Here is a 922,746-nt window from a genome sequence, read left to right as displayed (position 1 = left end):
CCCTGAGTTGCTGGTGTTTTGGAGTGCTGGTTCCGTCAGTCAGGGTCCTGGCGGGCAACTCCAGGAGAGTGTCGACCATAGGTATGAGCATACTGTGAGTGGTCATAACCAGCGAGGGTTTCTGGTGTGATCTTTGAACCATTGCGGGGTCTGGGGCGGTCCGAACCACCCTCTTAACTCAGGAACGCGGTAGTGTAAGTTTTGTGATTGATCTAAAGTTCCTCCGCGAAAACCCTGATGTCGTCCGCGAGTCCCAGCGCATTCGTGGCGAAGACCCAGCTCTGGTGGATCAGCTCCTCGAGGCTGACGAGAAGCGCCGCGAGGCCATTAAGTCTGCCGACGACCTGCGCGCCGAGCACAAGGCCTTTGGCAAGAAGATTAGCCAGGCCTCCCCAGAAGAGCGTCCCGCTTTGCTGGAGGGCTCTAACGAGCTGAAGTCCCGCGTGAAGGCGGCGGAGGAGGCCGAGGCTGAAGCGTTGGCCAAGGTCAACGAGATCCAAATGCTGTTCGGCAACGTTGTTACCGATGCCCCAGCTGGTGGCGAGGATGACTACATCGTTTTGGAGCACGTAGGCACTCCACGTACCTTTGATTTCGAGCCAAAGGATCACCTCGATCTTGGTGAGTCGCTTGGGCTTATCGACGTCAAACGCGGCACCAAGGTTGGTGGTGCACGCTTCTACTACCTCACCGGCGATGGCGCATTCCTACAGCTGGGCATGCTGAATCTTGCGGCGCAAAAGGCCCGCGAGAATGGCTTCCAGCTGATGATCCCACCTGTGCTTGTCCGCCCAGAGGTCATGTCCGGTACCGGTTTCTTGGGTGCTCACTCGGATGAGATCTACTACCTTGAGCGTGATGACCTTTACCTCGTGGGTACCTCCGAGGTGGCGTTGGCTGGTTACCACCAGGATGAGATCATCGATTTGTCTGATGGTCCTATTAAGTACGCGGGCTGGTCGAGCTGCTTCCGTCGTGAAGCGGGCTCCTACGGCAAGGACACCCGCGGTATTTTGCGCGTGCACCAGTTCGACAAGCTGGAGATGTTTGTTTACTGCAAGCCAGAAGAAGCTGTTGCGCAGCACCAAGCTCTGTTGAACATGGAGCGCGGGATGTTGGCTGCTGTTGAGGTGCCTTACCGCATTATCGACGTCGCCGGCGGCGACCTTGGTTCCTCTGCTGCCCGCAAGTTTGACACCGAGGCATGGGTTCCAACCCAGAACACCTACCGTGAACTGACCTCGACCTCGAACTGCACCACCTTCCAGGCACGTCGTCTGCGCACCCGCTACCGTGACGAGTCTGGCAAGGCACACACTGCAGCAACCCTGAACGGTACCTTGGCTACCACGCGTTGGCTGGTCGCTATCCTTGAGAACAACCAGCAGGCTGATGGCTCCGTGATCGTTCCTGAGGCACTGCGTCCATTCGTGGGCAAGGAAGTGCTCGAGCCAAAGAAGTAATTTCCCAACGAAAAGATACAAGGAGAGCGATGAGCGCACTTATTGTCAGTGATATCGACGGAACGCTCATCGACTCTCGGGAACGAATCCCCAGTGCGGTGAAAGAGTCGCTTGCGGCTGCCCAGCGTGCTGGGGTGTCGTTCGTTGTGGCCACGGGGCGGCCCGCACGCTGGATCCACCCGATCATCGATCAGCTTTATATTCCGCCTACGCTGTGTGTTTGTGCTAATGGTGCGGTGATTTATGATCCCGCCCGCGATCGCATTACGTATCGTCGTGAGCTTGCCTCCGACACCATGCGCACGGTGGTGCGCGTTGCCCGTGAGGCGCTGAGCGATCTCGGCGGTTGCGGTGTGGGAGTAGAACGCGCAGGGGTTTCTGCGCATGACATGCCCAGTGAACTTTTTATGGTGACCCCAGATTTTGTGCATTCGTGGGAGTCTATTGAGCACTCCACGGTGGAACTCGATCGGGTGTTAGCGCGTTCTGCGGTGAAGCTGTTGCTGCGCAATGATGCGCTGACATCGGAGCAGATGCATCGCTTGGTTGCCCCCGTAGTACCCGCAGATGTGGCCCATGTGACCTATTCCATGCCGGACGGTTTGTTGGAGGTTATGCAGCCTGGGGTGAATAAGTCTTCGGCGTTGGACGTGGTGGCGCAAGACCTTGGTGTGGATCCTGCGGATGCGATTGCGTTTGGTGATATGCTCAATGACCTTGAGATGATTCGTTGGGCGGGCACTGGCGTTGCGATGGGTAATGCGTGCGATCAGTTGCAGCGTGCCGCTGATGTGGTGGCTCCGACGAACGATGAGGCAGGCATTGCGGTGGTATTGCGGGAGTGGCTGCAGGGGTAGCAACCCCGTAACATGGCAGGCATGTTCCAAGATCTTTTGTACCTCAACCTAATTGGTGCTGTGCGCGCGATCACGGCTGCCCAGGGCATCAAGATCCGTATTTCGGGCGAGGAGAATGTTCCAGAGTCTGGCGGCGCTGTTGTGGTGGTTAACCACACGGGGTACTTGGACTTTATTTATGCGGGATATCCGTTTAGGAAGTTCCGTAGGTATGTCCGCTACATGGCTAAAGGGGATGTGTTTAAGCATCCGGTTGCTGGTCCGCTGTTGCGGGAGATGCGTCATATTCCTGTGGATCGCATCGACGGCACCGCGGCTTTTGACCAGGCGGTGGACATGCTCAAAAAGGGGGAATTGGTGGGCATTTTCCCCGAGGCGACGATTTCGCGCAGCTTTGAGATTAAGACGTTGCGCCCAGGGGCAGTGCGTATGGCGCAGGCGGCAGGGGTTCCGATCATCATGGTGATGGTGGTGGGGTCGCAGCGGGTGTGGACGAAGGGGCAAAAGAAGAACCTGATTCATCCTGGTTCGCCGATCCATATGAAGGTGTTCCCAGCGTGGTACCCCGAGGGTGATGTGAATGAGGCGACGCAGGAGTTGCGTCGTCGGATGATCACGGGACTTGAGGAGGTGTGGTCTGATTATCAGGCGGAGGAGCCGATTACTCCTGGTGCGTTGTGGGCGCCGGCGCGGTTGGGCGGCGGTGCGCCGACTTTCGACGAAGCCCAGGCGGAAGACGATAAGGTGGAGCAGGAGCGTCGCCGTGTGCGCGTGCTCACGGAGGAGATCGCGCAGCTGACGGAGCGGATTAAGCAGGCCACGAAGGCGGGCGCGAGTGCTGTCGACGCTGCTCGACACCGTGTGGAAGACGTGTTGCATGGGGAGGTGCCCGCGAAGGCGGATGCGGGTAAGGCGTTGTCGGTGTTGAAGGACACTGTCGACGAGTTCGTTGAGGAGGTTGTCTCTAGCGCGAAGGAAGGTAAAGACCGTGTGATGGATGCCGGTGAGCAGCTGCGTCGTAGTGTTGCTGATCTGTATGGGCAGGCGGTGACTGCTAGTCAGGTTAATCCTGTGGTGGTGCAGGCGACGGCCCAGGTCAGCATGTTGTTGGATCGGTTGCCGCAGCGTAAGGACGCACCAAAGACTGAGTTGCCACGCGTGTTGGTGCTCAGCGTCGATGGTGCGGTGGCTGCGTATCCTGAGGTCACGCTGTCGCCGTCGGTGTTGTCTCAGGTGACGGCGTTATCTCAGCAGAACACGGTGGTGCTGACCACGATCAGTGGCATGGATCGGGTGGTGGCGCTTGCCCGTCAGGTGGCACAGGAGTCGGGTGCGGATGTCTGTGTCAGTGCTAGCGCTGGTGCGGTGGCCGCCACGGTGAGTGATACGGATGTCTCTGTGTTGCATGAGTGTGTGGTTTCCGATGAGCTTCGCGCTGCCGTGCAAGAGTGTGTGGATAGCTTGGGCCTTGGTGTGGAATGGAAAGGCGCTTACCATGGTGTTGTTTCTGGATTGGGGGCTGATCCAGGCCTGTGGCAGGAATTATCGCAGGTAGTGCGGGTTGTTCCGTTGCCTGGGGAGCCGGATCGTTGTGTGATTGTTTCGCCTGAGGCTTCTGTTGAGGCGGCTGTGCAGGCGTGTGTGGGGGATGTCTGGGATGAGGTGCTGGTGTGTGCTGCTGATGCGTCGGAGGCAGGCGCGTTGGCGCGTGCGGGGCATCGTGTTGCGGTGGTCTCGGCGCCGGTGGTGGTGTTGCGGGAGGCTGCGCAGTGGTGCGATCGTCCGGACAAAGACGGGATAATTAATTTCTTAGACAAGCACTTTATTACCCCTGAAAGTGTGTAAATCGCGGGGGTTAGCGGGCTGTGTGGCGTATGTCGCGCAGCCCGTTTTTGCCGCCACCACCACTGGTTATATCACCTGCTACCAGTTGTTATTATCTCCGAAACTAAAAAACTTGCTCTAGGGGTCTAGTCTGCCTAACTTACGGTTCAGTAGGGTTGGGGCAAACCTCGGACGCAAAGAAGGAGTGTGGCAACTATGACCACGAAATCCCATTGCACATTCAACCCCGACTACTACCAGGACGTCTGGCAGCGCTTCGGTGAAGAAGAATACGACGTTGTCGTCATCGGTGGCGGCTCCGTCGGCGCAGGCGCAGGCCTCGACGCAGCAATCCGCGGCCTCAAAGTGGCCGTCGTAGAGTCCCGAGACTTCGCAGCCGGCACCTCCTCACGATCATCAAAAATGTTCCACGGTGGCCTGCGATATCTCGCCATGCTGGACTTCAAGCTGGTGGCCGAATCCCTCCACGAACGCGAACTCAACATGTCGACGCTCGCACCGCACCTGGTCAAGCCGCTGAAATTCCTCTTCCCCCTCACACACCACGTGTGGGAACGGGTGATGATGTTCGGCGGCTTTACTCTTTACGACCTCATGGGCGGCGCAAAATCAGTCCCCATGCAAAAGCACTACTCCCGCAAGGGAACACTCGCCATGGCCCCAGGACTAAAAGACGACGCTGTGGTCGGATCCGTCCGCTACTTTGACACGCTTGTCGACGACGCCCGCCACACCATGACAGTCCTACGCACCGCCGGCGAACTCGGCGCAGATGTTCGCCCCTCCACCCAAGTAGTCGGCTTTGAAAAAGACGGCCAACGCGTGGTCGGCGCCATCCTCCAAGACACCGACACCGGCGAACAAACCACCATCCGCGGCAAGGTATTCATCAACGCCACCGGCGTATGGAACGACCACATTGAAAAGCTCGCCGGCGGCAACGGCCCCTTCTCGGTCCACGCCTCCAAGGGTGTACACATCGTGGTACCAAAGAACGTCTTTGATGCCGACGCAGCCATGTGCTTTGTCACCGAAAAGTCCGTGCTCTTCGTGATCCCATGGGGTGAATACTGGATCATCGGCACCACCGACACCGACTGGGACCTCAACCGCGCAGACCCCGCACCAACTGCCGCCGACATCAACTACATCCTCGACGAGGTCAACCAGCGAGTCCGCCGGCCCATCCAACACTCCGACATCGTCGGCGTCTACTCCGGACTCCGCCCACTGCTCTCCGGCAAATCCGACACCACCACCAAGCTGTCGCGCAACCACGCCGTAGCAAAGGTCATGCCTGGACTCGTCTCCGTCGCCGGTGGTAAGTACACCACCTACCGCGTGATCGGCAAGGACGCAGTCGACCTCGCCGCCGAAGACTTGGACTTCCGCGTACCAGCTTCCGAATCGGAACGCACCCCGATCCTCGGTGCCGACGGCTACCACGCCCTACAAAACCAAGCACCACGCATCGCCCGCACCTTCGGCACCACAGAGGACGTCGTCGAGCACCTGCTCGGCCGCTACGGCTCCCTCGTCCATGAGGTCCTAGAACCGAGCGTCGATAAGCCTGAGCTGCTCGAACCCATCCCAGGCGCGCCGGGCTACATCAAAGCAGAGGCCGTCTACGCCGTCACCCACGAGGGTGCCCTGCACGTCGAGGACATCGTGGAACGTCGCCTACGTGCCGGCATCGAATACGCCGACCGTGGCGTTGCCGCAGCTCCCGCCATCGCCGAGCTCGTTGCCGACTACCTTGGCTGGGACGCTGAGCGCACCGCCGCCGAGGTCACCGCGTTCACCGACCGCGTGTCCGCTGAAATCGCCGCCGAGAAGGAACTCACCGATAAGGCCGCCAACGAGCACATCGTGGCAGGCTCCGCGGTGCGCAGCTATGTGGATGTGTCAGGTGATAACTGATGACCGCCCTACAAGCATTCGGCTGGGAGTTTTTGGGCACAGCCCTCCTGCTGCTCCTCGGTAACGGCGTTTGCGCCGTCAACAGCCTGCGCACCTCCACAGGCAAAGGAACTGGCTGGGTGCTTATCGCTTTCGGCTGGGGCATGGCGGTATTCGTCGGTGCCTCAGTGGCAAGCCCCAGCGGCGGCCACCTCAACCCAGCGGTCACCATCGCGCTGGCGATCAAAGGCAGCACACCATGGAACCTGGTAGGCGGCTATGTTCTCGGGCAGTTCCTCGGAGCCATGTTTGGTGCGATCCTGTGCTGGCTGACATTCAAGCAGCTTTTCGACGCCAACAACACCGACGAAAATGGAAACGTCACGGGAGCTAACCGCACCACCGGCGGTATCTTCTTCACCGGCCCCGCCCACAATCAGAACGGGTGGAACATGGTCACCGAGTTCATCGGCACCTGTGTACTGCTGCTGTTCATCTTCTTCGGCCCCACCGGCGGCGACCTAGGCCCCATGACCTATTTCGCAGTCGCCTTTGTGATCGTTGCCATAGGCTTGTCACTAGGCACACCGACCGGCTACGCCATCAACCCTGTGCGTGACCTCGGCCCCCGCCTGATGTACGCCTTCGTGCTGCCCATTAAAGACAAAGGATCCGCGAACTGGGGCTATGCCTGGGTTCCGATCGTCGGCCCCATGATCGCCGCAGTCTTCTGCGGAGTGCTGGCCACTGTAGTGCTGTAGTGAAAGGGAACCACACCAATGAATCAACCACAGTATGTTGCTGCGATTGACCAAGGAACGACGTCGACACGCTGCATCATTTTCGACCACAACGGCCAACAAGTAGGCGTTGGCCAGTACGAACACGAACAAATCTTCCCCCAAAAAGGCTGGGTAGAGCACAACCCAATGGAAATCTGGGCCAACACGCGCCAAGCCGTTGGGACAGCACTCGCCGAAAGCGACGTCTCCCGTGAAGACATCGTGGCCGTAGGCATAACCAACCAGCGTGAAACCACGGTGGTCTGGAACAAAACTACTGGTGAGCCCATATATAACGCCATTGTGTGGCAGGACACCCGCACTAACTCCATCTGCTCGGAGTTAGCCCAAGGCGACCCTGCCCGATGGCAGAAACGTACCGGTTTGCTCATCAACTCATACCCCGCGGGTCCCCGACTCAAGTGGATATTGGACAACGTCGAGGGTGCTCGCGAACTAGCAGAAAACGGCGATTTGCTCTTCGGAACCATTGACACGTGGTTGCTGTGGAACCTGACCGGCGGTGCCGAGGGCGACAACGGCCAGCCCGCCGTTCACGCCACCGACGTAACCAACGCCTCCCGCACCCTGCTCATGGACCTCGAATCCCTGCAATGGGATGAGGAACTATGTGCCGCGTTGGATATCCCAATGCAAGTGTTGCCAGAGATTCGTCCTTCAGTTGGTAACTTCGGCCAAGTACGTGCTCGTGGATCACTAGCTGGTGTTCCGATCCGCGCGATCCTCGGTGACCAGCAAGCCGCAATGTTCGGGCAGGCATGCTTCCGGCCAGGTGATGCCAAATGTACATACGGCACGGGGTTGTTCCTTCTGGAGAACACAGGCAAAACCCCGAAGCATTCCGAAAACGGTTTGCTCACCACCGTGTGTTTCCAGCTCGAAGGCGAAAAACCGGTCTATGCCCTCGAAGGATCCGTTGCCATGGGGGGCTCGCTCGTCCAATGGCTACGCGACAACCTTCAAATCATCCCGAACTCGCCCGCCATCGAAAACCTCGCACGCGAAGTACCCGACAACGGTGGCGTGTACATCGTCCCCGCATTCTCCGGACTATTCGCACCACGCTGGCGCCCCGACGCCCGCGGGGTCATCGTGGGCCTGACCCGCTTTGCCAACCGCAAGCACCTCGCCCGCGCAGTACTCGAGGCCACCGCCTACCAAGTGCGCGAAGTGATCGATGCCATGGTCGCGGATTCCGGAGTAGAACTCACCGAAATGCGTGTCGACGGCGGCATGGTCATGAACGAACTGCTCATGCAATTCCAAGCCGACGTCCTACGATCCGACGTCACGCGCCCCAAGAACATCGAAACCACAGCTACCGGCGTAGCCTACGCAGCCGGGCTCGGCGTGGGCTACTGGGACAGTCTCGACGTACTCCGCAACATGAACGAAGTGGACAAAACCTGGCACGCCAAGATGGACGCCGACAAGATCGACGAGCTCCTTGCCGAATGGAACAAAGCAGTCGAACGCACCTATAACTGGGAAAACTAACTGCCTCCACCTGAAATAACAGCAAACCCGACGAACTATCCAGCTCGTCGGGTTTGTTTTGTGGGTTGGGATTTTGAAGGTGTATTGACATATCCGATTAGTTCGTTGATAAGCGGAGCAATTCATTGAGACGTCTAGTCGAGGTGCTAAATCTGAGCGTTGTGTCGATTGCGAAATTTGATTGCTATGATTTCTAGATCGTTTGCTGTGTGTAGCACTAAAGCCTGTAATTTTGGGAGCAAAATTATAGTCGGTCGTTTCCTTCCATTGCAATAGACCCACAATCCTTTTTCAAATGCTGTGATGACAGCTTGGTAGCTTTGCTTTTTGGAATGCTGAAGTGCGAACGGTATTCGTTACTCGCAGAGAGCTGATATGTTCTTTTATATCTGCATGAATGTGTATTTACAGGGGACAGGCAAATCTTGCTTGAAGATAATTAATATGTCTGAGACTTGTCTATACCGAGTCGTTTCACGGTGATGTGCATCGAATTGCAAGTAAATGTCAATACGAATAGTGACTGATGTTTTCTTATCCGCACTCTTAGCATGAGACAACATAGTCAGAGGTGGTAAGCACCCGTGATCAATAAAAATCGAGTTATTTCTGTTCTCTAGCTTAGAGAACATATCGGTAAACAAAACAAAACCGCAAGATCTACTCCTAAAATGATAATTAGGTAGATAATAAAACGAAGTAGCCGCGACAGAGCAACAAGAAGAGACAGCATGGCCGACAATTTTTCATTTCTGGAACTACCGTTTCCTTCCCTAGCAAACCTTGGGCAGCTAGCTGAAAAGTATCGGGAATCTGATCCAAATTCTTCGATCATGAAGATGGGCATGCTGGGCGAGAACATCGTCTCGATGATGATGAAATTCGATCATGTCCAAGAGCCTTATGAAAACACGGCTGTAAAGAGAATCGATGCATTGAGCCGCGAGGGACTCCTGCCCAAAGATGTTCAGGATATTCTTCATCTTGTCCGTCAAGCTCGAAACAAGGCAGCTCACCAAGGCTGGGGAGATGCGGAAACCGCAACCCAATTTCTCCCTGTAGTTCACTCGCTTGCCGGGTGGTTTGCTCAAACGTATGGCCCGCTTGATTTAGAAATTCCGACTTACTCGACCAAGCAACAACTGTCTGAATCAGCGCCGATCTCTGAAGACAAGACCGCGGAGCTTAAGGAAGCGGATGAAGTAAAGGCTGAACTTGCCGAGCCTATCTCCAAGGATCAGCGCACGAAACGTGCCGTTCAAGCGGCAAATCAACGCCCGAAAACAGAGGCCGAGACTCGTTTGCTGATTGACGAGCAGTTGCGACTCGTCGGGTGGGACGCAGACACAGCCAAGGTCCGTTTTTCAGAGGGGACTCGTCCTGAAAAAGGTAAGAATCTTGCTATCGCCGAATGGCCCACCGATTCATCCGTAGGACGTAATGGCCGCGCTGATTATGCCTTGTTCATCGGCGAAACCCTAGTCGGAATCATTGAGGCGAAGGCCGAGCACTCTGACATACCTTCTGTCCTTGACTACCAGGCTAAGGAATATGCTCGGTGTATTAAGCCCGAACATCTTGAGCTCACTTTTGGCCGGTGGGGTGACTTCAAAGTTCCTTTCCTTTTTGCGACAAACGGCAGGCCATATTTGGCGCAACTGGAAACAAAGTCAGGCGTATGGTTCCAGGATGTACGAGAAAGCCTGAACACTCCGCGGGCTTTGAAAGGTTGGCCAAGTCCCGAAGGCTTGCAAGCACTAGTCGATGAACAGCCCCAGGAAGCTGCAGCAGTACTTTCTGGGTTCAGCGATGAGCTCTTGACTGACCCTCTCGGCCTAAACCTGCGTGAATATCAGGTTTCGGCAATCCATGCAGTGGAAGATGCAATTGCGCTGGGTAAATCAAGTGCTCTGCTGGCAATGGCTACCGGTACTGGTAAGACTCGCACGGTCATTGGCATGATCTATCGATTCCTTAAATCGAAGCGGTTCCGCCGTATCTTATTCCTTGTTGACCGCACTTCCCTTGGCGAGCAAGCTGTGGATTCATTCAAGGATGTGAAGCTCGAAGAATTGATGACCTTGGATGAGCTCTACGACATCAAGGGACTAGAAGACATCAAGCTTGAACCATCCACCAAGGTGCATGTGTCCACGGTTCAAAGCATGGTGAAACGGGTCTTTTATCCTGGCGATGATTTCAAGCCGTCGGTTACTGACTATGACTTGATCATCGTGGATGAGGCCCACCGCGGCTATTTGCTAGACAAGGAAATGTCTGAGGACGAGCTGCTGTACCGGAATCAGTTTGATTATCAGTCTGCCTATCGCAGTCTGATTGACTATTTCGATGCCGCCAAGATCGCACTTACGGCAACCCCAGCGCTGCATACAACAGAAATTTTCGGCCCACCTGTTTTCACTTACACCTACCGCGAGGCCGTAACGGATGGCTGGTTGATCGACCACGATGCACCACACCGCCTCTCCACCAAACTCTCTACTGAAGGCATCACCTTTGGTAAGGGTGAGACACTGCCGCTTTACGACGCCGAAACCGAAGAAATCATTAATAGTGCCGAACTTGCCGATGAGGTCACATTTGACGTTGAGCAGTTCAATCGAAAGGTCGTGACTAGGCCATTCAATGAAGCTGTGCTGGAAGAGATCGCTAAAGATCTCGATCCGAGTCTGCCAGAGGTTTTCGGCAAGACCCTTATCTACGCAGTGGACGATGCCCATGCAGATTTGGTCGTAGACATCCTGAAGAACATCTTTGCCAAGCACGGAGTTGATCCTTCGGCAATTATGAAGATCACCGGCAGTGTTGCTGGTGGGAACAAGAAGAAGATCCTGCACGCGATCAAGCAGTTTAAGAATGAAAGCTTTCCATCACTCGTTGTCACGGTCGATCTGCTGACTACGGGCATTGACGTACCGGCAATCACCACATTGGTGTTCTTGCGACGCGTGAAGTCGCGCATCCTGTTTGAGCAGATGCTGGGCCGAGCTACTCGCCTGTGCCCTGAAATCAAGAAAGACAAGTTCAGCGTTTACGATCCTGTAGGTGTCTACGAGGCGCTCGAGCAGGTCAGTACCATGAAACCTGTATCCGTTAGTCCGACATCTACATTCGGTGATCTGATGGAAGGTTTGGACATTGCCTCTGATGGGGATGGGCTGAAGGCAATTGTGGAACAGGTCGTCGCAAAGCTGCAGCGCCGAAAGCAACGCCTTCGCGATAGCGCAGTGGAGCACATATCCGACCTGACAGGCGGATTGTCATTGGGTGATGTCGCTAAAACGCTGAAGAATTTGGCACCAGATGATGCCAGGGAGTGGATGAAGGACAATGTTGTGTTGTTCGAATTGCTGGACAACATGCCCACTGGGGAGCCTCGTAGGCAAGTTATTTCAGATAAAGAAGACGAGCTGATTTCGCATACTCGCGACTATGGTCTGGCGGAGTCCCCGAGCGACTATTTGGCGGAGTTCACCCAGTTTGTGAAAGAAAACGCGGATGAAATTGCGGCGCTGAAAGTCATCTGCACGAGCCCTTCGGACTTGACCCGAGATCAGTTGAAGTCACTGAAACTCACCTTGGATCGTAAGGGATTCACCGAGCAGAAGCTGTCAAGTGCGTTGTCGCAAACCTCAAATCAGGAAATTGTTGCGGACATCATTACGCTTGTTCGTCGGTTTGCCATTGGTTCACCGCTGATCAGCCATAAAGAGCGTGTGCAACGAGCTGTAAACAGGCTGAAGAAACAGCACTCTTTCTCACGGGTGGAGTTGGGATGGCTGTCCCGTATCGAACAATACCTAGAGAATGAACTGTTATTGACGCGAGAAACTTTCGATGCTGATCCACGTTTCCGCCAAAGTGGTGGCTTCAAGAAGATCGATTTAGCCTTCGGTGGAAACCTCGGTATCGTCATCGAGGAATTCAATCAACACATGTATGAAGATCAAGAAGGCATTGCGTGAAAACTCAAGAGATCGTTGCCAAGCTGTGGAACCTCTGCAACGTATTGCGAGATGACGGAATCACGTACCACCAGTACGTCACGGAGCTCACTTACTTGCTGTTTCTTAAGATGGCAAAGGAAACAGACACGGAAAAGTATCTTCCAGAAGGTTTCCGTTGGGATGACCTGCGCGTCCTCGAGGGGATTGAACTGAAGAAGTTCTACCAGGACATGCTCCGAGAACTTGGTGAGGGGTCCACCTCGCGAGTTCGTGAAATCTACACCGGCGCCCAGACTAACATCGATGAGCCCAAGAATTTGAAGAAGATCATCGACGCAATCAATGATCTCGACTGGTACTCCGCCCGTGAAGAAGGCCTCGGCAATTTATACGAGGGGCTCCTAGAAAAGAACGCAAATGAGAAGAAATCTGGAGCCGGCCAGTACTTCACCCCTCGCGTGCTTATCGACGTCATGGTTCGTCTCATCGATCCTCAACCGGGAGAACGCTGCAACGACCCTGCATGTGGCACGTTTGGCTTCATGATCGCAGCGAGCGAATACGTGCGCCGAAATACTGACAATCACTATTCTCTGGACGGCGATCGAGCCGAATTTCAGGTCAAGGAAGCCTTCACAGGTGTTGAGTTGGTTCATGACACACACCGTCTGGCTCTGATGAATGCGATGCTGCACAATATCGAGGCTCCTATCTACTTGGGCGATACCCTTTCACCACTTGGAAAGGACCTCAATGGCTATGACGTGGTACTCACTAACCCGCCTTTTGGCACCAAGCGCGGCGGCGAGCGTGCTACCCGCGATGACCTCACTTTCCCGACGTCGAACAAGCAGCTGAACTTCCTGCAGCACATTTACCGCAGCCTCAAACGCGGCGGTCGTGCAGCGGTTGTTTTGCCCGATAACGTGCTGTTCTCAGACGGCGATGGGCGCCGGATCCGTGAGGATTTGATGAACAAGTGCAACATGCACACCATCTTGCGCTTGCCCACCGGCATCTTCTACGCCAACGGTGTGAAAACAAATGTATTGTTCTTCGAGCGTGGCATCACCGACAAGGACAACACCAAAGAGGTCTGGTTCTACGATCTACGCACCAACATGCCGTCCTTCGGCAAGCGCACCCCACTTACAAAGGAGCATTTTGCGGGGTTCGCGGCTGCCTACGCCAGCACGGACCGCACAACGCTTGTCGACGACCGTCTCTCCCACTTCACCCGTGCGGAAATCGCAGCCAAGGACGACAGTCTTGACCTTGGCCTGATCAGGGAAGAATCGGTCAGCATCGATTGGGATACCTACGATCCCGCCGAGCAAGCGACACAAGCAGCTGACTTGCTTGAAGCAGCCGTGAACATCCTACGTTCCCTTGCGGACGAGTTGAAGACCAGCGAGGGAAAATAGATGGCACGTAAAGGCACATCGCCCCTCATCACTGACTTTGACAATATCCCTGATGAGGCCCTAGTACCAGTTGAGGAACAGCCGTACCCTATTCCAGAGCATTGGAAGTGGGTGCGGTTGGGAGCTATTTGTGAACTTAATCCCCCCAAACCCACATTTAACCTGCCAAACGAAGCCCCAGTCGCATTCGTTCCAATGGCGGCAGTATCGGACATTTCAGGTTCGATCACCAAAGTACAGAGAAGAAACTACTCGAGTGTTTCCAAAGGATATACTTGCTTTGCCCAGGGTGATGTTTTATTCGCCAAGATCACTCCATGCATGGAAAACGGCAAGTCGGCTATTGTTCCTAATCTAGAATCTGAAGCTGGTTTTGGATCAACTGAGTTTTTTGTACTCAGACCATCGAATCTCCTCAACCCTAAGCTCCTTCATCAATTGTTGCGTCAGGCCAGTTTTCGCCTGGTTGCTAAGCAAGCTATGACTGGCGCAGTCGGCCAACAACGCGTCCCTAAGGCTTTTCTTACTGCCTTGCCAATCCCCCTCCCACCAAAGGATGAGCAACTGCGGATCGTCGAGAAGCTTGATGCACATTTGGCACAAACAAATTCCGCCATTGCTGAAGCTGAGCGATTCTTGGCAGGATTTGAAAGCTACCGAAACAGCCTCATTCAGGCCGGTGTTTCGGGACAGCTGACCGCGCAGTGGCGAGCTCAGAATGGGATTAAGCGGGAGGACTGGGTAACCCATAATCTGCGCGAATTGGGAAAATGGGGTGGCGGCGGAACGCCGCGAAAATCAAATTCAGACTTCTGGGAAAATGGCACAATCCCGTGGGTGACCCCGAAAGATGTAAAGAGTTGGATCCTAAGCGACACTCAAGACCATGTCACCGAAGAGGGCATTAGCGGATCGACTGCAAATCTGTACATTGGACCTGCAATTGCTTTAGTAGTTCGGTCCGGGATTTTGCGAAGGACCCTCCCGACAACCATCGTCGATGGTAGCTTTACTGCCAATCAAGATATGAAAATACTTCACAACATATCTGAAGACTTTGATGTCCGATTCATCCATCATCTGGTTCGATCAGAAGAAGCCAGAATTCGGTCAACGTGTGCGAAATCCGGTACGACTGTTGAGAGTATTGATTTTCAGAAGCTGCTCGAGTTCAAATTGAGGTTTCCTCTAATTACCGAACAAAAGGAAATAGTCCGACTCGTAGATTCTAAGCTCGAGAGCTTGAACCAAGCCGAAACACTTGTCCAGAAGTCGTTGACAACGCTCAATGCTCTCCGGGATTCTTTGGTTTCCGCTGCTCTTTCCGGTCGGCTTACTTAGTGGCGAATTCTGCAGAGAGCCAGATGCCCCTTTTTAAAACTCTCTTGGGGAAAACTTTTCCTCAGGGGTGCTTTTTAATGTATGATCATGGCTCATGAAACTCATCAGCTTTGAAGTTTCCAACCATCGCAGTTTCCGTGATGATGTCTACTTCGATTTTTCGCGGCCGATTCTCACTACGAATCTTCCCCCCAAGGGAAAGACGTGGTCAGACTGCCTTTTCCCTGTAGCTGTCGTGGTAGGAGCCAATGCTTCCGGCAAAACGAACCTGTTGCGAGCTTTGGATTTTGTGTCCGAAGCAGTACGACGATCATCAACAAGTTGGCTCGAAGAAGATCAAATGACTCGCGACCCATTCCAACTCTCTCCAGAAACACGGAGCGGATTGAGCAGGTACACAATTGACTTTGTCACAGACGTTGCCAGCAAAGGTGCCGAACTACGTTATCGCTATGAATTTGAAATCGGACCTAATGGAGTCGAGATGGAGGAACTCAAGCAATACAAGAGTGCACGCCCGACGATGTTACTCGGCCGCCATCGCGTCGGAGGCAAGCTCAAACTTCGCTATGGGGCCCAAATGGGCAGTGCCCCTCAGTTATCCGATCGCGAATTAGCTCTATCGCGAGCTCGCCAAGTCGGTCACGAAATCTTAGGTCCTTTGGCTGGTGAATTAGCAGACCTGCGCACCTACAACGTGGGCGATCAAGAGCGCCAACGACGCATCCAATGGATGACCAGAGATTTGGCGGAAGGCAAGCTTAGCGTTGAACGGTTACAGCAACTAGCTCAGGCTGCTGACATTGGAATTGTCCGCATTGAGCTCGATGAACAAGATCTTCCTGCCGAGGCCTCGAGGTTCCTCGAGGCCATAGAAAAGCACTTTTCTGAATCCGAAGCTGTTAACGGTGACTCGAATGAACCCAAGATATCTGAAGAGAATCGGATCAGGATTGCTCGCAGCCTACGCTTTGTCCACAATCAGTCACAGGGGGAGCAGGTCTCGTTCGGTATTAAAGACGAGTCTGCTGGAACAATCGCATGGCTAGCCCTCGCTTTTGCGGTTCTCGATGTGCTTCGCAATGGCGGGCTTTTGCTCGTCGATGAGTTAGACACTAGCTTGCACCCCCACCTTGCCGCAGAAATCGTGCGTCTTTTCCAAGACCCCGACACTAATCGCAATGGAGGTCAAATCTTATTAACAACCCACGATGTAACTCTTCTGGAAAACGATACCGACCTTCAGCTTGATTACCGGCAGGTGTGGTTCACCCAGAAAGACTTGGATGGATCCAGTGAACTGTTTTCCGCAGCTGACTTCGGGTTGAAACCCAAATCTAACCTAGCAAAACAATACCGAGAAGGTAGGCTCGGTGGCGTGCCATTGTTGGCAACGTCCCTAATTAGGGACATGATTTTGAGTTAGCTTTTTCGGGGGAACAGGGGTGGCAAGGTGAGTAAGTCGGCCAAGGGCAAGCGGAAGCAACGCCCACCAAGAAAACTACTTTCTAGGTGGGTAATTGTCGTTGAGGGGTCCAAGGATAAGTCAGAATGCTCTTACTTCGACAGAATCAAGCAAATTGTTGGTCGCAATACCAGCTCGCTAAGCGTCAAAGTTGTGCCAGGTGACGGAGAGCCAACAAAGGTGTTCGAAAAAGCCCAATCGCTCCGAGACAATTACGACCGCATCATTCTTGTAATGGACACCGACTCCCACGCTCACTTGTCTTCTGTTCTCCAAAGCTGCGCAGAAGATAGTAAGATCGATGCAGTCGTCACTAGCCCAATGTTTGAGCTTTGGTTACTTTGGCATGTCGAGGATTGCGCAAGACAACTAGATAAGACCGCTCTGGAAAAATTGCTCAAGGGCAAGAAAATTGTGGATGGAAAACGGGGAAAGAGCCTGCACCCCGCTTTCCCTCTGGATAATTACCGTGATGCAATTATAAGAGCTAAACGTTCTTGGCCAAATCTTACCTGCAATAAACCAGCTCCAAACCCTGGGTCGTCGGTGCCTTGGGTACTGGAACAACTGGATGCCACGCAGGAATGAAAAGTTATGCAGTGGTTCTTGTTGAGAATTTCATCTCAGCAAGAACCCTGTAATGGTCTACAGAAGAGTTTTACAATCCTCGCAGTGTTCTGCGTCGTAGACTAGGGTCGCCAAGAAACTCCACATCGCACTTTTTGAAGCTCGCGCTACTAGAGAATGCTGTGGGTTGTTTTTCTGCGCAGCATAGGCAGCAGTAGCCGTTGTTAATGCCGCACCAGCAAACAAGACAATCCCAAACCAAACACTTCCCAAAGTTTTCCCTTTCGCCGCCAGTGCATATAAAACTCTGATTTACTGCGTATTGATAATGCCATTTTTGCGGTGGCGCTACCGGATCCCGACGAAGGCAGAGCGTGGCCGTTACGATGTCTCGCAAACATAAAAAGGTAAGTAACCCATCAAATACGGCACAAGGGGCGAAATATACGGTGCGGAGAGCTAGAGACAATCAGCTTGGGCGATTGAGTTTTCTCCGCGTGCTGCTAAAGAACTCCGAAAGCTTGACCGGCCAGTTCAAAAGCGCATTGTTGCGTATCTTCGAGAAATCTCTGCGCCACTACGTCGCGTAGTTTGTTTTCCAGATTTTTAGGATTCGAGATCATTCCGAGTCATCTATAGCGTCTAAACCTAAATCCTACAACCACATTGCTGGCAGATTATGGGTAAACAAAAAGCTCGCCCCGGCTGGGGCGAGCTTGTGCTTGTTACTGCACCTGGATGTCGATGGCGCTTGTTGCTGGGTTGAAGGTGATGTAGCCGTGTTGGAAGTTCACGCGCTGGAGGCCGTCAACTTCAAAGACGGAGCTGGTGGGTAGTCCTAGGGGGCCGGCTTCGAAGCCTTGTTGTGCCCATAGGTCGCCGATGGTTCCCCAGAGGGCGTTGGTGCCGGTTTCTGGGTTGCTGATCACGATGCCGTTGTCAAAGAGGGCGTAGTCGATGGGGGTGCCGGTGGCAGAGGCGTAGTGGGCGATGGGGGAGCGGGCGTTGCCGAGGGCTGCGCTGGCGAAGGAGTTTACGTCGCGCCATACACGGGAGATGTCGTTGTTGCCAAGGAGTTCAACGATTTTGCCGATGATGGGCTGGAGCTGGGAGAGTTTCAGCCCGCCGATGACGGGGATGTCGCCAATGTTGTTAAGGTTGCCGATCAGACCGAGTGTGGTGGCTGCTGCGACGGCAAGTCCGACCAAGGAGCCTGTGTTTGCAGGGGTGGAGCCTTGGCTGAGTCGCGCGATGGGATTAGTGTCAGCGGTTGCGGCTGGCGCAGAAGGTGCTGCGGGAGCGGCTGGTGCAGGCGCTGGTTTTGCTGGCGTAGACGGTGCAGCGGGTGCTGTCGCGCCGGAGCCGGAGCGGATCGAGTCGTATTTCTGCTTGGCGATGTTGCGGATGTTGTCCATTTGGGCGTATCCGTATTGGCCTGGGCAGGAGGTGTTTCCTACGTCGCGGTGGGCGAAGATGTTGGGCAGGCGTACTGCTTGGCCGTAGGGGTAGAAGGTGTAGCTGGAGCCTTCGGAGTAGTGGGTGTCGTAGCCCTTGGGGTCGATACCTGCGACTTTGGCGCGCCAGCCGGCGAGTTCGCCGACGGATTTGATCATGACTTGTGGGGGCTGGACTACGTCGTAGTTGCCCATCATGGAGATAGCCCAGGTGTTGGAGTTGAAGCCACCTGCGTGTGCGCCGACGATGCTCTTGTTTAGTCCGCCGTAGCGGCCTTCGAAGAGGTTGCCGTATTTGTCGGCGAGGGCGTGGTATCCGATGTCGCACCAGCCGAGGGTTTGTGCGTGGTATTTGTAGATGCCGCGCATGATGCCGGGGGATTCTTTTTGGCTGTAGTTGTTGGAGCCGGCGGTGTGGTGGATGACGATGGCTGCGGTGGAGTCTTCGTATTCTGGTCCGGAGCAGCGGAGGGATTCGTCGGCACCCCAGCCTGCGCGGGAGATGACGCGGGGCATGCCGTCGGAGTCGGCGGTGAGGTTGATGCCGTTTTCGGGGAGATCGGAGGTTCCTCCGTCGATAAAGACTGCGTCCAAGTTGGCTGCGTCGGGGCCAAGGACGTCAACGCCGCTGATGGATACCTGCACTGTGGTGGTGGGTTCGATGTAGATCAGGTCGGTGCCCTTTTTGTGGTTGGGGTTGTCTGATCCGTAGTCGAGAGGTTCGGTGTCGAACCATTCGGTCCAAGTGCCGTCGGGGCGTTGGCCACGGACGAAGGCTGCGATGTCGCGTTCGCCGTTCCAAGTGAGCGCGAACTGTGAGAAGGGTTGTTCGCGGTGGAATTCTTTGACGGTTTTGGGGCCTTCGCCTTCGCCTTGGGTGGCGATTGCTGGGTCGGTGACCAGCACGTTGTTGCCGTCGGCAAGGCTGGATGTGGTCAGCTCTGGGTTGATGGGGGCGATGGCGTCGCCTTGGGTAAATAGCACGGTGTGGGTGCTTACGCCTACGGCTGCTGCGCCGACCAAGGTGATGGCCATGATGGCTGCTGTGACTGGTTTCGGCGTGCGGCTTATCAGCCTTCGTCGTTGCTGCACTGTGTTCTCCCTCGATGTGATGTGCGCGTGTGTCTTCTGAGGAGAAAGACAATCCTTGTTAACTCTAGTGCACCTAGTGGCAAGAAGAAACCCCTGAGACGTGTGTGAACTGCTTCGCGACGAGCCAGCGCGCCGCGGCGAGGCTTGGCACCAGATGCGCCTTAGCTTCTAGTAATCGCCGCGTAGAGCTCGCGCGCGGACGCCGAGGCGTGGGGGCCGGGGGCAAGGAAGAAGGTGGCGTGCGCGGAGGCGTCGGCAAGCGGGATGGACGTGCGGCCGGGGCGGGGCTGGGAGACCTGGGTGCTAAACGCCAGCAGGGGCGAGTGCGCGAGGAGCTGCTCGAAGACGGTCGCGTCGCGCTGGACGAGCAGCTCGCTGTCCGGCAGGTGCGAGCGCACGACGTCCATCCAAAAACCGATGTCCGCGAGCACGAGGAAGGGCTCGCCGTTGAGGTCCGCGAACCGCACGTGGCGCCGGCCCGCCAGCCGATGCTCCGCGGGCACGTTGGCGTAGAGGTCCTCCGTCATGAGCTGGTGGCCGGGTGGGCGCAGCGTGATGCGCAGGTCCGCGTCGGCGCGCTCCGGATTCGCCGCGAGCTCCGGGTCGAGGATGAGCCCCGGCATGAACTGCGTCGCGAGCTTCGCAAGCCGCCAGCTCGGCGCCGGTGCTGCCGATGCCACCGTCACCGTCCGCTGCTTCCTACTCAGCGCCGCCAGGTCTCGGCGCAGCGTCTCCGCGCGCGCAGTGAGGTCCGCGGCTGCGGCCAGCGCGAGCTCGCCAGCCTCGTTGAATTCGACGTGGTTCTTCGTCCGGCGGAACAGCTCGGTTCCGAGTTCACGTTCCAGCCGTTGGATGGACCGGGAGAGGGCGGGCTGGGTGAGGTGGAGGGCATCGGCAGCCGCGGAAATCGTGCCTTCTTCCGCGACGGCCTGAAGTTGGCGCAGCTGTTCAAGCTCCATGTATGTCTCCAGTGCATAGTGGTCTGTTGAAAAAGCATTGTACGCATGCACAGCAGGCATGTCATAGTGGGTTCATGGAATTTACAACACTTGCAAACGGACTGCAGATGCCGAAGCTGGGCTACGGCGTCTTCCAGATTGACGACGACACCACCGAGCGCACCGTGGCCCAGGCGCTCGACGCGGGCTATCGGCTCATTGACACGGCGCAGGCGTATTTCAACGAGCGCGGCGTCGGTGCGGGCATCAAGGACTCCGGCGTGGCGCGCGACGATATCTTCCTCGTGACGAAGGTGTGGGTCACCAACTACGGTCGCGCCTACGATTCACTGCAGGAATCGCTCGAACGCCTAGGTACCGACCATGTGGACCTCGTGCTGCTGCACCAGGCCTACAACGACTACTACGGTGCGTGGCGCGACCTCGAACGCGCGTACTCCGACGGCCTCGCCTCCGCCATCGGCGTGTCCAACTTCAACCCCAACCGCATGCTCGATATCGCGGCGTTCTCTGATGTCACGCCGATGGTCAACCAGATTGAGACCCATGTCTTCCGCCCCGCGCGTGAGGACCACACCGTGATGGACGACCTCGGCGTGGCGCACATGTCCTGGGGCCCGTTCGCCGAGGGCATGAACAACATCTTTGCCAACCCCGTCCTGAACGAAATCGCCTCCGCTCACGGCAAGACTGCCGGCCAGGTCGCGCTGCGTTACCTGCTCGACCTCGACGTCATCGCGATCCCGAAGACCGTGCGTCCGGAGCGCATGGCGGAGAACCTCGACGTCTTCGACTTCTCGCTTACCGAGTCCGACCATGCGGCGCTCGCTTCACTCGAGGAGCCTGGCTTTAGCTGCTTCGATCACACCAACGTGGAAACGGTCCGCGGGCTGTTGGGTTACATCAAGGAGAATAATCATGTGGGATAAAAACATTCTTGCTGCTATTGATGCGGCGGACGATTTGCACATTGCGCCTCTGCATCCGGATGGTGCGACGCACGGAACGCCGACGTGGATTTGGTCCGTTGTCGTCGACGACCGCCTCTACGTGCGTGCATGGAACGGTCCGCGCGGCAAGTGGTACCGCGCGGCGATCGCCCAGAAGGCGGGTATGATCCGTGCCGCAGGCTCCGACTTCAACGTGCGTTTCGAGCCTGCCGATGCGGCCCTTACCCCAGCCATCTCCGCCGCGTACGAGTCCAAGTATGCGGGCAGCTCGTACCTGCCGCCCATGATGGCCGAAGGGCCCGCGAGCGCCTGCGTGGAAATCCTTCCCGCCTAAATCTGTTGTGGTGGGGCCTGGTGAGACCGTAGGTCGTGGTGTCATCATTGTAGTATGTCGCTGCATACACGGGGGTTGGCCCCCGAATTCGCTGAGCTCTTCGCCCGTTTCGCGGACCGCGAGGTCCTAGAGCGCGCGCAGCTCGATAAGGAAACTACTGACATCGTCACGCTCGCCAGCCTGCTGGGCTGCGGCGGCATCGACGAGTTCCGCCTGCGGCTGCCGGACGTCGACCCGACGCTCGCGCGGGAGGTGACCTACCAGGCCACGGCCTATCTGGGCATCGGTCGCACGCGTGCCTTCCATCAGGCCCTCGTCGACGCGTACGGCGCAGACGAGGAAGAGCGCGGCACTGTGACGCCCGAGACCCGCCGCGCGGCTGGCACCGCCAAACAAGTCGCCTACTTTGGCGAACAGATGGCGGACTTCTGGCAGGCGAGCGACATCAACTACCTGCTTGCTGCCAATTGCTTTGGCGATTACTACACGCGCGCTGGGCTTTCCGATGCCGCCCGCGAGCTCGCCACCTTCTTCTACCTCGTCGCCCAAGGCGGGGTCGATGGACCCGCTATCGCGCACGCTGGTGCGAACATGAACCTGGGGGCCACGCGCGAGTACCTCGAGCGTTGCGTGCTCGTCATGGTGCCGCTCGTGGGCTATCCGCGTTCGCTGGCCGCGCTGGCCGCCATTAAGAACGCGGCCGAGTCGCGGAATTCTTAAATCCGCACCCTTATATACGTCAACGCTGCATGAAAGAGATTTGATATGAAATACGCATCCCGTACCGAATTTGAAACTGCTGACCGCTTCGGTATCGGAGCTCCCAACGACGCTTACGCCCAGTACTTCGTGGGGCAGTCCTACTTAAAGCCGCTCGAGTCCGGCGAGGCCGTGGGACTGGCCAACGTGACGTTCGAGCCGGGCTGTCGCAACAACTGGCATATCCATCACAAGGCGGGCCAGACGATTATCTGCACGGCCGGCGAGGGCTGGGCACAGATCGAGGGCGAGGAACCCGTGCGTCTCACGGCTGGCACGACCATGTATTTCTCGCCGGAGGTCAAGCACTGGCACGGCGCTGCGAAGGACTCGTGGTTCAGCCATATTGCGTTTTCCGATCCGGTCGAGGGCGCGACCAACGAATGGCTCGAGCCGGTCACGGATGCGGAGTACGACGCGCTCTAAAACCGCATGCGAAAGGCGCGCTTCCCGCAATGGGAAGCGCGCCTTTGAGCGTGTGGACTAGGCCTCGCGGTTGGCGGCTTGGATTCTAGTCGTTGCAACAACGACTAGAATCCAAGCTGACCAAGGCAAAAGGAAAAGCACCCCACGGGGTGCTTGGTGGTGTTAGCCGAGTTCCTTTTTCGGTTTGATGGTGATGGAAGGTTGGCCGCGTTGGATTGTGACGCCTTTGAGGGTCTGCGGTGATGCCTGCGTCCGGCCAGAACTTCGTGACGGTCGTAATGGCCTTCTTGATCTCGGTGCGGAAGTTGACTCGATCTTGGTGGACTGGTGTTGCTAGCAGGAACAAGCTGACACGGACCAACCTTGTTTAGACAGAACATGTGAAACATATGTCCAAAATGAAAAGCAATCCTATTAGGCAACAATTTTATAACGCTGCCCTATTTTTGGGGTGGTCCGGTTGTGTGAAAGCTTCCAACTACCTAGGGTTGCACATCGGCTGTGCGTCGTGTATGAAGTCCATCTGGCCACTGCTTTTGTTTAACTAAGCAACAGGCAAGATCCTGTTGCTTAGTTAAGCAATCCTTAAGTACATCTTTTAAATAAGGAGAGAGATACATGCCAATCGCCGCAGCGTTATCCGCTTCAGTGGGGCTGATTCTATTAAGCGTATTGTGTCTGACGCTTCCTAAAGTGGCAATGTCAGGAAATATTCAGCGGAACTCTGCCATTGGTATTCGTACTAAAGAGACGAAGAAATCGGACAGTGCTTGGTTAGAAGGACATCGCAAGGCAACCCCTATTCTGCAAGCTACGGGAATTATCACCCTTGGGATTACGGCAATTCTACTTGTGTCCTCTTTCTTTCAAGCTTTTCCCCCTGTTCTGCCTGTAGTTTCTGGAATTCTAGCTTATGGTGTTCTCTTCGCTGGATTTATTGCGGGGGCAGTCGTTGCAAATAAAGCAGCAAAAAATGTAAACATCCAAAAAGGAATATAATGAGAACACTTTCTAAAGGGTACTGTTGCAAAGTGGAGCGGGCGGTGCCCAGACGCTGATCGAGAAGGCGGTCCACAACCCTGTAGCCCTGATCTCTCAGGCGCCTGTGAAAGCCTTGGCGACGATCACCGCATCCGGGTTCGGACACCCGAAGGCGAACACACCCTGCCCTGGCCTTTGCGCAGCGCGTGCATCGCCTCCATACCCTGCAGTGTCCTGTACGCTGACACCGGATTCTTGAACCCGCCACCTTTGGAACCCAGGACCCGTTTGAGCCGGCTGTGATCTCCCTCGATCACATTGTTGAGGTGTTTCACCTGCCGGTGAACTACTGTCCTCGACAGCTTATGCTCGTCGATCAGTTCCTTGATCGCTGCAGCGTAGGTGGGTGCTTTGTCGGTACAGATGATCCGAGGACCACTGGGTTCCTCACCGTTGCGGACACGGTGACCAGTGCTACGCAGCGCTTTTCCCAAAAATCGCGTTGCTGCTGTCGTGTTGCGTCGGGTGGACATGTAATAGTCCAGAGTCCGGCCGTCCTTGGTGACGGCCCAGTAGAGGTAGCACCACCTTCCACCTACCCGGATGTAGGTTTCATCCACTCGCCAGGAGTCGGCGAAGGCTACAGATCCTTTGCGGTACCAGCGGGTCCGTTTATCCAGTTTGGGACCGTAGTTCTGCACCCACCGGTAGATGGTGGTGTAATCCACTGGTGCACCACGTTCAGTGAGCATCTCTTCCAGGTCGCGGTAGGACACCCCGTAGCGGCAATACCAGCGCACTGCCCACAGAATGACGTCTTGAGGGTAGTGCCGACCAGAGAAAATGCCCATGACCGCTGATCCTGCCGACGGCAACCCAACTTTGCGACAGCACCTGCAAAAGTCCTCAACGAGGAACAAGTAGTGCAGGCGCGCGAGTGGGTGAAAGAGGGGATTTCGAAAGCAGAGGTTGCTCGCCGTCTCGGTATTGGGCGCACCACACTGTATAAGTACCTCAACCAATAAGGCCTGACGCACCCTGCTATGCCTATTGCTATAGGTATTGCTATACCGGTTGCTATTTGCATTGCTACTGTTTTATTTGCCACCGGCAGTAACCGAAGTGGTCAGCCTAATCGGAATTAAGTATATCGGACTATACTTGAAAGTGTTTAATTTGCTATACTATCGTTGTGACGAAGCGGAAAGACATTCTTAAAAATATCGCCGACTTTGCAAAAAGAACAGGTCAAAAGCTCACGATTATAGAGGGCGGTAACCATACTCGAATCTGGGTTGGCGAGAAGTACACCACCGTGGGGCGCCACAAGGAGATTGACAATCTCATGGCTCGTAAAATCTACAAGCAAATCGGAATGGAACAGTAGGACATGAATACGTTTACTGCCTGTGTTGAGCGCGGCGAGAACTGGTGGGTTGCCCAGCTTGTCGAAGACCCTGGCGTTATCGTTCAGGCGCGTCGTCTTGACCAGATTCAAGAAGAAATCCGTGACGCTCTCGCCCTTTTCCCGGAGCTTACCGATTCGCCCGAAACAGCTAGTGTTCATCTTGACCTTGTTGGTGAGATGGAACAGAAAGCTCAAGCTACCCGCGACCAGCTTGCCGCCATCCGCGAGCGTGAAGCTCACGAGCTTGCCAATATGTCGCAGCATGCGCGGCGGCTAGCGGATAGTGGGTACAACTACCGCGATATTGCCTACCTTCTTGGCATCACCTACGGCAGGGTGGGGCAAATACTCAAAGCGGAAACCAGCACTGCCTAAGTATGCGCGGCAGCTGCAAGTAGCAGGAGTACTCCGTGACGCTATACAAATAGCTAGCGGAAGCCAAGCGGCGCGGTCTTGAATTTGAGGAAATCGCCTATCGCGCCATGACGCTTATCGGGTAGGCAGCACAACCCGAACCTTAGGTGGACTGCTCCCCAGAAGTTGGACTGTGAAAGCACGATCCTCATGTCGAAAAAGGGTGACACGCTCAGTTCCTTAAGTGACTAGTGCTATCTCTCTAGTTGATTCAGGAAAAATAGGGCACGTCCGCGTAGGTGGTGTATGAGTTCTTTCGAATCGTCGGTGATTTGTTGGCAGGGATCGGGTGGTCTCCTTGTTATGCACCGGCACAAGGCTTACCGCGGGTCACAGATACACCACGCTAACGGATGCAATCTCTGGCAGATGAACTCGATGCAGATACGATTCCAATACTCATCGATGAATCGGAATCGTTTCTTAACGTTGTGGGTCTGGTTCGGATGTGAAAAAGCTGAGGCGGCTTTCAACAACTCGTTGGTGTCCCGCAGCTTTTGATTTTCTCGACGCAACCGTGCGTTTTCAGCAGCAAGGTCCTCGGGCATTGATTCCACAACACGTCCTTCGCGACGAGCGGGCTTGCGTTCATTGCCTCGCTGTGTGCCACGAAACGCCCAGCTTTGGTGCCACGATCTTGCAGGCTGCCTGCATGGACATGTTCTCCGCCAGGATGCGATCTTCCACAAGGCGGACCACGCGATCCTTCGCTTCCTGGTCAAATTTTCTTAGGCATGTTCGAGGATTTTCCCATCTACTCAAACGGAACAAAACCTAGGGCACTTCAGTTTTCATGCAATCTGTCTTACACTATCGGCATAAGACGGGTTAAAATCCGTAATAATTGCGAAACCCCGCCGGACATTGTTCGGCGGGCAGGCACAACGCGTGGTCCTCGCTCGAGCCTTCGTGCAACAACCCGACGTTTTGCTTCTCGACGAACCCACCTCGGTGCTCGACATCGGACACGCCCAAGACGTGCTCGAACTTATCGACGCCATGCGCACCACTCGAAACCTCACCGTTGAACGAGTAGAAAAAATCTACAACGCGAAGGTCAAAACATGAGGGCACATCATCGTACCGCGGCGATGAAAAGCACTGTTCAGGAATAATGAACGTTCACTATTCCTGAACAGTGCTGTAGGGTTGCTTTATGACCACTATGCGAACTGGCTCGCAAATATTCATGCGCTCGGGGCAATGGAACGAGTTATGGAAAGAAAAAAATGTTCCACTGCGATTTACCAACCCCAACATCAGTTTTGATGGATCGGAGCGGACAAAAGCTGAAATTGAAGTAGTCGATTCACAAGAGAAAAGCCTTGTTACACGGAATATGCAGATCATTCCGTGGCAGCATGACATAGCGAATCTTCACCTGCCAGAAAGAGATTCGCTCATACTAATACCATGCGCCACTAGAACAGTAGGACGGCGGCTTGCGGCAAGAAATATCGGATTAGCTGACACACGTGGCAATTGCGATATTTCATGGCCAGGCGTGATGATTAAAATCTATGGTCAGCAAGCTGTTACTAGTGCGCGATCCCACCAAAAAACCGCAGTGATTTTTAGCGTGCGACGTGCCCAAGTCGCCGCGATGATATTGACGTATCCATGGCTACTGTCGGAGCCAGTTCGAGTGATAGCCCGATACTCGGGAGTCTCCGTAGGCACCGTAAGCAACGCCCTCAAGATTTTCCAAAAAGCAGGTTATCTTGCCGAAACCATGGACGGGCACCGACTAGTCAACGCGGAATTATTTCTTAGCGCTTGGGCCCGTGCGTATCCCACAGGGCTGGGAGCAGATCTAGAGTTGCTGCGCGGAAAAGCACAACAACTGCCTCCATATAACCTTGAACATTTGGGTGTTAAGGCAAGCGAAAACGCAGTATCAGACCACATTTCTGATGGACAATCTGCTTCGCTATACCTAGGAGAAGAAACCTTTTCACCCAAAGTGATCAAGGAACTTAGACTGGTAAAAAACCCAGCTGGAACAATAACTTTGCGACGAGCTTTTTGGAATACGATAGATGTCAAAGAGATTCCAGAGGCGATTGTGTACGCCGATCTTCTTAATTCTGACGATGCCCGCCTTTGGGATGTTGCTCAAGTAATAAAAGCCATTATCCTTAAACGCGCAAGGGGAGACTGGTTAGGGGACCAAGATGGATGATATTAAACGAGTTGTAACGGCACTCAGCAGTGTGGTTTCAACTGAGAAAATAATGCTCGTAGGAGCTCGATGTCGAGATATACATCAGAAGAACATTGTCGGTGGGGAAGCGTCACGTGCCACAAAAGATATAGATTTTGCATTAGCATTGGAAAACTGGGAACTTTCAGAGCGCTAAAACAACGATTTCCCTCTACAACCAATGCTTGGCAGTCCGTCTTAGTTGAGGGGATCACACTAGACATCATTCCTTTCGGAGAGCTCGAAGAGCCTCTCGGAGAAGTGTCTAGTGGGTACACGCATAAGCTCAATGTACGAGGAATGCAAGAAGTGTTTGAACATGCGCAATTCCTTCAACTGGGTGATGGCTTAACTATACGGATGCCAACAGTGTCGGGTTTAGCAGCATTAAAAATGTTTGCATGGCTGGATCGTGGTCGGGAAACCTATAAAGACGCTCAAGATCTAGCATTGATTTTGGAGTGGGTAGCAAAGGATGACAACGCTTTGTGGGAGCGTGTTGATGAGATCCCTGAAAAATATTGGGGCGAACTCCGTAATATGGCTGGTTTTCTCTTGGGAAGCGATATTAATAAGATTCTTAGCGTGCAATCGCGTGATGCTTTGTTGGCTGGGTGGAAAAATGTGGACGATCAAGCGGTTGAGAGATGCGTGTGGCGTTTAGAAATTCCTAGCAAGAATGCTCCTCAGATTGAGGTGCGCTATGCGCAGATTATGGCAGTGCTTGAGGGGATTTGTGGTGCCTGACCCCCATAAGGTTGAGCTTTCCGGCTACACTCATACCCATGTCTGACTTTGATCTGATCGTGGTAGGTTCTGGCCTGTTTGGCCTGACGGTTGCTGAGCGTGCTGCTAGCCAGCTGGGCAAGAAGGTGCTCATTGTGGAGAAGCGTTCTCACTTGGGTGGCAATGCTTATTCGGAGGCGGAGCCAGAGACGGGTATTGAGATCCATAAGTATGGTGCGCATTTGTTCCACACTTCTAATAAGCGGGTGTGGGATTACGTGAATCAGTTCACCGCTTTCACCGGTTACCAGCACCGTGTGTTTGCTATGCACAATGGCACTGCTTACCAGTTCCCTATGGGTTTGGGTCTGATTAACCAGTTCTTTGGCCGTTACTATACTCCTGATGAGGCTCGCGAGTTGATCAAGGAGCAGTCTGCGGAGATTGATTCCAAGGATGCAACCAACTTGGAGGAAAAGGCGATCTCGCTGATTGGTCGTCCGTTGTATGAGGCGTTTATTCGCGATTACACGGCGAAGCAGTGGCAGACGGATCCGAAGGAGCTGCCGGCGGGTAACATCACGCGGTTGCCTGTGCGCTACAACTTTGATAACCGTTACTTTAATGACACTTATGAGGGTCTGCCTGTCGACGGCTACGCGCAGTGGTTGAGCAACATGGCTGATCACGAGAACATTGAGGTGCGGTTGGACACTGATTGGTTCGAGGTACGTGAGGATCTCCGCGCACAGAACCCTGAGGCTCCTGTGGTCTACACCGGCCCACTGGATCGCTACTTTGACTACTCTGAGGGTCACCTTGGTTGGCGTACCTTGGACTTTGAAACTGAGGTGCTGAACACGGGTGATTTCCAGGGAACCCCTGTGATGAACTACAACGATGCGGAGTTCCCGTACACGCGTATTCACGAGTTCCGTCACTTCCACCCGGAGCGTGAGGATCGCCACCCGAAGGACAAGACGGTGATTATGAAGGAATACTCGCGCTTCGCGGAAGAGGGCGATGAGCCGTACTACCCAATTAACACCCCAAGTGACCGCGAGATGTTGTTCAAGTACCGCGAGCTTGCCGACGCCGAGACGGAGTCCAGCAAGGTGTACTTCGGCGGGCGCTTGGGCACGTACCAGTACCTAGACATGCACATGGCTATTGCCTCGGCATTGTCGATGTTTGATAACAAGCTTGTCGACGCCCTGAAATAACAGCTAAACCGGAAGAGCCCCTAAACGGGGGTATTTCGAAGGATTTTTCTCGGAACTTCACACCGAATCGCTTCCAAACCGGCCGTTTGACTGGATTTGGTGTGAAGTGCCGTCTTTTTCGGGGGTGAGCGGGGGTGGCGCGCCCACCAACGCCCACCAGCGCCACTGAGTTCCATGTCAGAAGGCTAGTGGTCAGCGCCAGGAATAGCCTTCGTGTGATCGCGAACCTTCTCGCCCTCGGCATAGAGCGGCATGCCCTGCTTAGCCTTGTAGAACGGAACGTCGATAGGTGCCAGCGGCTTCATGCCCTTAATCAGATCGGCAGCCTTTTCCGCCATCATGATCACAGGTGCGTAGATGTTGCCGTTAGTAATAATCGGCATTGCGGAAGCATCGCACACATACAAGCCATCAATACCGTGAACCTGCATGTTCTCCGGATCGACCACCGCCATGGCGTCGTCAGCCGAGCCCATCTTCGCAGTACACGATGGGTGCAGGGCAGTTTCGGCGTCGTTACGCACCCACTCCAAGATCTCCTCATCGGTCTGTACGTCCGCGCCGGGTGAAATCTCGCCGTCGGTGTATTCCTTCATCGCATCTGTATCTAGGAGGCGACGTGAAACGCGCACGGCCTCTACCCACTCGCGACGATCCTGTTCAGTGGCCAAGTAATTAAAGATGATCTCTGGTTTGGCCTTAGGATCCGGCGAGGTAATGTGCACATGGCCCAAGGTATCGGAGTACATAGGGCCTACGTGGAACTGGAAACCGTGGTCGCCTTCCGGCTGGGTGCCGTCGTAACGAATCGCCATCGGCAGGAAGTGGAACATTAAGTTCGGGTATGCTTCGTCATCATTCGAACGGGCGAAGCCGCCGGCCTCAAAGTGGGAAGAAGCCACAGGGCCCTTCTTGGTCAGCAACCACTGCAAACCGATAAACGGACGACGCGTCATCTTGTAGTTCGGCTGCACCGACACCGGCTTGGTCACGTTGTACTGGACGTACACCTCCAAGTGGTCCTGCAAGTTAGCGCCCACACCTGGCAGATGCTTGACCACGTCAACGCCGGCCTTTTCCAGCACTTCACGGTCGCCCACGCCGCTGACCTGCAACAACTGTGGGGTGTTGAAGGCGCCACCGCACAAAATGACCTTCTTGGCCATCACACGACGCTTCTTGCCTTTCCACTCATACTCAACACCGGTGGCCTGCGTGCCAGCCTCGTTGAACAAAATCCGAGTGGTCAGCGCACGAGTGCGCACCTCAAGGTTGGTGCGATCCATAACTGGGTGCAAATAAGCACGAGCAGCAGAAAGGCGCTTGCCCTTCAAGATGTTGCGGTCAAAGGGGGCGAATCCCTCTTGGCGGTAACCGTTGACGTCGTTAGTCAGGTTGTAACCGGCCTCTTGAACGGAACGGAAAAATGCCTGGAACAGCGGGGTGGTAGCTGGACCGCGGGTGAGCTTCAGTGGGCCGGTGTGGCCGCGACGGGGATCGTTAGCATCGGCACCCAGTGCGGTTTCCATCTTATTGAAGTACGGCAGCACGTGCTTGAAGTCCCAGTTCTGCATGCCTGGCAACGCGCCCCACTTCTCGTAATCCATAGGGTTACCGCGCTGGAAGATCATGCCGTTGATGGAGCTAGAACCACCGAGAACCTTGCCGCGGGCGTGGTAGATGCGGCGACCGTTCATGTGTGGTTCCGGCTCGGACTCATAAGCCCAGTCGTAGTACTTGTTGCCGATGGGGAAGGAGAATGCTGCGGGCATGTGGATGAATAGGTCCCACAGGGAGTCGGAGCGACCGGCTTCCAGCACCATCACGCTTGTGTCGGGGTCTTCGGAGAGGCGATTGGCGAGCACGGAGCCGGCGGAACCGCCACCCACGATAACCACATCGCGTGTCCGATCTTGAATAAATTCGCCGTCTGTGTCGTGCTTAGAAATTGAGGTGCGGAGTCGGTTTCGTAGACTCATATATCTCCTTTTCCTTTCAGATTTATCAGCTTCTTCTTTTATCCAGTGTGCCAGCGAGTTGAGATTGCTGCCACACAAAAAGTCCTGCGCTGTGTAGTGTCGACAGTGATGTGATGGAGAATGAACACGGTGCAAACAGGCAAAAATGCGACTTAGAAACCGTAATTTTGTCTAAAAAACCAGTGAGTCAAAACTGCTGTCTCACATGGCGAAACACTGACTCCGGCAACAGCAATGATGATGAGTAGACGATAAGAAGAGGTGACATGGCGTGAAAGAAGATGCTCACACAGATGGTGACGCGTCCTCGGTGGACGCATCAACCTCACATGGGGGTAACAAGCAGGGGGTAAAGGAAGCCGCGCCAAAAGTTTTGGTCGGTTCATATAAAGCCGGTGCGGGGGGAGTTGTCGGTGAGAGTTCCGCAGGCGGAAATGACATCCCCGAACCCACCACCAACTGGCCCGTATTCGGCGCATCCGCAGTGGGCATTATTGCGCTGACCCTCTGGGCATTCTTCGCCCGTGAAAAAGCAGCCACGGCACTCGGTGCTGTCACCGAGTGGATCTCTACCAACCTAGGTTGGTTCTATATCCTCACCGCCACCGTGGTGATCGTCTTTGTTATCGGTGTTGCCGTCACCAGAACTGGCAGCATCCGCCTAGGTCCCGATCACTCCCGCCCACAGTTCAAACTCTTCTCGTGGTCGGCCATGCTGTTTGCCGCCGGCATCGGCGTGGATCTTATGTTCTTCTCCGTCGCAGAACCAGTGGCCCAGTACTATGGTCCGCCTGTTGGCCAGGGTGAAACGCGTGAGGCTGCGGAACAAGCCGTGGTGTGGGCACTGTTCCACTACGGCATGACCGGCTGGGCGCTGTACTGCCTCATGGGCATGGCCTTCGGCTACTACGCCTACCGCTTGAACATGCCACTGGCGATCCGCTCGGCACTATATCCGTTGATCGGCAAGCGCATTCACGGTGCGGTGGGTAACTGCGTAGACATTGCTGCCATGCTGGGTACCATCTTCGGTATCGCTGCCTCGCTGGGTATCGGCGTGGTGCAGTTGAATTACGGTATGAAAGTACTCTTCGGGGTAGAAGAAGGCCCTACTTGGCAGATCATCCTTGTGGTGGTATCGGTGGCCGTCGCAACGCTTTCTGCGGTATCCGGCGTGGATAAGGGCATCAAAGTGCTCAGCGAAATCAACGTGCTGCTCGCCATCGCCCTCATGATCTACGTGGTCATCGCAGGTAAAACCGCCTTCTTGCTCGACGGTCTTGTGATGAACATCGGCGACTACGTGTCCTCCCTACCGGGGATGACCATGGACACCTACGCGTTTTCCGACGACCCGGAGCATACCAAGGCATGGTTGGGCGCATGGACCCTATTCTTCTGGGCATGGTGGGTGGCTTGGGCGCCATTCGTGGGCCTGTTCCTCGCCCGTATTTCCCGCGGTCGCACCCTGCGCCAATTCGTGTTCGGCACCTTGAGCATCCCCTTCCTGTTCATTGTGTTGTGGATGAGTTTCTTTGGTAACTCCGCACTCGCCATCGTGCGCGGCGGCGACGATGCTTTTGGCCACGAGGCTGCCGCTAACCCCCAGCGTGGCTTCTACGATCTGCTGGCCACCTACCCAGGTGCGATCTTCCTCGTGGGACTGGCCACCATGATCGGTCTGCTGCTGTACATTACCTCTGCTGACTCCGGTGCGTTGGTGATGAGTAACTTCACCTCCACCACTCACCACAGCAGTCAAGACGGCCCAGTATGGTCCCGAATTTTCTGGGCTGTGGTTGTCGGTGCGCTCACTATTGTGATGCTGCAGCTCGACGGTATTGCCACCGTCCAGTCGGCTACCGTGGTGATGGGACTGCCGTTTACCATCGTGATCTACTTGGTCATGGCCGGTTTGGTGCGCTGTTTCCGATTGGAGCAAACCCAAAAGGACGCTCGCGTGGTGTCGGTCCATGCTGCCATGTCGGGGCGTAGTACCATCGGTGAGCAGCAGGGACACTCTATTTCGTGGCGTCGTCGTCTTAGCCGTGCCAACACTTGGCCGAGCGCTGCTAAGGCGCAGGCGTACATCACCAATGTGGCAACGCCGGCGCTCACGCAGGTGGCTGAAGAGCTGTGCCGCAAGGGAATCAACGCGCGGTTGGTTACTACAAAGACGCAGGCGGTTGAGGGCTTGGACCTGATCGTGGAGATGGGTTCCGAACAAAACTTCCGCTACCAGCTTTTCCCTGTGTGTAACCCCGTGCCGCAGTTCACCCGTAAGGCCAATGCCTCGGAGAAGGAAACCTACTACCGCCTTGAGGTGTGTGACCTGACCGGTTCTTTGGGGTACGACATCTACGGCTATACCCAGGAACAGCTCATCGACAACGTGCTGGATTTGTACGAGCGTCACCTCGAATTCCTGCACATGCATAGTGATCTGCCGGGGTCTTCGGATCTGAGCGATGGTGCAACTCCACCGTTGTTCTCCTAAGATCGGGGGCCCGCTAGGGCACTTTTTAGGTAAACAATCAACACAGTATTAAAGGAGAAAATATATATGACCACATCGAACGCAGTATTTGATCCCCAGAAGTCCGAGCTTCTTGCCGGCTGCTTTAGCGATTCCAACAAGCCTGCCACCTTATATATCAATGGAACGTGGCAGCCTGCCGATAGTGGCGAGGTGCGCACGATTACCAATCCTGCTGACGGCAGCGTGGTGGGTGTTGTGTCGGAAGCGGGGGAGCGCGATACTGAGCGTGCGATTGCGGTAGCGCGTGAGACGTTTGATCGCGGTGAGTGGTTGGCGGTGCCTGCGGTTGAGCGTGGCAAGATTTTGCTCAAGGTTGGTGCGCTGCTGCGTGAGCATAAGGATGAGTTTGCGCGCGCGGAGTCCGCTGATACCGGTAAGCGCTTGGCGGAGTCTGAGCTGGATATGGATGACATTGCCAATGCTTTTGATTACTTTGGCACCCTCGCCCAGCACGAGGCGGGTCGCGTGGTTGATCCGGGCGATCCGAATGTTCGCTCGCGTATCGACGTCGAACCGGTTGGTGTGTGCGGTTTGATTACGCCATGGAATTACCCGTTGCTGCAGGTTTCGTGGAAGGTGGCTCCGGCGCTGGCTGCTGGTAATACGTTTGTGTTGAAGCAGGCGGAGCTTACGCCGCATACGGCCATGATGTTGATGACTCTCTTTGAGCGTGCGGGTGTTCCAGCTGGTGTGGCTAACTTGATTACCGGTGCTGGTGCTCACTGTGGCAATCCGTTGTCTACCAGCCCGTTGGTGGACATGGTGTCCTTTACCGGTGGTCTGGTCACCGGTCGTTTGATTGCGCGCAATGCAGCTGAAACGGTGAAGCGAGTAGCTCTTGAGCTAGGCGGTAAGAACCCGAACGTGATCTTCGCGGACGCCGACTTTAATGCTGCTGTGGATAACGCTCTCAACGGTGCGTTTGTGCACTCCGGCCAGGTTTGTTCGGCAGGTTCGCGCATTGTGGTGGAAGAGTCCATCCATGATCGCTTTGTGGAGGAACTTACTCGCCGCGCTGCCCAGATTAAGCTCGGCGGTCCTCTCGACACCGCTGCGGAGACTGGACCATTGATCTCCCTTGAGCACCGCGACAAGGTGGATGCGTATGTGGTTGCCGCCAAGGAGCAAGGGGCTACGATCACCACCGGTGGTCGTGTTGCCGATGCCAGCGACAATGAGGGATCGCACGCTACCGGAAACACCGATCTGGCGGCCGGCGCTTTCTACTTGCCGACGATCATCGACAACTGCACCCGCGACATGGACTGTGTGCACGATGAAGCATTCGGTCCAACCGTGACTGTAGAAACCTTCCGTACCGAGGAAGAAGCCATTGCCATTGCCAATGACACCGAATACGGTTTGGCTGGTGCCGTGTGGACCCAGGATGCCGGAAAGGCTGAGCGTGTTGCCCGCAAGCTGCGCCACGGCACTATCTGGATCAACGACTTCCACCCTTATCTGCCACAGGCCGAGTGGGGTGGCATGAAGCAGTCCGGTAACGGTCGCGAGCTAGGCCCTACCGGTTTGGCGGAGTACCAAGAGCACAAGCACGTCTACCAGAACATCGCTCCTGCTGTGACTGGGTGGTTCGCCGGCTAAACTGGCTTCTTGTATTAAATAAGGAGCAAGGGAGTTTTCGTTGGGTATCGACCATGCCGTGTGGAGCTACATGATCTCGCTACGTTCGGAGTGGTTGACCGCCCTCGTCGTGCCCTTCACTTTGGCATTCGCGCCACGCTACGTCCTGTTATATTCCGCACTGTGGTCTGCGTGGCGTGCCCGCCGTACCCCACCGCTACAAGCAGTATTTCCACTGCTAGCGGTGGGTTTTGCTGTATCACTTAGTCCGGTACTTAAAGCACTTATTGGTCGCGAACGCCCACCGATCGCCGAGCAGCTGCTGTACCATTTCAACCCATCAATGCCCTCTGGTCATGCGGTGGCAGCCTTTGCTCTTGCCACGGTTATTTCTTATCTCTCAACGCGCGCTTGGGTGCAGCAATTGGCGTGGTGTGTGGCGGTGCTGGTGGCGCTTAGCAGGCTTTATGTGGGGGTGCATTGGCTTAGCGACGTCCTCGTGGGTGGCGCGATTGGGGTTATTGCGGTGTGGTTAATTTGGTCTGCTTGCCGCTTCAATCAGCCGAATTCGGAATAAAACAACTACGCTGTTATGTGAAGAGTGCCCACTTTCCCTGTTTTGTGGTTGGTGAGGCACGACCGCACTTATTAGAAAGGCCCCATGCTTACCATGAGTAAAGCAGTCGAATCACTGCAGCGCTTCCTGATGCCTAAAGCAGGAGAGCCGCACGACGTCCGCATGCTCTACCTGATTGAGTCTGAGCACAACAATGGCCGCGCCATGTGGAACGACCGCCACTCTGTTGCTATCTCTGCTGGCGACGAAGTGAGCTTTCAGACATACTTCAATGCGTTCCCTGCCAGCTACTGGCGTCGTTGGACGCAGCTGGACAACGTAATCCTGCGCGTAGAGGTCACGGGTACTGCCCGTGTGGATGTGTTCCGCACCAAGATCGACGGGGCGTCGTACGCCGAGCAAGGCCAAGTGGTCAGCGATGGCGTTGTGGAATTCGACCTGAGCTTGGCTCCTTTCGAGGACGGCGGCTGGCTGTGGTTCTACGTCACCGCAGAAACCGACGTCACCTTCAAAGCCGGTTGGTACGCTCCGCAGGCACCGCAGCCACAGGTGATGCCAGATGGCAGCCAAGTGGGACCTTTTGATAAGCGCGTGACGGTGGGTATCCCTACCTTTAACCGCCCAACTGACGCTGTCGCTGCACTGACCGCGCTGTCGGAAGACCCAGAAGTTGATGCGGTCATCGACGCTGTGATCATGCCCGACCAAGGCAACAAGCACCCAGCAGATGAGCCAGGATATAAGGAAGCAACCGAGCACTTCGGTGATCGTTTCTTCGAGTTCCGCCAAGGCAACCTCGGTGGTTCCGGCGGTTACTCCCGCATTATGTACGAGGCACTCGGTGGCGTAGATGGCACCAAACCAGCCGGTGCCGCACAGTCGCCTTACATCCTGTACATGGATGACGACATCGCCATCGAGCCGGACTCCGTCCTGCGTGCACTTCAGGTAGCTCGTTACGCCAAGAGCCCTATCTTGGTTGGCGGCCAAATGCTTAGCCTGCAAGAACGCAGCCACCTGCACTCCATGGGTGAGGTTGTGGACCGCAACATCTTCATGTGGACCTCCGCACCATTCGTGCACTACGACCACGACTTTGCAAGGTACCCCTTGAGCGATCGCCCAAGCCCCGACGCCCCAAGCGATCGTCCTAAGACTGAAGACTTGCACCGCCGTATCGACGTCGACTACAACGGCTGGTGGATGTGCATGATCCCACGCGTGGTTGCGGAGCAGATCGGCCAGCCACTGCCACTGTTTATCAAGTGGGACGATGCCGAATACGGCCTGCGCGCCGGCAACGCCGGATTCGCCACCGCCACCTGGCCTGGTGTAGCCATCTGGCACCTCGCATGGTCGGATAAAGACGACGCCATCGACTGGCAAGCCTACTTCCACCTACGCAACCGCTTGATCGTCGGCGCTATCGAAAACGGCAACCCAGCAGGCATGGTGCGATCCATGCAAAAGGCCACCCTCAAGCACCTCCTGTGTTTGGAGTACTCCACGGTTGCTGTTCAAAACGAGGCAATGAAAGACTTCCTCGCAGGACCATCGCACCTCTTCGACATCCTTGAAACCTCTCTGCCACGCATTAATGCGCTGCGCAAGAACTACTCGGATGCCGTCGTATTGCCAAGTGCCGCTGATCTGCCACGGCCTTCCGGCGCGCCGGGTGTGCCAACGGTGTACAACCTGAGTGGTCCGCTGGCTCCTGTGAAGAAGGTCGGCTGGTTGCTCAAGGGCATTAAGCACACCTTGTCTAAGGAGAATCCGCAGCACCACGATGTGCCGCAGGCTAACTTGGCTCCGATTAACGCTCGTTGGTTTAGCTTGTCGCGTCTCGACGGCGTCACGGTGTCGACCGCCGATGGTCGCGGTGTTGTCTACCGCAAACGCGACCGTACTCAGGCCAAGGAACTTTTGCAGGAGTCGTACCGCCTGCAAAAAGAGGTTGCTGCGAACTTCGATCGCCTGCGTGAGGAGTACCGTGCGGCTCACAAGGAGCTGACCAGCCGTGAGGCGTGGGCGAAGATTTTCGAGGAACCACAAGGGGCTGAGGAGTCCTAGTGAAAGAAGCAGACATACTTGTAGAGGTGCAAAAACACCTTGCTACTCCGGGCGTGTTGGCCACGGCTCGCGGTTTGAGTCATTTTGGTGAGCATGCCTTGGGGTGGATGGGCATGGGTGCGCTGGGCGCGCTTATCGACGCTCCCCGTCGTGGGCAGTGGGTTCGTCTCGTTATAGCTGCCTTTGTGAGCCATGCCATAAGTGTGGTGGTAAAGCGAATCGTGAGACGTAAACGCCCTCATGATCCACGCATCAAAATCGGTGTCGGAACCCCATCCAAGCTGAGTTTTCCCAGCTCACATGCGACGTCGACAAGCGCTGCGCTGGTGAGCCTCGCACGGATCACCCGCAACCCGCTGCCGCTGCTGGGTATCCCTGTGATGATGGTGTCGCGTATGGTTCTCGGAGTACATTATCCGACCGACGTGGCCACCGGCGCTCTCGTAGGTGCGGTCACTGCAGAAGCAATTGCACGAACTGGGAAGGTGAAATGAGCAAGAACCAAGGCTTTATCGAGCCGGAGCCACACACCCGCGGCGTTGAGCTAGACAAGAAACGGCAACCGCCTAAAAACCTTGTCGACGGCATGATCAAAGCGCTGCGCCCGAAGCAATGGGTGAAAAACGTTCTGGTTCTTGCTGCCCCAGCGGCCGCCGGTGCCGACGCCCTGCTGAGCACCCGCACCCTGTTCGACATCCTCATCGCCTTCGTAGCGTTTTGTATGTCTGCCTCCGCGATCTACCTGATCAACGATGCCCGCGACGTAGAAGCTGACCGCGCACACCCCACCAAGCGTTTCCGCCCGATCGCGGCCGGCGTGCTTCCCGTGGGCTTGGCCTACATCATGGCCGTGGTCCTTATCATCGCCGCGGTTGCGATCAGCTACACCGCATCGTCTGGCCACGGCTTGGCTATCGTGGTTGCTGTTTACATTGCACTGCAGCTGGGCTACTGCTTCGGCTGGAAGCACCAACCAGTGATCGACATCGCTCTGGTGTCCTCTGGATTCATGCTGCGTGCGATGGCCGGCGGTGTTGCTGCCGGAATCGACCTATCGCAGTGGTTCCTGCTGGTCGCAGCATTCGGTTCGCTGTTTATGGCCTCGGGTAAACGCTACGCAGAGATTTTGCTCACGCAAAAATCAGGTGCGAAGATCCGCAAGTCCCTTGAGGGCTATACCCCTACCTACCTGCGCTTTGTGTGGACACTTTCTGCGACTGCCGTGGTCATGGCTTATTCCCTGTGGGGCTTTGAGATGGCCAAGGCTGCAAGCGGTACTGCCTCCGTGTGGTACCAGGTTTCTATGGTTCCTTTCACCGTGGCAATTTTGCGTTATGCGGCAGACGTCGACCGTGGTGAAGGCGGTGCGCCTGATGAGATCGCATTGTCGGACCGTCCGCTGCAGTTCTTGGCCTTGGGCTGGGTTATTTGTATCGGTATCGCTGTCTACCTAGTACCGGCTCTATAAAAAGGACGCCTCGGAATTAGAAGAAGCATGCGTATGAGTCGAATCCGGAACTGGAGTACACCTCAGTTATCCACCCTGATCAGCGTGGTTGTTGTGGGTGTGCTCATGTTCTGGGGAGGTTGGGCGCGTCGCTGGATGAGCGACGACGGCCTCATCGTGTTGCGGACCGTGCGGAACTTACTCGCCGGCAACGGTCCAGTGTTTAACGTCGGGGAACGTGTTGAGGCCAGTACCTCAACACTGTGGCAATACATTATTTATCTCTGTGCCCTTATCAGTGGCGCTGATATTCACCTCATTGCGCTCGGGGCCTCTTTAATCTTGAGCGTGCTAGCACTCATGGTGGGCGCCTATGCCACAGCAGTGCGTTACCGTGACAGTGCCCACCTGTTGGTGCCTTTTGGTGCACTCATTTATATAGCGCTTCCTCCCGCGCGGGATTTTGCCACCTCCGGTTTGGAGTGGGGCCTGTCCATTTTCTACTTAGCGGTGATGTGGTGGTTGAGCGGTACCAAGCGCACCTACCTCTTTGCTTTTTGGCTAGGGATCGGTTGGCTAATCCGCCCCGAAATGCTGCTATATAGCGCCATTTTTGGGCTGTGGCTGTTATATAAGGCCACGGATTGGTCGCAACGTTGGAAGATCATCGCAGTGGCGGTCCCCGTTCCGCTGGGGTATGAGGTCTTCCGGATGGGGTACTACGGGTTGCTGGTGCCACATACGGCCGTCGCAAAGTCGGCGAGCTCTAGCGACTGGGCTGGTGGGCTGAGCTACCTGTGGGATTTGGTCAGCAGTTATGGCATGTACCTTCTTCTACCTGTGGTTGCGGTACTGGTCGTGGGACTGGAACGTCGTGGGGCGCTGATGATTGCCTGCGGCCTGCTTCATGCTGTGTATGTGATTAAGGTCGGCGGCGATTTCATGCATGGTCGCATGCTGCTCCTACCGCTGTTCGCACTGCTGCTACCTATTATGGTGGTTCCGGTGACAAAGAAAAATGGCTGGGCTGCGGCTGCAGTGGCGGTCTGGGCGCTGGGAGTTACCCTGCACGGGCACACGTATGAGCGTCCCACTGGTACCCAGGCGCAGACGGAGCTAGGCATTGTCGACGAGCGGGAGTACTGGACGCAGACCCTGCACCGCGATACCCCACCGCGGCATGCGAGCCACTTCCTTAGCGCACCTGCGCTGCGCAACTTTGATTCCGCCCTTGACAAAGGCCATGCCACTAACGGTGCCTACTTGGTTAATTATGTGGTGGATAAGAAGCGGGATCTTCTTTCTTGGGCCGTGGTGCCTCGGGATGGCGAGCAGCCGTTGGCGCTGATGCACCTCAACCTCGGCATGACGAGTATGAATGCTGGTCTTGATGTGCGTGTGCACGACACTGTCGGTTTGAGTACTCCTTTGGCTGCGCGTCAACCAAAGATCGACGGTGGGCGTATCGGGCATAACAAGCAGCTGCCATTGGAGTGGGATCTGGCGGATTCCAGTGCGGATCTCAACATCTTGCCTAAGTGGGTGGATAAAGAGGAAACCCGTCAGGTGCGAGAGATGTTGCAGTCAGGTGACGCTGCAGAACTCATGGCTTCTTATAAGGAACCGATGAGTGTCAAGCGCTTTGTTAAGAACATGAAGTTTGCGGTGACAACGGGTCTTACTTTGCAGTTTGATGGTGCGTCCAGCGGCGATGTTGATCACAAATAGAACCTGAATTACCCCTGAGATTATGTCAAAGGTGCCGGAGCTGCTGCAGGTGTGTTATTTTAATCAAGATTTTGTCTCAAATCCGTAACATAAGCCGTAACATAAGCCTGTTAATGGCGATATAACGTGAAGAGACACCTGGTTGAAGTCGAGGAGATTTATGACAATCGCATCACGGTTGAAGAAGGTCAGCAGGAAAGCTGCCGCCACTGTCGCAGCTGTCGCCGCAGCCGCATCCATGGTTGTCGCAGGTACGGGCGTCGCAACGGCAGGAAACCGTGACTTCCTGCGAGCTGATGCTACTGGTACTTGTGACTGGGACGGCGTTGGCTTTTGGGTTCAGCGCTGTGACGTTTTCTCCCCAGCAATGGGCCGTAACATCACCGTTCAGATTCAGCCAGCTCAGCGTGGTGGCAACGCCGGCCTGTACCTTCTCGACGGTGCTCGTGCCACCGACATTGCTAACGCATGGACGGTAGACGCTCACGCACAGGATCTCTTCGTTGACCACAACATCACCTTGGTTATGCCAGTTGGTGGCGCTGGTTCCTTCTACACCGACTGGGTTGGTCCTGCGGGCCCTCAGAAAGCTGTGTACAAGTGGGAGACCTTCTTGACCTCCGAGCTGCCAAGCTACTTGGCTGCTAACTTCGGTGTTTCCCCAACCAACAACTCCATCGCTGGCCTGTCCATGGGTGCTACCGCAGCAATGAACTTGGCTGCTCTGCACCCAGATCAGTTCCGTCAGGTGCTCAGCTTCTCCGGTTACCTTTCTATGTCGGTTCCTGGCACCTACTTGATGATGGGCTTGGCATTGCAGGAAATCGGTGGCTTTAACATCAACAACATGTACGGTTCCTTCTTCGGTCTGCGTCGCTTCCAGCTCGATCCACTGATCAACGCTGGTGGCCTTGCCGGCAAGGATGTGTACGTTTCTGCGGCTAGCGGTATCTGGGGTGCTCCAGACTCCAACTACCCAGTGGGCGACCGTATCAACGGCAGCGTTCTAGAGATTGCATCTCGCGTATCTACTCGTATCTGGGAAGCACAGGCTCGTTCGATGGGCTTGAACGTCACCACGAATTACCCATCCACGGGTATTCACAACTGGCCACAGTGGCGCTACCAGATTGAGACAACCAAGGGTCGTATCCTTGACGTGATGAACGCCTGGTAATGAGTTTTCTACCCCCGCCTTTGGCGGGGGGTTATTCTTATTTCTATGCGTTTTACGTGGTTGTGGGCCCTCGTGGTGGGTATCGCCAGCGCCGTGCGAGTTCATTTCTCGGCGCAGCCGGACGATTGGGCTAGTTTATGGATTGCAGCCAGGATGGTTGCGGATGGGAAAACGGAGTATCTGTATGCTCTGGATCCTAATGATTTTGCGTCCTTTTCTGGAGACGTGTGGCCGGCCTATGCGGCTGAGATTTCCGAGCTAGCACCCTATGCGCACCCATTTGTTCACAACCCGTTGGTGGCATATTTGCTCACGCCTTTAACGTGGTTGAGCTTTGAGCAGAGTGTGCTGTTGTTGGCTGCGTGCAATGGTGTTGCAGTGGTGGCATTTGCGGCTGCGTGTTTGAAGCTGTGGGGTAGTTTTGATGCGACGAAGCTGGTGGCGGCGTCGCTAGTTATTTGGTTATCGTTGCCAGTTCAGTTGAGCCTGTGGATCGGCCAGACTACCCCCATTATCATCGCCTTGACGGTTGTGGGCTTGGCTTTACGACGCCCTTGGCTTGCCGGCTTCCTGTTGTCGTGCGCGGTGCTGGTGAAATTGACTCCGGTGATTTTGATTCCGGTGATGTTGTTGTGGCGGAGGCGTGCTGCGTTGTGGGCCGCTGGTTGGACTGCGGCGTGGGCTATTGCCAGTGTGGTTCTGGTTCCATGGGCAACATTGCGTGATTGGTTTACAACGTTGCGGTGGTTGGGGTCGAAGACCTTGGTGGCACCGGTGAACCAGTCGGTGGATTCTGTCGTGGCGCAGTGGAGTGAGCCTGGGAAAGCGGAGATGCTGGTCGAGGTGCGTGATGCGGGGGAGGCAGTGGTGTGGAAGCTGCTGATTTGTGCTGTTATTGCTGTGGTGTTTGCGTGGGCGATGTGGTCTTCACGGCAGTGGCGTTATCACCTGGCGGTGACCGTGGTGGCGTGCACGGTGACGGCGATGGCGTCGATTGTGTGGTCGCATTACACGATGTTGGCGTTTTTGCCCTTGATTGGTGCTGGGGTGGTGACGCGCTATCAGTGGGTGCGTATTGCCGCGATGTTGCCGGTGGTGTTGTTGCTGCCACCTTTGGGCGAGGTGTTTGATCCGGAGTCGACTCCGTTGGCGTTTGTGGGTAATGGTTTGGGGGCCATGCTGGCGGGTGTGGTGATCGTGGTGGTTGCGGTGGGGTTGCAAAAAGATTTGAAACCAGATGTGGGGGTTTACGGAGTGTCACTGGATAAAGTCTCAAGTTCAACTTAAAGTTACTTCTAGACTCATGTTTCACGATTGTCACAATGGTCCCACATGCTGTTGTGACGTGGATCGAGTAGACGTTGAACGACGGACGAATACCCGATGGGACTTGGGAGCGTTTCACAGGAGGGGAACCTGTGAAGCCTCGTGGGTTTTGTTGGCGTCCCCTGCACTCAGGAGAATTTTTTATGCGCGACACCGCATTCCGCAAGCGTGGTTCCCTCTGGATTGCCACCGCCGCCGTGCCCGTTGCTTTGGCAATGGGTGCCTCGGTTATGGTTCCAGCCAACGCTCAAAGCTCAGGCAGCTCAGGGCTGCTGGGTGGTCAAACCGATTACCTTAACCAGCAAGGCGTGAAGCGCACCCCAGTGCGCACTGATCACCCTAAGATTGATGGCCTGCCAGCTGGTGTATCCGTCGATCGTGTGGAGTGGCTCGGTGGCCGTCGTGTTGCCGTCTACGTGAACACTCCTTCTATGGGCCAGGTGCAGGTTCAAATACTCTTGGCTCGCGACTGGTTCCAGGATCCTAACCGCAGCTTCCCATCTGTGTGGACCCTTGATGGTCTGCGCGCTACCGATGTGGAAAATGGCTGGACCATTGGTACCAACATCGAGCAGTTCTACTCTGATAAGAACGTGAACGTGATCTTGCCGGTTGGCGGCCAGTCTTCTTTCTATTCTGACTGGCAGCAGCCAAACAATGGCAAGCACTACAAGTGGGAAACATTCCTGACTAATGAGCTCGTCCCTGTGCTCAAGAATGGTTTCCGCACTAACGACGACCGCGCTGTCGTCGGCCTGTCCATGGGTGGTACGGCTGCCATCAACTTGGCTGAGCGTCGCCCTGACCTGTTTAAGTTCGTTGGCTCCTTCTCTGGATACTTGGATACCACCTCGATTGGTATGCCAGCTGCTATCCGCGCTGCGCAAAAGGACGCCGGTGGTTACGACAGCACCGCTATGTGGGGACCTGACGGTAGCCAAGATTGGATCGACCACGATCCTAAGCTCGGTGTTGAGGCACTTCGTGGCATCACTACCTATGTGTCTGCAGGTTCCGGACGCGATGACTTCGGTGAACCGGGTTCGGTTGCTAACAAGAAGGGTAGCTACGCGGGTATCGGCCTTGAGGTGATCTCTCGTATGACCACCGAGACCTTCGTTGCTCATGCCCGTCGCGCAGGTGTTGAGGTTCAGGCATTCTTCCGTCCATCGGGCGTGCATGACTGGCCTTACTGGCAGTTTGAGATGACTCAGGCATGGCCATACATGGCTAATGCGCTGGGCTTGTCGGAATCTGATCGCGGCGCATCTTGTGCTCCAATCGGTGCGATTGCTGAGGCCGTGAAATCCGGAAAGGTGGGCTCCTGTGTGAACAACGAGTACGACGTCCCAGGTGGTAAGGTTGAGGACTTTGTCAGCGGTCGCGCTTACTGGTCACCATCGACTGGTGCACATGCCCTCTACGGTCGTATCAACGCCCGCTACAGCGAAATGGGCGGTCCGCAGTCGTGGCTGGGATTCCCCATCAGCAGCGAGTTCGCCATCAAGGACAACGCTCGCGTGGTGCAGTTCCAAAATGGCAACATCTATTGGTCCCCTGAGCGTGGCGCTATTGCCGTGCCAAAGGACATCGTGGATAAGTGGGGCGAGCAGCAGTGGGAGAATGGCTTCTTGGGCTTCCCTGTTGCTGAAGCTAAGGAAGTAGCTGGCGGCTTTATCCAAGAGTTCGAGGGCGGCCTTGTGGTGCGCACTAAGGACAACAAGAACCAGTGGCTGCGCGGCGAGATCGCTAAGAAGTACCGTGAGATGAAGACCGCTGAGTCTGAGCTGGGCTTCCCAGTTTCTGATGAGATTAAGATCAACGGCGGTGCTTTCCAGCAGTTCGAGCACGGCAACATCTACTGGTCTGCTGCTACCGGAGCACACTTCATCCGCAAGGGCGACATCTTCAACACGTGGGGTGTGAAGAAGTGGGAGCAGGGTGAGTTGGGCTTCCCTGTGACCGACCACACTCAGATCCCTGCTGGTGGCGAGGAAATAACCTTCCAGCACGGTAAGATTTCGCAGGTCAATGGCGTTATCCGTGAGGAGCGTCGCTAATGCGTAGGGCCGTGGGTCTTGCGGCTGTCGCATGTCTTGCGCTGGCTGGTTGCGGTGAAGCAACAGTGACGGACGAGGAGCAGAGCTCCTCGGTGGCGCCGTTGACCAAGCCGTCGAAAGCTGCGGCGAAGAGCTCGGAGTCGAATTCCGCTAAGGCGTCGACGTCTGCGAGCCGCAGTGCCGAGCCTACCGCTGTGATGGGCGGTCCGGCGGGCGAACCGCAGGAAAACGACGTGCCTGGTAAGCAGGTCAGTGAAGTGCCGCAGCAAAGCTTTGAGCCCACCAAACAGGACAAGGGTTACCTCGAGTCCTTGGAAAAGGGTGGCGTAAAGGTTGAGGGTGTAGAAAGCCAGATGGTTGGCTTGGGTAACCTCGTGTGCGGCAAGGCTGATGGCGTGAATCCGGCGACGGTTCAGGCGGTTGCTGGCCAGCTGATTGAGCAGAAACGAACCACCAAGAACTTTGATGAGCTGGTCAAGCTCATTGAAAGTTCTGCGAAATCCGCGTACTGCTAGTAGTTATGAAAAAACTTCTGACGGTCGTAGCCACCGTGGTTGTGCTGGTGATTATTCTCGCCGGTGTGGTCCGCTGGATGAACACGAGTTCTGATGAGCAGCCTGGCTCGCCGGCGGCTCCTTCGAGCAGTGAGCAGCCATCCCAGCCTGATTCTTGCCCTGCTGTTGAGGTTATCTCGGCGCCGGGTACGTGGGAGTCGGCGCGTGACGACGACCCCCTGAATCCGATGGCGAATCCGGCGTCGTTCATGCTGAGCATTTCTCGTCCGCTGCAGGAGCAGTACGCGGGGGATGTGTTGGTGTGGACGTTGCCGTACACCGCGCAGTTCCGCAACATCAATTCCCAAGAAGAGATGTCTTATGACGAGTCGCGTCAGGAAGGCACTTCGACTTTGGAGGGCGAGTTGGTGCGGATGCATAAGGAGTGCCCGCAGACTGACTTTGTGATGGCGGGCTTTTCGCAGGGTGCTGTGATTGTTGGCGATATTGCTAACCGTATTGGTACCGGTGCTGGGGTTATCCCAGCGGAGCGTGTCAGGGGTGTCGCCCTGATTGCTGATGGTCGCCGCGAGCCTGGTGTGGGCCAGGCCGTGGGCAATCCGGTTGCCGGTGTGGGAGCAGAGATTGCTTTGCAGCCGCTGAATCTGCTGGTCCAGCCGATTGTTCCTGGTGCTACGATGCGCGGTCCGCGCGTGGGTGGTTTCGGTGAGTTGGATGCCAAGACGGTGGAGATTTGTGCACCGGATGACACGATTTGCGACGCCCCTCGGGATGTGGGCAATGCGCTCGCACGGGCGCAGGCGCTGGTGGAAGCCAATGGTGTGCACGCCTTGTATGCCACCAACCCGAATGTGTTCCCAGGGACGACAACAAACCAGTGGGTTGTTGATTGGGTCCGAGGGCTTATCGACGGATAATCCAACGCCCGTGTAACATTTTTGTCATCAAAAACAATATGTTGCATGGACGTTATTTACTTTGAAGGAGACGTATGGATCTGCATAAAGCCATGGGCCAGTTCTTTGACGCCAAGGGTAATATTGCGCTACCGCCACAAATTACGCTCGCAGGTCTGAGCGAATTGTTCTACCAGTCGGATGTTGATGGCGGCGATCGTCATTGCATGCGCTACTGGGATTACAGTACTGAAGGTGGCGTGGCTCGTGACTACAACCGCCGCGAGATCAACACTCGCATTAAGTCGGTGGCAGCACGCCTCCAGCAGGTGGCACAGCCTGGGGACCGTGTAGCTATTTTGGCTAACAACAGCCCTGAGTACCTCTTTGGCTTTATCGGCGCTTTGTATGCGGGTCTGGTGCCTGTTCCGCTGTATGATCCTTCGGAGCCAGGGCATGCCGATCACCTCACCGCTGTGATGGCTGACGCGCAGCCAGCTATCGTGCTGACGAACAATGCGTCGGCTGCGGCGGTTCGTCGTTTCTTCTCTGCGCTGCCAGGTGCACAGCGCCCTCGTATTATCTCCATTGATTCGCTGCCGGATACGCTTGCGCAAAGCTATCAGATCCCTACGCCGTCGATGGCTGCTGCTGCGATCAACCCTGTTGATCTGCCAGCATTCTTGCAGTACACCTCAGGTTCTACCCGCACCCCTGCCGGTGTGGTACTGACCAACCGTTCGATCGTGACCAACGTGCTGCAGATTTTCGCCGCGGCTCAGTTGAAGACTCCGCTGCGTTTGGTGTCGTGGCTGCCGCTGCACCATGACATGGGCATCATCTTGGCCGTGTTTGTTACGTTGTTGGGCTTGGAGTTCGAGATGATGTCGCCACGCGACTTCATTCAGCAGCCAAAGCGTTGGATTGACCAGCTTGATCGTCGTGAGGGCGATAACGCGGTCTACGCTGTGGTTCCGAACTTCGCACTCGAGCTTGCTGCACGTTATGCAACGCCTTCTGAGGGCTTGGATCTTTCTGCTGTTGAGGGCCTGATTATTGGTTCGGAGCCAGTAACCGAAAAGGCTGTGGAGGCATTCGCTGAGACGTTCGGGCCTTATGGTTTGAATAGGCAGAACATGCGCCCGTCGTATGGCCTTGCTGAGGCATCACTGCTGGTAACTACCCCGCAGACCCCGCAGCGCCCTGTGATTTCTTACTTTGATCGTGAGCAGTTGGCTGCAAACCGTGCGGTGATCGTCGACAAGGGCGATAACGCAGTGGCGTTGACCGGTGTGGGGCAGGTTGTGCGCCCACAGAACTTGGTCATCGTGGATCCTGAGACGCGCACCGAGGTTGCAGATGGCACTATTGGTGAGCTGTGGGCGCATGGTGAGAACATGGCTGCTGGCTACTTGGATCGTCCAGAAGATACCGCAGAGACGTTCCACAACACCTTGGCTGGTCGTTTGGAGAACTCCCGTGCGGCAGGTGTGCCGGAGGAGTCCACGAAGTGGATGGCGACCGGTGACCTTGGTGTGATTGTGGACGGTGAACTCTACATCACGGGTCGTTTGAAGGATCTTGTGATTATTGCGGGTCGTAACCACTATCCGCAGGATATTGAGTACACGGTGGATCATGCTTCTGAGCACATCCGCCCTGCTGCAGTGGCTGCCTTTGCTATTGAGGGCGACGCCGTGGAGCAGCTGATCATCTTGGCGGAGCGCGATCTGGATCGTGATCCATCTGGTGATGCGGAGGCTATCGACGCTATCCGTGCTGCCGTCACGGAGGCTCATGGTGTGGTTCCTGCGGATATCCGTATCGTGGCCCCAGATGAGATCTTGCGTTCTTCCTCCGGCAAGATTGCTCGCCGCGTGAATAAGAAGGCGTATCAAGAATCCCACTAGATTTTTTGGGATATTGCCCCGCGCGTGAAACATTTGTGACGCGTGAGACGATATAGAATAGAACGACTGTCTCGTCTGCAATATTCTGAGGTTAAAGTATGGATTCTCGCGTCACGGCTATGACCACTTCGCAGCTACGCACATGGCTGCGAGATTGGGTCCTAGCCACTACAGGTTTGCCCGCGGAAGAAATCACCGATGATAAACCGATGCAATCTTTTGGGCTTTCCTCCCGTGACGTGGTGCTACTTTCCGGGGAATTAGAAAACCTCTTGGGCGTCAAACTCGACGCGACCATCGCTTATGAGTACCCGACGATCGCGGCGCTGAGCCAGCGTCTGATCGAGGGTGCTCCTGAGGCGGCCACCCCTGTCTTTACACAGCGGGAAACTCAGCGCACCGCGTCCCATGACATCGCTATCGTGGGTATGGCTGCCCGTTACCCTGGCGCACATGACATCGATCAAATGTGGTCGATGCTCATTGAGGGCCGCGACGGTATCACCGACCTGCCGGAGGGCCGTTGGTCGGAATATGCTGCTGACGAGGTCACCAGCGAAAACATAGCTAATACCGATTTACGGGGCGGCTACTTAGACGACATTGCTTTCTTTGATGCAGAGTTCTTTGGACTATCTCCGCTGGAAGCAGTCAATATCGATCCGCAGCAGCGCATCATGTTGGAGCTGACATGGGAGGCTCTTGAGCACGCGCACATTCCGGCATCCTCGCTTAAGGGCAAGCCGGTGGGTGTGTTCTTCGGTTCTTCCAATAATGACTACGGTATGTTGATCGGTGCTGATCCAGCCGAGTCGCACCCCTATGCGATGACGGGTAATGCCAGCTCGATTGTGGCTAACCGTGTGTCCTATGCCTTCGACTTCCGTGGCCCGTCGGTAAGCGTGGATACGGCGTGCTCCTCGTCGCTGGTATCGGTCCACCAAGCGGTGCGTGCACTGCGTGAGGGCGACGCTGATGTTGCTGTCTCCGGTGGCGTGAACATCATGGCGGCACCATTCGTGTCTACCAGCTTTGGCGAACTTGGCGTGTTTAGCCCAACGGGCAAGATCCACGCGTTTTCCGACGACGCCGATGGCTTCGTGCGTTCCGACGGCGCCGGCGTGCTCGTGCTCAAGCGCGTTGAGGACGCGGTCGCCGATGGCGATACCATCCTTGCTGTGATTAAGGGCTCCGCGGTGAACTCCGACGGACACTCCAACGGTCTGACCGCCCCTAATCCAGACGCACAGGTCGATGTGCTGCAACGCGCTTACGCCGACGCTGGTATTGACCCACGCTACGTGGACTACGTGGAAGCACATGGAACCGGCACCATCTTGGGTGACCCGATCGAAGCAACCGCACTCGGTAAGGTCCTAGGCCCTGGCCGTGACGCAGCAACCCCTACTTTGCTGGGTTCTGCTAAGACCAACTTTGGTCACTCCGAATCGGCTGCTGGCGCTGCGGGCCTGATCAAGGTCGTGTTGTCGATGATGAACAACACGCTGCCAGCGTCCCTGAATTTCGCTGGTCCGAACCGCTACGTCGATTTTGATGCCGAGCACCTCGAGGTCGTGGAAGATCCACGCGAATGGCCTGAGTATTCCGGCAAGAAGATCGCCGGTGTGTCCGGATTCGGTTTTGGCGGCACCAATGCGCACGTTGTGCTGAGCTCGTATGAGCCGGCGGCTGATGCGGAGCGTCGTCACGCTCCGAGCCTGATCGACCCAGACAACCCGAATGCTGTCACCCTTGAGGTGTCGGGATTGCTGCCGTCGCGACGTCGTGAAGCAGCCGCCGCGCTGGCCGACTTCCTCGAGGGTCGCCCCGACAGCGACCTGCCCAAAGTGGCGCGCTCGACCGCAAAGCGCAACCATGGCCGCTCCCGCGCTGTGGTCACAGCAGAAACCACCGAAGAGGCCGTCAAACGCCTGCGTACCGTCGCTGAGGGCAAGACCGCTATGGGTATCGCAGTGGCCGACGCCCCCAGCAACGCACCCGTGTTTGTTTACTCCGGTTTCGGCTCCCAGCACCGCTTGATGGCCAAGAAGCTGCTGGGCGTTTCCGAGGAGTTCGCGCAGCGTATCGCGGAGCTCGACGAGCTGGTGGTTTTTGAGGCCGGCTGGTCCATGCTGGACATCATCACCAACGATGAGGAAACCTACACCACCGAAACCGCGCAGGTCACCATCACTGCCATCCAGATTGCACTGACAGATCTGCTGGCTTCCTTTGGTGCCACCCCAGCGGGTGTTGTGGGCATGTCGATGGGTGAGATCGCTGCGGCCTACGCCGCCGGCGGCTTGTCTGATCACGATGCGATGACCATTGCTATCCACCGTGCTCGTTTGATGGGCGAGGGCGAAAAGTCACTACCTGAGGACCAGCTCGGCGCTATGGCCGTGGTGGAATTCTCCGTGGAGGCGCTGGAGGAGTTCCGTCAACAAAACCCAGAGTTCAGCGGTGTGGAGCCAGCCGTGTATGCAGCCCCTGGCATGACCACTGTGGGTGGCCCACGTGAGGCCGTGATCAAGTTGGTGGAAAAACTTGAGTCAGAGGGCAAGTTTGCGCGTTTGCTCAATGTGAAGGGCGCAGGCCACACAAGTGCTTTGGATCCGCTGTTGGGTGAGCTCGCAGCTGAAACTTCGATGATTGAGCCGAAACCACTGCGCATTCCGCTGTATAGCTCGGTGGATCGTGCGACTGTATATCCTGTCGGTTCGGTGGTGCACACCACCGATTACTGGTTGCGTTGTACGCGTCAGTCGGTGTGGTTCCAAGACGCAACAGAGCAGGCGTTTGCGCATGGAGCCATGATGCTGGTGGAGATTTCTCCGAATCCTGTTGCGCTGATGCCGATGATGAACACCGCCTTTAGTGTTGGTAAGTCGGATGCGCAGTTGTTGTTTGCGTTGAAGCGCAAGGTGGACGAGGTGGCGTCGATACGCGACCTGTTGGCCAAGATTTATGTTACGGGCGCGCCGATTTCCTTCGAGTATGGCGATGGGGAGATTATTCCTGCGCCGCATATTCCATGGAAGCGCCAGCATTATTGGACGTCCGCGCGGCCGTCGTCAAGCAATCGTGTTGCGATGCCGGGCACGAAGGTTACGCTGCCAGGTGGCGCGCAGGCGTTTACGATGGTCGCCGATCAGGTGCCGTCCACCGCAGCGCTTATCGACGCTACCGTCACCTCCGTACAACCAGGCGCGCAGGTGCTCGCGATTTCTGAAACCGCAACGCTGCCCGCAACCGGTGAGCTGACCACTGTTGCTACCCCGAATGTTGGCGGTGTGGCAGTGGTGGTTTACCGCGTGATTGACGGCCAAACCCAGCAGATCGCCGAGGCATTTGCCACCACGCTTAGTGCCCCGCATCCCCCAGCCGCTGAGGTTGCTCCTGATTCGGTGGTAGGCACAGTAGTTGAGGTAGAAGCCCCGGAGGTGCCCGATAACCTGTTGTGGGATCCCGCCACGGAGACTGTGGAGGAGCGCCTGCGCGCTATCGTTTCTGAGGCCATGGGCTATGACGTTGCGGATCTTCCCCGCGAGCTGCCACTGATCGATCTGGGCTTGGACTCCCTGATGGGCATGCGCATTAAGAACCGTGTGGAGCATGACTTCCAGATTCCGCCGCTGCAGGTACAAACCCTGCGCGATGCTTCTGTTGCAGACGTGGTTGCTCTTCTGGAGGAACTCGTTGCCGACCGTGGCGCAGCCCAGCCCATCGAAACTGAAATCGCTATCGAGCACACTGCTACCGCCGCGGAATCCCATGAGGTGGGCGTGGCGCCACGTGATGCTTCCGAACGTTTGGTCTTTGCTACATGGGCCGGTATTACAGGGGCTGCGGCAGCCGGGGTGACCAGCACTTTGCCGGAGATCACTGAGGAGCAGGCTCGAGAAATCGCAGAGCGCCTCACAGAGCGTGCCGGTGTTGCGATGTCTGCGGAGCAGGTGCAGCAGGCGGAAACGCTTGAACCTTTGGCCAACATTGTGCGCGAGGGATTAGAAACCGATGTGGAGGGCAACATCCGTGTGCTGCGTGCCCGCCCTGAGGGCTCCACGCAACCAGCTGTGTTCATGTTCCACCCAGCCGGCGGTAGTTCTGTGGTGTACCAGCCGCTGATGCGTCGGTTGCCTGCGGACGTTCCTGTCTACGGTGTGGAGCGTCGTGAAGGCTCGTTAGAGGAACGCGCCGCAGCTTACCTTGATGAGATCAAGCAGTACTCCGATGGCCTGCCCATCATTTTGGGCGGTTGGAGCTTCGGTGGCGCGTTGGCTTATGAGGTGGCTTACCAGCTGCAGGATTCCGACGTGGAGATCGCAACGATTGCTTTGCTGGACACCGTGCAGCCTGCGCATTTGGCGCCGGATACTAAGAAAGAAACGGTTAAGCGTTGGGAGCGCTACTCGGCGTTTGCTAAGAAGACCTATGGTCTTGATTTCCCAGTGCCCTATGAGCTGCTGGAAACCGCTGGTGAAGATGCGCTATTGGCGATGATGGCGGAGTTCTTGTCCACCACTGATGCTACAGAGCACGGTTTGTCGGCGGGTGTGCTGGAGCACCAGCGTGCTTCCTTTGTAGACAACCGCATTTTGGATCGTATGGACATGCAGCGCTGGGCAAATGTGAAGATTCCGGTGATGTTGTTCCGTGCTGAGCGTATGCATGATGGGGCTATTGAGCTGGAACCCGCGTACGCTGAGATTGAGCCTGATGGCGGATGGTCGGCTATCGTTGAAGATTTGGTGATCATCCAACTATCTGGCGACCACCTAGCAGTGGTGGATGAGCCGGAGATCGGTAAGGTTGGTGTGGCGCTCACCAACAGGATTGAACAGCTACAGGGTAAGTAGGAGATTGGACTGTGAGTACGACTGCGGAAAAGCTCGCTGACCTTCGGGCGCGCCTAGAAAAGGCGCAGGATCCAGGTAGTGAGCGGGCGCGGGCTAAGCGCGACGAGGCTGGTTTTACAACCCCCCGCCAGCGTATTAACCGTCTTCTAGATGCTGGCTCTTTCGTAGAAATCGGTGCTTTAGGTCGTACTCCAGGTGAGCCCGACGCCCCTTACGGTGACGGTGTTGTTACTGGCTATGGTCGTATCGACGGCCGTCCCGTGGCCATCTATGCCCATGACAAGACCGTCTACGGTGGTTCGGTGGGCGAGACGTTTGGCCGCAAGGTATGTGAGGTCATGGATATGGCCATCAAGATTGGATGCCCTGTGATTGGTATCCAGGATTCTGGTGGTGCTCGTATCCAGGACGCTGTTACTTCGCTGGCTATGTACTCTGAGATTTCGCGTCGTCAGTTGCCATTGAGTGGCCGTAGCCCGCAGATTTCCATCATGATGGGTAAGTCTGCCGGCGGTGCTGTATATGCTCCTGTGACCACTGATTTTGTGGTGGCTGTGGATGGTCGCGCGGAAATGTATGTCACTGGCCCTGCTGTGATTAAGGAAGTCACGGGTGAAGACATCACTTCTCATGATCTGGGTTCTGCGCGTCAGCAGGAACTCAACGGCAACGTGTCGTATGTGGCTGCCGATGAGGATGATGCCTTTAACTATGTGCATGATTTGCTGCAGCATTTGCCGCTTACCTGCAATGATCCTAACCCTGAGTATTGGGCGCCCTCGGATGAGGACATCATGGCGGCGGATCACAGCTTGGATACTTTCATGCCGGATGACACCAATGCTGGCTATGATATGCATTCGCTGCTCAAGTTGATCTTCGACGAGGATGATTTCCTTGAGATTCAGCCGAACTTTGCCCCCAACATCATTGTGGGCTTCTCGCGTATCGACGGCCGCAGCGTGGGTGTGGTTGCTAACCAACCGCTGGAATACGCAGGGTGTATCGACGCCGATGCGGCCGATAAGGCGGCTCGCTTTATCCGCATTTGCGACGCTTACAACATCCCAATCCTCTTCGTTGTGGACACCCCTGGTTATCTTCCTGGTGTGGAACAAGAAAAGGTTGGTTTGATTCACCGTGGCGCAAAGCTGGCCTTCGCGCTGGTAGAGGCCACTGTGCCGAAAATTTCTCTTATCGTGCGTAAGGCTTATGGCGGAGCTTATGCGGTGATGGGGTCTAAGAACCTTTCCGGTGATATCAACTTGGCGTGGCCTACTGCCCAGATCGCAGTAATGGGTGCTGCTGCCGCTTCGGTGATGATTCAGGGTAAGCAGTTGGCTGCTGTGGAAGATCCTGCGCAGCGCGCCATGATGAAGAAGCTGTTCATGGACTTCTATGACGAAAATATGACGTCGCCTTATGTTGCGGCAGAGCGCGGCTACATTGACGCCATGATTCAGCCGCACGAGACGCGCATTGCGTTGCGACGTGCCCTGCGTCAGCTGGAGACTAAGGACGTTCACGATCTGCCTAAGAAGCACACCATCGCACCGATGTAGGCGAATTTATTATTATTTTCACTGATTTTAAGGAGAACTAGTGAAAATTTGCCGTTATGCTGCGTCCTTGGCTGTGGCAACCTCGATGGTTATAGGCGGATAAACCAAATAGAGCAAATAAAATTGCGTTGACTGATATCCCTAAACATGTCAACATGGTTTCTCTTTTTCATGCCGGTAATGACCATTATCAAAGTGACGCCGAATTTTGGAAAACCTTTGATGAGGTATATCACCCTGAGTTGCAACGACGTGGTACACGAGTTGTCCGTACTATTTCTGCTACGGAGCTCTTAAAAGAAACTGCCTCTTTGCGGGCGGTAGGGGCGAAAGCTGACGCTAAAGGTTATCGGCAGGTTGCAGAAAAAATCAAGAAGGAATATGTGGATGCGCATAACCTTGATGGCTTAGATGTGGTCATGGAGGTTTTACGCCTAGAACGTAACTGGCATTCGCGCCGAGAAGATGTATGGCGTATCCGGAAAATCATGGCGGCACTGTCGGAACTTCTTGGCCCTAAAGCGGATGTTAACCAAGGGAAAAAGAAGGATGATTCCGGCTATAAATTCCTAATTTACGATACTTTTGATGACGTTGAACGTTCTCAAATTCGTGTGGTCGCCGAGCTTGTTGACTATGTATTTCCTCAAACATATAAGAGCGGTGGGGCAGAAATTGATCAATTGTGGAATGCCTCTAGAAATACCTTAAGCTCTTGTCAATTTGTGCCAGGGTACGCGCATCCTGAAGAAGATGATACGGTTAATCGTTTTGAAACCGCCATTGGTGATGTCGATTCATCTAAAGCAATGGAGGTGGCAGCTTGGTAGCCAGCAGGCGGAGAAAAAGGCGGCGCGTTTGTCTACGCTATTGATCGCGATGGACGCACCTATGGAGAAGATGACCTTAACAATGTCAAAGAAACTGATTTTTCGTTTACTAAGCGCGGTGTAGCGCTGGCTCAACCAGCAGCTTTTAGCAAGGCACAAGATGAAGCAAAGCGTGTAATAAGCAGCAAGTATCCATCAGTCTCGACTACTTTTACTGCGCAAGTAGATAAGGCGCGTACCTTCGAGGAAATAGAAGAACTATTGGATAAGGCGCGACAAGACTTGGTAAAGCTGGAGCAGAAATCCGCTCCTCATGCCAATGATGGGGAACCTAATGAAAAAGGCTCCGGTAGCGATGAAGAACAGAAGCGGCCATCGGGTAACCGCAGCGTTTTTGCTATCGTGATGTCCGTTATCGCAGCAGGGGCAGTTGCTTTCTTCGGATGGCGTAGTAGCTTTATGTGCTAAATACTACACATCTTACGGGGCTTAGATATATGGGATGTAATGGCAACCGCGCCGGCTCCATTAGATTCTCGTGTCTATCCCTATAATTCTTGCTGTTGTTTTTTGACTTTACTAAGTGCGAAGAGTGCAATTAACACTGACTCTTAATGTAGGGCTAATTTTTATTTTCATCCGGATACATTAGCACGAAAAGGGGTAGTTTTACTTAGAGATTTTCATTTCTCCTAATTATATGTAGATAGCCTGTTAAGATTAGACAGTTGATCTACAAATGGAAAGAGAGAAAATGAAGATTCATTTGCCGCTTGACCTTAGATTAAGCTCAGGGGACATCTTCCGAAGCTCGATCATTTTTGTCGTGATTATCGCGTCGTTGGTGTTTGCTTCCGTGAGAGCTGTCGCTGTTGATAACGAGGGGGGGGCTTTCTGAAAAGAAAATCAGGATCAGTAAGTTTACTGAAGAGAACAACGGTAAAGAACTCCCAGGTGCTGAACTTGCTGTATATAACGGAGACTACGCTGAGGAAGAAGTACCTGATTCCACGAAAGCAATAGCTACGTGGACGACTGGTCCAGCTAAAGATCTCTCTTTGGGCGAAGGCACTTATACCCTAGTTGAGAAAAAGCTCCAGAGGGTTACGGAAAAGCTTCGAATATAGTATTCAAAGTCAAAAACGATAAAGTACTTCTCAAAAATGGTGAGAATTGGAGTGAAGTCAAGAAGTTTGTTTCAGAAGATTCAAAGCCATTAAAAGCTTATAATGATTTTGAACATTATGATTATTCTTGGGGTACAACGTCTTTCGGGAAGTTCTATTATATCGATCGTGATCATGAAAATAAATCGGCAAACGCTGATGAGATTATTTATTGCTTTAACCTTGGCCGAAAACAACCGTTAGATTCTTCTGATTACGGTGCATCCTATAATTCGTGGGAAACTGTTCCGACTTTCAAAGCTCAGTATGGCGCGGAGACTTTGATTAAGCACGCAACGAAGCCAAGGATCAAAGACCCCCAAAAATTCGGTGATGCCATCCAACGTGTAATTTACGCTGGACATCCAAAAGATTCCAAAAAATTCAAGGGTGACTTGACTCCTACCGCTTTCCGTACAATTACTCAAATGGCTATTTATTACTTTACTGATTCTTTTGGTCTTGAGGAATTAGAGGAAGTAGTAGCTAAAGAAGGACGTAATTCGGAGAATACGCATGGTTTTGCGGGAATTTTGGACCCTGAAAATGCAAAAATAAAGGAAGCCTACGAAGCCTTAATTGCCTATGCTGAAGGAGACGAGAAAGTCCCCGATGATATGAGGACTCCTCTGTATGTAACGAGCGATAATAAATTCCAAAATTTTGTAGGTACACGGACTAATCCTAAGTCGGTACTTCCCGTTATTGAGATGATTGACCGGAAAGCCCCGTTGATGCCTAAGGAGCATGAGGTTCTCATTTCGAAAGTGGACTTGGGCGGTACGGGTGTTGTTGGTGCGAAGCTTCGTATTTTGAAGGGTGATGCAGAGTCTTCAAAGAAGCCTGAGGTTGCTATGGATTTGCAGGATAACACTCCTGCTGAGTGGGTGACGGAGGCGGATGATGCTCATACGGTGAAGCTTGCGGCTGGTAAGTACAAGTTGGAAGAAACTTTTGCTCCTGCTCCGTTGAAGGTCATCACTACGTTTGAGTTTGAGGTTGATTATCGTGGTGTTGTTACGTTGGGTGAGGTTAAGACTGCTGGTGAGCGTGATGGGGAAGCTGTTTTAGAAGCTCGGGTCCAAGGTGATGACAACAATGTGATTACTGTTGTCGATGGTCAAGTTACTTTGAATACAAACGCTTATGATGCGGATGCTCCTCGTTGGGACAACACGTTGGAAACAACTGGCGGAACTATTGCAGATGCGATCCGCTATGAAGGCTTGGTACCAGGTAAGCAGTACCGTGTTAAAGGCGAGTTGATGGATAAGACCACTAAGGAATCTCTTGATGTAGTAAAGATCGACACCTTCACGCCTGAAGCTGCCAACGGCGAACATATTATGAAGTTCGACGTAGATACATCCTTAGCAGGAAAGTCTATCGTTGTTTTCGAAACTATTTATGAGGTTAACGGTAAAGAGATCAAAGAAGACACACCTTATGTAGTGCGCCATGCAGATATTGATTCTGCCTCACAAACGATCGTTGTTGATAGTGCCTATACACCAAAGAATATCTCCACACAGGCTTACAATAAAGACGACGTCAATAAAGGAAAGATTATACCTGCTGATGGTGGCACAGTTGTTGACGTTGTAACTTATAAAGGCCTAAAGACTGGAAATACCTATACTATTTCTGGCGAACTGATGGATAAAGAAACCCAGAAAGGCACAGGTATTACCTCACAAAAGACATTCACCGCAGAGGGTACTGATGGTGAGGTAGAGCTTGAATTTATCCTGGGTCCAGGATTCGCTGGAAAAGATCTAGTCGTATTCGAAACTCTCAGGGACGATGGCGGTTTTGAGGTTGCTACGCATACGGATATCAAGTCAGCTTCCCAAACTGTTTCTGTGGCTTCTCTGAAAGAAAGCTCTGGATGGGAAATATGGGCCGCGGGAGCCGTTATCGGAGCAGGCATTATCGGTTTAATTTCCGGTAATGGTAGTTCAGCACCTGGCACTGGTTCATCAAATGTTCACCCGAGCCCAAAACCAAGTACACAACCAAGTGTTGCACCGACTTCAGTACCTTCAAATGCTGATAAGTCGCAAGAAAAGACAGGCAAGGGTTCGAATATGCTAGCTAAAACTGGTGCAAGCATTCTAGGACTTCTGATTGCTGCAATCCTGTTTACTCTAGCTGGATTCGGGTTGGTCAGCTGGCGTCGTAAAAACTAGTATCGACTAACCTATATGTAAGGTGGGTGTGGGCATACACTTCAGATGTATGCCCACACCCACCTTACATATAGAACTTAAACCTTATTACGCTCTGATTCGTACCCTTCCACATTCTTCTTTTCCAAAAGTTGGTCTACATAATCCCAAATTGGTGAAAGCGAGTTATTCGGGCTTTTTCGGTTTTAGAGTGCATTGATTAGTTCGCCGGGGTTCCGGCGTGGCTCTGTGAGGAGTGGGACGTTTTCACAACCATGGTTTGGCTGGCGTTGGTGGGTGTGCCACCCCCGCTCACCCCCGAAAAAGACGGCACTTCACACCAAATCTGCCCAAACGGCCGGTTTTCTTGCGATTTGGTGTGAAGTTCGGAGAAAAATCCTTCGAAATACCCCCGTTTAGTGGCTCTTCCGGTTTTAGAGTGCATTGATTTTGTGTCGGATGTAGGCGAGGATGTCCTTGCAGCGCTTGTTTATGCTCCTTCCTAGCTGCTTGCTTGTTGGTAGTAGTTCCAGGTCTGTTGTAGCAGCGCGTAGTCATCGTCGAAGTCAAACAGTTTTTCAAGCCGCCCACGGGGCTTGTCACCGGCTAGGCGTACAACGTGGAACGGGGTCTATGACTTGGGGTGGTGTTGAAAATGACTTCGCCGGCGGCGGTGGCATAGCCTTGGAGACCGTCCATGCTGATGATTTAGACCTGATCACGAAACTTCGCTGTGATTATTCCGCCATGTTCGCAAAACGCGTCAGTGTTTCTTTCTGGGACAACGTCAAGAAGCTAGGCTGCGGATGACGTGGTCGCGCAATACTCCAGACTGCCCGCACGTGGGGCATTCATTGATGGACTCGATGGGCTCGGCTTCGATGACGGTAACTACCGCCATGTTCTGTGGCCTTGGTGATAGTTTCTCCTAGTTCTGCGGTGCGGCAGATGGTATCGACGATGACATTTCCGTTAGGTTGCACGGTAGGTCCTTGGTTTTGGATGGATTAGACACCCTTATTTCTACAAAGCCAAGGACCCTAATATCTTGTGCCATGCCCGAACTCTCGGCGAACTAATCAGTGCATTCTAAAACCGGAAGAGTCATTTTTATATGAAAAACTAAGACTTTTTGGGTTTATTTCTATAGTGGAAAAATAGGGCAACAAGGCCGCGCCAACCAAGGAGAAGAATGCCGGACATTACTGTTGCGACGATAACGAAAGACCAGTGAGGAATGGCGCCATGCCGTAAGCCCCAGAAAATGAGACCAGTTGCGGCAGTACTGACCCATATGACAGCGCCATGAGTAAAAGTAAGTGGCTGTTTTCCTCTTTGGATTATCCAGCCGAGGATGGTGCCGATGGTAAAAGGCCACCATGTGTCTAGGATGTGGGCGATTTCGAGGCCACCGTGCGCGGCGCGGGCGAGGATGGCGAAGATGAGGGCGGCGAGGACGTCATTAGCTAAGTATTTCATGGGGTGCTCCTTTGATATGCCCGCAAACCACCGCGGGCGATGGAGATGAAGTAGATGACCCAGCCTGCGATGGTGATCAGCGCAAATGCAATAATTCGGAAAACGAAGACGGAGGCGAAGGCGCTGGCGGCGGGCATGCCGACGGCCACGAGGCTGGCGGTCATGGCGGCCTCAACGGGGCCTAGGCCGGCGGGGGTGATTTGGGCAGTACCGACGATCTTGGCGGTGACGAATGCGAGCACCACGCCGAGGATTGAGGGGATTTCGCCGACGCGTTCGAGTCCTGGCAGGGTGTCGGTGACTGCCCAGATACACAGCCACAGTGCGAGGATCTCAAAAAGCCAGTTGCAGAGGGAAAACAGGGAGGCAACGGCGAATCGCCCTGGGGTGAGCGTCACGGCGTGCAGTTGACCAACTTGGGCTTTGACTGTGGGGATCCATCGCTCGTGGTCGGCGCGGGTAAGGCGGTTAAAGGCTCGAACGATACTGCAGGAAACCGCTGAGGCATGCCGAGGATTGTTGGTGGCTGCGAACAGCAGGATCGACAGCCCAATCATGAGTGCTGCGGTGCTAATAAGCGGTATCACGCTGAAGTGCGCGCCGAGGAAAAGTACGGCGACAAGACCTAGGGCGACGAGCCATAGGGTGGATAGCGCACCGGAAACAACGATGAACCATGAGCTGACTACTACGCTCACATCCCAGGCCCGCATGGTGCGGAATTGGTACACGGTAGAGATCGCAGCGCCGCCAGGGAAGGTGCCGGACCATGAGTTGGCAATGAAAGTCAGCTCTGTGGTCCGTAGCAGGCTCACGTGGCTGCCGCCGGCCCCTAAGAGTTGCCGCATGACTCCTGCCATCGAGACGATGGAGATCACCACGGCGACGATGGCGAGGAAGAGGCCAGTGTTGTTGGCGGCTAGGACCTGGGTGTAGCCCTCTGCAAGGAAGGGCATTTTGTTTCGAAGAAGAAACGCTGCGATCACCAGAACAACAAGGGGGAACAGAAATCGCACCCACTTGTTGTTCAGGATCTGCATCTTAGGATTCTTCACTCAGTCGTTTCATCAGTTCGGAAAATGGGACTAGCTCGGCATCGTCTTTAACGGTGCGTCCGGATCGTCCAGCTGTATCCAAGTCTACGGTGAGATGGTGAAGCGGGTCGTGTTCAGTGGAACCACCCTCGGAGACTTGCATCTTTTTCAGCCAAGCGGGGCCCCACCAGTTGTCTTCGCGCAGGAGATGCATAACGGCTGGGACGAGCATCATGCGGATGATGGTGGCGTCGAAAAGCAATGCTACGACCATGCCAAAGGCGATGTACTTCATCATCACGATCTCAGAGAACCCGAAGGCGCCGCAGACCACGATCATGATTAAAGCTGCCGCGGTGATGATGCCACCGGTGTGTGCGGTGCCGTACTTGATGGCCTCGTCGGTGGATTCGCCTTTGGCGCGGGCTTCCACCATGCGAGAGACTAGGAAGACCTCGTAGTCGGTGGATAGTCCGTAGACGATGGCCATGATGAGCACGAGAACGGGGCTCATCAGTGGGCCGGCGGAGAAGTTGAACAGCGAGGAGCCAACACCGTCAACGAACATGGCGGTCAGGATTCCCAAGGTGGAGCCCAAACCTAGGATGGTCATGATGATGGCCTTGGCTGGCAAGATCATGGAGCCGAATACGAGCGACATCAGCAAGAATGTGGCAGTGACGATGTAGATCGCCATCCATGGCAGCTTGTCAAAGAGCGCCTCGATGGATTCGACTTCCATTGCTGGGGTGCCGCCGATGTAGACGGATACGCCCTCGGGAGCGTCGATAGCCCGTAGTTGCTCTACGACCTTGGCGTTGTCCTCGCGGTTTTCAATGCCGGCGGATAGGACCGTGGTGCCGTCCTTGGTGGCCGAGCTGGGCTTGAAACGATCGGTGAGGCCTTCGACCTTGTTGGCCTGCTGATACACGTCGACGAGCTGTTGGTTGGTTGCACCGGTGATCACGAGTTTGATGGGTTCGGTGCGGAAGTGCGGGAAGTTCTCGTCAAAGGAGGCTTGTGCTGTGCGCACCGTGTTGTTCGGTGGCAGGTAGGTTTCGTTGATACCGCCAAATTTCACGCCGGCAAGCGGCAAAGTAAGTCCCAGTAGTACTGCAACAATTCCGACGGTGACCAGCGTGGAGTGCTTCATGGCCCATGCGGGAATGCGGTACCACGCGGTGGAGCGTAACGACGTAGCCTTGCGGGAGGTGCGGCGCAGCGTCCACTTGTCGATGTTTTTGCCCAGCATGCCAAAAAGCGCTGGCAGGACGGTGATGGACAACAGTGCTGCTAGACCCACGGCGCTGATCGCACCGTAGGCGACGGATTTGAGGAAGGCCTGTGGGAACACCAAAAGTCCAGACAGTGCCACTGCGACCATAGCCGCGGAGAACGTTACCGTTTTGCCGGCGGTGGCGGTGGTGATGCGTACCGCATCGGGGATGGGTCTGCCGGCGTCGAGCTCCTCACGGAAGCGGGACACCATGAACAGGCCGTAGTCGATAGCAAGGCCAAGTCCTAGGAGGGTGACCACGCTCTGTGCGAACACGTTGACCTGCACAAAGCCTGCCAAGATGGACAGCACGCCCAAGGATCCCAAGATGGACAAAATGCCCACGATCAGTGGCATGCCTGCGGCTACTACCGAGCCGAAAACGATGAGCAGGAGCACGGCGACGACGGGCAGGGCTACTACTTCTGCGCGTTTGATGTCGCCGGACATGCCTTTGTCGAGGGCGTCGGCCACGGCGGTGGATCCGGCTACCTGGACGGTGACCTCTGGGAACTGGGGGTGCAGATCGGATTCGATGGCACGGAAGTCCTTGAGGGTTTGTTCGCCGTCGCCACGCAGCGAGACAGCCGCGAAGGCGGTGGTGCCGTCCTTAGAGATGAGTTGCGCGTTGCGCTTGTCAAAGTAGGAGGTGACGGCATCGACGTGGTCGCTGTGATCGGTTTTCAAGGAGTCGAGATACTTCTTGATCTTGTCAAAGCTTGGGCTGTGCGCGATGCCGTCTTTCGCTGTGAAGAGCAAAATCACATCGCCATTGTTGTCGCGGCCGAAGGTATCGCGCTCAATAGCGGCGGCTTGTGCGGACGAAGAACCAGGGTCTTCCCAGCCTTCTTGGCTCATTCGATCCGCCAAGCGTGCGCCGAAGAGCGTGTACACGGCGAGGATCAGCGCCACAATGACGATAGGTACGACCTTGCGGTGGCGGTATGAAAAGTCTCCCCAGCGAGAGAACATACGGGTTTCCTCTCTTATTTGCTCTTGGAAAGCAGAGCGCTGAGCGGTCGGATGGGCTTGAGCCAGGCTCCCTCTTCGGGGAGGTTGTCGAGGCTAACACGTGGTAGTGGCTCGCGGAAGACGCCGGGGATTTCCTCCAGGTCGACGAAGGTGATGCGGTCGTCGGCAAGTGCCCACGTGGCGTGCTCGTGGAAGCCGATCACCGTGATGGCAACGCCTGCCGACGCCAGCTCGTCCAACGTCTCTTGGAAGTTGCGGCCATCAGCACTTGCGACGATCACCCCTGCCAGATCGCTTTCCTCAAAACGCTTGCGGATGTGGGCAAGCATGTCGGGGTCCACATCCGTGTCATCCCGCAGCTTCGGCTTGGCAAACACTGCGAAACCGACATTGCGTAGGGCCTCGACCCACGAACGAATGCTATCGGCAGAGCCTGGTACCACGTTGGCAAACACCGTGGCTTCTGATTCCACCTTGGAGCCCGTGGTATGTGCGAGTTCGCCTGCCTTGGCCAGCAACCAGCGACCGATGGCGTCGAAACGCGGACGATGAGCAGTGGTGGGGCGACCGCCGAGCAGCGCTCCTAGACCCATATCAAGGTTGGGGGCATCCCATACGAGTAGCAGCCGGCTCACTTGCGCCTCCACAGGAACTCTGTGATGGTGTGGTCCTTATCCAAGCCCTTGCCTTCGAACTTGGTGATCACCTGTCGATTGGTTAGCTGTGGGCACTCATCCCATGGCCAACCCATGAACTCCAACTGTGGCTCTACGTTGACGAGCTCGGTAATCCACTCGGCGTAGTCGGCATGGTCGGTTGCCACGTGCAGAACGCCGCCTGGCTTGAGGCGTGACGCGATCAGGTTGAGCACGCCGGACTGAATGATGCGGCGCTTGTGGTGGCGGGCTTTAGGCCAAGGGTCTGGGAAGTAGATACGCACACCGTCGAGGCTTTCCTCGGGGAACATACGGGTGAGTACTTCAACGCCGTCGCCGCGGATCATGCGCACGTTGGAGATGTCGCCGCGCACGACTGCACCGAGCAGCTTGGCAAGACCTGGCTTGTACAGTTCGACGGCGATGATGTTGGTGTCGGCTTCTAGTGGTGCCATGGCCGCCGTGGAGGTGCCGGTGCCGGAACCGATCTCGAGGATGGTCTTGTGTCCGCTGCGACCGAACCACTCGGCGACGTCGATACGCTGGTCCTCGGCGTCGGTGAGGTCCTTGCCTAGGATGGGCCAGTTGGCGTCCCAGAGGGATTCTTGGTTGTCGGTGAGAGTGCCGCGGCGGAAGCTGACAGAGCCAAGGCGTGGGTAATCGAGGTTGTTGCCGAACTCGGTGTTGAAGTCCGTTTGTGGCGGACGATAGCCGGTGGGCTTGGTGTTCTTATCAGAATTATCAGTATTAGACATCCCGACTATTGTGCCCCTCGGTTGTGATTAGTTCAATATCAGACAGGTGATAAATATGTGACGGGTGTGAAAATAGTGACATGGGAGGGGGTAGGGTATTCGCAGATTTACTGCACTGAATGTGGATATGTCCAGTTGTTCGGAAAGCTGAACATAGGGCAACCTAATATGCGTGCGATGCGCGATAATCAGTGTGGTAGCGCGTACAAATCGTGGAGGTCTGATGGGTTGCGTGTTGATCTTCTGTAACGTGTTACCCCCTGAAGGGGGCAAATTGTTTCAATACGAAGACATCAGACGTGATCGTTTACCTGTGGTTTCTGGGGGTGTGCTCCGCGGATAGACTATTTTGTGACGTGTATCTCTCACTGCATTGTCATTTGCTGTTCATCTTCTGGCTACTGTGTGGGGTGGAAGAACTGTCAATTGACACGCGAAACTATGTCAGGAGAAGCGATGTCCACCGTGTCCATTAAGGGCCTTGAGGGTGAAGCACCCACCAAAAATGAAGTACTGCTGAATTGGATTGCGGAAAACGTCGAGCTTTTCCAGCCGGACCGAGTTGTTTTTGCTGACGGATCCCAAGAGGAATGGGACCGCCTGACAACTCAATTGGTAGAGTCCGGTACTCTCATCCGTCTCAACGAAGAGAAGCGCCCCAATAGCTTCTTGGCTCGTTCCAACCCAGCCGACGTTGCCCGAGTAGAGTCCCGCACCTTCATCTGCACCCCAACCCCAGAAGGTGCAGGTCCTACCAACCACTGGGCAGACCCAGCGGAAATGAAAGCCGAGCTCACCGAGCGTTTCCGTGGCTCCATGAAGGGCCGCACCATGTACGTCGTGCCTTTCTGCATGGGTCCTATCAACGACCCAGCCCCCAAGCTAGGCGTACAGCTCACCGACTCTGAGTACGTTGTGCTCTCCATGCGCATCATGACCCGCATGGGCGCAGAAGCACTGGCCAAGATCGGCGACACCGGCTCCTTCGTTCCATGCCTGCACTCCGTGGGCGCACCTCTGGAGCCGGGCCAAGAAGATGTGGCATGGCCATGCAACGAGGAAAAGTACATCACTCACTTCCCAGAGACCAAGGAAATCTGGTCCTACGGTTCCGGCTACGGCGGAAACGCCATCTTGGCTAAGAAGTGCTACGCCCTACGTATCGCTTCCGTCATGGCTAAGGAAGAAGGCTGGATGGCTGAGCACATGCTCATTCTGAAGCTCACCTCCCCAGAAAAGAAAGTCTACTACATCGCTGCTGCCTTCCCATCAGCATGTGGCAAGACCAACCTCGCAATGCTTCAGCCCACTATCGACGGCTGGTCCGCCGAGGTCGTTGGCGATGACATCGCATGGCTGCGCTTCGGCGAAGACGGCCGCCTCTACGCCATCAACCCAGAAAACGGCTTCTTCGGTGTTGCTCCTGGCACCAACTACTCCTCCAACCCCAACGCTATGCGCACCATGGAACCAGGCAACACCTTGTTCACCAACGTTGCGCTTACCGACGACGGCGACATCTGGTGGGAAGACTTGGAGAACATGCCAGAGCACCTCACTGACTGGTTGGGCAACGACTGGACCCCAGAAAGCAGCCAGCCATCCAGCCACCCGAACTCCCGCTATTGCGTCCCGCTGGAACAGTGCCCAGTCGCCGCAGAAGAGTACAACGACCCACAGGGTGTGCCGATCTCTGCAATCTTGTTCGGTGGCCGCCGCCCAGACACCGTCCCGCTGGTATCCCAGGCGCACAACTGGGATCATGCCACCATGATCGGTGCCCTGCTGTCCTCCGGTCAGACCGCCGCCGCAGAAGGCACCGTCGGCGCACTGCGCCACGATCCTATGGCCATGCTGCCATTCATTGGCTACAACGCAGCGGATTACCTGCAGCATTGGATTGACATGGGCAAGAAGGGCGGCGACAAGATGCCTGAGGTCTTCTTGGTCAACTGGTTCCGCCGTGGCGACGACGGACGCTTCCTGTGGCCAGGCTTCGGCGACAACAGCCGCGTTCTCAAGTGGATCGTTGACCGCATTGAAGGCCGCGTCGAAGCAGACGAAACCATCGCCGGCTACACCGCCCGCGTGGAAGACTTGGACCTCACCGGCCTAGACACCCCAATCGAGGACATCCGCGAGGCACTGTCCGCTCCAGCCGCACAATGGAAGGGCGACCTTGCCGACAACGAAGAATACCTCGCGTTCCTAGGCTCTAAGGGCTCCGCGGTTCCGGCTGAGGTCCTCGAACAATTCGAGGCACTCAAAGCTCGCGTAGCAGCAGCTGAATCCTAAAGCATTACTCCCTAGGTGGCTTCCTTATGTAAGGGAGCCACCTTTTTGTATCACCAGCACTAGGTTGCTCACCAAAAACTCCCGCAGCACCGGCACCCGAACCAGCCACCACGCCCAGCGCGGATGATAACGCGGAAACGCCAACGCCAACTGGCCAGTGCTCACACCCCAGCGCAGCCCCTCGGCGCAACTAACTGCAAACAACGAAGAACCGAATACGTTTTTAGGAAGATGCCCATGTTTGCGGGCATACCGATCTCTGGCAAAGGCACCACCAACATAGTGCTGCCATAAGCCCGTCTCATGCCCGCCGAACGGTCCCAACCAGACGGTATAGCTTAGAATCACCACACCACCAGGGCGTACAACGCGGAGCATTTCTTCACCCATCGTCCACGGGTCTGGAACATGCTCCGCCACATTGGAGGACAACACCACATCAAAAGTTGAGTCCGGAAACGGCAGCGCTGACCCCGACGCACGAACCGCCTGCGCCACCGTGATCCCCGCCGCAGCCATCTCGCCTGCCGAGGGCTCCACGCTCACATACCGCTTCGGGCTAAAGGCATCGGCAAAATATCCTGGACCACCCCCGACATCGAGAACCGACTGATACTGAATCCCCACCTTGTTGCACACATGATCCACGAGGTCCCGAGTGTCTTGCGCCAACAACGAATAGAAACGGTCGGGATCCGTCTGCTCGTACGTGAAGCTGCGCAGTAGGCGGAGGGAGCGTCGCAAAGTGGCGAAATGCATGCCCTTTATCTTGGCACAATCCCTACAAAAACGGGCTGGTTGTGGGGCGAGCGCCTACGATGGAGGCTGATATGAGGATTTTGTTACTCTGCTGGCGCGACACCACCCACCCCCAAGGCGGTGGCAGTGAGCGCTACTTGGAGCACATTGCAAAGTATTTGGTGGCGGCTGGGCATGAGGTGATTTTTCGGACGGCGCGCCATACGGATGCGTCGCGACGCGCCGTGCGTGACGGGGTGGAGTACCAGTACGCGGGCGGCAAGTATTCGGTCTATGTTCTGGCTGCGGTGGCGCAGCTTATGGGGCGGCTGGGGATTGGTCGGCTGCGTGGGGTGGATGTGGTGGTGGATACCCAGAATGGGATTCCGTTTTTTGCTCGGGTGTTTTCGGGCGTGCCGACGATCCTGCTTACCCACCATTGTCATCGCCGGCAGTGGGATGTGGCTGGTCCGCTTGTTGCGCGCCTGGGCTGGTTTATTGAATCGAAGGTGTCCCCGTGGGTACATCGGGGTGTGCGGTATGTGACGGTGTCGGAGCCGAGTCGCGACGAGTTAGTGGAACTTGGTGTCCCCGCAGGCAACATTACTATTGTGCGCAATGGAATAGATGATCCTCCGGCTCCAATGAATCTGCCGCCGGTAGCAGGCCCCCACCTTGTCACCTTGTCGCGGTTGGTGCCGCATAAGCAGATCGAGCATGCCATCGATGTAGTGCGCGAACTCGATGGGGTGGTGCTCGACATTATTGGTTCAGGTTGGTGGGAGCCGCAACTACGAGAATATGCACGTGACGTGGCCGATCGAGTGATCTTCCATGGTCAGGTGGCAGAAGATCACAAGCATGCGTTGTTGGCGCAGGCTGCCGTACATGTGATGCCCTCGCGGAAAGAGGGGTGGGGGCTCGCCGTAATTGAGGCTGGTCAGCACGGGGTGCCTACTGTTGGCTATTCCCATTCTGGTGGCCTTAGGGATTCGGTGCGTGGCGGTGGGGTGTTGGTGGAAACTCCCGCTCAGCTTACGTGCGCTATCCGCCAGTTGCTCTCAGACCAACGCTATCGCGATGAGTTGGGGCGACGTGCTTATGATTTCGCTTCAACGTTTTCGTGGGAAGATACTGGTCGCGAGTTTCTGCGCGTGATTGCGCAGCCGCAGATTCCAGCCGCAGCCCACAGTACTAAGCAGCCCAATCCGAGATAAAAACCAGCGGTTCGCTGGGGCGTGGAATCGGCGATGGGGGTGAACTTGTCGTGGTCGATCACAGCTGTGATTCCTTGTTCCCGCAGGTAGTTAATATCGCCGCGGTGCCAGGCGGCGGTTGCTTGGGAGTAGGCGGGGGAGGGGGCGTCGATAAGCTGGCCATCGACTCTGAGCGCACCGGATTCCACCGTGGCATTGGCCTTGATGCGGGGATCGACGATCGTGCGGCCCTGATAGCTGACAAGCCCGTGGGAATCGACGATCAGTAGCTTTCCCGTGGTTCGCGGGAGTTCAGGCTGCGCCACGGGGGCAAGCGGGCGGACCGCAAGGGGTGCGTCGGGAACTTGAAGAAGTGCCGCAAGGATCGCCGCGGCAATCAGTGGGCGGGGGCGGATACGTGCAGCACCATAGATCATCGCTGGTAGCAACAACATGCTGAGCTTGGCGGAATCGCGAAACAGCAAAACACCTGGGATGTGCGTCAACGTCCAGGGTGTAACCGCATACATGGCCACCACCCCTACAAGGGCTAGGAGCTGATAACGGCGGGGAGCGTACCACACCGTGATTGCGCACAATATAATTCCCGCGATGGCAAAGCCGGACTCCCGCGAAGGCGGTATCACCTCCGCATTCCATATGCCACCAAGTCCCACAAACGCACCCAACCGGCCCACATAGCCCTCCGCACGGGGAAAGAATACATCCGTCACACCCGCAGGAGGCGCGATCATACTGGGCAACAACCACGGCAGAAACAACACCGCGCTGATCGCCATAACCACCAAGCGCAGCCTTCGAGTGGGAGCAGACACCGCCGCAATCACCGCGCCCAGAACAGCACCCGTGGGCGTTATCGACGCCACCCACAACGCCACCAAACGCCCCTGACCAAGCAACAGAGGAACCAGCCACGCGGCGATCACCAACGACCAGTGGCCCTGTAAAAGGCGCTCCACCACAAAGGGATTCCATAAGGTCACGGTTATCGCAGCGATACGCTGCCACTGCGATTGACCCAAGCGTGCAGCGCCCACCGCACCGCCAATAGCAGCGGCAAGCAGCGCCACGCGCACAGTCCATGGTGCTGGAATGATCTGGCCGATAATCGCCAGCAGCCCATCTTGAGGAGCATTACGGGCGGGCAGATTTCCCCAGCCCAAGGCGTTTTCGCTCAGCGCTGGGCGGTCGATAACCACCATGTCCCGCAACGCCAGCATGCCGTCGTGGGGCATCAGAAACGGCCACAAAAGTGCCGTGATAAGAGCTGCTGCCCAGCCTACGACTAGCGGCATTGGGGTTCGCTGCGGCGTCGAGAAGCCAAAAGCACACCGATGATCAGCGCTGCCACACCAGCCATCTTGACCAAGAAGCCACCCACGCGGGCAGCCTTTAACGCCACTACCGTCGGGCGGGCCTCCGCGCGAGCATTCGCCTGGGTATCCGCATCCCAGTTCAAAGAGGTGCGCAAAATCGTGCGTTCCTTGGCCAGCTCATCGTCATGGCCGGAAGCTGCAATGCGATCCGCCTCGCGCTGCGAACCCGCGTAGAACATAAAAACATCTTCTTCTTGGTTGACCACCACACCACTTTTTGGCTCCACCCACAGCGTGCGCGTCGTCGCATAGTACGGTGTGAGCAGCGCCGAGCCTTGAGGATCCGTCACCTGCATTGCGGCCAACTGCTTTTGCTGCTCAGGGCTAAGATCCGAGGCCTGTGCCTGCGTGGAATGCTCATCGGAGATGTCATCCGGCTGCGTATAAGAACGCGTGGCGGCCTTGACCAAGTTGGTCGCAGGAACAGTCTGAGTGAACACATACTCGCCATTATCTTGCTGCACATAGTCCAACGGCCAGGTCTTTTGTGCGATCGGGTCAAAGAACTGATACGAACGCCGCTCCGTGTGGAAGGGGAAGAAGTATTGCAAACCATCGCGGGCGAAATCGCCGGTATCAAAGTTGAGGTTTAACGCCTGAGACTTCACCTTCATGTGGCTTGTGGAGTCGATAACAGGATAGGTGGAGTGTCTGATCAGGCGGAGGGAATCGTCGATAGTAATGATGTCCTCGTTGGTGTCTGTGCGCCGCAAGGATTCGTCGACACGCAAATCCACCTCATCGCGCACCTCCGTCTTGTTCGTTGTTACCTCACGACGCAGCTGGGTGGTCGTTTCCACATGCGGGCACGACAGTGGCGACGCCCCCGCACACGCAGGATCTACCATCACCGTCGCCGCCGGCTGGGTAGTAATAGAACGCGCAATACCCACAGGGATCGGCTTGAGCAGCGCCGTCACCAACGCCGGAACGACGGCCGCCATAATAAACAACACGGCAGCAGTAACAAACGCAATGCCAGAGGGGCTGAGGCGAGGTTTCATCTTCACCCTTGTGTGCTCAACTTTCGACTAGGATCCGTGGGAGTGTCTCAATCGTACCTAACCTCGCAACCACCACGGTTCTTGCCCCAGCTAGAGGGTCTACGCGCCGTGGCGGCACTCGGCGTGTTAGCTACCCACGCGGCATTCCAATCAGGTATCGACCAACGCACACCAGCTGGCGCAATACTGGCCCGATTCGATTTCTTTGTCGCGGTTTTCTTCGCCCTATCCGCATTCCTCCTCGCCCGCGGCAACCACAAGCACTACTATCGACGCCGCGCCCAACGCATCCTGCCCGCCTACTGGGCATGCTGCGCCATCGTCTTTGCCCTGCTCCCCAACGCATTCGGTACCCCTTGGTACACCATCCTAGCCACCTTTACTCTTACCCAGATCTACCTGCCCCACGCCCTTGTCGGTGGGCTAACCCACCTATGGTCGCTCAGCGTCGAAGTAGCCTTCTACCTGCTCTTACCCCTGCTTATTCGCATACCACAACGCTATAAAATCCCCAGCTACCTTGGTCTTGCGCTAGCAGGTTTTGGGTGGGCTGCCATCCCCTGGCCCACCGATGTGTGGGGAGGGGTCAACTTCCAACTCTGGCCCATGTCCTACCTGCCGTGGTTTGTTGTGGGCCTGTGCGCTGCGGAGCTGGAACAACACAGATGGATCATTCGCCACGGCTGGCTCTGGTGGCTTGCTGGACTAGCAGTAGCGTGGCTAGCAGGGCAACAATGGTACGGCCCCCTCGGGTTGATTCACCCCACGCCGGCGGAATTTATCAGAAAGATCGCAGCCGGCACTGTGTTCGCAGCGCTGATTATCGCTCCCTGTATCTGGGGCGCGCCCCGATCGTTGCCTAATCGCATACTCACCACTCGCCCCATGCTGAGCGTGGGGCGCTGGAGCTATTCCCTGTTTCTCTGGCACTTGCCAGTGCTGACCGTGCTTTTCGAGGTCACCACATTGCAGGTGTTTTCCAGCAACACCGGCCTCGTTTTCCTCCTGTGTGCCGCAATCAGCGTTGTGGTGGCATGGATTAGCTACGAGCTCGTGGAATCAGTGGGGCGTTTTTCGCTTCGCCACCGAGGCAACAACGCACCCATCCCCAACGCAAACACAAGCGAAGCCCAGGTACTCACATCAAAGTAATGGGAATCAGGCCACGGGGCTCTTGCCATCCACATGGCAGCAACAACACAGCATGCTGCGATAACAAAGGAGCGTCGAACAAAACGAGTGGCGGAGATGCCAGCAGCTATTCCTGCGGCTAGCAGCCCTAGCCAACCGCTTGCGGCTGTTACTGCTCCTAATCCGATTGTCACTACGATCCATGTTGGTACCTCAGGGGTGAAAGCCTCAGCAGCATGAGTATCACTCGATGCATGTTTACGGGATCGCCAGATGGATACCGCGCAGGCACCCAGTACCACTATCCCGAGGAGAAGCCCGCCGGCAAGGCCGCGACGGTAGGTGTGTTCACCGGCGAACTCGAAGCGAATCACATCAAGCACATCGTCGGTGGCTAATGCCTTAGGAACGATAAACCCTTGGCCACCTGCGTTGACGGTGATGGGGGTGAGCTCATGATCACCGATGAATGCACGCATGCCACGATTGGCAGCTTGGGTGGTCACAAAAACAGAGTCACCGTTGAGATCAACAAAACCAGCCTTACCGTCCCCAGAAAGGCGCACCCAATCTGATCTGGTAGATAGCTCGTGGTAGCCGGCGGGCAGGAGGAAGCGCTCACCGCAAGCGTAGGTGACTTGGTCGATAGTGATTGTGCGCTCGCAGTGCGAGGCAGATAGGGTGACTTCGATAGGGCGTGCGGTTTCAAAGCCGCGGTTGAGCAGGCCGGTATCTACCATCACTTTTTGGAATAAGAAGGTGTGCGCACTGGGTCCTGCCGGCGGCAGGGTGGGGGTTCGCGTGATGGGGGAGTGGATAAGCTGCGCTGAGGCAATGCCCATGCCTGGGGCGACTTCGATGCGCACGCGGTTAGTGGCTCCGCCTGGTATACGGATGGTGGTGGGAACACCTGGGCGCATATCGGCGGCGACATGAGCATTGTTGCTGCGTATGATTACTTTTCCGGCCTTGCCGGTAATGCGCAGTTCAAGATGAGGGTCGGGGCTCTCGGCCTGTAGTTCGAGCCACGGATGACGATCTCCTGGGGCTGCAAACCATGCGGTATCGGGGTCGTTGTCAACAGCTGCGGTGATAGATCTCGTGGGGTCTGCGCCACCAAAAGCAGTAGCGTCGGCGGCCGATGACGATGCCACCACATGCCCACCGCGTTCCACCACGCGTGTGGCGCGAGCAGCCGAAGGGTAGTCGCGCACGGGGTTGCCTACGTCCTTACCTTCGGCTTCGGTAGCAAGCGGCGCGGAGATCGCACGACGGGCTGCACCATAATTGCGAGCAGCCAACATCGGGGTATCGGTGACGATCTCTGCGTCGGAGTCGCTCAAGATAAAATCACCAGGGCCGAGCAGGCTTAATGCCTCACCACCGCCGGCAACACGGGTGAGTTTGTCGGTGAGATACCCATGGGCCTGGCGGTCAAGGATGGCTACGTCGACACGCTCTTTCCCCGAACCAAACGTGTGGACTTCAATATCCGGAAACTGCGAGCGCATCATGGTTAAGGTCGCGTCCCCACTATGTGGTGCCACGAGATCGTGACGGATAACCACAATGCCTACGCCGATTCTTCGTAACTGATCGCCCAGATGATCCACGGCGCCTTTATCAACAGCACTCAACACACCATCAAGCCCACGGATGGTCTCCGGTGGCACCAGCGGCACCGCGTCGCGCACCACCCACGGGACCTGCAACAACGGCTGCAGTGGCTCGTCACGCGTCCATCCCCACGTCTGGCGTGCAAAGCTCGCCGCAGGCAGCACCAGCGTGCGGGTATGAGCACCCTCGCGATTAATTAGCTCAGCTGCTTGCTTCCAATACTGTGGCACCTCACGGTAAGCACCCTGGGGCAGTAGCTGCCCAGACCATGCAGGAGCCATCGAACCAAGTACCACCAATCCAGCAAGAACCGCAGCCGGAAGACGTTTGAGCTGTAGGGAATGAAGCGCGTAGGCCAAGCCAATAACCAGCGGTAGGCGCACGAGGGGGTCGAACTTGTGGATGTTGCGCAGGGCCGCGCCGGGGCCGTCGAGAAGCCCTGTGCAAAGGTGAGCGCCGCCCATGATGAGTAAGCCGGTGAAAAGCAGGAGCGTCCACCATCGTGGCGCGCGTAGTAGCCCGATCATGCCGAGGCCGGCGACCGCCAGCGTGCACACGATAAGTAGCGGATTGGTCACGAGCTCGTGCCCAGCGACGCGTTCTATGTCGACGAAGGGAGTCCAGCTGGTTGTGCCACGTAGGACTTCAGGCAGGCTGAGCCAGTGAGTGGTGACCGCCGCGCTTTCGATGTAGTCGGTAAACAGTGGCGCATAGCGGCCCAACACCAGCAGCGGGACGATCCACCACAGGCTTACTGCTATCGCCCCACCAAGCCATAGCAGCAGGCGCCGCCAGCGTCGGTAGCAAAGAAGGTAGAGGCCGGCAGGAACACTGGCGGCTAGGGTGGCGGTGGCATTTACGGCTCCTAACAACGCTACGGCGCTTATCGACGCCGCCACGTGGCAGCGCTTCAAGTCCTGCCGCATAAGCGGCCAGAGGATCCACGGGGCGAGTGCTACCACCCAGGCTTCCGAGGAGATCGCCGTAAGCGTGGTGAGAATCCGAGGCGATAACGCATAAGCGCCGGCGGCAAGCATTATTACTGTGGCGGGGGCCTGGGGGAGGAGACGGCGCAACAGTATTAGGGTGCCGGAATATCCCACCCCAAGCACAATGGTCCACCATAGGCGCTGCGCTACCCAGTCGGGTAGTGGATCTGTGATGAGGAAGAAAAGTCCGTGGGGAAATAAATACCCATAGGCTTGGTTTTGTACTTGGCCTAGGGGGAACGTGTCGCTCCAAGCGTGGAGTGCACCGCCGAGAAACTGGCGGGGGTTAGCCACGAGGTCGTGTTTGGTGTCGGCTGCGATAAGTCCCCACGGTTGTAGGAAGCTGAAGAGGGCGGCCAGTATCCAGCCCACGAGGTGTGGCATTTAGTTGCGGGATCCGTACTCTGGGTCGCCTAAAAGAGCATCGTTAGAGCTTATGTGTGTTCCTTGTGGTGAGGAGTCCACCATGGACGCTCCGATTACGGCAACAACTCCGAGCGCGATCCCTAAAACTGCGCTGGCAATTGCCGGTCCAAGGGTGCGTCGGTTTAATGAATCGGAATCAAAGGCCATGCGCACTACTCTAGCGTGGTTTACTAGATAGGTAATGGATAACCTACGCCGCGTTTTCACACCCGCCTCGCTGATTCTTGGCACTGTTGTTGCCGCTAGCATGCTGAGCTCCTGCTCGCAGGACTCCTCCCAACAGGCTGCGCCAAGCACTCCTTCATCAACTCCTACTGCGTCGCAGTCTGAACAGCTCTCGTCGGCGTCGTCAACGCCGCAGGCTGTTGCTTTAGACCCAGTGCAGCTGCGCAAAGATGCTGCCAGCTTGATGATGGTGGGCGTGGGTAATTTCGACGATGCTCTCTTTGCCATCCAGCAAGGTGCCGGCGGAATTTTTATCGGCTCGGGTACAGATCCCCAGATCTTGACCACCCCAGGCCGCGACATTGCGGAGCTGCGTCGAATAGCGGGGCGCCCGCTGTCTGTAGCCATCGACTTTGAGGGTGGTCGCGTGTTGCGTCACCGCGGGATCCTTGGCGATTTCCCATCCCCGCAGGTGATGGCGCAAACCATGACCCCAGAGCAGGTGCGCGGAATGGCTTATGACATGGGTCGTTCCTTGTTCGCACATGGCATTAATGTGAACTTTGCGCCGGTAGTCGATATTGAAGCCGGCCTTGAAGTAGTAGGCGATCGCGCGTTTAGCCCAGATCCGCTTATCGACGCCACCTACGCCACCGCATTCGCCCAAGGAATGTCTGATGCTGGGGTGCGTCCCGTACTCAAGCACTTCCCAGGGCATGGCCGCGCCAGCGGCGACTCGCACACCGCACAAGTACACACCCCACCATTGGCTGAGCTAGAAAAGCTCGATCTGATCCCTTATGGCCGAGTGCCGGTTGCTGGTGCGGGCGTGATGGTAGGACACATGATCGTGCCGGGGCTGGGTGCTCCAGAAACTCCGTCGACGATCAATCCAGCTGCGTACCAGTTGCTTCGTTCCGGTTCATATCCCGGTGGTCAACCTTTTAGTGGCGTGATTTACACCGATGATTTGACTATGGGTGCGGTTACATCATTAATGCCCACCGTGCAGGCGGTACCAGCAGCTCTAGCAGCGGGTGCTGATCAGGCACTGTGGGTAAGTACGGCCGGTCTTGTGGAGGCTATTGATGCCACTGTGGCTGCAGTCTTGGAGGGGCGTTACCCCGTCGAACAGTTCCAGGCTTCAGTTGCGCGAGTCGCAGGCTAAGGCGTGTGTGCACTAAATTGGGTCAGGTGAGTTCTAAGAAAGTAGCCAAGTTTAGTGCGGGTGTGATCCTGGGGCTGGGAGTCCTCGGCGGTATCGCATACGGTGCTGACTACGTGACGTCGCAAGGCGAAGTGCCTCGTGGCGCAACTGTGGGTGGCATCGCAATCGGTGGAATGGCTAAAGAAGACGCCATTTCCACCCTGCAGAAGCAACTGAAATTGACCGACCAGGTCACCGTCACCGCTGGCGAGCGCACAGCTACTTTCTCCCCAGAGGTTGCAGGGCTGAGCGTGGATTGGAACGAAACAATCCGTGCCGCCGGTAAGCAATCCGCCAACCCCATTACTCGTCTGAGCAGTTTTTTTACCACCCACGAGGTAGAGATTGTCTCCGAGCGCGATGATTCTAAACTCATCCCTGAGCTAGAGCGCGTACAAAAAGAGCTCAGCCCAGCGCCCGCCGATGCCGCTATTCGTCTTACCGACGGAAAAGTGGAAGTCATCCCAGCTGTTAACGGCCAAGAGCTGGATAAAAAAGAACTAGATAAGGCTGTTGTTTCCTCGTGGCTACACCCTGAGGGAGTAAGCGTTGACCCGAAGGTGACTAAGCCGCGCATCGGTGAATCCGCTGTGGAAGAGGCACGCCCTGCTGCCGAAGCCGCCGTCAGCAGCCCCATCGTGGCACACGGCCGCGACAAAATCGACGGTGTCATTGAACCAACCCGCATGGGCGAGGTAGTGACCTTCGAACCTGATGGCAAGAAGTTCCGCGTTGCCGTGAACACCGATGCTGCGCGCGCAATTTTGAACGAGACACTCAACGTGACCGAGGTGCAGCGGAGAAACGCTGACATTCAATTCTCTGGTTCAGCAAAGACCGTGATCCCGCACATGGATGGCGTGCGAATCGAATGGGACAAGACGCTGGAGCACTTTGATAAGCGTGTGACCGGCAAGGACAGCCGCACCTTCGACGTCGCCTACACCGATGAGCCAGCCACCTTCACCACCGAGCAAGCAGAGGCTGCAACCTTCGATCAAGTTGTCGGTGAATTTACTACCGGTGGCTACTCACAAGCATCGGGTATCAATATTGCACGCGTTGCTCAGATGGTCAACGGTGCTATTGTAGCCCCTGGAGATACTTTCTCACTCAATGGGTACACTGGCCCGCGTGGTATTGCCCAAGGATTTGTGGAATCCGGCATTATCCTCAATGGTCACGCTGATAAAGCCGTTGGCGGTGGCATTAGCCAGTTCGCTACTACTTTGTATAACGCTGCGTACTTCGCGGGCATGGAAGACGTAGCCCATACTCCACATAGCTATTACATCTCTCGTTATCCTGCTGGACGCGAAGCTACCGTATTTGAAGGTGCTATCGACTTGCAGTTTAAAAACACCTCACCATACCCCGTTCGCATTGTCACCTCCGCCGGCGGCGGTTCGGTAACAGTACAGCTCACTGGTGTGAAAACGGTGAATGTGGAATCGATTAATGGTGGTCGCTGGAACTACACACCACCGCGTCCGATCACACTTTCTGGCCCAGATTGTGCCGCTTCTTCCGGTGCACAGGGCTTTACCACCAGCGATACTCGTATTATCCGTTCGCTTTCTGGCTCCGAGATCTCTCGTGAGACAAAAACCACGGTGTATGATCCTTCGCCTATCGTGACCTGTTCCTAATGCGGGCGTAGAGTTAGGGTTCATGCCACATTCGACGTCGACACGCTTGGTCATCCCTAACCAACATGGCGCTTGGGCCATGCTTATTACTCCAGCAGTTCTTGGTTGCATTAAGGCATGGGGGCATACACCGGCTGCTGTGTTGGCATCGGTGGCGGTTGCGTGGTTGAGCGGTTACTGCGCGTTCTTTGCGTTCGGCATGTGGGTGAAGGCGCGTCGAAACGCACGTCGACGCGCCTATTACACCCGTTCCTTACTGGTCTACGGCGGGATTTCTGTAGCCATGTGCACGGTAGCCTTAAGTGTCGACCCGTCGCTGATCCGGTGGGCGTTCTACTTCGCACCCTTGGTCGGTGTTGCTGTGTACGAGACGTATAACAAGCGCCCGCGTTCGGTGCTATCAGGGGCGGCCACCACGGTGGCGTCGGCACTGCTCTATGCGGTGCTGACCGGTGGGGTCAACATCGCCACCGTGTTTTTGGTGCTGTACTTCACCGGCACCATCATGGTGGTTAAATCATTGATTCGGGAACGTTCCAACACAAAGTTTTGGTATGCCTCCTTGGCCTACCATGTTCTCGCTATCGCGGTCATGGCTGCAGTGATCTATGCCCATGAGGCAGGGCACCTAGGCAGTGAGACTCTTGGCAGCGGTTTTATCTGGCTATCGCTTCTGACTTTGCTGGTTGCGCTAGTGCGCGCGTGGGCGTTGCCCTTTGTGCAGCGTCGTGGGCTGCGAGTGTGGAAGGCAAAAGATATTGGTGTGCTGGAAATGATGGTGCTTGTGCTCGCCTGCGCAGCTATCCTTGTCTAGCATGACCGATCAATCCGCGATTAAGCCGAGTGTTGGCACCATAGTGACCTCTACTGCGCTAGCGACGTTGCTCGCTGGCGGTGCGGCGGCAGGTGCTGTGGCTATGACGATTCCTAGCCCACAGCGTGAGAATTATGTTGTGAGCAATCAAGAGCAGTATCGCCCCTCGCACAGTGTTGCTGTGGAGATCCATGATCGCGATGGTGTGCTCAACGCCGAGGACCAGCGGCGGCTGCTGAACAATACCGACAACATTGAGGTTGCTCAGGTAGTCAAGCAGGTGCACTACATTGTGTTTCGCACCAATGATGAGAACGTGAACGACACGGTGGAAAATTACCTGCGCGATCAGCGTCCGGATTTGATCGGCAAGGAGTACTTTACTGACGGGGTGCTCATTATTGGCGTGGGGCTTGATCCACGTCAGGCGTTTATTTTTGCTGGTAATGATGTTGCGGACGCTTTTGATCTGCGTAAAAGCGCTCATCTTGAGCAGTCTTTGGATGCGATCAAACCGGGTGTAAAAGACGGCAACATTCCTGCGGGCTTGAGCAATGGTCTGCGCACTGCGGTTGATGTTCGTGCGATCGAAGAGCAGCAGTACAATTCTGCCGTCGATGCGCGGATGGCGGCGCTGGTAGGCGGTGGTCTTGGGGCTGCCAGCGGCGGATTTGGTATCGCGGGCATTGTGGGTATTACGCGCCGGCGAAAGTCGCGGATTGTGGTGCAGGCTCGTGACAACATGGAGGTGGTGTCGCGGGAGTACGGCGAGTTGGCGCAGCGTCTCGACGCCATCGACACCCGTGCACATTCGCTGAGCTCCCCGCTTGTCGACGCTACCCTGCGCAACCAGTGGGCTGATGTGCGTGATCGTTTCCTGCGTATTCACGACAGCATGGATACCTTGGGTAACTTGGCGACCGATTCGGACTATTACTCTAAGTCGCATGAGATCTCGACGGCACGGGAAACCGCCGAGCAGATCAGCTATGCCGAGAGCAACATCGATACCCTTTTCCGCCTAGAAAACGGGGATGCGGTGATTCGAGTCCGCGAAGCCGATGCGCTATATAAGGACATGCTGGAAGCCCTTGGGGAGATTAAGATCTCGGCGTTAAGCCGCGAGGTAGAACGCCTGAAAGACGAACTGCTTGCGTTGAAAGCAACACCGGAGTCCCCGCAGTTCCTTGACCGCTACGCTACAATCCTGACTTCCTACCAGACGGTATTGGAGCAGGTGCGCAAGCAGCAGTTCTCCGATGTGAAGGAGTCCACGGCTACCACGCTGGCGGCACCGGCTATCTACGAGTCCGGCTACCGCCCAGGCTATGGTATGAACAACTTCGTACCATTTTGGATCATGTCTTCCTGGCACACCGACAACATTGCAGCCCAAGAGGCTGCCAGTGCGAACTCCTCGCGTACTAACACCTCGTTTAGCTCTGGGTTTAGCGGCGCTGGTGGTTCGTCGAGCTTCTAGGAAGAGCGCAGAGCTTGTGCTAAGCCCACGACGGTGATCACCGCGGTAACCGACATCATGGTGGCAGCTGCGAGCGGGGGTGCGATTCCCCATGATTGGACCACGCCGAACATGGGGGCGTACAGCCCTGCGATGAAGAACTGGCCGGATCCCAAGAATGCGGAGGCAGCACCACCCACGGGGCCGGCGTGGGACATGGCCAGCGCTGAGGTGTTGGCAAAGATCATGCCCATGGAAGCAGTCATGGTGAAAATTCCAGCCAAGAATGCCACGGTGCCGAGGCTAAATGTTGCGGCGATCGCCAGCCAAGCAACTGCCAAAGCCATGATGGTCACTCCTGTTGCTGCAAGGCGAGGTGCCCCAAAGCGATGAACTACTCGGGCGTTGATGATTGCCATGGTGGCTAGACCCGAGGTGTTCATGGCAAAGATGAGTGCGTAGTGCAGCGGCGAGAATCCGAAGTGTTCCTGCAGGATAAAGGGTGAAGCAGACACGAAGGTGAACATGGTGGCAAAGGCAAAAACGAATGCCACTGTGGAGCCTACGTAGACGCGATTGCTTAACAAGGTGCGGATCGCGGCAAGCATGGCGCGGATACCACCGTGGGTGCGACGTTCCACAGGCAGAGTTTCTGGGATAGTGCGTGCTGCAATAACAGCTGTAAACGCATAGACCACGGTGAGGAACCAGAAAACAGCACGCCAACCGGCGGAGTGGACGATCAGACCGCCGAGGATGGGGCCAACCACGGGAGCGATGCTGCCTAGGACCATGAGGATGGAGAACACCTTGGCTAGTTCTGGGCCAGAAACCTTATCGGCGGCAATCGCGCGTGCAGAAACAACTGCGGTGCCGGCTGCCCAGCCCATGGCTGCGCGGGAGAGGTAGAGCACCCATGCGTGGGGTGCGAGGGCGCTTAACAGGGTTGCTATCGTAAGCACGATCGTGCCGATGAAAAATAGCCCGCGCCGGCCGCGGGCGTCGGTAATCGGCCCACTGAACAGCTGGCCCACGGTCATTCCGATAAGGAAGAACGTGATGGTCAACTGTGCGTCGAATTGGCTGATACCAAACTCGTGACGCAACACGGGCAACCCCGATAGGTACATGTTGATGCTGAGCGGTTCAGTGGCGTTAACAAGCGCCAAGGTGCCCAGCAATGCTGGTGGTATGAGCTGACGTGTCGGGGAAGCAGGACTTGGGGACATGTCAGTGAACGTACCCAACTATTATCAACTAGACCAGCTGGGCGAGCACACGCGGGGAGTGAATGTCCCACACACCAGGGCCGACACCCAACTCGTAGCCTTCTTCTTTCAGCGCTGCGAGCTGTTCGGAGAAGTACTGGACCATGTTGTTACGCTCTGGTTCACCGTGGACGAGGACGTCGAGGCCCAGCTTTTCTTGCTGGGAGATCACCAGCTTGACCTCATCGACCATGAGCAAGGTAGGCCAGCAAACACACACCGATCGCACCCACAATCGCACACCAGTTTCAATTCCACTGGGTACAAGCTGTGGAATCGCTGTAAGAATTTAGCGGCGCATGGCCACCATGATCGAAACGAAAGACACCAGCAGGGATGCCGACACCACAGCACCGGCAGCAAGTACATTCCCGCCAGAGGCATGCAGGATCCACGTCAACACCAGCGGGGTGAACCCAGCGATAAGAGCACCGTTGGTTTCCCGAGCCAGCGCAATGCCACTAAAACGCGCGCGTGCTTGGAACAGCCCAGCAAGGAATGCGCCTTGGCTGCCCGAGGTCAACGAAATCACCGCACCATAGCCAAAAGCGACCGTTAGTGCGGCGATCACCGCATTGCCTGTGTGCAAACCCAAAAGGAAGGGCACTGCATAAAATGCGCCAATTAATGAGCCGGTAGCCAATACACGATCAGCACCGAAACGGTCAGCAGCCAGCCCGCCCAGCGGGGTAGCAACCACACCGACCAAGGTTCCGGCAGAAACCGCCAGCAAAGCATCAAACTTGGCCATGCCCACAGCATCGGAGGTCATAAAGGAGATGGCAAAAACAGCCATGGCGTAGTTCAGTGCGTTGTGGCCGGTGATGGACAAAAATCCCAAAGCCACCTGACGCTTATGCGACTTGAGCAGCTCCACAACCGGCAAAGACTGGTGTTTTGCCTGTTCAGAGCGCTCCTCCATGGCCGCTACATACTCGGGGGTTTCCTCCAAACGCTTGCGCATGAACAACGCAATGAAGAACAACAGCGCAGAAATAAGGAACGGGATACGCCACACGCCACCCAACAATGCCTCATCGCCTACTGACGACGCCCCCATGAACGCCGCAGTCGCCAACACAATGCCCGCAGGTGGCATCGCCAAAACCAAGGAGGTGAAAAGTCCACGCTTAGCCGCAGGGGCAAATTCGGCCACCACAGTCATCGCACCAGCAAGTTCAGCACCGGCACCCAAACCTTGAATCAGACGGAAGAACACCAAGAGCATAGGAGCCAGCACACCAATAGCGGCCTCCGTGGGGAGCAAACCAATGCCGACCGTGGCAATGCCCATCATCAAAACACTCAAGATCATCGCAGGTCGACGGCCAAAACGATCACCAATGTGGCCGATGGCCACACCGCCTAGCGGGCGGGCAACAAAACCAACTGCAAACGTGGCAAAAGCGGCAAGCTGTCCACCGGCTGCGGATGACTCGAAAAAGAGCGGGGCAATCACGACGGCAGCGGCGGCACCATAGAGAGCGTAGTCGTACCACTCAATGATGGTTCCCAACAAGGCCGCCAACAGCGCACGACGGCCCTGCGGGGTCAAAGAATCGTTGCAGTTTTTCATACTTATATTTATGAACATATGCAGAAGGCGTTACATAAAATGTCATTATGCTTACTCGGGAACTACAACATCTGGTCAAACAGGCCATCACACACCCGCCCCGCTGACCCCATCAGCGCCACCGGCTTAATCCCACGAAGCGCCGCCGAACTGTTCCCCTTCCCCTGGAACCCCGCTACCTAGAGCAACCACGCGGTCAGCGATCTCAAGAACCGCAGGATCGTGGCTCGCAATCAGCACAGCCGCATGGGGTGCTCGATGCGCACGAATCGCAGCGAGCACCAAACGCGCACTGTGCGAATCGAGCGCGGAGGTAGGTTCGTCAGCAAGCAAAAGATCCGGACCACCCAACAACGACAAAGCCACGCTGACACGTTGCCGCTGCCCACCGCTGAGATCGTCGGCACGCAACCGACGATGCTCACGACACAAAAAGTTCGGCAACTCCAGCTCATCAAGCAACGCCGTGATCTGCTCTTGCGATGCTCCAGTACGAACCAACAACGAACGAATCTCGACATGCGGATTAAGCGCCAACTCCGATTCCTGCGGAATCCACCCAAAACGACGACGCAGCTCAAGCGGACGCTCACCAAGCCTCGATGCCACAGGCATACCATCGAAAACAATGCTGCCGTCACTATACGGAAGCAACCCCAACACACACCGAATCACCGACGTTTTGCCAGCACCCGAAGGAGCTGTCAACGCCACGATCTCACCAGCACCAACGCTCAAAGAAACCGGAGCACACGACACATGAGCACCATGAGCTACCCGAACATCAGTAACCGAAAGCCGCGCCGCTACCGGATCAGCACTGCTAGCAACAGCGGCACAAGGGCACGCAGCTGCCGGCTGAGGTGACACCGAGTGAATCCTCCTAGAATCCACGGTGAGGATCCGATCAGCAAGAGCACATGCCACATCCATACTGTGAGTAATCACAAGAGTGGTGGCCTGAGAACGCCTACGCGCAATACGCAGTGTGTCCACCATCAGCTCCACTGTGGGGGCATCAACACCCGCAGTGGGTTCGTCGATAATCAGCAACTCAGGATCAGTCGCGACCGCCGCCGCCACGCTAACCCGACGCCGCTGGCCACCAGACAATTCCTGCGGGGTGCGATCCAAAATCCTGTCGATATCTCCTAGCCCAAAATCTCCAAGAAGACTCAGCATCTGCGCATCCGACAAGGAAGCACGAGAACGCACAATAGATCGCACAGAATGCCCAGGCGGTAAGGCCGCGCCGGGGTCTTGATCCACGTAAGCACAACGTTTGCGCAGCTCACGCAGGCTGCGTGGCGCTAACTGCAGCGGGTTGAGCCCGTCTACATCAATGCTGCCGGAACACCACCTACAACCAGGGGCGAGATACCCAAGGATCGCCTGGGCGAGTGTGGTCTTTCCGCTGCCGGATTCTCCCATGAGGGCAACGCATTCCCCAGAACCAACGTGCAGGGACGCATTGGTCAACAGCGGGGTGTCACCTGCGGTAATGGTGGCATTCGTTATGGTCAGTTCGATCATCGACGGCCTCCGGTGTGCTGTTCGAGCAGCAGCGCTGGGCAGGCTGTCAATGCAATGATAGCGACTACGGGGGCGATAACCGCCCACGGGTTGAGGTCCACACCGTTAAGTCCGCTGCTTACCATGGCCGCCCACGAATTCTCCTGTGCACCAGAGGTTCCGGCGAGAAAAGCTGCGGTAGCGGTTAAGAATACGACCGTGACAAAGCGAATACCGATGTCTGCGATGATGGGGCGACGCAGAGCGGGAAGAATGTGTTGCCCTATGATCTGTGGCCATGTGCTGCCGGTGGCGCGTGCACGGATTACGTAGTCGGCGGCGAAGATGGGGCGGGCTGCGGCGATGAAGTAGCGGGTTGATAGCGGTACGGATAATGCGACGGTGGCGGTGGCTACGGCAAGAAAGCTGCCTTCGGCGGCGGTAATGACGGCGAGCAGAATAATCATTGCGGGGATGACCAGCACAATATCGCCGAAAAACCGGATGATGGCGCGCAGTAGCGGGCTTATCGACGCCACCAACGCCAGCAATAAACCGATAGCAGTGGCGATCACCGCGGCGATGGCTGGGGGAATAACGAGCCCAATGTTGCCGCTGAGCATACGTGCCAGAAGATCTCTGCCAAGGCGGTCGGTTCCAAGGGGGTGCAGCGTGGATGGGGGATCGAAGGAGCGCGTCATTGTCTGGCTAGGGTCAGGTGTGCCTAGCAGGGTAGCCACGGTGGGGCCGGCGATGGCTGCGATAAGTGTAAGAATCCACAGCAGCCATAACGCAGAGGTGGTGACGGTGTGCAGGGATGGGCGGCGAAGGTGAATCATGCGCGGCGTCCTTGGATGTCGTGGTGGAGATCAGCCAAGGTGAATGCTGCGATGGTAATTGCAGCAAACACTGCGGTGAGTGTTGCCACGGCGATGGTTTCACGTGCTGCGATGAATGTGGCGATGAGCGTGCCGATTCCTGGGAATCCCACCACGTTTTCTATAACAACGGTACCGGTGACAGCGTAGGGGATGGTGGCGGCACATGCTTGGACAATGGGGCCTGCTGCGGCAGGAAGTGTGAGACGCCAGGCCACTGTTACAGGATGGTGACCGGCGAGGTGTGCGGCGCGAATGTGGGGGAGCGCGGCGGCGTCGACAATCGCTGCGCGCACGAGACGTTGCAGCCATGCGCCACCGACAAGCGCGATGGCGAGCGCTGGAACAATCAGAGAATCGGGGCGGTCTAGTGGTGTTCCACCTGGGGGAACCAGAGAGACTGCCGGCGCCAGATGCAGCACTCCCGCACAGAGGACCAACAACACGGTGGTGACAGCGAAATCAGGAGTAGCCAGTGTGATTTGTGCACCGGTAGAAAGTACGTGATCACGCAATGCCGTAGGGCGTAGACCTGCGAAAACACCGCTCAGAATTCCGATAAGGAGTAGCAGTGGGAGTGCGCAGGCAACAAGGTACGTGGAATTTCGTGCCGAGCTCGCCGCAGCCTCCCACACGGGTATTCCCGAGGCGTAGAGGTGGCCGCCGTCGCCGTGAAGAAATAGCGCAGTGGCCCACTCGCCCAACCGCACTAAGAGGGGATCGTCGAGTCCAAGGCGACTACGGACCGCGTCGACAGTGGCGGGGTCCGTAGTGCGCGCAATGGTGCTGGCGGCATCACCTGGAAGGACATCCATGATGACAAAACTCGTCATCGCTGCGGCGACCAGCAAGACCGGTGCGCGCAGCACGAGGCGAATGATGGACGAAGCGCGCTGGGACAGATGTGGCACGATACCGTGGGATTACTTGGTGGTAGGAACAGGGACGCTTTGAGAAACCGGCACGTCAGGGATGCCGTCGGCACGCCCGTGGACCTCATTTGCGTAGCCCCACAACACATCGCCACCATCGCGCTGCATCTCAACAGCAAGCTTTTTGAGCAATGCTGCGCGCTGGGACTCGTTGGTTTCTGCCTGTGCTGCAGCCAAGCGTTTATCCCAATCGCCGGAGGTGCCAAAACCAGACAAGTTGAACATGGCGTGGGAACCAGTCATAAACGGCAATGCCGACTGCAAGGAGCGGTTCACAATGTAGGAAGCGAAAAATGGCAACGCGCGCAGCGCAGCCATATCGGCAAAGTAGGTGGTGGGGTCGCGCTTTTCCACAGTCACCTTGACTCCTGCATCCGCGAGCTGCTTGGCGGCGATGTCGGCACCGTCGTTCATGCCAGGGGTGAAATCGGCGGTGACCAAGGTGAGCTCTTTAATGCCCTTATCCTTGAAGATCTGTCGCGCCGCGTCGAGGTCACGGCGCACCTCGGAGATCCCTTCGGGGTAGTCCTTGAATCCAAAACCTGGAATATCTGCGCCGACGGTGCCGGCACCATCCAAGGCGACGTCGACCATGGCCTTACGGTCGAGGGAGATCTTGACAGCGCGGCGCACCTCGGCGTCGTTAAACGGTGCTACTGCGGTGTTGAGCACGAACAACAAGGCTTTGGAATCGGCGGGGCCTGGGATCCACGCTTGTGCGTTTTTCAGGCTGCGGGCTGCTGTTGCGGGAAGATCCATGGCCAGATCCACGGCACCGCTATCCACGGCGCGCAGGCGTGCGTCGGCATCGGCAATAACTTGAATCTCTAGGGATTGAGAGATCCGACGATCCGTGGGGAAATGCTCATTAGCTGCCAGTTTCCATCCCTGGCCGGAGTCGCCGGATTCTACTACATAGGGGCCGGAGCCGATGGTGGTGCCGGGATCGCCGTTTTTGTACACCAGTGAGTTCACGCCGAGCACGGCATCAACAAAGTCGGCGCGGGGGCGGGTGAGGTGGATTTCTACGGTGGAGTCGTCGATAGCCTTGAGCTTGTCCACGTCGACATCGGCATAGGTCATGCCGCGCATGGGGTTTTTGGCCACCACTTTCAAAGAGGCGACAACATCGGCTGCGGTGACGGGGGAGCCGTCGGAAAATAGTGGTGCGTCGCGGAGAGTGACCGTCCACATGGTGGCATCTTTGTTGGGCTCGACGCTCTTGGCTAACTGGAAGGCGGGTGCGCTATCGCCTGCGATCACAAGGGATTCATAGACGGCGTACATGGCAGCCCACGTGGCGGTGGACATGGCTTCGTTGATGTTGAGGCCTTCGCCTGGTCCGCCGATTGCGGCAATGCGAATGGTGTCGGTTGCTGCTTTTCCACTGGTTGCGGAGTTGTCGTCGCGGGAGCACGCGGCCATGACGGGGCCGGTGGCGGCGATGGTGGTCGCTGCGGCGAGGAGTTTGAGGAAATCCCTGCGGAGCATGTGTGGTTCGGTGTCCTTTCGTGGTGGGAATGAGTGGTGGGGTGGCTAGGGCAACCCGAAGTGCTCTCGGGGGCGGTGATGTGACGCAGTAAATGTCATGATTTTGGTCATTTCGGTCGTTCGGGCGAGAGGTAGGTCACGCAAGCTATTAGGGTAGGCTAAGCCAAGCTCAGCACTAGTATTTATACCCTAATTGCAGACTTTTTCATTAACTAGTTACCCGATCATAGGGAAATATTGTGCCGGTAGCCACATCGAGGGGTGGCATTGTGGGCCGCCTCGGTTTATCCTCTGGAAAATATGCCCATTGTTGAAAATAATTACCACTTGCAGCGTGGGGTATATAAAAAGTGCTACATGGTAGCTGGTTGTGGGAGGAAACATTAGATGAACTCCACCACCACAACCGACACCATTATCGAAATTCTCACCGCCATATACGGCCCCATCGACCCCCAGCAATCCCTCTCGCACCTCGGCATCGACTCCATGACCGCGGTACGCCTCCAAAGAGAAATCCACCACGCCACCGGCATATACCTCCCACTTATCACCTTTATCGGTGATGCCACCGTGGCCACACTCGCCCGCGCAGTCGACAACGCCGAACCAGCCCCGCTGGCCTTGTCGCCACGGGCAAACACGGCGTGCACGAAACCACCGCCGGCTACCTCATCGGCGGCTGGTCCATGGGCGGCACAGTGGCACAACGAGTAGCGGTGCAGTGGCGCGACCAAGGAATCGCCGTGGGAGCCCTCGTGCTGATCGACTCTAATTCTCCCGACCGGATTCGGGCGTTGACTGGCATGAACGACCGTGAGGTAGACGCGGAGTTCGCGCGTCGATACCTGCGCTCCTTGCAGGCCTTCGGGGCAAAGGCCGTAGACGCCTCGGCGGTCACCGAATCCGACCCAGCATCAGGGGTCGCCCGCGCACTCGCCGGCCAAGGCCTAGCGCTAAAAGACGTAGAACGCCGAATCTCCGTGTTCACACGCCACCTCGCCGGTCTAGCGCAGCTGCGCGCCCGCCCGCTTATCGACGTCCCCACGCTGCTCGTCATCGCCGAATACCAAAGCCCCGCCAACTCTGGGGTCGGCATGGGTGTCGACGACGCCCGCGACACCGAACACTTGGGCTGGGGCGACAACCTGCCCACGTCCACCACAGAAATCATGGTGCCAGGACATCATTACTCCGTGCTGTCCGCGCCGGGTCTTGAGATTATTTCTGAGCAGATTCGGGAGCTTTTGGCATGACATCTTCTAGTCTTAATGGGAACCTATTTCACCTACAAGGATCAGTGCACTGATGGAATCACACACAACTGAGGCTGCTCCCACTGCACCCAGCCGACCCGATTACTGCTCAGCACCCCGCCTGCTATCCCGCTACATCCACGGACGCTGGCCGCACATGGCGTTGGCTATCACCTGTGGCATTGTGTCCGGTATCTGCGAGGTATTACCCGCTTGGGCGATCTGGCGGCTGGTAGTCGCACTCGCACAACACGAGGCCACCATGACCTCCTTTGTCACTGCTGCACTGATTGCTGGTGCAGCAGTGATCGGAAAGGCCGTGTTCTTCGGTTCTTCTACTGCGATCGCGCACCTGATTGCCTTTGGCGTGATCGCAGATATCCGCCATGCACTGGGAAAAACATGGAATTCGCTGCCGGTAGGGGCAGTAGCGTCGGTGCATTCCTCACGGGCAAAAACCGTAGCGCTTGATCACTGCGAAAAACTGGAGTTGTTTATCGCCCATGCGTTGCCGGAAGCAGCCGCCGCATTGACCGTGTGGCTATCGATCACAGCGTGGCTGTTTCTTGTTGATTGGCGGCTAGCGCTGGCCACAATTGCACTCGTACCGGTGGCTTTTCTCACCATGATCCATGCCATGCGCTCCAACGGGCACCGCATGGGTGACTGGGTGCAGGCCAATGGTCGGATGGGCGCTGCCATTGTGGACTTCATTACCGCCATGCCCGTCATTCGCGTGTTCAACCGCGTGGGTGAGGACCACAAACGTACCAGTGACGCAGTGCGCACCAACGCCGCCTTGCAGTCCGACTGGGGTAAGGGGTTCGTCCGGTGGGGCGCGCCCTTTTCTACGCTGGTGGCTTCTGCAATTGCGGTGATCGCACCGGTGGGCGCCTGGCTGTATAGTACCGGCAGCGTAGCCCCAGCGACCTTGTTGCTCTTTCTCATTGTGGGGCCTACCTACCCAGTTCCACTGGTCACCATGTTTTATCGCTTGGTGGCATTGCCCCTGCTATCTAATGGTGCTGTAGAAATCGAGCAGCAGCTTGCGCGCTCGCCGCGTCCGCAGCTTGTTGAACTTGGCGCTGAGGTTGGTGAGCTAGCACCGAGTGTACGGTTTGATCGGGTGTCTTTCGCCTACGAGCCAGGCAACGACGTGCTGCATTCCATCAGTTTTGAGGCCAAGCCTGGCACCATCACTGCGTTGGTGGGGGTGAGTGGTTCTGGCAAGTCCACCATCGGTGAGCTGATTTTGGGCTTTTATCAGGCGCACAGCGGAACGGTCACGATTGGTGGGCGTGATATTCGCACGCTTAACGACGCCACCCTCTACCGCCACGTCAGCGCAGTGTTCCAGCGCCCGCATCTTCTTGCCGGCACCATCCGAGAAAATCTCACCTTGGGAAATCCGGATGTCAGCGAACAGCAGCTGCGTAGCGCCATGCGCGCTGCCGCCGTGGATGTGTTTGTGGATCAGCTTCCACAGGGGCTGGGTACCGTGTTGGGTGAAAGTGGTTCGGGGCTTTCCGGTGGTGAGCGTCAGCGTATTTCCATTGCGCGGGCACTTATTGCCGATCGCCCCATTCTCATCTTGGATGAGGCCACCGCGGCTACCGACCCCGACAATGAGGCACTGATCCAGCAAGGCCTTGCTGCTCTTACCCACGGCCGTACCGTTATCGTGATCGCTCACCGGCTGGGGACGATCACCCACGCCGACTGCATTCACGTGCTCGACAATGGCCGCATTGTGGAGTCGGGTACTCATGAACAACTCCTAGCGGCACATGGCGACTACGCCCGTTTGTGGTCGTGCCAAGGGGAAGGGAAGTAACAATGAACCAACTGGCAACAATGTGGAAACTTGCTGGTCCTGCACGTATCCCGGTCGTGTTTGGTGCTGTGCTGCGGCTTGCACAGTCGCTGTGTCTTGGCGTGGCTTTTGGTGCCGCCATGAGCGTGGTTATTCATATTGTGCATGACACAACACCGAGCCCGCGCGAGGTGGTCTGGATTGCTGCACTGTGTGTGGGATCTTTGATGGCGCAGCTGTGCTGTGGGTGGGCGGCTGCTCGGCTGTCGTGGCTGGCGGCGTATCAAGCAGTGGCGCATATGCGTTTACAACTCTTGGCACATTTGCGAGAAATCCCCGTCAATTCCTTGGGTAAACGCTCGCGTGGCGACATCGCCGCATTGCTCAGCACCGACACCCAGCTCATTGAAGACTTCCTCTCCGAAGGCCTACCTCGACTAGGCCAAGCCCTAGGTATCCCCACCATCGTGCTGGTAGCGGTGGGCATGCATAACCCACTGCTCGCCCTTGCCATCGCACTACCCATCGTGGTGGTCATCCCCGTGATGTCCTGGTCTAGTGCGCGGCTAGCCCAGCTGGGTGATCGTCGTGGCGCAACCCAAGCAGGGGCAGCAGCCCGCATGATCGACCTCGTAGCAGCCATGCCAGCGCTTCGCGTGTATTCCACATCAGCGCGCACCCAAGCATGGTACGGGGCCGCAGTAGAAGAATTTCGCGCACTATCAGTCGAGATGGTCCACCGCCTCATCGTGCCATCGACAGCTGCGGGACTCGTACTCATGCTCGGGATCCCCGTGGTGATCCTCACCGGCGGATACAGCCTCGACACACTGGGTGCCGACGCCACCTTGGTGGCAGTAGTACTCGTGGTGGTACTCAACGTGTACCAGCCAGTGCAGGGGCTATTGTCTACGAACGAGTCATGGCAGATGGCGCAGGCGTCGTTACGCCGTATGCTCGCCGTGCTCACCATCGAGCCGCTCCCGACCGTCGCACAACCCAACGAGCTGGGCAAACACCCCCACGGTGCCGCCGTCGAGCTGGAACATGTCTCCTACACCTACCCCGACGGCAGCCTCGGCGTGCGTGACGTTACGCTAAGCGCAGCTGCCGGCGAAACCACCGCCATTGTCGGTGCCAGCGGCTCCGGCAAATCCACCGTGCTCAACCTCATCTCGCGTTTCGACGACCCCAGCAGCGGCCGAGTGCTCATCGACGGAATCGACCTACGCACCATCGACCCAGCTCAGCGCAGCGATCTTGTCACCGTGGTCTTCCAAGACGTGCACCTCTTCCCCGGCACCATCGCCGACAACATCGCCGTCGGTCGCCCCGATGCCACCCGCGACGACATCATCGCCGCAGCCACCCTCGCCTGCGCAGACGACTTCATCCAAGCGCTCCCTAATGGCTACGACACCATCCTCGGCGAAGACGGCTCCGGCCTTTCCGGCGGGCAACGCCAACGACTCTCCATCGCTCGCGCCGCCCTCAAAGACGCCCCCGTCGTGCTTCTCGACGAAGCCACCTCCGCCCTAGACCCCGTCAACGAAGCAGCCGTACAACGTGGCCTCGCAGCTCTCCAACGCGGGCGCACCACCATCGTGGTAGCTCACAAACTAGCCACCATCGCCGCAGCTCACCGTATTATCGTCCTTGATTCCGGCCGCGTCGCCGAATCCGGAACCCACGACGAACTTATTGCGCACAATGGAATTTACGCCTCCCTGTGGAACACACTCGAACGCTCCTCACAATGGCGTATCGGCGAAGAATAAAGCTCCGTAGCGTTACCAGATAAAATGCGCTGACGATCCGACTCACTCAATGTGCTGGAGTGAATGTAATCAAACGCCGCACATATTTTTCCTCCTGGAAATATGGGTGATCGGATCCAGCCAACGCCTAGGTGGCCCCGTAATATTCCGCAGTGTCTGTGCAGGGGAGTGCGGGGAATGCACCCCAATCCTCAATGTGCTGGGCTAGGAACGGTATATCCTCTTTCGGGAGCTGCAACACCGCAGTTGCATCCTCCACCGGGGCGCCATTTACCCACTCCAAGCCAGCACCCTGAATCATCGTGGAATGCGCACCCGACCCAGTCGGATGAATATTGACCCCATGCCCTTGGCATCCAAAGCCTGCCACACCGGCTCCAAGCTGGGGTCAGTTCAAAGCTGCGAAGGTAAAGACCTCTACTGCGAAACCGCCTCCCGCATGTTCGGCGTCCCAGTCAAAAAACACGGCATCAACGGCGAGCTACGCCAGAAAGGGAAAATTGCGACCCTCAGCTGTGGCTATCAAGGCCATGGGAGCACTCACCATGGGCTTAGCCGAACACGAATTGAAACCGATCGTGGACACCTAGCGGGCCGCCAACCCACACATCGTCGGGCTCTGGGCCGACGTCGAAGAAGCAGCTATTGCCGCGATCACGTCTCGTCAGCCGATCCGCTTGTGTAGCCTGCGATTTACCGTCAAGTCCGGGATCTTGTTCATCGAGCTACCTTCGGGAAGGCGCTTGGCGTATGCGCAGCCGTGTCTAGGCGAGAATCGTTGGGGCGGCACCTCCATCACCTACACCGGCATCACCACGGCACGCCGTTGGGGACAGTTAGAAACCTACGGCGGGAAACTCGTCGAGAATATCGTGCAGGCGATCGCTCGTGATCTACTCGTCACTAGCATGCACGCAGTAGCGCAGGCTAGGCACAAGATTGTGATGCATGTTCACGATGAGATCGTTATCGACGAACCTCTAGATTCGGGCTTCACCGCCACCGATGCTTGCGAGCTCATGTCCACGCTCCCAGCATGGGCCGAAGGTTCGCCGTTGGATGCTGACGGGTATGAGTGCGACTATTACCGCAAGGACTAGGGAACCCAGAGCGCTAGTTCTTGCCAGTTCTCGGGAGCTCCAGTGCGAGAGAGTGGAACAATGGGATTGTGTGGATAGGTGTTGAACAACCGTGTTAATCGGTCAGCTTGGGACAAGCCCAGTTGATGATGTAAATACTGGATCATCGAGAGTTGACCGAATACGCGGTTCATTCTGTTAGCCACCGGAGTCAGCTTTGGATCGTTGTTCAGTTTGGGCTTGATGTCGTAGACGCGGTTGAACATTCTCGCGTGGTGAGCCGCGTAGTTACGCAGGATATTTAAGGATTTCAACCATGACTCTAGCTGGGGCCCAGTGAGCCCACACGGCTCGGCAATCCGTTTACGCACAATATTGGGAGACATGCCATACAGGTAGGACAACATTCCCCAATCCATGACTTCAACGGCTGCCCAGATCGGCAAAGTCCCTCCATATTTGGAATTATGATGGGCGACGAAATCCTCCTTCGACGCTTTCAGCGCCGATTGATACTTTCCTATCCACACCTCGTGCACAGTGCGCTCACCCTTGCCTCGCTGACTTGCGCGAGCTCCTAAACGCTGCGGATCCAAATAGATCAGCGGATCAAGGCGACCTAGTTCGTGACCAAGCCTAGTCTGAATTGCCAATTCCACACGGTCGAGCTCAATGAATACGCTGTGGCGCAATCGTTCGTCGAACTCGTACAGCGCCACCACCAAATCGAATGACGCTCCGTCAACAAATTCATCTTGGGCGATACCATTTTGCGGGGAAAACCGGCGCATCGGATACCAATATCCGGATAAACGGTAGTAATTTAGCTGCGCTAACAACTTCTCGGCGCGCTCTGAGTTATCAATTTGCATCCCACGCTGGCCAAGCAATTCGACCTGCTCCTTGTAGGTCTTGAACAGTTTCATCTGTTCCACGCGCTCACCTTTTTCTAAAGCGAAGACCGGCCCTGGACTCCCACCGAAGCGGGTAGCGGAACCGGTCATGTTGTCTATAAGGTTACCGTGTCGGCATCGCTGTAGCAAGAGAATGATGGTTCTTCCGCACAGAGCACCCGACAAGCTCTTCTATGACCCGTCCGGATTAGGTGGTGCCTGGGGGCGTATGTGTGAGAGCCCCAAAGCTCAGTGACCACAAACTCGCCTAGGGGTTAACTCCTTGGGAGGTTTGTGGTCTTCTACTGAGAGCTTCTCGCACCAAACGGTGCATATTCGTCTATTTGGCTCTCAGAATAGGAGCCTTGTTATGGGCAACATCATTCAAACATTTACCAACGACGTGTTCGGCACCATCCGCACCATCACTACTGATGGCCAGATGCTGTTTTGTGGGAAGGACGTCGCCACTGCGCTCGGCTACGTTAACGCCAGCAAGGCGGTCCAAGATCATTACAAGAGGGTTCTATTTCGTTACCCCCTTGAGACCGCTGGCGGAATCCAGCAGGTCCGCTTCATTACCGAGGGCAACCTCTACCGGCTCATTATTTCTTCAAAGCTCCCAGCAGCGCAGAAGTTCGAAGCTTGGGTGTTCGCTACGGCGATACCGACCAAGCACGAGACCTCTTCGACCGCAAAGCCAACCTCCGCGAACTCGAGTTCAAGACTGCGAAAACCCAAGGACAGCACTCGCACGGCATAACAGCCTTCCTGCGGTTTTCGTAGTCTCGAGTTCGAGGAGGGCTTAAGCATCAATCAACGCAGGCGTGAACTGTTACTTTGAATATTCCTAAAAAATGTCCGCATCCCCAACATGGGCGTTAAGCTCTCGAATTAGAACTGTCGCCGCTGCCTTGAGGCCTATCCCGAACTAGGACCGCATATGGCGACACTAACCTTGCTCGAACCCAGATCGGCTCAAAATCGGGTTCTACATCCCCGCCTACAAATTCGAGCCGTAATTGATCAGCTTGGCCACGAGTTCTGAAGACGGAGCCTACTTTTCCATTACTTACTCCACCGACCACTCGAAACTCATTGGGATTAAACGCTTCATCTACAACCTGTAACCGATCCAAGCAAAGCGCCCACTTAGATCCTCGACAATTGATGGAGTCGGGAATAGTATCCCAATTTATGCCATCAACCGAGAACTCATCTGCACGATTGGCATCACCGTTGTGAGAAGAATTTGTCGGACGCATCAATACTTCAATAGTGTCGGTGGCCCCGTTAAGAAAATCTTGCAGTAGCTTCCCCGTCGGTTTACCTAGACTCCCGCCGTACCCCCAAAGAGCGTACCCCGCTTCTTTTATCTCGCGTTGTTTACGCTTAATGATCTCGACGAACTCTTCAGAAGCATGAGTACCAACGGACATTAGGAGAACTCTTTCTCCCTCGCGAAACCTAATCATCTGGAACCTCCGTAGTCTGCACGAAAACTTTATCAATCTGGAGAAAAATTATGGCAAAAGATGGCACTAACCGAGGCGGACGCCGCGTACGCGCAGGCGCGAAGCCTGACCCGCTGAACGAGAAGCTTGCTGCTGGAAGGCCAACGCGGACGGAAGGGAAACGAGCGACGTCCTCATCTGCCGCATGGTTGGTTGGATTCGCAGGTTATTAAAGACCCCGAGCGGGCCCAGGTTTAGCTAATGAATCGGTTGCAGATGGGGGCTGAAATGTCGCAGATGAAGGTGCATGCCGGAAGCATTGAACTGAAGTGCCCTGGGTTTTGTTCCGTTTGCGTAGGCGGGAAACTCTTCGAACATGCCAAGAAAATTTGACCAGGAAGCGAAGGATCGCGTGGTCCGCCTTGTGGCACACAGCGAGGCAATGGACGCAAGCCCGCTCGACGTGAGGGACGCGTCACTGAGCGGTTGCCTGAGGACCTTGTGGCAGAAAACGCACGGTTGCGTCGAGAAAATCACCAGCTGCGCGACACCAATGAGCAGTTGTCATGTCACCGTGAGCAATTTTTGTGCAATAACTTTTGCATGTGTCGCGTTTTCGCAGTTCGGAGATATAAGAAACGGCCTACGTGTACAAAAATTGCTCATGTAGCGCCCTAGGAACGCAAAAACCGGTGCTCTCCGCGAGGAACACCGGTTGAAAATGAGCCGATGACGGGAATCGAACCCGCGTATTCAGCTTGGGAAGCTGATGTTCTACCATTGAACTACATCGGCAGCGCTATTTTTCAGTAGCGTCATTATGATAGCACTTCCCATCGCGTACACTAAACGGCGTGTTGTATTCCGACAAAGACATTCGTGCCGCTATTGATACTGGCGAGTTGGGCATTGAGCCTTTCGACGCCGACCTGATTCAGCCGTCGTCGATTGACGTTCGTATGGATCGACTCTTCCGTGTATTTAATAACTCTAAATACACGCATATCGATCCGAAGCAGCAGCAGGATGAGCTAACGAGCTTGGTTGAGGTTCCAGAAGGGGAGCCGTTTGTTCTTCACCCAGGTGAGTTTGTGCTGGGCTCTACGTTGGAGAAGTTCACTCTACCTGCGCATATTGCTGGTCGTTTGGAGGGTAAGTCATCGTTGGGTCGGTTGGGTTTGCTCACGCACTCCACTGCGGGCTTTATTGATCCAGGTTTTTCCGGCTACATCACGTTGGAGCTTTCTAACGTTGCTAATCTGCCGATTACGCTGTGGCCAGGGATGAAGGTGGGCCAGTTGGCGTTGTTTAAGATGACGTCGCCGGCGCAGGCTCCTTATGGTTCAAATGTGCTGGGCTCGAAGTATCAGGGTCAGCGCGGACCTACTCCGTCGAAGGCGTATCTCAACTTCCGGTAGTCCTCATGCGGATTGCGGTTTTCGGTGCGGGTTACCTAGGTATTACGCATGCTGCGTGTATGTCGCACCTTGGCCACGAGGTGGTGGCTGTTGATACTGACGCTGCGCGGGTGGCGGAGTTGTCGGCAGGCCGGTTGCCTATTTCTGAGCCTGGTCTGGCGGATCTTCTAGCGGCGAATTCGGTTGAGTGGACGGATGATCCGCAGCGTGCGCGCGATTGCGACCTCTATTTTGTGTGCGTGGGAACACCGAGCACCGATGGTCCCTCTGCCCAAGCACGACTGGATGTGAGTGCTGTGGTTGCGGCGGTGGGGACTATTGCTACGCTTGCGCCCCACCCAGTGGTGGTGGGCAAGTCGACGGTGCCGGTGGGGACGTCGATACGCTTGTTGCAGCAGTTTCCGCAGATCCGCTTGCTGTGGAATCCTGAGTTTTTGCGCGAAGGCCATGCGGTGGCGGATACGCTGCACCCTGATCGCATTGTGATCGGTGGCACGGATCCACAGCCGCTTTTGCGTGTTTATGAGGGGATTAACGCTCCCGTGATCACCACTGATCTGGCCACGGCGGAGTTGACAAAGTCGGCGGCCAATGCGTTTTTGGCTACCAAGCTCAGTTTTATTAATGGACTGTCGGAACTGGCTAGTGCCACCGGTGCGGATATTGGCACCATTACTCGGGCCATGGGCCTTGATCCCCGTATCGGCTCCCAGTATTTGTCCGCAGGCTTGGGCTACGGTGGTGGCTGTTTGCCTAAGGACGTCCGTGGGCTTGCGGCCAGCGCTCGCGATTATCAGGCATCGCATTTTGCTGAGCTGTTGAGCATTATCGACGCCACCAATCTGCGGCAGCGCGAGCGCACCTGTGAACTCGTGGCCAACCTGTGCACCCTAGGCGCTCGGATCGATGTATGGGGTGCCACGTTTAAGGAAGGTTCCGATGATGTGCGCGACTCCCCAGGGTTAGCTGTGGCCCATGCGTTGAAAGCTGCGGGTTTTCGTGTGCGCGTGGTGGATCCCCTCGTGGGGCATTGGCCGCCTGAACTGCAAGAACCTGAGGTAATTGTGGTGGCAACGGCGTGGTCGGAGTTTAGTCGCGTTGTCCCTGAACCCCGTCTTGCGCATGGATGTGGCGGTGTGGTGGTAGACGCGCGAGGTGTGCTGGAGCGCTCGGCGTGGGTGGCCGCGGGGTGGACGTACAGGAATCTTTAACGTGGGCGGTTTAAGGTAGCACCCATGATGGTGAAGTTTGGACAATTCCTGCTGGTGGTTGCGTCGCTAACGTATGCGTCGTTTGTGTGGGAGATCGCGTTGGGGTTCCCCTTGGACCCGCACCGGGCTTATTTGTCCGAATATGCTGCCGCGGATAGTCCACATCGGACACTGTTTGCGGCAACGGACCTGATCACGGCTGTGTTGGTGCTGGTGGCGTTGCTGTGCCTGTGGCGCTTGTGGCCGCGGTGGGAGGCGTCGTCACGCATTATTGCGGTTGCGTTGGCGGTGATGGGGGCTGCCACAATTGGCGACGTTTTCTTCCCCATGCCCTGCGCCGAATCGCTGCCCACCTGCCCAGTTGACCACTTTGGGTCCTTCCATATCGTGACATCCACTGTTGTCGTCACCGCCCAAGTACTACTCGCCGCGGTCATGCTGCGCAGCCGGTCGAGGCTTGCCAAAGCTGGCGGCGCAGGGTTTTTGCTGTCTACCGTGATGCTGCTGGTGTGCACCGCTGTGCATATTCCCGCAGGGTTTATACAGCGCGCCCAGGTGCTGTTCGCGTGCGTTGTAATTTTTGCTGCGTCGACTATTCTGCCCAAGTATGTGGATCATTCTGCCCGGCTGGGCATGCCCGCCTAGCGACTATGCGCGCATCGCCACCCCCGCCGACCGCATCGTCGATGCCTGGGACTGCCCACTAAGCAGTGGCGTGGACCAACTCCGCGAATACCTCGGCGTTGCCGACGGCACCAGCGTTAACCTCTTCGGGCACTCCTACGGTGGGCTCCTTGCCATCGAATGGGCGGCGCGCTACCCCGAACAAGTAGATTCCATGGTGCTAGCTGACCCCTCCGAACCACACGAGATCTCATCATTTCCGCTTCCCAACGCCCTTGCCCATGCGGCCAGCTACCCAGTGGGCGCAGTCGCTCCGTGGATACAGTGGGCACAGCGTGCGGTGCGTAATGTTCCGCAGCCGGATCATCTGCGGCGTCGTTTTGGAGGTGCGCGCACCATCCGCTTTCTTGCCGACGAATTCTTCGCGGTCGAACAGCACCAACGCGATGTGGCACGGTATTTGGCAGAACGTGGTCCGATCGCTTTCCCGCCGACGATTCACCTTGTGGGGGCGGGAAAGGGATTGAACCGCACCTTTTTGCGCCGTCAGCGCCAGCTCGGCCAGCGACTGGGTGCTACCACCTACTACTTGTGGAATGAGGGGCACATGTTTCCGCAGCAGTCGCCTGAGCTGGTGCGGCCGTTTCTCGTCAAAAAGTGAGCAATTTTTGTACACTTAGGCAATTTCTTATATCTCCGACCTGCGGAAATGCGACATATGCGAAAGTTATTGAACAAAAATTGCTCACCGAACTGCACCGCACTGATTAGTTAGTGCTGTCTGGTTTAACAAAGGGGAAAGCCAGCACCTCGCGGATGTTTTGGCCGGTGAGGAACATGACGAGGCGGTCGATACCAATTCCGAGTCCACCGGTTGGCGGCATGCCAAATTCCAGTGCCTGCAGGAAGTTCTCGTCGAGTTCCATGGCTTCGGCGTCACCGCCAGCGGCACGAAGTGACTGGTCGGTGAGGCGCGCGCGTTGTTCGATGGGGTCGGCAAGCTCGGTGTAGGCGGTTCCGAGCTCCATGCCACAGGCCACCAGGTCCCAGCGTTGCGCAATGCGTGGTTCGTCGGGGTCGGCCATGGTCAATGGGGATGTTTCTACGGGGAAACCAGCGTAGAAAGTGGGGAATACTGTGGTGGGTTCGACCAGTTCGTCGTAAAGTTCGTTGACGAGGTCGCCAACGGTGGCCGCTTCGATCTCGTAACGCTGAGCGATGTGCGCGTAGTCTGCGAGGGATCCGGAAGGTGAAATTGTTTCACCCACCGCACGCGATACCGCCTCATACACAGGAACCACTGGCCACGAACCTGAAAGGTCAAGAACCTCGCCAGAAGCAGTGGTTACCTGTGGGGAACCGTGGACTGCAATCGCTGCCGAACGGATAATGTTCTCCGTCAGCTCCCGCATGGTGTCCCAGTTGCCGTACGCTTGGTAGGCCTCCAAGGAGGTGAACTCTGGGTTGTGGGTAGCATCCACGCCCTCGTTGCGGAAGTTTCGGCCCATCTCAAAAACTCGTTCAAACCCGCCCACGACCAAACGCTTGAGATACAGTTCCGGGGCGATACGCAAGGTCAGGGGCTGATCATAAGCACGGATGTGAGTCCTAAAGGGGCGGGCATTGGCTCCACCGTGGATCGTCTGCAAAATAGGGGTTTCTGCCTCAAGGTAGCCTTGCGACACCAGCACCGAGCGCACCGCGGTGATGGCACGAGAACGCGCTGAGAAAATCGAGCGTGCCTGCGAATTCATAGTGAAATCAATGTGGCGGAACTTCGCGCGGGTATGCGGGTTACGCGATGCCTGGCGAGGCATCGGAACCAGAGACTTTGCCGCCATCGTCCACGACTGCACGATCAGCGACGGTGTGCCATTGCGCGACTGCCCCATCACACCGGTGGCAGAAATAATATCGCCACGGCTCACTAGGCGCTTAAAGGAGGCTAGTGCGTCGGGGGCGGTGGCGTCGATAAGCAACTGGGTACGACGTTCCCCCTCTACCACATCGGCGAACAACACCTTGCCGTGGTCGCGAATGAACCAAATACGGCCCGTCAAAGAATCCTCGCCGCGCGGAACAGCCGGCGGATACGCGCGCATACCACTGTGCTCCAACGCATCGAGCTTGCACAACCGCGCTTTTTGCTGCGCCGAACGATGCGGCGGCATCACCTTTGGCATCAGCGCTTCGGCCTCTACTGCAGCAATAGCCTCAGGGTCACCCAGCGGCTCCAACGATGGATTGAAACCAGGCAAGAAGCCCTCACCCGAAGCGAACGCAATCAGCACGCGTGGGGTGTGGAAGCCATGCTCAATGCACAGATAACGCGCCTGCCACGAGGGCTCATACTTCACATTCGACTGGTACAACGACTGGATCTGCCACCACCGTGAGGAGGTGACCAACAGCTTAAATAGCAGCCGCTCCCATGGGGACGCACCGACCGCCATGCCGCGGTCGAGGGACTCGCGGAAGGTTACAAAGTTCAAGGAGAAACGACTAACACCAAGGTTGGGGGCCTCGGCGGCCAGGGCAGCCACCATCAGCTCAGTCACACCACCGAGCGCCTTCGGATTACGACGCATCACATCCAAGGAGAGCCCATTACGGCCCCACGGCACCAACGTGAGCACGCCCATCGGCTCGCCGGTGGAATCATGGGCTGCAACCAGCACCGTGCGACGATCACGAGGATCACCCACGCGGCCCGACGCCATGGTAAAACCACGCTCGTCGCCACGCCGCCACTGCTGCGCTACCTCCGCATAATGGGCGGCTTCCTCGGCGGTGAGCTGCTCCTGGCGCACCACCTTGACGGTATAGCCAGCCTTGCGTGGACCAGCGAGTTCTTTACGAACCGCTGGAAGATCCTTCAACCGGAAATGCTCGGTGTCAATGATCGCCTCATCGCCTAGGGGAATAACTCGCAGACCCATCTCAGCGTAGGCACGCGCACCCTTCTCCGAGGCCGAAGCAACACCGAGAATCCAGCCATTCTTCCTTGCCTCGGTACGCCATGCGGACATCGCAGCAGGCCAGCAAGCTGGATCGCCAATCGGATCGCCTGCAGCCAAACACACCCCATCAATCACACGATAAGAAATCGCAGCAGCACCATTAGGCGACACCACAAGATTGCGATCATCACGCGTGGCAAAATACGCCAACGAATCCGAGGACGGCGGTGACAACAACAACTTACGCAACAACAGGTGATCCTCGGAGCTGGCGCGATAGAACTTACGCGAACGCATCATCACAGCCAACGCAAGAAAAATAGCAGCCGAGGACAACACAGAACCCAGCACCTTGAGATAGTGCGGGGCATGAATACCCGCAGCAAACGGCGGTTGGTTCGGGCTCACACCAAGAGCGGTATACATTGCCCACACTGCCGACAAATCAATCGGCTTGTGATAGTAGACCACCAAAAGCGACAAGACGATGCTAAACGACACCGCAATGCCGCCCCCCAACACCACCAGTGCCTTTACCCACGAACCCTCGACACGGGCGGGGAACTCGTCGCGGGCACGCCAACCTGCCACCAAGAACAGCACCGAAGCTGCAGTGGAGATAAGCACCAGAAGCGAAAAGACATCCAGTGTTTCTTCGGGATCAAAAACAACGATGAGCAGGTACGCAATGCCAATCAGTAGCGAAGGAACCTGGAAACCAAGGAGATAAAACACCAGCGCGCCACGGTTACCACGCAATAAGCCGGAGGTCAGCAGCACCATCAAGATGGCAATGAACAACGAGGGATAACTCGGCAGGTTAAATACCGAGAACGCCGTCGCGATCGACTCGGTGAGATCCCAATTGATGTACTTGAGCACAAGCCCTACCACCATCCAGATGGTGGATACCTGTGCCGTCCATAATAAGAGGCGAGATTCCCAACGTTTATGCATGGCAACGATGTTATAAGCTCACCCGTTATTTTGGCGAGGTGCGCACCGTCCACGCAGCCACAATTGTGGTCAGCGGCACTGCAAGAGTAAGCGCCATCGCGCCCAAACCAGAGCGCAACAGTTCAGTGGCCATCACATCGCTAGTGAGCGTTTGCGCCAGCGGACGATGCGCCACCGACAGCAGCAACAACAGCGGCAGCGTGGCACCGGTGTAGGACAACACCAGCGTGTACACCATCGACGCAATATGGTCACGGCCCACCTTCATTGCCGAGGTAAACCACTGCCAACGTGTTGCCGTCGGGTTTTGCTCCGCTAGCTCATTGACTGTCGACGCCTGCGCAATCGTCACATCGTTGAGCACACCTAGTGCGCCGATAATGAACCCACACAGCATGAGGCCAGTTACCGACACCCCAGGCAGATACAAAATAATCTGCAGGTTGTCCTCATTGCCCAAGCCACGCAGCTGATTATGCTCAATCGCCCAATAAGATAAGCCCGCAGCAATCAGCAACGCCAGCAACGTTCCGCCCAGCGCCGCGGCAGACTTCCAATTCAGGCCATGGACCACAAATAACACGGGGATCAGAATCAGTGCGCCGCTGACAATCGCCACCCCTGTCGGAGACGCCCCCACCAACAACGCCGGCAGCGTAAACATCGCAACAACCGCCATGGTAAACGCCAAGCCCACCAACGAACGCAAACCACGCGTCGCCGCCAATGCAACTATCGACGCCGCAATCAGCGCACCCCAGATCAGTAACGACGACGTGCGGTGATAATCACCAAAAGAATAATGCACAGCCCCATCAGCGGTAGGAGCCTGCAACAACCGAATCCGCTGATCCTTTTCCAATACTGGCTCACCAGGCTGACCCGAATTCACAATCAACGTGCGCTTACCAGCATCGTCGCCCTCATCGATTCGAACGATGAACCAATCGCACTGCTGATCCGCACCAGGGGCTACCCGAGGAGAAGTATCAAATACCGTGCCGGACTCCATTGCGGAGCAGCTGCCTTTTGATTGCGCCACAATCTGGCCTTCCACCTGAGTTTGCCCCAAGCTAAAAGTCTGATAAAACTCGGGGCTGATCTGCGGTTCTTTATCACCCGGCCAGAGCCTGACAAGACCCATGAGGGTAGCCACAATCCACACACCGATGAAAACGGTCAACGCCCACCGCCACGGACCTAGCGCCGGAATGTCCCTGCTTGTAGAACCCGAGGGGCGAGGAGGCGTCGATACGCGCGGTGCACGTGGCAGACGCTGCGACCGGGACTGCGGAGCTGAACTATGGCGACCCACGTAGAAAACCCTTTCCCTGTAATTACTGCTTGTAGCTGGCTAGGAAGTTACCCAACCGGTCCATGGCCTCCGACAACTGTGAAGCCCACGGCAACGTAACCACACGGAAATGATCCGGCTTATCCCAGTTAAAGCCCGTACCCTGTACCATCAAGATTTTTTCCTGGCGCAGCAAATCAAGCATCAGCTGGGCATCATCCTTGATGTCGTAGTACTCCAAGTCGAGCTTCGGGAAGGCATACAACGCACCCATGGGCTTCACGCAGCTCACGCCAGGAATAGCGTTGAGCTTCTCCCACGTCACATTGCGCTGCTCCAGTAAACGGCCACCTTGACCTGTGAGATCGTAAATCGACTGACGGCCACCCAACGCCACCTGGATTGCGTGCTGGCCTGGCACATTAGCGCAGAGACGGGTGCCCGACAGCAAATCGAGGCCCTCGATAAAACCGCGGGCATTATTCTTTGGGCCGGTGACGATCATCCAGCCGGCACGATAACCCGCCACACGATAAGCCTTAGACAAACCATTGAAAGTGATGCACAAAAGATCAGGTGCAAGAGCTGCGATGTTGGTGTGCACGGCGCCATCGTAAAGAATGCGATCGTAGATCTCATCGGCCAAAATCAGCAGATCATGCTCACGGGCAACATCAACGATCTTTTGCAAGACTTCCTTGGAATACACCGCACCGGTGGGGTTATTAGGGTTAATCACCACAATGGCTTTGGTGCGTTCGGTGATCTTGGACTTGATGTCTTCGATCGACGGGTTCCAATCGTCTTCCTCATCGCACAGATAGTGCACCGGTTTGCCGCCCGCAAGAGACGTCGCCGCAGTCCACAGCGGATAATCCGGCATCGGAATGAGCACTTCGTCGCCGTTGTTCAGCAACGCTTGGGTGGTCATGGTAATCAGCTCGGATACACCATTGCCGATGTAAACATCATCTACGTCAAAAGCAGGAAAACCTGGAATGACCTCGTAGCGTGTTACGATCGCACGACGTGCCGGAATGATGCCTTTCGACGTGGAATAGCCTTGCGACGTAGACAAGGACGCAATCATGTCACGCATGATCACATCAGGGGCCTCGAACCCAAAGATCGCAGGGTTGCCCGTGTTGAGCTTGAGAATCCGGTGCCCGTCGAGCTCCATGGCCTCTGCTTCAGCCGTCACCGGCCCACGGATTTCATACAGCACATTTTTCAACTTGTCCGACTGATCAAATATCCGCCGTGTGCGCTTGCGTTGGGCAGGGGCTGCTTGTGGAGTCTCTTTTTTGTTATTCATCGCCCCAATGTTGCCACTTTTTTAACCCACCGGCATTAATTACCCCACTATCAGCCACGACTAATTTTGAGTATCTAGCACTGAACGCTGTTTCCCGCAGCCGCCGCACACCCCTGTAGGGGTGAAAATTCGCGTGGGAAATGACACTATCTCAGGGACAAAAATCCCAATTTCTGGTGGTAATTTCGTGTTTAATCACGCATGCAATAGTATGCAACAGTCCGATTGAAGGAGAACTGCTATGAAAGCAGCACGGTACTACGACCAAAAAGACATCCGAATTGAAGAAATCTCCGAGCAGCCACTGCTGCCAGGCACTGCCCGCATCAAAGTAGCGTGGTGTGGCATTTGTGGCACCGACTTACACGAGTTCCTCGAAGGTCCACTGTTCGTCCCAGAACACCACCACCCGCACCCAGTTTCCGGCGAGGACTCCCCAGTGACCTTGGGGCATGAGATGTCCGGCGTGATCACAGAAGTCGCCGAGGACGTGACCGATCTAGCCGTTGGCGACCACGTAGTAGTAGAACCCTACTTGATTCACGATGATGTAGACACCTCTGAAGCCAACCCCTTCTACCATCTTTCCCGCGACATGAACTTCATTGGTCTTGCCGGTGGCGGCGGTGGCTTGAGTGAAAACATTGTGGTCAAGCGGCGCTGGATCCACAAAATCTCCCCAGACCTGCCTCTCGACGAAGCAGCCCTCATCGAACCACTGTCTGTGGGCTATCACGCAGTGGAACGTGCTGGGTTCGCCTCCGAAGAAGCAGCCAAGGGCAAGGTTGCACTCGTCGGCGGTGCTGGACCTATCGGCTTGCTCACCGCCTCAGTACTCAAGGCTTTCGGCGCCACGGTGGTGATATCGGAACTATCCCCGCTGCGTAGGAAGAAGGCACTCGATTCCGGTGCTGCCGACTACGCTCTCAACCCAGCAGAAGTGGATGTGGTTGAAGAAATTGCCAAGCTTACCGACGGCAAAGGTGCCGACGTCGCCTTCGAATGCACCTCCGTCCAAGTAGTGCTGGACACCCTCATGGATGCTGTTCGCCCAGGGGCTGTGATCGTTGTGGTGTCTATCTGGTCTAAGCGCTCCAACTTTGACATCCATAAGTTGGTGATGAAGGAGATCGACTTACGCGGCACGATTGCCTACTCCCATGCCCACCCGAACACCATCAAGCTGGTGGAATCCGGAAAGATTAACCTCAAACCGTTTATCACCGGCAAGATTGCGCTTCAAGACATCGTGGATAAAGGTTTTGACACCCTCATTAACCACAATGAAACCGCAGTCAAGATCTTGGTATCCCCATCGGGCGCAGGCCTCTAGCTGCTACGACAATGGCACAGTCCCCCCTAGGACGTTGATCCCAATCCGTCATATCAGGGGAGGCTGTGCCTTTTATATTGTTTGTTGAGCGCTTAGCGGCTCTTATCGCGGAAACGCTTGAGTGTGTCCGTTGCTAGATCCATGGCAATAGAGTTCAGTTCTGCCTGCTTGCGCTTGCGCTCCGCCTTAGCGATCGCACGTTGCTGATTCTGCGAAGCCTGCAACGCGAGGAGCTGATTTTGGTGAGCTGCAGATATCTGGCGCATGCGTTGTTTCTCCAGCTGGCGGGTACTAGGTGCATACCACTGCTTGGGGCCTACCTTTAATACGTAGAGCAAGATTGCGACGATAGGGATGAGGAACATACAAAGGCCTTCATCGGTGGCTGCAGTCGCCATGACACAAAGAATCGAGGTCAACCCCATGATCCCCGATCGAATGTTGCGGCCGCTGCGGTGTGCCTCGGACACTTCTGCTGCGGAATAGACAGCCATCGTGCCGGTTGTCGACGGCGCCTGCGCGCTGTTGGCGGGGAGGTCGTCGAAAAGCTCGGATAGCTCCGACATCATGGTGGCATTAGTGACTACGTCGAGTCGCTGCTCGTAGGTGGCTAGGTCGAGGCGGCCGGCGGCGAAGTGCTCGCCGAGGTCGTCCATTGCTTGTCGACGCTCCGCGTCACCGATGCGATAGTCAGGCTGGTAGGGATCAAACATGCACTCCAAAATACCAGCCCGCGCCCCCATGTAGTATCAGGGAACACCCTGAAATAGTGGGGGGCTAGACCTTTGCTACTGCTGTGGCGGTTGCGCTTGTGGTGGCTGCGCCATTGGGGGTTGTGGTGCCGGTGGAATTGCCGCAGGCGGCACAGCTACAGGTGGGGCCGCAGCTGGCGGAACCGCAGCTGGTGGCACTGGTGTCGGTGGAACTGGGGTGGGTGGCGCGGCAACCGGGGGAGTTGCCACTGGTGGAACCGCTACCGGAGGTACTGCCGCAGGAGGTATTGCTGCTGGTGGAACCGCTACCGGAGGTACTGCCGCAGGAGGTATTGCTGCTGGTGGTACTGCTGCGCCCGGAGCTGGAGTGCTAGGTGGCACCGGTGTTGCTGGGGCAGCAGGGACCGCAGGCATGGCCGGGACCGCTGGCGCTGCAGGTGCCACTGGTTTGGGCGCAGCTTGCTGAGTCTCAGGAGTTGTTGCACGTGCAGATCGGATGGGGAGATCCAGGAAGGCGCGTTCGCGAGGGGCGGGCAAGGTGCCGTCGGTGCTGATGGCGTCGCGAAGCATGGTGGCCACATCGCGGACGATGGGCGTATTTTCGGTAACGGCTTTGACACCGTTGGTCATCATGGTGTTGCAGAAGGGGCAGCCCACGGCGATTTCGGTTGCGCCGGTGGCTACTGCTTCTGCAGCTCGGTTTTCGTTAATACGGGTGCCGAGTTTTTCTTCCATGAACATGCGGGCACCGCCAGCGCCACAGCAGAAGCCTTCGTTGCGGTTACGGTCCATTTCCACGAGTTCCATTCCGGTAACACCCAGAAGTTCGCGTGGTGGGTCGAAGATTTTGTTGTGTCGGCCGAGGAAGCACGGATCGTGGTAGGTGATCGGTGCGCGGTCTTCTGGTCGGCGCGGGACGGGGGTAAGCAGGCCTTCGCGGACCAGACGGTTCAGTAGCTGGGTGTGGTGGAAGACGTCGTAGTGTCCGTCGAAGTCGGGGTATTCGTTGCGTAGGGTGTTAAAGCAGTGCGGGCAGGTGGTGATGATTTTGCGCTGACCTTGGGGGACACCGTCAAAAACATCATCCAGGGTGGAGATATTTTCTGTGGCCAGCATTTGGAAGAGGAACTCGTTACCCGCGCGGCGAGCTGGGTCGCCGGTGCAGGTTTCACCTTTGGAAAGCACTGCGAATTTCACTCCGGCGGTGTGCAGCAGCTCGACGACGGCACGTGTGGTGCGGCGGCCGTCGTCATCAAAAGCGCCAGCACAACCAACCCAGAACAGGTATTCCGTGTCCTCAAAGTCCGTGATGTCTTCGCCAAAGACCGGTACTTCGATTCCGTCGCGACGCGCCTCGTCGATCCACGTGGCGCGCTCTTGGGAGTTGCGCCCCCACGGATTGCCCTTGACCTCCAAGTTTTTAAACATTCCGCCTAGCTCAGAGGGGAAGTTCGACTCGGCGAGCACTTGGAAACGACGCATGTTCGACACATGATCGATGTGTTCGATGTCGACGGGGCACTGTTCAACGCAGGCACCACAGTTGGTGCACGACCACAACACATCATCGCTGATCACACCGCTATTTCCTGCTAATGCGAGCACATCAACGGAGTCATGGGAGGAATCAAAATACTCAATGGCTGCATCGCGAAGATCCGTGACCAGCATTTTGGGGCTCAGAGGCTTTTCAGTGTTCCATGCTGGGCACTGTTCTTGGCAGCGACCACATTCGGTACAGGTGGAAACGTCGAGAAGCATTTTCCAAGGAGCGTCTTCGATAGTGCCTACGCCAAGCATGGAATCGTCGTCAGCCGTGTCCAACGTGAGCACCTCGCCGTCGGAATACAACGGCTGTAACTTGCCCAACGCCTGCGAACCATCAGGATTGCGGCGGAAGAAAATATTGAAAAACGCCAAAAAGCGGTGCCATGCCACACCCCACGACAAATTATGGGCCACAACCACCAGCCAGATCATGCCGCTGAGCAGCTTCACCAGCGCAAACATGCTCACCAGTGTGGGGCTTGCCGGAAGCGCCAACGCAATAAAACGGGTCACACAATCAGCCCACGCCGACGCATGCCCATAAGTTGCGATCTTGCCCGCCTTGACCAAGAGCATTCCCAAGCCCTCGACAAACACCACTGCCTCGACGAAATAAGCTGCCGTGGCGTTGGAACCATAGAACCGCGCAAGGCGATCGCGCATGCCCGTATTCAGGCGAACCGCGAACAAAAACAGCACGCCGAGGACCGTGCCGAGCGCCAAAATCTCCTCGACAAAGTGATACACCGACCAATGTGAGAGCAGCGGCCACCCAGAATCGGGGCGGAAGGTTTGGATGTAAGCCTCAAACCAGACGATAGAGCCGAAGAGGAAACCGAGCATGACAAACCAGTGCGCAACCGCAATAGCGGGTTTGCGTCGGAGCTCGGTATGGAAAAATACCTCGACGAACGTTTGCCATGCGCGCCTGCCAAGTTGCTGCGTGCGGCCGGGGGAGGGCTGTCCCTGGGCTACGAACTTATACAGGTGCGCCGCCGCGCGGATGAAGTAGAACCACGCGGGCGCGGACAAGACGATCCCAAGGAAACCCAGCACTGTGGTGATGGTCAGTGGCATAGCGAGTGATCACGGTCCTTTGAGGAAGTCAGTACAACTGTCGTTTCTAACCTTAAAGGGTGGCCATGACATTTCAGAAGCACACGGGTGCGCCGTGGGCAGTTGCTAGGGCTTGTTGCCAGTCGGCGAGGCTGCGACCTGTGGGAAGGTGCAGGCTGTGGCGCCATTCAGTGTGGACGATGGATCGCTTCCGCAGGATGCCAGGCAGATCGACGGCGGGTTGCGGCAAGGCGGTGAGCGCGGCGGCTACTTGTGCTTGGATTGCCAGATCGGTCGTGGCAGGGGTGATCACAGCTGCGTAGCGGGAGCTGAGTTCAGTGGCGCTGATGTCGGCGTCAACTGTGACACCACCGATGACTTTGGTGGTTGATCCTGTAATTGATTGCAGGGGGTGCGCGATTGTTGTTTGGGCGTAGGGGCTGATTCCTATTGGTGCCGGGGCGGGGTCGATGATGTCGACGTGGATGTTGCGGTGGTTGTTGTGGCAGCGCATGAGCAGATCAGCGGTGTATAGTCCGGCGGCGTTTGCGCCGATGACAGCGATGTGGAGTGGTGTAGCCATCGAGGTACCCTTTCTGCTCATATTTCGTTTATAGACTGAACTGTCTACCAAATCTATACCTATAGGTACCGATCTGTCTAGTGATTTATTCGCACCTCATCCACCAAGGGGCGCCACAACAAGAAGAATGGATATACGCAACGGCCACCCCCTCATCGTGATCGCCGCCCCCGAAAAAGCAGGCGGCATGACCGCCAGCATTCCCACCTTGATCACCGGCATTGGAACGCTCAACGCCGCCATCACCCTGAGCAGGGCGCTTGCCGACGCCCACTCCCGTGGCCACCGCCCCACCCGCATTATCAATGCCGGTACCGCCGGTAGCCTGATTCCCAGCTGCTCCGGAATCTTCGAGATCGACCACGTGATCAAACACGACTTTGATCATGAAACGCTCACCGCGATTACCGGTCGCCCTTTTGCTAACCGCATTGACCTCTTTGCCCACAGCGGGGCTTGCTGCTGGTGATACCTTTATTTCTGACACCGCCACCCGCGATCGCCTAGCCCAGCAGGCCCAACTATGCGATATGGAAGGGTATGCCGTTGTAAAAGTGGCGCGGGAATTCGGGATCCCCGTCACCTTAAACCTGACTTTCACAACCATGACTTGGCTGGGATTGGCTGGTGTTGGTGGGTGTGCCACCCCCGCTCACCCCCGAAAAGACGGCACTTCACACCAAATCTGCCCAAACGGCCGGTTTGGAAACGATTTGGTGTGAAGTTCGGAGAAAAATTCTTCGAAATGCCCCCGTTTGGTGGCTCTTCCGGTTTTAGAGTGCATTGATTTTGTGTCGGATGTTGGCGGCGTGGATCAGGCACCGCAAGATGTAGTGGTCAAGGTTGTGGAAGCCTAGGGCGATGCCACGCCCGAACCCCAGCGAGCTAATCAGTGCATTCTAAAACCGGAAGAGCCGGTTAACTGGGGCATTCGCGGGCAAAACGGTGCAGACCTGGGACTGAGCTACAAGGTGGATGTGTAGAACTCCCCAGCAACGCATCAAAGTTACTTTCCCCCAAAGACATTTTTAGGTTAGCCAAACCTTTGTTGGTGTATATTTAGTTTTTCTTAGTATGGACTGACACTACAAAGGGACCTAAATGAACAAAACCTTCAAGACGCTGACACTCGCACTCGCCACCGGGTCCATCGCGCTCACTCTGGCAGCCTGCGGAAACACTGACTCTGCTACCGAAAAGAACGCAAACAGCGTCAGCGCCTCGGACTCTAACGCGCAGTTCCCCATCACTATCAAGCACGCTTTCGGAGAAACCACGATTAAGGACGCCCCTCAGCGCATCGCTTCCGTCGGCTGGGCGAACCACGAAGTCCCACTTGCACTGGGGCAAGTGCCCGTCGGCATGAGCAAAGCCACCTTTGGCGATGACAACGACAACGGTATCCTCCCGTGGGTCGAAGACAAGCTGAAGGAGCTTGGCGCAGACTCCGGCGATAAGAAGCCAGTGCTCTTCGACGAAACCGACGGCATCCCATTCGAGCAGGTCGCGGACACAAAACCGGACATTATTCTGGCTACTTACTCCGGCATCTCGCAGGAGGACTACGACACGCTTTCCAAGATCGCGCCAGTCATTGCCTACCCGGACATGGCGTGGGGTACATCGTTGGAAGACATGATCACGATTAGCGCCAAAGCCCTCGGCAAGGCCGAAGAAGGCAAGAAGCTAACAGAGGATCTTGACACCAAGATTGCCGATAACCTCGATAAATACCCGAACCTCAAGGGTAAGAAAGCGCTCTTTACCTCCTTCGGCGGCAGCTCCGACCCATCCAAGATTGGCTTCTATTCCGTCAAGGATCCGCGCATGGGATTCCTCGTGAGCCACGGTCTGACCGCGCCGAAGATCGTCGAGGAACAGTCCAAGACTGCCGAGAAGTTCTGGGTTGAAGTCTCCACCGAGAAGCCAGAAGAGTTCGACGATGTCGATGTCATCATCTCCTACTCCTCCGGCAACAAAGCCGAGGATGAGAAGAAGGTCAAGGACATGCAGGCAGACCCGCTTTTGTCCAAGATCCCGGCCGTGAAAAACGGCAACATTGCCTTCCTGGAAAATGGTCCGCTGGGAGCTGCCGCGAACCCCTCACCGCTGTCCATTCCGTGGGCAATCGACCGTTACTTCGCGACGCTTAACGACGGACTGAAGTAGCAGTGACAACCAGAGTCCATACAACGCCGAACAAGCCGAAGCCCAACAGCGCCAAGTCAACTGTATTTGTTGTACTTTTGGCACTTGTGCTGGTGGCAGTGGTGTTGTCGGTCATGTTCGGCGTTCGCAGCATTACACCGGCCGAAGCTCTATCGGCGCTCGGTGGTGCTACCGACACCGCCGGTGAAGCTGCAGCGTGGACTCGTATTCCACGCACGCTACTGGCGCTCTGCGCGGGTGCGGCACTCGCTACCTCAGGCACCGCTTTCCAGGCTGTGACACGAAATCCACTGGCAGACCCTGGAATCTTCGGTGTTCTTGCGGGCGCGTCTCTTGCAGTGGTCATCAGCCTTACGTTCTTTAACGTCAGTCGCACGCTTCCGATCATGCTTATTGCGTCGGCGGGCGCTTTCGCTGCTGCGGTGTTTGTCTACAGCGTTGGCTCGATTGGTCGCGGCGGCGCCACACCGCTCAAGCTCGCGCTTTCCGGTGCTGCCACGGCTGCCGCTTTGTCCAGCTTGACCAGCGCCATCCTGTTGCCCCGAGCCAATGTCATGGACGAGTTCCGCAATTGGCAGATTGGTTCCGTTAGCGGTGCGCAGTGGGAATCGCTCGCGGTGGCGCTGCCGCTGCTTGGGCTCGGCTTCGCCATAGTGTTTCTCACCAGCAGTGGCCTTAACGCCCTGTCCCTCGGCGATGATGTCGCCACCAGCTTGGGCATTAACCTCACTCGCACGCGGATCTTGGTCACGTTCGGCGCAGTCTTGCTTTGCGGAACCGCCACGGCCGTCACCGGCCCGATTGCCTTCGTCGGGCTAATCGTCCCGCACGTCCTGCGCCTACTGCTCGGCACGGACCACCGCATCCTAATCCCAGCAAGTGCGCTGGCAGGCGCCGTATTGCTGACACTCGCAGACACCGCAGGACGCCTCCTTGAAGGCTCCTCCGAGATCGCCGTCGGCATTATCATGCCGTTCCTCGGCGCGCCACTGTTCATCTGGATTGTGCGACAGACAAGGATGCGCGAACTATGACACACCTCGCCACAGAAACCGACTCGCGAAGCCGAGTAACCAAGCTCGCAGCCATCATCAAGAAGCAGCGGGGCCGCGCCAGGGTTCGCTTTGCGCTCACGTTAGCTGTGCTGACCATCAGTACGATCGTATTGTGGCTTGCCAGCCTCATGTTCGGGGACTCGTTCTATTCGCTTGCCGACGTCACCAGCGTCATCCTCGGCGATACCGTCCCCGGCGCATCTTTCACGGTGGGTGAATTGCGCCTGCCACGCGCGACGATTGCTATCGTGGCTGGATTCGCATTTGGTGTCTCGGGAATCATCTTCCAAACGATGCTGCGAAACCAGCTGGCCTCACCGGACATTATTGGCATTTCTGCTGGTGCCGCCGCTGCAGGTGCCACCATGATTGTGATATTTCACGCGTCGCAGGCGATCGTGTCGACGGTGGCGCTGGTGGCGTCGTTAAGCGTGGCGGGCCTGACCTACATGCTGGCGCTGAAGTCTGGATTCACGGGCACGCGCCTGATTCTGACAGGCATCGGCATTGCAGCGATGCTGCAGGCATGGACTACATACGTATTATCTAAGGCTTCCGCGTGGGATCTACCGACGGCTACGCGCTGGCTGACCGGATCGCTAAACAATATGTCGTGGGAACGCGGGTTTCCACTGGTCATTACTGTTTTGGTAGTGGTGGCGCTGCTGCTGGTTGGCGCGCATAGGCTGTCGATTCTAGAGCTTGGCGACGACATCGCGACCTCACTCGGTCTCCGGGTAAACCTGCTGCGCGGAGCTCTGATTGTCGGTGCGGTCATGCTCATCGCCGTTGCGACAGCCGCGACCGGTCCAATCTCGTTTGTCGCATTCATGGCGGGGCCGATCGCGATGCGAGTGTTCTCCCCCGGCGCGAATCTTATTGTGCCCTCGGGACTGATCGGCGCGTTCTTGGTGCTTGCTGCAGATTTAGCTGGACAGTATCTCGTCGGCACGCGATATCCGGTGGGCGTTATTACTGGCGCGCTCGGTGCGCCGTTTCTGGTCTATCTGCTCATTAAAACCTCGCGCTAGCTGTGCAATGTGTTGCTGTCACTACTACCTCGAACCAAGGAGTTACTCACTTTGTCCGCTCAACTCACTTCCCGTTCTCTTTCTTCTGGGTATGGGGTAGATCCCATTGTGAAAGATGTAACCCTATCGTTTGAGTCCGGCAAGATTACGTCGATTGTCGGGCCGAATGGTTGCGGCAAGTCTACGTTTCTGCGGACCCTGGCGAGGTTGATTCGGCCTACAGCCGGTTCCGTTGAGCTGAATGGCAAGCCGCTGGGAGCCTATTCTTCGCGCGAGTTGGCAAAGCGGCTCGGGCTACTTCCGCAGACACCGGTTGAGCCCGATGGAATCACCGTCGCTGACCTGGTAGGGCGAGGCCGCACGCCTTACCAGGGAATTTTGGGTAGGTGGACTGCGTCCGACTACGACATCGTCGCCGAAGCGATGGCGTCCACCCAGGTGGCGGAATTGGCAGATCGGAGCATCGAAGAGCTTTCCGGCGGCCAGCGGCAGCGCGTATGGATTGCGATGGCGCTCGCGCAGCAGACCGACGTATTGCTCCTCGACGAACCGACCACCTACCTCGACTTGAAACACCAGTTAGAAGTCCTGGATTTACTGACCGACCTCAATCAACGTCGTGGCACCACCATCATCATGGTGCTGCACGACCTGAATTTGGCCGCCCGCTACTCCGACAACCTCGTAGCTATGCGCGATGGTCGCTTGCATTCGGTGGGCAGGCCCGTCGACGTGCTCACGCAAGACCTCACCCGCGAGGCGTTTGACCTCGAATCGCTCGTTATTACCGATCCTGTGTCAGGGCTGCCGACGGTGACTCCCATCGGCCGTCATCACACGCAACTAGTCCATGAGATTTAAGCAGCTCAACAGACGTAAGTAACTCACTAGATTAAGGAACTTCTATGGCACATCGTCCGCATCGCGTTCGCGTCGCTCGTGCGCAGCAGATTTCCCCGCATTTCCAGCGAGTCACGCTTCACGGCGTCGAGAATGTCGGCCCAAAGGACATCATTCGTGATGTCCGTATCAAGGTCATCATCCCGACTAGTGGACAGCTGCCTGACTTGCCCGAAGAGAATTGGTTCACTACCTGGAAGGACCTCGATCCGGAGACGCGTGGGCACGCCCGCACCTATTCAATCCGCGCTTTCCGACGCAACCTGCCCAACAACGCGCCCGATGAACTCGACATTGACTTTGTCCTACACCCTGATGCCGCTGGGCCAGCGTCGACATGGGCCACGAATGCCGAGGTCGGTGATGAACTACTTATCATCGCGCCACCGCGCGACGACGATTCTGGCGGTGGCATCGAGTTCGTGCCTGATGCTAGCAGTCGTGTCGTGATGCTCGGCGATGAGACTGCCCTTCCTGCGATTGCGAAGACGTTGGAGGAATGGCCGGAGGACGTGCGCGGGGATGTGTTTATTGAGATTCCGTGCTTGGACGACGCACAAGAATTGGAAGTGCCACCTGGGGTTACAGTGCAGTGGCTAGCGAGAGAGGTCGACGAGGCCGATAGACAGCTGTCCGAGAGTTTGCGACGTAAAGCGGCCGCCAATGGCGACGGCGACGGACGCGGAGCTTCGGGAGAACTGTTGTACACCAGTCTGGAGAAATTTGTCCGTAATGAGTTGCAGGTAGATTCACAAGAGCCGCTGTCAGATGTTGGGGCGGAGCAGATGGCCGAGGATGCTGCGTCGGCAAGCGAATACGATCCGAGCCTTATGGTGTGGGAGACGCCGAGCTTCTCACGGGCGGGTGAGGCGCTGGACACAAGCCACAGCGAGAGTCCCTTTAAGGGCACCTACTTTTGGATTGCGGGTGAGTCGTCGGCAGTGATTCGGATGCGGCGATTGCTGGTGAAGGAACACCAGGTTCCGAGGAAGCAGGTGTCCTTCATGGGATATTGGAAGCGGGGCCAAGCGGCGAAGGGGTAGCAAACCTTCGGGTGGGAACTAGATATCACCAGCCAGCAGACTAATCACCGTGTGAAAGCTCTGCAGGAAGACAGCCTTATCGGATTGAACGCAGAAATGTTTTGGAGGTGGCTAATGTATAGAGCAATGCCTGAATCGTGGATTATGACCTGACAGACATCAATCTTGAAGGAAGCGTGTGCCGAGGATGTTCGTTTCGGGGTTCCATGCTGGCCTAGGCCAACCTAAAGTCGGCAGATTTTACCGGCGCAGATTTTACACACGCGATTCTCAGCGAGTCCGATTTTCGTGGAGCGTTGTTAATGCACGCTGACTTAACAGGCGCAGTTCTTGATCCCGATGCGTCTTCAGGCGTAAGTAGCACCACCGTTAGTCAATACTTCTTGGCGAAAGGTGAAGGGAGTCGGCCAACCTCAATGCTGGTACCACGAGTCGAATCGCGTGCCGAATGGCTGCACAGTGTGGACCAACTAGGGCTGAAAAGGCGAGCAACGTTGCACAAGGGTTAGAAATACGCATCCCCACGCCCGCCCCAAGCAAGCACACCGCATCCCAAATACTTATGTAATTACCCTCGGTTTCCTGCGTTCCCGCAGTTCAAAGACGCCCTAAAAGTCATTTTCGCCCCATTACCCTATAAATCAACCCCGCCAATTCGCCGCTCGTTATAGAGTGACACACAACGTATCAAGAGTGATATGCAACACTCTCCGTTGAATTTGTGAGGTAAGAACACACATGACCTCCGTCACCATCCAGCTAGGCGGCGAAGCCTTCATTTACGAGGCAATTCGTACCCCGCGCGGCAAGGGCAAGAAAGACGGCTCTCTCCATGAGGTCCGTCCGGTTTCACTGCTCGTCGGGCTTATCGACGAAATCCGTAACCGTTTTCCCGGTCTAGACGAGGAGCGCATTAGCGGCCTCATCGTTGTGTCTCCCCAGTTGGCGACCAGGGCGCAGACATCGTGTGAACCGCAGCTTTGACCGCTCGCCGCCTTACCACACCGGCGGCGTGCAGATTAACCGTTTCTGCGCCGCCGGCCTATCCGCCATCAACCTAGCAGATCAAAAGGTCCGCTCTGGCATGGACGAACTTGTTCTCGCCGGCGGCGTGGAGTCCATGTCCCGCGTACCAATGATGTCCGATGGCGGTGCTCTCCCATGCTCGCGCAGCTAAGGCTTGGTCGGAGGGCAGCTTCGACCGCTCCGTCGTTCCAGTTAAGGACGCCAACGGCCTGACCATCCTCGACCGCGATGAAACCTCCGCGAAGGTGTCTCCGCCGAGTCGCTGGCCGGCCTGCGCGCTGTCTTCACCATGATGGGTGAGCAGGGCAGCTTCGACGCTGTTGCACTGAAGAAATACCCACAGCTTGAGACCATCAACCACGTCCACCACGCCGGTAATTCTTCCGGCATTGTCGACGGCGCTGCCCTGACTCTCATCGGTTCCGAGAAGGCAGGCGCGGATATGGGACTGATCCCACGCGCACGCATCGTCGTCACCGCCGTCAACGGTGTCGAGCCAGCTGTTCGCGAAGCACTCGCGAAAGCAAACCTGACTGTCGATGACATTGATGTCTGGGAGATTAACGAGGCTTTCGCAGCCGTCGTGAAGCATGCACAGCAGAACCTGGGCATTGACTACGAAAAGCTCAACATCAAAGGTGGCGCTATGGCAATGGGCCACCCACTGGGTGCGACCGGCGCGATGATCACCGGCGCTGCTATCGACGAACTGCACCGCATCAGCGGACGCTACGGCCTTATCTCGCTGTGCGTCGCTGGCGGGGAATCCGGTATCACGGGCATTATCATCACCCCCGCGAAAAAGACCTTCTTCGCAGGTGGCGACATCAAGCAGATGTCCAAGGCCACCGAGGCCGACGCGGAAGCCATGTTCACCATGGTTGAGCACATGAAGGAGTCCCTCCGCTTGGAGAAACTACCGGTTCCAATCGTGGCAGTCATCAACGGTGCAGCTCTCGGCGGCGGTCTCGAGGTCGCTCTCGCAGCTAACCACCGCATTGCCGCCGATGCCCGCGGCTCCAAGATCGGCCTGCCAGAGGTCACCCTCGCCCTTTTGCCAGGCGGCGGCGGTGTCTCCCGCGTCGTTCGCATGATTGGTATTCAGAATGCACTGATGCAGGTCATCCTCACCGGCGCACAGATGAATCCGCAGCCGCCAAGTGGCACGACGCCGCACGTGGCCGGGCCGCCGCACTAGGGGAATGCGTAGCCCAGATTGTGGGCCTGAGCTAGTAAAATCGGTCCGGCGAGTTGGGTAGCACCACCACAATGGTGCCAAACTCGCCGGACCGATGAATATCGACGGCGCTAGCGTTGACTCTTACGGCAGTAGTTCACCGCGTTAGCGAAGATGTCTTGGACCTCCATACCAGGAATGTTGCGCATGAGGCCGTCGCGGAAGCGCTCGGGGTGACCCATCTTGCCAAGGATGCGACCATCTGGGGAGATGATGCCCTCGATGGCGTAGTTGGATCCGTTGGGGTTCGCAGGTGCTTCCATGGTGGGGGTGCCGTCGGCATCCACATACTGGAATGCTACCTGACCTGCGCTAAACAGTGCTTGGGCTTCCGTTTCGGATACCACGAAGCGGCCTTCGCCGTGAGAAACCGGCATGAGGTGCTGCTGGCCTGGGGTGAAGGTGCTCAGCCATGGGGAGGCTACGGAGCTGACGCGAGTGGTGGCGATGCGTGAGACGTGTCGCAGTTGGCGGTTGTGTGCCAAGGTTGGGGATTCTGCGGTCATCTTGGCAGGGTCGCCGTATGGGAGGAATCCGCTCTTGACCAGTGCTTGGAAGCCGTTGCAGATTCCGAGGACGAGGCCGTCGCGAGCCACGAAGTCCTTGACCGCTGCGGCTACGGCGTCGGAGCGTAGGAAGGCTGCCATGAATTTCGCGGAGCCGTCTGGTTCGTCGCCGAGGGAGAATCCGCCGGAGAATGCCAGGATGTTGGCGGATTGCAGCTTGGTGATGAATGCTTCTGTGTCAGCAGCCAGCATCTCCGAGTTGAGGTTTCGGATGATGTGGAATTCGGTGGTGGCACCTGCTGCTTCGAAGGCCTCTGCCATGTCGTATTCGGAGTTAGTACCTGGGAATACTGGCAGCAACACGTGTACGGCTTTGTCACCGGCGGAGGCGTTGGCTTCTTCAGAATCCGAGTCTGCCGTGGGTAGGGCGGTTGCAAAATCTGGGAGGGCCTCTACGTCTGCGGTGGTTACGTTGAGGGGGTAGACCTCGCGGTAGTCGCGCTCTAGGGTGTCGAGTGCTTGGGCGATGGTGAAGGTTTCTTCGCCGAAGGCGATCTCGCCGGATGGGTTGGTGTGACCGATGAGTTGGGCGTCGGCAAGCTCGACTGCGGTGCCGGCTGGGACCGCGAATACGAGGCCGCCGAGGGCTGCGTTGGTGGTGGCGCTACCTTGGAATCCGAGTTCGTTGCCGAGCAGCATGTTCACGATGGTGGCGCCGAGCCCACTTGGGATGATGGGGGAGGCTGCCGAGAGGGTGCCGGTGGCGGCGAGCTCATGGAAGGCGTCGAAGTTGGCGCGGAGTTGCTCGTAGTTGGCTTCGCCGGTTTCCAGCGGGGTGTGGGCGAGGTGGTAGACGTCGAATTCGCCGCTTGGGATGGCGGCGCTGAGGGTGCGTCGTGCGTCCATGGTGGCGACTGCGAAGGTGACCAGCGTTGCGGGAACGTGCAGGTCATCGCCGTAGGTGCCGCTCATGGAGTCCTTGCCGCCGATGGCAGCTACTTCGAAGGCGTCTTGTGCTTCAAGAAGGCCCAGGAGTGCCTGGGTTACTTCGCCCCAGAGTTCGGGTTTTTGGTCGAGGCGCTGGAAGTATTCTTGGACGGACAGCCATGCGCCGCGTGCGTTGGCACCGGTGGCGACGAGTCGGCTGAGTGCTTCGACGACGGAGTAGGAGCCCATGAGGTAGGGGGAGACGTCGGCGAGCTCTGGGCTGAATCCGTAGGTCATGACCGATGCGGTGTGGGATCCGCCTGGTACTGGGAAGGTTTGTACGGATGCGAGTTCGTCGGTTTTTTGGGTGCGGCCGCCGTATGGCATGAGTACGGTGGAGCGTCCGACGGTGGCGTCGAATTGTTCGACCATGCCTTCTTGGGAGCCGTGGCGGGTCAAGGATTCGAGGATGGTTGCTGGCTGAGCAGGCTTTTCGACGTCTCCTGCATCGCGCATTTCTACGCTCTGGGAGCGTGCTGCGCCGTTGGTTTCGAGGAATTCGCGGGAGAGGTCGAGGACTAGGTCCTTGCCGAGGAACATGCGTAGGCGTCCGCTGTCGGTGACGGTGGCGAGCTCTACTGCCTCGATGTTTTCGGTTGCGGCTGCTTCAATGAAGGCGGCTACGTCTTCTGGGCGCACGACGACTGCCATGCGTTCCTGGGACTCGGAGATGGCGATTTCGCGGGCGTTGAGGCCGGCGTATTTCAGTGGTACGCGATCGAGGTGGATGTCGATGCTGTCGGTGAGTTCGCCGACTGCGACGGACACGCCACCTGCGCCGAAGTCATTGCAGCGCACGATCATTTGGGCGATTTCTGGTCGGCGGAACAGGCGTTGGATCTTGCGTTCGTTGACGGGGTTGCCCTTTTGGACTTCTGCACCCGAGCGTGCCAAGGATTCTTCGTCGTGTGCTTTGGAGGAGCCGGTGGCTCCGCCCACGCCGTCGCGTCCGGTGCGGCCACCGAGGATGATCACTACGTCGCCTGGTTGAGGCTCTAGGCGCTTGACGTTTTCTTGTGGTGCGGCTGCCACAACGGCGCCGAGTTCCATGTGCTTGGCGACGTAACCTGGGTGAATCAGTTCGCGGACGCTGGTGGTTGCCAGACCGATCTGGTTGCCGTAGCTGGAGTAGCCGTGGGTTGCGCGGGCACTGATGTCTGCCTGCGGGAGTTTGCCGTCGATCGTTTCGGTGCGTGGGGTGTTGATGTCACCGGCGCCGGAGATGCGCATTGCTTGGTAAACCCAGGAGCGACCGGATAGTGGGTCGCGGATTGCGCCACCGAGGCAGGTGGATGCGCCACCGAATGGTTCGATTTCGGTGGGGTGGTTGTGGGTTTCGTTTTTGAACATCAGCAGCCAAGGCTTGTCACCTTCTGGGGTGTCCACGTCAACGTATACGGAGCAGGCGTTGATTTCTTCGCTGACTTCTTGATCGGTCATGGTTCCGTTGCGACGCAGCTCACGGCCCATGATGGTGCCCAAGTCCATGAGGGTGCGTGGCTTATGGGCGCGACCGTTGGCTTCGCGGAGTTCGTCGTAACGCTTCAGTGCGCGGTCGAGCTGTGCACCGTAACGACTGCTGGAGTTGGTGATCTCCCTCAGCTCGGTGTTAAAGGTGGTGTGGCGGCAGTGATCGGACCAGTAGGTGTCCAGTGCTGCCAGTTCCACCTCGGTGGGGGTGCGGCCTTCGGTGCGGAAGTATTCTTGAATAAGCTTCAGGTCCGCCAAGCTCATGGCCATGCCTTCGCTGGCCAGCAATGCGCTCAAGCCAGCGTCGTCGAGCTCAAGGAAATCTGGGTATTGCTTGAGTGGGGCGATGTTACCCATGGATGGTGCGCGCAGTACATCGAGGTTTTTCTCGCCTGCTTCGACGGGGTTGATCAGGTAGTCGCGGATGTTGGCGAATGCCTCTTCGGTTAGGTCGCTGAAGATATAAAGCTCGCCGGAGGTTACACGTGCGTTGGTGTGGGGGTTGAGCAGTCGTAGTGCTTGTTCGGCTGCGTCGGCGCGCTGGTCGTATTGGCCAGGTAGTGGTTCGACCGCGAGATGAGCTGGTGCTTGTTCGACGATGGTGTCGAGCTCAGCTGTAGTAAGTACGGTGTCCACCTTGGGGTCGCTGACTACGGAGTTTGTTAGGGCGGTGATGTCTGCTTCGGTGGCGTCGAAGACGTCGTAGACATTGATGATCTGGACGTCGGTGAGGGGGGCGCCTTCTAAGTTGTTGAGGGAACGCAGTAGCGCGCGCTCCTCGTCGCGGAAGTTGGGTGAGCGGCGAATGGCAAGACGCGCGTCCATAACGATGGTGCACCTTTCAGTAGGGGTTCCTCGAATGCCTTTATAGAACTACGCAAAAGTCTAAGTTACGGCCGCAATAAACCCAGCGCCTGTTATAACCAGTACAGTTTTCGCGGGATTGCCCGCTTATCGACGTATCCCGCAGGGTGTTTTCCTTTCTTCAATGTTAAAAACCTGTTGTGACCTGTGGGTTTGTGTCAACAGGTCGTGGTGTGTACATTTAATCAAGTCGCCGCGACCGACACCGCCCCTCACATAAGTGAGAGCAGGTAGTGGGAAAACACGCTGGTCGACAAAAATACACGTAATTCTTCACCGAGCATCATTGTTTCATGGTGGTGTGTGGTGGTGTGATTGTGTTGTTTGAGAACTCAATAGTGTGCCAATGTACTTGTGGTTCCCATCCTTATTGTGGGTGGGGATCGGTATAGGAATAAAGATACATGCAATGATGATGAACGTGATGTTGTCATACGGCCGGCAAGTGTGCCATGGCTTGTAAATAACATGATGGTTGTTGTGAATTGTTGTGTTGGTGGTCATTGTTATTTTTCCCCGTCAAGGGATGATGGCCACGTTTTTGATAGAGCAAATCATTAATTTTTTATTTTGCCAGTTGCAAACAATTGTGTGTTGTTTGTGGTGGTTTTTAGCCAGTTGGTTGGACTCGTTCCAGCTTGAAGGGTTGGTCTTTTGACTGATTTTTTATGGAGAGTTTGATCCTGGCTCAGGACGAACGCTGGCGGCGTGCTTAACACATGCAAGTCGAACGGAAAGGCCTAGCTTGCTAGGTACTCGAGTGGCGAACGGGTGAGTAACACGTGGGTGATCTGCCTCGTACTTCGGGATAAGCCTGGGAAACTGGGTCTAATACTGGATAGGACCATGCTTTAGTGTGTGTGGTGGAAAGTTTTTCGGTACGAGATGAGCCCGCGGCCTATCAGCTTGTTGGTGGGGTAATGGCCTACCAAGGCGTCGACGGGTAGCCGGCCTGAGAGGGTGGACGGCCACATTGGGACTGAGATACGGCCCAGACTCCTACGGGAGGCAGCAGTGGGGAATATTGCACAATGGGCGCAAGCCTGATGCAGCGACGCCGCGTGGGGGATGACGGCCTTCGGGTTGTAAACCTCTTTCGCTAGGGACGAAGCTTTTGTGACGGTACCTAGATAAGAAGCACCGGCTAACTACGTGCCAGCAGCCGCGGTAATACGTAGGGTGCGAGCGTTGTCCGGAATTACTGGGCGTAAAGAGCTCGTAGGTGGTTTGTCGCGTCGTCTGTGAAATTCCGGGGCTTAACTTCGGGCGTGCAGGCGATACGGGCATAACTTGAGTGCTGTAGGGGAGACTGGAATTCCTGGTGTAGCGGTGGAATGCGCAGATATCAGGAGGAACACCGATGGCGAAGGCAGGTCTCTGGGCAGTAACTGACGCTGAGGAGCGAAAGCATGGGGAGCGAACAGGATTAGATACCCTGGTAGTCCATGCCGTAAACGGTGGGCGCTAGGTGTGAGGGTCTTCCACGACTTTCGTGCCGTAGCTAACGCATTAAGCGCCCCGCCTGGGGAGTACGGCCGCAAGGCTAAAACTCAAAGGAATTGACGGGGGCCCGCACAAGCGGCGGAGCATGTGGATTAATTCGATGCAACGCGAAGAACCTTACCTGGGCTTGACATATGCAGGATCGGCGTAGTGATACGTTTTCCCTTGTGGTCTGTATACAGGTGGTGCATGGTTGTCGTCAGCTCGTGTCGTGAGATGTTGGGTTAAGTCCCGCAACGAGCGCAACCCTTGTCTTATGTTGCCAGCACGTGATGGTGGGGACTCATGAGAGACTGCCGGGGTTAACTCGGAGGAAGGTGGGGATGACGTCAAATCATCATGCCCCTTATGTCCAGGGCTTCACACATGCTACAATGGTCGGTACAACGCGCTGCGAGCCTGTGAGGGTGAGCGAATCGCTGAAAGCCGGCCTCAGTTCGGATTGGGGTCTGCAACTCGACCCCATGAAGTCGGAGTCGCTAGTAATCGCAGATCAGCAACGCTGCGGTGAATACGTTCCCGGGCCTTGTACACACCGCCCGTCACGTCATGAAAGTTGGTAACACCCGAAGCCAGTGGCCTAACCCTTGTGGGGGGGAGCTGTCGAAGGTGGGATCGGCGATTGGGACGAAGTCGTAACAAGGTAGCCGTACCGGAAGGTGCGGCTGGATCACCTCCTTTCTAAGGAGTTTTTATTGTTGGGTGACAGTTGTTGCCTGTTTTGTTTTTTGTATCCGGGTGGATGCGTGTGACCCATGATGGTTTTTTCTCACGCTGTGTGGTGTGGGGCTGTTGTGGTTGTTGTGTTTGTTGTTGTTGCGTGTGTTTGTTCTTATTTTTTTTGTGTGTTGGTGCGCTGTTGGGTGTCTGGGACAACATGGTTGTTCTGGTTGATCACTCATGTGGTTTTTGTGTTGGTGTGGCTGGTTGTGTGCTGGTTGTGCTTCATGGGATCTTCGTGGTTGGTGTGTTGTGTGAGAACTGTATAGTGGACGCGAGTAATCTTTATTCTTTAATTGTTCTTGGTGTTTTGTTTGTTACATGTGTGTTGTTTGTTAAGGGCACACGGTGGATGCCTTGGCATTATGAGCCGATGAAGGACGTGTAAGGCCGCGATAGGCCTCGGGGAGTTGCCAATAGAGCGTTGATCCGAGGGTGTCCGAATGGGGAAACCTGGCCATGGTTATGTGTGGTTACCCATCAGTGAATTCATAGCTGGTGTGGGGGTGACGCGGGGAAGTGAAACATCTCAGTACCCGTAGGAGAAGAAAATAATTAATGATTCTGCTAGTAGTGGCGAACGAACGTGGATGAGGCTAAACCGTATGCGTGTGATACCTGGCAGGGGTTGCGTGTGTGGTGTTGTGGGGCGTTGTTGGAGGAGGCTGCCGGCTCCTCGCTTGTGATGTGTGTGTTAGCGGAAGTGGTTTGGAATGGCCTGCCGTAGTGGGTGAGAGTCCCGTACGTGAAAACATGTGCATGCGAGTGGATGATGTTCCCGAGTAGCAGCGGGCTCGTGGAATCTGCTGTGAATCTGCCGGGACCACCCGGTAAGCCTAAATACTTATGATGACCGATAGCGGATAGTACCGTGAGGGAATGGTGAAAAGTACCCCGGGAGGGGAGTGAAATAGTACCTGAAACCGTGTGCTTACAATCCGTCAGAGCCTCTTTTTGTTAGGTGATGGCGTGCCTTTTGAAGAATGAGCCTGCGAGTCAGCGGCATGTCGCGAGGTTAACCCGTGTGGGGTAGTCGTAGCGAAAGCGAATCCTAATGAGGGTGTTGTTAGTGGCATGTCCTGGACCCGAAGCGGGGTGATCTACCCATGGCCAGTGTGAAGCAGCTGTAAGAGGTTGTGGAGGCGCGAACCCACTTAGGTTGAAAACTGAGGGGATGAGCTGTGGGTAGGGGTGAAAGGCCAATCAAACTCCGTGATAGCTGGTTCTCCCCGAAATGCATTTAGGTGCAGCGTTGTGTGTTTCTTGCTGGAGGTAGAGCTACTGGTTGGTTGAGCGGGACTACAATCTTAGCAATGTCAGCCAAACTCCGAATGCCGGTAATGTTAAGCATGGCAGTGAGACTGCGGGGGATAAGCTCCGTTGGTCGAGAGGGAAACAGCCCAGATCGCCGGTTAAGGCCCCTAAGGGTGTACTAAGTGGAAAAGGATGTGGGATCGCGAAGACAGCCAGGAGGTTGGCTTAGAAGCAGCCATCCTTGAAAGAGTGCGTAATAGCTCACTGGTCGAGTGGTTCTGCGCCGACAATGTAGTGGGGCTCAAGTACACCGCCGAAGCCGCGGCAGTCAACAATTTTTTTGTTGGTTGGGTAGGGGAGCGTCGTGCACTGCTGTGAAGCACCTGGGTGACTTGATGGTGTGGAGTGTGTGCGAGTGAGAATGCAGGCATGAGTAACGAATGAAAAGTGGAAAACTTTTCCGCCGGATGACTAAGGGTTCCTGGGTTAAGCTAATCTTCCCAGGGTGAGTCGGGACCTAAGGCGAGGCCGACAGGCGTAGTCGATGGATAACCAGTTGATATTCTGGTACCCGTGTATGTGCGCCCAGTGGTGAATCAGTGGTACTAACCATCCATGGATCTGCTGGTCATGCTTTGTGTGTGGTTGGTGGTGATGTGCGTGGGATCTTCGTTGGTAGTAGCCAAGTGATGGGGTGACGCAGTGAGGTAGCTGAGCCATGTAGTGGATTGTGGTGTAAGCGTGTGGCCCGTGGCATAGGTAAATCCGTGTCGCATATTTGGGTGAGGCGTGATGCGTAGACCTTTGTGGTTGATGTTGGTGATCCTGTACTGTCGAGAAAAGCCTCTAGCGAGTGCATATATGGCCCGTACCCATAACCGACACAGGTGGTCAGGTAGAGAATACTAAGGCGATCGGGTGAACTGTGGTTAAGGAACTCGGCAAATTGCCCCCGTAACTTCGGGAGAAGGGGGACCATTGCTGGTGACCGACGTGGTTGAGCTGGTGGTGGTCGCAGAGAATAGAGGGAAGCGACTGTTTATTAAAAACACAGGTCCGTGCGAAAACGTGGAAGTTGATGTATACGGACTGACGCCTGCCCGGTGCTGGAAGGTTAAGAGGACCTGTTAGGGCATTGTTGTCCGAAGCGGAGAATTTAAGCCCCAGTAAACGGCGGTGGTAACTATAACCATCCTAAGGTAGCGAAATTCCTTGTCGGGTAAGTTCCGACCTGCACGAATGGCGTAACGACTTCCCTGCTGTCTCAACCACAGGCCCGGTGAAATTGCAGTACGAGTAAAGATGCTCGTTACGCGCGGCAGGACGAAAAGACCCCGGGACCTTCACTATAGCTTGGTATTGGTGTTTGGTTCGGTTTGTGTAGGATAGGTGGGAGACTGTGAAGTGGTCACGCTAGTGGTTGTGGAGTCGAAAGTTGAAATACCACTCTGATCGGATTGAGCACCTTAACCTTGGCCCATGATCTGGGTTGGGGACAGTGCCTGGTGGGTAGTTTAACTGGGGCGGTTGCCTCCTAAAGTGTAACGGAGGCGCCCAAAGGTTCCCTCAGCCTGGTTGGCAATCAGGTGGTGAGTGTAAGTGCACAAGGGAGCTTGACTGTGAGACTGACAGGTCGAGCAGGGACGAAAGTCGGGACTAGTGATCCGGCACCTACTTGTGGAAGTGGTGTCGCTCAACGGATAAAAGGTACCCCGGGGATAACAGGCTGATCTTCCCCAAGAGTCCATATCGACGGGATGGTTTGGCACCTCGATGTCGGCTCGTCGCATCCTGGGGCTGGAGTAGGTCCCAAGGGTTGGGCTGTTCGCCCATTAAAGCGGCACGCGAGCTGGGTTTAGAACGTCGTGAGACAGTTCGGTCTCTATCCGCCGCGCGCGTTGAAACTTGAAGAAGGCTGTCCCTAGTACGAGAGGACCGGGACGGACGTACCTCTAGTGTGCCAGTTGTCACGCCAGTGGCAGGGCTGGTTGGCTACGTACGGGAGGGATAACCGCTGAAAGCATCTAAGCGGGAAGCCTGTTTTGAGATGAGGTTTCTTTTGAGGTTCCCTCTAGACTAGGGGGTTGATAGGCCAGATCTGGAAGCGTAGTAATGCGTTAAGGTGACTGGTACTAATTTTACCGAGTAATAACAGTGTGTAACGAGCAAAAAATAAACATCTATGAACATCTCACCGCTTTTTGTTGTGGGTGATGGTTTAAATGGATAATGAGTGTTGCTTGCGTCTGCTGTGCAGTGTCTGGCATGGCACGCCTGTCACCGTGGGTGGTTGGTTGTGTGTGTTGGTGGTTATTGTGTCGGGGGTACGCCCGGTCCCTTTCCGAACCCGGAAGCTAAGCCCGATTGCGCTGATGGTACTGCACCTGGGAGGGTGTGGGAGAGTAGGTCGCTGCCAACCTAAAACTTAAATAATGATATGGGGTTGTGGTTAGTTGAAACAACGTGTTTCAACCGACCACAACCCCACTTTTTTTATATGCGCATGTGTGTGTTTGTGTGGGGTGTTCCTGGTGGGGTGCGCCCCTCTTTTTTTGCCTAGGGTTGGGGCTTAGGGGCTGGTGATCCTAGGGCCAGGGGTGCAGTTGATCTTCAGGGGTGCGCGATGCACGTGGTACAGGGCGGGGTGTGGGTGGTGTTCTCGAGTTCGTGACTACGTAGACCCATGGTGGGGTGCCTGGGTGTGGGCCTTGTGGTGTAGGGGTTTTCGTCATCATGATTTCGTGCTGAAGGATTCCACACACGAGAACACATCAACAACCCACCCCTGCTACCGGATCACTGCACCGGTGAACAAGCGGGGCCGGCCGGTGAGAGGATCAATAAACTCCAACTCAGTACTGGTCAGGTGCATGGGTCGAAAATAGTCTTCTGCGTCTTCGGCAAGTATTGTGGGGTAGATGGTGTCGCCAAGGATAGGGGCTGGGGGCTGTTGATCCTCAGGGGTGGTGGAGTGCATGTGCCTAGGGGTGGGGTTGGTTTTCGTGTTTTCGTATTCGTGACTACGTAAACCCATGGTCGGTGCCTAGGTGTGGGCATGGTGATGCTGGGGTTTTCGTGATCACGGATTCGTGATCATGGTTTCGTACTGGAGGAAACGAGAACACACCAACAACCACACCCTGCTACCGAATCACTGCACCGAGTGCATAAGACGCACAAATACAGCCAGCCTTCCCGACTTCATAGATACGTAATATCCGACATCCACAGCATGTTACGAACACCGGTATCAAATAACCATTTCACACGGTCAGAGATATTAAGAGTCGATGCCCTCGGGGTGGTAGAGCCCACCTCCATGACCATGGCGAAATAGGTTCAATATCTCAGTAACGCAAAACCTTAATCATCCTTGGAGACTTATCCGTCTGTCTGGTATCTCTCAAGATGTGAACATCCGTCGGCGCAGCTGCATCTGGTATTCGACCTTCTCGTCAGCTCCTTCAGCCTTGTCAAAATATTCCTTTATCCAAGCGTAGCCGTATCCAAAAAAACTGCACCAGCACGACCATGCGCTCTAGAGGGATGTTTTGGTCGTTGTCCCAGCTGTGTGGCTTCTTCGCTGCCATACATATGGATGTATTCGAAGCGTTTTACCTTCGATGCGAAGAAGGCTGTTTCTTTTCACATGAACTCATTGGCAATTTTCAGCCCAGTAAACTTTTTTGAAGCCGCTCCAACTTGCCATATTAGTTCATGACCCAGTTCTTCGTTTCCGATTCGGTGCGTTCTTATTTGGCTTAGACCCACTTTGCCTAATAGTTCGGCACGGAAACCGAGCTCGCGGGCAACGTCAGTAATTGGATTGTCGGTGTCGATAACCAACTAGGTGGCCTGATGCCGGTACTCTGCGATGTACCCCTTCCTCGTCATGATGATGATCATCCTTTCTTATCGAGTGTCCATTATTCGAGTGTAACTACACCCCTAAGGGGTATGTGTTGTTGTTTCTCGTGTTCGTGGGTTCGAAATCCCGTGATGGAGGTTTTCGCGGTAGTGGTTTCGTGCTCTTGTTTTGTGCATACAACGACCCACTTCCCGCCCAGCCCAACACCGGAAACTCCAGAACATAGGACATTTTAGCGTTGTCTAGCCCCGAATATGGTTAATTTTCTAACAAATAAGTAAAAAAGGATGTAAACCTAGTACTTTATAAAATGATGCACGTCGCGTCCATCGTTTTTGTGCGCGATGTGGTTTTCCCCTCATGAGAGATGCACACATGCCGAAATTTAAACTTGTATTCGTGTCCACAGCAACGGCGTTAGCTGTCGGTTTTTCCGGTACCGCCGTGGTGACAGCTGCCCCAACGCAGAACACAGACGTCTGCACCAATTCTCCCGAGTCTTTGAAAGCGATGCAGCGTTGGTCCGCAGCTACCAAGGCAGTTAAGCGTGCTGAAGGTGACAAGGTTGTGGCAGCTACTTATGCAGAAATGCTGGCAGAGGCACAGCAGGATCTTCAAGTTAAAACCGCTGAGGCTGCAGAAAAAAAGTCTGAGCTTGATCGTGTACAAGGTGCTGTCGACGTTCGTCGAACTGATAAGGAAATCCGCGATGCTTTCCAAGAGCTGTTAGAACTTGCGGAAGCGGATCTTGCCTCGGCAGATAAGGCTTTAGCAACCGCGATGGAAACCCAGCGTCTGGCGCAGGAAAAGTTGGCTCAGCGTCAGTCTCAGCAGAAACTGTTTGAAGTTGATGCTCAGATTGCAGAGCATTATGAACAGAAACTGAAGGAGCTGCAAGCTACCAAAGATGATGTTTGGAACGACTACGAGCGCCAGGAAAAGCACAAGCAAATTGCGCACGCGGAAAGTTCATTGGCACAGTATGAACACGACAAAGTTGTCTACGATGCTATGAAAGAGATCATCGCGGAGGCAGAGGCTAACGTCAAGGCTGCCGATGAGGCGGTCCTAGCAGCTCAGAAGGTTCGTGATGAGGCAGCTCAGAAGGTGGAGCTCCGGAAGAAACAAAAAGAGCCATATGAGGTAGACGTTATGGTTCAGGAGGAGTTTGCCAAAAAGGTTGTCTCGGCAAAGAAAGATTATGACGCGGCTGTGGTAGCGAAGAGCGAGGCTGAGAAGCAGGTCGCACTTCGTGAGCAGCAGCTTAAGAATTACGTCAACGTTGATGCAGAGCTTGAGCAGGCTCAAGAGGCGCTTCGCGACGCAGAATCTGGCAAGGTCTATGCATCTTTGAAGGAAGCCGACTGCTTCACTGCCAAGACATCGGAGAAGTTAACCCCAGCAGCCGAATCAGATTCACCGCAGAGGTCGAACATCTTTCTGGCGATCATCGCAGGACTGGGCTTGGCCGGACTGTTGGCATTTTTCATGCCTGTTATTGCGAAGTTTTTGGGTCGTTAATTAGTTAGAAGCTAACGGGCGCGAGCACGGCGTGGTGGAGCATGTCGTTCCATTCGACGATTTTTTTGCGTTCGCGTCCTTCGGCCTGCCCGAGTTCGCGTTCTGCGGCATCGAGTGCGTGCCATCCGTCCCAAGTGGTCACGGGGATGCCGCGTTGTTTTAGCACGTCGAAGATGGCATTTGGGTCGCGGTTGTCGGCTGGGGTGAGTTGTCCGGTTTCCCAGTCGTTGATGAGCATTTCGGTGGTTTCTTTAGCGTCGGATTTGGTGTTGCCGATAAGGCCTACGGGTCCGCGTTTGATCCATCCGGTGGTGTAGAGCCCTGGGATGATGGTGCCATCTTGTGTGGTGACGTGTCCGTTAGTGCCTAGGATTTCTACGGGGGATTCGAACAGGTGGATGTGGAGTTTGTGGGGTGCTCCTTTCGGTTCGCGCATGGCTTCGTAGGTAACAATGGGACGGTGCGTGGTGATATCGCTTACCACGATGTGGACTCGTGGACACCGCCATCGTGGCCGGTGTGGGATTAACTCTTCGGGGTTGACAGCGAGCACGAGTAGTACAACAGAATGTGTCTGTAGTCACAAAACGAGTGCAGGCGATCTCCGTGTAACTTTCTGTTCACCTTGATGAGGGAATATGAGCAACAGGTTTTTGCTTGAATCAACAGAAAGTTGAGCACTATGACGGACAGCGCGATGCTCAGTGGCGCTCCCTTCGATCAGCGCTCCGACAAATGGTGGCACCTCACCTTTGGCGGAATGCTCGCAGTGGCGCTGATCTTCTTCATCACATGGTCCATGGGATACGTTGGCCCCGAAGCCAACAAAGCCATGCTGATCACCACGATCGCCTTCGGCGTATTCATGGCCTTCAACATCGGCGGCAACGATGTGGCCAACTCCTTTGGCACCTCGGTGGGTGCGGGAACACTCAGCATGAAACAAGCGCTGGTGATCGCCGCAATCTTCGAAGTATCCGGCGCTGTCCTCGCAGGCGGCGAGGTCACCGACACAGTTAAATCCGGCATCGTTGACCTCGGTGCCATCGACCTCGACCCCCAACACTTCGCCTTCATCATGATGGCCTCGCTCCTCGGAGCCGCAGTATGGCTCCTCGTGGCCACCAAGATGGGCTGGCCAGTGTCCACCACGCACTCCATCGTCGGCGGTATCGTCGGTGCCTCGCTGCTCTTGGGCTTTACCCAAGGAATCGGCGGCTGGGAGATGGTGCAATGGGCAGAAATCGGCCGCATCGCGATGTCCTGGGTGCTTTCGCCACTACTTGGTGGCCTCTGTGCGTGGTTGCTCTTCGGCTTTATTAAAAAGCACATTTTGGTCTACAACGAAGAAGCCGACGAGGCGCTTCGCCAGATCAAAGCAGACCGCATTGAGCTGCACCAATCCTTCAAAGCCTCCTTCGAGCGCCTCAACGAGATCCAGCAGTTGGCCTACACCAACGCCATGACTCGCGACGCCGCCTTGATCCAAGAACCAGACTTCGACCCAGAACAACTGGAGTCTGACTACTACCGCAACCTGTACCGCATCAATACCCGACGCGACAACCTAAACACCCACCGTGCGTTGGAAAACTGGGTGCCGCTGCTGGCTGCTGCAGGCGCCGCCCTTATCGGTGCCATGATGCTGTTCAAAGGGCTTAAGAACCTCAACTTGCATATCAGCAACTTGGGCAACGTGGTTATCCTCGTGATGCTCTCCGCAGTAGTCTGGATGGCCATTTCGATCTTCTCCCGACTGCTGCGCCAGCAAGAACTCACACGGGCAACCTTTGTGCTGTTCTCTTGGATGCAGGTATTTACCGCCTCTGCCTTCGCGTTTTCCCACGGTTCGAACGATATCGCCAACGCAATCGGACCATTTTCCGCAGTGCTTGACGTCCTCCGCACCGACTCCATCAACGGCAAAGCCGCAGTGCCAACCGCACTGATGGTCACCTGCGGTATCTCACTGATCGCCGGCTTGTGGTTCATCGGCCGCTACGTGATCCACACCGTGGGCACCGGATTAACCAAGATGCACCCTGCCTCCGGCTTCGCAGCTGAACTTTCCGCCGCAGCGGTAGTCATGGGCGCATCCGTCATCGGCTTGCCGGTGTCTTCCACTCACATCTTGATCGGCGCGATCCTCGGTATCGGCGTGGTCAACAAATCCGCCAACTGGCGGCTCATGAAGCCCATCGGCATGGCATGGATTATCACCCTGCCGGCTGCAGCCGCAGTATCCGGCGCAGCAGTGCTCGTGCTCAACGCCGTGTGGGGGTAATACCTGCGTGTACGGCGAAAAATCCACACCGCATTCTCGAAAACTCGCGGTTTCTCGAGAATGCGGTGTGGATTTTGCTATCCGCGCGGGGACGCGGATGTGTGAGGATTGCCTTAATTGTGAAAACGTTATTGAAAATGTTGTGCAGTGGTGTTAGGTTCGGTTCAATAAGGTTCCTCATACTCATTGATCGGACAATAGATGCGAAAACTGATATCTCTCACGCTTGCGTGCCTCGTCACCGGTTCCGTCGTTACTGCTTGCGGTGATCCAGGGCAATCCGAAGCTTCCGGAGATCCCGGACATCCCACGCGACTCGTTCTAGCAGATCGAAAAGCTGGTGATGGATTCCACCCAGCTACCGGCTATGGACAAACTGGTGTGAGCCCCGTTTATGACGGCCTATTGCGTCCAGTATCAAACGGCCCAGAAAAAGTGCCCAACTTTGTTCCTGCATTGGCTGCCGAAATGCCAACCTCGAACGCTGATGCCACAGAGTGGACCGTTAAGCTGCGCGAAGGTGTGAAATTCACCGATGGTTCTGATTTCGATGCCGAGGATGTTAAAGCGTCCTATGCAATAGCTCGGGATTTGGAATCGGGCTCAGAAGTAGTTGGTCGCTACGACGTGATCAAAGACGTGGAAATAAAAGATCCACACACTGTGGTCTTCAAAATGACCGTGCCGCTGGCCGAGATTCTATCCCGTATGACCTATGCGATCGCACCCTCAGAACTTTTAACAAAAGGGTCGATTACAGAGTCGAAACTGAATACGCATCCTGTAGGAACGGGCGCTTACGAGCTAGTAGAAAACCGTGGCGACGAAGTGGTCTTCAAAGCCAACGAGAACTACTTCGAAGGTGCCCCAGAGGTCAAAGAGCTCGTTATCACGACCGCTGCAGACGACACCGCTCGCGCCCAGCGCGTTGCCGCAGGTGAAATAGACGGTGCTGCGATCCCACCTAGCCAGCTCAAAACCGTGGAAGGCAAGAAGGACCTAGAAATTAATACCACGCATACTGCTGACTGGCGTGGCATCTCCTTTCCTAAGATTCCAGAAATCGCCGATCCTCGAGTCCGCAAAGCACTGAACCTCGCTGTGGATCGCCAAGCGTTTGTCGACGGACCTCTCGGCGGACATGGAACAACCGTGTCAACGCTGATTTCATCAATCTATGGTGATGCACATGATCCATCACTGGATTACAAGCAGGACATCGCTGCAGCGGAGAAGCTTCTCGACGAAGCCGGCTGGGTGAAAAATTCCAACGGTGTGCGTGAGAAAGACGGAAAACCATTCCGTGTCGAGCTCTACTACGCCGGAAGCGACACCGTGCGACGCGACATCGCCATCGAGTTTTCTTCTCAGATGAAAAAGCTGGGACTCGATTTCCCCACCACTGCAAGCACTTGGGATGAAATCGCAACCAAACTTGGTGATGTTTCCGTTGTCACAGGTGGAGGATCAGCACCTTACGACCTGACCATTATGGCCTATGAATATCTGCATACTCGTACACCCTCCACTGGAAAGTGGGCGAACCCTGGTGACTACGGATCCGAAAAGCTAAATGCATTGCTCGATCAAGCACGCAGCGAAGTAGACGTGGAAAAGCGCAACAACCTGTGGCGCAAGATTCAGGCAGAATATGTGAACAACCCTTCAGCACTGAATCTCGTCAACGTCGATCACGTGTACGTGGGCAAGAAGAACGAGTGGAAGAAACCAGAACTTCTTCTTGAGCCTCACATCCACGGTGTGACCTGGGGTCCATGGTGGCGGATCTCGGAGTGGACAAAGTAAGTGGCTGCGTTATTGCACCGCAGGGATAATCTCCACGGAGTCACCGCGATGGTGGGCTGGCGAATGTTCACCATCGCGGTGACCACCGTGGTGGTTACGTTTATCATGTTCGGCCTGGCGGCACTGTCGCCGTTTGACCCCCTAGCGCACTATCTCGGTTCGAGCTATGGCGACTACACCGAGGCGGAACGAGAAAAAATTGCGGCAGCCCTCGGAGTGGATGTTCCGTGGTACCACCAGTGGTTGCGCTGGTGGACAGACGTGTTGACCGGTGATCTTGGCTGGTCGCGAGTGTACAACAAACCAGTTTCTGCTGTGATCGTCGAACGACTCCCATGGACGATCCTGCTATCAGCTACTGGGTTGCTCCTCATGCTAGTGATTGCGACGATCCTCGGAGTATGGTCGGCTCGCCGACCTGGGGGTGTCGTCGACAAGGCGGTGAATGCCCTAGGCGTGTTCATCGCGGCAACCCCCTCCTACGTGTACGCACTCGGTACAGTCTTGCTGTTTGCGATTTTTCTCCACGCCATCCCGGTCGGTGGTGCAAGCCCCGTCGGATACGCACCTCGGCTGGGAACCGTCGGCCCCTACCTCATAGCGCCTGCCATCGTGCTAGCCATATCGCAGCTATCGTGGCCGCTGCTCACAATGCAACAAGCCACCGTAGAAGCCACCCGTTCACCAGCTGTAGCAAATGCGCGTCTGCGCGGCATTAAAGAAAGAACTGTGCTGATAAAGCACGTTCTTCCCATGTCTATGATGCCGTTGGTAACACTATTGGGTGCCCGCCTAGGCGAACTCGTGGTCGGTGCGGTGATCGTCGAAACGGTCTTTTCGTGGCCAGGGCTTGCTCAAGCAACCGTGGAATCCGCTATCGCAGTAGATTTTCCCCTCTTAGCTTTTATCACCGTTGCCACCACAGTTGTTGTCATGCTGGGATCTCTTGCAAGCGACCTGTCCTATATGTTGATCGATCCGAGGGTAAGCGATGTCTAACGCTCAGTACATGTCGTGGGCCAAACAACACACAGTAAGCTTGGCAGTCTTCTTGCTCGTGCTGCTGTATGCACTGATTGTGCCCCTAGTAATGGATGCCGGCACCCCTAGCTTTAGCAATGCATTACAACCACCAAGTGCCAAGCATATTTTTGGCACCGACCACTTCGGATTCGACCTGTTCGTACGCAGCGCTGAAAGCTTAAGAGTTTCTCTCATGGTGGGCGCGTTCTCAGCCCTATTCGCCACCGCACTAGGAGTTATGGTCGGCTTGATAGCAGCCACCACAGGAGGGCGCATTGACCGCATCATCATGCGTATCAACGATGCGGTGAACTCCATCCCACACCTCATCTTGTCCGTAGTCATCGTTGCACTGTTTCGAGGCTCGCTACTGGCCATTGTCATATCCATCGCGTTGACGCACTGGTCGCCCGTTGCTCGTATCGTGCGCTCATCAGTACTGGCCGTGCGCACATCCGGCTACGTAGAAGCCTCCTACGCTGCCGGAGCAACCTCTGGATGGGTGTTGCGTAAACACCTTGCACCTGCGGCTTTGGGTCAAGCAGTGGTTGCCATGGTGATGCTCATGCCGCACGCGGTATGGCATGAATCCGCGTTGTCGTTTTTAGGGCTGGGCATCCAAGCCGATGAACCATCACTCGGCACACTGATGGATCTCGCCCGCGAAGACATCATTCGTGGAGCATGGTGGGCGCTCCTCTTTCCTGCCACAGTGCTACTCGCCACCACTTTGTCAGGGGTATCCCTTGCCCGAAAACGCCTCGCGCGCGCCACAACCGTACCGGAGCCCGCCCGAGTCGCACCCACGGTCAGCGACACAATTGCGCTCACTGGGATGAACATCTCCGTCGACTCCGCACACCTAGTGCAGGAAGCATCGCTCACCTTAGTGCAAGGGCAAGTAACCGGACTCATCGGTGCTTCCGGATCAGGCAAAACCACCCTAGGGCGATCCATTGTCGGAATCGCACCGGAAGGGGCGTCGATAAGCGGACATGTTGAGCTCAACGGGCAGCGCCACGACTGGGATGCGGCCACGCTCGGGGCGCTACGCGGAAACGTCGTAGGATTCGTGCCGCAATCAGCCGCCCAATCCTTCACCCCCGTGCGACGTATCGGCGCGCAGATTCAAGAAGTCATCGACCAACACCACAGCCCCGCCACCGTAGCCGACCTGCTCAGACGCGTACACCTCAACGCCGACGTCGCGGACATGTTCCCGCACCAACTCTCCGGCGGCATGGCACAACGCGCAGCGATCGCAGCGGCTCTCGCCGGCAACCCCCGCTTTATCATCGCCGACGAACCCACCAGCGCACTTGACCCCGAACTCACCCGCGACATCCTCACGCTGCTGCGCTCGCTTGCCGACGAGCTCGGCGTGGGCGTTCTGATTATCAGCCACGACATCGAAGACCTCCGCGAACTACGCCTATGCGACAGCATCGCAGTCATGAACGACGGCGAAATCGTCGCCACCGGCAACCACGACGATGTCCTCATCCACCCACAGCACCCCTTCTGCATCGCACTACTCGCAGCCCTACCCAGCGGCGGACTGCACCTAGAAAAGGAGGCAGAAAATGCTACGCGCTGACAACGTGACCATGCGATTTGGCACCACCACAGTGCTCGACAACATCACGCTAGAACTACCGCGACGCCACCTCCTCGGGCTCATCGGACCCTCGGGATCCGGAAAAACCACCCTCGCAGGGCTTCTCAGCGGACGACTCGCACCCACATCAGGCACCGTGACTATTGATAATGAGCCAGTCCCACACAACCGCACACACCGACGCACCGATATTGTTAGTATCAGCCAACAACCACGCGATGCCTGCAATCCCAACTGGACGCTACGCACCATCATCGGTGAACCCCTCGCCATCGCCGGCGAACTTTCAACAGAACAGATCGCGCGCCGGGTAGAAGAGTGCGCCGCACGCGCCCTGTTAAGCCCCAGCCTGTTGGATCGCTTGCCTAATAATGTCAGTGATGGCCAGCTGCAGCGCGCCTGCATTGCACGCGCACTCGTTATCGACCCAGCATTTCTCATTTGCGACGAGCCCACATCAATGCTGGATCCGCTAGCTACCGCGGCTGTTGTGGATTTGTTGCGCAGAATTGCCCACGAAGGTGCCGGAGTACTGTTTATTTCCCACGACCACCGATTGCTACGGGCGTGCACTGATGAAGTGGTGCAAATAGGGGGAGAAAAATAAAAATCCACACCAACCCCCTCGAAAACTTGCGGTTTCTCGAGAGGTGTGGTGTGGATTTTTTGTTGGTGGGGGACTAAGCGTCCGTTGGATCCTCCTGCTTGCGCACAATCACGTTGGGTTTGCGCAGACTCAACTTACTGAGTTGCTCCTTTACCGAACCCCACGGTTGGTCGGAGCTGGAGTCCTCGCCGGTAGCCAAGACCATGTCATCGATGGTGATTTCACCAGCCCGAAGCGCCACCAACTCGGAGTGGTAGCGCACGAGAACAGCCAACGTAGCAGCGACTGGCACTGCCAAGAAAGCGCCGATCACACCGAAGAGGGTAGAGCCCACCGTGACCGACAACAGCACCACAGCTGCGTGCAAGTTCATGGCCTTGGACTGCAAGACTGGTTGCAGGATGTGGCCTTCGATTTGCTGGACTGCGATGATGAGGACCAGCACCATGAGTGCATTGGACATGCCGTTGCTGACCAAAGCGATGACCACGGCGAGAGCACCAGCGGTGAAAGCACCGACGATCGGGATGAAGCCACCGAAGAAAGTAAGTACTGCTAGGACGAGTGCCAGCGGTACCTTGAGGATGAGCAGGCCTACGCCGATCAGGACTGCGTCGACAAGCGAAACGATCGCCTGGGTGCGGATGAATCCAGCCAACGTGTTCCAAATGCGAGTAAGAACCTCAGTGAGGTGCCAGCCTACGTTCGGGCCGGTGAGGCGGCGCACCATGGGGAGGAAGCGGGTGCCGTCTTTAAGGAAGAAGAAGGACAGAATCAGCATCAGGATCATGGTGACCAAGATGGTGGAGGCCGTAGAAAGACCAGTGAACACACCGTTGGCGATGTTGCTGGACTGTTCCTTGAGGGTGTTCGTAATGTTGCTCAAGTAGCCGTCGATCTGCGAGGTATCAATATCGAAGGGGCTGTTTTCCGCCCAGTCGAGTAGCCGGCTAATGCCATCAGATGCGCGGTCGACAAGGTCTTTGGACTGCGCCCCCACGCTCGGGGCCATGGCGGCGAAAATGCCTCCGATGATGCCGAAGAAGCCCAAAATAACGATTACTACGGCAAGAGCTGGCGGCACCTTTTTGGAGCGCAGCCAGCGCACTGGCGGCCACAGCACGGTGGAGAGCAAAATTGCCAAAATAACTGGTAGGACACCGTGCCAAACGGTGCCGAGACCGCGCCACGCCATGATGCTGGCGATGGCAACGATAATAAAACGAAGCGCCCAGCCAGCTGCCCAACGCGCATCCATGCCAATAATGACGGCGCGGTCGCGGTGGCCGTATGCCGTAGCCTCTGTTACATGCGCCGAGGGGGTCTCGTCGGCGCTCTCTACCGCTTCAGTCAACGCTGAGGGGAGATCTTTCTTATTACTGTCGCGGGATGTCATAGCTACCTATAGTGCCACAGCTCAGCACAGAGTAAGGTACTGAAGCGTTTTAGAGTTCTGCGAGCATAGCGGCAATATCGGGGGTTGTGGCGGTGCTCTCGAGGGTGGCAACAAGCTGGTGCATGTTGTTGGCGGCACGCTCAGAGCGTTCGAGTTCGGCTGCAATCGCGGCGCTGAGCTCGTCGTTGTTGAGGCTTTGGGCCTCGCGGATCGCCTCGGTGAGCAGGCCGCGGGGGCTTTCCATGAGCGATGTGACGGTGCGTATGCAGCTTATGGTGCTTCGAACAAGTTGGGCGCGGTGGAAGGACCCACGGTCGATGGCCTCCAAGGAATCGCGCATGGTGGCTTTGAGCAGGGCCACTTTGTGTTCGGTGTTCGCGGTGGCGGAGGTGCCGTCGATAAGCTCGGCGAGGAAGGTGGCCAGCATGGCGGTGTGCAGGCGCGAGACGGAGATCTGGAAGCGTTCGCGCAGGGTGTCGTTCGCGAGGGTGGTGATGAGTTCGGCGAGTTCGACGACATAACTATCGACGATCTTTTGCATGCCCTTCCATACGTTGAGCTGGAACTGGACTACCTGCAATGTTTCGCTAGCGCCGCGGGCATCGACGGTATCGCCTAACGATGAGGTTTGGCCAAGCGAATCCACGAGCTCTTCGCGGGCCTCACCAAGCTGCTGAGCTGTGGTGAGCAACTCGTCGAGTCGCAACATCCAGTCGTCGAGATGGTCGTGAACATCGTGTGCCTGGGCCAGCTCCGCGCCTAACTCGCCAGCGACCTCGCGCTGGGGGAGGCCCGTGCTCATGTTTTCGCGGCAGAAAACCTCCCACGGCAACATTGCGTGCGCATAAGCGTCGAAATTGTCAAAGCCAGATTCTCGCAGCTTATCGCTAATCAAGCGTGCTCCAGCTTCGGCTGCTTCGCGGGCTGACATGCCATCTTTGCGCAGCTGGGCCTCGTAGTCGCCGACCTCTGCGTAAATGGTCATAGCAAGTGCGCGGTGGTCGTCATGGCAGGGGCGCTGGCGAACCGAAAGGTAATCGTGAGTGCCAGGGATGGGTGTGACGGTGGCAAACACATCGTAGGTTTCTCCGCTGTGGGCAAGGTTGCGCACATAGCCGGCAAAGGTTTCGCCTCGCTGGAGCTTGTCCCACATGATCTTAAAAACACCACCGGGCATAAAGGGGTGGCGAATAATATTGTGTGCTGCGTTGCGGAGCTCTTCTTCGGTGTAGCGGGAAAGCTCAACGAACGTGTTGTTCGTTTCTTGGATGCGCCCTTGGGCATCAGTGGTGGAGAAGAATAATTGGTCCACTCCTACATCTTTAAACTGGCCGTTTGGCGCTACGCGTTCCATGCTCCCGCTTTCATGATCGATCCTGTGGGGGTGATCCCCGTATGTATCACGATGTCAAGTGAATACAATAGTTGTTCTCACAGCATTCTCAGCTCTGTGGGGTAGCTGAGCGGGGGAGGTGGTTGCGGGGTGAGTTGCGGAAGTGAAGCGGCGATGGCTAGATCTTTGCCTGTTTGTGTCCAAGCAATGCTGTGCTGGCCGCGCTCTGGCCTGCGGTTTTAAAAAATTTTGAAAAAAGTTGAGTCTGGTGGGAACAACTTTGGGGGTCTGTGAGTTACTACTAGTGTCAGGTTGAGTGACACCGGCTCAAGGTTTCTGGTAGCCTTCAATGCAGAAGCTTCAGAAGTTGAGTGCAGGGCAGTCAACTTTGAACTTTTCGCTTTACTAATAAACAACAAATCAGGAGGAAATGACATGGGACGCGCAGTAGGAATCGACCTCGGTACCACTAACTCGGTGGTTTCCGTCCTCGAAGGTGGAGAGCCACAGGTTATCGCTAACTCTGAGGGTTCCCGCACCACCCCATCGGTTGTTGCTTTCGCTAAGAACGGCGAAGTTCTCGTCGGACAGTCTGCTAAGAACCAAGCTGTTACCAACGTTGATCGCACCATTCGCTCCGTCAAGCGCCACGTAGGTACTGACTGGACCATTGCTATCGACGACAAGAAGTACACCCCTCAGGAGATTTCCGCTCGTACTTTGATGAAGCTCAAGCGCGACGCTGAGGCTTACCTAGGCGAGGACGTTACCGACGCAGTGATTACTGTTCCTGCTTACTTCTCTGACGCACAGCGCCAGGCCACCAAGGAAGCTGGCCAGATTGCTGGTTTGAATGTTCTGCGTATTGTGAACGAGCCAACCGCAGCTGCTTTGGCTTATGGCCTTGAAAAAGGCGAGAAAGAGCAGACCATCTTGGTCTTCGACTTGGGTGGCGGTACTTTCGACGTCTCCTTGCTGGAGATCGGCGATGGCGTTGTTGAGGTTCGTGCAACCGCTGGCGATAACGAGCTCGGTGGCGACGACTGGGACCAGCGCATCGTTGATTGGCTGGTTGAGAAGTTCAAGACCGCTCAGGGTGTTGACCTCTCCAAGGACAAGATGGCTATGCAGCGTCTGCGCGAGGCTGCTGAGAAGGCAAAGATTGAGCTTTCTTCCTCCCAGTCTGCAAACGTCAACCTGCCATACATCACCGTTGATGCTGATAAGAACCCACTGTTCTTGGATGAGACGCTTTCTCGCACCGAGTTCCAGCGCATTACCCAGGATCTGCTCGACCGCACCAAGACCCCATTCAACCAGGTGATCAAGGACGCCGGTGTGACCGTCTCCGAGATTGACCACGTGGTTCTCGTTGGTGGCTCGACCCGTATGCCTGCTGTTTCTGAGCTGGTCAAGGAGCTGACCGGTGGCCGCGAGCCTAACAAGGGAGTTAACCCTGATGAGGTTGTTGCTGTCGGTGCTGCTTTGCAGGCTGGCGTGCTGCGCGGCGAGGTCAAGGACGTTTTGCTTCTCGACGTCACCCCGTTGTCTCTTGGTATCGAAACCAAGGGCGGCGTGATGACCAAGCTCATCGAGCGCAACACCACGATTCCAACCAAGCGTTCCGAGACGTTCACCACTGCGGACGACAACCAGCCTTCCGTTCAGATCCAGGTCTTCCAAGGCGAGCGCGAGATCGCTGCACACAACAAGCTGCTCGGTTCCTTCGAGTTGGGTGGTATTGCTCCAGCACCTCGTGGCGTTCCTCAGATTGAGGTCACCTTCGACATCGACGCAAACGGCATTGTGCACGTGACCGCGAAGGACAAGGGCACCGGCAAGGAAAACACCATCAAGATTCAGGATGGTTCCGGTTTGTCTCAGGAAGAGATCGATCGCATGGTCAAGGATGCTGAAGCTCACGCTGAGGAAGACAAGAAGCGTCGTGAGGAGCAGGAGACCCGTAACTCCGCTGAGTCCATGGCATACCAGACTCGTAAGTTCCTAGACGAGAACGGCGAGAAGGTTTCCGAGGAGATCAAGACCAAGGTTACCGAGGCTGCCGACGCTGTTGACGAGGCTCTTAAGGGCGAGGACATCGAGGCTATTAAGACGGCCGTCGAGAAGCTTTCTACCGAGTCTCAGGAGATGGGCAAGGCTATCTACGAGGCTGAGGCCGCTAACGCTGGCGCTGCTGATGCCACCAACGTTGATCCTAACGTCGTCGACGCTGAGGTCGTTGAGGACGATGACAAGGACGGAAACAAGTAATGAGCACTACCGACAACACTAACGGCGACGACCGCCGCCCAGGCCAACCGGAATGGGATGACGAGGAGAACAACTTCGAGCATCTTGATGCCACCGAAGTCCCCGCCGAGGAGGAAGCCTTGGTGGAGTCGGCTGGTCTTGATGCTGATACCCTCGCGGATCTCGAAGACGCCTTCGACGGTGTCGACGCCTCCACCGAGGATCCAGGTGCTACCGTCGGCGAGACCTCGACTCTTGAGTCAGAGCTCGCCGAGCGTACCGAGGATCTGCAGCGCCTTAGCGCCGAATACGCTAACTATCGACGCCGCACCGACCGCGAACGCAAGGTCGGCGTCGAGGCCGCGAAGGCCAAGGTTCTCGGCGAGTTGCTTCCCATCTTGGATGATCTGGAGCTTGCTCAAAAACACGGTGACCTCGACGAAGGACCTCTCAAAGCATTCCGCGACAAGTTAGTGAGCGTTGTTGAAGGCTTGGGCGTATCCGCATTCGGCGCCGAGGGCGACGTGTTTGATGCCGAGCGCCATGAGGCAGTTCAGGATCTCTCTTCGGGAGATGACAAGGTGCTGGGAACTGTCCTGCGCCGTGGCTATCAGATGAACGATCGTTTGCTGCGAACCGCAATGGTGATCATTGCCGATCCAGCAGAAGATGCTCAATAGTCACTGAGTTTCACTGAGATGAATGCGGGATCCAGCAGCCCACGGTGGTGGGGAGCTGGGTTCCGCATTTTCAACTAAATACGGAAAACAAGAAAGGAGGAGAAGACCTATGGCAGCGAAAAACGAGTGGGCTGAGAAAGACTACTATGCCGACCTAGGAGTCTCCTCGTCCGCAACTGAAGCGGAAATTAAAAAGGCGTATCGCAAGCTGGCGCGAGAAAACCACCCCGATTCTCACCCAGGGGATGCCGCAGCCGAAGAGCGTTTTAAAAAGGTCGCTGAGGCCTATGACGTCGTGGGCGATGAGACGAAGCGGAAAGAGTATGACGAATTCCGCTCTATGATCGCTTCTGGCGGGTTCGGAGGCGCCGGATTCCCCGGCGGGTTTCGGACGCAAGAAGGCTTCGACTTCGACCTCGGAGACATCTTTGGATCTGGAGCGGGTCGAGGCCACGCTCCGCAAGGTGGTTTTGGGGATATCTTCGGTGGCATTTTCAACCGCGGCGGTGGTGCTCGCAACGCAGCTCGGCCGACGCGGGGGTCCGACGTCGAAACGGAAATAACCCTCGAATTCCGTGAGGCGGCCAAGGGCACCACGATCCCCTTACAGCTTACTGGCGACGCCCCCTGCCACACCTGCCACGGATCCGGCTCGCGCTCCGGTGCGCCCACCACGTGTACCAAGTGCAATGGAACTGGGTTTACCTCGGAAAACAAGGGTGCCTTTGGGTTCTCTGCACCGTGTACGCAGTGCGGTGGTACTGGAAAGATGATCTCTGATCCGTGCCCTGATTGCTCAGGTACTGGAACGCAGCGTCGTACTCGCTCGATCACTGTGCGCATTCCAGCGGGCGTGGTCGATGGCCAAAAGGTGCGCCTCGCTGGCCAAGGTGAGGCCGGTCCTAACGGGCTACCGGCCGGTGATTTGTATGTCACTGTGCATGTGAAAAACGACCGAGTGTTTACCCGTTCGGGCGATGACCTCGAGGTGACGGTGCCGGTGTCCTACGCGGAGTTGGCGTTGGGCGATACCATTTCGGTGCCTACGCTCGATCTTCCGGTTCGGGTTCGTATTCCTTCCGGTACGCCTAATGGTCGTGTGCTGAGGGTGCGCGGTAAGGGCGTGCCTAAGCGTGGCGGTTCTGCGGGAGATCTGCTGGTCAAGGTAGAAGTGACGGTGCCGTCGAGTTTGGATGCGGCGTCGGCAAGCGCGCTGCGCGCCTATGTTCAAGCCGAGCGGGACGCGGGTTTTGATCCGCGTGCTGGCTGGGCAGGAAAATAACGCGAGAAAGAGGTGAGCTTTATGGCCCAAGAGTTTTCTGGCGACGTTTTTGTTATCTCCGTTGCTGCGGAGCTTGCGGGAATGCACGCTCAAACCTTGCGCACCTATGATCGGCTCGGCCTTGTCACACCGCAGCGTACTCGCGGTGGTGGCCGCAGGTACTCGCGTGACGACGTTGAACTCCTGCGCACTGTTCAACACCTAAGCCAAGTGGAAGGTGTGAACTTGGCGGGTATCAAGTCGATCATCGAGCTGAAAAAGGAAAATGCGCAGCTGCGCAAGGAACTTGCGGCGGCACGGGCTGAGGCTGATGAACTTAAAAACCGTGGGGCACGCCCCCGCGGCGAGATCGTTCACGTGCCTCGTTCGACCGCGGTTGTGATGTGGGAACCGCGTCGCGGTTCGCGGCACCACAGCTAGCATGATGTCTATTTACGTGCTGGTTAGCGGGGCTCTTCCGGTTTTAGAGTGCATTGATTAGTTCGCCGGGGGGGGGTCGGGCGTGGCACAAGATATTGGGGTCCTTGGCTTTGTCCGTACAAAACCAAGGACCTACTGTGCAGCCTAACGGAAATGCCATCATCAAAGCCGAGCCCATCGAGCCCATCAATGAATACCCCACGTGCGGGCAGCCAAGAAAACCATGAACAAGCACCGCAAAGACACCCCTCGCCTACATCCGACACACAATCAATTCACTCTACAACCGGAAGAGCCACCATTCGGGGGTATTTCGAAGGATTTTTCTCGACACTTCACACCAAATCGCAAGAAAACCGGCCGTTTGAGCAGATTTGGTGTGAAGTGCCGTCTTTTCGGGGGTGAGCGGGGGTGGCGCGCCCACCAACGCCCACCAGCGCCACGCCGCCAACATCCGACACAGAATCAATGCACTCTAAAACCGGAAGAGCCGTTAGCGGCGTGCGAGGAAATTCAATAAGAGTGTGACAATGCCTGCAGCAACGTCCAAGATGGTTGACCAAAATGATGGGGAACGCAGGAGGGAACCGAACGAGGAACCGCTGTTAGCTGGGGTATCTTCTGGTTCGGTGGTCTGTTCCTCGTTTTGTGGGGCCGGTTTGATCTTGCGGTTGGGGAGTTTAGGTAGGTCGGCAGCAATCTCGAAGGAGGTTTCTGGAATGCTGACTAAGTCTTTGAACTCAGTGGAGTACTTGTACACGCCCATTTGGAACATGTAGCGGCCAGGTGCTAGGTCCTTGGGGATCTGGTACTTGGCGGTCACGGTCTGGGGGACATAGCTCAAAACTGTGTAGGTGGATGTGGTGTGGAAGCCGCGGTATTGGTCGTTTGGCTTGGTGGCTTCCTTCTCCCAGTGCGGATTGTGGTACGTGGAGTTTGGTGGGGTGAAGCCGGTTCCGGTGGTGGTCAGCACGGACTTGAAGTTGCGGGAGCCGCTGTCCTCCACATAGGTCACGCCTGATGGTGGGTTAATGCCTAGCTCGTACACCTGGACGGAGGCACTGCTTGGCGTCATGGTGGTGGTGACGGTGACGGTTTCACCTGGGGTGACCTTCAGTGGTTCGTCGATAGAGGTAGCTTGGCCGTTAATGGTGCCGGTGTAGGTATCCTCGTCGCCTTCTTTGAGTGTGGGGGCTAGCATGCCGACAGCTACCGTTACCGTCCCATCGGGGAGTGGGTTGTAGCCCTCAGCGTCGACGTAGCGTGCGGTAATAGTCGCGGAGCCGGCTGCGCCCAGCCTGATCTTGGTGGCTGCGGTGCCTTTAGCGGTGACGGCAACCGGATGGCCCACAGGTGCGTTATTGAGGTAAAACTGCACGTTTCCTGTGGTGGTGTTGGGTGCGGTGGCGGTGACGTCGATAATGCTCTGTGGTGTTGTCTCGGTGGGGGCGGTTACCTTGAGGCCTTCTTGTGGGGTGGCCTTGATGGTTGCGTATGGCTTCGCGTTGGTGGTTGCACAGGAGGCTTTTGCCGTGACTGGAATGATTCCAGTCTGGACGTCGATGTCTGTTACAAGCACTGTGCTGTCAGGTGTGAAGGTGATATCGCCCTCAGTGGTTGCTTTGAGGCGAACCGTGATCGGCTCGGCGGTGATGTCGAGCGAAGTGCCGTTGAGCTTGGCTTTAAGCTTGTTTTTTATGCTGAGTACGCCGTTGGACAGGTTCACGCCGGGCTGGGAGCCGTCGAGTTGAACGTTGTTGCCCACTTTGATGCGAATCGTGCTGGTCTTCAGGGACGCGCCGGAAATCTTAGACAACTGTTCACTTTGCACCGAGATGTTGTTTAGGTGCACGCTGGCCTCGAATCCGACTCCAGCTTGGACGGTCTCGGGGACGTCGATATGCGCGTCAAAGGTGGAACTGCGGGTGGTTGTTCCAACAAACGGTGCGGTAATCGAGCAGTCCACACCGGTGGAAATGGTGGCGGCGGCATGGGCGTGCGGGATGGCACTAGTGGATAGGGCGACGGCGGTGGCGGTTGCCCCGGCGATGAAACGACGATTGAGGGATTTCACGATGACTTTGTGTTCCTGATAGCTGGAGATGGAATTAGTAGTATATAACGCTCTAAGCGTAAATTAGGTTTAATAACAAAAGTAAGAATAGGGGGTGATCGTGGGGGAGGGGGTGAAAAGCGCAAAAAATTAACAAAATTTACAGTTCTTGGCTTTTGGGTGCACCTATAGGTGTGCAAGCTGTATTGCATGGTTGGCAGCGTGATTTTTCCTGCAGACGAGAAACGCGGAGCTCTGTACAATGGTGTCTTAATATGTTGCACATCACATGAACCTCTAAGGGGTGGCCCACATGACTATTTATGCATATCCAGGAACGCCAGGTGCCGTAGCCAACTACAAGAAGCGCTATGACAACTACATCGGCGGCCAATGGGTTCCGCCGGTAGGTGGCGAGTATCTCGACAACATCACCCCAGTCACCGGTGAAGTGTTCTGTCAAGTGGCACGAGGAACCGCTGCCGACGTGGAAAAGGCCTTGGATGCAGCGCATGATGCAGCAAAAACATGGGGTCATAGCTCGCCGGCCGAGCGCGCACTCATCCTGCACCGCATTGCCGATCGCATGGAAGAGCATCTCGAAGAAATCGCTGTCGCTGAAACATGGGACAACGGCAAGGCTGTGCGTGAGACGCTCGCCGCCGACATTCCACTGGCCATTGACCACTTCCGCTACTTTGCCGGCGCAATCCGTGCCCAAGAATCACGAACCTCTCAAATCGACCACAACACGGTGGCCTACCACTTCCATGAGCCCATCGGCGTAGTCGGTCAGATCATTCCGTGGAACTTTCCACTGCTCATGGCCGCATGGAAGATCGCCCCAGCTCTTGCTGCGGGTAACACGATTGTGCTGAAGCCTGCGGAGCAAACTCCTGCGTCCATCCTGTTCTGGATCGACATTGTGGGTGACTTGCTCCCTGATGGTGTGCTCAACATCGTCAACGGCCTCGGCGAGGAGGCTGGCGTGGCGCTATCCTCTTCCAACCGCATTGGCAAGATTGCCTTTACTGGTTCCACGCAGGTGGGCAAGATTATCAACCGTGCTGCCGCTGACAAGATCATCCCCGTCACCTTGGAGCTAGGCGGTAAGTCGCCGTCGATCTTCTTCGCGGACATCATGGATTACGACGACCCCTTCCGTGAGAAGTGCATTGAGGGCCTTGCCATGTTCGCACTCAATCAGGGTGAGGTATGTACCTGCCCGTCGCGTGCGTTGGTGCATGAGTCCATCGCGGACGAGTTCCTTGAGCTGGGTGTCCAACGTGTGAAGAACATCAAGCTCGGTAACCCGCTGGACACGGAAACCATGATGGGCGCCCAGGCTTCCATGGAACAAATGGATAAGATCAGCGGCTACCTCGATATTGGCCCGAAGGAGGGCGCTGAGGTGCTCACCGGTGGCCACGTGAACAAGATTGACGGTTTGGAAAATGGCTACTATATCGAGCCCACGGTGTTTAAGGGCACGAATGACATGACCATTTTCCGTGAGGAAATCTTCGGCCCAGTGCTTTCGGTTGCTACCTTCAAGGATTTTGATGAGGCAATCCGCATTGCTAATGACACGAACTACGGCCTCGGCGCTGGTGTGTGGACTCGCCATCAGAACACTGCGTATCGTGCCGGACGCGCCATCCAGGCTGGTCGCGTGTGGGTGAATCAATACCACAATTACCCAGCACACGCAGCATTCGGAGGCTATAAAGAGTCCGGAATTGGGCGTGAGAATCACCTCATGATGTTGGATCACTACCAGCAGACAAAGAACCTTCTTGTCTCGTATGATGAGAATCCAACAGGCCTATTTTAAAGGTAAGCCATAGCTAAGTAGAGCCCGTTATTGGGTGGGCTCTACAGCCTGCACAAACTTATAACTTCATACGGTTCAACCCCCCGCATTTCGCGGGGTTTTGTCATTTCTGCCACCTATTGAAAATAGGTACCACTAGAAAGGATTGCGACCGATGTCTGCTACTGAATTCCCCTCTGCCTTCACCGCCGCTGTTGTGGACAAGTTTGGCTCCGAGCTCAACATTCACGACGTTGACCTCCCAGAGCCAGGCCAACACCAAGCACTGGTCAAGGTGCTCACCTCCGGTATCTGCCACACTGACCTCCACGCCGCCGAAGGCGACTGGCCAGTTAAGCCAAAGCCACCATTCGTCCCAGGCCATGAGGGCGTAGGCGAAGTGGTCAAACTTGGCCCAGGTGAGCACAGTGTTGCGCTGGGTGACATGGTCGGTAACGTCTGGCTCTGGTCAGCCTGTGGCGAGTGCGAGTACTGTCGCACCGGCTGGGAGACTATGTGCGAGAAAGCCGAGTACGGTGGATACACCGTCGATGGTTCCTTCGGTCAGTACATGCTGGTAGACACCCGTTACTGTGCCCGAATCCCAGACGGCTGTGACTTGCTGGAAGTCGCCCCAATTCTGTGCGCTGGCGTGACCGTGTACAAAGGCCTCAAGGTTACCGAAACCCGCCCAGGCCAGTTCGTGGTCATCTCTGGCGTGGGTGGTCTGGGCCATATCGCCGTCCAGTACGCCGTGGCTATGGGCATGCGCGTTATCGCCGTGGATATTGCGGACGACAAGCTCGAACTGGCTAAGAAGCATGGCGCTGAGTTTGTGGTCAATGCCCGCGAAGAAGACCCAGCTGAGGCAATTGTGAAGTACACCAAGGGTGGCGCACATGGCGTGCTGGTCACCGCGGTGCACCCTCAGGCCTTCGGTCAGGCAATTGGCATGGCTCGTAAGAACGGAACCATTGTGTTCAATGGTCTTCCTCCAGGAGAGTTCCCAGCACCGATCTTCGACATCGTTTTCAAGGGCCTGACCATCCGCGGCTCCCTCGTAGGTACGCGCCAAGACCTTGAAGAGGCTTTGGACTTCTACGCTCGCGGCATGATCAAGCCAACGGTTACTGAATGCAAGCTTGACGACGTCAACTCGGTCTTTGCTGATATGAAGCAAGGCAAGATCGACGGCCGCATGGCTATCCGCTACTAGTTTCACTGGGACCTCGATGAGCTTCCTGTGCTAGCCGCTCCAGGAGACGCTTATCGGTGAAGTACGACTCGTGGCCGCCCGCGACACCCCAGCGCTCAAATCCGGCGTCTTGTGCACTGAGCGCACTGGGGTCGATACCGTGGGCGGCCACGGTGTTTGTTCCGGTCAGACCGATAATGTCGTGGCTGCCTAACACAGAAATAAGGCGGGGGTTGGGACTGTGTAACTGGGGGTTGGGTGGGACCCCTGGGCTTCCGGCCACTATGAATGTATCGGCACCGAGGCCGTGCGCTGCGGCATGGCCTGCGACGACGGAACCATAGCTGTGCCCGAAGACCATGAGTCGTGCTTTCGGGTTAAGTGCGCGCAATTCTTTTTGAAATTTCTGTAGCTGTGATGCGCCTTGTTGGGCAGGTGTTTGCGCTGCGGCTGCCGCGACATTGGCGGGGGCGTTGTAACCTAACCAGGCCACGGCAGCACCACCGGTGGCGTGGCGTATGTGTTGAGCGCGTTCGACGTAGTTCAGCCATTGTGTTGGGTTGGCGGAGCCTACTCCTGCGACCACGGTGGTGATGGAGTCGGCCGTGCGGATATCACCGAGGGCAACAACAACCCCATGCTCGTGGGCGGAAAGAATCTGTGCGTCGGGGAAGTCTTGGGCGAGGTGTTGTTCAAAATCTTCTGCGAGTTGCTGGTGCTGCGGATAGTCAGGTTTGCATAGCGCCGCAATGGAATCGATTGCCTGGGCGCAGTGCTGGTCAAGTTGGTTTCCCATGGCTCGAATGGCGGCAATCATTGTAGAGATCACGGCGGAGTTATCTATGCTGCGTTGAGAAAGTAACAGCAGATAATCGTAGGCGGCCTCGAGGTCTTTTTGGGGGCCGTAGGTGAGTTCAAGTATGCGGGAGACATCCTCAATGGCTTGGAAAAGTTGGGACCACGAGTGCCCTTGGGCAGAAAGCAGCTGGTGGGAGGCGTCGAAAGCCTGTCCTTTGAGTTCTTCAAAGCTGCGGTTCCATAGGTAGCGGGCGGCGTCGTAAGCCGTGTGCCCTTCGGCGGCGTTGTGGGCTAACGCTGTTCGCGCTAGTGCGAGGCTGCGAGAATCTAATGCGAGCATGACAACCCCAAGGCGGTGGTGGCGTCGATGTCGGCGCAGGTGTGCACAAGCTGTGTGGTTTGCGCGATGAGCTCTGCAATATCGGCGGTATTGCGGGCGTGATGCGTGGTCAGACTATGAAGGAATCGCTCTAGGGCGGCCCCGCTGGCATTGGCACCTATGCTCGTGTGGGTGATTGCGGTACTGGGTGTGTGCAGGTGGGAAAGCGCAGAAAAACTAATGTCCATGCGCCTGATGATGTGGTGGGACGAGTGCTATTCGCAAGGCTATGGGTAGGTGCGCGTGCGAAATCCCAGCAAGGCTGTGGATAACTGTGCGCTTAGCGCATAGTCTGGGGTGGCATGTGGATAGCTCTCGCCCAGATTTCTAGTAGTGCCGATACAATGGCTAATTTGGCTACGGTAGAACACCATGCCAGTGTGGCGGCCCAGCGTGGCGCGGACATGGTGGTGTTTCCAGAGGCCACCATGCAAGGGTTCGGTACTGGGCGCCTTGATCGCGTAGCCGAGCGTATCGACGGCCCCTTTGCTACCCGAATATGCCAGCTGGCTCGCGAACTCAACATCGTGATCGTAGTTGGTATGTTTAGCCCCGCAGACACACATGATGGCAAGCAGCGCATTAATAACGTGGCTTTAATTGCCCACCCCGATTCTGTGCGGGAATACCGCAAGATTCATACCTACGATGCCTTTGGTTTCAAAGAATCTGACACGGTTCGCCCAGGAAACCAACTGGTTACTTTCCCTGTAGGTGATGTGACCTGCGGAATTGCCGTGTGTTATGACGTGCGTTTCCCTCAGCAGTTTATTGACCTTGCCCGCCTCGGCGCTGAGGTGATCGTGCTTCCAGCGTCGTGGGCTGATGGCGAGGGCAAGCTGGAGCAGTGGCGTACGCTTACCGCGGCGCGTGCATTGGACTCCACCAGCTATATCGTCGCCTGCGACCAAGCGGTGGCAGAGGATGAGCGCGCGCCGGGTGCGCCCACCGGTGTGGGGCATTCCGCGGTGGTAACCCCTGATGGTCGCCGTATTGCCGAGGCCGGTACAGGGGAGGAGTTGTTCATGGTGAACGTCAACCGTGACCCCGTTAGGCGTACCCGCGAGGCTATCCCTGTGTTAGCGGATGCGGATTATAACCAAAACGGTGAGTAATCGAAAGTTTGCGTGTGGATGATGGTGGGTGGCGTTCCGCAGCGAATAAGTGCCTTGCGGGAGGCTGCCACGTCGTGGGAGGGACCAGCGATCAAGATACGACGATCTTCCCACGTGCCATAACCTGCGACTATTTCTCCGGCTTGTCCGACTTGGGTGATGTGTAGCCCGCGCGGTGGGTGAGAATGCTGGGTGGGGGCTACCCACCAGGCGTCTTCTTCATGGGTAACAACAGGGGTGACGGACAGCCAAGGTGCGGTCGACGCTAGGCTCCATAGGCCAGCGAGCTCGTAGAGTTCGCCTGGGTAGTCGGCTGCGAGGAAGAGGTGGACTCGAGGGGGTTCGGCTAGGCGGAGGAAATCGACGATGATGGGACGTAGTGCTGCGAGTCCTACCCCGTGGGCGATAAACACCATGTCTTGGTTTTCTACGTAATCAAAACCGCCTTGGCCTGTGCTGATCCACCACGTGTCGCCTACATGTGCGCCGGCGAGCAATGTAGAGATCATGCCTTCGTGGCGGATATGGAATTCGATTTGGCCGTACTCGTTGGGTGGGATGGTAGGAAAGAGCTCACGACGTGCTCCGCGCAGGTAATCGGCGGTGACGGTGACGTACTGGGTGGCGGTGTAGTTGATAGCTGTTTCTGCTTGCAGTCGTACCACGGAGATAGCGCTGCTGCGCTTTTCTACTTGCACGACTTGTGCGGGTACTGCTGCGTTGGGCAGGGGCGCGCTGGTCAGTGTGTTGGCTATCGACGTGATAGCGCGTTCGGCACCGAGAACCTCGGCGAAGGGGAGGTCTGCGCAAATGTGGCGCAGGGCGCTGCGGGAGGCGTCGGCAAGCGTGAGGTAGTAGTCACGTGATACCCCGAGGCTTTCGGCGGCGGCTGCGTGCTGTAGCCATGAGGTAGCGATCGATTCCGGAACGTGTCCGTCTAGATCGGTATGGTCGACGAGCTGCACGATGGCGTCCGCGAGAGGGGAGTCCGGCTTCTGATTGGCTGCCTGAGTGAACTCCGCGCGGTGTGCGCGAAGTTCGTCGGCAACGGCCTGGATTGATTGAGCGGTCACGGTTACCAATCGTAGTGTATTTTCGCATTATGAAAACTCAAGCGAGCCTGCTGGCTATCCTCGCCGCGGCGTTGTACGCCCTCAACGTTCCCGTAGCCAAAATGCTGCTAGATCACACCACAGCAACGATGCTTGCCGCCTTCTTATATCTTGGCGCGGGTATCGGCATGATCGCCTTTGCGCGCCCCACGCCTGACGACGCCCCCATCACCGCCCAGGACACCAAATACGTAGTAGCCATGGTCGTCCTCGACATCGCGGCCCCGATATTGCTCATGCTCGGAATCGCACGGACGACGTCGTCAAGCGTGTCGTTGCTTGGCAACTTCGAAATCGTTGCAACCTCGCTGATCGCCCTTATCCTTTTCCGCGAAGTGATCTCCAAACATCTTTGGCTTGCCATCGGGCTCGTCACCCTCGCCAGCCTGATTCTGAGTTTCGAACCAGGCACCATCCAGTTCAACCTCGGATCACTCCTCGTACTCGCCGCGTGTGCCTGCTGGGGACTCGAAAACAACTGCACACGCGCGCTCTCCAACAAAAACCCCGCCCAGATTGTGGTCATCAAAGGCATATTCTCTGGGCTTGGAGCCCTCACCGTTGCCCTCCTACTGGCTAACTCCCTTCCCAGCTGGCAGATCATCGCACTCACCATGGTTTTGGGATTCGTCTCCTACGGGCTGAGCATTACTTTTTACATCTTGGCTCAACGCCACCTAGGAGCCGCAAAAACCAGCACCTACTACGCCATCGCGCCATTCCTCGGCGTGGCCTTCAGCATGATATTGCTTGGCGAACGCCCCGATATCCAATTCTGGTTAGCACTGCTCATCATGGTCGCCGCCACCGTCGTAATCGTCCGCGACTCCATCGGATTACAACACGACCACATGCACACCCACGTGCACACACACCAACATTCCCACGGCGATCTCGTGCACACCCATGCCCATACTCACACCCATTCCCATTTGCATGCACACGAGGGCGATAGCGAAGAACCAGGTCATAGCGTGGACCATCATGCTGACTTTGATGGTCACGAACACGACTAAAAGGGGTGATCAGGCCCCACTTATGCGGAATTGCGGGCTCGTGCTTTAGTCTAAAGATGTAAAAATGTGCCCTACAAAACGGGGACACACGCAATGTGACACTAGATATAGAGAAAGAAGGACGGCATGAACGCATACACGCCTTTTGACGCGGTGATGGACATAGGATTTATCTCCGCTCTCATGATCGTCGGCGTGGTGCTTCGTCGATTCGTCCCGTGGTTTCGATCCCTCCTCATCCCAGCCCCCATCACCGCAGGTCTGCTCGGCCTAGCCCTAGGCCCAGAAGTACTCGGCTGGCTACCCTTCTCCGACAAACTGGGAACCTACTCCACCATCCTCATCGCCATCGTCTTCGCATCGATGCCGTTTTCTATGACCTTTAGCGCCCAAAACATCAAAGGCGCCCGCACCATGTGGGCATTTTCCACGTCCATGTTCATGGGACAATGGGGCATATTTATCCTGCTCGGCCTCTTCCTCTTCACACCAGTGTGGGGAACCGAAGAATGGTTCGGCATGATGCTGCCAGTAGGCTTCGTCGGCGGCTTTGGTACCGCCGCCGCAGTCGGTGGTGCACTCGATACCGTAGGAGCATCCGCAGCAGCATCCCTTGGCTTTACCTCCGCAACAGTGGGCACCCTGGCGGCTATCGTCGGCGGAATCCTGTTTGCCAACTGGGGTATCCGCAACAAAAAGACCGCATCCCTGCCGGACAAGCTCCCATGGGAACTGCTTGCTGGCTACATTGAAGAACACCGTCGCCCATCCATCGGTAAAGCAACCACCAACCCCTCAGCTATCGAACCACTAGCATTGCACTTCGGCGCGATCATCGTCACCGTCATGCTCGCCTACCTTGGCCAACAGCAGATCACCTCGATGTTCCCCAACGTATCGATCCCGCTATTTGCGCTGTCCTTCGTTGTCGGTATCTTCATGGTTCTAGGCCTCAAGCTCATCGGCAAGCCTAACTACCTCGACAAAGACACCATGAGCACCATCTCCGGTGGCTCCACCGACTTCCTCATCGCCTTCGGTATCGCCTCCATCGTTCCTGCCGCCGTGGCCAGCTACTGGGTTCCACTGCTGGTCATGTTCGTCCTCGGTATCATCTACTGCTTCGGCTTCTTCTGCCTCGCCTCCAAGTTCTTCGAGGAAGGCTGGCTGGAACGTGGCATCTTCGGCTGGGGCTGGGCAACTGCCGCCGTGGCAACCGGTATCGCCCTGCTCAAGATCGTTGACCCCAAACTCAAGTCCGGCACCCTGAATGAATACGGTGTAGCTTACGTGGGCTTCGCACCCTTTGAAATCGGCATGACCATCCTTGCTCCTATCGCCGTAGTATCCGGGTTCACCTTGGGACTGGGCGTGGCGGCGACAGCAATCTTCGCCGTGATTCTGGTCGTTGCTACCGTGCACGGTATGCGCGCGAACTCCGCGATCAAGCACCAAATGGAGTAGCAGGGACGGCATTAATCGGCATTACTCGGCTTTACTGGCTCTTCCGGTTTTAGAGTGCATTGATTAGTTCGCCGGGGGTTCGGGCGTGGCACAAGATATTAGGTGTCCTTGGCTTTGTCCGTACAAAACCAAGGACCTACCGTGCAGCCTAACGGAAATGTCATCGTCGATACCATCTGCCGCACCGCAGAGCACGGTGATAGTTACCGTTATTGAAGCCGAGTCCGTCGAGCCTATCGAGCCCCACATGCGGGCAGCCAAGAAAACCATGAGCAAGCGCCGCAAAGGCATCCTCGCCTACATCCGACACACAAACAATGCACCCTAAAACCGGAAGAGCCACCAAACGGGGGTATTTCGAAGGATTTTTCTCGGCACTTCACACCAAATCGCTTCCAAACCGGCTGTTTGAGCAGATTTGGTGTGAAGTGCCGTCTTTTCGGGGGGGGGCGGGGGTGGCGTATACGGCAATGCGACCGGCGGCCGACGCGGTGGCGTACTAGGCGGCCTCACCAACGGTTTAGTCATCACATTCCTGCCAGCATTTTCGGATGGTTCGGCATGCTCGTCGGCGGCGGCTCTGCTACAGCGGGTGCTGCTGCGGGCGCTCCGGTTCCACCGAGCCACCATTCGGGGGTAGTTCGAAGGATTTTTCTCCGAACTTCACACCAAATCGCTTCCAAACCGGCCGTTTGAGCAGATTTGGTGTGAAGTGCCGTCTTTTCGGGGGTGAGCGGGGGTGGCGCGCTCACCAACGCCCACCAGTGCCCACCAATGCCAGCCAATCCCAGCCAGGCCATGGTTATGGAAAACGTCCTACTCCGCGTAGTGCCCAGCCCACCGGACCGATTTTTGTATCTCGCAAGGGTGCGGAGTCACAAGCTGCGGGAGCTGCGGACACTGCGGAGTCACAACCTGCGGGAAACTTAGCCCACGAACTTATTCACCTTGTTAAAGATCTCTGGCGTAGCACGCTCGACCCGCGCCACCGCCTTGCGAATCACGAGGTAGTAGATCGCGCCGGGTATAAGAATGCACAGTGCGCAGCCGGCCACGATCGGTAGCGCGGCACTGCTGCTGAACCCATAGATGAGCAGTGCAGCACCTGGCAGGATAGGGATCCACACAAGCAGCATGGAACCGAATCCGGTGAGGAAAGCGGCGGCGCTGTATCCGGAACGGTCAGCGAAGGCATTAACACCTGGTGCGGCGGTGGGGAAGGGGTTGAATACGGTAAAGGCTAATCCGATGGCGGCGGATCCCATGAGTGCGCCTAGGGAGCTCACACAGACGGCCACGGCAATGCCTTTGTCAGGGAAGAGTACAAGCAGGAGGATCCAAGAGATGAGAACCGTGCTGCTTTGGATTGTCAGCGAGGCTGCGTGACGGGCTAGTACCCAGTTTTTAGCGGGAACGCCTGCGACGATGATGCTCCAGTTGTTGGGGCCATCGTAGCCGAAGTCGTTGGAGGCGGCCATACCAGCTAGGAGTGCTGCCATCGCGACGAGAAAGACCAAGGCCCAGGGGGAATCCACGATCGCCTTGTAGGTGAGAAAGACCATCAAGATGGGGGTCATAATCAGTTGGCTGATCATGCGGCTATCGCGGCGGATGTAGCGCAGTGCTCGGGAGTAAATGTATCCGGTCGGGGTGGCTGGTGCCCACGGGACGAGCACGCGTGATGAGCGGGTGCGGGTGGTGGTGGAGCCTTTTTCGATAGGTTCGTTGAGGATAGTGGTGATGTTGCGGTGCCATAGCCATACTGCGCCTGCGAGGTAGATGAGGGTCAGTGCGGCGGTGGCGAGTGCGGTGGTGAGTGATCCTTCGAGGATTCCGATGACGATGCCCGCGGGTGCTGCTAGCGGGGTCCACATCAGTATGTGTCCGGCTTGGTTGATTTGTTCGCTTTGGAGGTCGAGGCCTTGGAAGGCGTTGAAGGCGATGATGATTATGAAGATCACCAATCCGCTGATGATGTTGATGCGTTCTTTCTTTGTGCGTCCAGAGGTGCCGAGTGCGGAGCGGATTATTTCGCCGATGATGATGGTCAGCGCGGTGTTGATCACTACGGCGAGAGCCCATGCGATTGCAGCGCCGGTGGGGAGGATCCATGCGCCGAGGGCTGCGGTGGTCAGGGCGAAGAAGATGGTGAGCATGCCTATCGACGTCAACAACGGGGCAAGGAGCAGGGCAGGCAGGATGTTGCGGGCTGTTAGGGGGAAGAAGGCCAGCTCGCGGGGGTTGACGTGGTTTTCGCCAGTGGGAAGCACTGATACCGAGATGATGTAGCCCAGTGCTCCGACGGCAAGGATGATCGCTGCGACGGCGAAGTATTGTTTGCGGTAGCCGTCGTAGCCGCTAAAGAGCATGCTGGCAAGGCCGATGAATCCGTAGAGGCAGATGAAGATGATCATCATGATCGAGGCGGGATTCGAGGAGATCATTCGGTTGCGTTGCCGAAATTGGAACCTCAGGATGGTTTTTGTGGGGCTCATGTTATTTGCCGCCTAACCAGCCGAAGCTGTCGTCGTCAAGCTGGGTGCTGCCGACGAGTTCTACGAATTTGTCTACCAAGGTGCCCGTGCCGCGAACCTCATCGACGGTGCCGGAGGCGATCACGGTGCCTTGGTTGATGATCGCCACGTGGTCGCATAAGCCCTCGACGAGTTCCATCACATGGGAGGACAACAATACGGTGCCTCCAGAGTGGGCATAGTTGCGTAAAATCTTTTGGATCAGTTGCCCGGAGGCTGGATCGACTGCCTCGAGGGGCTCGTCCAAGATCAAGACGCGTGGCGCGTGCAAGAGGGCTCCCGCCAGCAAGATCTTCTTGGTCATGCCGGCGGAAAAGTCCACAATCTGCTTGTCTTTAGCCTCAGCTAACCCGAGGGTTCTCAGTAGTTCCTCGCTGCGCTGCGCAACCACATCGGGGGACATGGAACGCAAGCCACCAAGGAACTCGAGATACTCCGTGGCGGTGAGACGGTCGAAGACGGGCATGCCGTCGATAAGCAACCCAAAATGCGCCTTCGCTGCAACCGGTTCCTCCCAGACATTGACCCCGTTGATCCACGCTGAACCACTCTGTGGTCGTAGCAGTCCCGTGGCTGCCGAAATCATGGTGGTTTTTCCGGCGCCGTTGGGGCCTACGAGGCCGAAAATGCTGCCGTGTGGCACATCCAAATTGAGATGATCGACGGCTGCTTTGGGGCCGAACAAAACGGAAAGATCGCGCACCGCAAAGGCCTGATCTGTGGGATCTGACTGGAAGGAAGAAGGCATCATGATAACCAGATAATCAAAGTGGTGATGACTTGTCGAGGATAATTCCTAATTTGACAGCCCTGGGGGTTGGTCGCGTAGGTTGGGCAACCCAACTGGAGAAGAAACGAGCAAAGGAGCATTTTTCCCGTTATGCGTTTTTCCGCAAAGAAGACAGCACTGATCGTCGCCGCTACTGGCGGACTCGCCGCAGCCATTGCGCCGGCGGCTGGAGCAGCCAGCGTGAGCCAGTGGGATCAGGTTGCCGCCTGCGAATCCGGTGGCAACTGGCAGATCAACACTGGTAATGGCTATTACGGTGGCTTGCAGTTTAGCGCCGAGACATGGGCGGGGGCTGGTGGAACCGCCTATGCGCCAACGGCGGATCAGGCCACAAAGGAGCAGCAGATCGAGATTGCCGAGAATGTGTTGGCAATGCAGGGGTCGGGTGCGTGGCCTAACTGTGGCGGACCGCTTGGTTAGAGGTTTGAGCGGCCACCCCGTTTAAGGGCGTTTCGACGAAAAATCCACACCGCATGAGGCTAAAAGAGCAGCTTTCGGCCACTGCGGTGTGGATTTTTTGGTGTGTGGAAACTTTTTTGAAGTTGAGTGGAACAAACTCAACTTTGTGTTCGTTGTGCCTAGTGACTGATAAAAGTCCACGGAAGGAAATGATGAACGATGGCTGGTTTTAACCCCACAACGAAAACTCAAGAGGCATTGCAAGAGGCGCTGCAGAAGGCGTCGGCCGCAGGTAATCCGGATATCCGTCCGGAGCACCTCCTTGCTGCGATTTTAGGTCAAGAAGATGGCATTGCTATTCCGGTATTGCGCGCTACGGGCGTGGACCCCGATGTGGTTCGTCGTGAAGCAGAAGCATTGGTGGCCAAGCTGCCGAAGGCTGAAGGTACCAACTTGGCAAACCCGAACTTTAACCGTGATGCGTTAAGCGTTTTAAACAATGCTCAGGAGTTGGCGGGTGAGTTAGGCGACGAGTACGTTTCTACCGAGGTGCTGCTGGCTGCGGTGGCTCGCGGGACTAACGATGCTGCCGAGTTGCTGACCAAGCGCGGTGCTACTTACGACGTCATCAAGGGTGTTTTCCCTTCGGTGCGCGGTAATAAGAAGGTGACTACGGAGTCTCCAGAAGATCAGTTCCAAGCATTAGAGAAGTACTCCACTGACCTGACTGCGCGGGCGCGGGAAGGCAAAATTGATCCGGTTATTGGCCGTGATCAGGAGATTAGGCGTGTGGTTCAGGTGCTTTCTCGCCGCACTAAGAACAATCCTGTTCTTATTGGTGAGCCTGGTGTGGGCAAGACGGCCATCGTCGAAGGTCTTGCGCGCCGCATTGTGGCAGGGGATGTGCCGGAGTCGCTGAAGGGCAAAACTCTGATTAGTTTGGATCTTGGTTCCATGGTGGCTGGTGCTAAGTACCGTGGTGAGTTTGAGGAGCGTTTGAAGGCGGTTCTCGACGAGATCAAGTCTGCTGAGGGTGAGATCATCACCTTTATCGACGAGCTGCACACCATTGTGGGCGCTGGTGCTACCGGCGATTCCGCTATGGATGCAGGCAATATGATTAAGCCGCTGTTGGCTCGTGGCGAGCTGCGTTTGGTGGGTGCTACCACCTTGGATGAGTACCGCAAATACATTGAGAAGGATGCTGCGCTGGAGCGTCGTTTTCAGCAGGTCTTTGTCGGTGAGCCTTCGGTAGAGGATGCCGTGGGTATTTTGCGTGGCTTGAAGGAGCGCTACGAGGTGCACCATGGTGTGCGGATCCAGGATTCGGCGTTGGTGGCGGCTGCTACGCTGTCGGATCGCTATATCACCAGCAGGTTCTTGCCGGATAAGGCTATTGACTTGGTGGATGAGGCTGCATCGCGGTTACGCATGGAGATCGATTCTTCGCCGCAGGAGATCGATGAGCTGGAACGTATTGTGCGTCGCCTTGAGATCGAGGAGGTAGCGCTGTCGAAGGAAACGGACGCTGCGTCGAAGGATCGCTTGGTCAAGTTGCGTCAGGAGCTTGCCGACGAGCGCGAGAAGCTCGGTGAGCTTGTGGCACGGTGGAACAACGAGAAGGGCGCGATTAATAAGGTTCGCGAGGCCAAGGAAGAGCTGGAGCGGCTGCGCTCGGAGTCGGAAATCGCGGAACGCGACGGCGACTACGGCAAGGTAGCTGAGCTGCGCTATGGCCGTATCCCTGAACTGGAAAAGCAGGTCGCTGAGGCCGAGGAACACACCGTGGAAACCACCATGCTGAGCGAGGAGGTTACTCCAGACACCATTGCTGAGGTGGTGTCGGCGTGGACTGGTATTCCTGCCGGCAAGATGTTGCAGGGTGAGACGGAGAAGCTGCTCAACATGGAGGCTGAGCTAGGCAAACGTGTGGTTGGCCAGTCGGAGGCTGTGGTTGCGGTGTCTGATGCGGTGCGTCGTGCCCGTGCCGGCGTGGCGGATCCGAACCGTCCGACAGGTTCCTTCCTCTTCCTAGGCCCTACGGGCGTGGGTAAGACGGAGCTAGCCAAGGCTCTTGCGGAGTTCATGTTTGACGATGATCGTGCGATGGTTCGCATTGATATGTCGGAGTACGGCGAGAAGCATGCGGTCGCTCGTTTGGTCGGTGCCCCTCCAGGATATGTGGGTTACGATCAAGGCGGTCAGCTCACAGAGGCTGTTCGACGTCGCCCATACACCGTCGTTCTTTTCGACGAGGTGGAAAAGGCACACCCAGATGTGTTTGACATCCTGCTGCAGGTCCTCGACGAGGGCCGGTTGACGGATGGCCAAGGTCGCACGGTGGACTTCCGTAATACAGTACTGATCCTGACGTCTAACTTAGGTGCCGGTGGCACAAAGGACGAGATGATGGATGCTGTAAAGCGGGCGTTTAAGCCAGAGTTTGTGAATCGCCTTGATGATGTGGTGATTTTTGATACGCTGAGCCAAGAGCAGCTCACACACATTGTGGAGATTCAGATTGCGCAGCTGGCACAGCGTCTTGCTGCTCGTCGTTTGACGTTGGCAGTGTCGGATTCTGCGAAGTTGTGGCTTGCGGAGCGCGGTTATGAGCCGGCTTATGGTGCTCGTCCGTTGCGTCGTTTGATCCAGCAGGCTATTGGCGATCAGTTGGCTAAGAAGCTGTTGTCTGGTGAGGTTCGCGATGGTAGCGAGGTTCATGTGGATGCGGATTTGGACAATGATGGGTTGGTTATTAGCGCCTCGTAGTAACTGACGTTTGTAGCGATACATGCTGTAAGTACATGGTGACTGGTCGGCTGGAGGAACAACCTCCAGCCGACCTATGTTTTTCTGAGGCACTTTAGTTACGTTGCGAGGAATCCTTGATGAAGGCCACTATCGTGCGTTGTTGTGCGCACCATTGGTGCTATTTTTTGTGAGATTTTTATTTCTTTTGCGATTTTTGGTTCGGATAATGTGAAAATAATAGCTATTGCTTTTTGCTATGTATTCTACATACATCGATTGCGTTTTTCTGGGTATCACATCTTTCTCAATTATTATGATTGGAGGTGCCATCTATTTTTTACTGCCCGATAGATTTGCCTATGAAAGAGGTGTGTTTCCCGATGGTGAAAAATTGGATTCTTAGCATTATTTTGAACTTGCTTTTTTGGCTCCTAGCATTGATGCTGATCACCGTATATGACGACTATCTTACGGAGCTTGTTCCCGTGCACTTCGGTAGAGGTGGTCGGCCGGATGCTTGGGAAGTCCGCACATCACTTAATGTTTATCGTTGGGCGATATTATCTATTTTTTCTATTTTCTTAGGTATTTTTTCGGTACTACTGCTACCTGCGTGGGCGCGAACGAGAAAGCCTAAATTAAAATTTGTGGAATTTTTGGGTTTCGCAGTTTTCAGAGTTTCTTTAATTTATTCTTATTTGTTCTGTTTGATGTTTATTTCCGTTAGTTTTGAAAATTTATTTTTTATGATTCCTCTTTTAGTTATAATGATTGCTTTTGTGTCCATATTTTCAATTCCGACAGTGTTATCTATTGCTTTAATTATGAGCGATCGGAAATAAAATTTGTGCTAATACCAACTTTTGGTATATGTAGCTATATTGCAAATTTTTCGTTTCTTAAAGTTGTAAGTTTGCTTGGTTATTTGTCATTATTTGGTGAACTGTATTGAGGTTTTTAGTTAAACGTTATTTATGATGTGGTGATCTTTGATCCGCTGAGTCAAGAGCTGCTCGCACACATTGTGGAGATTCAGATTGCGCAGCTGGCACAGCGTCTTGCCGCTCGTCGTTTGATCCAGCAGGCTATTGGCGATCAGTTGGCTAAGAAGCTGTTGTCTGGTGAGGTTCGCGATGGCAGCGAGGTTCATGTGGATGTTATCTATGCTCAGGGCCTGTTGTTATGTGGGGGCGGAGGTGGGCTCTCTTGTATTGGGTACCATCTTGACCGCGATGTGAGTATCGCCCGTAGGTGTGCTGCGTTCGATTTCAACTGGATACATCAATATTGTGCGCAATACTCCTCTGACTCTTGTGGTGCTGTTTTGCTCGTTCGGTTTGTACCAAACGTTGGGGCTTCAGTTGGTAAGTAGGGAGCCAGAAACCTTCCTTGCCACCAATAACTTCCGGTTGGCGGTGCTGGGGTTGTCGTTTACGCAGACATTTCGCTTTTTGTCTTTCCGCAGGCACTACGTGCAGCGATTGTGCCGTTGGGAAATACTTTGATCGCGTTGATCAACTGACGCCCTTGGTCCAGCAGCGTTGCGACCCAACCGTGTGTACTCGGCCATCACCATCGGCGTTGGAATCCGCGGCGGCGTCGATAGTCTTGGCTTTTCTTATCGGCTATATCGAAGTGGTGCGTTAACTGCGCGCCGGGCGTGCTTGCAAGAACATTGTGGCTAAGGTTCCGGAGCAGCCCCCATCAAGGTTTGGACACGAAAGATAATGTGGTGGTGGATTGGCATGATCCGGCACACGTGGAAATTAAAAATCCGGCGCAATGATAAAAAACACACTTTGGTAGCAGGTTTGAATAAAAGGGTGTGTGCTGGTGGTTTGTAATGCACTGTGTGGAAAAACATGCGATCACGATGTGTGGAACAGACTGATTCGGACATAAGCGGGCGAAAGTGGATAGACTTTGGGAATATGAGTATCACGATCAGCATTGACGAGCTGGCCCAGCGTATTAATAAGGGCAGCAACAATATCATCCTTGCAAGCCTGTGGTCTGCTCATGAGGGCGGCGGCTATGCGCAGTTTAACTCGGAGCACATCAGTACGGCGCGTTTTTGTGATACCGCGGCGGCGTTGGCGTCGGCACCTAGTTCTGTGGAGGGTCGTAATCCGCTGCCTACGCAGGATGTGCTTGCTCGTTGGTTTGTGCAGTGGGGGTTCACTGAGGATCGCCAGGTGGTGGTCTATGACAATCAGCGTGGGTTGTATGCTGCTCGTGCGTGGTGGGTTCTTAAGTGGGCCGGTGTGCAGGATGTTGTGATTTTGGATGGTGGCCAGCAGGCGTGGGAGGCTGCCGGCCATGAGACGCTCGGTGGCCCTGGTAACCCACATGGTTACTCCACAATTAAGCCAGATTTGGGCCATATGCCTACCGCAACCATTGAGGATGTGCGTGCTCACAAGGGCATTTTGATTGATGCTCGTGAGTCGAGCCGTTTCGGTGGCCGTAAGGAGCGCTTGGATCTTAAGGCTGGCCATATCCCTGGTGCTGAGAATGTTCCTTCACGTGATTTGCTTACTGAGGAGGGCTTGTTTAAGTCGCCGGAGGAGATCCGTGAGGTCTTCGCAGGGGTAGGCGTTCATTCGGCTGACGACGTTATCATCTACTCTGGTTCGGGTAACCACTCAGCTCAGGCCATCATTGCGATGAACATTGCTGGTCTGGGCACGCCTCGTCACTACATTGGTGGCTGGTCGCAGTGGGCTGCTAACCCGAAGAACCCTGTGGAACGTTAATGACTTTTATCTTTGCTGCTGCCGTACTCCTTGTTATTGGTGTTGTGCTCCTTGTACTGCCACCGAAGCAATCTGCAAAGCAACAGTGGGCTGCTCAAAAGGGCTTTGATTACACTAAGTCCGACGCGTTTTTGACGGATGAGTGGACTCGTGGTGCCGCCGCTGGCGGGGTGGCAGCAAAGAACGTGGTCAGTGGTATTGCTGCTGGCTATGAGGTGCATCTGGTGGAGCTGGCGGGGGTCACTGTGATGGCCATGCGCCGCCCTGTTGCCTCTGATGTGGTTGTTGATGCGCGTCGTAACGCGACGGAGTCGGATGCTGAGGACTTGATGCCGGTGACCACGGTGGGGGAGTTTCGGGTGTTTAGCACGGACGCGCCCGCAGCGGAACGCTTGATCGAAGAGCGTGTGAACAGCGCGTTTTCAGCATTGCCCGCTACCGTGGGGGCGTTGTGGATCGAGTCGGATTGGGTGTTGGCGCAGTTTGCTGCCACCGCTACCGGCGATGATTGGGACGCGACCATCCCCGTGTTGGCCACGCTTTCCGACGCCGCCCGCGTGCTGCCCCCGCGCGCTGGTGCTGTGCAACCGATCGATCTAAGCGACTGCGATCCCTCGCGTTCGTTGCCTACGGCCCCCGAAAAAGAGGAAGAGGACCTGGACGATCCGGAGCCTACGTTGCCGGTGGTGGAGCGTAAGGAAAAACCGGTGGAGTTGCCTACCCGTGCGGCGGCGAAGAGCTTGGGGGTAGTTGCTGATCGTGAGATCGGTGATGACGATGTGGACGCGATTGCTGATGGCGCTATGCCCAAGGCAAGCGATTTTCAGGGCACACGGGTGATCCGTGATTTGAGTAAGGGGTCGAGCATATTTGACGACCTTTCAGCGGAGCTGGGGCGTAACCCTTTAGAATGAGAGACTGCACATAAGTGCTGGGATATTTCATTGGAATCTTAAGGAGCCTCCGCGCATGTCCAAAAAGGCCGAACTTGCAGAGCTGGTCAAGGAACTCGCCGTTGTTCACGGCAAGGTTACGTTGTCGTCTGGAAAAGATGCGGATTACTACGTTGATCTGCGTCGTGCTACCTTGCACTCCCGCGCTTCTCGCCTGATTGGTGAGCTGCTGCGTGAGCTGACTGCCGACTGGGACTATGTGGCTGTGGGCGGTTTGACCTTGGGTGCCGACCCGGTGGCTACCTCCGTTATGCATGCTGATGGCCGCGAAATCCATGCGTTTGTGGTTCGTAAAGAGGCTAAGAAGCACGGCATGCAGCGTCGTATCGAGGGCCCTGATGTAGTGGGTAAGAAGGTGTTAGTGGTGGAAGACACCACCACGACTGGCAACTCTCCGCTGACTGCTGTCAAGGCGCTGCGTGAGGCGGGCGCTGAGGTTGTGGGCGTAGCAACCGTTGTGGATCGTGCTACTGGCGCTGCCGATGTGATCGCTGCGGAGGGCTTGGAGTACCGCTACATTTTGGGCTTGGAGGACTTGGGTCTTGCTTAACCCTGAGCAGGTTGCTGGCCCTACGGAGTGGGGCGAAGGTCGCCACGGGGTAGGGCCGTGGGCTGAGGAGCACCCCCATGAGGAGGCAATTGATCCTCGGTTTGATCCGGAGCTGCTGGAAAACGGTGATCGTCGCAACGTCGTGGACGCTTACCGTTATTGGTCGCGTGAGGCGATCCGTGCGGACATCGATACGCGTCGTCACTGCTTGCATATTGCGATTGAGAACTTCGAAAACGACGCCAACATTGGCACCGTGGTGCGTACCGCTAATGCGTTTGCGGTAGATACCGTGCACATTGTGGGGCGCAAGCGCTGGAATCGTCGTGGGGCGATGGTCACCGACCGCTACCAGCACCTTATGCACCATCCCACGACTGCCGACGTGGTGGCGTGGGCTAAGCAGCAAGGCCTTGCCATCGTTGCGATCGATAACACCCCAGGGTGTGTGTCCTTGGAGACTGCCGAGTTGCCTGAGCGTTGCTTGTTGCTGTTTGGCCAAGAAGGCCCTGGAGTGACGCAGGAGGCGCAGGATAATGCGCGGATGACATGCTCGATTGCCCAGTTTGGTTCGACGCGGTCGATCAATGCGGGTGTAGCCGCAGGTATTGCGATGCATGCGTGGATCAGACAGCACGCCGATCTTGACAATGCATGGTAGATTTCACACTCGTGAACGAGATGTGGCTACACCGTGCTGACCTTGCAGAATCTGCAATCAATGAGCGCCATGCGTCGCGGCTGTGGATGCTACCGCGAACTAATCTCGCGGTAGTGGCGTGGCCGCCCACGGCGAAGGAGCGCCTGTTCTACCGCTGGCATTACTGGTGGCAGGCGCACTACTTGGATTGCCTTATCGACGCCGCCTCACGACGCGCCACCAAGGCCCGTAAGCAGCGCATTCGCGACACCATCGTGGGCATTCGCCTGCGTAATCTGGGCCGGTTGACTAAGAACAATTATTACGACGATAAGTCGTGGCTGGCGTTGGCTCTTGATCGCGAGCGCCGCTTGAATAAGCGTGCCAAGCGTGAGTACTTGCGTGTGCTGGAAAGCAACATTGCTGCAGGCCAAGACGATATTCAAGGCGTGTTGCCGTGGCGTGTCGGCGAGCATTTTTTCAACGTGCCCACCAACGGTCCAGCGGCGATCATGCTGGCTCGTAATGGGGAAGTAGAGCAGGCTCGCGAACTTGTGGACTGGATCTTTGACAACCTGATCAACGACAAAGGCTTGGTCATGGATGGTTTGCGCATGAGTATGCGTGGCCCAGAGATCGTGGATCCCGTGTACCCCTACTGCCAAGGCGTGGTGATCGGTGCCTGCATAGAGATCGCGGAGGCCTTGCCGTTTGAGGAGTCTGTTCAGTATCTGGCGCATGCCCGTGCGGTGATCCATGCGGTGGCTAAGGAGATGGCGACCCCTGAGGGAGTGATCAACGTGGCTACCGGCGACGGCGATGGTGGCCTGTTCAAGGGTATTTTGATGCGTTATCTTGCCGACGCTGCCGTGCGGTTGCCAGAAGACAGCCCAGCGAACATTGCGACGAAGAAGATCGCTAAACGCTTGGTGATGGCCTCTGCGGAAAGCGTGTGGGAGCACCGCCTTGAGGTAGACGGCCTGCCGGTTTTTGCTACCGACTGGTGTGATGATGCACGTTTGCCACACAACTACGGTGTGGGTGGAAGCGCTCTAAGTGACATCGTGCGGGTTGTGCGTATCGACGAGCGTGATTTGTCGGTGCAGCTTTCCGGTTGGATGCTGCTGGAAGCGGCCGCTCGTGTCTCATTAGTTGACTAAATGCCCGATTGTGTGGGATTTGTCTCCGAAAAAATTTGGGATATGGGAAGCATTCTCGTGCTAACGCTGGCATACTTGAGGTGGAGCAAATAAATACAACCCACTGGAGGATTACTTCATGCCTATCGCAACACCAGAGGTCTACAACGAGATGCTTGACCGCGCTAAGGCAGGCGGATTCGCCTACCCAGCCATCAACTGCACCTCCTCTGAAACCATCAACGCAGCATTGCGTGGATTTGCTGAGGCGGAGTCCGACGGCATCATCCAGTTCTCTACAGGTGGCGCAGAATTTGGCTCCGGTCTATCCGTTAAGAACAAGGTTGCAGGCGCTTGCGCACTGGCAGCCTTCGCTCATGAGGCAGCAAAGCACTACGGCATCAACGTCGCATTGCACACCGACCACTGCCAGAAGGAAGTTCTTGACGAGTACGTTCGCCCACTCATCGCCATCTCCCAAGAGCGCGTAGACCGCGGCGAGCAGCCACTATTCCAGTCCCACATGTGGGATGGTTCCGCAATTCCAATCGACGAGAACCTCACCATTGCGCAGGAGCTGCTGGAGAAGGCACGCAAGGCTCACATCGTTCTTGAAGCTGAGATCGGTGTTGTTGGCGGCGAAGAAGACGGTGTTGAAGCCAAGGCTGGCGCTAACCTCTACACCTCTCCAGAGGACTTTGAAAAGACCATCGACGCTCTCGGCACCGGTGAAAAAGGCCGCTACCTGCTCGCCGCTACCTTCGGCAACGTCCACGGTGTGTACAAGCCAGGTAACGTCAAGCTGCGCCCAGAGGTCCTCCTTGAGGGCCAGAAGGTTGCTCGCAAGAAGCTGGGTCTGGATGACTCCGCACTCCCATTCGACTTCGTCTTCCACGGTGGCTCCGGCTCCGAGAAGGAAAAGATCGAAGAGGCACTCGGCTACGGCGTTATCAAGATGAACGTTGACACCGACACCCAGTACGCATTCACCCGCCCAATCGTCACCCACATGTTCACCAACTACGACGGTGTACTCAAGATCGACGGCGAAGTAGGAAACAAGAAGGTCTACGACCCACGCTCCTACATGAAGAAGGCTGAGCAGGCTATGGCTGACCGCATCATCGAGGCTTGCCAAGATCTGCACTCTGTTGGAACCACTTTGAGCAAGTAATTCCAGCTAATAAAGGATAAGGGCCCTGCGGGGTCCTTATTTTTATGTGTTATCTCAAATTGTTTGTGGGTTAAGTAAAGAAAAGTGTGTCCCGATCCCATGATCACCGCAGGACAACCCCACTAAATACCAAGTTTCATGCCACCACTGTGCCATACATCCGTGGTGGTGTTTTCGGTGAAGCCACAACTAAAGGAACCACCAGGTAGCGCTGCACAAACCCTACCTGCGGCGCGTCCACCACCGACTGCACAAAGCGGCTGGCCACCACCAAAGACGATGCGGCACAATGGGCGGTTCACCTACATGAGACAGAGAACCTCTTCAACGGCTTCCTAAATGAGAAAACCATCTACAACCAGGGACAACCCCAAGGCAAAAAACTGAACTGCTCCCCATTAGTTGGACTGAGAAATCAGTTACCTACTAGCGGGGAGCAGTTGTATGCGTGCACGTAGTTCGTTGTCGGCGGGACAGCGGGAAGAATTAGTGGCTCTTTTCGAGCAGGGTTATAGTTATTAGGCTGCAGCTCATCATGTTGGTGTTGGTGTTTACCCAGTCCGTGCTTTGTTTCGTCGGTTCTTGCTCCATGGCAAGCTATGTCTTGTGGAAAAGCCTTCAAAGCAGCAGTACTCTTTCGAAATCAAAAAGGAAGTTGTCCAACGCCATCTAGCTGGCGAGTCGAAGATGGATCTGGCCCGTGAGTTTGGTCTGTCATCGGATCAAGTGGTCGGATATTGGTCGCGAAAATGGCGCAAAGGCGGTGATGACGCGTTAAAGCTGACACCGAAGGGCAGGCCTAAAGGTTCAGCTAAGCCGAAAGTGCTTACTGAAGAAGATAAGCTGCGTCGCGAAAACGAACGGTTGCGGGCTGAAAATGCTTATTTAAAAAAATGCGGGACTTGAGGAACCAGGGACACGCCTGAAAGCCCAGGCAATCGTCATCCTCAAGTCACAACACCGCTTGGCAGATCTCCTCGCGGCGGCAGATACGCCGCGGGCGACATTCTTCTACCATCAAACCCGACTCGATAAGCCGGATAAACATGCTGCGGTAAAGCACGCAATCCTAGAAAGTTTCGAAGCCAACAAGCATCGCTACGGCTACCGGCGAGTGTTGCTGGACTTGCGCAACAAGGGCTGGGTGGTCAACCACAAACTCGTCTACACGCTTATGCACCAGATGGGTCTTCGGCCAAAATCCGTCAGCGCAGGCCCTATAATTCCTCCACAGGAACTATCAGTCGTATTGCTGACAATAAGCTTGCCCGTAAATTCACTCCAGACAAGCCCAATACCGTCTTTGTCAGCGACGTTACCGAATTGAGGGTTGCAGGCTGCAAAGTGTATTTATCACCGGTAATGGATCTCTTCGACCGCTGTATTGTCGCTCACACCGTGGCTACATCACCGTCGATAGCATTTACCGCCGATTCCCTAACAAAGGCGATTGCAGCCTGTGCGCCGAAGTCTGGATGGATGATGCACACCGATCAAGGCTTCCAGTACCAGCATTCAACTTGGCGTAATCTAATCCACGACAACGGCGGTGTTCAGTCAATGTCGCGTAAAGCTAATTGTTACGACAACGCAGTAATGGAGAACTTCTTCGGACACTTAAAAACCGAGATGTACCACGGAGAAGTTTTTAAAACCGTCGAGGAATTCACCCAAGCTGTCGAAGACTACATCCAGTGGTATAACACCGAACGCATCCAACAACGACTCAAGGGCCTGACCCCGATGCACTATCGGAATCAGGCCCTTGAACCCCTAACCACCTAGAATTAAACCAGTCCAACTTTTGGGGGCTAGTTCAAAACTGTGGGGATGGACGCACCTGCGCACGGCCATTGATTGGTGGCTGCTGTCAAAAACGTAATTTCCCGGCGATCCGATAGACATCGCCAAGCAACAACGTTGGGGGTAGGGGCGCACTCGCCAAAGTCACAGCCCTGACCCAACCAGACGAAAACAAAGCAGACCAGGAAACAGGCCGACCAGCTTTCTATGACAACGCTATCTCAACCGAGTACAGCCACAGCGTTGGGATCAAAAAGGTGCCGTCGGCTAGCCTCCTACCTCGTTATTCCCGTCACGCCGAGCAGACACACTTTTCTTTACTTAACCCTCTCTTTTTAACATAAAGTAAACCGGACATCTCATAAATATCATGAGATGTCCGGAGGTCTGTGCGGCTATCGGGGTGTTATGGTCGACGGCGAACCAACAGGAGTCCAGCGACTACCAAGGCGAGTGCTATTGCCATAACCATGAGAACACTAGCTCCGGTTTTAGCAAGCTGTCGCTTTGCTTGTGGTGCATGCTGAGTTGGGGGTACCTCAGTGGTTTTTGCTGGGGTCGCGGCTGCAGCAGCGTAACCGACTGGCGGGTTTGTATGTTGTGGGGACGAAGAAGGCGTTGCAGTAAAAGCCTTAATCAGTGCGATCGTACCGATAGCGATAGGCAGACCAATGATTGCGTACTTTCCCACAGAGCTTCCTAGCTCTGGTGACTGAGGAGTATATGGCTCAGCGGGTGTGCTGGTTGTTGTTGATTCCGTTGTGGTCGACTCCGTGCTCGTTGCCTTCGTAGACGTAGCTTCTGTAGAAGTTGTCTCTGAAGGTACCGCCCTAGGTTCAGGGGTAGCTGTAGAAGACGGCGCTGGAACCACTGATGAGGTCGTGGTGGATGAAGAGTTGCCGCTCTCCGGCTCGATGAGTGGTTTCTCCTCATTCTTGTCGATCGGGAGAGCGCCCAAGACGTTTTGATTTTGGTCTGGATTGCTGGTCAGATAAAGATTCAAAGTCATGTCTGCTGGTGGTTCTTGGAGAGTGACCAAGCTATTTGTTTCTTTACCAAGCAGAGCAAGAAGAGCTTCTTGAACTTTTTCTGGAGATTTTTTTAGGTATGTAGGCTCAATATTATCCGTGTAGTACCAGATTGCATGCTGGGTAATATCGTGGAATTGGTCAGAGTTAAGCCCGTATGCGCTCGCAATTCCGGTACGGTCAATCATGGCACCTGACGGGGTTTCTCCGTATCCGTTCCAGATAATTTTAAGGATAGCCTCGTTAAGTTCCGAACCTTGAAGGCGAGGTGTGCGTCCATTGATCTTTTCGCTAAAAAGATTCTCAGTGGCAACCGTTTTTGAAAACTTGTCGAGTTGTGGCCTTCAGGGGCTGGGAAATGTTTGCCGAGGTCAAAGCAGTAACCAACGAACTTCCCAGTAGCTACAGAATCTTCAACATAGATTTTTTTAATGGACTCGCCTTGTTTCTCATAGGCTTCTTTTTGCTCATAGTAATCTTTGTTACGAAAGCTGATGCGTTCTTTAAGCCAGATATTTACTGTGTCAGCGTTAGTGCTGTGATCTCCGTCAGCGGCGTAAGAATGGGGTACAACAAAAGTAACGCTGAGCAGTAGTGATGCAAGCAGTATGCAGATTAGTCGCACACTTTTAACCATAATGTATTCCTTGATTTCTTTAAGGCCGGCACAAACGAAAGTAAGCAAGAAGGGCAGTATAGATTAAATACTTCTCATTGACAATCGGGCTAAAGTTACATATTTACTTATGTAAAATTCATAATAGTGTTGTCTAATTTTTCAAAAAACGGGTTGTGGTCTAGATCTGCATGTCAGTTTGTGTGAAATGGCAAACATGATCGCATAGTTAAGAGGTCGTCTTGGCGCTATTTGTCTAGTTTTGGAAAGAACACGAATCGTAGGATTGCCCAAAGTAGACTGATAATTCCGCTAGCTGAGCTCATACTTGCCAATATTTGGGATAAGTTGAGGCGTGAATCAGCGTCTTTGGAAGGAGAGGGCTCTTTGGCGGAATCCTCGGTGGATGCCTGCCAGTGTGTATGAGGCTGTTTGCGCTCAATTTGTGGCGCGTCACAGGTATTGTTTCCTTGCGCAATGCTGATAGAAAGGCATTGATATTGAGAGGTATAGGTGCAGTTAGGTCTTTAGGGGTGTGAATTTTTTGTAGCCCAGCTGCGCGTACAACGGACATGAAGAATTTTCTCCAGCGAGATTGCCTCCGGAGTATGTGCTGAAATTGTTTTGTCCAATAATTTGGCCGACGTATCCTATACCTTTAATCTAGGCTGATCCGCCAGAATCGCCGTGGTCTGTTCCCATGTGTTCGGTATAGATCAGTGCATCTTGTTGGTAGAAGATAGGTGCACAATGGATGGTTTTGGTGCGCCTGCCGTAGGTGCAAAGCTCGTCGCCAAGTTGGGGCGTGGTGATGGCATCACTGGAATAGATGTTTCTGCCGAGTATCTTAGGATCGGGTTACTTCAATATATGTAAGATCGGCAAGAGTTTCGTTGATGCTGCCTTTATATGTGTTCTGATTACGCATGTTGGCTTGCGGGGAGACCTGCTTCCACTCGGGTGGGTACACATGTGAAAGAGTGCCGATTAATCTGCCGTATTCATAACCACGTAGTGGCATGGTGAAGTGCCCTAGGTCTTGTTCCGTTTGAGTAGATGGGAAAATCTTCGAACATGCCAAGGAAAATTTGACCAGGATGCCAAAGACCGAGTGGTCCACCTCGTGGAAGATCGTATCCTGGCGGATTACGTTTCCATGCAGTTAGCCTGCAAGATCGTGGCACCAAAGCTGGGTGTTTCGTGGCACACGGCGAAGGCAATAAACGCAAGCCCGCTCGACGTGAGGGACGCGTTACTGAACGGTTGCCTGAGGACCTTGTGGCAGAAAACGCACGGTTGCGTCGAGAAAACCATCAGCTTCGCGACACCAACGAGTTGTTGAAAGCCGCCTCAGCTTTTTTCGCCTCACGACCAGGCCCAAAACGTTAAGAAATGATTCCGATTCATCGATGAGCATCGGGATCGTTTCTCTGCCTTGCTCATCTGCCAGACGTTAAACACGCATCGCGAAGGCGGTTTTCTTAGCTTGCGTGGGTACCGCCAATCCAAAGCCCGTGGCTTAAGTGCCCGTAGTCTTCGCGACGCCGCCCTTGTAGGGCATATTCGTGATGTGCATTTCCGAAAATTACGGTGTGTACGGCATCCGCAAGATGTGGCACGCCCTTCGCCGCGAGGGAATCGACATTGGACGTGAGCACACAGCCCGCCTCATGCGCCTTGCAGGAGTTACTGGCAAAGGCAAAGGCGGAGCGCCAATCACAACGCGCAAACCCAAGGACCCAGATCTTCGCCCTGACTTGGTCAATCGTGAGTTTAAGGCCCTGGCCCCCAATCGGTTGTGGGTGGCCGACATTACTTATGTGCGCACCAAGACAAGGGTTCGTGTACACCGCGTTCGTAACCGATGTGTACTCTTGGAGGATCATCGGGTGGGTGCTGTCTGATTCGATGCGCACTTCAAGCCTTGCTACTGCAAGCACTAAACCAGGCCATTGTGTGCGCCAAGGAAACAACGGGCTTGATTCACCACTCAGACCACGGCTGACAGGGTGGATTCAATTGGTTGTCGCAACACCCTGAGCATGGAGGTGTGAGAAGGTGGCTACCAAGGACTGGAGTAAGAAGACCAGTGATATGCCGGTGGGGGTGCGGCGTCAGTGGCGTGCGGATCGGGCGTTGCGGCCTGCGATGCGTTCCCCGGGTAGGCCGGTTCCGTCACGGGCGGTGCAACGCCAGTTCTGGGGTCTGATCGCGACGGGAATCACCACTGCGCAGGCCGCCCTTCAGGTGGGGGTGTCCGTACCGGTGGGAACGAGGTGGTTCCGTCATGCTGGTGGAATGAGACCGTTAGCTTTGGACGAGCCCTCGGGGCGGTATCTATCGTTTGCTGAACGAGAGGAAATCGCGATCCTGTGGGAGAAACAGACGGGTGTGCGTGAGATCGCTCGACGGATTGGCCGCAATCCGGCGACGATTTCTCGTGAGCTACGGCGTAATGCTGCCACCCGTGGTGGCAAGCAGATTTATCGGGTAGGGGTGGCCCAGTGGAAAGCTCAGGAAGCCGCTAAGCGTCCCAAACAAGCAAAACTCGTGGATAATCCGCGCCTGCAAGACTATGTTCAGGAGCGTCTTGCTGGGACGGTCCGAGATGAAAACGGGGTCGTCATGGCGGGGCCTGATACGCCTGCGTGGAAGGGCCGGAGCAAACCTCACAGGGCAGACCGACGGTGGTTGACCGCGTGGAGCCCGGAGCAGATATCGCAGCGGTTAAGGATCGACTTCCCTGATGATGAGAGTATGAGAATCTCCCATGAAGCGATCTACCAGGCGCTCTATATTGAGGGGCGCGGGGCGCTGAAGCGTGAACTCGTGGCCGCACTGCGGACTGGGCGGGCCCTGCGTAAACCCCGCGCCCGGTCCAAGAGCAAGCCTAAAGGTCATGTCACCGCCGATGTTGTCATCTCTAACCGGCCCCCGGAAGCCTCGGATCGGGCGGTGCCCGGGCATTGGGAAGGAGACTTGATCATCGGTACCGGCAGGTCAGCGATCGGGACCGTGGTCGAACGCTACAGCCGGTCGATCCTGCTGGTGCACCTGCCCCGGTTGGACGGCTGGGGTGAACAACCAAGGACGAAGAACGGACCTGCCTTGGGTGGGTACGGTGCTGAAGCGATGAACACCGCCCTACAAACCGTGATGAAAGATCTACCGTTACAACTGCGTCAAACGTTGACCTGGGACCGCGGAACCGAGCTCGCTGACCATGCCGCTTTCACTCTAGCCACGGGCACGAAAGTGTTCTTCGCGGACCCACACTCGCCATGGCAACGTCCCACGAATGAGAACAGCAACGGACTCCTACGCCAGTACTTTCCCAAGGGTACCGACCTGTCTCGATGGACAGCCCAAGACCTCGCCGCCATCGCCTACACGCTCAACAACAGACCAAGAAAAGTCCTTGGATTTCGAACCCCAGCCGAAGTCTTCAATGAACAACTACAATCAATTCAAAACAACAGTGTTGCAACCACCGATTGAATCCAAGCAGTATGTGAGCATTGTCTACAACGAGCGCCTGGAGCAGGAGGGGATCGACTTGTCGGTGGGCACGGTCGGTGACTCGTATGACAATGCCCTGGCGGAGACGGTCAACGGACTATACAAGACCGAGTTGATCTATCAGCGCAGGTCATGGGACTCGTTGGCGGATGTGGAGCTGGCGACGATGCACTGGGTGTATTGGTGGAATAACAAGCGGTACCACGATGCGTTGGGGCTGAAGACCCCAGCGCAGGTGGAGGCTGCGTATTATGCAAATCGGCCTGAGCTAGTTCAGGTCTAATGCCCGGAACAAAACCCAGGGTGCTTCAGTACGTTGACGTCCCCGAGCTGGTCAAGGTGCTCAAATTCGACGCCCTCGCCGAACCCCGCGTCGCCGCCATTACCACCCCTCCCTGGGCGATGGTGCAGGCGCGGAGAGCGCCGCTGTTGCCGATGCCGCGCCCAACACCGCGACGGTAGTAGAGTACCCGCTGCCGGTGCAGGAGTTTGCGGTGACCCGCTACGATTTGCCCGCCGGCACCACGGTTTCCACGCAGCTTCCCGGACCGGCCATCGCCCTGGCTACTTCTGGTGTGGTCACGGTAAACGACCTGGAGCTAGCCCCGGGCGAGGCCGCCTGGTTGCCGGTAACCGGCGGCGACACTACCCGCCTTAGCGCGGCCGCGGGTAAAGATTCGCAGCTCTTTATCGCGGCGGCGCGCCCTGCGCGGCAAGTAGCGCTACCGCGCCGCTGGGGACGCCGCCGCGCGACAAGTAGCACTGTCGCGCTAACCGGCGCTATTTACGACATGGTGGGGCGGCGGAACGCAGCTGCGGCGGCTAGCAGCACTACGGTGAGTGCTACCATCCAGGCCACGAAAGCCCAGACTGCGGTGCCGGGCTGGCCGGTGGCAAGGATTTCGGCGCTTGGCGTGCCGTCGATGGCGGCGCCGGCGCGGGCGGCGAAGGTAAGCGGATTCCACCGGGCGATGGGTTGAACCACACCAGCGAATTGCTCCACGGGCACGAGGCCGCCGTTAAGTGCCATGGCCGCCATGATGATGGGGGCCGGGCCAATGGCGGCCTCCGGGGTGGCGCACATCGCGCCCACCATGGCCGATAGCGAGGCGGCCACCACCGCGCCGAAGATGATGACTAACAGCACCCAGCCAAACCCGGCCAGCGTGTGAATACGCAGGCCAGAAGCCACGGAAGCCAGCAGCACCGCGCAGCCGGAGATAAGGCTGCGTAAGGAATCGAAACACCAGCGGCCGAAGATCTCCGGGCTGGTGCCGTAGCGCGTGGTCGCGATGCGGGTGGTGATACCGCGTTGGCGTTCCTTAATTATCTGCGCGGCGGCGGAGGTGCCATTCATCAGTTCGCTGGAAAGGATGAGCGCGATGGTAAGCGGTAACGCGTCGAGCGTGGCAGAGCCTTGCGAGGCCGCCATGAGGTCGCCAAACAGCCACCGCATGACCAGGAACATCAAAACGGGACCAGCCACGGTATTGGTAATTACCGCGCTATCGCGGCGGGCGGCGCGCAGGTGCCTTCCAAAATGCGTGGCGACAGTGGACAGCCAGGTGGTGTCGTGCGACACGGTGGCGGTGGTGTGGTTAGTCATGTTTCCTCCCCTGGAAAGCGGTGATAAAGCCCCATACGCCAACGACGGTCATGGCGATGAGCCAGCACAGTGCTTCGACTCCGCGCGCCCCCAGGGCAGCGCCACCTAGTAGGTTGCGGGCGGTGTCCAAGATGGGAGATAGCGGTACGTGCCGGATGATGGGGCCAATGCCGCCGGGCAGCGCATCCGCAGGCACGAATGCGGTGGAGAACATCACCATGACCAGCACGAGGTTTTGGAAGAGCAAGGACGCCGAGGTGGGCTTGGGGGCCAACAGGCAGGAGCCATCGATAAACGCGGAGAGGATGATGGTGAGGGCGGCGAAAAGGGCGATGGTAAGGATAATACGACCCGGTCCGGCAGCGTAGCGGGCACCGAGCAGGATCGTGGTGAGGACGACGATGCTGCACGACCACGCGGCGCGGGTGAGATCTGCCAGCAGCCGGCCGACGACCGTGGCCCAGGCGGGCGTCCCGGTGGCGCGGATGCGGTCGTGGATGCCGTTTTCGGCGTCACGCGTAATCGCCAAGGAGGAGCCCCCGGCGGCGAACACAATCGCCTGAATAACGCCGGCGGGCAGGAGGAAGGCGGCGTAATCGATGCCGAGTTCCGTCGAAGCCTTGGCGAAGGTGGCGTAAAAGATGACCATGAACAGGCTGGGTATTGCCACGGCGGAAACCATTACGGCCTTGTTGCGGACGGTGCGCAGGACATTGCGGTGCCACGAGGCAGCGACTGCTCCGAGCGCGTTCACTGGGAGCCTCCACCGGTGTGGGGAGCCTGCTGCGCGATGTCGCCGGACCCGGCGATAGCGAAGTAGACATCGTCCAAGGAGGGCGGAACCAAGGAGACGTCCGCGACCGAGGTGTCGTCGCCATCCCACAAGGCCAGCGCCCGGACTAGGGTGCGGTGGCCATCGGGGGCATCGACGCGCAATACGGTGTCCTCTTGGCGGCAGTCGATGCGGTGTTCTTGCAAGGTGTGGGTGAGGCGTGCGGCATCGTCCGGGCTAGACATCGTGATGAGGCACACCGTGGTGCCATAGCGGTCCTTGAGCTCGGCGGGGGTGCCTTCGTCGAGCACCTTGCCTCCGGCGAGCACGGCGACGCGGTCTGCGAGCTGGTCAGCTTCTTCCAGGTATTGGGTAGTAAGCAGGATCGAGGTGCCGTCGGCCGCCAGCCCGCGGACGGTATCCCACACGGAGCTGCGCGCGGCGGGGTCGAGGCCCGTGGTCGGCTCGTCGAGGAACAGCAGCGCGGGCGGGACAGTGAGGGAGGCGGCGATATCTAACCGCCGGCGCATGCCGCCCGAGTATGCCGAAACCAGGCGGTCGGCGGCGCCAACCAGATCGAAGCGCTCAAGAAGTTCCGCGGCGCGGGCCTTCGCATCGCTAGCTTTAAGCCCTGCCAGGCGGCCAAAGAAGATGAGGTTTTCCTTGCCGGTAAGCTCCTCATCCACTGCGGCGTATTGCCCGGTCAGCGCGATGGAAGCGCGCACCTTGGAAGGATCCGTGGCTAAGTTGTGGCCATCGATGATGGCGGTTCCGCCCGTGGCGGGCAGCAGCGTGGAAAGGACATTGACCAAGGTTGTCTTGCCGGCACCATTGGCGCCTAGGACGGCGAGGATGCCCCCGCGCGGAATGGCGAGGGTCACACCGCGCAGGATTTCCGTTCGCTTCTTGACTTTTCCCAGGCTACATCGCAGATCTTGGACATCAAGCACCAGGTCGCGGCCTTTTGCGTGGGCGCTGGTTGAGGGGACTGCGGTGGCGCTGGGGTCACCGCTAGCGGTTGCCGTGGTGGGGTTTTCTTTCATGATTCATCCCTGGATATACGTCAACGGTCTATTAGACGGCGCACCGATTCTCCTACCGCAGAAGGAAAACCGATTATTGCCCGCGAACGATGGATTGTGGTCCACGGAGCAAGCGCCTGGGGTAGTGCCAACTAATCCTTAGAAAATGATGTATGTCTAGCGGCACCGGGTCGTGCACAGCGCCCCGCAGGAGAGGGCTGCACAGGTCGGCTGATCGGCGGCGACGCTGCAGGTTGCTGCAAAGTTGAGCATACCATAATTAGGCATGGCATGCTTGACAATTAAGTCGAAGGCCTGTAAGCTACCAAGTGTGAGCTAAGAATCTGGGTATTCCGAGGTATTCCGACTAGTCAGGGTCAAACCGCGTGGCTGACCGTAATTCGTATTGCGGCTCGCGCCTCTCAAGCACAAAGGAGTATCCATGGATTCTCGAGAGCAAATCGAAGATAAGATTCTCTGCGGTCAGCCCTTCCGCCCTATTGAGGACCCGGATCTCTATTACGAGATGATGGAGGCGGCGGAGAAGTGTCACGATCTCAACCAGCTTCGTCCACTTCAAACAGCGGAGAAGCAGGCAGTGATGGCAGACCTGCTTGGTGAACTGGGGGAGCGCTTAATGGTTTTCCTGCCATTTCATGTCCAATATGGCTCGAAAATCAAGGTCGGAGATGGCGTGACCTTCAATCGAGGAACGACGGTACTTGATATGGCCCCGGTGACATTTGGCAATGAGGTCATGGTTGGTCCATGGTGTTCCTTCTTTGCTGGCAATCACGCCTTAGACCCCGTAGAGCGGCAATACATGGTGTGTACCGGGGGTGCGATCACCATACAAGACCATGTGTGGCTTGGTGGCAATTGCACGGTAACTGCGGGTGTCACGATTGGGCATGGTGCAGTAATTGGTGCTGGCAGTGTTGTGACAAGAGATATTCCGCCCATGGTACTCGCAGCCGGTAATCCGTGCCGAGTCATTCGTGATATTGGCCCGGAAGATAAGCTCATGGGGGAGTCTTGGGTTCCTGAGTGGCCTAGTTGGATTACGGATTGAGACGGCTGTGAAAGTTCTCGCGGTCGTCCTGGGTTCTGAGGGTGATATGCTGCCATTTGCGCACCTTGGTGTCGCACTTCGAGATCGTGGCCACCAGTTTGTTTTGGCTGGGTTTAGCGAATTCGGCGGGAGTTTTCGTGCAAACGGGGTGGACTACATCGAGTTACCCGGTGATTACCGGGCGTTAATGAAGCGCCTTTTGGGCGATAGTAAAGGCATGATGGACACTGTCTTAGGTATCCGTGAGATGATATCTGACGCCCACGTTTTCGATGTGTTAGAGCATGCCATGGATGGCGTTGACGTGGTCATGTACACCCAATTCAGTGAAGTTGCTCGGTTGTTAGGGGCTGCACGCGGAGTCCCCAGCGTTCGGGTGCAGGTTTTCCCTACCGAACCCTGCCTCCGTTACAGCCTCGTGGATCCGCGAAAACTGGACGGCTCTGTCGGAGCTCTGGTCACCCACTGGATGTCCAATACTCTGATGGCTTGGGCGATGCGCCCAGTGATAGCGGCATGGCGCCGTAGGTTGGGGCTGCGTCAGCGAGCGCTCTCCTCTCCACCAACCACGATCTACCAATTCAGTCCCGCGTTGAGTCCGCCGGCGTCGGAATGGAAAAACCACATTCACGTCACTGGCGAGTGGCTTGACCCGCACCACAGTGAACTCGCCCTAGACCCAGCAGTCGAGGAGTTTGTGGCTGCCGGCTCGGCCCCGGTTCTGGCAAGCTTTGGGAGTATGGTCTCAGATCGCGTTTATGACCTTCAACGATGGACTCGAGACGCGTGCATCGAGCATGGTCTGCGGGCGATAATCGTCGATCCCGATCATGAGCCTGGTGTGAGAGAAGGAATCCTCACCGTCGCCCGGGTCCCGTTCGCGACTGTGCTTCCGTGGTGCCGTGCAGGCATCTGCCACGGCTCACTGGGCACCACCGGGGCGATCCTGCGCGCCGGCAAGCCGTGCCTTGCGGTTGCATTCGGTGGTGACCAACACTTCCATGCCAACGCAGTTTGTCGAAACGGTGCCGGGCCGAACTATATTGACGCCCAGCGAGGCGAACTGAGTGCCCAGTCCCTGGCCGCCGGAATTGCCGATTTGGTAAGTGGAGCATACGACTCCGCAGCCCGCAGGATGCCCGAGTTGCTTGCCACAGACCCGGGTACCGTCGCAGCAGTAGAAATCGTGCTTAATCAGTCCGACCTAGCGAAAGGCGAAAAATGACAGAAATCAGCTGCGAGGGAGTCTTTCCGTTTGTGGCCGGACATCGCACTGGAACCCTCTTGTTTTGCTTCCATCACGCAGGAGGCAGCGCTTCCGTCTATCGTGGATGGGTGGGGGTCAACCCAAGCATTGACGTGGTGCCGGTGGAGCTTCCCGGAAAGGCAACCCGTCGCCGAGAGAAATGGGTAAGCGACTTTGACAAGCTCGCCGATATGTGCGCAACCGAGATAGTAGATCTGGCGGCGGGCGCGCCGATTGCGTTGTACGGCCACTCCATGGGGGCAGCGCTGGCCTACCAGGTTGCTGCCTGCCTGCAGCAGATGCATCGGCCCACTATACCGGAAGCCGTGGTGGTGGCCGCACGGCAGGCGCCCGGAGAAACCGTGCCTGGGGAATACCACTCGTCAATGGGGTTCGGTGCGCTGCGCAGGGAGTTTGAGAAGGTAGGTGGCACACCACCTGAGATCCTTGCCAATGATGATGTGATGAAGCTGCTGCTCGCTGACATTCGTCGCGATTATGTGTTACACGAGGGCTTTCACCATGCAACCACGGTGCTTCGCTCTCCTGTGCTGGCATTGGCGGGGGATAGCGACCCAGCTGTCAGCCCAGAGATGCTTTCCCGGTGGGAAAATTTTACCAGCGGTAGTTTTGAACTGAAGGTCCTGCCGGGTGGGCATTTCTTCCCGCTCGATACTGGAACCGAGTTCCTCGACCTGCTTGCCGGTTTTCTAGCGGGAATTACTGGGAACACTGCCTGGTTAGCGCGGAACAATGCGTGATTGTGACTGTTAAGTAAAGAGGCCCCGATGACCGAACAAAAACCACCCATTACATTTAGGCAAATATCTCAACCTGCCCACCGGCAGATCACGGTGTCGCTGCTATTGGCGGTGCTGGCGGCGTTTTTGTCGCTGGTGCCGGTAATCGTGCTGGTTGAGCTGGTGCGCACCGTAATGCTGTCCTTCCAGGGAGAGCCGATAGATGCGTCAAAGCTGTGGCTGCTAGTCGCGGCGCTCATGGTGGCCACCGTCCTACATGGACAGGCAACCGTGAAGAGCCTCCAGGTAAGCCACCAGGCCGACGGCCTTTTGGGCGAGCACTTACGCCAGCAGCAGATTACCAAGCTGGGTAGGCTCCCGCTGTCTTGGTTTACGCGGACACCTTCGGGGACTGTGAAAACCTACATCGAAGACGACGTCACCAAGATCCACCAGCTCATCGCCCACGCGCCGCACGATTATTCGGCCGGTGTACTCGTACCGCTATTGAGCCTGGGATACATGTTCGTGGTGGACTGGCGGATAGGCCTGCTGGGCCTGGTACCACTGCTGTTGGCAGTGGCCACCATGCCGTTTATGATGCGCGAGTTTCAAGAAAAGGCGGAGAAATTTAAGTCCAGCCAGAAGCAGCTAGACGCCGCCGTCGTAGAGTTGGTGCGCGGCATCCCGGTTATCAAGGTGTTTGTTCCGGAAGGCTACGACGAGAGCATTTTCCTTAGTCGTTCCCGGAGTTTTGGTGGGTTCTATCGCGAGTGGTTGCACGCCACCGTACACCCCACCGCTTTGATGAAGATCTTCACCTCCACCGGGTTTGGCCTGCTGGTGGTAGCCGCGGCCAGCCCGTGGCTCATCACGTCTGCGGGCGTACCAGTGGCCGATGTGCTGGCAGCGTTTTTGCTCATCAACAACATCGCCGCGCCTCTGCTTATGCTTTCGCGCACTAACATCATGTTTTCGGAGGCGAAGGCTGCCGCGGCGGATCTCACCGAGTTCTTCAACATCCCGGTATTGCCGCCCGCTGCTGGCGGCAGGGAGCCTGCAAACGCCGGAATTGAGTTGAAAGATTTAAGCTTCTCCTACGTGCCGGACACCCCGGTGCTTTCCGGCATTAACCAAAAACTTACCGCCGGCAGCATCACTGCGGTGGTGGGACCTTCCGGCTCGGGGAAGTCCACGTTAGCCGCGCTCATCCCCCGGCTATTAGACCCCACGGAGGGGTCGGTGCGCATTGGTGGCGTCCCTAGTACTGATCTCCGATCTGACCAGCTCTACCGCAGGGTAGGGTTCGTCTTCCAGGACCCTTACCTTATGCGGATGAGCGTGCGGGATAACATTCGCCTCGCTCACCCGGAGGCCACCGACGCAGACGTGGTTCGCGCCGCCCGCGCCGCCCAGATTCATGAGCGCATTACCCATCTGCCGCGCGGCTACGACTCGGTGGTGGGAGAGGACGCGCAGCTTTCCGGTGGCGAGCAGCAGCGGCTGGCTATTGCCCGATCCATCTTGCTCGACGCGCCGATCCTCGTGTTGGATGAGGCCACCGCTTTTGCGGATCCGGACTCCGAGGCCGCGATCCAGCGGGCCATTACCGAGCTGGTGGCCGGGCGCACGCTAGTAGTTATCGCACACCGGCTCCACACGATCACCGGCGCTGACCGGATCCTCATGCTGGAAAACGGTGAGGTCACCGAAGCAGGCACTCACGAAGAGTTAGTGGCGGCAGGCAAGGGCTACACCACGATGTGGGCACGCTACCAAACCGCGCAGGCGGGCATCCAAGGGGAGGAAAAATAATGATCCGCACGCTCTATTCACTGGGCAGTCCGGCTGATCGTCGCCGTCTGGTGCTGGTCCTTACGCTAATTGGGATTTCCGCGGTGGCGTTGGCCATTGGCCTTATCCTCATTGCACTGTTTTTGGACACGCTGTTTAGCGAAGATCCCGCGCAGGCCGCAGCATGGTTGCCCTGGATCATTATCTCCGTCCTCGTCTACGCCGCCGCAGACTGGCCCACTGAGGTTATTGCCCAGGACCTGGGGCATGATTACGTGCTGCGCATCCACCGGCTTATCGCCGACCGCACGGCACAGCTACCCCTGGGCTATTTTGAAGAAGATCGCGCCGGCCAGATCGGTGTTGTAGCCACCAGCGGTGCGCTGTTTGCCGCTAACGCGCCGGCAATGATGCTGCGGCCCATGCTGCACGGTGCTGCCTCGGCCGGTTTGGCTTGCGTGTTTCTCATCGCCGTGGACTGGCGGCTGGGGCTGGTTACCGTTGCAGTGGCTGCCGTGGTGTGGTTCGCCTATAACCGCCTAATGCGGCAGTACCGCGTGGCAGAGCGCCAGAAGGGCGAGCGCAACGAGCACGGCGCCGCGGAGGTGCTGGAGTTCGCCCAGGTGCAGCCGGTGCTGCGCATGGCTGGGCCGGATTCGCTGGGGGAGCGCGCCGTGCGCGCCTCGATTCGAGAGCAGCTTAGCGCCCAGCAGCACACCCAGAAGACAGGTGAGATGATCATGGGTCGTCTGGCTTTAATCATCATGGTCGGTACCGTGGTCATTGATGCCCTGGCCACCGTGCTACTTCTCAACCACTGGCTAGAAGCAGGCACCTACATTGGCGTCATTGTGTTGGTGTTCATCCTGGCTCGCGTTGCTATGTCGGGCATACCCTACGGCGAGGGCTTGGAATCCGCGCGCAATACCTTAGATGAGATCCAAAAGATCCTCGATGCGCGGGTGTTGCCGGAGCCTGCGGTTCCGGCGGCGCCACGCGACTATGGCATCGAGTTCGATGGGGTGGGCTTTGGCTACGAACCCAACACCCCAGTGGTCCGCGACGTGAGTTTCCGCGTGGCGCCCGGAACTACTACTGCGTTGGTGGGTCCCAGCGGCTGCGGCAAGAGCACCTTGCTAAAACTTGCGGCACGCTTCTATGACGTTGACCAGGGGACCATCCGTATCGGTGGTGTGGATATTCGCGATCTTGGCTCCCGGGCGGTGTTGGATTCGCTGGCTATGGTGTTCCAATACGTGTACCTCTTCGAGGACACACTGTATGAAAACATCCGCCTGGGCTGCCACAATGCAACGCGGGAGGAGGTGCTCCGCGCAGCGGAGTTGGCCGGTGTCACCGAGATTGCCCGGCAGCTGCCGCAGGGGTTTGACACCCTGATTAGCGAGGGCGGGCAGAATCTCTCCGGTGGTGAGCGTCAGCGTGTCTCCATCGCTCGTGCGCTACTGAAGGACGCGCGGATCGTGCTGCTTGATGAGGCGACTAGCTCTCTAGACGTGCAGAATGAGCACCTTGTGATGCGCGGTATGAAAACGCTTTCTGCCGAGCGCACCATCGTCGTCATTGCGCACCGGCTGCACACCATCCGCGACGCGGACCAGATTGTGATGATGAGTCCCTCCGGCACCGTGGAGTCTATCGGCAACCACGAGGAACTCATGGAGAGTTCCCCACGCTACCGCAGCTTCTGGGGTGAAAAGAGCGACGCCACCAGCTGGAAGCTGTAGGGACTAGCTGTCGCGGCCGCGTAGATACCGCACCGTGCGCGCCAGTGCGAGATCATCGCACGGTTCGCAGGCGGTAAGGCGGCCTTTTTCCACGCGCAGGAGAAGATCGCAGCACCGCGCCACCAGCTCCATGTCATGGGTTACTACCAAAACGGTCTTGCCCTGCCGGGCTAGGGCGTCTAGCAGGTGGGCCACCCGGTGCATGCGGCACAGGTCCAGCCCGCTGGTGGGTTCATCGAAGACGATTACCTCGCGCTCACTTAGGACTGCTGAGGCGATGGCCACGCGCTGGCGTTCGCCGCCTGAAAGCGACATCGGGTGCCGGGCCCGCTTGTCCGCGAGATCAAGTGCACCAAGCACCTCGGTAAGGCGCGCTTCGTTTTTCCCATCCGGTCCACTGGTGCCGATGATTACGTCGGACTCCACGCTCTCCCCGAAAAGCTGGTGGTTTACGTCCTGCATTACTAAATAGGACTGGCGCAGGCGCTGCCGGGGACCCGAGAGCGAGCGGTTATTGATGTCCACCACGCCGGTGGCCTTAGATTCCAGGCCAGTCAGAACGCGCACAAAGGTAGATTTTCCGGCCCCGTTGCGTCCTACCACGCCGATGACTTGTCCTTGCGGCAACTCCGTGTGGCTGATGCTCAGGGATGGCTCTGTAGCCTTGGGGTAGGTGAACTGTAGCTTTTTGAGCACCATCGTGCCACTTGAAGGGCGTGGCTCGCGGGTCACCTCGGGGACCTGCTGCGCTGAGCGCAAGCCCATGCGGTACAGTTCGGCCTTGTCTAGGGTGCGAAACTCCGAGCCGCTGAGATCATGAGCGATCTGCCCGTCCTGCATAACCAGCACTCGGTCCACGATGTCAACTAGGTAGGAAAGCCGATGCTCAGCGATCAGGACGGTGCGGCCCTGTGTCTTCCACTGCGCGACGATGCGGCGCAGCTCATCGACGGCGGCGAGGTCGAGATTTGATGATGGTTCGTCTAGTAGTAGTACCTGTGGGTGCATCGCGGCCACTGAAGCGCATGCTATTTTTTGTTTCTGGCCGCCGGAAAGTGTGAACAGGTGCCGGTCGAGGAGATGAACCATGCCGAAATCTGCGGAAAGTTCCCCAATACGCTGTCGAATCTCGTTGGGCGCCACGCCGAGGTTTTCGCAGCCAAAGGCGAGTTCGCTGGCTACTTCCAGCGTGAAAAATTGCGACTTGGGGTTTTGGAACACTGAGCCTACGCGTTCGGCGATGTCGTGTGGGTGGGCATGAGTGATGTCTTCGTCGTCCAGCAGCACCTCCCCCGAAATCTGGGCGTCGCAGAACGTGTGCGCCACGCCGTTTATCAGGCGTAGCAGGCTGGACTTACCGCAGCCTGATTCGCCACACACTAGAACTAGTTCGCCCTTCGCCACGGTGAGATTTACGTGGTGCAGCACCGGCTCCGCTGTGTTTTGACCATAGGATAGTGACACATCGTGCAGCTTTATCACGGCAGCATCACTATATTTACCAGTAGTAGGATCAGGGACACGACGAGCACGCTTATGACTATTGCGTCGCCTACGCGGAAGCCTATCTCGCACAGCGTGGTTCGTCGGCGAGGCGAGCCCAATCCGCGGGTCACTGCAGACATAGCCAGCTCGTTGCCGATGCTCACAACGGACGCCAACAGTGGCACAAAGCGGTATTCGAGCATAGCGATCGGGTTGCGCAGGCCCGAGATGCCACGCATCTGCATGGCGGTGCGGATATCGCGGTATTCCTCGAGAATCGTCGGGAAGAACCGGAACATGATGGACGTGGGGATGGTCAGGGCGTCGGGGCTCCGCATGCGCTGCATCGCGGCCATGAATTCGCTGGCCGAGACGGTGCGTAGTAGGTACCAGCAGCACGTGATGCCAGGGAGGATGAGCGAAAGCCCTGCGAACCACGTAGCGCACACGTCCACGATGATGTGGCGCTCGGGCAGGGCCTGTACCACCACCGCAGGAAAGCCGGCGAGCACCGCGAAGGTGAGTGCGTATCGCAGTGCAGCGGCCACCATGCCGGAGGCGAGGAAAAGTGCCCCGGGAACGGCAATGAGCATCCACCGGGCGGTGCTGCCCAGCGCCCCACTGGACCCGGCCGGTGAGATGAGCACCGAGGACACCACGAGGATGACCAGCACCGTGGTGCGTGGGTCCAGATGGAGTCCCGCTGTGTGCGTGCCTGATCCGGGCAAAGTGGGCGACATCAGGCGATTCCTGCTCGCTGGAAGTGCTTGGTGAAGATGCGCCGGCCGAGGATCCCGCCGAGGATCCCGCAGACGAAGGTTATTATCACAATGATGAGGAATAGCCAAGTCATCTGGCCAATAGAGGTGAGGCCATCCGCGAAACTAGCACCATATTTGGTCTGCATGCCGCTGCTCTCTATGTAGCGCCGAGTGGTGAAGAAAAGCGGAATATATGATGCGGTGGGTGACACTGCTATAAAGGCATAGGCGATCACACTGTGTATTGCGCTCGTATACTTGCCGGCGCGCAAAATTAACTCGGCAAACACGGCCATGACCAAGCTGAGCAGCAGTGGCCATATGCCTAAACCAAGCAGCAGGCTGGCGAGGCCGCTGAGAAGAAGGAATATGAAGACCATGCCGGGCTTGTGCACCTTGGCCAAGAACAGCATCATCGGGATGCCCAGGATGAGGGCCTGAACGCTGGTGATCATCACGTAGGTGATGGGGGTGATGCCGATGAAGGCGATGACCACGCCGGCTACCAAGTTGATGACGAAGAAGATGCCGATGTTCATCAGGTCGGTGATGTTCAGCCGTCCTGCTTTTGCATCTTTCGGGGTGGTGTGGGGAGTACTGGGCATGATGTTTCCTTTCAGATTAGGCTGCTTGTGCGTAGCACTGGGTTGGGGGCAAGTGGCTTGTCAGGTGAGTGAAACAGGTGTGGCATGAACTCTAAATTTCGCCTTCTTCTACGTCGCTGCCGACGATGTCGGCGATCAGGTCGGACAATTCTCGGACCGTTGGATGGTTGAATACGTCACGTATGGAGATCTCTACTGACATTTCTCGACGAATCGAGTTAGTAAGCCGCACGGCCGTGAGCGAGTCGGCACCGATGGTGAAGAAGTCATCGTCGATGCTGATCTCCTTGGGCCCGAGGAGTTCTTGCAAGATGGTAATGATACCCGAATCTCGGTGATTACGAGAGCGTTCCCTTGTTTGTGGTTGTTCAAAGGTTTTTCCTTCTAAACTCTTGCGATCAATCTTGCCGTTCCAAGACCGTGGTAGCCCATCAATGCGTGATATCACGCGTGGACGCATATAGGCAGGGAGAGACTCGGCGAGGTGGTTATTGAGTGCTGCCATGTTAAAGCCCTCATGCGTAACAACGTAGAGAACAATGCCATGGTCGTTGACAGCGACGCAATCGCGGAGTTCGTTGAATTTTCGTGCTGTTGACTCGATCTCACCGAGTTCGATGCGGTAGCCGTTGACCTTAACCTGACCGTCCTCGCGCCCCAGGAAGATGATGTGACCAAGGTGATTGTAGAGGGCCTTGTCGCCCGTGCGGTACATTCGTTCGCCGGTGCGGGGGTGGGTGATGAATGATGCTGCGGTCTTCTCTGGGTCCTTCCAGTACCCCATGGCCAGGCCACGTCCGGCAATGTAAAGGTCTCCCGGCACATGCGTGGGTCGGGGGTTCAGGGCCTCATCGAGGATGTACATTCGCTGATTTGCCAGCGGCGTTCCATAGGGAATGCTGGTACGCGAGGCATCATCGACGCCTACCTCGTACCAGTTTGACCATATCGATGCCTCGGTAGCACCCCCAGCAGCGAAAACTGTGCAGTCCCGGAAGAGGGTGCTGACCTGGTAAGCGATATTTACAGGTATCCAATCTCCGCTGAGTAGTGCCGACCGTACGGAGGAACCAATGAGGCTCCGTTCGCGGAGGTGTTCCACGTACATCGAAAAAAGTGCTGGCACAGAGTTCCACAGCGTCACCGAGTGCGTAGTTACGGCATCTGCCCAGCACTGCGGATCACGTTTGTCTGCTGGAGATGGCAACACCAAGGTAGCACCCCGCGCGAACATCCCGAAGATGTCGTATACCGATAGATCGAAGTTTAGCTCTGAAATCCCCAATATCCGGTCGGTCGGAGTCACCCCGAGGCGTTCGTTGACATCGACAATCGTATTGACCGCCGACTCGTGGGTGATGGCTACTCCTTTGGGAGTGCCCGTCGTACCAGACGTGTAGATGACGTACGCAAGCGAGCTGGGTGTCGGACTCGATTCGCTTAAGGCCTGGTCACCAGGCCGATGCCGGGCGACATCGGCCAGAGTGATGACTGTGCAGTGCTCGGCTAACGCAGCGAAATCATCGTCCGGATGGTCCATCGCAACAATGGATGCACCCGCATCGTTGATGATGGAAGTGTTACGCCCCACCGGTTGGTCCACGCTCAGCGGCAAGTAGGCGCATCCGGCCTTCATTGCGCCTAGTACCGCTGCGATCTGTTGTGCGGACTTTTCCATCATGATGCCAACGAGATCACCAGGCGCCGGGTCAGTTGCAGCAATAAGCTGGGCCCACTTATCCGACTGCTCATTGAGTTGCTCGTATGTCCATTGCGTGGTGGCGTCTATCACCGCGAGGTTGTCACCATGCTCGGCAAGTCCCTTCTGATACAGCCCCAGTAGGCTCTTATCCGCTCCGGGGAGTTCCCGGTCTGTGTCGTTGATTCGATCTGCGGTGGGCGCGTTGGTCGTCGGAGCTATGGTACTGGTGGGCGCGTTCCAGAGTTCAGGGGACTCTGCGAGGTGCGAGAGAGTGGCTGTAAGGCTGGTGAAAAGCTCCGCCACCATGTCGTCGGGGAAGATCGCCTCGACCGCGTCCATATTCAGCATCAGGCCACCATCGTGTTCATAGACCTGGAGGTCCATCCATACCTGTGGCGTCTGCGATAGGCCATGATCGATTACGCCCAGGTAAGGACTCTGATCTGACTCGGGGTGCTCCACGACGCCCAGGCCACACGTGAAGACCACCGGCATGGTTACCCGAGCACCGCGTTGCTTAGTAAGCATTCGCTGCACCGACACGCCGGAGACACTGCCGTGATCGAGATTGCTGAACATGCGCCTGTGTAGCGCTGCAGCGCGGTCCCGGAACGATGGTGCACACTGGGTATCCACGCTGAGAATAGATAGGCTGGTGAAGTCGCCAACTATGTGGTCAACCTCGGGGGCGAACCGAGTGCGGTCGAACCGGGTCAGGTTGATGCTAAGTCGCGGCTCATCGCTGTACCTCGCTAGGACTTCGGCGTATACCTCGGCTAGGAATACGGCTTCGGTCATCCCCTCCTCACGTACCCGTTGCTTAATCCGGCGCCACTTCGCAGCGTCCACCAGGGCGTGGTGGCGGCAAAACTGCGAGGTATTAGCGCCGTTTGTGTCGGTCACCGGCAACTGCGGTGCAGGATAAATAGTATCCACTGCCGATTCCCAATAGGCTTGGTCACGCTTATGGATGTCGCTGTGTGACAGTTCAATCGTGGCTTCGACATAGTCTTTAAATGAATAGGGGATTGCCGGATCGAGACTGTCTACGCCGTGGTCGTAGGCCTGCTTCCACTCACGGAAAATGTGGAACATGCTCCAGCCGTCGATAAACAAGTTATCGAAACTTAAAAGCAGTCGACCCGCGTCGGGCTCGGCTACGTAGCGCACGTCAAAGCATGGCCACTGAGTGGGATCAAACTTCTGGCGGGACATTTCCTCTCGGATTTCATCGAGAGTATCCTCATTGTCGGCGTTGCCGGAGCGAATGAGGGCAATGCGGTAGCGTGGTACTTCGGGCAACACACGCTGACTCAATCCGTCCTCACACACGACGGTGCGCAGCATGGGATGGCGTTTAATCAGGGCATTGAACGCGTCTTCCACTCGCTCCGGGGCTAGGCAAGCAGTGGACATTTCAAAGTAACAGTGGCTGGAAACGTCGCCGAGTTCGATGGCTCCAGAGCTGCCGATGAGATAGGACTGCTGCACCTCAGTCAGCGGGAACGGAGCGTACTGTTCAGACCCGTGAACAATCTTGGGAAGATCCGATTGCTGGTGGGGGACTTCGGCTATCTGGTCAATTCGGGCGGCCATGTCGCGCAGCAACGGAACGTCAAAGATATTCTCTAACGGAAATTCCACGCCAAAACACTGTTCGATGGTACGGCGCAGGCGTGTTGCTGTGAGAGAATCACCACCCAAGCGAAAGTAGTCTGAGTTCACGTTGGAGCTGGTGTGCAGCAGCTCATCCCAGATATCGATGAGCCGTTTCTCGGTGGCGGTGTGCGGAAGTTCGGTGACAGCGGGCTCGTTGTCGAAGTATTCCGGCACTAATGCTGTGAGCGCTTTGCGGTCAATCTTGCCGTTGCTGGTGAGTGGAAACTTCGCTAGCTCCAGGATGCGTTTCGGTAGCATGTACTCCGGAAGGCGGGTGGCCAGTAGGTTTGTAGCCTTGGCATAGTCAGAATCGCATAGTGTGACCGATTCGTTGGAACTAGCGCGTTCGGCGATGATAAGCGCCGTCGTTTTAGTGATCTCTACATGCTCTACAGGTTTCCACCCAGTGCGCTGCAGGATTTCTTTCCAGCTGCGGGCGCTGAGTAGTACTGTACCGGTTTCGGCCCGAGCGTCCGTGGTATTGTTGGCAATAAATGCGGCGGTGATATCGGACATCGGGGAGGGGGCAGTGGGCTCTACCACCACCATCGTTGCTCCAGGGGCGCTGAGGCCCCAGGCCTCACAGAGCGTTTTCTCGATGTCCTCGCTCTGGTGCAGCGTCTGGTTGCACAGCACCAAGTCCGCCTTCGTCACTGCCTCCCCAGGAGTCGGTTGGGGCGTGCTAGTGACTCCGAGCTGGCGGTACGTGAAGGTGTTACCAACACGTTGTCCGGCATGTTCGAGGTGATGACGATAGGGATCAGCGAGCACGTATGCGCTCGTCCCCGCGATAGCCGCGTAGTCCGCAGAGGCCTCGGGCCGGCGTGACCCGATCTCAAGAATCTTGAGCTCGCTGGTTGAGTGGGTACTGCATTCACGCACAACCGCGCCGAGGACCCGGTGAACCAACCGACCCAACGGACGGGTTGCGAGGAATTGCTCCACCGACATCGAATCTGGGCTTTGGATGAACTCAGCGATACTGCGCTGCTTCTCCGCCATTACGAAGGCTTGCTCGAAGGGGGTGACAAAACGCTCTAACGCGCCGAACGACTCGTCGTCTAGAAGCAAGTCTGCGGTAGCCGGGTGTTCATCTGCTTTGCCTAGCCATGTCTGCCAGCGATTACGGTGTTCGCGGAGGTGGTTTGGGGTCCCCACGCCGGTGAGTTGCTCCTCCCAGCGTCGCATCACTGAGAAGGCATATGCGGTCTGTAAATGCTCATCGTGCTCGACGGACGTGCGGATGTCGCCCTCGGTCAGCACGTCGTTGACTTTGGCGCGCAATGACGTCGCAAACTGCTCCGGAGTAGTTCGGGCAACATGTGACGGTGTGAACTGAGCAAACGTAACCAAAGATGGTGACGATGATGCACCTTGGTGCGTGATACACACGGCACGCTCTATTGGCAGCAACGCTTCACACGCGGACTCGATCTCGCCGAGTTCGATGCGGTGGCCACGAACTTTGACTTGGTTATCCGAGCGGCCTAAAAACTCGATCGTCCCATCGGCCCAGAACCGGCCCATATCGCCTGTGCGGTACCAACGTGAGTCCTCCGAGATTACGAACTTAGTTTCGGTGAGTCCGGGGTCGCCGACATATTGTGTAGCTACGCCCAGGCCGCCAATCCACAGCTCCCCCACAGAATAATCGGGACAGTCCTGGCCATTGCTGGACACCACCCGGTACATCTGTTTGGCAAGCGGCCGACCATAGGGAATTGAGGTCCACTCGGGTGACACTACATCGAGGTCGAGACCATTGGACCAGATAGATGCCTCCGTCGCACCGCCCATAGCTAATAGGTGTGCCTGCGGGGTAACCGTGCGCATGCGCTCAGGCAGGCTGGTATCAATCCAGTCGCCAGATAGCAGAACATGGCGTATGCTGCTGAGCTTGCCCGGTGTCCGATCAGCCGCAGATAAAAGCATCTCAAACAAAGTAGGCACCGAATTCCAGATAGTTATGCCTAAACTATCCACCAGCGATACCCACTTCTTGGCGTCGCGGCGCGCATCATCTGGGATGGTTACCAGTTCGCCGCCAGCAGAAAGGAGCCCGAAGGCGTCGTACACCGAGAGATCGAAATCAAAGGAAGATACGCTTAGTAGGCGGTCTGTCGGACCAACGCCCAGGCGACGGTTGATCTCGCTAATGGTGTTCCATGCAGCACCGTGGCAAATCTCGACTCCTTTTGGTGTTCCAGTGGTCCCAGAGGTGTAGATTACATAGGCCGGGTCTTGTGGATGCAGCTGCGGAAGATTGGCTGTGCCGGTAGCGCTCGTGAAATCTACTACCTGAACTGCAGTTTCGCTCAGAACCTTATCGGGTCGGTCAGTAATCAGATGCGTTACTTGGCTTGCCCCCAAGAGAGCGGCAATACGAGATTCCGGTTGCTGTAGACTCACCGGTACATATGCTCCGCCCGCCATCATCGCGGCTAGCGCACCAATAATCTGGCGAGGACCACGCTCCACCATCACTGCAATCAAAGCGCCTCGCCCAACCCCGGAATTCACCAAAGCAGAGGCGATGGTGGTGGCTTGCTCTTCCAAATCTTGGTAGGTAATAACGTCGCCGCTTGCACTGCGAATGGCCGTGGCCTGGGGGTGGCACCGTGCAGCGGCAATCACCTCATCGACAAGGGTGGTGTCAGGCAGCCGCCAAGAGGCAACTTCGGCACGTGACGCTCGACGGGCCTGCGCTCCTGGGCTCTCTACCGGGTCTGAATGCGAGAGATCGTCGGTGATTGCCTTGTCAATCTCCATCACTAGGGTGGCGAAGAGATCGTCCAGCATCTTCTCGGGGAACAACTGTTCAACTGCGTCGCAGACGATTAGGAAGCCGTTGACGGTGGTGAAGACTTGGAGGTCAATCCACACCTGGGGGGTCTGGGAGATCATGTAGCTAATCTCTCCGAAGGTATCTATAAACTCTTGGCCAACCAGTGGGTCTCCCAGGTTGCAGGAGAACACCACGGGAGCCAAAACTTGCTCACCTCTGGAAGCACGTAGGTCTCGCAGCACCCGCACCGCCGAATACTGTGAATGTGACGAATCCTCATAGAAAGAGGCCTGTATATCCTTGAGGTCCTCGCTGAAAGTGCGGCGTGTGGACTGATCGATACTGGTGAGTGTCAGGGCGGTAAAGTCTGCGACGACATTCTTTATCGCTGTGTCTGAACCGCGGTTGAACAGAGGTACGGCCATGAGGAATTTTTTATTCTCGCTCCATTGGCCGATGGTGCGGGCGTAGGCGGTCAGCAACACCATTGCTGGGGTAGTAGCGTGGTGTTCACACACCTCACGCAAGCGCGACCAAGTTGCCGAATCGAATGATCGACTGCGGCGTACAAACCGGTGTGCTTGTTCCTCGTTGGTGCCGTGGCTCATCGGCAAGGTTGGGGCACCCGGCAACTCGGAGAGGCGATTGCGCCAGTATGCCTGGTCACGGTCGATATCGGCGACGCCTTCGCGAGCGTGTCCAGCGAGGTAGCGAGCGAAACTCCACGACGGGTCGGCGTCGGGGGCTTCACCGGTGGCGTAATGGTGGGCGAGGTCGTGCAAGATAATTTGGAAACTCTGCACATCGCACACAAGCAGGTCGATATCGAAGTGAATAACTGCTACATCCTGAGGGAGGAGGCTGACTTCTAAAGATACCACATGGCCGGTAGCTATGTCCAACAGTCGGTGCGAAAGGCGTTCGCGCGTGGATAGCAGAGCTTCTTCGCGCGTGGACTCGTCCATCTTGGTGAGGTCATGAACGAGGATGGTGGGGTGGGGCGGCTCTGGCAGCACATATTGCTTGCCATCTTCGGTGTAGCAGGCGCGCAACATCGGGTGGGAACGTAGCAGCGTCAGCCAGCTTTGTTGCAATCGGTCGATATTGATACTGCGGGATTCGACCTCTACGTAGCCGTGGGTGCCCACCCCGCCCAGTTGCTGCGAGGAATTGCGGCCAATCCAATAGGCGTATTGGACATCTGTGAGGTCAAAGGGTACGGAATCGTCGATGGGAGCGGCAAACCCATCTTTGGGGGACTCAATGGCGTCAGTGCTGTGGTTTGGTGTGGATTCTACAAGCATCTTCGCCCACTGCCTTACCGTTGGGGCGCGCATGAAATCTCCAAAGGAGACGCGGTGTCCCTGTTTCATCCAATCAGCGAGCAGACGGACTGTTGGAAGTGACTCCAGGCCGTGGGAGAGCAGGTTGTCGTCGATGCCGATTTCGGCATCTTCGCCGAGGATCTGGTGGAGCGAGGCGAGGAGTTCTTCGCGAATTTGTTCCTCTTTGATCATGGTCTTGTCCTCTCAGCTTTGTTCGGATTCACGGTCAGTAAATTGCGCTGCCGCGAGAGCACGCAGCTTTTTCTTGTCGACCTTGCCGATGTTGATCAGTGGAATTTCGTCGACAGTGATCACCTGGTCCGGCACCTTGTATCGGGCTACGCCTCGGGTGAGGAAATCATCCAGAATGGCGGAGCGGTTAACGCCTGGTTGGGCGACGATGGCTGCAACGGTGCGCTCTCCCAGTGCTCTATCTGGCATTGGGAAGACGGCTGCAGCACTAATGCCTGGAGTTCCAGACAGGAGTGTCTCGACCTCAGAAGGGGAGACGTTTTCGCCCAGGCGATTGATCTGTTCAACCACGCGCCCGCACAGCACCAGGTTGCCGTCCTCGGTAAGGTAGCCACGGTCACCGGTGCGGAAGAAACCATCCTCGGTGAAACAGTCCGGGGTATCGCGGTTTCCTTCGTAGCCGAAGAAAGTATAAGGGCCCTTTTCTAGTATCTCTCCCGGCTCGCCTCCCGGGCCATCGATTACCAACTCGTCAGCATCGGAGATGGGACGACCTTGCGTGCCAAGAATCACCGCTGGAGGGTCATCAATACGCGTGAACGTAGTGATGCCTTCACCCATGCCATAACCCTGGTGGATACGCACACCGAAACGATCCTGTATTGCCTCACCTAAGCCGTCGTTAAGCGCCGCTGCGCCAATGATAATTCGCTCCAAGGAAGAGAAATCTGCGGGAAACCACTCTGCGGCCTCCACCCACACCTGGGCTACCGCAGGAACTAGTGCAGTCAGCGTGACCCCGTGGGTCGCAATGGCCGGAAACGCCTCATCGAAGGCTGCGCTGGTGCACAGAACCACAGTGCCGCCCGAAAGCAAGGTGCCCAGAATCCCGGGCTGAGCTAAGGCGAAATCATGAGAGGTAGATAGAACCGCCAAGTATACCGTATCTGGCCCGACGCCGCAGCACTGTGCCGCCGCACGGGTGTTATATGCATACGCCTCATGTACCCGGGGAATTATTTTTGGCATGTTCGTGGTTCCGCCAGACAAAAGATTCAGCGCAACGCTGCGTGGATCCGGCCACTTAGTAGGCGGAGAACATTTGGTAGAAATCGGGGCAGTGAAGAGACCTGGCAGAACTCGGTACGAGGACTCCTTGTCGTGCGTGGGTCCGTTATCGGCCCACAGTTCTTTGAGTCCGAGCTCGCCGGGTCCCATAGCCTCTACCATGGCTACGGTGTCAAAACCGAGATGGTCGCGGCCACCGATATAAGCAACTGGGTGTAAAGACTCACACAACGCTGCAACTTCGGCCTCTCTATGCGCGGGAAGCAACAGGGTTGGGATAGCACCCACGCGCATCAGCGCAAGCAGAGTCACCACATACGCTGCGGTGTTTGGCAGTTGCAGTAGCACGTGGTCTCCTGGCGAGAGGCCGCTTTCTCGTAGCTCCTCGGTGAACACACAAAGTGATTGCTCGAGTTGTGCGTAGGTCAGGTGTGCGTCGTCAGCGATGACAGCTACATGGTCCGAATAAATCTCGGATGATTCGAACAGTTCCTGGCACAGGCTTTTTCGGGCCAGGTGGCCGGTGCCTTCGTAATGCTTCAACACACTGTTGCGGTCGATATCGCGCCCTCTCATGCAAACTCCAAATCAATCGTGCCTGTGCCGGAACGGCAGGTGAGGCCGCCGTCGACACCAACGTGCTTACAAATGCTTAATGTCTTCTCACTGGCCGCAAAATCGATGTCGGTTATGTGGGTAATCCCGTTAGGATGCGGGGTGTTGCGATGGGTATCAATGGCAAAGGGGGTCACGAAAAGCGGGATCGCCCAGTCGTCGGGTGACAGACACCAGCAGGCGAGCCGTCTGCCAGCGGGATCCTTGCGGGAGAACGGGATTGTCAGGCTCTTGGTTTGATGAGAATCAAAAATCTCCTTTATGTGGTCAAATTCCTTGCGCTGCGCATCCAGTACCACCCGTGAGTACCCCTGTGACATGGTGGCGAATCTGTCATAGGAGTCGACGAATTTTCCATTGCCAGTAAGGTGTAAAAGTTGGCGGAAAAACGGTGGTACGTCGGCTCGCTCTCGTATCTCCAGGTAGGGACCCTCGCAGAAATAAATAAGCGCGCTTGCAGCGTTTTTCTGTTGTCCTGGTTCAACGTCAAAGCCGCGCGAACGGAAGTAATTAATTGAGTTCTCTAGGTCGTCTGCTTTATAGATAATGTGTCCCACATTAGCCATTTCGTTGTTCCCTCTCCGTGAAGAACGGAAGTAGTGAGGGTACGTTCTCCTGTAGCAGGCAGGTGGCATGAGAACCGGCCACGGCATGTATCTGCAGGTTGCCGAGCACGGTCGCTGGCCAATCGATGTCTCCGCCTAGGCTCGGGTAAAAACCAGTTACACCTTCGGTAGGCTGCAGTACGACTACATCACCGAAATAGACATCGGGGACGTAGTCGATGGTTCCGAGTAACGAATGCCGGAAGACATCGTATAGGATGTCCAGCATCCCGCGAGTGGACTCGGAGTCTGTGTCGAATTCACGGATGCTTCGGTAGATGAGTTTGCGGCGCGCCCTGGGACTCAACACCGCCATCTTTTGGAAGAACTCCCCGATATCTGCGTATGGGCCTTCAAGGGTACACAGTTCTTCGTCACTGATATTGCGGTTGATGCCATCAAGGGTGTGCTCCAGGGCTGCTGCGAGGGTTTTGAGGTCGAAGTTCGCCCCCATTGCACTTAGGTCAGCGTTGAAAATGCACCCATAGGCGAGCTCACACAGCAGTTCATTAGTGACCCGGTGCGGGCACTGGTGGGTGCTGATGCAAGTTACCTGGCGCACGTCGCGGCCGAGTTCGGTGAGCGCCTTCGCGGTCTCCAGCGCTAACATACCGCCAATGCAGTAGCCGACCAACTGATAAGATTCCATATCCAACTCATCAAGTTCCTGGGCGTAGCTCTGGGCCAGATCCCTGATCAGCGTACGGGTTGTGTAGTCCAGGAATCGATCTGCGTCACCAGCGGTAAAACCAACGTGGGCAATCTCTGGCTGGCGTTGAAGCAGTTCGGGCATCAAGAACTCGTAGTCCTTCAGGCGGCCAGTGCCAGCGTGGATCATCACGCGGCAGAACGTTGCGTCCTTCGGCAATCGGTATACATGCAGATTTGAAGACCCAGTTGGAGAGCCACTGGCTACAGTAGACAGAGCAGTCAGTTCAGGGGAGGTATGATTAGCAGAATTAACGGCTTTTAATGCTTCGGGTTGACAGCTACTTCCTGCAGCCTGTGCTAGCGCGGAAATGCCTGCGATGGTTGGCACCTTGAGTACGCCACGCATAAGGGCGTCCCACGTGTGCTGCTGTAGGCCAGGTATTTCTTGGCGGAGCCGGGTTACCGTTTCGGCCATGAGCAGTGAGTCACCCCCAAGCGCATAGAAGTCATCATTGCGCCCAACCTCCGTGGTGTCGAGGACATCGCGCCAGATAGTCGCTATCTGCTCTTCCGTTTCGTTGCGTGGAGGATCGATCCGGTTGTTGGGGCTTCCCACCGGTTCTAAGCAGAGTTGCGCTAGGGCCTTGCGGTCTACCTTGCCATTTGAGGTTAACGGCAATTCCGGTAGTACATTGACGGAAGCCGGAACCATGTAACCCGGTAGGTGAGTACGCAGGTAGCCCAGAATGTCTTCACTGTTGAGCGTGGGGACATCGTCGTCATCGGCACCAACGATGATGAGTCGTTGCCCGCATTCGCGCAACGGGTCACTAGTGTTTGGATACTCCGCGATGCGGTGCATCTGGGTATCCCTGAAGACCTGATCCCACTGCGCGTCCTCGATGAACACCTTGTGTGATTCCGCACGGTGGTCCGTGAAATCAACCAGATTCATCTTGATGGACACCGAGATAAGGGCTGCGTAAAGTTCAGTGATCGGCTCTACTATGACGATCACGCCCCCGGGGCGGCGCAGCTGCTTTAAGCGGGTGAATGACTCCTCGATATTTACTGAATTATGCAGTACGTTGGCGCACAAAATGATGTCGTAACCGCCGAACTCTACATCTTGCGATGTGCAGTCTGAGTTCATATCAAACAGGCCATAGGTCATGGCACCACAATGCGCGAACATTTTTTGGGCTTTATGTAGGAAGAATGTCGAAATATCGGTGAAGCGGTATTCGATTACGTTCTCGGGGAGTCGGCTAACAATTTTTTCCGTCGTAGCACCTATGCCAGCGCCGACCTCGAGGATCCTTACCGGATGATCAGCGTGGTGCTCGGCAATGCCGATCACTGCCTCTGCGGCCGCAGCATTCATCGCCTTGCTAATGCGGTTTTCGCCGTAAATGGTGCGGGCGTTATGGGTATCTCCCTCCGGGAAGAACACCTCGGTGGGACTGATCTCTCCGCGCAACTGGGAAAGAAGCGCCTCAGCTGCGTGCCGTTGGTAATTGAATAATTCCTTACTGTTATTGATTTCCGCTTCCATGTTGCCGAACTGATCCCAGGCCTCTCCGAACACGAAGAAGTCCAGGGTCTGTTGGCTGACAGTCCAACCCTCATCATCCTTAGTGGCTAAGCCTTCTCCAGTCAGAATATTGAGCCAACGGGTTATGAGTTCGCGATACTCTTCGGAGGGATGGATCGCCGCGGTGATTTCCGTAAGAGTGTGGTATTTTCCTGCAACGAGGAAAACACCGGCTTGTTGGAAAGCCGCGAGCAAAGCAGCCATCGCGGCTTCGTTTCCCAGCCGCATCCATGTGGCAAATATTCCCGTGTCAAGGCTCGTATCTGCAGGTGTCCAGCGCTGCTCAAGCATTGTACGGAGCTCCGAGTTTCTGATTTGCCCAGCATCCTTGAGCTCATCTTTGTCGCTCTGTGCATCAGTGACGAAAGCATGTAGTTTAATTGGGTCACTGGTTTCCTGGGCGAGTACTATAGCGCGTTCGACGAAGTCGTTGGATTCGAGGACTCCTTCTATCTCGCCGGTTTCCACTCGATAGCCGTTGATTTTTAGTTGATTGTCCCGACGGCCGTGAAACTCGATTACGCCGTCTGGGCGGTAGTTTCCTATATCCCCGGTAGCGTACATACGTGTGCCATGCTTTTCGGAAAAGAAAAATTTCTCTGCTGTGGAGGTTGGATCGTTGAGGTAACCGGTGGCTAGGCTTTCCCCGGAAATATGGATTTGCCCTCGCACCCAGTCCGGACACTCATTGCAGGCCTCGTCGAGCACCCACATTCCTTGGTTGGGTAACGCGGTACCATATGGTATGCTAGTTTCATTTGTGTGACAGGTCATCGGGTGGAAAATCGACCATATTCCGCCCTCCGTGGCGCCGCCGAGGCTGATGAGTTCAGCATTAGGGAAGTGGGGTGCAGCATGCGCTGGGAGAGTGCCCGGGATCCTGTCTCCGGACAGCATAACCAGGTCTAGGCTGAGGATGTTCGGGTGACGGGTCACCTCTACCTCTCGCACAAGCATTTGGAACAGTGCAGGAACAGAGTTCCAGGTATCGACGTTGTTATCAACAAGGAAATCGATCCATTTGCTGGGGTTTCGCGATTCCTCGTCTAACGGCAGGACCAAAGTGCCACCGCTTGCGAAGGTACCGAAGATGTCATACACGGATAAGTCAAAGGATAACTTCGATACCCCCAATACCGTGCGTCTTTTATTTCGGCCGAGGAGATTGTTCACGCTATCTATGGTGTTCATTGCAGCCGAGTGCGTAACGACAACACCTTTTGGAATTCCGGTGCTGCCTGAGGTGAAGATGATGTAGGCGGTTTCGGTGGGGGAAACCGGTGAGGCTATGGTGCCACTGTACTGTATCGGGCTGAGAGTATCGACGTTGATGTTGGAGATATCGGTATTTTCTTCGGAGAAATGAGAATTAGTGATGACGTTGGCAGGACGACACGCTTCTATCATTGAACGTTGGCGGATTGCGGGTTGCTCGTGATCGATCGGCACGTAGGCTGCACCAGTTGATACCACGGCAACAGCGGCAGCTATTTGCCATACTCCGTTACCTAGGACGATGGCAATGTAATCTCCGGGACCGACATCAGAGAGCTCATGCTGTAATGCCCCGACGTAGCCAGCCAGATGTTGGTAGCTGTAGGTTTTTCCGCCACACACCAGCGCTGGCTGGTGTGGGTGCTGCTGGACGTTATCCCAAAACCCGTCGTGGAGGCATCGGGTGGTCTGCTGTACGTGGGTTTTGTGAATGCGGTTACGGATGGCGATCGTCTTATCGGGCAAGTGGACTGAATCAGTTTCCTGCCACGCCGAACCGTCGTCGACCAGGCGATCGAGTAGGTCGGTAAATGACTCCCACATGTCGTCGATCAACGCCGGTTCAAAGACGTCCTCTCGCACGTCCCAGTTGACGTTGCAAGAGCCTCCGTCCTGGAATGCCTGACAGTCAATCCATACCTGCGGCGTTCGGCTTACGCCGGAGACAAGGTTGTAGGCCGGACCATTGTTGTGCGGTGTGTCTGCACCCAACGCGCTGGTGAATACTACCGGGATTACCGCGGGCTGCCCGGTAGTGCGGGCTATATCGCGCAACACGTCAACCCCGGAATACGCAGCGTGTGATAGCTCTTCGGATAGCTGCTCCTGGGTTGCGTGCACGCGCTCACTAAAGGTTCCAGTGTGCGGATGACAAGCATGTAGGGTCATCTCGGTAAAGTCTCCGATAATACGGTTGATTCCGGCAATGGCAGAATCTCGGTTCATCGAAGTGACATTGACGCAAAAGTCACTTGTGGAGGACCAACGGCGCAGTACATCGGCGTAGGCGGTAAGTAGCGTCGCCGAAGGAGTGACGCCGTGAGTGCTTGCTGCGTCGGTGAGCTTTGACCATGCTGCTGGCGAGCATCGCCAGGTACGCCGGGTGAAACGCACCGGCATTTCGGATGTGCGATCGGCTGAGGTCAGCGTCGGCAGTAAGGGTTTGCCGGACAACGAGGGGATGATCTCGGACCAGTACTTTTTTGCATTGGTGCGTGCAGCGAAGCCAGCGGCACTCTGGCTGTGGTGGTTACGGGAGGTGATTATATCCCGAAACGTGGTGTCCTCTAGTTCCGGTAGAACGTTACCTGCGTAGAGAGTTAGAAGTTCCTCGACCATCACCCTCACGCTTACAAAGTCGGCGATGATCATGTCCACCGAAAACTGTAGGATGCTGCATTCGTCAAATTGCAAAAGCTGGAATTCGTGCAGTGGCCAGGTGCCCAACGGGTAGCTACGGTTTTCCAATTTTGCGCGGTGACGAAGATACTCGGCGTCCGGGACATCTGGGTTGTGGCCCGCGAGGTCTACAGCTTGTAGCACCGGCAAACTGCGAGATTTAACCACCTGCAGCGAATCCGGTGGAACGACCACTGCAGAGAGCATGTCATGGCGCTGGATGAGTTCGTGCCAAGCCTGTTCAAGGCGGCTGCGATCAAGGCGTTCCGTTCGTATTTCGGCGTAGCTGTGGCACCCGGTGCCACCCAGATCATAGCCTTCGTTCTGACCGGTTGCGTATGCGCGCTGAATATCGGTCATGGGGAAGGGGGCGAACCGTGCTTGCTCATCATGCGGAACGGCCTCCCGCTCACGCAACCATGCCAAAACCTTTTCCTTATTTGACCTTAAGGCCGCGAGGTCTTCCTCGCGCAAGGAACCCTTGGGTGAACGGTAGTTGAGTCGATCGCCGTTCACCCATAGCGCTATACCGCGGGATTCAAGGTCGTTAATCAGCGCTGTGACATCCATGTTATCTCTCCTGTGTTCCGGTGGTTGGGGTTGTTTCGCTCAATGGGGGAGGTATGAGACTCCCCCAGCGGCCACATCAGACTCTCGAGACTGAGTGGTTCGGCATGCATAGCTGCTTGGACGGTACATGTGGGACCCAGTAATTGTCCGGTGCGCGCCCAGACTGCGCACAATGCCAGGAGGTATTCGGCTTCTTGCGCTTCGTTCTTGGAGCACGCCAACTTGTCATATACTTCGTTCAGAAACTCCGCAATGCCTGCAGGCCAGGTATGGTCGTAGAGGGCGACACGGGTAACGCACGGCTCGATAAGGAGATTCTCATGCAACTGTAGAGTGCTCAAACGATCATCGGCAGCAGTGCTTAGCAAGCCAGCTTGATCTCGTGGGATTGGGGTGTTTGGGTGCCAGATGATGGTTCCGTCAGTCTCGGTGAGCACCAGATTTCCGGCGTGCGTGAAAACAGTTATTCGATGCCCCACGTGAGCGAAATCGTCTGGCTTTTCTGGGTCGTTGTGATTAACCACGCGCAAGCAGAGCGGGGTTTTGCGTATCGAACCGGTGAGCGTAGTGAATATTCCGGTAACTTGGGTGTCGTCATCAAAGCTCCATGGGGTAAAACCGCCGGTAATCCTTCCGATGATATCGAGCGTTGAGAATAGAAAGTGAATGCTACATTCGGCGTCTATGTGGATGATTTTGAACTGCCTGGTTAGTGTTGTTGCGATTTCCAAGTACCGGGATATGGTTGGATTCCAGCGGTAGAAGGTGTTGAGCTTGAACTGCACGTTATTTTTCGCTGCCATCCGGTAGCAATCTACAGAGTCTTTCTTGTGGATCGGGTGCTCCATCACTACATGCTTGCCACGGCTTAAAAACTCTAGGGCGAGCTGCGTGCCGGAACCGCCAACGACGCTAGATCTGACCACCACACAGGCAAGATCAAAAGCGGGGAGATCTTCGATCTTGGTACACAGAGGTACGCCTAGCTGCTCTGCCAGCCGGCGCGACTGTTCGCTGCCCTGAGATAGGATTGCTACCAGCGAAAATTTATCCGCAAGCTTTTTTATCCCGTTGATGTATATACGGCCAAATGTTGTGCCGCATACGACGACGCGTACAGTGTTCATGCGACGGGCCTTTCTAGGTTCTGAGCCGAAATACCGGGGTTTTTAAATGAAGCCTGCATCGTCGTCATCACTCCATTGAGGTGCGTCGGTAGTTGCTGTAGGGCCGACGATTTTAATGTCGACGTTGTAAGAGGCCAGTGACGAGAGGACAGTTTGAGGGGCCGGCAGCTCATAGCCCCATTTCGGCCCGGTTAGTAGTTCGTCGCGGATAACGCTTTTTGTCGCTTCCGCAACAAAAAGAGCGGTGATGAAGGTGGAGTCCGGTGCGTGGACACTGCCTGAGACGCGAACAGGGCGGCCCCGTAGGGTGCCGTGGACAGTGGCTTGGATGGCAAACCAGTGGTTCTTTCCGGCATCGAGTTTGGTCTTCGCTGCAGCTATGTCTGCGCACAAATTCATGAGCGTGGTTGGGTCTGATATGTCGGTTTGTGAGAGCGCACGTAAAAGTAACTGCTGGGTGTCCCGGTCCGGTATGGCCGTGACCCCTATGAGGCGCGGAATAGAGAAATCTTGGGCCACCTTGCGTAGCTCGTTGGTGACGAACGGGCTTGCTATGAGTCCGTCATCGCTTGGGAAAGGTTCCAGATCTTCAGCGTGGATGCTCCCAGGTTGGTAAGCCACGAGGTCGCCGTCGACAATCATCTTCCCGGGATGTCCGTAGGAGTTGTGGGTACTTAGCACCACATCGACCAGACCCGACAGCCCGCCCCGGTCGCGTCCACCAGTGCAGAGAGTTACCGATTGACAGTCGTCGATTAGGCCCGCCAGGTGGCGTAGTAATAGACCGCTGAGACCGGGGGTAGCGCCGGCGTTGACCACGCACGGACGGTTGGTGGGATAGTTGTCGAATGAGTTGGCTCCGAACGGGTCTATATAGCCCACTGAGTCTGGTAGTGCCGACGCTACTGAGGTCTTGAGAAGACATGACGGTCCGGCGCAGTTGACGACGACATCAAGGTCACGGGAAAATTTGTTGACAGATTCCTCGTCGTGAGCGTCAACGATAGCGGTGCGCTCATCTGATGTGTGGTGAGACCGATTCCCGCAGTTCACCACATGTCCGCTAGCGCGCAACAGTGCGGCTACTTGGCGGCCTACTTCGCCATGCGAACCGAGAACCCCCACTCTTGCCGTCTCTCCTGTGCGAACCACTCAATGTCCTTTTCTTAGCGAGCACATAACGCCAGATAGCGCCGGTTTAGGTTAGGCTACCCTGCGCGGCAATGAGTTGCAATAGATAGAGGGTAAAACGGCTCTTCCCGATCTAGAGTGCGTAGCAACATAGCTACCTGGCTGGGGGTAGGGGTCGTTGGGCCGGGTCAAAAGGATAGGCAGGGGGTGTTTTGGTGGTGTCGTGGCATAGCAAGAGGCCCTAGACGGTGCAAGATGGTCGTTATCACACAGTCCATCCAGCCACCTAGGGCCCTGACCATGAACTTGTGCAGGTATCAAGCTCCGGGTTTCGTAGAGGCTGTTTTTCTTGGTTTTCTACGCCACAGAGGATGCGACAGCGGTGGTGGTGGCCCATTCGGTGTGGACCTGGTTCGGTGGGCGGTAGCCCACCGATGAGGGCAACCGGGTCTGGTTGTACCACCCGACTGGGGTTGCCCGCAAATTGTTGACAGTTGAGTTAGGTGTCTAGGCCGCCTGGGCGGTGTGCTGTTGGAGGGCAAGCTCGTACTCGATAGGGCTTTGCATCCCGATGGATGAGTGGATTCTTTTGTGGTTATAAAACCCCTCGATCCAGGCGGAGATATCGCTGTAAACTTGTCGCCTAGTGGCGTAAGCACGGCGGTAGAACTTCTCGATCTTCAAACTCGCCCAGAACGACTCCGCCATTGCATTATCCCAGCACACCCCGGTCCGACCCATCGACAACGTCGCGCCAATGTTCGTTGCAAATCGCGACAGCTGTGTAGAGGTGAACTGACATCCACGATCCGCGTGCAGTACCACCGCCTCTGGCCTGGCGTTGCCACGGTTGTCCATCGCCATGGCCAGGGCCTGTGTAACCAAGTCAGTATTCTGCTCATCTCCCATGGCGTAACCCAGCACCCGCTTGGAATGCGCATCTCGAATAGCGATGAGATACCCCCAGCCCTCACCAGACCTTAAATACGTAAAATCCGTGATCCACACCTTGTCGATCGCACCCCGGTCCCACACGCGTTCGCAATGATCAAGGTGGGCCATCGCCACCGTGCCGAACCCGTGGTGGCAGGCGAAACTGTCTAGTGGATATAGCCTCTAGACCTTGGCGTTTTAGGCTGGCAGCGACGCGCTTTTTATCCACCTGGATGCCGTAGTCACGCTGTAAGGCCGCGGCCAGGCGTGGGGATCCGTGGGTTTGTGCATAGTCGAAAAATAGTTGCCGAACCATCCGGTCAAACCGTACTCGGGCAGTTTGTTTGTCCGATGCTGCCAGCCGCCGTGCGAACCACTGATAGAACCCAGCCCGGCTGACCTCGAGCAGGCGCGCCATCAGCGCGATGGGAAACTGTGCCTTCTGCGCTGCCATTAGCTCAAACAGTTCTTGTTTTGTTGCTTGGCTGCGAAGAAGGCGCTTGCTTTTCCCAGGAACTCGTTTTCCATCTTCAACGTGGCGATATCCCGACGCAGCTTGCGGATCTCGGCTTTGAGTTCGTCTGGTGTGGCCTCGCTCTGCTGCACTGCATCTAGTTCTACGCGGCGAGCTTTTAACCACCATCCGAGCACCTGAACCGTCCTGGGTTTTGTTCCGACCTAGTTTGAGGAAGGATCATCATCCATGGGTAGGAAGTTCCCACAAGATTTCAAGGAGCGCGCCGTCCGCCTAACCGACGAGCACCGCAAGGCCCACGATTGCTCCGCATGGCAGGCCGCCACGGTAGTCGGCGAACGCCTCGGAGTTAGCCTCCACACCATCCGCGGGTGGATGCAAAAGAGCTTGGAAAAGACCCCACCAGGTGACGATTTGCCATTTGAAGTACGCGAAGAAATGCAGCAGCTACGCAGCGAAAACCTCGAGTTACGCAGGGCAAACGAGATCCTCAAGGCCGCATCGGCTTTTTTCGCACGGGAACTCGACCATCCCGGACGCTAATGATCCGCTTCATCGACGAGCACAAGGATCATTACGGGGTCGAGGCCATCTGCCGGGTGCTCCGCGAGGACTTCTGCGAAGATTTCTACACCTCACGCGGCTACCGGGCGTTTAAGTCCCGCCCACCATCGGCCAGGGCGCTTCGCGACGAGGAACTCATTGAAGAGCTCAAGCGCCTACACGCCGACAATTTCGGGGTCTACGGCATCCGTAAGCTGCACCAGGCCATGGTTGACGAAGGTCACGACATCGGCTGCGACCAGGTCGGCAGGCTGATGAAAATCGCAGGCCTCAAGGGTGTGCGTCGTGGCCGCAACCCCGTGACCACCAAGCCTGCCAAGCAGCCCGATTCGCGCCCTGACCTGGTCAAGCGCAACTTCACTGCTGATGCGCCGAGCCGCTTGTGGGTCGCTGATATTACCTACGTCCGTACCCGTAGTGGGTTCGTGTACACGGCATTTGTCACCGATGCGTTTAGTCGCAAGATCGTCGGGTGGTCGACGAAGTCTTCGCTGTCAGCCGTGGCGCTGCCGATGGAAGCGTTGTCGCAGGCCATTCATTCAGCGAAAGGCCAGTTAGATGGGCCTTTGGTGCATCACAGTGACCGTGGGTCGCAGGGTGGATTCAATTGGTTGTCGCAACACCCTGAGCATGGAGGTGTGAGAAGGTGGCTACCAAGGACTGGAGTAAGAAGACCAGTGATATGCCGGTGGGGGTGCGGCGTCAGTGGCGTGCGGATCGGGCGTTGCGGCCTGCGATGCGTTCCCCGGGTAGGCCGGTTCCGTCACGGGCGGTGCAACGCCAGTTCTGGGGTCTGATCGCGACGGGAATCACCACTGCGCAGGCCGCCCTTCAGGTGGGGGTGTCCGTACCGGTGGGAACGAGGTGGTTCCGTCATGCTGGTGGAATGAGACCGTTAGCTTTGGACGAGCCCTCGGGGCGGTATCTATCGTTTGCTGAACGAGAGGAAATCGCGATCCTGTGGGAGAAACAGACGGGTGTGCGTGAGATCGCTCGACGGATTGGCCGCAATCCGGCGACGATTTCTCGTGAGCTACGGCGTAATGCTGCCACCCGTGGTGGCAAGCAGATTTATCGGGTAGGGGTGGCCCAGTGGAAAGCTCAGGAAGCCGCTAAGCGTCCCAAACAAGCAAAACTCGTGGATAATCCGCGCCTGCAAGACTATGTTCAGGAGCGTCTTGCTGGGACGGTCCGAGATGAAAACGGGGTCGTCATGGCGGGGCCTGATACGCCTGCGTGGAAGGGCCGGAGCAAACCTCACAGGGCAGACCGACGGTGGTTGACCGCGTGGAGCCCGGAGCAGATATCGCAGCGGTTAAGGATCGACTTCCCTGATGATGAGAGTATGAGAATCTCCCATGAAGCGATCTACCAGGCGCTCTATATTGAGGGGCGCGGGGCGCTGAAGCGTGAACTCGTGGCCGCACTGCGGACTGGGCGGGCCCTGCGTAAACCCCGCGCCCGGTCCAAGAGCAAGCCTAAAGGTCATGTCACCGCCGATGTTGTCATCTCTAACCGGCCCCCGGAAGCCTCGGATCGGGCGGTGCCCGGGCATTGGGAAGGAGACTTGATCATCGGTACCGGCAGGTCAGCGATCGGGACCGTGGTCGAACGCTACAGCCGGTCGATCCTGCTGGTGCACCTGCCCCGGTTGGACGGCTGGGGTGAACAACCAAGGACGAAGAACGGACCTGCCTTGGGTGGGTACGGTGCTGAAGCGATGAACACCGCCCTACAAACCGTGATGAAAGATCTACCGTTACAACTGCGTCAAACGTTGACCTGGGACCGCGGAACCGAGCTCGCTGACCATGCCGCTTTCACTCTAGCCACGGGCACGAAAGTGTTCTTCGCGGACCCACACTCGCCATGGCAACGTCCCACGAATGAGAACAGCAACGGACTCCTACGCCAGTACTTTCCCAAGGGTACCGACCTGTCTCGATGGACAGCCCAAGACCTCGCCGCCATCGCCTACACGCTCAACAACAGACCAAGAAAAGTCCTTGGATTTCGAACCCCAGCCGAAGTCTTCAATGAACAACTACAATCAATTCAAAACAACAGTGTTGCAACCACCGATTGAATCCAAGCAGTATGTGAGCATTGTCTACAACGAGCGCCTGGAAGAACACGGAATTAGTGCGTTTACCGACACTGTTGGTGATTCCTATGACAATACTATGGCTGAGAACGTCAATGGCCTCTCACAAGAACGAACTGATCCATAGGCGCTCGTGGGCCGATGTCGTCGACGTGGAAATCGCGACGCTCGAGTGGATGTCATGGTGGAACGAGTCACGGCTCCACCAGAGTCTGGGCTACCGTACGCCGGCTGACGTCGAAGCCTAGTTTTGGGAACACCACCCCAGTCAAGGAATAATGGAAATCAAGGCATAAGCCTAGGAACAAAACCCAGGGCACTTCAATTCGAAAGAACTCATACACCACTTCACCGGACTTGACCTACTTCGCCAGTGTTGATGAGTTTTACCGGGCCGTAGATGATTACATCTTCTGGTACAACAACGCCCGGCTTCAACAACGGTTCAAGGGTCTGACTCCGATGCAGTATCGGAATCAGACCCTTGAAGGCCTTAACCACCTAGAATTAAACCAGTCCAACTTTCGGGGGCTAGTTCAAACCGGAAGAGCCCCTTAAACTTGTACTCGGAAGTGCAGCCCAATCGAGGAGAATCTATGCAAGAAACGTTTATCAAAATTGGTGCCTGGACACTGCAAAAGGTCGCAGAAACAGTCATGAATAAAGCAGCCGAACGTAGCCAATCAGATCCGCCCGTAGCGCTCATCTGCGAGCTGCGAACTGATGGTGAAAATAAAGCTCACGTGGACGTGAAGATTTGGAACAAATCAAACTTCGAGATCAACATGTCACCGGTGAAGTTTGATCTTGAGAAACGACACAATGGTCGCGTAAACAAGATCAACGTGGACTTCTCCACGCAGGCAGAAGACATGACTAATAGAGAGAAGATCACGATTCCTGCTAACGACTTCCAAGTTTTCTCCTTTTCTCCGGGTGCACTTTGTGCTTGCTTAGAAGACATAGACGAGGTGAACAACGGCGACTACATACTCCGTCCTTTCGTTGTGGTCGGCGGAAATGAAATCCATAGCAGTAGCACCGTATCCGCAAACAAAAACGTCTAGAACACTAGCAGCCCGCGCTCTTCATAAACACTGCCGCTCACGTGCCCGGTTCCGTTTCGGATGGCACGGTCGAGCGCCATGATCGTGGCGACCACGCCATCGATCTTCTCGGTGCTCTTTTATTTTGTCGGGTTTGATGTTTCCTGCCGGGGCGGTGCGCACGTGAATGTTGTCAACCATCCACAACAGGATCCGGTGCCCACCATGAGCAAGGCGTCCTTCAAGCGCCAACTTCATCAGCTCCTTCGACGGCGGGCTCATATCCTTGAAACCCTGTCCGAACGGGATCACGGTAAAACCTAAACCTTCGAGGTTTTGGCTCATTTGGACAGCGCCCCACCGATCGAACACAATCTCAGGGATATCGAAGCGTTCACCAAGAGTTTCGATGCAGGCTTTGATCACTCCGTAGTGGACGACGTTACCCTCCGTGGCCTGCAGAAACCCTTGCTGTTCTCACAGTTCGTAGGTCACGTGGTCACGAGCCACACGGAGTTTGAGGTTGTCCTCGGGGACCCAGAACCACGGCGCAATCACATAGGTCTCATCACCTTTCCTGGCGGAAAGACGAGCACGAACGCGGTGATATCCGTCGTCGACGCAAGATCGAGCCCGCCGTAACACACACGCTCCTCCAGATCAAACAGATCGACGGGTGCGTTGTTAGCGTCCAGATGTGCATGGGCATCCACCGCACCGACTGATTCACCCACTGGTTCAAGCGCAACTGCCTGAACGCGTTTTCTTCGGCAGGGTTTTGCTTCGCGCTCGCGAAGGCTTGGTGGACTTTCTTGATCGGGACGGTAATCCCTAAGCTCGGATTAGCCTTATGCCAAACTGCTTCGTCGGTCCAGTCATCTTCACGGCCAGCACCGTAAATCACCGAGTAGAACGTGGGATCATGCTTTTTGCCTGCGAGGATGTCTTCGGCTTTCTCATGCTGCTCATAACAAATACTGTGCGTGACAGTGCCAGCGGTGATGATGAGGAAGTACAACGGCTGCGTGCGAGCATCACCCGAACCCTTGGTCATGACGTCGAAGAGCGCCCGGTTGGGTGTGGAGTTCGTCGAAGACGACGCCAGAGATGTTGAACCCGTGCTTGGAATACGCCTCAGCACTCAACACTTGATAGAAGCTGTTGGTGGGTTTGTAAATAATCCGCTTCTGCCTGCTCAGGATCTTCACACGCTTCGATAACGCCGGGCTCATGCGGATCATGTCAGCCGCCACTCCAAACACAATCGAGGCCTGCTGGCGGTCTTCCGCACAGCCATAAACCTCAGCACGTTCCTCACCATCACCGCACGTCAGCAACAGCGCCACTGCGGCGGCGAGTTCCGACTTTCCTATCTTCTTGGGAATCTCGACATAGGCGGTAGTGAATTGGCGGTAACCGTCGGCCTTGACGGTGCCAAACAAGTCACGGATGATCCGCACTTGCCAATCGATCAGTTTGAATGCCTTACCCGACCAGTGGCCCTTCGTATGCTTCAATGCTTGGATGAAAGCAACCGCGTAGTCAGGCTTGCGCTTGTCGTAGCGTGAGCCGTCGGCCATGAACCGGGTTGGCGTATAGGTTTGTAGTTGGCGCATCGTGTCCCACCTCCTCTCCAGCGGCGGGTTAAGTAGCAAAAAGGATGCGGACGAAATCTTGGAGGATTTCCCGTATGACTAATGTGCGATACACGGATGCCCAGCGGCTTAAGGCATGAGAGGTATTCGATAGAACACAATCTGCTACCAAGACCGTTCGTGAGTTGGGCTACCCAGGCCGTTGGACACTTCATCGATGGATCAGACAGCGTGATCAACCCCCAGCTGCCCCCATTCGACGTACGACCTTAAAGCGCTACCCACTTGGCGTAAAGCTTAAAAGCCGTTGAGCTTTTCACCGCCGGTATGTCTCCTAACACCATCGCATCTGAGCTTTCGCTGAACTCGAAAATGAGCATCTCATGCTTGGGCCCAACGATTCCGCGAAGAAGGAAAGTGGGCTTGATGAGCACAACTTGACGCAAACAGTCTGTAGGCATTGTTACTCGTAAAGCTTTTGAGAAATCGCTTCCAGATGATGAGGCTGAACTCAAGAAGCTGGCAGCACGCCTATCAGCGAAAAAAGGCCGTGTGAGAAAAAGAACGAGAAGAATTAAAAAAGACGATCCCCATCGACCCAGCCAACCTGAGTAACAAGTTTAAAACCATTGTGGTCGATGCGTTACGGTCTTGTTTTCCAACTTCGTTGTTGCTCGACATTGTTGGTCTTTCTTCATCCAGCTTCTATTACCAGCTCAAAGCCCTCAATAGCCTGTCAAAATATGCAGAACTGACCAAGGTGGTAACCGAAATCGTCGAGCATTCTGGATTCAGCTGTGGATATCGTCGCGTATGGATCCAGCTGAAGAAACTGGGTATCAAGGTCAGTGAGAAAGTCGTGTGTTGAATCATCTCTGCCGAAGGACTTACGGTGCGCTACGTGAAGAAAAGGTGTTGCTATTCGTCCTATCGTGGTGAGATTTCGGATGCCCCACCGAATCTGGTGAAACGAAATTTTTTATGCCGACCCGCCGGGTTTACTGTGGTTGACGGATATTTCCTGGTTTCCTGCTGATGGGCGGGAAAATATACTTCTCGGCGTTAGTGGACTGTTTCGATGGAAAGATTGTCGGGGCAACAACGAGCCGACACCCTCATCAGCAGCTTGCCGATGATTGTTTGAAGCAGGCGTTTGACAATAATGCACCGCCTGAACCGCACAATGAGTAATTCATTCCGATTGTGGTTGCCATTATCGGGGCAACAGTTGGGTTCAAGTCTTATAGGACATCGGTTTTACGCGTTCGATGTCGAAGAAGGGATGTTCGCCCGACAATTCAGCGTGCGAGGGATTGTTCGGCAGAATGAAAAATGAGATGTTCTATGGGCGTAGGTGGCCCTATTGTGATGAATGAGAGCGAGCACTTCATGAATATGTTGGCTTCTATAACGAGCATAGAATCAAGCTTGAGTTCGATGGGTTAAGCATCAATCAACGCAGGCGTGAACTGTTACTTTGAACATTCCTAAAAAATGTCCGCATCCCCTATAGGACGATACTTTTCATGCACTGAAGGATTTATCAAGGAGGCAAAATGAAGAACACTCTTACCGCCCAAAACCTTAGAATAGTCCGTGGCAGCTCTACCATCGTTAGTGACTTCTCGGCCGAACTGCGCTCAGGAGAGATCGTAGCAATGGTAGGTAGAAACGGAGCCGGAAAATCAACTATCATGTCTGCCTTGACAGGGCATCTGAAGCCCGTCGGAGGAGAAATCAAGACCTATACTCAAGATAGTATTGGAAGCTCCGGATTATCTTCGGAAGTTGCCTTTGTTTCGCAGGGTAGACCGCTCTATTCAAGCATCACCGTTGAACAACATCTTCGCTTAGCGCGAGACATGAATGAACGTTTCGATTACCAATGGGCAAGAGAAAGACTCCAATCACTCAACATACCTTTGAGCTCCAAGATTTCTCAGCTCTCGGGAGGTCAGCACACCCAAGTCGCGTTAATCTTGTCCCTCGCTCGGAAAAAGAAGTTTATGATACTTGATGAGCCAATGGCTGACCTAGACCCAGTAGTAAAGATTTGGGTTCGCGAGCTATTAGACTACGCTGCCAATAAACAAGGGGTCGGAATTATAGTTTCTTCGCATACCGTCTCCGATCTATCTTCGATATTGACTCATCTCTGGGTGATAGAGAACGGGAACCTCATCGTAACTGTGTCACGGGAACAAATTGAAACACAGGCAAACGGTAACTTTGAAGAATTCGTACTTAGTCACCTAAAAAGAGAAGAGTTCTAGTGTTCAAGGTCGCGTTACATTACTTCAGAATTGACCGAGCTGCGTGGGCTTCCTGTGCAGGCATCCTTTTACTATTGACGCTACTTTCAATATATGAATTGAAGTTTAAGCCATACCTTGGAATGACCGAGATGCTAGCAGGCATCGTCCCCATGTTTGTAGGAATCGTCTGGGCAGTGGCGCTTTTCTCTCGTGAATTTGAAACTAAGTCGAGTGTATGGGCGCTAAGCCAAGATCTCTCCCCCAGTAAGTGGTTCGTTTGTCGAATGGTAAGCCCCTTAACTTCAGCGCTAGTTTTTGGAATTTGCGTTTGGGGAATCGTCGAACTAAGCCAAATTAATTCCAGTTCATTAGGCAGCGCCAAGAACATGATGTCCTATTCATATATAGCAGGACATGCCTTTTATCCAGCACTTGTAACAATCCTGATGGTATCAATTGCTGCTTTGGTTGGAGTCCTACTAAAGAAAGCTATTCCTTCCATAGCCATAACTTTTGCTCTAGGGCTAGTGCTATGCACCACTGGAGCTTCTTGGCTAAATCCACTATTGCCTATCGCGCAAGGCGAATTCAAAGGCGGTGGTCCAGATGACTCTGTTCTTCCCGTTCCAGGTGAAATGATATCGTCAAAGTCGATCGACAATGGAAACCATCTAGTGGAGTTCTACCCCAACACCGCTTTTTGGGATGCCCAAATTCTTTATGCATCAATGTGGGCGTTCCTCTCAATCCTCTTAATAGGATTTGCTTTCTTTCTTTTCAAACAAACGTCAAGACGTACACCCTAGGGAAATTTGCCGGCGTTTGCTTCTCTTGAATTCCTTGTTGAGAGGATGAAGCTGCGTGAATGCCTCTATCTACTTAGGGCAGAACAAGGCCTAGAGTGTTTCAAAAAGCAGCCAGCACCTGAAAGGCGCTGGCTGCTTTTTGCTTAACCGTGAGAACTAAACACGTTGGCGAATAGTGCCATCAGGATTCTGATCGCCCCATCGACTCGTGACAAACCGACCGGTCGTTGCTGACCGAGTAACGCTTCGTCGGTTACTGGTTCCTACCCCTACGCGCTCGGTGATTGTTTTAGTTGGCCACCGAGCCGCCGAAGCCTTTGATACAAACCGACCAGTACTAGCGGACCTGTTTACAGAACGACGAGCCATAGCCCGTACCTCATTTCTTAAAGAGACGAGAGTGAGCGCGTTGCTTCTTGAAACGCTGAAAACTCCGTTAGACTCTAAACATCGCTGCTAGTGATGTAGAGGTCTAACCTCTCGTAGTGCTGAGGATAAGTTGCCCCTTAACCTCGGCACTTAACTTATATGCGGTTAGAGTTTATTTTGTTCCTTTTTACTGATGCGGGCTCTTTTCTCCCGCATCTTTCTTGAGAGAATTTCCCGTTCGTTACGGGTAACTTCTGCGCGTGCCCGCTTCGCGTGAGAAGCTCCAAATGAAGAATTTTCCATCGCCCTTCTGTAGCTATTGCTCACGCAAACCCTCTCTTTTCCTGATCAGTCTTGATTTTTTGTCTCACCCTGTGAACAACCTTGCGTGCGGCGCCTGGGGTAGTGCCTAGCGTTTGAGCAATCTCCTTATGTGATAGCCCCGTAGGTGCATAGCGAGAGTAGCCTCTTCTTGTTCATTGAGGACACCGGCGATCGCTCGAAGCTCCTCATCACTCTCTAAAAGTTGTTCGGGCGTCATGTCGCGTGAGGGGATTTCTAACAACTGCTCGTCGCCGCGATGATCGAAGATTTCTTCGTCTTGTCGTCGTTTTGCTAGCCTCTTTAATTCGTTGATTGCAGATAGCTTGCAACGACCTACGAGATAGGTGCGGAGACTTGCTCTCTTGTTGGGATCCCAACCCCGTCTATAAGAGCTTTTGCTTGAACTTCATAGTGGCATCAACAACAATATCGGCAGCGAGCTCACTGATTTCCTCTTGTGTAAGCAAGTCAAGGCGAGTTTGGCTATGGTTTGGAACCGGCTAGGAGCTTGCCTTCCTGCGCTCGGCAATCAAGTCTGCCTCTCTGATCCACTTACGGATGGTCGCAAACCCATAGTCCATGATCTCTACTTCGAAATCGTCGTAGTCCCTGCCTGAAAAATTCTGAGACTTGAGCAGCTCAAAGAGTATCCGGTCTCCTGCATGCCGGTGATCTGTTTGTGTGTTTTCAGCTGCGTTAGACCACGCTTGTGTTGAGTTTCTCTTGAGCCTACTGCTGCCCCGAAACCAGTCTTCGCTGATGGTAACCCCCTAGAATCTTCCTTTCTCTTTATCCTATTGGATATGAGGGGTAGTCGTTTGCTACTTAAACGTGCTATCCTAGCTTCATCATGATCAGCCCGCTCGCCGCTTTTGCGGCTCGGGCTGATTTTCATTCTGGGGAGAATAGTGATGACGCGTTATTGCAAACCTTGGCTCAGTATTGAAGACCAGGTTCAGAAATTAGCTGACCGAGGCCTCGTTATAAGTAACGTCTCCCAAGCCTGGGGTTGCCCGCAAATCGTGGACACGTAGTGGAGCTACCTGCAGGTTAGGCAGCGGTTGATTTTTGGTTGTGGTGGTTAATCTGGTTTTCGAAGGCGACAGGGCTTTGCATACCGAGTGCTGAGTGCCGACGTTTCCGGTTGTAGATCACTTCGATCCACCAGGCCACGGCCTTTTTGCCTCATCGCGGGTGGCGAAGCGTCGACGGTTGTAAAACTCGGTTTTCAGCGTCGACCAAAACGACTCGGCCATCGCATTGTCGAAGCACACCTCGGTGCGGCCGACTCGTAAACTGCGCGCCGCGGTCAGCGTGGAAGACCACACGTCAGCACCGCCGCTGCGCAGCGTGTACGCCATCCGCAACGCACGCTCCACGAGAACAGTGTTGTGGACGCTGTCCATGGCCCAACCTAGCACGCGGCGTGAATGACCGTCTCGTACGACGCACAGATACAACCAGCCTTCACCGGGGCGAACATTCGCGGCGAGATCCCCTCCAACCCCATCAAACGCATTCTTTTGGCCACGGTCTTGCGGTTTAAAGTGATCCGGTAGCGGCAAGCAAGCTCCGCAGTAATCCGTGGGGAGCTGTAGACGCACTCGGAATCGTTGAAGATCTGCCTGATCTTGTGGTCAACCTCTGCCATGTAGGCCTCACGCTCGTCGTTGCCGGCTGCTTGTTGGTCCTGGGTATGGGGCCACTTGTAGTAGCCGGACCGGGAGATTTTTAACAGGCGTGCCATGCGTTTGATGTTGTAGTTCGTTTTTTCCTGCCGTATCAGCTCGAACTTTTCCGTTTGTGTTGCTTCGCAGCGAAGAAAGCAGCAGCTTTTGACAAAACTCGTTGTCGATCTTGGCTTCAGCCAGTTTGCGGCGCAGGCGAAGAATTTCTGCGCGAAGATCAGCCTCGCTCATCCTGTCGGATGACCCTCGGCGTTGCCGCTCGTTTTTCACCCACTTGCCTAGCAAGCCCGCGGAAACACCGATTTCCTTGGCCACATACGCGATAGGGCGATCCGATTCGATCACCAAATTCGCCGCTTCACGCCGATACTCCGGCGTGAACTTCTTACGCGGTTGATTCACAATGAACATCCTCTCCTACGGACACACGATCCGTACAAACAAGGTGTCCACTACACGAGGGTAACCTCACAAGAGCACAAAAGGAAGGGGGAGTGTTGTGGATCGTAGTATTCCACCGTAGAGTGCTACTATTCCGCAGACGATTCCCATCACGGTTTCTAGCAATGGAAGTTGTCTTTCATGTCAGGCCTACTTCAGTATTTTTAACTCTCCCTTGTTTGCTTTGTCATGTAGTCAGCTTTAGTGGGGTTTAGTTTTGTAGCACTATTCCCACAGTAGTGCTGTGCAATTCCATGCTCGGTCAGATTCTTTAAATTCTCTGTTCAGGATAGGGTTAATGAGTAATCCAGCTACTCTTAGTGCTTCGTCTAGTTCCGTTAGTCCCCACTGTTCATCTCCAAAATTCCTCGCTTTGATGGGGTATTGGTCTTTCCAGCTTTCATCCGGAATAGTGAGATGGTTTGGCAGAGACATATTGCGCACTCGGCATTGCGTATCTAGCGCAGAACGAAGGTCAAAGGCGCTCACGGTTAACTCCCTAGCCATCAGTGCTACATCGTAGAGGTCGTGGTAACGAGTAGATGCTCTACCAGGTGGAGTATTTCCGTGACGCTCATACATGGCGCAGATTTTGTCTGCAATCTGGCTAGCCACAGGATACGAATACACTTTGAACCTTTGCGGTAGAAATTCCGTATGCACCTTATAGCTTGTTGCTACAGTCACAGGTTCTACAGTGCCAGTTACTTCAAGGTCACCGCTTACGTCTACCCCGAAGGAGACAAGTCGATTGTTTATGCCATGGATAACTGTTACGTCGATGCGTTCACTATCTACCGTGCCTACACCTCCAGATTGTCGAGGGTGTATGACGTGAAAAATATAGGGGCCTATTTTGTAACCGTTCATTGCTGACACGAGAGATTCGGCAGCTCCTGTTGATGAGGTGGGGTCATCTCGTCGGTAGAGGTCCAGATCTTTAGTCTGTCTAGCCCCAGGGATGCGGCAGTAGATATTGGTTCCCCCTTTGAGTACCCATCCGTTCTGCTGTCTCATTAGCTCATGTAGAAAGACTTCTCGGAAGAATTGGTTGTACACGTCATTGGGGTTCTTGTTGAGTGTTTTCGCTTCCTTCTTCAAAGCGTTGGCGATTTGGCCGTGCGTCTTTTTTAGCTTCGGAATTTGATTCATTAGTCTCGGTACTTTCTCGTTGTTTTTCAGGAGGTGACACTTGCGTACGCGGAAGGCTTGTCGAAAGAACGGACGAGAGTGTTTCGGGGGGATAGATTTCAGACCACATATTTTTTGAAATGTTTGGAAGACTGGCTGTTTTCTTCATCGTCTCTGCCAGCTCAGAAAACACAGTCATTTCTGGTACCTGCATAGCTGATGGTATCGGTGAGATTAATTGCGCCAAGTGTTGCTGAAGTGGAGCCTGCATGGCATTTTTCCAGGAAAGACTTTGCGTGAGTGGTTTTATTATCGCTTCTAGTTGCTCTTGGAGCGGGCGCATTGCTTCTTCTACCAATAGGCGAGTTTGCTGGGCAGTCTTCGTGTCAATGAAGCATTCGTCAACTAGTTCTTTAAGCCCGGATCTGTCTCCTTGGTCGAGCCCGAAAGAATCTTCATGGCCAGAAAAAGAGTCGAGCAATTCCTGCTCGGTCAGTAAGTATTTCCTTCCTGCATCGGCGACCAAATGGAGCAAGTGGTCTGGCTCATGTCCAGATTGTGCTAGATCCAAGATGGTACGGGGCACAGTGGTTATAGGAAGGCCCGATGCAGGGTGAACAACCCAGTCTGAATCGGCGAGATCGGCGCGGTGAAACTGAACGTCTGTCTGCCTGCTTCGTCTACGGCGATTGACCGTAAAGTGGATACCGTCGGGCCAGAGATCCCCTATCTCCCATACTTCAGCGGCCGTAGTGTGAGAAACTACAGCGTCAGCAACTAATGAAGGATCGCTAATGCGCTCAGCTGCCATGAGATTCGGCTGTAGGGAAAGCCACTGGGCTTTGAGCTCTAATTCAGTCGACAATACAGTCGTCGTACTCGCATAGACCCCGTGTCGAACGCGGGTAAAAACGCCGCGTTTTTCCAATCGGCGTAGAGACGGAAGATCGACACCACTATCTTTTGCCTGCGCCGAGGTAAACAGTCCCCACTGCTGGGATGCGAGATCGCTGAGCATCTCTGTCGCCTCGTAACTCTTCATGACTCAAAAAATACTACAGGAATACTTTTTGCGCCATGAATCATATTTTTAATGGATCAAAAAATACTTCCTGGAGAAACGGTACCCGCAAAAGCTGATTATCATTTCCATGAATCTACAGCAGCGCTCACGCAGACAAGCGGCTTTAACACTTGAACTTCAACGGTTCCCTGGGGATGAGGGGGGCTTCCGTTTTAGGGCTAAAACTAACCCGTTCATCTTATACGTCATTTCGCATGCGTTACGACGTTCCCAGCTCGTGTCACACATAAGGCTTCTGTGAAGCTATTAATTATTTGCTTCTTTAATTGTCGCAGCTCGGACTTTTTCGAGTTTTCTCCTATTTTCTTCGTCGAGTGTCTGATTAATTTTTGAATTAAAAAGCGGTCTGGTAGGTCTGAGAATACTTGAATGATTTAAATCGTCGATAGCACGGTGATAAAGCCTTAGTTTTGACTCATATGTAAAAGATCCTCTTGTTGGGGTTAGCGCTTCCGCTGTTGGAACCCAGCTATAACGCGAGTCTTCTACTAATTGATATTCGATTGCCCGCTTAGCAAGGGAACATATCCAGTCGGCAAACTGAATATTTGTGGATAGCTGGCTATCGATGTGCATTGGAGGTTCGACGATACGACGCATTTCTTGATGCTCCGAGGCTCGTCCTAGAATGTGTGCGTACATAGCTGTTTCCTCGCGATCCCTAAACTCAGTAGCGCCGCAGTTTGTTGCTTTCGGAGTGCCAATGGGTTTTTCTTCTGCGTAATAGAAGAGGTGGCCATCAAGTTTTCTGAGTTTCGAAATCAAAGAGCCGAGTAGTCGAAGGTTTTGTGGTCTTTCATTGATGGCTAAAGCAAATAGTAGATCTGATCCTTTCTTTTCCCAACGACCAGGATCTATGTTGTTGGGGATTTCATTGCGGAAAAAGATCTTTTTACGTTCTGCAAAATAAGAGCCGAACTCTCGTGCGGATTCCTCTGGAATTATAAACCCGCCATAGCCGAATGCTGGACTATCACTGAAACGATTGTGATTTGGATGTATGAATGCGCCAGTACTGCCAATTTCATCAATATATGCAAGTAGCATGATCCCCCCGTATTTTTAAAAGCGCAAGGACCCTCATGCGAAGCATTGGGGTCCTTGGAGTTGCTGCCCGGGGCTTTCTTGCTTGCGCTCAACCCTGGCTCACATAGGCGATAGTACAACTTCACGAACATGTGCGCAATAGTTCATGAAGATTAGGGGTTTCAACTACCCTCTACAAAGATTGTTTAAGCTCGAATTGATAGTTTTTGCAGAGTTAAACCTAGAATTTGAAAGGCAGAACGCCGGAGATCTACGACCATGCGAGGCTAAAGAAACCTGTGATGAGCGCAAGGAATGTAGCCGATGATCCCTTGACGGTCTTGGTTGCTGATTCCTCCGAGCCCTTGCTCTGAGGCTTAGGAGCTGCTTTTTGAGCTTTTTTCTTTTAGCGGTGGGGAAAGGGCTTGGCTGTTGGGGGTGGGGTCTAAAATCACTGCCATGGCTTTGACATGGAAACAGGTAGCGACGATGAATCGCTTTAAGCAGGGTGTTGTGCGCCTGCGTGCTAATTGGGTGTATGTGATTCAGGCTGGTTTGGCGGCGGGTCTGTCGTATTATGTGGCGTTGCATCTGTTCCATCACGCGGAGCCGTTCTTTGCGCCGATGGCTACGGTGATTGTGCTGAGTACCACGGGCGGTGAGCGTTTCCGTCGTGCGTTTGAGCTGGTGTTGGGTGTGAGCATCGGCGTTGGGCTTGGCGACGTCCTCATCGCTTTTGTTGGTTCTGGTGTTTGGCAGATCGCTGTGGCGGTGTCGTTATCGATTATGTTGGGCACGATCGCGGATAAGGGTGTGTTGGTTGCTAATCAGGCGTCGTTTGCGGCGGTGTTGATTGCGACTATTTTGCCGCCTGGTACTTCGGGTGGTGCGGACCGCATGATTGACGCCTTGGTGGGTGGTCTTGTTGGTATTGCTGTGATTGCGTTGTTGCCGGAGTCGCCGTTGCGTTCGGGGCGCCGTGAGATCGCCAATATTTTGGGTGTGGCCGCCCAGGTGCAGCGTCAGGTCGCTGAGGCGCTTCGTAATAACAACACTGATGGGATTGTGGATGCGCTGGTGCGCGCTCGTGGTACTCAAGGCCAAATTAACCAGATGATTGCTGCGGCAAACATGGGTAAGGAGACGATTCAGGCGTCGCCACTGTTGTGGGCGCAGCGTCAGCGGATCCGTTCGATGATGCGAATCCTGAACCCTGTGGACAACGCGATGCGTAATACTCGTGTGTTGGCGCGTCGTGCGTTGGTGTTGTGCGAGGATAATGACGAGGTGTCGGGTCGCCAGATTCAGATTATCGAGCAGCTTGCTGAAGTCTCTGAGGACCTGAGCAACCTTTACTATGGTAACTCTGAACTGTCGGAAAATGCTGAGATCCCACGGTTGGTCAACAACTTGAAGATGATCGGTTCGCGCACTGGCCTTGAGGTCAGTGAGGGCAAGGTGCTTTCCGCGCAGGTGGTGCTGGCGCAGTCGCGTTCGCTGGTGGTGGATCTGTTGCAGATCTGTGGTCAGTCGCGTCGGTCCGCTGTGGAGATCTTGTCGCCCACGTCTATGCATCCTGCTTCTGTCAAAGAGATCTGGAATGACGACGTGTAAAGCCTGTTGTGCACAATAGGTGCACATAATAAAACGCATCGCGTGTGGGAGAAGAAAACCCCACGTGATGCGTTTTTCTTATTGCATTAGATTAGCGGCGGAATGCTTCCATAAATTCCTGCAGCCAACTTGATGGCAAGCCACGGAAGAACTCACGGAAGGCGTTTTCCTCTTCTTTGGTCATACCTTCGGCACCGTCGATAACTGTCTCGTACTCCTCAACAACTTCCTTGGTTGCGCGGGTGTTTTCGAGGTCGCGCTCCAGCTCTTGCTTCTTTTGTGGATCAGCTTCGCGGGAAACCTGGCCTTCGAGCTCTGCTTCGCGGGCATCGAGGTTAGCGCGGTCTTCGTGGGCCTGCTCACGCTTCGGGGTGAGCTCTTCGCCGGACCAGTAGCGCTGCATGGTTTCGCGCTCTTCGCGGTCGCGAACGGCCTTGGCACGCATGATGTCGGCGGCGGAAGCTGGGGTGGTTACTGGCGAGTTGCGTAGCTTCTGCACATCAAAGTCGTAGAACGGCAGGGCGCGGGACAGGTCGATGGGGGAGTGGATCTCCTGGTCGGCGATCTTGCGGAACACGGTGGTGGTGAAGTCGCCGACGTCGGAACGCCAGATCACGTCAGAGCCGAGCAGCTGGCCGACGTAGCCCTTACCCTCGATCCATGCTGGTCCGCCGGAATCGCCGTGGTCGGAGCCGTTGTTTGCGGTGATAACGACTGGACCGTTGATGTTGGTGATAGGGGTGCAGACGACACTGTCGGTGCGGCCACCGTAGTTGCACAGGTTGTCGCCGACGGCTGGGTCGCGGGCGATGGTGTTTTGTGAGAAGTAGTTTTGGCCCAAGACGGCTGGGTCGTCGATCTCAACGTATGCGACGTCGGAAGCACGGCTGTTAACCGACCACTCGGTGCCCTGGATGTTTTGCAACCGCTCCCACTCGGAGGGGTAGACGTGGTGGAGGGTGCCAATGGGGTTTTGGAAGTTATCCATAACCGCTGCGCCGTTCTCACCGCAGTGAGCGTCGGTCCATACGCGGTTGTTTTCGGTGTCAACGAATCCTACGGTGCACACGCCGAGCATGTTGCCGTCGGCACGCACGAGCAGGGAGTCGCCTTGGTCAACGGCAACGCCAGGGATGTGGGTAGGCTCTGGTGCACGCTGGGCGTGAGCAGGCAGAGCGAATGCCACGGAGCTAGCAGCAACAATGGCAATGAGGGATCTTCTCATGTTAGGTTCCTAACCTCGATTGATGGTCCAACAAGCACTAAGGTAAGTGGCTTACACGGGTAGATGTTCTTTTTCCCTCAATGGGCGCTAGTGAGTTTTTTAGGAATTGCTGATGTTATGGATGCGTAAAGGCTATCAACGGGTGCAGCACGGCTTGTTGCCCATCGTGCAGATGTCGGTGGCCGCGGGACTGGCATACTTCGTCGCACTTGATTTTCTACACCATACAAAACCATTTTTCGCACCCATGGCTGCAATCATCATGCTGGGCCTGAACTCGGGAAACAGGCTCAAAAAGGCCGTGGAACTGTCTATTGGGTGCTCGCTGGGCGTGGGCTTGGGCGACTTCCTGATTTACGGCATTGGCTCCGGCTACTGGCAATTGGCATTAGCGGTGTTTATTTCGCTGTTCCTTGCCACTTTTCTATCTTCTAGCCAGCTTCTTATTAATCAAGTCGCAATTGGTTCGATACTTATTTCTACTATCATGCCGCCAGGCTCTGCGGCGGCCACTGACCGCATGATCGACGCCTTCATCGGATGTGGTTTTGGCATCCTCACTATGGCATTGCTGCCACACTCCCCACTAGCAGAAGGCCGCCGTGAAGTGGCAAAAGTCTTAACCATGGCAAGCGAGGCGCTCACGCAGGTCAGCACCGCCATGCGCACCGGCGACGTGGACGGAATCCGCGAGGCTTTACGTCAAGCACGAGGCTCCCAAGCAGCGATCAACGCGATGATCGCCGCAGCAAAATCCGGCCAAGAAGAGGTCGCTGTCTCGCCGTTCCTGTGGAGTTCCAAAGCTCGAGTTAGGTCTTTTGTGAGGATCTTGCACCCCGTTGACAACGCAATGCGCAACACGAGGGTGCTCGCGCGCCGGGCACAGGTCCTTATCGAGGACGGTGATGAAGTATCTGAGGCACAAATTCAGCTTATCGACGACCTCGTCTCCGTCACTTCGGCCGTCGCCGCCATCTATGATCGCCGCGGTGCTGCCTCCGAAGCTGCGGAAATCCCAGAACTAGTGCGCACTCTCCAAACCATGGCGGCGCGCGCAGGCCTAAGCGTTGCCGAAGGTAAAGTGCTTTCCGCGCAGGTGGTGCTGGCACAATCCCGCTCGATCATCGTGGATCTGTTGCAGGTGTGTGGCATGTCGCGTGCCTCCGCGGTGGCAAGCCTAGCGCTGACCTCGGAATCGCCGGCTTATCCTTCCGAAATCCGTGACGATCCCAATCACTAAGGTCGCACGCACTGCAGATCCCGTAGGTGGCGATACACCGTCACACGATCCACGGGGCGTTTTCTAGACACGCCATCAATGCTTATGCGGAAATCAATGCCGCCGCCTTGCAGTGCACGACCGTGGAGCTCACGATCGCCGAGCTGGCCGCGTGGTGTGGGACGTAACTTGTGCAAGACACTCGGGCTTTCTGGCGTATCAATAGCCGTGGTGAGTACGCGGGCACTAACACCCGGGGCATTCACACCAGATTCTAGCTGGGCGCCAAAAACGCCATAACGTGGGGCTTTCTTCTTACCCTCGTGGAAAATGAGGCGGGTATCGTCCACGATCACTTCGCCGGTGAGTTCCCCGCCGTGCCACGCAGTCACCGTGGCAATACCTGCGATCGCAACCCCGGCGTCGTCACGCAAGAGAGGCTTGGGGCGCACCTGGCCTTCCACCGCAAACTGCGCAGCGTTATCCGGCAACCCCCACAGCCGTGTCACTTGGGAGTCGCCAGTAGGAACGTAGGCGACCTCCACCCACATCGTGTCCGCCCGCATTAACCGCGTGACCACCGCCGATAGTGCCGCGTCGCTACCGACGACCACCACGCGCAACGCCTCCGGCACGGGCTGCGGCGCGAACTGCGGCTCGCCCAAATGCGGCACATCCGGCATCGCCGCAATCTCATCCAACGATGGCGTGGGATCCTCCGGCAAAATAGCAGCAGCGGCAGCATCCACCGCCTTGAGCTCCTTGCGAGTAGGGATCTCAGACATATCAAGGCGGGTAGCACCAGGAATGACCACGTCTGCGGTGGGTCCACAATGTAAGGCAAGCAACTGCATGAGGATAAAACTACACGCTAGGAGGCTAGGCGTCCTTCTTGGGGCGCGGAGGCGGGAACTTTTCCACGGTTTACATAAGGGGTTGGCTAATCGGTGAACTAGATTATCTCTGTATTTCCCCTGCCTATATATAAGGAGTAACTCCATATGTCTCTCAACGCGCCCCGATATTGCCGTCCCGATTACGCTTAAGGTTTCCAAGGCTCACGTGGCAGGAAATGACGCAGCTTTGCCACTAAGTGAAGTCAATGACATTCAGGTGATTACCGTCAGCGGCGGCAGCGGAGGTCACCGTTAAGGGAAGCGTCGCTAAGCGAAGCGTCGTAAAGAGTGAGGTAAAAGACGCAGAGTCCGCGCCGGAGAAAACCAAAAATGAATCCTTCTTTGGCATGATCTGGCGACTGACTCGTCAGCTGTTCTCCTTCCTTTTCGGCCTCTAAAACGCGCAGCGCGCTGAGGTGTTGGCCATGTAATGGCATGGCGGCGGGGAAGTGAAGTAGACTTAGGCAACGTCAATGAGCCGTCCGTGCGATTCGGACGGTGTCGAACAATTCGGAAGTGACGTAAAAGAAGATGGCGGCAATCGTTATTGTTGGAGCCCAGTGGGGCGACGAAGGTAAAGGCAAGGCAACCGACATCCTCGGTGGCCAGGTCGATTACGTGGTAAAGCCTAACGGTGGCAATAACGCGGGACATACCGTGGTTGTTGGCGGCGAGAAGTACGAACTCAAACTTCTGCCAGCCGGTGTGCTTTCAGAAAATGCAACCCCAATCCTCGGCAACGGCGTTGTGATCAACCTCGAGGCCCTCTTTGAAGAAATGGACGGCCTGATTGCCCGCGGTTGCGACGCATCCCGCCTGCGCATTTCCGCAAACGCCCACCTCGTGGCCCCATACCACCAGATCCTCGACCGCGTTCAGGAACGCTTCCTAGGCAAGCGCGCCATCGGCACCACCGGACGCGGTATCGGCCCAACCTACGCTGACAAAGTCTCCCGCGTAGGTATCCGCGTACAAGACGTTTTCGACGAATCCATCCTGCGCCAAAAGATCGAGTCTGCACTCAACGTGAAGAACCAGACCTTGGTCAAGATGTACAACCGCAACGCCATCGTTGCTGAGGAAATGGTGCAGTACTTCCTCGGCTACGTCGAGCGCCTGCGCCCCATGGTCATCGAGGCCGAGCTGGAGCTCAACCGTGGTCTTGACGAGGGCAAGCACGTGCTCATGGAAGGCGGCCAGGCAACCATGCTGGACGTTGACCACGGCACCTACCCATTCGTCACCTCCTCCAACCCAACCGCAGGCGGCGCGTGCGTGGGTTCCGGTATCGGCCCAACCCGTATCACCTCCTCACTGGGCATCATTAAGGCCTACACCACCCGTGTTGGCGCTGGCCCATTCCCAACAGAGCTGTTTGATAAGTGGGGCGAGTTCCTGCAGACCACCGGCGGCGAGGTCGGCGTGAACACCGGCCGTAAGCGTCGTTGTGGCTGGTACGATTCCGTGGTGGCTCGTTACGCTTCCCGCGTTAACGGCTTCACCGACTTGTTCTTGACCAAGCTCGACGTGCTCACCGGCATCGGCGAGATCCCGATCTGCGTTGCTTATGACGTCGACGGCGTGCGTCACGACGAAATGCCGATGACGCAGTCCGACTTCCACCACGCCACCCCAATCTACGAAACCATGCCAGCATGGGATGAGGACATCACTGGCTGCAAGACTTTCGACGATCTGCCAGAAAAGGCACAGGCTTATGTTCGTCGCCTAGAAGAGCTTTCCGGTTGCCGTATCTCTTACATTGGTGTTGGCCCAGGCCGCGACCAGACCATCGTGTGCCACGATGTAATGGAGGCTTAAAGCCCTAAAACGGTTGTTTGTTTTACCCGCTGGTTTTCCAGCGGGTTTTTCATTTTTGGGGAGAAAGAATTTGTTGTTTGTGGGGAAATTGGTCGATAGACAGTTGATTTATCACGTTTGATAAAATGTTATTTATTTAACAAAACTTAGTATTTTGTGACACAAGAATTATGCTTGAAATGTCCCTAATTCCCCTCTAGGAAAGGTTTCCTCGTGGAGTTTGTTTTCTACAGCTTGTGTGCAGCGAGTCTGTTTTTGGTGCTACTCAAGCCTCATAAAGAAAAGTTGGCATTTGGCCTGCTCGTAGCGTCTTTTGCCATGTCTGTATTGATGTTCTTTATGGGTTCTGCAACGTCGATTGTTCCGGCGGTGAATCTCTAAATGTTTAATGCCAAAGTTTTCCGTTTTATTCTTGCCGCTGCGGTATTCGTCATCATGGCGTTCCCTGTCGGCGTGGCCAACATTTACCTCGGATTCTTCCACGGTGAAGCCCCATGTATTTTGTGCGGTAATGAGCGCTTCGGCATGGTTTTGATTGGCGCTTTGGGTGTCTTTATCCTGCGTTATGGCGCACGTATGCGTTACATTGTCACTTTGCTTTTAGTGGCTTTCTACTATCTTTACACCACGGTTCGCCACTGGGGCGGCCGCGCCAGCGCTGATTTGGGTCAGGGCTTCGGTGACGCTGTGCTCGGTGTACACACCTACACATGGGGCATTCTGGTCTACTGGGTTGTTATCGGCGTTCTTGCCATTGGCTTGATCTTCATCGGTAAGGATAAGGCACTCCAACAGGAGTTCATTTCCTCTGAGGCTGTGGTTAAGGATTTCGGTCCTGCTACTCGTTTTGTTGCCATCGTTGCGATTGTGATTACGTGCTCTAACTGTGTGCAGTTCCTCTTCGGTAACGGTATTCCACCTTATGCCGGTGCTGGCGACCCTGCTCGTTTCACCTTTAACATTGCGCAGAATGCTAAGTACTGGGACAAGGAACACCAGTATGAGTCTTTGTCTGACATTCGTTTGCACAAGTTCAATGCGCCAGCGCCTGGCACCTTCGATTTCGATGAGTCGCCTGTAGACGGCAAGAAGTTGGAACTGGTTTCTTCGAAGAAGATCGGCTTTGACGGCAAGTTCGCTGGTATCGCTCATGATGGTGAGCAGTTCGGCTTGGTCACCCAGGATGGCTCCTTGTTCTTTACCAAGGACTTCGACAAGGCAACGTCGTTTGCTCACCTCGATGTTCCTAATGGTGCGGACATACACAACACTGTCGACGCCGCCTTCTTCGAGCCTGGTGGCCTCGCAGGTATCGCGCAGAACAAGACCCTCTACGGTGCGTTGGTAACCAAGGATGTTGACGACTACATCGCGTGGAAAGACTTCCTCGAGTCCTCCGGCGACGTGATGCCACTGTTCGATTCCAAGGGCCGCCCAGAGTTGCGCACCATCCGCGCACGCATGCAATACACCATGAGCGTTGCATCCGACGCTAAGAGCGACACCTTCATTACCGTGAGCGTTCCTCACGAGCGCGCCGAGCAGATCGTGGTGAGCGAGTTCTCCAAGAAGGACAACAAGCTGGTCCGCGAGGGCGTCCTCGAAGGCGACTACTACCCAGTCGGTGCCGACATGCGTGGCGACGTCCTCTACCTACTGTCCAAGCAACACAACTGCCTCGTTCGCGTGAACATGAAAGACTTCACCGTCAAGGACGCAGCCAACCTCCCTGTAGAAGGCTCCGACCTTGCCATCGTGAAGGATCGCGCCTACATCCTCGACGGCGACACCGTCCACGAAGTGAAGCTCTAACTCCACTTCCAACACCCGCGGTGCCACATCGCGGACGCATCAAAAGGGTAGCTCCTGTGCGGGGCTACCCTTATTGCTGCCTGCACTTGGTCCACAATCACAGCAGTGTGGCGATAAACCGACCGTGCCGCGTAGCGCAAGCAAAGGTATCCGCGCAGGGTGGCGTCGTTAGTCTTCCAACGATCGCGCACAAACGCATCCTGATTCTCGGGTTTAAAACGGTGAAACTCAAAGCCATCGACCTCGATAAGAACACGGTGCCGATCCAACTGAATATCCCAACGATAATCACCCACCAAAACATTCGCGTGGCAATCGATACCCTGCTCCCGCAACGCCGTAATCAGCAACTTCTCCGGTGGACTGTCCACACCTACCACCGCGCGCCGCAGCAACTCGCGATTGCGTTGCGGCACATATTGCCGAGCGTGCTCAGCCGCAAACTTTGCCCCCTGAGCCTTCGCATACGCGCCCTCTAGAGTCTCGACGGCCTGGGCGTCGCTAAGACCTGTGATCGCTAGTACTGGGTACTCAACGCTGAATACACCTGCTGGGCAGCATCGCAGCTGCTTGCGGCGATGAAACGTGACCCACTGTGTGGACTTGAGCTGCCGTTCGGTAGCAACATGGATCGGAAACTGCAGCGTGCCGTTGTAGAGCTGCCACAGGCTTATGCCCGTGATTGCTAGTCCGTGTTTGGATAGTTCCTGCGCCAACTGTGTCGGCGTAGGAGTGCCGTCCCAGTACATGCGATGAAAAATCTTGGTGTAGTTATTCCCCGTTACCCCCATAAGTGGAAAAACTAGCAGCACGTCACACCAAATCGCACCTTTTGGGTCGGTTCGACCAGATTTGGTGTGAAGTGCCGGCCAACTTGCCCCCATTCAGGGGAAACAGGCGGCCCCTAAGCCTTGGTTACTGGTGGCTCAGCAGACCATGGGAACACGATCCACTCGTCGGTGCGCTTCCAGATGTAGTTGGGGGCGACGATGGAGCGGCTCTTGGCGTAGATCACTGCGGAGCGTACTTCTGCGCCGTGGTTTTCGAGCAGTTTGAGTACGAGGTCGAGGGTGCGACCGGAGTCGGCGACATCGTCGACGACGAGCACTTTTTTGCCTCGGATGGAGTTGGTGTCAAGCAGTGGCTCGAGGAGGACTGGGTCTGGAAGGGTTTCGTTGACGTCGGTGTAGAACTCTACGTTGATGGCGTCTGATAGTTTGATGCCCATGGAGTAGGACAGTGCGCCGGCGGGGACGAGTCCGCCGCGGGCGACGGCGACGATGATGTCTGGGGTGTAGTCGCTGTCTACGATTTGCTGCGCGAGTTCGCGATTAGCAATGCCGAATCCTTCCCAAGTCAGGATTTCCTTTGTTTCAAGATCTGCTGAATCTGCGTGGTAAGCCATAGTCGAACTTTAGCGCATGTAGGCTAAAGAAATGTTTACTCCTGAGCTCATCGCAGATAATGCCACTAAAGTTTCTCTGGTTGGCGACCCTGATTTGGTGCGGGAACTGCGGTTTTCTTTTGAACGTTTGGGCATTGTTGTGACTGATGTTGATCCGGATGGTTCGATTTCGGTGGGGGTGTCGCGTTGGTCACGTGCGGCGTTGTTGCAGAAGGCTTCGCGGGATTTGGGGCTTCCGGTGCCGCGTTATGCGGTGGCGTCTAATCCGGATGAGTTGGAGGTTGCTGCGGCTCAGTTGGGTTTCCCTTGTGTGGTGAAGGGGGATTCGGTTGAGGTGGTGCGTTCGCCGGAGGATGTGCAGTGGCGTGGCGAGTGCGTGGTGGAGAATTTTGTTGATTTTGATCGCAAGATCAGCATGGTTGCGGTGCGTTCTGTGGATCCTGCGACGGGGGAGTTGGCTACGTGGTATTGCGAGCCGATTAGTGAGGGTATGCAGCCGTTTCCGTTGGGTGCTGCGACGTTGGATAATGCGCGGAGTGTGGCTGCGCGTATTACGAATGCGATTGGTTGCCGGGGCTTGTTCGTGGTGGAGATGTTTGTCAAGGGGGATGACGTGTATTTCTCTGATGTGACGATTGGGCCGTCGTTGTCGGGGTTTGTTACGTGTGCGACGCAGCGGTTTGGACAGTTTGATTTGCATGCGCGTGCGCTGTTGGGTTTGCCTATCGACGTCACCCTAACCAGTCCTGGCGCAATGTCGTCGGTGGGGGTTGATGAGGTTCCGCGCGCAGGTCTTGCGCGTGCGTTGGCTATGTCGGAGGTTAATGTGGTGGTGGGGCAGACATTGGCGGTGGCTCTTGCTACGGCAGATACCGCTGAGCAAGCATGGGAGTCGGCTCGCGCAGCGGTATCTGAGCTGGAGGGCTAGCGCCTCATGGGCGTGTGCGGGATTGATTCGTCGAGGAATTCCGCACCGCAGGGGGTAAATCCGTAGCGGGCGTAGTAGCCCACGAGTGGGGATTGTGCTTCGAGGTAGTTTCCACCGAGTTCGATGGCTCGGGTGAGTATCTCGTGCGCAGTCCCCGTTTTTCGTGCTTGGGGGATCACGGCGAATCGTCCGATGTGGGTGCCGTGGTCACCTGAAAACACACGGGCACAGCCCAGGAGGTCACCGTTGTCGTCCCACGCGAGGATGTGTTGCGTGGTGTCGAGGGCATCGGTGGTGTCTATTTCTGCGTAGGGGCACTGCTGCTCGTGGACGAAGATGTCGACGCGCAGTTTATAGAGTGCGTGGACCTCCAGAGCATGGAGGTCGCGCAGTGGGGATACCGTGATGTGCACGGTGGGTTAGTCCTTTTTGGCGGCGTGGTGGAGCATGTCGTTCCATTCGACGATTTTTTTGCGTTCGCGTCCTTCTGCCTGCCCGAGTTCGCGTTCTGCTGCGTCAAGTGCGTGCCATCCGTCCCAGGTGGTCACGGGGATGCCGCGTTGTTTTAGCAGTTCGAAGATGGCATTTGGGTCGCGGTTGTCGGCTGGGGTGAGTTGTCCTGTTTCCCAGTCGTTGATGAGCATTTCGGTGGTTTCTTTAGCGTCGGATTTGGTGTTGCCGATAAGGCCTACGGGTCCGCGTTTGATCCATCCGGTGGTGTAGAGCCCTGGGATGATGGTGCCGTCTTGTGTGGTGACGTGTCCACCGTCGTTGTAGATGACGTGGTTGGTGGTGTCGAAGGGGACGTCGTTGATGGGTTCGGAGCGGTAGCCGACTGCGCGGTAGACGGCTTGGATGGGCCAGTCGGTGTATTTGCCGGTGCCGCGTAGTCCACCGTTGCCGTCGTATTCGGTGCGTTCGGTGCGTAGTGCGGTGACGTGTCCGTTGGTGCCTAGGATTTCTACGGGGGACTCGAACAGGTGGATGTGGAGTTTGTGGGGTGCTCCTTTTGGTTCGCGCATGGCGTAGTGTTCGAGTGTTTGGCACACGAGGTCTTGGGATTTGGACTGGCGTCGTGTGTTGATGGAGGTGTCGTCGTAGTCGATGTCTTCGGGGTCGACGATGACCTCGATGGTGGGGGAGTGGTCGAGTTCTTTGAGTTCGAGGGGGCTGAATTTGACTTGTGCTGGTCCGCGTCGGCCGAAGACGTGGATGGTGGTGGCTTGGTTGTTTTTGAGGGTGTGGTAGACGTTGTCGGGGATTTCGGTGGTGTGGAGTTCGTCGGCGGTTTTGGCGAGGATGCGGGCGACGTCGAGGCCTACGTTTCCGACGCCGATGACGGCGACGTCGGTGGCGCTGAGGTCCCAGGTGCGTTGGAAGTCGGGGTTGCCGTCGTAGAAGCCGACGAATTCTGCTGCACCGTGGGAGCCTTCAAGTTCTGCGCCTGGGATGGTGAGGTTGCGGTCTGCGGTGGCCCCGGTGGCGAGGATGATGGCGTCGTAGTGGTGGCGGAGGTCGTCGATAGTGAGGTCGGTGCCGATGGTGACGTTGCCGATAAGGCGGATGTTGGGGTTGCTGAGGACTTTGTGGAGGGAGGTGATAATGCCTTTGATACGTGGGTGGTCGGGTGCTACGCCGTAGCGGATGAGTCCGAAGGGGGCGGGCATGCGTTCGTAGAGGTCGATGGTGGTGGTGGGGTTGTTTTTGGTGAGGAGGTCGGAGGCGTAGATGCCTGCGGGGCCGGAGCCGATGACGGCGACGCGCAAAGGTTCAGTCATAAATGTCACATTCCTAGTGATAGAGGTCAGGTGTAAATGTTCTGAATTTAACCCGTTCACATGGGTTAATTGAGTTTCGGCGTACTAGTTTACGCGCAAGGGGAAGCCTTTACTAACTACTTTCCGGTTCACTAAAACGGGGGCAAAAGGGGTAGAATTCTGACGATCACATAAACGATGTGTTGTGGCACAGGTCTCACTGTGGGCATGTAGGTGCAGCGCATTATTTTTTGCAACTGAAAGGATCCACGTGACTGACCACATGCAGCCATCGTTCCTGCTTACCCGTGCTGGACGTAACTTCAACGGCTTTGATGTTGATGGTTTCGCCGATCATCTTGGCCTCCCAGTCCGTCAGCTGGTTGATTCGACTCCGGATCTTGCGGCTATCCTCGCTGCCCATCCTGCTACTACCCCGAGCTTGTTCATTGGTTCCGGAAACGTAAATTTTGATGCTAAGGCTGCATCTGCTTTGGGTGTGCCACTACTTTTGCTTATCGACGCCCCTGGTATGCACATTGACCTTGCCAAGCAGGAGTGCGAGGAACTTGGGGCAGTTGTGGCAAGTGTCTTTACTGCCGATGAGGCCGTTTCTGCTGAGGGTATCGCGCGCATTAAGGCTTCTGCTGTTGAGGCTCCTGTTGTGATGAGTGCACCGGTGTTTGAGTCGTGGCTGTTGGAGCAGGCTAAGTCGAAGAATGCGCACATTGTGTTGCCAGAAGGTGACGATGATCGTATTTTGCAGGCTGCTCATCAGCTGCTTGCTCAAGAGATTTGTGAGCTGACCATTTTGGGCGATCCTGAGGCCATTACTGCACGTGCACAGGAGCTGGGCTTGGACCTTTCGGCTGCTCATCTGCAGAACCCTGATACTGATCCGAATGCGGAGAAGTTCGCGGAAGATTTCGCTGAGCTGCGTAAGTCTAAGGGCATGACGCTGGAGCAGGCTCGGGAGACGATGAAGGATATCTCCTACTACGCCACCATGATGATTCATGAGGGGCTTGCCGACGGCATGGTGTCTGGTGCGGCTCACACCACCGCGCACACCATCAAGCCAAGCTTCCAGATTATTAAGACCAAGCCAGGCACGTCGGTTGTGTCTTCTATCTTCTTGATGGTCATGCGCGGCCGCCTGTGGGCTTTCGGCGACTGTGCTGTGAACCCTAATCCAACTGCAGATCAGCTTGGTGAGATCGCTGCTGTGTCGGCAAAGACGGCTGAGCAGTTCGGTATCGATCCTCGCGTTGCTATCTTGTCCTACTCCACGGGTACTTCTGGCTCTGGCCCAGATGTGGACCGCGCTGTTGCTGCAACGAAGAAGGCTCAGGAGCTTGCTCCGGAGTGCAAGATTGATGGTCCATTGCAGTTCGACGCTGCGTGCGATCCTACTGTTGCCGCTAAGAAGGCTCCGGAGTCTGAGGTTGCAGGCCAGGCAAATGTCTTTATTTTCCCTGATCTTGAGGCCGGCAACATTGGCTATAAGACTGCACAGCGCACCGGCCATGCTCTTGCTGTTGGCCCGATCCTGCAGGGTTTGAACAAGCCTGTGAACGACCTTTCTCGCGGCGCAACCGTTGCCGACATTGTGAACACCGTGGCCATTACTGCAATTCAAGGAGGCAAATAAATGGCGCTTGTCCTCGTCCTCAATTCTGGTTCTTCATCTATCAAGTTCCAGCTGGTAGACCCTACCGCCCACGCCACTGACGATCCGTTTGCCTCTGGTTTGGTGGAACAGATTGGTGAGCCACAGGGTCGAGTGACTCTGAAGCACGCTGGTGAGAAGTTCGTCGTCGAGGCCCCGATTCCTGATCACTCCGCTGGTTTGGCGTTGGCTTTCGATCTGATGGGTGAGCACAAGTGTGGTCCTACTGATGTGGAGATCATTGCTGTGGGTCACCGCGTGGTTCACGGTGGTATTTTGTTCTCCCAGCCGCAGGTAATTACGGATGAGATCATGGACATGGTCCGCGATCTGATTCCGCTGGCTCCGCTGCACAACCCTGCCAACATTGATGGCATTGAGGTTGCTCGCAAGATTTTGCCTGATGTGGCACACGTTGCGGTCTTTGATACTGGTTTCTTCCACGATATGCCACCAGCGGCAGCGATTTACGCTATCGACGCCAAGACTGCTGCGGATCATGGTGTGCGTCGCTACGGCTTCCACGGCACCAGCCACGAGTATGTGTCTCACAAGGTGGCTGAGCTGCTGGATCTTCCTGAAGGTGCGATCAACCAGATCACCTTGCACTTGGGCAATGGCGCTTCGTGCGCTGCTATCCGTGGCGGTAAGGCTATTGACACCTCGATGGGTATGACCCCATTGTCTGGTCTTGTGATGGGTACGCGTTCTGGTGATATTGACCCAGGTATTGTGTTCCACTTGCACCGTCAGGCGGGCATGAGCATTGATGAGATCGATGAGCTGTTGAACAAGAAGTCCGGTGTGAAGGGTATCTCGGGGGTTAATGACTTCCGTGAGCTGCGCACCATGATTGACGCCGGCGACCAGGACGCTTGGCTGGCGTACAACATTTACATTCACCAGCTGCGTCGCTACATCGGTTCCTACATGATCGCCCTTGGTCGCGTAAACGCTATTACGTTCACCGCAGGTGTTGGCGAGAACGACGTGGCCGTGCGTGCCGACGCCCTCTCGCACCTCGAAGGCTTTGGCATCAAGATCGACCCAGAGCGCAACGCATTGCCAAACACTGGCCCACGCGAAATCTCGACGGACGATTCCGCCATCAAGGTCTTTGTGGTTCCTACCAACGAGGAGCTTGCTATCGCACGCTATGCCAAGGCACTCTCCGGCGAATAAGCCGGTAGGGTGTTATGCCTTAGAACCAGGTCATGGGGCGGACCTGGTTGGCTACGTCGACAAGCGCGTAGCGATGTGAGCTGGGGGCGCTGCGGGCGAGCTGCCGGAGTGTGGCAGACAGCCCGTTGCGCAATCCCCGCTGTGTAAAGGGGTACTCAAAAATCGGATTGTTGGTGGCTTCGCCGCCGGTGCGCAGCCATTGCAGGGCCGCGTTCATAATCGCGATCTGAATCTGCAAAAAGCGTGGCTCATTGGTGGGGATTGCTTCGAGGCGGCGCGCTGCCCGACGAAGGCGGGCTTCACTCAAATCACCCAGCAGGTGCAAGATTGCGGTGAGTTCTGCCATGCGACGGTGCGTAGAGTTTTGGGGGACGCGGTCCAAGGTGGACACTGCCAAATCAATCTGGTTTTCAGCGGCGAGCTGGCGTGCCAGCCCAAAGGCCGAGGACACCGTGGTGGGGTTGGTGCGCCACACAAGGGCGTAGAGGTAGATCGCCTTAAAGCGCAGCGTGGCGGGATCGCTGGTCAGCTCGCGCCAGATGTTGCTCATGCCTTCGCCCTTGATGTCGGCGGCGGCGACTGTCACAGCGGGGTCGAGAAGCGCTGTAGATTCGAGGCCTTTTTCTTGCAGCAGCATTTCGCAGACAGCGGCACGCGCAAGTTTGGGCGCCGACTCCCCAGGCAGGATGTTGTACACCTCGTTGAAGTGCTGTTGGGCGGTGAGGTAGTCGTCGAGAAGCAGCGAGGTGACACCGGAATACCACTGGTGCCGCCACTCGTTGCCTAGGCGGGGGACAAGATCTTCGAGCCAGGAGGCGGCCTCGTCGGTGAAACCGAGGTCGAGTAGGGCACGCACGATTCCCAGTGGAATCTCCACCGAGCCGCTGAATTTTTCCTGCGTCATGGCCTCGCGCATGGTTTGTAGCGCCTCGGAGGGCTCGGTGTAGGAGGAACCCGAAATCAGGATCGCGCCTGGGTCTTGGCGGTCGAGCAGCGGCACGGGGAGTGCGGCGTTGACCTCCTCGGAGGTGATGCGGACGTTGCGCTCGATGCCGTCGATAAGCTGATCCGTGCGAAATACCATGTGTTTGGTGCCAAAGGTGGAACGCTGCGGCGAGTACAAGGAGTGTTGCGCGGGGAACTGCTGGCTTTTATGCACGGCCAAATATTCGCGTAATACCCCGTAGAGCTGGGTTTCTAGCTCCCTCACGCTGCTAAAACGCTTCGCGGGATCGCTGCGCGTGCAGCGGCGCACCAGCCGGTAGAAGGAAAGGTTCTGCGCAAATAGGGGTTCCTCGTCGGCGGTGGGTAGGTCTTTTTTGCCGCCGGCACCGTCGTTGAGGTCGATGGTGAGGTCGGCCAGCGTGCGGCCAATGGTGTAAATGTCGCTGGCTATCGACGGCCCATCGCTGGCCACCTCTGGCGCCTGATATCCTTTGGTGCCATAGATGTACCCAAACGCACCGATGCCGGATACTGCACCTAGGTCGATGAGCTTGACCTGGTCCTCGGAGATAATGATGTTGTCTGGTTTGAGGTCGTTGTACACCACGCCACGGGAATGCAAGTAGTCCAGCGCCGGCAGGATTTCTAGGATGTAGCCGATGGCAAGGTCGATAGCCATGGGGCCGCGCAGTGCTGGGCCTTCGACGTATTCCATCACGATGAGGTCGTCGATAAAGTTGTAGGACTTCACGATCCCCGGGTGGGTGATGTCTGCTAGGAATTCCTTCTCGGCTACTGCGGCACCGTAGTCTTGGGGTTTCGCCTTGTCGCGCAGGCCTTTGAGCACCACCATGCGGCCGGAAACATTGCGGTCGTGGGCGAGGTAGATCCACCCCATGCCGCCGTGGGCGATCACGCCTGCGACTTCGTACTGGCCGGCTAGAACATCACCTGGTTTGAGGGCGGGCTCGTCGCCAACGCTTGCGATGTACTCCTCAGATTTGAGTACTTCGCTAACGGGGCGCACGGGGATAAACGGCAGGGTAACCATGCCGTTGGCCACGGTCCGCGAGGTGCGGTTGGCGCCGCGACGGGATCGGAATGTGGAGATTGCTTCTTCGCGGGAGCGCTGCCCTACGTCCATGCGGAGCTGGTCAAGGTCGCTGAGCAGCTCGTCCATGTCATCGTCGGTGTCATCCGCAAAGGGATCGAAGGGGACTGCTTCAGTCTCGTTCATCGTTCCTCCCGATAGTGCACAGCCGGATGTGCTTGTGGTGCAAGGTAGGCACCGAACCAGTGATTGTAGGTGCGTGTCCACGTGCCGTCGCGGAAAATCCGTTCAAAGGTGGAGTTTACTTGGCGAATCATCGGCGCGGTGTCGCGTCCCGTGCGCGGTTTGGCAAAAGCAACCGCATATTGCTCGGTGGCGATGGGGTCACCCACGATGTGTGTAAAAGGATCTTGGGCGATCATCCCAGAAAGGATGGCATCGTCGGAGATCACTGCGTCGGCGTGGTTTTGTTGGAGCGCAAGCAGGCAATCCGCGGAGTTGCGCACGGCGAGCATGGTGGAATTCGGTGCGATGGTGCCTAGGCGTTTGGAGCCGGTGGACAGGTTGGTCACGCAGACTGTTCCTTTAAGGTCCTCCGCGCCGTGAATGTCGGAGTCTTTTTGGGCAAGAATGCGGGTTTTACCGGAGAAGTACGGGGTGGAAAAGAACACTTGGTCTTGGCGTTCGCGGGTAACGGAAATGGAGCGCAGCACCATATCCACCTGTCCGTCTTCGAGGGCTTTGACCCAGGAGGTGGAATCGACGTAGCGGAAGTCAATTTTAGGTTCGCCAAATATATCGCGCGCAACTTCGCGGGCGAGGTCAACCTCAAAGCCTTTAAGGTCACCGTCGGTGTCGCGGAAACTCAACAGATTTTGGGATTGGTCGATGCCCACGATCAGGTAGCCGCGCTGGCGGACCTTGGGAACGTCGTCACCATTGGGGCGTAGGGATCCCAACAGGTTGCCTGTTTGGATTGTGCCGCTGGCAGGAGGCCCTACGGTAGCACCGGCGGGGAGCGGCAGCGGTGGGATGTCGACCAGCTCTACGGGCGGAACTGATTGTGCACAACTGGTCAGGCAGAGCGCTGCTGTAGCTGCGGTGGCGGTCAAAAGTGCACGGCGTTTCACAGATACTCCTGAAGTCGGGGGCGGATTCCCAGCCAAAGGGCTAGCACGGCGGCAATGGTCAGGCCGATGACTACGTTGACCTGTGTAGTATCCACGCCGCGGATTTCGGCGCGCAGTCGTACCCGGGTGGAGTCGATGAGCGAGTCGAGTGCTGCGTCAAGGTCGGTGAAGGCGCTGGGGCCTTCCGTGGTCAGCTTGAGGGCTTCCTCATAGCGGCCGGAGTTAAGAAAGTTGGTCAGTTCCTCGTGGCTGGCACTCCATGTGTTCATGGCATTGCGCGCAGCGGCAACCTCGGCAGGGTCAAGGCCTGGCTTGCTCAGTGCTTTGTCCACTCGCTTTAACGTGGTGCTAAAGGTGTGGTTGGAGTTTTCTAGCGATTGTCGCCACACCAGGGCGAGGGTTTCGTCGGTACGCGCCCGCTGGGCGTGGATACGCGCCTCGGTAAGGAGCTCTAGTGGCTCGGCTGCTTGTTCGTAGGCCACGGAGCCTGCGCGGTAGTTGAGCCAGTTGGTGGTGCCCACCCACGTGGTGGATACCAGCATGAGGACGGTGGCCAGCAAAAACCAAGCGTTGAATCGTCGGCGGGTCACGTGTGCCAGCCAAATTTGCCCAACAACAAGAAGCACGAGGGCAACGACGAGCCCGATGAGTGGGATTTGGGGGCGGGCGAGATTGCGTTGCGCTGTGGAGACTTGCTCGGCTGCGTTGAGATAGAGCTGGGAAGCGGCAGGCAGGATACTTTCTTGCATGAGGGTGCTGGCCTCAGACATGTAGGCCACGCCCACGGGATGTCCTTGGCGGTTATTAGCCCGCGCGGTTTCTACCAGCCCCGTGTACACGGGCAGTTGGGTGGCGATGTTGGCGATATCACCGTCGGTTTGGGTGACCAAGAGGGCGGCTTTTTGGATGTATTCCACGTAGTTATCGTTGGTGCCGCGCACAAAGCTTGCCGACGCCTCCGTGTCCGCCAACGACAGCGAAGAGTAGAGGTCCTGTGCAATGTTGGCTACCGGCTCGGTGTGTCCGACCAACGTGTTCAAGTCTGCGTGGCGTTGTGCGGAACTTTGCGCCATGGACAACCCTGCAGAAAGCAGCACGACGGACAGCACGACCACGAGGGTGGTCATCTTGCCGGGTGTGGTGGCCAGAAACCGCAGCAGTTTCTTCGACCACATGATGGGGTAGGTAACCGAGTCGTGCCAGAAGGCGCTCAGGCGTGACCGACTCTGCACGTCAAGCCATTGGTCGTTCATTGTGTTTAACCTACACTGTGGCACTATAGAACGCATGATTGAAGTACGCGGGTTAACCAAAGAGTATGGGAAGGTGCGCGCGGTTGATGACCTGACGTTTAACGTCTCGCCGGGTATCGTCACGGGGTTCCTCGGCCCCAATGGTGCCGGCAAGTCCACAACCATGCGCATGATTCTCGGATTAGACACACCGACCTCCGGTACAGCCACGATCGGTGGCGTGGAATACCGCAGGCTAAAAAAGCCATTAACCCACGTCGGGGCGCTTCTCGACGCCAAAGCAGTGCACCCCAACCGCAGTGCACGCAACCACCTCTTGTGGCTTGCCCAGTCCAATGGCATACCTGCTTCGCGTGTCGACGAAGCCCTCGCCCTTGTTGGCCTTAGCTCAGTGGCCAAGAAGAAGGCCGGCGGCTTCTCCCTGGGCATGGGCCAGCGCCTTGGTCTGGCCGCAGCTCTTTTGGGGGACCCCGAAGTCATTATCCTGGACGAGCCCGTCAATGGACTCGACCCCGAAGGTATTCGTTGGGTCCGCGACTTCCTACGCCGCCTAGCCGCCGAGGGCCGCACCATCTTAGTCAGCTCCCACCTGCTTGCCGAGATGGCCCAAACCGCCGACCACCTTGTGGTCATCGGCCGCGGCAAACTCGTTGCCTCCTGCTCCACAGCGGAATTCATCCAAGCACACTCGCGCAACACCACCGTGGTAAAACCTGCCGCGCCACAACTAGCAGCAGCCTTGAACGCCGAGGGCTTCCAAGTAACAGAAAACAACGGTGTGCTAGAGGTTGACGCTTCTCCGGAACGCGTCGGCAAGCTGGCCTTCGAAGCAGGCGTAGCCCTGCAACTTCTCACTCAACAACAGGCATCCCTAGAAGATGCATTCATGGAAATGACCAGCGGGGCGGTGCAATATGGCAGTAAGAACTGAGTGGACAAAACTCATCACCACGAAAGCATTTTGGTGGACAACCGCATTGTTCATCATCTTCGGCGCCGGGTTCTCCGCGCTCTTCCACTACAACGTCGCCCCAGGGCCACTAGGTATCCCCGTTATCTACGCGGCCTCTGCCGTCATGGGAATCCAAGGGCTGAGCTTCCTCGTGCTCTGCGTCCAAGCAATCATGCTCGTGACCAGCGAATACCGCCACAACTACCAAACAGTCACCTTCCTAGCTACCCCGAACCGCACAGTGGTCGCAGTTGCCAAGTGGATGTTCGCAGTCTTCGGCGCGCTCCTGACATGGGGCACCGTGGTGCTCAGCTACTACGTGGCTAAATGGATGGGCGGCAGCGTGGCCAGCAAAACCCTCAACGTCTGGCACGATGACAACGCCCTGCGACTCATGTGGATCTACCCCTTGGTTGCCATCCTGCTGGTCACCATGGCCCAAGGCATTGCCTACATAGTCCGCCAGACCGCAGGTGCTACCACCATCATGTTGCTCTGGGTCCTCGCACTGGAAAGCCTGCTGTCACTGCTCCCCAAAGTTGGCGACGCCATGAAATACGGGCCGATCACCAACATGAATGCCTTTCTCACCCAATCCGACACCGTGTGGAGCTGGCAAGAAAGCGGCGTGTACTTCGCAGCATGGGCCATCGCCATCTGGGTGATCGGAGTGTTCATCCTAAATAAGCGCGACGCTTAAGGAGGGTTTCTCCTAGTACCCGCATAGCGAAAAATCGGTCCGGCGAATTTATCTGCTCTTCCGGTTTTAGAGTGCATTGATTGTGTGTCGGATGTTGGCGGCGTGGCGTTGGTGGGCGTTGGTGGCGCTGGTGGGCGTTGGTGGGCGCGCCACCCCCGTCCACCCCCGAAAAAGACGGCACTTCACACCAAATCTGCTCAAACGGCCGGTCTGAAAGCGATTTGGTGTGAAGTTGGAGAAAAATCCTTCGAAATACCCCCGTTTAGGGGCGTTTCCGGTTTTAGAGTGCATTGACGGGCTCGACGGGCTCGGCTTCGATAACGGTAACTATCACCGTGTTCTGCGGTGCGGTAGATGGTAGGACCCCTAGTATCTTGTGCCACGTCCGAACCCTCGCCGGACCGATTTCTTTGTCTAGCCAGCGATTATTGCAGCGCTGAGGTCAGTTTCATGATGTTGTCCACGTAGCGGCGGACGAATCCGCGCTGGTTCCATTCTTCGAGGGTGAGCTCGGTGGAGTTTTCTTTGTAGGTTTCGGCTAGCTCGTAAAGCAGGTGGGTGAGTTGGCCTTGGAGCGTCATGAGGGAGACTTCGTAGTTGAGGCCGAAGCTGCGCATGTCCATGTTGGAGGAACCCATCACAGAGACGGCCACGCCGTGGGGGTCTGCGATGAGGAACTTGCTGTGGAGCACGGCGGGGGCGTGGTAGCGGTAGATGTGTACGCCGGCTTCGAGAAGCGTCTGATAATAGCTGGACTGAGCGTGATCAACAACAAATTGGTCGGCTTGTTCACTGACGAGGAGTTCTACGCGGACTCCACGGTAGCAGGCGGAGGTGACTGCTTCGAGCATGGATTCGTCGGGAATGAAGTAAGGGCTGCACATGATCAGCTGGTTTTTGGCGTGGTGGATCATCTCGTTGAACAGCCGGAGGTTTGGTTCGGTGCTAAAACCTGGGCCGGAGGGGACGATCTGCATTACGTCGCCGTGGTCGGCTGGGGGTACTTCGAATTCTGGGACGATGTGGCTTTCTTGGGACCAGTCGACAACAAAGACGGTGTTCATGGAGGCCACGATGGGACCTTCGAGCTCGACCATCACGTCAACCCAATGACGGCCCTTGGAGCGATTGCGTGGGGTGTAATGCGAGGCAATCATGTTTTGGGAGCCGATGAAGCCGCGTTGGCCGTCGATAATGAGTAGCTTGCGGTGATTGCGCAGGTCGGGGCGGCGGAAGCGCCAGCGGAAGGGCTGCAGGGGCAGCATGAGGTGGAAGTCCACTCCGATGGCGGTGAGGCGTTTGCCGAGGCGGCGGTAGCCTGGGTATTTCCAGCTGCCTACTTGGTCGAAGAGGAGGCGGACTTCTACGCCTCGTTGGACTGCGCGTTCAAGTGCTCGGAAGAACACGTCGGTAGTGTCGTCCCAAGCGACGATGTAGATCTGTACGTGGACGTAGTCGCGGGCTTGGTCTACGGCATCGGCCATCGCTTGGATGGTTTCGTCGTAGTCGGAATGTAGCTTGACTGATCCAGTGGTGGCCGTCATAGCGGTGAGCCGACGGTTCATGCGGATCATGGAGGTCAGCTCGGGGCTTTGGACGGTGTCTGGCGGGTAGTCGGGTACGTGGGATTGGCGTTCCCTGATCATTTGGAAGGCGCGGCGTTGAACGTCGTGGCGACGCCGGTTGATGTAAGGGCTGCCCATCAGCAAGAAGAGGGGTAGGCCTACGAAGGGGAGCAACAAAATGGCGAGGAGCCATGCGGTGGAGCTGGAGGGACGACGGCCTTCAGGGACGAATCCGATGGCTACGATTTTGATGGCGTAGTCGATGATCAGGCCAGCTGTTTGCCAATCTATCAATAGTCCACCACCACTGGGGCGTGATCGGAAGCCCCCTTGCCTTTGCGCTCTTCAACGTCAATGAATCCGCCGGTGGGGGTCATGTTGGAGAGCTGGAAGTCGATGCGCATTCCTTGGTTTTTGGGGAACCGGCCAGCGGTGTAGTCCCAGTAGGTGTAGCCCTCGGGGGAGGTGATCGGCATGATGTCGGTCAGTGCTTCGAAGGCTTGGCGTTCTGGTTCGGTGACGTGGGTTTTTCCTTGGAAGAAGTCGATGTCCCAGACGTCGTTGTCGGTGGGGGCGATGTTGAAGTCGCCGCACCAGACGGTGTCGCCGGTGACGCCATAGTGTTGGAGGGCGTAGAGCCAGCGCAGTTTGTAGTCGTAGTGGGGGTGGGCGATTTCGCGGCCGTTGGGAATGTAGAGGCTCCACACGCGCACGCCGCCGCAGATTGCGCCGATGGAACGTGGTTCGAATTCTTCGTAGTCGGGTTGCCCGAAGCTGGTGAGGACGTCGTCAATGCCTACTCGGGAGAGGATGGCTACGCCGTTCCATTGGTTGATGCCAAAGTGGGCGGCTTCGTAGCCTTTGAATTCGGGGAACTGGTCGTCGCGGCATTTGGTTTCTTGCATGGCAAGGACGTCAATGTCGTGGCGTTCGAGGAAGTCCTGTATTCGGTCTACTCGCGCCCGGGCGGAGTTCACGTTCCAGTTGGCAATGCGCATGTTGCTAGGATACCCGCACGTACTTGTGACGATGATGTTCCACAAACCCTAGCTTGTGGTACAGCCCGATTCCGGCGGCATTGCTCTCAATGACCTGCAGGTATGCGGTGTGTGCGCCGTGGGCTTTACCCCATGCGAGCATGGCTGCGCCGAGTTCGGTAGCAAGGCCTTGTCGACGATACTCCGGTGCGACTTCCACCGCGGAGTAACCGAGGTAGCCGTCGGTGATGGTGCCGCGGGTAATAGCCACGGTTTTCCCGTCGCGCTTAAGTCTGCCGAAGCACATGCGGCCGTCGATAGTTGTGCGCAACAGTTCAAGTGCGTGGCGGGGCAGGGCTTTGCCGCGGAAGTGGTAGAGCTCAAGCCAATCGTCGTCGGGTTGGTCGAGGAATTCCGCGTGGACGTCGTCAATTTCGCTGACGTTATCCAGGGGGTGCGTCATCACGATGATTTCGGGGCCGTCGTCTGGGATCGCGGGGGCGATTCTTTCCGGCACCAAGATCAGCGCTGGCAGGTTGTGCCGGCGGTAGAATTCCTTGATTTCCTCGTAGGGGACCGGCGTGAACAGGGCTTGTGGGCCCAAGGGGGCTGCCGAGTTGGAACGCTCGGTGACACCGTCGCCGGCACGCAGCAGCCACTGCCCACACCACGTGTGTTCGATGCCGGGGAAAGCTTTGGCGGTGGCTACTTCGATGGCGCGAATATCTGCGTTGCGCACAGTGCGCGGGCTGAGCCGCTTAATCATGAGCGGATTGTCAATGCGCACGGGCTCGGCGTTCGACGGCAAACCGCCGCGTGCGTGCGGGCGCACGATCAGCGGATCGACGCTTAAAACGTGCCCAATGGTGTCGAATTCCTCTTGGCGGACCACAATGCGGTCGCCGACCTGCACCGGACCGGTGCGGAATTTAGTGGAACGGATCAGGGTCCACCCCCGGCATCCAAGTCATACCCGCAGACCAACCGTTGCGTTTGATGGCTTTTTTAGCTTGGCGCTTCCACCGGCCGATCAAGGTGTCGGTGTAGAGGAAGCCGTCGAGGTGGCCCACTTCGTGCTGGAAGCAGCGGGCGAGGAAGCCGGTGCCCTCGTAAACCACGGGGGTGCCGTCGGCTTCGAGGCCGGTCACGCGTGCCCAGTCGGCACGGCCGGTGGGGAAGCCTTCGCCTGGGACGGAGAGGCAGCCTTCGTCGTCGCTGCCGTCGTCGGCAGGCATGGTTTCAGGGATTTCGGAGGTTTCCAGCACAGGATTGATCACGCAACCGCGGTGGAAGTGGCCCTCGTCGTCAGGGCAGTTGAACACGAAAAGGCGCAAGCCAACACCAACTTGGTTAGCGGCAAGACCTACACCACGAGCTGCTTCCATGGTTTCATACATGTCTGCAATGAGGTCTTGGACTTCTGCTGGGTCGCTCACGGGGGCAGTAGGGTTATGGAGGACGGGATCTCCACAAATAACGATCGGACGAATCATGCCTATACATTATCTTGACTTGCTCGCATTCGAAGAAAAAGCCCCGCGCAGCCTCGGTGCCAAAGAGGAAGCCATCCGTGAACTTGGGCTTACGCCGGTGCGTTATTATCAGATGCTCAACGTAGCTATCGACGACCCCACTGTGATCGCCGAGTACCCATTATTGACGGCACGACTCCGCCGACGCAGGGACACACGCTAGACTTGGACCTTGTGAAACAACTGCCGTTGCGTGGAATTGCCATGATCCTCATCGCCGTCGCCTTAATGCTCGGCGCGTGGGGAGTCTACTCAGTCACCTCTGATAACTCTTCTAGTGCACCAAAGACCAGCACTGCCGAGACATCCGAGCAAACCCCCGCGGAGAAGTCCGCACCGCAGGCACCAGCTGTATCTGATACTCCTGCCGCCTCCGACGCGCCGGGCGAATCCGCTGCGCCGGCCGAAAAGGCCCCAGCCGACAAACCTGCTGATAAACCTGCAGCTGATAAACCTGCTGCTGAGCGCCCTGTGCCGGTTCGCGTGCTCAATAACTCCACAGTGCAAGGCCTCGCTGCCCAAGTTGCTGATACCCTCCGCAGCCACGGCATAGATGTGGTCGAGGTTGGCAACCTTCCAGACGCGGTTGTTCCACAAACCACTGTGTTCTACCCAGCCGGCCACCAAGCACAGGCACAAAAAATCGCAGATCAGCTGCATGCGGTTATCGCACAGCATGACAATCCCGACATCGTAGTGGTTACAGTCCAATGATATTTCCGCCTTCGCCCCCAACCCTCGGCGTTGAATGGGAAGTAGCGCTTGCCGACCCGCACTCACGTGACCTTGTGCCCCGTGGCCACGAGGTCATTGAGAAAGCCACCACGCATTTGGAACGCGAGTTCCTTGCTAACACAGTGGAGCTGGTGACGTCGGTATGCACCACCGTCCCCGAAGCCATTGAGGAGCTGCGCGAGGGCATTGAGGAAGTCAAAGCCATTGCAGCCGACATGGGTTTGAAGGTGTGGGCTGCAGGCTCGCACCCCTTCTCGGACTTCCGCAAGCAGCCGGTGAATGAAAAAGGCCACTACAACGAGATTATCGAGCGCACTCAGTACTGGGGTAACCAGATGCTGATCTGGGGTATTCATGTCCATGTGGGTATTTCCAGCAAGGATCGCGTGTGGCCCATCATCAACGCCATGCTCACCTACTACCCGCACCTGTTGGCGTTGACTGCTTCCTCTCCAGGCTGGGACGGCATTGATACTGGCTATGCCTCCAACCGCACCATGCTGTACCAGCAGCTGCCCACAGCAGGCCTGCCCTACCAGTTCCAGAGCTGGGATGAGTGGGAGGCGTACATGGCGGATCAGAATAAGTCCGGCGTGATTAACCACACCGGTTCTATGCACTTTGATATTCGCCCCACCCGCTATGGCACCGTGGAGGTCCGTATTTGCGACTCCACCAACCTGCGCGAACTTTCCGCAGCCGTAGCACTGACACACTGCCTGATCGTAGACCTTGAGCGCAAACTCGACCGTGGCGAGGAGCTCCCTACGCTGCAGGATTGGCATGTTGCCGAGAACAAGTGGCGTGCTGCCCGCTATGGCATGGACGCGGAGATCATCATCTCCCGCGACACCGACGAGGCATGGGTTACCGACGAGCTGCGCGCACTAGTGGAACGCCTCAGTCCGCTTGCCCGTGAGCTCGGCTGCTACGACGAACTCCAAGGCGTGCTCACCATTTGCCAGACAGGTGCCAGCTACCAGCGGCAGCGCGCTATTTACAAAGAAACAGGTTCTTGGCTGCCGGTTGTCGACGCCGTCCTCGCCGAGATGTAACCCGCGATCGGGCTGATGATCGCATAGCCTGCGACGAACACCAAGCCCGATACGCAGAACCAGTCTTTGAACCAGTCATGGAAAAACAGCAGGTGCGGGGAGAACACTGCCACTGAGATCGCGGCTGCGGCCACCGCGCCGAGCTGAGCAAGCGCCCAGTGCGAAAAGTCCATGGCGATAAAGATGGCCACGACCGCCGGCACGACCCACACCCAGTGGTGATACCAGCTAAACGGCGACACCAAGCAGGCAGTAATGCCACCTAGAGCCAGCGACATGGCAGGGTTGTTGCGCGCCCGCCAGAATCCGAAGCCGGCCACGAGAAGGACGGCGATGATGGCGGGAATCCAGTACTGTTCTGCGTCGAGACGCACGAGCACCGCACGAAGCGACTGCGCACCAGGGTTGGTTTGGGTGCCCACGCGCGAGGAATCAAAAATCTTATTGGTCCAGAAATCCCACGTGTCTGGCACCCACACGCCCGTAGCGACCGTCGCCGCGAATGTGACCACCGCGCTTGCCGCTGACCACCAGCGTCGTTGAATGAGAAGCACCACGATAAAGATCGCGGGGGTGAGTTTGATACCCGCAGCAAGCCCGATTCCGATGCCGGTGCGCTTGTGTGGCAGGAAGTCCATGGCCACGAGGAACATGAGCAGCAGGTTGATCTGCCCGTAGAAAAAGCTATCGCGGATTTCGATGAGGGACATAAAGCCCGCGGCCATGGCGATTGCTGCGATGACCCCACCGGCGGTGAGCTGCTTGCGTGCAAAAATCATCAGGATGACCGCGAGCAGGGCCACAAAGTTCGCGCTCTGCCACACGACGGTCAGCATGTTGTCATCCATGCGGGACAAGAACTTAAAGATCAAGCCGGCAAACGGGGTGTAGGTAAAGCCGAGGTCGTGGTAAAACACGCGGTCGTAGAGGTGGCCGCCGCGGTCGAGCACCAGGCCGGCCTTCTTGTAGATGGCTAGGTCGAGGGGTGGGAACCATTCGCTAAAGCGCCGGTTGGAGCCCAGCGATGACTGTTGCACCAAAAACCACGCAAACAACGCAGTGAACATGGCGGTGATTGAGGGTGCACTTTTCATACCGACCATTAAAACAGGATTTTTGCACGGATGGAGAAACGCGGCGCAGGGTTAGTGGCCGCGGTGAGCAATTTTTGCACCTTAACGACGTCTCTCGGAGGGGCGTCCTGCGGAAATGCAGGCTTAGGGTACAAAAATTGCTCACGACGGGGTGTGCGGTGGCCGTGGCGCGGGGTTGGTGCGTGCGGCGCAGGGGTTAGTGGCACACGGCGCAGGGGTTAGTGGCACACGGCGCAGGGTTGGTGGCACGCGGCGCGGGGTTAGTGGCTGTGGTGAGCAATTTTTGCACCTTAACGACGCTTCCCGGAGGGGCGTCCTGCGGAAATGCAGGCTTAGGGTACAAAAATTGCTCACGCCAGGGCGCCAGGCACCAAGGTACTAAGCACTAGGCACCAGGCACCAAAACACGAGCCCCGCGCGTTACTTGCCGTAGCTGAGCAGGAAGGCTGCTTCTGCGACGGCGATGTCGCGGATTTCGTTGGGGTCAACGGATTCGTTGGGGGAGTGGATGGTGGCTTGTGGGTCTTCTACGCCGAAGAGGGCGAGTTCTGCGCGTGGGACTACTTCGAGGAGTTCGGAGCAGAGTGGGATGGATCCGCCGGAGCCGATTTTGACGGTGTCGTCTTGGCCGTATGCGCCGGCGAGGCAGCTGTTGAATAGTTGCATGGCGGGGCCGTCGAGTTTGGCGGAGAAGGGTTGGTTGGCGTCGTCGTAGGTGACGTCGATGTGTGCGCCCCATGGGACGTGGTTTTTGAGGTGTTTGACGAGTGCGTCTGCTACTTGGTTGGCGTCCATTTTTGGTGGAACACGCAGGTTGAGGCGTGCGGATGCTATTGGTGGGACGGCGTTGATGGCGTGGTCGACTGGGGTGGAGGTGAAGCCGATGATGGAGATTGCTGGGCGTGCCCAGACCATGTCGGCTGGGTTGTCGTTTTCGGTGCCCATGATGGTGGTGCCTTCGAGCATGGTTGCGTCTTTTTTGAAGGCTTCGCGGTTGTAGGTGCCGCCTTCCCAGTGGGCGGTGCAGTCGATGCCGTCGATGGTGGTGCGGCCGTGTTCGTCTTTGAGGGTGTCGAGGAGTCGGATGAGTGCTGCGGTTGCGTCTGGTGCTGCGCCGCCGAATGCGCCGGAGTGTACGCCGGATTCGAGGGTGCGGAGGGTGACGGTGATGCGTGCGCCGCCGCGGAGGGTGGTGGTCATTGTGGGGGTGCCGACGGCTTGGTTGCCGGAGTCGGCGATGAGGATGACGTCGGTGTCGAAGAGTTCTGGGTGTTTTTTGATGAGGTCGGAGAGTTCTGCGCCGCCTTGTTCTTCGGAGCCTTCGACGAGGAATTTGATGCCGAGTTTGGTGCCGCCGGCTTCTTTGACTGCGCGGAGTGCGGCGAGGTGCATGGCGATGTTGCCTTTGCAGTCGGCTGCGCCGCGGGCGTACCAGCGTCCGTTGCGTTCGGTGAGGGTGAAGGGGTCGCTTTCCCAGGCGGTTGGGTCGCCGGCGGGGACTACGTCGTAGTGGCAGTAGAGGAGGACGGTGGGTGCGCCGTCTTCTGGTTCTTTGGTGCCGATGACTGTGGTTGCGCCGCCGTCATAGGGGTATTCGGTGACGTTGAGGTCGGCTTCTTTCAGTGCGTTGACGATCCAGGCGCAGGCTGCGGCGTGGTCTTCGGCGCATTCTGGGGTGGAGTGCACTGAGTTGTAGGAGGTAATTTCGCTGAGGTCTTTGAAGATGCGCTCGCGTTGTTTTTCTACGAGGGGTCGGACGGTCTGGATAGTTGTTTTTGTCATGTTATCCAGCATACGTCGTGGCTTAGGTGTTGTAATTGTTGGGTGCTGTGAAGTTTCGCTTATCGACGTTCACCAGCGGGGTCGGCCAAACTACGCTGCTTGGCCGGTGCGGGGAATTAGAAGTGCGGCAGTCCGTTGTTTTTGAGGAAGGTGTTGGCGGTGGTGCCGATGCTCATGGGAGTGAGCGCACCTGTGACGATGGCTAAGATGCCTGCGATGAAGTCGCCGACGGAGGAGCCGCTTTCTTGTGGCACGACTGGTGCTTGAGCCTGTGGTGCAGGAGCTGGTGCTGGCTCAGGCTGTGGCTGTGGTGCTGGGCTTTTTCGCGTTCGAGGCGTGCTTCTTCTTCGGTTTCGTGCTTAGCTTGCTCTGCTAGCTTGTCGTACTCTTTTGGTGTGCGGCTTCGGCGGCATTAACGCGTGTTTCTTGATCTTTTTGTCTTGGTCTGCTTTTTCTTGGAGCAGCTTTTCGGCTTTAGCCTTGACGATTTCGTATTTTTTGGTCTCAACGGCTTTTGAGATCTTAGGACTCTTGGGGCAAGAAGCCCTAGGGGTCGATCTTGTCAAGCGAGGGTGTCAGGTGTTTTGTGTGTGAGGCTCTGATCCAGAAGGAGTTTCACTGATAATGACTACCGTGTCACCGAGGAAAGGTCATGACCCGAACAGGGTCAACGAGATCAGCGCTAAGCTGATGGAAAATCCGGAAATCGCCGAACTGATCGGCGAGTTGTCGACTTCCACCGATGATGCCAGCGACCTGGTCAAAGGTCTTTTGCAGGCATCGATCAACGCTGGTCTGCAGGCTGAAATGGACGCGCATCTAGGATACGCGCACTCTGATCGTACGGCGAAAGCCCAGCTGGGCACCCCGGATGGTGGCAATCACCGCAACGGGTCGTACACCAAAACCGTCAACTCTGGCTACGGCACCTTTGATGTGACTATGCCCCGGGATCGAGCTGGCACGTTTACGCCGCGGATGCTGCCTAAAGGCACCCGCCGTCTGACGGAGCTTGATGACATGATCATCTCCCTGTACGCCGGTGGGATGACCGTGCGCGATATTCAGCACCACCTCGCCACCACCCTCGGGGTGGATATGAGCCCAGATACGATCAGCACCATTACCGACGCGGTGTTAGAAGAGGTCATGATCTGGCAAAACCGCCAGCTCGACGAGTTCTACCCAGTGATCTTCCTCGACGCGCTGCGAGTGAAGATCCGCGATGGCCACCGCGTGGTCAACAAGTCTTGCTACATGGCGGTAGGCGTCGACATGGACGGCATCAAGCACATCCTGGGATTGTGGATCGCAGACAATGAAGGCGCCAGTTTTTGGGCATCCGTGTGCGCTGACCTTGCCAACCGTGGGGTCCAAGACGTGTTCATCGTCTGCTGCGACGGGCTCAAAGGCCTGCCGGAAGCCGTGGAGGCAACCTGGCCGAATTCCATGGTGCAGACCTGTATCGTGCACCTGATCCGGGCGGCCAACAGGTGGGTGTCCTACCAAGACCGCAAACCCGTATCAAGTGCGCTACGGGAGGTCTACACCGCACCGACCGAGGACACCGCCCGCGCCGCCCTGGACGCATTCGAGGCCAGTGAACTGGGCCGTAAATACCCGCAATCGGTCAAAGTCTGGCGCGACGCCTGGGACCGGTTTGTGCCATTTTTGCAGTTCCCGCCTGCGGCACGGCGGGTACTCTACACCACGAATTCGATCGAATCGCTGAATGCTGAGCTGCGGAAAGCCACCCGCAACCGCGGCCAGTTCCCGAACGATACCGCGGCGCTGAAAACGCTGTGGCTGATGATCTGCAACATCGAGGACAAGCGCGCTGCCCAGCGAGCGAAGAAAGCGAAGCGCGCCATCGAATGCAACGGCTATATTGAAGGAGCGAAAGCCACCGGGTGGAAACAAGCCATCAACCAACTAGCCGTGGCTTACCCCGACCGATTCGCGGACTACTTGTAAACCAAGCCCCCGCACACAAACAATCGGACACTCTCTGTCAAGCTCTTTGATGAGCGCCTCAGCTTCTGCTGGGTTTGCGGCATTGACAGCTGCGGCAGCATCGTTCAAGACCCCTACGGGGGGGGTAAACGGCGGCCATACCCCCACACCCATTCCTTGCCCCTTCCGAGAGGATCAGCACCCATGGACGGGTAGTCGATATAAATTTAAGTTAGGGTAAGAAATAGTTTGACACGATCCCCGAGCCATGCTTATGGTGAAATAAATTCAAACAATCCGGTTTGAACGCGTCACCAAAAAGAAAGGTTTAATTATGTCTTCTTTGTCAGGCCTCGGTTTAGACCTCCTGTCCCTCGTTGGGGACCTCTTCGACTCGCTCTTCATGTTCTTCGAGAAGCTTCTCGGTGGTAATACGATCCCTTACTAAATAGAACAACGTATGCTCCCCACTCCATTGGAATGGGGAGCTTTTCTCGTTTTCCCGTTAAACGATTTTTGGCTTAAGGGACAAAAGGGGATTCCACTCGGAATCGATTCCCGTGTCATAGGCGGCTGGTCGACCATCAGCATGGCCGCGGCGCTTGATTTCTTCCTTGGCCTAGGCCGCCCGTTCCTTCTGTTCGCCTTTGCGTCCGAAATCTTGCTCAAGAGCCAGCTGTAGTGGCGACACTGGGTTCTCCGTGCGGACATAGAGCCACCAATCCATGATGGTGCGTTGATGCTCATCGAAGGTTCCACGATGGGCTCTAGCAAGGTCTTTGAGCTGCTTGTTGATTCCGCCTTCAAGCAGGTTCGTTGTGGATTTCACGTCGCAGGTCACGCCTTCAGGAGGATTCAGGTAGGTAAATAGCGTTCCGTCGTTGATAAGTTCATGGAGCCTGTTGAAGCTTCGCCTAGCGCCACGGTGCGTGAACCAGAATTTTTGACTCGGCGTGACGCACCGCGGTATATCCACGGCTTTTACCTGGCTGCGGTATGTTTTCTCTTTTAGCCAAGGGCCGAATGTCACGCTGGCCTTGTGAACTCTAGTGATAAACTCGCGTGCTTCATCTTGAGTTTCGATATGTGTGAGCTGATACGCGAACGTGCGCAGTGCTTTATGCGCTAGATAGCGGGGATGACGTGAGATGTCGGTGAGGATATTGCGCTGAACATGAACGAGACATCGCTGGATTTTAGTATCTGGCCAGTGCTTTTTAATGACTGCGCGGGCACCGCCAGAGCCTTCGATCGTGACGATCAGTGGTGGTGCGAGCCTGTCCAGGAGTCTGGCGTAGTTGTATTTTGATTCCCCGGTGCACCACAGCCAGGCCACGGGGTGTTCGGCGGTGCACGCAACAAGCAGGCATTTCTTGTGAAAGTAGGTGCCGTCGATAAACAACTGGTCGTAGACGCGGAACTTGTCGGTATGTGAGGCACCACGATAAACCAGAAGAAGGTAAACCACCGGGTCAGTGTGCGTCGGGTGACGTGAAGGCGGTGTGCTATGCGTTGGGCTGGTTCGCCGGTAAGGACCCAGTCTAAAAAGACTTTGAAGTGCTAGATATTGGCGGTGTTGGCCCTGGTGCCGGTTTGAGAAGCGTTGCAGTTGGGGCAACGCCAGCGTGGGGTTCCTGCTGTTGTTGTACCGTTTTTGTGCATGTTGGTTCCGCAGATCGGGCATGTTGGGCAATTCATACGACCTGTCATAAGAATTGCCGTAGCAGGTTCAAATATCACAGGTTGGCAATGACCGGCGTATTTGAGGGCTCAACCTCAGGTTGGAACTGATTTTCATTCAATATCCGCACCTTGCCCCAAGTCAAGGAATGAATCGACACATCAAATCCCACACAAAAGGGGATGCGGACATTTTTAGGAATGTTCAAAGTAGCAGTTCACGCCTGCGTTGATTGATGCTTAATCCATCGAACTCAAGCTTGATTCTATCTTCGTTATAGAAGTCAACATATTCATGAATTGCTCGCTCTAGTTCATCACAATGGGGCCACGTACGCTCATAGACATGGACCTGACCCCTGTTTGGTAGACATCTAGATTCTCGGCCGTTCGGGCTGGGAGGAAAGGTATTCTACCTACTATGTCTAAGTTCTATTCTGAGTAATTCAAGCGTGACGCCGTTGCTCTTTATGAAAACAATGAGAACTTGTCTCTGGCTGCTGCCGCCGCCGAACCGGAAGTCAACCGTGCTTCATTACATCAGTGGGAGAAAGAACTCGGCACTGGTAAGAGGACTCGTATGATCGAGGCTAAAGCCCAAGCAGAAGCAGCCTCCGACGCAGAACGTATACGTTTATTGGAAAAAGAAAACGCAAAGCTGCGCGAACAACGAGATAATTGTGCGTAAGGCTGTGAAATATTTTGCCGAAGAGACAAGCTGGTGATCCGCTTCTAGTTTGTCGAGGACTACAAGACCGGGTACTCGGTCAAGCGGATGTGCACCGTTTTAAAGCTCACACGTTCATCGTTTTATACATGGAAAGCCGCACAAGCCCGCCGTGCATCACGTATCTGCGCAGACGGTGTACTTGGAGTCCGTATTGCCGTAGTCTTTGCTGAAGAAGACGGACTGTATGGTGCACAGCGCATCACTGCGTGATTCAACGACGATGAGTGCTTTGCGTGGGTCAATCATAAAAAGGTTGCCGGGATCATGAAAAACATGAAACTACGTGGATTTAGCAAACGCTGCTGGTGTGTGATTACCTAGCGCAGCGCATCAATTCCGGTGTTTGAGGATCTAGTGAAACGACGGTTTCGTGCGCAAGCACTAAACCAGGTGTATGTCGGTGATATTTACCTATTTGTCCTGTAGGAACGGCTCTAATATGTATCTGGCCACGGTTATTGATCTGTATTTGCGCCAATTTGCCGGTTTTGTGATCGCAGACCATGTGTGAAGTAGCCTTGTGATTGAGGCTTTAGACCATGTCAGTACAGCCCGTGGTGGGCTTGATGGTGCCATCTTTCGTTCAGATCATGGCAGCGTGTGTACATCAGCAGCGTTTAGCATACGATGCTAGGAATTTGGTGTAATCGAGTTCATGGGTGTTATCGGTACTAGTGCAGATAATGCGTTGGCAGGGTCATTTAATTCCACGGTGAAAACAGAAGTCTTGCGTAATAGGAAAGTTTTCGCTAATTCGCTGCTATGCTGGCGGGAGGTATTTTCGGTGGTGTATCAGATATAACACACAGCGCCGGCACTTTTGGTGTGGACAGATATCGCCTGATGTTTTTGAATCCCAATTTATTGCACTGACCAAGGCGGCATAATTGCCACTTACCCTGTCTACTTTTCAGAGGTCACGCCCACATCCCGCCCAACATCGACGAAGAAACCACGAACCTCATCACCACAATCCTTGAGGCTTAAGCCGAAACTCGCGGACTAAACCAAATTGTGAAAGTCAGGTAAAAGTCATCAGTCTTTCTATGGCGGGTGTTACTTGCCGGCGCAGCGCCGTACGGCGCGCCCTTATAACAAGAAATATCGCCAAATTGTCTCACTGTGTTAGGCTTCTACCGAATTTCGACATGCATTTATGTCCCATGTACTGGGAAAACACGCCTTATCGCCACGAGCATGCCCTACGCTCACCAGGAAAGCACGAATCCCCGCGCACAATCTTTTTTGAGACCGCGGCGGGGATGACCACTGAGCCTAGAGTGGGAACCTGCTTACGGCAGGAGAGCCGGGAGCATCGACTTAATGACCGGCAGAGCGGCGACCAAGATGCCGAGAACCGCGACGATGACGCCGATTACTGCTCCGTTGATCGAAGGCAGAGCGCGTTTGCCACCGGGCTGATCCGAGCCATCGGGATGTTTCGAGCCACCGGGCCGCTCCGGGCCCTCGGGGTTATTCGGGCGCCCGGGCTTACTCGAGTCATCGGGCCGCTTCGGGCCACCGGGCTGATCCGAGTCATCGGGCCGCTTCGGGCCACCGGGCTGATCCGAGTCATCGGGCCGCTTCGGGCCACCGGGCCGCTCCGGGCCCTCGGGGTTATTCGGGCGCCCGGGCTTACTCGAGTCATCGGGCCGCTTCGGGCCACCGGGCTGATCCGAGCCATCGGGGTTATTCGGGCGCCCGGACTGATTCGAGTTGTAGTTCTGACCGTTGATGCACGCATTCAGCGCATCCTTGAAGTTTTGGTAGGCGGTGAGCTTCTTCGTATTCTCCTCCAGCCTTCTCCTCAAATTCTCCTTCTCCACCGAGTCGGGTCTGAGGTTAGCCAGTTTCTGTTGATCATTCTTTATTTGCATGCGAAGGGCAAGCAGCTGGGGTTCTGCGATGGTATCTCTATAATTAGCAGCTTTGTCCTTGTTGAGCATTCTCGCCTGAGTCAAGTTTGTCAATTTAGTTTCTTCAGGAGTGGGTGTAATGGTGCACATATCACCATTAACCGTGGCAGTCATGGCATTTGCCGGCGCAACAACCGCACCAGAGGCGACGGCGACGGCAGCGAGGGACGCGAGTGAACGCTTGAACATAGGAATCTCCATGGAAGAGTAAAAGGATGAGGCTGTCGCGAGACAACAGTGTTGTCCAAATTTTATCGATAGTTGCCGGCCGCTGTCAAAACGCGAAACGGTGAAAGATAACGCAATTTTTATATCTGGTACCCCCAGGAGCAAACATCTCGCTCGCGGACCATGACTTTTCGCCCGTAGGTGGCTTTATGCCGGGGGTTTCAAGCAACTCGGGACATAAAAAGACCGAGCCGCAGCCAGGATGGCTGGGCTCGGCGTGAGCACCCGACTTTCACAACAAATCCGGTGTTTTCTGAGCCCTAACGCTGTGGTCTGGGGTTGTGTTGTGTTGGAAGGGGTGTTTTCGCGAACTAAGACCGTGGTAGATTTTTTCTGTGGCCTACATCAAATACGTGCGGACCGCCTCAGGTGTAAGTGTTCAGGTCGTGCGTTATAAGGCTGGCAGGATCGAAGTCCTCAAACACTTCGGTACCGCCCACAATGACTTGTCGTTGGTCTCTTTGGTGGAGGGTGTCTGATGGTTTGTGAGTGGGATTTTATTCCGCATAAGGAGATAAGCCAGAATGACTACTGTGGCAAGACGAGACTCAGCTGATAAGGCCAAGATTGACGCGACCTGAGGAAAAGCTGCTTGCTAACACTGAAATCGCGAAGCTGATTGACGAACTAGGTACATCGACGACGGATGCTCAGCTCGGCTATCAATCCGGTGATCGGGAAGCTAAAGCGGCTGCTGGGATCGACAATTATCGCAACGGCACCTACCTAAAGACTGTTGATTCCAACGACGGCCCGGTTACCGCAGGCGTCCCCCAGGATAGAGCTGGGACGTATATTCCCACCATGGTCCCGAAAGGCTCGAAGTGTTTAACGGATGTCGATGACATGATCGTGAGTTTGTATGCCGGTGGGATGACCATCCGCGATATTTAACACCATATATATGGCCACTGCCATGCGGGTGGACATCTCTGTAGTGACAGATGCAGTGCTTGATGAAGTACTGGTGTGGTAAAAACCGTCAGTTAGACGAGTTCTACCCCGTGATCTTCCTTGACACGCTCGCGTTTATATAACTGAACCCTTATGAAGTTAGGCATTTTTCTTATAAACATGCGCGCGCTATGTAAAATTCTGCTACGTAAGTTTTTCTATTCCTTATATATATGTTTCTTACGCTGACAGCGATAAATCTTGCACTCGTACCCGTAGACTGCTAAAACGGACTTAGCACTCGATCTAACCGAGTGCTAAACAAATGAACACATGAGAGACAGATCAGTGGGTGAGGTTGGATTACACTCGCCACCGTGCCGTCGCGGGCGCCTGCTGGGTTGTTTAAGGCGTGAGTGTCGTCCTGCGAAAGTTCTCAAGAGTTTTACGCCTCTATATATATAAGGAGCACAAAGTTTCATGGCAAAGATCATTGCCTTTGATGAGGAAGCACGTCGTGGCCTTGAAAAGGGTTTGAACACTCTGGCAGATGCCGTAAAGGTAACGTTGGGCCCTAAGGGTCGTAACGTTGTTTTGGAGAAGAGCTGGGGCGCTCCTACCATTACTAACGACGGTGTCTCGATTGCTCGCGAGATTGAGCTCGAGGATCCGTATGAGAAGATCGGCGCTGAGCTGGTTAAGGAAGTCGCTAAGAAGACTGACGACGTAGCTGGCGACGGCACCACTACTGCGACCGTTTTGGCACAGGCACTTGTTCGCGAGGGCCTGCGTAACGTTGCTGCTGGTTCTAACCCAATGGGCATTAAGCGCGGTATTGAGCTGGCTACCGCTAAGGTTACTGAAGCACTGCTGGCTTCTGCTAAAGAGGTTGAGACTGAGGAGCAGATCGCTGCTACTGCTGGTATTTCTGCTGCCGATCCAGCTATTGGTGAGCAGATCGCTAAGGCGATGTACGCAGTCGGCGGTGGCAAGCTGAACAAAGAATCCGTGATTACGGTTGAAGAGTCCAACACCTTCGGTGTGGATCTCGAGGTTACTGAGGGTATGCGCTTTGATAAGGGCTACATCTCCGGTTACTTCGCAACCGACATGGAGCGCCTTGAGGCTGTTCTGGAAGACCCATACATTTTGTTGGTTTCCGGCAAGATCTCTAACATCAAGGAACTTCTCCCACTGTTGGAGAAGGTTATGCAGACCGGCAAGCCACTGCTCATCATCGCTGAAGACGTTGAGGGTGAGGCTTTGTCCACCTTGGTTGTGAACAAGATCCGCGGCACTTTCAAGTCTGTTGCTGTTAAGGCACCAGGTTTCGGTGATCGTCGTAAGGCTCAGCTGCAGGATATGGCTATCCTGACCGGCGGCCAGGTTATCTCTGAAGAGGTTGGTCTCTCCCTTGAGACTGCTGATCTGCCATTGCTGGGTCGCGCACGCAAGGTTGTTGTGACCAAGGATGACACCACCATCGTTGAAGGTGCTGGCGATTCCACTCAGATCGACGGTCGCGTGAACCAGATTCGCACCGAGATCGAGAACTCTGATTCCGAGTACGACCGCGAGAAGCTGCAGGAGCGCCTAGCTAAGTTGGCTGGCGGCGTTGCAGTTATCAAAGTCGGTGCTGCTACCGAGGTTGAGCTGACCGAACGCAAGCACCGTATTGAGGATGCTGTGCGTAACGCAAAGGCTGCTGTGGAAGAGGGCATCGTTGCCGGCGGTGGCGTAGCACTTCTCCAGGCCGCACACGTGTTGGCTAACGACCTTGACCTGACTGGCGACGAAGCCACCGGTGTCAAGATCGTCCGCGAGGCACTTTCTGCACCACTGAAGCAGATCGCTCTCAACGCGGGCCTTGAGGCTGGCGTTGTGGCAGACAAGGTTTCCCACCTGCCAGCAGGCGAGGGCCTAAACGCTGCTACCGGCGAGTACGTCGACCTGATGGCTGCGGGCATCAACGATCCAGTGAAGGTTACCCGCTCTGCTCTGCAGAACGCTGCCTCCATTGCAGCGCTGTTCCTGACCACTGAGGCTGTTGTGGCTGATAAGCCAGAGCCAGCAGCTCCAGCTATGCCAGGTGCTGACGAGATGGGCGGCATGGGCTTCTAAACAACCCATACCTCTATATATAAAGGAGTGGCACGCAATGCGTGCCACTCCTTTTTGTGCTTATCTGCGGGGGATAACCTATATCGGCCGTACTGGGCCTGTTTTATGAGTATGGGATAGGCAAAAGGGCCATGAGGATGTCGCCTTACGTCATCCTTAGCCAGTGTTAAAACCTGCAAAACGGGGTTTCTATGCATAGCGGAAAAGCTATTTTACCCCCGCAATAGGGTGAGTTAGAAGATCTGATAAATGTGATCTACGCAATTTTTTCGCAAACATCGGCTGCTGTTATCGGTGCGTTACACAGGGGGAAAAATAATATTTGGGGCAAATAATCAGTTTTATAAAGTGCCAGCTAGACATGTGTGGGGAAAGCTACACAAACTAACGGGGGGTAAAAGTGATGTAGTTACAGCGGTTTGGGGTAGCACCCTTCGATCGCAAATTTCTAATAAAAACTTTGTAAGAACGGTTTAAAAGCTATGCGGCGTGTGCTTTAATAGTTCGCAGGGCTTCCGCGAGGGAGTCGGCAGGACTTCCTCGCGCGAGGGGGTCTGTGAAATTTCCAAAACCGGTTCTGGTTAGCTACCAGACTCTCTTTATAGGAGAACACTATGGGTTCTATCACCACTCACCTTTCTAACTTCATTGACACTTGGGATGGCTGGGCTAAGGTAATCAGCGGTCTTGCTAAATTCGATCTTGGAGACATCTACAAGAGCCTGAAGCTCATCGTTCAAGCTTCTTCGGATGTAGTAACCTCTTCCCCTCTTATTCATGTCAAGTAATCTAGGTTAACTACTAGTTAAGGATTAAAAATATGTCTTCTTCCTTTGAAATCGCATTCACTGTCATTCAAGCCTTCTTTAAGAGCATCTATGCTGTCTTCAATGAAAACGGCATTCTCGAGCTTGCTAAGGGCCTGAAGACCCTGGCGGGCATATGGAAGTAATCACTTTGTGATTTCTTAACGCTCAAGGGCTCAGCTCCGGCTGAGCCCTTTGGTGTATCTTAAATAAGTCTTTTTAACTCTACCTTGCCTCGAATAGAGTTTCTCTCATGAAAAAGCTGTCCGGCGTATTCGCCGGTGTTATTGCTGCAGTAAGCATTATCTCCGCCCCAGCCGCATCGGCTGCAGAAGGCAATCTGGTTAATTTTGGCGACTCCATCGCTGCGGATTCCCCCACGTTCGCCTACATCGGTAATCGCATTGCGCGCACACTCCAGTATGGCTCGTCCATTCCTGGCAAAAACTGCATCCAAAGCCCCACCAACTATGGGCACCAAACCGCGCAGCGTCTCGGCCTCGCGATCGCAGATTACTCATGTCCAGGGGCGACGTCGGTAGCCAACGGCCCAAAGTTTTTCGACCAGGTAGATCAAGCGCTTGCCGACGGCACCCTCAACGCCGGTACCCGTCGAGTGCTGATCACCCAAGGCTTTAACGATGCCTACAATCTGAAGGGTTGGGACCAAGGCCATATTCGTGGTGCATACGTGGACGCCATGCGCCCCCAAATCGATCGTATTCGTGCCGCCGCACCGAACGCGCGCATTCAGATCGTCGGCTATCTGCCCATCGCGGATAACGGTCGAGCCTGCTTGTTCCACGTATTGCCGTCCGGCCCAGTCTTTGCCGAGTGGCGCAAGCTTCCGTTTGGGTCGGTTTCCTATTGGGAAGACACAGCACAGTGGATGAACGTTGACCTAGCCAATGCCACCGGAACCGAGTTTGTGGATCTGAAAGTCCGCGCCGCAAACCACGGCATGTGCGCGCCCGACCACGAGCGATGGTTCGCAGGGATCATCGACTTCACCGCAGGTGGTGGGAACATGCCGCTGCACGTGAATAGTGCCGGACATGCCGGAATCGCGGATATTCTAGCGAGAAGTTAAAAAGAATGGCTCCCTACCGAAAACAGTAGGGAGCCATTGTGTCACTCAGGAGCGCAACACCTAGCTGCAGATCAAGCCGGTGGCGTCGTCACTCACCGGAGCGAAAGTGGAAGAAATCTGCGCCAAGGTTGGTCAAAAAAGATAGACAAAGACTCAAGCATATTAGCTCATCTTCTATAGGCGAACGCTAGCCCCTTGCGGTGTACGGCCCAGAGTGTACATACGAATAACCAGCTATGCAGCCCCACCAAGCGACACAGCATGCCTAATATGTTCGAAAAAATGCATGCAGCGAACACGAAAAATGCCCAAAGTGACGCGCCAATCTGTAGTGATGCAGAAGATAAAAGGACTAAAGTAAGAGTATGGCTGACCACAAAGACGAGCTTCCTATCATCGACCTTGCGGCGACAGAGGGGTACATCGTTGACGACTCTGATGAAGATGACCCAGTGCTGTTAGCCCCCGATGGAACACCCATCGACACGTGGCGCGAAAGCTATCCCTACGAAGAGCGGATGACACGTGACGAGTATGAGAAGACCAAGCGTGCTCTCCAAATCGAGTTGCTCAAGTGGCAGAACTGGACCAAAGACACAGGTCAGCGACACATCATCCTGTTTGAAGGTCGCGACGCGGCCGGCAAAGGCGGCACCATCAAGCGCTTCAACGAACACCTGAACCCTCGCGGTGCCCGCACTGTGGCACTAGAGAAGCCGTCGCCACGCGAATCCACCTCGTGGTACTTCCAGCGCTACATCGAACACTTCCCATGCGCCGGCGAAATCGTATTCTTCGACCGCTCCTGGTACAACCGCTCCGGCGTGGAACGCGTCATGGGATTCTGCACCGAATCCCAACACGCCGAATTCCTCCGCGAAGTACCCATGCTCGAGAACATGATCCTGGGATCCGGTATCTCACTGACCAAATTCTGGTTCTCCGTCACGCAGAAAGAGCAACGCACCAGGTTTGCCATCCGACAAGTCGACCCCGTGCGACAGTGGAAACTATCGCCTATGGACCTCGCCTCACTCGACCGTTGGGATGACTATACCCGTGCGAAAGAAGAACAATTTCGCTATACCGACACCGACGAAGCACCGTGGATCACCATCCGTTCGAACGACAAAAAACGCGCACGTATTAACGCCATGCGCTATATTCTGAGCAAATTTGAGTACGCCAACAAAGACCATGAGGCCGTTGGCGAACCTGATCCGTTGATTGTTACGCGTGGCAGGGACCGCATTGGAGACTAAGCCTTACCGGTAATAGCTAGTTATTCTGCCCACTGCACGGCGGGCTCGAAGGAAGTAAGCAATGGGCGGACATGAGCAACCATATCGCGAGCTTGCTGCACATAGGGACATCAGGCGCAACATTTCCGAGGCGTTGTTCTTTATTCGCGAATCTGGGATAGGCATAGTCAGGAAAGAATCAAAAATGCAATGCTTGCTACTATCTGCTATCCATTGGTTACCGCGCTCATTGAGCAATTCTTCTACGTGAGCCCTGGTCTCTGGATGCGTCTCGTACATACCGGCAATTGCATAACCTAAGGCTCCTAACAAAGGTGAACCTTCTAAAACGCGGGCGGTAGAAAGCAAATCTGTGGGAACTCCACCGGCAAAACCTCCGCGAATATTTACATCTGGCGCATAAGTAGCATGCATCTCAGCTGCTGCGGCAGCCCCGCCACCTTGTGAATATCCCCATAAAATCAATGGGGCATTTTCTTCTACTTCCGAGGTGTGGGTATTAACTACTGTCCCCCTCGGCTTAACAATAACGTAGTAGGGAGCATCTCATATTCGGCTCCTAGTGTGAGCAATTTAGAAGGTGCGCACTGATCACCAGCACCTTGGGTACCGGGGGCAAGCAACGCCGCTGGGCGCGGCCCTAGGACACGCCATGGAGAAGTCGGGGTGAAAATGGTCGCTGTTGTAGGAGTATGCTGTCCATTGGGATGCGTTGAAGAATAGGCAATGCGCTTTGCTTTTACCAGCGTGTTCAGCACGCCAATCGGTAATTCTTGTTCGCTTAGAACCATACCAGCATCAGTGTTATTAGCGTCTGGAATAGGGGAATAAAAAGTATCGAGCTGGGAGAATGGAACAGTAGATTGAGCTGCGGGCTTAGGAATCAAAAGAAGTGCTAGCTTATTGTACTTAAAAGCATAATAAGCTAGCACTTTTCTATATAGGGAGTAGAGCCAATCTAGCATTCATGATAGGAGATCAGCTTAGCTAATTTTGTCCATTAAAATAAATTAATTGGAGATTAGTCGCTAGCTTTGGAGTCAAAGTGATGCCCAGATCGAGGGGGGCACTGTGGCGCGAACGCTGATCTGAGCATCATTGATAGACTAGAGGCGGAAAATATGTTTAATTATAAACCAAACCGTACCGCCCAAGAACGCTAAGACACCTAAAGTCTTGGTAAGCCAGCTAAAAACGGTGCTCCTGTTGGACTTTGGTGGTATAACTTGTTCGTCCTGATCTGGTGGTGTATCTTGTCCGCCCTGTTCTGGTGGCGTAGGTTCGTCGCCCTGTTCTGGTGGTGCAGGTTGTTCGCCCTGCCCTGGTGGTGTAGGTTGTTCTTTACTTTCAACAACAATCGTAAGGTTTAGTTTTGTTGCATCGAACGTGCTTGAGCCTCGAGCGAACTCTGGATCAGGTTGGAACTCGGTTTGGTACTTACCTAGTTGATTGCCGGCTGTATATGAGTAATCTATTGTGACGTGGTTGCCTATATCTCCAAAAAGCGATCCTTTATTTGGCGTAAATTCAATTGTCTGGTCGCCGGTTTTATCGAAAGTGCCATAGTGAAGGTTGTCTAGCGTTCTCACCTGCGGCTTAGGTGAGCCAGTTTTTTTAACTGTAAGCGAACCTGACTTAGCGGAAAATTCTTGTATTGGTGAGACTTTTTCCTTAAAGCCGGTAAAACCGTGATTTGCTCTGTCTGTTTTTCCTTTCAGATCGAGTTGTACATGGATGGTATCACCGGGATTGACATAGATTGTATTAGGATCTTGGGGTTTAGAATTATTATTCCTATTTATTGCGGAAATGCTTCGGGTAAGCAAGAAGTCGTCTCTAACGTCTATGCTGCTGCTGATGGTTTTTTCGTTTGAATTTTCTTGAGCAATGGCAATATTTGGGGTGCACAGCGCCATCGCCACTAGTGGAGCAACTATTTTTGTTGTCCGTATATTCATAAAACCGCCTAGGATGAGTGGATTGTTAGATGCTGAAACACACTACACACACTTAACTCTAAGTTAGAAATAATTAAAACCACGCTTGATTCTTGCATGGTGACAATACTTCAGGTGTGTAGACGGTAGTGTGGGTTATGCATCCTCCTGATATCCAATTTATTATTTATGCCTTGTTGATTTAGAATAATGTGAAAATACTATTTGTCAAATAAATATATTGAGGGATTGTGTGACTGCACGGGGGTGTCGTCTGGTGATGCTTGCAACGACTTTGACATTTTTGTATCAAACGTCACACTTGCCTCAGTGTTTGCTAAAGAGCCACAGAACGTACGAGTATTGCCGTGCATGCATTGATGGGACTGTCAACTGGACAGCCGGCTAATGGTACGAAGATCGATTTCCGCAAGTTACCAGAAGTAGACGTAAACGACACACCAACCGGCAAAGTAACCAAAGTCGTCACTAAGAAAACCGAAGGCGGCGTGGCAAAATTCGATAACCTCAAACCAGCCCTCTACCTCGTCGTTCAAGAGCTCAACGGCGCAGAGGCGGTGGTGCGTTCGTAACCGTTCTTGGTGGCAGCGCCACAAACAAACCCTGCTGGCAACGGCTGGCTCAAAGACGTGCACGTGTACCCCAAGCGCTAGGCTTTGTCTGAGCTGGTAAAAACTGCTGAGGATCCGGATGCCACGCAGCCTAGTTTCTCGGTGGAGCGCCCGCAGGGTAAGCCGTGGTTGATCAAGGTGGCTAATGTGTCGGCATCCACACTGCCATTGACTGGTTTAAATCGTTACTTGCGGTGGCGATGGGGTTTCCTTGCCAGTGAGAGTGGGCGGGGACGTCGTCGCCACGCATGACTAGTGAGCCTGGCCCTACGGTGGTGGCCTCTCCGATGCGGGAGGCCGGCAGCATGACGGAGTGTGCGGCAAGAGTTGCACCTGCGCCTATGTGGACGTGGTCGAGGCTCATCACGCGGTCGTGGAACAGGTGTGTTTGTACGACTGTTCCAGGGCCTACGGTGGCTGCTGTACCGACGTGGCACAGGTCGGTTTCGGGGAACCAGTAGCTGTCGATCCACGCGCCGGGGCCGATGCGGACGCCGAGGAGGCGAAGACCTGAGTTGATGAGGCCGCTGCCGGTGCAGTGATGGAAGAACCAAGGGGCTGCTACGACTTCCACGAAGGTGTCTTGGAGTTCGTTGAGCCAGACGAACCAGCTCCACAGGGGGTGGTTGCCTGGGCGGTGACGGCCTACCGTACACCATTTCACCGCCGCGGTGATCGTGATGGCTAGTGCTCCTGCCACGCACAAGGCTAGGCCGGTGCCAAATAGTGCGGCCACCACCCCAAATCCTAGAAGCCACTGCGCGGAAACGAGCACTGCGGCCAAGAGGAAACCACTGGTGATAGGTGCTGTTAGGCGAAGGACTTCTACCATGGCGCGTAGGAATTTTTTGCCCACGGTGGGGTAGAAGGTGCTGGTGGCGGCAGCGCAACTGTTCACGGTGACGCGTCGCATGCGTTCTGGTGGTGAACCCCACCAGTTAGAACCAGAACGAGCCTTTTTAGGCACCTGCGAGAGCACCGCCACCAGCGAGTTTTTGGCTAGTTTGCGGCCTTGGAGCGCAATACCAGAATTGCCCACGAAAGAGCGCTTGCCAATGATCGTGCGCCCCAAGCGCATCCAGCCACCGCCGAGCTCGTAGCCACCGATGAGGGTGTCGTCGGCCAAGAAAGCGCGGTCGCGGATCTCAGATAACGAGGGTACCATCACCGCCGTAGAAATCTCCACATCCTTGCCTACCTTCGCTCCTAGGAGGCGGAACCACCACGGGGTGATAAGCGAGGCATACAGCGGGAACAGGTAGGTGCGGGCGTCGTCAAGCAGGCGCTCAATGCACCACACCCGCCAACCGCGCGCCGAACGCACCGCCGTAATTCCAGGGGAAAGCCGCCAACCCAACAACCGAACCAACACCAACACCAACAGGGCATACAACCCCATGGCCGCTACCACGCCTAGCGGCACCCACCACCACAACGCAGTATGGGTACGCTCCTGCCAACGCCACACCACCACCATTCCGGCAGCAACCGCCAGCAACGGTAGCAGTGCCAACACTAACGACGACACCCCATACACCGGCACCCAGCGCGACCTACGCGGCGGATGTGCATTGGGGAAACGATGCTTGGAACGCCCCACCTTCGCCGCCGGCGAACCCGACCACCGCGCACCAGCTTTAACCACTGCGCCCGTGACCGTTGAACCAGCCTCAATATGAGCACCGGCGCCAATGACCGTGCCAGGCAACAACGTGGAACGCGCACCCACGCGGACATCCTCAGCAATCTCAATAGCACCCACATGGACCACATCGCCATCAACCCACACACCACTAAGATCAACCTCAGGTTCCACCGCGCAATGATCACCCAAACGCAAAAGGCCCGTCACCGGCGGCAGCGTGTGCAAATCCACCCCACGACCAACCTGGGCACCCAACACACGGGCGCAATAATTTACCCACGTCGCGCCAGCAATATCACCCGCACCGAAGGCGTCGAAAAGCCGCTGTGCCACCCACAAGCGCATATGAGTGACACCGCCGCGCGGATAATCCCCAGGCGAAATCCGTGCTGTGATAAGCCGCGCACTCCACGCCCCCAACGGCAACCGCCCCACAGGCGTTGCCACCAGCACCGTGAACAACACCACAAACAACCACGGCAGCGGGCGCGCCCAACTAGCACCCCAACCAGCAGCAACATTGTTGATCACCAACAACCACGCCACCCAACTAGCCGCCCGAATAGTTGCACACAACCAAATAATGGCCGCCTGGACCACCCGCGTAACCAACGGCACCGGCCTCAGCTCACGCGGCTTAGCCACCGCCGCGCCAAGCAGCTGCTCCACAACCTCAGCCAACGCCCCCAACCGCGGATGATCATACAAATCCCGCACCGACATCGTGGGAGCCTTCTGCCGAATCCGCGACACCACCCCAGCCGCCGCCAACGACGTACCACCTAAAGCAAAAAAGTCCGCATCCACATCACCAACCGGAACCCCCAACACATCCACCCACAACTGGGCCAACCACTGCTGCGTCGGAGTGAAATCCGAGCCCGTGACCTGCGCCGACTCCAACGGCCACGGCAACGCCTTCTTATCCGCCTTACCCGACGTAGTCGTCGGGATCTCCGGCAGCACCACAAGCCGTGGCACCATAGCCCGAGGCAACTCATCTAAAGCAGAAGTATCAATATCAACGTCCGGATCCTGCGGCGACACATACGCCACCAGCACCTTCTCGCCAGCGGCAGTTTCACGAACAACCACCGCATACTGCGCCACATTAGGCAACGCAGCCACATGAGCCTCCACCTCGCCCAACTCAATCCGGCGGCCACCGATCTTGACTTGGTCGTCGATACGCCCCACAAAATACAAGCCGTCCTCGCACAAGCGCACATGATCCCCCGAACGATACGCGCGCTCCCAGCCAAGCTCCGCCGAAAACTTCTCCCGATCCTTCACCGGATCCAAATACCGAGCAAGTCCCACCCCGCCAATAACCAGCTCGCCAACGTCCCCCATAGCCACCGGCTGACCATCAGCACCTACTACCGCGGTATCCCACCCCGCCAGCGGCAACCCAATCGCCACCGGTTGGCCAGCCTCCAAACGCGCAGCACACGTGACCACCGTAGCCTCCGTCGGACCATAGGTATTCCACACCTCGCGGCGTGACGACGCCACCCTGGCCACCAACTCCGCCGAACAAGCCTCACCGCCCAAGATCAACAAGCGCACATTATCCAACGCCTCCGCAGGCCACATGCCCGCAAGAGTGGGAACCGTCGACACAATCGAAATATCACGACTAATCAACCACGGGCCCAAATCCAACCCAGTACGCACCAACGACCGCGGAGCTGGAACCAAACACGCCCCATGCCCCCACGCTAGCCACATCTCCTCACAGGAGGCATCAAACGCCACCGACAACCCCGCCAACACGCGATCATCAGGGCCAATCGGCTGATCGCGCACAAACAACTCACGCTCAGCATCCACAAAAGCAGCAGCGCTGCGATGCGACACCGCAACACCCTTCGGCTTACCCGTCGAACCGGAAGTAAAAATAATCCACGCCGTATCCTCCAAACGCGGCCCCGCGGTCAGCGGCTGCGCCTGCGCAGCGGTCACCCTTAGCCCTGAAACAGACCACACCGCATTAACGTGGGCCTCCCCGAACACCAACTCCGCACGCTCATCCGGATCATCTGCATCCACCGGCACATACGCCGCCCCCGCACACAACACTGCCAAAATCGTCACATACAAATCCGGCTGCCCGGAGGGCAACCGCACACCCACCCGACAACCAGCACCCACCCCAGCAGCATGCAACTGCGCAACACGATCATCGACCAACTCCGCAAGATCCGCATATGTCAACACATCGCCACAATCTAAGGCCGCAGCCTCCGGGAAGGCGGCCACCGATGAGCGAAAAATATCCACCAACGTACGCGGACGAGGTGCCTTATCAGAACGAAGAAACTGCTCAGGAACCACCATCTACACCCCAAAAACCAACTGGTTGGCCAACCGACGCAGCATCGCCTGCGCTGTTGTCACATCACCCGCAGCCGCCAACACTTGGGCTTCCGCCTGCGCTACCAACACCGATAATTCCTCATACAATGCGCGCCCCGAATCCGTAATATGCACCAAATGCCTACGGCGATCCCGAGGATCGAGCTCCCTGCGCACCCAACCATGGCTTTCCACCGAATCGATCAAACGCACCATGTCGGAAGGATCCACCCCCAGCGCGGCAGCAATTGCCACCTGAGTCGGTGGCTCCACACCAGCTACAAAACCCAAAATCCAATACTCCCGCATACGCACCGAATACCTGGACAACACCTCCTCGCTGCCATCGCGCAAACACTTACGAATGCGCTCCGCCTGAAACGTAGGAGAATGAAGCAGGTCAGCGGGAATTTCTGGGGTCATACACCCAAGGTTAGGTGACACGGCCGATAAAAACCTAGAAAAAGGAAAAGGCACTGCAAGGAGACTCCCTACAGCGCCACGCGGAAAAAGAACGAACTACTCAGTGGGCAAACCGGCAGCAACCCAGCCGTCGGTACCCTCGGCAACATTGATCGCATCAATATCGCGAGCATTCAAATACTCGATGACACGAGCACTGCGCCCGCCACCTTTACAAATGACGTAAATGTCCTTGTCGCAATCGATCTCACCCACGCGGGTAGTCACCTCGCTCATAGGAATATTCTTCGCGCCAGAGGCATGCACCACGGCGAACTCGTCAGTCTCGCGGACGTCGATAAGCTGTGCGCCCGCAGGCACCTCAGTCACTGATACTTCACGCATAACGAACATGCTAGCTGTTTTCCTAGGGGAGTGGGCAACCCCGCAACACGGATACCCCCATAGGTATGTGACCTAGAGGAAAAGGCCCAGTACATAAGGCATCATCATGACAAAAATGCCAAACGCACTAGGCCGATAATTACCTCAAACGGTACAGACTAAAAACTAGCCCTGGTAACGCTCGATGGACTCAGCGTGAATCTTCTCAGCCTCAGCCTTGTCACCCCAACCGGAACCAGTGACCTCCTTGTTTGGCTCAAGATCCTTGTAGTGCACAAAGAAATGCTCGATCTCATCGCGCAAGAAAGAAGAAACATCCTGGATGTCCTGCAGGTGATCCCAACGTGGATCATCGATCACGCAGAGCAGCTTATCGTCGCCGCCAGCCTCATCGGTCATCTTGAAAACACCCAGTGGACGAGCCTTGACGATCACACCTGGGAAAACTGGCTCAGGGAGGATGACCAGCGCATCCAATGGGTCGCCGTCCTCACCAAGAGTGTGGTCGATGAAGCCGTAATCCAGCGGGTATGCCATAGGGGTGAACAGGTAGCGGTCGAGGTACACCTTGCCAGTCTCGTGGTCGACTTCGTACTTGTTGCGGGAACCCTTAGGGATCTCGATGGTGACTTCAATGCTCATTGCATTCTCCTCATTGACTATAAGAAATAAGACTGTGCTTGATATTAGCAGTAGGCTGGTTGCGATGAATGGCGCAAAGTGGTTGGCAGCGACGATCGCTGCAACAGTAGTGGTAGCAGGCACTGTGACAACGGGAGTCGTAGTACAACAAAAACTTTCCTTAACGCACCAAGCCCCCTATAAACCCATCGAGCCTGCTCGCGGCATCACCGCGCTGACAGACAAAGGGACAACCAACAACGAGGCGCTACGCAGCACCGTCGGTGCACTCGCACAAGACCCCAGGCTTGCAGGATTCGCCGGCAAAATTGTCGACGCCACCACCGGTGAAGTGATCCTAGAAAAAGACGCCGACAAACCACTGACCCCAGCCTCGGCAACCAAAATGCTCACTGCCACCGCGGCGCTCTACGAACTAGGCCCCGAACACCGCATCACCACCGAAGTGATCAAACAAGACGACCACACCGTGGTTATCAAAGCCGCAGGAGACGTCTGGCTTACCGACGAACGCCTCGACCAACTAGCACGCAAAATCAAAGAAAATATGCCCAGCGTGAACACGGTCCTCGTAGACACCTCCGCATGGAGCGGCGACAAAATACTAGGCGGATGGGACCCCGACGACGTCAACGCCGGCTACGTAGCACCCCTCGAACCCATCATGCTCTACGGCGGACGCCTCGGCGCCAAAGAAGGCGACGTACCACGCAGCCACAACCCAGGACTCGACGTAGCTGCCGCACTCGCACAACGCCTCGGCGCAGGAACCAAGGGCTACACCGACTCCGCCACCGGCGAAGTCATCGCCACCACAGAATCCGAAGCCCTAGAAAAACGCATCTCCCAAATGATGCAACACTCCGACAACGTGATGGCAGAAGCCATCGGCCGTGAAATCGACGCCACCCAACCCGTACAAGCAACACTGCGGATCCTCAGCGAACACGGCATCACCATCGGCGCCTCCGAAGTAGCAGACAACTCAGGGCTCTCCCTCCACAACCGCATCACCCCAGCGCTACTCACCCAAGTAGCCACCAAGGCCGTAACCGACCCCGAAGTCCACTCGCTCATCCTCGCCCTGCCCGTCGCAGGCGGCAGCGGAACACTTATCGACCGCTACGCAGAACTCGACGGCCGCGGCTGGGTACGCGCCAAAACCGGAACCCTCACAGGAGTATCGGCGCTGGTCGGCGTGGTGCCGTCGACAAGCGGACACATCTACAGCTTCGGCCTCATCTCCAACGGCTCCGAAATCCTCGAAGCCCGCGCAGCCCTCGACACCATCGCCTCAGCACTTCGCGATGCATAAATTCTGGCCCCGCCACAGCCCCAACTTCATGGCCTGCCGCGTCGCCGTACGCACAGTACAACCCCGCGACATCACCGTCGGCCTCTCCGGCGGCGCAGATTCCCTCGCTCTCGTCGCAGCACTATGCGCCGAAGACTACAACGTCCACGCCCTCTGCGTAGACCACGGACTCCAACCCGGCTCCCACGAAGTAGCACAACAAGCAGCCCACCACGCCCGAACCTTCGGAGCACACACCGAAATCATCAGCGTCACCGTCGCGCCGGGCAACCTCGAAGCCAACGCACGAACCGCCCGTTACCACGCACTCCACTCCCGCAACCTCCCCGTCGTTGTCGGCCACACCGCCGACGACCAAGCCGAAACACTCCTGCTCGGCGCGCTACGCGGGAAAGCCACAGGAATGCAGATCCACACCGACAACCTCTGGCGGCCACTGCTTGGCGTTCGCCGCGCCACCACCCTCGCCGCCTGCGCAGAACTCGGAATCGAACCTTGGCACGACCCCCACAACGCCAACACCGACTTCCTGCGCGTAGCACTACGCACCCAGGTCGTGCCGCTGTTGTCCGACATCATTGGCGGCGACGCAGTGCCAGCATTGTCACAAGCCGCCACCTTGATCGCCGAGGACACTCACGCCTTGCACGTAGACACCCCCGACGACCGAATCGCCCAGCTAGCAGGCATGCCACCAGCGTTACGACGCCGCCACCTCGTAGCACTACTCCAAGCCTACGGGGCGCGCGTGAGCGCCGCTCACCTGCGTGCCGTCGACGCATTAATAACCAATTGGCACGGCCAAAAGGCCGTTCCAGTGGGAAACGGGTTGGAAGTGACCCGCAAAGATGGCAGACTTTCGGTTAGCTGATTATGAAAGGTGAAACCCCTATGCACGATTCGAAGGAACTTCCAGTGCCAGCCAACCCCTACGGTAACGACGTGAAAGAAGTACTGATCACCGAAGATCAACTTCAAAACCGCATCCAAGAACTGGCTGACCTCGTATCTGAGAAGTACCGCGATGAAAAAGAAGACCTGGTACTGATTTGTGTGCTCAAGGGTGCAGTGTTCTTCCTCACTGACTTTGCGCGCAAACTGAGCATTCCATGCCAGATCGAATTCATGTCCGTCAGCTCCTACGGCAACTCGGCGTCGTCGTCAGGCGTGGTACGAATCCTTAAAGACCTCGACCGAGACGTCGCAGGCTGCAACGTTGTGATCGTTGAAGACATCATCGACTCCGGCCTCACCTTGAAATGGCTGATCAAGAACCTCTCTGGACGCAAACCAAAGTCCCTAGAAATTGTCACCCTCTTGCGCAAGCCAGAAGCAGTAAAGACCACCATCGACTGCCTCGACATAGGCTTTGACCTGCCCAACGAGTTCGTCATTGGCTATGGCCTCGACTACGCAGAAAAGTACCGCGACCTCCCCTTCGTCGCATCCTTGAACGAGAACGTGTACACCGAACAATAGGGTAGGGGCACCTCAAAAGAAACCAGCTGGGAACGTCTGGCTGGTTTTATGCGTTACTAAAGGCAGAACCTTTAAGTAGCTTTTCCACATTCATTTAAGAAAGGGACCGGCACACAAGAGCCGGTGCGTGCATGAACAACAAAAAGACCCTGCAATATGGCGTGATAGCCGCCATCGTGCTCATGGCCATTTATGTGTTTACTTTCCTTGGAAATGACACCCGAGGCTATAAGCCCGTAGAAACTTCCGTGGCAGTTACCCAACTGGATAACAAAAACGTCAAGGAAGTAGAGATCGACGATCGCGAGCAGCGCCTGCGTATCAAGCTCAAGAACCCGATCGAACACGAGGGGCAAAAAGATGTCTCGGAAATCCTGACCAAGTACCCTGCACGCGCCTCCGCCGACATCTTTAGCAAGGTAGAAAAGTCCGAGGCAGAAAAGTTCACCACCAAGGTGAACCAAGAAAACTTCTTCGTCTCCATGCTGAGCTACATCCTGCCGATGTTGCTCATGTTCGGCATCATCATGTTTATCTTCAGCCGCATGCAAGGCGGCCAAGGTGGCATCGGAGGCATGTTCGGCTTCGGCGGCTCCCGCGCCAAAGAGCTCGACAAAGACATGCCCACCAACACCTTCGCGGATGTCGCCGGTGCAGACGAAGCTATCGACGAGCTGCACGAAATCAAAGACTTCCTCGAAGACCCCACCCGCTACGAAGCACTCGGTGCAAAAATCCCACGCGGCGTTTTGCTCTACGGTCCTCCCGGCACCGGTAAAACACTGCTCGCACGCGCAGTAGCCGGCGAAGCAGGCGTACCGTTCTACTCCATCTCCGGCTCCGACTTCGTTGAAATGTTCGTCGGCGTGGGCGCATCCCGCGTCCGCGACCTCTTCAAACAAGCCCGCGAGAACAGCCCCTGCATCATCTTCATCGACGAGATCGACGCAGTCGGCCGCCAACGTGGCTCCGGCATGGGCGGCGGACACGACGAACGCGAACAAACACTGAACCAAATGCTGGTGGAAATGGACGGCTTTGGCGACCGCGAAGGCGTCATCATCATGGCCGCCACCAACCGCCCCGACATCCTCGACCCAGCACTGCTGCGCCCAGGACGCTTCGATCGCCAAATCCCAGTGACCAACCCAGACCTCAAAGGCCGCGAACAAATTCTGCGCGTCCACGCCAAAGGTAAGCCCTTTGCCAAAGACGCCGACATCACCGCACTGGCACGCCGCACCGCCGGCATGTCTGGTGCCGACCTCGCCAACGTGCTCAACGAAGCAGCATTGCTCACCGCACGTATCGGCGGCAACGTGATCACCGCAGACGCACTCGAAGAAGCCACCGACCGCGTGATCGGCGGCCCACGTCGATCCTCCAAGGTGATTTCCGAAAAAGAAAAGAAGGTCACCGCCTACCACGAAGGCGGCCACACCCTATCCGCATGGGCACTCAAGAACATCGAGCGCGTGTACAAAGTGACCATCCTGGCGCGTGGACGCACAGGCGGCCACGCCATGACCGCCCAAGAAGATGACAAAGGCATGTACAACCGCGACGAGCTCTATGCACGCCTCGTGTTTGCCATGGGTGGCCGCGCAGCCGAAGAACTCGTCTTCGGTGAACCAACCACCGGCGCCTCCGCCGACATCGAACAAGCCACCAAGATCGCCAAAGCCATGCTCACCGAGTACGGCATGAGCCCATCACTGGGCATGGTCAAATACGGCGAAGAACAAGGCGACCCCTTCTCCGGCCGCGGTGGAACCGGCACCCTAGAATACTCCCCGGACGTTGCTGCCCAAATCGACCGCGAAATGCAATACCTGCTGGATAAAGCCCACGCAGAGGCTTACAGCATCCTTGCTGAGCACCGCGACTACCTTGACAAACTCGCCGAAAAGCTCCTCGAAAAAGAAACACTGCGACGCCCCGACCTCGAAGCACTATTCGAAGGCATCGAACCACGCGAAGTGGGCGACGTATTCCCTAACGAAAACGATCGCTTCCCACGCCAAGCAGGCCGCGAACCAGTCAAGACCCCAACCGAGCTCGCTATCGAGCGCGGCGAAGAACCACCTAAGCCCTTCTCCATCCTGGAGGCATCCAAGGCCGCACGTGCCAAGCGGGAAGCAGAACTCGCCGCACGCAACGCAGGGGCTGCCCCCGTAGCACCCGCACAAGGACCACAGGAACCCGCACGCGGACTCGGACACATGGACGGCACCGCGCAGCGCGTCGAAAAGCCTGCAACCCCTGCGACCTCTGCAACCAAGGAACAACGCTACGGTGGCACCCCGCCACCACAAGGCTGGACCGCACCAGGGTGGCCACCAGCGCAACCCAAGGACGCAGACACCCCTGCCTCCGTGCACCCCGGCGTGAAAAACTACGCAGACGACAGCACACCAGCAGCCCCTGCCGAACCACAGGAAGAAGTAGGCTTCCAACTTCCAGAAAACGAGCGCACCGAAAACCCGTGGGAGAAACCAAACGATGAATCCGGACGCCACCGCGCACCCGCCGACAGTGAGCGCCCCTCGTCTGATCCCACCCAAGTGATCAAACGAGTCGAAGAAACTGACGAGTAACACACCCATGACCGCACAATTTGATCAACAACGCGCCGAAGCCGCAGTCCGAGAACTCCTCATCGCCGTCGGAGAAGATCCCGACCGCGAAGGACTGCAAGAAACCCCAGCGCGCGTAGCCAAGGCCTACGCCGAAATGTTCGCAGGCCTGCACACCGACCCCACCGAGGTCCTCGCTAAAACCTTCAGCGAGGACCATCGGGAAGTGGTCCTAGTCCGCGACATCCCGATCTACTCCACCTGCGAACACCACCTAGTGCCCTTCTTCGGCAAAGCACACATCGGCTACATCCCAGGTGAATCCGGAAAAGTCACCGGCCTATCCAAACTCGCACGACTCGTTGACCTCTACGCCAAACGCCCCCAAGTCCAAGAACGCCTGACCACCCAAGTGGCAGACGCACTGGTAGACAAGCTACAAGCCCAAGCAGTCATCGTGGTCATCGAATGCGAACACCTCTGCATGGCCATGCGTGGAATCCGCAAACCAGGAGCCGTGACCACCACGTCTGCAGTTCGCGGCGGATTTAAAACCGACGCAGCCTCCCGCGCAGAAGTACTCAGCCTCATCCGCGGCTAACAATGACCTTCATCTACGACAGCGACTGCGGATTCTGCCAATGGTCCGCACAGCACCTCGCCCGCATCAACCCAGCCTTGACCATCACACCAGGGCACCCCGCCGCCGCCGAACTCCACACCGAGCACGGCGTTGAGCGCGGCCACCGAGCCATCGGACTGGCGTTAGCGCAAGCACCGCGCCGATGGGCTCGCATCGCCGGCTGGGTCCTCCTACAGCGCAGCCTGCACTGGCTGTTCGCCGGAATCTATGCGGTGATCGCCCGCTACCGGCATCGACTCGGGCCATTGGTGGGGGCGTCGTCATGCAGACTATAAGAATATGACTGCAACAATCGGCCTGGTGAGTTCACCCAACTCGCCAGGCCGATTTTTATCAACGCGTAGTATGAGCACCACAACCACCCAAATACAACAGGCAAGTGATAAAAGGAGCAGGGCGTGAGCGCGAAAGACTTCATCATTCCCGAGCGAACAGCCGTCATGGGCATTGTGAACGTCACCGAAGATTCATTTTCCGACGGTGGCCGCTGGCTCGACATTGATGCCGCAATCGACCACGCCCGCGACCTCGTCGCAGCAGGCGCAGACATCATCGACGTCGGCGGCGAATCCACCCGCCCAGGCGCCACCCGCGTCGACCCCGACGTGGAACGCAGCCGCGTGATCCCCGTCATCCGGGCGCTGTCCGAAGAAGGCATCGCCACCTCCATCGACACCATGCGCGCCAGCGTTGCCGCCGCAGCAGCCGAAGCCGGCGTAAAACTCATCAACGATGTTTCCGGTGGGCTCGCCGACCGCGCCATGTACTCCGTCATGGCCGACACCCAACTACCGGTCTGCCTCATGCACTGGAAGACCGTTCGCTTCGGGGACGCAGCAGGAAGCGCCGACCACGGCGGCGACGTTGTAGCAGACGTACACCAGACCCTAGATAAGTTGGTCACCTCTGCACTCAACGCCGGTGTCAAAGAAGACAACATCACCATCGACCCTGGCCTCGGCTTTGCCAAAACACAAGAAGATAACTGGGCACTCTTACGCGCCCTACCGGAATTTATCGCAGGCCCATACCCCGTGCTCGTAGGAGCATCACGCAAACGCTTCCTGATGGCAGTCCGCGCCGCCCGAGGCCTGCAATCAGGGCCAGTCGACGCCGACCCCGCCACCGCAGCGGTGACAGCGATCGCCGCACAAATGGGAGCATGGTGCGTGCGCGTCCACGAAGTAGCAGTTTCCCGAGACGCGGTCGACGTTGCGGCCCTATGGAATGCGTGATCGTTATGGCTGATCGTATCGAACTTAAAGGCTTGCACTGCTTTGGCTACCACGGGGTTTTCGAACACGAAAAACGCGAAGGCCAAAACTTCATTATCGACGTCACCTGCTGGCTGAATCTGCGCCCCGCAGCAGCCTCAGATGACCTGACACACACCGTGCACTACGGGGAATTAGCCCAGCTAGCTCACGATATTGTGACAGGTCCACCACGTGACCTCATCGAGACCGTAGCCGGAGAGATCGCCGAATCCGCGATGGCAACATTCCCGCTTATCACAGCCATTGAGGTCACCGTGCATAAGCCACAGGCACCGATTCCTCTAGAATTTGCCGATGTAGCAGTAGTTGCCCGTAGGTCGAGGAGGTAACCGGCGAATATGCGCGCAGTGCTTTCTATTGGTTCGAATATGGATGACCGCTATGCCTTGCTGCGAACGGTTGTCGAAGAATTCGCGGGAGAGATCGTGGCAGCATCCTCGATCTATTCCACGCCCCCGTGGGGAGTAGAGGACCAAGACGAGTTCCTCAACGCAGTCGTCATTGTGGACGTCGATAGTTCACCCCTTGAGCTGCTACGACGTGGCCAGCGCCTAGAAGAGGCCGCGTGTCGACGTCGCCTGCGGCACTGGGGTCCGCGCACCCTCGACGTCGATGTCGTGACCATCTACAACGACGACGACACGCAGATGCGATCCACCGACCCCGAGCTGACCCTTCCGCACCCCTACGCCCACGAGCGAGCCTTTGTGCTTGTGCCTTGGGCAGAAGCAGACCCCGAAGCTGAATTGCTAGGCCAGAAAGTAGCTCAGCGCGCCGCAGCACTGGGCGAAACATTTCCGGTGGTGGGAAGCCTATGAAATCCACCAACTGGGTAGCACTGATCGGCCTCGGCGTGTTCGCAGCCGCAGCCTCGTTACTTCTCGTCGCACGATTCTATGGCTCAATGAGTTCAGTGCCCGTCAGCGTTGCACTCATGCTCTGGGCGATGACGATACTGTGCGTGCTGCTCGCCGTGCGGGTGCGAGGCAGGATTCGCGACGAAAAAATCGGGCAAGATCGCTCCCAGCTCAACCCCGTGACCGCCGCTGAATTCCTCATCGTAGGAAAGACCTCCGCGTGGACGGGCGCACTATTCGGGGGAGCGTACACCGGCATGGCCTGTTATGTTGTGGCGAAGTATTCAGAACTAGCTGCGGCAGCGCAGGATACCCCTGTCGTTGTAGCGGCAGCACTAGGAGGAGTGGGGATGTCGGCTGCCGGATACTGGCTGGAAAAGTGCTGTACCGTGCCGCCCCCACCACAGGGCGAGGGAGTGCGGTAGTTTGGAACGCATGGAGAAGGACAACGGGCAAAAACTTTTGATCGCGCTGGTTGTGTTATCACTGATAGCCAGCGTAGTGATGCTTCTAACGGGCAACGTAGGCGCACTCAAGATCGCGCTTTTGGCATCGCTGTGGGCAGCAGTCATCGGTTTTTTCCTCGTGAGTCGCTACCGCACCCAAGCAGAACTGGCACGTGCGGAACTAGAAATTGAACGCGAGCACCACAAGTCGGAGCTCGATGCAGCACGCGAAACCGAACAACAGCTGCGCCAGCGCGATGAAGAAACTCTAGAAAAAATCAAAGAGCAGCTCAACGAGGTGCGCACCCAGCTAGAGTCCCTCACCGGTCAAGTGTTTACTGAACCAGCTATGCTGCGCGCACAGGCACGCCGTATCCATGAGATCGAAGCCGCAACACCGAATGCTGCCCCGAGCGCTTCAGAAAACATCGCCGAGGTAGTCTCCCGCTTTACCCCCACCACTGCGGAGAAAAGCCCAGAGCCTGCGCGTAGCCCACGCGTTGACGAGACTGCAGAGTTTAAGATCCCAGCTCCTGAGACATCAAACCCCGAGGCTGCCAAGGAAAAGAAGCCCAAGCCGGAGCCAGAAAAGAAGCAGACCAAGAAGCAAGAACTGCATATCCCAGGTGCGAAGTTCCAAGACTACTTGGATAAGCCAGCACCCAAGCCCACGATTGCGGAGCCGCAGGGTTCCTACTTTGATCAAAAGTCCTTCCAAGAGGCGGCAGCCCCTAAACAAAAAGAGCGTACTTTTGATACTGGTCAATTTGCCAAGGTGGACTGGTTGCAGGGGCGCGGCTCGGAAAAAAAGAAGAACGAGCCGCATGGGCGTAGGCGTCGCGACGAACACAATAACTCTGTTTCCGTTGCCGACCTGCTCAAGCGGAACCAAAAATGACGCCACCGCGCATGCGGATCAGTGGCCAAAACGAATTCGTGAAAGCACTTCTCGAGCACGGGCATGTGCTTGTCGAGGCCAGCGAAGCCGAGCTGATATTTGATCCCACGCAGCTTGTTCGACGCGGCCAGATCGTAGCCCACCTTGGGCACGCCACACTTGCAGATCTTGACGCATATTCCAGCGGGCATGCCTTTGTGCTGACCGAGCTCATGCCACAGATCTACGCTGTGACCGCCTCCGATGAACTCGCCGGCATGGTGGCAGAACTTTTGATAAGCGAACTCGGCGGACGCGTAGTTCATGTGCCAGAAAGCCAACGCGATCGCCTCACCGCAGGGCTTGCCTACGCAGGGTTTATCGGCCAAGTGCGTAGCGAAGCCCGCAACCTGCTCACCGAGGCTCTGGGTAATGCCCATCATGCCGACGAAGTGGTGGAACAGCTCACCGACGCAGTCGCCCCGCCACTGAATGTAGCAGCTCTCGAACGCGGCTACCATGCCATCGACTCGGTGGGAACCAAGCGCCTCTACGCCCAGCTTGCCCGTCGAAGCGGGGAAGTGTTCCACAACAACGACGTGGAGTTGTGGGCAATGAATCAAGAACAAAATAACACATAAGGAATACAACGAGTGTTTGAATACCGTGCTGCCACACTTTTCGACGCAGCAAAAATCGCCATGGTGGCACGCGCCTTTAAAAAACAAGGAAAGCCCGTCGTATTCGTCCCACTCGGCAGTGGAGTACATGCCGGACACCGCGCATTGCTGCGCGCCGCACGACGAATCCCCGGTGGCATTGTGATCGTGGCCAGCCAGCACGATGATCCCGCCTTTGCAGAAGAAGGCGTTGATGCAGTGTTCTTGTACGAGCCGGAAGAACTGCGCACCCTTATTCAGGTGCCGAGCATCGGGATGCAGCCAGCTCAAGAACTCTCCGAGGCAGTCACCCGTCGAATCGCCCTAATGAACCTCGTTGGTCCCAGCGATGTGATCTTTGGTGAAAAAGACTACGAGCTACTGGTTCGCACCCAGCAAGCTCTCAATGACCTCAACATTCACGTCACCGTGCACTCCGTACCTACTGTTCGCATGCCGGACGGAATCGCCATTTCTTTGCGCAACGCCACCGTTCCTGAACAAGATCGCGAACACGCACTCGCACTATCGGCAGCCATCACCGCCGGAGCGCATGCGGCAGAAGATGGCAAAGAAGTCGTGCTGCGAGTTACCCATCAAGTGCTGGAATCGGCTGGTGTGACTCCTGACTATGTGGAACTTCGTGCCATGAATCTTGGTGAAGCGCCAAAAACCGGCGACGCTAGGTTATTTGTAGCCGCAACCTTTGGGGGTGTGCAGCTAACAGATAACGCCGGCGTGCCGGTGGGAGTGGGATTTAAAAACCTCGACTAGGAGGCGGTGATACGGGCTTCGGCGTCCTCGCGGGAGGCGTCGAAAAGCGTGCGATCCAAGATCTTTTCCTGGCGGGCCACGATCGCTGGGACCAATGCTTGGCCGGTCACGTTGACCGCGGTACGGCCCATGTCGATGATCGGCTCGATAGCAAGCAGAAGGCCGACGCCCTCAAGTGGCAGACCCAAAGTAGACAGCGTCAAGGTGAGCATCACGGTAGCGCCCGTGGTGCCAGCCGTTGCCGCAGAGCCCAAGACAGAGACGATAACGATGAGGATGTAATCAGTAAACGTCAGTGGCATGGCGTAGAACTGTGACACGAAGATGGCCGCCACAGCAGGGTAGACCGCTGCACAACCGTCCATCTTGGTGGTAGCGCCCAGTGGCACCGCAAAGGATGCATAGTGCTTAGGCACGCCGATCGCTTCGCTAGTCTGCTCGGTTACGGGCATAACGCCCATTGAGGAGCGGGTGACAAAACCCAAGGAGAATACTGGCCAGACGCGCTTGTAAAACTGAACCACGCTCAGTCCGTGGAACTTCAGTACCAGCGGATAGATCACAACAACCACGATGGCAAGGCCCACATAAATCGTGAGGACGAATTTGCCCAGTGCGCCCATGGCTTCGAAACCATAGGTGGCTACCGCCTTGCCGATCAAGGCTGCGGTGCCGATGGGGGCGAGCCTAATAATCCACCACAACACCTTCTGGATGATCTCCAAAAAGGAGCGGTTGAAGTTGATAAAAGGCTCGGCTTTTTCACCGACTTTGACTGCAGCGATGCCGAGTGCGATGGCGATCACGAGGATTTGCAGCACGTTGAAGCTTAGCGAGGTGGTGGCTGCGCCATCGACGATTTTGGTGGTGGACTGTAAACCTAAAATGTTGGAGGGCACGATGCCTTCGATAAATGCCCACCACGAGCCGACTGACGACGGCGCCTTAGCGGTGTCTTGGAGCCCAGTAGTTTGACCTGGTTTGAAGATAAGGCCGACCGCGATGCCTGCCAGTACGGAGAAGAACGCGGTGATGGCGAACCAGATCAGGGTTTTTACTGCTAATCGGGCGGCGTTGGTGACTTGCCGCAGGTTGGCGATGGACGTAATAACAGCGGTGACCACCAGTGGGGGGATCAACACTTTGAGGAGGGTGACGTAATGACTGCCAATGGTGGTCAGTGTGGCTGTGAGCCAATTACCTTCCGGCATTTTGTTGGCGATGAGCCCTAAGACTACGCCTGCGATGAGGCCGTAGATGACCTGAGCTCCGAAGCTATTCCATTTCATAAATAGACACAGTAGTACGCAATAGTCTGTTTTTAAAAGACCGATTGGTCTATTGGTGCTTTTTTGCAGGTCGGCCAGGCTTTGAGATCTTGCCAACGTTCTTGGGGAGGCGTCCGGCGCGACGTAATTGTTCACGTAACATCATTTCGATTTGGGAATTCACACTACGTGTTTCGTCCTGCGCCCACCGCGAAATCGCATCGGCCACAGCGGGATCGATGCGAAGCGGAATATTTTTACGGGGCATTAGGTATAAAGGCTGCCTGTGTTGAGAACGGGTTGGGCATTGTTGTCAGAACATAATACTACGAGCAGATTCGATACCATCGCAGCGCGTCGTTCTGGGTCAAGGTCAACAATCTCACGAGACTCCAACTGCTCCAAAGCGCTTTCCACCATGGATACGGCACCTTCAACGATCGTCTCACGGGCATCCACGATCGCGCCGGCCTGCTGGCGTTGCAACATCGACTGTGCGATCTCGGGAGCATAAGAAAGGTTGGAAATACGAGCCTCGATGATCTCGAGTCCGGCCACAGCAACGCGTGCTGCTACTTCGTCGGCAAGCTCTTGGGATACCAGCTCAGTGGAGCCGGAAAGGGAAGGTGCTTTGGCTGTGCCGCCATCATATGGGTGGGTGGTGGCAACGTGGCGCAGTGCCGATTCGGACTGGGAGTGGATGAACTCTTCCATGTCTTCAACCGCGAAGGTGGCCTGGGCGGTGTCTGCCACCTGCCAGACGATGATCGCGCCAATGTTGACGGGATTGCCGTTGAGATCGTTGACCTTGATCTCGTTTGTTTCAAAGTTGCGCACGCGAACCGACACCTTGGTGGTGGTGCTAAGCGGTGGCACTACAGAAAGACCGGTGATGCGAGAGGTGCCGAGGTAGCGACCAAAAAGTTGCACAACGCGAGTGTGTCCAGGGGAGGTCACGCGCACCATGCTGAGGACTATAACGGCAAGGAGGATAAGGATAATGCCTGCTATCAGCATCGCGATCAATGCTGGTGAGGTGGGTTCTGCCGTGGAATCCATCTTTTCTGCCGCCATGATGATCATGGTGATAGCAGCGATGAAAACGGCGCTGCCCAGCGTGAGAATGCCAAGTGCTAAGCCCGTGCCACCAGTCCATGGCTGTTTTTCGGTGATGTGGACGCGGGTGCCTTCATGGCCAACGGGTTGTGTGTTGGTGGTGGGGGAGTGGGTAGGCATGGTTGGGGTTGTGATCCTTTCAAGGTGGGTCCGATGGGAGGGGTGTGTTAAAACCTGATATCACTTTAATTTAAGTGATATCACTTTTTCAAGGGGTGGTGATGTTTGTACTGGAGGAGGGGGTGTCTCGGTAGAGTTCTCCGCTGCGCATCATGGCGAATAAGACGTTGAGGCGTCGGCGTGCGAGCGCGACGACTGCGGCGTTGTGTCTTTTGCCTTCGTTGCGTTTTCGTTCGTAGAATTGCCGGCAACGCTCGTGGAATCTGATCGATGCACAAGACGATTGCCATAGGGCGTTGTTCAATTTTTTGTTGCCGGCCCGGTTGGACAGGCTATGAATCTTCGGTGCTTTGGGGTGGAACTGCTAACAACGTAATGGCTTGGGATAAGGGCTTCTAACCTCTCGATGGTTACTCATTATTTTAAGCGATATATACCCTTTTCATTGGCTAACTAATCGGCTAACATAAATTTATGAGTACGCCAGTCATTCAAGTCTCCGAGCTTACCAAGTCGTTCTACCGGCACGGCCAACGTGGGCTTGTTGCCGTCGATCGGGTGTCGTTTAGCGTCCCACAGGGCCAGATTGTTGCTTTTTTGGGTCCAAACGGTGCTGGAAAATCCACAACGATCGACATGATTTTGGGGCTCAGCTCGCCTGATTCTGGTCAGGTGAAAGTACTTGGTGAGCCTCCGCACAAAGCCGCATGCTCTGGCAAGTGCCAGGCAGTGCTTCAGTCTGGTGGGTTGCTTCCCGACTTCACAGTGCGGGAAACTATTCAGGCAGTTGCCGCCGCACATGGAGCGCGTGGGCGGGTAGAAGACGTGATTAAGCGTTGGGATCTGTCTAGTTTTGCTCGCAGAAAAGTAGAGAAATGCTCTGGGGGCCAGCAACAGCGATTGCGTTTTGCGTTGGCCATGCTCTCAGATCCGCAAGTGCTTATCTTTGATGAGCCCACTGCCGGATTGGACGTTGAGGCACGTCGGAAGTTTTGGCGCATCATGCGCGAAGAAGCGGATGCTGGCCGCACGATTATTTTTGCTACTCATTACATCGAAGAGGCGGATGATTTCGCGGAGCGCGTCATCTTTATCAGCGAAGGAAAAATCGTCGCTGATGGCCCCATCGAAAAAATTAGGGCGTCAGTTCGAGGTGCAACCGTTAGCGCTGTTATTCCGGGTGCTTCCACGAAAGAGCTCGCTGGCCTGCCTGGGGTTAAGACCGTAAGCATTAACGGTGATCGAATCACACTGGACACTACGCAGCCAGACGACGTTGCGCGATACCTCCTTAATCGCACATCTGCTTATGACTTGTTAGTTTCAACGACATCGCTTGAAGACGCATTTATTGAGCTGACTCATTCACGCGATGCTAAGGCAAAGGACGCAGCATGAATATTCGGTTTGGTCTCATAGACGTCAAGCGCATCGTGCGTAATCCGGCGAACCTAGTATTCGCAATCTTGCTGCCAGCGGGAATGTACATCCTTTTTGGTGCTATCCAAAGTTATGGGGAGATCAAGCTGGGGCACGGCAATGTAAGCGCGACAGTGATGGCATCGATGGCTGCCTATGGTTCTGTCACCGTGGCGACGAGCCTTGCTGCCGCTTCGGCGCTGGAGCAGGAAAAAGGCTGGGGACGCCAGTTGGCGATGACCCCTCTCGTTGGCGGGAAATACATTGCTACCAAGGTATTTACGGTTTTGGTGGTTTCCCTTGCCCCAGTCATCGTGGTGTACGCCATCGGCGCTTTGACGACGGCCCAGATAGAAGGCGATCTTCGGTGGGCTTTGGCGTTCTTAGCGTCATGGCTTACGGCGGTACCTTTTGCGCTCTTTGGGCTGGGAATCGCACTGCTTATTCGCGGTGAGGCTGCCTTGTCCATTGCCTCTTTCGGCGTACTGATCTGCGCATTTTTGTCCAACATGTTCATTCCGCTCAGCGGATTTTTGCTCTCCATGTCACGTTTCATGCCGCTCTACGGGGTAAATAAACTAGCGCGTTTTCCTATATCTGGCGCAGAAGAGGCCGCTGCGGATGGGACATTAGCCTCTGCTCCCCTGTGGTGGGCCGTAGCGAATATCACCGCGTGGGCTGTTGTGTTTGCGCTACTAGCCTTCGCGGCGTCGAAACGCCAGCAAAAACGATAAAGGTAGTGCCTCGGAGCGGTTACGCAAAGGGGTGGCACGTCGTTTCTAATGGGTTTATGATGCCACCGGTTGCTTGGCTGCAAAGCTGGGCGGGTCGCTCCATAAACTGTGCTCGTTGGCGGTCCCAACCAAAGTCGATAGGGACGAGGCCTGGGACGACCACGGTCACGGCTGTGAGGCCATATTCCTGAACCTCGGCCAGCGTGGTATTTATGCGGATGGGGTCAAAGCCGGCGTCGATAAGCGCTGCGAGAGCAGACGGGGTAACTGAGTCTTCAGCCCTGCTGCACCGACGCGGTGGTTGATCTGCGCCGAGTAGCCTGTCGATGGGGGTTGTCCACTCTGGGAGCGACACCTGATTAGCGTGGTCAAGGACAGAACGAATATGTTCCGGCACAGCTGACCCGGCACTGCGAACGCGCTTCCGCTCGGGGTAAAAAGCCCAAGCTTCGTTGAGAGCTGCGACGGCTGCAGCACTAAGCGAATCGCGGCAGGCCGATCCTAAAGACACTGCCACGCCGTCGTCGACGCAGGCGATAACCACGGGGAATCCGAGATCGGTATAGGCCCGGGCGAGTCGGATCCGAAGCCTCAGTATCCGTGCACGGCAGAGTAGCGGGCCGAGTTCGGCAATAGAGCTGGGGAGGATGGGCTGGGTAGGAATCGATCGCACCCACGTGGACATGATGGCATCGCGTTCGATGAGCTCAAGGCATGCCGCATGGGTGGCATCGGCCAGTGAAACTCCAATGGCTGAGCCAGAGGAATTGCCCACGGCCCAACGACGCGCTGGAACGTCTCCGTAATAAACGCATTCAACGGGCAGAAACACAGAATCGTGCGTGCGAAGATTGCGTCCCTCCACCCACATGTGTGGCTCATCAGGCGACCATGGAACCAAGCCGCTATTGAGGGCGAGCATGTCCGCCCCGAATCCTAGCTGCGTAGGGGACACAACTTTTCCTGAAAAGCTGGTCGCCGGCCCCACAGTCACTCTTCCCCTGGAATGAGCACAGCACAATCTCTCCAGGCCTTCCAGGGCTGCAATGTTTCGACTGTGGTGTAGCGACTCTGTCTGCCCCGACCAGGTGAGGTCGAGGTGGCAGAGAGGGGTTCTTATGCGGGTTACGCCAGAAAACGGGACGGACGTAGTCCAGCCTCGATCCGAGTGGCCAGGGCCAAGAATCCCCACGAAGGGGGCGAGCGCAGAATGGACTATTCCATCGAGGGCATCCAGCGGGAGCCTATGGGACCCTGCCTCCGCAACAGGCGCGGGGCGAGGAGCCTTAATGATCTGGCTGGTAAGCACATGAATGGCCCAGATGGAGTCATCTGATAGGTCGGCAGCCGCATCGCGGAGGACTTTTAAGGCATGCGTGGTAGCAAAGCCAGCCGTCCGACGGTGGTCGACTTCGCGTGGCGGAGGTGTATCTGCAGGAGCAGTAAACGCGAGTAAAGAAGCACTAGTCATGTCGCATGCAGAACCGGAGCACAACGGGGAAGTCGCTGTGCTCCGGCAGCTTCCTTAGAGAAGAAAGCTTGGAGCTAGGAGGAAGACGTGGAAATGCAGGAGGAGGAAGAGGTAGTGGACGAACACATGCTGAAGAATGCGGTGTCATCAGCATCGACGTAGTCGTTTACCTCAAGACCCTCGACCTCCATTGCGAGCAAATCTAGGTTGAGACCGGACATAGCGTCTCTGTGCATGCTTGTCATGATGGTGTGCTCCTTTCATGGGATGTTGTGCGGTTGGACTACTGATATGGACTACCAGGGAGAACTATAAAGAATAGCACTATGATTGCCCATAACATTATGTTACCCAAATAAAGTGAAATGTAAATAACAATTATGGTAACAATTTGCTGTTGAAATATCTCTGAACGCAGTTGTTTTTTCCGGGCAAAATACCATGCAAACTTTGGTAAATTATTGATTCTGGATATCGCCTCCAAAATCTTTGTTCCATCTGAATTAGGTACGGGAATAAGCGAACCGATAAACGTTATAAATAAGATTCTGGGTAGCCATGCGGCGCCGTCGGGAAGCACCCCCTCGTGGTAGAGGACCACAGCAAGGCCCGTAAAGATCAGCGTGGTCGCGGGCCCGACCGCAAGCACTGCGACTCTCCCGGCGCGGGAGGACACCGCTAATATTCCAGGTAGCTGCAGGCTGAGGAACCGGCGGGGAAAAGAAGCAACGGAAAAAGCTGTCGGTTTGATTCCTGTTAGCAGGAAAAATGCGATGCCGTGAGCGCATTCGTGGGCGATGATAGTGATGATGATGCCGGCGAGAATCGTGAAAAAACCGGTGAGGTCAGGCGCGCTATGCGTTTGGGTAAAAGCGGAGCCCGCAGACAGGAGCAGGGCCGTCGATGCCGCCGCAAGTGCCATGACTAAGGTGACAAAAGAAACGAACCACACTCCACGGGGTCGCCCCAATATACCTATGGGATGGGAAGACGCGCCGGTATCTGGGGCCGCAGTAAGCAGTCCCCGGTGTTCCATTGCACGTACGGCTTGAGCAACTTGCGGAATGGCAAGCATTCTCATGTCGACGCTATCCCCATTATCGCGTTGCCGGAAGAGATCCAGCAGCATCCAGGCCTGTGGGCCTAGCTCGCTGAGCTCACCCTGTGGATTACGCGCTACTGCGAAACTTCGTTCAGGACTGTGGATAATAGGACCCAATGCCGCGCCGGGAGCAAACCGAAGATCATGAATGCTGGTCATAATGACTCCTGATATAACGCGTGCAGTAAATAAGCTAAATAGGCCTCATCCGAGATATTGACGGACATTCTGTTGTTGGTCATATGGACATAGGAGCGCAGAAGAAAAATGGAATTTTCTTTCCACGTGTGGCCGGCCTCTGCGGCAGAATCACCAAAATCGAGCTCTCGGGAATCATATGCATCGTGGAGTTTGCGCATGAGAGAGGTCATGCGTTGAGTAAAAGTGGCATAGGGTTCGGGAAGATTTGAACCGTCTGGGGCGTGGCGCAAGGCCGCACGAAATGGCGTGGCTGCACGTGAGAGCGCCTGAGCCTCGGTGGCGATTTTGTGCTGTGCCGTGGGCGAGGTGTAGCTGGTGGGCATGGAAAAAGACGAGGTCCAACCTGCGTGATAGCTTTCCCAAAAGCGTCCTATGGCTGCGTCGGAATCCAAAACTGTATGCGCGGTGCAGATCATTCCTAGCGCAGCTGCGGCTAGTCGTGAGGTACGTGCTTCTAAAACGCCAGAGTGTAAAAGCTTCTCGACGAACAACGTCGAGGTTTGAAAAACATCTTGGCTAAGCGACATCCCTATCTGTCCGCCGTAGCGGTCATATTCACGCTCGTAGTAGCGTTCTCGGATGCAGTTATCTGGCTGTAGACGGGGCAGACCATCCTGATCGATATAGTCGGAGAACCTGGACATGGGGTACTCGTGTTCAAAGAGGCGCCGATAACCTTCGGGATTGCACAGGGACAGCTGGGGAGCGCTGGAAGGATGGGAGTCAATCCACGGTTGGATAGCCTGATGCGCTGCGCATACGACGCGCTCGCGATCTGCCGGATTGCAAAGCTCTAGCCTTAAGCGGACGTGTGCGCCCTCCAACCAGTAATTCATATGGAAAAATCGTTTTACCAGTCCTTCTGCAACGCATGTATGAGCAAAAGGCAGCAGGCAGTCGCGGAGCAAGAGAGAAGGGTCTTCTCCATAAAAAATATGAAAAGCGAGCCAGGGGTCGGTTGTACGCATTAGATACCCTCCTTCAAAGAGCGCATTCCTGTTACTATGTATTCCTGTGCTACACCGGACGCGCCGACGTGGGGAAAGAATTCCTCAATCACAAACCCGTAGTGAGCGTTGCGCAATGCGCGTATGAGGTTGGTGATCGTTCCCATGATTTGGGAGTTATAAAACTGTCCTTTACCCACAACGCCGTGGGCATCGAATGTTCGCAGAACTCCGCACTCGGGTAGGTCGTGATGTCGGGCAATGCTGCGCCACCACACCAGTGCCTCTTCTAGGAGACACGGAATATCCATAGAGGTGCTTGAGGTGGGAAAAATCCAGCTTTCTCGCGCAAGAACAACATCTCCTAGGAGTAGACGAGCCTGATGCACTATCTCTGAACTCGTGCGCGGGAAAAAGTCCAAGGAACAATGCATGGGTGGCGCTAGGAGCATGAGGACTTGCGTAGATAATGGCAGTCCCCGGTCAGTGATGTATCCCATGTATGCGGGGAGGAGCTCGGTGCCGTGGGCGTCGAAAAGCTGCAAGCGTCCGCTGGATGCGCAGTAGGCCAACTGCGTGTCTGCGAGTCGAATATCAGACGACCGTGTGGTTTCTCGAGGATGCCCTGGGATGAGGAGAGTGGTTGGGTAGGTGGCCGGATGTGCGTTGAGGTTGGAGACCACTTTTCCGGCTGTCAACTCGACAAGCGTCACCCCAGCGTCAGACGCGTAATCCGATAATTCGGACCATGCGCGTGCTGCGGAATCCGGCATCGCATGCGCGAACCGAGACCACGGGAAGCCTGGGCCGCCGAGCGTCCGGTTAATCACGACTTTGGCCTCGTCGCCTTGCTGAACGTATGCGTTTAAAGATCGAAGCGGATACCTGCGAGACTGCACAAGTGGACGATAGTTGGTGAGGAGATTCCGTATATCCACGGGACCAGCGGCGTTGTTTCTTAACTCGGTTACGTGTGCTAGGAAGCGGCGCCGCGCCCGAATCCATTCCCATGCCTTACCCAGTGGCAACGATGCAGTGGACTTCAGGTCATTTTCATCAACTGCCTCAATATCAACCTGCCGCAGCGGCGTGAGGACCTCGGAGACAAAACTATTGACCACCGCCGGAACATCGTGGCAGATTTCCCCACGGGGGAATTTTGCGGACACAAACTCCTCAAACAACGCGCGTTCTGCCTGCCGCACATCAAGCAGATCGACTAGGTCTGCGAGAGCTTCCCAGTCAAGGGCTGTGCACGAGTCCACGATGGAGGAGGGAACCGTCGATTCTTTCCCGACCCCATCCTCATACACATGGGTATGGAACGCCGGCATGCTGGGATCGACGAGCCGCCAGAGGCTATCTAGGTGGTGCGCGAGATCTAGGATCTGAGTGTGCCTGCGGTCAAAGTCGCTTATCGACGCCACCGCGTTGCATTCCTCCGTGATGCGGGAAATGAGACGCGCAGCAGATACGGCCTTGTCCGACCCACGTGCCAAGTGCGTAACTATCGGCTGTTCAGATACCGCTGTGGACGGGGATAAATCGAGAGTGGGAACAACTAAGACCGAAATTCGGATGGCATCGAGAACAATGCACTTTGTTTGTGCCTTGCTTAAACCTGTACGCGCCGAGAGCTCTGCGGCCAGCTGCTCACACGTGTATTCGTGGTTTTGGGGAGCACTTGTGGCTAAGGCCATGACCTTTCCAAATAGTCCATTGGAATCCACCACTCGGCGTTCCTCCCGGTAAACGGCCAAGTCCCGGTCGCCGACGTGCCCTAGATATTCGACAGAACACCGAGGCAGTACGCAGTGACCATGCTCTGATAACGCGTCAGGATTAACCAGAACCGGAAGTGTGGCAATAAAACCAAAGTCCTTCTTCATAGCAGAGAAAATCTGAGCCATGGCGTAGACGTTCCAACGCGCAATAGTGTGCACAGATGTTGGGGCAAGAGTCTCATCCGAGTGTAGGCTGGCGCGGGACAACTGAGACGGCGCGATTGCGCACAGGGCGGAAAACGGTACTGACCGGGTGGCGCTGCGGATCACGTACCCCAGCGCGGTGCGGTGGGTACGAGCTAGCTGCTTGGCAGACAGCTCACAATCTGTGCTCAGTTTCCGGATGGCTATTGCCGCTGGGACTGATGCAGCCAGCACTGCTGAATCGACTCCCCAGTCACGGGCGATCTTCCCGAGGCACTCGCGCTCTCTTTTCTTGGAACTCATGAGTACCTTGTGCAGCTGCTCTGAGGACAGCACGTTTTCGGCGGCAGTGATCACCGTATCTGCGGCAGCCGTTACGCCAGCAGGCAACCGCACACCAGCGGATGTAGCTTTAGCCAGCAGGGCACGAACTTTGCGCACGTCATGATGATGTGCAGCTCGCTTGAGATCGAGTAGAGCCCGACGCAACACTGTGTTTGTGCACCCCGCGACGTCCTGATGGGCCGCAGAATCAAGAGCATCAAGGGCCGCGTTTACGCGGAGTCGCTGGTCCAGATCGGCAGTAAGTAGTGCGTCGGTGGGGGCGTCGCAAAGCTGGCGTAACGCCTCATACGGCACACTGCAGCTGCGAACCAGGGCTTCATTAAGAAGTTTCCATGAAGTAGTTGTCATAGTAACGAGTTCCTCCACCGTGCATGAGGCCGATCCACACCCACAAGAATGTTGAGGATCGGGACGAGGTTATCTGCTAAACCGAGGTAGTCGCGCTGGTACTGAGCATCAAACCCCAACACAGCGCCCACAGAGACCCGTTCCTGTGCCGCTACAGTATAGACAGCGTGACAAAAGGCCCCGACCTCAGCACATGCCCACCGATAACCAGAGGCGCCGTAAGTAGTGGTTACCCGCTGCAAATCTGCGCACAGCACTAAGACGGCTGAGCTGCGCAGGGGGTCGTAGTTTTTCAGGAGATAGGTGTTGCGCAATAACTCGGGAAGCTGTGGACACGGGCGCGCAGGAGCAGACTCAGAATATGTCTCACTATCCGCTATAAGAGAATGTGCTAAGCCCGTGACGTTGACACACAGCGCGGCTGCTTGGATACCCAAGAAATAATCAGTTTCAGGAGGGGTTCCCAGGAGTGAAGCGGCCGTGGCACGCCCGCGTTGCACCATGCGAGTAAGCACACCCACGTCGATTGGAGCTCCGGAATAGCGCCCAAAAGAGCTGGACCCTCGCTTGATTATTGCTGGTGGCGGGGCGGCGATTCTTTCCGTAGAAAAAGGCGCACGCATACTCTGCATTTCTCGGAGCCGCTGTTTTTGCAAAGCCACAGTGGTAGGAAAACGTACGGGCATCGTTCCCGAGTGCGCGAGTCGAGCAGCAGTCTGGAGAACGGCTGATGGCACGCCAGCGGTAACAGTGTCTGAAGGGGAGCCGTTAGGCAGCGTGATCGTGCAATATATGGCCTCGTCGAGGGGATCACTACCAAGGAATTCGGAGAGAGCAAGCTCGTCGGGTGACCAGTCGATCGCCACCGGCCCAACAGCTGCATCCAGTTGGGAGACTAACGCCGCGACAACGATCCCCACATCCACGGAGGTCGCTTGATACGCAAAGTCACCGTACTTAAACGCTGAACGCCAAAACTCCACGGTAACCAGCAGGGTCTCACCGGCAGAACGCGAGTGTTCGCCTCGTGGGGAATCAGCCCTCAACTGCTGCCATTGGCAGGTTATGGGGTTGAATAAGTACAGGCCAGCGGGCAGGTGGCTATCTCCGGGGCTGTATCTGTAGACGTTCACTGGGTATAAGCCTCCGCCTGAGGCTGTATTCCGAGACCACTGAAAAGATTGCGCCTCAGATCGGGTCCTTGTCGGCGAGTTGCAGTCGACTTCTGCGCGCAGATGAGTTCTGATCAGAGAATCCTCCAGCGCTTGCGCAATAGCGATGTCCGTGGGGGACATGGCGTGTGTATGAAGCTGGAAACGAGGGGCGTCTGGAACAATTTTTGCGGGATAGGGTTGATGGTTCCAAAAGGGGCCTTGAACAGGGAAGACCATGCCATGTTCTTTGCGCTCCAGAATGAGCTGCGTGTATTCGGTCGCAGCGTTATCCGTTGTGGCCCAAAAATCTGCAGTATGGCGATCCATAGGACTCACCACCTTTCAGCGAAACATGAGGAACATTAAGGAAGCGGGTGCGGAACAAGATTGAGACGGGGAGGTGAGCTGGGAGGGGCTAGGCCCAAAGCGCGAAAACATGTCATCTGTTGCCTCAACCTAGGCATATGCAATGCCCTAGTCAGCTGTCCGATATATTCCAGCGGCAAGAGACCAGGGACAATAACCTTGACAGCTGAAAGCCCCACCATTTGGTGATAACTCTGGGTGAAGTCGACAACATAGCCGTAAAAGCCATGTGCTTTGAGACGCTCGACTAGCTCAACGAGAGACAAGCGAGGACACCCCGGGATGTCGGAGACACGGAGCAGCTCTTTACGGGGCAGGAGGAGGAAAGCGGCGGCGTCGATAAGCTCGGAAGCGGCAACGCTGAGGCGATGAGCTGCCCCGGAACCGTCCGCACGCACTGCGGCAGCGTCTGATAACCGTGTACTAGCAAGCAAACGCGACTGCGGATAATCCGCCATGACCTCCCGTAGAGCTTTGCGTACTGCGACATAGGGATCGGGTGCGGCAGCTGCCCCAACACAGAGGAAAGTGCGCTCAGTATCCATGCATACCGCAATAACAGCAGGAACTCCTACACTCAGCGGGCAGTAAAACGCGCGGATAACCAGCCCTTGCCTGCGAAGGTGCCGCAGCATTGCCTGGTAAGTGCGATCATTGATCGAGTCAACATTGATCTCTGGGACGGTCATAGAACCATGCCATACGGACAGGACAGCGTCACGTTCAATGACCTCTACTAACCCAGACATCACCGCGTCCTCCCATGTGCGCCCCACCGCGGCGCCGCTGGAGGAATCGAAGCAAAAACGAGCTTGTGCGTCAGACCAGAAAAACGCCATATCCGTGGGGACTGCCCATGCGGTTTCATCTCCCAGGCGAATAGCGCGTGTCCAATTGCGGCAGTGATCGTAAGAACGGTTCCACCGTTCGTTGTCCACCCCAAAATCAGTGGCAGGGACGTGGGGAATATGCGTATCGACGCCTCCCGCTCCCTCATTCCCACATGCGGATGCGCGCTCGACGGCCTCACAAAGAGCCAGCTTTCGGCTCTCAGCAATGGTCGGCGCCTGACCACTCCAATGGAATGCTGGTCGAGACCCCACTGTAGGCATGGTTCCACGGGAAACCACCATTCCAGGACGGCGAATCTCCGTGATCGGCCCCGTCCCACACGGTGCTAACACAGGCCCTGTGAGATCGGAAACCTCTGCGTTAGCAGCACAATCGTGGTGCTCAGTACAGCACGGGCTTGGCGGAATAAATACCGTAGAACTGGAGAGGCACTGCGCATCAGTAGCTGCTAGCCTCCAACCTCCCAAGGGGCGCTCGACGTAGTGCACACGCTCAGACAGCCAACGTCTGATGAAGCCGGGTACTCTAGCAGCCTTAACCCAGTCCGCAGCCTCTTCCGTGCGATCCACCCATGCGTTAAGGCAGACCCTGCACACCTTGGAGGGGACTGCTATCCACTGCTCATGACGCGGAGGCAGGGCGTGCGCTGGGAAACTGCGCGCCGGGCAGTACAGGTAGGCGACGCGCGTAGTCATGAGACAAGAGGCCGATGAACGGCCGAGTCGACGGTAGGCGGGGAAGCAGGTATCCACGTGCGTGGGCGCAACGCCACGGCAGTGAGCCCGGCGGCAGAGAGACGGGGATCTGTTAAAAGCTCAGTCACCGGTTCCTCTGCAAGGCAGCGCATGCTGGATTCTCTTAAGTCTAACGCCGGAAGTGCATGCGACCAGCTGTCGTGCGGCGGACAGTGCTTGTCCGCATGCAGTTGTGCAAGCGCGAGGTGGCCGTAGGCGGCTGATACCGCGGCTTGTTCTGCCGTGTCTCCTGCCGCCACGACGCTAAGAATCGGATTGTCACATTGAACAACGACTACTGAATGGCCCCACAGAGGCGTGAGCTCTAAGAACGTAGACGTGGCTGCGCCATAGAGTTCCTGAGCATCTCGTACGCAAGATGTGGGCTCAGAGCCTGCATGAAACGGAACAACCTCCGAGATGCCCTGCGTTGCAGAGTGAAAAGACCAATAAGCGGCTGCACGCGGGAGAGCGCGTTCCATGGCTTCTTCCTGGGAACTTCCCACGGCAGCCGGTGTGGGAAGCCCAGTGGGCTGCATTAAAGGGGCGTCCAGTATAGTCCGTGCTGACTGTTGGGAGAGAAGGACGCGGGTAGTGGCTTTCTCAACTGCGCGTTCACGTGCAGCCTCCAGAGTGTCTAGCGCCCAACCGGTGACAACCCAACGCCGTTGATCGGGGCTGGTCACGGGCACTTGCGATAGCCGCAAGGGCATCTGAGTTATATCGTCGTCAAGGAAGCGCGGCGTGAAGCCCAGAAGCGGATCAACCAGAGAAAACAGGGGAGAATCGCCATTATCGTGCTGCTGCTGTCCTAGCTGGTGTTGGGTCACCTCACCGGTGGAAAGGTCGATGCGAACTAGCGCTTGCGTGAGCGTTGCTGGCATGACACCAGAGACAATCTTGAAAGCCTCAAAGGACGCGACGATTCCAGCCATGCGGATGAGAGCTTCTGGAACCTCAGCGGTTTCTGTCTCATTGGATAAAGACTCCAACACATGCGTCGCAGCCACTGCCTCGGCCGCGACATCTGATGCGATGACCAATCCATTGCCAATTCTGTGGACGGTGATGGTGGCGGCGTCGCTGAGTTCGCGCCAGCTCAGAGAGAGCAGGGGGCGGAGGTGCGACGTATCCGGAGAAAGCGCTGCACAACGCACTGTTGCACAGCCGTTTTCTTCCAAACTTGCTTTGATTAGATGAGCGCTTTCCGGGTGGTTGCAGCAGATAGTAAAAGGCGTGCGGCTAATCTTTTCTAGAACAGCAATGGGAGTGGGCGTGTAGTTTGCGAGGAGCCTCAAGATCCCGTCCAAGGGGCCGCCCCACTGGTATGCGGCAACAGAAGGGTTTTCCGGGGTCAGCCGTGTGAGCATCCCATGCCGGTATAACTCGGATTCGAATAGCTTGATGGTCTGAGCACCGGCAGGGCCCAGGTGTTGGAGAGCATCTGCGAAGAGTACGTTGCCTTCAAAAAGGGGTGTTGCGGCACGGAAAGCTTTGTATGCGCCGGGGCCGTCGATAGAAAATCGACGAAAGTCATCGTGAAACTCTACGCCCGTGGGTGTCTCCGAGAACATCACATTACTGTGCAGGAACGGTTTCCATCCCTGAGCTGCTGTGGAATTCTCAGTCTCTGGCAAGCCGGCGGGACGTCGGGAATTCTGTACGATACGGGTCATACGATCACCATTCCTTTGGGGAGCAATCTCGCACAAACCTTCAACTCATCGTCGGATTTCTAGAGCACAAAGGGCTTTTCGACGGGAACGAGCGTGCCGATAAGCGGGGTGGTGGCTCGGGGATGATCCGAAGAAGAATCAAAAATTTATTGGCAAAAGTTTACCGCAAAATATGGCTTAGGATCGGAAAGGTTATTAAAAAGATAGATATTTATCAGAAACTGCTGGTGATGGGCGGAGGAGCTTGAGTGCGCTAGCGGGCGATTCGTCCCGCAGCATAAAAGGTTCACAACATCAAGAGCCCGCAGTCTATTCGGAGAGCTTCTGTGGATAGCTTGCGACTAGAAGCAGAGTTGTCCACAGAAAGACAGTCTGCACGGTGAGAGGGATATTCGTGTGGGGGAAAGGTGTGCAAGATGTGGGGACTATTGGTGGGTGGCCAGGAAGTGCACTACCCTGATGTAGCGTGAGTAACGCTAAAAACACCCAAGACGTACCTGAGCAGCTCCGCATTCGTCGCGAGAAGCGCCAGAAGCTTATCGACGCCGGCGTGGAGCCGTATCCAGTTATCGTTGACCGCACCCACTCGATCACCGAGCTGCGCGAGAAGTTTGCAGCTGTGCCAGAGGGTGAAAAGGGCGACAAGCCAGGCGTTACCTACCTCGAACCAGGCGAGGATTCCGGCGTAGAGGTTGCCATCACCGGCCGCGCCCTGTTTATCCGCAACACCGGCAAGCTGTGCTTCGCTGCTCTTCAAGAGGGCAACGGCGAATATATGCAGGCCATGTTGTCTTTGGCTGAGGTTGGCGAGGAGTCACTTGCTTCGTGGAAGGCCGATGTTGACCTAGGCGACATCGTCTCTATCCGCGGCACCGTTGTCGCCTCCAAGCGTGGCGAGCTTTCTGTGATGGTCAACTCGTGGCACATGGCGTCGAAATCGCTACGCCCACTGCCTGTGGCCTTCGCTGACATGAGCGAGGACATGCGTATCCGCCACCGTTACACCGACTTGATTATGCGTGAGCAGGCTCGTACCAATGCCATGACTCGTATTAAGGTCATGCGCGCTTTGCGTCACTACTTGGAGGGCCAGGACTTCATGGAGGTTGAAACCCCCATGCTGCAGACCCTGCATGGTGGCGCAGCGGCACGCCCGTTTATTACGCACTCCAACGCCCTTGATATCGACCTCTACCTGCGTATCGCGCCAGAGCTTTACCTCAAGCGCTGCGTGGTTGGTGGTATCGAGCGTGTCTTCGAGGTTAACCGCAACTTCCGCAACGAGGGCGTGGACTCCTCGCACTCCCCAGAGTTCGCCATGCTGGAAACCTACCAGGCATGGGGTACCTACGATGACGGCGCAAAGATGATCCAAGAGCTCATCCAGTCCGTCGCAATGGAAGTCTTTGGCTCCACCACCGTCACGCTTGTCGACGGCACCGAGTACGACCTCGGCGGCGAATGGAAGACCATCGAGATGTACCCATCGCTCAACGAGGCGTTGGCACGCAAGTTCCCAGGCCAGCCAGAGGTCACCATCGACTCCACCGTGGACGAACTCAAAGCAATTGCTGCCGTTATCGGCTTGGACGTTCCAGCCAAGGGCGGTTGGGGCCACGGCAAGCTGGTCGAAGAGATCTGGGAGCACCTGTGCGAAGACCAGCTCTACGGCCCAATCTTTGTGCGTGACTTCCCAGTAGAAACCTCGCCGCTGACTCGCCAGCACCGCTCCAAACCAGGTGTTACCGAGAAGTGGGACCTCTACGTGCGCGGTTTCGAGCTAGCAACCGGCTACTCCGAGCTTGTCGACCCCGTCATCCAGCGCGAGCGATTCGAAGATCAGGCTCGTCTTGCCGCCGGTGGCGACGATGAGGCCATGGTCTTGGATGAGGACTTCCTCGCAGCTATGGAACAGGGCATGCCACCAACGGCAGGCTGCGGTATGGGCATTGACCGCCTCCTGATGGCCCTGACCGGTCTTGGCATCCGCGAGACGGTACTGTTCCCAATCGTGAAGCCTGAGCGCTAAAAGGCACTAAAGGGGCTCTTCCGGTTTTCGAGTGTATTGATTAGTTCGCCGGGGTTCGGGCGTGGCTCTGTGTGGAGCGGGACGTTTTTCACAACCATGGCTTGGCTGGGATTGGCTGGTGTTGGTGGGCGTTGGTGGGCGCGCTACCCCCGCTCACCCCCGAAAAGACGGCACTTCACACCAAATCTGCTCAAACGGCCGGTTTGGAAGCGATTTGGTGTGAAGCTCTGAGAAAAATGCTTCGAAATACCCCCGTTTAGTGGCTCTTCCGGTTTTAGAGTGCATTGATTGTGTGTCGGATGTAGGCGAGGATGTTCTTGCGCCGCTTGTTCATGGTCCTGCCCAGCTGCGCGATCTCAGCGACCCTAGCGTCTTTCATACCAGCAAGCGTGTCAATGAGTGTGCTCATGGCTTTCTTGGCTGCTTGCTTGTTGGTAGTAGTTCCAGGTCTGTTGTAATGGCGCGTAGTCGTCGTTGAAGTCAAACAGTTTTTCAAGCCGCCCGCGGGGCTTGTCACCGGCTAGGTGTACAACGTGGAACGGGGTCTATGACTTGGGTAGCGTTGAAAATGACGTCGCCGGTGGCGGTGGTATAGCCTTGGAAGCCGTTCATGTTGGTGATGGTGATCTGATTATGGAACTTCGCTGTGATTATTTAGTCATGTTCGCAAACGTGTTAGTGTTTCTTTCTGGGGTAACGTCAAGAAGCTGGGCGGGGCGGATGATGTGGTCGCGCAATACTCTAGGCTGCCCGCACGTGGGGCATTCATTGATGGACTCGACGGGCTCGGCTTCAATAACGATGACATTTCCGTTGGGCTGCACGGTAGGTGCTTGGTTTTGGGGTGGTTGGTTTAGATACCTTTATTCCTGTAAAGCTAAGGACCCTAGTATCTTGTGCCACGCCTGAACCCTCGGCGAGCTAATCAATGCACTCTAAAACCGGAAGAGCCCGCTAGAAAACACTAAAGGGCGGTTCTCCTTGAGATCAAGGAGAACCGCCCTTTAACTATGTTTTTAGAAAGCTACAACACCGACGATGGCAGCGTTGAGCATGTTGGTGCAAAAGCCTGCGAACAGTGCCTTCATACCTAGGGATGCAACCTCAGAACGACGCTCTGGGCACAGTGCGCCGAAGGAGCCGATCTGGATAGCAATGGAGGAGAGGTTAGCAAAGCCAGCCAATGCGAAGGATGCCAGCATGATGGACTTATCGCTGAGGGTATCCACGTGCTCAGAGAAGGCCGTGTAGCCGACGAATTCGTTGAGGATGGTCTTTTGGCCGATGAAGTTACCCACAAGGCCTGCTTCTTCCCAAGGAACACCGATCGCCCAGGCAAGTGGGGAGAAGATCACGCCGAACAGGCCTTCCAGCGACCAGTTGTCTTGGCCGAACCACGAGCCCACGCCACCGATGATGGCAGAGAGCATGGCGATCATGGCGATAAAGGCGATGAGCAAGCAAGCAACGGCGACGGCAATGCGACCACCGGACATGGCGCCTGCGCCGATGGCGTCGATAACGTTCTTGGAGGACTCGTCGCGAGTATTGCGCACATTCGCATCCACCTTGGATGCTTCAGTTTCTGGCATGAGCGCCTTAGCAACCATCAGTGAGGCTGGTGCGTTCATAACCGATGCGGCAATCAGGTAGGGCAGCGGTGCACCCAACAGCGAATAACCAACCAGCGTAGAACCTGCAACGGATGCGAAACCGCCGGTCATGCAGGCAAACAGCTCGCTTCGGGTCAGCTGTGGGATCCAGGGGCGAATCACCAGCGGGGCCTCGGACTGGCCGAGGAAGATCACGGTAGAAGCCCATACGGACTCCACCTTGGAGGTGCCCAAGATCTTGTTCAGTGCGGTACCGATGATCTCCACGAAGAACTGCAGAATACGCAGGTAGTAAAGGGCACCGATGATGGCACCGAGGAAGATAATCACCGGCAGCACGTTGAGGGCGAACACGAAGCCGGAGTCCTCGCCAAACAGGCCGCCGAAGACGAAGGATGTGCCCTCGTTGGTGAAGTTAATCAGCTTTTCCACAACGCCAGAAACGGCCTTGAGCGCGTGGAAGCCGGTTTCCCATTTAAGAACGAGGAGGGCAAAGCCGACTTGGAGGGCAAAGCCAACGCCCAAGGTGCGCCAGTTGATCTGGCGTTTAGCGTTGGAGAGGCTAATAAGTAGGGCGAAGATGGCAATAATGCCAATGATGCCTTGTAAGCGATCCATGATTTATGCGTCCTTGAGAGCTTCAGGGCCGAAAGAATAGGGGAGGAGTTCGGCGAAAGGAAGAGAAGTAGGGTTGCCGGATTCGTCTTCGACGATCACGGTTTCGCAGTGGAATTCCCGCAGTACCTGGCGGCAGGAGCCGCATGGCCAGCATGGGGATGCTTTAAGGCCGACGACGGCGACTGCGGCGATGTGGCGTTCGTCGGCACGCATGGTGGCGGCGATCATCGTGGTAATGGCATTGCGTTCGGCACAGATGGTGTCGCCGTAGGCGGCGTTTTCCACATTGCAGCCGGTGAAGATCTCGCCTGCGGTGGTCAGTACGGTTGCGCCTACGGGAAAGTTGCTATAAGGGGCGTATGCGTGGTGCGCCGCCTCGCGTGCCGCCGCGATGAGTTCTGCGGGGCTAGGAGAATCTGTGTTCATTAGGATGTCCTTGGAAAGGGCTTTTTGTTCTCCCAACCCAAGCGGGGGAACAAATGATATTTAAACCGTTGACAATTGTTCTTCTGGTGATGATAATCAGTCACAAAGGCAATCGCAAGAGACATGTGCAACGCACAAACCTGAATGTGCGACATATCACTTCGACTGTTGTTTAACGGAGCATCCCCCTAACCAAAAGGAGCACTGACATGGCCGAACAATTCGACGCCGTGGACATCATTCGGACCAAGCGCGATGGTGGCGAACTGACCACCGAACAAATCAACTGGGTGATCGACGCCTACACCCGCGGAGCCATCGGCGACGAGCAAATGGCAGCACTCAACATGGCCATCTTCATCCGCGACATGAACCGCCGCGAGATCGTCGACTGGACCAAAGCCATGATCAACTCCGGCCAGACCATGGACTTCAGTGCCCTTGGCAAAAAGACCACCGACAAGCACTCCACCGGTGGCGTGGGCGACAAACTCTCCCTGCCGCTCGGCCCACTCGTGGCAAGCTATGGCCTCGCAGTGCCTATGCTCTCCGGCCGCGGACTCGGCCACACCGGCGGCACCCTAGACAAGCTCGAAGCAATCCCAGGCTTCGAGGTAGACATCAACAACGACCGCATGATGAACATCCTAAAAGATGCCGGCGTTGTTATCGCCTCCGCAGGATCCGGACTTGCACCCGCAGATAAGAAGATCTACGCGCTACGTGACATCACCTCCACCGTCGACTGCGTCCCACTGATCGCAAGCTCCATCATGAGCAAGAAAATCGCCGCCGGTGCCGACTCCCTCATCTTGGACGTCAAGGTCGGAAGCGGTGCCTTTATGAAAGACCTCGACCACGCCCGCGAACTCGCCCGCACCATGGTCGACCTCGGTAACGACGCAGGCGTTCACACCCGTGCGCTGCTCACCGACATGTCCACACCACTGGGCAAGAAGATCGGTAACTCCCTCGAAATCGAGGAAACCGTCGAGGTTCTCGCCGGCGGCGGCCCAGAAGACGTGGTCAAGCTCACCTGCGAACTGGCACGCAACATGCTCGAAATGGCCGGAATCCACGACGCAGACGTTGAAGAACGCCTCAAGGACGGACGCGCCATGGACGTGTGGAAGCGCATGGTCCGCGCACAAGGCGGCGACCCAGAAGCCCCAATGGCACGCGCAGAGCACACCCACGAAGTTGTCGCCGACCGCGACGGCTACCTCATGGAACTCGACGCCCTCGCGCTCGGCGTTGGCAGCTGGCGCCTCGGTGCCGGACGCGCACGCAAAGAAGACCCGGTACAGCTCACCGCCGGCATCGAAATCCACGCCGATCTAGGCCAAAAAGTTGTCAAGGGACAAAAACTGCTCACCCTGCACACCGAAACCCCAGACAAGTTCGACCGTGCCCTCGAATCTATCACCCCAGGCATTGTGATCGGTGACGAACAACCAGCCGAACGCCAGATCATCCTCGACCGAATCGTCTAAATAACGCCTCGTCGATTACGCACCACAGTGGGCGTGCAGCCACTCACACAGTTCTGCACGCAGCTGTGGTGCTTCTGGTTCATTAAAAATCTCATGAAAAGCGCCGTCTACAGGGCGCATCGTGCCGCCAGCACTCGCGGCAAAATTAAGAGAGCCCTCAATATCGGCTAACCGATCAGCGCTGCCGTGCATAACGAGCAACGGCACCGAACGATCCCATTGAGAAGCCTGCGCCAGCGCTTTCTGGCCAGCAAGTGCCATCGACGCACCAGTGAGCAGCGGAACTCGGCCTGTGTAATTACGGGGATCATTGGCATAAGCGGCAACAACCTCAGGGGCGCGCGAAATAGCATCTTGTGGCAGCGCCAACACCTTCAATCGTGGCGCTATACGTGCACTACAGCGCAGCATTCGCGTGACAACGCGGGGAGTCTTAGGAAACGGTGAAAACGCCGGCCCTGACAACGCAACGGCGGAAACATTCGAGGAATCCTCTAACACAGAAAGCGCGGTAATAAGCCCGCCCATTGAATGCCCAAAAAGACACATCGTTTCTGTTCTTAAGCGACGATCCTGCTCGGCACGGTGGCGCAAGGCCACATGAAAATCCACGAGCTTATCGACGTCCACACACGCCCGTGGTCCCGGTGCGTAGCCGTGCCCAGGCAAATCAAACGTAACTACATCGAAGTTGTAATTCAGAAGGCTTCGAACAAGCGCCGAATAGCGACCCTGATGCTCCGCGTATCCGTGAGTGATCAACACCGTCGATACGGGAGTCGTAGAAGTGTGATGCCAATACATCGTCATGAACAAATAGTATGGCACACAATATGTGCAGGGTAAGAGTAGAAAATGTGCCACAGCAAGCGGCGTTTCTTGGCGGGTGGTGACCGCGAACTTTGTGTTCTATCTGCTAGCTCATCACTGCTGCGGCTGCCGCATATTTTGTGCCACGTTTGATGAGTCGGATGATGCGTTCGATAAGCGCAAGGATGCTGCAGAGGATAAAGAAGCCGAGGTACACGCCGATGGCATTGCGCAGTGCGGTGGCAAGGCCCAGGTTGGTCACGTCGATAAAGAAGTATGGGTACCAGGCGGTTTGTGCGCCGCGGGTAAAGGTGAGGATCGACCATATGACGGGGATTCCTAGGGCCATGATGATGGTGCGGACCTTAAAGATGGGGCGTCGATAAGCGTTGAGGAGCCAGAAGGCAAAGACGGCGATCGGCATGACGGTGTGTTGAACGGGGCTGGTGAACTGCCATAAGCCGTGGAGTTCTTTGCTAAGGAGGGTGTTGTACACAATGCCGGTGATGGTGAGCATGGCGACGGCGTCGACGGCGAACCAGCGTGGGACGCGGCCGGCGCGGAGTAAATAAATGGTGCCAATGATGTTGGACCAGATGGTAAAGAACGAGAACTCCGCTATGAGTGCTTTGCTGGGAGTGTCAAAGGCAGGGAAATCTGCGAAGGGCTCCGTGGCGGTTTGAACCGCGGCCAAAATGATCGAGATGAGGCCGAGGAAGCCCAGCAGACGTGCGACAATTTTCATTGCCAAAACTATACTCGCGGTAGTAGTCTGGGCAAATGTACCTAGCAGAAGCCTTGGCCCAACGCGTGGAAGCCCAGCGCCGCTACAGTGAGCTCAACCAGCTCTTACTTGACGTAGCAAAGGTGCAAGAAGGCGACCAGCCTGCCGAAAATCCGCATGAAATCCTCACGGAATTAGAAGAACTCACAACGCGCATTAACGACCTCGTCCGCCGCATTAACCGAACCAATTCCGTCACGGAGTTCTCCGAGGGCATGACGCTTGCCGACGCCCTCTCGGTGCGGGATGCCTTATTAAAAAAGCGCACGCTGTACAGCGATTTAGCAGACCACCTGACAAGCCGACAGGATCGCTATTCTCGTTCGGAAATCAAATATGTGGCCACGATGGATGCCCGTGAGATCCGCAAGAAGGCCGATCTGGCAGCAAAGGAATATCGTCAACTCGACGTAGACATTCAACGGCTTAACTGGCAAACGGAACTACAGTAGCGTTTAACGTATTAAATGTCGGTAACCGTGAATCATTCCGGCCGAACGTGAAAGGCCAGCCATGCGGCCTAGAAGGCATGGACTCTTATAACAGCTGGCAGGAGTTGGTGGGCTTCTTGGGGTTCAACTCCCCAAAGAACAGTGTATCCACCAGTACGGTGTACAAACTCGGTACAGCATTATAGAGAACACATTATTACCGCACGTTGGGGAAAGATTATTACGGTGAGGGTGGGTTTGGGGACATTAACAATGGCGAAGTGTAGGCGTGAAGTGACGTGTTCGCTGCTGGCGTACAGGGGAGTAATAGTGTCTGTGACCTGCGTAAATAATGCTTGATGTTCGAATTTTTACAGGGGTGGGCCAGAAAATGGGAAATCAATGTCACGCATGGGCGTTACAGTGGGTGCAACTACTTAACAAAAGCCAACTTTGAAGGGTGTGAACATGTTCGAGCGGTTTACCGATCGTGCACGTCGCGTTATCGTTCTGGCACAGGAAGAAGCGCGCGGCCTCAATCACAATTACATCGGCACCGAGCACATCCTGCTCGGACTTATTCACGAGGGCGAGGGCGTGGCCGCTAAGGCGCTCGAGTCCATGGGCATCTCCCTTGAAGCAGTACGCCAAGAGGTAGAAGAAATCATCGGCCACGGCTCCGAGCCACCAGCCGGCCACATTCCTTTTACTCCACGTGCCAAGAAGGTACTTGAGCTCTCCTTGCGTGAGGGTCTGCAGATGGGACATAAGTACATCGGTACTGAGTTCCTGCTGCTCGGCCTTATCCGTGAGGGCGATGGCGTAGCCGCACAAGTTTTGGTCAAGCTCGGCGCTGACCTGCCCCGTGTACGTCAGCAGGTTATTCAGCTTCTTTCCGGCTACGAGGGTGGCGAAAGCCCAGAAAACAATAACGACGGCGAGGCTGTGGGTGCTGGTACTGGCGCTGGCCGTGCTGGCCGCGGTGGTGGCGCAGGCGAGCGCTCCAACTCCTTGGTTTTGGACCAGTTTGGTCGCAACCTCACCCAGGCTGCTAAGGAAGGCAAGCTGGATCCTGTGGTGGGTCGTGAGCAGGAAATTGAGCGCATCATGCAGGTGCTCTCACGTCGTACCAAGAACAACCCAGTTCTTATCGGTGAGCCAGGTGTTGGTAAGACCGCTGTTGTAGAAGGCCTAGCTCTAGACATCGTTAATGGCAAGGTGCCAGAAACGCTGAAAGACAAGCAGGTTTACTCTCTTGACCTCGGCTCCTTGGTGGCAGGTTCGCGCTACCGTGGTGACTTCGAAGAGCGTCTGAAGAAGGTTCTCAAGGAGATCAATCAGCGTGGCGACATCATCTTGTTTATCGATGAGATCCACACCCTCGTCGGTGCCGGTGCCGCAGAAGGCGCTATCGACGCTGCCAGCTTGCTCAAACCAAAACTGGCTCGTGGTGAGCTACAGACCATCGGTGCTACCACTTTGGACGAGTACCGCAAGCACATCGAAAAGGACGCCGCACTTGAGCGTCGTTTCCAGCCAGTGCAGGTTCCAGAGCCTTCCGTCGATATGACCATCGAGATCCTCAAGGGTCTACGCGACCGCTACGAGGCACACCACCGCGTCTCCATCACCGATGGGGCCCTCGCAGCAGCAGCACAGCTGTCCGATCGCTACATCAACGATCGCTTCTTGCCAGATAAGGCCGTTGACCTTATCGACGAAGCCGGCGCACGCATGCGTATCAAGCGCATGACCGCACCGGAATCCATCCGCAAGGTTGACGATCAGATCGCGGAAGTCCGTCGCGAGAAGGAAGCCGCAATCGATGCCCAAGACTTTGAAAAGGCCGCAGGCCTGCGCGACACCGAGCGCAAGTTAGGCGAAGAGCGTGCTGAGAAAGAAAAGCAGTGGCGCTCCGGCAACCTAGAAGACATCGCAGAAGTCGGCGAAGAGCAAATCGCTGAGGTGCTGGGCAATTGGACTGGCATCCCAGTGTTCAAGCTGACCGAGGAAGAGTCCTCCCGTCTGCTCCACATGGAAGACGAGTTGCACAAGCGCATCATCGGCCAAGACGATGCCGTCAAGAGTGTTTCTCGCGCCATCCGCCGCACCCGCGCTGGCCTCAAGGACCCACGCCGTCCTTCCGGCTCCTTCATCTTCGCCGGCCCATCTGGTGTGGGTAAGACCGAGCTATCCAAGTCGCTGGCCAACTTCCTGTTCGGCGACGACGACGCCCTAATCCAGATCGACATGGGCGAGTTCCACGACCGCTTCACCGCATCCCGTCTGTTCGGTGCCCCTCCAGGATATGTGGGCTACGACGAGGGCGGTCAGCTCACCGAGAAGGTCCGCCGCAAGCCATTCTCCGTGGTGCTTTTCGACGAAATCGAAAAGGCCCACAAGGAGATCTACAACACCTTGCTGCAGGTCCTCGAAGAAGGTCGCCTCACCGACGGACAAGGCCGCGTTGTGGACTTCAAGAACACCGTGCTGATCTTCACCTCCAACCTGGGTACCCAAGACATCTCTAAGGCTGTGGGCATGGGCTTTAGCTCTGTCGGCGAGCACGATGCCGATGGCCAGTACGACCGCATGAAGCAGAAGGTCAACGACGAGCTGAAGAAGCACTTCCGCCCTGAGTTCCTCAACCGTATCGACGAGATCGTGGTCTTCCACCAGCTCACCCAAGAACAGATCGTCGAAATGGTGGACCTGCTCATCGGACGCGTATCCAAGGCACTTGCTCAAAAAGACATGGGCATCGAGCTCACCGAAAAGGCCAAGAACCTGCTGGCAAAGCGTGGATTCGATCCAGTACTGGGTGCACGACCATTGCGTCGCACCATCCAGCGCGAGATCGAAGACGTACTCTCCGAGAAGATCCTCTTCGGTGAGGTCGGCGCTGGTGAGATCGTCACCGTGGATGTTGAAGGCTGGGACGGCGAATCCAAGGAAACCGACAAGGCTTCCTTCACCTTCACCCCACGCGTGAAGCCGCTGCCAGACGAGTTCGAAGAGGCAACCCCATCTGAGGAAGCTCAAGAAGCAGTGATTAACGCTGCTGAGACTGAGGTTCCAGAAGAAGAAGCCAACATCGAAAACTAATAGCGGCACTATTTCACCCGAGGGAGCACCATGGGAATCCAATATCGCAAGCGCAAAAAGCTGGGCAAAAACAGTTGGCTCAACCTGTCCGGCTCCGGTGCTTCCGCATCCACCAAGATCGGCCCCGTGACCATCAACAGTCGCGGAGGCGTATGGGTGAAACTACCCGGCGGCCTAACTTTTAGGGGTCGCTGGAAGTAATCGCAGCACCGCATGCGAGATCGGTCAGGCAAGTTGGTCACAAAACACATGATTATGTCCAACTCGCCTGACCGATTTTCATTAAGGCGTATTAGGATCGACCTACGTGACTAATGAGGATCAATTCCGAATGGGCGTAGAAGCAGACGCCGTCGTACGCCTAGGCATGCTGCTCATGGGCGCTGGAACCAGTGGCTACCGCGTCATCCGCGGCATGAAACGCGCCGCCCGAGCGTTAGGCTTCGACCGCGTCGATGCAGTCATCGGCGTCACACAGATCACCTCGACGATCCACAAAGGTTCAGAGTTCCGCACGGTAGTGGCAAAGTCCCAAACCCCTGCAGTCGACGCATCACGGATCGAAGCCCTCGAAAACCTCACCCACCAGATGCATCGTCGCATCACTGCCGAACAACTCAATGCTGAACTCGACACCATCGAATTCACAGTGGTCAAACGGTGGTCCAGCATCGTATTAACTCTCGCCGCAGCCTTCGCCTGCGCTAGCTTCGCAGTACTGAACCACTTCGACTGGTTAGAAGCCGGCATCGTCGCCGTCAGTGCCGGATGCGGCCAATACACGCGACACCGCCTCCACAAGATGCGCATGCACCAACTAGGCTGCGTGGCGGCGGCAGGCACGGTGGCGTCGTTAAGCTACTTCGCCATCACCCGAATACTGCTGCTGCTAGGCTTCGACTCCGACTACACCATGACCGCCGGATACGTGGCAGCGGTACTGTTCCTCATCCCAGGTTTCCCCCTGTTCTCCGCGATGATCGACCTCGGCCGCTTCGATTTTGAGGCCGGCACCGCGCGACTCATGTACGCACTGACCGTCATTGCCACCGCCACATTCTCAGTGGCGATGGTCAGCTGGGGGACTGGCCTTAACCCCGAACCAGTCCACGGCGACCCCCACCCCGCATGGCTACTCATCGCAGGTGTAGCAAGCTTTGTGGGCATCGCAGGGTTCGCGTTCCTATTTAATTCTTCACGACGCATGGTGCTCGTGGCCGCAGTAGTCGGCACCGCCGCCAACCTCATCCGCTTGCTGCTCGAACAATACGGAGCAACCGCCTACTTCGCGGCGTTTGTCGGCGGAGTGATCATCGGACTTGTCGGTGCGGTTGCCTCCAAGAAAGTCCGCCTGCCACGTATTACAACAACCGTGCCCGCCGCCATCATTTTGATCCCTGGCACCGCCATGTTTCGAGCCGTGTACTACCTGAACAGCGGAGACATGGACCATGCGCTATCCAATGCCGCAACAGCCGCAATGGTGGTGTTTTCTATCAGCGCAGGCCTCGTGCTGGCACGATTGCTCACCGATCGCGCATGGACCTTTGGCCACCTCATCGAATTTGATAAACCACTAGCCTAGGTGGGCAAACTAAAAAGTCCCGCCTCGTTTTGGGTCGCTAGGCCGTCGTCAAGCAGGCTAAACAGTGCCCGAGAACGCTGAGCCGCATCGGGCCACACGACGTCGATAGCTGACTGCGGGACCGGTGCCTCCGCATTTCTTAACACCGCCATAATCAAACCGCGAACCTGACGATCAGTGCCCACAAATTTCTGAACCCGCTTTTTCGCCTTGGCGGTTTCCTCCGCACTCGGCATCGGACGACCCAACGCGATCCATCGACACTGCTGCGTCAGTGGGCAACGATCACACTGCGGGGTCGTTTGGCACACCAAAGCGCCGAGCTCCATCAACGCCACCGAAAACTCCGGCGCGTTGTCATGCGGCAACAAGGCCTCCACCTCGCGCAGCTCGCGTTTCGACGCATTTCCCGCAAGGTAAATCCCCTGATACACGCGGTGATGTACTCGGCGCACATTCGTATCAACCACGGCAACCCGCTGCCCGAAAGCAAAAGCGGCCACCGCGCGGGCGGTGTAATCGCCAATACCTGGCAGCGCCAACAACTGCTCCACATCGTGGGGGACCTCACCACCATGACGCTCTACAATCTGCTGCGCGCACTCGTGAAGACGAAGCGCACGACGCGGGTAACCGAGCCGATCCCACGCACGCAACACCTCATCTTTGCCCGCTTGAGCGAAGTCAGCGGGGGTAGGCCAGCGTCGCATCCAATCGACCCATATCGGCTCAACTCGGGCCACCGGAGTTTGCTGGCTCATAACCTCGCTGAGCAACACGCCCCACGCGGAAGTCTGTGGGGTACGCCACACTATGCTACGAGCGTTTTTGCGATACCACTCGGTCAAAATCTGCGGGATATTTTCTACATTATTAGCGTTCATAAAAGCTCATCTATGTGGGTGCAAGGCTTCAGTGTAACTGGGCACAGCATGCAATCCGAAACCCCCCACGTTGCATGACAATTGGATAAAAAACAAGCATATTTGCCAATTCGGTGCAAGAATGTGATCTATGGCAAAGCTTGAAACTGCAGAGTTTGATCGAGATCCCCAAGGTGTGTGGGAAACCCTACTCGAAGCAAATGGTCGTTTTGTGCGCGGGGAACCATTGCGTCCCAACCAAGATGCCGCCCGACGAGAAGAACTGACCAAAGGCCAAGCTCCTCGCGCCTGCGTATTTACCTGTGGCGACTCCCGAGTACCCGCAGAGTTGCTGTTCGATTCCGGATTCGGTGACATCTTCGTGGTACGTACCGCAGGCGAAGTAATCGATTCCGGTGTTCTTGCATCCATCGAGTTCGCGGTCCTAGGGCTCGGTGTGGAAGTTGTGGTTGTTCTAGGCCACGAATCCTGCGGTGCGGTGGCAGCAACCGTAGCTGTGCTCGAAGGTGCAGAAGTACCCACCGGCCACCAGCGCACCCTTGTCGAGCAGATCACCCCTTCCATCTTGGAAGCAAAGTTCGAAGGCCATGACACTCCCGATGATTTTGAGCGCCACCACGCCGCAGCGATGGTGAATCGCATCATGCAGACCTCGCCTGCAATCACCGAGGCTGTAGAAAATGGCCAGACCGCACTGATCGCAGCACGCTACCGCTTGTCCGATGGCGCTGTAGAAACCATCAAAACCTGCGGTTTTTAATCACCTAGGAACAAGACACACCCCCTGCCTTGGCGCAATCTGCGTCCGGAAACCTTTAGGCTGAAAGACGTGGATCGACGTAATGAGAATCAGCACACTGGTAGGCTCCCCGAGGTCTATTACAAACGTCGCCGCGCCGCAGCGGTGGTGGCATTACTAGTAGTCGTGTTCCTAGTGATCTGGTTGTTGTCTGCTCTTGGCAACAAATCGGATCAGGCACAGCCTGAAACCGCACCGGCGGTTGACACCACAGCATCCTCGGTGACTGGGGAAAAAACCTCCTCTGCTGCATCGTCACAATCGACGTCGAGTTCTTCTGCAAGCGAGTCTGCCTCTGAAAGCGCCTCCCAGGAGCCGTCGGCAAGCACAACTGCCAAAGCCTCGGAGAAAACCTCCTGCACGCTCGATGACCTAGAGGTCACCGCGAGCACCAACAACCCCAATTACGTCAAGGGCGCAAAACCCACCTTCTATATGACGGTGAAAAACCCCACCAAGGCCGATTGTGCGATCGACCTTGACGAAAACGTGATCCGCTTCGAGGTATACGGTCTAGCAACCAACCAACGCATTTGGTCCGACATTGACTGCAACCAGCCCATGGACAAAGGCAAAGTGACTATCAAACCAGGCGAAACACTCAGCTACGAGGCTGTGTGGGCACGTACCAAGAGCGCACCCAAACAGTGCCAGAACCGACCCAAAGTAGAAGCTGGCGGCTACTTCCTCCACGCAGTGGTGGGTTCTAAGCCCTCGCCCGCTTACACCTTTAATATTGCAAGTTAAACGCGGCTGATTCTAGGCCTAGGCGTGCTATCCCACAGCGACATCCAGAGCTTCTCGGATGTCGCTTACTTGTATCACCTTAATTCCGGCAACCTTTGTCTCACTGGGGTCAGACACAGGGATAATAGCGCGCTTATAGCCCAGCCGTTGGGCCTCCATGAGCCGGCGCTGGATATTAGGCACTCGACGGATCTCGCCAGCTAGACCTACCTCGCCAAGAACCACAGTTTTTTCTGCAATGGCCTTCTTATTCAGGGCACTGGCTGTGGCGAGCGCAATAGCCAAGTCGGTGGCAGGTTCTCCCACCTTCATACCGCCAACAGTGGCAACGTAAACCTCGCTGCTATGGGTGCGCTTACCAGCGCGTGCGGCTAAAACCGCTAAGACCATGGGAACGCGCGTGGGATCAAGGCCTGTGACAGCACGCCGAGGATTTTTTGCCTCCGTGGGAACCACAAGGGCTTGTACCTCCGCGACGATGGGACGAACGCCATCCATGGCTACAGTTACTGCTGTGCCATCTGGTGTGCTGCCATGATGGGAGAGGAAAAGCCCAGAGGGGTCTGGAACTTCGCGTATGCCATCAGAATGCTGCTCAAAGCAGCCGACCTCATCGGTTGCGCCAAAACGGTTCTTAATGCCGCGGAGCATACGCAGGCTGGAGTGGCGGTCACCCTCAAAGTTAAGAACGACATCGACTAGGTGCTCTAGTACGCGCGGCCCTGCCACGTTGCCGTCTTTAGTCACGTGACCTACCAACAGACAGGGAATCCCCGTGGTTTTGGCAAGGCTGGTGATTGCCGCTGTAACGGCACGCGATTGCGCCACGCCGCCTGCGACACCTTCCACACCACTTGCCTGCATGGTTTGAACGGAGTCGATGATCAGCAGGCTTGGTTTGATCTGTTCTACATGGCCAAACACGATGTCCAGATTGGATTCCGCCGCTAAATACAAAGAATCCTGTAATGCTCCTGTGCGCTCAGCACGCATACGAACTTGCCCCGCAGATTCTTCGGCAGTGATATACAGCGCTGTGCGGTTGCCGGCGCCTTGTTTCTGCTGAGCCCACTTGCTGGCGACCTCAAGCAGCAGGGTGGATTTGCCCACGCCTGGCTCGCCAGCGAGTAAGACGACAGAGCCTGGGACTATGCCGGAGCCTAATACACGGTCAAGCTCCCCAATACCGGTGGATTGCGTGCTGGAACGGGTGGCGTCGATACGCGTTATCGACTGAGCGGGGCTAGTGGGGGTAAGTCCAATAGGTTTGGCGCCCACGCTTGGTGCCGTAGAGCTCGTTGTCACCTGATGTTCTTGGAAAGTTCCCCATGCGCCACAGTCTGGGCAGCGCCCCAACCATTTCGGTGAGGTATATCCGCATTCGGAGCATATATGCGAGCTACGTGCTTTTTTAGCCATGGGAACACCATAAACTATGGCTATGACATTCGATCGAGTTGGCGTGTTCGAATGTATTTCGGTGGGGTGTCAACGCGGGGGAGAGGGCCTCCGTGCGGGGGTATTGTTTATTAAACAATTTAAGGACATTGAGATTGGCATAAACCGTTTTAGCCATTTATTATGTTTGTCAGCTTATATATTTGTCGCTTAGCGCATGTGAAATGTAGCAAAGGGGCTGCACAATAAGTTGGCAAAGTTGGGAAATGTTCGCTAGCGTTACAGGGTCCATTAAAAAATGCTGAGAAAAGTCTGAAGTGCTTTTTGAAGGATCGCAGGTGCTTAATGTAAACGGATCGGCCTGTGAGAAGGGAATTATGGTGGAACAAAAGGTCACACGAGGGGCTGCTGCATGTGTGGCAGGCTGTCTGGCCTTAATTCCTCAACCCTTAGTTTTGGCTCAGGATGTGCCACAGTCGCCAGCTGTTGTGCGAGAAGAGCAACATGACCAGCGTCTGCACAATGCCATTACGGGGGTAGCGTTACTCAATCAGCAAGGGCAGGGATTTGCTCCACTTTCCCCAGATGCAAAACTGCGCAATGACGAAGAACTAGGTGTTCAGATCAACTGGCACACTGATAGTGCAGTAAAGCCTGGGGATTATTTTGTTTACCAGATTCCCAGCACTTTGGTCCTTGGTGGTCTTACCCATTTTGACATTAACAAGCTGACCGTGACCTTTAATGATTACTTGGCTGCGCACTCAGCTGCTGGCCGAGGCGCAATCACGATTACGGCACCGTTGAACTATGTGGCAAAGCGCGATCATGGGTATACGACCATTAATCTTGGTGAGTTCGGCACGCACAAGCTCAAGGTAAAGCCTGCTCAGCCTAGCGAACCCAAACCGCTTGTTGGTTCGGCCGCTAAGACTGGGGAAAAGCTCGTTGTGGATTCGCCAGAGTTGCCAGAGTCGGCAGAGTCGACTACGCCAAGGTCAACCCCTAATGCTCAGCCGCAGGGGTGGCCGGATGATGAGCCGTGGAACGATTTCGATGACGACTCGGTACTTCCACTGCATGACGGATCAAGGGAGTATTCAGAAGACGCGCTTATCGACGATTCCTATCGTCCGGAAACCCCGCCCGAGATGATTGCGCGTTCGAAGCAACCTGCTACGCAGCCGGAGAAACCACAGCCTCTGGATCCCGAGGCGCCTGCCGTTCTTGCACGCGAACAAGAAGCGGTGCGGGATGTGCCTCGCAATGCGGGCCGTGTGATTGAGCGACCACGCAGCATTATTGAAATGCTGTTTCCTTCACGGGATAAAAACCGTGATAAGCAGAACTCGGAGGCCTCGCAAACATCTGAATCTTCAGTAGCGCCTACCTCTACTTCTGCGGCTGCTAGTGAGTCTGTTACCCAAGGGGCGTCGTCGACGAACATTCAGCCTGCTTCAGGGGTGAGCTCGGCTACCGGAACTGCTTCGGTAATACCCAGGGTGCATAAGCCCACGGAGGACCCTAAGTCTCGTGAGCTCATCGCTGGTGCCGATCACCACCATCACGATACCGAGGATGACTCGGTAGCTATGGATGATCGCCACGAAATCCGTCAGATGCAAGGCGATGCGTTGGGTGGTCAGCCTGTTGCTGCCATCCTGATTAACTTGGCGGCACTCGCCATTATGATTGGTGGCGCATTTTTGCTGCTTCGCCTTCGCTAAAATGCAACCGTTGTCATAGTAGCTATAGAAAATCCGTCGTCACACTGGAATTATTCCAAGCGTGACGACGGATTTATTGCTGCGATAAGCGGTAATTAGAGGCTTAGTGGCTGTGGTTAGCGTGCTCGCCACCGACCTGGCGGTCGTGCTGGCCGGATTCCAGAACTGGGGCGGCGATGGTGGCGTCGAGAGCAATGTCGCCGGAGTCGAAGGAGAAGACAACGTTCTTGCTGCCGCCAACTGCCAAGCCCTTGTTCTCAACCGAAGTGATCACGTGGGTGATACAACCGGACTTTGGCTCGGTCAGTCGAGACATCTCGGCTTTGATGCCGCCGACGATGGAGCAGTCGCTAGCAAGCTTGGTGTCGCCGTCGATGGTCGCCTTGGTGCCGTCGACAGTAATGCTCTTCAAGACGTGCTCTTTGTTGCTGTTGTCTTGGTTGATGGCGGTGAACTTCACGCCTGCCTGGCCCTGTTCGGTGAGGCTGATGGTCACGTCCCGCAGTGCGATGGTGCCGTTGGCGTTATCGATCTCCGAGCCGTCGACAGCCGCTACCTGATCGGAGGTTTGGGTGATCTGGCCAGCGCTGCACGATGCGAGAGCAAGCGCAGAAGCTGCTGCAACAGAGATCATTGCGCCACGGCGAGCGGCGGACTTCAGGGACTTCACGTGTACGTCCTCCATAAGGTGAGACTGTTAGTCGATTAAGGGCTAAATTTTCTTTCCTTACTTTAGTAGGCTGCGGTGGAGTTCACACAGTTGCTGGTGTGATCGGGGAGCCAAAAGGGGGGAAACTTTAGGAGGATCGGAACTTTCGGGATGCGGTTGATGTCTGCTGTGGTGTAACGAAACCCGCAGGCAACCCCTGTGGCCAATGCTCAAGGCGATTGGACTCACGTGGTAGAATGCCACAGTTACACGAATGCGCAAGGAGTTTAGATGGAATTCAAGGTCGGCGATACCGTCGTTTATCCACATCACGGTGCCGCAGTAATCGAGGCAATCGAGCACCGCGAGATGGGCGGTGAGACCTTGGAGTATCTGGTTCTTCAGATTAACCAGTCCGACTTGGTCGTGCGTGTGCCTTCCAAGAACGCCGAGCTGGTTGGCGTTCGCGATGTTGTTGATGATGACGGCCTGCAAAAAGTATTCGGCTTCTTGCGTGAAACCGATGTGGAAGAGGCTGGCAACTGGTCCCGTCGTTTCAAGGCTAACCAGGAGCGTTTGGCTTCCGGCGATGTAAACAAGGTTGCCGAGGTTGTCCGTGACCTGTGGCGTCGCGATCAGGGGAAGGGATTGTCTGCAGGTGAGAAGCGCATGCTGGCTAAGGCGCGCCAGGTGCTCGTTGGCGAGTTGGCTCTTGCTGAGAACAAGGACGAGAAGCAGACCGAGGAAATCCTCGCTCAGGTTGATGCCACTATCGAGCGTCACCGCGCCGAAAACAAAGGCATTGAGGAAACTAAGGTGGAGCCACTGGGCGACATCGACCTCGATGATCTCAATTTCGACGACGAAGACTAACCCCACACCATGTCGCGAAGAGTTGTAGCCCTCGTGGCGGCAGCGGGTAAAGGCACTCGGCTGGGTGCAGATCTGCCCAAGGCCTACGTCCCGTTGCGGGACATTCCACTGGTGGTGCGCTCTGTGCGTGCGATGATTACCTCTGCCGTAGTTGACGAGGTCATCGTGATTATCAGCCCCCAAATGCATGATTATGCGGCCGCGCTGTTGTCGCGTTGGGGGCTTTTTAGTGCCGCCATCCCCGTGCGTCTTGTCCATGGCGGTGCCGAGCGCGCCGACTCCGTGTGGTGTGGTTTGCAAGCCATCGCCGATACCGATGCGGTGGTGCTCATCCATGACTCAGCACGCGCGCTCACCCCACCTGGCATGATTGCTCGGGTAGCACGCGCGGTACTCGACGGTAACAAGGCTGTTATTCCTGTTGTGCCGGTTGCCGACACCATCAAAACAGTCAACGGCACCACCGTTGTAGCAACGCCTCCACGGAGAGACTTGCGTGCTGTCCAAACCCCACAAGGGTTTGATATTGCGGCGCTGCGGGCAGCCAATATTGCATATCAGCAGCAACAACCCGATTTTGAGGCGACCGACGATGCCAGCCTCATGGAGTGGTTTGGCACCCCAGTGTTGTGCGTTGATGGCGACCCCATGGCATTTAAGGTGACTACGCCGCTTGATTATGCGCTGGCCAAGGCCGTGACTGACCAAGCAGAACCAACGATTTTCGAGGTACCCAGTGACTAATACCCCCATCATCCCACGCGTGGGCATTGCTACCGACGCACACCAGATCGAGGCCGGAAAGCCCTGCTGGATTGCCTGCTTACTGTTTTCCGACGCAGACGGTTGCGAAGGCCACAGCGATGGTGACGTGGTAGCACACGCGCTTGTCGACGCCCTCTTGTCCGCCGCCAATCTTGGTGACCTAGGCTCCTTTGTGGGCGTTGGCCGCAAGGAATACGATGGCGTGTCTGGTACCCAGTTGCTCACCGAGTGCCGCGAGTTGTTGGAGTCCCATGGTTTTACCATCGGAAACGGTGCCGTTCAGCTGGTTGGGCAATCTCCCAAAATGGGGCCACGGCGGGAAGAAGCAGAGCGCGTGATGAGCCAGATTCTCGGCGCGCCAGTGTCTGTTTCGGCAACAACAACGGACCATCTTGGTTTTACTGGTCGCAGTGAGGGTAGGGCGGCCGTCGCCACCGCTGTGGTGTGGAAGTAGCCTGCTAGACTAACCTGCGTGACTTTACGCATCTTTGACACAGGAACACGCTCGCTTCGAGATTTTGAGCCGATTCGTCCCGGTCATGCCTCGGTTTACCTGTGTGGAGCAACCCCGCAGACACAACCCCACATTGGGCACGTGCGCTCAGGGGTTGCTTTTGACATTCTGCGCCGTTGGCTGATTGCCCAAGGCCTCGATGTCGCATTCGTTCGCAACGTCACCGATATTGACGACAAAATCCTCACCAAAGCAGCAGAAAACGGTCGCCCATGGTGGGAGTGGGTGTCTACCTATGAACGCGAATTTACTTGGGCGTATAACCAGCTCGGTGTGCTGCCGCCTTCAGTAGAGCCCCGCGCAACCGGACATGTCACCCAGATGGTGGAGTACATGCAACGCCTGATCGATAACGGCTTTGCTTACGCCGCCGAAGGATCCGTGTACTTCGACGTGGCAGCATGGACCGCTGCTGAAGGCTCGGACTACGGCAGCCTTTCGGGCAACCGAGTAGAAGAGATGGAACAGGGTGAAACAGAGATCACCGGCAAACGCGGTGCCCACGACTTCGCGCTGTGGAAGGCCGCAAAACCAGGGGAACCTTCGTGGCCGACCCCGTGGGGTGCTGGCCGCCCAGGCTGGCACCTAGAGTGCTCCGCAATGGCCACCTGGTACCTCGGCGGGGAGTTTGATATCCACTGCGGTGGCCTTGATCTTCAGTTCCCACACCACGAGAACGAGATCGCCCAATCCCATGCCGCAGGCGATGGTTTTGCCAACTACTGGATGCACAACCACTGGGTCACCATGAGTGGCGAGAAGATGAGTAAGTCCCTGGGCAACGTCTTGTCCGTTCCAAACATTTTGGACAAAGTCCGCCCAGTCGAGCTGCGCTACTACTTGGGATCTGCACACTACCGCTCCATGCTGGAATACTCCGAAGGTGCACTCCTTGAGGCCGCCGCCGGCTATCGACGCATCGAGGCATTCTTAACCAAGGTTGCCGACGTAGAAGCAGGGCAGTGGACCACGGAATTTGAAGAGGCCATGAACGATGACCTCGCCGTCCCACGCGCACTGGCAGAGATCCACACCCAGGTCCGGCATGGAAACTCTGCACTCGCAGCAGGAGACGTCGATAAGGCCCGTGAGATCGCCGCAAGCGTTCGCGCTATGGCCGCCGTGCTGGGCGTTGATCCACTCGACGAGAAGTGGCTCGACTCCGCAGCCTCCGACTCCTCCGCAAACGCCGCACTCGACGTATTGGTACACGCCGAGCTACAGCGTCGCACCGAAGCACGCGCTGCCAAGGACTGGGCAACTGCTGATGAAGTCCGCGACCGCCTCCACGCCGCAGGCATCACCGTCACCGATACACCTGATGGCCCAACATGGGCACTGAATAACTAAACGACTACACGAACTGAGAGAACAACCATGGCTGGTAATCACACCAACCGCCCAGGTTTGCGCAAAACCAACAAAAAGGGCGCAACTAAAGGCTCCGGCGCAGTACGCCGCCGCGGACTCAAAGGCAAAGGCCCAACCCCTAAAGCCGAAGACCGCGAGTACCACGCAGCATACAAAAAGAAGATGGAGCGCAAGCGTCGCGACCAAGGCCGCCACGTCAAAGAGGAAACCTCCGAGCTGGTTGTGGGCCGCAACCCCGTCGTCGAATGCCTGCACGCCAAGGTGCCAGCAACCTCGCTCTACATCGTGGAAGGCACCAAAAACGACAACCGCCTCAGCGAAGCCGTCCAGATCGCTCACTCCCGTGGCATCCCCATGATCGAGGTACCCCGCCACGAGATGGACCTCATGACCGGCAACGGCATGCACCAAGGGATCGGCCTACAAATTCCGCCATACAAGTACACCACCGTGTTTGACCTCATCGGTCGTATTAACTCCACCGGCGAAGACGGCATGGTCGTAGTACTCGATAACATCACCGACCCCCGCAACCTCGGCGCTGTTATCCGCTCTGTTGCCGCATTCGGCGGCCACGGCGTGGTTATCCCAGAGCGTCGTTCCGCATCGGTCACAGCGGTGGCATGGCGCACCTCAGCGGGCACCGCAGCACGCCTGCCCGTCGCTAAAGCCACCAACATCACTCGCGCCGTCCAAGAGTTCCAACAAAACGGCTACCAGGTTGTCGGCCTCGACGCAGGCGGCGACGCCACCTTGGACAACTACGACGGCAGTGGCCCTGTCGTGATCGTCGTCGGCTCCGAGGGCAAGGGAATCTCTCGCCTTGTGCGCGACAACTGCGATTCTCTCATGTCGATCCCGATGGCCGGTTGGGTTGAATCCCTCAACGCCTCCGTGGCAGCAGGCGTAGTGCTCAGCGAATTCGCCCGCCAGCGTCGCCTGAAGTAACACAACTGTATGGTGGTGCCTATGGCTTCCCGAAATACCCAGCGTCCCAGCCTTGCGGCACTTGCAGCAGAACTAGGCGTCTCCCGCACCACCGTGTCCAACGCCTACAACCATCCGCAGCAACTATCCGCCGAACTGCGCGAGCAAATCCTCGCCACGGCGGAACGCTTGGGATACCTAGGCCCCGACCCCACAGCACGCTCCTTACGCACACGCCGAGTGGGAAGCGTCGGCGTGCTGTTTACGGACCACCTCACCTACGCCTTTGAGGACCTCGCCTCGGTGGACTTTTTAGCCGGAATGGCCGAGGCATCAGCGGGTTCGCAGACCTCCATGACGCTCGTGCCCGTAGGGCCGGATTCTCTCGACCCGACCGCGGCAAAGCAGCTGGTCAACTCTGCAGTAGTCGACGGATTCGTGGTCTACTCTGTAGCAAAAGGTGACCCCTTTCTAGAAGCCGTGCACGCTAGGGGACTACCCGCCGTTGTCTGCGACCAGCCTGCCGACGATCACCGCATGTCCTTCGTCGGTATTGACGACCACACAGCCATCGCTCCCGCAGCCCAAGCGCTTGTCGACGCCGGCCACCGTAGCATCGGTATCTTGTGCATTCGCCTCGACTCTGAGCCCAACAACGGCCCAGTGTCGTTTGAACGCCTCAAGCACGCCCACCACCACGTGCAGCGTGCCCGAGTCCAAGGCGCACTCGAAGTATTCGACGCCGCCGGCATTCCCGCCGGCGCAGTACCGATCATCGAACGCCACATCAACGACCCCGCCAACAACATCGACGCTGCCCGCGAGCTATTAACCGCACACCCCGACGTGACCGCAATCTTGTGCACCACCGACACCATGGCCTTTGGTGTGCTGGAATATGCCAAAGAACTCGGGTTGCGTGTGCCAGAAGACCTCTCCGTAACCGGCTTTGACGGCATCGCTCCCGCCCTCAACCGCGAACTGACCACGGTGCTCCAGCCAAACAAAATCAAAGGTGAACGCGCTGGTACCTTGCTCTATTCGATGATCGAAGAAGCACAAAAGAACCCCAACGTGATCTCCCGTGGCCAACTACACCGCGAGATCCTAGCAACGTCCTTCCACCCAGGAGCTACTGTTGTTCCGCCGAACGAGCATCGGCGAGGCTAGACAAAAACTGCCCCACACGGTCAATGGACTCTAGGCGTACCGTGGCGCAGGTATCACCAGCACCCACCTTGATGCCTACGTCGTTGCGGCCTAACACCGCAAAGCCGTTTTCATCGGTGGTGTCGTCCCCCAAAAACAGTGTTGCAGACGGACGATACTGCTCTTGCGCAGCCTTAATCCACGTGCCCTTTGTAAAATCCATCACCGAGGCCTCGGCAATCCACTTACCCTCAGCGAGCTTCGCCCCAGGGATCTCTAGCGCAAGAGCGCGATCAAGCGCGGCACGTGCCCGCTGCTTGTCGGCAACTCGAATCACATGAAGCACCCGATGATAGGGCTTAAGCTCCACAAATGCCCCTGGTACTGACGCCGCAATCTCCTCTAACGCAGTGGTCACCGTGTTCAGCGCCGCCTGCTGATCCTCGTTGAGAACCAGCCCGCCTTCCGTCGATTCTGCACCATGCGAACCCGCCACGATCATCGGGGCGGCAGCACCAGAAACCTGAATCAGCCTCTGGACATCGCGACCCGAAAGCAATGCCACTCGCGTGCTCGGCAGTCTTGTCAGCTGTTGTAGCGCCGCCATAGCAACATGATTAACTGGCACCTGCATGGCATCGTGGCTAAAGCCCGCAAGAGTGCCATCAAAATCCGACACCACCAACAACGAGGGGGTGGCGGCCAGATGATCCAACGCCTGCTGCTGCTTACTAGTCCACATGGTTAGCCACCAAGCTAATCGACGGCTTATCCACCTGATCCACCTGGCGAGTCAACACCATCTGCTGGCTGGAACCATGGTGAATATCAAGAGTCGAGTCGGCGATAATCGACACCATCGAATCGTGAAGATAACGGTGATGGCCCTCGCAGGAATCGTCGATAGGCTGGAAACGCACCTTGCTCATCGTGACCCTACTTGCGGCCTCCGGAGCCGCCTCCGCGACCTGATCATCACTAAAATGTGCCGTGCCTTGGAAACGCGCGCAACCGGTATAACCAGCCACCGAACCGCGACCAAAACTCATATACACAGTGCCGGCGATGTCATCAGGGACAAAACTTGGGTACTCCGGCGTGGTATGCACCGCAGTGACCTGCCACCGCGAATCCGTCACCTGAGTGGGCTGCGTACCACACCCCGCAAGAAGCGCACCCATGCAGGCAACAACTACTAAACGACGCAACACCATCACTCCTCGTGAGACTAGAAGGACGCTTTACGACGTATGCGCACTACTAAGATCACGCAAAAACGCCGAAGCCCACACATTCACATCATGGTCGACTACTTGCTGATGCATAGCCAGCATACGATCTCGTGCAGCTTCCGGATGATTCTTCAGCGTTGTCACCGCACCAGCAATCTGGCGCTTGATCGACTCCAAATCAAAAGGATTACACAAAAATGCCTGCTCAAGCTCCACGGCGGCACCAGCGAACTCGCTAAGAACCATTGTGCCTGAACCATCGCTGTGGCAAGACACATACTCCTTGGCCACCAAATTCATACCGTCTTTAAACGGCGTGACCAGCATAACGTCCGCGGCACGATACAGCTTATTCAGCTCACTGCGATCCATGTGACGATGGTGATAATGCACCACAGAACGACCAATGGAACCAAAACGGCCATTGATACGCCCCACGGCCTCTTCAACCTCAGAACGAGCCTGCTTATAATGCTCGATACGCTCCCGAGAAGGCGTAGCCACCTGCGCAAACACGGTGGTGTTCGGATCGATAGCACCGCTTTCGAGCAGCTCCTCAAAGGCCAACAGACGCTGCAAAATACCCTTCGTGTAATCGAGGCGATCCACACCCAAAATCAGCGTCTCTGGGTAGCCAAACTCAGCACGGATCTCAGCACGATTACTATGCGAAGCAATCAACGGCTCCACATCAATGGAAATCGGATACGCCGCCACGCTCACCACATGGCCGTCGCCAGCTGTCACCGTAGCACGAACCTCGCGGACCTTCGCACGGCCCTGTGCCTCTAAACCAAGAGCCGCAGCCAAATCCAAGAAATTATTTGCGCTGGATGTCAGATGGAAACCAACCAAATCCGCCCCCAACAACCCACGCACGATCTCCTCGCGCCACGGCAACTGGCGGAACAAATCCGAATGCGGGAACGGAATATGCAAGAAAAAGCCGATCGTAAGATCAGGGCGAATCTGGCGCAAAATACCAGGTACCAGCTGTAACTGATAATCCTGAACCCACACCACAGCGCCCTCGGCGGCAACCTCAGCAACCGCCGAAGCAAACTTCAAATTCACCTCACGGTAGGCCGTCCACCAATCGCGGTTATACACCGGTGACACAATCAAATCGTGGTACAACGGCCACAGGGTGGCATTAGAAAAGCCCTCGTAAAAGCCCTCAAAATCATGGTCGCTCAACGCAACCGGATGCACCCAAATGTTCGTGTCAGTACGAAACGGATCAGGGGCAGGGCCAGTACCGCCATGCCAGCCCACCCAACAACCACGGTTGCCAGCAAGAACAGGCGTTAACGCAGTGACCAAACCGCCAGGGCTAGCCACCCAACACGGCGACCCATCAGCAGACGTGCTTAAGTCAACAGGCAACCGATTAGCAACCACGACAAAGTCGAAAAGCTGCTCGCCCTCATACGATTCGATCGCAGACACGACGCCCACTAGGCCTTTTTAGTGGTCTTCTTGGTGCTCTTCTTAGCAGCCTTCTTCGTAGTCTTCTTTGTCGACTTCTTGGTGGTCTTCTTGGTGCTCTTCTTTGTCGACTTCTTAGACGTCTTCTTTGCACGCGTCTTTTTGGGCGCGTTAGCTGCCTCGTACTCTGCTGCAACCTTGCGGTATGACAACCCCTCCGGCTCTACACCCAGCATGCACATCAACGTCACACCATCAAAGAAATCGGTGGCGTAACCTGCGACAATACGGCGTGCTGCGGCAGCGGTTTCCGCCTCAACAGCATGCAAAGATTCAGCAGAGTTAGTGTGGGTATCAGTGACCTTGGGGGGCAAGGCTCCTCCTTTAGGGAGATAAAGACGTTGTAGCTACTAGTGCAAAACAAGTATTCTACGCTAAAAACCGCGCTTTCGCTTACTAGGACTCGGCATAGACAGTCGACCCTTAGCAAAACGACGCCGCCTATCCGCACGCTCCTCAGCCTCATCCTGCGCACGACGCTGCGCCGCCAACTGGGCCTGACGGAAAGAATAACGCTGGGAACGTCGAAAAGCCGTATACGGCTTGAAACTCTGTGGCCTGCGAATACGACGCGCAACCCACTCGCCCAACACCACACCAGCAGCCAACGAACAACAAATAGACAACGCCATAGCCACGTTCGTAAAACCCAGCAACGTCTGCTCATTCAACGCCGCATACATACCCCGATAAATCGACAAACCCGGCAACATCGGCGTAATACCAGCAACCGCAGTAATCAACGGCGGAATCAAAAACCTACGCGCCAACAAACCGCCACCAAAACCAATACACGTCGCCGCAATCGCCGTAGCAACCACAGGGCCAATACCCGCAGGAATCAACAAGTAGTAATACACAAACGAACCCGCAGCAGCAGTCAAACCAGACACCACCACCGCAGACAACTCCGCATAACAACCCACCGCAAAAGCCGCCGACGCCGCAGCACCAGCAAACACCTTCAGCCACGACGGACTACCGCCCAACAACGCAGCCTGCTCCAACGGCGGCAACGTAATACCCAACGACGCCGCCAACTGGATACCCGCACCAACACCAGCCACAATCGCGCCAGTAATCAGCAACGTCTCAAAAAAGCGCGCACTCGCCGTCACCGGAGCACCCGTAATGCCATCCTGCAACGACTGCACCATCGTCAAATTCGCCATCATCACCACAATGCCAGCAGCAACAATATGACTCGGCGAAATAGACACCCCATGCGACGTCACCGCACTATAAAGCAACGCCGCTGGAAACGTCGCAATGAAACCACCAAAAATATTCTGGAAAAACAACGGCAACGAATTACGATCCAGCCACACACTGCCGCCCATAATCACCAACGCCACCACAAACGACGCCAACGCCACCAGCCACGAACCCCCCAACAACACCGACACCGCAGCGCCCAAAAAACCCCACCCAAACACCGCCGTACGGAAGCGATACTTCGCCCGAGTCTGAAACAACTCATTCAAAATCTTCTCAGCCACATCAGGGGGAGTAGCGCCCGCCTGAATCGACCGAATCAACCGGTCAACCTCGCTCAACTTAGAAAAATCAGTATTCATCGAGCGCACAACACGAAAAACACTCACCGGGATCTTCTTCTCAGACCCAATAGTGGTAAACACCGTAATCGTGTTCAACGTGATATCCACATGGCAATACAACAAACCATAAGCAGCCGTCACCGCGTGAATCTGAGCCTTCGTATCACGATTCGCTGTACCCGCCGACAATAAAATGTCACCAATACGAGCCGCCAAATCCATCACACCCGCCACCTGAGCAGGATCCGTCAAATCAATAGGGGCCAATGGCGAGGGCGGCGGCGCAGCCTTCACAGCATCAATCGTCGCAATACGGCCAGAACCTGCAAACCAACCACGCAGCTTCTCAAACAGACCCACGATACGGCCCCTTTACTTCCCACACATTTCCAGCCACGACACTACAGACTCTCGCGCGGCTTTGCTTGACCGCCACATATTCCTGTAAAGTGTCACCCCAGTGCGAACTTGTATAAAAGAACGCGCGTGCTGGAGTGGCGCAATTGGTAGCGCAACGCACTTGTAATGCGTAGGTTGTGGGTTCAAGTCCCATCTCCAGCTCAACAAGCCCTTGGCCTTTATCTATGGTCAAGGGCATTTTTGTATTTCGACGTTTTGTGGGGTGTGACGCGCCTCCTCGAACTCACGACATCGAAAACCGCTGGATGCGAAAATTTCCCAAAAGTATCGTTCTTGGGTTTTCGTGTTCTTGAGATCGAGGAGACGAAATTGCGCCCCGCATTGCGCCCTGCGGACTGCTAGTCAAACACGTTTCGACGTCGTGCGCGCATGATCCGCACTGCCACTTTGCGGTAATGCGCCAGAGACGGTGGGCGTCGTAACCTGCGTGCGATCCATTCGCCAAAAACCACACCGGCGGATAACGCGGTAGCAGCGGCAAACGCATAGGTGAGGTTGGAAAAGCCGACAAGGATCTGCTCATTGAGCAAACCGAATAAACCACGGTAGATCGCAGAACCTGGCAATAGCGGGGTAATGCCCGCGATGGAGATGACCAGCGGGGGAATCTGATAGCGGCGGCCGAGCAGACCGCCAACGAGTCCGATGATGACCGCAGTGGTGGCGGTTGCTGTGATGTCGTTGACCCCTGTGGGGACCAGCACGAAGTAGAACAGCGAGGAGCCCATCATTGCTGTTACTCCGGAGATGACAACGGATGGCCAGTCGGCATAGCAGGAGCGGGCGAAAGCTGCGGAGGCGAGGGTGCTGCCGATCACGCGGACGGTTTGGCTGGCCAAGTTGGGTACTGGCAGTGTTTCTACAGGTGGGAGCGGGTATCCGAGGGTGGCGGCAAGGGATGCGCCGATGGCGATGCCGGCGACGATGCCTGCGGTGATGATGATGGCGTCGAAAAGCCTGGCGGTGCCTGAGATGGGGGCTGCGGTGACGCCATTTTGGATGGCTTGGACGAGTGTGAGGCCTGCGACCATCACGATGATCGAGGTGGCGATGATCATGCTGGGGCGAAGTTGCAGTCCGAAAAAGAGGCCCCATTTGTAGGCGACGGTAGCAAGGATTGCGACGAAGATTCCGCCGGCGGTGTTTTGGAAAAAGATGGGTAGGCCGAGGTCGCCAAGTTTGGCGCTCATCCACATGATGGTGCCGCCGGCGAGGGTGGAGATCAGAGCGACGGGGATGTCGCCGCCGAGAAGGAGTGTCACGGCGCCAGACATGACGGCAAAGGAGGCGACGAAGCCGAACAGGCCCATGGGGTCTTTGGAGCGGTCGATGGCATCGAGGCGTGTTTCGGCGTTAATGGGGGACGCTTTGCCGGAGTGGATGTCGCGGATGAGGCGGTCGACTAGGATGAGCTTGCGGAAGTTCTGTGCTGCTGGGGTGATGATGCGAACTACGGCGACAGGATTTCGACGATCATCGGAAATGTTTGCAAACAAACGAATCCGGTTTGAGGTCATATCCACGTGGCAATTCCAGAGTCCAAAAGATTCTGTGACCGCCGACACTTGTCGGGAAGCATCTGAGTTGGTGGTGCCCGCAACGATGAGAATCTCACCAATACGCGCAGCGATCTCTAAAACACCTGTGACCTGCCCACGGTCGGTCAGATCGACGGGGGCGATGGGGGCGAGAGCGGGGGCTGCGGCGACGTCGATAGTCGCGGTGCCTGTCGACGCCTCTTGCCTTCGTTTGAGGGTGCGGAAGAGGGGGGCGTCGAAAAGCTTGAGCATGCTGTCGATTCTGTCACAACTCCCGCGACGGTGTGGGATTGGAGTCGATAGGTGGCGACGCCGCGGAAATCGGGCGAATGATAGATGTATCAACAGAAGAAAGGTTTCGAGTATGGCAAAAAATTTTGCGGAACAAATCGTAGAAAGCTTGGAAAACCAAGGAGTAAAGCGCATCTATGGTTTGGTCGGAGACAGCCTCAACCCGATCGTGGACGCAGTACGCACCTCCAACATCGAATGGATCCACGTCCGCAATGAGGAAACAGCAGCCTTCGCAGCAGAAGCAGAAAGCCTGCTCACCGGCGAACTAGCCGTCTGTGCAGCCTCCTGCGGCCCAGGAAATACCCACCTCGTCCAAGGGCTTTACGACGCCAACCGAAACGGCGCCAAAGTACTCGCCATCGCCAGCCACATTCCCTCACGCCAAATCGGCTCACACTTCTTCCAAGAAACCCACCCAGAAGCCCTCTTTGCAGAGTGCTCCGGCTACTGCGAAATGGCCAACTCTGCACTCCAAGGCGAGGTCATCTTGCACCACGCCATCCAGTCGACCATGGCTGGCAAAGGCGTATCCGTGCTGGTCCTCCCAGGCGATGTGACCATGCAAGACGTGGAGGACGACACCTTCACCGGTTCGCGGATCTCCAACGCACGTCCCATCATGTACCCAGACCCAGCTGAGGCCGCTGACCTTGTCAAAGCCATCAACGAGGCCAAAACCGTCACTTTGTTCTGTGGTGCCGGCGTGCGCTACGCCCGAAAAGAAGTCCTCGAACTCGCAGAAAAGATCAAGGCACCCATCGGCCACGCGCTCGGCGGAAAAATGTACATCCAGTACGACAACCCTTTCGACGTGGGCATGTCCGGCCTGCTCGGCTACGGAGCCTGCCACGACGCTTCCAACGACGCCGACCTGCTGATCCTCCTCGGCACCGACTTCCCCTACAACGACTTCTTGCCACGCAAGAACGTTGCACAGATCGACATCGACGGCTCCCACATCGGTCGCCGCACCCGCATCAGCCACCCTGTGGTTGGCGACGTTGCCGCAACAATTTCGAACATCTTGCCGCACATCGAGGAAAAGACTGACCGTTCCTTCCTCGACCGCATGCTGAAAAAGCATCACCGCAAGCTTAACGACGTGATCGAGGCCTACACCTCAGGCGTGGAGAAGCACACCCCTATCCACCCTGAATTTGTGGCCAACATTATCGACGAAATCGCCGCCGACGATGCCGTATTCACCATCGATACCGGCATGTGCAACGTTTGGGGTGCTCGCTACATCACCCCTAATGGCAAGCGTGAAATGATCGGCTCGTTCCGCCACGGCACCATGGCGAATGCGCTGCCACAGGCTATCGGCGCATCTGCTGCTAACCCAAGACGTCAGGTTGTCACCTTCTCTGGCGATGGCGGACTCGGCATGCTCATGGGCGAGCTGCTCACTGTTAAGCTGCACAACCTTCCTATTAAGACTGTTGTGTTTAACAACTCCTCGCTGGGCATGGTCAAGCTGGAAATGCTGGTTCAGGGCATGCCAGAGCACGAAACTGATCACGAGCATGTGGACTTTGATGCCATTGCTGCTGCAGTGGGTATCGAGCACATTAAGATTACGGACCCAGCTAAGGCACGTCAGCAGCTTCAGGCAGCATTTGATTATGACGGTCCTGTGCTGATCGACATCGTCACTGACCCTAACGCTTTGTCGATCCCACCGAACATCACGATGGATATGCTGATGGGCTTCTCTCGTGCAGCTACGCGCACAGTTTTCGGTGGCGGCGTGGGCCACATGGTAGATATGGCGAAGTCCAATCTACGTAACATTCCAAAGCCATAGTTCTGGTTGGCACTGTTGATACAGCAAACCGGCTCTTCTGGTTTTAGAGTGCATTGATTTTGTGTCGGATGTTGGCGGGCGCTGGTGGGCGCTGATGGGCGCTGGTGGGTGCGCCACCCCCGCCCACCCCCGAAAAGACGGCACTTCACACCAAATCCAGTCAAACGGCCGGTTTGGAAGCGATTTGGTGTGAAGTTCGGAGAAAAATCCTTCGAAATACCCCCGAATGGTGGCTCTTCCGGTTGTAGAGTGCATTGTTTGTGTGTCGGATGTAGGCGGAGATGTCTTTGCGGCGCTTGTTCATGGTTTTCTTGGCTGCCCGCACGTGGGGCATTCATTGATGGGCTTGATGGGCTCGGCTTCGATGACGGTGACATCGCCATGTTCTGCGGTACGGCAGATGGTAAGGGCCCTAGTATCTTGTGCCACGCCCGAACCCCGGCGAGCTAATCAATGCACTCTAAAACCGGAAGAGCCAGCAAACCCCCACCTTGCTTTCTGCTCGTGCTGGTTTCAGCCATTGCGAAAGCAATGGTGGGGGTTGTTGTTTCTACTCGACTTCAGTAAATTTGCGATCCCATGCTGATCGCACTGGGTTGGCATCGGCGAGAAGAATATCGAAGCGGTCGTTGGCGATCTCGACGATTTCGGTGAGAGCTACTCGGTGCTCTTGCACATCGGAGTTTGCTAGACGACGTAGACCAGCGTTGACGATGGAGGCGACGGTGTCGTTGGTGTCGAGGAAGTACACGAACGGCATGCCGAAGCGTTCGCGGTATTCCTTGGAGAGCTCCAGAACCTGCTGCGTTTCCACATCGTCGAGTTCATTGATTCCCAACGATCCACGGTCAGCGCTGATTGCTCGAGATTCGGCATCGGTTGCCAGTAGAACTGCTGAGGTGTCTGGGTAGTCGTGGATGAGTGCGTCGCGTTGTTCGCTAGGTGCGGTAAGTACTGCCACCTGGATAGCTTCGCGCAACTCATGGACATCTGTGAATGGACGGGATTCCCATGCTTGCTCCAGTGGCCACGTCTCTTTGTTAAACAGTGGGCGCAAAGTTGCTACGAACTCATCGCGGTCCAATGCGTTGATCTCATCGAGCGTTATACCGTCGCCGGAAACGTTGCGCGCAACCGCAGAACCCGACTGCTTTCCTACGTGGAAGAACAATAAGTTCAGCAAGATAGCGGTGATAGCACCGATGGACATGCCAGAAGAAACGAAGATACGTGCCCATTCAGGGAATGCTTCTGCAACCGATGGCTTGAAGGTAACCAGCATTGCTAATCCCAAAGCAGTGGTAACGATCGCTGCGTTACGGCTATCTGCTAGGTCGGTTTTGGCGATGGTCTGCAAACCCACCCAAGCAACATTGGCGAACAGCGCGAGGGACGCAGCTCCCAATACTGGGGAAGGAATCGACGCAACAACGGCACCAGCTTTAGGCAATAGGCCGAGGATAATCATGAAGCCAGCTGCAGAGGCTGCAACCCAGCGGGACTTCACACCAGTGATGCGAACGAGGCCGACGTTTTGAGCAAAGCACGTGTATGGGAAGGAGTTCATCACACCACCTAAGAAGGTGGAAAGGCCATCGGCGCGCAGGGCTCGCTGCACATCAGACTTGCGGATGCGCTTTTTCACGATCTCGCCAGTAGCAAATACGTCACCGGTGGTTTCCACCATGGTGATGATCATGACGATGATCATGGAGAAACACGCGGTGATGTTGAACTGCGGCATGCCAAAGTAGAACGGCGTTGTAATGCCGAATGCAGCTGCATTGCCCACTTCATCCAGGTTGGCGTGGCCCAAAAGCAGCGCAACAACCGTGCCGCTAACAAGGCCGATGAGGACTGCGAGCGTGCCCAAGAATCCTCGGAAGAATCGCTGCGCCAAGATGATAACTGCGAGAGTGCCAAAAGCATAGAAAAGATCGCGGGTTTCTGGCTGAGCTTCAGCGTAGTTAATGAAGTCATTTGCTGACACCGCCAAAAGGGACGTACCCATGACCAACAGCACTGATCCGGTAACTACTGGTGGGAAGAACCGAAGGAACTTAGCAAAGACAGGGGTGGCAAAGAAAGTAAACAAACCGGCGACGATGACGGCACCGTAGACGGTAGGAAGCGATTCGACGCCACCTTGGCCATCAGTAACACCCAAACCAATTGCGATGATCGGTGCCACTGCTGTGGTGGTCACGCCTTGAACGATCGGCAAGCGCACACCGACGTGCTTGCCAATGCCTACCGATTGGATCAATGTTGCAATGCCACATGTCAGCAAATCTGCGTTGATCAGGTGGATAGTAGTTGCAGTATCGAGATTAAGCGATGCTGCGATGAGAAGAGGGACGATGACAGCGCCAGCGTAGAACGCTAGAACATGCTGCAATCCCAAAGCTACGAGCTTGGGTGCTGCGGGAACTGCGTCCACGGGATGGACGGGAGCTGCGGACAAGAGGGGTCTCCTTGAATGTGTAACCAGTTGCAGACTCGATTACCTTAGCAATCTTCTACTCAAGCCCTGAAGGAGAAAGAGAATCTGAAGTGCTGCGGAACGAGTATGAGGGGAAAACAATATCGACATGTGCCGGTAATCGACCGCTGTCCCATTGCACGGAATCGATAAATGCACATGCTTGTTCCACAATGAGCTGTCGTTCCGTGGCACTCAACGGGGTGGGATTTACGTGATCGCTCGTCCAGAGGCCGTCGGCAAGCGTGAGAATGAATAATGCTGCGGAATTTTCTGCAATACCCTCTGACCAAGGCTGCCACGCATCTGTCCAAATGCGTCGAATCTCTGGATCTGGGAGAGACTGCAGTGTAAGAAATAAATCAGCGCGTCGGGCTGACGTCGATTGATTGATCACAATCGCTTTTAAACGCAACGGTAAATCCAGTTGTTGTGGGGGAGCGCCGGCAATGTCCTCCAACGCTTGGGTCCACAAGCTAGCAGAGTATTTGTTGAGCTCGACTTCTAGTGCGCGCCGGGACGGGAAATGATAGATCAATCCGGATTTTGAGGTACCAGTAGCCGTACTCAGGGAATCATAGGTGAGTCCTTGTAACCCATCGGATTCCACAATATCCATAGCGGTTGCCAGTAATTGTTGTTTCTTATTCGTGCGCATATTCAGTTTCCTTAGGGTTGTTGCGAAGTAGCCATGCAGTAGCTAAGGCGCAGGCGAGCCCAATCGCGGCTGCTATCCAGATCACGGTGGCATAGGACTCGTTCATTAAAAGGCGGGCATTGATATGAAGCTCTGGATGATGGAGTCCTTGATCAAAGGAAGCGGCTATTTCTTCTGGAGCGTTAACGCTGTAGAAGAAGCTGAAAAGCGAACCGAACAGAGCCACAGAAATGAGGGAACCAAATTCGTAACTTACTGCTTCCATTGCAGAGGCCATTCCAGAATCACGAGATGGTGCTGATCCGATCACAGCCGTGGATGACACTGACATCACCATGCCGGCTCCGAAACCGCACAGCAATAAACCAGTGATCAAGAGAGGGAAAGTATTGTGGGGAACCGAAAACGCTGTGAGGGCACCTCCCGTACACATGACCAAGAATCCGCCGCTAATAAGGGGACGGAATCCCACCTTGTGCAGGATTGCGCCACCGCCAATGGAACTGGGGAAAGCTGCAAGCGCAGTAGCTGCAGAAAGTAGACCTGCTTGAAGTGGCGTAAAACCTTCTGCCAGCTGGAAACGTTGGGTGGTAAGAAGCTCGGTGCCAGACAGAATTAACATCGCACAGGTTGCTGCCAATACTCCCGCACTGAAGAGGGAATTTCGGAAAACTCCGAACCGAAGTAGCGGCTCGTCGAGGTGTAAGTGGCGCCACCAAAAGAGAGCGGCACCTACAGCCATCAAAGCAAACCCCAATGCGAGCATGGCGAAAGATATTGGCGTGTGAGCACATTCTTTGATGAGGAGCACAAGTCCCACCATGAAAAACATTGCGAACATTGAGGAAAGGAAATCCCAGCTTCGCTGTGGATTAGGCCGGTTTTTCGGTGCCATGAAGTACGTACCTACCAGTGCGATGATGACGACCGGAACGTTGATGAGAAAGATCGATCCCCAGTAGTAATGCTCTAAGAGAAATCCGCCAAGAACTGGCCCTAAAGCGGCACCGAGTGTTGCAACTGCTCCCCAAATGCCAATGGCAGTGTTGCGTTCACGAATATCGGTAAAAGTAATTCTCAGTAGTGCTAGTGAGGCGGGCATCATCTTTGATGCGCCTATCCCTAGTAGTGCGCGAGCTGTGATCAGCGTTGCAGCGTTGGGCGATACAGCTGCCAGGATCGAAGCACCTGCAAATACTGAAAGTCCGATTTCGAACATGCGGCGATGACCAATTTTGTCACCAAGAGTGCCAGTTCCAAGTAGAAGTCCTGCGAGCACCAGCGAGTAAGCATTGATGATCCACAGGCCTTCGAGCTCCGAAGTATGAAGATGTACATGGAGCGCGGGCAGAGCCGTATAAAGCACCGAGTTATCTGCGCCGACGACGAACAGACCAAGTGAGATGATTCCAAGAAAAATCCACCGCTGGTCGTGGGACTTAAGTCCTGCAGACTTTTCTCCTGTGGGGGTGCTGTGCGAAGTCATGCTTGAAACAATACCGAACGTTCGTTACAGTTTCAATGCTAGGGTGTTTGGCAAAGCTACAAGGGCGATGTTTTTCTTCGGTGGCGCTGGTCAGCTGGGGGACACCCACAAGGTAACGGGATGAGCCGTTTGTTCACGCGCCAACAAGAGGTCGGGTGTAGGCTTTTTAGTGGCTCTCGGCACAAGCACAAGAAGAAGCGGAAACGATAGTAACGAAAGTGGGTTTCCATATCTTTAGCTGCAACTTATCGCTTTGGGTAGATGAGCCATTGCAATAGGTAGACGGCAACCAGGGGAACTCCGCAGAGCGTAGCGATTACGTAAATAATCCTGACGGTATTTGCAGAGGTTTCATATACTTCAGCTATCCCGGCACAGACCCCTGCTATGCATTTATTTTTTTGAGATCGGTGCCATTTATTTTGCGGGAACATATGTGCAACTGTACTCAAATGTTGAGATACCGCCATTGTGGCTTAGTACGTTTGTGCTCACAACGATCCCAAGACACTTTCCGTTACAGTGTGCTCGAATTGCGTCGTACCCCCTGTTACTCCGGTTGCTTGCGTTTCTCCCATCCCCAATCGATCTGCGGATCTCCAGTGACCGAGAAAGCCGTGTCAGAGTTGTGCTCAACAATCTGCACGAGGGTTCCATTCTCAATATAAAGGGAGGTCCGGAGGTGAGCGCCTTAAATAAAAAGTGACCTAAATCACAGACTACCGTAGTTGAACTTCTCTGTTGAGAGTTTTGTAAACTTTTCTAAATTAAGCGCTGACTTGGCGCGGTCTACTCCCGATTGCGGTTGTCTACTTCGGGGGAGTGTTAATTAGGGGGCGCAGATGGGTGCTGAGTATTCACAGTTCGTTGACAGGTGTGCAGCAGAAACTAGCCAGTTCAATCAGTTGTACTGAGAGCCAATAACGATTCACATAATAAAAAGTTCAAAATGCTGAGGTAGGCAGGGTAAAAATGGAAACCATGAATGAATATGCAACTCGGGTTCTGGTGGTCGATGATGAGCCAAACATCGTCGAGCTGTTAAAAGTAAGCCTGAAATTCCAAGGCTTTGAGGTAGAAACCGCCCAATCAGGGATTGAAGCTTTAGAAAAGGCCCGTTCTTTTCAACCCGATGCTTTTATCTTGGACGTGATGATGCCGGGCATGGATGGTTATGAATTGCTGCCCAAGTTGCGTGCTGACGGCTTTGAGGGACCAGTGCTCTACCTGACGGCAAAAGATGCGGTAGAACATCGAATTCATGGTCTTACTATTGGTGCGGATGATTATGTGACTAAACCATTCTCGCTTGAAGAGGTAATTACCCGCCTGCGTGTGATTCTGCGTCGAGGACTGCGTCATGATGACGTGGATGATTCTGCGACCTTGGTTTATGCCGATTTGACCTTGAATGATGATACTCACGAGGTCACTAAAGCTGGGCAGGTTGTCGAGCTATCGCCAACGGAATTTAACCTACTGCGCTATTTAATGCTCAATGCAGAAGTGGTGCTGTCGAAGTCGAAGATTTTGAACAATGTTTGGCATTACGACTTCGGCGGCGATGGCAACGTTGTGGAATCTTATATTTCCTATTTGCGTCGCAAAGTTGATACTCAAGAACCAGCGTTGATTCAAACGGTTCGTGGTGTCGGCTACGTGCTACGTAAACCTCGGTCGTAGAAGCAAGGATTCGTCGATAGGAAATCTAGACAAGCATGAACAATCCTTACGCCAGAGCGGTTGTTTCGGAACCAATAGATGAAACGCAATGTTCATCTGTTGGAGATCACCGGTACCCGAATTTTGCCAAGAAAAAACAGGAAGACCACAAGCCCTCCTGGATCAGCACAGTCGTGCGTTCTCCACGAATTTCGGCTATCAAACATCTACGTTTGAGCGGGATTCCCCTGCGCTCCGGTTTGATGGCGATTGTTCTTGTTGTCTCTGCAATTGGGCTGATCGGAAGCTCTTTTGCAGTTAATCGAACGATGCAGCAGTTGTCCTATTCTCGCATTGATATGGAACTTGAAAGCGGACTCAACGGCTGGGCCGCTCAAGACTCCTTGTTTGAAACGCAGCTTAATGGTGCGCTGGTTCGCCCACCGACAGAATTCTATGTGGTGAAGATCTACCCTAATGGGACAACGAGCATCTATAACGAGGGAAAAACGAGCCCTGACCTGGGTCGCGTCGTTATCGGCAAAGGGGCGCAAACCGTTGATTCCTCGGAGGAAAGCGCTGCAAACGTGGAATGGCGGGTCATCGCGGAGCGCCGTGCTGGTGTAACCATTGTAGTGGCCAAGGATATTACTCAAGAAGTAAATGTCTTAAAACGCCTCGCATTAGGCCAGGTCATCATTGTTCTAGCAGTGCTTTTGCTCATGGCGTTATTGGCCTATGTGCTGATCCAACGTGCGCTGCGGCCATTACGTGAAGTCGAGATGACCGCCAAAGCGATTGCCGCGGGTGATTTGGACCGCCGAGTGCCCAACACTACGGCAAATACTGAAGTGGGAGCGTTGTCGAGCGCGCTGAACAGTATGATCTCTCAGCTGCAGGGATCCATTGTGGAGCTGCGGGATAAAGAGGCCCAAATGCGTCGTTTTGTTGGCGATGCCTCACATGAGTTGCGAACCCCACTGACCTCGGTCAAAGGCTATGCAGAGCTGTATCGCTCGGGTGCTACAACGGACGCAGACCTCGTGATTGAAAAGATCGAAGACGAGGCTAAGCGAATGAGTTTGCTGGTAGAAGACCTCTTAGCTCTCACGCGTGCAGAGGGGGCACGCCATGATTCCAAGCCTGTTGATCTTCTTGATCTAGCACTGAACGTTTCGTCTTCACTTCGGGGAGCTTATCCCGATCGCGACATCGATGTTCGCTCCGAATGCGCGGATGTGCCCGTTGTGGAAGGAGACGCAGCCCGCCTGCACCAAGTTCTGACCAACTTGGTTGCAAATGCCTTGAAGCACGGCGGAGACTCGGCACGCGTTACCATCAAACTAGCCGACGCGGGATCCAATTTTGTTGTCAAAGTGATCGATGACGGCATAGGCCTCAGCGAAGAAGATGCCTCGCACATCTTCGAACGCTTCTACAGGGCAGACAGTTCGCGCGCCCGCAGCACAGGCGGAAGTGGTCTAGGGCTCGCCATCGTGAAATCCCTTGTGGAATCCCACGGTGGTGAAGTATCAGTGGAATCTGAACAAGGCCATGGCACCACATTCATCGTGGAACTACCCAAAACTGCACCGAAAGAGACTAAAAACCGCTAAAGCACCCGAGGTACTAGTCGGTAGGGGAGTCGGTTTCCGCAGGATAACCGAGAGCCTCCATAATGACATCGGCTTGCCGTGGTAAATCTTCGTGGCGAATATCAGTGATCTCAATAAGTTCACCAAGAGCACTAGAAGCAACAGGAACGATGTGGTCGGCAGTCGAATAAATCGACACGAGTTCCACACCATCTGGCAGCTCAGCTGGGATTTCTTGCGTCAATTGAATAACTGCTTGCCCAGTAATCAACTTGACCACAGGTTTAAATCGCACAGTTCTAGGAACCCCACGAAAAGCCGCACCCAAACCGATGAGTTTGCGCACAAAACCTGGGCGCGCATGGGCAATGCGCAGCCCCTGAAGCCCGCCAGCCGAATGTCCCACAATATCGACCTGCTTAATGCCCATATCGCGGAGGTGATCCACATAGCGCAATAGCTCGGCAGTCGAACGATCCAAATCGGCGGTGCCGTGCTCACCATAAGCAGGGGCAAAAAATGGGCGCCCAAGCTGGGCCAGCCGCTGGGCTGGGCGCTCAAAATTGCCGGGGGAACCTAGCGTTCCGTGAAGGAACAAGACTGGGACTGAATCAGAGGAGGCGTCGGCAAGCGTTGTAGCTACCCACTTCGGTGACAACGGCAACGTGCCCCGAGCTGGTATCCATTTCAACAATGCCATGCAGACAAACTCCTTATTACTTCACAGTTCCGTCATCGCGGGTGCCTAAGGCCTCACGGAGCTTCTCAGCTGCCGCATCCATAGCTGCGGGATCGGTTTCGTCCATGCTCATGGCGCGTGCGAAGTCATAATCTCCCATCTTGCCCGCTGGGAAAACATGAATGTGCGTATGAGGAACGTCAAATCCGGCGATGATGTAGCCGGCGCGAGGAGCGTCGAAAGCCGAAACAACAGCTTGGCCAACCTTCAGTGCAACCGCATTGAGCTCGGTCCACAACTCAGGCTCTAAATCCGTCCACTTGTCTACCTCTTTAACAGGCACGACCAATACGTGACCATAGGCGAGAGGCTCGATCGTGAGGAAGGCAACGATATGTGCGTCGCGGTAAACAAATCGGCCTGGAAGATCACCGTTGATGATTTTGGTAAATACGCTACTCATGCTGTCTACGGTACCGCGTAGTGCGCACTATTGTCAGGGGAGGAATGCTGGGCGTAGACCCTGTAGGATCTACAGACCATGCGCATTCTTGTTATCGGTTCGGGCGCCCGTGAGCACGCCCTCGTACTAGGTTTGTCCAAGGATTCCTCTGTTTCTGAGATCCATGTTGCCCCAGGCAACGCAGGCATGGAGCAGATCGCAACGGTTCATGCTGATGCCACTTCCGTGGATGACCCAGCACAGATGTTGCAGGTCGCGCAGGAGGTTCAGGCTGATTTAGTTGTGGTCGGCCCTGAAATTCCGCTGGTAGCAGGTGTGGCGGATGTTCTTCGTCAGAACGGTTTCGCGGTGTTCGGCCCGAATAAGGATGCTGCTCGCATCGAGGGCTCGAAGGCTTTTGCCAAAGATGTGATGGAAAAAGCTGGTGTGCGTACGGCTCGTGCGGAGCAGATTCTTCCTGAGGCAAGCGATGAGCAACGCGATGCGGCTTTGGATCGTTTTGGCCCGCATTATGTGGTCAAGGATGATGGCCTTGCTGGCGGCAAGGGTGTTGTTGTTACTGATGATCGTGAGGCTGCGCGTGCGCATGTCGACGCGGTGCTCGCTGCGGGTAATCCGGTGCTGTTGGAGAGCTTCTTGGATGGCCCTGAGGTGTCCTTGTTCTGCTTGGTTGATGGCGAGACTGTCGTTCCTTTGATCCCTGCGCAGGATCACAAGCGTGCTTACGATAATGATGAGGGGCCGAACACGGGTGGTATGGGCGCTTATACGCCGTTGCCGTGGCTTCCTGAAGATGGAGTACAGCGCATTGTCGACGAAGTCTGTGTGCCTGTGGCTCGTGAGATGGTGCGTCGTGGTTGCTCGTATTCTGGTTTGTTGTATGCAGGCTTGGCGTGGGGTGCTGAGGGCCCCTCTGTGGTGGAATTTAACTGCCGTTTTGGTGATCCAGAAACTCAGGCGGTGTTGGCGTTGCTGTGTACCCCGTTGGCTCAGGTGCTGCAGTCGGTGGCTGAGGGTACGTTGGCGCAGGCCCCAGCGTTGGAGTGGCAGGATGGCTACGCTTTGACTGTTGTTTTGGCTGCTGAGGGGTACCCAGAAATCCCGCGTAAGGGTGGCGTGATCACGGGTGCTGATGTGGCTGATGCCTCGGGTACCACGGCTGTGTTGCATGCTGGTACTGCACGTGATGAGCAGGGCAACGTGGTGGCCAATGGTGGCCGTGTGCTTAACGTGGTGGGTACGGGGGCAACGCTTGCCGACGCCCGCGACAACGCCTACCGCGTGGTGGAAGGGATCAAGCTGGAGGGTTCGCATTTCCGCTCTGATATTGCGCTTCCGGCAGTTGAGGGTCGTATTTCGATTTAAGCATTTATACGGCTTGCTGCATGGAGGGCCTAACAATGCCCCTAGTGTTGTGAGTTGGGGCATATGCGGAGTATCGTCGCCTCGTGCGTAAGACTCCTGCTCGGCTCGTTGCCGGTTGTTTTGCAGCGTTGGTGCTGTTAGGCACTGTGCTGTTGTTGTTGCCTGTGTCTCGTGAAGGCCATGCCCAGGCTGACGTCGTTACGGCTCTTTTTACTGCGACGTCGGCTGTGTGCCTGACGGGGCTCACGGTGGTGGATACTGCTACCTACTGGTCCCACTTTGGTCAATTGGTTATTTTGGCGTTGATCCAAGTGGGTGGTTTGGGCATTATGACCTTAACGACGTTCGCCGGCTGGGTGCTGGTGGGGCGTATCGGGGTCAAGGGGCGCTTGAACGCGGCGGCGGAGGGGCGTGGTCGTGAACTAGGGGAGGTAACTGGCCTACTTATTGCCACTATTGGTTTTACTCTTGTGGTGGAATCTGCGGTGGCTGTGGCGTTGACCTTGCGTTTTCACGCTATGGGTTTTGATTGGTGGGCGAGTCTGTGGGAGGGGGTTTTCCACGCGGTTTCGGCCTTTAACAATGCCGGTTTTGGTTTGAGGTCTAATAATTTGATGCCGTATGTGGGCGATGGTTGGATTATTTTGCCTATCTCGGCAGCGGTGATCGTAGGTGGTTTGGGTTTTCCCATGCTGTTGGAGTTGCATCGGCGGGCAACGTTTCGCCGTCAAGGCCAAGCGATTCGCCGGATGTCGTTGACTTCGTTGTTTACTATTGCGGGCACGATTGTGTTGCTCGCTGCTGGCACCGTGGGCATTGCGGTGTTGGAGTGGCGTGGTGTGCTTGCCCCGTTTGATGGTCCAACGAAGATGCTGGCTGCATTTTTCCATTCGGTGACCTCGCGTACGGCGGGGTTTAATTCGATTGATATGTCGCAGTTGCATCCGACGAGCTTGCTGCTCACGGATTCGTTGATGTTTATTGGTGGCGGTTCTGGTGGTACCGCAGGTGGCATCAAGATCACTACTGTTGGCGTGTTGTTGGCAGTGATGGTTGCGGAGATCCGTGGTGATGATCAGATTCTGATTCGGGGACGACGCATTCCGAACCGAACTGTGCGCCAAGCGTTGGCGGTGACCATGTTGGCGGTGCTCACGGTGGGCGTCGCTGTTGGCTTGGTGCTGGTTTTGGCCCCTGAGTTTGGTGTTTTAGATCTTTCTTTTGAGGTGGTCAGCGCTTTTGCCACTGTGGGTTTGAGCACGGGTATTACGGGTTCGTTACCGAGTGCTGCGCAGTTGGTTTTGGTGGTGTTGATGTATGCCGGCAGGATCGGGCCAGTATCCTTGGTGGCGGCGCTGGCTGCGCGTTCAAGTAAGAGGCAGTATTCCTATCCTGTAGAAAGGCTGATCATTGGTTAGCTTCCGTTCTCGTTCCAATCCGGCTGTCGTGATTTTGGGGCTGGGTCGTTTTGGCATGGCTTTGGGTGAGGAGCTGGTGCACTCTGGCGTTGAGGTGATGGGTATTGATACCAATCCTGCGGTGGTGGATAAGGCTTCGGCGATTTTGACGTATGCGGCGGTGGCGGATACGACGAGCGAGGAGGCGCTGCGTCAGCTGGCGGTCAATGAGGCGTCACGTGTGGTGATTGGTATCGGCTCGGATATGGGTGCGTCCTTGTTGACGGCTTCGGCGGTGGTGGAGTTTAACATTCCGTCGATTTGGGCGAAGGCGTTGAATAATTCGCATGCGAAGATTTTGAAGCAGATTGGTGTGCATCACATTATTCGCCCTGAGCAGGATACGGGTCGTCGTATTGCGCATTTGATGAATGGTCGTGTTCAGGAGTATGCGGAGTTTGATCGGGATTATGCGATTGTGAAGATTGCGCCGCCGGTTTCTGCTTTGGGTAAGAAGGTCTGCGATTTCGATCGGGTTCAGATCATTGCGGTGCGTCCTGCTGGTGGCATGTTTAGACAGTCGAAGCCGGAGATGGTGTTGCGGTCGGGGGATTTGATTTTGGCTGCGGGTAACCCCGATGAGCTGGAGAGGTTTGGCACTTTGGACTAGCGTGTCTGCTATGTTTCCGAGTGATCGTAGCCACGTTGACCCGTTTCGAGTGATGCAGATTTTGGGGGAGGCGCAGTCGCGTGACGATGCTCTGCTGTTGTGCGTGGGGCAGCCGTCGACGGGCGCGCCGCGGGCGGTAATTGAGCGCGTCCATTCGCGTATCGACGCCTCTGCGCTCGGTTACACTGCCACCTTGGGGATCCCTGAGCTTCGTGAGGCGATTGCTCAGTGGCATGCTCAGACGTATGGCATTGATACGGCTGCTCGCAATGTGGTGGTGACCACTGGATCATCTGGCGGGTTTGTTGCCTTGTTCTTGGCGGCCCTAGACCATGGTGATCCGATTGCTATGACACGCCCTGGTTATCCGGCGTATCGCAATGCATTGACGGCTCTAGGCGCAAAGATTATCGATCTGCCCTGTGGCGCAGAAACTCGCTTCCAGCCCACGGTTGAGATGCTCGAGGCGTGCGTCGAAAAGCCGAAAGCGCTGATTGTGACCAGCCCTGATAATCCTTCGGGGACGATCATTGATGGTGCTGAGCTAGCGCGCATTACTGATTGGTGTGAGCGCAACTCCTGCCTGCTGATCTCCGACGAGATCTACCACGGCATCACCTATGGGCGTGAGTGCCACAGCGCACGGGAGTACTCCGATAAAGCAGTGGTGGTGGGCTCGCTGTCGAAGTACTTTTCTATGACCGGCTGGCGGCTAGGCTGGCTCATTGTTCCTGATGAGCTGGTAGAAGCCCTTGATAATTTGCAAGCTAATCTTGCCCTGTGCCCGCCGGCGGTGTCTCAAGAAGCAGCACTGGCTGCTTTCGGCCCTGAGGCGCGCGCCGAGTTGGAAAGCCATGTTCAGCGCTATGCCCGTAATCGTGCGTTGCTTCTTAAACGGCTTCCTGAGTTGGGGCTGGGCAAGTGTGCGCCGCCGGACGGTGGCTTCTACCTTTACATTGATGTATCGGAGCACACCGATGATTCGGAGGTCTGGGTGCGTGAACTGCTCAACGCCACTGGTGTAGCACTTGCTCCTGGTGTGGACTTCGACCCCGTTGACGGGCATCGTTTTGTTCGGCTGAGTTTCTGCGGAGAATATGAGGAAATTCTTCAAGCATGTGAGCGTTTGCGCACGTTCATGCCATAATGAGCTACGTGGCTGAGAAGAAGAAGATCGCAAACGTCCTGTCCAACCGCTACGCCTCTGCTGAGCTCACCGAACTGTGGAGCCCAGAGGCAAAAATCCTCCTAGAACGCCAGTTGTGGATCGCAGTAATGAAGGCCCAGAGAAATCTGGGTGTTGATATTCCAACAGAAGCAATTTCTGCTTATGAAGCAGTGATCGATCGCATCGACCTCGACAGCATCGCGCAGCGCGAGAAGGTCACCCGCCATGATGTGAAAGCTCGTATCGAGGAGTTCAATGCTCTCGCAGGCTACGAGCATATTCATAAGGGCATGACCTCCCGCGACCTCACCGAGAACGTGGAACAGCTGCAGATCTACCGTTCGCTTGAGATGATGCGTAACAAGTCGGTGTCTGTTGCCGCTGCTATCGCACAGCACGCAGCACAGTACCAGTCCTTGGTCATGGCTGGCCGCTCCCACAACGTGGCTGCTCAGGCTACCACTTTGGGTAAGCGTTTTGCTTCTGCTGCCGAGGAAATCTTGGTTGCTATTGACCGCGTTGAGGAACTTCTGAGCCGCTATCCACTGCGCGGTATTAAGGGCCCTATGGGCACCGCCCAAGACATGCTTGATCTCGTTGGTGGCGATGAGTCCAAGCTTGCCGCATTGGAAACTCAAATCGCAGATCACCTAGGTATTGCCCGCGTGTTCGATTCAGTGGGACAGGTTTACCCCCGCTCCTTGGACTTCGATGCGGTGTCTGCTCTGGTTCAGTTGGGTGCTGGTCCATCCTCGTTGGCTCACACCATCCGTTTGATGGCTGGCAATGAGACGGTGACTGAGGGCTTTAAGGAAGGCCAGGTCGGTTCCTCGGCTATGCCGCACAAGATGAATGCGCGTTCGTGTGAGCGTGTTGGCGGCCTGCAGGTGATCTTGCGTGGTTACCTCACCATGGTGGCGGATCTTTCTGGTCAGCAGTGGAATGAGGGCGACGTGTTCTGCTCGGTTATTCGTCGTGTGGCTCTTCCGGATGCGTTCTTCGCGCTGGATGGCATGTACGAGACATTCCTCACAGTGTTGGCTGAGTTCGGTGCTTTCCCAGCGATGATTGATCGTGAGCTTGAGCGCTACCTGCCATTCCTTGCTACCACTCGTATTCTGATGGCTGCTGTTCGCGTGGGTGTTGGCCGTGAAACCGCCCATGAGGTGATTAAGGAGAACGCTGTGGCGGTTGCCTTGAACATGCGTGAAAACGGTGGGGAGCAAGACCTCATTGATCGCCTTGCGGCGGATGAGCGGTTGCCGATGACTCGTGAGCAGTTGGATGAGGCGTTGGCTGATCGCCATGCCTTTATTGGTGCTGCAGAATCGCAGGTTGCTCGCGTTGTTGACCGCGTGAATGATCTAGTTCGTCGTTATCCAGCGGCTGCCCAGTACACCCCAGGTGACATTCTCTAACAACAGTTTTTAAGTACAAGTCATATCGCATCTGTGGGTGTTGCGATATGACTTGTACTTGTTTCAAGGTCTAGACTGCTTGATTATGCGTCCTGAACTCTCCCAGTACACTCATGTCTCCGCTGGCAAGGTGCGTGAGATTTACGAGATCGACGATGAACGCCTTCTGATGGTTGTTTCTGATCGTATCTCTGCTTATGACCATATTTTGGAACCAGAGATTCCAGACAAGGGTCGCGTGCTCACCGCTATGAGCATGTACTTCTTCCATAACATCGATTTCCCGAACCACCTCGCAGGGCCTATCGACGACCCCGCAATCCCAGAAGAGGTGCTCGGCCGTGCCATGGTGTGCAAGAAGCTCAAGATGTTGCCATTCGAGTGCGTTGCTCGTGGTTACCTCACTGGTTCCGGCTTGAAAGAATACCAGGAAACCGGCACCGTTTGTGGTGTGGAGCTTCCAGAGGGCTTGGTGGAGGCTTCTAAGCTCCCTGAGCCGATCTTCACCCCTGCTACGAAGGCAGAGCTTGGCGATCATGACGAGAACGTCTCTTTCGATGTTGTCGTGGAAAAGCTGGGCGAGGCGCGTGCGAACGAGCTTCGCGACGCCACCTTGCGTATCTACTCCGAGGCTGCAGCGTTGGCGGAAGAGCGCGGCATCATCTTGGCGGACACCAAGTTCGAGTTCGGTTTGGACGAGGATGGCAGGTTGGTGCTTGCCGACGAAGTCCTTACCCCTGACTCTTCTCGTTATTGGCCAGCTGATGGCTACGAAGAGGGCAAGGTACAGCCAAGCTTTGATAAGCAGTACGTTCGTAACTGGTTGACCGGACCAAAATCTGGTTGGTCTACTGACGACGTCACCCCGCCGCCATCACTGCCAGGTTCTGTTGTAGAAGCTACTCGTGAACGCTACGTGGAAGCATTCGAGCGCATTACCGGCAAAAAATTCTGTGAGTGGATCGGGTGCTGTGTTTAAAAGCGTTGGCCTCTCCTACGTGTTTTAGGTATTGAAAATACTCCCCCGATAGTTCATCGGGGGAGTATTTTCAATAATTTTACTTGTTGAACTTCTCAACCAAGGTGAGAAGCTTGGTGATCAAGTCGATGACCTTGGAGATGATGTTCAGATCAGAAACGGAAGACAGATTATCGAGGTGCACAATGGACCTTTCATTCGGAGTGTAACTTTCCTTGTAATGTAGGCGATCTCTCAGGTAATAGCAAGGTTTCGGGCTACGTTTTTCGCTATCGGCTACGATCGTCACCATGCGTGAATCTCACAATGTCCTACCTCCGGTAGCTCCAGTCCGTCCTATTACTCGTACCCACCACGGGATTGATTTCGTGGATAACTACGAGTGGTTGCGGGATAAAGAAAATCCGGAAACGATCCAGTATCTTGAGGCAGAGAATGCTTTTGTTGAGCAGCAGACTGCGCACCTTTCGCAGTTAAAGGACAACATTTATCACGAGATTAAGTCGCGGGTGAAGGAAACAGATATGTCTGTTCCGCAGCGCGCTGGTGATTTTTGGTACTACGGTCGATCCGAGGAAGGGAAGAGCTACGGCTATTCTTGCCGTATTCCTGTGAGCGAAGGCGCGGATGCGTGGGTGCCTCCGACGATTCCTGAAAGGGAGCCGGTTGTTGGGGAGCAGATTATTCTTGACGCCAATGAGCTGGCCGAGGGCCATGAGTTTTTTGCTTTAGGTGCTTCGACGGTGACCACATCGGGCCGTTATCTTGCGTATTCGGTTGATACGGAAGGCGATGAGCGCTTTACGCTGCGGGTCAAGGATTTGGCAACGGGTGAGCATCTTGCTGATGAGATTCCCGATGTGTTCTATGGCGCTACCTGGGCTGGTGAGGATTACCTGTTCTATCAGCGTGTTGATGCTGCGTGGCGTCCAGATTCGGTGTGGCGACATAAGATTGGTACCGATCCGGCAACGGATGTGCAGGTGTTCCATGAAGCCGATGAGCGCTTTAATACTGGCGTGGGTGCTACGCGCTCCGAGCGTTTTTTGATGATCGAGTCGGCGTCGAAGATTACGTCGGAAATTTGGGTACTTGATCTAGATAATCCGACCGGCGATTTCCGTTGTGTGCTGCCACGGCAAGCGGGGGTGGAATACGACATTGACCATGCTGTTGTTGCTGGTCGCGATACATGGATTGTGACTCACAATGCCACTGGTCCGAATTTTGAGGTGGGCTGGACTCCGGTCACCGATGAGGAGATTTCTCTCGATTCTCTTGAGGTTTTGGTGCCACACCGTAATGAGGTTCGTATCGAGGGAGTGGACACGTACCGCGATCACATTGTGTTGGCGTACCGCTCGGGTGCGATCGGTCGCGCAGCTGTGATGCAGCTTAATGCCGATGGTTTTGGCACGTTTGAAGAGATTACTTTCGACGAAGAGCTCTACACGGTTGGTGTGGGCGGCCACCCTGAGTGGGATACCCCTGTGGTGCGCATGGTGTATGTGTCGTTTACGCAGCCTAGCCAGGTGTTTGATTATTGGATTGCTGATGGGCGTCGTACTTTGCTCAAGCAGCAGGAGGTCGTCGGCGGCTATAATGCGGATGATTACACTGCGTCGCGGCTGTGGGTTGAGGCTCACGACGGTGTGCGTATTCCCGTGTCGTTGATCCATCGCTCTGATCTTGACCTCAGCAAGCCGAACCCTACTTTGTTGTACGGCTATGGCTCTTATGAGTCCTCGATCGACCCTGGTTTTTCTATTGCGCGGTTGTCTTTGATGGACCGTGGCATGGTGTTCGCTATCGCCCATGTGCGCGGCGGTGGTGAGATGGGTCGTGGCTGGTACGACACGGGCAAGACTGTGACGAAGAAGAACACGTTTACGGACTTCATTGCGGTCGCCGATCATCTGATTGAGCATGAGGTGACTACCTCTGAAATGTTGGTGGCGGAAGGCGGATCTGCCGGCGGCATGCTCATGGGTGCGGTGGCGAATATGGCAGGGGATCGTTTCAAAGCGATTGAGGCTGTGGTGCCTTTCGTGGATCCGTTGACATCAATGCTGATGCCGGAGTTGCCGTTGACGGTAACGGAATGGGACGAGTGGGGTGACCCGCTGCATGACGTCGATGTGTATAACTACATGGCCTCTTATGCGCCTTATGAAAATATTGAGGCCAAGGCGTATCCCAATATCTTGGCGGTGACCTCGCTTAATGACACTCGCGTGCTTTATGTTGAGCCGGCTAAGTGGATTGCCCAGTTGCGTGCGACGGCAACGGGTGGACAGTTCTTGCTGAAGACGGAGATGTCTGCTGGTCACGGCGGAGTTTCGGGCCGTTATGAGAAGTGGAAGCAAACCGCGTTTGAATACGCTTGGCTGTGCCATCAAGCAACCGGAAAGGAATCCTAGGATGAGTATTTTTGATACCGAGGTCACGCTGATCAACGGCGAGAAAGCCTCAATGGATCAGTGGGCTGGTCATTGCCTGTTGATTGTGAATACGGCATCAGAGTGCGGCTATACCCCGCAGCTGGAGACGCTGGAAGAGCTTTATGAGGATTATGCGATGCGTGGTTTCTTCGTGATCGGTGTTCCGTGTAACCAGTTCGGGGAGGAAGAACCTGGCAAGGATGCTCAGGTGGCGCGTCGATACGAAGAAAAGTTTGGGGTGCGCTTCCCGCTGTTGGCTAAGTCGGACGTCAATGGCCCCAACACTATTGAGCTGTATAAGAAGCTCAAGGGTGATGGTCCAGATATTGAGTGGAACTTTGAAAAGTTTATCGTAGCGCCCAGCGGTGAGGTGGTAGGCCGCTTTGCGCCCTCGCTTAATCCTGACGATATGAAGATCATTAACGTCTTAGAAGAGTATCTTCCTATCTAAATAAGCATCATAAAAATAAAGGGGCTCTTCCGGTTTTAGAGTGCATTGATTAGCTCGCCGAGGGTTCAGGCATGGCACTACGCGGAATAGGACGTTTTTCACAACCATGGCTTGGCTAGGGTTGGCTGGCGTTGGTGGCCCCGCAGGTTACCCCCGCTCACCCCCTAAAAGACGGCACTTCACACCAAATCTGCCCAAACGGCCGGTTTTCTTGCGATTTGGTGTGAAGTTCTGTGCAAAATCCTTCGAAATACCCCCGTTTGGTGGCTCTTCTGGTTTTAGAGTGCATTGGCCAAGGTGTTGCAGGAGCCAGTGGGGCACCCTGTTAGTGGTCTTTGGATTGTCGGGTGCACAGGCAAGGCCCGCGTGGAAGATCTTCTGCAAGCAGCACTTATTAGTGCACCGGTAGCGTGGAAGGCGCACATAAATGCGTGTTGGATAGCCGACAATGGGCAGATCGACCAAGCTTAGGTACCTTTGTTCCTGCAAAGCTAAGGACCCTAGTATCTTGTGCCATGCCCGAACCCCCGGCGAATTAATCAATGCGCTCTAAAACTGGAAGAGCCACTTTGGTGATGCCAACACGACCTTCGGCGATGCCGACTTCGGATGGTTCGGCATGCTCGTCGGTGGCGGCGCTCGCGTAGGTGGTCGGCTCGGCATTGTCCTAGTGATCCTTGTTGGTCTTGCAGTCTTCGCCTTGGGCTGGTTCTCGCAGGTCAAGCTGGTGCAGGGTAACTGGGATCCGACACCGTGGCGTGGCGGCTTTGCTACAGCGGGTGCTGCTGGTCCTGCTGCTGGGGTTCCGGCCCAGGGTTTGACCCGTACATACCCGAAGGTCTTGCCACCGAAGGGCGCTCCGGTTCCACCGAGCCACCATTCGGGGGTATTTCGAAGGATTTTTCTTGGTACTTCACACCAAATCGCTTCCAAACCGGCCGTTTGGGCAGATTTGGTGTGAAGTGCCGTCTTTTAGGGGGTGAGCGGGGGTGGCGCGCCCACCAGCGCCCCACCAACGCCAGCCAATCCTAGCCAAGCCATGGTTGTGAAAATGTCCTACTCCGCGTAGTGCCACGCCTGAACCCTCGGCGAGCTAATCAATGCACTCTAAAACTGGAAGAGCCAATAAAGGTGGGGTTGATAACAATTGTTATCAACCCCACCTTTATGTCCCTCAATCTCAAAGGAAAGATGCCTCAGAAAGGTTACGCCAGTGGATAGTGATTCAGCCTATGAAGATCTGCGCCCCTCAACGCCTATCCTCGATGGCCGGTGTCGAATCACTATGGGCTCCAAAATGGATTTATGGTGTTCGTACTCGGAGTCCCTCAACAACAAATACGATCCTTATAAAACCTGCTGGCGTGTATGGATTGTGGTTTTATCTATAAACCTCAACCCGAGAGTTAGCTGTCAATGAACCTCTCCTTCCTGAATGCTTCTTCTATATTCCCTCAACAACTTGCGCTGTTGATGTCTCCTAGTGTGCACTCAATCCGATGGTGATGCAAGGATACCTTTGACATCGTTAAAAACGCTTTTACCTGCATAAATGATGTTCTCTGGCAAAAGTCTGTGATGGCTGCTGAGTTGCTGGATTGCGGTGCTGACCTGCATCTTCGTTCGTCATATGACAGTGAATAGTGGGGTTGATGTGGCAGTGTTGGAGTTTGCTGGCAATATGCTTGAGGGTACTTATATGTGCTCTGACCTGCTAAAAGTCCCAGTCCTCTTCGGTGGTTTCTTCCGCGGTTCCGATGATGTAGGCGGAGCCTGATCCGGAAAAGAAGTCATGGGTTTCATTGGATTCTGGGGTTAAGGCTGCAATAATTTCGGGGCTTACGTGTGCTGCTTGTTCCTCGTAGGCAGGTTCGTAGCCTAGGTTCATGAGAGCCTTATCTGCGTTGTAGTACACAAAAGACATCACGCCGTCGAGGGTGAGGCCTTCTAGGGCATTGGCTTGGTCGGCTGGGGCGTAGAGGTCGGCGGTGTAGGCCTTTTCCATGTCGAGGAGTTCGTCGCAAAGCGAGTAGGTGAACTCTGCCATTTCGTTGGCTCGTTCGGGTTTGAGCTCAAGCCCGCGTTGGTATTTGTATCCAGAGTAGTATCCGTGGACTGCTTTGTCGCGCAGGATGAGGCGGATCATGTCGGCTGTGTTCATGAGTTTTCCGCGGGTCGATAGCCATAATGGCAGGTAGAAACCAGCGTAGAGGAGGAGGGAAGATAAAAGCGTGGAGGCTACTTTGCGCTTGAGGGGATCGCTTCCGTAGTAGTGCTCGATGACGCGGGTAGCGCGGCGCTGTAGGAGGGGGTTGGATATGGCCCAGGTGTAGGCATCGTCGATCTCAGTGCTGGAGCACATGGTACTAAACACTGAGGAGTAGCTGCGAGCGTGAACTGCCTGCATGAAGGCAATGTTGGCGTAGACGGCTTGTTCGTGCTCGGTGTGGGCGTCGGGAATTTGGCTGATTTCGCCGACGCTTGCTTGGAGGGTGTCAAGAAGTGTGAGTCCGGTAAAGGTGCGGGTGACGAGTTCGCGGTAGACGGGCGTCATGGTGCGCCAAGTGGGGAGGTCGTTTGAAAGTGGGACTTTTTCGGGGAGCCAGAAATTAGCGGTGAGACGTTGCCAGACTTCATTGTCTTTTGCGTCTTGGGTTCGATTCCAGTTGATGGGTCGCAGTGGGGTGGTGGGGTTGTGCGGCCATTGCGGTGGGGTAATGGAGTTATCAACGTAGCTCATTTGGTGGTCCTTTCTCGAAGAATATCGATGACTGCGTCGTGGACGTGGTGGGCGTCGGCGTTGGTGCCGAGTAGCTCAAAACGATGAAGTTCGGGCACGTTGCATTTATGTGCAATGGTGGTGCCTGCGAAGCAAAAAGCGGGTCCGAAGTTTCGATTTCCGCTGGTGATAACACCCGCCAGGAAGTGTCGGTTTTGTTCCACGTTAAGGAATTTGATCACTTGTTTGGGTACGGCTTTGGCTAGGTCACCTCCTCCGTAGGTGGGGGTGATAAGTACATAGGGTGCTGTGGCGATGATCGGGTCGTCGCGGGTTCGTAGTCCGATGCGTTGGTGGGTGAGCTTGGTCTTTTGGATGAAGCGGTGGGTGTTTTCCGACACTGAGGAGAAGTAGATCACCTGCGGGCTTGTCGACGCTTCCACTGCGGCCTCCTTGCGGTGTAGTTGCGGGGCGAGACGTGGCGGTAGTTCACCACATCACCAAAAGTTCAACGCATTGAACTTTTGGTGATGTTCGCAATGTACGCCACGGCGACTGTAAAAGAAAACCGCATATATTAATGCTTGGGCATGGCGCGGAAACCTACGCAGTGGTAGGTTTTGGGTTCAAATACATTCACCATCTCAACGCCACGAGAGGAATGCCCATGACCACAACGCCACCATCCCCCATGGTCGAATACCGCCGATGGATCTACGACCGCGGCCCCCGCCCCATCACCCGCGGCTGGTTCCACCTCGTGGCCTCGTGGTGCGCACTCGTCTCCGGCTCAGTGCTTTCCACCTTCGCCTTCATCTACCGCCCCTGGCCACAAGCACTCGGAGTTCTCACCTACGCCATCGGTGTAGTCGCCCTCTTCGGAGTCTCCGCAGCCTACCACCGCGGCCGCTGGAAAACCCCCGAAGCAGTCGCATGGTGGCGCCGCGCCGACCACGCCACCATCGCAGTATTTATCGCCTCGACCTACACCCCCTTATGCCTGATTGCCCTGCCACAATCACTCTGGGTTCTCTACCTCGCGTGGGCAGGAGCCGCAGGCGCACTCATCCTCAGCATGGTGTGGATCACTCACCCGCGCTGGCTAGCCGCAAGCATATACATTGCGCTGGGGTGGCTCATCACCCCACTGATCCCCGCACTATGGCGGGCTGAAGGGCCAGCTGTTGTGTGGCTGCTTTTTATAGGCGGAATCGTCTACTCCGCAGGCGCTATCGTGTACGCCATGCGCTGGCCAGGTAGAAACGCCACCATCATGGGCTACCATGAGATTTTCCACGCCGCCACAATCGTGGCAGCAATTATTCACCTCGTAGCCATATGGATGGTGGTCGTCCCCAATGCTTAATCGTCTAAGTCAATGTGTTGCGTAGTCTTTTGCGCAATCAATGGCATAGGGGAGTGCTGTGCTCGCAGCTCACGCAGCACCAGCCTCATCGACGCATTGGAAGAGCCCCTAAACGGGGGTATTTCGAAGGATTTTTCTCCGAACTTCACACCAAATCGCTTCCAAACCGGCCGTTTGAGCAGATTTGGTGTGAAATGCCGTCTTTTTCGGGGGTGAGCGGGGGTGGCGCGCTCGCCAACGCCCACCAGCCATCAACACATCGGTGGGAGCAGCAAGAAAACGAAGGGTAACGTGAGGGGAGCGTGTAGGCATGCAATCGAAAATACCGGAGGTACAAGCACATGGCACGACGAGCCCCAGATCCTGCAGAAACACGAGCTGCAGTACTCGCCATCGCCGATTGGATCGCCCATCCGGAAAGCGTCGAAAAGCCCTCACGCACGGCCATCGCCGCAGCTGTACGCCTGACCGTAAGAACCGTCGAAAAGCTCGCGCCGGGTAACTCCGTCGAACTCAGAGTGCCACCATTTGTTGCCGTGCAATGCATCGACGGCCCAAGGCACACCCGTGGCACACCACCCAACGTTGTAGAAACCACACCGCTGGCATGGTTGCGGCTTGCTACTGGGCTTGATCCCTACGCAGACAATCCGCATGTGTCGGCTTCGGGCACCCGTGCGGGGGAGGTTGCGCACTGGCTACCCGTGGTTACGCTTGATCAACATGGCCCTGTATAACGCGGGGGTAAGCGTGCAAAGCCTAAAGCATTAGTGCAACGTGGCAATGCACGTTACTATGGGCAACGTGGCACAAACTGACCAGCCCCAAAAAGACAATCTTCCGTTTGCTTCCACTACCGTACCCTCAACATTGACAGACCTTGACGATCGCGGCGAACAGTCTCCGCGCGAGGAATGTGGCGTTTTTGGCGTGTGGGCTCCAGGCGAAGAAGTATCCAAGCTCACCTATTTTGGACTTTTCGCCCTGCAGCACCGTGGACAAGAAGCTGCGGGAATCGCCGTAGGTGACGGCGATCAAGTCGTGGTATTTAAAGACTTGGGGCTTGTGTCCCAGGTGTTTGACGAATCTACCTTGGAATCCCTCAGCGGAGACGTGGCCATCGGCCACACCCGCTATTCCACCGCAGGTGGAGTGATGTGGGAAAACTCCCAACCAATGTTCCGTGTAACCCCAGAAGGAACCGATGTGGCGCTGTGCCATAACGGCAATCTGGTGAACTACCTCGAGCTCATGGCAGAAGCCGCCGAGCACGATTTGGTAAAACCTGATACTGAGCCCTCCGATTCCGATGTGATGACAGCCCTGCTGGCACACGGAGTATCGGAGGGTACATCTTTGCTTGATTCCGCCCGAGCACTCCTGCCGCGTATGCGTGGTGCGTTCTGCTTGACCTTTACCGATGGTCACACCATGTACGCTGCTCGTGACCCATGGGGCGTTCGCCCTCTCGTACTGGGTCGTCTTGAACGCGGCTGGGTTGTTGCCTCAGAAACGTGTGCACTCGACATCGTGGGTGCGTCGTTTGTTCGCGAGATCGAGCCAGGTGAGCTCGTTGCTATCGATGGCGCCGGCATCCGTAGCGAACGTTTTGCACAACCGCAACGCAAAACCTGTGTTTTTGAGTATGTGTACCTTGCTCGCCCAGACTCCACAATCCACGGCCGCAACGTCAACGCAACCCGTATGGAGATCGGACGAAGGCTAGCACAGGAATCGCCTATCGACGGCGACCTTGTCATCCCAGTCCCAGAATCCGGCAACCCCGCTGCGGTGGGTTACGCCCAAGAATCGAAGATTCCTTTCGGTCAAGGATTGGTGAAAAACGCCTACGTTGGCCGCACCTTTATTCAGCCGTCGCAAACCCTGCGCCAGCTGGGTATTCGCCTCAAGCTCAACCCGCTGCGTGAGGTAATTCAAGGAAAGCGCCTGATCGTTGTAGACGATTCCATTGTGCGTGGCAACACCCAGCGAGCCCTGATCCGCATGCTGCGTGAAGCCGGTGCCGCCGAGGTTCACGTGCGTATCGCCTCGCCACCTGTAAAGTGGCCATGCTTCTACGGCATCGACTTTGCAAGCCCCGGCGAACTGATCGCCAACGCTGTCACCGGCGATAACGAAGCCGAGGTTGTGCAGTCAGTCTGTACCGCCCTTGGCTCAGATTCTTTGGGATACGTCTCTACCGACGCCATGATCGAAGCCACTCAGCAGTCCCGCGCCGAACTATGTTGTGCATGTTTCGACGGCGAATACCCCATCGGTATGCCCGCCGGAAACAAGAACGCAGAGCTTGTTTCTGCGATGAAACGCAGCTCGTGCGCAAGCCTCGACTAACGGCGAATCACCACCTATACCTACACCCCAAACCAACATAAGGATTACAGGTCCCCCACATGACGGAAAAGAACGACAACGTTTCCTACGCTGCCGCAGGCGTGGATATTGAGGCCGGCGACAAAGCAGTCGAGCTTTTCGCCCCATTAGCCAAGAAAGCAACCCGCCCTGAGGTTCGTGGCGGCCTCGGCGGATTCGCCGGACTGTTCGCACTCGGCAAGTACCGTAAGCCGCTGCTCGCAGCAGGTTCCGACGGCGTGGGCACCAAGCTGGCTATCGCCCAGGCTATGGACAAGCACGACACCATCGGTATCGACTTGGTGGCAATGTGCGTGGATGACCTCGTTGTCTGTGGCGCGGAACCACTGTTCCTCCAGGACTACATCGCAATCGGCAAAGTTGTGCCAGAGCACGTGGCACAAATCGTGTCCGGCATCGCCGAGGGCTGCATTCAGGCTGGTTGCGCATTGCTCGGTGGCGAAACCGCAGAGCACCCAGGTGTGATGGAGCCTGAGCATTATGACGTTTCCGCAACCGCCGTGGGCGTTGTTGAAGCTGATGAGGTTCTCGGCCCAGACCGTGTGCGCAACGGCGATGTTGTCATCGCTATGGCATCGTCTGGTCTGCACTCCAACGGCTACTCCTTGGCTCGCCACGTATTGCTGGACAAGGCTGGTCTGCCTCTCGACGGCCACATGGAAGAATTCGACCGCACCTTGGGTGAGGAGCTGCTCGAGCCAACCAAGATCTACACCAAGGACTGCTTGGCGCTTGCCGACGAATGCGAAGTGCACACCTTCTGCCACGTCACCGGTGGCGGCCTAGCCGGCAACTTGGCTCGTGTGATCCCAGAAGGCCTTACCGCAGAGCTTTCTCGTGCCACCTGGACTCCTGGTCAGATCTTCCGCACGATCGAAACCATTGGACAGGTTCCTCAGGTTGAGATGGAAAAGACCTTCAACATGGGTGTTGGCATGGTCGCTGTTGTTGCTCCAAAGGACCGCGACCGCGCGTTGGCCATCTTGACTGCCCGTCACATCGACGCATGGGAGCTAGGCACCGTGCGCGCAACCGAAGGCGAGGAGCCTTCTGTCATCCTGACCGGCAACCACCCACGCTACTAAGCCGAAAATCGCTGTGAAAGCAGGGAGGCTGGCGCGACTACATCGGTAGCTGGGTCAGCCTCTTTTTCTGAAGCAACAAGTAACCCCCCTGAGTAGCACTCAGGGGGGGTTACTTAGCTCGGCTAAAGAAGAATTATTTTTCTTCCCAGTCGCCGTAATCGGCGTACTTGTCGGCTACGTCCTCATAGTCATCCACATAAGAGTCAGAATGGCTCTTGTTCGAACTTGGGGACTTCTGGGCCAGCTCCCTTTGCAGAGAGTCCAAATCCATATCTGGCGTGTTGTACTTAAGCTGGCGTGCAACCTTGGTCTGTTTAGCCTTCGCGCGACCGCGACCCATGGCATGACCCCCTTGGAGTGAACAGGAGAAGGGATGGGAATGTGTGCTTCTCCACTTAGCTATTTATACGACGTGTTTTTTCCTATAAGACACAATAGCCCGAAACGGAGCAATTTGTCGCACTGAGAGTGTACCGCACGCGAATTGTTCCCCCAACAAAGGCGTAGTTAAAACTTCACGCATGGGTATTTTCGCAGCTCACAACAAGGATGATAAATTTCTTACAGTCCACGCAATTTGTTGATTGCTACGCGTCCAGCTTTCTCACCATCGTCATGTGGCAGGGAGTCGGGGTCAATACTAAGCGCCACATCGTCACCAGCCTGCAAGGTGACAGACTTCAGCGCTGAACGCTTCACTACCGCAAGACCAATGGGGCCGAGCTCGAAATCATCAACCACAGTGCCAAGGAATCCCACCGTGCGACCACCGGCCGTAAGCGGCGCAGCAGGATGAGGCTGCTCGGGCGCGGAGCCGTCGATAAGCACCATGACAAGCACTCGTGGCGAACGCCCCAAGTTTTCCACCCGCCCCACAGTTTCTTGCCCGCGATAACACCCCTTGTTAAGATGCACCGCACCAATGTGGTCACCCCGTCCGATTAACGACGCCGCCTCATGCGGAATCGTTGTCGCATCCATGTCCAAACTCATCACGGGTTGCACAGAACGCACCCGCGCTGCGGTATAAGCCATCATGCCAGCCGGCTGGAAACCGTGCTCCTGCAAACTAGCCGCTACCGCCATGAGGCTGGCACGCGGAACCAGTATGTCGCGACGCGGCAACGAAAAATCAATAACAGGGCTAACCGCTAATTCCTCGGGGAGAGGAACGTCGACGAGTGCATCAAGATGCTGCGCACTGATAACACTGATCACTGCCGCGTCGATCACCTCGATAGTAACCTTCGACCAAAAGATCATCCGCGTGAAAAAGATGTGCAAGGATTCCAACTGAGCTGCAGGAACATGCACATAGAACACCTCATCGGTGGCGATGATTTCCATGTGGTGTACAACATGGCCTTGGATATCTAAATCCAACGCCTCACCAGCCCAAGGGTGAGGAAGATCGATAAGTTTTTGAGACACCAAGTTGTTCAAAAACACCGCAGCATCCTCGCCGCTTATGCACAGCACGCCGCGATGCGAACGATCCACAAACCCGCCGCTGCGTTCAAAGTAGCGCTGCTCTACTAGAGGTTGGCCGTAGTGCCAAGCGACACCGGTGTATTCGGGAATCTCGTTGCCACCTTGAGGCTCTGCCGCACCAGGCAGGTTCAAAAGGGGGCTGGAATATGTAGCGAGTGATTCAGGATTTGTCACAAAATAGATCGTACATCCCAAATGCGCGTGCTTCAGCGGGCATAATGAAGTACATGGCGACAGACACGTCTTCACCTAAGCATGAGCCCATCATCATTGCCGTTGAGCCCTATGGGGGATCGGTGCGCGATCACAGCCCCCTTCTGCCCTTAGTGTACTGGGATGATGCGGCCGTAACGCGTGGAGACGGCGTATTTGAAACGATCCTGTTTCGGCACGGTCGAGCATGCAACCTAGAACGCCATGCGCAGCGCTTCCGTGAATCTGCAGTCCTGCTGGATCTACCGGAGCCTCGACTGGACCACTGGGTGCATGCGACGTCGATGGCAGTGGAGAAGTGGTTTCAGCAGAGCGAGAGCGACGCAAAATGCGTGTGGACGTACACCCGTGGGCGTGCCAGCACCGGACATCCCTCGGCATGGCTCACTATTACAGCAGTGCCTGATTGCGTCATCGAACAGCGGGAACAAGGTGTGCGGGTGATGACAACCTCCCGTGGTTACCATATTGACACCAGCAACTGTGTGCCTTGGGTGGTCATCGGGGCTAAGACACTCAACTATGCGTCCAATATGGCCGCCTTACGCTGGGCGAAAAAAGAAGGCTTTGACGACGTCATCTTCACCGAACAAGATCGTATTCTTGAAGGTGCCACCTCAACTGTGGTGACCTTCCGCGGAAATAAAATCCGCAGCCCTTTCCCAGGTGGCGACGTGTTGCCAGGCACCACCCAAGCGGCGCTTTTTGATTATGCAACGAACCTAGGCTGGAACTGCAAACTCAAAGACATGGACGAGGTGTACCTCACGGAAAAGGCGGACAGCGTGTGGCTGATCAGCTCCGTTCGAGGTGCCACTCGAGTGCGGCGGATTAATGACATAAAACTGCCCCGACCAGACAACGAATCTGAGATCCGTGAGCTGATCGAGGCAGCACTGACAGCACTGTAGCTGTTATTAACCGATCACGCGGGATAGTTCTGCGGACATCCGTGGGCGCATCTCGCCATCGACCATGCGCTCATCTACCCATCCCAAGTTGTTGTTAGGCATCAAGCCGTAGAGGCGCTTGCCTGGACCAAGGGTTGCTGGGCCCTGTGCCGTAACCATGGTGGAAGCAGACTCGATTTGCCATGCGCGCTCGTTCATAGGCTCGCCGTAGAAGATCTCTGCCACACCAGTGGAGTGCGTAAGGACAACCTCGATTTCGTCTTTAAGGCTGATGCGCCAGAAGCCGGACTCGCGGTAATCCAAGTCGGTGGAGTTGCCTTCGTCGTCAAGCTTCCAGATACGCGACTCATAGGTGAGGTAGTTTTCGCCGTCGTGTGCGAAGGTAATCTGCTGGCCAAAGGCGTACTGGCCCTCTTCAGCAGTGTCCGCGTGCCCTGTGCCGCGCCACACACCAACGAGGGGGAGAAGTGCGAGAAGGCCATCGTGCAGGTTAGGGCCCTCGCGAAGGTTGGCGGTGTCATCAGGAATAGGTAGGTCGCCTAGGCCTGGAATGTTCCGGTGTGCGGATTCTTTCCACTGCTCGGCGGCACGGTTGACTGCGTCGTTACCGCTGAGCGCGGTGGGCTGTACTTCATCGTTGGTGTGTTCACTCATAGTCCACCAGCCTACTTGTTTGGATGGCATACACCACAAATGTTCGCGTTTGGCGATAAGGTGGGTGGCGTGCGCGCTCTTATTGTTAGCAACCCGAACTCGACGACGCAGTCCGCCGAGATGTTTCGGCATGTCATTCCAACATTGCGCGCAGTGCCTGGCCTGGAGCTTCGCGCCCAGATGACCCACTATGCGGGACACGCTCGTCACATGTGTGAAAACCTCACCGTAGAGGATTATGACGTCGTCATTGCCGTGGGCGGTGATGGCACGGTCAACGAGGTCATTAATGGCCTGCTAGGCGATCTACCTTCGGCCCCACCCGCGTTGGCGGTGATCCCTACTGGTTCTGCCAATGTGTTTGCTCGCGCGCTGGGACTTCCTGCGGATCCGGCACAAGCTGCTGAGGTGTTAGCGGACGCGCTGCACAAGGGCAGCACGCGCCGGATTAATTTGGGCAAGTGGGGATCGCAGTGGTTTGCGGTCAATGCGGGCTTTGGTATTGATGCTGATGTGATCGCATCGGTGGAAAGAGTGCGGCGTCGCGGATTTGCTGCGACGCCGCTGCGCTATGCTCATGCTGCGATACGTTCGTGGCTGAAGTTGCACCGGCATGCGCCTCGGATGAGTGTGCGAGCCATAAACCGCAATGGTGAGGAATTTGTGCATGACGATCTCCCCATTGTGATTGCTTCCAACACTAATCCGTGGACATTTTTAGGCCCGTTGCCTGTGGTGACCAATCCGCGTAATTCTTTTGATTTGGGTTTGAGCTTGTGGGCGATTACTGATCTTCGTGGCATTGGTGGTGTGGCTTCGATGGCACACCTTGTAGGTATCGGACACAATAAGGTCATTGCCGATGTGTTGCAGCGTCGTACGTTGATGTTTGATGATGCCACTGAGGTCAGCATCGTGTGCCACGAGAACCAACGCTTCCAAGCTGATGGCGAATATGTGGGCCAGTTTGATGAGGTGACGTTAAAAGCAGTGGCGGACGCTATTGAGGTTTATGCGCCGACGGAGCCGGTGAAACCAACTCCGTTATCCATGCTCAAAGTGGGTTTGAGTTTCTTCGATCCACGCTTGTGACGCACAGAGTTATTCCACGTTATTCCACGTTATTCCACGTTATTCCACAACCACTTTGTTGTTGGTAGAGCGCAGCGGCGAGAGGTCTTCGAGGCGAAGCGTGACGTTGCGTTCTTGGGCTTCGAATCTGATGGTGCCGCCTGAGAAGTACACGTAGCTTGCTTGGGCATTGATCGGCAGGGTGCGGGTGTTCAAGGTCCAGTCAAAGGCTGCGAGTATGTCTGCGTCGCTGGCGGTGTTATCGCCTCGGTCCATCACGGTGGTGGGGGTGAGGTAGAAGTCTTCGCCTTTTAGTCGCAGATCTGCTTGCACGGTGACTGGGCTGTGGAAGCCGTGGGGGGTGCCGCGCAGTTGAACTTCGCTGGCGTTGGTGCCGGCTGGTGAGATGTCGTAGGGATTAGATAGGTCGAGGTCGTCGATTCCTAGTTGTTTTCCTACGGCCACGGCATCGAATCCCACGTTGCGAGCCACTAGCTGTGCTTTGGCTCCGTCTACGCTGCCGCTGAGTACCTCACTGCGGCTAAGTTTGAGGTCGGTGACTGAGGTGCCAGCAACCAGCAGGCCGAAGTCTGCTACTTCCACGTCAGAGACGTTGACGGATATCTCTGGGACTTTTCCGGTAATCAGCGCCGCGGTATAAGGTACTCCGCCTACATACACGCTTGGGTTTTGATCGAGCTGTGCGTTGCTGCGAACAGTTTGGGAGATGCGGTGCTCCGCTCGGGCGGCGATGGCGGCGTCGATAGCCCACAGGATCAGGCCAACTGCGATGAAAAAGATGATGGTGATGAGCAGGGCGTGGGCGCCACGACGGCGCGCTCGGGGGTCGGAGTCGTTGTGCACTCCTTTATTTTTACCACTAGGTGCGTAGGGTGGGGCACATGAAGATGATTGAAACCTCCTTAGCTTCAGCCTCGGCGGCTTTGCGTGATCGTGTCGATGAGATTCTTGCGGCGGCGACCCGCGAAGATGGTTGCGCACCGTTGTCAGAAAGTTTTCTCAATGGCCTTCGGCGGGCTGACGATGGCCACGTGCATTCTTGTGTGATGGATAGCCACGACCAGGTGGTAGGGGTTGCAGCACGCGATGGGGATAGTGCTGAGGTGGTAGTGGATCCGGCATTCCGGCGCCAAGGCTATGGCAGCTTCCTTATCCGGCATGTGGTGTCCCAGGGGGTTAAGAATGTGTGGGCGCATGGTGATGGTGCGGGTGCAAAGGCGGTGGCAAAAGCACTGCAGTTGGAACAAACGCGTCAGTTGCTTGTGATGGCGGTCGAGGGGGATCGGCTTGTGGAGTCTGCGCAGTTGCAGGTTCCTAGTGGTTTTAGGGTGTTGGCGTTAAACGAGGCTTATGAGAGCATCCCTGATATTGAGCAGCAGTGGTTGCGTGTGAATAACGAGGCTTTTGAGTGGCATCCTGAGCAGGGTGGTTGGGATAGCGCTCGGTTGGCTCAGGCGCGTGATACACAGTGGTTCCGGGAATCTGATGTGTTGTTTCTTATCGATACCGCCAAGCGCACTGTTGCCGGTTTCCACTGGACGAAGCGCCACGGTGATCTGGCAGAAGGCGCCGATGGTGAGGTGTACGTTGTGGGCCTAGGAAGCGCTTATCGACGCCGCGGTTTGGGTGATTTGTTAATCCGCATGGGACTGCACCATTTGGAGTATGAACATGCGCGCCGTGTGATCCTTTATGTTGAAGGCGATAATGAGTCGGCGCGTAGGGCTTATGATGCCCTAGGTTTCCACGTGGTTGAATCCCATGTGACGTATTCTCCGCAGTCTTCTTCATAGCGAGCCGCTAGGGGAGTGGGGGGTAAAAACTAGAGAGGCATGAACTATCTATGTTCTGTTTTCTTGTTGTTCACATAGGTAGCACAGCAGGTATTGCACTGACAGGATGCTCGGAAACTGAATCGTCTTCTTCCGCTGCGTTTACTGGTGCGTCGGGCGAACTCGTCGCAGATGGTGCATATTCGCCTACTGCCACAATGTTTTCTACGCCACATTCTCAAGAAACTGAGGACTATATTTCCGGTCGATTCGGATAAAAACCGCAGGTCACAGGACTGTGTGAGAAAAGTTAACCGAGCGGCTGAGAAAGTTAACCTAGTGTTTACCTAAACGGCCCTTGGTGTCTACCTCGGGGTTCTAATCTAGGTCTCGTTGCCCGCCACCGTGGGCAGTAGAACAATCCTAGTAAAGCGAAGGACCTGTTATGTCGAGCACCGTCACCGCAACCAAGCTTGATCTTCCTACCGCAGATCAGCTGATGAACGCGGCCGATGTGGCATTCAACAACATGTATGCACAGCGTGAGCGTCGAGCATTCAACCTCGTAGATTTTCTCACCTCGCCTTTTAAGCGCATGGGTGTTCGCAGGGACGTAGCGCTGAAGGCCCCATCTGCATTGGGCGTATCCCACGCATAACCTGCAGCTAAGAAGTAAGCCTCTTGGATATCGGCATCCAAGAGGCTTTAGTCATTTTTGGGGGTGGCTCGGTATTTACTTCACACCAAATCGAGTGAAACTCGCTAGTTTTGCCGGATTTGGTGTGAAGTGTTGCGCAGCCTACCCCCTTAATCGGCTGGTTTGGGCCAGTCGTAGTTGGCGAATTGCTCTTCTAGTTGGGCGAAGCGGGCTTCCATCTCGTCGGGCTCGAAGCCGTCGTCACGCTTCTTTTTATATTCCTCGGGCATAAGACCAGTAGTGAGGTACACGATTTGTGCTGCCACGTTGACGGTGTGGTCGGCAAAGCGTTCGTAGTAGCGGGCGAGCAAGGTGACTTCCACGGCGGCGCGGGTGGAAAACGGCCATTCCTTTTTGGTGAGAAGTGTCATGATGTGTTCGTGGATGTCGTCGATGGCGTCATCGTCGGCGGCGAGCACGATGGCAACGTCTGCGTCGGGGTCGACGAGCACGCTGCGGGTTTTGTCTGACATTTCGGTGCACAGTCGTGCCATTTCGTGGAAGTATCCGCGGATAGGTTCTGGGACGACGAGGTCGGGGTGGCGTCGTCGCGCCATGCTGGCGATGTGCATGGCGAGTGAGGCCATGCGGTCGAAGTCCTCGATGATGTAGATGGAGGAGACGATTTGGCGAAGGTCGCGGGCGACGGGGGCTTCTAGGCTGAGAAGTTGGACGGCGCGTTTGGTGGCGCGGTTTTTTACTTCATCGAGCTCATCGGAGAGGGAGAGCGCGTGTTGGGCGGATTGGAGTGATCCTTCCAGCAGGCCTGTCGACGCCCCCTCTACCACGGCGGCGACGGTGTCGCACATGGTGATCAGATCTTGTGCAAATGCGTCTAGATGCTCTCGATACGTTGTGCGCATACAGCAACTATATAGGTGTTATCCGCCGGAGTGCATGATCTCAGCGCCTTCGGGCACCGTGGCGTCGTCGGGGTCGGCGAGCCAGCCGTCGGGGAGTGCAACTTTAGCGGGTGAGCCTTGGCGTCCGCGTGCGCTATCGGAGTCGGCTGCTAGGGCATTGGAGTCTGCGAAGGGGGCAAGCACCTCGCGGAGTTCAGCAAGCGAGTTGATCCTTGCGAGGGCGCTGCGGAATTCACCGCCTACGGGGAAGCCGCGCATGTACCAGCCCATGTGCTTGCGCATATCGCGGCTGGCTTTCTTTTCGCCGTCGTGTTCTGCCAAGAGTTCTGCGTGGCGGTAGATAATGCGGGTGACTTCGCCCAGTGTTGGCTCTGGTGGGAGTTCTTCGCCGCGCAGGGCTGCGGAGATTCCTGCGAATAGCCAAGGTCGGCCGAGGCAGCCGCGTCCGACGACAACGCCGTCGCAGCCGGAGGCGTCAAGCATGGCTTTGGCGTCTTCGGCTTTGAAGATGTCGCCATTGCCGAGGACGGGGATCCCGGAGTCACGCATGTGCTCTTTGAGGGTGCCGATAGCGTCCCAGTGGGCGTCGCCAGAGTAACGTTCGGCTGCGGTGCGGGCGTGCAGGGTTACGGCTGCGGCACCTTCTTCAGCGGCGATGCGGCCGGCGTCGAGGTAGGTGAGGTGGTCGTCGTCAATGCCCATGCGGAATTTTACGGTGATGGGGATGTCTGTTCCTTCAACGCCTTTGACGGCGGCTGCGACGATGTTGCCAAATAGTCGACGTTTGTATGGGAGTGCGGAGCCACCACCACGTTTGGTTACTTTGGGCACGGGGCAGCCGAAGTTCATGTCGATGTGATCGGCCATGTTGTTCTCTGCGATCATTTTGGCCGCTTTGTAGGTGTACTCGGGGTCAACGGTGTACAGCTGCAGGGAGCGAATATCTTCTTGCGGACCAAAGGTGGTCATGTGGAGTGTTTTCTCGTTGCGTTCCACGAGGGCGCGTGCGGTAATCATCTCGCAGATGTAGAGCCCCGATACGGTTCCGGTGCGTTCGAGTTCTTGTTCTCTACAGAGGGTACGAAACGCAATGTTGGTTACGCCTGCCATGGGGGCTAGCGCTACTACGGAGTCGAGTGCTAGGGAGCCGATCGTCAAAGTCACCTGCACTATTGTTCCCCCTTGGCTATGAGTGACACAAACGTGACATGAGGCTGCACACGTGCGATGTGGGGTGATAGGGCGAAATTGTCTGTTTGAACTGCGTAGTCGCTAAAAAATGGCCGAAAATTGCCCATGTGTGGGGGTGAAAAATGTACTTTAGTGAACTAGGCAACACGAAGAGAGGATCTTCGGTATTGTGGTGTCCGTAACTATATGCCGGTATCTCGGACGTTTTCACATTGAGGCGTTTAAAGTGCTGGTTATTAACCAAAAATCTGCCACATACTGCCTGCCTCTCCTTTGGCATGCACTGCGGCAGACGTTGTTGAGGAGGATTTAATGTCTGATCGTATTGCGAATGCTCAGCTTCGTGGCAAGGTTATGTCGGCTGAAGAGGCTGCGCAGTTTGTCAATCACGGTGACAAAGTAGGCGTGTCCGGCTTCACCGGCGCTGGTTACCCGAAGGCTTTGCCTACCGCTATCGCAGAGCGTGCTAAGGAAGCACACGCGCGTGGCGACGAATACATGATCGACCTGTTTACCGGTGCATCCACTGCACCTGACTGTGACGGTGTGCTCGCAGAGGCTGATGCCCTGCGCTTCCGTACCCCGTACCAGTCCGATCCAATCTTGCGCTCCAAGATTAACGACGGCACCACCTTGTACGCCGACTACCACCTGTCCGAGTCTGGCATCTACGTTGAGCAGGGCTTCTTTGGGCAGATGAATGTGGCTATCGTTGAGGCAGTTCGCATCACCGAAGAAGGCCACATCGTTCCATCCTCCTCTGTAGGTAACAACGTGGAATACCTCGACAACGCCGAGAAGATCATCATCGAGGTCAACTCTTGGCAGTCCGAGGAACTCGAAGGCATGGCGGATATTTACCGCATGAACAAGCTGCCTAACCGCCAGCCAATTCCGATTACCGAGGCCGGCCAGCGTATCGGTACCACCTACATCGACATCGACCTGTCCAAGGTTGTTGCCGTCGTAGAAACCGATGCCCCTGACCGCAACGCACCGTTTAAGCCACTGGATGAAACCTCCAAGCAGATCGCTGGACACTTCCTTGACTTCCTCGAAGGCGAGGTCGCAGCTGGCCGCCTGGCCTACGACGGCTACGTCATGCAGTCCGGTGTGGGCAACGTGCCAAACGCTGTGATGGCAGGCCTGCTGGACTCCAAGTTCGAAAACATCAAGGCCTACACCGAGGTGATCCAGGACGGCATGGTCGACCTGATCGATGCCGGCAAGATGACCGTCGCCTCCGCAACCTCTTTCTCGCTGTCGCCTGAGTACGCAGAGCGCATGAACGCAGAGGCAAAGAACTACGCCCAGAAGATCATCCTGCGCCCACAGCAGATCTCCAACCACCCAGAGGTTGTTCGCCGCCTCGGCCTGATCTGCACCAACGGTCTTATCGAAGCCGACATCTACGGCAACGTTAACTCCACCAACGTCACCGGCTCCCGCATGATGAACGGTGTCGGCGGTTCCGCAGACTTCACCCGCAACGGCTTCATCAGCTCCTTTATCACCCCATCGGTTGCCAAGGGCGGCGACATCTCCGCATTCGTGCCATTCGTCTCCCACGTAGACCACACCGAGCAAGATGTGAAGGTTCTCATTTCCGAGTACGGTTACGCCGACCTCCGTGGTCTAGCTCCACGTCAGCGTGTAGAAAAGATCATCGCTATCGCACACCCTGACTACCGACCACTTCTGCAGGACTACTACGATCGCGCCCTGGCTTTTGCCAAGGAAAAGAAGATCATGCAGACTCCACACCTGTTGGGTGAAGCGCTGAGCTTCCACCAGCGTTTCCAAGAGACTGGTTCCATGAAGAAGTAACCACCTCAACAACAAAAGGGTTGGCACTGACACAGATAATGTGAAAGGTGCCGACCCATTCGTTGTTATTTCATGCCCTTACTGCATATGCGTGACTACGATGACGCTGCGCTGGGGGAGCGCGCCAGGTAGGGGCTCATGTAACAGCATGTGGAGGAGGCGCCGGCCGTCGGCGTCGTCAATGTGGGCGGTAGGTTCGTCGAGAAGCACAATCGGTGCAGTCGAACACAGTGCGCGGGTGAGGAGCAAACGTCGTCGCTGACCGCTAGAAATTGACTCCGCACCATCACTAAGAATGGTGTCTAGGCCGTCGTGGGCATCGAGCCAAGGCCCTAGACCTACAGCGCGCGCGGTGGAATACATGAGTTCGTCTGCGGCGTTGGGGCACGCCACGAGGATGTTCTCACGAATGCTTGTGGCAAAGATGTAACCGTCTTCAGAAAACAGCCGCGTCCATGTTCGCAGACTATGTGTGTCTGTGTGTCCTGCGATTGTGACCGATCCGGATACCACGGGGCTAAGCCCTGCGATGGTACGCAATAGGGTGGTTTTACCGCAGCCGCTCGGGCCTCGAATCACATGGCGTTGCCCAAACTCCACATCAAAGTTCCATGTGTTGTCGCCCCAAGCGCAGGTCAAATCTTCTACGCGTAGCGCGGGGCCTTCGGTAGCGTTGGCGATGCCTGGGGCTGGAATCTCGACTGCCTGCTCTATAAAAGCTGTGATGCGCTGTGCCGCTTTGGTGCCGATCACATGATGTGTTGCGGCTTCTACCAGCGGCGCGTGGGATTCGAATGCAGACATGGCGAGGAGAACGAGCATGCCTAGCCACATGGGCGATCCTTGGTAAAAGTGCAGTCCTAGCCCTGTGATGAGCAAGAGTGTGCAACCTGAAACCGCGACCACGGTGGCGTCGATAGCCGCGAGGCGCTTGAGCCTATGGGCACTGGCTGTCGCCATATTCTGCGAATCTGCCACCACGCGGGCGTTTCTGCGATCCCCCAGCCCTGCTGCCTGAAACTCCACGCGGTGATTTAGCACTGCGTCCAAAGACTCATCCAGCTGATCTCGTGCCGCAGCCTCCGCAGTATGAATGGCCTGCCAACGATCTGAACCCACCCAGCGCGGGATCACCACGCCGGTGAACAACAATCCGAGCGCCAACACCAATCCCGCGAAAGGCAGCAAGCACACAGCTCCCGCAACGGCGAGCACACTGAGTGCCACAGCCACCCCACGAGGTACGATGCTGCGCACGATAAGGTCAGTGACACGTTGCGCGTCGGCACCCAGTGCGCGTTGCGCTTGCGTATCGGAAACGTGGCCTTGAGAAACCGCCGCTTGGAATACCTGGACGCGCAAGCTGCTCAGCGCAGACAGCGCATAGCGGTGGGTCACAATGCGATCAACGTAGCGCATGACGGAACGCGATAATCCTAAAGCTCGCACAGCAGTAATCGCAACGGCCAAATCAAGGATTGGTGGCGCCTGCCATGCGCGGGTAATGAGCCACCCAGAAAGCACCATCAGCCCAAGCGAACTCAGCAACGTCAGCGAGGCGATAGCAATCGCGCCGGCAAGGGCACGGCGGGAAACATGCTGAAATAACAAGTCGGTGGGTTTCATAGGACGATCACCTGGTCGGCGTAGGCGCGATTAGCAAGGTCGTGGGTCGCTACGATCACTGTGGCACCGTCGCGGGCAAGGCTGCGGATGTACTCCCACATTTTCCTCGCAGTTTCAGGGTCCACGTGGGCGGTGGGTTCGTCGAAAAGATATACGGCGCATTCCTGCGAACAGGTGCGTGCGAAAGCCAATCGTTCTATTTGCCCACTCGATAGGCCCTCGCCTTGGTAAGTCACGGTGCGCGAAAGCGGAATATCGAATCCGATTGTGCGCAACAACGCTCCAGCGGTGTCGCGGTCACGCGGCCCCAACAAGGAGAGGTTGTCAGCCAGCGTTCCCGTGCACAGGGCAGGGCGCGCCGGGAGGTATCCGATGCTGTGCGGCGCAGCAATCGTGCCTTCGTAATTGATCATGCCCATGATGGCGAGCAGCGTTGTGGATTTTCCACAACCATTGCTGCCGATGAGGGCCGTCACCTCGCCTGGGCGGGCTTGAAAACTTAGATTGTGTGGGCGGATGCCGTCACGGCCATGCACACTGAGCTTATCGACGCTCACCTCACCGTCCGAAACAACCGTGGCGGTTTTCAGCGGTGCAACGTTGGCAGTTTGCGGTGTGGACTCGATAAGGTCCAGGGCGGTTTCTACTGCTGTCATGCCATCGGCCGATGAATGATAAGCGGTGCCTACTGCCCGTAGCGGGTTATACACCTCGGGTGCCAAGATTAATGCGATAAGACCCGCGTGGAGCGTCATCGAGGAATCAACCAAGCGCACGCCGATGCTTACGGCAACAAGCGCTACCGAAAGAGTGGCCACAAATTCCAGAGCAAAAGATGACAGGAAAGCCAAGCGCAGAACCGACATCGTTGCAGCGGCGTGCCGACGCCCACTGCTGTGTACTTGTGATTGTGCTGCAGACGTATCGCCGATTTCTTGGAGCGTGCGAGCACCGCGCAACAAATCAATGATGTGGCGGTCCAACACTTGGGCTCGATGGAGGCGTTGTTGTGTTTGATCTCGTGTGAGCGTGCCGATCAAAATCATAAAAATAGGGATCAACACCAGCGTTGCTGCTGCGAGCAGAGCAGAGCGGACGTCGATAAGCGCGATGACGGCCAGCACAATCGGCGTAGAAATCCCCGAGGACAAAGCCGCCGGAATATATGCCGATAAATACGGGCGTAGCCCCTCAACACTTTCCGGCCCCGCCCCCAACACCACCTTCCATCGACTGCTGTTTTCCTGCACCACCCTAGGATCCGTAGCATTCAGCGCCGTTAACGTGTGGGAACGTACATCTGTAATAACAGGGCCAGCACCTGTTGCAGACCACCAGCGCTGCACCCATGCCATCGCACTCACACCGACAACACTGATCACCAACACCGCAGCCCATGCTCCAACATGAGGCATAGGATCCGGCCAGTGCTCAATAGTGCCCGCGACCAAAAACCCCACAGAAAGGCCGCGCCCCACGACGAACGCCACGGACGCTACTTGAATAACAGCAGCAATCACAATGAACGTTCGCGCGGGGCGAATCAACGTTAAAAACCGGATGTTCACACGCGCACTCGTTGCCTAAAGACCCAGTACGTCCAGCCCTGGTACAGAAGCACCAGTGGTGTGACCAGCACAGCAGCCCACGTCATCATGGTGAGCGTGTACTGCGAAGAAGACGCATTGTAAATGGTCAAGCTGGTGCCGTCGGCAAGCGTGGTGGGCATCAAGTTCGGGAACAACGATCCAAACAACACCGCTGCGACGCAAAGAATAACCACCGAGGTTGCCGCAAATGCCCAACCATCACGATTACCACGAATGCCTAGCGCCGCAACGACCAAGCCAACCACTGCGATAACCAACGGTGCCCACGTCCAGCCACGACCATGTGCGAGCTGAGTCCACACCAAAAACACTGCGCCCACAACTGCCGCCGGAATAAACAACCGACCAGCCAAGGAACCCATGACCGTAATCTCAGTCTTAAGCTTGAGGAACAGCGCACCATGCAGCAAGAACACCAGCACAAACGCCACGCCGCCGAGCAAACCAAACGGGTTGAGCAAAGCGATAAGCCCAGTCAGGCTGGAATCAATGTGGAACGAAGAATCGATAGCCACACCATGAACAACATTGGCAAACGCCACACCCCACAACAAAGCGGGAACCCAGCTACCGATACCTATGCCGATGTCGCAACGATCACGCCACACATCAGTGTCAACCTTGCCGCGCCACTCCAAAGCAACGCCGCGCAGAATCAATCCGATCAAAATAAGGAACAACGGCAGGTAGAAACCCGAAAACATGGTGGCATACCACTCAGGGAAAGCCGCAAAAAGTGCTCCACCTGCAGTAATGAGCCACACTTCATTGCCATCCCACACAGGTCCAATGGCTTTAATCGCAGCGGTACGCTCCTGCTTGCTCAAAAACGGCAGCAACATACCCACACCGAAGTCAAAGCCTTCGAGGACAAAGTAACCAGCGAATAGAACCGCAACTAACACAAACCACACTGTTTGAAGATCCATGATCGTGTTACTCCTTACCTTCCGTAGCATGAGCGCCGAGGTGCAACAGATCATCGGCAGGGGATTCGTCGTGATCGCTACTATGAGGACCATAGCCAAGCATGCTTGAAGAATCCTCGCTGGCTCCGGCCACAACCTTCTTCTTCATCAGCCAGAACCACACGCAGGCAAGCGCTCCATACACCAAGGTGAAACCAATCAGAGAAGTCCAGACCACCCAGGTCGGGTGCGAGGAAACACCAAAGTCAACGATCAAATGAATGAGATCTTCGCCGTCAGGGCTGCCGGGGGTAGCCTCCGGATTAGGAGCGACGATCCACGGCTGGCGACCCATTTCGGTAAAGATCCAACCAGCGGAGTTAGCTAAGAACGGGAACGGCACAGCGATAAGAGCTGCGGTACCCAACCAGCGCAGTTGCGGGATGCGACCCTTGCGAGTCATCCATAAACCAACAATCGCCAACACTACCGACGCCGCCATCAGGCCGATCATTGCGCGGAACGACCAGTAGGTGACAAACAAGTTTGGAACGTAGTTGCCAGGACCGTACAAAGCCTCGTACTTTTCCTGCAGCTGATTAACACCCTCTAGGGTGACGCCACTGAGCTTGTTTTGCGACAAAATACTGAGCACGCCCGGCACGTCGATCAGGTGCTTTACGGACTCGCAGTTATTGTGCGTACCTACCGAGAGCACCGAGAACGAAGGATCGAGCTCTGTCTCGCACAGTGATTCCGCAGCGGCCATCTTCATGGGCTGCTGAACAAACATCAGCTTGCCTTGGATATCACCGGTGAGCGACAATCCCGCCACACTAGCCAACGTGGTCCATGCACCCAGCCGGAAGTTCTTACGCCAAAACGCAGCATCCTCTGTCCGCTGTGCCAGACGCTCACGAATCATCCACCACCCAGCGATACCAGCAACAAAGGTGCCGCCGGTGAGCAGGGAACCGGTTACCGCATGCGGCCATGCAGCCAAAGCGGTGGGGTTGGCCAAAAGCTTGCCTAACGACACGAGCTCGGCACGACCCGTTTCGGGGTTAAACCGTGCACCGACGGGGTGCTGCATAAACGAGTTGGCCACGATGATGAAGTAAGCCGACACGTTGACAGCGATCGCGACTAACCAAATCGACGCCAAGTGGACTGCCTTGGGGAGGCGACCCCAACCAAAAATCCACAATCCTAGGAATGTGGACTCGATGAAGAAGGCAATCAAACCTTCGAGCGCAAGAGGTGCGCCGAATACGTCTCCCACAAAGCGGGAGTACTCGCTCCAGTTCATGCCAAATTGGAACTCTTGAACAATGCCAGTGACTACGCCCATGGCGAAGTTCACGAGAAAAAGTGTGCCAAAGAACTTTGTAGAACGAAGCCACATGTCTTTCTTGGTAATAAACCAAGCAGTTTGCATCGCTGCGACGATCGGAGCCAAGCCGATTGTCAGCGGTACGAAAAGAAAGTGGTACACAGTCGTAATACCGAACTGCCACCGTGAAACATCCACTAAGTCCATCAGAGGAGAACTTTCTGCGATCATTCGAGGTCACCATGATGGCATGCACACGACACGAGGGGATGCCGGCTTGGCGGCCATTCGTACCTCCTGCACGCCCATGGGGACCCACACCCAAACCAACGTGAGGTGCGTAAGTATATAGTCGGTTGTTTTCTTAGAAAGTTCCTAAAAAGAGGCATAGATAACATTTCTGCTACACGTCAAAAAGTGTGCAAAAGAAGGGGATTGTCCTAAAAAGGCACTGTAGAGTGGGGTTATATTAAAGTTTTTCATTTCTGCCCACTGTGGACGGCTACCCCTTTTAGGAGTCCATCTTTTCTTAAGGTTGCGGGGGTGTTGTGTCGCTTTAGGCTCGTGATCTGAGCGGGTAAATCTGGACTCTGGAGGGGGCGGGTGGAGCTGTATTGTCGCTAAAATTGGTGAGTGTGACGTGCGGATTAGGTGCCTTTGGAAAAACGCGGTACAATGCTCCTCGTGCTATTCAATAAGCGTAACGCTTAAAGAATATGCTTTGGGCCTTTAGCTCAGCTGGTAGAGCTACGGACTTTTAATCCGCAGGTCCCGGGTTCGAGCCCCGGAGGGCCCACAAATAAAACAGGTCAGGCGTTTAAAGCGTCTGGCCTGTTTTGTATCTTTTGGATCGTAGCCCAGGTTAAGGGCTTAAGGGACAAAAGGGGATGCGGACGGAATCTTGGATGATTCCATAATGAACCGCTCATACACCAAGGAGCAGCGACGCAGAGCTCTGCAGGTTTACAAGCACACTCAATCGGTGACCAAGACCGTCCGTGACCTTGGTTATCCAGGGCGATGGACGCTGTACAAATGGTTGCGTGAACCCGCCAAACCTGGTTGACCCCGCAAACAGTCAAAAACATTGACCCGCTACCCGTTTGAGGTCAAGCTTCGTGCTGTTGAGCTCTTCAACGCTGGTTGGAGGCCAGCTGACATTGCTGTGGAATGCGAGCTGCGCTCAAAGATGAGTGTCTATTCTTGGGCACAACGCCACCGTGAAGAGGGAAAATGGGGTTTGATGTCGAAAAGAGAACGCAAAGAGCACACTCGCATGCCCACCCGAGCAGCATTCGAGAAATCATTAGCCGATGATCCTGCAGAACTGAAAAAGCAAATGGCTCAACTGTTCGTTGACAAGGCTGTTTTGGAAAAGGAGCTGGAACTTGTAAAAAAGACGTCAGCGTCATCCCCGGGTCAGCTCAGCAATAAGCACAAGGCTGAAGTGGTTGACGCGTTACGCGGCGAGTTTCCGTTATATATGCTGCTATTGATCTTGCGGCATCAAGCTTCTACTACCAACTCCAACAGCGATTTGTTCCGGGTAAGCACGCGCATATCCGCGAAATGCTTCATGAGATTAGTTCTGAGTCGAATAACACCTACGGCTATCGCCGACTTTGGTGGGAACTGCGCCATCGCGGGATCGTTATCAGTGAGAAGGTCGTTCGCCGTCTCATGTACGAAGAGGGAATTCGTCCCTGGTTCCCGAAACGAAAGTGGCGTTACTCCAGCTATCAAGGGGAAATTTCTCCCGCACCACCTAACCTGGTGAACCGCAATTTTCATGCTGAGCATCCACATTGGTTGTGGCTGACTGATATCAGTGTTTTCGCTACTAACCAAGGTCTGGTGTACCTGTCTGCCATCATCGACTGTTTTGACGGGAAGGTCGTGGCAGCAAAAACAAGTGTTCATCCCACCATGGAGTTAGCAGAAGAAACTTTGTACGCAGCAATCGCAACCGAAAAGCCTGCAATGGATGGCTTTTTGGTGATTCATTCAGACCGCGGAGCACATTATCGAGGCAGCAGTTGGCGAAGTATGACCGAGGAGTTCGGAATACTTCGCTCGATGTCGAAGAAAGGTTGTAGCCCCGACAATGCAGCATGCGAGGGGTTCTTCGGCCGAATGAAAAACGAAATGTACTACGGCAGAACCTGGCAGAACCCCCAAGAACTCAAAAAGCAATCGCGACATACATTGTGTTCTACAACGATCACCGAATCAAGATCAGCCTCGATGGTTTGAGCATTGCCGAATACCGAAAAGTCAATGTAGCGTCAGATTGAAAGTGTCTAAAAAACGTCCGCATCCCCTTTTGACCCTTACCCCGCACAAAAGGTCAGATCGAACCCCAGCACTCCGCTCTCTTTCGGTGCGCGACCGAGTTTCAACCTGCTCGGCGCGAGCGCCTTATTGAACCAAGTTCGCACCGCATCGCCGCGAACTTCCGCACCAACTTCGACACCAAGTTGTGCACAAACCCGCTCACTTTTTACTCGCTCACGCGCCACAACCCACGCCTGCGCGGGCTTCATTTCATCCTCGGAGTAGTACCCATCCGGGCCAAGCGCGGCGGAATTCTCAACCGAATTCTGATCGACAGTGCTCTCGTAATAGGCCACGGAATCGCCGTGCAGCTTCGCAATCGTCAACACGCCCCGCAGTCCACCTTCCACCGTTCCAGCCCCGCACTCGGCAGGGTCTGAACAGATTACTGCAAATGTACCATGACATTCTCCTTGCTCGGAGCAGATAAGCGCCACTGGGTAGTGATATCGCAGGGGCATGGCCGAGATGCAGATCTTTTTGCACGCAATATTTTCTGCCCGACCCTCATCGCCTGGGAGCGGGATAAGTCGGGGCGACATGTTGCTCACAACAGTGCTACGAGTAGTCAGCTTTGCAACGTAGTATCGGTGGATCTCCTATAAGTAGGAATATTTCTCGACAGACCAACTTAAGCGTTGCAGGGAAGTCGAGGATGGTTGCGTCTGCTAGTGGGATGCTCAGGCGAAAACCAAGGACTAGAAAGCTACTTTCGCAGGGTTCTAGGCGCTGCCAGCGAGGGGAATATGGTGAACTATGTTACAGGTAGACCAAGGGGCGTTATTAGCGGAGAAAGAAGAGACCGCATTAGCCACCACCAAGCCCGGGTCTTCCAAGGTCAGGCGATGCTGGCCCTGTTCAGACTGTTAGCTCGGAATATTTACTGCGGAACGAATTTCGGAATCCGATTGGGGAGAGCTCTTTGGATTTCCCTTGCACCAGAGCCTAGATTGGATTCCACCTACATCAGAATTTGCTACTAAGACTATCCCTACCATTATTGTTGCAAATGAGACGATCCCAATGAGCAGAGCAATTCCAATGTGAAAGACAATGCACGCTATCACAGCAATGCTTCTCAACCTTTTGCTGCCAAAAATGAAGATCAGGGATACGGAAGCTTCAAAAAGGATTGTCCCCCAAGTGAATATGATAGTGACTAGTGAAAACTGAACCATGAAATCAATGGGCTTCTCTAACCAGCTGGAAACTCCGAACATTTCACTTTTGGTCACATAATAGAAAGCAGCTCCAGTTTGCCATTCTTCGGGAAACAACTTGGCCACTGCTGCATTTAGATATATATATGATACTTGGAAGCGGAGGCACCATGCTGCAGCTACACCAATTCCGGATCTGAACCCCAAAAATGAATCTTGCGCCTTCACAGCATGCCAATGGTTCAACCTTCTATCTGATAGTCCGAGAAGGACGAGTGCCATCGTTGCAGGGATCGCAACAAAATCGCCACCGTCCGGCACTGTGATGAAACCTGATAAGCATATTGTGATGTAGAAATGAACTAAAGAAATTATAAATGGGAAATACCCGACTATTACGATGAATAGGATGAATGCGAACACATAACTGACCGTCTGTTCGTTCCCATTCCATATGCAATAGGCGTTGATGGCTCTTATTCCCTGGCACCGACTCTCATCGGCAAGGACACTATCGGGGGAGAGTCTACTGGCAGGAGTGAATATCAAGACTGTGATCTGAGCAGCCGCGATAAGGCTTCGGCCGGCCCCTTGAAGGGGGCTCCAGTACCAGAATGAATCGAGTAATTTGTTGCGGAGAGTAGAACTCTCTTTATTGCTCGCACTTGACGGTAACATGCTGGTATGCCTCAGCGGTTCGCCTTTCGTTTGAAAAATCTTGATATGACCAAATTGTTGGCTTAGTGTGGAGGAAAATAAGCTCTCCACACATCGTCTTGTCTTTTGCGCTGTTTTGAGCTGATACGTGTGGGGGATCTTTGCTAGCTTCGACTAGACACTCATGAATTGATACGCTGTTACAGTTTTCCCAATCATTCTGTTGGACGATTTCAGCTATTTCAGGCCCTTGACTACGTTGGCTCCGTGAAAGTCCGAAGAAATTTGATGGTGAAGAATTCGGGAAGGAATCTATCCTCGATGCGCTTTCAGAACCATCGATACTATATACCCTGTACTCTCCGTCCTGTTGGGGCTTGACAAAAAACCCATGACTGGGGAAGGTAAGAGGCAAAAAACGTCCTGGCTTCTCCTCCATCTCGAATGCTTAAAACATTACTGGGCAGCGTGAAAAAAATACCGACAAGCATCAGACTGGTTAGAACAAAGAGCGTTGACCAGAAAGATGCGTAGAAACGGTAAGTTATTCGAATTTCCTCGCTGCGATTGGTTTTCATTGGCGAATCAATTAGGCAAGAGCGCGAGCGAAGCGCGCTGTAATTTCTTGACGCTCGAACTCAGACATTCCATTTGGGCTTGCTTCATCATCCTCGAGATAGACCGCAAGGGTAACTACGGCTCCGGCGGCAACGGCAAGGGTCGCTACTGCAACATTCGCATAGACGAGACCGCTGGCGAGTACTACGACCACAGCAGCACCGCAAGCGGTTTTCCCACAGAAATCGAAGGTAGTCATGTCTGGTTGCGTTTCCATTGCTACTAAACGTCCGCTTTGTTCAAGGTATTGAACGAAGTCATCCGAGAACTGCTTTAGCCCTTGCTCCACTTTGGCCGGATCGCCTGATGTTAGCGACTGCTTAATCTCCGGGAAGCTATCGCTATACGTGAGATACTCATTGATTAGTAGATCGAGAGCCTCTTCGTCTGTATGCGGCTTGTTCGGATCGAAATTCATCGATTTTAGAAGCTCTGGATTATCATCAGCGATCGGGCCTTGTCCTGCCAAAAGGAAATAGAGCAAATCTTTGTCCGAATGCTTGGCGAACGTCTCTGCACTATCTGCAACATGAGGAATTCCATCGTTACTAGTTTGGGTTTCTGTGACTGCGATTGACGTTGAAGTTCCAACTATTGCAATCGTGGAGGCCGCAATCGTAGCTAATCTTGCAGAGGTCTTCGTACGGAGGAACGGTTTGATGGTCATTTTGCAAACTTTCTATGTCTTGGAAACATTTGTTAGCTTGCTGCTTTATGTGCAAGAATTCCTTGGATGATCAGAATGGGGACGAGGGAACCAATAGTCACTGCAATGATGGTTGCATAGTAAGTTTCCGTCATTTCTCCTGATATCAAAAGCGTGATGCCGCCAATGAAGAAGATGATGGAAATCAAAGCAGTTCCCATCCAGGTCTTCTGGTGGGCCTTTTTCCACGCCGCATCGGACTGCATGGTGCTTATTAAGCGGATTCCTACGATAGAGTTCCGCGCCAGGGTGCCGCTCTTGCTTCGCACTGCAATAACACCAAACAGGAGTGCACACAACAAGGTGAAAACCCCGGTGACAATCGGTATCCATAGCGACATTCTGGCCTTTTCCCTAATCTATTGGTTTTGCGATTCTTGCCATTGAATTGCGAAACGGTGTCACGCTTCTTTAAAGAAGCGCCTGCCTCAAGGAGGGGAGTTAATCGCAGTCAATGGATAAAAAGAACGAATGACTTGCGAGTCCCGATAACAATTGACAAAGCGACGAGTTGGATAAATTTATCCGTGGCATATGTCAGATTATCGTGCCTCTCCTGTGTGGAGCCACTTATTCCCCCTTATTGGGTAATCCCTCGCTCCGGACGGTGTGGGGAGGTACTTTTCTGAAGGTTTCTAGCTTTCTGAATCAGTTGACGAGCCAGGGGCAAATATGGATGACGAGACCAGCGGGAGCCCAACACCTCGGTATTGGCGAGCCTACCGGTGCCGTACCAATGGAGGAAGCTAATGCTACTGGGGTGAACATTGTGGATATGACCACAAATGTAAGGGAGGCTCCTACCAACTTAGTCTTTTTCGTGATGAATCCTTAGAGTTGTGAATCTGCGTAGATTCCATACTTACAGAATGTGAAATAACGCATCCGCATTGTAAAGGATACATTTATCTCATAGTTTGCCAATAAAATAAACAATTATGCGTCATCGGTCTTATCTGAAGCAGAGAACAATGCCGACGACCGCAGCACCTCACTTCAAGGAGGGGCCGATCAAATTCCGAACTACCGTGCACGCGATAGTCACTCCATGTAAACATCGTTTACATAATGTCGCTAAGGCTACCTACGGCACGCGGGTCTGTTCAGGGGTTATTTTGACACCCGCACCTAGCGCTCAGTTACTACCATGTGTAAACAGTGTACGCACAATACCACTGATGTTGTCCGACGCGCAGAGGTAAGGGAGTACGACCATGGCAACCACAAAAAAGAAACAGTGGGCCGGACGCGGCCCCGTCACCTCCGTACGTGTCGACCCGGAGTTGGTCGATCGCCTCGATGCACTCGCTAAGCGCACCGGACGCAGTCGCGGCGCGTACCTCCGCATGGCGCTGTGGGCAATGCTCCCACAACTAGATGAAGATCCACTGGGAACAAGTCGCCGCCGGCTACGAGAGCATCGAAATTCAAGACGCCTTCGAAGAAATCACCCTCCACTTCATGGAGCAAGCCATCGACGACTACAAACAACTCGGCAATGAGTAACGGCCCGACTACTTTTTGAGCGCTCGATGGATCGTGGCGTGGTGGACACCGAAGTGCCGCGCAATCGCCGTTACTTCTTCCCCGTTCGTCTTCATTGAACTCTTTGTCCACCGTTCCTACCGCGTGCGCAATCTCTTCGGCCTGGCGGTCGAGGCGCTGGTCACCACTAGAGACACGCATATACGTCACCGTCACCGAAACTGTGCCGGTGGCTATTTTCCCGACAGTCCCGATACCAGCGATGGGCTGTTCCGGCCCCACAGACGCCCGCTTGGTTTCTCCATGAGTTCTCCCAGATGTCGCTTTAGGATCATTGTACCTGGGCGACACTCATAAAAATGGTTCCCTAATGTCACAAAACGCCAGGACAGAGCGGAAAGAGCACGCCTCCCCTTGCTGTCGCAATAGGGTGTACCCACTTAGAGGGGCACGAACTGGGGTCATTAAAAGCTCCGTCGCGAACTAAAGTTCACGACGGTTTGTAAAAAGTAGGGGACAAGCAGGTTGCGCCACAGGCACAGATTCAACAACCACGCAAACACAAAAGGGAAGACACTAAAGCCGCGCGGAAACAGGCCCAGAAACACAACACCGTCGGGCCGACGCTCGCCCCTCGTGGCAACAGTTCAACAACAGCTGTATAGTTCAGTGCATGCTGACTATTTCTTCGCGCTTGGACGTGATGAACCGATTGGGTCGGGCGATGGCCGATCCCACCCGATCCCGTATTCTCCTGACCCTGCTGGGCGGCCCGGCCTACCCGGCCGCTCTCGCCCGGGAGCTGGAACTGACGCGGTCAAATGTGTCGAACCACCTCACTTGCCTACGGGACTGCGGAATTGTTGTCGCCGAACCGCAGGGGCGGAAGACCCGCTACGAGATCGTCGACGCCCATCTTGTCCAGGCGCTGAACTCACTGCTGGATACCACTCTGGCTGCCGACGAGAATGCCCCATGTATTGACTCGGCATGTGACGTGCCCGGGTGCGCCACCGGAGAGGGGAACAGGTAAGTGGTAACTGGTCTCCTGGGGGCGGTTGGTCTGTTTATCGCCACCAATATCGACGACATCATCGTGCTCTCGCTGTTCTTCGCCCGTGGGGCCGGCCAAACAGGGACCACACTTCGGATCCTGGCCGGGCAGTACCTTGGTTTCGCGGGCATCCTCGCAGCCACGATCCTGGTCACCCTGGGGGCGGATGCCTTCCTGCCCACCGAGGCGATCCCTTACTTCGGGCTGATCCCCCTGGCCCTGGGGCTGTGGGCGGCCTGGCAAGCCTGGCAAGGAGACGATGACGACGACGATGACGCGAAAGTCAGCGGAAAGAACGTAAGCGCCTTGATCGTCGCCGGGGTGACCTTTGCCAACGGTGGCGACAATATCGGCGTCTATGTCCCGGTTTTTCTCAACGTGGATACCGCTACCGTTATCATCCACTGCGTCGTCTTTCTGATCCTGGTGGCGGGCCTGGTCCTGTTGGCGAAGTTCGTGGCCACCCGTCCACCCATCGCGGAGGTTCTCGAACGCTGGGAGCATGTGCTGTTCCCGATCGTTTTGATCGGCCTGGGTATCTTCATCCTCGTCGGCGGCGGCGCCTTCGGCCTTTAATAAGCTCATCCCCTGTGCTGCTAGGGCCTCTCTAGGTTTCCTCACCGGCATCAACTGAACCGCCCATGAAGTTGTGAAAAGCCGCTGCCGCAGGGACTCGACCACGCTAGAGCGACAGAAATTCTAAAACTGCCCTATTGGGGTGTACATAATAGCTACATTTTTCTTATCAACACGCTGATATGATTAACCGCTATTCAAGATGTTAGGAGCGCTGTGGGCAAAAACCTGCGCCCATCCCTTATCCGCGTCTACGCCTGCCACGAAGATGCTCATATCGCATACTTCGACGAAACCTACACGGGCATAAACGATGCAGGACGTTCTTTCTATGCAGTCACAGCCAGCATCTACCGCAAAGAAGAACTCGAAGATCTACGCGCAAATTTGATAGACATCGTCGACAATTTTTTTCAATAAAGACCTCTCCTACTGGCACACCACGGAAGCCATAAAAACCAAAGAAGGGCAGGAAAGATACGAAGAACTTCTTGATTACCTCTCCGGCCACGGAGACGTCTCTTTTATTACATGCCAAACCTCTATAAAACCAAGGACCGACAAACAGGAGAGCTCAAAAAGATAACCGGACCAGAAGAAAATGCACGACGCAAGTGTTTCAAAAAGCTGTTTGGCCAATTTCTGAATCAAACCGAAAACCTGCAAGGCTTGGTTTTCGAAAGGCGAAAGAAGCACGAAGACAACGATCGCGACAAATCTTTCTTCAACATTCTAAAGAAAGACGGCTACGTCCCTGATCTCTCACGCGTATGGGTATCACCTTATGACGAAGTTGCACTCTGGGTACCAAAGGGTAAAGGGTCATAAGGGGATGCGGACGTTTTGTTAGACACTTTCAATCTCACGCTACCGCAGCCATGCGATAACGCGCGATACTCATACCATTGAGACTAACTTTAATGCGATGATTGTTATAAAACTCGATATAAGCAGCAATGGCATCGTCAAGCTCTTGGATTGTCTGCCACCTCTTGCCGTAATACATCTCATTTTTCATCCGCCCGAAAAACCCCTCGCATGCCGCATTGTCAGGACTACACCCCTTTTTTTCGACATCGAACGAACGATGCCATATTTCGCAGTCAGACTATGCCAACTCCGACCACGGTAATGCACACCACGATCTGAATGAATCACTAATGAACCATCCGGTGGAAGACCCTCAGCATCAATAGCGGCCTGCAGCGTAGATTCTGCTAACTCCATAGTGGGATTCACACTCGTCTTAGCAGCAACGACTTTGCCATCGAAACAATCAATAATCACAGACAAATACACCCGCCCCTCATTCGCAGCGAAAACACTAATATCAGTCAGCCACAACGTATTCGCAGCAGTGGCATGAAAACAACGGTTGACCAGGTTCGGCGGAGCCGGAGAAATTTCTCCTTGATAACTGGAATATTTCACCTTCCGCTTCGGAAACCGCACCGTAATTGCTTCTTCGCGCATGAGCCTGCGAACTACTTTTTCACTGATAGTTATGCCTAAATGTCGTAATTGCCACCAGATACGGCGATAACCATAGGTATTATGTGAATCAGAACTGATGCGGTGCACCATGCTGCGAATAGCTGCGTGCTTATCAGGCATGCGTCGTTTTTTCAGGTGGTAATAGAAACTGGATGCAGCAAGACCACTAGCAGCGAGCAGCATTGCTAATGGAAACGTGCTACGCAAAGCGTCAACCACGTCGGTTTTGTGCTTATTACTCAGCTGACCGGGGATGACGCTTACGTCTTTTTTTATAATTTCCAGCTCCTTTTCCAACACGGCTTTTTCTACCAGCAGCGTGGCCATCTGCTGTTTTAACTGTGTTGGATTATCCGGCAATGATTTTTCTAGTGCTGCTTTAGTAGGGATGCGGCCATGGCCTGCGCGTTCTTTTTTCGACATCAAGCCCCATTGTCCTTCCTCACGGTAGCGTTGCGCCCAAGCATAGACGCTGGCGTGAGTGTGCAGGCAGCATTCCTGGGCAATATCAGCTGGTCGCCAACCATTGTGGAAAAGTTCTACTGCGCGAAGTTTGACTTCGTATGGGTAGTGGGTCAGGGTTTTGGCTTGTTTACGTGGTTGTGGTGGGGTTTTGGGCTCGCGTAGCCATTTATACAGGGTCCATCTGCCTGGGTAGCCGAGTTCGCGGACTGTTTTAGTCACTGATTGTGTGCGTTTGTAGACCCGCAGTGCTGTGCGCTTCTGCGTGTTGGTGTAGGAACGGTTCATAATGGAATCCTCCAAGATTCCGTCCGCATCCCCTAAAGTGTGTCTGGAATCGCTGATTTTTAGGTGTTGACCTGCAGTCGTCTGGAATATGTATGCTCCAAGAGCATACATACGGTCCTGAAGCAGTAAATCCACGGTGTTGCGCCCATCGTGTACTAGGCGATTGTGGTGTTGTTGCCCAATGCCCAAGAATCAACCTCACTGCCACTGCGGCGGCACCATGAAACGCAACGGTACGACCAGCAAGGCACCAGCCGATTGCGTTGCAAAAGCTGCGGCGCCTCTACAACCAAACGCCGCAGCTATATCACTAACGCAGCCACATTCTGAAGTGTCCTAGGTTTTGTTCCGTTTGAGTAGATGGGAAAATCTGGAACATGCCAAGAAAAATTTGACCAAGATGCGAAGGACCGCGTCGTTCGCTTGGTGGAGGATCGCATCCTAGCAGAGAACATGTCGATGCAGGCCGCGTGCCAAGCAGTGGCGCCGAAGCTGGGCGTCTCATGGCATACTGGTCGGCAGTGGACACAAGCTGCTCGCCGTAACGGTCGTATTGCCGAGCCGTTGCCCGAAGGCCTCGTGGCAGAGGTAGCCAAGCTTCGGCGTGAGAATCAAGAACTTCGCGACACCAACGAGCTGTTAAAGGCCGCGTCGGCTTTTTCGCATCGGAACGCGACCCAAAACGTTAAGAAATGATCCAGTTCATCGATAAACACCGGAATCATTTCACCGTCGAGTTCATCTGCACGACGTTAAACACACACCGTGTTGGTGGTTTCCTTACCTCTCGTGGGTACCGCCAATCTAAGGCTCGGGGATTTAAGTGTCCGTAGCCTTCGCGACGCCGCCCTAGTAGAGCGCATTACCGAAGTTCATAAACAAAACTACGGTGTCTACGGGATTCGCAAAATGTGGCACGCGCTGCGCCGTGAAGGAATCGACATTGGACGTGAACAGACCGCGCGTCTGATGCGCCTTGCAGGTGTGTCTGGCAAAAATAAAGGCCGGTCTCCCGTGACGACATATAAGCCCAAGGAACCCGACACCCGCCCCGACTCGGTGGGTCGTGAGTTTCGAGACTGTGGGCCTAATCGGCTATGGGCGGCAGACATTACCTATGTGCGCACCAGAAAAGGGTTTGTGTACGCCACCTTCGTGACTGATGTGTTCTCCCGGAGGATCGTCGGCTGGGCGTTGCCTGACTCGATGCGCACCGAAGCGTTACCGTTGCAAGCACTCAATCAAGCCATTGTGTGCGCCAAGAAGACCACCGGTCTAGTTCACCACTCGGATCGCGGCTGGCAATATGTGAGCATTATCTACAATGAGCGTGTTGCTGAGCATGGAATTATCGCGTTGACCGGTACTATTGGTGACTCTTATGACAATGCACTGGCTAAAAAACGTCAACGGCCCCTCACAAAAACGAGCTGATTCATACCAGGTTGTGGACTGACGTGGTTGATGTTGAGATTGCCACGTTTGAGTGGGTGAATTGGTGGAACGGTCAAGGCTCCACCAGAGCCTGGGCTACCGGGCGCCGGCGGATGTTGAATCCGAGTTTTGGAGCCGCAACCCTTCCCAAGAAATAATGGAAATCAAGGCAAATGCTTAGGAACAAAACCCGGGGCACTTCACTTTTTGACCCTTAACCCACTATTAAGCAGGCTGCCCGCCGAGTGACCTCAGCTGGCGATGTGTTGCTTCGCAAAGAGATCATTGCCGTGTTAGGGAAGAAACTACGTGCGGAAGATCGTGAGAGTGCTGAGGTCGATTCCGTCCATGTCGACAATGACGATGCAAAGAATGCACTAGTTAAACTGGTGCTGAATATGTCGTTGGTGCCTAAAACGGAGCAGACGGCTCGTTATGTAGCCACATTCCTCGTACCGAAGTTTATGCAATCGGTGATGTTTAGTGCTTGGACGGTGAAGTCTTTGGATTCGGCGCACACTGAGCTCCTCAAACTCATCCAAAATTATACCGTTGAGACGTTGCGTTCTACCCGCGAGATGCCGAGCATTCACCCGAAGCCGATGCCTAGTAATGGTTATACGTTGCCGCTGGGACAGAAGGTGCATGATCAGATTGAGAAACGTGAGCAGTTCGTACGTGGCCAGGTATATGGGGGCTGGTTCAAATCGTTGTTCGCTGAGGAATCTTTTGACTCCTTCACCGGCGAGTACCAGCTGGCGCGCTTACTGAACACTTCGCCGGGGATTGTGTGGTGGCATCGGCTGCATCCACAAAACCAAGCGTTTGTGTTTTACAATGCTAAGGATCGCTACTTTCCAGACTTTGTCGCTATGGATGTTAACGGAGTGCACTGGATCATCGAAGGGAAATCGGAGCGCGGCCGCGACGACGCTCAGGTACAGGCTAAACGCAAAGCAGCCGAAGCGCTGGTGCGCCGCCTAGTAGCTGAGGATGTCTACGCTGATCAGCTTTGGGGCTATTTGATCGCCTACGAGCAAGACACAGCCCGTGCTGACTCTTGGGAAGACTTGAAAGCCTTCGCTAGCCCAGTCAACAACGCCCTGTAGCGGCATAACCGCCACACCGAAGCGTTCTTCGATGGTCTTTTGTGTGGTTAAGTTTTCGAGAAGGAAGTTGGCACGGCCGGTTCTTTATTCGTGTTAGGCGGTTAGTAAGTGGTCGTATCACTCATGCCATTGCAGCAGGTACACACGCTGTGATCAGGGGCTAATAGCAGGTTGACTTATGATGTATATGCAGTTTTTCGATCAGCACTGCTGACGAGTGTGAGCAAGACTACACTGTGATAGTTCACGACGATGAACAATTATCTACTGTGCTACCGTGAACTCTGTGACTCGAACGCGCTCAATAATCGGGATCCTGTGTATTCTCCTCGTTCTAACCCCCGCGGCAACCGTTTCGCTTGGTCCAGCCGCAGTGCCGTTTTTTCAAGTCTATGCAGTAATTGCTAGTCACATTCCAAGTGTCCCAGTTACCATAACGTGGGATCATGCTACTGATGCCATTGTTTGGCAGACTCGGTTGCCGCGTATCGTTTTAGGGTTAGCAGTAGGTGCCACTCTTGGTGTTTCGGGTGTTGCATTCCAAGCCTTGATCCGTAATTCGTTGGCTGAACCCTATGTGCTAGGTGTGAGCTCAGGCGCTGGTGCAGGCGCAGCATTAGCACTCATTTCTTTTGGCGTAAGCAGTGCTTTCGGGGTAGGAGCGTTTGCTTTTGTTGGTGCTGCCCTGGCCACCACTGCAGTCGTTATTATCGCTGGTGGGGGAGCCCATCCCCTTAAGCTTATTTTGTCTGGTTTGGCTGTAGGGTTTGGTGCTCAATCGTTGACAAATCTAGTGATCTTTTCTTCGGGCTCACCTGAAACGAATCAGGCTGTCATGTTTTGGATGCTGGGCTCTTTGAGCAGAGCACGCTGGTCTACAATCGGCATCGTATGCGTGGCTGCCGTCATAGTTATGCTTGTTTTAAGCTTTTATGGGCCAATTCTTGATGCCCTTGCTAGCGGTGACTCCACTGCGCGATCGGTAGGTGTAGAGCCAGTGCGTACCCGTGCGCTTTTACTGCTTGGTGTTAGTGCTGCTGTCGCTATTGCGGTGAGCGCTGCGGGAGGAATTGGCTTCGTAGGTCTTATCATTCCGCATGTGATGCGTCAGTTGGTCGGGTATTCCCACCGTGTGCTTGTGGTTGCATCAGGGCTTGCATCGGCTGTTTTTCTCGTGTGGGCAGATGCCTTTGCACGGATTGTTTTTAGTCCTCAAGAGCTACCTATCGGCGTGATCACGGGGCTTATTGGCGCTCCGTGTCTGGCCTTGATAGTGAGAAACCAAAAGAATCAAATGTAAAAATAAAAAGGAGTAATAATATGACGTTGTTATGGAAGCCGCTGGCAGCAGTAACGTGCGTTGCTGTTTTATCGTGTGGTTTGACTGCGTGTGGTGAAAGTGCTGTTGATAAGGCTAACAAGTCTGAGCACAACATGGGGAAATCTAAGCAGAATCAGCAGATTAGCATCAAAAGTTGCGGTGAAACTCTGACCTTCGACAAAGCCCCAGAAAACGTACTCATGCTCAGCGAGATGAACGTTTCGATTCTGCATGAGTTAGGCGTTCTGGACCGAGTAAAGCACCGTGCTGGAGAGGAGCGTGTGAATCAGCTGGATGCAGATTTGGAAGCCGCCATCGCCAAAATTCCTTCTGTTAAGGCTGGCGATACAGGTACTGGCGGCGCAAAGATGTCCACTGAGTCCATTGTTGATCTACGTCCTGATTTGGTTATCGGCTATGACACCGGTGCGGATCGCCAGGCGCTCAAAGATGCAGGTATCCCTCTGTACTCTCCAGACGCATTGTGTCCAGATATTGAGTTAACTCCTGCAAGCTGGGACAAGGTGACTGAAGAGGTCGATAAGATGGGATCACTTTTCCAGGTGGAGGGCAAAGCCGAAGAACTAAAGGAAAAGATCGCCAAGAAGACACCGCAGGCTTCTGCTTCCACAGCGAATGGTGTGGTGCTATATATCACTCCTGGCTCAGATGAGTTCTATACCTATGGCGATACCTCTATGGTTCAACCAATTCTTGAGGCCAATGGTTTGAAGAACCCCTATTCTGATAACAAAGAACGGGTTTTCGATGCCTCCATGGAGGATTTGCTTGACAAAAATCCTGAGTGGATTGTGCTGTTAAGTGAGACTGGTGATGACAAAGCTGCCATGGAGACTTTCCTTGGTTTTAATGGGGCTCGTAGTTTGAAAGCTGTGCAGGAGCATAAAGTGGTTCATATGCCTTTCGTTCTCACTGATCCGCCGAGCACGCTCTCGGTTGAAGGAGCTGTATATCTGCAAAAGCAGATGAAAAACGCGGGAATGTAACGTGCAGTGATAAGTGCGAGTGATGTTGTAGTAGGTCGTTGTGGTCGTTTGGTTGTCCATGGCGTGACTTTGCGTGTGGGCGCTGGCGAGATTGTCGGCATCGTCGGCCCAAATGGTTGTGGAAAATCCACTTTGTTGCAAGCGATTCATGGAGCCCTGAAACTAGCTGGGGGCAAAGTGATAGTCGATGGCAATGATATACATCAACTGCGGGTTAAAGATATTGCTAAGCAGATAGCTGTGGTTGCGCAGGAGCGTGATCAAGCATTACCTCTAACGGTACGCGACGCTGTTGGGTTAGGTGCTCTTGCGTATCGACGACTACTCGATTTTAATGCAGATGCAAACGAAGCAATTGTGAGTAAAGCTCTTGAGCATGTCTCGTTGACATCACTACAACATCGACATATCACGGAACTTTCAGGTGGTGAGCGGCAACGTGCGCTTATAGCTCGCGCCATAGTTCAGCAAGCGGATCATTTATTACTAGACGAGCCCACTAATCACTTGGACTTAGCGCATCAGTTTGAGTTGATAGAATTAGTGCGGGATTTGCGTTGCGCAACGATTGTCGTGCTTCACGACCTGAATCTTGCAGCACGTTACTGTGACCGTGTGGTGGTGCTGGGTTCCGATGGGCATGTGGTGGCTGCCGGAGAGCCTGCCGATGCATTCACGCCAGAAATGATTACGGATGTATTTGGGGTGGCTGTGGAGCGCGTGGTTGTAGGAGGACGGATGCATCTAGTTTTCGATTCTTTGACTAGCTTATAAAAAGCTTGTTTACCTTGCGTTTTGCGTATTTTAGGATTTCAAGTATAGTTCTTCTCAGTCCGCACGACAGCCTAGCTGTCTTGTAACAGGCTTGCTCCCATCGTCTAGGGGCCTAGGACACCGCCCTTTCACGGCGGCGACACGGGTTCGAATCCCGTTGGGAGTACCACCACTTTTTCGTGGGCATATAAATATGGCCCTGTGGCGCAGTTGGTTAGCGCGCCGCCCTGTCACGGCGGAGGTCGCGGGTTCAAGTCCCGTCAGGGTCGCATTTATTTTTTTAAAATACCGAGGCATTTCCATGCCTCGGTATTTCTTATTTCTGGGGGCTGTCATCTTGGTGATGGCGGAAGCGTGGATGTCACGCGTATGATGGTCGATTAATTCCATGTCCACTAGATGGGATTTATTGTTTCATTTACGGCTTACTTGAGGTGGTTTTATGCCTTACTCTTTGCAATTACCGGGATACAGCATTGGCGAGAGCGCTTATGAAGAGATTGATGCAATTGTGTCGACCTATGGCTCTTCGGTGGTCGTGATTGGTGGCAAGACTGCTCTAGAAAAGTCGCGCCCACGTCTCGAGGCCGCATTGGCTCATAGCGGAATTGAAGTCGTGGACTGGATTGTTTATGGACATAACTGCACCTACGAGCGTGTCGACGCCCTGTGCGCTATGCCTACAGTGCAGCAAGCCGACATGATCTTTGGCGTCGGCGGCGGTCGTGCCGTCGATACGGTAAAGGTGGTTGCGAACCGCCTGGGCAAGCCATTATTTGCATTTCCTACGTTGGGTTCGAACTGTGCCGCGGCAACGAATTTGTCTGTGGTGTACAAGGATGATGATTCCCTTGCCGGCTATGACTTCCAGCGCGGGCCGTGCCACCACGTGTTTATTGATACGACGGTGATCGCCCAGTCGCCTGTGGAGTTGTTGTGGGCTGGAATTGCAGATGGCATGTCTAAGGAGTGCGAGGTAAAGCTGCAGTCGCGGGGCCGCAATTTGTCGCATGCGCCTTTGATGGGCCGCAATGTGTGTTCGGCGGTAACACCTGCACTGATGGATTTTGGATTGCAGGCGTTGGAGGATTGTCGTGCGGGTAGGTCGTCGCAGGCAATCGAGGAAGTCGCGTTAGCGATCATTATGACCTGTGGTTACGTGTCTAACATGACGGTGGATCCAGGGCAGGCGTATTACTACAATTCTTCGCTTGCGCATGCGTTTTATAACTCGTCGACGGCATTTCCGGAGTGCGTCGGCAAGCATCTGCACGGTGAGATTGTTTCTTATGGTGTGCTGGCGTTGTTGCAGTATGACGGCGACATGGAGACTAAGCGTCGTTATGTTGAGTTTTATAAGCAGATGGGATTCCCGTTGACGTTGGCGGATCTGGACTTACAAGAATCGGATATTCCGGAGTTGGTGTCCCATGTGCCAGCGACCACGGAGTGGAAGACGGGGGATTTTGATCTTGAGCGTTTTGCGCAAGCGATTATCGACGCTCAGGTATTTGCTTAATGGTTTTTATCCTAAGAAATCCGTGTTGACCTTTGGATTTGTGGGTGTGAACATTATCTGTGTAAAGTAATGGCTCGTGCAAGGGAAGGAAGTGATTCTCTCCCAAGTACAGCCTTTAAGGCCCTGTGGCGCAGTTGGTTAGCGCGCCGCCCTGTCACGGCGGAGGTCGCGGGTTCAAGTCCCGTCAGGGTCGCAAGACTGTTCTTGCAGTCTTTGGCCAGATAGCTCAGTCGGTAGAGCACACGCCTGAAAAGTGTGGGGTCGCCAGTTCGATCCTGGCTCTGGCCACAAATTAAGGTCCCAGTCATTTTGACTGGGACCTTGTTTGTTTTCTTCTGGTAGAACTGGTGGGAATTGCTACTGGAACTAGAGGAGGCAGATATGTCTGATATTCAGGTTCGGCACGTGGAAGCTGACAAGCAATTTGTAATCGCCGTCGATAGTGAGGATGCGGGCTTCGCTGGCTACGCGGAGCGCGACGGCCACCGGAATTTTAACCATACGGTCATCGATCCACGTTTTCGCGGCCAAGGACTTTCTCAGCCGCTAATTCAGCAGGCTCTGGAAGCAACCCATGCGGATGGTTTCGGTGTGATTGCTACGTGCTCTGCTGTGGTGGGGTTTGTTCAGAAGAATCCTGAGTTTCGTGAGTACCTTGCATAGGGCATAAAAATGCCACCTCGGGGGCTAGTTCAGGGTGCGAGGTGGCATTAGGATTAGATGTAGTAGTCGGGGTCGACGAGTTTGATTTTTTCGTCGGCGCCGCGGGGGCGGTTGGCTGCGGGGATTCCCACAGCGATGTGGTTGGCGGGGACGTCTTTGGTCACTACGGCGTTGGCGCCGATGGCGCTTCCTTTGCCGATGGTGATGGGTCCTAGGACTTTGGCGCCTGCGCCGATAACCACATCGTCTTCAACGGTGGGGTGGCGTTTGGTTTGGGTTAGCACCTGTCCGCCTAGGGTTACGCCGTGGTAGAGCATGACTCCGTCGCCAATTTCGGCGGTTTCGCCGATGACGATACCCATTCCGTGGTCGATGAAGAATCGACGTCCGATGGTGGCTCCGGGGTGGATTTCTACACCGGTGAGAAATCGCGTGAATTGGGCGAGGATGCGGGCGGGGCCTTTAAGGTTTTTCTGCCATAGTGCGTGGGCGATACGGTGGCTCCAGATGGCGTGGAGTCCTGAGTAAACGATGGCGTTTTCTGCGTCGCTGCGAGCCGCGGGGTCGTGTTCGCGGGCGTTCGCTAGGTCTTCGCGGATCGTCTTGACAAGCCTGTACATGGAAATCGACTCTATCAGTTTGGGCTTATCGACGCCCAGACGCGCGAAAACGCCCTGACCACGTATGTTTCGGTGGTCAGGGCGTTGTGTCAACGGTGAGTTGATTAGTCGCGGATGTCGTCGAACAAGACGGTTGATACGTAGCGCTCGCCGTAGTCAGGTACGACGGTGACGATGGTCTTGCCTTCGTTTTCTGGCAATGCTGCAAGCTCAAGTGCTGCCTTGAGGTTCGCGCCGGCAGAGATGCCGCCCAAGATGCCTTCTTGTGCGGCAAGCTGGCGTGAAGTGGAGATTGCGTCCTCGTTGGTTACGGTAATGACTTCTTCGTAGACCTTCTGGTTTAGAACGCCTGGGATGAAGTTTGCGCCGAGGCCTTGGATCTTGTGTGGGCCTGCCTTGCCGGTGGTGAGCAGGGCAGAGGCTGCTGGCTCGACGGCGTAGACCTTGATCTCTGGGTTGTGCTTCTTCAGGGTTTCGCCAGCGCCGGTGACGGTTCCGCCGGTACCCACGCCTGCGACGAAGATGTCGACCTGTCCGTCGGTGTCGTTCCAGATTTCTTCGCCGGTAGTACGACGGTGAATTTCTGGGTTGGCGGCGTTCTTGAACTGGCTGGCGAGGATGGCGTTGTCGCGCTCAGCGACGATTTCGTTTGCTTTGTCTACGGCGCCTTGCATTCCGGCTGCACCAGAGGTGAGAACGATCTCTGCACCATAGGCGCGTAGCATGACGCGGCGCTCGAGGGACATCGTTTCTGGCATGGTGAGCACAACGTTGTAGCCGCGGGCAGCACCGACGAGTGCGAGAGCGATACCGGTGTTGCCGGATGTTGCTTCAACGATGGTGCCACCTGGCTTGAGATCACCGGAGGCTTCTGCTGCGTCGACGATTGCTTTACCAATACGGTCTTTCACAGAATTTGCCGGGTTAAAAAACTCAACTTTGACCACAACGTTGCCGGGGAGGTCTTTGTCGAGGCGATTGAGCTTAATCAGTGGGGTATTGCCCACGGTGTCGAGGATGCTGTCGTAAATTTTAGCCATGATATGACGTCCTTTATTTCATTGCGTGTATCGGTTGACCTGCACAAAAGGGTGTATTTTTCTTCCCTTTTGTAGGATCGGCTGTCTACTCTACGCTTAACAAAACTAAAATGCTAGACAGAATTGTCTTAGTATGCGTACCGATCGGTCTATTTAAAATAATTTAGCGAAGTTTGACTAATATTTAGTGATGCTCGTCACTAAAAATCTGTAAAATCTAACGGCAAACAGATATATGTGGACATTTGAATTGTCCGAGTTGTGGTTTGGGGGTGTGGGGCTAGGCGTGTATTCGAGTTTATAATTTCCGCCTGTGGAGTAGCTGAAAACCGTCCGAAAATGAGCCCCACCACATCCCATCATTTGGGATGGAAATGAGCTTCTTCATGCATTAATGCACTTTGTTGAAGTTTTCGAGAGTCCATTATGTGAGATTTGGGACTCGTGTGGTGGGCGGGGTGCAAGGGTGTAATTTGTGGGGGCAAGGGGGAGTTTGTTACCCCTTGTCCGATGTGTAATCGGGCAAAATTATGCAGCATTGCTCTGCGAAGAGGCTTTTGAATACCCCCGTGAGCCAGTTATACTTTTGCCAGTTGCATGATTTACCCCAAGGTTTTGCGCACCAGAATGACGCAAATGGGTGTGACGCAATCGGAGTAGTTTCTGATCAGACAGGAGTCTCATGGTGGAAGCACAACGAGTCAAAGAAGACGAAGACGCGATCCGTCAAGCGCTTGCATCGCTAAAAAATGCCACGGGAATCCCCGTGACGATGTATGCCTCAGTTCAGTCCGACAGTCGTCTACTGATCAATCAGTGGGTCGGACTGCGCACACCTGCTCTTCAGAACTTGATTATTGATAATGGCGTTGGCGTCGGCGGTCGCGTTTTAAAGACCCGTCGTCCAGTCGGCGTGAGTGATTACACCCGTGCCAATGTGATCTCCCATGACCTTGACCCTGTCATCCAAGACGAAGGCCTGCATTCCATAGTTGCTGTTCCTGTGATTGTGCAGCGCGAAGTGCGTGGCGTTCTCTATGTTGGCGTTCATTCCCCAGTGCGTTTGGGGGACAAGGTGATCGAAGAAGTCACCATGACCGCACGAGTCTTGGAGCAAGAACTTGCTATCAATTCTGCTTCTCGCCGCAGCGACAACCCTCGCGGTGGCGTAGCAAAGCAAGGCCGCATGATGAATGGTGCTGAATGGGAACAGATTCGTTCCACTCACTCCAAGCTGCGCATGCTGGCTAACCGCATCGAGCAAGAAGAACTGCGCCAGGAACTTGAAGAGCTGTGCGATCAGATGGTGGCACCTGTTCATGTCAAGCAGACCACCAAGCTTTCTGCTCGCGAACTCGACGTCCTTTCCTGCGTTGCGTTGGGGCACACCAACGTTGAAGCAGCAGAGGAAATGGGAATTGGTGCAGAAACGGTAAAGAGCTACCTGCGTTCGGTGATGCGTAAGCTCGGTGCACACACCCGCTACGAGGCTGTCAACGCAGCTCGTCGTATCGGCGCACTGCCTTAAGGCGCAAACAAATTACCTCGGATACTTCTCGTGGAAATATCCGAGGTCTTTTTTATGTGCGGCTTCCGCCTGGAACCCATTTCACGTCGTTGCTGTCGTTCGCGAGTCGCGACATGATGAACAGCAAATCGCTTAGACGGTTGAGGTAACGTGCAGGAAGTACCGAAGTAGTCTCGGGAACTGCCTCGACTGCTGCCCATGCAGCGCGCTCTGCGCGGCGTGCGATAGTGCGGGCAACGTGCAGCATCGCTGCTCCTGGGGTTCCGCCTGGCAAAATAAAGGAATTGAGTGCTTCGAGCTGCTCGTTGAATCGATCACAGTCGGCTTCGAGGGCGTCGATGTAGCTTTGCTCAATACGTAGTGGTGGGTATTTAAGATTTTCCTGGATCGGAGTGGATAGGTCCGCGCCGGCGTCGAAAAGCTCGTTTTGAACACGCTTTAGTACGGTGACCACCTCCTCGGGAAGCGTCGTTAATGCAAGAGCTTGGCCTATCCACGCATTCAATTCATCGCAATCCGCATAGGCCGCAAGGCGTGGATCGTTTTTAGAAACTCGAGAAAAATCGGACAATGCAGTCGTGCCGTCGTCGCCAGTACGTGTGTAGATCTTTGTCAAATGAACAGCCATACTCCAAACCTACGCGATAACTCAGTAGGGTTGGAGGGGTGAAGGAAAGATTTCTAGTTACCGGCGGTGCTCGACTTGAAGGAACCGTCCATGTCAGCGGCGCGAAAAACAGCGTGCTCAAGCTGATGGCGGCTGCTCTTCTTGCCGAAGGCACCACGACGTTGACCAATTGCCCGAAGATCTTGGACGTTCCTTATATGGTTCGCGTCCTCGAAGGCCTAGGTTGTTCTGTTGTCCACTCCGGTTCAACGGTGGAAATTACAACGCCAGCCGAAATTTCCAGTAACGCCGACTTTGATGCCGTGCGGCAATTCCGCGCCTCTGTATGCGTACTCGGCCCATTGACCTCGCGCTGCGGCAAGGCAGTCGTTGCATTGCCCGGCGGAGACGCCATCGGATCGCGCCCTTTGGATATGCACCAAAGCGGCCTAGAAAAGCTGGGTGCTAAAACCCACATCGAACATGGTGCGGTTGTGGCCCAAGCAGATCAGCTGCGTGGCGCCAATATTCACCTTGACTTCCCATCGGTCGGAGCGACCGAAAATATTTTGACCGCGGCCGTTCTCGCAGAAGGTACGACCGTTCTTGATAACGCTGCGCGCGAGCCAGAAATTCTTGATTTATGCGTCATGCTCAAAGAAATGGGCGCGGATATTGAAGGCGAGGGTACCTCGACCATCACCATCCGTGGCGTAGAAAAACTGCACCCCACCCAGCACGAAGTTATTGGCGACCGCATCGTTGCCGGTACATGGGCATATGCCGCAGCGATGACCCAAGGCGACATCACTGTCGGTGGCATTGCACCACGCAACCTGCACTTGGCATTGGAAAAACTCAAGGTCGCAGGCGCCGAGGTGACCACGTACGATCACGGATTCCGCGTGCGCATGGACCGTCGCCCCATGGCGGTGGACTATCAAACGCTCCCATTCCCAGGGTTCCCAACTGATCTTCAGCCAATGGCCATTGGTATTTCGACGGTTGCAGATGGCGTTTCAGTTATCACGGAAAACATCTTCGAGGCACGCTTCCGCTTCGTCGACGAACTCGTCCGCTTAGGTGCCGACGCCACTGTCGACGGTCACCATGTAGTTATGAGGGGAGTGGAGAAGCTTTCTTCGACACCAGTGTGGAGCTCAGACATCCGAGCCGGAGCCGGGCTCGTGTTGGCGGCTTTGTGCGCTGATGGGGTGACAGAAGTAAACGATGTGTTCCACATCGACCGCGGATACCCCAACTTTGTAGAGGATCTTCAGCGCTTGGGCGCCCAGATCGAACGAGTGCAAGTTTAAAAACCTCTCTGACCTGCGGGTTTGTGTCAACAGGTCGTGGTGTGTACATTTAATCAAGTCGCCGCGACCGACACCGCCCCTCACGTAAGTGAGAGCAGGTAGTGGGAAAACACGCTGGTCGACAAAAATACACGTAATTCTTCACCGAGCATCATTGTTTCATGGTGGTGTGTGGTGGTGTGATTGTGTTGTTTGAGAACTCAATAGTGTGCCAATGTACTTGTGGTTCCCATCCTTATTGTGGGTGGGGATCGGTATAGGAATAAAGATACATGCAATGATGATGAACGTGATGTTGTCATACGGCCGGCAAGTGTGCCATGGCTTGTAAATAACATGATGGTTGTTGTGAATTGTTGTGTTGGTGGTCATTGTTATTTTTTCCCCGTCAAGGGATGATGGCCACGTTTTTGATAGAGCAAATCATTAATTTTTTATTTTGCCAGTTGCAAACAATTGTGTGTTGTTTGTGGTGGTTTTTAGCCAGTTGGTTGGACTCGTTCCAGCTTGAAGGGTTGGTCTTTTGACTGATTTTTTATGGAGAGTTTGATCCTGGCTCAGGACGAACGCTGGCGGCGTGCTTAACACATGCAAGTCGAACGGAAAGGCCTAGCTTGCTAGGTACTCGAGTGGCGAACGGGTGAGTAACACGTGGGTGATCTGCCTCGTACTTCGGGATAAGCCTGGGAAACTGGGTCTAATACTGGATAGGACCATGCTTTAGTGTGTGTGGTGGAAAGTTTTTCGGTACGAGATGAGCCCGCGGCCTATCAGCTTGTTGGTGGGGTAATGGCCTACCAAGGCGTCGACGGGTAGCCGGCCTGAGAGGGTGGACGGCCACATTGGGACTGAGATACGGCCCAGACTCCTACGGGAGGCAGCAGTGGGGAATATTGCACAATGGGCGCAAGCCTGATGCAGCGACGCCGCGTGGGGGATGACGGCCTTCGGGTTGTAAACCTCTTTCGCTAGGGACGAAGCTTTTGTGACGGTACCTAGATAAGAAGCACCGGCTAACTACGTGCCAGCAGCCGCGGTAATACGTAGGGTGCGAGCGTTGTCCGGAATTACTGGGCGTAAAGAGCTCGTAGGTGGTTTGTCGCGTCGTCTGTGAAATTCCGGGGCTTAACTTCGGGCGTGCAGGCGATACGGGCATAACTTGAGTGCTGTAGGGGAGACTGGAATTCCTGGTGTAGCGGTGGAATGCGCAGATATCAGGAGGAACACCGATGGCGAAGGCAGGTCTCTGGGCAGTAACTGACGCTGAGGAGCGAAAGCATGGGGAGCGAACAGGATTAGATACCCTGGTAGTCCATGCCGTAAACGGTGGGCGCTAGGTGTGAGGGTCTTCCACGACTTTCGTGCCGTAGCTAACGCATTAAGCGCCCCGCCTGGGGAGTACGGCCGCAAGGCTAAAACTCAAAGGAATTGACGGGGGCCCGCACAAGCGGCGGAGCATGTGGATTAATTCGATGCAACGCGAAGAACCTTACCTGGGCTTGACATATGCAGGATCGGCGTAGTGATACGTTTTCCCTTGTGGTCTGTATACAGGTGGTGCATGGTTGTCGTCAGCTCGTGTCGTGAGATGTTGGGTTAAGTCCCGCAACGAGCGCAACCCTTGTCTTATGTTGCCAGCACGTGATGGTGGGGACTCATGAGAGACTGCCGGGGTTAACTCGGAGGAAGGTGGGGATGACGTCAAATCATCATGCCCCTTATGTCCAGGGCTTCACACATGCTACAATGGTCGGTACAACGCGCTGCGAGCCTGTGAGGGTGAGCGAATCGCTGAAAGCCGGCCTCAGTTCGGATTGGGGTCTGCAACTCGACCCCATGAAGTCGGAGTCGCTAGTAATCGCAGATCAGCAACGCTGCGGTGAATACGTTCCCGGGCCTTGTACACACCGCCCGTCACGTCATGAAAGTTGGTAACACCCGAAGCCAGTGGCCTAACCCTTGTGGGGGGGAGCTGTCGAAGGTGGGATCGGCGATTGGGACGAAGTCGTAACAAGGTAGCCGTACCGGAAGGTGCGGCTGGATCACCTCCTTTCTAAGGAGTTTTTATTGTTGGGTGACAGTTGTTGCCTGTTTTGTTTTTTGTATCCGGGTGGATGCGTGTGACCCATGATGGTTTTTTCTCACGCTGTGTGGTGTGGGGCTGTTGTGGTTGTTGTGTTTGTTGTTGTTGCGTGTGTTTGTTCTTATTTTTTTTGTGTGTTGGTGCGCTGTTGGGTGTCTGGGACAACATGGTTGTTCTGGTTGATCACTCATGTGGTTTTTGTGTTGGTGTGGCTGGTTGTGTGCTGGTTGTGCTTCATGGGATCTTCGTGGTTGGTGTGTTGTGTGAGAACTGTATAGTGGACGCGAGTAATCTTTATTCTTTAATTGTTCTTGGTGTTTTGTTTGTTACATGTGTGTTGTTTGTTAAGGGCACACGGTGGATGCCTTGGCATTATGAGCCGATGAAGGACGTGTAAGGCCGCGATAGGCCTCGGGGAGTTGCCAATAGAGCGTTGATCCGAGGGTGTCCGAATGGGGAAACCTGGCCATGGTTATGTGTGGTTACCCATCAGTGAATTCATAGCTGGTGTGGGGGTGACGCGGGGAAGTGAAACATCTCAGTACCCGTAGGAGAAGAAAATAATTAATGATTCTGCTAGTAGTGGCGAACGAACGTGGATGAGGCTAAACCGTATGCGTGTGATACCTGGCAGGGGTTGCGTGTGTGGTGTTGTGGGGCGTTGTTGGAGGAGGCTGCCGGCTCCTCGCTTGTGATGTGTGTGTTAGCGGAAGTGGTTTGGAATGGCCTGCCGTAGTGGGTGAGAGTCCCGTACGTGAAAACATGTGCATGCGAGTGGATGATGTTCCCGAGTAGCAGCGGGCTCGTGGAATCTGCTGTGAATCTGCCGGGACCACCCGGTAAGCCTAAATACTTATGATGACCGATAGCGGATAGTACCGTGAGGGAATGGTGAAAAGTACCCCGGGAGGGGAGTGAAATAGTACCTGAAACCGTGTGCTTACAATCCGTCAGAGCCTCTTTTTGTTAGGTGATGGCGTGCCTTTTGAAGAATGAGCCTGCGAGTCAGCGGCATGTCGCGAGGTTAACCCGTGTGGGGTAGTCGTAGCGAAAGCGAATCCTAATGAGGGTGTTGTTAGTGGCATGTCCTGGACCCGAAGCGGGGTGATCTACCCATGGCCAGTGTGAAGCAGCTGTAAGAGGTTGTGGAGGCGCGAACCCACTTAGGTTGAAAACTGAGGGGATGAGCTGTGGGTAGGGGTGAAAGGCCAATCAAACTCCGTGATAGCTGGTTCTCCCCGAAATGCATTTAGGTGCAGCGTTGTGTGTTTCTTGCTGGAGGTAGAGCTACTGGTTGGTTGAGCGGGACTACAATCTTAGCAATGTCAGCCAAACTCCGAATGCCGGTAATGTTAAGCATGGCAGTGAGACTGCGGGGGATAAGCTCCGTTGGTCGAGAGGGAAACAGCCCAGATCGCCGGTTAAGGCCCCTAAGGGTGTACTAAGTGGAAAAGGATGTGGGATCGCGAAGACAGCCAGGAGGTTGGCTTAGAAGCAGCCATCCTTGAAAGAGTGCGTAATAGCTCACTGGTCGAGTGGTTCTGCGCCGACAATGTAGTGGGGCTCAAGTACACCGCCGAAGCCGCGGCAGTCAACAATTTTTTTGTTGGTTGGGTAGGGGAGCGTCGTGCACTGCTGTGAAGCACCTGGGTGACTTGATGGTGTGGAGTGTGTGCGAGTGAGAATGCAGGCATGAGTAACGAATGAAAAGTGGAAAACTTTTCCGCCGGATGACTAAGGGTTCCTGGGTTAAGCTAATCTTCCCAGGGTGAGTCGGGACCTAAGGCGAGGCCGACAGGCGTAGTCGATGGATAACCAGTTGATATTCTGGTACCCGTGTATGTGCGCCCAGTGGTGAATCAGTGGTACTAACCATCCATGGATCTGCTGGTCATGCTTTGTGTGTGGTTGGTGGTGATGTGCGTGGGATCTTCGTTGGTAGTAGCCAAGTGATGGGGTGACGCAGTGAGGTAGCTGAGCCATGTAGTGGATTGTGGTGTAAGCGTGTGGCCCGTGGCATAGGTAAATCCGTGTCGCATATTTGGGTGAGGCGTGATGCGTAGACCTTTGTGGTTGATGTTGGTGATCCTGTACTGTCGAGAAAAGCCTCTAGCGAGTGCATATATGGCCCGTACCCATAACCGACACAGGTGGTCAGGTAGAGAATACTAAGGCGATCGGGTGAACTGTGGTTAAGGAACTCGGCAAATTGCCCCCGTAACTTCGGGAGAAGGGGGACCATTGCTGGTGACCGACGTGGTTGAGCTGGTGGTGGTCGCAGAGAATAGAGGGAAGCGACTGTTTATTAAAAACACAGGTCCGTGCGAAAACGTGGAAGTTGATGTATACGGACTGACGCCTGCCCGGTGCTGGAAGGTTAAGAGGACCTGTTAGGGCATTGTTGTCCGAAGCGGAGAATTTAAGCCCCAGTAAACGGCGGTGGTAACTATAACCATCCTAAGGTAGCGAAATTCCTTGTCGGGTAAGTTCCGACCTGCACGAATGGCGTAACGACTTCCCTGCTGTCTCAACCACAGGCCCGGTGAAATTGCAGTACGAGTAAAGATGCTCGTTACGCGCGGCAGGACGAAAAGACCCCGGGACCTTCACTATAGCTTGGTATTGGTGTTTGGTTCGGTTTGTGTAGGATAGGTGGGAGACTGTGAAGTGGTCACGCTAGTGGTTGTGGAGTCGAAAGTTGAAATACCACTCTGATCGGATTGAGCACCTTAACCTTGGCCCATGATCTGGGTTGGGGACAGTGCCTGGTGGGTAGTTTAACTGGGGCGGTTGCCTCCTAAAGTGTAACGGAGGCGCCCAAAGGTTCCCTCAGCCTGGTTGGCAATCAGGTGGTGAGTGTAAGTGCACAAGGGAGCTTGACTGTGAGACTGACAGGTCGAGCAGGGACGAAAGTCGGGACTAGTGATCCGGCACCTACTTGTGGAAGTGGTGTCGCTCAACGGATAAAAGGTACCCCGGGGATAACAGGCTGATCTTCCCCAAGAGTCCATATCGACGGGATGGTTTGGCACCTCGATGTCGGCTCGTCGCATCCTGGGGCTGGAGTAGGTCCCAAGGGTTGGGCTGTTCGCCCATTAAAGCGGCACGCGAGCTGGGTTTAGAACGTCGTGAGACAGTTCGGTCTCTATCCGCCGCGCGCGTTGAAACTTGAAGAAGGCTGTCCCTAGTACGAGAGGACCGGGACGGACGTACCTCTAGTGTGCCAGTTGTCACGCCAGTGGCAGGGCTGGTTGGCTACGTACGGGAGGGATAACCGCTGAAAGCATCTAAGCGGGAAGCCTGTTTTGAGATGAGGTTTCTTTTGAGGTTCCCTCTAGACTAGGGGGTTGATAGGCCAGATCTGGAAGCGTAGTAATGCGTTAAGGTGACTGGTACTAATTTTACCGAGTAATAACAGTGTGTAACGAGCAAAAAATAAACATCTATGAACATCTCACCGCTTTTTGTTGTGGGTGATGGTTTAAATGGATAATGAGTGTTGCTTGCGTCTGCTGTGCAGTGTCTGGCATGGCACGCCTGTCACCGTGGGTGGTTGGTTGTGTGTGTTGGTGGTTATTGTGTCGGGGGTACGCCCGGTCCCTTTCCGAACCCGGAAGCTAAGCCCGATTGCGCTGATGGTACTGCACCTGGGAGGGTGTGGGAGAGTAGGTCGCTGCCAACCTAAAACTTAAATAATGATATGGGGTTGTGGTTAGTTGAAACAACGTGTTTCAACCGACCACAACCCCACTTTTTTTTATATGCGCATGTGTGTGTTTGTGTGGGGTGTTCCTGGTGGGGTGCGCCCCTCTTTTTTTGCCTAGGGTTGGGGCTTAGGGGCTGGTGATCCTAGGGCCAGGGGTGCAGTTGATCTTCAGGGGTGCGCGATGCACGTGGTACAGGGCGGGGTGTGGGTGGTGTTCTCGAGTTCGTGACTACGTAGACCCATGGTGGGGTGCCTGGGTGTGGGCCTTGTGGTGTAGGGGTTTTCGTCATCATGATTTCGTGCTGAAGGATTCCAGACACGAGAACACACCGGTGAGAGGGTCAATAAACTCCAGCTTTGACTACTCAGGTCCAGTACTTGGCGTCGATAGGCGTTATTGGTTTTGGAATGGGGCGGGAATAGTCTTCTGTGTTTATGCAAAAATCCTGTTTTTCGTGTTGAATGGTATAAGTAACGTGCCGTTCACCACTATCTTTGGTGCGGCTTTCCTAGTTTTCTGATTGGAAATGTATGACTGAGAACGGCCATTCGCTACCCGCTGCTCGCGCTAAGGGCCTTGTGAAAACCTATGGCCAAGGTGAGACTCGCGTCGTGGCCTTGGATTCTATTGATGTGGAGTTTGCAGCTCATCAATTTACTGCCATTATGGGACCTTCTGGTTCTGGTAAATCGACTCTAATGCACTGTATGGCGGGTTTGGATTCGATCTCTAGTGGTAGCACCTTTATTGGCGATACGGATCTTTCGTTGCTTAAAGATAAGGAGATGACGGCTCTTCGCCGTGATCGTCTTGGCTTTATTTTCCAGTCATTTAACTTGGTGCCCACTCTTACTGCAGCGGAAAATATTACGTTGCCGCGTGATATTGCGGGTAAGTCTGTCAATAAGGAGTGGTTTGATGAGGTGACGTCCCGTCTCGGTTTGACGGAGCGTCTGAGCCATCGTCCTTCTGAGTTGTCTGGTGGTCAGCAGCAGCGTGTGGCGTGTGCTCGTGCGTTGGTTGCGCAGCCGGAGATCATTTTTGGTGATGAGCCTACGGGTAATTTGGATTCGAATTCTTCGGCTGAGGTGTTGTCGATTCTCCGTACTGCGGTTGATCAGGATGATCAGACTGTGGTGATTGTGACCCATGATCCTCGTGCGGCATCGTATGCGGATCGTGTGGTGTTTTTGGCTGATGGTCGTATTGTCAAGGAGCTTATGCATCCGACGGCTGAGGAAATTTTGTCCACGATGGCAACCATTGAGGAGCTTGCATAGATGGGTTCGCATAGTACATCTACTGGCTCGAAAAACGCCATGTTGCGTTTGAGTCTGCGGTCGGTTGCGGCGCATAAGGTTCGTCTTGCGCTGACGATTCTTGCGGTTGTATTGGGCACGGCGTTTGTGTCGGGTTCGTTTATGTTCACGCAGTCGTTGAGCAATACGTTTGATTCGGCGATTGATGATCAGTTGGCGAATGTCGACGTTGTGATGAGTGGCGAGAAGGCACCTATGCCTCGCGGGCTTATCGACGAACTCCGCGAGGATAAAGATCATGTTGCGGCTGTCGCGGTTCAGGGTGCTACATCTGCGGTTCTGGCTACTGAGGATCGCAAGGCTATTCAGACTGGTGCGGCTTCTCCTACGATCGGTATTTTTTACGGTGAGGGCAGTGCAGCGACCACGCCGGAAAAGATCACCTCGGGTAAGGAACCTCATGAGGCTAACGAGGTGCTGGCACCGGAGAGTGCTGCTGAACTTGGTATTAAAGAAGACTCCACAGTGGTGGTCGTCGATGAGGCTGGCCAGCGTGAGGTAAAGGTTGTGGGTACGTATTCCACGGAGGCTACTGCTCATCCTGGTGTTAACCTGTTGATGGGGGAGAAGGCCTTTTTGGATCGTTACCAGCCGGAGTTTATTGGAACCATTTTTGTGAAGAAGGCTGATGGGTCTTCTGAGGATGTTGTTCAGTATCTGAAGGATAAGTACCCAGATTTCAAGGTGGATACGGGTGCGTCGTTGGCTGAGGAGCTGACTAAGACGATTAAGAAGGCATTGAGCTTTGTTAATTACTTCTTGGTTGCTTTCGGTTTGATTGCACTGCTGGTGGGCACCTTCATCATTGCTAATACTTTCTCGATGATTGTGGCGCAGCGTCTCAAGGAATTTGCGCTTATGCGTGCGCTGGGTGTTTCGCGTAAGCAGTTGACGCGGTCTGTGGTTCTCGAGGCCGTGATTGTGGGCATTATCGGTTCGGCGGTCGGTGTTGTTGCTGGCGCTGGATTGGTTAAGGTCATTCAGTTTGCGATGAAGCAATTCGGGATGGAGATTCCGAATGCGGGACTGGGGCTTTCTGCACAGTCGATTTTGGTGCCGCTGGCGCTTGGTACTGTCGTCACGATTATTAGTGCGTGGGCTCCTGCTCGTCGCGCTGGTGCGGTTCGTCCTGTAGAAGCCATGCGATCGACGGAAAGCTCGGCGGAATCTTCGCTTAAGGCGCGTACCATCGCTGGCGCTGTGGTGTTCTTGATTGGTTGTGCCGCAGCTGCGCTGGGTGCCTTTAATGATGGCCCTGAGACGAAGACTCGTGCCATTTTGGTCGGAATTGGTGCCCTGTTTGTGATCGTGGGTGTGTTCTTGGCATCACCTGCGATCTCTATTCCGGTCGTTGGTGGCCTGGGACGTATTGTTGGTGCACCGTTTAAGGCGGTGGGCAAGCTTGCGGCGACGAACTCGCGTCGTAACCCACGTCGTACGGCCACTACGGCATTTGCATTGACTCTGGGCATTGCGCTGGTCACCAGCATTGGTATGTTGTCGGCGACGATGAAGTCCAGCATTAGCGGATTGATCGACAGTGAGGTCAAGGCTGAGTTCATTTTGTCGGGCCCGACCAATGGTCGATTCCCTGTTCCTGCCGAGGCAGAAAAGAAGCTGAAGGACACCAAGGGTGTTGGGTCAGTTACTGCGTTGGAGGCTGCACCTGTTGCTATTGGTGAGGTGCCTCCGAATGCGCCGGAGCAGATGTTTAGTAGCCGCTTGATGTCGGGCAACATTAATACGGTTGTTAGTGTGGAGGAGCCGCAGGGTGATTTCAATTTGGATCAGCCGAACGTGATCGTCGCAAAGCAGAGCTACTTGGATGAAAAGAAACTCAAGATCGGCGATACGGTTCCGGTGATTGATTCCAACCACAATGAAATTGCTAAGGCGAAAGTTGTGGGAAGCTTCAAAGAGAGCAAGGTTTTGGGCAATGTGATTTTGTCGGCCAAGACTTTGGAGAACACCGGGGTACAAAAGACCACGAACTCACTGTTTATTAACGGTGACGGTTCTTTGAAGCCTGATGAATTGAAGCAGGAAATTGAGAAGGCCGTTGAGGATTTCTTGGTTGTTCGGGTTCAGACCGCCAAGGAGTTTGCTGGTGAGCAGGCATCTACGATTTCGCAGATGATGAATATCTTGTATGCGTTGCTCGGATTAGCAGTCATTGTTGCCGTGATTGGCATTATTAATACTTTGGCGCTCAATGTGATTGAGCGTCGCCAAGAGATTGGTATGTTGCGTGCTGTGGGTACGCAGCGTGGTCAAATTCGAACGATGATCTCTATCGAGTCGGTTCAGATTGCCCTCTATGGTGCCGTAATGGGCATTGTTGTTGGCTTGGGGCTGGGCTGGTCGTTCCTCAAGGTCTTGTCTAGCCAAGGCCTAGAAAACGTCAGTGTTCCGTGGTCGCAGATGGTGTGGCTCCTCGTGGGTTCTGCCGTTGTTGGTGTGATCGCCGCAGTATGGCCGGCACGCCGTGCTGCCAAGACACCACCGCTGGACGCGATCGCTGACTAGATCTGAAGTCCACACCATACGGCCACCATTCCACCGAGGATGGTGGCCGTTATGTATCCCAACAGCATTGCCCAACGTCGCTGCCGTATGAGCGTGCCGAGTTCCTTGGCAAGCGTGGACCAGGTGGACAATGCTCCAGCGAATCCGGTACCCACGGCTGCCATAACAAGGGGAGAGGCGTCTCTTACCACAGCTAGGACTACGCATGCGGCCATGTTGGCGATGAAAGTTCCCACGTAGGGGCCGGTCTTGGATAACAGGAAGCGCAGCATGCCGCCGAGTGCTGCCGCTAAGAATAGGGCGGGGATCATGCGGCGAACCGATCGCCGAGGAGCCATGCCGTAACGCAGCCGATGACTGTAACCGCAGCGTACAGGTAGGCGCCGTCGAACATGAGCAGCGCGAAGGCGGAGAAGCTGGTAAACCCGCCTAGGAACCCTGTTCCCCATAGTGGGTTGGGCCGAAGCCAACCCATGAGAAACGATCCGAGAAGGTTGATGCCTAGCAGCGCGAGGGGGGCGTCGATAAGCATGCTGAGCTGATAGCGAGAGATTGCTCCTAAACCAGCACCGAGTCCTACTAAAACGCACTGCATGGGTTGCGATTTTACTACGATGGTAGGCGTTAAGACTTTCGACTATGCGTTGCAGGAGCAGCTTCATGGCACACGAACGAGCAGGTCAACTTGCGCAGCCCCAGGACCTCATTGACATCGCTGAGGTGGTTACCGCCTATTACACGCGGACCCCAGACGCGGATAACCCAGATCAGCAGGTAGCTTTTGGTACCTCGGGCCATCGCGGTTCTTCGTTGGACACGGCCTTCAATGAGAGTCACATTCTTGCTATCACTCAAGCGATCGTGGAATACCGCGCGCAGCATCACATTGGTGGTCCGATCTTTATTGGCCGCGACACCCATGCGTTGAGCGAGCCCGCGATGATTTCTGCCCTTGAGGTGCTGTTGGCTCATGGTATCGAGGTGCTTGTCGACGACCGCGGCCGCTACACCCCAACGCCAGCTGTCTCTCACGCGATCTTGGCGTACAACGCGCAGCGCAGCGACTCGTCACAGTATTCCGATGGCATCGTGATTACGCCTTCGCACAATCCGCCTCGTGATGGTGGCTTTAAGTACAACCCACCCAACGGCGGACCTGCAGATACCGACGCAACCGATTGGATTGCAGATCGTGCCAACACCTTGCTGCGTGAGGGGCTTGTTTCTGTGAAACGCACCTCGGTTACAGGTGTGCTCGACCCACGTGTGCATCGCCACAACTACATGGAGAATTACATTGCTGACCTGCCCAGCGTGGTGGACATCGATGCGATTCGTAATTCGGGATTGGCTATTGGTGCCGATCCTATGGGTGGCGCTTCGGTGGACTATTGGGGTGCGATTGCAGAGAAGCATTCGCTTAACCTCACTGTGGTTAACCCGCTTGTCGACGCCACCTGGCGTTTCATGACCCTCGATACCGATGGCAAGATCCGCATGGACTGCTCGTCGCCAGACTCGATGGCCTCGCTGGTGCATAACCGCACGAAGTATGACATCGCTACGGGTAACGACGCCGATGCTGACCGCCACGGCATTGTCACACCTGATGCGGGACTGATGAACCCTAACCATTACCTCGCCGTGGCCATCGACTACTTGTTCTCGCACCGCCCGCAGTGGAATTCTTCCACAGCAGTGGGCAAGACCTTGGTCAGTTCCTCGATGATTGACCGCGTGGTGGCCGATCTTGGTCGCAAGCTGGTGGAGGTGCCTGTGGGCTTTAAATGGTTCGTCCCTGGACTTGTCGACGGCTCCGTGGGGTTCGGTGGCGAGGAATCAGCCGGTGCATCCTTCCTTCGACACAATGGCACCGTGTGGTCGACTGACAAAGACGGCATTATCTTGGATCTGCTTGCCTCGGAAATAACAGCAGTGACTGGAAAGACTCCGTCGCAACGCTACGAAGAGCTTGCCGCTCGTTTCGGTTCTCCTGCCTACGCGCGTACCGATGCGCCAGCTACCCGTGACCAAAAGGCAGTGCTCAAGAAACTCTCGCCCGAGCAAGTAACCGCCACTGAGCTGGCCGGTGAGGCGATCACCGCAAAACTTACCGCTGCACCTGGCAATGGTGCTGCTATCGGCGGACTGAAAGTGACCACTGAAAATGCGTGGTTTGCGGCACGTCCATCCGGAACTGAGGATAAGTACAAGATCTACGCGGAGTCCTTCCTCGGAGCGGACCACCTCGCGATGGTACAGCGTGAAGCACAGAATCTCGTTTCTGATGTTTTGTGATTAGACTGGCCAAGGTGACTGAGGTGACTAAAACTTCAAAGAAGCGAGTGTCTTTACACCTTGTGCTTGACTGCATAAGCGCATTCGCGCGGTTCTTCATGGCATATATTTGGCTCGCCGCCGGTATATCCAAGCTCAACAACCGCATGGAAACAGCCCAATCGATCATGGCCTATGAAATCTTCACAGATACGTGGTCGAATGGGCTGGCCAGCGTGATTGGCCCCCTAGAAATCGCTGGTGGCGTGCTGCTCCTGTTCGGTATTTTCTTGCGCAAGGCAAGTTGGATCTCGGTCACAGTTCTTGTCTTGTTCATCGCTGGTATCGCACAGGCTTGGGCACGCAACCTTGGTATCGACTGCGGCTGCTTCGGCCCGCAGGGGCTAGGGGAAAATACCGCACGTGACTACGCATTGATTATTCTTCGTGACATTTTCTTTATTGCGCTGTCGTTGTGGACTGTCTATCGTCCATTTAAGAAATTTGCGCTCTACGCATAATTGTTCTGTAGCATGAGCTGCGATAAATAAACCAACCCAAGGTGAAAACGTGAGTAAAAACGCTGGTTCTAGGAAAATTCAGAACCCAACCGAAAAATCCAATGGATTTCTGTGGGCTCTTTTGGCACTACTCGTCGTGGTTGTTGCCGTTGTGGCCTATGTTGTTGTGCAGGGCAAAGCACACCAAGCTAACAAATACGCTGACTATGACAAAGAATCTGTCAGCTTTACTGGTAGCGTGACCGACTCTGCCATTGTTCTCAAAGCGGATAACACTAAGAAAGACGCGAAGAATATCGACTTCTACGAGGACTTCTCGTGCCCACACTGCGCCGAGCTTGGCGAGGTCACCGATGGGCCAATGAAAAAAGCCATCGAAAACGGTGACATCGTTGTCAACCTCCGCATTTTGAACTTCCTTGATCGCGATGGCGGTGACGGCAACTCCACCAAGGCTGGTGCCGCAGCCCTCGCCGTGGCACAAAGCGGTGACTGGGAAACCTACTGGAACTACCGTGCTTTGCTCATGAAGGAGCAAAAGAACATCTACGGAAAGTGGGGCGATAACGACTTCGCTGACGTTGCCAAGAGCCTTGGTGCATCTGATGAGGTAACTCAGAAGATCCGCGAGGGCGGCGCCAAGGAAGACTTCCGTAAGTTCGCCGAGGCTAACTCTAAGAAGCTGGAGAAGGACGGCGGCAACGTTTCCTCGCCACGCGTCTTTATCGACGGCAAGGAAGTAAAAAACGGAATCGAAACCTGGGTTGAGCAAGCAACCTCTTAAAAACCGCCCGTGATGTGCTGATTTTGTCCATCATGCTGTACTGCAGTAATATCAACCGCGAACAAAGATCTTTGATCTTAGTTTGTCGGGGCTATGGCGCAGCTGGTAGCGCATCACACTGGCAGTGTGGGGGTCACGGGTTCGAATCCCGTTAGCTCCACCGACAACCCCTCACCAAAACAGCAGGTGAGGGGATATTTTTATGCCTGGGTGGGGTTTGCTGTGGGGGATACGGTTCTAATCACGCACATGCCGGGTCGAGCGAAGGGCTCGAGTATGAAAGTGGTGTTGTTACCAGTTATTTCGTTCAAGATCCCTCTATGCATTGTGCAAACGACTTCGGGATGGCGAACGGCGGAGTCGAGCACTGGGCAGGTGAGTAACTGGATTTCTGTTCCTGCTTGGGTGGGGGCGAACCCATATTTTTCTAGGAGATTGACCACTTTGTCGACTTTGGTCGCGCCGGGTAGGGGGCCTTCGTCACGGACCATTTGACTGCCGAGCGCAAGAGCGCGTTCTTCGGGGTGCGGTTGATTGGCAATGTAGTGACTTAGAGATCGGACAAAAGAGGTGTGTGCAATGAGTGTGGCGTTGCCTGCGAGAGCCCGAAGTCCCTCGGGGGTGATGGAATAGAGCTGTGCTGGGCGTCCTGCGGCGCCACGTTTTTGAGTCGCTGAAATATAGCCTGAGTTCTCCAGAGTTTTGATGTGTTGGCGAGAAGCGTTGGGGTGGCCGCCAACCATGCGGGAAATGTCTGTCAGTGATATTTCTGGCCCTAGGCGTGCGATTGCTTGGGCTACTCGTTCTTGTGCTGGTGTGAGGATTCCCGGGCGAGACTGCCGTGGTCCCATAGTTTTCTCACTCATGAATCACTCCTTTTTCTTTTTTACATATCATATGTAAAATATAGCTGATCGCCAATGTTGCCATATTTACCACCGTGCTGGAAGGGGGCTTGTGTCAGTGAGTTCTTTACGTAGGCCTTCCTCAAGGATCTTCCTATTGGTTGGTGGCATCGCCAATCTGCTTATCGCGCTCAATGCAGCCCTCCTTAAACTGGGGGTGTGGGCGCCGGTGGATCAGGCTGATGGAAACACTCACGGCTATGTAATGGTCATCGGCTTTTTAGGTACTCTTATCTCCCTCGAGCGTGCTCAAGCTCTTGCACACAGAGCCCCACGGCATCGATGGGCGTATCTCGCCCCACTATTGTTGGGGATAGGGGGAGTGGTTTTAGGTGTCGGTGGAACGGGAACGTTGGCCGCTGTTATCGGCCACTTCCTTATGATCGAAGGCGCGCTTATATTTTGCGCCATTCACTGTGCGTTATACCTCCGCACACACGGCATGATCGCCGCAGCGCAGATTCTTTCTGCACTGAGCCTTTTTATTGCGACTGTTTTGGTTTTGTTGTGGGACATTAGCCAACTGTTTTTTATTCTTGCGGCGTTTGTAATAGTGACTATTGCCGCGGAACGTGCGGAACTCGCTCAACTACGTATGGGCCCCCGCGCAGCACCTACGCTTTTAGTAACTTCATGTGCTCTGGTTCTCACCTCGGGGATAGCGCTGATATGGCAGTCGGTAGGAAGTAGATTTTTCGGGGCTGTTCTGCTCATTATTGCCTTGTGGCTAATTAGGGATGATGTTCCTCGGGTATTTATTCGAAGAACTGGGCTGCAGCGGTTTACTGCAGGGGCCCTTCTTGCAGGGTACGTTTGGCTTATCATCGGTGCGCTGGCTGTAGTTATTACTGCTGCTCCGGCGGGAACGATCTTTTATGACCTGGTTATCCATGCAATCTTTGTGGGGTTTGCTATGTCCATGATCATGGCCCACGCGCCGATTATTTTTCCCTCGGTGCTGGGGCTTCGTGTCCCGTTTGTTGCTGCCATGTGGATTCCTCTTGTGGTCCTCCACATGGGTCTTAGCATCCGAGTTGTTTCCCAAATTTTTATAGGGCAAGGGCATGTTTGGATCCTCGGTGCGGTGACGAGTGCGCTTGCGATCCTTGGGTTCTTAGCCACGACGATAACTGTCATAATTCGCACTGCTATGAGGCGATAACTTATGGGCAACAATAAAAATTATCGAAGCCGCGGTAGAGTTCGTCGTCTCCGCGATTTCCTTGCCTTAGCGTGGCTTCTCGCAGCTCTAGCTGTAGTGCTACTAGGAGATTCGGTTACCGCACAGCGTTGGGTACTTATTCACCTCATAATGCTGGGGGCAATGAGTCACTCAGTTCTAGTTTGGTCAGAGTACTTTGCTCGGACTCTTACTAGGACTGTGGTCACAGAAGGTCATACTGCTGCAGCTCGAATGGCGCTTCTTGCCCTAGGCGGAGTGTTTATTGTCATCGGTTACCCATCGAACTGGCCATTTGTCGTGTTAATCGGTGCGTTATGCGTTATCACCTCCACGATATGGCATGGGTGTCATATTTTTGTACTCATGCGACGCGCTCTACCAGGGAGATTTAAAAAAGTAAATCAGTACTATTTGTGGGCGTCGACAATGCTCCCGCTTGGTGCAACTGCGGGTGCAATCATGGCATTTGGAGTCACTGATGAGTGGCGAGGTCGATTAATTCTAACCCATCTTGTGTTCAACTTCTTGGGTTGGATTGGGCTGACAGTGACTGGGACATTGGTGACATTCTGGCCCACGATTGTGCGCGCACGCATGCACGATCGGTCGGAAACCTTCGCTCGTCAAGCATTGCCGTTTCTTATCGCAGGTATCACTACCCTTGCTGGCGGGGCGCTTGTAGGAATACGTGCAGTATCCATTGTCGGTTTTATGCTCTATATGTGTGGGCTTGGTTTATGGTCGCGGTTGTTGTGGGCACCGCTACGTGCTAAAGGACTACGCGATATCGCCCCTGCATCGGTTGCGGCGGCTTTGTTGTGGGCCGGAATTGGATTGGGATGGCTGGCGGCTGTTCTTGCACGCGCTCGGTCATGGGCGGACATCCCTCAACTCACGTGGAATATTCCGGCGGTACTTGTTGGTGGTTTTGCACTCCAACTGCTCATTGGCGCCTTGTCTTACCTCATACCCATGCTTTTTGGTGGCGGGCCTGCTGTTTTGCGCGCAATCACTAAAGCCTTGAACACAGGAGCCACATTTCGAGTACTGGTGACCAATATTTCGTTATTAATATGGCTGATGCCGATTGCGCACTCAGTAAAAATCTCCGTGGCCATCCTAGGAATCATATCGACAGCAGCGTTTATCCCGATTCTGGTTTATTCGATGGTAGTAGGAATTCGAGAAAAGCGGCTCGTGGGCAGTAGTGAACAGCTGCCATCTTTACAACAACCATCATCGAATTTACTGAAGGGTCCTTCCCATGGAGACTAAAGAATCAACGTGGAGTGCTATTTGGGCGGTAGGCGGAGTCGCCGCAATTATGCTCGCCATCCTTGCTGGTCTTGGATACGATACAGTTCGGACCGCTTTGATGACACGTCAGGAAGCTACGGTAGCCGCTCCTGTGAAACCTACTGGAGAAACCACCGAAGTCACGGTTGTAGCAACAGAAAATATGAGTTACGAGCCTTCAGTTGTTGAGGTTCCAGTGGGCAATGAGCTAATCATCAACTTAGTGAATAATGATCCGCACAATGGTCATGACCTCGTAGTTGGTGATAAGAAAACTGATCGAGTCGCGCCGGGGAAATCCACCACATTAGACGTTGGATTAATCACTGAATCAATGACGGGCTTTTGTTCTGTTGCTGGGCATCGGCAGATGGGAATGACCTTGCGTATCAACGCGGGGAGCCATGCGCATCATCAGCATGGTTCGCTATCTGAACATTTTCATCAGTCGACACGGATTAGTGCTCCAATATCTCCAGTGTTGTCGCCCCTAGAACAGCGAACGACGTCTGTTACCCATGAGGCTACCTTCACTGTTTCTGAGGTTCCGCTAGAGGTTGCTCCTGGTGTATGGCAGACTAGGTGGACGTTTAATGGTTCTGGTGTTGGTCCTACGCTGCATGGAAAAGTGGGAGACAAGTTCCGGATAACGCTGGTCAATAACGGAACCATTGGGCATTCGATTGATTTCCACGCAGGAGAGCTTGCTCCGGATGAGAAGATGCGCACAATTGGACCTGGGGAATCACTTATCTATGAATTCACTGCAGGGCGCGCTGGAATATGGATGTACCACTGTTCGACGATGCCAATGGCAGCCCATATTGCCGCTGGTATGCATGGCGCGGTTGTAATCGAGCCTGTAGATCTTGCACCGGTGGATAAGCAGTTCGTTTTGGTCCAATCTGAGGTTTATGTTGATTCGCCAGCGTCTTCACCACAGGAAGCAACAGAGCTGCGTTCTGAGGCGATCGGATCTGAACCGCCAAACTACACGGTGTTTAACGGTATTGCTTTCCAATACGATCAGGAAAAATTAGATGTCAAAGTTGGTGAGCGGGTACGTTTTTGGGTGCTCGATGCCGGTCCTAATGTTCCACTTTCTTTCCATATTGTAGGTGGTCAGTTTGATACGACATGGACGGAAGGTGCATACACCCTCTATCGCGGTTCAGGAGGGATTGCGGGAACACATGGCGTTGGTCATGATGGTGGTGCGCAAGTCCTGCCTTTGCTCCCAGCCCAAGGGGGTTTTGTCGAATTGACTTTTGATGAACCGGGTAATTATGCCGTTGTTAATCACCTGATGAGCGAGGCAGAACGTGGCGCTCGTGGCACGGTACGAGTAACTAAATAGGGCTTGAAAAATTTATCTATTTTGAGGAGGAATACAGTAATGTCACTACCAATTTCGGAAAAGAAAGGTGGCTGCGGCTGCGGTCACCATAACGAGACTCCAACTCTTGATGCTCGCGATCTGTCACCGGCTATCCGGCACGGTGCAATTTTAGGTGCAATTGGCCAGCTGCAGTCGGGGTCTTCAATGGATCTCATAGCGCCTCATAATCCACTTCCACTTCTCGAACAGGTCTACGAACTATTTGGTGCATCCGTGGAAATTACATACGTGAGTGAGGATCCGTGGACGTTGAACTTCGCCAAGTCCTAGAGTCCTCATATGGGGTAAATGTCACACGGTGACGTAGATCCTTGCCATGATGGGGATTATGAGCGATCCAATTACCATTCTTGATTCATCTGATTCGTTGTCTCGATTGTCGTCGGAGTCGGTGGGCCGTCTTGTTGTGCACCGCAAGGATGATCTCGATATTTTCCCCGTAAATTTTGTGCTTGATTATTCTGCTGAGCAGCCTCGGGTGTATTTCCGCACGGCTGAAGGCACCAAGCTTTTTAGTGTGAACCTCAATTCTGATGTGTTGTTTGAGGTGGATCGTTTTGATGATGCAGAGGGCTGGTCGGTGGTCCTTAAGGGTAATGCGTATGTGGTTCGCGATACTGAAGAGGCTCGACATGCGGATACGCTCGGCCTGAAACCATGGCTGCCAACGTTGAAGTACAACTTTGTGCGTATCGACGTCCGCGAGGTGTCTGGCCGAGCGTTCGTATTTGGGGAGGAACCAGAGCGCTACTAGTGCCACCAAGTGTCATCGGGTTCGACGGGGAGGTGGCGTTTGTGTTGGCCGATTTTCCAGAGGTGCTCGATGCGCTGTTGTGCCTCGGGTGAGACTTCTTCGTTTCCTTCGATGTAAGCGTCGATCTCTCGGTAGGTTACGCCGAGTGCTTCTTCGTCGGGAAGTGCTGGGCGATCCTCTTCGAGGTCGGCGGTGGGGACTTTTTCCCATGTGGATGCTGGTGCGCCGAGGTGTTCTAGGAGGGCGGCGCCTTGGCGTTTGGATAGTCCTGCAAGCGGGAGGATGTCGGCGCCGCCGTCGCCGAACTTTGTAAAGAATCCGGTGACGTTTTCTGCTGCGTGGTCGGTGCCGATTACGAGTAGTTTCTTTTCGCCGGCGAGTGCGTATTGGGCGATCATGCGTTGGCGGGCTTTGATGTTGCCTTTATTGAAGTCGCCTACGTCGTGAAGCCCCAATGCTTGGGCGGTGGCGCGGGCGGCTGCGTCGGTTGCCTCTTTGATGTTGATGACCACGCAGTGGTCGGGTTGGATAAATTCTAGGGCGATGCGGGCGTCGTCTTCGTCGGCTTGTATGCCGTAGGGGAGGCGGATTGCCCAGAATTTGGCGGGGTAGCCGGCTTCTCGTAGCTGTTCTACTGCGAGCTGTGCGAGGCGGCCTGCGAGGGTGGAGTCTTGTCCGCCGGAGATCCCTAGCACGAAACCTTTGGTGCCAGAGTGCTTGATGTAACGGGTGAGAAAGTCGACGCGGTTGCGGATTTCCGTTGCGGGGTCGATGGTGGGTTTAGTTCCAAGTCGGTGGATGATGTTGTTGCGCATTGGGGAAGTAGTCATGGTGTAATCTTATGCACCAAGTGGCACGGTTTGGCATTTGGTCGTGCTATGGGATAGTATTGTCCCTCGTGTCATGGCAGACTTTGTTGGAGTCTCGCCGTCGTAAACTGTAAAGCCCGTTCAAGGCTTTCGTGGAGAAGAAAGGAGCGCCCGATGAAGGTCCGTAAGTCCCTTCGGTCGCTGAAGAACAAGCCGGGCGCTCAGGTTGTGCGTCGTCGCGGCAAGGTCTATGTGATCAACAAGAAAGACCCACGTTTCAAGGCTCGTCAGGGCTAATTCGTGTTATAACTTCAAAGACCGTCACCAAGAGGTGACGGTCTTTTTGTTATCTCTGCAATGGGCTCCTATTCCGCTTTGATTCGAGTGATCACGTTTTCTGCGGAGATCAGGCACATGGGGACTCCAACACCAGGCACGGTGGTGCCGCCAGCGTAGTAGAGGCCTTTGACTTTCGATGCCATGTTTTTGCCTCGGAAGAACGCGGATTGCATCAAGGTATGTGCCGGTCCGATGGCACCGCTAGACCATGCGTGGTAGCGCTCGGAAAAGTCGGCAGGCCCAATTGTTTTGGTGACCACGATGCGCTCGTCGAGGTCGCTGATACCGGTCCATGTGGCGATCTGTGCAATTGTTGCGCGGGTGATTTCTTCGACTCTTAGGGAGGCGGTGTGGTGGTAGGTGTTGCCGTGGCCGAGGGCATCGTTGGCGGGGACGGGCACGAGGATGAAGAGGTTTTCGTGTCCTTCGGGGGCTGCGTCGCTGTCGGTTGCTGAGGTTTTAGAGATGTAGATGGATTGTGATGCGTCGAGTGGGCGGGAGGGGTGTGGCCCGGAATAGACGGCGGCGAAATCGGGGTCCCAGTCTTTGCTGAAGAGCAGATTGTGGTGGGCTAGTTCGGGTAGGTGCCCGCGCACTCCTAGCATGATGAGTACGGTTCCAAGGCCTGGGTTGCGTTTGCTCCAGTAGTTTTCGGGGTAGCTGCGCAGGTGGGGTGGCAGCAGCCGAGTTTCGGTGTGGTGGAGGTCTGCGGCGGAGACGACAACATCGGCATTGAAGGTGGAGGTTCCGTGGGGGCCGGTGGCGGTGATGCCGCAGGCGCGACCGGATTCGATGGTGATGTCGGTGACTTCGTGTTCGTAGTAGAACTCCACGCCGGCTTCGCGGTCGATTTTTTCGATGGCGGACATGATGGCGGCGAATCCGCCGCGAGGGTAGCGTACGCCTTCGACAAGGTCGGTGTGGCTCATGAGTGAGTAGAGTGCGGGCGCTTGGGTGGGCTGGGTGGAGAGGAACACCGCGGGGTAGCTCAGTATTTGTTGCAGGATGGGGTGTGGGAATCGGTTGCGTACCCACGTATCAAGTGAGCTGCTTAAGAGTCGCGCAAGGTAGGGGAGTCGGCGAAGGATGTCGGCGCGCAGGAAGTCGCGGGGGTTGCTAAAAGTGGTGTAGAGGAAGTGTCGCAGGGAGAGGTGGTACATGTCGGTGGCGTTGCGGAGGTAGCGTTGTATTTTTTTGCCGGCGCCGGGGTCGAGGGCGTCGAAAAGCGTTGCGACGTTTCCCACGCCGCTATCCACGTCGAGTGTTGGTGAGCCTTCGGGGAAGAGCCGGTAGGCGGGGTGGAGGTCGACAAGCTCGTAGGCCTGCTCGGTGGTGGTGCCCATGAGCTCAAAGAAGCGGTCATAGGCTTCGGGCATGAGATACCACGAGGGGCCGGTGTCCCAGCGAAAGCCGCTGTCGGTGAGTTGGCCGGCGCGGCCGCCAGGGGCGTCGAGTTTTTCAAAGACGCGCACGTGGTAGCCCTCGCGTGCCAGGAGTCCGGCGGTGGCAAGACCTGCAACACCGGCGCCAATAACAATTGCGTGTTTAGCCATGTAATGCTCTCCAAGGGGCTCGGGTGATGATGGCAATTTTTTGGGCTTTGGGAATACGGATCCGAGTGTGTGTGACTTCGACTGCGGAGGCCTCCTGGATGCGGTCGGTCAGCGCTGTGAAGAGGTCTGCGGCTGCTTGGACGCCGACGCGGGCGTCGAAAGGCAGGAGTGGGATGTAGTGGTACGCGGCGGCGAGATCGGTGCGGATGTCGGCGACGAGGAGGGCCTTGGTGGCGTCGGTAAGCTCGCCGGTTAGTTGTGGGAAGTAGTTGCGTCCGAGGACGTGGGTGTCTTCTTCAAGGTCGCGCAGGAAGTTGATTTTTTGAAAGGCGGAGCCGAGACTGCGCGCGCCGTGTTCCATCATGGTGCGCTCATGCGGGCGGGGGTGTTGTTCCACGAGGAAGGCGTCCAAGCACATAAGGCCTATGACCTCGGCGGAACCGTAGACGTATTCGTTAAATTCGGCGGCCTCGTAGTTTTGTTTGTGCAGGTCGTTGCGCATGGAGGTGAAAAATGCCTGCACGTGTTCAGTTTTAAATTTGCAGCGCCGAGCGCTTAGCGCCCAAGCGTGGAGGATGGGGTCGGCGTGGAATCGCTGCGTGGGGGCGGCAAGTACGGCTGCTTCGTAATCGTCGAGGAGCTGGGAGACGGCGTTGGGTTCAAGGCCTGCCATCTGTGCTGTGCCGTCGACGATTTCGTCGGCGATGCGCACCATGGCGTAGAGGTTGCTGATGTCTGTGCGGATGCGACCACGCAGGAGTTTTGTGGCTAGGCCGAAGCTGGTGGAGTAGCAGCTGATGATTTCGTGTGCTGCTTTGCATGCCGCGGTGTCGTAGCGAGAGAGGAATGTTTGCCGGTGGTCCACGTGTCCTGATCCTATCAGCAACGCCAATATAACAATCTGATAACGCCCGTGCTGGGCTTATGTGGATGCGTTGTGGACGAGCTGGGGATATACGAAACGGCTCATTTTGCCGCCGCTGGGTCCAACCTCAACATGTAGGGGTCCGGCGCGCCTGGTTGCTGGGGGTTTGCCGAACGGGGATACTAGATATTGTGCTGGTTGCGGAAAAGTACCACAAAGTATAGTGTCTTTTCATGTCGCCGAGAGCAATCTCGTTGCCTCGGTAATCTCATAATTTGTTAAGAAATAGGAAGTTTGCGCTATGTCTATCACCGTGTATACCAAGCCAGCTTGCGTCCAGTGCAACGCAACCAAAAAGGCTCTCGACCGAGCAGGATTGGATTACACCCTCGTAGATATCAGCGTCGACGATCAGGCTCGCGACTACGTCATGGGGCTCGGATACCTGCAGGCACCTGTCGTTGAAGCAAACGGCGAACACTGGTCGGGCTTCCGTCCTGAGCGCATCAGCTCCTTGGCAGCACAGGTAGCGTAGCGCCACACACCACTTTGTGCCGCCACGGCAGCAACTGGGCTGTTCCGTCGGCGGCTTTCCTTATGTCTATATAAAGGAAGGGATATCGGCGAAATGCTGGTTGTCTATTTCTCTTCGGCCACCGAAAACACCAAACGGTTTGTAGAGAAACTGGGATTTCCGTCCCAGCGCATCCCACTGACCAAGTCCGACGCCCCGTTGCGTATCGACGAGCCCTACGTACTTGTGTGCCCAACGTACGGCGGGGGAGCGTCGATAAGCGGAAACAACACAAAGCCGGTACCCGTTCAGGTGATTAAATTCCTGAACAACGAACACAATCGCAGTTTTATCCGCGCGGTCATTTCAGGAGGAAACTCCAACTTCGGCCTCGACTTTGGCAAAGCTGGGGATGTGATTTCGCAGAAATGTTCGGTACCCTATGTGTATCGATTTGAACTCATGGGCAACGACGAAGATGTCAGGCTAGTGCGCGACGGTCTGCGAGAAAACGCGGCAGCACTAGGCCTTGAAAAATAACTGAATAATTTTCCCCTATCCATCAAGCAATCTTGTAAGGATTTGTCTCGTGAATCAATCCATGGGAAGGCACGTTGCTGAGCCAGTTTCCCGCGCTGAGCAACTCGACTACCACGCACTGAATGCACTGTTGAACCTTTATGACGCAAACGGGCGAATCCAATTTGATAAAGACCGCGAAGCGGCCAACCAGTTCTTCCTGCAGCACGTCAATCAAAACACAGTGTTCTTCCACGACCTGGAAGAAAAGATCGAATACCTCGTAGAAAACAACTACTACGAGCCAGAAGTGCTGGACAAGTACTCTTTTGCAGACATCAAAGACCTGTTCAAGCAGGCCTACGCGCACAAGTTCCGCTTTAAGTCATTCTTGGGTGCCTACAAGTACTACACCTCGTACACGCTCAAAACCTTCGACGGTCGACGCTACCTCGAGCGCTTCGAAGATCGCGTGTGCATGGTGGCACTAACGCTTGCCGACGGTTCCATCGAGCTGGCTCGTAACCTCGTTGACGAGATCATGACCGGACGTTTCCAGCCGGCAACCCCGACCTTCCTTAACTCCGGTAAGGCACAGCGCGGCGAACCAGTATCGTGCTTCCTGTTGCGTATCGAAGACAACATGGAGTCGATCGGACGTTCCATTAACTCCGCATTGCAGCTGTCCAAGCGTGGTGGTGGCGTGGCGTTGCTGCTGAGCAACCTGCGTGAATCCGGTGCACCGATCAAGAAGATTGAGAACCAGTCTTCCGGTGTTATCCCTGTGATGAAGCTGCTCGAGGATTCCTTCTCCTACGCTAACCAGCTGGGCGCACGTCAAGGTGCAGGTGCGGTGTACCTGAATGCTCACCACCCAGACATCTTGAACTTCCTGGACACCAAGCGCGAAAATGCCGATGAGAAGATCCGCATTAAGACATTGTCGCTGGGCATTGTGATCCCAGACATCACCTTTGAGCTGGCTAAGCGAAACGAAGACATGTATCTGTTTAGCCCCTACGACGTCGAGCGCGTCTACGGTAAGCCATTTGCGGATATCTCTGTCACCGAACTCTATGCCGACATGGTCGAAGATCCGCGTATCCGCAAGACCAAGATCAACGCCCGTTCGTTCTTCCAAACGATCGCCGAGATCCAGTTCGAGTCCGGTTACCCGTACATCATGTTCGAAGATACCGTTAACCGCGCCAACCCCATCGAAGGCCGGATTAACATGTCTAACCTGTGCTCGGAGATCCTGCAGGTCAACTCGCCATCAGTTCTTAATGCCGATCTGACCTACGAGCATGTCGGCGAAGATATCTCGTGCAACCTTGGCTCCATGAATATCGCTATGGCCATGGATTCCACTGACTTTGCTAAGACCGTGGAAACCGCGATTCGTGGTTTGACCGCGGTGTCCGAGCAGACCTCTATCGATTCCGTGCCATCCATTAAGAAGGGCAACGATGCAGCTCATGCCATCGGCCTTGGCCAGATGAACCTGCACGGCTACTTGGGTCGTGAGCATATCTTCTACGGATCAGAAGAAGGCTTGGACTTTACCAACGCCTACTTTGCCGCCGTGTTGTATCAATGCCTGCGCGCTTCTCACAAGATTGCTGCGGAACGCGGCCAGCGTTTTGAAGGCTTTGAAACTTCCGACTATGCCGATGGCAGCTACTTTGATCGTTTCGATCCAGCTGACTTTGCGCCGAAGACCGCAAAGGTTCAAGAGCTATTTGAAAACTCCACCATTGTTGTGCCAACAGCGCAAGACTGGGAAGAGCTCAAGCAGTTGGTCATGAAGGACGGCTTGTTTAACCGCTACCTTCAGGCTGTGCCTCCGACGGGTTCGATCTCGTACATCAACAACTCCACCTCGTCGATTCACCCGATCGCCTCTCGTATTGAGATCCGTAAGGAAGGCAAGATCGGTCGTGTGTACTACCCAGCGCCGCACATGGATAACGACAACTTGGAGTACTACCAAGATGCCTATGAGATTGGCTTTGAAAAGGTCATTGATACCTATGCGGTAGCCACCAAGTATGTTGACCAGGGACTGTCGTTGACGCTGTTCTTCAAGGACAACGTGACAACCCGTGACATCAACCGCGCGCAGATCTACGCATGGCGTAAAGGAATTAAGTCCCTGTACTATATTCGCCTCCGCCAAGTTGCCCTTGAGGGTACCGAGGTCGAGGGTTGCGTATCCTGCATGCTATAAAAAAATCCCCCTCGCGGGGGATTTTTCGTAGAAGCTTGCTGGGGGAGGGGATTAACGCTCTCCCAGTTCGGCATCCATGCGAAGCAGTCCGGTGCCGGTATCTGCCATGCGCAGACGATCGAGGATTTCCTTCACGGTTGCTTCCTCTTCGATCTGCTCTTGCAGGAAGCTATCGATCAGTGGGCGAGAATCGTGGTCCTTCACGGACATGGAAAGATCTGCGAGTTCGCGGATCATGCCAGTAATCTTCTGCTCGTGAGCGAGGGATGCCTCGAAAGCTTCGATAGCGGTAGCAGCATCGAGCTTTGGAGGTGCGATGTCGCCGATCTGTGGGCGGTAGTCGCGGTTCAGAAGATGCTTGGAAAATGCTGCTGCGTGATCGAGCTCTTCCTTGTGCTGCTTCTTCATCCAGCTGCTCATTCCGGTAAGGGAAAGATCATCCAAGATGTAGGAGAGCTGGAGGTAAACCATGGAGGCTTCCAACTCGGCGGTGATTTGGTCGTTTAGTGCTGCTGCCAGCTTATCGTTGATGCTCATGCCACTAATGCTAAAAGTCCGCTAAGGAACTGTCAGCTTAAGATAGCCCAGCATAACTGGGGTTTTTGTGTTTGGGTTCCCTTGCTTAACTGAAAATTTTTCAGCTCGAATAATTGCTTTGCGTTTGTCTAAGTGAGCTGGTTGAGTGGCTAGATGTGGTGAGATATGCCACGTTTGCCCGCAAATGGAAACCAGTCGCCAATAAACATAGCCAAACCAAACCACCGACCATAAAGTGTGTCGAAAGTCACATTTTGGGTCGGTGGTGTAAGCTCAAAAAGACTTGCCAAAAAAGGAGTGTGTAACAACCTGTGACTACGTACAACGCATACTTTGAATCTCATCCAAAGCCGGTAGCGGCTATTAACTGGAACTCCATTCCAGATGAGAAGGATCTTGAAGTTTGGGATCGTCTGACCGGTAACTTCTGGCTTCCAGAAAAAATCCCAGTATCTAACGACATTAAGAGCTGGAACACCCTTAATGATCTGGAAAAGCAGACCACCATGCGCGTGTTCACTGGCCTGACATTGCTGGATACTATTCAGGGAACCGTTGGCGCTGTGTCGATGCTTCCGGATGCCGTGTCTCTTCATGAGGAGGCCGTGTATACAAACATTGCCTTCATGGAAAGTGTTCACGCAAAGAGCTATTCCAATATCTTTATGACTCTTGCGTCCACGCCAGAAATTAACGACGCCTTCCGTTGGTCTGAGGAAAACGAAAACCTGCAGAAGAAAGCGAAGATCATCCTCTCTTACTATGAGGGCAATGATCCGCTGAAGCGCAAGGTTGCATCCACCTTGTTGGAGTCTTTCCTGTTCTACTCCGGCTTCTATCTTCCAATGTATTGGTCCAGCCACGCCAAGCTTACCAATACCGCGGACATTATTCGCTTGATTATTCGCGATGAAGCGGTCCATGGCTATTACATTGGCTATAAGTTCCAGCAGGCGCTGCGTAAGGAAACTCCAGAGCGCCAGGCGGAGCTGAAGGAGTACACCTTCGACTTGCTCTACGATCTCTATGACAATGAAATCCAGTACACCGAGGACTTGTATGACGATCTTGGCTGGACCGAAGACGTCAAGCGCTTCCTGCGATATAACGCAAACAAGGCGTTGAACAACTTGGGTTACGAGGCACTGTTCCCGGCGGACGAGTGCCGTGTTTCGCCGGCAATTCTTTCTGCGCTGTCGCCGAACGCTGATGAGAATCACGACTTCTTCTCAGGGTCCGGTTCTTCCTATGTGATCGGCAAGGCTGAGAACACCACGGACGACGACTGGGATTTCTAATTCCATGAAAACCGCTGTGCAACTAATTTAGTTGTGCAGCGGTTTTCTTTGTTCAACCTTTAGGTTGATCGCGGGTGGGGGTGAAATCAGGGTCACATTGCTGGACTCAAAAAATTGACTTTTCGCCCAAAAAATGTGGCGATAGTCACCCAATAATTAACATTGAGGGGGAAACTCCAGCACAAAGGCGTTACGACGCCTCCCTGACTGCTGGATCACAGTTTGCAATGTTAATAGTGTGAAACGTGGTTCTAGGGTAGTGGCTGGATTAGTGCCATAGCCTGCCATAAGATGTCACAGTGTAAATCTGGTCACCTCATACCCGCCGTGGTATGAGGTACCCACAAGTCAGGAGGATCGTATGACCGCTGTGGCGCCGAGGCTCGAAAATTATGCCGAGCCAACAAGGCCCGCACCAACCGGTGGTGCCCGCAAGGGAACGCTGGCGTGGAAGATGCTGACCACAACTGACCACAAACTACTGGGCATGATGTACATCGTCATGTCCTTCGTGTGGTTCTTCGTTGGTGGTTTGATGGCTCTGCTTATTCGTGCCGAGCTCTTCAGCCCAGGACTTCAGTTCCTGTCTAACGAGCAGTTCAACCAGCTGTTCACCCTTCATGGAACCATCATGCTGCTGGCCTTTGGTACGCCAGTGGTGTGGGGCTTTTCTAACTATATTTTGCCATTGCAGATCGGCGCACCTGACGTGGCATTCCCACGTTTGAACGCTTTTGGTTTCTGGATTACCCAGATCGGCGTCGTCGCAATGCTGGCAGGCTTCCTCACCCCAGGTGGTGCAGCAGACTTCGGCTGGACGATGTACCTGCCTTTGGCTGACTCCATCCACTCCCCAGGTGTGGGCGGCGACTTCTGGATCATCGGCGTGGGTGCAACTGGTGTCGGTACCATTGCTTCCGCCGTGAACATGATCACCACCATCCTGTGCATGCGTGCACCAGGTATGACCATGTTCCGTATGCCAATTTTCTGCTGGAACATCTTCGTTGCTTCCGTCATCGTTCTTCTGATCTTCCCACTGCTCACCGCAGCAGCTTTGGGTGTTATGTACGACCGCAAGCTCGGTGGACACATCTACGATCCAGGTAACGGCGGTGCCATCCTGTGGCAGCACCTCTTCTGGTTCTTCGGCCACCCAGAGGTGTACGTCCTAGCACTGCCATTCTTCGGCATCGTTTCCGAGGTCATCCCAGTGTTCGCACGTAAGCCAATGTTCGGCTACATCGGTCTGGTTTTTGCAACCTTGTCCATCGGTATGCTTTCGATGGCTGTGTGGGCACACCACATGTTCGTTACCGGCGCAATCCTGTTGCCATTCTTCTCCTTCATGACGTTCCTCATCTCGGTTCCAACCGGTGTGAAGTTCTTCAACTGGTTGGGCACCATGTGGCGCGGTCACATCTCTTGGGAAACCCCGATGACTTGGACCATGGGCTTCTTGGTGACGTTCCTCTTCGGTGGTCTGACCGGTATTATGCTGGCATCCCCACCACTGGACTTCCACATCTCTGACACCTACTTCGTGGTTGCACACTTCCACTACACCCTCTTCGGTACCGTGGTATTTGCTTCCTACGCTGGTGTGTACTTCTGGTTCCCCAAGATGACCGGCCGTATGTTGGATGAGCGTCTGGGCAAGATCCACTTCTGGATCACCTTCGTTGGCTTCCACGGCACCTTCTTGGTTCAGCACTGGGTTGGTAACGAGGGCATGCCACGTCGTTACGCCGACTACCTCGAGTCTGACGGATTCACCACCTTGAACCAGATTTCTACCGTGTTCTCCTTCTTGCTTGGTGTCTCGGTTATCCCATTCATCTGGAACGTGTTCAAGTCCTACCGCTACGGTGAGATCGTTACTGTCGACGACCCATGGGGTTATGGCAACTCCTTGGAGTGGGCTACCTCTTGCCCTCCTCCACGCCACAACTTCACGTCGCTGCCACGTATCCGCTCCGAGCGTCCTGCCTTCGAGCTGCACTACCCACACATGGTGGAGCGCATGCGCCGCGAGGCTCATATTGGACACCACTGAGCCAGTGAACAAGCGATAATCTGATCGCTTTCTGACTTTGAACGAGGACCTAAGTTTTCCTAGGTCCTCGTTTTTGTGTTACCTAGTACAGGGGTGTTAATGGGATATGAGTCACAAATCATGCAACAATAGCGAGGTGACTCTTCCAATAACTTCAGTGCCGTTGCGCCAAGACCTCACCCCAGTTGTTATTACGGTGACTGGCGCTGACCGCCATGGTGTTACTGCTGCAACTTTCCGTGTTCTTTCTGCGAACAATGTGCAGATTTTGGACGTGGAACAATCAAAGTTCCGTGGATTTTTGAGCATTGCCGTTTATGCCGGAATCAAAGCCTCGATGATCGATTCTGTTGAACAGGGGCTTCGCGACACGTTGAGTGTGCACGGTCAGTCTGTTTCGCTTTCGGTGGAGTCTCGCACTGAGGTTTCACGCCCTCGTTCGACCCACGTTGTGGTGATCTTGGGTAATCCTGTTGGTGCTGAGGACATTTGGAAGATCGGTCAGACTATGGCTGATTTTGGTGCCAACATTGATGGTATTCGAGGGATTTCGGATTACCCTGTTACCGGTCTTGAGCTGCGCGTGACTGTGGCGGATCCTGCCCCCGGTGCGGCAGAGCCGTTGCGGAAGGCGCTGGCTGCCTTGACAACCGAGTTGGGCGTTGACATCGTGATCGAACGCGCTGGTTTGCAGCGCCGCTCGAAGAGGTTGGTGTGTTTTGATTGCGATTCCACATTGATCACTGGTGAGGTCATTGAGATGTTGGCCGCGCATGCTGGTAGGGAAGAAGAAGTTGCGGCGGTCACCGAGCGTGCGATGCGCGGCGAGCTTGATTTCGAGGAATCTCTGCGTGAGCGTGTGAAGGCGTTGGCTGGGTTGGACGCTTCTGTTATCGACGAGGTTGCTCGCGATATTGTGCTTACCCCTGGCGCGCGTACCACGATTCGCACCCTGAAGCGCTTGGGCTATAAGACGGCTGTGGTTTCGGGTGGATTTATCCAAGTTTTGGAAGATCTTGCCCAGGATTTGGATCTTGATTATGTTCGGGCAAATACCTTGGAAATCGAGGACGGCAAGTTGACGGGCCGCGTGATCGGTAAGGTAGTGGACCGTGCGGCTAAGGCAGAGTTCCTGCGTGAGTTTGCCGAGGATTCTGGGCTTCGGATGTATCAGACTGTTGCTGTTGGTGATGGTGCGAATGATATTGACATGATTTCGGCTGCAGGCATGGGCATTGCGTTTAATGCGAAACCAGCGTTGCGAGAAGTCGCCGACACCTCGGTTAATACTCCTTTCCTTGATGAGGTCCTTTATATGTTGGGCATCACGCGCGAAGAAATCGATGCTGATGGGGAGTCTCGTCGCGTTCCTTTGGAAGCGCATGAGTAATTTACGTATTGCTTATGACCGTTTGCGGTCGATGTCGCGGACGGAAGAAAACCCTACTGTTCAGGCCATGCAGATTGCTCTTCATATTCCGAAGAATGATCCTCCTGCCCGTTCCGAGATTTTGCAGGCTGCAGCTCAAGCGGTTGTTGCTTGCTGTTTGAGTGAGGAATCAGTGACAGATGAGTGGTATGGCAACCGATTGCAGCAGTGGTATGACCATCGGATTCGGAAGGTGGCGCGCCGTGGTAGGAACGCTGCGTGGGAACGCGTGACGACGCTCCCAGGGGTTTCTTCGGTTTCTGGTTCCGCGGAGGCTCGTGCTTTTGTGCCGGGGCCTGTGGATTCGGTGGATCCGTTGTTGAAGAAACTGCAGATTTCTCATACCGATGTTCCTTTTGATTCGCCTGCCGATCCCACTGAGGGGCCGGTGTTGTATGTGGATCGTGGTTTGGGCATGTCTGTAGGCAAAACGGCAGCCCAAGTTGGGCATGGGTCGATGCTTCTTGCCGCAGCGCAACCTTTTGAGTGGGTTGAGCGTTGGGCAGACCAAGGCTACCGCCTGAGCGTGCGGGAAGTTGATTCTGATGTGTTCCGTAAAGCAGCAGAGCAGCCGGGTGCTGTTCATGTGATTGATGCGGGTTTTACAGAAGTTGCTCCTAGCTCATTGACGGTTGTGGCGTTACCTATGCCGCTTTTTTGATTTTCTTTTCTCTGCGTTGCCTAAACGTTTGCCCCGCTAGCACCCCTTCCGGTGTGGTAACCACCCTACGATCACCGATCTGCCACGTCACCACACCACCGGCACCAATCTCACAATCGACCCGACGAGACGTTTTCACATTGTGATGATGCCGACATAAACACTGAGCGTTAACCGCACCGGTAACCCCACCGAGATCATATTCTTCAACATGGTCAATATCGCACCACTGTGCTGGCACCCCACAACCAGGGAAACGACACACCCCATCACGTCCTTGAATAAACCTACGCATTGCCTCTGTAAACCGATAACCAGTCGACACAGCCACATCAGCGTCACCGAGCACACGAATAACAGGATGCTCAGGCACCTGAGGCAGAGCTGTTCCCTGCGGGGTGTAGGTGATCCCGGTGCCGGTGTCATAGAGGTTGATCACCACACTGGTTTTATCTTCTAGGAGAAGTTGCAGGGCTGTGGAGTCATCGCAGCTATGAGTCTTTTTGATATTGCGCAAGGTGGTCTCGAGTAGTTCTGCGACACCGGCGTGGATGAGGGCGTCGATGCCTGCGAGTCCGTGTCCGGCGTCGTAGATGTAGACGTATTGTTCTGGTTTTCGGGTGTTGTCGAGGTGGTAGCCGAGGTGGGTGATGGTTTTGCGTAGGAATCGGGTAATGGCCCTGGTACTGGGGATGGTTTGTGCTGGTTGGGTGGGTGTGAGCCAGCGTGTCAGGTGGGTGTCGATGGCGTCATAGTAGGTGGTAGGTAGTGCGGAGATGATTCTGGTGATGGTGATAAGTCGGGTGTCGTCGAGGTGCCAGAGTTGTTGGTAGAGGGTGTGGAGTTGTGGGAGTTGGGTGAGGTAGTAGATGGCGTCGAGGTGGTCGCAGACGTAGCGTTGGGTTTTGCCGATGCGGGTGGCGATGTCTGCGGTGTAGGTGTCAACGTCGTCGTTGTCATCGGGTTGTAGGCTGTGCCAGCGGTAGTAGTCGAATTGGATGCGTAGTCGTTCGGCGCGGCAAAGTGGGTCGTTCATGTCGCAGTGACTGTAGAACGGTTGTGTGGTTTCTCCTGTGGTGTTCATGATGTGTAGCCCCCTGGTTGTTCATGGTGGTTGCGAGTGTATCGCAGGGACTTGACACCCGAAAGAGCATTCGAACAAATGGGGGTAACTTAAGAAGTGATCGAGTATATTGCTAAATCATAGATGGAACCGCGATGAAGTTCGGCTTTATGTGCGATACCTTCGAAAGTTGCTCCAGCGCGCTCAGTAGCACGTCTTGAGGCAACATTTGAAGTACGTATTTTAATTTCGACGCGGTGAAATCCGACTGACAACGCGTAGTTGCTTACTAGCCTTACAGCCTTCGGCATAATGCCGAGGCCGCGGGCGTGGGGGTGAAGTGAATAACCAATATCGACGCAAATGGGGGACTGCGCACGCAGCTCGATAGTGCCTAGGTAGATGCTGGGCTTATCCGCAGTCGCGATTGCCCATCGAACAAGAGAATCGGTGGGAACTGAACTAGAAGAAATGAACTCTAGGGCGTTTTCCACAGTAAAAGGGGAGGGGATTGTTGTGAAATTACGCATAGCTGGATCTTGGGCCAGCTCAACTAAACGAGGTGTGTCTTCGATCTGGAGTTTTCGCAAGATAAGCGACTTGTTACTCAGAATGGGAAGGTCGTGTGTTGGCCACATTTTACTTTTGCACCAATCGTTTCAAAGCGCCTTGGACTACAGAAGAATCTGTTGTGCGCCAAAAAGCAGGCAGAGAGGACAAGAAGAAAGAACCGTAACGCTTCTTTACAATGCGGGTATCCAAAATTGCGACGACTCCGCGGTCAGTGACGTGGCGCAGCAAACGGCCAGCACCTTGTGCCATGAGCAACGCCGCATGCGTAGCAGCAACTTCCATGAAACCGTTACGGCCATCGGCATCAGCTGCTTCCTTTCGGGCTTGCAACAGCGGATCATCAGGGCGTGGAAATGGAATTCTGTCGATAATCACCAAGGAACACGATTTACCAGGAACATCTACTCCCTGCCAGAGGCTCAATGTGCCAAACAAACAGGTGTTTTCCTGTTTGGAGAACTGCGATACCAAGGCCCCCGTCGAGTCATCGCCTTGGCACAGGACATCGAAGGGCAAGCGCTTGCGCATCTCTTCGGTAGCTTGAACAGCTGCGCGTTTAGAAGAAAACAATCCCAAAGTGCGCCCGCCCGCCGCCATAATCAGATTGTAGATTTCGTCGAGTGTTTCCGGAGACAGCCCATCACGCCCTGGATCGGGGAGATGGCGCGCCGTGTACAAAATGCCCGACTTTGCTGGATCAAAAGGCGTACCGGCATCGAGGGAATCCCATGTTCCTTTAGGCAAACCCCAGCTAGCAGCCATGGCATTGAAATTACCGCCGATGGTCAACGTAGCCGAGGCCAAGACCACAGTGTTTTCACCGAAAAGGCGCGTATGCAGCAAACCGGCGACCGACAGTGGGGCGACTTTGAGCATGACGCCTCGACGCTCATCGTGGATGACCCACACTACGTCATCGTGAGTGCTGGGGTCTTCGGCTTCGAACACCTCCAAAATACGGACGACGGAATCATGCTGGTCGTTCAGGTGATTAGACAGGGACATGCGTTCGGCATGCCGTTCAGGATCGTTTGCGGCCTCGCCGTCGGGAGCGTGGCTGACTTGATCGCGCAGGGACCACAAAGCGTCGCGAAGGGATACCAGCTGGGACCGCAACGAATCGGGAAGATCAGTAATGCGACCAGACTCAATGGTCAACATCTCGTCTTCCCACTCTTTAGCGATGTCAACGACTTTTTCGTCTTTGCCATTAGCACCGAGTTTGCCGGCGCGTCGTGCAGACATCGACAACGCTGTCACACCGATTTCATTGGTTGCCACTGCTGTGATTCGGCCGTCGAGCTCATGAGCCTCATCCACGATCACAACATCATGCTCGGGCAATACATTGACCTCGGACAAAGCATCAATCGCCAGCAATGCGTGGTTGGTTACGATCACATCTACCTCATGTGCCTTTTTGCGGGCTCGTTCCGCAAAACAGTCTTCACCATGAGGGCAACGCGAAGCACCAATACATTCTTGAGCAGAAACACTGACTTGGCGCCACGCCAAATCAGGAACACCCGGTTCGAGGCTATCGCGATCACCGGTTTCGGTGTCATTGGCCCATTCGTGGATACGAGCAACGTGCTTTCCCAACCACGAGATGTCTTCTTCATCAATCAGAGCATCTTCTGGGCCTTCAACTGCTGCAATTTTGTTCATGCAAAGATAGTTCGCACGACCCTTCATGATGGCAAAGGTTGGGCGACGCTCCAACAAAGGCTCCAAAGCGTCCGCCAGACGTGGCAGATCGCGGTCAACGAGCTGGCGTTGCAAGGCAATCGTTGCTGTAGAAACAACGACTGTGGTGTTGGTGGCTTGCGCATGCCGAATTGCCGGAACCAAATAAGCAAGCGACTTGCCCGTGCCGGTCCCAGCTTGAACAGCCAAATGGCGTTCCGTTTCCAAAGCGTTGGTCACGGCGTTGGCCATCGAAACTTGGCCTTTACGCGTAGAACCTCCCAATGCAGCAACAGCTGCACTGAGAAGTTCGTCAGTGGAAACTACCAATGGGGAAACGGAGCTCATGCCGAATATGGTACGGCGTGGCAGCTAAAAGTTACTGATCGAATCCCACATGGCGAGTTGCCAAGACAGGTTCGTCTCGGCTTAAAGCCAATCCTTCCCAAGGGATGGTGACGAGTTGCTGGGCCAAGTAAGCACGGGATTCTTCCAAAGTAGGAAGCCCCTCCACGACCACGCCATCACGCATGAGTGGGATGGTGAGCTCTACCGACGTGAGAGTGCCAACCTGGGGGACTGGATGTTCATAAGGGAACACGAGTTCTTCCACAGCGGTTCCAGACGCACGGTGAGTACGGGCTGCACGCTTAGCGCCACCGAGCATTCCTTTGCCACGGGAGCGTTTAGAAACAGGATTGCCATCGACTTCCACCAGTTTGTACACCATGCCAGCAGTAGGAGCGCCGGAACCAGTAACAACAGATGTGCCAACACCAAAAACATCGACTGGATTGCCGCGAAGACCAGCGATGGCATATTCATCAAGATCGGAGGACACCACAATTTGAGTGTTATGAGCACCAAGATTATCCAACTCTTGACGGATCTTACGGGTCATCACGCCAAGATCGCCGGAGTCGATTCGTACTGCGCCGAGCTCGGGGCCAGCCACCTCGATTGCATTGCGCACACCTTGAGCAATGTCATAGGTGTCGATGAGCAAAGTAGTCCCAGTGCCCTGGGCTTTCACCTGAGACTCGAAAGCACTCTTCTCATTGGGCGTGCCATCCTCGTTAACATGCAAAAGCGTCCACGCATGGGCCGCCGTTCCAGAACCTGGAATGCCATACCGGTGCACGGCTTCCAAATTGGAAGTAGCACTAAAACCTGCAAGATAGGCTGCACGGGTTGCAGTGACAGCTGCGTATTCGTGAGTTCGACGAGAACCCATCTCGATAATGGTACGGCCATCGGCGGCGGTGACCATGCGAGCTGCTGCAGTTGCCACGGCGGAGTCTGCATTCATGATGGACAAGATGACGGTTTCGAGGATCACGCATTCGGCGAAGGTGCCACGAACGGTCAAAATGGGGGAATGTGGGAAGTACAGTTCGCCCTCGCGGTAGCCGTCGATATGTCCTGCGAAGCGGTAGTTACGCAGGTATTCGAGGGTGGTGTCGTTGAGGAATGTCAGGCTGGCAAGCTGAGCTTCGGTGAAACGGAAGTTTTGAACAGCTTCGAGTACACGGGGCGTACCTGCGACAACGCCATAGCGGCGCTCGTTAGGAAGACGTCGACCGAAGACCTCGAAAGTGCATTGGCGCTCTGCGGTGCCGTCGGCAAGCGCTGACTGCAACATGGTCAGCTCATACATGTCGGTGAGAAGCGCAGTGGATTGATTATGAGTCACGACTCACAGCTTAGCCCCCGAAACAACGTGACGGTGGCAATACCTACTAGGCTGGTGAACTATGTATGGCGCGACGAATAACGTGAATGCCCCTGACGTGGTGCTTTCTTCACCCATGGCTACCCCCTCTCTTGATGAGGAAATGGCCGTCGAAGTGGCATCCAGTGAGAATCTGCCGTGGATGTGCATCGTGTGGGACGACCCAGTCAACCTGATGAGCTACGTCACCTATGTGTTCCAAACAATTCTCGGATACAGCAAGAAGAGAGCCACAGAGCTGATGATGCAAGTGCATACCGAAGGCAAAGCTGTGGTTTCTTCTGGTGAGCGAGACAAAGTAGAAGCCGACGTGAAAAAGCTGCACACAGCAGGTCTTTGGGCCACAATGCAGCAAGGCGGCTAGGAAAGGACAAACCGGCGTGGAAGCCTGGAAAAAGAAAAAAGGCCTGTTCAAGGGGGCTCGGTATCAATGTACGCTCGAGCCAATTGAGCGGGAAGTGCTGGGAAACCTAGCGGCCAACATATCGGAAGTTCTTATTTCGCGAGCACAGTCGGCACCCAAAGACGAGCTGGCAGAGTTAACTGGCATGGGTGGTGGGCATACTGAGGCACCGGAAGACCCAGGTCTTGCGCGGCTGCTACCAGATTTTGAGATGCAAGGCGATGAAGAATTCGACGGTGATAATTCGTTGCTGCGAAGTCTTCACGAAAACGACATCACGCGCGCCAAGCTCGCCAACCTGCAAACCATTGGCCAAGCGCTCGGGCCGGACGGCAGTGTGTTTGTCACCGTCACCGAGGAGGAAGCCCAAGCGTGGGTGGCTGGCCTCAACGACATTCGCCTGTACCTAGCTTCGAGTGAGGTACAGGATACGGAAGATCGTGACGCGCTCGTCGAGTGGCTTGCTTTTGCACAGGAATCCCTGCTCACGGCAATGATGGGGTCGCTAGATTAATGGGCGGGCTTATCGACGTCCTCGGCGTGCTCGTCGGCCACCGCAGCCTTGGCGATACGGGCTGCACCGTGGTCGTAACGCCTGAGTCTGCAATCGGCGCTGTAGATGTTCGCGGTGGCGGACCAGGTACGAGAGAAACAGATCTGTTGGAGCCGCACAACACAGTGCAGCGAGTCCATGCCGTGGTGCTATCAGGTGGATCAGCGTTTGGTCTTGCCACCGCGGATGGTGTGATGCGCACACTCGATTCGCGTGGCATTGGGTTCCCCGTGCCCGGTGGGGTAAGCGTGCCCATTGTGCCAGGGGCTGTGATCTTCGATCTACTAGTAGGGGATCCGTACCACCGGCCAACGGCTGCCGATGGTGAAGCAGCAGTCCACGATGCTTTCGATGGCGGTTCGGCCACCGCAGTGGGCTCGGTTGGTGCTGGCTGCGCTGCTACCGCAGGTGTGCTCAGGGGCGGGTTTGGGCAGGCGTCGCAACGCGTGGGGGATTATGTGGTTGCCGCTGGTGTGGTGGCCAATCCAGTGGGTTCCGTGGTGGATCCACGCAGCGGCCGCCTGTGGGCTGATCCTGACGTGCGCGTAGATCCGGAGAAGTTCTCCCAGCTCAAGGGCCTAGAAACTAAGCTCAATACGACCATTGGTGTGATCGCCACTGATGCGCCGGTAACCAAAGCACAAGCGCAACGGCTCGCCATGGTCGGCCACGACGGGATTGCTGTGGCAATTCGACCTGCCCACTCGCCGTTGGACGGGGACACGCTGTTTGCTATTTCGACGGGTGACGGCGCTGGTGTGGACGTCGATACGCTGGCACAGCTATCGCGCGCAGCGGCGGAAGTGGTAGCCCAAGCAATCGTGTCCGCAGTGGTCAACGCAACATCGGCATACGGGATGACAGCACTATCGGAAATCGCGGTGGTCGAATGAAAACAGGCGTGCTTGCAGCCCTCGGCTACGTCATAACAATCTGGGCCGTCCACATTGTCAATATCGTCTTCTTTGGCGGCTACCTAGCGCAGATCCTCGGCATCCATCCGCTAGATATCCCCAGCGTGTGGCATATTTTCACCTCGCCATTCATCCATGGCAGCCAAGCCCACCTCATGGCCAATACTGTTCCCGGCGCGATCTTCGCGTTCTTCGTCGGTTTGTCTGGCAAGCGGGCGTTTTGGGAGGTTGCGTTTATCGTCGCTGTGGTTGGCGGCTTAGGCACGTGGATTTTCGGCGGGATCGGTACAAGCCATATTGGTGCATCGGGAATGATTTATGGCTGGCTGGCGTATCTTGTGGTGCGAGGAATTTTTAATCGCAGCCTCGCACACGCGGCGCTAGGCGTGGTCTTGGCGTTTATGTATGGCGGCTTGGTGTGGGGTGTGCTGCCGCTGGAGCCTGGGGTGTCGTGGCAGGCACACCTGTTTGGGGCTGTTGGCGGGGTAGTGGCGGGGGCTGCTATTTCGTCGGATGATCCGAAACCGCGTAGGAAGGAATTGCAGTGAATAACGCACCGATTGGGATTTTCGATTCTGGTGTCGGCGGACTGACCGTTGCGCGAGTGATTATGGAGCAGCTGCCCAACGAGTCGGTGATTTATATCGGAGATACCGCTAACAGTCCGTATGGGCCAAAGCCTATCGCCCAAGTTCGGGAGTTGTCGCTGGCTATCGGCGAGGAATTAGTGCGTCGTGGCTGCAAGATGATCGTGATTGCGTGCAACACGGCAACGTCGGCGGCATTGCGGGACCTTCGGGAGCGTTTCGACGTCCCCGTCTTAGGCGTGATTCTTCCCGCAGTGCGCAGGGCTGTCTCAACAACCCGCAACGGAAAAATCGGTGTGATTGGTACAGAAGGCACCATTAAGTCGGGGGCGTATCAAGAACTATTTGCGGCGAGCCCCTCGGTTGAGGTGCATGCACAGGCGTGCCCAAGTTTTGTCAGCTTTGTAGAACGTGGCATAACGTCGGGCCGGCAGATCTTGGGGGTTGCGCAAGGATATGTGGAACCTCTGCAAGCCGCAGGCGTGGATACTTTGGTGCTCGGGTGCACCCATTACCCGTTGCTGACGGGTGTGATTCAGCTGGCGATGGGCGATCGCGTCACGTTGGTGTCGTCGGCAGAAGAAACTGCGAAGGACGTTTTTAAAACGTTGAGCATGGCAGACATGCTGGCCAGCGAGGATTCCACACCAGTTCGGACATTTGAATCGACAGGGGATCCGGTGCTGTTCGCACAGTTGGCGGAGCGGTTCTTGGGGCCTCATGTGACGAACGTGGAAAAATTCGCGGGTATGTAATGTGCGTTCCTTGTGTTCACTTTTTACATCAAAACGTGGCAATGTTAGCAGCATGAAGCTGACCATTCTCGGAAGTTCTGGAAGCGTAGGTGCGCCAGACAATCCTTCCTCCGGCTACCTCATTCAGTTCGAGAATTCCCCGAGCATTGCGATGGACTTTGGCCACGGTGTGATGGGTGAACTCCAACGGATTCAAGATCCTAACGACGCCCACGTGGTGTTCTCCCACATGCACGCCGATCACTGCATGGATTTCCCTGCACTGATGGTGTGGCGGCGATTCCACCCCACCCAACCCGCGCCGGGTCGAAACCTCTGCGGGGGCCCGAAGGATGCACCAGTGGTGTTGGGTCGTCTGAGCAGTAATTCCATTGACAAAGTGGATGACATGTCGGATACGTTCGCGTTCATCCCATGGGAGCCTGGCAAAGAAGAGATCTTTGGTGCAGTGACCATCACCCCATGGCCGACGATTCACCCGATTGATTCCTATGCGCTGCGCCTAAAAGAAACCCGCACGGGGAAAGTCATCGCCTATTCCGGTGACGCCGCCTATGCGGAAAATCTGATTGATTGTGCACGTGACGCTGACCTGTTTTTGTGCGAGGCTACATGGGGTGCCACCAGCGAAGGTAAGGCCCCAGACATGCACATGAGTGGCGCAGAAGCTGGCCGTCTCGCGCGGTTGGCGGGTGCGAAGAAACTCGTGCTGGTGCACATCCCACCATGGAGTGATACCAATGAGGCGCTTGCTGCGGCACGCGCCGAATTTGACGGCGAGGTTCTCGTCGGCGAGCACGGTCTGGAGCTGACAGTGTAGCGTAAACCGTATGACTGATTTTTCTCGTGCAGACGGCCGCGCCGTCGACCAGATGCGTACTGTTAAAATCACCCGCGGTTTTACCTCAAACCCAGCCGGCAGCGTTCTCGTTGAATTCGGCAACACTCGCGTGATGTGTACCGCCTCCGTTGAACTCGGTGTTCCTCGCTTCAAGCGTGACTCCGGCGAAGGTTGGCTCACCGCCGAATACGCCATGCTGCCTGCTGCAACCGCTGAGCGCAATGCTCGCGAGTCCATGCGCGGCAAGGTGAAGGGCCGCACCCATGAGATTTCTCGTCTGATTGGACGCTCTCTGCGTGCCGCTGTTGACCTTGGCGAGCTTGGTGAAAACACCATCAACATCGACTGCGACGTTTTGCAGGCCGACGGTGGCACCCGTACCGCTTCGATCACCGGCGCATACGTGGCCCTTGCCGACGCCATCGCTGTGCTCAAAGAACAAGGCGTAGTCCCTGGTAATCCTCTGAAAGCACCAGTAGCTGCGGTGTCTGTCGGCGTGATCGATGGCCAAGTGTGCCTCGACTTGCCCTATGAGGAAGATTCCCGCGCGGATGTGGACATGAACGTGATCATGCAGGGCGATCGCTTTGTGGAAATCCAGGGCACCGGTGAGCACAACACCTTTGATCGTGATGAGCTTGCCGTCATCTTGGACTTCGCGCAGAAGGGCTGCCAAGAACTGTTCGCCGCACAGAAGGCAGCCCTAGAACAGTGAAAGTACTCGTAGCCTCCAACAATGCCAAGAAGCTCGGTGAGCTACGCACCATCTTGGAAAACGCAGGTCTGAGCAACGTCGAGGTAGTGCCGCTTTCTGCAATCGACGCCTACGACGAGCCCGTGGAAGACGGCCGCACTTTCGCCGACAACGCCCTAATTAAGGCCCGTGCGGGTGCACACCACAGTGGGCTTATCACGATTGCCGATGACTCTGGGTTCGCCGTTGAAGAACTCAACGGAATGCCAGGGGTGCTGTCTGCTCGCTGGTCTGGGCAACATGGCAATGACGCAACCAACAACGAGTTGGTGCTTGCTCAGATGAAACATGTCCCAGAGGAGCGTCGACACGCGGCGTTTGTGTCCGTCTGTGCGCTCGTGACCCCCGACGGCGACGAACACATCGTCGAGGGGCGCTGGGAAGGTCGCATGCTCACCGCACTCCGCGGCGCCAACGGCTTCGGCTACGACCCCCTGTTCGTACCCGCCGAAGAAGACGCAGCCGGCACTGGGCGCACCTCGGCAGAAATGAGCCCGGCGGAAAAGAACGCCATCTCACACCGCGGTAAAGCGCTTCAACAACTCGTCCCCATCATCGCGGGATATAACGCATAAAAAATGTGCTGAGGAATTGATCTCCTCAGCACATTTTTTAATCACGATCCAGCTGGAACGTCTCAGTGACATCCTTACGACGCCAGTGCTCCACAAAGAAGGACAAGAACGGCACCACGCCACCCAGCGCTGTGACTAGCCACTTCACTGGCGACCAACGTGCCTTAGTGCCCAAGTTCAACGACGTAATCAGGTAAACGATGTAGAACAAACCATGAACCTGGGCGATGTACTTCGCCCACTCAGGGATTTCCATCTGGAAACCGTACTGGCATACCATGCGGACAACCAGCACGAGGAGCATCACACCGGTTGCCCATGCGGCGATCGAAAAGTACCGCAAAGCTTGGGCTACACGACGCTTACGCTCAGGGTGAATGGTTGGGGTAGTCATGAGAAAAGAAAACTCCTTTATTGTTTCCTATTGTTTCCGGCGTTCAGGCTGATTCAAACGATTGAATTCCTCCACAGTGAGTTCCCTACGCTGAGGGAGGAAAGACTCATCGATTTCCGTAGGCGATTCGCTATCTTTCGGCCCGAAAAGCTCATCGTCACCCAACAAACGCTGGTTCTCATACTCTACAAACTTGCGGTACGCGTAGACGAAAAAGCCACCGAAAAACGGCCACTGGATGGCATAGCCCAAATTCTGGAATGTGCCAGTGCCAGACTGGAACCGGGTCCACTGCCACCACGCCAAGCCGAACGTGCAGGCCACCAAGACCGCTAAGAACAAAACATGCCACAAGCGGATCTTAAAACGGCGAGATTGTTGGTCAGGGCTAGTACTCACAACCACTAACCCTACCGCGAACCGCCGGAAAAGCCACGAGGGGGAGGATTTGCGCTAAGCATTCCAGAACGTATATTGTTTGTCCCATCAACGCGCCCGTGGCGGAATTGGCAGACGCGCTGGATTTAGGTTCCAGTGTCTTAGGACGTGAGAGTTCAAGTCTCTCCGGGCGCACAGTAACACAGCACCGTCTGAATTGATCAGGCGGTGCTTTTGTTTTTCCCTGTTGCTCCAAGACCTCGAACTTATGAACACGAAAACCGCAGGACGCGAAAATCACCCGAAATTGTCGTCCTGCGGTTTTCGTGTTCTTGGATTCGAGTTCTCGCCTGTATGCTATTGGGTTTTCTGCGACCTGCGGAAACAGGCGGCACGTGGGGAGGTTTGCCCTAAACTGCCCGTGGTGACGCGTCAACACCTAATTCTTGGCGTTACCATTGCTGGCATGAGTATTTCTCGGCATCTGGATCAGTATTTGAGTGAACGTGGTTTGGTTCAGCGCGCGGAAGTTGTACCGGAGGACGGGTGTCAGGAGTTTTTGCCGGCGGATCGTTGGTTTGGCGACATGCCGGAGGGTGAAATGGTGGAAAATGACACGCCGCAAAAATATTTTTTTGACGAAAGTACTGGCGATGTTATCGATCAGGCGCGGTCGATGATCGAGGACCTTTTTCGCAGCTAGAAAGGTTTGTGGGCAAAACTTTACCGTCGAGGTAGAGGATGTGTGGCGGGCTATCCCAACCCAACCTGCCCTGAAAAAGATGACAGTTTCCTCATATTTTGTGGCATATTAGTCTGGCAAAAGTTTTTAAGGCAGAACCTTCTTCACGATGGTCCGTAATTACAGGAGAGACAATCAGGTGACTGAACACAGCATCTTTACCAGCCATGCGGGCGCCTCTAGGTTGATCGACAACCTCGAAGAGCAACCCTTCGCCTTGGTATTTTCCGGTCAAGGGTTCGACTGGCTGGAAACGTTGCGCACCTCTGTTGAGCAGGGCGCCGCACGCACTCTCGCCCCGATCATCGACGAGGCCGCTGAGATCCTCAAGCCTGCCGCAGGGTACTTGGCTCCGTGGCAGCCACAGGGATTCAAGCCGATTGAGTGGGCTCGCTCGGAGTCGCTGGCGTTGGATACGCAGGCGGCGTCGTTAAGCGTGCCGGGCATTGTGGTCGCACAGCTGGCAACGCTGGACCAGCTGGAAAAGCAGGGCTTGGACCTGGACAAGGCTGTGGCCAGCATTGGGCATTCGCAGGGAATTTTGGGTGTGATGGCCCATGCGGATCTCACTCGCGCAGCCGAAATCCTTGCGATTTCCCAGCTCATTGGTGCTGCGATTGCACGTCAAGGCCGGATCACGCACATGGTGGTGGCAGGCGACGCGCGTCCGATGGTGTCGATCGAGGGCGTAACCCAGCAACAGCTCGAGGATGCGATCGCTACGGCGGGTGTGGCCTCGGAGATCGGTCTGCGCAACGCGCGTTCCACGTTTGTGCTTGTTGGTACGCCTGCTGATAACCAGAAGGTGATTGAGGTTCTGCAAGCACAGGCTGCGGTGAGTGCCCGCGAGGTTGAGAATAAGCTGCGTGGTGGTCGCGCGTTTGAGCCTGTGATTAAGCCGCTGGATGTTGAGGTTGCTTTCCATCATTCTGCGATGGCTCCTGCGGTTGATGTGGTCGTGGAGATGGCTGCTGCGTGTGGCATTGATACTGAGCGTGCGCGTAAGGCGGCGCAGGCTGTGATTGTGACTCCTGTGGATTGGCCGCGTGAGGTTGCGCAGGCAACGTCGGCGGGTGCGCAGTGGCTTTTCGACGTCGGCCCGAACGGTGGCGTGGTGTCGCTGACTAACCAGGCTGTGGTGGGGCAGCAGGTGGCGTCGTTTGCAGTGTGTGGCAACGAGGGGCAGGCGGCGTTGTTTGATGCGGGTGTGGCCCCTGAACTGCCGGTTTCTTTTGAAAAATTTGCGCCACGGTTGGTGCGTCGTAACGGTGAGGTGGCGGTGTCCACCAAGTTCACGCAGCTGACTGGTCTTAGCCCCATGCTGCTTGCGGGTATGACCCCTACCACGGTAGATCCTGAGATCGTGGCCGCGGCGGCCAATGCGGGCCACTGGGCTGAGCTTGCTGGTGGCGGCCAGGTCACCCCAGAGATTCTGGAGGGCAACATTGAGCGACTAACGCAGCTGCTTGAGCCTGGCATGAATGCGCAGTTTAACTCCATGTTCTTGGATCCGTACCTGTGGAAGATGCAGGTGGGCGGTAAGCGTCTTGTGCCTAAGGCTCGTGCCCATGGTGCTCCGATTAATGGCATTGTGATTACTGCGGGTATCCCAGAGCACGATGAGGCTGTGGAGCTGGTGCGTGAGCTGCGCGATTCTGGTTTCCCGTGGGTGGCGTTTAAGCCTGGTGCGGTCAAGCATGTGACCAAGGTGTTGGCTATTGCTCGTGAGATCCCGGAGATTCCGGTGATTATTCAGGTTGAGGGCGGTAAAGCGGGCGGCCACCATTCGTGGGAGGAGCTTGATGAGCTGCTGATTGCTACGTATGCGCAGATCCGTGCTGTGGATAACACGGTGTTGTGTGTCGGTGGTGGTATTGGTACTCCGGAGCGTGCTGCGGATTATCTCACGGGTCAGTGGTCGTTGGCGTATGATCTGCCGGCTATGCCTGTCGACGGCATCTTGGTGGGTACTGCGGCGATGGCTACGAAGGAAGCGAAAACTTCTGCTGCTGTGAAGCAGATGCTGGTGGATACCAAGGGCTCTCAGGATTGGGTTCCTGCTGGTGGCGCTGTTAATGGTATGGCTTCGGGGCGTTCGCAGCTGGGTGCGGATATTCACGAGATTGATAATTCCTTTGCCAAGGCTGGCCGGTTGTTGGATGAGGTTGCTGGCGATGCGGATGCGGTGGCGAAGCGTCGTGAGGAGATCATTGCGGCGATCGATAAGACGGCGAAGCCATTTTTTGGCGACCTCGACCAGATGACGTATCGCGCTTGGTTGGAGCGCTATCTTGAGCTTTCTGGGCCGTACCAGGGCGAGTGGACTGATGTGAGCTGGCATGGCCGCTTCGTGCAGATGCTGCACCGTGCGGAGGCGCGGTTGTCGCAGCAGGATCACGGTAGTTTTGCCGCCAGCGTGGAGCTGGGTGTGGATGAGGATCCATACGCTGCGATTGCTGCGTTGGCCACGGCTTATCCGCTGATCGATCAGCTGGTTCACCCTGCGGATGCGGCATGGTTCTTGGAGCTTGCGCGTACTCCTGGCAAGCCGGTGAATTTTGTGCCGGTGATCGATAAGGATATTCGCCGCTGGTGGCGCTCGGATTCCTTGTGGCAGTCGCAGGATGAGCGTTATAGCGCTGATCAGGTGGCTATCATCCCAGGTATTGCTGCGGTTGCAGGTATTGATCGTGTGGATGAGCCGGTTGCGGATCTTTTGGCGCGTTTCGACGCAGCCACCGTGGCACGTCTTACCGGCGAGCAGGTCTGTGAGAACACAGTGCGTGTGGTTTCTCGCGTGCTTGCTGCTAGCGGCACGTACTGGGCTGGCCGCCATGAGCGCAATATTGTTCAGCGCGTTGGTGCACCTGAGCAGTGGGAGGTTTCCGAGGATCAGAAGCGTGCTACGCATCCCAGTGGTGCCACGTTGGTGGAGCTGGATGAGGATCATGCACTGTTGAATGTGGTGCTGGAGGGCTCTACTGCTCCAGGTACGCACGCGGTGTTGCCGATTCGTATTACGGCACCGGCTAAGCCTGGTCAGGTTCCAGCGGTAACCACTGCGGATGCCGAGGAGGCGATGGGTGAGCTGACTCGTATCGCTGCCGGTGGCAACCTTGGTGAGGTCGCAGGCGATAAGGTGACCTCGACGACCAGCATTGACCGTGGTCATGTTGCGGACTATGAGCAGGTGACAGGTTCTGGTCCGGCACCGGACATCCTAGTGGGCAAGGCGTGGCCTGCGATCTTTGCGGCTGTGACTCAGGCGAAGATCCCTGGCACGGATGACTCGGTGATCGAGGGCATGTTGTCGCTGGTTCACTTGGAGCACCACATCACGGTGGTCGACCATGACCTGTTTGCGCAGATCTGTGCTAGTGAGCAGCCGGTGGATATTGATGTGACCGCTCGTGCAGAAGATGTTAGCGACACCACCATTGGTCGTATTGTGATCGTGCGCGCGGAGATGTTCGTCGGCACGCAGCTGGTGGCAAAGCTGAGCGAGCGCATGGCTATTCGCGGCCGCCATGGTTCTGCTGTGGCACGCACAAACACATCCGCCCTGCCTACGGTGGTGGATACCCCACGGTCGTTCCGTGCGAGTGCCACGGTTACCGCACCCGCGTCGATGTTGCCGTTTGCGATGGTGTCGGGGGATCGCAACCCACTGCACGTCTCTGATGTTGCCGCCCAACTGGCAGGCATGAGCGATGGCGTGATCGTGCACGGCATGTGGACGTCTGCCATGGCGGAGCTGACCGCTAGCCAAGACGGCAGCAAGGTAATCGAGTACACCGCCACCATGTTGGCGCCGGTACTACCTGGCCAGCAGGTAGAGTTTGTTGTCGAGCGCAGTGGCGTGGATAGTCGCCCAGGCGCTGGTGAGGTCCGCGAGGTGACCGCAACAGTCGACGGCACCGTGGTTCTTACTGCTACCGCGGTGATGGCCGCACCGACCACGTTCTATGGTTTCCCAGGTCAGGGTATTCAACACCCAGGCATGGGTATGGATGGATTTGCGCGTTCTGCCGCAGCGCGTGCGGTGTGGGAGCGTGCCGATAAGCACACCCGCGAGAATCTGGGATTCTCCATTGTGGAGATCGTGAAGAACAACCCCGAAGAGGTTCGCGTTGCTGGGGAGACGTTCCAGCACCCCAAGGGCGTGCTGTTCCTCACCCAGTTCACCCAAGTGGCAATGGCTACCCTTGGCGTTGCCCAGATCGCCGAGATGAAAGAAGCGAAGGCGCTTAACCAACAGGCACTGTTTGCTGGCCACTCGGTGGGCGAATACAACGCCTTGGCTGCCTATGCTGAGGTGCTTTCGCTAGAAAACGTGGTGGAGATCGTCTACCAGCGCGGATTGACCATGCACCGCCTTGTGGAGCGCGACGCCGAGGGCAACTCCAACTACGGTCTAGCAGCCCTTCGCCCCGACAAGATGGGGCTCAGCGAGGCAGAAGTCTTTGACTACGTAGCCCAGGTTTCCCAAGCAAGTGGCGAGTTCTTGGAGATCGTCAACTACAACATTGCCGGCAAACAGTATGCGGTGGCGGGAACGTCGAAAGGCCTGCGTGCCTTGGCTGCGGATGCGGAAACCCGCGCGCCGGGCAAGCGTGCCTTTATCCAGATCCCTGGTATTGACGTGCCGTTCCACTCCACGCATTTGTTGGATGGTGTGGGTGCGTTCCGTGAGCATTTGGACTCGTTGATCCCAGCAGAGATTGATTTGAGCACGCTGGTAGGCCGCTATATTCCGAACTTGGTGGCGCGCCCGTTCGAGGTGACTCGCGAGTTTATCCAGGCGATGCTTGATGTTGTGGACGCTCCGATTTTGCATGCTGCGTTGGAGAACTTTGATGAGGAGATCCGCGATGAGGTTCGCTTGGCGCGCACCTTGTTGGTTGAGCTGTTGGCGTGGCAGTTTGCGTCGCCGGTGCGCTGGATTGAAACCCAGGATTTGATTATCCGCGGCGATGTGGATCGCTTTGTGGAGGTCGGCGTGGGTTCCTCGCCAACGCTTGCGAACATGTTGGGTCAGACGTTGGCGTTGCCGCAGTATGCGGGCGCTCACCTTGAGGTGTTGAATGTTGAGCGCGATCGTCCGGTGGTGTTTGCTACCGATGAGTTGGTGCGCGAGGCCCCTGAGGTCGAGATAGTTGCGGAGCCGGAGGTGGTGTCTGTTCCGACGGCTGCGGCTCCTACGGAGGCTCCGGTGGCGGCTGCGCCGACGCAGCGTCCGGATGATATTGATTTCTCGTCTGCGGATGCGACTGAGATGTTGATTGCGTTGTGGACTAAGGTTCGCCCTGATCAGATGGGTGCGACGGATTCGATTGAGACGCTGGTGGAGGGTGTATCTTCGCGCCGTAACCAGTTGTTGTTGGATCTGGGTGTGGAGTTCGACTTGGGCGCTATTGATGGCGCTGCTGACGCGGAGCTTACGGAGTTGAATTCCACGGTGTCGCGGATGGCGAAGGGCTACAAGGCGTTTGGTCCGGTGTTAGGCGATGCGATCAATGATGCGTTGCGACGTCTCACCGGCCCTACGGGTAAGCGTCCTAATTATGTTTCGGAGCGCGTGGCTAACGCGTGGGAGCTTGGTGCTGGTTGGGGCGATCACGTGACCGCTGCTGTGGTGTTGGGTGCGCGCGAGGGGGCGTCGTTACGCGGCGGGGACCTGGCAACGTTGAGCCCTGCGTCGCCGTCGAATACCGCTGAGCTGGATCAGTTGATCGATGCTGCGGTGCAGTCGGTTGCTCAGGCGCGTGGCATTTCGGTGGCGTTGCCAACTGCCGGTGGCGCGGGTGGATCCGTGGTGGATTCGGCGGCACTGGGCGAGTTCGCGGAGCACGTTACTGGCGAGCAGGGTGTGTTGGCTACTACGGCGCGCACGATTTTGAACTCCTTGGGATTGTCAGCTTCTGCTGGCATGGATTCCTTGGACGATGCGGACGCGGATGCGGCCCTGTTTGATTTGGTGTCGCAGGAGTTGGGTTCGGACTGGCCACGTCAGGTTGCCCCAGCGTTTGATGCCACCAAGGCGGTGCTTCTCGACGACCGTTGGGCTAGCGCTCGTGAAGATATTGCTCGCGCCGCGGTGTCAGGTAACACCCCCGAGATTGATGTGACTGGTCTTGGCGAGGCCGTTGCCGCCCAGGCGGAGTACTGGGGCTTTGATGAGCTGGCACGTCAGGCACGCGATACCACACCATTGCGCTACGCGGATGACATTGCGGTGGTCACGGGCGCTTCGCCTCGTTCGATTGCGGCCTCAGTGACTGCCGAGCTGCTGGCAGAAGGTGCCACCGTGGTGGTTACTACCTCCAGCCTGAGCCATTCTCGTTTGGCGTTTTATAAGGATCTGTATCGTTCGGCTGCTCGTGGCAGCGCGGCGTTGTGGATCGTTCCTGCGAACCTGTCCTCGTTTGCTGATCTCGATGCGTTGATCGAGTGGATTGGTACGGAACAAACCGCCACCGTTAACGGCAGCAGTGTGCTGATTAAACCAGCTCTGGTTCCTACCGTGCTGTTCCCATTCGCGGCACCGCGCGTGAGCGGTTCCCTGGCAGATACCAGCCACCAGACGGAAATGCAGATGCGCTTGCTGTTGTGGTCGGTAGAAAAGCTCATCGCTGGGCTGTCCAAGATTGGTGTGAACACCCATGTGGGCGAGCGCCTGCACGTGGTGTTGCCAGGTTCTCCTAACCGTGGCCGCTTCGGTGGCGACGGTGCCTATGGTGAGGCCAAGGCCGCACTGGATGCGCTAGTCAACCGCTGGAGTGCAGAAAACGCGTGGAAGTTTGATACCTCGCTGGTCCATATCTTGATCGGTTGGGTGCGTGGCACCGGTTTGATGGGCGGCAACGATCCGCTCGTGGCAGCGGTTGAGGCTGCGGGTGTGACCACCTACTCCACGGAGGAGATCGCTAAGGTGCTGGTGGCGCAGGTTGAGCCTGAGGTTCGTCAGCGTGCCGCGGTTGCCCCAGTTCAGGTGGATTACACCGGTGGTTTGGGCACGGCTGAGCTTGATCTTGCGGAGTTGGCACGCAATGCCACGCTGCCGCACGCAGAAAGTGATGATGCCGAGGCTGGCACGAAGCTCAAGGCGTTGCCGTCGCTACCTCACCAGCTGGCAGCACCTGCACCAGATTTTGCGGGGCAGGTGTCGCAGAAACTCGATGACATGGTCGTGATCGTCGGCGCTGCAGAGCTTGGGCCTTATGGTTCCTCGCGCACCCGCTTTGAGGCAGAAACCACCGGCGATCTGAATGCCGCTGGTGTGCTTGAGTTGGCGTGGACCATGGGACTTATTCACTGGGATGAGGACCCAACCCCAGGTTGGTACGACGCTGATGACCAAGCGATTGCAGAAGAAGACATCTTTGATCGCTTCCACGACGAAGTATTAGCCCGCGTGGGCGTGCGCCGCTACCACGACGACTTCGGCATGGTAAATAACCTCGCACCAGAGCTGACCACGATCTATTTGGATCAAGACATCAGCTTTGTGGTCACCGATAAGGCCGCTGCCAAGACGTTCTTGGAGTCCGAGCCAGAACTGACCACGGTGGCACACAACCCAGAAACTGGGGAGTGGATTGTTACCCGTAAGGCAGGCTCGGCGGTACGCGTGCCGCGTCGTATGGCGATGAGCCGTTTTGTGGGCGGCCAGATTCCAGAAGGATTTGATCCTTCGGTCTATGGAATCCCGGCCGACATGGTGGACAACTTGGATCGCGTGGCACTGTGGAACCTCGTGTGCACGGTGGATGCGTTCTTAAGCTCCGGATTTAGCCCAGCTGAGTTGTTGGCGGCGATCCACCCCGCTCGTGTTTCTTCCACCCAAGGCACTGGCCTTGGCGGCATGGAATCCATGCGTTCGCTCTATGTGGACGGCCTGCTTGCCGAGCCACGCCAAAACGACATCCTGCAGGAAGCGCTGCCCAACGTGATGGCTGCGCACGTGATGCAGTCTTATGTTGGTGGCTACGGCCAGATGATCCACCCGGTTGCCGCGTGTGCTACTGCTGCGGTGTCGGTGGAAGAGGGCGTAGACAAGATCAAGCTGGGCAAGTCCGACTTTGTGGTCGCCGGTGGTTTTGATGATCTTTCCATCGAGGGCATTACTGGCTTCGGTGACATGGCGGCTACGGCGGATTCTGCAGAAATGGCTGCTAAGGGCATTGAGCATCGCTTCTTCTCTCGTGCGAATGACCGCCGTCGCGGTGGGTTCGTAGAAGCTGCTGGTGGCGGCACCGTGCTGTTGGCACGTGGCTCGCTTGCCGCAGATTTGGGTCTACCGGTTCACGGTGTGATTGGCTTTGCGGAGTCCTTCGCTGATGGTGCACACATGTCGATCCCAGCGCCTGGTCTCGGTGCGTTGGGTGCAGCACGCGGTGGCAAGGATTCCCGGTTGGCTCATCAGCTGGCAGCGGTGGGTGTGACTGCGGATGACATCTCGGTGTTGTCTAAGCACGACACCTCCACCACTGCGAATGATCCGAACGAGTCGGATCTGCACGAGCGTCTTGCCAAGGCATTGGGCCGTACCACGGGCAATCCCATGTTTGTGGTGTCGCAGAAGTCGCTGACTGGCCATGCGAAGGGTGGCGCTGCTGCCTTCCAGATGATCGGGCTTACCCAGGTGCTGCGCAGCGGTGTGATTCCTGGCAACCTTGCACTCGATTGTGTGGATCCGGTGTTGCGTGAGCACAAGCACTTGGTGTGGTTACGCAGCGCTATGCAGCTAGGAACTGCCGCCAAGGCTGGTTTGGTCACCTCGCTGGGCTTTGGCCACGTGTCGGCGATCATCGCGATCGTGCACCCACAGGCGTTTGTGGAGGCTTTGGTTGCGCAGCGCGGTAGTGCGCAGCAGTGGCAGGAGGCAGCCCATGCCAAGGAGGAAAGCGGCCAGCGTCATCTGCTCAAGGCGATGATGGGCAAAGCCACCATGTACCAGCGTCCGGTGGATCGCAACCTTGGCAATGGCGGTAAGGAACTAGAAGCAGCGGTGCTGCTGAATGATTCCGCCCGCTTGGTTGACGGTGTGTATGTGGTTGATCCAGTAGCCTAAAGCTGGATCATAAAAGCGAGAAAAGGGAATGTGCATGATTGTTATTGGAACCGACATCGTGTGCATTCCCTCTTTTGCGCAGCAATTAGATCAGCCTGGTACGCAGTTTGACCGGGTGTTTTCGGCCCAAGAGTTACGTGTTGCGGCACGCTATCAGGGGCGGCGGCGTGCCGAGCATTTGGCGGGGCGGTGGGCTGCTAAGGAGGCGTTTGTTAAGGCGTGGTCGCAGTCGCTGTATGGCAAGCCGCCGGTGTTGGAGCACGTCGATTGGGCTGAGATCGAGGTGCAGCCGGACGCGTGGGGGCGGGTGCTGGTGGTGCCGCGTGGGGAGGTAGCGCGTGCTTGCGGAATTGAGTGCGCGCAGGTGAGTATCAGCCATGACGGAAATTACGCCATGGCGCAGTGCGTGCTGGGCTAAGCGGTGGCGACGGCGAAGAGGTAGGCCACGATCATCCGTTTGATTTCGGCTACGCGGGATTCGAATACCTCGTCGCTGGAAGTCGGGTCGTGCACAGCGTAGTTGAGTAGCGAGGATACGGTGTGCACCAGCAGGCTTGCGATTTCGAGGCGTTGTTCTGGGGTGGTGCGTGGCGCTAGGGGGCGCATGACATCGCCGATGATGTCGAGCATGGGTTGTTCGGTGGCGGCAGCGGTGGCGCGGGTCGCTGGGGTGGATTGGATCGCGTGCCATACGCTGCGTCTCGACGGATCCGCGCGCCACATCACCGAGAGGTGGTCGATGAACTCGTTGAGGAAGTCCGGCCATTGCAGGGCTGGGACTTGTTGGGAGAAACGCTGGATTTCCGCGATAGAGGCGGCGGTGTCGTGGCGGTCGAGTTCGCAGATCATCACGTACTTGTTGGCAAAGTACTGGTAGATGGTTCCGATGGGTACTTCGGCGCGTTTGGCTACTTCGTCGAAGGTGAATGACTCAAAGCCGACGTCAACAAGGACAGCGCGGGCAGCGGCGAGGATTCGGTCGAATTTTTCGCGACTGCGCTGCTGTGCTGGCCGCCTGCGCGGCAGGAGGATCTGGTTGGCGGAATCCGGCGTAGACATTTACTTGGTCAGTTCTTTAACCACGCGGGCCACGTGTCCGGTAGCACGCACATTGTAGAGGGCGAGTTCTATGCGACCGTCGGCACCGATCACAAAGGTAGAGCGGATGACTCCTTGAACAATTTTGCCGTAGTTTTTCTTCTCACCAAAAGCACCGTAGGCGGTCATGACTTCCTTGGTGGCATCGGAGAGCAGCGGGAAGGTGAGATCGTAGTCGTCGCGGAAGGCGGCGAGCTTATCTACCTTGTCGGGGGAGATACCTACCACGGCGATTCCGAGGTCGTTGAGCTGGGCGAGGCTGTCGCGGAAGTCGCAGGCTTCCTTGGTGCAGCCTGGGGTGTTGGCGCGTGGGTAGAAGTAGACCAGTACGCGCTGACCGGAGTAGTCGCTCAGGCTGGTGGTGGTGCCTGTATCGTTGGGTAAAGAAAAACTTGGCGCGGTGTCGCCGACGGCAAGACGAATGTTCTCAGTCATGGTTTCGAGGATACCGGCTCGACACGAAAGAATGATTTGGGGCTAAAGTGTAGGGGGACTATTCAACAAAACCTCAAGGAGTTTTACCGTGGCACGCGATATTAACGACATTCAGCGCGACATCGAACGTACTCGTCGTCAGCTAGCGAGCACCCTAGACGAGATCGCGGACCGCTCCAAGCCACAAAACTTTGTCGACGACGCCAAGAAGCAGGCAACCGCAAAAGTGCAGGAGCCAGAGGTACAAAAGATCCTTATTGGTATCGGTGCTGCTGTGGTGGGCTTGGTTGTTATCGGCGTCATGCGTGGCCGTAAGAAGAACAAGGACCTCAAGGAAATCCAGCGCCTGCTGGCTCAGCGCTAAAGGCGGCGTTGTATGAGCATTATCAAAATCAATGCGATTACGGTTCCGGAAGGCCATGGCCCGCAGCTAGAGGAGCGGTTTATGGGACGTAAGCATGCTGTGGATTCTGCCCCAGGTTTTGAGGGCTTCCAGCTGCTGCGTCCTACCGCTGGTGAGAGCCGCTATTTTGTGGTTACCCAGTGGGCTGATGAGGAATCCTATGCCGCGTGGCGTGATGGGGATGCCCGTCAGGTTCATGGTGGCAACTCCCACAGCAAGCCGATAGCAACCGACGCTGAGCTGCTGGAGTTCGACGTAGTGCTCGATTCACGCACCTAGCTCTTATTCGAATAACGCCCCGCACATGTCCATTTCGTTATAGGCAGCGCGGGCGTTGTCGTGTGATACGGCAGCGCAGAGTTTTTTGTGCACGTGCACATCAAATCCTTGGGCGAGTGCGTCTAACACGCTGGAGCGAATGCCGAGTTCGGTGCCAAGGCCTACAACGTCGAGGCGATCTATGTTGTTGGCACGGAGCCAGTCGCCGAGTTTGGTGCCGGTGGCATCTGTGCGCTCAAAAGCGGATAAGGCCTGGGTGGCGGGGTCTTTAATGAATTGATTGCCAAAGGTAGTACCGGCTAGCTCATCGGCGATAGTGCCTTGAAGAGCTACGATGACGTGGGAGTAGTCGCCGCGGTGCTGGCCGAGATGTAGGGCGATGGCGTGGGTGATCTCGGTGGCCTCGGGGGCAGGGGAGTTGGCGTGGATATCGATAATAAGAAGTGCATTCATGTGGCCCACTCTAGCAACGCATAGGCTTCAAGAAGCGTGTCAAGTTCTTGGTGGAAAAGAAGATAAATTTATCACTACTCCTGCAAAAGCAATTGATGACAAGAAACACGCCGCAGCTCCTAGTTAGAACAATTAAACCTCGCCGAGTCCGCGGGTTTTGAGGTCTTGGAAGAACCCGGTCCATGATTCCACGGATTCTGATGTGGCGACCTGCATTCCTAGTAGTTCGCGGTAGCCGTCGTTGTTGACGCCGGTAGCGATAAGCACGCTGGTTGTAACCACGCGTCCGCCCTCGCGGACTTTCATGGTCAATGCGTCACATGACAGGTAGTAGTACGGTCCAGAATCGAGTGGTCTGGTGCGAAAGTCGGCGACCATCATGTCGAGTTCTTTGGCCATGTCAGATACCTGCGATTTGGACAGGTTGCTAATACCTAGGGTGGCCACCAAGTCGTTCATCCTCCTCGTGGATACGCCCTTAAGGTAACGCGTCGCTATTACGGTGGTAAGCGCGCGCTCGTTGCGGGTGTTGGTGCGGGGATGCAGAAACGGTGGCGTAATCGGCGCCGCACACACTGTCAGCTTGGGTGGAGAGAATGTGGTTGATGAAATCACTAAGCATCTGCCGCATCAAGTCAGGGGAGGCCTGAGTGAGAAATTCTTCCAGATACGCGGTCGGGTCGATATGATGAGGGTCAGTGGCCATCGCGGGTTACTTCCTTTTCGAAGATAGGTAAGAGTTGATTCGAAAAGTACCCGCGATGGTCGCCTTGTTATGCACCGGCACGAGGCTTACCGCGGGTAACAGATACACCACACTAAAGGACGCAACCCGATTCAAATCGGAGGAATCTAAGGTGATCGCAGTTTCTTTGTAACTCTTGCGCAGAGTATGATGAGGCAATTCTGTTGTGAAATCAAAAGAGAAACGATTGTCTACGAAGTTTCTTTCAATTTCGAACTTGGAAAGCGTGTGCTCGTAAACAGCCGTGGCCTTCTCTGCAACAAACGGAACAGCTGCTAGTTGCCTTTTGCCAATTATGGAATCAACCTCAGATGTTACCTCGATATTTGCGTTTAGCGTCGCAACATCACTTGCTCCTATATAAGCGAGATTAGTGAAATTGAGGTTGTAAGTAAGAGTGTTGTTTTTGTTGGGCGTTTATTTGCAGGCCAAGAAGGCTTAACAGAGATTAGCTCAAATTGAGCACTTCAGCAGGAGATACGTCTTTGCACATGGTTACTTCATCTGCGCGGGATGCCGGTGTAACTGTGACGAAAGGAGGTGGCCGTCGCAAATGCGCAAAGCAGGGCTGCGGTGCGCTTGGTTGTTGTCTTCGGGGAGAGCTTCGTTGTGTCCTCTGTAGGTTAGGTAGATACGACAGATACACGAGTTAGGTGCAACTAACTATGCTTTTGATTGGGCAAGTTTAACTTTAAATTAGATATTAAAAAGAGTTTCCGCTATTAGCTTCGCTTGGGACCTATAAAATGGCACCCATTGATATGTTTACATGTATTTATACATTGAGTAAGCGTTTTTACTGCAATGGTTTGCGCGGTTTTCTCTGTGTGTGAATGAAATGCGGGTGGGGGGTTATCGTATTTTTCCAAACATAGTGCTTAACAGTGCTTAATCAGTTTTAAGTATTGGTGATGGTGTGTGTTGCTTGGTGGTAATGAGTTTTGGATGTGTCAATGGCAACGAACTAATAATGTGAAATGGCTTACTTTTGGGAGTTGGTGACGTATGGAGTGCTTCTTCGGAAGGAAAACGACCGATTTTAAGGGAAAACATGAGTGGTGACTTGGCTACATGGGTGGGTTCGCTGGGAACCGTCGGCACGCTAGTGGCGGCACTAATTCAATTAGCGCTCAGTGATCGTGCGCGTAGAAAAGAACAGCGGATAGCGCATGCGGCTTTAATTTCTGCATGGGTCATCGGAGAACATAAGCAAGAAACCTACGCAAAAATACAAAATGGCTCGCATGTGCCTATCTACAACATTGTGGTATCGCTAGTGATCCAAGCTGGGAGTGGGCCTACAAAAGGCGAAGATGTGAAGACGTCCCATAATAAAAACGCCTGTCATGTGCTTCCGCCTGGAACTCATGTGGTCAATATCGGAAGCGGTTGGGGAGGAATGTGTAGGCGGCCAGGAGTAGAGGTTGCATTCACGGATGCGAAAGGCCGACACTGGGTGCGCAGGTGCTCTGGGGAGTTGGAGCGCCTCAAGCACAATCCGATCCTTGAGATGGGTATTGCGCAACCCTTTATAGAATTCAAGGTGCTGCCCAGTGACTATCTGGAGCGGGGGTAGGTGGGGTAATTTTGGCCGTGACTTCACACCAAATCTGGTGAAAACCGGCTGTTTGGGGTGATTTGGTGTGAAGTGCTGGCCGTGGGTACCTAAGACGGGGGTGTGTCCTGTCGTTACCCCGTAACACCCTCGTGGCATCGACTTTCCATACCAAATCCGGTGAAAGCTGGCTCCATGGGGTGGTGTGGCATGAACTACGGCAGTGAGTGTCTAATGCGAGGTGGGGGCGATATCAAGGCAAGCATAAAGGGCCTTAAAGTCCTAGCGTGGAATGGTGGCGGTGCGTGTCGAAAAGAAGCGGGGCAGTGGTCTAGGATTGTGGCCGAGCGTGCTGGATGCTGTAAGATGCAAAATAACCCCAGCTAGTGGAAGTGGTGTTCCGTTCTAGCTGGGGTTTTCTGTGCGCCATCAGGGACTTGAACCCCGAACCCACTGATTAAGAGTCAGTTGCTCTGCCAATTGAGCTAATGGCGCTTCTTTGCTTTGCAGTCCCTCTGGGCTGCGTTGGCAACGGAGATAAATATAACGCGGTGCAAGAAATATGTAAAATCGCCTGCTCAGGGGCATATTTTTGGGGGTTTGTTTGTTGTTGTTTGTATAAAGGGGTGGTCGGTAACGCTCGGGGTGGGTTTGTTCGATAACGATGTAGCAACAAAGCGTCAGGTGACCTAGGTGGCAATGGCTCTAGAGCATAGGATGGAAACCTGTTGTCTTCGCGGGTTATGCGCGGTCGAACGGCTTAGTAATAAGAGAAGAGGGACAGTGGTGAGCAAGCGCTGTTATGTGCGGGTGGTCGCCCTAGTGGCGGGCCTCGCGCTCGGGGTAACGGGATGCACGATTGATTTGGCAAGCCCAGAAAAAGAACAAGCGGCCTCGACGACTGTAGAAAAGAAACCGGCACCCGTTGTGAGTGTGTCGGATGGGGCGTCCAAGGTAAACCCTGCGGACCCCGTGGTGGTGAAGTCCCTCGGCGAGGGTCTATCTGATGTCACCATGACCAACGAGAACGGCAAGGTCGTCGAAGGGGAGATGGCGGCCGACGCCCGTTCCTGGCGCACCGCCGAACCTCTTGGCTACTCGCGTAGCTATACCGTGGTGGCCACCGACCGTAACGGGGAGAAAACCACCACGGAGTTCACCACCGTGGTCCCCGACGGCCAAGCCTTCGCGTCGCTTGCGCCTCTCGACGGCGCCACCGTGGGCGTAGCCCAAGTCATCGCGCTGCGCTTCGACTACGTGGTCAACGACCGCAAGGCTGTTGAAGACGCCGTCAAAATCACCACCGAGCCGGCTGTAGAAGGCGCATTCTTCTGGATCAGCCCCTACGAGGTTCGCTGGCGCCCCGAACACTTCTGGGAGCCTGGCACCCAAGTCACTGTCAAAGCTGACCTCTACGGCAAAGACTTGGGCAATGGAATCTACGGCGACAATGACAACTCCGCCACCTTCGCCATCGGCGACCGCGTTGAGGCTGTAGCCGATGATGCCACCAAGACCATGGTGATCTACAAAAACGGCCAACAGGTCAACTCCATGCCCGTCTCCATGGGCGCCAACAAGTGGCCAACGCCAAACGGTATTTACACCATCGGCGACAAAAACCCCTCGCTAATCATGGACTCCGAAACCTACGGCCTAGCCCACAACGACGGTGGCTACCGCACAGAGGTGAAATTTGCCACGCAAATGTCCTACTCCGGCATCTACGTCCACGCAGCACCTTGGTCCGTGTGGGCGCAGGGGAGCAGCAACACCTCCCACGGCTGCATCAACGTGAGCACCGACAACGCCGCGTGGTTCCAGAACTACGTCAAACGAGGCGACATCGTCCGCGTACAAAACACCATCGGTGGCACCCTGAACGGCTACGACGGCCTCGGAGACTGGAACATCGACTGGGCAACGTGGAAGGCCGGCAACGCCAACGGTTAATTAATCCGCAATTGGTCCAAGAGGAAGACGACATGACCCCATGTTGATACCCTCTTGGGCCGATATTTTTTCTTTCAAGAACTGAATAGGGTGGTGGGCAAAGAGCTGGTCGATAAGCTCCTGCAACCGAGAACTGCTCTCATACTCTTCACCGTGGCGCAGCGCATTAAACCACGCCACTGTCTCCTCCGGTGCAATATTGCCCACGATAGACGACAAATACGTATAGCCATGCGCCACCTTCGCATGCAGATCCAACTCGCCACCGGCGTAATACCGCGCCCGAAACGGCGCAATCTCACGAGAAACCTCCGCCAACTTCGGCGCACCACCAGGATCCTTCACACCGATCACATCCGGCAGCATGCACAATTGCGCCAACGTACTAGCGCTAGCATCAAAACCCGTGCGCGCCGGATTGTTGTAAATAATCGCAGGTTTACCAGCCGTCTGAGTAATCGCAGTAACAAAACGACGCGCCTGGTCCTGAGTCGGACGAATATACGGTGGGAACCCCACCAAGATGGCGTCGATACGCTCGCACTGCGCCACCACCTGCGCTAAGCGCACCGCGTGACTTTGTCGAATCGCCGAAACACCAAAAATGATCTCCGCACCCTGTGGCCACTCAGCGCGATCCACCGCGCGGGCAAGCGCAATCTTCTCATCAAGATCAAGGCTATGTTGCTCACCCGTCGAACCACACAACATCACCGACTCAATCTGGTGATCCAGCAAATACTGCGCATGGGCCAACGTGGCAGAAATATTCAACGACTCATCCGCATAAAACGCGGTCGGAACGGCAACATGAACCTTGGCATTGATCATTGGGGCAGTATAGCGAAAACCCCCGAGCCATAAATACTCGAGGGTTTTCAATCGGGGTGGCTGACGGGGCTCGAACCCGCGACACCCAGGATCACAACCTGGTGCTCTACCAGCTGAACTACAGCCACCATTTGCTGCTTGCTTAAGCAACGGTGACAATATTAACCCACAAACCGATTATTGCAAAAACTGCTGGTAAGAGGCTGTTGCATCGGCCTTAGCGGCCTCTGCATCTTCAGCAGTTGGATCGCTAATAAGCCACGCGCGACGGTAATAATCCAACTCACGAATCGACTCCACAATATCCGCCAACGCGCGATGCGCCATCCCCTTATCAGGCTGATTAAAATACACACGCGGCGCCCAACGGCGCGACAACTCCTTCAACGAAGACACATCCACCATGCGGTAATGCAACGCCTTGTCCAACCGCGGCATCTGAGCACGAATAAACGAACGATCCGTCGCAATCGAATTACCCGCCAACGGCGCCGGATGCTCCGGATCGCAATGCTGCGCAATCAACGCCAACACCGCATCCTCTGCCTCCCGCAAAGAAACAGTCGAAGCCTTAATCTCCTCCAACAGGCCAGACGACGTATGCATCGTGGTCACAAAGTCATCCATCTCGGCCAACTGCTCAGGCGTAGCATGAACCACCAGATCCACGCCCTCGCCGATTATGTTGAGATCCGCATCCGTAATAAGCGCAGCAGCCTCCACAATGACATGGCGATCCAACTCAAGGCCAGTCATCTCAAGGTCAATCCACACTAAACGATCATTTTTCGGGTGAACAGTTTCTACCATGTCGATAACGCTACCCCTCTACGCCATCTTGGCGTAGAACCACCCCATCACAGGCGCCAACACGGCCGTAGGTGCCACCAACGACACCACATTCATCATCTTCGACAGAGGCCCTGGCACCACACGACGCCTATTCGACGCCATCGCCTCCAACGTTTCCCTCGAACAAGACTCATAGGTCGTCCACAAGAAATCCGGCACAACGCGATCCACAATCGACTTCTCCGCATCCGGAATCACAGCCTCACGCACCGGCCCCGGCGCCAACAACGTACACGTCACCCCCGACTTCCGCAGTTCATAATGCAACGCCTCCGTAAACGCATTCACCCCCGCCTTAGTTAACACATACGTCGCATTATTCGGAATCGGCACATTGCCCGCAGCCGAGCCTACATTACAAATCGCCCCCGACTTCCGCGCCACCATCCCCGGCAACACCGCATGAGTGAGTTCAAAAACCGCCCGAGCATTCAAATCAAACTGCTTCGACTCATACTGCCAATCCTGATCCATAAACGGGCCAAAACTAGCAATACCGGCGGAATTAACAATGATGTTGACCTCACGGCCCTGCAACTCCGCAACAAGACCACGCAAATCATCAGCATCAGCCAAATCACACGGGTACACCTCAGCCACCACGCTGTGGTCAGCCATCAACTGATCCGCCAACTCGCGCAGCACATCCTCGCGCCGAGCAACCAACAACACATTATGGCCCATCCGCGCCAAATCCCGAGCCATCGCACGTCCAATACCTTGACTAGCGCCCGTAACAACAGCAAACGCATGAACAGATGGAGAAGGAAGAGCCATGATGCCTCCGAAAAAGTCGAGGATGTAGGAAAGATAGAACTCTCCCACATCCTACGGACTTACTCAGCGTCTGGGTTAACAACCACCACAGTGCGACCATGGCGCTCATTGCGCAACAACTGCGCACCCGCCTCAATCACACCATCAAGACCCACCGTTGTTGTAAGCGACTCCAACACGGAGACGTCGATAGTCTCTGCCAACAGCGCCCAAGCCTCCTCGCGTAATGCCAACGGTGCATTCACCGAATCCACGCCCACCAAGGACACACCACGCAAAATAAACGGCAACACCGTGCCTGGAAGATCCGGACCCTGCGCAAGGCCACACGCAGTAACAATGCCACCCCACATCGTCTGCGCACACGCATTAACCAACGTATGCGAACCAACACAATCCACCACGCCCGCATACACAGCCTTCTGCAGCGGCTTCGACTTCTCGCTCAACGTGGCACGATCAATCACCTCACCAGCGCCCAGCGCCCGCAAATAGTTACCATGCTCTTCCACACGGCCTGTCGACGCCACAATCGAATACCCGCGCTGCGCCAACAAATGCACCGCAATAGAACCCACGCCACCTGTAGCACCCGTCACCAAAATCGGACCATCCTCCGGCTTCACGCCATGTTTAATCAGCGCATTCACGCACAGCGCAGCCGTGTAGCCGGCCGTACCAATCGCGGCAGCCTGACGCATCGAAAACGCAGCCGGCAACGCAACCGTAGCCTCCGAATGCAACCGCTGCTGAGCGGTATAACCACCATGGCGGAACTCGCCTAGGCCCTCACCATTAGCAACAACCTTGTCGCCCACAGCAAAACGATCCGAAGCCGACTCCACCACAACGCCCACGGCATCAATGCCTGGAACCAGCGGGAACGTGCGCGCAACACCACGGTTGCCCTCCAAAGCCATGCCGTCCTTGAAATTCAACGACGAGAACGCGACATCAATTAGCACGTCGCCGTCATTAACATGCGAAGCGTCTGCCGCAACCAGCTGAGTAGAAATCTCACCGGACTCTGAACGAGTGACAAGGACAGAACGAGAAGAAGAATTAGACATAGCACCCAAAGTAGCGAACACTGTGCCCCAATGCACTAATTAATACTGTGATATATCTGGCGCAGATACCGCGAGTTTTCACTACTCCCAACACCGTAGTAAGATACCCACAGCAATGCCTCCATAGCTCAGTGGATTAGAGCAGTCGGCTTCTACCCGATTGGTCGCGGGTTCGAATCCTGCTGGGGGCACTCTAGCCCTAAAAATTAGGGCGTTAACCGGTGTTCTGTTGTACAGGGCGCCGGTTTTGCATTCGGGGAAGGGGAGCGCTGCTCGTCTCCTCGAACTCATGACACCGAAAACCCAAGAACGATGTGTGACAGGCACAAGGGTGTTCCTTGGGTTTGCGTAGTCTTGGATTCGAGGAGGCGAAAACGATTGCCTAAAAGCACCCGCCCCCGCCACAGTCCTAGGATAAAGACTTATGGCTAACCAACAACTGAATGCCCGAAAATTCATCTGGTCCAATGGGCTGCAAAACATTGGCGACCAGATCGTCGCCGCCAAAACGGTGCTGCCGTGGCTGCTACACGCAGCAGGCGCGTCGGGATTTTTCATTGCACTGTTGGTTCCAGTGCGAGAAGCCGGCTCAATGCTGCCCCAAGCAGCACTCACACCTTGGGTAGTGGGCAAACCACAGCGCAAAACCATCTGGGTCATGGGGGCGGTGGGGCAGGCAGCGGCAGCGGCAGGACTGGCGATAGCTGCGGCACTGCTACAGGGGACGTCGTTAGCCGTGGCGGTGATCGTGCTGCTAGCGGGACTGTCGCTGGCGCGCTCGCTGACGTCGATAGCCTCGAAAGATGTGCAAGGTCGCGTGGTGCCCAAAGGCTCGCGTGGCCTGGTAACCGGCAAAGCGACCGCGCTCGGCGGTGCCGCCTCCTTGATCGTGGGAGCCGCACTGTGGCTGCTGCGCGAGCATATCACCCAAACCGTGATCGTGGGACTCATCGTGCTTGCAGCGCTCGCATGGCTCGTAGCAGCGCTGGTGTTTCACACGATAACCGAGCCAGAGGAACAAACGCACACCCAATCCACAAACTGGTGGAGTGACACTTGGCAGCTATTCGTGGACGACAAAGACTTCCGCCTATTCGTGATCGTGCGTGCTTTCTTACTCGTCAGCGCCCTGTCTACTTCCTTCATCGTGGTGCTGAGCAACCAAGAAGGAGCCTCACTCGGCGGGCTCGGCGTATTCATGCTGGCATCAGGGCTATCGGCGCTGGTAGGCGGGCGAATCTCCGGCGTATGGTCCGACTACTCCTCACGAGCAGTAATGAGCTACGGTGCGCTAGCAAGTTCCATCGTGGTTCTGGTGATCGTAGCGTGCTCTTGGTGGGCGCCCAGCGCACTCAACGTGTGGCTGTTCCCGCTGAGCTTCTTCGTAGTCAATGTGGTTCACACCGGAATCCGTGTGGCGCGCAAAACCTACATCGTGGATATGGCCGAAGGTGATCAACGCACCCGCTACGTCGGCGCGGCCAACACGCTCATGGGCGTGATTTTGCTTATCGTCGGCGTGATCTCCGGTGCTATCGCACACTGGGGTCCACAACCAGCACTACTGTTCCTAGCGGCCATCGGGCTTGCAGGAGCTGCAACGTCGCACAAGCTTAAAGACGTGGAATAAGAAAAACGACCCACAATGTGGGTCGTTTTTGTTAGCAGCAGCGCGATCCAGGATTGGTTTCCTGATCCGCCCACCGTTTGTGCCAGTATTCACGTTCGGTGGGGATCGGGCAGCCAGGGTGATGGCGCTTGAGGTGGGCTACATATTTTTCGTAGTCTTTTTCGCCAAGGACCTCACCCCAATACCTCACAGGGGCAGTAATCCATCGTGCGATTGTGGCTAATGCGTTCATAGTGGCCCAACCTTTATTACTTAGTGGTGATGATGTCCGTGCGATGACGGTGGCTCGTACTCGTTCCATGCGGCAACAAGTACCTTCTCAGCATCCGTGGCACCCAGCGACGATGGGGCAAAGAATGCGGACTCGTGGAATGGTTCCTCCGACGATGGTACGTCGATTCCACGGCTGCGTTGCAAGATCGCGGTGATACAGGCGCGAGCAGCAGCGATAAGAACCACGATGACAAGGCCGGCGAACAGTACGGACAAGAATCCCTGAACAGCCGTGTTACGAACAACAGCCTCCATAGCCTCGGTGGACTTAGCGGTACCGAAGGTGGTCTTGCCCTCAGCGAGCGCATCCTTGTAACGGTTGTGCTGTGCCCAGTAGCCGATCTTCGGATTGTCGGAGAAGATCTTCTGCCACGAGGCGGTCATGGTGACGATCACGTCCCATACCAGTGGAACACCTGGGATCCAGGCCCACTTGTACAGGCCCTTCTTGACTACGACGACCAGCACGAGCGAGAGTGCAATAGCTGCGAGCAGCTGGTTAGCAATACCGAACAGCGGGAACAAGACGTTAATGCCGCCTAGTGGATCGGTCACACCCATGATGAGGATGGAACCCCAGAGAGCACAGACCAAGATGGTGGAGATCCAGTGGCCGAAGGTCCAGCTTGGGTCGGCGAACTTCTTAAGCCCTGGGACGTTTGCCAAGGTGTCGGTCATCATGAAGCGGGCCACGCGGGTACCAGCGTCCACGGTGGTGAGGATGAAGAGTGCCTCGAACATGATGGCAAAGTGGTACCAGAAGGACTGCATGCCGGGGTGGCCGATGATGTCGGTCAGGATCTGCGACATACCGAACGCCAGGGTAGGCGCGCCACCGGTACGGGAAATGATGGTGTGTTCGCCCACTGCTTCTGCGGCCTGCGTGAGAGCGTCGGCAGTAATGCCAGAACCGGGCAGGCCAAGGCTGTTAACAAAGTCGGCAGCCTGCTGTGGATCCAGTGCGGTTAGGGTAGCGGGGGAGTTCATCACGAAGTACATGTGGCGGTCGATCACCACGGCGGTGATCAAAGCCATGATGGCCACGAAGGATTCCATCAGCATGGAGCCGTAGCCGATCATGCGCATTTGGGATTCCTTCTCAATCAGCTTCGGGGTGGTACCCGCGGAGATCAACGCGTGGAAGCCGGAAAGTGCACCACAGGCGATGGTAATGAACAGGAATGGGAAGAGGTTACCTGCGAACACTGGGCCGTCGCCGGTGTGGGCGAAGGTGGTCACAGCGGGCATGTGAACGTCTGGGTGATCCACCACGATGGCGATGGCCAGCAGGCCAATCACGCCGACCTTCATAAAGGTAGATAGGTAATCGCGAGGCGCAAGCAGCAGCCACACAGGCAAGATGGCGGCGACGATACCGTAGCCGATCAAGACCCACGCCAAGGTGAGCTTGGACCATGTGAACCATTCCACGCCCCAGTCGGTGGAGGCTACCCAACCACCGGAGATGATGGCCAGCAGCAGGAGAACAACGCCGATAACGGAGACTTCAGTAACGCGGCCTGGGCGCAGGTAGCGCATGTATAGGCCCATGAAGATGGCGATCGGGATGGTCATGGAGATGGAGAACACGCCCCATGGGGAATCGGCCAACGCGTTGACCACAACGAGTGCCAGCACGGCGATGATAATCACCATGATGGTAATCACGGCGAGGATACCGGCGGCACCACCTACGGTGCCCATTTCGTCGCGAATCATCTGGCCGAGTGAGCGGCCGCGGCGGCGAGTTGATACCCACAGCACGAGGTAGTCCTGCACAGCGCCAGCGAAGATCACGCCGAGCACGATCCACAGGGTGCCAGGGAGATAGCCCATCTGAGCTGCCATAACTGGGCCGACGAGGGGGCCGGCGCCGGCGATGGCGGCGAAGTGGTGTCCGAACAGCACGCGGCGGTCGGTGGGAACGAAGTCTTGGCCGTCGTTGATGTATTCGGCGGGGGTGGCGCGGTCGTCGCGAGGCTTGACCACCTTGTATTCAATGAGGCGACCCCAGAAGGAGTAGGCGATGAAGTAAGAGCCCACTGCTGCGAAGACGATCCAGACGGCGTTGATTGTTTCGCCTCGGGCAAAGGCGATCATGCCCCAGCCGGCGGCGGCGAACAAGGCGATGATGATGAAGGTGATGCGTGCTTTGAGCGACATTGGTCGCTTGTCGTCTACGCCCACGGGGAGGGGCACCTTGGAGGACTCGATGTAGTCCACGCCTGGTGGTGGAGGGGTGAGGGTTGGTACAGGATTGCTCATGTCGGTGTTCCTTGTGTACAGGTCCAGGGATGAGAGATGACAACTACAGTAAATGTGATAACCACTTACCGCGCATACCTTTAGAGACTAAAGCAATAATTTTATGCATGTAGTAATTCCAGTCACTTAGGTACGTATATCCAGCATGAGATAACTCATAGGGCGATAAGTTGCATTCGCGCCTCTACTAGGGGTAAACAGTGTTCAAGATATAGGCTTGGGAGTTATGTCAGAACCGGTATCGCGTCAAGTTCGAAGCACTTGGCCGCTCTACGTGATGTTTTTCGTGGTCGCGGGTATGGTCGGTGCCCTCATCTCGTGGGGATTCCTCAGCGAATCACTCGCAGCACTCGGCATTCCCGACCCAGGCCCCATTACAACCGCAGGCCTGCCATTCTTGCGCGCCGGGGGATGGATGCTCATAGCTCTTGCCACGGGATCCTTTATGGCGTCGACGTTTTTCATCTCGCCGCGTCCGGCACCGAAGCTTATCGACGCTACCCTCACCGTCGACGGACACATCGCCGCCCGCACCGGTTCCATGTCGCTGCTCTCATTCGCAGCCATCGCCATCGTGATGATTCCGCTCGTACTTTCCGACGTCTCCGGCCAGCCGTTTTCCCTAGCAGTCCAGCCCGTTAACTGGCCTAACGCTATCGAAAAAGTGCCAGCAGCGCTGGCATGGCTGTGCACCGCGATCATCTCTGCTGTAGTGGGCACAGCCTCGTTGCGCTCGCAGCGGTGGAAGAGCCAACCCGTGTGGTTTATCGGAGCAATAGCAGCCATCGTGCCCCTTGGCTTGGAGGGGCACTCCGCTGCAGGTGGCGACCACGACTACGGCACCAACTCGCTTCTGTGGCACCTCCTATTTATGTTGCTGTGGGTCGGCGGGCTCATGGGACTGATCGCACACGGGCGTCGTCTAGGCGTAGACCTCGCCACTGCTGTCCGGCGCTATTCTCACGTAGCACTGTGGGCAATTATTGCTATGACCCTATCAGGCCTGATCAACGCCGCTATACGCGTGCGTCTAGAAGATCTGCTGACGTCTGGATACGGCCGGATGATTGTGGTCAAAGCAGTACTTACTATTGTGCTCGCCCTGTTTGGATTCGCACACCGCAGCATCACCATCAAGGAACTAGAACGAAGTGCTAGCGGCGCACCATTTATCAGACTCGCCATCGCAGAGCTCGTGGTCATGGCGGCGATTATCGGTGTGGCTATTTCGCTGGGACGCACCCCGCCACCGCCGCCACGTGTTATTGATCTGACCCCCATGGCGCTGGAGATGGGCTACACCCTGACCAAAGCGCCCACCGTATGGAACGTGTGGACCACCTGGCGTTTCGACATCATGTTCACAACCATCGGCATCCTCATGACCGTCGCCTACATCATGGGCGTGCGCACCCTCAAAGCCCGCGGCGAATCATGGAAACCCATGCGCACCTTCTGGTTCCTCCTCGGCTCGGTAGGACTAGCACTGAGCATGAGCTCCGGTGTAGGCCTCTACATGCCAGCCATGTTCTCCATGCACATGGTCACTCACATGGTGCTGTCCATGGTCATCCCAGTGTTCTTGGTGCTCGGTAACCCCTTCGAACTCGCATTAGCTGCACTACCGCAGGGGACGTCGCAACGCCCCGGCGCGCGCGAGTGGCTGGAAGTGTTCCTCAACTCCACCACGTTGCGTATCCTCATGCACCCAGCGCTGAACACGATCCAGTTCATTACGATCTTCTACCTGCTGTATGTGACTCCTTGGTACAACGTGATGGTGTCTGAGCACGCAGGGCATTTGTCCATGAACTTTGTGTTCTTACTTTCTGGATACATCTATTACTGGGAGATGATCGGCGGAGACCCCAAGCCGGTATACAACTCGGTGATCAAGAGGTTGTCGTGGCTGATTTTCTCCATGCCCTTCCACCTGTATTTTGGTGTGTACCTTATGCAGCTCTCGCAGATCTTGGCGGAGGACTTCTACTCGCAGCTCGACCTGCCGTGGGCAGTGGATCTTATGCACGATCAAAATGTTGGTGGCGGAATCGCGTGGGCCTCGGGTTCCTTCCCGCTGATCGTGGTGTTTGGCACCTTGTTTATTCAGTGGCTGCAAGAAGATAGGAAAGAAGAAGCCGAGATTGAGCAGCGCGTGGAAAACCACGAGGATGATGATTTTGATGCCTATAACGAGATGCTTGCGCGGATGAATTCTGGGCGTCAAGACGCGGTGTCTGATTACCACAATCGCGAATTTTAGGCAGAACCGGTACTGAGAATCTGTGGATAACTCCCGTAACAGGCAAGGGGGAGGGGAAGTTATCCACAGATTTTGGTGTTTCTGGGGTCAGGCGGTGGCGGCTTGTAGGAGTAGGGGCGCACGATGAGCGCAGACCGACTGTTAGGACACGCCTAGTCGGCATAAATAACAAGGGGGAATATCATGCATATTCAAAGCACCATCGTGGGCAACCTCACCGGGGAACCCTCGCTGCGCAAGGCGGGGACCAGCATGGTGGCGTCGTTTCGGATCGCTGCAAGTAGGCGCATTTTGCGCACCAACCAGACCGCTGATTCTGAAAGCCGCCCAGAGGACAAATGGGTCGATGCCGACTCGCTGTATATTGACGTGGAATGTTGGGGGCAGCTTGCCGCTAATGTGAAAACCACGCTGTGTAAAGGGCGGCCGGTGATCTGCACGGGGTATTTGATCACGCAGTCGTGGGTGGATAAGGATTCGGGGGCATCGCGGTCAAAGATTGTGTTTAAGGCCAACTCTGTGGGGTTGGAGTTGTCGCGGTATTGTGCGTCGTCACGCAAGAGCGTGGAAAACGACGTCCACGAGGCGCCAGGGTTGCATGCGCCAGTGGCGGGAGCCGAGCCTAGCTTTGACGACGAAACCTCCAGCGAGGAGGCGGTAGCACCGTTCTAAGGGGGCGCGCGGGTTGTTCGGGGCGCAAATGTTGCTACAGTGATGTACCCTTTGACGTGACTTCACATCTACAAGAAACATTAAGGGGAACATCACTGTGGGCGAATTCATCTACACGATGAAAAACGTGCGCAAGGCTATCGGCGAGAAGCTGATCCTTGACAATGTGACCATGGCTTTTTATCCAGGTGCCAAGATTGGTGTCGTGGGCCCCAACGGCGCGGGTAAGTCGTCGATCCTAAAGATCATGGCAGGCCTCGACCAGCCATCTAACGGCGAGGCCTTCCTAGACCCAGGTGCCACCGTGGGTATCCTGCTCCAGGAGCCACCGCTCAATGAGGAAAAGACTGTTCGCGGCAACGTGGAAGAAGGCTTGGGCGGCATCTTTGAAAAGAAGCAGCGCTTCGAGCAGATCGCCGAGGAAATGGCGACCAACTACACCGACGAGCTCATGGAAGAAATGGGCAGGCTCCAAGAAGAGCTCGACCACGCCGACGCATGGGAAATCGACTCCAAGATTGACCAGGCTTTGGAAGCTCTGCGCTGCCCACCATCCGACGAACCAGTAACCCACCTTTCCGGTGGTGAGCGCCGCCGCGTGGCACTAGCAAAGCTGCTCCTTTCCGAGCCTGACCTTTTGCTTCTCGACGAGCCCACCAACCACCTCGATGCGGAATCCGTGCAGTGGTTGGAAAAGCACCTCGCTGACTACAAGGGTGCCGTCTTGGCCGTTACCCACGACCGTTACTTCCTCGATCACGTTGCTGGCTGGATCTGTGAGGTCGACCGCGGCAAGCTCTACCCATACGAGGGCAACTACTCCACCTACTTGGAAACAAAGGCTGCTCGTTTGGAAGTTGCTGGCAAGAAGGACCAGAAGTTGCAAAAGCGCCTGAAGGAAGAACTCGCATGGGTTCGTTCCGGCGCCAAGGCTCGCCAGGCTAAGAACAAGGCTCGTCTGCAGCGCTATGAGGAGATGGCTGCCGAGGCCGAGCAGTACAAGAAGCTCGACTTCGAAGAAATCCAGATCCCAACGCCACCACGCTTGGGTAACCAAGTTGTTGAGGTAGAGCACCTTGATAAGGGCTTTGATGGTCGCGTATTGATCAAGGATCTTTCCTTCACCCTGCCACGCAACGGCATTGTTGGTGTGATCGGCCCGAACGGTGTGGGTAAATCCACGCTGTTTAAGACCATCGTTGGCTTGGAGCAGCCAGACGGTGGCGAGGTTAAGGTTGGCCAGACGGTGAAGCTGAGCTACGTTGACCAGAACCGTGAGAACATCGACCCCGAAAAGACCGTGTGGGAAGTTGTTTCCGATGGCTTGGATTACATCCACGTTGGTCAAAACGAAATGCCATCGCGTGCATACCTGTCTGCTTTCGGCTTCAAAGGCCCAGATCAGCAAAAGCCTTCTAAGGTTCTCTCCGGTGGTGAACGCAACCGCCTGAACCTTGCGCTGACCTTGAAGCAGGGCGGCAACTTGATCCTGCTTGACGAGCCAACCAACGACCTTGACGTGGAAACCTTGGGTTCCTTGGAAAACGCGTTGCAGAAGTTCCCTGGTTGTGCCGTGGTCATCTCCCACGACCGTTGGTTCTTGGACCGCACCTGTACCCACATCCTCGCGTGGGAAGGCAACGTTGCAGAAGGCCAGTGGTTCTGGTTCGAGGGCAACTTCGAGGATTATGAAAAGAACAAGGTCGAGCGCCTCGGTGCCGATGCGGCACGCCCATCGCGCGTGACACACCGCAAGCTCACCCGCTAGCGTGACGCACCAAGCCACCTCGGCGTTTTTCCGAGGTGGCTTTTGTGTTTTAGGTAACACGCTGGTCTAGATACTATTGTGGACTAAACGACTTTTAGGATTGTAGAAAGTACACGGCAAATTTCAATGAGCACTGAATCTTCCCACCAAGTTCACACCGCTACCGTCCCTGTTCGCTGGACGGATTTTGACCGCTTTGGTCACGTGACAAACTCCGCCTATGTGGACCTCGCCCAAGAGGCTCGCACTGTGTGGGCAAATGACAACTTTGCTGTCAAGGGACACCAGATTCCCGCCGTCTTTGTCCGTCACATCGAAGTGGACTATCTTCGCCCCATCATGCCGAGCACCTCGCAGGTAGTGGTAGAAACCGAAGTTGTGCATATCGGCAACACATCCTTTACCACCCGCCAGCACCTTAAAGACGGCGAAGGCCACGTATGCGCCACCGTTATCGCTGTTCAGGTAGCCGTGGACATGTTGACCACACGGCCACGTGCCATTGCCGCCCACGAGCTCCAAGTACTCACACAGTTTGCGGCCTCGACACAACAGGAGTCCGAGCAGTAGCTTTGTGCTATGAGTAATTCCTCGGTATCCCTGACAGTTCAGTCAGGACAGTCCGGTTTAACATCCCTGCTGCAACGCGCAGTGGGGCTCGACGCCTCCTCCTACGCGCGCCTGCAGCAAGTAGGGGAGGCCGTCAACGTTTTTGTGACCACACCCTTTGATGTGATTGCTTCTCGCCGAGTGTTGGGAACCTCCAGTAGCGACGGTGCCGTGCTGCGCAGCGCTGATCTCCTCGCCACAGGCAGTGGTCCTGCTGTGCCAGCGGGCTGGCCAGGTGCACTGCCCCCAGCTGAAGGCTTTGAGCTTGTCGACGAAATCCCCGTGGCCGTAGCTCGCCAACTCGCCGACCAAGGCCAAGCACTGGCAAAACAGTTCAGCAGCAGCCTTGGCCCGCCGGTGAGCTTACTCAATCAAACGGTGCTGACTGTCACAGGAAATAACATCTCGGTGGACATTCCTATGCGCATGATCTTTGCGTGTACCTCGTTGGGATTTATCCCCGGAATGAACGCACCGGAACGTATCCCACGCCACCTTCGGGTTTCCCAATCCAGGCGATGGACCCGCATCGATGCCCCCTTTGGCAGTGTGTATCGCAGCGAGGGGATCGGATTGCTCTTTCCAACTTAGGGGGCTTGGTTGATAAGCATCTGCGCCACGCGCTGCATGTGATCCCACATGGCGGCGCGGTGGGCTGGGGGAAGGGTTGCCTCGTCGATACTGTCCAAGGTGTCGGACATGATGTCGAGCCAGCGCTGAGCCTCGTTCATACCAATGGGGAAGTGTGCGTGGCGCATGCGTAGACGTGGATGTCCGCGGTTTTCAGAAAATGTCTGTGGCCCACCCCAGTATTGGGCGAGGAACCAGCGGAGGCGATCTTCGGCGCCTTCCCAATCATCGTCGGGGTACATGGGGCCGATGAGGTCGTCGTTACGCATGCGTTCGTAAAAACGGTGCACGATGAGGTGGAAGGTTTCTTCGCCACCAACAGACTCATAAAAAGACGCAGGGGTGTTCATGGTGGCTTATCCTATTCTTCGTCGTCGAGGCGGCGATAAGCGCCAATGCCTTCGGGGTAGGGGGTGTCAATGCCGTTGCGCTGCAGATCGGTAAGAATACGGGCGCGCATCTTACGCTCAATAAACCATTGTTGATCCGGCAAGGTAGTCACACGTGTCCGGATAACCATGTGGTCAAGTCCCACGGAGTTCACGCCGTCGACCACGGGGTCGTCGAGAAGTACATCGGCTACTTCTTGTAGCTGTGCTTCATCGGCCACGGACTTCTCAATCAAAGCAATCGCATCGGAGGCCTTCTCGTCCAAGGCGATGGGCACGTTGATGATCGCTACCGCATATTCTTGGCTGAAATTGCCCACGCGCAGGATCTCGCCGTTGCGCACGAACCACTGGGTGCCGTTGATATCACGCAAGGTGGTCAGGCGAAGGGATACGTCTTCGACCGTGCCTACGACATCACCCACGTCGATGGTGTCGCCCACACCGTATTGATCCTCAATGAGCATGAACACACCAGAAAGAAAGTCCTTGACCAGCGATTGTGCGCCAAAGCCCAACGCCACACCAACAACTCCGGCAGAAGCGATCAGGGGGGTAACATCCACGCCGATCAGCTTGAGAGTGCCAAGCGCAGCCCAGACCCACACAAAAATCGACACAGCGCTGCGGCCCACGGCGGCGAGGGTACGAATACGGGCTTGTCGACGCTGCTCCTGAGTGGCAGTGAGAGCCTCACTCGCGGCGTTGTTGCGCTTGCGCTTGATAATCGGGTTGGAGATCGCCAACCGAGGTTTGCGAATGTTGGCGTCGGCAGCCTTGGTAATCGCCTTGCGCAGCGCCCAGTTCAACACGATGGCCACAACGAGCGTCAAAGCAATTCTGATGGGGCGTTCAATCAACCAATCCTGAGCCATCGGGCTATGCAGCCACGACTCAGTGGAGTTGATCGCAGACTCCGTCTCATCTGACAACTTATTTTGGGCGAGAACCTGAAGCGGCCCACCCCCTGAGAAACCAAAATTATTCATCGGTTTCCACCGTATCGTAGAACACCAACACGCGGGGGTAACCACGGGTAAAAATGCAGGTAATTAGGGCATTGCTACTGTGCGGTTTATGGACGTGTGTGGTCAGGTAAGTTGAGCAACCTGCGATAAAAATGGACAGCTTGGTCTAGTGTGTTCACTCATATCTACGCCCACGACGAAAGCCATCAAGGAGGCCCCATGTCTGCTCACTCCGATTTACGCCTCAAAGAACTTCGCGGTGGATTCGAATACACCCGCTGTCAAGGCGGGGCAGGCGCCATCCCCTCAGCTTTCGACGCCTACCTCACCGCCCGCGGAATCAAAACGCTGGGAGGACGCATGGACCGCCACTGCGACCACCCCGCCGATGTCCAACACGCATTAAGCTGCGTCGATAGCGCGTAGTCGAACCGCACGCTCTTGGCCTGCAGCACCCTCGCTAATAATGCGGCGTGCTGCACCGGGCAGATCTGGATGCGCATCCAAGAACGCGTGCGCGCGTTCAACAGATTCTGCCGAGACATCCCACGACGGATAGATGCCCGTCACAGTAACAGCAGCAACCTCCGAGGACAACGCCTTCCACAGCGGCTCGACAAGCTCAAACACAGACTCAGAGAACTGCTCCAAATATGGAGCCGAACCCGCAAACTGCAAGCCCTCCAACTTGTGGCGCAGATACAAGTTAGACAACGTATTTGCAGGATCAGTGATCTGCGCGAAAATCTTAGCCTTTACGTCCTGGCTAGGCTGTGCTGCATATGCACGAAGCGCCGCCAAGTCGCCTGCAGAAGACTTATCCAACGCCAACAACTGCGCAATGCGCTGCTCAACCTCAGCTGCAGGAACATCACCACGGGCAATAAGGGCAGTCATAGCCCACCAGCGCAGATCCGAATCCACCACAACACCAGGTAGGGACGTAGAGCCCTGAGCAATAAGCGCAAACTCTGCCGCGGCCTCATCAGTCAGCTTCACCTTGGCCAGCGCCTGCACAAACGCCAACTGCGCATCCGAACCGGGCTCCAGCTCACGGGCAGCCTGCAGCATGGCATCTGCCAACAACGCAGAACCTTCCTGCTCAGCCCACTGCGGATCCACATAAGACGACAACGCCCGCGACGCCTGCATGAGTACACGCTCCAGCACCGCAATCTCTGTTTCCGCCTGCGCACCACGAGCGACCAACCGCACAAAATCACGCGCACGCATCGAACCGTCACGCGTCATCTCCCATGCCGCCGACCAGCACAACGTCCGCGCCATCGGATCCACAATCTTGTCAATGTTTTCCACAACAAAAGCCAACGACGCAGGATCCAACTGCATCAAGCAATAAGTCAGATCATCATCATTAACAATCACCAGATCAGCTGCAGGAACCCCCACCAGCTCCGGTACCTCAGTCAGGTCAGAATCAACATCAAGCTCCACGCGATGGGTACGCGTCGCGGAGCCGTCGATAAGCGAATATAAGCCCACAGCAATGCGATGCGTGCGCACCTCGCCCGCGCCGGGGGCCGCGCCCTCTTGAGCCACCGCAAAGCTGGAATAGGTGCCCTCGTTGACCTCAAAACGCGGGCTTAGCTTGTTCACACCCGTAGTCTTCAACCACTGCTGGGCCCACTGCGACAAATCGCGACCTGACGCCTTTTCAAAAGCACCCAACAAATCATCAAAGGTGGCATTGCCAAACGCATGGTTGGCAAAGTGCATACGCACACCAGCCAAAAATGCCTCACGGCCAACATAAGCCTGCAGCTGCTTAAGTACCGAAGAACCCTTGGCATAAGTAATACCGTCGAAGTTCTGCTCCACGATCTCAATATCGCTGGCATCGGTGGTAATCGGGTGCGTAGAAGGCAACTGATCCTGCTGATATGCCCAGGACTTCTCCACGTTGGCAAAAGTCACCCATGCGGTGGAATACTGTGTGGCTTCCGCCTGCGACAACGCTGCAGACCACGTGGCAAAGGACTCGTTGAGCCACAAATCACCCCACCACTTCATGGTCACAAGGTCACCAAACCACATGTGAGCCATCTCATGAAGAACCGTATCGCAACGACGCTCATAGCGATAACGAGTCACCTTCGAAGAAAACACATACTCATCGCGGAACGTCACCGCACCAGCATTTTCCATCGCGCCCATATTAAATTCCGGCACAAAAATCTGGTCATACTTGCCAAACGGATAAGCCACACCAAAATTGGCATGATAAAAATCAAAGCCCTGCTTCGTCTCAGTAAACAGCGTCTCCGCATCCAAATGCTCAGCCAAAGACCCGCGGCAATAAATAGCCATCGGAATCTCCAACTCATGAGGCTGATCCGCAGGAGTTTCAAGATGATGCTTAAGCTCACCGTGCCACGTATCGGTCACCTCGTGATAAGGGCCAGCACACAAGGCAATCAGATAGGTTGAAAGCTTGTAATCCACCGAGGACACATGTGTTGCCGCATCGCCATCAACGGTGATCTCGGAATAAGCATTCGTAATCACCTTCCAAGCCTTCGGCGCTACGATCTTAAAACCATAGGTTGCCTTAAGATCCGGCTGGTCAAAGCAGGCAAACATTCGCTTGGCATCGGCTGTCTCGAACTGGGTGTACAGATAAACCTCACCATCAGCAGGATCGACAAAGCGGTGCACACCTTGGCCGGTGTGAGAATACACACAAGTAGCGTCGATAATCAGCGTATGCGCGCCCACCGTGAGATTGTCGAGGGCGATACCGCGGGATTCGTCGTAACGCCCATCCTGCAACGGCACCGCGCTATCCGTAATATCGCGGCCATCCAACTCCACACGCGCAACCGACTCCGCACGAAGATCAATGAAGGTACTACCAGCATTGAGCACCTCAAACGACACCGTGGTCGTGGAAGGAAAAGTGCGCTCATCAGCAGTGAGATCCAGTGCAACATCATAATGGCCTACGCTCAGCACATGTGCGCGATGCTCAGCTTCCAACTGCGTGAGATTAATCGAAGACATACAACTCCTTGGAAATAAAAATATTCGCAGGTTACGGCTCTCCACGATACCGCGGGGAATAAACCCCTGGGGGTCAAAGCGTTGATAAGAAAAGAAACCCACGAGCACGAAGGAGATACGCATGGCTAACAACGTGACGTTCTGGTTCGATGTATCCTGCCCATTTTGCTGGATCACATCACGATGGATCAAAGAAGTAGAAAAAGTCCGCGACATATCCGTCACTTGGGTGCCCATGAGCCTATCCGTGCTTAACGACGGCCGCGACGAACTCCCGCAAGACTACAAAGACAAAATGAAAGCCAACTGGGGGCCAGCCCGCGTATTCGCAGCCGTAGCCACCGAACAACCCGATCGTGTCGACGCCCTCTACACCGCCATGGGCACCCGCATCCATAACCAAGGCGAAGGCGGCAAACAAGGCTACGCAGCCTACGACGCCATCATCGTCGACGCACTCGAAGACGTCGGCCTGCCCGCCTCCTACGCAGCAGTCGCCAACACCGACACCTGGGATAACGCCCTCGCCGCATTCCACGCCACCGCCATGGACGCAGTAGGAAACGACGTTGGAACCCCCGTAGTCAAACTCGGCGACACCGCATTTTTCGGCCCCGTACTCACCCGAATCCCGCGTGGCGAAGAAGCAGGAATGCTTTTCGACGCATCCTTCCAGCTGGCGGCCTATCCACACTTCTTCGAGATCAAACGCACCCGAACCGAAAGCCCCCAGTTCGACTAAAACTCAACCGCTATCGACTACACTTCCAGATATGCGCGTATACCTAGGAGCGGACCACGCAGGGTTCGATATGAAAAACATTATTGCCGACCACCTCAAAGCCAAAGGCCACGAGGTGATCGACTGCGGAGCTCACACATACGATGCTCTCGACGATTACCCCGCCTACTGCATCGAAGCAGCAAGCCGCGTAGTAAACGACCCAGGCTCATTGGGCATCGTTCTCGGCGGATCCGGCAACGGCGAGCAAATTGCCGCTAACAAGGTCAAAGGCGCTCGCTGCGCACTCGCATGGTCGGTTGAAACTGCCCGCCTCGCACGCGAACACAACAACGCACAGCTGATCGGCCTCGGCGGCCGCATGCACTCCGAAGAAGAAGCACTAGCAATTGTCGATGCCTTCCTCGACCAAGAGTGGAGCAAAGAAGAACGCCACCAGCGTCGCATCGACATCCTCTGCGAATACGAGCGCACCGGAATCGCACCTGTTATTCCAGAATCCTAAAAACCCGCTGACACCTTGAAGGGGTGTGCCGACCAGTTGGCCGGCACACCCCTTCAAGCATGTCAAAGACTATGAACTAGAAATCGAAATCAAAACCATCGAATCCATCAAAACCCCCGAGACCATCGCCCATATCACCGAAGTCACCTGCAGCATCTACATCACCTGCATCACCCGCGCCCTCTGCTGCAGCAAGGCCATCTTGGAAGCCGTCTCCATAACCAGACTCAAAAGCATGCGCGCTATAGCCCACACCAGACATGCCGTTAAAGAGGGAAGAAAACAATAGGACAGAACCTGCAGTCCACATACCCGAACGCATTGCACCAGCCCACCATGGCTCGGAATACCAACCAGCAGGAACCGGACGGCCGGCAACCATACCGCCTGGGTAGTAGTTAGGCGTTTGTGCAGTAGCAGTAGGGGAGGCAGTCACACTATGACCCTCGTGCTCAATGGTGCGCTGTTCCGTCACCTTGCCAGCGGCACGCTGGCCTTCCAGCGGAGGCAACTCAGGGCCAGCAGGAAGCCCCATGATCTCACGGGCAGCATTCACATAGTGCAAACCCTCCAAAGCTGACTCACGTGCCAACTCCGCCTGACGCACCGACTGAGCCTGACTAATCTGCGAGGATGCCGCATTGAAACGCTCCGATGCATCCGCCAACGCCTGCGTAGAGGCAGAATCCGTGCCGCTGAGCGAAAGAACCTGTGAACCCAGACGATCAATCCACCGCCGTGCCTCGGTAATAGCATCATCTAACTGAACGGCCTGCTGCTTTTGGCTCGAACCGCCGGATTTAGAAACCACAACAACAAGGCCACCGACAACGATGGCAACCAAAAGCAAAGCGATCATGATCGAATTCCTTATACCAATTGAGCAACTGACCGCGGCCGCATACATAAGCGGCCGCGCTGTTAACTATGTAAACGGTGCAGAACGCAGAAAGTTCCCCACGCGCCTCACCTAGGGGGTGTGCGTGGGGAACTTTATTGCATTATCTACTCGGAGGATTTCTTTTGTTGAGCGGCACTCTTAGCTTTCCGCTTCTCGACCCACTCTTTGACGTGGTCGGAATCCCACAGTGTCAAACCATGGAACTTAGTGACGGGCTCTGGTGCGCGCCCGCGTCCGGCGTAGCTTGTGAACGTACCTCGGGCGGTGCCGGAGAAGGCAGCGCATTCGACAGCTGTCCACAGCTCTCGACCTGTGTCAGAATCAATGATCTTCGGGTGCATGGGGTTATATAATATCTAACTAATTATTTCTGGTCTAAAAGTGCTGGTAGGGCGGCTTATTCAAACTTTTGTCATACCTAACGGGGTTAAAAAGTAGGGGTGAACTTGACTTCCCGCGCAAACAACATGCTAGCAATGTTGATTCACCTGAAATTTTTGGGGAGTCTCGGTTGGTGGGGCGGTGGTAAAACTGCCGATTTTGAAATTCCATACCCCTGTGCGCTAAGGTTGTTCGCACAGCAGTTAATGCCTGTGGGAATGTCGTATAGTGGCTAATACCTCAGCCTTCCAAGCTGAAGACGCGGGTTCGATTCCCGTCATTCCCTCCACTGCCGGCGCTTCTAGTTGAGATTCGATTCTTAGCTAGAAGCGCCGGTTTTTTTATTTTCGCCTCCTCGAACTCAAGACTTCGAAAACCGCAGGACGTGAAAATTGCACCCAAATGCCGACCTTGGATTTTTGAGGTCTTGAATTCGAGGAGGAGAAATGTCTCGCGAAATGAGAGCGATTGAGTGGTTGTCACGGTGCAGTGCACATTCTTGAACGGTTTAAAACCCCTCAAAAGTATGCTTGAGCTGGCGATTTTCTTTTTTCCGGTGGGTTATGTAAAGTTTCCCCTCGGACACGGAAGAGCCCACAAGGTTCTGAAGGTTCAACAGGAAAGAAAAACGGGACGTGGCGCAGTTTGGTAGCGCACCTGCTTTGGGAGCAGGGGGTCGCAGGTTCAAATCCTGTCGTCCCGACAAAAATCCCTCCACTTGAATATAGGTGGAGGGATTTTTCTAATTCAACTATCCCCTATAAAAAACGACCAGGAGAGTTACTCGTGAAGAGTTCCGTCGAAAAGCTGAGCGAGACCCGCGTTAAGCTCAATGTAGAGGTTCCTTTCGAGGAGCTAAAGCCAGAGATCGACCAGGCTTACAAGGCTTTGGCTCAGCAGATCACCATCCCTGGCTTCCGTCGCGGTAAGGCCCCACGCCAGCTTATCGACGCCCGCATCGGTCGCGGCGCAGTCCTCGAGCAGGTCATTAACGATATGCTGCCTACCCGCTACCAGCAGGTTGTGGAAGAAAACGAGCTTGTCGTTCTCGGCCAGCCACACATTGACATCACCAAGCTGGAAGACAACGAGGTTGTCGAGTTTACCGCTGAGGTTGATGTTCGCCCAGAGATCACCGTTCCTGATTTCTCCGCTTTCGCGGTTGAGGTTCCTGCTCTTAAGTCTAATGACGAGGCAATCGATGCGCAGATCGATAAGTTGCGTGAGCGTTTCGGTGAGCTGAAGGACACCAAGCGCAAGCTGAAGACTGACGACTTTGCCATCATCGATATCGAGACTGCTATCGATGGCGAGAAGCTGGAAGAGGCTACCACTGAGGGTATGTCCTACCAGGTTGGCGCTGGCGACCTCATCGATGGTCTGGACACCGCACTGCGTGGTCTTAAGGCCGGTGAGTCCGCTGAGTTCACCACCACCTTGAAGGCTGGCGAGCATGAGGGCAAGGAAGCTGCTGTTACCGTAACTGTTCAGCAGACCAAGGAGCGCAAGCTTCCTGAGCTCGACGAAGAGTTCGTTCAGACCGCTTCTGAGTTCGACACCGTCGAAGAGCTGCGCGAATCCATCGCAGAGCAGGTTGCTGAGCAGGCAAAGGCTGAGCAGGCTACCGCAATTCGCGACGAAGTTCTCAAGGCTGCCCTCGCAGAGGCAACCTTCGAGCTGCCAGAAGGTGTTGTCGAGGATCAGATCCACGCACAGCTGCACCAGCTTCTCAACCAGGTTGGCGGCGACGAGGCTGCCCTCAACGCTGCACTCGAGGCTCAGGGTACTTCCCGCGAGCAGTTCGATGCTGACAACCGCAAGAACTCCGAGGAAGCTGTTCGCACCCAGCTGTTCTTGGACGCTTTGGCAGAGCAGGAGCAGCCAGAGGTTTCTCAGCAGGAGCTGACCGACCACATTCTGTTCACCGCTCAGTCCTACGGTATGGACCCTAACCAGTTCATCACCCAGCTGCAGCAGTCCGGTCAGATCGGCAACCTGTTCTCCGACGTTCGTCGCGGCAAGGCACTGGCAGCAGCTATCTGCCGTGTTTCCGTGAAGGACGACGAGGGCAACGCTGTTGACCCAAGCGAGTACTTCGGTGAGGAAGAAGAGTCCGCAGAGGATTCTGAGTAATTTCTTCATTGTGAAAGGCCCAGCCTCGGCTGGGCCTTTTGCGTACACTGCAGGGCTTCGACGCTGAGAGCGAACAGAGAAGCTATGTGGAACAAACGGCAGGTACCCTAGGGTTGCATTTGTTATAAAGATCGTGAGCAAGTCTAATGAAAAAGGAGCACGGGAATGACTGACCAGATTCGCATGGCGCAGGCAAGTGCCGGAATGAATTTGAGCGATTCGGTATATGAGCGCCTATTGCGTGAGCGCATTATTTTCCTAGGCACCCAAGTGGATGACGAGATCGCTAATAAGCTGTGTGCACAGATCTTGCTGCTCTCGGCAGAAGATCCTACGCGCGATATCTCGCTGTACATTAACTCCCCAGGTGGCTCCGTTACCGCAGGTATGGCTATTTACGACACTATGAAGTACTCGCCGTGCGATATTGCTACCTACGGCATGGGTTTGGCTGCGTCGATGGGCCAGTTCTTGCTTTCTGGCGGTACCAAGGGCAAGCGATTCGCATTGCCACACGCTCGCATTATGATGCACCAGCCGTCGGCAGGCGTGGGTGGCACCGCCGCTGACATCGCTATTCAGGCTGAGCAGTTCGCGCAGACGAAGCGTGAGATGGCTGAGCTTATTGCCGAGCACACCGGTCAGTCGTTTGAGCAGATCACTAAGGATTCTGACCGTGACCGCTGGTTTACTGCACAGCAGGCAAAGGAATACGGAATCGTAGACCACGTTATTGAGTCCGCGCAGGGCCCGCTTTCTAACTAGGCAGGAGTAACACCGATATGAATAACAACGGAATGCAGATGCCACAGGCTCGCTACGTACTGCCATCGTTTATTGAGCAGTCCGCGTATGGCACTAAAGAAACAAACCCTTATGCCAAGTTGTTCGAGGAGCGCATTATTTTCCTCGGTACCCAGGTGGATGACACCTCGGCAAACGACATCATGGCGCAGTTGTTGGTGCTCGAGGGCCTCGACCCTGACCGCGACATCACCATGTACATCAACTCCCCAGGTGGCTCCTTTACCTCGTTGATGGCGATTTACGACACGATGCAGTACGTGCGTCCCGACGTTCGCACTGTCTGCCTTGGCCAAGCAGCATCCGCAGCGGCTGTGCTGCTTGCCGCAGGAGCACCAGGCAAGCGCGCCTGCCTGCCTAACTCTCGTGTGCTGATTCACCAGCCAGCAACCCAAGGTACCCAAGGGCAGGTTTCGGATCTGGAGATCCAAGCAAAGGAAATCGAGCGCATGCGTACCTTGATGGAGCAAACGCTGGCACGCCACACCGGCCGCAGCGCTGATCAGGTGCGTATCGACACCGACCGTGACAAGATCCTCACCGCTGAGGAAGCTGTGGAATACGGCATCGTGGACCAGGTCTTCGATTACCGCAAGCTCAACGGCTAACGGCTAAGCTCTCATCCCCAGACCCCGCAGGAACCCCCGTGCGTGTCTGGGGATTTTTGCGTCGATAGGGTGGCACAAGGAACAATCGGGGGTTATGCAACGCGCGCATATTTTGGTGGTGGATAACTTCGATTCCTTCACCTACAACATCGTCGACTACCTCCACCGCTGCGGGGCCCGCACCCACGTGGTCACCAACAACGTATCCCCAGAGGACATTGATCTAGACCGCTACCACGGAATAGTCATCTCACCAGGTCCAGGGCATCCCAGCGTGGCAGAAGACGTCGGCATAAGCGCGTGGGTATTACAAACAGCACAGTGCCCAGTGCTGGGCGTGTGCTTAGGTATGCAGCTGATGGTCACAAGCGAAGGGGGCTGCGTTGATCGTGCGCCGGAGGCTGTCCACGGACGCGTAGATACCTTAAATATTGTTGCCGCCGATGAGCTTTTTGCTGGTCTACCTCAGACGTTTTCGATCGTCCGCTATCATTCGCTCGCCGCGATCACAGTACCACCCAGTATGGAAGTCACATCCTCTAATCCCGAGGGGATTGTGATGTCGATACGTCATCGCAGCCGCCCATGGTGGGGAGTGCAGTTTCATCCGGAATCGATCGCCGGCGATTTCGGTGTGGAGATCATTGACCGCTTCGTTGACCTATGTACACCGCAGTATCGCACCGATGAAGTGGAGCTTTGCTGCAGCCCTGTGGAGCTTTTCCATGCGTTGGGCGGCAGGGGAGCACTGCTGGAATTTGAAGGCACGGCTATCATTGCGATTCCGAGTGGGCAGGTAGCGCACCACATTGAGGAGCTGGAAGTTTCTGGTATTTCGGTGGCCCCGGAGGCATGGGCGCCGCCGGGTTGGTACGGCTACATTGGCTACGAGGCTAACGACGCTACCTTTGGCACTGCGGTCCATGCGCCAAAGCCGGCGGAAGTTCCCACGACTGCCATGATGTATTGCACGGAAGTTATTGCGATCCGTGGGGATCGTGCCCAAATCACCGCGCCGAGTTCGCGCTGGGGCCGGTTACGGGATGCGGTCGTGGCGGCGTCGAAAAGCGTGCCCACGGTGCCGAGTTTCAACCCGACTGGTATCGGGCGGTTGCACGTACGCGACTCCCGAGAACGCTACATGGCTACGATCGAGCGAATCCAAGAAGCGATTCGAGCCGGCGAAACATATGAAGTCTGCCTGACCACCGAACTATTTGCCGAAGTACACGGTGAGGTTCATCCGGCGGCAATGTATCAAGCGCTGAGCACCGCAGTACCTGCGCCTATGCGTTCGCTGGTTGTCACCGATGATGTAGCAGTGATTTCCGCGTCACCAGAACGATTTATCACCATGAACGACCGCATGGTGTCGTCCTCACCGATCAAAGGAACCAGAAAACGCAGCGCCGACCGCGAAGAAGACCGCGCCTTGGCCGACGATCTGCGCACCAACCCCAAAGACCGCGCCGAAAACCTCATGATCGTCGACCTCGTGCGCAACGACCTCGCCCGCGTCTGCGAATCAGGCAGCGTCCGCGTGCCAGAACTATGTGCACTGCACAGCTTTACCACCGTGCACCAGCTGATTTCTACCGTCGAAGGGCAACTTCGCCCCACCAGCATGCCTATCGACGTCCTACGCGCCACCTTCCCAGGCGGTTCAATGACTGGGGCGCCCAAACACCGCACCATGCACCTCATCACCGAGCTCGAAGGCAAACAACGCGGGGTTTACTCCGGATGCATTGGTTATATCGGCGACGATCTCCGCACCGATCTTGCTATGGTCATCCGCACCGTCGTGCTCACACCCACCACCTTGAGCTATGGGGTAGGAGGTGCCATCATCGCGCTTTCAGACTCCGCCGAAGAATGGGCAGAAATCACCACAAAATCCCGGGTGCTTCTCGACCTACTCGGGCAAGATTTCCCACAATCGCTCATCATCGATTCTTTCCTCGTCAACGACGGGAAAACCCGCGGACTCAAACTGCACCTCGACCGCTTCCGCACCGCCTGCCTAGAACACGGCTATGCCCACCACGAGCAACTCGACGCCTTTTTCGCAGAGGCCCTCAGAAGCATCCCCGCCACAGGGCAGTGGTTCCCGCGCCTTGAAGCCACACCCACCGAACTACGTATCGCGCTTCGGCCCGCCCCTCAGCTACGCGGCACCACAACGCTGACCTCGGTGGCGGCAGTACGCCCCACCCCGAAGTACAAAGGCCTCGACCTCGACTACCTCGCCGAACTGCGGGGCAGTACCACTACTGACGACGTCCTCTTGGTCACCCCAGCCGGTGTGATTGCCGAAACCACCACAGCCGCCATCATCGCCTGGGACGGCACCAAGTGGATGAGCATGGCCCCAGCCCGATTGGAATCTGTAACCGAATCCCTACTGATCAACAGCGCTCGCGCCCAAGGCGAAATGGTAGTTACTGCAGCCTTGACAGTGCCCGAGGCACAGAAACTCAACCTGTGGGCGGTGAACTCCCTCCACGGCGTGACCCCCGTGACGCACATTGATGAGGTAGCACTTCCCAACAATCCCCAGCGCAGTGCGTTGCTACGCGGATGGTTGTCACAATCTGAGGAGAATATCGCCCAAGTATGACAGTCGGGCGCCCACTTAGTTTGACGCACCCAGTAGAGTATTGAGGTGTTTGGTAATGAAGGAAACTGCAATTACCATCGAACTTCCTCTTTACGGGAATGCCGTAGAGAACGCACCCCTTAAGAATTGAGAGACTCCTACCTCTTATGACACGTATGCAAGAAAGCGCTGATCTCCTCAAATGTTCTTTCTGCGGGAAGAGCCAAAAACAGGTGAAGAAGCTCATCGCCGGTGGCGGCGTGTACATCTGCGATGAATGCATCGAGCTGTGCAATGAGATCATCGAAGAGGAGCTCAACTCGTCGGCAGCAGAAGCCAAAGATAACGGTGACCGCCTGCCTCGACCTTCACAGATTTCCGCCTTCTTGGACAAGTACGTGATCGGTCAAGATGATGCCAAGCGCATCCTCTCGGTGGCTGTGTACAACCACTACAAGCGGGTGCGTGCTGAGGAATCACGCACGACGCACAAGCGTGCCTCGGAGGAAGAAACCGAACTCCAAAAATCCAACATTCTCATGTTGGGACCCACCGGATCCGGTAAGACCTACCTCGCCCAAACTCTTGCGCGGCTTCTCGACGTCCCCTTCGCGATCGCCGATGCCACCTCACTGACCGAAGCCGGTTACGTGGGCGAAGACGTAGAAAACATTTTGCTCAAACTCCTGCAGGCAGCAGACTTTGATGTTCAGCGCGCCCAGCGTGGCATCATCTATGTCGACGAGGTAGATAAGATTTCCCGTAAATCGGATAACCCATCGATTACTCGCGATGTGTCCGGCGAAGGCGTCCAGCAAGCACTGCTGAAAATCCTCGAAGGTACCGTGGCCTCTATCCCGCCTCAGGGTGGGCGTAAGCACCCCAACCAGGACTTTATTCAGCTCGATACTTCCAACATCTTGTTCATTGTGGCCGGTGCATTTGCAGGTCTAGAAAAAGTGATCGAAGAACGTCGCGGCAAAAAGGGTATTGGCTTCGGCGCTGAGTTGACCACAAAAGCAGACACCGATGCAGTCGATGTGTTCCGCGATGTTCTACCCGAAGACTTGGTCAAATTCGGGTTGATCCCAGAATTTATTGGTCGTCTTCCCATCGTGGCTACCGTCAACAACTTGGACCAAGCTTCCCTTGTTAAGGTGCTGACCGAGCCACGAAACTCACTGGTCAAGCAATATCAACGACTATTTGATATGGATCGCGTAGATCTAGAATTTGATCCCGAGGCACTGCAAGCCATCGCCGATCTGGCCATCGACCGTGGTACGGGTGCGCGTGGACTTCGCGCGATCATGGAAGAACTCCTAGTGCCAGTGATGTATGACATCCCTGACCGTGAGGATGTCGCAGTGGTGCGTATCAACGAGGCCGCAGTTCGAGGGCTGCAGGAACCCGAGATGATCTTGCACAGCCAGAAAGACGAAGAGGAGAAGACAGCCTAAGGCTATCTTCTCCTCAACAGGGGGAAAGAATTTTTTTAAGAGAAGGGGTCGGCAGCTACTTCGTAGGAGCCCTCCTCATCCACGTGTTCAGTGACAGTGCTGAGCAACGGGCGGCTGAGGTAGCTATCCTCATCAGCGCTCTTTAAATTAGACGTCAAAAACGCCAGCACCGTATCGACTGCCATACGACGCATACCGTCGGTGTTATCGCCATTCATCATGTCAATGCCGTAGAGGTTCAGCGTGGTCGATCGAGAATTGATACGGAACACTGCGATCGATGCAATCAGGGTAAAAACATCTTGTGCGGAAATGCCTGGGCGGAATGCGCCGGCATCTTGGCCGAGCATCAGCAGACGATCGAGCTGTAGCGTAATAGCTGATTGGTCAGACAGTGGGCTGGCCTCTGCCACTTTGCCGTAGTGGTGTAGGTTTTCCATCTGCAGCATCCGCACAGCTTCTGGGTGCTGAACGTAGCGGTGGAATACTGCCTCGACGATGGTGCGTACACCCTCGACGGGCACAGCGCTGGCCAGATACATTTCCTCGGCGGTAGGGCGCAGGCGTCGTACTGCTTCTTCCAAGCAGCAGATGTACAGGCCTCGTTTGTCGCCGAAGTGGTAGTGGATCATGCGCTTAGACATGCCCGATTTTTTAGCAATTGCTTCTAGCTTGGCGTCCGAGAATCCGAGCTCAGAAAATAGGGAGAGTGCGATGTCAAGGACGGTGTCGGTGGAGACTTCCGTTGGGTCGTCTGCGACTGAGTCATGGGTCGAAGATTCGTTCACGTTCTGCTCCTTGTGCGACCTGGGGATGAGGCAGATGAACGTTGATCTGTCTCTTAAAAAATTCTTTTCTCTGCTTCACTACAAAAGTCCGTGCTTTTGTTGTGTGAAAAGCAACGAACCTCACTGGTTAAGATAGCCGAAAGTGGTTCCTTGTAGGAGATACGCGACCATAGGGGTGGATTCTGAGGATAATTCGGGGGTATTAAGGAGTCGATTCCTAGGGTGGATGTACGGGTTGGGGTGGTTCGTGTGGGTTCGGGGTGGTAGGCAATTGTGTTGATTTATGTGAGTTCTACTTCACATGTGATGAAAAACTTAGGGGATGTGGGCAAGATTTTCTAAAATCGGGCAAGCAAAAATGAGCAGTACAGGTTACTCTGGATGGTGTTGTTTGACGCAGTTCACAACAAATGAATGCTTGATGTTGTTGTCATGTACGTTGTCGCTGCGATCGCGAGACTGAAATAAGGAGAGGATTCGAGATGACCGAATCAGTAAAGAAGATTGCCGTAACCGGTGCTGCTGGCCAGATCGCCTATTCACTGTTGTGGCGCATTGCTAACGGTGACGTGTACGGCAAGAACACTCCAGTTGAATTGCAGCTGCTGGAAATCCCGCAGGCAATTGGCGGCGCAGAAGGTGTTGCCATGGAGCTTCTTGACTCGGCCTTCCCATTGCTCAAAAACATTGTGGTCACTGATAAAGCAGAAGTTGCTTTTGACGGCACCAATGCAGCCTTCCTTGTCGGCGCGAAGCCACGTGGCAAGGGCGAAGAGCGTGCAGATCTGCTGACCGCAAACGGCAAGATCTTCGGACCACAGGGCAAGGCACTCAACGACAACGCTGCTGATGACATCCGCGTGCTCGTTGTGGGCAACCCTGCTAACACCAATGCTTTGATTGCACAGCACGCTGCCAAAGACATCCCAGCAGATCGCTTCAACGCCATGATGCGTCTAGACCACAACCGTGGTATCGCTCAACTGTCTGAGAAGCTCGGCCGCGACAAGAATGACATCGAAAAGTTCGTCGTGTGGGGCAACCACTCTGCAGGCCAGTTCCCTGACATCACCTACGCAACCATTGGCGGCGAGGCAATCTCCGGCTTGGTTGATCACGATTGGTACACCGGCGAGTTCATTCCACGTGTTGCTAAGCGCGGCGCTGAGATCATTGAGGTTCGCGGCAAGTCGTCGGCAGCGTCGGCAGCATCCTCTGCAATCGACCACATGCATGATTGGATCAACGGCACCGACGGCCAGTGGCGTACCGCTGCCATCCCATCCGATGGCTCCTATGGTGTCCCTGAGGGCTTGATCTTCGGCTTCCCAACCATCTCTGAGGATGGGCAGTGGAAGATTGTTCAGGATCTTGAGCTCAGCGACTTCCAGAAGGACGGCATCGTTCGCAACGTCACCGAGCTGGAAGAGGAGCGCGAGGCAGTCAAGGATCTGCTCGGCTAATCTTTTTCGCACTGTTGTACAACGAGAGCCCATCGCACGCATTGTGGTGGGCTCTCGTTCAGCTTCACATCAAAAGACAGTTAAGATAGTCCCCATGACTAATCGCGCTGACAAACTCCCAAAGTCTTGGGACCCACAGGCAGTTGAAAAAGACCTCTATGAGGGCTGGGTAGAAAAGGGATACTTTACGGCGGATCCATCGAGCTCCAAGCCGGCGTTTTCCATTGTTTTGCCTCCTCCGAATGTGACGGGTCAGCTGCACATGGGGCACGCGTTGGATCACACGCTTATGGATGGCATCGCGCGTCGTAAGCGTATGCAAGGCTATGAGGTCTTGTGGCTTCCTGGCATGGACCATGCAGGTATTGCCACCCAGACCAAGGTCGAAGCAATGCTCAAGGAAACTGAAGGCAAGTCCCGTTGGGATTACAGCCGTGAAGAGTTTATCGAGCACGTCTGGGAATGGAAGCGTAAGTTCGGCGGCACCATTGGCACCCAGATGCGTGCTATTGGTGATTCCGTTGACTGGTCGCGTGAGCGTTTTACTCTCGACGAAGGCCTGTCGCGTGCGGTCCAGACCATCTTCAAGCAGATGTATGACCGAGGCATGATTTATCAGGCGAACCGTCTTGTTAACTGGTCGCCGATCCTAGAAACCGCTGTCTCCGACATCGAGGTCGTGTACAAGGACGTCGAGGGCGAGCTAGTCTCTATCCGCTACGGTTCGCTTAACGACGACGAGCCGCACGTGATCGTGGCTACCACTCGTGTAGAGACAATGCTTGGCGACGTAGCCGTGGCTGTCCACCCAGACGACGAGCGCTACGCCGATCTGGTTGGTACCACCTTGCCGCACCCATTCCTGCCGGATCGTCAGATGATCGTTGTTGCCGACGACTACGTGGATCCAGAATTTGGCACCGGTGCCGTTAAGATCACCCCAGCACACGACCCTAACGACTACGCATTGGGCCTTCGCCACAATCTGGACATGCCGAACATCATGGATGCTACCGGCCACATTGCTGGCACCGGCACCCAGTTCGACGGCATGGATCGCTTCGAAGCGCGCGTGAAGATTCGCGAGGCGCTTGCGGAGCAGGGCCGCATCGTTAAGGAAGTTCGTCCTTATGTTCACTCCGTGGGTCACTCCGAGCGTTCCGGTGAGCCTATCGAGCCACGCCTGTCTTTGCAGTGGTGGGTCAAGGTGGAAAAGCTTGCCACCATGGCTGGCGACGCCATCCGCGAGGGCGATACCGTTATTCACCCTAAGTCGTCCGAGCCACGCTACTTTGACTGGGTCGATGATATGCACGATTGGTGCATTTCTCGTCAGCTGTGGTGGGGACACCGCATTCCTATCTGGTACGGCCCAGAAGACGCTGAGGGCAACCGCGACATCGTCTGCGTTGGCCCTGATGAGCAGCCACCGGCAGGTTATGAGCAAGACCCCGACGTGCTGGATACGTGGTTCAGCTCGGCGCTGTGGCCATTTTCTACCATGGGGTGGCCAGATAAGACCCCTGAGCTGGATAAGTTCTACCCAACCTCCGTCTTGGTCACCGCTTACGACATCCTGTTCTTCTGGGTGGCCCGCATGATGATGTTTGGCACCCTTGCAGGTGAAACCACCCCAGAGATCCTGGGGCAGGGTACCGACGGTCGCCCACAGATTCCATTTAACGACTTGTTCCTCCACGGGCTTGTGCGCGATGAGCAGGGCCGCAAGATGAGTAAGTCTTTGGGCAACGGCATTGATCCAATGGATTGGGTGGAGCGCTTTGGTGCTGATGCCTTGCGCTTTACTTTGGCCCGTGGCGCAAACCCAGGTGTTGACCTGCCAGTGGGTGAGGATTCTGCACAGAGCTCTCGTAACTTTGCTACCAAGCTGTTTAACGCCACCAAGTTCGCACTGATGAATGGTGCGGAGGTGGGCACGCTGCCGGAGCGCAGCGAGCTGACTGACGCAGACCGTTGGATCCTTGATCGCCTTGAAGAAGTCCGTGTTTCTGTTGACGACTACTTCGACCGTTACCAGTTTGCCAAGGGTAACGAGGCGTTGTACCAGTTCGCATGGGGTGAGTTCTGCGACTGGTACTTGGAGATCGCCAAGGTGCAGATCCCACGCGACATGGAGGCAGCATCTGCACAAGAGCAGGCTCGTGGCCGCAACACCCAAATCGTTCTGGGTCAGGTGCTCGATGCGTTGCTGCGCATGCTGCACCCAGCAATGCCATTCGTCACCGAGGTGCTGTGGAAGGCGTTGACGGATGGCGAGTCCCTCAACGTTGCCGAGTGGCCTACGGCTGCTATGACCAACGGTGGGGTTGCAACCGATGAGGTGGCAGCACGTCGCATGGCTGATGTGGAAAAGCTGGTCACTGAGATTCGTCGTTTCCGTTCTGATCAAGGTGTGAAGCCTTCTCAAAAGGTTCCAGGTGCTGTGGACTTTGCTGCTGCTGATCTGGCAGCACAAGAAGACCTCGTGCGTTCTCTTGCTCGATTGGATCAGCCTGCGGAGGACTTCGCGGCGTCGGCAAGCATTGAGGTGCGTTTGAGCCAAGCCACCATCGAGATTTCCGTGGACACCTCGGGAACCGTCGATAAGGAAGCAGAGCGTAAGCGCCTAGATAAGGACCTCGCAGCAGCGACCAAGGAACTCGAAACCACCGCGAAGAAGCTCGGCAACGAGTCTTTCTTGGCCAAGGCACCAGAGGCCGTGGTGGCAAAGATTCGCGAGCGTCAGCAGATCGCCCAAGAAGAAGTGGCACGTATCAGTGCACGTCTTGAGGAGCTGAAGTGAAAGACGAGGATCTCCACCTCGGAGAAGTCTCCCTGAACGAGACTGGCCTATCGCTGCCTATCGACGTCAACGCGGACACCGAAGCACCCGCCCCGCGCGAGATCACGGCCGATGACCTCATGGATTTGGCCACCGTCGAAGCGGAGCTGGACCAGCGCTGGTCCGAGGTCAAAATTGACCCCACGCTCGAGCGCGTGGAGATGTTGATGGATCTGCTGGGTCATCCAGAACATGCGTTTCCGGCTATTCACGTAGCCGGAACCAACGGCAAAACATCGACGGTACGCATGATCGAATCCCTCATGCGTGCTTTCCACCGTCGCACGGGACGCACCACCAGCCCGCACCTTCAGCTGGTCACCGAACGCATTGCTATCGACGGCCAGCCGATCCACCCACGTGACTACGTACGTACGTGGAACGAGATCAAACCCTATGTGGAGATGGTCGACGCTCATTCTGAGGCCAACGGTGGCCCCAAGATGAGCAAGTTCGAAGTGCTCACGGCCATGGCCTACGCTGCGTTTGCAGACGCACCAGTGGACGTTGCAGTGGTGGAAGTGGGCATGGGTGGTCGCTGGGATGCCACCAATGTGATCAATTCTGATGTTGCTGTGGTTATGCCCGTGGGGCTGGACCACACTGATTTTCTTGGAGATACCATCGAGAAAATCGCTGCTGAAAAAGCTGGCATCATCAAGTCCCGTTGGGATGCCTCCGACCTGCTGACCCCGCCGGATAACGTCGCTATCGTTGCGGAGCAAGATCCCGCGGCGATGAACGTGATCCTTGAACAGGCCGTGAGCGTGGATGCTTCTGTGGCGCGCGCCGGTGTGGAATTTGGGGTGATGGATGCTGCTATCGCGGTTGGTGGTCAACAGATCAGTATTCGTGGCCTAGGTGGCGAGTACCCTGACATCTTCTTGCCACTTTCTGGCGAGCACCAAGCCCGCAACGCAGCGACCGCCTTGGCTGCTGTGGAGGCTTTCTTCGGTGCGGGTGCTGGCCGCCAGCTAGACCTTGATACGGTTCGCGAAGGTTTTGCTACCGTGCAGTCCCCAGGTCGTCTCGAGCGGGTGCGCACTGCTCCCACGGTATTTATCGACGCTGCCCACAACCCTCACGGTGCTGCCGCATTGGGCAAAGCCTTGGAGCGTGACTTCGATTTCTCGCGCCTCATTGGCGTGGTAGCAGTGCTTGGCGACAAAGACTACGTGGGCGTGTTGCGTGCCCTGGAACCTCATCTATCCGAGATCGTGGTGACCACCAACTCCTCGCCACGCGCTCTTGCTGCCGACGACCTCGCCGAGGAAGCACGCAACATCTTTGGCGAAGAACGCGTGCACGTGGCGTACTCGCTGCCGTCGGCAGTCGAACTGGCAGTGGAACTCGCCGAAGATACCGAGGTGCAATCCGGTTCCGGTGTAATCGTCACAGGCTCTGTGGTCACTGCGGGTGAGGCCCGTACCCTGTTTGGAAAGGACCCCGTATGAGTGATGAGCAATATGGACCGTTAGGTCCAGGACATGCGCCGGTGAAAGACCCCATGAAAGGTCTTCGCGGAGTCATGGCTGGAACGATGATGATGGAGGCCATCTCCTTCTATCTCGTTCTCACCGTGATCCTGCGCGTTGATAACGGCGCATATTGGACCACTCCAAACTGGGTGTACGTTACTGCGGTATCCACCGTGATGTTGCTATTGTCTTTCCTCCAAGGAAAGAAATGGGCGCTAGGAGCGAACATCGCTATTCAGGTGTTTGCGCTGGCGGGATTTTTCGTCCACGTGTCCATGGGCATCATGGCCATCGTGTACATCGCAGTGTGGTGGTACTTGCTGTACCTGCGAAAGAACCTCATTGAGCGCATGAAGCGCGGGTTGCTCACCACCCAGCATTTGTAGTTAGTTCACCGGCTGTACGAACACGGAATAGTCCTTACCGTGCAGCTGGAATGAACCTAGGACGGTAAATCCTAGGAGTTGGCATTATCGACGGCTGCAATCGCACCGAAATGCGGGCGTGCTAGGCGTTCTACTGGGGCAAGAAGTGTGATTGTGAACGCCGCCGTTGCGTTGGCTACACTATCCAACCATGACTGAACGTACCCTGATTCTGATCAAGCCAGACGGCGTTGAGCGCGGCCTCATCGGTGAAATCATCGCCCGCATCGAGCGCAAAGGCCTGAAATTCTCCGCTCTTGACCTGCGCGTTGCAGACCACGAGACTGCTGAGAAGCACTATGCAGAGCACGCTGACAAGCCATTCTTCGGTGAGCTGGTGAACTTCATCACCTCCGCACCACTGATCGCTGGCGTTGTTGAGGGCCCACGCGCTATCGAGGCATGGCGCCAACTTGCTGGTGGCACCGACCCAGTTGCTAAGGCAACCCCAGGTACCATCCGCGGCGACTTCGCTCTTGAGGTGTCCACCAACGTGGTTCACGGTTCCGACTCCCCAGAGTCCGCCGAGCGCGAGATCTCCATCTGGTTCCCTAACCTGTAAAAAACACTTACTTTGAGGGAGCGTGCACACCCCGTGCATGCTCCCTCTTTGCTTTGTGAGCAAGCATGCCTGAACTTTTCGTCACCGATGTGTCACAATGGATAATTGGTAAGACATCAGCGAGACGAGCTCGCTGTGATAAACGCCAAGATTTTTACAACTAAACATCAAAAAACCACGAGCTGTTCGAGCTGTCTGTGCGGCGGCGGTGCCTCTGAAAGAGAGCATCAGCGCCCGGATCATCAACGGCTGTGGGCGAGAAGTATCAGGAGAAAAGTTCTGTGGCTGAAAAGTCCAAGAAAACAACCAAAAACCAAGCTGTATCTTCGCCGATTGGCCAAGCGATAGCTGCATTGGATCGCTCGATTATCGGCGAAAAAATCCGTGTGCACATTCTGGCCAAGCAGCTAGGTGTTGCATCTAAAGAGCTCATCGCGCAGTTGGCAACCATGGGACTGAAAAAAGTAGCGCAGTCGACGTTGAGTAACCAAGAAGCTAATCAGCTGCTCGACTCTTTCGTTCCAGCGCAACCGGAAGTAGATGAGAAGTTGCGCCACCGCGTGGAAAAGAACGTGGAAAATGAGATTGCGCAGATCGAAGCCAAGGTCAACCGCGACTTGGAAGAAGCGGCGGCGAACGAGCATCGTGTAGTGGATTCTGAGGAAGAGAAGCTGCGCTACCGCGTGGAAAAGAACGTGGATAACGAGGTCGAGCAGATTAAGCGGCAGGTTGAGCGCGAACTAAGTCAGCGTTCGGTGGAGGTAGAGGACCTCCACGAGGTTATCGAGTTCGAAAAAGAAGCGGAGCCGCTCGAGGACGTTGAGCCGGAATCTGCACCTGCGCCGGCGAGCGTGTCCTATAGCGTTCCGCTGTTTATCGCGCCCACGGTCGTTGATAAAGAGCTCGAAGAAGTAGAAGACGACGAGGATGGGGAAGACGACACTGACGACGACTCCACTCACGCTAAGCGTCGTCGTCGCGGTCGTCGTGGCGCTGGTCGTGGCAAGGGTGCAGATGACTCAGCTGAGATTGTTGAAACAGAAGATGCTGACGAGCACGAATCCGAAGAAATCACCGAGCCAGTAGGTATTAAAGGCTCCACTCGTTTGGAAGCACAGCGTCGTCGCCGCGCGGAGCTGCGTGAAGAGTCGAAAAAGAAGCGCCACATCGTTTCTGAGGCCGAGTTCCTAGCACGTCGCGAATCTGTCACGCGCACGATGGTGGTACGTGAGCGCGATCGTGTAGACCACCATGGCATGGTGACCCAAGTTGGTGTGCTTGAAGATGGAATGCTCGTTGAGCACTTTGTTACCAGTGAGGCCCAGGCCTCGATGATCGGCAACATCTATCTTGGTCGCGTGCAAAACGTCCTGCCCAGCATGGAAGCTGCCTTCATCGACATCGGAAAGGGTCGCAACGGTGTGCTTTACGCGGGCGAGGTGGACTGGCGTGCCGCAGGCCTTGGTGGGCGAGGCCGTCGTATCGAGCAAGCCCTGAAATCCGGTGACCAGGTGCTCGTCCAAGTTGCTAAAGATCCTATTGGACACAAGGGTGCTCGCCTTACTACGCAGATTTCTTTCGCGGGACGCTACTTGGTGTACGTTCCTGGTGGACGCACTGCAGGGATTTCCCGCAAGCTTCCAGCTCCTGAGCGTAAGCGTTTGAAGGAAATCCTCAAGGAGGTCGTGCCTCACGACGGCGGTGCCATCATCCGAACTGCCGCCGAAAACGTTTCTGCAGAGGCGATCGGTGCAGACGTCAAACGCTTGCACAAGCTCTGGGATAAGATCCAGCAGCGCACCGAGGAAGAAAAAGCTTCCAAGGGTGCCAAGCCGGTGACCATGTATGAAGAGCCCAACATGCTCGTCAAAGTGGTGCGTGATCTCTTCAATGAAGATTTCACCTCCTTGGTTATCGATGGTGATCGTGCATGGAACACGGTTCACGCGTATGTGCAGTCGGTTGCCCCAGACTTGTTGGATCGCTTGGTGCGTTTTGACCGCAGCGAGCATGAGGGACGTGACGCCTTCGAGGTGCACCGCGTCAACGAGCAGATTAAAAAGGCACTGTCACGAAAGGTTTGGCTGCCATCTGGTGGCACCTTGGTGATCGACCGCACCGAAGCCATGACGGTGATCGACGTGAACACAGGCAAGTTCACCGGTGCGGGCGGAAACCTCGAAGAGACCGTGACCAAGAACAACCTGGAGGCCGCAGAAGAGATCGTTCGCCAGATGCGTCTGCGCGACCTCGGCGGCATGATCGTGGTTGATTTCATTGACATGGTTTTGCCGGAAAATCAGGACTTGGTGCTGCGTCGCCTCACCGAAGCGCTAGGACGCGACCGGACGCGCCACCAAGTATCCGAGGTGACGTCGTTAGGCCTCGTCCAGATGACCCGCAAACGCTTGGGCACTGGGTTGCTTGAAACGTTTGCTACCGAATGCCCACACTGTGAAGGCCGTGGTGTAATCATCCACGACGATCCCGTCGAGCAGCGCGATGCCGATGTGGCAATGGAAAAGTCTCATCGTGCTCGCAATGAACGCAAGAAGAACAAGAACCACACCCCATCCGAGCATCCGGCGGCCGTTGCCATGCACGAGGAAAAGAAGAAGGTCAGTATCGAAGACCTCGTCGCCGCAGTGGTAATTGAGGACGATCCACAGCCAGAGCCTGAAGTGGCACCAGCTCCTGCCGACGACGACGTGATGAACATCGTTAGCGCTGCGCTGGATCGTGCTTATGAGGAGGATCCTGACGAGCCTTCCGGATCGGACTATTTGCCGCTAGAAGAAAAGCCACAGACTTATGCCGAGGCAGTGGAAGAGTTTGAGCGTTCTCCACGCCGTAAGCGTAAGACCCGTGGCAATTCCGTCTCCGATGTGCCGCCGCGCAAGGCAGATTTTGAAAAGCCAGAACCTGAGGTTGTCGTGGAGAAAGTAAGCTCGCGTGGTCGTCGTCGAGCTGTGCGACGCACGGTAGTGGAGGCTACCCCCGAGGTGGTAGCGCCAACGGAAACTGTTGAATCCTCCCGTGGTCGCCGTCGCGCTGTGCGTAAGAAAATGTCTGCTCAGCCAGTGCAAACGGAGCCGGTAGTGGAAGACAAGCATGAGGTTTCTGCATCATCTCAGGGTGGTCGGGGACGCCGTCGTGCTTCACGACGCGCACCGCGCCGTTAACTCAGTTTGTCTTTTGCGTGTGTTAAAGGGTAGTCTTTGACAGTCGCTGTTTTAGGCCAGATAGCCGTATGTGTTTGATGCTTAAAACGCAAATGTAAAAACGTAAGTCCAATTCAGTCTTGTGGGCACAATGCTTACAAACTGAGCCGAGTATAGATAAGGGGTAGCCCTCGTATGTACGCGATCGTCAAGACCGGCGGCAAGCAGTACAAGGTTGCCGAAGGTGACTTCGTCAAGGTCGAGAAGATCGAGGGTGAGCCGGGTTCGTCCGTGGCTCTCACCCCGATTCTGCTCGTCGATGGCGCAGATGTAACCACCAAGGCAGCTGACCTCGCTAAGGTGAGCGTCACCGCTGAGATCGTAGAGGCCGTTAAGGGCCCTAAGATCAAGATTCTGAAGTACAAGAACAAGACCGGTTACAAGAAGCGTCAGGGACACCGCCAGCAGTTGACGGTTCTCAAGATCACCGGCATCAAGTAAGCCTCACCGGCTTCATATTTCCTGAAGGAGGGAAAACCACATGGCACACAAGAAGGGTGCATCAAGCTCCAGCAACGGTCGTGACTCTGAGGCAAAGCGCCTTGGTGTTAAGCGATTCGGTGGCCAGCAGGTCAACGCCGGCGAGATCCTCGTTCGTCAGCGTGGCACCAAGTTCCACCCAGGTGAGAACGTCGGACGCGGTGGCGACGACACTCTGTTCGCACTGAAGGCAGGCGCTGTTGAGTTCATCACCAAGCGCAACCGTCGTCTGGTCAACATTGTTGAGAACGAGACTGTAGACGCCTAAGTCTTACATCATTCTCTTTACAGCACCCGGGCAGCATTTCTGATTTGTCAGAAGCTGGCTGGGTGTTTGTGTTTTTACTCAGCATTTTTTACTAAGCTATGACTCACACATGGGTGAGTAATGCTCCTCGGGGGAGCAATAAAGGAAGGCAACAAACACTAATGGCACGTTTCGTAGACCGCGTGGTCCTACACCTTGAAGCAGGCGACGGCGGCAACGGCTGTGCTTCTGTGCACCGCGAGAAGTTCAAGCCCCTCGGCGGCCCAGATGGTGGCAATGGCGGACACGGCGGCGATATTATCCTCACCGTCTCCCCACAAGCACATACCCTCCTCGATCTGCATTACCGCCCACACCTGAAAGCCCAGCGCGGTGCTAACGGTGCCGGCGACCACCGCAACGGTGCTCGCGGCCAAGACCTCGTATTGGAGGTCCCCGCTGGCACCGTCGTCATGAGCGAATCAGGTGAGACGCTTGCCGATCTCACATCCCCTGGCATGACCTTCATCGCAGCCAAGGGCGGCTTTGGTGGATTGGGCAATGCAGCACTGGCCTCCGCTGCGCGTAAGGCACCAGGCTTTGCTCTCAAAGGTGAACCCGGCGAACAACACGACGTGATCCTCGAGCTGAAGTCCATGGCAGACATCGGTTTGGTGGGATTCCCTAGTGCAGGTAAGTCCTCGCTGATCTCTGTGATGTCTGCTGCAAAACCAAAGATCGGCGATTACCCATTTACTACCCTGCAGCCTAATCTCGGCGTGGTGGACATGGGCAATGATGCCTTCACCATTGCCGATGTTCCTGGTCTTATTCCTGGTGCTTCTCAGGGTAAGGGGCTTGGCTTGGACTTCTTGCGCCACATTGAGCGCACGGCCGTGCTGGCGCATGTGGTAGACGCTGCAACTCTTGAGCCTGGTCGTGATCCGATCTCCGATATTGAGGCGCTCGAGGAAGAACTCGCAGCGTATCAATCGGCGTTGGATGAAGACACCAGCCTAGGTGATCTGCGTGAACGCGCCCGTATCGTTATTTTGAATAAGGCTGATATTCCCGATGCCCTTGAGCTTGCAGAGTTCCTCAAAGAAGACATTGAGGAGAAGTTTGGCTGGCCGGTCTTTATTATCTCTGCGGTTGCCCGCAAAGGCCTTGATCCACTGAAATACGCGATGCTGGATTTGGTGCAGCAATCTCGCAAGAAGCGCCCGAAGCAAAAAGTGGAAGAGCGTATCGTGGTCCGCCCGCAGGCTGTGGATGCCCGCAAGAAGAACAAAGACTTTGAGATCCTGGAGGATCCACAGGTCGAAAACGGCTACCTCGTTGTTGGTGAGAAACCGGAGCGCTGGATCATCCAAACCGATTTTGAAAACGACGAAGCCGTGGGCTACCTAGCGGACCGCCTCGCACGCATGGGTGTGGAGGATGCGCTGTGGAAGAAAGGGGCGCGTGCAGGCTGCACCGTGACCATTGGCGAGGTGTCTTTCGAATGGGAGCCCACCACTGCAGCGGGCGTGGAAGTCCAGATGTCTGGACGTGGTACAGATATGCGCCTCGAGCGCAATACGCGTGTCTCGGCACAAGAGCGTAAGCGCGCGTCTCAGGTTCGCCGTGGTCTTATCGACGAATACGATTTCGGTGATGACCAGAAGGTCACCCGCGAATCCGCAAACCGCGATCGCTGGCAAGGCTAGCAGATGATTAAAGCAGCGTGGACGTTGTACGGTGCGGCCGTAGCAGTTTTCCTCCTCGGAGCTGTCTCTGAAGGTTGGTTACCTACTTCTGTCCGCGCTGCTTTTATTTGGCTGGTGCCATTATTGGGGTGGGGTAGTGGCGCCGCTTGTGCCTACCGCGCACGCACGCGTCGTATGTGGATCGTGGGGCTCGTGCTCTTTTGGGTGTGGATCCCCTTGGTCTTTGGGCTAGGAACATTGTTGCTGGGGCCTTAAAGCCTCTACCATGGCAAGGTATGAATGCCCAGCACAGTAGCGCCGATCTGCGTGACGTGATTAGAAACGCTAAGCGGATTGTGGTCAAGATTGGTTCTAGTTCACTGACCGGCGAAAATTTTGAGGTTTCTCCGGGTCGTATCGACCGCATTGTGGAGGCTCTAGAAGATCGTATGCGGCGCGGTTCCGACGTGATTGTTGTATCTTCTGGTGCTGTGGCTGCTGGTATGGCTCCATTGGGGTTGACTTCGCGGCCGAAGGATTTGGCAACAAAGCAAGCTGCTGCCTCGGTGGGGCAGGTGCATTTGGCTAATGCGTGGGGTAATAGTTTTGCCCGTTATAACCGCACGATTGGCCAAGTGCTGTTAACGGCCTCCGACGCAGGCCAGCGGGATCGTGCGCGTAATGCGCAGCGCACTATTGATCGCTTGCGGTTGCTACACGCAGTGCCGGTTATTAATGAGAATGACACGGTTGCAACCTCTGAGATGCACTTTGGAGACAACGACCGCCTTGCCGCGATTGTGTCGCACCTAGTGTCCGCGGACGCATTGGTGCTGCTCTCGGACGTAGATGGGTTGTATGACAAAAACCCTGCGGATCCTTCGGCACGATTTGTGTCTGAAGTCAGAGACGGCAACGACCTGAAAGGTGTGATCGCAGGCGATGGTGGGGCCGTGGGGACCGGTGGCATGGCGTCGAAGGTGTCGGCTGCGCGGTTGGCGTCGCGAAGCGGCGTGCCCGTTTTGTTGACCTCCGCTGATTATGTGGCCGAGGCGCTGGGCGATGCTGAGGTGGGTACGGTGTTTTACCCCAAGGATGATCGCCTATCGGCGTGGAAGTTTTGGGCGCTGTACGCTGCAGATACTGGCGGTGCATTGCGTATCGACGCCGGCGCGGTCGCCGCAGTCACCGCCGGCGGAAACTCCCTGCTGGCCGTGGGAATTACCGAGGTCATTGGCGATTTCCACGCTGGTGAGATCGTGGAGATCCTAGGCCCAGAAGGTGAGATCATTGGTCGAGGTGAGGTGGCCTATGATTCCGCAGTGCTCACCACCATGCTGGGCAAACAAACCGCGCAGCTGCCCGAGGGTCTGCAACGTCCCGTGGTCCATGCTGATTATCTTTCCGATTACGCGTCACGCGCGTAAAGCTTTAGGTACGGTAAATGCTTATGAATAACGCCGATGTACGGTCCCAAGAACGCGAGCAGGTCATGGTATGTGCACGTGCCGCTCATCGTGTAGCGCCGATTGTTGCCCAATTGACCAGCGCTGATAAAAATGCGGTGCTTCTTGCCACTGCCTCGGCGTTGGAAGAAGCGAGCGCTGAGATTATTGCCGCGAACCAGCGTGATATTGACCAAGGGCGCGCGCGTGGGCTGAGCGAGGCCTTGATCGACCGTTTGAGCCTTGATAGCGCCCGCATTGCAGGTATTGCTAGCGGTTTGCGTCAGGTGGCAGCGCTGAGTGATCCCGTGGGGGAGGTTGTAGGCGGCAGCGTCATGCCCAATGGTATGCAGATGCGTAAGGTCCGTGTCCCGCTTGGCGTGATGGGCATGGTCTATGAGGCCCGCCCTAACGTGACGATCGACGCTTTCGGCTTAGCGTTGAAGTCCGGCAACGTGGCGTTGCTGCGTGGTTCGAAGTCGGCGCAGCATTCGAATGCGGCGTTGGTTGCGGTTGTGCATCGTGTGCTTGAAAGCCATGGATTACCGCGTGAAGTGGTTCAGTTGCTGCCTTGTGAGACACATGAAAGTGTCCAGGATTTGATTACGGCACGCGGGCTTGTCGACGTCCTCATCCCGCGCGGCGGTGCCGGCCTGATCGAAGCCGTGATGACCAATGCGACGGTTCCCACCATTGAAACGGGCACTGGAAACTGCCATTTCTATATTGATCGGGATGTCAGCGACTTAGATCAAGCGATCGCCATGTTGCTTAACGGTAAGACGCGTCGCTGTTCTGTGTGTAATGCAACGGAAACAGTGCTGATCGATTCCGCGTTGGATTCCGCAGATCAGTTGGCGATTATCACCGCCTTGCAAGACGCTGGTGTTACTGTGCACGGCGATGTAGCTCAGCTAGAAGCCGTGGGGGCGTTGGGAATCGTTCCTGCTGAGGAACATGATTGGGCAGAGGAATACTTATCGCTTGATATTGCGTGTGCGCTGGTTGATGGTGTGGATGCCGCGATGGAGCATATTCGCACCTATAGCACCAAGCACACTGAGGCGATCGCGACCGGCAACATTGTGACTGCCCAGCGCTTTGCAGATCGTGTGGATGCGGCAGCGGTGATGATTAATGCGTCGACAGCGTTTACCGATGGCGAGCAGTTTGGTATGGGTGCAGAAATCGGAATTTCTACCCAAAAGCTGCATGCCCGCGGCCCGATGGCGTTGCCGGAGCTGACCACCACGAAGTGGATTGTCCAGGGCACGGGTCAAACACGTCCGTAGTGCACTGCTAGAATTTCACGGTTATGACACTGCCACGCCAACCCAGCCGCATCGGCATCATGGGTGGAACCTTCGATCCGATTCACCATGGGCACCTCGTTGCTGCAAGCGAGGTTGCGGCACGGTTTGATCTGGAACTGGTGGTTTTTGTTCCCACTGGCCAGCCGTGGCAAAAAGTCGATCGCGAGGTTTCTCCGGCGGAGGATCGTTACTTAATGACGGTCATTGCTACGGCCTCCAATCCGCGTTTTACGGTCAGCCGAGTAGATATTGATCGCCCAGGTGCGACCTACACCATCGATACCCTGCGAGATCTGCGCTGCGCCTACCCCGATTCGGAGTTGTTCTTCATCACAGGTGCTGATGCCCTAGGCCAGATACTTACGTGGCGGGACTGGGAAAAGGCGTTGGAGATCGCAACCTTCGTAGGCGTGACACGTCCAGGTTATGTGCTAGAAGAGGACATGCTGCCTGCGCAGTATCACGATCGCGTGAAATTAATCGAGATCCCTGCCATGGCTATTTCGTCCACGGGGTGTCGTCGACGCGCCAAAGAAGGGCTGCCGGTGTGGTACCTAGTTCCCGATGGAGTGGTGCAATACATCGCAAAACGACAGCTGTATCACCCAAGCGGAGTAGATGAGAAACGTAATCCCGCGGGTGCGGCGGCATCACGGTTAGCTTTTGACCGCGATAACGTGGAACAATAGCCACGATAAGAAAGGATCTTTAGTGACTGCTACGCACGACACCATTCGCTTGGCCGAGATCGCTGCCAAAGCCGCAGCGGAGAAGCTGGCTACCAACATCGCGGTTATCGACGTCTCTGACGTGATGGCTATTAGCGAGGTCTTCGTTTTGGCTTCCGCAGACAACGAGCGCCAAGTGCGTTCCATTGTGGAGGAGATCGAGGACATGCTGACGGCTGAGGGCGAAGAGCCTAAGCGTCGCGAAGGCAATCGCGAGAACCGTTGGGTTCTGCTCGACTACGGCATGCTGGTCATCCATGTTCAGCGCAACACCGAGCGTGACTTCTACGGTCTTGACCGCCTGTACCAAGACTGCCCTTTGATCGAGGTCGAGGGTATCGACACCATGGCGCGCCCAGAGGAATGGGCTCAGGACGTGGATGTTCGTACCGTCGAGTCCCTCGATGAGATTCCACTTGCTGGTGAAGAACCAGCTGACGAGGAGTTTTAATCCATTATGTCCCGTCGCCTCATTGTGCTGCGCCACGGCCAAACCGAATACAACGCCACGAAGCGTATGCAAGGACACTTGGATACTGTGCTGTCGGATGCTGGTTGGGCGCAAGCAGAAGCGGCGGCGGATTTTCTTGCCACGTTGCCGATCGGCAAGATCGTCTCTTCTGATCTCGCCCGCGCCCATGACACCGCTACTGTTGTAGGTCAACGCCTTGGCGTAGACGTCTCTACTGACCAGCGCTTACGCGAAACCAATCTGGGGGATTGGCAGGCGAAGACGCATGAAGAGGTAGACGAACACTATCCCGGTGCGCGTGCGTTGTGGCGTCACGACGCCACCTGGGCGCCACCTAACGGCGAATCCCGTATCCATGTTGCGCAGCGTGCCCGCGCAGTTGTCGACGAGCTCATGCGCGACTATGACGAATGGGATGATTGCAGCGTGCTGCTTGTTGCCCACGGCGGCACCATTAGTGCACTGACCTCTAGTTTGTTGGGATTGCACCAAGAGCAGTATTCGCTGATCTCTGGGCTGGGGAACACCTGCTGGGCGCAGCTGACCGCGCGGCCACGCTTCCACGGTGCGGCTTCAGAAAACGCCGAAAAAGAGGCTGCGGATTACGTCGATCAGCTCTCTGCGCGTTTTACCCCGCAGACGGTGACTGATGCGCAGTGGTACCTCGAAGGCTGGAATATGGGCGTGGCGTTAGGAAGCAACCTTTAGCGCTATGGCTGTTCGCATTGTCACGGATTCCTCGTCGGGATTGCCCGCGGAGATAGCAGAGGAACTGGGGATCACGGTGGTGGATTTACATCTTGTGACCTCAGAAAACCAGGTCAGTACAGCAGGGTTGTCTGCGTTAGAGCTCACCGCTGCCTATGCGCGCCAGCTTGAGCGTGGTGGCGACGCCGGCGTGGTGGCCTTGCATCTTTCCAAGGAGTTATCGTCTACGTGGTCCGCTGCACATACTGCGGCCGCCGTATTCGATGGAACGGTTGACGTAGTAGACACCCAGTCTGTGGGAATGTGTGTAGGTGCTGCAGCAATGGCTGCCGCGCGTCTAGCTCAAGGCGGGGCGAGCCTGCGGGAGTGCGCAGACATGGCGCGCGATACGTTACGACGCTCTGAAACATGGTTGTATCTGCATCGTATGGAAGAGATGCGTCGTTCTGGCCGGATCACCACGGCAACAGCTGTGGTGTCAGCAGCGCTAGCCACCAAGCCGATTATGCAGCTGCGCGGGGGCCATGTGGAGCTTGCCGTGAAAACTCGCACGCAGTCCAAAGCATTTGCACGCTTAGTAGCCGTGATCTCTGATCGCTGCGCTGGCGAACCTGCCTTCGTGGCAATCCAACATCATCAGGCGTTAGAAGCAGCACACTCACTGCAGTCTCAGTTGACTGCGGCGCTGCCCAAGGGCTCAAGCTTCATGATTATGGACATGGACCAAGCCTTAAGCGTTCATTGTGGTGTAGGCGCACTGGGAATCTCGGTGGTTTTTAGCAGCTATTCCGATACTGCTCCCACAGATTTGTCAACCACCTCCTAAAAGTTATCCACAGATGCCCCGCGCAGCGGGTGCCCCCGACGCAGTTATCCACAGGTTTATCATGACTGCGTCCCGAGCAACGTGAGGTCGTATCTCCTCGTAGTTAGTGTCGGCGTGTATGAAACGCGTACTTCAACGACTAGGACAACTAGCAGCACCTACTGGAACCGAAGACCTGATGGTGGTGGAATACCCGCGGCAACGTCGTCTCGAACTCAGCCGTACACACAGTGTCATCGGCGCCGGCGTTATTGTTGCCGTGATTGCCATAATTTTCCTGCTGCAGCCCGCACCGCCTGCGCCTGCCCCTGCGCCTGTGGCCGCTGCTGAGACGAGCACGCCGGAGGTCGTAGTCTCAGTCGTGGGGGAGGTGCACACTCCAGGTCTGTATACCTTCGCGCCGGGTGCCCGTGTTGCCGACGCACTCCAAGCAGCAGGCCCTGTAGACCCAGCACATATCCTCGGCCTTAATCAGGCAGAAAAGCTTGTCGATTCTTCCCAGATCGTTGTGGGAGGTCCTTCCGAACCAGTGCCCGCCGCCGATGGCCGCGTTCGCCTCAATAGCGCTACCGTGGCCGAGCTTGAGCAGCTGGATGGAATTGGCGCAAAGACCGCGGCTGCTATTGTTTCTTATCGTGATTCCCATGGTGGATTTGGCAGCCTCGAAGAATTACAAAAGGTCAAAGGAATAGGTCCTGCCAAATACCAAGCAATAGCGCAGGACCTTGTGTTGTGACAGAACTGCGGCTGGTACCCAGCGCTCTTGTGGTGTGGGGGTGTACGTGGCTATGCCTGTGGCAGCGCACTATCTGGTGGCCGCTGATCGCCTGCGCGGTTGTAGCAGTAGGGCTTGCGATCTGGCAGCCTGCGCAGGGGTTTCTTGCTGGATGCATGGGCGCTTGTGCTACGGCAATAACCACAATGCACATCACTCGTGTGGACATGTGGCAGTGGGGAACTACTGTCGCATTAGAGGTGGTTACTCCTGTAAAACAGACTGCTAGCGGCTGGATCTTTCGCGCCCACATGCACGGTTTTCCCGCCGAAGTACCTGTGCTCAGTAAAACCCAGCCCAGCGTTGAGCCAGGCGATCACGTGATGGTCACTGGTACGGTTTCCCACAGTGGATCTATAGGGCTTAGCGACGCCCTCCTGCGCGCCGAAGGTCCCATCACCGTGGTCAGCCCGCCCACGGGGTGGAGCGCAATCAGCACGCACATCACGCAGCACTTCCAACAGCTTGTAGCAGCCCACACTGACGGACACGCCACTGGCCTTATTCCCGCCATGGTGTTAGGCGATACCTCTTTGCAATCAGTGCAGAATGTTGAACTCTATGCCACCACCGGTCTTGCGCACCTTTCTGCAGTCAGCGGTGGCAACGTCGCCATTGTCACCTCATGGACAGCCGCACTCGCGGCGGTCGTAGGCCTAGGGCCGCGACAGCGAGTAATAGCCAGCATGCTAGCGCTTGTCTGTTTTGTCGCCGTCGTTGGAACTGAGCCTTCGGTACTACGCGCAGCTGTCATGGGCATGGTCGGTCTTGTAGCAGTGCTCACGTACACCCGCACTCCCACAATTCACGCACTAAGCATTGCGATCATTGGGCTATTGCTGTGGGATTGCTCCTTAGCAACGCACTTTGGATTCGCATTATCCGTGGCTGCTACCGCAGGAATCATAACGCTCTACCCAGCGATTTACCGCAGCCTCGCCATTGTGGACGTGACCCCCAACATCGTGGTGCGAGCATTGGCCATTGCCATCGCCGCTGATATATCCACCATGCCCATCGTCATGCTGATGTCTGGAAAAATATCCGCCGTCTCCGTACTTGCCAACCTTTTAGCCGCACCGGTTGTACCGATTATTACCCTCATTGGCTTACTAGCAGTTTTATCCAGTTGGCTTCCTGTCGTACCCAGCTTCCTCATCAACATCATCGAACCCTGCGCCGACTGGATCGGATTGGTTGCTACCATGCTCGGCGGCCACACCTGGACCAGCATTGACCAGCCTTTCCCAGAGTCCCGCGGACTGTCTACTCTTTGGGCCATACTCGGCGCTATGTGGTTGCTTACTGGGTTCGTCGTTAAGCCCAAACTTACGCTGGCAACAATAAGTTGTGCCATGGTCGCCACAATCTGGTGGCAGTACACGCCCACCGTCCCCACCACAGAGCTCAATGTTGTCACCGTCGCTGAGGAAGAGGAAATAGCAGGTAAAACCGCAGAGGTCTTCGTCGTTACGCAACGCTCCCGCCGCACCCGCGAGACAATGACCACCGACGGAACACCCGTCTACTATGCAACCGTGCCGGATCGAATCAGTACCGACCGCATATGGCACGATAGACACCATGGGTCAGCAACTTCTACCAGTGCACCTCGTAGTTGGCGACGATGAATTCCTAGCCGAACGCGCACGACACAGCATCATCGCAGCCATCAACAAAACCATTGGCAGCGACGTCCCCGTGACCACACTTCGGGCAGGCGAAGTCAACGCCTCCGAACTCATCCAACTCACCAGCCCGTCGCTCTTCGGCGAAGACCGCATCATTGTGCTGACCAACATGGAAGATGCTGGCAAAGAACCCGCGGAACTCGTCCTCAACGTTGCCGTAGATCCAGCACCAGGAATCTACCTCATCATCGTGCACTCCGGCGGCGGACGGCAAAAAGCACTAGTACCCAAACTCAGCAAAATCAGCCAAGTCCACGAAGCCAACAAACTCAAACCCAAAGACCGCGTGGGCTGGGTCACCAACGAATTCAAACGCCACGGAGTACGCCCCACCCCAGACGTGGTCCACGCCCTGCTCGAAGGTGTAGGATCCGACCTCCGCGAACTCGCCTCGGCCATCGGCCAGCTTGTTGCTGACAACAATGGCGACGTCACCCTCGCCACCGTCCGCGACTACTACGTGGGCGTTGCAGAAGTCTCCGGTTTCGACGTGGCAGATCTTGCCTGCTCAGGACAAACCCAACGCGCCGTCGCCAGCGCGCGCCGGGCTTTACAGTTGGGTGTTTCTCCAGTGGCCTTGGCGGCTGCGCTGAGCATGAAAGTTAGCGCTATCGCGCGGTTGTATTCCACACGAGGGCGTATTGACTCCCGCAAACTCGCAGGAGAGCTGGGCATGCACCCCTTCGTTGTTGAAAAAACCGCCAAAGTTGCGCGCATGTGGACGGGTAATGCTGTGAGCCAAGCGGTGATTTTGATGGCGGATGTGGATTCCAGTCTTAAGGGCCACGGCCTCGATGGCGAACTCGGCGGTGACCCCGACTACGAAATCGAGGATGCTATCCGCAGGATCTCCGAGCTCGCAGGCTAATCTAGAAGGCGTGAATCAATCCGAAATTCCACAAGACGTGCAAGAACTCGTATCCCAGTTGTTTGACATGGCACGTCGTGGCGATACAGAAACCCTCGCCCAGTACATCGATCATGGTGTCGACGCTAATCTGCGCAACCAAGACGGTAACTCCTTGCTGATGATCGCGGCTTATTCCGGACATTATGCATGCGTTGACATGCTTGCTGACCGCGGGGCTGATGTCAACGCCCTGAATGATCGTGGTCAGTCGCCGCTGGCAGGCGCGATTTTTAAACAAGAGCCAGAAGTAATCGACTCCTTGCTGCGCCATGGTGCAGACCCCACCGCCGGGCAACCAAGCGCTATCGACACAGCACGGATGTTTGGCCGTGAGGATCTCGTCGAAAGGCTTCACGCACGTGGGGCTTAGCCAATTACTTACCCTCGTGGGCCTCAACGTGGTGGGAATGCTTACCCCTGGCCCTGATATTTTCCTTGTTACCCGCATTGCCACCAAGTCGCGTCGCCATGCGTACGCCACTGTGGCCGGCATAGCCACTGGATTATTAGTGTGGGTCACGTTGACGGTTTTCGGCGCAACGGCCGTGCTCACCGCGTACCCCTCGGTACTTAGCGCTATCCAACTCGTGGGTGGTACGTGGCTTTTATGGATGGGTACGAAATTGGTGCGGGTGGCGCGTCGCCAGCTGGGGGAGGGGGTTGCGGTTGCCTCGACTATCGACGCTCTCCTGGGAACCCCAGCACAGTGTTATCGCCAAGGACTAGCCACCAACCTTTCGAACCCTAAAGTGGTGTTGTATTTTGCGGCGATCATTGCACCGTTTCTTCCCACGAACCCGAGTTTGCTGACTGCGCTGTCGGTGATCGTGGTGATTGTGTTGAGCAACCTTGTGATGTTCTCACTGTTAGCCACTGTCATTAGTACCAATGCGCTGCGGCGGGCCTTTTTGAAGGCTGGGCCGTGGATTGATCTGGTTGCCGGTTGTTTCTTCATCATCGCTGGTATCGGGCTTATCATCGCAGCTACCCGCTCATAGATATAAAAAATCCCGCCCTGTGACAACAGAGCGGGATTTTGCAATAGCTTAGGCCATCTTGTTCAGAGCGTGGGCCATGTTGGACTTCTTGTTAGCCGCATTGTTGCGGTGGAAGACGCCCTTGGTCACGGACTTGTCCAGAGCACGGGAAGCAACGCGCAGCTGAGCCTCAGCAGCAGCTTTGTCGCCGGCAGCAACAGCGGCACGGAACTTGCGGATCTCGGTGCGAACTGCAGAGCGGATAGCCTGGTTACGCTGACGAGCCTTCTCGTTGGTGAGAATGCGCTTCTTCTGGGACTTGATGTTTGCCATGGCAAATACCTCTTAGTTTCTCGTTGTGTCTTCATCCTCAAGCTGGCTTATAACCTGCATAAAGCATGAAAGCGGACCCAAGGTCCTGACCGCCGTTGCTTTGTGCACTCAGGGTAGAAGAACATGAATGTGGACAACGAGGGGATATGCTACCACAGTTTTAGGCCCAGCCGAAGTCTGATCGCAGGCGCTGAGCAATTCTTTCAAAGCGGCGATTGGGGATCACCGCACCGGAGCGTCGAATATCTGATTCAGGAACGGAGATGATTTTATCCAGCCGGACCCAGCTTTGGCGCCCTTGGTCATTCCACGGGCCGGTGCCGATATCTAGCCAGTCACTCTCTTCGCGATGTGCCTCGTTGGGAGAAGTAATCAGTCCGAGGATGTGATCGTTGTGGCGTCCGACGACAACAATGGAGCGTTCTTTGGGGTGATTATCGGCATCGCATTCGGGGGACCAAAACCACACCACCTCTCCTGGGTCTACGTGGCCGTCCATGTTGGGGGCGTAGAAGACTGTGCGTGCGCAGTCTTGAGTGCGTTTAACACAGCAGGAGGATTGGTGCCGTGGGCTGCGTGGTGTGCTGTGGTGATCGTGCAGCCCAATTCGGGAGCTTAGCCTGCTGAGGCCGCGTTCGAGAGGTGTCTCGGATTCTACGGTGAATGACGCGGCTACCTTGCGTAAGAATCGGTTACGCACGCGATCTTTCATGCCCATGGTTATTTACCCTATCAGCGGTTCTGCAATCGTGCTGCACGAACGTGCGCGGGAGACGTCGATAAGCGTTGCGTTGTCGGAGAAATCGGCGCTGGCTTCCCCTGCATCCACGTGTCCGACCGCTGCGCCGACACCGGTAGCAGCAATGAAGAGCACATCGGCGATAGGGTCGATGGTGTGGGGGTCGTGTGTGGTCGGGGATGGGCGAAAAGTCGGGTAATGTAGGAGGGACTGTCTTGAGAAAGGTACGAGTAAAAACAACCATGGCCGAAAAATTCGCGGAGAAGACGTTCACGGATCCACAGCAGATCCGAAACTTCTGCATCATTGCACATATCGACCACGGTAAGTCCACGTTGGCTGACCGTATTTTGCAGCTGTCTAATGTTGTAGACGCACGCGACATGCGCGACCAGTACCTCGACAACATGGACATCGAACGCGAACGCGGCATTACCATCAAGGCCCAAAACGTCCGACTGCCATGGATCCCACGTACTGGCCCCTACGCTGGCGAACAGATCGTCATGCAGATGATCGACACCCCAGGTCACGTGGACTTCACCTACGAAGTCTCCCGCGCCTTGGAAGCTTGCGAAGGAGCAATCCTGCTTGTCGACGCAGCCCAGGGCATCGAAGCTCAAACACTGGCCAACCTCTACCTGGCCATGGAAAACGACCTTGAGATCATCCCTGTTTTGAACAAGATCGACCTGCCAGCAGCCGATCCCGAAAAATACTCTCTGGAAATCGCCAACATCATCGGCTGCGAACCAGAAGACGTACTGCGCGTATCCGGAAAAACCGGTGAAGGCGTGGAAGAACTCCTCGACAAAGTCGCCGAGCTCATCCCCGCACCAACCACCGACTACCCAGACGACGCGCCCGCCCGCGCCATGATTTTCGACTCGGTCTACGACACCTACCGCGGCGTAGTCACCTACATCCGCATGATCGACGGTAAACTCGCCCCACGCCAAAAGATCAAAATGATGTCCACCGGTGCCGTCCACGAACTCCTCGAAATCGGCATCGTCTCCCCAACACCAAAGAAGTGCTCCGGCCTAGGCCCTGGCGAAGTAGGCTACCTGATCACCGGTGTGAAAGACGTGCGCCAATCCAAGGTTGGTGACACCGTCACCTGGGCACACAACGGCGCCGAAGAAGCACTCCAAGGCTACGAAGAGCCCAAGCCCATGGTCTACTCGGGTCTGTTCCCAATCTCCCAGGCGGACTTCCCAGACCTACGCGACGCACTAGAAAAACTCCAGCTTAACGACGCCTCCCTCACCTACGAGCCAGAAACCTCCGTAGCACTCGGCTTCGGCTTCCGCTGCGGCTTCCTCGGCCTGCTTCACATGGAGATCACCCGCGACCGCCTTCAGCGCGAATTCGACCTTGACCTCATTTCCACCGCACCTTCGGTGAACTACCGCGTTGTAGCCGAAGACGGCAGCGAACACCGCGTGCACAACCCATCCGACTGGCCAGCAGGCAAACTGCGCGAAGTCTACGAACCCATCGTGAAGACCACAATCATCGTGCCTTCCGACTTCGTAGGCACCACCATGGAACTATGCCAAACCAAACGCGGCCAGATGGACGGCATGGATTACCTCTCCGAGGACCGCGTAGAACTGCGCTACACCATGCCACTCGGCGAAATCATCTTCGACTTCTTCGACCAGCTGAAATCCCGCACCAAGGGCTACGCATCCCTCAACTACGAAGAAGCCGGCGAACAACTCGCCGACCTCGTCAAGGTAGACATCTTGCTCCAAGGCGACCCAGTGGACGCCTTCTCCGCCATCGTCCACCGCGACAACGCCCAGTGGTACGGCAACAAGATGACCAAGAAACTCAAAGAGCTCATCCCACGCCAACAATTTGAAGTGCCCGTCCAGGCGGCCATCGGCTCCAAAGTGATCGCACGTGAAAACATCCGTGCCCTGCGCAAAGACGTTCTCGCCAAATGCTACGGCGGCGACATCTCCCGAAAGCGCAAACTGCTAGAAAAGCAGAAAGAAGGCAAGAAGCGCATGAAGAACATTGGTTCCGTTTCCGTGCCACAAGAAGCCTTCGTTGCGGCATTGAGCACCGACGAAGGGTAGTTGCTTTTCGACGCACCCCCGCCTCCGCATGAGCGTTCTGCTCAACGTGGAGGCGGGGTTTCTTTGTTATCAGTGTTTTCGCTTGAGATGAAATACACAAGATAAACAAGATAGTAAAGGATACATAAGCTCGGTATGTGGAGTAGTACGAAACGACTTGTAGCTCAATTCCCCCTGAAATAAGGGCGGCCTTTATTATGATGACCAGCGATTTCTTCCGATTTTTAAGAATCTCACTTATTCACTGTAAACTTGCGCGTACACACACCACACCCTCTCGCAATGCAAATTGTGATGGTGTGGTTTTCATGTATATAGGTACAGTGATGGTAGAAAAATACAATAAACCGCACTTAACTTTCGGGGATCAAGCTGCACAGCTGCAACTTCGTGGTCTTATTATTAACAACCCAGGTGACTGCATCGGGGCGTTAGAGAAGATCGGATATTACCGTCTTCCAGACGTATTGGTATCCGTTCCGAAAGATAAAACCAAAAGCGTCGCGAACAACTCCGTTCAACTATAGGTTGGATGAATTTGAGCCTAAGCACACTTTTGAAGAAGCGGTAGCACTCTACCGCTTTGATGAGTCTTTGCGCCGTCTTCTCCTCGAGGCGCTTGGAGTCATCGAAATCCAGCTTCGAACAAAAATAGCGTATTTTGCGGGAAAACAGGACCGCTTTATCCATTTAAAACGTGAACTTCTAGATCCAATTGCATGTTGTCGCGTGCCAAAGAACAGCACACAAGATTCCTACCAGATTTGGCCACATAAGTATCACAAGCAAATCAAAAGAGCTGACCGGGAGGATTTTATCCGTCATTATCAAGCACGCTACGGGAAAGATATCCCAATTTGGATTGCGACAGAAATACTTGATTTTGGCGGTGTTTCTAAGCTTTTCGATTTTTTATCGAAACAATTAAAAAATCAGATTGCTCTTTCGTTTTGTGCAAAGGAAGGCACAGTTGTTGCTGGTTGGATTAGGAACTTTAACTACATTAGGAATGTCAGTGCTCACCATTCAAGATTATGGAACCGACTAGTAATTACACGAATTCAAGCACCAAACCGAAATGTTGTTGATCCAGGTATTTTCCATCTTGCGGATGTGAAAAACCGGAAGAGCCACTAAACGGGGGTATTTCGAAGGATTTTTCTCGACACTTCACACCAAATCGCTTCCAAACCGGCCGTTTGAGCAGATTTGGTGTGAAGTGCCGTCTTTTCGGGGGTGAGCGGGGGTGGCGCGCCCACCAGCGCCCACCAGCGCCAGCCAATCCCAGCCAATCCCAGCCAAGCCATGGTTGTGAAAAACGTCCTACTCCACACAGAGCCACGCCCGAACCTCGGCGAACTAATCAATGCACTCTAAAACCGGAAGAGCCAGAAAACCCCAACCAGTTCAAGAAGATCTATCCAACACTTGCGTTAGCCGCATATACGATTTCTTTTCTAGATCCTGAAAATGACTGGCGGAATCGATTGGGTGCATTAATAGAAGCGTTTCCAGCAATTAAAGGACTCGGCCCTGAAACCATGGGTTTTCCTAGTAACTGGGCAGAACTGCCAATTTGGCGTGCTGACGACCATTCGTGAACGGATTTGTAAGGATCTAATCCGACGTTGAAACAATGTGTCTCGGCTACTCGAATCGGTTAAACCATGCCTCGTTTACCACGGGTTCCATCCGAACCCCAGCAGCACCACAATCGCGAATAAGCTCGCAGAGGCGTTCACCATTGATGAGTTCCACATTGGGTAATGCTTGGCGGGCAGTCCTTTTTGCAGGAGCTGTGAAGCTACTCAAGGTGACAAAAATTGCACGTTCGGCACCTTTAACTCGTGCATCGTTTTGGAAAAGTGCAATCGCCTCGCGGCTAACTGTGTTGTTAACCGGATCGTAACGCTTGATCTGTACGGCGACCCGTGAAGACAAGACAGGGCTCAAAGGAGCGGTGCCAATGGCGTCGACTCCCTCGTCGCCAGGACCTGCAACGTGGCTAAGCTCAAGCCCATACTGCTTGAGCAAGAAGATGACATACTTTTCGAATGCAGTCGGGGACATTTGATGCAGTCGGTGGAGCAGCAGGCCTTTCCAATCATGGGTTGATTGGTTTTCTTCTTGTTGGTCTTCAATTATTTCGAAACTGGGCTCATCTAGTGCAGGGGCCGTTGATTCATTCTGCTGTTTTTCGAGTCGCTTCTTTTTGTTGTAGGTGCGTTGGAACTCTGTGCACCACTGGACAATTGCGTGGTCATTTTTCTTGAGAAGAGATTCGCCCACATTATTGATCATGTAGACGCCTCGTGATGGGCGACTTGCGGCACCGCTAAGGTATGCGGTGCTACGTGCCCATGCTAAGCGGTGTTTGAACACCGATACAGTTGGTTTGTTGGGGTAGTGGACGTTTAGTAATTGCTCGGCATTTGGAAATATGTCTATTACTGTGTCTTCAATTTCGGAATTTTTCCCAGTGCCTCCGAGTTGGACAAGTGATCGTAACAGATATGGAACGAGCTCGAGATGCGTAGGCATTCCTTGTACAGGGAGTGATTCGCTCATTTTTCTACTTTCTCGTTGTACAGTTTGAAGAGGTGGGCTACTATCTGCTGCTCGTCGCCACCGAAGTCCACGCCATAAGCCATCTCGACAGCGCGGTCTAGCTCGCGGTGGGCTTTCATGAGCTCGGGGTAGAGGAAGTCATTGTCGGGATCATACATGTCAGCAAGCGTCGCTTCGGGGTAAAGAGAGCGTGCGTCGAGCACCGCCTGAGCACGCTTTTCGACGTCCACTCGCGCTGAATCATCTACCTCGGGGAAGGTGAAGTTGTTGTAGACAGTGGTGTTGCCATAGCTGTAGTCGCTCTTGAGACGACCTGCCACGACTCGCATCCAAGCATTCTGGAACTGCGACATGAGAACTCCAAAAACGAATAGAGAGTTAGTCGGGATGAAGTAGAGCTTGTCGCCGGGGATCATTCCATCTGTCACAAAAGCAAACGGTACGTACTTCCGTCGCTCTGAAGAAACTTTTGGGATGCCGATGTAGGTTCCGTCCTTAAACCTGCTGGTTGGCCGCAGTAGGTGCGGCAGGTCTGACAATTTGTATGCATCTCCAGTTTTGATCTGTTCAAGCCTCCACTCACGGCACGCGTCAACTCGCGCGCGAACGAGAGGCAATCTCTTTAGCTCAACGCCTGTAATTTCCGGCAACCATAGGCAATAGCGATCTCTACCATTGATGAATTCGGCGCCCATGGAGAACTTGCGAATCCACGGCGCAGCTAGTGGTTCTTTTGCAAGGAGTTCGTCTCGTTCTTCTGGAGTGAGCAATAGATGTCCGCCATCGGCGGGCTTGAATCCCTGAGCCATTTCCAGCACATCCGAAATCGGCTTTGACCTGCGTGTCAGGAACGCGTCCGGCGCTTCAGCCAAGTAACCGTTCAAATGTGCCGGCTCCGAGTATTCCACCTCGTTCTTTCGGTAGGTCCACGCCTGCTTCACTGGTCGATCGATGTAGGAAAACCCGACGATGATGCAGAAGACATGCGCCTGGTTGGTGGCCTCGTTGCTCCACACAAAAGTGCGGTGGGCGAAGTTGATGTGGATCCCGGCGTCGAAAAGCGGCTTCCACAGAGGAGTGACTTGCTGGCCTTGGCAGATCGAATTGGTGGAAACGAGCGCGGCTTCAGCATCCGTTCCGTGCATATATTCGGCGGCTTTGCGGTGCCAGCACGCCACGTAATCGAGCACACCGCCATTCTTGCCGAAGATGGCCTTGCGGTCTTCCTTTTGAGCTTCGTCAAGCCGCGAGTAGCCTAAAAACGGCGGATTTCCAATAACGTAATTGCACTGTTCAGGCGCGAGTACCGAAGCCCAGTCGGTGCGCAGCGCATTACCGAGGTGGATGTGGGCGGCGTCGCGAAGCGGGAGACTTTCGATGTTTGCGGTGACGATCGATTCGGCCTCGATGTTGGCCTGGAGCTGCGCAATCCACAGGGCAGTGGAGGCGACGGAGACGGCGAAATCATTGATCTCGATGCCGTAGAACTGGTCCAAGCTGACCTTGAGAGTGACGTTGCTAAAGCCGAGCTGGGTTTGGTCGCCGGCAAGCTCTGAAAGGATCTTGTTTTCGATCTTGCGCAGGTGGATATAGGTTTCTGTGAGGAAGTTTCCCGAACCGCAGGCAGGGTCGAAAAATTTTAGCTCTGAGATCTTGGTGTGGAATGCCTCGAGTTGTTTCTTGCGCTTGTTTGCAGTTATCCCTGATGCGTTAAGGATGGAATCTAGCTCTGCCTTGAGAGAGTCAAGAAACAGCGGGTCAATCACCTTATGGATGTTTTCGGGACTCGTGTAATGCATGCCTCCACGGGCGCGAGTTTCTGGGTTGAGGGTGGATTCAAAAACACCGCCAAAGATTGTAGGCGAGATTTCGGCCCAGTTAGTTTTCTCCGATACCTCGTGAACTAATAGGTCAAGAATTTCATCAGTGAAATTAGGGATCTGCTCGACTTTGGCGAATAAACCACCGTTGACATAAGGGAAGTTTTTAAGCTGTTCAGAAAGATAAGGGTCACGTGAATCAACTGGTGTATTAAGTACTTCGAACAAATCTCTCAGCGCGACACGAACTTGATCGGCGCGTAATCCGTCAAGATAACGATAAAACGCATCCTTTTCAAAGAGGCCGGCGTCTTCAGCAAACAAACAAAATACAAGGCGCACGCACAAAACGTTGAGGGAGTGCTGGCTCGCATCACTGTTGGGGTCTAAATACTGATCACGCAGGGCGTCGTAAAGCTTGCCGACGAGTGTGCCAGCATCCATCGACACTTTTTCTTCACGAACAGCACGAGATTTTTGTGGGTCGATGAGAAAATCTAGAAGATGGATTTGGTCAGGCAATTCTGCCAAGGTAAAGGAAATATAGTCAGTTTCCGCATTCACCTTATTTAAGTCATGAATACGAAACTCTGCGAAATTACACGTAATGATGTAGTCAGGTCGCAGTTTGTTCGGCATAGTGTTGGCGTAATTCAGTGCTTGTCTAAAAGCAGTGACCACACGCCCCTGACGGATATCAGCTTTGTCCAAACTAACATCGATGGATTTTTGTTCAATGAAAGTTTTGGCGTCTTGGATCACCACATCGATGTAGCCGCGTTGACTCGTGCGCGATTCGAATCGCACGTTGGTAGTCACATCTTCCATACCTACAACATCACGAAGAAGCTCCAACCAGAAACTATGAGTGTCGCTTTTCTCATTGCCACGATCTGCCCACTTTTGAGCAAATAGCTTGGCGGCTAGTTTCTTTTCACTTGGAGAACTCGATGACATGAGTAGCATTTTATCTAAATGCGTACATGCTTTTATAACATCGTGAAGAACGTGAGCAATTTTTGTACCTTAAGGCCGCTGTGGAAAAACTCGACCAGCGGAAATAGAAAATAAGGGTGCAAAAATTGCTCACAGCCACAGCCCTATTGCTTGCGCTGCTTCCACCAGATCTGGATGAACATCCATGCCAGAAGTGCGATGGTGATCCAGTTGATGTAGCGGTTGGCTTGTTCGAGGACTCCTTGGACTTCCATGCCAAAGCGCAGGCCAAGGTAGGTGTAGAAGCTTTTAAGTGCGATGGCGCAGATGAAGGCGAGGCCACCGATGAGCCAGGGGTTCATTTTTTTGATGCCGGCGAGCACGAGGAGGATTGCTGCGGGGATGGGGGAGAAGGGGATAAATGCTGCGGCCAGCATGAGGTAGAAGTAGCGGTAGATGAAGCGTTCGGTGACGCGGTACCAGCGTGGGGGGTGACCCATGAAGGAGTAGTGGAGGAATTCGGTTCCCCAGCGGTAGCCCATGAGGTAGAACAAGGGCAGGAATTTGATCGCAGAGGCCGCAGCGAGAACCGTCGATAAGCAAAGGAAGCCTATGCGCTCTGGGTTGGAGGCTGCTAGGGAGACTAAGGAAAAACCGGACCCGGTGAGCATCGCATAGAGGAAAGTGTGGTTTAGTAACAACACTGCGCGGAAGGGGATCAAGCCGAGCTGGTAGATGCCGGTCAGTGCAAAGGCCCACCATAGGATCCAGTCGTGTTTGCTGGCGTTGGTGAGAAAGTTGGGAAGCTGGGATTTCTCAGTCACGGGGAAAACACTACCTATGGTGCAGGCGGTGGCCAACTAGGAGGAAACTTTTACCTCTGCGTGGGCGGATAGCGTGATGCAGGCTCCGAGGGTCGATGCGAAACCGATGAGCGCTATTGGCCACAGGCCGTCGCGGATGGCGTCGCCAAGCAGGAGGAGCCCGATGGCAGAAGGAATGATGGTTTCCACCGTGAAGCACAAGGACGCGGCTGTGGTGGTGGGGAGTTTGTCGAGGGCGAATCCGTAGACGATAACGGCTAGGGCACCGTATGCGATGACGGACCACGTCAGCGGTGAGACAAGGAAGCCATGGGTGGGCACAAGCCTGGCGGATACACCCACCATTGCGAAGGCGAGTCCTGCGATAAGTGCTAAGGAGATTCCTGAGTTAGCGGTCAGGCTGAACCACGCGGCGGCTGCAAGCGGTAATACTGCAGCAAGAATGCCCCATGCAAGATACTGCGGTAGTGCGATGGCGGTGCCTTCTTGGGCGGTGGCACCTAGAGCACTCAGGCCTATGACGAGCACGGCTAAGGCAATGATTTCTACACGCCGGAGGCGTTGTTTGAGTAAAACTACTGCGAGAAGTGCTGTGACTGCGACGGAGGAAGCCACGATGGATTCGACGAGGAAAAGTGGCAGGACACGTAGTGCGAGTGCATTGAGGAGGAAGCCTGCAGCGTCGACTGCGAGGCCTACTCCGTAGAGCCAACCAGTTCGGACTCGCGTGAGCAAGGTTGTGGATTCTGGCATGGCAGACATCGCCGCCACGGCTACGGCCTCGCAAATGGTGGCGATGCCGTAGCAAAGTGCGGCAGCTAGGGCTCCTATTAGTGCTAACACATGGGCTAGCTTAGTTCTTTGACAGCGCTTTCAACCAAACCCCAGAACTTGTCAAAGTCGAGGGCGACAGCTGCTTGAGTGTGGCAGTCGGCAGGTGCTGGTGCGCGGAAGTCCGCGACGGTCATGCCGGTGGTCAGTGCGCCGGTCAGCTCGACGTCGATAGGCACCTTGACCGTGGTGAATACGGTAGAGTCGATCACGTAGGCCACTGCGCACGGGTCGTGGACTGGTGGGTTATCAAAGCCTTGTGCGTCTTGGTAGTTCTTACGGAATGCGCCGAAGAGTGCGACTACAAAATCGGCAACGTCGGAGCCGATTGCACTCAGGCGTGCTTCTACTTCTGGGGTTGCAAGCGCTTGGTGAGTAAGGTCGAGGCCCACCATGGTCAGTGGCCATTTCTCGTTGAAAACGATGTGCGCTGCTTCGGGATCGATCTTGATGTTGAATTCTGCGACAGGGGACCAGTTACCTACGTGGTATCCGCCGCCCATGAGCACGACTTCTTGGACTCGTTCGACAATGCGGGGTTCTTTGCGCGCCGCCATAGCAATGTTGGTAAGCGGGCCGGTAGGAACAAGGGTGACAGTCCCTGGCTCGTGGGCCATGATGGTGTCGATAATAAAGTCCACGGCGTGGGTATCAGATACTCCTACTGCTGGCTCTGGCAGCGTGTAGTTGTGGATTTCCATTCCAGTATCGCCGTGGATGCTCTCGGCGACCTCGACGTCACGCACGAGTGGGCGGCAACAACCTGCATGGATAGGTGCGGTGATTCCTGCGATCGTGGCAATAACCTGCGCATTGTGGGTGACTTTGGGCAGGGTTTGGTTGCCGCCGATGGTGGTGATTCCCAGCAGTTCGATGTTGGGGTTTGCTGCGGCGAGTAGCATGGCTACGGCGTCGTCGTGTCCTGGGTCGCAGTCGAGAATAATTTTTCGGGTCATAGTGAGCGTCCTTGTGCAGTTTCGGTAGCGGTGACAGCTGCGAGCGTATCGGAGATTGTTTCAGGTTTGGGGATCAACAAAGAAGTGCCCAGCGCGCAGGCGACAATAACGGCACCTGTGACAATACCAAGCTGGTAGTCGCTGGCCGTGGTCACGGCAAACAATACGGCGAAGGATAAACCAGCGCCGAGGTTAAATGCACCGGCGTTCATTCCTGGCAGATAGCCTTGGTTATCTGCGGGGGAGAGCACGATGCCAAGCCCGTTGAGCATGATGTTGGCGATGCCCGCATAGGTAACGCCAACAAACAGGCTGATTATGAGTAACAGCGCCGGGGTCAACGTACTACTGAGGGTGGCCGTGGCAATAAGCCCGAGGAGTGTGCCCACCAAACCGATCCGAAGCACCAAGGTGTATCCCCAACGCGCTGCGAGGGTGCCAGCGATAGGACCAAAGAAAAGGCCGGCCAAGGCGTACGGGGTCAGCGTCCACCAAGAAACAACATCCGCTGCAAGGCCTGGGCCTTCAGCTGCTTGGGCCAAGTTCGGAATCAGGCCGTTCATGACGGCGAATACACCTGTCATGGTCAGCAGGGTGGTCAGTAGCAGCGCCCACGTGCGACGCTGCGCCAGGTAGTTGATAGTGACCAGAGGGTGGGCTACTTTTTGCTCGACTTTCCAGAAGATCGTCACGCCGGCCACACCAACGATGGCGAGTACAGCTACGAGCAACCAGTGGGCGTCGCCAAGCTTGCCGGCCTCGTTGAATGCGATCAACAACGCACCGATCGCAACGGCCAACGGAGCCACACCCGCCCAGTCCATCGGGGCGGTTTCCTCAGCTGTGGATTCGGTAGTAAACAGTTGTGCGACGATCACCGCGACGACACACACCGCCGCCATGACCCAGAAGATTGATCGGAAACCAAACGAGCCTGCCAGCCAGCCGCCTAGCAGCGCATCGACGCCGCCAATGCCGCCATTGACTGAGGTGAGAATACCCAGCAACAGTGCATACTGCTTTTCATCGGGTACGTGCTGACGCAACATAATGAGACACAAGGGCACTGTCGGCCCAGCAACACCCTGGATGACGCGGCCAATAAACAGCACCGTGACATTTGGTGCAAGAGCAGCAACCACACAGCCGATAGCAGTAAAAGCCATCATTGCCACAAGAACTTTGCGACGCCCAATCAAATCACCCCAGCGAGGCAAGAACAAGGAAAATAGTGCAGCCGCGGTAAAAAATGCAGTCTGGGTAAGCCCAATTTGGGCAGAGGTGGCGTTAAGTTCTTTTTCCATGGTGGCCAATGCCGGAGAAAGCATGGACGCATTTAATTGGAAAGCAAACACTGCGGCAAGTAACGCCAACATGAGGGGGACCGTGCGTACCTTCATAGGAGGGGATTCCTTCTCGTTGAGAAATAAAGACGTGATGATTTTAAATGCGTTACTTCAAAAAACCTAGAGATGTGAAATGTGGCTATAAAGACACAAATTACACATTAAGCGTGGCGTCTTTACCCCAGAGGTACCAAATGAGAGGGCCTAAAAATGGGAAGCTGAACATCACCAAGGCCCACAGAAGCTTTCCCACATTAGTGAGGCGTTCGCAGGCGAGTACTTGGGTTAACGCAATGATGAAAAACGCGAGTGCTGCGATGAGGACGATACTTACAACGAACAGGGGGATAAAATCATGGGACATGCTTGTCACAGTATCGTGAAAGAGTGGAGTCTATCTATTTAATCGCGATTGTGTTATCGATTGCTGGCGGTTTAGGGGCGTCGATACTGCGTTTGCCGCCGTTGATCGGTTTCCTTGCTGCTGGGTTTATCATGAGCGCGCTTGGTTTAGAACAGATTCCCTTTATTGATTACATCGCTGAGCTGGGCGTGACCACGCTTCTTTTTACGATCGGTTTAAAACTAAATCCTCATGATATTGCCAGTCCTCGCGTTGTAGGTACGGCCACCGCACATGCAGTGGTGAACACCATCGTGTTCGCCGGTTTGTTTGCACTTTTTGCGATTGTGGGTTGGACCGGTTTGTTATATATCGGCATTGCGGCGTCGTTTTCCTCCACAGTATTTGTGATGTCGCAGTTGGAAGTACATAGCCGCAGTGGCTCGGCGGTGGGGCGTATTTCCATTGGTGTGTTGGTTCTGCAAGACATCATTGCGGTGGGTGTCCTTGTGGTGTCTGCTGGTACCACCCCGCAGTTGTGGGCACTGTTTTTGCCTTTGATTTTGTGCTTGCGCCCGTTGGTTACGCGGATGCCGGATCGAATGTTTCGTACTGAACTGCTCGTTCTCACAGGCGTGGGGATTGCTGTGGGCGCCTATTCATTCTTCGAGCTTGCAGGTGTTTCTGGGTCCCTTGGTTCTTTGGTCGCGGGCATAGTTTTGTCGGGACATCCTGTTTCACAGCGTTTGTCTCATGCGCTCATTAGCGTGCGCGAGTTGTTACTCGTGGCCTTCTTTATTCATATTGGGCTCGGCGGGATTCCTAATGCTGCAGGTCTTGGCATCGCCGCGATTTTGGTGGCTTTCCTCGCGGTAAAAGCCGCAGTTTTCTTTGCGATTTTGCCACTGATGGGGATGGGGGTGCGTACGACGATCCTAGCAGGTCTGACCTTGGCTAATTATTCAGAGTTCGGGTTGATTGTTACCGCAGTGGCGGTATCACATGGTGCGTTGCCAGATCAATGGTTGCCCATCATGGCGATCGCGGTGGGCGCAAGCTTTATTGTTGGCTCGATCGTCAGCGCCCAGGAAGAAAAACTTGTGCGCATCTTGGCTCGTTTTGTGCCCAAGGTATCTGAGCATAGAAAAGCCCCCAACGAACGCCCTGTTATTGTCGCTGGCGCCGACGCCATTGTGTTAGGCATGGGACGTGTGGGGGTTGGGGTTTATGATCGCTTGACCGAAGAATACGGAATGCATGTCTACGGCATCGAGTTCGACGAAGACCGTATTATTGAGCTCCGCGACAGGGGCTACCGTATCGTTGCCGGTGATGTGACCGACCCGGAACTGTGGCGGCGTATCGAATTGCTGGATATTCCCCAACTTTTTGCGATGTCGCTGCCACGCTATACCGACAGCGACAAGGTTCTTGCACGCATCCACCACGATTATCCAGGGGCAACAGTTGCCACCATTACCCAAACGCGAGGTAGGGAACAAGCGCTATTAACTGCTGGTGCCGACGTCGCCGTGTACCTCTATGAAGGAGTAGGCGACGAATTGGCAGACCAAGCCGTTGCTCACTTACGCCAAGGATAGGAACAGTTTTTCCAAGCGGTCTTGGTCGAACTGTTCGCCACCTTCCATGAAACACTGCTGCATACCACGGGCAACCACCAAGTAGGCGGCGCGATCGATTGCCTTAGACACTGCCGCAAGCTGCATAACCGTGGCTTCGCATTCTTCGCCGTTTTCCAGCATGCGGATCACCGCTTCAAGCTGGCCTTTCGCCCTTTTGAGGCGCGTGATGGCTGGTTTAGACTCTTCCGGCGAGAGTTTCATGGCGTCGCTCCTTAAGAGGTGGCAGTTTTCCATGTGAGATAACCACCGTCGAGGTTGGCGGCGTTGATACCGCTATTAGTCAAAAGAGTAGCGGCAACGTGGCCCCTTAGGCCAACCTGACAATGCACCAGCACATTCTTGCCCTGTAGCTCGTCGAGGTGTTCACGTAGCTCATCGACAGGAATATTGATGGCACCTGGAATATTGCCGGCGGCGAATTCACCGGCGGTGCGAACATCTACCAAGGTCCAGCCATCGGCAATCTGAGCATCAAGCTCATGCCATTGCACACTGCGCTCACCGGAGCGGATATTGTCGTTGACCATGCCGATGAGGTTCACTGGATCTTTTGCCGAACCATACTGTGGGGAGTAGGCCAGCTCGAGATCTGCGAGATCGGTAGCGCTGAGACCAGCACGCATGGCCGTGGCGATGACGTCGATACGCTTGTCCGCGCCGTCTTCACCAACGGCCTGAGCACCGAGAATAGCGTCGGTATCAGCGTCGACGACCAGCTTGAGGTGCAGTTGTGCTGCGCCAGGATAGTAACCGGCATGACTTGCTGGGTGCGTGTGAATAACACGAATGTTCTTGCCCGCAGCTACCGCACGCTTTTCGCTCCACCCAACACTGGCAGCTGCCAATCCGAAAACCCCAACGATGGCGGTGCCCAAAGTAGAGGTGCGCTTCACATCGCGTCCAGTGATGATGTCCGCTACCAAGCGGCCATGACGGTTAGCGGTTTGTGCGAGTGGCACGAGAGTGTCGGCACCGGAAATAGCATCGCGTTTTTCAGCAGCATCGCCAAGCGCAAAGATCTGAGGGTCGTTAGTCCGCAGCTGGTCATCAACAACGATGCCGCCGCGTTCCCCAACAGCTAGACCTGCCGCACGGGCAAGGTCGCTTGCCGGTGCTACGCCAACTGCCGCAACAACAACATCGGCGGTGACGGAGCCGTCGGCAAGCTCAACGCCGGTGTCTGTGATCGCCGCAGCGTTGGCGTTAGTACGCACGATGATTCCATTGTCACGAAGGCGCTGCTGGACAAACGCTGCCATCTCACTATCGAGGGGGCCAAGTATTTGTGGACCACGCTCGATGATCGTGGTGGCGATACCCCGGTGTGCCAAGTTTTCCGCCAGCTCGATGCCAATAAAACCGCCGCCGATGATGGCTGCTGAAGAAGCGCCAGCAACGCGTTCGATGATGGTATCTACGTCTTCGACGGTTCGGAGCGTCAGAGCTTTTTCGATGCCAGGAAGCGGTGGCAAGATCGGGCGCGCGCCGGGAGAAAGCACGAGATGATCGTAATGGTGATCGCTCACCTCGCCGGTGACGAGGTTTTTCACGGAGACGCTGCCAGCATCGCGGTTAATGGCGGTGACCAAATGGTCAACGCGCACATCGATGTTGAACCTAGCTGCAAGTGACTCGGGGGTTTGCAGTAGAAGTGAGGAACGCTCGGGGATTACGCCACTGACGTGGTAGGGAAGGCCACAGTTGGCAAAGGATACGTGGTGTGAAGCTTCGAATACGAGGATGGTCATGTCCTCGTCGCGCCGACGTAGACGTGCTGCGGTGGACATGCCGCCGGCAACGCCGCCGACGATGATTGTGGTGGTCATGGTTGGTCCTTAACGTCCGAAGAGGGAAGCGAATAGTCCTTGTTTCTGTGGTTTTTTGCAGGTGCACCACTGTTCCTTAGGTACTTGGGCTTTGACTTGTTCGATGTGCTGGCCGCAGCCGGCCCATGTGGTTTTGTTGCAAGCGGTGCAGCGAACTGGACGACACATATGAGGTTCTCCTTGGGGTTTAAACAACTGATAGTAGATACCCTATGGGGTATTACTTAAAAAGTAAACCCCTATAGACTGATGGGTCTGTGGTGTGGTGAAACGCCTCCACAACAAAGGATCACATCATGATAATTACGGGGCTAGCCCTCGGTTCTGCGCGACATCGTGTTCGCCTGCGGCTGCGCGGTGGGCAACGGCATGGCTCAAACCCGAAAAAGCAACCCGTGGCACCTCTTGGTTTGAGCGTTCCCAGACCAGCTCGATTCGGGGGAGAAACTCGTCATCGATTTCGACTGCACCCAAGCTACTGAGACCATTCCGCGATGGGCTGCAGACGAAGGCCACGATGTGGCAGACTTCCACTGCTGGCTGGCAAATTACCGTGGTGAAAAGCTAATAGCTCAGTGCCGCTGCGAACCGGAATAGTTCTAGGTGCTTCGCTATGAGCGGCTCAAATGAAGCTACAACTTCTGGCTCGGGTTCGATCTCTACGATCGCCCGAGCCGCAAGCGTAGGAAGATACTCGCCAGATGTTGCATACGCAGCAAGAGAAGCAGCACCATGCAACGCAGCATCCTCTGAAACAGTGACGTGAATGTTGCGGTTGGTCACGCTGGCCAAGATACGCATCCATGGAACCGATCGGGCACCACCGCCTGTTGCTGGCAAAATTCCACCAGGTTTGATGTCATGAGCCAAGGTCATACAAATGCCCTCGATAACAGCGGTGTAAAGAGTAAGCGGATCCTGGTTACCACGCATACCTAAGATGCAACCGCCAACGCTGTGGCTGCGAACGGGAAAGCTTTCTCCTTGGATGGATGGCAACGATAACAACCCAGTGGCGAGTCGTGGGCGCTGCAACATGAGTGCGTCGGCTTCCTTCGCGCTTACTCCAGGCAAGAGAACTGAACGCGCCCAGTCGGCTGTGCCACCCACGCTAAGTACTGAGGCTATACGCAAAATTCCGCCGTCAGGCAGCGCAAACTGTCTGACTTCTGAAGGATCGGACACCGTAGACACCACCCGAGCATGCCACCCAGATGTGCCAAGTGACACGAAGTCGTCTCCTGCTCCTAAGCCCACGATTCCGCAGGTGGTTGAGGCGGCATCGCCGAGTGAGAGCACCACTTTGGTGCCGGCAGGTAGCCCCAAGCAATTATCGGCGCCCACGGTATCTAAGAACCCGCTCGCAATAGTGGGCAGCATGTCCATGCGCAATCCGCAGGCCTGAACAATATCATCTGACCAGCAGCGATGGTGAATATCAAAAAGACCAGTACTCGACGCAGTGGTTTCGTCGCACACCAGACCACACTCGAGTTGACTCACCACAAAGGACGCCGGTGAAAACAACACCGAGGCAACATCTGATACATCCGATTGCTCCATCAGACGCAACCACATTGCCGCCGTCGACGTGGCAGTTTGTCGATTCCCCGTAATGTCTTTCCATTCAGGTACCACTGTGTTCAGTCGTGCTGCTTCAGCGGCAGCGCGAGCATCGTTGTAAAGAAGGGCTTGACCAAGGGGTCTGCCTGCGCGATCCAAGCAAATAAGATCTTGCATTTGACCAGTAAAACTGACTACGGTGTAGCTGCGTGGCAACCGAGTGACTGCTTGACGTGCCGCTGAAACCCACTGCATGGGGTCTTGTTCCACGCCGCCATTGGGAAGCTTGGTGGTGGAGTAGGGCACGAATGTTTGTTCATGCACAGCTCCAGCCGAATCGATGATGGCAGCTTTTGCTCCGGAAGTTCCAAGGTCAATGGCAAGAATCATAAAAATAATGCGCTTCCTACTCGAACAGAAGTGGCACCTTCTTCGATGGCCCACTCGAAATCGCCCGACATGCCCATGGATAGTTCACCGTGGGGGAGGAGGGCGTCGCGAAGCTCTCTTAGCTCGCTAAACGACGCTCTGACAACGCGCTCGTCGGGATCGTTGCGCGCCATCGTCATCAGCCCACGCACGTGTAGATGTGAAAACTGCGACAGCTCAGCCAAAAATGGCTCGACTTCGCCTGGCGCAATGCCACCTTTTTGTTCCTCATGAGAGGTATTTACCTGTACAAACACATCGAGTTGGTGGTCAAGCCGCTGATCCAGTGCCTGCGCTAGCCGCAGCGAATCCAACGCATGAAACTCCTGTGCGTAGCGAACAATATCTTTTGCCTTATTACGCTGCAGCCGACCAATAGCGCACCAATAGGCGTTGGGGATCGCTTGGGCTTTTTCCACCAGCTCTTGGGACCTATTTTCGCCAAACACCGTCACTCCCGCATCCATGGCTTCCTGAACTGCCGCAACCGGATGGTTTTTACTCACTGCGATGAGGCGAATATCGCTGGGTTGACGCCCAGAACGCTGAGCTGCTGCGGCGATTTTTTCAGAAACGATCTGGTAGCGGGTGCGAAAATCGGACATGAATCCTACGATACACATATGAACACACGGACTTCGCGCTATCTGGGCCTGACAATTCACGAGCACACCCTTGGGCATATCTTTGCCAGAGAACTTGTCCCCGATGGTGGAGAAGACTGGCCAGCGATGGTGTATTTCCAAGGCGGCCCAGGATTTGGGGCACCGCGGCCGCAATCGATCGACGGAGTGATCGGGCAAGCACTCAAAACGCATCGTGTGATTTTGCTCGATCAACGCGGTACTGGCCGTTCGCAGCCTATCGACGTACCTCTCGCACAGCTACGCCAAGAATATATTGTGCACGACGCAGAGGAATTACGAAAAGCCTTAGGCTTTGAGAAGTGGTCCCTCTACGGACAAAGTTTTGGTGGTTTTTGCATCACTGCTTATCAATCTATGTACCCAGAATCGGTCACCGAGGCTTATATCACCGGTGGGTTACCCAGCCTTGACCGCCATGTGGACGACGTCTATCGAGCAACTTTTAGCAAGTTGTTGTACCGGCACCGCCAGTTTTATACCCAGTTCCCGTGGATAGAAGATAAGATCCGCGAGGTATGCCACCACCTTGATGTTTCCGAGGAATTGTTGCCCACAGGGGAGCGGTTGTCGTCGAGACGCTTGCGCACCATTGGTATCGATCTTGGTCGCAGTAGTGGTTTCTACTCGCTGGCCTATTTATTTGAAGATCCCTTTGTAAACATCCACGGCGAAAAACGACTTCGCCCCGATTTCCTGGTTGACGTGGGACAGCGCGTCAGTTTTGCGGACGCACCACTTTATGCTGCGATCCATGAATCTATCTACGGTGGAATCGGCGGAACAACCACTAACTGGTCGGCACATCGTATCCGCGAAGAATTCCCTGGGTGCGAAGAAAACGCAGATCCAAGATCCGCAGAACCTTTCTACCTCACGGGCGAGCACATCTTCCCTTGGCAGTTTGACGAAGACCCAGCCCTGCAGCCCTACAAGGCTGCCGCTGAGCAGCTCGCCACTACTCAGTGGGCGCATTCTCCTTATGATGCCGAGGTCTTAAAAGAACAAGCTGCGGTAACAGCTGCGTGCGTGTACCTAGATGATGCTTTTGTTCCTTTCGAACTATCCATGGATACCGCACACACCTACCGCGACCTGCGTCTTCACGTAACTAACCGCTTCCAGCATGACGGAATCCGATGGGATGGCGCTGGAATTTTAAGCACGCTACGCGACAAGGTTTTAGACCACTAGTAAAGTAACACCCATGAACAAAGTGGTTCTTAGCGGCGCAGAGCGCCAAGAGTTCGAGGAACTAGTGGAGCTGTTTCATGTAGAGCGCACCGAAGAGCATCTGTTAGATGATTCGGTGCTGCTGTACATCACATCTTCTTAAAGGCTAGGGATCGCCTCGATGAGTGCCTTTGTGTACTCGTGTTGAGGATTGTTAAACACATCCTCGGTGGGGCCGTATTCTACGATTTTTCCTTCTCGCATGACTGCAACGGTGGTGCAAAGGGATCGCACCACGTGCAGGTCGTGCGAGACAAAAAGCATGGTGAGCTGGCGTTCGCTGACCAAACGGTCGAGGAGGGCTAGCACTTTGGCTCGCACGGAAACATCGAGTGCTGAGACGGGTTCGTCGGCAAGCAAAATGTCGGGGGAGGACACGAGTGCACGCGCAATGGAGATACGTTGGCGCTGGCCGCCGGAAAACTCATGAGGCAAACGATTCATCATGCCTGCATCGAGCCCCACTTCTTCGAGCGCACGTTCCACAGCCTTGAGGTCCCGATGCCCTAGTGGCTCGGATACGATGTCGGCGATGGACATGTGGGGGTCGAGGGATTGCATGGGGTCTTGGAAGACAATGCGCATAGATCCTTCAGTGTTAATGTGTCCGCTGGTAGGAGAGCTAAGCCCTGAGATCATTTTCAGCAGGGTGGTTTTTCCGGAGCCGGAGCCACCAACGATTCCGAGGCGTTCGCCACGGTGAACTGTAAGAGTCACATCTTCGACCGCTGTGGTGCCGCGATACTTTTTGGTCACATTGTCGATGTGCAGCACTTCGTCGTCACTAAGCGCTACCTGGGGTGCAGGAGCTAGTGTCGATGCTTGGACGAGCATGGTGGTGTAGTCTTCACGCGGGTTTTTCAATACGTCTTCAACCGTGCCCGATTCAATAATGTGCCCCTCGCGCATGACGAGTACGCGTTCACAGGTGCGTGCCACAAGACCTAGGTCGTGGGTGATAAATAGCAATCCGGTGCCGCGTTCGGCGACGAGTCGCAAAATGAGATCCACGATTGCTTTTTGGGAAGTCACATCCAAGGCTGTGGTGGGCTCGTCGCAAATGAGCAAATCAGGATCGTGGGCGAGCGCCATGGCAATGAGCACGCGTTGGCGTTGCCCGCCGGAAAGCTCGTGTGGGTAGCGCGATCGCAGCTCGGGATCAAGTTCAACACTGTGCAGCAAAGCGTCCGCCTTTTTGCGGGCTTGAGCACGAGATACTGAGGAGTGAATCCTGATGGCGTGACTGATCTGGGTTCCCACTTTCATCAGCGGATCGAGCGCCGTCATGGGTTCTTGGAACACCATGGAGATGCGCTTTCCACGCAGGGCACACATTTGTTTTTCGCTGAGCCCTTGGATGTCAGCACCATCGAATACAATGCTGCCGCTTGAGGGAATTAACCGCAGGATAGACATCGCGGTGATGGTTTTACCCGAGCCAGATTCCCCGATCAGGCCGACGCGTTCGCCGCGTTCGATAGACAGAGATAGGGCTTGGACAACGTCCATGATCTGAACGTTGGACATGTTCAGCAAGGTCATGAGTTGCGCCTCCTTGTGCGGGGATCGACGAGGTCACGTAGGCCGTCGCCAAGCAAGTTGAATCCGAGAACCGTCAGGGCGATAGCCATGCCAGGAAAGACTGCAAGTAGCGGGGCAGTAGCTAGCGACGACTGCGCCGACTGCAGCATGCGACCCCAGCTAGGATCCGGTGGGGGAGTACCGAGGCCGAGGAAGCTCAGACCAGCCTCAGCCAAAATAGCCAGTGCAAAGGCAACAGAAGCCTGCACGATAACCACGCCCATGATGTTAGGCAACACGTGGCGACGCGCAATGGTCAACCAGCCTTGTTCGGCGTTTCGGGCGGCCAGAATGTAATCCTGCGACATGACCTGCATGGTCGCCGCCCGCGACATACGCGCGAAGGTGGGAATACTAGCAACACCAATGGCAGCCATCGCGGTGACGGAGCTTGCGCCAAACATCGCGGTAGCAACAATCGCCATGAGTAGCCCCGGGAAAGCTAGAACGATGTCGGAAAAACGCATGATGATGGTATCAACGAGGCCACGACGCATGCCGGCCCACATACCGAGCGGCGTTCCAATGAGTGAGGCTACGGCAACAGCAACCACGCCGACGAGCAGCGTAATGCGCGATCCCACCATGATTTGAGAAAATACGTCGCGGCCGTAGCGGTCAGTGCCTAAAAGATGGCGTATCGACGGCCCCTGCAGGCGGTCATCGGCGATCACATGCAGGGGATCATAGGGCGTCCAGACCAAGGACACGAGAGCGAGAAGTGCTACGGCGATCACAATCGATGCGCCGATTTTTCCGCCTATAGAAAGATGACGCATTTCTTATGCCTCCCGACGAATACGCGGATCGATGATCACATACAACAGGTCCACGATCGCATTGATAACTACAGCGATAACTACCAAGAGCATCACAATCGTTTGAACCGTAGGCAGGTCACGATTGCTGACCGCAGACAACAACATGGAACCCAAACCAGGAATGACAAAAACCTTCTCAATAACCACTGCGCCGACCAACAAGGTGGCCAGCTGCACACCCGTAACCGTGAGTACTGGCAGCGCTGCGTTGCGTACGCCGTGACGTCGCAACGCCTGACCCATGCTGAGCCCTTGGGCGCGTGCAGTACGCATGAAATCAGCATTCATAACTTCCAATGCCGCCGATCGCACATAGCGGCTCATAATCGCAGCCTGCACGATACCCAGCGAAAACACCGGAAGAATCAGCCGAGACGCAAACCCAGAAAAATCAGAAGACGGAACAACCCAACCATTCGCGGGGAACCAACCAAGGTGTACCGAAAACACCGTGATCAGCAAGATCGCAGCCAAGAAACTAGGGATCGCAATACCGATTTGGCCAAGTGCGGCAATAATCACGCCATCTGCCTTATCAGCACGGCGAGCGGCCCACAACCCTAGCGGAACCGCAAGGCACAAAGCCGTGGTCATGCCCAAACCGACCAAGATCAGGCTGACCATGAGCTTGTCCACAACCTCGGTGGAAATATCAGTAGAGCTGAGCAACGACGAACCAAAATCTCCGCGGAGCATATTGCCCACCCACGAAAAATACTGCTCCACAATAGGGCGATCTAAGCCCATGGAAGAACTAAGCTGTGCAACCGCCTCTGGCGTAGCTGTGACGCCTAACGCCACCTCGGCAGGATTGCCTGGCACGATCCGAAGCGCAAAAAAGATCAGAATGCTAGCGGCGATCAGTGTGGTTACGTATTTCACCGCACCGCGTGCAAGAGTAAGAAGCATGATCGGCTAGTCCTCCGAGCGGGAAATGTTGGACACAACGAGGCCATCAGCGACCAAGTTGGTGGGAACTCCAGAAACATCAGGTTGGGTGACCACGATATTAGGCAGGTTAAACAGGGTATCTGCACCAGCTTGATCCATAATTCGGTTGACTACCTTCTTCATGGTCGATACATAGGAGTCTGCGTCACCGGAGTCAGCCTGGGCTAAAAGCTCTCGAACTTGTTCATCATCAAAACCCAAATAGTAATCGGGGTTACCAAACAAATTCGGAATATCGCGGGCCTCAACGTGCGCCACAACGGACATGTCATAATCCTTGGCCTTATAAACCTTGGACAACCATACGGAAGGAAACTCCGTGGATTCCAATCGAACATCGAATCCGATGTCGCGTAGCTGAGAAAGCACGATTTCCGACGCCGAATTTGCGTAGGGCAAAGACGGTACCGAAATAGTAATCGGAGTACCTACCGCACCAGCTTCGCGCATGAGCTCGCGAGCCTTTTCTAGATCATATGGGTACCGATTCATTTCTTGGTACCACGGATCTGTAGGAGGAACCGGCTGGCCACCGGTGTCAGTTCCGTAGCCCTCCCACGTGGTGTTAATAATGTCTTGGCGGTTTACTCCATACATGACTGCCTGGCGCACGCGAACGTCATTAAAAGGTGCACGGTTGTTATTCATACTGAGCACCACTTCGCCATTAGTGGAACCAACATGAACTTTTAGGTCACCACGAGAAGTTATCGACTCTAAAAGCTCCGGATTTTGTAGACCAATCGCTGCATCAATATCTCCCGAACGCACAGCATTTGTTAGCGCGATGGCATCCCCAAAATAGCGGAACACTACGCGGTCATTGCGTGTTTGTTCACCCCAATAATCAGGGCGTGCAGCTAACGATAGGGAAGTGCCAACTGCCCATTTATCTACAACGTAGGGGCCAGTGCCTACTGGTTTCGTTGCTAGCTCCGACACACCGTTGGGAGTCATCATCGCGCCAACGAGTGTTCCCATGGACCACAGCCACGTATTGGAACGAGCCTTCAACGTCACTTTTAACGTGTGGTGGTCGATGGCTTCGGTGCTTTCCACCTTGGCCATTTGTTTTTTCAATCCGTTCGTCCATGCGTCGGATTTAACTGCGTCGATGGAAAACTTTGCGGTTTCTGCCGTGAAAGCGTCGCCATTAGAGAACGTCACGCCGTCGCGAAGCCGGAAAATATACTCCTTGCCATCCGGTGAGACGGTCCAGCTCTGCGCCAACCACGGGACGATGGTGCCATCTTGTTGGATTCGCACCAAACCTTCGTACACGTTGCCCATGAGTGCTTGGGGGATTGCCGCGCCCGACACCGTGGTGAAGTCGAGAGAAGCAGGTGGTGCCGTTAGTCCGAGAGACACAGCCTTGGCAGAAGTGGAGATGTGATGTGCTTGAGATGAAGTCGATCCGGCCGAGCATCCGCTCAGCCCTACAATGCCGGCTAGCGCCAATGTTGCTACCGCGCTCCGGGAGAAGGAAGTCATAAAAACACAGGGTAGCCGGTGGTATGTTCGGGGTTGAAACTGCACTGAACGTGATCTTAGGCTGATCCCTAAATTGGGGGGATAGCCGATATTTATATGTCTGAAAACCAAGCAGAAATGGGTATCCTACGCAACGTTTTATTAGGGTTTTTATCATGTCCGACCCGATAGTCGCAGAACCTGTTTCTGCCAAAAGACCTTTTTTAGGTCTTAAAACAGACCCGTTCATTTTCCTTAGTTCACTTGGATTCGTGATCCTTTTCGTCGTGGCCACGATCCTTCTTGGTGAAAAAGCCAGCAGCGCCTTCACCACCATTGCACAAGGCCTGCTCAAAAACACCGGTTGGCTATATGTCGGCGGTGTGAGCTTCATGTTCATCTTCCTCATCGCAATTTTCATTTCCCGCTACGGGCGCTTGCGTCTAGGTGATGACGACGACGAACCAGAGCACGGCCTCATCGCATGGTTCTGCATGCTATTCGCAGGCGGCATCGGCGCCGTGCTGATGTTCTGGGGAGTCGCGGAGCCACTCAACCACTCCGTCAACGTTCCGCAGCAAGATGCCGAGCCGATGAGCGAACAAGCCATCACTGAAGCATTTGCTTACACCTTCTACCACTTCGGTATCCACATGTGGGCGATTGTCGCCCTGCCAGGTTTGGCACTGGGATACTTCATTTATAAACGTAAGCTGCCGCCACGTGTGAGCTCTGTATTTGCCCCGATCCTTGGATCAGAATCTACTCATTGCCAGGCAAGCTTATCGACGCCCTCTCGATCATCGCCACCACCTTCGGTATCGCCGTTTCGGTCGGTTTGGGCGTATTGCAGATCAACTCCGGGTTGAAACGCTTGTGGGGCGTACCCGAGGTGAGCTGGGTTCAGCTCGCCATCATTTTGGTCATTACCGTTATCGCTTGCATCTCCGTGGCCTCCGGTTTGGAAAAAGGCATCAAGCTGCTGTCCAACATCAACATCGGACTCGCAGTGCTACTGATGATCTTTGTGCTTGTCACTGGTCCAACGTTGACGCTTTTGCGTTTTACCACCGAAGCTTTTGGCATTTACGCTGACTGGCTGCCAAGCCTCATGTTCTGGACTGACTCCTATGGGGATAACCCAGGCTGGCAGGGCAAATGGACCGTGTTCTACTGGGCATGGACGATCTGCTGGTCGCCTTACGTGGGCATGTTTGTGGCTCGCATCTCTCGCGGTCGTACAGTCCGCGAATACATTGGTGGCGTGTTGGCACTCCCTGCGATTTTCTCCGTTATCTGGTTCGCGATCTTTGGCCGTGCAGGTATCGAAATTGAGCTCAACAGCCCAGGCAAGCTCACAGGCCCTATCGTCCACGACGGCGATGTGCCATTCGCACTCTTTGGCTTCTTCCACGAGTATCCCCTGTCAGGACTAGTTTCCGCGCTCGCACTCCTTGTGGTGGTTATCTTCTTTATCACCTCAATCGACTCTGCCGGAATGGTCAATGACATGTTCTCCACCGGCGAAGAAGAAGTTTCACCCGTCGGTTACCGCGTGCTGTGGGTAGTAGCCATCGGCGCCGTCGCTGGTGCACTGCTTATCATTTCGCCGAACTCTGGCATCGCTACCTTGCAGGAAGTCGTCATCATTGTGGCGTTCCCGTTCTTCATTACTCAATTCGTCATGATGTACTCCCTGATCAAGGGCATGACCGACGACTCGGCAGCAGAACGACGCATCCAAACTCGCCAGTGGCAAAAGACCGACACTGCCGAAAAATTGGAAGCTCACGAAGCTATGCCAGCACCAGGCTACGATCTTGAAGGCAATGAACTTCCTGTAGTCGCCCTAGCTCACGACGAAGACGGCAACATCGTCATTCCTGGCAACGTAGTCATCGAAGGCGACCTAGGTGTGGTTGGCGACATGGTGGAAGAGGAAGAAGAACCAGGTTTTAAGATCGTGGAACAAACACGACCTAAGACACAAGAAGACTGGTAATTTCCACAGCCCGCATGGTGTCCTCCCACGAAGTGGATAACAAAGACACCATGAGCTCATCAGCCCCACAATGGCGCTGAAACTTGGTGAGGTAGTCACGTACTACCTCACCATTTCCTATTGCGGTGTATTTCAACATCTGGTCAATGCGCTGGCCTGCGACGGTATTCATCAAAATGTGGAGTTGGTCGTCGCTGAGATTTCTCCCCGCCCGAAGACGATGCCGTTTCACTTCCTCCAACTGTTCGTGTGCCTGCGATAATGTGTCTGCTGCAACGACGTTGACGGCCGCAATAACATAGGGTGCATCCAACTCTTGGGAGGGGACAAAATTGTCGCGGTATGTGCGAATTGCCTCGTCGAGGTGCGTCGGTGCGAAGTGGGAAGCAAAACCAAAAGGTAGACCAAGTTTTGCCGCCAGATGAGCACCGAAGAGTGAGGAGCCCAAAATATAGAGTGGGACGTTTGTTCCCGCGCCGGGGATCGCAGCAATGCTGGATGTGCCGTTGAGGTACTGATACAGCTCAACTACGTCTTCGGGGAAAGATTGTGCGGCGTGCGGGGAGCGTCGTAACGCTTGGGCTAGGGTGGTGTGATCCGTGCCAGGCGCGCGACCTAAGCCAAGATCGATGCGGCCTGGGTAGAGCTCTGCGAGCGTGCCGAATTGCTCAGCGATGGTGTAGGGGGAGTGGTTGGGGAGCATGACGCCGCCTGCGCCGAGTCGGATCGTAGATGTGTGAGCCCCCACGTGCGAGATGAGCACTGCGGGGGCGGAGGACGAAATCGTAGGCATGTTGTGATGCTCGGCGTACCACACACGCGAAAAACCTGCCGCCTCAGCTTGCTGTGCGAGGGCGACGGAGCGTTGGAAGCTGTCGCGTGGACGCTCGCCTTGGTAGATTGTGGCGAAGTCGATGAGCGACAGCTTCATGGGAGGATCCTAACTCTTGTAAGCGAGGGCCTTATCAATGCTCAGACCGAGAACGAAGCCGATCAAAGCGGGCCAGATCCACGAGAGGCTGATGTCATGGAATGGGGCCCATGCAAGGGTATCGCTTGCGATAACTGTAATTGCAGACCACAGCGTAACAGTCCATGCAGGAAGGCGAAAGCCCCAGAACAGGTTCAGGTTCTTAACAAGCATTTCGATCACTGTGATGGCGACGAGGGTGATCGCGATGGGGTAGATGAAGGTGATGACAGGCGCTGCCACTGCGAGGACCTTGGCTAGGCCCAAGCTGCCGACCGCGAAGGATATGAGTGCGAAGATGAACAGCCAGCCCTTGTAGGAAATACCTGGGATGAGGCGGTTGAAGAATTCGCTTGTCGACGCCAGCAAGCCGACTGCTGTGGTCATGCATGCGAGTAAGACGATCAGGCCGAAAATGACTTGGCCTGGGGTACCCATGGTCTGCTGTGATGCTGAGGAAAGCAATGCCGCGCCATCTGCAAAACCTTGACCGTTCGGAATGATGTGGCCCATGTAGCCTAAGCCGAGGTAGATAATGCCCAGCAGACCTGCGGCGATCAGTGATGCCTTGACGGCTGCACCAATGACTTGGCGCTCGTTGTTGCCGCCTTGGTAGCGCAGAGACGAGATCACTAAGATGCCGAAGACCAGTGCCGCGATGGAGTCCATGGTCATATAGCCTTCGAGCAGGCCGCTGGTGAGCGGAGCCTCGCGATAGGAATCGGTGGCAGGTGCTGCGGTGCCATTGAGTTTGAATACTGCCAAGGTGACCAAGATGACCAACAGGATGAGCAGTGCTGGGGTAAGGATTTTGCCCAGCTTATCGACGATTCCCGTTGGGTTAAGCGACAACAGTAACGCCACGGCGAAGAACAGAGCGTTGAATCCTACTGATGCTGCTGTGGATGGCTCCGACATCACTGGTTGGATGACTGTGGAGTAACTGACGGCGCCGGTACGTGGGATAGCGTAGAACGCACCGATGGACAGGTATGCGATGATTGCAAAAGAGAGATTGAACCATGAGCCGGCGCGGGATCCGAGATCACGGATGTCGTTTCCGGACAGCGTCATGGCAACAATGGTGATTGCTGGCAACGCGACACCGCCGAGGAGGAATCCGATAATAGCGGGGGTGAAGTTTTCTCCAGAGTTAGCGCCAAGCACTGGTGGGAAAATCAGGTTTCCGGCGCCAAAGAACATGGAGAACAGCATGAGTGCGGTGGCGATGATTGCGCCACCGGACAGCTTCTTCTCAGAGGTGGGAGAGGCCATGGTTATTCACAAACTTTCAAATACGGGTTAAAGCTTTCCCACAATATAACACTAAGTTCCCATAAGGTGAGATTCGGGGGTTATGTGTGATGGGACACGGCCTTTGCCATGCGGTCGATTGCCTCTTCTAGAACCTCTCGGGAGGTGGCAAAGTTGAGGCGACAAAACCCTGTGCCATCTTCGCCGAACCATGCACCATCATTCATTGCTACCTTGGCTTTTTCAATAAAGAATTCTGATGGTGATCCTTCAATGGTGGTATCTCTGAAGTCGATCCACATCAAGTAGGTAGCTTGCATTGGGGTGATCTTGGCCCCTGGGATTCTTTTCGGAATCTCATGGAGCAAGAAATCATGGTTGTTCTTGAGATAGGCCACTTCTTGATTAAGAAAATCTGTGCCGTATCGGTATGCGGCTTCTGCTGCGATGAGGCCGAGCGTAGAAGCACCATCTTTAATCACTGGACTGAGTTGCTGCCAATGCTCAGCATCGGAGGGGTTGCTGAATATGATTTGGGCACATTTGAGGCCGGCAATGTTCCATGCTTTGGATGGTGCCGTAATCGTAATGCACACGGACGCTGCTGTGTCGGATACTCCCGCGGCGACGGTGTGCTGCCCGTCGAAAACTAAGGGTGCGTGGATTTCGTCTACAAGTACGCGAGCATCGTAGCGGTGTGCAAGGTCGCAGAGTTCGTTGAGCCATTCAGGGGCGAAAACCATTCCGAGTGGGTTATATGGGTTGCACAGCAGAATGGAACGTGCACCAGCTTGGAAACCTTTTTCTACGTCGTGTAGGTCGATGCCTCCAGTGGCATCGATAAATATGCCTTCGCGTTGGGTGGCGGAGAGTAGATGAAAAAATGGCGGATAGGCGGGGGTCGGAACTATCACCTTGGATTGTGCAGGGGTGAAATGATCGATCGCTATATAGAGTCCGCGTACGACGTCAGGGATGGGAAATATCCATTCGGGGCGTGCTTGGTAGCCGTAGCGATCTGCATAGAATTCTGCGGTTGCTTGCGAAAGTAGGGAGCCATCGGGTGGATATCCGAAGGCTTCTCTTTGAACTGCGTCAGTTATGGCTTGGAGTACGGCGGGACAAGTAGAAAAATCGGATTCTGCTACCCACAGTGGTAGGACATCTTGTCCATACCGTGTCCATTTCATGGTGTTGCGAGCGCGGAGATCTTCAATTGATGGGAATTGCATCGGTTAGCCTTTCTTCGCTCATGAATGGAACCCAAAGCGTTTGAGTTGTTCTTTACTGTCATCGGAGGCGTTGGCAGTCAGTTTAAGGAGTTCCGCGTAAATTCCCCCTGAATGTGCGAGTTCTTGTGGCGAACCGATTTCATCGACTGCACCGTTTTTCAATGTGATAATTGTGTCGACATCCGCGATCGTTGAAAGACGGTGGGCAATGATAAGCGTTGTGCGCCCTCGCATGAGTTCTTCTAGGCCGGCTTGTACCGCGAGCTCAGATTTTGTGTCAAGCGCTGATGTTGCTTCGTCGAGTACAAGAATCGGTGCGTCTTTGAGCATTGCACGGGCAACTGAAACACGTTGTTTTTGCCCGCCAGATAGCCGCAAACCACGTTCGCCGATCAGGGTGTCGTATCCCTGTGGGAAGTTCACGATGAAGTCGTGAGCATTCGCCCGCTTGGCGACGGCGATGACTTCCTCCAAGGATGCATCTGGGCGTGCGTATGCGATGTTTTCCCGTACGGTGCCAGAGAACAAATTGGATTCTTGGAACACCACTCCGACGGTTGCCCTTAGATCTTCTGCTGAAATCTCGGACGCGTGTTGACCGCATACATTGAGTGCGCCGTGGGTTGGCTTATAAAGACCTAGTAGCAAATTAACTAGTGTAGATTTGCCACCGCCTGATTCTCCTACCAAGGCGATTTTTTGCCCAATATTTGCGTGGAATGACACATTGTGAAGTACTTCTTCGCCTTCGTTATAAGCAAATGAAACATTGCGGAAGTCGAAAGCGGGTTGTTCTGTTGCGGGCACAAGTGGCTCAGTAGGAGCAGTGTTGAGTTCGGGAAGACCTGTGGTGGCTGTAGCCGCAGAAATCTCTGGATTAACTGTTGGCTCAAGCTGTTGTTCCATTACTTCGAAGTAATCTTTCGAACCGGTAATAGCTCGTTGAGTTGTGTCGACCATCCAGCTCATCATTGTCATTGGTGTGCGCGCCATATTGACCAACTGAATAAGGAGGACCATATCGCCCAAAGTGAAATAACCGTGAAGAGTGCGATAGAAAAGTACCAGGTAGATAGCAAAGAATACGAGATTCATGCTGCCGGTGCGCAGCGTGTCCATGAAGTGCCAGAATCGAGATTGCTGGCGGGTGAAGGTTACTGTTTCTTCGTAGTGCTCACCAAAGGAACGTAGTTCTCTGGTTTCTGACACGAAGCTCTTGACGACCTTGACTTGGCTTACAACCTCAGCAAATCGACCTCCGGCTAAATCAATTTGCTCGTTCTTTTTCTCCTCTATGACTTGCCATTTCTTACTCGTTAGGGAAGTAAGCCACATATAAATAGGAATGATTGTTGCTAGAAGAACCGCCAAAGGCCAGTAATAGGTTGCAGCAATTCCCAAAACCGCGGCGACAGATATCAGCATCGGGAAAAAGTTATTGGCCATTGCTTGAAGTGCCTGCGTGATCGAAGTGATCGAGCGGTCTAAGCGGGCGATAATCGTTCCGGTAACTTGGTCATCAAAATACCGTTGCGGCATTCCTAGGAGTTGGGCGAAATACCGTGTTGAGAGAACTTGACGGAGCTTAGCTGCTAGCACGTCACCGACGTAACCGCCTATGTTGTTTAATATTGTGTTCGCAAGCTGTGCGACCAAGAGACCTAAAGATAGCCAGATGACCCTTTTTGTTGCGTTATCAATCGACATATTGCCATTGACGGCTTCTACGATGGTGTCGGTTGCATCTTTAATGATAAAGGGAGTGATCAGTGCTAAAACGGCTACCGTGATTGCAGAAAGCACCACGCCGACGTAAAACGGCCATAGAGCCGAAGCACTACGTAAGATCTTTGCTATAGATCGCACAGTTGAGTCCATCGCTTTCGATAGTTGAGAAGTCAGCAATTCCTAATGGTGCCACACATAGCTGTTGCGTAAAATTGAGCGAAGTCCGATTTCATTACCGATGAGGAAATTAATGATCATGCCCGTTTCACTTACACGTTTTACAGTAGGGGTAGTGCTATTCGCCTCTGTAACAGCACTAGTAGCTTGTAGTTCTGATAAATCAGACACCCCTAACGTGGCGGTGACGACGACTTCCGAGTCGGCGGCTGAGTTTAAAGAGAAAAACGTTAGCCCTGTCAAAGTCGAATTTATTAACGCCCCCGAAAAAGACCCCGGATTGAATGTTGAGTGGCAGATTCAGGGAACTGGTTACAACAACGAAGGCTCTGGGGCGGTCATATATGTTCGAATGAAAAATTTGAATGACGTAGCTATCCCCGCCGATGCTTTTGATGATCCTGTCCTCACCATTAACGGTACAGAGGCATCACGGGTTGAAGCCGGCACCGTTGACCTAGATCTTCCTTTAGGGCCCGGTGCAACTACAAATCTCCAATTCGCCTTTGATACTGGATACGGCAGTTTGAGCGATGCCAAGTTAGTCTTGGGAAATTGCATTTTTGAAGGAAATCTAAGCAACATTTAGAGCAGCCCCCTAAGTTTCTAGAGCTCTAATTATCGGAGACCCCTAGCGGGTCTCTTTTTGTGACACTAGCACAGTTCGAAAAAAATTGCGAATGATGCTTGTAAGGCTTGCGGTGAGGGGGTAAGATAAAAGTGTCCAAGGGGGGAAAATTAAGATAATTAGGCCATTGAGGAGAGGAAATGGCATTTTTTCGAAACTGCGATCCAGATGATCCGTTATGTATAGATGAATGTAGACTGCAGAAATTCGAATATTTGCGCTGGGTTCGTCTATTGCCTGGCGGTGATGAAGACGTGCTCTCATATTGTGCTTCCATTGGTGCGAGGCTGGGAAAGTCTGAGGGATATGTGTCACGGCGTATCGACGCCTTCTCCATGCTGTTGGAGCTATCCAAAGTGCATGAATTGCAGTTAAAAATGTGGCATTTAGACATCACGCGTTTGATGGTTATCGCGCAGGCATTGTCGGGAGTTGAAAAAGAAGTAATTGAGGAAATTGATGCACCTTTAGCAAGGTTCTTAACTCCCAAGCGTGATAATCAAAAAATGCCTGGACCAAAAGTGATTAAGAAATTTATTGTCGACTTATTGGTCAGGGTGGAAGATGCTGTAGAGGAAGTGGACTCACCCCAAGAATTAGCGATAGATTTTTATGATGCTGGAAACGGAAAAACGGGAATTAATGCGGTTGTAGATAATGCAACTGCTTCCATATTTCGAGATCAGTTAATGCGGTTGGCAAAAGCACATGAATGTGACGATTCTTCAGCTTTGTTATTGATGGCTACTCAAGAGGGAAAATCTTTAACTATCAACCTCTATAAAGGGGATAATTTTGGCGAACTCATGACAGCTGACGGGTATAGGTTGAGTAGAAAGTCAGTTGATCTTGTATTTCCCAATGCTTCACGACGATCTCTAGAAGGGGTCGAAAATGTGGAAACACGTGGATATAGCTTCACTCCATCGATGCGTGCGTATATCCAAGCTCGCGACGGTGTCTGCAGGTTTCCAGGATGCTCGATCCGTGCTGTTAACTGCGACATAGACCATGTTGAAGAGTACGGGCTAGGAGGAAAGACTACTGCTCGAAATGCTCAATGTTTGTGTCGAAGGCATCATAATCTGAAAACCTCTAAGGCTGTCGATTGTGAAATAAGCGGAGATGCATCGATATCGTGGATCCTTGAAGATGGTACGAAAGTAGTAACACTTCCGGAGGGGATATTTTCCGCGGACAGATTATTTGGCCAAACTTTTGCGCAAAGAGTTGTGGATAGGATTCGTCGTCGCAAGCTGCGTATGCGTAAAAATTCATGTGACGATGTGCCATTTTAGCGGGGGTGGCCCATATTCTACTGACCTTGGGTTTTGCTCATTTTGGGGTTAGACGAAAGATGGATGGGAACCTAGTTTTGGTCTCACAACGTCTAAACATTGTGAGTGCGACTGCAAGTTGTTTCCTTCACAGGTTGAGGAAACGGTGGCAGGCGTGCCGTTCAATTTCCATTTGTGGGTACGCCTCCGGCCTCCACGGCTAAGACAGGGACGGAGCCCGTCATGAGTTTTCTAAATCAAGGGGGATATAACCTCATGCGCCACCTCATCCGAGGAAAACATGCACAGTCGCACTCGAAACCAGCGGTGCTTTTCGCGCTGCTGGCCACGCTGGCCCTCGCAGGGTGCGAAGGGAGTTCGCCTTCGAGCTCGGCTCAAAGGACCTCAACCTCGTTGAGTCCTGAGTCTGCTGAAGCAACTTTCTTCAATCCCTGCGAGGTGCTCAGTGCGGAAGATTTTGCTGAAATGGGATTGGTTCGTACTAAGGATCCAATTGAGTACGACAAAAATAAACCGTTCACATTGGATTGTGCATTTGTCAGGCCTGGGAAGACAACAATTGACGGATATTATGTGATATCGACAGATACTCGTACGGTTGAGGGAATTGCTCCTAATGTGCGATTTATAGATGAGAAATTTCCAGTGGAAGTGCTTGGCTCATACTCGTACGAACGAATTCACGGAATGTTTAAAGCTGACTGTGAAGCGGCCATTGCGACACCAACCGGTCGTTTAGCTGTTTCTGCAAGTTCGTTAGTCACTGAAAAGACGGCCGAAGAGTTTTGTATAGAGGCAAACCAGATTTTATTTGATGTAAATAATAAAAAGGGGGAATAAATGTTGGTGCAAATTGACCAATCGATACTAAAAACTAATGTCGGAGCACTAGGAGAAATCCTTGATATAACGGCTTTAGGAGCTAAATCAGCGACTAAAACAACCCTAGACGGCCATTACTCCAGTATTTCTGGTTTTGATCAACTTGGTGCAAGTCACGGTGCTGTCATAAAGGGTGGGATTGGCTCAGCGATGAAGACCATGCAGCAGTTGACTGAGCAGGTTAACTGGCTGAAAGAGGCACTAAATTCGAGTCGATTGGCATTTTCATCGCAAAATAATTTTGTTTCTAGGGGGATGGATATTGCTGATGAGGGTGGCAATGTCGGCGGGGAAGAAGTAGTTTTCCCCAATCGTCCGGATGTTGTCTATGAGGATTTCTCTTTCCCTCAGCCGGTGGTACAGAAGGCTTCGTCAATCGATGAGCTTGCGGCTGCGTTTGCGTCGACAAATGATTCGGAGGTTGAAGAGGCTGTCGCGACCTGGAAGTCTTTGTCCGAGATGGCAACTGAAACTTCCCAGGATTTGCGCAATGTGGCAGCTGAAGTCGGAGAGCATAATCATGGAGCTGTCTTTGATAAGGCGGTGGAAAGAATCGGTGAGATTGCAGCGAATGCGGAATCCTTCGCGGCTAATGCCTCCACTATGGCTAACCATGTCGGTTTGATGTCGCAACTAAAAACTATGCGAATGTCGGATGTGTTGTCGGCGCAACAAGCGCTAAGCAAAATTGAGGATCCGATGGAGCGCAAGGTTCTTGAAGAAGAGTTTCTTTCGCGGCTGCAATCAGCGATCCAGTCAGATGTTGGACAAAGCGTTCCAACGATCCGGAACTTAGTAACAATGCGTTCTACCGGCGGTAATTCGGGGCAAAGCATTGCAACGGGTATGGAAACTATCGCGGGTAACGGAAAATTTTCTCATGCGGCGCTTAGCTCAGCGTCTGGTGCTACTTTGCAACCTGCAACAATGGGGCAACATCCTGATAACTTAGGCGACTTTGCTGCGGTCAATAGTAGAGCCGGTCAGTCGATTGATCCTTTTAGCTTGTCAACACAGCAGGCTGGTTGGACAAGCCCTGATTTCCAACCGAGCGCTGGAGGATCTTCTGGTTTGAATCCGATAAAAGCTCCGCTCAACAGTGCTCATTCAAGCATGCCTGCATCAGCGGGTACGTTTGGTGCACCTGCATCCGCGCAGCGGGTATCCACACACCCCAGTTCTGCTACTGGGTTGGGCGTTACTCCGATTGGACCGCGAGCAACAGCGATGGCAACGCATCCAAGTGCTAACTCTAAACTCCACAATACTGGTCTAAACGGTACCCCTAAGATAGGTGGTTCCAGTATTGCGCAATCGGGTGCGTCGCCGCAGTCAGGTGTGTCGCGTTCTGCTTCGCTCGGTGCTGGTGGCACGCAGTCTGCTCATAGTGCACGTATGTCTCCGATGATGGGTGCCCCGATGGGGGCAGCTGGTTCAAAGAAGTGAGGAAAAACTAAGAGCGTGACCAGCAGTGTTGAGGAAGACAACAACATTGCGGCGCTGTTAGGAGAGTCTCCCGCCGTGGTTCCTGGCGTCATCGGAAGCTGGGTGCGCGGATAACCGTTAAGGTTATCTGTTATGAATGACGTTGAACTGGTTGTGCTTGCCGATGAATTCGGCAAGCCGTCCGGCACTGCTGTGAAAAGTGAAGTGCATACTACGGATACTCCTTTGCATTTCGCTTTTTCTTGTTATGTGCGAAACAACAAAGGTGATCTGCTCATTACTCGGCGAGCACTGAGCAAAAAGACATGGCCAGGAGTATGGACTAATTCTGCTTGCGGGCATCTTATGCCGGGGGAAACCCCTGAGCAAGCGGTTGCCCGCAGGGTACCTCACGAGATTGGGATTTCGCAGGACAAATTAGTCAACATCGCGTGTGTCTTGCCCGATTTTAGTTATCGCGCTGTGGATTCACGCGGCATTGTGGAGTGGGAAATCTGCCCAGTATTCACTGCAGAGGTGACTGACGATACTCTCATGCCTGAAGCTGAAGAGGTGGACTCACTAGTGTGGGTTGAACCAAGTAAGCTTATACATGCAGTGCATTCTGCGCCGTTTGCGTTTAGCCCATGGATGGTAGAGCAATTGCAACATGAATCACTTCGTACAGCACTTACGACTTCATAAAACCTGTGCGAACATGGGCTAATGGATCAGTGATGATGTGGTCTTGGGAACCGTCGAGACGCATACACATAACACTGCGACGTTGCCCATAAGGTTGCCAAAGCGGGTCGTACCCACGGGCAAAGATCACTGCTATGTCGTGAACTTTGCCCGTGCCGAAAATTTCAGGAAGGTCCTCGCAGTGCAGTGCTGGTTCTCCTGCGAATTCAATTACCCATGGATTTCGTGCTGCAGCAACGTGTTCAACCCAGCGTCGGATCATAGAATCCGAGGTGAGCTGTGCGAAGTAGGTGTCGTCGGGAAGCTGCTCGATATATTTAGGCAACGCGTCGAGCCCTTTGGCTAGGTACTTTCGTATGTACTTGGACCAACGCGAGGCCTGGAGTTTTTTCACCCCGACAAAGTCGGCGCATTCGTCGGTAGTGTAGGTGACCACTGTAGGCAGTGTGACCAGTTCTTTCGCGTTAAAGGGGTGCGGGCCAAAAGCGAGGTCGGTGAAGTAACGCCGGCGTAGTGAGGTTTCAGCACGGACTACTTTTCTGCGTGGCAAGCGCTCGAGTCCTGTTTGAGTAACTGGCGCAGACAACGCCCAGCGGGTAGCGCTTCGGCGATCGCCGCCGCGAGGGAACGCTGGGGAAGATACCCATAGACGGCGAAACAGCCCTGTGTAGTGATCGCGGCGCGCAAGCCATAGCGCGATTCCGCCACCGGCACTATTGCCCATGACCGTGACATTTGTGGGGTCGCCACCAAAGGTTTCGATATTTTCTTGGACCCATGTCAGCGCCACTGCGCAATCGTCGATGCCACGATAATGGTGGGGTTCCTCCGCGGCAAAGGGGGTAAAGCCTTGGATTCCGAGGCGGTAGTCAATGCTGACCACCACGACTTTGTCTTCGGCAAAGGTCAGTCCCGAAATATCATCGCGGGAACCTTCGAAATAGGCGCCACCGTGGATATAAACGATCACGGGGTAATCGGCGTAGCGATGAGCTGCTTTAGGTGCGGTGATTGTCGCATGGAGCTCAGTCCGGTAATTATTGTGATAGTCACCTTGGGTGGGGGTAAAACAGCGAACTGCTGCGGAGTACTCGGAGGGCAAGGTGGCGTAGGCGACGGCGTCGAAACGCGCTGCGTTGCCGTGGACGGTTCCGGTGTACGGTCCCATGGTGATCTGCTCGGACATGGCGTTAACTTTAGTACGATTGCACTTTATGACTAATCCTTTGCTTCAACCTTCCACCTTGCCGTACCAATTACCGCCATTTGCGGAAATTCGAGTAGAGCATTATCTCCCAGCTTTTACTGAGGCACTTGTACGTCACAGTGCGGAAATTGCTGCGATTGCGAACAATCCAGAACCTGCCACGTGGGAAAATACGGTCGAGGAGCTCGAGCGAAGTGGTCGCGATTTGGAACGAGTGGCGGCAGTCTTTTTTAACTTGCATGGCACGGATTCCAGTGCAGAAATGGATGAGATTGCTGCTGAGATCGCCCCACGGCTTGCGCAGCATTCGGATGAGATGTATCTCAACGCTGAGCTGTTCGAAAGAATTAAGAAGTGCACGCCACCAGCGGATTCAGAGTCGCAGCGCTTGCATGAGCACATTATCAGGACATTTACTCGCCACGGTGCTGGCCTAGAAGACGTTGCACGTTTGAAAGAAATAAATGCGCGGTTGTCGGTGCTCTCGGATATGTTTGGCCGTAATTTATTAGAGTCCACGCAGAAATTAGCTGTGGGTTTTTCCTCGAAAGAGGAGCTCGCGGGGCTAAGTGATGCTCGCATTGAGTCGGCTGCCGCTGATGCGAAAGCATTGGGACGCGACGGCTATGTGCTTCCGCTAGAGCTGCCGACGGTCCAAGGCGAACAGAGCTCGCTAGAGAATCCGCAGTCTCGGCAGCGGGTATATGAGGCGTCGCAACGTCGAGGCGCCGAAACTAACCCTGAGGTGCTCGTGGAAGTGGTGCAGCTACGGGCCGAGCGGGCCGAATTGTTGGGATACCCAACCCACGCGGACTATGTGATTTCTGAAGAAACGGCTGGAAGCGCCGAAGCTGCGCGAAAGCTTCTTTACGATTTGGCACCCGCGGCGACCGCAAATGCGCTGGCGGAAAAGAAGCTGCTGTCGGAGGCTGCAGGAGAAGAGATCAATCCTGCAGATTGGCCGTACTGGGAATCTCACGTACGTCTGCGCGATTATGCGCTCAACGAGGAAGAACTATCACAGCATTTCCCGTTGAAGAAAGTGCTTGTCGACGGAGTATTCTTCGCCGCACATCGCCTCTACGGTATTACTGTGGAGCCGCGCCCAGATCTGGAAGGCTACGCCCCTGGTGTCGATGTGTGGGAAGTTAAGGAAGAAGACGGCCGTGGTATCGGGCTATTGCTGACTGATTACTACGGGCGGCCGTCGAAACGCGGTGGTGCTTGGATGAGTAGCTTTGTCGATCAATCGGAGTTGTTGGGTACAAAGCCTGTTGTGGTCAACGTTATGGGGTTGACGGCACCAACCGATGGTTCGGATGCACTGCTCAGTATTGATTCGCTGACCACTGTATTCCACGAGTTCGGCCACGCGCTTCATGGTTTGCTGTCCCAAGTGCGTTACCCAACGTTTTCTGGCACAAACGTGCCACGCGACTACGTGGAGTTCCCATCGCAGATCAACGAAAACTGGGCGTTTGAGCCAGAAGTATTGCGTAACTATGCGCCGAATCTTCCTGCACATGTGGTTGACGCTATTGAAGAAGCACGCCAGTTTGGTCAAGGATTCGCCACAACTGAATACCTTGCTGCGGCGATCATTGATCTCGCGTGGCATTCGTTGACCAGCGCACAAGCTCAAAAGTTGTCGGCCTCAGACATAGAAGAATTTGAACGTCGTGCACTCGAAGACGCCGGAATCGAAGGCGTACAACCTCGCTACAAGTCCACCTACTTTAATCACATTTTCGCAGGTGGATACTCTGCTGGGTACTACTCGTATCTTTGGGCCGAAGCGCTTGATGCGGATGGATTTGACTGGTTCAAGGAACAACCAGACCCCCGCGTTGCCGGACAACGATTCCGTGATCTTGTACTTTCACGCGGTGGTGCCGACGACTTCACTGAGGCCTATGAATCACTTCGTGGTCGCGAAAAAGATGTCGCACCACTGCTACGTCGCAGGGGCCTATCGGGAGCCATGTGATGTCCATCTTTGACACCCCCAGCCAGATACTCACCACAGCACCATTGTGGATTCAAACCCCTGTGGTGCTGATCGTGGCCGTGCCGTTGTGCGCGGCGCTGGCACTCGGCTGGTTAAGGCTTATCGACGTCCTTGGTGCAAGGCTACTGCGCGCAAAACGGTGGGCAGAGGCTAAAGTAATGAAGCACACTGACGAGTAGGAAAGCAGGAAACCATGGCTAATCCAGAGGAGCTAAGAAAACAGGACCAACGCCTCCCGAAACGAAAGAGGAAATATCCTCAATCGCGGGTGACGCAGGCCCTGTATCTCCTGATTATCCTCGTCGTAGTCGCGTGGCTTTTAAGCCTAATGTAGGCGAGTCGACGCCTTTGTTACCGCTTGATAGACGGGGTTTTCGGCCAAGTCCTCGATAAGGACTGGAGTGCCGGACTCGTCGCATAGCGGAATACACCAGTTCGGGTACTGATCCGAAGTAGTACCCGGCTGGTTCTGCGCACGCTTATCGGCTACCAGATCCACCAATGCGGTACAGGACAGTGCTGATGGCGTACCAGCCAAGAAGCGGTGAAGTGCGGAAAGCAATTCGACGGAGCTGCCGCGGTCAGCACGATCTACACCGTGGAAATCTGCAGGAACGATGGACTCAAATGCGCCCGAGTTACGGACCACGTTGAGGATATCTGCCTGCCAGTTCAAATCCTCGGCATACTCAGTTGCTACATCGGTGGTCAAAATTCCGAGTTCCTCACGCAACGCAATGTGCTCGCCAGCAAGATAGCCCGCTGTCGGTGGCAGATCATGGGTGGTTACCGAGGTCAGCGCCAACTGACGGTACTCGTGCTGCTTGCGAGGGCCACCTTCTGGGGAACTTTCGAACCACAGCACTGAAGTACCCATGATGCCTCGGGACGCAAGGAAGTCTTGAACCCATGGCTCGAAGGTACCGAGGTCTTCACCGATAACCACTGCGCCTGCACGCTCTGCCTCAAGAGCAAGTACGCCCACAAGTGCGTTGTGATCGTAGTTGACGTAAGTACCCGTTTGTGGAGACTGCGTACGTGGAATCCAGAACAAGCGGAAAAGACCAAGAATGTGGTCTACACGGACACCACCGGCGTGGCGCAGCACCGTGCGCAGCAGGTCACGCCATGGGATATAGCCGGACTCTGCCAAGCGGTCTGGGTGCCATGGTGGCTGAGACCAGTCTTGGCCTTGGTGGTTGTAGCTATCTGGTGGCGCACCTACCGAAGCGCGGGCGGCTAGGGTGTCGGCAAGCGAAAGTGCATCGGCACCCGCAGGGTGAATGCCCACGGCGAGATCGGCGATGATACCGATGCTCATTCCAGCGTCGGTTGCGCGGGTTTGAGCAGCACCAAGCTGTTGATCGCAGATCCATTGCTGCCACATGTAGAACTGGATAAGAGATTCTTTTTCCGGAAGAGCGGCATGTGTTGCGGAGCTCTCCAAAACTGCTAGTTCTTGGTCGGCACACCACGAAGCGAAGTCGCGTAGGCCTTGGCCTTCGGTGGCGATGAAGTCCTGGAAGTCCTGTTCACGTGCAGGTTCGCGCTCTACATTGAATACCGCGTGCAGAACCTGCAACTTGGCATCAAAAATTGGATTGCGCTCAATCTTTTTAGGGGTGAGATTAAGTGCTGTGAACTCTTCCGCAAGTTCGGCGACATCATTCTGTAGGTCATCGTCGAGAAGCAAGTGCTCAGGGATATCTTCGATGCGGATATAAATTGGGTTGATAAAACGCCGCGTAGTAGGCAAGTATGGGGAATCCTCAACTGGTGGCATCGGCTCAGCAGCGTGCAGAGGGTTAATCAACAGATAGTCAGCCTGAGGAGCAAGCGTCTCAGCCAGCAGGCCGAGGTCATTGAAGTCACCCATGCCCCAAGAATTCTTACTACGAGCAGAGTACAGCTGCGCCATAACACCGCTGACAGGGTGCTCTGCATACTTGTCGGCGGTAGATAGACGCGCTGGGGTCACGATGAGGAAACAGCTTGACGTTAGCGTGTCGGAGGTCAAGGTGATGGTGTGCCAGCCCAGTGGAAGGTCGGACGGCAGCTGGAAGGAAGCTTCACCCCAAGTAATGCCATCAACTTCACGGGGTGGGGCCCAGTTTTCAACCTGGGTAACCTCTGCGGTTGAACCATCTTCCAAAGTGATGGTGATGTCGGCGGGAGCACCGTCGTGAACATGGACGTTGAACACGTAGGGATCGCCTTCGACGGCAACCACACATCGGGGGAGGGGGCGGGTTGCTTCGGCGTCGTAACGCTGTTGTAGGGCGTAGCGGATTTGATCCTCGCTAGGCATAGGCCCAGTTAAAGGCTCGTGGTCGGTGGTGGGTTCGTCTTCATTTCCGAAGCAAACTCCGAGGGATCGCAGGGTCTTGACCAGCGTGTCATCCGAAACTTCCACGTGTGCTCCACCGAAACCGGAGTACGACGAAGAGATTGCGTGGGCAGCGGCCAGCTCGCGTAACAAATCTGAGTAACTCACAGTTAACTATTCTGCCATTAACCGCCTGTCTCAAACGGTTTTCGGCTAAACCGACTACATTTGTTGGCGATAGCAGTCGTACAAGGAGAATCATCGGTGCAAGAAGTAACCGCAGAGGCTAAATACACTATCGGCCCAAATGAGACCTGTTTGACCGCCATGTTGGACACCGCTAAAGCGCGTCCTTTTGGTGTGATGTTTACTCGTCCCAAAAATTATGAGTGGATAAATGTCACATCACAAGAGTTCGTTGAAGAGGTCTTTGAGGTGGCAAAAGGGCTGATCCAGTCCGGTGTGGAACAAGGCGATCGCGTGGCGTTGCTCTCGGAGACACGCTATGAATGGTCGTTGCTTGATTTTGCCATTTGGGCAGCCGGCGCAGTTTCCGTGCCAATTTATGGATCTTCCTCGCTACGCCAAGTTGAGTGGATTATTGAAGACTCCGGTGCAGTGTTTGCAATCACCGAGACGCGAGAGCACTCCGAGCTAATGAAGAACCTCGTGCTTGGCGACGACGGCCACCCGCCGCTCAAGGGATCCCCCTCGCAGCTACGACGCATCGTAGAAATCAACTCCTCTGCAATTTCGACTTTGAAATTCGAAGGACGCGATGTGCCTGATTCCGTCGTGGAGGAACGCATTGCCAACACGTCGTCAAGCGATCTGGCTTCCTTGGTGTACACCTCGGGCACTACTGGTCGCCCCAAGGGCTGCTGCCTGACACACTACAACTGGTTATCGCAGGTACGTGGGCTTCTAACTAACGACATTGGTGCCATTGCCGTTCCAGGCAACCGTGTGCTCACCTTCCTGCCGCTTGCGCACGTGCTCGCTCGCGCAGTGTCGCTAGCCGTTGCGATCGGCGGTGCAACGCAATCTCACTGGTCTGACTTCTCAACCATTTCAGTGGAATTCCAGCGTGCCCGCCCCAACCTGATCCTGGGTGTGCCACGCGTATTTGAAAAGGTGCGCAATGGTGCAGCCGCAAACGCCATGGCAGCTAGCCCCATCAAAGGCAAGCTCTTCCTCGAAGCAGAAAAAGTTGCACAAGATTACTCGCGTGCACTGGATACCTCCGAGGGACCAAGCCGTGCGCTGCAACTCAAACACAAGGCATTCGACAAACTGGTCTACCGCAAGATTCGTGAGGCCATGGGCAACGCCGTGCGCTATTGCATCTCCGGCGGATCGGCAATCAGCCCAGACCTTATGCACTTCTTCCGCGGACTCGGCGTACCTGTCTACGAAGGCTACGGTTTGACCGAAACCACAGCAGCAGCGGCCGTGGACTTTAGCAACCAAGAAATCGGCACCGTCGGCCCACCAGTCGGTGGTACTTCGATTCGCATTAACGACGACGGCGAGATCCTAGTCAAGGGCAACATCGTCTTCGACGGTTACTGGAAGAACGAGGAAGCCACTGCCGAAAGCATGCATGACGGCTGGTTCAATACCGGCGACCTAGGTGAAATCCTCGAGTCGGGGCACCTAGTGATCACTGGACGAAAGAAAGACCTCATCGTGACAGCAGGCGGAAAGAACGTTTCGCCTGGGCCGCTGGAAGATTCTTTGCGTTCGCACCCACTGATCAGCCAAGCGATGGTGGTAGGCGACGGCAAACCATTTATCGGATTGCTGATCACACTCGATGAAGACATGCTCAAGCGTTGGAAGCTCAACCGCAACATTCCTGAAGGAAAAACAGTGCGGGATCTGTCTTCTGACCCAGTACTTCGAGCCGAAATCCAAGATGCTATTAACTTGGCAAACTCGACTGTTTCGCATGCCGAAGCGATCAAGAAATTCTACATTCTGGATCGCGATTTGTCGGAGGAAGCAAACGAGCTCACTCCAACGATGAAGGTGAAGCGCAACGTTGTGGCACGTCGATACGCAGACGCTATCGACGCCCTCTACGGGCACTAACCCCGCTAATTGACATCGGATTCCAATAGAGTAAATTTGTGTACAAATTACACATCTAAATCAATAAGGAATCCGGTGTCATCCCTCATCCGCCGTCGCGCCTTTGCAGTGCTCGCAACCATATCCCTCGTTGCCCCCGTACCAGCACTCGCTGGCCCCAATGACAATCTCACCGTCCGCACCAAAGTACATGTGGATTCACCTAATGCATTCTGGGATAAGAAAGAAAACAACTTCACTCTCAAATCAAAGAGCGGTGACGTTCTTCCGATTGAGGAGACAGTTAACTGGGTAAGTAAAGGTGCGAAGGATCTAGGGGAGTATGTCTACCGCGTACCTAATGACGAGCGATTGAAGTTTTTGGGGGAACCAGGAACTCGACTTTACGGCGCTGGAAATCCTGCGGGAGGTAAGGGCACTCCTATTTGGGCAGGCTTTGGTGCGGATATTAATTTGCCTACCGAGAAATTCCGCGATGGTGCTTTCAACATGGAAATTGTTGATTTCAAGGGCCCAGGCAAAATGGAACTGTTCCGTGGCACCGGTGATCCGACTGATCCAGTAGAACGCTTTTGGTCATCGCATGAAAAAGGCTTGCGAGCCACATGGGTAGAAAGGGGGAACCATACCCACAATCAGACTACATACACCAAACCAGGACAGTACGAAGTAACTTATCGAGCTTCTGCTCGTACTACAGATGGCACCTTGATTGAATCCAAGCCACAAAAACTTGTCTGGCAAGTTGGCGGAACTGAACCTCGAAAAGATGGCTTGGGTGATGTGAAAAAAGCGTTTGATGCTGCTGCTGACTACGGCGAAGAATCAAAAGGTACCTTCACTATAGAACCATATAAGGGCGATAAATTTACGGCCAGTAAGGATATGACTCGTCTGTCATTGGACACTGGCAACAAAGAAGATTCTGGGCATGCCGTGTTTTATATCGATGGCTTCTATTTGGCCGAAGTTCCGGTTACAAACGGTAAAGCTGAATGGATCGAAATGATCGGTGATGAGGAATCCGATTTCCAAGCCGTCTATATACCAAACGAGGATGCTAAGAGTAAGCCTTGGATATCTGCTCCTATCACTTTTAAAACCGATGATCAAGTGCAGACAACAACTCGATCAGAAGACGAATTTCCACGAAGCCTTGAACAGGATGAAGCACCTGATTTTGATGCTGAAGAGAAGACTCCTACTGGAAATACGGTAAAAGTTTCATCTACTTTGAACGACTTCATCGCAAACGAGGACGAAGATGATGAATCCAGTACATTTAAAGCTGCTGATCTAACTGTTCAACCAGAAGATGATTCATTGGTAGTGCAGGTAAAAGGTGGGTACTACGAGGTCGAATCCGGCGAAGATATTAACGATGTTATGTCTTCCCAAGAACCTACGTGTATGACAAATTTCATCAGTTTCCCCGGTAATCGCACCACGCGGCACTCCGTTGATGATTGTGAAGGAGAAGAAAATTATGTTCTTGCACTGGATATTATTCCAACTTCGAGAACGATTGCTGGTGGAAAAGCTAGATTTGTAGCTGAACTGAAAGATGGTATCGCAAATACTGAAGGTGGTATTGCTGAGTTTAAAAAAGCCGATTTAGGGCCCGAAAAAGCATCCTCAACATCTCAAGATGTTGAGAATGTTGGGAAGACTCCAGATGCCGAAGAATCTGAACGTGCCGGTTTGGGCGGAACCAATGATGGCTCTCTTGTCGGTTCACTTCCTGAATTAACTGATCCTAAGGATGCCGGAACAGGTAGACCACAAGCTGAGTCCGCAGACGAAGACTTAACTGTTATTGACATTACTCATGGCCACGTGGATATTGCGCCCCGTGAAGATGGTAACGAATTAACGCTGCGGCTTAAGGACGAAAGCGGTATTGCAGCAAGAGAAGCTACGTGGCGTGAACCGAAGAATGTTCGCTTCATTGTAAAAGAAGACCGTTTGGTTGCTCTCAAGAATGACACTGGTCTACTCGGCAATGAAGGGGGAAAAGTATATATTCTTCCCGAAGATGGTCGCTTTATGAGCAAACACCCTTGGCCTGGTTTAAGCACTGAGGAGCTTTTTGCCAAGACAGGAAAGAACTACACATTCGATTTTAAAACTAAGTCTAAGCCGAAAAACGGTGCATGGATGGCGTTTACTGGCGGAAATAAAGTTAATCCACTTAAGGTTATCGCCGATTCCTCCAAGCCTGCATCTTTCAAAGCCGAAGGCTCCACACACAAACACATGTCGTGGGGTTTTACTGAGCCTGGTATCTATGAAATCGAAGTAACTGTTACTGAAGACGGCGGTAAGAAGACAAAGCCTGAAGTTCTTACTTTCGTCGTTGGTGATGCTGCGAAAAGTAAGAAGAACCAAAACGAGAAGAACGGCGCAGCAGCGAAAAAGCCACTGTTTGCTAAGCCAGCCTCGCCTAGCCAGGAAACTTCTGATAACGAAAAGGGAAGTCTGCGTCGTATTGAGACAGGCCACCTTGATTTCGGACCAGCGTTTGTCAACGACAAACTTGGTTTCTACATTGGCGACGAGTCGGGGCGCACGACGGACAACACCGATGCTAGCGGCCACCACGTGCACGACCCCAGCAAGGTGGTACTCGTTGTCGGTCCGAACCGGAAGCGCACTCTTGGTAAAGATGTTGAGCTAACTGAGGATACGGAATTTATTGGCAAACAAGGTGATACCTTCTACCACTTGCCGCTATCTGAGGATCACTCGGCTATCTGGCCTGGCTTTGACACCAACAAGATTGCTCATGCCTTCCCTAAGGGAATGGACATTGAGATCAAGCCAGAAAGTCAGCCTGAAGGTGCACAGTGGTATGCGCATCGATTCTCTAACCTAGGAACTGCTGCCGAGCGAATCGCAGACTCCACGGGTCCTGCTCGCATCCACAACGATGGGCCATTCCATTCGCACCTTGATTGGATCTTTACCAAGGCTGGTACGTACAAGATCCAAATGCGTGCAGTCAATGACAAGGATGCGACAGATTGGACCACGATTACCTTCGATGTTGACTCGAACAACGCCACTGAGGGAAGCGTCGATAAGCCTCTAAAGGCTGCTACTCCACTCAGCGGAGCTCCAGTGTCTAAGGCATCGGGGTCGGCATCCAAGAAGAAAGCTGACTCTACAAACAAGAAGAACGAGAAAGATAAGAAGAAGGCGGACAAGTCCAAGTCGGGTCTGCTCGCCAACACTGGTCTAAGCGCAGCAGAGTGGCTGATGGCATTGGCCATGCTTTTTATCGGAGCCGGATTCTGGATTTTGGGCATGAAGCGCATGCGCGACTAAGAAACCTTTTCAACTCACGGCGGGGCATCACCGAAACACGCACCAACTGGTTTACAGTTCAGGTTCGTAGCCGGTGATGCCCTCACGTCATTGGTAGTAGTGCATAGTTTCGTCACATCTGGGAAAAGGGGTCAGTGAATGCAGGTTATTCATCGCCACCGTGAGCTGACCCAAGAAATCTTCAACATTGGCGACGAAGTAGCAACCTACATAGAAAACCTCGGGGAAGCCATCGCCGACTGGGATGCGGAACTCGTAGAAGACTGCGTAGCTGAGCTCAAAGACATCATCGCCGAGGCCCGTCATGATTCCCGAGTAGTGATCAACGAACTAGTGGGAATTCGCCAAGCACTCACCTCAGGTTTGGCATCAGGAACAGTAGGAATTTCCGACCCAGTAGTAGAAGATGTAATACGGCCAGTGGTCGTCACTGCGGATTCCCTGCGTGATCGCTTTCCCATCCGCAACTCGCCAGTGATCGTTCGCGAACTCTCACTCGCCTTGGAAGCACGCACAGATCTGGTGTGCTCGGTACTTGATAACGCCGTGCAATGGGAACTGCAACAAACCGAACGAGCAGCCCGCGACCTCAACTCGGTCAACGTTGCACTGCTTTATGCCCGCGTCGGGGAAATCGTGTTGTCGGCTGCGCAAGCGTGGCTCGACGTCGTTGCCGTAGAACACCCAGGTTTTACCCGCACCATGCGCGGTGCGCACCCGCCGCGCTTTCTTAACGAACGCGCACGGATCGACGCAATCGTGGCAAAAGTAGCAGCTAAACGCCAAGATTCAGGAAAATATGTCGGATAGTTTTGGAGTTTATGTCCACGTCCCGTTTTGTTCCTCACGCTGCGGATACTGCGACTTTAATACCTACACCCCTGGTGAACTCGGCGGAACAGCATCTCCCGAAAGCTACCTTGATGCGCTTGAAAAAGAACTTGAGCTAGCCGCAGCCTCGGGAACCACACGCCCTGCAACCACCGTGTTTATCGGCGGCGGCACACCATCGATGCTCGGTGCTCGTGGCCTAACACGTGTTCTCAGCGCTGTGCGTAACACCATCGGGATTGCACCAGGCGCAGAAGTCACCACTGAATCGAATCCAGAGACAACCTCCCCAGAGTTCTTCTCGGCGCTGCTCGATGCCGGTTACAATCGCATTTCTTTGGGAATGCAGTCGGCGTCGTCAAGCGTGCTGCGCGTATTGGAACGAAAACACACCCCAGGACGTGCCTTCGACGCCGCCCGCGAAGCCATGAACGCTGGGTTCCTGCACGTAAACCTCGACATGATCTACGGCACGCCCACCGAGACTGACGACGACGTTCGTCTTACCTTGGATCGCGCATTAGAGACCGGTGTCGATCACATCAGTGCATATTCACTCATCGTGGAAGACGGCACCGCCATGGCACGAAAGGTACGTAAAGGCCAGCTGCCTCTTCCGAATGAGGATGTGTACGCCGATCGCTATGGGCTTATCGATACCGCGCTGCGTGCCCACGGTTTTGACTGGTACGAGGTATCCAACTGGGCAAAGCTAGGAGGCGAATGCCAGCACAACCTCGGCTATTGGCTCGACGGCGATTGGTGGGGTGCAGGCCCAGGCGCGCACTCACACATAGCGTCACGACGCTTCTTTAACGTGAAGCACCCCAGTACGTATGCACAACATCTTGCTCAAGGGCAGCTGCCAATTAAAGAAGAAGAGCTACTGAATAACACTGAGCGGCATGAGGAATCAGTCATGCTCGGGCTACGCCTGCGCCACGGACTTGAACTCACCCGTTTCACAGAAGCAGAACGCGCAGTAATCGATAAGTACGTGAGCTTAAAACTCCTGCATATCTATGATGGTCGCGTTGCTTCCACACTGCAAGGTCGCCTGTTGATCGATGGGATCATCGCCGATATTTTGGTCGCCTACTAAGGTAAATAGGGTAAATCGTCAGAGACCTTAGGGGAGACAATGGCTGGAGCTACCGATCAGCGTAGGCAAGAAGTGCTGCGTGCGATCGTTGCCGACTACATCGCATCCCAAGAACCTGTGGGATCAAAAGCACTGCTGGAACGCCACAACCTCAAGGTCAGCTCGGCGACAATCCGCAACGATATGGCCATGCTGGAATCAGAAGGCTACATCGTTCAGCAACATGCAAGTTCAGGGCGAATCCCCACCGAAAAGGCTTATCGCACCTTTGTTGATTCCATCAACGACATCAAGCCGCTTTCCGTTGCGGAGCGCCGGGCTATTTTGGGGTTTCTGGAACGAGGCGTTGATCTTGAGGACGTACTCAAACGATCTGTGCAGTTGTTGAGTCAGCTCACCCGCCAGGCAGCGGTCATTCAGTTACCAAACCTCAACGTTTCTCGCGTAAAACACTGCGAGGTCGTACTGCTGAGCCCAGTTCGACTTCTACTCGTGCTTATTACCGATAACGGTAGGGTAGAGCAACGCAACGTAGAAGTAGACCAGATCTGCGAACCGGAGCATGTGGCAAAAATGCGCGATGTTCTCAACCGCGCACTGGACAACAAAACCCTCAGCGACGCCTCAGCGTCTCTTGCCGAGCTAGCAGCAGGGGAGATTCTGGTCGATCCCGATATTCAGCCGATGATCCTGCGCTGTGCCACAGTGTTAATTGAAACATTGGTGGAACAACCCAATGATCGCCTCATATTGGCAGGGGCTAGCAACCTCACCCACATTGCTCGAGAAATGCCGTCCTCACTTCCGGCCATGTTGGAGGCGCTCGAAGAACAAGTCGTGGTGCTCAAACTGCTTACCAACGTGCGCGACCTTGGGCATGTGAGCGTGCTCATTGGCGAAGAAAACGAAGACGAACAGCTCCGTGGCACCTCGGTTGTCACCACCGGCTATGGTGCACAAGGTGCAACCCTCGGTGGACTAGGGGTAGTAGGTCCCACTTTTATGGACTATTCGGGAACAATGTCCAAGGTCTACGCCGTTGCACACTATGTCAGTCGAGTGCTCAGCGGGGGCTAAGTTAGGTCTTTGCTCGTAATCTCGATAACATTGTTTGTTTCACTGATCAATTGAGAGGGAAGTTTTTCGCACCGTGGCACGTGATTATTACGCAATCTTGGGCGTCGAACGTGACGCCACTGATAATGAGATTAAAAAGGCCTACCGTAAATTGGCCCGTAAGTATCACCCAGATGTGAACGATACGGAAGAAGCCGCTGAAAAATTTAGCGAAATCTCCATTGCCCAAGAGGTGCTTCTCGACGCCGAAAAGCGCCGTATCGTCGACATGGGTGGCGATCCGATGGCCCAAGGTGGCGGCGATGCTGGCTATGGTGCAGGTGGCGGACTCGGCGACATCTTTGAAGCATTCTTTGGCGGCGGTGGCGGCAGCCGAGGCCCACGATCGCGTGTTCAGCCAGGCAGTGATGCCCTCCTGCGCACCACCCTGACACTAGAGGAAGCCTACCTAGGCACGAAGAAACCCATCACTATCGATACAGTTATCTTGTGTGACCGCTGTGAGGGCACTGGCTCGAAATCCAAATCAAAGCCAAACGTGTGCAGTACCTGTAACGGTAGTGGTGAAATCCAGCAGATGCAGCGCTCCTTCCTTGGAAATGTGATGACGTCCTCGCCATGTCCAACCTGTCGAGGCACGGGTGAAGTCATCCCAGATCCATGCGATAAGTGCGGTGGCGATGGCCGCGTGCGCACCCAGCGCGACCTCATTGTTAACGTTCCAGCAGGTATCGCTGATGGCATGCGTATTCGCATGGCTGGTCAGGGCGAGGTAGGCCCAGGTGGTGGACCTGCAGGAGATTTGTACATCGAAGTGATGATGCAGCAGCACCCCGTGTTCCAGCGTGAGGGCAACGATCTGCACATGAGTGTGCACGTGCCCATGGTGGACGCTGCCTTGGGTGCGACCACCTCGGTGGAGTCGTTGTCTGGCGATGCCATTGACTTTGAGATCCCTGCGGGTGTTCAGCCAGCAGAAACCATCGTTATCGAAGGCAAGGGTATGCCTCAGCTACGTGGCGAAGGATTCGGCAACATGATTGCTCACGTTGACGTATCCATCCCTACCCAGCTTGATGAAAAATCCAAGGAGCTGCTGAATAAGCTTCGGGATCACCGTAGCGATGAATCGTCAGTCCGGACTGCTGACGATTCTGATGATTCCCTCTTCGGTCGCCTCCGCAATAGGTTCCGTCGCTAACATGTCGCTTCCAGTTTTTATCTATAACCTCGAAGACCTCGTCGCCGGTAAGCACAGTGAGATTCCTACCGGAAATGTTGTCCTCGATGGGGCAGAAGGACGCCACGCGGTCAGCGTTAAACGGATGACAGCAGGCGAGCAGATCAAACTGATCGACGGCCGAGGTGGTTGGGCAACAGCGACAGTGGCGTCGACAAGCGGGAAAAGTACGCTAAATCTTCAAGTTTTCGAATGCAATGAAGAAGCCACCCCCACACCTACGGTGACTGTTTTCCAAGCGATTCCGAAATCGGAACGCTCAGAATTGGCCGTTGATCTGCTTACCCAAGGTGGCGCCGATGCGATCGTTCCGTGGGAAGCGCATCGATGCGTAGCCAAGTGGGTCGGCGCCAAACGATCCAAGGGCGTGCTCAAATGGCAGCAAGCAGCAATCGCCGCTGCGAAGCAGTCGCGACGCACTCGAATCCCCGAGATTGCCGAGCCAATGACCACCGCTCAGATCGCAGAACAACTCGAGCAATTCGACGTTGTGCTGGTGCTTCACGAGGACGCCGCAGTGCCGTTCGCTACGGTTGATGTCAGCACCGCAAAGTCAATTGCCTTAATCATTGGCCCCGAAGGTGGAGTGAGCCCCGACGAAGCAGAAGCATTCCGTAAAGCTGGTGCCCGCGCCGTAAAGCTCGGCCCCGAGGTACTGCGGACTGCATCAGCGGGAATCGTGGCGCTGGCTGCTCTCGGAGTACAGACTTCTCGCTGGTAGTGTGGCAAACAACGAACATTTTCTCTCAGATAGGTTGAACCGAAACGTTGGCTGACTTTATAACTCGCGCCATTGAACTGGACGAGCAATACTCTCAAGCAATTTTGGGGATCAATGATCAAAACCTCAAAGTGCTGGAAAACCTACTCGATTGCACCATTTTTGTGCGCGGTACCCGTGCGACGCTCAGCGGGCGCGATTTTGAAGTTTCTCGTGGCATTCGCGTGCTACAAGAATTGCAATCCATGGCAAAACGCGGGCATGCGATTAGCCCAGATGCCGTGAAAAATGCAGTAGCAATCGTCGCAGAAGACACCCCGCATTCTGTAAGTGCTGTGCTGGCAAGTGACATCGTGGCACGTCGCGGTAAAGTCATTCGCGCCAAAACCCTTGGTCAGAAAGACTACGTTGATGCTATCGACCACAACACCATTGTGTTTGGTTTAGGTCCTGCCGGTTCTGGAAAAACCTATTTGGCGATGGCTAAGGCCGTGCAAGCTTTGCAGGCTAAACAAGTCAACCGCATTATTTTGACGCGACCTGCGGTTGAAGCCGGCGAAAAGCTGGGATTTTTGCCTGGCACGCTTAATGAGAAAATCGACCCCTATTTGCGTCCGCTTCACGACGCTTTGCGCGACATGGTGGACCCAGAAATTATTCCTAAGCTCATGGAGGCCGGAATCGTTGAAGTAGCTCCGCTGGCTTATATGCGTGGTCGAACGCTCAACGATGCGTTTGTGATTTTGGATGAGGCCCAAAACACCACTCCTGCCCAGATGAAGATGTTTTTAACTCGTCTCGGGTTTGGATCCAAGATGGTGGTCACAGGTGACATCACGCAGGTGGATCTGCCTGGGGGACAAAAATCTGGTTTGCGGTTAGTTCGCGATATTCTTCGTGGAGTAGAAGGCGTTCACTTTGCCGAGCTTGGTTCGGACGATGTGGTTCGCCACCAACTTGTGGGCCGGATCGTTGATGCATATGACGCCTATGAAGAACAACTAAAGGACAAATAAATGAGTATCGAAGTTGTTAACGAATCTGGCTTCGACGGCGTTAACGAAGAAGCGCTTATCGACGTCGCCACGTTCGTGCTCGGCGAGATGGATGTGCACCCTGACGCCGAAGCCACCATCTCCGTCGTTGACGTTGCCACTATGAGCGATCTTCACGTGCGCTGGATGGACCTAGAAGGGCCAACCGACGTAATGAGTTTCCCCATGGACGAACTAACCCCAGGCATGGGGCGCCCCGACGCTCAACCTTTTGGGTCCGCGATGCTCGGAGACATAATTTTGTGCCCCGAATTTGCAGCTAAGCAAGCAGCCAAGGCCGGCCACGATATGGGGCATGAATTGGCACTTTTAACCACGCATGGCTGCCTGCACTTGCTAGGGTACGACCACATCGAGCCGGAAGACGAGCAAGAAATGTTTGCCCTGCAGAATGAGTTGCTGCAGGACTGGTACACCTACTGTGTACGTCGTGGCGTAGAATTCCAGCCAAAACCGAGCAACGCAGGGGCATTCCCTTCTGCTGCTGACCGTGCAGAACTAGACAAACTTGTACCAGGTGGCGGCATTCCGGCTATTGGGGAACCGCAGTGAGCCCTGTAGTTTTAGGGCTGATTACTCTTGCTGCTTTGTTGTGTTCAGGATTGCTAGGAACCGTCGAAGCAGCAGTCAGTTCCATTTCGCTTGCTCGTGTGGAGCAAATCGACAAAGATAAAGAAACTCGTGCGTCACGAGTGCTACTCAACGTCGTAGAAAAACGAGCAGAGCACATCAATCTCTTGGTGCTGCTCAAAACTTTTCTTGATGTCACTGCTGCGGTGTTTGCCGCCATGCTCACACTGGAGATCATCGATAATGAGACGTGGGCGCTTACCGCAGCGATTGTTGGGGTGGCCCTAGTAACCTTCACCGTCGTCGGTGTGTTTTCTCGAACTGTGGGCCGCAAAAATCCTTATACAGTCTCCTTATCCTCGGCATTTTTGCTCAGTGCGCTTGCGAAACTGTTAGGACCAATTGCGCGGTTACTCATTCGCATTGGCAATATCATCGCGCCGGGGCCTGGTTTTAGAGACGGCCCCTACAACACTGAAGTAGAACTGCGTGAAATGGTCGACATCGCCCAAGAGCACGGCGTGGTGGAGATCGAAGAACGTCGGATGATTCAATCCGTTTTCGATTTGGCGTCGACAACCGCACGATCTGTGATGGTTCCCCGTACAGATATGGTGTGGATCGAATCAGGTAAAACGGCTGGTCAGGCCACCAGTTTGTGTGTGCGATCGGGTTTTTCGCGTATCCCAGTGATCGGGGAAACTGTTGATGACATCATCGGTATCGTCTATCTCAAAGACCTAGTTCAGCGCACCTACTATTCTACGGATAGCGGTCGTTCAGTGCTGGTAGATGACGTTATGCGACCGGCAACTTTTGTTCCCGACTCTAAAAACCTCGATGCGCTGTTGCACGAAATGCAACATGATCGCAACCACATCGCCATGCTGGTAGACGAGTATGGCGGTATTGCCGGTTTGATTTCGATTGAAGACATCCTCGAAGAAATCGTCGGTGAAATCGCCGATGAGTACGATGACCGAGAAATGGCTCCGATCGAACGACTAAACGACACGGAGTTGCCTACCTATCGCGTTGTGTCGCGATTGTCTTTGGATGATCTTATCGAAACCATCGACGAGGATCTTGACCGAGAAATCGAGTTCAGCGAGGAAATTCTCGATCAAGTGGATACCGTGGGCGGACTCATTGCCTTTGAAAAAGGCAGAATCCCGTTGCCAGGTACCACAGTGACCACGTCTGGTTTGCAGCTTCAAGCCGAAGGCGGACGTGATAGGCGCGGTCGAATTCAAGTTCGATCTGTGCTCGTGTCTGTTTTGCCTGTCGAATCGCTTTCCGAACTATAGGATGAACCCCATGAACATTTTGTCGATCCAGTCCCATGTTTCCTACGGCCACGTTGGTAACTCTGCCGCAGTGTTCCCATTGCAACGCATTGGGCATGAAGTATGGCCGGTTCATACGGTGAACTTCTCTAACCACACCGGCTATGGGCAGTGGGGTGGCGAGCTCATTCCTGCAGCGCAGGTGCGTAACGTGATCGACGGCATGGAACAGCGCGGCGCTTTCGAGCGTATCGACGCCATCTTGTCCGGCTACCAAGGTGGTTCTGACATAGCTGATGTGATCGTCGACGCAGTTGCGCGGATCAAAGAGGCGAATCCCCAAGCTGTGTATGCCTGCGATCCCGTCATGGGCAATGCCAAATCTGGCTGTTTTGTATCGGATCTCATCCCGCCATTGCTGCGCGACAAGGTGGTCCCAGTGGCAGACATCATCACGCCTAACCAGTTTGAGCTGGAGTACTTGACCGGCGTGCCAGCGCACGATACTACCTCGACGCTTGAAGCTATCGCTGCTGCACAGGAAATGGGACCCGATACCGTCCTCGTGACCTCGGTGCGTCGCCCAGAAACTCCCGCTGATGCGATCGAGATGATCGCTGCTAATGAGCAGGGAGCATGGTTGGTGCGAACTCCGTTCATCGACTTTAAACGCAATGGTTCCGGTGATGTGACCGCTGCACTGTTTACGGGTCATTACATTCGCGAGCGCGACGCTGCAGACGCTCTCGCACGTACAGCATCGTCAGTATTCGATTTGATCGAAACTACCTTCACAGCGGATTCGCGCGAATTGCTTATTATCGAGTCCCAAGAAGCCATTGCACATCCTCGCCTTCAGTTTGAGGTTGAGCAGATCGCCTAACATTGGCATAGAATCACTTTTTAAGTTCTTTCACACAACATAAGGAGATAGGTGAGCTTCACCGACACACCCGAGGGATTTCGCTCTGGTTTTATTAGCTTCGTTGGACGACCCAACACCGGAAAATCTACGCTGACCAACGCTTTGGTAGGGGAGAAGATTGCGATCACGGCTAACCAGCCGGAGACAACGCGACACCCCATTCGTGGCATCGTGCATCGCGAGGATGCGCAGATCATCGTGGTAGATACCCCTGGTTTACATAAGCCACGCACGTTGTTGGGTGAACGCCTTAACGAGGTTGTGAAAGATACCTATGCCGATATGGATCTTATTGCCATCACGGTTCCTGCTGATGAGAAGATCGGCCCAGGTGATCGCTGGATTCTTGATGCGGTAAAGAAGGTAGCACCTAAGACACCGCTGCTGGGCATCGTTACCAAGGTTGATAAGGCAAGTCGTGATCAGGTGGCAGTGCAGCTCATGGAGCTTCACGAGCTGCTCGGCGGTAATTCTGAGGTAGTGCCAGTTTCTGCCGTTACCGGTGAACAACGTGACGTGCTTCTCGACGTGATCACGCGGCTGCTGCCAGAAGGTCCGAAGTTCTACCCTGATGATCACATCACTGACGATGACACGGAGACTCGACTTTCTGAGCTGATTCGTGAGGCCGCATTGAGCGGACTCAAAGATGAGCTTCCGCACTCCGTAGCGGTGCAAATTGATGAGATCTTGCCAAACGATGAGCGTGAGGGAGTTCTCGACGTTCATGCGGTGATCTATGTTGAGCGTCCAGGACAAAAATCGATCCTGATCGGTAAAGATGGCCGCCGCCTTGGTCGCATCATTCACAATGCGCGCCCAGAAATCATCAAGATTTTGGGAAGCAATGTGTACTTGGATCTTCGTATCAAGGTGCTCAAGAACTGGCAGCAGGATCCAAAGCAGCTAGGCCGACTAGGGTTCTAGTGCGTCGAGAAAGTTATCGGGAGCGAGCCCTTGTGGTTCGCTCCTACGACTTTGGTGAGGCAGACCGCATCATAGTGCTTTTTACCCGCGGTCGTGGCATCGTGCGCGGTGTTGCTAAGGGCGTGCGTCGGGCAAAAAGTCGATTTGGTTCACGGCTACAACCCTTTGTTGAGCTAGACGTTCAGCTCTATCGTGGCCGTAATCTGGAGTCCATTACAGCAGCCGATACCGTGGCATACTTCGGGGCTAAGATCATTGATGATGTCACACGCTTTTCTGCTGCCAGCTCGATCTTGGAGGGCGTCGAAAAGCTCGCGGTAGGAGACGAGCCTCGTCTTTTTGATCTCACCGTCACAGCGCTGAAAAACATGCAGACTTGTGCGCATCCTGTCGCTGAAGTAGACACTTTCTTACTGCAAGGAATGAACATTGCTGGTTGGGCACCCAGCCTGTTTGATTGTGCACAATGCGGGGCATCAGGTCCACATCATGCATTTCATCCCAGCCCAGGTGGGGCAGTGTGCGTGCATTGCCGCCCCCTAGGTGCGCAAGAAGTAGACCCAGAAACCCTCCATATGATGTGGCTGATGGCCCAAGGGCACCGTGATGCAGTAGCCGAAATTGGTACACCGGAGCGCTATCAACAAGCCCATGCACTCATCCGATCCCATTTGTCATGGCATGTGGAACGCGGTCTTGCCAGCCTCAGTGTGCTTGACCAAGTGTGATAGTGGCAGAATAGTCGGGGTGACCAAGCAACTCGTACCTCCACAGATTCCGCAAGAGTTCCTCCCGCGGCACATCGCGCTCGTCATGGACGGCAACGGACGATGGGCAACTAATCGGGGACTCAAGCGCACCGAAGGCCATAAGCGCGGTGAAGCTGTTCTCCTCGATATGGTTGACGCTTGTATCGCTATGGGTATTCCGTATCTGTCTGCCTACGCCTTTTCCACCGAAAATTGGCGGCGCTCTACCGACGAAGTCCGCTTCCTCATGGGATTTAACCGCGACGTCCTGCGGCGCCAACGTGATGCCCTTAACGCAAAAGGAGTGCGAGTTCGTTGGGTAGGACGGCGCCCACGACTGTGGCGCAGCGTTATTAGAGAATTGGAAGCTGCAGAAGAGCTCACCAAGGACAACACCACCATGACGCTTGCTATGTGCGTTAACTACGGTGGCCGCGCAGAAATCGTCGATGCCGTCCGTGAGATCGCTCGTCGATCCGCAGTCGGAACACTACGCCCCGAGGAGATCACTGAAGATTCCTTCACGCAGTTCCTCGACGAGCCTGATATGCCCGATGTTGATTTGTTCTTGCGCCCATCAGGGGAAAAGCGCACATCTAATTTCTTGTTGTGGCAGTCTGCTTATGCGGAAATGGTGTATCAAAACAAATTGTTCCCTGATTACACACCTGAGGATTTGTTTGCGGCAGTCGAAGAATATGCTCGACGTGATCGCCGGTTTGGGGGTACCAAATGACAACTACGCAGCCCACATCTCAACAGATCAGGCGATGGCGCCAGTATCTTGCCAATGAACGCGCTGAAGCCGCATTGTATCGGGAGCTAGCGCACCGCAAAGACGGTGAAGAACGTGAGATTCTGTTAGCGATTGCCGATGCTGAGGCGCGTCACGAACAGCATTGGCGTAATCTCCTCGGCGATTATGTTGGCATGCCCAAAAGCCCTGATTTTTCCACTCGAATGCTGGCATTTTTGGCGCGGAACTTTTGGTCGGTCTTTGCCCTCGCACTGATGCAGACTGCGGAGCAGCGTAGTCCTTATGCAGATGATGACGATGCCACTGAACAAATGAAAGCCGATGAGGCTATTCACGCAGAAATCGTGCGCGGACTTGCGGCTCGTGGCCGTGAACAGATGAGCGGAAACTTCCGTGCTGCAATCTTTGGTGCCAATGATGGGTTGGTATCGAATTTTGCGTTGGTGCTCGGCGTAGTTGCTTCAGGGGTTAGCCCCAATATTGTGTTGTTGACAGGCATCTCTGGTTTGCTTTCCGGTGCGCTATCGATGGGCGCGGGGGAGTACATCTCTGTGAAGAGCCAAAACGAGCTTCTCGAGGCATCGACACCGCACCCAGGGACGAAAAATTACATTCCGCAGCTTGATGTGGATGCCAACGAACTAGCACTTGTCTACCGTGCTCGTGGTATGTCGGAGGCAGACGCGGAGCAAAAGGCCGCAGAAGCATTTGTCAATTTGCGTAATGCTGAAGATCAAGCAATTATCGACGAACCCCGCAACGACGAACCTAGTAACGGTGCATGGTCGGCAGCGGTATCGAGCTTCTTCTGTTTTGGCTTTGGCGCGCTGATTCCTGTTATTCCGTATTTCTTTAACGTTTCAGGGGTTGCGGCAGCAGTGATCGCAACCGTATTAGTTGGTGCGGCCTTGATGATTACAGGAAGTATCACTGGTATTTTGTCGGGCAAACCGCCACTAAAAAGAGCGCTTCGCCAGCTTGCCATTGGTATGGCCGCAGCGGGTGTGACCTACCTCTTAGGCAAAGCGTTTGGAGTAGCGCTCGGATAAAAAGAGTTATTCGGTTGCTGCTGAGCAGCTTTCGCAGAGGCCGTAGATTTCGGCATCGTGCCCAGTTACTTGGAATCCATGTAGCTGGGCTACTTCTTTAGCCCACTTTTCTACTGGACCGCCATCGATCTCCACGGTGCGGCCACATTCAGTACACACCAAGTGGTGGTGGTGTTCATCGCTCAAGCAGTGGCGGTAGAGGGTTTCGCCATTGGACATATGGAGGACATCGACTGCTTCGATTTCTGAAAGTGATTGCAAGGTTCGGTACACAGTTGTCAGACCGACCTTGAGATCACGTTTAGTCAGTTCTTGATGAATCACTTTGGCAGAAGCGAAATAATCAAGATCTTTGAGAACCCCAACGACAGCAGTGCGCTGACGGGTGCTACGAACCCCCAACTTCGGGACCGAACGATCAATGGTGCGATTCATGGAGCATTCCTTAAGTTTTTGCGATGTGGCAGTTAAAGAGACTGTGGCAAGAACTCTTTCAACACTAAGCGTACTCCTTTTTCAACAGAATGTTGAGATGGTGCCCGATTGAAAACACTCTGTTTAGCTGGGAGTGCATGGTAGCGGGGGTGTTAACGGTGTTGAATTGAAAATATTTAGGCTGTTACTTTTGAAACTTTTTGAGCAAGTAGGCCGACTTTCGCAATGATGTCTACGATCATCGGTTCCTTAAGGCGATAAATAATTTGACGCCCTTGGCGCTCATTGTCAATGATGTGTGCCTGCTTGAGAACTCTTAGATGCTGGCTAATCAAAGGTTGGCTTCCGCCGAGGGCTTGAACTAGCTCAAAAACATAATGATCGCGTTTATGTAGAAGAAGTAGGATTTGAATTCTGGTATTCGAGTCGAGAGCACTCAAAATGTCAGAAATCAATGATGGGTCTTCTTGGATCATGTCGAGATTTTGATCCGAGCTCATCACAGTGGCATCTCCCAGCGTATTCAGTGATGATGGTCGTGGAGAAGGTTCCATGAGCGACTACTACTTTCTTCTGGGGGACACGAGGCGATGTAAAACGATTGCATACTGCCGCTGTATGAGGGATCGAAAGAGAGTGTCCGATTGTTTGTGTGCGGGGGGGGGCTTGGTTTACAAGTAGTCCGCGAATCGGTCGGGGTAAGCCACGGCTAGTTGGTTGATGGCTTGTTTCCACCCGGTGGCTTTCGCTCCTTCAATATAGCCGTTGCATTCGATGGCGCGCTTCGCTTTCTTCGCTCGCTGGGCAGCGCGCTTGTCCTCGATGTTGCAGATCATCAGCCACAGCGTTTTCAGCGCCGCGGTATCGTTCGGGAACTGGCCGCGGTTGCGGGTGGCTTTCCGCAGCTCAGCATTCAGCGATTCGATCGAATTCGTGGTGTAGAGTACCCGCCGTGCCGCAGGCGGGAACTGCAAAAATGGCACAAACCGGTCCCAGGCGTCGCGCCAGACTTTGACCGATTGCGGGTATTTACGGCCCAGTTCACTGGCCTCGAATGCGTCCAGGGCGGCGCGGGCGGTGTCCTCGGTCGGTGCGGTGTAGACCTCCCGTAGCGCACTTGATACGGGTTTGCGGTCTTGGTAGGACACCCACCTGTTGGCCGCCCGGATCAGGTGCACGATACAGGTCTGCACCATGGAATTCGGCCAGGTTGCCTCCACGGCTTCCGGCAGGCCTTTGAGCCCGTCGCAGCAGACGATGAACACGTCTTGGACCCCACGGTTGGCAAGGTCAGCGCACACGGATGCCCAAAAACTGGCGCCTTCATTGTCTGCGATCCACAATCCCAGGATGTGCTTGATGCCGTCCATGTCGACGCCTACCGCCATGTAGCAAGACTTGTTGACCACGCGGTGGCCATCGCGGATCTTCACTCGCAGCGCGTCGAGGAAGATCACTGGGTAGAACTCGTCGAGCTGGCGGTTTTGCCAGATCATGACCTCTTCTAACACCGCGTCGGTAATGGTGCTGATCGTATCTGGGCTCATATCCACCCCGAGGGTGGTGGCGAGGTGGTGCTGAATATCGCGCACGGTCATCCCACCGGCGTACAGGGAGATGATCATGTCATCAAGCTCCGTCAGACGGCGGGTGCCTTTAGGCAGCATCCGCGGCGTAAACGTGCCAGCTCGATCCCGGGGCATAGTCACATCAAAGGTGCCGTAGCCAGAGTTGACGGTTTTGGTGTACGACCCGTTGCGGTGATTGCCACCATCCGGGGTGCCCAGCTGGGCTTTCGCCGTACGATCAGAGTGCGCGTATCCCAGATGCGCGTCCATTTCAGCCTGCAGACCAGCGTTGATCGATGCCTGCAAAAGACCTTTGACCAGGTCGCTGGCATCATCGGTGGAAGTCGACAACTCGCCGATCAGTTCGGCGATTTCCGGATTTTCCATCAGCTTAGCGCTGATCTCGTTGACCCTGTTCGGGTCATGACCTTTCCTCGGTGACACGGTAGTCATTATCAGTGAAACTCCTTCTGGATCAGAGCCTCACACACAAAACACCTGACACCCTCGATCGAAACGGAGTAGCAATAGTGATTACTTAAAATAAACTATGCCACTAGAGTGTATGTAGCCTAAATTTATTCATTTTAAACTAACCAAAAAGGGGGATTTTGTACGAATTTGCGCTAAGTGGCTTACAGGTCGAAGAAAAGTACTTGACGGGTTAGACTGTCACGAAGGTACGGATATAAAAGGAATAACCTCCGTCGCCGTTTTATCTCACTACTTAAAAGGAGCTGTTCAATCCCGTGGCACAGAACAATGTCATTGACACGGTCGTCAACCTCTGTAAGCGTCGTGGCCTCGTTTATCCCTGTGGTGAGATCTACGGTGGTACCCGATCCGCATGGGACTACGGTCCATTGGGAATGGAACTGAAAGAAAATATTAAAAAGCAGTGGTGGCGCACCTTTGTCCAGGCACGTGCAGACGTCGTAGGCCTCGACTCGTCCATCATCTTGCCTCGTCAGGTATGGGTTGCCTCCGGACACGTTGCCACCTTTACCGACCCACTCGTAGAATCCCTTCATACTCACAAGCGCTACCGCGCCGATCACCTGATCGAAGCGTATGAAGCAAAGCACGGCCATGCGCCAGAAAACGGCCTAGCTGATGTTCCAGACCCAGAAACCGGCCAGCCTGGTAACTGGACCGAACCACAGATGTTCTCAGGTTTGATGAAGACCTACCTCGGCCCCGTGGACAACGAACAGGGGTTGCACTACCTGCGTCCGGAGACCGCACAGGGCATCTTTGTAAACTTCAAGAACGTGATGACCACGGCTCGTATGAAGCCACCATTCGGCATCGCGCAGGTCGGTAAGTCCTTCCGAAACGAAATCACCCCAGGTAACTTCATCTTCCGTACTCGTGAATTCGAACAGATGGAGATCGAGTACTTCGTGCCAGAAGAACTGGCTGATCAGAAGTTCAACGAATGGGTCGATGACTGCTGGAACTGGTTCGTTGATCTAGGCATCAACCCAGACAACATGCGCCGCTTCGACGTTCCTGAAGAAGATCGCGCACACTACTCCAAGGGCACCATCGACATGGAGTACAAGTTCGGCTTCCAAGGAAACCCTTGGGGCGAGCTCATGGGAGTTGCAAACCGCACCGACTATGACCTCGGCTGCCACATCAAGGAATCTGGCGAAGACTTGAGCTACTTCGACCAGACCACCGGTGAACGCTACGTGCCATGGGTTATTGAGCCTTCCTTCGGTCTAACCCGTGCACTCATGGCTTTCCTCGTCGACGCATACTGCGAAGACGAAGCACCAAACGCCAAGGGCGGTGTGGACAAGCGCGTTGTGCTCAAGCTCGATCCACGTCTGGCACCAGTCAAGGTTGCTGTTTTGCCATTGTCCAAGAAAGACACTTTGACACCAGTCGCAGAAGAAGTTGCCGCAAAACTGCGTCAGTTCTGGAACGTCGACTACGACACCTCCGGTGCAATCGGTCGTCGTTACCGTCGACAAGACGAGATCGGCACCCCATTCTGCGTGACTGTTGACTTTGACACCCTCGAAGATAACGCCGTGACCGTTCGCGAACGCGACACCATGACCCAAGAACGTGTGGCACTCGACGATCTGCAGTCTTACCTCGCGGCTCGTCTGATCGGCTGCTAATATCTCCTATCTCTGGAAGGAAGCCATGGACTTCACTAGCTGGGGTAATCGTCGGAAAAACCACATCGACCTTTTCGACGACCATGACAACACCATTGCGACATTCCCCATCGACATTCATGCGGAGCAAACCGTCGATGTTGATGGAGTCGCATGGACGCTAAGCTCCGACAAGAAAATCTTGCGCGCCGCCATCGCCGGCGGTGAGGAGTTCGTTGCAGACGCAGGGGAGAAGGGATTCGCCCGCTCAAAGCGAATCGAAATCTCTCTCGGTGATCGAAATGTTCGCGCTATCAATGAGAACAGAAACGACTGGGTGTATGTTGACTCTGATCCGGAGGAAACAAAAATCGGCCAGTTCTCAGGTGGAAACAGCGGTGTTCGAAAAAGCTACACTGAGTTTGAAAAAGATTCTGGGCTGAACCTACAGCAGAAAGTGTTCCTTTCTGCTGTCACTAGGACCGAGCTAGAGGCTAAACTCAGCAGCTTCACCTTGGGGCTCTTCTTCTTCATCCTGCTCCTCATGCCAGCAGTCGTGTGGGCACTGCTCTAACGCACATGACCGCGTACCGCTGGTGTGGCGAAAAGCTCCTCGACCACCAAGGGCACATAGTTGCCCAAGGCAGCCGAGGAGCTTTATCGATTGCAAACCAGAAGATTCCAGTCGACGTCGCACGGCCGACCCCCTGGACTTGGCAATGCAACGCCAAAGATTTGCAAGCGACCGCGCGTACACACGCCGGAATGAAGAGCATCACCGTCGAATGTGCTGGTCGCAAGTACGTGATGCGGCGAGCAGGGTGGCGTCGCCGCGAGCTCGTAGACTCTAGCGGACACTGCCTTGCGCAGATCAATGGATTATCCATTGACGCCGGCAGTGCGATTCGGACAACGGACCTCGTCTTTGCCGTCTACGTAGCTCGGCTTATCGACGCTCCTTTCGACGTGCGAATCTAGAACGAACCGCCTCGGAAACCTCCGCCACCGCCGAAACCGCCTCCGAAGCCACCGCCGAAACCGCCTCCGAAGCCACCGCCGAAACCGCCACGGTGATTATTATTCGACAAAATCTCGTTGAGTACCATGCCGGTGATAATGCCGCCCATACCGCCGCCACGATTAGACGACTGACGCTGTTGGTAGTCGCGGTAATCGCGCTTTGCCAGCGATAACGCTGAGCGTGCTGTGCGATCGGCTTCACGCGCAAAATCTGTCGCCCGTACCACGTCAGAAGACGCAGCATTGTGTGCATGGGCGAGAAGCTTCTCGGCCTCGGCGAGGCGAGTTCGAGCAGCCGACTTAATTACTCTGCCGCGGGTGCTAATAAAATCTGCTGTCATCTGAACACTTGATTGTGCTGAGGACAGTTGCTGTTGGAACACCATCGAGCGTCGCTCGTGGTCGGCAGCAGCATCGCGTGCATACGCCAACTGAATATCGAGCGCGGAATCTGCTGCAGTAAGTGTTGACCACGTCTCAAGAGGATCTTGGTCTGCATGAGCGTGGGCGAACTCAAGTGCAGATCGGGCATCAACAATGCTGGCATCAAAAGCCGCCCAACCGGCTTCAGGAGTGATCTGATCACTAGACTCCCGCAATTGTTGTGCCTCGGCGATCTCTTCAGAAATCTCCGTAATTAAAGCAGGGATACCGGATCGAGCCGTTGAAATAGTGGCATCGGCATGTTCGATGGCCGCGATGAGTTTGTCAGCATTATTTGCCGCATTCTCCGCATTACGGATGGCGTCGACAAGCCCTGCCTGCTCGCCAGCGGGGCGCGAGGACAACTCGCGGGCGGCATCAAGGCTTCGATCCGCCTCAGCGATACTCACCTTCGCTATATCCAAGTTGTCCCTGATCGAAGAGACTACTGAATCGGAGTATTTCGCACTGACGCTCTCCAAGGTGTTAGCCGCGCCGGGCAGTCGTTGGCGCAGATCCACAATGCGTTGAGTCAAGTTGAGCAGGACGGAGTCGGCATTGACTAACAAATTACGAAGTTGAGCAAAGTTGGCGGCCTCAGCATCGAGGGCGTCGTCGGCAAGCCCACACGTAGACACTATTTGAACGTAGAGGGCATGGCGTTCCGCGGGATTCGAGGTGCTTTGAGCCTGCTGGTTGAGCGCGAACGCCTTATGCAAAGTAGTTGTGGAATCGTTCATTGCTCGGCGGAAAGCGCGCGTACGCTCCGCACCAAATTCGGCAACGGCGATCTCGAGTTCTTCTTTTGCCCGACGAATCGACTCATCCGTGCTGACCAATTCTTCCTGCGCTAGTGCGGCTAAGGTATCCGTCGACAAAGCATGAAGCGCTTGGGTATCCCCAGGGTTGATCGAGCGAGCAGACTCCAAGGTGTGCTTGTACGAGGTGGTGCGCTTACGGCGGCTATAAGCCCACAGCCCGCCACCAGTAGCGGCGATGCCGAGGGCACCAGCACCCAACCAAGCATTGTCAACCGAAGATGTGGGGCCGGAGGCCGGTGAGGACGAGGTTGCCGAGGTGTTATTGGCTTGATCTACAACGCCATAAGCTGCGCCCGCCCAGTCTTTTTCTAAGAGGTGGTCGTAAGCAGCGTTGTACATGTTGTCAAGGGCATGCGGATCCCAGTCGTCGCCACCGTTTATTCCAAACTCGCGAGTCTTTACCGCGACAGCGAAAACTGCCACATTCCTATCGCCATTGGAGCGAACCGCTTGGGTTGTCCAAACTTCTGGGGTGACATCGTCAAATGAATCAACGAAGATAATGCGGATTTGCCGACGAGTTTCTTGCTGGAATTGCTGAACCTTCTCAGTAATACCGGCAATGTCATCGGGACTGAGTACCCCTGACTCGTCAGTAACTATGTCAACATAGCGCTGAGGCGCGGCGGCTTCCACATGGATGGATAGCTGTGGCAGCGCTAGCGCGGCAGTGGGCAGGCCCACAACGGAGGCTGCCAGTGCGATGGCGGACAATCTGGATGCCTGCTTTATACTCCAATGCATGTTCACCAGCTTAGTCAAAGTGGGTAAGAACATCGCGGGGGAGAAAATCTGGCATGCTAATGGGTATGAAGCCACTTCGGTTATGTGCAATTCTTGCAAGTATTCCACCGCTTGCGATGGTGGTGCGCGGCCGCATTCGTCCTAAGAACTCCCGCAAGCGTTTTCCTACGATTGTTGTGTTAGGTACCGCGCAGTACGACGGCGTGCCATCGAGGCAGTTTGCTGGCCGATTGAAATGGGCCGCGGAGCAGTGGCATACGCAACGGAGCCAAAAAGTTGTCACTGTGGGTGGGAAACTGCCAGAGGATCGCTTTACTGAGGCTGCGGTGGCGCGGGAATACCTGATTAAAGAACATGTGGATTCCGATTTGATCGTTGCTGTTGAGCAAGGGCACGATACACGGGGATCTCTTCGTGCGGCGCTGTCCGAGCTAGAGCAACCTATTTTGATCATTACTGATCCAAACCACAGCTTGCGAGCTGAGCTTATTGCTCGTTCGGAAGGCATTGCTGCGTGGGCGTCGCCTACCCCGTATTGCCCCACAACTTTTCCGCGGTGGCAGTGGTGGTGGACGTTTGTGCACGAACAAGGTGGTCTTTGTGTCGTGTTAATTGAGTTAGTTGCTGGAAAGGATGTAGCGCAAAAAGTAGAAGATGCGTTACGACGTCTCCAAGCCTGGTTGCGGCCGTCGCGACGCGCACGCCATGAGCAGCTGCGCGAGGAGCGGTGATCGAAAATGTTTAGCTATTCCTCTTCTGATTGGCAGCGGCGTTTCGACGAACCCGAAAAGCCCAGCCGAATCATTGCACATCACGATGAACGAGGTCCTTTTGCCAAGGATCGCGCTCGGGTATTGCATTCGGCAGCCTTGCGTCGGCTAGCTGATAAGACTCAGGTAGTAGGACCACGTGACGGAGATACCCCGCGGACTCGATTGACGCACTCACTCGAAGTTGCGCAAATTGCGCGCGGGATTGGTACGGGGCTTGGCCTTGATGCCGATCTATGCGAAATGGCTGGGTTGACACACGATATTGGCCATCCGCCCTATGGGCACAATGGTGAAAAAGCCTTGGCGGAAATTGCTCAAGATTGTGGTGGGTTCGAAGGAAACGCCCAAACGCTGCGTATTTTGAGCAAACTTGAGCCCAAAATCGTTGATGACCACGATCAGTCCTACGGTCTTAACCTCACGCGTGCTGCCCTTGATGCTGCGTGTAAGTATCCGCGGACCAAAACTAATCCTGATGGCAGCGTGAATAAAAAATATGGCTGTTATGACGAAGACGCCCATATTTTGCAGTGGGTGCGTCAAGGCCACGAGGACACTTCGGCGTGTGTGGAAGCCCAAGCAATGGATTTTTCCGATGACATCGCCTACTCCGTTCACGATGTCGAAGATGGGATCGTGTCGGGGCGAGTACACCTTGGGGTGCTATGGGATTTTGTTGAGCTTGCAGAGCTTGCAGAAAAAGGTGCACGAGCTTTTGGCGGTACTCCAGAAGCGCTTGTCGACGCCGCTGACCATCTTCGTGAACTACCGATCATTTCTGCTGCTGCTGATTTCGACGGATCACTGCGTGGCTATGTTGACCTTAAAGCCATGACATCCCAATTAGTTGGCCGATATGTGGGTGCGGTTATCGAAGCATCGCGGGCAGCGAACCCGACAGGGGTGTTTGGACGTTCCACAGGACAAGTAGTTGTTCCAGATCAAGTGCTGGCTGAAGTCACCCTGCTCAAAACTATTGCCGTCTTATATGTCATGGATGATCCCGCACATCTCCAGCGCCAAGATCGCCAGCGTGAGCGTATCTACCGTGTGTATGACTACCTCGTAGCCGGCGGTAGAGGAGCATTAGATCCCATGTTCCGCCTGTGGTGGGAACAAGCAGAATCTGAAGCTCAGCGCCAGCGAGTCATCATCGACAATATTTCTTCGATGACAGAATCACGCTTGGAACGCGTCGCAAAGCAATCTGCCGAGCTCAGCAGCTTTATGGGGTGATGACGAGGGCAACGCGCTCGTCGACAAGCACATGCATCACGCGCTCTGAGTCAGCCACCGAAAGTTGCCAAGAGCTGCAATTGATACGAGTTACATGGAATTCACGCAAGACATCCGCCAGTCCATCAAGGTTGTGTGGTGCACTGCGAGAAGGCTCTAACTGGGCCATCACACTCGTGTAAAACTCGTCGAGGCTGCGGATACGAGAAACAGAAATACTAGTGGGCATTAGGGATCTCACAGAAACTCTCGTAATGGTCATCGGTGTAATACCATTGCTGCGGGCTCGTCTTAGAACCGCCACCCGTAATAATGCGGCGCTCACCGCGATGACGCAGACCTGGGGTTTCTACCGTGTACTCACGATAAAAATTGCGATCCTTTCGCGGTAAATGCCCCTCATAATTGCCAAAGCGCACACCGTCATTGTCTGGGTAATCAAACGGACCGCCCGCAGTAATATCCGCGATCGTATCTTTTACCTGCGGTGGTAAGGATTCCACAGGGCATTCGTCTTCGTGAGGCCGGATAGCAGGCTGCAGGCCGAAGTATCCGGCGGCAACTGCTATGGCAAGACCTGCAATGGCGGCAACCAGCGACTGTGGGTTTTTATGAGAAGGCGTAGATTTCGCACCAGACATGAGCACCATTGTCGCACATCAAAGAATGAGATGCTGACCTACTAGCTGCAGAAACTGCACTAGCACAAAGAATGCAATATAGTGCGATGTATGTGTGGAATCGTTGGATTTGTAGGCAGGACATCGGTACCTGGCCGTGATTATTTTGCTCTCGATGTGGTTCTCGAAGGGCTACGGCGCTTGGAATATCGAGGATACGATTCTGCAGGCGTTGCCGTAGTTGCTGACGGTGCTGTGAGCTTCCGTAAAAAAGCTGGCAAGGTGCAAGCCCTAGAACAAGAACTGGAAACAAGCCCCATGCCGCAATCGTGCCTAGGTATTGGGCACACGCGGTGGGCAACCCATGGTGGCCCTACCGATGCCAATGCGCACCCACATGTTGTCGATGGTGGCAAGCTTGCCGTCGTACACAACGGCATCATTGAAAACTTTGCTGAACTAAAATCCGAGCTATTGGGCTTTGGGCACAACTTCGTCTCAGAAACGGATACCGAAGTAGCCGCAACCCTTCTGGGGCACATTTTTAATAATGAGGCTAACAAAGACCTCACTCGTGCCATGCAGCTGACCTGCCAGCGCCTAGAGGGAGCTTTTACCCTTCTAGCAATTCACGCAGAAACTCCGGATCGCATTGTTGCAGCGCGTCGAAACTCCCCACTTGTTATCGGCGTGGGTGAGGGCGAAAACTTCCTCGGCTCCGATGTTTCTGGGTTTATCGACTACACCAAGAACGCTGTGGAGATGGATAACGACCAGATCGTGACCATCACTGCCGATGGCTACGACATCACGGACTTCCATGGCAATCACGCCGAAGGCAAGCCATTTGTGGTGGAGTGGGACGCACAAGCTGCTGAAAAAGGCGGCTATGAGTTTTTCATGGAAAAAGAAATCCATGAGCAGCCTGCTGCTGTTCGAGATACCCTCATGGGGCGTTTCGACGAGTCCGGCAAGCTCACCCTAGATGAGTTGCGTATCGACGAATCTACGCTGCGCAGCATTGACAAAATTATTGTGATTGCTTGCGGCACCGCAGCATATGCTGGTCACGTTGCGCGTTATGCCATCGAGCATTGGTGCCGTATCCCAACCGAGGTGGAGCTTGCACACGAGTTCCGCTACCGCGACCCCATTGTGAATGAGAAAACCCTCGTGGTGGCTTTGTCACAGTCGGGTGAAACTATGGATACGCTCATGGCTGTTCGCCACGCACGCGAACAAGGTGCGAAGGTGATTGCTATTTGTAACACCAATGGTTCTTCCATTCCTCGCGAATCAGACGCCTGCCTATACACCCATGCAGGACCAGAAATTGCTGTGGCCTCTACCAAGGCATTCTTGGCACAGATCACCGCAACGTACCTTTTGGGCCTGTACCTAGCTCAGCTGCGTGGCAACATGTTTGCTGACGAGGTCAATGCTGTTCTGGGTGAGCTCCGCAATATCCCTGACAAAGTATCGGCAGTTCTTGATGGGGTAGAAGACCAAGTAAAGACCTTGGCGCAGGACATGAAGGATGCAACCTCGGTGTTGTTCCTCGGCCGCCATGTTGGTTTCCCTGTGGCTCTAGAAGGCGCACTGAAGCTCAAAGAGTTGGCCTACTTGCATGCTGAAGGTTTTGCCGCCGGTGAGCTCAAACATGGTCCTATCGCACTGATTGAGGAAGGGCAGCCCGTTTTCGTTATTGTTCCGTCGCCGCGCGGTCGTGATTCTTTGCATGCGAAGGTCGTGTCTAACATTCAAGAAGTTCGCGCACGTGGTGCCATCACGATCGTTATCGCAGAAGAAGGCGATGATGCTGTGGAGGCATACGCAAACCACATCATTCGTATTCCACAAGCGCCGACTTTGATGCAGCCACTGTTGGCCACCGTTCCACTGCAGATTTTTGCATGCGGTGTTGCGGCAGCCAAGGGATTCGACGTGGATCAACCACGTAACTTGGCCAAGTCTGTGACGGTGGAGTAGAACACTCACTATGGCAGGCAAGGGTCGAATACCAGATAGTGACATTCAGGCGATTCGTGAGCGAACCCCCATCGAGGAAATCGTAGGGGAATATGTTCAGCTCAAGCCTGCCGGAGCGGACTCGTTGAAAGGTCTGAGTCCGTTCAAAGAAGAGAAAACGCCGTCATTTCATGTGCGGCCCAACCATGGATACTTCCACTGCTTTTCCACTGGAAAAGGCGGCGACGTTTTCTCCTTCCTCATGGAGATGGAACAGCTAACTTTCCCAGAGGCTGTAGAAGTCTGTGCCGAAAAAATCGGCTATCAGATCAATTATCAGGGTGGAACCACCGGGGCTCGACGCGAAGAACCAGGAACACGCAAACGCCTTATTGAGGCAAACCGTGTAGCCCACCAGTTCTATCGCCAACAATTAGAAACCCCAGAGGCAGCAGTTGCTCGCCAATTCCTCTTGGACAGGGGATTTTCACAACAGCATATCTATGGCTTTGAGTGCGGTTATGCACCCGAAGGCTGGGATACCATGACCAAATTTATGCTGCGCAAGGGCTTTGAATTCAAAGAACTTGAAGCAGCAGGCCTATCCACTATGGGGCGACGCGGCCCAATCGACCGCTTGCATCGTCGATTGCTCTGGCCGATTAAGTCGGTGTCCGGTGATGTGATTGGTTTCGGTGCTCGCAAGCTCTTTGACGACGACAAACTCGGCAAATACATGAACACCCCCGAGACGTTGTTGTACAAAAAGTCGAAAGTGCTCTTTGGCCTAGATCTGGCGAAAAAATCTATCGCTAGCCAACACCAAGCTGTGGTCGTGGAAGGCTACACAGATGTGATGGCCATGCATGCAGCGGGAATCACTACTGCGGTGGCAGCCTGTGGTACAGCCTTCGGTGAAGAACACCTACAAATCCTGCGTCGATACATGCTTGACGACGCCTACTTCGCTGGATCCCTTATCTACACCTTCGATGGTGATGAGGCCGGACAAAAAGCTGCTATGCGTGCCTTCGAGGGCGACCAAAAATTCAGTGGACAGTCCTATGTGGCTGTTGCCCCTGACGGCATGGATCCATGCGATCTGCGCCTAGCAAAAGGTGATGCAGCGGTGCGTGATCTCGTAGCACAGCGAGTCCCCATGTTCGAATTCATCATTCGAACTTTGATTTCGGAATATCCCTTGGACTCAGTGGAAGGGCGACTCCAAGCGTTGCGACGTGCCGTGCCCATTGTGGCGTCGATACGCGACCGTGCTCTAAAAACTGAATATGCCAGATTGCTTGCCGGCTGGGTGGGTTGGCCTGATCCTAACGAGGTTTTGCAACAAGTCCGAGCCGAAGAACGCCGACCTAAAACCCAGCCTCGCCAGCGCAGGGCAACCCGTATCGACTCTAATAGTCAGCCAGCGATGATTCAGTCCATGTTGGTCATGCCGGACCGAAAAGAGCCACGGCTATGGCCGCAGCGAGAGGCCCTCAAAATCGCGCTACAATACCCTGAACACGCAGGGGAGTACTTTGATAGCCTCCCCGACGATGCGTTTACCCACGAGTCCTATGCGGCAGTCAGGAAAGCAATCGTGGCCGCTGGTGGATGCAGCGATGCGATTCGTGGTTCCACGTGGCTCGACGCTGTCCGTGACAATGTTTACGACATGGTGGGCAAATCGTTGGTCTCTGAGCTGGCCGTAGAACACATCATTTTGGACGAGTGGGGGCTCGAAGCCCACACAGATACCACGCTGGCGCGATTGATGGAACAACGCATCGGCAACCAAATCGCCCAGCTCAAAGGGGCAATGCAGCGCATGCGTCCTTCAGAAGATATGCAAGCATATAACTCTTTGTTTGCGGATCTCGTGGCTCTGGAACAAACCCGCCGTGAACTTCTAGAAAAGATTTTTAAATAGAAAAAGTGCCGCAAAGGTGTTATCCTTTGCGGCACTTTTTCTATCTTCTTAAGAAGCGAAGGTGACAGGAACCTCGGTCACATCGCGGAAACCTTCAGTGTGATCGCCAAAGACCTTGATTACACACTTATCGGTCCTGCAGTTAACACCCTGACCGGTAGCTGCAGCGGTCAAGTTCACCGTAGCAGTGCCATCGGAGTTAAGTGCGGTGGTGCCCGTGCCGTCAGCCTTGATCCACGCCTGTGCGGAAGTGTCTGCGTGCTGTCCGGTGCATAGAGGTGCTGGAGCACCAGTTGGCGTAGCGGCGTTACAAATAGCGGCGTAGTACCCAACCTCTGGGTTCAGGCCAGAAAGCTCTACAGTGATGTTTTGGCCATTGGTGAGGTTCTCGGTAGCGGAAGCCTTAATCTCGGCATTCTTGTCGTCGCTAGGAGCAGCCATAGCAGATTCAGAAGCTGCAGAAGGCTGAGCAACCTTGGCGCTGGTAGCGGTATCTACCTTGGTGTCCGAATCAACTTGGTGTGGGGGAGAGCAAGCAGAAATTGCAGCCCCGAGAGCCAAAACAGCAGCTGCGGTGGTGAGGGAACGACGAATGCGGTGAGTCATAAAGACTTCCAACCTTTCAGGGAGTAAAGACGTATCTACGTTGGTATTGAGCATACGGTAAGGGGGCACTTACAACCACCCCCGCACTCTCCTAATCGTGATCGGGTTCTAAGATCACGGAGTCGTCGTTACGCCTGAGGTTTTTGACCTCTTTCATACGAGGCTGCGGATCAAGCTTATTGGCAATCGCCTTGCGAGTAGCCGAAACAGCCTTGTGTGTCACTGGAGAAGAGACTGCCGCTTGGTAGCCCTTCTTGATTTGCTCGTAGCGACGACGGCCCGCCTTCGTTCCAAAGACATATCCGGCGGCTGCTCCGACGACGAACTGAATCATAGTTATCCCTCACATGTTGATATAGGTAGTCACACTCAGAACAACTTCCCACAATAGCGAGATTCGAGGCCCAGGGAGTGTAAGGATGAAAAAGCCGGTGCTCTTTGTTGAAAGAACACCGGCTATTTCTGTGGGGCCACCGGGGCTCGAACCCGGGACCAACGGATTATGAGTCCGCGGCTCTAACCGACTGAGCTATAGCCCCACGCCTTCATGTGAAGACCGTAGCCATTATAAACAGAAAACTAGCCTTAAGCGTTAACTGAAATTTAGTGTGTTAAAAAATATCCTTTGACCTCGCGATTTGCCACATGTGTACTTGAGTGGATATAGTTTCATCTCGTTGCAGGGAACACCGCAAAGGGAGTTTCAAAAGCAACTAATCCCCCATAGCTCAATTGGCAGAGCATTCGACTGTTAATCGAAGGGTTACTGGTTCGAGTCCAGTTGGGGGAGCAGCAATCCTCAGTGTTTAGACACTGGGGAATTTTTGTTTATGTTGGGTTTATCGCAGTGGGCTCCGTTATGATTACCCGCGTGCATTCAGTAGATCCCCATATCCTGACGATGTATCAGACCTTTGATCTCATTGGCGTCGTGCTCAATGGCGTGATTGGTGGGACCATTGCGCGACAACGAAACTATGATGCGGTCGGCTTTGTCTTCCTTGCGCTGTTTTCCGCCCTAGGAGGCGGTATGCTTCGCGACGTCCTCATGCAACGCGGTACTGCTGCTGCCATCGCCGATTCGCGCTATTTGGCACTAGCAATTGCAGGTGCAGTACTTGCCTTGGTGATTAACTTTCAGGGCCGTGCGTGGGAGATTTTTAAATCTACGGGCGATGCCATCATTTTGGGCGTGTGGGCTGTGACTGGGTGTGTGAAAGCACTGAGCTTTGGCATGCCACTGACAAGCGCGGTATTCATGGGTGTGCTGACAGCCGTAGGCGGCGGAATGATTCGCGATATCTGTACCGGACAAGTACCGGGCATTTTTGGTGGTGGCCCGCTCTATGCCGTGCCTGCGCTGGTTTCAAGCGTAACAATGGTGGGATTTTATGCCCTCGAGCACAACGCGCTGGGGATGATTATTTCGCCGATTCTAGGTAGTGGGCTCGCCATCATTGCATATTGGCGTGGCTGGATTCTATTCCGCAGCACCGAGTGGGCACCAGTCAATATGACTGCGGCTCAGGTGGCAGCCTTGGTGCGCAGATCGGAACGACGTGGTTTTAGGCGCGGGCGAAAGGCTCGCCAGCCGATAACCGGCGAATTCCCCGTACAATCGGGAGAATGAACTACCTTGAGCGTTTGGTTGAGTCGTGGCCTGTAGAACAGTGTTCTGCAGCTGTAGTGACATCTGATGCGGTGACTACCGCAGGCGATGGAAACATACGCTATGAACTCGCAAGCGTGACCAAACTCCTGTCTACCTATGCGGTGCTCATCGCCGTTGAGGAAGGCGCGTTTGCTCTCGATACTCCATGCGGACCCGAGGGTGCTACAGTGCGGCATTTACTTGCTCATGCGTCGGGTGTGGGCTTTCGGAGCACCGATGCGTGCAAGGTGCCGGAGCAGCGTCGGATCTATTCTTCCTATGGCTTTGAGCTTCTGGCCGACGCGATCGCTCATGAGGCCGATATGCCGTTTGCGCAGTATCTCGACGAGGCGGTGTGCCAGCCGCTAGGAATGACACATACTCAGCTGTGGGGTTCGGCTGGACATGAGAGCTATTCCACAGTCAACGACCTTGTGCTCTTCGCCCGTGAGATTTTGCAGCCATCATTGATCGCGCAAGAAACACTTGTTCAGGCATGTACTGTCCAATTCCCAGAGCTTCATGGGATCGTGCCAGGCTATGGCATGTATAAGCCGTGTCCTTGGGGGCTTGGATTTGAGATCAAGGGGGAGAAAAACCCGCACTGGACAGCCGCGGTCATGCCACACACCACCGTGGGGCATTTTGGCCAAGCAGGAACGTATTTGTGGGTAGATCGAGAATCTCAGCGTGCAATGGTTGCACTAACCAATCGTTCCTTCGGGGATTGGGCAAAGCCGCTGTGGGCTGAAACAAACGCTGGAGTGTGGGAACACCTCGATCAATTAAACCTCTAGTTGTACTTGAGAAAACAGGGGATGAAGTGACACTTTAGGGTTGGAAACGGCTCCCAGAGCGCGGTAAAAAGGGCATACCTTTTCACGACTGGGTCCGTTGGGGAAGACGAAACCCGTCTTACAGTGCACACTGTGCGGTGCGCTGGTTGACAGTGGAAACGGTTTACCCATGCACGAAGAAACATATGCAGTGCTTCGCGTAGAAGCAATGCCACGACAATGGCGTCAAGCGCTGGAAAACGTGATGGCAAAAACTATTGCCAGCCCGCCGCCCAGCGCGATGCCAGGGACAGATCCGCTAGAAGCGATCTGGTTTACCCCGTGGCGCACCAACTCGTGGCAGCCCAACACAGTGGACTGCTGTCAGGTGCTCAACGGGACGTTGGATGAGCTTCGCGTGCTGAGCCAAGAAGTAGCTGCGTTGGCAGCTACCCAAGGTTTTAGCGCATGCGTAGAGTTTGTTTAACGCGGTTCGGAGTCGGCGTAATGGCCGTCGCCGAAGGGATCGAGGATGCAATCCGCTAGGTCGGCGATCGAGTTGACGATGCGCGTTGGACGGAACGGATACTTGTCTACTTCAGCGTCGTCGGAGATGCCGGAGCGTACCAAGATAGTGCGCATACCGGCTTCAAGTCCGCAGCGCACATCCGTGTCCATGCGGTCACCAATCATCACCGTTGATTCTGAGTGAGCCTTGATATTGTTCAATGCGGTACGCATCATCACGGGGTTTGGTTTACCCACAAAGTAAGGGTTCTTACCGGTCGCTGCGGTAATCAACTGAGCTACAGCACCCGTCGCAGGCAAAATTCCTTTGGGGGCAGGGCCTGTGACGTCTGGGTTAGTGCAGATGAAACGAGCACCCTCACGAATGAGATTGATGGCTGTAGTGATTGCTTCGAAAGAATACGTACGGGTTTCGCCTAATACAACGAAGTCAGGGGAAGAGTCGGTCAAAATCCAACCGGATTCATGTAACTCTGTGGTTAACCCAGATTCTCCTACGGCATAGGCAGTTCCGTGCTTCGTTTGTTGCGCTAAAAATGTTGCTGTCGCCTTGGCCGATGTCCAAATGCGGTCTTCGGGGATGTCGAGTCCGGTAGCGCGCAAGCGAGCAGATAGATCTCGTGGGGTGTGGATCGAGTTATTGGTTAACACCATGAAGTTGATGTCGTTATCTTTGAGGCGTTTTAAAAAGACATCGGCACCAGGAATCATGTCGCCCTCTTTGATGAGGACACCATCCATGTCGCTAAGGTAAGAAACTGTCATGCGGAGTTCGCTTCCTTTCTTCGAGGAACTATTGGTTTATTGATCAATCAATTGCATCAAGTCATGCACCGTACGAGCCGGAAACACGTCGGCGTCGTGAAGCTCGATGCCGCTTTCTTGCTCAAGGCGAACTGTGATCTCAATACGATCCAAAGAATCGACCCCAGCATCTTCTAAAACGGTATCGGGAGTCATCTTTTCGGGATCAAGACCTACGCGTTTGAGCACCGCACATACCCGCGAAAAAGCGGTCGCTTCCTCTTGAGAATTTGAAGAGGGCTGATCGGATTGCAACTTCAGTAGTTGATCTTGCAAAGATGCCAAGGGGATACGTCTCCTGCACAGGGGGTAACAACAAGTATGACTTTACGCAGGCGTAGCATTTAATGCATGCGACTGCCTCGATTGACTTCCAAGGGACGGCGTCGGCAAGTCTTAGCACGCGCTAAAAAGATGCCCGTCGGTCCCGTTCATTTTTTCAGTGAATCCCGCGTAGCCAATGGTATTCATTACTACCTTGATGGACCCGATGACGCAGAGGTCACCATCGTTTTTATCCACGGTTTCACTCTCGCTGCTTCTGCATGGCACCTCCAAGTCGCGCATTGCGCTCCGAATGCACGCTGCTTGCTGATGGACCTAAGAGGTCACGGCGCCACCGGAGAATTCTCAGTAGAAGAATGCACTATCGACGGCGCAGCTGATGACGTCTCCTCCGTAATCGCTGCAGCACACATTAAAGGGCCGATCGTCATAATTGGACACTCACTCGGCGGAATGGTGGCGATCAACCTATTGGGACGCTACCCAGAAATTAGGCAACAGACTGCCTCTGTCATCTTGGTCGCTACCGCAATTGAGTCTTTTGCTAGCCAAGGAGTACCCCAAGTTCTTGCTTTACCAGTGGTAGAAAAAGTCCGCGATGCCGTAGAAGCATCACCCACAGAAACTGCTCGATTACGCGAACAAATCGCCGCTCTCGTAGCACCCACCCTTGCTATGACGGTATTCCAAACACCGATGCCACGAGAGATCGTTGACTTTCACGCAAAGCTGATTAACGACACCCCATTGTCAACCTACGTAGGATTCTTGGACGATTTGCAAGAACACGATGAGATTGACAATGCGCGGGCGCTAAGCGGCATTCCTGGGGTCGTAATCGTGGGAGAACAAGACGCTGTGACTCCACAGAGTCAGTCAGAACGCATCGTATCCCTGTGGTCCGATGCAGGATTACAAATTGCACCCAACGCCGGACACATGATCATTCTGGAACAACCAGCGATCGTCAATAAAGCTATCGACCAGATGGTGCAACAAGCAGCTCAGAATGTGCAGAAGGACGACGCATAAGCGCCCATACCACATAGACGACTGGAATAACGAGCCACGCCAACACAGAGCGCATGTCGAGGAAACCACGTGCCCATGGTGTGTGCTCGTAGAACCAAGAAGCGTTATAGAACAACGCCCAAAACGCCAACCACATCACCGGGTGACGCATGGGGGAACCCTTCCGCACAATCGTCATAGCAAGTGGTAACAACCAAATGCAGTAATAACCCTGAACAAGGCCACTCGACATCAACATTGCACAGAACAACACACCGATGGAACTAAACGCCCAAAAGACGGCGTCGGAACGCTTCCATTTAATAAGTGCAACAACCGCGATAAGCGTAACCAGCCACAACAGAACAATTGCGGTGGTTGTAACACCCGAACTCCAGCCATATCGCATAGCAACACCCTGCAACGAACCATTATCGTAACTACGCGGAGTGCTGATGTAGGGCAACAATTCCGAGAAATAGTCACTGGGCTGATTCATAAAAACCCACCCCATGGCAAACAACACAATCACTACACCTGCGCCCACGAACAGCACTGAAAAATGCAATGTGAGCAAGCTAATCAACGCCATGGCGAGGAATTGTGGTTTGATGGTGATACATACGCCCAGCGCAACACCTGCGATCCAGACCGGATACTGTTGCAGTTCGCGGAAAAATGTCCGCACGAGTCCTACGGGTTCAGTTTCCACGCGAAGCGTGCCCCACACATAAACCACCAACATGAACAGCAAAAAACCATTAATGTTGGTCAGCCCTAGGGTGCTCACTATCGGCTCATGAGGATAGAAAAACGCAATGACAAAAATTGGTAGCCACAGGGAAGACCATGTACCCGTGAGCATTCGCGTGGCTATCGCTAGAGCAAACAAGATACAGACAGCTCCGAGGAACATCATGACCCACGTAGCAAAGGTTTTATCGCTAAATAATCCAATGGGGCTCAAAAGTGCAGTCGCGCCGGGTGAGTAAAGATAGTGGGGATCGACAGTGGAGTAGTCTTCGTCGTAAACCCGCGCACCAGCAGTAAACTTTTTGACCGCATTCCAAATGGGTGTGAAGTCACTTCCGATTCCTTGAGAAGGCAGCACATATACAGCACGAACCACAAAAGGTACCGCTATGATCCATGCAAAGATGGTGGCAAAGTGTTTCTTCCACGTATGTACGTCCATGCGTATATAGCTCCTCGTGCAGCCCCAGCTAGAGAGTCGGTGTGCGCCACCTCGAACCAGCTGATTTAGACTGGCAAGGTACATCTCGCTCAAGGTGCTGCTTCTCGAGCGCGCAACGAGGGATTTTATCTACCGTCCGCCAAGTTCGCCACCGACACCTGATCAAAGTTGAAAACGAAATCGTGACCCTGCCTAACGAGCCCACCCCTATAACCGCCACAGCCCCACGGAAAATTTACCGCACAGACATTGACGGCCTGCGAGGTCTTGCCATTGCACTCGTTGTGATTTTCCACTGTTTTGTCGGGCGAGTTTCGTCCGGTGTAGACGTATTCCTATTTATCGGAGGCTACTTCTTTTTTAGCTCCCAGCTTAAAAACGCGCTTTCTGCGCAAGGAACCTCCTTTGTTTCTGCCGTGGTGCGAATTATGCGGCGCCTATTCCCCGCGCTGTTAGCAGTCATACTTGCCACGATGCTGCTTGCATTAGCGCTATTTTCCAAGGCACGATGGCAGCACGTGGGAGAAGATGCCATCGCATCGCTGCTCTACGTTCAAAATCTCAACTTAGCTAGCGACGGCCAAGACTATGCGGCCATTGGCCGTGACGTGAGCATTTACCAACACATCTGGTCGATGTCTGCCCAGCTCCAGATTTATTTGGCCAGCCTTATTGTCATCGCTGCATTTGGGTGGCTGTGGCGTAGTGCGATCAACGGGAAAAATTCCACAGCGCAGGCGATTATGGCAATTATTTTGGCGGCGGCAACGCTGTCGAGCTTTGCTTACGCTGGGTACTTGCATCAGATCAATCAAGGGCTTAACTACTATTCGCCATTGAGCCGTTTCTGGGAAATCGGCCTTGGCGGACTATTCGGTATGCTCCTCGGGCTAAAGAAGGTCCGCACTGTGGCTCAGGGGAGTGCGCGCTGGTGGCAACTTCCCACAGGGATAGTCGGTATCGCAGCAATTCTCTTTACTGGTTTGTTCCTCAACGGAAGCCAAGAATTCCCAGGACCGCTAACACTTATCCCGTTGGCTGGTGCGGCGCTGGTAATCGTCGCAGGCACAAATCCTACGCGGTGGAGCGTTACCACTGTGCTGGATATGCCAGTCTTCCAGTTCTTGGGGCGTATTTCTTACAGCCTTTATCTGTGGCACTGGCCATTGTTGGTTATTGCTACGCGATACTTTTCTTCGGGCCCAGGCAACGGTGATGCTCATGGTATGGGTATTACTCGTACTTTGGGTATCCAAAAAGGCATCGTGGTGGGCGTGAGCGTTATCGTGTTGTCGATGCTTTTGGCATGGTGCACTTTGCGATGGGTGGAATCTCCCTTGCGTGGAAAAGCCAAAGCACCGCGAACCGCTGCGTTTGTTTTCCCCAGTAGGTCGATGCTGGCCCAGTTGGGCGGAACTGTCATTGTTACCGTGCTGACGCTGACTCTTGCTCAGCAAATTCAAGAATTACGTCCGAGTGCATCGGCTCAGAAATTCACCGGTGAGCCAAACGTGGTATTCCCAGGCCCTTACGCGCTGTTGACCAACGCAGATGCGCCTGAAGTTCCGCCAGTACCCGATGCGGCTAACACAGCGGAGTCCATGTATCCACCCACTGATCGCGATCAGTGCTCTTCGCTTTACGACGGCTCCGAGCTGGTGCTAAACCACGGCCGAAATACAAAAGCAGAAGAATGTGCGTTTGGCGATGCTACAGCATCCCGAACGATGTACCTTTATGGCAGCTCGCATGCAGAGCATCATCTCCCTGCGTTGGACATCATTGGTCGTCGACAAGGCATCAAGGTTATTCCGTTGGTCAAAATGGGTTGTTACCCAGGGTTAAACCTGCCGCGAAAAGATGGCCAACCTTATCCGGAATGCGCCGAGTGGCAAGAAAAAGCTATGCAGCACATGATCGATAACCCGCCGACTGACGGCGTCTTTATGATCAACACCTTGCCACATCTTGGATTTATGAATAATGGAATTGTTCCTGATGACAAAGCAGAAGTCGTTCCACCGCAATTTGAATCAGTGACAAAGCGTCTCAGCGATCACGGGATTCATATTTGGGGACTACGTGATACTCCATACTCGCGTGACGAAAAAGGCCAGTTGGATGTTCGTCTCTGCGTCTCTGACGGTTTTTACCAGCCAGGTAGCACCAAAAATGACTGCGGTATGAGTCGAAGCGATGCACTGGCCGAAACAAATCCCGCAATCGACGCATACCAAGGAATCGACATCACTAATCTCGATCTGACCAATGGACTGTGTAATGACCAGCGTTGTCCAGGCGTGATCGGCAACATGTTGGTGTACCGCGATTCCTCCCATATTACGAACGTCTATTCCGAAGCATTGGCAGGGGAACTAGAACGACAAATGTTCGGCACCGAACTGCCGGAATTAGGCGGGCAGTGGTAGCCGAACATAAGGTGAAAGAAAGCGGGCGTTAGCTCAATTCAGCGGCGCCGAAGGAGACGTTGAAGTCATCGCACCACAGCACGACTGAGGTCCACTCATCGAAGTTGACGTCGTCAGGCAGATCGTAAACTTGGTTGCCTATGTTGCCCTTGATCGGTGCAACATCAAAGTGCTCGTGATCCTTGGCAACAAACCAACCGTCTTTGCCTGGGATGACAGGCGCCTTGCTCAACCACACGTGAACGTCAGGGCCGTTCGATGTGGCCAAATCGGTCAATACCAGCTTCTTTTTGCCATCAGCATCCACAATCAAGGTTGCGGTGCCAGACGTCTCGTGTTCATGAGAAATAAACTGACCTTGTCTGGACTGAGCTTTAGGCGGTGTCATAGCTTCCGACTCACTCGGCTGAGCGGGAGTCATCGTTGCGTGTGCAGCAACGGCGGCCGGAATCTCATCATCGACGTGCTTATCGACGAACAACAACCATGGCTTGAACACAATCAGCGCTACGACGAACAACACCGTAAAAACGCTTATAACACCAGCGACAGCTTTTTTATTCTTAAAAATAGAAGAATTCAACGCGGCCATTTTAATATCTCTTTTCTTTCCACCGAGGCCAATAATTTTGCCTCGGTAACAATACTTACATTGAATATTTCGGAGCACTGCCCAATCTTGGATTGCCGAGTGAGAAATAATTTAGTTTCTTGAGCGGTTTCACCAAAAATGTACCGTCACACATAAGAAATTATGTGGTGACGGTACATTTTTGGATTTAATCTTTAAGCTTTGGTTGGGTCGGTGAGGTTGAAACGCTGAGCTGCTTCGGCTGCAACGCTGCGATCAATCTTGCCTTGCTTTACCAAGCCGTTCAGTGCTGCGACAACAACGGACTCGGCATCGATGTTGAAGAAGCGGCGGGCGGCTGGGCGGGTATCGGAGAAGCCGAAGCCGTCGGCGCCCAAGGTGGTGTAGTCGCCTGGGACAAAGCGGCGGATCTGTTCTTGCAGATCGGTAGCAAAGTCGGAAACGGCGATGTACGGTCCGGAGCCCTTCTTGAGCTGGGTGGTGGCAAACGCCTCTTCCTGCTCAATCCCTGGGTTGCGCAGTGCCTCACGCTCCTTGGCGTGTCCTTCGCGTGCCAACTCTACCCAAGAGGTAACCGAGAAGATGTTAGCGCCGATGTTGAACTCGTCGCGAAGAATCTCTTTGGCGCGCAGTGCTTGTTGCATGCCAATGCCGGACGCCAAGAGAGACACCTCGTGCTCGCCACCGTCTGCCTTTTCGTAAAGGTAAACGCCCTTGTGTAGGCCCTCAACGTCCAAGTCCTCTGGCTCAGCTGGCTGTGAAATTGGCTCGTTGTAGATGGTGAGGTAGTACATCACGTCCTCACCACGGCCTGGGCCGTACATGCGGTCGATACCTTCGCGCAGAAGGTGGGCAATCTCGTAGGAGAATGCTGGGTCGTAGGAAACAACCGCTGGGTTGGTCGAGGCCAAGATCTGGGAGTGACCATCCATGTGCTGGAGGCCTTCGCCTGTCAAGGTTGTACGACCGGCGGTTGCGCCCAAGATGAAGCCACGGGCCATTTGGTCGCCTGCGGCCCAGAAGGAATCGCCGGTGCGCTGGAAACCGAACATCGAGTAGAAGATGTACAGCGGGATCATGGCTTCGCCGTGGGTGGCGTAGGACGTAGCTGCAGCAATGAAGGAAGCGGTAGATCCGGCTTCGTTGATGCCCTCGTGGAGGATTTGGCCGTCCTTGGCCTCACGGTAGGAAAGCATGAGGTCATGGTCTACTGGCACGTAGTTTTGACCATGTGGGTTGTAGATCTTCATGGTTGGGAACCACGAGTCCATGCCGAAGGTACGAGCCTCGTCAGGGATGATCGGGACGATGCGCTTGCCCAGCTCTGGGTCGCGCATGAGTTCCTTGAAGGCGCGAACCACGGCCATGGTGGTGGCGACTTGCTGCTTGCCGGAGCCTTTACGGAGGCTGCGGAGCTTGTCGAGCTCGGGGACATGCAGCGGGGTGTAGGATTCGCGACGCTCCGGTACGAATCCGCCCAAAGACTTACGACGCTCCAAAAGGTACTTGATCTCTGGGGCATCCTCGCCTGGGTGGTAGTACGGAGGCAGATATGGATCCTTTTCCAATTCTTCGTCGGTAATTGGTACGCCCTGCTTATCGCGGAACTGCTTGAGATCGTCCAGAGTGAGCTTCTTCATCTGGTGGGTGGCATTGCGGCCCTCGAAGTTGTGGCCCAAGCCGTAGCCCTTAATGGTGTGAGCAAGAATCACGGTTGGGCGATCCTTTGTCTCAAGCGCGCGCTGGAATGCAGCGTAGATCTTGCGGTAGTCGTGACCACCGCGGCGCAGCTTCCAGATGTCTTCATCCGACCAGTCTTCGACGAGCTTGGCGGTGCGTGGATCGCGGTTGAAGAAGTGCTCGCGCACGTAGGCGCCGTCGTTAGCCTTAAAGGTCTGGAAGTCACCATCAGAGGTGGTGTTCATGAGGTCGACGAGAGCGCCATCCTTATCAGCTTCGAAAAGCTGATCCCACTCGCGTCCCCAAACAACCTTGATAACAGACCAGCCGGCGCCGCGGAAGAAGGACTCCAGCTCTTGAATGATCTTGGTGTTACCGCGAACAGGGCCGTCGAGACGCTGCAAGTTGCAGTTAACAACGAAGGTCAGGTTGTCCAAGTTATTCAACGCTGCCATCTGAATGAGGCCGCGAGATTCTGGCTCATCCATTTCGCCGTCGCCAAGGAACGCCCATACGTGCTGCTGTGAGGTGTCCTTGATGCCGCGGTTGTGAAGGTAGCGGTTAAAGCGCGCTTGGTAAATGGCGTCCATTGGGCCAAGGCCCATTGACACGGTCGGGAACTCCCAGAAGTCCTTCATACCGTGAGGGTGGGGGTAGGAGGGGAGTCCACCCTGTGGACGCGATACTTCTTGGCGGAAGCCGTCGAGGTCGTCTTCGGTCAGACGACCTTCCATGAATGCACGTGCATACATACCTGGGGAAGCGTGGCCTTGGAAGAACACATGGTCGCCACCGCCTGGGTGGTCCTTGCCGCGGAAGAAGTGGTTGAAGCCGACTTCATACAGTGGCGCTGCACCAGCGTAGGTGGAGATGTGTCCACCAACGCCAATGCCTGGGCGCTGGGCGCGGTGAACCATGATGGCAGCATTCCAACGGATCCAACGACGGTAGCGTTTCTCAATTTCCTCGTCACCGGGGAATTCAGGTTCCATCGTGGTGGGGATGGTGTTGACAAAGTCTGTCGACGTCATCGGTGGTAGTGGAACGCGACGGGCCGAAGCGCGCTCGAGGAGACGCAGCATCAGGAATCGGGCACGATCGGGACTGGAACCCTCGAGCATGCCATCGAGAGATTCCATCCATTCGCGAGTCTCTTCTGGGTCGGCGTCGTTGAGATACGAAGCAACACCGTCGCGGATCATCGCGAAGTTGCTGTCTTCAGGGCGCATACCCTCATTAGGGTCTGACATTCGCCACCTCCATAGTTGTACGTGTCGTGTGGGTGTCGGCCACGAATGGGTGAGTACTCCAAACATGGTGACAACACCACAGGTTTTACTACAGGATACTGTGATTGCCCCCGTCGTGTTGTTTTCTGGGTGAACTGTTCTCCCCATCACGGTGCAAAATTGCGGAGATTACAAAATAAAAGCGGTAAAACTGCTGGAATAGCTGTAAAGTCCTTAGACGATGAACGCTCAAGAATTCAAGGAGAAAAAAACTGAGACGACTGGAGCTCACCACGCTCAGCGTCTTGGAATCGCAGCCGGCATGACCGTCCAAGAAGTTGGATGGGACGAGGATTGCGACAGCACAATAAGTGAAGCCATCGAAGATATCATCGGTGAGGAGCTTCTCGACGAAGAAACCGACGAGGCTTGCGACGTAGTCCTGCTGTGGTGGCGGTCCGACGATGGCGATTTGGTCGATGGTCTTGTCGATTCCATCCGGCCGCTGGCAGACAATGGTCGTATTTGGTTGCTCACCCCAGGGGCCGGCAAGCAGGGTGCCCTTGACCCCGGTGAAATTTCCGAATCTGCTCAGTTGGCTGGTTTGGTGCAAACAAAGGCCGAACGTCTCGGTGCTTGGCAAGGCTCTTGCCTCGTACAAAGGGGCAATAAGCAGTAGTTTTTCTTTTCTAACGCTTTGTGTGTTAAAGTTTCTTCCGTTGCCAAGACGGCCACTGGAAACAAGTGGTTATAGTTTTGATAACGGTATGCGCCTTTAGCTCAGCTGGGAGAGCAGCTGGTTTACACCCAGCAGGTCGGCGGTTCGATCCCGTCAGGGCGCACAATGGTTACAAGAGCACCTCCTCACACATTGTGGGGAGGTGCTTTTCGTATTTGGGAGAGTGATTATGCTCGCAGGTCTTGTATCCGGAGTAGTACTCGATCGTATCGTTGGTGATCCAGGGGGATCGCTGCATCCTGTTGCGGTGTTTGGCCGATGGGCTACGTGGGTGGAAAAGAAAATCTATGCGCCATCGAAACTCCGTGGTGCGATCTACGTTGCCGTCACTGTGGCGCCACCGACCGCTGCCGCTGTGATGATAGGCAAGAAATATCCCAATGCGGCTTTAGCTGCAAGCTTGGTGGCAGCTATTGGCGGCAGCACACTGGAAAATACCGGAATCCGAATGGCACGTGCCTTAGAACGCGATGATATAGAAGCTGCGAGGGATCTGGTGCCGTGGTTGTGCTCACGGGATCCAGAGTATTTGGATGAATCAGGCATAGTGCGTGCCACCGTCGAATCATTGGCAGAAAATACGTCAGACTCCACGATCGCCCCCGTCGTGTGGGCGGCGTTAGGTGCTGGTGGGGTAGTGGCACATCGTTGTGTCAACACCCTTGACGCCATGGTTGGATACAAAAACGACCGTTATTCTGAATTCGGGTGGGCTGCTGCCAAACTTGATGACGCCATGGCGTGGGTGCCAGCACGGCTGACTGCGGTGGCGCATGTGGGTGCGGCAGCAATGCAAGGGCGTGAGCGCGCCGCTCTACGCGCTTGGCGTGTCGACGCACCCCATCACCCGAGCCCGAACGCAGGACCAGTAGAAGCGACGGCAGCTGCTGCACTAGGGGTCACATTAGGTGGCGAGACTCGCTACTCCTATGGCATAGAAAAACGACCGACACTAGGTGTCGGCCCGTCGCCAAGCGTGGCGACGATACATCAGGCAGTTCGGTTATCGCGCGGTGTACAAGCTGCAGCGACAGTTGCTATCGCCGGATTGATGCTGTGGCGACGTTACTGATTATGCCGTGAGCTACCGTAACGATTACGCATTTTTGTTGCCACTCTATCTTCTGGAGTTTCCGGTTCAGCCGCAGCGGCAAGCTGGGCCATGTGCTCTTCTTCCTCACGGCTGCGACGACGCTCACGAATCTCAGCCCACACAAAATAAGCAACTCCAAGAGGTGCCATAATTCCAAACGCAATCCACTGCAGGCCGTAGGAAAGATGATTCCCGCGGTCGAGCTGTGGGATAGGCATGGCGTTGAGCACACCAGGTTGGTCCTGTGAAAGCTGCGCGAAATCAGTGCCAAGAGTTGTATGCGTGATCTCACTAATTTGTGTGGTGTTAATGCCGTAGACCTGCTGGTAACCATGAGCTGACATAGGAGCACTGGCAGGCATTCCTTCGTTGGCACGCGCATGCGCCACGATAGTGACCGTTTCGGTAGGAACAGCTGCTAACTCCGGAACGTTGGCGGCATCGCCTGGAACAAAGCCACGGTTGATCAGCAGGGATTCACCGCTTTCAAGAGTAAACGGCACTAAAGACTGGTACGCGGGGGTGCCTTCTACAGGACGCATGCGCAGAAGCACTTCATTGTTTGCGTCGAAACGCCCTTTAAGCGACACCCGCATCCATTCTTGACCGTCTTTAATACGTCCCTGTGCATCGTAGACCGACTGATAAGAAGCAGGGTCGGACTTGAAAGCGTCATCAATTTTCTCATTACGCTCCACGATGGCGTGGTCTTTGCCCAACTGCCACGGAGACAACACCGTGATAGCAAAGTAAGAAAAAGCAATAGCAAGTACCGCGGTGAGAACCCACCCAGGGGTAAGAAACACCTTCCAGCCGGTGACAGTTGTGTGCGTCCTAGGCATGAATGGCCTCCCGAAGCCAGGCCATCAGACCTGGCATAGCTGCCTCGATGTCACGGCGGGTGGTTTTAAAATCAGCGGCGGTGCCATAGTAAGGATCCGCAACATCTGGAGTATGAGAATCCGGATTAAAAGACTGCAATAATCGCACCTTTTCTGCTGGATAGCCTATTCGCAAAAGCGCATTGCGATGAGAAGAATCCAACGCAATAAGCAGGTCGGAACTCCTATGTTGTTCACCGAGTTGGCTTGCGCGGTGATGGGTGCCATCGTAACCCGAGGCGCGCAGTTCGGCGATTGCTCGAGAATCAGCCCCTTGGCCCACATGCCACCCACCAGTACCGCAGGAGTTAGCACGAATAGCGTGGCTTAACCCCTCGTCTTCTAAAACGCTCGTGCAGATCACCTCGGCCATCGGAGAACGGCAAATATTGCCGGTGCATACAAAAGTGATCACAAAAGCTGGATTACTGGAGTTATTAGTTGAAGAAGTCACGTACGATTCCTTTCGCCTCCGCCATATTACGTGCATGATAATCCGCGTGGGACCACTCTTGCTCGTTACCGTAGCCCCATGTGACCAGCATCGTCGGAATCCCAAAAGCTGCAGCACCCTCGGTGTCATGACTACGATCGCCGACCATCAAAATAGGGGAGTGCTCAGAAGTCTCAGTCGTAGCTAAAACGTACGCAATCACATCTGCCTTAGTCTCACGTCCCACCGTGGGGTCTGCGCCACCAATGAAATCAAACAAGTCGGCAACACCTAAGTATTCAAGGGTAAGCCGTGCCAAGTGCTCGTTTTTACTCGTTGCGGTAAACAACCGAATACCTTGAGAGCGCCATTCACTAAGAGCGTCATGCCAGCCGTCGAAAAGCTGAGAGTTACGCCAAGAAATCTGATCGTATTGCTGCCTAAAACATGCCAATGCGGCTGCTGTAACTGAATCGGATTGCCCAAGCGCACGCATAGTTTCTACCATCGGCGGGCCGGGAATACGGCGCAGCCACGATTCCTCCGGAACCGGAATACCCACCGATGTCATCGAGTGAATAAAAGCCTCACGGATGCCGGGATAGGAATCAACCACAGTCCCGTCAACATCGATTAATAGAGTTCCCACACCCAGTAGTCTCCCACTAAAATCAACGCAGTGTCACTTTCTAGGATTCACGGCGACGACGATGCCTTTGGGGCCCGCCTCGACTTTGCCGTCAACGTTGCCGAAGCCCAACCACCTACATGGCTTATTCAACGCCTACAATCCGCCGTCACTGATCTAGCCGCCTATCCGCATTCCAGCGATCTAGCAGCAGTGACCGCTATGATCGCTCGCTACCACGGAGTAAGTGAAGACCACGTACTAGTTCTATCGGGAGTATCAGAAGGCTTCGCCATGTTGCCGCAGCTAAAGCCTGAAAACGCGGTGATTATCCATCCAGGTTTTAGCGAACCAGACATCGTTTTAACCGACGCCCAGATCCCTGTTCATCGCTGCATCTTGGCGCCGCCATTCGAGCTTTCTTTTGAAAATATCCCCGCCAACGCAGACCTCGTGGTAATTGGTAACCCCACTAATCCCACAGGAGTCGTACATAGCAAAGAACTACTTGCTCAATTATGCGCGCCGGGGCGTACCGTGGTGATCGACGAAGCATTCTTGGACATCGTCGGAGAACAGTACTCGATGATCGATCAACTTGATGCGGTGGAAGGTGAACTGATTATCTTCCGCAGTCTGACAAAGACGTGGTCAATTGCGGGACTTCGAGTAGGCTACGCCATTGCCCGTCCGGAAACACTTGCGCGCTTAAGTGCGTATCGACGCCACTGGCCCATGGGTACCCTGCAGCTTCGAGCCATTGAGGCAGTTTTTGACACCGGTATCATGCAGTTGCCTGAGCGACGAGCAGAGATGATAGCGCAGCGTACCGAGATGATTGAGATGTTGACCAACAGTGGCTTTAGGTGTGTGAGCAGCTCTCAAGCCCCGTATATCCTGGTGCGACCACCTAGCACGCAACCGGAAGAACTACGAATGGCGTTAAAAGCTCAAGGAATCGCTGTTCGCCGATGCGATACTTTCCCAGGACTTGAGTTTTCCTATTGGCGCCTTGCGGTGCGTCCTCGTGACCAAGTACAACGGCTACTAACCGCCATCGACAACATTATTGGAGCAAAGAAGTAACGATGATCACCGTTTCAGATGTAAGAAAAGTAATGGATCGTGCGTATCCACCACACCTCGCGGAATCTTGGGATGCAGTAGGCCTTATCTGTGGTGATCCTGCTGCGCCAGTATCCAAGGTGATGCTTGCCCTTGACTGCACTCAAGAAGTTGCTGATAAGGCAGTTGATATCGGTGCCGATATGCTGATCGTGCACCACCCATTATTACTGCGGGGAGTGAGCTCGGTTGCTGCCGATACCCCTAAAGGCAAGGTTATTCACACACTAATTACTGGTGGGGTGGCATTGTTTGCAGCCCATACCAATGCGGATTCGGCACGACCAGGTGTTAATGACAAATTAGCTGAGTTAGTGGGAATTACCCCAGGCAGGCCGGTGAAGCCCATCCTTAAAGGCCTTGATAAATGGGGAATTTATGTGCCGGAATCTGCTGCGCAGAGCGTAAAAGACGCTGTTTTTGAAGCAGGTGCGGGTGCTATCGGGGATTATTCCCAGTGCAGTTTTGAATGGCAAGGTACTGGACAATTCCTTCCGCATCACAACGCGCAGCCTGTAGTAGGACATCCAGGACAACTTGAGCGCACCGAAGAACTACGGGTTGAGTTCGTGGCACCGGCGCGTCTTCGCACCACGCTTATCGACGCTATCCGAGCAGCGCACCCCTATGAGGAACCGGCATTTGATGTGGTGAGCATGCAATCAACTCAAGATCTTGAGACGGCTGAAGGACTTGGGCGCGTTGGCACTTTGCCGGAGCCAATGCGTTTTGGTGACTTTGTGCAGCAGGTAGCTGATGCGCTCCCAGAGACATCGTGGGGGATTAGGGCAGCCGGTGATCCTGAGCAGATGGTGCACACCGTTGCAGTTTCCTCTGGTTCCGGTGATTCCTTCCTAGACGCGGTTGCAGCCCTAGGTGTTGACGTCTATGTCACGTCCGATCTACGGCACCATCCTGCTGATGAGTCGCGACGTGCTCAAGGTCCGTTGCTGATTGATACCGCGCACTGGGCGAGCGAGTTCCCGTGGACTTATCAAGTTCAAGAACTGTTGGCACAAGAGTTTGCGCAGCTCGATGTCGAAGTTGCTACTTTGCGCACGGATCCTTGGAATATCTCTGCACATCCGCAACTTCGTTAAACCACGTGGGTGGGACTAGTATGCAACAGGAAAACTCAACAATGAGGCCCGCACGAATACGTGAAAATGAGGAATTCTGATGAAGCTGGATCGCCACCTACAACCCCTATTGCTGGAGCTTGCAACGCTCACTCGGGCCGAGAACTCGGGGGTAGCTCCCAAGGTAAGCGACGAGCGCAAGGAACTCGATCGACTGCTGGCGGAGCAAGAGGGTAATCGCCGTGCGCTTACAGCAGCCAACGTCGCCGTTGATGACATGGAGCTCGAGATCCGTCGTGTTCAAGAAGACGAGCGCAAACTAAGGCGTCGTGAAGCAGAAGGTAAGCGCCAGCTTGCGGCGGAGGTTGACGAAGAAAAACGACGCGATATCAAGCACGACATTTATGCCGCTAAGTCGCGTATTGCGGATCTCATGAGCGAATTACAAGAAGCACACAACGAGATCCACGCTTTGCGCAACAACCGCGACCTCAACCAACAACGCGTGAGCGATACTGAAGCGCGTATCGATAAAGCCCGTGCAGCCGTGGATGCCTTGGGTGAGGACACTACCGCCGCTGATCGACATGAGCGCATTGAAACCCTTCGCTTGGAATTACCTAGTGATGTGGTAGCTCAATTTGATGAGCAGCGCGATGAAAACGAAGTCGGCGTAGCCTCGTTTAATAACCGCAGCTGTGGCGGATGCTTTATCATCTTGCCGCCGGCAGATATTTCTATCATTCGTCGTGCGCCAATGAACGTCTTGCCACAATGCCCAGACTGCGGAAGCTACTTGGTACGTCAAGGAGATTAATGAAGGTCATCATCGAGGCAGACGGCGGTTCCCGAGGAAACCCCGGAATCGCTGGATCCGGCACACTTATCTACAACGCCGATCGCTCCCAAGTTCTCAAGGAATACTCCTATGTGGTGGGTAAAGCCACCAATAACGTAGCGGAATACCATGGCCTGCTCAACGGGCTACGTGGAGCAGTGGAACTCGGAGCCACCGAAGTATCAGTTCGGATGGATTCCAAGCTGGTTGTTGAGCAAATGTCGGGGCGGTGGAAGATCAAGCACCCAGACATGAAAGAACTGGCACTGGAGTGTAAGAAACTTGCCTCGTCGATAGGTTCCGTAAGCTACGAGTGGATTCCGAGAAGCGAAAACTCTCATGCGGATGCGCTTGCTAACAAAGCGATGGATGCTCTAGCTGAAGGTGCTCCAGTTGGATTTCTTGAATTAGAAGAACCTGCAGCGAAGACTGATTCTGAAGAAAAGGTAGTCGAAACTGCAACATCTCCTGCGGTGTGGAATGGGGCGACTACCCAGGCGACGCGTTTCGTTTTGCTTCGCCACGGTCAAACAGCGATGTCGGCGGCCCGCCAATATAGCGGTAGGAGTAACCCCGAGCTCACCAGTGTTGGCCTTGAACAGGCGCGCCGGGCTGCGACATTTATTGGCCGTCGTGGCGGAATCGATGCGATCGTGGCCTCGCCTTTGCAGCGTTGCCAGCAGACCGCCCAAGAAGTCTCTGAACAACTGGGTGGTATGCCAGTGTGCACTATTGATGGCCTGATTGAGATAGATTTTGGTCAGTGGGATGGACTGTCGTTTTCTCAGGCACACGAGGCTGATCCAGAACTTCATAGCGCGTGGTTAGATGACTCGCGAACCGCACCACCAGGTGGAGAATCTTTACAGCAAGTTCACCGCAGGGTGAAGAAAGTTCGTGAAGAATTAGAACGCAAATATGCTGGTAAAACCATCGTCGTGGTAAGTCACGTGACTCCGATTAAATCCATTTTGCGTCAAGCTTTGGATGCCTCCGCGTCGATGTTTCATCGTATGCATTTGGATTTGGCGTCTATTTCGGTCGCTGAGTTTTACTCCGATGGGCCAACGTGCGTGCGAAGCGTGAACGATACGCATTATCTCTACGGGTAGCCGGATTGATGTTGGGTGCCTTCTCCTCCGGCCTGTTGAGCATGTACTTCGGCGAAGAATCCAACACGGAAAAGACGGCATTTGTTCGTCGCAAAGCGGGCTGCCACTTGCTAAGGATTCGTGGCTGTTTGCTATTGCCGGCGCATTGCTCACCATGAAGAAGTAGCGCCTAAGAGCCCAATGGGGGTAGAGTAAACCGCGCGAATGAGCCGGCTGGGCGATCGCGACTTTGCGTACCACATGCGATGAACATGGTGGCGCAAGGACGAGGAAAGTCCGGACTCCACAGAGCACGGTGATTGTTAACAACAACCCGGGGTGACCCGCGGGCAAGTGCAACAGAAAGTAAACCGCCTAGAATTTTTCTAGGTAAGGGTGAAACGGTGCGGTAAGAGCGCACCAGCGAGGTAGGTGACTACCTCGGCTAGGTAAACCCCACTGGGAGCAAGGCATTAGGGCGTACCGTCGTTTCAGACGGTATGTCTGCACGAACGCTTGAAGGCTGCTCGCCTGAGTTCGTGGGTAGCTGCTTGAGGCGGCCAGTGATGGTTTCGTCCAGATGGATGATCGCCGCTGATCTCCGCTTGTCGGGGGTGAGTACAGAATCCGGCTTATAGGCTGGCTCATTCGTTTTATACTCTGGGGGACATGGCAGCAACGACACACCGAACGAGTCTGGTTTTAAACATTGCATCAACACTGGTGACCTTCGTTGTTATCAGTATTGCTATCGGCCGATTTGACTCTGTGCCTGATCCCATGCCTATTCATTTCGGTGCCAACGGTCAACCTGATGGATTTCAGCCTAAAACATGGGGCGGGTATCTAGCGGCCTACTTAATTCTTGGGGCAATATTTCTTGGCATTCAATGGGGGATGTGGGCGTTTCAGCGTTATGGTGAGGGGCAAACGTTACGCGATAGATCTTCTCGAGAAGCGACGCTACCGTGGGTGCAGATTTTCCTCCTTATCGTATTTGCCGCTGTCTTTTTTGCTCTTTTGGCATCGATGTCCTTTCAGTACTACGCGGCTTGGCCTTTCATTTTCGTGATGGCAGTGACGGTTGTGGGCAGCATCGCCATCATCGTTGTTCTTTCTCGGAAACAGCGCGACATTGATAAGAAGCTGCCGCCAACGACCTATCAGCTAGACAAGATGAAATATGGCTTCTACTTCGATGCTGAAGATCAGCGAATACTCATTCCCACGAACGACGATCACTCACATTTCACGTTCAACCTATCCAAGCCCATGTCGTGGTGTGTCATGGCTGCATTATTTTCCCCAGGCATCCTTGTTGTACTTCTGGTGTGGCTGAACTAATCACCGATGGAGGGATTCCGTGGCAAAAATGGTGCAATGAAACTCTATGCGCACCCCTTGGATTTCTCTGCTATTGCCGAAGAATTTCATATCAGTACTGAATTTCCCAGTGATGTGATTTCTGCAGCCCGCGAACTGGACGATCAATTCGTGGGTCAACGTAGAGACATGCGCGACTACGAGTTTGTCACCATCGATCCTGCCGGTTCCATGGATCTGGACCAAGCAGTAGTCATAACGAACCACAACGATGGATATACCGTCTACTATGCGATTGCCGACGTTGCAGCTTTCGTAGAATTTGATGCACCTCGCGCGGTGGCAGACGAATCCTTGCGCAGAGGTCAAACAATTTATCTTCCCGACCAGCCAGCTCGGCTGCACCCTGCCGAACTATCCGAAGACCGTGCAAGTTTACTACCAGACTGTAACCGTCCAGCGGTGGTCTGGACAATCAATCTTGATGCTTTCCGCTCGGCTGCATTTTCTTTGGGCTATCCAGAGAATTGTGATCTCAATGAGGTCGATATGAGCGAGCCTCGGTCCTTAGCGCTCATGTGAGAGACCCAAAAGCTACTTCGTGGGGCAGATTACGAGATTTTGGGAGACCGCCCAGCACATCAACATGCTGGAGTAGGCGGCTACTACACACATGTCACCGCTCCATTGCGGCGTTTAAGTGGCTCTTCCGGTTTTAGAGGGCATTGATTAGTTCGCCGGGGGGTCGGGCGTGGCACTACGCGGAGTAGGACGTTTTTCACAACCATGGCTTGGCTGGGATTGGCTGGCGTTGGTGGGCGTTGGTGGGCGCGCCACCCCCGCTCACCCCCGAAAAAGACGGCACTTCACACCAAATCCAGCCAAACGGCCGGTTTGGAAGCGATTTGGTGTGAAGTGTCGAGAAAAATCCTTCGAAATACCCCCGTTTAGCGGCTCTTCCGGTTTTAGAGTGCATTGATTGTGTGTCGGATGTTGGCGGCGTGGATCAGGCACCACAATATGTAGTGGTCGTCGTTGTAGATCACGTCGCGGACAGCGGCTAAGGTCAAGGTGTTGCAGTATCCAGCGGGTCACCTTGTCAGTGGTTTTTGAATTGTCGGGTGCGCAGGCAAGGCCAGAGCGGAAGATCTTCTGCAAGCAGCGCTTGTTGGTGCACCGGTAGCGTGGAAGGCGCACATAAATGCGTGTTGGGTGGTCGATGATGGGCAGGTCGACCAGGCTGTGGATGACGTGGTCGCGCAATACTTTAGGCTGCCTGCATGTGGGGTATTCATTGATGGGCTCGGCTTCAATAACGGTAACTATCACCGTGTTCTGCGGTGCGGCAGATGGTATCGCCGATGGCATTTCCGTTGGGCTGCACGGTAGGTCCTTGGTTTTGGGTGGATGGTTTAGACACCCTTTTTCCTACAAAGCTAAGGACCCCAATATCTTGTGCCACGACCGAACTCCCGGCGAGCTAATCAATGCACTTTAAAACCGGAAGAGCCGTTTAATTGACCGCTATGTCACCGAGATTTGCCTTTCGATTTCTAATAACACGCCCGTTCCGGAATGGGTAACCAGAAACCTTGATTCTGTTGTGGCAGCCATGGGTGGGGCACAATTTTCCGGCGGTAGTAATTGATAGCAGTGAGAAAAATAATACCTGTCGGGTTTTTATTGAAAACCCACCTGTGACCGCTGCATGTGTAGGCGCTGTGCCACGAGGAAAGCAAGTCGACGTTACGGTGATCGAAGCAGATCCCGGTACCCGCAGCGTGCGGTGTGCATGGCCTGCAGACTAGGGTGCTAGATTTTTTCGCCGTCGATGTCAGCGCCGTGGCCGGATTGCAGCTCAATGACGTTGAGGCCGTCTGCCCGTAAGTCCGCAGCAAAGTTTTGGGCATGGTGTAGCGGAACGATGGCTGCGATTGCGCAGCAAATTCCGGCTTCGGTGCTGCGGGCGCTGACTGCTCCGCGAGAAAGACAAAGTTGGCTGAGCATGGCATCGGTCGTGGTGATGGTATAGAGGTTTTCAAGATTGCGCTGTGATTCCGACACAATGTCGAAGCAGGCCGCGTGGCGGCGCGATTTGATTGCTTGAGCCGCGTTGATGGCTGCTTGAGTTTCGTTTTCCATAAACTCCAACCAGTTGGCAGCTTCAGTGATCGTGGGAACGTCGTCGGTTCCACAGACTTCGTGGACGGCCTGAAGCCATTCGATGACGCGTTCTCGGGCATCGGGAAGCGCGCGGAGGGAGTCGGTACCGAAGGCTTTTTCGGCTGAAGTGATAAATGCTTGTCGACGTTCGACCTCTGCGGTTTGTTCCGCACCGACAGGAGGGATGACTACAAATGCCGCATAGTCTGATTGGGTATTGAGCGGGTGTGGGAAATGAGTGACGGAACCATCGGAGTAATCAACTATGTTGAGGTCGCTTGCCAAGCCACGAAGCGCGGAATCGAAGCGAGCACGTACATGTGGTCTACCGGTTGCCGCTTGAGAGGCTTGGAAACACACATCTGCAAACTTTGCTTTGATGGGAGCGGTATGAACATCCTCATAATCATGAGCAAAGGCCAATGCTGCAGCCATGATAAGAGCCTCTTGATCTCCCAACCCCGCATCTTCGGGAATCGTGCTAGTCACGGTCACATTAAAACCATGAGTATCACGGGATAGCAGTTGGCGATGCACCATATAGTAAATCAGCACGGCCACAGTGAGCGCTGGGCTAGGGTCACCTGGTGATTCCAAAGGTTCGTGATCACCACTGAGGCTGTTTTGCCATTCGAAAACATCACTCAACGAGATAGCGGATTGCTGGACTGGCATCTCGGGATCAGCGCTGTAATAATCCACCGACACAATATCGTCTGCACGAGTGGTGGCCTCAACATGGGTGCGCAACTGGGCAACACTCATCAGCACAACGCCACCAGCATGATCGGTATGTTCACCTATCAATGACCACGTCGCTGGAGCAGAAGCAGACACAGGGTGTTCGAGAACGTCGGCGTCGGTGTGCTGCCTCTTAAACATTGCGCGGGGGCTCCTTATAAAACGTGAACAAGATCTAAGCGCACAGATGCGCTGTGAATACTCTAGTGCTTTCAGCACTTCGGTGCGCACTGGGGTAGCGAGATACTCCACAGTGCTGGCATTCTGGCAGAAAGAACTTACCATCACCACATAGGAGAATATGCACTATGTCCAACACAGATGCTCAATGGTTTTTTAACATCGAAACCGGAGAAGTTGAACAAGGAAAAGCATCAAGCTTTAGCAACCGAATGGGGCCATACGCCTCCGCAGAAGAAGCCCGACATGCTCTCGAAATAGCTCAAGCACGCAATGAAGCCGCAGATGCGGAGGACGAAAAAGACGACGAGTGGGATTAAAACACTCAATCACTTCTTCTTTTTCTTGGCCTTCTTTTGCAAGTCCTTATACGCTTGGGACACTTCTTTGTAGCTTTTCTTAGCGGCACGCAAATGAACCACAGCGCGTTGATACTCATAGGAGTAGACGATGCCGAGCCCGAAGCTAGACACTCCACGCAGCTCGGCATGTCGCGCTGCTTTATGGATCATCACCCGAGACGTCGCCGTGTCCTGAAACTCACCGAGGTCTGTTTGTAGTTTTTTACAAGCGCGAACTAGTTTCTTTGTTGCTAATGGGGTAGAAGAGCCAATCGCATCGGCAGCATAGCGGAATTTTTTAACAGATTTACGCAGATCATGGAATGTTTCCTCATATTCGGGCAAGGATTTTTCCAAATCTTTGTAGCACGGAGCCGCCTTGGAATATCGGCGCTGCATTGCTGCATAAGCCTCATCCAGACTTTCCACTAACGCAGGAAAACTCGAATCGGTGCTCTTGGTTTGAGCAACCAGCGGAGGATACGCTAGAAAGCTATCGATGTCGTTTAAAAGGTCGAAGTAGCGTTGATCGTTCAGCGCTAAATTAATCCTGTGATGTGCTTTGGCGTAGTCAGCATCCAAACCATGATGGAGGAAATCCCTCGTTGACTCATCCAACAACGAAGCAGCAAGATCATCAGAAATAAAACGGAATCGAGCCTGTACTACTTCGCAATCCCGCGCATTCCCTAGCACAGCTGCCAATTCTTTCAGTTTGGCCTCCAGCTTTTCTGTGGAATGTGGAGTAAAAAACTCTCTAAATGTGTGCAGATTACTGCGCAACTGACGGGTTATCACGCGCATTTGATGAACCGCATCGGGCTCATCACGACGAACACGTGGATCCCATTGAATAAGCGCAGCACTATCACGTTGCAAAGAAGCCAGCACTGGGAATGCAGGGCTTGAAGAATCAACAACTGCAGGTTGCGGAGGCGACGGGACATAGAACGCCGAGTCGCCTAAAGCACTTTGTAATTTGGAACCACTTTGCGGATCTGTCGCCCCTTGAGCACGAACTACTGAGTCGGCAGCCTCCAACAAACTATCTGCTTGACCTAATTGTTGCGCACAAGCAGTAGCCTCGATTTCCCACTCACGCCACCGCTGCTCCGTGCCCTTTTCCAGATACGAAACGGAATGCACGTGATCGTCGCAAAGCTCAAGAAGCACACGATTCTCAGAATCAGAAGCAAAAGAAAGATGCCGCTCATTATCCACGCGTGCCACCGCAATCAGTGGACTATTTCGTACAATCGCGCGGACCTCCTGTAACAACTCAGGCGGTACATCCTCACTCAACGGAGCATGCGTTTCCCTCCGCCCCTGCGGAGTCGAAGCCTTAATATGCCAGCCTTCGTCGTGACCACCGGTGCGGCGTCGTAACGTAATTTTGGCACGCGAAAGCCGCAAATCCTCCGTATCAAAATACGTAGCAGACAACCGAACAACCTCTGGCGCAGTCACCCGAGTGATGCCCGGCACTGAACTAATATCCGGCGCCGCTGCCGTAGCGTCAACCGAGTATTTCGCTTCTACTTCCAACTGGCGCTGTAATCCCATGACATGAGTTCTACCAGTTTGTTATGACACGCGATAACAAAACATGAAAATAACCACGCAACCCCCACCCAAAAGAGCCTATATACTGCGAAAACAATAGGGCGACCGTGCGATGTCACGAGCAGAAAGTATCGTAAGAGATATGAACTCCCAACAAGAATTCGTGCTACAAGAAATCGAAGAACGAGACGTCCGCTTCGTACGACTTTGGTTCACTGACATCCTCGGATTTCTCAAATCAGTAGCAGTCGCCCCCTCAGAGCTCGAATCAGCCTTCGAAGAAGGCATCGGGTTCGACGGCTCCGCGATCGAAGGATTCTCCCGAATCTCAGAAGCCGATACCATCGCGCTACCTGACCCCTCCACCTTCAAAATGCTGCCGAGCCTCAACTCCGACCCCACTATGCGCTCGGCCCGAATGTTCTGCGACATTCTCAACCCCGACGGCCAGGCCTCCAACTCGGACCCACGCCAAGTACTTCACAAACAAGTACAACTCGCCGCCGACGAAGGATTCCACTGCGTCGTCTCCCCAGAAATCGAATTCTTCCTCGTCCAAAATCTTCGCACGAACGGCCTACCACCAGTACCAACCGACAACGGCGGGTACTTCGACCAAGCAAGCCAAAACGACGCCCCCATGTTCCGTCGTGAAGCCATGCTTGCACTCGACCGCATGGGCATCCCCGTCGAATTCTCCCACCACGAAACCGCGCCGGGACAACAAGAAATCGATCTCCGGCACGCCGATGTGTTGACCATGGCAGACTCGATCATCACCTTTAAACATCTGATGAAACAAGTCGCTATCGACAACAACATCGGTGCCACCTTTATGCCAAAGCCGTTCAGGGATCACGCCGGCTCCGCGATGCACACGCACATGTCCTTGTTCGAAGGTGACATCAACGCATTCCATGATCCAGATGATGAATACGGACTGTCCGTGACCGCAAAACGATTCATCGCCGGCATTATTCACCACGCCAATGAGATCTCGGCTGTGACTAACCAGTGGACCAACTCCTACAAGCGCATCCTCTTTGGCAACGAAGCACCAACTGCAGCCACATGGGGCGCCTCGAACCGGTCAGCACTCATTCGCGTTCCTACCTACCGGCTAGCAAAAGCAGAATCACGTCGTGTGGAAGTACGTTCACCAGATTCCGCATGCAACCCTTACCTAGCGTTTTCTGTGTTACTAGGTGCGGGACTTAAAGGCATCCGCGAAGGTTATGAGATCCCAGATGCAGCCGAAGAAGACATCAGCTCGCTTACACGTCGCGAGCGCCTCGCCATGGGATACAAAGACCTACCAACCAGCCTGGACCAAGCGCTACGAGAAATGGAACGCAGTGAATTGGTAGCCGATATCCTTGGCGAGCACGTCTTTGAATACTTCCTACGTAACAAATGGCGCGAATGGCACGACTACCAGCAGCAAATTACCCCATGGGAATTGCGCAATAACCTCGACAATTAATACATCGCCACGCTCGTTTTCATCGGTGACAAAACTCGGAGTACCACCACATGCGAAAAACACTTCCATCTATTGGAGCCCTGGGCTTTAGCAACGCCAACGCCGAAAAAGATCTGTGCTGGTTGGGTTGGTATTCCAATGATCCAGATACAGTAGTCGACGCCCCAGAACAAGCCGCCGAAATTCTGTGGCACCTCAGTGGAACTGCGGATCCGGACTTAGCACTGAACACCATTATTCGATTGATGGAAGCATTGGGGGAACAAAAAGGGCAATTGCACAATGTACTTCGCACTGACCCCGAGCTACGCGTAAAGCTGTTTTCCCTCCTTGGTGCATCCACGGCACTGGGTGACCACCTTGTAGCGCATCCACACACATGGCCGGAATTACAAAGGCCGATGCCGACGAGGCAAGAGACGTTTCGGCTCATGCTCGGCTCCGTCGGCGCCGCACCTGCGAGCTTTTCTTCAGAATCCCAGCAACCGCAGGGTTCGGACTCAGACTCGGAATTTTCCTTTGATGCTGATCTCAGCGCGGATGATACCGCGAATACTGATCTATCCACACCTGGTACTTACCGTGCTGAAATTACTGGGGAACGTGCAGAAGTTGCACTAAAAACCACCTATCGCTCGTTGCTGCTGAGGATCGCAGCGGCTGATCTTGCCGGCACCTACCCCGAAGACATTCATCGCACCGGATTGCCGGAGGCTCCATTTGTGACCGTCACCAAGGCATTAGCTGATCTGGCGGATGCTGCATTGACCGCTGCACTGGCCGTCGCCGTGGCACATGTGTATCCAGAAGGTGAAGTGGACACACATCTGGCTGTTATGGCGATGGGCAAATGCGGTGCTCAGGAACTCAATTACATTTCAGATGTTGATGTCATCTTCGTTGCTGAGCCGGTAACTCCTAAAGCTATTCGGCTAGCAGGGGAGTTTATTCGCATTGGTTGTGCTTGTTTCTTCGAAGTCGATGCAGCACTTCGCCCCGAAGGCAAACATGGGGTGCTGGTACGTACCCTAGATTCCCATGTTGTGTATTACAAGAGATGGGCTGAAACTTGGGAGTTCCAAGCTTTACTCAAGCACCGGCCGATGACCGGATATATGCCGCTTGGGCAAGCCTATAGCGAGAAACTCCAGCCAATGGTGTGGGAAGCAAGCCAACGGGAATCTTTTGTTGACAACGTGCAGCGAATGCGCCGCCGAGTTTTAGAAAATGTCCCAGCCAAACTGAAAAACCTCGAACTAAAACTTGGCGAGGGAGGGTTGCGCGATGTGGAATTTGCAGTACAGCTTTTGCAGCTTGTTCATGGGCGATCCGACGAATCCTTGCGTACGCTTTCTACGATTGACGCCCTGAACGCGCTTATTGAGGGCGGATACGTTGGGCGCGAAGATGGTGCTGAGCTCATTCGTGCCTATGAGTTTCTCCGATTGCTGGAACACCGCTTGCAGCTGCAAAAAGTAAAGCGCACCCACACGATGCCGGAGGCAACGAAAACGAAGCAACTGCGTTGGCTAGCGCGAGCTGCAGGGTTTAAAACATCCAAACTGGCAAGTGCTACCGATGAGATGAATGCGATGCTAAAAACATCGCGCCTTCATATATCGAGCTTGCATCGAAAGCTGTTCTACCGACCGCTGCTCGATTCCGTCGTCAATATTTCGGTGGGAACCTTGAAGCTTTCCCCAGCAGCCGCAAAGCTTCAGCTCGCTGCGTTGGGTTATGTATTTCCTGATCGCGCCATGGACCACCTTCATGCGCTTGCTGCGGGGGGTAGTAGGAAAGCCAAAATTCAAGCGATGCTTTTGCCCACGCTCATGGAGTGGCTCTCGGAGACAGCAGAACCTGACGCGGGTCTTTTGAACTACCGCAAACTTTCTGACGCCGCCTACGATCGCACGTGGTTTTTGAGGATGCTGCGCGATGAGGGGGTCGTCGGCCAGCGTCTCATGCGGATTTTGGGTAATTCTCCGTACACGGCTGATTTGATCATCTCCGCGCCAGACATTGTGAAACAGCTTGGCGACGGTGCCACGCGTCCGAAACTTCTAGAAACCTCAGAAGACCGCGTGACCAAATCGATCGTGGCAGCTGCGGCTCGTCACGATGATCCGGATGTGGCTATTGCAGTTGCTAGGTCCCTTCGCCGTGCCGAACTGGCTCGCATTGCCAGTGCAGATTTGTTGCAAATGCTCAGTGTGCAACAAGTCTGCCGCCGACTGTCGTATGTGTGGGATGCGGTATTGGAAGCCGGTTTGCAGGCCGAAATTCGGGCTTCGTTAATCGGCTCGACAGGGGATAAGAATTCGGTGCCACCAGCGCGCATTGCTGTGATCGGTATGGGGCGCTTAGGTGGTTCAGAGCTAGGTTATGGTTCCGACGCTGATGTGATGTTCGTATGTGAACCAACCGAGGGGGTATCGGATGAAGCCGCGGTGAAATGGGCGATTGGAGTATGCGATTCGATGCGATCGCGTCTGGCCAAGCCGAGTGGCGATCCGCCGCTTGACGTGGATTTAGGGTTGCGTCCTGAGGGGCGTTCGGGTGCTGTTGTACGCACGCTGGAATCCTATAAGCAGTATTACGAGCGTTGGGGTGAAGTATGGGAAATCCAAGCGCTTTTACGGGCTGATTTTATCGCCGGTGATCAGGAACTCGGTGCTCGATTCCTCGAGATGATTGAGCCCTTGCGCTATCCCGAAGCTGGCGTGAGCCAGAAAGTTATTAGGGAGGTCCGGCGGATGAAAGCTCGCGTGGATAATGAGCGATTGCCGCGTGGAGCTGATCGTAATACCCACACCAAACTTGGGCGGGGTGCGTTGACGGATGTTGAGTGGACCGTTCAATTACTGACCATGATGCATGCCCACGAGTTTCAGGATCTCCATAACCCGTCCACGTTGGACAGCCTCGATGTGATTGAAAAACACGCTGTGATCGAACCGGAAAAGGTCGAGGTGCTACGCCAGGCGTGGCTTACTGCCACACGAGCACGAAACGCCATTGTGTTGGTGCGCGGAAAACGCGTGGATCAGCTGCCGCAGCAGGGGACTCAGCTTGCAGCGGTAGCAGGTGCGGCTGGTTGGGAACCTTCGGATTCGCAGCAGTACCTTGATCACTATTTGAAGGTCACCCGCCGTGCACGACAAGTAGTAGATGAGGTGTTTTGGGGCGTCGATAGTATTGAACATGACTATTAGCGGTTGATGTGGTGAGGTCGATCGCTCGGTGAGTGGAAGAATCAACTATCTGGTTGATGTGAGGGGAACCTAACCTAAGTACTTTCTAGGTTATTGATCAAAACGCACGATGTGTCCATACGAAAGTTTTTCTTCATCTATGACCACTGCAACCGCAGGCCTCGCTGTCGAACTCAAGCAGTCCACCGCACAAGCCCACGAAAAAGCTGAGCACTCCACCTTCATGAGCGACCTGCTAAAAGGTCGCTTGGGGGTAGCGGAATTTACTCGTCTGCAGGAGCAAGCATGGTTGTTCTACACGGCACTAGAGCAGGCAGTAGATGCCGTGCGTGCCAGCGGATTTGCGGAGTCCCTTCTCGATCCCGCTCTCAACCGTGCTGAGGTTTTGGCACGCGACCTAGACAAGCTAAACGGTAGTAGTGAGTGGCGATCACGCATCACAGCATCGCCAGCTGTTATTGATTACGTGAATCGTCTTGAAGAAATCCGCGACAATGTTGACGGCCCAGCGCTAGTTGCTCACCACTACGTGCGCTACCTCGGGGATCTCTCGGGCGGACAGGTTATCGCACGTATGATGCAGCGCCACTACGGCGTTGATCCTGAAGCCCTAGGTTTCTACCACTTCGAGGGGATCGCCAAGCTCAAGGTCTACAAGGATGAGTACCGTGAAAAGCTCAACAACCTAGAGCTTAGCGATGAACAGCGTGAGCACCTTTTGAAAGAAGCAACCGATGCTTTCGTTTTCAACCACCAAGTTTTCGCAGATTTGGGTAAAGGCCTGTAAGTAAATCAGGGATTGCCCCGATGCGAGATTCTTAAGCTCCTCTCTAAGCTGGTGAGCATTCACCGTTATTGAGAGGAGCTTTTAGCATGTCTATGAAACTAAGTCTTGATCTCAGCAATGCCACCGTAGGTGAGCTGTATGCATTTGCTACCGCTATCGAATCCACAGCGACAGGGGCAGACACGCCGCTGACCTTGGAAGGAAACATACTGAGCGTGACCGCCAAGCAATCCGCGTCAGGACGGCGTCAGCGCACTGATAACGACACTACCTCTGGTGGGGCGGAACAAACCTTAACGTCGCTTATCGACGCCCTCATCGCGCGTCGAACCAACTAGATCAGTTCGCCGGTCACAATAACGTTGTATTCAAGGTCAACGGACCCGTCGACCGAGCATGCGATCAAGACGATGCGCCCTGGGATGGAATCGTCGACAAGCTCGGAGTCGTCGATAGCCTCGTATTTGTTGACTAAGTAAGCACCAGTTACTTCCCATGCGCGGCCATGTCCGTCGGGGTCAGTCATGGTCACCACTGAGCCATTTAACACGCTTGTGTGATAACGAGTGACCTCGACGCCATCGTCGCCGCGGACAATAGTAGGGCGATCAAAATCGACGTTGGACGTTACTACCTCAGAAATTGGGTTAAAAACCAATCGTTGCTGCCCCCACGCGTGCCCTAATACATAAGTCGTGCCCTGCTCAGCTGTGGCAGGAGACTGACCCCAACCATTTACCCAGCGCACCATCGTTGCCTGTGGACCAGCGGGGTTAAGGGGGAGCTCATAGGGCATTGAATCATAGGAAGCAGCCTCGATATGGGCCGGTCCGGTCATCGAAAAAGTTCCAAAACCGGCTGGGGATACCCCAGAATTTAAAGTTTTCAGGTCGTGGTAGGGGTCTGGCTCCTCAGTCTTTGCCACAGAGGTGGGCGTAGCGCTGTTGGGAGTCTGAGACCTGGAAGAAGCCTGAGCATTTGAAGATTCACTAGTCGGCGAAGAATCGTTCAAGGAGCTTTTTAGTGCAGCACCGCCTGTCCAAAAACCTGCGATGACCAAAGCGATTGTGGCGCCTAGAGCTGCGATAGTGATGGCGTAGCGGCGGGGAAACGATGACGGTTGCGGCATGAAACTTCCTACTGTCCGATTTGTAAGCCCTAACGCTATCAAAAATGGTGGTGAGTGGCGCGCTAGGTACTGGGCAGATGAGATGTTCTTCGAATAAAACCTGCAGTATGGGGGTATATGTGGGCGCAATTGTCGTAGTGTGCGCGGTGTCACCGCTAGGGTAGGAGAGATGAAATATATTTCAACGCGCGACGCATCATCGACTCCGGCTCGATTTACCGATATCTTGCTTGGTGGACTTGCCCCCGATGGCGGCCTTTACCTGCCGGAACAGTATCCACAACTGACCGAAGAGCTGCTTGAGCAGTGGCGTACGTTGTTAGAAGACAAAGGATATGCGGCACTCGCAGCTGAAGTATTAAAGCTATTTATCGACGACATCCCTGCGGCCGATATTGAAAAAATCACCGCCCGTGCGTACACCACGCCAAAATTTTCCGACGAGGACATCGTTCCAGTGACCAAGCTGGAGAACAACATTTATATCGGTCATCTTTCAGAAGGCCCAACGGCGGCATTTAAAGACATGGCTATGCAGTTGCTCGGCGAACTTTTCGAATATGAGCTAGAGCGTCGCGGCGAATCCCTGAATATCCTCGGTGCAACCTCCGGTGACACCGGATCGTCTGCGGAATACGCCATGCGTGGCCGAAAGGGGATCCGCGTTTTTATGCTCACCCCTGCGGGGCGTATGACCCCATTCCAGCAGGCACAGATGTTCGGTCTTGATGACTCAAATATCTTTAATATCGCGCTCGATGGTGTATTCGACGATTGCCAAGATGTAGTTAAAGCAGTGTCGGGGGATTCGGAATTTAAAAAGAACTACCGAATCGGAGCAGTGAACTCCATTAACTGGGCACGTCTTGTAGCACAAGTTGTGTATTACATTTCTTCTTGGCTTCGCGTTACCGATAGCAACGACCAAAAAGTGAGCTTTTGTGTACCAACCGGCAACTTCGGTGACATCTGCGCAGGGCATATTGCAAAACAGATGGGTCTTCCTATCGATCGCCTTATCGTTGCAACGAATGAAAATGATGTACTCGATGAGTTTTTCCGCACCGGCGATTACCGTGTACGCAGTTCTGCAGATACGTATGAAACATCCTCTCCGTCCATGGACATTTCGCGCGCTTCTAACTTTGAACGCTTTATATTTGATCTTCTCGGACGAGATGCAGGCAGAGTAGCTGATCTATTTGGTACCCAAGTCAAGCAGGGTGGATTCAGCTTGGCTCAGGACCCAGCATTCGCCGAGGCCGCGAATCGTTACGGATTTGCCTCCGGTAAATCTACCCATGCTGATCGTGTTGCCACGATTGCAGACTGCTACGAAAATCGTGGCATGATGATCGACCCTCATACCGCGGACGGTGTGAAAGTAGCACGAGATTGGGCCTGCGATATTGATTCGCCAATTGTCTGCCTTGAAACTGCGCTTCCAGTTAAGTTCGCTGACACTATCTGCGAGGCAACAGGACGCGAACCTGAGATGCCAGAGCGCTTTGCCAACATCATGGATGCTCAACGGCGTGTAACTGATCTTCCTAATGACGTAGCAGTGGTCAAAGACTTCATTGTGACTAGCATCGAGGAAACCGAAAAAACTCAGTAGTGCTTTTTGTAGTCGTTGACTACGCATACAATCCCCATGCCATCTGGTACTGTGACACACTCACGGATGAAGTGGGGATTTTTCATAGCTAGACTGACACCCATGGCACAAGAGCAATTCGCTGGACCGGAATACTTCACTGACTTTGATCCCAAGGCCTTTGCCGAAAAGATCAAAAAAGAAGCAGCGTTACGCCAGCAGAACGAAACCAATGCACTGGATGAGGCAGACTCTCCAGAGAAACAATAACTTTTAAAGAATTGAAGGAATATTTCCACGATGCCTACACCGGATTTTGTACTTCAACTGCGGGAAAAGATCGGCAACGATCCGCTATTTTTACCTGGGGTTACCGCCGTTGTTATTAAGGATGTTCCAGAAGGAGCACCAATTACCGCTGTCCCAGAAGTGCTGCTTGTTAAGCGAGCTGATAATGGCGAATGGACGCCAGTAACCGGAATCGTCGATCCCGGCGAGCAACCACACAGTGCAGCTGTACGCGAAGTTAAGGAAGAAACTGGCCTTGACGTCACCGTGGAAGCACTGCTTGGAGTAGGTGCTGTAGGGCCAGTTACCTACCCTAATGGGGATGTTTCGCACTACATGGATACCGCCATGCGGTGTGAAGTTGTAGGAGACAGCACCCCACGTATCGGTGACGACGAAAACACCGAGGTGCGATGGTTCTCTGTGATGCAAATGCCTCCGATGAAACCACGTTTTAGGTTGGTTGTCGGAGACGCCGTAGCCCAGTTGCGGCGGCCAGAAGGCTTCCGGCCGCGCATGGGATACGAAAAACGAGAACGACGCCGCTAGGCAGCTACCGCGATATGGCGAACACCTGGTAGATGGGCTCGCCATGCGGTGGTAACCGCAATCAAACATGCGAGTGCGAGCACGGTGCCTACTGAAAACAGCACCGTGTAGCTAAAACGTGCATTTAATGCTGCGAAGGCCATCGGGATGAAAAAGCCTAGGTAAGCAACCGAATAATAGACTGCTGTGAGGCCTGCAAGATCATCTGCTTGGGCAATGCGTTGTACCTCGGACAAGCCAGCCACCAATGCTAGACCGTAGCCCATACCCATCAGCATGGCCGAGAGAATTCCGATCCAAATGTTAAGGTCGGAGGCTGCGACGGCTCCAATAGCAACTCCAACAGTAATAATCGCCATGGCAACGACCGATGCGCGCGCAGACTCGCGGGTATCAATCAGCTTGCCGACGATCTGAATTCCAGCACCACAACCAAGAGTGAGAACCGTCATCAACCCAGAAAATGCGATAGGGATATTTCCTGCTGAAGTAGCAAGTAGCTGGGGGAGAATCGCATAGGCTGCGCCCGCACAACCAAAAACCCAGGGGGCTACGGGAACAACTACGCGTAAGAATCGCTTGTGTGCAGCAGCGGGGATACGCAGATCTTGGAAGAAACGTCGAAAGCCAACTGTTTGCCACGCTGCCTTGACCGTACCTAGCTCGGGGGCGTTGGTTTCTGGTGCCTTTAAGAGCCAAAAACCAGTGAATACGGTCAGGATAATGTGCAGCACATAAGGCGTGTGGGCAGGAGCTGGCGCCCACTGGGCAAGAATTGAAGCCACACCGGCGCCAACGAGAAAACCACCGGTCAGGCATAATCCGGCGCGCCGGGGACCTGCTGTGGCATCGGTGCCACTAGCGGCGGAAAGTTCAGTGATCCATGTAGAACCTACGGCCATGACGAGGCCGAGGGCGATTCCGGAAAAGATACGGCCTGCACCAATGACCACGGGATGGTGTGGTGCCAAGGACATGAGGACGGATCCGAATAATGAGATAGGTATTGCGGGTAGGAGAGTGGGGCGTCGACCGATAAGGTCTGATAGGGGTCCTGCTATAAGCAGGGCGGGGACGATGCCGATCACATAGGCACCGAGGAGTCCGTTGACCACGACTTGTTCGAAATGGCTGGTTGCGCGGTACATGACGAGCAAGGGGGTAAATTCGTTGCCTCCCCAAGCGATGGCGATCATTGTGGCTGCTACTGGGAACCAGTCGCGTGGATGCACGGCCGATTGCTGCTTTTGAGGCATAGCTCTTCTTACTGTGTGTCGTTAAAACTGATGTTGCGAAGTGGCAAGGTGTTCAGAAAGAACCTGTTGGTAGGTGTCGCTATTGCCGTCGCGGATTGCCAAAGTTAGTTGTTTATGGCCTTGGACAAACACTTGGGCGTTGTCAGCGTTGCGGGTCACGATACGTGAGGTGATGCGTGCTTGTTTATCCCGCAAGCTGTTGTAGAGGTGCGCCAGAATTTCGTTGCCAGCAGCTTTCATGATGTGTTGATGAAACTCTGCGTCGAAGTCGGTATAGAGGTCGAGTCGTTCGCGGCTTAAGGCCTCTTCTTGCTTTTCGATGGTGGCTTCTAGCGCTGCGACGATCGCCGTTCGTTGTGCGCTTGGTAGTTGCGCAACTTTTTGGGCTGAGTGAGCCTCGATGAGGTAACGGGACTCGTAAATGTCGCGGATGTCTTCTGCTCCGAGTGGCACGATCAAGGCGCCACGTTTTGGATAGAGACGCAAGAACCCTTCGGTTTCTAGCCTGAGAAATGCTTCACGTACAGGCGTGCGGCTCAAACTGAGTACTTTGCCTATGTCGCCTTCACTGATCATGTCATTGTCGCTGAGGTGGCCGTGAGTGATCTGTTGTTTTAGATAGAGATAGGCGCGCTCGGCGGCGGGCAACTCGGATGTGTGATCCAAGAGTGCTGCGACATGAGGATCATGCTGTGAATACGACATAGATACAAGTTAGATCTAACATGGATCCAACACAAGTATGGATAGTCAACTGGTGTTTTAATACGTACAGAGTGCGGGGGTAATTTCTATCCAGCTATTAATAAATTGCGTAATAGCGTAATTTATTCGCTATGAATGCAGTGTTACTAGCGGTCGTTGTCATGCTGGTACTCGCGGTCTTGCGAGTTCACGTGGTCTTGGCCCTCTTTATCGGTGCCCTTGTGGGCGGTCTGACCAGTGGAATTGGCCTTGATGCAACGATGGTTGCTTTCCAAGAAGGCCTAGCTGGTGGTGCGAAAATTGCGCTTAGTTATGCCATGCTCGGTGCCTTTGCCATGGCGGTGGCAAGCTCGGGCTTGCCCAAGCTTTTAGCCGACTTCATCATGAAAAAAATTAGTGGTGAAGAACAAAGCGCAAGTAAAAAAGCAGTTGCTGTAACCAAATGGCTCATGCTCATGGGAATCCTTGCTATGAGTGTGATGAGTCAGAACCTCATCCCAGTTCACATCGCCTTTATCCCACTGATCGTGCCACCTCTTCTCAGTGTGATGAATAAGCTGCGGTTGGATCGTCGTGTTGTTACCTGTGTGCTTACCTTTGGTTTGGTTACTACCTACATGTGGATTCCGCTGGGATTTGGTTCAATCTTCCTCAACGAGATTTTGCTCGGTAACATCCGCAAAGCTGGAATGGACACCAGCGGCATTAACATCATGCAGGTCATGGGAATCCCCGCGTTGGGTATGTTTGTTGGTCTGTTAATTGCTGTGTTCTTTAGCTATCGCAAGCCACGTGATTATCAGACTGTGGTCATTGTGGAGACTGATGAGGAAGAAAAGCCGGTTTCTCGATACAAGGTTATTGTTTCTCTAGTCGCAATCTTTGCCACTTTCGCTGTTCAGATCGTTATGCAGTCGCTGGATACCGAAGCGGATTCTTTGTTGATCGGTGCTCTTACTGGCTTGGCTATCTTTATGCTCACTGGTGCGGTGAACTGGCGAGAAGCTGATGATGTCTTTAGCCAGGGTATGAAGATGATGGCCATGATTGGCTTCATTATGATTACGGCCCAAGGCTTTGCCTCGGTTATGAGTGAGACGGGCGAAGTTGAATCGCTTGTCGACGCCTCCGCTGCCATGTTTGGTGAAAACAAAGCTGCAGGTGCTCTTGTGATGCTCTTGGTGGGTCTTGTGGTGACTATGGGCATTGGCTCTTCGTTTTCCACGCTCCCGATTATCGCAACGATTTATGTTCCGCTGTGTGCCACCATGGGATTTTCTCCAGCAGCAACGGTTGCGATCATTGGTGCCGCCGGCGCTTTGGGTGACGCGGGCTCCCCAGCTTCGGATTCCACACTTGGTCCTACAGCAGGTTTGAATGCGGATGGTCAGCATGACCACATTCGAGATTCAGTTATTCCGACCTTCCTCCACTTCAACCTCCCGCTTATAGCAGCTGGTTGGGTGGCAGCGATGGTTCTGTAACAATTACCTTGCGGGTTGATAACAATGTGTGCACATGGTGGCGGGCATCTTTAAGGCGACCTACGGTGGGAATTGGTATTAATCCCACTACGCCTTAAGGAGGCACGTCACCATGAGTGATTTTGAGAACAAGATCGAAGAATTGGGCGGCAAAGCAAAAGAGGCAGTAGGAGAGGCTACTGAGAACGAGCAGCTTGCCGACGAAGGTCGCGCCGATCAGACCAAAGCCGATGTTAAGCAGGCCGTTAGCGATGCCGGCGATAAGATCAAGGGCGCTGCAGATAAGGTCCTTGGATCTTTCCAAAAAGATGAAGAGAACTAACGCTTAACACTTGAGTAAAAATAAAACCGAGACATTCCTTTGAGGGAGGGAATGTCTCGGTTTTGCTATGTGGATTTATTCAAAATCAAGAGTGTAATTTTCTGAACGCACGAGTCCCAGCGCCCTCGGCATTTAGCGCAGCAAGTGGTGCCACAATCCCTGAAATTCCAAAACCTGCCGAGATTGGCAGTTCCTGTTGCAATGCCGATGCTTGCTGTCTGGGTTGGGGTGAGCTTGAACTGCATACCCACGAGCACTCCGATCAGGATGGAAAGCATTGACGACGACAGCGTGACTACTACGGCAATGGAGATGCCGTTCAAGACTTTCGTGATGAAGTCGCCGATGAAATTGTGGAGAAAACGGCCTGCTGCGTGTTCTGGGTGGTCGATAGCGTCTGAAATGGCTTCGGGAGTGGAAGAACGAAGCGTACTATAAACCCCATGAAACGCAGAGTTCCTGCGAAGCTCAAGATCATCATCGCTTCTGCAGTGGGCATTGTCCTCGGTATCCTCGGCGGCGCTATCGCATTCCCAGGTGCACCTGCAAAAATTGATACCGTTACACAAAAATTCTCTAGCACGTCCCACGATGGCGACATCGACCACGGGGAGATGCACAGTTTTACCCACGATAATGTGACAAGCAATTATCGAATCTACGACACGGGCTTGGACTACTCGCGAATCATTGGACTCGTGGTGCGCCTACATGGTGACGGCGAAGATGAGTTTGATGATCCTGGCCAAGGGCTATCTTCTATGGCGGAGGTGGCACGTAGCCACAATATGATTCTCATCGCTCCACTAGACCCCTCTGCGGACAACGACCACGCATGGTGGAAACCCTCGGAAGGTAAAACCAAATGGCTCAGAGCACTCATTGAACAACAATTAAGTGACCATCCCTACATTAACCAGCACAAAATCTGGTGGATGGGCTATTCCGGCGGCGCAGAATATCTAGCGCAAAAAGTTCTGCCGAAGCTAAGCCCCTTGGTTACTGGTGGCGCGGTCATGGTCAGCGGTGGTGAAGTGCCAGAATCACAGGTTATTCCTGAACTTCCGCATAAGCTACCGCTTTATTGGGTAGTAGGGCGTGACGACGTCCCCGAAGCGACACTGGAAAACTTCGATGCCGTTGGTGCCGCTCTCAAAGGCTACAGTGCTTACACCACGCAGGGATATACCCAGACGTCGTTTAGCTTGCTGCTTGGGCACGACCACTTTGATATGCCCGACAGTGACGTTCTCGAAGCAGCTCTGAGCGGGACAATGGAGCAACTGGTGGCAGATACTGCCGTAGAAGAAGGATAAGAAAAGGGCGCGGCTCCGAAAGAATATCGGAACCACGCCCTAGACTCTAAACTCTTAGCAGTCGAAATACATCTCGAACTCCTGCGGGGTTGGGCGCAGGCGAACAGGTGCAATTTCATTGTCGTACTTGAGCTTGATGTAGGTGTCGATCAAGTCGTCGGTGAAGACATCGCCGTCGGTGAGGAACTCGTTGTCCTCCTCCAAAGCCTTCAGGGATGCCTCGAGGGAGGTTGGTGCCTGAGGGATGGAAGCGGCTTCTTCTGGTGGTAGCTCGTAGAGATCCTTATCCACGGGTGCGTGTGGCTCGATGCGGTTCTTGATGCCGTCGAGGCCTGCGAGCATCATGGCAGCGAAACCGAAGTATGGGTTGCCTGATGGGTCTGGTGCGCGGAATTCGATGCGTTTTGCCTTTGGGTTGGAGCCGGTGATCGGAATGCGGATCGCAGCCGAGCGGTTGCGCTGGGAGTACACGAGGTTGATGGGAGCCTCGAAGCCAGGGACTAGGCGGTGGTAGGAGTTAAGCGTTGGGTTGGTAAACGCCAAAACTGCGCCTGCGTGGTGCAGGATACCACCGATGTAGTAGCGGGCCATGTCGGAAAGGCCTGCGTAGCCGACCTCATCGTGGAACAACGGCTTGCCGTCCTTCCACAGTGACTGGTGGGCGTGCATGCCGGAGCCGTTGTCGCCTGCTAGTGGCTTAGGCATAAACGTTGCGGTCTTGCCGTTGCGGAAAGCGGTGTTTTTGATGATGTACTTGAAGGTCTGTAGATCATCGGCAGCGTGGAGCAGGGTGTTGAATCGGTAGTTGATCTCTTGCTGTGATCCGGTACCGCATTCTGGGTGCTGGCGCTCAATGTCAAAGCCTGCGTCGCGCAAGGTGAGTGTCATCTCGTCGCGAAGATCTTCGAGGGTGTCGTATGGTGCGCACTGGCCGTAGCCGCCTTTGAATGGGGTCTTATAGCCGCGGTTATGGGTGCCATCGAGGTTTTGGTCTACGCCGCGGTTCCACCAACCGTTGTCGGAGTCGACTTCGTAGTGGGAGCGGTTGCCTTCAATTTCGTAGCTGACTTTGTCAAAGACGTAGAATTCAGCTTCTGCGCCGAAGAAACAGGTGTCAGCAATGCCGGTAGAAGCCAGGTACTGCTCGGCTTTGCGGGCAACGTTACGTGGGTCACGGGAGAATGGCTCGCGGGTGAATGGGTCGTGGACAAAGAACTTCATGTTCAGTGTCTTAGCCTTGCGGAATGGGTCGACCATTGCGGTAGCAATGTCGGGGTGCAAGTTCATGTCGGATTCATCGATGGTGGTAAATCCTCGGATGGAGGAACCATCGAATGCGAAGCCATCTTCAGCAGCTTCCTCGGTGAACATCGATGCAGGGATGGTGATGCGCTGTTCACGGCCCGGAACGTCGGTGAAGCGAATATCAAGAAACTCGACGTTTTCTTCTTTTATGTACTTAATGACGTCTTCGGTGGAAGTAAAAGCCACGTTGACTCCTCGTTATAAGGTGTATGGGTTTACAGCGCGAACGCTGACACATTGATAGTCGGTCGTAGGTTATATGCGCGAATAGCTTAACCCATTATCTATAGAGCTATCAAAAAATAGTGACGGCGGTTACTTCAACGATCATGCCAGAAACCACGTTCGTGTGATTGCTGTCATCCATATTAAGGTAGGGGACATGGCAAACCCCAAGCGCAGCTGGCTCGATGGCCCACAGATCCCTGCAGAATTCGATGGAAACCGTATTGCTCGTTGGCCAGGTGAATTCCTCGGCCTCCCCAAAGAAGGGCCAGGAGCCTTGGCTTCTGTCATGCGCCGTGCTTTGGGAGTAGCGATTGACTGGATCATATGTCTTATCGCCGCTGTTCTGATTACCAGCGTAACCGACGGTCTTGGCGGCACATCGACTGTCGCACTGATTCTCTTTTTTATCCTCGGAGTCGTGAGCGTGTGGCTGTTTGCACGCACCCCAGGACAAGCATCGGTAGGCATTGGAGTTGCGCGTATCGACGCTCGCGATGCGCATGTGGGCTTCCTACGTGCCCTTGCGCGTACTGCGTTTACGTGCTTCATTTTCCCCGCAGTGCTTGTCGACGCCGACGGGCGCGGCATGCATGACCGAGCTACCGGCACCGCAGTCGTTTTCGGATAGCAAAAAAATTCCCACGCACACGTGCGTGGGAATTTTTCTATCTTCTTACTTATTGCGTTCTGCCGAACGACGAGCGCGACGATTCATGCCCGACATTTTGCCGCCCTTAGGAATTGGCCCCTTGGGAAGAGCAGCGCCACCGGCATTAATGCTGTCCATGGACTCGATGCGGTTAGCGATGCTGTACACGTCGTTCTTCTTGTACACGCGAGGCAACTTCATCAAAGTGCTCTGAAGCTTCTTCAGTGAAACTTCACCCTCACCGGAACCAATGTAGATCTCATGCACTGGCACACCTGGTGCGAGACGCTCCAAGCGCTTGCGCTGCTGGCTTACCAGCGGGCGAAGGTGGGATTTGTTGCCCTCGCCGACAAGTACGATGCCGCACACGCCAATGGTGCGGTGAAGTACATCCATGTTCTTGGTAAAAGCAACACCAGTCTTAGTGCGCCATGCCATGCCATAACCGGAGCGCATGTTTTCCAAAGCCCAGCCTGCTGCACCTGCCTGGCCTTCTGCACGGTCGTACACGCTGGCCTGCAAACGGCGACTAAACAAGAACATTGCCAATGCAGCGCCGAGGATCAAGCCGGTAACCAGCATGAACCACTGGCCGTTCCACAACAAACCGATGAGGAAGAACGCCAAGCCGGTGCCCAAGAAGGCAGCAAGCATAATAGGGATCAGCGCTTTATCCTGCTTGCGCTGGATATTAAACGCCTGCCAGATCTGTGCCCAGTTCTGGCGACGTTGAGCACGCTTAGCGGCGCGTTGCTCCTTCTTTGCGGCCTTTGCGGCCTGCTTGTTCACGTCAGCCATGCATACCACCTTAGCGGGGCAAGGCAGGATTCATTAAATAACCCACCGGCTACGCCCCAGTCTTAAGCCTTCGACGACACTACAGGGGTGTCTTGGGAAGGACCGTACTTTTCCAACAAGGTATTTGCTTCTTGCGCAGTACTGCCATCGGCAGTCGTGGCCAAATGAGCCAAGTTTTCTGGCAAGGACTCACCGCGAGCCGCGAGAGCCTCGGCATAAAGCTTTCCGGCACGATAAGAAGAACGTACCAATGGCCCCGACATAACAGCACCAAATCCAAGTTCACGCGCAAAATCAGCGTGATCGATAAATTCCTCAGGTTTTACCCAACGATCGATGGGATGGTACATCGGGCCAGGACGAAGATATTGGGTAATCGTGATGATGTCACAACCTGCCGAGTGCAGGTCAACCAAGGCATCACGGATTTCGTCGACAGTTTCTCCCATGCCCAAGATCAGGTTGGATTTGGTAACCAATCCAAAATCGCGGGCTTGGCGGATCACATCCAAGGAGCGCTCGTAACGGAAAGCGGGGCGGATCCGCTTGAAGATGCGAGGAACCGTTTCGAGGTTGTGAGCAAAAACTTCGGGGCGAGCCTCGAAAACCTCTTGCAACAAGTCAGGCTTGCCGGAGAAATCAGGGGTGAGGTTTTCTACGCCGGTGTTGGGATTGAGCTCATGAATCTTGCGAACAACTTCTGCATATAGCCAAGCGCCTTCATCTTCAAGATCGTCACGGGTCACACCAGTGATGGTCGAGTAATTCAGCTGCATTTCGCGTACTGATTCTGCAACGCGACGTGGCTCGTCGCGATCAAGTGGTTCGGGCTTAGCAGAATTAATCTGGCAGAAATCGCAACGGCGCGAGCAGTTAGCGCCACCAATCAAGAAGGTAGCCTCACGCGACTCCCAGCATTCGTGGATATTAGGGCAGCCGGCTTCTTGGCATACGGTGTGCAGGCTTGCACCCGACACCTTCTTTTTCATGTCCTGATATTCAGGGCCGGTTTTAACAGCGGTGCGGATCCAACGTGGTTTGCTCTCGATGGGGGTCTGCGAGTTGCGCGCCTCAACTCTGAGCATTCTGCGTCCTTCGGGTGCTTTAGTCACCCTTTGCAGAGTACTCGTGATTGCTGTGGTCGTCGACACGAACGTAAACAACCAGCAAGAAGCACCCCTTAATTTGTTGTCGTATCTGCAATTAGGGGCGTTGAGGAATCTTCGTAGGGTCCGGAGCCGAAGCAAAGCTATGATCGGCGACAACGAGCCGACCAGCAAACGCATCATCGAGGGCGGCAAGTAGGGGAGCTGTCATCGACTGAGTGGTGACATCACTTCCCACTTCTTGTGACATCGTGGTCACCCCAGCATCGGAGATGCCACACGGAACGATGTAATCATAGAACTCCACCGTATTGTCACAGTTCAGAGCTAAACCATGCATGGTCACGCCACCGGCAATGCGAATACCTAAAGCGGCAACCTTACGGTGTTCTTCCGGAGTTTTTCCTGGGACCCACACTCCTGAGCGGCCGTCGATACGCCCTGCGTTAGGAATCCCATGAGTACGGATGACGTGAATCAGGGCTTCTTCTTCGCGGCGGACATAATCGACAACATCGATGGGCTCGGCAAGTTTGATGATCGGGTACATCACCAGCTGCCCCGGACCATGCCACGTGATCCGGCCCCCGCGATCCACATCAATAACCGGTAAGCCGTTCTGGGGGCGATCAGAAGGCTGCGTGCGCTTGCCCGCGGTGTAGATACTGGGGTGCTCCAGCACCAAAATGACGTCATTGATTTCGTCATGTTGGCGTTGCTTATTTAGCTCTGCTTGGAGATCCCATGCGCGTTGATAATCCATCATGCCGAGTTCGCGCACTTCTATGGGGTTGTGGGAAGCACGGATGGATTGGTCGGCTGGAAAGAACGGATCTCGAACAGCAGTCATGGATCACACTATAGTCCGCCATTACTAAAGCAACGAGGACAAAACGAAACGCCTCGTGGCAGGCGTTGTTGTGAAAGCAAGGTCTGCCACGAGGCGTTTGTAAAGCGTGCTACGAACTAGGAGAGTTCGAGGTCGCCTTCGAAGTTTGCAGTCTCAAGGCGATCCTTGATGGTGGTCAAGAAACGACCTGCATCGGCACCATCGACGATCTGGTGATCGTAGCTAAGTGGCAAGTAGACCATCTGGCGAATAGCAATCGAATCGATGCCATCTTCCGTGATGACTACTGGACGCTTAACAATAGCGCCGGTACCCAAGATACCTGCCTGTGGTGGAACCAAGATTGGGGTATCGCTGAGAGCGCCCTCAGAACCAATGTTGGTAATGGTGAAGGTGCCACCGGAAAGATCATTCGGCTTGAGCTTGTTGTTACGAGCACGGTCAGCCAAATCGACAATTGCCTTAGCGAGCTCAGGCAAGGACAACTCCTGAGCCTTGTGGATAACAGGGGTAAGCAGACCAGCTGGGGTATCAACGGCGATGGAGAGGTTGACATCAGCGTGGTAGGTCATCTCCTTTGTCTCAGCGTTGTAGGACGCATTGACGTTCGGGTGAGCAACCAAAGCCTCAACAATTGCCTTTGCAAAGAATGGCAAGTAGGTGAGGTTCACACCGTGCTTTTCTTGGAAGGCTGGCTTGTTGGCCTTACGCAGTTCCGCAACCTTAGTCATATCGACCTCATGCAGCTGGGTGAGCTGAGCAGAAATCTGCAAAGCCTCCACAGTCTTGCGCGCGGTGATCTCTCGGATACGGTTGACCTTCTGAGTTGTACCGATCAGCTTCTGCTTCTCTGGATCCACGGACTTGGTGGATGCTGCAGAAACTGGCTGGGCAGGAGCAACCTGTGCTGCAGGGGCTGCGCCAACGCCAGCAGCAGCCAAAACATCCTGTTTGCGGATGCGTCCACCAATACCAGTGCCTTCAACAGTGGTCAGATCAACGCCGTGCTTGTCAGCCAGCTTGCGGACCAGCGGAGTGACGTAAGGGACGTTCTCGTTGTTGATGGTCTTGGCAGGAGCTTCCTTCTTTGGCTCAGCCTTTGGTGCCTCAGCTTTTGGCTCTTCCTTTGGTGTCTCGGCTTTTGGCTCCTTGGCTGGCTCTTCCTTGGCTGCTGGAGCAGATCCTGGGGTGCCAACGCGAACGATTACGTCTCCGACGTCGACGGTGTCGTCTTCGTTGAAGAGGATTTCGAGGATGGTGCCAGCGACTGGGGATGGGACTTCGGTGTCGACCTTGTCGGTGGAGACTTCGAGGAGTGGTTCGTCAACGTCGACGGTGTCGCCAACGGACTTCAGCCACTGGGTGATGGTGCCTTCGGTGACGGACTCGCCGAGTTCAGGCATGACTACGTCGGTGGAGTCAGCTGCTTCAGCCTTTGGTGCCTCAGCTTTTGGCTCTTCCTTTGGTGTCTCGGCTTTTGGCTCCTCGGCTGGCTCTTCCTTGGCTGCTGGAGCAGATCCTGGGGTGCCAACGCGAACGATTACGTCTCCGACGTCGACGGTGTCGTCTTCGTTGAAGAGGATTTCGAGGATGGTGCCAGCGACTGGGGATGGGACTTCGGTGTCGACCTTGTCGGTGGAGACTTCGAGGAGTGGTTCGTCAACGTCGACGGTGTCGCCAACGGACTTCAGCCACTGGGTGATGGTGCCTTCGGTGACGGACTCGCCGAGTTCAGGCATGACTACGTCGGTGGAGTCAGCTGCTTCAGCCTTTGGTGCCTCAGCTTGTGGCTCCTCGACTTTTTGCTCTTCCTTGGCAGCTGGAGCGTCGCCTTCTTCGCCAATAATCGCAATAACGTCTCCGACGTCTACGGTGTCATCTTCCTCAAACTTGATCTCAAGCAAGACACCGGAGACAGGCGAAGGAACTTCAGTGTCGACCTTGTCAGTAGATACCTCGAGCAACGGCTCGTCGGCAGTGACCGTGTCACCAACGGACTTCAGCCACTGGGTGATGGTACCTTCGGTGACGGATTCGCCCAGTTCAGGCATTACAACGGAGTGCGCCATTGTGTAAAGACTCCTCGCAAGTCGAGTGTTAAGAACTTTAATAACATACGAGGATACCGTTTTGTCCGGCACAGTGTGACTCGGATGGCCCCAAGATTGCGATTTTGCCCCTAGAATTGTGGATTGTGTTCAACCTTTTTGGCAGAAAATCTCCTCGTTCCAACATTAAGCCTGCCCGTGGTCCTGGAGAAACAGTGCGGGAAGCAGACCTTCGCTACCTCCAAGAGTGGGTAAGCACACATGCTGTTGTGGAAGCTTTTGTCGAACCGGAAACAATTGTGAATGAAATGTCCGTAGTACTGGTTGATATCACTGGCGAATTTACACGTCGCCGCATCGGAGGCCCTAAAGGCATAGATGTGATTAGTTCCACTTTGGGAGTACCAGTCTATGACGTAGAAGAAACCGGATACCCTCAGCGGATGCGCGAAAAAATTGAGCGGGATCGAATCTTGCGTAAACGCGAAGAACAACGTGAACGTCGCGAAAAATTACAAAGAGAACGCGGGGAATCTCAATAGCAAATAAATAAAATAAAGTGGTCAAGGACTAGAGATCCTTGACCACTTTATTCTTATTAGGTGTTACTGCTCAGCGAGGTTAGAGAGCACCTGCACGAATGTACGTACAGGTACACCCGTGGCGCGCTTAGGAATGTATCCGTAGACGCCCGCTTTGTTGTAGGCAGGTCCCGCAATATCGACGTGAGCCCATTCGATGCCTTCGCCAACGAAGTGGCTGAGGTACCAGCCAGCTGCCATCATGCCGCCGGAACGAGAACCGGTGACGTTACGGATATCGGCAACAGGGGATTTTACGTCCTCGCCAATTTCCTCTGGCAGCGGCATTGCCCATGCTGGTTCACCAACTGTACGACCGGTGAGAGCTACCGAATCACGGAATTTATCGGATCCCATAACTCCGGAGGTGCGATCACCGAGTGCAACGATTTGTGCACCCGTCAGCGTTGCGACGTTCAGCAAATAGTCGGGCTTGTCTTCGCTGGCGCGTGCAATAGCGTCCGCGAGCACCAAGCGGCCCTCAGCATCAGTATTAAGGATTTCCGAGGTAATTCCGCCATAGTGGGTAATCACATCACCTGGGCGGAAAGCATTGCCGCCTGGCATATTTTCCGCCAACGGGATAGTTGCTGTGACATTGAGCTTTACTCCAAGACGAGCCGCAGCAATGATCGTGGCCACCATGGTGGCAGAGCCGCCCATATCGGAGATCATGTCGTCCATGCCAGCGCTTGGCTTGAGAGAAATTCCACCGGTATCGAAGGTGATGCCTTTACCCACCAGCGCGATGGATTTTTTGGCCTTCTTTGGTGCCCAAGTCAACCGGACCAAACGAGGTTTACGGGAGGAGCCGGTACCCACGGCCAAAATGCCGCCAAAGCCCTGCTTCTCCAGCTTCTTTTCATCCAAAATTTCTACACCGAGGCCGAATTTCTCGGCAGTGTCTCGGATAATCGCCGCGTAGGACTCTGGGTAGAGATGAGAGGAAGGCGCATTGACTAGATCGCGGCACAAAGCCACAGATTCCGCAATAATCTGGCCTACGGTGAATTCTTCTTTCGCAGCCTTTTTATCACCAAGGGAAATGAACGTAACCTTTTCCAAAGGCAGCGGCTTCTTTTGCTTCGAGCGCACGCCGGTGTAGTTATAAGCACCCAGTGCAAAGCCCTCAACAGCAGGTTGCAGACCGAAAGCTCCCAACGTCGTAGCAACATGCTGAACACCCGCCAAGCTTCGAGCTGCATCGCCAGCTGCACGACGCAGGGTGTCGTCGTCAAGCGAATCGTTATCCCCCAAGCCCACGCCGACGATGAAGTCGACCTCAATGCCCTCGATGGATGGGATGCGTACAACTTCGCCCTGCTTACCAGTGGCTCCGACTGCTACGAGTAAATCCCAAATGGCAATCTCAAGGTTTTCATCGAACAAACCGCTGGCTGCGAGTTCAAGACCATCCTCGCCCTTAAACGTTGGGACGACAAGAGCATCAATATCCTCGGGGAGTTTCTTAGACAACTCGAGTTGAGTAGCTAGTCCGGTCGCCGGCAGTGAGAACTGTGCGCTCACAGGTATATACCTCCAAAAGTTGGTAGTTGGCGCAAAAGCCAAGGAAAAATTTTAGTGTTGTCCAGCTTAGCCAATGGCATGCGAGGATGTCTGGTGTACGTTGAAGTCCATGAGCTCTATTACGTTTAAGAAAATCGATCATCCGAACCCAACTCCAGCAGACAAAGTACAAGAAATTGTTGCCAACCCCGGCTTTGGCAAGTATTTCACCGACCACATGGTCACTATCGATTGGAACGAAACTGAAGGCTGGCACAATGCACAGGTACAGCCATATGCGCCAGTGTCCTTGGACCCTGCTGCCTCGGTGTTCCACTATGGGCAAGCAATTTTCGAAGGCCTGAAAGCCTACCGCCATGCTGATGGCACCATCCGTACCTTCCGTCCGGAAGCAAATGCGGCGCGTTTCCAGCGCTCCGCTCAGCGTTTGGCTATGCCAGAGCTTCCTATCGAGGTCTTTATCGAGTCAATTCAGCAGCTCGTCTCAGTAGACCACGACTGGGTTCCAGCTGCCGGTGGTGAGGAATCGCTCTATCTGCGCCCATTCATGATCGCTACCGAGACCACGTTGGGTGTTCATTCCTCGAAGTCTTACCGCTATTTTGTTATTGCTTCGCCAGCCGGTGCCTATTTCTCTGGTGGCATCAAGCCTGTGTCAGTATGGCTGTCTGAAGATTACGTTCGTGCAGCTCCTGGTGGTACTGGTGCGGCTAAGTTCGCAGGTAACTACGCAGCATCGCTCATCGCGCAAACCCAGGCAGCGGAAAAAGGCTGCGATCAGGTTGTATGGCTCGATGCAATCGAGCACAACTACATCGAAGAGATGGGCGGAATGAACCTCTTCTTCGTCATGGGCAAAGGGGATCAGGCTCACGTGATTACCCCGAAGCTGTCCGGTTCACTGCTTCCTGGTGTTACCCGTGATTCTTTGTTGCAGGTTGCTCGCGATCTTGGCTACACCACTGAAGAACGCTTGGTGTCTAAGGGCGAGTGGGAAGAAACCGCTACGAGCGGAGCTATGAGCGAAGCATTTGCTTGCGGTACTGCGGCCGTGATTACCCCAGTTGGATCTGTGAAGTCCACCCATGGTGAGTTCTTGGTAAACAACAACGATGCAGGTTCGATCACCATGCAGCTTCGTGAGGCACTTACTGGAATCCAGCGCGGAAGTGTTGCTGATGCTCACGGATGGATGCACACTCTCGTAGAGGCGTAAATTATTTCTCTTCTATAACGAGATTGAGCCGACTCCTTCTGAAAACAGGGGGAGTCGGCTCTGGAGTTTTGCGGCTTTAAGCTACTATGCCCACTCCTACAGCAAAGACTAATGCGCAAAGCGCAGTCGCAGAATGCATGATAAAGCCGGTGGTATCGCCATTCATGCCTTCAAACCGGCGATGAAGATGGTGAATTTCTACTAAAGCTAAAGTTACTGAGCACAGCAGCCCCAGGATAGTTATAGTGATCAGCTCACCGCGATCCATTACGAGGGGAACGCCGATGCATATTACAAGGAGCACGCATAACCACGCGATAATAGTGTGAGTTTTCACTGTGCCAATGAGCATTGCACCAAAACCAGTAGGGTTCATGGGTTTGAGCCGTGAATGAGCCCCGAAGATGGCACAAAACCGTCCGATCATCGGGGTAATCATCACCATCCACCAGAGGTGAGCATCGAGAAGTGCAGTGAAAGAACTGATGTGGATCAAAATTGAAATCAGGCATGCGCCCATACCGATCAGTCCTGTTGCCGGGTCCGCGATAATTTCACGTGCACGCGCGGGTGGTGCATAGGAACCTAAGGCATCGGAGACGTCGGCAAGCCCGTCGAGATGCATAAATCGTGTAAATAGCTCCCAAAAACACACGATGCTCGTCGCAGCGACTATCGACGCCACCCCGAGCGACGTTGCAGCGAACGCAATAGCACCGCCAACAATTCCCAACACAATGCCAATAAAGGGCACAGATGCCATAACGCGTCCGCCTGTGACACGATCGAATGCCGTGGCGCTGGGAACAGGCAAAATAGTCAACCAATTCAGTGCAGTCAGTGGGCCTTCGATAATCGCAGGCCCATGCTCACCGTTGACAAAATATGCTTTTCCAGACATATAGAAACTACTGTTTCATCGAGCGATTGGCAGGGACTGCACCTTTGCCAGAAACACCCGCAGTATCAAAAGTGGCCATGTCCGTCATGATATGAGCAGCAATCTGAACCAGAGGGAATGCTGCAGCCGCGCCCGATCCTTCGCCCAAACGAAGTCCCAATTTAAGCAGGGGCTCTAGACCTAGGTAGCTTAAAGCGAACTTATGAGCAGGCTCGGCTGATTGATGTCCGGCTTGCATCCACTTACGCGCACCAGGCGCTAAGTTCTCAGCCAAAATTGCCGATGCGGTAACTACAACTCCATCCAAAATAACTGGGGTGCGACGCACTGCAGCTTGAGCGATAAAAGCTCCCATAGCAACCAACTCAGGGGAAGTTACTTTCTGCATAATTGCTAGTGGATCATCGCGATATTTGCGCACACGGAACATCGCATCGCGAACGGCTGCGACTTTACGCTTCCATCCTTCATCGTCTACTCCAGAACCGCGACCAGTAACCACGACAGGTTCCTGGTGTGAAAAAAGGCCAATGATGACAGCAGAAGGTGTGGTGTTACCAATGCCCAAATCTCCAGCCATAAGAAGATCGGCTCCAGCGTCGATTTCCTCGTCGGCGATACGCTTACCGATCTCAATGGCACGCACCAATTGTTCTTCGGTCATCGCATCTTCATGATCGATAGAACCGCATGACCGAGAAACGCGCTCTGGGCCGTCCACATCGTGGTTCAGCGAAATATCGGCAACTCGTACACCGATTCCGGAAGCATTCGAAATTGCGTTGATACCAGCACCACCATTGCGAATATTTTCGGCCATCTGTAGCGATACTTCGATGGGGTAGGGCGATACGCTATTTAATGCGATGCCATGGTCACCTGCAAAAATGACCATGCGAGGGCGGGAAATTTGATGCGGCGGAACCTGACCTTGGCATGACGACAACCACACACCAAGATCCTCAAGCCGCGATAATGACCCCGTAGGTTTCGTCAGATTAAGTTGTAGCTCGCGAGCTTGCTGAGCTAGGTCTTCATCTGGGTAGTCAATCTTTGGAAAAAAATCCGAAGGCTGCATCAGGTATCTCCTTGAAGCATGGAGCAATAGGTAACAAAGGCTGTTGGCACTAGTCGCCACTTACGGGTTTCAACTCTAGTGCCAATCCCGCAACAACGAGCACCACTCGGTCGCAACAAGCTGCCACAGCAGCGTTTACTTTTCCAATAGAGTCGCGGAAGCGTCGGCCAGCTGGGTGAGAAGGAATAATGCCCATTCCAACTTCTGGACTCACCACTATGATGTTGCGGTTCTTGCCAGCAGCGGAAAGCGCTGCAACGAGGTCGTCACACACAGTAGAAACTAACTGAGTGGGGTCGTCCCATGCTTTTTGAGTATCAAGAATGTGAGTGAGCCATGTGCCGAGATCATCGACCAATAGCGTGTCGTGATCTAGCTGCTCGTTTTTAAGAATTTCGATGAGGTCGTGTTGGTCATTTGTGTCCCAATATTTAGGTCGTCGCTCGATATGTGTTGCAATCCGAGAACGAAAGTCAGCGTCGAATTCCCCTTCAAACGGACGCGCCGTGGCTACGTAGAGGCACGATTGTGCCCCCACGAGCTGTTCAGCGAACACTGATTTTCCCGAGCGTGCTCCGCCCAACACTAGCGTGAGCATTTAGGAAACCTTATCTCCGATATTGACCTGTGGCTTTGGCGTACGCCAGCGACGTGGCTGTGTTGCTCTACCGTAGGCATAGAATCCGAGAGAGAAAGCGGATTCAGAGGTGTGTGGGAATTTCTCACGAGCCATGCGTGCTGCCTTGCGACCAAGCAAAATACCTTCCAAAAGGAATACCAAGATCACGACGAGGGCACCGGTGGAAATCATTGCGGCGACGGCGGGGAACTTGTTGCCGAAAAGCATAACGACGAGCAAAGCTAGAGCGAGAGGCATCATTAGGTTATTGATGTATCGCTTGGAATCGACGAGGTTGCGGATATAGCGGCGCTCTTCACCGCGATCACGAGGTAACAGATAGCGCTCATCGCCGCTGTCCATAGCCATTTGGGCTTCGCGACGCCTCTGCTTGGAAGCATCAGCTTGCTTCTTCTTGTAAGCCTTCCATTCTTCTTTGCTCATAGAAGCTTTGAGTTCTTTACGCTTTTTGCGATCCTCGCTCCATGATTCGTTAGGCGAATAACGAGAACGGAAAGATCCAGCGTGAACCTCTGCTTCTTTCCGCGTTGGGGTAGGTCGCCCCTTCTTTGGGGTATATGCCTTGGAAGCATGCGAGGCATAAGCGCTTTGAGTATTAGGCGATTCAGAGGAATTGTCACTTGGGGTTTTCACGAGTTCTAGGCTACAAGGAATCAGCTGAAAAGTGGAACAGACCAGCCAGATATGAGGGCATAGAATGACTGCGGAATAAACATTGGGGGTACGCCGTTAGTACCAGCATCGGTAACCGCATTATGCGATCACGCACTAAGGTGCGATACCCTAGGTTCTACCCACGGTGTTTCACAATATTGTGCGACACCGGAGCTATAAAAATTTGAAGGAGAAACATGACTGCACCTGCTTCCAATACAGGCGTTATTTTGAGCGATGCTGCTGCTGCAAAAGCTAAAGCTTTGCTGGAGCAGGAGGGTCGCACCGACCTTTCGCTGCGCATCGCGGTTCAGCCAGGTGGCTGCTCTGGTTTGCGTTACCAGCTTTATTTTGACGATCGTGACCTCGACGGAGATAAGGTCGATGAGGTCGGTGGCGTTCGTCTAGTCGTTGACAAAATGTCTGTGCCTTATCTTGCTGGCGCGACGATCGACTTTGCTGACACGATTGAATCCCAGGGCTTTACCATTGATAACCCGAATGCCACAGGCTCTTGCGCTTGTGGTGATTCATTTAACTAAACGTAAATAAAAATTCCCGCTAGTTCTCCGTTGTTTTTCTAGGAGAACTAGCGGGATCTTTTTATATGGAGTTGCTGAGCAAGCAATCGCCTATAGGTACACAGGATAATCGCGTTTCTCGATGCCTGGATCAATGCGGTGCTCGACGAAAATTCCGTGCCAAATCATAAAGGCAAGGACTGTCCATAGCCTGCGGGAATGATCAGATACACCATTCTTGTGCTCATTGAGCATTGCTAAGACTGCTGCCTTGTCAAAGTATTGGTCGGTCATCGACTCATTAATGGTGTCTTGAGCCCAACCGAACAGCTCATCGCCAGCTAGCCAGTGGCGCATAGGCACTGGGAATCCGAGTTTCTTGCGGTGTAGCACGTGCGGCGGAACGATTTGTTCCATGGCCTTACGCAACGCATATTTGGTCGTTCCGTTAGCAATCTTGAGGTCATAAGGAATGGTTTCAGCAACCTCAAATACTTCCTTATCCAAGAACGGGACGCGAAGCTCCAAGGAGTGAGCCATGTTGATCTTGTCGGCCTTGACGAGGATATCGCCGCGCATCCACGTGAAAAGGTCCAAATGCTGCATTCGCGCAACGGGGTCCATGTGCTCAGACTGGGCGTAGATCGGTGCGGTGACTTCGCGGTGATCCCATTCCTTCTTGGCCCATGGGATAACGCGCTTCATTTGATCAAAATTGAAGGAACGAGCATTTCCGTAATAACGCTCTTCCATCGTCATCGAACCGCGTTGGAGCAAGGATTTACCACGCATTCCGTCAGGGAAAACTTCGGCTACTTTGCCAAGACCGCGACGTAGCGGGGAAGGAATCTTTTCAAATGGAGCAAGAGAAAGCGGCTCTTTGTAAATGGTGTAACCACCAAATAGTTCGTCTGCTCCTTCGCCTGACAACACCACTTTGACATGCTTGCGGGCTTCTTGAGCAACGAAGAATAGTGGGACTAGGGAGGGATCAGCTACTGGATCATCCAAGTACCACATGATTTGAGGAATGGCATTGGCATATTCCTCGGGAGAGACAATCTTAACGATATGTTCTACTCCAATGGCAGCAGCGGATTCTGCAGCCACATCGACTTCCGAATATCCTTCGCGTTCAAATCCTGTAGTGAATGTCAACAGATTCGGATTATGGCGTTTTGCCAAAGTTGCAATCGCAGTGGAGTCGATGCCGCCAGACAGGAAAGAACCGACAGTGACGTCGGCACGCATGTGCTTTTCGACGCTATCTTCTAGGGCCTTGGCGATTCGATCGAAGAGATCCTGTTCCTTGTCCTTTGGGAATTCTTGTGCGGGGAACTGAGGACGGAAGTAACGAGTCTGCTCGACATTGCCTCCCACAGAAACGAAAGCAAAGCAGCCAGACTCCAGGCGTCGAATGTGCTGATGAAGACTTTCAGGCTCTGGAACGTATTGAAGATCGATGTAGTGTTCGATAGCACGTTGGTCAAGCCCTAAATCTAGACCAATAGCATCTGCCATACCCAAGATGCACTTTTTCTCCGAGGCGAAAACGGTGCCAGCTTCGGTAGTAGCAAAGTACAACGGCTTGATGCCAAATTGATCGCGGGCCAAGAAAAGACGTTGTTCCTTGGTGTCCCAAATGGCTATGCCAAACATTCCGCGCAAGTGAAGCACTACATCTGCACCCCAGTGGTGGAAACCGACAGCAATAGTTTCGCCGTCGCCTGAAGTGTTAAAGGTGTAGCCGAGGTCTTGAAGTTTTTTTCGTAGCTCTACATAGTTGTAGATCTCGCCATTAAAAGTCATGGCATAGCGGTCGGGCTCGCCTTCAGGCCCCCATCGCAAGGGCTGGTGAGAATGCTCGAGATCGATGATCGATAGGCGATTAAAGCCAAAAACTGCATGGTCGTCATGCCAAGTACCTGCTTCGTCAGGGCCTCGGTGGTGCATGCACGGCAAAGCACTTTCTATAGCAGCTGCATACTTACTGGCCTGTCCTGTGCTGGAGAGCATGCCTAGAAGTCCACACATGTGAGCAGATCCTCCTCGTCTATTGGTAACTTCCGGATTGTCTTACGTTACCCCGAAACAACGATGGGGGATTGAATCGCTACCGCGTATCGAGGGAACAATTAGTGAATAATTCAACCAAGTAGGTGATCCCGCGGGGGTGGTTATACGTTTGGATGATACCAGCGAAAATCAATGTGACATCTATCACGTAAAAAGTGGGTGAAACTTCGCTGCGTTAGGGCAAAGAGGTGAAAACAGCCGATTTCCGGCAAAATCCCACGAAAATGGCGGGGGAAGCCGTTGTTATTTATTAAGGAAAAGAAGTGACTATCGACTATCCTCGCTACATATAGATAGACCTCCGTGTGATTTTCTGCGCATTTACTGTGCGGGGGAGAGTGGTGGAGTGTCTCAAGAACTAGTGCGACAGGAAGGCAAACGCGCGTGGAACAGCAGGAAAAGCGTGGCACAGTCCGTAAGGCTCTGCTTGGCAGCGTCATCGGTTTTGGTGGCCTAGCTCTTGCGGGTTGTGACGTTGAGGCTCCAGGTGGCCCATTGGGTACCGCTTTGGGATTCGGGTGGCCAAAGGGCATTACCCCAGAAGCTACCTCGATGTACAACTTCTGGGTTTGGGTTTGGGTAACGGCATGGATTATCGGCTTTATCATGTGGGGCCTGTTTATCTATGGCATGTTCTCGTGGAGCGCAAAGCGCGCAAAGAAAGCTGGCAAGGATGAATTCCCGCGCCAGACTCAGTACAACATCCCATTGGAGCTTGTACTGACCATCGTGCCAATCATCATTGTTATGGCATTGTTCTTCTTCACGGTGCAAACCCAGGACAGAGTCACGGCAATGGACAAGGATCCAAAGGTTACCGTTGACGTCACCGGATACCAGTGGAACTGGAAGTTCGGATATGCAAAGGTTGCCGGTGAGCTTTCCCCAACCGGTTCCGATTATGTTGGCACCGATGAGAAGCGTCAGGAAGCAGCTGAGAAGACCAAGTTTGATCAGGGCGGCGACAATCCGAACCCGATTAACGGTCGTTCCAAGACGGATACCTCTTACCTTCACTTCAACAAGATTGAAACCTTGGGTACCTCTGAAGAAATTCCAGTTTTGGTTCTTCCTTCCAATACTCCAGTTGAATTCGATCTAGCTTCTGCAGACGTATCTCACGCTTTCTGGGTTCCTGAGTTCCTCTTCAAGCGTGACGCATACAACCACCCAGAGCAGAACAAGCAGCAGCGTAGGTTCCAGATCGAAAAGATTGAAAAAGAAGGCGCATTCGTGGGCCGCTGTGCAGAAATGTGCGGTACCTACCATGCAATGATGAACTTCGAAATCCGCGTTGTATCTCCTGAGAAATTTGCTCAGTACCTCAAGTTCCGTAACGATAATCCACAGGCAACCAACTCGGACGCATTGAAGTCGATCGGTGAGGCTCCATACGCAACCAGCACCCACCCATTCAACTCGGAGCGCGCTACGCGTGACGGTGCGAACTTCGACGATACCGCTGCGGCGTAATTAATAAGGAGAAGTAAGAGAACATGAAGGCTACATCAAAGATCATGTACTCGATGGCAACCTTCCTTGCCATCATGGCGATCATTTACCTCTTCGCCACCATGCACGTTGAAGACTCAGGCTATATGGTTGGCTACGAGTGGGCAGGCGGAGTCTGCATGATTTTGGGTACTTTGCTTACAGTCATGCTGGGCGGATACCTTCACTTCACTGAGAACCGAATTGACGTTCTTCCTGAAGACTGGGAAGAGGCTGAAGTTGCTGACGCTGCTGGCACATTGGGATTCTTCAGCCCAAGCTCCATCTGGCCATTGGCTATGAGTGGTGCAATTGCAGTGCTTGGTTTCGGCATCGTTTACATGCACTACTGGTTGATTGCGATCGGTGCTGTTTTGTTGATCTACACGACCACCATGTTGAACCTGCAGTACGGAATTCCTAAGGAAAAGCACTAAGAGTTTTTCTTAACGCTAGTTCTGGCTAGTGTCATCCTCGGAAGAGGGGGCACTAGCCCTTTTCTATTTTCGTATAGTGACGAAATAGCATGAAGTGTAATAGTCGGTGGGGTAGTGTAAAAAGTTCCCAGAATCTGTAGAAATATTTCCCACAGTATTTGAAATGGGTATCTACCGGTTTTTAGTCATAGGATTTATGCAGGTGACGGGGGTTCGATCAAAAGTTGTAACTGGCCGATAATCCGCCGTTCTTGGTGTGAGATAACCCACATGTGAACTTGTGGATTTTTGCAAAATATTCACACTCAATTGCACTGATGGGACATAGGGGAAACATTGGTAAATTGTGGGTCATAATTAGGCCACTGTGACCTGCGAAAATAGTGCGTCGGATGTCAGTAATAAAAAGTTCCCGAAAATTTCTAAAATATTTTGCTGTCAAGTTTGCGCTGTTAACAAATTATTGCGCCTACCAGCAAACTAAAGTTGCGGGGGCAAAAAGTGACTTAGGCCAATCAAAAGACCATACTTATTAGCGTGACGAGCGCAATTGGAAATAAAGATATGGCAGCACCACAACGTGTTGCGGCACTTAATCGACCCAATATGGTCAGTGTCGGCACGATTGTGTTTCTGTCTCAGGAATTGATGTTCTTTGCTGGCTTGTTCGCGATGTATTTCACCTCGCGTGCAAACGGTATTGGTAATGGTTCGTGGAAGGAGGGTGCACACCACCTCAACGTTCCTTATGCTTTGGTGATTACGATCATCCTGATTTCGTCGTCTGTGACGGCTCAGTTTGGTGTATTTGCAGCAGAGCGTGGTGACGTGTTCGGTGTCCGCCGCTGGTTCTCCTTGACCATCCTGTTGGGTGCGATCTTCTTGGTTGGTCAGGCATACGAGTACTTCCACTTGGTAGAGCACGGTATGACCATCCAGAGCAGTGTCTACGGATCGTCGTTCTTCATCACGACTGGCTTCCACGCGGCACACGTTCTTGCCGGTGCATTGGCCTTCGTCGTGGTTTTGCTTCGACTATCTAAGTCAAAGTTCACGCCAGCGCAGGCAACCGCAGCCATGGTTGTCTCTTACTACTGGCACTTCGTTGACGTCGTGTGGATCGGTCTGTTCATCACGATTTACTTCATTCAGTAACTCACCGTTGTTGCAACATCACCTTGCATAACCGTAAGAAAAAATAAGACCCTCAATTTCCGTATTCGAGACTCTAAGGGAAATGATGGAAACCACCCCTAACCCAATCGACTCAGGCGCTGCCGAGAAGTCGATGACCAACGCCAAGAAAGTCAGGGCACGTCGTAAATTCCGTCGTACCGCTGCAGGTGCTATGGCTCTTGCTGTCGGCTTGACCGGTGCAGGCATTTTGGTCAACGCAGTAACTCCAGACGCACAGGTTGCTACTGCGCAACAAGACGAGCAGGCCCTTATCCAAGAAGGTAAGGATCTCTACGACGTTGCGTGTATCACCTGTCACGGTGCAAACCTTCAAGGTGTGAAGGACCGCGGTCCTTCACTTATCGGCGTTGGCTCCGGTGCAACCTATTTCCAGGTTCACTCTGGCCGTATGCCAATGCTCCGTAATGAGGCACAAGCAAAGCGAAAGACACCTCGATACTCCGAGGCTCAGACTCTAGCGATTGCCGCATACGTCGAAGCTAATGGTGGCGGCCCATCTATCGTTTACAACAAAGATGGTTCGGTAGCCATGGAGTCACTACGTGGCGCCAACTACAAAGATGGAATCGATCCAGCCGATGTCGCTCGCGGCTCCGATCTCTTCCGTTTGAACTGCGCATCTTGCCACAACTTCACTGGTCGTGGTGGTGCTCTTTCCAGTGGCAAGTACGCTCCGGTTCTAGATCCAGCTAATGAGCAGGAAATCTACCAAGCCATGCTTACCGGCCCACAAAACATGCCGAAGTTCTCGGATCGTCAGCTTTCTGCAGACGAGAAGAAAGACATCATTGCCTACATCAAGTCGGCAAAAGAAACCCCTAGTCAAGGTGGTTGGAACCTCGGTGGTCTTGGTCCTGTGACTGAGGGCATGATGATGTGGCTTGTTGGAATCGTGGTCCTGGTGGCCGCTGCCATGTGGATTGGATCGCGCTCATGAGCAATAACCCTGAAATGAATTACACCTCCAAAGAATTGGACGCAATGTCGAACGAGGAACTCGCTCGTCTCGGCACTGAACTTGATGGCGTTACCGTTGCTTACCGCAAGGAGCGCTTCCCAGTTGAGGGCGACCCAGCATCTAAGCGTGCATCTCGCACCGTTGGAATTTGGTTCGGTATTGGCATCGTTTCTGCCCTTGCTTTCCTCGCTGTTTATCTCTTCATGCCATGGGAATACAAGGGGCTAGGCGAAGATGGTCTGTGGATTTACACCTTCTACACTCCGTTGCTTGGCCTTACCTCTGGTCTTGCGATTCTTTCGCTTGGCATCGGCGTGATCTTCTACATTAAGAAGATCATTCCTTCTGAAATCTCGGTTCAGCGTCGTCACGACGGTCCATCCGAAGAAATCGACCGTCGCACCATCACAGCTTTGCTGAATGACTCTTGGGAAACTTCCACCTTGGGTCGGCGCAAGGTATTGAAGTCCATGCTCGGCATCGGCGGTGTTCTCGCTGGTCTTACCATCATCGCCCCACTTGGTGGCATGGTGAAGAACCCTTGGAAGAAGGGTGAACTCGGCATTCAAGGTGATGGAACCTTGTGGACCTCCGGCTGGACCTTGCATGAAAAAGGCGTCAAGCTTTACCTGGGTCGTGACACCGGTGTTACAGCTGAGAAGCACGAAACGTCTGTTGGAACTCATTACAGCACCCAAGGTGTGTCCCGCTTGGTTCGTATGCGTCCTGAAGATTTGGCTGCAGCGGCTATGGAGACTGTGTTCCCATTGCCAGCAGAATTCGTCAACGATGGTGATAAGTACGATGCCAGCGCTGATGTTTACGAAGAGCAGATGCACTCTATCCACGGTCCACGTAACGCTGTTATGTTGATCCGTTTGCGTAACAGTGACGCAAATAAAGTGATCGAACGTGAGGGGCAGGAAGACTTCCACTACGGCGATTACTACGCATACTCAAAGATCTGCACGCACATTGGTTGCCCAACTTCTTTGTACGAAGCTCAAACCAACCGAATTTTGTGCCCGTGCCACCAGTCGCAGTTTGATGCATTGCACTACGGCAAGCCAGTCTTCGGCCCAGCCGCACGTGCGTTGCCACAGCTGCCGATTACCGTTGACGAAGAGGGTTACCTCGTCGCCGCAGGCAACTTCATTGAGCCTGTCGGCCCAGCATTCTGGGAGCGTCGTTCATGAGCAATAAACTAGCCGAAATCGGCAATAACATTGATTCGCGTTACACCGCGGCTTCGGGTATCCGTCGACAGATCAACAAGGTTTTTCCAACGCACTGGTCATTCATGCTTGGTGAAATCGCACTGTACAGCTTCATTATTTTGCTGCTGACCGGTGTTTACCTGACCTTGTTCTTCGATCCATCAATCACCAAGGTGATTTACGATGGTGCGTACTTGCCACTTAACGGTGTCGAAATGTCTCGTGCCTACGAGACTGCACTGAACCTCTCCTTCGAAGTTCGCGGCGGATTGTTCATCCGTCAGATGCACCACTGGGCAGCTCTGACCTTCATGGTTTCCATGACGGTCCACATGCTCCGCATCTTCTTTACTGGTGCTTTCCGTCGTCCTCGTGAAGCGAACTGGATCATCGGCTGTGTGCTGTTGTTCCTTGGTATGGCTGAGGGCTTCATGGGCTACTCGCTGCCAGACGACCTGCTTTCTGGCGTTGGTTTGCGTATTATGTCTGCGATCATTTTGGCTCTGCCAATCATCGGTACGTGGCTCCACTGGCTGATCTTCGGTGGCGATTTCCCATCCGATTTGATGCTCGATCGCTTCTACATCGCTCACGTTCTCATCATCCCAGGCATCATCCTTGGTTTGATTGCAGCTCACTTGGCTCTTGTTTGGTACCAAAAACACACCCAATTCCCAGGAGCAGGTCGTACTGAGAACAACGTCGTAGGTGTTCGAATCCTCCCAGTCTTCATCCTGGAAACCTCTTCATTCGGATTGGTTACCTTTGGCGTGTTGGCACTGTTGGCTGGTCTTACTTCCATCAACGCTATTTGGAACCTTGGTCCATACAACCCATCTCAGGTTTCTGCTGGTTCCCAGCCAGATATTTACATGCTGTGGACTGACGGTGCTGCTCGTGTCATGCCTGCATGGGAGCTTTACATCGGCAACTACACAATCCCTGGCGCTTTCTGGGTTGCACTTCTCTGTGGTGTTCTGGTTGGTTTGCTGGTTGGATACCCATTCATTGAGAAGAAGATCACTGGCGACGACGCTCACCACAATCTGCTGCAGCGTCCACGCGACGTTCCAGTACGTACATCGCTCGGTGTGATGGCTATTGTCTTCTACTTCTTGCTCACGCTGTCTGGCGGTAACGACTTGTTCGCTTATCACTTCGAAGTTTCACTGAACGCAATGACTTGGGTCGGTCGTATTGGCTTGATCGTGCTGCCTCCATTGGCGTACTTCATCACTTACCGTATTTGCCTTGGCCTGCAGCGTTCTGACCGTGAAGTCCTTGAGCACGGTATTGAGACTGGCGTTATCAAGATCATGCCAAATGGTGCATTTGTTGAGGTACACCAGCCACTTGGACCAGTCGACGAGCATGGTCATCCTGTACCACTGCCATACGCCGGCGCTCCAGTACCGAAGCAGCTCAATGACCTCGGCTTCGGTGGCGAACCAGGCCGCGGTGGCTACTTCACCCCAGACAATGACAGCCTTGCTGCTAAGTATGCAGAGATCGAGCACGAAAACCATTTGGAAGAAATGGCAATGTACAAGAATCTGCAGAAAAACAACCGTGCACAAGATGGAGTCGAAGAAGACTAAGCCTGTGTAGATTGTTTCGCTAGAGTCTCGAAAAAGGGGCGTTGGTGCAAAATTTCACGTAAGTGGAATCCACCAACGCCCCTCCTTTGTATTTTCTCTTCCTATATATAGGTATGTAGCGTCGTTTTTAGTGGTGGTGAGCGCTTCACAAGTCTTGATTCCATTGGTTAGGGATGTGCGGCCTCCTTATATATACGACGGGTTCTCGCTGTACAAATGAGGACAATCTCATAGCTGTGAAAAACATCAAGCGTTATTGATGGTGACGATGATTCTTATGATGCGCGCAAAAACAGCGTTGTTTGGTGGCAAAGTCCATCGGAGATGGCGTTGTTATAGGTATGTAATCGTGCGTTGTGAGCTCGAATTCGCGCTACATTACAAAAATGTGACTGAACGCACAGTAACTTATTTTAGATCAGCGATAGTCCTGATTGTGGGTGTTTTGGTGGTGATGGTGGCTGTGATGTCGATTTCTGTTTGTGCAGGTCATTTAGTTAAAGTTCGGCTATTTTTATAACAAATTGTTACAAAGTGGTGAGCGCTTATGAAACGTTAAGGAAAGTCTCTATTTCTTTAAATTACGGTTTGATAACAGCTCGTAGCGTATCTTTGCTAGACAAGCTCGTTGTACTTTCGTAACCTAATCGAGACATTGAAATTGAGCCCGAACGATGGGCCGCACTACTTACATAATTTGAAAAGGTCAATACCTCCGATGGTTTTAGAATCGTTGGAGGGTCCGTTAAAAAGGACGACCTCGAAGATTGGGAGAATCTCCGTGGCTAAGCATCGCCGTAACGACAACTCAACCGCACGCAAGGCAGTGGCTACTTCCGCTGCAGTTGTAGGTGCCGCAGCTACGCTTTCAGTGCCTGCTCAAGCGGCTGAGGTTGTTGTTCCAAACACTGATATCCGTTTCGAGGTTCCTGGTATTGAAAACGTTCCTGGAATTGCAAACGTTCCTGGTGCTGATCAGTGGATCCCATCCTTGGCTGGTCAGGGTGCGCCTGTTAACTACTCGGCGCTCGTCGGAGCTCCAGTGGCAAGCAATGGTCAAGCAGTTGTGGATGCTGCTCGCTCTCGCATCGGCAGCCCTTACGTTTGGGGCGCAGCTGGCCCTAACGCTTTTGACTGCTCCGGTTTGACCTCGTGGGCTTATGCTCAGGTTGGTAAGAGCATTCCTCGTACCTCCTACGCGCAGGCTGCTGGTGGTATGCAGGTTTCTCGTGAAAGCCTTCAGCCAGGTGATATTATCGCTTTCTACTCTGGCGCATCCCATGTGGGAATCTACACCGGTAATGGAACTGTTATCCATGCGTTAACGGAGGGTACTCCTTTGTCGGAAACCCCAATCGATTACATGCCTTTCTATAACGCAGTGCGTTACTAAAATACGAAGAGATTAGAGGCCTCAGCACATGCTGAGGCCTCTATCTTTTTATGTAGAACTCTTGGGACTAGCCACATCGATGATGGCATGTCTATAGTAGGATAATCGCTTAAGACTGTGTAGATATCGGGGACCGTTCGTGGCTTTTTCAAAAATGACCCATAGGGTCATGCTTTCAACTTTTGTGTCGGCTTCCTTGTTGTTGGGTGGCGTGGCAGAGATAGCTGCACCACAGGGGATTGCTCAAGCGGATCCTGTGGATGAGCTCATTGCATCGATGACGGATACTTCTCGGCGTGCTAATGAGAAAAACGAAGAAGTTAAGCAGTTAGAAGTTGGCTTGGAAGACGGCCAGGCCAAGCTAGGGGAGCTTAATCAGTGGGCGGCTGACCTGACTGCTCAGGCAGAGCAAGCGGCCGCTACTGAACGTGAATCGCGACAGGTAGTTAATCGCTTGGCTTTATCACGTTATCGGGGCGCGCTCACGGATCCGCTTACGAGTGCATTTGCTGCGCGAAATCCCCAGAATGCGATTGATCGTACGGCGTATTTGGCTACGTTGTCTCAGAAGGCGAATGATACGGTGGCTCGCTTGGGGGCAGTTACTAAGGATGCGGCTGATCGTCGTAATGAGGCCACAATGGCTATTGCGGAGTCTAAGTTCAAACAATCTGAGTTGGAAAAGAAGCATCGTGAGTTGCTGCAAGAACAAGAGGAACTCAAGCGAATCTCTGAGGATCTTCGTCGCCGTGTGGAATCATTGAACGCTGCCGATCGTCAGCGGTGGATTGATAAAAATGGTCCAGTTGCTTACAACTTGGATGGTGTGGCGGGCTCGCCTTCGGGGATGAGCGCGCTTGAAGCGGCTATGTCGAAGTTGGGTTCGCCCTATGGGTGGGGTTCTGCTGGGCCATCGCAGTTCGATTGCTCGGGGCTAGTGTATTGGTCTTATCAGCAGCAGGGAAAGACTCTTCCTCGAACTTCGCAGGCTCAAATGGCTGGTGGTACGCCAGTGTCGATTAATGATCTTCAGCCTGGGGATGTTGTTGGATATTTCCCCGGTGCTACGCACGTGGGTATCTATGCTGGTAATGGCATGTTGGTTCATGCTTCGGATTATGGAATTCCAGTGCAAGTTGTGCCGGTTAACTCTATGCCGATTTATGGGGCGCGTCGTTACTAGCTGTTTGCTACAGTGTTGGCGTGCCAAGGCTGTTATTAGTTACCAACGATTTTCCTCCGACTGTGGGAGGTATTCAGTCCTATTTGCGGGATTTTGTGGCTCTTTTGCCGCCTGAAGACGTTGTGGTTTTTGCGTCTACACAAGATCCGGTGGCAGCGCGGGAATTTGATAAGAGTGTTCCTTATAAGGTGGTTCGGTATTCGAGTAAGCTAATGCTGCCAACACCGCAGGTGAAAAAGCTGATGGTCGATCTGATTAAAAGTGAAGGCGTATCGACGGTTTGGTTTGGGGCTGCGGCACCGTTAGCTGTCATGGCTCCTGCTGCTAGGGCTGCGGGGGCAATTCAAATTATCTCTACCACTCATGGTCATGAGGTTGGGTGGTCGATGGTTCCAGGTGCGCGTAGTGTGTTGCGTTTTATTGGTCAACATTCCGATGTGGTGACCTACATTTCGGACTACACATTGCGAAGGTTCCGGAGGGCTTTTGGTGAGCATCCGAAATTTGTTCATTTGCCCTCGGGGGTTGATGTTGAACGCTTTTATCCTGTGGACGAAAAACAGAAGTTCGAACTGCGCGATCAATTGGGGTGGGCGGAAAAAGACAAAGTTATCGTGTGTACTTCTCGATTGGTGCCGCGTAAAGGTCAAGATACGCTTATTAAAGCGTTTCCAGAGGTTGTTCAGCGTTGTTCTGAGGCACGACTGGTGATTGTGGGGGAGGGGCGCATTGAGGGGAAGCTACGTCGATTAGCAGCGCGTGATCAAAAGGCGAGTTCTCGTATCTCTTTTGAGGGGCGGGTATCTGAGGAAAAGATGGGCATGATGCTGCGCGGCGCTGATGTGTTCGCTATGCCGTGTCGTACTCGCGGAGGTGGCCTTGATGTTGAAGGACTGGGTATTGTCTTTTTGGAGGCTCAAGCGTGTGGCATTCCGGTGATCGCAGGTGATTCGGGGGGAGCACCCGAAACTGTGACACCTGCAACCGGTGTTGTGGTTAATGGTCGAGATTCGTCGGGTGTAGCTCATGTCATCGTCGACCTTGTGCAACAACCAGCTGCGCTTATGTCGATGGGGCATGCCGGCCGTCAACATGTAGTTGACCATTGGACTTGGGAGATTATGGGTGCTCGGTTGAAGTCTTTAATTCTCTAAGTGTGATGAAATTGTGCGAGCCTAGTGGCTGCTGCGTTGTGAAGTTCTGCCGTGTCGTCGATATACTTGGAAAGCTATGGCTTGTGCCATTGTGGCGACCGCTGTTGTCTACCATTAACGAGGCGAAACAATGACGAATATGTCAGAATCTGTCACTGTCGGATTCGACATCGGTGGAACCAATATGCGAGCAGCGGCGGTGACGGATTCCGGTTTGATCATCGACTCCGTTTCGGTTCCTACCCCTAAATCTTCTGAGGCTCTGGAAAAAGGCATTATTTCTCTGGTAGCTCAATTGCGGGAAAAGCATGAGGTTTCGGCTGTAGGTCTTGCCGTTGCAGGTTTTTTGGATCCTGATTGCGAAATCGTTCGCTTTGCTCCTCATCTGCCGTGGCGTGATCGCCCAGTGCGTGCGGAATTAGAGGACGCGTTGGGACTTCCTGTTCGTCTTGAACATGATGCGAATTCTGCAGCGTGGGGAGAATACCGCTTCGGAGCGGCACGTGGTTCGCAAAACTGGGTCTTATTTGCGGTTGGCACTGGTATCGGTGCCACACTGATGCACGAGGGTGAGATCTACCGTGGTGCTTTTGGTACAGCTCCTGAGTTCGGCCACCTTACCGTTGTCCCTCAAGGTCGGCAGTGTTCTTGTGGCAAGAGTGGCTGTTTGGAACGTTATTGTTCCGGCACTGCTATTGAAGCGACAGCGCGTGAGCTTCTCGACGCCGATCGTGGCCGCGACTCGATGGTTGCTGCTGCCTATCATTCGGGCACATTGAGTGGGAAAACTGTGACCGAAGCGGCCCGCCAGGGTGATGTTTTTGCCATCGAGGTCTTTGATGATTTTGCTGAATGGATGGGCCGCGCCTTGTCTATCGTGTGTGATGTTTTAGATCCGGGACAGATCGTGATTGGTGGCGGGTTGTCCACGTCAAGCGATTTGTTCTTGGAAAAGGCTACTCAGCACATGGCACAGCAGATTGTCGGGGCTGGGTATCGCCCCCTTCCGACGGTGGTGTGTGCCGAATTGGGTGGCGATGCCGGTATGATCGGGGTATCTGATCTGGCTCGGCGTCGCGTCTAGCTTGAGTTCATCGTGTTAGCACATTCGGCTCGGAAAAATAAGGATGAAGCCATGCATAACAAATGGTATTGGACGTTTAAGCATATTTTGTGGGGGCCTATTCTTCGGGTGTACAACCGACCTGAGATTCATGGGTTGGAAAATATTCCTGATAAGGGTTCGGCAATTCTTGCTTCAAACCATCAAGCTGTTATGGATTCGTTCTATCTGCCACTGATGTCGCCACGGCAGATCACATTCCCCGCCAAGCAAGAGTACTTTACAACTCCTGGATTTGTTGGATCTTTGCAGCGTTGGTTTTTTACTGCGGTAGGGCAGGTGCCTATCGACAGGACGTCGAAAAGCGCGAGTGATGATCTCCTAAAAACGGCGCGTATGGTTCTTGACCGCGGTGATCTTTTTGGAATCTACCCAGAAGGCACTCGATCTCCTGATGGACGTATCTATCGTGGTAAGACAGGCATGGCTCGTATCGCTCTTGACACTAACGTGGCCGTGGTGCCGATTGCGATGATCGGTTCGAGAGACGCCAATCCTATTGGTACTTGGATTCCTCGTCCGCACAAAGTAGTCATCAAGGTCGGTGAGGCTATTAGTCCGCGCTCCTTTGTAAGCGATGCTGGTTATGATCCTGATTCCTATGAAGCTATGCGCTTTTTTACGGATCATGTGATGAAGGTTCTCGCGGATCTGACAGGACAGCAGTACGTCGATTTGTATGCGGCCGATGTTAAAAAGTCGCTTGCTGCGGGTAAGGGATACCCCGAAGGGGCTTAGTGTTGTGGGTGTTGGATAGTCTAGAGTCTGAGAGCTATCCAACACCTTTTGTGAATGTGAGCATCTGTGCGGTTTTTTTACGATACTGAATTTATCGAAGACGGAGAGACGATCGATCTTGTCTCGATTGGAATTGTGTGTGAGGACGGCCGTGAGTATTACGCGGTGTCGACTGACGCAGATCATTCACGTGCGAACAAATGGGTCCGCGATAATGTGTTAGATAAGATGCCTAATCCGTCGAGTACGTTGTGGAAAAGTAATGCGACAATTCGGCAGGAAGTCTATGAGTTTTTGACTTCCACACCTGGTAACACTGAGTTGTGGGCATGGGTGGGGGCATATGACCATGTGGTTTTGGCTCAGTTGTGGGGGGATATGCGTGGGTTGCCCAAGGAGCTGCCCCGATATACGCATGAGTTGAAACAGTACTGGGAGATGGCCGGTCGTCCGCGCTTACCTAAGTTGCCGGAGGGAAATCACGACGCGCTTGTCGACGCTCGCCATAATCTGCAAAAGTTCAAGATTTGTGCCGAATCATTGCCGTTGAACAAACGTAATGTAGTCAACAGATAAAATGTCCATATGGGGGAATCTTTTTCCCGTCACATGGGAAAATTTGGCTTTGTAGTGAATCTATCCATAGCCGAGACGCTACTTCTTCCTGTTCCGTGCTAAACATAAAGATGTGAGTTGGACAGTAGATATCCCTAAAGAAGCCCTGCCTGATCTTCCACCATTGCCGGATGGACTTCAGCAGCAGTTTGAAAACGTTATTGCTCGCGATGCGAAGCAGCAGCCCAATTGGGATAAAGCAACTGCCGAGACTGTGCGTAAGATTCTTGAATCTGTACCGCCAATCGTCGTTGCTCCAGAGGTACGCGAGCTCAAGCAACACCTAGCTGATGTAGCAAACGGTAGGGCGTTTTTGCTTCAGGGCGGCGACTGTGCTGAGACTTTTGAGTCCAACACTGAACCACATATTCGCGCCAATATCAAGACACTTCTGCAAATGGCAGTCGTTCTAACATATGGTGCTTCCACCCCAGTCGTTAAAATGGCTCGTATTGCCGGCCAGTATGCAAAGCCGCGATCATCTGACTTAGACGCTAACGGCTTGCCTAATTACCGTGGCGATATCGTTAACGGTGTGGAGGCGACAGAAGAAGCGCGCCGACACGATCCAGCTCGCATGATTCGCGCTTACGCAAACTCTTCTGCAGCCTCCAACCTGGTTCGTGCATTGGCTAGCTCAGGTACTGCAGATCTGCATCGTCTCACGGGATGGAATCGAGAATTTGTAGCCAGCTCCCCAGCCGGAGCACGCTACGAGGCATTGGCTCAAGAAATTGAACGTGGCCTGCGCTTCATGAGTGCATGCGGCGTTAATGACCATACCTTGCATTCGGCGGATATTTTCTGCTCTCACGAGGCACTTGTGGTGGATTATGAGCGTGCGATGCTACGTCTGGCTGAAGACGAAGAAGGAAACGTAGAACTGTACGATTTGTCGGCGCACCAGCTGTGGATCGGTGAGCGTACTCGTGGACTCGATGATTTCCATGTGAATTTCGCGGCCATGATCGCCAATCCCATCGGCATCAAAATTGGTCCTACAGCTACTCCTGAAGAAGTTGTCGCTTACGCTAACAAATTGGATCCGAATTTCGTACCAGGCCGTTTGACGATTGTGGCTCGTATGGGTCACGACAAAGTTCGTGACGTGCTACCTGGCATTGTCAAAGCGGTGGAGGAATCCGGACACAAAGTGATTTGGCAGTCTGATCCTATGCACGGCAACACCTTTACTTCCTCAAATGGCTACAAGACTCGACACTTCGACAAGGTCATTGATGAGGTACAAGGCTTCTTCGAAGTACACCGCGCCTTGGGTACTCATCCAGGTGGTATCCACATAGAGTTCACCGGTGAAAATGTCACAGAGTGCCTTGGTGGTGCCGAAGATATTACTGACGTTGATCTGCCAGGTCGCTACGAGTCGGCATGCGATCCACGTCTGAACACCCAGCAGTCCTTGGAGCTGTCGTTCTTGGTTGCCGAGATGCTGCGTAACTAACGCATATAAAATAATGGGCCCGAAGCACACCGTCGCTTCGGGCCCATTAGCGTTTCATTGAAGCCTTCTAAGAGCTCAGGGTTTTGAGTTTGATGGTAGCTCCTGGTTCAGCGCGTCCACCGGCAGGAGTCTGCCAATACACTCGTGCAGAAGACTTGCTCGTCCCGCTTGTGGTCACGCTAAAGCCTGCTGCCTCTAGTTCGCGTTTAGCCTCAGCGTAGCGTTTACCTACAACAGAAGGCACTTCGACTCTGCCCGCAAGAATCAACGAGACTTTGGTATGTGCAGGATCGATGAGATTACCAGAGCTTGGTGTAATCGATGTGACCTCGTCTGCAGAATTGCCTACTTCATTATCGGAACGAGAAATCGACTCCACGGTAATACCTGCATCAGCAAGAGCGCTGATGGCAGCATGGCGCGATTTTCCACGAACATCAGGTATTTCTACAGAGGTAGAAACTTTAAGAGTTACTGAGCTGCCGCGGGGGAGAGTTGTGCCTGCTGCGGGGTCGGTACCGATTGCGTCACCGCCAGGGATGGTGTCACTAAATTCTTTGGCGATGGTGACGTCGAATCCTAGTTTTTCCAGCTCGTTTCGCGCTTGATCAACGGGACGTTCAGAAACATTGGGGATGGTCACAGGCGCTGGACCTTGGGAAAGTGCAACTGATACGGCACTGCCGACTGCGACTTCGTTGCCCGAACCTGGTACAACACGGGCGATTTTTCCTTCGGGCACGGAATCAGAAAATTCGGGGGCGCTTTCGCGGTACTCAAGTGTGCGCTCTTCGAGCAGGCGACGGTACTCGGAAGCTGAACGACTTTGAGGAACATCGGGAACGGTCGGGCGTCCTTGGGATACCAGCAACGTGATGTCGTCACCTTTCACAGCACGTTGGCCCTGGTCTGGTTTCGTGCCAGCGATGGCATTTTTAGGAACGTCGTCGCTATATACAGGCTCGGTGACTGCGCCAAAGCCGGATTCCTCGGTAACGGCTACGGCTTGTACTTGGTCGAGGCCAAGAACCTGGGGGACTTCACCGTAGCGTCCAGAACCAAACCACCATGCGCCAAGGGCTACCGCAGTGGCTAGGGTAATGACAGCTATGAGCCACAAAACAAAACTGATTTTGGAGCGATTGGTGACGGGCTCATGCGTTGCAGCTGGGGCATGTTGTGGTGCTACTGGTTCAGGAGAATAGTCTGGTTTTCGTTGTGCAACAGGCCCGACGGGGGTAGCAGGCTGTGGCGTAATTGGCTGGAAGGCACGAGTATGAGTGCTGGCGTCTTCGATAGGGAACAGGCCTTCAGTTTCTCTCGGCAGGTCCGTAGTCATGAGGTCGGACGTTGTGAAATGGCCAGTGAGATGTTCATTGGAACGATAAGCTGCAGCATTGGCAGGTACTGGCACTCTGAATTCTGGGAGACGTAGTTCTTGAGCTACGTCGTCTAGCGCATTGAGAAACTCTGCTGCATCGGCGAAGCGTTCTTCGGGGCGTAGCGCTGTAGCAGAAGCAACGAGGGCGTCGATAAGCGGTGGAATTCCTGCGATCATGGATGAAGGTGCTGGCACTGCACTATCGAGACGCGCGTAAGCATGCGCAATTTGATTGTCGCCGCTAAACGGAGTGGTGCCGGTGAGTAACTCGAACATCACGATGCCGGCGGAGTACACATCGCTTTCGGGGCCGATGTCATCGCCAGAAACTTGCTCAGGGGAGAGATAAGACACCGTGCCGACGATTTGATTGGAAGTCGCTTGGCTAGCCGACGCCGCCCGCACCAAACCAAAGTCCGCCAACTTCACCTGATGATCGGCGTTGATTAGCACATTGTCGGGTTTGATATCGCGATGAACCATGCCCGCCGAGTGGGCTACGGACAAACCAGTCAGAACCGAACGCATGACGGCGACCGCTGCATGAGGAGGCATAGGCCCGCGTTCGGCCAAAAGCTCGCGCAAAGTGCCGCCGGTGATCAGCTCCATAATGAGGAAGATGTTGTCGCCATCGGAAGAAAAGTCATAGACTCCCACCAAACATGGGTGACTCAACTGGGCCATGGAGCGAGCTTCCCTACGGAAGCGGTCTTTGAAAATCGGGTCGTCCAGATAACGCTGATCCATTACCTTCGCAGCGACAAGCCGACCCAAGCGGGTATCCACACACCGGTAGACCGTTGACATCCCACCCCTAGCAATAGGAGCCTCGATGCGATAACGGTTTTCTAGCACGTCGCCGATTTTCAGATCTGCCATAGCACATAGTATGGCTGACTGAGGTGGTGATTCGCTAACTCAGGGGGCCTCATTGCGAGGGAAAACAACACTATTGGCCAGATTCACGATAGATTAGGCAGGGTGAGTAACAATATTGTTCCAAGTTCTGTCCTCCTTGCCGGAGAAAACCTTCTTACCGTTCCGGATTACGCTGAGCGCATTGGCCAGCCAGTCACTCGAGTTTTCGACCAGATTGGTGAGCACAAGCTGATCTGTGTCCTGGATAACGGCATTAAAAAAATTCCGGAAGCATTCCTTTCCGAAAAGGGCACAACGAACAAATTCGTCCCTGGCGTTATCGCTTTGCTTTCCGATGGTGGATATACCGACCAAGAAATCTTCGAGTTCCTCTTTACTGAAGACGAAAGCCTCCCAGGTCGGCCTATCGACGCCATCCATGGGCACCTAGCTCGCGAAGTCATGCGACGCGCCCAAGCAATGGGCTTCTAATTACTGCACTGATTCGGCCGTGGAATGGGATGACGTTGTGCTTGCATTAAAAATAGAACGCGTCATCCACCACGCTGCCACAGTTGTAGCAAGCATCCATACAGGATTGTAGAGCTGATGATTGCCACTGCCCGTAAAAGCAAAAGCAACGATTATCGATGCCATCACTGTTAGCTTCTGTAACCACACAGGCGGTGTAAACGTTCCGATCAGCGAGACGACGCTCGTGTAGTACCACGGCAGTGTCACCGCATTAAAGAAAAACGCCACCATATATCCAGCAGCCGTGCCTTGGACAGCTGCGCGTTCCGACTTACGGAAATACCACCAGCAGCCGATAACGCCTAGTCCCATGAAGACCATGGAGATCTTGCGGATAACTGCGACGACGGCATTGAACGGGAACGGGTCGAGCCACAAAGAACCCACACCTGAAATCAGCGTTGCTACCAGGGAAGGGAAGGCCAGCGGGTTAATCACCTTAGTGTTACCACTAAGAGCTGCGATCCATCCCGATGATGCTCCCGATGCCCATGTAATGAGTGCAACGATGGCGATTGTTTCTACTGCTCCCACAAGAGCAAAAATCATAAATCGCACAATGCGGGAACGCAGCGTAGGTCCTGCTTGTGCCACAGCAATCCAAACGACAAAAGGAAGTGCAAAAGCAGCAGTTGCTTTCAGCGCCATGCCTACAGCAATTACAGCGATGCCAGCGAAGATCCACGCAGGAGAACGTCGTAACGCAAAAACAAAGCCAATACTGACCAGTCCTACCATGAGTGCCTCGTTGTGCATGCCACCAATCAAATGAAACACCATTACAGGATTAGCCACGCCGAGCCACAGAGCGAACGTCGGATTTCCGCCAATAGCTGCGGCAATCTTAGGTATAGACCATACGATCGCTCCAAAACCTACAAGCGAAACGAGCTTAAATAACAACACACCAATCGAAATGTGGTTGCCGGTAACCGTGGTGATCCATTCTCCCAACCACAGGTGCAAAGGGCCGTAAGGGGTCGTCGTATTACGCCAATCATGAGATACCTCGTACAAAATAGGGCTGGGATTGACCGCAGCTCCCTGCGTATAGGCATCAAAACCATCACGTAATAAAGTTCCCTGAATCAAATAGGAGTAAACATCACGAGACATAATTGGGGCCGCGAACAACAAAGGAGTAATCCACAACCAAATACAGTGTGTGACATACCTGAGGGAAACCGCTGATTGCATGACGCGGCGGCCCAAAAGATACCACGCAATAATGTACAGAGCTGTTCCGATCCATAACGTGATATTGGAAAAACCAGCACCGTGGCCATAAGCCAGAAACTCGACGTGCAAAGACTCGAGCAACCCGCCGCGATTTCGAATGGCACCGCCGCCAAAAGAACCCAAAGCTATCAGAATTGATGCGAAGATTCCTACGCCCACTGGCGATAATGTTGAGCTAGTACGCAGAAGTTTCTGCAAAAAATCCATAGGTGTGTGATCTCCGGGGAATTAGAAGCTTCTCGACGTAGCCTTGATAGCTAGGTGTTTTAGAAAATCTTGGGCCTCTGCATCAATAACATCATTGCTAATGTGCGCAAGGCCAGAAGTTCGCAAGGTTGCGATGCGCTCTTCCACCGCATCGGCGGCACCAGAGGAGCGAATAATCGAAGCCAATTGTGCAATATCTTCGGCCCCCGACACTGCACCTAAGTCACGACGAATCATTTCCGCCTCGTGGATCGAGCCCGCAGACTCCAAGATTTCTAATGCTTTGGCCACCAATACCGTGCGCTTTCCTTCACGCAAGTCATCGCCAGCTGGCTTACCCGTAACACTTGGGTCACCAAATACACCTAAAAGATCGTCGCGAAGCTGGAACGCCAAGCCGATATCACGGCCATAATTTCGTAGACAATGAACTGTCTGGTCATCAGCGCCCGCCAACGCCGCACCAATGTGAAGAGGGCGCTCAATCGTATAGGCGGCAGTTTTAAAACGATTGACGGTTTCCGCTAGTTCGATGCTCTCGCTACCAGTGGATTCAATGTAAATATCAAGAAGTTGTCCGCCAATAACTTCAGTGCGCATGCCACGCCACGCATTCGAAGCACGACGAATTGCAGCATCACTAAGCCCAGAGTTATGGAACATATCATCTGCCCACACCATCGCAAGATCGCCAACCAAAATTGCGATCGACTCGCCAAAACGTGCGGAATCGCCCAAGCGATGGGATTCTGCATGGGTGCGTTCTGCAACACGGTGCACAGTCGGATTACCACGCCTCGTATCGGAAGCGTCGATAATGTCGTCGTGGATAAGCGCACACGCTTGGATCAGTTCCAGAGAGCCAATTGCTGTGAGTACCGCGCCGGGATCTTCCGTCTTATTAGTTAATCCGCCACTAGCAACAAAACCCGCCCACGCATACGTAGGACGAATCCGTTTTCCACCGCCAAGGACATATTCGACCAGCAGCTCAACCGCATTGCTCACTGGAACACCAATCTTGGCTACCTTGCGTTTACGGCCTTCGAAAAACTCCGCGAGTATTTCTTCTACTGCTGCTGGGACCTCCGAAAACGAAGGCAGTGAGTGATGGCATGCAGAGATACCGGCGGGGTGCGTAGACAACTGGTTCACATTCCTTAAAAACTGTAAATTCGGTGTAGACTTTAAACCCATATTAGAGGGTGGGGGCGCAGCTAAGCCAAGAGCTAAGAAAACTAGGGGACATAGTGGTATCGACGCTGTTCAATAACGGCAACCTACAGTAAAAAATGAATAAAATTCCTCAAGGTGGCAATATTCTTCAATTTTTCCCATAAAATACGCCCGTATGTCTGCACAACCGCTACCTGCTGCGTATCAGCGCACAATCACCGATGTCATTTCCATGCCAACACCGGGCCAGGTTCCGTTTTCTGTAGAGTTTATGCCGCCACGAGATGAGGCAGCAGAAGAGCGACTCTGGAAAGCTGCCGAAGCATTTCACGACTTAGGAGCCTCTTTTGTCTCCGTTACTTATGGTGCAGGCGGATCTAGCCGCGAGCGCACAATGCGTGTCGCGCACAAGCTTTCTCGTCATCCGTTGACCACGCTCGTTCATCTCACGCTTGTGGAACACACCCAAGAAGAATTAGAAGAAATTCTGTGCACTTATGCGTCCCACGGGTTGTCTAACTTACTTGCCTTGCGAGGCGATCCCCCTGGCACTGACCCGATGGCTCCGTGGGTCCCTACCGCAGGCGGCCTAGATTATGCCAAAGATTTGATCGACCTCGTGCGCAAGACTGAGCAGACCTCACACTTTCAGGTAGGAATTGCTAGTTTCCCAGAAGGGCACTACCGAGCGCCTAGCATTGAGGCGGATACGCAATTTACATTGGAAAAGCTGCGAGCTGGCGCAGAGTTTTCGATTACCCAGATGTTTTTTGATGTCGATCACTATTTACGACTGCGAGATCGCTTGGTTAAGGCGGATCCCGAACATGGATCAAAGCCGATCATCCCAGGACTTATGCCCATTACCAGCTTGAGGTCGGTTCGTAGGCAGATGGAATTAGCAGGTGCCACCTTGCCTAAGGCTTTAGAAAAACGGCTTCTCGACGCAGCGCGCGGCGATGAGGAAGCTCATCGCGGCGATATTCGCAAAGTAGGAATCGAAGTCACTACTGAGATGGCACAGCGTCTTATTTCTGAAGGGATCCCAGACATCCATTTCATGACCATGAATTATGTTCGAGCGACCCAAGAAGTACTCCATAATCTCGGCATGGCGCCCGCGTGGGGAACACAGCAAGGCCACGACGCTATTCGCTAATTGCGATGGGCTTTCCGCTGTAGAACGGCGAAGGGGCGACGATCTCCTTCAAACATAAAATTCCGAAGGAGGTCGTCAAAACCACAAGAGCGGTAGAGGTGAAACGCAGCATTTTTTTCGTCAGGTACTTCAGGGGTAGATAGCAGTATTAGCTCATGGCCGCAGTGCTTGATGAGTGCATGGAGTAAGCTTCGGCCGATTCCTTGTCCTTGCGCACGGGGAGATACATGTAATTCTGCAAGCTCGAAATATGGCCTAGCAACAGGGGGACATTTTTGTTCAGCCAAACCACGGTGGATTTGTCGATCCCACCAGTGTTCGGATCGGCCAGTGAAGCCATAACCGATTCCTACGATGCCTTCACCAATTGCTGCAGGATTGTCAGAAGAATCATCAATGGCACACACGGCGACGAAGCCTTGTTCGGTAATGGCATTGCGCCATACTCGAATTCGTGCTGGAGCAATTGTCGGTGAATAACCCATTGCCTCGATATAGAGTCGTACGAAATCAGGGCAATGGTAGCTAAAGGCTGGTCCAGGAACTCGAACGATAGTGATGGCCACGTACACCATCAAACCACACCATTTAGGGGACTGTAGGGATGTTGATTATGTATCTTTTCGGTTTCGCAAGATTTGGTAGCGTTGGATATTTTTACCACCAATTTCGAACAAACGTTCCATGATGGTGGTAGGATGAGCTTTAGATGTTGGAACTGTTTTCTATGGTCGACACAAAGCTTCAAGATGGAAGGGGATATGGTCATGTCGGTCATTATTTCTGCAACAACACGGTTTGCCGGTAAAAGTGGCAAGGGGCATGACTTTTTAGCTAAGGCTGAATTGATGCTCAATGAATCGCGGAAGTGGGAGGCGCAAGGAGATAACGCCTCCGCGTTGGAGTATGCGTACAGGGCGGGGCTGCGTGCCGCGGGGGCGATGGTCGCGTGCAGTCGAATCGCTTCTCGGAAGCGTAAGTCATCTAATGTATGGGATCAGCTTCGGATGATTGGCCCAGAAGGTATTCAATGGGCCGATCGATTTCAAAAGTTTTCGCGCACTCGTTCTCGTGTGGTTAATGGTATAGATCCAGGGGTTTCTGTTGAGGTAGTGCATCGCTTACAGCTCCTCGTAGATGAGTTCATTGATTATCTTTTGACAGGTGAATATCCAGGGCAAGAGGCTGCCTGACCATCTAGGGGTGTTTCGATTCTTGGTTTCTTACCTCGTGGGGAACTTACCTACTAGAGTGAGCGTTAGTACCTAGTAAAGCGGTTTATTTTTACTTGTAACCAAGACTTGGAGGTCACGGTGGCGCTTTCTGATCATGAGCTGCGTGCGCTCAGGGAGATTGAACGATCTCTTTTGGCTGAGGATCCCAAATTTGGCGCCTCTGTTAATGGGGTAGGAGTTAATGGCGGTCTAGGCATCGGAGTTTTGCGCTCTGTGTCCATTATGGTGTTGGGCCTCGTTATGCTGGTTGGTGGAGTGGCTCTTAGTCAGCACACTCTCTGGTTTATTGTATTGGCGATCACAGGATTTATCGTGATGCTAGCGGGAGGTATCTGGTTTGTTCGTGGTTCTAGGGGTGGAGGAGAATTATCTGTTTCGGCTCCGCGAGGATCTAAGAACATGTCGCAGAAAACTAAAGGCGGAATCGCCGACCGGATGGAAGAGAACTTCCGTAAGCGTTTTGAAGGATAAATTCATCGGGTAGCGCGCACCACTCGGGTGCCATCACTGAAAAAGTGATGGCACCCGAGTTTTTTTATGGGGGGTGTTCCTATATAGGTTGTCAACCTCGCGGGTGGAGAAATCGGGGGCGGATTCTCTCTGTGGGGTTGTGTGGACGGGTTTGTTTTCGGGCATGACAGCTAGCCGACTGGGATTTTACCCGGTCGGCTAGCTTTACTCTTAGTGTCTAGGCTGCTAGGTCTTCCTGTGATGGTGCGGGATCGTGGTAGTGCTCGTGGTTGCGCATCATGGCGTAGAGGACGTTGAGTCGTCTGCGGGCTAGTGCTACTACTGCGGCGTTGTGCCTTTTGCCTTCACGGCGCTTTCGTTCATAGAATTGCCGGGAACGCTCGTGGAATCTGATGGATGCAAAAGATGATTGCCATAGGGCGTTCTTTAATTTTTTATTGCCGGCTCGGTTCAGTGAGTTCGACATGATTGAGGTTCCGGACTGATTCGTTCGGGGCGATAAGCCAGCGTAGGAGGCTAGGTGCCCAGCTGACGGAAAGTCGGACATATCGCCCGCGGTCATGAGAATTTGGGCAGCTGTCTTTGGCCCGATTCCCGGCATGGATAGCAGGAATTGGGTGTGGGGGATGTCGTTGATGAGCTCGATGACTTCCTTTTCGATTTGTTGGCGGTGCTCGAGCTTTAAAAGTGCGTCCTTCGCCGACATTGCTACGCCCATTTCGGCATAGTGTGCACCTGCAATAGTGACTGTTTGCTCAGAGATGGCAGCGAATATGGCATCGAGGACAGGTTCGGGATTTCGTGCCTTATATCGTCGAGCAAAGGCGGCTGCCTTGGCCTTACCTAAGCGCTTTATTTTGGTGGGCCCGCCGTAGCGTGCAAGTAGGTGCAGAACCCACTTGCGGTGGATTATCTGGCCGCGAAGGGCTTGTTCGAATTGCGGGTAACAGCCAACTAATGCACTTCGAATCTGATTGATGAGCCTGGTGTAGGAGCGCGCTAAGTCTTCGTCGATGCCGTTGAGGACTTTCAACTGGAGGAAGGCTTCTTCGACGCGGTCGACACTGCGGAGGGATTCCGGAAGGTTCTTTGCAGCGTGGGCGATGATATATGCATCCCGGATATCAGTTTTGGCATTACCAGCGTGGATGCGTGAGAGTTGACGCATAGCCAAACCTGGAAGGTAGCGCACGTCGATTCCGATATCTTGGGCAACTGCGACAGTTAGTCGCCCAATGTTATTGGGCTGGTCCACGACGACAAGGACCTTGTGGTCGTATGCGCTGAACGCTGAAAACAGTGCGCGCAGGGATTGTTCATTTTGATTGATGCGCTTAGATAGCACCTGGGTGCCGTCGATATCTAAGACGCAAGCGTGGTGAAAGTATTTGCAGGCGTCCATGCCGATGACATAGTCGTAGGTCATGTCTGACCTCCTAGCGAATTGAATGAGTATGGGACTTATTTCATCGCTGGTGGTCGGACATACTTCACGCTGGCATCCACATTACTTTGAGACCTCGCACATTGTGTGCGGGTCAGGTTCCTATTAGCAGTTTGGAGTATGTCACTGCCTTCGGCGGCATCACCCCCCCGGATCATTTTCTTAACAGGGACGAAAATAAGCCATACCGAAGCCAGCGACTAGTTCCGCTGCCACAAGGCAGAAGGAACGCAGATAAACATAGCCTGCCCCAGCATGGGGCTAGGAGTACGAATCCTGGGCTCCTTTAAGCGGAACTGCCAACAACGTAATGGGAGGTTCCCCAAAATCTCCCCACTTTTCCCCACATCTACTTTTTAAGAGGCTATCAATGTGTTTGTTGGGGGCTAAGTTATTGATGTTTTGGGTGTTTCTTGGGGTGTGAGGGGGTGTATTTTGGCATAGTTCAATATTTTTTTGGAAGTTTAGGGAGCGTTCCCCATCGTAAAACCTGCAGGTAGTGGAAGTTTTGGTTTGGTAGATTGTTGAGGAATTACAAAATGGTGGTGTAGAAAGTGGGGGAAAGTGGGGTAGAGTGGGCTGCAGTGAAGCGGTGTGGTGTGTTTTAGCTCATGCCGTGATGCGAGGTCGGGTTTTCTTTTTAACCAAAAGGTACTTGGCCGAAAAGGTTCATAACGCGAAGTTTTATCGAACTTTGTGGTGTGAACCGTAGATGGAAAACAGAATTAAATACCACTGCTGATTAACGACGCGGATGGCATGGAGCTGCAAAAGGGAGGTGGCCGTATCCCATGTTTTTGGGTACCTACACCCCCAAGCTTGATGACAAAGGTCGTCTCACTCTTCCAGCGAAATTTCGTGAGGAATTAGCTGGAGGGTTAATGGTTACGAAGGGTCAAGATCATTCGTTAGCTGTATACCCTCGCGAAGAGTTTGCTGCACGGGCTCGGAAAGCTGCTGCTGTGTCAAGGACTAATCCTGAGGCACGAGCCTTTATTCGTAATCTCGCGGCGAGTGCAGACGAACAGCGTCCCGATGGGCAAGGAAGAATCACTCTTTCTGCCGCGCATCGTACGTACGCAGGCTTGTCTAAAGAGTGTGTGGTGATTGGTTCTGTGGACTTTCTAGAGATTTGGGATGCGGCTGCTTGGGCTGCATACCAAGAGGAAACAGAGGCTGCTTTCTCTTCTGCGGAAGGTGAGTTCCTCGGTGATTTCCTTTAAGTCAGTGTGAGTATGCGGAGTATACGCATGAACTCTGACTGGACGCCGTGCTCTGGTGTACTTCCCCGATATCAGAGCATGGAGCGTACCAGTCAGGGCTCTGTGTAGACCCCGCCTTTACTACCTAAAGACCCAACAACATGTGTCTCAGGGCATGTGAATAAGCTCGAGAAAGGGGATAAATGACTCACGGTGAGCCGCAAGAGTTTTCGTTCGATGTTGAGGAAAACCATGGTCACGTCCCAGTTCTTCGAGCCAGAATGGCTGAGCTGATTGCGCCTAAGGTTACAGCGATGGGGTCAGATGCTGTCATTATTGATGGCACTCTTGGCGCTGGTGGGCACAGCAAGTATTTTCTTGAAAGCTTCCCAGAAGCTCGAGTTATAGGCCTCGATCGTGATACTAACTCTTTAGCTTCGGCGCGCGAACGACTAAAAGAATTTGGAGATCGATTCCTCGGTATTCACACCCGTTTCGATCGATTTGCCCCGAAATTAGAGGAACTGGCTCAATCTGGAAACCCCATTGCAGCTACTGCATTGGAGCAAGGTATCAGCGGTGCACTTTTCGACCTCGGGGTTTCATCAATGCAGCTTGATCAAGCAGAGCGAGGATTTGCCTACCGTGTTGATGCGCCACTAGACATGCGCATGGATAACACGATCGGGATCACTGCAGCTGATGTGCTGAATACCTATAGCCATGGCGAGCTAGCGCGAATCCTTAAAACCTATGGTGACGAGCGTTTCGCAGGAAAAATTGCAAGTGCAATAGTCCGAGAGCGTGAAAAAGAACCATTTGACACTTCGGCTCGGCTAGTTGAGCTGCTTTATGCGACGATTCCTGCAGCTACGCGTCGTACCGGTGGTCATCCAGCCAAGCGAACATTCCAAGCGCTTCGGATCGAGGTCAACCGAGAATTGGAATCTCTAGAGAAAGTACTTCCTGAGATTACGCAGCGTTTGGCTACAGGTGGACGAGCAGTGTTCATGTCGTACCAGTCGTTGGAAGACAAAATTGTCAAACGTTACTTCGTAGACATTTCTACTTCGAAAACGCCGCCAGGGCTTCCCATGGAGCTACCGGAATATGCGCCCAAATTCAAAGTAGTGACCCGTGGTGCAGAAAAAGCTACTGACGCGGAAATCGAGGAAAATCCTCGCGCTGCATCAGTAAGAGTTCGAGCAATCGAAGCTCTGTAGAGAAATCAAAAACGCAATGACACAAACAAACGCAGTAGTTTTGGGGTGACCTAGAGATGACCATGACCGACCGTGCGCGTAGGGAGGCCAGCCACCGTTCTCGAGATCTGAGTACGGGGTCGACAACCGGAACTCAGACGTTAACCTACAATCGCTCTGGTTCTCGAGCCGGCTACAATGCGCAGCGAGTAGAAGAACGCCCGCTTCGTTCTCGTAGTTTTAGAAACACCGCTGGTTCTCGTCAGGTGTTCTCGCATCGAGGACGTCGTAACGAAGCTCCCCGAGCTGCAGTAGCGCCCGCGAATGTTAGAAGGGTAGTGGGAATCATCGTGATGCTGGTTTCAAGTGTTGCGGTTTCACTGTACCTTTCGGGAATCTCAACGGAACAAACCTTTGCGATGACGCAGCTGCGTGCAAACGAAAACACGTTGTCTAACCAGATTGAGACGCTTAATCGGGACGTCGAAAATGCTTCCTCGACTGCCAACATCGCGCGACGCGCTCAAGATATGGGATTAGTTGTACCGGATCAGGCGGGAATTTTACTTCCACAGCCTGAGGGCGAAGTGATAGTTCAAAGAGAACCGGGCGAGAAAACTCACCCAGTTGTTGACGTCAATGGTGATCGCATTGCGCCTAAGGGTGCATCGAGTGATCCCAATAAAACCAGTGAAGTTGCCGGAAATCTCAACGCAGTCCCGCCGGTTGGTAATGGCGCACCCGCTGCTAACGGTGGAGCTGGGGTAGCCTCGAACGGAGTCAATACGGGCGCAAATGAATCTGCGAACGGTTCAGTCGTTGCACCGTACGCACCGACTGTTCATCGTTAAGCCAACCAATTTAGTGAGGCGGATCTAGGAGTGAATTCGAGCAACCCTGATCGATTCCACGGTAGACCTTCGTGGTCGAGTCGGGACCATTCGCATCGGTTCTCCACGACTCTAGGTGCGAAAAATCAGGATCTGAAAATTAAGCGCGAGGTCAATGCCCGGCAGCGTAGTACTCAAGACTCCGTAGTATCGCATCATCGATTTAGAGTTTTTCGTTTACTAGTTGTGCTGGTAGCGGCCATACTTATCGCGCGCCTTGGTTGGGTACAACTCGTTTGGGGACCGGATCTTTCAGAAAAAGCATCTGCACAGCGCACTCGAGTATTTGTCGATGCTGCACGTCGTGGCGAGATTTATGACAACACGGGCCAATTGTTGGCATATACAATGCAAGCTCGATCGCTGACGGCGTCGCCAAAGCAATTGCGCAAAGAGCTTGAATACACTGCCAAGATCGAGCTGCAGGACGAAAAAGAGTATTCCAGTTGGGATGAAAATCAGAGGAAGAAAAAGATTGAAGACAAGGTAGATAGCTACCTAGAAGAGTATTCAAACGAAATTCCGAAGATCATCAAAGACTCGGAAGCATCTGCTAACGACATCAAGTCAAAAGATATTCTGAAAAAACTAAAAGCTGATACTAGCTATGAGGTTTTAGTACGAAACGTTGACCCAGATGTTGCCGAAAATATTGCGCAGAAATTTCATGGTATCGCTGCCGATCTCCAACAGATCCGTCAGTACCCGAATGGTGCTGTCGCGGAAAACGTGATTGGCAAGATTAGTCAAGATGGACAAGGCCAGTTTGGTTTCGAGTCATCGAATAATTCTGTGCTTTCGGGGATTGACGGACGCAAAACTCTTGATGTCGCTGCGAGTGGAGAAGTAATCCCAGGTTCGCTACGCGATGAAGTCCCCGCAACTAACGGGGCCAATGTCACTTTGACGTTAGACCTAGACATGCAGACCTATGTGCAGCAGCAATTGGAACAAGCAGTGTCCAATTCCGGTGCCCAAAGTGCCTCTGCAGTAGTGCTAGATGTGAAAACCGGAAAAGTTCTTACCATGGCAAATTCCGGAACGATCAACCCAAATGGTGATATTGAAAAGCAGCTCAAAGACAATAAGTCTTTTGAAAACACCACCATTTCTTCACCATTTGAGCCTGGGTCTGTTGCCAAGATCATTACCGCTGCGGGAGTTATTGAAGACGGCAAATCAACCCCAGATGAAGTTTTGCAAGTACCTGGCAGCATCGAGATGTCGGGCGTAAACGTGCGGGACGCGTGGGAGCATGGAACAGTTGGGTATACCACAACTGGCATCTTCGGTAAGTCCTCGAACGTCGGTACTCTTATGCTCGCGCAGCGATTAGGAGAGCAACGATTTAACGATCTTCTTCATCGCTTTGGAATCGGACAAAATACAGGTATCGAACTTCCCGTAGAGTCACAGGGCCTCCTACCCGACATTTCCCAGTGGTCTGGCGGAACCTTTGCAAACCTCCCTATTGGACAGGGCATGTCTGTGACGCTGCTCCAAATGGCAGGTATTTACCAAGCTTTGGCCAATGATGGGCAGCGAATCGAACCACGCATTATTGAAAAAGTAGTGGATTCCTCTGGAAACGAAGTCGAACAACAGCCGCCTGCAGAAACCCGAGTCGTGTCTGCTCAAACCGCGCGTACTGTTGTTGATATGTTCCGTGGTGTAGTGCAAAAAGATCCCACTGGAATCAATAGTGGTACTGGCGCAGGTGCAGCTGTTGATGGCTATCAAGTCAGTGGTAAAACCGGCACTGCTCAGCAAGTAGATCCCAACACGGGTGCTTATTCGAATTCGAATTACTGGATTACTTTTGCGGGAATTGCCCCAGCGGATAATCCGCGATTTGTAGTAGCGCTTATGCTCGACAAGCCTCATCGCGGTGTCCATGGCGAAGGAGGTCAATCGGCTGCGCCATTGTTCCACGATATCGCATCGTGGATCCTTGATCGTGATAATGTTCCACTTTCGCCACCAATGGAGGGACAACTTGTGTTGCAGGCTCAATAACCAGAGAAGATGCAACGTCGTTCAGCTTTTTAACACACAACCTCGTGTTCACTTTGGAATTAAAGCTCCTGCCTATCCTCGGCGAGAGCGTGTAGAAAGGGGCCGTTTTGCCTACTCAATCTCCGCATTCATGTACTCTCGAACGTCTTACTGAACTTGCTGGTGGACGTCTAGTGGGAGAAACTACAGCGGGTGCAACAGAGATTTCGGCGATTGGACTGGATTCATCGCAGCTACCAGCCGACGCAATCTTTGCTGCACTTCCAGGCACCAAAACTCATGGAGCTCACTACGCTAGCCAAGGGAAAGCAGCGGCAGCACTAGCTGTATTAAGCGATCACGAGGGAACCCAAATACTTGTGGATTCCGGTGAGAAACGTCCCATTATCGAGGTAGATGATGTTCGCAGAGTCCTAGGAATACTCAGTGCGGAGATTTATGGGCACCCTTCTCACGAAATGACCATCATTGGTGTGACCGGAACCAGCGGTAAAACCACGACGAGTTATATCCTTGAGCGCGGTTTGATGGCAGCCGGCTTACACGTCGGGTTGATCGGCACTACTGGAACTCGTATCAATGGACGAAAAGTCCCTACTAAATTGACAACCCCTGAAGCTCCCACGCTGCAGCAGCTATTTAGTCAAATGAAGGCAGAAGGCGTAAGCCACGTGGTGATGGAAGTATCTAGCCATGCGCTGGCGTTGGGGCGTGTAACAGGGACGCGGTTTAGTGCAGCTGGCTTTACCAACCTGTCACAGGATCACCTTGATTTTCATCCTACGATGCAAGAGTATTTCGAGGCTAAAGCGCTGTTCTTTGACCCAGCTTCGCCGATACACGCTGAAAAGTCTGTTGTGTGCGTAAACGATCTCTGGGGCAAAAACATGGCTGAGCGTGCTGGAGCAGACGCCATCACTGTGTGCGCTGAACAAGAGGCAGCTGTCCACCAAGCTGATTACTGGGTAAGCAATATCGACGTTAACCCTGTCGGCGCGCAGTCATTTATCGTGCATCATGGCGCACAGTCAACGGATGTGCATTTGCCACTGCCTGGCGGCTTTAATATTGCGAATACAGTCGTTGCGCTGGCTTTGGCAGAATCCGTGGGTGTTGATAAAGACGCCTTTATTCGTGGCATTGCCGACGTTGCAGTTCCAGGACGTATGGAGCGCATCGATCGAGGTCAAGAGTTCCTTGCTGTCGTGGACTATGCCCATAAACCAGCAGCCGTAGCTGCAGTTATAGATACGGTCCGTGACCAAGTTCCAGGACGGATTGCGGTCGTCGTAGGAGCAGGCGGCGATCGTGATTCCGGCAAACGGCCAATTATGGGCGCCGAAGCAGCGCGTCGAGCAGATTTGGTCATTGTGACTGACGATAACCCTAGGTCGGAGGATCCTGCGAAAATTCGTGAGGCAGTATTAGAAGGCGCCCATGGTGTTGCAGGATCAGCAGATATTCGTGAAATCGGAGATCGTAGGGAAGCAATTCGTACTGCAGTGCAATGGGCTCAGCCCGGCGACGCCGTCATCGTTGCTGGAAAAGGCCATGAAGTTGGTCAGCTCATTAACGGAGTCGATCATCACTTCGATGATCGTGAGGAAGTAGCAGCTGCTCTGCATGATCAAGGGTTCGACCTCGATTAATGGATGAATAGCCGGTTTTCATCGCACTTCATTGTTTTTAAGGACTTGAGAAAATGATTGATCTGACTGTTGAACAGATCGCAGGTATCTTGGGTGGAACACTCACACAAGGCACTGATCCAGAAACCGTAGTGACGGGGCCTGTGGAATTTGACTCGCGTAAGGTATCGGAAGGTTCTTTGTTTGTGGCGTTGGCCGGATCGCGTGTCGACGGCCATGATTTCGTGCCAGCTGCGTTAGAAAGTGGCGCTGCAGCAGCATTGGTAGCGCATCCTGTGAAGATCGATTCTGGATTAGCGCCCGCTATTGTGGTGCCACCTGCGACTGGTCAACAGCAATCGGCCAACAGTTACGCAACTGAACATGATGAAGACGGTTCAATTGCGGCTGTTCTCCAAGGTATGGGACTTATTGCGCGAAAAGTCATCGATACGTTGACTGCTCAGGGGTTAACCGTCATGGGTGTTACTGGTTCGGCAGGGAAAACCTCGACCAAAGACATGTTGGCGTCAATTCTGAGTAATCAGGCCCCTACCGTGGCTCCTCCTGGATCTTTCAATAACGAGATCGGGCATCCGTATACAGCTTTACGCTGTACCGAACAGACCCGTTATCTAGTAGCGGAGATGTCTGCCCGCGGCATTGGCCACATAGCGCATCTAGCACAGATTGCCCCTCCTAAAATCGGTGTTGTGCTCAATGTTGGCACCGCGCATCTAGGCGAATTTGGTTCGCGCGAAATTATTGCTCAAGCCAAAGGCGAATTAGCGGAGGCACTTCCTCACGACGGTGTGGCTGTACTTAATGCAGATGATGATCTCGTTGCAGGCATGCGTACTCGAACTGATGCGAAGGTGATCACTTTTTCCGCGAATTCGCAGGACGCGGATGTTTATGCCACCGATATTGAACTTGACGATTATGCGCGTGCTCGTTTTACCCTCCACATCGGCGAAGCGGAGAACGTCGTAACGCTCCAAGTTGCTGGCCAGCATCAAGTTTCCAATGCACTGGCAGCTGCAGCGGCGGCATATGCGGCAGGCATAACCATTGACGATATTGCCGAAGCATTGAGTAGCCACCTTGGCGCTTCTGCGCACCGTATGGCTCTTATGCACCGTAGCGATGGCGCAACCATCATTGATGATGCTTATAACGCCAACACTGAGTCGATGCGTGCCGGTCTTACGGCGCTTTCCACTACTGCTCACAACAAGTCATTCAAGGGCGAAGCCTCGCACGCGTGGGCAGTGTTGGGTCCCATGAGTGAGCTAGGGGAGGAGTCGGTTGCGGCACACGAAGAGATTGGCAGGCTCCTCGGTGAGTTGAATGTGCATGGATTAATCGTTGTCGGAGACTCTGCTGATTCTTTGGCATTGGCAGATGGAGCCCGACGCAGCAATGTGACTACACTTATGGCTCGCGATACCGCAGAAGCAGCAGATCTCCTTGATCAGAATATGGGTTCTGCAGACGTAGCTCTTGTAAAAGCATCTAATGCATATCGTTTGTGGGAAACCGCAGAGATTTTAGCTTCAAAATAAAGAAAGAATGACAGGTGAATCAACAATGACCCAGATCATTATTGCGGGCGCTGTGGGCCTTTTGGCGTCGATCTTTGTTACACCCATTTTGATTCGGCGTTTTAGCGCCGAGGGGCTGGGGCAAGAGATCCGTGAAGATGGTCCTAAATCGCATTTGCGCAAGCGCGGCACCCCCACCATGGGTGGTATCGCAATCTTGATCGGTATCACCGTTGCTTATGCAGTCACGGGGATCGTGGGTCAAGTAACCGGAACTGGTGGTTTCACAGCCTCTGGTTTGCTGGTTTTAGGCTTGACACTTGCACTCGGTGGTCTTGGTTTTGCTGATGACTTTATCAAGCTCTACATGGGGCGCAACCTTGGTTTGAACAAGAAAGCTAAGTTGATCGGACAGTTGGCGATTTCACTTATCTTTGGTGCGCTCATTCTTCTTTTCCCTAACGCTGATGGACTAACCCCAGGATCTAGTCACTTAAGCTTCTTGCGTGATTTGCCCACAGTTGACCTTGCCATTGGGCCTAAGGCAGTAGGAATCGCAATTTTCCTTCTGTTCATTTACATTCTGATTTCTGCATGGTCTAACGCAGTAAATCTAACCGATGGCTTGGATGGCTTGGCAGCGGGCTCAACTGCCATCGTGATGGGTACGTACACCGTTATTACGTTCTGGCAGTTCCGGAACTCATGCTCGGCAGGAGCACAACCTGGCTGTTACGACGTCCGTGACCCATTAGATCTTGCAATTTTGGCTGCTGCTGGTTTGGGCGCGTGTTTGGGCTTTTTGTGGTGGAATGCTGCTCCCGCCAAGATCTTTATGGGAGATACCGGTTCTCTCGCGCTCGGTGGCCTCGTTGCGGGATTGTCCGTGGCTTCTCGTACAGAGCTTCTCATGATTATTGTTGGTGCTTTGTTTGTACTCGAAGCTGCTTCGGTGGTTATCCAGGTCGCGGGTTACCGAACAAAGAAGATTCGTATTTTCCGAATGGCTCCGTTCCATCATCACTTTGAAAACGGTGGTTGGGCCGAAACAACTGTAGTGATTCGATTCTGGCTGATCGCAGCGGTGGCTGCGCTCATCGGTGCATCCATTTTCTATGGTGAGTGGCTATCTCTTACAGGAGTATAAAAATATGTCTGCCGCCAAAATGACAGTAAGTGTTGAAGAGCTCAAGGTTTTGCTTCCTGAGTTAGCGGGCCGCGTACTCGTCGCAGGTGCCGGTGTTTCCGGAGTTGGAATCACTCAGCTGCTGCGAGAAATGGGATGTGCTGTCACCGTTGCAGATTCCAATTCTGCGCAGTTGGATAAGCTTGCTCAACAAACTGGTTGTCAGATTATTAGCCCAGCTGATGTGGTTTCGGATGGTTTTCAAGACTACACAGTGGTGGTCACTTCTCCGGGTTGGCGACCTGATTCGCCGCTTCTCGTTGCTGCTCAAAGCGCTGGCCTTGAGGTGATTGGCGATGTTGAGCTGGTGTACCGACTCGATCGCGCCGAGGTATTTGGCCCGAAGCGAACCTGGATGGTGGTTACCGGTACTAACGGCAAAACCACTACAACGGCCATGCTCGCAGAAATCATGCAACATTCTGGTGCGCGTGCTGCTGCCGTCGGCAACATCGGTGTATCGGTTGCAGATGCTGTGAGTACCCAACCACGTATTGATGTGTTAGTTGCGGAGCTGTCGAGTTTTCAGCTGCATTGGTCTTCCACTTTGATCCCTGACGTTGGAATTTTGCTCAATCTTGCTGATGATCACATTGATTGGCACGGTAGTTTCGCCCAATATGCACAGGATAAGGCGAAAGTATTAGCCGCTCCCACTGCAATTGCGGGCTTTGACAACGAACATGTGACGACGGAAATGAGACGCATCCAACGTGCCGAAGATGCTGATCCCATCATCGGATTCACATTAGGCGAGCCAGCTAAAGGCATGGTAGGCGTGCGCGATGGACAACTTTTCGACTGTGCATTTGGCGATAACGTGGTGTTGCGATCTGCTGAAGGAATCGAACCTGCAGGTCCGGCAGGGCTTAACGACGCCCTTGCTGCGGCTGCCGCAGCGCGCTCGATGGGAGTGAGTGCCATATGTGTTGAAGAAGCCCTGTCTAAGTTTGAAGTCGCAGGTCACCGTGGACAATGCGTGGGGCGTCATAGGGAAGTAGTTGCGATTGATAATTCGAAAGCAACGAATCCACATGCTGCTGATAGCGCACTTGCTGGTTTCTCTTCAGTAGTGTGGGTTGCTGGTGGGCAGCTCAAGGGAGCAGAAATCGATGAGCTCATTGTTCGACATGCCGGACGAATCAAAGCAGTAGCGTTGTTGGGCGTTGATCGTGATGTGATAGAAGATTCTGTTCGGACTCATATTCCTGGTATTCCGGTACTGAGCGTTTCTGAGACTGATCCACGTCGCGCAATGGATGAGGCGGTAGCGTGGTCGGTATCCCAAGCAGAGGCAGGCGATGCGATCGTATTGGCTCCTGCAGCAGCTAGTCTTGATATGTACACCGGCATGGGGCAGCGTGGAGACATGTTCGCTACAGCGATTGCACAACATTTACACGACTAACATTTTTGTCGGTGAGGAGCACCACAATGAGCACCAACACTTCGAATCGTGGCTCTCGGGTTCGTGACCGGATAGCGAGTTTTTTGGGCGAAATGATGCGCCGACCGCTGACGGATTATTACATCGTCATGTTCGTTATCGCCTTGTTGGTGCTCACTGGCGTTTTGATGGTGGTTACCTCGTCGATGGCAACCTCTGTTTCAGAAACTGGTAGTGCATGGACTTACGCGACCAAGCAGATTTTGCTGATTGTTATCGGTTTTATTGCCATGATTGGTGTCATGCAGATGCCACCGCGGAAGGTGAGAAAATACGCCGTGTGGCTGATGCGTATTTCGATTCTCCTTCTCATCGTGGTGCTTATTCCTGGCATCGGTACCGGTAAAGAACAAGTCGGTTCGCAGTCGTGGATCCCGCTTGGGCCTGTAAACATTCAGCCATCAGAGATCGCGCGTGTGGCCTTAGCGATTTGGGGAGCAAGTTTTCTTACCCGTAAACCTAAAGTGTATTTCCGCTTTTATGGGATTGATTTCGATCGCCGTGCGATGTTTGCCGTTATTGCTGGATTAACCTGTGCATTAGTCATGGCTGAGGGGGATCTTGGTATGACGGCGATGCTCGGATTTCTCACGTTGATTATGCTCGTATTCGCAGGGCTACCACGAGGTTTAATTGTTGCAGCGTTGACAATTTCTGGCGTGGCTTTTGTTTTGGCAGTCACGATGCATGGGTATCGTGGTCACCGCATCACTGTTTTTATAGATGCGCTCTTTGGCCGATTTGATGATATCGATGGCGTAGCATATCAGTCTTATCAGGGCATATTATCTCTTGCCGATGGATCCTTTACGGGATTGGGGATCGGTCAGTCACGAGCTAAATGGTTTTATCTTCCAGAGGCGAAAAACGACTTCATTTTTGCCATTGTTGGAGAAGAGCTTGGTTTTGTCGGAGCTGCCATCATCATTGGGTTATTTACCGCGCTCCTTCTTATTGCGTTAAGAATTGCACTGAGAATTAAAGACAGTTTCCTTTCTCTTGCTGTTGCTACTCTTGCCGCAGGTATTTCTTTGCAGGCTTTTATCAACATGGCCTATGTAATTGGTCTTCTTCCGGTTACTGGTATTCAACTTCCTTTGATTTCTGCCGGTGGCAGTTCTGCGGTGATTACGCTGGCGGCGCTGGGGTTGATCGCAAACTGTGCACGCTATGAGCCAGAAGCGATTTCAGCGATGCAGTCCTATGGAAGGCCAGCCTTGGACCGAGTGCTGTTCTTGCGGGAGCCGGATGTATCCGATATTCGTACGCGTCGTTCTACACGGCGATCTTCACAGGGAACACGCCAATCTGGTGCTCCCAAGAGGCAACCGCCGAAGATCGAACGCAATGAGCGAGTGAGCTACCGTCAAAGTTCAACAGGCACGTGGGGTTCGAGTGACCGCGATAGAACTGGTAGCGTCGACAAGCAGCGGGGAGCACAGCGCCAACCTCGACGTCGAAATTATCCACAAGACAACAAACGCAGGAGAAGATGAAGTGAACACTCCACGAGTCGTAGTCGCAGGTGGCGGCACAGCTGGGCATATTGAGCCAGCTCTTGCCGTGGCAGAGTCGCTACGTCACCGAGGTACAGAGGTTGTCGCACTTGGCACGACAAAAGGACTGGAAACGTCGATTGTCCCTGAACGCGGATTTGAACTACGACTGATCAACCCAGTGCCAGTTCCACGAAAAATAAATGCAGATTTGTTCAAGTTGCCGTTTCGGCTATTGGCAACAATTTCTCAAACCCGCAAGATTTTAAAAGAATTCGATACCGATGTGGTTATCGGATTCGGCGGATACGTAGCAGCGCCTGCGTATATTGCAGCAAAACTTCAAAAAATTCCCTTTATCGTTCACGAGGCAAACGCCCGCTCCGGTATGGCCAACAAACTTGGTGTTCGGCTAGGCGGTATGGGACTTAACGCGGTAGCTAACTCCGGCATGCCAGGAACTGTCGTAGGAATTCCTATCCGATCGTCATTGTCTGGCGATGACACCGCACTGGATCGAGCACAACAACTGTGGGGGCTAGATCCAGAGAAAAAGACCATCTTGATCACCGGTGGTTCCCAAGGCGCCCGTTCCATCAACGCTGCGGTGGCAGAAGGCATCGATGCAGTATTAGCTGATCCAGACGTTCAAGTTCTTCACGCATATGGGCGTAAGAATTCTGCTCCCGAGGCACAAGAACGATATGTACCAGTGGCATATATCGACGATATGGCCGCCGCCTATGCCATTGCTGATCTCGTGATCGGTCGCAGTGGAGCAATGACGGTAGCGGAAAATACGGCTGCCGGAATTCCTGCTATTTATGTGCCATTGCCACACGGTAATGGTGAGCAAGGGCTTAATGCACAACCGTTAGTGGAGGAAGGCGCAGCGGTATTGGTTGCGGATTCTGAATTTAATGGCGAGGCTTTTAGCTCATTGGCCGCCAAAATTTTAGGCGATCAAGAAACCTACAACACGATGGTCATCGCAGCTAAGGAATCTGGCACCGCTAACGCTGCGGAGACGATTGCTGACATCATCTATTCCATTGTGAAAAATCACGATCGCAACAAATAAAACAGAAGAGATAGAACATGAATTCAATCGACTTAAGCCGTGTCCACATGATCGGAATCGGTGGAGCGGGAATGTCGGGAGTAGCGCGCATTTTGTTGTCTCGCGGCAGCGTTGTGAGCGGTTCCGATGTTAAGGAATCTCGTCCGGTAGCTGCGCTTCGTGCAATGGGAGCAACGATTGCGGTAGGGCATAAAGCTGAAAACCTAGCAATCTCTGGTACTATGCCGACGGTAGTTGTTACTTCCTTTGCTGCGATCCCCCAAGATAACCCTGAGCTGCAAGAAGCACATGCCAATAACATTCCCGTTATTCGGCGATCGGACCTTTTGGGCGAGCTCATGGAAGACCACCAGCAGGTTCTTATTGCTGGTACTCACGGCAAGACTTCGACGACATCTATGGCTGTGGTTGCGTTTCAAGCGGCTGGGAAAGATCCTAGCTTTGCAATTGGTGGGCAGCTGAACAAAGCAGGAACGAATGCGCATGATGGCACCGGCAAAGCCTTTGTGGCGGAGGCCGATGAATCGGATGCTTCTTTGCTGCGGTACAAGCCAGACATTGCAGTAGTTACTAATATCGAGCCGGATCACTTGGATTTCTTCAAAACATCTGAAGCATATTTCAAGGTGTTTGATGACTTTGCTGAGCGTGTGCAGCCAGGTGGAACACTTGTTGTGTGTTTGGACGATCCGCACGCTGCGGCATTGGGGGAGAAGTTTAAAGATCGCATGACGGTTCGCGGCTATGGGTCACTTGATGCAGCGCAACAGCATCCAGATGTGGCCTTTACCGTTGTTGAGCACACGGAAGTTGGGCCCGCTGGTACCAGCGCTCGAATCACAGTTGGTGACGATACAGTCGATGTGATCATGCGTATTCCTGGCCACCACATGGTGCTCAACGCATGCGCAGCTTTGACTGCTGGTGTGACCGCTGGTGCCGAATTGGAACGACTTGCTGCTGGTATTAGCGACTTCAGTGGTGTTCGCCGGCGGTTTGAATTCCATGGTCGTGTTTCCGGCGGAGCATTTCACGATGCAGAAGTCTATGACGACTACGCACACCATCCGACTGAGGTAACAGCTGTTCTTAAAGCTGCACGTCAACAGCAGGAAGCGCGCGGCATTGGGCGAGTAGTGGTTGCTTTTCAGCCGCATCTATATTCTCGTACGATGGAATTTGCAGCTGAATTTGCTGAGGCATTATCGCTTGCCGATCATGCGGTGATCCTCGATATCTTTGGTGCACGTGAGCAGCCTGTTGAAGGCGTGGATTCCCGTATTATTTCGGACAAAATGACAATACCTGTAGTCTTTGAGCCCAATTTTTCAGCAGTTGCAGCACAGGTAAAAAAGATTGCTCAGCCCAACGATATTATCGTCACTATGGGTGCGGGTAGCGTGACCTTGCTTGCCGACGAAATCCTTACTGCGTTACGGGAGAGCGAATGAAAAAGCGTATTGCCATTGTGAGTAGCATTGTGCTGCTTATTGTGGCGATTGCTGGCGGTTGTCTGTGGGCTTTTCCCGTCATGACCGTCCAAAAATTCGAGATTGATGGCGCTGTGCGTAGCTCAGCTGAAGAGGTTGAAACCGCAAGCGGAATAGCTAAAGGCACTAACATAGTTCGAGTTGCTGCTCATGATGCTGCAGGAAGCGTTACTCAACTTCCTTGGGTTCGTTCGGCTACGGTAACGCGGTCATTCCCCAACACGGTTCGTATTGAGGTCGTAGAACGAACCGATGTGGGATTTGTGGATCGTAGTGATGGTCAACATCTTTTTGATGAAAAAGGACGTGCTTTTGTTATTGATTCACCTTCTGAAGGCTCAGTAAAAGTCACAGGTCCTTCGCAGGATGACCCCGAGGTTCTTTCTGCTGTGGCGGAGTCTATTTCTGCTATTGATCCCGGGATTCGTTCCACAATCGACCATATCGAGGCCCCAGATCGTTATTCTTTAAATTTGGTGTTGCACGATGGGCGCCAGATTTTTTGGGGTTCCTCGGAATCTGCTCATGATAAAGCGGCAACATTAATGATTGCTTTGAGTAGGGCAGAACAACGTCTTGATATTAGTGGAGCACCGGTGATTGCCGTCCGATAGATCATCGTAATCCCCTGTCGCACAGAGAATCTATGGGGTCATTCAAAAGGAGGATTTTTCCTTAGTCTTGCACGGGTGTAGCCATGGTGCCACGCCTGTTTTTATGTATTCCGACGAGATGATTCTTAAAGATAAAGGTGAGGCGTAAGTGGTGTAGTGTGGAGCCTCATGTGATGCATGTTTCCGCATGTCAAAACCCTAAAGTAAAGGTTTAGGGTCTAGACACGCCGCCGAAAATGTCCGCCACATTGGCGTATTTTTCCCTCAAGATAGATGGAAGTGCGTTGTTGTTGAAGCAATGCTGCTCTCCATGGTGTCAGTGGGGTGTGGCGGGGCAATCGGTGCATCGCAAGTGAACGTTTTCCCACAAAAGTGAAAGGCGAGTCTCTTAATGACTTCCCCAGATAATTACCTCGCCGTAATCAAGGTTGTTGGTGTCGGTGGCGGCGGTGTAAACGCTGTTAACCGAATGATCGAAGAGGGTCTAAAAGGTGTTGAGTTTATTGCGGTCAACACCGACTCTCAGGCATTGATGTTCTCTGATGCGGATGTCAAGCTCGACATTGGACGAGAAGCTACTCGCGGCCTTGGTGCTGGTGCAAACCCTGAAGTTGGACGCGCATCAGCAGAAGATCACAAAAACGAGATCGAAGAAACCCTTAAAGGGGCGGACATGGTCTTCGTTACTGCCGGTGAGGGCGGCGGTACTGGTACAGGTGCAGCACCAGTCGTTGCGGGAATCGCTAAACGCTTGGGCGCACTTACCGTCGGCGTGGTTACGCGTCCATTCAAGTTTGAGGGCCCACGCCGTACCCGCCAAGCAATGGAAGGTATCGATGCACTGCGTGAAGTTTGTGACACGCTTATCGTTATTCCAAACGATCGCCTACTTCAGCTTGGCGACGCCAACATCACCATGGTTGATGCGTTCCACGAAGCAGACCGCGTGCTTCACAATGGTGTCCAAGGTATTACCGATCTCATTACCATTCCTGGTCTGATTAACGTTGACTTCGCCGACGTTCGTTCTGTTATGCACGATGCTGGCTCCGCCTTGATGGGTGTTGGTTCTGCATCTGGTGAAAATCGAGTGCTTACTGCTGCTGAGCAGGCAATTAACTCACCACTGTTGGAATCCACGATGGAAGGTGCCAAGGGAGTTTTGCTCTCCGTTGCAGGTGGCTCAGACCTGGGTCTGCAAGAAGTCAACGAGGCCGCATCCATGGTCCAGGAAAAAGCAGATGAGGACGTTAACCTCATCTTCGGTACCATTTTCGACGACAACCTCGGAGACGAGGTTCGTATTACCGTGATCGCTACTGGTTTTGACGGTGAGAAGAATTCTCTCGATCGTCAACGCGAAGCTGCGCAGCCAGCTGCTTCACAATCAGCACCTGCAATGGAAACCAATCCAACTCCTGCGCCTGATCGCTCTACGTCGACGTCGTTGTTTGGGGATTCAGATAGTGCTCCGCGCCATCGCTTGAATGAGGAACCTGCTGCGCGACGGACTTCCCATGATTCTGAGGGAATGTACACGCGCCGGTCGGTGCCTCGTGAGTCCTATCGCGATCAGCGTTCTGATGACTTTGATGACGATCTCGATATTCCAGACTTCCTACGCTAATGAGTACATCTGTGCACAACCGTCCTGTTCGTAAGGTTTTCACCAATCGATTAGGAGGGGTATCGCAACCGCCATATAGCTCTTTTAACCTAGGCGATCACGTGGGTGATGACCCAGCATCTGTGGCTGCTAATCGTAAGCGTCTCGCCTCGGTTATTGGTCTGCCGGAAACTTCATTGGTGTGGATGGAACAAATCCATTCCAACACTGTGACAGTGGTAGATGAGGCTAATAAAAACAGCGGTGTTATACCTGCTACCGACGCAATAATTGCCACGAAGCGTGGTCTTGCATTGTGTGTCTTGGTGGCCGATTGTGTACCTGTACTTATCTCGGATACCGAAGCCGGTGTCATTGCGGCGGTCCACGCTGGGCGGCTGGGCGCTCGTAACGGGATCGTCGCAAAAACAGTGGAAGCCATGACAACATTGGGCGCACATCCTCGCAACATGCACGTGTTGATGGGGGCTGCGGCCTCGGGGAAAAACTACGAGGTGCCCACGCAGATGGCGGAAGACGTTGAAAAGCATCTGCCGGGCTCCCAATGCACAACGCACAAGGGGACCACGGGTATCGATGTGCGAAAAGGGCTCATTAGGCAATTGCTTGGGCTAGGAGTGCGAGCAATTGACGCAGACCCTCGCTGTACTATTGAAGATCAAGATTTTTTCTCGTATCGCCGTGAAAGTAAAACGGGAAGGCAGGCGGGAGTTATTTGGCTCCCCGAAAAACAAAAATAAATATCAAATCATCTGATTTGTCATTTGTCTGTGTCGCTCTATCGGCATACACAAAAATCCACGTAGTTTAATCAATGAGAAGCAGCTCAGTTTAAGAGGGGACACCAACATGTCGTTTGTAAAGAAGACCAAGAATTTCTTCGGCCTCGATGGCGAAGCGGATCCGTACATGGAGCATTCTGACGCGTACTATGACGAGCCACGCTATGAACCGGCTCCAGCATATTCTGCGCCTCGTTACGAGGAGCCAATCTACGCTTCAGCGCGTCCACGAGCTGCTCGTCCCATGCCCACTCACATCGTGCCAGTCCGTCTTCTTACTTACTCCGATGCTGCGATCAAGGTGGGCGACCCCTTCCGCGATGGTGATGCAGTGGTGTTTGATATGAGCGACATGCATAAGGGCGAAGCAAAGCGCATTATCGACTTCGCTGCTGGTCTGTGCTTTGCTCTACGTGGCCAGATGCGCAAATTGGACGGACGTATCTTTGCACTCGTACCAGAGTCAGCCTCTGTGGATGAAAACGACCTCAAGCATGCTGCTGGTCTGATTCACTAAGTGGTTTTTGTGTGTATCTCTTGCAAAGAGTGCGCACTCAACGGGCATCATACCTTGTAGTAAAACGCCTTTTCTTTGCTAAAACTTTGCCATTGTCCCTCGGCTTAGGTTTAGATGGAGGAAGGCGTTTTTCTATGCCTACTCCTAGCCAGTTCGCGGTGGGAGTTGTCAATGCTGCTGATGTGAAAGGTGCGTTGTGCGCGAAGTCCTAGGCATTCTCCTTATATTGATTCAAATCTATGAATTGATACTTATCGGACGAATTATCGTTGAGATGATTCGATCCTTTTCCCGTAATTTCCAAGCACCACGGTGGTTCATGATCTTTGCCGAATTTTTATTCGTGTTCACAGATCCGCCAGTGAAATTCCTGCGCCGTTGGATTCCGCCAATGCGAATGGGCAATGTTGCTCTCGACGTATCCATTTTGGTGTTGTTTTTCCTCCTCTTCTTTATCAAGTATGCGATCGTTGCAGCGATGTAGTGCCTTGGCAATTGTGCGAGTTCATGCTTTTGGAGTGATGGGGTAATGAGATGGGTCGAAAAGTCCACCCAAAATAGGGGGTGTTCTTGGTGAGAATGCCCTACTTATGTCCGAAATTGTCGCGATCGGGCATTTTTGTTAAAAAATCCGCGTACAAGGGCCTGCTTCACGGAAAAAGTTTCTGGAACCGGTAGTATCTGAATAGATACACACGGAATTGTTGTTGTAAATTCCGCAAAAATCTTGGCATATATGCCGCGAACTACGTAATGTGAACAGATAAGCCCGCGTACGTGAAAGAAGTTTATGTACGCAGATGAATCTCGAAGGGAAGAGTTCCATGCCGCTGACTCCAGCCGATGTGCACAACGTCGCTTTCAGCAAGCCGCCAATCGGCAAGCGAGGCTACAACGAGGACGAGGTCGATCAGTTCCTAGATCTGGTGGAGGATACCCTCGCTGAGATTCAAGAAGAAAACGATGATCTTCGTCAGCAGATTGAAGAGTTGCAGTCTTCGCCTCGCGCAGAAGGCTCGAAGCCAGCTGCTGCTCCTGCCGCAGTGAGCTCCCTGGATGAGACTAAGCTGCGTAAGGAAATTGAGGCTAAGGTCGCTGCTGAGTACCAGGCCAAGCTGGCTGATGCTCAAAAGGCTACTGAGCGTGCTCAGGCAGAGCTAAAGATGGCTCGGGAAGAGGCTGACTCTGCAAAGGCAGCTGCTAAGAAGGCTGAAGAGGCTGCACGTGCAGCAGCATCTGCTGCTACTAAGGCGCAGCCAGTCGCAGCTGTAGCTCCGGTTGGAACCGATGGTGGTTCCGCAACTGCTGACACCCATCTGCAGGCAGCCAAGGTCTTGAGCATGGCTCAGGAAATGGCTGATCGTCTCACCGCAGAAGCTGACAGCAACTCCAAGTCGATGCTGAGCGAAGCTCGAGCAGCTGCTGAAAAGCAAGTTTCCGATGCAGAGGCTAAGGCAAAGACCACCTTGGCAGACGCCCGCCAGAAGGCTGAGAAGCAGTTGGCTGATGCTGATGCTCGTTCCAAGGCACTCGTTTATGATGCGGAGAAGAAGTCCGCTCAGACTCTATCGGATGCTAATACTCGCGCTGAGGCGCAGGTTCGCCAGGCTGAGGAGAAGGCTAATGCTTTGCAGGCAGATGCCGAGCGTAAGCACACAGAAATCATGGCAACCGTCAAGCAGCAGCAAAATGCATTGGAAAGCCGTATCTCCGAGTTGCGCACCTTCGAGCGCGAGTACCGTACTCGCCTCAAGACTCTGCTACAGACGCAGCTCGACGAGTTAGAAAGCCGTGGTACATCGGCTCCAGAAGACAAGAACGTCTAGTTCTCTTCTGAATCAATGTAGTGCACACGCACTGTAGGGTTTACTGCCTACAGTGCGTGTGTTTTTATTTTCCCACCTAGAATCCAAGGGACAACAAGATTGAGAATGACCCTGTTGGGGGCAAGAGTTTCTAATTTGACTTCACTGGGTATAATTTCGGGATAGACGACGCTGATCCAGCTATCACTGGGGAGTCTTCGGAAGAACCACTTTTCATCAGTGCTTTGCAGCATTGTTGAAGTGCAGTAGAACCGAACGGGTGGGACCGTCATCTCCTTCACGAACGAAGCGGAGCTTACATCAGATGCCTCTGGTGGAATGCTCAAGCGGGGTGGTACCGCGCGGAAACGCGTCCCCGCACTTTAAGGCAGAATGCTTGCGAAAGTGAAGGAGAAAAATGTCAAACGCAGTTGGTGGAGTATATCCACGCGTAGATATGTCCGGTGGAACAAATGTGTTCCCAGATATGGAACGCCAAGTCTTGGAGTACTGGAAAGACGATGAGACTTTTAAAGCTTCGTTGACTAACCGCCAGGAAAATCCTGAGTACGTGTTCTACGATGGTCCTCCTTTTGCCAATGGTTTGCCGCACTATGGCCATCTGCTTACCGGATACGTTAAAGACATCGTGCCTCGTTACCAGACCATGAAGGGCAAACTAGTTAATCGCGTATTCGGTTGGGATTGCCATGGTCTTCCTGCTGAGTTGGAGGCTGAAAAGCAGCTCGGCATCAAAGACAAGGGCGAGATCGAGGCAATGGGTCTTGAGTCCTTTAACAATTACTGCGCGAAGTCGGTTTTGGAGTACACCCAAGAGTGGAAAGACTACGTGACGCGTCAGGCGCGCTGGGTGGACTTCGATAACGGTTACAAGACCATGGATATGGACTTCATGGAATCTGTCATGTGGGCTTTTAAGACCCTCTATGACAAAGGTTTGATTTATCAAGGCTTTCGTGTCTTGCCTTATTCTTGGGCTGAGCACACGCCTTTGTCTAATCAAGAAACGCGACTCGACGACTCCTATAAGATGCGTCAGGATCCAACCCTGACAGTCACGTTCCCTATCACTGGCGTAAAAGATGACAGTGCAGCTGATGCCTCTCTCGTGGGTGCATATGCGCTGGCTTGGACCACTACACCATGGACTTTGCCATCGAACTTGGCTTTGGCTGTTAACCCCCAGGTTAACTACGTTGAGGTGAAGGTAGGCGATCAGGGCGCTGAGGCCATTCGCGGTCAGCGCGTGTTGCTGGCTGAGGCTCTCGTCGGTGCGTATGCCAAGGAGTTGGGCGAAGACCATGAAGTGCTCGCGGTTCGTCCAGGTAGTGAGCTTGTTGGTTTGATATATCAGCCAATCTTTAATTACTTCGCTGATCATGAAAATGCTTTCCAGATTTTGGCAGCAGAATATGTGACCACCGAAGATGGTACGGGTATCGTCCACCAGGCGCCTGCTTTTGGTGAAGACGATATGAATACCTGTAAGGAATATGGCATTGAGGTAGTCATTCCGGTTGATATGGACGGAAAGTTCACATCTTTGGTGCCGGAATACCAAGGACAGCTCGTATTTGACGCAAATAAGAGCATCATTGCTGATCTTAAAGCAGCAGGTCGCGTTGTGCGCCATCAGACCATTGAGCACTCCTATCCGCACTCTTGGCGCTCTGGCGAACCACTGATCTACATGGCTTTGCCATCGTGGTTTGTGGAGGTCACCAAGATACGCGATCGCATGGTCGAGTTGAACAAAGAGATCGACTGGATGCCGTCTCATATCCGTGACGGCCAGTTTGGTAAGTGGCTTGAAGGTGCGCGTGACTGGAACATTTCCCGTAACCGTTACTGGGGTTCGCCTATCCCAGTGTGGGTATCGGATGATGAAAACTACCCACGTGTAGACGTCTATGGTTCTTTGGAAGAACTAGAGCGTGATTTCGGTGTTTGTCCGGAATCTTTGCACCGGCCGCATATCGATGAACTTACGCGTCCGAATCCAGATGATCCGACTGGTAAATCTACGATGCGTCGTGTTCCAGAGGTTTTGGACTGCTGGTTTGAATCTGGCTCGATGCCTTTTGCTCAAAAGCATTACCCCTTTGAGAACAAAGACTGGTTTGATACCCATTCACCTGCAGACTTCATCGTGGAGTACTCCGGTCAGACCCGTGGTTGGTTCTACACCCTGCATGTTCTTGCCACAGCGTTGTTTGATCGCCCTGCGTTCAAGAAGGTCGTAGCGCATGGAATCGTGCTGGGAGACGACGGCACCAAGATGTCGAAGTCGCGCCGCAACTACCCAGATGTTAATGAGGTCTTCAACCGAGATGGCTCCGATGCTATGCGTTGGTTCCTGATGAGTTCTCCCATTCTGCGCGGCGGTAACTTGATTGTCACCGAACAGGGTATTCGTGAAGGTGTGCGCCAGGCGCTGTTGCCTATGTGGAATGCGTATAGCTTCTTGCAGTTGTATTCTTCTAAGCCAGCACAATGGTCAGTTGATTCCTCTGACGTTTTGGATCGTTATATCCTCGCTAAACTGCACGATGTTGTAGCGGCTGTTGGCGATGCTTTGGATAACACGGACATTGCACGTGCATGTGATGAGGTTCGTACTTTCTGCGATGCATTGACCAACTGGTACGTTCGTCGTTCTCGCGATCGTTTCTGGGCAGGTGATACTGAGCATCCAGAGGCGTTTAACACCTTGTACACAGTCCTTGAGACTCTCACCCGTGTGACAGCGCCACTGCTGCCTATGGTGTCTGAGGTCATCTGGCGTGGACTCACAGGGGAGCGTTCGGTTCACTTGGCCGATTTCCCTCAAGCCGATCAATTCCCAGCGGATGATGATCTTGTTCGCGCAATGGATGAGGTTCGTGGCGTCTGCTCGGCTACGAGCTCGGTGCGTAAGGCGCATAAGCTGCGTAACCGTTTGCCACTGCCGAAGGTTACCGTTGCGTTGCCGGAATCGGCACGATTGGCAGATTTCGCGGATATCATTCGCGATGAGGTCAATGTAAAGGAAGTTGCTCTTACCTCTGACGTTGATAGCGTCGGCCGCTTTGATGTTGTGGTCAACGCCAAGGTTGCAGGTCCTCGACTAGGCAAGGATGTTCAGCGTGCTATCAAGGCTGTCAAGTCTGGAAACTATGAACGCCGTGGAGATGCTGTCGTAGCTGATGGCATTGAGCTTGTTGCTGGTGAGTTTACGGAGCGTCTCGTGGCTGCTGATCCTGATTCCACCACTCAGATCGACGGTGTTGATGGCCTCGTGGTTTTGGATATGACCTTGACCGAAGAGCTTGAAGCTGAGGGCTGGGCTGCAGATGTTATCCGTGGTTTGCAGGATGCTCGAAAGGCTTCGGGATTTGAGGTTTCCGACCGAATCGAGGTCAAGCTTGTTGTTCCTGAAGAAAAGAAGGAATGGGCGTTGCGTCACACTGATATGATTGCTGGCGAAGTGCTTGCTACCTCTTTTGAGGTTGTCACTGGTGAGCCTGCGGAGCACGATATTGTGGCAGGTGTTACAGCTACGGTTCAAAAGGTTTAAAATAATTACTTTGTAACCAAACAGATGAGGGCAGTGCTGCGGTAAGTGGCACTGCCCTCATCTGTTATTTCGTTGAAAAGTAGAGGATTAGACAGTAGCCAGTAAGTCGAACTAATGTTTGGTGCATGCAACGGTGGGTGATTCATGTTGATATGGATGCATTTTTTGCGTCTTGTGAGCAACTGACTCGTCCAACGCTTCGGGGGCGGCCGGTGCTTGTGGGCGGTGCGAGTGGTCGCGGAGTGGTTGCGGGGGCATCGTACGAGGCGCGCACTTTTGGAGCCCGATCTGCTATGCCAATGTATCAGGCCAAAGCGCTCATTGGTATGCGAGGAGTTGTGGTGAGTCCGCGGTTCGCGGTGTATCGAGCGGCGTCGCAACGAGTCTTTTCCATTTTGGAGCGTATGGGCGGCACCGTTGAAAAGATTTCTATTGACGAGGGGTTTGTCGAGCCGCCTGAGCTTTACGGTGCAAGCGCAAGTGAAGTTGATACATGGGCGCAGCGATTGCGAGCAGTAATTCGCGATGAGACAGGTTTGCCCGCTTCTGTAGGAGGGGGTGCGGGAAAACAGGTTGCCAAGATTTGTTCCGATCTGGCTAAACCTGACGGTATTTACTTGTGTGCTGCGTCGGAGCATGAAGAAAAAATGTATCCGCTACCCGTAGGCCGTTTGTGGGGTGTAGGTCCGGTCACGCGGACGAAGTTGCAGCAGCTTGGGGTGGAAACAATTGGCGATCTAGCTCGTATGAGCGAACGCGAAATCGATATTAGCCTCGGCACAACGGTGGGTAGAAGTTTATGGCGTCTAGCCCAAGGTCACGACGATCGTGAAGTGGCACCACGTGCTATCGCAAAACAGATCTCTGTAGAACACACATACCCAAAAGACCTTGTTACTTCGCGGGCGGTGGATACCGCCATCATTCGGGCGTCACGGGAAAGTCATCGACGATTGCTTGACGACGGTCGTGGGGCGCGAACTGTGAGCGTAAAACTCCGAATGGCGGATTTTAGGATCGAATCGCGTTCAGCAACATTGCCCTATGCGACCGATAATCTAGACACAGTTACAGCTACCGCATTAAAGCTGGCACGATATCCCGATGAGGTTGGTCCAATACGCCTCGTCGGTGTTGGTCTTTCTGGGCTTGAAGATGCCCGCCAAGACATACTTTTCCCCGAATTAGATCGAGTAGTTCCTGTAAAAGACACCGATTTTGAGGTAGGAGTAAGTGACCCCCACGATTCTGACTTGGAGATCTCTACGACTGAGGAGTCACCCACAGCAATCGGATGGCGAGCAACTCAAGATATTTGGCATCCCGACTATGGGCACGGCTGGGTACAAGGGCTAGGGCACGGAAAGATCACAGTTCGTTTTGAAACCCGCACCACAGGACCTGGCAAAGTGCGTACGTTTGACACTAACGACGCCCTTTTGAGCAGCGCAGATCCTATCAACAGTCTAGATTGGTCTTAACTACAACAACGTAGCGGGATGCACACCACTGGCAATGGCGATTGCCAGCAAAACACGAGCTTGGCCGGATCGGAAATATGTTGAGCTGACAGCCCCTTTGGATGCAAGTGTCTTGCCGCCACCAGCACCGCCGTAAGCACCAAATACTTCCCCTCGGGGGACTCGCGTAGATATGACGACGGGGATCCCCGCATCGAGTGCCTCACCAAGCGCAACCCCAATGTCCGTTCCGACATTGCCAGACCCCATCGCCTCAATGACAAGACCTTGGGCGCCGGCAGCGAGTGCGGCGTCGATAAGCCGTCGAGGTGCGCCGGGATAGGCGGGGATGATATCGACTACAATATCGCCTAGTGCAATAGGCGCAATGGGGTCGGCGCGCCGCGGTTCTTCTGGGCCGTTAGTTGCGAATGCTAAATCGTCTGAAGTGTGCCATTTAATGCAGCCACGAGCTGGGATCACTGCGTGGCCGAACACAATCAAGGCGCCGATGCCTCGTGCTGAGGTATCAGATGCGATCATGATTGCTTCAAACAGATTTCCAGGGCCATCAGATTCTGGATGGTTAAACGGTTTTTGTGCTCCGGTGAACACCACGGGGCGAGGATCGCTGTGGAAAGTATCTACAGCAATGGCCGTTTCTTCGAGGGAATCTGTTCCATGAGTGACTACCACACCGACAACAGAGTCATCTTCTAAAGCATTGTGCGTTGCTGTGACAATGTCATCAATATCGCGCAGAGTCATCGACGAAGAATCAAGTCGATGTAATTCACGAACCTCAATATCGAGTGCTCCGGCAAAGCGCTGACGAATTGGTGCAACAAGTTCGTCGCCCGAAACAGTAGGGATAAGTGCCCCATTGGGGTCTGCGGTGCACGATAGTGTGCCGCCGGTAGTAAGGACTATGACTTTGGGCAATGATTCAGTTCCGCTGCTCATGATTTACAACACTGCCATATTTTCCGGTGAGAAATGTAGCAATAAGGGGAGCCGTATGTGAGAATGGCTATTTCGACGGCTACCATGCCTTAGTAGACCGACTGCTCGAGTGCATGTGGTGGACCGAAGAATTTGATTGACATCATCACGGCAACGAGCCGACTAGAGGAGTATTTGTGAAGCTATCTAAGATCGTGGCAGCGACCGCTACTGCAGCAGCAGTAATCTCTCTTGCTGCATGTTCCGACGATTCGTCGGATCCCAAGACCTCGAAGAGCGCAACCTCCAGCGAAGCCTCGTCTGCCGCTGAAGCAGCTCCTGCGGAACTACCAACTGCTGAAGAACTCAATGCAATTTTGGCAGTGGCAACTGATCCGGCTGCTCCTGTGGAACAAAAAGTTGCCACAGTTCAGGGCGGAGAAACTGCCCCCGAGTTGTTTGAAACCATGACTGCTTCTAAGCAGGAATCTGGCGCTAACTTCCAAGTCGTGCCACCAATTCTGCCTGGTTATACTCCCAATTCTGTTCTGGCAACCGTGAATTTCACGTTGCCCGGCAAGGAAGCGCAACCGGCTGAAAATGTTGAGTTTATTTATGAAAATGGCACGTGGAAGCTCTCGCAGTCGTGGGCTTGTACCTTGATTAAGAACACTGTGGCGCCTGAACAGATTCCGGCGATGTGTGCTGATCCAGCAGCTCCAGCACCGGAGGGACAACCGGCTCCAGAGCAGGCTCCGGCACCAGAAGCTCCTGCGCCTGAACAAGCACCTGCACCCGAGGCGCCAGCTCCTCAGTAAAAATGAGTAGAAACAATAATCTGGGGCTTCTATATGAGGTTTCTCTTCTAGAAGGAGAGCGGCCATAAGAAGCCCCGATGTTGTTGTTTTATGGGGTTGAAAACTCGATGGAAGTGGTCGAGTCTTGTACTACGCGAACATCTTTTTCACGCTCACCATAAATCACTCGGGTGGTATAGCGAAGCGTACCTTCAGTCGGTAACGGCTGTGACAGATCAACTCGGAGGTTGCCGTTACTGGTGGTGTTCGCATTAAGCACGTGCAACGTGGTGCCTTGGGCTTCAATGGCGCCTAATGCTGGCCGTTGGGTGATGGAGACATCCAACTCAACGTTGTTGCCTTTGATCGATGTGAGCGTAAACGTGGTGGTCTGCAGCATTGTTGCTTCGCCTGCCACACGTGAGTCCACGGTCCAACGGGCTGAAGGGCCAATTGGTTCTTCGGGGAAGATTATGGGGATGTTGACCATCTTCATGAGAAAGCGTTCCATGAGGGCGCGGCCATCGTCGCTGGCATCAACAGGGGCAGCGAGATTCACGGAGCTGATGCGCCCATTATCGGCGCCAAACCAGCCGAGTTGGAATCCATGTGTGGAATCGATATCTCTAGAGCGCTCTAGGTCGTCAATGGTGGGGTGATCAATGATCGCGGTAACTGAACGCTGGGAATCTTTACGGGTAGTCGACACCGTGGCATCGGTAGTTAAGGATGTAACATCGCCGCCATGTGGCGCTGTGGTATCGAGCTGTGCAGCGCTTTCAGTGTGGTGTGTTAATCCGTCCGAAATTTTAATCCGTCGGGTTGTTTGGGCGCCGTCGTCACGATAGGTCACCAACTGTTGGGGTGAGTTTCCGTGGTCGATAAGTGTGACTCGTGGAGTGTCTACTTGTGCGCCGATTGCTTGTTCTATTTTGGGGCGAGTCTCCTTCGAGGAGGAATTCTCAGAGCTGCAGGCGCTTAGGCTTAGCGCGGCAACGGTGATGCAGCAGAGACCGATTCTGGTGTGATGACGATTGCGGGAAATTGATCGTTTTTGTAGGCGCACCAGCGTCATTTTAGCGGGGTTAGCCTGTCGGTTGTTAGTTTGAGGTGGATTTTTGCCAAGATATAAGGCGTGAGTCTAACGGACAGGAGTAATCCAGAGGCACGACGTCAAAAACAAAGCCAGACGTGGGTTGGTGTTATGGCAGCGATCATCGCGCTCGTGGCACTTGTTGATCAGCTGGTAAAAACGTGGATGCTTTCGGCATTGCGTGATGGGAACATCATCTACCTCGTGGGGGATTGGTTCCGATTGCGGTTGCTGTTTAATTCCGGAGCGGCGTTTTCAATTGGAGAAAACGCTACGTGGGTGTTCACGTGTATCCAATTGATTTTTGTCATTGGAATCGTCGCTACGATGCGTAAAATCAAAGATCCATGGCAGGCTGTCGGCCTCGCGTTGATTGCGGGGGGTGCGTTAGGCAACCTTATTGATCGGTTATTTCGAGCACCAGCATTTTTTATCGGCCACGTTGTGGATTTTATTTCGGTAGGAAATTTTGCAGTTTTTAATGTCGCTGATAGTGCCATTAGCTGTGGTGTGGTTCTTGTTGTGATCGCAATGCTGTTGGAAGGCCGTAAGGAGGGGAAGGAATGAGCCGCGAACAAAGATCGTTGCCGGTCCCTGAGGGGCTAGCAGGCATGCGTGTCGACGCCGCCCTGAGCAAACTTTTAGGTATTTCTCGAACCGCAGCTGCGGATCTTGCTATTGCCGGCGATGTAGTTGTCGACGGGCATTGCGTCGGAAAGTCAGACCGCTTGTCTGAGGGGCAATGGCTCGATGTCACGCTTCCTGAAGTCCGCGATCTCACGCCACGCGAAGAACTCATTGAGGGTATGGACATCCTGTACTCCGATGATGATGTGATTGCTGTTAATAAACCAGTAGGTGTCGCAGCGCATCCCACCCTGGGATGGGAAGGTCCAACTGTCATCGGTGGCTTGGCCGCTGCTGGTTTCCGTATTTCTACGTCAGGTCCACCGGAGCGTAAAGGTATCGTGCAGCGCCTTGACGTCGGTACCTCTGGCGTGATGGTTGTCGCTGCTTCGGAACGCGGATATTCCGTACTCAAGCGAGCCTTCAAAGAACGCACGGTTACCAAGACCTATCACTCGCTAGTGCAAGGACATATGGATCCGCTGAGCGGCACGATTGATGCATCTATTGGGCGTCATCCTTCGGCTGGCTGGCGCTTTGCTGTAACAACGGACGGAAAACACGCTGTTACTCACTATGAAACGATTGAGGCTTTTGCCGAGGCGTCGTTACTTCGCATTCATCTAGAAACAGGACGCACTCACCAAATTCGTGTGCACATGTCCGCCCTGCATCATCCCTGTTGTGGCGATCCCATGTATGGATCGGATCCTGTGCTTTCTGCACGCCTAGGTCTTGATCGTCAATGGCTGCATGCCGTGTCTTTGGGCTTTCATCACCCAGCGGACGGCCGATGGGTTGAGATCGAGTCGCCTTATTCGAAAGATCTGCAGCATGCCCTCGATGTGCTAAGAAGCGAGTAATACAGACGTGGATTCCTTTGATCGCCGTCGCATCGTTGTAGCGCTGTTGAGCATTGCAGTGTTAATGCTTGGGGTAGTGGTGCTGTCTACCTCAGATAAAACAGCGAAGCCAATGAACATCAACGGCGATCAACTAGGGCGAAATCGGGACGAAACGAGTCAAGACTATGCCATTCGAGCACAGAAATCTCTCGAGATGGCATCGGAACCAGCCTTTGCGCTCGTTGCGTTTCCACGGCTTATCGACGCCAACACGGCAGGGGATATAGCAGAAAAAGCCGGTATCATGCGGGTCAATGCCGTACTTCTCGGACAAGGACCCGCATTAGATCTGCCCGAGCCCACAGGAAATGCCAACCGTGGTCGCGTTATTGCTGAGCAATGCCGGATGCGTGGCGGTGATCCGGAAACTATTGCGGCGCTCGTGGTGCATGCGCCGGGTGATCAACTCCGGCGCGTGGCTGCGTCGCAACGCGTTGCGACGGTGGAGGTTCTTCCACCTGACGCTGCATGGGGGAGAATCGGTCTACTTGCTCCTGTTGTGGAGCCGTAACGTTCTTTGGCGACGCTGCAGGAGGACGTCGCCAATGTACATGGCGACAGAAATCCAAATGATGCCAAACCCTACCCATTTCAGCGGTTCGATATTCTCATTGACCACAAAGACAGCCCACAGCATTTGGAATGTGGGTGTCATGTATTGCAACATGCCGATCGTTGAAAGCGGAATGAATTTCGTGGCTAATCCGAAAAGTAGAAGTGGGACTGCGGTGATGGCACCGGCGCTAATAAGTAATCCTGCATGGGCTGGGCCGTGGGAAACGAAAGTGCCCGGACCTGTTATTTCGAGGTAAATGATGTAGCCCAAAGCTAATGGCAGCAACACAAAGGTTTCGGCGGTCAGTGAAGCAGCTGCAGAGATTGTGACTTTCTTTTTTACTAGCCCATAAAAGCCGAAGGAGAGTGCGAGGCTTAAAGAAAGCAGAGGAGCGCTGCCACCGAAAACTGACAGAACTACCACGGCAGCCGCAGCGATCACCACGCTCAGCGATTGCAAAGGGCGTAGGCGTTCTCGCAGAAAAGCAACACCCAAAACAACGTTGACAATTGGGTTAATAAAATACCCAAAAGCGGCATCAGCAACGTGGCCTGTGTTCACGGCAATCACGTAGATGAGCCAGTTAGCAGCGATGAGAACCGAGGCGAGCGCTAGGCGTAACCATTGACCTTTTCCTGCAGATAGCAGCTCGCGCCACTGGCGGGTTATCACGACCGCGATGGCCATGAATACACCTGTCCAAAGAATTCTGTGTGCGATGATTTCTAGCGGTGCGGCGGGAAGGAGCAGCGGGAAAAATGCTGGGAAGAGTCCCCAAAGTAAATACGCCAGAATTCCGTAGATCATTAGGGAACACTTACTCTTCATGTGACGTTAGGGGCAAGTTTCGCCCCCGATAAGTCACCCAAAAATATTAATGGAAATTAATTCCAATATGCTGTGTGCTGGGCACTCGTTTTGGCGAAGTAGAACCACTAGACTGTCTGCCTATGGCCAAAAAATCTTCCTTTGTTCACTTACATAATCACACCGAGTATTCGATGCTCGACGGAATGGCAAAAGTGGACATGTTGGCAGAAGAAGTTGTCAGGCAGGGCATGCCTGCAGTAGGTATGACCGATCATGGAAACATGTTTGGATCCGATGCATTTTATCGGGCAATGAAAGCTGCCGGGGTAAAACCGATCATCGGTATCGAAGCCTATATGGCACCTGGATCGCGCTTGCACAAGGAACGTGTGCGCTGGGGTGAACCCCATCAAAAATCCGACGACGTCTCAGCCTCTGGTGCCTATCTCCACCAAACCATGCTGGCCGAAAACGTTGAAGGGCTTCACAATCTTTTCTACTTGTCTTCGATGGCATCGTATGAAGGCCAATTAGGTAAATGGCCTCGAATGGATGCCGAGCTGATCGCAGAGCACGCCACTGGAATCATTGCGACGACAGGATGCCCATCAGGTGATGTGCAAACGCGTCTTCGCCTCGGGCAATTTGACCAAGCTTTGGAAGCCGCAGCCATGTGGCAAGACATCTACGGCAAAGAAAACTACTTCCTTGAACTCATGGATCACGGCCTCGAGATTGAGAATAGAGTCCGCTCAGAGCTCCTAGAAATTGGCCGAAAGCTCGACTTGCCCCCGTTGGTGACCAACGACTGTCATTATGTGCTGGAATCGCAGGCTCCTGCGCACGAAGCTATGCTGTGTGTGCAAACAGGTAAAACCTTGAGCGACCCCGATCGATTCAAGTTCGACGGATCGGGCTATTACATCAAAACCGCTGAGCAAATGCGGGAAACGTGGGATTCACTGGTTCCACAAGCATGCGATAACACGCTATGGATTGCAGAGCGTGTTCAAGACTACGGCGAGATCTGGGAACCGCATCCCCACGACCGCATGCCTATTGCCGATGTTCCTGAAGGCCACACCCCAACATCGTGGTTGCGACATGAAGTCCACGAAGGATTGCGTATGCGGTTTAACGGGGGAGCAGTACCGCAGAACTATCTCGAGCGCGCCGAATTTGAAATCGACGTTATCGATATGAAGGGCTATCCTTCCTACTTCCTTATCGTGGCTGAGCTCATCAAACATGCACGTTCCATCGGCATTAGAGTGGGGCCTGGTCGTGGTTCCGCGGCTGGTGCATTGGTTGCTTACGCATTGACCATCACCAACATCGATCCTATGGAGCATGGACTTCTTTTTGAGAGGTTCTTGAACCCAGAGCGTCCCTCTGCACCAGATATCGATATTGACTTCGACGATCGCCGACGCGGTGAGATGATCCGATACGCGGCTCAACGATGGGGCGAAGACAAGATTGCCCAAGTGATTACGTTCGGTACCGTGAAAACCAAACAGGCGTTGAAGGACTCAGCGCGCGTGCAATATGGTCAAGAAGGCTACAAAATGGCCGACCGTATTACTAAGGAACTTCCGCCAGCAATCATGGCGAAGGATATTCCATTATCCGGAATCATGGATCCAGAACACCCTCGATACGGCGAGGCAGGTGAGGTGCGTCATCTGATTGAAACTGATCCAGATGTGCGCAAGATCTACGACACCGCTCGTGGCCTTGAAGGTGTTGTGCGACAAGCTGGTGTGCACGCTTGTGCTGTGATTATGGCCAGCGTTCCGCTACTTGAGCATATTCCTATGTGGAAGCGTGCTAACGACGGTGCCTTGATCACCGGATGGCCGTATCCTGCATGCGAAGCCATCGGTTTGCTGAAGATGGACTTCCTTGGTCTGCGTAACCTGACCGTGATCGGTGACTGCCTAGAAAACATTAAGATCAATCGAAATGAAGAGCTTGATCTTGAAGCCCTACAAACCGACGATCCCAATGTGTACAAGCTGCTATCTAGTGGCGATACCCTAGGCGTGTTCCAGCTTGACTCCGGCGGCATGCAGGAATTGCTGAAGCGTATGCAACCAACTGGCTTCAACGATATCGTGGCGTCTCTCGCACTGTATCGTCCAGGTCCGATGGGCGTGAACGCGCACTGGGACTATGCAGATCGCAAAAATGGCCGAAAGCCTATTGAGCCAATCCACCCCGAACTCGAAGAACCACTCAAGGAAATCCTTGAAGAAACCTATGGTCTGATCGTGTATCAAGAGCAGATCATGGAGATTTCTCGCAAGCTAGCAAACTACACTGCTGGCGAAGCAGATGGATTCCGTAAAGCCATGGGTAAGAAGAAACCTGAAGTTCTTGCCAAGGAGTATAAGAAGTTCTCTGAGGGTATGTTCTCCAATGGTTATTCCAAAGCAGCTGTCGACGCACTGTGGGGAACAATTGAGCCGTTCGCATCCTACGCGTTTAACAAGTCTCACGCGGCAGGCTATGGGTTGGTGTCTTATTGGACCGCCTACCTTAAGGCTAACTACACCGCGGAATATATGGCGGCGTTGTTGACGTCGGTGGCAGATAAGAAGGACAAGTCTGCGATCTATCTTTCCAACTGCAGGCATCTTGATATTTCGGTGTTGTCGCCAGACGTGAATGAATCCCACCTAAACTTCATGCCAGTTGGCGAGGACATCCGCTTCGGTCTTGGCGCAGTGCGTAACGTGGGTGAAGACGTTGTGGCTGCGATCATTAAGGCGCGTGAAGAAAAAGGTGCTTTCACCGATTTTTCGGATTACTTAGACAAGATCGATATCACTGCGTGTAACAAGCGTGTGACCGAATCCTTAATTAAGGCAGGCGCCTTTGACTCTATGGATCATCCTCGCAAAGGATTGCTGCTGATCCATGAGGATGCAGTGGATGCTGTCACCAGTACAAAGAAAGCCGCCGATAAAGGCCAGTTTGATCTTTTTGCAGGTCTTGGTGCAGACGCCGAAGAAGTCAATAATGTCTTCGCCGTTCAAATTCCAGATGCACAGTGGGACAAAAAGCATCAGCTTGCGCTCGAGCGTGAAATGCTTGGTCTTTATGTCTCTGGCCATCCGCTCGATGGCTATGAAGAAGCACTAGAGGCGCAAACTGATACTCCATTGACCACCATTTTGAGTGGTGAGCTGCGTAATGGTGCAGAAGTTACCATTGGCGGAATCATTTCCGGCGTAGATCGTCGCTACTCCAAGAAAGACGGATCTCCGTGGGCAATCGTTACGATGGAGGACCACCATGGTGCACAGGTGGATCTGCTTGTGTTCAACAAGATCTACGCCATTGTCGGTCCGCAGATCGTGGAAGATAACATTATTCTTGCTAAGGCACATGTCAGCATTCGTGACGATCGAATGTCGCTATTCTGTGACGACCTCAAAGTTCCAGAATTGGGACCAGGCAATGGTGCTGGTCTACCGCTGCGTCTTACCCTCCGAACCGATCAGTGCACTATGGAAAATATTGCCAAGCTCAAACAGGTGCTCTCTAATAACAAAGGAGATTCCGACGTGTACCTGAATGTGGTTCATGGAGAAGAAAAAACAGTGATGATTTTGGGCGAACACCTCCGAGTTAATCGCAGTGGAAATCTCATGGGTGACCTGAAAGCCACCATGGGGCCGGGCATTTTGGGGTAGGTGTTAGGCAGCAGTAGTACCCCGTGGTTAAAATTGTTGCCCATGAGTAAAGAAGCAGAAAACCAGCAGGTCACTTTCGGCGCAATTCACGCCGCTGATATTCAAATGGCACAGTCTCGAATTTCTGCTTCTATTGCACCGACGCCCCTGCAGCATTGCCCACGGTTGTCGCAAATGACGGGATGCGAAGTCTATCTCAAGCGCGAAGACCTTCAAGACGTTCGGTCCTATAAAATCCGTGGTGCTGTCAATGCGATCTCGCAACTGACAGAGGAACAACGAGTGGCTGGGATCGTGGCGGCGTCGGCAGGCAATCATGCCCAAGGTGTGGCTTTCGCCTGCCGAACCATGAGTATCAAAGGTCGAATCTACGTTCCGGCAGCAACGCCTAAGCAAAAACGCGACCGTATCATGGTCCATGGTGGCGACGCTGTAGAACTCGTAGTCACCGGTGCCAATTTTGATGAAGCGGCAGCTGCTGCACGTGAGTACGCTCGCGTCGAAGGCGCAACGATGGTGGAACCATTCGATAACCGCGATACCGTTATCGGCCAGGGAACTGTAGCAGCAGAGATCTTGGCACAATTAACAACGCTGGGTAAAACACTTGATACCGTCGTCGTGCCCGTTGGTGGTGGTGGATTGCTTTCCGGCGTTGTCAGCTATCTTGCTGATATGGCGCCACGCACCGCGATCGTTGGAGTAGAACCAGAAGGTGCGGCATCCATGCGCGCCGCTCTGGATGCTCACGGTCCTGTGACCTTGGATAATGTTGACCCATTTGTCGACGGTGCCGCTGTGAAACGTATCGGTGATCTTAACTATCACATCATCGAACACAACCAAGGCCGTATTCATCCCATCAGCGTTAATGAAGGTGCTGTATGTACTGAGATGCTTGACTTGTATCAAAACGAGGGCATCATTACAGAACCTGCAGGGGCGCTGTCAGTTACTGGATTGAAAGAGCTGTCACTTGGAAGCAGGGACGTAGTTGTCTGCATCATCTCTGGTGGTAACAACGATGTGCTGCGTTATGGGGAAATCATGGAGCGCTCCCTCGTTCATCGCGGACTCAAGCACTACTTCCTCGTCAATTTCCCACAGGAGCTAGGGCAGCTACGTATTTTCCTGAACGACATCTTGGGCCCAGATGATGACATCACTTTGTTTGAATATCTCAAACGCAACAACCGTGAAACCGGAACAGCGCTCGTAGGACTTCAACTCGGAGTTGCTTCCGAACTTGACGGTTTGCTCGAGCGAATGAATGCTTCGCGGATTGATTGCCGGCGACTAGAACCTGGAACGCCAGAGTATAGTTACCTCGTTAATTTGTAACGACTCGGACGAAAAGGAGAGCGGTGGACCTCTACCGTAGGCCTGTTGCCCACGAGGAATTTCGCAACGAAATCGAGATTAAACGGTCACGATTCATCACGGTAATTCGACGGGCTACGACGGAACAAGAAGCTAGAGACGTTATCAATGAACTGAAAAATGAGTTCCCTGATGCACGTCATCACTGCAGCGCATTCATAGTCCATGTTGACGATGCAGTTCCTGTAGAACGTTCAAGCGACGATGGTGAACCTTCGGGAACTGCAGGAACTCCCATGCTCGACGTCGTCCGTGGTAGTGGTCTGCTAGACATCGTTGCGGTCGTAGTCCGCTATTTCGGTGGAGTGAAATTGGGCGCAGGTGGGCTAGTCCATGCGTACTCTGATTCGGTATCACAGTGCCTTGAATTGGTTCGCAGCGTACAACGTAGGCGTCGAGAGCTTTATACCATCGAGGCCAACCATAGCGATGCTGGCAGGTTGGAATCTGAGTTACGGCGCCGAGATATTGATATTGTTGATGTCTCCTATAGCAACCGAGTGACGATGACGATCGCCGTTGAAATTGGGCAACGGGAACAGACCCAGGGATTGTTGTCTTCTCTTACTTCGGGCGCGGCGGTTTTGCGAGAAGCTGGGGTGTCATGGATCGAATCGGTATCCTAAGCTGTGCTGCATTAGTATCTACACCATGACTATGCAAAGGCGTCCTATTAATAGCATTGAACAGCGCAAATTAGAAGTGCGTAAGTATTCTCGCAACGCCGTGGTGTCCATAGCCGGTGGAGTAGTCGGCGGCATTGCTCTCGCACTCATTGCAGAGTCGGCAACATGGCTTCTCATTGGCCTTGTCATCGCCGTGGTGGGTGGTTGGGTTAATTGGTCTAAGGTTCAAAAAATAGTCAATCATAAGGACGTATAGCACCCATGGCAGAGGATGCGGCACCTGTGCGTATCGACGTGTGGGTTTGGGCTGTTCGTTTGCTCAAAACACGGTCGTTATCAGCGCAGGCGTGCAAGGCAGGACATATCAAACTCAACGGGGTTGCAGTTAAACCCTCGCAGTTGGTTACTCCGGGGGACCGAGTACGGGTATGGGCTGATCACCGCGAGCGTGATGTAGAGGTTGTTAGCACAGTTCGTAAACGTGTAGGTGCTGCAATTGCCCAAGCCTGCTACATTGATCATTCTCCGCCACCGCCGCCGAAAGAAATTCTGCTTTCTATGCCACGTCGTGACAAAGGCGCGGGGCGGCCAACGAAGAAAGAACGCCGAGACATCGATCGGTTGCGTGGTAGGCGCTGATAGTGGGCGTTCATGCGAAACGAAGAAAGTCTTTCACTCCTTAAACCTATAAGGAGCGAAAGACTTTCGTTATTTACGGGTGAATTAGGATAATCCCCAGCTTGGTGGTGGAAAATCAATTCCAAATTTGCGGAAGAAGTCCGCGATGCTTAGCGCCCATGTGGCAATAAAGTCTGCGAGATCTGGAAACACCAAAATGGATGAAGTCATCGATCCGTATTCTCCTCAACGTTGAAGTATGTTGTTTCCACGATACGTTTGTTCAGGATTGTTGTAAATCTGAGCGGTTTCGAGGGGCATGTTTGTTAAGAATTCGGAGGCGTTCGTTAAGTCGGGGGAGACGGAGGCGAGGATTCTTTCCGGTTTCCCCAGTGGCTTCAATATGCTTGGTGCCATAACGGTATAGCAGGAGGTCGTCGATAATGCGTACTTGTCCTGGCTTGAACTTGTAGTTCAAGGCCTTGCGTACTGCTTCGATGTCGCGATCGTTAAGCAAATCCTTCAGCTGAGCTGCAGTAGTGATGGAGTGTGCGAAGAGTAATTCTTCGAGCCAACGATAGTGCTCGCTGCGTGATTGTGGGAAACGGGAACCTACAAGCATTGCGATAACTCCCGGCAACGTTTCGGCAGTAATGTCGACCTCAAGGTTGGGGCTGTGCTTTTGAGGTTCTTGGATTGCTGCGATGAGATCAAACTGTTGATCTGCTAATTCGATAAGCCCCGCGGCTAGTGTAAAGGCTCTGTCGATTTGGGGATCAAGGTCACCTGAACGCTTGTATCGAATATCGTGTTCGAATTCTGCCCAAGCATGTTGCAAAACGGTACGAATTTGAACTTCGAAAACCATGCCGACGTAATTGTTGAGATCTTTGACGCGATCGTCGATTTTGAGAATAAGGTGATGCGATCCGTAGCCAAAGCTTCCCGAAATGCGAGTAAGGGCAGTCTTATCGACGGAGCGCTCCACCGTGAAAACATCGGCGAGGGCTTCGATAATCTGTGGAATCTCGGTGGAATGCAGAGTTGTAATCCGCACACCGATGATGTCGTGGACATCGTCCCATGGGTGAGGATAAATAAACGCACCCTGCGCGTTCTTCTTTCGGGCCTTGGTTTTCAGAGAATGCCAACTTTTAATGCGAGCGCTGACGCGATCGTACGTAAGACCAGCATCGGTCAGGACATCTTCGAGCGCATCACTGAAGTCTCGTTCGGCATGGGGATGTTTCCGAACGAACTGAGCGTACTGAGTATGTAGCTCAGAAATCAGTGACTGAGGCATTGATGCTCCTTGGTGCTACGGGGAAAGATCTTTGTAAGTGATGACCATGATCGGCGCTACATACTACCACTAAGCGGCACTGTTAGGCCGATAACTGATCACTGGACATGTGACGCAACGGTTGTTGCCAAGCTGTGGACTTAATATGTGCGGGGAATCCTTCGTGGTAGATCAAGGCGTCTTTGACGAGCGGGGTAGAAAAGGTTGACAGCCATGATTCCAATTGCGGGCTCACAATGTGAGAAGCAACCGCGATTAATAATTGGGGATGTGGCACGTAGAAAACTGGGGTTGCGCACAAGATGTTGGCCAAGTGGTGATAAATGACTTCGAAGGTAAGTGGATGCGCGATCCATGCACTCGTGGGTGCGCCGGTGACGTCAACCTGAAGACCTTCGGTCATACGCTTGGTAAGAAAAGTGGTGGGTCTTGTTCTGATAGGGATTCCACGTGCATTACTCGTGGTATAGATCAGATTATCTGCTGCGGTATCCCACAGGTATTGCGCACTTACGTCTAAGTCGTCCAGTGAATACTTGCTACTAGCAATAGTGGCGTTAAGGCATGGAGATAGTGCGATCTGAACACTCGTTTGCTCGTCGGTGGTTGTTTCTTCAAAAGCTGGGTCACGGCGTGGCGTGAGCGACAATTGAATGGACGTGAGAATGTCGGTGTGCTTGGGAGTGGTGTCAGACTGCATGTTGATCCCCAGTGCTCCTTGTCTGTTGATATGAAAGCTCTACATATTCAGACGTAACGAGCACGGGGGTTGGTTCCCAAAGATTTATCTTTTACCCCCTTTGTGTGGCCCCTTTGTGGCCTCTGCGTGGGATATTAAAACGGTGGTTGTTCGTCCTCGGGATTAAGACCTAGTTGCGCAAACAGGTCTTCTTGAGTCCATAGGTCAATTACTTGGCCTTTGGCGCGCAGTTCTTCGGCACGTTTTTGTTTAGAAGTCGGTTTGTCCCATGGGCCGCATACAAGGATGGTCGTCTTTTTCGTGACGTTTTTGCCAATAATGCCTCCTTGGTTCGCAATTCCAGCCCACAGCTCGCCTTTGTCGTAGGGGGCGAAATCGCCGCTAAGCGTGACAGATTGCCCAAAGAGCCGGCCCTGAGGATCGGCATCAGGATTAGGGTCAGGGATTGTTTCTGGAGTTGCCACCTTCGACCACGGCGCCCGTGCTGCTTTGGTTGCTTTGCGGGGTTTTTCTGCTGGTGGGGTTTGAATAGCAGCGGCAGCGGAATCAGGTGAAGCTGGAGCGCTCGAGGCACCACGAACTTTGAGAACTGGATACACACGAGCGTCGGATAATTGACCAGTGTGGAACCCTAGCATGTTAAATGCGGAGGCAAAATCAGTGATTTCGGTGTTCAGACGTTGTGTAAGAGCGATGAGAATTCCGGCGCAGGCTTCGGCATCCGCACAAGCGTTATGGTGATTTCGAAGCTCAACATGAAGATGTTGTGAGACAGTGGGAAGTTTATGATTCGCAATAGGTAGGTGTGCTGCGCGCGCGGCAGCGAGAGAACAACCAAAATTGGTGGTGCGCAGGCGAATATCAGCAGCTTGGGTAGCACGCAGGAAAGCAGTCATATCAAATTGTGCGTTGTGTGCAGCCAGAGGAAGATCTCCTGCGAAGTCAGCAAATTGCTTGTAGCATTCAGCGAAGCTAGGCGCAGTTGCGACCATATCTGCGGTAATGCCGTGAATGGCGATGTTAGCTTCGTCGAAGGAATTCAAATCGCCTGGTGGGGTGCATAGCCACTCTTTGGTTTCTACAACGTGACCATCTCGTACTTTAGCCGCACCGATCTGACAAATAGAACCCCAGTCGCTATTAGCTGTTTCCACATCGACCGCCACAAAATCTAAGTGGGGCACGGGTTGGGGAATAGGGCCATCGCCATTCATTGCTGCTGACAGTGTACGAACAAAAAGTTCTTGTTCGGTTGCACTGTTAGGCGGGAACCAAATAGCAATTTCTTTGTCTGCAGTAACAGTAACTAGTCCGCGGTCAAAGGCGTCAGCTACAGACACCGATTTTACTTCTGTGATGGCGGAAACCTGCAGGTGGACGTCGTCAAGCCCTAGGCTTGCACGCAGTAGCGACGACTGACCTGTAAGCGTCGAGGCATCAACGCGGAAGCCTAAACCGTGTGCTGGGATGAGGCCGGACATAGTGCTGTGCTCCTTGAATTCCTATGGTTTGTGCTTGCTCAGATGTCTGACACTACAGGTGTGCAGTGACATGCTCACTGCGGCGCTCGAACGTGTCATCGCATGATCGGGCGCCGCAGTGCGTGTCGACGTTAACTAGTCACTGTAGTCGTCGTCTCGACGATCCTTTTCCACAGTTTGGGACTTATGTGTGGTGTCGACGAGTCGAAGGATCAGCGTGCTGCGTGCTTCGACGGTAATCGAGTCGCCTGCGCGAAGCGTCTTTGCTTCGTCAGGGTAGCCAGTATCAACATTGGTATCGACGATAAGTTTCCACGCTGGACCGAACTCGGTGTCAGGAAGAGTAAAGTCGATCGGCTCGTGATAGGCATTGAACATCATGATGAAGGAGTCATCTTCAATGCGTTGGCCGCGCGCATCGGGTTCTTGGATGGCTTTGCCATTGAAGTAGACCATGAGGGACTTGCCACAGGCGAAATCCCAGTCGCTTTGACCCATCAACTTGCCAGAAGGAACCAGCCACGCAATATCGCGGTCGCCTACTTCTGATCCCAACGGACCCCCAGCCAAGAAGCGCCGGCGTCTAAACACAGGATGGTTACGGCGGATCGTGATGAGCCGTTTGGTGAACTCCATCAACGCAGCGTTTTTGTCTGCTAGCTCCCAATCCATCCACGACGTCTCATTGTCTTGGCAGTAAACATTGTTATTGCCATCTTGAGTACGCGCCATTTCATCGCCATGGGCAATCATGGGGGTGCCTTGGCTGAGCAAAAGCGTTGTGAGGAAATTACGTCGTTGACGTGCACGTAATTTGTTGATCTCAGGATCTTCGGTGGGGCCTTCTTCGCCGCAGTTCCACGAACGATTGTGGCTTTCCCCATCTCGACCGTCTTCACCATTTGCATCGTTGTGCTTGTGGTTGTAGCTGACTAGGTCATTGAGCGTGAAGCCGTCGTGAGCCGTGATGAAGTTGATAGAAGCCGTAGGGCGGCGACCATTATTGGCGTACAGGTCTGAAGAGCCAGTAAGACGAGAAGCAAATTCGCCGAGTGTCGACGGCTCACCACGCCAGAAATCACGGACAGTATCGCGGTATTTTCCATTCCACTCAGTCCAAAGCGGCGGGAAATTACCCACTTGGTAACCGCCCTCGCCCACATCCCAAGGCTCGGCGATGAGTTTGACTTGAGAAACAATCGGATCTTGTTGGACAAGATCGAAGAATGTAGCGAGCTTATCCACGTCGTGTAGTTCACGAGCCAAAGTGGAAGCTAAGTCGAATCGGAAACCATCAACGTGCATCTCTGAGACCCAGTAACGCAGGGAATCCATGATCATTTGCAATGGATGCGGATCTCGGACGTTGAGTGAATTTCCGGTGCCCGTGTAGTCCATGTAGTGGGCTTTATCTCCGTCAACGAGGCGGTAGTATGCCTCATTGTCGATGCCGCGGAATGCGATCGTGGGACCCATGTGGTTTCCCTCCGCGGTGTGGTTATAGACCACGTCGAGGATGACCTCGATGCCTGCTTCGTGGAAGGCACGCACCATTCCTTTGAACTCGGAGACAGCGCCACCTGGCTCTTGGGCCGCCGCATAATCTTGTTGAGGTGCAAAGAAACCAAAGGTGTTATAGCCCCAATAGTTACGCAATCCCAAGTCGCGGAGGCGGTCATCTTGCAGGAACTGATGCACTGGCATGAGCTCGATTGCAGTGATGCCAAGGTCTTTGAGATGTTCGATGATCGAAGGATGCGCTAGACCAGCATAAGTACCACGGAGGGATTCTGGTACGTCTGGGTGGCGCATCGTCATGCCTTTGACATGAGCTTCGTAGATTACGGTCTCGTTATACGGCGTGTTTGGGCTGCGGTCTGAACCCCAGTCAAAGAAGGGATTCACCACAACCGACTTCATGGTGTGTTCGAGACTGTCTTCTGTATTGCGACCCTCGGGATTTTCTGGATCGTTGATGTCATAGCTAAACAGCGATGGATGTCCATCGAATTCACCGTCAAAAGCGCGTGCATATGGATCGACTAGTAGTTTGCTGGGATCGCAACGTTTGCCTTCAGCAGGGTTATAGGGGCCATGGACGCGGAAGCCATAGCGTTGGCCAGGTTTGACGCCTGGGAGGTAGCAGTGCCAGATGTGGGCATCGACTTCGTCGAGGAGGATTCTTTCCTCATTGCACTCTGTGTCGATGAGGCAGAGCTCAACTTTTTCGGCAACGTCAGAGAAGATAGCAAAGTTCGTACCTGCTCCGTCGTATTTAGAGCCCAGTGGGTAGCTTTGTCCGGGCCAGATTTGACGATCGGACGTCACAGGGGAGTCGTTCATAGCTACTCACTCTACTGCTTTTTAGGAAAACCCCTGTGTTTTCAATCCAACGATAATAATCTCAAGGCTGCTCATAAAGAGTTGATCGTGGTTCTTAACGGCTGTAGCTGTCCCAGATTCAACTTCCAAACGCTGTACCTCGGATTGCTCGATGAGGCAGGAACCAAGAATAAAATTCAGCAATGTTGATGCGCCGATGTAGGCTTTGTCGCAGCCGCCGAGAATGGCCGAAACGACGCAAATAATATCGTTGCGTAACGACGCGTCTGTCAGTGCGGCACTCAAAAGCTCGGCCCCATCTCGGTGACGCAACATCAAGGATCGAACGTCGAATGCTAACGAAGGGATGTCATGATGATAAGCCGAAGGGGAGGCGTCGATAAGCGGTGCCATGATGTGGCGAGCAATGGCATCAATTAATGCCTGTTTGTTTTTAAAATGCCAGTACAAAGCTCCAGGGGCAACGCCTAGGTGAGTTGCAAGCCTTCGCATTGTCATGTCGGCTAGACCATAGGAATCCAAAATATCGAGGCTTGCAGAAATGATGGACTCTTTACTTAATTGCACAGCAGTCAGCCTATCCTGATTCGGTTGCTCGTGATGGGGGAACGCGGTCCATGTATGACACAACGTGTCGTAGGCGATACTAACACCGTAATGTATGTGAATGATCATCCGATTAACATCGTAACGAATACATCGATCGGCCAACTTTTGTATTAAAAGCTAGAGTCGAATACAAATCTTCGTGGCACCCCACGACGAAACCCAGATCACAGAGGAGATACTCAGTGTCGATTAGTCTTCACCTTTCCATCCTTAAGCTTCCCGTTCTTGCCTGTGCTACCGCCGGTGTCATGGTGCTAACAGCTTGTGGTTCCGATGGAGATAGCTCGGATTCGTCGGCAAATAAGACCTCAACCGGTGCGTCGACCTCAAAGTCTGCAAGCGCAAAACCTGGCGAGCCATCTGATGCGCCTGCACCAGAATCAGCTGCGCCTGCGCCAGCGCCAGAAAACGGGCAACCGGCGCCTGGACAGCCGGCTCCTGGACCGATCGACAACCCAGAGATTTCATTCATTCCGCAAGCCCCTGTTGCCGATGGCGCACCTGCGAGTGCTGAAGATCAACAGGCCATCGAAGGTCTTGTGCGTGGCATAATGAACGCCACCACGGTGCGTCAGTTTATGGGGTACATTCCTCAGAACACCTGCGCACGTTACCTTGAAGCTAATGGCGGGCTTGCAGCGATGAATATCGACCAGATCCCTGACGTTCCATTGGCGGATTTCCCTCAGTACGCTCACGCACGTCCTACTATCGATTCCGTGACTGATATTCAGGTCAATGGTGATTCTGCATCTGCGACAGTGACCTCGACGGCAGATGGCCAGACAAATTCTGCGGTTCAGCGCTTTGCTCGCGAAAACGGCCGATGGACGTTCTGCGACTAATCCCCGCAGTGCACGCGTGCTCTGTCACCTGATTGGTACAGAGCACGCATACACATTCTTGATCGATCCGGCAGGCACGGTACCCTGTGTCTCATGCGAAAAACTTCAACCACCTCGACAGCTCCGCACATTTCGGAGAATGTTGATCCACTCCCAGAAAAACAAGGAAGTGGCGTGGTCACATCACGCTTTCGCCCGTGGCTTCATTCGGCGCAGTGGTATTCAGCGATTGTCGTGATGGTGTCTTTGTTATTCGCCGGCACAGGAGTTGTATGGGCATGGTTTCGCCCCACATATTCAGCGGAAATCGTGGAAGATAACCAAATGCGCGTTGGCACGGAAGTAAACGTGGAGTTTCTTTCTCTCGCGCAATTTATTGTCATTTCGGGAATTCTTTCCCTAGCCATCACGTATATCCTTGCGCGGAAAGTGCGTTCGCATAACCATCAAGTGCGCATCATGATGTGGCTCTTGTTATGGACACTTATCGGCGGATTGATCCTCGCCACCACCGGAGACATGGTTGCTTCGCTCATCCATCACACGACTGATGCTGACCAGCTCCTCCCCGGAACAGTCATCCGTTTCGCGCCGCCTGTTGCATTAGGGGCCAACGCAGTGATGTGGCCACCTTTCGTTGCCGGGTGTGCTTTTTGGCTATCGCTATTCATTAATATCGATGACCAAAGCGACGATGACAATGTTTCAGCCGATAACCGTAATACCGATAGCTAAGCGTTATTCCTGATGCGGAGGGGCGTCGTAAAGCCCGTACTTGGGGCTTTTTAATTGTGAGATGCTGTGCATCAATGCGTTAAACCCCTCGGAGAGAAACGTAGTCAGCTGCGTGTCGGTAAGGCCGCCACCAGCATCGATATGAGTTTCTACACGAATTCTAAGCGTCTCGTCTTTATTCGCGATGAAAGCTTTCGTGGCAACCGCTTCATCATTCCAACGATTACAAATAAGAAATATCCGCATAAAATCGCTGCGCTGTAACCCAGAATCCCACTCCGCCCACATCATGATGGTAGGGCCGGACTCTAGATCACAGGCAATCATGGCTTCGGAATGCCAAATTGGTGCATATAACACCTCCAAAGAATCTGCAGTGGAAGTGATCTCTTCCATAATTGGAGAGATTCTGTCCATCGTGACCAAAGAGGGCACATCTGAAGTGCCGTCTCCCAGATCGAAAAAATCAGAAGAAGCATCCTCATAGAGATGCGCATTGAACAACTGCTGGTGGTCTACTGACAATGCAGCAAAATCATCGAGGAACGTGCGAACTGCAAGGGCAGTGGCATCGCTTGCAAGCTGCAAAAACTCTGCCAATTGCAAGTCAGTTTGCGGAAGTGAAACAGAGTTGCTTGACCTAAAAGCAACAGAAAGCGATCCAGAATCATTAACACGAATGCGTGCCGACGGGCTGACGCGCTCGTTGTTCCACGAGTTCACACTTTCTGCAACCCGAGAAAACTCATCTAATGGTAACTGGCCGTTTAAAAAGCCCTCGACAATCAATTGCGGATTAGCCTGTGCTGAATCCTGATGATGAGTGTCTACTTCAGTGATTGTTCCACAAGCGTTTTCATTGACGAGGCCAACAATGAGGCTATATTCGCGCCATTCGATTTCGATCACGCTGCTGTGGTGCACCATAATCCGGCGATGGACGAAACCAAGTCGTGTCAGGATGTTTTCCACACTGTGCATAGTGATGGGATTGCAGGAAACAGAAGAAAATTGAACCCCTAATGTTGGATCGTTTGAATGTGTGCCCACCCCTTGCACCTTCTTTCCTTGTGTATTGAATAATCCGTGAGAACTTTAGCAGTCTAGCAGCTGGCAGATCATTGAAACATGAAGGGATGCGCTACCGAGATTAGGGGGTAGAAGCAGAAAAATATCTCTATGCAGGTGCATCTACAACGATAGAATGACCCAATACAACGAGTGAGGCGAAAATGGCCGTGAAAACTTTCATGGAGTGTGGCCTCGTGATGGCTTTTCACCATGACGGGGGTGCTCCATACGCCTTGTTGTGGAGATGGCTGCATATAATGTGTGCTTTAGTCCCATCGTAGGCGGTGTTTTTACGGAAAACATCGAAAAATATTGAGGAAACGTAAAATTATGTTGAATGTGATTGATCTCCGCGGACACGTTCCCACCACAAGTGAGCTGCGTAGAACATTGCCACGAGGCGGAACGGATATTAATTCGGTATTACCGATCGTCGAGCCAGTGGTTACCGACGTTAAGAATAGAGGTGCTGCTGCCGCACTTGATTATGGAGAAAAATTCGATCACGTTCGCCCACCATCAATTCGAGTGCCGCAAGATGTCATCGATCAGGCACTGGACAGCTTGGACCCCAATGTCATTGAGGCACTGAAAGAATCGATCGCCCGAGTGCGTGCAGTTCACTCCGAGCAATTTCCAGCCCAACACACCACCTCCTTTGGTGATGGCGCAACAATTACAGAGAAGTTCATACCAGTATCTCGTGTTGGCCTCTACGTTCCTGGTGGAAATGCTGTGTATCCCTCCAGCGTTATTATGAACGTCGTCCCCGCTCAAGAAGCGGGAGTGGAATCATTAGTTGTGGCTTCTCCTCCACAAAAAGATCACGGTGGATGGCCTCACCCCACTATTTTGGCCGCAGCTAAGCTTTTGGGAGTAACTGAGGTTTGGGCTACGGGCGGTGCTCAAGCAGTGGCATTGTTGGCTTATGGCGATGATACCCAGCAAAATAGTGCTGAAGTCTTAGAACCGGTCGATATGATTACTGGCCCTGGCAATATATTTGTCACCGCTGCCAAGCGTTTGGTGCGCGGGGTAGTGGGCATCGACTCTGAGGCTGGTCCAACAGAAATCGCTATCGTTGCCGACGCGCAGGCGAACCCAGTCTGGATCGCCTATGATCTCATCAGCCAAGCTGAACATGATGTTCTTGCTGCTTCGGTCCTTATCACGGACTCCGAAGAGTTGGCACAGCGCGTTAATGAGGAAGTCGCTGCCCGCTACAGTGTCACTCGCAACGCAGATCGCGTATCTGAGGCGCTCAAAGGCCAGCAATCAGGCATCGTGCTTGTCGACGATCTTCCGACCGCCGTTATAGTGGCAGACGCATACGCTGCGGAACACTTGGAAATTCACACTGCAGAGCCCCACAAGGTGGCAGAACAAATTCGAAATGCTGGTGCAATATTTGTTGGCGGATATTCTCCGGTACCGCTAGGGGATTACTCAGCGGGTTCGAACCACGTACTGCCAACCTCTGGAAGCGCTCGTTATAGCTCCGGACTTTCTACGCATACCTTCCTCAAGCCAGTAAACATTATTTACTACGACGAGGTGGCACTTAAAGAAATTTCCGACACCGTGATCACCTTGGCTGATGCCGAGGACCTTCCTGCACACGGCGAAGCAATTCGTACGCGCTTTGAAAATCTTGGCAACTAGGTCTCACTGAAAAACTACGGAAAGAATGCAGTAAACCCATGAAAGATCTAACGCTGAATGATCTTCCTATTCGGGAAGAACTACGAGGCCAATCCGCTTATGGTGCACCACAACTTGACGTTGATGTTCGCCTCAATACAAATGAAAATCCCTACCCGCCCTCTGAAGCGCTCGTCGAAGAACTCGCCCGAGTCGTTGCTGAGCAAGCGAGTAACCTGAACCGTTATCCCGAGCGCGACGCTGTAGAACTTCGTACCGAGCTTGCTCGATACATTACAAAGTGCACTGGCGTACCAGTGACCTATGAGCAATTGTGGGCTGCCAATGGTTCAAACGAAGTCTTGCAACAATTGTTACAAGCATTCGGCGGCCCCGGTCGAACTGTTTTGGGGTTCCAGCCAAGTTATTCAATGCACCCTATTTTGGCGCAAGGAACTCAAACTACATTTATTAACTGCCCCCGCGATAAGGAGTTTCGCATCGATGTAGATACAGCACTGGCGGCGATTACTACTCATCAGCCCAATATCGTCTTTGTGACTACCCCGAATAATCCCACAGGCGATGTGACCTCGCTGGATACGATCCAAAAGATCCTAGATGTCGCGCCGGGAATCGTCATCGTGGATGAGGCATATGCAGAATTTTCGGAACAGCCTAGTGCTATTTCCTTGCTGGAAAACTATCCCACCAAGTTGGTTGTTTCTCGAACAATGAGTAAAGCCTTCGATTTTGCTGGTGGTCGATTAGGGTATTTTGTCGCTCATAAGGCATTCATCGATGCCGTGATGCTCGTTCGACTTCCTTATCACCTCTCGCAGCTATCGCAGGCAGCGGCCATTGTAGCGTTGCGGCATAGCGAAGAAACTTTAGCCACCGTGGCAAAACTCGTAGCGGAGCGAAAGCGAGTCCAGCAAGGTTTGCTCGAACTCGGATTTGAAATTGTGCCTAGCGAATCTAATTTCTTATTCTTTGGGCATTTTGAAGATCAGCACGCCGTGTGGCAGGCATTTCTCGATCGTAAAGTGCTTATCCGCGATGTGTCTGTTTCTGGTTATCTTCGTGCCACGGTCGGGTTGCCGGAAGAAAACGATGCTTTCCTCAAAGCTGCTGGAGAGGTAGCCCAACAATTCCTGTAATCGCATAAAAGTGGGGTTTACCTTTTATGCAGTACAAACATTTTAGACTCTAAAACGCAGAAAGCATGGTGACCTTTAACTATGGCAACCCAACCTCGAATTGGTTCAATTTCTCGTGTCACAAGCGAATCAGATATTCGCGTCGAAATAAATCTCGATGGAACAGGCACGGTCGAAATTGACACTGGTGTACCTTTTTTCGATCACATGCTTACTGCCTTTGGAGTCCATGGTGCATTTGATTTGAAGGTTAAGGCCACAGGAGACACACACATCGACGCCCACCACACAGTGGAAGACACCGCGATTGTGCTGGGACAGGCAATAGCACAAGCTGTAGGAGATAAACGCGGAATTAAACGATTCGGCTCTTTCCAGCTACCAATGGATGAGACGTTGTGTGAAGCCATCGTCGATTTTTCTGGGCGTCCCTACTTTGTCACCAAAGGCGAACCTGATTACCTAGTGCATTCTGTTATCGGTAGTCATTATCCGACCGTCTTAAATGAGCATTTTTTTGAATCTTTGGCGCTTAACGCAAAAATTACATTGCACGTATTATGCCACTACGGTCGGGATCCGCATCACATCACCGAAGCTGAATTTAAAGCTGTCGCACGAGCGATCCGTGAAGCAGTCGGTCCCGATGACCGTCTCACTGGAATCCCCTCAACTAAAGGAGCGCTATAAACGTGACCGCAATCCACACTTCGGTTGTAGCTCAGTCTACAATCCCACCAGCAAGTTTTTTGATGGTGTACGTGTTGTTTTTGGTATCTGGCTTATTAGTTGGTGGAGCTTGGGCCGCATATAAAGCCGATAACAGGCTCATGGTGATTGTTCTCGGAGTTCTCGCTGCAATGGCTGCAGCAGGTGGCGTCGTGTGGGCGGTAGGTATCTATCAGTAGCCAGTAGGCTGTAGTAGGGGGACTCGGTTGACTTTTATATACCTCGCGCTAGGCTCGAAGTAGCGATAAAAATTTGTTAAGGCTGGGAAGTAACTTCTCAGCCTTTCTATTTTGTTCCCCCATACTCAATAGTCCTTTAATCCTCGTCGACCTCTAAGGAAGGAGCCTGTGAAAACACTCGAAGCTACCTCCATCCAGCCTGCAGCGCCTACACAACCATGGAAAGTTCCAGGTTTTACCTCAACACTTATTGCCGTTGCAGCAGCTTTCGCGGCGTTTTCGCTCATGCTGCCAGTTATTCCTTTGGCAGTGATTGCCTCAGGGCAGTCGGATGCGCTTGCGGGAGCGACTACTGCTACCTTCATGGCTATTACAGTGCTGACTCAAATATGCACTTCTCGTTTGATCCATGCTTTTGGGTATCGAGCGGTCATGATTGTTGCAGCGCTACTTCTCGGTTTGCCGTCGTTGTGGTATGCAGTATCACTCGATCCAGCTTCTGTACTGATCGTTGCGGCAATTCGTGGTATCGGATTTGGTTCGTTGTGTGTTGCTCAATATGCGCTTATTGGGGAAATAGTTCCAGCAGGCATGCTCGGCAAAGCCTCGGGGTTACTCGGCGTTGCAGTAGGTGCGTCTCAAATGGTGGCGCTTCCTGCAGGCCTTTTGCTGGTTAATGCTGGATACAGCTTTGATGTGGTGTTCTTTATAGGCGGCGGCATTGCCTTGATTGCTGCGTTCATGGCTGTAGCAATTCCCAATGTGGAATCTGATGCTTCTAGCTCAGATGCGGCAGGAAATGACGAAGCTGGAGTGGCTATCAACGACCCTGCTTGGCGACGTGCTGAGTTAAAGTATGAGCGCCGGCAACGGATTATTCATTCTAAGGTGGTCCAAAAAGCAAAATTTGCCATTCCTGCTAAGCCGCGGGCAAAAATCAGTGCGCGTATTCATCGTCGTCCACGGCCACACGGTTTGATCGTGACAGTTGTTCCAGCATTGGCATTGGCCAGTGTTTCTATGGGGTATGGAGCAGTTTCGAGCTTCTTACCGGCTTCAGTACGCGACATCGATCCAGCTCGTGGAGCTGCCTTAGCTGGCATCATGCTTTCTATCGTGGGCGCTGCGCAAATGATTTTCCGCTTTTTCGCAGGCATGCTAGCTGACAAATTGAATCGTCCAGGAACAACGATGATTCCTGGTCTGATTTTATCGGCATTAGGCCTAGCTGGGCTCGTTGCCGTACTCGCGCTGGGGTGGCCACTGGCAACACTGATTTGTGCCGCCATCTTGTTCGGTGCTGGTTTCGGGCTGGTGCAAAATGAAGCTTTGCTGGAAATGTTTCTGCGAGTCCCTCGAGAAAAAATTGGACAGGCATCGACTATTTGGAATGCGGCGTTCGATTCGGGCACTGGTGTAGGTGCCATCATATTGGGAATGGTGGCGGCACACGCTGGTTATGCCATGGCTTTTGCTGGAGGAACGGTTCTTGTAGCTATTGGATTCATCGCAGAGCTAACTGATCGCGGTGTGCAACGTCGGCATCGTGCGCGTCGTGTAGCGGCGTCTGTTGCAGATTAACGTGTGGGGGTAGTTCGGCACGAGCACCCCGCAATGGTGGTTGATAACCAGTTAGGATGAGAAACCATGAAGAAAGTGGCACTTCTCGATTACGGTTCTGGGAATCTACGTTCAGCGCAACGAGCGTTGGAACGAGTTGGCGCAGAAGTCGAGGTAACAAACGATCCGGATGTAGTACTGGCTGCGGACGGTCTCCTCGTACCAGGAGTGGGTGCTTTTGATGCATGCATGAAGGGACTAAAAGAGGTCCAAGGTGACCGAATGATTGGTCAGCGCTTGGCAGGGGGACGCCCTGTGATGGGCATTTGTGTAGGTATGCAGATTATGTTTGATTCTGGCAACGAACACGGCATCTCTGCTACTGGATGTGGGCAGTGGCCAGGAAACGTCGAAAAGCTTGAGGCTCGTGTTCTACCGCATATGGGTTGGAACACGGTGGAAGCAGCGCAAGACTCACAACTTTTTGCTGGACTCGACGCTGATACGCGTTTTTATTTTGTGCACTCTTACGGTGTGCGTTGGTGGGAGTTCGATGGCGACGGTTTAACACGTGCACCATTAGTAACGTGGGCTCAGCATGAATCTGATCGATTTGTTGCCGCTGTGGAAAACGGTGCGTTGATGGCTACCCAGTTCCACCCAGAGAAATCTGGGGATGCTGGTGCACAACTCCTGCGGAATTGGATTGATCTGCTGTAAAACCGGCAATGCGGGACAGCTTGAGGATTCGGTGGGGTAGGGCTTCAACCCCGCTAGGGTGAGCCTTGTTGTGGATAAGCGTCTACACTATTGCTTTATGACTTTCACACTTCTCCCCGCCGTCGATGTTGTCGATGGTCAGGCGGTTCGTTTGGATCAAGGTGAAGCCGGAACCGAAAAGTCGTACGGTTCCCCAATTGAGGCTGCACTGAAATGGCAGGAACAGGGGGCATCGTGGCTACATTTCGTGGATTTAGATGCAGCTTTCAACCGTGGATCGAATCATGAGTTGATGGCGGAAGTTGTGAAAATCCTAGATATTAACGTTGAGCTAACCGGCGGCATTCGTGATGACGCATCGCTTAAGCGAGCACTTGCTACCGGTGCGCGTCGTGTCAACATCGGAACTGCCGCTTTGGAAAAACCAGCGTGGATCGAGAAAGTTCTAGGCGAATACGGAGATGCCATCGCTGTCGATATAGCAGTGCGAAATATCGATGGCCAGTGGCGTACTCGTGGCAATGGCTGGGTCTCTGATGGTGGAGATCTTTGGGAGGTACTCGAGCGCCTTGATAGCCAAGGATGCACACGATTTGTGGTCACCGATGTATCTAAGGATGGGACGCTAAGCGGTCCAAATATCGATTTGCTTCGCGACGTTTCCGCGGCAACCGATGCCAAGGTTGTAGCCTCTGGTGGTATCTCTACCTTGGAGGATGTGCTGGAGCTTGCGCGATATGAAGACGAAGGTATTGATTCTGCCATTATTGGCAAAGCGCTGTATGAAGGCCGTTTTACCCTTAAGGAGGCGCTCGCCGCGCTATGACCGATGTTCGGGACCTTTATCATATTGCAGAGGCAATACTCGATGATGCCGAGCGTCTATTCATTCAGGGCATAGGTTCAGCTCCTACAACGTTTAAAAACGGCGGTGATTTTGCCACCGATATGGATCTGAAAATCGAGCAATATCTGCGCACCCAACTGGTCATGATGACTGGAATTCCTGTTTTTGGTGAGGAATACGGTGGAAAGCTAGGAACACCCATGTGGGTGGTTGACCCTATCGATGGCACTGCCAACTATGCGGCAGGCAATCCTATGTCATCGATATTGATAAGTCTCATTGCGGATGGGGAGCCCGTTATCGGGCTGACCTCAGTTCCTATGGTCGGACAGCGTTTCGGTGCGTACGCTGATTCACCATTGTTACTGAATGGCCAGGTTCAACCCCAAATGAATGCTCGGGACCAACGCCATGTTTCCCACGTTGGATTCACATCGATCGCCTCGCCACGAGAATCGTCGTTTCCTACGGTTGTTCGCCAAGGTCTATTAGGTGCCCTAGCACAAACATATCTACGGCCGCGTATCACAGGATCAGTAGGAATTGATTTAGCGTATGCGGCTGCAGGCATTTTTGATGCGGCTTTGAGCCTAAGCCCCAATCTATGGGATAACGCTGCAGGCATCATGCTTGTTCGTGCGGCTGGGGGAGTAGTTACTGACCTTGATGGCAATCAGTGGACTCCTACCTCACAGGGGGTAATTGTAGGTTCGGCCCAATCCCATGAAGTGTTGATGGCTACCATTGACACAATGAGATAGCTATCTCGCGTTACTTTTCCGGCTGTTGTTTGACAAAAGTTACGCAGTTTTAAGTCCCTATGAATTTGTTTCACACAAGGAGCTAACACCATGCCAGTCGCAGTTCGAGTCATTCCATGTTTGGACGTGAAAAACGGTCGCGTGGTTAAAGGAGTTAACTTTGAAGGGCTTAAAGATGCCGGCGATCCAGTCGAGTTGGCTGCTCGTTATGATGCCGAGGGTGCCGACGAACTAACATTTCTCGATGTTTCAGCATCTCAAGATGGCAGAGGAACCATGCTTGAAGTTGTGAGGCGAACAGCAGACCAAGTGTTTATTCCGTTAACTGTTGGCGGTGGTGTTCGCAGCGCCGAGGATGTAGACCAACTACTGCGTGCAGGTGCTGACAAAGTCAGTGTGAATACTTCTGCGATCGCTCGTCCTGAGTTACTTCAAGAGCTTTCTCAGCGTTTCGGTGCTCAGTGTGTCGTCTTAAGCGTGGATGCTCGCCGAGTCCCAGAAGGAGGCAAGCCGCAGCCGTCGGGCTTTGAAGTAACCACACACGGCGGAACTCGTTCCGCTGGAATCGATGCTGTTGAGTGGGCGAAGAAAGGCGAGGCGATGGGCGTGGGCGAAATCTTGTTGAACTCTATGGATGGCGACGGAACAAAGCGTGGATTTGATCTGGAACTGATTGAAAAAGTCCGCCATGCGGTATCTATCCCCGTGATTGCCTCAGGTGGTGCAGGTAAACCTGAGGACTTTCCCCCAGCAATAGCTAGTGGTGCTGATGCAGTTCTTGCAGCTTCAATTTTCCATTTCGGTGAAGTCACAATTTCTGAAGTGAAAAAGCAGGTAGCGGCTGCTGGCTACGAAGTTCGAAGCTAGTACATAAGGAAGGAATATCACATGGACGATCCAGCATCCTATGAGCTCGATCCCAGCATCGCGCAGCGAGTCAAATTCAACAGTGCTGGGTTAGTGCCTGCAGTTGTTCAGTCCACAGATGGGGAAGTTCTCATGCTGGCTTGGATGGATGCTCATGCGTTGGCGTATACCATTGCTACGCGGAAGGGCACGTATTTTTCTCGTTCCCGAAACGAATATTGGATTAAAGGCCTTACTTCAGGTCACACTCAGCAGGTTACAGGTCTGCAATTGGACTGTGATGGCGATACCGTGTTGATGACAGTGGTTCAGCAAGGTGGAGCATGTCACACAGGTGACCGCACCTGCTTTGACGCTGACGTTATCATTTAATTTTTGGTACGGATCAAAAACGTGAGCTGGAAGGGCGGCAACGCACATGGCTGGTAGGAAGATAGTCTCGGCTTTGGCTATCGGACTCGGAGGAATCGTATTGTGGGGCTCCTCGCGAATGCCGTGGCTGCATGTTGAAGCATTTGATGACAAATCGGGTGCAAAACAAGTTGACATGCTGGGAGCGACATGGAGCACGGAGACGACAGCTGTTGCTTTAGTGCTTATAGCTGCTTGTGCCGCTATTCTTGTCTTGCGTAGCGCTGGGCGACGCTTCGTGGCCGTAGTTTCAGCTGTGGCCGCAGCTGGGGGGTTGTGGGCGCCAGTTCAATTACTTTTCAATGAACCCGATGCAACTCGTGCGCTAAATATCTTGACGTCGCATGCAGCGACGGGTCATGCGAAAGACGGTGCTGCGCTCACCGGATGGGCAGAAATCACACATATTTCTGTGCAGGCGCCTTCAGTAATTTTGGCAATGTGTGGTGCGGGTTTCGCACTCATTGCAGCGATTATTGCGACTATGAATCCGGGTCAGGATTCTGTGCAAAAATCGCGGTTTGAACGCCAGCAGGCTCGGAACGAAAAAATCGAGTCGGAGTTGGAAGAAGCTCCGGATTCGGGGCGCGTGCTTTGGGACGCTATCGACGCAGATATTGATCCGACTGATCGCTAGTAGATTCGGCTACGGTAATGCTTCATTGTGACCGTGTACCCGAATGATTTTTTAACTTGGTAGGCAAACAAGTAGCCTAAGAAGTGGCAAACGTCGCTTGAGACCCTGTGGGATGGCTATGGTTACAGTCTTCGATGAGATCATCGCTGGTGTTGTGGAAGACGTTGCCGCGCGCGAAGCGCAGGTTTCATTCCAGGACATCAAAGCGCAGTCTCGTCTGTGCGCGCCACCTAGGGATGCTTGTGGGGCATTGTTAGCAAGTGGCTGTGGAATCATCGCGGAGATCAAAAGGGCAGCACCTGGCCAAGGTTTGCTTGCGGAGATTCCTTCGCCGGTAGATCTGGCTCTTGAGCTCGAGTCCGGCGGTGCGGCGTTGATTGCTTGTCACACAGAGCGCCGGCGGTTTCATGGGTCTTTGACGGAGATGGCGAAGATTCGTCGTCACGTGTCCGTTCCAGTTATGTGTCGCGATTTTATTGTTGATCCCTATCAGATTCATGAAGCTCGCTGCTATGGAGCTGATATGGTGCCGCTTCGGGTAGCTGCGCTTGCGCAGTCACGACTTGTTGCATTGATTGATCGGGTGGAGTCCCTGGGGATGGCTGCGCTTGTCGAGGTACGTGATACTGCGGAGGCATCTCGTGCCTTAGATGCTGGTGCTCGAATTATCGGTGTTAATGCGAGAGATTTTTCTACGATGACCCTTAACCGAGCGGCTTTTTGTGAGATCGCTCCAGGACTTCCTAGCGACGTGGTCCGAGTGGCGCTTTCAGGGGTTCGTAATGCTAAAGAGCTTTTAGACTACGCCTCGGCTGGGGCAGACGCCGTGGTGATTGGTCAAAGCATCGTGACGGCGCAATCGCCTCGAGGGGCGACGCGTGCCTTGGTTGCTGCAGGCCAGCATCCCTCGTGTCCCTCACGTTAGCGAAAGCAACGGTTAAGATGGTCCACAGTGTGGCTTTGTCCTGAGACCAAAATACTGTGGAGAAAAATTAGTGGGAAACATCCAATATCTTGCGGCTATTCCATCGCCTCCTCAAGGTGTATGGCACCTTGGCCCAGTACCGATTCGCGCGTATGCGCTGTGCATTATCGTTGGTATTTTCGTTGCGATGAAGATTGGTTCAGTTCGCTACCAGCAACGAGGCGGTAACCCTGATCTGGTCATCGATGCGGGTATTGTCGCTGTAATTGCCGGAATCATTGGTGGTCGTTTGTATCACGTCCTGACGGATAACCAAAAGTATTTTTGTGCTGATTGCAACCCAGTTGATGTTTTTAAAATTACTAATGGTGGTTTGGGAATTTGGGGAGCGGTAGCGCTTGGCACCATTGCGGTTTACGTCTATCTCAAGAAAAAAGGTGTTGCTTTTGCTCCGTTCGCAGATGCTGTCGCACCTGGAATTATTTTGGCGCAAGCCATTGGACGATTAGGCAACTGGTTTAACCAAGAACTTTATGGCCGTGAAACCTCTGTGCCTTGGGCACTGGAGATCTATTACCGCGTAGACGCATCGGGGAAATTTGCGCCGCTAACGGGGCATTCCACGGGCGAGGTGATGGCTACTGTTCATCCGACGTTTTTATACGAGATGATATGGAACCTTGTAGTTTTCGCGGTGCTGTTGTGGGCCGATAAGAAGTTCCAGTTGGGGCATGGCAGGGTATTTGCGCTGTACGTGGCTGGCTACACTGCGGGTCGATTTGTTGTTGAAAATATGCGTGCCGACGACGCCACGATGGTGTTTGGACTTCGAATCAACGTGATTGTTTCGGTGGTTGTTTGCGCTATAGCAGTGGGGGCTTTGTTCGCGTTACGACGTGGGCGTGAATCCATTTCGAGCTAAAGCTTCACATCTGATTCGTCAAGTGTGATTGAAATCGCTTTCAATTTTTTGGTACGTTGAATTTTGTCCGAATATGTCCGAAAATGCCCGCTTGTGGGCATTTATGGTGTGTGATTTTGGCGTGTGATGGCACCCAACTGGCTATTTAGTTGCCTTTCACACGGCCCGATTCCTAGCGGTGATCCGCTAACAGGGTTAGTGTTTAGGGCATGGAACGTCGAACTAAAATTGTTTGTACATTAGGGCCGGCAGTCGCTTCCCGTGAGGGAATTCTTGGACTGGTTAAAGCCGGCATGAATGTCGCACGTATGAATATGTCACACGGCGACCACGCAGATCATGAGAAGAATTACCAGTGGGTCCGCGAAGCTACGGATGAAACCGGACGCGCTGTTGGTATTCTTGCCGATCTGCAGGGACCAAAGATTCGTCTCGGTCGCTTTATCGATGGCGCAACGGTGTGGGAGAACGGTGAAATCGTTCGTATTACTGTTGATGACATTGAAGGTACACACGACCGTGTGTCTACCACCTACAAGAACCTCGCTAAAGATGCGAAGCCTGGCGATCGTCTTTTGGTCGACGACGGCAAGGTTGCATTGCGCTGTGTTGAAGTAGATGGAAACGATGTTGTTTGTGAGGTCGTAGAAGGCGGCCCAGTTTCTAACAACAAGGGTGTTTCCCTTCCTGGAATGGATATTTCTGTTCCAGCTTTGTCTGAAAAAGACATTGCTGATTTGCGATTCGCTCTCAAGCTCGGTGTTGACATTATCGCGTTGTCCTTCGTCCGTTCCCCAGCAGACGTGGAACTTGTTCATGCCATCATGGATGAAGAAGGTCGCCGTTGCCCAGTGATCGCAAAGCTTGAGAAGCCAGAAGCTATGGACGCTTTGGAGTCCATCGTATTGGCTTTCGACGGCATCATGATTGCTCGCGGTGACTTGGGTGTTGAGTGCCCGTTGGAGCAGGTGCCGCTGTTCCAGAAGCGTGCCATCCAGATTGCTCGTGAAAACGCTAAGCCTGTGATTGTGGCAACCCAGATGCTCGATTCCATGATCGAGAACCTACGCCCAACCCGTGCTGAGGCTTCTGACGTAGCTAACGCTGTTCTTGACGGTGCAGATGCCGTTATGCTGTCCGGTGAGACTTCAGTCGGTATCGATCCAGCTAACGTTGTCCGTACAATGTCACGTATCGTTTCCTACGCTGAGATTGATGGCCGCGTACCAAACTTGGCTCATATTCCACGCACCAAGCGTGGCGTGATTTCCTACTCTGCACGCGACATTGCAGAGCGTTTGAATGCAAAGGCACTTGTAGCATTCACCTCTTCAGGTGATACCGCAAAGCGTGTTGCCCGTTTGCACTCGCAGCTGCCGCTATTGGTCTTTACCCCTCACCAAGAAGTCCGCTCTCAGTTGGCTTTGACTTGGGGTGTAGAAACCTTCCTTACCGACGAGGTTAAGGACACAGACGAGATGATGCGTACGATCGATGAGCAGTTGCTTGCTCTCGATACCTACAGCGAAGACGATATGATCGTGCTCGTAGCCGGAACCCCTCCAGGAGTCCAAGGCAATACCAACATGATCCATGTACACCACCTAGGTGAGGACCTCAACGGTCTATAAACCTTGGATAATAAAAATCCACCGTGGTCAGGGGATAAACCTTTCCACGGTGGATTTGTTATGCACTAGTGGTTAATCGGCGTTGCGTCGATCTTCCATACCTCACGTGCGTAGTCGGAGATAGTGCGGTCGGAGGAAAAGCGGCCGGATTCGCAAATGTTAATCCAGCATTTACGAGCCCATGCCAGACGATCAGACATGTAATCGTTGGCCATACGATCGCGAGTCTCACGGTAGGAGGCATAGTCGCCGAGGACGTAGTAAACGTCGGGAGTCTCCCAGCCGTTGCCGTCGAGAAGCGAACCGCGCAAGTCGTGGAACCAACCGGAATTGTCGTCGTTGACAGTACCGTTGACCAATGCGTCGAGAACGCGCTTGAGGCCTGGGACAGTCTCGTACTTCTCGTAAGGGTTGTAGTGAGCCTTGAGCTCCGGAAGCTCCTCGTTCTTAGCACCGAAAATGTAGGCGTTGTCGTCGCCAACCGCATCGAGGATTTCCACGTTGGCACCATCGAGAGTACCGAGAGTTAGTGCACCGTTCATCATGAACTTCATGTTGGACGTGCCGGATGCTTCCTTACCTGCGGTAGAAATCTGCTCGGAAACATCAGAAGCCGGGATGATGTGCTCTGCGGGCGAAACGTTGTAGTTTTCTACGAACACTACCTTGAGCGTCTTGGAAACCTCAGGATCATTGTTTACTAGCTCAGCAATGGCGTTGATCAGCTTGATAATAGCCTTTGCACGGATGTAGCCAGGTGCAGCCTTTGCACCGAAGATGAAGGTGCGTGGCGCGATACTGGTTTCACCATCTTCCTTGATGCGGAAGTAGAGATCCATGATGTACAAGGCATTGAGGAGCTGGCGCTTGTACTCGTGAAGTCGCTTGATCTGAGTGTCGTAGATGGAATCGGAATCTACGGTGATTCCTTGACGATCCTCAATCCAGCGGGCGAAATCAACCTTGTTGGCAGTCTTGATCTCCAGTAGCTCCTTCATCACCGCGTCGTCATTGACAAATTCGCGGAGTTTATGCAGCTCGGACAAATCGGTTACCCAAGCATCGGAGCCCAATAGGCGGGTGAGCAACGCAGACAGACGTGGGTTGCACATCTTGAGCCAACGGCGAGGTGTCACACCGTTTGTCTTGTTATTGAACTTTTCTGGCCAGAACTCATGCCAATCGCGCAGCGTTTCGGCTTTGATGATCTCGGTGTGCAGCGCTGCCACGCCATTGATGGAGAATGCTGCGTAGCAGGCGATCCATGCCATGTGAACGTTGCCGTCTTGGACGGGTGCCATGTAGTCAATCTGGCCTTGGTCAACGCCACGAGCTTGCATTTCCTCGCGGAAGCGGCGATCGATTTCCTGAGTGATTTCCCACACGCGGTAGAACAACTGCTGGAAGATGGAAACATTCCACTGTTCCAGTGCTTCGGCGAGAACCGTGTGGTTGGTGTAAGCAAACGTGCCTTGAACTACTGCCCAAGCATCGTCCCAGCTCATGTCGTGTTCATCAAGAAGCAGGCGCATGAGCTCAGGGATGGCGAGCACCGGGTGGGTGTCGTTGAGCTGAATGCTGTTGTACTTGTGGAAGTCACGTAGGTCAGTGCCGTGATGCTCGATGTAGTTGTCGATCATCTGCTGCAAGGATGCAGAAACGAAGAAGTACTGCTGGCGTACACGCAGCACCTTGCCGGCGTAAGTGGTGTCGTTAGGGTAGAGGACACGGCAAATATCCATGACTCGTTCGCGTTCAACGATTGCGTCGGTGAAGCGCTGTGAGTTAAAGGCGTCGTAGTCGAATTCTTCTACTGGTTCGGCCTTCCATAGGCGCAGTGTACCTACGTTATCGGTGCCGTAGCCGGTGATTGGCATGTCGTATGGGGTAGCGCGGACAACCATGTCGTCGAATGTGACGGTGCGCTGTTGATCGTCACGGCGAATGGTAAAGGGGTAGCCATCTTCGCGCCATGCATCAGGGTGCTCGGTTTGGAAACCGTTGTCGAAGGTCTGCTTGAACAGGCCGTAGCGGTACAAGATTCCGTAGCCGGTAACTGGGAAGTCTTGGGTAGCGCATGAATCGAGGAAGCATGCTGCTAGGCGTCCAAGACCACCATTGCCTAGTGCTGCATCGTTTTCTGCTTCGAGTACGTCGGCGAGTTCGTGGCCGTTGTTACGAACCTCTTCGGCGACGGACTCGTCTAAGCCTAGGTTGGTGAGGTTATTGAGAAGTGCACGTCCCATGAGGAACTCCGCAGAAAAATAGTGCTGCTGGCGCGTTGCACTATATGCCTTGGTTGTGGCATCCCAATTGTCGGCTAGTTGCTGCATGACTGCAGCGGAGAGTCCGAACCAGAACTTGCGGTCGGTTGCATCTGCGGGGGCAGTGCCTGATGCTGCACGGACGTAGCCGGCGATGTTCATATCAGCGCAGGCAGGGTGGGAAACCGAGGTGGACACGTGTCCTGTTTCGGGGGAGCGATGTTTGCTCATACCTACTCCTAAAAGTATTTCTTATGCTCTATAAGTACGACACTTACGATGTACTTATTCGAAGTGCTATCTTACTTGTCTGTTTTGTGTTCTCGGAGCCAAATGGGCATTCCGATCGGAACCTAATTATGGGCTAAGTCACTTTGAGGGTGAGTATCTGGGGTGAGATAACTGAGTACGGCAATAATTGCAGCTTGCGTTGACGAGGTGACTGTCGGGACAAAATCTGGCAGGAACGTTCCTGAATGGTTCACAGGAATGTCTTGATCGATGGTGCCTGCTTCACACGCAGCTTCCCATTGTTGTTGAGGGGTACAACCGACTGTCCAAAAAAGATATGGTGCCTGAAATGCGTCCGGAATGTTGGAAAAGTCTTCCGACGCTGTCCACTTTTCTGCTTGTGTTGACTTATCGCCAAAGTGGGCGTCGAGTTGTGGTCTAACCGCAGCAAAGACTTCACTATTGTTACTGGTCAAGGGGCCGTGTGCGAAGTACCTGAATGTTGGATCGACGGTTGTCGACTGGGCTGCGCACTCGGCACGTACGACGCGTTCAATTGCGGAGTAGAGGGTATCGCGTACCCCCTCGTCGTACATGCGACAGTTCACAACAATGCGGGCTGTACCTGGAATGGTGTTATTCGAATTTCCTGACTCTAACGTGCCCACAGACACGACTGCGAATTGGTCTGGTGGGATTTCACGCCCGACAATTCCTTGCAATCTAATCACGATCATCGAGGCAATATATGTGGGATCTATGGCGTTATGGGGCATGGAACCGTGTGCGGAGCGGCCCGTGATAATTATCTCAATAGAATCGCAGGCCGCGAGTGCAGGTCCAGGCATTGTCATCACTTGGCCAGCAGGTCCTGGCACAATGTGCTGACCAAAGCAGACATCGGGGCGCGGGATTGCGCGGCCTAATCCGTCGGCGACCATGGCTGCGGCACCTTGACCATTTTCTTCCGATGGTTGGAACAATGCCACAAACGTTCCTGACCACGCATCGCGATGAGCATTCAGGGCTGCACAACATCCCAAAAGCGCAGTGGTATGCATGTCATGACCACAAGCATGCATGACGGGCACCAAAGTGCCATTGCGATCTTGTTTGCGTGTCGACGCAAACTCGGCACCCGTGAGCTCTAGTACTGGCAAACCATCGAAATCGGCGCGCATGAGAACGCAAGGGCCGTCGCCATTGTGAAAAACAGCGACAATTCCATAGCCACCAATATGGGTAGTGACCTTGCAATCAAATTGATCCAGTTCGTTGCAGATCATTTGGGCGGTCCACTGCTCGGTGCCCGATAATTCTGGATGCTGGTGCATGCGCTTATATATGTCGCGCTGCCACTCTAAGCGTTCCATACTGTGTGCGAGCACTGTTTTCATAGTGGAAGATTTGGCTTCGTTAAAAGTCATAAACTCCACCATAGGGGAAAGCATATAACTCGCTGTAGTTGCGCTACATGTTGAGATTTTTGTTGTACAAAAGACTATTTCGACGCACGGAACATTCGGTGGCAATCCGAATAGAACCATCGATGGCACCACTGTCTCTGAGCTCATAAAGTCGAGGCACGACCCGATCACGGACATCCCACGGAGACAAAGTGTTGAGATACACCTTGGTACTTCCCTCAAAACCTGCCAGTGTTGATACGCGCCACTTGATCATCACTCGCCATGGCATTGCGATATCAAGATCGATAGGCTTGTGGTGCCATTCTTCATTGCACGGAACGTGTGGGCCAGCTGCAGCATGACATGCATGAATGAGATCACTCATCGCCTTAATTTCTTCATTCGTTTGTAACCATGGCTCAGGGGTAGCCGAACGAGAAAAAACTTCCAATGTGGGATAACGGTGACCAAAACCAGCAAAGCAGACTGCATGATCATTTTCCGCGATGATCAAATTGCGCTGGCCTGCGTAGTCAACAGCCCACTCGTTGTACATGTTGGGGTAATTGCGTAGTTTGGCTATTTCCGTTTCCCCATGCACGCCACGCTCATCGATGGCAACAAGCTGCTTATGCAGATGGTCAAAGGATGCGCCAGCTGGCTTTAACCAGTTTTGGAATACTGCCACATAGGGTGCATACCTATTGCGCTGATAAGCTTCGCGCAGTGCGTCGACAGTAAAGAAAATAAAGGCAAAATGCTCGTCCGGACTCAGCGTCCCAGCAGACGCGAGCTGATCACTTTGTGTTGCATCAGGGACAAAATGACGTTGTCCGATGATGAGGTCATGGCCGCCTCCGAAAAATGCTTCGCCTTGGGGGAACAAGGTGGCGTCGTCAGGCATTTCCTGTATTCCTGCGGCCTGGAGTTTTGTGCGCACCGTGGCAAGCACATGCTCTCGGCCTTTTTCGGTGCTGATATAGGACTGCATCCAATCTGTGGTTTCAAGATCCATACTGAAGCCGTAGTTGTTGCGCCAGTAATCATAAGAAACAATTTCGAACAGATTAGAAACCCTACGAAACGCAGGAACTGAATCGTGCAAACGATCCGGCAACACTCCTCGAAGTATTGTCCAGCCGTCATCGTCACGAACGATACGAGCCTTTTCAGGCGGAGTATCGAGATAACGATCCGAACAAAAAGCGCAAGTATTTGAGTGATCACTTGGTGTAATCGGAGTGATATTCCCTTGTGGCGTAGATAGTGGTCTATGGCCACGGCCTGGGACTGTCCACACCTCCGTGCCCGAAAACGGGTTGACCTGCTTTATGGTTCCATCAGACATTGTCTGGATAGCGGTGGGGTGAGAGTACATGTGGCCGTTCATATCTTTCAAGGATATTCGCTAGGCTAAGCACATGCCTAGGATTGTGTTTGACTGTTTAATTGACGAACCTGCAGCCCGTCATCTTATCGAGCGTATCGACGCTCTCACAGCGCTGCTGGTGCGAGACAACGTAGTGCACAGCGCGCACGTGGATCATCAACCGCAATCTCCTCAACCAGACAGTGTTCGCGAAGAACTAACCACTACATATCTGCGCGATCGAGGTGCGGAAACCGCAGATGAGCTCAGCGATGACGTCGTAGCGCTCGATGAGTTATCCCTCCAGCGATTTACCATCGTGGTTGATGGTTTGAACGGATCACTCAACGAGACGGCAATGACATATTCGCGCCTGCTCACCCCCGCCGCACGCTTGAGTAACGATGCACTCGACTTCACAGACGAGCAACGCTACGAAGTTCCAGCAGCTTATCCTTGGACCGTTTTTGTCAGCGCATAAGTAGTAAAGGCCTGTTGCGCTGCGGAACGGATCTGATCTCGCACGCTCAAATGCTCCTTGAAGTCAGGTAGCTCGACTGCTGTCATCGATAAATGATCGAATTGTTGAGAGCAACTAGGCTCTACGCTACCGGCAAGAACCATCATGTCTACGTCATGCTGTGCTGCGAGACGGGCGATAGTGCCAACGACCTTGGTATTAAACGAAGTATGATCCAAGCGGCCTTCACCAGTAATCACGAGATCGGCATTCGCAATGTGTTCTTCAAGATTGCATGCGTTGGCAACCACCTGCGCGCCGGGCATGATAACCACATTGTTATTGTTGCCATGGATAAGGCTAGAAAGCCATGTGATTCCAATGGGAAGTCCGCCTGCGGCACCTAGACCTGGGGTTGTTGGATCAACACCGGAAACAGCACAGATTGTTGCGATCCCGTTTTCTAACATGGCTATGTCTTCCGCGGAGGCTCCTTTTGGGGCAGCAAAGGTATGTGCTGTGCCTTCAGGACCAGTTGCAGGGGAGTTAACGTCGGTAAGCAGTACCCACGACATGGCAGCCGCAGGGATGTTTACTTGGGCGGTGTCGAGATAATCAAGCTCGCCGAGGGCTCCACCGCCTTGGCGTAGGGGCAGGCCTTGCTTATTCATAGGTGTTGCACCTAATGCCACTAAAATTCCGGTTCCGGCATCGGTGGTGGCAGTTCCGCCTAGTCCCAATACAATGCGTCGAGCACCTCGAGTTTGTGCATCCGCAATAAGGACACCGGTGCCGTAAGTATCTGCAGTAAGCGGGCGAAGTTCATCTTCTACTGCAGGTAATCCGGAGGCTGCTGCCACATCAATGTACGCAGTTTCCGATTGTGGGTCGAAACGATAAGTCGCTTCGGTGAGTCGGCCATTGGCATCTGTTGTCGGAAGCGTGATGTCGATTCCTTCGAAGCATGACGACGTACCTTCGCCACCGTCCGCCATGGGAACCGTTGTTATCTCAACGTTTATGCCTTCGCACTCGTTGCTTTGAGCGGCTGCTTGAATGCCTTCCGCAATAAAAGCTGCAGCTTGTGAAGTGGTAGCGGTGGATTTAAAAGAATCTGGAGCGATCACAATCTTGAACGTGCGATTGGGGTGGGGCATACCTATCCTTGTGCATTTTGGGGTGACAGTAGTAGTAGAATTGTGGAGTATTGATCCTAAACATTGTACGGGGACGCTTGTAGATACCAAGCCGACAAGATTTCTACTATTCGATTGAAACCTCCTGATTTTTTGGAAGATTTTTGGATTTTTGAGGCTATCGGTCAAAAATTTTTAGCCTCAAGGGTTTCGCTATTATCGCAGTTAAATGCATTTATATCTACGCGTAGGGGAGTGGGGTGGGGAAAGAATTTGGTTAACTTTCGATAGTTCAATAGGAATTTTGTTTTTGCTTGTGTAGAGTCTCACTTGCTGGATAACACACCGGCCGAAAACGGACATAGCTCAAGCGGCTAGATAGCTGCAGGGGCATAGTCCTTAATTTCGGAGACCACGTTCCTGAGGAGGTACGAAAATGTCGTCTATCGATGAGAAGGTGCAGGGCTACTACGAGCTGCTTTTGAAGCGAAACCCTGCGGAGCCGGAATTCCACCAGGCGGTTAGCGAAGTCCTTGACTCTCTGAAAATTGTTTTGGAAAAGGATCCTCACTACGCGGACTATGGCTTGATTCAGCGCTTGTGTGAGCCTGAGCGCCAGCTTATGTTCCGCGTTCCATGGGTAGATGACAACGGAGTTGTCCAGGTTAACCGTGGTTTCCGCGTTCAATTTAACTCGGCCATCGGTCCTTACAAGGGCGGTCTGCGTTTCCACCCATCCGTTAACTTAGGCATCATCAAGTTCTTAGGCTTTGAGCAGATCTTTAAGAACTCTTTGACCGGTCTTCCTATCGGCGGTGGCAAGGGTGGTTCCGACTTCGACCCTAAGGGTAAGTCTGATGCAGAAATTATGCGCTTCTGCCAGTCCTTCATGACAGAGCTTTACCGCCACATCGGCGAGTACCGTGACGTTCCTGCTGGCGACATCGGAGTTGGCGGCCGCGAGATTGGTTATCTATTCGGTCAGTACCGTCGACTAGCAAACCAGCATGAGTCCGGTGTTTTGACCGGTAAGGGTCTTACCTGGGGCGGATCCTTGGTCCGTACCGAGGCTACCGGTTATGGATTGGTGTACTTCACTGCTGAGATGCTTGCTCATCACGGCCAGTCCTTCGAGGGTAAGAAAGTTATTGTTTCCGGTTCCGGCAACGTGGCAATTTACGCCATCGAGAAAGCTCAGGAACTGGGCGCAACCGTGATTGGTTTCTCTGATTCTTCTGCTTGGGTTGAAACTCCTAACGGTGTGGATGTTGTCAAACTCAAGGAGATCAAGGAAGTCCGTCGTGAGCGTGTATCGAGCTATGTCGACGAAGTTGAAGGCGCAATCCTACACACTGAGGGCTCGATTTGGGATCTCACCTGTGATGTTGCTCTTCCATGTGCCACCCAAAACGAGCTTGATGGCGAGCATGCAAAGAAACTAGCTGACAATGGCTGTGCCTTCGTTGCAGAGGGTGCCAACATGCCATCGACTGCTGATGCTATCGAGGTCTACCGCGAGCGTGGAATCCACTTTGGTCCAGGTAAGGCTGCTAACGCTGGTGGCGTGGCAACCTCAGCACTGGAGATGCAGCAGAACGCATCTCGTGATTCGTGGAGCTTCGAGTATGCAGATCAGCGCCTTCACGAGATCATGAAGGGTATCTTCAAGAACTGTGAGTCTACTGCTCGCGAATATGGTCATGAGGGTGACTATGTAGTAGGTGCCAACATTGCAGGCTTCAAGAAGGTCGCAGATGCGATGCTTGCACAAGGTGTCATCTAAGCTCTGTTAACGTGTGCAGTGGCCCCCTCTAGTACTAGTCTGTGATGTCTAGTGACTTCTTGGACTCGGAGTCCAGTTAGTTTTTTGACTCGGAGTCCAGGAAGTTTATGGACAGGATGTCTAACGACTTTTTAGACTCTGGCTTCTTGACAATGTGGGGATGGCAATTCCTATTACGCTCCGCAAGAAGATAGCGGATTTCGACCCCATCCGTGAGGGCATCACGGTCCAGCAGTTCTGCAAGAACATCGGCGTATAGAAGCAGACGTATTACAACATCAAAGCACGTATCGCCGAACGCGGGCGGGCTGGCATTGTGCCGGACAGCACGGCACCGCTGAACCCGCGACGGGTCTACGATGACACGATTCGACAACAGGTCCTGCAAGCTCGCGGTACGTTACAAGCCCGCGGCCAAGACTGCGGCCCATGGTCAATCTTCTACTTCTTCCTCGACGAACTCGGCTACGACCAACCACCGTCACGAGCTTTAATCGCACAATGGTTGCACGAGGCTGGCGTCGCTGACATCAATGCACGTAAACGACCACGTAAGTCCTACAAGGACTTTGCTAGGGGCGAAGTCAATGAACTGTGGCAGATTGATGCGTTTGTCTACAGGCTCTTCGCTGTGCCTCACACGCACGTGACTATCTACCAAGTCGTCGACGATGCCAGCCGCTTCGACGTCGGCTCCCAAGCTTTTGGAACTCCAGAAAACGGCACCGATGCCCGCATCACGCTCAGTGGAGCCATTGATGCTTACGGACTTCCCCAAGAAGTCCTCTCTGACAACGGTGATTCCTTTGCCACCTACCATCGCGGCCGGCTGTCGCACACCGAACGCTGGCTCGCCAGCCTGAAAGTTAAATCAAGTGCGGGCTTTGCTCCCACGACGCAAGGCAAAGACGAGCGATCACACCAATCCATGACCAAGTTTTTGGATGCTCGTACCTCGACGACGCTGGCGCAGGCCCAACAGCTGATTGTCGACTACCGCAACTTCTACAACACACGCCGTCGCCACCAAGGACTTCTCAGGGGCAAGATGCACATGACCCCAGCCCAAGCTTGGGAGATTATCTCGCATGCCCAGCCACCGACGCAGCCGATTGACCCAGATGTTTTATGGACGAAAATCGCGAAACATTATCATCGGATTCACCCCGACAACCGGGTGGATGCCTTAGCAGTCGACACGGTGGTCGCGACAGATAATGCCCTGCCTGAAGTGGCAGCTTCAGGCAGGGCACCAGGTAACGACACTCAGGCGATCCAGCAAGATACACCCTACGCCGATTCTTTAACCGTAATGCCACGCTCTACCGGTGTAAATGCACTCTGGCCTATCCCAGACAAGCTGTGGATTAACAAAAGCGGGGTGGTACGCGTCATGGGACACGGTCTCTATGTCGGGCTGCGCTTCAAAAATCGAGCCATCTACAGCAGCGTAGCTGATGACTATGTGGAATTTTTTACTGATCACGATGGTGAGAAATTGTTTTCATTTCCGCTACCGATCCAACTGAATCAGCGTCCACCCGGCGGTCAAATCAACATTAACCACGTTGTCGGCATGTGGCACCGACAACACCTAGAGCTAAAATCCAACCTCTCTGGGCCACGGTCAAGCCGCCGGAAAGAAGCCAAGCTAGCACCAGTACAAAAACTCCGTGGACTCCCCGTCCAAAAAGCGGGGAGACTCCGCGTCCACAAAGTCCCTAGACTCCAAGTCCAAAAACCTCATGGACATAACAGTTAAACGCTAACCTCTCATCCCCGCTACTGAAGATAGGGTTCGGAGCGGGGATGAGTTGTATAAGGGGGCAGACCATGGGGCAGAAATACCTTGGTGAAGCAGACAGAGTATGTCTTCTGGCTTAGTGCTTATGCCGTTGTAATGGCCGTAAAACGATAGCTGCGCCGGCCGGGCACAAGCCCGACCGGCGCAGCCAGTCTCTCTTTAGGCTCCTACGAGGTAGGAAGGTCCTCGCTTAGGCGAAGAACTTGCGGCGTGCAGCGAATGCAGCAGCTGCAACCATGGCAGCTACGGCCAAGCCAGCCAGGCCGCGTGCAACGGTGTTGGAGCCGGTCTCAGCGGACATACCGCGGGTAGTGCCGGTGGTCTTCGCGCCGTCAGCGAGCTTACCGCCCTGGGCCATAACTTTGTCCTTGTTAGCGTTCAGCAACTGCTCGGAAGCAGCCTTTTCCTCAGCGGTCGGCTCCTGGTTCTTGCGTGCCTCGTCCTTGACGTAGGTCTTGCCATCTTGGGACAAGTACCAGGTGATGCCACCGATGATCAATGCAGCGGGCAGCGCTAACCAAGCCAGCTTCTTCTTGTCGAATTCAGGCTTCGTATCTTCAGGCTTCGTTTCTTCAGAAGGGAATGCCTTTGCGTAAGCGTCACGCATCTCGGGGGTGATCTCTTCATTCACCAGAGCCGGGTCTTTGACGTAAACCGACGGATCCTTCATGCTCTGGTACCAAGTGTTGAGATTGGAGTCTACCTTGGTGGCAGGTGCAGGAATTGCGGAGGTGTCCTGCTGCTCCTTAACGAACTTTTCTGCCTGCTCAGCAGTCAAGCGAACAGGGTTGCCTGCGACCGGCTTGGACAGCCAAGAACCGTCTTCCTGTTTGAAGTACTCGACACCATCGACGGTAATCGGATCGGCAGCAACATCATGGCGTTCAGCATAGTCGGTGGTGGCGGTCTCTACCGGATCCGAATTTTGAGCTTGAGCAACAGCTGCGCCGCCGAAGGTGAGTGCGCCGGTCAGGGCAGCAGCGGTCAGGGTCTGTGGCAAACGCTTCATGCGTTTCTCCTTCTGAGGGAATTTGGGTACTTGCCGAAAGTTCTAGTACTTCTGGACAAAATCATAATAACAACCGTTTTCACAGCTGTCACGTTAAAAATATTGATGAACATCTCTTAAGTCCGGTTTTCGGTGCCGTGCAGGAGCTCTTTAGAACGCGCGTTCCCTCCCCTTAAAGCGCACTAAAGTTGCTCGTCGTGCGAGGGAAACTGCAGGTAGAAGGGTTAAGTTTCTTTAGGTGGGGTGCTGGTTTGAATTCGAAACCTAACACCAAGAGGGTGGAAGGGGGAGGTAACGGGGGTGAGGGAGGTGGGGGCGTCCGCAAGCAAAGGCAGTGTTTTGGTACAAGCGCTTGCGTGTGGCTGAGTGTATGGGTTGCGAAACCTGGTCGGCTCGTAGTGGTGCGTTTCCGAACCGCCGGTCCGAGACCCTTCGGTGCAGTCCGTTGTCAAGGCTTGAGCATCGCAAGTTTGTAGACCGCGTGCGGCAAGGACGGAAATCTGCCACACATTCGATCCAGGTCAGGAGACCCATAGTGATTCAGCAGGAATCGCGTCTGCGGGTTGCCGATAACACCGGTGCACGAGAGATTCTGTGCATCCGCGTTCTCGGTGGCTCCACCCGACGTTTTGCTGGCATTGGCGACGTCATCGTCGCTACCGTCAAGGAAGCTACCCCAGGTGGCAACGTTAAGGCTGGCGAAGTCGTTAAGGCTGTTATCGTCCGTGCAAAGAAGGAAACCCGTCGTCCAGACGGTTCCTACATCAAGTTCGATGAAAACGCTGCTGTTTTGATCAAGAACGACAACGAGCCACGTGGTACCCGTATCTTCGGCCCAGTTGCTCGCGAGCTTCGTGACAAGAAGTTCATGAAGATCGTTTCTCTCGCACCGGAGGTGATCTAGTTATGAAGATCCACAAGGGCGATATGGTTCTCGTGATCTCCGGCCCAGACAAGGGTGCTAAGGGTAAAGTCATTCAGGCTTTCCCTAAGACCGAAAAGGTCTTGGTTGAGGGCGTTAACCGCATCAAGAAGCACGTTGCTAACTCTGCTCCAGAGCTCGGCGCTGAGTCTGGCGGAATCGTCACCCAGGAAGCTCCAATCCACGTTTCTAACGTCATGGTTTTGGACTCCGACGGCAATCCGACCCGCGTTGGCTACCGCTTCGATGAGAACGGCAAGAAGGTCCGTATCTCGCGTCGTAACGGGAAGGACATCTAATCATGAGCGAGAACTACACTCCACGTCTGAAGACCCGCTACCGCGAAGAGATCCGCACCAAGCTCAACGATGAGTTCTCCTACGAGAACGTCATGCAGATCCCTGGTGTTGTCAAGGTTGTTGTCAACATGGGTGTCGGCGACGCTGCTCGTGACTCCAAGCTGATCAACGGCGCACTTGAGGACCTCACCTTGATCACCGGTCAGAAGCCAGAGCTTCGCCGTGCCAAGAAGTCCATCGCTAACTTCAAGCTCCGTGAAGGCATGCCAATCGGTGCTCGCGTTACCCTTCGTGGCGACCGCATGTGGGAGTTCCTGGATCGTTTGCTGACCGTCGCACTGCCACGTATTCGTGACTTCCGTGGCCTGTCTGACCAGCAGTTCGATGGTCACGGTAACTACACGTTCGGCCTCTCCGAGCAAACCATGTTCTACGAAATCGACGTTGACAAGATCGATCGCCCACGCGGTATGGACATCACCGTCGTTACCACCGCTACCAACAACGAGGAAGGCCGCGCATTGCTTCGCGAGCTCGGCTTCCCATTCAAGTAAAGCGGTACCGCACCAAGACCTCGGCTCCGGCCGGGGTCTTCGGCGTTTTCCGGGGGGGCTAGTTGAATGCTGGCGGGCGGCGCGGTGAGGTGTAGCGTTGGAACTAGCGGGGCAGGGGCAGCTGTGGCGCTGGCGCTGAGTTTGGCCACGATGCAACGGGACGGAATCGGCCGCGTTGAAGAGGCTTGACTAGGGAGTGCGGTTAGTGCGGAGCGACGTCGGGGGCGGGTTGGTCTGCTGGGACTTCGACTGGTGCTTCGACCGGGGCCTCGGCAGGAGCCTCAACGGGGGCGTCCTGGACTGGAGCCTCCTCGACCGGGGCGGCTGGGATCGGTGCTTCTGCGGGGGCTTCAGCCGGTGCGCCGGCTGGGCCGTTCGCGGGGTCTTGGGTGGGGGCGTCGGCCGGCGGGGCGAATTGGTCGATTTCCTCCGGCAGGGTTTCCTGGCCGGAGCCGCCATCGGCGGTGGCAACGCCCCGGTACTGCCAGCCCACCACGGCGTTCTTCACTGCGGCCTCCAAAAGGTTAGCTGGCTGGATACAGCTAATAGTCAATAGGCGGCCGGGCATGGGGCCGTCGCCCCAAACGGAGGCGTCATCGGCAAGTCCAGACTTGTCGGGGGCATGCAGGTCGGTGGCCTCGTAGACCAGCCAGTCATCGCCGGAGTTCTTGGTGCGCAGGTAAAGCTTGTCGCCGATGGTGACCTTGTGCTCCATGGCGGAACCGTCATAGAGATCATTGAACACGGCGGACACGCCCGCGCCGGTATGGCCGGCGATAACCGAGATGTCGGGGGCGTCGGTGCCGGGGAGAGAATACGGCTTGTCATCGGCAGTGTACGTGCACGCCTTATCCATGGTCTTCGGATTAATGGAGCCGTTGAGCACGCGGCAATTGCCAGGCTCGAACTCCGCGTGGAGTTGCAGGTGCGGGATGTAGAGCTCCACCGCGGCCGAAGGCTCAATGACCGGGGCGGACTCGGCGACAATTTGGCGCTCTTCCAGACCCTCTGGCGGCTTGACGGCCTGGTGGATGGTGCTGGCAATGGCAATCGTGGCCACAACGCCGACGGCGATGCGCAGCTTGCCGGAACGCCACCACGCATTCTTGGCGCGCTGCGTTGCGGATTGTGAGTGACCTGCGGCGCGGACAGCTGCGGCTCCAGCGGCTGTGGTGCGATTCGTGGCGGCGCGATAGGGGGATTGCGGTGCGAACTGCTGTGTCTGTTGCGGGCCACGCTGTGCGCTGCGTTGCGGCGCGACCTGGGAAGGGTAGTCGGTACGTGGTCGCCGCTGGCGGGGCATCTGCTGGCGAGGGCGCTGCGGCATGTGCTGGACCGGGCGGGCGTGCGCGTCGGCGGAGCCGACAGCAGAGTCCGAGCGGCGGCGCGGGGCCGGATTGCGGGTAGCGTCCAAAGCTGATTGGGAGTTGTGGGATCGGACCGTGGAGTAGCGGCGAAGCTCAGAAAACAGACGCCGGGACTTAGAACCGTCATCGGGAGCGCTGTGGCGGCCCATGAGGAAACGCTCCTTTGCGCGCGTAGAGAATATGAACATGCCCATTTTAACGGGTGTCCCAAAAATCACAGGGATAACATGGTGGACGTGGGGGTGTCGTGGGGAAACTTGAGTTGGATGGCGCGGCCGGAGTAATTTTTTTAAAAACATGTCTCTCAATGAAACCGCGGCTGCCGCGGTAAACAAGAAAGTCACGCTTCTGGATGCGTCTTTTGGCCGCTTTGCCGTCCGTTCGATTCTGACGGGCGTGTACCTAGTCATCGGCACGGCGTTGCCGGTTCTGGGACAGGCCGTCGAAAAGCATGCAGAGGGCCTCGGAGCTCCTGTCTTCGCTCTGTTCTTCGGCCTCGGCCTTTTTGCCATCGTTATCCTGGGCGCCGAACTGGCTACCGGCAGCATGATGTATGTAGTCTACGGCGCCATCAATAAGCAGGTTGGCTGGGGCAAGGGGCCTGTGGTTGCTCATCGTGACCACGTTCTTCAACCTCGTCGGTGCGGCTCTCTTCGCAGCGGCAATGGGCATGTCTGCGAAGCTGGGCCATGTCGACCCGACCCACCTCATTTCCACCTTGTCCATGGGCAAGCTGGAGAAAGACCCTGCAGGCCTGTTGGTTGAAGGTATGCTCGCCAACTTCGTGGTCAACATGGCCATTATTGGTGCCGTCTTTGCCAAGGAGATCGTGTCCAAGTTCTTCGTCATCGTGCCGATTATCGCCTGCTTCGTGGGCCTGAGCCTCGAGCACGTTATCGCAAACTTCTGCCTGATGACGCTAACCTTCTTCTGCTCCACCCCGCTGCCTGACGGCTTCACCTTGGGTGCTGTGCTGACCAACTGGTCCCTGGTGTGGATCGGCAACGTCATCGGCGGTGGCTTCCTCATTGGTGGCGTTTACGCTTGGCTCAACAAGGACCCTGAGGTTTACCGCGACTAGGTTGTTATTGTGATGTCTAGTGACTTCTTGGACTCGGAGTCCAGTTAGTTTTTTGACGCGGAGTCCAGGAAGTTTATGGACATGACACTCTAGTACTAGTCGGTCGAAAAAATTGACTAGTGTCAGAGGGGTCTTTTTGTTGCAATAATAAGAGGTAGAACTCTATAAAGGGGCAACACGCGTTGATATTAACAAGCGACACAACAGTTACTTGGTTACCATGTTTATCATGTACCGCGTATTCGAATGCTTCGATGAACTTATTGACATACTAGAAAAGTCCACCGGCGTCCCGATGACCTCAAACTGTATGGTTCCACGGCATCATATGCTTGCTTTGATCGATGAGGCACGTAATGCGCTGCCTAATGAAATTGATGATGCTCAAGATGTGATCGATCAACAAGATGAGATTTTGCGCGGTGCGCAAGAACGCGCACGCACAACAATTGATGAGGCTAACGAGGAAGCTCATCGTAATGTGACGCAGTCCCGTGAAGAAGCCGATGCATTAGTCGCAGACGCTGAAGAACACGCAGAACGCGTGGTACGCCAAGCTCAGGACGAGGCAGATCGTCTCGTGGACGGTGCCCGTCGTGAAGCGGACGATACCGTAAATCGTGCGCAGGCTGAGGCCGAGCGACTTATCGCAAGCGGTAATGATCAATACCAGCGCTCTGTTGACGATGGACTTGCAGAACAACAGCGACTGGTGAGCGAAGCTGAAGTGGTCCGTCGTGCGAACGAAGAGGCCCATAGGGTAGTAGACGCGGCGCATGCAGACTCCAACAGACTGCGCAAAGAATGCGACACCTTTGTAGAAAACAAGCTAGCGGATCTCGAGGAATCCTTGTCGTCTACATTGCGGACGATCTCTCGTGATCGAGCAGCTTTGCGACGTGGTGCCGGCGCGTCCGGCGGTGGGAACCATTCACAGTCATAATTCACCGAAGATATCGTGACGCGAGTACACTAGTGCAACGATGAATACTGAGTCTTCTCCCTTTGTTTTTAACGTTGGAACTTTGGTACGCGGCAGTGCAGTTCCAGCGTCGATGCAGCAGACAGGCCCCAGCCCTGTCCGAATTGGCCCTGCGATGATTGCGATTCCCGAAAACGGTGACGTTACAGTCAATGCCACCATTACTCCACTCGGAGATGCATTAATGGTGGATGCAGATGTGTCTGCGGAGCTCTCTGGTGAGTGTGTGCGGTGTCTCCAGCACATGGCACCGCAGGCGCAATTTCATATTAACGAAGTGTTTGCGTTGACCGAAGACTTTATCACTGGAGATGACGGTGACGGTGAAGACGACGATGTCACGGTTATTACCGGTGACACTGTGGATATTCTGCAAGCTGTTATCGATGAGGCGGGGATGTCACTGCCGTTTAATCCACAGTGTGAAGGCGGTTGTGTGCAGTCGGATTCTGAGGTGCCAGAACCTGATGGTATTGCAGGAGAAACAGAACTAGTTGATCCTCGTTGGGCTGGATTGGAGAAGTTCCTGTGAGCAGGAGAAAAAAGCGCGTCACTGGTGAGCAGGCGCTACGACTTGAATTCGAGAGCGTTGATCACCAACCACTGATTGATGCGTTGGGGGTTGACATCCCACGTGAGCTACTCGTGCTGGCGTTAACACACCGTTCGTTTGCAAACGAAAATGGCATGCTGCCCAACAATGAGCGCCTAGAATTTCTAGGCGATTCCGTCTTAGGACTTTCTGTCGCAGGGCAGTTGTATCAGCAGTACACCTCGAGCCCTGAAAGCGATATTTCCAAGATGCGCGCGAATATTGTGAGCCGTTATGGGCTTGCAGACATTGCTCGCGAAATTAACCTAGGGCAGCACATTTTGCTGGGTAAAGGTGAACAGCTTCACGACGGTCGCAGCAAAGACTCAATTCTCGCAGATACGACGGAGGCGCTTCTCGGCGCTATCTACCTAGCGCATGGTTTTGAAATTGCTCGGGGCACGGTGCTTCGTCTGTTCAAGCACAAAATTGATACGGCAAGCGCTACGGGTCTTCACCAAGACTGGAAAACCACCTTGCAAGAGCGTTTGGCAGAGCGCAACCTTGAGATGCCAACATATACTTCTACTGTTACAGGTCCAGAGCATGAGCAAACTTTCACAGCAGAGGTTGCAGTTCATGGCACTGTGCTAGGAACTGGTGTTGGAACAAACAAAAAACTTGCGGAGCAAGCTGCAGCCCACAAAGCGGTTGGCTTCCTTCAAGATAATCCCGCGTTTGTCTAACAACTCGGAGGATCTTCATGCCTGAGCTTCCCGAAGTTGAGGTTGTACGTCGCGGGCTTACACCTTATGTGCTTGGCGCAACTATCACTGATGTTGCCGTTGAGCACCCCCGCAGCATTAGGACAGTCGAAGGCGGGGCCGCCGAACTCATAGGGTCGCTACGAGGTCGTGAGGTCACGCGCATAGGTCGCCGTGGCAAATTTTTGTGGTTTGAGCTTACAAGCCATGGTGATTCTGCATGCGGATCTCCCCAGCAAGGGCTACTGGTTCATTTGGGAATGAGCGGTCAAATGCTGATAAAAGCTCAAAACTCGACTCTGCATCCTCATCGTAGAATTCGTACCACAATTGTTCGCTCAGATGCTCAGGAATGCTTCGAACTTTGGTTTGTCGATCAGCGCACTTTTGGTTATTGGGCGCCCACCACATTTGTAGAAACTGCTCACGGTTGCGTTCCAGAACAGATCACTCACATAGCGCGTGATCTTTTGGACCCTCAACTTAAAAGAGAAAATCTAGCGCGATTGATCCGCAAGAAAAATAGTGAGATTAAAAGAGTTCTGCTTAACCAAGAAATTGTCTCTGGAATAGGCAATATTTACGCCGATGAGATGTTGTGGGCTGCACGAATCCATCCACAAACTTCTGCGTCGCATTTGTCTGTCGCACAATTAAGTAATTTGCTCGAACACGGTCAGCGAGTCATGAACGCGGCTTTAGACAAAGGAGGAACTAGCTTCGATTCTCTTTATGTTAACGTCAATGGCCAATCGGGGTATTTTGATGTATCGCTTCATGCATACGGCCAGCAAGGCCAAGCGTGCGATCGCTGTGGTACGAATATTATCCGCGAAAAGTTTGCTAACCGCTCGAGTCATTTTTGCCCACGTTGTCAGCTTATGCACTAGGCCACAATGAGTGATCGACATAGCATTGTCGCGGAAAACGTTATCAAAACCATAGGTAAATTTACGTGATGGCTGCATGGGCCAGTACTATTTCACTCTATGGAAAGCCTGCAGACGTTCATCACAGATGACATTAACGATAATTATTGGAAGATCATTCCATTTCTTCTAATAGCAGCCGGTTTTTATTTCGCGTGGCGCACGATCCTCGTCCAAATTCGGATGATTCCGGATATGTTCCGAGCAGTCGTGGAAAAGAACGACACCCTAAAATCTCATACTGACGCAGAAGGTATCTCTGCATTCAAGGCGTTTACAATTTCTGCTGCTTCACGTGTGGGAACCGGAAACGTTGCAGGTGTTGCAGTGGCAATCACCCTAGGCGGTCCTGGTGCCGTGTTCTGGATGTGGATGATTGCTCTGTTGGGTGGTGCAACTGCATTCGTGGAATCAACACTGGCACAGCTGTGGAAAACTAAAACTGATGACGGCACCTATCGTGGCGGCCCTGCGTTTTATATGACGCGTGGACTGAACGCGAAATGGTTGGCCGTCGTTTTTGGTGTAGCGATCACTTTTACTTACGGCTTTGTGTATAACTCGATTCAGTCGAACTCTATTGCTGAGGCTGTAGGAGAATCGCTGGGTACGAGCGATAATCAATTCAAAATTATCGTTGGCGCAGTATTGGCATTGCTGACTGGTGTCATCATTTTTGGTGGCGTGCAGCGCATTGCGAACTTCACCCAAATTGTGGTTCCTCTCATGGCGCTGGCTTACATGGTCATCGGCATTATTGTGCTGGTACTTAACATCGAAAAGATTCCTGGCATGTTCGGAGACATTATTTCGCATGCTTTGGGTTTCCAAGAGATCGCAGGTGCCACTGTTGGAGCGGCTTTCATGAACGGAATGCGTCGTGGTTTGTTCTCTAATGAAGCAGGACAAGGCTCTGCTCCCAATGCAGCAGCTACTGCTAATGTTTCGCACCCAGTAAAGCAAGGACTGGTACAGACTTTGGGCGTTTACTTTGACACCATTCTCGTGTGCTCGATTACCGCGTTTATCATTTTGCTGAGCGATCCAGAATATGGTGCAGACGTTAGAGGTGCCACGCTTACCCAGCAGGCATTGAGCGGAGAAGTCGGTGCGTGGGGTACACACTTCATCACTGTTATTTTGTTCTTCTTGGCGTTCTCATCGGTTATCGGTAATACATTCTTGGCACAGTCCAATATTGAGTTCTTTACGCAATCGAAGATCACTATGACGATTTTCCGTTTGATCGTTGTCGCTTGTGTATTTGGTGGCGCAATTGGTCCATTGCCGTTGGTCTGGGCTTTGGGCGATACATTCGCTGCAACCATGGTGGTTATTAACCTGATCGCTATCGTGCCTCTGGGTGGCGTGGCGGTTGCTCTGCTTAAGAACTACAACCAGCAAAAGGCTAAGGGACTTGATCCAGTATTCCACCGCGATATGCTTCCGAATGTTCGTAACGTCGAATGCTGGGACGGGTCTGATCCGGTCACGCGTCGCGATCACAAGATTGTGCGCGAAGTCTAATGCATGATGCGAATGCACGGCTCACTGCGTGGGTACTTGGCACAGTACAGGGAGTGGGATTTCGCTGGTGGGTGTACTCCCAAGCAAAGGAACTCGCATTGGCTGGTTCTGCTTCCAATCTTGTCGACGGTCGCGTCTGCGTAGTGGCCGAAGGCCCAAAGCATTTGTGCGAAGAATTATTGCGCAGGCTTTCCGCGCATGATCATTCGGGGCGCCCAGGCCGAGTTGATACGGTTGTGGAGCGCTGGTCTTCACCCAAGGGGGAAGTAGGGTTCCGCACTCGCTAGTGCAGGTTTGCTAGAATCCCACGAGTGTATTTAAAGTCGCTGACGCTTAAGGGATTCAAATCGTTTGCGTCTGCCACCACGCTAAAATTCGAACCCGGAATCTGTGCAGTTGTTGGCCCTAATGGTTCCGGAAAATCGAACGTTGTGGATGCGCTCGCGTGGGTTATGGGGGAACAAGGAGCTAAGAACCTGCGCGGCGGCAAAATGGAAGATGTGATCTTTGCTGGGGCAGGAGATCGCAAGCCGCTAGGTCGCGCCGAAGTAACTTTGACGATCGATAATTCTGATGGTGCTTTGCCTATCGAGTACACCGAGGTATCAGTAACTCGCCGAATGTTTCGAGATGGTGGCGGCGAGTATGAAATTAATGGGCATAAAGCGCGTCTGATGGATATCCAGGAGCTTTTGTCCGATTCCGGCATAGGCCGTGAAATGCATGTGATCGTTGGTCAGGGGCGACTATCTCAAATTTTGGAATCGCGGCCTGAAGATCGCCGAGCTTTTATTGAAGAAGCTGCTGGTGTGCTGAAACATCGACGACGAAAAGAAAAAGCTCAGCGCAAGTTGGTAGGAATGCAGGCGAATCTCGATCGTCTTAGTGACCTCACAGCAGAACTTGGTAAGCAGCTCAAGCCCTTGGCTCGGCAGGCTGAGGCAGCACGCAAGGCCGCAACCATCCAATCTGAAGTCCGCGATGCTCGATTGCGCATTGCTGGTTATCAGATTCATTCGTTAGCGAGCTCGTTAAAAGACGCGCAGTCGCATCATGATTCCATTGCGGAAAAACTTGAGGAAGTCACCGAACAATTAGAAGAAGCAACAGGAGCACAACTTGAGGCGGAAGATGCTTTGGGGAAGATTAATCCTGAGGCGGAAAAATCCCAGCAGTTGTGGTTTGAACTGTCCTCATTAGCTGAGCGGGTTTCTGCTACACAAAGGATTGCTACGGATCGTGCGAAAAACTTTTCAGAAGTACGGTATTCGGGTCCGGATCCAGATGAGTTGGCAGAAAAAGCTGCACGCGCTGATGCCGAATATGCAGAAGCAGAAGAAACCGTAGACATTCTGAGCGAACGGTTGGAATCGATCCAAGACAATGTTGCTGAGCTTGAGGAGCGAGCACAGCGTGCGGATCGAGAGCATTTGGCCCAGGTTCGTGCTATTGCTGATCGCCGCGAAGGAATTGTTCGGCTCCTAACTCTTGAAAGTCAGCAGCGGGAGCACATTGTTGCTGCTGAAGCAGAGCTAGAGCGGTTGCGTGAAGCGGAATCCGATATAGCTGCTCAAGCTCGGAGCAAGGACGCAGAGCACAAAGACTGTCAAACGCAGGCGCAAGAAGCACGTTCACGCATTGAACCATTATCGCAGTCACGTGATGCTGCTCTGAATGAATCTCGTGCCGCAGATAGTCGATTGGAACAGCTACGAGAACAACAAAGCGACATCGATAAATCGATATCGCGGTTGGAGTCCAAGATTGAGACGCTCGAATCGCATCGGATGACTCGAAATGCGGTCGAACAATGGGAAAAGCTGCAAAGTTTCTATGGGGTCGACCGCTACATTATTCCTCAGCGCGGCATGGAAAAAGCAATTGCGGCCGCGTTGGGGCCGGTTGCTGAGGCGCTAGTAGGAGAAACTACAACAGCTGAACTACAAGCACTTGATATTGAATCACTGGCGCGTCACATCGTTATAACTCCAGGCGAAGACCATGATTGGCGACTCGCTACGGATTTGCCTCATTACGCCTCGTGGCTGCTGGATTATGTTGAATTAGCTCCAGAGGTAAGTTCAACGATCGTTCAAATTTTGGCAGATGTGGTGCTCGTAGATTCCTATGAACACGGACGTGAAGTGGTCAACCACGATCCGCGGTTGCGTGCTGTGTGTGTAGACGGAACGATGTGGGGCCATGGCTGGGTTGCCGTTGGGTCTGCAGAGCGATCTGCTGTCGAGATTGCTGCTGAAATCGACCAAGCTGAAAAGGATTTAGAAGTAGCTCGCCTGCAACGGGTGGAGCTTGCTGGCACGCTCAACGGTGCGCATCAGGCTGCTGATGAGGCACGCGTGCGGTCCGCTCAGGCGCAAGCAGTGTGCCGCGAACAAGAAATTGTCGTTGAAAACTTATCTCGGCGAGTAGAAGCTGTCTCGCATGAGGCAGAAGCTAGGAAACAGGAACTTCGTCGGCACGCGTTGCGGGTCCAGGAAGCCCAAGACCGGTTGAGCCAACTACGACTGCTGTGGGAAGAGACTTCTGATCGATTGTCGCGAGTAGAAGAAGATAACTCAGAAGAGGAACCTTCAACCAGCGAACGTGATGAAGCCGCAGCTGCGTTATCTCATATGCGATCTATGGAAGTAGAGGCTCGGTTGAGCCTACGTACTGCACAAGACAAAGCCGAACATATCCGAGGACGCGGTGATGGGCTTCGTCGTCAAGCAGAATATGAGCGTCAGGCGAGGGCACGTCATGATCAAGCTGTGGCGCGGCAGCGTCGAAAAGCGGAAATTGCGAGCGTGGTGGCGCAGCAATGCCTCGTGGTAGCTGAGCGTGTTGACGATGCGCTTGCTCGTGCAACTCAGTGGAAAGAAAATGCGATCGCACAACGTGGAGTCATCTCTGCTCGAGTGTCTGCGGCGAAAGATACAGTTTCCGCGCTTCGAACGAACGCGAATCGTTTAACGGAGAAATCTCATGCTGCGGAATTGTCATTAGGACAAGCGCAGGTACGCCTTGAAGAAGCTCACGAGAAAATTGTTGAGCAATTAGGCATTGCGATTTCAGATCTCATGCGTGATTACACACCTCATGAAGGCTTTGATATTGGAGCACAACGAGTGCGCCTGAAAAATGCGGAAAAAGATCTCAATGCCTTAGGAAAAGTCAATCCGTTGGCGCTCGAAGAATTCAAAGCACTAGAAGAGCGCTATGAATTCCTGTCTACGCAGTTAGCTGACGTGGAACAAGCACGACGTGATCTTCATGGCGTTATCAACGACGTAGACGCCAAAATTCTGCAACTTTTTACCGACGCTTGGAAAGACGTAGAAGCCGAGTTTCCTCGGGTATTTGCCACCTTATTTCCAGGTGGTGAGGGACGTCTTGTGCTCACCGAACCACACGATATGTTAACGACTGGTATCGAAGTAGAAGCTCGACCTCCTGGGAAACGAGTCAAGCGCCTGTCGTTGCTTTCAGGTGGCGAGAAGTCGTTGACTGCATTGGCGATGTTGGTTGCCATCTTCCGTGCGCGCCCATCTCCGTTCTATGTGATGGATGAAGTCGAGGCGGCGCTTGACGACGTCAACCTGCGTCGACTTATTGCACTGTTCCAAGAACTACGTGATGACTCACAGCTGATCGTTATTACACACCAAAAGCCGACAATGGATGTAGCAAACGTTTTGTATGGGGTGACCATGCGTGGTGACGGTATTACGCGGGTAATTTCGCAGCGAATGACACCAGACGTCACCAAGCTTCCTGAGCCTCAACCCGCAGAGTAGACTAACCTGCGAACGATTTAAGATCGCACGCGAATTCGTTGTATTGTTTTTGTCTTGTCTTTTTCATCTCACGACCTGTCAAGACACCGAAAGAAAGAGGATTCATGACCGAGCCAGTTCATCCAATTGCAGATCTCACCGACTCACTTCTTGGATGGGCATCGCAAACCGAATTGGAACTGGCTCAACGTTTGGCTGGAGGCGGACTCGTCATCGCCGCGGGGCTTAGCGACGATGAACTTGAGCGTATTGAGCGTCTCTACGGCATTTTTCTTACCCGTCAGTTGCTCGCTGGTGCCGATTTCGCTGCACTGATTGGTGTAAGTCCTGCGTTGACATTGACCACCTTGGTGGCTCGTGCTCGTCGCGTAGTCGAAATCGATGATTTTGTTTCTGAATTCCTAGGTGGCCTTGGACTTGCAACCGATGAGTCTTCGGTTATCGACATCGATGAAGCAACAGCTGCTATCATGGCCGCAATTCCACAGTCTTTAGCTCGTTTTGAGCTCCTTGGAGCACAAGAGGCAACGGATGCACTTTCAGCCATTGTTTCTTTGTGCACGCAAGCTGGAATTGTGAACAACGAAGTTCCGGCATTGTTAGAGTACTTGGACGCGGTCAATGCCGAAGGAGCTGTGTCGAGTGAAGATCTTGTTGCAGCGATTGCTCAACAAGAAAACCTCCCATTGTTGGCTACTGCATTACAGATTGCGCCTGCCGCAATCACAGAACTTATTGATGGTGTAGCAGCTGTTCGACAATTTGCGGTGGACCATCATGACTCGTGGTTTGACCGTTCGCGCGAACATCTCACACCACAATTGCCGCGCCCCATTGAGTTCTCTGTAGTGTCAGAACTTCGTGAACGCCCCGTGGGCACAGTTGATCGTGAGGCTTCAGTCGGTGTGGCAAGCCGTGAGATGCGCCCTCGTATTCTATTCGATGCTGATCGAAGCAAAGTGTATCTCCGCTTGCCTGAGCAGCGCCTTCCGATTGCCGATGACGGTACTCGTGGCGAGATTACGTGGCGTGTGAGCATTGAAGGCACGACAAAGATCTATCACACCGGTAGTCCATGGGGAGATACCAGTGGCTTTGCCGAATCATTGGATGTTCATATTGAGCGGCCTGTTCGTGAACTGACGGTTCAAGACGAGACGAACGAAATTACGTGGACTGTTCCCGTACTGGCACATGATGATCCTGCGCTAGTTTTTAGCTCCCGTGGCACAAATGTTACAGATAAGGTGGCTTTGCATCACCAGAGTCTTATCGTGGTTACGCCTCAAGATGTGACGTTGACAGATGTGGTGAGCGGTGATGACATCGTGGCCGATTCCGAGACAGCTGTTGAGGGATGGGACAAATGGGTAGCTCGCTATCTTGATGTTTCTCATGTGACGTCGTTGTCAGCGGTAGAACCTGGCAAAAATGCCAATATGGAAACGCTGCGTAGTATTGATCCACGGCAGCGTGTTCGGTTCCTAGCTCCCAGTGAGCCAGTGGATTTTCTGAAAACTACCGGTGGGCTTCCTGTTCATTCGGAATCGCTCATTGCTGAGTTTCCACCGACTCCTTCTGGGCGCACCGAAACATGGTTCTTGTCTATTTCTTCCTTCGCTGGTGCTGGAGTTGCAGGCGATGAAATTACTGCGCCCGAGCCACTAGAAATTCCTGCAGAAGGCGGCGCTTTTGCTGTTTTCGATCCAGAGCTTTACGACGCTCCGTGGGTGGGCGAATACCTCGTACGTTTGCGCGGTCCGCGTAACGAGAGTTTCCGCCATGAGTTTGCGATCGTCGAAGGTGTGCAAGCAAACGTCAACATTGTGGGCGCTTGCCGTTCTTTCCGCATTCCATCAGGTGGCGGACTAAGCGAGACTGTTTTAACTTTGCGTTCTGGGGCTAAAGAATTTGCTGTAGAGCCCCACGAGGTAGTGGTTGGACCTCAGCAGCCAGCAGCGGACCTTGTCGTTTCCACTGAAGAAGGCGACCAGCTGCCGCTTCGTTTTACACCACCACGTTTGAATTTCGAATTGCCTATGGTGTCGGAGCCACCAATGTGGCGTGCAAGCCGTGTCACGTTGCGTCCACGCGATGTTGATATGAAGGCTTCCTTGCGCATCCGTGGTACAGGGATGCTAGGTGATCCTAAAGTAACCGTACGAAACAACCATGGTGCACCGATTAAAACAGCCAAGCTGTCGAGTTGTGATGGCGGTCTTACTTATGTAGCGCCGATTTCTGCAATCGCTAGCTCGACTAATAGCGTTCCTTCGGGTCGTATCGACTTTGAATGGACGGACCCGATGAGTGATCGTCGTGTGTCGGTTGCTCTTGCAGACATTCAATCGACTGAGCCGGAAACTATGGAGCTGGTTGATGGAATTATCACGGTGACTGGTGCAGGGGAGCGCGGTCTCGGAGTGTGGGTGTGGCCTGCAACCGCACCATGGGAAACCGCTCGCGCATTCTCGGTCATCGATGGTCGCGTGGTGCTTCCAGAACAGTTGCGTGACGCCGGTCCATTAGTTGCACAGCTGCATATTAAAGATCCGTTCATGACATTGGTAACGCCCGTTGCTAGTGGCGTGACAGCGGTAACACTGGATCAACCTGGCCATTATGTAGGTACGGATCCTAACCTAGGCGCATTGTCAGCATTCTTGGCAGGGGAGACCGAAGAGGTCCCTGATGCCAACGAAATCATGCCAGTGCTCTGGGACATGGTGACTACCGGTGTTGCACAAGGTGAGTCCGCCCGAGCTGTTCGCACTGCATTTGTAAGCAATCCCAGCGCAGCGCTTACTGGCCTGTCGGAGTCACTAGTCCCAGCGGAAAAACAGCCTGGCAGGGTTGTAGAAAGTGGACTTGTTCGTGCGAAGTTCACCGCCTCCAACGATGAATCTGGGTCCTCGCATCACCGCGCACCTTGGATTGCAGTCCTTGAGCTCTTGGGCTCCCTTGACGCAATGACTGATCAATCTGGTAAGCCGATTGAACTGGAAACAGATGCCCCTGCGCCTGCTGGTAAGAAGCTGAGCGAGGGGGTCGTCGCAAAGCGTGCGTTGTTAGCCGAAATTAAGGAGCTGGCCGGCGAAAATGCGGTAGCGATTGTCAAAACGGCTCGTGATACCACTTTGGACACAGCATGTATTGACCAATCCACGGTTGCTATTGCAGGTATGGCAAAAGCTCAACAAGAAGCATTGCTTGAGATGTTCTTCTCGCGGTCGAAGATCGTGCCAGGCTTAATCATGGACGACGGCAACCGACTTCTTGCTGTTTTTGAAACGTTTAACAAGCGTGTTGAGCTAAACGAGCTACTGGCAAGTGAAGGACTCATCAAGTCTGCTGTGACATTGCTACGTACCCTGCGGAGCACAGATAAGAACCTTTATTCACTGGCACGAATCAGGTTTGACAAGCTCGATGGTGTTGATACGAACGCGCCAGAAAACATGTGGTCGCTTACCCCTGTTGTTTCTTTGGTGTTGGCTCTAGCTGCCCGCATGCATGCCCATGGATTTATTTCTTCGAACAAAACGCTCGATTCCGCAACACCCGGTTGGGCAAAACTTGCTGATATCGTTCCTGATCTTGTCACCGGAGATCTCATTGCCGCAGATGCCATCATTTTGGCCATGAAGAAACCAGGAATTGCGTAAAGCATCAGTGCTGCGGGGGGCTATCGTAGCCCCCAAAAGGTGTAAAAGCCACGGCAATTTGCCACTATTAGATGTATGAACCTCATCCCGATAGTCGTCATTATTGCCGTGGTTGTGATTTTCGCCGTTGTTATTGGCGTGATCATTGCCCAGCGAAATAAAAAAGCGAAGACCGTAAGCTTCGAATCCGCCGCAGATTCAGAGCAGAAACAACTTACGCAACAGCAGCGATCTGGAAACTACCAAGCACAAGGAGAGTTTTCGTTCGCGCCCGCGCAGGCGCCTATGGCTGTTAAAGATGCAGTCCCTGCTACGCCGCCCGTGGGCTCGATTCAGGAACCTGAGTTGCCGCATGAAGAAGCTCCCATTGTGGATTCCGAGCAACCTTTAGATCACCAAGTGGAATCTGAATCTGATGCAGACAAAGCAGCAGAAGAAGCTCAAGCAGTTGTAGAAGAGGCTGCTCAGCTGCGTGAGGAAGAACAGCTTCGCGTAGAAACTGAGCAAGCTGCTCGCGATAATTTCGATGCACTCGAAGAATTTGACAAGCCTCAACCTGATACGAACAACGCTGCAGAGACTGAGGCTCAAGAGGCTGCTCTGGCTGCTGACGTAGTAGCTGAGGCTGCAGCTGAGGCGCGTGAAGTATCAGAACCATCGGATGTAGAAGAGGCACCGGTTGCCGAGGCTGTCACGGATTCCATTGATCCAGCAGTTGGTCGAATTGGACGTTTGCGTGGGCGCCTCGCGCGTTCCCATAACGTGTTCGGTAAGTCTGTCTTGGGAATGCTATCGGCTGGCGACTTGGATGAAGAGGCTTGGGAAGATATCGAAGCCTTGTTGATTCAGGCGGATCTTGGCGTTGGAATCACCACGGCTGTTGTTGATCAGCTACGTCAGCTGATCGCGGAACGCGGTGTAGAAAACGAGGCACAAGCCCGCGCTATGCTACGTGAATGCCTCATTAATGCGTGTAAGCCTGAACTCGATAGGTCTATTAAAGCGATGCCTTACGACGGCAAACCCGCCGTTGTATTGGTTGTAGGCGTAAATGGCACTGGTAAGACCACGACGACCGGAAAACTTGCTCGTGTATTGGTGTCATTGGGGCACTCGGTGGTGCTGGGCGCAGCTGATACTTTCCGTGCTGCAGCCGCAGATCAGTTGGAGACGTGGGGACGTCGCGTAAATGCGCATACTGTCCGTGGTGCTGAAGGCGCGGATCCAGCATCGGTTGCGTTTGATGCCGTGGCTTATGGCGTAGATTCTCATGCTGATGTCGTTCTTATTGATACCGCCGGACGCTTGCACAATTCTTCCAACTTAATGGATCAGCTGGGCAAGGTTAAGCGCGTGGTGGAAAAGAAGGCTGTCGTCGATGAGGTTCTTTTAGTTCTTGATGCTACGACGGGCCAAAATGGTCTGGCTCAGGCACGGACGTTCTCTGAGGTAGTCAATATCACCGGTGTGGTATTGACCAAGCTAGATGGTACGGCGAAGGGCGGAATTGTTTTCCAGGTCCAAGAAGAATTAGGTGTACCAGTGAAATTGGTTGGTTTAGGAGAAGGCTCTGATGATCTAGCGCCTTTCGAGGTCGAAGGGTTCGTCGACGCTTTACTAGGCTGATGTGCCGTGGTGCTTAATGCACCTTAAGCTTGTATGTCCCCCTTTTATCGTTGTTTCTATGAGCATGTAATTGTTCAAATAACGGCTGAAAGGGGGATTTTTATGTCTATTTTTAAGATGTTTTTCGTGGTGATAGTGGCGTATATCGGCTGGGGTTGGTCCATCTCGTTCAGACACCATGGTGTCGCGGGAGTTTTTGCGCATCCCTTTGAGTTCTTTGGACTGCACAATGCAGTGATCACAGACGACAGGAACATCGTTGACGGCAGCCACGGATATGCCAATGTGATAGATATCGGGTTTCAACTTACATTTGCTGCGATTGCTACCGCGTTGATTTCTGGTGCCAATGCAGAGCGAGTGAAATTTGGTACATGGCTTACGTTTGTTGGTTTGTGGGTCACTCTGGTTTATTGCCCATTAGTTTGTATGGTGTGGAATGATGACCTACTTTCAGCAGCGTCTGAAGACATAGCAGCACATCTATTTGGTACTCATGATGGGCGTGCAGCTATTGCGCCGATCGATTTTGCAGGTGGTTCGGTCATCGAGGTGTCCTCAGGTGTATCGGGCGTGGTGCTTGCATTGGTCGTCGGCAAGCGTCGAAGTTTTCTGCGCTCTCCGCAACGTCCGCACAATTTTCCGATGGTGATGCTAGGCGCGGCGTTGTTATGGTTTGCATGGTTGAGTTTTAATGGTGGATCAGCGTTTGGAGCCAACGGAACTGCCGCATTGGCATGGATGAATACGACTGCAGCAGGGGTAGCCGAGCTTTTGGGGTTGATTGAAAATATCGATTGCGTTACGACGACACCCTAGACATCGTAGGCGTCCATCTGGTTTCAAAGCTGTCCACGTCGAAACCGCCTATGACAATGCTGGTTCAGAGTTTCGCTAAACTAGTCCCCGTATGCACGAGGTAGGAGTGAAAACTGTTGCCTTATGTCGAGGTACAACATCGTGAGGAGATCCCCTATGAAGCTGGTGACGGCTATCGTCAAACCTTTCACCTTGACGGATATTAAAGATGCCCTAGAGCAAGTGGGCGTTCATGGCATGACAGTCACCGAATCTCAAGGTTTTGGCCAGCAAAAAGGTCACACTGAGGTTTACCGTGGTGCAGAGTATGCAGTTGATTTCGTACCAAAGATCAAAATTGAAATAGTGATCAATGATGACTTGCTAGACGACGTTGTTAAAGCAATCGTTGATTCCGCACACACCGGAAAGATTGGCGACGGAAAAGTGTGGGTTACTACGGTCGATGACTTGATCCGTGTGCGCACCGGCGAGCGCGGCGACAGCGCGGTCTAGATTCATTGTCAATGATGCCTTTTTCTGCCACGCCGGCTGATATCCGAGAACGAGCCTGTGAGCAAGCATTAGCTGTCATCTCGCAGCTTCAGATTCCCCCTAGTTGTGCAATCGCCGCTACGGGGTCTTTGGCGCGACGCGAGATGACAAGTTATTCGGATATTGACCTTATTCTTTTACATCCGGAAGGCAGTATTCCTTCAGGGCTAGAACACTTTTGGTATCCCATTTGGGATGCAAAAATCCGGTTGGACTATACCGTGCGCACTCCCAAAGAATGCGCCGATATGATTTCTGCCGAACCTACGGCAGCATTGGCATTACTAGATATTTCTCATTGCAGCGGAGATCCACAGTTAACGGCGACAACCCGCGGCGTCGTGCTAGAGCAATGGCGTCGGGAACTGAAGAAAAATTTCAACGATGTGACTGATACTGCGATTGCTCGGTGGAATCGTTCTGGATCCGTTGTGGACATGACTCACCCTGATCTCAAGCATGGGCGGGGTGGGCTACGAGATATTGAGCTGATCAGAGCATTAGCTCTAGGAAACCTCTGTGACAAACGTCCTCTTAGTGAGGAACGCCAACTATTGCTCAACATACGTACAATGCTTCATCAACATGCGGGCAGGGCACGTGATGTGCTCGATCCAGAATTTGCTGTTGACGTCGCTTTGGACTTGGGATGTGAAGACCGATACGACTTATCGAGAAGCTTGGCAAAAGCTGCACGCACTATCGATGATGCCACTAATGCCGCATTGTCTACAGCGCGCAATCTGCTCCCGCGGCGAAGTAGCGTACGAAAAGCAGTACGTCGACCAGTTGATATTGATGTTGTCGAAGTTGACGGGACTCTTGCGTTGTCGAGAACCCCAAATCTGGAGGATCCCAGCTTAGTGCTTAGAGTTGCTGCAGCAAGCGCGCGAACAGGCATGACGATTTCGGAATCAACGTGGAAACAACTCGAAACTGTTCCTAGCATGCCACCTACATGGCCGAGTGCTGCTGCTAGCAACTTTTTTGCATTGCTTAGTTCTTCGGTACATAGTCAACGAGTTATCCGAGAACTAGACGAGCATGGATTTTGGTCAGTAATGATCCCACAATGGGAGCATATTAGGGGACGTATGCCTCGTGAATCCGTGCATATTCACACTATTGATGTTCATAGCATGGTGGTAACAGCCAACTGTGCAGCGCAAAGTATTCGAGTTGCGCGTCCTGATCTGTTATTCCTTGCGGCCTTATTCCATGATATTGGCAAGGGGTATGGGCGTCGTCATGAAGAGGTCGGCGCAGAATTTGTCGTCGATATGGCTACAACGTTGCGGCTCAACCCCTCTGATACTCAAATCGTAGAGACACTAGTCGCACAGCACACCATAATTCCGCACATTGTTGGACGCTATAACCCAACAAGCACGGAGGCGATAGACAAACTCCTTGATGCGGTCAACTATGACCTATTGACTCTTGATCTGCTAGAGGCACTTGTTGAGGCGGATGCCCAGGGGACTGCCCCTGGGGTGTGGAGCGCAGTACTGCGATACGGCACACGAGAGCTGTGCGCGCAGGCGCGGCAACGGCTTACCGCTATCGTCCCTAATCCACCATCGCTGAGTGCTGTCTCGCCACTGTCCTTAACAGTTGTTAAAGACACCTTGCCAACAGGGAAGAACTATGCGGCAGAAGTGGAATGGTCTGGTGACTATGTCAGGGAGATAGTGCGCGTCTTAGCATTGATAGCTGCGAAGGAATGGAACATTGAATCCGCAGAAATTGTTGTGACGTCTTCGGATGATGAACCAGCATCTGAAAACGGCTCGGTGGGAGTTTCAACGCGTATGAGGGTATATAACCGACTCGGTACGCGTTTCGATTCTGCGGAATTTGAGCAGGCGTACAAGTCAGGCGTGTACTCGTCCTTACCACCGCTAGATCGTGGAAAATGCGCGAGTTTCTGGGTCGGTAATATCTTGGAAGTGCGCACGACAGATCGTCGAGCTGCACTAGGCCACTTATTAGGAGTGCTACCTGACCTTAAGTGGGCGCGGATGTCTAATCCAGGTGCCACGATGATTGTGCAATGCGAGTTGAAAGATGGCTTTGATCGCTCCAAAGTTGAGCGTGATGTGACCCGCGTGCTCACCAACGGTTAGCATAGGTACGTTAAAGATAATGGGTCTGGGTGTTGCTGCGCTGCATCGCCGATCTCCACGTGTCATATGGTTGCTGGAGAAATAAAGTTTTAGAGGAGAGTACGTCTCGTGTTTGAATCCCTATCTGACCGGCTCGGCAATGCCCTTTCTGGGTTGCGTTCTAAGGGCAAGGTTACTGAGGCTGACATCAATACCGTTGCCCGAGAGATCCGCCTTGCGTTGCTCGAAGCCGATGTTTCATTACCTGTCGTTCGTGGATTTATCTCGAGGATAAAAGATCGTGCGTTAGGCGTTGAAGTCTCCAAAGCGCTTAATCCAGCAGAGCAAGTTATCAAGATTGTTGATGAAGAGCTAACGGGAATTCTTGGTGGCGAAACACGACGATTGAACCTAGCGAAGAACCCGCCAACGGTGATCATGTTGGCTGGTTTGCAGGGTGCTGGTAAGACCACTCTCGCAGGTAAATTGGCTAAGCACCTGGTGGAACAGGGGCATACTCCGATGCTGGTTGCTTGCGACTTGCAACGCCCCGGCGCTGTTCAGCAGCTGACGATCGTTGGTGAGCGAGCAGGTGTTCCTACCTTTGCGCCGGATCCAGGTACCTCTATCGATTCCAGTGATCATGAAATGGGTACATCCCATGGTGACCCAGTAGCAGTGGCACAACAGGGTATCGCAGAAGCCAAGCGTACCCAGCATGATGTTGTCATCGTCGATACAGCTGGTCGCTTGGGTATCGATGAAGCCTTGATGACGCAGGCTCGTAACATTCGTGATGCCATTAATCCGGATGAAGTTCTGTTTGTCATCGACGCGATGATTGGTCAAGATGCAGTTAATACTGCAGAAGCTTTCCGCGATGGCGTGGATTTCACTGGTGTTGTTTTGACCAAGCTTGATGGTGATGCCCGCGGTGGTGCAGCGCTATCTATTCGAGAAGTCACCGGCAAACCGATCATGTTTGCCTCTACCGGTGAAAAGCTTGAAGACTTCGACATTTTCCACCCAGAGCGTATGTCTAGCCGAATTCTCGGCATGGGCGATATGTTGACTCTGATCGAACAAGCAGAAAAGAAACTCGATCAGCAACAAGCACTGGAAACTGCACAAAAGCTCGGTACTGGCGAACTTACTCTCGACGATTTCCTGAACCAAATGCTGATGGTGCGTCGAATGGGGCCACTAGGCAACATTTTGAAGATGCTGCCTGGTGGAAAAGCTATGTCGGACATGGCGGATATGGTTGATGAGAAGCAGCTCGACCGTATTCAGGCGATCATTCGCGGCATGACTCCAGCGGAGCGCAACGATCCAAAGATCTTGAACGCTTCTCGACGCAAGCGTATTGCTCTTGGTTCAGGAGTTTCGGTAGCCGAAGTTAATCAGCTTGTAGAGCGCTTCTTTGAAGCGAAGAAGATGATGAACAAAATGGCTGGCCAGTTCGGTATGGGTGGTGGATCGCGTAGTGCTACCAAGAAGAAGCCCAAAGGTCGAAAAGGTAAAAACGGTAAACGTAAGCCTGCTAAGAATCGCAGTGGCGGAATGCCGAATATGGGCGGTATGCCGGGTATGCCGAACATGGCGGAATTGCAAAAACTTCAGCAGCAGATGGAGCAGGGTGGCGGTATGCCAGGGATGGGAGGATTCCCTGGAATGCCTAAACTTCCAAAAGGCATGGAAAATATTGATCTCAACAACCTTGATTTCGGTCAAGGCAAGAAGTAATAGATTTGCTTTATAGCGGTGCTGCTGACGCATTCTGATTTGAAAGTGTCGGCGGCACCGACTATATTTACTGCAGTTGTCTGTAGTAGGGCAGCTTGTATTCTTTTCCTGCGTCATACCGTCACCGTCTACGGTCGGCCGGTGTGAGTCACCGCAGGTAAATCAAGGGATGAACCGGTTCGCTAAAAGGTGAACGTCTGTACTTCCCAGTGACCCACATAAAGGAGCCATCATGGCAGTTAAAATCAAGCTTCAGCGCTTGGGTAAGATCCGTACTCCTCACTACCGTGTAGTCGTTGCAGACGCTCGCACTCGTCGTGACGGTAAGGTCATCGAGAACATTGGTATCTACGAGCCAAAGCAGGATCCATCTGTAATCAAGATCGATTCTGAGCGCGCACAGTACTGGTTGGGTGTTGGCGCACAGCCAACCGAGCCAGTTCTTGCTCTGCTGAAGGTTACCGGTGACTGGCAGAAGTTCAAGGGCCTTGAGGGTGCAGAGGGCACCTTGAAGGTTGCAGAGCCTAAGCCATCCAAGCTCGAGCTGTTCAACCAGGCTCTTGCAGAGGCTAACGAGGGCCCAACCGCTGAGGCTATCACCGAAAAGAAGAAGAAGGCTAAGGAAGAAGCTGCTGCTAAGGCTGCAGCTGAGGCTGAGGCTGCTGCAAAGGCTGAGGAAGTTTCAGCTGAAGAGGCTGCTGAGTAAATCAGTTTTTTAACCCCACGATGCTTAATGATCCTACCTGCGGGTAGGGGAAGTATCGTGGGGTTTTCTCATATCATTACGAGGTTTGAGATTCTGAAGATTGCTGGCATGCGGTAGCCTTAGATCTCATGGAATTAATGATTGGTCGTGTGGTGAAATCCCATGGTATTCGTGGTGAGGTTGCCATTGAGGTAACTACGGAAGAACCAGAGATTCGGTTCGCGCAGGGTGAAGTTCTCAACGGGCGGCAAGGCGGGAAAGAACATTCCCTCACAATTGCATCTGTGCGACCACATCAAAATCGACTTCTCGTGAAATTTAAAGAAATTGCCGATCGTACTGCTGCTGATAGCCTACGGGGTATGCGCTTTTTCGCAGCTCCACTCGATGACGATGACGACGATGGATTCTATGACCATGAGCTAGAAGGTCTAGCCGTTATTTACGGAGAAGAGAAAATTGGTGAAGTATCCGGAGTTATACATGGGCCAGCTCAATCACTTTTAGAAGTAACCCTTGAAAGCGGTAAAGAGGTTCTTATTCCATTCGTCCACGATATCGTTCCCGAAGTTGATCTTGACTCTGGAACGTGTGTGATTACTCCACCGGAAGGGCTGCTGGAACTCTAATGAGACTTGATGTCATCACAATTTTCCCTGAATATCTTGATCCGCTAAGACACGCACTTTTAGGGAAAGCGATCGAGAAAGATTTGCTTAGTGTCGGTGTTCATGATCTGCGGTTGTGGGCTGAAGATGCGCATAAGTCTGTCGACGATTCTCCCTTCGGTGGTGGGCCAGGCATGGTGATGAAGCCAACGGTGTGGGGACCAGCGCTTGATGATGTAGCTACCATGTCGGGTAAAGCGCACATGGGTGCGCAATTAGATTCGGCACGCGTACACGTCGATAAGCCTCGTCATGATGAGCTAGAAAGAATTCAATTTGCAGGTTATGATGCCGCAGAGGTAGCAGAAGCCGATAAACCGTTGCTTTTGGTTCCCACGCCAGCCGGTGCACCATTTACTCAAGAAGATGCACGCGCGTGGTCTAACGAAGAGCACATTGTTTTTGCTTGTGGGCGATACGAAGGCATCGATCAACGCGTTATCGAAGATGCTAAGAAAACCTATCGAGTACGTGAAGTATCCATCGGCGATTATGTTCTCATCGGTGGAGAAGTTGCCGTTCTTGTCATCACTGAAGCCGTAGTTCGCCTCATCCCAGGTGTCCTTGGAAATACTCAGTCGCATCAAGACGATAGCTTTTCCGACGGCTTGTTGGAAGGCCCAAGCTATACCAAACCTCGTGAATGGCGTGGACTCGAAGTACCTGAAGTGCTCACTAGCGGCAATCATGCCAAGATCGAACGTTGGAAGCGAGAACAATCCCTCAAACGCACGTGGGAAGTACGCCCAGAATTGCTGGAGGGTATGGAGCTGGATCGACACGACCAAGCCTATGTAGAAGGCCTGTGGCGAGGAAACACCAGTGATAATCTCCACTGACCTTCAGCTGCTCATTTCTCCTATGCAATGGGATCAGGTGGCGTCTGAAATTGCACAACAACTTTCAGCTGTGGGATACAACGTTACGGATATTCGTGCCGAAGTAATCGATTTGACCTGTGAACCGGACAATATGCTGGTTAATCAGTGGCAGCAGGAGCATGGGACGACTCCCACTTCAGAGCAACTTCATAGGGTAGTTATTACCGGAGAATTTGATGGTGAACTGCGAAAAGCCACCGAATGTGTTGTGCGTCAGCTGCCAGAAGGAAGCTACTGGTACGGGACCTCGTTAGTAGGTGAGATCGAACCAAGTGTTACTGCTGCGTGCGCATGGCAGGCAGATGTGTAACTAGGCGGCTGCTAGGATTGTTCGAATGATTGCAGCTACCATTGCCAAAGAACTTGGTGTGAAACAATCCCAGATTGAAACGGCGCTGACATTGCTTGCTGAGGGCAATACGGTGCCGTTTATTGCTCGCTACCGAAAGGAAGCTACAGGGGGACTTGATGATTCGCAGCTTCGTATCATCGAAGAGCGTGCTTCGTATTTGCGCGAATTAGAAGAACGCAAGCACAGTATTGCGGAAGCAATTGAGGAACAAGGCAAGCTGACCGATGAGCTGCGTCGCAAGATTTTTGAGTGCGATACCAAGGCGCGACTGGAAGATCTCTATCTTCCTTACAAAAAACGCCGTAAAACCAAGGCTGATAATGCACGCGAAGCTGGCCTTGAAGCACTGGTTGATGAGCTCATCGCGCATCCAAGCGCTGATTCCGAGCAGTGCGCTCAGCCGTATATAACTGCTGGTTTCGAGGACCCCAAGAAGGTACTTGAAGGTGCACGCGCCATCCTTGTCGATCGATTCGCCACGGATGCTGATCTCGTAGGTGATGTGCGTGAACGTATGTACTCCACCGGAACCATGCGTGCGGGAGTCGTCGCCGGAAAAGAAACTGAGGGGGCGACATTCAAAGACTATTTTGAGTTTTCTGAGGCCTTTGACTCGCTGCCAAGTCACCGCATTTTGGCGCTGCTGAGGGGTGAAAACGAAGGCGTTTTGCAGCTTGATCTGGATGCCGGAGATGATGAAATCTACCAAGGCATGATCGCTGATCGCTTTAAGCTAGACACCAATTCTGCATGGCTGGCTCAAGCTATTCGCTGGGGGTGGCGTACTAAGCTGCAGGTTTCTGCTGCCTTAGATGTTCGTATGAGGTTGAAGGAAAAAGCGGAGGCCGGCGCTCTCGAGGTGTTTGCGCGAAACCTTCGCGACGTCCTCCTAGCTGCACCAGCAGGACAGCGTGCGACACTCGGACTCGATCCTGGCTATCGCAATGGAGTAAAATGCGCTGTGGTAGATGCCACCGGAAAAGTACTCGATACGGTGATCGTTTACCCGCATCAGCCGCAAAACCAGTGGACCCAAGCAGTGCAGACGCTTGCTTCGGCATGTGCGACACATCATGTTGATCTGATGGCTATCGGTAATGGCACTGCTTCTCGTGAGACTGAAAAGTTGGCGCATGAAGTAGCGGATCTATTGAAAAAGGCTGGGGGAGCACGCCCTACGCCGGTGGTTGTTTCTGAAGCAGGTGCTTCGGTGTATTCAGCGTCTGAAACTGCTGCACGGGAGTTCCCAGATATGGATGTATCGCTTCGTGGCGCAGTTTCTATCGCACGTAGACTTCAAGATCCTCTGGCCGAGTTGGTCAAGATTGATCCGAAAGCGATCGGAGTGGGGCAGTATCAGCACGATGTAAACCAAACGGCTTTGGCGAAGACGCTTGAAGCAGTGGTTGAAGATGCGGTTAATGCAGTAGGTGTTGATCTCAATACTGCCTCGGTTCCTTTGCTTGCCAAGGTAGCGGGTATCAGCCCAACCATTGCAGAAAATATTGTCCATTATCGTGATGAACATGGCGCCTTTGTCAACCGTACAGCTTTGAAAAAGGTGCCACGGTTAGGTCCAAAGGCGTTTGAGCAGTGCGCAGGATTCTTGCGGATTTCAGGTGGAAAGGATCCACTCGATGCCTCTGCTGTTCACCCTGAGGCTTATCCAGTTGTTCGTAAAATGTCCGAAGCTACGGGGCTTTCTGTGGAAAAATTGATCGGAAACTCCCACGTTTTATCTTCGCTTCGTCCGGCGGATTTTGCTGATGAGCGCTTTGGTATTCCGACCATCACTGACATTGTTGCGGAGTTGGATAAGCCGGGTCGTGATCCACGCCCAGAATTTAAGACAGCGACTTTTAAAGAAGGAATCGAAAAGATTTCAGATCTTAAACCTGGAATGGTTTTGGAAGGAACCGTGACAAATGTTGCTGCATTTGGCGCATTCGTAGATGTCGGAGTTCATCAAGATGGGCTCGTGCACGTATCAGCACTGTCAGACTCTTTCGTCTCTGATCCCCATCAGGTTGTTCATTCCGGTCAAGTGGTGCGAGTCAAGGTGGTTGATGTTGACACACAACGCAAGCGAATCGGATTAACAATGAGGCTTAACGACGACCCCGCAAAGCCGCGTCAGCGTTCCGAAACTCGGGAACATTCGGGTGCAAAACCGAAGCGATCGGGTAGTAAGGCTAAAAATAGCCCCGCTGCAAACGGATCTCTTGCAGATGCGCTGAAACGTGCAGGATTTGGCCATTAGATTTTCTGCGCGGATTAACTTGAAATATCAGTTTTTCGCTGGCATAATCCTTCAAGTTGTCTGTCTCTGGTAGAGACGGCTGCTTTCATGTCTCGGGCACGAACCGGCCGAGCGCCCTGATGAGGGAAAAGCCGCTAGGGTCCTCTGTCCTATAAAAGTAAGGAATTGGTTTTATGAACCTTCTTGACAAGGTCGATGCAGCTTCGCTGCGCGACGATATCCCAGCTTTCCGCCCAGGTGATACCCTCAACGTTCACGTTAAGGTTATCGAGGGTAGCAAGTCCCGTATCCAGGTATTCAAGGGTGTAGTCATTCGTCGTCAGGGTGCTGGCGTTCGCGAGACTTTCACCATCCGTAAGGTTTCCTTCGGTATCGGTGTTGAGCGTACTTTCCCAGTACACACCCCTAACATCGACAAGATCGAGGTTGTTACCCGCGGTGACGTTCGCCGTGCGAAGCTGTACTACCTGCGCGACCTGCGTGGTAAAGCAGCCAAGATCAAGGAAAAGCGCTAATAGCTTCCTTGCTCAGTGCTCTAGCACCAAACGCCCAGCTTTCTCTTCCTGCATGACGCAAGAAGCGTGGCTGGGCGTTTTTTCATTCGATGGCTGAATCAGCTGCTAGAGTTCTCAAGGTGAGTTCAGCTAATAACGAGACTGCGTCCCTCACGGATGGCGTCGAAACGCACGACAATGACAAGAAGCCACTGCCATGGTTTGTGGAAATCCCTTTGGTCGTAGTGGTGACCCTTCTCGTGATCACCTTGCTTCAAACATTCGTCGGACGAGTCTATATGATCCCAAGTCAGTCAATGGAGCCGACACTTCATGGATGTGCAGGGTGTACCGGAGACCGAATTTATGTAGATAAGCTGGCTTATCGTTTTGGTGAACCAGAAGCCGGCGACGTTGTAGTTTTTGCAGGTACAGAATCATGGAATACCGGATTTACCACTTCACGGTCAGAAAATCCTCTGGTTCGTGGAGTACAAAATGCGGGTGCTTTCGTCGGATTAGTAGCACCAGATGAAAACGACCTTGTAAAACGCATCGTAGCAACAGGGGGTCAAACGGTGCAGTGCCTTGAAGGCGATGAAGGTGTCAAAGTAGACGGTAAAGTCATCGACTCGTCATATACTCTGATGCCACCAGCGTATCCGGTCGACCAGACCACAGGATCAGAGGCGTGCGGCGGCTTTTACTTCGGACCTATCAAGGTACCTGAAGGAAATTACTTCATGATGGGCGATAACCGGACAAACTCCGCGGATTCTCGTTACCACATTGGTGATCAGTATCAAGGCACCATCCCTAAAGAAAACCTCAAGGGGAAAGTTCAGTTCAAGATTTTCCCATTTAACCGTATTGGTGCAGTCGAGGATTACGATATCCAGCAGTGATCACTCAAGAACACTACTGTGCGTTGCCAGCTCCCAAAATCCGGACGCTGAAGCATCTTCGAACCTTCGAAGTTACTTTGGATAAACATGGTCTTGGGCCGGTAGCAGGTGTCGACGAAGCTGGACGTGGTTCATGCTGCGGACCTATCACGATTGCGGCTTGTATTATGCCGCAGCGTCCCATCGCTCAGCTTCAGGCGCTCACAGACTCGAAAAAACTGAGTGCAGCAAAACGTGCGGAACTATATCCGCTGATAAAAAAATACGCACTGGCGTGGTCGATCATTCATATCAGTGCCGCGGAAATTGATCGAGAAGGCATACAGCATGCCAACATTTTCGGCATGCGACGAGCTATCGAAAAACTTGATGTGGCTCCTGGATATGTTTTAACGGATGCCATGAAAGTGCCGGGGCTACGGTGCCCCTCGCTTCCGATTATTGGAGGTGACGCAGCGGCGCGGTGCATTGCTGCGGCAAGTGTTCTGGCAAAGCATTCGAGAGATCTCATCATGGATGATCTTGGTGAGAAATATCCCGAATATGGTTTGGAAGATCATAAAGGTTATGGGACGAAGAGTCACATGGATGCGGTGCGCCATCACGGCGCAACTCCTGAGCATCGATATAGTTATTCCAATGTGAAGGCAGCACACGATCAATGGCTGCAAGAAAAGACACAATAAGGGAGGTAAGCGATGAGCGCTGAAGAGCTCGATAATTATGAGGCGGAAGTTGAACTGTCCTTGTACCGCGAATACCGAGATGTGGTTAGCCAATTTTCGTACGTGGTAGAAACCGAGCGGCGCTTTTACCTTGCCAATGCAGTAGAACTCATCCCGCATACCCAAGGCGGGGATGTGTACTACGAAGTTCGGATGTCAGATGCATGGGTCTGGGACATGTACCGATCAGCGCGATTTGTTCGCTATGTCCGTGTCATAACCTATAAAGACGTCAACATCGAAGAACTTGATAAGCCTGATCTCGTAATCCCAGAATAAGACAAAACTTTCGTATTAACTTAGAAGCGCGCTTCACGGTAGCCCCCTTACCATGAAGCGCGCTTTCGCATATGGATCCAGCATGCGCATCTGTGGATAACTCCCAAAGTGATCCCTTGACAGACAGTTATCCACAGAAATGCAGGTATTCGTTTCATCGCAATTGCCAAGGAATCATACTTGGCGTCAACCTGAAGAGGAAAAACTCGCACTACACAAAGGGGGCAACGATGACAGCTACGCATAATCACTACTTAGCCGTTCTCGGTGAAGATTTCGTCGCACAACAATATGCCAACGAAGGCTATGACATAACGGCACGCAACGTGTCATTTTCGGTGGGGGAGATCGACATTATCGCTACTAGTCCTCAAGGGGAAGTAGTGTTCATTGAGGTAAAAACTCGTTCATCTTCTCTCATGGATGCTGCTGAGGCAGTCACACCAACCAAAATGCGGAAAATCCATAGAGCTGCTTCGAAATGGCTTCAAGGGAAACCATTCGCAGATATCCGTTTCGACGTCGTTGCCGTTCACGTCGATGAATATGGTGAGCTAGATATGACGCGTTACCAAGGGGTGGAACATGGGGCTTGCTAAAACTCGATCAGCGGCAATCTCGGGGGTCACAGGCGTTATCGTCGACGTTGAAGCCAATATCGGAGCTGGTTTACCCGGCACCTATATCGTGGGACTTGCCGACGCTGCGGTTGCAGAAGCACGTCAACGGATTAAAACTGCTGTGAATAACTCAGAGCTACCGTGGCCGAAAACCAAAGTAATAGTCAACCTTTCCCCAGCGTCGTTGCGAAAAAATGGGGCGCAATTCGACCTCGGAATATGCATGGCCATCATGGCTGCCGCTGGGATGCATAACCCCGATTGCCGCGATATCGAAAACACTTTGTTTTTAGGTGAAATCGGCCTAGACGGTGTGATTAAACCGATATCTGGATTAGTTCCAGCATTGTTGGCTGCACGGGGCGCGGAAATAAGAAATGTGGTCATTCCGTGGGGAAACGCTGCCGAAGCTATGGCGGTAATCGATGATTCCGCAATGAATGTTCTTGTCGCACGCTCGATTAGCGAGGCAACCGAATGGCTCAAGGGTAACGATGACTTGATCGCTGCTCATGACGTCATACTTGATGAGCATGCGACGAAAAAGCAGCCGCACAAAGTGGGCGATATGCAAGATGTTGTGGGACAAAGTGATGCAAAGAAAGCAGCAGAAATCGCAGTTGCTGGTGGCCACAACATTGTCATGATTGGCCCACCAGGTTCCGGAAAATCCATGATTGCTCAACGCATGGCTGGCCTTCTACCTGCTCTCACGCATACAGAAATGATAGAAGCGACAGCGATCCACTCGGTCATGGGACAAGCCTTCAACGGGCCCATGACGCACCCACCGTTTGTAGCGCCGCATCATTCCATTACTAAAGCAGCGTTATTAGGCGGAGGATCCGGAAACCTCCAACCCGGAGCTGCCAGCCTGGCACATACTGGTGTTTTGTTTCTTGATGAAGTAAGCGAGATACCAGCAAATATTCTTGATTGCTTACGAATGCCATTGGAATGCGGCGAAATTAAACTCATGCGGCATCGTCGCGAAGTCACCTTTCCTGCACGTTTTCAACTAGTTATGGCAACAAACCCGTGTCGCTGTGCAGCAGAGTTACCTTCAGAGTGCCGATGTAGCGCAACTACACGAGCACGGTATTTGAACAATATTTCGGGGCCACTGCGCGATCGACTTGACATTTTTGTACGTACACATGCTCAAGGTGCCGTGATCTCAGATACAAACCAAGAGTCCAGTAAATCGATTGCAGAGCGAGTTCAAAGTGCTCGTGAGCGTAGTGAACATCGTTGGCGCACTGCGGGCTTTACTGTAACAACCAATGCAGCGATGGATCCGTACCTTCTTCGACGGCATTTCCCCGCAGATGAGGCATCGATGGCACTTCTTAGCTCCTATCTTGGCGACGGTGAATTGAGCCAACGCGGAGTTGACCGCGCACTGAAAGTTGCATGGACATTGTGTGATTTGGAAGGAAAAACACGTCCTGACTTAGGCCACACAGCGTATGCACTTGAGCTACGCGATGATTGTATTAGGGAGAATGCCGCATGAGCAGGCTAGAAGCTTGGGCATATTTGTCTCGAGTTTTTGAAGGACCTAGCAGATCACTCCAGAAACTTTTAGAGACAGAATCTGATGTAGAAAAAATCGCATGGGGGATCAAAAAGAGAGAAGCGTGGCTTGGGCCTATCTTGTCTGAAACGGCTTCGCGCTATTCAGTCTCATTGGAACAAGAGGATCTAACTACAATCAAGAATCTCGGTGGCAGGCTTGTCACTCCTGATGATGACGAATGGCCACGGGAAAAATTCGAGACTGCATTTGGTTTTGCCGCCTCTGGTACCAGCTCTCTAGTGCGCTCATATCAATCCGATGCAGTTGCCCCTCACGCCCTCTGGGTTCGTGGTGCACCGCTATCGACGACTGTTGATCGCAGCGTGGCCATCGTAGGTACCCGTGCTATGAGCCACTATGGCAAGAGCGCGACTTCAATGTTGGCAGCGGGAATCGCCGATCATCATTGGACGATAGTCTCAGGAGGAGCTCTAGGAGTAGACACCGTAGCCCACACCGAAGCTCTGCAACGACAAAAACCCACAGTAGCAGTATGCGCACGTGGACTTGATGCACCTTATCCGCGTAAAAACGCAAAACTGCTACGCTCGATCGCTGAAACCGGATGCTTAGTCAGCGAATACGCGCCGGGATTAACACCACACCGCCACCGTTTTTTGACCCGCAATCGGTTAGTAGCTGCATTATCTCAAGGAACCGTAGTAGTTGAAGCTGCATGGCGTTCCGGTGCACTTAACACGCTTAGCTGGGCAAGTGCTTTAGGAAGAGTAGCAATGGCCGTGCCTGGCCCAGTAACGAACACTGGTTCATTAGGTTGCCATGAACGCATTAGAAATAAAGAGGCCGAATTGGTGTGTAGCGCTGAGGAAATTCTTGCTTTGGTAGGAACCTTGGGCGAGTTTGACCCCAATGGGCAATATGAATTGCAGTTTGCAGCCGATCCGATTCAAAGCCTAAGTAGAAATGAAATGAGAGTTTTTGATTCGTTGGATTCAAATCCTCACGCCACTGACATGGTTGCGGCGGCTGCTGGTATTCCGATTGGGCTTTGCGTTCATATTCTGCGTGATCTAGAAAAGAAACAACTCGTTATGCGGGAGGGGGCCCACTGGCATAGATGTTAAAACTTTTTATCGGTAGCCTCTTGCGTGATGAACAATCATGCCTTAATGTAACAAAGGCAAGCCTAAGTAAAGCTTTTTGAGGTTCGGGCTGGTTCCTCAATGAGATGGGTCGAGGCGAGTGGCTGGTTCCATAGGTGGGCAATCATGTCCACTTTGGTTCTTATCGCTTCGGAACTAGGGTTATGCACTATGGGTGAGTCAGTAGTAGAGGTGAAAAGTTGTCACAGGCTTTTCACCTCTACTGTGTATTTAGCTGAGAGGGAAACGTGCCAGCCCAACTAACCGAACTTGTCGACGATTTCTGTGAGTATCTGGATTTGGGCTTAGGGCGATCGCCGGCCACTGTCCGTTCTTATAAAAGTGACCTCTTTGGTTTTGTAAATCGATTTGCCACATTAGATCAATTTACGTTGGACAATGTGCGAGAGTGGTTGGCTCAAGCGGTCGCCGACGGTAAATCTCGTGCAACTATCGCACGTCGTACTGCGTCGATAAAAGCGTTTAGTGGATGGTTGCTGCGAAACGGCTACAACGATATAGATGTGGCTGCACGGTTGGTAGCGCCGAAGGTGCAACGCACATTGCCTACGGTAGTAAGCGAGCGCACCATGACGAATATCGTCGAAAAGCCGGCTTCGACGACTGAAGATACTTTTGTTCGTGATCGTGCTATTTGTGAGTTGTTGTATGCGTCGGGAATTCGTGTGTCTGAGCTTTGCGGATTGAATACTGGTGATGTCGATCTCAAACGTCAAACTGCTCGAGTAACTGGTAAAGGAAATAAACAACGTGTTGTTCCATTCGGAGACCAAGCTACAGCGGCACTTTCCCATTGGCTAAATGGGGTGCGAAGCGAAATGTTGATTTCTGCCGGATGTACAAGCGGAGTAGATGCGTTATTTGTAGGGGTGCGGGGTAAAAGGATCGATCCACGCCAAGTAAGGCGAATTGTGGAAACCTCTGGTCAAGAACACGGAATAGATGGCTTAGCTCCGCACGCACTGCGGCATACAGCAGCAACGCACCTACTCGATAACGGAGCAGATCTCAGGGTTGTGCAAGAAATGCTGGGACACTCCTCTTTGAATACCACTCAGATATATACACATGTAAGTACTCAACGGCTTAAGGAAGCGTATAAAAACGCACATCCCCGTGCGCAAAAAAACTTGTAGTGCTTGGCAAAGAGTTATTTTGACCGAACCCTCATCTGAGGTGGTTTTAGCCGAATGTGCAATGGTTCGAGAAGACTGAGGGGATTGAGGTAGTTGTCCTTTCCCCGAAGTACGCCCCAGTGAAGACCGGGGAATCCGTCGACACTTGGAGCTAGAACGCCGATGATTTCTCCGCGCTCTACTAAATCTCCAGTGTTGAGGGCTGTAGTTACCGGTTGGTAAGTGGTTCTTAAACCATCGGGATGATCGATCGAAATGACAGGCTTACCGGCTACCTTGCCGGCAAAAGCGATGATCCCAGAGTTAGCGGCCCGTACTGCACCGTTAACGGGAATATCGAGATCGACTCCTCGATGTCCTTTGAGCCAGTTGTGTTGAGGCTTATCAAAAGGACGAATCACGCGGGCTATTGAAGGATCTCCTGTGGCGGGATTGATATAAGTAGAGGTCAGCGGGTTGGTAGGGGTTGTGCTAGCGGGTTGGGCGATGAAAAGTGCTAAAAGGAAACTTGATATGACTGTAAGTATTTTCTTCATATCTGTGGTCATACCTGATGTGGATAACTTGAGTTCAGTACTTATTCACAGTTAAGGGGTACCGCAGGTGCTGGTGGAGTAAAAGAAACTCGTGTGAACTAAATGAAGCGGTGACTGCCGGTAGATGTGGATAGATTGAGAATTCAGTTTGGAAAACTGCACGGAAAAGTATATGCTTCTGCTTTAGCAGTGCGCCCAATGCGGTGTGCTGACTACGCGCGGTCCCGAAGTGCTTTAAGTACACAACGTTGAAAGCAATGGTCTCTGGGCTTTTGCCTTAAAAAGCTTCAGAGTGCTGGATATGTGCGAGGGCAGCCAGGAAGCAGGGAAAACCTGCATATATATAACCGAAACTTAACTTGAGAAAGAGGGCAACTCATGGCAGTTGTAACCATGCGCGAGCTTCTCGACGCTGGTGTTCACTTCGGACACCAGACCCGTCGCTGGAACCCAAAGATGCGTCGTTTCATCTTCACCGACCGTAACGGCATCTACATCATCGACCTTCAGCAGACCCTGACCTACATTGACGAGGCATACGAGTTCGTCAAGGAGACGGTTGCACACGGTGGCACCATCTTGTACGTCGGTACCAAGAAGCAGGCTCAGGAGTCCGTCAAGAACGAGGCTGAGCGCGTTGGTATGCCTTACGTCAACCACCGTTGGCTTGGCGGTATGCTCACCAACTTCCAGACCGTTTCTAAGCGACTTCACCGTATGAAGGAGCTCCAGGCTATGGATGCTGCAGAAAACGGTTACGAGGGTCGCACCAAGAAGGAAGTTCTCATGCTGACCCGTGAGCGCACCAAGTTGGAGCGCGTCCTCGGCGGTATTGCAGACATGACCAAGACGCCTTCTGCTATGTGGGTTGTAGACACCAACAAGGAGCACATCGCTGTTTCCGAGGCTCACAAGCTGAACATCCCAGTTGTGGCAATTCTTGACACCAACTGTGATCCAGATGTTGTTAACTTCCCAGTTCCAGGCAACGATGACGCAATCCGCTCCATCGACGTTCTGACCAAGGTTATCTCTCACGCAGTTATCGAGGGCAAGAAGGCTCGCGAAGAGCGTGCACTTGCCGCTGCTAAAGAAGCAGCTGGCGATGCCAACAAGACCGAGGTAGCGGCTAAGGTTGAGGCAACCGAAGAGGTTGCAGCTGAAGCTGAGGCTAAGTAATAGCTTTTTACAAGCCCTCAAATCCATAGAACACTTGCAGGCTATACAACTTCATGTGGCTTACAGGGCGTACGGGTTTGAGGGCTTTTGCCTCGTGTAAAAGCTTTTAGTCGCTTTATGCTCGAATATGGTGACTGAATTTTTCGAGTACAAGTACACGGTATGTCGTTATGTACGCTCGCATACTCAATAAAGAGCTGCATTATTGGCACGTGTTAGCTACGCTCGTCTACGAGAAAACTTTTTACATTTTTCCAATACAAGGAGGGTCGCCCACAACATGGCGAACTACACTGCTGCTGACGTTAAGAAGCTGCGTGAAATCACCGGCTCCGGCATGCTCGACTGCAAGAAGGCTCTGGAAGAGACCAACGGTGACTTCGACAAGGCCGTTGAGGTTCTTCGTATCAAGGGTGCAAAGGACGTCGGAAAGCGCGCTGAGCGCAACGCAACCGAGGGCCTGATTGCTGTTTCTGGCAACACCATGGTTGAGATCAACTCCGAGACGGACTTCGTTGCAAAGAACGCAGAGTTCAAGGAATTTGCTCAGAAGGTTGCTGACGCAGCTGCAGCTGTTAAGGCAAACACTCCTGAGGAACTCGCTGCTGCTGATCTTGATGGCAAGACCGCTGCTGATGCAATTCAGGAATTGTCCGCAAAGATCGGTGAGAAGCTCGAGCTGCGTCGTGCTATCACCTTGGAAGGCGAGAAGCTCTCCGTTTACCTCCACCAGCGTTCTGCTGACCTGCCTCCAGCAGTGGGCGTTTTGGTTGCCTACACCGGTGAAGGCGATGCAGCTCAGGCTGCCGCTCACGCCGCTGCAATGCAGGTTGCTGCTCTCAAGGCTCAGTACCTGACCCGCGAGGATGTTCCTGCTGAGGTCATCGAGAAGGAGCGCTCCATCGCTGAGCAGATCACCCGTGAAGAGGGCAAGCCAGAAAAGGCAATTCCGAAGATCGTTGAGGGCCGTCTGAACGGCTTCTACAAGGATGTGTGCTTGGTTGAGCAGGCTTCCGTTGCAGATAGCAAGAAGACTGTTAAGCAGGTCATGGATGAAGCTGGTGTTACCTTGACCGGTTTCGCTCGCTATGAGGTTGGCCAGCACTAATTACAGTGTTGTAGCTTTTAGCTAGTAATAATGCCCGTGCATTCGTGCACGGGCATTATTGGGTTATTTGGCGTTCCTTGTTAGTTGCTCGGGGTGTGAATAAGACAAAGGTGGCAGATTAACGGTAGACTATTATCCGATTTATGCGGTTTTCTAGTTGGACTAAAAATACCGTTACTGCGAGCAACACTATGGCCGAAAGGTCGGAGAGGCGACACACCATGACTGAAGGTGTCCAAAACGAACGTACTGGCTACAAGCGAGTAATGCTCAAACTCGGCGGTGAAATGTTTGGCGGTGGGGCAGTGGGAATTGACCCTGATGTCGTCCAAAATGTTGCACGACAGATCGCCAGTGTTGCTCGTACCGGAGCGGAGATCGCTGTAGTTATCGGAGGCGGTAATTTCTTCCGAGGTGCGCAGCTGCAACAGCGTGGTTTGGATCGTAACCGCTCAGACTACATGGGTATGCTGGGCACTGTTATGAACTGCTTGGCTCTGCAGGACTTCCTTGAACAAGAGGGCATTGATTGTCGTGTACAAACCGCCATCAATATGGCCCAGGTTGCTGAGCCATATTTGCCTCTTCGTGCAAAGCGACACCTAGAAAAGGGTCGCGTAGTTATCTTTGGTGCAGGTATGGGTATGCCTTATTTCTCCACCGATACGACTGCAGCACAGCGTGCTCTAGAAATTGATTGTGAAGTTCTTCTTATGGCTAAAGCCGTTGATGGAGTTTACGATGACGATCCTCGTACTAACCCAGATGCACAGTTGTTCCACCAGATTACCCCTCGTGAAGTAATCGAAAAGGGTCTAAAAGTCGCGGATGCAACAGCATTTAGCCTGTGCATGGACAACAAAATGCCAATTTTGGTGTTCAACCTTCTCACAGAAGGTAATATCGCTCGTGCTGTCGCGGGTGACCAAATCGGTACTTTGGTTCAATCCTGATAGATTAAGTGTGATCGAACGCTGCTGTTGAGTGTTCCTTGACTTACCTAAAAACTGCAAAGGACAACATAATGATCGATGAGATCCTGTTTGAAGCTGAAGAGCACATGAACACTTCGGTGGAACGTACCCGTGACGAGCTGGTCAATATCCGTACCGGTCGTGCAAACCCTGCAATGTTTAATGGAGTAATTGCCGATTACTACGGGGTACCAACTCCAATTACACAGATGGCCACCATTTCTGTCCCAGAGGCTCGTATGCTGCTGATTAAGCCTTACGAGATGTCGATGATGAACGAAATTGAGAACGCGATCCGTAATTCGGATTTGGGAGTTAACCCAACTAATGATGGCCAAGTTCTCCGTGTTACCATCCCGCAGCTGACAGAAGAGCGTCGTCGTGACATGGCTAAACTCGCAAAGTCTAAGGGCGAAGACGGTAAGATCGCCATCCGCAATGTTCGTCGCAAAGGCATGGATCAGCTCAAGAAGATTCAAAAAGATGGCGATGCTGGCGAGGATGAAGTTCAGGCTGCTGAAAAGGAGCTTGATAAAGTTACCGCTAAGTATGTAGCTCAGGTTGATGAGGTTGTTGCTAAGAAGGAAGCAGAACTGATGGAGGTTTAAGTCCTCCTCGTTTCAGCTAAGCAACAACGAAACACACTTCATCCGTTGGGTTTTGGGGCAGACGCTGCACAGGCAGGATCTGCCCCTTTTCCCGCATCTTAACACCAAGGAGAGCGCCGACCGATGCCTCATTCATCAACGGCTTTTGAGCACTTGCCTAAACCGAAGAATTCGGCTGGTCGAAACCTGAAAGCCGCGATCAGCGTTGGAATCGGCTTGGGCGCCCTCGTATTGCTCGCTATCTTTGTTATCCCCTTTGGTTGGTATCCATTAGTGGCTATCGCAATCGCAGTGGCAACTTGGGAGGTAGAGCGCCGTTTAATAGAAGCCGGTTATCTTCTGCAACGATGGGTCATGCTTATTGGCGGACAAGTCATGTTGTGGCTTAGTTGGCCATTCGGTCCGAAGGGATTAGTCGCTGGTTTCGTCGGCGTTGTACTCGCTACGATGTTTGGTCGGCTTTTCCATCATGGTCGTTCTATGCCACCGAAAAACTATCTGCGAGATACTGCCGTCGCAATTTTTGTTTTAACGTGGATCCCACTTTTTGGTAGTTTTGCGGCAATGCTTTCGCTGTTTGAAACAGAAACAGCACCCGGAAAGTACTTCATCGTCACATTCATGTTGTGCGTTATCGCCTCTGACGTAGGCGGTTATATTGCAGGCGTGATGTTCGGATCGCACCCCATGGCACCTGCGGTAAGCCCAAAGAAATCGTGGGAGGGCTTTATCGGTTCTGTAGTCTTTGGCATGACCGTTGGAGCACTCACTGTGTCCTATTTATTAGGGCATCAATGGTGGTGGGGATTAGTTCTCGGATTTGGACTCGTGATCTGCGCGACACTGGGCGATCTTGTCGAATCCCAGTTTAAGAGGGAGCTCGGGATCAAAGACATGTCTGCGATTTTGCCCGGCCATGGTGGCCTGATGGATCGGCTTGACGGTATGTTGCCATCGGCTATGGTGACATGGTTAGTCTTGAGTGTGATTTCTTCAGTATAGAAAATAAAAGCGGAACCGGCCCCTAATCTGTAGGAGGCCGGTTCCGCTTTTATCTAAGTTGGTTAAATCGAACGCTGTAAGTTTTTAATTTGTCGACGTAGCTGGAACATTCGTACCACACCTACCATTGCCATGATGAGTGCTCCAAAGATCGCAGCGAGGAGAAAGCCCACTCCTGCCGGTACAGTGAATTGAAGGGTAAAGAAGTTCAATTCTACGGCTTGTTGGTTTTGCAGAATGAAAATCAACAACACGATAAGTAGCAATGCGCCTACGATTAGTGCGAACCACGTACCGCCTGCGAATGAGCTTTTTACTTCAGGCTTAGTAGTCTGAGGGATTTCAGCCGGTACTGAGTACTCAGATTGAGTCACATCAGGCAGATGATCGTGAGGGGTGTCGAAAACCTCTGAACGGCTTTCATAATTGTTCGTGGTATCAGGCATACTCACCATTGAACGCGAAGATGGAGCTTATTCCAAGCTCAAATTGATAACGATCTGAGCACATAGGTATGCAAGCATTGTGTTTCATGGCGTTTTATAAAAGGGAAAACTCCAAAACTAAGTGGTCAGTTCACAATTATCGCGCGTAACGTGTCATGATGGTAGCAATATGACGAATCCAACGAAGCCCATTCCGCTAAATTTTGATAAGCCTCGGCGGTCCATGCCCCCGAAGCACTTTGCTGATCTTTCTGCTGACGAGCGTATCGACGCTCTCAAAGAGCTGGGTTTGCCAAAATTCCGTGCTAATCAGATTGCTCGGCATTATTATGGTCGCCTTGAAGCAGATCCTAGTACTATGACTGATTTGCCTGCGGCAGCAAGAGAAAAAGTAAAAGATGCGCTTTTTCCGCAGTTGATGCAACCGGTGCGTGCTGTTCAAGCAGATGATGGCGAAACCCAAAAAACTTTGTGGAAACTCCATGATGGGACTCTCTTAGAGTCAGTGCTGATGCGTTATCCTCACCGCGCAACGTTGTGTATTTCTTCCCAAGCTGGTTGCGGTATGGCTTGTCCGTTTTGTGCCACGGGCCAAGGGGGACTCGATCGTAACTTGTCTACTGGCGAAATCGTCGATCAGGTTCGTGCTGCGTCAGCGACGATGCAGGCTGAGGGCGGGCGATTGTCTAACATTGTCTTTATGGGGATGGGGGAGCCTCTCGCTAACTACAAGCGCGTCGTCTCAGCAGTTCGGCAAATTACAGCACCAGTACCGGAAGGATTTGGTATTTCCCAACGAAATGTCACGGTATCCACCGTGGGTCTGGCTCCTGCTATTCGAACGCTTGCGGATGAGGATCTTTCGGTCACTTTGGCAGTATCGCTGCATACACCAGACGATGAATTGCGTAACACCTTGGTTCCCACGAACAATCGCTGGGAGGTTGCTGAGGTTCTAGATGCGGCTCGTTATTATGCTGATCGATCTGGGCGACGCGTCTCGATTGAATATGCACTGATTCGCGACGTCAACGATCAGGGATGGCGTGCGGATATGTTGGGTAAGAAATTGCATAAAGCTCTTGGGCCATTGGTACACGTGAATCTTATTCCGCTTAATCCTACACCTGGGTCGAAGTGGGACGCATCGCCCATTGATCGTCAAAAGGAATTCGTCCGACGTGTTATTGCGCAAGGAGTGACGTGTACTGTGCGTGATACTCGAGGGCAGGAAATTGCGGCTGCGTGTGGTCAGCTTGCTGCAGAAGAGCGTTAGCTCTTCGGAAAATGTAGGGGCGCAAAAAGCTTCCGCATCTGTGGAATAGATGCGGAAGCTTTTAGTAATTTGATTTAAGCCTCTGGGAGAGTGCGGAGGTGACGAACACGCTCTGGCTCGATGTTCAAAGCGCGAAGCTCTGAGTCGCTAAGCTCTGCGTATGGGCCAGTGCAGGTCGCCTGGAGGTAGTTCCAGTCTTTTTCTTTGAAACCTACTGGCTGGTTGTGTGCAGTCAAAGTACGTACCTGCTTACCCTGTGGCTTTACGATCTGAAGGATCAAACCCAAGGCGATCACTGCGGCGAAAACGAAGAGGAAGATTGTCTCAACGTGGCCCTTGTGGTTACCAAAGTTGTAGGCGAGAAGGAATACTACTGATCCCCATCCGGAAAGCTGGATTGCACGGGTGCCAATGCTGTGCCAACCCCATGCTGCTGAAGGTTCGTCCAGAGTGGATACGCCGTTGTGGATCTCGGGGGCGATTTCGTGGGAACCAGCCACGTTGTTCTCCTTATCTATAACTTTGCCGATCGCACACTCTGGTTGCAGTGAGTTATTTCGCAAGCAATGGTGTGTGAGGAAAAGTAAATGCACGTCAGATTCGGTTCTTATTGTGGCACATTCAGTGTTTCAAAGCGATTTGAACTGTGTGATTATGCATAGTTGTTTGACAAATAAGTAGATTCAGCGTTGTAAATCAAGGTGAATTCACCATTTTCCCCCTATCTTTCATCCTAAAGATGGCGCCCATAAGGGGGGAATCTATAGTCCGAGCAACGAACAAACGCGCTGAGAATCCCGCAGGTTGTTTCATGGGACATAATGGATTAGGTGAGAAAGAAAATCTTGATTCTGGGCAGCACTGGTTCCATCGGCACTCAGGCGCTTGAGGTTATAGCTTCGCGCCAAGACCAATTTGAGGTGGTAGGTATTGCCGCGGGTGGCCGAGAGCCACAATTAATTATCCAGCAAGCCCAGATGCTGGGTTTGGCGGCAGACCATGTTGCTGTGGCCAATGAGAAATCGGCAACTCAAGTCAGTCGTGCACTTGGGGCAGCGGTATTAAGTGGAACTGATGCCGCTACCGACCTCGTTGAGTCGGTGCCAGCGGATACGGTACTTAATGGCCTTGTGGGTTCCATGGGGCTACGGGCCACCTTGGCTACGATTCAACTAGGTGAAGTTCTGGCCTTAGCTAATAAGGAATCGTTGGTTGCCGGTGGTACGTTTGTTACATCTCAGGCAGCCCCGGGGCAGATCGTGCCTGTGGATTCCGAGCATTCTGCGATGGCGCAGTGTTTGCGATCAGGGGCATCATCGGAAGTGTCAAAGTTGGTTCTGACTGCTTCAGGTGGCCCATTCCGCGGCTGGACACGGGAGGAGATGTGGGATGTTACTCCTGAGCAAGCTGCGGCACATCCAACGTGGTCGATGGGGCAGATGAATACATTGAATTCGGCTACTTTGATAAATAAAGGATTGGAGTTAATTGAGGCAACTTTGCTCTTTGACATCCCAGCTGACCGTATTGAGGTGACTGTTCATCCGCAGTCGATTGTTCATTCGATGGTCACGTTTTGTGATGGTGCAACAATTGCTCAAGCATCGCCACCATCCATGTTGCTGTCAATTTCTCATGCCTTGGCATGGCCTCACCGAGTTCCAGAGGCGCAACCGGCTTTGGATTTCTCTCAAGCAAGTACGTGGGATTTCATGCCAGTAGATAATGAGGCTTTCTCCGCAGTTGAGTTAGCGCGCGAGGTGGCTTTGAAACAGGGAACGTATCCAGCAGTGTATAACGCGGCAAACGAGCAGGCGGCCGCTGCGTTTCTTCGTGGGCGCATTAGGTTCCCGCAGATTGTCGATATTGTCGGCGAAGTGGTGGCAGGATCTTCACAGTTTGCTGGTGTAGCCTCATCGGTCGAAGAAATTATTGCGCACGAAAGTGAGTCGCGTAGACGAGCAGACGCGCTCGTCGATAAGCTTTCTCGCTGATTAGTTGCGTTGTTGTAGGTACCCTGCAAGGAGTTTGTGCACCCGTGGCCTCATATTTACTTGGCGTTGTTTGATTTGCGACTGGCATTGCCATCACTATTGCTCTGCATGAATGGGGCCATTTTATGGCTGCCCGTGCTTTTGGGATGCGAGTTCGTCGATTTTTTATTGGGTTTGGCCCAACAATCGCTTCGTATCGGCGAGGGAATACGGAATACGGATTTAAAGCGTTTCCTCTCGGCGGGTTTTGCGATATTGCCGGAATGACAAACCAGGATCAGGTAACGCCCGAAGAGGCTCCTCATGCGATGATGCATAAGCCGTGGTGGCAGCGCATCATTGTGCTTCTTGGCGGCATTTTGATGAACATCTTGGTTGGCTTTGTCACGCTGTATTTTGTGGCTTGTGTTGTGGGATTGCCTAATTTGAAGGTGGATACAACGCCAGTAGTGGGTGAAGTTGCCTGTGTGCCGAGTAAACAGCTCGATGCGACCACGCTTTCCCCGTGTGAGGGGCAAGGACCCGCAGCACGGGCGGGAATTCAAACAGGCGACGTTATCGTGGCGATCGATCACAAGAATGTTGATAGTTTCGCAGCTGTCCGCTCCTATGTTTTTGATAAACCAAACCAGGATTTGACTTTCACCATTGATCGCGATGGGGTGCGCCGCGACGTTGTTATTCATGTTCAAGAAGTTCACCGCTTATCGACGAATGGTGACGATCTGGTAGCAGGTGCCATAGGCGTGAGCAGTGCACCGTTGAAGAACACGGTGATTCAGTACAACCCTGTGACTGCGGTATCAGGTGCTGCGGTATTTTCAGCGCATATGGTCGGTGCGACTGTTGAAGGACTCGCACAATTTCCGGCAAAGCTACCTGGTGTTGCTGCCGCGATTGTTGGTGGCGAGCGTGATCACAACAGCCCAATGAGCGTTGTTGGTGCATCGCGAGTTGGAGGAGAACTAGTTCAGCATTCTTATTGGTCTTCATTTTTCATGATGCTCGCTAGTCTGAACTTCTTCCTAGCATTGTTTAACCTGATTCCGCTTCCGCCTCTTGATGGTGGACATATAGCCGTTGTGATTTATGAGAAGCTTCGCGACGCCTTCCGTAAGCGCCGTGGCTTGCAACCAGCCGGTCCAGCGGACTACACAAAACTTATGCCATTGACCTTTGCGGTTGCGGGTCTACTTCTTGCCGTTGGTGCATTGGTGATTGTGGCGGACGTTGTTAATCCCATCCGGCTTTTGGGGTAGCAGAGAGGTGGCGGCGAAGGCTGCGCCACTACGGTGGTAGAATTTTCATCATCTGTCTTACACCTAGGTAACGATTGTTCATTTCTGTATCAAGGAGCATGTTTAGTGTCCACCCCTACCGGTCAGCCCATCGGACTCGGATTGCCTGATGCACCGTTGCCCGTCCTCGCCCCACGCCGTAAGACCCGCCAATTAATGGTGGGAAATGTTGGTGTTGGCTCGGACTACCCAGTATCTGTTCAGTCGATGACAACCACCAAGACTCACGACGTCAACGCTACGTTGCAGCAAATTGCGCAGTTGACGGCCTCGGGATGTGACATTGTCCGTGTTGCCTGCCCCAAGACTGTTGATGCTGAGGCGTTGCCTGCTATTGCTAAAAAATCGCCTATTCCAGTGATTGCCGATATTCACTTCCAGCCTAAATATATCTTTGCTGCTATTGATGCAGGTTGTGCTGCGGTTCGTGTTAACCCCGGCAATATCAAAGAATTTGATGGTCGTGTTAAAGAAGTGGCAAAGGCAGCCGGAGACGCAGGAATCCCGATTCGCATTGGTGTCAACGCTGGATCCTTGGATAAGCGCATCATGGAAAAATACGGCAAGGCCACTCCGGAAGCATTGGTGGAATCAGCATTATGGGAAGCCGGTTTGTTTGAAGACTCTGGTTTCGGCGATATTGCGATTTCTGTGAAGCACAATGATCCGGTGGTCATGGTTGAGGCATACCGTCAGCTAGCAGCCCAAAGCGACTATCCACTGCACCTAGGCGTTACTGAAGCTGGACCTGCATTCCAAGGAACGATTAAATCGTCAGTGGCTTTTGGTTCATTACTCTCGCAAGGTATTGGCGATACTATCCGTGTTTCTCTTTCTGCTGATCCAGTAGAAGAGATCAAAGTAGGCGATCAGATCCTTCAGTCTCTAAACCTCCGTAAACGAGGGCTTGAAATCGTTTCGTGCCCATCGTGCGGTCGAGCACAGGTCGATGTGTATTCGTTGGCTGAAGAGGTTACAGCCGCTTTGGACGGCATGAGTATTCCGTTGCGCGTAGCAGTGATGGGATGTGTGGTGAACGGTCCTGGCGAAGCACGAGATGCTGATTTGGGCGTTGCTTCCGGCAATGGCAAGGGACAAATCTTTGTCCGTGGTGAAGTCATTAAGACAGTTCCGGAATCTCAAATTGTGGAGACTCTAATCGAAGAAGCCGTTCGATTGGCGGAAGCAGAAGGCCTCGAAATTGAGGAGGGCGCTGGACCTCAGGTAAAAATTACTCGATAGTAATTGACCTCTCGGAGGTTTCAAGGGTGCATCGGAATATTTCCGTGCACCCTTTCTTATTTGTGCTCGGGCGTTGCACAATAGAGTGACGTCACGCCAGTGTTAGCCTTGTCGCCATGGACATCGTCTCTGCTCGATTGGCTCGCCGTGCAACTGGAATCACCTTGGCTGTGTGCCTTGTAGGAAGCAGCTTGACGGCATGTACGCCAAAGCCTAAATCGGCACAACCTGTGGCGGAAGAATTCTTTCACAGCGTAGCAGCACAAGATTTTGATGCTGCAGCGCAGCTTACAGACCAAGATGATTCAGCCCGTGAATTGCTCTCACGATCGTGGGAAGGACTGCAGGCAGAAGGGCTTGACGTATCCCTCAATAAGGTCGACGCCAAAGACACTGTAGCGACTGCGAAATACACGTTGACATGGAAACTGCCTAAAGACCGCACATTGTCCTATGACACCTCTATGACGCTAAACCGAATTAATGATCAGTGGACAATTCGGTGGCAGCCTGCAGCAGTACACCCCAAATTGGCTGCGAATCAGCACCTTGAACTACGTGCCATTAATGCCGAACGCGCAAGCGTTGTCTCATCCGATGGGGCAGAGGTTCTTGTGCCAGGAGTCCAGTATCGTTTGATCGCCGATACTCAACACATCATCGACAAAGCTGCTACGGCACAAACTATCGCAACGCACCTCCGTGCTGCTCGTGCAGCTGACGAGACGGTTCCAGAGCTATCTGCCAGCGACATTCAGCAAGCATTAGAAACCAATCGTGGTTCATATTCACTTGCAGTGGTTAACGAACGTGCAGGCGACAGTATAAAACAGGCGCTGGCAGGAGTATCGGGAATCCGACTTAATAAAGAGGCTGCGATGGTTAACAAAGACCCCAACTTCGCACCTGATGTCATTCGGCGGGTGTCGTCGTTAGTGAACGACCAACTGGCAGGAGCAAATGGTTGGAGTGTCGACGCAGTCACACAAGACGGTGCCTCCATGCAAACCATCGAAAGGCATGCTCCTCAGGTTGCGCCAGCAATTCGCATCAGCTTGAACCATAATGTGCAAGTTGCTGCGGAACGTGCCGTCAATCTTCGCAAAGACAAACAAACCATGTTGGTAGCGATTCGGCCATCAACAGGCGAAATTCTAGCTATTGCACAGTCAGATCTAGCAGATAAACAAGGCGACCTAGCACTCAACGGACAGTATCCGCCAGGATCTACTTTCAAGATCGTGACAGCATCTGCTGGTATCCAAGATCAAGGTCTAAACGCAGATTCAATCGTGCCATGCCCTGGAACTATGAACATCTATGGCCGAACGGTAACCAATTACAACGGCTTCTCCCTAGGAAACGTTCCGCTACAAAAAGCATTCGCACGATCCTGCAACACCACATTTGCCAACATTTCAGAGCAACTTAACAAAGGACAACTCAAAGAAATCGGTCGCGATTTTGGGATCGGAATCGATTACGACATTCCAGGGCTTAATACTCTTACCGGTTCCATCCCACAGGGAGATACTGAACTTGCACGAACGGAAGCCGGTTATGGTCAGGGCGAAGTGCTCGTAAGCCCATTTGGAATGGCTTTAGTATCGGCGACCGCTGCGGCAGGAAAGACCCCAACACCAACGCTCGTTTCTGGCACTACAACAAAGGTTTCTGGAACCGCAAATGGCCTCAAACCAGAAACTGTTGAGCAACTACGACGTCTCATGGGTGCTGTGACCGCGCCGGGCGGCACTGCAGCAGGTATGCGTGCCGGAGGCAAGATTTTCGGCAAGACTGGTGAGGCTGAAATCAATGGGGGATCCCACGCATGGTTTACCGGCTATAGGGATGACATCGCGTTTGCAAGCTTGGTTGTTTTAGGCGGTGGTTCGGAAGCCTCAGTTGCCCTAGTGGATAACTTTTTCACTACTCTTGATGATCTCAACGCGGGTATTGCAGTATCGGAGTAGTACCCCGTTGGTACCGGCGGAGCCTTATTAGGGTTAGCATAGTTTTATGGCTATTACTCGAGAACCTTTAAAACCTGGACATCCCACCCCGATTCGTGAGGTTCCGGCATACATTGATCGACCTGAATACGTTTGGAAAGATGAAGTTCAAGAGGCAATTGGAGAGCCTTTCATCCAGACTCCGGAAACAATCGAGGCTATGCGCGAGGCTTCAAAGATCGCGGCAAACGCTTTGCACGTTGCCGGTGCTGCGGTAGCTCCTGGAGTTACCACTGATGAGATCGACCGAATTGCCCACGAGTACATGTGTGATCACGGTGCATACCCTTCGTGCTTGGGATATCGAGGATTCACAAAATCGTCGTGCGTAAGTTTGAACGAGATCGTTTGTCATGGCATCCCGGATACCACGGTGATTCAAGATGGCGACATTGTGAACATTGACATCACGGCATACAAAAATGGTGTGCATGGAGACACTAACGCGACGTTTTTGGCGGGAAATGTTTCCGAAGAACATCGGTTGCTCGTGGAGCGTACATACGAAGCGACGATGCGTGGAATTCGAGCAGCAAAACCTGGTCGTGAAATTAACGTCATTGGTCGTGTCATCGAGTCGTATGCCAAGCGTTTTGGATACTCGGTGGTCACAGATTTCACCGGACATGGCATTGGTACTACTTTCCACAACGGATTGGTAGTTTTGCACTACGATTCCGACGCGTATCGTGATGTCTTAGAACCAGGCATGACACTGACGATCGAGCCGATGATCAACCTAGGTGGGTTGGATTACCGTATTTGGGAAGACGGTTGGACTGTGCAAAATACGGACTTTAAGTTCACTGCTCAGTTTGAACACACTTTGGTTATTACTGACGATGGAAATGAAATTCTCAGCATCCCAGACGATGACGTTAAAGTATTCTAATCTCAGTTGTGCATAACCATGACGGTTGTTTTTCTGCCTAAATAAGGGGGAGTAGCTACATCATGAAATCGTTCCTCGTCGCTGGATGTACGTCGGATGCTGGTAAATCTGTTGTTGTTGCAGGGCTATGTCGTGCGTTGACGAGGAGAGGTTTGCGTGTCGCCCCCTTTAAAGCACAAAACATGTCGAATAATTCGGCAGTTACTCCTGACGGAGGGGAGATCGGCAGGGCTCAAGCATTGCAAGCATATGCGTGCGGGCTTACCCCCAGCGTTGATTTCAACCCGATCTTGCTAAAACCAGGATCAGATCGAACGTCACAGCTCGTTGTTCGAGGTATTGCCACAGGCAATGTATCCGCTCGCAGCTATATCGAGCACCGCACTGAGCTTCGAAAAATTGCTTCCGAATCGCTTAACTCGCTTCGTGAGCGTTTCGACGTCGTTGTGTGTGAAGGTGCAGGTTCTCCTGCTGAAACCAACCTGAGGGCGACAGATGTCGCTAATTTTGGGCTGGCGGAGGAATGCGATCTGCCTGTGTATATTGTGGGTGATATTGATCGTGGTGGGGTACTGGCACATTTTTATGGAACTCATCAAATTGTTGATGATGCAGACCGCGCTCGCATCAAGGGGTTTGTTGTCAATAAATTCCGTGGCGATGTGTCGATTCTTGAACCTGGCCTGCAAGACCTAGAAGATCGTCTCGGAGTTCCTACAGTGGCCGTACTTCCGTTTATCCATGGTTTGTGGATTGATGCTGAAGATTCTTTACAGTCCACAATCGGTGCAACCGTTGGCCCAGCAGCTGCGCCACTGGGTACACAACGATTGCGCGTCGCTGCTATTCGGCTACCTCGCGTTTCCAACGCTACAGATGTTGAAGCCCTAGCTTGTGAGCCCGGAGTCACTGTAACGTGGACAGTTGATCCGGATTCGGTCGCAGAAGCCGATTTAGTGGTCATCCCTGGGTCTAAGGCAACCCTTAGCGATTTAGCCTGGCTGCGTTCTACAGGTGTCGCTGACGCAGTAATGGAACGTGCACGGTCACAGCGACCAATTTTAGGTATTTGTGGCGGCTTTCAAATGATGTGTTCACACATTGACGATCCAGTGGAATCGGGAAGTACTACGCCCGTGGAAGGCCTGGGGATCTTTGACGTTGATATTAAGTTCTATCCTGAAAAGACACTGATTCGTCACGAAAACGGTGGATATGAAGTCCACCATGGTCGTGTTGAACGAAGCACCGAGCAGCCATGGATTGGTAACGAAGGTGCACGAACGCAAAGCAACTTTGGTACTCATCGACATGGATATTTGGAAGATGACGAAGCGCGACGTGATTTCCTTGGCACAGTGTCTACACTCGCACAACGCCCAGGCTTTGTAGTCGCTCCCGCAACTTCTTTTGAAGCGGAACGCAACAAGCAGCTCGACGTGATAGCCGATGCCATCGAACAACATTGGGATCTTGACCAACTCATTGCAGCGCTTACCTAAAGAATAAAGCGAAGGGCTGTACAACAAAATAGTTGTACAGCCCTTCGCTTTATGCGATTAGGAGAAATCGAGTCCGAGCAGTGCGTTTTCTGTTAGCTCAGGCAGTGCCGGATGGATCCAGTACTGTTTTGTTGCTACCTCTCGCACATCCAAATCGAAGGCCATGACGGTAATAAGCTGCTGAATAAGAGTGGAGGCTTGAGGGCCGATAAAGTGCGCGCCGAGCAACCGTCCAGTCTTCTTATCCGCAATGAGCTTCGCAAAATGCTGGGTATCTTCCATAGCCCAGCCATAGGCTACGTCACCATAGTTTTGAATCTTCACTGTGATGGAATATCCAGCGTCACGAGCTTCTTGCTCAGTAAGGCCTACTGTTGCAATCTGAGGGTGTGTGAATACACCTGCAGGAACATGTTGATGCGGCATTGATTTGAGATCTTCAGGATGTAGCAAATTATGCTTTACTGCACGCATCTCAGCATTAGCAACATGCTTGAGCTGATAAGGCGAAGACACATCACCTAGCGCCCACACACCGTCGGCAGTAGTGCGACCAAAATCATCAACCTTAATGCGTTTGCCATCCATGTCGATTCCTGCTGAATCCAGATTCATCTGATCACCATTAGGAATACGACCAGTTGCCACCAAAAGCACTTCGCCGGTGGCAGTGGAGCCGTCGTCAAGCGTCAAAGTGACACCATTGGAGTCCTGATCAACGCTGGACACTGTGCGCCCCAGACGACAATCCATCTTGGTCTTGGTGATTTCAGTGAAACGATGAGAAATATCCTCATCGAGTACACGAAGAAGCTGAGGCGAACGATTGACCACCGTTACGTTTACTCCTAGTGCGGAGAACACATGGGCAAACTCCATAGCGATGTAACCACCACCCAAGACAACCATGGAACGCGGCAAATCGGGCATCCGCATAATCGTCTCATTGGTGTAGTAGGTGACCTTTGATTCTTCAATATAGGAAGGAATAAATGGACGCGAACCGGTGGCAATGACGATAGTGTCACCGGAAATAATCGGGGCGTTTTCGCCATCGCCAATCTGCAATGTTTTAGGTGCAATAAAACGCGCATGTTGGTCGTATACGTCGATATTGGGGGTTTTGTCCCCGCGTCGATATTCTTCGCCGCTTGCTGCAATAGGATCAATGCGATGCGCAAATACGCGCTCTACGATGTCAGGCCACTGCACGGAGTCAATAGAAGCCGAAATGCCAAAGCGCTCGGAATCGGCGATGACCTGGGCGATTTCAGAAGCGTATACGAACATCTTGGTCGGAATGCACCCTACGTTGAGGCAGGTACCACCAAATTTCCCTTTTTCCACGATGGCAATGGATTTATCGTCAAATTCGGGACCTGGGATGGAATTACCTGAGCCGGAGCCAACAATGATCAGGTCGTAATGGCGTGGTTGTTGATTATTCATAAGGAAAGAGGAGTCCTTTCAGGGAATCCGGAAGCAGTGAGCCACGATGACATACAAACTATCAGTATCAAAATATATTTCGAAGCTGAAGCAAAGATCAGATTGTGTGTTCAGAAAGAATTCTGTTCATCCAGCGTACCGACGTCTCCAATGCTTGCAGACGTGCAGGTTTCTGAGAGAGATATACGTCATGAACAGCACCGCGAATAGTGCACACAGAGACGTATTCAGATAAATGGGGTGCCCATCGTTTCATTTGCTCTACGTCTAATACAGTGTCAGTAACTTGTGCACGCGGAGAAAACTTACCGCGTAATGACGAATGGTCAGAACACAACATCAGAAGCGGTATGCCGCAATCGACTGCGTCATTGTGCACCAATGACTGTGCCGTATCTATGGCATGTAACCAACCGAGCTTACGAAGATGACCGGTCAAAGGCTTAAAACTTATGTCATAGTCCCACTCCCCACTGCGGCTAGCGTGTAAGGATCGCCCATAGGTACCTTCTTTTGAACGCCCAAAAGAAGCATGGGGAAAACGTCGTGCGGCGCGAGTCAATATGGGCCTCAATGCTCGGGTGAACGTTGCCGGAGTCATCATGTCCAGCCACGGGCTGTTGAGTATCGCGCCGGGAATCGTAGGATGCAAAGTCTCGCATTGGCGAAGGCCATCTAACCAGTGGGCAAGAATTAATCCGCCGGTTGAGTGTCCTATAGGAAATATTGTTGGGTGGAGCTCTTCGATGATGGATTTAGCGCGGTCTAACTCCTCGAAATATCGAGAAATATCCGATATGTAGTGCCACGACTGGTTATTGCGATGGGAACGACCACACTTGCGAAGGTCCAGTGCGTACACACTGAATCCGTGCTGATGAAACCACTGTGCCACATGGCGTTGGAAAAAATAATCGGTCATTCCGTGGACAAAAAGGACTGCGGGCCGGCTTGTGGGTGTTGGTTGGTCGGCGGGAGCGTAGCGCACAAGTGTGGCGAATATATCGCCTTCGCCACCTTCGCTGATGGGATCAGCACCTAACGGGATGACGAGCTGTTGAAAGTCTTTCCCTAAAATGTCGGGTTGCCATTCGTAATCAGAAGCAGTCATACCCAATAAATTTAGTCTGTTTGGTGTGCACAAGTAAGTGAGCCTGAGATGAATCAATCGGAATTATCTAGCCCCCAATGAGTTGGTTTTACCCTATCTTTAGGGGGAAGTCTGCTGTATAAAAATGCAGGTCCAGCCACAAATGGGTGGGTTATTGCTCAATCGAATGCTTTGCAGGCGTACACTAAACCGATGATGGACTGAATTTTTAAGGATGTGTCAACTATTTTGCATTTTGGTTGATATTTCAAACTGTAGGCGATGAGCACGTAAAACAAAATGTGTGAATTCCTACAGCGGTTGCCGAGTGATCGGCTGATTTTAGTTCATGGGACACTGGGAAATACGTCGAAGGCAATACTCAAGGAAGTTTAAAATGGCAGACTCCACCACTGCGCAACATGTCACCGACGAGGTCGATGTTGCGCTCATCGGTGCCGGCATTATGAGCGCTACGTTGGGTGCAATGCTTCGCACCCTAGAACCTGGTTGGACCCAGGTTATGTTCGAGCGCTTGGATGCCCCCGCGCAAGAATCTTCTTCACCTTGGAATAACGCAGGTACAGGTCACTCGGCACTATGCGAGCTGAACTACACGCCTGAGGTGAAGGGGCGGGTACAAATTGACAAGGCTTTGGGCGTTAACGAAAAGTTCCAAATTTCTCGTCAGTTTTGGTCTTACCAAGTAAATGAAGGCGTTTTGCCTTCGCCACGTGAGTGGATCAACCCAGTTCCACACGTATCCTTCGGACGTGGCGAGGATCAAGTTGCTTATTTGAAGAAGCGCTACGAGGCGCTTGCTGCGCACCCTTTGTTCCCGAACATGCAATATACGGATGATCGTGCCAAGTTCGCTGAAATGCTGCCGCTTATGGCTGATGGTCGTAGCGAGTTTGAAAAAGTTGCTATTTCATGGACCGACGCTGGTACGGACATCAACTATGGTTCCCAGACGCGTCAATTCCTTAAAGCCGCAGAGAAAAATGGCACCGAGATCCGTTATGGGCACGAAGTTAAAGACATCAAGCGTGATGGTGCTAAGTGGCGTGTGACGGTCAAGAATGTTCATACCGGAGATACCCAAGTTATTCGCGCTAACTTTGTGTTTGTTGGTGCTGGCGGCATGGCATTGCCATTGCTGCAGAAAACAGGCATTGTGGAAATCCGTGGTTGGGGCGGCTTCCCAGTTTCGGGTCAGTGGCTACGATGCACTAATCCTGACATTATTGAACAGCATGCTGCCAAGGTTTATGGCAAGGCATCAATTGGTGCGCCTCCGATGTCGGTTCCACACCTTGACACCCGTGTGATCGACGGTGAAAAGGGCTTGCTGTTTGGCCCTTATGCTGGTTGGACTCCGAAGTTCTTGAAGAAGGGCTCCTATTTGGATCTCTTTAAGTCGATTCGTCCGACCAACTTGATGTCCTACTTGGGTGTTGGTGCACAAGAGTTCGGCCTTACCAAGTACCTCATCACGGAGGTCATGAAGGATCAGGCTGCGCGCATGGAATCGCTGCGTGAATACATGCCTAATGCAAAGAATGAGGATTGGGAGCTGGTCACTGCTGGTCAGCGTGTGCAGGCAATTCAGCCTGTTGTTGGTCCTCGATTCTCGACTCTTGCGTTTGGTACTTCATTGATCAACTCTGCTGACGGCTCCGTAGCGGGAATCTTGGGTGCCTCGCCTGGTGCGTCTATCGCTCCAGCTGCAATGCTTGAGCTGCTCGAGCGCTGCTTCGGTCAGAAGATGGTGGAATGGGGTCCAACGATCAAAGACATGATCCCTTCATACGGTATCCGTTTGGCAACGGATCAGAAGCTCTTCAACGAGATCTGGGATCACACCCAAGCAACTTTGCGGCTTGATAAGAAGTAAAGCTGCTTTGTACACACTTTAATGGTGTATATGGGATTAACCTAGATCTCAATGCCTCGTCGTTCGGTGCACAGAAAATGCCCGTTTCGGCGAGGTATTTTCATTAAGCTAGACTCAATGGAAGTTCGACCATGTTGAAGCTACAGCGTTTACTTCATGCTGCGCGGTAGCTCATCGTCTCCTCAAAGGATTAGATAATGTCAACGAAGCAGTCTCCGCTTTTTCCTTTTTCTGCCGTTGTAGGCCAAGATCAACTACGACTCGCGTTAATTCTTACGGCGATTTCACCACGAATTGGTGGCGTAGTAATCCGCGGTGAAAAGGGAACCGCAAAAACGACGACGGTTCGTGCATTTGCAGCGTTGCTAGGTGATGCGCCACTGGTCAATCTTCCCATCGGAGCAACGGAAGATCGCGTTGTTGGCTCGTTAGATATGGAGACTGTGCTAACAACAGGAAAAGCTAAGTTTCGCCCGGGCTTGCTGTCCCAAGCGCATGGTGGTGTTTTGTACGTCGATGAGGTCAACTTGTTGGCTGATCATCTCGTTGATGCGCTTCTTGATGCGGCCGCGACTGGGCAGGTGACTGTTGAACGTGATGGTATTTCGCATACAGCTCCTGCTCGTTTTGTGCTCGTAGGAACCATGAATCCAGAAGAAGGGGAATTGCGGCCTCAGCTGCTCGATCGTTTTGGACTTTCGGTAGATGTAGCAGCATCGAAGGATGTTCAGATTCGAGCAGAAATTATGCGCAGACGACTCGATTTTGAATCTGATCCCATTGACTTTGCACAACGCTGGCATGCACTAGACGAGAACACGTCGCAAGCAATCAAGAGCGCGCAAGAACGTGTCGATAGCATTGTGCTCAATGATACAAATTTGGCACGTATCGCTCATATTTGTGCTTCTTTTGACGTTGATGGCATGCGTGCTGATCTCGTTATTGCTCGTACTGCTATTGCCCATGCTGCATGGCGCGGTGATTCGCTGGTGACTGACGAGGACATCAAAGTAGCAGCAGAACTTGCTCTGCCACATCGACGTCGTAGGGATCCGTTTGATGAACCCGGCCTTGATCAAGACCAACTTGATGAAGTTATGGATGAAGCACGTGACCAGCACCCAGAGATGGATGATCCTGCTGAACAATCAGCACATGAGGATCAAATAGAAAACGAAACTTCTGATCAAGAAGATCATCTAGACGATCAAGAAACTCAGACTCCTGATTCCGGTGGTCAGGAGGGCAGCGCTTCTCAAGGCGCCCCCTTTCGTCCCTAAGATCCTTCGGCGTAGTGGAATAGGTAATGAAGGCGCCGCAGGGCGTCGTTCGCAAGCATATTCAGCCAACGGTTCTACAGTGCGTGCAGTGCGTGGCGGGCACGGGATTAATATTGTGGGATCAGTATTTGCGGCTGCTGAACGTGGTGCTCGTATCCGCGGTTCGATGATTGATTTTCGCCCCGAAGATCTTCGAGGATCGTTACGCAGAGGTATGGAATCTAACCTCATAGTATTTGTGGTTGATGCCTCTGGCTCTATGGCTGGGCAAGATCGTCTGGCATCGGTCACCGGTGCTGTGCTGTCGATGCTGCGCGATGCGTATCAAAGGCGTGACAAGGTAGCAGTTATTAGTGTGCGTGGTGCAGCACCAGAACTAGTGCTTCCGCCTACGGGTTCGATCGATGTGGCGTATCGGAGACTTTCGAATGTGACCACGGGTGGCCGTACTCCGTTGGGCGAAGGACTCAACATGGCACATTCGGTTATCAAGAGAGAATTCATTAAGGAGCCGAACCGGCGTGCTCTACTTGTCGTATTATCTGATGGACGTGCAACCGGCGGATCGGGACTCGCAGGGGTACGCACGGCAGCTCAAGGGATCGCACGTCGAGGTCTTACCGGCAGTGTAGTAGTTGATTGTGAGTCTGGTGGTCGGGTGACATTGGGGTTGGCTCGTGAACTGGCGCAGCAGTTGCAAGGCTTATGTGTCAAACTTGACGAACTTAACGCTGATTCGGTGTCAGGTTTGATCAAAGCGCTGTAGGCGCTCACGGTAGAATGCCACACAGCGGTTATCGTTTTTTCACTCGCTTATGCGGAAAATATGAAAAAGCATGACTTGCTCGCATGATCAACGATATAACTACTGGATGCAAGGGAGACGCACATGCCTCAAGGAAAACTCGATCCAGCTTCGGTTCCAGATGATGGTTTAACTACTCGCCAACGTAGGTTGTTGCCGATTACAGCTGTTCATACTGGTCCTGGCAAAGGTAAATCAACAGCTGCTTTTGGTATGGCGCTACGTGCGTGGAATCAAGGTATGAGCATCGGAGTTTTCCAATTCGTCAAATCCGCAAAATGGCGTGTTGGCGAGGAGAGCGTGTTCAAACAACTAGGCCAATTACACATCGATAGTGGGGTAGGGGGACCTGTTGAATGGCACAAGATGGGGGATGGCTGGTCGTGGTCAAAGAAGCGGGGATCTGAGGAAGACCATGCTCGTGATGCACGCGAGGGATGGGAAGAGATTAAGCGGCGGTTAGCGTCCCAAACCCATGATTTTTATGTACTCGATGAATTTACTTATCCTATAGCGTGGGGTTGGATCGATGTCAACGATGTCGTTGAGACGTTGAAGAATCGACTAGGAACTCAACATGTGGTCATCACAGGGCGAAATGCTGCACCGGAGCTTATCGACGTCGCTGATTTGGTTACAGAGATGACAAAGATTAAGCATCCGATGGATGTTGGTCGCAAGGGGCAAAAGGGAATCGAATGGTAACAACGCCGGGGTTCGTCATTGCTGCAACCTCATCAGGGTCGGGAAAAACCACAATTGCAACAGGCATGATGGCCGCGTTGTCTAGAAAGATGCGAGTTGCACCTTTTAAAGTAGGCCCAGATTATATTGATCCCGGTTACCACGGTATGGCTGCGGGGCATCAAGGTCGAAATCTAGACTCTGTGATGTGCGGAATCGATTTAATCGGTCCGTTATATGCACATGGAAGCGCCAACGCTGATATTGCTGTCGTTGAAGGTGTGATGGGTCTTTTCGATGGTCGAATTGCACAGGGGCAAAATACTGCGGATGCCCAAGCACAAGGCTCAAGTGCGGAAATCGCAGCAACTCTTGGCCTGCCCGTGGTTCTTGTGGTCGACGTGCGCGGTATGAGCCAGTCTGTGGGAGCTGTTGTTCGTGGTTTTGCTACTGCTGATCCTCATGTTCGTATTGCGGGAGTGATCCTCAACAAGGTTGGAACTGATCGGCATGCGGAGGTTTGTCGTGAAGCAGTTGAGGCTGTTGGTGTTCGCGTTTTGGGAGCAATTCCGAGAGTGGATCACGCTGAGGTGCCGTCGCGGCATTTGGGGCTTATCACTAGCGTTGAACTTGATGCGGCTGAAGATGCTGTTGCAGCAATGGCAACTATGGTGGAAGAACACGTTGATCTTAATGCCCTCATTGAGCTAGCCGATTGTGCCTATAACGGTCCTGCGTGGGATCCGGCGTTGGCAATGGGGATGAGCGATGCTGAAGCGCTTGATAATAAACCAGTGATCGCTTTGGCTGGAGGTCCGGCATTTTCTTTCACTTATGCGGAACATGTTGAGATGCTTTCTGCTGCCGGTGCAACGGTTGTTGCTTTTGATCCTTTGTCTGAACAATTGCCGCAGTGTGACGGTTTGATCATTCCGGGCGGTTTCCCAGAAGAACATTGTGACGTGCTGGAGCAGCGGGCAGACCTTAAACAACAAGTGCGTGATGTGATAGCTCAGGGAATCCCCGTACATGCAGAATGTGCCGGCTTATTGTGGTTGCTATCTACTCTTGATGGACGTCCGATGCTTGATGTTATTCCTACGCATGGGGCTATGGGGCGTCGCCTCACACTGGGATACCGTGATGCAGTGGTGGTACATGATTCGGTGATTTATCGCGCTGGTGAACGAGTAACGGGCCACGAGTTCCATCACACGGCTATTGCGGATTCAGTGGTTCCTGGCTGGGATAGCGCATGGGGTTGGCGTGCTTGGGATGGAAGTCCCAAGGTTGAAGGATTCGTATCTGGCAATGTTCATGCTAGTTATCTTCATGTCCATCCTGCTGCTGTTCCCGCCGCGGTGAGAAGGTTTGTCGAGGCCTGTGCACGCTGAGTACGGTTTTGTTTCCACTCCTGATGGCCAGTTTTGTGTTGTGACCGATTCGATGACACACAAAATTTTGGCATCAGGGTGGACGGAAAATGTGAGCGAACTTGTTGGATTGATCCATAGAGACCTTCGACCGCTGAGTATGCGAGAGGCTGATGTTTCGTTATCTATACAAAATGTCATCAGTGCGTACTATGACGGCCGGTTCGCACGGATTCTCACAGTGCCGCTTTTGCAACAGGCTACCGATTTTCGGATGTCTGTATGGTCTGCACTTCGAAGAATTCCGAGTGGTTCGCCAGTATCGTATGCAACGTTGGCGCGGATGAGCGGACATGAAGGTGCGGTTAGAGCTGCGGCGTCGGCATGCGCCAACAATCCGGTGGCATTATTTGTGCCTTGTCATCGTGTAATTCGTTCTGATGGTTCTTACGGTGGATTTCGCTATGGTCTTGCCGTTAAGCGTTCGTTGTTAACGCGAGAAGTTGCACATAATAAGTGAAAACGGTATCCATTAAGGAATGTCGCATTCAACTCCCGTCACCGTCTTGTCTGGTTTCCTAGGGTCAGGAAAAACCACGCTTCTCAACCAAATGCTGTCCAACCGCGAATCCAAAAAAATAGCGGTCATTGTCAATGACTTTTCAGAAATCAACATTGATGCAGCTCTCATCACAGGTGAAGGGCATCTCGAACGCGGCGAAGACAAATTTGTTGAACTAACCAACGGCTGCATTTGCTGCACGCTTCGCGACGACCTCGTCCAGTCCGTCGGCGCACTAGCATCAAGCGGCGACTACGATCACATCGTGATTGAATCAACGGGCATATCCGAACCAATGCCGGTTGCCGCCACCTTCGAATGGGTATGGGACGATGGAACTCGCCTAGCCGACATTGCACCGATCGACACGATGGCAACTCTTGTTGACGCTTCTCAGTTCCTGACCTACATGGGCAAGAAAACCTACCTCACTGACCGTGATCTAGGTGTAACCGAAGACGACGAACGAACAATTGCTGATTTGCTCGTTGATCAAGTGGAATTCGCTGACAAGATTTACATCACCAAATCAGACCTCGTCGATGACGAGCGATACCATGCCACCGAAGCACTCGTGCGTCGTATGAACCCCCGCGCAAGTATCGACAAACTTGTCGACGGTCGAGTCATCACTGCCAGCGGTGAAAACCGAAATGCCATCAATGACCTCCTCGGAGCCATGTGCTACGACGAAGAAACTGCGCGAACCTATCAGGGGTATGTTGCAGAACTAGATAATCCACACACCCCAGAAACTGAGGAATACGGAATTAGCTCTTTCGTATTCAAAGGAGATCGTCCCTTTGACCGGCAGCGCCTCATAGCCGCCTTACGCTCAACTCGTGGCATCGTGCGTTCCAAAGGACACTGCTGGATTTCCGACCGCATCGATATGGTACAGGTATGGCACCAAGCCGGACCTGACCTACGGATTGCGCCTGCAGGCTACTGGCAATCAGCCGGAATTACACCCTCAAACGAAATTGTCGTCATTGGCGTAAATTTTGATCACGCTCAAGCCCAGCAACTTCTCAATGACGCCATGCTCAGCGATTCCGAAGTACAACAACTGCTGAGCACCGCCGATGCAGCCAAGAGCTAGCGCCTAAGTGCCACAATAAGTCACATAATCCTGCCACGTTTCAGGGGCAGGATTCTCCAATTTTTCAAATCGCCTCTCTCGAAGATAAGGGTTTTTCCCAGCCTCCACAAGTAAAGAAAACACAGACATATCCGCATTCATAGCGTGCTCAAGAGCATCTTCTACGAGATAATTCCGAGGAACATAGACCGGATTACGAGGAGCTGCTACACGTAGCGAAGAAACCTTTGCCTCCCATTGCTGCGCCCAAGGGAAAAGAGAAACAGTCGTTCCATCACTCAGACTCCGCATGAATTGCGCGTAATCTGGACGATGAACATCTAATAAAGCCACCAAATCATCAAGCACACCGGCAGTGTGATCATCATCTGGACTAATACCAACTGCATCAGCCATCTCATCAAGCCAAGAACGACGATACATATCCGGAAACTCATGGACAATATTGCGAGCCTCATCAATAGACATGAGTGGTAAAAGAGCTTCTGCCAACCGAGCGATATTCCACCCCATGATGCTTGGCTGACGGCCAAATGAATATCGACCATGGGAGTCAATACTCGAAAAGACCGCTTGAGGATGAAAAGAATCAATAAAAGCGCACGGTCCAAAATCAATGGTTTGCCCAGAAAGAGTCACATTATCGGTATTCATCACACCATGCACAAACCCAAAGCGCATCCACTGCGCTACTAACTTCGCTTGAGACGTACTCACACGCCGCAACAATAATCCAGCAGCCTCCGCATCACTGACACCATCCTCATGAGACGACAAGGCATAACGAACCAACGCTGCCAATGAATCGTCGTCACGCATTGCAGCACATTGCACGCTTCCCACACGAAGATGATTTTGTGCGACTCTTACGACAACCGCGCCGGGTAACAAGCGTTCGCGTTGGACATCGGTACCAGTTGTAATAACGGCGAGAGATCGTGTCGTGGGAATCCCTAAGCCGTGGAGTGCTTCGGAAATAAGATATTCCCTCAACATGGGGCCAAGGGTTGCGCGTCCGTCGCCCCGGCGCGCAAATGGGGTCGGGCCGGATCCTTTCAAAGAAATTTCGAACTGACCATGTGGTGCATTTGTTTGTGCACAATCACCTAGAACGAGCGCGCGACCGTCTCCGAGTAATGGATTGAACTGGCCGAATTGGTGCCCTGAGTAGGCTTGGGCATGTCCTTGTTGCGTAATGTTCGAAAGAAGGGAGGCCTCATCAATTCCTAATTCTTGGCCGAGTTCGTGATTAAACACGATAATACGCGGATCAGGCCACTGCTCAGCGCGCCATGGGACTGATAAAGAGGGAACAGCATCGGCGAAGGAGTGAGCAAAGGTAAGTGGCATGGTTTACAGGATAATGAAAAAATTCACGGAGATTTCAAGCCGGAATAGGAAGCTGTTTAAACTCGCAGGTATGTTTTCGTCTTCAGAATCGTGGACCGCTTCGGTTAGCCTCATTGGTGGTGGCCCTGGTGCGTGGGACCTCATAACAGTTCGAGGTATGCACCGTTTGCAACAAGCAGATGTTATTTTGGCAGATCATCTGGGGCCGGCTAGTGAGCTTGCTCAATTATGCGATGTATCCACGAAGGACATCATTGATGTATCGAAGTTGCCGTATGGTAAGCAGGTGGCTCAATCTAAGATTAATGAACTCTTGATTGAGCATGCTCAAGCTGGCAAGAAGGTTGCGCGACTCAAAGGTGGCGATCCTTATATTTTCGGTCGCGGTTTTGAAGAACTCCAAGCGTGTGCCAAGCATGGAATTGCGTGCGAGGTGGTTCCTGGTGTTACCAGTGCGGTGTCGGTTCCGGCGCTGGCTGGAATTCCGATTACTCAACGCGGTGTAGTTCATTCCTTTACCGTTATTTCTGGGCATGTCCCTCCGCAGCATCCGCAGTCGCTAAATGATTGGGAAGCATTAGCCCGCACAGGAGGTACGTTGTCTGTGATCATGGGCGTGAAAAACGCTGGTGCCATCGCTCAAGCGCTTATCGACGCTGGTCGAGGCTCTGACACTCCGGTTGCCGTCGTGCAAGAAGGATCGACAGAAAACCAAAAGTCGTTTAAAACGACTTTGGCTCAGTTGGGGCAAGCGATGAAAGATAATGACATCAAGCCTCCAGCTGTCTATGTCATTGGTGAGGTGGCAGGCCTTCAATCCTAGTCATTGGATTGTCTAGTAATCATTGTGTGATCACTACTGTGAGCTCATGTGGCTTTGAATGTTCTACGGCAAAGCCACATTCCTGAGTCATTCCGATGAGGTCTTCAATGGCGTGGTCGGGGTCAGGGGTGACGTCGTGAAGCAGCAAAGCACGTGCGAGTTGCCCCTTGTAGTGTTTGTTAAAGTGGCTGATCACTGATCGGTTTCCATCGGAATCTTCTGATTCGACACGGACAGTGATCGCATGTTTGACTTTTCCAAGTTGTTGATAAGTTCCAGATCGAAGATCGAGGATAACTTCATTTGTGTCAGACAATGCTGTGCTAATGGCATTTCCCCAACGACGTTTTAAAGTGGGAACACTTGCGTCGGCGCACGGCAGTTTCGTGGTGCCAGAAAGTCTATAATGGGGGATATTGTCGTTGGCCATGACAACACCAAATAGTGCGGAACCGATAGCGAGATGTTCCCATGTGCTGCTGGGTAAAGAGGTGGCATCGAGAGCGTCGTAAAGCACCCCCGTATACCGTAATACTGCAGGCATTGTAGGAGATTGGAATAGTTCGATGTTGTGCTGGGCTTCCGGAAGTAGTTTTTGACTTAACTTCAGGATTTCTTGTGCCTGATATATGTCTAATCTTGCTAAATCGTGGGCGATTTCCTTACGAATCGGATTCAAAGTAGGGAAGTGAAGTGAATCGAAATCGATAGCTGGATTCTTTCCCCCAACAGCCTTCGTCTCGGAAGGTGGCAACACAATAAGCATGCCTACATCCTAACGGGTATATTAAGCCTTTATGATTACACGTCTTTCTACACTTTTCCTTCGCACTCTGCGCGAAGACCCTGCCGATGCAGAAGTACCAAGCCACAAGTTGCTTGTTCGTGCGGGATACATTCGTCGAACAGCTCCTGGTGTATATACTTGGTTGCCGCTGGGACTTCGCACGTTGCGCAAAGTAGAAACTGTCGTGCGAGAAGAAATGGATGCCATTGGGGCACAAGAGCTTTTGTTCCCTGCGCTGTTGCCTCGTGAGCCATATGAGCAGACACATCGTTGGACCGAATACGGTGATTCCCTATTCCGCCTGAAAGACCGTAAAGGTGGCGACTATCTTCTCGGGCCAACGCATGAAGAAATGTTCGCCTCGGCTGTCAAGGACATGTATTCGTCCTATAAGGATTTCCCAGTCACCTTGTATCAGATCCAGACAAAGTATCGTGATGAAGAGCGCCCTCGTGCCGGTATTCTTCGTGGCCGAGAGTTTGTTATGAAGGATTCTTATTCCTTTGATATGTCTGACGCTGGGCTAGAAGATTCGTATCAGCGCCATCGTGAGGCATATCAGCGAATCCTCGATCGTCTCGGTGTGGAATACGTTATTTGTGCTGCAACTTCGGGCGCTATGGGAGGCTCGGCTTCAGAAGAGTTCCTTGCTGTAAGTGACAATGGCGAAGATACTTTCGTACGTGCCACTGAAGGGCCATATGCTGCGAACGTCGAGGCCGTAGTTACTCAGCCGGGAGTAGAGCGTCCGCTCGAACAAGCACCCGAGGCCGTTGAGTACGAAACGCCTCATGCTGAAACCATTGAAGCGCTAGTTCAATGGGCACAGTCTGCTGGCGTTACCGTTGAAGATCGTTCTGTTGCAGCGGCAGACACATTGAAGTGTTTGTTGGTTAAGATCACCCAGCCTGGTGCTGAAGAAGCAGAGCTTGCGGGCATTTTATTGCCAGGTGATCGTGAAGTAGACATGAAGCGCCTTGAAGCCTCCGTCGAGCCTGCTGAAGTTGAATTAGCCTCCGAAGAGGACTTCAAGAATAATCCATTCTTGGTCAAGGGCTACGTTGGCCCACGGGCTTTGAATGCCCACGGTGTGAAGGTATTGGCTGATCCCCGCGTTGTGAGTGGAACTTCATGGATTGCCGGTGCAGATGCCGTTGAACACCATGTTGTTGGCTTGACTATGGGCCGTGACTTTACGGTTGATGGATACATCGAGGCTGCTGAAATTCGTGAGGGTGACCCAGCGCCAGAGGGACAAGGTACTTTGACACTTGCGCGTGGCATTGAGGTTGGACACATCTTCCAGCTGGGGCGCAAGTACACAGAGGCATTCGATGTTCAGATCTTGGACGAGTCCGGTAAGCGCGCCATCCCTACGATGGGTTCCTACGGCATTGGTGTTTCTCGATTGATGGCTGTTCTTGCCGAGCAGCGCCATGATGAAACTGGCCTGAACTGGCCGCTCGAGGTTGCTCCTTACCAAGTGCATGTTGTGGTTGCCAACAAAGACAAGGAAGCTATTGAAGCAGGCGATGCACTTGTGGCAGCTCTTGACTCACATGGCATTGAGGTGTTGTTCGATGATCGCCCTAAGGTGAGCCCTGGCGTGAAGTTCAAAGACGCTGAACTACTCGGCATGCCATTTGTTGTGGTCTTGGGTCGTGCATTCAAAGATGGCAACATTGAGCTACGTGAACGTGGCCAGGAAACAGTCTTGGTGTCGGCAGATGAGATCGTCGATACGGTCGTGGCTAAACTGAACCGTTAGTAGCGTAATGGCGCTGCAGCTGCAATTCTAGAGCCTCTCTCGAGATCGTAGTCCCGAGAGAGGCTCTAGTGTTTTTTCTTAACGTCGAGCTGCACTTTGTGCTGCGAGTGAAGCACACAAGGCCCGCCAGGTAGCCGAATGTGATTCTGAAAGGGCATGTAGCCACCATGCTGCAGAATCTGCTTCTAGGGAATCAAAAAATGCTCGGGAGGATTGAGCGTCATGTGGTTCTGGATAGCCGGAAAATTCGTATGCTGCTTCAGGTCGTGGAATTGTTTCATTGGGGAATGACTCGGCGAAACTGGATTCTAAAAGTTCTACTCGATCACGATGTGCGGTGATGGCATCAGATACTGCGGTTCTAGTACCTGCTGGAGAATGGGCTAGTGCGACACCTAGCCCATAAATTGCTGAATACTCCCAATCGAGAGCCTTTTTGAGACTTTCTCTATCATGGATGAGGTCATCTTTGCTTGTACCCTTGTTAATCTCATTTCGAGGATTTAATTGTGCAATTCCAGATTGAGGGGCAGCTGCGCCAGCGCGGACGAGATCGACTAGCTGTTGCCCAAGTAGGCCTAATGATTCGCTAGGGGCAGAATCAATAGCGGAGACAATAGCCTGTGCGGACCGAGTAGCAGCATCAGACTCTGTAACAGTTTCTTTAAGCGATACAGCCTGCTTATCGACGGCCCCTTGGACGATCTCATTCGAGCAAGACTCGGGCAGCTTGCCCTCGGAATTGGTACCACAAAGCCGTTGAATTTCGCTTATCAATTCCTCGGAGTCAGCGTGGCGCTGCTGGGCTAAGGCGGAGTTTTTGCTTTGGAGTACTGCAGCGTCATTGTGTGCGATTGCCGCTAGATCTATCAAAGTGGCGTTTGGGTCAGGGGAGGGGCTTATATCGCAGGCCACTACACAACCGAGCAGACAGATTGCTGAGATCGCACTTGTTGTTGATCGCTGAAGAAAAATCACCTCACGCATTCTACCGGTCTTCAGTGGAATGAGTTTCGTTGAACAGCTACCATAACCACCATGGCGTTTCCTACGGTAGAAGTATTAACTGAGCTTGTTACTCCAGTTGTTGCGCAACACAATATGGACTTAGAGGGTATCCGAATCAATAAAGCGGGTAAAAAGTCGCTCGTTGCAGTTTCCGTTGACTCTGATTTTCGCCCTGACCTTGACCAATTAGAACTTGTATCAAATCAAATATCTGAGGTATTTGATGCTGGTGAAGCCGCAGGTGAGCTGAGTTTTGGTGCAGGATATACTCTGGAGGTAGGAACTCCAGGTTTAGATCAACCACTTGCTAGTGCACGCAGGTGGCGCCGTAATCGACACAGGTTAGTCGCTCTCGAAGTTGAAGGTAAAAAGTCTGTAGAGCGAATCGGTGCCCTTAACGACGACGAGACTGCGGTCATTGTAGTGAAGCGTCGGGGTAAAAAACTCGTCGTCCGTAGTGTTCAATTGGCAGAAAACACACAAGCGGTGGTAGAAATTGAATTCGCTAAACCTGCGGAAGATGAGTTAGCTTTAACCGCACTCGAATTTGATCAAGCCCTTGATAGGGGAGAGGAAAACAAGTGAATATTGACGTCCAAGCGCTGAAAGCAATTGAAGCGGATAGAAACATCGCTGTTGATGAATTGCTTGAAACAATTGCACGGGCTCTTCTGTTTGCGTACCAAGAGTACAAAGACACAAATACGGTTGAAAATTCCCGTGCGCGCGTGGACATCAATTCGGTGACCGGTCACGTTTCGGTTATCGTCTCCGAGCTTGATGAAGACGGTGTAGTCACCACTGAATACGATGACACCCCTGAAAATTTTGGACGCGTAGGCGCACAAGCCGTTCGCGATGCCATTGTTCGTCGTTTGCGTGAAGCGGAAACACTGAAAGCATATGATGCTTACAGTGAATACGAAGGCAGCGTTGTGTCAGGTATCGTACAAGCTGATATTTTCGCCAACGAAAAAGGCATCGTAGTTATCCACCTTGGAACCGAGGTTGACGGCCAAGACGGAATTTTGATCCCTGCAGAACAAATTCCTGGTGAAAGCTTTAAACACGGTGATCGCGTTAAAGCTTACGTTGTAGGAATTAACCGCACCCCACGTGATCTTCAGATCAATCTTTCACGTACTCACCCAGAATTAGTTCGACGATTGTTTGAACTAGAAGTACCAGAAGTTGCTGATGGATCTGTAGAAATCATCGGTATCGCTCGTGAAGCGGGACACCGTTCTAAGGTGGCAGTGAAGGCGACGGTCAAGGGACTAAACGCTAAAGGTGCTTGCATTGGACCACGGGGGCAGCGCGTCAACAACATCATGAATGAGCTTGGCGGTGAAAAGATCGATATCATCGACTTCGACGATGATCCAGCGAAGTTTGTTGGTAATGCTCTAGCACCATCAAAAGTTGTTCATGTAGAAGTCACTGATGCTGAAGCTCAGACCGCTCAGGTAACTGTGCCTGACTACCAATTGTCATTGGCGATCGGGAAAGAAGGGCAAAATGCACGCCTAGCAGCTCGTCTGACCGGTTGGAAAATTGACATCCGTTCAGATGCAAGCTAATTGCCTGTAGTACTTAAGCCGTATCAATACTTCCAAGAGGGAAGATGTTGATACGGCTAATTTTTTTTAAACAGGTTATTGTTCTGAGCCAACATGGCGTACACTATCTAACGGCCCAACGTACGGTCGATTTGTTTGCATGCGTGGAACAGCCAATTCATGGCTAAAACGTAGCGCAAAGTTCGTACCGCATACGTTGAGAGAAATCCAGAAAAGGATGCTTTTTCTAGTGCACATAGATAGATCGATAAGGAGACGGATGCCCAGCGATTCGAATCAACGCTCTCAACAGCGCATTCGCACTTGTATCGCTCGTCGTCGTCCGTTACCCGAAGCATCTCTACTGCGCGTTGTCGCCCTCAAAGATCCCGATGAATCAACAGCGGTGCGTGTGATTCCCGATCCGCAGCGCAAGATGGGTGGGCGAGGTGCGTGGATTTCTCCAACGTTAGAAGCGCTGGAGCTAGCTGAAAAAAGGCGTGCGTTTAATCGCGCGCTGAGGGTATCTGCTGTTGTAGATACCGGTCATGTACGAGAGTACCTAGCGGGACTGACCGCTAGACCCAACATTGTAAGGAAGACCGAACACTGATGAGCACACGATGAAGCATCAGCGATGAACGTCAGAGCAATCAGGTAGGAAGTCCTACAACGAGCCCCTTCCGGGCCTTGTGACTTCCTTACCGCAACTCAAGGAGAAAAGTGCCCGGAAAGCTACGTGTACATGAGCTAGCAAAACAGCTCGGTGTAACCAGCAAAGAATTACTCGCAACCCTGAAAGATCAAGGCGAGTTTGTTAAAACAGCATCCTCTACCATTGAACCCCCAGTGGTAAAGAAAATGAAGAAGCACTATGAGTCGCTCGGTGTTACCAACGAGACGCCTGCTGCTTCTCAGGAGCCCAAGGCTAAGAAGCCTGCGGCTCCAAAACCTGCAGCGCCTAAGCCAGCAGCAACTCCGCAACAAGCGGCTAAGCCTGCGGCTCCTAAACCAGCTGCGCCTAAGCCAGCAGCAGAAAAGAAGCCGACTCCAAAGCCAGCCGCAAAACCAGTGCCAAAGCCAGGTTTCAGCGCAGCAAAGGCTGAATCTTCTGTTCCTAAGCCTGCGGCTCCAAAACCAGCTGCGCCTAAGCCAGCAGCACAGTCGTCTACGACTGCAACTCCTGGCAGCATGCCTCGCCCACAGGCTAAGCCGGCTCCAAAACCCGGCGGACGTGCACCACGTGTAGCAAATAACCCATTCTCTAGCGGTCCTCGTCCTGCTCCACGCCCAGGTGGCGGAAACCGCTCCGGTAATGCTCCTCGTCCTGGTGGCGGGCCACGCCCAGGTGGAAATCGTCCACAGGGTGGTCAAGGTGGACCTGCAGAGCGTGCACCTCGCCCAAGTGGTCGCGGAGGACAACCTCGTCCGCAGGGAGGCTCTCGTTCGCAGCAGTCTGGTGGACAAGAGCGTCAAGGTGGCGGACGTCGTCCAAGTCCTGCAATGATGCCAACGCATCCAAACCCAGGTCAGATGCCATCACGTTCTAATGGCTCCCGGAATGGACGTGGCGGTGCAGGTGGCCAAGGCGGACGCCCAGGATTCGGTGGCGGTCGCCCAGGTGGCGGCGGTAGCGCTGGTGGACGTGGCGGACGCCGTGGTGGTACCGCTGGTGCATTCGGACGCCCAGGCGGTGCACCTCGTAAGGGACGTAAGTCGAAGCGTCAGAAGCGTAACGAGTACGAGGCAATGCAGGCACCAAACGTGATTGGTGGCGTACGCCTTCCTGATGGTGGCGGCGCAACGATCCGTTTGGCACGCGGTGCTTCGCTTTCTGACTTCGCCGAGAAGATCAATGCTGATGCTGCTGCTTTGGTGCAAGCATTGTTCAACTTGGGAGAGATGGTGACCGCAACTGCCTCTGTCAACGAAGAAACCTTGCAGCTGCTGGGCGAAGAAATGAACTACAAGGTAGAGGTCGTCTCTCCTGAGGACGAGGATCGTGAGCTCCTTGAGTCCTTCGACCTGCAGTTCGGTGAAGATGAAGGTACTGAAGAGGATCTTGCTAAGCGTCCTCCAGTGGTTACCGTCATGGGTCACGTTGACCACGGTAAGACTCGTCTTTTGGACACCATCCGTAAGACAAATGTTGGTTCTGATGAGGCCGGCGGAATTACGCAGGGTATTGGTGCATACCAGGTAACGGTGAACATCGATGATCTTTCCCGCAAGATCACCTTCTTGGATACGCCAGGTCACGAGGCATTCACGGCTATGCGTGCACGTGGTGCAAAGTCCACAGATATCGCTGTGCTCGTTGTTGCCGCTGACGATGGCGTTATGCCTCAGACAGTGGAAGCAATCAATCACGCCAAGGCTGCCGATGTCCCAATCGTTGTCGCTGTGAACAAGATTGATAAGCCGGGTGCTTCGCCAGATAAGATCCGTGGCCAGCTGACCGAATACGGTCTGGTTCCAGAAGAATACGGTGGCGACACCATGTTCGTGGATATTTCTGCAAAGCAAAACATTAACATTGATGGCCTGCTTGAGGCAGTTTTGCTTACCGCCGACGCTTCCTTGGACCTACGTGCTAACCCAGACATGGATGCACAGGGTGTTGCTATCGAGGCTCACCTCGACCGCGGTCGAGGACCAGTGGCTACGGTGATCGTCCAGCGTGGTACCTTGCGCGTTGGTGACTCTGTAGTTGCAGGTGACGCATATGGCCGCGTTCGTCGCATGGTCGATGAGTACGGAAACGATGTGGATGAAGCAGGTCCATCTCGTCCAGTTCAAATGCAGGGCCTCAACGGTGTTCCTGGCGCTGGCGACAACCTCTTGGTCGTTGAAGACGACCGCGTGGCTCGACAGATCGCCAACCAACGCAATGCGCGTAAGCGCAACGCATTGGCTGCGAAGACACGCAAGCGCGTATCTCTCGAGGACCTGGATTCCGTCCTGAAGGAAACTTCAACCCTGAACCTGATCCTCAAGGGCGACAATGCTGGTTCTGTGGAAGCTCTGGAAGATGCACTTCTCAAGATCGAGGTTGATGACGAAGTCCAGCTCAACATCATTGACCGTGGCGTGGGTGCTGTCACCCAGACCAACGTGAGCTTGGCAGCAGCTTCTGACGCTGTGATCATTGCGTTCAACGTTCGCGCAGAAGGCAAAGCTACAGAAGAAGCTAATGCTGAGGGCGTAGATATCCGCTACTACACGGTTATCTACCGTGCACTGGAAGAAGTTGAGCAAGCACTTAAGGGGATGCTCAAGCCAATTTACGAAGAGCGTGAAATTGGTCGTGCCGAAATCCGCGCTATTTTCAAGGCTTCTGCCGTTGGCCTTATCGCTGGTTGCATGGTCGAGTCGGGCAAGGTACGTCGTAACGCATCGATTCGTCTGCTTCGCGACGGTACCGTTGTGGCTGACAATGCCAAGATTGAGTCCTTGCGTCGCGAAAAGGATGACGCAACTGAGGTTGCGGCCGGATACGAATGCGGTATGGTCCTGTCTTACCCAGATATCCAGGTAGGCGACATCATTGAGGTCTTCGAGCAGGTCGAGGTTCCTCGCACCTAATCGGTAGATCCGTATCATCAGGGCACTGTTTCTCATAGGAATGTTGAGTCACTCCATTGGGAACAGTGCCCTTTCGATATAAGTGGTAGTCTCGGCTAGGCTTTTAAGAAAATACAGTAATAAATAAGGAGCACGCATCATGGTCGATCATGCACGCGCAGCACGTCTAGCAAAACGAATCCAGACTATCGTGGCAACTGCAATTGAACGAGAGGTCAAAGACCGTCGTCTAGAATATGTCACCGTTACTGATACTCGTGTCACCGGTGACCTACATGATGCAACGGTCTATTACACAGTTCGTGGCCGGACTATTGATGACCAACCTGATCTCAAAGCTGCAGCCGGAGCACTACAGCGTGCTCGCGGCCAGCTACGCAAAATCGTAGGTGATCAGCTGTCAGTTCGTTTTACACCGACGTTGTCTTTCGAGCTTGATACAGTTCCTGAGGCAAGTGCTCATATGGAGGATCTGTTAGCTCGTGCGCGAGCACGCGCTCTCGAACTCGCAGAGCTGAAAAAGAATGCCCAGCCAGCAGGAGATGCTCATCCTTACAAAGATGACGATGCGATGAATGACTAATGTCGAGCTGATAGCGCAGCACACTCTCAAGGCGCACCATATTTGTGTAGCCGGTCATGAACGCCCTGATGCAGATGCAGTCGGTAGTGTGTGCGCCTTGGTACTTGGTCTGCAGCAAGCAGGATGTCACGCGCAGGGTTTCATCGGGCAAGATGCTCCAATTGGGGCGTCGTTCATGTGGTTACCGGGTGCTCATGCGATTAATCTAGCAACCGAACTTCCACCGTGTGATCTCATTATTACAGTCGATTGTGCGGCTTTATCGCGGTTGGGTGCTCTACAAAAATCTATTGTGGAAGCCAAACAACCAGTTATAGTCTTGGACCACCATGCAACGAACCAAGGGTTCGGCGACATAAATCTAGTTGATGCGCAAGCTGAGTCAGCGTCGTCTATTGTCTATGACTTGTGCCAAGCATTGGGCGTAGAAATAACACCGGATATCGCGCAATGCCTATATGCGGGATTGGTAGCCGATACTGGCGGATTCCGGTGGGGACGGCCACGTATTCATGATCTAGCCCAAACGTTAGTTGAGCATGGGGCCGATATTCAGCAGATTAACCACAATTTGTTTGATGCGTATTCATTGGATGATATGCGCCTGATCGGTCAGGTGTTGGCTGCGCTGCGTACTGAGCAGTCCACACACAAATCGACCAGAAGCAACGCCAACATTGTGATTGCTTGTGTGCATCATTGGATGATCGAGGGGCATTCGCGAGATGCTGTTGAAAGCATTGCTGATTACGTTAGGGGATTATACGGTGTCGATCTTGCTGTAGTTTTGAAGGAATATAGTCCGGAAACGTGGACGATATCCTTAAGATCTGATTCTTGGGATGTTGTTGCGGTCGCAAGGAAATGTGGTGGTGGAGGTCATGTTCACGCCGCTGGCATGACCCTTCATGGGACTGAACAAGAAATAATTGGAAGCATTATGGCAGCAGTTGCAGCTGCTGCCGAAACAGCAAAGTTATGAATACATCTCTCAACGACACCGCTGATCGCTCAGCGCATATTACCGCCGTTACAGTTCTTGCGCTGGCACTTCCTTCTCTAGGAGTTCTTGCTGCGACACCACTGTATCTGTTATTGGACACTGCCGTTGTCGGTGGTCTTGGCACAGTCGCGCTTGCAGCTTTGGGGGCGGGAACTGTAATTTACTCCCAAGTAACCACGCAGCTCACTTTTTTGTCTTACGGAACAACCGCAAGATCAGCGCGCTTGTATGGAGCAGGAAAACAGGGCGAAGCCGTGTATGAGGGGGTTCAAGCGACATGGATCGCATTGCTGGTGGGGGCGGTGCTCGCAACTATTTTGTTCTTTGGTGCTCCCACATTCGCTTGGTGGCTCACAGGCAATCGAGAAGTTGCTAATAATGCTGGGCATTGGCTTCGTATCACTGCTTTCGGTGTGCCGCTGATTTTGGCCATTATGGCTGGTAACGGCTGGTTGCGGGGGATCCAGAACACCCGAGCCCCCTTAGTTTTTACACTGGCTGGTGTTATTCCCGGCGCGTGTGCGGTGCCATTTTTTGTGCATTGGTGGGGTCTGGTAGGTTCCGCATGGGCGAACCTTATGGGAACTTCGATCACAGCAGTGTTATTTGTGGGATGTTTAGCCCGCTATCATCGCGGAAGCTGGCGTCCGCAGTGGCGAAGTATGAAGACACAGCTGGTATTGGGGCGCGATTTAATACTTCGCTCGTTTTCGTTTCAAGTGTCGTTTTTGTCTGCTGCTGCGGTAGCAGGACGTTTTGGCGCGGAATCGTTAGCGGCACATCAGGTGCTTATGCAGTTGTGGGGTTTCCTCACTCTTGTTCTCGACTCACTAGCGATTGCGGGTCAAACTCTGACCGGTGCTGCTTTAGGCGCTGGAAGCGCAGCAGTTGCTCGAGCTGTTGGCGAAAAATCGATTCGGTACTCAACTTTTTTTGGCGTTGTTTTAGCTGCTGTATTTGCGGTCGGGTGGTCGGTGATCCCACAGGTATTTACACGCGATACGAATGTTCTCAACGTTATGGCTGGTCCGTGGTGGCAACTCGTGGCATTGATTGCACTTGGTGGTGTGGTTTTTGCACTGGACGGGATTTTGTTGGGTGCTTCTGATGCTGCGTTTTTGCGTACCGTTTCTATCGCATCGGTTGTCTGTGGATTCCTTCCAGGAGTATGGTTGGCGCTCATTTTTGATGCTGGGCTGGTCGGCGTGTGGTGGGGTCTTATCGCTTTTCTATGTATTCGTTTGGGTACGTGTTGGTGGCGTTTCCGCTCGATGAAATGGGCGAGGGTATCCTAAAAGCATTCCTATAGGTTGTGGCGGGGTTGAAGGAGGTTGATCGACGATGGTTCAGACTTTGTGGGCTGTTGCAGATCTGCATGCTGCTGTACGAGCTAATGGTGGTCGCATCGATACGATTCAGCCTCATGATCCTTCTGATTGGCTCATTGTTGCTGGAGATGTGGCTGAGCGTACGTCGGTTGTGATTGATGTGCTTCATGAGCTTCGGCAACGCTTTGCCACGGTTATTTGGGTGCCAGGAAATCACGAACTTTTTTGTCGTAGCAGTGATCGCTTTCAGGGCAGGGCGAAGTATGACGAATTGGTGCGGAGGTGTCGCCAAATTGATGTGCTAACGCCTGAGGATCCGTATCCAGTTTTTCACGGCGTAACAGTGGTACCGCTTTTTACTCTCTATGACTATTCGTTTCGGCCAGAAGGCCTGACGATTGAGGCTGCGTTGCAATCTGCACATGACAAGCAACTCGTGCTAACTGATCAGTTTGCTATTGCGCCTTTTGTGGATATTCGCGCTTGGTGTTGGGACCGTTTGGCGTATTCGGTACACCGCTTAAGTAGGGAACGCGGACCGAAGATCCTTATTAATCACTGGCCCTTGGTCCAAGAACCAGTATCTGAACTTCCGATTCCTGAGATTGGGTTGTGGTGCGGCACTCGGCACACACGCTCGTGGCCGGTTCGGTATAGCGCTACCACCGTTGTGTATGGGCACCTCCATGTGCCGAATGAGCGCATTATCGACGGAGTTCGTCACGTAGAAGTCTCGCTTGGTTACCCGCATCAATGGTCACAAAATATCGCAGATCGTTTGTGGCCGTTTCCCGTCATGACCTCGGAGGTGGCGGCATGATAGCAGGTAATAATAGCGAGTATGCCCTGGATTCGAGGTTGTTCCCGCAATCAGCTCGTAGTACTGCATTATTGGTTCCAAGGCATACACCGGATTTATCAAATTTTAATAGATTGCATGTTTTAGAAAAAGCACAGGTGAAAAATGCGGTTGCCGTTCGCCGTGCTGAGTTTGGTGACGCACGTTGGTGTGCACATCAAAGTTTGCGCAAGTTGGGTCTATATGATCATCCGGCAATTTTACGCGGTGAACGGGGTATGCCTTTGTGGCCGGTTGGCATTGCTGGATCTTTAACGCATACGGAGGGTTTGAGGGCGGCTGTTGTTGCGCCGACTACTGAAGTAGCTTCTATGGGCATTGATGCAGAGATCGCTGAGGAGTTGCCTGGCGGTATTTTGGGTTCAATTGCGCGGCCCAATGAAATCGCCATGTTGGATGATCTGCGTGCTAGAGGTTTATTATTCGCTGATCGGTTGTTGTTTTGTGCCAAAGAAGCCACCTATAAGGCTTGGTTCCCGATTACTCAACGATGGCTGGATTTTGATCAGGCAGAAATTGATATTAGGGCCGATGGCACGTTTATTTCTTATTTGCTCATTCGGCCCACCCCGTTTCCTTTTATCGAAGGAAAGTGGGCAATACATGATGGCTATGTCGTAGCAACCACTGTCATCCCCGCGATGGGTTAAAGAGTCGATGGACGTGCCACAAATATGGTGGCTAGCCGTTTGCCTTGTTCTTTTACCAAGGCGATAGCACGTCCATGAGGATCGACCGCTGCATGGATTCCTTTCAGACCGCGTGGAGTGAGCCATTTGCCCATGGCGAGATCACTCGCCTCTTTTTCTGAAACAGAAAGAACTGGGTAGCTCGCTGCTAATGCTTGGTCAAGGGTCAAAGATACGTGTGGGTTTTCTTCCAATTTTTCGAGTGTTACAGCATTATCGAGCGTAAACGGTCCTACCTGTGTTCGTCGTAACGCGGTTAAGTGCCCACCTACTCCGAGTTCTTCGCCGAGATCACGGGCTAGTGACCGAATGTAGGTTCCGGAAGAACAATCAACTTCTACGTCGATGTCGATGAAAGCTGCGTCTCGACGAATCTCTAAAATGTCATACCGAGAAATGGTGACCGGCCGTGCTGGAATTTCTACTTTTTCACCTTCTCGTACGCGTTGATGCGCTCTTTTCCCATCTATCTTGATAGCGCTCACTGCGGCAGGACGTTGCATGATAGATCCCCGAAACTGCTTAACGGCATCGGAGATCTTGGTTTCGGTGATTGCTGCCAGTTGATCTGGTGAAGCTGAAGCGATCGTTTCGCCTTCACGGTCGTCGGTAGTAGTAGCAGCACCGAGACGAATAGTGGCCGCATAGGACTTTGTGGACGCAACCATATGTGCTAGGAATTTGGTCCCGCGCTCTAGTCCCAATACGAGCACTCCTGTAGCCATAGGGTCGAGGGTTCCGGCATGACCCACCTTTTTGGTGGAAAAGGTCCGACGGATTTTAGAAACAACGTCGTGGGAGGTCATTCCTTCGGGTTTGTCGACAATCACAAGGCCTGAGTTTGCGAGGGCATCATTCATAGATGACAGTCTATGGCTTAAAGTGGATCAGGTGGACATTTGGCACAGATTAGAAGATATTCCAGCAGACTTGAAAGCCTCAGTTATCACCATTGGCGTATTCGATGGTGTTCACCGTGGTCACCGAACCCTTGTAGCAGCAGCGACTGATCGAGCACAAGCATTGGGAGTTCCTAGTGTGCTCGTGACGTTTAACCCGCATCCGTTGTCGGTCCTGCGACCTGACAAGATGCCTCCATTGCTGGGAACGGTAAATCAGCGAGCAGATTTAGCAGAATCTTTAGGCGTTGATCACATGTTCGCTATGAATTTCACTGCGGAACTCTCGCACTTGTCGCCTGAAGAATTTTTCTGTTCTGTGATCAAAGACAAACTCAATGCTCAAGCAGTAGTAGTAGGAAAGAATTTTACTTTCGGGTACAAAGCTGCAGGTACGACAGACACTCTGAAAGCATTAGGGGAGAAGTACGGAGTCGAGATCTACGTACTGGATCTACTGACGGAAAATGGTGATGTAGTGTCCTCCACCGCTATTCGATCGGATTTGCTGGAGGGGAATATTCGCCGTGCGAACTGGGGCCTTGGCCGTGAATTCTCTGTCCACGGCGATGTGGTGCGTGGAGCCGGTCGTGGCGGCAAAGAACTCGGTTTTCCAACTGCCAACCTTTATTTTCCTGATAGTATCGCGTTGCCAGAAGACGGTGTCTATGCAGGTTGGCTCACTGTCACGTCTTCGGCGCCCATTGATGGCGACATGGTGCGTGGAGTGCGGTATCCGGCTGCAATTTCAGTCGGACACAATCCTACGTTCGGCGATAAGCGTCGCAGCGTAGAGTCATTTGTACTCGACCGCCATGCCGATCTTTATGGGCATTCCATAGTCGTAGAGTTCGTTGATCGGATTCGTCCGATGGTCAAATTTGATGGCATTGATGAGTTGCTTGTTGCCATTGAAAATGATGTAACTCAAACGCGTGCCATATTGCATATCTAAATCCATCCCCTCCGAACGCAGCTAAAGGACCGTCGAGATGAAAAAAATTATCCTTGATTTGGACACTGGTATCGATGATGCTCTGGCATTGGCCTATACGTTAGGTTCTCCTGAACTTGATCTCATCGGTGTGACCGCCACTTATGGAAACGTCTTGGTAGAAACAGGCGTACGAAACGATCTTGCTCTTCTTGAACTTTTCGGGCGTAGCGACGTTCCTGTTTTTGCTGGTGAACCGCATGCGCTGGCGAAAGATGGCTTTGAAGTTCTGGAAATCTCTGCATTCATCCATGGCAAAAATGGGATTGGTGAGGCCGAGGTTGCGGAACCAGTTGGTGTTGTACAGGAACTCAGCGCGGTCGATTTCTTGATTGAATCCGTTGAGCGTTACGGAGATGAACTCATCATTGTTCCCACTGGCGCAATGACCAACATAGCTGCAGCTATGAAAAAGAGTGAGACTTTTGCAAGGGATGCACAGATCGTATTTATGGGTGGTGCGCTTACGGTTCCTGGCAATGTCAGTCAGTGGGCAGAAGCAAATGTCAATCAAGACCCTGAGGCTGCGGATATCATGGTGCGCAATGCCGGAGATATTACGATGGTGGGCCTTGATGTGACTCTGCAAACGCTTCTCACGTATGCGGAAACCGCTACGTGGCGAGCGCTTGGTACACCTGCTGGCAATTTCTTGGCTGATGCGACGGACTATTACATCAAGGCATATGACACCACAGCCCCTCACCTTGGCGGCTGTGGTTTGCACGATCCATTAGCTGTGGGTGTCGCAATCGATCCATCGCTGGTGACCTTGGTACCTATTAACCTCAAAGTGGACACTGAGGGGCCCACACGTGGACGTACCATTGGTGACGAAGTCCGCCTTAACGATCCACATAAGAACTGCAAGGTTGCTGTTGGGGTAGACGTCGATCGATTCCTCAAGGAATTCATGGAACGAATTACTCGGGTTGCTCAAGGTAGCAATGTGCGATGATGAAATAGATATTTAGAAAAATGATACGGCAGCGGCACACTATGTGCTAAGCTGCTCGAGGTTCTTTTACTGCGGTTCACAGCAGTGAGGTTCCGTGTTCTTTTTATGATTATTTTGTAGCTAGAGCACTGATTTTTATGTGGACTGAAATATTAACTAGGAGTTTTACTCATGGCTTTGAGCACTGAGCAGAAGAAATCCATCTTGGCTGAGTACGGCCTTCACGAGACCGACACCGGTTCTCCAGAGGCTCAGGTTGCGTTGCTTTCCGCACGCATCAACCAGCTGACCGAGCACCTGAAGTTCCACAAGCACGATCACCACTCTCGTCGTGGTCTGCTGTTGTTGGTTGGTCGCCGCAAGGGTCTGCTGAAGTACTTGGCTGACAACAACGTTGATCGTTACCGTGACCTGATCGCACGTTTGGGTCTGCGTCGATAATCAGCTTTGCTGTTATCTGGTTGTATTAACAACCTTGCCGCCTGAGGTCTTAGCAAGTGTGCTGAGATTTTAGGCGGCTTTCTTAGTTTGTTCATGCTAGAGTTTGATCGTTGCCATAAGAAGAATGAATTTTCGGCAAGCAAGCGACACCGATGATCGCATGCACGAAAAATTAAGAGGAGAAGCCCACTTTGAGCACAAAGCCTTCCAACGTCGTCTTTAACATTGACGAGGAATTTGGAATCACCGAGGCAATCGCAACTATCGATAACGGTGATTTTGGAAAGCGCACCATCCGTTTTGAGACCGGCCAGTTGGCACGCCAAGCAGACGGATCAGTTACAACCTATCTTGACGACGACACGATGTTGTTGGCAACGACCACGGCATCTAATCAGCCACGTGAAGGATTCGATTTCTTCCCGCTGACAGTCGACGTTGAAGAGCGTATGTACGCAGCTGGTAGGATCCCAGGATCGTTCTTCCGTCGTGAAGGCCGCCCTTCCACCGAGGCAATCTTGGCTTGCCGTTTGATCGACCGCCCGCTGCGCCCCACCTTTGTTAAGGGGCTACGCAACGAGGTTCAGGTAGTTATCACTGTTCTTTCCGTAAACCCGCAAGACATGTACGATGTCGTGGCAATTAACGGTGCCTCTGCAGCAACTCAGTTGTCTGGTTTGCCGGTTTCTGGTCCTGTTGGCGGTGTCCGAATGGCACTGATCGCAGACGATGCTCACCCTAAGGGGCAGTGGATTGCTTTCCCTACTCATGAACAGCATGAACAAGCACTCTTTGAGCTCGTCGTAGCAGGACGTATTGTCTCGAAGAAGCAAGGTAAAAAGACCGTTGATGATGTTGCCATCATGATGGTTGAGGCTGGTGCTACTGAGCAGGTTGTAGATCGAGTTAAAGCTGGAGCCCCAGCTCCTACAGAATCTGTGGTTGCAGAAGGTCTTGAGGCTGCTAAACCATTCATTGAGGTTCTTTGCCGTGCGCAGGCTGGATTGGCCGAGCGTGCAGCCAAGGAAACCCAAGAATTCCCACTCTTCCCGCCATACACTGACGTTGTTTACGATGCAGTGGAGAAGAAGGTTTCTAAGAAACTGCGTTCGTTGCTCACGATCAAGTCCAAGCAAGATCGTGATGAGGCAACCAATGCTTACATGGAAGAAATCGAAGCAGATCTGATTGCTCAGCTCGGATCTGATGATGAGGCGGCTGCATCTAAGGCAATTCGTGCAGCATACAATGCTGTAATGAAGAAGATTGTCCGTCATATGATCTTGACGGAATACTTCCGCATCGACGGTCGCGGTGTCACCGATATTCGTGATTTAGGTGTGGAAGTTGACCTCATCCCACGCGCTCATGGGTCGTCCTTGTTCGAGCGTGGCGAGACTCAGATTCTGGGTGTGACCACTCTCGATATGCTCAAGATGGAGCAGCAGATCGATTCATTGACTCCGGCAACTTCGAAGCGTTATATCCACCACTACAACTTCCCACCGTATTCCACTGGTGAAACTGGCCGTGTTGGCTCACCTAAGCGTCGCGAAATTGGCCACGGTGCTTTGGCTGAGCGTGCACTGGTTCCTGTGATCCCAAGTCGTGAAGAGTTCCCTTATGCAATCCGACAGGTGTCTGAGGCTTTGGGTTCGAACGGCTCTACCTCGATGGGCTCTGTATGTGCGTCCACCTTGTCTTTGTACAACGCAGGTGTACCGTTGAAGGCTCCCGTTGCTGGTATTGCGATGGGCTTGGTGTCTGATGAAGTAGACGGTGAGACTCGTTATGTCGCTTTGACTGACATCTTGGGTGCAGAAGACGCCTTTGGTGATATGGACTTCAAGGTTGCTGGTACTCGCCAGTTCATTACCGCTTTGCAGCTAGATACAAAGCTTGATGGCATTCCTTCTGAGGTGCTTGCTCAGGCACTATCCCAAGCGAATGATGCGCGTAACACCATTTTGGATACGATGGCAGAAGTAATCGAAACTCCAGATGAGATGAGCGACTACGCGCCACGTATTACTGCGATTACCGTTCCAGTGAACAAGATCGGTGAGGTTATCGGTCCAAAGGGCAAGACCATTAACTCTATTACCGAAGAAACTGGCGCTAGCATTTCTATTGAAGAAGACGGCACAGTTTATGTTTCGGCCGCCAGCGGTGCTGCTGCAGAGGCTGCAATCGAAAAGATTAACGCTATCGCTAACCCACAGCTGCCTAAGGTCGGAGAGCGTTTCCTCGGCACTGTCGTAAAGACCACTGCATTTGGGGCTTTCGTATCCTTGCTGCCAGGACGCGACGGACTGGTTCACATCTCCAAGCTTGGTGGTGGCAAGCGTATCGAAAAGGTTGAAGATGTAGTCAACGTGGGAGATAAACTCGAGGTTGAAATCCTAGATATTGACAACCGCGGCAAGATTTCCTTGGCTCCAGTGAAAAACGAGGACTAAATTCTCGGTGATCTAAACCATACTCAAGCCCCTTGCCTCAGCTTCTAGAGGGATTCCCTAGGAAAGCTGGGCAAGGGGCTTGAGTATTTCTGTGTCGTTGTAGACTGGAATGCATTCGTGTGTGATGCATGCGCTCATGCTGAGGCGACCGATAATTTTAAGGATAGGAAGAGGAGAATATGGCGATCAAAGTAGGCGTATTAGGAGCCCAAGGCCGAGTCGGACAAGCAATTGTCGCCGGTGTAACGGCGGCTGATGATTTGGAACTTGTTGCTGAGGTTGATCGCGGCGATAGTCTTGATGCGCTTGTGCAATCGGGAGCGGAAGTTATCGTCGATTTCACAACTCCTGACTCCGTCATGGACAATCTAGAGTTCTGTATTTCACACGGAATTCATTGCGTCGTAGGAACCACAGGTTTTACTCCTGAGCGTTTAGAAATCGTCAAAAAATGGGCGGAAGAAAAGGGCAACACTGGTGTTCTTATTGCGCCGAATTTTGCTATTTCAGCTGTTCTCACTATGGCTTTTGCTCGTCAAGCAGCTCGATTCTTCGATTCCGCAGAAGTAGTTGAATACCATCACCCTAATAAATTGGATGCGCCATCAGGCACCGCTATTCACACAGCTGAAGGTATTGCGCAGGCGCGTCGTGAAGCCGGAATGCCAACACAGCCTGATGCCACCGAACAATCTCTTGACGGTGCGCGCGGTTCAGATGTTAATGGTGTGAAAGTCCACGCGGTAAGGATGACCGGAATGGTAGCTCATGAAGAAGTAATTTTTGGTGGTCCTGGTCAATCGCTAACGATTCGCCAAGATTCCTACGATCGAACCTCTTTTGTGCCAGGCGTATTGGTCGGAGTGCGAAATGTTGCTCAGCATCTCGGTCTTACGGTCGGACTTGAGCACTACTTGGACATCTAATGGCACAACAGTCTTTGCTTGATGTTCAGCTGGTGGCATGTAGTACTTTTACTACGCCATCTGGGGTCGACTGGAAAGTGGATTCCGCAGCAACAGATTCTGAAGCACTAGTCGAATTTGCTGGTCGGGCTTGTTATGAAACTTTTGACAAGCCTAATCCTCGAACTGCAGCTAATGACGCCTATATCCGGCACATTATGGAGGTAGGGCATATGGCGTTGTTAGAACACCCGACAGCAACTGTGTACATTCGAGGGCTTTCACGCTCTGCTACTCACGAGCTTGTTCGGCATCGGCACTTCTCGTTTTCTCAACTTTCACAACGGTTTGTGCATAGTGATGAAACACATGTGGTCATACCACCATTGATCGATAATGATCCACAGCTCAGAGAACTCTTTCTTAGCACCGTTGATGAGGCGCGGTTTGCCTATTCCGAACTGATGACGGCATTAGACAATAAAATAGCCGATGAACCTAATGCGATCTTGCGACGCAAACAGGCTCGTCAAGCTGCACGGTCGATACTACCCAATGCGACAGAATCGCGCATCGTGGTGACAGGAAATTTCCGAGCATGGCGTCACTTCATCGGTATGCGTGCAACCGAACACGCCGATGTTGAAATCCGAAGCCTTGCTGTTCGATGCCTCGAGATCTTAAAAGAAAAAGCGCCGACGGTATTTTCCGATTTTGAAACTTCAGTGCTCTCAGATGGATCGATTATGGCGACGAGTCCATACGTAACTGATTATTAAATCGTGAGAAAATGTCGATATTTCGGTGAAATGTCGACATAATGATTACTTATCGCCTATAAACGGGTAACCTTGACCACCATGAGCACAGGTTTGACAGCGAACAACGGAATCGAAGAGTTTGGAACTATCGCAGTGGCGATGGTAACTCCTTTTGATGCTAATGGAGCTCTTGACATAAAAGCTGGTCAAAAGCTGGCAGCTCACCTTGTGAGCAATGGCATTGATTCCTTAGTACTCGCTGGCACGACGGGCGAGTCACCCACTACATCGTTGGAAGAAAAAATCGACCTGCTCAAGGCCGTCAAAGCGGAGGTAGGGGATAGCGCCAAGCTTATAGCCGGCGCTGGAACCAATAACACCGCAGCTTCGGTCGAGATGGCTCGGGCCTCAGCAGAGGCCGGAGCTGATGCTTTGCTGGTTGTTACCCCTTACTACTCTAAGCCGAGTCAAGAAGGTATCTATCAGCATTTCCGCACAGTTTCGGAGGCGACAGACCTGCCGATTTGTGCGTATGACATCCCTCCACGTTCTGTGGTACCCATCGCACCGGATACCTTGTGTCGATTGGCTGCGTTGCCAACGATTAAAGCTGTAAAGGATGCTAAAGGAGATATTACAGCTGCCACGACGCTTATTGCAGAGACTGGACTGGCATGGTACTCGGGCGATGATCCGCTTAATCTGCCATGGTTGTCGGTAGGTGCAACTGGTTTTATTTCGGTGATTGGTCACTTGGCACCACAGTTACTGCGAGAGATGTACACAAACTTTAATCAGGGCAATCTTGAGAAAGCTCGAGAGATTAATGCCCAACTAACACCATTAGTTGCTGCTCAAGCTCGTTTGGGTGGCGTTTCTTTGGCAAAAGCAGGTTTGCGTTTGCAAGGAATTGAGGTTGGAGATCCCCGTCTTCCTATTGTGGCTCCTAGTGAGTCCGAGATTGAGGATCTTCGCCGTGATATGAATAAAACTGGAGTATTGTAAATATGACTGAACCTCGTAGCCGTGCGCGCAAGGTTACCCGTAAAGCTGGACCTCCGGAAGCTGCGGAGACGCCAGTTTTCCAAGCACCTGATTCTACTGCGACGGCTGAGCCGGCAGATTCTGCCGTAAAGAACTCCGAAAAGGCTGAAAAAGATTCTTCTGCGGAGTCTTCACGAAACAACCGCGGACGCAACGCTCAGCGCGGTGGTCGTAATCGTCGCGGAAATGGTTCTTCTAATCGTTCTTCACAATCGAAGAACAACCAGTCCAACAATAGAGGACGACGCACCCCTGTGAAATCGATGCAGGGTGCAGATCTTACGCAGAGGCTGCCTGAGCCACCTAAGGCTCCGAAGAATGGTCTGCGCATTTATGCCTTGGGTGGTATTTCTGAGATTGGTCGTAACATGACCGTCTTCGAGTACAACAATCGTTTGTTGATCGTTGACTGTGGCGTTTTGTTCCCGTCATCGGGTGAGCCGGGAGTGGACCTAATTCTTCCGGACTTTGGACCGATCGAGAATAAGCTCGACAAAGTTGATGCTTTGGTGATTACTCACGGTCACGAAGACCACATCGGTGCAATTCCATGGTTGCTTAAGATGCGTCCGGATATGCCGATTTTGGCTTCCAAGTTCACTATGGCATTGATTGCTGCAAAGTGCCGTGAGCATCGTCAGCGTCCGAAGCTCATTGAAGTGAACGAGAAATCGGATATCAACCGCGGTCCGTTCAACATTCGCTTCTGGGCAGTCAACCACTCGATTCCTGATTGCCTCGGCGTTGCTATTAAGACTGGTGCCGGATTGGTTATTCATACTGGCGACGTGAAGCTTGATCAGACCCCACCAGATGGTCGCCCAACCGACTTGCCTACACTTTCTCGCTTCGGTGATGAGGGAGTGGATTTGCTTCTTTGTGAGTCAACCAATGCAACTGTTCCGGGATTCTCCGGTTCTGAAGCAGACGTCGCTCCAACTTTGAAGCGCCTGATCAGTGATGCAAAGCAACGTGTTATCTTGGCGTCATTCGCATCAAACGTCTATCGCGTTCAGGCAGCCGTTGATGCGGCTGTTGCTGCGGGTCGTAAGGTAGCGTTCAATGGACGCTCCATGATTCGAAACATGGAAATCGCCGAGAAGATGGGCTATTTGAAAGCACCTCGCGGCACCATTGTCAGCATGGATGATGCAGCCAAGATGGCGCCGCACAAGGTTGTACTGATCACAACTGGTACCCAAGGCGAACCTATGGCAGCTTTGTCGCGTATGGCACGTCGTGAGCATCGACAAATCACTGTTCGCGATGGTGATTTGATCATTCTGTCGTCTTCATTGGTTCCAGGTAACGAAGAAGCAGTTTTCGGTGTAATGAATATGCTGTCCCAGATTGGTGCGACTGTGGTAACTGGCCGTGATGCCAAGGTCCACACCTCGGGACACGGATTCGCCGGAGAGCTGTTGTTCCTATACAACGCTGCTCGTCCTAAGAACGTCATGCCGGTTCACGGCGAATGGCGACACCTGCGGGCTAACAAGGAACTGGCTATTTCCACCGGTGTAGAAGCAGACCGAGTTGTATTAGCTCAAAACGGTGTTGTAGTTGACCTTGTTGATGGTCGTGCTCGTGTTGTTGGTCAGATGCAGGTTGGACACCTATATGTTGATGGTGTGACCATGGGCGATATTGATGCTGAAGTTTTGGAAGAACGTACTTCCTTGGGTGAAGGCGGCTTGATCGCTATTACCGCAGTTATTGATTCGCGTACTGCTCGATTGCTTGAACGTCCGACAGTCCAAGCCAAGGGATTCTCTGAAGACGCAGTAGCGATGATGCCAGAGGTAACTGAGCTGGTTGAAAAGACGATGAACGATCTGGCTGCAGAAGGCGAAAATGATCCATATCGTATGGTTCAGCAGTTGCGCCGTCGTGTTTCACGATTCGTCGAGCAGAAGTGGCGTCGTAAGCCAATGATTATGCCAACGGTCATCCCGACTACATCAGCGACCATCGATATCGATGACGCTGATGTGCGTGCGAGCCGCGAAAGTCAGTAGTTCCTAGTTACTGATTAATCCCTCGGAGGTTGTCGCTTTGCTAAAGGCAACTTTTGGGGGATTTTTTATCTCTACAATGGATCAAATGAACCTAGCAACTAGCGAACGCGCCCAATTGGCTACTTTACTTTTAGAAAAAGGGCCAAATTTTCCAACACTGTGTGATGATTGGAATACTCAAGAATTGGCAGCGCACCTCCTTATACGAGAAAGTCGTCCTTGGATTGCCGCCGGAATGTTCCTTCCAGGTGGGAACCGTATTGTTGCCGATGCGATGGGAAAAATAACTCAGCAACCCTTTGAGCATGTAGTTGCGCAATGGATGAAGGGGCCGAAATGGGGATACCTAGGAAGATACCTTGATTCGGTCGCTAATCGGATCGAGCACTTTGTGCACCATGAGGACGTGCGCCGTGGCGAAACCACGGTAGGGCAGTGGCAAAATCTAGATCTATTGCCCTGTAACGCAAAGCCGCGTGTCTTATCCGAGCGGCATTCAGCAGAACTTTATGACGCTATGCGATGGGTTGCCCCACTCTTGCTGCGCCGTTCTGCCTGTCCGGTGGTCATTGAACCGATAGGATTCCCGCGTTTGGTCGTTGCTGACACAGGAGTTGTGTCGACGCGAGGGGATTGTGTGGTTCATGTCCGTGGGGATATCGGGGAAGTGGTTTTGTGGATTTTAGGCCGTAACCAAGTGGATCTGTTCGTTGATGGACCCACACACTTACTTAAAAAGTCAAGTCTATAGCATAGATTCAAAAATCTTTTGCAGTTTAGTGTTGTGAATGTGATGAATGTGACTTAACCGTCTAAGCTGGAGACCATGACTGCCAGAAGCAATTCCTCTTCCTCGGGGACCTCCTCGAATAAGCGACCGCGTACGAGCGGTAGTTCACCGAGCTCGAAATCGCGTAGAGGTTCTGGTAGTGGTCCCGCTGGGCACAGTCGAAAAACTACTTCGGCAGTGAGTTATCCAACTAGTTCGGCTCGACGTGCATCGGAAACGTCTGAAGAACGTACGGGCAGTGCCTTTCGTGCTGTCGGCTCCGGCCTCGGCACTTTAGTTTCTGCTACTGCACATGGCGTGGGGTCGGTAACGCGTGCGGTGGCTCGGACGCTGCATAGGGAACACGACGATGAAGAATTCGACGCCGTGGACGATGCGTTCTCTTCTGAAGAAACTGTTGCCACAAATAGGAAAAGAAAACCGTCAAGAATGACGAAGACTAAAAAAAATCTCTTTGATGACGACATCGAAGATCAGCACGATGATTTTGATGAAGAAGCCGGCTTAGGGCGTTTTACGTTAGCGCTTAGTGATGAATCCGTCGATAGTATTGGTTTAATCCTTATTGCATTGGCATTCATCGTGGGAGCCTCGGTGTGGTTTGATATCGCGGGCCCAATTGGTGCTGCGATTGCAGCAGGCGTTCACTTCGTCATTGGGGCGGGGGCATTAATTCTGCCTTTGGCGCTTGTCGCGATAGCCATTGCCTTGATGCTGGGCAAGTTGCCCGAGCCTGATCATCAGCCACGACTGGTATTAGGGACAAGCGTGATCGTCATTTCCATGCTTGGCCTCATTCACTTGTTTGCGGGCGACCCTGCGGACTGGCAGGGGCGTACGCATGCGGGAGGAATTGTAGGTGCCTATTCGGGTGGAATGATCGCTCGCGGATTTTCTGTTTATCTTGCTATTCCGCTTTTGGTGCTCGTGATTATTTATGGTGCGCTGCGCATTAATAACGTCACGGTGAAAGAGCTTTTTGAAGCTATTCAAAACACCGTACAAGGTCTTCGTGACGACTCAGAGGACGAAGACGATCCACTTTATGCCGATGCCGACGCAGAGATCGAGGCTCGAAGCCGTGGAGAAAAACTGCATCGTCCACAGCCACGGCGCGAAAAACCCCGCCCGGCTCCAGAGCGGAGACGAATGAGTGCGCCGCTTGTCGACGACGTCGACGAAGACGTGGATTCTCGCCCGCTTTTCGACGCCCCCGGCACAGCGCAGCCACAAAAGAGTTCTGTTGAAACTCAGCGTGCTGCGCGAGATGTATCTGAGACCGACGAATTCCCTGCAGTAGATGAGCCTACTGTTGTAGTTCCGCGAAAGCCGAGCGCTCCGCCGATGAGCCTTCCACAGACCCCAGTTACTGATGTGGAAGCTGCAGCAGATGTGGTTGCGGCTGGGCGAAAAGCCGTTCAAGATGCTGTTAAGGCCCGAGAAGCCCACAACGTGAGTGCAGCGCCGGCTCCTTCTACTCCGGCTCAACCATATGAGGCACCGGAATCGCATTATGCTGTGCCAAGTACACAGCTATTAATTCCTGGAAAAGAAGCAAAGACCCATTCAGAGGCGAATGATCGGATGATCGAAGCTATTTCTGATGTGTTTGCTGAGTTTAAAGTTGATGCCCATGTCACCGGTTTCTCTCGTGGTCCAACAGTGACACGATATGAAGTGGAGCTGGGACCTGGTGTTAAGGTTTCAAAGATCACGAATTTGCAGTCGAACTTGGCTTACGCAGTTGCAACTGACAACGTTCGACTTTTGACACCTATCCCTGGTAAGTCAGCGGTGGGAATCGAAGTCCCCAACACAGATCGCGAAATGGTCCGCTTGGGTGATGTTCTAAATTCGGAGAACGTGCATTCGGATCATGATCCGATGTTGATTGGACTTGGTAAAGATATTGAAGGCGACTTCGTAGCACATTCAGTGCAGAAGATGCCTCACTTATTGGTTGCAGGTTCTACTGGTTCGGGTAAATCTGCATTTGTTAACTCCTTGCTGGTGTCACTTCTTACTAGGGCCACACCGGAAGACGTTCGTCTCATCCTAGTGGATCCAAAGATGGTGGAATTGACACCCTATGAGGGAATTCCACATCTGATTACGCCAATTATCACTCAGCCAAAGAAAGCGGCCGCAGCGCTTCAGTGGTTGGTCGAAGAAATGGAGCAGCGCTACATGGACATGAAGTCCACGCGCGTGCGCCATATTAAAGACTTCAATCGAAAAGTTAAGTCAGGCGAAATCCAAGCACCTTTGGGATCTCAGCGGGAATACCATCCTTATCCTTATATCGTCTGCGTGGTCGACGAGCTTGCCGACTTGATGATGACCGCACCTAAGGAGATCGAGGATTCCATTGTTCGCATTACGCAAAAAGCACGTGCTGCAGGTATCCACTTGGTCCTAGCTACCCAGCGTCCTTCAGTTGACGTCGTTACGGGCTTGATTAAGACCAACGTTCCGTCGCGACTCGCCTTCGCGACGTCCTCTTTGACTGACTCTAGAGTGATCCTGGACCAGGCTGGTGCTGAAAAGCTGATCGGTATGGGTGATGGTTTGTTTATCCCGCAGGGCGGACGTCCACAGCGTATCCAGGGTGCGTTTGTAACTGATGAAGAAATCCAAGCAGTCGTGGATGCTGCAAAGGCTCAAGGCGAGCCAAACTACACCGAAGGTGTAACCGAAGATAAAGCCGCTGAAGCTAAAAAAGATATTGATGCCGATATTGGCAACGATCTAGAAGATCTATTGCAGGCAGTGGAATTGGTTGTTACTGCGCAATTAGGGTCAACTTCGATGTTGCAACGTAAATTGCGTATTGGCTTCGCCAAAGCCGGTCGCCTTATGGATTTGATGGAAACACGTGGCATTGTGGGACCATCCGAGGGGTCAAAAGCCCGCGAGGTCTTGGTCAAACCTGAAGAGTTAGAGACAACTCTGTGGATGATTAAAGGTGCTAAGCCAGAAGATGCTCCAAAGGAGGATGATTGGCAATCAGCAGACTCAGGAGTTTCTGATGCTTCGGATCCATCGCATGGCGAACGTGCTGCGTATAACCCTTCAAGTAATGCTTTTTAAGTCGGATTTTTAACTGTAGTGCTGCGATGACATGCACTGATGATTCCCTAGGTGCGGTGGGATGATGTGATCGGCTACACTGTCGGACTGTAGTTGGAGGGGAGTACCCCACCCACGGCATTGATCGTCAACACGGTTACCATGCGAGAATTCTCGTACGATCCCGGTCATGTCGGTTTACTTTGATTTTAGGTTATTTGCTCAAGCAGGCCGGATCAGAGTGAGCGGGGGAGACCTCCGGTTCATCTGCTCAACGATTGAGACCGGAGGTGTCTTTTATATGGAAGTAAATGCTGTGACATGGGTGATCACCATTGCGGTGATTGCAGGTTTTTTCGTATTTGATTTCTTTTCTCATGTACGTACCCCACACGAACCAACGCTTAAAGAATCAGCACTGTGGTCTGTATTTTATGTCGTGCTCGCTTGTGCGTTCGGCGTGTTTTTGTGGCTGACGTGGGGAGAACCTGGCAACCCTCATCAACACGGAATCGAGTTTTTCACCGGTTATGTAACCGAAAAGGCTCTGAGTGTTGATAACCTCTTTGTTTTTGCGCTCATCATGGGCGCATTTAAAATTCCGCGACAGTATCAGCAGAAAGTACTGTTGATTGGCATTGCTTTGGCCTTGGTCTTTAGGCTTGTGTTTATTCTGCTCGGAGCCGCTGTCATCCAAGCATGGTCGGATGTGTTTTATCTTTTCGGCATCTTCTTGCTTTACACCGCACTGAAGCTTATTTGGGACGAGGTAACCGATAAGCCGGAGACTGATCCAAGTGACATGCGAATTATCAAATGGTTGCGCAAAGTCGTGCATGTTACCCCGAATTATGAGAAGGATCATCTCTACATTCATCAAAAGGGTAAGTTTGCATTAACGCCGTTGTTTATCGCCCTCGTTGCGATTGGCATGATCGACTTGATGTTTGCATTCGACTCGATTCCCGCAATTTACGGTATTACTCAAGAGCCATACGTTGTGTTTACTACTAACGCTTTTGCGCTCTTGGGATTGCGCCAAATGTATTTCTTGCTGGATGGGCTATTAGATCGTCTTGTCTATCTGGCTTATGGCCTCGGACTTATTCTGGCTTTCATCGGTGCCAAGTTGTTGTTACATGCAATGCATGAAAATAAGCTTCCATTCGTCAATGGTGGAGAGCCCATTGCTGTTCCAGAAATTGCCACACACTGGTCGCTTGTTGTGATTGTAGGCATTTTGGCGATCACGATTGTTGCCTCAATCATTAAGTCGAAGCGTGATGATACTCAAGGTGTTGTTCGATAAGTACTACTCGCTTGACAGTTGAAGCCGTTGACCGCTGTCTGGAGCAGGCAGATCAACGGCTTCAACTATTTCGATTGAAATTTTAGGCACCAAAAACGTTTAACACTGGATTCCATGTATGAACCGTTCGCTTTGAGATAGCCCCTTCGGAGTAGAAGGGGTCTTTGTCCATGAGTGCCTGGGCGTCGTCGATAGTTGCAGATTCTGGCAAAGAGATGACGAGCAGTGCTCCACCATTGCCATCGATAAATGGTCCAGAACCAATAAGAACACCGTCGTTTTTTAATTCGGCACAAAATTCGCGGTGGCGTGGACGATGCTCCGCAATTTTGGGGCTACTGGGGTCGTATTCGTAGAGAAATGCATATGTGGTCATAGCGAACATGGTAGTAGGCAGAGAAGAAAAAGGGGGAGAGTACTCCGAAGACGATGTGTGGTAGTACATAAGATTTTGTTTTGAGGGTAGTGTGAGTGAGTGTGAAACAGGAGCGCGAAAATACGTCAGAGCACAGCACACCATCTAATTGGAACGTTCCTAATGTGCTAACGAGTTTGAGAATCATTGTGATTCCGTTGTTTGCATGGTTTGTTCTTCAAAGTGATGGTCACATCACGCGATGGTTATGGTGGGCTTTTGGAACCTTTGTGGCGTTGATGATCACTGACAAACTTGATGGAGATATAGCACGCGCCAAAAATCTAGTCACAAATTTTGGGAAAATTGCGGATCCGATTGCCGATAAAGCCCTGATGATTACCGCTTTAGTAACTCTCAATATCATCGGTTTAGTACCGTGGTGGATAACGATTGTCATCGTCGTACGTGAGCTCGGTATTACTTTGTGGCGTTTCTTTGAGCTCAAGAAAGGCAACGTGGTGCCGGCAAGTAAGGGGGGTAAAATTAAGACCACTTTGCAGGCTTTTGCCGTGGCACTCTATCTCTTGCCGTTGCCTGATGCGGTGCAGCCGATTCAGTTCTTTGTAATGCTGTGTGCGGTTGTGGTGACTGTCGTAACGGGAGTTCAATATCTAATCGATGCTAAGAAGCTAAAAAATGCTTGACGACGCCACCCAAGCTGCTGTCACCCGTATGGTCGATAAATTAAAACAGCAGAATTGCACGATCTCTACGTGCGAATCGCTTACTGCTGGGCTTATGGCGGCAACTATCGCCAATTTACCGGGAAGCAGTCAAGTACTGCGAGGTGGATTGATTACCTATGCTACAGATTCGAAAGTCTCAGTAGCAGGTGTACCCGTCGCTACTGTAGAGGAACATGGTCCGGTCTCTTGGCAATGCGCTGAAGCTATGGCGATCGGAGCTAAGCGACAATTTCAATCGCAATGGGCTGTTTCTTTAACAGGTGTAGCTGGACCAGCTACACAATGCGGACAACCTGTAGGAACCGGGTGGATTGGAGTTGCGCTGCCTAACGGAACAGTGAAATCAAAATTGGTTGCTGATATTTTATGTGGTCCTAGACAAGTCGTTGCTGGTGACCGTCAAACGATTCGATTGGCAGCTGTGCGGGCCGCTGCGATGTGGATAACAGATCTGTTAACGACTCGAGTACACGAAGGAAAATTGAGCTTATAAGACTCAATGATTCCGTGGCATGATGTGTACATTGATTAATGTTGGGAACAAACTAGACACGATCGGCGTTTGACTATTTGATGATGAAATACACTGCGGTACTTGACAAGCCTGTGACAGGGAACGAAACAACCGGATCTTTACCGGAACCCTTGCTTCGTGAGGCTCTAGGTGCTGCTCTGCGTGCTTTTAGAGCAGACAAAGGGATTACACTTCGTGAACTGGCAGAAACTTCACGTGTGTCTCCTGGCTATCTGTCGGAGTTAGAACGTGGGCGTAAAGAGGTTTCTTCGGAACTCCTTGCCTCTGTATGTCATGCGCTTGGCACCTCAGTTTCTGATGTCCTCATTGAAGCTGCTGGCACCATGGCAATGCGCTCAGCTGAAGCCGATCTAGTTAGAGTGTCTTAGTGGCTGTTACCCACTGCGCTACTATAGCTTTGCGTGGTTTTCACAAGATTTATAAAAAGTTTCATCACTAATTGATGTGCTGCAGTCTTCAATATGTGCAGCGAATACATAATGAAAGGGCGATACGTCGATGGCGAATCCATTTTCTAAAGCATGGAAATACCTCATGGCTTTGTTTGATTCGAAAATTGAAGAGAACGCTGATCCAAAGGTACAGATTCAACAGGCTATCGAAGACGCCCAGAGGCAACATCAAGAGTTGTCTCAGCAAGCTGCAGCTGTGATCGGTAACCAGCGTCAGTTGGAGATGCAGCTCAACCGCCGTCTCGCGGAAATTGAAAAACTCCAAGGAAATACCCGTCAGGCAATCCAGTTGGCTGACAAAGCTCGTGCAGAGGGAAACATTCAGAAGGCAACTGAGTATGAAAATGCTGCAGAAGCGTTTGCGGCTCAGCTCGTTACTGCTGAACAAGGCGTAGAAGATACCAAACAGCTTCATGATCAAGCGCTCCAGCAGGCTGACGCAGCGAAAAAGGCTGTAGAGCGTAATGCTATGGTTTTGCAGCAAAAGGTGGTCGAGCGTACTAAACTTCTGAGCCAGCTCGAGCAGGCAAAGATGCAGGAAAAGGTCGCAGAGTCTATTCAGTCTATGAATTCGATTTCCAACCGTGACACCCCTAATCTTGATCAGGTTCGTGAGAAGATCGAACGTCGATACGCAAATGCCTTGGGCACTGCTGAACTAGCTCAAAACTCTGTTCAGGGACGAATGGCAGAAGTGGAACAAGCGGGAATTCAACTCGCGGGTCATTCTCGCCTAGAACAAATTCGTGCTGAGATGTCTGGTGGTCAACTAGGTGCCGGGAATTCCGCCACGCAACAGTCGATTGAATCTGCACAACAGGCTACGCCAAGTGCTGCTGATGATGCGGTAGCGCGGAAAATGCGTGAGCTTCGCGGAGAAGCTTAGAGCTTTATAGATAGATAGTGCGGATCCACACTCTTGTGGGTCCGCACTATCTTTTTTAGTCCCCAGCTCCGCGTGCCATTAGAGCATCCGCAATCGATCGAGCTCGATTAATGGAACGAATCATCACAGGGGTACCGAGAGCCGTCAGTGAGAACGCAACACCACGTGCCTTTCGGGCATCAAGGACCTCATTAACGGTGTTGAGCATTAGAGGCAGAAGCCGGAGCGTGAGCGAAAAGGCCAAGACTACTGATTCTACTGGGAAGCCATATTTTTTCAGGGGCTGGAGTGCAGTTTCAAGCGCATCCATCATGGATGCAAGTGTCGACGTGAGCGTGACGAGCACCGCAGCTATTAAACCTGCGTAGATAGTAAGCACTAAACTTGATGAATAGAACGCTCCACGTTGCCACCATTGAAATGCGCCCAGAGTTAGTAAAACTGGCAAGGGAAGCCACAATTGTGACCATGCCACGGGCAAAGGGATTTTCGCCACGAAGTAAAGCGAGACTGCCACAACACAGGAACTTAGTGCTCGAAGGGGAGTGGTTCCCCATATAGTCGAGACAACGATAAAGACAATCAGAATGCCGAGTTTAACCAGTGGCGGCGTTTTGTGGACAACTGATTCTCCAGGAACATATGTGCCTAAAGGTATGGATTGGATCATAGGGGATTCGCCTTCATTAAGGCCTTGTAGTGATGAATAACCTTAGACGGAGTTCCATCAGCCACGATGGCACCATCATTGATGCAAATCACGCGATCAAAGTCGGCAAGGAAATCTAAATCATGTGTCACAACAATCAGTTGTTGCTGTAATTGTGCAAATTCTTTCCTGATGCGTTCACGATTGCGCATATCCAAAAGCGTTGTCGGTTCGTCCGCAATAATGACATTTGGTTGAATTACTAATACTGCAGCTAGGGCTAGTAATTGTTTTTGACCACCAGAAAGAAGATGCGGCGATTGTTCAGCATGATCTTCGAGATTAAAACGTACCAGCATGTCATTGACTCGCTGTTCACGTTCGGTTTTACTGAGTTTAAGTCGACGTAACGAAAAAGCAATGTCATCTTTGACAGTAGGCATGACGATTTGGTTTTCGGCGTCAGAAAACACGAATCCAACAACTCGTCGGATGTTTTTCCCATCTTTGGCGACACACATGTCGTCGACGGTTACAGTGCCGCTCGACGGTTGGCCTAACCCGTTGATTAAACGTACGAGTGAAGATTTTCCGCTTCCATTGGCACCAATGATGCCAATTCGTTGCTCACTAAGGGTAAGCGAAATATTGTTAAGAATGCACTTGTCATCAAAGCGGACCGTGACATCCTGAAAAGAAATTGTAGGCATAGTATTTTCTATGAATGCAGTAATGAATAAAGCAGCGGTATAAGGTACCGCTGCTTTTACATATTATTTCATTTTGAATGAAGTTCTTAGATCGGGGAATGCTGCGTGGACTCCGATTGCAATGAAAACTGCTACCACCATCTTAATAACGTCGGGGCCAATAAAAGGAACGTTGACGAGCAGTGCCTTATTGAAGTCCATGCCGGCGCGAAGCATGAGTCCTAGCGTGCCCAATGCGTATTGGGTGACAAGTGCCAATAACGCAGCTACAAGGAAAGAGACAAAAGCAAGCGGTTTTGGTTGCTTTGGTGCGTTATAGGCAACTACGCCGGCAACCAGTACTGATACCAAGTAGCCCACCAAATATCCAACGGTTGGTCCAGGAAGCGCAGCGAGGACAGAACGACCACCTGCTAGAACCGGCAGACCGATGAGGCCTAGGGTGAGAAACAGTGCAGTGGCAAGAAATCCTCGTCGTGCTCCAAGAATGAGACCCGCAAGCACGATGACGGCATTTTGCATTACGATGGGCACGCCTGCGGCGCCTGCTGGAATTGACACAAACGCGAACACGATGATGAGTGCAGCAAACACTGCAATATAAGCGAGATCGAGAAGTTTTCTTTGAGATGAATAAGATGTAGACACAAGCAGATACTGTACTGCGTTGTGGAGTTTGCGTCATATATCCAACGTTGCAATAGCCATACCGACGAGAATATCGAGGAAGACCAATGCGATTGACTGCCTTCTATCAGAAGCTTGAAGAGGAGTTTGGGCAGATGAAGGGCGCATGGATCGTCCACTCACATGTACTGAGCAGAACCGGAAAAACCGTCGAAGATAGTATCGAACACGAGATTGACCTAAGGCAGGTCTGGTTTGATTTGTGCGATGATTTTAAGATTCCTGAACAGCGTCGTTAGTTCTTGTTATTGATATGACGATTTTTGTTCGAGGTGCCTAAAGATTTTTTGTCGAACATGTATTCGTGTATTCTGGTTTGTTGTAACTGGTGACGTTGGATTAAAGACTTATAGTCAATACCGTTCGTTGGGGCGGATCGCCGTACAAACGTAGAATTTACCCCTTCTTTCACCCCGTGGATCTTTTTGGGTGAGTGAATACGTCTAAATAAACAGAGAACAAGTTTTAAAGAAACAAGAAAAGGAGCACCCATCATGGCGCCAAGAAAAAATAGTAAGACGCAGCAACCAACTGGAGATAATCGCAAGAAAGCGCTCGATGCGGCTCTTGCGATGATCGAAAAAGATTTTGGTAAAGGTGCGGTTATGCGTCTTGGTGACGAGAATCGTCCGCCGATTAGTGCTATCTCCAGCGGTAACACTGCTATCGACGTAGCTTTAGGAATTGGCGGCTTTCCTCGTGGACGTATCGTTGAGGTATATGGTCCGGAGTCATCGGGTAAGACCACCGTCGCATTGCATGCTATCGCGCAGGCTCAAAAAGCCGGAGGTATTGCGGCTTTTATTGATGCTGAGCATGCTCTAGATCCTGATTACGCACGCAAACTGGGTGTAGATACTGATGCATTGCTTGTTTCTCAACCTGATACCGGCGAACAGGCTTTGGAGATCGCAGATATGCTTGTGCGTTCTGGTGCTATTGACATCATTGTCATCGACTCGGTTGCAGCATTGACTCCAAAGGCGGAAATTGAAGGCGAAATGGGAGATAGCCATGTTGGCCTTCAAGCTAGGTTGATGAGTCAGGCGCTCCGTAAGATGACTGGTGCGCTTTATAACTCAGGCACTACGGCAATCTTTATTAACCAGCTTCGTGAGAAGATCGGTGTTATGTTCGGTTCGCCCGAAACAACGACCGGTGGTAAAGCCTTGAAATTCTATGCCTCAGTTCGGTGTGATGTCCGACGGATTCAGACACTTAAAGATGGTCAAGATGCCATTGGTAACCGGACTCGCTTGAAAGTGGTCAAAAATAAGGTTTCGCCACCGTTTAAGATCGCAGAATTCGACATCATGTACGGTGAGGGAATTTCACGAGAATCTTCGATTATTGACCTGGGTGTTGATAACGGAATTATCAAAAAATCTGGTTCTTGGTTCACATATGAAGGCGACCAGCTCGGACAAGGAAAAGAAAAAGTACGTCTCTATCTTAAAGAAACGCCAGAACTGGCCGATGAGATTGAAGACAAGATCTTCAGAGCGCTTCATATTGGAAAATACGCTGCATTGAAGGATGCTGACGATGCGCTGACTGATGATCCAGTAGACATGGTTCCTAACGTAGATTTCGATGACTCAGATGACGATTAATCAATCTGATTCTGCTCATAGTGGCAATGCTTCAGCTGTGCAGTCTGAAAAGATTGCGCAGCTGAAAGCCGCTCTTCAAAATTTTTCTGCATCAAACAGTGACTTGTTCGATTATGCACTTGAAGAAGAAAAAGCAAAGGTGCGCAAGCGCGCGCTTCTGCTTCTCGACCAACGGGCACGATCAGTTTACGAACTCACCAATCGACTCATCTCAGCCGATTTTGACCCAAACATCGTCGAATATGTCGTTGAAGATCTGGTTCGAGCAAACTTGCTTAATGATGAGAATTTTTCTAGGGAATGGGTACGGCAGCGTCGCCAACGTCGCGGGAAATCTCGGCAAGCCCTAACGCGGGAACTTCGAGATAAAGGAATAAAATCCGAGATCATTGCAGACGTGGTAGGAGATATCCAGCCCGAAGATGAGCAAGATATTGCACGAGAACTCGCCTATAAAAAGGTTCGATCATTAAAGAAAGAACCTTGTGACTATCCGGAGTACCAAAAAGTATTGCGCCGTACAGTGGGGGTTTTGGCACGGCGGGGATTTTCACAGTCGATGGCATTAGAGATAGCGCGAGAAGCAATCGATGCAAGAATTGATGAAATAAGGCATTAGTTCCTCTTGTAACGTCACAAAATTCAAGATCCACAATTGTGCTCGTGTCACATTGAGCTTGTACAATGTCTGCTCGTGTCATCTGCAACCGAACAAAACACTAATTCAGGCATTAACGATTCTGGTTCTTCCTCTGAGCGTACTGCGAAAGAAGAAATGTTTAACGATATAGAGTCTCACCGCGTACCTAATGTAGGTCAGGGAAGATCCTTTGAAGTAAGAACGTTCGGTTGCCAAATGAACGTTCATGATTCGGAGCGTCTATCTGGTTTGTTAGAAGAAGCCGGATATCACGCGGTGGCTGATGGTGAAGAGCCAGATCTTGTCGTATTTAACACCTGTGCGGTGCGAGAAAACGCAGATAAGCGACTGTATGGCACCCTAGGGCAGTTGCGGTCGGTGAAGGAAAAGAACCCTCGCATGCAAATTGCCGTTGGCGGATGTTTGGCTCAAAAAGACAAAGACACGGTGGTTGCTAAAGCTCCTTGGGTCGATGCGGTTTTTGGTACTCACAATATGGGAGCATTGCCATCGCTTTTGAGCCGATCCGAGCACAACAAACGCGCCGAGGTGGAAATTGTTGACTCGCTCGAACAATTTCCATCAGTACTACCTGCAAAACGTGAGTCAGCATATGCAGGTTGGGTATCGGTTTCGGTCGGATGTAACAACACCTGTACTTTCTGTATCGTGCCATCGCTTCGTGGCAAAGAAGTCGACCGTCGACCAGGTGACATTTTGGCGGAAGTACAAGCTCTCGTTGATCAAGGAGTCAGTGAAGTTACCCTTCTTGGCCAAAACGTCAATGCTTATGGTGTGAACTTCTCTGATCCTGATATCCAGCGCGATCGCTTTGCATTCTCTAAACTCTTGCGCGCGTGCGGAAAGATTGAAGGTCTTGAACGTCTACGTTTCACCAGTCCTCATCCCGCAGAATTCACGCATGATGTGATTGACGCTATGGCGGAAACCCCCAATGTGTGCCCACAGCTCCACATGCCGCTCCAATCTGGTTCCGACAAAGTCTTGAAGGAAATGCGTCGGTCTTATCGTTCAAAGAAATTTTTAGGGATTCTCGAGGAAGTGCGAGCAAAGATTCCGCATGCTTCTATTACCACTGACATCATCGTAGGTTTTCCCGGAGAAACCGAAGAGGATTTCCAAGAGACGCTGAATGTAGTTGAAAAAGCACGTTTTACTAGCGCTTATACTTTCCAATACAGCCCTCGCCCTGGTACTCCAGCAGCAGACTATGCTGATCAGGTTCCTAAAGAGGTAGTCCAAGGCCGATATGAACGACTCCTTGCGCTGCAAGAACGCATTAGTACTGAAGAAAATGCAAAGCTAATCGGTACTGAGGTTGAACTGCTTGTCCAAGCATCCGGTGGACGAAAAAATGATAAAACTCACCGTATGACTGGGCGTTCTCGTGATGGCCGTCTAGTGCATTTCGATCCACAAGGACATGTTGATGGAGATATTCGACCAGGAGATGTGATCACCACAGTAGTAACTGAGGCAAAGCCATTCTTCCTGATTGCAGACTCGGGTGTTTTACAGCATCGCCGTACAAAAGCAGGCGATATGAGTGCAGCCGGTAAAGTTCCCACGACTGCTCCGGTAGGCGTTGGGTTGGGTCTACCGTCCATTGGCTCTCCGGCACAAAAGCGTTCAGAAACGTCGAAAAGCAGTGGATGTGGCTGTTAGCTGTAATGTGGCAGTAACCTAGAGCGTTATTAATTCTAAGGAGAAGAACATGAGCGAATCGTCTGGATCTGCTACCGAACAGGAATTAAGAATCAAAGAGATTCAAGCTGCACGATTCGTTCATGTAGGGCGAATTCAATGGTTGTTGATTGGTGCGTGGACGCTCTTCGCTGTGGGCTTAGTGCTTCCGCATTCTGGAAACGCGCAAGGATGGCAGGTACTCACTTTTTCTAGCGCCGCAGCCGATTCTGGAGTAAAGCTTGCGGAATATATTTTCGTTCTTATCGGCTTTATCGCAGCAATTGTGTGTAACCTATTTCTAATTCTCACTCGTCGAACGGTTGCCGCAAATATTGGATTTTTGCTCAGCGGCATTGCATTGCTCATGTCCTTGTTTGCCATGTGGATGCGCCTGCAAAGTAAAGAAAACGAAGGTTTCTCCGGAATCGGAATTGGCTTCGGAATCGAAATCCTTGCAGTCGTCGTATTGGTGTACGCTTTGTCTGCACTAGTTTTTAGTAAGAGTGAAGAACAGCGTCAGATAGAACACCTACGCGCTACTACGGAAGTAACTGATGAGGTCGCGTGCGTGCAACGTGATCTCCAAAATCAGCGAAGGGGAGAAAATAACCCTTTGCTGGTAGATAACCGCCGACGACAAGCTGCTGAGAAGCGTCGTTCGAAATAAAAGCGTTTTTAAAGAGTCAATTGCCAAATTTGGGTTGCCGAGACTCGTTGAAAACCAAGACGAGAGTTAATTGATCCCATACGGGTGTTGTGCGAACTATAGTCGCTAAACACCCGTTTCACTTTTGGCCAGTTGTTGTGAATATTTTTCAGAGCAGCAGCTTTAACCCTTGTGCCATAACCCTGATTACGGTGATCGCAATCGACGATGGTTATACCTTGTTCGGCGAGATCAGCGCTGCTATGGCAACGTTGCAACGCTTCGGATAGTGCAAGTACACAGCCAGAATCGTCACGTAGAACAGTAGTTAAGGTTCGATTACCTCGTTTTTTATGTGCTGTGGCAGATTGTTGAAGGCGCTGCAAAGTCCATGGCTGCGGCTGTCGTAATAGATCACCAGTGGGGATGTCAGTATTTGATTGGTTGAGAAGTTCCAAAATCCCAGGGATGATCTCATCTGGGAATTCTGAATTCTCGAAGCATTCAGTATGGATGTTTTCCACGCGCTCTAATGCCAAGGGCATTACTACGTAACCGTGAATTTCTTCATGTGCTAGGCGGTAGCCGTGTTGCATTAATTGATTCACACAAAAGTTATGAGCGCTCGTCGCAACTTTTCCGTAGGGAAGTTGCACGTGAATAATAGGTCGCCGCATTTCGAGGGCTGTCTCTGAAAGAAGATCGAAACAACGAGTAAGTGCTTGTTGTGCTTCTTCATCTAGATCCTCATCTTCGAGAGGCTGTAATTCTGCATCAAGAACGATGTTTGCGGCCAGAACTTTAGTATCAGCTGCTAAGTAGACTTCAGTTTCCACATAGGCTAGGGGAAAGCCTGCAACGTCAGAAGGAGAATCGTCAGTTGTAGAGGGAAGATTCAATATTGAATTTTTGTGTTTGTTCTGAACTGCATTGTTCTCAACAGAAAATACTCCGAAGATCCGAGAGTATTGTGCGTAACTGCCTTGTAACGCTGCAAGTACCGTGGTTGCTGAGCACGAGGTTGCGATATCGCCTGTAATGTCCTGTGCTGCCAAATTTGAGGAAAATACGAATGACCGAAGCTCATCACTCGGTTCTAGAAGAGCGACATTACAAGATGGCTTCGGTCGGTGAAATTCGTATACGTCAAGCATGCATTGAGTGTATCAATGCATGCTTGACGTCAGAATTAGGACAGGGAACTGTATCGCGTATCGCGCACCTGGCTAGTGAAATTACTTCTTAGCGATTTTCGACAGCATTAATCGCGGCATCGGCCCATTCTTGCCACTGTTGTGCTTGAGCACGAAGCTGTTCAGCTTTCTTGGTGTTACCTTTCACCTCGGCCTCTGCAGCTTGAGCTGTAAATTCTTCAACCTTAGAAATGAATTGAGCTGCGCGCGCTTGAGCAGCAGGATCGGTGCGTCGCCACTGTGCATCGGCTGCTTCAGTAACTCGTTTTTCCAAGTTAGCAATTTTTTCTTCGTATTCACGGACGCTATTGCGCGGGACATATCCGATAGCTTCCCACTTTTCTTGCAGTTCGCGAAGCTTCTCGCGGGCTGACTCGAGTCCTTGTGCAGGGTCAATCAACGGGGTGTACTCGTCGATAAGCGCGTCCTTTGCCTCGGCGTTGGCAGCAAACTCACGGTCGCGTTGATCGTTTACAGCATTACGGGCGTTGAAGAAGTAGTCTTGGGCTCCCTTAAACGCTGCCCAAAGTTTGTCGTCAACATCTCGTGGGGCACGTCCTGCTGCCTTCCATTCGTTCATGAGCTCCTTGAACGCATGAGCGGTATCGTTCCAATCTGTTGATTCTTTGAGGATGTTTGCTTTTTCGACGAGGTCCTCTTTAATCCGGCGGGCTGCAGCACGGCCGCGATCAAGCTCAGCAAAGTGCGAGCCGCGACGGCGATTAAACGAGTCTCGTGCACGAGAGTAGAGTTTCCAAAGTTCATCGTCTGTTTTGCGGTCGATTCCCTTGATAGTTTTCCACTCATCAAGAATCTCGCGAATGCGATCGCCTGCGACTTTCCAGTCGGTAGATTTTTCGGCGATTTCCTCAGCTTCAGCAACAAGCTTTTGCTTCTGCTCGATTGCTTTTTCTCGTAGTTGCTGTTTCAGCTCGCGAGCTTTTTCTCCAGCAGAGTCTGCTCCATCGATGATGGAGTTTAGGCGTTTTTCCAAAGAATCGAGATCGCCGATAACCGCAGCGTCGTCAAGCCCATCACGAATTTCGCCAGCTTTTTCTTTGATATGCGAAGCATCGTTCGGATGAGACTTAAGGCGAGATTCCAAGAGCGCAACTTCGGTAGCAAGATCTTCGAATCGATGAATGTAGTGTTGAAGTCCTTCTTCAGGAGTGCCAGCCTGCCATGAACCAATCTTTTTTGTTTCGCCACCGCGAATCAAATAAACCGTGCCATCATCATCAACACGACCAAAAGCACGGGCTTGGTTCATCGCGGATACATTGGGGGCTACGACTTTACGTGCAGCGTGAGCTCCAGGACGTGGGCCTGGAACAGCTCCTGGGCGAGGACCTGGCTTGGGGGTGTGCGGGGTGCTCATGACAGGTGGTTCCTTACTTGCTCTAGAGTGCCGCGCGGCGCGGCGCCATGTTCGATCAACAATTCAATTACTTTGACATGCTATCTGGCAAAGCTGTGGGCGACCTGAAAAGGCAGCTGAATTCCACTCCACTAAACTTACCGTGTTGCAGATTAAAGTGTTTGAGTATTACGGACATTATCGAGTAAGGAATAGCTGTGGGATCGGAAACCGATGTGATTCACAACATGTTCAGCACTGACCCTACGTGGATACTTTTGGTTCCTAGCGGCCCAGTCGTAATCACCGAACTTTCACCATTTGAGCCTATTAGCCAGCTCATTAGGACTGCTGTTGACGACATACTGCATGAATTGAATCCGAAGACTATTCGAATCATTTTTTCTTTACGTGATGCGGAATACACAGCGCATACCGGTTCGTTTCGGGCTTGGGGTGGAAGAAAAACTGCCGTATCAGCCGGAAATTATCTACCAGAGCTGGTCGTACGGTTTTTGATAGGCAGATACCTTGAGCACAATTCCAACGTGGAAGTGCTCACAGGATCTGGTCTAAGAGATGCTAAGCCGAATGAGCTTATTGTCTATGCTGTAGATGGCCCCGCCGCTCTAACCCAGCGAGCACCGCTGGGTTTTAATCCGAAGGCTGCGGAATTCCACGATGCAATCGTGAATTGTTTGTCGCAAGCTAGTAATAACTACACCGTAGAACCAACGTGGCTGCAATCGGCGACAAAGACAACTTCCAAAGATGATCTATTACGCGCAGGGGTGGTTAACCCTTCGCAATGGCTAGAGCTATTCCAGTACTCTTATTCATCGGTTCAATTACTGTTGTCAGATTCGACTTTAGGTGTGGGCAGATACGTGGCGTTATTGCAACCATGCTCTTGAATCGAATAATGCACTGCGTCAATTTCTGGGGAAACAAAATCAAAGAAAGGCAATCCGATCGTATGGATAATCCCACGACACCTATTGCGGTTGTTGGGCCGACTGCGTCAGGTAAGTCTGCGCTCGGAGTATCGTTAGCGCATCATCTTAATGGCGAGGTAGTCAACGTCGATTCGATGCAGCTTTATAAAGGCATGGATATCGGCACCGCCAAGCTCACACTTGAGGAACGCGAAGGCATTGTGCATCATTTGCTTGATGTGTGGGATATCTCTGAAACAGCGTCGGTTGCACGTTATCAAAGCCAAGCGATTGCTGTGGTAGAAGATATTCAACGCCGTGGCAAAACCCCCATTTTGGTTGGTGGATCGATGCTTTATGTGCAATCGCTTGTCGACGATTGGCAATTCCCGCCCACTGATCCATCCGTGCGTGCGAAATGGGAATCAAAACTTAATGAAGTTGGCGTTGAAGCGCTTCACGCACTATTGGCGCAAAAAGATCCTCAAGCAGCTAGCATCATTGAACTTAAGGATCCTCGTCGAACTGTACGGGCGTTAGAAGTTATTGAGTTGACTGGAAAGCCCTTCAACGCCAGTCAGCCCCCTAAGAATGCTCCACCACGCTGGAATACCCAGATTATTGGGTTAGGAACTAATACAGAGTGGCTTAACCCTCGAATCGATCTTCGCACAGAGCTGATGTTTGAAAAAGGCTTTGTCCACGAGGTAGAAAACCTCGTAGGAAAAGGGCTGATAGCTGATTCGACAGCTGGTCATGCCATTGGGTATGCGCAAGTACTTCAACATTTTGCTGGTGAGCTGAGTGTTGATGAGATGATTGAGCACACTAAGATCGGAACTCGTCGCTACGTGCGTAGGCAACGAAGCTGGTTCAAACGCGATCCAAGAATTCATTGGATCGATGCGAGCGGAGATACTTTCTCTATGGCGTTATCATTGCTGTCATGACCTACATGAATACTCACGATGCACAGTTGCCCGTCTATAAAGGGCACGGCACGGAAAATGATTTCGTTATCATCCCGGATTTAGATGCGAAAATTGAGCTCACACCAGATTTCATTGCCGCACTATGTGATCGCCGAAGCGGAATTGGTGGCGATGGACTTCTCCGCGTAGCAACAGCTCAAGCGCTTCTGAAAGCAGGAGTTCTCGCTGCTCTTCCAGACGGAGTAGCTGCGACTGACGTGTTCATGGACTATTACAATGCAGATGGATCAACTGCTCAAATGTGTGGCAATGGAACGCGGGTTTTTGCCCATTGGGTACGAGCTCATGGAATTAAAGACGAAGACGAGTTTGTTGTAGGTACCCGCGCCGGGGCACGTTTTGTCAAAGTACGTAGCTTTGATGATTCACAGGCTGAAGTTACGGTTGATATGGGCTCAGCGGAAGTCACAGGTGTATCTACATGCACAATCGGGTCACAACAATTCGCTGGTTTAGGCGTTGATATGGGTAACCCACATTTGGCATGTGTTGTTCCTGGGTATGGTCAAGAAGACATTGAAAATCTTGATTTAGTCAAACCGTTATTTGACCCGAAGTTTTTCCCAGAAGGTGTAAATGTTGAAATCGCTACGCCCTTAGTTCAAGGTGTTACACATATGCGTGTCTTTGAACGAGGTGTTGGAGAAACGCGAAGTTGCGGAACTGGCACTGTGGCTACGGCTCGGGCGGCATTAGCTGATGCTGGACATGCCGATGGGGAAGTGGTTGTAGTCGTTCCAGGCGGAAAAGTCAGGGTGACTATTCAGGGGGATGAATCAACTTTGACTGGTCCGTCACGAATCGTGGCCTCGGGGTATATCAATCTGGCCGGACTGAAGAAAAACTAATCTAAAAGCTAGTTTTCGGTGTACCGACGTGCGGCTCGGCGTGCGTCGATCCATGCTTGTTGGAGTTGAGATGCTCTCTGGTCGGTGATGTCGAGATGCTTTTCTAACTGAGATGTATTCAGAGACGTGTTGAGATGAAGACGTACGCGTTGAAGAAAACGGTCTGAATTTGAAAGCAAATAGTGAAAACTTTCAATTTCAGGAACAGTACTAAAAGTATTGAGCAGCTCGGGGCGTTTTAGTGTGCGATCTGCAATGCTGGAAGTATCTGATCCGTGTGCAAAGCGATTATATTGCGCCTCAATATCTTCGATATCTTCTACAGACAAGATGACTGATGATCGTAGAGAATCAATTTCAGCACTGTTGGGGCGATGATCGATCATGTAATAGATAGCGATAAAAAGAATAATGCTCAAGAAGATGCCGGGCGTTTTGAGCAGCCAAATTAAAACACAACAAGAAAGAGCGATGACTAGATACGGCCACCAGGGCAGCCGCGAGGAACTTTCCAGTCCAGCAAATTCTGGCATAGTGTCTCGCTCCTTCCATTAAGTTGTGTCAATGACGATCTTGCGGTAAATCCATGTGATTCGTTAATGCAACCCTAGTGGCCGCAACCACAACCCCCGCCACCGCAGCCGCCGCCACCGCCGCATCCGCCGCCTTGTGGGATAACGACAGATCCGACTAGAACTGCATCTGCTTCTAAAATGACGTCACGTTCGGGCAGTGGGACGCTCGCGGGTAAACAAATATCGAAGGGGAAGTTTCCATCAACTGTTACATGAATGAATTGTTCACTGGTAAGAGTGTTGGTGAGGTATTCCGCCGACAAGACTCGGGCGGCGAAATGCGCGGAAGCATCTGGGATGTTAGAGCCGTTTCCTTCAGTAACAATGGCAGCGCCATGACTGATTAATTCTCCGAGGTGCCCATTGGGATTGGCAGCTAGATACTCTGACTCAGTGGCATGTAGTGCGACATTGTGCGCTAACGCTGTCACACCGAGCTGCTGCCACCGTTGCTCAGGTTCGTCGACCAGAAGTGGTCCTTGTGCCAAATTACAGGTAATAGATGTGATGGATTCCCCGTTGTAGTCCACAATGTCACACAATGCTAAAACGTCATTAATCATACTAACGTGGGCAAAGGTCATGGTTGCGGATTGGAATCCAGCGAAAGTAGCAAACGGTTCGACGGCCAAGATGTTAATGTTTGCGCCAGACTCATCGGTGTATTGGATGAGTTGTCCACCGCGTACTTCTCCCGTAACCGTGAGATTGTCCGTGGCAATTGCTGCTTCGACGGCATCTTGCCATTTATCGAAGGTCATTCCGATGCTGAGGAGGTCATTGCTCATAATCTACGATTGTAACTTCTCTCGTCCAGAACTCGGGCATCGAGACGGCTTTGTTGAGGTGGGCGATTAGGTCGTTCGCTGTCAGCGAGAATTCTCGTAAAAAGGTGGCTGCACCATCAAGAAACTGGAAGAATGTGTAACAACGATGACAAATAATACTTTTAAGAACTCGGAACTTGGCACACAGTCTCACATTCTTGCTGGTCAAGGGGAGAAAAACTATAGCTCACATGATGAGCTTTTGGCACGTGCGTTTCGCGATCATAAACCTGTGAGCCGCTCTGCGGATGACGGCGAAGACTTTACTGGCTTGATTGCGACAAAATCGGTGTCGGAAGGTCATACGAATGTGTCTGACCACACACCGACTGTCGGCGAATTAGATCTGGAAGCTCGATCGAGTTTAAGATCGTTGACGCGTGGCTCAGAGATCCATGCAACCGATCAGGATGACGGTTATGACGTCGAATATCGTAAGTTACGCTTGGAACGCGTCATCCTAGTAGGGGTGTGGACCAAGGGGACGACTGCAGAGATCGAAGCGAATATGAATGAATTGGCTTCGCTGGCGGAGACTGCAGGTGCAGACGTTGTCGAAGTCTTGTACCAAAAGCGTGATAAGCCCGACCCAGGAACTTATATTGGTTCCGGCAAGGTGTCGGAACTCAAGGAAATAGTGTCGTCGACAGGCGTCGATACGGTTATTTGCGATGGTGAGCTTTCGCCGAGTCAGATGATTGCTCTGGAAAAGGCTCTCGATGTCAAAGTCATCGATCGAACAATGTTGATTTTGGACATTTTCGCTCAACATGCGAAATCCAAAGAAGGTAAAGCTCAAGTAAGTTTGGCTCAGATGGAGTACCTCATTACTCGAGTGCGTGGTTGGGGTGGGGCGCTATCGCGTCAGGCTGGTGGTCGTGCCGGATCCAATGGCGGTGTTGGTCTTCGTGGCCCTGGCGAGACAAAGATCGAAGCAGATCGGCGACGCTTGCGTTCTGATATGGCTAAACTGCGCAAAGAGATCGCGGGTATGAAGACGGCTCGTGAGGTGAAACGGTCGCAGCGAAAGCAGTCAACGATTCCTCAAATTGCCATTGCTGGATATACCAATGCTGGAAAATCTTCGCTTATCAACGCAATGACCGGTGCTGGTGTCTTGGTAGAAGATGCTTTGTTTGCAACGTTGGATCCAACAACACGACGTGCGGAGCTTGCAGATGGTCGCGCAGTTGTGTTTACGGATACGGTTGGCTTTGTGCGTCACCTACCGACTCAATTAGTCGAGTCGTTTAGATCCACCTTGGAAGAGGTCGTTGATGCTGATCTCGTCCTGCATGTTGTTGATGGGTCTGATCCATTTCCGCTCAAACAAATCGAAGCCGTAAATACGGTGGTATCGGAAATTGTTCGTGAACTTAAGGTAGATGCGCCTCCAGAGATCATTGTGATCAATAAAATTGACCAAGCTGACCCATTAGTTTTGGCTGAGCTGCGTCATGCTCTTGATGATGTGGTCTTCGTATCTGCGAAGACGGCAGAAGGAATACCCGAGCTAGAAATGCGGGTAGAACAGTTTCTTAATACCCTAGATACTCATGTGCGATTGCTCGTTCCATACACTCGGGGAGATATCGTGTCGCGTCTCCACAGCAATGGCACGGTTCTCAGCGAAGAATATGAAGCAGAAGGCACGCTTATCGACGTCCGGTTACCAGCTGCTATTGCGGCGGAACTAGGTGAGCTACGAGTTGATTAAGCACCTGACTTCATCTGCAATGGGGTAGACCCATGATGTTGTATTTGTTTTATTCCTTGTGTGGGAGCCATAATGAGGTTTCGTGAGTACAGCATCTTGGGGTTGGACCCTACACGGAGATGGCAAGACCATCGCACCAGGCGCAGTTGTTGCACCTGAAGAACGGCTCAGTTGGAGCCGAACCATCGGCATTGGAATGCAACATGTGATCGCTATGTTTGGCGCTACATTGTTGGTTCCAACTCTCACTGGATTTCCTGTCAACACCACCTTGCTATTCTCCGGAATTAGCACGATGGTGTTTCTTCTTATTACGAGAAATCGTCTTCCTTCGTATCTGGGAAGTTCCTTTGGATTCATCGCACCTTTGATGGCTTCTCAAGGAGAAGGGATTGGCGTACAACTCGGTGGCGTTGTTGCGACTGGCCTTGCCTTAATTCTAGTGGGCTTTATTGTTAAATCCGCAGGCCGGAGAGTAATTGATTTGGTTATGCCACCTGCAGTAACTGGCGCCATTGTTGCCCTGATCGGCCTCATCTTAGCTCCAAGCGCAGCTGGAAACTTTCAATCGCAGCCCTTAGTGGCAGTTGTAACACTAGCGAGCATTTTGCTTTTTACGGTTGCCGGACGTGGGATGGTTGCTCGCCTAGGCATTCTTATTGGTGTAATTATTGGTTGGGTTTTTGCCGCTATAACCGGCAACCTTGCTGAAGGCGCGAGTGATAGTGTTCGGGAGGCGGCTTGGATTGGTTTCCCACAATTTCATACGCCAGAATTCACAACACACGCTATTTTAGTAACGCTGCCAGTTGTTATTGTTTTGATTGCTGAAAACGTTGGACATGTTAAAGCTGTGAGCGAAATGACAGGGCGTAACCTCGATGATTTAGCTGGTGATGCTTTGATTGCAGACGGTATCGGAACAACCTTTGCCGGTGCATTCGGTGGCTCAGGAACTACGACATATGCCGAAAATATCGGTGTCATGGCGGCTACGAAAGTCTATTCCACAGCGGCCTACTGGGTAGCAGCGCTTACAGCTGTGGTGCTTGCGTTCATTCCAAAATTTGGAGCCCTAATTTTTACTATTCCAACTGGAGTTCTTGGTGGCGCTGCATTAGTTCTTTACGGATTGATCGGCATGCTCGGTGTTCGTATCTGGCAAGACAATAAGGTTAACTTCAATAACCCAGTTAACCTCACAGCAGCAGCCGTGGCGCTTATCGCCGGTATCGGTAACCTCACCTTAGTGATCGGTGGGATTGAGCTTCAAGGAATCGCGTGGGGTTCAATGGGTATTATCGTTTTCTATCCTGTACTCAAGTGGTTGTATCTTCGTGTGGGCGAAGGAAACAACGCACGTTTCTAATAAAAATTGTGCCCGAAAACCTGAGAGGTTTTTCGGGCACAATTTTGCTATTTACGTGTATTTAACCGCTGTGGCCCTTAAGCATATCTTCAAAATTAGTCAATTCGTTCAAAGGATCGGAACCGGAATGACGGTTACGAACGTTTTGTCCTTCAGCGGTGACGCCACCTAGTCCACCAACGTTGCCAGATTCCTCGACAATGAGGCTTGCAAGTTCTCCTGCGGCACGAGCGATTCGTTTATTGAATTCCGCTCCTTCTGGTCCACCGAAATCTTCGGTAGCTGCAAAAACTCCAGTGGGGACTACTACCGCCCGCATATATGACAACAATGGACGTAGCGCATAATCGAGAACCAAAGAATGTCGCGCGCTACCAGCCGTAGCAGCGATAATCGTGGGCATACCGGTCAGTGCATCCGTATCAAGTACGTCGAAGAACATCTTGAATAAACCGGTGTAGCTAGCTTTAAAGACAGGCGTCGCTACAACGAGTCCATCTGCAGCGGATAGAACTGACGTAATTTCTTCTAATTTAGTCGTGTGTACCCCAGTAATCATAGCTGTCATGAGATCTGGGATAAGTTCACTTAGCTCAATTGTAGAAACACTGAGGGCTTCGCCGCGGGCAGAAACTGCTGCGGTTACAGCTTCAGATATTGAGTCTGCAATCTGGCGGGTTGATGATGGGGTGCTAAGACCTGCGGAAATGACTGCCAGTGTACGCATAATATATTTTTACCTTCTCCTTTCACGTTTATCCAAGGAAGCCTGGTAGTTCGTACACCTATTGTGCGGATGTTTTACCTGGTTCAACTAAAAAGTGCGGGTGCTCTGGGTGAGCTTTGAGGAACGAGTGGCTTGGGGGATCAGATGGGACATGATCAGGCCGACGTTTTTCCATGCGGCGACGAAGCTCGGGAACAACTTGAGTGCCTAAGATTTCGATTTGGTTAAGAACAACTTCAAGAGGTAGCCCAGCGTGGTCGATAAGGAAGAGCTGACGCTGGTAGTCACCAACCCAATCAGCGAACTGCATAGTACGTTCGATGACTTGTTCAACAGTGCCAACGGTCAACGGTGTAAGTTCGGTGAACTCTTCGAGGCTTGGTCCGTGCCCATAAACCGGTGCGTTGTCAAAGTAAGGACGGAAGAATTTCTTTGCCTCTGCCTCAGTCTCACCGATGAATACTTGCCCACCGAGTCCGACGATGGCCTGATCTGCGCGACCGTGTCCGTACTTTTCAAATCGCTGGCGGTAAATATTGACCATTTGGGCAGTGTGCTCTTTATTCCAGAAAATATTGTTATGGAAGAATCCATCGCCATAAAATGCTGCTTGTTCGGCGGCGATCTGTACAGACCGAATTGATCCATGCCATACGAATGGGGGAACGTCGCCTAGCGGTGCTGGAGTAGAGGTGTAGTTCTGTAGCGGAGTGCGGAATTCACCTTTCCAATTCACCACGGGTTCACGCCATAGCTTACGAAGAAGATGGTAGTTCTCGACAGCGAGTGGGATACCTTTTCGGATATCTTTGCCAAACCATGGGTAAACGGGGCCGGTGTTTCCGCGCCCCATCATTAGGTCTACACGTCCACCGGAAAGGTGCTGTAGAAAAGCATAGTCTTCGGCGATTTTTACAGGATCGTTAGTGGTGATCAGGGTGGTGGACGTCGATAGCTGAATATTTTTAGTCTGCGCTGCAATATAAGCCAAATGTGTCGTAGGGGAGGATGGTACGAATGGTGGATTATGATGCTCACCGGTTGCAAATACATCAAGACCTACTTCTTCAGCCTTTAATGCAATCTGTGTCATTGCGTTAATGCGATCGTGTTCGCTGGGAGTAACTCCGGTAGTGGGGTCTGTCGTAACGTCACCAATGGTGAAAATGCCGAATTGCATGATGTTGGTCCTTTTAATTGGGTATTCGTGATCTAACACCGGCAATTATATATGACATGTCAACAATGTTCAGGAGTTTCCCTCTTCTCAGAGGTGGCACAGTGGGAGAGTGAATAAAAAGAGGAGAACAAAAGTTCTCCTCTTTAAAGTGGTCACGGCGTTGCTTAAACGGCGTCGAGATCCTTTTCGATCAAAGCTGCGATCTTCTCAACAGCCTCAGGGTTTTCGGAGGTGACGGTAACCTTATCGCCCTTCTCTGCACCCAAAGCCATGATCATAAGAGACGAAGCTGCATCAGTCTCATCATCGTCTTCGCCTTCGATGGTGAGGAAGATATCCTCATCAAATTCACCGGCTGCCTCTGCAATAATCGACGCTGGGCGTGCATGCAGGCCGACGGAGGATCCGACAGAAACGGTCTTGGAAGCCATGAACTGGTGTCCTTTCATTTAGCTGTTCGCAGCATCATATCGAAGCTTACGTTACGCGAACAGTGCGATTTTATTACGTACCTCGAGCAACGATGCTGCACTGCATCATAGCAGTGGCATCGGTTACCTCTGACACCCCGTGCCAGTTTGAGAGCACCTGTGTCCGATTCTATTCTGAATGTTTATTTTTCGCCATCAATCGGGCATAAAAGCAATAACGATTGATGTCTTTTAGAACACGTCGTTTAAGCTGCCGTACTGTCTTTACTGTACGAAGTCGTGGAGATTGGAACGGGCCACATACTCTTTAAGAGAATGACAATGAGAGCGGAAACCTTCACGCCAATGAGTAAAGCTAAGAGGAATGTCCACGCTGGAGAAATCGCAAAGAGTACAAAAATTCCGCCATGCGGAGCATGCGAGCCAGTCGTGGTCCCCATGGAAATTGCGCCAGCTGATGCGCCTCCAATCATCAATGATGGTATCACCCTAATCGATCACCTGCGGTAAGAAGGGATCGCTCCTTCAGAAATGAAGGAAAGTCCTAAAAGCCACGCTGATTTTCCGTTTTCTCGTTCGGTATCTGTAAACACTTTTTTATCCATAATGGTGGCTAAAGAAAGTGCAATCGGGGGGAGCATACCTGCGACCATGACTGCCGCCATAATATGAAGCGCAGCAGGTTCATTGGTGGACAGGCCTGCGGTAGCAAATAAATATACTGCTTTATTTACAGGGCCACCGAGGTCGAAACACATCATAAGTCCCAGCACTGCCCCAAGAATGATGGCTGAAGAACCCGATAGTCCTGCCAGCCAGTTTTGGAGGGATAACAGCAACAATGAAAGGGGTTTGCCTAAAACTAAGAACATGATCAAACCCACAAAAGACTGGAAATGAGCGGAACAATTACTACGGGCATAAGCGACGAGATAAGTGCGGGAACCCGCCTCGTAGAAAGCCACCATGCAAGCGTTCCAGACAGTAGCCCGGTGACTAATCCGCCCAAAATCCTGCGCCAACGAAGACTGATACCGCACCGCCGATATAACCTGGAGCTATTCCTGAGCGTCCAGCGATAGCAAACGCAATGTATCCCGAAAGTGCAGCTACAATAAATTGCATTGACATTGAGTCGATAGCAAAGGCCACAGCGCCAAGATAAAGCAAAAGGCCAGAGCGCTGAAATGATACGACTGTCCTGTTGCTATATCGATGAACACATCGTGGCTGGGCAGATCAGTGAACGAATGCTGAATGGCAATTGCCTGCCATCCAGCAGCTATGTCGTAGCCTCTCAAAAGAAATCCGAGGGCTCACATTAATCCGCCGGCTGCTACGAACGGAACCATGTAGAAACACCAGTCATCGCAGCGTGGCGCATTTTTCGTTCTAAATCGTAGGCTGTTGCTGCTACACGATGAGTTGCATGTTGTCGAACTGTCGTATTTGTTGAAGAATTCTTGAGTGCGATTGCGGCGCTAAGGGGGTCGTGGGCTGCATTCAAGGATTCGTTTTCCTTTGAATCGCTCACGGTCACGCACTCCCACATCGGCTGCAAAGATAACAACATCAGCTGAAGCGATCTCTTTTTCACTTAATACTGAGTTGTCAGAAGTGCCTTGAGTTTCTACTAACAATGAGGCGTCGCCACGTGCTTTCGCGGCCGAAGTAAGTGCATCCGCAGTCATATAGGTATGGGCGATCCCAGTAAGACATGCGGATATTGCCGCAATCCTTATAGGAGAACTCGGTGCATTATTTTCCGCATTGCCGTTTGTGAATTTAGCGATGCAGAAATAATTGCTTCTACCTGTGTTGGAGTAGTCGCAGCACGCAAGGATGCTGCGGCTGATTGATTGATCAGTGCTCGCGCCAAGGTTGAAAGAATTTTGAGGTGAGCTCTTTTCGCATCGAGTGGAACTACAATGAGAAAGACTAAATCCACAGGATTTTGGGAACCGTCGAAAAGCACTTGTTTGCTTAGTGATGCAAAAGCGATCACAGGATGTGCTACGGCTGACGTTCTGCAGTGCGGAATCGCAACGCCTTGGGGGAGTGCGGTGCTGCCAGATTCTTCGCGAGTGAGGGTATCGGCAATCAGCGTGTCGACGGCATCCGTAACTCAAGCTGTTTTCATTACATGACAAAGCTCCTTGATGATTGATGTTTTATCGCTATCCCAAGCAGGGACGAGAGCGATGAGTGAACTGTCGATGAGCCTAGAAGGCATGGGTTTTGTATGTGCCCTTGAACGCGTAGGTTTAGTTAGTTACCAATATGAAATATAAAGACACATGAGTGTAGCAATAAAAGTTGACTCTGGGTGGAAAGCGGAGTGGGCTAGGAAAGGAGAGTGACAGGTGTGTGATTGACGTCGATTTGATGAGGGTATGGCATGTGAGTGCCTGCAAAACTAGCAGCGGCTGCCCCGTAAGCGACAGCCTGAGCTAGGCATTTTTCCGGCGGTAGCCCATCTTCCGACGCAAGAATAAAACCGGCTAAGGAGGCGTCCCCAGCTCCCACTGTAGAAAGAACAGTAATGGGTGGGGGCGTAGCTTTCCACGCATGATCTTTAGTAACTAATACGGCGCCAGCAGCGCCTAGAGTTACGAGCAAATTTTCAACACCTTGGAGGATTGCTTTACGGGCTGCGCTGACAACGGGGTCGAAGTTTCCTTGCGCTGCTTCTTTTTCCAAAACGTAGCCATCAAGCCCAACAAGTTGACCAAGTTCCATACCATTGGGTTTTATTAGCGACAGTGCACAGTTGCCGAATGATTCCCCAACTTTTTGCAGTGGTACGTCGGAAGTGTCAATAGCAATTCGCAGCGAGGGATGGCGAGCGTTGAGTAATTTTGTCAGATGTACATACCAGTCAGTAGGAACTCCTGGAGGCAAGGAACCTGCGAGAACTGCCCAAGAACAACGTGCCGTGCGTTCTAGGAGGTTTTTCTCCAAGGCTTGCAATTCGTCCTCGTGAATTTGCGGGCCTTGAATATTGAGCTTTGTGGTTGTGCCGTCAGGCTCAGTCACTGTCGTGTTTATTCGCACTTCACCGCGGATTGTCACTCTTTGCGCTGGAATTTGGGACTTACGGATCAGCTTATTAAATAGATCTTCTGGGTGGGCGGGGTAAAGCGCTACGGTGTCGGCCTGTGCCTTTGCTAAAGCAACGGCAACATTTATCCCCTTTCCTCCTGCAACTGTTTGTACGCCTGACAAGCGTTGTACTGCGCCTCGAGTAAGTACGGAATCCAACTGGAGGGTCTTATCGATGCTGGGATTTGGGGTAAACGTCAGAATCACGGGATCACCACTTGTAAATTGGGTTCGCCGAGCTGGCGGGAAAGCTGAGGAGGAGAGTTGCGATCAGTAACAACAAAGTCAACATCGGCAAGCTGCGCAAAACTGACCTCAGAACTGTGTCCGATTTTTCCGGAATCACAGAGAATGACAGATGTTTGTGCGTGGGCGATCATCTCGTGCTTCACCTTGGCTTCACGCTCATCTGAAGTTGTAAAACCTTTGTGTGGGTCAATCCCGTTAGTTCCTAAAAAGGCGATATCTGCCCTCATAGAGTGCAACGTTTCTATGGCGTGGGGGCCAACAATTGCCTGGGTGCGTGCCTTTACAAAACCGCCGACCATGATGACATCAGGGACGCCGGCACTACTCAACGTTCTTGCGACGTTCGGCGAAGTAGTAACGACGAGCCAATTTTGTCCTAAGTATGTACGGGCTAAAACGTTGGCAAAAGTTTCGGTAGTTGAACCGGCATCTATAAAGATTGATGCTTCAGGGCTAGGAATAAGTGATAGAGCAGTTAACGCGATGCTTTGCTTGCGTCGCTGTGATTGATGAATTGGCAGATCATCGTCATCGTCTACAGCGAGCACATCGACGTTAAGTTTGGGGCTACCGGAAACAGCTCCTCCATGAACGCGTCGAAGGAGCCCCTGTTGCTCGAGACTTTTCAGGTCGCGTCTGATGGTTTCAGGTGTAACATCGAATTGCTGAGCTAGCTGCGTTACACTTGATCTTCCGGTTTCATTGGTGAGCGAAACGATGGTTGCTTGGCGCAGATTTACTTCTTCTACGGTAGCCACCTTCACTCCTTCATTGAACCAAGAATTCTTTTTACCCCCAATAGAATTTTGAGGGCATATTGCAGTTATGTAACGGCAAAAAATCCTTCGTTTTATGATGTAGCGCCTTGAATGCGCCATGTAAACAAAATATTTGAACTTACACCAAATTTATGCCCACTTCTTTCTGCATGTCAACATTTGCTTGTTGGATTGGTTGCGGAAATGTTGATTTTGTGGTGATGTAGAAGTGGTATTGACTACTCCCGTGAGGATAGGTGGCGAACGTTGAATAACGTGATGACAGACACAATTATTAAGGGTACTGGCGTAGTTTCCGGTGTCCGTTATGCCAAAGCCGTGTGGATTAGCCCGCGGCCAAAGCTGCCCCAGGCAGGAGAGGTTGTTGACGAAGCTGATCGTGCTCAACAGCTAGATAACTTCGTTGCAGCGGCAGATGCTGTGGCACAACGCCTTCTTGATCGTTCCGAACATGCCGAGGGTGCAGCGTCGGAGGTACTAAAAGCTACTGCAGGAATGGTCAAAGACCGCGGCTGGCAGAAGGCCGTCAAGAAAGGCATTCAAGGCGGACACCCAGCTGAGTATGCAGTTGTTGCTGCGACCACCAAGTTTGTTTCAATGTTTGAGGCAGCTGGCGGTGTAATGGCGGAGCGTACAACAGACCTTCGAGATATTCGCGATCGTGTGATTGCTGAGCTACGAGGAGATCTTGAACCTGGACTTCCAGATGTTCATGAGCACGTTGTGCTTTTCGCTGATGACCTTTCCCCCGCAGATACCGCAGCCTTGAATACCGACTATTTTGTCGGTCTTGTAACTGAGTTGGGTGGTCCAACCAGCCACACCGCGATTATTGCACGCCAGCTCAACGTTCCGTGCATTGTCGCAACTGGTGAGAAAATTCACAAGATTGAAGTAGGTACAGACGTGCTTATCGACGGTGCATTGGGCACCGTGACTCTCGACGCAGATCCTGAAACCGCTCGTGCAGCTGAACTGGAATCGCGCATGCTAGCTGAGCGCATCGCGCAGTGGAAAGGACCAGCCGAAACTAAGGACGGTCATCGAGTGCAGCTACTTGCGAACGTACAAGATGGAAAAGCTGCACGGATCGCTGCAACGGAGAGTCAGGCTGAAGGTATTGGGTTATTCCGTACTGAAATGTGCTTCTTGACCGCTACAGAAGAACCAAGCGTTGATGAACAAGCGGCTGTCTACAAAAAAGTTTTGGAACAATTCCCAGATTCCAAGGTTGTTGTTCGTTCGCTAGATGCAGGTTCTGACAAACCAGTTGCCTTTGCGTCTATGGCTGACGAGATGAATCCTGCTCTGGGTGTTCGCGGCCTTCGTGTAGCCCGTGCTAATGAGTCATTGTTGACTCGCCAGTTGGACGCTATCGCACAGGCCGCTCATGAGCTTGGTCGAGATGAGAATTCCCCAACTTGGGTTATGGCACCTATGGTGGCCACAACACGAGAGGCACGCTGGTTCGCAGGGCTTTGCGCAGAACGAGGATTAACCGCTGGTGCAATGATTGAGGTCCCTGCAGCGTCGCTAATGGCAGATAAGCTCATGCCATATCTGGATTTCGTCTCTATTGGTACTAATGATCTCACTCAGTACACCATGGCAGCAGACAGAATGTCTCCTCAGCTTGCGTATCTGACAGATCCATGGCAGCCCGCAGTGTTGCGTTTGATTAAGCATACTTGTGAAGAAGGCAAGCGTTTTAACACCGCTGTGGGTGTATGTGGCGAGGCTGCAGCAGACCCATTGTTAGCATGTGTTCTCACTGGTTTAGGCGTCAATTCGCTGTCAGCGGCATCCACGGCGATCGCGGGTGTAGGTGCACAATTGGCATCTGTTGATTTTGAAACATGTGTCCGTGCTGCAGAAGCAGCTGTCAATGCAGAAGGTGCAATTGATGCACGAGCGGCTGTGCGTAAGGTATTGCAGCCTTAAGCTCGAGCAACGTTAATGAAGTGGGGCGGGAAGAACAAAAGATCTTCCCGCCCCACTTCATTAATTATGATGAGAAAACTTGAAAGATTGAAGTTAGGCGATAATGACTTCCACATCACGGTCGCGCAGTGCTTTCACAAAGCTCTCAGGGGCATTAGCGTCAGTGATGATGACATCAATATCAGAAATAGATCCGAAACTTACCAAGTAATCAGTGCCCATTTTGGTCGAATCGCACAAAACAACAACTTTATGTGCATTAGTAATCATTGCAGACTTAATAGCAGCCTCTTGTGAATCTGCAGTCGATAGTCCGTGATCGATTGTCAATGCGTTTGTACCGATGAAGGCAACATCGGCTCGCATGAGCGCCAAAGTACGAAGAGCAGTATCGCCAACGACGGCTTGGGTAATGGCCCTGACACTGCCACCGAGGAGTTGGATTTCGTCAAGGCCGGAATTCGCCAAGGTAAGTGCGATTGACAAACTATTGGTAACGATGGACCAGTGTTTTGCAAATGGTTGGGCTGCTAGGAGTTCGGCTAATGCAGCGGTGGTCGTTCCAGCGTCAAGAAACAGACCTCCCTGAGCTTCAGGAAGATAACTAAGGGCTGCGTGCGCGATGGAATTTTTAGCACCAGACGCAGAGCGTGATCGCGTATCCAAGCTAAATTCGGCAGTTTGAAATGTTTGGTTCGCGACAGCCCCACCGTGTACTCGGTGGACCACTCCTTCTCTATCTAGGACTGCTAAATCCCTACGGATAGTCTCTGCTGTCACGTCGAAGCGTGCTGCTAGCTCTGTTACGTTGACGCGGCCTTCAACTGCAGTCAAAGAGGCAATTTGCCTGCGGCGCTCCTCGGAATACATTGGTTTGACCTTTCGTGGATCAATAGATCGGGCAAAGCCGAGATTGAGGACTTTTGGTTTTGTATTTATCCTCCTTCTATCTTTTCATGCAAAAACCAAAAACGTGCGATCTAGAGTAAAGAAAATTCCCACAATCGGACACGAAACAAACGAATTAGAGGTAAAAACTAACGTAAACAGCGTTTGATTCAAGAAAAATAAAAAAGTGTGATCTTATACGGAAAACCGAATTCTAGGCCTCTTCGGGGGTGCGTAATGTGTAAACCCCCTTATATCTCAGATCAATATACAGGGGGTTAGGGTTCCTCACCGGAGGATGGATTAGAGCTTTCGGAGGATAGAAACCACTTTGCCCATAATTTCTGCGTGTTCAGCCGGAATGGGATCAAATGCGTCGTTGTGGGGTAAAAGCCACACGCCAGACGAATCTGAGTGGAATTCTTTTACCGTTGCTTCACCTTCAATAAGCGCGGCGACAAATTCCCCTTGTTCTGCAACGGGCTGGGAACGGACGACAACCCAGTCGTGATGTAGGATCCCCGCATCACGCATAGATTCACCCTCTACTTGGAGCATAAAAAGATCACCGTCTCCGACGATTTCGGAAGGGAAGGGGAAGTAACCGTCTACGTTCTCTTCGGCGAGAATTGGATTGCCCGCTGCAATGGACCCAACTATTGGTACAAAGCTGGTGGGCGAAGTTTCCGCAGGATCGGGACTGACAGCAACCGAAGACTTTTTAGGCCCTGGTTTACGGCCAGGCTTTGAAGGGATCGGATCGGGAAGCGCACGAACATCAACTGCGCGTGGCTTATTAGGGTCTCTGCGAAGGTAGCCCTTCTTTTCCAGCTCTTTAAGTTGATACGCGACGGATGACGTGGATTGCAAGCCTGCAGCATCACCAATTTCTCTAATGCTCGGGGGGTAGCCACGGAGCGAAACTGCGTCGGTGATGACTTCTAAAATTCGACGTTGTCGTTCGGAAAGTTTTCCTATTTGGTTCTTCTTGTTAGAAGATGAATCCTTCACTGGCATAAGAATTATTTCCTCAAAGTAATCGTGATTTGTTGTGATTTGTTTGCGAATAACGTATCGGCAGTGTTCGAAAGGACTGCCATAATGATCAGGGGGATGATCGGGCAACGTAGAGGTGATAATCGCCTGCCACGTTTCATTGGGCTACTGAAAATATTACCGCATTTCGAAAAAATCCTACACATTTGTTCGAAATATTCTTAAGATGTTGACAAGTTTGTTCGAACGAGTATTATCGAGCATGTAGTAAAATCGAACAGGTTGTCGATAAGATGTTTCTGATGTAGCGGGTTGTTTGTAGCGTAGGCGATTGTTCAAATTGAAAGATGTGAGGGAAGTATGTCTATTTCTTATGTTTTACCAGCGTCGAAATCACATGATGGACGTCGTGTTGAGGTTGGTCCTGCCTCGGAAATGTGGGATATTTCAGCGTTTACTCCAACTGTAAGTGAACAAAGTGTTCGAACTTTAAGTCATGCAGGTCCTTATGGGGAAGGGCAAGAAAGCAAACCTCATTTGAATGAGGAAGTATCGCAGAGCTTTGGGCATAAGGTTCGTAATGCCCTAATCGGTGCATTGTTAGGTCTAATTGTTGCTACTTCTTTTATTGCGGTAGATGGGATGATGCATCCTGAGGAGATGGTTAGTGTGGGCTCAGGCGCGGTAGCAAAGTAATGAAAGATTGCGCTGTAGTAGATTTCCGCGCTATTTCGGGGCACGCTATAAGATGTGAGAGTCTGTTTTAGTAACGAGGAATAAGCGGGGTTGTGTCGTGTACTGTCCTTTTTGTCATAATGATCAGTCTCGTGTGATCGACTCTCGTGTGATTGATTCAGGTTCGGCAATTAGAAGACGTCGCGAATGTACACAGTGTAAGAACCGGTTTACTACAGTTGAAAAAGCACAACTCTTAGTGGTCAAACGCAATGGGCTTACCGAGCCTTTTAGTAGGGAAAAGGTTATCGTAGGTGTCCGTCGTGCATGCCAAGGCCGAGATGTAAGTGATGATGCATTGAAACGGCTTGCGCAACAAGTAGAAGAGCGAGTTCGTTTGCATGGCAGCTCACAGATTCACGCTAACGAGATAGGTCTTGCCATTTTGGAGCCACTGCGGGAACTAGATGAAGTAGCTTATCTGCGGTTTGCATCAGTATATAAATCGTTTGAAAGCGCTGATGATTTCGAATCTGAGATTCGGTTGATGCGACGGCGGGATAGGTCGAATTAGCCTCAAGAAAATAAGCAGTGGTTCCTACTCTCTGCTCTATAAGCAGTAGGAACCACTGCTTATTAAAGAGCTTCAATGAGCTTATGGATCTTTCGTTCCGATACTTTTTCTGCAGTACCTAGTCTCTGGGCAAAAAGACTAACCCGTAACTCTTGAATTTTCCACGCAATATCGTTGATTTTCGATTTTGGAATTCCACCACGATTGGCCTTCGCATAGAGGGCATTTTCGAGTCTATTAATAACCAGTTGTAGCTCCGCATCCTTATAAGAATCTCGGCTCATTGAATCCAGCCGAATGGTTATAGCTTCACAAAGCCGCGGTAATCGCGCGAGATGACGAATTCCATGATGTGATACTGCAAATGGGGGGAGCAGGAAATCTAATTGCCTACTAATATCATCAATGGCGTCACCTTCCCAGTGCGCAACTTCGTCTCTAGTTTTGAGATAACAATTGATAGAAGGGGCTAATTGCACGACCGCTTGACGCGTCAGCCCCGGCACTTTGGGGGTAATTTCCTTTTTAAGAACATCAAATTCTTCTGGTGAACGTACTGGTCCGCCGCGTTCGATGAGTAGGTCCCGGATCACCGCAGCTTTGACATCTTGTACTAATCCATTGCTGCTGCCGTGGGGATAGTTCTCAACTGCAACACGTTGTTGAAGAGGCAACCCATTAAGCATTTTTTGGGTGTTAATATTTGATGCCTTCATCAGCATCGCTAACGTTGCCGTCAGCATGGACGCGTCAGCTTCGGCGCGGGTAGGTTTGGCCTCGACTGAGAATCCTTGTTCTCCTATTACTAAGGCGGGATAAGTCTTTATGAGTTGGCCGTCTACTTTTGTGGAAACTTCTTCAGGAATCTTTCCTAGAGTTGAGGATGTCCAAGTTGTGACGGCGCTTTGGTGGACTGCTTTTCCGATTTTGAGAGCAGACGCACGAATTTTATTTTTTTGACGTGTTTTAAGACGCGCAAGGTTCTTATCTTTGTCGATTACCTTTCCATGTTTGTCTATTGCTGCGAATGTAATCCGTAAATGATCTGGAAGCGCTGATAAATCAAAGTCCTCTGCTTCGATCCCCGTAATTCCGGCGTCTTTGAGCGCATTCGTTATAGCCTGAGTAAGCGGTCCTTTTCGGAACGAAATCCGTGGCTGAATCAGATTCGCATAGTTCGGAGCAGGAACAATTTTTTTTCGTAGATGTTTTGGAAGTGTTTTTAAAGAAGCAGTCAGCAGCTCTTGGATAAAACCGGGAACAAGCCATTCGAAACCACTTTCCTCAAGTGACGCAAGATATGGAACTGGAACGTTGACTGTAACTCCGTCGTCAGGATGGCCAGGTTCAAAACGATAACGGAGTTCTAGCTCTACACCGTTGTCGTACCAACTATCTGGATACCGTTCTGCATTAACTTCTTCAGCGCTATCAGAAATAAGTTTGTCAGGATCAAAATCGAGTAAATCAGGTGTCTGTGTGCGGGTTTTCTTCCACCAATGATCAAACGCTCGGGTGGAAACGACAGATTGTGGGAGCCGATCATTGTAAAACTCGTACAGGGTATCTTCGGTTACTACGATATCGCGTCGCCTTGCTTTTTCCTCCAAGGTATTTGCAGCTTCTAGTTTCTGCATATTGTTTTTGAAAAAGCTGTGATGGGTAGTCCATTGCCCATTAATTAAAGCTTCACGGATGAAGATCTCGCGTGCGCCAATGGCATCGATGGTAGCTAGATTGATCAGTCGGTCGACAACGATCGGCACTCCATAGAGCGTTGAACGCTGGTAAACCATCGCTGCACCACGTTTGAGAGACCAATGTGGCTCCGAATATTGGTGTTTGAGCAAGTTTTGTGCCAGAGGCTCGACCCAACGTGGATCTATTGCGGCGACGTCGCGTGCCCACAGTCTTGACGTTTCGACAAGCTCTCCAGCCATAACGAATTGTGGAGGTTTCTTCGCAAGACTTGAACCAGGGAAGACCATAAAACGCGTATTGCGGGCGCCTACAAATTCTCGGGAATCGCCTTCTTTGATGCCGATATGGGACAAAAGCCCCGCTAAGAGAGCTTGGTGAATGCAATCGTTGTCGGTTGCGTCCGACCGTTCAAACGATTTCCAGCCGACTTGTTCACCTATGGATTTTAGTTGGCGAACGAGATCAAACCATTCACGAATCCGCATATAGTGAAGGAACTCTTGTTGCATCACCTTTTTAAATGCGTTTCCTGACAATTCATCGCGACGCTGATTGATGTACGCCCATAATTTGAGATAGCTGGAAAAGTCGCTTTGAGGATCTTTGAATCGAGCGTGGAGTTGATCTGCTTGCGCCTGATAGTCAAGAGGCCGCTCGCGCACGTCTTGAATCGACAGCGCAGCTACTACCACCATGACATGGGCGAGGCAGCCTAGACGTTCTGCTTCGATGAGCATTCTGCCTAGTCGTGGATCGAGCGGAATTCTGGCAAGTGTCGTGCCGATTGTTGTTAACCGTGGAAGATCAGTCCGCGTATCCGTTGTGGTTAATGCACCAAGTTCGTGCAACAACAGTATTCCGTCACGGATCGACTTGGTATCGGGCGCTTGGATGAAGGGGAAATCGTCGATATGGCCTAGGCGTAGTGAGGCCATCTGCAGAATCACGTTGGCCAAATTCGTTCTCAGAATTTCTGGATCGGTGAATTCAGGGCGTGAGAGAAAGTCCTCTTCGGAGTACAACCGAATCGCAATGCCATCGGCGACACGTCCACAGCGGCCGGAACGTTGACGAGCGCTGGCTTGGGAAATCGGTTCGATGGGTAATCGTTGTACTTTTGTACGACTGGAATACCGAGATATGCGTGCTGTACCTAGATCGACAACAAAGTGAATACCGGGGACAGTCAGTGATGTTTCAGCAATATTTGTTGCAAGAACAATTCGGCGGCCAGTATGTGATGTAAACACTTTATGTTGTTCTTGGTTAGACAGTCGACCAAATAGCGGTGTGACTTCAACATTACGCCATCGTTGCTCTTTTATAGCTTCCATGGCGTCACGAATATCTGATTCGCCGGCAAAGAAACAGAGGATGTCACCGTCACCGTAGCTCATAAGCTCCTTAATGGCGCTGATTAGGCCGTCGATGGGGTCGACGTCGATAAGCGACGTACCATCTTCAAGCTCGAGGGGGCGATAAAGTACCTCCACTGGGTAGGTTCGCCCAGACACTTCAATAATGGGGGCTGGTGTACCATTTTCGTCCGAAAAATGGTGCGCGAATCGTTCAGGATCAATGGTTGCCGATGTGATGATGACTTTTAGATCTGGACGCTTAGGAAGTAGCTGTTTGAGATATCCAAGGATGAAATCGATATTCAGGCTTCGCTCGTGTGCCTCGTCAATGATGATTGTGTCGTAAGCATTGAGGTAACGATCACGTTGCATTTCTGCCAGTAAAATACCGTCTGTCATGAGCTTGATAGACGTACTGGGGGAGACACGATCGTCGAAGCGAATCGCGTAACCAACAGATTCACCGATTGGCTGATCTAATTCGTCTGCAATACGTTCGGCAACCGTTCGTGCGGCTAATCGACGTGGCTGCGTGTGCCCAATTAAGCCAGTAATTCCACGTCCCAAATCAAGACATATTTTAGGAATCTGAGTAGTTTTACCGGAACCTGTTTCGCCAGCGATGATGACAACTTGGTTTTCTTGGATAGCGGCAGCGATTTCGTCCCGTTGTGAACTAACTGGGAGATTGTCCGGATAGGAGATAACTGGGATACTGCTGCGTCGTTTTTCAATTGAGTTAAGCGCTGTTGCGAGGTCCTGTGCAATAGCTTCTAAAGCCCTCGTGCTGTGCGCTTTAGTGATACGGCGCTCAAAAGACCGGTGGAGGGCAAGTCCCAAACCTGATAATTGGGACATGCATGATGCTTTTAACTCTTTAACTTCTGGTGAATCTTGAGTCGTTGGTTTTACGCGTCGGTTAGAGTGCTTTAGATTCCGTTTGCCCATAATGAACACACAGTTTAGTGCTCGATGGGGAGTAACAGTAATGCAACAATTGGGGCTAGTTACTGGAGTACGAAAAACTGTTCCAGTAAGGTCGGGCCTGTATTGAATAATTTCAGAGCCTCACGCTAGGAGTGACATGACCACCCCTCGGAATCCTTTTGACCCTCAAGATAATGAGTACGAACCTTACCCTTCTACTTCCCATCCAGAAGATCGTGGTTTTAACGTCCCAGCTGATGGATACCCCACCAGTTCGCCGCTAGGTAGTTATTCCGGTTCCTATGCAGGTTATGGCAGCGGTGCAAGTTCTGCTGGGGAGCAGAAGTTCCATAAAGATCTTAAAGATCCGTTTGTGGAGCACGCCGGTAAGGCAGACATCTTCGCAGCGATAGAATACGGATTCCGAATTGTCTTCAAGAAGCCGCTATGGATACTAGGTGCTTTCCTGATACTTGCGGTTGTTGGAGTTGGGACAGCAACAGCAACGTATCTGTCTTTCGGGGCGAGTGGGGGATTCGAGGATCCCAGCGCAGTACCTGACCCCTCCATAAGAGGTACAGATTTTTTGGTTAATTTTGGATCCATATTGATCGCAGCTTTTGGTATTCGCCTTGTGCTATTGCAGCTTGATGGTCTTCCTATCACCCTTGGTGAAGTCTTCACCAAAGCTCGTTGGCTTAAGACAACAGCGACGGAATTTTTAATATTCATATTGCTACTTATTCCAATGGGAATTAGCATCGCGGTCCTTTTTGTCACTGCTTTCAACCTGCAAACAGGGGGCAGTTGGGTGCCATTTGTATTGGTACTCGTGTTGATTCTTGTCGTTGCCACATTCATTTCACCATTTTTTACCTATGCTCCGTATTTCGTATGCGATGGGCGCGCCTCGGTGATAGAAGGAATACGTCTTGGTTTTGTACAGGTTTCTAAAAACTATTGGCAAGCAGTGGGCTTTAGCGTGTTCAACTTCTTGATTTCTACATTCGGGTTGCTCATCACTCTTGGACTAGGCGCGATTATTATCGTTCCCGCCATGATGAATGCTCAGGCTCATATGTATCGGCAAATTGCTCAAGGAACGGTTCCGTTGAAAGCATAGGAAATAAGAGAATGGTGGTGAGGATCGTGAAATCCTCTCCACCATTTTTATTATGCTAATTCTGCGCGATAACGTCTTGAAACGCTTGGCCAACTATAGAACCTAGCTTTTGAAACTCCTCAGTCCTTGAGGATGATGTTCGGTACACCATTCCCACTTGACGCGAAGCACTAACTCCAGGAGCGAAAGTAGCCGTGGCCAAGCCTGGGCGCGAGCATTCTATGGACACTGAGCTTTCCGGCACTAAGGTAGCGCCCATTCCAGCACTGACCAATTGCATAACAGTAGTCAAGCTGGCCGCGCGGGTCTCTGCCGCCTTGCTGTGTGTGGGATTTACGTCAACGTGTCGGCATAGATCTACGATCTGGTCGCGAAGACAGTGGCCGTCGTCGAGAAGCAAAAGATCAAGCTCTTTGAGGTGAGAAAGAGTTAAGTCATTGCGATGCGCCAATGGGTGATCTTCTGTTGTCACCATGCAGAAATCTTCGACATAAAGTGGCATTTCTGTAAAACCGATTTGTTCAGTCGGAAGCGCCAATATTGCACAATCGATATGTCCGTCGCGAAGAAGCGCTATGAGGTGCTTTGTCTGCTCTTCTACGATTCGAAGCTCCAAGTCGGGAAACTCGTCGCGTACAGCATCGAGTAGATTCGGGAGGATATATGGGGCAATGGTCGGAATGATACCAAGACTCATGGGGCCAGAAAGCGTGCCGGAAGCACCATGTGCATGGGCAAGGAAAGCATCAGCCGCATCAAGCGTGGCCTTTGCATACGGTAAGAGCATTTCCCCAGCGGGAGTGACGATGACTCGCCGTGTGGAGCGTTCAATGAGCTGAACACCAAGGCCGTTTTCAAGAGCTGCTAACGCTTGCGAAAGCGATGGTTGAGAAATCGAAAGCTTGGCAGCTGCGGTCCCAAAATGCTTGTTTTCCGCAATGGTGGCGAACGTGCGCAGCTGTGCAAGGGTTGGCCGATATTCTTTATTGCTCATACTTATTATAGACACTTTTAAAAGAAAGTCATATTGACAGGTGTTCGCTGTATAGGTATAAACAATGGCAGGAGCCAAAACCTTAGTCCCATATTCCGATAAGAGTTATAACTGAGGTAGCGGTCCAATGAAAGAGCTTGTTTTCTCCTCGGTATATTTACTGCGGTGGAGGAAACAGCAGGCAAACTCTTATAACCGTTCGATCCTATTTGGAGGAAATTGTGTCTATCTTGACTGTTGGCGAAAAGTTCCCAGAGTTTAACTTGACGGCGCTCAAGGGCGGTGACCTGCACGACGTTAACGCATCTCAGCCAGAGGACTACTTCGAAACTGTTTCTTTGGACAAGTACGAAGGTAAGTGGAAGGTTGTCTTCTTCTACCCAAAGGATTTCACCTTCGTGTGCCCAACTGAGATTGCAGCTTTCGGCAAGCTCGACGAAGAGTTCCAGGACCGCGACACTCAGATCTTGGGCGGCTCCATTGACAACGAGTTCTCACACTTTAACTGGCGTGCTACCCACCCAGAGCTCAAGACCGTTCCATTCCCATTGTTCTCCGACATCAAGCATGATCTGATCAAGGCTCTTGGTGTTGAAAACGAAGAAGGCGTTGCAGATCGTGCAACTTTCATTATCGATCCTGACGGCATCATTCAGTTCGTATCTGTTACTCCAGATGCGGTTGGCCGTAACGTAGATGAGGTTCTTCGTGTTCTCGACGCACTTCAGTCTGAAGAGGTCTGTGCCTGCAACTGGCAGAAGAACGACCCAACCAAGAACATTGATAAGTTCGCTGAGCTTGAGAAGGGCCTCAACTAAAAATGTCGTTGGATAACCTCAAATCTGGGCTTCCAGAATATGCAAAAGATCTGAAACTCAACCTTGGTAGCTTGGCACGTTCTACGGAACTTACTGAGCAGCAATTGTGGGGTACATTCCTTGCAGTAGCGGCTGCTACCCGTAACGAGGCTGTCTTTTCTGAAATTTCAGAAGAAGCATCTGAGCATTTGAGCGAAGAAGCTATTAACGCAGCCCTTGGTGCAGCGTCGATTATGGCCATGAACAATGTGGCTTATCGTGCAAAGGGATGGCTCGGCGATGACTACGCTCAGGTAAAAATGGGCCTTCGCATGAACATCATCGCAAAGCCAGGTGTGGATAAAGTTGATTTCGAGCTGTGGTCACTAGCAGTTTCTACGGTTAATGGCTGTGAACACTGCACCATTGCTCACGAAAAGACTGTCCGTTCCGAAGGGCTAACTAAAGAACAGATCTTTGAAGCGGTCAAGATTGCCGCGACACTACAAGGTGTTGCCCAAGCAATCGAGATTGAAGCTTCGCGATAACCAGCCCTAATAAAGGCGACGTGTGCTCAGTTGCTACTAATGTAGCAACTGAGCACACGTCGCCTTTTGTCTTTCAGCTGTCGATGGAGAATTTCGCGAAACGGACCTCATCGGCTGCATCGGAAGCATCGAGATCTACAGTTGCGGCAAATGAGAACGCGCGGTCATCATTTGGATCTTTGATGATTTGGCGTACAGACCAAATGCGGCCGTCTTTCTTTAGCAAGAAATACTCACGTCCACGTGCATCAGGGCCAACATCTAGATCCGAATATTCGTCAAAGTATTCGTCTAGTGCTTCTGAAAAATCTGGCTGTTCGTCAAGATATTCTGTCAGTGCTTCAAGTTTTTCTTCTTCTTCGGCTGCAAACAGCTGCACCATTCTAAACATTAGATTTCTCACCATTACGGCAAAAGCACGCGAATTTGCCGTAATCGCATTAGGATCCTCAACACCAAAAGCTCGTTGTTGGTCAACTGTATCTTGAGAAATCGGAGCATCAGGATCAGCCATATTTGCCCATTCATCGATCAATGAGGAATCTACCTGTCGGACAAGCTCCCCAAGCCATTCGATAATTTCCTCGAGCTCATCAGAAACATATTCTGTGGGCACGGAATGAGACAAGGTTTTCCATACGTCTGTCAAATAGTGGAGCACTACGCCTTCGGATCGTGATAGTCCGTACGTTGCGATGAGATCGCTAAAGGTCATTCCATGTTCGATCATATCGCGCACTATGGACTTCGGACTCAGCGTGAATTCCTTGGCCCAAGGATGGCCACCACAGTACGTATCAAATGCTGGTTCGAGGATTTCTTCTAATGGTTTCGGCCAGGATATTTCCTCAACTATGTTCATTCGCTCGGTATATTCCACGCCTTCGGCTTTAAGAGCTGCTATCTCTTCACCACGAGCCTGTTTTTGCTGAGCGATGAGAACGACTCGAGGATCTTCCAAAATCGATTCAAAGACACTAATCACGTCGAGGGCATAGGAAGTCGACTCTTTATCCAAAATTTCAAGTGCGGCGAGTGCAAAAGGCGCAAGTGGCTGGTTAAGAGCAAAATCACGACGGAGATCTTCCGTGATTACGTATCTGCGGCCAGTCGAGTCGGGGGAGTCTAGCTTTTCGACGATTCCCGCTGCCACTAGTCCACGGAAAAGCTCGAGAGCTGTAAGAATGTCTTTGTTCTGCTTATCGCGAGTGTCATGATTCGTTCGTAGCAAATGCTTGAGGTGGACATAGGCGTCGCCGGAACGAGCAATTACATTGAGCAACATTGAGTTGGAAATGCGGAATTGACTTTGAAGATTTTCTGGTTCTGCTTCAGACAAGCGCTCGTAGGTTTTTGCGCCCCAAGTGACTTCGCCATCTCGGGCTGATTTTTTCCGCAATTTCTTTAGTTTTTTAGGATCGCTTCCAGCCCGCTGCCGAAGTCGCCAGTTTTCAATTTCATGTTCTGGCGCTTCAATGACGACATTTCCTACGGTATCGTAACCAGCGCGGCCAGCTCGTCCTGCAATTTGGTGAAATTCTCGGGAAGCTAATATTCGTTGTTTGCTACCGTCAAACTTTGCTAATCCCGTGAATAAAACCGTACGAATAGGGACATTGATACCTACTCCGAGGGTGTCTGTACCACAAATGATTTTGAGTAGTCCGGTTTGCGATAATTTTTCTACTAATCGGCGATACTTGGGAAGCATTCCAGCATGATGGACTCCAATTCCTTTGCGTAGGAGCTTCGATAAAGTGTGTCCAAAAGTAGTGGTGAATTTAAAATTCCCGATTTCGGTAGCAATCTTTTCCTTGGTTTCGGAATCGATGACTGTCATACTCGTGAGCGATTGCGCGCGCTCAATCGCTTCTCGTTGAGTGAAATGTACAACGTAGATTGGTGCATTGTTGGTATCCAACAAATCTTGAATGGTTTCGTGCACAGGGGTATATACATATGAGAACTGCAACGGTACTGGACGTGTTGCTCCAGCGACTAGGTTTGTGGTTCTGCCCGTTCTGTCACTCAAGTCTTTTTGTATAAAGGTAGTATCGCCCAATGTTGCGGACATAAGGAGGAATTGTGTTCGCGGCAGTTCAAGTAACGGAACTTGCCACGCCCAACCACGACCTGGCTCAGAATAATAATGGAACTCATCCATAACTACTTGATCGATATCAGCGTCGGTTCCATCTCTTAACGCGATATTTGCCACGATCTCTGCTGTAGCGCAGATGATAGGGGCGGACCCATTAACAGTCGCATCACCCGTCATCATGCCAACTGACTCGGTGCCAAAAATATCGCAGAGGGCAAAGAATTTCTCGTTAACCAAGGCTTTGATGGGAGCAGTGTAAAAGCTTCGTTGTCCGCGCGCCATGGCAATAAAATGAGCGGCGATGGCAACCATTGACTTTCCAGAGCCAGTAGGGGTGGCCAAAATGACGTTATCGCCAGCTAAGATACCTAATGCTGCCTCTTCTTGAGCGGGATAGAGCGCTAAACCTTTACTTCTAGTCCAACTCAGAAAAGAATCGAAGATGGCTTCGTCGAGAAGCGATTCTGGGACATCGTCGAGATCAGGCAGCATCTGGGTAAGGTTCATAGAATCTAGCCTACTGAACCACGGTCAACAACCTAATCATCGGAGCCATTTTCTTCATCAATATTTGCGAGGAAACGCTCAAATTCTTCGCCTAGCTCGTCTGCATCAGGCAGATCATCTTCAGCAATTTCGAGTGCTTTAGGATTGCGTTCACGATATTTTTCGAGCTCTTCATCGTATTGTTGCTCAAGAATTTTGACTACCGATTCGATTTCTTGAGATCCGGCGACCTGTTCTTCTACCTGCAGTGCCGTCTTTTGAGCGTCCGCTTCTAACGTCTTCAATGGGAAGTCGAGGTTAGTAGAGGTGGTGATTGCCTCTAACAATTTAAGTGTTGCCAGTGGGTATGCGGATGCAGACAGATAGTGAGGTACGTGAGCAGTGTAACCAGCGACATCGATATTATTTTTATTAAGCAATCGCTCGATATGTAGGGATGCAGAACCAGGTATCGTGACTTTAGAATCAATGCTGAAATGATGCTTGATTAAATCCAAAGAATTGCCATGTGCGGAAACAATAAGCGGACGGGTATGCGGCACCGTCATAGGGGCAGCATAAATACAGATCGTGCGCCTTACTCCGAAGCGACGGACGAGATCTGCGACGGCTTGCGAAAACGCATCCCAACGCAAATCTGGTTCCGGGCCAGACAAGAGTAAGAAGGGGGTCCCATTTGAATCTCTAAGTACATCCATACTGAGCTTAAGCTCATTGGCATCAATAACGATGTTGTGGTCGATGGTTACAGAGGGACGCCTTGATCGGTAATCAATGAGCTCGTCATTGTTGAACACTGCAACTGGCCGGTGTTCCAGAGCTGAAAGTAGGTGGTCAGCACTAGCTTCAACTGCCAAACCAGCATCAGCATAGCCTTGCATCGCGATGATGAGAGTAGGGCCGTCAACACCATCAGAAGCTACATCGGGTGCGGGAAACTCTAGCTCATACATTTTTGCTTCTCGCTCATTCATAATTTGCTTCTCCTCACTCAGACCGAAATCGATGCACAAGCTCTTAGACCATAACTCATTGAGAGGTTATACAAAACGCGACTCGGTCTTATACACGGTAACGCGTTATTGCGCTGGATTGTTCCTCATTATTGAGCAATCTGTGGATAACTTGGTGAAAGAACTAGGTTTCCGAGCCTGTAGGGATACTTATCCACAGGTGTTTTGTTTGAGTACAGCAGACTTGTTGTTGTTAGTGCGATTATCCACTTATGACTTCAACACCACATTCGCCTAGTGAAATGTTTGCTAGCATCCCCGGAATTTTTGGTTTTTATCCCGAAGAGTCAATCGTCGTACTCACGCTGATGCATACAGAAGAGTCATGCTACCAGCTGGGGCCAGTCATGCGGCTTGATTTGAAAGATCTTCGTTACCTTTCAGATATTGGCGACACTCTTTCTGCAATCGAGCCAGATCTCGTCTTTGGCCTTATTATCTCTCAACAGAAGCCAGAAGCCATTGAAGATCTAAAAGGATTGATTGAATTTGTTGCCGATTGTGAAATAGTTCCATTTGACGCATGTTGGTATACCTCTGCGATTGAATCTGGCGGAAAATATGATGCTATTTGGCTAAATGAAGCAATGACCGAGGCTGCACTCGAATATCAATCGTGGCGAAAAGGTCGGATTCCACTCATCGCGAATACTGGAATAACAGGTGAAATGATTCACGCTGGGCACCTTCCTGAGCTTTCACGGAAGGACATTGAAAAACATTACGCGCAAGCTGAGGAATCAGAACAGTGGGATGAATATCTTATTGCGGAGCGATACGCGGAGCTTTTCGACGACCCATCGACTTCATTTAGATCTGCACAGGAATGTATTGATGCTTTTTCACAAGCGGTGGAGTTGATGCGGACAGAAAAACTCATCACAGATGCCGCATTGACGGTAGCAGCGTTCCTCAAGAGTAAAATGTCGAGAGACATCGTCATCGAATACTGTGTACTTAACGCAAATACTGTTAAGGAAGCTCTGTGCTACGTATCGCGTCATACTAAGGGATTTGTACGGGCAAATGCATTAGCCTTGTACGCTTTATGCATTGTCGATTCCCCGTGGGGTAACCACATAACTTGTGTTCTGCAAGCAGCGCATAATACCCTGCCTTTTCACCATCTCACGGCTCTTGTAGCAGAAGCTTATTATCGAGGTCTATCTGGATCCATTGTTGATCTTGTTATCAATGGGAGTCAGGAAGCTCAGAAACATTTTGGTGAGTCAACAAATGTAAAATCCGCGGTGTGAATACTTAAGTAATCACACCGCGGACTGCAAAAGATAAACCTACTCGTTGTTATCCACGAGAAGCGCTATGGGCTTTGTCTCCGAGTTGAGACGTAAAAGCCCAAGCATCAGAAACAATCGTGTGCAGATCAGTGCGTTGTGGCTTCCATCCTAGTTCGGATTGCGCCTTAGCCGATGATGCAATGAGCACTGCAGGATCACCAGCCCGTCGAGGAGCTACCTCAGCGGGGATGGGATGACCGGTAACTTCTCTGCAGGTATCAATGACCTGTTTGACCGAATATCCTTCACCGGATCCGAGATTAAAGATCCGGTGGCTGCCTTCGACGTTACTTTGAAGTGCCAAAATATGGGCATCTGCAAGATCACGAATATGAATGTAATCGCGGATAGGGGTTCCATCTTCAGTTGGCCAGTCGTCACCAAACATGAAAATCTTGTCACGGTGTCCCAGTGCTACTTGTAAAACGAGCGGAATGAGATGGGTTTCTATTTCTCGATTTTCACCCACCAAACCATATGCGCCAGCTACGTTGAAGTACCGCAGACTCGTCGCAGCAAACCCATATGCATGTGCGTATGATGTGATCGCGTAGTCGATAGACAGCTTGGTTGCGCCGTATGGATTCGTTGGGTGGGTAGGAGCGTCTTCAGTAATCGGGACTGTTTCGGGTTCGCCGTATGTAGCAGCTGTAGAAGAAAAGACAATGTTTCGCACGTTATTACGTTTCATGGCATCAAGAAGTGCGAGTGTGGTCACCATGTTGTGCTGCCAATATTCATCTGGCTTTTCAACTGATTCGCCTACAAGCGAACGAGCCGCGAAGTGAAGAACCGCATCAAAAGAATCAGATGATAAAACGTTTTCCGCAACGTCTTTGATATCACCCTCGACAAAAGTGGCTCCTAGCGGAACAGCATCGCGATTGCCGGTTGTAAGATTATCGACAATTGTTACTTCGTGCCCCTGTTCGAGCAGAACAGTGGAACAGACACTTCCTACGTATCCGGCGCCACCGGTAACGAGGAGTTTCATCTAATTTCGCCGCCTTTAGTATTTAGAGTTCTTCGATACGAATAGTGTGAGCCAGATCATCGAGGAGTTCGACATCTTTTCCATTGTGGCTCAACGTGATGTGGCCGTCTCTATCTACAATTTCGACTTCTGATCCAACACGGATGTCAGCATCGAGGAGCTGTGTAAACTGATCCGTTTCAACTTGAAAGATTTCGTTAATCTGAACAATGCGTACTTTGCGGGGCATGCTGGTGGCAGCGTCAATAACGCGAGTTCCGGGGGCTGCCGCGTCAGAATTGCCTACGCCGAGTTCGTCGAGACCTGGAATTGGGTTTCCGAAGGGGGACCGACTGACATCTTTCAATACTTTCACGAGCCTGCGTTCAACTTCGTCACTCATAACGTGTTCCCAGCGGCAGGCTTCATCGTGAACTTTATTGATATCTAGACCAATGATATCGGTAAGAAGGCGCTCAGCTAAGCGATGTTTACGCATAACTGCAGTCGCTAAAGTGCGGCCTGTCGGTGTCATTTGTAGACTGCGGTCTGAGGCGACAACGACAAGTCCATCGCGCTCCATACGGGCAACGGTTTGGCTAACTGTAGGTCCAGATTGTTCCAGACGCTCAGCGATCCTAGCGCGAAGAGGGGTGACTCCCTCTTCTTCCAGCTCATAGATAGTACGCAAGTACATCTCTGTGGTATCGACTAAGTCCTTCATTGTAAGCCTCTTTCCTTATAGTGCCATGGAGACTGTTGTGTGCTGGTGATCAATTCCTATCAATCTACAACGAATTGTAGCGTGAAAAATATGGAATAGTTTTCTTGTTGCGTTGTAGTCCCGCAGCGCGTTTTTCGATGAGACTTTAATTATAACGCCTAATCTAAAGATTGCTTTTAATAGGCGTTTATGTCTTTATTGGTAGGCATATCTAAGCAAACGCTTTATTGTGCGTATGCTCGAAGTTTTTCGGCACGGGCACCGTCACGCAGTTTCGACATGACCTCGCGTTCAATTTGGCGAACTCTTTCACGAGACAGTCCAAATTGACGACCAATTTGATCTAAAGTGCGGGGAACTCCATCATCGAGCCCATAACGAAGGCGAATAACGTCCTGTTCACGTTGCTCCAAAGTGTCCAAGACTGTTCTGATATCAGAGTGACGCAACGACGCAACTACAGCTGATTCGGCATCAGTCGCCTCGGAATCTTCGATAAAGTCACCAAGTGGAGCCTCTTCATCGGCACCAACTGGCATATCTAGGCTTACTGGGTCACGAGACTGGCGAAGCAACATTTCAATTTTGGATTCTTCAATGCCAGATTCTTCCGCAAGCTCTTCGTTGGTTGCTTCACGTCCGAGCTGTTGATACATCTCGCGTTTGATTCGAGAAAGCTTGTTTACCTGCTCTACGAGGTGGACGGGTAAGCGAATTGTTCGGGACTGATCTGCCATACCTCGTGTGATGGCTTGGCGGATCCACCAAGTGGCATAGGTGGAAAACTTAAATCCCTTGGAGTAATCAAACTTTTCCATTGCGCGGATGAGCCCCAAATTACCTTCTTGAATGAGGTCCAGTAGGGGCATGCCGCGTCCGGTGTAACGCTTTGCTAGGGATACCACAAGACGTAGATTCGCCTCTAGTAGGTGAGAACGTGCCTTGCGCCCTTCCTTAACCAATACTTTAAGGTCCCTTTTCATTGCGCGGGTCAGTGGCTCTTGGGAATTTTCTAAGAGATATTCCGCATAGAGTCCGACTTCAATTGTCTGTGCGAGCTCGACCTCATCTTCAGCATTGAGTAGGGCAGTTTTGCCGATGCCATTGAGGTAGACACGAACGAGATCTGCTGAAGGGTTATCATTCGTTTGATTCCTGCGGCTACCGCGGTCGACGGTCTCCGTGGATGCTTCCACGTCGGAAGGGCTTGTCATAATGACCTCCTAGCTCTCGTTGCTACACATGGAACAACGGCGAATCGATAAATCTAGTTCCATTACCCCCATGTGTGGGGAAACTATGGGCATTCGACAATTACAGTGAACGGTCCGTCATTGACGGATTCCACCTGCATATCTGCTCCAAACTTTCCTTCATAAACGGTTATTCCTCGGGATCGCAGTCCGTTTGCGATCTTGGTGATGGTTTCTTCGGCGGGATCGCTTGGAGCCGCATCGAACCAAGAAGGACGGCGTCCTTTTGCGGTACGCCCCATCAAAGTGAACTGGCTCACCAACAATACGGGTGCATGGGCAGTTTCTACGCTTTGTTCCCCTTTGAGGATTCGAAGTTCTGCAATCTTGCGAGTCATCGTTTCCCATGCGGAAGCACTGTCATCGCGGCCGACTCCGACCAAAGCAAGAATCCCTCCAGTAGAAGGACAGTTTATTTCTCCAACGACAACATTATCGACGGTCACAGAAGCGCTGAGTACTCGAGTCAATACAGCTCGCACGGTTGAGTAGTCACCATCCCTTTGTGATCTCGGCTGGTAGAAGAATACCGTGGCGGACAAGGGCCACGACTGGATCAATAATGGCATCAACAAAGGACTCGTCGTCAAGCCCATTACTGACCGCATAAAGCGTGGCGACGTCTTCAAGCGTCAAGCCTTCAGGATGTAATCCAGCGATGACAGAAACAATGTGTTCGTCAACCTCATGGCTCCAGCGTGGACCTTCAGTCCGCGTGATTCGATATTTGAGATGTGTAAATCCCATTCCAGAGTCAATGTCGGTGACTGAAACGGATTCTTTCGCAACCCCTGGCCGTAGATAAAACTGTGACTGTGCGATGCCGTCACGGTCTTTTTCACGAAGCCAATCCACACGCACAAAAAACTCTTCAATCTCATCACCGAGATAATCGTCAACCTGATGCGTCAACTCCTCAAAATAAACTTCAGAAGGAATGGAATCATCGACGCGTTGGATGGCTACATAGCCAAATCCCACAGCTTCGACTTTAGCTCTCGAAAAATGGTCCAACCATGACAGAGTTCGCTTAAAACCAATTTCAGAGCGGGGATCGATAGACTCGTCACGTAACCAAGTATTGACATATTGAATTGGATCCACCGTGTCGCGCTGCAAAAACCAAGCAATTACGCCGTGGCTGGGAATCCACTCTGCGACACGCGAAGCAACAGACTCGCCATTTTTATGGACCCATGACCCCAAAAGGTGTGCCGTGCCATTGGAATGAAGATGATCTACTGCTCCACGAACCACCGTTTCCGTTGCACCATCTAAATCAAGACCTGAGTCCCGATAAACATGCTCAATTTCGGGTGGACCTACCACAAAAGGTGGGTTGGCTACGATGCGGTCGAACTTCCGATTCTTAATAGGTTCGAACCAAGAACCATCGAGAATTTCTACATCGAAATGCGCTCCAGCAAACGTAGCCTCCGCGAAATCGAGAGCTCGGGAATGTACATCGGTTGCTGTGACTGATCGAGCATGTCTCAATTGTCCTAGTGCCTGCACACCGGAACCAGCTCCTAAGTCCAAAACAGAATTGACTGGTGAACGCGGGGTAGTGACTAGTAGTGAAAGACTTGCCGCCCCAACGCCGAGGACATGATCCTTGCCAGGAACATGGTCGGCAATCATTGAAGCATCGGTGTCGGAAAATACCCAAAATAGGTCATCTTCAAGCTCAAGCCAACGAATATCGATTTTTGCGGTGAGATACGCTTTCGATGCATCGACAATTTCGAGAACACCAGTTCCCGTCAATTGATCGGTTAACGATCCACCTAGAACTCGATGCAATGCCTCGGCAGCCACTGGGCGATGAAGAATAAACGTTGCGATCAAAGGATGGAAATCAGAGTCTTCGTTTTCTCTCATGGCATAGAGCACAGAAGCCGGTTCGCCTCTACTGATTGCCGCAAAGCCTGGGCGTCCAAGAAAATTTCGAATTGACGAAGGTGTAAAACCCAGCTCGTGGAATCGTTGAACCAATTGAGGTGAGACGGAACTTAAGGGGGTACGCATTGCTGAATATCCTGACTGCTGTTGGTAGACGAATCCTTGATCCTAATCGGAATCCATATCGATCACCATTGGGTTCGTATCATCGAAACAATCGCTGAACTTCTGGTCTAAAGCCCTACGGTTTGTCTGATTGAGTGCTACATATTCTGCCTGTTCACGGGCTACAGCAGGTTTGTACACGGCTTTTTTACGAGGATCACGTTTCTCGCCCACACCGTTAGCGATGACGACTGCGATCCAAGGTAATGGAATACAAATAACAAATAAAATTACTGAAACGACTACGTTATGTAACCACATGTACGTAGCCATCGAAGCGACTAAAAAAGGGATGCGAAGCCCTTGCAGCCATGCATATACGACTTCGCGATGATGTCGATCTTGTTCTGGACCACGAGATGCATCCGTGACTAATTCGACACGATGACCCAAGATACGTCGAAAAGCACGTTTGCCAGAACTTATGTGCACTTCATCTACAGAATGATGAGAAAAATCCGTGTGCGCATGTGTCAGTGAGTCCTCGTCCATGAGTCATAAGGGTAGACCCGCGTAGGCAAGTTGGCGCAAAATGGTGCAATATAGGGGGCGTGAGTACTAGCACGAAAACTATCGAACGTCCTGACATAAGGGAAGAAACAAACACTGGAGATGACACTCCAAAGTTCTTCCATTATGTGAAGAAAGACCAGATCGTGGATTCGGCGGTGTCCGGTCGAATGGTAGTTGCTTTGTGCGGAGAGGCATTCCCCGTGACTAAGCAAGCAAAACCTGGATCACCTGTGTGTCCTGATTGCGAACGCGTGTATCGGGGACTGCGTAAAAAGTGATGGGACTACGCGCTTGGCAGCGAAAAGCGCTGACTAAGTATTTGATGCAAGCCCCCAAAGACTTTCTCGCTGTTGCTACGCCTGGAGCAGGCAAAACGACCTTCGCTTTGCGCGTGGCTACAGAGTTGATGGGGAACAAAACCGTAGATCGAGTTATTGTTGTAGTGCCCACTGAACATTTGAAGATTCAGTGGGCTCAATCGGCTGCTAGGGTAGGGCTTTCTCTAGATCCCCACTTTAAGAACTCTGACGCAGTCAACCCGCAATATGACGGCGTTGTGGTGACCTATGCCCAAGTTTCTATGCATCCCTTTAAACACTATGCTGTAGCGACTTCCAAAAAGACGCTGGTAATTTTGGATGAGATCCATCACGGAGGCGATGCAAAGAGCTGGGGTGACGGCATAAGAGAGGCATACGGAGACGCTGAACGTCGATTAGCGCTTACAGGTACGCCATTTCGTTCCGACGATTCTACGATTCCATTTGTCCGATACGAGGAGGACGGCGAAGGGCATCTTGTCTCGAGATCAGACCACACCTATGGATATTCAGATGCTCTTGCTGACGGCGTAGTTCGCCCAGTTGTATTCCTCGCGTATTCTGGCGAAGCTCGATGGCGGACGAACGCAGGCGAAGAATTCTCTGCACGACTAGGAGAGCCACTTAATCCAGAACAAACTGCTCGAGCGTGGAAGACTGCTCTCGATCCTAAAGGAGATTGGATACCTGCCGTATTGCAAGCTGCGCACACCCGGTTATTGCAGTTGCGACGGAGCATTCCCGATGCTGGCGGATTGGTTATAGCAACTGATACGACAACTGCTCGCGCGTATGCCAAGATCTTGGAAAAGATTTCGTCAACTCCAGTAACTGTCGTGCTTTCAGATGAAGTCGGAGCATCGAAACGAATTGAAGACTTTAGCGACAACACCGATGAATGGATGGTCGCAGTTCGTATGGTCTCGGAAGGTGTGGACGTACCTCGGCTAGCTGTCGGCGTTTACGCTACCTCTGCCTCAACTCCCTTGTTTTTTGCACAGGCAATCGGCCGATTCGTGCGTTCACGTAAAAAAGGAGAGACCGCCTCAGTATTCTTACCATCAGTTCCAGTGTTGTTAGATCTTGCGGCCAAATTGGAAAACTCCCGTGACCATGTACTCGGTAAACCGGATCGGCCTAACGAAGGATGGGATGATGAACTATTAGCGCAAGCAAATAGGGAAGAAACAGAAAAAGACGAGCTACGTTCTTACGAATCAATTGGTGCTGAAGCCGAGCTTGATTCGCTTATTTATGATGGTTCTTCTTACGGAACTGGTACATTTACGGGTTCTGATGAGGAGGCAGATTATCTTGGTCTCCCAGGACTGTTAGATGCAGATCAGATGCGAGCGCTATTACGTAAACATCAGACCGAGCAGCTCAATGCCCGAGACGAAGAAGCGAAAAAACGCCAGCAACTAGAAAATGAAGAAAGGGAGAAACGGAAAAAGGAACGCGAATCTGAAGTTCATGATGTCGCATCTGTGAAGATTCCACAATTGCGAAAAGAACTAAACGCCTTAGTCTCGATCACTGCAGGTCGCACGGGACGACCACATGGTGCAATTCATACAGAAGTGCGAAAAAAATGTGGTGGTCCCCCTACGGCAATGTGTTCTGCTGAGCAACTTCAAGCGCGTATCGATTATCTACGACGTTGGTAAAAGAATATAAAAGTTTTCCTCATACAAGCTCACTTTTGTGCATAATAGAAAATGCAATGCTTTATTAAAATAAGTAAAGTGCAAAATTCAGTCTATTGAAAGGGAACCGTGACTACACCAAATGATTCTTACCCTGCTGGTGAACCACAATTTGGCAATGATCTAGGCAGTGGGGGCTATCCAACAGCGGGCTACCCAACTGATCTTCCAATAGACGAGCAGTTGCCAATGAAAAATGCTTTGGCCCCTTGGGCCCTGGGCTTGGCAATCGTTTCTGTCGTGGTACTTCTCAGTATTTTTGGTACTATTTTTGCTTGGATTCCAGCCGTCATTTCGGTCATTCTCGCGATTGTTTCTCTCATTAAACTTCGTAAAATGCCTCTGGGCAGCGAGCCCCGAAAAGGCATGACGATTTCTGCTCTCATTATTGGTTTGGTTGTTACCATCATTTCGGTAGCTGTAGCTATATTGCTGGTTACCGTATTGAAAGACACTCTCGGAGAATGTGCATCCCTAGAAACCTCTGAGCAGCAGCAAGAGTGTGTGAATCAAAAAGTCAATGAATTAAACCAAAACAAGTAAGAGTCGTATTTTCACAATTTTTCACAATAACTGGGAAAATACGGTAGGGGGCTGTTTTGTAGAATTCAAGCTGTTCCTCATAATCTGGAATGAGTTAACATAACCGGATTATGAAGAGCAGCTTTTGTGACTAACAAGCTTTCAGCGATATCGGAAACAGAAAGCGGAACCCATTAGCGATCGAGAGGCATGAAAGAATAATTGTAGGGGCTTGGGCCGAAATGATTTCGGCCCAAGCCCCTACAATAGCTTCAAATGTAAAGAGGTCATTATCTTTTTAGAAGTTTTGCTTCCGCAGTTTCGTTGAGCACCGTCAACGAACAAGTGTGGTGTTAATCGAGATAATCTCGGAGTACCTGTGAACGAGATGGGTGACGCAGCTTTGACATCGTCTTGGACTCAATCTGACGAATACGTTCACGAGTAACGCCATAGACCTGGCCAATCTCGTCTAAAGTCCTTGGCATTCCATCTGTAAGTCCGAAGCGGAGTTTGACAACGCCAGCTTCGCGTTCGGAGAGCGTATGGAGAACATCTTGAAGTTGATCCTGCAACAACGTGAACGAAACGGCATCAACTGCAATAACAGCTTCAGAATCTTCAATAAAGTCTCCGAGCTGACTATCACCCTCGTCACCGATGGTTTGATCCAAAGAAATAGGCTCGCGAGCATACTGTTGAATCTCAAGGACTTTTTCTTCAGTGATATCCATCTCTTTAGCGAGTTCTTGAGGGGTAGGCTCGCGACCGAGATCTTGAAGAAGCTCACGTTGAATCCGTCCGAGCTTATTAATGACTTCGACCATGTGTACCGGGATACGGATGGTGCGGGCCTGATCTGCCATCGCACGCGTGATTGCTTGGCGAATCCACCAAGTAGCGTATGTGGAGAACTTGTAGCCCTTGGTGTAATCAAACTTTTCGACAGCACGAATAAGACCCAAGTTGCCCTCTTGAATCAAATCCAAGAACGCCATGCCACGGCCCGTATAGCGCTTAGCGAGTGACACAACCAGACGAAGGTTTGCTTCTAGTAGATGATTTTTGGCTTTGCGTCCGTCTCTTGCAATTGCACGAAGGTCGCGTTTGACAGCTGGAGTAAGTTTTGCTTCCTTATCCCCGTTATTAAACGCTTCTTCCATTTGCTCCATGCGGTAAGTGGCATAGAGGCCTGCCTCGATACGCTTAGCCAAAGAAACTTCTTGCTCGGCATTCAGCAAGGCTACCTTGCCGATTTGTTTCAAATATGCGCGAACGGAGTCTGCAGACGCAGAAAGCTCCGCATCTTTACGTGCCTGACGTAATGCCGCCGACTCGTCCTCATCCCAGACTGAAGAACCCTCATCCTCATCTGAATCATCATCGGAAGAGTCATCTTCTCCGAGCTCGTCGGTGTGCATCTCATCGTCGTCGTCAAATTCATCCAGATGCGGATCATAATCTTCATCTGAATCTTCGCCAGCTAGCGATTCGAGCTCGTCCTCGGACTCTTCGCTGGATTGGGTCGCTTCTTCAGGAACTGGAGCAGCAACTTTTTTAGCGGATTTGCGAGTGCTCTTCTTTGCTGTCGTTTTCTTGGCAGTTTTCTTTGCTGCCTTTTTAGCGACCTTCTTAGCCGTTTTCTTGGCCGTTTTTTTAGCAGCTTTTTTGACTGGCTCAGATGAAGGCAACTCAATTGCTGGCTCGGCTGTAGCTGATTCAGCAGAGCTTGTTACTGTTGGTGTTGCAGCTACTTTAACTGCAGTAACTTTGCGGGCAACCTTGCGTGCGGTTTTCTTGGCAGCGGTCTTCTTGGCTGCCTTTTTTACAGTGGCAGAGGATGCCTCGCCAGCATTCGCCAAGCCTTGTCCTGAAGACGCTGTGCCTTCAGCGGTTGCCGTTGCGGAAGATTCTGAATTCTCAGTGGCTGCCACGTAAGCCCTTTCGATTGGAAGTTAAAACTACACTCAGGTGCGAACAAATCCGCTATCAGCATTCAACGGAATTGTGAAAGATCATCGAGTGTAACTGCTACAACCGTTTTACTCTTAGTTGAGAGGAATTGCATGAAACTAAGGGATAACAAAAATGACTCTGGCATGGCGCCATAGCCCACAATTGCGTACATGCAGTTCGGTTGCTGTGATTGCACTCTAATGATCGTGTTAGCACGCTCAGTTAGACAAAACGCCATTATAAAACAAAACAGTAATTTTTGCCGTATCGAATGCTTCTGTTGTGGGAACAGGGTAGTTCGATACGGCTTATTTATGTGACGGTTGGTGAAAATTGCATTAAATTCCAGCCGTAACTTTGCTTCGAATAATTAGGGGTGAAGATTTTGGGATGCTGCCATGGCAGCTCCTACGATTCCAGCGGTGTTTCTTAGCTGGGCTGGGACAACCTTGGTGTTAACGGTGAGACGAGGTACCCACTTTTCAGCTTTACGGGAGATGCCACCACCGACGATAAAAGCTGATGGCCAAAAGAGCCGCTCATATTCGTTGAGCACCTTCGATACGCGCTTAGCCCACTTTCCGTATCCAATTTCATCGCGATCTTTGGCTGCAGACGATGCGATTTTTTCTGCTTCTTCGCCATCTACAAGCATGTGGCCCAGTTCAGTGTTGGGAAACAACGTACCGTTGACTAAGAATGCTGAACCTATACCTGTACCAAAGGTTAGAAGGATTACACTTCCTTCACGTGCAATGGGATCGCCAAATTGGGCTTCTGCCAATCCCGCAGCGTCGGCGTCATTGAGAACCGAAACTTCGGTGTCGCCTAAGTGCCGAGCAAATAGCTCATTTACGTCTACATCAATCCACGATGGGTCGATATTGGCGGCGGTGAGGGCTCGTTGTTCGTGAATGACGGAAGGTAGAGTAATGCCGACAGGCCCTTCCCATTCGGCTTGATCGAGGATGCGTTTGATTGTTTCGGCGACTGCATCGGGGGTTGCAGGTTTAGGAGTAAGAATCTTGATACGATCTCCTACAAATTCTCCTGTGTCTAGATTCACGCGCGCTCCCTTGATACCAGAGCCGCCAACGTCGATACCGAATCCGATGTTTTCCATGCGGATCATTCTACTGAACTAGTAGTAGTTCTTTCTTACAAAGTGGTGTACAAATCGCCTTTGAGATCAGCGACATATTTTTGAACTCTGTGAAGCTATACATGAGGTATGCCAACCGTGGATTCAAATTCCAATTTGCGAAATTTTCGGGGAGTAACACATGGCTAAAACAGGCTTGAAAGAACACATAGTGGAGCAACTCTCTGTAAGAGTGGATTCTTTACGTGAGTATGCAGAATTGGCAGCGATAGCGGCAGAAGTGGCGTGTCAGGCATCAGATCACATTAGGCGCACAATGAGAGAGCTTGGCGACGTTACCGCCGGAATGGAAACGAAATCATCTGATGTAGATCCCGTCACGATCGTTGATAAGGCTGCTGAGCATTTTATCGCTGATGCATTGTCACACTTGCGACCAGGTGATGGGTTGTTAGGGGAAGAAGGAGCAGAATCTTCAAGCAGCACTGGAATAACATGGATAGTTGATCCTATTGATGGGACCGTGAATTTTATCTATGGAATTCCGCAATACGCGGTTTCGGTTGCGGCGTGTATAGGCGAGAACGTCGTGGCAGGCGCTGTGATTAATGTTGCAACTAGCGATCTTTATGTTGCGGCATGTGGTAGCGGAGCTTTCGTTTTGAGGAGTTATTCTGATGCGCTCAAATCCATTGAGGCTTCAAAGTGTTCAGATCTACAACACGCCTTGATCGCTACCGGATTTTCGTACTCTTCTCCGCGTCGAGAAGATCAAGCTAAGTTACTGGTTAGTCTTTTGCCCAACGTGAGAGACATACGCAGATTTGGTAGTGCTGCTTTGGATCTTTGCGCTGTGGCTGAAGGGTGTTTTGATGGATACTACGAACACGGCCTTAATGCTTGGGATTTTGCTGCGGGTGCGTTAATCGCTCAAGAAGCGGGTGCCAAAATAAAGCAGCCAGAGCTTAAATTGGCTTCTTCGGCGGGGGCACTACTTTTGGCTAGTTCATCGCCAATATTTCGTGAACTTGAACTGCAATTTTATCCATTTGACATGCGGAAATAAAAGGTTCTGCGAACGATTGCGTTTGTGGCTTTGCTACCCCCACTGGCGACACATGGATCGTGGAGGTGACAATCCCCAAAAACTCACTTAATATGCGCCTCGAAGAAAGCCACAAAAGCGATCGAGCCAGCCCCCTTATTAACAATGCTTTGATCGCTTTTTCCTGACACAACGTATAAGGATGAGTGCCCCATGGCCACTGATTATGATGCACCTCGTCGTCGAGAAGAAGATGAGATGGAATCTGATTCTCTCGAAGGACTAAAAGCCGCGGAATCTAACAAAAACGATATGGACGACGATGGAGAGATCGTCGAGCCTTTTGAATTGCCTGCGGTTGATCTTAGCGGTGAAGAACTCAATGTCACCGTGATTCCTCGCCAAGCAGATGAATTCACGTGCTCTGAGTGTTTCCTCGTCCAGCGTAATAATCGGATCGATCATGTAGAAGATGATGGGTCTGTTGTGTGTAAAGACTGCGCATAGCAAAATGGAGCTGCTTTTATGCAGCTCCATTTTTGTTATCGAGATGGATGTTGATGTGGCAAAAATGCGTGAAGTAGTGTTTCGGGGTCCTTGGAAGAAACGAGCCAATAGGGCGTAGGGTCGTCATCATCATTTAGGACCAGCATCACCATCTCAGGTACCCATTCATGTGAGACCACAAAAGCGCTGGGGTCTAGTTGGCGCCCCATGGCATTTCTTTTTGCAGTCGCGGGGACCATCATCGATCGCGAAACTACCGAATCAGGTAGATTTGCATCGCCAGCAACCAACCAACGGGTACCATCTGGATCAACTTCGACTGCAATTCTGGTCTTGGAAAGCGACAACAATACCCATACGGCCACTGCTGTAAGAAGGACTGCAGGGGCATACAGCCACAATGCGGAACGGTTCATAGCAAGTTGTGCAGTAATTAGCGCTACAACGAATGCGCCGAGTAACCACCAGTGCCATGGAACCCATTGTTTTTCGGAATAAATAACCGATGTATCTGCAGTCGATCCAGCACTAGAATTTTGGGAAGTCACAACTCGATAGTCTACTTATGCTGGCAACAATAGCCAACGACACTTTCTGAACTTAGAAGCAACCTTTGTTATCTTGATAGTTCGTCATAACTCGTATTAGTTAAAGTTCGACTGCTCGAGCTGAACGTAAGGAAGATACCGAATGGAAAACGACCAGGAAAAGCCAAGCATGGTGGCAATTCAACGCTTAGACCCTGAGCTTCCGCTGCCGGTTCGCAAGCATCGCGGTGACGCCGGCGCTGATCTATTTTCGGCTGAAAGCGTCACAATCGAACCAGGACATCGGATTCTTGTCGGAACCGGCATAGCGATTGCACTGCCAATAGGTACTGTTGGTCTTATTCACCCTCGTTCTGGTCGTGCTTTGAAAGAGGGCCTGAGTATCGTCAATACCCCAGGTACTATCGATGCTGATTATCGCGGTGAGATTAAAGTTTGCCTGATTAATTTGGATCCCACTACTCCCATCCGTATTGAGCGAGGGGAAAGGATTGCACAATTACTGGTGCAAAAAGTTGAGCTGGTTGATTTCTGCGAAGTTGAAACATTGTCAGAAACCGAGCGTGGTGTCAACGGTTACGGCTCTACTGGAGTTAACTGAGACTAGAATCTGTGAAGCAACACCAAAACTTCTTTAACAATCAACCAACGGAGTAATTATGTGGCCTTTTAAACGCCAAAATGGTGATTCTGACCATGATGAAAATAATCATGAGGAAGCTGCTGTACAGCAGGGCGTCGATACGCAAAAAAATGTCACTCAAACTGACACAGATTCACCTGATCCAACTCACGATGCAATTTCAGGGGAAACTGGTCCCTTTGATGCTGATTCCGTGAATATTGAGGATTTTGATTTCTCCGATTTTGCAGGCGGCATTCTCAACCTCGGGTCACTTCTTGTTCCCTTGCCAAAGACATCAGAAGTCCAAGTGGAAATGGGACCAGATGGACCCAAAATGCTTCATATTTTGACTCAATTCGGTCGTATCACTCCCGTAGCGTTTGCTGCCCCTAAGGCGCCTGGTCAGTGGCGCTCCGCAACCCAAGAAATCGCTGAAGGAATGCGTGCTGACAATCTTGATGTCGATTTCCAACAAGGACCGTGGGGGCGCGAGATCGTAGGAACCTCCGATGACGGCAACGGTGTAATCCGAATTATTGGCGTTGATGGACCTCGATGGATGCTACGAGTTACTTTGGCAGCGCCATCGGAAAGCGCTGAGCGTATGGCTGAATTGGGTCGAGAGGTTGTAGCGCGAACGTTTGTGCGCCGCGGAAATGAGCCAATTTTGGCGGGAAGTAGTCTTCCCGTAGCTTTGCCACAACCATTGGCAGAACAGGTCCAACAGGAAATGATGCGGCGAGCTGAACAGCAAGCAACTCCAATTGAATAAAACTTAATTTAGATATTGTTTGTGAATTACGTATCAGGCGAAACCAAGAACGATCGAATAACTGGGGATTTAAGTTTCGCAGAGTTTTCTTGTTAAACCTCGGCAGCTATTGGGGCGGAATAAGTTCTTAGCGGTCAAGATGTCTTTCGGATACGAGGAGACGTTTACAAATTGATCGAAATTTCTTACCCGAATAGTTGCAAAACTGATGTATTAAATGGTGACACGCGCCAATCAGGCGGTCAATGACTTCTTAGATTCGACGTCCACCGCTCCACTAGACGAAGAAAAAGAACGATATGACAAAAGACCAGCAAGACATTGAACGCGGAAGCGTTATAAATGTTGAAATTCTTAATGCTGCACATGGCGGACAGGGAATTGCTAAATACGATGGACGAGTAATATTCGTAAAAAGCGCCTTCCCAGGGGATCGGCTCAGTGCAAATATCACTCATGTGAAAAAGAAGTTTGCTCGGGCTACGATCGCGTCGATCGAAATGCCTTCACCACTTCGAATGCAGCAACGATGCCTAGCTGCTGCGAATGGTGCTGGCTGCTGTGATTTTGGTGAGTTGGATCCAGAAATTGAGGGCCGGTACAAAGCTGATTTAGTTCTTGAACAATTGGAGAGACTCGGAAAGGTCTCCCAGCCTCCAACATGTGAAGTTGTATCATTCGGTTCTCCTACTCAGTGGCGAACCCGCATGCGTTTAGGTGTTGATGCTCAGGGCAGAGCAGGAGGATTTGCTAGCCAGTCACGTGAAGTCGTTTCAGGAGTGCCATGTAGTCAAGGCGTAATGGGGTTGCTTGATGGCATAGTAGGTGCGGAACAGAACGTATTACGTTTTACTCCAGGATCTCAAGTAGTAGTTGTTTGTGATGATCTCGGTCAGCGCACTGTCGTTGAGACTCAACCAGCGCCCCGCGGTAAACGTACCGAGTCGATGGTAAAAGTTGTAGAGGGTACCGGCAAAGTTTCCCAAGTTGTTGATGGCGTCACATTTGAACTCCCTGCTACTGGATTTTGGCAATCTCACAAAGATGCGGCTCAAGTATATGCAGACACTATTCGGGAATGGTTTGGATCTCTAATAATTCGGAATACAGATTCGTCACTGGTTGCGTGGGATCTCTATGGCGGATGTGGTTCTTTTGCTTCGGCGATTTTATCTGCAGTTGATAATCATGGTGTTGTCCATTGTGTAGAAAGTGCGCCGGCTGCAGTTTTGGCTGGCAAACGAGCTCTTTCTCAACTGGTGGAGGATCAAAAAATAGTTTTCCATACAGAAACAGTTGAGCGGGCCATGAATCAACTGCCTGCCCCTACCCTCGTTGTATTAGATCCACCTCGAGTAGGTGCTGGTGCTGAAACAGTACGAGCTATTGCACAATCGGGACCACAGGCTGCAATACACATCGGTTGTGACCCTGCCACGTTTGCTCGTGACATCGCCGAATGGAGCCGAAACGGTTTTATTTTGGAAAAACTTCGTGTATTCGATGCGTTTCCCGGTACGCATCACTGCGAAACCATCGGTTTATTAACAAAGAAAAACTAATTAGATTAGAGGGACTTTGCTGCTAGAGTCTTGGCAGTGCGTTACGCAGAGTACACTTGTTGTCAAGACTTTATTCGATATCTTTGATCTTTCTGTTGTCTTTTGCATAGCAAGGCAATCGTAGTCAAAGCTGTTGGACTTTCGCGCAGTTGAGTCTGTGCCTGATCTGTAAACCGCCAGTATTTTTATGAAAGGGTGCAACTCAACGCGCATGAGCATTCTTGAACACATCTCGTCACCTGCCGATGTCAAAACTTTAAGCTACGAACAATTAGATACATTAGCGAGCGAGATCCGCGAATTTTTAGTGGAAAAGGTTTCGGCGACTGGAGGCCACTTAGGTCCGAACCTTGGGGTGGTCGAGCTGACACTTGCGATACATCGTGTGTTTTCTTCACCAAGTGATCCCATCATTTTTGATACCTCGCACCAGTCCTACGTTCATAAGATTTTGACAGGTCGTGCAGGAGCTTTCGATACCCTTCGCCAAAAAGATGGATTGTCTGGATACACTTCTCGCGCTGAAAGCAACCATGATTGGACTGAATCATCGCATGCGTCAGCTTCGTTATCGTATGCGGATGGATTAGCGAAGGCTTTCCAACTAAAAGGCGAAAAAGCTCGAAACGTGGTTGCAGTCGTCGGTGATGGCGCTCTAACTGGTGGTATGTGTTGGGAGGCCTTAAACAATATTGCAACTGGGACCGAGCGCAATGTTGTTGTGGTCGTCAATGACAATGGGCGAAGCTATTCGCCGACCATTGGCGGTTTTGCGGATAATTTAGCGGCGCTTCGGATGAAACCAAGCTATGACCGCGTGATGGAGCAAGGTAAAACTACTCTCAAATCCTTAGGATGGGTAGGCGAGCGGACATTTGAAGCTCTTCATGCTTTTAAAGAAGGCGTTAAGTCAAGTGTCATACCTACAGAGATGTTCCCAGAATTGGGCATGAAGTATATTGGTCCAGTTAATGGACATAATACGAAAGCTGTAGAGGCCGCGTTACGCTATGGCCGAGATCATAAAGGTCCTCTGATTGTTCATGTGGTGACAGAAAAGGGCAAAGGATATGCCCCTGCTGAAAATGACGTAGCTGAATTGATGCACTCGACGGGTGTTATCAATCCGAAGACCGGTGAACCAGTGGGCACCAAGAGCCCCGGATGGACATCAGTTTTTAGTAAAGAGCTTGTAAAAGCTGGAGAGACGCGCAAAGATATTGTTGCTATCACGGCTGCCATGGCTGGACCGACAGGGCTTTCTGCCTTCGGTGAGAAATTCCCTGATCGATTGTTTGACGTTGGAATCGCAGAGCAACATGCTATGACATCTGCAGCCGGTTTGGCGCTAGGCGGTCTCCATCCAGTCGTTGCTATCTATTCGACATTTCTCAATAGAGCATTTGATCAATTACTCATGGATGTCGGTTTGCTCAATCTTCCGGTTACGATCGTTCTGGATCGTGCGGGAGTTACCGGCTCCGATGGTGCAAGTCACAATGGCGTTTGGGATTTTGCAGTAGCAGGGATCGTACCAGGTATCCGAATTGCGGCACCGCGTGACGATGAGAATCTTAAGGAGCTGTTCGCTGAAGCACTTACTATTGACTCTCCAACTGTTGTGAGGTTCCCTAAGGGAGAGCTGCCGTCTCGGCTGAGTGCACAGCAGCGTTTCGACGATGGTGCGGAACTATTGCATTATTCCGATTCTGATCATGAAGACTCGACACCGAGCATTTTGGTCGTTGCGGTTGGTTCTCTCGTTTCATCTGTTATGGAAATCGTGTCCGACATTGAAGAGTGCGGTTGTAATGTGACTGTGGTTGATCCACGATGGGCAGTACCTGTTGCGCCATCAATCGTGGGATTAGCAGCAGATCATGATCTTGTTATAACTGTCGAAGATGGAATCATTCATGGCGGAGTGGGCGCGATGATTAATGAGGCGCTTAATGCCTCTGAAATAGATGTACCAGTTCGAAATTTGGCATTTCCTGAGATATTCCCTGAGCATCAAAGTAGGAATCAACTACTTGATGCTGTGGGGTTATCTCCTCGAGGTATAAAGACTCAAATTATCGCAGCTGCAGAATCTCTTTACCTTTTAGACAAGGAATAGCTTCTGTAAGTGAGGGACGGGCCTTGATTTTTTGGAATCTAGGCTCGTCCCTGTATTTCTCTATGAGGCGTGCTCAATTTTGTTGAGTGTATCTGTAATTACTGACGCACTGTTGTCGATTTGCCAAGGTCGTGCCTCCAATCTCATGAGGCATTCAATTACATCGTCTTGTGCGATCGGTCGTGGTACATCTCGAAGTTGCCAGCATAATTCTTTAACCGAGTGGGGCTGCATGAGATTTTCTGCTGGAAGATTTAGAAGTAGCGCCTTTTCAACGATGGAATTTTTTACCTCTTCAAAGTCATCTAAAGATTCGGGATGGATCTTTTCCCAAACGTACTTTGATGGCAACTGGTTCTCATCGAATTGTGGTGTGTGTGGCCAAGTGCGTGGATCGGATTCCAAAACATCGTTGATCGTCGGCATCCAACGAGCGATCCGCTTACGGTACTGTTTAGGAATCTCTGAGGCACGTAGAGCAGCTTGTGAATTGCGAGGTGGACGCTGTGCAACGGAAATCAGTACTTTGTCCGGCAACAAGCGAGATACGGATGTATTTTTCATACGAGCTTCATCGTCGCGTAACTCCCAGAGGGCTTCGGCAACGACTAGCTGCCGAGGTCGGGTAAGACGGCTTACCCCCTTCATATCTTGCCAGCTACGCTGTGTGTCTAAGCCATGACTGCTTGTATTTATGAGATGCGCACATTCTTGTCTGTGCCATTCTAATTTTCCATGAGCCTCTAGGAGGAGTTTCATGGATTCTGCAAGTGGAATGAGCTTCTCGACGTCTAAGGCTGCATAAACGAGCCAACTGTGGGGAAGCGGGCGACGTGACCAGTCTTCGGCACCGTGTGCCTTTTTGAGGGTAACTTCCAAGCGCTCTTCGAGCATGGACGCTAAATTAACTCGCGGCAATCCAGCGAGTCTTCCTGCTAATTCAGTATCGAAAATTGTACTGGGGTAGAAACCTAACTCGGAAAGACAGGGGAGGTCTGTTGCCGCGGCATGGATAATCCACGGTTGATTGTTTATTACCTTGCCTAGTACAGATGTGACTAATCGTCGATTAGCTTCTGGGTCGATAAGTACTGTGCCGCTTCCTTCGCGACGAATCTGTAAGAGATAAGCGCGGTCATCATAACGATAAGCTCCAGCGCGTTCAGTATCAATTGCGAAAGGGCCAGTGCCCTGAGATAGTTGATAAGCTGCCTCGTAAATCGACCGAGAAGTTGCAGCGAGCGGGGGTAATCCCTCACTCGGTTGAGTGACTAAAAGTGCCATAGCAGTAAAAAGTTTAGGTTATCGGGAGATACTTGTCGTACCTTCGGGAGACAGTCCGGCTACATTTGCTAACACTTGAGCAAAAGCTGATACATGAGGTGCAAGATCAATTGCTGTTGCCGTCCAAGATGCGCGCATTTCAACTTGGTATGCCCGAGGAGGTCCACCAATTTCGCCAAAGCGAACTGATGCTGTAGCAGTTACAGTTCCGCCGAGATTTGTGTGATCAGCATGGGTTTTATCTAGAGCTTCTGTAAGCCATTGCCAGGCAACATCGGGCAGAAGGGGATCGTTTGCTACAGATGCATCCATATCGGCTTGAATGTAAGCAACTAATCGCATCGATCCGTCCCACGATTCGTCTGATGTTGGGTCATGCAGGAGGATAAGCCGACCGAAGGCGTCGCCTTGCGAATCATCAGACAAAGTCCCGCTGACCTCCAGTCCCACTGCGTGGCTAAAAGGTGCTAGTCGTTGCGGTGGGCGAATCGTGCCTAAGGAGATCTCTGGTCGGAGCTGAGCCTTATGCATCGATTCCACGGCGTCCATAAAATCTTGAGGGATGGATTCGTGAGAGCTTTCTGAGGCAATAATGGGCATTGCTTGGTTTTCAGTCACATCGCACAACCTAATAAGGACAGCTTGGGTTTGGTCGGAGGCGCGCCGATTTTTAGCGGAACGTTGTTACTTCAGGGGAATAAACTTTGACCAAGTTGTGGATCAAACTTAGGATGGATAAGTGAATTGGTCAAAAGGCGAATTCGATCCAAAGTCGGTGTAGCGGTTGAGCACCGGAGTTCTAGGTTAAGACAGGCAGATGATACATGGCTGAGAAGCTCAATTTCGAAGAATTAAATAGCATGCAGCGTTATTCGCAGTTTGCTGTTTTCCGTGCGATTCCTGGCGCATTGGGGAGTGATCGTACAGAAATCATTGCTCAAGCCCAAAGTTTTTTTGACGGCCTAGAGACTGCTGGGAAAGTCGAAGTTCGAGGAATTTATGACCTAGCGGGTTGTCGTGCTGAAGCGGACTTCATGATTTGGTGGATTGCTGAGGAATTTGAAGAAATTCAAGCCGCTTTTGCTAGGTTCCGGAGAGAAACAGTGCTGGGGCAAGTTTCCGAAGTTGCTTGGTTGGGCAACTCACTTCATCGGCCAGCAGAGTTTAATCGCTCACACCTTCCATCCTTTATCATGAGGGAGAAACCAGGGGATTGGATTACGGTCTATCCATTCGTACGTTCTTATGATTGGTACATCATGGATCCGCAAAAACGTCGCAAAATTCTAGCTGAGCATGGGCAAGCTGCACGGGATTTCCCAGATGTTCGTGCGAACACCGTTCCAGCATTTGCGCTTGGTGACTATGAATGGATGCTTGCATTCGAAGCGCCACGGCTCGATCGGATTGTAGATCTCATGCATAAGATGCGTTATACGGAGGCTCGTCTTTATGTTCGTGAAGAAACCCCATTTTTTACGGGTCGTAGAGTGTCTGAGGTATCAGAACTTGTCAACGTTTTGCCGTAGTACAAGATGGTAATAGCGTGGGGCCAGCAGCATTTGAGTTGCTGACCCCACGCTTTTAAATGTTTAAAGATAAGTGCCTTAGCTTTCTTCTGCAGGAATCAAAGTTAAGCACACAGAGTTAATGCAATAGCGCAGATCTGTGGGGGTATCGTAACCTTCACCTGCAAAGACATGTCCTAAATGAGATTCGCAGTTTGCGCAGATTACTTCAGTGCGAACCATACCATGAGAAGTGTCTGTGCGTTCTATGACCTTATCGCCAGCTAATGGCGAGAAGAAAGAAGGCCATCCGCAATGGGAATTGAACTTTTCTGTTGATCGAAAAAGCTCGGTGCCACAAGCACGGCACGAATAGATGCCCTCTGTAGTGGTGTTGGTGTATTCCCCAGTGTGAGGTGCTTCGGTACCTGCTTCGCGCAAAACACGGTACTCTTCGCTGCTGAGTCGCTGGCGCCATTCGGTGTCGGTGATCAATTTAAAATTTGTCATCGCTTGTCCTTAGTTTGTCGGAATTGTGTATTGGCTACAACTCATGAGCTGAATTATTTATTGCGTGGGATTCCCTAATGTGTCGCGAATTACTTTATAGCGTAAAAATATTAATCCATTAGGGGAGGAAGATAGCATTTCTAGCACAAGGCGAGTGGTAAAAGAGTCGTCAGATATTTTTCCGAAAAGAGGGCTTTCTACTGGGCAAATGATATTGGGGGCAATCGTTAAATGAAGACGATCGACGATTCCTAAAGACAACGCCTGGCGGTAAACTGAGGGGCCACCTTCAATAGATATTTTTTTCAATCTCCGTGCATGCAAAGCATCGAAAGCAATCTTTAGTGGGTTTGTGCTAGTAGGTGCCACGATGACCTCCACGCCTACGTCAATAAGCTTCTGTAAGCGCTGGTCCCATTGTTCGGAAGTGTTGGCAGGTTGTTGAGTTATAACGAGTGGGGATAATTCTGATGGTAGGTCAGGGGAGAATAGTTCGGAGGAGAAATCGAAATATAAAGATTTACTCAAAAGTGTAAGTTTAGGTAAACCGCAGCGGCCTAGCTTTTGCCTTTGATTCTTGATCCCATGTGGCAGCACTACAGGACCGTAGTTTTCCTTTCGAGCAGTTTCGGCGCCCACGACGATCGCATCTGCCCATCCTCGTAGTTGTATTAGTAAGTCTGCATCTGTTTGGTCACCCATTGGACCGGAGACTCCCGATAAAGTGGCGGAGCCATTGATTGATGTAATCGCAATAGCGCGGCATTCTGGTTCGTTGATCGTGGTGAGAGGAAGAGCCCCGTAAACAATTTGGTCGGTAGTTACTGTGCTGGAAGATGCGGAGTCACGCTGCATGTCAGTTAACACTACTAGGAAAATAAAAAAACCGGCGTTAAGCCGGTTTAATTGAGCGGATGACGAGACTCGAACTCGCGACCCTCACCTTGGCAAGGTGATGCGCTACCAACTGCGCTACATCCGCATGTTTTCGTTTAAAGCCTGAAAACAAGGCTTGTGCGCGATACTGGGATTGAACCAGTGACCTCTTCCGTGTCAGGGAAGCGCTCTCCCGCTGAGCTAAACGCGCGGGTATGAGGTGGAAACGGGAATCGAACCCGTGTGCACGGTTTTGCAGACCGTTGCCTCACCACTCGGCCATTCCACCGTGGCGTTGCCGCCTCGGAAGGTACTTAAAAATACCAGAGCGGATGACGAGACTCGAACTCGCGACCCTCACCTTGGCAAGGTGATGCGCTACCAACTGCGCTACATCCGCATGTTTTCGTTTAAAGCCTGAAAACAAGGCTTGTGCGCGATACTGGGATTGAACCAGTGACCTCTTCCGTGTCAGGGAAGCGCTCTCCCGCTGAGCTAAACGCGCAGACGCTCTAAGCGTTGAGCGGATGACGAGACTCGAACTCGCGACCCTCACCTTGGCAAGGTGATGCGCTACCAACTGCGCTACATCCGCATGCAAACTGTGCTGCGAGAAGAAACTTTAGCCCGATGGTACGTGTTAGTGCAAATCCGCAGTCAGTAGGGGAAAATGAAAGTAAAACTGCGGGTATGGCTAAGCAGAATTGATTACACGGACATGTCGACTATTCATATCTGTAAAAGTTTGGTGGCGAGTTATTGTATCGATCTGAATGAAGGAGGAGTGTGCTGAACTGTACTCTATATAGAGATATAGAGAAGAGATTGGGTTTTGATTAGAATCGTGCTACATTGATCTTCGTTCGACAATGAGTTGAAGCTGGTCCTATGGCTCAGTGGAAGAGCGTTCCGTTCACACCGGAAAGGTCGCTGGTTCGATCCCAGCTAGGACCACATAATTCGATTCCCACACTAATTGGTGTGGGAATTTTTTTAATTTGATATGAGTCGAGTTGCTTTGCTGTTATCTAAGTTGGGGGAGATATATTGCTATTCTTGGCGCAATAGGTCTTCTTAGATTTTTGAATGTTGTCCAACCGTTTCGATGTTTTGAAAAATACGACTTGGTTCGGAACTTTTTCAATTCTCTGAACGACTTGTATTGCAGGCTTTGAATTTTAACGATTTTGTGCCTGCGATAGTTGTGTCGATTTCCTCTGATGTGAGTGGTGAATTTGTGAAGGGTCAATGTGTACGTAGCACGTGGCAGGGCGTTAAATTCGCTTCCATAGGTGCGTTAACAGGTCTTTTTTTGCTCCAGCAACCCGTCGTTGCTCACGACGTTGTTATATCTTCCAACCCGCAAGATGGTGCAAAAGTAACGGAATTCCCGACAACCGTCGAACTAACCTTTTCGGGTATTCCTAAAAAGGACTTCAATACTGTTGCATTGAGTCGGAAATCTGATTCGACAGTTTTGTATCGAGGTGAGCCTCATCTAAACGGGCAGGTTGTGAGCTTCACATTGCCTTCGAACATCGAAAAGCAAGCAGGTGAGTATCTAATTGGCTTTCAGATCACTTCATCGGATGGGCACTCCACCAAAGGGCGAACTACGTTCACTTATGTTGATCCTTCGCAAGAGAATGGTTCTAGTGAAGTTTCGGCAGAAAGTGAATTGAAACCCACAACCTCTGAAGGGCTTAGTTCGACGGTAACTTTCGCCGCAGGCGGAATCACATTAATTGCACTAGCTATTGTTTCTATTTTTTTAGTTGCACGACGTAACTCCCGGAAAGGAAAATAATTTATTATGTCTACATCTCGTCGCATTAAGGGCGCTATTGCTGTTTTAGCCATGGCTTCAATCGCTTTGACAGCTTGTTCTAACTCTGAATCTGATTCTGAGAAGAAGGTTGATACCGCATCATCTGCTGCTGCGGCTGCTTCCGAAACCAACTCTATGAGCATGGGTGCCGATTCTGTCATGATGATGAACCCATATGTTCGCTCCATGGAAGACGGAAAATCCATGACTGGTATTTTTGGTGAAATTATGAACCACTCTGACAAGGATGTCACGGTTGTGGGATTTAGTTCTTCCATTAACGCCAAGATGAATCAACTTCATGAGGTTGTTGACGGAGTCATGAGAGAAAAAGAAGGTGGATTTGTTATTCCTGCTGGCGGAACCTACACCTTGGAGCCAGGCAAAGATCATATGATGCTCATGGGCGTTGACAAGCCAGTTGTTGCTGGTGACACTGTTTCCGTCACACTTGAACTATCTGATGGCACCACAGTTGACGTCAAGGATATTCCAGTTCGAAAGTTGGGCGCTGGCGACGAAAACTACGGGGCAGACGGTGCGGTTCACATGGATCACGGAACCAGTGACACAATGAAGCACGATCATAGCCATAAATAAAATTAAGCCGTCGAATCTCTAGTTGAGGAAAGGTTACTGAAAATGGCCGAAACTCCACGTTTTAGTGTTAAATCATTAGGCGAAAATCTTAAGATGAGTCGCCGTGGATTTCTTACTGGTACAGCTGGAGTTGCAGCCGCAGGAGCATTAAGTGCGTGCACAGAGCCTGCGCATGATGCAGATGCTGTGGGTGTAGATCAAACAGTTGCCCAAGAAATAGAGCCATTCGACGGCATCCATCAATCTGGAATTGCCACTCCAGCACAATCGCACCTCATAGTGCTGGGACTTAATTGCCGTGCGGGAGTGGATTCTGCTGCAGTGCGACGTTTGTTGACCCTGTGGACCGAGGATGCTCGGGAGTTAACTCAGGCGCGAAACCCAGTGGGTAGCCTTGAGCCCGAGATGACTTCGTCACCTTCACGTTTGACAATTACTGCTGGTGCTGGCGCACGGCTATTCGATATTCTCGGAAAGTCGGAAATGAAGCCCGCATGGCTCAAAGATATTCCAGTCTTTTCCAAAGATAGACTTGATCCGCGTTGGGGGCAAACGGATCTTGTGCTACAGATTTGTTCAGATGACCCTATGACCGCAGCTTTCGCCATGCGGCATATGACCCGATCGGGATCTGATTACGCTGAAGTTAAATGGGTTCAACAGGGATTTTTAAACGCTCGGGGTACTTTGCAAAAAGGCGAAACTCCGCGAAATCTTTTTGGCCAAAAAGATGGCACCATTAATCCTCACACTGCTGAAGAATTTGATAAGCAGGTTTGGATTGACAATGAAGATGATTCCCCACGTTGGATGCACGGTGGAACGTGCATGGTTGTAAGGCGTATTTCAATGAATTTGGACACTTGGGAGCGTCTGGATCGGCAATCCAGAGAAGTTGCAATTGGTCGCGATATCGTAGAAGGGGCCCCACTAAGCGGTGGAAAGGAGCACGATTCTGCTGACTATGAGGCAGTTGATGAATATGGTATTCCGAAGATTGACGCTCGTTCCCACATGGCACTAGCTACGCCACCTTCAGATTTGCCTAATCAGCGGCTCCTTCGGCGTGCGTATACTTACAATGAAACCCCGATGGTTGGTACTGATCAGCTATCGAATGCCGGCCTTGTGTTTTGTTGTTTCCAAAAGGATCCACGTAAACAATTCATTCCGATTCAACAGCGCTTAGACGCTAGCGATCGTTTGAATGAGTGGATCAAACACATCGGTTCTGCGGTGTACGCGATTTTCCCAGGCACCGATCAAAAGAAAACGGAAGCTTCCATTTGGGGTGCCGCGTTGTTCGATTCCTAGTCAATTCGCGGTACTATAAGCAGCAAAGCGTCGAAAAGTACCGAGTTTAAATGGATCATAAATGTCCTCGGAAGATTTCCGTGGACATTTACTATTTTGATGAGTGAAAATCGAGCTATTGTCGGAACGTTTGAGCGTCCAGGTATGACGTTTAAACATGAGCGCAAGTAAGGAGCGCATTTTTTTAAATGGCACATCTCATTGAGGCAGCCCCCAACCCCCACCAGCCTTTCGTCGTGACTGCAGGCGTTGCGGTCGGCGCTGCTATGCGGGAACTGGAGCTACCTAATAAAGGTCCTGAAGCGATCGTTTGTGTAAAGGATAGTGAAGGCACACTGCGTGATCTGTCTTTTGTGCCTGAGCAAGATAGTAAGTTCACTCCAGTTCCTGCTAATACTGAAGATGGACGTACAGTCATCCGCCACTCGTGTACTCACGTGTTGGCTCAAGCCGTGCAAGCAGAATTCCCAGGAACAAAGTTGGGCATTGGTCCAGCGATTGAAAATGGCTTTTACTATGACTTTGATGTTGCAGAGCCTTTCACTCCGGAAGATCTTCAAAAGCTTGAAAAACGAATGAAGAAAATCGTCAAGCAAGGGCAAAAATTTGAGCGTCGAATTTTCGCATCGGTTGCCGAGGCTGAAGAAGCTCTAAAGAACGAGCCTTATAAGCTTGAGCTGATTCGCGATAAAGGAAACGTTGATCCAGCCTCGGATGAGGCTACGGAGATTGGCGCTGGTGATCTCACAGGCTATTACAACGTTAACCCACGTACAGGTGAAGTGGATTGGTACGATCTGTGCCGCGGACCCCATGTTCCGACAACCAAGTACATTCCAGCATTTGCTTTGACACGATCGTCAGCAGCATATTGGCGTGGCGATCAATCTCTAGCAGGTTTGCAGCGCATTTATGGCACCGCGTGGGAGTCTAAAGAAGCGCTTGAAGAATACCAGCTGATGATGGCCGAGGCTGAAAAGCGCGATCATCGTCGTCTAGGTGCAGAGCTTGACTTGTTCAGCTTCCCAGATGAAATCGGATCTGGTTTTCCGGTGTTCCACCCCAATGGAGGAATTGTTCGTCTAGAGATGGAGGAACATTCTCGCCGTCGTCATATCAACGCAGGATATTCCTTTGTTAATACCCCGCACATCACTAAAGGCGATCTGTTCAAGAAATCGGGTCACCTAGATTTCTATGCTGACGGCATGTTCCCTCCTATGCAGCTTGATGGTGAGGTTGACGAAGAAGGAAACGTCGTAAAGCAGGCTCAGGACTACTATGCAAAGCCTATGAACTGCCCGATGCATAACCTCATCTTCGCATCGCGTGGTCGGTCTTACCGTGAGCTTCCTCTGCGCCTCTTTGAGTTCGGTACGGTTTACCGTTATGAAAAATCTGGCGTAATCCACGGACTTACTCGTGCACGTGGTTTTACCCAAGATGATGCTCACATTTACTGTACTGAGGATCAACTTGAGCAAGAGCTCACATCAGTACTCGATTTCATTATTTCGCTCCTTCGTGACTACGGCTTGGATGACTTTTATCTTGAGCTTTCCACCAAGGATCCGAACAAGTTCGTTGGTTCTGATGAAATTTGGGAAAAATCTACGTCGATTCTGCAGCGGGTAGCAACTAAATCTGGTCTAGACCTGGTTCCGGATCCCGCTGGAGCAGCATTCTATGGGCCGAAGATTTCGGTACAGGCTCGAGACGCTATCGGTAGAACTTGGCAAATGTCGACAGTTCAGCTTGACTTCAATCTCCCAGAGCGATTCAACTTGGAATACACATCTTCTGATGGTTCTAAGAAGCGTCCCATCATGATTCACCGTGCGTTGTTTGGCTCAATCGAACGATTCTTTGGTGTCTTGCTGGAGCATTATGCCGGTGCATTCCCAGTGTGGTTGGCTCCTCACCAAGTAATTGGTATCCCAGTGGCAGATTCCTTCTCTGAGCATTTGGAGAAAGTTACAGGGATGCTTCGTGACAATGGCGTTCGCGCGAGCGTGGATACTTCTGACGATCGTATGCAGAAAAAGATTCGAAATCATACGACCGGTAAGGTTCCATTTATGCTCCTTGCAGGTGCGCGCGATGTTGAAGCTAATGCGGTGAGCTTCCGTTTCCTCGATGGCACACAAGTTAATGGGGTTCCTGTTGATAAAGCTATCGGCGTGATCACGCAGTGGATCTCTTCGCGAAATAACGAACAGCCAAGCGAAGAAACTGTGAAAAAACTGGTGTAATACCCGTTGCTTTGCATGGTTATGGATTAACCCACGATGTATTCAACATATACATCGTGGGTTAATCCCCTCATTGAGTGCATAAACGAAGTACGGTGTAGTAAGAAATTGAGATAGTTACAACAGTAAGATTCAAAATTTGCTGTTGGACATTGTTATCTAACTGGTGGTTGAGGAGCAGATATGGGGTCAGTGCCAGACAACGGTGAAACATACGTTGATCAAGGCATCGGCGTGGAAGATCGTCTAGAACGCCTATGGGCGCCTTATCGAATGGCGTACATCAAGAAAGATCCCGTTGATGATGCACGTGGCTCTACCAACCCTTTTGTTCGGATCCCTGAGCTGTCAGATGAAGATGGGCTCATCGTTGCGAGAGGGGAGTACGTTTACTGCCTTCTTAATCTCTTTCCTTACAACTCTGGGCATATGATGGTTGTTCCTTATCGCCAAGAGCCCAATTTGGAAGACCTTACTGGCGAAGAAATTTCTGAACTTTTTGCTTTTGGCCAAGCTGCGATCAAAGTTGTGAAATCAGTATCGCGCCCAGATGCTATCAACGTCGGGTTCAATTTGGGTCGTGCATCGGGTGGCTCGGTGGGCGAACATCTCCATATGCACATTGTGCCGCGTTGGTCTGGAGACGCGAATTTTATGACTGTTATTGATGGGACAAAAGTATTGCCACAATTGTTGCGTAAGACACGGTCGTTGCTCGCGCAAGCGTGGAACGACATGGACGGAATCCCAGGAGTAGCTCATGCTTAGTGTCCATGGCAGGAAACCTGCAGCGGTTATCGTCGAGCCTGTGGCAAAAGCACTGATCAAGATTGGTTTTACTCCTAATTCCATCACCATCGTAGGTACCGCTATCACGATCGCGATCGCAGTCATTTTAATTCCAACTGATCATCTATTTGCTGCTGCCGTGCTGTCTGGCGTATTTGCAGCATTCGATATGGTAGATGGGACCATGGCTCGAATGCGAGGCGGGGGAACGAAGTTTGGAGCTACTCTCGACGCTTCTTGCGATCGGATTACTGATGGTGCATTGTTTGGCGCTATTACTTGGTGGCTGATATTTCATCATGCTGCATCTCAAATGCTAGTTGTTGCATCATTTGTGGTTTTGGTTTGTTCTCAGGTTATTTCCTATGTCAAAGCCCGAGGTGAAGCGTCGGGTTTCACCATGAATGGAGGTTTGGTCGAACGACCCGAGCGCCTGATTGTGGGCTTGGGAGGAATTGGTCTAGCCGGCCTTGGTGTGCCTTTCGCGGTAGACGTTGCAATTTATCTATTGGCTATAGGATCAATTTTTACTGTAGGGCAGCGCCTTTATATCGCTTCTCAATCCGAAAACGCCTTGGAAAAAACAGCTGCACCAGCTGGAGCCAAGGAACACCCTAATTTCTAAGGGGCAGACATAGACCAAGTATTTTTATGAAGTCAACAAGTATGAATACTAATAAGCGATTCCAAAATGTTAACCAATGGAAGCTTCACGCATCGGCAGCTGCGTATCTAGCTGGGTGGAAAGTAGTTCGCCTATTGCCAGAACCTGTGGCATATCGGTTATTTTCGTCGGCGGCGGTGATTGCTTCACGACGTGGCAGGGGGATGGATCAACTTCGCCGCAATCTCACGCGAGTAGTGGGAGCAGAAAACGTCGATAGAGCGTTGGTTAAACGGTCTATGCAATCGTATGCACGCTATTGGTGCGAAGCATTCCGGTTGTCTGTGATCGCTCGCGATCCTGATGTTATTCATCGAGTTGATGCCCATGCCGTTGGCGTGGAGCAAGTTAATCCCCATAGTCCGATGATTATTGTCTTGCCGCATTCAGGTAATTGGGACCTTATCGGCATGTATTTTGTAAAAAAAGTGGGCACTTTTACAACCGTGGCAGAACGGGTAAAGCCGGAGTCCCTTTTCCGTGCTTTTGTGAATTATCGTCGTTCACTTGGTTTTGAAGTTCTTCCGCTAACGGGAAGCGAGACTTCACCGTATTCTGTGCTTTTGCAACGCGTTCGCGAGGGGCGGACTGTGTGTCTATTGGGTGAACGAGATCTTACATCTCATGGAGTTGAAGTCGAGTTTTTCGGTGAAACTACTCGAATGCCCGCCGGTGCAGTAAAGCTAGCACTTGATAGTGGTGCACCTTTACATGTTGCGCATACATGGTTTGAAGGAGACGATTGGGGCTTGAGCCTATCTGAGCCTGTAGAGATTACTGATGTAAAATCTGGAGTTCAGGCAATTGCTCAGATAATGGAGAAAAATATTAAGGCCCACCCAGAGGATTGGCATCTTTTGCAACCGTTGTGGATAAATGATTTGGATCGACGGCGTTACGAATCAGGACTGCAACCAAAAAACGATTAAGAAAGGCGTAGCATTTGATGCCCTCAATGCGGATCGGTATTGTCTGCCCTTATTCTTTTGACGCTCCAGGTGGAGTTCAAGCCCATGTGCTTGATTTAGCCGAGAAATTCATTTCGCAAGGGCATCATGTTGAAGTTTTGGGGCCTGCTTCGGAATCAACTCAGCTGCCAGATTTTGTAACAAGGGGTGGTGCGTCATTGCCAATCCCATATAACGGATCAGTCGCTAGATTATCATTCGGTCCAAGCACATTTATACGTGCTCGAGATTTTATTAATCGCGGCCAGTTTGATGTGCTACATATCCACGAACCAAATTCGCCTAGTTTTTCCATGGCCGCGCTGAAAGTAGCACGCGGTCCTATTGTTGCTACATATCATGCCTCGAGCAATCGCTCATTGGCACTAAAATTTGCATTGCCATTTTTGCGTGGTCAATTAGAAAAGATCCGTGGTGGAATCGCAGTATCGGAAATGGCTAGGCGATGGCAGGTTGAGATGCTAGGCGGGGATCCGATCCTTATCCCCAATGGTGTTGAAACATCACAGTTTGAGCTCGACAAGAAGCCATTGTGGTCAGGGCGGATTCCGGAGATTGTCTTTTTAGGGCGTCTTGATGAACATCGTAAAGGTCTAGATATTCTTCTCCGTGCAGTAGACCGACTAGACCATGAAGTACGGGTTACAGTAATCGGTGGTGGAACTCATCCGCCGGCTCCTCGAGTTGATTTCGTGGGGAGAGTTAACGATGAAGAAAAGGCTGAAATTCTAGGACGAGCTGATATCTATGTGGCTCCGAATCGCGGGGGAGAAAGCTTTGGAATCGTACTCGTAGAAGCTATGGCTGCAGGGTGTGTCGTTGTAGCTAGTGATTTGGAGGCATTTTCTGCGGTGTGTGATGCACAGAGTCCGCAACCATCAGGAATACTATTTCGAAATGGTGATGCTGACGATCTTGCATCTACGCTGAGAAACGTTATTGAGAATCCCAAATTTGGGCAGGAACTCGTTACCTCTGGAACTCAAAGAGCAAAAGAATTCGATTGGGATAATGTTTCCAAAGAAATTATGCGGGTTTATGAGACAGTGTGTGATGGCACCACCGTGACCGCCGCATAGGAGAGACGTTTATGACAACAATTCTTGTTGCGATAGTTGTATGCCTTATCACCGTGTTTATCGCGTGGGCTTGGAGTACTGCACAGCGTTTGAATCGACTTCATATTCGTACGGATTCTGCGCTCCAAGCGCTTCAAGCAGCATTAGATCAACGATCTGCGGTGTTGGCGGCGCTATATCCTCAACATAATGCCTTGGCGCAGTCTGCCCAAAAGATCCAATTAGACTATGAAACCTTTTCAGAACGGTCTGAAAAAGAAAAACATGTCGGTGCGTGTATTTCTCTTCTTGGCGATGCTGTTCCTGCATCGTTGGTGGAAGCAGAGGCACGAGTCCAATTGGCCTTCCGCTTTTATAACGATGCGGTTGCAGATACTCGTGCCCTTAGAGTGCGTCCACTAGTTCGAGGTCTGCGACTTGGTGGAACTGCACGGCTTCCTATTTTCTTCGAGTTGCCCAACATCCATGACTAAGTGTTCTTTATTTCATGGAAACGATGACTATCTAATTGCTTGAGTGCATCAGCAAGTTGATCAATATCTTGGTGAGAATGCATCGATGTCATGGTTATCCTCAACATGGCATTGCCACGACTTACTGTTGGATATCTGATTGCTGGAATAAAAAATCCCTTATCACGAAGCAGTCGTGCAGAAAGCAGTGCCTGATTTTCGTCTCCAATTGGGTATGAAATGATTGCGGAGAAAAACCCGTTTTTCTGAACTGGGACTACATGTGAGCTTTGCTGTGCGAAGTAAGCAATATTGGATTGAAGCCTGCGGACACGATCTGGTTCTTGTTCTAGAACTGTCAGTGCCGCATCGGTAGTTGCCATCGTTGCTGGTGAAGGAGCAGTGGAAAAGACATATCCGCGCCCTTGATTGCGCAATAAGGTGGCTACCTGTTCAGAGCATAAAGCGAAGCCGCCTTCGCCTCCAAGGGCTTTACTTGACGTACCGACGATTACTTCTTGTGAGAAATCGGTCGGTGCGTGGGGGAACAAATGCGCAGTGCCACGCCCTGCGTTTCCTAAGCAACCGATTCCGTGGGCGTCGTCGATAAGCAACCATGAACCGTGTCGGGCTGCTACTTGGCGTAACTGTTCGAGATCTGCGATTGTGCCAGACATGGAAAATACTGCGTCGGTAATAACAAGTGAATTCGCAGTATCACAATGAGCTAATGCGTCATCGAGGGCTTCATAATCTCCGGTGGGAAAAGTCTTTACTTGAGATTTGCTGAGTCGACAACCATCAATGATGGAGGCGTGATTGAGTGAATCTGAATAGATGGTGCAATCTTTTCCGGCAAGCGTGGAGATAATGGTGACATTTGCTTGATAACCGGAAGCGAAAAACACTGCGTCGGGGGAGCCGAAGAATTGAGCGAGATGAATTTCGATGCTGCGGTGAATGCTGCTGCCAGTGGTCAATCGGGAGCCACCGGATCCTGTACCTAAAGAGCTGATTGCTTGGATTGCGGCGTTTTTTAGGAAAGGATGTTCGCTAAGGCCTAAATAATCAGAGCTGGAAAATAGCAGCGTAGGACGATTATCGATTATTGCGTGTGGAGTTTGAGGTGAAGAAAACTGCGCGGTTGTGCGCTCAAGGCCTCGTTCACGCCACTCCACATTGCGTTGGTGAGCATAAAAATCAAGCGATGGAGACATTAATTAACTCCGGTAATGAGGACTGGCTTTTGTTCAAGATAACTAATCGTATCTTCAGGCGTGCTCACCCGAGTATCCAATAGAAAAACACGCCCGCCGATGGGAGAATAGGGATCTTTCATGTGAGGAATACGGATGTAGGTATTTTCTGTTGTGACGTATCCCGTTGTATAGGCAGGATCGTCGGAGATACATATTTCTGCGACGATGCCCGGCGCGCTCATCACTTTGGACGCTAAGACTAGGGCTTCGTTGAAGTGTGACTTGTTAAGTGTTGGGCCAGCGGACTCTTGTGGTGTGACCCCAAACGTCGATGCGCGGACTCCTCGTTGTGGGTCGTAGGGATCGAGGCGTTGTCCAGTGTGCGCGCATAATAAAATTGCCCCGCGCATGTTGCGAGCATTCAAGACTGCATCGAGTGCCATCCGTGCGATAGTGGGACTAACAACGTTGGAAAGTTGCTCGATTACTTGACGGTGGGCTTCGCTAGGATGCTGGGCAGAAAGGCATCTGACCTCTAATGCAGGGACTTTGATGATATCTGCATCATTAATTCTGCGGATTGTAAGCGTGGTTATCTCCGGTTGACCCTTGGAATGCGTATTTGCACGCTTATAAAAGCTGGACAAAAATTCATTGGCCCGTGATTCATCAACAAGAGTTTCAGCTCCAGATATGTGTGCTCCGTTGCTGCTCGCATGCATTTTGACGCTGACATAGCTCATATATGAAGCATAAAACAATGAGTTAAACGGTGTTCAAGTTTATTGAAATAATCTCCACATATTTTCAGATGTCATGGCATTTTTTGTCGAACGGTGCGCCTCAATATTGATAGAAGCCGAGAGTGTCTAATGGTTTGTGTGTAGATTCCCAACCTGCATAAGGAGATGAACCAGAATGACTAGTGTGGCACGACGAGATCCGGCTGATAAAACCAAGATTGATGCGATTGAAAAGAAACTGCTTGCTAACCCTGACATCGCGAAACTCATTGACAAGCTAGGCACGTCCACCACGGATGCCAACAACCTGGTTCGGGGCATGTTGCAAACCTCGATCACTAGGGGTTTGAATGCTGAGATGGATGCCCACCTTGGCTACGAGTCTGGCGACAGGAGTGCTAAAGCTACTGCTGGGACAAACAATCACCGTAACGGGTCGTATCCAAAGATACGTGGATTCTCACTACGGGCCGGTTACGGTTGATGTGCCTAGGGATCGGGCTGGAACATTCTTGCCGACTATGGTCCCTAAAGGCTCGAGGAGATTGACCGACGTTGATGACATGATCGTCAGCTTGTATGCCGGTGGGATGACGATTTAAGGATATCCAGCATCATATGGCAACTGCGATGCGTGTCGATTATTTCCCATGAGACGATCTCCGCAGTCACCGACGCCGTCCTCGAGGCGGTCATGGTCTGGCAAAACCACCAGTTAGACGAATTGAATTCTACCCCGTAGTGTTTCTCGATGCACTGCGCATTAAAGTCCGCGACGGTGGCCGAGTGATCAACAAGTCCGCGTACATGGCAATGGGTGTGGATCTTGACGGTATTTAAGCACATTTTGGGGTTGTGGATTGCCAAAGAAGAAGGCGCTTCATTTTGGGCGCAGGTATGTGCCAATCTTTCTAACCGTGGGGTCAAAGACGTTTTTATCGTCTGTTGTGACGGGTATAAAAAAGGCCTGCCTGAAGCAGTCGAGGCAACCTGGCCGAACTCGATGGTGCAAACCTGTATCGTGCACCTGATTCGCGCAGCTAACCGATGGGTAGCCTACGGGGAGCGCCGGGGCGTATCGGCCGCGTTGAGAAAGATTTACACCGCCACAGACGAATCCACAGCTCAGGCTGTTTTAGACGAATTTGAAGCCTCTGAATTGGGAGAAAAGTATCCACGCTCAGTCAAGGTCTGGCGAGATGCATGGGCGCGTTTCGTACCGTTTCTACAGTTCCCACCAGCGGCCAGAAAGGTTATCTATACGACGAATTCGATTGAATCATTCAACAATGAACTGCGTAAAGCTACCCGCAACAGGGTGCAGTTCACCAACGATGAATCAGCGCTCAAGACGCTGTGGCTGATGATCTGCAATATCGAAGACAAACGCGCTGCCAAGAGGGCAAAGCAAGGCAAACGAGTCTCAGCGACAGCCGGCAGACTCATGGAAGGAGCCCGAGTTTCCGGCTGGAAACAAGCCATCAACCAAATGGTCGTGGCCTTTCCCGGCCGCTTCGATAAGTACCTATGAACCTAACCCCACACACAAACAACTTGACACGCTCCGTCGGGGCAGCAGGCGTTGGGCAGGATCGTGCAAGCCTTGCTTGCTGACGCTGATGGTCTCGATTGTGTTCAGCTTTATGCTCTCTCGGATGCAATCGAGTCGTATCGTGATGCGGTCATTGCCCAGGAGAATGGTACCTTTACGCCGTCGCGGGGCGAAGACTAATGGGCAATGACTCTGGTTCGCGTGGGCAGCGGGTGGGCTATATCCGGGTTTCGACGGTGGAGCAGAATAATCAGCGCCAGAAAGAACTACTCAATGCTTCCGGCAGAATTGACCGGTTCTTTGAAGATAAGATTTCCGGCCGCACCAAGACTGCCCGCCCAGGGCTGGGGGAATGTATGGCGTATGTGCGCTACTGTGACGAACTCGTCGTCTCGTCGATCGACCGCCTCGCCCGATCGCTGACGGATCTTCGCGGCATTGTTGATGAACTTATCGGCAAAGGTGTGACTGTTACTTTTCTGCATGAGAATCTCGCGTTTGTGAAAGACACTACAGATCCGCGTGCGGATTTAATGCTGGGTATTTTAGGTTCGTTTGCGGAGTTTGAGCGGGCCATTATCCGCGAACGCCAAGCAGAGGGGATTACGTTGGCGAAAAAGGCCGGAAAGTACAAAGGCCGCTACCTGCTCTAAGCACAGAGCAGGTAGCGGAGATTAAGCGGCGCACACTGGCGGGGGAGTCGAAAGCAGCCTTGGCGCGGGGCTTCGGCGTTACCCGCCCTACGGTGTACCGGGCGTTGAAAGGCTCCTAACAGGACAGTACAAAGAGAGAATGCATACGCGATACTTCTGCGCATCGAACAGTATTTCTTAGGGGTGTACCGAGCACGAATAGAGAGTGTCAGGATGTTTATGTGTGAGGCTCTAATCTAGAAGAAGTTTCACAGATAATGACTACAGTGTCACTGGAGAAAGGCCATGCCCCAGCGACGGTCAACAAGGTCAGCGAGAAGCTGATGGAAATCCTAGACTCGCCAGCCTGATTAACGAATTGTCGACCCCACCAATGAGGCCAAGGAACTGGTTAAGGGCCTGTTGCAGCCACCAATTAACGCTGGGGGCCTTGACCCCCGACGTGTCCACTTTCCGGGGGTCAGGCCCGACTGTAGCTATCTAAATAGGCAAGATTATCCCGGAAGCTGACCACTGTTGTACCCAGCTCACGAATACTCCCCACCGTCCAGTCAAGAGAAGGATATCTACGGAAACAAGCATCACTCCGCCGACTGTCGGAATAGTATGGGAATGACGCCTTAATTTTTCAAGATTTTTCAGTACTGCAGATGAACCTAGCGCTACTAGGACGAATGGCATTCCCAGCCCGAAGCAATAGGATGCGATGAGTCCTACTCCGCGCGTTGCGGTGACTCCATCAGTTCCTAAAGATATAGAGATAATAGCTGTGAGGGTGGGGGTAAGGCATGGGGTCCACCCTAGTGCAAATACTGCACCGAGTAGGGGAGCCCCGGCTATTGTTTGCCAACGGCGTGGAGCCATTCGAGTGTCTTTTTGAAATGGTTGAATGAATCCCATGAATATCAGGCCCATGAAGATGGTTACTACACCACCTACGCGCATTAGCATCTCTTTATTCGTCTGGATAGCCTGTATTGCCCCAAAGACTGCTGCAGTTTCGAGAATGAAGATTATGGTAAAACCCGCTACGAAGATCAGTGCAGAGCCGCAAACCCTGCCTCGATATCTCTTTACAAATACGCCATCATTTGTAGGCGCTGTTGTAGCTCCTACTACCCCGGCAAGATAGGATATATACCCTGGTACTAGTGGGATAATGCAAGGAGAAGCGAACGAAACCATCCCAGCTATGGCTGATGCTAGAAAAGCTAATATCAGTGGTCCACTGACGACAAGCTCAGAAAAGTAGAGCCTAGTTCGTTCATATTCGATCCTTCTTCCGAAGAGATTAAGGCTATTGGGCGAAAGTAATAAACTCCCCGTACATTACATTCGACGAATGTCGACCCCAAAGAGGCGAGCGACTCAATTGACTCAATGTTAATGACGGTGCAGGAAACGATATCGGACGGTTGCTTTTACTTTTCTTCGCTATGGGCGAAATAGCGAGAAAAGGCAACATTCCGACTGATGCATAGCCGACATTTTTGAAAATTTTTTCAAAACGCTGTACGGGACTCGGGGATGATGTACTTAATATATAGTAATCACTATGTGATCGCTTCGACACCGAGGCTTTAGGGCGGTGCGAGTACGTCATGCTTACCAGTAAGTAGTATGCCGCCGTCCTGGTCGTTGACGTTGACCAGGTAGGAACAGCCGGCGGTGACCCCGCAGATCTGAATCCTTATGTCCGTGACGTGGTGCGTTCACTTATCTCGAACAACATCGGGCCGGCCTGGGTGGGAATCAACCCCACGAACGGGAAAGCCCAGTTCATCTGGCTTATCGACCCCGTTTATGCCGACCGTATGGGTAAATCAGCGCAGATGAAGCTACTGGCAGCAACCACGCGCGTACTGGGTGAGCTTTTAGATCATGACCCGCACTTTTCCCACCGTTTTAGCCGCAACCCGTTCTATACCGGTAAGGCTCCGACCGCTTATCGTTGGTACAGGCAGCACAATCGGGTGATGCGTCTTGGAGACTTGATAAAGCAGGTGAGGGACGTAGCAGGACACGAACAGTTCAACACCGCCCCGCGCCAGCAGTTTTCCTCTGGCCGCGAGCTCATCAACGCGGTCAAGACCCGGCGTGAGGAGGCCCAAGCGTTCAAAGCCCTGGCCCAAGACGTGGATGCAGAAATCGCCGGGGGACTCGACCAGTACGATCCGGAGCTTATCGACGGTGTGCGTGTCCTCTGGATTACCCAGGGCACTGCAGCTCGCGACGAAACGGCTTTCCGCCATGCGCTCAAGACTGGGCACCGTCTGCGTCAACAAGGCCAGCGTCTGACAGATGCAGCGATTATTGACGCATACGAGCATGCCTACAACGTCGCACAGCGTCACGGCGGGGCAGGACGAGACATCGAGATACCACCGATGCGTGACCGTCAGACCATGGCAAGGCGTGTGCGCGGCTACGTCACCCAGTCCAAGAGCGAGGCCTACGCTAGCTCTAGTGCTCCAGGAAAAGCCACGAGTAGTGAACGCAAAGCACTCGCCACCATGGGCCGCAGAGGCGGTAAGAAAGCCGCACAACGCTGGGAAGATCGCGAAAGCGACTATGCACAAGGTCGTTTAGAAACCATGCGAAAGACGCATATGCGCAAAAGTGCAGGGGTTGTCCAACAAGCAAGCTGTTGGACAATTCGTAACTTCCTTTTGGATTGAGACAGAAAGAACTCCTACTAGGCGCGAAATCATGGCTGAAACAGGCCTGTCGGAAGCGACCGTGAAACGTCATCTGAGAACACTTCGTGCTGAGGGGAACCCTGCCGATGTAGGGGGGTCACACCATAAGCAATATACGGTTCCCCTGCCGACAGGCAGTTAGATAAAACCTCATATGAAGAAAAACCTTTCTTTAGTTTCCTAGCTTTGATACCAGCAGGAGCTCTCCGGTACTCAGCATCATTATGGGGAATATTCATTGCTTGTGCTATGACTTCTACTCGCAGGTGGCTTCTCCCCAGTGCCTCCAACGATGAGAAGTACTGGGGAGTGGTTGCGTCCCTTAGCGTGGTGTAAACCTTCGGAGACCCACTTAGAAGGTCCTTATGCGTACTACATCCTTTCGTCCCCTTATCGCCACCGCCATGGCGGTGCTCGCGTTTTCTTCAGCTGGAATGGAGGCAGCCACTACTTATGTGGTACCCGCCGCGAGCGTCACCACTCAGGTAGCGCTCGATCAATCCGGAATGAGCGATCCGCTGTTCCTGCTGAAGACGGACTCAAGCTGAATACCGCTGCAGGCGATTCCGTGGATATCGCCAACAACGTGGCTACGTGGCGGGATCAAGCGGGCAACATCATTGCTTCCATCGATCTCGACAATGAGGGCAACGAGAACGTCGCGTTCCGTTACGACGAGGCAACGCGGATGTTCGTTGCCGAGACGGCGCACCACGGTTGTGTCATGGCAGCCGCATAGGCCTTCAACATCACCTAGGGAGTCCTAGTGTGTCCCTGCGTCGGCATCTGTCGGCGGCATCGCCACGCCCATCGTGGGAGTTTTCACCGGTTCAGCCTGCGAGGCTGCAGGAGGCGCAATGATCGCCGTGGTTTCCTGTTAGCTGGAAAGGGCGGCGCCCAATGGAAAGACTTTCGACATCGAACCATGTGTACAGCGCGATAGTGTAGTTGGCCATTACTGCGGTAGCAATTCCGTTCAACCCGGGTATCCCATGGGTTACATGGGCAGGAGCGTTTCTGTTTCTGTTTTTCGCGGCCGAGCTTGTCTCCATGTTCATCAAGACTGGGGGTAGAAGGGGAAGGAAAGAAGACGCAGGCGGTTCTCTGCTTTTCCGCTGCAGCCGCACTCATTCTTATCCTCCTGTTGGTAATCTTTTTCGACTAACGGAGCACAGGAAATGGACGCCGAGCAGCTTTCGTTGCTCGGCGTCCATTCATCTTCAAGCGTTCTCATGTCCACCAGAATCGCCCCACTCTCTCACGCGCTTTTCCACTGTCGTACGAGCGCTGCCACGACCCAGTGTCAAGTCGAAATCCACACTTGCGAGCCCTGCCACGGCTCTCACTGTAGCCTGAGGATCAGAGACCGGTGCCTTTGAATATGAGAAAGCTATTGCGCGTTCGTGATTTTTCTTCGGGCTTATCTATCGGCGTATGGGGAAATCGTGTAGCGTGAATCACGCCGTGAATCTCACTGAGTAAGGATTTCATTCATGATCACTTTGAAGCGACCCTTGATTTTGGCACCAATGGCAGGGGGGCCTTCTGCTCCTGAACTTTGTGTCGCGGTAACAAATGCTGGCGGTTTGGGAAATATTGCTGCAGGTTACTTAACCCCAGAAAAGCTGATATCGGCAATTCAACAGGTTGAAGGTGAAGCGGACGGTCCGTACGGGATAAATATATTCTGCCCGCCTCCGGATCGAGAGCGTTCTTCTAAGGATCAGGACCTATGGAAGCGGTACCGCGTCTTACTCGAAAAGGATACCCAGATACTTGGGGAGTTACCTGAGCAACCCTTTACGGGGGACGACTTTTACCGGGAAAAGATAGACATTGCTTTAAGCTCGCAGGCTCAAGTAGTTTCATTTACGTTTGGCTACCCTGATGAAACGTTGATCCATGAGTTTCAAGAAGCAGGGAAAAGTGTTGTTTTAAATGCGACAACGCCTCATGAGATCGACTTTCTTGCATCCACCTCGTGTGATGCTATATGTGTTCAGGGGGCAGAAGCTGGAGGTCATCGAGCGACTGTGCTCTCTACCGAGAGTGAGGGATCGACTCATTCTACTTCTGAACTGCTGGAATATGCCTTGTCTAAAGTAAGTAAGCCTGTTATTGCTGCAGGTGGTATCGCGACTGCAAAAGAAGCCCTCGCACTCCTTCGCCGGGGTGCATGGGCTATACAGGTGGGCACCCATTTTCTTCTCGCAGATGAGGCGGGGACGAAACATACCCACAAGATTGCTCTGAAAGAGTTAAGCGGTCGGCCGACCACCCTTACTAAGGCGTTCACCGGAAGATTGGCTCGCGCCATCACCAATACTTTTACTGAAAAGTACTCCCAGTCCGCTCCGTCGATGTATCCGGAACTTCACCATTTGACTTCAGAGTTAAGAGCAAATGCTAATTACGCTGGCGACGTGGAAAGCCTTAACCTTTGGGCGGGAGTGAACTACGGGTGCACCCATTCGGCACCTGCGGCCGATATTGTTGATGAGCTGACCCCATATTCTACTTCTCTAGGCGTCGGTCGAGTCGTTCCTCTGGCTGCCCAGGTAGCTGTTGTGGGCGGGGGCCGAGAGGGCTGGCGGTCGTCGAAAGAACCCTGGACCGGTTGGCGCACAGTAATGATCGAGAAGAAACACCCGTACTGGTCTGGTTTGATGATTCATCCTTCGGATCCGGCAAGGTGTGGAATCCTTATCAGACCCCTGCTCTCCTCATGAATACTGTGGCATCTCAGCTCAGTGGTTTCCCTGATTCCAGCGCCGGTATCGAGGGGAAGTATCTCGAGGGTCCCACATTTTACGAATGGCTGAAATCTGAGAAAGCCTCTGCCTTCCTGCACTCAGATCCTGTCCTTTTGGAAGAGGCTCTGCAAACGGGTCCAGACACCTATACATCCAGGGCTCTCTATGGCGCTTATCTTCACTGGGTAGCTTCTCAGGTAGTTACTGCCTATCGAGATTATGTAGATATTCACTTAGTGCCCACGCGAGTGCTATCTATTTCCGATCAAGAGGGGGGCATACGCTCTCATGGACTCTGATGGGCACACAGTAGTGGTCAAAAATGTTGTGTTGGCAGTTGGGCATACCTCTCAGCAAATGTCTGAGAGCGAGCTTGAGATGGCACGTTCGGCAAACCAGGCGGGATTAATTTACCTCCCAAGGGGTGGCGCTTCACCGAAAGAAACTAGTCGAATATCGCCCAATGACACAGTGATACTTCGGGGAATGGGTTTAACTTTTTTGACTATCTGGAATTGCTTACCGAATATCGTGGCGGGCGGTTCTCCTCAGACGGGGATACCTTCCGGTACATTCCCTCAGGAAAGGAACCGAAGATAATCGCGTGCTCCCGAAAGGGCGCGCCTCATCATGCTCGTGGGAGGAATCAGAAGCAGCCTAACGAGAGGTGGCTACCACGGTTTCTTACCGAGGATTTTGCCCGGACGCTGGACAACGCCAGCTTTTCAGGCGATGTATGGCCTAAGATCCTCCTCGAGGTAGAGTTAGCATTTACGATCGCCCTCTTGGAACAAAGCGGTCTTGACTCGGAAAAGCAGGAGGCCGAATCCCGGGCCCAGATGGGTGTTAAGGAGCTTATTCATTGGCGGCAGGAAATTGGCCTATCTGAAACTTTGGACTGGTCTGATTTGCTTTCCCCACGCTGGGTAAATGCTCCCGGGTGCTCGTTGTCTGACTACCAAAGGGCTGTTTCAGCGCGGTTGCGTGCAGATATTGATGCTGCAGAGCAGGGCAATAAAGTAGGACCACTAAAGACTGCCTTAGATACCTTGCGTGATTTACGTAATGAAATTCGCGCTTGTGTTCAATACGGGCGAATTTCTGGACGGTCATACGCTACCGAGTTAATGGACCGTTATAGCCCGAACAATGCATTTCTGTCTATCGGCCCTCCCGTCGAGCGGATTAAGCAGCTCAAAGCTCTGGTGGATGCGGGAGTGGTAACCATTTTGCCTGCTGAATCCAGCATTGATCTTCTCGAGGGAAGGGGCGCTTACTCTTATTTTGCTCCCACGATTCCTGATTCCCAGGGGTGGGCAACAGTTCTGATCGAGGCACGGCTGCCGTCTGGAGCGATTCATCACACTGCAGATCCCCTGCTCGGCGACCTCTTATCCCGGGGCATCGTAAAGCCCCACCTCTACTCCGAGACAAGTAGGGTCTCGGGGGCTATCGATGTCAACCCGAAGACTTTTATCGCCTATCAATCGGGCACTGATAAAAATACCGGACTGCTTTTCGCTTATGGCATTCCTCTTGAAGGGATCCAATGGGGAACTGCGGCGACAATCCGGCCATTCGTCAATTCCGTGATCATTACGGACGCAGATGTGATTGCCAGACAAATTCAGGAGAATAATTATGGATAAAGAAAAACAAACTCAATCCGATGCTATCAGGCGCAAGGTCCTGGGTGATAACTATGTCAACACCACTTTAAAAGGATGGGGCCCCGCACAACCCGTGCTCGAACTACTTGAGACAGCTCCCTGGGGGTTTCTTTGGCCTAGAAGTGGGCTCGATTTACGAACCCGCAGTTTAGTGACCGTGGGTATTCTTGCCGCGCAAGACAGGCATGCGGAGCTCGCGACACACATTAGAGGAGCGCGCCGCAACGGGTGCTCATTTGAAGAAATTATCGAAGCTATTCTCCATGCCGGGGTATACGCTGGAATGCCGGCTGCAGTAGAAGGAGCAAAAATCGCCCAGGGCATTGCACAAGAGGAAAACAATGGGGAAGCCTGAAGGAGACGCTCACTCCGCCGCGACTGAAACTACCCACCGGGATGTCCTTTTGGTGTCGCGTGGTACCGCCGGCCTAGCAGTAGCCATGGGCTTGGGTAGATTCTTTTGTACCCCCATTTTGCCTTTGATGGTAGGTTCCCTGGGCTGGTCGGGACAGTCCAGCGCGTGGATCGCAACCTCCAACTACACTGGGTATTTTGCAGGTTCTTTGGAGGCCTCCTGAAGTGCCCCGAGTTTTGTTCCTAGGCATTTGCCTTGATTTTTATTATTCCCTGTTGCGGGTTCTGCTTCCAAAATTCGGTTTCCACTTCAACTGGGGTGCGGTACCCCAAGCTTTGGTGAAGCCTCGTCTGGTTCCACCATGACATCCACTCGAGCGTCGCGATTTCTACCTCGACAACGTCATCCCACCTGCGAGTGTGGATCAGCTCGTTCTTGTGAGGGGCCGTTAACGTTTTCAGCCAGAGCATTGTCATAGCAGTCGCCTACTGTCCCAGTAGAAGCGGCAATCCCGTGCTCAGCCAAGCGCTCGTTGTAGACGATGCTCACATACTGCTTGGATTCAATCGGTGGTTGCAACACTGTTGTTTTGAATTGATTGTAGTTGTTCATTGAAGACTTCGGCTGGGGTTCGAAATCCAAGGACTTTTCTTGGTCTGTTGTTGAGCGTGTAGGCGATGGCGGCGAGGTCTTGGGCTGTCCATCGAGACAGGTCGGTACCCTTGGGAAAGTACTGGCGTAGGAGTCCGTTGCTGTTCTCATTCGTGGGACGTTGCCATGGCGAGTGTGGGTCCGCGAAGAACACTTTCGTGCCCGTGGC

General features: G+C 53.6%; 807 protein-coding genes, 24 tRNA genes, 6 rRNA genes, 1 other RNA gene and 40 pseudogenes (2 of these 878 only partly in view). 560 read left to right on the top strand and 318 right to left on the bottom strand.

Features of this window, described 5'->3' with window-relative positions; genetic code table 11:
- Nucleotides 1–106 carry the 5' end (the start) of a GntR family transcriptional regulator gene (locus AT687_RS10890; protein ID WP_042382035.1) on the bottom strand. It extends 668 nt beyond the left edge of the window, so 106 of the gene's 774 nt are visible here — the first part of the coding sequence; the start codon lies at nucleotides 104–106; its stop codon lies off the left edge, out of view.
- A gap of 97 nt (nucleotides 107–203) precedes the next feature.
- Between AT687_RS10890 and serS the strand changes: the two genes are divergently transcribed.
- The 11 genes from serS to AT687_RS10830 all read left to right on the top strand — a co-directional run bounded on the left by serS (nucleotide 204) and on the right by AT687_RS10830 (nucleotide 17,150).
- Nucleotides 204–1,463 carry a serine--tRNA ligase gene (gene serS, locus AT687_RS10885; protein ID WP_014319520.1) on the top strand — a complete coding sequence of 420 codons (1,260 nt, stop codon included), beginning with the start codon at nucleotides 204–206 and terminating at the stop codon, nucleotides 1,461–1,463.
- 29 nt (nucleotides 1,464–1,492) lie between these two features.
- The gene (locus tag AT687_RS10880) at nucleotides 1,493–2,320 is read left to right on the top strand and encodes a Cof-type HAD-IIB family hydrolase (protein ID WP_014317267.1); all 828 of its coding nucleotides are present in this window, start codon (nucleotides 1,493–1,495) and stop codon (nucleotides 2,318–2,320) included.
- A gap of 12 nt (nucleotides 2,321–2,332) precedes the next feature.
- Nucleotides 2,333–4,165, top strand: coding sequence for a lysophospholipid acyltransferase family protein (locus tag AT687_RS10875; RefSeq protein ID WP_014319519.1), 1,833 nt, complete (start codon nucleotides 2,333–2,335; stop codon nucleotides 4,163–4,165).
- 195 nt (nucleotides 4,166–4,360) lie between these two features.
- Nucleotides 4,361–6,085, top strand: a complete 1,725-nt coding sequence (locus tag AT687_RS10870) for a glycerol-3-phosphate dehydrogenase/oxidase (protein ID WP_014308881.1) — start codon at nucleotides 4,361–4,363, stop codon at nucleotides 6,083–6,085.
- A complete protein-coding gene (locus tag AT687_RS10865) occupies nucleotides 6,085–6,825 on the top strand; it encodes an MIP/aquaporin family protein (RefSeq protein WP_014319518.1) in 741 nt (246 codons plus the stop codon). Before AT687_RS10870 ends, AT687_RS10865 begins: the two co-directional genes overlap by 1 nt.
- Before the next feature lie 18 nt (nucleotides 6,826–6,843).
- Nucleotides 6,844–8,364 (top strand): glycerol kinase GlpK, encoded by a 1,521-nt coding sequence (glpK, locus tag AT687_RS10860; protein WP_010935685.1) that lies wholly within the window; start codon nucleotides 6,844–6,846, stop codon nucleotides 8,362–8,364.
- 731 nt (nucleotides 8,365–9,095) lie between these two features.
- Nucleotides 9,096–12,350: a type I restriction-modification system endonuclease gene (gene hsdR / locus AT687_RS10850; protein ID WP_014319517.1), complete on the top strand. Its 3,255-nt coding sequence runs from the start codon at nucleotides 9,096–9,098 to the stop codon at nucleotides 12,348–12,350.
- On the top strand, nucleotides 12,347–13,756 hold the full coding sequence (locus AT687_RS10845; protein ID WP_014319516.1) for a type I restriction-modification system subunit M: 1,410 nt from the start codon (nucleotides 12,347–12,349) through the stop codon (nucleotides 13,754–13,756). The genes hsdR and AT687_RS10845 overlap by 4 nt, the downstream gene beginning before the upstream one ends.
- Complete coding sequence (locus AT687_RS12805; protein ID WP_014319515.1) at nucleotides 13,757–15,097, top strand: restriction endonuclease subunit S; 1,341 nt, start codon at nucleotides 13,757–13,759, stop codon at nucleotides 15,095–15,097. It abuts the gene before it with no gap.
- Between the two features lie 94 nt (nucleotides 15,098–15,191).
- A complete protein-coding gene (locus tag AT687_RS10835; RefSeq protein WP_014319514.1) occupies nucleotides 15,192–16,523 on the top strand; it encodes an AAA family ATPase in 1,332 nt (443 codons plus the stop codon).
- A gap of 27 nt (nucleotides 16,524–16,550) precedes the next feature.
- A complete protein-coding gene (locus AT687_RS10830) occupies nucleotides 16,551–17,150 on the top strand; it encodes an RloB family protein (RefSeq protein WP_014319513.1) in 600 nt (199 codons plus the stop codon).
- Between the two features lie 704 nt (nucleotides 17,151–17,854).
- Here the strand turns inward: AT687_RS10830 and AT687_RS10825 are convergent.
- Nucleotides 17,855–19,675, bottom strand: a complete 1,821-nt coding sequence (locus AT687_RS10825; RefSeq protein ID WP_014319511.1) for an N-acetylmuramoyl-L-alanine amidase — start codon at nucleotides 19,673–19,675, stop codon at nucleotides 17,855–17,857.
- Nucleotides 19,676–19,836: 161 nt separating this feature from the next.
- Nucleotides 19,837–20,634, bottom strand: a complete 798-nt coding sequence (locus tag AT687_RS10820) for a LysR family transcriptional regulator (RefSeq protein ID WP_014319510.1) — start codon at nucleotides 20,632–20,634, stop codon at nucleotides 19,837–19,839.
- Between the two features lie 74 nt (nucleotides 20,635–20,708).
- On the opposite strand from AT687_RS10820, the gene AT687_RS10815 reads away from it, so the two are divergent.
- The 5 genes from AT687_RS10815 (at nucleotide 20,709) to AT687_RS10795 (ending at nucleotide 24,102) form a co-directional block, all read left to right on the top strand.
- On the top strand, nucleotides 20,709–21,563 hold the full coding sequence (locus AT687_RS10815) for an aldo/keto reductase (protein ID WP_016829870.1): 855 nt from the start codon (nucleotides 20,709–20,711) through the stop codon (nucleotides 21,561–21,563).
- On the top strand, nucleotides 21,553–21,918 hold the full coding sequence (locus tag AT687_RS10810; RefSeq protein ID WP_014319508.1) for a DUF2255 family protein: 366 nt from the start codon (nucleotides 21,553–21,555) through the stop codon (nucleotides 21,916–21,918). The genes AT687_RS10815 and AT687_RS10810 overlap by 11 nt, the downstream gene beginning before the upstream one ends.
- Before the next feature lie 54 nt (nucleotides 21,919–21,972).
- Nucleotides 21,973–22,638, top strand: a complete 666-nt coding sequence (locus AT687_RS10805; RefSeq protein ID WP_014319507.1) for a carboxymuconolactone decarboxylase family protein — start codon at nucleotides 21,973–21,975, stop codon at nucleotides 22,636–22,638.
- 45 nt (nucleotides 22,639–22,683) lie between these two features.
- A complete protein-coding gene (locus AT687_RS10800; protein WP_014319506.1) occupies nucleotides 22,684–23,103 on the top strand; it encodes a cupin domain-containing protein in 420 nt (139 codons plus the stop codon).
- Nucleotides 23,104–23,721: 618 nt separating this feature from the next.
- Entirely contained in the window at nucleotides 23,722–24,102 is a 381-nt protein-coding gene (locus AT687_RS10795) for an SdpI family protein (protein WP_014309040.1), read from the top strand.
- A gap of 96 nt (nucleotides 24,103–24,198) precedes the next feature.
- Here AT687_RS10795 and AT687_RS10790 read toward each other — a convergent pair.
- Nucleotides 24,199–24,935, bottom strand: a pseudogene (locus tag AT687_RS10790) (IS6 family transposase).
- Nucleotides 24,936–25,007: 72 nt separating this feature from the next.
- On the opposite strand from AT687_RS10790, the gene AT687_RS10785 reads away from it, so the two are divergent.
- The 3 genes from AT687_RS10785 to AT687_RS12715 all read left to right on the top strand — a co-directional run bounded on the left by AT687_RS10785 (nucleotide 25,008) and on the right by AT687_RS12715 (nucleotide 25,867).
- The gene (locus AT687_RS10785; RefSeq protein ID WP_014319503.1) at nucleotides 25,008–25,109 is read left to right on the top strand and encodes a helix-turn-helix domain-containing protein; all 102 of its coding nucleotides are present in this window, start codon (nucleotides 25,008–25,010) and stop codon (nucleotides 25,107–25,109) included.
- A 167-nt stretch (nucleotides 25,110–25,276) separates the two neighbouring features.
- On the top strand, nucleotides 25,277–25,471 hold the full coding sequence (locus tag AT687_RS10780; protein ID WP_014317236.1) for a hypothetical protein: 195 nt from the start codon (nucleotides 25,277–25,279) through the stop codon (nucleotides 25,469–25,471).
- Nucleotides 25,472–25,474: 3 nt separating this feature from the next.
- Nucleotides 25,475–25,867 carry a hypothetical protein gene (locus AT687_RS12715; RefSeq protein WP_014317235.1) on the top strand — a complete coding sequence of 131 codons (393 nt, stop codon included), beginning with the start codon at nucleotides 25,475–25,477 and terminating at the stop codon, nucleotides 25,865–25,867.
- A 359-nt stretch (nucleotides 25,868–26,226) separates the two neighbouring features.
- Here AT687_RS12715 and AT687_RS12515 read toward each other — a convergent pair whose 3' ends face one another.
- Nucleotides 26,227–26,454 carry a hypothetical protein gene (locus AT687_RS12515; protein ID WP_014318324.1) on the bottom strand — a complete coding sequence of 76 codons (228 nt, stop codon included), beginning with the start codon at nucleotides 26,452–26,454 and terminating at the stop codon, nucleotides 26,227–26,229.
- 316 nt (nucleotides 26,455–26,770) lie between these two features.
- Between AT687_RS12515 and AT687_RS13355 the strand changes: the two are divergent.
- The 5 genes and pseudogenes from AT687_RS13355 to glf form a co-directional block, all read left to right on the top strand.
- A pseudogene (locus AT687_RS13355) lies at nucleotides 26,771–26,932 on the top strand (ATP-binding cassette domain-containing protein); the annotation flags it as partial.
- A gap of 130 nt (nucleotides 26,933–27,062) precedes the next feature.
- Nucleotides 27,063–28,088, top strand: coding sequence for a type IV toxin-antitoxin system AbiEi family antitoxin (locus AT687_RS10760; RefSeq protein ID WP_014319499.1), 1,026 nt, complete (start codon nucleotides 27,063–27,065; stop codon nucleotides 28,086–28,088).
- Nucleotides 28,081–28,266, top strand: coding sequence for a hypothetical protein (locus AT687_RS12800; protein ID WP_021335265.1), 186 nt, complete (start codon nucleotides 28,081–28,083; stop codon nucleotides 28,264–28,266). The genes AT687_RS10760 and AT687_RS12800 overlap by 8 nt, the downstream gene beginning before the upstream one ends.
- 143 nt (nucleotides 28,267–28,409) lie before the next feature.
- Nucleotides 28,410–28,856 carry a hypothetical protein gene (locus tag AT687_RS13230; protein ID WP_227889253.1) on the top strand — a complete coding sequence of 149 codons (447 nt, stop codon included), beginning with the start codon at nucleotides 28,410–28,412 and terminating at the stop codon, nucleotides 28,854–28,856.
- A 38-nt stretch (nucleotides 28,857–28,894) separates the two neighbouring features.
- Nucleotides 28,895–30,058, top strand: coding sequence for a UDP-galactopyranose mutase (glf, locus tag AT687_RS10745; RefSeq protein ID WP_014302517.1), 1,164 nt, complete (start codon nucleotides 28,895–28,897; stop codon nucleotides 30,056–30,058).
- 185 nt (nucleotides 30,059–30,243) lie between these two features.
- Here the strand turns inward: glf and betA are convergent, their stop codons facing one another.
- Nucleotides 30,244–32,037: a choline dehydrogenase gene (gene betA, locus AT687_RS10740; RefSeq protein ID WP_014319497.1), complete on the bottom strand. Its 1,794-nt coding sequence runs from the start codon at nucleotides 32,035–32,037 to the stop codon at nucleotides 30,244–30,246.
- Between the two features lie 271 nt (nucleotides 32,038–32,308).
- Between betA and betT the strand changes: the two genes are divergently transcribed.
- The 20 genes from betT (at nucleotide 32,309) to AT687_RS12510 (ending at nucleotide 61,258) form a co-directional block, all read left to right on the top strand.
- Complete coding sequence (betT, locus tag AT687_RS10735) at nucleotides 32,309–34,534, top strand: choline BCCT transporter BetT (RefSeq protein ID WP_014319496.1); 2,226 nt, start codon at nucleotides 32,309–32,311, stop codon at nucleotides 34,532–34,534.
- 66 nt (nucleotides 34,535–34,600) lie between these two features.
- Nucleotides 34,601–36,178: an aldehyde dehydrogenase family protein gene (locus AT687_RS10730; RefSeq protein ID WP_014319495.1), complete on the top strand. Its 1,578-nt coding sequence runs from the start codon at nucleotides 34,601–34,603 to the stop codon at nucleotides 36,176–36,178.
- A 40-nt stretch (nucleotides 36,179–36,218) separates the two neighbouring features.
- The gene (locus AT687_RS10725) at nucleotides 36,219–36,734 is read left to right on the top strand and encodes a phosphatase PAP2 family protein (RefSeq protein ID WP_021335263.1); all 516 of its coding nucleotides are present in this window, start codon (nucleotides 36,219–36,221) and stop codon (nucleotides 36,732–36,734) included.
- Between the two features lie 84 nt (nucleotides 36,735–36,818).
- Complete coding sequence (locus tag AT687_RS10720; protein ID WP_014319493.1) at nucleotides 36,819–38,804, top strand: glycosyltransferase; 1,986 nt, start codon at nucleotides 36,819–36,821, stop codon at nucleotides 38,802–38,804.
- A complete protein-coding gene (locus AT687_RS10715) occupies nucleotides 38,804–39,298 on the top strand; it encodes a phosphatase PAP2 family protein (RefSeq protein WP_014319492.1) in 495 nt (164 codons plus the stop codon). Before AT687_RS10720 ends, AT687_RS10715 begins: the two co-directional genes overlap by 1 nt.
- A complete protein-coding gene (locus AT687_RS10710; RefSeq protein WP_014319491.1) occupies nucleotides 39,295–40,272 on the top strand; it encodes a decaprenyl-phosphate phosphoribosyltransferase in 978 nt (325 codons plus the stop codon). Before AT687_RS10715 ends, AT687_RS10710 begins: the two co-directional genes overlap by 4 nt.
- Before the next feature lie 33 nt (nucleotides 40,273–40,305).
- Entirely contained in the window at nucleotides 40,306–41,979 is a 1,674-nt protein-coding gene (locus AT687_RS10705) for an arabinofuranosyltransferase AftB family protein (RefSeq protein WP_041740579.1), read from the top strand.
- A 160-nt stretch (nucleotides 41,980–42,139) separates the two neighbouring features.
- On the top strand, nucleotides 42,140–43,156 hold the full coding sequence (locus AT687_RS10700; RefSeq protein WP_014304038.1) for an alpha/beta hydrolase: 1,017 nt from the start codon (nucleotides 42,140–42,142) through the stop codon (nucleotides 43,154–43,156).
- A 45-nt stretch (nucleotides 43,157–43,201) separates the two neighbouring features.
- On the top strand, nucleotides 43,202–44,443 hold the full coding sequence (locus AT687_RS10695) for a glycosyltransferase family 87 protein (protein WP_021335260.1): 1,242 nt from the start codon (nucleotides 43,202–43,204) through the stop codon (nucleotides 44,441–44,443).
- 182 nt (nucleotides 44,444–44,625) lie between these two features.
- A complete protein-coding gene (locus AT687_RS10690; RefSeq protein WP_014319488.1) occupies nucleotides 44,626–46,542 on the top strand; it encodes an alpha/beta hydrolase-fold protein in 1,917 nt (638 codons plus the stop codon).
- Nucleotides 46,542–47,057 carry a hypothetical protein gene (locus AT687_RS10685; protein ID WP_014319487.1) on the top strand — a complete coding sequence of 172 codons (516 nt, stop codon included), beginning with the start codon at nucleotides 46,542–46,544 and terminating at the stop codon, nucleotides 47,055–47,057. The genes AT687_RS10690 and AT687_RS10685 overlap by 1 nt, the downstream gene beginning before the upstream one ends.
- 5 nt (nucleotides 47,058–47,062) lie before the next feature.
- Entirely contained in the window at nucleotides 47,063–47,974 is a 912-nt protein-coding gene (locus AT687_RS10680) for a cutinase family protein (RefSeq protein ID WP_014319486.1), read from the top strand.
- A gap of 74 nt (nucleotides 47,975–48,048) precedes the next feature.
- A complete protein-coding gene (locus AT687_RS10675; protein ID WP_014302508.1) occupies nucleotides 48,049–49,863 on the top strand; it encodes a FadD32-like long-chain-fatty-acid--AMP ligase in 1,815 nt (604 codons plus the stop codon).
- 98 nt (nucleotides 49,864–49,961) lie between these two features.
- Entirely contained in the window at nucleotides 49,962–54,722 is a 4,761-nt protein-coding gene (gene pks13 / locus AT687_RS10670; RefSeq protein ID WP_014319485.1) for a polyketide synthase Pks13, read from the top strand.
- 11 nt (nucleotides 54,723–54,733) lie between these two features.
- Nucleotides 54,734–56,284: an acyl-CoA carboxylase subunit beta gene (locus tag AT687_RS10665; RefSeq protein WP_014307487.1), complete on the top strand. Its 1,551-nt coding sequence runs from the start codon at nucleotides 54,734–54,736 to the stop codon at nucleotides 56,282–56,284.
- A gap of 155 nt (nucleotides 56,285–56,439) precedes the next feature.
- Nucleotides 56,440–57,114: an EndoS/ChiA family endoglycosidase gene (locus tag AT687_RS12710; protein ID WP_014319484.1), complete on the top strand. Its 675-nt coding sequence runs from the start codon at nucleotides 56,440–56,442 to the stop codon at nucleotides 57,112–57,114.
- Between the two features lie 261 nt (nucleotides 57,115–57,375).
- Nucleotides 57,376–57,582 carry a hypothetical protein gene (locus AT687_RS12815; RefSeq protein WP_014319483.1) on the top strand — a complete coding sequence of 69 codons (207 nt, stop codon included), beginning with the start codon at nucleotides 57,376–57,378 and terminating at the stop codon, nucleotides 57,580–57,582.
- Between the two features lie 404 nt (nucleotides 57,583–57,986).
- Complete coding sequence (locus tag AT687_RS13225; RefSeq protein WP_014319482.1) at nucleotides 57,987–58,241, top strand: SpaA isopeptide-forming pilin-related protein; 255 nt, start codon at nucleotides 57,987–57,989, stop codon at nucleotides 58,239–58,241.
- Nucleotides 58,238–60,469 carry a VaFE repeat-containing surface-anchored protein gene (locus tag AT687_RS10655; protein WP_227889295.1) on the top strand — a complete coding sequence of 744 codons (2,232 nt, stop codon included), beginning with the start codon at nucleotides 58,238–58,240 and terminating at the stop codon, nucleotides 60,467–60,469. Before AT687_RS13225 ends, AT687_RS10655 begins: the two co-directional genes overlap by 4 nt.
- A 612-nt stretch (nucleotides 60,470–61,081) precedes the next feature.
- Nucleotides 61,082–61,258, top strand: a complete 177-nt coding sequence (locus AT687_RS12510) for a hypothetical protein (RefSeq protein ID WP_021335255.1) — start codon at nucleotides 61,082–61,084, stop codon at nucleotides 61,256–61,258.
- Nucleotides 61,259–61,570: 312 nt separating this feature from the next.
- Here AT687_RS12510 and AT687_RS10650 read toward each other — a convergent pair whose 3' ends face one another.
- Genes AT687_RS10650 through trmB form a run of 5 tightly spaced genes read right to left on the bottom strand, consistent with a single transcriptional unit; the run spans nucleotide 61,571 to nucleotide 66,620 of the window.
- Complete coding sequence (locus tag AT687_RS10650; protein WP_014319479.1) at nucleotides 61,571–61,927, bottom strand: DUF3054 domain-containing protein; 357 nt, start codon at nucleotides 61,925–61,927, stop codon at nucleotides 61,571–61,573.
- Nucleotides 61,924–62,967, bottom strand: a complete 1,044-nt coding sequence (locus AT687_RS10645) for a lysylphosphatidylglycerol synthase transmembrane domain-containing protein (RefSeq protein ID WP_014319478.1) — start codon at nucleotides 62,965–62,967, stop codon at nucleotides 61,924–61,926. The genes AT687_RS10650 and AT687_RS10645 overlap by 4 nt, the downstream gene beginning before the upstream one ends.
- Nucleotide 62,968: 1 nt before the next feature.
- Entirely contained in the window at nucleotides 62,969–65,209 is a 2,241-nt protein-coding gene (locus tag AT687_RS10640) for an MMPL family transporter (RefSeq protein ID WP_014319477.1), read from the bottom strand.
- Nucleotides 65,210–65,223: 14 nt separating this feature from the next.
- On the bottom strand, nucleotides 65,224–65,844 hold the full coding sequence (locus AT687_RS10635) for an NYN domain-containing protein (protein ID WP_014319476.1): 621 nt from the start codon (nucleotides 65,842–65,844) through the stop codon (nucleotides 65,224–65,226).
- Nucleotides 65,841–66,620, bottom strand: a complete 780-nt coding sequence (gene trmB, locus AT687_RS10630; RefSeq protein ID WP_014319475.1) for a tRNA (guanosine(46)-N7)-methyltransferase TrmB — start codon at nucleotides 66,618–66,620, stop codon at nucleotides 65,841–65,843. Before trmB ends, AT687_RS10635 begins: the two co-directional genes overlap by 4 nt.
- Before the next feature lie 456 nt (nucleotides 66,621–67,076).
- On the opposite strand from trmB, the gene AT687_RS10625 reads away from it, so the two are divergent.
- Nucleotides 67,077–68,915 carry a phosphoenolpyruvate carboxykinase (GTP) gene (locus AT687_RS10625; RefSeq protein WP_014319474.1) on the top strand — a complete coding sequence of 613 codons (1,839 nt, stop codon included), beginning with the start codon at nucleotides 67,077–67,079 and terminating at the stop codon, nucleotides 68,913–68,915.
- 24 nt (nucleotides 68,916–68,939) lie between these two features.
- Here AT687_RS10625 and AT687_RS10620 read toward each other — a convergent pair whose 3' ends face one another.
- Nucleotides 68,940–69,674: a class I SAM-dependent methyltransferase gene (locus AT687_RS10620; RefSeq protein WP_014319473.1), complete on the bottom strand. Its 735-nt coding sequence runs from the start codon at nucleotides 69,672–69,674 to the stop codon at nucleotides 68,940–68,942.
- Between the two features lie 71 nt (nucleotides 69,675–69,745).
- Between AT687_RS10620 and AT687_RS12215 the strand changes: the two genes are divergently transcribed.
- Complete coding sequence (locus AT687_RS12215) at nucleotides 69,746–70,870, top strand: glycosyltransferase family 4 protein (RefSeq protein WP_014319472.1); 1,125 nt, start codon at nucleotides 69,746–69,748, stop codon at nucleotides 70,868–70,870.
- On the opposite strand, the gene AT687_RS10615 is transcribed toward AT687_RS12215, so the two are convergent.
- Together AT687_RS10615 and AT687_RS10610 are read right to left on the bottom strand one after the other, a co-directional pair.
- Nucleotides 70,753–72,165, bottom strand: a complete 1,413-nt coding sequence (locus tag AT687_RS10615) for an MmpA family trehalose lipid delivery protein (protein ID WP_014319471.1) — start codon at nucleotides 72,163–72,165, stop codon at nucleotides 70,753–70,755. The two genes, AT687_RS12215 and AT687_RS10615, sit on opposite strands and share 118 nt — an antisense overlap.
- Entirely contained in the window at nucleotides 72,156–73,250 is a 1,095-nt protein-coding gene (locus tag AT687_RS10610) for a PorA family protein (protein WP_014319470.1), read from the bottom strand. The genes AT687_RS10615 and AT687_RS10610 overlap by 10 nt, the downstream gene beginning before the upstream one ends.
- Before the next feature lie 12 nt (nucleotides 73,251–73,262).
- On the opposite strand from AT687_RS10610, the gene AT687_RS12210 reads away from it, so the two are divergent.
- Nucleotides 73,263–74,402: an acyltransferase family protein gene (locus tag AT687_RS12210; protein ID WP_014319469.1), complete on the top strand. Its 1,140-nt coding sequence runs from the start codon at nucleotides 73,263–73,265 to the stop codon at nucleotides 74,400–74,402.
- On the opposite strand, the gene AT687_RS10605 is transcribed toward AT687_RS12210, so the two are convergent.
- Nucleotides 74,294–77,371, bottom strand: coding sequence for a DUF3367 domain-containing protein (locus tag AT687_RS10605; RefSeq protein ID WP_014319468.1), 3,078 nt, complete (start codon nucleotides 77,369–77,371; stop codon nucleotides 74,294–74,296). The genes AT687_RS12210 and AT687_RS10605 overlap by 109 nt on opposite strands.
- Nucleotides 77,372–77,560 carry a DUF2613 domain-containing protein gene (locus AT687_RS10600; protein ID WP_004567290.1) on the bottom strand — a complete coding sequence of 63 codons (189 nt, stop codon included), beginning with the start codon at nucleotides 77,558–77,560 and terminating at the stop codon, nucleotides 77,372–77,374.
- A 34-nt stretch (nucleotides 77,561–77,594) separates the two neighbouring features.
- Between AT687_RS10600 and AT687_RS10595 the strand changes: the two genes are divergently transcribed.
- Genes AT687_RS10595 through AT687_RS10580 form a run of 4 tightly spaced genes read left to right on the top strand, consistent with a single transcriptional unit; the run spans nucleotide 77,595 to nucleotide 82,728 of the window.
- Complete coding sequence (locus AT687_RS10595) at nucleotides 77,595–78,746, top strand: glycoside hydrolase family 3 N-terminal domain-containing protein (protein ID WP_014319467.1); 1,152 nt, start codon at nucleotides 77,595–77,597, stop codon at nucleotides 78,744–78,746.
- A gap of 5 nt (nucleotides 78,747–78,751) precedes the next feature.
- Entirely contained in the window at nucleotides 78,752–80,434 is a 1,683-nt protein-coding gene (locus tag AT687_RS10590) for a VanW family protein (RefSeq protein WP_014319466.1), read from the top strand.
- A gap of 22 nt (nucleotides 80,435–80,456) precedes the next feature.
- Nucleotides 80,457–81,248 carry a YwiC-like family protein gene (locus AT687_RS10585; RefSeq protein ID WP_014319465.1) on the top strand — a complete coding sequence of 264 codons (792 nt, stop codon included), beginning with the start codon at nucleotides 80,457–80,459 and terminating at the stop codon, nucleotides 81,246–81,248.
- A 1-nt stretch (nucleotide 81,249) separates the two neighbouring features.
- Entirely contained in the window at nucleotides 81,250–82,728 is a 1,479-nt protein-coding gene (locus AT687_RS10580; RefSeq protein WP_014319464.1) for a DUF5129 domain-containing protein, read from the top strand.
- Here AT687_RS10580 and AT687_RS10575 read toward each other — a convergent pair.
- From AT687_RS10575 to AT687_RS10545, 7 genes are all read right to left on the bottom strand, one after another.
- Complete coding sequence (locus AT687_RS10575) at nucleotides 82,725–83,936, bottom strand: multidrug effflux MFS transporter (RefSeq protein ID WP_014319463.1); 1,212 nt, start codon at nucleotides 83,934–83,936, stop codon at nucleotides 82,725–82,727. The genes AT687_RS10580 and AT687_RS10575 overlap by 4 nt on opposite strands.
- A 28-nt stretch (nucleotides 83,937–83,964) precedes the next feature.
- Nucleotides 83,965–84,216: a 5-methyltetrahydropteroyltriglutamate--homocysteine S-methyltransferase gene (locus AT687_RS10570; protein ID WP_021335248.1), complete on the bottom strand. Its 252-nt coding sequence runs from the start codon at nucleotides 84,214–84,216 to the stop codon at nucleotides 83,965–83,967.
- Nucleotides 84,217–84,264: 48 nt separating this feature from the next.
- Nucleotides 84,265–85,569 carry an MFS transporter gene (locus AT687_RS10565; RefSeq protein ID WP_014319461.1) on the bottom strand — a complete coding sequence of 435 codons (1,305 nt, stop codon included), beginning with the start codon at nucleotides 85,567–85,569 and terminating at the stop codon, nucleotides 84,265–84,267.
- Between the two features lie 108 nt (nucleotides 85,570–85,677).
- A complete protein-coding gene (locus tag AT687_RS10560) occupies nucleotides 85,678–87,084 on the bottom strand; it encodes an ABC transporter ATP-binding protein (RefSeq protein ID WP_004567278.1) in 1,407 nt (468 codons plus the stop codon).
- Nucleotides 87,081–87,902 carry an ABC transporter permease gene (locus tag AT687_RS10555; protein WP_010935627.1) on the bottom strand — a complete coding sequence of 274 codons (822 nt, stop codon included), beginning with the start codon at nucleotides 87,900–87,902 and terminating at the stop codon, nucleotides 87,081–87,083. The genes AT687_RS10560 and AT687_RS10555 overlap by 4 nt, the downstream gene beginning before the upstream one ends.
- Nucleotides 87,899–88,852, bottom strand: coding sequence for an ABC transporter permease (locus AT687_RS10550; RefSeq protein ID WP_014319460.1), 954 nt, complete (start codon nucleotides 88,850–88,852; stop codon nucleotides 87,899–87,901). Before AT687_RS10550 ends, AT687_RS10555 begins: the two co-directional genes overlap by 4 nt.
- Before the next feature lie 12 nt (nucleotides 88,853–88,864).
- The gene (locus AT687_RS10545) at nucleotides 88,865–90,364 is read right to left on the bottom strand and encodes an ABC transporter substrate-binding protein (RefSeq protein ID WP_014319459.1); all 1,500 of its coding nucleotides are present in this window, start codon (nucleotides 90,362–90,364) and stop codon (nucleotides 88,865–88,867) included.
- A 387-nt stretch (nucleotides 90,365–90,751) separates the two neighbouring features.
- Between AT687_RS10545 and AT687_RS10540 the strand changes: the two genes are divergently transcribed.
- The 4 genes and pseudogenes from AT687_RS10540 (at nucleotide 90,752) to AT687_RS10525 (ending at nucleotide 95,211) form a co-directional block, all read left to right on the top strand.
- Nucleotides 90,752–91,081, top strand: coding sequence for an acyl carrier protein (locus AT687_RS10540; RefSeq protein WP_021335244.1), 330 nt, complete (start codon nucleotides 90,752–90,754; stop codon nucleotides 91,079–91,081).
- A pseudogene (locus tag AT687_RS10535) lies at nucleotides 90,982–91,620 on the top strand (thioesterase domain-containing protein); the annotation flags it as partial. The gene AT687_RS10540 and the pseudogene AT687_RS10535, both read left to right, overlap by 100 nt.
- Before the next feature lie 52 nt (nucleotides 91,621–91,672).
- Complete coding sequence (locus AT687_RS10530) at nucleotides 91,673–93,454, top strand: ABC transporter ATP-binding protein (RefSeq protein ID WP_014317197.1); 1,782 nt, start codon at nucleotides 91,673–91,675, stop codon at nucleotides 93,452–93,454.
- A gap of 2 nt (nucleotides 93,455–93,456) precedes the next feature.
- A complete protein-coding gene (locus AT687_RS10525; protein ID WP_014319458.1) occupies nucleotides 93,457–95,211 on the top strand; it encodes an ABC transporter ATP-binding protein in 1,755 nt (584 codons plus the stop codon).
- 127 nt (nucleotides 95,212–95,338) lie between these two features.
- Here the strand turns inward: AT687_RS10525 and AT687_RS12700 are convergent, their stop codons facing one another.
- On the bottom strand, nucleotides 95,339–95,581 hold the full coding sequence (locus AT687_RS12700; RefSeq protein WP_021335239.1) for a hypothetical protein: 243 nt from the start codon (nucleotides 95,579–95,581) through the stop codon (nucleotides 95,339–95,341).
- A gap of 343 nt (nucleotides 95,582–95,924) precedes the next feature.
- On the opposite strand from AT687_RS12700, the gene AT687_RS10515 reads away from it, so the two are divergent.
- A complete protein-coding gene (locus AT687_RS10515; protein WP_227882261.1) occupies nucleotides 95,925–96,311 on the top strand; it encodes a DNA polymerase family A protein in 387 nt (128 codons plus the stop codon).
- On the opposite strand, the gene AT687_RS10510 is transcribed toward AT687_RS10515, so the two are convergent.
- On the bottom strand, nucleotides 96,308–97,294 hold the full coding sequence (locus AT687_RS10510) for an Abi family protein (protein ID WP_010935621.1): 987 nt from the start codon (nucleotides 97,292–97,294) through the stop codon (nucleotides 96,308–96,310). The genes AT687_RS10515 and AT687_RS10510 overlap by 4 nt on opposite strands.
- Nucleotides 97,295–97,553: 259 nt before the next feature.
- Here AT687_RS10510 and AT687_RS10505 point away from each other — a divergent pair, with 259 nt between their 5' ends.
- Entirely contained in the window at nucleotides 97,554–97,946 is a 393-nt protein-coding gene (locus AT687_RS10505) for a BRO-N domain-containing protein (protein WP_014310952.1), read from the top strand.
- A gap of 118 nt (nucleotides 97,947–98,064) precedes the next feature.
- Here the strand turns inward: AT687_RS10505 and AT687_RS10500 are convergent, their stop codons facing one another.
- Complete coding sequence (locus AT687_RS10500) at nucleotides 98,065–98,622, bottom strand: hypothetical protein (RefSeq protein ID WP_227889250.1); 558 nt, start codon at nucleotides 98,620–98,622, stop codon at nucleotides 98,065–98,067.
- 86 nt (nucleotides 98,623–98,708) lie between these two features.
- Between AT687_RS10500 and AT687_RS12695 the strand changes: the two genes are divergently transcribed.
- On the top strand, nucleotides 98,709–98,870 hold the full coding sequence (locus tag AT687_RS12695; protein ID WP_014308826.1) for a hypothetical protein: 162 nt from the start codon (nucleotides 98,709–98,711) through the stop codon (nucleotides 98,868–98,870).
- Between the two features lie 491 nt (nucleotides 98,871–99,361).
- Here AT687_RS12695 and AT687_RS10490 read toward each other — a convergent pair.
- Nucleotides 99,362–99,432 (bottom strand) — tRNA-Gly (locus tag AT687_RS10490).
- 59 nt (nucleotides 99,433–99,491) lie between these two features.
- Here AT687_RS10490 and dcd point away from each other — a divergent pair.
- Genes dcd through AT687_RS10470 form a run of 4 tightly spaced genes read left to right on the top strand, consistent with a single transcriptional unit; the run spans nucleotide 99,492 to nucleotide 102,551 of the window.
- Nucleotides 99,492–100,055 carry a dCTP deaminase gene (gene dcd, locus AT687_RS10485; RefSeq protein WP_014304001.1) on the top strand — a complete coding sequence of 188 codons (564 nt, stop codon included), beginning with the start codon at nucleotides 99,492–99,494 and terminating at the stop codon, nucleotides 100,053–100,055.
- A 5-nt stretch (nucleotides 100,056–100,060) separates the two neighbouring features.
- A complete protein-coding gene (locus AT687_RS10480) occupies nucleotides 100,061–101,266 on the top strand; it encodes a UDP-glucose dehydrogenase family protein (RefSeq protein ID WP_014319454.1) in 1,206 nt (401 codons plus the stop codon).
- Between the two features lie 24 nt (nucleotides 101,267–101,290).
- Complete coding sequence (locus AT687_RS10475) at nucleotides 101,291–101,911, top strand: DUF998 domain-containing protein (protein WP_014319453.1); 621 nt, start codon at nucleotides 101,291–101,293, stop codon at nucleotides 101,909–101,911.
- The gene (locus AT687_RS10470) at nucleotides 101,874–102,551 is read left to right on the top strand and encodes an alpha/beta fold hydrolase (RefSeq protein ID WP_014319452.1); all 678 of its coding nucleotides are present in this window, start codon (nucleotides 101,874–101,876) and stop codon (nucleotides 102,549–102,551) included. Before AT687_RS10475 ends, AT687_RS10470 begins: the two co-directional genes overlap by 38 nt.
- 106 nt (nucleotides 102,552–102,657) lie before the next feature.
- Here AT687_RS10470 and lysX read toward each other — a convergent pair whose 3' ends face one another.
- Genes lysX through AT687_RS10455 form a run of 3 tightly spaced genes read right to left on the bottom strand, consistent with a single transcriptional unit; the run spans nucleotide 102,658 to nucleotide 108,416 of the window.
- The gene (gene lysX, locus AT687_RS10465; protein WP_014319451.1) at nucleotides 102,658–105,807 is read right to left on the bottom strand and encodes a bifunctional lysylphosphatidylglycerol synthetase/lysine--tRNA ligase LysX; all 3,150 of its coding nucleotides are present in this window, start codon (nucleotides 105,805–105,807) and stop codon (nucleotides 102,658–102,660) included.
- A 25-nt stretch (nucleotides 105,808–105,832) separates the two neighbouring features.
- Nucleotides 105,833–107,122, bottom strand: a complete 1,290-nt coding sequence (locus AT687_RS10460) for a YibE/F family protein (protein ID WP_014319450.1) — start codon at nucleotides 107,120–107,122, stop codon at nucleotides 105,833–105,835.
- Nucleotides 107,123–107,144: 22 nt separating this feature from the next.
- Nucleotides 107,145–108,416 carry a pyridoxal phosphate-dependent aminotransferase gene (locus AT687_RS10455; protein ID WP_014319449.1) on the bottom strand — a complete coding sequence of 424 codons (1,272 nt, stop codon included), beginning with the start codon at nucleotides 108,414–108,416 and terminating at the stop codon, nucleotides 107,145–107,147.
- A gap of 241 nt (nucleotides 108,417–108,657) precedes the next feature.
- On the opposite strand from AT687_RS10455, the gene AT687_RS10450 reads away from it, so the two are divergent.
- Nucleotides 108,658–109,749 (top strand): 2,3-butanediol dehydrogenase, encoded by a 1,092-nt coding sequence (locus tag AT687_RS10450; RefSeq protein ID WP_014308819.1) that lies wholly within the window; start codon nucleotides 108,658–108,660, stop codon nucleotides 109,747–109,749.
- Between the two features lie 92 nt (nucleotides 109,750–109,841).
- Here the strand turns inward: AT687_RS10450 and AT687_RS10445 are convergent, their stop codons facing one another.
- The 3 genes from AT687_RS10445 to AT687_RS10435 form a co-directional block, all read right to left on the bottom strand.
- Complete coding sequence (locus tag AT687_RS10445; RefSeq protein ID WP_014319448.1) at nucleotides 109,842–110,492, bottom strand: DUF1707 SHOCT-like domain-containing protein; 651 nt, start codon at nucleotides 110,490–110,492, stop codon at nucleotides 109,842–109,844.
- Nucleotides 110,493–110,537: 45 nt separating this feature from the next.
- On the bottom strand, nucleotides 110,538–113,087 hold the full coding sequence (locus AT687_RS10440; RefSeq protein WP_014319447.1) for a (Fe-S)-binding protein: 2,550 nt from the start codon (nucleotides 113,085–113,087) through the stop codon (nucleotides 110,538–110,540).
- A 73-nt stretch (nucleotides 113,088–113,160) separates the two neighbouring features.
- Nucleotides 113,161–113,649, bottom strand: a complete 489-nt coding sequence (locus AT687_RS10435) for a ferredoxin--NADP reductase domain-containing protein (protein ID WP_014302465.1) — start codon at nucleotides 113,647–113,649, stop codon at nucleotides 113,161–113,163.
- A 127-nt stretch (nucleotides 113,650–113,776) separates the two neighbouring features.
- Between AT687_RS10435 and AT687_RS13220 the strand changes: the two genes are divergently transcribed.
- Both AT687_RS13220 and AT687_RS13425 read left to right on the top strand, forming a co-directional pair.
- Entirely contained in the window at nucleotides 113,777–114,118 is a 342-nt protein-coding gene (locus AT687_RS13220) for a nucleoside phosphorylase-I family protein (protein WP_014319446.1), read from the top strand.
- A pseudogene (locus tag AT687_RS13425) lies at nucleotides 114,069–114,173 on the top strand (nucleosidase); the annotation flags it as partial. The gene AT687_RS13220 and the pseudogene AT687_RS13425, both read left to right, overlap by 50 nt.
- A gap of 249 nt (nucleotides 114,174–114,422) precedes the next feature.
- Here AT687_RS13425 and AT687_RS12505 read toward each other — a convergent pair.
- Nucleotides 114,423–114,518, bottom strand: a pseudogene (locus AT687_RS12505) (transposase); the annotation flags it as partial.
- 232 nt (nucleotides 114,519–114,750) lie between these two features.
- On the opposite strand from AT687_RS12505, the gene AT687_RS10425 reads away from it, so the two are divergent.
- The 8 genes and pseudogenes from AT687_RS10425 (at nucleotide 114,751) to AT687_RS13205 (ending at nucleotide 122,071) form a co-directional block, all read left to right on the top strand.
- Nucleotides 114,751–115,818, top strand: a complete 1,068-nt coding sequence (locus AT687_RS10425; protein ID WP_014303991.1) for an iron-siderophore ABC transporter substrate-binding protein — start codon at nucleotides 114,751–114,753, stop codon at nucleotides 115,816–115,818.
- Nucleotides 115,819–115,931: 113 nt separating this feature from the next.
- Complete coding sequence (locus tag AT687_RS10420) at nucleotides 115,932–116,852, top strand: FecCD family ABC transporter permease (RefSeq protein WP_014319445.1); 921 nt, start codon at nucleotides 115,932–115,934, stop codon at nucleotides 116,850–116,852.
- Entirely contained in the window at nucleotides 116,849–117,904 is a 1,056-nt protein-coding gene (locus AT687_RS10415; protein WP_014302461.1) for a FecCD family ABC transporter permease, read from the top strand. The genes AT687_RS10420 and AT687_RS10415 overlap by 4 nt, the downstream gene beginning before the upstream one ends.
- 51 nt (nucleotides 117,905–117,955) lie before the next feature.
- Complete coding sequence (locus AT687_RS10410) at nucleotides 117,956–118,765, top strand: ABC transporter ATP-binding protein (RefSeq protein ID WP_014319444.1); 810 nt, start codon at nucleotides 117,956–117,958, stop codon at nucleotides 118,763–118,765.
- Nucleotides 118,766–118,809: 44 nt separating this feature from the next.
- Nucleotides 118,810–119,847, top strand: coding sequence for a siderophore-interacting protein (locus tag AT687_RS10405; protein ID WP_014302459.1), 1,038 nt, complete (start codon nucleotides 118,810–118,812; stop codon nucleotides 119,845–119,847).
- Between the two features lie 266 nt (nucleotides 119,848–120,113).
- Nucleotides 120,114–120,356 carry a hypothetical protein gene (locus AT687_RS13585; protein WP_080571315.1) on the top strand — a complete coding sequence of 81 codons (243 nt, stop codon included), beginning with the start codon at nucleotides 120,114–120,116 and terminating at the stop codon, nucleotides 120,354–120,356.
- Nucleotides 120,357–120,585: 229 nt separating this feature from the next.
- Nucleotides 120,586–121,660: pseudogene (locus AT687_RS13210) on the top strand (thiolase family protein); the annotation flags it as partial.
- The gene (locus tag AT687_RS13205) at nucleotides 121,646–122,071 is read left to right on the top strand and encodes an enoyl-CoA hydratase/isomerase family protein (RefSeq protein ID WP_269146889.1); all 426 of its coding nucleotides are present in this window, start codon (nucleotides 121,646–121,648) and stop codon (nucleotides 122,069–122,071) included. The pseudogene AT687_RS13210 and the gene AT687_RS13205, both read left to right, overlap by 15 nt.
- Before the next feature lie 110 nt (nucleotides 122,072–122,181).
- On the opposite strand, the gene AT687_RS10385 is transcribed toward AT687_RS13205, so the two are convergent.
- Nucleotides 122,182–125,898, bottom strand: a complete 3,717-nt coding sequence (locus AT687_RS10385) for a phosphoribosylformylglycinamidine synthase (protein ID WP_014319440.1) — start codon at nucleotides 125,896–125,898, stop codon at nucleotides 122,182–122,184.
- Nucleotides 125,899–126,602: 704 nt separating this feature from the next.
- Between AT687_RS10385 and AT687_RS10380 the strand changes: the two genes are divergently transcribed.
- The 3 genes from AT687_RS10380 to rrf (AT687_RS10370) all read left to right on the top strand — a co-directional run bounded on the left by AT687_RS10380 (nucleotide 126,603) and on the right by rrf (AT687_RS10370) (nucleotide 131,833).
- Nucleotides 126,603–128,121, top strand: a 16S ribosomal RNA gene (locus AT687_RS10380).
- A 364-nt stretch (nucleotides 128,122–128,485) separates the two neighbouring features.
- A 23S ribosomal RNA gene (locus AT687_RS10375) occupies nucleotides 128,486–131,571 on the top strand.
- A gap of 145 nt (nucleotides 131,572–131,716) precedes the next feature.
- A 5S ribosomal RNA gene (gene rrf, locus AT687_RS10370) occupies nucleotides 131,717–131,833 on the top strand.
- Together the 16S, 23S and 5S rRNA genes form the textbook arrangement of a ribosomal RNA operon.
- Nucleotides 131,834–132,202: 369 nt before the next feature.
- Here rrf (AT687_RS10370) and AT687_RS10365 read toward each other — a convergent pair.
- The gene (locus AT687_RS10365; RefSeq protein ID WP_227889247.1) at nucleotides 132,203–132,391 is read right to left on the bottom strand and encodes a hypothetical protein; all 189 of its coding nucleotides are present in this window, start codon (nucleotides 132,389–132,391) and stop codon (nucleotides 132,203–132,205) included.
- Nucleotides 132,392–133,681: 1,290 nt separating this feature from the next.
- On the opposite strand from AT687_RS10365, the gene AT687_RS10355 reads away from it, so the two are divergent.
- The gene (locus AT687_RS10355; protein ID WP_227889246.1) at nucleotides 133,682–134,803 is read left to right on the top strand and encodes a serine/threonine protein kinase; all 1,122 of its coding nucleotides are present in this window, start codon (nucleotides 133,682–133,684) and stop codon (nucleotides 134,801–134,803) included.
- A 4-nt stretch (nucleotides 134,804–134,807) separates the two neighbouring features.
- On the opposite strand, the pseudogene AT687_RS10350 reads toward AT687_RS10355, so the two are convergent.
- Nucleotides 134,808–135,242: pseudogene (locus AT687_RS10350) on the bottom strand (hypothetical protein); the annotation flags it as partial.
- A 243-nt stretch (nucleotides 135,243–135,485) separates the two neighbouring features.
- Here AT687_RS10350 and AT687_RS10345 point away from each other — a divergent pair.
- From AT687_RS10345 to AT687_RS10325, 5 genes are all read left to right on the top strand, one after another.
- Nucleotides 135,486–137,087, top strand: a complete 1,602-nt coding sequence (locus tag AT687_RS10345; RefSeq protein ID WP_014307430.1) for an inorganic phosphate transporter — start codon at nucleotides 135,486–135,488, stop codon at nucleotides 137,085–137,087.
- A gap of 201 nt (nucleotides 137,088–137,288) precedes the next feature.
- Entirely contained in the window at nucleotides 137,289–138,893 is a 1,605-nt protein-coding gene (locus AT687_RS10340; RefSeq protein WP_014319435.1) for an ABC transporter substrate-binding protein, read from the top strand.
- A gap of 48 nt (nucleotides 138,894–138,941) precedes the next feature.
- The gene (locus AT687_RS10335; protein WP_014308812.1) at nucleotides 138,942–139,892 is read left to right on the top strand and encodes an ABC transporter permease; all 951 of its coding nucleotides are present in this window, start codon (nucleotides 138,942–138,944) and stop codon (nucleotides 139,890–139,892) included.
- Complete coding sequence (locus AT687_RS10330) at nucleotides 139,885–141,513, top strand: ATP-binding cassette domain-containing protein (protein WP_014319434.1); 1,629 nt, start codon at nucleotides 139,885–139,887, stop codon at nucleotides 141,511–141,513. The genes AT687_RS10335 and AT687_RS10330 overlap by 8 nt, the downstream gene beginning before the upstream one ends.
- A complete protein-coding gene (locus AT687_RS10325; protein WP_014319433.1) occupies nucleotides 141,500–142,141 on the top strand; it encodes an ABC transporter ATP-binding protein in 642 nt (213 codons plus the stop codon). Before AT687_RS10330 ends, AT687_RS10325 begins: the two co-directional genes overlap by 14 nt.
- A gap of 73 nt (nucleotides 142,142–142,214) precedes the next feature.
- Here AT687_RS10325 and AT687_RS10320 read toward each other — a convergent pair whose 3' ends face one another.
- A complete protein-coding gene (locus tag AT687_RS10320) occupies nucleotides 142,215–143,537 on the bottom strand; it encodes an AI-2E family transporter (RefSeq protein ID WP_014319432.1) in 1,323 nt (440 codons plus the stop codon).
- 49 nt (nucleotides 143,538–143,586) lie between these two features.
- Nucleotides 143,587–144,891: a PAS domain-containing protein gene (locus tag AT687_RS10315; protein ID WP_014319431.1), complete on the bottom strand. Its 1,305-nt coding sequence runs from the start codon at nucleotides 144,889–144,891 to the stop codon at nucleotides 143,587–143,589.
- A gap of 414 nt (nucleotides 144,892–145,305) precedes the next feature.
- Between AT687_RS10315 and dnaK the strand changes: the two genes are divergently transcribed.
- The 4 genes from dnaK to AT687_RS10295 all read left to right on the top strand — a co-directional run bounded on the left by dnaK (nucleotide 145,306) and on the right by AT687_RS10295 (nucleotide 149,502).
- On the top strand, nucleotides 145,306–147,141 hold the full coding sequence (gene dnaK / locus AT687_RS10310; RefSeq protein ID WP_014319430.1) for a molecular chaperone DnaK: 1,836 nt from the start codon (nucleotides 145,306–145,308) through the stop codon (nucleotides 147,139–147,141).
- Nucleotides 147,141–147,800, top strand: a complete 660-nt coding sequence (grpE, locus tag AT687_RS10305) for a nucleotide exchange factor GrpE (protein WP_010935590.1) — start codon at nucleotides 147,141–147,143, stop codon at nucleotides 147,798–147,800. Before dnaK ends, grpE begins: the two co-directional genes overlap by 1 nt.
- A 109-nt stretch (nucleotides 147,801–147,909) precedes the next feature.
- Nucleotides 147,910–149,082: a molecular chaperone DnaJ gene (gene dnaJ, locus AT687_RS10300; RefSeq protein ID WP_014302448.1), complete on the top strand. Its 1,173-nt coding sequence runs from the start codon at nucleotides 147,910–147,912 to the stop codon at nucleotides 149,080–149,082.
- A gap of 21 nt (nucleotides 149,083–149,103) precedes the next feature.
- On the top strand, nucleotides 149,104–149,502 hold the full coding sequence (locus AT687_RS10295) for a heat shock protein transcriptional repressor HspR (protein ID WP_014303972.1): 399 nt from the start codon (nucleotides 149,104–149,106) through the stop codon (nucleotides 149,500–149,502).
- A 493-nt stretch (nucleotides 149,503–149,995) separates the two neighbouring features.
- On the opposite strand, the gene AT687_RS10290 is transcribed toward AT687_RS10295, so the two are convergent.
- On the bottom strand, nucleotides 149,996–151,576 hold the full coding sequence (locus AT687_RS10290) for an Ig-like domain-containing protein (RefSeq protein WP_014319428.1): 1,581 nt from the start codon (nucleotides 151,574–151,576) through the stop codon (nucleotides 149,996–149,998).
- 292 nt (nucleotides 151,577–151,868) lie between these two features.
- Here AT687_RS10290 and exaC point away from each other — a divergent pair, with 292 nt between their 5' ends.
- Both exaC and adhP read left to right on the top strand, forming a co-directional pair.
- Nucleotides 151,869–153,389 (top strand): acetaldehyde dehydrogenase ExaC, encoded by a 1,521-nt coding sequence (gene exaC / locus AT687_RS10285; RefSeq protein WP_014319427.1) that lies wholly within the window; start codon nucleotides 151,869–151,871, stop codon nucleotides 153,387–153,389.
- A gap of 154 nt (nucleotides 153,390–153,543) precedes the next feature.
- The gene (gene adhP, locus AT687_RS10280; protein ID WP_003853086.1) at nucleotides 153,544–154,584 is read left to right on the top strand and encodes an alcohol dehydrogenase AdhP; all 1,041 of its coding nucleotides are present in this window, start codon (nucleotides 153,544–153,546) and stop codon (nucleotides 154,582–154,584) included.
- On the opposite strand, the gene AT687_RS10275 is transcribed toward adhP, so the two are convergent.
- Nucleotides 154,571–155,701: an alpha/beta hydrolase gene (locus tag AT687_RS10275; RefSeq protein WP_014319426.1), complete on the bottom strand. Its 1,131-nt coding sequence runs from the start codon at nucleotides 155,699–155,701 to the stop codon at nucleotides 154,571–154,573. The two genes, adhP and AT687_RS10275, sit on opposite strands and share 14 nt — an antisense overlap.
- Nucleotides 155,689–155,928 carry a hypothetical protein gene (locus AT687_RS10270; RefSeq protein ID WP_014319425.1) on the bottom strand — a complete coding sequence of 80 codons (240 nt, stop codon included), beginning with the start codon at nucleotides 155,926–155,928 and terminating at the stop codon, nucleotides 155,689–155,691. The genes AT687_RS10275 and AT687_RS10270 overlap by 13 nt, the downstream gene beginning before the upstream one ends.
- A 114-nt stretch (nucleotides 155,929–156,042) precedes the next feature.
- Between AT687_RS10270 and AT687_RS10265 the strand changes: the two genes are divergently transcribed.
- Nucleotides 156,043–156,855, top strand: coding sequence for a carbon-nitrogen hydrolase family protein (locus AT687_RS10265; protein WP_014319424.1), 813 nt, complete (start codon nucleotides 156,043–156,045; stop codon nucleotides 156,853–156,855).
- On the opposite strand, the gene AT687_RS10260 is transcribed toward AT687_RS10265, so the two are convergent.
- The gene (locus AT687_RS10260; RefSeq protein ID WP_014319423.1) at nucleotides 156,834–157,928 is read right to left on the bottom strand and encodes an FAD-binding oxidoreductase; all 1,095 of its coding nucleotides are present in this window, start codon (nucleotides 157,926–157,928) and stop codon (nucleotides 156,834–156,836) included. The genes AT687_RS10265 and AT687_RS10260 overlap by 22 nt on opposite strands.
- Before the next feature lie 14 nt (nucleotides 157,929–157,942).
- On the opposite strand from AT687_RS10260, the gene AT687_RS10255 reads away from it, so the two are divergent.
- The 4 genes and pseudogenes from AT687_RS10255 to AT687_RS13580 form a co-directional block, all read left to right on the top strand.
- The gene (locus AT687_RS10255) at nucleotides 157,943–158,983 is read left to right on the top strand and encodes a DMT family transporter (protein WP_014319422.1); all 1,041 of its coding nucleotides are present in this window, start codon (nucleotides 157,943–157,945) and stop codon (nucleotides 158,981–158,983) included.
- A 126-nt stretch (nucleotides 158,984–159,109) separates the two neighbouring features.
- Nucleotides 159,110–160,447: a sodium/glutamate symporter gene (locus AT687_RS10250; RefSeq protein WP_014302440.1), complete on the top strand. Its 1,338-nt coding sequence runs from the start codon at nucleotides 159,110–159,112 to the stop codon at nucleotides 160,445–160,447.
- Nucleotides 160,448–160,604: 157 nt separating this feature from the next.
- Nucleotides 160,605–160,775 carry a hypothetical protein gene (locus AT687_RS12495; RefSeq protein ID WP_021335222.1) on the top strand — a complete coding sequence of 57 codons (171 nt, stop codon included), beginning with the start codon at nucleotides 160,605–160,607 and terminating at the stop codon, nucleotides 160,773–160,775.
- Nucleotides 160,776–160,883: 108 nt separating this feature from the next.
- Nucleotides 160,884–160,994, top strand: a pseudogene (locus tag AT687_RS13580) (hypothetical protein); the annotation flags it as partial.
- Between the two features lie 379 nt (nucleotides 160,995–161,373).
- Here the strand turns inward: AT687_RS13580 and AT687_RS10240 are convergent.
- On the bottom strand, nucleotides 161,374–162,942 hold the full coding sequence (locus AT687_RS10240; RefSeq protein ID WP_014319420.1) for a hypothetical protein: 1,569 nt from the start codon (nucleotides 162,940–162,942) through the stop codon (nucleotides 161,374–161,376).
- Between the two features lies 1 nt (nucleotide 162,943).
- The gene (locus AT687_RS10235; RefSeq protein ID WP_014319419.1) at nucleotides 162,944–163,732 is read right to left on the bottom strand and encodes an ABC transporter ATP-binding protein; all 789 of its coding nucleotides are present in this window, start codon (nucleotides 163,730–163,732) and stop codon (nucleotides 162,944–162,946) included.
- 129 nt (nucleotides 163,733–163,861) lie between these two features.
- Between AT687_RS10235 and AT687_RS10230 the strand changes: the two genes are divergently transcribed.
- The 11 genes and pseudogenes from AT687_RS10230 to fbaA all read left to right on the top strand — a co-directional run bounded on the left by AT687_RS10230 (nucleotide 163,862) and on the right by fbaA (nucleotide 174,133).
- Nucleotides 163,862–164,191, top strand: coding sequence for a transglycosylase family protein (locus AT687_RS10230; RefSeq protein ID WP_010935576.1), 330 nt, complete (start codon nucleotides 163,862–163,864; stop codon nucleotides 164,189–164,191).
- A gap of 198 nt (nucleotides 164,192–164,389) precedes the next feature.
- Complete coding sequence (gene clpB, locus AT687_RS10225; RefSeq protein ID WP_014319418.1) at nucleotides 164,390–166,939, top strand: ATP-dependent chaperone ClpB; 2,550 nt, start codon at nucleotides 164,390–164,392, stop codon at nucleotides 166,937–166,939.
- Between the two features lie 362 nt (nucleotides 166,940–167,301).
- Nucleotides 167,302–167,763, top strand: coding sequence for a hypothetical protein (locus AT687_RS10220; RefSeq protein ID WP_041740574.1), 462 nt, complete (start codon nucleotides 167,302–167,304; stop codon nucleotides 167,761–167,763).
- Nucleotides 167,764–167,882: 119 nt separating this feature from the next.
- Nucleotides 167,883–168,104 (top strand): annotated as a pseudogene (locus tag AT687_RS12795) (hypothetical protein); the annotation flags it as partial.
- A gap of 13 nt (nucleotides 168,105–168,117) precedes the next feature.
- Nucleotides 168,118–168,434 (top strand): annotated as a pseudogene (locus AT687_RS13195) (hypothetical protein); the annotation flags it as partial.
- Between the two features lie 418 nt (nucleotides 168,435–168,852).
- Nucleotides 168,853–169,677 carry a sulfurtransferase gene (locus tag AT687_RS10205; protein ID WP_021335219.1) on the top strand — a complete coding sequence of 275 codons (825 nt, stop codon included), beginning with the start codon at nucleotides 168,853–168,855 and terminating at the stop codon, nucleotides 169,675–169,677.
- Nucleotides 169,677–170,591, top strand: coding sequence for a type III secretion system chaperone family protein (locus AT687_RS10200; protein ID WP_014319415.1), 915 nt, complete (start codon nucleotides 169,677–169,679; stop codon nucleotides 170,589–170,591). The genes AT687_RS10205 and AT687_RS10200 overlap by 1 nt, the downstream gene beginning before the upstream one ends.
- A gap of 55 nt (nucleotides 170,592–170,646) precedes the next feature.
- Complete coding sequence (gene pyrE, locus AT687_RS10195) at nucleotides 170,647–171,180, top strand: orotate phosphoribosyltransferase (protein ID WP_014319414.1); 534 nt, start codon at nucleotides 170,647–170,649, stop codon at nucleotides 171,178–171,180.
- Nucleotides 171,173–171,841: a TrmH family RNA methyltransferase gene (locus AT687_RS10190; protein WP_014309627.1), complete on the top strand. Its 669-nt coding sequence runs from the start codon at nucleotides 171,173–171,175 to the stop codon at nucleotides 171,839–171,841. Before pyrE ends, AT687_RS10190 begins: the two co-directional genes overlap by 8 nt.
- Nucleotides 171,842–171,861: 20 nt before the next feature.
- Complete coding sequence (locus AT687_RS10185) at nucleotides 171,862–172,980, top strand: glycoside hydrolase family 76 protein (protein WP_014319413.1); 1,119 nt, start codon at nucleotides 171,862–171,864, stop codon at nucleotides 172,978–172,980.
- A gap of 118 nt (nucleotides 172,981–173,098) precedes the next feature.
- On the top strand, nucleotides 173,099–174,133 hold the full coding sequence (fbaA, locus tag AT687_RS10180) for a class II fructose-bisphosphate aldolase (protein ID WP_014319412.1): 1,035 nt from the start codon (nucleotides 173,099–173,101) through the stop codon (nucleotides 174,131–174,133).
- 122 nt (nucleotides 174,134–174,255) lie between these two features.
- Here fbaA and AT687_RS10175 read toward each other — a convergent pair whose 3' ends face one another.
- The gene (locus tag AT687_RS10175) at nucleotides 174,256–174,435 is read right to left on the bottom strand and encodes a hypothetical protein (RefSeq protein ID WP_014303952.1); all 180 of its coding nucleotides are present in this window, start codon (nucleotides 174,433–174,435) and stop codon (nucleotides 174,256–174,258) included.
- Between the two features lie 295 nt (nucleotides 174,436–174,730).
- Between AT687_RS10175 and AT687_RS12170 the strand changes: the two are divergent.
- Nucleotides 174,731–175,918 (top strand): annotated as a pseudogene (locus AT687_RS12170) (IS3 family transposase); the annotation flags it as partial.
- A 58-nt stretch (nucleotides 175,919–175,976) separates the two neighbouring features.
- Nucleotides 175,977–176,193 (top strand): annotated as a pseudogene (locus AT687_RS13190) (IS1249 family transposase); the annotation flags it as partial.
- A 149-nt stretch (nucleotides 176,194–176,342) separates the two neighbouring features.
- Here AT687_RS13190 and AT687_RS10160 read toward each other — a convergent pair.
- Together AT687_RS10160 and AT687_RS13185 are read right to left on the bottom strand one after the other, a co-directional pair.
- Nucleotides 176,343–177,248, bottom strand: coding sequence for a thioester-forming surface-anchored protein (locus tag AT687_RS10160; RefSeq protein ID WP_227889294.1), 906 nt, complete (start codon nucleotides 177,246–177,248; stop codon nucleotides 176,343–176,345).
- Nucleotides 177,149–177,649 (bottom strand): hypothetical protein, encoded by a 501-nt coding sequence (locus tag AT687_RS13185; RefSeq protein WP_227889244.1) that lies wholly within the window; start codon nucleotides 177,647–177,649, stop codon nucleotides 177,149–177,151. The genes AT687_RS10160 and AT687_RS13185 overlap by 100 nt, the downstream gene beginning before the upstream one ends.
- Before the next feature lie 1,131 nt (nucleotides 177,650–178,780).
- On the opposite strand from AT687_RS13185, the gene AT687_RS12790 reads away from it, so the two are divergent.
- The 4 genes and pseudogenes from AT687_RS12790 to AT687_RS10135 all read left to right on the top strand — a co-directional run.
- Nucleotides 178,781–178,969 carry a hypothetical protein gene (locus AT687_RS12790; RefSeq protein WP_014319408.1) on the top strand — a complete coding sequence of 63 codons (189 nt, stop codon included), beginning with the start codon at nucleotides 178,781–178,783 and terminating at the stop codon, nucleotides 178,967–178,969.
- A 179-nt stretch (nucleotides 178,970–179,148) separates the two neighbouring features.
- On the top strand, nucleotides 179,149–179,484 hold the full coding sequence (locus AT687_RS12485; protein ID WP_014318596.1) for an IS3 family transposase: 336 nt from the start codon (nucleotides 179,149–179,151) through the stop codon (nucleotides 179,482–179,484).
- A gap of 190 nt (nucleotides 179,485–179,674) precedes the next feature.
- Nucleotides 179,675–181,078 carry an IS30 family transposase gene (locus AT687_RS10140; RefSeq protein WP_047928725.1) on the top strand — a complete coding sequence of 468 codons (1,404 nt, stop codon included), beginning with the start codon at nucleotides 179,675–179,677 and terminating at the stop codon, nucleotides 181,076–181,078.
- 7 nt (nucleotides 181,079–181,085) lie between these two features.
- Nucleotides 181,086–181,382 (top strand): annotated as a pseudogene (locus AT687_RS10135) (integrase core domain-containing protein); the annotation flags it as partial.
- A 501-nt stretch (nucleotides 181,383–181,883) separates the two neighbouring features.
- Here the strand turns inward: AT687_RS10135 and AT687_RS10130 are convergent.
- Genes AT687_RS10130 through AT687_RS10120 form a run of 3 tightly spaced genes read right to left on the bottom strand, consistent with a single transcriptional unit; the run spans nucleotide 181,884 to nucleotide 184,520 of the window.
- Nucleotides 181,884–182,705 (bottom strand): ABC transporter permease, encoded by an 822-nt coding sequence (locus AT687_RS10130; protein ID WP_014303356.1) that lies wholly within the window; start codon nucleotides 182,703–182,705, stop codon nucleotides 181,884–181,886.
- Nucleotides 182,698–183,459 carry an ABC transporter permease gene (locus AT687_RS10125; RefSeq protein ID WP_014303357.1) on the bottom strand — a complete coding sequence of 254 codons (762 nt, stop codon included), beginning with the start codon at nucleotides 183,457–183,459 and terminating at the stop codon, nucleotides 182,698–182,700. Before AT687_RS10125 ends, AT687_RS10130 begins: the two co-directional genes overlap by 8 nt.
- On the bottom strand, nucleotides 183,456–184,520 hold the full coding sequence (locus AT687_RS10120) for an ATP-binding cassette domain-containing protein (protein ID WP_014303358.1): 1,065 nt from the start codon (nucleotides 184,518–184,520) through the stop codon (nucleotides 183,456–183,458). The genes AT687_RS10125 and AT687_RS10120 overlap by 4 nt, the downstream gene beginning before the upstream one ends.
- 421 nt (nucleotides 184,521–184,941) lie before the next feature.
- Here AT687_RS10120 and AT687_RS10115 point away from each other — a divergent pair, with 421 nt between their 5' ends.
- From AT687_RS10115 to AT687_RS10095, 5 genes are read left to right on the top strand one after another with little or no spacing between them, the layout of a single operon-like run.
- Complete coding sequence (locus AT687_RS10115) at nucleotides 184,942–185,571, top strand: sugar O-acetyltransferase (RefSeq protein WP_014303359.1); 630 nt, start codon at nucleotides 184,942–184,944, stop codon at nucleotides 185,569–185,571.
- Nucleotides 185,572–185,578: 7 nt separating this feature from the next.
- Complete coding sequence (locus AT687_RS10110) at nucleotides 185,579–186,796, top strand: glycosyltransferase (protein ID WP_041740572.1); 1,218 nt, start codon at nucleotides 185,579–185,581, stop codon at nucleotides 186,794–186,796.
- The gene (locus AT687_RS10105; RefSeq protein WP_023018093.1) at nucleotides 186,793–187,578 is read left to right on the top strand and encodes a thioesterase II family protein; all 786 of its coding nucleotides are present in this window, start codon (nucleotides 186,793–186,795) and stop codon (nucleotides 187,576–187,578) included. The genes AT687_RS10110 and AT687_RS10105 overlap by 4 nt, the downstream gene beginning before the upstream one ends.
- Before the next feature lie 27 nt (nucleotides 187,579–187,605).
- A complete protein-coding gene (locus AT687_RS10100) occupies nucleotides 187,606–189,372 on the top strand; it encodes an ABC transporter ATP-binding protein (RefSeq protein WP_014319405.1) in 1,767 nt (588 codons plus the stop codon).
- Entirely contained in the window at nucleotides 189,372–191,096 is a 1,725-nt protein-coding gene (locus tag AT687_RS10095; RefSeq protein ID WP_014303363.1) for an ABC transporter ATP-binding protein, read from the top strand. The genes AT687_RS10100 and AT687_RS10095 overlap by 1 nt, the downstream gene beginning before the upstream one ends.
- 3 nt (nucleotides 191,097–191,099) lie before the next feature.
- On the opposite strand, the gene AT687_RS10090 is transcribed toward AT687_RS10095, so the two are convergent.
- The 12 genes from AT687_RS10090 to AT687_RS10035 all read right to left on the bottom strand — a co-directional run bounded on the left by AT687_RS10090 (nucleotide 191,100) and on the right by AT687_RS10035 (nucleotide 213,228).
- Nucleotides 191,100–192,560 (bottom strand): ABC transporter ATP-binding protein, encoded by a 1,461-nt coding sequence (locus tag AT687_RS10090; RefSeq protein ID WP_227917020.1) that lies wholly within the window; start codon nucleotides 192,558–192,560, stop codon nucleotides 191,100–191,102.
- Between the two features lie 14 nt (nucleotides 192,561–192,574).
- Nucleotides 192,575–193,429 carry an energy-coupling factor transporter transmembrane component T gene (locus AT687_RS10085; RefSeq protein ID WP_227917022.1) on the bottom strand — a complete coding sequence of 285 codons (855 nt, stop codon included), beginning with the start codon at nucleotides 193,427–193,429 and terminating at the stop codon, nucleotides 192,575–192,577.
- Nucleotides 193,321–193,947: an MptD family putative ECF transporter S component gene (locus AT687_RS10080; RefSeq protein ID WP_014319404.1), complete on the bottom strand. Its 627-nt coding sequence runs from the start codon at nucleotides 193,945–193,947 to the stop codon at nucleotides 193,321–193,323. Before AT687_RS10080 ends, AT687_RS10085 begins: the two co-directional genes overlap by 109 nt.
- 91 nt (nucleotides 193,948–194,038) lie before the next feature.
- Nucleotides 194,039–201,610 carry a non-ribosomal peptide synthetase gene (locus AT687_RS10075; RefSeq protein ID WP_014319403.1) on the bottom strand — a complete coding sequence of 2,524 codons (7,572 nt, stop codon included), beginning with the start codon at nucleotides 201,608–201,610 and terminating at the stop codon, nucleotides 194,039–194,041.
- A 12-nt stretch (nucleotides 201,611–201,622) separates the two neighbouring features.
- Nucleotides 201,623–203,254 (bottom strand): AMP-binding protein, encoded by a 1,632-nt coding sequence (locus tag AT687_RS10070; protein ID WP_014303368.1) that lies wholly within the window; start codon nucleotides 203,252–203,254, stop codon nucleotides 201,623–201,625.
- Nucleotides 203,251–203,859, bottom strand: a complete 609-nt coding sequence (locus AT687_RS10065; RefSeq protein WP_014319402.1) for a VOC family protein — start codon at nucleotides 203,857–203,859, stop codon at nucleotides 203,251–203,253. The genes AT687_RS10070 and AT687_RS10065 overlap by 4 nt, the downstream gene beginning before the upstream one ends.
- Nucleotides 203,852–209,386: a non-ribosomal peptide synthetase gene (locus tag AT687_RS10060; protein ID WP_014319401.1), complete on the bottom strand. Its 5,535-nt coding sequence runs from the start codon at nucleotides 209,384–209,386 to the stop codon at nucleotides 203,852–203,854. Before AT687_RS10060 ends, AT687_RS10065 begins: the two co-directional genes overlap by 8 nt.
- Nucleotides 209,368–210,513: a Gfo/Idh/MocA family oxidoreductase gene (locus AT687_RS10055; RefSeq protein ID WP_014303371.1), complete on the bottom strand. Its 1,146-nt coding sequence runs from the start codon at nucleotides 210,511–210,513 to the stop codon at nucleotides 209,368–209,370. The genes AT687_RS10060 and AT687_RS10055 overlap by 19 nt, the downstream gene beginning before the upstream one ends.
- Nucleotides 210,514–210,555: 42 nt before the next feature.
- On the bottom strand, nucleotides 210,556–211,665 hold the full coding sequence (locus AT687_RS10050; protein WP_227917059.1) for a saccharopine dehydrogenase family protein: 1,110 nt from the start codon (nucleotides 211,663–211,665) through the stop codon (nucleotides 210,556–210,558).
- A 486-nt stretch (nucleotides 211,666–212,151) separates the two neighbouring features.
- Nucleotides 212,152–212,706, bottom strand: coding sequence for an IS3 family transposase (locus tag AT687_RS10045; protein WP_077393419.1), 555 nt, complete (start codon nucleotides 212,704–212,706; stop codon nucleotides 212,152–212,154).
- Nucleotides 212,693–213,031, bottom strand: coding sequence for an IS3 family transposase (locus tag AT687_RS10040; protein WP_014319400.1), 339 nt, complete (start codon nucleotides 213,029–213,031; stop codon nucleotides 212,693–212,695). The genes AT687_RS10045 and AT687_RS10040 overlap by 14 nt, the downstream gene beginning before the upstream one ends.
- Nucleotides 213,031–213,228, bottom strand: a complete 198-nt coding sequence (locus AT687_RS10035; RefSeq protein WP_014319399.1) for a hypothetical protein — start codon at nucleotides 213,226–213,228, stop codon at nucleotides 213,031–213,033. The genes AT687_RS10040 and AT687_RS10035 overlap by 1 nt, the downstream gene beginning before the upstream one ends.
- Before the next feature lie 280 nt (nucleotides 213,229–213,508).
- Here AT687_RS10035 and AT687_RS10025 point away from each other — a divergent pair.
- The 6 genes and pseudogenes from AT687_RS10025 to AT687_RS10005 form a co-directional block, all read left to right on the top strand.
- Nucleotides 213,509–214,212, top strand: a pseudogene (locus tag AT687_RS10025) (IS3 family transposase); the annotation flags it as partial.
- Nucleotides 214,213–214,298: 86 nt separating this feature from the next.
- Entirely contained in the window at nucleotides 214,299–215,702 is a 1,404-nt protein-coding gene (locus AT687_RS10020) for an IS30 family transposase (protein WP_047928725.1), read from the top strand.
- 13 nt (nucleotides 215,703–215,715) lie between these two features.
- A complete protein-coding gene (locus AT687_RS13335) occupies nucleotides 215,716–215,847 on the top strand; it encodes a hypothetical protein (RefSeq protein ID WP_265584402.1) in 132 nt (43 codons plus the stop codon).
- Entirely contained in the window at nucleotides 215,789–215,968 is a 180-nt protein-coding gene (locus tag AT687_RS13575) for an integrase core domain-containing protein (protein WP_047928712.1), read from the top strand. The genes AT687_RS13335 and AT687_RS13575 overlap by 59 nt, the downstream gene beginning before the upstream one ends.
- A 142-nt stretch (nucleotides 215,969–216,110) precedes the next feature.
- Nucleotides 216,111–216,278 (top strand): annotated as a pseudogene (locus AT687_RS12150) (IS3 family transposase); the annotation flags it as partial.
- Between the two features lie 38 nt (nucleotides 216,279–216,316).
- Nucleotides 216,317–216,787 (top strand): hypothetical protein, encoded by a 471-nt coding sequence (locus AT687_RS10005; protein WP_014319395.1) that lies wholly within the window; start codon nucleotides 216,317–216,319, stop codon nucleotides 216,785–216,787.
- Between the two features lie 21 nt (nucleotides 216,788–216,808).
- On the opposite strand, the gene AT687_RS13620 is transcribed toward AT687_RS10005, so the two are convergent.
- The 4 genes from AT687_RS13620 to AT687_RS12835 all read right to left on the bottom strand — a co-directional run bounded on the left by AT687_RS13620 (nucleotide 216,809) and on the right by AT687_RS12835 (nucleotide 218,822).
- On the bottom strand, nucleotides 216,809–217,192 hold the full coding sequence (locus tag AT687_RS13620; protein ID WP_021335214.1) for a terminase TerL endonuclease subunit: 384 nt from the start codon (nucleotides 217,190–217,192) through the stop codon (nucleotides 216,809–216,811).
- 142 nt (nucleotides 217,193–217,334) lie between these two features.
- Nucleotides 217,335–217,820: a terminase TerL endonuclease subunit gene (locus AT687_RS13615; RefSeq protein ID WP_041740569.1), complete on the bottom strand. Its 486-nt coding sequence runs from the start codon at nucleotides 217,818–217,820 to the stop codon at nucleotides 217,335–217,337.
- Complete coding sequence (locus tag AT687_RS13610) at nucleotides 217,801–218,382, bottom strand: terminase large subunit domain-containing protein (RefSeq protein WP_014317150.1); 582 nt, start codon at nucleotides 218,380–218,382, stop codon at nucleotides 217,801–217,803. Before AT687_RS13610 ends, AT687_RS13615 begins: the two co-directional genes overlap by 20 nt.
- Before the next feature lie 248 nt (nucleotides 218,383–218,630).
- Nucleotides 218,631–218,822: a hypothetical protein gene (locus AT687_RS12835; RefSeq protein WP_014319394.1), complete on the bottom strand. Its 192-nt coding sequence runs from the start codon at nucleotides 218,820–218,822 to the stop codon at nucleotides 218,631–218,633.
- Between the two features lie 1,095 nt (nucleotides 218,823–219,917).
- On the opposite strand from AT687_RS12835, the gene AT687_RS09975 reads away from it, so the two are divergent.
- Both AT687_RS09975 and AT687_RS09970 read left to right on the top strand, forming a co-directional pair.
- Nucleotides 219,918–220,634, top strand: a complete 717-nt coding sequence (locus AT687_RS09975) for an ATP-binding cassette domain-containing protein (protein WP_014319392.1) — start codon at nucleotides 219,918–219,920, stop codon at nucleotides 220,632–220,634.
- 74 nt (nucleotides 220,635–220,708) lie between these two features.
- On the top strand, nucleotides 220,709–221,422 hold the full coding sequence (locus AT687_RS09970) for an ABC transporter permease (RefSeq protein WP_227889242.1): 714 nt from the start codon (nucleotides 220,709–220,711) through the stop codon (nucleotides 221,420–221,422).
- A gap of 692 nt (nucleotides 221,423–222,114) precedes the next feature.
- On the opposite strand, the gene AT687_RS13565 is transcribed toward AT687_RS09970, so the two are convergent.
- The 6 genes and pseudogenes from AT687_RS13565 to AT687_RS09945 all read right to left on the bottom strand — a co-directional run bounded on the left by AT687_RS13565 (nucleotide 222,115) and on the right by AT687_RS09945 (nucleotide 227,506).
- Nucleotides 222,115–222,216, bottom strand: coding sequence for a hypothetical protein (locus AT687_RS13565; protein ID WP_353959559.1), 102 nt, complete (start codon nucleotides 222,214–222,216; stop codon nucleotides 222,115–222,117).
- Between the two features lie 949 nt (nucleotides 222,217–223,165).
- A pseudogene (locus tag AT687_RS13560) lies at nucleotides 223,166–223,832 on the bottom strand (integrase core domain-containing protein); the annotation flags it as partial.
- The gene (locus tag AT687_RS13555; RefSeq protein WP_414103754.1) at nucleotides 223,774–224,214 is read right to left on the bottom strand and encodes a transposase; all 441 of its coding nucleotides are present in this window, start codon (nucleotides 224,212–224,214) and stop codon (nucleotides 223,774–223,776) included. The gene AT687_RS13555 and the pseudogene AT687_RS13560, both read right to left, overlap by 59 nt.
- A gap of 255 nt (nucleotides 224,215–224,469) precedes the next feature.
- A complete protein-coding gene (locus AT687_RS09955) occupies nucleotides 224,470–225,261 on the bottom strand; it encodes a nucleotidyl transferase AbiEii/AbiGii toxin family protein (protein WP_010935552.1) in 792 nt (263 codons plus the stop codon).
- Nucleotides 225,262–225,304: 43 nt separating this feature from the next.
- Entirely contained in the window at nucleotides 225,305–226,417 is a 1,113-nt protein-coding gene (locus tag AT687_RS09950; protein ID WP_041740567.1) for a type IV toxin-antitoxin system AbiEi family antitoxin domain-containing protein, read from the bottom strand.
- Nucleotides 226,418–226,705: 288 nt separating this feature from the next.
- Nucleotides 226,706–227,506: a DUF3800 domain-containing protein gene (locus tag AT687_RS09945; protein ID WP_014319388.1), complete on the bottom strand. Its 801-nt coding sequence runs from the start codon at nucleotides 227,504–227,506 to the stop codon at nucleotides 226,706–226,708.
- Between the two features lie 468 nt (nucleotides 227,507–227,974).
- Between AT687_RS09945 and AT687_RS09940 the strand changes: the two genes are divergently transcribed.
- Nucleotides 227,975–229,099: an FUSC family protein gene (locus tag AT687_RS09940; protein WP_014307372.1), complete on the top strand. Its 1,125-nt coding sequence runs from the start codon at nucleotides 227,975–227,977 to the stop codon at nucleotides 229,097–229,099.
- A 91-nt stretch (nucleotides 229,100–229,190) separates the two neighbouring features.
- On the opposite strand, the gene AT687_RS09935 is transcribed toward AT687_RS09940, so the two are convergent.
- Nucleotides 229,191–230,324, bottom strand: a complete 1,134-nt coding sequence (locus AT687_RS09935) for a hypothetical protein (RefSeq protein WP_014319387.1) — start codon at nucleotides 230,322–230,324, stop codon at nucleotides 229,191–229,193.
- Nucleotides 230,325–230,436: 112 nt separating this feature from the next.
- On the opposite strand from AT687_RS09935, the gene AT687_RS09930 reads away from it, so the two are divergent.
- On the top strand, nucleotides 230,437–231,564 hold the full coding sequence (locus AT687_RS09930) for an FUSC family protein (protein WP_014319386.1): 1,128 nt from the start codon (nucleotides 230,437–230,439) through the stop codon (nucleotides 231,562–231,564).
- Here AT687_RS09930 and AT687_RS09925 read toward each other — a convergent pair.
- Both AT687_RS09925 and AT687_RS12480 read right to left on the bottom strand, forming a co-directional pair.
- Complete coding sequence (locus tag AT687_RS09925) at nucleotides 231,561–232,397, bottom strand: hypothetical protein (RefSeq protein WP_021335210.1); 837 nt, start codon at nucleotides 232,395–232,397, stop codon at nucleotides 231,561–231,563. The genes AT687_RS09930 and AT687_RS09925 overlap by 4 nt on opposite strands.
- 269 nt (nucleotides 232,398–232,666) lie before the next feature.
- Nucleotides 232,667–232,876, bottom strand: coding sequence for a hypothetical protein (locus tag AT687_RS12480; RefSeq protein ID WP_021335209.1), 210 nt, complete (start codon nucleotides 232,874–232,876; stop codon nucleotides 232,667–232,669).
- 94 nt (nucleotides 232,877–232,970) lie between these two features.
- Here AT687_RS12480 and AT687_RS09920 point away from each other — a divergent pair, with 94 nt between their 5' ends.
- The 3 genes from AT687_RS09920 (at nucleotide 232,971) to AT687_RS09915 (ending at nucleotide 236,072) form a co-directional block, all read left to right on the top strand.
- Complete coding sequence (locus AT687_RS09920) at nucleotides 232,971–234,260, top strand: adenylosuccinate synthase (protein ID WP_014303923.1); 1,290 nt, start codon at nucleotides 232,971–232,973, stop codon at nucleotides 234,258–234,260.
- Nucleotides 234,261–234,473: 213 nt separating this feature from the next.
- Nucleotides 234,474–234,641, top strand: coding sequence for a hypothetical protein (locus AT687_RS12680; RefSeq protein WP_003853379.1), 168 nt, complete (start codon nucleotides 234,474–234,476; stop codon nucleotides 234,639–234,641).
- Complete coding sequence (locus AT687_RS09915; RefSeq protein WP_014319384.1) at nucleotides 234,642–236,072, top strand: disulfide bond formation protein B; 1,431 nt, start codon at nucleotides 234,642–234,644, stop codon at nucleotides 236,070–236,072.
- On the opposite strand, the gene AT687_RS09910 is transcribed toward AT687_RS09915, so the two are convergent.
- Both AT687_RS09910 and AT687_RS09905 read right to left on the bottom strand, forming a co-directional pair.
- Nucleotides 236,069–236,956: a hypothetical protein gene (locus tag AT687_RS09910; RefSeq protein WP_014319383.1), complete on the bottom strand. Its 888-nt coding sequence runs from the start codon at nucleotides 236,954–236,956 to the stop codon at nucleotides 236,069–236,071. The two genes, AT687_RS09915 and AT687_RS09910, sit on opposite strands and share 4 nt — an antisense overlap.
- A 20-nt stretch (nucleotides 236,957–236,976) precedes the next feature.
- Nucleotides 236,977–237,477, bottom strand: a complete 501-nt coding sequence (locus tag AT687_RS09905) for a phosphoribosyltransferase (protein WP_003853372.1) — start codon at nucleotides 237,475–237,477, stop codon at nucleotides 236,977–236,979.
- A 31-nt stretch (nucleotides 237,478–237,508) separates the two neighbouring features.
- Here AT687_RS09905 and AT687_RS09900 point away from each other — a divergent pair, with 31 nt between their 5' ends.
- Nucleotides 237,509–238,405, top strand: coding sequence for an ATP-grasp domain-containing protein (locus AT687_RS09900; protein WP_014319382.1), 897 nt, complete (start codon nucleotides 237,509–237,511; stop codon nucleotides 238,403–238,405).
- Here AT687_RS09900 and AT687_RS09895 read toward each other — a convergent pair.
- Nucleotides 238,402–238,818 (bottom strand): GNAT family N-acetyltransferase, encoded by a 417-nt coding sequence (locus AT687_RS09895; protein ID WP_014319381.1) that lies wholly within the window; start codon nucleotides 238,816–238,818, stop codon nucleotides 238,402–238,404. The two genes, AT687_RS09900 and AT687_RS09895, sit on opposite strands and share 4 nt — an antisense overlap.
- Before the next feature lie 6 nt (nucleotides 238,819–238,824).
- Nucleotides 238,825–240,183: an FAD-dependent oxidoreductase gene (locus AT687_RS09890; protein WP_014319380.1), complete on the bottom strand. Its 1,359-nt coding sequence runs from the start codon at nucleotides 240,181–240,183 to the stop codon at nucleotides 238,825–238,827.
- A gap of 262 nt (nucleotides 240,184–240,445) precedes the next feature.
- Between AT687_RS09890 and pta the strand changes: the two genes are divergently transcribed.
- Together pta and AT687_RS09880 are read left to right on the top strand one after the other, a co-directional pair.
- Nucleotides 240,446–241,813, top strand: coding sequence for a phosphate acetyltransferase (gene pta, locus AT687_RS09885; RefSeq protein WP_014319379.1), 1,368 nt, complete (start codon nucleotides 240,446–240,448; stop codon nucleotides 241,811–241,813).
- Nucleotides 241,814–243,013 carry an acetate kinase gene (locus AT687_RS09880; RefSeq protein ID WP_003853004.1) on the top strand — a complete coding sequence of 400 codons (1,200 nt, stop codon included), beginning with the start codon at nucleotides 241,814–241,816 and terminating at the stop codon, nucleotides 243,011–243,013.
- 19 nt (nucleotides 243,014–243,032) lie between these two features.
- On the opposite strand, the gene AT687_RS09875 is transcribed toward AT687_RS09880, so the two are convergent.
- From AT687_RS09875 to AT687_RS09865, 3 genes are read right to left on the bottom strand one after another with little or no spacing between them, the layout of a single operon-like run.
- Nucleotides 243,033–245,195, bottom strand: a complete 2,163-nt coding sequence (locus AT687_RS09875; RefSeq protein ID WP_014319378.1) for a serine/threonine protein kinase — start codon at nucleotides 245,193–245,195, stop codon at nucleotides 243,033–243,035.
- Nucleotides 245,192–246,139: a transporter substrate-binding domain-containing protein gene (locus AT687_RS09870; RefSeq protein WP_014319377.1), complete on the bottom strand. Its 948-nt coding sequence runs from the start codon at nucleotides 246,137–246,139 to the stop codon at nucleotides 245,192–245,194. Before AT687_RS09870 ends, AT687_RS09875 begins: the two co-directional genes overlap by 4 nt.
- Complete coding sequence (locus AT687_RS09865) at nucleotides 246,136–247,392, bottom strand: MCP four helix bundle domain-containing protein (protein WP_014319376.1); 1,257 nt, start codon at nucleotides 247,390–247,392, stop codon at nucleotides 246,136–246,138. Before AT687_RS09865 ends, AT687_RS09870 begins: the two co-directional genes overlap by 4 nt.
- A 34-nt stretch (nucleotides 247,393–247,426) precedes the next feature.
- Between AT687_RS09865 and AT687_RS09860 the strand changes: the two genes are divergently transcribed.
- Both AT687_RS09860 and AT687_RS09855 read left to right on the top strand, forming a co-directional pair.
- On the top strand, nucleotides 247,427–248,323 hold the full coding sequence (locus AT687_RS09860) for an ABC transporter ATP-binding protein (protein ID WP_041740565.1): 897 nt from the start codon (nucleotides 247,427–247,429) through the stop codon (nucleotides 248,321–248,323).
- On the top strand, nucleotides 248,307–249,044 hold the full coding sequence (locus AT687_RS09855) for a multidrug ABC transporter permease (protein ID WP_003852994.1): 738 nt from the start codon (nucleotides 248,307–248,309) through the stop codon (nucleotides 249,042–249,044). Before AT687_RS09860 ends, AT687_RS09855 begins: the two co-directional genes overlap by 17 nt.
- 425 nt (nucleotides 249,045–249,469) lie before the next feature.
- Here the strand turns inward: AT687_RS09855 and cls are convergent, their stop codons facing one another.
- From cls to AT687_RS09835, 4 genes are read right to left on the bottom strand one after another with little or no spacing between them, the layout of a single operon-like run.
- Complete coding sequence (cls, locus tag AT687_RS09850) at nucleotides 249,470–250,903, bottom strand: cardiolipin synthase (protein WP_014319374.1); 1,434 nt, start codon at nucleotides 250,901–250,903, stop codon at nucleotides 249,470–249,472.
- Entirely contained in the window at nucleotides 250,900–251,607 is a 708-nt protein-coding gene (locus tag AT687_RS09845; protein ID WP_014319373.1) for an exodeoxyribonuclease III, read from the bottom strand. Before AT687_RS09845 ends, cls begins: the two co-directional genes overlap by 4 nt.
- Nucleotides 251,608–251,611: 4 nt before the next feature.
- Nucleotides 251,612–252,529 (bottom strand): N-acetylglutamate synthase, CG3035 family, encoded by a 918-nt coding sequence (locus tag AT687_RS09840; protein ID WP_420795294.1) that lies wholly within the window; start codon nucleotides 252,527–252,529, stop codon nucleotides 251,612–251,614.
- On the bottom strand, nucleotides 252,516–253,079 hold the full coding sequence (locus AT687_RS09835) for a peptide deformylase (protein WP_003852985.1): 564 nt from the start codon (nucleotides 253,077–253,079) through the stop codon (nucleotides 252,516–252,518). Before AT687_RS09835 ends, AT687_RS09840 begins: the two co-directional genes overlap by 14 nt.
- On the opposite strand from AT687_RS09835, the gene AT687_RS09830 reads away from it, so the two are divergent.
- Genes AT687_RS09830 through AT687_RS09820 form a run of 3 tightly spaced genes read left to right on the top strand, consistent with a single transcriptional unit; the run spans nucleotide 253,078 to nucleotide 254,908 of the window.
- Nucleotides 253,078–253,281, top strand: coding sequence for a DUF3263 domain-containing protein (locus tag AT687_RS09830; protein ID WP_003852983.1), 204 nt, complete (start codon nucleotides 253,078–253,080; stop codon nucleotides 253,279–253,281). The genes AT687_RS09835 and AT687_RS09830 overlap by 2 nt on opposite strands.
- Nucleotides 253,282–253,283: 2 nt before the next feature.
- Complete coding sequence (locus tag AT687_RS09825) at nucleotides 253,284–253,832, top strand: LytR C-terminal domain-containing protein (protein WP_014319372.1); 549 nt, start codon at nucleotides 253,284–253,286, stop codon at nucleotides 253,830–253,832.
- Nucleotides 253,829–254,908: a glutamate--cysteine ligase gene (locus AT687_RS09820; RefSeq protein ID WP_014311565.1), complete on the top strand. Its 1,080-nt coding sequence runs from the start codon at nucleotides 253,829–253,831 to the stop codon at nucleotides 254,906–254,908. Before AT687_RS09825 ends, AT687_RS09820 begins: the two co-directional genes overlap by 4 nt.
- On the opposite strand, the gene AT687_RS09815 is transcribed toward AT687_RS09820, so the two are convergent.
- From AT687_RS09815 to AT687_RS12675, 3 genes are all read right to left on the bottom strand, one after another.
- Nucleotides 254,851–256,011, bottom strand: a complete 1,161-nt coding sequence (locus AT687_RS09815) for a glycosyltransferase family 87 protein (protein ID WP_014319371.1) — start codon at nucleotides 256,009–256,011, stop codon at nucleotides 254,851–254,853. The two genes, AT687_RS09820 and AT687_RS09815, sit on opposite strands and share 58 nt — an antisense overlap.
- Nucleotides 256,012–256,422: 411 nt before the next feature.
- Nucleotides 256,423–257,796 (bottom strand): dipeptidase, encoded by a 1,374-nt coding sequence (locus AT687_RS09810; protein ID WP_014319369.1) that lies wholly within the window; start codon nucleotides 257,794–257,796, stop codon nucleotides 256,423–256,425.
- Nucleotides 257,797–257,900: 104 nt separating this feature from the next.
- Nucleotides 257,901–258,038: a hypothetical protein gene (locus tag AT687_RS12675; protein WP_014319368.1), complete on the bottom strand. Its 138-nt coding sequence runs from the start codon at nucleotides 258,036–258,038 to the stop codon at nucleotides 257,901–257,903.
- Here AT687_RS12675 and AT687_RS13320 point away from each other — a divergent pair.
- Complete coding sequence (locus tag AT687_RS13320) at nucleotides 258,032–258,160, top strand: hypothetical protein (RefSeq protein WP_265582564.1); 129 nt, start codon at nucleotides 258,032–258,034, stop codon at nucleotides 258,158–258,160. The genes AT687_RS12675 and AT687_RS13320 overlap by 7 nt on opposite strands.
- A 248-nt stretch (nucleotides 258,161–258,408) precedes the next feature.
- The gene (locus AT687_RS09805; protein WP_014319011.1) at nucleotides 258,409–259,758 is read left to right on the top strand and encodes an IS256-like element IS1132 family transposase; all 1,350 of its coding nucleotides are present in this window, start codon (nucleotides 258,409–258,411) and stop codon (nucleotides 259,756–259,758) included.
- Between the two features lie 484 nt (nucleotides 259,759–260,242).
- Here the strand turns inward: AT687_RS09805 and AT687_RS12105 are convergent.
- Nucleotides 260,243–261,435, bottom strand: a pseudogene (locus tag AT687_RS12105) (IS1249 family transposase).
- Nucleotides 261,436–261,622: 187 nt separating this feature from the next.
- A pseudogene (locus tag AT687_RS13550) lies at nucleotides 261,623–261,751 on the bottom strand (IS3 family transposase); the annotation flags it as partial.
- A gap of 111 nt (nucleotides 261,752–261,862) precedes the next feature.
- On the opposite strand from AT687_RS13550, the pseudogene AT687_RS12670 reads away from it, so the two are divergent.
- A pseudogene (locus AT687_RS12670) lies at nucleotides 261,863–263,034 on the top strand (IS3 family transposase); the annotation flags it as partial.
- A 405-nt stretch (nucleotides 263,035–263,439) separates the two neighbouring features.
- On the opposite strand, the gene AT687_RS09785 reads toward AT687_RS12670, so the two are convergent.
- Nucleotides 263,440–264,252, bottom strand: coding sequence for a hypothetical protein (locus tag AT687_RS09785; protein ID WP_041740558.1), 813 nt, complete (start codon nucleotides 264,250–264,252; stop codon nucleotides 263,440–263,442).
- A 570-nt stretch (nucleotides 264,253–264,822) separates the two neighbouring features.
- Between AT687_RS09785 and AT687_RS09780 the strand changes: the two are divergent.
- From AT687_RS09780 to ppk2, 6 genes and pseudogenes are all read left to right on the top strand, one after another.
- Nucleotides 264,823–265,316: pseudogene (locus AT687_RS09780) on the top strand (transposase); the annotation flags it as partial.
- A gap of 349 nt (nucleotides 265,317–265,665) precedes the next feature.
- Nucleotides 265,666–267,306, top strand: a complete 1,641-nt coding sequence (gene groL / locus AT687_RS09775) for a chaperonin GroEL (protein WP_014319359.1) — start codon at nucleotides 265,666–265,668, stop codon at nucleotides 267,304–267,306.
- 614 nt (nucleotides 267,307–267,920) lie between these two features.
- Entirely contained in the window at nucleotides 267,921–268,094 is a 174-nt protein-coding gene (locus AT687_RS12665; RefSeq protein ID WP_021335201.1) for a hypothetical protein, read from the top strand.
- Between the two features lie 32 nt (nucleotides 268,095–268,126).
- Nucleotides 268,127–268,258 (top strand): hypothetical protein, encoded by a 132-nt coding sequence (locus AT687_RS13315; protein ID WP_014319358.1) that lies wholly within the window; start codon nucleotides 268,127–268,129, stop codon nucleotides 268,256–268,258.
- Between the two features lie 107 nt (nucleotides 268,259–268,365).
- Complete coding sequence (locus tag AT687_RS09770; RefSeq protein WP_014319357.1) at nucleotides 268,366–269,202, top strand: SGNH/GDSL hydrolase family protein; 837 nt, start codon at nucleotides 268,366–268,368, stop codon at nucleotides 269,200–269,202.
- 365 nt (nucleotides 269,203–269,567) lie between these two features.
- Nucleotides 269,568–270,464, top strand: coding sequence for a polyphosphate kinase 2 (ppk2, locus tag AT687_RS09765; RefSeq protein ID WP_014319356.1), 897 nt, complete (start codon nucleotides 269,568–269,570; stop codon nucleotides 270,462–270,464).
- 3 nt (nucleotides 270,465–270,467) lie between these two features.
- Here the strand turns inward: ppk2 and AT687_RS13170 are convergent, their stop codons facing one another.
- The 3 genes from AT687_RS13170 to AT687_RS09755 all read right to left on the bottom strand — a co-directional run bounded on the left by AT687_RS13170 (nucleotide 270,468) and on the right by AT687_RS09755 (nucleotide 272,422).
- Nucleotides 270,468–270,929 (bottom strand): lipase family protein, encoded by a 462-nt coding sequence (locus AT687_RS13170; protein WP_014319355.1) that lies wholly within the window; start codon nucleotides 270,927–270,929, stop codon nucleotides 270,468–270,470.
- Between the two features lie 38 nt (nucleotides 270,930–270,967).
- Nucleotides 270,968–271,396 (bottom strand): hypothetical protein, encoded by a 429-nt coding sequence (locus AT687_RS13165; RefSeq protein WP_016830281.1) that lies wholly within the window; start codon nucleotides 271,394–271,396, stop codon nucleotides 270,968–270,970.
- Between the two features lie 174 nt (nucleotides 271,397–271,570).
- On the bottom strand, nucleotides 271,571–272,422 hold the full coding sequence (locus AT687_RS09755; protein WP_014319354.1) for a hypothetical protein: 852 nt from the start codon (nucleotides 272,420–272,422) through the stop codon (nucleotides 271,571–271,573).
- Nucleotides 272,423–272,769: 347 nt separating this feature from the next.
- Here AT687_RS09755 and AT687_RS13350 point away from each other — a divergent pair, with 347 nt between their 5' ends.
- Together AT687_RS13350 and AT687_RS13345 are read left to right on the top strand one after the other, a co-directional pair.
- Entirely contained in the window at nucleotides 272,770–272,994 is a 225-nt protein-coding gene (locus AT687_RS13350; protein ID WP_016830282.1) for a hypothetical protein, read from the top strand.
- A gap of 9 nt (nucleotides 272,995–273,003) precedes the next feature.
- Nucleotides 273,004–273,075: a hypothetical protein gene (locus AT687_RS13345; RefSeq protein WP_269146787.1), complete on the top strand. Its 72-nt coding sequence runs from the start codon at nucleotides 273,004–273,006 to the stop codon at nucleotides 273,073–273,075.
- A 100-nt stretch (nucleotides 273,076–273,175) separates the two neighbouring features.
- On the opposite strand, the gene AT687_RS09745 is transcribed toward AT687_RS13345, so the two are convergent.
- The 4 genes from AT687_RS09745 to AT687_RS09730 form a co-directional block, all read right to left on the bottom strand.
- A complete protein-coding gene (locus tag AT687_RS09745; RefSeq protein ID WP_014319353.1) occupies nucleotides 273,176–277,018 on the bottom strand; it encodes a Pls/PosA family non-ribosomal peptide synthetase in 3,843 nt (1,280 codons plus the stop codon).
- Entirely contained in the window at nucleotides 277,019–277,480 is a 462-nt protein-coding gene (locus AT687_RS09740; protein WP_014319352.1) for a MarR family winged helix-turn-helix transcriptional regulator, read from the bottom strand.
- Between the two features lie 75 nt (nucleotides 277,481–277,555).
- On the bottom strand, nucleotides 277,556–277,852 hold the full coding sequence (locus tag AT687_RS09735; RefSeq protein ID WP_014319351.1) for a rhodanese-like domain-containing protein: 297 nt from the start codon (nucleotides 277,850–277,852) through the stop codon (nucleotides 277,556–277,558).
- A 156-nt stretch (nucleotides 277,853–278,008) separates the two neighbouring features.
- On the bottom strand, nucleotides 278,009–278,485 hold the full coding sequence (locus tag AT687_RS09730; RefSeq protein ID WP_003852922.1) for an inorganic diphosphatase: 477 nt from the start codon (nucleotides 278,483–278,485) through the stop codon (nucleotides 278,009–278,011).
- A gap of 34 nt (nucleotides 278,486–278,519) precedes the next feature.
- Here AT687_RS09730 and dacB point away from each other — a divergent pair, with 34 nt between their 5' ends.
- From dacB to AT687_RS09665, 13 genes are all read left to right on the top strand, one after another.
- Nucleotides 278,520–279,800: a D-alanyl-D-alanine carboxypeptidase/D-alanyl-D-alanine endopeptidase gene (dacB, locus tag AT687_RS09725; protein ID WP_014319350.1), complete on the top strand. Its 1,281-nt coding sequence runs from the start codon at nucleotides 278,520–278,522 to the stop codon at nucleotides 279,798–279,800.
- On the top strand, nucleotides 279,793–280,671 hold the full coding sequence (gene tilS / locus AT687_RS09720; protein WP_014319349.1) for a tRNA lysidine(34) synthetase TilS: 879 nt from the start codon (nucleotides 279,793–279,795) through the stop codon (nucleotides 280,669–280,671). The genes dacB and tilS overlap by 8 nt, the downstream gene beginning before the upstream one ends.
- Before the next feature lie 20 nt (nucleotides 280,672–280,691).
- Entirely contained in the window at nucleotides 280,692–281,279 is a 588-nt protein-coding gene (gene hpt / locus AT687_RS09715) for a hypoxanthine phosphoribosyltransferase (RefSeq protein WP_014308708.1), read from the top strand.
- Nucleotides 281,280–281,410: 131 nt separating this feature from the next.
- Nucleotides 281,411–283,876: an ATP-dependent zinc metalloprotease FtsH gene (gene ftsH, locus AT687_RS09710; protein WP_014307324.1), complete on the top strand. Its 2,466-nt coding sequence runs from the start codon at nucleotides 281,411–281,413 to the stop codon at nucleotides 283,874–283,876.
- A gap of 7 nt (nucleotides 283,877–283,883) precedes the next feature.
- Nucleotides 283,884–284,456, top strand: coding sequence for a GTP cyclohydrolase I FolE (gene folE / locus AT687_RS09705; RefSeq protein ID WP_014319348.1), 573 nt, complete (start codon nucleotides 283,884–283,886; stop codon nucleotides 284,454–284,456).
- A gap of 2 nt (nucleotides 284,457–284,458) precedes the next feature.
- Nucleotides 284,459–284,773, top strand: a complete 315-nt coding sequence (locus AT687_RS09700; RefSeq protein WP_014319347.1) for a thiol-disulfide oxidoreductase DCC family protein — start codon at nucleotides 284,459–284,461, stop codon at nucleotides 284,771–284,773.
- Between the two features lie 123 nt (nucleotides 284,774–284,896).
- Nucleotides 284,897–285,733 (top strand): dihydropteroate synthase, encoded by an 837-nt coding sequence (gene folP / locus AT687_RS09695; RefSeq protein WP_014319346.1) that lies wholly within the window; start codon nucleotides 284,897–284,899, stop codon nucleotides 285,731–285,733.
- 5 nt (nucleotides 285,734–285,738) lie between these two features.
- On the top strand, nucleotides 285,739–286,104 hold the full coding sequence (folB, locus tag AT687_RS09690) for a dihydroneopterin aldolase (RefSeq protein WP_014310827.1): 366 nt from the start codon (nucleotides 285,739–285,741) through the stop codon (nucleotides 286,102–286,104).
- A 9-nt stretch (nucleotides 286,105–286,113) separates the two neighbouring features.
- Entirely contained in the window at nucleotides 286,114–286,593 is a 480-nt protein-coding gene (gene folK, locus AT687_RS09685; protein ID WP_014310826.1) for a 2-amino-4-hydroxy-6-hydroxymethyldihydropteridine diphosphokinase, read from the top strand.
- On the top strand, nucleotides 286,590–287,057 hold the full coding sequence (locus AT687_RS09680) for a DUF3180 domain-containing protein (protein WP_003852904.1): 468 nt from the start codon (nucleotides 286,590–286,592) through the stop codon (nucleotides 287,055–287,057). The genes folK and AT687_RS09680 overlap by 4 nt, the downstream gene beginning before the upstream one ends.
- Nucleotide 287,058: 1 nt before the next feature.
- Nucleotides 287,059–287,976: a DUF6779 domain-containing protein gene (locus AT687_RS09675; protein WP_014319344.1), complete on the top strand. Its 918-nt coding sequence runs from the start codon at nucleotides 287,059–287,061 to the stop codon at nucleotides 287,974–287,976.
- Nucleotides 287,973–288,596 carry a 6PGD fold domain-containing protein gene (locus AT687_RS09670; RefSeq protein WP_014319343.1) on the top strand — a complete coding sequence of 208 codons (624 nt, stop codon included), beginning with the start codon at nucleotides 287,973–287,975 and terminating at the stop codon, nucleotides 288,594–288,596. Before AT687_RS09675 ends, AT687_RS09670 begins: the two co-directional genes overlap by 4 nt.
- A gap of 12 nt (nucleotides 288,597–288,608) precedes the next feature.
- Entirely contained in the window at nucleotides 288,609–289,388 is a 780-nt protein-coding gene (locus tag AT687_RS09665; RefSeq protein WP_014319342.1) for a pantoate--beta-alanine ligase, read from the top strand.
- Here AT687_RS09665 and AT687_RS09660 read toward each other — a convergent pair.
- The 4 genes and pseudogenes from AT687_RS09660 to AT687_RS12470 form a co-directional block, all read right to left on the bottom strand.
- Nucleotides 289,385–290,677 (bottom strand): dicarboxylate/amino acid:cation symporter, encoded by a 1,293-nt coding sequence (locus AT687_RS09660; RefSeq protein WP_014319341.1) that lies wholly within the window; start codon nucleotides 290,675–290,677, stop codon nucleotides 289,385–289,387. The two genes, AT687_RS09665 and AT687_RS09660, sit on opposite strands and share 4 nt — an antisense overlap.
- Before the next feature lie 49 nt (nucleotides 290,678–290,726).
- Nucleotides 290,727–290,924 (bottom strand): type II toxin-antitoxin system antitoxin, encoded by a 198-nt coding sequence (locus tag AT687_RS09655; protein WP_014319340.1) that lies wholly within the window; start codon nucleotides 290,922–290,924, stop codon nucleotides 290,727–290,729.
- Nucleotides 290,924–291,892 carry an SPFH domain-containing protein gene (locus tag AT687_RS09650; protein ID WP_014303862.1) on the bottom strand — a complete coding sequence of 323 codons (969 nt, stop codon included), beginning with the start codon at nucleotides 291,890–291,892 and terminating at the stop codon, nucleotides 290,924–290,926. Before AT687_RS09650 ends, AT687_RS09655 begins: the two co-directional genes overlap by 1 nt.
- Nucleotides 291,893–291,980: 88 nt before the next feature.
- Nucleotides 291,981–292,217, bottom strand: a pseudogene (locus AT687_RS12470) (IS110 family transposase); the annotation flags it as partial.
- Nucleotides 292,218–292,366: 149 nt separating this feature from the next.
- Here AT687_RS12470 and AT687_RS09645 point away from each other — a divergent pair.
- Together AT687_RS09645 and AT687_RS09640 are read left to right on the top strand one after the other, a co-directional pair.
- A complete protein-coding gene (locus tag AT687_RS09645) occupies nucleotides 292,367–293,290 on the top strand; it encodes an ABC transporter ATP-binding protein (RefSeq protein WP_014302343.1) in 924 nt (307 codons plus the stop codon).
- Nucleotides 293,287–294,045, top strand: coding sequence for an ABC transporter permease (locus AT687_RS09640; RefSeq protein WP_014307314.1), 759 nt, complete (start codon nucleotides 293,287–293,289; stop codon nucleotides 294,043–294,045). The genes AT687_RS09645 and AT687_RS09640 overlap by 4 nt, the downstream gene beginning before the upstream one ends.
- A gap of 19 nt (nucleotides 294,046–294,064) precedes the next feature.
- Here the strand turns inward: AT687_RS09640 and AT687_RS09635 are convergent, their stop codons facing one another.
- From AT687_RS09635 to AT687_RS09605, 8 genes are all read right to left on the bottom strand, one after another.
- Nucleotides 294,065–295,516 (bottom strand): YcaO-like family protein, encoded by a 1,452-nt coding sequence (locus tag AT687_RS09635; RefSeq protein WP_014319338.1) that lies wholly within the window; start codon nucleotides 295,514–295,516, stop codon nucleotides 294,065–294,067.
- Between the two features lie 74 nt (nucleotides 295,517–295,590).
- On the bottom strand, nucleotides 295,591–295,761 hold the full coding sequence (locus tag AT687_RS12085; RefSeq protein WP_021335195.1) for a thiazolylpeptide-type bacteriocin: 171 nt from the start codon (nucleotides 295,759–295,761) through the stop codon (nucleotides 295,591–295,593).
- Between the two features lie 38 nt (nucleotides 295,762–295,799).
- Entirely contained in the window at nucleotides 295,800–296,777 is a 978-nt protein-coding gene (locus AT687_RS09630; RefSeq protein WP_014319337.1) for a hypothetical protein, read from the bottom strand.
- On the bottom strand, nucleotides 296,774–297,787 hold the full coding sequence (locus AT687_RS09625; protein ID WP_014319336.1) for a lantibiotic dehydratase C-terminal domain-containing protein: 1,014 nt from the start codon (nucleotides 297,785–297,787) through the stop codon (nucleotides 296,774–296,776). Before AT687_RS09625 ends, AT687_RS09630 begins: the two co-directional genes overlap by 4 nt.
- On the bottom strand, nucleotides 297,787–300,387 hold the full coding sequence (locus tag AT687_RS09620) for a lantibiotic dehydratase (protein ID WP_014319335.1): 2,601 nt from the start codon (nucleotides 300,385–300,387) through the stop codon (nucleotides 297,787–297,789). Before AT687_RS09620 ends, AT687_RS09625 begins: the two co-directional genes overlap by 1 nt.
- Nucleotides 300,384–301,868, bottom strand: a complete 1,485-nt coding sequence (locus tag AT687_RS09615; protein WP_014319334.1) for a nitroreductase family protein — start codon at nucleotides 301,866–301,868, stop codon at nucleotides 300,384–300,386. Before AT687_RS09615 ends, AT687_RS09620 begins: the two co-directional genes overlap by 4 nt.
- Nucleotides 301,869–301,903: 35 nt before the next feature.
- Nucleotides 301,904–303,454 carry a YcaO-like family protein gene (locus tag AT687_RS09610; RefSeq protein ID WP_014319333.1) on the bottom strand — a complete coding sequence of 517 codons (1,551 nt, stop codon included), beginning with the start codon at nucleotides 303,452–303,454 and terminating at the stop codon, nucleotides 301,904–301,906.
- Nucleotides 303,451–305,169, bottom strand: coding sequence for a hypothetical protein (locus tag AT687_RS09605; RefSeq protein ID WP_014319332.1), 1,719 nt, complete (start codon nucleotides 305,167–305,169; stop codon nucleotides 303,451–303,453). Before AT687_RS09605 ends, AT687_RS09610 begins: the two co-directional genes overlap by 4 nt.
- Before the next feature lie 466 nt (nucleotides 305,170–305,635).
- On the opposite strand from AT687_RS09605, the gene lysS reads away from it, so the two are divergent.
- On the top strand, nucleotides 305,636–307,198 hold the full coding sequence (lysS, locus tag AT687_RS09600) for a lysine--tRNA ligase (protein WP_014310809.1): 1,563 nt from the start codon (nucleotides 305,636–305,638) through the stop codon (nucleotides 307,196–307,198).
- A 71-nt stretch (nucleotides 307,199–307,269) separates the two neighbouring features.
- Nucleotides 307,270–307,458: a hypothetical protein gene (locus tag AT687_RS13410; RefSeq protein ID WP_014319331.1), complete on the top strand. Its 189-nt coding sequence runs from the start codon at nucleotides 307,270–307,272 to the stop codon at nucleotides 307,456–307,458.
- Nucleotides 307,459–307,472: 14 nt separating this feature from the next.
- Here the strand turns inward: AT687_RS13410 and AT687_RS13160 are convergent, their stop codons facing one another.
- The 4 genes from AT687_RS13160 to AT687_RS09585 form a co-directional block, all read right to left on the bottom strand.
- Entirely contained in the window at nucleotides 307,473–307,607 is a 135-nt protein-coding gene (locus AT687_RS13160) for a hypothetical protein (protein ID WP_021335192.1), read from the bottom strand.
- Between the two features lie 241 nt (nucleotides 307,608–307,848).
- Nucleotides 307,849–308,022 carry a hypothetical protein gene (locus tag AT687_RS12660; RefSeq protein WP_162139730.1) on the bottom strand — a complete coding sequence of 58 codons (174 nt, stop codon included), beginning with the start codon at nucleotides 308,020–308,022 and terminating at the stop codon, nucleotides 307,849–307,851.
- A gap of 192 nt (nucleotides 308,023–308,214) precedes the next feature.
- Nucleotides 308,215–309,429 carry a NupC/NupG family nucleoside CNT transporter gene (locus tag AT687_RS09590; protein WP_003852884.1) on the bottom strand — a complete coding sequence of 405 codons (1,215 nt, stop codon included), beginning with the start codon at nucleotides 309,427–309,429 and terminating at the stop codon, nucleotides 308,215–308,217.
- A gap of 3 nt (nucleotides 309,430–309,432) precedes the next feature.
- Entirely contained in the window at nucleotides 309,433–309,855 is a 423-nt protein-coding gene (locus tag AT687_RS09585) for a cytidine deaminase (protein WP_014319329.1), read from the bottom strand.
- A 209-nt stretch (nucleotides 309,856–310,064) separates the two neighbouring features.
- On the opposite strand from AT687_RS09585, the gene AT687_RS09580 reads away from it, so the two are divergent.
- Nucleotides 310,065–311,348, top strand: coding sequence for a thymidine phosphorylase (locus AT687_RS09580; protein ID WP_014319328.1), 1,284 nt, complete (start codon nucleotides 310,065–310,067; stop codon nucleotides 311,346–311,348).
- Nucleotides 311,349–311,363: 15 nt separating this feature from the next.
- On the opposite strand, the gene AT687_RS09575 is transcribed toward AT687_RS09580, so the two are convergent.
- Together AT687_RS09575 and AT687_RS09570 are read right to left on the bottom strand one after the other, a co-directional pair.
- A complete protein-coding gene (locus AT687_RS09575; RefSeq protein ID WP_014319327.1) occupies nucleotides 311,364–312,158 on the bottom strand; it encodes an alpha/beta hydrolase in 795 nt (264 codons plus the stop codon).
- A gap of 106 nt (nucleotides 312,159–312,264) precedes the next feature.
- Entirely contained in the window at nucleotides 312,265–312,903 is a 639-nt protein-coding gene (locus tag AT687_RS09570; protein ID WP_014319326.1) for a Pr6Pr family membrane protein, read from the bottom strand.
- Between the two features lie 35 nt (nucleotides 312,904–312,938).
- Here AT687_RS09570 and AT687_RS09565 point away from each other — a divergent pair, with 35 nt between their 5' ends.
- From AT687_RS09565 to AT687_RS09555, 4 genes are all read left to right on the top strand, one after another.
- Entirely contained in the window at nucleotides 312,939–313,394 is a 456-nt protein-coding gene (locus AT687_RS09565) for a DIP1984 family protein (protein WP_014303845.1), read from the top strand.
- 447 nt (nucleotides 313,395–313,841) lie between these two features.
- Nucleotides 313,842–316,478 (top strand): ATP-dependent Clp protease ATP-binding subunit, encoded by a 2,637-nt coding sequence (locus tag AT687_RS09560; RefSeq protein WP_014319325.1) that lies wholly within the window; start codon nucleotides 313,842–313,844, stop codon nucleotides 316,476–316,478.
- Nucleotides 316,479–316,508: 30 nt separating this feature from the next.
- Nucleotides 316,509–316,679, top strand: coding sequence for a DUF4236 domain-containing protein (locus AT687_RS12060; protein ID WP_003852870.1), 171 nt, complete (start codon nucleotides 316,509–316,511; stop codon nucleotides 316,677–316,679).
- A gap of 130 nt (nucleotides 316,680–316,809) precedes the next feature.
- Entirely contained in the window at nucleotides 316,810–318,063 is a 1,254-nt protein-coding gene (locus AT687_RS09555; RefSeq protein WP_021335188.1) for a threonine/serine exporter family protein, read from the top strand.
- Here AT687_RS09555 and AT687_RS09550 read toward each other — a convergent pair.
- Nucleotides 318,060–318,947 (bottom strand): HhH-GPD family protein, encoded by an 888-nt coding sequence (locus tag AT687_RS09550; RefSeq protein WP_014311527.1) that lies wholly within the window; start codon nucleotides 318,945–318,947, stop codon nucleotides 318,060–318,062. The two genes, AT687_RS09555 and AT687_RS09550, sit on opposite strands and share 4 nt — an antisense overlap.
- Before the next feature lie 130 nt (nucleotides 318,948–319,077).
- Here AT687_RS09550 and AT687_RS09545 point away from each other — a divergent pair, with 130 nt between their 5' ends.
- Nucleotides 319,078–319,707 carry a carbonic anhydrase gene (locus AT687_RS09545; protein WP_003852865.1) on the top strand — a complete coding sequence of 210 codons (630 nt, stop codon included), beginning with the start codon at nucleotides 319,078–319,080 and terminating at the stop codon, nucleotides 319,705–319,707.
- 69 nt (nucleotides 319,708–319,776) lie between these two features.
- Nucleotides 319,777–320,493 (top strand): hypothetical protein, encoded by a 717-nt coding sequence (locus AT687_RS09540; protein ID WP_014302336.1) that lies wholly within the window; start codon nucleotides 319,777–319,779, stop codon nucleotides 320,491–320,493.
- Nucleotides 320,494–320,520: 27 nt separating this feature from the next.
- Here the strand turns inward: AT687_RS09540 and radA are convergent, their stop codons facing one another.
- On the bottom strand, nucleotides 320,521–321,912 hold the full coding sequence (gene radA / locus AT687_RS09535) for a DNA repair protein RadA (RefSeq protein WP_014319324.1): 1,392 nt from the start codon (nucleotides 321,910–321,912) through the stop codon (nucleotides 320,521–320,523).
- Between the two features lie 356 nt (nucleotides 321,913–322,268).
- Here radA and AT687_RS09530 point away from each other — a divergent pair, with 356 nt between their 5' ends.
- Nucleotides 322,269–323,618: a hypothetical protein gene (locus tag AT687_RS09530; protein ID WP_014319323.1), complete on the top strand. Its 1,350-nt coding sequence runs from the start codon at nucleotides 322,269–322,271 to the stop codon at nucleotides 323,616–323,618.
- Nucleotides 323,619–323,721: 103 nt separating this feature from the next.
- Here the strand turns inward: AT687_RS09530 and AT687_RS09525 are convergent, their stop codons facing one another.
- On the bottom strand, nucleotides 323,722–324,303 hold the full coding sequence (locus tag AT687_RS09525) for a hypothetical protein (protein ID WP_016830234.1): 582 nt from the start codon (nucleotides 324,301–324,303) through the stop codon (nucleotides 323,722–323,724).
- A gap of 255 nt (nucleotides 324,304–324,558) precedes the next feature.
- Here AT687_RS09525 and AT687_RS09520 point away from each other — a divergent pair, with 255 nt between their 5' ends.
- Genes AT687_RS09520 through AT687_RS09495 form a run of 6 tightly spaced genes read left to right on the top strand, consistent with a single transcriptional unit; the run spans nucleotide 324,559 to nucleotide 329,887 of the window.
- Nucleotides 324,559–325,140, top strand: coding sequence for a CarD family transcriptional regulator (locus AT687_RS09520; RefSeq protein ID WP_003852856.1), 582 nt, complete (start codon nucleotides 324,559–324,561; stop codon nucleotides 325,138–325,140).
- Between the two features lie 9 nt (nucleotides 325,141–325,149).
- A complete protein-coding gene (ispD, locus tag AT687_RS09515) occupies nucleotides 325,150–325,884 on the top strand; it encodes a 2-C-methyl-D-erythritol 4-phosphate cytidylyltransferase (protein WP_014319322.1) in 735 nt (244 codons plus the stop codon).
- Nucleotides 325,877–326,359: a 2-C-methyl-D-erythritol 2,4-cyclodiphosphate synthase gene (ispF, locus tag AT687_RS09510; RefSeq protein WP_014319321.1), complete on the top strand. Its 483-nt coding sequence runs from the start codon at nucleotides 325,877–325,879 to the stop codon at nucleotides 326,357–326,359. Before ispD ends, ispF begins: the two co-directional genes overlap by 8 nt.
- 18 nt (nucleotides 326,360–326,377) lie before the next feature.
- Nucleotides 326,378–327,769: a cysteine--tRNA ligase gene (cysS, locus tag AT687_RS09505; RefSeq protein WP_014319320.1), complete on the top strand. Its 1,392-nt coding sequence runs from the start codon at nucleotides 326,378–326,380 to the stop codon at nucleotides 327,767–327,769.
- A gap of 27 nt (nucleotides 327,770–327,796) precedes the next feature.
- On the top strand, nucleotides 327,797–328,738 hold the full coding sequence (gene rlmB, locus AT687_RS09500) for a 23S rRNA (guanosine(2251)-2'-O)-methyltransferase RlmB (RefSeq protein WP_003852847.1): 942 nt from the start codon (nucleotides 327,797–327,799) through the stop codon (nucleotides 328,736–328,738).
- Nucleotides 328,739–328,759: 21 nt separating this feature from the next.
- Nucleotides 328,760–329,887 (top strand): LacI family DNA-binding transcriptional regulator, encoded by a 1,128-nt coding sequence (locus tag AT687_RS09495; protein WP_014302329.1) that lies wholly within the window; start codon nucleotides 328,760–328,762, stop codon nucleotides 329,885–329,887.
- Here AT687_RS09495 and otsB read toward each other — a convergent pair.
- The 5 genes from otsB to thrE (AT687_RS09470) are packed head-to-tail and all read right to left on the bottom strand — an operon-like array spanning nucleotide 329,850 to nucleotide 334,505.
- On the bottom strand, nucleotides 329,850–330,608 hold the full coding sequence (gene otsB, locus AT687_RS09490) for a trehalose-phosphatase (protein WP_014319319.1): 759 nt from the start codon (nucleotides 330,606–330,608) through the stop codon (nucleotides 329,850–329,852). The two genes, AT687_RS09495 and otsB, sit on opposite strands and share 38 nt — an antisense overlap.
- On the bottom strand, nucleotides 330,598–331,080 hold the full coding sequence (locus AT687_RS09485; protein ID WP_014307291.1) for an META domain-containing protein: 483 nt from the start codon (nucleotides 331,078–331,080) through the stop codon (nucleotides 330,598–330,600). Before AT687_RS09485 ends, otsB begins: the two co-directional genes overlap by 11 nt.
- 27 nt (nucleotides 331,081–331,107) lie before the next feature.
- Nucleotides 331,108–332,556 carry an alpha,alpha-trehalose-phosphate synthase (UDP-forming) gene (locus AT687_RS09480; RefSeq protein ID WP_014319318.1) on the bottom strand — a complete coding sequence of 483 codons (1,449 nt, stop codon included), beginning with the start codon at nucleotides 332,554–332,556 and terminating at the stop codon, nucleotides 331,108–331,110.
- Nucleotides 332,556–332,900, bottom strand: coding sequence for a hypothetical protein (locus AT687_RS09475; RefSeq protein WP_014319317.1), 345 nt, complete (start codon nucleotides 332,898–332,900; stop codon nucleotides 332,556–332,558). The genes AT687_RS09480 and AT687_RS09475 overlap by 1 nt, the downstream gene beginning before the upstream one ends.
- Nucleotides 332,901–332,960: 60 nt before the next feature.
- Nucleotides 332,961–334,505 (bottom strand): threonine/serine exporter ThrE, encoded by a 1,545-nt coding sequence (thrE, locus tag AT687_RS09470; protein WP_014319316.1) that lies wholly within the window; start codon nucleotides 334,503–334,505, stop codon nucleotides 332,961–332,963.
- Nucleotides 334,506–334,633: 128 nt separating this feature from the next.
- Between thrE (AT687_RS09470) and AT687_RS09465 the strand changes: the two genes are divergently transcribed.
- Nucleotides 334,634–334,706 (top strand) — tRNA-Thr (locus AT687_RS09465).
- Between the two features lie 197 nt (nucleotides 334,707–334,903).
- On the opposite strand, the gene thrE (AT687_RS09460) is transcribed toward AT687_RS09465, so the two are convergent.
- The gene (gene thrE, locus AT687_RS09460) at nucleotides 334,904–336,355 is read right to left on the bottom strand and encodes a threonine/serine exporter ThrE (RefSeq protein ID WP_014319315.1); all 1,452 of its coding nucleotides are present in this window, start codon (nucleotides 336,353–336,355) and stop codon (nucleotides 334,904–334,906) included.
- Nucleotides 336,356–336,467: 112 nt separating this feature from the next.
- On the opposite strand from thrE (AT687_RS09460), the gene AT687_RS09455 reads away from it, so the two are divergent.
- Nucleotides 336,468–338,204: a pyruvate dehydrogenase gene (locus tag AT687_RS09455; RefSeq protein ID WP_014309544.1), complete on the top strand. Its 1,737-nt coding sequence runs from the start codon at nucleotides 336,468–336,470 to the stop codon at nucleotides 338,202–338,204.
- A gap of 550 nt (nucleotides 338,205–338,754) precedes the next feature.
- On the opposite strand, the gene AT687_RS09450 is transcribed toward AT687_RS09455, so the two are convergent.
- From AT687_RS09450 to AT687_RS12050, 4 genes are all read right to left on the bottom strand, one after another.
- Nucleotides 338,755–340,668 carry a solute carrier family 23 protein gene (locus AT687_RS09450; protein WP_014308675.1) on the bottom strand — a complete coding sequence of 638 codons (1,914 nt, stop codon included), beginning with the start codon at nucleotides 340,666–340,668 and terminating at the stop codon, nucleotides 338,755–338,757.
- A 55-nt stretch (nucleotides 340,669–340,723) separates the two neighbouring features.
- Complete coding sequence (locus tag AT687_RS09445) at nucleotides 340,724–341,344, bottom strand: TetR family transcriptional regulator (protein WP_014308674.1); 621 nt, start codon at nucleotides 341,342–341,344, stop codon at nucleotides 340,724–340,726.
- Nucleotides 341,331–342,830: an MFS transporter gene (locus tag AT687_RS09440; RefSeq protein WP_014319314.1), complete on the bottom strand. Its 1,500-nt coding sequence runs from the start codon at nucleotides 342,828–342,830 to the stop codon at nucleotides 341,331–341,333. Before AT687_RS09440 ends, AT687_RS09445 begins: the two co-directional genes overlap by 14 nt.
- A gap of 245 nt (nucleotides 342,831–343,075) precedes the next feature.
- Nucleotides 343,076–343,264 (bottom strand): PspC domain-containing protein, encoded by a 189-nt coding sequence (locus tag AT687_RS12050; protein ID WP_003852827.1) that lies wholly within the window; start codon nucleotides 343,262–343,264, stop codon nucleotides 343,076–343,078.
- Between the two features lie 538 nt (nucleotides 343,265–343,802).
- Here AT687_RS12050 and AT687_RS09435 point away from each other — a divergent pair.
- Both AT687_RS09435 and AT687_RS09430 read left to right on the top strand, forming a co-directional pair.
- On the top strand, nucleotides 343,803–344,513 hold the full coding sequence (locus AT687_RS09435; protein ID WP_010935447.1) for a response regulator transcription factor: 711 nt from the start codon (nucleotides 343,803–343,805) through the stop codon (nucleotides 344,511–344,513).
- 35 nt (nucleotides 344,514–344,548) lie between these two features.
- Complete coding sequence (locus tag AT687_RS09430; RefSeq protein ID WP_014303829.1) at nucleotides 344,549–346,108, top strand: sensor histidine kinase; 1,560 nt, start codon at nucleotides 344,549–344,551, stop codon at nucleotides 346,106–346,108.
- Nucleotides 346,109–346,121: 13 nt separating this feature from the next.
- Here AT687_RS09430 and AT687_RS09425 read toward each other — a convergent pair whose 3' ends face one another.
- Entirely contained in the window at nucleotides 346,122–346,787 is a 666-nt protein-coding gene (locus AT687_RS09425) for an alpha/beta fold hydrolase (RefSeq protein ID WP_014318154.1), read from the bottom strand.
- A gap of 16 nt (nucleotides 346,788–346,803) precedes the next feature.
- Nucleotides 346,804–347,229, bottom strand: coding sequence for an HIT family protein (locus AT687_RS09420; protein WP_010935444.1), 426 nt, complete (start codon nucleotides 347,227–347,229; stop codon nucleotides 346,804–346,806).
- Between the two features lie 78 nt (nucleotides 347,230–347,307).
- Between AT687_RS09420 and purD the strand changes: the two genes are divergently transcribed.
- The 9 genes and pseudogenes from purD to AT687_RS12460 all read left to right on the top strand — a co-directional run.
- A complete protein-coding gene (gene purD / locus AT687_RS09415) occupies nucleotides 347,308–348,594 on the top strand; it encodes a phosphoribosylamine--glycine ligase (protein ID WP_014319313.1) in 1,287 nt (428 codons plus the stop codon).
- An 83-nt stretch (nucleotides 348,595–348,677) separates the two neighbouring features.
- Nucleotides 348,678–350,012, top strand: coding sequence for a TrkH family potassium uptake protein (locus AT687_RS09410; RefSeq protein WP_010935442.1), 1,335 nt, complete (start codon nucleotides 348,678–348,680; stop codon nucleotides 350,010–350,012).
- Nucleotides 350,005–350,661: a potassium channel family protein gene (locus AT687_RS09405; RefSeq protein WP_003852820.1), complete on the top strand. Its 657-nt coding sequence runs from the start codon at nucleotides 350,005–350,007 to the stop codon at nucleotides 350,659–350,661. The genes AT687_RS09410 and AT687_RS09405 overlap by 8 nt, the downstream gene beginning before the upstream one ends.
- Nucleotides 350,662–350,671: 10 nt before the next feature.
- Nucleotides 350,672–351,808, top strand: a complete 1,137-nt coding sequence (locus AT687_RS09400) for a pyridoxal phosphate-dependent aminotransferase (protein WP_014317059.1) — start codon at nucleotides 350,672–350,674, stop codon at nucleotides 351,806–351,808.
- Nucleotides 351,808–353,247 (top strand): adenylosuccinate lyase, encoded by a 1,440-nt coding sequence (gene purB / locus AT687_RS09395; RefSeq protein ID WP_014319311.1) that lies wholly within the window; start codon nucleotides 351,808–351,810, stop codon nucleotides 353,245–353,247. Before AT687_RS09400 ends, purB begins: the two co-directional genes overlap by 1 nt.
- An 85-nt stretch (nucleotides 353,248–353,332) precedes the next feature.
- A complete protein-coding gene (locus AT687_RS09390; protein WP_021335180.1) occupies nucleotides 353,333–354,226 on the top strand; it encodes a phosphoribosylaminoimidazolesuccinocarboxamide synthase in 894 nt (297 codons plus the stop codon).
- Nucleotides 354,227–354,516: 290 nt separating this feature from the next.
- Nucleotides 354,517–356,646 carry a S9 family peptidase gene (locus AT687_RS09380; protein WP_014319309.1) on the top strand — a complete coding sequence of 710 codons (2,130 nt, stop codon included), beginning with the start codon at nucleotides 354,517–354,519 and terminating at the stop codon, nucleotides 356,644–356,646.
- A gap of 1 nt (nucleotide 356,647) precedes the next feature.
- Complete coding sequence (locus AT687_RS09375; protein WP_003852809.1) at nucleotides 356,648–357,118, top strand: glutathione peroxidase; 471 nt, start codon at nucleotides 356,648–356,650, stop codon at nucleotides 357,116–357,118.
- Between the two features lie 565 nt (nucleotides 357,119–357,683).
- A pseudogene (locus tag AT687_RS12460) lies at nucleotides 357,684–357,995 on the top strand (PTS ascorbate transporter subunit IIC); the annotation flags it as partial.
- Between the two features lie 837 nt (nucleotides 357,996–358,832).
- On the opposite strand, the gene nrdF (AT687_RS09365) reads toward AT687_RS12460, so the two are convergent.
- Together nrdF (AT687_RS09365) and nrdI (AT687_RS09360) are read right to left on the bottom strand one after the other, a co-directional pair.
- Nucleotides 358,833–359,858, bottom strand: a complete 1,026-nt coding sequence (gene nrdF, locus AT687_RS09365) for a class 1b ribonucleoside-diphosphate reductase subunit beta (protein ID WP_010935437.1) — start codon at nucleotides 359,856–359,858, stop codon at nucleotides 358,833–358,835.
- Complete coding sequence (gene nrdI / locus AT687_RS09360) at nucleotides 359,855–360,280, bottom strand: class Ib ribonucleoside-diphosphate reductase assembly flavoprotein NrdI (protein ID WP_014302310.1); 426 nt, start codon at nucleotides 360,278–360,280, stop codon at nucleotides 359,855–359,857. Before nrdI (AT687_RS09360) ends, nrdF (AT687_RS09365) begins: the two co-directional genes overlap by 4 nt.
- A gap of 137 nt (nucleotides 360,281–360,417) precedes the next feature.
- Between nrdI (AT687_RS09360) and trhA the strand changes: the two genes are divergently transcribed.
- The 4 genes from trhA (at nucleotide 360,418) to purM (ending at nucleotide 364,679) form a co-directional block, all read left to right on the top strand.
- Nucleotides 360,418–361,203 (top strand): PAQR family membrane homeostasis protein TrhA, encoded by a 786-nt coding sequence (gene trhA, locus AT687_RS09355; RefSeq protein WP_021335177.1) that lies wholly within the window; start codon nucleotides 360,418–360,420, stop codon nucleotides 361,201–361,203.
- Between the two features lie 341 nt (nucleotides 361,204–361,544).
- Nucleotides 361,545–361,940, top strand: coding sequence for a sterol carrier family protein (locus AT687_RS09350; protein ID WP_014302308.1), 396 nt, complete (start codon nucleotides 361,545–361,547; stop codon nucleotides 361,938–361,940).
- Between the two features lie 46 nt (nucleotides 361,941–361,986).
- Nucleotides 361,987–363,555 carry an amidophosphoribosyltransferase gene (gene purF, locus AT687_RS09345; protein ID WP_014319306.1) on the top strand — a complete coding sequence of 523 codons (1,569 nt, stop codon included), beginning with the start codon at nucleotides 361,987–361,989 and terminating at the stop codon, nucleotides 363,553–363,555.
- Nucleotides 363,556–363,614: 59 nt separating this feature from the next.
- A complete protein-coding gene (gene purM / locus AT687_RS09340) occupies nucleotides 363,615–364,679 on the top strand; it encodes a phosphoribosylformylglycinamidine cyclo-ligase (RefSeq protein WP_014310775.1) in 1,065 nt (354 codons plus the stop codon).
- A 133-nt stretch (nucleotides 364,680–364,812) separates the two neighbouring features.
- Here the strand turns inward: purM and AT687_RS09335 are convergent, their stop codons facing one another.
- On the bottom strand, nucleotides 364,813–365,019 hold the full coding sequence (locus tag AT687_RS09335) for a DUF3073 domain-containing protein (protein ID WP_003852791.1): 207 nt from the start codon (nucleotides 365,017–365,019) through the stop codon (nucleotides 364,813–364,815).
- A gap of 221 nt (nucleotides 365,020–365,240) precedes the next feature.
- Entirely contained in the window at nucleotides 365,241–366,302 is a 1,062-nt protein-coding gene (gene ygfZ, locus AT687_RS09330) for a CAF17-like 4Fe-4S cluster assembly/insertion protein YgfZ (protein ID WP_041740694.1), read from the bottom strand.
- A 95-nt stretch (nucleotides 366,303–366,397) separates the two neighbouring features.
- Here ygfZ and AT687_RS09325 point away from each other — a divergent pair, with 95 nt between their 5' ends.
- Nucleotides 366,398–367,294: an aminodeoxychorismate lyase gene (locus AT687_RS09325; protein ID WP_029589658.1), complete on the top strand. Its 897-nt coding sequence runs from the start codon at nucleotides 366,398–366,400 to the stop codon at nucleotides 367,292–367,294.
- Nucleotides 367,295–367,300: 6 nt separating this feature from the next.
- On the opposite strand, the gene AT687_RS09320 is transcribed toward AT687_RS09325, so the two are convergent.
- The gene (locus tag AT687_RS09320; protein ID WP_014302302.1) at nucleotides 367,301–367,948 is read right to left on the bottom strand and encodes a heme-binding beta-barrel domain-containing protein; all 648 of its coding nucleotides are present in this window, start codon (nucleotides 367,946–367,948) and stop codon (nucleotides 367,301–367,303) included.
- Between the two features lie 69 nt (nucleotides 367,949–368,017).
- Here AT687_RS09320 and AT687_RS09315 point away from each other — a divergent pair, with 69 nt between their 5' ends.
- Nucleotides 368,018–369,040, top strand: a complete 1,023-nt coding sequence (locus tag AT687_RS09315) for a diacylglycerol/lipid kinase family protein (protein ID WP_021335174.1) — start codon at nucleotides 368,018–368,020, stop codon at nucleotides 369,038–369,040.
- Nucleotides 369,041–369,079: 39 nt separating this feature from the next.
- Here AT687_RS09315 and AT687_RS09310 read toward each other — a convergent pair whose 3' ends face one another.
- Nucleotides 369,080–369,883: an LmeA family phospholipid-binding protein gene (locus AT687_RS09310; RefSeq protein ID WP_014303814.1), complete on the bottom strand. Its 804-nt coding sequence runs from the start codon at nucleotides 369,881–369,883 to the stop codon at nucleotides 369,080–369,082.
- 38 nt (nucleotides 369,884–369,921) lie between these two features.
- Here AT687_RS09310 and mshD point away from each other — a divergent pair, with 38 nt between their 5' ends.
- The 3 genes and pseudogenes from mshD to AT687_RS09295 all read left to right on the top strand — a co-directional run bounded on the left by mshD (nucleotide 369,922) and on the right by AT687_RS09295 (nucleotide 371,470).
- Nucleotides 369,922–370,833, top strand: a complete 912-nt coding sequence (mshD, locus tag AT687_RS09305; RefSeq protein ID WP_010935426.1) for a mycothiol synthase — start codon at nucleotides 369,922–369,924, stop codon at nucleotides 370,831–370,833.
- 146 nt (nucleotides 370,834–370,979) lie between these two features.
- Nucleotides 370,980–371,090 (top strand): annotated as a pseudogene (locus AT687_RS13545) (phosphate ABC transporter ATP-binding protein); the annotation flags it as partial.
- A 167-nt stretch (nucleotides 371,091–371,257) separates the two neighbouring features.
- Nucleotides 371,258–371,470, top strand: coding sequence for a hypothetical protein (locus AT687_RS09295; RefSeq protein WP_010935422.1), 213 nt, complete (start codon nucleotides 371,258–371,260; stop codon nucleotides 371,468–371,470).
- A 149-nt stretch (nucleotides 371,471–371,619) separates the two neighbouring features.
- Here AT687_RS09295 and phoU read toward each other — a convergent pair whose 3' ends face one another.
- Together phoU and dusB are read right to left on the bottom strand one after the other, a co-directional pair.
- Nucleotides 371,620–372,372, bottom strand: coding sequence for a phosphate signaling complex protein PhoU (gene phoU / locus AT687_RS09290; protein WP_010935421.1), 753 nt, complete (start codon nucleotides 372,370–372,372; stop codon nucleotides 371,620–371,622).
- Between the two features lie 18 nt (nucleotides 372,373–372,390).
- Entirely contained in the window at nucleotides 372,391–373,536 is a 1,146-nt protein-coding gene (gene dusB / locus AT687_RS09285; RefSeq protein WP_014319302.1) for a tRNA dihydrouridine synthase DusB, read from the bottom strand.
- Nucleotides 373,537–373,875: 339 nt separating this feature from the next.
- Here dusB and AT687_RS09280 point away from each other — a divergent pair, with 339 nt between their 5' ends.
- Nucleotides 373,876–375,390, top strand: coding sequence for an acetyl-CoA hydrolase/transferase family protein (locus AT687_RS09280; protein ID WP_014310767.1), 1,515 nt, complete (start codon nucleotides 373,876–373,878; stop codon nucleotides 375,388–375,390).
- Between the two features lie 78 nt (nucleotides 375,391–375,468).
- On the opposite strand, the gene cydC is transcribed toward AT687_RS09280, so the two are convergent.
- From cydC to AT687_RS09260, 4 genes are read right to left on the bottom strand one after another with little or no spacing between them, the layout of a single operon-like run.
- Nucleotides 375,469–377,016, bottom strand: a complete 1,548-nt coding sequence (cydC, locus tag AT687_RS09275; RefSeq protein ID WP_014319301.1) for a thiol reductant ABC exporter subunit CydC — start codon at nucleotides 377,014–377,016, stop codon at nucleotides 375,469–375,471.
- Nucleotides 377,013–378,584 carry an ABC transporter ATP-binding protein/permease gene (locus AT687_RS09270; protein ID WP_014319300.1) on the bottom strand — a complete coding sequence of 524 codons (1,572 nt, stop codon included), beginning with the start codon at nucleotides 378,582–378,584 and terminating at the stop codon, nucleotides 377,013–377,015. The genes cydC and AT687_RS09270 overlap by 4 nt, the downstream gene beginning before the upstream one ends.
- The gene (gene cydB / locus AT687_RS09265) at nucleotides 378,581–379,555 is read right to left on the bottom strand and encodes a cytochrome d ubiquinol oxidase subunit II (protein WP_014302292.1); all 975 of its coding nucleotides are present in this window, start codon (nucleotides 379,553–379,555) and stop codon (nucleotides 378,581–378,583) included. The genes AT687_RS09270 and cydB overlap by 4 nt, the downstream gene beginning before the upstream one ends.
- Before the next feature lie 7 nt (nucleotides 379,556–379,562).
- Entirely contained in the window at nucleotides 379,563–381,074 is a 1,512-nt protein-coding gene (locus AT687_RS09260) for a cytochrome ubiquinol oxidase subunit I (RefSeq protein WP_178386003.1), read from the bottom strand.
- A 516-nt stretch (nucleotides 381,075–381,590) separates the two neighbouring features.
- Here AT687_RS09260 and AT687_RS09255 point away from each other — a divergent pair.
- The 4 genes and pseudogenes from AT687_RS09255 to AT687_RS13530 all read left to right on the top strand — a co-directional run bounded on the left by AT687_RS09255 (nucleotide 381,591) and on the right by AT687_RS13530 (nucleotide 383,120).
- A tRNA-Lys gene (locus AT687_RS09255) sits at nucleotides 381,591–381,663 on the top strand.
- A 120-nt stretch (nucleotides 381,664–381,783) separates the two neighbouring features.
- A complete protein-coding gene (locus AT687_RS13540; RefSeq protein ID WP_014319299.1) occupies nucleotides 381,784–381,933 on the top strand; it encodes a hypothetical protein in 150 nt (49 codons plus the stop codon).
- A 99-nt stretch (nucleotides 381,934–382,032) separates the two neighbouring features.
- Nucleotides 382,033–382,092 (top strand): annotated as a pseudogene (locus tag AT687_RS13535) (terminase gpP N-terminus-related DNA-binding protein); the annotation flags it as partial.
- 254 nt (nucleotides 382,093–382,346) lie between these two features.
- Entirely contained in the window at nucleotides 382,347–383,120 is a 774-nt protein-coding gene (locus AT687_RS13530) for an IS3 family transposase (protein ID WP_227889291.1), read from the top strand.
- Between the two features lie 77 nt (nucleotides 383,121–383,197).
- Here AT687_RS13530 and AT687_RS09245 read toward each other — a convergent pair whose 3' ends face one another.
- Nucleotides 383,198–383,530 carry a relaxase domain-containing protein gene (locus AT687_RS09245; protein ID WP_041734996.1) on the bottom strand — a complete coding sequence of 111 codons (333 nt, stop codon included), beginning with the start codon at nucleotides 383,528–383,530 and terminating at the stop codon, nucleotides 383,198–383,200.
- A 72-nt stretch (nucleotides 383,531–383,602) separates the two neighbouring features.
- Between AT687_RS09245 and AT687_RS12455 the strand changes: the two genes are divergently transcribed.
- Nucleotides 383,603–383,806 carry a hypothetical protein gene (locus tag AT687_RS12455; protein ID WP_014307250.1) on the top strand — a complete coding sequence of 68 codons (204 nt, stop codon included), beginning with the start codon at nucleotides 383,603–383,605 and terminating at the stop codon, nucleotides 383,804–383,806.
- Nucleotides 383,807–384,067: 261 nt separating this feature from the next.
- Here the strand turns inward: AT687_RS12455 and AT687_RS09240 are convergent, their stop codons facing one another.
- From AT687_RS09240 to AT687_RS09230, 4 genes are all read right to left on the bottom strand, one after another.
- On the bottom strand, nucleotides 384,068–385,039 hold the full coding sequence (locus AT687_RS09240) for a sporulation-delaying protein SdpB family protein (RefSeq protein WP_021335171.1): 972 nt from the start codon (nucleotides 385,037–385,039) through the stop codon (nucleotides 384,068–384,070).
- Nucleotides 385,014–385,457: an SdpA family antimicrobial peptide system protein gene (locus AT687_RS13520; RefSeq protein ID WP_074513135.1), complete on the bottom strand. Its 444-nt coding sequence runs from the start codon at nucleotides 385,455–385,457 to the stop codon at nucleotides 385,014–385,016. The genes AT687_RS09240 and AT687_RS13520 overlap by 26 nt, the downstream gene beginning before the upstream one ends.
- Nucleotides 385,458–385,607: 150 nt before the next feature.
- Nucleotides 385,608–386,303, bottom strand: coding sequence for a sporulation delaying protein family toxin (locus AT687_RS09235; protein ID WP_014319295.1), 696 nt, complete (start codon nucleotides 386,301–386,303; stop codon nucleotides 385,608–385,610).
- A 32-nt stretch (nucleotides 386,304–386,335) separates the two neighbouring features.
- A complete protein-coding gene (locus AT687_RS09230) occupies nucleotides 386,336–386,683 on the bottom strand; it encodes an SdpI family protein (RefSeq protein ID WP_014319294.1) in 348 nt (115 codons plus the stop codon).
- Nucleotides 386,684–387,018: 335 nt separating this feature from the next.
- Here AT687_RS09230 and AT687_RS12450 point away from each other — a divergent pair, with 335 nt between their 5' ends.
- The 6 genes and pseudogenes from AT687_RS12450 (at nucleotide 387,019) to AT687_RS09205 (ending at nucleotide 389,877) form a co-directional block, all read left to right on the top strand.
- Entirely contained in the window at nucleotides 387,019–387,177 is a 159-nt protein-coding gene (locus AT687_RS12450; protein WP_154703316.1) for a hypothetical protein, read from the top strand.
- Nucleotides 387,178–387,556: 379 nt separating this feature from the next.
- A pseudogene (locus AT687_RS13140) lies at nucleotides 387,557–387,652 on the top strand (ribbon-helix-helix protein, CopG family); the annotation flags it as partial.
- A 67-nt stretch (nucleotides 387,653–387,719) separates the two neighbouring features.
- Entirely contained in the window at nucleotides 387,720–387,848 is a 129-nt protein-coding gene (locus tag AT687_RS13310) for a hypothetical protein (protein WP_256879515.1), read from the top strand.
- A gap of 652 nt (nucleotides 387,849–388,500) precedes the next feature.
- Nucleotides 388,501–388,860, top strand: a complete 360-nt coding sequence (gene cmtR / locus AT687_RS09215; RefSeq protein ID WP_014307245.1) for a Cd(II)/Pb(II)-sensing metalloregulatory transcriptional regulator CmtR — start codon at nucleotides 388,501–388,503, stop codon at nucleotides 388,858–388,860.
- Nucleotides 388,861–389,457, top strand: coding sequence for a cadmium resistance transporter (locus AT687_RS09210; RefSeq protein ID WP_014307244.1), 597 nt, complete (start codon nucleotides 388,861–388,863; stop codon nucleotides 389,455–389,457).
- A 216-nt stretch (nucleotides 389,458–389,673) separates the two neighbouring features.
- Nucleotides 389,674–389,877 carry a hypothetical protein gene (locus AT687_RS09205; RefSeq protein WP_014307243.1) on the top strand — a complete coding sequence of 68 codons (204 nt, stop codon included), beginning with the start codon at nucleotides 389,674–389,676 and terminating at the stop codon, nucleotides 389,875–389,877.
- Nucleotides 389,878–390,319: 442 nt separating this feature from the next.
- Here AT687_RS09205 and AT687_RS09190 read toward each other — a convergent pair.
- Nucleotides 390,320–391,701 (bottom strand): annotated as a pseudogene (locus tag AT687_RS09190) (IS3 family transposase).
- A 181-nt stretch (nucleotides 391,702–391,882) separates the two neighbouring features.
- Between AT687_RS09190 and AT687_RS12445 the strand changes: the two are divergent.
- The 13 genes and pseudogenes from AT687_RS12445 to AT687_RS09130 form a co-directional block, all read left to right on the top strand.
- A pseudogene (locus AT687_RS12445) lies at nucleotides 391,883–392,028 on the top strand (IS256 family transposase); the annotation flags it as partial.
- Nucleotides 392,029–392,053: 25 nt separating this feature from the next.
- Nucleotides 392,054–392,397 (top strand): annotated as a pseudogene (locus AT687_RS09185) (transposase).
- A 93-nt stretch (nucleotides 392,398–392,490) separates the two neighbouring features.
- Nucleotides 392,491–393,135: an IS3 family transposase gene (locus tag AT687_RS09180; protein ID WP_021335167.1), complete on the top strand. Its 645-nt coding sequence runs from the start codon at nucleotides 392,491–392,493 to the stop codon at nucleotides 393,133–393,135.
- A 221-nt stretch (nucleotides 393,136–393,356) separates the two neighbouring features.
- A pseudogene (locus tag AT687_RS09175) lies at nucleotides 393,357–394,244 on the top strand (DEAD/DEAH box helicase); the annotation flags it as partial.
- Between the two features lie 286 nt (nucleotides 394,245–394,530).
- Nucleotides 394,531–395,544 (top strand): FecCD family ABC transporter permease, encoded by a 1,014-nt coding sequence (locus tag AT687_RS09170; protein WP_014319288.1) that lies wholly within the window; start codon nucleotides 394,531–394,533, stop codon nucleotides 395,542–395,544.
- A gap of 20 nt (nucleotides 395,545–395,564) precedes the next feature.
- Complete coding sequence (locus AT687_RS09165; RefSeq protein ID WP_014319287.1) at nucleotides 395,565–396,572, top strand: ABC transporter substrate-binding protein; 1,008 nt, start codon at nucleotides 395,565–395,567, stop codon at nucleotides 396,570–396,572.
- A 6-nt stretch (nucleotides 396,573–396,578) separates the two neighbouring features.
- On the top strand, nucleotides 396,579–397,346 hold the full coding sequence (locus tag AT687_RS09160; protein WP_014319286.1) for an ABC transporter ATP-binding protein: 768 nt from the start codon (nucleotides 396,579–396,581) through the stop codon (nucleotides 397,344–397,346).
- 93 nt (nucleotides 397,347–397,439) lie between these two features.
- A tRNA-Glu gene (locus AT687_RS09155) sits at nucleotides 397,440–397,515 on the top strand.
- Nucleotides 397,516–397,541: 26 nt separating this feature from the next.
- A tRNA-Asp gene (locus tag AT687_RS09150) sits at nucleotides 397,542–397,615 on the top strand.
- 173 nt (nucleotides 397,616–397,788) lie between these two features.
- Complete coding sequence (locus AT687_RS09145) at nucleotides 397,789–398,865, top strand: iron-containing alcohol dehydrogenase family protein (RefSeq protein WP_014319285.1); 1,077 nt, start codon at nucleotides 397,789–397,791, stop codon at nucleotides 398,863–398,865.
- A gap of 119 nt (nucleotides 398,866–398,984) precedes the next feature.
- Nucleotides 398,985–399,058, top strand: a tRNA-Asp gene (locus tag AT687_RS09140).
- Between the two features lie 22 nt (nucleotides 399,059–399,080).
- Nucleotides 399,081–399,153: transfer RNA gene (locus AT687_RS09135), tRNA-Phe, on the top strand.
- Nucleotides 399,154–399,246: 93 nt separating this feature from the next.
- On the top strand, nucleotides 399,247–399,528 hold the full coding sequence (locus AT687_RS09130; protein WP_014319284.1) for a GNAT family N-acetyltransferase: 282 nt from the start codon (nucleotides 399,247–399,249) through the stop codon (nucleotides 399,526–399,528).
- A 53-nt stretch (nucleotides 399,529–399,581) separates the two neighbouring features.
- On the opposite strand, the gene epsC is transcribed toward AT687_RS09130, so the two are convergent.
- Together epsC and cysK are read right to left on the bottom strand one after the other, a co-directional pair.
- Nucleotides 399,582–400,148, bottom strand: a complete 567-nt coding sequence (epsC, locus tag AT687_RS09125; protein WP_010935408.1) for a serine O-acetyltransferase EpsC — start codon at nucleotides 400,146–400,148, stop codon at nucleotides 399,582–399,584.
- A gap of 104 nt (nucleotides 400,149–400,252) precedes the next feature.
- The gene (gene cysK / locus AT687_RS09120) at nucleotides 400,253–401,188 is read right to left on the bottom strand and encodes a cysteine synthase A (RefSeq protein WP_014319283.1); all 936 of its coding nucleotides are present in this window, start codon (nucleotides 401,186–401,188) and stop codon (nucleotides 400,253–400,255) included.
- 682 nt (nucleotides 401,189–401,870) lie between these two features.
- On the opposite strand from cysK, the gene ramA reads away from it, so the two are divergent.
- Complete coding sequence (ramA, locus tag AT687_RS09115; protein ID WP_010935406.1) at nucleotides 401,871–402,716, top strand: acetate metabolism transcriptional regulator RamA; 846 nt, start codon at nucleotides 401,871–401,873, stop codon at nucleotides 402,714–402,716.
- A 52-nt stretch (nucleotides 402,717–402,768) separates the two neighbouring features.
- Here ramA and AT687_RS09110 read toward each other — a convergent pair whose 3' ends face one another.
- Nucleotides 402,769–403,344 carry a cob(I)yrinic acid a,c-diamide adenosyltransferase gene (locus tag AT687_RS09110; RefSeq protein WP_014319282.1) on the bottom strand — a complete coding sequence of 192 codons (576 nt, stop codon included), beginning with the start codon at nucleotides 403,342–403,344 and terminating at the stop codon, nucleotides 402,769–402,771.
- Between the two features lie 38 nt (nucleotides 403,345–403,382).
- Between AT687_RS09110 and murA the strand changes: the two genes are divergently transcribed.
- The 6 genes from murA (at nucleotide 403,383) to AT687_RS09080 (ending at nucleotide 414,274) form a co-directional block, all read left to right on the top strand.
- Nucleotides 403,383–404,639: a UDP-N-acetylglucosamine 1-carboxyvinyltransferase gene (murA, locus tag AT687_RS09105; protein WP_003852741.1), complete on the top strand. Its 1,257-nt coding sequence runs from the start codon at nucleotides 403,383–403,385 to the stop codon at nucleotides 404,637–404,639.
- Nucleotides 404,640–405,173: 534 nt separating this feature from the next.
- Nucleotides 405,174–406,692: ribosomal RNA gene (locus tag AT687_RS09100) — 16S ribosomal RNA — on the top strand.
- A 364-nt stretch (nucleotides 406,693–407,056) separates the two neighbouring features.
- Nucleotides 407,057–410,142 (top strand): 23S ribosomal RNA (locus tag AT687_RS09095).
- A gap of 145 nt (nucleotides 410,143–410,287) precedes the next feature.
- Nucleotides 410,288–410,404 (top strand): 5S ribosomal RNA (rrf, locus tag AT687_RS09090).
- 555 nt (nucleotides 410,405–410,959) lie between these two features.
- Nucleotides 410,960–411,709, top strand: coding sequence for an ABC transporter ATP-binding protein (locus tag AT687_RS09085; RefSeq protein WP_014307231.1), 750 nt, complete (start codon nucleotides 410,960–410,962; stop codon nucleotides 411,707–411,709).
- Nucleotides 411,710–414,274, top strand: coding sequence for an ABC transporter permease (locus AT687_RS09080; protein WP_014319281.1), 2,565 nt, complete (start codon nucleotides 411,710–411,712; stop codon nucleotides 414,272–414,274).
- Here the strand turns inward: AT687_RS09080 and AT687_RS09075 are convergent.
- Nucleotides 414,271–414,585 (bottom strand): fluoride efflux transporter FluC, encoded by a 315-nt coding sequence (locus tag AT687_RS09075; RefSeq protein ID WP_021335161.1) that lies wholly within the window; start codon nucleotides 414,583–414,585, stop codon nucleotides 414,271–414,273. The two genes, AT687_RS09080 and AT687_RS09075, sit on opposite strands and share 4 nt — an antisense overlap.
- Nucleotides 414,582–414,869 carry a fluoride efflux transporter family protein gene (locus tag AT687_RS09070; RefSeq protein ID WP_014309510.1) on the bottom strand — a complete coding sequence of 96 codons (288 nt, stop codon included), beginning with the start codon at nucleotides 414,867–414,869 and terminating at the stop codon, nucleotides 414,582–414,584. Before AT687_RS09070 ends, AT687_RS09075 begins: the two co-directional genes overlap by 4 nt.
- 65 nt (nucleotides 414,870–414,934) lie before the next feature.
- Between AT687_RS09070 and pgm the strand changes: the two genes are divergently transcribed.
- The 4 genes from pgm (at nucleotide 414,935) to AT687_RS09050 (ending at nucleotide 418,016) form a co-directional block, all read left to right on the top strand.
- Nucleotides 414,935–416,572 (top strand): phosphoglucomutase (alpha-D-glucose-1,6-bisphosphate-dependent), encoded by a 1,638-nt coding sequence (pgm, locus tag AT687_RS09065; RefSeq protein WP_014319279.1) that lies wholly within the window; start codon nucleotides 414,935–414,937, stop codon nucleotides 416,570–416,572.
- Nucleotides 416,573–416,619: 47 nt separating this feature from the next.
- The gene (locus AT687_RS09060) at nucleotides 416,620–417,072 is read left to right on the top strand and encodes a MauE/DoxX family redox-associated membrane protein (protein WP_014307226.1); all 453 of its coding nucleotides are present in this window, start codon (nucleotides 416,620–416,622) and stop codon (nucleotides 417,070–417,072) included.
- A gap of 49 nt (nucleotides 417,073–417,121) precedes the next feature.
- A complete protein-coding gene (locus tag AT687_RS09055; RefSeq protein WP_014319277.1) occupies nucleotides 417,122–417,856 on the top strand; it encodes a DsbA family protein in 735 nt (244 codons plus the stop codon).
- Between the two features lie 87 nt (nucleotides 417,857–417,943).
- Nucleotides 417,944–418,016 (top strand) — tRNA-Ala (locus AT687_RS09050).
- Nucleotides 418,017–418,056: 40 nt separating this feature from the next.
- On the opposite strand, the gene AT687_RS09045 is transcribed toward AT687_RS09050, so the two are convergent.
- Nucleotides 418,057–418,722, bottom strand: coding sequence for a helix-turn-helix transcriptional regulator (locus AT687_RS09045; protein WP_014303789.1), 666 nt, complete (start codon nucleotides 418,720–418,722; stop codon nucleotides 418,057–418,059).
- A 97-nt stretch (nucleotides 418,723–418,819) separates the two neighbouring features.
- Between AT687_RS09045 and AT687_RS09040 the strand changes: the two genes are divergently transcribed.
- The 5 genes from AT687_RS09040 to AT687_RS09020 are packed head-to-tail and all read left to right on the top strand — an operon-like array spanning nucleotide 418,820 to nucleotide 423,393.
- A complete protein-coding gene (locus AT687_RS09040; RefSeq protein ID WP_014302274.1) occupies nucleotides 418,820–419,923 on the top strand; it encodes a hypothetical protein in 1,104 nt (367 codons plus the stop codon).
- A gap of 3 nt (nucleotides 419,924–419,926) precedes the next feature.
- Nucleotides 419,927–421,219 (top strand): hypothetical protein, encoded by a 1,293-nt coding sequence (locus AT687_RS09035; protein ID WP_010935396.1) that lies wholly within the window; start codon nucleotides 419,927–419,929, stop codon nucleotides 421,217–421,219.
- Complete coding sequence (locus AT687_RS09030; RefSeq protein ID WP_003852708.1) at nucleotides 421,209–422,597, top strand: multicopper oxidase domain-containing protein; 1,389 nt, start codon at nucleotides 421,209–421,211, stop codon at nucleotides 422,595–422,597. Before AT687_RS09035 ends, AT687_RS09030 begins: the two co-directional genes overlap by 11 nt.
- A gap of 39 nt (nucleotides 422,598–422,636) precedes the next feature.
- On the top strand, nucleotides 422,637–422,909 hold the full coding sequence (locus tag AT687_RS09025) for a DUF2249 domain-containing protein (protein WP_021335158.1): 273 nt from the start codon (nucleotides 422,637–422,639) through the stop codon (nucleotides 422,907–422,909).
- 46 nt (nucleotides 422,910–422,955) lie between these two features.
- Nucleotides 422,956–423,393, top strand: a complete 438-nt coding sequence (locus tag AT687_RS09020) for a pyridoxamine 5'-phosphate oxidase family protein (protein ID WP_010935394.1) — start codon at nucleotides 422,956–422,958, stop codon at nucleotides 423,391–423,393.
- Here the strand turns inward: AT687_RS09020 and nadE are convergent.
- Nucleotides 423,390–424,223, bottom strand: a complete 834-nt coding sequence (gene nadE / locus AT687_RS09015; protein ID WP_014319275.1) for an ammonia-dependent NAD(+) synthetase — start codon at nucleotides 424,221–424,223, stop codon at nucleotides 423,390–423,392. The two genes, AT687_RS09020 and nadE, sit on opposite strands and share 4 nt — an antisense overlap.
- A 153-nt stretch (nucleotides 424,224–424,376) precedes the next feature.
- Between nadE and ykgO the strand changes: the two genes are divergently transcribed.
- Entirely contained in the window at nucleotides 424,377–424,499 is a 123-nt protein-coding gene (gene ykgO / locus AT687_RS09010; protein ID WP_003852698.1) for a type B 50S ribosomal protein L36, read from the top strand.
- A 68-nt stretch (nucleotides 424,500–424,567) separates the two neighbouring features.
- Here the strand turns inward: ykgO and AT687_RS09005 are convergent, their stop codons facing one another.
- Both AT687_RS09005 and AT687_RS09000 read right to left on the bottom strand, forming a co-directional pair.
- Nucleotides 424,568–426,094, bottom strand: coding sequence for a phytoene desaturase (locus tag AT687_RS09005; RefSeq protein WP_014319274.1), 1,527 nt, complete (start codon nucleotides 426,092–426,094; stop codon nucleotides 424,568–424,570).
- Nucleotides 426,087–426,959, bottom strand: a complete 873-nt coding sequence (locus tag AT687_RS09000; RefSeq protein WP_014319273.1) for a phytoene/squalene synthase family protein — start codon at nucleotides 426,957–426,959, stop codon at nucleotides 426,087–426,089. The genes AT687_RS09005 and AT687_RS09000 overlap by 8 nt, the downstream gene beginning before the upstream one ends.
- Before the next feature lie 301 nt (nucleotides 426,960–427,260).
- On the opposite strand from AT687_RS09000, the gene nrdH reads away from it, so the two are divergent.
- The 3 genes from nrdH (at nucleotide 427,261) to nrdE (ending at nucleotide 430,222) form a co-directional block, all read left to right on the top strand.
- Entirely contained in the window at nucleotides 427,261–427,494 is a 234-nt protein-coding gene (gene nrdH / locus AT687_RS08995; RefSeq protein WP_010935390.1) for a glutaredoxin-like protein NrdH, read from the top strand.
- Between the two features lie 93 nt (nucleotides 427,495–427,587).
- Nucleotides 427,588–428,013, top strand: coding sequence for a class Ib ribonucleoside-diphosphate reductase assembly flavoprotein NrdI (nrdI, locus tag AT687_RS08990; RefSeq protein ID WP_010935389.1), 426 nt, complete (start codon nucleotides 427,588–427,590; stop codon nucleotides 428,011–428,013).
- Between the two features lie 61 nt (nucleotides 428,014–428,074).
- Nucleotides 428,075–430,222 (top strand): class 1b ribonucleoside-diphosphate reductase subunit alpha, encoded by a 2,148-nt coding sequence (gene nrdE / locus AT687_RS08985; RefSeq protein ID WP_014308637.1) that lies wholly within the window; start codon nucleotides 428,075–428,077, stop codon nucleotides 430,220–430,222.
- A gap of 51 nt (nucleotides 430,223–430,273) precedes the next feature.
- Here nrdE and AT687_RS08980 read toward each other — a convergent pair whose 3' ends face one another.
- Nucleotides 430,274–430,759 (bottom strand): ferritin, encoded by a 486-nt coding sequence (locus AT687_RS08980; RefSeq protein WP_003852640.1) that lies wholly within the window; start codon nucleotides 430,757–430,759, stop codon nucleotides 430,274–430,276.
- A gap of 311 nt (nucleotides 430,760–431,070) precedes the next feature.
- Here AT687_RS08980 and nrdF (AT687_RS08975) point away from each other — a divergent pair, with 311 nt between their 5' ends.
- The 4 genes from nrdF (AT687_RS08975) (at nucleotide 431,071) to AT687_RS08960 (ending at nucleotide 436,203) form a co-directional block, all read left to right on the top strand.
- Nucleotides 431,071–432,057 carry a class 1b ribonucleoside-diphosphate reductase subunit beta gene (gene nrdF, locus AT687_RS08975; RefSeq protein ID WP_014308636.1) on the top strand — a complete coding sequence of 329 codons (987 nt, stop codon included), beginning with the start codon at nucleotides 431,071–431,073 and terminating at the stop codon, nucleotides 432,055–432,057.
- A gap of 361 nt (nucleotides 432,058–432,418) precedes the next feature.
- Nucleotides 432,419–434,113 (top strand): aa3-type cytochrome oxidase subunit I, encoded by a 1,695-nt coding sequence (ctaD, locus tag AT687_RS08970; protein WP_003852637.1) that lies wholly within the window; start codon nucleotides 432,419–432,421, stop codon nucleotides 434,111–434,113.
- Between the two features lie 106 nt (nucleotides 434,114–434,219).
- Complete coding sequence (serB, locus tag AT687_RS08965) at nucleotides 434,220–435,503, top strand: phosphoserine phosphatase SerB (RefSeq protein WP_014307216.1); 1,284 nt, start codon at nucleotides 434,220–434,222, stop codon at nucleotides 435,501–435,503.
- Nucleotides 435,496–436,203: an aminoacyl-tRNA hydrolase gene (locus tag AT687_RS08960; RefSeq protein WP_014307215.1), complete on the top strand. Its 708-nt coding sequence runs from the start codon at nucleotides 435,496–435,498 to the stop codon at nucleotides 436,201–436,203. Before serB ends, AT687_RS08960 begins: the two co-directional genes overlap by 8 nt.
- On the opposite strand, the gene AT687_RS08955 is transcribed toward AT687_RS08960, so the two are convergent.
- From AT687_RS08955 to AT687_RS08940, 4 genes are all read right to left on the bottom strand, one after another.
- The gene (locus tag AT687_RS08955; RefSeq protein WP_014318534.1) at nucleotides 436,187–437,287 is read right to left on the bottom strand and encodes an HNH endonuclease signature motif containing protein; all 1,101 of its coding nucleotides are present in this window, start codon (nucleotides 437,285–437,287) and stop codon (nucleotides 436,187–436,189) included. The genes AT687_RS08960 and AT687_RS08955 overlap by 17 nt on opposite strands.
- Nucleotides 437,288–437,376: 89 nt before the next feature.
- Nucleotides 437,377–437,904, bottom strand: coding sequence for a GNAT family N-acetyltransferase (locus tag AT687_RS08950; protein ID WP_003852618.1), 528 nt, complete (start codon nucleotides 437,902–437,904; stop codon nucleotides 437,377–437,379).
- Nucleotide 437,905: 1 nt separating this feature from the next.
- The gene (locus AT687_RS08945; protein WP_003852617.1) at nucleotides 437,906–439,873 is read right to left on the bottom strand and encodes an ATP-dependent DNA helicase; all 1,968 of its coding nucleotides are present in this window, start codon (nucleotides 439,871–439,873) and stop codon (nucleotides 437,906–437,908) included.
- A gap of 31 nt (nucleotides 439,874–439,904) precedes the next feature.
- Nucleotides 439,905–441,218 carry a nicotinate phosphoribosyltransferase gene (locus AT687_RS08940; RefSeq protein ID WP_003852615.1) on the bottom strand — a complete coding sequence of 438 codons (1,314 nt, stop codon included), beginning with the start codon at nucleotides 441,216–441,218 and terminating at the stop codon, nucleotides 439,905–439,907.
- Between the two features lie 61 nt (nucleotides 441,219–441,279).
- Between AT687_RS08940 and clpS the strand changes: the two genes are divergently transcribed.
- From clpS to rdgB, 8 genes are read left to right on the top strand one after another with little or no spacing between them, the layout of a single operon-like run.
- Nucleotides 441,280–441,621 carry an ATP-dependent Clp protease adapter ClpS gene (gene clpS, locus AT687_RS08935; protein ID WP_003852614.1) on the top strand — a complete coding sequence of 114 codons (342 nt, stop codon included), beginning with the start codon at nucleotides 441,280–441,282 and terminating at the stop codon, nucleotides 441,619–441,621.
- 16 nt (nucleotides 441,622–441,637) lie between these two features.
- Complete coding sequence (locus AT687_RS08930; protein WP_010935379.1) at nucleotides 441,638–442,174, top strand: DUF2017 domain-containing protein; 537 nt, start codon at nucleotides 441,638–441,640, stop codon at nucleotides 442,172–442,174.
- A complete protein-coding gene (locus tag AT687_RS08925; RefSeq protein WP_014319271.1) occupies nucleotides 442,174–443,106 on the top strand; it encodes a P1 family peptidase in 933 nt (310 codons plus the stop codon). Before AT687_RS08930 ends, AT687_RS08925 begins: the two co-directional genes overlap by 1 nt.
- Nucleotides 443,103–443,675 (top strand): rhomboid family intramembrane serine protease, encoded by a 573-nt coding sequence (locus AT687_RS08920; RefSeq protein WP_014308630.1) that lies wholly within the window; start codon nucleotides 443,103–443,105, stop codon nucleotides 443,673–443,675. Before AT687_RS08925 ends, AT687_RS08920 begins: the two co-directional genes overlap by 4 nt.
- Nucleotides 443,672–444,469, top strand: coding sequence for a glutamate racemase (gene murI, locus AT687_RS08915; RefSeq protein WP_014308629.1), 798 nt, complete (start codon nucleotides 443,672–443,674; stop codon nucleotides 444,467–444,469). The genes AT687_RS08920 and murI overlap by 4 nt, the downstream gene beginning before the upstream one ends.
- 52 nt (nucleotides 444,470–444,521) lie before the next feature.
- Nucleotides 444,522–445,289, top strand: a complete 768-nt coding sequence (locus AT687_RS08910; RefSeq protein ID WP_014317018.1) for an MBL fold metallo-hydrolase — start codon at nucleotides 444,522–444,524, stop codon at nucleotides 445,287–445,289.
- A gap of 10 nt (nucleotides 445,290–445,299) precedes the next feature.
- On the top strand, nucleotides 445,300–446,025 hold the full coding sequence (rph, locus tag AT687_RS08905) for a ribonuclease PH (protein ID WP_014307207.1): 726 nt from the start codon (nucleotides 445,300–445,302) through the stop codon (nucleotides 446,023–446,025).
- On the top strand, nucleotides 446,022–446,639 hold the full coding sequence (rdgB, locus tag AT687_RS08900; protein WP_014319270.1) for an RdgB/HAM1 family non-canonical purine NTP pyrophosphatase: 618 nt from the start codon (nucleotides 446,022–446,024) through the stop codon (nucleotides 446,637–446,639). Before rph ends, rdgB begins: the two co-directional genes overlap by 4 nt.
- A 37-nt stretch (nucleotides 446,640–446,676) precedes the next feature.
- Here the strand turns inward: rdgB and AT687_RS08895 are convergent, their stop codons facing one another.
- Nucleotides 446,677–447,033 carry a DUF3817 domain-containing protein gene (locus AT687_RS08895; RefSeq protein ID WP_003852603.1) on the bottom strand — a complete coding sequence of 119 codons (357 nt, stop codon included), beginning with the start codon at nucleotides 447,031–447,033 and terminating at the stop codon, nucleotides 446,677–446,679.
- Between the two features lie 27 nt (nucleotides 447,034–447,060).
- Complete coding sequence (locus tag AT687_RS08890) at nucleotides 447,061–447,432, bottom strand: hypothetical protein (protein ID WP_003852602.1); 372 nt, start codon at nucleotides 447,430–447,432, stop codon at nucleotides 447,061–447,063.
- 92 nt (nucleotides 447,433–447,524) lie between these two features.
- On the opposite strand from AT687_RS08890, the gene AT687_RS08885 reads away from it, so the two are divergent.
- The 4 genes from AT687_RS08885 (at nucleotide 447,525) to acpS (ending at nucleotide 457,644) form a co-directional block, all read left to right on the top strand.
- Nucleotides 447,525–447,606, top strand: a tRNA-Leu gene (locus AT687_RS08885).
- Nucleotides 447,607–447,679: 73 nt separating this feature from the next.
- The gene (locus tag AT687_RS13130) at nucleotides 447,680–448,114 is read left to right on the top strand and encodes a hypothetical protein (protein ID WP_227889239.1); all 435 of its coding nucleotides are present in this window, start codon (nucleotides 447,680–447,682) and stop codon (nucleotides 448,112–448,114) included.
- 178 nt (nucleotides 448,115–448,292) lie between these two features.
- Nucleotides 448,293–457,226 (top strand): type I polyketide synthase, encoded by an 8,934-nt coding sequence (locus AT687_RS08875; RefSeq protein WP_014319268.1) that lies wholly within the window; start codon nucleotides 448,293–448,295, stop codon nucleotides 457,224–457,226.
- A gap of 34 nt (nucleotides 457,227–457,260) precedes the next feature.
- Nucleotides 457,261–457,644, top strand: a complete 384-nt coding sequence (gene acpS / locus AT687_RS08870; RefSeq protein ID WP_003852597.1) for a holo-ACP synthase AcpS — start codon at nucleotides 457,261–457,263, stop codon at nucleotides 457,642–457,644.
- Here acpS and AT687_RS08865 read toward each other — a convergent pair.
- Complete coding sequence (locus tag AT687_RS08865; RefSeq protein WP_003852595.1) at nucleotides 457,641–458,285, bottom strand: TetR/AcrR family transcriptional regulator; 645 nt, start codon at nucleotides 458,283–458,285, stop codon at nucleotides 457,641–457,643. The genes acpS and AT687_RS08865 overlap by 4 nt on opposite strands.
- Nucleotides 458,286–458,759 carry a thioredoxin-dependent thiol peroxidase gene (gene bcp / locus AT687_RS08860; protein WP_010935369.1) on the bottom strand — a complete coding sequence of 158 codons (474 nt, stop codon included), beginning with the start codon at nucleotides 458,757–458,759 and terminating at the stop codon, nucleotides 458,286–458,288. It abuts the gene before it with no gap.
- 88 nt (nucleotides 458,760–458,847) lie between these two features.
- Here bcp and AT687_RS08855 point away from each other — a divergent pair, with 88 nt between their 5' ends.
- Both AT687_RS08855 and AT687_RS08850 read left to right on the top strand, forming a co-directional pair.
- Nucleotides 458,848–459,123, top strand: a complete 276-nt coding sequence (locus AT687_RS08855; RefSeq protein ID WP_003852591.1) for a DUF3618 domain-containing protein — start codon at nucleotides 458,848–458,850, stop codon at nucleotides 459,121–459,123.
- A 12-nt stretch (nucleotides 459,124–459,135) separates the two neighbouring features.
- A complete protein-coding gene (locus tag AT687_RS08850; RefSeq protein WP_010935368.1) occupies nucleotides 459,136–459,441 on the top strand; it encodes an antibiotic biosynthesis monooxygenase family protein in 306 nt (101 codons plus the stop codon).
- Between the two features lie 3 nt (nucleotides 459,442–459,444).
- Here AT687_RS08850 and AT687_RS08845 read toward each other — a convergent pair whose 3' ends face one another.
- Nucleotides 459,445–459,894 (bottom strand): cysteine hydrolase family protein, encoded by a 450-nt coding sequence (locus tag AT687_RS08845; RefSeq protein WP_014302249.1) that lies wholly within the window; start codon nucleotides 459,892–459,894, stop codon nucleotides 459,445–459,447.
- 135 nt (nucleotides 459,895–460,029) lie between these two features.
- Nucleotides 460,030–460,600, bottom strand: a pseudogene (locus AT687_RS08840) (transposase); the annotation flags it as partial.
- A gap of 1,090 nt (nucleotides 460,601–461,690) precedes the next feature.
- On the opposite strand from AT687_RS08840, the gene AT687_RS08835 reads away from it, so the two are divergent.
- Entirely contained in the window at nucleotides 461,691–462,215 is a 525-nt protein-coding gene (locus AT687_RS08835) for a hypothetical protein (protein ID WP_021335152.1), read from the top strand.
- A gap of 401 nt (nucleotides 462,216–462,616) precedes the next feature.
- Here the strand turns inward: AT687_RS08835 and AT687_RS08830 are convergent.
- Nucleotides 462,617–462,689: transfer RNA gene (locus tag AT687_RS08830), tRNA-Lys, on the bottom strand.
- Between the two features lie 204 nt (nucleotides 462,690–462,893).
- On the opposite strand from AT687_RS08830, the gene AT687_RS08825 reads away from it, so the two are divergent.
- On the top strand, nucleotides 462,894–464,147 hold the full coding sequence (locus tag AT687_RS08825) for a L,D-transpeptidase (RefSeq protein WP_014319267.1): 1,254 nt from the start codon (nucleotides 462,894–462,896) through the stop codon (nucleotides 464,145–464,147).
- Here AT687_RS08825 and AT687_RS08820 read toward each other — a convergent pair whose 3' ends face one another.
- The 5 genes from AT687_RS08820 to AT687_RS08800 form a co-directional block, all read right to left on the bottom strand.
- Nucleotides 464,148–464,978 (bottom strand): dihydrodipicolinate synthase family protein, encoded by an 831-nt coding sequence (locus tag AT687_RS08820; RefSeq protein WP_003852529.1) that lies wholly within the window; start codon nucleotides 464,976–464,978, stop codon nucleotides 464,148–464,150.
- Nucleotides 464,979–465,033: 55 nt separating this feature from the next.
- Nucleotides 465,034–465,106, bottom strand: a tRNA-His gene (locus tag AT687_RS08815).
- A 49-nt stretch (nucleotides 465,107–465,155) separates the two neighbouring features.
- Nucleotides 465,156–465,788, bottom strand: coding sequence for an oligoribonuclease (gene orn / locus AT687_RS08810; RefSeq protein WP_014319266.1), 633 nt, complete (start codon nucleotides 465,786–465,788; stop codon nucleotides 465,156–465,158).
- Nucleotides 465,789–465,806: 18 nt separating this feature from the next.
- Entirely contained in the window at nucleotides 465,807–466,607 is an 801-nt protein-coding gene (gene cmrA, locus AT687_RS08805; RefSeq protein WP_014309481.1) for a mycolate reductase, read from the bottom strand.
- A 59-nt stretch (nucleotides 466,608–466,666) separates the two neighbouring features.
- Nucleotides 466,667–467,698, bottom strand: coding sequence for an MDR family oxidoreductase (locus AT687_RS08800; RefSeq protein ID WP_014309480.1), 1,032 nt, complete (start codon nucleotides 467,696–467,698; stop codon nucleotides 466,667–466,669).
- A gap of 96 nt (nucleotides 467,699–467,794) precedes the next feature.
- On the opposite strand from AT687_RS08800, the gene AT687_RS08795 reads away from it, so the two are divergent.
- Nucleotides 467,795–467,868 (top strand) — tRNA-Arg (locus AT687_RS08795).
- 233 nt (nucleotides 467,869–468,101) lie between these two features.
- On the top strand, nucleotides 468,102–469,307 hold the full coding sequence (locus AT687_RS08790) for an MFS transporter (RefSeq protein WP_014319265.1): 1,206 nt from the start codon (nucleotides 468,102–468,104) through the stop codon (nucleotides 469,305–469,307).
- Nucleotides 469,308–469,338: 31 nt separating this feature from the next.
- Here AT687_RS08790 and AT687_RS08785 read toward each other — a convergent pair whose 3' ends face one another.
- Both AT687_RS08785 and AT687_RS08780 read right to left on the bottom strand, forming a co-directional pair.
- Nucleotides 469,339–469,539 carry a YbdD/YjiX family protein gene (locus AT687_RS08785; protein WP_003852501.1) on the bottom strand — a complete coding sequence of 67 codons (201 nt, stop codon included), beginning with the start codon at nucleotides 469,537–469,539 and terminating at the stop codon, nucleotides 469,339–469,341.
- Nucleotides 469,540–469,559: 20 nt separating this feature from the next.
- Nucleotides 469,560–471,845, bottom strand: a complete 2,286-nt coding sequence (locus AT687_RS08780) for a carbon starvation CstA family protein (RefSeq protein ID WP_014308617.1) — start codon at nucleotides 471,843–471,845, stop codon at nucleotides 469,560–469,562.
- A gap of 226 nt (nucleotides 471,846–472,071) precedes the next feature.
- Between AT687_RS08780 and AT687_RS08775 the strand changes: the two genes are divergently transcribed.
- From AT687_RS08775 to AT687_RS08755, 5 genes are all read left to right on the top strand, one after another.
- Nucleotides 472,072–474,108: a bifunctional copper resistance protein CopD/cytochrome c oxidase assembly protein gene (locus AT687_RS08775; RefSeq protein ID WP_010935348.1), complete on the top strand. Its 2,037-nt coding sequence runs from the start codon at nucleotides 472,072–472,074 to the stop codon at nucleotides 474,106–474,108.
- Nucleotides 474,109–474,291: 183 nt separating this feature from the next.
- On the top strand, nucleotides 474,292–474,780 hold the full coding sequence (locus tag AT687_RS08770) for a single-stranded DNA-binding protein (protein ID WP_010935347.1): 489 nt from the start codon (nucleotides 474,292–474,294) through the stop codon (nucleotides 474,778–474,780).
- A gap of 97 nt (nucleotides 474,781–474,877) precedes the next feature.
- Entirely contained in the window at nucleotides 474,878–476,548 is a 1,671-nt protein-coding gene (gene ettA, locus AT687_RS08765) for an energy-dependent translational throttle protein EttA (RefSeq protein WP_014319264.1), read from the top strand.
- A 126-nt stretch (nucleotides 476,549–476,674) separates the two neighbouring features.
- Nucleotides 476,675–477,118 carry an acyl-CoA thioesterase gene (locus tag AT687_RS08760; protein WP_010935345.1) on the top strand — a complete coding sequence of 148 codons (444 nt, stop codon included), beginning with the start codon at nucleotides 476,675–476,677 and terminating at the stop codon, nucleotides 477,116–477,118.
- 9 nt (nucleotides 477,119–477,127) lie between these two features.
- A complete protein-coding gene (locus AT687_RS08755; protein WP_014318080.1) occupies nucleotides 477,128–477,748 on the top strand; it encodes a DUF8185 domain-containing protein in 621 nt (206 codons plus the stop codon).
- On the opposite strand, the gene AT687_RS08750 is transcribed toward AT687_RS08755, so the two are convergent.
- A complete protein-coding gene (locus AT687_RS08750) occupies nucleotides 477,745–478,137 on the bottom strand; it encodes a globin (RefSeq protein WP_010935343.1) in 393 nt (130 codons plus the stop codon). The two genes, AT687_RS08755 and AT687_RS08750, sit on opposite strands and share 4 nt — an antisense overlap.
- Before the next feature lie 11 nt (nucleotides 478,138–478,148).
- Nucleotides 478,149–479,165, bottom strand: coding sequence for a mechanosensitive ion channel family protein (locus AT687_RS08745; protein WP_003852488.1), 1,017 nt, complete (start codon nucleotides 479,163–479,165; stop codon nucleotides 478,149–478,151).
- Nucleotides 479,166–479,426: 261 nt separating this feature from the next.
- On the opposite strand from AT687_RS08745, the pseudogene AT687_RS13125 reads away from it, so the two are divergent.
- Nucleotides 479,427–479,549: pseudogene (locus AT687_RS13125) on the top strand (PLP-dependent transferase); the annotation flags it as partial.
- Here the strand turns inward: AT687_RS13125 and pepN are convergent.
- Entirely contained in the window at nucleotides 479,547–482,165 is a 2,619-nt protein-coding gene (gene pepN / locus AT687_RS08735) for an aminopeptidase N (protein WP_014319263.1), read from the bottom strand. The pseudogene AT687_RS13125 and the gene pepN sit on opposite strands and share 3 nt — an antisense overlap.
- A 121-nt stretch (nucleotides 482,166–482,286) precedes the next feature.
- On the opposite strand from pepN, the gene AT687_RS08730 reads away from it, so the two are divergent.
- The gene (locus AT687_RS08730; protein WP_014319262.1) at nucleotides 482,287–482,907 is read left to right on the top strand and encodes a mycothiol-dependent nitroreductase Rv2466c family protein; all 621 of its coding nucleotides are present in this window, start codon (nucleotides 482,287–482,289) and stop codon (nucleotides 482,905–482,907) included.
- A 31-nt stretch (nucleotides 482,908–482,938) separates the two neighbouring features.
- Nucleotides 482,939–483,412 (top strand): ribose-5-phosphate isomerase, encoded by a 474-nt coding sequence (locus tag AT687_RS08725; protein WP_003852484.1) that lies wholly within the window; start codon nucleotides 482,939–482,941, stop codon nucleotides 483,410–483,412.
- 76 nt (nucleotides 483,413–483,488) lie between these two features.
- On the opposite strand, the gene AT687_RS08720 is transcribed toward AT687_RS08725, so the two are convergent.
- Nucleotides 483,489–484,271 carry a hypothetical protein gene (locus AT687_RS08720; RefSeq protein ID WP_014319261.1) on the bottom strand — a complete coding sequence of 261 codons (783 nt, stop codon included), beginning with the start codon at nucleotides 484,269–484,271 and terminating at the stop codon, nucleotides 483,489–483,491.
- Between the two features lie 146 nt (nucleotides 484,272–484,417).
- A complete protein-coding gene (locus tag AT687_RS08715) occupies nucleotides 484,418–484,654 on the bottom strand; it encodes a hypothetical protein (protein ID WP_003852480.1) in 237 nt (78 codons plus the stop codon).
- A gap of 254 nt (nucleotides 484,655–484,908) precedes the next feature.
- Between AT687_RS08715 and AT687_RS08710 the strand changes: the two genes are divergently transcribed.
- The 7 genes from AT687_RS08710 (at nucleotide 484,909) to clpX (ending at nucleotide 492,298) form a co-directional block, all read left to right on the top strand.
- Nucleotides 484,909–484,983: transfer RNA gene (locus AT687_RS08710), tRNA-Gly, on the top strand.
- 340 nt (nucleotides 484,984–485,323) lie between these two features.
- Nucleotides 485,324–485,397 (top strand) — tRNA-Pro (locus tag AT687_RS08705).
- 83 nt (nucleotides 485,398–485,480) lie between these two features.
- Entirely contained in the window at nucleotides 485,481–486,827 is a 1,347-nt protein-coding gene (gene tig / locus AT687_RS08700; RefSeq protein ID WP_014319260.1) for a trigger factor, read from the top strand.
- Between the two features lie 165 nt (nucleotides 486,828–486,992).
- A complete protein-coding gene (locus AT687_RS08695) occupies nucleotides 486,993–487,592 on the top strand; it encodes an ATP-dependent Clp protease proteolytic subunit (protein WP_003852476.1) in 600 nt (199 codons plus the stop codon).
- Nucleotides 487,593–487,609: 17 nt separating this feature from the next.
- Nucleotides 487,610–488,239, top strand: coding sequence for an ATP-dependent Clp protease proteolytic subunit (locus tag AT687_RS08690; RefSeq protein ID WP_014307190.1), 630 nt, complete (start codon nucleotides 487,610–487,612; stop codon nucleotides 488,237–488,239).
- A 94-nt stretch (nucleotides 488,240–488,333) separates the two neighbouring features.
- Nucleotides 488,334–490,859: an aminodeoxychorismate synthase component I gene (pabB, locus tag AT687_RS08685; protein ID WP_014319259.1), complete on the top strand. Its 2,526-nt coding sequence runs from the start codon at nucleotides 488,334–488,336 to the stop codon at nucleotides 490,857–490,859.
- A gap of 146 nt (nucleotides 490,860–491,005) precedes the next feature.
- On the top strand, nucleotides 491,006–492,298 hold the full coding sequence (gene clpX / locus AT687_RS08680) for an ATP-dependent Clp protease ATP-binding subunit ClpX (RefSeq protein ID WP_010935337.1): 1,293 nt from the start codon (nucleotides 491,006–491,008) through the stop codon (nucleotides 492,296–492,298).
- Nucleotides 492,299–492,333: 35 nt separating this feature from the next.
- On the opposite strand, the gene AT687_RS08675 is transcribed toward clpX, so the two are convergent.
- On the bottom strand, nucleotides 492,334–493,086 hold the full coding sequence (locus AT687_RS08675) for a TetR/AcrR family transcriptional regulator (RefSeq protein WP_010935336.1): 753 nt from the start codon (nucleotides 493,084–493,086) through the stop codon (nucleotides 492,334–492,336).
- Nucleotides 493,087–493,568: 482 nt separating this feature from the next.
- Here AT687_RS08675 and AT687_RS08670 point away from each other — a divergent pair, with 482 nt between their 5' ends.
- From AT687_RS08670 to AT687_RS08570, 21 genes are all read left to right on the top strand, one after another.
- Complete coding sequence (locus AT687_RS08670) at nucleotides 493,569–494,549, top strand: malate dehydrogenase (RefSeq protein WP_014310721.1); 981 nt, start codon at nucleotides 493,569–493,571, stop codon at nucleotides 494,547–494,549.
- A gap of 94 nt (nucleotides 494,550–494,643) precedes the next feature.
- A complete protein-coding gene (locus AT687_RS08665; RefSeq protein WP_003852470.1) occupies nucleotides 494,644–497,352 on the top strand; it encodes a valine--tRNA ligase in 2,709 nt (902 codons plus the stop codon).
- Nucleotides 497,349–498,845 carry a bifunctional tetrahydrofolate synthase/dihydrofolate synthase gene (gene folC, locus AT687_RS08660; RefSeq protein ID WP_014319258.1) on the top strand — a complete coding sequence of 499 codons (1,497 nt, stop codon included), beginning with the start codon at nucleotides 497,349–497,351 and terminating at the stop codon, nucleotides 498,843–498,845. Before AT687_RS08665 ends, folC begins: the two co-directional genes overlap by 4 nt.
- On the top strand, nucleotides 498,842–499,255 hold the full coding sequence (locus AT687_RS08655) for a DUF4233 domain-containing protein (protein WP_010935332.1): 414 nt from the start codon (nucleotides 498,842–498,844) through the stop codon (nucleotides 499,253–499,255). Before folC ends, AT687_RS08655 begins: the two co-directional genes overlap by 4 nt.
- Before the next feature lie 190 nt (nucleotides 499,256–499,445).
- Nucleotides 499,446–499,856, top strand: a complete 411-nt coding sequence (ndk, locus tag AT687_RS08650) for a nucleoside-diphosphate kinase (protein ID WP_014319257.1) — start codon at nucleotides 499,446–499,448, stop codon at nucleotides 499,854–499,856.
- Nucleotides 499,857–500,137: 281 nt separating this feature from the next.
- Nucleotides 500,138–503,038, top strand: coding sequence for a translation initiation factor IF-2 N-terminal domain-containing protein (locus AT687_RS08645; RefSeq protein ID WP_014319256.1), 2,901 nt, complete (start codon nucleotides 500,138–500,140; stop codon nucleotides 503,036–503,038).
- A 174-nt stretch (nucleotides 503,039–503,212) separates the two neighbouring features.
- Nucleotides 503,213–503,518, top strand: coding sequence for a 50S ribosomal protein L21 (rplU, locus tag AT687_RS08640; RefSeq protein WP_003852455.1), 306 nt, complete (start codon nucleotides 503,213–503,215; stop codon nucleotides 503,516–503,518).
- A 40-nt stretch (nucleotides 503,519–503,558) separates the two neighbouring features.
- Nucleotides 503,559–503,825 (top strand): 50S ribosomal protein L27, encoded by a 267-nt coding sequence (gene rpmA, locus AT687_RS08635; protein ID WP_003852453.1) that lies wholly within the window; start codon nucleotides 503,559–503,561, stop codon nucleotides 503,823–503,825.
- 161 nt (nucleotides 503,826–503,986) lie between these two features.
- Nucleotides 503,987–505,513: a GTPase ObgE gene (obgE, locus tag AT687_RS08630; protein ID WP_014302226.1), complete on the top strand. Its 1,527-nt coding sequence runs from the start codon at nucleotides 503,987–503,989 to the stop codon at nucleotides 505,511–505,513.
- 3 nt (nucleotides 505,514–505,516) lie between these two features.
- Nucleotides 505,517–505,768: a hypothetical protein gene (locus tag AT687_RS08625; protein WP_010935328.1), complete on the top strand. Its 252-nt coding sequence runs from the start codon at nucleotides 505,517–505,519 to the stop codon at nucleotides 505,766–505,768.
- Nucleotides 505,769–505,788: 20 nt separating this feature from the next.
- On the top strand, nucleotides 505,789–506,919 hold the full coding sequence (proB, locus tag AT687_RS08620; protein ID WP_014316980.1) for a glutamate 5-kinase: 1,131 nt from the start codon (nucleotides 505,789–505,791) through the stop codon (nucleotides 506,917–506,919).
- A gap of 17 nt (nucleotides 506,920–506,936) precedes the next feature.
- Entirely contained in the window at nucleotides 506,937–508,229 is a 1,293-nt protein-coding gene (locus tag AT687_RS08615) for a glutamate-5-semialdehyde dehydrogenase (protein ID WP_014319255.1), read from the top strand.
- 23 nt (nucleotides 508,230–508,252) lie between these two features.
- Nucleotides 508,253–508,939 carry a nicotinate-nucleotide adenylyltransferase gene (gene nadD, locus AT687_RS08610; RefSeq protein ID WP_014319254.1) on the top strand — a complete coding sequence of 229 codons (687 nt, stop codon included), beginning with the start codon at nucleotides 508,253–508,255 and terminating at the stop codon, nucleotides 508,937–508,939.
- Nucleotides 508,940–508,961: 22 nt separating this feature from the next.
- Nucleotides 508,962–509,429: a ribosome silencing factor gene (gene rsfS / locus AT687_RS08605; protein WP_003852440.1), complete on the top strand. Its 468-nt coding sequence runs from the start codon at nucleotides 508,962–508,964 to the stop codon at nucleotides 509,427–509,429.
- 6 nt (nucleotides 509,430–509,435) lie between these two features.
- Nucleotides 509,436–510,158 (top strand): histidine phosphatase family protein, encoded by a 723-nt coding sequence (locus AT687_RS08600; RefSeq protein ID WP_010935325.1) that lies wholly within the window; start codon nucleotides 509,436–509,438, stop codon nucleotides 510,156–510,158.
- Nucleotides 510,159–510,162: 4 nt separating this feature from the next.
- On the top strand, nucleotides 510,163–510,984 hold the full coding sequence (locus tag AT687_RS08595; protein ID WP_014319253.1) for a DegV family protein: 822 nt from the start codon (nucleotides 510,163–510,165) through the stop codon (nucleotides 510,982–510,984).
- A gap of 118 nt (nucleotides 510,985–511,102) precedes the next feature.
- Nucleotides 511,103–511,720 (top strand): ComEA family DNA-binding protein, encoded by a 618-nt coding sequence (locus tag AT687_RS08590; RefSeq protein WP_014319252.1) that lies wholly within the window; start codon nucleotides 511,103–511,105, stop codon nucleotides 511,718–511,720.
- Nucleotides 511,717–513,390 carry a ComEC/Rec2 family competence protein gene (locus AT687_RS08585; RefSeq protein ID WP_014319251.1) on the top strand — a complete coding sequence of 558 codons (1,674 nt, stop codon included), beginning with the start codon at nucleotides 511,717–511,719 and terminating at the stop codon, nucleotides 513,388–513,390. The genes AT687_RS08590 and AT687_RS08585 overlap by 4 nt, the downstream gene beginning before the upstream one ends.
- Nucleotides 513,344–514,318, top strand: coding sequence for a DNA polymerase III subunit delta (gene holA / locus AT687_RS08580; RefSeq protein ID WP_010935321.1), 975 nt, complete (start codon nucleotides 513,344–513,346; stop codon nucleotides 514,316–514,318). Before AT687_RS08585 ends, holA begins: the two co-directional genes overlap by 47 nt.
- A gap of 10 nt (nucleotides 514,319–514,328) precedes the next feature.
- Nucleotides 514,329–514,730: an ankyrin repeat domain-containing protein gene (locus AT687_RS08575; RefSeq protein ID WP_021335147.1), complete on the top strand. Its 402-nt coding sequence runs from the start codon at nucleotides 514,329–514,331 to the stop codon at nucleotides 514,728–514,730.
- Nucleotides 514,720–515,358 carry a LysE family translocator gene (locus tag AT687_RS08570; RefSeq protein ID WP_003852427.1) on the top strand — a complete coding sequence of 213 codons (639 nt, stop codon included), beginning with the start codon at nucleotides 514,720–514,722 and terminating at the stop codon, nucleotides 515,356–515,358. The genes AT687_RS08575 and AT687_RS08570 overlap by 11 nt, the downstream gene beginning before the upstream one ends.
- A gap of 48 nt (nucleotides 515,359–515,406) precedes the next feature.
- On the opposite strand, the gene rpsT is transcribed toward AT687_RS08570, so the two are convergent.
- From rpsT to AT687_RS12655, 3 genes are all read right to left on the bottom strand, one after another.
- A complete protein-coding gene (rpsT, locus tag AT687_RS08565) occupies nucleotides 515,407–515,670 on the bottom strand; it encodes a 30S ribosomal protein S20 (RefSeq protein WP_003852425.1) in 264 nt (87 codons plus the stop codon).
- A 160-nt stretch (nucleotides 515,671–515,830) separates the two neighbouring features.
- Nucleotides 515,831–516,388 carry a type II toxin-antitoxin system PemK/MazF family toxin gene (locus AT687_RS08560; protein WP_010935319.1) on the bottom strand — a complete coding sequence of 186 codons (558 nt, stop codon included), beginning with the start codon at nucleotides 516,386–516,388 and terminating at the stop codon, nucleotides 515,831–515,833.
- Between the two features lie 6 nt (nucleotides 516,389–516,394).
- Nucleotides 516,395–516,544: a hypothetical protein gene (locus AT687_RS12655; RefSeq protein WP_014311469.1), complete on the bottom strand. Its 150-nt coding sequence runs from the start codon at nucleotides 516,542–516,544 to the stop codon at nucleotides 516,395–516,397.
- 107 nt (nucleotides 516,545–516,651) lie between these two features.
- Between AT687_RS12655 and lepA the strand changes: the two genes are divergently transcribed.
- The gene (gene lepA / locus AT687_RS08555; protein ID WP_021335146.1) at nucleotides 516,652–518,499 is read left to right on the top strand and encodes a translation elongation factor 4; all 1,848 of its coding nucleotides are present in this window, start codon (nucleotides 516,652–516,654) and stop codon (nucleotides 518,497–518,499) included.
- Nucleotides 518,500–518,798: 299 nt separating this feature from the next.
- A pseudogene (locus AT687_RS08550) lies at nucleotides 518,799–519,636 on the top strand (Abi family protein).
- A 510-nt stretch (nucleotides 519,637–520,146) separates the two neighbouring features.
- Here the strand turns inward: AT687_RS08550 and AT687_RS08545 are convergent.
- The 7 genes from AT687_RS08545 to AT687_RS08515 all read right to left on the bottom strand — a co-directional run bounded on the left by AT687_RS08545 (nucleotide 520,147) and on the right by AT687_RS08515 (nucleotide 528,144).
- Nucleotides 520,147–521,067: a restriction endonuclease gene (locus tag AT687_RS08545; protein WP_014319246.1), complete on the bottom strand. Its 921-nt coding sequence runs from the start codon at nucleotides 521,065–521,067 to the stop codon at nucleotides 520,147–520,149.
- Nucleotides 521,064–523,853 carry a DNA methyltransferase gene (locus tag AT687_RS08540; RefSeq protein WP_014319245.1) on the bottom strand — a complete coding sequence of 930 codons (2,790 nt, stop codon included), beginning with the start codon at nucleotides 523,851–523,853 and terminating at the stop codon, nucleotides 521,064–521,066. Before AT687_RS08540 ends, AT687_RS08545 begins: the two co-directional genes overlap by 4 nt.
- 134 nt (nucleotides 523,854–523,987) lie before the next feature.
- Complete coding sequence (locus tag AT687_RS08535) at nucleotides 523,988–524,647, bottom strand: membrane protein (protein ID WP_003852407.1); 660 nt, start codon at nucleotides 524,645–524,647, stop codon at nucleotides 523,988–523,990.
- Between the two features lie 36 nt (nucleotides 524,648–524,683).
- Nucleotides 524,684–525,490: a hypothetical protein gene (locus AT687_RS08530; protein ID WP_014319244.1), complete on the bottom strand. Its 807-nt coding sequence runs from the start codon at nucleotides 525,488–525,490 to the stop codon at nucleotides 524,684–524,686.
- A 5-nt stretch (nucleotides 525,491–525,495) separates the two neighbouring features.
- The gene (gene uriH, locus AT687_RS08525; RefSeq protein WP_014319243.1) at nucleotides 525,496–526,434 is read right to left on the bottom strand and encodes a uridine-preferring nucleoside hydrolase UriH; all 939 of its coding nucleotides are present in this window, start codon (nucleotides 526,432–526,434) and stop codon (nucleotides 525,496–525,498) included.
- On the bottom strand, nucleotides 526,431–527,834 hold the full coding sequence (gene uriT / locus AT687_RS08520; protein WP_014319242.1) for a uridine transporter UriT: 1,404 nt from the start codon (nucleotides 527,832–527,834) through the stop codon (nucleotides 526,431–526,433). The genes uriH and uriT overlap by 4 nt, the downstream gene beginning before the upstream one ends.
- Before the next feature lie 100 nt (nucleotides 527,835–527,934).
- Nucleotides 527,935–528,144, bottom strand: a complete 210-nt coding sequence (locus tag AT687_RS08515; RefSeq protein ID WP_014307164.1) for a PLDc N-terminal domain-containing protein — start codon at nucleotides 528,142–528,144, stop codon at nucleotides 527,935–527,937.
- Nucleotides 528,145–528,167: 23 nt separating this feature from the next.
- Here AT687_RS08515 and AT687_RS08510 point away from each other — a divergent pair, with 23 nt between their 5' ends.
- Complete coding sequence (locus AT687_RS08510) at nucleotides 528,168–529,724, top strand: cation:proton antiporter domain-containing protein (protein WP_014319241.1); 1,557 nt, start codon at nucleotides 528,168–528,170, stop codon at nucleotides 529,722–529,724.
- On the opposite strand, the gene AT687_RS08505 is transcribed toward AT687_RS08510, so the two are convergent.
- Together AT687_RS08505 and AT687_RS08500 are read right to left on the bottom strand one after the other, a co-directional pair.
- Nucleotides 529,710–529,967: a metal-sensitive transcriptional regulator gene (locus AT687_RS08505; protein ID WP_003852393.1), complete on the bottom strand. Its 258-nt coding sequence runs from the start codon at nucleotides 529,965–529,967 to the stop codon at nucleotides 529,710–529,712. The two genes, AT687_RS08510 and AT687_RS08505, sit on opposite strands and share 15 nt — an antisense overlap.
- 11 nt (nucleotides 529,968–529,978) lie before the next feature.
- A complete protein-coding gene (locus tag AT687_RS08500; RefSeq protein WP_014310701.1) occupies nucleotides 529,979–531,592 on the bottom strand; it encodes an FAD-dependent oxidoreductase in 1,614 nt (537 codons plus the stop codon).
- Between the two features lie 423 nt (nucleotides 531,593–532,015).
- Between AT687_RS08500 and AT687_RS13115 the strand changes: the two are divergent.
- A pseudogene (locus AT687_RS13115) lies at nucleotides 532,016–532,160 on the top strand (sulfurtransferase TusA family protein); the annotation flags it as partial.
- On the opposite strand, the gene AT687_RS08490 reads toward AT687_RS13115, so the two are convergent.
- Entirely contained in the window at nucleotides 532,157–533,545 is a 1,389-nt protein-coding gene (locus AT687_RS08490; RefSeq protein WP_014310699.1) for an FGGY family carbohydrate kinase, read from the bottom strand. The pseudogene AT687_RS13115 and the gene AT687_RS08490 sit on opposite strands and share 4 nt — an antisense overlap.
- Complete coding sequence (locus AT687_RS08485; RefSeq protein ID WP_014310698.1) at nucleotides 533,542–534,207, bottom strand: YggS family pyridoxal phosphate-dependent enzyme; 666 nt, start codon at nucleotides 534,205–534,207, stop codon at nucleotides 533,542–533,544. The genes AT687_RS08490 and AT687_RS08485 overlap by 4 nt, the downstream gene beginning before the upstream one ends.
- Between AT687_RS08485 and AT687_RS08480 the strand changes: the two genes are divergently transcribed.
- Together AT687_RS08480 and AT687_RS13305 are read left to right on the top strand one after the other, a co-directional pair.
- Nucleotides 534,208–535,422 (top strand): alpha/beta fold hydrolase, encoded by a 1,215-nt coding sequence (locus AT687_RS08480; RefSeq protein WP_014307161.1) that lies wholly within the window; start codon nucleotides 534,208–534,210, stop codon nucleotides 535,420–535,422.
- A 13-nt stretch (nucleotides 535,423–535,435) separates the two neighbouring features.
- Entirely contained in the window at nucleotides 535,436–535,564 is a 129-nt protein-coding gene (locus AT687_RS13305) for a hypothetical protein (RefSeq protein WP_003852383.1), read from the top strand.
- On the opposite strand, the gene AT687_RS08475 is transcribed toward AT687_RS13305, so the two are convergent.
- From AT687_RS08475 to AT687_RS08460, 4 genes are read right to left on the bottom strand one after another with little or no spacing between them, the layout of a single operon-like run.
- A complete protein-coding gene (locus AT687_RS08475; RefSeq protein WP_014310697.1) occupies nucleotides 535,561–537,003 on the bottom strand; it encodes an ATP-binding cassette domain-containing protein in 1,443 nt (480 codons plus the stop codon). The genes AT687_RS13305 and AT687_RS08475 overlap by 4 nt on opposite strands.
- Nucleotides 537,000–537,821, bottom strand: a complete 822-nt coding sequence (locus AT687_RS08470) for an ABC transporter permease (protein WP_003852378.1) — start codon at nucleotides 537,819–537,821, stop codon at nucleotides 537,000–537,002. The genes AT687_RS08475 and AT687_RS08470 overlap by 4 nt, the downstream gene beginning before the upstream one ends.
- A 3-nt stretch (nucleotides 537,822–537,824) precedes the next feature.
- Nucleotides 537,825–538,772 (bottom strand): ABC transporter permease, encoded by a 948-nt coding sequence (locus AT687_RS08465; RefSeq protein ID WP_003852375.1) that lies wholly within the window; start codon nucleotides 538,770–538,772, stop codon nucleotides 537,825–537,827.
- 6 nt (nucleotides 538,773–538,778) lie between these two features.
- A complete protein-coding gene (locus tag AT687_RS08460; protein WP_010935296.1) occupies nucleotides 538,779–540,305 on the bottom strand; it encodes an ABC transporter substrate-binding protein in 1,527 nt (508 codons plus the stop codon).
- 155 nt (nucleotides 540,306–540,460) lie between these two features.
- Between AT687_RS08460 and AT687_RS08455 the strand changes: the two are divergent.
- Nucleotides 540,461–542,286 (top strand): annotated as a pseudogene (locus AT687_RS08455) (BCCT family transporter).
- On the opposite strand, the gene AT687_RS08450 reads toward AT687_RS08455, so the two are convergent.
- The 4 genes from AT687_RS08450 to AT687_RS08435 all read right to left on the bottom strand — a co-directional run bounded on the left by AT687_RS08450 (nucleotide 542,264) and on the right by AT687_RS08435 (nucleotide 547,620).
- Complete coding sequence (locus AT687_RS08450; RefSeq protein ID WP_014316958.1) at nucleotides 542,264–543,217, bottom strand: LLM class flavin-dependent oxidoreductase; 954 nt, start codon at nucleotides 543,215–543,217, stop codon at nucleotides 542,264–542,266. The pseudogene AT687_RS08455 and the gene AT687_RS08450 sit on opposite strands and share 23 nt — an antisense overlap.
- A gap of 9 nt (nucleotides 543,218–543,226) precedes the next feature.
- Complete coding sequence (gene brnQ, locus AT687_RS08445) at nucleotides 543,227–544,531, bottom strand: branched-chain amino acid transport system II carrier protein (RefSeq protein WP_010935293.1); 1,305 nt, start codon at nucleotides 544,529–544,531, stop codon at nucleotides 543,227–543,229.
- Nucleotides 544,532–544,611: 80 nt separating this feature from the next.
- A complete protein-coding gene (locus AT687_RS08440) occupies nucleotides 544,612–545,742 on the bottom strand; it encodes a MalY/PatB family protein (protein WP_014319238.1) in 1,131 nt (376 codons plus the stop codon).
- Between the two features lie 18 nt (nucleotides 545,743–545,760).
- Nucleotides 545,761–547,620 (bottom strand): ABC transporter ATP-binding protein, encoded by a 1,860-nt coding sequence (locus tag AT687_RS08435; protein ID WP_014302197.1) that lies wholly within the window; start codon nucleotides 547,618–547,620, stop codon nucleotides 545,761–545,763.
- 100 nt (nucleotides 547,621–547,720) lie between these two features.
- On the opposite strand from AT687_RS08435, the gene AT687_RS08430 reads away from it, so the two are divergent.
- The 5 genes and pseudogenes from AT687_RS08430 to idi all read left to right on the top strand — a co-directional run bounded on the left by AT687_RS08430 (nucleotide 547,721) and on the right by idi (nucleotide 552,585).
- A complete protein-coding gene (locus AT687_RS08430; RefSeq protein ID WP_014307155.1) occupies nucleotides 547,721–548,236 on the top strand; it encodes a hypothetical protein in 516 nt (171 codons plus the stop codon).
- Between the two features lie 179 nt (nucleotides 548,237–548,415).
- Nucleotides 548,416–549,573 carry an HNH endonuclease signature motif containing protein gene (locus AT687_RS08425; RefSeq protein ID WP_014319237.1) on the top strand — a complete coding sequence of 386 codons (1,158 nt, stop codon included), beginning with the start codon at nucleotides 548,416–548,418 and terminating at the stop codon, nucleotides 549,571–549,573.
- 255 nt (nucleotides 549,574–549,828) lie between these two features.
- The gene (locus AT687_RS08420) at nucleotides 549,829–550,413 is read left to right on the top strand and encodes a DUF3558 family protein (RefSeq protein ID WP_041740539.1); all 585 of its coding nucleotides are present in this window, start codon (nucleotides 549,829–549,831) and stop codon (nucleotides 550,411–550,413) included.
- Nucleotides 550,414–552,015 (top strand): annotated as a pseudogene (locus AT687_RS08415) (hypothetical protein). It abuts the gene before it with no gap.
- 18 nt (nucleotides 552,016–552,033) lie between these two features.
- The gene (gene idi, locus AT687_RS08410) at nucleotides 552,034–552,585 is read left to right on the top strand and encodes an isopentenyl-diphosphate Delta-isomerase (protein ID WP_003852358.1); all 552 of its coding nucleotides are present in this window, start codon (nucleotides 552,034–552,036) and stop codon (nucleotides 552,583–552,585) included.
- Here the strand turns inward: idi and AT687_RS08405 are convergent.
- On the bottom strand, nucleotides 552,572–553,771 hold the full coding sequence (locus tag AT687_RS08405; protein WP_014319234.1) for an alpha/beta fold hydrolase: 1,200 nt from the start codon (nucleotides 553,769–553,771) through the stop codon (nucleotides 552,572–552,574). The genes idi and AT687_RS08405 overlap by 14 nt on opposite strands.
- Between AT687_RS08405 and AT687_RS08400 the strand changes: the two genes are divergently transcribed.
- Both AT687_RS08400 and AT687_RS08395 read left to right on the top strand, forming a co-directional pair.
- Nucleotides 553,770–555,779, top strand: coding sequence for a M3 family metallopeptidase (locus AT687_RS08400; RefSeq protein WP_014319233.1), 2,010 nt, complete (start codon nucleotides 553,770–553,772; stop codon nucleotides 555,777–555,779). The genes AT687_RS08405 and AT687_RS08400 overlap by 2 nt on opposite strands.
- Nucleotides 555,779–555,979: a hypothetical protein gene (locus AT687_RS08395; RefSeq protein WP_003852353.1), complete on the top strand. Its 201-nt coding sequence runs from the start codon at nucleotides 555,779–555,781 to the stop codon at nucleotides 555,977–555,979. The genes AT687_RS08400 and AT687_RS08395 overlap by 1 nt, the downstream gene beginning before the upstream one ends.
- A gap of 146 nt (nucleotides 555,980–556,125) precedes the next feature.
- On the opposite strand, the gene malQ is transcribed toward AT687_RS08395, so the two are convergent.
- On the bottom strand, nucleotides 556,126–558,294 hold the full coding sequence (gene malQ, locus AT687_RS08390) for a 4-alpha-glucanotransferase (protein ID WP_014319232.1): 2,169 nt from the start codon (nucleotides 558,292–558,294) through the stop codon (nucleotides 556,126–556,128).
- A 96-nt stretch (nucleotides 558,295–558,390) separates the two neighbouring features.
- Between malQ and AT687_RS08385 the strand changes: the two genes are divergently transcribed.
- The 15 genes from AT687_RS08385 to AT687_RS08315 all read left to right on the top strand — a co-directional run bounded on the left by AT687_RS08385 (nucleotide 558,391) and on the right by AT687_RS08315 (nucleotide 575,836).
- Complete coding sequence (locus AT687_RS08385; RefSeq protein ID WP_014319231.1) at nucleotides 558,391–560,220, top strand: AMP-dependent synthetase/ligase; 1,830 nt, start codon at nucleotides 558,391–558,393, stop codon at nucleotides 560,218–560,220.
- Between the two features lie 75 nt (nucleotides 560,221–560,295).
- Nucleotides 560,296–563,547 carry a TIGR03773 family transporter-associated surface protein gene (locus AT687_RS08380; RefSeq protein WP_014319230.1) on the top strand — a complete coding sequence of 1,084 codons (3,252 nt, stop codon included), beginning with the start codon at nucleotides 560,296–560,298 and terminating at the stop codon, nucleotides 563,545–563,547.
- Nucleotides 563,548–563,685: 138 nt separating this feature from the next.
- The gene (locus AT687_RS08375; protein WP_003852345.1) at nucleotides 563,686–564,357 is read left to right on the top strand and encodes a hypothetical protein; all 672 of its coding nucleotides are present in this window, start codon (nucleotides 563,686–563,688) and stop codon (nucleotides 564,355–564,357) included.
- Nucleotides 564,347–565,480, top strand: a complete 1,134-nt coding sequence (gene hemW / locus AT687_RS08370; RefSeq protein WP_014319229.1) for a radical SAM family heme chaperone HemW — start codon at nucleotides 564,347–564,349, stop codon at nucleotides 565,478–565,480. The genes AT687_RS08375 and hemW overlap by 11 nt, the downstream gene beginning before the upstream one ends.
- Nucleotides 565,481–565,519: 39 nt before the next feature.
- Nucleotides 565,520–566,557, top strand: a complete 1,038-nt coding sequence (gene hrcA, locus AT687_RS08365) for a heat-inducible transcriptional repressor HrcA (protein WP_014310683.1) — start codon at nucleotides 565,520–565,522, stop codon at nucleotides 566,555–566,557.
- 73 nt (nucleotides 566,558–566,630) lie between these two features.
- Nucleotides 566,631–567,758, top strand: coding sequence for a molecular chaperone DnaJ (gene dnaJ / locus AT687_RS08360; protein ID WP_014319228.1), 1,128 nt, complete (start codon nucleotides 566,631–566,633; stop codon nucleotides 567,756–567,758).
- Between the two features lies 1 nt (nucleotide 567,759).
- A complete protein-coding gene (locus tag AT687_RS08355; protein ID WP_003852338.1) occupies nucleotides 567,760–568,518 on the top strand; it encodes a 16S rRNA (uracil(1498)-N(3))-methyltransferase in 759 nt (252 codons plus the stop codon).
- A 47-nt stretch (nucleotides 568,519–568,565) separates the two neighbouring features.
- Nucleotides 568,566–569,534: a PhoH family protein gene (locus tag AT687_RS08350; protein ID WP_014302186.1), complete on the top strand. Its 969-nt coding sequence runs from the start codon at nucleotides 568,566–568,568 to the stop codon at nucleotides 569,532–569,534.
- A complete protein-coding gene (gene ybeY, locus AT687_RS08345) occupies nucleotides 569,535–570,125 on the top strand; it encodes an rRNA maturation RNase YbeY (RefSeq protein ID WP_014319226.1) in 591 nt (196 codons plus the stop codon).
- Nucleotides 570,122–571,450, top strand: coding sequence for a hemolysin family protein (locus tag AT687_RS08340; RefSeq protein ID WP_014319225.1), 1,329 nt, complete (start codon nucleotides 570,122–570,124; stop codon nucleotides 571,448–571,450). Before ybeY ends, AT687_RS08340 begins: the two co-directional genes overlap by 4 nt.
- 10 nt (nucleotides 571,451–571,460) lie before the next feature.
- Nucleotides 571,461–572,312: a pyridoxal kinase PdxY gene (pdxY, locus tag AT687_RS08335; RefSeq protein WP_014302185.1), complete on the top strand. Its 852-nt coding sequence runs from the start codon at nucleotides 571,461–571,463 to the stop codon at nucleotides 572,310–572,312.
- A 51-nt stretch (nucleotides 572,313–572,363) separates the two neighbouring features.
- Entirely contained in the window at nucleotides 572,364–573,281 is a 918-nt protein-coding gene (gene era / locus AT687_RS08330) for a GTPase Era (protein ID WP_003852330.1), read from the top strand.
- Entirely contained in the window at nucleotides 573,281–574,009 is a 729-nt protein-coding gene (recO, locus tag AT687_RS08325; RefSeq protein ID WP_014319224.1) for a DNA repair protein RecO, read from the top strand. The genes era and recO overlap by 1 nt, the downstream gene beginning before the upstream one ends.
- A 19-nt stretch (nucleotides 574,010–574,028) precedes the next feature.
- Nucleotides 574,029–574,766 (top strand): isoprenyl transferase, encoded by a 738-nt coding sequence (locus AT687_RS08320; protein WP_014308555.1) that lies wholly within the window; start codon nucleotides 574,029–574,031, stop codon nucleotides 574,764–574,766.
- Nucleotides 574,763–575,836 carry a VIT1/CCC1 transporter family protein gene (locus tag AT687_RS08315; protein ID WP_014303697.1) on the top strand — a complete coding sequence of 358 codons (1,074 nt, stop codon included), beginning with the start codon at nucleotides 574,763–574,765 and terminating at the stop codon, nucleotides 575,834–575,836. Before AT687_RS08320 ends, AT687_RS08315 begins: the two co-directional genes overlap by 4 nt.
- A 6-nt stretch (nucleotides 575,837–575,842) precedes the next feature.
- Here the strand turns inward: AT687_RS08315 and AT687_RS08310 are convergent, their stop codons facing one another.
- From AT687_RS08310 to AT687_RS08300, 3 genes are all read right to left on the bottom strand, one after another.
- Nucleotides 575,843–576,271: a Fur family transcriptional regulator gene (locus AT687_RS08310; protein ID WP_003852326.1), complete on the bottom strand. Its 429-nt coding sequence runs from the start codon at nucleotides 576,269–576,271 to the stop codon at nucleotides 575,843–575,845.
- A 176-nt stretch (nucleotides 576,272–576,447) separates the two neighbouring features.
- Nucleotides 576,448–576,825 (bottom strand): ArsR/SmtB family transcription factor, encoded by a 378-nt coding sequence (locus AT687_RS08305; protein WP_014303696.1) that lies wholly within the window; start codon nucleotides 576,823–576,825, stop codon nucleotides 576,448–576,450.
- 117 nt (nucleotides 576,826–576,942) lie between these two features.
- Nucleotides 576,943–578,292: an IS256-like element IS1132 family transposase gene (locus AT687_RS08300; RefSeq protein WP_014319011.1), complete on the bottom strand. Its 1,350-nt coding sequence runs from the start codon at nucleotides 578,290–578,292 to the stop codon at nucleotides 576,943–576,945.
- Nucleotides 578,293–578,588: 296 nt separating this feature from the next.
- On the opposite strand from AT687_RS08300, the gene AT687_RS08295 reads away from it, so the two are divergent.
- The 3 genes from AT687_RS08295 to AT687_RS08285 are packed head-to-tail and all read left to right on the top strand — an operon-like array spanning nucleotide 578,589 to nucleotide 580,931.
- Nucleotides 578,589–579,974, top strand: coding sequence for a glycine--tRNA ligase (locus AT687_RS08295; RefSeq protein ID WP_014303695.1), 1,386 nt, complete (start codon nucleotides 578,589–578,591; stop codon nucleotides 579,972–579,974).
- A 25-nt stretch (nucleotides 579,975–579,999) separates the two neighbouring features.
- Complete coding sequence (locus AT687_RS08290) at nucleotides 580,000–580,527, top strand: hypothetical protein (protein WP_014319222.1); 528 nt, start codon at nucleotides 580,000–580,002, stop codon at nucleotides 580,525–580,527.
- Between the two features lie 5 nt (nucleotides 580,528–580,532).
- Entirely contained in the window at nucleotides 580,533–580,931 is a 399-nt protein-coding gene (locus AT687_RS08285; protein ID WP_014307141.1) for a hypothetical protein, read from the top strand.
- Here the strand turns inward: AT687_RS08285 and AT687_RS08280 are convergent.
- Nucleotides 580,928–582,961, bottom strand: coding sequence for a TPM domain-containing protein (locus AT687_RS08280; protein WP_041740536.1), 2,034 nt, complete (start codon nucleotides 582,959–582,961; stop codon nucleotides 580,928–580,930). The genes AT687_RS08285 and AT687_RS08280 overlap by 4 nt on opposite strands.
- Nucleotides 582,962–583,014: 53 nt before the next feature.
- On the opposite strand from AT687_RS08280, the gene AT687_RS08275 reads away from it, so the two are divergent.
- Nucleotides 583,015–583,692 carry a YdcF family protein gene (locus AT687_RS08275; protein ID WP_014319219.1) on the top strand — a complete coding sequence of 226 codons (678 nt, stop codon included), beginning with the start codon at nucleotides 583,015–583,017 and terminating at the stop codon, nucleotides 583,690–583,692.
- A gap of 6 nt (nucleotides 583,693–583,698) precedes the next feature.
- Nucleotides 583,699–584,970 carry a deoxyguanosinetriphosphate triphosphohydrolase gene (locus AT687_RS08270; RefSeq protein WP_014319218.1) on the top strand — a complete coding sequence of 424 codons (1,272 nt, stop codon included), beginning with the start codon at nucleotides 583,699–583,701 and terminating at the stop codon, nucleotides 584,968–584,970.
- Here AT687_RS08270 and AT687_RS08265 read toward each other — a convergent pair.
- Both AT687_RS08265 and AT687_RS08260 read right to left on the bottom strand, forming a co-directional pair.
- Complete coding sequence (locus tag AT687_RS08265) at nucleotides 584,960–585,199, bottom strand: barstar family protein (protein ID WP_021335131.1); 240 nt, start codon at nucleotides 585,197–585,199, stop codon at nucleotides 584,960–584,962. The two genes, AT687_RS08270 and AT687_RS08265, sit on opposite strands and share 11 nt — an antisense overlap.
- On the bottom strand, nucleotides 585,189–585,620 hold the full coding sequence (locus AT687_RS08260) for a guanyl-specific ribonuclease (RefSeq protein WP_014319217.1): 432 nt from the start codon (nucleotides 585,618–585,620) through the stop codon (nucleotides 585,189–585,191). Before AT687_RS08260 ends, AT687_RS08265 begins: the two co-directional genes overlap by 11 nt.
- An 81-nt stretch (nucleotides 585,621–585,701) precedes the next feature.
- Between AT687_RS08260 and glmS the strand changes: the two genes are divergently transcribed.
- Nucleotides 585,702–587,579, top strand: a complete 1,878-nt coding sequence (gene glmS / locus AT687_RS08255; RefSeq protein ID WP_014319216.1) for a glutamine--fructose-6-phosphate transaminase (isomerizing) — start codon at nucleotides 585,702–585,704, stop codon at nucleotides 587,577–587,579.
- A 10-nt stretch (nucleotides 587,580–587,589) separates the two neighbouring features.
- Entirely contained in the window at nucleotides 587,590–589,488 is a 1,899-nt protein-coding gene (gene dnaG, locus AT687_RS08250; protein WP_014319215.1) for a DNA primase, read from the top strand.
- Nucleotides 589,489–589,536: 48 nt separating this feature from the next.
- Here dnaG and AT687_RS08245 read toward each other — a convergent pair whose 3' ends face one another.
- The 3 genes from AT687_RS08245 to AT687_RS08235 form a co-directional block, all read right to left on the bottom strand.
- A complete protein-coding gene (locus tag AT687_RS08245; RefSeq protein WP_014303687.1) occupies nucleotides 589,537–590,094 on the bottom strand; it encodes a neocarzinostatin apoprotein domain-containing protein in 558 nt (185 codons plus the stop codon).
- A 91-nt stretch (nucleotides 590,095–590,185) separates the two neighbouring features.
- Nucleotides 590,186–590,428 carry a hypothetical protein gene (locus AT687_RS08240; RefSeq protein ID WP_003852302.1) on the bottom strand — a complete coding sequence of 81 codons (243 nt, stop codon included), beginning with the start codon at nucleotides 590,426–590,428 and terminating at the stop codon, nucleotides 590,186–590,188.
- A gap of 131 nt (nucleotides 590,429–590,559) precedes the next feature.
- Nucleotides 590,560–590,633: transfer RNA gene (locus AT687_RS08235), tRNA-Ile, on the bottom strand.
- Nucleotides 590,634–590,811: 178 nt separating this feature from the next.
- Here AT687_RS08235 and AT687_RS08230 point away from each other — a divergent pair.
- The 4 genes from AT687_RS08230 to AT687_RS08215 all read left to right on the top strand — a co-directional run bounded on the left by AT687_RS08230 (nucleotide 590,812) and on the right by AT687_RS08215 (nucleotide 593,008).
- Nucleotides 590,812–590,884: transfer RNA gene (locus AT687_RS08230), tRNA-Asn, on the top strand.
- Between the two features lie 69 nt (nucleotides 590,885–590,953).
- Nucleotides 590,954–591,724 carry a trimeric intracellular cation channel family protein gene (locus tag AT687_RS08225; protein WP_035103763.1) on the top strand — a complete coding sequence of 257 codons (771 nt, stop codon included), beginning with the start codon at nucleotides 590,954–590,956 and terminating at the stop codon, nucleotides 591,722–591,724.
- Nucleotides 591,721–592,542 carry a serine hydrolase domain-containing protein gene (locus tag AT687_RS08220; RefSeq protein ID WP_014303686.1) on the top strand — a complete coding sequence of 274 codons (822 nt, stop codon included), beginning with the start codon at nucleotides 591,721–591,723 and terminating at the stop codon, nucleotides 592,540–592,542. The genes AT687_RS08225 and AT687_RS08220 overlap by 4 nt, the downstream gene beginning before the upstream one ends.
- Before the next feature lie 97 nt (nucleotides 592,543–592,639).
- Complete coding sequence (locus AT687_RS08215) at nucleotides 592,640–593,008, top strand: hypothetical protein (RefSeq protein ID WP_014319214.1); 369 nt, start codon at nucleotides 592,640–592,642, stop codon at nucleotides 593,006–593,008.
- Here the strand turns inward: AT687_RS08215 and AT687_RS08210 are convergent.
- Both AT687_RS08210 and AT687_RS08205 read right to left on the bottom strand, forming a co-directional pair.
- Complete coding sequence (locus AT687_RS08210) at nucleotides 593,005–593,814, bottom strand: HAD-IIA family hydrolase (RefSeq protein ID WP_003852298.1); 810 nt, start codon at nucleotides 593,812–593,814, stop codon at nucleotides 593,005–593,007. The two genes, AT687_RS08215 and AT687_RS08210, sit on opposite strands and share 4 nt — an antisense overlap.
- 36 nt (nucleotides 593,815–593,850) lie before the next feature.
- On the bottom strand, nucleotides 593,851–594,138 hold the full coding sequence (locus tag AT687_RS08205; RefSeq protein ID WP_016829587.1) for an acyl carrier protein: 288 nt from the start codon (nucleotides 594,136–594,138) through the stop codon (nucleotides 593,851–593,853).
- A 66-nt stretch (nucleotides 594,139–594,204) separates the two neighbouring features.
- Here AT687_RS08205 and AT687_RS08200 point away from each other — a divergent pair, with 66 nt between their 5' ends.
- Nucleotides 594,205–595,170 (top strand): alpha/beta fold hydrolase, encoded by a 966-nt coding sequence (locus tag AT687_RS08200; protein ID WP_014318030.1) that lies wholly within the window; start codon nucleotides 594,205–594,207, stop codon nucleotides 595,168–595,170.
- Here the strand turns inward: AT687_RS08200 and AT687_RS08195 are convergent.
- Entirely contained in the window at nucleotides 595,115–596,344 is a 1,230-nt protein-coding gene (locus AT687_RS08195; RefSeq protein ID WP_014319213.1) for a glycosyltransferase family 87 protein, read from the bottom strand. The genes AT687_RS08200 and AT687_RS08195 overlap by 56 nt on opposite strands.
- 182 nt (nucleotides 596,345–596,526) lie before the next feature.
- On the opposite strand from AT687_RS08195, the gene AT687_RS08190 reads away from it, so the two are divergent.
- Nucleotides 596,527–598,773 carry an acyltransferase family protein gene (locus AT687_RS08190; RefSeq protein WP_021335126.1) on the top strand — a complete coding sequence of 749 codons (2,247 nt, stop codon included), beginning with the start codon at nucleotides 596,527–596,529 and terminating at the stop codon, nucleotides 598,771–598,773.
- 28 nt (nucleotides 598,774–598,801) lie between these two features.
- Here AT687_RS08190 and AT687_RS08185 read toward each other — a convergent pair whose 3' ends face one another.
- On the bottom strand, nucleotides 598,802–599,443 hold the full coding sequence (locus AT687_RS08185; protein ID WP_014308543.1) for a DM13 domain-containing protein: 642 nt from the start codon (nucleotides 599,441–599,443) through the stop codon (nucleotides 598,802–598,804).
- A gap of 116 nt (nucleotides 599,444–599,559) precedes the next feature.
- The gene (gene aceE, locus AT687_RS08180) at nucleotides 599,560–602,295 is read right to left on the bottom strand and encodes a pyruvate dehydrogenase (acetyl-transferring), homodimeric type (RefSeq protein WP_010935253.1); all 2,736 of its coding nucleotides are present in this window, start codon (nucleotides 602,293–602,295) and stop codon (nucleotides 599,560–599,562) included.
- Nucleotides 602,296–602,515: 220 nt separating this feature from the next.
- Between aceE and AT687_RS08175 the strand changes: the two genes are divergently transcribed.
- From AT687_RS08175 to cbiB, 3 genes are all read left to right on the top strand, one after another.
- Entirely contained in the window at nucleotides 602,516–602,953 is a 438-nt protein-coding gene (locus AT687_RS08175) for a DUF3052 domain-containing protein (RefSeq protein WP_003852287.1), read from the top strand.
- Between the two features lie 90 nt (nucleotides 602,954–603,043).
- Nucleotides 603,044–603,116, top strand: a tRNA-Val gene (locus AT687_RS08170).
- Between the two features lie 66 nt (nucleotides 603,117–603,182).
- Nucleotides 603,183–604,085 (top strand): adenosylcobinamide-phosphate synthase CbiB, encoded by a 903-nt coding sequence (cbiB, locus tag AT687_RS08165; RefSeq protein WP_014302163.1) that lies wholly within the window; start codon nucleotides 603,183–603,185, stop codon nucleotides 604,083–604,085.
- Here cbiB and AT687_RS08160 read toward each other — a convergent pair.
- From AT687_RS08160 to AT687_RS08150, 3 genes are read right to left on the bottom strand one after another with little or no spacing between them, the layout of a single operon-like run.
- Nucleotides 604,079–604,948, bottom strand: coding sequence for an SURF1 family cytochrome oxidase biogenesis protein (locus AT687_RS08160; RefSeq protein ID WP_003852279.1), 870 nt, complete (start codon nucleotides 604,946–604,948; stop codon nucleotides 604,079–604,081). The genes cbiB and AT687_RS08160 overlap by 7 nt on opposite strands.
- Complete coding sequence (locus tag AT687_RS08155; protein WP_014319211.1) at nucleotides 604,941–605,441, bottom strand: low molecular weight protein-tyrosine-phosphatase; 501 nt, start codon at nucleotides 605,439–605,441, stop codon at nucleotides 604,941–604,943. Before AT687_RS08155 ends, AT687_RS08160 begins: the two co-directional genes overlap by 8 nt.
- The gene (locus AT687_RS08150) at nucleotides 605,425–606,069 is read right to left on the bottom strand and encodes an HAD-IA family hydrolase (protein ID WP_003852277.1); all 645 of its coding nucleotides are present in this window, start codon (nucleotides 606,067–606,069) and stop codon (nucleotides 605,425–605,427) included. Before AT687_RS08150 ends, AT687_RS08155 begins: the two co-directional genes overlap by 17 nt.
- A 30-nt stretch (nucleotides 606,070–606,099) precedes the next feature.
- On the opposite strand from AT687_RS08150, the gene cobC reads away from it, so the two are divergent.
- The 8 genes from cobC (at nucleotide 606,100) to AT687_RS11985 (ending at nucleotide 613,312) form a co-directional block, all read left to right on the top strand.
- Nucleotides 606,100–607,134: an Rv2231c family histidinol phosphate aminotransferase CobC gene (gene cobC, locus AT687_RS08145; RefSeq protein ID WP_010935248.1), complete on the top strand. Its 1,035-nt coding sequence runs from the start codon at nucleotides 606,100–606,102 to the stop codon at nucleotides 607,132–607,134.
- 2 nt (nucleotides 607,135–607,136) lie between these two features.
- Complete coding sequence (locus AT687_RS08140) at nucleotides 607,137–608,273, top strand: Nif3-like dinuclear metal center hexameric protein (protein WP_010935247.1); 1,137 nt, start codon at nucleotides 607,137–607,139, stop codon at nucleotides 608,271–608,273.
- A gap of 79 nt (nucleotides 608,274–608,352) precedes the next feature.
- Entirely contained in the window at nucleotides 608,353–609,069 is a 717-nt protein-coding gene (locus AT687_RS08135; RefSeq protein ID WP_010935246.1) for a zinc ribbon domain-containing protein, read from the top strand.
- A complete protein-coding gene (locus AT687_RS08130; RefSeq protein WP_014319210.1) occupies nucleotides 609,069–610,202 on the top strand; it encodes a bifunctional RNase H/acid phosphatase in 1,134 nt (377 codons plus the stop codon). Before AT687_RS08135 ends, AT687_RS08130 begins: the two co-directional genes overlap by 1 nt.
- A gap of 205 nt (nucleotides 610,203–610,407) precedes the next feature.
- An RNA gene (rnpB, locus tag AT687_RS08125) (RNase P RNA component class A) lies at nucleotides 610,408–610,832 on the top strand.
- 18 nt (nucleotides 610,833–610,850) lie between these two features.
- The gene (locus tag AT687_RS08120) at nucleotides 610,851–611,525 is read left to right on the top strand and encodes a DUF1648 domain-containing protein (RefSeq protein ID WP_014319209.1); all 675 of its coding nucleotides are present in this window, start codon (nucleotides 610,851–610,853) and stop codon (nucleotides 611,523–611,525) included.
- Between the two features lie 36 nt (nucleotides 611,526–611,561).
- On the top strand, nucleotides 611,562–612,086 hold the full coding sequence (locus AT687_RS08115; protein WP_016829528.1) for an RNB domain-containing ribonuclease: 525 nt from the start codon (nucleotides 611,562–611,564) through the stop codon (nucleotides 612,084–612,086).
- Nucleotides 612,087–613,120: 1,034 nt separating this feature from the next.
- Nucleotides 613,121–613,312, top strand: a complete 192-nt coding sequence (locus tag AT687_RS11985; RefSeq protein WP_227889237.1) for a ribonuclease R — start codon at nucleotides 613,121–613,123, stop codon at nucleotides 613,310–613,312.
- 4 nt (nucleotides 613,313–613,316) lie between these two features.
- On the opposite strand, the gene AT687_RS08110 is transcribed toward AT687_RS11985, so the two are convergent.
- The gene (locus AT687_RS08110) at nucleotides 613,317–614,549 is read right to left on the bottom strand and encodes a galactokinase family protein (protein ID WP_014308534.1); all 1,233 of its coding nucleotides are present in this window, start codon (nucleotides 614,547–614,549) and stop codon (nucleotides 613,317–613,319) included.
- Nucleotides 614,550–614,716: 167 nt separating this feature from the next.
- On the opposite strand from AT687_RS08110, the gene AT687_RS08105 reads away from it, so the two are divergent.
- Nucleotides 614,717–614,908 (top strand): hypothetical protein, encoded by a 192-nt coding sequence (locus AT687_RS08105; RefSeq protein WP_003852263.1) that lies wholly within the window; start codon nucleotides 614,717–614,719, stop codon nucleotides 614,906–614,908.
- A 9-nt stretch (nucleotides 614,909–614,917) separates the two neighbouring features.
- On the opposite strand, the gene AT687_RS08100 is transcribed toward AT687_RS08105, so the two are convergent.
- On the bottom strand, nucleotides 614,918–616,492 hold the full coding sequence (locus tag AT687_RS08100) for a CYTH and CHAD domain-containing protein (RefSeq protein ID WP_014319206.1): 1,575 nt from the start codon (nucleotides 616,490–616,492) through the stop codon (nucleotides 614,918–614,920).
- A 142-nt stretch (nucleotides 616,493–616,634) separates the two neighbouring features.
- Here AT687_RS08100 and AT687_RS08095 point away from each other — a divergent pair, with 142 nt between their 5' ends.
- The 4 genes from AT687_RS08095 to AT687_RS08080 all read left to right on the top strand — a co-directional run bounded on the left by AT687_RS08095 (nucleotide 616,635) and on the right by AT687_RS08080 (nucleotide 622,315).
- Entirely contained in the window at nucleotides 616,635–617,975 is a 1,341-nt protein-coding gene (locus AT687_RS08095; protein ID WP_003852261.1) for a glutamine synthetase family protein, read from the top strand.
- A gap of 50 nt (nucleotides 617,976–618,025) precedes the next feature.
- On the top strand, nucleotides 618,026–621,190 hold the full coding sequence (locus tag AT687_RS08090; protein ID WP_014308532.1) for a bifunctional [glutamine synthetase] adenylyltransferase/[glutamine synthetase]-adenylyl-L-tyrosine phosphorylase: 3,165 nt from the start codon (nucleotides 618,026–618,028) through the stop codon (nucleotides 621,188–621,190).
- Nucleotides 621,191–621,329: 139 nt separating this feature from the next.
- Nucleotides 621,330–621,977, top strand: a complete 648-nt coding sequence (locus AT687_RS08085; RefSeq protein ID WP_014319205.1) for a biliverdin-producing heme oxygenase — start codon at nucleotides 621,330–621,332, stop codon at nucleotides 621,975–621,977.
- 68 nt (nucleotides 621,978–622,045) lie between these two features.
- Nucleotides 622,046–622,315 (top strand): hypothetical protein, encoded by a 270-nt coding sequence (locus AT687_RS08080; RefSeq protein WP_010935239.1) that lies wholly within the window; start codon nucleotides 622,046–622,048, stop codon nucleotides 622,313–622,315.
- On the opposite strand, the gene AT687_RS08075 is transcribed toward AT687_RS08080, so the two are convergent.
- The gene (locus AT687_RS08075; RefSeq protein ID WP_014319204.1) at nucleotides 622,312–623,106 is read right to left on the bottom strand and encodes a sortase family protein; all 795 of its coding nucleotides are present in this window, start codon (nucleotides 623,104–623,106) and stop codon (nucleotides 622,312–622,314) included. The genes AT687_RS08080 and AT687_RS08075 overlap by 4 nt on opposite strands.
- A 169-nt stretch (nucleotides 623,107–623,275) precedes the next feature.
- Here AT687_RS08075 and thrC point away from each other — a divergent pair, with 169 nt between their 5' ends.
- From thrC to AT687_RS08065, 3 genes are all read left to right on the top strand, one after another.
- The gene (thrC, locus tag AT687_RS08070) at nucleotides 623,276–624,724 is read left to right on the top strand and encodes a threonine synthase (protein ID WP_014319203.1); all 1,449 of its coding nucleotides are present in this window, start codon (nucleotides 623,276–623,278) and stop codon (nucleotides 624,722–624,724) included.
- A 66-nt stretch (nucleotides 624,725–624,790) separates the two neighbouring features.
- Entirely contained in the window at nucleotides 624,791–624,973 is a 183-nt protein-coding gene (locus AT687_RS12640) for a hypothetical protein (RefSeq protein WP_014319202.1), read from the top strand.
- Between the two features lie 30 nt (nucleotides 624,974–625,003).
- Nucleotides 625,004–625,540 carry an NUDIX hydrolase gene (locus tag AT687_RS08065; RefSeq protein ID WP_003852250.1) on the top strand — a complete coding sequence of 179 codons (537 nt, stop codon included), beginning with the start codon at nucleotides 625,004–625,006 and terminating at the stop codon, nucleotides 625,538–625,540.
- Here AT687_RS08065 and AT687_RS08060 read toward each other — a convergent pair.
- Nucleotides 625,537–626,796, bottom strand: a complete 1,260-nt coding sequence (locus tag AT687_RS08060) for an MFS transporter (RefSeq protein ID WP_014319201.1) — start codon at nucleotides 626,794–626,796, stop codon at nucleotides 625,537–625,539. The genes AT687_RS08065 and AT687_RS08060 overlap by 4 nt on opposite strands.
- A 21-nt stretch (nucleotides 626,797–626,817) precedes the next feature.
- Nucleotides 626,818–627,501 carry a GntR family transcriptional regulator gene (locus AT687_RS08055; RefSeq protein WP_010935234.1) on the bottom strand — a complete coding sequence of 228 codons (684 nt, stop codon included), beginning with the start codon at nucleotides 627,499–627,501 and terminating at the stop codon, nucleotides 626,818–626,820.
- 131 nt (nucleotides 627,502–627,632) lie between these two features.
- Here AT687_RS08055 and AT687_RS08050 point away from each other — a divergent pair, with 131 nt between their 5' ends.
- Complete coding sequence (locus tag AT687_RS08050; RefSeq protein WP_014308528.1) at nucleotides 627,633–628,985, top strand: Na+/H+ antiporter family protein; 1,353 nt, start codon at nucleotides 627,633–627,635, stop codon at nucleotides 628,983–628,985.
- Between the two features lie 112 nt (nucleotides 628,986–629,097).
- Nucleotides 629,098–629,307: a CsbD family protein gene (locus tag AT687_RS08045; RefSeq protein ID WP_003852242.1), complete on the top strand. Its 210-nt coding sequence runs from the start codon at nucleotides 629,098–629,100 to the stop codon at nucleotides 629,305–629,307.
- A 197-nt stretch (nucleotides 629,308–629,504) separates the two neighbouring features.
- On the opposite strand, the pseudogene AT687_RS13110 reads toward AT687_RS08045, so the two are convergent.
- Nucleotides 629,505–629,654, bottom strand: a pseudogene (locus AT687_RS13110) (regulator); the annotation flags it as partial.
- A gap of 96 nt (nucleotides 629,655–629,750) precedes the next feature.
- On the opposite strand from AT687_RS13110, the gene AT687_RS08035 reads away from it, so the two are divergent.
- The gene (locus tag AT687_RS08035) at nucleotides 629,751–630,623 is read left to right on the top strand and encodes an alpha/beta hydrolase (protein ID WP_014319200.1); all 873 of its coding nucleotides are present in this window, start codon (nucleotides 629,751–629,753) and stop codon (nucleotides 630,621–630,623) included.
- A 54-nt stretch (nucleotides 630,624–630,677) separates the two neighbouring features.
- Here the strand turns inward: AT687_RS08035 and glnA are convergent, their stop codons facing one another.
- Entirely contained in the window at nucleotides 630,678–632,114 is a 1,437-nt protein-coding gene (glnA, locus tag AT687_RS08030; RefSeq protein ID WP_014302140.1) for a type I glutamate--ammonia ligase, read from the bottom strand.
- Between the two features lie 196 nt (nucleotides 632,115–632,310).
- On the opposite strand from glnA, the gene AT687_RS08025 reads away from it, so the two are divergent.
- The gene (locus tag AT687_RS08025; RefSeq protein ID WP_014319199.1) at nucleotides 632,311–632,784 is read left to right on the top strand and encodes an RDD family protein; all 474 of its coding nucleotides are present in this window, start codon (nucleotides 632,311–632,313) and stop codon (nucleotides 632,782–632,784) included.
- Nucleotides 632,785–632,829: 45 nt separating this feature from the next.
- Here AT687_RS08025 and AT687_RS08020 read toward each other — a convergent pair whose 3' ends face one another.
- From AT687_RS08020 to sucB, 4 genes are all read right to left on the bottom strand, one after another.
- The gene (locus AT687_RS08020) at nucleotides 632,830–633,603 is read right to left on the bottom strand and encodes a DUF4191 domain-containing protein (RefSeq protein ID WP_003852234.1); all 774 of its coding nucleotides are present in this window, start codon (nucleotides 633,601–633,603) and stop codon (nucleotides 632,830–632,832) included.
- Between the two features lie 62 nt (nucleotides 633,604–633,665).
- Nucleotides 633,666–634,715, bottom strand: a complete 1,050-nt coding sequence (locus AT687_RS08015; RefSeq protein WP_021335119.1) for a lipoyl synthase — start codon at nucleotides 634,713–634,715, stop codon at nucleotides 633,666–633,668.
- Between the two features lie 91 nt (nucleotides 634,716–634,806).
- The gene (gene lipB, locus AT687_RS08010) at nucleotides 634,807–635,559 is read right to left on the bottom strand and encodes a lipoyl(octanoyl) transferase LipB (protein WP_014319197.1); all 753 of its coding nucleotides are present in this window, start codon (nucleotides 635,557–635,559) and stop codon (nucleotides 634,807–634,809) included.
- 116 nt (nucleotides 635,560–635,675) lie between these two features.
- The gene (gene sucB / locus AT687_RS08005) at nucleotides 635,676–637,628 is read right to left on the bottom strand and encodes a 2-oxoglutarate dehydrogenase, E2 component, dihydrolipoamide succinyltransferase (protein WP_060536888.1); all 1,953 of its coding nucleotides are present in this window, start codon (nucleotides 637,626–637,628) and stop codon (nucleotides 635,676–635,678) included.
- A gap of 125 nt (nucleotides 637,629–637,753) precedes the next feature.
- Between sucB and AT687_RS08000 the strand changes: the two genes are divergently transcribed.
- Nucleotides 637,754–638,149: a hypothetical protein gene (locus AT687_RS08000; RefSeq protein ID WP_014302136.1), complete on the top strand. Its 396-nt coding sequence runs from the start codon at nucleotides 637,754–637,756 to the stop codon at nucleotides 638,147–638,149.
- Between the two features lie 63 nt (nucleotides 638,150–638,212).
- Here AT687_RS08000 and AT687_RS07995 read toward each other — a convergent pair whose 3' ends face one another.
- Complete coding sequence (locus AT687_RS07995; RefSeq protein ID WP_014310624.1) at nucleotides 638,213–639,715, bottom strand: leucyl aminopeptidase; 1,503 nt, start codon at nucleotides 639,713–639,715, stop codon at nucleotides 638,213–638,215.
- 109 nt (nucleotides 639,716–639,824) lie between these two features.
- On the opposite strand from AT687_RS07995, the gene AT687_RS07990 reads away from it, so the two are divergent.
- Entirely contained in the window at nucleotides 639,825–640,931 is a 1,107-nt protein-coding gene (locus AT687_RS07990; protein WP_021335118.1) for a branched-chain amino acid aminotransferase, read from the top strand.
- 76 nt (nucleotides 640,932–641,007) lie between these two features.
- On the opposite strand, the gene AT687_RS07985 is transcribed toward AT687_RS07990, so the two are convergent.
- Genes AT687_RS07985 through AT687_RS07970 form a run of 4 tightly spaced genes read right to left on the bottom strand, consistent with a single transcriptional unit; the run spans nucleotide 641,008 to nucleotide 644,183 of the window.
- Complete coding sequence (locus AT687_RS07985; protein WP_014310622.1) at nucleotides 641,008–641,832, bottom strand: adenosylcobinamide-GDP ribazoletransferase; 825 nt, start codon at nucleotides 641,830–641,832, stop codon at nucleotides 641,008–641,010.
- A gap of 7 nt (nucleotides 641,833–641,839) precedes the next feature.
- A complete protein-coding gene (cobT, locus tag AT687_RS07980; protein WP_014303647.1) occupies nucleotides 641,840–642,910 on the bottom strand; it encodes a nicotinate-nucleotide--dimethylbenzimidazole phosphoribosyltransferase in 1,071 nt (356 codons plus the stop codon).
- Between the two features lie 49 nt (nucleotides 642,911–642,959).
- The gene (cobU, locus tag AT687_RS07975; protein ID WP_014303646.1) at nucleotides 642,960–643,508 is read right to left on the bottom strand and encodes a bifunctional adenosylcobinamide kinase/adenosylcobinamide-phosphate guanylyltransferase; all 549 of its coding nucleotides are present in this window, start codon (nucleotides 643,506–643,508) and stop codon (nucleotides 642,960–642,962) included.
- The gene (locus AT687_RS07970) at nucleotides 643,509–644,183 is read right to left on the bottom strand and encodes a DUF3043 domain-containing protein (protein ID WP_010935209.1); all 675 of its coding nucleotides are present in this window, start codon (nucleotides 644,181–644,183) and stop codon (nucleotides 643,509–643,511) included. It abuts the gene before it with no gap.
- Nucleotides 644,184–644,401: 218 nt separating this feature from the next.
- Here AT687_RS07970 and AT687_RS07965 point away from each other — a divergent pair, with 218 nt between their 5' ends.
- Nucleotides 644,402–644,746, top strand: a complete 345-nt coding sequence (locus tag AT687_RS07965; RefSeq protein ID WP_003852223.1) for a HesB/IscA family protein — start codon at nucleotides 644,402–644,404, stop codon at nucleotides 644,744–644,746.
- A gap of 90 nt (nucleotides 644,747–644,836) precedes the next feature.
- Here AT687_RS07965 and asnB read toward each other — a convergent pair whose 3' ends face one another.
- Nucleotides 644,837–646,759, bottom strand: coding sequence for an asparagine synthase (glutamine-hydrolyzing) (gene asnB / locus AT687_RS07960; RefSeq protein WP_010935208.1), 1,923 nt, complete (start codon nucleotides 646,757–646,759; stop codon nucleotides 644,837–644,839).
- A gap of 426 nt (nucleotides 646,760–647,185) precedes the next feature.
- Here asnB and ctaC point away from each other — a divergent pair, with 426 nt between their 5' ends.
- From ctaC to AT687_RS07895, 13 genes are all read left to right on the top strand, one after another.
- A complete protein-coding gene (gene ctaC, locus AT687_RS07955; protein WP_014319196.1) occupies nucleotides 647,186–648,274 on the top strand; it encodes an aa3-type cytochrome oxidase subunit II in 1,089 nt (362 codons plus the stop codon).
- A 23-nt stretch (nucleotides 648,275–648,297) separates the two neighbouring features.
- Entirely contained in the window at nucleotides 648,298–648,729 is a 432-nt protein-coding gene (gene ctaF, locus AT687_RS07950; RefSeq protein WP_003852216.1) for an aa3-type cytochrome oxidase subunit IV, read from the top strand.
- A 537-nt stretch (nucleotides 648,730–649,266) separates the two neighbouring features.
- Nucleotides 649,267–649,884, top strand: a complete 618-nt coding sequence (gene ctaE, locus AT687_RS07945; RefSeq protein WP_010935207.1) for an aa3-type cytochrome oxidase subunit III — start codon at nucleotides 649,267–649,269, stop codon at nucleotides 649,882–649,884.
- Between the two features lie 82 nt (nucleotides 649,885–649,966).
- Nucleotides 649,967–650,863, top strand: coding sequence for a cytochrome bc1 complex diheme cytochrome c subunit (gene qcrC, locus AT687_RS07940; RefSeq protein ID WP_173664320.1), 897 nt, complete (start codon nucleotides 649,967–649,969; stop codon nucleotides 650,861–650,863).
- The gene (qcrA, locus tag AT687_RS07935) at nucleotides 650,860–652,080 is read left to right on the top strand and encodes a cytochrome bc1 complex Rieske iron-sulfur subunit (RefSeq protein ID WP_014303644.1); all 1,221 of its coding nucleotides are present in this window, start codon (nucleotides 650,860–650,862) and stop codon (nucleotides 652,078–652,080) included. The genes qcrC and qcrA overlap by 4 nt, the downstream gene beginning before the upstream one ends.
- Nucleotides 652,077–653,699, top strand: coding sequence for a cytochrome bc1 complex cytochrome b subunit (qcrB, locus tag AT687_RS07930; protein ID WP_003852207.1), 1,623 nt, complete (start codon nucleotides 652,077–652,079; stop codon nucleotides 653,697–653,699). Before qcrA ends, qcrB begins: the two co-directional genes overlap by 4 nt.
- 781 nt (nucleotides 653,700–654,480) lie before the next feature.
- The gene (locus tag AT687_RS07925) at nucleotides 654,481–655,092 is read left to right on the top strand and encodes a C40 family peptidase (protein ID WP_021335117.1); all 612 of its coding nucleotides are present in this window, start codon (nucleotides 654,481–654,483) and stop codon (nucleotides 655,090–655,092) included.
- 139 nt (nucleotides 655,093–655,231) lie between these two features.
- A complete protein-coding gene (locus tag AT687_RS07920) occupies nucleotides 655,232–656,275 on the top strand; it encodes a C40 family peptidase (protein ID WP_014303642.1) in 1,044 nt (347 codons plus the stop codon).
- Nucleotides 656,276–656,295: 20 nt separating this feature from the next.
- Entirely contained in the window at nucleotides 656,296–657,429 is a 1,134-nt protein-coding gene (locus AT687_RS07915; RefSeq protein WP_014310618.1) for a glycosyltransferase family 4 protein, read from the top strand.
- A 130-nt stretch (nucleotides 657,430–657,559) separates the two neighbouring features.
- Entirely contained in the window at nucleotides 657,560–658,513 is a 954-nt protein-coding gene (locus AT687_RS07910; protein WP_003852198.1) for an ROK family protein, read from the top strand.
- 51 nt (nucleotides 658,514–658,564) lie between these two features.
- The gene (locus AT687_RS07905) at nucleotides 658,565–659,290 is read left to right on the top strand and encodes a lysophospholipid acyltransferase family protein (RefSeq protein WP_003852196.1); all 726 of its coding nucleotides are present in this window, start codon (nucleotides 658,565–658,567) and stop codon (nucleotides 659,288–659,290) included.
- A 66-nt stretch (nucleotides 659,291–659,356) separates the two neighbouring features.
- A complete protein-coding gene (locus AT687_RS07900; protein ID WP_010935200.1) occupies nucleotides 659,357–659,866 on the top strand; it encodes a polyadenylate-specific 3'-exoribonuclease AS in 510 nt (169 codons plus the stop codon).
- A 112-nt stretch (nucleotides 659,867–659,978) separates the two neighbouring features.
- Complete coding sequence (locus AT687_RS07895) at nucleotides 659,979–661,367, top strand: class II 3-deoxy-7-phosphoheptulonate synthase (RefSeq protein ID WP_014310617.1); 1,389 nt, start codon at nucleotides 659,979–659,981, stop codon at nucleotides 661,365–661,367.
- A 67-nt stretch (nucleotides 661,368–661,434) separates the two neighbouring features.
- On the opposite strand, the gene pknB is transcribed toward AT687_RS07895, so the two are convergent.
- Nucleotides 661,435–663,627, bottom strand: coding sequence for a Stk1 family PASTA domain-containing Ser/Thr kinase (gene pknB, locus AT687_RS07890; protein ID WP_014307092.1), 2,193 nt, complete (start codon nucleotides 663,625–663,627; stop codon nucleotides 661,435–661,437).
- A gap of 102 nt (nucleotides 663,628–663,729) precedes the next feature.
- Between pknB and AT687_RS07885 the strand changes: the two genes are divergently transcribed.
- Nucleotides 663,730–664,098 (top strand): Rv2175c family DNA-binding protein, encoded by a 369-nt coding sequence (locus tag AT687_RS07885; protein ID WP_014319195.1) that lies wholly within the window; start codon nucleotides 663,730–663,732, stop codon nucleotides 664,096–664,098.
- Here AT687_RS07885 and AT687_RS07880 read toward each other — a convergent pair whose 3' ends face one another.
- Together AT687_RS07880 and AT687_RS07875 are read right to left on the bottom strand one after the other, a co-directional pair.
- On the bottom strand, nucleotides 664,099–665,586 hold the full coding sequence (locus AT687_RS07880; RefSeq protein WP_014302130.1) for an alpha-(1->6)-mannopyranosyltransferase A: 1,488 nt from the start codon (nucleotides 665,584–665,586) through the stop codon (nucleotides 664,099–664,101).
- A gap of 21 nt (nucleotides 665,587–665,607) precedes the next feature.
- Nucleotides 665,608–666,783 (bottom strand): polyprenyl synthetase family protein, encoded by a 1,176-nt coding sequence (locus AT687_RS07875; RefSeq protein ID WP_014310615.1) that lies wholly within the window; start codon nucleotides 666,781–666,783, stop codon nucleotides 665,608–665,610.
- A 154-nt stretch (nucleotides 666,784–666,937) separates the two neighbouring features.
- On the opposite strand from AT687_RS07875, the gene metF reads away from it, so the two are divergent.
- Nucleotides 666,938–667,921, top strand: a complete 984-nt coding sequence (metF, locus tag AT687_RS07870) for a methylenetetrahydrofolate reductase [NAD(P)H] (RefSeq protein ID WP_010935194.1) — start codon at nucleotides 666,938–666,940, stop codon at nucleotides 667,919–667,921.
- Here the strand turns inward: metF and AT687_RS07865 are convergent.
- The gene (locus AT687_RS07865) at nucleotides 667,918–668,496 is read right to left on the bottom strand and encodes a GNAT family N-acetyltransferase (protein ID WP_014310614.1); all 579 of its coding nucleotides are present in this window, start codon (nucleotides 668,494–668,496) and stop codon (nucleotides 667,918–667,920) included. The genes metF and AT687_RS07865 overlap by 4 nt on opposite strands.
- A gap of 192 nt (nucleotides 668,497–668,688) precedes the next feature.
- Between AT687_RS07865 and AT687_RS07860 the strand changes: the two genes are divergently transcribed.
- Entirely contained in the window at nucleotides 668,689–669,114 is a 426-nt protein-coding gene (locus AT687_RS07860; protein WP_014319194.1) for an SAV_6107 family HEPN domain-containing protein, read from the top strand.
- A gap of 120 nt (nucleotides 669,115–669,234) precedes the next feature.
- On the top strand, nucleotides 669,235–669,627 hold the full coding sequence (locus AT687_RS07855; RefSeq protein ID WP_014310612.1) for a DUF3040 domain-containing protein: 393 nt from the start codon (nucleotides 669,235–669,237) through the stop codon (nucleotides 669,625–669,627).
- Between the two features lie 217 nt (nucleotides 669,628–669,844).
- Here the strand turns inward: AT687_RS07855 and AT687_RS07850 are convergent, their stop codons facing one another.
- Nucleotides 669,845–671,053 (bottom strand): IS110 family RNA-guided transposase, encoded by a 1,209-nt coding sequence (locus tag AT687_RS07850; RefSeq protein WP_010935562.1) that lies wholly within the window; start codon nucleotides 671,051–671,053, stop codon nucleotides 669,845–669,847.
- Nucleotides 671,054–671,862: 809 nt separating this feature from the next.
- Between AT687_RS07850 and mraZ the strand changes: the two genes are divergently transcribed.
- The 19 genes from mraZ to AT687_RS07755 all read left to right on the top strand — a co-directional run bounded on the left by mraZ (nucleotide 671,863) and on the right by AT687_RS07755 (nucleotide 696,656).
- On the top strand, nucleotides 671,863–672,294 hold the full coding sequence (mraZ, locus tag AT687_RS07845; RefSeq protein ID WP_003852170.1) for a division/cell wall cluster transcriptional repressor MraZ: 432 nt from the start codon (nucleotides 671,863–671,865) through the stop codon (nucleotides 672,292–672,294).
- A 182-nt stretch (nucleotides 672,295–672,476) separates the two neighbouring features.
- Nucleotides 672,477–673,496 carry a 16S rRNA (cytosine(1402)-N(4))-methyltransferase RsmH gene (rsmH, locus tag AT687_RS07840; protein WP_003852168.1) on the top strand — a complete coding sequence of 340 codons (1,020 nt, stop codon included), beginning with the start codon at nucleotides 672,477–672,479 and terminating at the stop codon, nucleotides 673,494–673,496.
- A gap of 56 nt (nucleotides 673,497–673,552) precedes the next feature.
- A complete protein-coding gene (gene ftsL, locus AT687_RS07835) occupies nucleotides 673,553–674,326 on the top strand; it encodes a cell division protein FtsL (protein ID WP_014319193.1) in 774 nt (257 codons plus the stop codon).
- A 30-nt stretch (nucleotides 674,327–674,356) separates the two neighbouring features.
- Nucleotides 674,357–676,381 (top strand): peptidoglycan D,D-transpeptidase FtsI family protein, encoded by a 2,025-nt coding sequence (locus AT687_RS07830; protein WP_014319192.1) that lies wholly within the window; start codon nucleotides 674,357–674,359, stop codon nucleotides 676,379–676,381.
- Between the two features lie 107 nt (nucleotides 676,382–676,488).
- Entirely contained in the window at nucleotides 676,489–678,030 is a 1,542-nt protein-coding gene (locus tag AT687_RS07825; RefSeq protein WP_014310608.1) for a UDP-N-acetylmuramoyl-L-alanyl-D-glutamate--2,6-diaminopimelate ligase, read from the top strand.
- 53 nt (nucleotides 678,031–678,083) lie between these two features.
- Entirely contained in the window at nucleotides 678,084–679,574 is a 1,491-nt protein-coding gene (locus AT687_RS07820; RefSeq protein ID WP_014310607.1) for a UDP-N-acetylmuramoyl-tripeptide--D-alanyl-D-alanine ligase, read from the top strand.
- 25 nt (nucleotides 679,575–679,599) lie between these two features.
- Nucleotides 679,600–680,700 carry a phospho-N-acetylmuramoyl-pentapeptide-transferase gene (mraY, locus tag AT687_RS07815; protein WP_014310606.1) on the top strand — a complete coding sequence of 367 codons (1,101 nt, stop codon included), beginning with the start codon at nucleotides 679,600–679,602 and terminating at the stop codon, nucleotides 680,698–680,700.
- 4 nt (nucleotides 680,701–680,704) lie between these two features.
- Entirely contained in the window at nucleotides 680,705–682,147 is a 1,443-nt protein-coding gene (gene murD, locus AT687_RS07810; protein ID WP_014310605.1) for a UDP-N-acetylmuramoyl-L-alanine--D-glutamate ligase, read from the top strand.
- 26 nt (nucleotides 682,148–682,173) lie between these two features.
- Nucleotides 682,174–683,682, top strand: coding sequence for a putative lipid II flippase FtsW (ftsW, locus tag AT687_RS07805; protein ID WP_014310604.1), 1,509 nt, complete (start codon nucleotides 682,174–682,176; stop codon nucleotides 683,680–683,682).
- 1 nt (nucleotide 683,683) lies between these two features.
- Entirely contained in the window at nucleotides 683,684–684,763 is a 1,080-nt protein-coding gene (murG, locus tag AT687_RS07800; RefSeq protein ID WP_014310603.1) for an undecaprenyldiphospho-muramoylpentapeptide beta-N-acetylglucosaminyltransferase, read from the top strand.
- A 17-nt stretch (nucleotides 684,764–684,780) separates the two neighbouring features.
- Nucleotides 684,781–686,214: a UDP-N-acetylmuramate--L-alanine ligase gene (gene murC, locus AT687_RS07795; protein WP_014310602.1), complete on the top strand. Its 1,434-nt coding sequence runs from the start codon at nucleotides 684,781–684,783 to the stop codon at nucleotides 686,212–686,214.
- A complete protein-coding gene (locus AT687_RS07790; RefSeq protein ID WP_014310601.1) occupies nucleotides 686,211–686,867 on the top strand; it encodes a cell division protein FtsQ/DivIB in 657 nt (218 codons plus the stop codon). The genes murC and AT687_RS07790 overlap by 4 nt, the downstream gene beginning before the upstream one ends.
- A gap of 391 nt (nucleotides 686,868–687,258) precedes the next feature.
- On the top strand, nucleotides 687,259–688,494 hold the full coding sequence (gene ftsZ, locus AT687_RS07785; RefSeq protein WP_014303626.1) for a cell division protein FtsZ: 1,236 nt from the start codon (nucleotides 687,259–687,261) through the stop codon (nucleotides 688,492–688,494).
- A complete protein-coding gene (gene pgeF / locus AT687_RS07780) occupies nucleotides 688,494–689,234 on the top strand; it encodes a peptidoglycan editing factor PgeF (protein WP_014303625.1) in 741 nt (246 codons plus the stop codon). Before ftsZ ends, pgeF begins: the two co-directional genes overlap by 1 nt.
- 109 nt (nucleotides 689,235–689,343) lie before the next feature.
- Nucleotides 689,344–689,793: a cell division protein SepF gene (locus tag AT687_RS07775; RefSeq protein WP_003852142.1), complete on the top strand. Its 450-nt coding sequence runs from the start codon at nucleotides 689,344–689,346 to the stop codon at nucleotides 689,791–689,793.
- Nucleotides 689,794–689,989: 196 nt separating this feature from the next.
- Nucleotides 689,990–690,277 (top strand): YggT family protein, encoded by a 288-nt coding sequence (locus tag AT687_RS07770; protein WP_014307078.1) that lies wholly within the window; start codon nucleotides 689,990–689,992, stop codon nucleotides 690,275–690,277.
- 340 nt (nucleotides 690,278–690,617) lie between these two features.
- Complete coding sequence (locus tag AT687_RS07765; protein WP_014310600.1) at nucleotides 690,618–691,619, top strand: DivIVA domain-containing protein; 1,002 nt, start codon at nucleotides 690,618–690,620, stop codon at nucleotides 691,617–691,619.
- Nucleotides 691,620–692,016: 397 nt separating this feature from the next.
- Nucleotides 692,017–695,175: an isoleucine--tRNA ligase gene (gene ileS, locus AT687_RS07760; protein ID WP_014310599.1), complete on the top strand. Its 3,159-nt coding sequence runs from the start codon at nucleotides 692,017–692,019 to the stop codon at nucleotides 695,173–695,175.
- A gap of 125 nt (nucleotides 695,176–695,300) precedes the next feature.
- Entirely contained in the window at nucleotides 695,301–696,656 is a 1,356-nt protein-coding gene (locus tag AT687_RS07755) for a DNA polymerase IV (RefSeq protein WP_014303622.1), read from the top strand.
- On the opposite strand, the gene AT687_RS07750 is transcribed toward AT687_RS07755, so the two are convergent.
- Nucleotides 696,657–697,598, bottom strand: a complete 942-nt coding sequence (locus tag AT687_RS07750) for an asparaginase (RefSeq protein ID WP_014310598.1) — start codon at nucleotides 697,596–697,598, stop codon at nucleotides 696,657–696,659. It lies immediately after the preceding gene.
- Between the two features lie 176 nt (nucleotides 697,599–697,774).
- Here AT687_RS07750 and AT687_RS07745 point away from each other — a divergent pair, with 176 nt between their 5' ends.
- Nucleotides 697,775–698,395, top strand: a complete 621-nt coding sequence (locus AT687_RS07745; protein ID WP_010935175.1) for a WKL family lipoprotein — start codon at nucleotides 697,775–697,777, stop codon at nucleotides 698,393–698,395.
- An 88-nt stretch (nucleotides 698,396–698,483) separates the two neighbouring features.
- Here AT687_RS07745 and AT687_RS07740 read toward each other — a convergent pair whose 3' ends face one another.
- A complete protein-coding gene (locus tag AT687_RS07740) occupies nucleotides 698,484–699,449 on the bottom strand; it encodes a DUF6263 family protein (protein WP_014310597.1) in 966 nt (321 codons plus the stop codon).
- Nucleotides 699,450–699,578: 129 nt separating this feature from the next.
- Between AT687_RS07740 and lspA the strand changes: the two genes are divergently transcribed.
- From lspA to AT687_RS07725, 3 genes are read left to right on the top strand one after another with little or no spacing between them, the layout of a single operon-like run.
- Complete coding sequence (lspA, locus tag AT687_RS07735; protein WP_014302119.1) at nucleotides 699,579–700,034, top strand: signal peptidase II; 456 nt, start codon at nucleotides 699,579–699,581, stop codon at nucleotides 700,032–700,034.
- Nucleotides 700,031–700,957 carry an RluA family pseudouridine synthase gene (locus AT687_RS07730; protein ID WP_014310596.1) on the top strand — a complete coding sequence of 309 codons (927 nt, stop codon included), beginning with the start codon at nucleotides 700,031–700,033 and terminating at the stop codon, nucleotides 700,955–700,957. Before lspA ends, AT687_RS07730 begins: the two co-directional genes overlap by 4 nt.
- Nucleotides 700,958–700,964: 7 nt before the next feature.
- Entirely contained in the window at nucleotides 700,965–701,510 is a 546-nt protein-coding gene (locus AT687_RS07725; RefSeq protein ID WP_014310595.1) for a hypothetical protein, read from the top strand.
- Here AT687_RS07725 and rarD read toward each other — a convergent pair.
- Nucleotides 701,484–702,383: an EamA family transporter RarD gene (gene rarD, locus AT687_RS07720; protein WP_010935171.1), complete on the bottom strand. Its 900-nt coding sequence runs from the start codon at nucleotides 702,381–702,383 to the stop codon at nucleotides 701,484–701,486. The two genes, AT687_RS07725 and rarD, sit on opposite strands and share 27 nt — an antisense overlap.
- 122 nt (nucleotides 702,384–702,505) lie before the next feature.
- Between rarD and dnaE the strand changes: the two genes are divergently transcribed.
- From dnaE to AT687_RS07695, 5 genes are read left to right on the top strand one after another with little or no spacing between them, the layout of a single operon-like run.
- Nucleotides 702,506–706,066, top strand: coding sequence for a DNA polymerase III subunit alpha (gene dnaE / locus AT687_RS07715; RefSeq protein WP_003852120.1), 3,561 nt, complete (start codon nucleotides 702,506–702,508; stop codon nucleotides 706,064–706,066).
- Between the two features lie 42 nt (nucleotides 706,067–706,108).
- Nucleotides 706,109–707,407 (top strand): threonine ammonia-lyase IlvA, encoded by a 1,299-nt coding sequence (ilvA, locus tag AT687_RS07710; RefSeq protein WP_014319191.1) that lies wholly within the window; start codon nucleotides 706,109–706,111, stop codon nucleotides 707,405–707,407.
- 23 nt (nucleotides 707,408–707,430) lie between these two features.
- The gene (locus tag AT687_RS07705; protein ID WP_014310593.1) at nucleotides 707,431–708,072 is read left to right on the top strand and encodes a YigZ family protein; all 642 of its coding nucleotides are present in this window, start codon (nucleotides 707,431–707,433) and stop codon (nucleotides 708,070–708,072) included.
- A gap of 25 nt (nucleotides 708,073–708,097) precedes the next feature.
- The gene (locus tag AT687_RS07700; protein ID WP_014310592.1) at nucleotides 708,098–708,328 is read left to right on the top strand and encodes a hypothetical protein; all 231 of its coding nucleotides are present in this window, start codon (nucleotides 708,098–708,100) and stop codon (nucleotides 708,326–708,328) included.
- A 5-nt stretch (nucleotides 708,329–708,333) separates the two neighbouring features.
- On the top strand, nucleotides 708,334–708,711 hold the full coding sequence (locus tag AT687_RS07695; protein WP_003852108.1) for an RNA-binding S4 domain-containing protein: 378 nt from the start codon (nucleotides 708,334–708,336) through the stop codon (nucleotides 708,709–708,711).
- A gap of 84 nt (nucleotides 708,712–708,795) precedes the next feature.
- On the opposite strand, the gene AT687_RS13300 is transcribed toward AT687_RS07695, so the two are convergent.
- From AT687_RS13300 to AT687_RS07670, 6 genes are all read right to left on the bottom strand, one after another.
- Nucleotides 708,796–708,921 carry a hypothetical protein gene (locus AT687_RS13300; RefSeq protein ID WP_003852103.1) on the bottom strand — a complete coding sequence of 42 codons (126 nt, stop codon included), beginning with the start codon at nucleotides 708,919–708,921 and terminating at the stop codon, nucleotides 708,796–708,798.
- A gap of 52 nt (nucleotides 708,922–708,973) precedes the next feature.
- A complete protein-coding gene (locus AT687_RS07690) occupies nucleotides 708,974–709,993 on the bottom strand; it encodes a GTP pyrophosphokinase (protein ID WP_014319190.1) in 1,020 nt (339 codons plus the stop codon).
- A gap of 82 nt (nucleotides 709,994–710,075) precedes the next feature.
- Nucleotides 710,076–710,693, bottom strand: a complete 618-nt coding sequence (locus AT687_RS07685) for a hypothetical protein (protein WP_014319189.1) — start codon at nucleotides 710,691–710,693, stop codon at nucleotides 710,076–710,078.
- Between the two features lie 134 nt (nucleotides 710,694–710,827).
- On the bottom strand, nucleotides 710,828–712,174 hold the full coding sequence (locus tag AT687_RS07680; protein WP_014319188.1) for a 3'-5' exonuclease: 1,347 nt from the start codon (nucleotides 712,172–712,174) through the stop codon (nucleotides 710,828–710,830).
- A gap of 135 nt (nucleotides 712,175–712,309) precedes the next feature.
- Entirely contained in the window at nucleotides 712,310–714,517 is a 2,208-nt protein-coding gene (glgX, locus tag AT687_RS07675) for a glycogen debranching protein GlgX (RefSeq protein WP_014319187.1), read from the bottom strand.
- A 21-nt stretch (nucleotides 714,518–714,538) separates the two neighbouring features.
- The gene (locus AT687_RS07670; protein WP_014310588.1) at nucleotides 714,539–715,192 is read right to left on the bottom strand and encodes a TetR family transcriptional regulator; all 654 of its coding nucleotides are present in this window, start codon (nucleotides 715,190–715,192) and stop codon (nucleotides 714,539–714,541) included.
- A 116-nt stretch (nucleotides 715,193–715,308) separates the two neighbouring features.
- On the opposite strand from AT687_RS07670, the gene AT687_RS07665 reads away from it, so the two are divergent.
- On the top strand, nucleotides 715,309–715,971 hold the full coding sequence (locus AT687_RS07665) for a hypothetical protein (RefSeq protein ID WP_014310587.1): 663 nt from the start codon (nucleotides 715,309–715,311) through the stop codon (nucleotides 715,969–715,971).
- Nucleotides 715,972–716,145: 174 nt separating this feature from the next.
- Complete coding sequence (locus AT687_RS07660; protein WP_014319186.1) at nucleotides 716,146–716,706, top strand: hypothetical protein; 561 nt, start codon at nucleotides 716,146–716,148, stop codon at nucleotides 716,704–716,706.
- A 3-nt stretch (nucleotides 716,707–716,709) separates the two neighbouring features.
- On the opposite strand, the gene AT687_RS07655 is transcribed toward AT687_RS07660, so the two are convergent.
- Nucleotides 716,710–717,756, bottom strand: a complete 1,047-nt coding sequence (locus tag AT687_RS07655) for a YbjN domain-containing protein (RefSeq protein ID WP_014310585.1) — start codon at nucleotides 717,754–717,756, stop codon at nucleotides 716,710–716,712.
- Nucleotides 717,757–718,107: 351 nt separating this feature from the next.
- On the opposite strand from AT687_RS07655, the gene hisD reads away from it, so the two are divergent.
- From hisD to pyk, 14 genes are all read left to right on the top strand, one after another.
- Nucleotides 718,108–719,439, top strand: a complete 1,332-nt coding sequence (gene hisD / locus AT687_RS07650; protein ID WP_014310584.1) for a histidinol dehydrogenase — start codon at nucleotides 718,108–718,110, stop codon at nucleotides 719,437–719,439.
- Between the two features lie 38 nt (nucleotides 719,440–719,477).
- Nucleotides 719,478–720,578: a histidinol-phosphate transaminase gene (locus AT687_RS07645; RefSeq protein WP_014310583.1), complete on the top strand. Its 1,101-nt coding sequence runs from the start codon at nucleotides 719,478–719,480 to the stop codon at nucleotides 720,576–720,578.
- Nucleotides 720,579–720,659: 81 nt separating this feature from the next.
- Nucleotides 720,660–721,268, top strand: a complete 609-nt coding sequence (gene hisB / locus AT687_RS07640) for an imidazoleglycerol-phosphate dehydratase HisB (protein ID WP_014310582.1) — start codon at nucleotides 720,660–720,662, stop codon at nucleotides 721,266–721,268.
- A 2-nt stretch (nucleotides 721,269–721,270) separates the two neighbouring features.
- The gene (locus AT687_RS07635; RefSeq protein ID WP_014319185.1) at nucleotides 721,271–721,486 is read left to right on the top strand and encodes a hypothetical protein; all 216 of its coding nucleotides are present in this window, start codon (nucleotides 721,271–721,273) and stop codon (nucleotides 721,484–721,486) included.
- 168 nt (nucleotides 721,487–721,654) lie between these two features.
- Nucleotides 721,655–723,067: an MFS transporter gene (locus tag AT687_RS07630; protein WP_014319184.1), complete on the top strand. Its 1,413-nt coding sequence runs from the start codon at nucleotides 721,655–721,657 to the stop codon at nucleotides 723,065–723,067.
- Nucleotides 723,068–723,133: 66 nt separating this feature from the next.
- A complete protein-coding gene (gene hisH, locus AT687_RS07625; RefSeq protein ID WP_014319183.1) occupies nucleotides 723,134–723,766 on the top strand; it encodes an imidazole glycerol phosphate synthase subunit HisH in 633 nt (210 codons plus the stop codon).
- 97 nt (nucleotides 723,767–723,863) lie between these two features.
- Nucleotides 723,864–724,592, top strand: coding sequence for a bifunctional 1-(5-phosphoribosyl)-5-((5-phosphoribosylamino)methylideneamino)imidazole-4-carboxamide isomerase/phosphoribosylanthranilate isomerase PriA (gene priA, locus AT687_RS07620; RefSeq protein WP_021335101.1), 729 nt, complete (start codon nucleotides 723,864–723,866; stop codon nucleotides 724,590–724,592).
- On the top strand, nucleotides 724,589–725,374 hold the full coding sequence (locus AT687_RS07615; protein WP_010935153.1) for an inositol monophosphatase family protein: 786 nt from the start codon (nucleotides 724,589–724,591) through the stop codon (nucleotides 725,372–725,374). Before priA ends, AT687_RS07615 begins: the two co-directional genes overlap by 4 nt.
- A 90-nt stretch (nucleotides 725,375–725,464) precedes the next feature.
- Complete coding sequence (gene hisF, locus AT687_RS07610; protein WP_014303603.1) at nucleotides 725,465–726,241, top strand: imidazole glycerol phosphate synthase subunit HisF; 777 nt, start codon at nucleotides 725,465–725,467, stop codon at nucleotides 726,239–726,241.
- A 21-nt stretch (nucleotides 726,242–726,262) separates the two neighbouring features.
- On the top strand, nucleotides 726,263–726,613 hold the full coding sequence (gene hisI, locus AT687_RS07605) for a phosphoribosyl-AMP cyclohydrolase (protein ID WP_003852067.1): 351 nt from the start codon (nucleotides 726,263–726,265) through the stop codon (nucleotides 726,611–726,613).
- A gap of 46 nt (nucleotides 726,614–726,659) precedes the next feature.
- On the top strand, nucleotides 726,660–727,289 hold the full coding sequence (locus tag AT687_RS07600) for a TIGR02234 family membrane protein (RefSeq protein ID WP_014308485.1): 630 nt from the start codon (nucleotides 726,660–726,662) through the stop codon (nucleotides 727,287–727,289).
- Between the two features lie 118 nt (nucleotides 727,290–727,407).
- Entirely contained in the window at nucleotides 727,408–728,214 is an 807-nt protein-coding gene (gene trpC, locus AT687_RS07595) for an indole-3-glycerol phosphate synthase TrpC (protein WP_014317981.1), read from the top strand.
- 70 nt (nucleotides 728,215–728,284) lie between these two features.
- Complete coding sequence (lgt, locus tag AT687_RS07590) at nucleotides 728,285–729,136, top strand: prolipoprotein diacylglyceryl transferase (RefSeq protein ID WP_014319182.1); 852 nt, start codon at nucleotides 728,285–728,287, stop codon at nucleotides 729,134–729,136.
- A 209-nt stretch (nucleotides 729,137–729,345) separates the two neighbouring features.
- Nucleotides 729,346–730,767 (top strand): pyruvate kinase, encoded by a 1,422-nt coding sequence (gene pyk, locus AT687_RS07585; protein ID WP_003852060.1) that lies wholly within the window; start codon nucleotides 729,346–729,348, stop codon nucleotides 730,765–730,767.
- A 65-nt stretch (nucleotides 730,768–730,832) separates the two neighbouring features.
- Here the strand turns inward: pyk and AT687_RS07580 are convergent, their stop codons facing one another.
- The 3 genes from AT687_RS07580 to AT687_RS07570 all read right to left on the bottom strand — a co-directional run bounded on the left by AT687_RS07580 (nucleotide 730,833) and on the right by AT687_RS07570 (nucleotide 736,061).
- Entirely contained in the window at nucleotides 730,833–733,262 is a 2,430-nt protein-coding gene (locus tag AT687_RS07580; protein ID WP_014319181.1) for a glycogen/starch/alpha-glucan phosphorylase, read from the bottom strand.
- Between the two features lie 122 nt (nucleotides 733,263–733,384).
- Nucleotides 733,385–734,689 carry an amidohydrolase gene (locus AT687_RS07575; RefSeq protein ID WP_014308481.1) on the bottom strand — a complete coding sequence of 435 codons (1,305 nt, stop codon included), beginning with the start codon at nucleotides 734,687–734,689 and terminating at the stop codon, nucleotides 733,385–733,387.
- Between the two features lie 43 nt (nucleotides 734,690–734,732).
- Complete coding sequence (locus tag AT687_RS07570; RefSeq protein WP_014319179.1) at nucleotides 734,733–736,061, bottom strand: DUF4921 family protein; 1,329 nt, start codon at nucleotides 736,059–736,061, stop codon at nucleotides 734,733–734,735.
- Nucleotides 736,062–736,092: 31 nt separating this feature from the next.
- Here AT687_RS07570 and AT687_RS07565 point away from each other — a divergent pair, with 31 nt between their 5' ends.
- Nucleotides 736,093–736,521: a hypothetical protein gene (locus AT687_RS07565; protein WP_014319178.1), complete on the top strand. Its 429-nt coding sequence runs from the start codon at nucleotides 736,093–736,095 to the stop codon at nucleotides 736,519–736,521.
- Here AT687_RS07565 and AT687_RS07560 read toward each other — a convergent pair.
- The gene (locus AT687_RS07560; protein ID WP_014319177.1) at nucleotides 736,491–737,657 is read right to left on the bottom strand and encodes a glycerate kinase; all 1,167 of its coding nucleotides are present in this window, start codon (nucleotides 737,655–737,657) and stop codon (nucleotides 736,491–736,493) included. The genes AT687_RS07565 and AT687_RS07560 overlap by 31 nt on opposite strands.
- Nucleotides 737,658–738,072: 415 nt before the next feature.
- Between AT687_RS07560 and gdhA the strand changes: the two genes are divergently transcribed.
- A complete protein-coding gene (gdhA, locus tag AT687_RS07555; RefSeq protein WP_014319176.1) occupies nucleotides 738,073–739,419 on the top strand; it encodes an NADP-specific glutamate dehydrogenase in 1,347 nt (448 codons plus the stop codon).
- Nucleotides 739,420–739,579: 160 nt separating this feature from the next.
- A pseudogene (locus AT687_RS07550) lies at nucleotides 739,580–741,064 on the top strand (integrase core domain-containing protein); the annotation flags it as partial.
- Between the two features lie 349 nt (nucleotides 741,065–741,413).
- Here the strand turns inward: AT687_RS07550 and AT687_RS07545 are convergent.
- Entirely contained in the window at nucleotides 741,414–742,232 is an 819-nt protein-coding gene (locus AT687_RS07545) for a hypothetical protein (RefSeq protein WP_014319174.1), read from the bottom strand.
- Nucleotides 742,233–742,767: 535 nt separating this feature from the next.
- Between AT687_RS07545 and rplN the strand changes: the two genes are divergently transcribed.
- Genes rplN through rplE form a run of 3 tightly spaced genes read left to right on the top strand, consistent with a single transcriptional unit; the run spans nucleotide 742,768 to nucleotide 744,007 of the window.
- Nucleotides 742,768–743,136, top strand: a complete 369-nt coding sequence (gene rplN, locus AT687_RS07540; protein ID WP_004566763.1) for a 50S ribosomal protein L14 — start codon at nucleotides 742,768–742,770, stop codon at nucleotides 743,134–743,136.
- Nucleotides 743,137–743,138: 2 nt separating this feature from the next.
- On the top strand, nucleotides 743,139–743,453 hold the full coding sequence (gene rplX, locus AT687_RS07535) for a 50S ribosomal protein L24 (protein ID WP_047928727.1): 315 nt from the start codon (nucleotides 743,139–743,141) through the stop codon (nucleotides 743,451–743,453).
- 2 nt (nucleotides 743,454–743,455) lie between these two features.
- Complete coding sequence (gene rplE, locus AT687_RS07530; RefSeq protein WP_014303592.1) at nucleotides 743,456–744,007, top strand: 50S ribosomal protein L5; 552 nt, start codon at nucleotides 743,456–743,458, stop codon at nucleotides 744,005–744,007.
- Nucleotides 744,008–744,209: 202 nt separating this feature from the next.
- Here rplE and AT687_RS13105 read toward each other — a convergent pair whose 3' ends face one another.
- Nucleotides 744,210–744,575 (bottom strand): hypothetical protein, encoded by a 366-nt coding sequence (locus tag AT687_RS13105; protein WP_227889236.1) that lies wholly within the window; start codon nucleotides 744,573–744,575, stop codon nucleotides 744,210–744,212.
- 54 nt (nucleotides 744,576–744,629) lie between these two features.
- Between AT687_RS13105 and AT687_RS13100 the strand changes: the two genes are divergently transcribed.
- The 28 genes and pseudogenes from AT687_RS13100 to AT687_RS07390 all read left to right on the top strand — a co-directional run bounded on the left by AT687_RS13100 (nucleotide 744,630) and on the right by AT687_RS07390 (nucleotide 777,210).
- On the top strand, nucleotides 744,630–745,139 hold the full coding sequence (locus AT687_RS13100; RefSeq protein ID WP_227889235.1) for a hypothetical protein: 510 nt from the start codon (nucleotides 744,630–744,632) through the stop codon (nucleotides 745,137–745,139).
- Nucleotides 745,140–745,671: 532 nt separating this feature from the next.
- A pseudogene (locus tag AT687_RS13095) lies at nucleotides 745,672–746,455 on the top strand (formate/nitrite transporter family protein).
- A gap of 229 nt (nucleotides 746,456–746,684) precedes the next feature.
- Nucleotides 746,685–747,398, top strand: coding sequence for an SPFH domain-containing protein (locus AT687_RS07515; protein ID WP_041727257.1), 714 nt, complete (start codon nucleotides 746,685–746,687; stop codon nucleotides 747,396–747,398).
- A 40-nt stretch (nucleotides 747,399–747,438) separates the two neighbouring features.
- Complete coding sequence (locus tag AT687_RS07510) at nucleotides 747,439–747,969, top strand: YceD family protein (RefSeq protein ID WP_014319171.1); 531 nt, start codon at nucleotides 747,439–747,441, stop codon at nucleotides 747,967–747,969.
- On the top strand, nucleotides 747,966–748,715 hold the full coding sequence (gene rnc, locus AT687_RS07505; RefSeq protein ID WP_014319170.1) for a ribonuclease III: 750 nt from the start codon (nucleotides 747,966–747,968) through the stop codon (nucleotides 748,713–748,715). The genes AT687_RS07510 and rnc overlap by 4 nt, the downstream gene beginning before the upstream one ends.
- A gap of 17 nt (nucleotides 748,716–748,732) precedes the next feature.
- Entirely contained in the window at nucleotides 748,733–749,623 is an 891-nt protein-coding gene (mutM, locus tag AT687_RS07500) for a bifunctional DNA-formamidopyrimidine glycosylase/DNA-(apurinic or apyrimidinic site) lyase (protein ID WP_014302094.1), read from the top strand.
- A 99-nt stretch (nucleotides 749,624–749,722) separates the two neighbouring features.
- Complete coding sequence (locus AT687_RS07495) at nucleotides 749,723–751,189, top strand: alanine/glycine:cation symporter family protein (protein WP_014319169.1); 1,467 nt, start codon at nucleotides 749,723–749,725, stop codon at nucleotides 751,187–751,189.
- On the top strand, nucleotides 751,189–751,476 hold the full coding sequence (locus AT687_RS07490; protein WP_014302092.1) for an acylphosphatase: 288 nt from the start codon (nucleotides 751,189–751,191) through the stop codon (nucleotides 751,474–751,476). The genes AT687_RS07495 and AT687_RS07490 overlap by 1 nt, the downstream gene beginning before the upstream one ends.
- 24 nt (nucleotides 751,477–751,500) lie before the next feature.
- Nucleotides 751,501–754,986: a chromosome segregation protein SMC gene (smc, locus tag AT687_RS07485; protein WP_014319168.1), complete on the top strand. Its 3,486-nt coding sequence runs from the start codon at nucleotides 751,501–751,503 to the stop codon at nucleotides 754,984–754,986.
- 104 nt (nucleotides 754,987–755,090) lie between these two features.
- A complete protein-coding gene (locus AT687_RS07480; protein WP_014302090.1) occupies nucleotides 755,091–758,651 on the top strand; it encodes a hypothetical protein in 3,561 nt (1,186 codons plus the stop codon).
- Between the two features lie 75 nt (nucleotides 758,652–758,726).
- Nucleotides 758,727–760,277 carry a signal recognition particle-docking protein FtsY gene (gene ftsY / locus AT687_RS07475; protein ID WP_014319167.1) on the top strand — a complete coding sequence of 517 codons (1,551 nt, stop codon included), beginning with the start codon at nucleotides 758,727–758,729 and terminating at the stop codon, nucleotides 760,275–760,277.
- 102 nt (nucleotides 760,278–760,379) lie between these two features.
- Nucleotides 760,380–761,096, top strand: coding sequence for an ammonium transporter (locus AT687_RS07470; protein WP_014319166.1), 717 nt, complete (start codon nucleotides 760,380–760,382; stop codon nucleotides 761,094–761,096).
- Nucleotides 761,097–761,252: 156 nt separating this feature from the next.
- The gene (locus AT687_RS07465; RefSeq protein ID WP_003852015.1) at nucleotides 761,253–761,591 is read left to right on the top strand and encodes a P-II family nitrogen regulator; all 339 of its coding nucleotides are present in this window, start codon (nucleotides 761,253–761,255) and stop codon (nucleotides 761,589–761,591) included.
- 11 nt (nucleotides 761,592–761,602) lie between these two features.
- On the top strand, nucleotides 761,603–763,756 hold the full coding sequence (locus AT687_RS07460; RefSeq protein ID WP_014319165.1) for a [protein-PII] uridylyltransferase: 2,154 nt from the start codon (nucleotides 761,603–761,605) through the stop codon (nucleotides 763,754–763,756).
- Nucleotides 763,757–763,864: 108 nt separating this feature from the next.
- Nucleotides 763,865–765,481: a signal recognition particle protein gene (ffh, locus tag AT687_RS07455; protein WP_014308468.1), complete on the top strand. Its 1,617-nt coding sequence runs from the start codon at nucleotides 763,865–763,867 to the stop codon at nucleotides 765,479–765,481.
- Nucleotides 765,482–765,713: 232 nt separating this feature from the next.
- Nucleotides 765,714–766,187: a 30S ribosomal protein S16 gene (gene rpsP, locus AT687_RS07450; protein ID WP_014310552.1), complete on the top strand. Its 474-nt coding sequence runs from the start codon at nucleotides 765,714–765,716 to the stop codon at nucleotides 766,185–766,187.
- 128 nt (nucleotides 766,188–766,315) lie between these two features.
- Nucleotides 766,316–766,816 (top strand): ribosome maturation factor RimM, encoded by a 501-nt coding sequence (gene rimM, locus AT687_RS07445; protein ID WP_014310551.1) that lies wholly within the window; start codon nucleotides 766,316–766,318, stop codon nucleotides 766,814–766,816.
- On the top strand, nucleotides 766,816–767,694 hold the full coding sequence (gene trmD / locus AT687_RS07440; RefSeq protein WP_014310550.1) for a tRNA (guanosine(37)-N1)-methyltransferase TrmD: 879 nt from the start codon (nucleotides 766,816–766,818) through the stop codon (nucleotides 767,692–767,694). The genes rimM and trmD overlap by 1 nt, the downstream gene beginning before the upstream one ends.
- On the top strand, nucleotides 767,678–768,046 hold the full coding sequence (locus AT687_RS07435; RefSeq protein WP_041740524.1) for a hypothetical protein: 369 nt from the start codon (nucleotides 767,678–767,680) through the stop codon (nucleotides 768,044–768,046). Before trmD ends, AT687_RS07435 begins: the two co-directional genes overlap by 17 nt.
- 25 nt (nucleotides 768,047–768,071) lie before the next feature.
- A complete protein-coding gene (locus tag AT687_RS07430) occupies nucleotides 768,072–770,348 on the top strand; it encodes a Tex family protein (protein WP_014319163.1) in 2,277 nt (758 codons plus the stop codon).
- A 173-nt stretch (nucleotides 770,349–770,521) separates the two neighbouring features.
- Nucleotides 770,522–770,863 carry a 50S ribosomal protein L19 gene (gene rplS / locus AT687_RS07425; RefSeq protein ID WP_003852008.1) on the top strand — a complete coding sequence of 114 codons (342 nt, stop codon included), beginning with the start codon at nucleotides 770,522–770,524 and terminating at the stop codon, nucleotides 770,861–770,863.
- Nucleotides 770,864–770,952: 89 nt separating this feature from the next.
- Nucleotides 770,953–771,747, top strand: a complete 795-nt coding sequence (lepB, locus tag AT687_RS07420) for a signal peptidase I (protein ID WP_014303573.1) — start codon at nucleotides 770,953–770,955, stop codon at nucleotides 771,745–771,747.
- A complete protein-coding gene (locus AT687_RS07415) occupies nucleotides 771,744–772,433 on the top strand; it encodes a ribonuclease HII (RefSeq protein ID WP_003851987.1) in 690 nt (229 codons plus the stop codon). Before lepB ends, AT687_RS07415 begins: the two co-directional genes overlap by 4 nt.
- A gap of 12 nt (nucleotides 772,434–772,445) precedes the next feature.
- Nucleotides 772,446–772,751, top strand: coding sequence for a DUF2469 domain-containing protein (locus AT687_RS07410; protein ID WP_003851985.1), 306 nt, complete (start codon nucleotides 772,446–772,448; stop codon nucleotides 772,749–772,751).
- A 71-nt stretch (nucleotides 772,752–772,822) separates the two neighbouring features.
- A complete protein-coding gene (locus tag AT687_RS07405) occupies nucleotides 772,823–773,350 on the top strand; it encodes a YraN family protein (RefSeq protein ID WP_014319162.1) in 528 nt (175 codons plus the stop codon).
- A complete protein-coding gene (locus tag AT687_RS07400) occupies nucleotides 773,337–774,887 on the top strand; it encodes a YifB family Mg chelatase-like AAA ATPase (RefSeq protein WP_014319161.1) in 1,551 nt (516 codons plus the stop codon). The genes AT687_RS07405 and AT687_RS07400 overlap by 14 nt, the downstream gene beginning before the upstream one ends.
- Nucleotides 774,884–776,035, top strand: a complete 1,152-nt coding sequence (gene dprA, locus AT687_RS07395) for a DNA-processing protein DprA (protein ID WP_014310543.1) — start codon at nucleotides 774,884–774,886, stop codon at nucleotides 776,033–776,035. The genes AT687_RS07400 and dprA overlap by 4 nt, the downstream gene beginning before the upstream one ends.
- A gap of 266 nt (nucleotides 776,036–776,301) precedes the next feature.
- A complete protein-coding gene (locus AT687_RS07390; RefSeq protein ID WP_014310542.1) occupies nucleotides 776,302–777,210 on the top strand; it encodes a tyrosine recombinase XerC in 909 nt (302 codons plus the stop codon).
- A gap of 14 nt (nucleotides 777,211–777,224) precedes the next feature.
- On the opposite strand, the gene AT687_RS07385 is transcribed toward AT687_RS07390, so the two are convergent.
- Entirely contained in the window at nucleotides 777,225–777,746 is a 522-nt protein-coding gene (locus AT687_RS07385; protein WP_014310541.1) for a M23 family metallopeptidase, read from the bottom strand.
- Between the two features lie 378 nt (nucleotides 777,747–778,124).
- Here AT687_RS07385 and rpsB point away from each other — a divergent pair, with 378 nt between their 5' ends.
- The 5 genes from rpsB (at nucleotide 778,125) to AT687_RS07360 (ending at nucleotide 782,617) form a co-directional block, all read left to right on the top strand.
- The gene (gene rpsB / locus AT687_RS07380; protein WP_003851973.1) at nucleotides 778,125–778,925 is read left to right on the top strand and encodes a 30S ribosomal protein S2; all 801 of its coding nucleotides are present in this window, start codon (nucleotides 778,125–778,127) and stop codon (nucleotides 778,923–778,925) included.
- Nucleotides 778,926–779,205: 280 nt separating this feature from the next.
- A complete protein-coding gene (gene tsf / locus AT687_RS07375) occupies nucleotides 779,206–780,033 on the top strand; it encodes a translation elongation factor Ts (RefSeq protein WP_014303566.1) in 828 nt (275 codons plus the stop codon).
- 221 nt (nucleotides 780,034–780,254) lie between these two features.
- Nucleotides 780,255–780,986, top strand: a complete 732-nt coding sequence (pyrH, locus tag AT687_RS07370; protein WP_014308456.1) for a UMP kinase — start codon at nucleotides 780,255–780,257, stop codon at nucleotides 780,984–780,986.
- Nucleotides 780,987–781,057: 71 nt separating this feature from the next.
- On the top strand, nucleotides 781,058–781,615 hold the full coding sequence (gene frr / locus AT687_RS07365; RefSeq protein ID WP_010935112.1) for a ribosome recycling factor: 558 nt from the start codon (nucleotides 781,058–781,060) through the stop codon (nucleotides 781,613–781,615).
- A 123-nt stretch (nucleotides 781,616–781,738) separates the two neighbouring features.
- A complete protein-coding gene (locus AT687_RS07360; protein WP_014303565.1) occupies nucleotides 781,739–782,617 on the top strand; it encodes a phosphatidate cytidylyltransferase in 879 nt (292 codons plus the stop codon).
- Nucleotides 782,618–782,679: 62 nt separating this feature from the next.
- On the opposite strand, the gene AT687_RS07355 is transcribed toward AT687_RS07360, so the two are convergent.
- Nucleotides 782,680–783,072, bottom strand: coding sequence for a LapA family protein (locus AT687_RS07355; RefSeq protein WP_014303564.1), 393 nt, complete (start codon nucleotides 783,070–783,072; stop codon nucleotides 782,680–782,682).
- 160 nt (nucleotides 783,073–783,232) lie between these two features.
- On the opposite strand from AT687_RS07355, the gene rlmN reads away from it, so the two are divergent.
- Nucleotides 783,233–784,339 carry a dual-specificity RNA methyltransferase RlmN gene (rlmN, locus tag AT687_RS07350; protein ID WP_014319160.1) on the top strand — a complete coding sequence of 369 codons (1,107 nt, stop codon included), beginning with the start codon at nucleotides 783,233–783,235 and terminating at the stop codon, nucleotides 784,337–784,339.
- Between the two features lie 74 nt (nucleotides 784,340–784,413).
- Here rlmN and AT687_RS07345 read toward each other — a convergent pair whose 3' ends face one another.
- A complete protein-coding gene (locus AT687_RS07345) occupies nucleotides 784,414–784,839 on the bottom strand; it encodes a DUF2631 domain-containing protein (RefSeq protein ID WP_003851957.1) in 426 nt (141 codons plus the stop codon).
- Between the two features lie 330 nt (nucleotides 784,840–785,169).
- On the opposite strand from AT687_RS07345, the gene dxr reads away from it, so the two are divergent.
- From dxr to AT687_RS07315, 6 genes are all read left to right on the top strand, one after another.
- A complete protein-coding gene (dxr, locus tag AT687_RS07340; RefSeq protein WP_014303562.1) occupies nucleotides 785,170–786,333 on the top strand; it encodes a 1-deoxy-D-xylulose-5-phosphate reductoisomerase in 1,164 nt (387 codons plus the stop codon).
- An 86-nt stretch (nucleotides 786,334–786,419) separates the two neighbouring features.
- Nucleotides 786,420–787,592 carry a M50 family metallopeptidase gene (locus AT687_RS07335; RefSeq protein WP_227917074.1) on the top strand — a complete coding sequence of 391 codons (1,173 nt, stop codon included), beginning with the start codon at nucleotides 786,420–786,422 and terminating at the stop codon, nucleotides 787,590–787,592.
- 105 nt (nucleotides 787,593–787,697) lie between these two features.
- Entirely contained in the window at nucleotides 787,698–788,873 is a 1,176-nt protein-coding gene (gene ispG, locus AT687_RS07330; RefSeq protein ID WP_014310537.1) for a flavodoxin-dependent (E)-4-hydroxy-3-methylbut-2-enyl-diphosphate synthase, read from the top strand.
- 116 nt (nucleotides 788,874–788,989) lie between these two features.
- Nucleotides 788,990–790,846: a penicillin-binding transpeptidase domain-containing protein gene (locus AT687_RS07325; RefSeq protein WP_014319158.1), complete on the top strand. Its 1,857-nt coding sequence runs from the start codon at nucleotides 788,990–788,992 to the stop codon at nucleotides 790,844–790,846.
- A gap of 46 nt (nucleotides 790,847–790,892) precedes the next feature.
- Entirely contained in the window at nucleotides 790,893–791,777 is an 885-nt protein-coding gene (gene map, locus AT687_RS07320) for a type I methionyl aminopeptidase (RefSeq protein WP_003851946.1), read from the top strand.
- A gap of 62 nt (nucleotides 791,778–791,839) precedes the next feature.
- A complete protein-coding gene (locus tag AT687_RS07315; RefSeq protein WP_014319157.1) occupies nucleotides 791,840–793,279 on the top strand; it encodes a cobyric acid synthase in 1,440 nt (479 codons plus the stop codon).
- A 57-nt stretch (nucleotides 793,280–793,336) separates the two neighbouring features.
- Here the strand turns inward: AT687_RS07315 and mtr are convergent, their stop codons facing one another.
- Together mtr and AT687_RS07305 are read right to left on the bottom strand one after the other, a co-directional pair.
- Complete coding sequence (gene mtr / locus AT687_RS07310; protein ID WP_014319156.1) at nucleotides 793,337–794,728, bottom strand: mycothione reductase; 1,392 nt, start codon at nucleotides 794,726–794,728, stop codon at nucleotides 793,337–793,339.
- Between the two features lie 97 nt (nucleotides 794,729–794,825).
- Nucleotides 794,826–795,839 carry an alpha/beta hydrolase gene (locus AT687_RS07305; protein WP_014319155.1) on the bottom strand — a complete coding sequence of 338 codons (1,014 nt, stop codon included), beginning with the start codon at nucleotides 795,837–795,839 and terminating at the stop codon, nucleotides 794,826–794,828.
- Between the two features lie 376 nt (nucleotides 795,840–796,215).
- On the opposite strand from AT687_RS07305, the gene mqo reads away from it, so the two are divergent.
- The 7 genes from mqo (at nucleotide 796,216) to AT687_RS07270 (ending at nucleotide 803,524) form a co-directional block, all read left to right on the top strand.
- Nucleotides 796,216–797,715 (top strand): malate dehydrogenase (quinone), encoded by a 1,500-nt coding sequence (gene mqo / locus AT687_RS07300; RefSeq protein ID WP_014319154.1) that lies wholly within the window; start codon nucleotides 796,216–796,218, stop codon nucleotides 797,713–797,715.
- A gap of 197 nt (nucleotides 797,716–797,912) precedes the next feature.
- Nucleotides 797,913–798,998, top strand: coding sequence for a magnesium chelatase ATPase subunit I (locus tag AT687_RS07295; RefSeq protein WP_014319153.1), 1,086 nt, complete (start codon nucleotides 797,913–797,915; stop codon nucleotides 798,996–798,998).
- Nucleotides 798,952–799,764: a vWA domain-containing protein gene (locus AT687_RS07290; protein WP_014302062.1), complete on the top strand. Its 813-nt coding sequence runs from the start codon at nucleotides 798,952–798,954 to the stop codon at nucleotides 799,762–799,764. The genes AT687_RS07295 and AT687_RS07290 overlap by 47 nt, the downstream gene beginning before the upstream one ends.
- Nucleotides 799,765–799,887: 123 nt before the next feature.
- The gene (cobO, locus tag AT687_RS07285; protein WP_014319152.1) at nucleotides 799,888–800,508 is read left to right on the top strand and encodes a cob(I)yrinic acid a,c-diamide adenosyltransferase; all 621 of its coding nucleotides are present in this window, start codon (nucleotides 799,888–799,890) and stop codon (nucleotides 800,506–800,508) included.
- Nucleotides 800,502–801,881: a cobyrinic acid a,c-diamide synthase CobB gene (locus AT687_RS07280; RefSeq protein ID WP_014319151.1), complete on the top strand. Its 1,380-nt coding sequence runs from the start codon at nucleotides 800,502–800,504 to the stop codon at nucleotides 801,879–801,881. The genes cobO and AT687_RS07280 overlap by 7 nt, the downstream gene beginning before the upstream one ends.
- Before the next feature lie 253 nt (nucleotides 801,882–802,134).
- Entirely contained in the window at nucleotides 802,135–802,380 is a 246-nt protein-coding gene (locus tag AT687_RS13090; protein ID WP_224784717.1) for a methylated-DNA--[protein]-cysteine S-methyltransferase, read from the top strand.
- A gap of 19 nt (nucleotides 802,381–802,399) precedes the next feature.
- Nucleotides 802,400–803,524, top strand: a complete 1,125-nt coding sequence (locus AT687_RS07270; RefSeq protein WP_014319150.1) for a GTP-binding protein — start codon at nucleotides 802,400–802,402, stop codon at nucleotides 803,522–803,524.
- Between the two features lie 3 nt (nucleotides 803,525–803,527).
- Here the strand turns inward: AT687_RS07270 and AT687_RS07265 are convergent, their stop codons facing one another.
- On the bottom strand, nucleotides 803,528–804,874 hold the full coding sequence (locus tag AT687_RS07265; RefSeq protein ID WP_014319149.1) for a protein adenylyltransferase SelO: 1,347 nt from the start codon (nucleotides 804,872–804,874) through the stop codon (nucleotides 803,528–803,530).
- Here AT687_RS07265 and cobA point away from each other — a divergent pair.
- The gene (gene cobA, locus AT687_RS07260; protein WP_014302060.1) at nucleotides 804,873–805,697 is read left to right on the top strand and encodes a uroporphyrinogen-III C-methyltransferase; all 825 of its coding nucleotides are present in this window, start codon (nucleotides 804,873–804,875) and stop codon (nucleotides 805,695–805,697) included. The two genes, AT687_RS07265 and cobA, sit on opposite strands and share 2 nt — an antisense overlap.
- Nucleotides 805,698–805,716: 19 nt before the next feature.
- Here the strand turns inward: cobA and yaaA are convergent, their stop codons facing one another.
- A complete protein-coding gene (gene yaaA / locus AT687_RS07255; RefSeq protein ID WP_014319148.1) occupies nucleotides 805,717–806,463 on the bottom strand; it encodes a peroxide stress protein YaaA in 747 nt (248 codons plus the stop codon).
- Between the two features lie 31 nt (nucleotides 806,464–806,494).
- Here yaaA and AT687_RS07250 point away from each other — a divergent pair, with 31 nt between their 5' ends.
- Entirely contained in the window at nucleotides 806,495–808,252 is a 1,758-nt protein-coding gene (locus AT687_RS07250) for a proline--tRNA ligase (protein ID WP_014316824.1), read from the top strand.
- 78 nt (nucleotides 808,253–808,330) lie between these two features.
- On the opposite strand, the gene AT687_RS07245 is transcribed toward AT687_RS07250, so the two are convergent.
- Entirely contained in the window at nucleotides 808,331–809,239 is a 909-nt protein-coding gene (locus tag AT687_RS07245) for a DUF4439 domain-containing protein (protein WP_010935096.1), read from the bottom strand.
- 51 nt (nucleotides 809,240–809,290) lie between these two features.
- Between AT687_RS07245 and rimP the strand changes: the two genes are divergently transcribed.
- The 9 genes from rimP to AT687_RS07200 all read left to right on the top strand — a co-directional run bounded on the left by rimP (nucleotide 809,291) and on the right by AT687_RS07200 (nucleotide 818,827).
- Complete coding sequence (gene rimP, locus AT687_RS07240) at nucleotides 809,291–809,845, top strand: ribosome maturation factor RimP (RefSeq protein WP_010935095.1); 555 nt, start codon at nucleotides 809,291–809,293, stop codon at nucleotides 809,843–809,845.
- Nucleotides 809,842–810,840 (top strand): transcription termination factor NusA, encoded by a 999-nt coding sequence (gene nusA / locus AT687_RS07235; RefSeq protein WP_014319147.1) that lies wholly within the window; start codon nucleotides 809,842–809,844, stop codon nucleotides 810,838–810,840. The genes rimP and nusA overlap by 4 nt, the downstream gene beginning before the upstream one ends.
- A gap of 259 nt (nucleotides 810,841–811,099) precedes the next feature.
- Entirely contained in the window at nucleotides 811,100–811,432 is a 333-nt protein-coding gene (locus AT687_RS07230) for a YlxR family protein (protein WP_014303544.1), read from the top strand.
- A gap of 110 nt (nucleotides 811,433–811,542) precedes the next feature.
- Entirely contained in the window at nucleotides 811,543–814,404 is a 2,862-nt protein-coding gene (gene infB / locus AT687_RS07225; protein ID WP_014302056.1) for a translation initiation factor IF-2, read from the top strand.
- A gap of 139 nt (nucleotides 814,405–814,543) precedes the next feature.
- Nucleotides 814,544–814,987, top strand: coding sequence for a 30S ribosome-binding factor RbfA (rbfA, locus tag AT687_RS07220; RefSeq protein ID WP_014319146.1), 444 nt, complete (start codon nucleotides 814,544–814,546; stop codon nucleotides 814,985–814,987).
- Nucleotides 814,980–815,969, top strand: coding sequence for a DHH family phosphoesterase (locus AT687_RS07215; RefSeq protein ID WP_021335094.1), 990 nt, complete (start codon nucleotides 814,980–814,982; stop codon nucleotides 815,967–815,969). Before rbfA ends, AT687_RS07215 begins: the two co-directional genes overlap by 8 nt.
- Nucleotides 815,966–817,285 (top strand): MATE family efflux transporter, encoded by a 1,320-nt coding sequence (locus AT687_RS07210; protein WP_014319145.1) that lies wholly within the window; start codon nucleotides 815,966–815,968, stop codon nucleotides 817,283–817,285. Before AT687_RS07215 ends, AT687_RS07210 begins: the two co-directional genes overlap by 4 nt.
- A 46-nt stretch (nucleotides 817,286–817,331) precedes the next feature.
- Nucleotides 817,332–818,138, top strand: coding sequence for a metallophosphoesterase family protein (locus AT687_RS07205; protein ID WP_014302052.1), 807 nt, complete (start codon nucleotides 817,332–817,334; stop codon nucleotides 818,136–818,138).
- Entirely contained in the window at nucleotides 818,135–818,827 is a 693-nt protein-coding gene (locus tag AT687_RS07200) for a 4'-phosphopantetheinyl transferase family protein (protein ID WP_010935090.1), read from the top strand. Before AT687_RS07205 ends, AT687_RS07200 begins: the two co-directional genes overlap by 4 nt.
- Here the strand turns inward: AT687_RS07200 and truB are convergent.
- Entirely contained in the window at nucleotides 818,824–819,726 is a 903-nt protein-coding gene (truB, locus tag AT687_RS07195) for a tRNA pseudouridine(55) synthase TruB (protein WP_014307015.1), read from the bottom strand. The two genes, AT687_RS07200 and truB, sit on opposite strands and share 4 nt — an antisense overlap.
- A gap of 22 nt (nucleotides 819,727–819,748) precedes the next feature.
- Between truB and AT687_RS07190 the strand changes: the two genes are divergently transcribed.
- The 11 genes from AT687_RS07190 to AT687_RS07140 all read left to right on the top strand — a co-directional run bounded on the left by AT687_RS07190 (nucleotide 819,749) and on the right by AT687_RS07140 (nucleotide 834,513).
- Nucleotides 819,749–820,720, top strand: a complete 972-nt coding sequence (locus AT687_RS07190; RefSeq protein WP_014307014.1) for a bifunctional riboflavin kinase/FAD synthetase — start codon at nucleotides 819,749–819,751, stop codon at nucleotides 820,718–820,720.
- Nucleotides 820,721–820,757: 37 nt separating this feature from the next.
- Nucleotides 820,758–821,717, top strand: a complete 960-nt coding sequence (locus tag AT687_RS07185; protein ID WP_003851913.1) for a nucleoside hydrolase — start codon at nucleotides 820,758–820,760, stop codon at nucleotides 821,715–821,717.
- Nucleotides 821,718–821,888: 171 nt separating this feature from the next.
- Nucleotides 821,889–822,158 carry a 30S ribosomal protein S15 gene (gene rpsO, locus AT687_RS07180; protein WP_003851911.1) on the top strand — a complete coding sequence of 90 codons (270 nt, stop codon included), beginning with the start codon at nucleotides 821,889–821,891 and terminating at the stop codon, nucleotides 822,156–822,158.
- Between the two features lie 191 nt (nucleotides 822,159–822,349).
- The gene (locus AT687_RS07175) at nucleotides 822,350–824,617 is read left to right on the top strand and encodes a polyribonucleotide nucleotidyltransferase (protein ID WP_003851907.1); all 2,268 of its coding nucleotides are present in this window, start codon (nucleotides 822,350–822,352) and stop codon (nucleotides 824,615–824,617) included.
- 179 nt (nucleotides 824,618–824,796) lie between these two features.
- Nucleotides 824,797–825,543, top strand: coding sequence for a 4-hydroxy-tetrahydrodipicolinate reductase (gene dapB / locus AT687_RS07170; RefSeq protein ID WP_014310524.1), 747 nt, complete (start codon nucleotides 824,797–824,799; stop codon nucleotides 825,541–825,543).
- Nucleotides 825,543–826,301, top strand: coding sequence for an FAD-dependent thymidylate synthase (gene thyX / locus AT687_RS07165; protein ID WP_003851903.1), 759 nt, complete (start codon nucleotides 825,543–825,545; stop codon nucleotides 826,299–826,301). Before dapB ends, thyX begins: the two co-directional genes overlap by 1 nt.
- Nucleotides 826,302–826,382: 81 nt before the next feature.
- Nucleotides 826,383–827,288 (top strand): 4-hydroxy-tetrahydrodipicolinate synthase, encoded by a 906-nt coding sequence (dapA, locus tag AT687_RS07160; protein ID WP_014319144.1) that lies wholly within the window; start codon nucleotides 826,383–826,385, stop codon nucleotides 827,286–827,288.
- Nucleotides 827,289–827,290: 2 nt separating this feature from the next.
- Complete coding sequence (locus AT687_RS07155) at nucleotides 827,291–829,345, top strand: ribonuclease J (protein ID WP_014319143.1); 2,055 nt, start codon at nucleotides 827,291–827,293, stop codon at nucleotides 829,343–829,345.
- Between the two features lie 85 nt (nucleotides 829,346–829,430).
- Complete coding sequence (locus tag AT687_RS07150; protein ID WP_021335090.1) at nucleotides 829,431–830,096, top strand: TIGR03085 family metal-binding protein; 666 nt, start codon at nucleotides 829,431–829,433, stop codon at nucleotides 830,094–830,096.
- Between the two features lie 75 nt (nucleotides 830,097–830,171).
- Nucleotides 830,172–833,225, top strand: coding sequence for an FtsK/SpoIIIE family DNA translocase (locus AT687_RS07145; RefSeq protein WP_014310521.1), 3,054 nt, complete (start codon nucleotides 830,172–830,174; stop codon nucleotides 833,223–833,225).
- Between the two features lie 280 nt (nucleotides 833,226–833,505).
- On the top strand, nucleotides 833,506–834,513 hold the full coding sequence (locus AT687_RS07140; RefSeq protein WP_014303536.1) for a TerC family protein: 1,008 nt from the start codon (nucleotides 833,506–833,508) through the stop codon (nucleotides 834,511–834,513).
- A gap of 82 nt (nucleotides 834,514–834,595) precedes the next feature.
- Here the strand turns inward: AT687_RS07140 and AT687_RS07135 are convergent, their stop codons facing one another.
- A complete protein-coding gene (locus AT687_RS07135) occupies nucleotides 834,596–834,889 on the bottom strand; it encodes a YciI family protein (RefSeq protein WP_014303535.1) in 294 nt (97 codons plus the stop codon).
- Nucleotides 834,890–834,984: 95 nt separating this feature from the next.
- Between AT687_RS07135 and pgsA (AT687_RS07130) the strand changes: the two genes are divergently transcribed.
- From pgsA (AT687_RS07130) to AT687_RS07115, 4 genes are all read left to right on the top strand, one after another.
- Nucleotides 834,985–835,575 carry a CDP-diacylglycerol--glycerol-3-phosphate 3-phosphatidyltransferase gene (gene pgsA, locus AT687_RS07130; protein WP_010935077.1) on the top strand — a complete coding sequence of 197 codons (591 nt, stop codon included), beginning with the start codon at nucleotides 834,985–834,987 and terminating at the stop codon, nucleotides 835,573–835,575.
- A complete protein-coding gene (locus AT687_RS07125; protein WP_014319142.1) occupies nucleotides 835,568–836,110 on the top strand; it encodes a CinA family protein in 543 nt (180 codons plus the stop codon). The genes pgsA (AT687_RS07130) and AT687_RS07125 overlap by 8 nt, the downstream gene beginning before the upstream one ends.
- An 80-nt stretch (nucleotides 836,111–836,190) precedes the next feature.
- A complete protein-coding gene (locus tag AT687_RS07120) occupies nucleotides 836,191–836,520 on the top strand; it encodes a helix-turn-helix domain-containing protein (RefSeq protein WP_003851888.1) in 330 nt (109 codons plus the stop codon).
- A 130-nt stretch (nucleotides 836,521–836,650) separates the two neighbouring features.
- Complete coding sequence (locus AT687_RS07115; RefSeq protein WP_014310519.1) at nucleotides 836,651–837,490, top strand: PspA/IM30 family protein; 840 nt, start codon at nucleotides 836,651–836,653, stop codon at nucleotides 837,488–837,490.
- A 55-nt stretch (nucleotides 837,491–837,545) separates the two neighbouring features.
- Here the strand turns inward: AT687_RS07115 and AT687_RS07110 are convergent, their stop codons facing one another.
- The 3 genes from AT687_RS07110 to AT687_RS07100 all read right to left on the bottom strand — a co-directional run bounded on the left by AT687_RS07110 (nucleotide 837,546) and on the right by AT687_RS07100 (nucleotide 839,497).
- The gene (locus tag AT687_RS07110) at nucleotides 837,546–838,160 is read right to left on the bottom strand and encodes an energy-coupling factor transporter transmembrane component T family protein (RefSeq protein ID WP_003851882.1); all 615 of its coding nucleotides are present in this window, start codon (nucleotides 838,158–838,160) and stop codon (nucleotides 837,546–837,548) included.
- Entirely contained in the window at nucleotides 838,157–838,849 is a 693-nt protein-coding gene (locus AT687_RS07105; protein WP_003851880.1) for an energy-coupling factor ABC transporter ATP-binding protein, read from the bottom strand. Before AT687_RS07105 ends, AT687_RS07110 begins: the two co-directional genes overlap by 4 nt.
- A 63-nt stretch (nucleotides 838,850–838,912) precedes the next feature.
- Nucleotides 838,913–839,497 (bottom strand): biotin transporter BioY, encoded by a 585-nt coding sequence (locus AT687_RS07100; protein WP_003851878.1) that lies wholly within the window; start codon nucleotides 839,495–839,497, stop codon nucleotides 838,913–838,915.
- Between the two features lie 86 nt (nucleotides 839,498–839,583).
- Between AT687_RS07100 and AT687_RS07095 the strand changes: the two genes are divergently transcribed.
- The 5 genes from AT687_RS07095 to AT687_RS07075 all read left to right on the top strand — a co-directional run bounded on the left by AT687_RS07095 (nucleotide 839,584) and on the right by AT687_RS07075 (nucleotide 844,163).
- Nucleotides 839,584–839,775 (top strand): DUF3046 domain-containing protein, encoded by a 192-nt coding sequence (locus AT687_RS07095; RefSeq protein WP_010935072.1) that lies wholly within the window; start codon nucleotides 839,584–839,586, stop codon nucleotides 839,773–839,775.
- A 255-nt stretch (nucleotides 839,776–840,030) separates the two neighbouring features.
- Complete coding sequence (gene recA, locus AT687_RS07090) at nucleotides 840,031–841,149, top strand: recombinase RecA (RefSeq protein WP_003851873.1); 1,119 nt, start codon at nucleotides 840,031–840,033, stop codon at nucleotides 841,147–841,149.
- A 37-nt stretch (nucleotides 841,150–841,186) separates the two neighbouring features.
- Nucleotides 841,187–841,768 carry a recombination regulator RecX gene (recX, locus tag AT687_RS07085; RefSeq protein WP_014303529.1) on the top strand — a complete coding sequence of 194 codons (582 nt, stop codon included), beginning with the start codon at nucleotides 841,187–841,189 and terminating at the stop codon, nucleotides 841,766–841,768.
- A 156-nt stretch (nucleotides 841,769–841,924) separates the two neighbouring features.
- Nucleotides 841,925–843,475 carry a tRNA (N6-isopentenyl adenosine(37)-C2)-methylthiotransferase MiaB gene (miaB, locus tag AT687_RS07080; RefSeq protein ID WP_134882471.1) on the top strand — a complete coding sequence of 517 codons (1,551 nt, stop codon included), beginning with the start codon at nucleotides 841,925–841,927 and terminating at the stop codon, nucleotides 843,473–843,475.
- Between the two features lie 49 nt (nucleotides 843,476–843,524).
- Nucleotides 843,525–844,163 (top strand): Rv2732c family membrane protein, encoded by a 639-nt coding sequence (locus AT687_RS07075; RefSeq protein WP_014308423.1) that lies wholly within the window; start codon nucleotides 843,525–843,527, stop codon nucleotides 844,161–844,163.
- Between the two features lie 8 nt (nucleotides 844,164–844,171).
- Here the strand turns inward: AT687_RS07075 and AT687_RS07070 are convergent, their stop codons facing one another.
- On the bottom strand, nucleotides 844,172–845,296 hold the full coding sequence (locus AT687_RS07070) for a GNAT family N-acetyltransferase (protein ID WP_014302037.1): 1,125 nt from the start codon (nucleotides 845,294–845,296) through the stop codon (nucleotides 844,172–844,174).
- Nucleotides 845,297–845,384: 88 nt separating this feature from the next.
- Nucleotides 845,385–846,713 (bottom strand): DUF349 domain-containing protein, encoded by a 1,329-nt coding sequence (locus tag AT687_RS07065; RefSeq protein WP_014319141.1) that lies wholly within the window; start codon nucleotides 846,711–846,713, stop codon nucleotides 845,385–845,387.
- A gap of 197 nt (nucleotides 846,714–846,910) precedes the next feature.
- Between AT687_RS07065 and AT687_RS07060 the strand changes: the two genes are divergently transcribed.
- The 3 genes from AT687_RS07060 to dapF all read left to right on the top strand — a co-directional run bounded on the left by AT687_RS07060 (nucleotide 846,911) and on the right by dapF (nucleotide 849,467).
- Complete coding sequence (locus tag AT687_RS07060; RefSeq protein WP_014310517.1) at nucleotides 846,911–847,606, top strand: hypothetical protein; 696 nt, start codon at nucleotides 846,911–846,913, stop codon at nucleotides 847,604–847,606.
- A 62-nt stretch (nucleotides 847,607–847,668) separates the two neighbouring features.
- Nucleotides 847,669–848,577 (top strand): tRNA (adenosine(37)-N6)-dimethylallyltransferase MiaA, encoded by a 909-nt coding sequence (gene miaA, locus AT687_RS07055; RefSeq protein WP_003851856.1) that lies wholly within the window; start codon nucleotides 847,669–847,671, stop codon nucleotides 848,575–848,577.
- A complete protein-coding gene (dapF, locus tag AT687_RS07050) occupies nucleotides 848,574–849,467 on the top strand; it encodes a diaminopimelate epimerase (RefSeq protein ID WP_014310516.1) in 894 nt (297 codons plus the stop codon). Before miaA ends, dapF begins: the two co-directional genes overlap by 4 nt.
- Before the next feature lie 8 nt (nucleotides 849,468–849,475).
- On the opposite strand, the gene AT687_RS07045 is transcribed toward dapF, so the two are convergent.
- Nucleotides 849,476–850,000 (bottom strand): hypothetical protein, encoded by a 525-nt coding sequence (locus AT687_RS07045; RefSeq protein ID WP_014319140.1) that lies wholly within the window; start codon nucleotides 849,998–850,000, stop codon nucleotides 849,476–849,478.
- Nucleotides 850,001–850,074: 74 nt separating this feature from the next.
- On the bottom strand, nucleotides 850,075–850,830 hold the full coding sequence (locus tag AT687_RS07040; protein WP_010935065.1) for a hypothetical protein: 756 nt from the start codon (nucleotides 850,828–850,830) through the stop codon (nucleotides 850,075–850,077).
- A gap of 145 nt (nucleotides 850,831–850,975) precedes the next feature.
- Here AT687_RS07040 and hflX point away from each other — a divergent pair, with 145 nt between their 5' ends.
- The gene (gene hflX, locus AT687_RS07035) at nucleotides 850,976–852,586 is read left to right on the top strand and encodes a GTPase HflX (RefSeq protein ID WP_014319139.1); all 1,611 of its coding nucleotides are present in this window, start codon (nucleotides 850,976–850,978) and stop codon (nucleotides 852,584–852,586) included.
- 82 nt (nucleotides 852,587–852,668) lie between these two features.
- Complete coding sequence (locus tag AT687_RS07030) at nucleotides 852,669–853,955, top strand: uracil-xanthine permease family protein (RefSeq protein WP_014319138.1); 1,287 nt, start codon at nucleotides 852,669–852,671, stop codon at nucleotides 853,953–853,955.
- Between the two features lie 61 nt (nucleotides 853,956–854,016).
- Here the strand turns inward: AT687_RS07030 and AT687_RS07025 are convergent, their stop codons facing one another.
- The 6 genes and pseudogenes from AT687_RS07025 to AT687_RS07000 all read right to left on the bottom strand — a co-directional run bounded on the left by AT687_RS07025 (nucleotide 854,017) and on the right by AT687_RS07000 (nucleotide 860,402).
- Nucleotides 854,017–854,682, bottom strand: a complete 666-nt coding sequence (locus AT687_RS07025) for an FMN reductase (RefSeq protein WP_014310512.1) — start codon at nucleotides 854,680–854,682, stop codon at nucleotides 854,017–854,019.
- 58 nt (nucleotides 854,683–854,740) lie between these two features.
- Nucleotides 854,741–855,862, bottom strand: coding sequence for an LLM class flavin-dependent oxidoreductase (locus tag AT687_RS07020; RefSeq protein WP_014319137.1), 1,122 nt, complete (start codon nucleotides 855,860–855,862; stop codon nucleotides 854,741–854,743).
- 164 nt (nucleotides 855,863–856,026) lie between these two features.
- A complete protein-coding gene (locus AT687_RS07015) occupies nucleotides 856,027–856,293 on the bottom strand; it encodes an HPr family phosphocarrier protein (protein WP_003851840.1) in 267 nt (88 codons plus the stop codon).
- 245 nt (nucleotides 856,294–856,538) lie between these two features.
- Nucleotides 856,539–858,526, bottom strand: a pseudogene (locus tag AT687_RS13515) (PTS fructose transporter subunit IIABC).
- Between the two features lie 110 nt (nucleotides 858,527–858,636).
- On the bottom strand, nucleotides 858,637–859,602 hold the full coding sequence (gene pfkB, locus AT687_RS07005) for a 1-phosphofructokinase (protein WP_014319136.1): 966 nt from the start codon (nucleotides 859,600–859,602) through the stop codon (nucleotides 858,637–858,639).
- Nucleotides 859,599–860,402 carry a DeoR/GlpR family DNA-binding transcription regulator gene (locus AT687_RS07000; protein ID WP_014310510.1) on the bottom strand — a complete coding sequence of 268 codons (804 nt, stop codon included), beginning with the start codon at nucleotides 860,400–860,402 and terminating at the stop codon, nucleotides 859,599–859,601. Before AT687_RS07000 ends, pfkB begins: the two co-directional genes overlap by 4 nt.
- A 279-nt stretch (nucleotides 860,403–860,681) precedes the next feature.
- Here AT687_RS07000 and ptsP point away from each other — a divergent pair, with 279 nt between their 5' ends.
- The gene (gene ptsP / locus AT687_RS06995) at nucleotides 860,682–862,364 is read left to right on the top strand and encodes a phosphoenolpyruvate--protein phosphotransferase (RefSeq protein ID WP_088245662.1); all 1,683 of its coding nucleotides are present in this window, start codon (nucleotides 860,682–860,684) and stop codon (nucleotides 862,362–862,364) included.
- A gap of 93 nt (nucleotides 862,365–862,457) precedes the next feature.
- Here ptsP and AT687_RS06990 read toward each other — a convergent pair whose 3' ends face one another.
- Nucleotides 862,458–863,234, bottom strand: coding sequence for a DeoR/GlpR family DNA-binding transcription regulator (locus tag AT687_RS06990; protein ID WP_003851826.1), 777 nt, complete (start codon nucleotides 863,232–863,234; stop codon nucleotides 862,458–862,460).
- Between the two features lie 321 nt (nucleotides 863,235–863,555).
- Nucleotides 863,556–864,269 carry a transcriptional repressor LexA gene (gene lexA, locus AT687_RS06985; RefSeq protein WP_003851825.1) on the bottom strand — a complete coding sequence of 238 codons (714 nt, stop codon included), beginning with the start codon at nucleotides 864,267–864,269 and terminating at the stop codon, nucleotides 863,556–863,558.
- 339 nt (nucleotides 864,270–864,608) lie between these two features.
- Between lexA and AT687_RS06980 the strand changes: the two genes are divergently transcribed.
- Complete coding sequence (locus AT687_RS06980; RefSeq protein WP_014310509.1) at nucleotides 864,609–864,944, top strand: hypothetical protein; 336 nt, start codon at nucleotides 864,609–864,611, stop codon at nucleotides 864,942–864,944.
- A 97-nt stretch (nucleotides 864,945–865,041) separates the two neighbouring features.
- A complete protein-coding gene (nrdR, locus tag AT687_RS06975; protein ID WP_003851822.1) occupies nucleotides 865,042–865,497 on the top strand; it encodes a transcriptional regulator NrdR in 456 nt (151 codons plus the stop codon).
- Nucleotides 865,498–865,559: 62 nt separating this feature from the next.
- On the opposite strand, the gene hrpA is transcribed toward nrdR, so the two are convergent.
- A complete protein-coding gene (gene hrpA / locus AT687_RS06970; RefSeq protein ID WP_014319135.1) occupies nucleotides 865,560–869,504 on the bottom strand; it encodes an ATP-dependent RNA helicase HrpA in 3,945 nt (1,314 codons plus the stop codon).
- Nucleotides 869,505–869,640: 136 nt separating this feature from the next.
- On the opposite strand from hrpA, the gene AT687_RS06965 reads away from it, so the two are divergent.
- On the top strand, nucleotides 869,641–870,606 hold the full coding sequence (locus tag AT687_RS06965) for a hypothetical protein (RefSeq protein WP_010935058.1): 966 nt from the start codon (nucleotides 869,641–869,643) through the stop codon (nucleotides 870,604–870,606).
- Nucleotides 870,607–870,661: 55 nt separating this feature from the next.
- On the opposite strand, the gene AT687_RS06960 is transcribed toward AT687_RS06965, so the two are convergent.
- Nucleotides 870,662–871,600 (bottom strand): hydrogen peroxide-inducible genes activator, encoded by a 939-nt coding sequence (locus AT687_RS06960; RefSeq protein WP_014319134.1) that lies wholly within the window; start codon nucleotides 871,598–871,600, stop codon nucleotides 870,662–870,664.
- Between the two features lie 221 nt (nucleotides 871,601–871,821).
- Here AT687_RS06960 and AT687_RS06955 point away from each other — a divergent pair, with 221 nt between their 5' ends.
- Entirely contained in the window at nucleotides 871,822–872,418 is a 597-nt protein-coding gene (locus AT687_RS06955; RefSeq protein ID WP_003851816.1) for a peroxiredoxin, read from the top strand.
- Between the two features lie 2 nt (nucleotides 872,419–872,420).
- Nucleotides 872,421–872,945: an alkylhydroperoxidase, AhpD family gene (ahpD, locus tag AT687_RS06950; protein ID WP_003851814.1), complete on the top strand. Its 525-nt coding sequence runs from the start codon at nucleotides 872,421–872,423 to the stop codon at nucleotides 872,943–872,945.
- Between the two features lie 73 nt (nucleotides 872,946–873,018).
- On the opposite strand, the gene AT687_RS06945 is transcribed toward ahpD, so the two are convergent.
- On the bottom strand, nucleotides 873,019–875,553 hold the full coding sequence (locus AT687_RS06945) for a DEAD/DEAH box helicase (protein WP_014319133.1): 2,535 nt from the start codon (nucleotides 875,551–875,553) through the stop codon (nucleotides 873,019–873,021).
- A 32-nt stretch (nucleotides 875,554–875,585) separates the two neighbouring features.
- Entirely contained in the window at nucleotides 875,586–876,527 is a 942-nt protein-coding gene (locus tag AT687_RS06940) for a PAC2 family protein (protein WP_014303511.1), read from the bottom strand.
- A 251-nt stretch (nucleotides 876,528–876,778) separates the two neighbouring features.
- On the opposite strand from AT687_RS06940, the gene AT687_RS06935 reads away from it, so the two are divergent.
- Nucleotides 876,779–877,822 carry a DUF4192 domain-containing protein gene (locus AT687_RS06935; RefSeq protein ID WP_014303510.1) on the top strand — a complete coding sequence of 348 codons (1,044 nt, stop codon included), beginning with the start codon at nucleotides 876,779–876,781 and terminating at the stop codon, nucleotides 877,820–877,822.
- Nucleotides 877,823–877,871: 49 nt separating this feature from the next.
- Here the strand turns inward: AT687_RS06935 and galE are convergent, their stop codons facing one another.
- The 6 genes from galE to AT687_RS06905 all read right to left on the bottom strand — a co-directional run bounded on the left by galE (nucleotide 877,872) and on the right by AT687_RS06905 (nucleotide 883,373).
- A complete protein-coding gene (galE, locus tag AT687_RS06930; RefSeq protein ID WP_014316798.1) occupies nucleotides 877,872–878,858 on the bottom strand; it encodes a UDP-glucose 4-epimerase GalE in 987 nt (328 codons plus the stop codon).
- A 22-nt stretch (nucleotides 878,859–878,880) separates the two neighbouring features.
- Nucleotides 878,881–879,561 (bottom strand): metal-dependent transcriptional regulator, encoded by a 681-nt coding sequence (locus AT687_RS06925; RefSeq protein ID WP_003851803.1) that lies wholly within the window; start codon nucleotides 879,559–879,561, stop codon nucleotides 878,881–878,883.
- A 224-nt stretch (nucleotides 879,562–879,785) separates the two neighbouring features.
- Nucleotides 879,786–880,775, bottom strand: coding sequence for a sigma-70 family RNA polymerase sigma factor (locus AT687_RS06920; RefSeq protein ID WP_003851800.1), 990 nt, complete (start codon nucleotides 880,773–880,775; stop codon nucleotides 879,786–879,788).
- An 83-nt stretch (nucleotides 880,776–880,858) separates the two neighbouring features.
- Nucleotides 880,859–881,296, bottom strand: a complete 438-nt coding sequence (gene dtd, locus AT687_RS06915; protein ID WP_014316795.1) for a D-aminoacyl-tRNA deacylase — start codon at nucleotides 881,294–881,296, stop codon at nucleotides 880,859–880,861.
- A gap of 10 nt (nucleotides 881,297–881,306) precedes the next feature.
- Complete coding sequence (locus AT687_RS06910; RefSeq protein ID WP_014319132.1) at nucleotides 881,307–882,842, bottom strand: DUF7782 domain-containing protein; 1,536 nt, start codon at nucleotides 882,840–882,842, stop codon at nucleotides 881,307–881,309.
- A 42-nt stretch (nucleotides 882,843–882,884) separates the two neighbouring features.
- Nucleotides 882,885–883,373, bottom strand: coding sequence for a DUF3099 domain-containing protein (locus AT687_RS06905; protein ID WP_014316793.1), 489 nt, complete (start codon nucleotides 883,371–883,373; stop codon nucleotides 882,885–882,887).
- A 59-nt stretch (nucleotides 883,374–883,432) separates the two neighbouring features.
- Between AT687_RS06905 and AT687_RS11980 the strand changes: the two genes are divergently transcribed.
- The 3 genes from AT687_RS11980 (at nucleotide 883,433) to AT687_RS06895 (ending at nucleotide 885,963) form a co-directional block, all read left to right on the top strand.
- Nucleotides 883,433–883,672: a DUF3039 domain-containing protein gene (locus AT687_RS11980; RefSeq protein WP_014316792.1), complete on the top strand. Its 240-nt coding sequence runs from the start codon at nucleotides 883,433–883,435 to the stop codon at nucleotides 883,670–883,672.
- Complete coding sequence (locus AT687_RS06900; protein WP_021335075.1) at nucleotides 883,672–885,381, top strand: DEAD/DEAH box helicase; 1,710 nt, start codon at nucleotides 883,672–883,674, stop codon at nucleotides 885,379–885,381. Before AT687_RS11980 ends, AT687_RS06900 begins: the two co-directional genes overlap by 1 nt.
- A 108-nt stretch (nucleotides 885,382–885,489) precedes the next feature.
- Complete coding sequence (locus tag AT687_RS06895) at nucleotides 885,490–885,963, top strand: DUF4190 domain-containing protein (protein WP_003851789.1); 474 nt, start codon at nucleotides 885,490–885,492, stop codon at nucleotides 885,961–885,963.
- Between the two features lie 332 nt (nucleotides 885,964–886,295).
- Here the strand turns inward: AT687_RS06895 and AT687_RS06890 are convergent, their stop codons facing one another.
- Both AT687_RS06890 and ppgK read right to left on the bottom strand, forming a co-directional pair.
- A complete protein-coding gene (locus tag AT687_RS06890) occupies nucleotides 886,296–887,876 on the bottom strand; it encodes an RNA polymerase sigma factor (RefSeq protein ID WP_003851787.1) in 1,581 nt (526 codons plus the stop codon).
- Nucleotides 887,877–888,268: 392 nt separating this feature from the next.
- Complete coding sequence (ppgK, locus tag AT687_RS06885) at nucleotides 888,269–889,030, bottom strand: polyphosphate--glucose phosphotransferase (protein ID WP_010935045.1); 762 nt, start codon at nucleotides 889,028–889,030, stop codon at nucleotides 888,269–888,271.
- 151 nt (nucleotides 889,031–889,181) lie between these two features.
- Here ppgK and AT687_RS06880 point away from each other — a divergent pair, with 151 nt between their 5' ends.
- A complete protein-coding gene (locus AT687_RS06880; protein WP_014310501.1) occupies nucleotides 889,182–890,066 on the top strand; it encodes an inositol monophosphatase family protein in 885 nt (294 codons plus the stop codon).
- 192 nt (nucleotides 890,067–890,258) lie between these two features.
- Nucleotides 890,259–890,552, top strand: coding sequence for a DUF4193 domain-containing protein (locus AT687_RS06875; RefSeq protein ID WP_003851778.1), 294 nt, complete (start codon nucleotides 890,259–890,261; stop codon nucleotides 890,550–890,552).
- 35 nt (nucleotides 890,553–890,587) lie between these two features.
- Here the strand turns inward: AT687_RS06875 and AT687_RS06870 are convergent, their stop codons facing one another.
- On the bottom strand, nucleotides 890,588–891,100 hold the full coding sequence (locus AT687_RS06870) for a DUF3093 domain-containing protein (RefSeq protein WP_003851777.1): 513 nt from the start codon (nucleotides 891,098–891,100) through the stop codon (nucleotides 890,588–890,590).
- A gap of 142 nt (nucleotides 891,101–891,242) precedes the next feature.
- On the opposite strand from AT687_RS06870, the gene dut reads away from it, so the two are divergent.
- The 4 genes from dut to dxs all read left to right on the top strand — a co-directional run bounded on the left by dut (nucleotide 891,243) and on the right by dxs (nucleotide 896,178).
- A complete protein-coding gene (gene dut / locus AT687_RS06865; protein WP_003851774.1) occupies nucleotides 891,243–891,701 on the top strand; it encodes a dUTP diphosphatase in 459 nt (152 codons plus the stop codon).
- Nucleotides 891,702–891,759: 58 nt separating this feature from the next.
- The gene (locus tag AT687_RS06860; RefSeq protein WP_014310498.1) at nucleotides 891,760–892,497 is read left to right on the top strand and encodes a DUF3710 domain-containing protein; all 738 of its coding nucleotides are present in this window, start codon (nucleotides 891,760–891,762) and stop codon (nucleotides 892,495–892,497) included.
- Nucleotides 892,498–892,796: 299 nt separating this feature from the next.
- Complete coding sequence (locus AT687_RS06855; protein ID WP_014310497.1) at nucleotides 892,797–894,059, top strand: class I SAM-dependent RNA methyltransferase; 1,263 nt, start codon at nucleotides 892,797–892,799, stop codon at nucleotides 894,057–894,059.
- 211 nt (nucleotides 894,060–894,270) lie between these two features.
- On the top strand, nucleotides 894,271–896,178 hold the full coding sequence (gene dxs, locus AT687_RS06850; protein WP_003851769.1) for a 1-deoxy-D-xylulose-5-phosphate synthase: 1,908 nt from the start codon (nucleotides 894,271–894,273) through the stop codon (nucleotides 896,176–896,178).
- Nucleotides 896,179–896,238: 60 nt separating this feature from the next.
- Here dxs and AT687_RS06845 read toward each other — a convergent pair whose 3' ends face one another.
- Nucleotides 896,239–897,462 carry an HRDC domain-containing protein gene (locus tag AT687_RS06845; protein ID WP_014319131.1) on the bottom strand — a complete coding sequence of 408 codons (1,224 nt, stop codon included), beginning with the start codon at nucleotides 897,460–897,462 and terminating at the stop codon, nucleotides 896,239–896,241.
- Between the two features lie 18 nt (nucleotides 897,463–897,480).
- Nucleotides 897,481–898,080, bottom strand: coding sequence for a DUF3000 domain-containing protein (locus AT687_RS06840; RefSeq protein ID WP_014303498.1), 600 nt, complete (start codon nucleotides 898,078–898,080; stop codon nucleotides 897,481–897,483).
- A 206-nt stretch (nucleotides 898,081–898,286) separates the two neighbouring features.
- On the opposite strand from AT687_RS06840, the gene hemQ reads away from it, so the two are divergent.
- The gene (gene hemQ, locus AT687_RS06835) at nucleotides 898,287–898,991 is read left to right on the top strand and encodes a hydrogen peroxide-dependent heme synthase (RefSeq protein WP_014319130.1); all 705 of its coding nucleotides are present in this window, start codon (nucleotides 898,287–898,289) and stop codon (nucleotides 898,989–898,991) included.
- 78 nt (nucleotides 898,992–899,069) lie between these two features.
- Here hemQ and msrB read toward each other — a convergent pair whose 3' ends face one another.
- From msrB to AT687_RS06795, 8 genes are all read right to left on the bottom strand, one after another.
- On the bottom strand, nucleotides 899,070–899,480 hold the full coding sequence (gene msrB / locus AT687_RS06830) for a peptide-methionine (R)-S-oxide reductase MsrB (RefSeq protein WP_003851760.1): 411 nt from the start codon (nucleotides 899,478–899,480) through the stop codon (nucleotides 899,070–899,072).
- 57 nt (nucleotides 899,481–899,537) lie between these two features.
- Entirely contained in the window at nucleotides 899,538–900,335 is a 798-nt protein-coding gene (locus AT687_RS06825) for a pyrimidine reductase family protein (protein ID WP_014308389.1), read from the bottom strand.
- Nucleotides 900,336–900,389: 54 nt separating this feature from the next.
- Nucleotides 900,390–900,462 (bottom strand) — tRNA-Gly (locus AT687_RS06820).
- A gap of 33 nt (nucleotides 900,463–900,495) precedes the next feature.
- A tRNA-Val gene (locus tag AT687_RS06815) sits at nucleotides 900,496–900,567 on the bottom strand.
- A gap of 7 nt (nucleotides 900,568–900,574) precedes the next feature.
- Nucleotides 900,575–900,645 (bottom strand) — tRNA-Cys (locus AT687_RS06810).
- Between the two features lie 38 nt (nucleotides 900,646–900,683).
- Nucleotides 900,684–900,756, bottom strand: a tRNA-Gly gene (locus AT687_RS06805).
- 33 nt (nucleotides 900,757–900,789) lie between these two features.
- Nucleotides 900,790–900,861 (bottom strand) — tRNA-Val (locus tag AT687_RS06800).
- Between the two features lie 17 nt (nucleotides 900,862–900,878).
- Nucleotides 900,879–900,951: transfer RNA gene (locus AT687_RS06795), tRNA-Gly, on the bottom strand.
- A 287-nt stretch (nucleotides 900,952–901,238) separates the two neighbouring features.
- On the opposite strand from AT687_RS06795, the gene AT687_RS06790 reads away from it, so the two are divergent.
- From AT687_RS06790 to AT687_RS06745, 10 genes are all read left to right on the top strand, one after another.
- Nucleotides 901,239–901,310: transfer RNA gene (locus AT687_RS06790), tRNA-Val, on the top strand.
- A 283-nt stretch (nucleotides 901,311–901,593) separates the two neighbouring features.
- On the top strand, nucleotides 901,594–902,163 hold the full coding sequence (locus AT687_RS06785; RefSeq protein WP_014303495.1) for a copper resistance CopC family protein: 570 nt from the start codon (nucleotides 901,594–901,596) through the stop codon (nucleotides 902,161–902,163).
- A 6-nt stretch (nucleotides 902,164–902,169) separates the two neighbouring features.
- On the top strand, nucleotides 902,170–902,784 hold the full coding sequence (locus AT687_RS06780; protein ID WP_014319129.1) for a copper chaperone PCu(A)C: 615 nt from the start codon (nucleotides 902,170–902,172) through the stop codon (nucleotides 902,782–902,784).
- A 42-nt stretch (nucleotides 902,785–902,826) separates the two neighbouring features.
- Nucleotides 902,827–904,098 (top strand): Dyp-type peroxidase, encoded by a 1,272-nt coding sequence (locus tag AT687_RS06775; RefSeq protein WP_003851751.1) that lies wholly within the window; start codon nucleotides 902,827–902,829, stop codon nucleotides 904,096–904,098.
- Nucleotides 904,099–904,286: 188 nt separating this feature from the next.
- The gene (gene thrS, locus AT687_RS06770; protein ID WP_003851747.1) at nucleotides 904,287–906,350 is read left to right on the top strand and encodes a threonine--tRNA ligase; all 2,064 of its coding nucleotides are present in this window, start codon (nucleotides 904,287–904,289) and stop codon (nucleotides 906,348–906,350) included.
- Nucleotides 906,351–906,533: 183 nt separating this feature from the next.
- Complete coding sequence (locus AT687_RS06765; protein WP_003851744.1) at nucleotides 906,534–907,118, top strand: ATP adenylyltransferase; 585 nt, start codon at nucleotides 906,534–906,536, stop codon at nucleotides 907,116–907,118.
- Nucleotides 907,111–907,764, top strand: coding sequence for a phosphatidylinositol phosphate synthase (pgsA, locus tag AT687_RS06760; protein WP_014303494.1), 654 nt, complete (start codon nucleotides 907,111–907,113; stop codon nucleotides 907,762–907,764). The genes AT687_RS06765 and pgsA (AT687_RS06760) overlap by 8 nt, the downstream gene beginning before the upstream one ends.
- A gap of 26 nt (nucleotides 907,765–907,790) precedes the next feature.
- Complete coding sequence (locus tag AT687_RS06755) at nucleotides 907,791–908,732, top strand: phosphatidylinositol mannoside acyltransferase (protein WP_014302003.1); 942 nt, start codon at nucleotides 907,791–907,793, stop codon at nucleotides 908,730–908,732.
- A 17-nt stretch (nucleotides 908,733–908,749) separates the two neighbouring features.
- Entirely contained in the window at nucleotides 908,750–909,850 is a 1,101-nt protein-coding gene (locus AT687_RS06750) for a glycosyltransferase family 4 protein (RefSeq protein WP_014302002.1), read from the top strand.
- Nucleotides 909,851–909,861: 11 nt separating this feature from the next.
- Nucleotides 909,862–910,323 carry a hypothetical protein gene (locus tag AT687_RS06745; protein WP_014302001.1) on the top strand — a complete coding sequence of 154 codons (462 nt, stop codon included), beginning with the start codon at nucleotides 909,862–909,864 and terminating at the stop codon, nucleotides 910,321–910,323.
- On the opposite strand, the gene AT687_RS06740 is transcribed toward AT687_RS06745, so the two are convergent.
- Both AT687_RS06740 and AT687_RS06735 read right to left on the bottom strand, forming a co-directional pair.
- The gene (locus tag AT687_RS06740) at nucleotides 910,320–911,519 is read right to left on the bottom strand and encodes an aminotransferase class I/II-fold pyridoxal phosphate-dependent enzyme (RefSeq protein ID WP_014302000.1); all 1,200 of its coding nucleotides are present in this window, start codon (nucleotides 911,517–911,519) and stop codon (nucleotides 910,320–910,322) included. The two genes, AT687_RS06745 and AT687_RS06740, sit on opposite strands and share 4 nt — an antisense overlap.
- On the bottom strand, nucleotides 911,519–912,244 hold the full coding sequence (locus tag AT687_RS06735) for a 6-carboxyhexanoate--CoA ligase (RefSeq protein WP_014303493.1): 726 nt from the start codon (nucleotides 912,242–912,244) through the stop codon (nucleotides 911,519–911,521). The genes AT687_RS06740 and AT687_RS06735 overlap by 1 nt, the downstream gene beginning before the upstream one ends.
- A 175-nt stretch (nucleotides 912,245–912,419) precedes the next feature.
- Between AT687_RS06735 and AT687_RS06725 the strand changes: the two are divergent.
- The 3 genes and pseudogenes from AT687_RS06725 to AT687_RS13605 all read left to right on the top strand — a co-directional run bounded on the left by AT687_RS06725 (nucleotide 912,420) and on the right by AT687_RS13605 (nucleotide 914,568).
- Nucleotides 912,420–913,775: pseudogene (locus tag AT687_RS06725) on the top strand (IS256 family transposase).
- Between the two features lie 200 nt (nucleotides 913,776–913,975).
- Nucleotides 913,976–914,449: a recombinase family protein gene (locus AT687_RS06720; RefSeq protein WP_014301993.1), complete on the top strand. Its 474-nt coding sequence runs from the start codon at nucleotides 913,976–913,978 to the stop codon at nucleotides 914,447–914,449.
- A 20-nt stretch (nucleotides 914,450–914,469) separates the two neighbouring features.
- Nucleotides 914,470–914,568: a helix-turn-helix domain-containing protein gene (locus AT687_RS13605; RefSeq protein ID WP_077393422.1), complete on the top strand. Its 99-nt coding sequence runs from the start codon at nucleotides 914,470–914,472 to the stop codon at nucleotides 914,566–914,568.
- A 361-nt stretch (nucleotides 914,569–914,929) separates the two neighbouring features.
- Here the strand turns inward: AT687_RS13605 and AT687_RS06715 are convergent, their stop codons facing one another.
- Nucleotides 914,930–915,724 (bottom strand): cytochrome c biogenesis CcdA family protein, encoded by a 795-nt coding sequence (locus AT687_RS06715; protein WP_035099717.1) that lies wholly within the window; start codon nucleotides 915,722–915,724, stop codon nucleotides 914,930–914,932.
- Between the two features lie 356 nt (nucleotides 915,725–916,080).
- On the opposite strand from AT687_RS06715, the gene AT687_RS06710 reads away from it, so the two are divergent.
- From AT687_RS06710 to AT687_RS06685, 9 genes are all read left to right on the top strand, one after another.
- Nucleotides 916,081–917,127, top strand: coding sequence for a replication initiation protein (locus AT687_RS06710; protein ID WP_227889286.1), 1,047 nt, complete (start codon nucleotides 916,081–916,083; stop codon nucleotides 917,125–917,127).
- A gap of 31 nt (nucleotides 917,128–917,158) precedes the next feature.
- Nucleotides 917,159–917,290: an ArsR family transcriptional regulator gene (locus AT687_RS13400; protein WP_077393421.1), complete on the top strand. Its 132-nt coding sequence runs from the start codon at nucleotides 917,159–917,161 to the stop codon at nucleotides 917,288–917,290.
- Between the two features lie 223 nt (nucleotides 917,291–917,513).
- Entirely contained in the window at nucleotides 917,514–917,696 is a 183-nt protein-coding gene (locus AT687_RS13065) for a hypothetical protein (protein ID WP_014310493.1), read from the top strand.
- Nucleotides 917,697–917,716: 20 nt separating this feature from the next.
- Nucleotides 917,717–917,887 (top strand): hypothetical protein, encoded by a 171-nt coding sequence (locus AT687_RS13060; protein WP_224787951.1) that lies wholly within the window; start codon nucleotides 917,717–917,719, stop codon nucleotides 917,885–917,887.
- Nucleotides 917,888–918,641: 754 nt separating this feature from the next.
- A complete protein-coding gene (locus AT687_RS13055) occupies nucleotides 918,642–919,877 on the top strand; it encodes an NAD(P)H-dependent flavin oxidoreductase (protein WP_014319127.1) in 1,236 nt (411 codons plus the stop codon).
- A complete protein-coding gene (locus tag AT687_RS13050) occupies nucleotides 919,766–920,200 on the top strand; it encodes an FAD/NAD(P)-binding protein (RefSeq protein ID WP_227889282.1) in 435 nt (144 codons plus the stop codon). Before AT687_RS13055 ends, AT687_RS13050 begins: the two co-directional genes overlap by 112 nt.
- 486 nt (nucleotides 920,201–920,686) lie before the next feature.
- The gene (locus AT687_RS13045; RefSeq protein WP_227882391.1) at nucleotides 920,687–921,550 is read left to right on the top strand and encodes a hypothetical protein; all 864 of its coding nucleotides are present in this window, start codon (nucleotides 920,687–920,689) and stop codon (nucleotides 921,548–921,550) included.
- Nucleotides 921,543–921,926: a carboxymuconolactone decarboxylase family protein gene (locus AT687_RS06690; RefSeq protein WP_016829737.1), complete on the top strand. Its 384-nt coding sequence runs from the start codon at nucleotides 921,543–921,545 to the stop codon at nucleotides 921,924–921,926. Before AT687_RS13045 ends, AT687_RS06690 begins: the two co-directional genes overlap by 8 nt.
- A complete protein-coding gene (locus tag AT687_RS06685; RefSeq protein WP_014311393.1) occupies nucleotides 921,913–922,149 on the top strand; it encodes a YbfB/YjiJ family MFS transporter in 237 nt (78 codons plus the stop codon). The genes AT687_RS06690 and AT687_RS06685 overlap by 14 nt, the downstream gene beginning before the upstream one ends.
- A 19-nt stretch (nucleotides 922,150–922,168) precedes the next feature.
- Here the strand turns inward: AT687_RS06685 and AT687_RS13510 are convergent, their stop codons facing one another.
- The 3 genes in view from AT687_RS13510 to AT687_RS06675 are tightly spaced (at most 13 nt apart) and all read right to left on the bottom strand, a layout consistent with a single transcriptional unit that may run on beyond the window.
- Complete coding sequence (locus AT687_RS13510; RefSeq protein ID WP_353430559.1) at nucleotides 922,169–922,396, bottom strand: integrase core domain-containing protein; 228 nt, start codon at nucleotides 922,394–922,396, stop codon at nucleotides 922,169–922,171.
- Entirely contained in the window at nucleotides 922,329–922,475 is a 147-nt protein-coding gene (locus tag AT687_RS13505; protein ID WP_014303484.1) for a transposase, read from the bottom strand. The genes AT687_RS13510 and AT687_RS13505 overlap by 68 nt, the downstream gene beginning before the upstream one ends.
- Nucleotides 922,476–922,488: 13 nt before the next feature.
- On the bottom strand, nucleotides 922,489–922,746 hold the final stretch of the coding sequence (locus AT687_RS06675; RefSeq protein WP_047928725.1) for an IS30 family transposase. The gene runs 1,146 nt beyond the window's last position; 258 of the gene's 1,404 nt are visible here — the last part of the coding sequence; its start codon lies off the right edge, out of view; its stop codon occupies nucleotides 922,489–922,491.

The organism is Corynebacterium diphtheriae (assembly GCF_001457455.1).
Classification (GTDB): domain Bacteria; phylum Actinomycetota; class Actinomycetes; order Mycobacteriales; family Mycobacteriaceae; genus Corynebacterium; species Corynebacterium diphtheriae.
The sequence above is the reverse complement of the archived record's forward strand: the minus strand, read 5'-3'. Positions and strand labels throughout refer to the sequence as shown.

Bases quoted from the DNA above. Each gene is read 5' to 3' on its own strand.
- AT687_RS10880 (WP_014317267.1), top strand. From the start codon at position 1,493: ATGAGCGCACTTATTGTCAGTGATATCGACGGAACGCTCATCGACTCT.
- AT687_RS10875 (WP_014319519.1), top strand. From the start codon at position 2,333: ATGGCAGGCATGTTCCAAGATCTTTTGTACCTCAACCTAATTGGTGCT.
- AT687_RS10870 (WP_014308881.1), top strand. From the start codon at position 4,361: ATGACCACGAAATCCCATTGCACATTCAACCCCGACTACTACCAGGAC.
- AT687_RS10865 (WP_014319518.1), top strand. From the start codon at position 6,085: ATGACCGCCCTACAAGCATTCGGCTGGGAGTTTTTGGGCACAGCCCTC.
- glpK (WP_010935685.1), top strand. From the start codon at position 6,844: ATGAATCAACCACAGTATGTTGCTGCGATTGACCAAGGAACGACGTCG.
- hsdR (WP_014319517.1), top strand. From the start codon at position 9,096: ATGGCCGACAATTTTTCATTTCTGGAACTACCGTTTCCTTCCCTAGCA.
- AT687_RS12805 (WP_014319515.1), top strand. From the start codon at position 13,757: ATGGCACGTAAAGGCACATCGCCCCTCATCACTGACTTTGACAATATC.
- AT687_RS10835 (WP_014319514.1), top strand. From the start codon at position 15,192: ATGAAACTCATCAGCTTTGAAGTTTCCAACCATCGCAGTTTCCGTGAT.
- AT687_RS10820 (WP_014319510.1), bottom strand. From the start codon at position 20,634: ATGGAGCTTGAACAGCTGCGCCAACTTCAGGCCGTCGCGGAAGAAGGC.
- AT687_RS10815 (WP_016829870.1), top strand. From the start codon at position 20,709: ATGGAATTTACAACACTTGCAAACGGACTGCAGATGCCGAAGCTGGGC.
- AT687_RS10810 (WP_014319508.1), top strand. From the start codon at position 21,553: ATGTGGGATAAAAACATTCTTGCTGCTATTGATGCGGCGGACGATTTG.
- AT687_RS10805 (WP_014319507.1), top strand. From the start codon at position 21,973: ATGTCGCTGCATACACGGGGGTTGGCCCCCGAATTCGCTGAGCTCTTC.
- AT687_RS10800 (WP_014319506.1), top strand. From the start codon at position 22,684: ATGAAATACGCATCCCGTACCGAATTTGAAACTGCTGACCGCTTCGGT.
- AT687_RS10795 (WP_014309040.1), top strand. From the start codon at position 23,722: ATGCCAATCGCCGCAGCGTTATCCGCTTCAGTGGGGCTGATTCTATTA.
- AT687_RS12715 (WP_014317235.1), top strand. From the start codon at position 25,475: ATGAATACGTTTACTGCCTGTGTTGAGCGCGGCGAGAACTGGTGGGTT.
- AT687_RS12515 (WP_014318324.1), bottom strand. From the start codon at position 26,454: ATGCCCGAGGACCTTGCTGCTGAAAACGCACGGTTGCGTCGAGAAAAT.
- AT687_RS10760 (WP_014319499.1), top strand. From the start codon at position 27,063: ATGACCACTATGCGAACTGGCTCGCAAATATTCATGCGCTCGGGGCAA.
- AT687_RS12800 (WP_021335265.1), top strand. From the start codon at position 28,081: ATGGATGATATTAAACGAGTTGTAACGGCACTCAGCAGTGTGGTTTCA.
- AT687_RS13230 (WP_227889253.1), top strand. From the start codon at position 28,410: ATGCAAGAAGTGTTTGAACATGCGCAATTCCTTCAACTGGGTGATGGC.
- glf (WP_014302517.1), top strand. From the start codon at position 28,895: ATGTCTGACTTTGATCTGATCGTGGTAGGTTCTGGCCTGTTTGGCCTG.
- betA (WP_014319497.1), bottom strand. From the start codon at position 32,037: ATGAGTCTACGAAACCGACTCCGCACCTCAATTTCTAAGCACGACACA.
- AT687_RS10730 (WP_014319495.1), top strand. From the start codon at position 34,601: ATGACCACATCGAACGCAGTATTTGATCCCCAGAAGTCCGAGCTTCTT.
- AT687_RS10720 (WP_014319493.1), top strand. From the start codon at position 36,819: ATGCTTACCATGAGTAAAGCAGTCGAATCACTGCAGCGCTTCCTGATG.
- AT687_RS10710 (WP_014319491.1), top strand. From the start codon at position 39,295: ATGAGCAAGAACCAAGGCTTTATCGAGCCGGAGCCACACACCCGCGGC.
- AT687_RS10705 (WP_041740579.1), top strand. From the start codon at position 40,306: ATGAGTCGAATCCGGAACTGGAGTACACCTCAGTTATCCACCCTGATC.
- AT687_RS10700 (WP_014304038.1), top strand. From the start codon at position 42,140: ATGACAATCGCATCACGGTTGAAGAAGGTCAGCAGGAAAGCTGCCGCC.
- AT687_RS10695 (WP_021335260.1), top strand. From the start codon at position 43,202: ATGCGTTTTACGTGGTTGTGGGCCCTCGTGGTGGGTATCGCCAGCGCC.
- AT687_RS10690 (WP_014319488.1), top strand. From the start codon at position 44,626: ATGCGCGACACCGCATTCCGCAAGCGTGGTTCCCTCTGGATTGCCACC.
- AT687_RS10685 (WP_014319487.1), top strand. From the start codon at position 46,542: ATGCGTAGGGCCGTGGGTCTTGCGGCTGTCGCATGTCTTGCGCTGGCT.
- AT687_RS10680 (WP_014319486.1), top strand. From the start codon at position 47,063: ATGAAAAAACTTCTGACGGTCGTAGCCACCGTGGTTGTGCTGGTGATT.
- AT687_RS10675 (WP_014302508.1), top strand. From the start codon at position 48,049: ATGGATCTGCATAAAGCCATGGGCCAGTTCTTTGACGCCAAGGGTAAT.
- pks13 (WP_014319485.1), top strand. From the start codon at position 49,962: ATGGATTCTCGCGTCACGGCTATGACCACTTCGCAGCTACGCACATGG.
- AT687_RS12710 (WP_014319484.1), top strand. From the start codon at position 56,440: ATGGTTTCTCTTTTTCATGCCGGTAATGACCATTATCAAAGTGACGCC.
- AT687_RS12510 (WP_021335255.1), top strand. From the start codon at position 61,082: ATGACTTGGGGTGGTGTTGAAAATGACTTCGCCGGCGGCGGTGGCATA.
- AT687_RS10650 (WP_014319479.1), bottom strand. From the start codon at position 61,927: ATGAAATACTTAGCTAATGACGTCCTCGCCGCCCTCATCTTCGCCATC.
- AT687_RS10645 (WP_014319478.1), bottom strand. From the start codon at position 62,967: ATGCAGATCCTGAACAACAAGTGGGTGCGATTTCTGTTCCCCCTTGTT.
- AT687_RS10640 (WP_014319477.1), bottom strand. From the start codon at position 65,209: ATGTTCTCTCGCTGGGGAGACTTTTCATACCGCCACCGCAAGGTCGTA.
- trmB (WP_014319475.1), bottom strand. From the start codon at position 66,620: ATGTCTAATACTGATAATTCTGATAAGAACACCAAGCCCACCGGCTAT.
- AT687_RS10625 (WP_014319474.1), top strand. From the start codon at position 67,077: ATGTCCACCGTGTCCATTAAGGGCCTTGAGGGTGAAGCACCCACCAAA.
- AT687_RS10620 (WP_014319473.1), bottom strand. From the start codon at position 69,674: ATGCATTTCGCCACTTTGCGACGCTCCCTCCGCCTACTGCGCAGCTTC.
- AT687_RS12215 (WP_014319472.1), top strand. From the start codon at position 69,746: ATGAGGATTTTGTTACTCTGCTGGCGCGACACCACCCACCCCCAAGGC.
- AT687_RS10615 (WP_014319471.1), bottom strand. From the start codon at position 72,165: ATGCCGCTAGTCGTAGGCTGGGCAGCAGCTCTTATCACGGCACTTTTG.
- AT687_RS10610 (WP_014319470.1), bottom strand. From the start codon at position 73,250: ATGAAACCTCGCCTCAGCCCCTCTGGCATTGCGTTTGTTACTGCTGCC.
- AT687_RS10605 (WP_014319468.1), bottom strand. From the start codon at position 77,371: ATGCCACACCTCGTGGGCTGGATACTGGCCGCCCTCTTCAGCTTCCTA.
- AT687_RS10600 (WP_004567290.1), bottom strand. From the start codon at position 77,560: ATGGCCTTTGATTCCGATTCATTAAACCGACGCACCCTTGGACCGGCA.
- AT687_RS10595 (WP_014319467.1), top strand. From the start codon at position 77,595: ATGGATAACCTACGCCGCGTTTTCACACCCGCCTCGCTGATTCTTGGC.
- AT687_RS10585 (WP_014319465.1), top strand. From the start codon at position 80,457: ATGCCACATTCGACGTCGACACGCTTGGTCATCCCTAACCAACATGGC.
- AT687_RS10580 (WP_014319464.1), top strand. From the start codon at position 81,250: ATGACCGATCAATCCGCGATTAAGCCGAGTGTTGGCACCATAGTGACC.
- AT687_RS10575 (WP_014319463.1), bottom strand. From the start codon at position 83,936: ATGTCCCCAAGTCCTGCTTCCCCGACACGTCAGCTCATACCACCAGCA.
- AT687_RS10565 (WP_014319461.1), bottom strand. From the start codon at position 85,569: ATGTTCATAAATATAAGTATGAAAAACTGCAACGATTCTTTGACCCCG.
- AT687_RS10560 (WP_004567278.1), bottom strand. From the start codon at position 87,084: ATGATCGAACTGACCATAACGAATGCCACCATTACCGCAGGTGACACC.
- AT687_RS10555 (WP_010935627.1), bottom strand. From the start codon at position 87,902: ATGATTCACCTTCGCCGCCCATCCCTGCACACCGTCACCACCTCTGCG.
- AT687_RS10545 (WP_014319459.1), bottom strand. From the start codon at position 90,364: ATGCTCCGCAGGGATTTCCTCAAACTCCTCGCCGCAGCGACCACCATC.
- AT687_RS10540 (WP_021335244.1), top strand. From the start codon at position 90,752: ATGAACTCCACCACCACAACCGACACCATTATCGAAATTCTCACCGCC.
- AT687_RS10530 (WP_014317197.1), top strand. From the start codon at position 91,673: ATGGAATCACACACAACTGAGGCTGCTCCCACTGCACCCAGCCGACCC.
- AT687_RS10525 (WP_014319458.1), top strand. From the start codon at position 93,457: ATGAACCAACTGGCAACAATGTGGAAACTTGCTGGTCCTGCACGTATC.
- AT687_RS10510 (WP_010935621.1), bottom strand. From the start codon at position 97,294: ATGACCGGTTCCGCTACCCGCTTCGGTGGGAGTCCAGGGCCGGTCTTC.
- AT687_RS10505 (WP_014310952.1), top strand. From the start codon at position 97,554: ATGGGCAACATCATTCAAACATTTACCAACGACGTGTTCGGCACCATC.
- AT687_RS10500 (WP_227889250.1), bottom strand. From the start codon at position 98,622: ATGTCCGTTGGTACTCATGCTTCTGAAGAGTTCGTCGAGATCATTAAG.
- AT687_RS12695 (WP_014308826.1), top strand. From the start codon at position 98,709: ATGGCAAAAGATGGCACTAACCGAGGCGGACGCCGCGTACGCGCAGGC.
- AT687_RS10480 (WP_014319454.1), top strand. From the start codon at position 100,061: ATGCGGATTGCGGTTTTCGGTGCGGGTTACCTAGGTATTACGCATGCT.
- AT687_RS10475 (WP_014319453.1), top strand. From the start codon at position 101,291: ATGATGGTGAAGTTTGGACAATTCCTGCTGGTGGTTGCGTCGCTAACG.
- AT687_RS10470 (WP_014319452.1), top strand. From the start codon at position 101,874: ATGTGGATCATTCTGCCCGGCTGGGCATGCCCGCCTAGCGACTATGCG.
- lysX (WP_014319451.1), bottom strand. From the start codon at position 105,807: ATGCATAAACGTTGGGAATCTCGCCTCTTATTATGGACGGCACAGGTA.
- AT687_RS10455 (WP_014319449.1), bottom strand. From the start codon at position 108,416: ATGAATAACAAAAAAGAGACTCCACAAGCAGCCCCTGCCCAACGCAAG.
- AT687_RS10450 (WP_014308819.1), top strand. From the start codon at position 108,658: ATGAAAGCAGCACGGTACTACGACCAAAAAGACATCCGAATTGAAGAA.
- AT687_RS10445 (WP_014319448.1), bottom strand. From the start codon at position 110,492: ATGGGGGCGCGGGCTGGTATTTTGGAGTGCATGTTTGATCCCTACCAG.
- AT687_RS10440 (WP_014319447.1), bottom strand. From the start codon at position 113,087: ATGCCACTGACCATCACCACAGTGCTGGGTTTCCTTGGGATCGTCTTG.
- AT687_RS10435 (WP_014302465.1), bottom strand. From the start codon at position 113,649: ATGGCTACACCACTCCACATCGCTGTCATCGGCGCAAACGCCGCCGGA.
- AT687_RS13220 (WP_014319446.1), top strand. From the start codon at position 113,777: ATGGATATACGCAACGGCCACCCCCTCATCGTGATCGCCGCCCCCGAA.
- AT687_RS10425 (WP_014303991.1), top strand. From the start codon at position 114,751: ATGAACAAAACCTTCAAGACGCTGACACTCGCACTCGCCACCGGGTCC.
- AT687_RS10420 (WP_014319445.1), top strand. From the start codon at position 115,932: ATGTTCGGCGTTCGCAGCATTACACCGGCCGAAGCTCTATCGGCGCTC.
- AT687_RS10415 (WP_014302461.1), top strand. From the start codon at position 116,849: ATGACACACCTCGCCACAGAAACCGACTCGCGAAGCCGAGTAACCAAG.
- AT687_RS10405 (WP_014302459.1), top strand. From the start codon at position 118,810: ATGGCACATCGTCCGCATCGCGTTCGCGTCGCTCGTGCGCAGCAGATT.
- AT687_RS10385 (WP_014319440.1), bottom strand. From the start codon at position 125,898: ATGGACGCGCGTCTTGCCATTCGCCGCTCACCCAACTTCCGCGACGAG.
- AT687_RS10365 (WP_227889247.1), bottom strand. From the start codon at position 132,391: ATGCACTCCACCACCCCTGAGGATCAACAGCCCCCAGCCCCTATCCTT.
- AT687_RS10345 (WP_014307430.1), top strand. From the start codon at position 135,486: ATGACGGACAGCGCGATGCTCAGTGGCGCTCCCTTCGATCAGCGCTCC.
- AT687_RS10340 (WP_014319435.1), top strand. From the start codon at position 137,289: ATGCGAAAACTGATATCTCTCACGCTTGCGTGCCTCGTCACCGGTTCC.
- AT687_RS10335 (WP_014308812.1), top strand. From the start codon at position 138,942: ATGGTGGGCTGGCGAATGTTCACCATCGCGGTGACCACCGTGGTGGTT.
- AT687_RS10330 (WP_014319434.1), top strand. From the start codon at position 139,885: ATGTCTAACGCTCAGTACATGTCGTGGGCCAAACAACACACAGTAAGC.
- AT687_RS10325 (WP_014319433.1), top strand. From the start codon at position 141,500: ATGCTACGCGCTGACAACGTGACCATGCGATTTGGCACCACCACAGTG.
- AT687_RS10320 (WP_014319432.1), bottom strand. From the start codon at position 143,537: ATGACATCCCGCGACAGTAATAAGAAAGATCTCCCCTCAGCGTTGACT.
- AT687_RS10315 (WP_014319431.1), bottom strand. From the start codon at position 144,891: ATGGAACGCGTAGCGCCAAACGGCCAGTTTAAAGATGTAGGAGTGGAC.
- dnaK (WP_014319430.1), top strand. From the start codon at position 145,306: ATGGGACGCGCAGTAGGAATCGACCTCGGTACCACTAACTCGGTGGTT.
- grpE (WP_010935590.1), top strand. From the start codon at position 147,141: ATGAGCACTACCGACAACACTAACGGCGACGACCGCCGCCCAGGCCAA.
- dnaJ (WP_014302448.1), top strand. From the start codon at position 147,910: ATGGCAGCGAAAAACGAGTGGGCTGAGAAAGACTACTATGCCGACCTA.
- AT687_RS10295 (WP_014303972.1), top strand. From the start codon at position 149,104: ATGGCCCAAGAGTTTTCTGGCGACGTTTTTGTTATCTCCGTTGCTGCG.
- exaC (WP_014319427.1), top strand. From the start codon at position 151,869: ATGACTATTTATGCATATCCAGGAACGCCAGGTGCCGTAGCCAACTAC.
- adhP (WP_003853086.1), top strand. From the start codon at position 153,544: ATGTCTGCTACTGAATTCCCCTCTGCCTTCACCGCCGCTGTTGTGGAC.
- AT687_RS10275 (WP_014319426.1), bottom strand. From the start codon at position 155,701: ATGCTCGCATTAGATTCTCGCAGCCTCGCACTAGCGCGAACAGCGTTA.
- AT687_RS10270 (WP_014319425.1), bottom strand. From the start codon at position 155,928: ATGGACATTAGTTTTTCTGCGCTTTCCCACCTGCACACACCCAGTACC.
- AT687_RS10265 (WP_014319424.1), top strand. From the start codon at position 156,043: ATGTGGATAGCTCTCGCCCAGATTTCTAGTAGTGCCGATACAATGGCT.
- AT687_RS10250 (WP_014302440.1), top strand. From the start codon at position 159,110: ATGAACGCATACACGCCTTTTGACGCGGTGATGGACATAGGATTTATC.
- AT687_RS12495 (WP_021335222.1), top strand. From the start codon at position 160,605: ATGTCATCGTCGATACCATCTGCCGCACCGCAGAGCACGGTGATAGTT.
- AT687_RS10240 (WP_014319420.1), bottom strand. From the start codon at position 162,942: ATGAGCCCCACAAAAACCATCCTGAGGTTCCAATTTCGGCAACGCAAC.
- AT687_RS10235 (WP_014319419.1), bottom strand. From the start codon at position 163,732: ATGATGCCTTCTTCCTTCCAGTCAGATCCCACAGATCAGGCCTTTGCG.
- AT687_RS10230 (WP_010935576.1), top strand. From the start codon at position 163,862: ATGCGTTTTTCCGCAAAGAAGACAGCACTGATCGTCGCCGCTACTGGC.
- clpB (WP_014319418.1), top strand. From the start codon at position 164,390: ATGGCTGGTTTTAACCCCACAACGAAAACTCAAGAGGCATTGCAAGAG.
- AT687_RS10220 (WP_041740574.1), top strand. From the start codon at position 167,302: ATGGTGAAAAATTGGATTCTTAGCATTATTTTGAACTTGCTTTTTTGG.
- AT687_RS10205 (WP_021335219.1), top strand. From the start codon at position 168,853: ATGAGTATCACGATCAGCATTGACGAGCTGGCCCAGCGTATTAATAAG.
- AT687_RS10200 (WP_014319415.1), top strand. From the start codon at position 169,677: ATGACTTTTATCTTTGCTGCTGCCGTACTCCTTGTTATTGGTGTTGTG.
- pyrE (WP_014319414.1), top strand. From the start codon at position 170,647: ATGTCCAAAAAGGCCGAACTTGCAGAGCTGGTCAAGGAACTCGCCGTT.
- AT687_RS10185 (WP_014319413.1), top strand. From the start codon at position 171,862: ATGTGGCTACACCGTGCTGACCTTGCAGAATCTGCAATCAATGAGCGC.
- fbaA (WP_014319412.1), top strand. From the start codon at position 173,099: ATGCCTATCGCAACACCAGAGGTCTACAACGAGATGCTTGACCGCGCT.
- AT687_RS12485 (WP_014318596.1), top strand. From the start codon at position 179,149: ATGTGCATTTCCGAAAATTACGGTGTGTACGGCATCCGCAAGATGTGG.
- AT687_RS10140 (WP_047928725.1), top strand. From the start codon at position 179,675: ATGCCGGTGGGGGTGCGGCGTCAGTGGCGTGCGGATCGGGCGTTGCGG.
- AT687_RS10130 (WP_014303356.1), bottom strand. From the start codon at position 182,705: ATGACTAACCACACCACCGCCACCGTGTCGCACGACACCACCTGGCTG.
- AT687_RS10120 (WP_014303358.1), bottom strand. From the start codon at position 184,520: ATGAAAGAAAACCCCACCACGGCAACCGCTAGCGGTGACCCCAGCGCC.
- AT687_RS10115 (WP_014303359.1), top strand. From the start codon at position 184,942: ATGGATTCTCGAGAGCAAATCGAAGATAAGATTCTCTGCGGTCAGCCC.
- AT687_RS10105 (WP_023018093.1), top strand. From the start codon at position 186,793: ATGACAGAAATCAGCTGCGAGGGAGTCTTTCCGTTTGTGGCCGGACAT.
- AT687_RS10100 (WP_014319405.1), top strand. From the start codon at position 187,606: ATGACCGAACAAAAACCACCCATTACATTTAGGCAAATATCTCAACCT.
- AT687_RS10095 (WP_014303363.1), top strand. From the start codon at position 189,372: ATGATCCGCACGCTCTATTCACTGGGCAGTCCGGCTGATCGTCGCCGT.
- AT687_RS10080 (WP_014319404.1), bottom strand. From the start codon at position 193,947: ATGCCCAGTACTCCCCACACCACCCCGAAAGATGCAAAAGCAGGACGG.
- AT687_RS10075 (WP_014319403.1), bottom strand. From the start codon at position 201,610: ATGATCAAAGAGGAACAAATTCGCGAAGAACTCCTCGCCTCGCTCCAC.
- AT687_RS10070 (WP_014303368.1), bottom strand. From the start codon at position 203,254: ATGAGAGGGCGCGATATCGACCGCAACAGTGTGTTGAAGCATTACGAA.
- AT687_RS10065 (WP_014319402.1), bottom strand. From the start codon at position 203,859: ATGGCTAATGTGGGACACATTATCTATAAAGCAGACGACCTAGAGAAC.
- AT687_RS10060 (WP_014319401.1), bottom strand. From the start codon at position 209,386: ATGGATGTCACAGCGCTGATTAACGACCTTGAATCCCGCGGTATAGCG.
- AT687_RS10055 (WP_014303371.1), bottom strand. From the start codon at position 210,513: ATGAACACTGTACGCGTCGTCGTATGCGGCACAACATTTGGCCGTATA.
- AT687_RS10045 (WP_077393419.1), bottom strand. From the start codon at position 212,706: ATGGCCCACCTTGATCATTGCGAACGCGTGTGGGACCGGGGTGCGATC.
- AT687_RS10040 (WP_014319400.1), bottom strand. From the start codon at position 213,031: ATGGCAGCGCAGAAGGCACAGTTTCCCATCGCGCTGATGGCGCGCCTG.
- AT687_RS10020 (WP_047928725.1), top strand. From the start codon at position 214,299: ATGCCGGTGGGGGTGCGGCGTCAGTGGCGTGCGGATCGGGCGTTGCGG.
- AT687_RS13575 (WP_047928712.1), top strand. From the start codon at position 215,789: ATGACAATACTATGGCTGAGAACGTCAATGGCCTCTCACAAGAACGAA.
- AT687_RS10005 (WP_014319395.1), top strand. From the start codon at position 216,317: ATGCAAGAAACGTTTATCAAAATTGGTGCCTGGACACTGCAAAAGGTC.
- AT687_RS13615 (WP_041740569.1), bottom strand. From the start codon at position 217,820: ATGACCAAGGGTTCGGGTGATGCTCGCACGCAGCCGTTGTACTTCCTC.
- AT687_RS13610 (WP_014317150.1), bottom strand. From the start codon at position 218,382: ATGCGCCAACTACAAACCTATACGCCAACCCGGTTCATGGCCGACGGC.
- AT687_RS12835 (WP_014319394.1), bottom strand. From the start codon at position 218,822: ATGCCTACAGACTGTTTGCGTCAAGTTGTGCTCATCAAGCCCACTTTC.
- AT687_RS09975 (WP_014319392.1), top strand. From the start codon at position 219,918: ATGAAGAACACTCTTACCGCCCAAAACCTTAGAATAGTCCGTGGCAGC.
- AT687_RS13555 (WP_414103754.1), bottom strand. From the start codon at position 224,214: ATGTTCATTGTGAATCAACCGCGTAAGAAGTTCACGCCGGAGTATCGG.
- AT687_RS09955 (WP_010935552.1), bottom strand. From the start codon at position 225,261: ATGAGACAGCAGAACGGATGGGTACTCAAAGGGGGAACCAATATCTAC.
- AT687_RS09950 (WP_041740567.1), bottom strand. From the start codon at position 226,417: ATGAAGAGTTACGAGGCGACAGAGATGCTCAGCGATCTCGCATCCCAG.
- AT687_RS09945 (WP_014319388.1), bottom strand. From the start codon at position 227,506: ATGCTACTTGCATATATTGATGAAATTGGCAGTACTGGCGCATTCATA.
- AT687_RS09940 (WP_014307372.1), top strand. From the start codon at position 227,975: ATGAATCGCTTTAAGCAGGGTGTTGTGCGCCTGCGTGCTAATTGGGTG.
- AT687_RS09935 (WP_014319387.1), bottom strand. From the start codon at position 230,324: ATGAGAAGATCCCTCATTGCCATTGTTGCTGCTAGCTCCGTGGCATTC.
- AT687_RS09930 (WP_014319386.1), top strand. From the start codon at position 230,437: ATGTTATGGATGCGTAAAGGCTATCAACGGGTGCAGCACGGCTTGTTG.
- AT687_RS09925 (WP_021335210.1), bottom strand. From the start codon at position 232,397: ATGCAGTTGCTTGCCTTACATTGTGGACCCACCGCAGACGTGGTCATT.
- AT687_RS12480 (WP_021335209.1), bottom strand. From the start codon at position 232,876: ATGCCATTACATGGCCAACACCTCAGCGCGCTGCGCGTTTTAGAGGCC.
- AT687_RS09920 (WP_014303923.1), top strand. From the start codon at position 232,971: ATGGCGGCAATCGTTATTGTTGGAGCCCAGTGGGGCGACGAAGGTAAA.
- AT687_RS09915 (WP_014319384.1), top strand. From the start codon at position 234,642: ATGTTTAATGCCAAAGTTTTCCGTTTTATTCTTGCCGCTGCGGTATTC.
- AT687_RS09910 (WP_014319383.1), bottom strand. From the start codon at position 236,956: ATGGGGGCAAGTTGGCCGGCACTTCACACCAAATCTGGTCGAACCGAC.
- AT687_RS09905 (WP_003853372.1), bottom strand. From the start codon at position 237,477: ATGGCTTACCACGCAGATTCAGCAGATCTTGAAACAAAGGAAATCCTG.
- AT687_RS09900 (WP_014319382.1), top strand. From the start codon at position 237,509: ATGTTTACTCCTGAGCTCATCGCAGATAATGCCACTAAAGTTTCTCTG.
- AT687_RS09890 (WP_014319380.1), bottom strand. From the start codon at position 240,183: ATGACTGAACCTTTGCGCGTCGCCGTCATCGGCTCCGGCCCCGCAGGC.
- pta (WP_014319379.1), top strand. From the start codon at position 240,446: ATGCAGCCATCGTTCCTGCTTACCCGTGCTGGACGTAACTTCAACGGC.
- AT687_RS09880 (WP_003853004.1), top strand. From the start codon at position 241,814: ATGGCGCTTGTCCTCGTCCTCAATTCTGGTTCTTCATCTATCAAGTTC.
- AT687_RS09875 (WP_014319378.1), bottom strand. From the start codon at position 245,195: ATGAACGAGACTGAAGCAGTCCCCTTCGATCCCTTTGCGGATGACACC.
- AT687_RS09865 (WP_014319376.1), bottom strand. From the start codon at position 247,392: ATGAACGACCAATGGCTTGACGTGCAGAGTCGGTCACGCCTGAGCGCC.
- AT687_RS09860 (WP_041740565.1), top strand. From the start codon at position 247,427: ATGATTGAAGTACGCGGGTTAACCAAAGAGTATGGGAAGGTGCGCGCG.
- AT687_RS09855 (WP_003852994.1), top strand. From the start codon at position 248,307: ATGGCAGTAAGAACTGAGTGGACAAAACTCATCACCACGAAAGCATTT.
- AT687_RS09845 (WP_014319373.1), bottom strand. From the start codon at position 251,607: ATGCGCATTGCCAACTGGAACGTGAACTCCGCCCGGGCGCGAGTAGAC.
- AT687_RS09830 (WP_003852983.1), top strand. From the start codon at position 253,078: ATGCCTATACATTATCTTGACTTGCTCGCATTCGAAGAAAAAGCCCCG.
- AT687_RS09835 (WP_003852985.1), bottom strand. From the start codon at position 253,079: ATGATTCGTCCGATCGTTATTTGTGGAGATCCCGTCCTCCATAACCCT.
- AT687_RS09820 (WP_014311565.1), top strand. From the start codon at position 253,829: ATGATATTTCCGCCTTCGCCCCCAACCCTCGGCGTTGAATGGGAAGTA.
- AT687_RS09815 (WP_014319371.1), bottom strand. From the start codon at position 256,011: ATGGTCGGTATGAAAAGTGCACCCTCAATCACCGCCATGTTCACTGCG.
- AT687_RS09810 (WP_014319369.1), bottom strand. From the start codon at position 257,796: ATGCTGGATAACATGACAAAAACAACTATCCAGACCGTCCGACCCCTC.
- AT687_RS09805 (WP_014319011.1), top strand. From the start codon at position 258,409: ATGACTACCGTGTCACCGAGGAAAGGTCATGACCCGAACAGGGTCAAC.
- AT687_RS09785 (WP_041740558.1), bottom strand. From the start codon at position 264,252: ATGTTCAAGCGTTCACTCGCGTCCCTCGCTGCCGTCGCCGTCGCCTCT.
- groL (WP_014319359.1), top strand. From the start codon at position 265,666: ATGGCAAAGATCATTGCCTTTGATGAGGAAGCACGTCGTGGCCTTGAA.
- AT687_RS12665 (WP_021335201.1), top strand. From the start codon at position 267,921: ATGGGTTCTATCACCACTCACCTTTCTAACTTCATTGACACTTGGGAT.
- AT687_RS13315 (WP_014319358.1), top strand. From the start codon at position 268,127: ATGTCTTCTTCCTTTGAAATCGCATTCACTGTCATTCAAGCCTTCTTT.
- AT687_RS09770 (WP_014319357.1), top strand. From the start codon at position 268,366: ATGAAAAAGCTGTCCGGCGTATTCGCCGGTGTTATTGCTGCAGTAAGC.
- ppk2 (WP_014319356.1), top strand. From the start codon at position 269,568: ATGGCTGACCACAAAGACGAGCTTCCTATCATCGACCTTGCGGCGACA.
- AT687_RS09755 (WP_014319354.1), bottom strand. From the start codon at position 272,422: ATGAATATACGGACAACAAAAATAGTTGCTCCACTAGTGGCGATGGCG.
- AT687_RS09745 (WP_014319353.1), bottom strand. From the start codon at position 277,018: ATGGTGGTTCCTGAGCAGTTTCTTCGTTCTGATAAGGCACCTCGTCCG.
- AT687_RS09735 (WP_014319351.1), bottom strand. From the start codon at position 277,852: ATGTTCGTTATGCGTGAAGTATCAGTGACTGAGGTGCCTGCGGGCGCA.
- AT687_RS09730 (WP_003852922.1), bottom strand. From the start codon at position 278,485: ATGAGCATTGAAGTCACCATCGAGATCCCTAAGGGTTCCCGCAACAAG.
- tilS (WP_014319349.1), top strand. From the start codon at position 279,793: ATGCATAAATTCTGGCCCCGCCACAGCCCCAACTTCATGGCCTGCCGC.
- hpt (WP_014308708.1), top strand. From the start codon at position 280,692: ATGCACGATTCGAAGGAACTTCCAGTGCCAGCCAACCCCTACGGTAAC.
- ftsH (WP_014307324.1), top strand. From the start codon at position 281,411: ATGAACAACAAAAAGACCCTGCAATATGGCGTGATAGCCGCCATCGTG.
- folE (WP_014319348.1), top strand. From the start codon at position 283,884: ATGACCGCACAATTTGATCAACAACGCGCCGAAGCCGCAGTCCGAGAA.
- AT687_RS09700 (WP_014319347.1), top strand. From the start codon at position 284,459: ATGACCTTCATCTACGACAGCGACTGCGGATTCTGCCAATGGTCCGCA.
- folB (WP_014310827.1), top strand. From the start codon at position 285,739: ATGGCTGATCGTATCGAACTTAAAGGCTTGCACTGCTTTGGCTACCAC.
- folK (WP_014310826.1), top strand. From the start codon at position 286,114: ATGCGCGCAGTGCTTTCTATTGGTTCGAATATGGATGACCGCTATGCC.
- AT687_RS09680 (WP_003852904.1), top strand. From the start codon at position 286,590: ATGAAATCCACCAACTGGGTAGCACTGATCGGCCTCGGCGTGTTCGCA.
- AT687_RS09670 (WP_014319343.1), top strand. From the start codon at position 287,973: ATGACGCCACCGCGCATGCGGATCAGTGGCCAAAACGAATTCGTGAAA.
- AT687_RS09660 (WP_014319341.1), bottom strand. From the start codon at position 290,677: ATGAAATGGAATAGCTTCGGAGCTCAGGTCATCTACGGCCTCATCGCA.
- AT687_RS09655 (WP_014319340.1), bottom strand. From the start codon at position 290,924: ATGCCCCGTAAAAATATTCCGCTTCGCATCGATCCCGCTGTGGCCGAT.
- AT687_RS09650 (WP_014303862.1), bottom strand. From the start codon at position 291,892: ATGCCTACCCACTCCCCCACCACCAACACACAACCCGTTGGCCATGAA.
- AT687_RS09645 (WP_014302343.1), top strand. From the start codon at position 292,367: ATGAGTACGCCAGTCATTCAAGTCTCCGAGCTTACCAAGTCGTTCTAC.
- AT687_RS09640 (WP_014307314.1), top strand. From the start codon at position 293,287: ATGAATATTCGGTTTGGTCTCATAGACGTCAAGCGCATCGTGCGTAAT.
- AT687_RS09635 (WP_014319338.1), bottom strand. From the start codon at position 295,516: ATGACTAGTGCTTCTTTACTCGCGTTTACTGCTCCTGCAGATACACCT.
- AT687_RS12085 (WP_021335195.1), bottom strand. From the start codon at position 295,761: ATGACAAGCATGCACAGAGACGCTATGTCCGGTCTCAACCTAGATTTG.
- AT687_RS09630 (WP_014319337.1), bottom strand. From the start codon at position 296,777: ATGACCAGCATTCATGATCTTCGGTTTGCTCCCGGCGCGGCATTGGGT.
- AT687_RS09625 (WP_014319336.1), bottom strand. From the start codon at position 297,787: ATGCGTACAACCGACCCCTGGCTCGCTTTTCATATTTTTTATGGAGAA.
- AT687_RS09620 (WP_014319335.1), bottom strand. From the start codon at position 300,387: ATGACAACTACTTCATGGAAACTTCTTAATGAAGCCCTGGTTCGCAGC.
- AT687_RS09615 (WP_014319334.1), bottom strand. From the start codon at position 301,868: ATGGATCGCCATACTGCAGATTTTTGGGCCACAACGGATAACGCTGCG.
- AT687_RS09610 (WP_014319333.1), bottom strand. From the start codon at position 303,454: ATGACTACGCGCGTCGCCTACCTGTACTGCCCGGCGCGCAGTTTCCCA.
- AT687_RS09605 (WP_014319332.1), bottom strand. From the start codon at position 305,169: ATGACCCGTATCGTACAGAATTCCCGACGTCCCGCCGGCTTGCCAGAG.
- AT687_RS13160 (WP_021335192.1), bottom strand. From the start codon at position 307,607: ATGAGCACACTCATTGACACGCTTGCTGGTATGAAAGACGCTAGGGTC.
- AT687_RS09590 (WP_003852884.1), bottom strand. From the start codon at position 309,429: ATGGATCGCTTACAAGGCATCATTGGCATTATTGCCATCTTCGCCCTA.
- AT687_RS09585 (WP_014319329.1), bottom strand. From the start codon at position 309,855: ATGAACACAGATTCTCCTAGCCCCGCAGAACTCATCGCGGCGGCACGC.
- AT687_RS09580 (WP_014319328.1), top strand. From the start codon at position 310,065: ATGGCCGAACAATTCGACGCCGTGGACATCATTCGGACCAAGCGCGAT.
- AT687_RS09575 (WP_014319327.1), bottom strand. From the start codon at position 312,158: ATGACGATGTATTGGCATCACACTTCTACGACTCCCGTATCGACGGTG.
- AT687_RS09570 (WP_014319326.1), bottom strand. From the start codon at position 312,903: ATGAAAATTGTCGCACGTCTGCTGGGCTTCCTCGGCCTCATCTCGATC.
- AT687_RS09565 (WP_014303845.1), top strand. From the start codon at position 312,939: ATGTACCTAGCAGAAGCCTTGGCCCAACGCGTGGAAGCCCAGCGCCGC.
- AT687_RS09560 (WP_014319325.1), top strand. From the start codon at position 313,842: ATGTTCGAGCGGTTTACCGATCGTGCACGTCGCGTTATCGTTCTGGCA.
- AT687_RS12060 (WP_003852870.1), top strand. From the start codon at position 316,509: ATGGGAATCCAATATCGCAAGCGCAAAAAGCTGGGCAAAAACAGTTGG.
- AT687_RS09555 (WP_021335188.1), top strand. From the start codon at position 316,810: ATGGGCGTAGAAGCAGACGCCGTCGTACGCCTAGGCATGCTGCTCATG.
- AT687_RS09550 (WP_014311527.1), bottom strand. From the start codon at position 318,947: ATGAACGCTAATAATGTAGAAAATATCCCGCAGATTTTGACCGAGTGG.
- AT687_RS09545 (WP_003852865.1), top strand. From the start codon at position 319,078: ATGGCAAAGCTTGAAACTGCAGAGTTTGATCGAGATCCCCAAGGTGTG.
- radA (WP_014319324.1), bottom strand. From the start codon at position 321,912: ATGGCTAAAAAAGCACGTAGCTCGCATATATGCTCCGAATGCGGATAT.
- AT687_RS09530 (WP_014319323.1), top strand. From the start codon at position 322,269: ATGGTGGAACAAAAGGTCACACGAGGGGCTGCTGCATGTGTGGCAGGC.
- AT687_RS09525 (WP_016830234.1), bottom strand. From the start codon at position 324,303: ATGGAGGACGTACACGTGAAGTCCCTGAAGTCCGCCGCTCGCCGTGGC.
- AT687_RS09520 (WP_003852856.1), top strand. From the start codon at position 324,559: ATGGAATTCAAGGTCGGCGATACCGTCGTTTATCCACATCACGGTGCC.
- ispD (WP_014319322.1), top strand. From the start codon at position 325,150: ATGTCGCGAAGAGTTGTAGCCCTCGTGGCGGCAGCGGGTAAAGGCACT.
- rlmB (WP_003852847.1), top strand. From the start codon at position 327,797: ATGGCTGGTAATCACACCAACCGCCCAGGTTTGCGCAAAACCAACAAA.
- AT687_RS09495 (WP_014302329.1), top strand. From the start codon at position 328,760: ATGGCTTCCCGAAATACCCAGCGTCCCAGCCTTGCGGCACTTGCAGCA.
- otsB (WP_014319319.1), bottom strand. From the start codon at position 330,608: ATGTGGACTAGTAAGCAGCAGCAGGCGTTGGATCATCTGGCCGCCACC.
- AT687_RS09485 (WP_014307291.1), bottom strand. From the start codon at position 331,080: ATGGTGTTGCGTCGTTTAGTAGTTGTTGCCTGCATGGGTGCGCTTCTT.
- thrE (WP_014319315.1), bottom strand. From the start codon at position 336,355: ATGCTCAAGCTTTTCGACGCCCCCCTCTTCCGCACCCTCAAACGAAGG.
- AT687_RS09455 (WP_014309544.1), top strand. From the start codon at position 336,468: ATGGCAAAAAATTTTGCGGAACAAATCGTAGAAAGCTTGGAAAACCAA.
- AT687_RS09445 (WP_014308674.1), bottom strand. From the start codon at position 341,344: ATGCGCACGAATAAGAAACAACAATTACTGGCAACCGCTATGGATATT.
- AT687_RS09440 (WP_014319314.1), bottom strand. From the start codon at position 342,830: ATGACTTCGCACAGCACCCCCACAGGAGAAAAGTCTGCAGGACTTAAG.
- AT687_RS12050 (WP_003852827.1), bottom strand. From the start codon at position 343,264: ATGTTCCCGCAAAATAAATGGCACCGATCTCAAAAAAATAAATGCATA.
- AT687_RS09435 (WP_010935447.1), top strand. From the start codon at position 343,803: ATGGAAACCATGAATGAATATGCAACTCGGGTTCTGGTGGTCGATGAT.
- AT687_RS09430 (WP_014303829.1), top strand. From the start codon at position 344,549: ATGAACAATCCTTACGCCAGAGCGGTTGTTTCGGAACCAATAGATGAA.
- AT687_RS09425 (WP_014318154.1), bottom strand. From the start codon at position 346,787: ATGGCATTGTTGAAATGGATACCAGCTCGGGGCACGTTGCCGTTGTCA.
- AT687_RS09420 (WP_010935444.1), bottom strand. From the start codon at position 347,229: ATGAGTAGCGTATTTACCAAAATCATCAACGGTGATCTTCCAGGCCGA.
- purD (WP_014319313.1), top strand. From the start codon at position 347,308: ATGCGCATTCTTGTTATCGGTTCGGGCGCCCGTGAGCACGCCCTCGTA.
- AT687_RS09400 (WP_014317059.1), top strand. From the start codon at position 350,672: ATGTTTCCGAGTGATCGTAGCCACGTTGACCCGTTTCGAGTGATGCAG.
- purB (WP_014319311.1), top strand. From the start codon at position 351,808: ATGAGCTACGTGGCTGAGAAGAAGAAGATCGCAAACGTCCTGTCCAAC.
- AT687_RS09390 (WP_021335180.1), top strand. From the start codon at position 353,333: ATGCGTCCTGAACTCTCCCAGTACACTCATGTCTCCGCTGGCAAGGTG.
- AT687_RS09380 (WP_014319309.1), top strand. From the start codon at position 354,517: ATGCGTGAATCTCACAATGTCCTACCTCCGGTAGCTCCAGTCCGTCCT.
- AT687_RS09375 (WP_003852809.1), top strand. From the start codon at position 356,648: ATGAGTATTTTTGATACCGAGGTCACGCTGATCAACGGCGAGAAAGCC.
- nrdF (WP_010935437.1), bottom strand. From the start codon at position 359,858: ATGAGCTACGTTGATAACTCCATTACCCCACCGCAATGGCCGCACAAC.
- trhA (WP_021335177.1), top strand. From the start codon at position 360,418: ATGCTTGGGCATGGCGCGGAAACCTACGCAGTGGTAGGTTTTGGGTTC.
- AT687_RS09350 (WP_014302308.1), top strand. From the start codon at position 361,545: ATGGCACGACGAGCCCCAGATCCTGCAGAAACACGAGCTGCAGTACTC.
- purF (WP_014319306.1), top strand. From the start codon at position 361,987: ATGCACGTTACTATGGGCAACGTGGCACAAACTGACCAGCCCCAAAAA.
- purM (WP_014310775.1), top strand. From the start codon at position 363,615: ATGACGGAAAAGAACGACAACGTTTCCTACGCTGCCGCAGGCGTGGAT.
- AT687_RS09335 (WP_003852791.1), bottom strand. From the start codon at position 365,019: ATGGGTCGCGGTCGCGCGAAGGCTAAACAGACCAAGGTTGCACGCCAG.
- AT687_RS09325 (WP_029589658.1), top strand. From the start codon at position 366,398: ATGGCGACAGACACGTCTTCACCTAAGCATGAGCCCATCATCATTGCC.
- AT687_RS09320 (WP_014302302.1), bottom strand. From the start codon at position 367,948: ATGAGTGAACACACCAACGATGAAGTACAGCCCACCGCGCTCAGCGGT.
- mshD (WP_010935426.1), top strand. From the start codon at position 369,922: ATGAAGATGATTGAAACCTCCTTAGCTTCAGCCTCGGCGGCTTTGCGT.
- AT687_RS09295 (WP_010935422.1), top strand. From the start codon at position 371,258: ATGTCGAGCACCGTCACCGCAACCAAGCTTGATCTTCCTACCGCAGAT.
- phoU (WP_010935421.1), bottom strand. From the start codon at position 372,372: ATGCGCACAACGTATCGAGAGCATCTAGACGCATTTGCACAAGATCTG.
- AT687_RS09280 (WP_014310767.1), top strand. From the start codon at position 373,876: ATGTCTGATCGTATTGCGAATGCTCAGCTTCGTGGCAAGGTTATGTCG.
- cydC (WP_014319301.1), bottom strand. From the start codon at position 377,016: ATGAAACCCACCGACTTGTTATTTCAGCATGTTTCCCGCCGTGCCCTT.
- cydB (WP_014302292.1), bottom strand. From the start codon at position 379,555: ATGGATCTTCAAACAGTGTGGTTTGTGTTAGTTGCGGTTCTATTCGCT.
- AT687_RS09260 (WP_178386003.1), bottom strand. From the start codon at position 381,074: ATGGACTTAGTGGATGTTTCACGGTGGCAGTTCGGTATTACGACTGTG.
- AT687_RS13540 (WP_014319299.1), top strand. From the start codon at position 381,784: ATGAACCGCTCATACACCAAGGAGCAGCGACGCAGAGCTCTGCAGGTT.
- AT687_RS12455 (WP_014307250.1), top strand. From the start codon at position 383,603: ATGACATTCTCCTTGCTCGGAGCAGATAAGCGCCACTGGGTAGTGATA.
- AT687_RS09240 (WP_021335171.1), bottom strand. From the start codon at position 385,039: ATGTTACCGTCAAGTGCGAGCAATAAAGAGAGTTCTACTCTCCGCAAC.
- AT687_RS13520 (WP_074513135.1), bottom strand. From the start codon at position 385,457: ATGGAGGAGAAGCCAGGACGTTTTTTGCCTCTTACCTTCCCCAGTCAT.
- AT687_RS09235 (WP_014319295.1), bottom strand. From the start codon at position 386,303: ATGACCATCAAACCGTTCCTCCGTACGAAGACCTCTGCAAGATTAGCT.
- AT687_RS09230 (WP_014319294.1), bottom strand. From the start codon at position 386,683: ATGTCGCTATGGATACCGATTGTCACCGGGGTTTTCACCTTGTTGTGT.
- AT687_RS12450 (WP_154703316.1), top strand. From the start codon at position 387,019: ATGACGAGACCAGCGGGAGCCCAACACCTCGGTATTGGCGAGCCTACC.
- AT687_RS13310 (WP_256879515.1), top strand. From the start codon at position 387,720: ATGAAGATCCACTGGGAACAAGTCGCCGCCGGCTACGAGAGCATCGAA.
- cmtR (WP_014307245.1), top strand. From the start codon at position 388,501: ATGCTGACTATTTCTTCGCGCTTGGACGTGATGAACCGATTGGGTCGG.
- AT687_RS09165 (WP_014319287.1), top strand. From the start codon at position 395,565: ATGACGTTGTTATGGAAGCCGCTGGCAGCAGTAACGTGCGTTGCTGTT.
- AT687_RS09145 (WP_014319285.1), top strand. From the start codon at position 397,789: ATGCCTTACTCTTTGCAATTACCGGGATACAGCATTGGCGAGAGCGCT.
- AT687_RS09130 (WP_014319284.1), top strand. From the start codon at position 399,247: ATGTCTGATATTCAGGTTCGGCACGTGGAAGCTGACAAGCAATTTGTA.
- epsC (WP_010935408.1), bottom strand. From the start codon at position 400,148: ATGTACAGGCTTGTCAAGACGATCCGCGAAGACCTAGCGAACGCCCGC.
- cysK (WP_014319283.1), bottom strand. From the start codon at position 401,188: ATGGCTAAAATTTACGACAGCATCCTCGACACCGTGGGCAATACCCCA.
- ramA (WP_010935406.1), top strand. From the start codon at position 401,871: ATGGTGGAAGCACAACGAGTCAAAGAAGACGAAGACGCGATCCGTCAA.
- AT687_RS09110 (WP_014319282.1), bottom strand. From the start codon at position 403,344: ATGGCTGTTCATTTGACAAAGATCTACACACGTACTGGCGACGACGGC.
- AT687_RS09085 (WP_014307231.1), top strand. From the start codon at position 410,960: ATGACTGAGAACGGCCATTCGCTACCCGCTGCTCGCGCTAAGGGCCTT.
- AT687_RS09080 (WP_014319281.1), top strand. From the start codon at position 411,710: ATGGGTTCGCATAGTACATCTACTGGCTCGAAAAACGCCATGTTGCGT.
- AT687_RS09075 (WP_021335161.1), bottom strand. From the start codon at position 414,585: ATGATCCCCGCCCTATTCTTAGCGGCAGCACTCGGCGGCATGCTGCGC.
- AT687_RS09070 (WP_014309510.1), bottom strand. From the start codon at position 414,869: ATGCAGTGCGTTTTAGTAGGACTCGGTGCTGGTTTAGGAGCAATCTCT.
- pgm (WP_014319279.1), top strand. From the start codon at position 414,935: ATGGCACACGAACGAGCAGGTCAACTTGCGCAGCCCCAGGACCTCATT.
- AT687_RS09045 (WP_014303789.1), bottom strand. From the start codon at position 418,722: ATGAGTGAGAAAACTATGGGACCACGGCAGTCTCGCCCGGGAATCCTC.
- AT687_RS09035 (WP_010935396.1), top strand. From the start codon at position 419,927: ATGGGCAACAATAAAAATTATCGAAGCCGCGGTAGAGTTCGTCGTCTC.
- AT687_RS09030 (WP_003852708.1), top strand. From the start codon at position 421,209: ATGGAGACTAAAGAATCAACGTGGAGTGCTATTTGGGCGGTAGGCGGA.
- AT687_RS09025 (WP_021335158.1), top strand. From the start codon at position 422,637: ATGTCACTACCAATTTCGGAAAAGAAAGGTGGCTGCGGCTGCGGTCAC.
- AT687_RS09020 (WP_010935394.1), top strand. From the start codon at position 422,956: ATGATGGGGATTATGAGCGATCCAATTACCATTCTTGATTCATCTGAT.
- nadE (WP_014319275.1), bottom strand. From the start codon at position 424,223: ATGACTACTTCCCCAATGCGCAACAACATCATCCACCGACTTGGAACT.
- ykgO (WP_003852698.1), top strand. From the start codon at position 424,377: ATGAAGGTCCGTAAGTCCCTTCGGTCGCTGAAGAACAAGCCGGGCGCT.
- AT687_RS09005 (WP_014319274.1), bottom strand. From the start codon at position 426,094: ATGGCTAAACACGCAATTGTTATTGGCGCCGGTGTTGCAGGTCTTGCC.
- nrdH (WP_010935390.1), top strand. From the start codon at position 427,261: ATGTCTATCACCGTGTATACCAAGCCAGCTTGCGTCCAGTGCAACGCA.
- nrdI (WP_010935389.1), top strand. From the start codon at position 427,588: ATGCTGGTTGTCTATTTCTCTTCGGCCACCGAAAACACCAAACGGTTT.
- nrdE (WP_014308637.1), top strand. From the start codon at position 428,075: ATGGGAAGGCACGTTGCTGAGCCAGTTTCCCGCGCTGAGCAACTCGAC.
- AT687_RS08980 (WP_003852640.1), bottom strand. From the start codon at position 430,759: ATGAGCATCAACGATAAGCTGGCAGCAGCACTAAACGACCAAATCACC.
- ctaD (WP_003852637.1), top strand. From the start codon at position 432,419: ATGACCGCTGTGGCGCCGAGGCTCGAAAATTATGCCGAGCCAACAAGG.
- serB (WP_014307216.1), top strand. From the start codon at position 434,220: ATGAGTCACAAATCATGCAACAATAGCGAGGTGACTCTTCCAATAACT.
- AT687_RS08960 (WP_014307215.1), top strand. From the start codon at position 435,496: ATGAGTAATTTACGTATTGCTTATGACCGTTTGCGGTCGATGTCGCGG.
- AT687_RS08955 (WP_014318534.1), bottom strand. From the start codon at position 437,287: ATGAACACCACAGGAGAAACCACACAACCGTTCTACAGTCACTGCGAC.
- AT687_RS08950 (WP_003852618.1), bottom strand. From the start codon at position 437,904: ATGTGGCCAACACACGACCTTCCCATTCTGAGTAACAAGTCGCTTATC.
- AT687_RS08945 (WP_003852617.1), bottom strand. From the start codon at position 439,873: ATGAGCTCCGTTTCCCCATTGGTAGTTTCCACTGACGAACTTCTCAGT.
- clpS (WP_003852614.1), top strand. From the start codon at position 441,280: ATGTATGGCGCGACGAATAACGTGAATGCCCCTGACGTGGTGCTTTCT.
- AT687_RS08925 (WP_014319271.1), top strand. From the start codon at position 442,174: ATGGGCGGGCTTATCGACGTCCTCGGCGTGCTCGTCGGCCACCGCAGC.
- AT687_RS08920 (WP_014308630.1), top strand. From the start codon at position 443,103: ATGAAAACAGGCGTGCTTGCAGCCCTCGGCTACGTCATAACAATCTGG.
- AT687_RS08910 (WP_014317018.1), top strand. From the start codon at position 444,522: ATGAAGCTGACCATTCTCGGAAGTTCTGGAAGCGTAGGTGCGCCAGAC.
- rph (WP_014307207.1), top strand. From the start codon at position 445,300: ATGACTGATTTTTCTCGTGCAGACGGCCGCGCCGTCGACCAGATGCGT.
- AT687_RS08895 (WP_003852603.1), bottom strand. From the start codon at position 447,033: ATGACTACCCCAACCATTCACCCTGAGCGTAAGCGTCGTGTAGCCCAA.
- AT687_RS13130 (WP_227889239.1), top strand. From the start codon at position 447,680: ATGAACACGAAAACCGCAGGACGCGAAAATCACCCGAAATTGTCGTCC.
- acpS (WP_003852597.1), top strand. From the start codon at position 457,261: ATGATTGTTATTGGAACCGACATCGTGTGCATTCCCTCTTTTGCGCAG.
- AT687_RS08865 (WP_003852595.1), bottom strand. From the start codon at position 458,285: ATGTCTACGCCGGATTCCGCCAACCAGATCCTCCTGCCGCGCAGGCGG.
- bcp (WP_010935369.1), bottom strand. From the start codon at position 458,759: ATGACTGAGAACATTCGTCTTGCCGTCGGCGACACCGCGCCAAGTTTT.
- AT687_RS08850 (WP_010935368.1), top strand. From the start codon at position 459,136: ATGAGCATTATCAAAATCAATGCGATTACGGTTCCGGAAGGCCATGGC.
- AT687_RS08845 (WP_014302249.1), bottom strand. From the start codon at position 459,894: ATGAATGCACTTCTTATTATCGATATCCACGCCAACTCCCCTGCCCCC.
- AT687_RS08835 (WP_021335152.1), top strand. From the start codon at position 461,691: ATGAGTGGTGACTTGGCTACATGGGTGGGTTCGCTGGGAACCGTCGGC.
- AT687_RS08825 (WP_014319267.1), top strand. From the start codon at position 462,894: ATGGCTCTAGAGCATAGGATGGAAACCTGTTGTCTTCGCGGGTTATGC.
- AT687_RS08820 (WP_003852529.1), bottom strand. From the start codon at position 464,978: ATGATCAATGCCAAGGTTCATGTTGCCGTTCCGACCGCGTTTTATGCG.
- orn (WP_014319266.1), bottom strand. From the start codon at position 465,788: ATGGTAGAAACTGTTCACCCGAAAAATGATCGTTTAGTGTGGATTGAC.
- cmrA (WP_014309481.1), bottom strand. From the start codon at position 466,607: ATGGCTCTTCCTTCTCCATCTGTTCATGCGTTTGCTGTTGTTACGGGC.
- AT687_RS08790 (WP_014319265.1), top strand. From the start codon at position 468,102: ATGGCTAACCAACAACTGAATGCCCGAAAATTCATCTGGTCCAATGGG.
- AT687_RS08785 (WP_003852501.1), bottom strand. From the start codon at position 469,539: ATGAACGCATTAGCCACAATCGCACGATGGATTACTGCCCCTGTGAGG.
- AT687_RS08780 (WP_014308617.1), bottom strand. From the start codon at position 471,845: ATGAGCAATCCTGTACCAACCCTCACCCCTCCACCACCAGGCGTGGAC.
- AT687_RS08775 (WP_010935348.1), top strand. From the start codon at position 472,072: ATGTCAGAACCGGTATCGCGTCAAGTTCGAAGCACTTGGCCGCTCTAC.
- AT687_RS08770 (WP_010935347.1), top strand. From the start codon at position 474,292: ATGCATATTCAAAGCACCATCGTGGGCAACCTCACCGGGGAACCCTCG.
- AT687_RS08760 (WP_010935345.1), top strand. From the start codon at position 476,675: ATGAGCACTGAATCTTCCCACCAAGTTCACACCGCTACCGTCCCTGTT.
- AT687_RS08755 (WP_014318080.1), top strand. From the start codon at position 477,128: ATGAGTAATTCCTCGGTATCCCTGACAGTTCAGTCAGGACAGTCCGGT.
- AT687_RS08750 (WP_010935343.1), bottom strand. From the start codon at position 478,137: ATGAACACCCCTGCGTCTTTTTATGAGTCTGTTGGTGGCGAAGAAACC.
- AT687_RS08745 (WP_003852488.1), bottom strand. From the start codon at position 479,165: ATGAATAATTTTGGTTTCTCAGGGGGTGGGCCGCTTCAGGTTCTCGCC.
- pepN (WP_014319263.1), bottom strand. From the start codon at position 482,165: ATGTCTTCGATTAATCTCACGCAGTTGGAAGCTGAGCATCGCGCACAT.
- AT687_RS08730 (WP_014319262.1), top strand. From the start codon at position 482,287: ATGGCTAACAACGTGACGTTCTGGTTCGATGTATCCTGCCCATTTTGC.
- AT687_RS08725 (WP_003852484.1), top strand. From the start codon at position 482,939: ATGCGCGTATACCTAGGAGCGGACCACGCAGGGTTCGATATGAAAAAC.
- AT687_RS08720 (WP_014319261.1), bottom strand. From the start codon at position 484,271: ATGATCGCTTTGCTTTTGGTTGCCATCGTTGTCGGTGGCCTTGTTGTT.
- AT687_RS08715 (WP_003852480.1), bottom strand. From the start codon at position 484,654: ATGCACCCGAAGATCATTGATTCTGACACAGGTCGAGAGCTGTGGACA.
- AT687_RS08695 (WP_003852476.1), top strand. From the start codon at position 486,993: ATGACTGACCAGATTCGCATGGCGCAGGCAAGTGCCGGAATGAATTTG.
- AT687_RS08690 (WP_014307190.1), top strand. From the start codon at position 487,610: ATGAATAACAACGGAATGCAGATGCCACAGGCTCGCTACGTACTGCCA.
- pabB (WP_014319259.1), top strand. From the start codon at position 488,334: ATGCAACGCGCGCATATTTTGGTGGTGGATAACTTCGATTCCTTCACC.
- clpX (WP_010935337.1), top strand. From the start codon at position 491,006: ATGACACGTATGCAAGAAAGCGCTGATCTCCTCAAATGTTCTTTCTGC.
- AT687_RS08670 (WP_014310721.1), top strand. From the start codon at position 493,569: ATGACCGAATCAGTAAAGAAGATTGCCGTAACCGGTGCTGCTGGCCAG.
- AT687_RS08665 (WP_003852470.1), top strand. From the start codon at position 494,644: ATGACTAATCGCGCTGACAAACTCCCAAAGTCTTGGGACCCACAGGCA.
- AT687_RS08655 (WP_010935332.1), top strand. From the start codon at position 498,842: ATGAGTGATGAGCAATATGGACCGTTAGGTCCAGGACATGCGCCGGTG.
- ndk (WP_014319257.1), top strand. From the start codon at position 499,446: ATGACTGAACGTACCCTGATTCTGATCAAGCCAGACGGCGTTGAGCGC.
- rplU (WP_003852455.1), top strand. From the start codon at position 503,213: ATGTACGCGATCGTCAAGACCGGCGGCAAGCAGTACAAGGTTGCCGAA.
- rpmA (WP_003852453.1), top strand. From the start codon at position 503,559: ATGGCACACAAGAAGGGTGCATCAAGCTCCAGCAACGGTCGTGACTCT.
- obgE (WP_014302226.1), top strand. From the start codon at position 503,987: ATGGCACGTTTCGTAGACCGCGTGGTCCTACACCTTGAAGCAGGCGAC.
- AT687_RS08625 (WP_010935328.1), top strand. From the start codon at position 505,517: ATGATTAAAGCAGCGTGGACGTTGTACGGTGCGGCCGTAGCAGTTTTC.
- proB (WP_014316980.1), top strand. From the start codon at position 505,789: ATGAATGCCCAGCACAGTAGCGCCGATCTGCGTGACGTGATTAGAAAC.
- AT687_RS08615 (WP_014319255.1), top strand. From the start codon at position 506,937: ATGCTTATGAATAACGCCGATGTACGGTCCCAAGAACGCGAGCAGGTC.
- nadD (WP_014319254.1), top strand. From the start codon at position 508,253: ATGACACTGCCACGCCAACCCAGCCGCATCGGCATCATGGGTGGAACC.
- AT687_RS08600 (WP_010935325.1), top strand. From the start codon at position 509,436: ATGTCCCGTCGCCTCATTGTGCTGCGCCACGGCCAAACCGAATACAAC.
- AT687_RS08595 (WP_014319253.1), top strand. From the start codon at position 510,163: ATGGCTGTTCGCATTGTCACGGATTCCTCGTCGGGATTGCCCGCGGAG.
- AT687_RS08590 (WP_014319252.1), top strand. From the start codon at position 511,103: ATGAAACGCGTACTTCAACGACTAGGACAACTAGCAGCACCTACTGGA.
- holA (WP_010935321.1), top strand. From the start codon at position 513,344: ATGGGTCAGCAACTTCTACCAGTGCACCTCGTAGTTGGCGACGATGAA.
- rpsT (WP_003852425.1), bottom strand. From the start codon at position 515,670: ATGGCAAACATCAAGTCCCAGAAGAAGCGCATTCTCACCAACGAGAAG.
- AT687_RS08560 (WP_010935319.1), bottom strand. From the start codon at position 516,388: ATGGGCATGAAAGATCGCGTGCGTAACCGATTCTTACGCAAGGTAGCC.
- lepA (WP_021335146.1), top strand. From the start codon at position 516,652: ATGGCCGAAAAATTCGCGGAGAAGACGTTCACGGATCCACAGCAGATC.
- AT687_RS08545 (WP_014319246.1), bottom strand. From the start codon at position 521,067: ATGAGCGAATCACTCCCTGTACAAGGAATGCCTACGCATCTCGAGCTC.
- AT687_RS08540 (WP_014319245.1), bottom strand. From the start codon at position 523,853: ATGCTACTCATGTCATCGAGTTCTCCAAGTGAAAAGAAACTAGCCGCC.
- uriH (WP_014319243.1), bottom strand. From the start codon at position 526,434: ATGACCCGAAAAATTATTCTCGACTGCGACCCAGGACACGACGACGCC.
- uriT (WP_014319242.1), bottom strand. From the start codon at position 527,834: ATGAAGGTACGCACGGTCCCCCTCATGTTGGCGTTACTTGCCGCAGTG.
- AT687_RS08515 (WP_014307164.1), bottom strand. From the start codon at position 528,144: ATGTCCCATGATTTTATCCCCCTGTTCGTTGTAAGTATCGTCCTCATC.
- AT687_RS08505 (WP_003852393.1), bottom strand. From the start codon at position 529,967: ATGAAACTCTCGCCGGAAGAGTCTAAACCAGCCATCACGCGCCTCAAA.
- AT687_RS08500 (WP_014310701.1), bottom strand. From the start codon at position 531,592: ATGACCACCACAATCATCGTCGGCGGCGTTGCCGGCGGCATGTCCACC.
- AT687_RS08490 (WP_014310699.1), bottom strand. From the start codon at position 533,545: ATGATTCTTGCCATTGACCTTGGAACTTCCGGAGCAAAAGCTGCCATC.
- AT687_RS08485 (WP_014310698.1), bottom strand. From the start codon at position 534,207: ATGTGTATCGTAGGATTCATGTCCGATTTTCGCACCCGCTACCAGATC.
- AT687_RS08480 (WP_014307161.1), top strand. From the start codon at position 534,208: ATGAACACACGGACTTCGCGCTATCTGGGCCTGACAATTCACGAGCAC.
- AT687_RS13305 (WP_003852383.1), top strand. From the start codon at position 535,436: ATGAACAAAGTGGTTCTTAGCGGCGCAGAGCGCCAAGAGTTCGAGGAA.
- AT687_RS08475 (WP_014310697.1), bottom strand. From the start codon at position 537,003: ATGACCTTGCTGAACATGTCCAACGTTCAGATCATGGACGTTGTCCAA.
- AT687_RS08470 (WP_003852378.1), bottom strand. From the start codon at position 537,821: ATGCGTCATCTTTCTATAGGCGGAAAAATCGGCGCATCGATTGTGATC.
- AT687_RS08465 (WP_003852375.1), bottom strand. From the start codon at position 538,772: ATGCTTCTTACTCTTGCACGCGGTGCGGTGAAATACGTAACCACACTG.
- AT687_RS08460 (WP_010935296.1), bottom strand. From the start codon at position 540,305: ATGACTTCCTTCTCCCGGAGCGCGGTAGCAACATTGGCGCTAGCCGGC.
- AT687_RS08450 (WP_014316958.1), bottom strand. From the start codon at position 543,217: ATGAAGCTGTCGCTCATCGACTTCGCCACAATCTACCAAGGCGAGCGT.
- brnQ (WP_010935293.1), bottom strand. From the start codon at position 544,531: ATGGCCTCTCCCACCTCTGAGAAGAAGCTGTCCGGTGGCGCAATCATC.
- AT687_RS08440 (WP_014319238.1), bottom strand. From the start codon at position 545,742: ATGCAATTCCCATCAATTGAAGATCTCCGCGCTCGCAACACCATGAAA.
- AT687_RS08435 (WP_014302197.1), bottom strand. From the start codon at position 547,620: ATGGACTCAACTGTGCGATCTATAGCAAAGATCTTACGTAGTGCTTCG.
- AT687_RS08430 (WP_014307155.1), top strand. From the start codon at position 547,721: ATGATCATGCCCGTTTCACTTACACGTTTTACAGTAGGGGTAGTGCTA.
- AT687_RS08425 (WP_014319237.1), top strand. From the start codon at position 548,416: ATGGCATTTTTTCGAAACTGCGATCCAGATGATCCGTTATGTATAGAT.
- AT687_RS08420 (WP_041740539.1), top strand. From the start codon at position 549,829: ATGCGCCACCTCATCCGAGGAAAACATGCACAGTCGCACTCGAAACCA.
- idi (WP_003852358.1), top strand. From the start codon at position 552,034: ATGAATGACGTTGAACTGGTTGTGCTTGCCGATGAATTCGGCAAGCCG.
- AT687_RS08400 (WP_014319233.1), top strand. From the start codon at position 553,770: ATGGCGTTAACTTTAGTACGATTGCACTTTATGACTAATCCTTTGCTT.
- AT687_RS08405 (WP_014319234.1), bottom strand. From the start codon at position 553,771: ATGTCCGAGCAGATCACCATGGGACCGTACACCGGAACCGTCCACGGC.
- AT687_RS08395 (WP_003852353.1), top strand. From the start codon at position 555,779: ATGTCCATCTTTGACACCCCCAGCCAGATACTCACCACAGCACCATTG.
- AT687_RS08375 (WP_003852345.1), top strand. From the start codon at position 563,686: ATGCAGGTTATTCATCGCCACCGTGAGCTGACCCAAGAAATCTTCAAC.
- hemW (WP_014319229.1), top strand. From the start codon at position 564,347: ATGTCGGATAGTTTTGGAGTTTATGTCCACGTCCCGTTTTGTTCCTCA.
- hrcA (WP_014310683.1), top strand. From the start codon at position 565,520: ATGGCTGGAGCTACCGATCAGCGTAGGCAAGAAGTGCTGCGTGCGATC.
- AT687_RS08355 (WP_003852338.1), top strand. From the start codon at position 567,760: ATGTCGCTTCCAGTTTTTATCTATAACCTCGAAGACCTCGTCGCCGGT.
- ybeY (WP_014319226.1), top strand. From the start codon at position 569,535: ATGAGTATCGAAGTTGTTAACGAATCTGGCTTCGACGGCGTTAACGAA.
- pdxY (WP_014302185.1), top strand. From the start codon at position 571,461: ATGAACATTTTGTCGATCCAGTCCCATGTTTCCTACGGCCACGTTGGT.
- AT687_RS08315 (WP_014303697.1), top strand. From the start codon at position 574,763: ATGACAACTACGCAGCCCACATCTCAACAGATCAGGCGATGGCGCCAG.
- AT687_RS08310 (WP_003852326.1), bottom strand. From the start codon at position 576,271: ATGAATCGCACCATTGATCGTTCGGTCCCGAAGTTGGGGGTTCGTAGC.
- AT687_RS08305 (WP_014303696.1), bottom strand. From the start codon at position 576,825: ATGGAACCTTCTCCACGACCATCATCACTGAATACGCTGGGAGATGCC.
- AT687_RS08300 (WP_014319011.1), bottom strand. From the start codon at position 578,292: ATGACTACCGTGTCACCGAGGAAAGGTCATGACCCGAACAGGGTCAAC.
- AT687_RS08290 (WP_014319222.1), top strand. From the start codon at position 580,000: ATGGACTTCACTAGCTGGGGTAATCGTCGGAAAAACCACATCGACCTT.
- AT687_RS08285 (WP_014307141.1), top strand. From the start codon at position 580,533: ATGACCGCGTACCGCTGGTGTGGCGAAAAGCTCCTCGACCACCAAGGG.
- AT687_RS08280 (WP_041740536.1), bottom strand. From the start codon at position 582,961: ATGCATTGGAGTATAAAGCAGGCATCCAGATTGTCCGCCATCGCACTG.
- AT687_RS08275 (WP_014319219.1), top strand. From the start codon at position 583,015: ATGCTAATGGGTATGAAGCCACTTCGGTTATGTGCAATTCTTGCAAGT.
- AT687_RS08270 (WP_014319218.1), top strand. From the start codon at position 583,699: ATGTTTAGCTATTCCTCTTCTGATTGGCAGCGGCGTTTCGACGAACCC.
- AT687_RS08265 (WP_021335131.1), bottom strand. From the start codon at position 585,199: ATGCCCACTAGTATTTCTGTTTCTCGTATCCGCAGCCTCGACGAGTTT.
- AT687_RS08260 (WP_014319217.1), bottom strand. From the start codon at position 585,620: ATGGTGCTCATGTCTGGTGCGAAATCTACGCCTTCTCATAAAAACCCA.
- glmS (WP_014319216.1), top strand. From the start codon at position 585,702: ATGTGTGGAATCGTTGGATTTGTAGGCAGGACATCGGTACCTGGCCGT.
- dnaG (WP_014319215.1), top strand. From the start codon at position 587,590: ATGGCAGGCAAGGGTCGAATACCAGATAGTGACATTCAGGCGATTCGT.
- AT687_RS08245 (WP_014303687.1), bottom strand. From the start codon at position 590,094: ATGACTCACCGCATTCGTCGTTCCCTCACCACCGCAGCTGCTGTTTTG.
- AT687_RS08240 (WP_003852302.1), bottom strand. From the start codon at position 590,428: ATGATTCAGTTCGTCGTCGGAGCAGCCGCCGGATATGTCTTTGGAACG.
- AT687_RS08225 (WP_035103763.1), top strand. From the start codon at position 590,954: ATGATTACCCGCGTGCATTCAGTAGATCCCCATATCCTGACGATGTAT.
- AT687_RS08220 (WP_014303686.1), top strand. From the start codon at position 591,721: ATGAACTACCTTGAGCGTTTGGTTGAGTCGTGGCCTGTAGAACAGTGT.
- AT687_RS08210 (WP_003852298.1), bottom strand. From the start codon at position 593,814: ATGACAGTTTCTTACCTTAGCGACATGGATGGTGTCCTCATCAAAGAG.
- AT687_RS08200 (WP_014318030.1), top strand. From the start codon at position 594,205: ATGCGACTGCCTCGATTGACTTCCAAGGGACGGCGTCGGCAAGTCTTA.
- AT687_RS08195 (WP_014319213.1), bottom strand. From the start codon at position 596,344: ATGGACGTACATACGTGGAAGAAACACTTTGCCACCATCTTTGCATGG.
- aceE (WP_010935253.1), bottom strand. From the start codon at position 602,295: ATGTCAGACCCTAATGAGGGTATGCGCCCTGAAGACAGCAACTTCGCG.
- AT687_RS08175 (WP_003852287.1), top strand. From the start codon at position 602,516: ATGAACGCTCAAGAATTCAAGGAGAAAAAAACTGAGACGACTGGAGCT.
- cbiB (WP_014302163.1), top strand. From the start codon at position 603,183: ATGCTCGCAGGTCTTGTATCCGGAGTAGTACTCGATCGTATCGTTGGT.
- AT687_RS08160 (WP_003852279.1), bottom strand. From the start codon at position 604,948: ATGCCTAGGACGCACACAACTGTCACCGGCTGGAAGGTGTTTCTTACC.
- AT687_RS08140 (WP_010935247.1), top strand. From the start codon at position 607,137: ATGATCACCGTTTCAGATGTAAGAAAAGTAATGGATCGTGCGTATCCA.
- AT687_RS08135 (WP_010935246.1), top strand. From the start codon at position 608,353: ATGAAGCTGGATCGCCACCTACAACCCCTATTGCTGGAGCTTGCAACG.
- AT687_RS08130 (WP_014319210.1), top strand. From the start codon at position 609,069: ATGAAGGTCATCATCGAGGCAGACGGCGGTTCCCGAGGAAACCCCGGA.
- AT687_RS08120 (WP_014319209.1), top strand. From the start codon at position 610,851: ATGGCAGCAACGACACACCGAACGAGTCTGGTTTTAAACATTGCATCA.
- AT687_RS08115 (WP_016829528.1), top strand. From the start codon at position 611,562: ATGAAACTCTATGCGCACCCCTTGGATTTCTCTGCTATTGCCGAAGAA.
- AT687_RS08110 (WP_014308534.1), bottom strand. From the start codon at position 614,549: ATGTTTAAGAGGCAGCACACCGACGCCGACGTTCTCGAACACCCTGTG.
- AT687_RS08105 (WP_003852263.1), top strand. From the start codon at position 614,717: ATGTCCAACACAGATGCTCAATGGTTTTTTAACATCGAAACCGGAGAA.
- AT687_RS08100 (WP_014319206.1), bottom strand. From the start codon at position 616,492: ATGGGATTACAGCGCCAGTTGGAAGTAGAAGCGAAATACTCGGTTGAC.
- AT687_RS08095 (WP_003852261.1), top strand. From the start codon at position 616,635: ATGAACTCCCAACAAGAATTCGTGCTACAAGAAATCGAAGAACGAGAC.
- AT687_RS08090 (WP_014308532.1), top strand. From the start codon at position 618,026: ATGCGAAAAACACTTCCATCTATTGGAGCCCTGGGCTTTAGCAACGCC.
- AT687_RS08085 (WP_014319205.1), top strand. From the start codon at position 621,330: ATGACCACTGCAACCGCAGGCCTCGCTGTCGAACTCAAGCAGTCCACC.
- AT687_RS08075 (WP_014319204.1), bottom strand. From the start codon at position 623,106: ATGCCGCAACCGTCATCGTTTCCCCGCCGCTACGCCATCACTATCGCA.
- thrC (WP_014319203.1), top strand. From the start codon at position 623,276: ATGAAATATATTTCAACGCGCGACGCATCATCGACTCCGGCTCGATTT.
- AT687_RS12640 (WP_014319202.1), top strand. From the start codon at position 624,791: ATGAAGTGGGGATTTTTCATAGCTAGACTGACACCCATGGCACAAGAG.
- AT687_RS08065 (WP_003852250.1), top strand. From the start codon at position 625,004: ATGCCTACACCGGATTTTGTACTTCAACTGCGGGAAAAGATCGGCAAC.
- AT687_RS08060 (WP_014319201.1), bottom strand. From the start codon at position 626,796: ATGCCTCAAAAGCAGCAATCGGCCGTGCATCCACGCGACTGGTTCCCA.
- AT687_RS08055 (WP_010935234.1), bottom strand. From the start codon at position 627,501: ATGTCGTATTCACAGCATGATCCTCATGTCGCAGCACTCTTGGATCAC.
- AT687_RS08050 (WP_014308528.1), top strand. From the start codon at position 627,633: ATGAATGCAGTGTTACTAGCGGTCGTTGTCATGCTGGTACTCGCGGTC.
- AT687_RS08045 (WP_003852242.1), top strand. From the start codon at position 629,098: ATGAGTGATTTTGAGAACAAGATCGAAGAATTGGGCGGCAAAGCAAAA.
- AT687_RS08035 (WP_014319200.1), top strand. From the start codon at position 629,751: ATGAAACGCAGAGTTCCTGCGAAGCTCAAGATCATCATCGCTTCTGCA.
- AT687_RS08025 (WP_014319199.1), top strand. From the start codon at position 632,311: ATGGCAAACCCCAAGCGCAGCTGGCTCGATGGCCCACAGATCCCTGCA.
- AT687_RS08020 (WP_003852234.1), bottom strand. From the start codon at position 633,603: ATGGCTGACGTGAACAAGCAGGCCGCAAAGGCCGCAAAGAAGGAGCAA.
- lipB (WP_014319197.1), bottom strand. From the start codon at position 635,559: ATGACTGCTGTTCGAGATCCGTTCTTTCCAGCCGACCAATCCATCCGT.
- sucB (WP_060536888.1), bottom strand. From the start codon at position 637,628: ATGGCGCACTCCGTTGTAATGCCTGAACTGGGCGAATCCGTCACCGAA.
- AT687_RS07990 (WP_021335118.1), top strand. From the start codon at position 639,825: ATGAGCTCTATTACGTTTAAGAAAATCGATCATCCGAACCCAACTCCA.
- AT687_RS07985 (WP_014310622.1), bottom strand. From the start codon at position 641,832: ATGTCTGGAAAAGCATATTTTGTCAACGGTGAGCATGGGCCTGCGATT.
- cobT (WP_014303647.1), bottom strand. From the start codon at position 642,910: ATGCAGCCTTCGGATTTTTTTCCAAAGATTGACTACCCAGATGAAGAC.
- cobU (WP_014303646.1), bottom strand. From the start codon at position 643,508: ATGCTCACGCTAGTGTTGGGCGGAGCACGCTCGGGAAAATCAGTGTTC.
- AT687_RS07965 (WP_003852223.1), top strand. From the start codon at position 644,402: ATGACTGCACCTGCTTCCAATACAGGCGTTATTTTGAGCGATGCTGCT.
- asnB (WP_010935208.1), bottom strand. From the start codon at position 646,759: ATGTGTGGACTTCTAGGCATGCTCTCCAGCACAGGACAGGCCAGTAAG.
- ctaF (WP_003852216.1), top strand. From the start codon at position 648,298: ATGAAGGCTACATCAAAGATCATGTACTCGATGGCAACCTTCCTTGCC.
- qcrC (WP_173664320.1), top strand. From the start codon at position 649,967: ATGATGGAAACCACCCCTAACCCAATCGACTCAGGCGCTGCCGAGAAG.
- qcrA (WP_014303644.1), top strand. From the start codon at position 650,860: ATGAGCAATAACCCTGAAATGAATTACACCTCCAAAGAATTGGACGCA.
- qcrB (WP_003852207.1), top strand. From the start codon at position 652,077: ATGAGCAATAAACTAGCCGAAATCGGCAATAACATTGATTCGCGTTAC.
- AT687_RS07910 (WP_003852198.1), top strand. From the start codon at position 657,560: ATGACGAATATGTCAGAATCTGTCACTGTCGGATTCGACATCGGTGGA.
- AT687_RS07905 (WP_003852196.1), top strand. From the start codon at position 658,565: ATGCATAACAAATGGTATTGGACGTTTAAGCATATTTTGTGGGGGCCT.
- pknB (WP_014307092.1), bottom strand. From the start codon at position 663,627: ATGGCAGATCTGAAAATCGGCGACGTGCTAGAAAACCGTTATCGCATC.
- AT687_RS07880 (WP_014302130.1), bottom strand. From the start codon at position 665,586: ATGGATTTTTTGCAGAAACTTCTGCGTACTAGCTCAACATTATCGCCA.
- AT687_RS07875 (WP_014310615.1), bottom strand. From the start codon at position 666,783: ATGGGTTTAAAGTCTACACCGAATTTACAGTTTTTAAGGAATGTGAAC.
- metF (WP_010935194.1), top strand. From the start codon at position 666,938: ATGTCTGCACAACCGCTACCTGCTGCGTATCAGCGCACAATCACCGAT.
- AT687_RS07865 (WP_014310614.1), bottom strand. From the start codon at position 668,496: ATGGTGTACGTGGCCATCACTATCGTTCGAGTTCCTGGACCAGCCTTT.
- AT687_RS07860 (WP_014319194.1), top strand. From the start codon at position 668,689: ATGTCGGTCATTATTTCTGCAACAACACGGTTTGCCGGTAAAAGTGGC.
- AT687_RS07850 (WP_010935562.1), bottom strand. From the start codon at position 671,053: ATGACCTACGACTATGTCATCGGCATGGACGCCTGCAAATACTTTCAC.
- mraZ (WP_003852170.1), top strand. From the start codon at position 671,863: ATGTTTTTGGGTACCTACACCCCCAAGCTTGATGACAAAGGTCGTCTC.
- rsmH (WP_003852168.1), top strand. From the start codon at position 672,477: ATGACTCACGGTGAGCCGCAAGAGTTTTCGTTCGATGTTGAGGAAAAC.
- ftsL (WP_014319193.1), top strand. From the start codon at position 673,553: ATGACCATGACCGACCGTGCGCGTAGGGAGGCCAGCCACCGTTCTCGA.
- AT687_RS07820 (WP_014310607.1), top strand. From the start codon at position 678,084: ATGATTGATCTGACTGTTGAACAGATCGCAGGTATCTTGGGTGGAACA.
- mraY (WP_014310606.1), top strand. From the start codon at position 679,600: ATGACCCAGATCATTATTGCGGGCGCTGTGGGCCTTTTGGCGTCGATC.
- murD (WP_014310605.1), top strand. From the start codon at position 680,705: ATGTCTGCCGCCAAAATGACAGTAAGTGTTGAAGAGCTCAAGGTTTTG.
- ftsW (WP_014310604.1), top strand. From the start codon at position 682,174: ATGAGCACCAACACTTCGAATCGTGGCTCTCGGGTTCGTGACCGGATA.
- murC (WP_014310602.1), top strand. From the start codon at position 684,781: ATGAATTCAATCGACTTAAGCCGTGTCCACATGATCGGAATCGGTGGA.
- AT687_RS07790 (WP_014310601.1), top strand. From the start codon at position 686,211: ATGAAAAAGCGTATTGCCATTGTGAGTAGCATTGTGCTGCTTATTGTG.
- ftsZ (WP_014303626.1), top strand. From the start codon at position 687,259: ATGACTTCCCCAGATAATTACCTCGCCGTAATCAAGGTTGTTGGTGTC.
- pgeF (WP_014303625.1), top strand. From the start codon at position 688,494: ATGAGTACATCTGTGCACAACCGTCCTGTTCGTAAGGTTTTCACCAAT.
- AT687_RS07775 (WP_003852142.1), top strand. From the start codon at position 689,344: ATGTCGTTTGTAAAGAAGACCAAGAATTTCTTCGGCCTCGATGGCGAA.
- AT687_RS07765 (WP_014310600.1), top strand. From the start codon at position 690,618: ATGCCGCTGACTCCAGCCGATGTGCACAACGTCGCTTTCAGCAAGCCG.
- ileS (WP_014310599.1), top strand. From the start codon at position 692,017: ATGTCAAACGCAGTTGGTGGAGTATATCCACGCGTAGATATGTCCGGT.
- AT687_RS07755 (WP_014303622.1), top strand. From the start codon at position 695,301: ATGCAACGGTGGGTGATTCATGTTGATATGGATGCATTTTTTGCGTCT.
- AT687_RS07750 (WP_014310598.1), bottom strand. From the start codon at position 697,598: ATGAGCAGCGGAACTGAATCATTGCCCAAAGTCATAGTCCTTACTACC.
- AT687_RS07740 (WP_014310597.1), bottom strand. From the start codon at position 699,449: ATGACGCTGGTGCGCCTACAAAAACGATCAATTTCCCGCAATCGTCAT.
- lspA (WP_014302119.1), top strand. From the start codon at position 699,579: ATGGCAGCGATCATCGCGCTCGTGGCACTTGTTGATCAGCTGGTAAAA.
- AT687_RS07730 (WP_014310596.1), top strand. From the start codon at position 700,031: ATGAGCCGCGAACAAAGATCGTTGCCGGTCCCTGAGGGGCTAGCAGGC.
- rarD (WP_010935171.1), bottom strand. From the start codon at position 702,383: ATGAAGAGTAAGTGTTCCCTAATGATCTACGGAATTCTGGCGTATTTA.
- dnaE (WP_003852120.1), top strand. From the start codon at position 702,506: ATGGCCAAAAAATCTTCCTTTGTTCACTTACATAATCACACCGAGTAT.
- ilvA (WP_014319191.1), top strand. From the start codon at position 706,109: ATGAGTAAAGAAGCAGAAAACCAGCAGGTCACTTTCGGCGCAATTCAC.
- AT687_RS07700 (WP_014310592.1), top strand. From the start codon at position 708,098: ATGACTATGCAAAGGCGTCCTATTAATAGCATTGAACAGCGCAAATTA.
- AT687_RS07695 (WP_003852108.1), top strand. From the start codon at position 708,334: ATGGCAGAGGATGCGGCACCTGTGCGTATCGACGTGTGGGTTTGGGCT.
- AT687_RS13300 (WP_003852103.1), bottom strand. From the start codon at position 708,921: ATGACTTCATCCATTTTGGTGTTTCCAGATCTCGCAGACTTTATTGCC.
- AT687_RS07690 (WP_014319190.1), bottom strand. From the start codon at position 709,993: ATGCCTCAGTCACTGATTTCTGAGCTACATACTCAGTACGCTCAGTTC.
- AT687_RS07685 (WP_014319189.1), bottom strand. From the start codon at position 710,693: ATGCAGTCTGACACCACTCCCAAGCACACCGACATTCTCACGTCCATT.
- AT687_RS07680 (WP_014319188.1), bottom strand. From the start codon at position 712,174: ATGTCCGGCCTCATCCCAGCACACGGTTTAGGCTTCCGCGTTGATGCC.
- glgX (WP_014319187.1), bottom strand. From the start codon at position 714,517: ATGAACGACTCCCCTGTGACGTCCGATCGTCAAATCTGGCCCGGACAA.
- AT687_RS07670 (WP_014310588.1), bottom strand. From the start codon at position 715,192: ATGATCATTCACATACATTACGGTGTTAGTATCGCCTACGACACGTTG.
- hisD (WP_014310584.1), top strand. From the start codon at position 718,108: ATGTTGAATGTGATTGATCTCCGCGGACACGTTCCCACCACAAGTGAG.
- AT687_RS07645 (WP_014310583.1), top strand. From the start codon at position 719,478: ATGAAAGATCTAACGCTGAATGATCTTCCTATTCGGGAAGAACTACGA.
- hisB (WP_014310582.1), top strand. From the start codon at position 720,660: ATGGCAACCCAACCTCGAATTGGTTCAATTTCTCGTGTCACAAGCGAA.
- hisH (WP_014319183.1), top strand. From the start codon at position 723,134: ATGAAGAAAGTGGCACTTCTCGATTACGGTTCTGGGAATCTACGTTCA.
- priA (WP_021335101.1), top strand. From the start codon at position 723,864: ATGACTTTCACACTTCTCCCCGCCGTCGATGTTGTCGATGGTCAGGCG.
- AT687_RS07615 (WP_010935153.1), top strand. From the start codon at position 724,589: ATGACCGATGTTCGGGACCTTTATCATATTGCAGAGGCAATACTCGAT.
- hisF (WP_014303603.1), top strand. From the start codon at position 725,465: ATGCCAGTCGCAGTTCGAGTCATTCCATGTTTGGACGTGAAAAACGGT.
- hisI (WP_003852067.1), top strand. From the start codon at position 726,263: ATGGACGATCCAGCATCCTATGAGCTCGATCCCAGCATCGCGCAGCGA.
- AT687_RS07600 (WP_014308485.1), top strand. From the start codon at position 726,660: ATGGCTGGTAGGAAGATAGTCTCGGCTTTGGCTATCGGACTCGGAGGA.
- trpC (WP_014317981.1), top strand. From the start codon at position 727,408: ATGGTTACAGTCTTCGATGAGATCATCGCTGGTGTTGTGGAAGACGTT.
- pyk (WP_003852060.1), top strand. From the start codon at position 729,346: ATGGAACGTCGAACTAAAATTGTTTGTACATTAGGGCCGGCAGTCGCT.
- AT687_RS07580 (WP_014319181.1), bottom strand. From the start codon at position 733,262: ATGAGCAAACATCGCTCCCCCGAAACAGGACACGTGTCCACCTCGGTT.
- AT687_RS07575 (WP_014308481.1), bottom strand. From the start codon at position 734,689: ATGACTTTTAACGAAGCCAAATCTTCCACTATGAAAACAGTGCTCGCA.
- AT687_RS07570 (WP_014319179.1), bottom strand. From the start codon at position 736,061: ATGAACGGCCACATGTACTCTCACCCCACCGCTATCCAGACAATGTCT.
- AT687_RS07565 (WP_014319178.1), top strand. From the start codon at position 736,093: ATGCCTAGGATTGTGTTTGACTGTTTAATTGACGAACCTGCAGCCCGT.
- AT687_RS07560 (WP_014319177.1), bottom strand. From the start codon at position 737,657: ATGCCCCACCCCAATCGCACGTTCAAGATTGTGATCGCTCCAGATTCT.
- gdhA (WP_014319176.1), top strand. From the start codon at position 738,073: ATGTCGTCTATCGATGAGAAGGTGCAGGGCTACTACGAGCTGCTTTTG.
- AT687_RS07545 (WP_014319174.1), bottom strand. From the start codon at position 742,232: ATGAAGCGTTTGCCACAGACCCTGACCGCTGCTGCCCTGACCGGCGCA.
- rplX (WP_047928727.1), top strand. From the start codon at position 743,139: ATGAAGATCCACAAGGGCGATATGGTTCTCGTGATCTCCGGCCCAGAC.
- rplE (WP_014303592.1), top strand. From the start codon at position 743,456: ATGAGCGAGAACTACACTCCACGTCTGAAGACCCGCTACCGCGAAGAG.
- AT687_RS13105 (WP_227889236.1), bottom strand. From the start codon at position 744,575: ATGCCCGGCCGCCTATTGACTATTAGCTGTATCCAGCCAGCTAACCTT.
- AT687_RS13100 (WP_227889235.1), top strand. From the start codon at position 744,630: ATGCAGGTCGGTGGCCTCGTAGACCAGCCAGTCATCGCCGGAGTTCTT.
- AT687_RS07515 (WP_041727257.1), top strand. From the start codon at position 746,685: ATGTACCGCGTATTCGAATGCTTCGATGAACTTATTGACATACTAGAA.
- AT687_RS07510 (WP_014319171.1), top strand. From the start codon at position 747,439: ATGAATACTGAGTCTTCTCCCTTTGTTTTTAACGTTGGAACTTTGGTA.
- mutM (WP_014302094.1), top strand. From the start codon at position 748,733: ATGCCTGAGCTTCCCGAAGTTGAGGTTGTACGTCGCGGGCTTACACCT.
- AT687_RS07495 (WP_014319169.1), top strand. From the start codon at position 749,723: ATGGAAAGCCTGCAGACGTTCATCACAGATGACATTAACGATAATTAT.
- AT687_RS07490 (WP_014302092.1), top strand. From the start codon at position 751,189: ATGCATGATGCGAATGCACGGCTCACTGCGTGGGTACTTGGCACAGTA.
- AT687_RS07480 (WP_014302090.1), top strand. From the start codon at position 755,091: ATGACCGAGCCAGTTCATCCAATTGCAGATCTCACCGACTCACTTCTT.
- ftsY (WP_014319167.1), top strand. From the start codon at position 758,727: ATGAACCTCATCCCGATAGTCGTCATTATTGCCGTGGTTGTGATTTTC.
- AT687_RS07470 (WP_014319166.1), top strand. From the start codon at position 760,380: ATGTCTATTTTTAAGATGTTTTTCGTGGTGATAGTGGCGTATATCGGC.
- AT687_RS07465 (WP_003852015.1), top strand. From the start codon at position 761,253: ATGAAGCTGGTGACGGCTATCGTCAAACCTTTCACCTTGACGGATATT.
- AT687_RS07460 (WP_014319165.1), top strand. From the start codon at position 761,603: ATGATGCCTTTTTCTGCCACGCCGGCTGATATCCGAGAACGAGCCTGT.
- rpsP (WP_014310552.1), top strand. From the start codon at position 765,714: ATGGCAGTTAAAATCAAGCTTCAGCGCTTGGGTAAGATCCGTACTCCT.
- rimM (WP_014310551.1), top strand. From the start codon at position 766,316: ATGGAATTAATGATTGGTCGTGTGGTGAAATCCCATGGTATTCGTGGT.
- trmD (WP_014310550.1), top strand. From the start codon at position 766,816: ATGAGACTTGATGTCATCACAATTTTCCCTGAATATCTTGATCCGCTA.
- AT687_RS07430 (WP_014319163.1), top strand. From the start codon at position 768,072: ATGATTGCAGCTACCATTGCCAAAGAACTTGGTGTGAAACAATCCCAG.
- rplS (WP_003852008.1), top strand. From the start codon at position 770,522: ATGAACCTTCTTGACAAGGTCGATGCAGCTTCGCTGCGCGACGATATC.
- lepB (WP_014303573.1), top strand. From the start codon at position 770,953: ATGGCTGAATCAGCTGCTAGAGTTCTCAAGGTGAGTTCAGCTAATAAC.
- AT687_RS07410 (WP_003851985.1), top strand. From the start codon at position 772,446: ATGAGCGCTGAAGAGCTCGATAATTATGAGGCGGAAGTTGAACTGTCC.
- AT687_RS07405 (WP_014319162.1), top strand. From the start codon at position 772,823: ATGGATCCAGCATGCGCATCTGTGGATAACTCCCAAAGTGATCCCTTG.
- AT687_RS07400 (WP_014319161.1), top strand. From the start codon at position 773,337: ATGGGGCTTGCTAAAACTCGATCAGCGGCAATCTCGGGGGTCACAGGC.
- dprA (WP_014310543.1), top strand. From the start codon at position 774,884: ATGAGCAGGCTAGAAGCTTGGGCATATTTGTCTCGAGTTTTTGAAGGA.
- AT687_RS07385 (WP_014310541.1), bottom strand. From the start codon at position 777,746: ATGAAGAAAATACTTACAGTCATATCAAGTTTCCTTTTAGCACTTTTC.
- rpsB (WP_003851973.1), top strand. From the start codon at position 778,125: ATGGCAGTTGTAACCATGCGCGAGCTTCTCGACGCTGGTGTTCACTTC.
- tsf (WP_014303566.1), top strand. From the start codon at position 779,206: ATGGCGAACTACACTGCTGCTGACGTTAAGAAGCTGCGTGAAATCACC.
- pyrH (WP_014308456.1), top strand. From the start codon at position 780,255: ATGACTGAAGGTGTCCAAAACGAACGTACTGGCTACAAGCGAGTAATG.
- frr (WP_010935112.1), top strand. From the start codon at position 781,058: ATGATCGATGAGATCCTGTTTGAAGCTGAAGAGCACATGAACACTTCG.
- AT687_RS07360 (WP_014303565.1), top strand. From the start codon at position 781,739: ATGCCTCATTCATCAACGGCTTTTGAGCACTTGCCTAAACCGAAGAAT.
- AT687_RS07355 (WP_014303564.1), bottom strand. From the start codon at position 783,072: ATGGTGAGTATGCCTGATACCACGAACAATTATGAAAGCCGTTCAGAG.
- rlmN (WP_014319160.1), top strand. From the start codon at position 783,233: ATGACGAATCCAACGAAGCCCATTCCGCTAAATTTTGATAAGCCTCGG.
- AT687_RS07325 (WP_014319158.1), top strand. From the start codon at position 788,990: ATGGACATCGTCTCTGCTCGATTGGCTCGCCGTGCAACTGGAATCACC.
- map (WP_003851946.1), top strand. From the start codon at position 790,893: ATGGCTATTACTCGAGAACCTTTAAAACCTGGACATCCCACCCCGATT.
- AT687_RS07315 (WP_014319157.1), top strand. From the start codon at position 791,840: ATGAAATCGTTCCTCGTCGCTGGATGTACGTCGGATGCTGGTAAATCT.
- mtr (WP_014319156.1), bottom strand. From the start codon at position 794,728: ATGAATAATCAACAACCACGCCATTACGACCTGATCATTGTTGGCTCC.
- AT687_RS07305 (WP_014319155.1), bottom strand. From the start codon at position 795,839: ATGACTGCTTCTGATTACGAATGGCAACCCGACATTTTAGGGAAAGAC.
- mqo (WP_014319154.1), top strand. From the start codon at position 796,216: ATGGCAGACTCCACCACTGCGCAACATGTCACCGACGAGGTCGATGTT.
- AT687_RS07295 (WP_014319153.1), top strand. From the start codon at position 797,913: ATGTCAACGAAGCAGTCTCCGCTTTTTCCTTTTTCTGCCGTTGTAGGC.
- cobO (WP_014319152.1), top strand. From the start codon at position 799,888: ATGCCTCAAGGAAAACTCGATCCAGCTTCGGTTCCAGATGATGGTTTA.
- AT687_RS07280 (WP_014319151.1), top strand. From the start codon at position 800,502: ATGGTAACAACGCCGGGGTTCGTCATTGCTGCAACCTCATCAGGGTCG.
- AT687_RS13090 (WP_224784717.1), top strand. From the start codon at position 802,135: ATGTCTGTATGGTCTGCACTTCGAAGAATTCCGAGTGGTTCGCCAGTA.
- AT687_RS07270 (WP_014319150.1), top strand. From the start codon at position 802,400: ATGTCGCATTCAACTCCCGTCACCGTCTTGTCTGGTTTCCTAGGGTCA.
- cobA (WP_014302060.1), top strand. From the start codon at position 804,873: ATGGTTTACAGGATAATGAAAAAATTCACGGAGATTTCAAGCCGGAAT.
- AT687_RS07265 (WP_014319149.1), bottom strand. From the start codon at position 804,874: ATGCCACTTACCTTTGCTCACTCCTTCGCCGATGCTGTTCCCTCTTTA.
- yaaA (WP_014319148.1), bottom strand. From the start codon at position 806,463: ATGCTTATTGTGTTGCCACCTTCCGAGACGAAGGCTGTTGGGGGAAAG.
- AT687_RS07250 (WP_014316824.1), top strand. From the start codon at position 806,495: ATGATTACACGTCTTTCTACACTTTTCCTTCGCACTCTGCGCGAAGAC.
- AT687_RS07245 (WP_010935096.1), bottom strand. From the start codon at position 809,239: ATGCGTGAGGTGATTTTTCTTCAGCGATCAACAACAAGTGCGATCTCA.
- rimP (WP_010935095.1), top strand. From the start codon at position 809,291: ATGGCGTTTCCTACGGTAGAAGTATTAACTGAGCTTGTTACTCCAGTT.
- AT687_RS07230 (WP_014303544.1), top strand. From the start codon at position 811,100: ATGCCCAGCGATTCGAATCAACGCTCTCAACAGCGCATTCGCACTTGT.
- rbfA (WP_014319146.1), top strand. From the start codon at position 814,544: ATGGTCGATCATGCACGCGCAGCACGTCTAGCAAAACGAATCCAGACT.
- AT687_RS07215 (WP_021335094.1), top strand. From the start codon at position 814,980: ATGACTAATGTCGAGCTGATAGCGCAGCACACTCTCAAGGCGCACCAT.
- AT687_RS07210 (WP_014319145.1), top strand. From the start codon at position 815,966: ATGAATACATCTCTCAACGACACCGCTGATCGCTCAGCGCATATTACC.
- AT687_RS07205 (WP_014302052.1), top strand. From the start codon at position 817,332: ATGGTTCAGACTTTGTGGGCTGTTGCAGATCTGCATGCTGCTGTACGA.
- AT687_RS07200 (WP_010935090.1), top strand. From the start codon at position 818,135: ATGATAGCAGGTAATAATAGCGAGTATGCCCTGGATTCGAGGTTGTTC.
- truB (WP_014307015.1), bottom strand. From the start codon at position 819,726: ATGAATGATGCCCTCGCAAACTCAGGCCTTGTGATTGTCGACAAACCC.
- AT687_RS07185 (WP_003851913.1), top strand. From the start codon at position 820,758: ATGAAAAAAATTATCCTTGATTTGGACACTGGTATCGATGATGCTCTG.
- rpsO (WP_003851911.1), top strand. From the start codon at position 821,889: ATGGCTTTGAGCACTGAGCAGAAGAAATCCATCTTGGCTGAGTACGGC.
- dapB (WP_014310524.1), top strand. From the start codon at position 824,797: ATGGCGATCAAAGTAGGCGTATTAGGAGCCCAAGGCCGAGTCGGACAA.
- thyX (WP_003851903.1), top strand. From the start codon at position 825,543: ATGGCACAACAGTCTTTGCTTGATGTTCAGCTGGTGGCATGTAGTACT.
- dapA (WP_014319144.1), top strand. From the start codon at position 826,383: ATGAGCACAGGTTTGACAGCGAACAACGGAATCGAAGAGTTTGGAACT.
- AT687_RS07155 (WP_014319143.1), top strand. From the start codon at position 827,291: ATGACTGAACCTCGTAGCCGTGCGCGCAAGGTTACCCGTAAAGCTGGA.
- AT687_RS07150 (WP_021335090.1), top strand. From the start codon at position 829,431: ATGAACCTAGCAACTAGCGAACGCGCCCAATTGGCTACTTTACTTTTA.
- AT687_RS07145 (WP_014310521.1), top strand. From the start codon at position 830,172: ATGACTGCCAGAAGCAATTCCTCTTCCTCGGGGACCTCCTCGAATAAG.
- AT687_RS07140 (WP_014303536.1), top strand. From the start codon at position 833,506: ATGGAAGTAAATGCTGTGACATGGGTGATCACCATTGCGGTGATTGCA.
- AT687_RS07135 (WP_014303535.1), bottom strand. From the start codon at position 834,889: ATGACCACATATGCATTTCTCTACGAATACGACCCCAGTAGCCCCAAA.
- AT687_RS07125 (WP_014319142.1), top strand. From the start codon at position 835,568: ATGCTTGACGACGCCACCCAAGCTGCTGTCACCCGTATGGTCGATAAA.
- AT687_RS07120 (WP_003851888.1), top strand. From the start codon at position 836,191: ATGATGAAATACACTGCGGTACTTGACAAGCCTGTGACAGGGAACGAA.
- AT687_RS07115 (WP_014310519.1), top strand. From the start codon at position 836,651: ATGGCGAATCCATTTTCTAAAGCATGGAAATACCTCATGGCTTTGTTT.
- AT687_RS07110 (WP_003851882.1), bottom strand. From the start codon at position 838,160: ATGATCCAATCCATACCTTTAGGCACATATGTTCCTGGAGAATCAGTT.
- AT687_RS07105 (WP_003851880.1), bottom strand. From the start codon at position 838,849: ATGCCTACAATTTCTTTTCAGGATGTCACGGTCCGCTTTGATGACAAG.
- AT687_RS07095 (WP_010935072.1), top strand. From the start codon at position 839,584: ATGCGATTGACTGCCTTCTATCAGAAGCTTGAAGAGGAGTTTGGGCAG.
- recA (WP_003851873.1), top strand. From the start codon at position 840,031: ATGGCGCCAAGAAAAAATAGTAAGACGCAGCAACCAACTGGAGATAAT.
- miaB (WP_134882471.1), top strand. From the start codon at position 841,925: ATGTTTAACGATATAGAGTCTCACCGCGTACCTAATGTAGGTCAGGGA.
- AT687_RS07075 (WP_014308423.1), top strand. From the start codon at position 843,525: ATGAGCGAATCGTCTGGATCTGCTACCGAACAGGAATTAAGAATCAAA.
- AT687_RS07070 (WP_014302037.1), bottom strand. From the start codon at position 845,296: ATGCTTGACGTATACGAATTTCACCGACCGAAGCCATCTTGTAATGTC.
- AT687_RS07065 (WP_014319141.1), bottom strand. From the start codon at position 846,713: ATGAGCACCCCGCACACCCCCAAGCCAGGTCCTCGCCCAGGAGCTGTT.
- miaA (WP_003851856.1), top strand. From the start codon at position 847,669: ATGGATAATCCCACGACACCTATTGCGGTTGTTGGGCCGACTGCGTCA.
- dapF (WP_014310516.1), top strand. From the start codon at position 848,574: ATGACCTACATGAATACTCACGATGCACAGTTGCCCGTCTATAAAGGG.
- AT687_RS07045 (WP_014319140.1), bottom strand. From the start codon at position 850,000: ATGCCAGAATTTGCTGGACTGGAAAGTTCCTCGCGGCTGCCCTGGTGG.
- AT687_RS07040 (WP_010935065.1), bottom strand. From the start codon at position 850,830: ATGAGCAATGACCTCCTCAGCATCGGAATGACCTTCGATAAATGGCAA.
- hflX (WP_014319139.1), top strand. From the start codon at position 850,976: ATGACAAATAATACTTTTAAGAACTCGGAACTTGGCACACAGTCTCAC.
- AT687_RS07025 (WP_014310512.1), bottom strand. From the start codon at position 854,682: ATGCGTACACTGGCAGTCATTTCCGCAGGTCTTAGCACCCCATCATCA.
- AT687_RS07020 (WP_014319137.1), bottom strand. From the start codon at position 855,862: ATGCAATTCGGCATTTTCACCATTGGTGACGTTACGACAGACCCCACT.
- AT687_RS07015 (WP_003851840.1), bottom strand. From the start codon at position 856,293: ATGGCTTCCAAGACCGTTTCTGTCGGATCCTCCGTCGGCCTGCATGCA.
- ptsP (WP_088245662.1), top strand. From the start codon at position 860,682: ATGACAGACACAATTATTAAGGGTACTGGCGTAGTTTCCGGTGTCCGT.
- AT687_RS06990 (WP_003851826.1), bottom strand. From the start codon at position 863,234: ATGTATTCCGAGGAGCGCCGCAGGCAAATTGCCTCTTTGACTGCAGTT.
- lexA (WP_003851825.1), bottom strand. From the start codon at position 864,269: ATGCCAGTGAAGGATTCATCTTCTAACAAGAAGAACCAAATAGGAAAA.
- AT687_RS06980 (WP_014310509.1), top strand. From the start codon at position 864,609: ATGTCTATTTCTTATGTTTTACCAGCGTCGAAATCACATGATGGACGT.
- hrpA (WP_014319135.1), bottom strand. From the start codon at position 869,504: ATGGGCAAACGGAATCTAAAGCACTCTAACCGACGCGTAAAACCAACG.
- AT687_RS06965 (WP_010935058.1), top strand. From the start codon at position 869,641: ATGACCACCCCTCGGAATCCTTTTGACCCTCAAGATAATGAGTACGAA.
- AT687_RS06960 (WP_014319134.1), bottom strand. From the start codon at position 871,600: ATGAGCAATAAAGAATATCGGCCAACCCTTGCACAGCTGCGCACGTTC.
- ahpD (WP_003851814.1), top strand. From the start codon at position 872,421: ATGTCGTTGGATAACCTCAAATCTGGGCTTCCAGAATATGCAAAAGAT.
- AT687_RS06945 (WP_014319133.1), bottom strand. From the start codon at position 875,553: ATGAACCTTACCCAGATGCTGCCTGATCTCGACGATGTCCCAGAATCG.
- AT687_RS06940 (WP_014303511.1), bottom strand. From the start codon at position 876,527: ATGAATGAGCGAGAAGCAAAAATGTATGAGCTAGAGTTTCCCGCACCC.
- AT687_RS06935 (WP_014303510.1), top strand. From the start codon at position 876,779: ATGACTTCAACACCACATTCGCCTAGTGAAATGTTTGCTAGCATCCCC.
- galE (WP_014316798.1), bottom strand. From the start codon at position 878,858: ATGAAACTCCTCGTTACCGGTGGCGCCGGATACGTAGGAAGTGTCTGT.
- AT687_RS06925 (WP_003851803.1), bottom strand. From the start codon at position 879,561: ATGAAGGACTTAGTCGATACCACAGAGATGTACTTGCGTACTATCTAT.
- AT687_RS06920 (WP_003851800.1), bottom strand. From the start codon at position 880,775: ATGACAAGCCCTTCCGACGTGGAAGCATCCACGGAGACCGTCGACCGC.
- AT687_RS06910 (WP_014319132.1), bottom strand. From the start codon at position 882,842: ATGCGTACCCCCTTAAGTTCCGTCTCACCTCAATTGGTTCAACGATTC.
- AT687_RS06905 (WP_014316793.1), bottom strand. From the start codon at position 883,373: ATGGACGAGGACTCACTGACACATGCGCACACGGATTTTTCTCATCAT.
- AT687_RS06900 (WP_021335075.1), top strand. From the start codon at position 883,672: ATGGGACTACGCGCTTGGCAGCGAAAAGCGCTGACTAAGTATTTGATG.
- ppgK (WP_010935045.1), bottom strand. From the start codon at position 889,030: ATGATCCGCATGGAAAACATCGGATTCGGTATCGACGTTGGCGGCTCT.
- AT687_RS06880 (WP_014310501.1), top strand. From the start codon at position 889,182: ATGGCTAAAACAGGCTTGAAAGAACACATAGTGGAGCAACTCTCTGTA.
- AT687_RS06875 (WP_003851778.1), top strand. From the start codon at position 890,259: ATGGCCACTGATTATGATGCACCTCGTCGTCGAGAAGAAGATGAGATG.
- dut (WP_003851774.1), top strand. From the start codon at position 891,243: ATGGAAAACGACCAGGAAAAGCCAAGCATGGTGGCAATTCAACGCTTA.
- AT687_RS06860 (WP_014310498.1), top strand. From the start codon at position 891,760: ATGTGGCCTTTTAAACGCCAAAATGGTGATTCTGACCATGATGAAAAT.
- AT687_RS06855 (WP_014310497.1), top strand. From the start codon at position 892,797: ATGACAAAAGACCAGCAAGACATTGAACGCGGAAGCGTTATAAATGTT.
- dxs (WP_003851769.1), top strand. From the start codon at position 894,271: ATGAGCATTCTTGAACACATCTCGTCACCTGCCGATGTCAAAACTTTA.
- AT687_RS06845 (WP_014319131.1), bottom strand. From the start codon at position 897,462: ATGGCACTTTTAGTCACTCAACCGAGTGAGGGATTACCCCCGCTCGCT.
- hemQ (WP_014319130.1), top strand. From the start codon at position 898,287: ATGGCTGAGAAGCTCAATTTCGAAGAATTAAATAGCATGCAGCGTTAT.
- msrB (WP_003851760.1), bottom strand. From the start codon at position 899,480: ATGACAAATTTTAAATTGATCACCGACACCGAATGGCGCCAGCGACTC.
- AT687_RS06825 (WP_014308389.1), bottom strand. From the start codon at position 900,335: ATGCAGCGTGACTCCGCATCTTCCAGCACAGTAACTACCGACCAAATT.
- AT687_RS06780 (WP_014319129.1), top strand. From the start codon at position 902,170: ATGTCTACATCTCGTCGCATTAAGGGCGCTATTGCTGTTTTAGCCATG.
- AT687_RS06775 (WP_003851751.1), top strand. From the start codon at position 902,827: ATGGCCGAAACTCCACGTTTTAGTGTTAAATCATTAGGCGAAAATCTT.
- thrS (WP_003851747.1), top strand. From the start codon at position 904,287: ATGGCACATCTCATTGAGGCAGCCCCCAACCCCCACCAGCCTTTCGTC.
- AT687_RS06765 (WP_003851744.1), top strand. From the start codon at position 906,534: ATGGGGTCAGTGCCAGACAACGGTGAAACATACGTTGATCAAGGCATC.
- pgsA (WP_014303494.1), top strand. From the start codon at position 907,111: ATGCTTAGTGTCCATGGCAGGAAACCTGCAGCGGTTATCGTCGAGCCT.
- AT687_RS06755 (WP_014302003.1), top strand. From the start codon at position 907,791: ATGAAGTCAACAAGTATGAATACTAATAAGCGATTCCAAAATGTTAAC.
- AT687_RS06750 (WP_014302002.1), top strand. From the start codon at position 908,750: ATGCCCTCAATGCGGATCGGTATTGTCTGCCCTTATTCTTTTGACGCT.
- AT687_RS06745 (WP_014302001.1), top strand. From the start codon at position 909,862: ATGACAACAATTCTTGTTGCGATAGTTGTATGCCTTATCACCGTGTTT.
- AT687_RS06740 (WP_014302000.1), bottom strand. From the start codon at position 911,519: ATGTCTCCATCGCTTGATTTTTATGCTCACCAACGCAATGTGGAGTGG.
- AT687_RS06735 (WP_014303493.1), bottom strand. From the start codon at position 912,244: ATGAGCTATGTCAGCGTCAAAATGCATGCGAGCAGCAACGGAGCACAC.
- AT687_RS06720 (WP_014301993.1), top strand. From the start codon at position 913,976: ATGGGCAATGACTCTGGTTCGCGTGGGCAGCGGGTGGGCTATATCCGG.
- AT687_RS13400 (WP_077393421.1), top strand. From the start codon at position 917,159: ATGGCTGAAACAGGCCTGTCGGAAGCGACCGTGAAACGTCATCTGAGA.
- AT687_RS13065 (WP_014310493.1), top strand. From the start codon at position 917,514: ATGCGTACTACATCCTTTCGTCCCCTTATCGCCACCGCCATGGCGGTG.
- AT687_RS13055 (WP_014319127.1), top strand. From the start codon at position 918,642: ATGATCACTTTGAAGCGACCCTTGATTTTGGCACCAATGGCAGGGGGG.
- AT687_RS06690 (WP_016829737.1), top strand. From the start codon at position 921,543: ATGGATAAAGAAAAACAAACTCAATCCGATGCTATCAGGCGCAAGGTC.
- AT687_RS06685 (WP_014311393.1), top strand. From the start codon at position 921,913: ATGGGGAAGCCTGAAGGAGACGCTCACTCCGCCGCGACTGAAACTACC.
- AT687_RS13510 (WP_353430559.1), bottom strand. From the start codon at position 922,396: ATGCTCTGGCTGAAAACGTTAACGGCCCCTCACAAGAACGAGCTGATC.